Genomic DNA, 888,622 nt, shown 5'->3' with positions numbered 1-888,622 from the left:
CGAGCTACACGCCAGAGGCGTGGTGACCCGGCCAGCCCCCTCTACATACGACGTAAAGGTGGTGGCAATAGCTAGGCTGATACTGGGGGGCGCCCTCAAGGTGGGGGCCTACTGGCTCTCCGTCGGTAAGAAGCTAGCCTCGACGCTCCTCCTCGCCGGGGCGAACGACCTCGTAGGGACCATGTACAACGAAGCCGTCCTCACCTCAGCCGGTGCGAGGCACAGCGCCTCGGTGGAGGAGCTGGCCGCCATCGCCAGGGAGGCCGGGAAGAGGCCGGCGCTGAGAGACACCTTCCACAGAATACTGGCGCACCTCTAGACCGCCCTCCGAACCTCTCCGCAGAGCCTCGGCGGCGCCTCACCCCACCTTTATGTAGAACCCAGAAGTGTTGTAAAGCGGCGCGCCTACTTTTAGCTTAGCCATGTCGAAATTCGGCACCAGCAACCTATAAGCGCAGTTTCTCAACACCTGGCCCATAACCTCAGTCTTGACCCCCGTTTCGAGAGCCACGGATCTGTTAGACACGGGGAGTGTAAGCAAGGCCTTCACATAGACACCGTCGCTGGTGAAGAGGAAGTGGGTATGGTTAAACCACATATAGTTGTAGGCAAAGGTGAGGTAGCCCACGCCGTCCTCGGGGTATATCACATACACGGCGTCGTAGCCAACAAGCGCAAGCGGGAAGGCGTAGAACCCCCTCTTGTTGGCGCAAAGCTGTTTTAGGTGCAGGTCAAACGGCGCCTCGGGATCTGGATAGCCGGTGACTACTTTACCTACAAACACCACCGCCGTCTTATTGCCAACACGCCCAGCGGCTACGCACCTGAAATTCCGCGCCTCCACTGGGCGCGGGGCCTCAACCACACCGCCGTACTCACAAGGGCCATACACGACACCAGATATATTGCCCACAGATGTACAGGACACATCAAAATTCACAAAACACACATCTTTTTCATTAACAAATAAATTAATATATAAAATATGGAGAGTCATATACAGGTTATGAATATAACTATGGAAAAACCAAAACGGGTCATAGCCATAGATATAACTTATTAATAGAAAAATCAAAATTAGTGTAACAACAAAATATTTTTTACGCATATTTAACATACAGATGGTGCGCTATAAGTGAGCTAAAGAAGCACACATAACCATAGGCGCCTGACACAACGCCGTAAGCATAAATCTTAACACTATTGAATCCGATTGGCCACCCTCTTCTGTACACAGGCGAGCCGTTGTCACCATCTCGGCATCTCATATGGGCTTTTAATAAGCCCAAGACTTTAACATTACCGTAGCCAACACCTACGTAATGGCTCTCTAATCGCCCCTCTGTGATATCCGACGTGGCGCCAGCCTTAGCCACTGTCTCTGTCTTGGAGAGTAGACATGTGAAGTTGGCGGCGCCGTCTGAACACGTCAGCGGCTCAGTAGTCTTCAACACGTCGTAGTGGGAAAGAGCCGCGATCCTACCCCGAGGCGTCGTGCGGCCCCCAACGTAGTTAACAGCCTTCCCAGACACATCCACGCCGCTTAGAGGATCAGGCCCAGCCCCGGCGGCAACCGGCAACGCCACAGCGGCAAACACAGACACATAACGTTGCTGGGATCGGAATTCGCCTTGAGAGAATTGATGATAAGCCACTATCTGAGATTGAGGACTTTATGCGCAGAAAAACTCGCCGAAATCTTAAGATAGGCATGCCGGCCCCCGGAGTTAAATAAACTAAATGCTAGTCTACCAATAGCTCTACCACGTTGGCCACGTTTATAACATCTCCGGGCTTAATATCGACGCGTCCCACGCCTCTGATGTCTACCCCGTTTACAAAAGTCCCGTTGGTGCTCCCCAGATCCTCTATGAAGTATCCCCCGCCCTGGCGCCCCACGGCAAAGTGGCGGCGTGATATGTATATGCTGTGGGGATGCCACATGAAGTCACCCCTCCCAAACACTCTGTAGCCGTCTACTTTGTAGGTCGCCCTCCCGTCTCTCGTCTTCAGAAGGAGGTACTGGGGGTAGATCTCTACGGTGTAGATCTCCATGAAGGCGGCGGCGTGCGTATTTTTTGGCCATTACTTATTTTGCAACGTCCCTGATATATACGCCGCCGCGGCGTATACTTGGTGGACCTCGCCAAGCTTGTAGAGATACAGACAGCCTTTTCGAGGGAGAAGTTCCCCAGGTTTTGGGATGTTAAGGACGAGAGAGATCTGGCGCTGAGGCTTGAGTACTTGACGAATGCCCTCGCCGGCGAGGTGGGGGAGGCGGCTAACCTCGTGAAGAAGGTGGTGAGAAGCGCCGTGTATGGACACGGCGACGTGAAGCTAAGCGACGTGCGGGACGCCCTCGTCGAGGAGTTGACAGACGTGTTTATCTACACGCTCACCATAGCCGGGCTCCTGGGGGTAGATCTCGAGAAGGCCTATTTCGAAAAGCTTGAAAAGAATAGGAGGAGGTTTTAGCCGGAGCCCCTATCACCGGCGGCCCGGCGGGCCGTCTCCGGGGCCGATCCTGCCTCCTTGGAGTACGCCCAGGTTTATAAACCTTCGGCCTTAGCTATCTTCTCCTCGATGTGTAGCTCCTTGTCGAGCCGGCGGTCGATTTTGATCGTGATAGATATCCTCTGCACGCCCATGTCAGTCAGCGTCTTTTCAATATTCTCGAGGAGGTTTGCGAGTTGCTGGTAGCTGTCGAGCTCTATGTCGGTGAAGCCGGCCCCCGTCCTGTACCTAAATCCAGACGTCTTTATGACCTCGGTTACCCTCGCCACGTATTTAGACAGGCTCGGGGTGCCGGTGCCCAGGGGGACTACCGAGAGGCTTACAACCATCTTAGCCATGGCATTTCCTTAAACTCCTTTTTAAACACTAACAAGGGTGTACCTGTGAAGAGGATTTCCACGGGTGTGGAGGAGCTGGACAGAGCGCTGGAGGGGGGCATACCCCAGGGCTCCTGGGTGGTGGCCACGGGGGAGCCGGGGGTGGGCAAATCTATTCTATGCATCCACTTCGCATATGCGGGGCTGAGGGCCGGCGACCCCGTGGTCTACGTCACCACAGAGCAGGAGTTTAGAGACGTCATGGAGCAGGCCAAGCAGCTGGGCATGGACTTAGCCCAGTACGCCGCCTACAACATCGCGTGGAGGAAGGAGCCGGAGGAGCTACCCGAGATCGTGGTGATCGATATATTCGGACTTTTGAAGGTGGCTAGACAACTCACCGAGAGGGCCAGGGAGGAGAGCCCGGAGAAGGTTAGGCGCTACGCCGCCCTCTCCATCGACACCCTTATCGAGGCCATCAACGAGGCCTATAAGATACTAGCCGTGGCGGGGGAGAGGGGCACGCCGGAGCGGCACGTGAGGCTCGTCATCGACTCCATGTCGGCCTTCTGGGTGGATAAGCCCGTCATGGCTAGGAAGTACAGCTACCAGCTGAAGATAGCCACCCACCGAGACAACGTGACGGCGCTCCTCACCAGCCAGTACGCCCCGACCACGAGGCAGGCCTACGGCTTCGGCCTTGAACACATCGCCGACGGGGTGATACACATGTGGATGGACGAGGTGGAGACAGCCAAGGAGGTGCGGAGGTGGCTGATAATAAAGAAGATGAGAATGACCGCCCACGAAACCAAGGCCTTCAAAGTGAGGATAGAGTCCGGGAGGGGCCTAGTCCTTGAGAAAATCTCGTAAAAAGCGGCTCCGGCACCGGATCTGGAGAACTGAGGCGAGTTTGGAGGTCCTCAGGGCTTAAATGCCTTTCTCCACTTTTTTAACAGCTCCGCCGGGTCTGTGCCGGGGTCGCCTGTTTTTATGTAACGCCATAAGCGCGGCAATTCTGCGTCTCCCGAGGTGACGTCTTCAAGCGCCAGCGCCACGGCGGTCGGCACGTCTCTGCCGGAGCTGGCTATCGCCGGGAGGCTGAGGTTGAGTTCCCTCGCCGCTGTGAAGCACATCATCCGGTAGGGCCTGGGGCAGTGCCTCACGACTTCGTCGATTAGCTCCTCCACAGGCTTGACTCTGCGGATTACGGGCTTGTTTCTAAACACTAGACTAGCCCAGAGATACCTCAGCCTATACCACGCATCCACACCTATGTAGCTGGGTAGTTTTTTAAGCATGGAGTCGGAGAGGTGCGTACTCCCCGTCTATAACCTGAACTTTATATACTCCCTACCCCCCACGTTGGTGCCCTTCGCCACGCGGACTCTTAGTATGTTGGGCTCGGGGGTCTCCACCTCGCCGCCGAAGTGCCACTCCATCACCTCCACGCCCTGGGGAAACACCCACACAGCCTCGTAGTCGTAGTCAGCCACCTCCTCCTCGTAGTAGTTCTCGTAGAGGTTCTCGCCCTCCCTCAGCGGCGCCGGGAACGAGCCTAGGAAGGTGATGTATGGCCTAGTCGGCGCCCCCCTCAAGCCGATATACACGTCGTGGATTACGGGCCTCACCCTCTCCCCGTTGATTCGCACAATCTCCTCGTCCATAAACCTCTGCATATTCTCCCACACAGTAGAAATCTCTCTAGCTAAGGCGTCGCCCCCACGTCTAAGCAGGCTGTGGTAGTACTGCCCCCTATCCAAGTAGTCGAAGATAATCACCATGTTAACCACGCCGCGGCTCACGATGTAGAACCCCTGGGCGTATACCGGGGTTATGTCCTCACCCACGGCATATACATAAGGTGGTATTTAAACGGCTTGGCGCCTGGCGAGCCCCTCGACGCATTCCCTCTCCACCGGGCTCAGCTGGGAGGGGACTATGACGACTGCCGGCCCCTCGATGCCGCTGGTTGCCAAGTCGCCGAGGGTGGTGTACAGCGCCGAGCCTCCCCAGCCGAGGCGGTACACCACAACCACCGGCAGAGCGGGGGTGAAGACGCCGCGCCTCTCCCGCTCCTCTAGCTGCATCAACACCGCGGCGGCGTCTCTAGGCGGCATGAACGCGCCGTCTTCTCTGACGTCGAGTAGGAGGAGGGTGTGGAAGCCCCGCTTCAGGTTTTGCTCCACCAGCTCGTAGGGCCTTGTGGAGTAGACGCCGCCTCTTGGGTACGTCACGGTGGCCACACCCCCCATCTTGTATATCGACAGGCAGCTGACGGAGAAGGCGGCGCATATGATAGACACCCCGGGCACCACCTCCGCCCGGTAACCCCTTGACCTGGCGAGGGCCACCAAGGCGCTGTGCGCCGTGGCGAGGGCGGGGTCGCCGGCGGTGACCAGCACAGCCCGGCGGCCTTCTCTCAGGCACTCGAAAATTTTCCTACCAGACTCCTCCTCCAAGTCGCGGCGGGTGAGCCGCACAGGCTCAGACCTGGCCACCCTCCTCAGCCCCTCCACGTCGAGAGGACCGGTGTAGTCTTCGTAAAAGACGCAGTCGGCCTCCCGTATAATTCTAGCCGCTACCTCCGTAATGTAGCCGGGCCCCGGCCCGACCCCCACGAGGAAAAACACGGCGGGAGGTGGACACCTCTTAAAAACATGTTAAGCGGCTACCCGCCGCTATGTGGCGCAGATGCAGGGACGTATGTAACAGAGGCTTACCGTAGGCGTCTGCGCCCCGCCTTTCTTGTTGATATATTCATTAAGCTTATATTTGGGTTTTGAAAAGCTGTCGCGATGTACGCCGTTGCGAGGCTCTACGGCTATACCGAGGAGGTGGGGTTCAAGGCCTGGCTGGGGGTGGACCTCGCCAGGGCGCTGGGGGTGAGGGTGGGCGACGGCTTGCGGATTGAGAGCAAGGCCGGGGTCTCCTCGGCCCGGGTAGTGGAGGTGGTTGAGACGGTCAAGGCGGGGCTGTTGCTTACGGTGGACGTCTACATGGCGGTGAGCGGCTTCAGAACTGTGTTGATTAAGAGGCTGAGCAGGGTATACGAGGCGGGATCTGTGGCTATGGGGGTGGAGGCGGCCAGGGCGCTGGACGCCGACCAGCTAATGAAGCTCGTCAACCTCATGATTGTCTACAGGGTGCCGGTATTTACAAACTTCACAGGTTTTGTACAGGCGGAGGACGGGAGCTGGGTTAAGCTCCTGGTGAGGGAGATTTCGCCGAGGGAGCCCGCATACGTGTCGAAGGAGACGAAGATCTTTATTAGATGACTAGGGGGGGTGCTGGACTCTGCTGAAGTCGAACTTCAGGAGGAGGACGGGATCCGTCATCTTCCTCAACGCTGATATCCTCTCGAGGATTCTCGCGGCTAGCTTGCCGCTTTTATACATATCCACGGCCTTCTCGGCGCCGTACCTCTCCACAATGGCGTTTAGCTCGTCTCTAATTATGTAGTCGGCTATCTGCTCCACCCCGGCCACCTCCCCGTTCCTCACGAGGTTGGCGATGACGAACAGCCGCAGTTCGGTGAGGTTTATCTTCTTCAACGCGGTGTCGAGGTCGGCGCTCCACTTCACCGACTGGGTAGCCCTCTTAAACTCCTCCTCTGAGAAGACAAGCCTCACCCTCTGGTTCCACTTAAGCTTCCACAAGTTGAACCACTCCGCCGCGATTTCCCAAAGCCTCCCCCACATCCTCTCTACATACATACAGAGGCGCAAGCGCGCCTTCTGTTCCGAAAACCTCCCCCAGTTGTATATACCAGCCCTCGTGGCTAAATAGTGCATAAAGTCCCTAAATACAAATTCCCTCAGCGCCTCCAACTCCCCCCGGGGCACCTCCCCCAGCTGCTCCTTGACCAACTCGCTCAGCATGGAGTCTATCGCCGCCGCCGCCGCGTCGAAGTCGCAGTAGTAGTAACCCATGGCTATACACCAATTCCCTATTTAAAATCTACCTCTCCCACACGGCCAACGCCTCGCCCGCCACCCTCAGCGCCGCAACGTGGGCAGTTATGTATGTCAGTAATCTGCACATGCCGCCAGTCTGTAGCTATTATCAGCGGCAACGCCTCGGAGTATTTTCCGCCATTTCTTGGCCACGCCCACCGCCCGCAACACCTCTACTTGACCTGCGGCGCCGCCGACCGAGTGCGGTCGGGGTACATAACGATCACCCAGATCCTTGGCCCGTACCTATATTTTCAATTTTTAGTTACAATATATCTAGCATAAAAATGAAATAAGTAATACCATTCCGTAGTTAACACTATGGAATTGCTTAAAAGGGGGCCTTTAGATCTCTGTGTGCTACGTACCTACTTTGTAGGGCTGGTTTTGGCTCTGGCCGCGGCCTTAGCCTTCGTGACGGCGCCTAAGTTTTCGGCAATGCCTCCTCTGTCTTTACTTGGCGGCGAGGTGCTTAAGGAGCCTTGGGGCTACGTTAAGATCTCCTCGTCTGGAGATGAAGATGAGATAAGCATAACAGTATTTGAAAATGGGAGGCCCTCAAATAGGGACTACGCCTTTGCTGTGGTGGGCCCGGTTGGGGGGCCTAAATCCGGCGCCGCGGTGAGGGGGAGGGGGGGCGTTAAGCTAGGCCGCTACTACGCGGAGCTAGCCAATATTGCGGCTGAACACGGCTACAAGCCCAAAGACGTAGAGTTCGGCCTCATGATAGACTTGCTGAGAGAGACAGAGCACAACGAGACCCACGTCGCCGTCGAGAGAATGCTCATCTCAATCCCGCTGAGGCCAGAGAGGCCAAATAAGATAGAGGTATTCGTAGAATTCAAGCCCCAGATCGTCACATACCGCAAAAAAGACGGGAGCCAATCCACGTCGCAGACGCAGAAACAACAGCTACAGTCGACTCCGCCGCCTAAAATTCAGAACCCCAGCTGTCCACAATACCCACAACCCGGCTTTTCATATTTATGTATAGAGTGGGTGCTGGTGTCGAGCCAGGCTTTAACAAACCAGCTAATACCCACCCTAGTGGCATATCTCACAAACTACGACACGCTATATAGCGGTTACGTAGAAGTATATTCAATAATTATAGTTGATAAAAAAACTGGCCTTAAGATAACTCTGCCTCTGGGGGGAATTCCTCTTAGCAAAGGGAAGTACTACTTGTTTAAATACGGCTTCTCAGTAACGCTTAGCTCCTCCGTACCGTTAATGTCGCTAGGTTGCTCATTTACGCCAGATTCCTCGCCTATTTCTCCGAGTTGCTTTGACATTCTGCGCGGTAATCAGTTTGACACCCCGCCTAGGTATTCTAGGGGGTCCGTCGCCTCGCTGGGGGTGGGGGCCTCCGGCACGGTGTGGATAGTTACGTATGAAATTTGGTGGGTTGTGTATGAATGGAATGGTAGTGGCTGGACGAGGCAACCCCGGTACAAGGAAGATACCGTGTACGGCCTATGGGCCGTGCCGTATGCAGAATCCAAGGGTGATGGGATATACTGGTGGTATCCAAAAGCCGCGGTCAACACGCCAGACATCGAGTACATCTCAGCACTTTTCAACACCCAGGAATATCCCATATCAAGATTCACCATAGGTAGCGGATGCGGCGTGGGCATCGCCTACGAGAACTACGCAGTTGTACAGAGGGGTGGGTCCTTATCCCTTGCCCAGCCCTTCCTTTCACTACTAGGCGGAGCGGCTTGCGCCGCTGGCTACTGCTATTTATTACCGATAGCGACGTCGATTGACGTGAATTACAAGACTAGTGAGCATATTAATGGCTTTATAGCCATTAGCTATACACGTCCTGTATACTACGAGACAAGGGGTATGGGCATACTGACCTACCTGGAGTCTATAGGTGTCGAGGCCTATGTACCTGCCTTGTTTATAAGACCCGGAGCCTACGACAATTGTTAAAACCATTGTTTTAATTTTTTATTGTCTAGTGGTTGTCACGACGAGAGTTTTGGCTGGCGCTGTGGGTTGTCACAGCTACGAATCAACACGCGGTGGCGTGTGGGCTGATGTAGCCATAGCTGGAGAAGAGATTCCGCGGTTGCCGAGGCGGGTTGCGGCGGTTCCCGGCCTTGGGAGGGCTTTTACCGCCGCTCCTCCAGCGGATGAGTGAGGCCTTCTTGGCGCGTCTGGCGTCTGTATTTCTTGTATTCCCATCCTGCGTCCTCGGCTACGCCGCCTCCGCCTTGTCACATATATAAACGACGGCCTCAGCTACGCGGCCTCCGTCTGGCTTTCTCGCCGGGCTCCGCCTAATTCCTCTTTTAAGACCTACCTCTCCCACATGGCCAGTGCCTCGCCCGCGGCCTTCAGCGCCGCGGCGTGGGCTGTTGCGTATCTATACTTCTCTAGGAAGTATGTGTAGGCTTTTCTGAGGGCGGCTAGGTCGACTTGGAACTCCACGTCGTACTCAATGTCCAGCAACAAGAGCCCCTCCGCCGGGGCGCTGGGCACCGCGCCTGGCCTTGGCCTCTTCAGGAGGTCTTCTACATCCTCTAGCCTCAAGACGCCGCGGCCCGTGGCTAGAATTGCCCATGCCATCTTGCGGATCATCTTGTTTCTAAAGCCCCTCCCCGCGAAGTGTAGGTATATGAGGGGGCCCCTCAGCTCCACGTCTATACTCTCCACGGTGGTTATGGTTGGCGTGGTCTTGTCTCCGCGGCGCTGTATAAAAGAGCTGTAGTCGTGGGTGCCGGCGAGGAGCTTGGCGGCGTCCCGCATGACGTCGACGTCCTCGCCCCAGTGCGGGGCGACGTATAGATATCGCCTCCTCTTGGCCCGCCTGGGGTTGAAGCCCGGGGGCACCTCTGCCACGGCCCACGCCCAGACGCCTCTCGGAAGCTTCGAGTTGACGTAGCCGATGTGTAGCTTCTGGGGGGCCAGCACCGCGTTGGCTACTGCGGATACGCCGGGGTCTGTCCTGCTACCTTTGCCCAGTATCTCGCCGAAGGCCGCCTTCAGCCGGGGCTCCAGGGAGTTGGGGTGGCCCGTAAATCCATAAAAGAGTGTGCCGTCGTAGGCGATGCGGTATAGGTAAGGCATATATCTGCATAAATCCGGCTCTTAAATGCTCACTTTTAGGAAGGCGAGGGAGGAGGACGTCGCCGAGATCGTGGCCTTCACAATGGACACGTGGGAGTGGGGCGACTACATCCCGAGGGTAATTGGGCGGTGGGTGGCCGACGGCAACGCCTACGTGGCGCTTCTGGACGGCGGGATCGCCGCGGTTGCCTCTATGTTGCTAGTGGGGAAGTCGGCCTACCTCCGGGGCCTCAGGGTTAGGCCCGATCTGAGGGGCAGAGGCATTGGGGAGGCCATGACGAGGTTTCTGGTGGACGAGGCGAGGCGGGCCGGCGCGTCTATAGCCACCCTCCTAGTGGCGGAGTGGAACGGCCCAAGCCACAACTTGGTGAGGAAGGTGGGCTTCAAGGCCCGGCTGTATATCTACGGCGGGAGGCCGGCGGGGGGCCGGGGCGGCAGGTGTCTGGAGGGCGCCGAGGCCTACGAGGCGCTGGCCGAGGCCCTTGGGCGTAGCAGGGGCTACGCCTGCCTCCCCGACGAGCCTTGGGTCTGCACCGCCGTGACTCCGTGGGAGCTACTGGCGCGGGGCAGGCCGTGTCTCGGCGAGTCGCTGTATATAGGCAGGTTCTCCTTCGGCGCCGCCCAGGGCAACCCCGATCAAGACGTCACATCCCTAAGCCCGGAGGGATACAGAGAGCGCTACGCCGCCCACGTCCTGTACTCAATGGAGCTTTAACGTTATATACCCGGCTGTGTCGAGAGGCCGTGGAGCCGAGGTCCTTCTATGACATCACGGAGCCGGAGGACAGGCGGGAGCTTGCGCAGTTGGTGAAGGCGGGGGTGTTCAGCTACGCAGTCATGATACCGGAGGACCTGCCGAGGAGAGAGGTGGAGGATGTGTTTAGAGAAGCGGGATTCCTCCATGTGGAGATAGACGCGTCAGGGTGGCCGCGGCAGATAACTGTGAAGACTGAAAAGGGAGTATTTACGTTTAGAAAAGTAGAGGAGGGGGTTTATAAAATCAACAGGGCTGATTAGCTCTGCCCGGCGTCTCCGAGAGGACGTAGGGGGTGCCCGGCATTAATAACCGCTTGCCTCTGCAGTCAACCTGCATGATGGCGCGTCTCATGTGCCAGTGTTCCTGAGCCGCTACCTCCTCTAGGGTCTTAACCACGGCAATGGGGGGCCTTCCCTTCTCGCGGCTACGCCTAATCAACTCGTCAGATGGTATCTGCGCAACGATGTTAAAAACCTCTTTCTCAAGTCTGTGGAGCTCCTCTGGCCTCTCTTCCACCTTAGTCATTGCCTCTCTCCACTTCTCGGCGAGGTCAGGCCTGCCAATTATTTCGAAGAACGCCTCGATTTCTGGCCATATCACCGTGGCAATGGCCACGAAGCGATCTTTTGCCTTTGCAGTAGTGTAGGTGACGTGTAGATTAGCGTCGATGGTCGGCGATCTCCTCCTGCCCCTCCCAAGGATAAACCCAGCGCCGACTTGATATGGGTGGACTACGGACAACACGTCGTTTGTAGCTACGTCTACGAAACGTCCCTTTCCTGTCTTGAGCCTCTGCCAGTAAGCCGCCAGGGCCCCCAGCGCAACCGCGGCGCCTGTAAAAGCCCACGAAAGCCAGATTCCTGCTCTCAATGGGTAGGAGTAGGGCTCCGGAAGGCTTGGGTTTCCGAGCATGGCCATATAGCCGTTGTACGCCTGTCCCGTGAGATCTGAGTCAGGCATGTTTGCATACTCTCTTGATTTCTGCGTCGGGAAGTGGCCAAAGGGAGAAACCGCGACGTAGATTAGATACGGGTACTTTTCTGCGAGCTGGGGATAGCCCACCCCCCTCTCCGCCAGCTTGCCAGGCCCTAATCCGTCTATTAATATATCAACCGTCGGCAGTAAGGATGACACCTCCCCCCACGTCACCCTCCTCTTGCCGCGCCCCTCGACGAAATACGGGATGCCTACCCCCTCTATATATACGCCCTCTGCGGTGATCTTCGCCGCCTCCTCGTCGAAGAGCGTGTAGACCTCAGCGCCCAGCTCCTGGAGAAGCGAGCCCGCGATCATACAGCCGAAGTTCACACCACATATCTCCAGTACCTTGACCCCCTCAAGCGCTACGGGCTTGCCCTCCGGCCTAAACAACTCTTTCAAAGTGGCTTCTCTCTCCATCATACCTCGTCCCTCTCGCCGAGGTATACAGGGTCATCCTCGGCCCGCCAGCCGGGCGGCGGCGTATTGCCTATCTGGCCATCCCAATAGCCCAATACGCCTCTCTTCACTAGCTCGTCTACCTCCTCTGCGCCGTACCCAAGCCACTTCTTAAGCACCAGCTTGTTGTGGTACCCCACGGGCCTTGCTACCCACTTCACGTCTAAGTCAACGCCTGCCATCTTAACAACCGGCCCGGGCACCACGATCTCTCCATACAGCCTATCTACTATCTTGACCACCGAACCCCTTTCCCACCTCCATGGATCACTCACCACGTCAAAGTCGTTCATTACAGGTTGCGCAGGTACCCCCAGCTTTTTACATACGTCTAAGACATCCCCCAGCGTCATCTTCGCAACCCACTCGGCTAGGGCCTTGTAGCTCCTCCACTTATCTCCAACAGCCTCTGCAAGGCCGGGAACAACTTCTGCGAGTGCTTTTGCTTGGCGCTCGGTCATTGCCGCCACGGCGACGAACTTGCCGTCGGCAGTTTTAAATACGCCGGATACCACAGCAAAGGGGTCGAAAAAGCCGCTTCTCCCCATCCTCCTGCCCGTGGCCGACATATATACAAAGTGGTACATAAACCGCTGGAGGCTAGCCGCTTGGGAGAGATCTATGTATTGGCCTCTGCCGCTTTTTACTCGGTATATCAACGCGGCGATCACGGCGCTTACAGCCATGGTTGAGGGTAGCCAATCGCCAGGGTAGTCGGGCAGTCTGTACAGCTCATTCACCTCGCCCTCCTCCCACCCGGTTGTGTCCATAATACCCGACTCAGCCTGGCCAATTATGTCGTAACTTGGCAACTTGTGGAGAGGGCCAAACTGCCCGTAGCCGCTGGCGCTTACATATATGAGCCTGGGGTTTACCTCCCTCAGCTGTAGGTAGCCCAAGCCGTAGCGATCCAGCGTGCCGGGTTCCATATTCTCCACAAAGATATCTGCCCTCTTCACGAGCTCAAGCATCAACTCTCGGCCCTTCTCCGACCTAAAGTCAAGACCCAGGAAGTACTTGTTGGAGTTGAGGTAAAGGTAGTCAATTCTCATGCCTTTGAAAAACCCCCTACCGCCCCACATAGATGCGTATTTCCACCTGTCACCCCTAGGTGGGGGCTCTACCTTAACCACTTCTGCCCCCAATTGCGCAAGTAGGCGCGGGATGTTGGGCCCCAGTATGTAGTGGGCAAACTCTACAACTTTAACCCCCTCTAGTGGCTTGCTATCTATAGGATTTTTAAAAAATGTCACTATAACGTCAAAGTAATTCATAGGATACAAAATAAAATGATTTTTAAAGATTATTCTAGTAAACTTCGCCAAGAGCGTGAGTACCTAATTCACCTAGTCCCTTCTCCACCATCTTTTTATAGAGCTCGAGGGCCATGGCAGTGGCTGGGAGGTATAGGTTCGCTTTATTCGCCAACTCCATTACGTAGCCTAGGTCTTTCTTTAGGTGGACGGCTTTGAAACCCGGCGAGAGGTCGCCCCTCAGCAGTTTCGGGAGGTAGAGCTCTATGGAGCCGGACCTCGCCGCCCCGCCCGTCAAAACCTGCGCCACCTTCTCCATGTCTAGGCCTAGGGCCTTGGCCAGTCTGAGTCCCTCCACCATGGCCACGGTATTCAGCGCGACGACCACCTGGTTCACCAGCTTCATCGCCTGGCCGTACCCCACCGGGCCGACGTAGACGATGTTTCTGCCGAAGGCTTGGAAAACCGGGAGAAGCCTCTTAAACAACTCCTCCCTGCCCCCCACCATAATAGTCAAGGTGCCCTCAACAGCGCCCTTCTGGCCGCCGGTGACCGGGGCGTCAATAAACTCCACCCCGTGGCGGGCCAGCCTCTCGGCAAACCGCCGCGCCCACTCAGGCGAGTTCGTCGACATGTCCACGACAACCAAGCCGGGCCTGGCGCCCTCCACCACGCCGCCGGGGCCGAAGAGGACGTGCTCCACGTCCGGGGCGTCTGACACCATTACGATAACCACGTCGACCCTCCCCGCCAGGTCTGCCGGCGACTGGGCGACGTAGACGCCTAACTTCTCGAAGGGCTCCGCCTTCGACCTAGTCCTGTTGTAAACCGCGGCGAGGAGGCCCGCCTTGTGTAGATGCATAGCCATGGGCCCACCCATGAGTCCCAGCCCCACGACCCCTACTTTCATCAGGAGGGTGCGCAAATGTATATAAAATAGTTTTTCCTACCCCCTATGCTGTCGCCGGTAGTTTCCTACACCACTGTGAGGGAGGTGAAGGGCCCCCTTATAGTTATTGAGAAGACGAGGGGCGTGGCCTACGGGGAGGTGGGCGAGGTGGTTGGGCCAGACGGCGAGCCGAGGAGGGTTCAGGTAATCGAGGTGGGGACGGACTACGCAGTGGCCCAGGTGCTCGGCGGTACCCTGGGCCTCCCGGCGAAGGGCTCGACGGTGAGGTTCTACGGCAAGACGCTTAAGATGCCCGTGTCCGAGCAGTTGATTGGGAGGATTCTAGACGGCAAGGGCCAGCCGAGGGATCACATGCCTCTGCCGCCGCCCGAGGACTTCAGAGACGTAAACGGGGAGCCTCTCAACCCCTACTCCCGGGAGTACCCGGAGGAGCCTATCGAGACGGGCATCTCGGCGATAGACGGCCTCTACACACTGGTGAGGGGGCAGAAGTTGCCGATTTTCTCCGGCACCGGCCTCCCCCACAACCTAATGGCTGCGCAGGTGGTGAGGCAGTCCACGGTCAGGGGGAGTGAGGAGGGCTTCGCCGTCGTCTTTGTCGGCGTCGGCATCAAGACGGAGGAGGCCCTCTTCTTCATGGACGAGTTTAGGAAGACAGGCGCCCTCAGGAGGGCGGTGGCCGTCCTCAACCTGGCCTCGGACCCGGTGGCGGAGCGCATCCTCGCCCCGCGCGTGGGGCTCACCATCGCGGAGTACCTCGCGTGGCAACTGGGCTACCACGTCCTGGTCGTCATTACGGACATGACTAACTACTGCGAGGGGTTGAGGGAGCTTTCCTCGGGCCGCGGCGAGCTTCCCGGCAGGAGGGGCTACCCCGGCTATATGTATACAGACCTGGCGACGATATACGAGAGGGCTGGGAAGGCGCATGGGAGGAAGGGCTCGGTGACCCAGTTCCCCATCTTGACCATGCCCCACGACGACATTACCCACCCCATTCCAGACCTCACCGGCTACATAACCGAGGGCCAGCTGGTGCTCAGCCGCGCCATGTGGGGCAAGGGGATCTACCCGCCCTTCGACGTCATCATGTCGCTGAGCCGCCTCGCCAAAGACGCAATCGGCGAGGGGAAGACCAGGGAGGATCACAAAGACGTGGCCAACACCCTAATCGCAGCCTACTCCAAAGCCCTCGAGATTAGAAACCTCGCCACGTTGGTGGGCGAGAGGAACCTCGGCTGGAGGGAGCGCAGGTACCTCCGCTTCGCCGACGCCTTCGAGCAGAAGTTCATAAAACAGGGGTACTACGAGAGGCGTAGCTTCGAGGAGACGCTGGACATAGGCTGGGACGTCATGTCTATTCTGCCGGAGGACGAGCTGACCAACGCCAGGCCGCAGATAACCCAGAAGTTCTACCGCAGACACATCTTTGAGAGCGTACAGGTTTAGTGTACTGAGAGTACATCACGTTTTTAAGTAGGGGCTCCTCGACGCATGTGAGGGGTAGAACCCTATTCCTCATAATTATCGCGGCGTCGGCCGCGGTCACCCTCTTTGTTGGCTCCCACCTCCTCGCGACGTCTGCCGTACTAACGTCGGGCGCGCCGAGGGCTCTTGACTTGCGCGGCGCCCCGTCTGCAGACTTGTCGACGGCGACCGGCGCAACTCCTCAGACCTTGACTCCACCTGCGCCGTCTGAATTCAAGGATCGTCTAGAGGTCAGGGAGGGGTACATTAGGCTTATTGTCCAGGATTTGGAGGGGGCTGAGTCGGCTGTGAGGAGGGCCGCGGCGGCTGTGGGTGGATACGTAGCGGGGAGCGAGGGTGGGCTGGGCGAGGTTAGGCTCACGGTTAAGGTGCCTAGCGATAGGCTGGATCAGTTCCTCGCCATGGTTAGGGAGATAGGCCCCGTGGACCAGTTTTCAGTGAAGGCGGAGGAGGTGGGGGAGGTGTATATCGATCTGTGGGCCCGGCTGAACTCAACGAAGGCCACGGAGCGCCGGTTGCTTGAACTGTTGCAGAGGGCGCAGAGCGTAGACGAGATTTTGAAGGTGGAGCAGGAGTTGAAGAGAGTGAGGTCAGAGGTGGAGAGGCTCGAGGCTGAGCTCAGATCTCTTGCGGGGAGGATCGCCTACGCCACGGTGGTGGTGCATCTCGTGGGCGGGGGCGTGTCCTACCACGTGACGCTGACGGCGGAGGTGGAGGACGTCGAGGACGCCGTGAGGAAGTTTGTAGACGCCGTGGCCAAGGCTGGCAGGATCAGCTCTATGCAGTTCGCGGGCAGGGAGGGGCGTGTGGAGGCTGTGGTGGCCACCACGAAGCTCGCCCAGCTGGAGGCGCAGGTCCCCGGCGCCGTGGTGGAGAGGAAAGTCGCCTCCGCCCCCTCCGCGACCGGCACGTCCACCGTCGTCGTCAACTTTGTGCAGAAGAAGAGGGCCTACTCCATACACCTCGTTTTAGAAGTCGACAACGTGGAGGAGGCCATGAGGCGCATAGCCGGGATGGGGGTGGGCAGGGTGCTGTCCGCCTACGCCTCTCAGCAGAGCGGCGAGGTGCGGCTGTCTGTGCCTACAGAAGAGGTCGAGAGGCTGGAGAAGTCTCTGCCCGGCAGGCTGGTGGACAGGAGGGTGGAGCTCACATACGCCCCGGAGTCCCAGCTCATAATTTCGCTACGTAGACCCGCGAACCCCCTGGCAGACGCGCTGGGGGCCGGACTGTCGGCGATGACGACGGTGGCTGTGTGGCTACTGGCGGCGTTGCTGGCGCTGGCGCCAGTCGGGGCGCTGGCCTACGGGGCCTACTACGCCTATAACAAGCTGGCTAAGAGAGGCGCGAGGGGCCGCTAGGCGCCGCAGACCCTCTTGTAGAGCTCTGAGTCTCCCGCCAGCTTTGAGGCTAGGCGGCAGATGAGGAGGGCCGCTGACCTGTCGTCGGGGATATCTGAAAAGAAGCCCTCCGGATCTGGGCCGTTGTACTGGTAGCGGTAGAGGCTCGGGGCGAGTACAGTGAACTCCACCGAGTCGCCGCCTACGACTCCGGCGAGCTTTATCATATGGGTAGTGGGCACCAGAGCGATAACCACATCGACGTCCTCCACTTCGATCTCATCCTCCCCCACTCTGATCCTCCTCGAGCCGGGGTAGATCTTCTTTAAAGCCTCTCTCCTCTCGGCGAGTTGCGCGGCTAGGTAGGCCTTCCATGCCTGGAAGGCTTTACCCGCGGCGTTTCTAAGAAGCCCATCCTCTAGAAACTCAAGCGCTAGACTCATTTCTATCCGCGCCTCGCGCAACCTAGCGTCGCGGTACTTCTCTATGTCCCTCCACGGCTTAGTCAGCAGGGGGAACTCCATAAGTATTCTAAGGCCTAGCACCTATTAAATACTTAAGCGTAGGCTGTAATAAAGATGTTGATAGGCCGCGTCTCTCCTTAGATATGGGATCTCCTCCCTGCTTGCATGCATCCCTTGACTCCACTACTCTACAAGACGCTGTGGTTTTGAGTTAAAAAAAGCCCCCTCGTAGGAGAGTGATCACAAAGGAGGGCTTATTGTTAACGGATTAGTGGCCGAATAGGTTTTTTAGGTAGCTCTGCTCCCAGGAGTCTTTGCGCTCGGTGTATTCACGCTTCGGCTGCGGGTCTTTGGAGGGTTTGGGCGGCTGTGTGGTGAAGTCTAGGCCGAACATTACCGACAGCGTCTGCAACCTCCCCTCCGGGTTGCCCACGTAAGCCCAGCCGAGGAACGCGTACTGGACGCTGGCTCTGTGGGGGAGCCCCTCCATCTCTAGTATCTTGTTGGCGGCGAAGAGGGCGCTTTCGAAGGCAATCTCCTGGTTTTTGGGGAACTGCAGGCCTGCGGCGTCCCCCGCCGCAAGCACGTCGTCGAACTTGGGGTGCCGCAGGTCTTGGGGCGACCTGACCTCTACCCACTGCCCCCCGAGGCCGGCCTCCGCCACGAATTTGGGCGCCCTGTTGGGCTCGAGCATCGCCAAGATGTCGTATTGATACCTCTCCCCGCTTCTAGTAACCACGTAGTTCTCCCCAATCTCGGTAATCTCCTGGCCGGTCACCACCTCTATGCCCTGTTTTTTGTATATCTCTCCGACGACGTCTGCTATGACGGGGGGCTGGGTCTTGTCGTTGGCGTCGATGTGGATTATCTTGAACTTGTCCCTCACCCCCCTGTGCCTCAGCACGGCGTCTATCAGCAGGGCGGTTTCCGTAGGCGCCGGGGCGCATCTATACGGCACCTTAGGTGCGTACACTACCACGGTGCCCCTCTCGGCGCTCCACACCTTGTCCCTCAGAAGCCTCGCCCTCCCGGGGTCGTAGACGTTGAGCACATTGCCTCGGTACTTGTCGTAGCCAGTTATCTGGGAGCCGTCCAGCACCACGCCGGGGGCCACCACTAGGTAGTCGTACTGAAGCTCCATCACGCCGCCGTCGGACACGTAGCCCCCCACGAGCCTAACCCTCCTGTTGGCGGGGTCTACGGAGTACACCGTACCCACCACCACCTTCACGCCCCTGCGCGCCACCTCTTCGTAGCCCCTCACAATGCGGTCAAGCGACTGCTCTCCTGTGAGCAGAAGAGGTCTGCTGGGCCCGGCGAAGTAGTGAGGCGCGTTGTTTACCACCGTGATTTCGGCCTGCATCTTCCCCTCTAGAAGCGTCTTGGCGACAGTCAACCCCGCGATGCCCCCGCCGACTATTACCACCTTCTTCATGGAACCCGAATCCGAATGTAATTTTTAAGCATTGAGAAAAACCGATAAAAACCCGGAGCTCCCCCCGGGGACGTGATCTGCGCCGGCGACCTCTGCCTACGTTTGGAGCTCGTGGTATTCGAAAGGCCGCCGGAGGAGATAAAGATCGAGTCCCGCGGCGCCGTGTCTATCTGCGTCAAGCCCCAGGCCGTGGCCCACTGGCTGGAGCTGGCGCAGGCGCTGTACTACGCCTACCACTGGAAAGGCCCCGCCAAGAATCCAAACATATCCGCACTCGTCTTCCTCGCAAAGACGAGCCAGATTAGAGACGCACTCGCCTACTCAGCCGCAGGGGCCGCGGAGGCCATATGCGCCGCGCTGGGGCCCAGAGACGCCGTGGAGGCTGTGGAGATGCCCCGGGGCAGGCCCCACATGCCCACGGGGAGCTGGGACCCCTGGGCCATTACAAAATTCGCCCTGGATCTGGTAAAGTAAGGCTTATATACCAGGCCTCTGCATTAGCTATGGATTTTGAAACTGCTAAGATACTCCTCGGCGTTGGGCTTATTCTGCAGATCATAGGCTCCTTTACCTGGCTGGGAGATCTTGGGGCCGTCATGTTGGTCGGCGCAGTCCTGGCACTGGTCGGCGCCCACGGCCTCGCCGACTACTACAACCGCCGCGACATATTCAACAACCTCCTATACGCCTACATAACAGCCATCGTGGGAGTGGTAATAGCCGCGGTGGCGCTGGTGGGCTGGCTTATACACACCGCCATCTACGCGCCGTGGGCACTACCCAAAGATCTCTACGGAATCGTGTTTATCGCCGTAGGGATCTGGGTAATGGTGTGGCTCATAAAGGTGGCTGCCACCAACTTTGAGAGGAGGGCGTACAGAGCCCTCCACGAGGTAACCGGCTCCGACAATTTCCAAAAAGCGGCGACTTTTGTGTGGATAGGGGCCTTGACTTACGTGGTATTCGTCGGCATTTTGATATACATAATAGGGCTGATCTTCGCAATAATAGGCGCATTTGAGCTCAAGCCAAGGCAGGCGGAGGGCTCTGCAAAACCTCCCTATACTTAGCCCAAAACTCCCCAATCCTCTCCAAGTGGTCCCTGGGGAGAGGCTTGCCGTCAGACGCCGAGGCGTACTCCTCCAGCTCCTCCAGAGATGTGGCGGTGACAACCACGCTGGTGACGGGGAAGGAGAGGACAAACTTAACCGCGTACTGCCCCAGGGAGAGGCCCAGCTCCCTGGCGAGGGGGGCAATCTCCGCCTCCACAAGCCGCCTTGCCTTCACTAGCCACTCTCTCGGCCTCAGCGACCTGTGGTCCTCCGGCGGGAACTCCGGCTTGAAGCTGTCTGTCAAGACGTCGCTGGCGTGGGGCACCCTAGCCAGGAGAATCCTCCCGGCCCCCCGCCTAATGAGCTCAAGCCCCGGCTCCTGCTCCAAGATATTAAATACAAACATCAACGCGTCGAGCCCGGCCTCCAGCGCCGCGATGCCCTCCTCCAACACATCCACCTCAGGCCCCAGCGCGGCCCCTACGTAATCCGCCCACACCCCGCGCCTAGACAGAACATAGCCAGCCACCTCCCGAACAGCCCCGGCCGGGGGGTTGTGGAGCATTAGTATATTCGGCCTCCTCCCAAGCCTCTCCGCCGACCGCGACACGGCCATCTCGAGGTACCGGGGGTCAAACCTCCTCGCCGGCCTCCCCCCGCCGTAGAAGTCGTACCCAACCTTCGTGGAGATGACCACGTCGTGCCCTCTCAGCCACTCCCCCAGCAGAGCCTCGCTCCTCCCCCTCCCATACACGTCGGCCGTGTCGAAAAAATTTATACCAAGATCAAGCGCCCTCTTCACAAGGGCCCTCGCCACGTCGTCGTCAACTCTGTACAAGTCGCTCCCAACAACCCACCCGCCAAAACCAATTTCAGAAAGCCTAAGCCCCATCGACTCCCTATAACGCATAGCAAGACCCCGACTGATAAATTTAAACACACTCAACGGGAGTTGCTTGACCCCCCAGGTGCTTACCCGCTCAGCGCTTAACGGGCTTGTAGATCACAACGGCGCAGAGCTAATAACAGCGTGTCTAAACGGCCCCGTGGAGTGGATCAGTTTGCTGAAATACTTCAACTCTCGAAATTTAGAAAGTCCCTGCGGTGAATCAACGCTTAATGGGAGAGTTTCCGCAACGGCCCCCCGTTATTCAAAGATGGACATGTAGAGAAAGCGGGTTAAGAAACGGAGCGCCGAAGGGCCATCAGACGCGTCCCGTCTGCACACGCTACGGATCCACATACTACAAGCTTCAGAGACGCTTGAGAGTGAAAAGGAGGTGGGAAGCGGGTAGTCACAAGATCTCCCAATCCACTTGTTTCTCCAGCGCACGGACAAGTAGAAGCAACGAGGCGGCTATTATCGCAACAGAGACCGCTACTCCGGCGTTTGAAGCAGGGCCGTGAGCCACTAAAACATGGTGACCAGACTTCAACACAGTTAGGGGTTGCGGCGAGCCTGGCCTCGCCTCTTCCCCGGCGAACCCCCATGGCTCTAATTTCACTGTGTATACCACCCACATATGGCTTTTAATTCCAATCACCGCTGTTATTAACACCGCCGCCGCTACAGCCCCGACTACCCACTTCACAACGCCGTCCCAACCCCTCTCAGCCAGCTCATGCTCTCTAGGCGGGGGGCCCCGGTACATACCATTCTTAATCTCCTCCCTCAACCTCTCCACCTTTTCCCTCTTGGCAAAAATGGGGGCCATGGCGATGCCGGCGACGAAGCCCCCCATGTGGGCAAAAACGGCGACAGAGGGCTCTATCAGGGGCAGTAGAAACTGGAACCCAGCCCATATGGCTATGTCGTAGCGGGCCGACATCTTCATACAGTAGCACGAAAAGCGGATACAAAAACAGCGGTATGTGGTTGACCCGGGCCAGAGATATATGTATGCGCCCAAAACGCCACTAATAGCTCCGGAGGCTCCCATCATGGGAGCCAGCATGTACCTCGGCGTACCCACAGCAGAGGCAAACAGCACCTGAGCCGCCACCGCAACGTAGCCACAAGCCATATAAAAGACGAGGTATCTCAGCCTCCCCATCGCCGCCTCGACGTTATCGCCATATTTATATAGAAAAAGCATATTTCCCAAAATATGCAACACGCCGGCATGGGCAAACATAGAAAGAATAACCTTAGGGTTAAGCGGGTTCTCCACAAACTCAGAAGCAGTTACTCCCACAGCCCACGGATTCTCAAACATCATACCCAAAGTCACGAGAAAAACAATGACGTTAACAATAATCAAGCCGTAAGTAACATCCGGCGAATGCCTAGGAGAGGTGTCTTGCAACTCCCGCCACGCAGCATCAAAGCCATGAGTCCACTTCCCATCCTCCTCCTCGTCCTCCCACCTAGGCACTAAAACAGATCATATACGTAAAATTTAAGGACAACGCCACTAGTTATTTCTAACAGCGCAATTTGTTTACTAGAGGGGGTTTGTGCTGAGCGCGATTTCTACCGCATCCTCGGGGTCTTTGGCTTCCACCGCCCCTCTGTCTACAAAGTACTTAAATGCACGCCACACGTCTTCTGCGTCTGTGCTGGGCTTCATTACTATTACGACTCTGCCGGCTTTAATGCCGTACTTCACCTGGTACTTGGTGCCCCAGCCCCTTTCTCTGTACCTAGACTCCGGGATGATTACAGCTCTCGACATACCCGAAATTATCCTATTTCTCGCGGCCAGCATCTGGTCGAAGCCTCGCCTAGCGTCGTCACCAAAGGCGTACTCAGCCACCACAGTTGAGTTGCCTCTTTTGAGAAAATACGAAATCTCGCGGTACAGCACTATATGCGTTCGGCGCGGCTCGGTGGACTCCAGCACTCTTCTCCACAGCGCTGGCCACACGCCTATGACCCAGCCGCCGGCTGAGCGCGCGCCCTTTACCGCCGCCGTGTCGACGCCCCTGGCTAAACCCGTCACCACCGGCACGCCCCTCTTAGCTAGGAGGCGGCCCACCTCCGCCGCCGCCTTGAGCCCGCTTTCAGTGGGATCTCTGGTCCCCACCACAGCCACAGGCCACTCGACGAAGTTGAGAGGCCTCCCCATACGAAAAATTAACAATGGTGGGTCCACCACGCCGCGGCCGTATTCCATGAGGAGCTTTGGGTACTCGCCCCACCCCATGGGAAGCGGCACAGCCCCCAGCTTAATGGCTAACTCCAGCGAGCCCCTCAGCTCCGCGGCCTTTTGCTGAGCAAGGCTAAATGAAGGAAGCTGTCTAAGTAAGCCTATAAGCTCAGCTCCGTCCTTCAGTTTAGCGGCTAGACTCCTTATGGGACCCCACTCCCTCCGCCAGTGTATGGCCGCGCTGTATATCTCAGCCAGCTCGTCCAGAGTATAAGGATAATTGTCGTCATAATAATCATGAACCTCATATATCTCTTTCACGATACACCTACCTACGTCCTTTATTACAGCATCGCGTGAGATGACTGCAGCGTATACCCTCCTGGCCCCCGCCTCTCTCAGCTTTTTAGCCAACGCCGCCACAGAGGCGCCCGTAGTCCTAACGTCGTCGATAATAACCGCCACAGGCCTATCCAGCTGTTTAAGCACCACCAAGTTCTCTTCGTGGCGCCTCACAGCACAATCAAAATCTTTTCTACAGGAACTTCTAATTTCAGTAGACGATATCGGCAATTTCTTCCCCACAACGTCATCTTCGAGTACTATGCGATATCCTTGTTGAGTTAAGCTATCTACGACAACTCTGGCGAGCTCAAGCGCCTGGTTGTATCCCTTCTTCTCCTCTGGGTGCTTGGGCATTGGAACAACAACCGCTCTGTTTAAGTCGCTCGACCACCTATCCTCTATTACAAACGCCATAGCTATTCCCAGCCATTTAGCAACTTCTGCAGATTTCTTAAGTCTCAGAGTCTCAAGAGACGCTTGGTTCCCAAAACCAGCCTCCTTGGAGTAGTAAAAGCAGAGAGCAACAAAATCGTCAACATTGGGAAGCCCAGCAGACGACACCTCACACGGCAGATAACGCGCCCCCCTTATCCAATCAATAGAACGACACAAGATCTGATCCCCCAAGTGGAGAAAACCCCAGAAACACCTAGCTACAGCTGGCATACACCCACTCCAGCAATCTAAAGCAGATTAAAAGACTCACCACGCCGCTCCACCTGGCGACCAGCCAAACCACAGACAGCAGTAGTAGGGACATTCATATCTTCTCCACGTATAAAAACTCTAGGAGAGAGAAAACTGAAAATAAGATATACTCGACTTATAAAGGGCCAGGTCGCCAACTGAGACCGGGGAGGGATTGATGGAGACGCCGGATTTCGAGCCCAAGTTTACTCCCCATGGCAAAAGCCCTACAAACTGAGGATTATACCAACACCACGATATTTCTACCCCTACATCACGGCACATAGCCAAAGAGACGAGACGTTGAAATACATCCCAGCGGAATGCCTAAAGAGCATAGGCAAGCCACAACAAAAATGCCACCCCTAATCATTTGAGAGCATCCACAACCAGCAAAATCCAAGAAAAACTACGCAAAATACACCCAGAGGCAAGGTGGTGGGCCCGCCGGGATTTGAACCTTATCCCAAGCCCCCACGCGGGGGCTTGACGGGACCGCCCGGTTATGAGCCATACGCGGGGCGCCGCCCCAGGGCGCTCCACCTGGCTGAGCTACGGGCCCCCTCGCTTCTATAACTGTGCTTGTTTTTTAAGTTTTTCTCTGGGGGTATGCCCAGGTCGGCGCATGTGGGCTCTAGGCGGATCGACGCCTCAGGTGCGCCTCTGGCGAGGCGCATCCGCCTTTCTTCTCTGCTCCATCTCTTCATTCCCAAGTCCTTCAACGCGGCAACTGTCTTTTGGTAATCCGCCTGGCGCTACCCTTTCTTCTCTTGGGAGGTGCCAGAAGCCGCATATAGTCTTCGCCGTAGTTCCTCCGCATACTGCTCCTCAGGTGGGGGGCCCGGTGGATCTCTTCCCGTAGCTGGCCAGCAGTGCGGCCGCGGCGGCGAGTCTGGCCGCCGCCACTAGGAGTATAGCCGGCGTGGGGCCTAGCGCGGCCCATAACGCGGCAACCAGGGGGGTAGCGACGCCGGGGAGGTTGGCTGTGAGTACCGCGTTGAGGGCCACCAGCAGGCCTCTGTGGGTTTTAAAGACCTCTGAGACGTATATGTTTAACGCCGCTCTGTATATCGAGGCCAGAGAGACGCTTCCCAGCATGGCGTAGGCGAAGATGGGCGCCGCCGGGCTGAGCAACGCGAATAAGGCGGTGAAGGGGAAGTCTGCGAGTAGCAGAGCCGCCATGAGCCGGGGGATCGACTCTCTGTACTTATCCACGAGGTGGCCCAGCGCCAGCGAGATGGGTATGGGCACGAGGTTGTAGAGGGTAAAGAACATGGCGATCTCGCGCTCCGACATGCCCACCACCTCTTTTAGGAAGGGTGCTATGAAGGTCGAGATTGCGAAGGAGATGCCGAGAAGCGTCATCACGGCGAGCACTCTGCCGTAGATGCGCGAGGTGAATACAGTTTTCAACTCCCTGAGGTAGCTGAGGGAGGTGGAGGTCGAGGTCCTCCTCGCGGTCTCTATGAGGAGGAATCTGGCGGCGAGGCCCGCGGCTGATATCGCCAATATGACGTAGACAGCCCACGTATGTCCGTGGGAGGCGGCGACTAGCCCCAGGGCAAAGGAGCCGGCGGCGTACGAGGCGTATGAGAGGGCGGGGCCTATTGAGATGATCTTCCCCCTCCAGTTCTCGGGGACGGACTCTATACGCATGACGAAGGAGGCCGACGTGGGGAGGCCGTCTGCGATGTGGAACAGCAACACCGCCAGCGGGAGGAGCTCCGGCTTCAAGAGGCATAGGATTGAGGAGATGTACACCACGTCTGTAATTATCAACGTGGGCTTCCGCCCAATTCTATCGGCTAGGTAGCCCCCCGCCAGGTTGGCGGCGGAGTCTAGCACCTGCGCCGCGAGCCTCACCACGGCGAAGACGGCGAGGCCCCAGTCGTACAGCTTGAGGGATAGGTACCACGTCAGAAACCCGTTTATAAACCCCTTACTGTAGCCAACTCCGTAGAGTATAGCTACGTTCCGCTTAATCCACGCCATGAGGGGCCAGCGACGCCACTTTGATCCAGCGGCGCGTCTCTGCCCACGTCCCCACACGCGCCTACCGACGGTTCTGCCTCGGACCTTTCATATATCTCTCCTTCTACTTCGTTGACCATAATAGAAGTGGGAGGCAACTTTAAAAACTTTCCTTTTTTTACATTTATCAACTCAATGGTTATGTCTGGCTCTTTTTATCGGCTTCGACGAGGCCTATGTACTCCACCACAGCCTCAGCTACATACGTCACAGCTATCTCCGAGGCCTTCTCGTAGAGAGGCATCTGCCGCCTGCATAAGAGGAGATTGTGGAGGGCGCGTTCGGCCCTTAGGTAACCTCCTCTCCTTGCAGACGAATACCGGCGTGTAGGGCGCGACCGGAGGCTCAGCCGCCGCGGCCTTCTCGCCGCCGCTTGGCGTGGCCTGGGGGCCTCTGCTTGGGGGGGCGCCGTGGGTCTTGTCGTGGGTTGTGGTGGAAACATATATTTACGTGTCTGGGGGTTTTGTGCTTGAGTTTTCGAAGCCTTGGAGGGATCCTGCTGGCTACAAGAGGGGGAGGCTTCTGGAGGCGCGGTACGAGGCTGAGCTTGCTTTGAGGTTTCTGGAGGAGGGTCTCTACCGGAATGCGGCTGGCAAGGCTTTTGGAGCTTGGAGAGCGTTGCTGGCGGCGTTGGCTGTTGACTACGTTGAGGTGTTGGCGGAGCGCTTCCGTGGGGTTAGGGGTACTAGGGAGGGTAGGAGGGTTAGGCTTGCCGACTTCATTGCGGCGTTTATGCCTACGGGCTACATGCTGGCGGTGGCTAGTGTGCTTGAGAAGGCGGCTGGGGTCGGCCTCGTGGGTTTGACGAACGTGGCTTTGAATCTGCACGAGCTTCAATACAACGGGCTGGATAGGGCGGGGGTCTTCGGCAGATATCCCTCTCTTGAGTTTGTGGAGGAGGACGTGAAGAGGCTCGCCGCCGCCGTTTTGGAGCTGGCGGCGAGGCTGGGGGCGGGTTAGAAGATTTTGATCTTGAAGATTTTTATCTTGCATATCTCCGTCTTTTGTGTTTATTGATAGGGAGGGGGAGCTGGGGTTTTTGGAGGAGCTGTATAGAGGGGGCAGGCCGCAGCTTGTGGTGGTCTATGGCAGGCGTAGGGTTGGGAAGACTTGGCTGGTTAAGAAGTTTCTGGAGGGGAAGCGGGGCGTGTATATACACGCGCTCCGCCAGCCGATGGGGGTGGAGCTGGAGAGGCTTGCCGAGGCCCTCTCCAGGGCATTGGGGACGTACGTGAGGGCTGACTGGGGGTCTGTGGCGGAGGCGCTGGCGGGGGCTGGGAGGTTTGTGCTGGCTGTTGACGAGTTTACCTACTGGGTGGAGGAGGACCCCGGGGTGCTGTCTAAGCTCCAGCAGCTGTGGGACGAGGTGTCTTCTAGAGCTCCCCTGTTTCTAATCCTCCTGTCGTCGACCGTGTCGCTTGTGGAGAAGTCTCTGTCCTACGGCGGGGGGCTCTTCGGGAGGCGGACCGCCCAGCTGAGGCTGGGCCCGTTCGCCCCGCATGTGGCTCGTCTAATGTTGCCTTTCTGCGCCGAGGAGCTGGCTGTGGCCTACGCGGTGACCAACGGCGTGCCGTACTACATATCGCTTTTTGAGGCGGGGCGGGGGCTCTGGGGTAATTTGGAGCGGCTCTTCTCCAAGTGGGGGCCTCTGTACGAGGAGGCGGAGAACCTGCTCCGCTTCGAGGTGAGGGAGCCCCACGTCTATCTAAACATCGTGAGGGCCATCGAGGAGGGGGCGACTACGTACTCCGAGATCGCGGACAGGTCCCGAATCCCCTCCCAGACCCTCGCCAAGTACCTAGCCGTGCTTGAGAGGTTGGAGGTCGTTAGGCGGGAGGTTCCTGTGTTGGGAAAAGCCAGGCCTATCTACGTCGTGTCGGATCTCTACGTCAAGTTCTGGATCCGCGCCGTCTATAGACACAGGGAGCTTGTAGAGCTGGGAGGCGCCGCACCTGCGGATGTGGATAGGTACATGCAGTCGGCTTACGAGGAGGTGGTGCGGAGGGCCCTCCCCCGTCTGCGGGAGAGGGGACTCGCGGCGGCTGGGGGCAGATGCGGGAGGTACTGGAGCGGAGACGTGGAGATCGACCTGGTCTGCGTGGGGGAGGGGGGCTACGCGGCGTTTGAAGTCAAGTGGGCCGACTTAACCCGGGACGAGGCGGAGGAGGTGCTGAGGGAGCTCAAGGCTAAGAGCGGCGGCAGAGAGGGCCGCTACTACGTCGTGGCAAGGAGGGCCCTGGGGGAGAAGCCCCCCTGGCTCCTAGACGCCGGCGACATATTCGAAGCCGCTCCATGCAACACCTCACGGTAGGCGCCCCGCAAGCAACCACCTCTCGAGGCCCCTGGCGCCCCTCGCCGCCCTCTCAGCCGCAGACCTCAGCCTAGCCGCCACCTCTCTGGGATCCCCGCCGCAGGCCTCTGCCAGCTTATACGCAAGCGAGAGGAGGTGGCCCGGGTCGGGCTCCGCCTCGTACGCCCCCAGCGGGGTCACTAGCCTGAGCCTGCCCCTGTACACATACGCCTCCACCGGGCAGGGGTCGGCCAGCATGTCCAGCAGAGCAGCCCCGCGCCTCCCCAACACATACACCACCCTGGTCCTCCCGCCCCTCTCCGCCCTAGCCCACCTCAGCACCCCCAGCAACTGTGCCGCCTCGATCACGGCGAAGGCGTAGTCGCCCCACCGCCTGTAGAGGTGCCAGAAGGTCACCTCCCCACCCAGCCCCCTGGCCATCTCAGCCGCCTTCAGCAAGTCGCCCGCCTTGACGAAGCCGTGTGTAGTCATGAGGCCAGCGCAAGGGCGTGGAGCTTCCACAGCCTCTCCACGTACTCAACGGCGGCTCTCCTCACCTCTTCAAGAGCCGCCGGCCTGGGCTCCCCGCCCAGCGCCAGCCAGGGGACGTAGACGGCGCCGCAGCCCGGCAGGTAGAACACGTCCACCGGGTCGCATGTGCACCTCTCGGCGAAGTACCGCGCCGCGACGTGGAGGGGAGTCGCCTTCTTCACCTCGGCGAGCCTCCGCCTCCACACAGCCTTGTAGATAAACAACTGCTCGGGCGGGGCCTCCAGCAGAGCCCCGACGGCAACGCCCAGCGGGTCGCCGCCCTCCACCGCGGCCCGCACAACGTCGCGGTACCTAAGCCTCACCGCCAGGGGGAGGTCGTGCGGCCTCAGAAGCCCCCCCTTCACCTCCCAGACCCCGGCCCCCATCTTGACGTAGTTCTTCTCAGCGGCGCCGCCTCCCCTCGCCGGCGCCAGGAGGAGGACGTCCCACACCCCCTTCAGCTCGAGCCTCAGCCCGCCGAGGGACTCGGCCCAGCGGAGCACGTCACCTGCGCGCTTCTCCTCGACGTAGATGGAGTCCGTGTCGCCGTAGATAGGCGAGAAGAGGCGCCAGGCCTCGTCGAAGAGGCGGGCGGCTTCGGCCCGAACCGCGAGGAGACACGGCTCACATATCATCCCCCACCCCGCCTTGCCCCACGCCCCTATGCCGGCGTTCATAAGCCACTTAAGCGCCTCGGACTCCCACCTATCCGCCGCGCCCAGCCTCCTCCTCAGCCACCTGCCGACGACGTCGGCCACGGGGCCCCCGTCGAAGCAGTATCTACCCAGCACCCCGGCTTCCAGCCCGGAGGCGCAGGGCCTCGCCGTGGTTGGATCCACGCCGTACTTCACCACCAGCGATGGGAAGAGGGATTTGAAGTCGAGCTCAGCCACGCGTCTGTAGATCCCCGGCGACCTGGCCCTGGCCATGTCGAAATACGGCATGTCGAAACTCCGCCGCGAGTCCTCCACCACGTAGCCCCTCCTCTCAGCCTCGAAGTGGAAAACCGCCTCGGCCAGCGCCGCGGCTGAGTTGGTCTCCAAGACATCCAAGACGGCGTCCACCCCGACCCCAGTAACCGAGGAAAAGGCCTCCAGCAGACGCACAGCCTCGGCCGCGAGGAGGTAGAGGGCGTCCAGCACGTCGCCGGGGTCCCCCCTCCACGCCTTGAGAAGCCACACGTCGCCGAACCTCTCCGCGGCCTCTATCCAGAACCCCCTCCTGTAGATCAGGCGGAGATCCACCAAGACGCCGCCGCAACGCGGCCGCCGCCCCCAGTACGCCACGTACCGCGCAGGGGGGCAACCGACCCCCCGCTCCTCCCCCATCCGCCACCTCCAGACGCCGCCCGCCAGGTGCACCGCGGCGACGCCGCCGCCGGGCTCCGGCCTCCTGGCCCCCTCGAGGTAGGCGCGGACGGAGGGGGGTATGTAGGACTGCGCCACTCTGTAGCCCCTGGCGACCAGCTTCGCCCTGAGGGGCCCCCAGCGCCTCGCCGGCTCGGCGACCCGCCACACGGCGTCGCTAGACTCTGTGTATACAAACCCGCGCCTCACCAGAGGCACCAAGTCGACTCTCTCGGCCTTTACAGACGGTCTGGGGCCAATTACATACACAAAACAAGTATTTTCAATGATGTATATCAGCACAGCTAACAATAAGTACAGAAGAGAGAGTACATCGAAAGTAAACAACGCGGCGGACCTCTTAATCTACAGACTTCGAAGCGCCTAATCAAGTATTGAAGTGGTAAAGTTGAGAGGGTTGCTAGACGGCGGCGGGAGCGGCGGCGCGACGCGTTTTTATACTAGGCGTCGTGTGTGCCGGTGATGAGCTAGCTCCAGCGCGAGTATGAGCGGATCGATTTGCGCTGATAAAAGTTTTTTAAGGAGGTGGCCGCTTCTCTCTATGGAGTTTAGGGTCGGGGCCGTGTCGGTGGTGGTGGCCAAGGGCGACATAACGGAGGTGGAGGCCGACGCCATTGTCAACGCGGCCAACTCCTATCTCGAGCACGGCGGGGGCGTGGCGGGGGCCATAGTGAGGAAGGGGGGCCAGGTAATTCAGGAGGAGAGCCGGGAGTGGGTCAGGAGGCACGGCCCCGTGCCTGTGGGCGGCGTCGCCGTGACCTCCGCGGGGAGGCTCAAGGCGAGGTACGTGATCCACGCAGTTGGGCCTCGGTGCGGCGCCGAGCCTATCGAGAAGCTGGGAGACGCCGTCAGAAACGCCCTTGCCAAGGCTGAGGAGCTGGGCCTCTCTTCTATAGCCTTTCCGGCGATCAGCACGGGGGTCTTCGGATGCCCCTACGAGGCGGCGGCTGAGCAGATGGCGAGGGCGATAAAGGAGGCGGCCCCCGGCCTAAGGACTGTGCGGCGGGTACTTGTGGTGCTCTACGGCGATGAGGCGTATCAAAAATTCCTAGAGGTTTTCAAAAAGATCTTCTAGGGCTTTGCGGCTGCCTGGAGCACCGCCTCCAGTAGGGCAACCAGATCGCCCTCGTTTTTTATAGATTTTACAAAGCCCAGCACCTCCGGGTCGTCTCCCAGCTCTATCTTCTGCTGGGTTGTGTGGGTGTACTCCGCCGTGTAGCCCGTCTGGGTTGGGCATTTCCTGTAGCTCCCTGACGTCATTTCTAGATACGCCTTGCCGCCTCTCATAGTCACAGACGCGGCGGCGTAGGCGCCTCCTCTGCACTCCTCGACGTGGCTCACCTCTTCAAGAGTGAGGGAGGCGTCGACGAAGTCCTCCCCCTTCTCGATGTAGAAGCTGTGGTAGTTGCTCTCGTTTTTCGCAATTTGGTTAAAGACCTCTATCCACTGGATTATCTTTTCCATTTGCCCTCCACGGGCCTACTATTTAAATATTAGCTATCCGCGCCGGGCCGGCCCCCTCGCCTCTGTGTCCCCATTTTGTCTAAAGGTTTTTAATACCCACATCTCAGCGTGACGTGGATATCCCGCTGGTGGTGTATCTTCATTCGTGTCCCAACTGCGGGGGGCCCATTACTTCCGACAGGCTCGCCCTGGGGTTGCCCTGCCGGGAGTGCCTCCCAGAGGGCTCCAAGGCCGCGTCGATTCGCGAGGTGGTCGCGGCTCTGCGGAGGCGGCGGGCGCTTAGGGGCCTGGCGTGGGTAGACGCCTACCTCCGTAGCTACGAGGAGTTCTCAGCCTTTTTCAAAGAGGTCGTGGGGTTCGAGATGTGGGGGGCGCAGAGGCTGTGGGCCCGGCGCCTTGTGCGGGGCAAGAGCTTCGCCATAATGGCGCCGACGGGCTCCGGCAAGACTACGTTTATACTTGTGGCCACTCTATACCTGGCGGGGGGCGGGAGGAGGGCCCTGTTGATATTCCCCACCTCGGCCCTCGCCCACCAGGCACATAAAAAGCTGACGGCCTTCGCCGAGAGGGCGGGGCGCAGGGTCAAGGCGCTTGCCTACCACTCCCTCCTCACCGAGCAGGAGAGGAGGGAGGTGCTGGAGGCTTTGGAGAGGGGGGATTTCGACGTGCTGGTCACCACCTCGGCCTTCCTCCCCAGGCGCTTCGACTTGTTGAGCCGGTACAAGTTCGACTTCGTCGCCGCGGACGACGTCGACAGCATACTGCGGGCCACCAGCAAAAACATTGACCGCATCCTAAGGTTGCTGGGGGTCTCCGACTCGGTGCTGAACGCCGCGCTGGAGGTTATCAACCTGGCGAAGCAGATGCGGAAGGCTGAGGTGGCCGGCGATCTAAAGGAGGTGGAGAGGCTGGATCAGCAGATCGCCTCGCTGAGGGCTAGGCTTAGGGAGGAGGTGGGGAAGCTTAAGCTCGGCGTCTTCGTCGCGTCGGGCGCCCTGGCGAAGGCGAGGAGGACCGTGAGGCTGTTGCTCTTCCGGGAGATCCTCGGCTTCGACGTCGGCGGCAGGGCGGAGGGCCTCAGGAACGTCGTCGACCTCTACGCGGAGGCCGGCGGCGACTTGGCGGGGCAGGTGGTGGAGCTCTTAAAGAGGCTGGGCCCCGGCGGCATTGTCTACGTCCAGGACAGGGAGCTGGGGGAGACCATCGCCGAGCGGGCTAGGGAGGCGGGGATCGCCGTGGAGACCTTCTTCCGCCCGCGCCGCGGCGTCTTGGAGCGCTTCGAGAGGGGGGAGTTGGCGGCGCTGGTGGGCCTCGCCTCTTCCAGATCTGCGCTTGTCAGGGGGATCGACCTGCCCCACGTCATCCGCTACGTGGTCTTTGCCGGGGTGCCGAAGTTTAAGTTTAGAGTTAGGCTGGAGGAGTTCTCCATACCCGCCTACCTAACCTTTCTCTATAACGTGAGGTCTGTCCTATCCGGCGACTTGAGGTACAGGGCTGACAGGCTCATAGGCCAGCTGAAGAGGCTGGCGCCCTACACGCTGAGCGTGCAGGAGGCGTTGAGGAAAGCCGCCGAGGGCGGCGAGCTCTCCAGCTTCGACAGACACTCCGTGGAGGTGGTGAAGTCCGCGGTGGAGTTCGTCGGCGACTTGCTGAGAAGAGAGGAGATCCGCAGAACTGTTGAGACCTCTACCGAGGTGAAGCTGGCGTATATAAACGGGGAGATGTACGTCTTGGTGCCCGACGTCACAACCTACATACAGGGTAGCGGCCGGACGTCGCGTCTATACGCCGGGGGGCTCTCAAAGGGGCTTAGCGTTGTGTTGGTGGACGACGCCAAGGTCTTCCACGCGCTGAGGCGGGAGCTGAAGCTCAGATTCGACGAGGCGGAGTTCAGGAGGCTGGACGAGGTGGATCTCGGCAAAGTTCTAGAAGAGGTGGACCGGGATAGGAGGGCTATTAGGGATATCATAGAGGGGAGGGCGGCCCCCGCGGCGACCGGCGTCGAGCTTATGAAGACCATCCTCATGATTGTCGAGTCCCCCACCAAGGCCAGGACAATTGCCAACTTCTTCGGGAGGCCCAGCCTGATAATCGCCGACGGGGTTCCCATCTACGAGGTCTCCACGGGGGACGCCGTCTTGATGGTCACCGCCTCTCTCGGACACATCTACGAGCTCCCCACCTCCCTAGCTAGGATTGAGCAGAGGCAGAGAGAGGTCCTAGCTAAGTGGTTCGGCGACTTTAAACACGACGGCTACAACGGGGAGGACTACGCCGTGATTGTCACAAAGAGCGGCTTCGTCCCGGTTTACAACAAGATCTGGAGGTGCCGGGGCGGCGTCTACGTAGACGACGTGGATATTCCACAAAACTGCAAGCCGCTGGACGTGCTGGAGTCTATTAGAAACATCGCCGTGGAGGTAGACACAGTCCTAATAGGCACAGATCCTGACTCCGAGGGCGAGAAGATAGCCTTCGACCTCTACATGGGCCTCCGGCCTTACGTCTCTGACATAAGGCGCATTGAGTTTCACGAAGTCACTAGGAGGGCTATTCTCAACGCCCTGGCGAGCCCCCGGGGGGTGAGCTTCCCCTTGGTGAAGGGGCAGATTGTGAGGAGGGTGGAGGACCGCTGGATAGGCTTCGGCTTGAGCAAGGTGCTTCAGGAGAGGTTCGGCAACCCCAATCTCTCGGCCGGCAGAGTCCAGACGCCGGTGCTGGGCTGGGTGGTGAAGACCTACGAGGAGTCGCTGAGGAACCGCATGTACAACGTAGATCTCCAGCTAGACGACGTCGACCTCAGGCTACAGATACCCAGAGACGTGCTGGACGTTCTGCGCAAGAAGAAGCGGTTGGCGGTTAAGCTTCTGGGGAGGGAGAGCCGCGTGGTCAACCCACCGCCGCCCTACACCACAGACGAGTTGCTTAGAGACGCCGTGAACAAACTGGGCCTCTCAGCCGACTACGCCATGAGGCTAGCCCAGGACCTCTTTGAAAGCGGCCTCATAACATACCACCGAACCGACAGCACAAGGGTGTCCACTGCGGGAGTCGCCATAGCAAGGGAGTACATCGTCAAGAAATTCGGCGAGGGGGCCTTCAAGCCGAGGACGTGGGGCGAGGAGGGGGAGGGGGCGCACGAGGCCATTAGGCCCACGAGGCCGATAGACGTCGAGGAGCTCCGCGGCCTTGTAAACGCCGGCGTCATCCAGCTCGCCATCCAGCCAACCCGGAGCCACTACCAGCTCTACGACTTGGTCTTCCGGCGCTTCGTGGCGAGTCAGATGGAGCCGAGCGTGGCGCGCGTCGCCAAGTACGAGCTGGAGGTAGACGGCCACGTCTTAACCCTCGAGCGGGTTGTCGACATCGAGAGGCAGGGCTTCCAGGTGGTGTACCAGGTGACGCCAGTGGAGCCGGAGCTCCCCACGGGCACCATAGACGTCGTGGTTAAGCGGTACCGCGTCATCCGGAGGGTGCTGTCGCAAGCCGACGTGCTGGCGTTGATGAGGCAGAGGGGCATCGGGAGGCCCAGCACCTACGCCCGCATACTGCAGGTGCTGGCCAAGAGGTACTACGTCTACGTGACGGGCCGTAGTAAGATCATGGTGCCCACTAAACGCGGTATTGAGGTATACCACTACCTAGAGAATACATTTAGTAAACTTGTCGACGAGGAGCGGACAAGGCTGATAGAACAGCTTATGGACGCGATCGAAGCCGGCAAGGCTGTATACGAAGAAGTGCTACAGGAGCTGTACAACGAGTTTAAGATAAACGTACTGCCCAGCCTATCCAAGACGTAAATCTCCAGTGCACTTCGGCGTGTATACAACAACACATTTATAGAGAGGCTCTCAATTTACGTGTTGAAAACCTTCTACCGCGTGGGGTGTGATAGATGTGGCGTGGTTTTTGAAGTAGAAGAGGGAGAACTCGCAGGAGACGCCGTGAGATGTCCCCACTGCGGGGCTCTTTCCACTCCTAAAAACGCGGCTCCTGTGGAGTACGTCGTGTTGCAGGACTGCGAGATCCGGGACTGGGAGAGAATAGGCATGCTTAGCAACGCGGTTCAAGACCTGCTTCTAAAGGCTTTGGAGTCCGGGAGGGCCCCTAGGGAGCTCCTCCCCATAATCGCCAAGCTGAGAGACGTGGGGGCGTTGATATGCCTCTGACAGACTACCCCTCGGTCTTAAGACACTTCAAGGACTACATAAGGGCATCTGGGGGCTTATTTGAGCTGAAAAAGGCGCTTGACTGGAGTGTGTGGTACGCGTATAAGTGGTGGAGAGAGGTTAAGGAGGCCGGGGCGGCCGATTTACGCAACTCCTTTGTAAAGGCGTTGTACACGTCGCTACTGGCGAGAGGTGTTATACACGAGGACGGGCGGCTGGGGAAGGAATTGGAGAAGCCGGAGATGCCCAAGGGGCTCTACGCCCGGGAGTGGGTAGAGATGCACCAGAGATTTGACGAGCTGGGCGCGGTGAAGATAGCCACGAACCAAGTGGATAGGAACGCCCTCGAGCTTTTCCACAGCGACATACACCTACAGGGGTGGCACAAGATCATGATTGGGGCTTTTTTAAAAGCTACGGGGTTCTCCGGTGGCCTCTCAGTGCTGGAGCCTCTGAGCGGCGAGGGCTACCTGGCTACTTTGGTATATAGCGAATATACGCCGTCTCTCTACCTCGGCTTCCACCCCAACCCCTCCCTAGTCGAACTCTCGAGGAAAATGGTTAAAAACGCGCAGTTCGTCGTCGCTAATAGTAGCTGTGAAGTTAAGGGCTCTTACGACGTGGTGCTTCTACTGGAGAAGCTCCACCTATTTACAGACCCCGCCACCGAGTTGAAATGTATAAGAGAGATCTTGAAGCCGGGCGGCAAGCTGTACATAGCACAGCCAGTGGTAGAGTCTATGCCGGGGTACTTGGCGATTCACGCCGCCGCGGCCGTGTCGCACATCAATGTATTCACCTGGAAGGAGGTTGAGCAACTACTAGAGATGGCGTTTGTACTCCACCGCCGTCTTATAAAAGCCATGCCCTTCTACGGCGCCGTGTGGAAGCGCGGATAGGCCCCGTGCGCTACTTCTCTATGTATATACCTGGCTTGAGGGGCAGAGCCGCCCTCTTCTTCCCGCCCAGGTCGGGGGCCTCCGGGTCGTCGGCTAGGTACACCTCCACTGGGGCGCCTAGCGCCTTTTCGACGTAACCCCTGTACGACGACAGGGCCTCCACCTCGTTAAACCCCTCCGCCGACGCAACCAGCGACCGCACCTCGTCCCCCAGCGTCTTCACCAAATCCACGACGCGTTTAGCCGCCTGCGGCGGGGCCCCCGCGTTTATGACAGCCTTAACGTCGCCGCCGAGCGCCGCCTTGACCCAGGAGAAGTTGGAATTGACGTACACCACGACCCTCTTGACCCCCGGCCCGTACGCCGGTATCTTCTTCACGTCCTCGACCAGCATATCCACGTACCTCTTCGCCAGGAGGGCGGCGGGCTCCGCCTTCAGCCGCGGCCAGGGCGCCTTCGCCGCAAACCCCTCGCCGCCCAGCACCGACCACACCTCCTCGGCTAGGTGCGGGACGATCGGCTCCATGGCCACCGCCCACGCCCTCGCCGCCTCCACCGCCAGCTTGGAGGGCTTCTCCACGGCGGCTAGGTACTGGTCGAAGACGGCCTTGGCGTTGTAGAGAACCTCAACCGCCGCCTGCCTCACCCTGACCTTTTCATACGCCTCCCTCGCCCTCTCCAGCAACAGCGCCACCTCCGACACAAGCCACATGTCTAGCCAATTCGGCCTCCGGTCCTCAGCCCCCTGGGCCAGCCTCTGCGCCAAGTTGTAGATCGACATCAGCTGTTGCGCGTTTCTACGAGCCTCGGCGTCTCTGAAGTCGAGGTCCTGCTCCACCTCAGCCGATATCGCCAGCGTCGCCCTCAGCGGGTCGGGGCCGTACATCTCAACCGCCCTGTCTAAAGGCAGGACGTTGCGCTTAGACTTAGACATCTTCTCGCCCTCCCTCAACACCCAGCCGTTGGCCACGATCTGCCTCGGCCACTTCTCCCTGGGGAATATGGCCACGTGGTTGAAGATGAAGAACGTCAAGTGGTTGGGTATCAAGTCTTTGCCGGAGTTCCTCGAGTCCAGGGGGTACCAGTACTCAAACTCCTCTCTAATAGCCTTGAGAGCCTCTGGAGAGGCCCCGATCCTCCTGGCCACCTCCTCAGCGGTGCCCACGCCTAGGAAGACGTAGTCCCAGAACTCCTCGGTGAGCTGCTCCGGCTTTAGGCCGAAGTGCCTTATCTTCTTGATCACGGTGTAGTACGCCATGTATATCGTCGAGTCGCTGAGGCTCTCTATAACCCAGCCGCCGCTCCACGGCAGAGGCGTCCCGAGGCCCCTCGTCCTCGCACACGCCCTCTTGTCCAGCCAGTCGATAGTGGCGTAGAAATGCGGCTTCGCCTCCGGCGGGATTATAGACATGGCGCCGACCAGCTCCCTAGCCAGCTCCTTCCACCTAGACTCGCCGTAGTTTATAAACCACTGATCCTCCAACACCTTCACCACAATCTCAGTGCCGCAACGGCAGTACACAGGCTTATTCATAATGTCGTACATCACCCCGCCCAGGCCGGACTCTACAAGCCACTTCGAGATAAACTCCCGGGCCTCCCTCACCGGCCTCCCCGCGAAGTACATCTTGAAGACAGCCCTCACCATGGACCGGGCAGGCTCGGGGAGGTGCCCCCCCACCAGCTCCGCCACGTCCTCCCGCATGTAGCCCCTGGCGTACTCAGCGGAGTAGACCTCCTTAGTAGCCTCCTCCAGAGCTGGGTCTGTCTGGCTCTTTATACCCATGCGCTCCACCACCTCCTTCGCGGGGTAGTCCCCGTAGCCCTCAACCCTGATCAGAGGGATGAGCCTCACCGCGCCCATGTCGCGGAGAGCGGCGTAGTCGTAGGGGGCGTGCGCCGGCACAGACATAACCACCCCGGTGCCCACCCCGGGATCTACAAACCTCGCCTCGTACACAGGCACCCACTCCCCAGTTACCGGGTTCTGCACCGCCCTCCCCACGAACTCCCTCCCCTTGGCCTCCCTCAGCACCTTGACGCCGCCTTGGAAGGAGAGGCGGCGGGCCGCGTCTCTGCTGAGCACCATTCTGCGGCCGTCGTACTCAGCCACGACGTATTCAGCCTCAGGATTAATCCACATGTTAGTCACGCCGGGCACAGTCTCCGGCCTCAGGGTGGCCGCCGGGAACACAAGTCCCTCGCCGTCTGCGAAGTATATCAGCGTCCACTGGCCGATGTCCGGCTCCTTGTCGTCCTTGGTGTCGTGGGCCCCCACGGGCATGGAGTGCCTCGGGCACCAGCCCACGGGGTGCCTCCCCCGGACGATGAGCCCCTTCTTCCTCAGCTTCTCAAACTGCCACTGGATAAAACGCTGGTACTCCGGATCGATGGTGGTGAACTCCCTACTCCAGTCTATGCCAAGGCCGAACCTCTGCATCGCCCTCTTAGACTGCTCGTGGAAGTACCGAGCCAGGTACAGCGGGTTCCCCATCTTCTTAATCTCGGACTCCGGCACCCCGTATATGGTCATGTACTCCTCCGCCACCGCCGCGTCGCCTGAGGCTATGGCCTCGGCGATGGTCAAAATCGGCGTGCCGGTGTAGTGGAAACCCATGGGGAAGAGGGAGATCCGGCCCATGTGTCTATAGAAACGGGCCAGCACGTCGGCTATTAGGTACGTCCGCCCGTGGCCGATATGTATGGCGCCGTTGGGATAGGGATACGCCGCCGTGATGAAGTACTTCGGCCTCCCCACCTCCGGCTCCGGCTCGAAAACCCTGGCCTCGGCCCACCTCCTCTGCCACCTCTCCCCCAGCTCAAGGAAGAACCTAGCCAACTCGCTCATAGCCTCTAAATGCCCCGTGTATTTAAACCTGGTATACATACACCCTAAGAGCCGGGTTGTAAGCCACCAGCCTCAGCCCAGGGACCTCCCACATGTAGGAGACCACGTAGGCCCCCGACCTCAGCTCCCTCCTAAACTTCTCGGCAAGCCTGGCGTTTACAGAAGGCCACTGGAAGATATAGACAACATCGGCGTCTCTAAGCGGCGTCTTGAACATGTCGCCAAGCACCACCCTGCACCCGCAACGGAGCGCGCAGACCAGCCACCTAACGGGGTCTATCTCCACGCCCACGGGAACGGCGCCCATCGCCTTCGCCAGGGCCAGCACCCCGCCGTATCCACACCCCAGATCGTACACCTTCTTGCCCGCCACGCCGATCCTCCTAAAGGCCCACTCCGCCGCCCTTCTACTCGACGTACTGTAAGCCCCACCCCTACCCACGAGGTAGGGCCACAGGAAGTGGAGAACGGCGACGATGGCGGCGACGGCGACTGCGGCTACGTAGATCATTCCACCCTCCTCGCGACAACCCCCACGTCGCCGATTTCCACAACCTCCACCACGTCCCCAGGCGCGCAGGAGCCGCAGTACACCCTCCAGTAGGCCCCCTCCAGCTTCACCAAAGCCCAGCCGCCCTCCACCTCCACCACCACCCCCCTCCTCCCCACCACAGAGGCAGAGGGAGGCGGTCTCCTCTTGAACTCCCGGCTAGACTTGAGACCCACCACCACGATCAGCACGTAGATCGAGAGGAGCGCGCCGCCGAGGGGGTACCCCAGCCACGGCGGTATCCGCCCGAGAAAGGTGAAGAAGAGGACGAGTCCACCGACGAGGCCCAGAGCCGACGCAGAGATAACCACATCCACATGACCCACTCCACACGGGTTTAAATGTCCGCCCCTTGGAGGGGGCGTTTTCACAGCCGCCGAGACGGCGCCTCGACACCCCACGCCAGGGGCGCGTATAGACACGCCACCACCTTATAAACTAACCTCCGCAAATTATTAAAACCACTAAGAATTAGATGCAGTGCTGGACAACGTCAAGGTTCAGATCTTGAGAAAAATCGCGACCCAGGGCTACACCACGGTAACCGATGTAGTTAAAGACCTAGGCATAACGTGGGGCGCCGCCCAGTGGCACCTCTTCTGGCTTGAAAACAACGGCTATGTAAAATCCGTCAAGATAAACAACACAACTATATATATTATAAACTGTCCAAACCTCATTAGGAAGCTAGACGCAGTAGAGAAAGCACTAGCCAAGACTGAAACAAAGGGCACAAGACACACGGCGTAGTCATTGCCAAATAAGCTTATCCATAGACCCAACGCAACACTCTAGACCACTTACACAGCGTGTGGGGTGCCGTTATTCGATCTGTTAGCTGTTTCAATTAAACTACTGCAAAGCCTAGAAAATTGTAACGTTGTAGGCAAGCCGCTCACAGACTAGTAAGTCCAGTACCAGTGGTATGTAGCTCTCCTCTTTTTGTATACCAGCGCTGTTAGGGCGCCTGCGATGAAGCCGCCTATGTGGGCGAAATAGGCGACGCCGCTCTGCGACAAGGTTATGAACTCCAGGGCGCCGTAGAAGAGCTGGTAGAGGAACCAGAACCCGATGTAGGCCCACGCCGGCACCTCGACCATCGTTATGACGAAGAATAGTATGAGCGTCAAGATGCGGGCTCTTGGGTATAGCACCATGTAGGCGCCGAGCACGCCGCTTATGGCCCCGGAGGCCCCGAGCGCCGGCATGTACACTGGGCTTGGGCCGGGGTAGCCCGTAGCCGCCATTAACGAGGCTTGGGTCTCCACCGCCATGTAGTGTGTGAACGCCGCGGCGAGGCCCCAGAAGAGGTAGAGGAGGAGGAAGGTGCCGTGGCCGTAGTAATCCTCCACGTTGTCGCCGAACACCCAGAGGTAGAGCATGTTCCCCACTATGTGGAGCACGCCCCCGTGGAGAAACATGTGGGTGACCCACCGGTAGGGCTCCTCCCACGCCAGCGCCGGGACGAAGGCGTACTGCTGAACAAACCGGGGGTTGAGGAGCTCGTATATAAACACGGCGATGTTTATAAAGACAAGGGCCTTGGTGACGTAGGGAAAGGTCCTCGTGGGGTTGATGTCGCGCAGAGGGATAGCCACACCAAGAACAGCCTCTATAATTTAAAACTGTTGCAGACCCCACTGCCGGGGCGTTATTTATACAGGAAGTATCTCCAGCTCTTGGGGAGCCCCCGGTACATGTTGTGTATCCTTTCCCAGATGTAGTAGCCGAGGAAATACCACGGCCAGTCCACCGGGGTGGGGATTGCCTGTCCAAAATCCACAAACTGGAAGGGATGCGGCACCGCCGACCTCCAGTAGGGGGAAGCCAGGGCGAGGGGTACGTGTGATAAGAAGAGGCCTAGTAGGAAAAAGAAGAGCGACTTTACCCTATTCCAAGCCCCCCTCGCCAGCAGAATTGGCACAGCCAGCTGGAGGACTAGGTATAGCAAAATAGAGACAACCGCCGCGAGGCGACCATGAAGAAACACCCCAGCTCCCAGCGTTGCGATCCACGGGATAACCCACCTCCAGCTGTAGGCAGAGCCGTACGCAGAGAAGTACGACACAACTGCCGCAGGCAGTATACCCTCTCTCAAAAAACCAAAGAGAAAGAGGTGGAAAAAAGACATAACCCCCAAGACGAGGCCCATTAGGAAAAAGGGGTATTTCAAAAACCTAGCCATATGACGTAGAGTCACAATGGGCTGTGTACACAGCGTTTGTAAATATTTCCTGTTTCCCACAAGTAAATGTCCTAAAGAGGTGGATATTAGACTGGCTGATTAATCTGACAGTTGGATCTAAATACGCCGAGTAGCCGCCGTACACGACGCCGCACATTTTTACCTGCTTAATTATAAATGTCACAGACGCATTATGTTCAATAGCCGGAGCTAGCGTTGCGCCGTCTATCGCAATCTTATCCGGCGCCAACGAGCCCAGCGACACGGTGTATTTCAAATCACCACCAATTTTATCTACCCTCACGCCGACGAAAGACGCCGCCCGGACTACATCAACGGCAAAGGCAACCCAGCTTATATAGCCCAATGCCTTAGAAGCCCACTTTATTGATCCATCAACCATGTTGCTGATAAAACCAACAAGCAAATCCACTATACTGTTACCGCCTTCGGTGTACGTCCCCATCGAGACCATAAGCTGTAAAGCCACAGGTGCGCCTTTGCTACTCGCCTCAACGGTAATCTCCACTGTCGGACAGTGGAATTGCATCCGCTCGTACTTGCTTATGGAAATTGCAAATTGAGGTTGATAGTATGAATCGCCAATAGCATATAGCTTGAGATCTACCTTATCTCCGTAATAGTAAGTAGTTCCGGAGTAGTGGTCTATTATAGACATGAAACCCGACAGTGTATAGGTACCCCAGTTCATGTTATACTGCAGAAAAGCCAATGACGACCTAGCGTTCATCTCCGGCCTATATAGACCTTCTATTCTCATCTGCTGTATTGTAACTCCACTGCTGTACACGTCCCAGGTAAAGGGCCCGACGGCTATGCTGTGGATTAAGCCACCTATATAAAGACTAGCCGCAACCGCCGTGTCGAAAGCGCCGGTGAACATGGCTGGGGTTACTACATAGTACCAGCAACCGTCTATGCCTTGCGTTCTAGTTACCGCGCCTATGTAGAAAGGCCCCCAGTAGATGTTTACACTAGAGGGGGCGTCGGGGGCGCATGTCTTCAAAACCACGTTCGCCCTTGCGCTACCCCAGACATAGCCAGGAGGAGGCGTAAAGCCGGGCACGGCGATGTACGTGCCGTTGTATAGCTGTGAAGCACCCGGAGGGGGTCTTACAACAGTGCCTCGGCCCGGCGACTCCATGGCGAAGGGCTCTGCATAGGACTTAGCCGGAACGACGGCGTATATAAATGCGTCTATGTAGTAACGGCCGTAGCCGCCCACGCCGGCGGGTACACATATCTCCAAGTCCACCCTCTTATTCCAATCTCTCCACTTGCCTAGATCCGCGTAGGCGAGGTACCAAGGCCTCGGCGGGTTTGGGACGCAGTGTATACCTGGGGCAACCATACTACTCCCGTTTAGAATGAGGTTAGACGCGAGGAGCCTGCCCTTGTCTGCGTCTGTGATATTAGCCTTTATGGAGAGGAGGAGGCAACCGGCGTCTCCGTAGACCTCGGCCCGCGTGGCCTGTGTGAAGCTAAGTATAAAGCTAGACGTGCCGTTGGGTAGTATAAAGCGGCCTCTGGCGCAGACCTCCCCGGTTCCGCGCTGAGTCAGATCTAAGACGTAGTGGTCGGTCTGTGCTAGTTTAAAAGACGCCGCGATGTTGCCGGAGAACCCCTCGAAGAGATCTGGCCCAGGCGTAATTAGGGACAGCGGCTCTATCTGAGGCGTGATTAGGGGCTGTATCTGCGCCGAGTCTCTGGTAGCTACCTCTCTTATGGCTCTCCTCGCCGCTACTCTGCCCTTCACTATCTTGAACTTGTTGGCTGTGTACTCAAGCGGGAGCGCCGGGGGCGCGGCTGGCTCTTCTGTGGCGTTTATGATGGTGACGCCGTGTCTCCTACCCCGGGCCTCTACCTCTATGTAGAGCCCCCTCCCCGCCGGCGCCGGGTCGCCGGGCGGGAAGCACACCAACCCTTTTATAACAGGCGGGAGTACCGTCAAGTTCTGCACCTGGGGCTTCGTGGAGTTGGCCTCCCAGATGCCCACTGTCTTAATCACAGTGCCGTTGATATATAGCTGGGCTGGTTGCCTAGCCCCCCGGGAGGTGACGAAGCCGGCGATCAGCGGCGGCTTCCCCGCCAAGCCAGCCTCCCCAGCGTCTACACATATCAGAACCGGCCTCCCCGCGGATGCCTCCTGTTGTTGCGCAGAAGCCGTTGCTGTCGCCACTAAAAGCAACACCAGTGGTAGAAGCCACCGCACCACGTCAAAAAGTCACTGCTCTAAAAATTTGCCACTGTGCAACGCCGGGTGCTCACCAGCTCTTGGCTACACGACGCGGCTGTTAGGCGCTGTTGAGGAGGTGGCTACCGTCGCAGTGGGCCCCGGGGGTGTTGAGCTCGAGGAACTCCTCGCGGCATATGGAGAACTGGAGGCCGTGTCTCCGGGCGGCCTCAGCGGCTAGTTCCAGCACCTTCCTCCGGTAGTTCTTTGGGGCGTACCACTGGCCGTGGAAGTACTGCCCCTCTTCGAAGTACATCCTCCGCCAGGTGGGCGCCTTGTCTGGGAAGGCCTTGGCGAGGCGGGCGAAGTTGTCTCTCTTGGCTTTGTAGGTGCTGGCCACGAGGTGCGCCGCACCGGCCGCCGCGGCTCGGGACGCCACCTCCTCTATGTTGCCGGCGTCGTCGTTGAGGAGTGGGATGAGGGGGTCTAGCCTCACGGAGACTGGTATGCCCGCCGCCGATAGGCGCCTCACGGCCTCCAGCCTGCCGGCTGGGCGGGGGGCCCTGGGCTCCAGAGCCGCGGCCAGGTCCTCCCTCAGCGTGGTGATGGTGATCTGCACGGCGACCCTCCCCCGGTGCCTCTGGAGTATGTCTAAGTCGCGGAGGACTAGGGGCGACTTCGTGACGATCAACACCCTGTACCCCCTCTCGAGGAGGGCCTCTAGGACTCTCCTCGTGAGGCCGAGCCGCGCCTCAGGCGGCGTGTAGGGGTCGGAGGAGTTGGATAGCGCCACCACGGCCCCCCGGGGGATCTTCTCCAAATCCCGCCTGACCTTTTCCAGCAACCCCTCCTTAGGCCTGGGGCTGAAGGCGTCTGGGATGTACGACGTTATGTAGCAGTAGAGGCAACCGTGGCCGCATCCGGTGTATGGATTCAGCCCGTACTTGAAGGGGCACGGACAGAGGGGGTTCCTCCACGGGTCGAAGGGCCTCACGACGCTAAGCGACACCAGCACGGCGTGGCTCATACAGCTCCTGCGGGGGCGGCTACTTGCGTCCTGTCTGCCTTATCTCAATCCCCATTTCCCTCAGCTGTCTGCTCAGCATCTTGAGCATTGTCTTGACGTCTATCTCCGCCACGCGTCCGTCCATCACCTCGAAGTGCACCCAGTCGTGGGAGACCCTGAGCCTCTTGGCCCTGGCGATTCTCATACGCCTCACGTAGAGCCCCATCTCCTCTAAGTTGGGGTCCACCTCCAGTTGCACTATCACGTCGGCGAGGTGCAGGGCGGCTGTGAGGACTCCGTACACCTCCTCCACGTCTGTATGCGCCGTGGCCACCACGAGCGACTCTGTGTACTTGGCGAAGATCTTGAAGGCGCGGAAGACGTCCAGAGCCGAGCCGGGGCTTCTGAGCAACACCTCGTTCAGCGAGTCCACCACCACAACCCCCGACCTGAACTCCGGGGCGAACTCCGTCAGCTTGTTAATCAGGGCGTAGGCGTCCGGCGCCTCCAGCCTGTGCCTCGCCGCCGGCTTCAGCTTAGCCAGCCGCTCGTTGGGAGGGACAAAGCCGTCCACAACCACCACCCGATCCACCGGCGCCCCCCGGCTTCTCAAATCCTCCAAAACCTCGTCCCCCAGGGCGTCGATTGCGAAGAAGAGCACTGGGGCCCCAGACCTCGCCGCCGTGGCCGCTATCGCCGAGGCGAAGAAAGTCTTGCCGACGCCGAGGAACCCCTCTATAAGAACGACGTACCCCGGGGGGAGGCCGTCGGGAATCTGCTCATCAATTGGATCTATACCCGTCTTAAAACCCATAAAGCCACGTGCACACAGCTATAAAACAGTAACACCCAGCACCCCCTCTGCCCCCCGCCGACTCGGCAACGGCGAGGTGCAAACCCAGCGCCGCGTGGGCGTAGGCGGCTGTGGAAGTCGGCGTCTATACCGTCAGCCTCCTCAGCCTCACCACGGCCTTGGCCCCGTCTAGCTCGGCCTCTGCGTAGTAGCCGTCTTTCAGAGGGCCGGGGTTTACCAAGACCGTGTCGCCTATTATGTCGATTCCCCTATCCTCGTGTATGTGGCCGTGGACCGAGAGAATCGGCTGCTTCTCCTCTATGTACCTCTTCACTGAGAGGCTCCCCACGGGCCTCACGCCGCCCACCTTGTCCAGGTGGCCCCTGGGGGGGTTGTGTACCACCAAGATGTGGGGCGACGGAGAGAGGGAGTAGAGAAGAACCCCCAGATCCTCCTCAGAGACTCTAAACAAGTCGTCGAAGGGGGTGGGCAGGCTACCGCCGGCGCCCCCCACCGTATACGGCCCCAGAGGCAGGGCCCTCCCGTGTACAGACCGGACGGCGCCCTTCTCAAACCCGGCGAGCTCTGGAGGGTCCGTGTTGCCCGGGACGAAGTACACCGGCGCGATCTCCGCCAAGGCCTCCAGCACCTCCACGGCGGCCTCCACCCTCCGCCGGTAGGTAAAGTCGCCAGCCGCGATAACGGCGTCGTAGCTTCCCCTTATCGACCTAGCCTGCCTAACGCCGTCGTGTACATCTGCGACAAGAAGCAGACGCATAGAGGGGGAAATTCACTAGATATAAAGTATGAGACACGTCTATGCGAGCCCAAGCCAGCCGACACCGCCTCCGTACGGGCGCCAGGTACCCCCATTAGCTATAGCCTACATAGATGATGTAGTCATCTTCGTAGTACCTTAGTCCAGACGATCTATCCCTCCTCTCGTCCCGGCCGGATGGGGGTAAGGCCCGCTCCCTAATGTTTATAAAGTCTCGATCCGTCGTGAATATCTTCACACCCCTAGCCACCGACTGGGCGAGGAGTAGCAAGTCAAACGACTTTCTTCTCAACACGCTCTCTTCCCACTTAAGTCGTTGTAAGAACCCTCCTACTATGTCAAGAACCTGCTTATCTACAGCTACTACCTCAATTGACAAACCAGCCTCATGTAAAAATCTGATAAGTTTATTCAATATTTCTTTAGGAGCCTCTAATATGTTACCATAGTTTTTTAGTACGCTATGGTATTCTATATGTACTAATGACTTAGAAAGAAATACTTTGGCGAATTCAAGTAGAGATAGTTCAGAAACATAACACGGCTGTTCTTTACACCTTGACACGACAACTACTCTAGTTACTTCACATATATTAGATACAGAAGTACCTAGAATACGTTGTAATCCTCTACCAACCTTGACCTGAGGATGTAGAACCCTTAATATTTCACATTCTACCAACAGTACTAATATACTAGTATCTAGAAGCACTATTCCCTCCTCACATCTTCTAGAGCGTCTGAAAGCCCTCCGAGCACGTCGAGTTTGTACTCCTCGACGAGCTTCGCTAAGCCGCAAATCAGCTTTACCTCCGTCTCTAGATCTGTCTGGAGACAGCGCCTCCCGATCTCCGCCACATACCTCCACCTGCCGCGCTCCGCCGCGGCTGAGGCAAGCAGTGCGCAGAAAGACTCGCGAATTGCCCCGCCGTAGGCGTGTCCCAGGGCGATTCCCAGCATCACAACGTCGGGTCTACCAAGTCTGCACCCTATTCTCTTGAGGAGAGTTGGTAAATTTAGAAAAAGGGAGGCGGCGCTGTCGTCCCAGTTGACGTTTATCTTCTCCGCAATTGTGACCAGCTCCCTATTCTTCTCTTTTAGAATCTCCTCTAATAGCCCTATATCTATCTGGATGTCCTTTTCTAGTTCGTAAATATCTTTAATATATGCATCAATGTCTAATACATCTCTTTCTAAATCCATTATAAAATCTTCATATATATTTGTTAGTTGATTAACATAGTGTTTTGACATGTTAAGTATTAGGTTGAGGATCTCTTTAGCGGTTGCTATAATCCTATTAGACTCATTAGTAGCTCTGTCTAGAATCTCGTCGGTGTTAACCACACCCATCTAGATAACTCTAGCTTCGTACTTTAAAGTATATCCCTTAATACACGCCGCGGCGGCGCTGTATGCGTATGGCTACGCACCGCCGGCGGGTCTTTCAACAGCCGCTAGACGTTTGGGTAGTAGAGGCGGAAGATTTCCCGGAGCTCTGCCAGCTGTTGTTCTCTGCCTAGCCTCCTGACGATGTTGCGCGCCAGGGCCCACACCGCGTTGACGTCTCTACTCAGCTGGATTTTGCAACTGGGGCACCTCACCAGCCTCCCCCTCTTCTCCATCTTCCCCCCGCATACGGGGCAGACATCTGAGATCATGGTGGTGTGTAGCTCGACGTAGTGCTCCCGCGCCAGGTCAAACACCTCCTGGAGGAGGTGCTGGAACTTGGGGGCGATGGGCAAGTCGACTATGAGTAGGTTGACCCCCTTCTTGGGGTGGAAAGCCTCTTTTATCCCCCCGGCGACGCCCTTGGCCACGAGCTCCACGTAGCCCCCGATTCTAAATACGCGGAACATCACGCCGCCCTCGTTCACATCCATTGCGTGGATTACGAAAGGCGTCCCCTCCACCAGCTCCGGCAAGCCAAGCCTCTCGTCTCCCCGCACCAGCCTGAGCACAACGCCGTCTTTCCTAACCAGGGCCTCGGCTCTAGAGAGCCCGAACTGGGCCGCGTCTGTATACGTCATTCTCCAGCTTTTGTAGACGCAGAGAGGCATGTCGCCGGAGTAAAGCGCCACGAAGCTCTCCACCAGCCTCACCACGCCTCCCAAGTCGACGACTCTGTAGTCGCCCCCAAGCGCCTCCCTCGCCTTCTCAACATCACATTTTAGGTGATAGGTAAACACGACAAGGCAGGCATTAATATTTTAAATACTCTACGCCGCCACGAAGCGCCGCGCTCCACAAACCATATTCTTACAAAAAACACTATCTTAAAGAGAGATCTCGATATATTTATCTATTTTCACATATGTTATTTTATTAATTAAATAATTGATATATATATAAATTGCTGAAAATAAGTTACTATGAGTAAGTCAAGTTTTTATTAACATCGGCACTAAGCATTCATGACGCGGCGCATAGCTTTACGCTGGCTGGCCGCCGCCGTGATAGCTATAGGCGTAGTGATGGCGGCGGTGGCGATGGCCGTTAAGGAAAATCCGGCGAAGATCGCCGAGGAGTACTACGAAAAAAGCGTTTTCATCAACGGGAGCTCCGGGCCGCGTCTGGTGGCCGTCATCGCAGATAACGGCACTGTGATTTACGCCTCGGCGCCTCCGGATAACAACGGGCCTTGGGATTTGAGGAGGGGAGGAGAAAGGCCGGCTCAGAAAGTGGAGGTGCCTGATGAAGCCGTGAAGAAGGCGCTAGAGAAGGCTGGAGTCGCGGGCGAGCTTCTGGGCACCTACCGCTTTAACCGCACCCACCTAGTCACCTTGGTTGAGGAAGCCCCCCTGAGGATATACGCAGTTATCTGGAACAACGACACTGCGGCTAAGGCACAGCTGAAATTTGAAAAGTATTTCGAAAATGAGGGAGCCAGCTCTCCACAGCCAGTGGATCGCAGAAGCAATACAACATTTGTCAAGGGGTGGCGGACTGTCGGCTATGTAGATGTAAGCGTGGTGCTTCCCTTCAGCGTCTACAGCTTTGAGGACGAGAGCTGGGGCCAGTTTAACACACCAGGCGGCTACTTTAAAGTCGCCGCAAAGGGGTGGTTTACAATAATATACGGCGCGGCGGTGTATGTCGAAGATCTCTCTTACTCCGAATCGACAGATCCAATGCTCAGTCAGTGCTTCTTCAATTCTAGAACCTCTGGTAGTGGTACTCCTGCGGCGTATATAAGGGCAAACGGCAGAGCTATTACTGTGACTTGCGGCGTCTTGGGCGTTGTATATGACATAATAGCTACGGTGGGCTACGGCGCGTGGCTTTACCGCTCTGCAGACGCCAGGGGGAATAAGTGGTTTACCACCGGTTGCCTTTGCTAAATGTTAGTAAACTCCAAGGTTTTTTAAAACCTCCTCCAATTTTTCCAAAGTTTCGTACCCCTTTCTCGTTAAGACTACATCCTTCTCTATTTCCACTAGACCAGCATCGCCTAGATGTTTCAGATACGCCACGGCCCTCTGGTAGTTGAGCTTGGCGTGGAGGGCGAGGGAGGTCTTAGACATGGGGCCGTGCTCTTTTAAAATCTTCAAGAGGCGGTACACGATGTAGAGGTCGGGTTTAGAGCTTGACCTCTTCATACGCCTTTCTCATCTTCTCCACAAGCTCCAGCTCTTCCCTCAGCCTCTTGAGCTCCCGCCCCGCGGCGCGTGAGTAGAGGAGCGCAAATAACGTAAGCGAGAGGACTATGCCGAACATCTCGTTTCTAAACCAGAGACCCGCCGCGACAGCCGCAGAGAGCGAGGCCCCGAAAAGCGCAATGGCTTTAACTGTGAGCTCGGCGGCGGTGCAGAAGTATGGGTTCCTAGACACCAGCTCCATAAGCGCCAGAGCCGCCTCCTCCTCGCCCACTATCTTGAGCAACTTCCTCCGGGCTATGGCCGCCGCTACCAACGCGGGGAGAAACCACATGCCGAGGACTTTGTCGGCAACTCCTTTTAAAACGCCGGCGGCCTCAGCCACATAGAGAGCGTAAAGCACAACGGCGTACGCCCCGTAGAGGCGCCTAGCCCACTGCAACTCGACACAACTGAGGAGCCGCTTCCTAAACCGCATATTGTAGCGACCCAGTCTTTAGTAAAAAGGTTGACTTACCCACAGTAACTATCGCCGCGCCACGCCTTGGCTTATTCTAGGCGGCCTAGTGATCTCTCAAACTTTTAAGGACGTCATGCTGATTGGGTGCTTTAGGTTTATCCCTGGTGAAACTTCGTGGTTAGCTAGACGTAGTCCTCACGAAGCCGTAGTCGGCCAGGTTCATAGTCTTGAGGGCGTTTACCACACAGTCGCCGCGTTCTGTGTATGAGGCTACGAAGGCCTCGAAGCGGCCCACCTTGAGCGTTTTCGCAGGCCTGCCCGAGGGGTCTAGGAGCACAAGCACCACGGAGATCGGCGGGTCGTTTAGGAAGTCGTACGGCGGCTTGAACACGTAGACGTTGTAGGAGGCGCCGCCCTTCCTCCCTTCATACAGCTCCCAGTACTCCGTCGACTTTCCCAGCGGCTTGAGCTCCACGTACTTATTTATGAAGAAAGGCACGTAAGCGTAGACGCAGTCCACGGCCCCGGTTTCCAGCCTCGACCACGTGGCGTCGAGATTCGGCGCCACGTCCGTTAGGTCTGTGTTGGGGAGGGAGCTGGGGACGTATATGTACAGCGTGCCGTTGTAGACGTACCGCACCCCCAGCGCCGCGTATCTGCCGGTTAGGTCGACGCCGTACTTCTGTTGCAACATCCAGCTCGCCGCCAGCTCTCTGTAGCCAATCGGTGCCTTGTTCGGATCGGCCAGCGACAGCTTTACCCTCGGGATGTCGCCGAGCTCCACAGCCCTTCTGCAGACCAGAGCCAGCTTGAAGCGGCCTAGTGAAAATACCTCCCTCGCCCCCGTCCTCTCGGCGTCTGGCCTCAACTCGATGTCGACGGAGGCGTACACGTCGGGCTTGGCGCCTCCCTGTATCCTCCTGATGCCCTCAACGGAGCCCACCGACTGGATGCCGTCGACCCCAAGGCCCGCCTTCGTAGCCGCGTCTTTCACCACTCTAATCAAGGCAGGGGCCACAAAACCAACCACTCCGCCGGAGCAAGCCGAGGTTTGCGCCGCCGTCTGGGCTTGGGTAGACGTAACAGTGGACGTGGCCGACGTCTGGGTCGAGGGGGGCGGCTGCTGCGCTGTTGCCGGCGGGGGCTGGGGCTTTGACGAAGTAAATACAACAGCCAGCACCGCCACGAGTATCACGGCCCCTATAGCTATGTATATCCATTTCTGGGGCATAATGAGGGAGAACGGGGAGTTTTTTAACAATTTTTTCTAAATAAAACCATACAATAATTTCATAATTTACATGAAAAACTTTTATTTACACATACAGTAACCTCTTGATAAAATTCTACATATACAGAAAAATTCGCAATCACATATAAAACATATACAGCTACTTATAATTTAATTTTTTGTAGTTTTATTTATTTGATACAAGTAAGTCTTTTATGGGGGGTCCATGGTCTCTACATGCTGGCGTTGCTTGTCATCCTCTTTATGCTCCTCTTGTTAGTAGTCCTGCCTCTTATCCACGCGGGGGAGCTGGCGCCGGGGCTGGGGGAGAGCCTTATTCTCACGGCTCTTTTCAGCGCAACAGCCTCGGCGCTGGCATTGTTGCCGGGCCTCGCGGTGGCTATGTGGGGGAGGGCCCCCGGGAGGGGGCTGGCGGCTCAGATTCTCTACGTCCCGGCGGTGGTGCCCCCCACGGCCGTCGGGGTGCTTCTCCTGGGCTCAGTGACCGCCCCTGGGAAGATCTGCGGCTGGCTGGGGGTGGACTGTAGATACGTGTCGGAGGCGCTGTACGGGCTGTTTGTCAACAAGCCGGCTGGCATAGTACTGGCTATGTTTGTAATGGCTCTTCCTGTTGTCTATGCTGTCTTCGATGGGGCTTTGAGGGAGGTGAGGGCGGAGGCGTACTTCAGGTCGCTGGGCTTCGGCGGGTTGAGGCTTCTGTGGCTTGTCCTCCTCTCCCTGAGGAGAGCCGCCGCCTCCGCCTTTATCTTCTCCTTCCTCAGGGGGTTCGGCGAGCTGGGCGTCCTCCTGATATTCGCCGCCTACCCCCCGACCCTGCCCATCTACATATACAACTCCTGGCTCATCTACGGCGTCGGCCCGGCGGTGACCGCCTCTCTGCTGACCATGGCCATCGGCGTAGTGTCCGCGTACGTGATTAGGCTATGGCTCTCTCGGTGAGGGGGCTGAGGGCCAGGAGGGGGCGCTTCGAGCTGTTCGTCGAGTCCCTCGCCGTAAATTCAGTGGTGGTTCTGCTTGGGAGGAATGGGAGCGGCAAGACCACTCTGCTCGACGCGATCGCCGGCGTGATCCCCGCGGAGGGGGTGGTGGAGGCGTGCGGCCGCGACGTCTCGGCGCTACCGCCCGAGGAGAGGCGGCTGGTGTACATCCAGGCGACGCCGGTGGATCCCCCGGCTAAGGCGGGGAAGTTCCTCAGAGCCGTGGCGGCGCGGTGGGGGAGGGACAGACGCGCCGTGTTGGAGGTGGCGGAGAGGCTTGGGATTAGGCATCTGCTGGAGGCCTCCAGCATGTCTACTGGGCAGAAGCAGCTGGTCAACATCGCGGCGGGGCTTCTGGCGGATCCATGCGCCTTTTTGATGGACGAGCCGGCGTCCCACCTAGACTGGTTTAACAAGAGGCTTGTGAACAACGTCGTGAGGAAGCTGGACAAGCCTGTGCTGTACGTCACCCACGACCCGATAGAGGCGGCGTATGTGGGAGACCGCATCTGCGTAGTGGAGCAGGGCAGGTTGACGAAGTGTGTAGACAACCCCGGCGTGAAGACAGACGACGTGGACCGCTTCGTGGAGGCACTGTTTTCATAAGGGCATTTGGCTACGCGAGTCTACATTAGAGTAGACTTGTGAGTGTGGTTATCTCGGTGAGGATCCCCAGGGAGTTGAGAGATAAGCTGAGAGAGCTGGGTATAGACTACTACCGCGAAATTGTGGAGTTTCTCAAGAGGAGGGTCCAGGAGGAGTACTACGGACAGATGAGCGAGAGGTATAAGAGGCTCTTGGAGAGGGGGCCGCGCCTAGGTGGGGACTTCGCCACGGAGTTTATACGTGAAGACCGTGAGGCTGGGTAGGGTGATCATCGACGCCAGCGTCTGCGTGAAGTGGGTAGTAAATCCCCCCTTCTGTTCTCCGGGCGTCCCCGGGGGGCCTGGGGATTCCGGGTTGCTACCTGGACGGGGACGCCCGGAGGGTTGACGCCGCCCCTTCGGCATGTGCGTATTTAGACACAACGACGCCTCCCGGAGCCCTCGCGGGAGGCGGGACAGCTTACTACAGACCCATGGGTGTAGAAACATAATACCTGATTCAGGTAGTGCGTACGGTTGCGAGTTAAGAATTATTTAGGGGATAGGGAAGGGGGTTTACGGTATCATTAACAGTATTAGATCGCCTTGATCGTTGTCTTTCGCCAGCTCGTATGCTCCGTATAGGTCTCTCTCTTTTAGGTGGCGCCAGCCCTCCTCCGGGAGGCGTTCTGCCGGTCTCCAGAGGCGTGGCCCCGCGGCGTCCACCGCCAGGTAGAGATAGGCGTACCACGGCTTGTCTGTCCTAAGGGTGTCGACGACTCGCCAGAGGTCCTCTTCGCCTCTGTCGAAGTGGTCTATAGAGGCGCCTATCTTCACAAGCCTGGGCCTGCCCATAACAAAAAGCTCGTACAAATCCGCCTCCTCGATGTAGGGGTAGAAGTCGGCGGCGCCGATCCTCTTCTCAGCTTCTGCAAGCCACTGCTCGGCCGCGGCGATGTACTTCTCGGCGAGGGCCTTCACGTAGCCAGCCGCCGCACTCATCTCAGTCTCCACCCGCCTCAGAGCCGCGCAAAGCTGGGGATCCGCCGCCCCTCCTCTTACCCCTCCTCTCCCCACACCGCGCCCCCCGCAATACACTGCACCGCCCATACCGCCCCCCCCCCCTACCTCCAAAAGCCCAGCCACAAGCCACACACACCCAGACAGTAAATAAACATCACCCTAACAACAAGCCTAGCCAACGCCCCAAAAGCGGCGCATCACCTAATTCAAACCGACTCGCAACAAACCATGTTCATATCCGTAAAGCTTAAAAAGACGCTTTTTTTGAGTCGTGTTGAGGTTCCTTCCGTTAATCGTGTTGGCGATGCTTGTGGCGGCCCAGGGGCCCCCTAGAGAGCTGTTCTGCGTAGCCGCTGGCGAGATCGGCCTCGCCGGGGAGAGCCCCAACATAATGTTCACAGTGTTCGAGAGGGGCTCTTGGAGACCCGCCGAGGCTTACATAGAGCCGGAAAACGTGACCTTCGTACTAGTCCCGGCGGTGGCTAGAAGCAACACAGACCCCGCCGCGGCTGTAACGCGCGGCGCCCTACCGCCGCCCGTGTTGAGAAACGACACGGTGGTGTGTTTCGAGGCGGCCCCGGGGAGGCCGGCCGCGGAGCCCCCAGCCCCCGGCCTGCTTATCGCAGTCGAGAGGAGAGGCGCCGTGTACCACGTCTACGTGTCTAGAGCCGGGGACGTGGACAACCCCGCCAACTACACACTGGCGCAGCCCGGCAAGCCGGAGGGCAAGAGGCCGGACGGGGTAGAGCTCGTTGACCGGCGGCCAGCGGCGGGCGGCCGCGGGAAGACCCAGCCAGAGGCCGGTATCCAGTATGTGTCGACGCTCAGCTACTGGGCCGCCTTCAAGCTGTACAGACTGACAGCCCAGTCGCTTCAGCCCGGGGCCTGCGTCTCCACGGTGTTTGACGTGCCTGACGGCACAAGCCAAGCCGCAGTGGTGCTGACAGGTGGGACAACCCCCGGCACCTACAGCTACCTAATACTCAACAGCTGGAATCCCTCACAGCGCTGGAGCGGCACAGTCTCTGTACTCCCCGGCCGGCCCCAGACCGCCGTGGCGTGGCTACCGGCGGGGAGGGCTCAGTACACAGTACAGATATGCAACCAAAACAGCCAGCCAGCCGCGATCTACGCATCAGCTCTGGTAAGCGCCACCAACAGCCAGTACCTCAGAAACGACGTAATCCGCACCCCAAGTCTCGGAATTTACTTTACAGACATGTACTACTGCCAGACGTTTAGGATATGTCCGGTTACACACGTAGTTGACCCCGCGAGGGGTTACTTCGTCGTACCAGGCTTCTACATAGACGCAGCCTCCGACATCTACATACAGGTATATGTGAAAGTACCTAAGATGTCGGCAATCTATAGCCAGGCTTACATCTACATGGGGGGCGTCTACATTGGCTCGGTACCTGGATACGATTCCGGCAATTTTAGAATCTACAGCGGCGTCGTCACGGTGCCAAGCTCTCTACTCATGTATCTACTGCCCACCTATGGCTCTGGAGGAGCTCTGTCTATAGGGCCCTTCACCTTCTACCTAAACACTCCATACGACCTCGAGGTAAAGATGGGCGTGAGGAGGCCGCAGGAATTGGCACCAGCAGGCGACAGCAAGATTTACACCACCGTTGTTCGGAGATTCAGAGAATCATTTCTCTTCCTAGACAAAAGATCATTTATAGTAGATCTTGACTACATGCAGTCCGGCACTGTCCCCGGCTATTTTGTCATAAGCACTAAGCCAATTACGGAAATTGGGACGTCACCGTGGGCTAAAGGTGCATATGTGAGCTTCTATGTAAGATTCTTTGACAGCTACATGAACCCCATAGAGGTAAACGGCGGGGCAGCAACTTCGGTAAACACGACTTCGTGGTGGGGTTCCGTGCTGTCTAACATACCTTTTGTTTCTGTTGTTTTACAGATATATGACTTAGTTAAGAGCACTATTGACGCGTTGAAAAAAACTGGCGCCAGCTTTCCAATAATTGGATACGTGACCTTCGCCATGGACGCCTTAGTTAACGCAGCACAAGCGAGAATTGACGTGGTGAAGGTTGACGACAAGACTCTAAAAATTACGCTTTACACAGGTAGCTATGATAGAGACCCGCTTGAGGCGAGGATCTACTTTTCCCTACGCAATGCACCTGCCTACGTGGCAGTTACTAGGATAGACTATTTGCCAATTGAGCCGTATGCGTCTTGGATTACTGTGTTTAGTGTTGATTACCCTGTGCTTCCGTATACGTCCGTGGGCGCCACGGGTGGTGGTGGCGGGGCCGTGTATTTCCCCTACAGGACTTTGACCTGTGGCGTTCAGGAGTCTGGCAACTATCCGTGGGATAGGTGCGATCGTGCGTATTATAGGTAGGTTTGGGCTAAAGGCTTCTTTTTTTCTTTACCTTCTCTCCTACTTCGTGCTGGCCGGGGCTTTTCTAGGCTTTTTTGAATACCCCCACTTTATCCTGTTGGCGGCGCTGGCGTATCTCGCGGCTTACCACCTTGCCTGCGGCAGGATACTGCTACCCCTTTTGACGTACGCCGTGGGGCTCGCTCTCCTGTGGCTAAACCGCGTTGCGCCACCGAGCAGAGTCCTAGGTCCGCTACCCATAGACATAAGCTGGGTCATGCTGTACTTCCCGTTTGCCGCCGGCGCGTTGATCATATACTCTGTTGCCTACGCCACCGGCGTTGCGAAGAAGATCCTCTCAGTAATCCTACTAGTTGCGGCAGTCATAGCGGGGCACTTCTACATGGTCTACGCCGGCGTGTTGTGGAGGGCTCTTGTGCCGGCGATAGGCTTGGCTCCCGTATTCCCAGAGCCCCAAGACTTCCCACTCTACATACTCCTATACGAGCTCTGGAGAATAATCCACCAAAAACCACTAAAACTAAACTGCCAAAAACAAACAACATGAAAAGCGGCCCGGGCGCGGCAGGGGACCGTGGAGCGACGCGCCTCAGATGGACCTGGCCTTGTAGCTGTACACCCCGGCTACACAGAGCGCCCAGGCCATATACATAAAGGGGCATAGATACCTCGGGAGCCTCAGCGCCGCCGCTGGCGGCGAGGCGTTGGCGAAGAGCCGGAGGCGACGTTCTTCACGAAGCACAAAAGTAGATGGCCAGCGGGATAAGACCCACCGTAAACGCAGCTGGCGTACACATGCACCTAGAGCCTGCACGAGCGGCGTTGGGCGTATGAAATTAAAGAGGGTGTGTAGTTTTTGCCCGGGGTGAAGAGCGATGTCTGCGCCCACTTTCTGGAAGACTTCGGCGGTTGTTACCCGCCGTGTGTGTAAGCCGTGTTGCTACGTCAGCTGAAATGTGTACGACGGATGATCAGGTGAAATGTAGAGGGGGTGGTTAACGAGGAGTATAGAGAATACGCACGGAGGACTTAGAGATGACCACCTCCGAGGCGTTGTGCGGGCGGCGATGCCGTCTAAGGAGTTGTGGAGGTGGTAAACGCGTTGCGTAAATATGTGGCCAGGGGGCTTCTGGAGGCGGGCTACGTGGCGGAGGCGGTGGAGCTACTGTCGGGCTCCGGTATCGAGCTTCATCACGTCGACTGGGGGCTGGCGGGCGAGGCGCTGAGGCTCGCCTTGGAGAGGGGGGTCTCGGTATACGACGGGGGGTACGTGGCGCTGGCGAGGAGGCTGGGCGCCGAGCTCTACACTGCGGATCAAGAGGTGGTGAAGAGGGCCGGTTTGGATTTTGTGAAGCACGTGAAGGAGTACGGCACGTAAATCCGCGGAATTTTTTTAAATGCGGGCTCAGTAGAGCTCTATGTCTGAATTCCGCGTACCTGGAGAGGGGGAGGTCTTGGGCAAGGTGATCGAGATGCTGGGCGACGGGAGGTTTAAAGTTATCTGCGCCGACGGCCAGATCCGTGTGGCGAGGCTCCCCGGGAGGCTTAGGCGTAAGCTGTGGCTTAAAGCCGGCGACTACGTCGTTGTCGCCTTGTGGGATTTCGACAAGGAGAAGGGGGATATTGTGCATAAGTACGAGAAGAGGGACGTAGAGGAGCTGAGGAGGAGGGGGTTCGCAGATGCTATTGAGAGTCTCGACAGCTACGCGTGACGAGGAGCTCGGAGTGCCGAGCTGTGACGAGCAGCGGCGTGCTGAAAGTTTAAAAAACTCCAACGAGGCAAATGTCGTGAAGTTCCCCCCGGTGGGGGTCGACCAGGTCCTAGGCCTCCTCAAGGTGGTTCACAACCTCGGCGGGAGGGCAGACGCCATGTATATCAACGACGCGGTAGATGCCGACATGGGCGAGCTGTCCCACGTCATAGATGCCGCAGAGATGCTGGGCCTCTTGAAAGCCCACGGGGGAGATCTAGAGCTCACGCCGGAGGGGCGCCTAGCCGTGGAGAAGCCAGTGAGGGAGTTCCAGAAACACCTCAAGAAAAAGCTGGCGCACCTCGAGCCATTTGCAAGCCTCCTGGACATGGTTAAGAAAGGTGGAAGGGCGGAGGTGGAGGAGGTTATAAACTTCATCAAGGGACAAGGCTACGACGATGTGGGAGCCAGGAGGATAATAAACTGGGGTGTCTTCGCCCAGCTCATAGAGATAGACGACGGCGAGTGGGTAATCCCGGCGTAGCGTCGCCAGATCCTAACCTCCACCTCGGACACTCAACAGATCCACCCCACCTCTTTGCAACACAGTGAATATGCCAGAGGATGAGGTAACCAAGTAGATATATCGGGATGTCAAACGGCGACGGCAACGCCGTGGGAAGAGTATCATAGGCATAAGGAACCACGAGGCGATATATCCGCCCCACGGCGTTTATTACAACACCGCCTGCGAAAGCGCCAGCCCAGAAAAACACTTGAGAAGCCAGTCTTCCGAGGCCCTTGCCGTAGAGAAGCGGGCCAAGTAACATAATGACCATCACGACGTAGACAGTTGACTTTGCAAATCCGTAGAAAACGCCTAGATGCGCCACTAAATACATCACGAAGTACAGAACCATCCAGAGGGGCCTCCCCACCAATGAGTCAAAATAAGTCGCGTAGAACGAGAAAAACCCCACAGAGTACAAGGCAAGTCGCCACGACCCACCGACAAAGTGGTAGACGAGATAATTAAATAAAGAATAAATCAGAGAATAAATAGCAAAATTTCTTAACTTATCTATAATTATTAACATTACACTGTAAACTGGCAGGTACATTACTCAAATCTTCTTGTTTGCCACAGGTAAATGTTCTATAGACATCTACATACTGGGTGGCGTACATGTTTATGAAGCTAACCGGCTTATAGTACTGAGCAACTGGTATAGATGAGGAATAGCTGTATATTAGCCTACCACACATATAGACCTCCTTAGTGCTAATGGAGTAGTCTCCCCCACTACCCGGGAATGACAATTCAAAGGGCATGGTTAACACTATGGGTTTCCCCGTGTCGTACACATTTACATAAACTGAAACAACGAGATAATTATAGTCATTACTGACCTGGGCATATGTGTTTCCAGTTATAGCGTTCACAGTCGGATCAGCCAGTAGTAACCAGCTGAGATAGTTACCAATCTTTTCCAAAATCTTCCCCATCGTAGCGAAAAGCTGAGTCACCCAGCCTAGGATTTGCGAAGCAATATCATATGTACTACCGCCTTGTACGTATAGCGATGGGTTGCCACCTCGTAGTTGAGTCCCGCCGCCGTTTAAAGCCAGCTTTATCTTAAAAGCCTCTCCGGGACATAGAGCGCCATTTTGATATGGCGATAGATACGCCGCAAGCCTCATACTGTCGGTGTTTGGGTTTTGACCTCTGTCATAGATTTTGATCTCGACTCTTTGGGCGTAAAAGGGTGTTGTGTACACCGCGTATAGCCATGGCAACACGCCGTCTCTCCATAGATACGAAGTGTATCTATTAGGCTCTGGCCTGTAGAGTCCGTATATCGCTAGCTTTGCGTTGGATACCGTGGCAGTATAACCGTCGATAGGTCCTACCAATATCGGGTCGGTGGATCCGCCCGTCTTGGCGTTTTCATATGGAGGTATCCACGTGTTTATTGTATATCTCCAACAGCCGCTTGAGACCGACTGCCCATATACCCTCGTCGCATAGGTAGTACCCCAGTATATATCTATATAGTTTTTACTAGTACCACATAGTGTTAATGAGCCTATTAGATATGTGGTTGAATACGCCACGCCAGGTGGAACCGTATAGCCTGGAAACACCAAGTAATACCCATCACTCTGGACCCTCGGCGGCACGTTTAAAGCGCCAGTCGCTATGTCAGATGAAACTACGTGAAACCTCTGCCAGTAGCCTGATGCGCTCCCGTAGATTACCACAAAGGCGTCGAAAGTACACTCATAGTTTGGTGGTGTGCCGGCGATTACTAAGCTAATCTCTACCGTCTTGGCACCTCCTCTTTTAAAAACATGGTAAATTGTGGCATACGGCGCCGATGGGGAGAGGTATACAGAGTAGCCCGTCGTGTAGGAAGACCCGTCTTGATATGTTTCTCTTATCCACACGTTATGCGTAGCTCCAAACAAAGTTGTAGATGGAATAGTGGAGGCCGCCGTTATCACCACCTCAGCCGCGTAGGTATTTGGAGGAAGCTGAATCGTCCCTCCGACAGACGATGACGCAAAGCACGGATATTTGTAGTACTTGTCGGTTTGTTTTAGTTTGAAAGCGCCTATATAATCGTAGGTTGCCGTAGTCGCGTAGTAGCTATTGTATAGAGGCTCTATCTCTCCGACTGTCGGCGACTGCGGCTGATTGGTTATCCGCCTGACTGCAGGTTTATGTACTTGTCTTTGTAATACCTTAGCATTTAGCCTAGCGCTAGTTAAGTTATCGGGCGAAGCCGCCGGAATTGTCGTTGCTAGTAAGATGTGGTAGGTGGTGCGGTCATCGCTTTGCACCAAGGCGTATATCCCCTCCAAATCTGGCATTATTCCTGGCGGTCGTGTGGCGTTTCTATGGGGTAGGTACATGCACAGCTTGGTGCCCGGCTCAAGAGCTGGTGGGAGCACCACAGCGCGGCCAACTGAGGGATTTGTCTTATTCAGCTCGTTTATGTATATAATGGTGATTGCCTTTGCCTCCACGTATAGAGGCGTTGACAGCCATTCTGTGCCGTTCCACCACATGGCACCTAACATGTGCGAGGGGTGCCCAGCGAGCCCAAGCGCCGCTACTGGAAGACACACTTCAGATAACTGCTGGGCTTGAAGTAACGTAGCCAACAGTAGCGCCACAACTGGAATGAGTCTTTTCAGCATAAGTGAATGAATGAGATATTTTTAAATTTCCTATATGATACAGCCCATTTCCTATTCTTGGTACCGTATTACAAATTTATATATATGAGTAGACTTGGTCTAGGTATTTCTGGAATTCATGGCTCTTCCTGTTGCGGGAGTATGGGAGGTCGATGCGCAGGTCGGCAACCACCTTGGCGGGTCTGGCGCTCAGCACAACGATTCTATTAGCCATGTAAACAGCCTCGTCCACCGCGTGGGTCACCATCACCACTGTGTGGACCGTGGAGAGGTTCTCGTGCCAGATCTTTACCAGCTCAGACCTGAGGCTCTCCGCCGTCAGCGGGTCCAGGGCGGAGAAGGGCTCGTCCAGCAGGAGGACCTCGGGCTCCACCGCCAAGGCCCTCGCCAAGGCAACTCTCTGCTGCATCCCGCCGGATAGTTGCTTCGGATACGCCTCCTCGAAGCCGGACAGCCCCACGAAGGAGAGAAACCGCGCCGCGGCCTCCCTAGCCTCTCTCCACCCCATCCCCCTCGCCACCAGGGGAAGAGCCACGTTGTCAAGCGCAGACTTCCACGGAAGTAGAGTGGGAGATTGAAACATAAGCGCTATCTCTCTCCTCGGCCCCCTAACGGGCTCCCCCCTGAACCTAATCTCCCCGGCGTCTGGCCGCTCTAAGCCGGCGATCATCCTCAAGAGGGTAGATTTACCACAGCCAGAGGGCCCCAGCAACGCCACGAATTCGCCCGTCTCGACGTTTAGACTTATTCCGTTGAATACCTCAACCCTCCCGTAGAACTTCTTCACCCTGTCCACCTCTATCAGCGCCATCTTGCCGCCTCCTCGTAGAGCCTTTTCCACAGGTACTTATTCACAGCCACCACGACGCCGGTCATAACGGCGACGGAGGCTAGGAGGAGCGGCATGTCGCCTCGATCCGCCGCCTTAGCCATGAGGCTTCCCAAGCCGTGCACGCCCGCCAACGGCTCGGCTACGATGGAGGCGTTCCACGCCCCTCCCCAGGTCGTCAAGAGCCCGGTGATTAGGTACGGCAACGACGCCGGTATGAGGATGTGTAGCAGGTAGGCACGGCCCCCTATTCCGTAGGCCCTCGCAAGATCCTGCGGCACGTCTCGCCACGCCGCCACGGTGTTGAGCACAGCGTACACCACAGCCCCCGGCAGGAGTAGCAGAACGGCGAGGGCCTCACCCCTCACTAAGGCGCCTAGGAGGGGGTATAAAAACACAGCCGGTATGGAGGAGAGCAGGGAAACGGCCAGCAGGACCGCGGTCTCCCAGCTCGGGTTCCTCACCACGATGTAAAGCGCCGCGAGCCCCACCGCCCCGCTGAGGGCCATCACCGCGAGGACTCTCAACAGAGTGAGAGGCACCTCAGCCGCCGACACGGCGACGCCGCGTAGAAACTCGGCGAGGTGAGGGAGCGAGGGCGACGCGCCCACCCCGTAGTACACGGCGGCGAAGAGTAGCGCCGCGGCGAGCGCCGCCACCACGTGCCAGCCGTATTTGAGCCAGGCGCCCAGCGCCTCGGCGACGGCGCCCGGGGGCTGAGGCACCTCCCTGGTGAGCCTCCGCCAGAGGGTTAGGTACAGCGCCACGTTGCCCAGCACCCCCAGGGCTATGCCTACATACGCCGTCTGGTAGTCCCCCCTGTCGAAAGACTCAACCACGAGGCTACCAATGCCAAACAGCTTAACCTCGGTGCCCAGGGTGATGACCTCGGAGGCCGTTATGAAGAAGAAGGCGTTTGCCCACGAGATAGGTATGTTGTAGTAAATCCCCCTCAGAGCCGCCGGCACCAAGACGTGGCCCAGCTCAAGCCTCTCGTTCAAGTAGAGGCGGGCCATCTCCAGATACTCCCTGGGAAGCGTCTTAAAAGACTGGTACACGCTGAAAATTATATTCCAAGCCATGGACGTGAAGATCAGAAAGACAGCCGCCACCTCAGCCCCCGCCAGCGGGAAGACGTAGACAAAGACGTAGAGAGCCACCGGGAAGAAGCCAAGAATCGGCACCGACTGCAAAACGTCGAGCACAGGAAGCATAAGCGACTCCACGCGCCTAGACCTATACATGGCGTAGGCGATGGCGTAAGCTAAAGCCACAGTCACCAACAGCGCCGCCGCCATCCTGCCAAAAGTCGCCAAAAGAGCTAGAGACGCCAGAGCCACCGACCACGCCACCCCATGGACGCACCGGCAGAACAAGTATAAAAGCAGTACAGACGTCAGCACTCGGCAAAGTCCTCACAACTCAGGCGAGGTCTCCACATATGTAGTCAGTCTCGCGGCCGACCTCGGCGTCTCTAGGCCTTCTCAATAGCCTTGAACAGAAGAATAAGCTGGCCACGTGAGCTTATAGGCACGAAAACTGCGCCAGCCCCCCGGCGTCAAGCCGATCCAGCACAGGTGGAGCTCTGCTTTCCATATACAGCTCTTTTACAAATATACGTATTCGGTTGAACGCCCCCATGGCGCCCGCAACGGCCTCTTAGGCGTCAAGACAAAGCGTGAAAGGCCCGGCGAGTTCTCCCAGTTGAGATAAATCAACAGCTATCTTAACCACTTCCCCTCTTTCGTTTCGATTGCATGCTTAAACAGATCGGGAGGCGCTCAGGCGGCTTCTGCACACAGCGACAGTGGACTCCAGCGGAAGGCCCAGCGAAGCTGTTGCGCACTAATTCCGCCACGCTCCGAGCAATAATGTTTATAAAACCTTCTTTTTTTAAAATATGTTGCGGGGCTTGTTTTGGGGGTTCTGGTTGTGGCGTTTACGTTGGCTGGATATGTAGATGTCTATGTTGACGGCGGACCGGACGTCGAGGGTTTTAACTTGTACGTGTGGAACGGCTCAGACTGGGCGCCGGTGTACGTCATATATCAGCCTCAGTTTATCGACACTTATCTCGTCGCCACTGGCCAGTGGGTGTCGATGCCATATTATAACATGTCAAGATACATATTTCGCATTCCCAGAGAAGTGCGCGGACCCCCCCAGATTCCCCATGGCTTTGAGAAATGGGTCTTAGAAGTGGATAACGGAACCAAAAAAGTAGCTATTACACTAGCCGTGGGCAGAGATCACTTGAGGCGGGGGAACATCACGCTAGTCACTTGGAAGGCGCTGGGAAGGGAGGAAATAAAGACGCCTAGCAAAGGCCGGATAAGCCGGCCAATGCCGCCGAGGAAATGGCCAGAGAACAGCGCAACCAATGGCGATGCGGGTACAGCCAGCTACGCTGTGTCCACCTATACGACCATATACCCCATTGGAAGCCTTTATTTCAAGCCAGTGGCCGTCGCCGGTGCCTTCAGCGTATACCTGCCAGTGGACTCGCCAACTAATGAAGTCGTGAGGTGTGGGTTAAATAATATGCACTGGGTTGGGTTTGAGGTGCAGGACTTCACTGTTGGGGTTAAGGTAGAGGGCTATGTAACTGGGGGATATGTGACATTGGAGTTTTACAACTTGGACACATGTGCCCTGATTAGTTCGGTGTCACTCGCTCTGCCCAATTATGGGAGTTACTGGACGAATATACAGACCAATCTTCCTCAAGACAATAAAATCGGCTTAAGGATAAAAGTAAGCGGTAGAGCAGAGCTGGCGTCAATCTCAGTATATACAGCTACGAGGTACAAAAAGACTGTCAACAGCCTTGCCCAGATAGCCATATCAAAGGCGATTTCTGCCCCAACGCCAAGTATAACCGCTTCTGGGAGGTATAAGGTGGGAGTTCTCTATGGACCCTACGTAGCCTACGATGGGTTGGCGACGACCCCCACAGGGTCCAGTTATAGTAGCATATACGTCCCCCCGTCCACAGTTAGTTTAACATGGCATTGGCAGTACTGCCCGATGCTACTAGTTGAATATTATATAAACGGCGTATATTACGAGTCAACTCTTATAAGCCCAGTTTCTGGAATTAACACAGATTATCAATGTAGATACAATGTGCCTTCGAAAACTCTCCAAATAAAGCCGAGAGACTTTGCCATGTCGAAAGCTACTTCTCAAGGTGGTGGAATTTCTGTTTCAGTAGTCTACATGGCGTTTGGAAGTAGTGTCACTATTAGCTTTTCTAACAGACTCCAGATACTATATGACAGGTGGTTAGAGCCATTTCACTCGCGCTACATAGATTACGGAACCGGATTACCCTACTTAGAGTGGGGAGCTCTACTTCTCTACAATACCTTGCAAATACTAGGCCCAATTAATAACACGTCTGTGAATATTCTAACAGAAATAAGAGCTAGAACCGGTGAACTTGTGATATCCCTCGCTCACAACCAGATGGATCCCAGTTTTCATATCTGTGGCGCCGAGTGGGTGATAACAGCGCCAGTAGATAGCCAAGCGGCCTACATTTATTACGACGGTTCTTCTGTACAAGAGCCTTGGTGGTCCTCCATGGGGCGGAGGGTTTTAGATGCAGTAGACTGGCTATTGACCTTTGCACAGGGCGATAGAGCGACTATGGCATCAATTGGAGTTAAGGTAGTGTATGATGTAATCAGCGCTGCCACCCCCCAAGTATCCATAACTAGCAGTAATGGAGTATATACAATAAGATGGATAAGAGGATGGGCTGATCCCATTCCGTCAACTGTCGTGCTGAGGCTAATGCGTGCATCAGTCCCAGCGACTAGTCCTGCGTATGCCGAATGGAGGTATTTTAGAGAAGGTAGGCCAAGTGTACTGGGTTGCATTCTCTCCCCATTTTATTATGTCGTAAACACAAATATGTACCTGCCACCAAGATCGCTAAGTAGCAACAGTCTGGGTTCACAATTAGTATGGAGTTGGCGCGGCCAGACTAATTTGATATCAGAGGTGATAATTAGCTAATTGTGACTATCCCCCGCACTGTATTGGCCAAAATACTTTTTCTTGCCTCTTTCACCTGGACCCTACTCTTAGCCTATTTAGCCAGCGACGGCAGTTTCTACCCACTCGGCGCTGGGGTGTTCCTAGCTGGTTTGTACCTTATGCTCGTGGGATTAATCTTTTTCTTCCGCGGCATACCGCAACTACGTAGGCGGCTTTTAGAGGCGGCAATTGTTGTCCTTCTCTTCGTCTCTTTCTACCTCTTTCCACCTCTTTCCCTGGCGGCTATCCCCACGCTGTTTTTCATTTTACTAATGCCCCTATACCTAGGCCTTAGACACGGAGTATTTTTTGACACATTACACGTGGCCTTGTGGCTGGTGTTATCCGCGGGGCTGGGGGCTGTCCTCTATTGGCCAATGCCAAAGGTCTTCTGGGCCCAAGTCTTAAGCGCCGGCGTCTCCTCTCTCACAGCTCACTACATACTCCTCAAGATCTACCCCCGCCTCAGGAAGAGGCAAAACTTATAAGATTGTAGATATACCGAACATCGTATTCCCGTTGCTGGTAGTATTGGGAATGCAAGCCGTTGCCTAAAGCCCACCTAGGGAGTTGTTTTGCATAAGCGGGAAAGCTCCGCCTCGCGAGAATTCCAACGTAGTACGTGGCGCTCAGCGCCTTTATTTTCTACGGCGATTAAAAGGCTAGAGACGTGCAACGGGAGGATCGACTTGTCAAAGGCTTTCAAACATTGAGAACATTTATCGCAGGAGGCTGGGGACGCGGCGAGGTAGCTCGTTTCACTATCCTTCTCCCAAAGAGACGAGAGGAGAAGAGACCAGACTGAGTAGGTCTGGTGGACAGCGGCCCCCGTGGCGGGGGTATAAGAAACCTCAGCTCGAGGCCGGAACTCAATAAGTCTCGACTCTTTAGCTACCGGCCCGCCTTCTAGCTGTACAAACTCACCACAAACCTCAAGCACCTTACACCTGCTTCTCGACGATTTTCGACATCCCAGAAGACACACAGCAAGCGGCCGTTGTGCCGATTGGAGCCAACTACCGGCACTTATCAATACACTGTGGTACATAACCGGAAAACTTTACAGAGGCGTAGCGACCGTCAGCACTCGGCAAACTCCTCACAACTCAGGCGAGGTCTCCCACACATCACAGGTGAGAATCGGAGGGGTATAAAAAATACTACACATCCACACCCTTCAGCCGATGTTATTAACAAGAGTTCGTCAAACGGCGTTCGGGCGGGCCGCGGCTGTCAGCGCGGCTTTGTATCTCTTATCTTCTCCACGTCGTCTGTGGCGACTCCGTCTATCCCTCTCCGCCAGAGCTCCGCCGCGGTTGTGGGGTCGTTGACAGTCCAAGCAACGACGTATAGACCCAGCTTGTGGGCGAGGGCTATGGCCCTCTCTGTGGCGAGGGGGTAGCGGGGAAGGGCTATTTGGCACCCCAGCTTCTTCGCCTCTACCACGAGGCCCGGCGGCTTGGCGTATACCAGCCCCTTGTAGCCCTCCACGGCTTTTAGAGCGTCGTCGTGGAAGCTGATGACGGCTGCCCACCTCCCGGCGCCGGCCTCCCTAATTACTCTCTGCACGGCGGCGGCGTCTTCGGGGTGCTTCACCTCGACGAAGAGCCCGGCGCGCTCCGCCACGGCCTCAAGGGCCTCTCTCAGCGTGGGCACCCGGTAGCGGCCCTTCTCCACCCTCCTCACCTCATCCCACGTGGATGTCCTCACGTTGAGGGGCACGCCGAAGGTGCGCTCCAGCGTGTCGTCGTGGCTGAGCACCACCACGCCGTCCGCCGTGGTCTGGACGTCCACCTCCACCACATCGGCGCCGTGTCTAACCGCCGCCTCTATCGAGGGGATTGTGTTCTCCAACTCCCTCGCGGGGAACCCCCTGTGGCCAACCACCACCCGCCCCCTCAACAGCTCCAGGATATCCATAATACCCCCTCCCAAACCACAAATTATATATCTTTATGATGTCTCAATACCTATGGGCTTCTTCTCTGCCCTCAGGCTAGCCCTCCTGGGGTTGCTGGTGGTGGCGGTGCTGTCCCCCGCGGCCGGCGCCTCCTTCTTCAAAAAAGCGGTAATGGCGCTGATCGGCCTCTGGCTATTGGCAACCGCCTATTTTAAGGGGGATGAAGCTTCTTGACAGGTACAGCAGACAGATTCCGGTAATAGGCGAAGAGGGGCAGAGGAGGCTTAGAAACACCTCCGTGGCGGTGTTCGGCGTGGGGGGCCTGGGCACTTTGGTTGCCCGCTACGTGGCCGGCGGGGGCTTCAAGAAGCTGGTCCTCGTGGATTTCGACACGGTGGCGCTTTCGGATATACACCGGCAGATTCTCTACACCACCGACGACGTGGGGAGGCCCAAGGCTGAGGTGGCGGCGAGGGTCCTCTCGGCGGTGAATCCCGAGGTCGAGGTGGTGCCTATTGCAGAGGCCATATCTCCAGACCTCGCGGATCGGGTCGTGGGGGAGGTCGACGTCGTGGTAGACGCCTTGGATAACTGGGCGTCGAGGCATTTGGTGAACGCCGCCGCCGTGAGGCGCAGAAGGCCTTTGATACACGGGGCGGTTCAGGAGTGGTACGGCCACGTTACCACGGTAATTCCAGGAGAGACGCCCTGCCTCGAGGATTTGTTTGGACGGTTCAAAGCACTCCCGGCGTGCGCCGCGGGGTTCTGCCCCGTCCTGGGGCCGGCCGTCGGCGTAGTTTCTTCAATAATGGCGCTGGAGGTTTTCAGAACGGCGCTGGGGTCCCCCGCGCTGGCTGGGAAGCTACTGGTGATAGACCTCAGACACATGGCCTTCGACACGATAGAGCTCCAGCGCAACCCCAGTTGCCCCGTCTGCGGTGCGGCGGCCGATAAGTAGCAGAGCCTGGGGGTAGGGCAACGGGGGAATGGAATTTGCCCCCTTTGGGCGGCGGAGGCCGCGGCTTCTGTGTAAAAGAGATTAAAGTTATAAATCGGATGCGTGGTGGAGTCTATGAGGCTTACGCCGGCGCAGAGGCTTGTGCTTTACTACATGGCTTTTGAAATGGTGTACCACGGCAAGAGCTGGTTTACTTTTGAGGACTTGGCTAGAGGCACGGGGCTGGCTACGAGAACTCTGAGGGCGGCTCTGGTGGCGCTTAGGAGGCGCGGCTTCATTGAAAGCTACATGGTACCTGGCAGGGGGAGACGCCTCCTCCACAGATTAAGATTCGACAAGCTCGTCCCCGAGCCAGATCTCCAGGGGGTGTACCTAATAGATGCCGCAGGCGACGTGCTAACTCCAGACGCCTTGGCTATTTTAAGCAGAGCAGATGTTGTTCTATACACAGATAACGTTAATTTGAAAAAGTTGGAAAGCGTTGCTAAAAGACTTGAGCCCTTTAGGGGCGAGGTGCCGCAGGAGGGGGCGGTGGCCGTTGTGTTTAACTCGCTACTCGACTGGGACAAGGTTGCCCACTTGGCGCCAAACGCGAGGTATATCTGCGCCTCCAATGCGCTAGATAAGGCTATTGGGATCTGCCTCACGTGCGGCGACGTGGATATAGACCTACGCACGATACGGATCAAGTCCCCGGGCCCCGACATGGACAAACTGTTGCTAAACTACGAAGTAGCGGGGACCATCACCGTGGAGGGGTGCGGCGGCAGGAAGGCGGAGCTGATAGTACTGAAGCTCAGGGATCCTAAACGCTGAGCTGCTCCAGTAGAGGCGTGTATTTGAATAAGCTGTCGGGAAACACCAACACTGTGACCCCCCTGTAGGAGTTTTTTAGATAAGCGCTGTAGACGGCCCCCGCGCTTGGCCCAATTAAGAGGCCGTGTCTCTTGGCGAACTCCCTAACCCCCCTAAGGGCCTCCTCTAGAGAGATATCCACAATCTCGGCCTCGACTAATTTAATCCACTTCATGCCTGTCTCCACCCTCCTAATCCCCGGAATCCAGTCCCTCGGCTGCACGGCCACCAGCTTGGTGCCGTACCTCACGCCGAAGTAGAACCCGAGGGCCGAGGCGTGGCCCGAGGTGCCGATCCCCGCAATTATGTAGTCGGGCTTCTTCCCCAGCGCGGCGAGTTGCCAGTCTATCTCAGCCGCCGTCTTGAGGTGGGCCACGAAGTTGAGGTCGTTGCCGAACTGGTTTGGGTGCACCGCCCCCTCCCTAATGTCCTTCTCAAGGTGCTCCAGAGCCTCCACCGTCATCGAGACGTCGAGTATCTGCCACTCGGCGCCTAGGTAGTTGAGGAGGGGGACGACGTACCTCCCCGCCGTAGGGATGTATATCTTCACCCTCTTCCCCAGCACGTTGCCAAGCGCCGCGAGGGCGACGGCGACGTTTCCGCTGGAGACCTCCACAATTCTGTCACCCTCCACAGACTTCAGGAGGTAATACACAGTCCTGTCCTTGACACTGGCGCTGAAGGGGTTGAACCACTCCAGCTTCGCATACGCCTCGCCGGGGCCCTCCGAGATTTTGAGAAGAGGCGTGGGCCAGCCCCCCCTCAGCAACTCAAGCGAGTTGTTAAACACGCGGTGCGGGCTGGGCCTTGGGTAGAGCTCTGCGAGAGACACCTCCTCCCCCACGGCGACACTCCTCTCGAAAAGCGGAGACAGACAACGCGCCGCCTCTCCATCGCCCACCCTCAGCTGGCCCTCCCTAATCAGCTCTCTGTAGTATTCGAGACACACCCCAGCATTGTGGAGGAGATTCCCCAACTATATAAATCTAAGCGGCGGACCTCTCAGCCAGCCCTAATGGCGGCGGTCTCCCTAATTGCCAGATTATACGTCCGACTCAGCGCTATGTGGACCGCAGTCATCGAGGCGTAGACAGCCAAGGCCGCGGCGGCGATGCCGTTTATCTCCGAGGAGTGAAACACGGTGGCCACCATGCCGCTGAGCAGACTACCGACGCCGATCCCTAGGCCGAGCACCACGCTGTATATACCCATCACGGTGCCTCTGTACCTAATGTCGGCTTCGTCTCCTATCAGCGCAAGTATGCTGGGCCCAATCGCCGACGTTAGGAATAAGAGAGGCGCCGTGACGGCTATGGCCTCAACTGGGCCGAGGCCCGTGTGGAGAGCCGCATTGAGAACAGCCAGCGCGGCGAGGCCCCCCACCAGGCCCAGCCTAAACGTCTTTACCCGGCCCCACCTGTCCGCCAGCCTGCCGAAGATAATTGCGCCTGCCCCGAGGAGCGCCAAGGCGCCTATGAAGAGCAGGCCAACCACCAGATTCTCCCCAAGCCTCCCCACTATGTGTTGCACGGCGCCGTGGCTGGCGTCGCCCACGCGCAGGATGCGGGGCGCGTACATCGCCATGCCGATTATCGACGTTAAGGCAAACCACACGGGGAGGAGAGCCAGGGCGGATGGCGGTAGCACGGAGAAAAGAAGCCTCCCCTCCTCCGGCGCCGCCGGCCTAGTCTCCGACAGAAACTTGGCGAAGAGAGGCGTCGCCGCGGCTGTGAAGAGGGCAACGACGAGATACGCCGAGGGGCCGTGGAGGGCGGAGTAGAGGGCGGAGCCCAGCAAGTAGCCAACGCCGTAGCTCGCCAGATTGATAAACTCGAAACCGCCCATCCCAAGCCCCCTATTCCTCACCTCGGTGAGGTCGGTGGCCATGGCCAGGGAGGAGGTGAGTATAAAAGCCGTGGTCAAGCCAATCACGCCGTTCAGCAACGCCTCCAGCCACGGAGTCCCGCGGGTGTAGAAAGCCCAGGCCAGGAGCAACATCGCAACAGACCTAACCACGTAGCCAATTACCAGAGTCTTCTTCCGGCCGAGGGTATCCGACCACCTCCCCGCGATCAAAGCCCCAATCGCCTCTAGGAAGGGATACGACGCGAGCACCACGCCGGCCTCCAGATTCCCGCCGCTGGCCAGCTTCACCACCAGAAAGGCGCTGGCCCCGGAGCCTATACGCGCCACAAATATCGGAATGTAAGACGCGGCAATCCTCATACCGCCAGCCGGGCTTCCTATTTATATAGTTTCCTCATATGCAACCGCCACGAGATAATCTAAGTCAACCGCTGTTCCCCCAAACGCGACACCCCATGCGGCGAGCATCTAGGCTCTACACATCGGCAACAACCTCATCAGCACCTTCGGTGGGCGCGTTGATGGTGAGCTCCAGCCCCGCCGAGGGCGGCGCTGAGTTCTACCGCCTCTTGAGACGTGGGTATATCTTTAAGAGGATGTAGTGGGCGGCTAGCGTGGAGGAGATCGCGGCGAGGACTTGTCCCCAGAGCGTCTTGGGCAGTGGCGTGTATAATGCGGCCGAGAGCGCTGTGGAGATGGCTAGCCAGAGCACTACGTGGATAAAGTCCATGAAGATGCGGTGTTTCCACCCGAGATATACGGGGTACAGCAACACAAAAAACAAAGCCGGTATGGCAGAAAGCGAGAGAGGCGGAAAGACGTGGAAAGAGGCGAACAGCGCCACCAAGACAGCCGCCTCAACCACCCTCCTCACCGGCTCTGGCACAGTATGAAAGAAAAACACAACCCCGATCAACACAAGATACATAAGAGAGAGGAAGACGCCAGCCCCCAGAGGATACAACACGCCGTCCCCCACCCAGTATGAAAAAACTAGAATTAGTGAAAAAGAGAAAAAGAACAGCAACTTAGACGACATTAGCGCGCGCCGATGGTCAACGCATCCGTTGATAGTTGAGTTTGGCCGCGCCACGTCCAGATCTTTACCAATCCCCCCTGGCTTACTCCACCGGGAGGTAGGTACATTTTGGTATTGACATTACGATATACAGTAAAGCTACAAGCCAGATGTGAGGTGGGATATGCTTCTCTGAAGTATCTCCACTCTGCATAATAAGGCGACCGCAAGGCATCGGGGTCTAATAATATGACTACAGTTGGCGGCGGAGACTCGGCCCAGCCCTTGATCCAAGTGACTGTGGTAACACCGTTTGAGTATACGGCCCTTACAGAACCGCTGGCCGAGTTGAAGACGTCCCGCACTATCTTCACCGCAATGGATGCCGCTGTGGCTTTATCGCCCTGCGTAAACGTTAGAATCCAGTCTATGGCATCTGTCACTCTCTTGCCCAGCGCCGCCCACCACGGCTCTTTCGGTCGCTCAATACCGTAACCGTAGAAGAGTCTGGCACTTCTTACATGCACTCGTACCGTAATCACCCACTCAGCGCCGCATATGTGACTTAAACTATCCAACCGGTTGTGAGCAAGTGAGAGCGCCAACTGAGAGGGCGAACTCCTCACCTCTGTAATCATGTTTAGATTAGTGGCTTTTATAGAGCCAAGAATTTGATATGTGTTAAGAAGTAGCATGACGCCCCAATTTAGATAAGGCTCACCAGTCTTATTATCTATGTAATTGGAGTGGAAGGGCTCTATCCAGCGGCTGTACGCTATTTCCAAGTTTCCACTGTAGTCTATTGTCGCGTCGGGAGAATTCCATACTTGGTAAACCACCGACACCGTTATCCCGCCGCCGCTTGACAGTGCTTTTGAGATTGCGTAGTCTCTTGCCCTAAGTTGGAGCACTGTAGACGGGACCTCGTAGATACAGTAGTAGCCACCGGCTGGCGAAGAGGTGGTTGGCCCCACAAATCTCTGTAGGTAGAGGACTCCATTAACATAATACTCAACGAAAATTGGCGAGCAATATTGCCCGGTCCAGTATAGCCTCACTGTCGAGGGCGGTAAGTAGATGTAGCTAAACGTGGTGCCCGAGGTGGTGGCGGCCAAGCCGTCGTACGCCACGTATGGGCCGAATAATACAGCTACCTTGTAGCGGTAGCTAGATCTAACTGTGGGAGTTAAGTAAGTCGTTGCTTTTGTCGTGGCTATCTGCGCCAAATCGTTAACCGTCTTCCTATATCTCGCCGCTATGTATACGTTAATGGTGGTGGAGTACGGCGCGTAGCCGCTTGCCCGTATTCTGACGCCTATTTGAGAGTCTTGTGGTAGCGTCACGTATAGGTTTGTCCAGTAGACACCAGAGCTGGGTGGTGTTAGGTACATCGTAGTTATGTAGGTACACGTGTCTAGGTTGTAAAACTCGAGCGCCACAGAGCCGTAGTAGAGTGCACCAGACACCTTAACGCCTACTGTGAGGTTTTGAACTTCGAAACCTACCCAGTGCATTTGAGATAATCCACACAGAGTGTTGATACCAGTTGGTGTATCAACTGGTAAATACGTAGCGAAAGAGCCACTTACAGTAATTTGTTTGAAGTATAAGCTACCTATTGGGTATATAGTCGTGCCTTTAGCCACTGCGTAGCTGGTTATGCCCACCTCTCCAGTAGCTTTGTCGCGCTTTGGCTGGCCTCTTGGCGTTGTGAATTTGCCGCGGTAGGAGGTTCTAGGGGGTTCTGTGCCTAGGGTGCTCCAAGTTGCAAGCGTGGCGTTTCCCTTTGTTATGGGTTTTCTACCCACTGCCAGCTCTACCACCGCCTTCTTAGTCCCATTCTGCACCTCTAGCATCCACCGCTCTAGGCCTGGTGGCGTACTGGGCGGGCCGCGTCTAAAGGCCTCTCTGGGGATGTGCAGTACGTATCTCGACATGTTGTAGTAAGGCATCGAAATCCACTGCCCGGTGGAGGCTATGTAGGTGTCTATGTACTCCGGGACGTAGGTGACGTAGACAGGCGCCCAGCCCTCCCCATCCCACGCGTATATATGTAAACCTTCAACCTCCGGCCCCTCCTCTACATACACCTCCACATACCCAGCCAGCGCCGCAACAGACAGCGCCACCACAAGCACCAGAACTCTAGCCGACAACATGCCTCAAAAAAAGGGCTTTATAAACATTTCTGGACACTGTACACCGTTGCCGAAGGCGGAGTGCGTTGGGAGAATAGCCGTTACAGAATTAGGAAGAGAAGAGTGTACAAGGGCACGCGGCGGATGGGTGCCAAGGACCCCATGACGGGGACTGCGTTGTGAATAAGCCACGCAGATGGGGCACCTCGCTATACACTTTTCACGACCCCCCACAGAAGGTCGTGGCGGAACCTGAATGCTTCGCGCGTCCTCGTGTCGAAGACTTCAAACTCGTCGTTCAACGGCTTAATTAGGTACGGCCCCACCCGCTCTGGGGAGTGGCCCGAGGTGGACAGCGCGAGGTACATGGCGGCCGCCATAGCGGGGCCCCTGAGTCTGGGGCAGAAAAACGCCGCGGTCTTGCCGTTCGCAACAAGCTCCTCCAGCCTCTTGTAAAACTCCTCCATTGCCCTGTCGTCCCCTACAAGCTCCACGGCCCTGAGGGCCCACTTAACCGCGATGCCGAATTCAATCCCGACGCGGGCGAAGAACCACGCGTCGCTTGTGTTAGCCGCCAGCTTAGCCCGCTGCGCCTCTAGGAGCCGCAGCTGCTCCGTGGTATAGCCGGAGTTGTCGCCCCCCAGCAACACGTTGATGTACTCCCTGAGGAGGCCCCAGCCGCCCGGTCCCATCCTCTCCTCAAAAGCCCTGTCCACCACCTCCCCCACCCAGTCCACCAGCCTCCGGAGGCCCTCCCTCCACGGCGCCGGGCCGTCGCACCCGCAGTCCCGGCTCCACCTGCCCAGCCCGTGGGGGCAGCTCCAAGACGTCCTCTCGACGATCTCCACCTCCCCCCTGTACCCCCTCTCGTAGAGGGCGCCGAGGTTGCCCAGCTCGCCCCGCCTCGCCTCTATGAAGTGGGCCAGCATCTTGTCGCCTCCCTTTATGTGGTGGCCGAAGGTCTCGCCGTCGAGCGCAACTACGACGTCGCCAGAGGTGCCTTTCAGCAACTCCCCAAACTTCTCAAATCCGGAGAAGGCCAGGGCGTTGGAAAGCTCCTCGTCCCTCACGAATACGGCGATGCTCCTACCACTCGGCAGGACGACTTTATACGGCCCGCCAGCGCGGCGCCCCTTCACCTGGCTCTGGGTGAGCACCGTGTAGTAGATGCCGCTGTCCACCAGCGCCTCCAGAGTCTCCAGATCCACCGCCATCTCCGGCAGCCACATCCCCTCGGGGCTCCTCTTGAAAACCCTCTTGAAGTACTCCACCCCCCAGTAGATCAAGACGTCCCTATCCCTCCTGGGGACTAGGGGCAGAATTACGTGGTAGTAGGGATGCGCCAGGGCGTTGCCGTGCCCCCACCTCTCCAGCCCCGCCTTATCCGCCTCCAGCAACGCCTTGTAGACAAGGGGCCTGTGCGCCCTGAGCCAGTTCATCAGAGGGGGGCCCACGTCGAAGCTAACCCAGCCGTAGTTCCCCAGCTCGGCGTTGGGCTCGTAGCACTCCCTCGAAACCCTCTCGTTCCAGTGCCTGTAGGGCGAGGCGGAGGGCTCCGGCAGTATGAGCTCAAGCCACGGATCCGCCCTCTCCGGCTGGTAGAGATGGAGATGAAAAACAATCACGTGTAGAAGCCGCTGTGGATATATAAACTAACAGCCAAATAGATGCAATATTTAAACACCAGCACTAAACACGTCGTGGATCGCCTAGCCGCGGTCGCGCTAGCCACCTCGGTGTTCGCCTTAATGCTAATGGCGACATACTACATAATGGTGGTCAGGTCACCCACGGAGTTTAGGAATATCACTAAAAAAGAGCTGTTAGTAATCGCCGCCATTTTACTTCTCTTCTTTACCGCGACCTGCCTCCTCGTCCACTGCCTTAAGTAAAGCCGGTATAACCATCTCAACATCGTCGGGCCCCACGTACTTGACGTTAATCAACTGGACGCCACCCCGGAACTGGAAGTATACAAATTCGCAGAAGCCGCCGAGAAGGGGGCGCCTCCTGGCCAGCACTCTGTAGCGCTCGGTGATCTCCACGGCCTCGGCCCCCTCGGGGACCTGCGCCACTTCTCTAAACACGTCCATAGAAATGACGCGTATTCCGTCTTCCTCAACGATCCGCGCCACGGGCTCCCCCCTCTCGTCGACGTAGGTCTTAACAATAGGCACGGGGGTGGGAGAAAAACCAGTTTAAAAAAGAGAGTTGTAAAAAGCTTAGATTTGTTCTACCTCGGCGACTGGCTCCTTCCTCCTCGACAGGGCGAAGTACAGCCCGGCGGCGGAGAGTCCGCCGACGGTGGCCACGGCGTCTAGCGTGGTGATGGGCACCCCACCCACAACGGCCACGATGGGTGTCTTCACCACCTTCTCCACGTCGCCGTTTACCTCTATGTCCTGGCTCACCTTGACCCTACCGCCGACGTCCACGTTCACCTTATAGGTGCCTGCCAGCACGTCTTTGAACACTATGGCGCCGGCGCCGTCTGTCTTGCCCGACGCCGGGAAGCCCTCAAGCGAGACCGAGGCCTCGCTGATTGGCTGGTTCAACGCGCCGACCACCACCACCTTCACGTTGTATATGCCGAGGGTCACCGGCTGGGGCTTGGCCACCAGCGAGTTGACCACCACCTGCGCCGCCTTTACGCCCTTGTAGCTGATGTCCATTGTGAAGGGCTCGGGCTTGTAGATCTTAACCTCTACGTAGCCAGCTGAGGCCGAGGCCTCGAATTTGTCTGCTGTGGCTGATAGGTAGGACACCGATCTGCCCTTGGTGTCCACCACGGGTATCCTCATGGGGGACCAGTTAATCATGAAGGTGTAGACGCCTGGCTCCTTGGTGTCGCCTATCTGCACCACGAGGTAGGCCTGCCTCCCGTCTGGCGAGATGGAGGCCGCCCTCAGCCCGCTACCCCACACGAGCTTGACGTCGGTGGCGTTGCTAATCATGGCGTTGCCGGGCGTCCTCACGGCCACTATCCTCGCCAGCTCGGGTAGCTGCATCACGATGGCTGTCCACTGGCCGTCGGCCAGCTCTGCCTCGGTGACGTTGACGAGGGCGCGGTCGGGCAACCACTTCACCTGGGCCTCCTTGTAGACGATGGGTATGTAGATCACGTTGACAGCGCTGGGTAGGTTTGTCGACACCTTGAACTGCTCGCCGTACACCAGTGCTATCTTGTACCTAATGTTGAAGTTCCACACCGGGGGCACCAGGTAGGAGACGCTTCTCACTATGATGTTCTGGTTCACGTCGGTTATTGTGTCCACTAAGCCGCCCTCAATAGATATATCGCCGGCGGCCTCCTTGCCTATTATGTTGGCGTCAGCTGTGTATGCAAACACGGCGTAGCCGAGCAACCTCCATCCCTGGGGCACCCCCACCTCGGCTCCGGTCACCGCCAGCTGGCCGCTGGCTTGGACAGTCGCCGTCTGTTTAGAGAGGGACTTCACAAGTATTGCGGCTGGCATGGGGGCGCCCTGGGCGATGGATATCTTGTACTTGCCCGGGGTGTTTATCTCGACGACCTTGGGCTCGACGCGGTATACGGTGGCTGGGGTGCCGTCGGGCTTCTCCACCGCCTTCACCACGTAGGGGGCGTAGGGCTCAATGGTGAGCCTGGCCATAGCGTTGAAGCCCTGGGCCAGCTTGCCGTCTGGCACGTTGACCTCAATAACCGAGTCGCCGCTCAGCGGTATGTAAGAGGCCTTTACATAGGTGTATGTCACCCTCACCTTGACCTCCACCTGGTCCTTCGCGGTGTTGACGAGCGTCACCTTGGAGGCGTCGGGGCCTACGTACACCGCCGAGACGAAGCCGTTTTGGTCAAAGGTTTTCGACAGCTGGCCGTCCGCGCCTATCTGAATTGAGGGGTAGGCGCCGAGGAACTCGATCTTCATGCCGGCGTAGACGTACCCCTCGCCGGGGGTTACATACGGCTTGGCCAGGGTGGCGAATCCGGCGCCCTGTATTTTTATAGTGGTCTCCTCGACCTTATATGCGATTTGTTCTAGTTTTGCCGTAGGGGGTATGACCACGGTAGTGGCCGCTAAGATCAACGCCGCTAATCCCAGCGTGATTAGGAATGTTTTGGTCATGTAGGGTAGACGCACCCCCTTTTTAATGCCAGTACGCAGAAACAGACTCAAATTAGTGAGATATGACGGTAATATACAACAGATTTATAACCCCCCAACCCCCGCCGGGCTTATTACCGTTATAAACAACTACTTAGGCACACCCGTGGCTGAGCGGTGGTTTAGGCGGGGTGAGAGGTATAAAGCCCTTGCGTATGAGTTCTACCAGCGGGGGCTTTACCCAGAGGCGTGTTTCTTCGCTCAGCAAGCCGCCGAATTTCTCCTAAATGGGAGGCTTATAGAAGCCACCGGATCGAGGCCGTATACGCATTCCATCTACCACCTCGTTAAAATGCTGTTTGAGGCCCTGGGGGCGGAGCTTGAGGAGGGGGTTGCGAGGTGCGCCAAGTATCTCACGGAGCAGTACATCGGTAGCCGCTACCCAGACGCGAGAATGCTTGACTACGACAGGTGGGATGCTGAGCAATGTATAAAATGTCTTGAAGAGGTTTGGAGAAGTGTTGAGAAAACTCTTTCTTAAGTCGCATGCCGAGGTAGAGGAGTGGATTAAGTCGCTGTGCGCAGGGGGGTACACCGTGGTGCTCTTCGGATCCAGGGCGAGGGGAGAGGCGAGGATTGACAGCGACTGGGATCTCGTAGTGATTGGCAGATCCCCGCCTGGGGAGCCTCCTAACGACTTGGCGCAGGTTCACTTCGCCACGCCGGAGGACGCGGCCGCCGAGGTGGAGAGATTCAACACAGTGTTTGTAGACGCCTTCTACGAGGGGCGTCTCCTATGTGGAGACTCCGAGCTGTTTCAAAAACTTAGAGAACTTGTTCTGAAGAAGACCCAGGGGCTAGTCAAGACCCGCGACGGCTGGGTGCCCGCGCAACTCCGCCGCTAAGCCCCGAACTAGATTCCACATCTTCAGCTTGGCCGTATAGGCGCCTGCTTAGTACCTATACACAAGCACCCCCTTTCCCTTTGCGTATTTCTCCACGTCGTCTCCTATCCTTACGCCGGCGAGTATGGCTACTGCCGGCTTGCCGTAGGCGCCTCGGGCAGCCTCGGCCTTTCTAACCACGGCGTCGACGTCTCTCCTCCTCGCCCTAGTCTTCACCTCCACCACGTAGACAGATCTATCCGTCTCCACGAGGAGGTCGACGTCGAGGCCGTCCACACGGGCGTTGCGGCGTCTGGCGAGCACCCTCTCCCCACGCCCCTCCACCTCAAGCCTTAAATCCTCCCAGACGTAGCGGGAGAGGGTGGCCTCGGTTAGAGAGCCGAGGCCGTCCTCGACGTTAGAAACCCTCTTCTCAAGATTTTCAACTCTCGCTTTTAGTTCTTTGATTTCTGTAGTGACTTGTGTAAACCCGGCTTTGGTGTAGTCTGCCAGCGCCTTCAAAGCCTCGGCCACTGCCTTCATCTCCTCGCTACGGGCCTCCTCCAGCGCCCTCTTTACAGCCCTCTCCACAACCTCCTCGAGTATCTTGAGGTCGATGGACATGTGTGGATTGTGGCGTCTGTTTATAAACCTGTGGCTGTGGGTTTAGAGTGTTTGTAGTTTGGCTAGGTACTGCCAGTAGGCGTCTAGTTCTTTTTCGAGCTCGGCGATTTCCTCTTCTGTGAGGTGGGCGAATCTGCCTTGTAGTTTGAGGAACTCTTTGAGCGGCTTTCTCTTTGTCTTGTCTATGTGGCTGTTGCTTGGGGGGTTTAGCCTCAGCTTGCCGTGGTCCCACTCGTAGAGGGGGAAGTAGCCCGTCTCTACGGCCAGTCTCGCCACCTCCACTGTCTTGTTTTCGGGGTACCTCCAGCCGGGGACGCAGGGGGCGAAGATGTGGAGGAATGTGGGGCCCTCCGTCGTGTACTCCAGCGCGGTCTTGATCTTGTTTGTCATGTCTAAGATGTGGGATATGCTGGCGGTGGCGGCGTATGGGACTCTGTGGGCCATTACGATGCCCATGATGTCTTTTTTCCACTGGATTTTGCCTCTCACGGCGGCGCCTACGGGGGTGGTGGTGGTCCAGGCGTATTTGGGCGTGGAGCCGCTGCGCTGTATGCCCGTGTTCATATAGGCCTCGTTGTCGTAGAGTATGTAGAGGACGCCGTGTCTCCTCTCCAGCATCCCGCTGAGGGACTGGAGCCCGATGTCGTAGGTGCCGCCGTCCCCCGCGATGACCACCACCTTAGTGTCTCCGGCGTCCCACAGCCCCTTCCTCCTCAGCGTCTTTATTGCGGCCTCCACGCCCGACGCCACGGCGGCGGAGTTTTCAAACGCCACGTGGATGTAGGGGTGCATCCACGCCGTCTCGGGATACGGCGTAGTGGTCACCTCCACACACCCAGTCGCGTTTGCAATCACCGCGTTGGGTCCGACGACCTTGGTTATCCACCTCATGGCGATGGCGGCGCCGCACCCGGCGCACATCCTGTGGCCAGGCGCGAAGAGCTCCTCCCGCGGCAGATCTCTCAGAGTCTTGTAGTACACCTTCATATCCTCACACCCATGAAGACCACCTCCTTCCTAGGCCCCTCTCTCAGCATTGTATATATCTTGTACAGATCCTCTACGTACATTGTGCGTTGCCCGATGCCGTGGATTACATTCACCGCTGGCTTATCCAGCCCGCTCATATACATGGCTGTTGCCACGTCTCTGTAGAGGGGGCCCTCGGCGGGGCCTCCGAACATTATCGCCCTGTCTAGAACGGCCAGGGCCTTCACGCCGCTTATCGCCTTCAAGACGTCTGCCGTGGGGAACGGGCGGTACAGCCTAATTCTCACCACGCCCGCGGCTATTCCCCTCTCCCTGGCCAAGTCGGCGGCCGCCTTGGCGTTTCCGTAGGCCGCGCCGCCGTAGGTCACTATTGCGTAGTCGGCGTCTTCCATTCTGTAGGCCTCTACGACGCCGTAGCCTCTGCCGAAGGCGCGGCTGTACTCCGCGTCTACATCCTTGGCGATTTTGTACGCCTCCTGGAGGGCGAGTACCTGCTGGTACTTAAATTCGTAGTACCAGTCGGGTGACGCCAGTGGCCCCATGGTCACCGGACGCCTGGGGTTTAGCGTGTAGGGCCTGGGGGTGCGTGGGAGGAATTTCCTCACCTCTTCCTCGTCGTTTAGCTCCACGGGCTCCACTGTGTGGGACATGAGGAAGCCGTCGTAGGCCACAATGACTGGGAGCAGGGCCCTCTCGGCGAGGCGGTATGCTTGTATCACCGTGTCGTACACCTCCTGGGCGGATGCGGCTATGTAAATCACCCAGCCGACGTCGCGGGCGTTCATCACGTCGCCGTAGTCGTTGTGTATGCTAATCGGCGCGGAGACCGCTCTCGTGGGGACGGCCATGACGATGGGTAGCCTCATGCCGCTGGCTATGTGCAACACCTCGTGGGCCAGCTCCAGCCCCTGGCTGGAGGTGGCGGTGAAGACCCTGGCCCCGGCGGCGGAGGCGCCCACAACGGCTGATAGGGCGGAGTGCTCCGACTCCACGTGTATAAGCTCGGCGTTTAGCTCGCCGTTGGCGACGAATTCAGAGAGCTTCTCCACAATCGTGGTCTGGGGGGTTATGGGGTAGACCGCTATTACGTCCACGTCGGCGGCCTTCACGGCGTAGGCCACGGCGTAGTTGCTTGTCAGCGCCTCGATTTTTCTAGTCTTCTGTATCTGCATCATGGCGCTTCGGGGACCATTTCAATCGCCTTGGTGGGGCACTCGTTTGCACATATGCCACAGCCCTTGCAGTGGTCGTATATTATTTCGTACTTCACGTCGTATGTCTTGCCCCCCACTTTGAAGACGCCTCTGACCTCGGCGATGGTGCCCTCCGGGCAGTAGAGCCAGCATAGCTGACACCTGACGCATCTGTCGTCGTGTATCACCGGCTTCAAAGTCCTCCAGCCCGCGGTTGAGTAGCGCCTTGTTGAGCCGGGCTCCGTCACTACGGCGCCTATGGGAAGCTCGGTGGCTTTCGGCAGGCTCATAGCCCCACAGTTTCTTGGTAGGCCATTTCTACAAGTTTTACATTGAGGTCGTACAGCCTCCCGGTGAAGTACTTCTTCAAAGCCTCGGCTACAGTTCCTAGCGACACGACTCCCGTGGCCTTCACCACAGCCCCGATTAGGGCGGTGTTTACTATGGGTCTGCCCAAAACCTTGATGGCTAGGGTAGTCGCGTCTACGTAGTAGGTCTTTATTGGAGCTTTGTAGACGCCGTTTACCACAAGTATGGAGGTGTCCTTGGCGCCTTCTAGGGGGTTCTCTGCGCCGAATAGCGACTGGTCGGCCACCACTATTACGTCTGGGTGGAGCACCGGCTCTCTGATGTATATAGGCCTGTCCGAGATCCGTAGGTAGGACTTGACGGGGGCGCCTCTGCGCTCGGGGCCGAACTCCGGGAAGGCTTGTGCATATTTGCCTTCTAGAATCGCCGCGGTGGCGAGGACCTGCGCCGCAGTGACCATCCCCCTGGCCGCCCCGCCCATGAAACCTAACTTCCACCATCCCCATAGTCATATTTTATTCTCCATTATTTAACCTTATCTTTTTCGGCTTGTGCAGAAATACTAAATTTTTAATAGCAGACAGAGCCGCCGGCATGAGGTGCATCTTCGTATCGCGGGAGGGGTTCCCCGAGTCTATGTATAAAAAGCTTGAAGAGGTTGGGCGCGTCGAGGTGTATCGCCACGGCGGCTCCCCCTGGTCCACAAGGGGGGTGCCCAAGTCGGTGTTGATAGAGGCGGCGAGGAGGTGCGAGGCCTTGGTTATATTCATCGGTGATGTGGTGGATAGGGAGGTTTTGGACGCGGGGGCCGCCCTCAAGATCGTCTCCACGGCGTCGGTGGGCGTAGACCACATAGACGTGGAGTACGCCAGGAAGAGGGGTGTCGTGGTGGCATACACGCCTTACGTCTTGGTGGACGCCGTCGCCGACTTAGCCGTCGGCCTTCTGCTGGCTGTTGCGAGGAGGATAGTGCTGGGCGACCGCCTCATTAGGAGCGGCTCCGCGGAGGCCGTCTGGGGTAGCCTCATGGGAGTCGACCTCCGGGGGAAGCGCGCCGGCATCGTGGGCCTCGGGAGTATTGGCTCTGCCATTGCCCGGAGGCTGGCGGCGTTTGGCGTGGAGGTGGTGTACTGGAGTAGGAGGAGGAAGCCGGAGGCCGAGTTCGCCCTCGGCATCTCATATGTAGAGCTAGACGAGCTCCTGGCCACCAGCGACTTCGTCATTGTGACAATGGCGCTGACTCCGGAGACCAGGGAATTTTTCAACCGGGAGATGTTTCAAAGGATGAAGAGGGGGGCGTATTTCGTCAACGTGGCGCGGGGTGGCCTTGTTGATACAGAGGCCTTGGTAGAGGCCCTCGAGACGGGGGTTCTCGCCGGGGCTGCTCTTGACGTATTTGACGTGGAGCCTCTGCCTGCTGGGCACAGATTGGCGTCTATGGATAACGTGGTGTTGACTCCTCACATCGGCTCGGCTACTGTGGAGACTCGGCGGAGGATGGCGGAGCTGGCGGCTGAGAACGTGGTGGCGTTTTTCAAAACCGGCAGGGCCATATACTCGGTGTAGTTTTTAAAAAGGAGAGACGGCTTGTGGACATGCGTATACTGGTGCCGGTTGAGGAAAACAGGGGCTGGGACTCCCCAGTCTCCGACGAGTTTGGACATGCGCCTTACTTCGCGGTTGTTGAGGGGGGACAGGTGAGGATTTTCAGCAACGGGGAGGTTATAAGAGGGAGGGGACACAGGTGGGAGGAGATACTCAGCCTGGGCCCCGACGTCGTCATTACTAGAGAGATTGGGAGACCGGCATACCACGTCTTTAGAAACAGAGGCGTACGCATATACCTAGCTGAGGGGGCCACTCTGCGTGAGGTTCTTGAAAAATTCCAGAGAGGATTGCTGAAGGAGTTTCCAGCCGAGCTGGCACACGAGCCGAGGCATCACTAGGCGTACGGAGTACGTTGACGTGAGATCTCTCCTCTTCTGGTTGTGAACGGCGACGCTTCTAGCTGAATATCAGTTTGTCTAGGGCTTCTTTGTACCTAACCCACCACTCGTAGTAGTCGTCGTAGTCTTCGAATTTCCACTCTTTTGCGCCGAGTTCGCGGGCGAGGGTGGAGACTAGGTCTCTGGCTCTTTTGCTCTCCCAAGGCATCGGCTCCGCGCCGGCTAGCTTGGCGTAGTAGGCTATGTCGCGGTAGAGCTGGGGGGTGGGGGGTTTTAAGCCGGCTAGGGAGTAGAGCTCCTTGAGCACCGGGTCTCTGGCTCTTTTGCTCTCCCAAGGCATCGGCTCCGCGCCGGCTAGCTTGGCGTAGTAGGCTATGTCGCGGTAGAGCTGGGGGGTGGGGGGTTTTAAGCCGGCTAGGGAGTAGAGCTCCTTGAGCACCGGCTCGGCCCAGCCTCTGTGGAACCTGCAGATACCTGCGTTGTCTATGTAGGCCTCTGCGACGGCGCGTTCGTAGGATGACTTGGCGAAGTCTTCAGGCGGCATGAAGGTGGGGTTGTAGTTTGTCCAGTAACGCCCCTGTATGTACATGGGTCCTATCAAGCCGGGGGCCCAGTAGAAGTTCGGCGTCATGTACCCCTCTGTGCCGTACGCGGCGTATACGGCGAGGTCTCTAAATCTATGACCGGCGGCCCTCACTCTGTCGGGGTAGCGCCTCTCCAGCTCCCGCGCGGCTTTTCTAATGCCGTATCTAGCCACGAGGGTGAGGACCTCGGTTGAGTTGTTCACAAAGCCCTCTATCAGCTCGCCTGCAAGCCTTGCGTTTTTTCTAGAGTCCTCCACAGGCTTGAAGGCGGCGGGGTCGAAGGCCGGCACGTCGCTCAGCCCCACCTCCTCCGGCTTCAGCAGGCCGGCGTGCACAGCGTCGAAGAGCCACGCCACTAGGTGGCCTGTCTCTATGGCGTCTAGGCCTAGGCGGTCGATTTTGTCCACCAGCGGCACCGCCTCCTGGAATATGTAGTTGCCTATGAAAGGCCCCACGGCGTGGAAGGACTCGTAGTCCACCTTCTTGCCCCGCCACACTTTTTTACAAACCACGGGGCAGGGCTCTCCGCAATTGTACCAGCTCCTCGCCTTTTCAAACACCTCAACCTGGAAGGGCTTCCAGAAGAGCTCCAGCACCAGATCTGCGTGCTTTACCCTCTCCTCCTTGGTCATGTAGATGGATTTGTAGCCGAAGAGGGGTAGCAGGTCGCGGTAGTGCGGGTAGTTTACCCCGAAGGTGCCCCCCGTCCCCATCTTGGGGTCGTACCTGTACTTCACAGTCTTTTCGTTGAGCACCTCTAGGTAGGGCTTGCCCATTTTCGTCTTGAATATCTGGTTTATTGCTTCGACGTCTGCGACCTTTTGGTAGAGAGGCTTTTTCAAGCCCCCCACGGCGACAGCAACGACGTTGTGCCCCTGGGCCAGGGCGGTGCCCGGGCCTCCTCTAGCGGCGAAGTCCTCGGCGCCTAGCCTAAACTCTCCCCTTTTCGCGTCTATATCTATGGAGACCACGGCGCCGTTGTACGTGGTGAAAGCCGCGGGGCCCACCGCCAGTACCCTCGCGTCGTTTTCTACGAAAAATTCTCTGTGGGCGGCGTAGAGCTTTTTGGCCACTTCATATGCATCCCCCGGCTCCGCCTCGGCGAACTTCACCTCGCCGCCTGCGATCAGGAGGGCTGTGGGCCTCGGGGCCCTCCCCACTATGGCAACCGCGTGGGCCCCCATTCCCATGGCTTTGTAAGCCGCCCCTCCGAGGGCGGATACGTGTAGCGTCTTGGTCTGGGGGCTTTTGAAGACAAATATCAATCTGTGCACTCCGTGTAGCCTCCCGCCGACGAAGGGCCCCATGCCGAAGACCACCGGAGCCTCCGGCGCCAGGGGATCTAGGCGCCACGTCTCGCGTTCTCTGTGTATGGCGAGCGCCAGGTCCAGCGGGCCTGTGGACTCCAACTCCCGCCTCCTCACCTCACCGCTTTCTACGTTTATCTCAAGTACAATCACGAAGAAAGGTGGGTGTTACCTAATAATTTTTTGTTATTGCTGAGTGTACTCATTTCACTAGATAATACTTATATATCCGGCGAAGAGGCTGTTGTTGTGAAAGTCCGCGACTTGGTCCACGACAAGGTTGTCTATTGCTTCGGTGACGAGCCTATTGAATGCGCCGTTGCTAAGATGTACGCCGCCAATGTGGGTAGCGTAGTTGTTTTAGACAGGTCGGGGCACCCCCTCGGCATCGTCACAGAACGCGACGTTGTGAGGTTCCTAGCTCAGGAGGTGGATCTAAAGACTCCGCTGGAGAACGTGGCGCGTAAGAACCTAATCACGGCGTCGCCGGAGGACTCCGTGGTGTCCGCCGCGGTGAAGATGATTGAAAACAACATTCGGCATATGCCCGTGGTGGAGGGCGGGCGGATCATCGGCGTAATTAGTATAAAAGACGTGCTCAGGGCATTTCTAGCCGCCGAGGCGTTTCCCTAAAAACCTATTTTTTACCAGGTATTTCCCCCAGCCATGTTGAAGACCCTGCTGGCGAGAGAGGCTGTAAGGTATGTAAAGAGCGGCATGGTGGTGGGGTTGGGCTCCGGCACCACAGCGCGTGAATTCATCAAAGCGCTGGCCGAGGCTGAGGTGGACGGCGTGTTGCTAGTCCCCACCTCAGCAGACAGTGAGGTGGTTGCCTACGAGGTGGGCCTGGGCGATAGGTTGCGTCCCATGTGGGCGGTTGATAGGATCGATTTGGCGGTGGACGGGGCGGACGAGGTGGCTAGAGACAAGACGTTGCTCAAGGGGAGGGGTGGCGCTTTGCTGAGGGAGAAGATTGTAGACTACGCGGCGGAGAGGTTCGTGGTGCTTGTGGATGAGCATAAGCTGGTCGAGAGGATACCGGCTAGGAATCCAGTGCCGGTGGAGGTCCTGCCGTGGGCGTGGAGATTCGTGGCTAGGCAGATTGAAAAGAAATACGGCGGCGCCGCGAGGCTTAGAACCGACGGGGGCAAGCTGGGGCCTGTGGTTACAGACAACGGGAACTATATAGTGGACTGGGTACCCCCCGGCCCCGTGAATCCCTCAATAGAGGAGGAGTTGAAGGAAATACCTGGGGTTCTGGAGAGCGGCGTGTTCGCTAAGAGACGCGACGCTGTTGTGCTCGTGGCTAGGCACGACGGATCGGTAACCCAGCTCTAATTTTCGATATTCACCTCGTGGTATATGTAGACCGAGGGCGCGGTGCCGTTCGCCGTTAAAGTGGCGTAGTGCGTCGCGGTGAAGGACACCGATATAGAACCTTCGAGACAGCGCAGAGGGGTCTTGTCGGTGAGGGTGTACTCCCCCGTCAGATAGCCGCTGTACGTCCCGTTGCCGTATAGGTAACCGTACACGACTCCCCTCAGGGCGGCGTTTTTCGGCAGGTACTGCCTCAATGTGTCTTCCACCGTTGACTGCGTGAGGTCGAAGCTAGCTGATTTTATCTTCTCCACGCTGTCTATTAGAAGAGTGGGCCTCAGCCAGTCGACAGCCCCCCTGGCTCTGTGTCTGAGAAAGGTGACGTTCCACTGAAATACGTCGCCGCTGAACCCCCAGCTGTAGTTCAGCCTCTTTAAGAGCGACTTGTTTTTAACCTGCTCCATGGCTCTGCTGAACATGGGCCCTAGGCTTCTGTAAACCTCTGCGTCCAGCTCAGCCACCGCCTTTTTCGCGAGAGTCTCCGCCGCTAGGCATATTGTGGAGTTGAGCTGAGAGGTCAGGGAGGTCCACTGATCCAGGGCGAATTTCGCTAGGCGGTACGCCTCAAGCGCCTCTCTATATGCGCCGCCGAGGACGGCGAAGATGCCGACTACCACCAGTAAAAGTACTGAGGCTATTGTGAAGAAGATTGACCACCACACACATCTTGAGGGTTTATGTGCTTCTGAAGTAGCTCCAGCCCCGCCACCTCAGCAACTCTCCTCTCCACCAGACGCGGCCGCTCCCCTCAGTCACGTAGGCAAATGCCACATATGGCGGCTCTACGCGGCACTGGGGCTCCACGGCGAAGACGGGGAGGAACTCCTCGCCGCCGTTGAATACGAGCTCCTCTATTGAGAGGTCGTGGGCCGCGGCGAATTCCCTAACCTCCTCTGTAGTTGGCAACTCCTTTATCACTATGTCGACGTCCTGCGCCATTGTCCACAGCACGTCGGCGAGCCCGTCGGAGGAGTCCATGCTGGCTGTGACGCAGTCCGCGGGGGGGAGCGGCCAGTCGGGGGCTGGCCTCCTAAGGATCTCCACTCCTTTCCTCGCCGCCGGGTGGTCCGAGTGCCAGAACCTGTAGGCAATGGCGGTGTAGCCAAATTCGGGTATTGTAATTAGCAGATTACCTGGCTGGGGGACCCTCCCCAGCCTGCGGCGGGGGATGCCCACTACGGCTACGTCTACAACCACGTCACCCCCCTGGTTTAAGTCCCCGCCTACGTAAGCCACTGAGAAGCGGCGAGACGCCTCTCTCACGCCTTCAATTACTTGAGACGCAATATCGAGGCTGGGGGCCGTGACGGAGGCAACGAGGTGGCGAGGTTCGGCGTACTTCACCCGGAGGTCGCTTAAAGCGGCCGCCACGTTGCGCCAGCCGAAGTCGCTCCACGTCTGGAAGGGGAGTTTTGAGGTGGAGGCCGCGGAGCCGTCTATCTTAAGCACCACCCCGTTTAGGTACACAACGTCGTTGTCCTCTACCCCCAGCTCCTGCAGAAGGCGCTTGAGAAAGCTCTTCTCGTCCACTCGCTACTCGCCAGCCGCCGCCTCTATGAGGGCAAGGGCCTCCGCGTCGCCGCCCCTCAGCCTCTGCCACAGAGGCGAGTTTTTACACAAAACATACCTAATCCTAGCCCTAGAGTCGTCTCTCTGCATGTAGCCTGCCTCCACCAGCTTTTCAAGTATGTGCTTCACCAAGGTGAGGGCCACCGGCGCCGTTGTGTCCACGCCGCCGAATTCTAAAACTTTCCGCGGGGTAAACGACACGCAGGACCCCCTTGCCTCTCCTACGATTTTCCTCATGCCCATATACACCGTCTTCAACACAGTTTTGAAGTCTGAGAGATTAAAACGATGATTCATGAAGCTACTCCCCGGGAGAAATTTAACTTCACTAAACAACTCCACCTCTATGTGATATCCCTTTACCTGCAATATGCCTGTATTCACCCCCAGGCTTTTATTCCCCCATAACCACCACAACTACATCACGCCTACTCCTAGGCCCGTCCATCTCAATTAACATGAGGTCCTGCCACGTGCCTCTCCTCAGCCTGCCGTTTACCACGGGCATGACGACGTGGAATCCCAGAAAAACGTTGGCGAGATGCGCGTTGGCGTTGTCGTCTATCTCGTCATGCCGATACCCCGCCCCCCGGGGGAAAAGCGCCCTGACCTTGTTCAATATATCCTCTTTGAGACGCGGCTCGTTTTCGTTTGCGGTCACCACGGCGGTGGCGTGCGGCACGTATATCAAAGCCAGGCCGTTTTTCACGCCGCTCCTCTCCACAATCCGCTCAACCTGCGCCGTAATTACTACCACCTCCTCACGCGACTTGGTAGACACATGAAACTCCTCTACGTACACCTTCACGTATCCTCTACTCCGCCGAGTATTTAAACGATTAGTAGATATAGGAAGCCGGCCATGAGGCCGCTCACCAAGTTCACAGCCTCGTTAGATAAAAACCCCCTCTTCCTACACCCCGGCGCCGGCAACTCGGCGATTTTCCCGCCGCATAGATACTTCGCCTGGAGGGTGGCGCCGATAATGCTGTCTAAAAACTCGCCGAGGTACCCCAGGAGGGCTACCATCAAGAGGGGGCCGCCCACGCCGAGTAGCTGAGACAACACCGCCACCGCCGAGGCCCCGGCGGCGGAGGCGGCGATCCCAACTGCGGTGACGCCCCCAGAGACGCCGGGGTCAACCCGCCTCCACGGGGCGAGGACGTAGCGAGGCACCCCGCCGTACGCAACGCCTAACTCGCTAGCCCACGTATCGGCAGTCGCCACCGCCACGGCCACGGCAGACGCCCCTAAAAACCGCGCGTCGCCGGACAAAACATAGAGTACTGCAAACAACGCAATAGGTGTCCCCACGCCCGCCACCTGCCTCAGCGACCTCCCCGACACATCTTTAAGACCCATCTCTCTTTTCCACTCAGCCCTCAGCTTGGTGAAGACTGAAGACGTCAAGAAGAAGAAGGTCAGGAGGAGGAATAAGCCGAGGTGCGCCACCGCCACGGCCGACCCCACAACCACCGCCGAGATGGCCCCCCTAAGCGTCAAGTAGCCCTTCCTCAGCGCTAGAAAGGCGAGCGCGGTGATGGACGGCACGGCGAAGAGATATATATCCATCGGCGGTGTTACAGTATATATATTTATTAGTTTCCCATAGCGCATGGACATAGTCTCGGCGCTACATGCAAAATACGGAGAGGCCGTCGAGAGGGCCTTGGAGCGCTACCTCGCCATAGACCTCTCGCCAGATTTCCGCGAAGAGGTGCTGTACCAAGTCAAGACCGGGGGGAAGAGGCTTAGGCCTCTTTTGACCCTAGCCGCCGCCGAGGCTGTTTCGGGAGACTGGAGGCCGGCTCTCCCCGCCGCCGCAATTGTAGAGCTGATTCACAACTACTCCCTTATATACGACGACATAATTGACCGCGGCGACGTCCGGAGGGGGCTACCTACGGTTAGGAAGGCCTACGGCGACAACGCCGCCATTTTGATAGGGATATGGTACCGCGAGGCGATTGAAGAGGCGGTTCTAGACACGCCCAAGCCCCACCTGTTCGCGAGGGAAGTCGCCAAGGTCATAAAGGCTATAGACGAGGGGGAGAGGCTGGACATTTTGTTTGAATACGCCGGGAGGGAAGACCCCTACTTCGTCAAGGCAAGGAGGAGGGAGGTGTCTGTGGAGGACTACGTAAAGATGGTATCGCTGAAGACCGGGGTTTTGATCGCCGCCGCGGCGAAGTGGGGCGTGATGTCCGTAAGCGACGATCCGGCCCTGGCCGACGCCGCCTGGGGCTTCGGCATCAACGCCGGGATAGCCTTCCAGATAATCGACGACGTGCTGGACATATACGGCGACCCGAAGAAATTCGGCAAAGAGATAGGCAAAGACATTAAGGAGCACAAGAGGGGCAACGCGCCGGTGGTCATCGCTCTGTCGAAGCTCACGCCCGAGGGGAGGGAGAAGCTACTCTCAATCTTGGCAAAACACAACGTCGGCGAGGCAGATGTGAGGGAGGCGGTTGCCCTCCTAGACTCGGTGGGCGCCAGAGAGGAGGCACTGGAGATGGCCCGGCGCTATAGAGGCGAGGCTGAGAGACACCTAGCTAAACTCCCCAACAACGCCGTCCTCAAGGAGCTCCTCGACTTCATACTTGAGAGGCAATACTAATGTTCATCGTAAAATTCGGCGGCTCCGCCATTACAGACAAGACGAGGCCATACACATACATCAGAGGCAGAGTCGCCTCCGTGGCCGCAGAGTTAAGAGGCTCCCCGGCCGTGCTGATACACGGCGCCGGGTCCTTCGCCCATCCCCACGTCAAAGCATTCGGCCTCACCCCCCTGGGCATTGCCTATACAAAAGCGGCGCTTAGGAGACTCACCGCCTACATCGTGGAGGAGCTGGCACAAGCTGGCGTCGCCGCACTGCCCGTCGAGCCCAGCGACGTCTTCTGGGGGAAGACGCTGGCGAGGCCGGAGGTCGTGACCCACGCCGTTAGACACGGCATGTACCCCCTCCTCCACGGCGACATTGTGCCGTCCGACGACGGGTACGTCGTCATCAGCGGCGACGACATCGCGGTGGAGCTTGCAAAATTGCTGAAGCCCAGGGCCGTGTTATTCCTCATGAACGTAGACGGAATATACACGGCGCCTCCCAACACCCCCGGCGCGAGGAAAATTGAAGTAATCAGAGGAGACGTCGAGGTGGAGGGCACCGCAGGTATAGACGTCACAGGCGGCGTGAGGAAAAAAATAGAGGCAGGACTCGCAATAGCCAGGCAAGGCGCCCCGGTCTACTACTGCTCAATAACAGACCGGGCGTCGCTCAGAGAGATACTAAACGGCGGCGAACCCAGGAACTGCACAATAATCAAGCCACATTAGAAAAACCTAATGCTTTTTGGCTGTCCTGCGCTTAGTTCTATTCTGATGTAGTTGCTTTGTAGCTGGCCGAATTTGCTCTGTATCTGCTGGAGCCATGAGTTCACTACAGTTCTTTTGTCAAGCGGGTATGTGAGTAGTATCACTGGGTTTTTGGCGTTGGTAGGGAGTGTGTCTACGTAGTCTTCTGGGTTTATGGGTGCGTTGTAGATGGGGATGGGTAGTATGTACACTGGCTTCTCCCCGGCGTCTAGTGCTATCTGCCTAGCCACGGCGTCTGGAAGCGCCACCCCGGGCTGGTAAGCCACGACGTAGACATAGGCGTCGCCATACAGCTGAGACACCCCCCGCGAAACAGACCCGTTAAAGAAGACATAGGCAGTAGACACCCCAACAACATCACTAAAACCCACAGAAGCACCACGGACACCCGGAAGGAGAATGGGCAACAGGCCAGTTGTCCCAAGTATGTAGCCTGTTTCGGCGAAGATAAGTGCCAGCAGGGCTATTATGAAGATCTTTCCCCGCTTCTTTCTCTTCTCTGTTGCTCGTGGCATAACGTCGTCGGCTTTATCCGAATTTAAATACTTGATGTACTAGCAGTACTGCAGAGTTCCGGGGTTTAGAAATGTTATCCACATGACGAGTAGGTACAGCAGGGCTAGGCCCGCGCCGATTGTCTCCAGTTGTCTGTACCATCTGCTCAGCAGAAGGGACGCCCCCGCCAGTGCGCCGAGGAGCACGTATCCGGTCAGCACCCCGCAGTACGCAGTCTGGGCGTTGACTATGCTCCAGAGCCCGTTCAGCACGAGTGCTATGAACACCACGGCGACGAGGCCCACCGCCACGTCGAATTTATCCATGGGGGGCTGGGTGTGACACGTTTTTAAATTATTGCCCACCTCGGCGCATGTCTGTGGTATTCAGCACAGAGGCGGCGTGCCCCGTCTGTGGAGCTAAGACGTTTAGGTATATTGAAATGCTCTACGACACGCCCTTCTTCGGCAACGTGCTTATACAAAGCGGGTACTGCCAGACCTGCGGCTACAGATTCTTTGACATCGACTACGCAGAAGTCGGCCGCCCGACACGCGTCATATTCACGGCCCGAGACGGCGTAGACGTCGCCAAGTCCTTCCTCATCCGTAGCAAGACCGGCACGATCTACTCCCCCGACCTCGGGTTTACCCTAGAGCCGGGGAGCCACGGAGAGCCCATGATCACAACAGTGGAGGGCTTTCTCTACAAGGTGATCGACTACGCCGAGAGGTTAAAGGTACTTGAGCCAGAGGGCAGGGAGAGGGTAGACCAATTTATACAGAGAGTTTATAGAAAAATCGAGGAGGGGGGCTTCACCCTCGTGGTGGAGGACCCCCTGGGGAAGTCCCTAGTAATCCCGTATAGGGAGGGCACGGCGAGGGTCGAGTATCTAGACGCTATAGGCCAGCCCCAGGGCAGTACCTAGCTACATATAGATCAAGGATGTGAGCTAAATCGTCGTATTTGGATAATTTCCCATACAGATTCTTTATAAGGTCGTCTGTGTCGAAGCCGAGCTTCTTGTAGCGGCAGGCCCTTATAAGAGTGGCCAACTTATCCGCGAAGGCCACTACACGGCCTACGAAGTTTGTCTCGTAGCGGTACCACCGGAATAGCTCAGCAAAGTGGGGGAACTCCCTTTTTATAACCTCCTCCTCCAGCTCCTCCCACCTCACTCTGTCTCTCACCTCGCGGCCAGGGTGTCCCAGTATGGACTCGGCCAAGTCGTGCACAGCCGCCACCGCCAACACCTTTGTCAAATCCACCTCAACCCCCTCTGCGTTTAGTTGCGCCGCGATTTCCCCGGCGAGCAGGGTCACCAGCATGACGTGCTCGCACACGCTTTCGGCGTTTGAGACGCCCCTCTGCAACCACCCGACGCGCGGCGTCTTGCATAAAGTATCAACTACGGATAGGACATCGCTCATAAAGCCCCGAACACAGTGGGATCAGATCTGGGACTTATCTCGTATGCTACGGGCGTCGCCAGTATCCGCGCCACTTCTTCCCTCTTGAAGTTGGCCAAGGCCCACGACATCTTGGCATAGGCCGCCTCTGGCAACATATCCTCTAGAGGCACGACACCCATGGAGAGCAACTCCCTTCCCCTCCTATACACATAGAGGTTCACCCTGCCGAATAGAGTCTGGCTCGTCATCGCCACCACGACGCCTGCGTCTATTAGTTTCTTGACAGCTGGCAGTAGGTACTCGCCGACGTGGCCGAAGCCCGTCCCCTCGATCACCACGCCCCTCACCCCGATTTCAAGCAACACCTCTAGGAGGCGCGGGTGCATCCCGGGGTAGAACTTAACTAGAGCAACCGCCTCGTCGAATTTCGTCGTGTACTCCAGCCCGCCCCGCTCCTTGTAGTCGGTCGTGTTTATCTGCAACACGTCCTTATCCGGGTAGTACTCCGCAATGGGGGCGGCGTTTATCGACTGAAACGCGTCCCTGCGCGAGGTGTGCATCTTCCTCACCCTCGTCCCCCTGTGGATGGCCACCGCCGAGTCGCTACTTGACTTGTGCATCGCCACGACAGACTCGGCAAACGGCGCCCTGGCCGCTACTGCTATCGCCGCCTTGAGGTTCAGCACGGCGTCTGTAGAGGGCCTATCGCTCGACCTCTGCGCCCCCACAAACACCACAGGGCCGGGAGCCCTCCTGAATGCGAAGGCCATGGCCGCCGCGGTGTAATGCATTGTGTCGGTACCGTGCATAACCACGACTCCCCGGGCCCCTCTCTGGAAAGCCTCCCCTATCCTTGCGGCGACGAGAGACCAGAGCCCCGGCGTCATGTCCTCGCTGAACTTCGCCGTCACCTCCTCCACCTCAATCGGAACCTCCAAGCCGCCGAGGATCTCTATGAGGTAGTCCACGCTGAGAGTTGGGTAGACCCCTCCCGTGACGTAGTCAACCCTAGAGAGAATCGTGCCGCCCGTCGCGAGTAGCCAGATCTCCCCTCCGCCGCCCCTCGGCGCCGGCTGCGCTGTGGGAGGCGGCGCCACTTCGCCCAGCTCGACCAGCTCCTTGATTCTCCCCTTCTTGAAGCCGACGTTGTAGCCGTTCCTCAGCTTCAATACGACGATGTCTGGGTCGCTGAACTGCGTCGGAGGAATCAAAACGCCTTCAAAGACGTCGCCGTTGTCCAGAGTAACTCTAACCCGCTTATACATATCTATCCAGCCAGTTTAGAATCTCCTTAAAGTTTTCCACACGGTGCCTAGGCTTGCCCTTCCGGGTCAACTCGTGGCTCTCCTCGGGGAAGAGGACCAGCCTCGCATCCACTCCGTGTAGCTTAAGCGCCGTGAAGAAGAGAATCCCCTGGTCAAGCCACGTTCTGTAGTCCTCTATGGAGTGGATAATCAAAGTCGGCGTCTTGACCCTATCCGCTAGATACAGCGGGCTCTTCTTTATACAGAGCTCGCGGCTTCTCCACGGGGTACAGCACAACTGATCCTCCACGAAGTACCACCCGATGTCGGTGGTGCCGTACATAGACACCCAGTCGCAGATAGAGCGCTGGGTCACCGCGGCTCTGAACTTATCCACGTGGGTAATTATCCAGTTGGTCATAAAGCCGCCGTAAGACCCGCCAGCCACCGCCGACCTATTTGGATCAAGAGGGTAGTTCCTAACCACGTGCTCCACCACCTCCATCAAGTCCTGGAAATCTCTCTCGCCGTATCTACACCTAATGTCTGCAAACTCTTCGCTGTAGCCGTCACTCCCCCTGGGGTTTGAAAAGACCACGGCGTACCCCCGCGAGGCCAGTAGGTGAAACTCGAACATAAAACCCTCCCCGTATGCCGTCTTGGGCCCTCCATGTATGTACAACACCCACTTATGCGGGCCGGGGCCATCCGGCAACAGCACCCACCCCTCCACCTCCTCCCCATCGCTCGCCTTGACCACAAACCTACTGGGCTTTCTGAGGCGCCACCTCTCCAAAACGAAATCGTTAAAGCGGGTTAACCTACGGGCCTCGGATCCGTCCCAGTAGTACAGCTCCTTAGGCCTGTCCGCTTCCATGTAGGTGTATACAACGCTGCCTCCCAGCGGCGCGAACTCGTCCACAACCCCCCTAGGCGTGAGGACCGGGGACACCTCGCCGCTGAGCTCTGCGCGGAAAACCCCAACTGTCCCCCCGACAGTGGCCTGGAACAGCACGGAGTCCCCAGCCCAGTAGAGAGACCTCGCGTAGCTAGGCCCCCTCGCGTCGCTGTTAACCCCGTTGCCAACCCCATACCTAAAGCCGCAGGTGACGCACACCGGCTCCCCACCCTCCTCCACTACCCACACCCTGGAGTGGGATGACAGCCCCCTAGGCCTCAGATGTCCTGTGAATGCTATTCGCCTCCCGTCGGGGCCCCACGCAACTTCAGACACAGAGGAGAACCCCGAAGCCGCCACCGCCTGCTCCCCTGTCTTCAAGTCGAGGACAACCACGTCTTGTATATGAGGCCTCCTCCAGTCACGGGCCACCACGTACGCTATCCTCCTTCCGTCGGGGCTCCACCCAGCCCTCAACACCCTCACGTCCCCCTCAGTCAGCCTCTCCACGGCGCCGCTGAAGGCATCCACGATGTAGAGATGGCTGGCGACGTTGTATGCGAAGCCAAAGTCATTTATCCACACAGGCAACCTCTCCACATGCTTAACGTCGCTTTCAAGAGCGCCCTCATACGCCACCACGGCCAAGGCGCCGCCGTCGGGCCCCCACGCGAAGTCTAGAACCCCCAGAAACTTCGCCAACTGCCTAGGCTCCCCACCCCACTCCGAGACCCACAGCGCGACGCCCCTCTCCTTTTCCCCAAACCCCCTCCGGGAGAGGAAGGCGACACGCACCCCGTCTGGAGATGCCTTAGCCGCCAAGTCGAACGGCCCCGGCAAGACAGACCTGCAGAAGCCCCCCTCGCAGACCCAGATAGAAGACTCGTACCTATCCAGCTCTAGACTTACCCTCGTCACCGTGAAGAGAACCCGGCCGCCGCCGACGTCTGGACTAGAGACGAGGACAAGCTTAGCCAAGTCCTCTGGGGAAAGAGACATAGGGTGGAAAAAGGGGCTTGTATTAAAACTACTCCCCGGGGCAACGGCCCTCCGACTGCGAGACTGCGGGTGTGAAAAAGAAGCTGAACCCCTGTCTCGTCACGACGCGTCCCGTGGGCATCCAGCCGGGCGCCACCGTGACGCCGGGGAACTCGGCCTTTATATACCCCACGTCACCCGCCTTTACCACGTCCCTCTCCACACCTCTCACGTAGACTCTCACGCTGGGCGATAGCCTGCCGTCTAGCTCAACCCCCGAGATGGAGAGGCCGCCGGCGCCCCCGACCATGAAGCATATCTTCACCTCAGCCCCCGCGGAGGTCGGGTAGATGTAGGCCTGGGTCAGCGCTATGTAGGTATACTGCAGAGAAGAGTAAAACGTGGTGTAGAGATACCCCGCGAGGGCTATGGCAATAGCCATAATAAACATAAGAAGAATAGCCACTTGAATACTAACAACAGCACCTATCATACGAAAATCTCTACATACTAAGATATAAACTATACGTCGGGTAGCCGTTGCATGTAAGAAGTGCATGCCACGCAGCGTGAGTGACCGCGTTAACAAATGATGGTTTTAGAAAAGATAAAGAGATGTTACTTGGTTCTAAGCTCGGGATGTTCTTGGCGAAAATTGGGGTTTCAACGCCGGGTTCAGGTATAGGCGAAATATTCAAATTTCAGCGTTCATATGTCTCTTGCCGGGACTACGCCGGACGAGGGCGGCGGACGCCGCGCTGTGAATCCGGCGGGGCACCGCCCCGTCCTATTTGTCGCGTTTTACGTTGTATCTACACCGCCATGTGCGGATCAGGAGAACGCAAAGCCTATATACCCCCGGCACAGCGACGCGTCATGAAGGTTCCGAGACCCGGGCTTGAGGCGGCTGTGTTGGTGGCTGTGGGGCTGGTTGTGCTGGTGGTTGCGTTAACTCAAAGCGATTTATCTAAATATCAAGATCCGCTGTTTCCGGGGGTGAAGATGGCGAAGCCAGCCACATGCCGGTGATTTTCCAGGCTCCGTGTGATAAGGTGTTTACGCTGGGCTACGCTACGTGGCTGGGGTCCCGGGCGGCGTACGTCACTGTTTCCCACGGCTTAAATAACGGCGACGGCGTATACCAGCCGTGCTACTACGACTGCGGCGGAGAGCCCACTGGCTATGTCGAAGAGATGGACAAAGAGCTGTATGTAGACGCCGCTGTGTTGAAAATTGAGCAACGGGGAACTCAAGCCTCACCGCACGTAGAAATATGCGGATTCAACCCAGCCCCACCTCTGTCGAATGGCTACTTCACAGACGCAGAATTAAAGTCGTATGTAGGAGGTTCTATATACTCGATGTACCGAATAGGATTTGTAACAGGTTGTAGAGGCGGTATAGCACAAGTATATGCATATGAACCCTATACATATGATGGACAGCCTTACTGCCTATTAGTGCTACAATCCACTGATCGATGGCAACCGACCGAGCAAGGCGATAGCGGATCTCCACTTTTCCAGATAAAATCAGTCTATACACTTGGAAATATGTGGTCGATAAAAATGGCGGGTATTCTCACTAAAGTGAGATATGTGGATAATCAGCCTGCGTATATAGAATTCCGCTCTGTGGATTGCGTTAATAGGTTCTATGGCGTTGCGTTTAGGTATGGTAGTTAGGTTTCTGCTTCTTTTACTAATTTCCGTCACATCGGCGGCCATATTTACATATCATAGTGAAGTTCATAGATTTGGCAATTTGTCCGTTGTATATTCGCTGAATGGAATACCTGCAACTGAGGTGAGGGTAGACGGCTGTATATACTACGTCGTGAGGAGCTACGATCCCGAGGTATCTAGGGCGTTTAAAGAGGCTGTGAAGAAGGTAGGAGAGACAAATGATGTGCTTGAAAAATGGCGCATTAGATTCGGATTGGATGTATGGCCTGTTATAGATATGGAACTGAGGGCGGCAAACTACAGCGGCCCCTTGGACTTCGTTTATTGTTGTGATACGGGAGCTGAAAAGATAACGGCTGTGAGATTATCAAAGGCCAGTAGGTGGGTAAACAAAACACTGTCTTTAGTAGAAAAAGTAGAGGGCGCTCTTAAAGAGGCAGGCGCTGAAGTGAGGAGCATATACGTAAGCGTGAGTCAGGGCTTTGCGGGGGTGGATGTGTTTGTGCGCCCCGGCAAAGGGGCTGGCCTTCTGGCTAAGGTTAAGAATAAGCTTGACAACGTGTTTAGAAGCTATGGAAATACGCCGTTTTTACTTTTGATAAATATATATGAGGCACCGCCGCCTTCGCCCTATATCAAAGGCGTTGATGAAGAGGAATTAAAAGAGAGATATGTTAAGTTATATAAAATTATTTTACAGATATATGAGGATATTGGCATGTCCGTTAAGCCGCATGACGATGTTTTAATAGGTATAAGACCTAACAAGGGTATTGTAATGTTGTTGAAAGCGCCTCCAAATGAAGATAACTTCCTCAAGACTTTAACAGAGAGAACCGTGAAGGAGTTCGGTACATGTCCCAACGGCACGATTATTGAGCTGGCGAGAGATATAAGGGTTGAGGAACCTATCGGCGTGGAGATTCCGTGGGGACTGGTGATTACAGAGACGACAGCCTTGGCGGTGGGAGCCACGGCGCTTATCTACTTAACAAGACGAATATTAAGGGGTAAGTAGCTCCCCTTCCCCATTCCAGGGTTACCTGCGTTTTTTCCGCATGTACTACATAGGGACTGGCGCCGCCGGTTTTAACTAGCTGAGGCGCGCTTGGTGCGTCCAGGTGTTGAAACTCCGAGGGGTTGTTGATGGGCGCATAAAAGTTTATAACTACACAGAGGGTGTCGCCTTATGAGGAACATCCCTATTAACAAGGTTAGTGACTATGTGTGGGAGATTCCGCCTGGGGTGAAGCCTTGCCAGAAGGTGCCTGTGCGGATTTATGCAGATAGTGTGTTGCTGGAGAAGATGAAGAGCGACATGACGCTTGAGCAGGGTATTAACGTCGGTTGCCTCCCGGGGATCTATAGGTGGTCTATTGTCCTGCCGGACGCCCATCAGGGCTACGGCTTCCCCATCGGCGGCGTGGCTGCGATAGACGCCGAGGAGGGGGTCATCTCGCCCGGCGGCATTGGGTACGATATTAACTGCGGCGTGAGGGTGCTGAGGACAAACCTCACGGAGGAGGAGGTTAGGCCGAAGCTGAAGGAGCTTGTCGACACGATATTTAGACTGGTGCCTCCAGGCGTCGGCGGCACGGGCCACCTTAGGCTCTCCCCGACGGAGTTTGAGAGAGTCCTCGCCGAGGGCGTTGAGTGGGCTGTGCAGAAGGGCTACGGCTGGGCTGAGGATATGGATTTCATAGAGGAGAGGGGTTCGTGGAAGCTCGCCGACCCCTCCAAGGTCAGCGAGAAGGCCAAGGCGAGGGGTAGAGACCAGCTGGGGACGCTGGGCTCCGGCAACCACTTCCTGGAGATACAGGTGGTGGACAAGATATACGACGAGAAGGTGGCTAAGGTATTCGGCATTGAGAGGGAGGGCCAGGTGGTGGTTATGATACACACGGGTAGCCGCGGCTTCGGGCACCAGGTAGCTACCGACTACCTGCTCATAATGGAGAGGAAGATGAGGCAGTGGGGTCTGAATCTCCCGGACAGGGAGCTAGCGGCGGCTCCTCTGAAGGACAAGGTGGCGGAGGACTACATCAAGGCCATGGCCTCCGCCGCCAACTTCGCCTGGACCAACCGCCACATCATAATGCACTGGGTTAGGGAGGCGTTTAAGAAGGTGTTCGGCTCTATTGAGAAGGTAGGCCTCGAGCTGGTTTACGACGTGGCTCACAACATCGCCAAGCTAGAGGACCACGTTATAGACGAGAGAGGCACCGTGAGGAGGGTGTGGGTCCACCGCAAAGGCGCCACCCGCGCCTTCCCGCCGGGGAGGTCCGAGATCCCGGCCAGGTACAGAGACGTAGGCCAGCCGGTGCTGATACCCGGCTCTATGGGGACCGCCTCGTGGATACTCGTGGGCACCCACGACTCTATGAAGTTCACCTTCGGCACGGCCCCGCACGGCGCGGGGAGGGTGTTGAGCCGCGAGGCGGCCATCAGGATGTACCCGCCGCACAAGGTGCAAGAGGAGATGTCTAAGAGAGGTATTATCGTACGGAGCGCCGAGACGGAGGTGATAAGCGAAGAGGCTCCCTGGGCTTACAAAGACGTAGACCGCGTCGTCGAGGCCGCGCACCAAGTAGGCTTCGCAAAGAAGGTGGTGAGACAGAGACCTATAGGCGTCGTCAAAGGCTAACTTTACTTGTCGGCGGGGGCTACACCTATTTTCTGAACAATCTCGAAAACTAGCCGTCTAACTCTATGAAGAGCCAGCTCCACTGAGGTCCCCGTAGCCCATCCCTCGTAGAAGTTTATATGCATTGGCGTTTGCCTGTGCCCAGGCGTTGTGTACCCAGTCGCCTAGCTCAGCGGCGATTTTATCCTTATAGCGCCACAGCTCTCCGTGGGACGCCAGTCTAACGCCGTCGCGCCAGTAGGCGTAGGCCTTCACAGCCAGCGCCGCCGCCCCCCAAATCTTCTCACTAGCCTGCCTCAAATCACCAGCCCTCAACTCCTCCTCGGCGGCTCTCAGCAGATCTAAGGCGACTTCAGCGTATGCCTCGGCTCTGCTTGGGGGATCCACATCTGCCAGCAGTCTTTCCAATACGTAGTCTTCAAGGGTGATGCCCTCTTTCTCAACTCTTTTGCGCAACTCCCTCACGACGCTTGCCGGAAGACGTATAGTCTCCACGTCATTCCTCAAATTCCAGTTTATATTGGTGTCGGCACCTTTCTTTTGGGATCTCGGCTTGAACAGGCGCCGTTTCTAGCGCTGGATCCATTCGACGCACTCTTTTAAATCACCTGCGTAGAGGGCGTAGCCCACTATCACCCCGTCGAATCCAAGGCGGCGGGCTGTCTCGGCGTCTCTGCAGTTTTTAACTCCACCTGCGTAGTATATCCTCTCTGCGACTCTCCTCAGCCTGCCCACGTGTATGTCTGCCTTGACGCCGCCTCCCGTGCCCTCCACCTCCACCGCCGTCACCACGACTGCGGCGTAGGGGCCGGCCTCTGCCAGCAGACGCACAGCCTCTTCAAGAGGTAGGGCTCTCTCCAGCCAGCCGCTTGTCAAGACGTGCCCCCCGCCGTAGTCTATCGAAACTACTAGCCTCTGTCTGTAAAGCCCGGCTATCTCTGTGAACAGGTCCCAGTTTTTAAATGGCAACGAGCCGACGACTGCGTATTTACAGAGGGCAAGCGCCTCCTCCACAGCCTCCCTACTCCTCAGCCCGCCCCCCAACTGGCACCTACCCCCGAGGATCTCCGCGACCCGCTTGATAACTGCCGTGTTGACTGGCCTGCCGGCCTCAGCGCCGTCTAGATCCACCACGTGGACAAGAGGGGCTGGTCTGAATTTGTAGGCCAGCTCCACGGGATCGCCCTGGAAGATGTACCGCCCTCTCTCCCCCTTCACGCGCTTTACAGCCCTGCCTCCCTCTATGTCGATTGAGGGGATAATCACGCCCCCGCCTCGAAGTACTATTTAATGTTTAACGAGAGGCGGCTCTACCGCCTCATTTCAGCGTTCCCTTTGTAGAGGTGCCCTGGCCGGGCGAGAGGGCGTGTCTCAACGCGAGGCCGAGGGCCTTGTGTGCGGCCTCTATCTTGTGGTGGGGGTCTAAGCCTCTGGCGTATATGTGGATGGTGGCCCTCGCCTCTGTTGCCAAGCTCCTCACGAAGTGGGGGAACATGGAGAGGGGGTAGCCCCCGATGGCTGTGTCCGGCAACCTCGTCTTCACCACCCAGTACACCCTCCCTCCGAGATCTACTGCGGCCAGCGCGATGCTGTCGTCCATTGGCACCACCGAGTGGCCAAACCTGGCGATCCCCTTCCTATCGCCCATGAGGGCGTCCAGCGCCCTGCCGAGCGCGATGGCGACGTCCTCTATTACGTGGTGGCCGTCGTCCAGCCTCCTCAGCTCCCTCGCGACGACTCTCCCCCCCAGCCCTGCGTATAGTAGCAGTGTTTCCACCATGTGTGTGAGGAAGGGTATCGGCGTATCTACAGACGCCTCGCCGCCTCGGCTCAGCTCCACGACGACCTCAGTCTCCAAGGTCTTCCGGGTGTAGGCGGCCATGTCTCCCCTCCCGTTTCTATTTATATAGACTATGCATTAAGCTCCGTGGCCGTGGTGAGGGTCATCCCGTGTCTCGACATGGACGGCAAGGCGGGGGTCGTGGTTAAGGGGGTGAATTTCCAGGGTATTAGAGAGGTCGGCGACCCCGTGGAGATGGCTGTGAGGTACGAGGAGGAGGGTGCCGACGAAATCGCTGTACTGGACATCACAGCCACGCCGGAGGGGAGGGCCACCTTTATCGAATCGGTTAGGAGGGTGGCCGAGGCTGTGTCTATACCTGTCTTGGTTGGGGGCGGGGTGCGGAGCCTGCGGGATGCAGAGGCTCTGTTTAAAGCAGGTGCCGACAAGGTCTCTGTAAATACAGCCGCGGTGAAGAGCCCGGAGCTTGTGGAGGAGATGGCTAGAGAGTTTGGTAGCCAATCCACCGTGGTGGCCATAGACGCGAAGCTGGCTGGGGGCCGCTACGAGGTTTACATAGGCGGGGGCCGCGTGGCGACGGGGCTAGACGCGGTGCAGTGGGCGAGGAGAGTGGAGGAACTGGGTGCCGGGGAGATACTGCTGACGTCGATTGACCGCGACGGGACTAGGGAAGGCTACGATGTTGAGTTGATTAAAAGGGTGGCCTCCGCCGTCAACATCCCCGTCATAGCCTCCGGGGGAGCCGGCGCGCTTGAGCACTTCTACGAGGCAGTCGCGGCGGGCGCCGACGCGGTGCTGGCCGCCTCTCTTTTTCACTTCAAAGTCGTCACCATAGGACAGGTAAAGAGTTTTCTAAAACAGAGGGGGGTGGCGGTTAGGCTTTAAAAGGCCTGGCGCGGGGTCGCCCACAGTTGAGAGATCTGCCAGTTCTGAAAATTACCCAACACGCCGGAGGCGCTACCGTGATGCGATTTTTCACTTATTGGTTATATCAATCGCCGCATCTACTATGACATGCATGTTTTGACTCCGCGTTTCAATATCTTGCCCATGGGGAAAAAGTGCGTTAAGCTTGTGGGTGAGGTGCCTGTGTTGCTCAACGAGCCGTGCCAGGGCCGGTATTTGGTATTGAAGAGGGGGGAGGGCGTATATCCCGGATCTGCTTCTGTTGAGGAGTCTGTGTTCTACGTTGCCGCCGGGTTCCCGAAGAGGGTTGAGTTGAGCAACGGAACCCTCACCACTTCTGACGGGCTGAGCCTATTCCGGGGGTTTGTAAAGAGGGGGCTTTGGTGGGAGTTGGCCAGGGCATTCAACGCGGCGCTGGCTATATACGCGAGTAGGTGTATTTACTGTACGGCGTATATAGAGGCCGTATTTAAAAGCCGCCCACGTCTACAGTTAGGCAACGGCGTAGTAGCCAGCTTGGAAAAAACGCAGAGAGGGTATAGGGCAGTGGTGATTTCCGGGCCTGGGCGTTCAGATGTATTCAAGTGGGCTGTAGAAACCCTCTTCCGCATCTCAACCCATATACATGAAGTGACGTTGGGGGCAACAGTAGACGCGCCTCTCAGCCTCTACCTACCGCCGGCGCGCCCGGCGCCGGCTGGGGAACGGACAGGCGCTGGGAAGCGGCAACTAATCGCCGCGCCTCTGCGCACGCTTTCGGCCCCTAAGATATCAGCCGTTTAAAAACCCTCGATATTAAGAGCGTATAAGGACTCATCTTGAAGCCTGCCGCTGGGCGTGTAGTTAGCAATGCTAATAAATAGGGGGGTGGGGAGAGGCATGAAGAGAGGCTTTCCGCGGGATGTCTTGGATTCTGTTGGTAAGATTATTGACGAAGTGGCGGGAGGGGGGCTGAGCGCGGCCTTGGAGTACTCCAAGCGGCTTGACGGCATTGCTCCAGAGAATTACTTAATCACGCCGAGACCGGGGGGAGATGTAGAGGTGGTGTCTGCTGCCCTAACCGCTGCGGAATCGCTCAGGAGGTTCTACGAGAAGATGACGCCTCCATCAGCAACAGACTACTACGGAGGTGTGTTGAGAACGGCACTGTGGAAACCTGTCAGAAGCGTGGGGCTGTACGTGCCCGCGCGTTATATATCTACTCTCGTCATGCTGGCGATCCCCGCGAAAATCGCCGGGGTCGACGAGATATACGTCGTGACGCCGCCCCGCGGCGTTACAGACGAATTGCTTGCCGTGGCGAGGGAGCTCGGAGTCAAGGCGGTGCTCGCCATTGGAGGACCCCACGGCCTCGCCTACGCGGTGCATCACATGGGGGTTGACATGCTGGCGGGCCCCGGCGGCTTATACGTCCAAGCGGCTAAGTACCTGCTGTCTCAACACGTCGGGATAGACGGCATAGAGGGCCCCACCGAGCTTGTGGTGTACGCAGAGTCCGTAGCGCCCGACACGGCGGCCAGGGGGGCGCTGGCTCAGCTGGAGCACGGCCCCACCTCATTTGCATACGTCCTCTCGCCTGATCCCCAACTGCTGAGAGGCGTAGAGGAGATATACAGGAGGGAGAGGACCTCTTCAATGGGGTCGCTGGAGACGAGAACGGTCTCCGGCGTGGAGGAGGCCGTGGATCTCATCGAGAGAATTGCCCCCGAGCACCTGGAGGTGTGGGGGAGGAGGGAGGTGGCCTACAGAGTCAAGAATGTGGGCGCCGTGTCTGTCAACATGCCGAGCCCCTATCTCGACTACGTGGCGGGGATTAGCCACGTCTTGCCCACAGGCGGCTCGGCGAGGTGGCGGGGCATCGTGACGCCGCTTATCTTTATGAAGGCCGTCGGCATAGCCGAGGCTGTGGGCGAGCTGGCCCTGCTAGAGGCCGCCAGGAAGCTGGCGGAGTACGAAGGCTTCCCGCTCCACCGCAGGGCGTTGCTATGACGTGCCAGGTGCTGGAGAAGCTTGAGGGGGTCATCCGCCGGAGAATTGCCGAGGGCAACCCCCAGAGCTACACATACCGCCTATACTCCTCGGGCATTCCCGCGGTAGCCCGGAAGGTCGGTGAGGAGGCGGTGGAGGTGGCCGTGGCGGCCTTGTCAGAGGGGAGGGAGAGGGTGGTGGCCGAGGCGGCTGACCTCCTCTACCACCTCTTGGTGTTGCTGAACTCACTCGGCCTTTCTCTCGCGGATGTCTGCGGCGAGTTGGAGAGGCGGATGAAGTAGCGGGGCGACGGCTCAGCAACTCTTTAGCTGTAGGAGGAATATTGGCAGATCTTTCTTGGCGACTATCTGCACCTCCCTGGGGTAGCTCTTCCGGGCTTTGGACGTCTTTATCTCCAGCCTGTAGCTCCCCGCGACTATGTCTATCTCAGTCCTATTTCTGTAGTAGTAGACAGAGCCGCATGTCCTGTAGAGGTGTTCCTGAGCCACGTGTTCAAGTAGCGTAGATTCGTCAACTGCCTTCCCGGTCCACCAGGCTAGAGCTCTATATATCAGTGGGTCTCTAAAGAAGATTTTTTTCTCTCGTCGGAGGTTTGGCTTGTCTCCCTCTAGTAGATACGCCACCCCCAGCAGATAGAGATCTTTGAGAAATTCCACATAGTCGCGGACTGTGTTGTGAGATATCCCAACCTCCTGAGCCACGGCGTGGTACGACAGAGGACTGGGAACCTTCTCCATGATGGCGCCTATTATTTCTTTTAATAGCTGGGGGCTCCTTCCGTGTCTATACGTCTCAGAGACCACGGCGTCGATAAGCGAGGCGACGGCGTCTGGGTGCTCATTTATAGACTTGGGAAACCCACCTCTCTTTAAGTACTCCTCAAACAAGGCCTCAACCACGGCGGGATCTCTCGCCTCTCCGTAGAGCACAGCTACGAACTGGGGGAAGCCCAGCGGCAGGACAACCACATCTCTTCCGCTCCCCCTCCGACCTGGAAATTTTTCTGGAGTTTTCAACAGCTCAACAGCCGAAGATCCAGTCGCTGTGACCACCGACCTCTCCAAAGCCCCGGAGTCTATGTAAAACTTGACCACCCTCCACCATCCCCTGAGAGAGGTCACTTCGTCGAGGAATATATATAGCCGCTTGACGCCTCTCGCCTCAGCCCTAGCCAGCACCCAATGCATCACCTCTCTAAACTCCCTCAGTGAGACCACGGAGTCCAGGTCGACATAAACCACAGACTCCGGTGGGACGCTCTCGAGCAGGTGCTTAATGAGAAACTTCACGCCGGTGGTTTTCCCAGTCTGCCGCGGTCCGTAGACAAAATTAAGAGCAGGTGGGGAGAGGGATAAGTGCTCTATCCATTGTGGAATCCACCTAACTCTCTCCGACGCCCAGCGCCTAAGGTGTATATCCCTCTCGGACCAGTCTGGGTCGAACCACCACGGGTTGCTCCGCTCCAACGTCTCCATACCAGCAACCGGTGCCTTAAGTATAAATCTTTGATACCAAACTGACAACTACACGCAGTTTACTTGTCAGTATTCTATCAATGTTGCGCGAGGTATTTCAGAATTCCCCTCGCCGCTAGAACCCCGGTGGCCGCGGCGACATTTATGCCGCGGGAGAGGCCGGCGCCGTCGCCCGCAACGAATAAGCCGGGAACTGTCGTCATCAGGTTTGCGTCTACCGCAGGCCTCGCTGAGTAGTACTTAATCTCAGGGGCGTAGATAAGCGTCTGGGGGCTCGCCACGCCGGGGGCCAGCTCGTCGAGCTTCTTCAACCCCTCTATAATGTCCTCAACAATGCGGTGGGGTAGCGCGAGGGATATGTCGCCAGGTGTGACGTCTTTAAGCGTGGGGGATATACTCGACCTCCTAATACGGTCCCAGGTGGATCTCTGCCCCCTCTCCAGGTCGTAAAGCCTCTGGATGAGCGGCTTGCCGCCCCCCAGCTTGGTGGCCAGCCTGGCGATTGACTTGCCGAACTCAAGCGTGTCCTCCATGGGGTCTGTAAGCCTGAGCGTCACTAGAAACGCGAAGTTTGTGTTGTCGCTCTTTTTCTCTAGGTACGTCTCGCCGTTGACGCCGATCGTGCCGTCCGAATACACCTCCTTAACCACGAAGCCGCGGGGGTTCGTACAGAAAGTCCTCACCTTGTCGTCGTATTTAGAGGTGTAGAGAACCACCTTGGGGTCGTGCACCGCGTCTGTAAGCGGCTTCATGACGTGGTACGGCACCTCCACCCGCACCCCAATATCCACAGGGCCGAAGTCAATAGAGGCGCCCAGGCGCTTTAGCTGTGAGACAAGCCACTCGGCGCCGCCCCTCCCCGGCGCCAGAAGAACAGCCCTCGCGTTCAGCACGCCGCGGGTAGTCTTGACAGTGAAGAGTCCATTCGACCCACGCTCCACCTCCACAGCCCACGTGGCGTACATCACGGCGACGCCGGCCCCCTCGAGGTGTCGAGTCATAGCCTCCACAACCATCCTACTCCCATCGGTGCCCATGTGGCGCTGGCGTATTGGGATAATCCTCGCGTTGACCCTCGCAGCCAGCGCCGAGAGCTTCGCGAGGTACTCCATATTAGGCTCGTAGACGCGGCCCGGCGCCCCGAACTTGACAAATATCGAATCCACGTAGTTGATAAGCTCCATCGCCCTGTCCCAGTCCCCCACCAGCTCGTGGAGGTCGCCCCCCACGTCCGGCCTGAGGTTGATGAGGCCGGAGCTCAACGTGCCAGCCCCCCCAATGCCGTACATGATGTGGCAGGGGACGCAGTAGGTGCACTTCTCCAGAGGAGTCTGCAGAGGGCAGTGCCTCTGCGAGGCCTTGTACCCACCGTCGATGAGAGCTACCTTAACCCCCCCGGCCTCGGCCAGCTCAAGAGCAGCGAAGAGGCCCGCCGGCCCCGCCCCCACTATCACCACGTCGTAATCCCCCACGTACCGATCCAGCGTCCTGAGGCGGGATAGGTACTGCGTAACCACTTAACGACATGCACAACTGGATATTTATAATATCACTAGTACAAATTACCAAGCCGCCCAGCGATAGACGGTGCAGATAGGCAGTATTACTTAAAACCACTGCCGCAGACAAGAAACATGCTATACGTCGTCGTCGACGGCTTCTTCGGCGACACGGGAAAGGGCAAAGTCGTGGCGTATCTAGCCGCCGTCGACAAGCCGGCGCTGTGCGTGAGGACCGGCGCCCCCAACGCGGGGCATACAGTGGCTTGGAGAGGGGAGGCCGTGGTCCTACGCACGCTCCCCACGTGCTTCGTCAACCCCGGCTCCAAGCTGGCCGTGGCACCCGGCGCGTTGATCAAGATAGACGTATTCCTCTCTGAGGTGGAGAAGTTCGGCAGAGGCCGTAGCTACGTCGACTTCAACACAGGCGTCATAGAAGAGGCGCACGTGGAGCGGGAGAGGGCAGACGAATTTCTCATGAAAACAGTCGGCTCCACGGGGCAGGGCGTCGGGGCCGCGATGGTCGACCGCGTCCTCCGGAGGCTTAGGCTGGCCAAGGAGTTCGAGGCGCTTAAGCCCTACCTCGCCGACGTCCCGGCGATGATACACCAAGAGCGGAGCCGGGGCGTGGTTATAGAAGGCACCCAGGGGACCTTCCTATCCCTCTACCACGGCACCTACCCCTACGTCACAAGTAGAGACGTCACGGCAAGCGGCGTGTTGAGCGAGGCGGGGGTGGGTCCCAGGGCCGTGGACCACGTCGTGCTTGTATTCAAGGCCTACGTTACGAGGGTGGGCAACGGCCCCCTACCCGGCGAGCTACCGCCAGAAGAGGCCGAGAGGAGGGGATGGGCCGAGCGGGGAGCCGTCACCGGCAGGCCGAGGAGGGCGGCGCCATTCAACATGGAGCTCGCCAAGCGCGCAGTTCTCCTCAACACCCCCACCCAAATAGCCATAACAAAGATAGACATCCTCTTCAGAGACGCCTCAGGCAAAACCAGGTGGACAGATCTACCGCCAGAAGCCAGGAAGTGGATTGAAGAAGTGGAAGACGCGCTGAAGGTACCCATCACGTTGATAGGAACCGGCCCAGAGCCGCAACACATGGTAGACTTGAGAAAGGAGAAAGGAGAAGTGTAATAAAGACAGGTGTGGAGGTTTTGCCAGAGCCTTGGTTCGACCTAATGCGGTATAGAGCGGTGCGGCTAAGGGAGGCTCTTTACGAGGCTGAGCTGGCGGAGAAGTTCCTTGAGGAGGGCCTTGTGCGAAATGCCGCGGGTAAGGCCTTCCAGAGCTGGAAGGCTATTGTCGCCGCGTATTCAGTGGACAAAATCGAGGAGCTAGGGAGGGCTTTCCCCGGCCGTAAAAAGCTGAGGGGCGCCAGACGCGTCGTCGATAAGGCGGTGTGGATAGTGGCAATAATGCCAACCACAGCCCTCAAGAAAGTGGCGCAGATAGTTGGAGGAGACGTAGATCTCTATACAAACATAGCGCTACTGCTCTGCGAGTATCAGTACAACGGCCCCGATCCCGAGGGTATACTCAGCGTGTATCCAGACGACGACGCCGCGGTAAAGGACGTGAAGAGGCTAGTCGAAAAGGCTAAGGAGCTAGCGAGACAACTCCATTTATAAAAACTCGGAAACAACGTGGCGATGTACGTATCCCCATTTGACTGGCGCTACGGCACCGAGGAGATGCGCCGCCTCTTCAGCCAGGAGGCAGTCATCAACGCCTATCTAGAGGTGGAGAGGGCGCTTGTATGTGCGCTGGAGGAGCTGGGCGTGGCTGAGAAGGGCTGTTGCGAAAAAGTAAAAAACGCAGAGGTAGGCGCCGACGAGGTCTACCGGCTTGAGAAGGAGACGGGGCACGACGTGCTGAGCCTAGTGCTTCTGCTGGAACAGAAAAGCGGGTGCAGGTACGTGCACTACGGGGCCACCTCCAACGACATAATAGACACGGCGTGGGCTCTGCTCATTAGACGCGCCCTCTCCATAATAAAGCAGAGGGCGCGGGCCGTGGGCGAGGAGCTAGCGCGCCTCGCGGAGAGGTACAAAACCCTAGAGATGGTAGGCAGGACACACGGACAGTGGGCCGAGCCCATCACGCTGGGCTTCAAATTCGCAAACTACTACTACGAGCTCCACATCGCATGCAGACAGCTGGCCCTCGCCGAGGATTTTATAAGAGCCAAGATAGGGGGCGCCGTCGGCACCATGGCCGCGTGGGGGGAACTAGGCCCCGAGGTCAGGAGGAGGGTCGCCGAGATGTTGGGCCTCCCCCACCACGTAATTACGACCCAGGTGGCGCCCAGGGAGGCGTTCGCCGTGCTGGCCGCCTCTCTGGCGCTGACGGCGGCCGTCGCCGAGCGCCTCGCGGTGGAGATAAGAGAGCTCTCCCGCCCCGAGATCGGCGAGGTGGTGGAGAGGGGAGGCGGCTCCTCCGCCATGCCTCACAAGGCCAACCCCACGACCTCCGAGCGCATCGTCAGCCTGGCGAGGTACGTGAGGGCTTTGACACACGTGGCGTTTGAAAACGTGGCCCTGTGGCACGAGAGGGATCTCACAAACTCCGCCAACGAGCGCATATGGATACCCGAGGCCCTCCTCGCCCTGGACGAAATCCTCAACAGCACCCTTAGAGTCTTGAAGACCGTGTACATAGACGAGGCGAGAATAGAGGAGAACCTGCAGAAGGCGCTACCCCACATCCTCACAGAATTCCACATGAACAAGTTAATAAGAGAGGGGTACAGCAGAGCCGAGGCGTACAAAAAAGCCCGGGAAATACGCGCATTGACGTACGAATACCATAAGTGGCCCGTGGAGAAATTAATAGAAGAAACACTAAACCTGAGACTATGTGATTAACATATCAGCAGTGAGCACAATAAGTCACTGCAGTAGTGCAAAAGAAAAGATAGACAGCGCCCATACAAAATATATGGCATATCAAGGAAAATATTATAATACCCAGTAATATATGGGTAGATGCATGTGGATAATATGAAGGGGAGGCGCCACACGGGAGGTGTGGTCGTTGCGGCTGTCGTGGTTATTTTGTTAGTGGCACTTGCCATATGGCTCAGCGCCGCTTACGCAAGACCTGGCAAGCCTCTGGTGCCCTTAACCCAAGGCACATTTACGGCGCAGTACACGGCTGAGGTTATGTGCGCCGGGGGGAACAAATTCGAGGCAAACCTCACTCTAGTCTATAAGAACGGTAAGTTGGCCAGGGCCGTGCTAGGCGGCTACGAGTTGCCGCTGGCTGTGTTTAGCTACCCGCATCAGTTCGCCTATATTGGAGAGCTACTGCTTGACCTAGGTAGGGTTAGGAGTGTTAACAACGAAACTGTGAAGGGCCTCGGCGGCGTTGTCTATAAGCGTAGCCTCAACCCCGTGCCCTTTGACAAGTCGCCTCTCGCCCCCCGTAGCCAGCTGTTAGTCGAAACCAGTTTTAACTACTCTAGACTGGTGATCGAGGGGCACGGCGAGTTGATAAACGCAACGACCCACGGACTGTTGATATTTGACGACAAGGCAGAGGTGCCCTACTTCTTCATAATTGACATAATTCACAGCGCCATGAGGAGAGTCTGTAGAAGCTCCTACGCCAATATAGTTGCATACATCCGGGAGGTGAGGTAACCCCAGTTTTTAAAACCCCCTTTTCCCTCCTCCCGTGTTTGTTGGTGTTGTGGACTACACAGTGGGCAACGTCGGTAGCGTACTTACGGCGTTAAGAAGGGCGGGGGCAGAGCCTGTAGTTGTGAAAAGCTTAAGGGAGGCGGCGAGGGTCGACGCTCTGGTGTTGCCCGGCGTCGGCACCTACGAGGCGGCCTACGCGCTGGCCCACGAATTTAGAAATGCGATTTTGGAAAAGCCAACGCTGGCCATATGCCTCGGCATGCAGTTGCTATTCGAGGCGAGCGAAGAGGGCGGGGGGCAGGGGCTCGCAGTCTTCAGAGGGCGGGTGGAGAGGGTAAGGGCTCGGAAGGTGCCGCACATCGGCTGGGCGTATACGCATGTGGCGAGGCCCGACGGCGTGGTGGAGGAGGGGTACTACTACTACCTACACAGCTACGGCGTGCGCTGGGACGGGGAGGACCCCTCGCACATCGCCTACGTGGAGCTGGGGGATAGATACGCCGCGGCGGTTAGGAGGGGACACATACTTGGCGTGCAGTTCCACCCGGAGAGAAGCGGCAAGGCCGGCCTCGCGCTGATTAGGAGATTCCTAGCCGAGGCGCGTAGGTAGCTACAGCAAGCCGCGCCGCTCCTCCCCGCTCTTCAAGACGTGCGATGCCGAGGACTCGAAACACGACCTGGAACCCGTGTGGCACGCCGCGCCTATCTGGAAGACCTTGAGCACGACGGCGTCGCCGTCGCAGTCCGTCCTAAACTCCTTTACTATCTGGTAGTGGCCGCTGGTCTCCCCCTTCAGCCAGACCCTCTTGCGCGTGGTGGAGAAGTAATGCGCGAGGCCCGTGGTGAGCGTCAGCACCACGGCGATCGGGTCCATATACGCCACCATCAAAACGTCTTTAGTAACCACGTCTTGCGCAACCGCCACCACAGTGCCATCTATGTGGCGGTAGCGTAAAGACGACGCAATTTTCCAAGCCTCCTCAGCAGATGCCAAAGGCCTAGGCTCCATGAGAATTTGTCTGGTTTTTAGATTTGTCGTGTTCGAGAATTCGCTTGGCGATCCTATCGACGAAGTTTTTTACCTCCTCGTAGGCTTTCCTCACGTCGGATTCGGTGGCCCACCCCTCGTAGAAGTTTATATGCATGGCGTTTGCGGCGTTCCAGGCGTCGCGTATCCAGTCGCCTAGCTCGGCGGCGATTTTATCCTTATAGCGCCACAGCTCTCCGTGTGACGCCAGTCTAACGCCGTCGCGCCAGTAGGCGTAGGCCTTCACAGCCAGCGCCGCCGCCCCCCAAATCTTCTCACTAGCCTGACGGAAGTCGCCGGTTCCAAGCTCCTCCCCCGCCGCCCTCAGCAGATCTAAGGCAGCCTCGGCGTATGCTTTAGCTTTGCCGGGTGGATCTACGTCGGCTAGTAGCCGCTCTAATAGATAATCCTCTATAGACACGCCGGCCTCCTCCGCTCTTGCCTTAAGCTCCCTCACGATTTTAGACGGCAACACTAACGTCTCCACACATCTGCGATAGTAGAAATTTATATAGGTTACCGAGCTCGACGAAGTTCGGCTCCTTCGCGGTTCTGCCAAAAGCTCGGCGTAGGGCACGCGTGTATACACATCAACGAAACGGCGATATACGCTACGTATTCGCCCGCCGTGCTACATAGATAAGGTTTTATAACTATAGTTTGCTTGGCCCGTGTTGGTGCCTGAAATAGACTTCGCCTACGATGAGCCTGACGTGGGCTATCAGAGGATAAGGCTTCACTTTAATGAAAACCTCTTCCTCCCTGAGGATTACTACAGAGCCGTCACGGCGCTCCCCGAGCCGTGGGAGATACGCTACTACACAGATCCTAATAATAGGAAGCTAGCAGTGGCTATAGAGAGGCATCTAGGCCTCCCACAAGGCTCCGTCGTTATAACTGCTGGGGCTGACGAGGGGCTGAGGCTCGCCATGCAACTAGCCGCGCATATGGGGCGCGGCTTGGCTATTGTGGAGCCCACCTACGGCATGGCGCGTGTGGTGGCTAGGCAGGTGGGGCTGAGGCCCGTAGTTGCCACCTACGGCGGGGACTTGTCTCTAGACGTCGAGGCGGTGGCGAGGCTTGGCGTCGGCGCTGTGTACGTCTGCTCGCCTAACAACCCCACCGCCCACGTGGTGAAGGAGGTGGAGGAGCTCGCGGCGAGGTTCAGCGGCCTTGTGGTGCTAGACGCCGCATACGCCGAGTTCGCCGGGTACTGGACGCCGAAGCTGTACGAATATGGAAACGTCGCTGAGGTGAGGACTTTTTCAAAGGCGTGGGGGCTTGCGGGGCTGAGGGTGGGCTACGTCGTAGCCCAGAGGCGGCTGGCAGAGGCTCTGAGGGCGCTGTCACCGCCGCACCCCATCTCCTCCTTCTCGGCCAAGGTGGTGGAAAAGGCGCTGGAGGTCGGCAGACCGTACGTGGAGCGCTCCGTGGAGGAGTTGAGTGAAGTACGCCAGTGGGCCGCGGCGCAGATAAGAGGCGACAAGTACCACGGCCCCACAAACTTCATCACAGTCAAGGTTGGCGACGCAGAGGCCGCGGCCTCCAAGCTAGAGGAGGCCGGCTTCGTGGTGAGGGTACTCGGCGGAAAGCCGCTCTGCCCCTCATGCATACGCTTCACCCTAGCCCCCCGCCCCATCATGGACAAGTTCCTCCAACAGTTAGAAAAAGTCCTGCAAGAAACCTCTGGAGGTAGGAGCCAGGCTCCTTAGGCCCAAGCGGCGCCGCGCCTCCCGGCGCCTTGTGTGGATTGCGAAGCGGCGGCTCGCCGCGGGGTTATGGTTTTTAAAAGAGGGGAGTTGTGAATATGTGGAGCTCAGCCGGAGGGGGGTCCAGATATTGAGGATACCGCTGGAGGACGTGGCGAAGGCAAGGCTTATGGAGAGCAGAGCTGAGGTAGAGCTGGCTAGGAAATTCCTCCACGCAGGTCTCCTAAGGAACGCCGCCGGCAAGGCTTTCCAAGCGTGGAAGGCATATCTCTCCTACCTAGCAATTAAGCACCAAGATCTGTTCCAGCTAGAGGGTGTTAAAATCTTGAGGAGGGGCATCGGCGTCTTGCGTAAGGAGCTGGTGCTTGCCCTGGCGCCCACCACCATGATGACGCAACTGGCTGAGAAGCTAGGCGCGAGGGAGCCGGAGGTCGTGGAGCTCACCGCCTTGGCTTTGCTAATACATGAATACCAGCACAACGGCCCGGATCCCTCCGGTGTTCTGAGCAAAATACCCAGCGATGACGCGGCCAGGGGCCTTATAGAGAGGCTAGTTGCGCAACTAGAGAGGAGGCTGGCGGGCGAGGCCGGCAGAGAGCCGCCGCGGCTCTCGGGTTAATGTTTATAAATCGACGGGTTGTGGCCCCTATGGATAGCTCTCCCCATGCTTCTGGCGGTTCCTAGCAAGGGCAGGCTTCAGGAGCCTACGCTGAAGCTTCTCGAGGCCGTCGGCATCAGGCCGCTGGCTTCGGACGAGAGGGCGCTGGTGGTGCCCACCTCGTGGAGCGTGGTAAATCTCATACGGGCTAGGCCCGAGGACATACCGCACATAGTCGAGAGCGGGAGGGTTTGGGCTGGCGTGACGGGACACGACTACGTGGTGGAGTCCGGCTCAAACGTCGCCGAGGTGCTCGACCTAGAGTTCGGGAGGGGGAAGCTGGTGGTTGCAGTTCTGAAATCCAGCGGCGTCTCTACCGTCGAGGAGCTCCCTCCCGGGGCTCGGGTTGCCACTAAGTTCGTCAACATCGCTTACAACTACTTCGCAGAGCTGGGGAAGAGAGTCCGCATTATTAGAGTGACGGGATCGGTTGAGGTGTTGCCGCAACTCGGCATCGCGGACGCCATACTGGACGTGATGGCGACTGGCACCACTCTGGAGGTGCACGGGCTGAGGCCGATAGCCACCGTGCTCGAGACCTCGGCGAGGCTCGTAGTAAACCCCCGCTACGTGGAGCACGAATTAACCAAGAAGCTCGTCACATTCATAAGGGGGTACTACGCGGCGCAGGGTAGGAAGATGGTGTTTCTAAACGTCCCCGCAGACAAGCTAGAGGCTGTGCTGACGGTGCTCCCGGCGATGGAGGCCCCCAGCGTGACGAGACTAGCAAAAGGCGACGTCTACGAAGTCTTTTCTGTAGTCCCCGAAGACGTACTCCCAGACCTCGTGATGCGGCTTAAAGAGGCGGGGGCAAGAGACATAGTAATAACCCCGATTGAGAAGTTGATAACATAGGAGGCGGCGCCGATCAGCCCAGCGACTGTCTCCCGCGCGGTTCGATTACCGACCTGTGTATTATCTCCGCCACGTCTGCGGCCACCTCTTCCGGACTCCGGGAGGCATCTACCACGGGGTGCCCCTCTTCGGCCGCTCTGGTTAGGTATATCTCCCTAACCCTCCTCAGGAATTGGACGTATTCGTACTTCTCCACGTGCCCCCTCCTCCTAATACGGGCCTCGGCGACTTCTGGATCGACGTCGAGGATTACAGTAAGATCGGGCCTCGGCACCAGCTTGTTGATGTATTTTATGAAGTCTATCGGCACCCCCGCCGCGCCTTGGTACGCTATTGAGGACTCCACGTAGCGTTCGCTGATGACCAGGTACCCCTCCCTTATCTTCGGCTCCACCTCTCTCTTGTAGTGCTCTATACGGTCGGCTGCAAACAGCAACGCATCGACGTGGGGGTCAACAGACCCCCCCTTCAGGGCCCACTCCTTTATTAACCTACCCACGGGGCCGTCGCTGGGCTCCTTCGTGACGTACACCTTCGGCAGTAGCTTGGCGAGGAGCTGTATCACGGTGCTCTTGCCCGATCCGTCAATTCCCTCCACTGCTACAAACGCCATAACCCCCGGCGGGTGTCTGTTATTAAAGACCCCATGTAGAGGGGGCGCGGCTTCACAACACCGAAAGCATGAACTGTGTGATGGCGTTGTACATCGACATTAAGAGGGCCTTCTCCTCAGGCGTGAGCCGATCCATGAAGGACTGGTCGTTAACAATGTCGGGCCGTGTGGCTACGAGCAACGCCATTTTCTTTACTCTCTCTATTAGGAGCTCCCTGACGTCTTGGAGGATGGTCTTGACGGTCTTCGCGTCGCCTCTCTTGCTGAGGAGGTATATGGTGAGCCTCAGCCGCGGGTAGAAGCCCTCCGGCAACTTCGCGGGATAGGTCTCCCTCTGCTCTACATATTTTAAAGAAGCCACGTCCCTCGGGGGGAGGGCATACGCCTCGTCTATCTCCACGGCCCCCATCTCGTCCAGCTTCAAGGCGAGGTACAGCGGCACCTCCGCCACCGTGTTGGCTTGGTAGGAGACGCCGAGCAGGGGTAGAGACACGTCCCGCCTAAACGTGACCCTCACTGGGTAGTAGTTAGCCACGCTGTTGAACGCCACACATCTACACATATACCAGTTAAAAAGACGCGTTTCCAGCACTGTGTGGTAATACGGCTCCTAGTCACAGCGGCGTTTATCGCCGGCATCGCCGCCTTGGCGATAATAAAGCCGCCGGTGTGCGCCGCGCTGTACGGCGGGACTCTCTACTACGCGGCGTTTCTACCCGCGGGCTACCTGGCGAGGTGGCGGCTGGGGAGGGGCTTCCCTCTTGCATACGGCGTGTACTTCCTATCTCTAATGGCGGCGGGTCTGTTGATACTAGCCTCGCCGCAGATACTGCAGAGCTACAACGAGGTGAGGGAGGCCCAGGCCCGCTACTTCTCCGCCGCCTCTCAATGCCCCCTGGGGAGGCCCCTGCTCGTGATACAAGCCATCTTCCTCGCGCCGCTCGTCGAGGAGGTGGTCTTCCGGGGACTCCTCTTTGAGGAGGTGAGGAGGAGGTGGGGCACGGCGTCTGCATACCTAATCTCCTCGCTGGGATTCGCCCTACTCCACAACCCCGGACTCGGGGCGGTTCCCATATTTATCGTCGCCCTATCCCTGGCATTCGCGTACCACAGATACGGCCTGCCCGCCAGCATCATGCTCCACGCCACGCAGAACACCCTCGCCATGCTCATACACTAGCCGAAGCTCGCCGCGGCGCCTCCCTCAGCCGCGCAGACAAGCTCCGCCAGCCTCTCGGGGTCGTCTACATAAACCACCTTCACCACCCTCCTCTCGTCGAAGTACTCGGGATACGCCTCCCGGAGGCGGTCTGTGGAGGCCCCCGCCCCCGCCAGCACAAACAGCGGCTTGCCCATGGCATACGCCATAAAGGCCTCTATGGCTGTCCCCACGCCGCCGCCCAACACCGCCACGGCGTCGGCAGAGCGCACCATAATCACAGAGCGGCACCGGTACTCGCAACCGCTACGTATCACCACGGCGCCGGGAGGGAGCTCCACCCCTTCCCTCTCGATAGGCAACACCGCCACCACCCTCAGCCCCCTCCTCAAGGCGGCATCAACCACCTCCTTCATATGCCCCCAGTAGCCGCCTACTAGCAAAACGGCATCTGGACATCTTCTGGCCAAGGCCTCTACAAACCTCTCCACCTTCTCAGCTAGCCCCGGGACGTTGTTGCTGTGGACGGCCACTGCTATCTGCCTCATTGCCGAATGAGGTAAAGCACGTGGGGGACCTCGGCGAGGATTATCCGCATGCCAGTCCTCACAGAGTTGGGAGATCCCGGCAGTAGAAACACGGCCTTGCCGCTTATAACACCGGCGGTGGACCTCGTTAAAAACGCCGCGGTTCCCACCTCCTGAATACTGTAGTATCTAAACACGTCGCCGAACCCCTCAATCTCCTTCTCAAACAGCGGTCTCACCGCCTCAATAGTGACGTCAGTCTTCGTAAGCCCGGTCCCCCCGGTGAATATAATCACGTCGACGTCGTCCCTCTGGACAAGCTCAAACACCTTCCGCCTAATGGCGTGCAGGTCGTCGGGGAGCAAGTCGCGCCCCACCACGACATGCCCAGCCTCCCTAGCCATGGCCTCCGCCAAGTCGCCAGACTCATCCCCCGGAGACCCCCCTGCGGACCTCTCCCTAAACCTAGACGTGCTAACAGTCACGATGTAGAACCTAGCCACACGAGGCCCCTGCGATCTGTGGTGCTCGTGAGCCATGTAGAAACATACACACTATTTAAAACCAGCCACCCACCCCACACCCCCCGCGCATCTCCGTGGACGCCTTCGCACACCCATAACACTTTATAAACTACGCCAAGCTTATGCTGTGCTAATTGCGTTGGATCTAGACGGCACGGCGTGGGATCATCTAGACATCTCCTCGCTCTACCCCCCATTTAGACGGGTCTCCCCGCTGAAGATACAAGACAGCAGAGGGGTGGAGGTGGCTCTGAGGCCGCACCTCCCCGACTTCTTAAAGTGGGCTGTGGAGGACGGTCACATCCTCACCACCTTGTCATGGAACGACTTCGACGTGGCGTACCAAGCGCTGAGGGCCTTCGAAATAGACAAGTACTTCCACTACCTAGCAATAGAGCCGCACCCCCGTAAAGACAAGATGCTCTACAAACTACTAAGGCAGATCAAGGCAGAGAGGGGACTCGACATAGACCCTCGGGACGTCGTCTATATAGACGACAGAGATATACACATCCAAGAAATCTGGGAAAACATCGGCCCAGTGCGCTTCATCCACTTCGGCAGAGACGTTAAATGCTTCCTGGAGATAATCCAGTTGCTCAACCCTTCACCGCGTAGCTGATCTTCTCCACCGCCTTAATCATCTCCTCGGTGTAGTTCAAATGTATTAACTGCGCGGACTCCGGCGGAAACACAGTCGGGTCGTTGAGAATGTCTGGATCCAGGTACTTCGCCAGCAACTGCCTCTTTAAGGCGGTGGGGTAGTTAGACGCCTTCACGATGCGGGCGGAGTTCTCCGGCCGGAGCAGGAAGTCTATGAAGAGGTACGCGGCTTCGACATTCTTGGCGTCGCGCGGGATCACCATGAAGTCGACCCATCTGTGGGTCTTCGGCTTGGGGAGGACGTATTCAAACTTGTCGGCGTTTGCCTGGCCGGCGGTTTTGGTAAACTCGTCTCTCGCGGTGGCGGCGTCGCCGGACCAGATCTGGGATACCCAGAGCTCTCCTGCGGCCAGCGCTGGCACGATCTGGCTGATGCCCAGGTACCCCCTTATGTAGGGCTTCTGCTTCTTTAACAAGTCAATTACCTTGTTCACGGCGCCCTCGCTCCAGTCGTCTGGATCTATGCCCAGGGCGTATTTGGCGGCCATTACAGGCTCGATAAACTCCTCCAGCATGGCTACCCTATTCCCAATTTTTTCCAGGATCGCCGCGTCGAACAAGTCCCCCCACTTCTCTAACCTACCGACGTCGGCCTTCATCGCGTAGTAGTTCACGGCGAAGCCCGTCGTGCCGAAGGCGTAGGGAACCGAGTACTGCAGACCGGGGTCGTTCGGATTTTCAAAAAATGCAGGATCTACGTTGCCTAGGTTAGTCAGCTTGTTGTGATCTATCTTCCTTACGTACCCCCCCTTTATCATCTCCTTGAGATAGGTGTCTGGGAGGACCACCAGGTCGTAACCCCCGCCTCCCCTCAGCAGGGCGGCGTAGGCCTCCTCGCCGCTTTCAAACTCCTGGTACACCACCTTTATGCCGTACTCCTTTTCAAACTCGGGGAGCAGATCCTTGTCGATATAGTACGAGTAGTTGTAGACGGCGAGTTCCCCGCCGCGCTTGGGGGTGGGGGTGGTTGCCGTCGTGGTGGTGGTTGAGGTGGGCGTGGCTGAGGTGGTGGTTGCCGTCCCCTGCGCCTCTGCTGGCTTTCTCGTAAGTAGGAGCCCGCCCCCCACGGCGGCTAGGACTGCGGCGGCGCCGGCGGCTATGAGGAGCTGCCTCCTGGTGACCATTGATACCCCGCGGCGCGGAGGGTTTTTAAAAATTGCCTAGCCCCGCTGGCGATTATCTTAGCTATGCGCAGAGGCTCCGGCATCTTGCCGAATTTCATACAGGCCTCCGCCGCCTTGCCCGCGTCTATGGGGTCGATGCCCCAGGATCTTACGTAAATCTTGAAACCGTCTCTAGTGTAGTAGAGCGTGGGTGGGCCCAGCCTCCTTATGGCTTCTAGCCTTTCCTCCCAGTCTGGGAAGAGCTTCTTGACTGCCTCCTCGACGTGGCCCCCGGGCTCTTCGAAGACGTAGCACGCCACGGGCTTTTGAAAACTGGTGTACAGCGCCTCCCCGTCTATCCAGTTGTAGAAGGACACTATGCACCCGTCGAGCATTACGAGGCTGACGTCTCTTCTAAGGACGGCGCCGAGTATCCTGGCGGCGGCTTCTGTGCCGTCTCTACCCCCAAGCTTGGCCTTTGCGAACGCCACGTCCTCCACCACGCCGTCGCGCCGGGCCCTTACGCCGACGTACACCGACTCGCCGTCTTCAAGTCTGAAGCTCTCGGCTATGGCCACCACCTTGAAGTTTTTAGAGAGGTATCTTGGATAGGAAGTCGGCGAGCTCCTCCTCGGTCGCACTAGTGAGGCCCAGCCTGACGTATTCCCCGAAGCGGCCTCTCCAGGAGAAGGCACTGCCGTCTAGGGCGCCGTGTTTTAAAAAAATTGTCTTATCCCTAGGCCTCAGCCACGCGAAATACGGCGTGGCCTCCACGCCTAGGTATTGCCTCACCAGATCGCGGCGCCTCGCCAGGGAGTTAAACACGGCGTAGACAGCGCCGGACTTCACTGCGGCGTAAAACAGGTACTGCATATACGTCGGCGGGTGTAGATACGACGCCTCCAAGACGTTTAGGTAGTAGTCGGAGAGGCTTGGCGGGACCGCGACGTACGCCAGGTGGAGGCCGGGGAAGAGCACGTCGAGCGAGCCGACGACGACGACGTTCTCCGGTATGTACGGCACCTCGCCGGCGAGTAGGCCGTAGGTCAGGTCGTAAATGGTTAGAGGCGCCGAGCGAGACGCCGCCTCCAGCTCGCCGGCGCTGTATATATACCCGTCGGGGTTCCTCCAGTGGGGCTGTATATACACGGCCTTAGGCCTTCCGCACCTGGCATAGCTTATTACCTCCCTCTGGGTGGGGTCCTCCGGCTGTATGCACTCCCCTCGGTCTAGGTGGATTTCTGCGACTATCCTGATGCTGTCGGCTATGCTTGTGGTGAAGTATACCTCATGTTTCGTAAAGCCCTTCACGGCTAGGATTCTCCTCAGCTCCTCCCTGGGCTCGGGCGCCCCCGCGGTGTCTGTATACTGCAGAGCCCTCTTGCCGAATTCCCTCACCACGGTTTCGTGTACCAGCCTCACCACATCCACGTCGCTGTTTTTTATCCAGGTGCCGCTTAGGTCAACCATTTAACATAGGGAAATTTGACGTTTATGAAGATTGGGAAGCTACCGCCCGACCTGCTCCAGCGTCTTGTGATCGCCAGGAGGGGGGTGGCTAGGCGCGAGGTGCTTGTGGGACCCGCGGTGGGGGAAGACGCGGCGGTTATAGACGTAGGCGGGAGGTACCTGGCAGTCCACACAGACCCCATATCGGGCTCGGTGAAGCTACTGGGCTACCTCGCGGTGTACATCCCCACAAACGACATAGCGGTGAGGGGGGTGGAGCCGATGTGGCTCTCCACGGCGCTGTTTCTGCCGCCGGGCGCGGACGATTCTGTCCTCGACATGATTACTAGGCAGATAGACGAGGCGGCGGGGAGGCTGGGGGTTATGGTGGTGGGCGGCCACACGGAGGTGACTACGGCTGTCACCAGGCCGATGGCGGTGGCCACGGCGATGGGCGTCGGCGATAGGTATGTATCCACGGGGGGCGCCCGACCTGGCGACGTAGTCATTATGACAAAATCCGCGGGGCAGGAGGCCGCCTCTATCCTCGCGACGGACTTCAGAGAGGAGGCTCTCAGGAGGGGGGTGAAGCCGGAGGCGGTGGCGAGGGCAGAGAGGCTGGCTTTGGAGGTGTCTGTGGCGAGGGAGGCCCTTGCCTTGGCCGACCTGGCCACATCTATGCACGACCCCACGGAGGGGGGTCTGGCCAACGGGCTGGCGGAAATCGCCTACGCGTCGGGAGTGTCAATAGACGTGGATAGGGGAAAGGTCGTCGTCTACAGGGAGGTGGAGGCGCTGTGCGGAGCCTTCGGCATAGATCCCCTCGAGACTCTGAGCTCGGGTGTACTCCTTGCCACGGTGCCCCGCGGGAGGCTGGACGAGGCTGTGGAGAGGCTGGAGGCGCTGGGCGTGCCGCACGCCGTGATCGGCGAGGTGAAGCCGCCGAGCGGCTACCTGGTCAGAATCGGCGGGAAGATCTACACAAGGCCCTACGTCGAGGATAAGTTGTTCACGTTTTTCTAAGCTCTACTAGGGCCTCTATGAGGTGCTTGGCCACGTCTACTCCTGTGGTTTTCATGAGTGCCTTGAACTCCGGTATTCCGTTGACCTCGTTGACGTACAGCCTGTCTCCTATGAGTATGTCCACGCCGGCGTAGAAAGCCCCCACAGATCTCGCCGCCTTCACAGCGAGGTCTTCCAACTCGCCGTCTATCTGCTGGGGCTCTGTCCGGCCGCCCCGTGCGGCGTTGCTTCTCCAGTCGCCTCTGGGGGGTATCCTCCTCATGGCCGCGACTGCCCTTTCCCCGATTACGAAGACTCTTATGTCCTCCCCAGTGCCTATCATCTCCTGTAGTAGAAACACCTCGTTCTCCGCGGATCTCATCAAGAGCCTCACCTCCTCGGGCGCGGTGACCAGCGCCACCTTGCGCCCCCAGCTGCCGCTGGCGGTCTTCACAATAGCTCTTTCTCCCACCTCCACCTCGGCTTCGCCGAAGAGCACCTTGGTCCTGGGCACCGGGAGCCCGCAGGCCCTTAGCCTCGCCAGGGTAACTGCCTTGTTCCAGCTCACGGCTATGGCGCTGGAGGAGTTGACGGCTAGCCCCCCGTTGCCCTCGACCACCGCGGCCGCCACGATGCCCTTGTTGTGGCTCAGGGTCCTTATTAGGTAGACGTCGGGCTCCCACCCCTCCACGTCCAGCACCTCCCCTATCTTCACCGTTTTTAAAACTACGCCGAGCCTCTCCGCGGTTTTTATCAAAGCCTTCTCCTCTTCCCTGACCACGTCGTATACCAGCGTCACCACGGCGACACCTCAAGCCTCCCGTTTTTGTAATACCACCCAAAGGCCTTGGCAAGCTCCACGGCCAGCGTCGAGTCGAGGACCAGCGGCGTGTTGGTGTCGGCGGCGGTCCTCCTGATGTGGAAGTCTCTCTGCGGGGTGTCCCCCGCGGTCATTACGATGTCCACCTCGCGCCACTTCAACATATCGAGGAGCTTGTCGCCCAGCTGCTCGGGCGTATACACCTCAAGCCGCCCGGAGAGGAGCTCCGCGGCTTGTTTGATGAGCTCGCCGTGCCGCGGGTCGTAGGTGTACACCAAAGCTCTCCTGGCCGGCACCTTGTTGGGGGTGGCGGAGAGCCAGCTTTTCAGCAGAGCCTCCTCGTACACAGCCCCGTTCGACGCCACCTCCCCCGTGCTGTACATGACGGGCCCCAGCCTGGGGTACGCGCTCCTGAGCCTAGCCCAGGAAAACTGGGGAGACTTGACCCACCACTTCGACGGCTTGAGCACCACCCTCTCCTCGTCAACCGCCAGCGCGCCCCGGGTCAAGACGTCGGCGACCAGCGACATGTAGTTAACCCCGGTTGCCTTGCTCACAAACGGCATGGAGCGGCTCACCCGGAGATTCGCCTCGATGACGTATACGTCGTCTTGGACGAGGAACTGTACGTTGAGCGGCCCCTTGACCTCCAGCTCCCTCGCCAACGTGTGGACCACGTCCACCATCTTCCTCACGGCGGCGTCGCCCAGCCTCCTCGGCGGCAGGACCATCGTCGAGTCGCCGGAGTGCACCCCGGGGGGCTCTATGTGTTCAATCGGCGTCGCCACGAGCCGCACCCCGTCGGAGACGGCGTCCACCTCGGCCTCCACCCCCCTGGGCATGAACTTGGAGATAACCACTGGGTACTCCCCGCTTACTCTCGCCGCCTTTTCGAGAAAGCCGCGTAGCTCCTCCCCGCTGTGCGCAACCGCCATGTAGGTCCCCCCGAGGACGTAGCTAGGCCTCACCAACACGGGGTAGCCCAGGTCTTCAGCTAGCTTAAGCGCCTCGTCGATGCTTGAGGCGTGTACCCACGGCGGCTGTCTTATGCCGAGCCTATCCAACAGCTTAGAGAACTTACTCCTATCCTCAGCGATGTCGATAGACCTGGAGCGCGTTCCCCCAATCCTCACCCCAGCCCGCTCCAGCGGGACGTACAGCCTCTGCCCTATTTGGCCGCCTGCGTACAGCACCACCGTCACCCCCCCGCCTTCCTTCTCTACTATGTCGAGTATGCGCTCGGCGGAAATCTCGTCGAAGTAGAGCTTATCTACAATATCCCAGTCGGTGGACACGGTCTCGGGGTTGTAGTTCAGAATGGCCACCCGGTACCCCCTATTCCTAAGCTCGGTAGCCAGCATGACGGTGGACCAGTCGAACTCTACACTTACGCCTATTCTAAACACGCCGGCACCAACTACCAAATAATCCACCGGCGGCGTCTTGTCGTCGTACTGGCCGCCGTATGTGAGATATAGGTAGTTGGTATCGGCTGGCCACTCCCCGGCCAGCGTGTCGATTTTCTTAACCACAGGCCTCCTCCTAGCCCTCCTCACCTCCTCCACAGACTTCCCCAAAGCCCCGGCGATCTGCTCATCCGAGAAGCCGAGCACCTTGGCCTCCTCCAAGTCGAGCGCCCCGGCCTCCAGCTTCTTGTAGACGTCTACAATCCGCCAAATAGCCCTTAAGAAAAATCTGTCTACCTTGTTTATCTTGTAGATCTCGTCGACTGAGGCGCCGAGGTACAGCGCCTTGGCGGCGCAGATGGGCCAGTACGGCCTGTACTCCTCTAAACACTTCAGCGACTCCCCCAGCGTAAGGTTGCGGAACATCCTCCCGCCCACCAGCCCGGGCTCCCCGATGTCTATCATCCTCACGGCCTTCTGCCACGCCTCCTCCAGCGTCCTACCCACCCCCATCGCCTCGCCTATGGACATCATCTCTGGGCCGAGCCCCTCTGTGATGCCGAACCGCTCGGCCTCCCACCTGGGGTGCTTCACTACGATGTAGTCAAGGGACGGCTCGAAGGACGCGACGGTGCGCCTCGTCACCTGGTTCAACACCTCGTCCAGGCGGTAGCCCAGGGCCAGCTTCGCCGCTATGTAGGCCAGGGGGTATCCAGAGGCCTTGGAGGCGAGGGCGCTCGAGCGCGACATACGTGGATTTGTCTCTATGGCGTACTGCTCAGGCCCCGCGTAGTTCACAGCCACCTGGACATTCCCCTCCCCCACCAGCTCAATAGCCCTGGCAACCCCTATGGAGATGTTGCGCGCCGTTTGGTACTCCTCGTCCGTGAGGGTTAGACACGGCGCGATCACAATGGAGTCTCCTGTGTGGATCCCCATGGGGTCGACGTTTTCCATACACACAACCGCCGCCACGTTGTTGTAGGAGTCCCTAACCACCTCGAACTCCACCTCCTTCCAGCCCTCGAGGTACTTCTCCACAAGGACCTCCCCAATCGCCGACTGCGCAAACGCCTTGTAGATCCTGGCCTTCAGCACCTCCTCGCTACGGGCCACGAAGGCCCCGGCGCCGCCCAGGTTGAAGCTGACCCTAACAACCACGGGGTACCCAAGTCCCCTGGCGATTTCAAGCGCCTCCTCCGGCGACTTGGCTGGGCTACTTGGAGGCACGGGTATCCCCGCCTCCTTCATGGCCTTCTGAAATAGATCTCTCGACAGGGCTCTCTTTATGCCGCGCACCGGCGTCCCCACCACCCTAACCCCGTACTTATCCAGCACCCCGGCCTCCTCCAGCTCGACGCATGCAGACAGCGCAGTCTGGCCCCCGAAGCCGCAGGCGATGGCGTCCGGCCTCTCCCTTTCTATAACCTCAGTTAGAAGCTGCCTCTGTATGGGGATGAAGTACACCTTGTCGGCGAGGAGTTTAGACGTCTGAATCGTGGCTATGTTGGGGTTCACCAGCACGGTCTCTATGCCCTCCTCCCTGAACGCCTTCAGCGCCTGTGAGCCGGAGTAGTCAAACTCCGCCGCCTCGGCGACTTTTATAGCCCCGGACCCTATTATTAGGATTTTCCTAACGTCCGGCATGGCGGTGCGCCAGCTTTAGGAACTTGTCGAAGACCCACCTCGTGTCGTGAGGCCCCGGCGAGGCCTCGGGGTGCCACTGGGTGGTTAACACCGGGAGACGCTCGTGGTAGAGGCCCTCCACGGTGCCGTCGTCTGGCTGTACAGCCCACACCTTCAGCTCGGTGCCGCTTGGATCGACGGCGTAGCCGTGGTTGTGGGTGGTTATGTAGGTCCCGCCGGTGAATAACAAGTCGCGTACAGGCTTGTTGCTGGCTCTGTGGCCGAATTTCAGCTTGTGTATCCTGGCGCCTAGGGCCATGGCAATCACCTGGTGGCCGAGGCATATGCCCATCAGGGGCTTTCTATACTCTACATACTCCGCAATCTTTGTAGATAGGAAGTCCAGTAGCTTGGGGTTGCCGGGGCCGTTGCTGACAAACAACGCGTCGCAGTCGAAAGCCGCCTCGGGCCGGCGGCACGGCACAAGCCTCACCTTTACACCCCTCTTCAAAAACTCTCTCACTATCGACTTCTTCACGCCGCAGTCTACAATACCCACGCAGAGCTTCCCGTCCCCCAGCTCCACAGGCTCTTTGACAGATACCTGGTCGACGTAGACCACCTCGTCGTAGCGGGGCGATCTGCGCAACTTCTCCAGCAACACCCCAGGCTCCTCGGGCCCCACCGCCCCCATCATCACACCATGCTCTCTAAGAATCTGCACCAGCGCCCTCGTGTCGACCCGAGCCACGCCGGGCACGCCGGAGGCGGCTAGCCACTCGTCAAGCGACATCACGGATTTGTAGTGGCTCGGCGACGTCGCCTCGAACAGCACAACACCCTCCACCTTCACCCCGTCGGACTCCATCTGGTCCTCCGAGACGCCGTAGTTACCTATCAAGGGCATCGTGAATGTAAGTATCTGCCCCCTGTAGCTCGGATCGGTCAACACCTGCGGATAGCCCACAACGGCGGTGGTGAAGACAACCTCCCCCACCGCTACCCTCTCCGCCCCAATTGGCCTCCCTACGAAAGTAGTGCCGTCTTCAAGGACGAGGTAAGCCCTCCCATTCGCCCCTTTGACATCAATAGCCTGAACCGTCCACTATATAAACTTTATGCTTATCTACACACATCTCTATCTTCCACAAGCCTGTAGATCACGATGCATATGTCTCTACATCTAACCTCAGCCCCCATCCTCCTAGCTATAGACAGCGCCTTGTAGTTCTCGGGGGAGACGTACGCCACGGCGTATTTAAACCCCATTTCCCTAAGCCTCGGCGCGAAGTCCACAGCCACGGCCCTCCCCAGGCCCTTGCCTTGGTGCGCATCTGCTATCACTATCGCGACCTCAGCCCCTTCGCCACATGGAGTTATGTCTATCACCCCCACAGCCTTGTTTCTATAGTAGATGAGAAAGGTCTTACAGCCCCGGCTCCACAAATACCTGTATATATATACAGGATCTGAAATTGGGTGTAAAAATCTATATATTACGCTGTCTAGCGAAACCGCGCGGTAAAACTCTTGAATTTTTGAGTGTACCCCAGTTATCTCGACGTAGTCAATGTCCACGGAGTTTAAGGAAAACCTTTTAATATTCGACTCAAGCCTGTTGTTATGAAGGTAACGGTTTCCATAATTAAAGCCGACGTAGGCGGCTTCCCAGGTCACGCCCATGTCCACCCAAAAATGCTTGAGTACGCCGCGGCGAAATTGAAAGAGGCCCAGAAGAGGGGTCTCATAATCGACTACTTCGTCTACAACGTGGGAGACGACATATCTCTACTAATGACTCACACAAAAGGCGAAGACAACCCCGAGATCCACGGCCTTGCATGGGAGACCTTCAAGGAGGTCACCGAGCAGATAGCCAAGAGGTACAAGCTGTACGGCGCGGGCCAGGACCTTTTGAAAGACGCCTTCTCCGGCAACGTCAGGGGCATGGGCCCCCAGGTTGCGGAGATGGAGTTCGAGGAGAGGCCCAGCGAGCCATTGATCGTATTCGCCGCCGACAAGACCGAGCCAGGCGCCTTCAACCTCCCCCTCTACAAAATGTTCGCAGACCCCTTCAACACAGCCGGCCTCGTCATAGACCCCTCGATGCACGAAGGCTTCATATTCGAGGTGCTAGACGTAGTTGAGCACAAGGTATATCTGCTCAAGACGCCGGAGGAGGCCTACTCCCTCCTCGGCCTTATAGGAACCACCGGGAGGTATATAATTAGGAAAGTCTTTAGAAAAGCCGACGGCGCCCCCGCCGCCGCCAACAGCGTCGAGAGGCTCTCCCTCATAGCTGGCCGCTACGTCGGCAAAGACGACCCGGTGATGGTGGTCAGGGCGCAGTCGGGCCTGCCCGCTGTGGGGGAGGTGCTCGAGGCGTTCGCCCACCCACACCTCGTGCACGGCTGGATGCGCGGTAGCCACGCCGGGCCGTTGATGCCGGCGCGCTTCATCTCAGTCGATCCCGAGCGGAGGATCGCCATCGGGGCCAAGATGACGCGGTTCGACGGGCCGCCGAAGGTAGGCGCCCTCGGGTTCCAGCTCCACGAGGGGTATCTGGAGGGGGGTGTGGACCTCTTTGACGACCCAGCCTTCGACTACGTGAGGCAAGTCGCGGCGCAGGTGGCCGACTACATCAGGAGGATGGGGCCGTTCCAGCCCCACAGACTGCCGCCGGAGGAGATGGAGTACACCGCGCTACCGAAGATATTATCCAAGATTAAGGCGTACCCCGCCGATCAGTATGAGAAGAATAGGAGGAGGTACGTGGAGGCTGTCGTAAAGGGGGTGAAGGTTGAGGAGTCGCAACACGACTAGGTTACAACTATCGACTTAACTTTTAGCTAGGACCTGCCGGGCGGCTACGCCCCGATCTGTGCCACGGCTCCTTTTAAATTCCCCTACACGGCGCACCTATAGATCTCAAGGCGCTTGAGGAGGCAACTGATGGTGTTGACTTGCTCGGGGAGTACGTGTGTCCGCAGGTGGTGTGGCAGGCTCGCAGTGGCTACGCTGGCTGGTGTGAGAATAGGAGGCGACGTGGGGAAATACGCAGAGGGTGGGGGAGTGTTGGTGTTTAGGTTTTGCTGGGGGTTGGGTGAATTGTTTTTATGTGGGGCTGTGGCTGTATTTTGGTGACGAGGCGCGTGAGGTCGGATTGGTGAAGAGTATTGTTGGCTGAGTGGGTAAAGTCTTTAAATCCTCTGTGTGGGTGTGTCGTGACCCCCGTGGAGTTCTTGGGTTTGGTAGGTCAGCTTTACGCTATTATGAATCCCATAGGGAAGCTTGCCATTGTAGGCCCTCTCGCTGTTGAAAAGCCTGAGTACGTCCGGAAGATAACCATAGTCGTAGTTGTCACGGTGTACATCCTATCGTCCATCTTCGCCTTAAGCGGAGGGGTCATCCTGGCCGTGTTTGGCGTCAGCATCGACAGCTTTAGAATTGCCGGCGGCATTGTGTTGATGGCTATTTCCATAATGACTTTGGTATCTGGCTCCTACGTGGGCCGTCTGGAGATTACTGAGGAGCAGGCGGTTGTCCCGCTGGCGACGCCTCTAATAGTGGGCCCGGGCACTATCACTGCTCTAATCATAATGTCGTCTATATACGGCCCGGCAACTGCGCTGGCGGTTTCTGTGACCGCGTCCACGGCAGTTGCGGCGACGTTGCTACTAGGCATCAGAGTTGTTAGGTACGTGGGGGCCACGCCCATGAGGCTCCTCGGCAGATTTATGTCTCTTATCATAGCCTCGGTGGCAACGGAAATGATTCTAACAGGTGTTAAAAACCACGTAGCGAGATGGATGTCGTAGATGTAGATAGGGCACGTGGAGTCCTACCCCGGCTCAGCGGGGCGGTGCTCTACATCTACGGGCCGTGTGCACTATACAGACTCCTAAACACATATTTCGTAGCAGTGAAGCGGCTGTCCTCCGACTTATCTGATTTGGTGGAGGCGGTTAAATACGGCCTCTCACACGCCCCGGAGCTCCTTGGCTTTAGCTACACGGTGGTTGAGGGAGATTCGGACGACGAGGTGGAGTTCTTGAGAGGGTTAGAGATGAGCCAATTAGGAAAGATTATTTACGTTAAATGTTGGAAAACATATATATAAATACAGTTTCTGTATTACTTAGGCTGTTTGGAGCAAGTTAAAAAACTTTGAATATAAATAATACAAAAAATATAAATATACATAACATTTTTAGAATTAATGAAAATTAGTTTCTTAATAGGAGGCCCCCAGGGTAGAGGTGTTGAGACTGCGTCTTTCATGTTTATATACGGCGTCGGCTCCGCGGGGTATTATGTATACTCCAGGAGGGAGTTCTGGAGTAACATAGCAGGTGGGCGCCATAGCTATGTAGTTGGGACAATATCAGAGAAGTGGCCCGCCCCGGCGCCGGGAAACTCTGTAGAGCTGGCGCTGACTTTCGACGGCCACGCGGTGCTGGAGCACGTCTTTCACTTAAAGAAGGGGAGCTACTTAGTGTACAACACTGAGGAGGACTCCAAAACTCCTGATAACTACGCGATGATGTCTAAGGCGCTGGCAGACAGATTGAAAAAATTCGCAAAGGAGAACGGCTTCGAGCCCACGGTGAAGGGCTACGTAGATTACCTAAGGCGAGGCGGCGTCGAGGTCATCGGGTTGCCCTATAATAAACACATCACCGAAATTGGGAGGAAGATTGGGGTTACGTCGCCGGTTATGTTGGCCAGATTTGTAAACACCTTCGTAGTGGCATTAGGCGCGGCGTTGCTGGGTCTCAGCGATGAGTACGTGGCTAGGGGCGTCGGCTTTGCTCTTGGGAAAAAGGCAGATGTGATTGAGCAAAACAAGAAGGTAGCGGCAGAGGCCATGAAGCTGGTGGATAGGAGAATTGCCGTACTAGAGCCGAGGGAGCCAGGCGTCAAACGCGTGTTCTGGAATGGAAACGAGGCCTCTGGATATGGCAAAGTAGTGGGGGGGATTAGATTTATCGCCTATTACCCCATAACCCCCGCCACTGACGACGCCATGACTTTTGAAAGGCTGATACCATTCCCAGTGGCGAGAGATGCCGGGGAGTTCTCTAAATATGAGCGAGTTGGCGCCGTGGCCTTCCAAGCTGAAGACGAGCTTGCGGCTGTGGCTATCGCGACTGGTGGTGCTATCGCCGGCGCTAGGTCGGCCACCGCCACCTCTGGCCCGGGCTTTAGCCTAATGGCTGAGGCGCTCTCCATGGCGGGCATGATGGAGATTGGGTTGGTAGTTACGTTATGGATGAGAGCTGGGCCAAGCACTGGGCAGGCGACGAGGCAGGGTCAGCAAGATCTATTATTTTCGCTATACATAGGCCACGGCGAGTATCCCAAAATAGTCTACGCCAGCGGCGACCTGGAGGAGGTTTTCCTAGACAGCATCCGCGTGGCTAACTGGGCCGAGAGATATAGAGTGCCGGTAATTCACCTCCTCGACAAAAACCTGTCTAATACATTCGCCGTGATGCCGCTACCAGATCCATCCAAGGTCAAGATAGCCACGGTGAAGCCGGTGGTGTATCCACAAACTAAGGAGGTGGAGGCCTATCCCCTAGATGAGGAGATACCGCCTAAGTTGCTACCCGGCGTGTCAAACGCAATATTCCACCTAAACAGCCTGGAGCACGACCCCGAGGGCGACCCTGAGGAAGACCCGGTGGTGGTGGCGAGGATGTTCGAGAGGAGGATGGCGAAGCTGAGGTTGATTGAGCAGGAGATACCGCCTGAGGAGAAGCTAGTCTACTACGGCCCCGAGAACGCCAGACGTGTAATGGTGGGGTGGGGCTCCACGAAACCCGCCATACTGACGACACTTGAGGAGCTACGCGATGTGGGGTTCCTGTACATAAAGCTACTGTACCCATACCCCGCCGAGCTGGTGCGGAGGTATCTCCAGGGCAGAGAGGCACTCTTCATCGAAAATAACTACTATGGCCAACTTGCGCTGACAACCCGCATGTACGCTGGAATAGAGCCGAAGGCCGTCGCCGTTAAGTTCAACGGGAGGCCCATAACCAGCGATGATGTTTTATACGCCTTTAAAAAATTCGAGGAGGGCCAAAACATTATTAAAATAGAGACGGATTTGTGACTATGCAACAGGTTGTTAAGAGGACGGCCGCCGATTATAGGTGGCTACGCGCGCCTGAGTGGTGCCCCGGGTGTGGACATTTCGGCGTCTTGCAAGCCATCTACAACGCCTTTGCGGAGCTTAACCTCGACCCCGCTAACGTGGTGCTTGTCTCCGGCATCGGCTGCTCCTCACGTCTTCCCCACTACGTCCGCACCACTAGCGTACATGCAATACACGGGAGGGCTATTCCCTATGCCCTGGGGATAAAGCTGGCAAATCCCTCCCTCGAGGTGGTGGTGGTGGGCGGAGACGGAGACTTGATGGCTATAGGCGGCAACCACCTACTCCACATGGGGAGGAGAAACGTCGACATGACTGTTATCCTAATGGACAACTCGGTATATGGACTTACGAGGGGGCAGGCAGGCCCCACCCTACCAGCTGGGATTAAGGTAAAGGCTGTGCCCAAGGCAAACCCCCAGAGCGAGATTAACCCACTCCTCATGGCGCTCACGGCGGGGTTCACCTTCATCGCGAGGGGCTACTCGTACGACATAAAATACACCACGCGGCTGATCGTAGAGGCGATTAGACACAGGGGTAGCGCCTTTGTGCAGATATACAGCCCCTGCGTAACTTACAACAACATAATGACGAGGGAGTGGTACGAGAAGAGGATATACAAACTAGAAGAGGCTGATCCGAGCTGGGACCCCGTCGTCCACGACGAGAAGGAGCTGGACACCAAGATACGCAAGGCGCTTGATAAGATAGTGGAGCGCGAAAGGCTCCCACTTGGCATATTCTACAAGAACGAGCTTATCCCAACCTTCGAGGAGCGGTATGAAAGCCTATACGACCCCAACTACAGGGTCCTCCCGCCTGCACTACAGCCAGTAGAGGTGGATGGCAAATCTATCATAGACTTCGAAAAGCTCATCGCAGACAGATTGCTATAGAAACTTTTCAATAGTCAGCTCGGGGTAGAATCGGCGGATATAGGTGAACCCGTTTATGATGGGGAAGAACGGGTATTTCCCCTCCTCGTCTAGCTCCGCCTCCCCCCTCTTCCACAGCTCTGACAGAATCTTGGCGTATAGATACCGCTTCTCCAGCGTCTTGACGGCTACGCCGACTTCTCTCGGCGCGTATTTCACAGCCACCTTTACGTTAGCCATATGCGCCACGTCAGCCGCCGTTAAGTCGCGGCGCACCACTGGGCATAGAGTGGACATCACAAACTTGACATCCATCCTAACCTCGCGCGCCGCCGGGTCCAGCTCGTAGCGGATAATCTTCGGCAGGTAGGGAAACGACCTGCACGTCAGAGGTTTGTAGAGGCCATGCAACATACACCTCGTCCCGTCGAGAAAGGGACAGGCGCCACCCTCGTCGAGGTGCATTAAGTACGACAGAGCCACCCTGAGACTAGACTTTAAATCGGCAACCTTGTAGGCAGGTGTAAACACCACCTCTACGCCCAGATCCCTGGCGTATTTCTGCAGGATGTACACTTCGTGTGGCAACACGGTCACCGGACTGGCTCTGCAACACAAGGCGCAACCCGGCTCGCATCTAAACGTCACAGTGATGAACTCACGCTATGACTTTATATACTCTCGCGCCGCGTATCTACCAGCCGGCGCTACATATCTCTAGGGTGAGTTTTTCGAAATTCGGCGTGGTGTATAAAACCACAGTAGAACAATTACGTATAATTCGGCGCGTGGGTTCTATTTGTCTGACTTTTTCCTACATGTTTTCTTCTGTCTTAAAGGGCGCGCCGGCGTCTACTATGCAGAGGGCTGTTGGCCTAGTGGAGGGGGCGCGGTTTGGGGAGTTGTGTGGCTACCTCGGCGGCCTCCGCCCGCCGCCTTCCCCCACTATGGAGACTTCTGGCTAGTTGTGGAGTGCCGAGCGGGGTCTGTAGACTCCTCGACCTCTCAGCCGGGGCGGCGGCTAACCCCCCTCTCCCTTCTCCTCTTGACTCCCAGCTTCCCCTCTCCCTCCACCACGGCTTTGTACATTGAGACGACGGCTTTCAGAGCCGGCTGGTTGGCTAACCGCGGCGATGAGAGGGCTCAGCGGCTGAAGGAAGCCGAGTCTAAGGGAGAGGAGGTGCGCGACCGCCTAAAGCGGTACTTCCGCGAAGGCGAGCAGTGGGGCTCTGTGAAGCCGCCCATTTAAAAAGGGAGTCAAGGTGGAGGGCAAGAGGGTGAAGGTGGAAGAGGTGGAGGCGTGGAGAGAGCAAAGCGAGACAAGGGAGCACCTAGTCGTAAGAGTGAAGGCAAAGGTGTTCGACGGGAACAGCGAAGCGGCAGTGGAGAAAGATGCAAAGTTCTACAAAGCCAGTCGCAACATGATTAAGGGCTACGTCAACATACACGCCGGCGCCGAGGGAGGCCGCAAGGCGGACTACGCGAGGACTGCGGCTGTGCTGAAGGCCCTCGGCGTCGACAAGTGGAGCAGAAAAGGAAAGACAGATACAACTCACCGGAGGCGCCCTAGATGCGCTGATGAGGCTGAAGCCCGTGTGCAGAGCGTTGGGAGTGTGCTTCTAAACAACATACCCGCGCCATTAAACTTTTAAATTACCACCGGCAAGAGTGGTCGTGCTTGACAATGTATTGGCACTACTGGGGCCCCTCGTAATCGGGTTCCTAGTAGGGGTACTGGCCAAGAGGGTACTGTCGCTGGCCGCCGTCTTAATAGCCCTCTTCATCGCCTTGGCCGCCCTGGGCTACCTATCCCCGGATCAAGTCACGGCCTTTCTAAAACAACTTGGGTACGCTACCAACGAGGCGCTGGCCTACGCCACGAGAATAAAAAACGCGATACCCTACTCCTCGATCACATTCCTCATTGGACTGGCGCTGGGCTTGTGGAAGGGCTAGTACTAGACACAATGCGCCGCTGACAGCTACACCGCCTTTGTTAAATATGCCACTCATTAACCACTACACCTATGAGGGCGGACGCCCCACTTATGAAGCTACTGTGTAACAGTGGTCTTCGGATGCTTAGCGGCGTATCGCGCCTACGTATCGATTCGCGGCTGGGGGAGGCGAAGTACGTAGAAAGCCTCTACGCAACAAGCCTGCTGACGCAGTTTGGGCGTGGGGGGCCATGACCCTCCCGCCGCCCGCCGGCATTCTTAAGCTTGACCAGAACGAGGTGCCCATACCGCCTCCGGAGCATGTTGTCGCGGCCGCGGCCCAGGCGCTGTCTGTGAGTAACTGGTATCAGCCCGCGGCTCTGTACGACGAGGTTAGGCAGCTCTACGCAGAGTATTCGGGGGTAGACCCGAGCCGCGTCTGGCTGTTCCCGGGGGCAGACGACTTTTTCGACATATTGCTACACAGGGTAAAGACGTTGGCGGCCCCCCGCCCCACGTACTTCCTCCTAGAGGACCAGTCTGCGTTTCACAGAGTGGCCCTTGTGCAGAGCCCGCTTACGGGCGAGGAGTTCCGCCTAGACTTCTCGGATTTTCTAGACAAGGCCAAGAGGGCGGACGCCGTGTATGTAGACAACCCCAACAACCCCACTGGCCAGCTCCTACTGGACCAGAGAGAGGTGGAGGAGCTACTGGCGCTGGGCAAGCCCACTGTCATCGACGAGGCGTATTTCGAGTTTTCCGGCGTGACTGTGGCCGGACTGGTGGATTCCTGGCCCAACCTCGCCGTGGTTAGGACAATGTCAAAGGCGTTTCTAATGGCCGGGTTCAGAGTTACGCCGGTGCTCGCCGGGAGGGGCTGGGAGATACACTACAACACGGTGAGGTTTAGAGTGTCTCTTGCTTCTCTCGCCGCGGCCAGGGCCGCCCTGTACAAAAGGGATTACGTCAACGACGTGGTGAGGCAGATAAGGGAGGGCGCCGAGCTTCTGAGGCAGGGCCTCGCCAAGGCGGGGGTCAAGACGTGGCCTACGTGGGCCAACTTCCTCCTAGCCAGAGGCCCGCCTGGCTTCGCCCAGTTGCTCAGAAAACACGGAGTATGGGTCAGAGACGAGGAGCAGAGGCTCGGCCCGGGCTACGTCCGCATTACCGTGGGGACAAGGGAGATGAACCTCCAGCTACTGAGGACCGTGGCTGCCGTGCTCAGCCCCGCCTCTGCGCCGACTTAGCCATCTCCACGGCGTATGACCGGACGGACTCCGCCGCCTTTAGAAGAGCTTCTATATCTCCCCTCTCGAGGTGTCCCTCGTAGAAGTTTATATGCAACTGCTCAACGGCGGCGAACATGGTGATTAGCTCCGGCCTATCTCTAGCCAGCCGCCTCACCACAGCCCAGATTAGTCTGTGAGAGTCGTGCGGAAGCCCCGTGACCTCTGCGTAGGCCTTCACGGCTTGCACAACTGCGTTCCATATCTTCTCAGATGCCTGTCTCAAGTCTCCTAGCGATAGCAACCTCAGCCCCTCCCTCCAGAACCACTCAGAGGCGGCTAGATACGCCTCAACCCTCTCCGGGGGGTCCGCCTCCCGGGCTAGGAGCTCTAGGAGGTATGCATCTGCATCCTTCCCGAGCTGTTCAACCCGCCTTTTTAGCAACGCCAAGGGCTCCACGTATATAATCCGCGGTATTAAAAATTAATTAATGTCCATGCCGTTAAGATAATAAACTCTAAACGACGTGGAGGCCATGGATGTTAAGTCAGCCAGGTCGCTTGGGGCGGAGCTGGTGGGTAAGCTTCCTTGGCAGGAGATCGCTGACTCACCAACCATTAGGTACTACACCGACTGGTCTAGGTTTGAGGGGTTTAAGCGCTTGGAGGCCGCGCCGAGGGTTGAGTTGCCTGTCTCCGGCTGTGAGGTTGTTGTCTACAACGGCGTGTTGCTGGGGGCTGGGAGGTGCGGGAGGGTGGAGGTGGGGGTCGCCGACGACGTGTTTAAAGAGATACAGATAAACAGCAAGATATTGGCCCTGCACGCCGCGGCGCTGAGGGAGCCCGTGTCTGTGAGGGTGAGGGGCTCGGTAGGCCCCCTGGTGGTTAAGTTGCTGGCCTCTGAGAGGGGGGCCCACGTGGCTAGCCACGTCGTGTTGGATATCGACAGCGCCGCCTCGGGCTCTGTAGTTATCTACGTCGAGGCGGGGGAGGGGGTGATGCACACCGCCGTGGTGGAGGGGGTGGCCGGCGGCGGTGTGGAGTACGTGCTTGTGTCTAGGGGCGGGGGGCCTCAGTATGTCCACTCAGCGCTTTCCGTGAGGAGCGCCCTCTACGCGAGGCCCTTGGTGATGGGGGGCGTGATGAACTCGGTGAGGGAGGAATATGTGACGGGGGAGGGGGCCTCTGTTGAGGTGGTGGGTCTTGAGCTGGGCACCGGCGCCTCTAGGCTTGACCACGTGGTTTCTGTTATAAACGACGCGCCTAGGGGTAGGGGTCGCGCCCGGCTCTACGCAGTGGCGGCGGACAAGTCGTTTGTTACGCAGAGGGCCGTGGGCCGCATCACGAAGCGGGGGGTTGGTAGCGACAGCGCGGTGGAGGGCGTGGTGTACATAGCGGGGGAGGGGGCCGTCGCCAACACCCAGCCCATCATCCTGGTGGAGACTGGCGAGGTGGAGGGGGCTAGGCACTCGGCCGCCGACGCCGCGCTGGACGAGGAGAGGGAGTACTACCTCAGAGCCAGGGGGGTGAGGAGGGAGGATCTGCCTAAGTTGCTCATTGCGAGCTTGATAGATCAGTACCTCTCGTCGCTGTCGGCGCAAGCCCGGGGTTTTGTAGAAGAGGTTGTCAAAGCCCCGGGCGTGCTCTAGACAATCCACCTGACGGCGCTGGGGGAGAAGAAGCTTGCGATCTCCGGCTCAACCCCGGGCGGCCTAAGGAGGTGGCGCCACTCGCCGGGCCTGGGCAGAATCAGAGCCCTGGGGGCGTGGTCGTATATCCACCTGGTGGCGGCCCGGCGGAACAGCGTGCCGCAGACGCGGCATCTCCAGCCCTTCCCAGCCCCGGCGCTTTCCAGCGAGCCTCCGCAGTAGGGACACCTCTCTCTAGCCCTCCGGTAGCGCCCGAGGATGTACGCCCTCTCTACGTATAGGTAGAGCCGCCCCCCGCGGGGCTTCAGCCCCCCGTAGAGCTCCACGTCGCACCCAACGCACCTCTCCAGCTCAGCCGCCATTCTCCCCAGATGTCTATAGACCACGAACGGAAGGCCGCTGTCCAGCCACCCCACAAGATGCCTCCCCCCCACCCTCTTTACGCCTTGTATTACCCCCCTGGCTCTGTAGAAAGAGTAGGGATAGGGCTCTTCGAAGTAGATCCCCAGCTCGATGTGGGCGTCCACGGCTTGGTTAGTCCTGTAGATAACCCAGCCCGACGGCTTGAAGCCCCAGCTTTCTAAAAGAGACTCTGCGTATACGAGGTGCTGGGGGGTTAGCCCCCTCACGCCGAAGTACACGGGGTCGGGCCCCCTGGGCTCGATCAACACCCTGTTCCTATCGACGTTGTGAAAGGTGAATGGATAGGTGAGGGCCTCCATGGTCCTCGCCAGCTGGGGGGGTATCGGTAGCCTCTCCCCCTCGCGGTAGGCGATGAGCTCGAAGGTGGAGAGGGGGAGCTCCGCCCCCACGGCGGCGGCGGCGCCTATCCTACCCCTGCCGCCCCACGTCTTAAGCCCTGCGCGCTCAGCCGCGCTTATGCTAACCACCTGCGTCAGCGCCATTCTGTATAGGACCCGCGCGCGCTCCGGCACGGCGCCGACGGCCATGGCGACGCCTGGGTCTGTCTTGCCCTCCCGCCTGGCGAGGGTTTGGACCACCTCCACGGCGAGTCTCCAGAGCTCATCTACGTCGCCGGGCGGCACATCTAGGGCTAGGGACACGGCGGCGTTGCCCCTAGTCTTAAACGGCACGTTGGGGTTCAGCCTAATGAGCCGGGGGAAGTCTTGGAAGGCCCCGGGGCCCCACCTCTTCAACACCTCCTTCGCAAATACGTAGCCTACATACGTTGTGCAACCCCCCCTGTGGCTGTCTGTGTCGTCGATCCCTATGTAAACCCTCATCTATAGGGGCCGTACCAGGCGTCCCGCAGGGAGGGCCTCGAGACGCTGGAGGCGCCCCCCGCCCACCTCTCCCCCCTGGCGACGGCGGCGGTGAGGAGCCCGAGATCTAGGGGCAGAGAGGGGCCGTAGTGCGCCAGGGTGTCGTTTGGAGTCACCACGTACTCCCTCCCCCTCAGGAACTCCACCTCACGCTCGCTGTAGCTCCTCCCCCTGGCTTCGTAAATCACAAAGCTAGCCCTTTCCAGCAACCCCAGCGGGGGCTCTTCGTAGTGTATAAAGACGCATGGGAGCCCCCCCAGATATCTCAGACCCGCCTTCGTAAGCGCGTCCGCCACGTAGGAGTTGCTGCAAGCCACGTCGTACACGCCGAGGTTTATAATCGCAAGAACGCCGTCGTACAGCGGCGCCCCCCTCAACAAATCTCGGTACACCCCGGCTAGTCTGTCCCCCTCCTCGTCGCGATCGAAAAGCCTTGCGAAGAACCTAAATACGGCAACCACCGCGTCGATATTCACAGGTGTCGGCACAGCCACAACAGCCCTGGACACCTCCGCCGCCTTTTCTAACAAATGTCTCTGCACCGGGTAGTAGAGGATAAACAAGTCGGGGGCCAGCGCCCGCGCCCGTTCCACATCGAAATCTGTAAACGTACCCACGATAGGCACCTTCATCAGCTCCCTCGGCCTGTACGAAAAGGCATCGCGCCCGACGACCTCAACGCCGAGCAACGCCAAAAACTCGTTAACAGACGGGTTAAGACTCACAACTCTCCTAGGCACCCCATCAACACGGCCCATCAGCAACACCATTAACTCACAAAAACCCGATATAAAAACAAGCACAGATATACTACAGGGGCAACCGTGTAAAGCTTATATCCCAGCACTGCTAGAAAATAGGGGCGCCGAGGGGACGGGGCTGGCTCGGAGACGGCCAGCCTCTGGAACCTCCCGCACCGCCGCGGGGAGCCTCCAGCGGGCCGCCGAAAGGCGGGGGTAAAAACCAGCTGGAGGCGCGGCCCCCAAGCAGGGCCTGTGAGGCCCGCGCGAGGCCCGGGTAGGGGGATAGACACATACCCCAACAGAAGCGGGGGTACCCGGCGCCCCCCCCCCTCCCCACTGCGTCAAGCAGACAGCCGGCTCCATTGGGTATTTATAACAGATGCATTTTGATATATGTGGGGCGTGTAAGGCGTTTCCCCAAGGAGGCGGCTGAGGAGAGGCTAGAGAAGATTATCATAATGTCTGCGAGGCTGGGGCGAAATGTGATTTGGCCTTCAGACGATGTATTTACGCTTAGAGGCCTCGAGCCGCATAAGAGGTACAGAGTTAGGTTGATGGATGGTGTATACGTCGTGGATGAGCTCCTGTAGCCCCGCGCTTGGGTTTTTGGCTGAGCTGAATGAAGAGGTTTGGCGGCGTGGCCTAGGGAGGGTAGTTGTTGTGGGCGGCTTCGCGGTGGAGCTGTACAGCGGGGTGGCCTACAGAAGAGGAGATATAGATTTTGTCATAGATACCCCGAGGGTGAGGGAGGCCCGGCACGTCTTTGAAGAGCTTGTTGCAAAACGTGGGTGGAGAAAGGTGTCGCGGGTGTACGAGGGGCCCGGCGCCCTCTACCTAGACCTCGTCGGATATACCTACACAGGCCGCGTAAAGGGGTTACGTACATGTGGAGGTAGCGTATACGTCCAGTCGCCGGAAGACGCCATTGTGTCCAGCCCCAACTCGTGCGTCTACGGGGAGCCCCCAGCCGACTGCGAACGCGCCGCCGCGGTGCTGAGCGCACAGAGAGAGCACCTCAACCGGGACTACCCCCTTGAATTCGCAAGGGGCAACGGCGTTGATAAAAAGCTGGAGGAAATGAGGCGCGTCGTCGAGAAGACCTTCTCAGCTCTACAAGATGTGGTGGGCGAAAGAGGCTAGAGAGGCGTACATCTCAATCGGTGAGGAGTACGAGGCGACGAGGAGGAGGCCTCTGCCCGTCGCGGACTTCGCCTCGTTCGGCCGCAGGGCGCTTGACGTCGGGTGCGGCAGGGGGGCCCAGCCGAGGTATCTGGAACATGAACACGGCTTTGTTGTCCACTGCGACCTCGACCGGAGGATGACGCCCGGCGGGGATTCTGTGGAGTGCGAAGCGACGATGATGCCCTTTAGAGACGGTGCCTTCGACGTGGTGTACCTTGTGGCGGTTATCCACCACATGCCCCGCGACGCGGCGGCGCTTGCTTTAAGAGAGGCTAGGCGGGTGGGGCGGGTGGCCGTGGCTACTGTCTGGGCGCCCGACGTTTGGAGGGGGCGCGAAATCGCGCCGGGCGTCTGGGAGGTGCCGTGGGGAGGCAAAGCCAGGAGGATCTACTTCCAGTACCAGCTGGAGGACCTGCTGGCCGTGGCCCCCACCCCCGTCCTCTCGGCCGGGGTAATGCGGAGGGGGAGGCACTACAATTTCTACATAGTATTTTGATATTTAAAAACGCAGGCTTGGCAACCTGTGGTATTTATCGGCAGAGAGGCTGAGCTGAGCTGGCTTCGGGAATATGCGGGGGCGGACAGATCTACGCCGTATGTAATCTACGGCCCCGAGGGGTGCGGCAAAACGGCGCTGGCCCTGGAGGCGGTGAGGCGTTTTTCACGCTGGTATCCACGCGGGGTGGCCTTATATCTAGACGGCAAAGCGAGGAGGGGGGGAGGACGTCTTCAAGAGCAATATACAGCTGGGGGATATCCTAGCAGATGTGGCAGCCGAGCTCCTAGGCCGGATAGGCGGGGCGGCGGCGCGGGCGGCAGTGTGGCTACTAGGGCGGGTCGTTGAGCGCCTCGTGGAGAGGATGTCGCCGTCGAATATCCTCGTGATAGTGGACGAGCTCTTCTCAGCCGTCGGCGTCAGAGAAGGGGCGGTGGTGGTGAAGCACGCCCAGGAGCTGGGCGATAGGCATCTGAGGTCTCTAAAAGCCGAGGCGGGCCTCATACCCAGGCCGCTGGCGGGCGTCCGTATCGCATACCTAGTATTTACATCTGAGGGCGCGTCCAGGCGGGAGCTTTCTAGACACAGCTGGGCCCACACGGCGCTGATGTGGAATATGGACAAAGACGACTTTAAACGCCTCAACGAGGCCGTGGGCGGGCCTGACTTCGCCACGGCGTGGAGGCTCTGCGGAGGAAACCCCCGTTGCCTCTTCCAGCTGGCAGAGGCTGGGTGGGACGCGGAGAGGTATCTGGCGTCGATATCCTCGTCGAGGGGGGTGAGGTGGGTGGTGGCCAAAGCCGCCGAGCTGGGCCTCACCGATGCGTTAAAAGAGGCCGTGGAGGACCCGGACATTTTGGCGGAGCCCAGCGGCTTGAGGCTCGCCAGGTTGCTTGAGAGCCGCAACTTCGTCGTCGAGCTCTCGCCGGCGGCTATAGGCGGCGTCCCGAGCCGCGATCCTGAGCTGGGGGTGGGGAGGCTGTACGCCTGGCAGACCCCCGCGCTTAGAGACGCCGTGGCGAGGGCTCTACGAGGCTGAGAGCTCTTTACACATATATGGACCGCACCTCTCGTACCCCAGCTTGCGGAAGTAGGGCCTCGCGCCGACGCCGCTGATCACAGCCACCCTCTTCGCGAACTCCGCGGCGATCTCCTCCGCCCTCTCCATCAAAGACCTGCCTATACCTCTGTGCTGCCACCAGCCCCCCTCCGCGCCGACGGGCACCTCGGGGCCGTAGACGTGGAGCTCTCTAACCAAGGCCGCCCCCCGGAGCTCGGGCCTGTGGGGGCCGTGGGGGATCCTCAGCCGCAGAATCCCGTAGAGAGTGTCGTCGGGCCCCACCGCCTCTAGAAAAACCTCCACGCCCCCCGACGCCACGTACTCGACGCGCCTAACCTCCACCGGGCCGGGCTGAATCGGCAGGCCGTTGGCCAGCTTCACGCCGGCCTCCCTACAGCGGATCTCCACACACCTCAGCCCAAGCCTCTCCATATGCCGGAGCACCACCTGCCTCATGTTCCCCCACCTGGGGCCGTCCACAACGTGGTGCAGAGGGATGTCGCGGCCGAGGCGCATGACCCTGGCCCATCTGGGCACCGCCGCGTATATCCTCGCCAGGAGGTCAAGCCAAGTCTCCTCGTCGTAGCTTCGGTACGCCCCGCGGCGCCACTCCTCGTACAACGCAGTCCCCGGCACCACGTACGTGGGGTATATCTTGACGCAGTCCGGCATGAAGTCCGGGTTTGAAAACACCTCCCTCACCATCTCCAAGTCGCGGTCTGGATCGCTCCCCGGCAGGCCCGGCATCAGGTGGTAGCAGACCTTGTAAGCCGAATCCTTCAAAAGAGCCGTCGCCCTAACCACCTCGGCGGCGCCGTGGCCCCTCCCAACCCTCGCAAGTACGTCGTCGTATATAGACTGGACGCCCAGCTCAACCCTAGTCACTCCCAGCCTCAGTAGGAAGTCCACCTCTCCCGCGTCCACGAAGTCGGGCCGCGTCTCCACCGTGATCGCGACGAGGCGCATAGCCGCCGACTCGTTCCTAAGCTGCTCGGCCTCCAAATCCGGCGCCGGATCCGCCGAGCCCGCCCAGTTGGGGTAGTCGTTCAGCGCCTTGAAGACGTTAGCCACAAACCACTCCCGGTACCACCGCGGCAAGGCGCCGAAGGTGCCCCCCATCACCACAGCCTCGATCTTCGACGGGAGGTGGCCGTTCATAAGATACACTTTGATACGGCCAGCGGTCTGCAGATAGGGATCGTATCGGCTCCTCTTGGCACGGAGAACCACCGGGCTGTCGGGCATGTAGGACTTGGGAACCCCCTCCGCCGACGGGCAGAAGGTACACCGGCCCGGACACGGAAACGGCTCTGTCATCAGAGCCACTACATGCACGCCGCTCGCCATCCTAATAAAGCGCAGAGGCCTCTCCAGCTCCTCCACAACCACAACACAACAAAACACTTTATAAATAGGAACACCCGCCCCGGAATTCGCGCGACATCCAATATATGTCCGGTGTCTGTAATGTAGCTCGTCACTAGATTTATAAACTGATGGAAGGAAGATACTATGTCGGGCGAGCTCGGCGCCTTTGTCTACGATGCGCTTAAGACCGCAGTAGAGCACGTCGTTGGTAAGCTTAAGGAGGGCAAAAAGCTCACCACAGAGGACATCTTCCTCCTCTACCTAGGATCCATATTGAGAGAAATGGGCGAATTGCGGACCGAAATAGCCAGACTAGAGCAGAGACTCGACGAAACAAATAGAAGAATAGACGAGACAAATAGGAGAATCGACGAAATGAACAAAAGGATAGATGCCGTCGCAGACTTGCTAAGTAAGAGAATAGACTCTCTACAAACTATTCTTCTTGACATACAGAAGCTCCTTATAGAACTAGTAAAGACAAAATAGCCCAGTACGTAAGTATTAGCAGAAAATAAAACTTCCAAGACTACAGAAACCCTGCAATGGCAGCACCATCTGAAAAAGGGACGCCGTGGCTACATACATAGCCCCACTTAGCTGAAGCTATTTTGTAAAAACTAGATACTTCACGTAAGTGGGAGCCGGCATCTGCCACATGACGTAACAACCCCGCTGAGATAGATCTACCAAATCGCCTTGACTACATGTGGCCAACGGCGTAGTGCCCTGGGCATAGATCTTGATGTTTGTAATGTTATAAACCGCCTTATATACAGATGTACTAGACATTCCAGAGCCTCTATACGCGGTCATATTTACGTATACAACGAGGATGTCATTTTCATTCACCAACTTTATTGAGTAGAAGAAGGAGTCGAAAGGAGGCGAGAAGCTAGGCAACGCTATAGACATGTTAAAACGATAAACATTTGGCAAAGTGATAGAGGAGATGCCAGCCCTTATCTGGTTAGCCACGGAATCAGCCAAGGCCTGAGCCATAGACGCGGTCTCTTGATCAAACGCCATCTGCGCCTGCACGTTTACGATATAGGCAATCAGTACTGAGAGCAAGCCGGCGAAGGCCATAGAGACCGCCGTCTGTAAAGCATTCATCGCAACTCCAGCCTAACCGGAACTACCAACACCTTCGACACGCCACTTAGATCTACACCGTCAAGGGCGCAGTCACCAGCGTTGTAAGCCACCGGAGCCGTGATGTTGTAATATAAGGCGACGCCTGAAGCCCTCTGAGCCGCTGTGTACGTAATATTTAGCACCACCGCGATGTCGCCATATTTAACAACCCGGGGCGCCATAGACAAAGAGGTCCCCCAACCCCGCACTGCAATAGGAGTGTCAGGCGCGTATACCACCTTGCCCCAGTTCACACCCCGCAACATACCAGCCACAGACAAGTACTGCGACTCGTATACAAACGTAGTGTTGAAAACCGCCGCGCCGCCGCACATGCCCATCTGCGCCACGCTGTACTTCAACGAGCCAAAGCGCAGACTAGGCAGATTAATAACCCTCTGCGCGAACGCGGCCCCCATGTCGCTCTCCAGAGAGTCTGCCACCAAGTTAAAAAACGCAGAGGCACTACGCATCTCCACAAGAGCTTGGTAGTAGTATATCTGCTGAAGTATAACCGGCACAACGGCAAATATAGCAACCAGCGCAAACGAGGTAATTATAAGCAACTCTAAGGACTGCATGGCCACAGCGACTTAAGATTCTGCAAATTCCCACTACCTATCGACAAGACGCCGCCCTGGTGAACAACCCAGTAAGTAACTCTGTAGTCCCTAAAGGAGAAGTCAATCCTAGTTACATTCTTGCCGATACCCGGCGCTATAGGCGCCGCGGTGATGTTGAAGTAGACAAGGGGATAACTGTATCTATTCTTCAAATCCTGGTTCTGAGACAACTGGGGACAGGTAATAGTTACGAAAGGCAACAAATAGAGCTGCACATCGCCAACAGTCACCCTGAGAAGCGGCTCTACATACATGCCCGAAAGATCTACCCAATACACAGCGGAATAAGTGGTGTAGTTGTACAAACCGTACGACGCCGCCACCTGCTTGTAATAAATCGAGTAGGAGTCGCCCTGAAGAATCGTTCTATTGAGCACGGTTATGTAGGCCGTCCAGCCATATGGGGCGGTGGTCGTGATGTTTATACATATATAATCACCGCAGACGCTCCCAGACTGCTCCTGCGGCAAGACGCGTATAGATACCCCAAACTGCGCAGTGACGTTTAGCCCAGCCAGAGCCAGGAGAGAGACATTCATCACCACAGAGCTCCTATACAAAGCAGACGCCAAATTACTAGCCAACACAATAGTGAAGTTATTCACGCTACGCATAATGCCGCCGCTGTCGTAAAACGACAGCGAAACCCACGAGGGGAGGGGTTGCGTCAGATGCGTGCCGTTTGGGACAGGTTGCAACATAACAGTGAGGTTGAAGTAGCCCGGGGTATACAGCTTAATTGACCTCCCCCCTCTATACACCATCGTCGGTTGTTTCACGGAGAGGCCCAGGACCCCCCTATTCAGCTCAAAAAACACCACCGTGCTGTTCATCATAGCCAAAGTCCTATTCATGTGGAGCCAGTACAGATACGCGTTGGCGCCGCCGGTGTACGGAAGCGCCGAGGTCAGGAAGGCATAGCGGGCGCTGGAGGCGCTGAAGTTAACAAGAGACGCCAGCCCCATGTAATCCACATAGGAAGACAAAACACCAACAGCCTTCGACACATCTCTGGAGAAAACGCCGTAAGCCGCCCTCACCCCGCCGTAGCCAGGGGAAGACGACGCGATAGACTGCAGAACCAGCACCGCAACTACAGCCACAGCCACTAACACAGCAGTTAGGAGTATAATCTGGCCCCTCATGCGTACACCGCGATACATACAGCCGTGCCGTTGGGCATAACAGAAGCCACAGAAATAGAGAACCTAGGCGACGGCACAACTGGACACACGCCGCCCACAGGCCTCACCACGCTTACACGCGCAAGCGGGTCAATCAACCCAGCCTCCGCATTCGCAGTCAGCAGAGCCGAGCCCCAGTCGGTCTGAAGCCTAAAAAGGAAGTCTGGGCTAGAGGCGAGCCTCATGGCGAACAGAGCCAGCTCAGAGAACCTACCCCTCTCCCCCACCTGCACAGACATAGAGAGGGGAGATGTGTAGTTAAACAACGCAAACACTAGCCCAAGCAACGCCGAGGCAAACACAAGCTCAACAACCCACCTCATCTGTACCTAAACACCCACAGCTCAACCTTGTACGTAATCTCGCCAGAGTCCGCCAAAGCCTCGGCGTACGAAGTAACCAGCGCCTCAGGCCTCTGCCCAACCCACCTCCACCAAGTAGCAAAACGCACCTCATACAGCGGCGGTAGGCCCCCGGTGAGGGGCATCACAATGACATCCCTCTGCGGAATCTCACCGCACTTGGGAGGATCACCGTTAGAGTTACGCTCCACAAGCACAACCAAGAACTTAGCCCTCCCTATCCTACCCCAGGGAATGAGACAGCCGGCCTTATCCATTACGCCATTGCCACACACAGTGCCCAGATCAAGATTGACAGATGGGTTTATCGTCACATCTTGCAACAAGTTAGACGTCTGTCCGCCGAGAAAGCCGTAGACGGCGCGGAGGCCGAGAGCCGAGACTCCGGGGTCGTCGCAACCGCAGAGCGAGGTGCTACCAATGTTTTGTATAAGTTTCGAGTGTATGATGTATACCCCGGCGTCTTGCTTAGCAACAAGCCCTACCAGCGAGACCTGGCCAGAGCCTGGGTACGTGTAGTTAACGCCCCTCACCGCGGCCCCCCTCGCCCTCACAAAGGTAAACACGGTATTTCCAGGTACTGAAAGAACCGCCCTCCCATCGGCATCAGTGCCGCCAGAGAAACACTGTTGCTGAGGCACGATAGATGGCGTGTTCTTGTTAGGCGGCGCGCAACCGCCAACAGGCTTCACCCCCTGGGCCTGGGCAGTCACATATACATTAGGACCGCTTACGGCTACGGTAGTATCCGCCGGCTTCCCAGAGAGTTGATATGTGTTGCACCATACGTCGCCTGGATTTATCGTAACTGGGGAGGTAAGTAACTCCTGTCCACCCAGCTTAATGCTGTTTATCTGGACGCTCTGGGTGCCCGAGTTGTACAGCCTTATATTGAAGTACCACTTGGCATTCTCACCGCCACCCTGTGAGTAGTAGTAGGCCCCTATAATCTCCACATTATACGCCGCTGAGGATGACGAGGCCCAGAATATGGCACAAGCATCCAGCGCGTAGACGCCTGGAGGCGTTATAGAGATAAACGTCTGGCCCCCTTGAATGTCGAGATTTATCTTAAGAGCAGGCCTAATTACTAACTCAATGTCGTACTTATCCCAGTCACTACCAAATAGACTCTTCAAAACCCTCTGATACACCGAGGGATCCAGTTGCGTACTGGAGGGAGTGCCCCACAGATATATGCCGTAGCCAACCTTAGTGACTGGGTAGTCTTGGCTGGATGTTCTGATGCGGCAGACGGCCTCCGCGCCACCTGAGAGAGACGCCAGAGCCAGCAACTTCTTGGGATCTAGCTGGCCGGGTATTCCGCTGTCGGCCAGCCCCAGGTCCTGCACCTGGTTTATGTCCGTCCAGTCGGCGGGGGAGCCCGGTTGCTGTATAATTTTCTTTAACACCTCCTGCGCGTCGAGTCCCACCGACGCCTTAACCTCAGCGGCGCCGGTGGCAAAGGGGAAGTACCCCATCATGAAGTAGATACCGACCACAAAAAGGGCCACTATAGTAAAGGCGATAAGCATGTCGAAAGACTCTAAACCACGCATACAACTAGCAACGGACTTTTGAATTTATATTTTATGGTGTAACCCCTTTTCTACACTTCAAAAACATGCGCCATAAGGCTCAGGGACAGCGCCCAGCGTAGGTAGACACCACAAAGCCACCCGCAGTGTAGATCCTCACGTAAAGCGGCGTGGTAGAGGCCTCAATCCCAGACACAACAATCTCGTCTACACCCGAGACCTCCTTCCCCACTGGATATTTCATGCCGTATACCTCTACGGAATCCACATACACAGGCTGACCCGCCACAGCCTCCACCCTCAACAGCAACCGCCCACCGCCGACGCATGCCTGTAAGATCTTTAGACCCCTCTGTCCCGCCGCGACGGAGGAAGAGGCTGAGAAAGTTGTATACAGGTACCACGCAACCGCCAGCACGATAACGAGAACAAACCCGAGCAACACAGCATGGCCGAGCGAGAGCATTACTCCTGCACCTCGGCCATGAGCCTAGCCAGCCTCCTACGCCTCCTGAACCAGACCAGAAACACAGCGCCGGCCGCCGCACCGGCGATCGCTAGGATAGGCACTAGGTCAAGCGTCCAGACCGCCTCGTAGGTAACAGGCCCGTACGCAACCGGCATCTGAGGATAGCTGTACACCACCCCGGTGGCCGTGTCTCTCCACCCAGCGAATACCCAACGCAACGGAGGCGGGGCCCACACATCCATAGGCGTTGGAACCACCGCGGCTGTGCCGCCCTCGTCGACCCACATAGCTGGCGTCACAGAACCGTACCTAGTGGTAAACGTCAAGAGGTACTGGCGCTTCACCGTATACGTCACGTTAAGCGGTTTGGTCACTCTCAGCGTGATAACATTCCCCTTAAGCGTCGCGTTGGGGACGCCGTTAATCACCCACTGACCCACCACGGTCCTCGTATTGCCCTGCTGGCTCAAGACGTCGGGAACCGCTATCTTCACTGCAGAGCCCCTAGCCACCCAGGTAGCGTTCACAGGTTCCACAACGGTGGCAGGCAGCTTCGCCCAAACCCTGTACTGCACCTCGTACTGAGGCGTCAGCCTTACAGCCCTGTCGGCAACCAGCTGTACAGTCCTTTCAGAGCTGTCCAGCTCCACCCACTTTACAAAAGCAAGCCGCGTCCCGTTTCTAAACTCAACGTCCCTCCCCTGGAAAACAACAACGCTACCCAGATCAGCCCATAGAGACGTCGAGCCGTTAACCACGGCGGGGAAGACCGTGGAGACGAGCACCTGAGGCGTGTAGACCCCCCTCACAATAACCGGGTATACGGAAACCACCGGCGCGGGGCCAGAGGCGATGGGAGTCCCGAACCTGTCGAAGACAAACACAGACTCAAGCCTAAGCCTGTACGTGGCGTTAACCTGCACATAGCCCGGCAACTCCACCCTATACAGAGCCTTAACCTCAGTCGGCCTCGACACATCTACCGAAACCGAGGGAGCAGACAGATTGAGCCTCTTGCCATCCACCTCCCACCCCACCAGCACGAGCCTGCCCTGCTGCACCGGGGAGTCCACCACAGGTATCTGCACAACCCTCTCCGCAAAGAAAGAGGCGGGGCCAGAAGCCCAGCCGGGCCCCCTAGTGATGTTGGGGGGCATGAGGCTCACCCGGTACTCAAGCACGTAGCCCAGCTCCACCGGCGCCTCCACGTCCCCCCTCACGTCAAGCGTGACGTTGCCCAAAGGCCTACACCTCACGTCGCCCATGTACTTATACCTAGGCGCCAGAGACACCCGCCCCACCGGTATGAAGACAGTCCCCGAACCGGCGAGCCTGTAGAGATATGTAGAGTCCCCCACTCTCACATCCACGTCGGCCGGGAGGCACTGCCCCGGCACCTTAAGTGCGATGTTGACAAAGGCCAGCCGCGTCGCCGAGGCCTGCGTCCACCTCTCCACCACGAGGGCCCTCCCATCCACCGAAAGCCCCAGAGAAGTCACCGGCGAGGACCCCCCAAGCCTCGCCACCTCCCTCCCCCTCCAAAACACCAAAACGTCGCCCCCGAGAGTCCCCACAGCCACCACAGAGCCGTTGCCCGAAACCGCCACCGCGAGGGGCAGAGACGGCACCTTCGCCCTCCACGACTCCCTACCCCCCTCGAAAACTACGACGTAGTCCTGCACCCCCACGGCGAAGACCCTGCCGTCCTGGCTAAGCGCCGCGGGGACCCTAGGCGAGTCTATCCCATACTCCGCCAGCACCGAGGGCGCGAGCCTCAGCCCGTAGGGGTACAGCTCCACCTCAGGCCTCTCGCCCTTCTTGAAACAAGCCGCCACCGCCGAGCCGTCCGGCGTAGCCGCCAGAGAGTAGACCTGGCCACTGCAGGTGCCGACCTGCGCCAGCGAGCCCTGCGAGTAGCGGAAGATCCTGCCCCCAGCCGTGCCGATGTAGAAGACGCCCGGGGCCCTCCCCCACGCCGCAGAGGTCACCGGCTCCCCCAGAGACTTGACATCCACCACGCGGCCGTTGGCAAGCACATACACCTCACCGCCGATGGTGCCCACCACCACGTACTGACAGTCGGTGGCCGCCGCCGTGGCGTTGGCCCTGGGCCCCAGCGTCACCGCCCACAGCGGGTAGCCATACGGAGCATGCAGAGAGGCCACAGCCGTCTTATACGTAGCCGCGATGATGACAGGCGGCAGAGGGATCGTGATGTTTAAAACAATGGGCACCCGCGGCGGAAGCGATATGCCGTACTGCCTAAACGTCGCAAGAAGATCCTCAGAAAGCTCCACAGTGGTAGGCACGCTGATCCTTAGATTAAGCCCCTCCCCTCCTATGTCATATACATAAGGCCTGTTTACCACCGCGAAGCACCTACCAGCCGAGTCGCTCGCCACCAGGGGAAACACCGCATTAGCGCTCCAAAGCGTCGCGCCGTCAAGCCCCACCACATACACCCCATCTGGCTTAGCCCAGTAATACACGTCAAGAGACTCCGTCGGAACTACATAAGCAAAAGCCAGCACAACCAGGAGAGACACCAGCAATACATATCTCATGACCCCCCAAAGAAGCCAGGATATATGTATTACGGTGATGTTGCCTATCCACACTCTAAGAAACGCCGGCGGCCAGCCCGCAGAGCTCGACATCCTCCAGCTCCGCCACAGCCAGCTACCACACCCCGGCCGCGGCATACGGCACAACCTTAGGCACCACCCACCCTCCCAGCCCCTTAAGCCTAAGCCGCGGCGGCAACTCGCCAAGAGCCACAACATCAACAGATTGCCGAGCAGAAGCTCCACGCCCAGCCCCAGAAGGCGGCGCAGATACCTCTTCCCCACTTCCATGTCGCTGGCGTACCTCAGCCTAAGCACCGAGCCAGACGGAAAAGCCAGCGAGACGTCCCCACCCCGCGAAGTAGCCCCCTCGCAACCCCTCCACGACGGCCCCCGCGTCTACCCTAAACTACATAACAGCCAAGCGTCTACACACCACGCTAAGAAGCTCCTCAACACAGATAAAGTCCTTCCTCACGCCTTTGTGAACCCGCTCGTCGTCAATCGCCCAGCACCTATCCACCAGCAGATTTCTCAACCTGATAGTGACAACAAGCCGCCTAACACACGCCGGCGCCACACCAAGCCTATCGCCCAGCTACACCACAGCCTCCACGTAGCACTCCGACATGGAGTCGCACTCCTCTGCTAGGATGTGGAAAGCCAGCTCCGCCACCGCCTCAGCCGGGACAGCCGCGTTGTACCGCATCGAGAAGAGCTCTAGAAAGGCTCTCAAAAGGCCGAGACACAGGTCTAGACAGCACGCGGACGACGCCACGCGCATCGTACACCCTCCTCCCAATTAGGCATACATCAACAGCCACGTCTTCAAAAGCTCTGCAGATATTATATAACAACACATACCGTTCTTACTCGGGATTTAATCTAGCCTATCCCGTCTTAAAGGGTCCCAGCGGCCAAGTCAAGATGGGGGGCATGCCTAGGTACAGCAAGGCGATGAATATCAACTGTATAGCTACATAGATGCGGCGGGTGTAGAGGTGGAAGAAGGGCGCCACCGCGGCGAAGTACCAGTAGAACCAGCCCGACTGCGATATTAACACAGACGACGCAACCAACAGAGCATCCAGCCCCAGGGATGGTTTCCTAATTAATTCAACTGGAACTGCGCGCCAAGCTACGTGGCCAAGCCACGGCGCAATCGACACTTGGATCTCGTACTCCAATACTTTATACACTCCAGGATTCGACAGCGCCGTTACAGTGTCTGTGCCGTTGTATAGAAACTTCGTGTAGTAGACATACCACGGCGCCCCCATAAGGAAGGTAAGCCAGCCAGTAAGAGGATTCTTATGGCTATGGAAAGACACAAGCCACCAATAGAACTGGAGGTGGTATAGAAACAAGCCATGGGCCAAGTCAACAGCATGGGCGGCCAGAAAGGCCACCGCCGCGCCTATAGTAATCGGCGCCAGCGACTTCCTATCCCTCAGCAAAACGTAGAAAACAAACCCGGCTAGGGGAAAGGCCGCAGTAAATTTAGAGGCAAGCGCCGCCCCCCACAGCACCCCCGACAGCCACCTCCTCCCCAAGAGGTATGAAATAACGGCAGAAACCGAAAAAAGCGCCACGAAAACGTCAAGCATGGCGAAGCTGGAAGTCCTTGCAAATATTATGTCGGTAGCCAAGCTTAGAGAAACCAGCCAAAACGGCCTCCCCAACAAGCGCCCTAGCCAACCAGTCAAAAACACCGTTACGACACCAGCAATAAACGGCGCCCACCTAGGCGCCAAACCTATTAGATATTTTGCAAGAGGCGGATGCTCCGGATTCGAAGTAAGAGCCGGGGGCGTTCCACTCAGTTGTCCCAAGCCAGCTTTCATATACACCACCTCATCCGCAAAAGTGAAGCCAACAGACAATGACGTTATAACAAAAACAACCACCACCGCCAACGCCCTTACCCAATCAACCAAGACCTTCATATTTAACACGGCACCCCCTTAAGTAGTGATAAATAAATCTGATGGATAAGCCCATTTACAGTCTAAAAAAGCTAGTTATTATTTAGAAAAGTAATGAAAAAATCTTAACTTACGGTGCTCCTTCTCCACCTCCAGCTACAACTGACGCGCTGAATGGAGCAACTGCGCCGTTGCTCAACACTACTCTACCAGTGAGAACCTGCCCAACAGCAACGTTGATGTCATCCAATGTAACTATCACTGTAGTAGGCCCACTGATAAGAGTTGGGGTAATTTTACTGGTGTCGACTTGTGTTCCAGCTATCTCAACTGCTTTTATCTGTACAGACGCGCCACCTTGTGGCACAACTTCCAATGTAAGAGTAGCTCCATCTTCTGTTGTTGTGATTTTTGCCGACACTACTGTTAGCGATGCTTGTTGTCCAGCTGCGGCGAATGTGGTGTATAGGTACCAGCCGACTGCTATCGCAATTACCAGCACTATTGCTACTATTATCGCTATTTCTAGGGAGGTCATACCCTTTAGTTTTGTGGGCATAAGCGGATGGACGCCCCTCCTTATATATTTTGTGGTGTAGCCGCCGAACTGCAAAGTGGATATAGATGCCGTGTTAAGGGCGCCGTCCCAGTGGCTGATTGTTGCTCCAGGTTGTGTGGCGTGCCTAGCCTTTTGCTTTTTCTTTGTCTCTGCTGTGGATACCGTGTCTCGGCGTGTTTGTTGTTTATTACAAATCCTCGGCGTGAGGACCTCCGAATTTATATAAAATACAAATGTCTATAAGGATTGGAGTGCATCCCCAGCGCTTGTTTCGTTTTTACAACGGCTAATCGCTGGCTTGGCGATCTCCGCCTAGGGAGATTCTGGACATCCAACGTGCGGCTTGGCTAGTATTCCCTCCCCAGTATGAGGTGTATGCCTTCCTCCTCTGCCCTCTTTCTGAGGTACTGGGCGACGTCCCTCGGCGCGAATTCCACGGCTAGCACCGCTAGGTATGTTTTGGCTCCCCTGGACTTCTCGGCGGCTTCGGCTAGTTTCCGTAGCTGTGCGAGGGCTTCTTCTACCTCCTCTGCGTCTATTAGGGAGACTGTGACTTTGCCGACTACGAGGGGCTGGGGGCAGTAGAGGTCTATCTTCACGAGGCCGTCGGCCGGCAACCGTACGTCTAGCCATATGCCGCAGTGCACTCCCCGCTTTTCCAGAAGCTCTTCTACCTCCCTCGCGGCGCGGTACTTAAAGCCGCTGACCTCCTCTAGTATCTCGGTGAGGATTCTCCTTATCTCTCTGAATCTGTCGTCCATGCGGGAGATGTAGGAGTCCTTCACACTCTTGCATCGTCACGCCAATTTTAGCATTTCTCCGCCCCGCGTTGTCGCGGTGCGGCTCGGGGGTGAGGCGGTTGCGGGGCCGCGGGTGCTGGCCGAATATAAATCGCCTGTTTTCTTTCAGCTCCACCTCACCGATGTAGTATATACAGCCGCGGCCGAGTGATCCCAACTTGCTCCGTATGCGTGGCGCTCGGCCGGTTGTCTGGTGCCGATCGCGTATTAGTTGCAGAGGCGGCGGGCTAAATATGCTGATGCGACGCCTCCTTTCGACATATATGTTTGAGCACTGCGCCGTTGCGCGTTGACGGATCTGTTGCGTGTTTAGCATACCGTGCTTGCAGAGCTCCCGGCGCCGGTTATCCTGTGGAGGGCCGTTTCTGGGGGCTCTGCGCGTTTTCTATGTCTGCTGATGGGGATCTGATTGAGATGGCCGACGCAGATGTGTTTCAATTTTCCGCGGCCCGCCGGGCCGCGTGTTGACTACACCGCGAGGTACCCCGTCGCTGTGTTTGAAGGAGCCTCGGGGTAGATCCGCAGTAGTGGGTGAGCCGTCGTGTGATCAGCGCTGGGGCCTCTGCCTATCACCCGGTCTAGTGCAGGTCTCCGGCCGTGTATGTATATGTCTGTGGGTGCCTCTAGTATTCTCTTCCCAGTATGAGGTGTATGCCCTCCTCTTCTGCTTTTTTCCGTAGGTACTCCGCTACTTCTCTCGGCGCGGATCCCACGGCTAATATCTTGAGCTGTGTCGTGGCGCCGGTGAACCTCTCCGCGGCTTCTACCGAGCGCCTCAGTTGCTCCAGCGCGTCCTCCGCCTCCTTAATGTTTTTCACCGCTGTGGTGACTTCGCCGACGACGAGGGGGCTTGGGCAGAAGATGTCCACCTCCTTGTAGCCGGCTGTTGGCAGGGTCACGTTTACCCGTATGCGGCACTCCACCCCTCTCTCCCTCAGGAGGTCCTCGACAGCCCTCGCCACGAGGTGCTCGAGGCCTCTCCCTAGGGCCTCCCTGATGTCCATCAGAGCCGACTGCACCCACTTAAATCTCTGATCCTCTAACTTCTCGTGCTCAGCCCACCGCCTCTCGTTCTCCTCTAGGAATTTTCTCCAAGTCTCGTACCACTCCCTCCACTTCTTCTCGTTTTCTTGCCACCTCTTTTCGTTCTCTTCTTGGAACTTCCGCCACGTCTCAAACCACTCCCGCCACCGCCTCTCGTTCTCTAGCCACCTTTTCTCGTTTTCTTGCCACCGTTTTTCGTTTTCCTCTAGGAATTTTTTCCAGGTTTTGTACCAGCGCCTCCACCTCCTCTCGGAGTCTCTGCGGAGGTCTCTAAGCTCTCTCAACACCTCCCCAAGCCCGACGGCCCCAGCCACCGCCAGCCTAAACTCCTCATCCTCCTCAAGAGCCCTCAAAAACCTACGCTTCTCCTCGGGGGTGAGGCCCACATAATTAGTACCGCCTTTATAAATAGCTTTTACGCCGGTTTTACCTCAGGTTCTGACACTGCCGTGGCTTTGTGCGGCTCGTGAGCCGTGGCGGCTGGGGCGCGGCGAGAGATCTCTGGTGCTTACAGAGCCTCCGGGGACTGGAGTACACCCCGTCTTACGGTTTTTCGCGTCCTTCTGTGTGCCGCTGCAGTTTAACCGGACGTGCGGCGATCTCTCGACGTCGAGTCTCGTCGTGACGATGTGCCGATAATGCGGATATAGAGGGCACGAAGTGACGTTGTCCCTTTCCTCCCTGTATTGTCAACTACGACTGCAGGGGGCATTTCTTTGGTGTATTAATCGAAATTTTGAACTACCGACGCGCCGAGGGGGTTGAAAGAGGTATCGAGGCCGGTTTTAGATTTAGAAGTAGCAGAATGAGGTGGTGTAGATAAATTCCGCCGCAGTTAACGGTATGTTTTCTACATTCATGGGCTTGCGGTAGATGCCCCCGAGGGGGCAACGGAGGCGCGTCTGCGCCTAAGTTGCAGAGCAGAAATTGGGCGTAGCTAGGAGGCGTATCTTCTAATCTACCAGTTTTAGCGCCTCCTCCCGGTGTGCCTCGAAGATTTCCTTGTCCATGAAGTTGTGGCGAAGGTTCGCGTGGAGTCTCTCTGCCATGCCGAAGGCTGTTAGGAGCTCCTTGTCTCCGCTTTCTTTGTAGAGTCTGCCGACTACCGCGTTGTAGTCCTTGTGGCTGTAGTGCTCCCAGCCCCGCTTCTCTGCTATGGCGTTTAGCAACGCGGCGACGGCGCCCCAGTACTTCTCCCCGGCCTGCGCCAAGTCGCCCCTTGCGTACAGCTCCTCAGCCTCCCTGAGGTACTTCTCGCGTAGCGCCAGGTAGGCCTCTACGCGTTGTGGAGGGTCAAGCCTCTCTGCGCCAGCGGAATTACTCATGGACGCCTCTTTTGCTCTGTGCTAGGGTTTTCCACAACGTGTAGGGGTGCACGGCGCCACGTGTGTTGCGCCGGGTGGGTCTAGGTGACGCGTTTTATGTATCCGGGTCTGGGGGTGTAGGCCTCGCCGTTGCGGATTAGCAGGTCTACGATGCGCTGGACCTCGGCGGGGGGGATTCCCAGCTTCTCGGCCTCTGCCTTGAGCTTGTCGATTTTGACGGGGCCTTTCTCCGCCTCCTCCATCTTCTTTAGTAGCTCCACTACTTTTATGTAGGCTTCTCTGCGGGAGGCGGGGACGCCGGTTATTATTGCGTCGATGTCTATGGCGCCCGACTCTATGTCTATGCCTACTGATTTGAGGAAGGCGAGGTAGAGCCTTATTGCTCTCTCGGCGTCTTCTGCGGTGGCTATGGGCGACAGCCTCATCTTGGCCTCGGCGGTGGTGAGGCGTATGAGGGCTTCCAGCTGCCTGGCGGTTATGGCTATGGCTGTGCCGGGGCCTTGGTAGCGCCTCCTCATCTCTAGGTAGAAGGCTTTTATCCTCTCCTTTGCCTCTTCGCTGAGGAGCGGCCTCACGTACCGCCTGGCGTACATGATGTACTTCCTCAGGAAGTCCGGCCTCAGCACGTCGCGGAAGGCCTCGGGGGTTTTGCCTGAGTGCAGGTCTAGTATGTGGCCGGCGACGGCTGAGTCGAACTCCTCCCTGGGCTCGTCCCGTATTACGAAGATCAGGTCGAATCTGCTGAGGAGGGAGACGGGCAGGTCTAAGTTCTCCGCCACCGTGCGGTTGGGGAGGTACCTCCCGAAGGCTGGGTTGGCGGCGGCGAGGACGGCGGCTCTCGCGTTGAGAGTGGCCACTATGCCTGCCTTGCTTATGGATACGGTGTTCTGCTCCATCGCCTCGTGTAGGGCCACCCGGTCCTTGGCATCCATTTTATCTATCTCGTCTATGACGGCGACACCCTTGTCGGCCAGGACGAGGGCCCCCGCCTCTAGGTAGAACTCCCCCGTCAGCTTGTCCCTGACCACGGCGGCGGTGAGACCCGCCGCTGAGGAGCCCTTGCCCGTGGTGTAGACGGCGCGGGGGGCGATCTTAGCCACAAACTTCAACAGCTGGGACTTGGCGGTGCCCGGGTCGCCTATTAGGAGGATGTTTATGTCGCCCCTGACCCTGACGCCGTCTGGGTACACGATTTCGTTTCCGCCGAAGAGTAGGCACGCAACTGCCTCCTTCACTTCTTCGTAGCCGTATATGGAGGGGGCGATGGACCTGACTATCAGCTCCCTCACGTCGGGCCGCCTCGAGATTTCGAGGATTTTCTGCTCGTCCTCCTTGGTGATCTCCTCCACGAGCTCCTTGTTCATCGTCTCTACGTGGACCCCCTGGACGTAGGAGGTGACGATTGGGGGCCTGCCCTTCTTGAGCTCGCTGAGGGTGAGGTCGACGATTCCCGACAGCGCCACTATGTCGCCGGGCTTGACAGTGTCTACCAAGTCGTCTAGCAACACCGCCTCGATGCTACGGGGTAGCTGGCCGGGTGGGAGGTCCTCCGGCCTCTCTTGTATTATGACCTTCTGCCAGTCTATGTACTGGGAGAGCTCTGTGACTAGGGTGAAGCTCTTTGAGGCGCCGCATCTGGGGCACTTGGCGGGGGGCTCGACGTGGCGCTCCAGCTCCTGCATGAGCTCAATCTCGTAGCCGCACTGGGTGCACCGGTACAGCGCCTTGTATAGGAAGTGCTTCGGGGGGGTCTGCCTGGTGACTATACCCTCTATTTTTATGAGGCGGCCTATGTACTCCGACCTGAGCTTCCTCAGGGGGACCGCCAGCGGGGGGTTCCGCACTCTGAAGTAGAAGCGCTTAAGCTGCCTGGCGGTCTCGGGGTCCTTCTCCTCTACGATTTCCCGCACCACCTTGTCCGCCTCTGGCAGGACTTGCTTAGGCCTCTCGATTACTAGATCCGCCAGTGTCTTGTCAAACATTAAGATGTCGTGGAAATCCACCTCCAGAGACCTCTTCCGCTGGATAATCATGTTGATAAGCTCGTCGGAGATTTTCTCGTTACCCGTCACCAACTCTCTAAACTTGTCGCGCAAGATATCCAGCTCAACCTCAACAGTCACACATATACACGCCGATCTGCTTAAAAAAGTGAGGCTGTATTACCACAGGAGCCCACGGAAGCCCATCTAAAGCCCAGGCTGTTCGCCAACCCCTTAAGGGCGTTCTCCACAGCACTGAACGACTCATGCCAGCCAGGCGGTATGTGTGCCGGCTATACCCAGCGCGGAGTCTTGATCCGAGGCACCTTGGACGTGAATAAGTGCAGAACTCCAAGATAGATGCCGCTTCTCTTCAAGATTTGTCCGTGTTGCTCTATTACCGGATCTAGTTGACCGTCGAGACTTCTCACATCTCTATGATGTAGCTTCTAGATCTATTACGACGTCTGTCACCACTGCGACGTCTACCAGTATCGGGCCCCGTATGGAGGGAATGGATAACTCGGCTTCAGGTACAACATCGCGACATTCTCTGGCGGCGTAGCACGCCACGAGGGCGCTACCCAGAAGGCCGTAGTGACCGCGAGGGTTGCCGAACCGCCTCCTTAGCCACTCCACTCAGGCCGTGCTCCACCCGGCGCACGCCGCGTGTATTAACTCCTTGTACTCCTCCCACGTGAGGCTACTTCTTCTAGATCTAATGTGGAGATCTCCAAAATTTTAACTGATTCTTAATCGTCATGTGCCAAGTCTCGTGTTTCTATCCTGAACCCCTCCAGCTGGAGGTATTTGTCTACTGCATCCCATGTATTCCTCCTTTTTCTCCGGCTTGAGCCCCAGCAACTGATTTACCTTTTTCTCCAGCTCCCACGCCTTGTAGCTTCCGTACCTCTTCAACACGTCGTCGACTCTCTTCGCCACTGGCGGAGGCAGTTTCGGGGGTTCGCCTAGGTATTTCACGGTGTAGGCGGGGCCCTCCTCCGCGGGCTCTATACGGAACCGCGACTCGTCCTCCAGGGCGTCGTACACCTCGTTAGCCATGGGCCCGAAGCTCCATATGAAAAACTCGGCCCGCGTCACGGGCGCGCCGTGGTATAGGAACTTCACCGCCCTCGGCGTAAACAAGCGGCGGGTTTCGTACTGAATGAGGAAGAGGAGCTTCATTAACTTCTTTAAGCTACCTACATTCCCTAGCCTATATGTAACATACGCCACGACATCACCTACATCATATTTGCCTATTGTTTCCACATTATTAACAACTCCATTAAATAAAACTTAAGCCCGGTTGCGCCCAATCGCCCTCGCTACAGAAGAGGGGCGCTTACATATCTGAAACTTGTTAACGCCACGCTCTTGAGGTGCTTAATATCAGCTTAAATACACGTGGAGAGTTGTGGCTATGCAGATTGTCGAGACAGGGTGCGTAGATGTCGCGGCCGTGACTCTTAGAATTAAGACTTTTCTCCAGCAGATGGTTGGCTACCTGCCTCCTAACTTTCGGGTGATTAAGGCGGAGAGGGAGGGCGATGTGTGGGTGGTCGAGGTGTACTACGTCTACGTATCCGCAGTGCTGGGGGTGCCGCCGAGGGAGATCAAAGCGGTTTTAAAGGTGGATGAGAAATGCCGCATCCTCGACTACAGAGAGGAGCAGTAGTCGATACCGGGCTCCTCGCGGCGAGGATACTGCTTCAGATAGGCGCCCCGCAACTGGCGGCCCTTCTGGGGCGGGAGGCGGGGGTAGGCGAAGATGTCTGGAACTGCGCGCTTATGGCTTTATCAGGCGTGAGGATTTACACGACAGCCTTTGCGCTTGCTGAGGCCTTTGGGGGGATTATAGAGCGTAGGTGGCCCTACGCCGTTGCCCCGGCTCAAGTCGCCGTGGCGCAACTCAACGCCTCGGGAGATTTGGAAAAGGTTGCCGTGGACAAGGCGTCAATTCCCCCCGGCGGCGTGGGTCTTGTTGATGGATCGCTCATCGCGGCGGCGGTGGCTAGGGGCGTCCCGCTTGTGACTTACGACATGGAGCTTTGGCAGTTTGGGAGGGGGCTGGCCGACGTGTTGACTATCTACGAGCTGTGCGGGGGGTGATTGTTTTTATTTCTGTGGGGGGCGGGGGGTGTGGATGTCTCCGAGTTGTCTCTTGACGCGCGGCTTATCGCTGTGTTGAGGGAGAGGGGGGTTAGGGAGCTGTTTCCCCCGCAGGTCGAGGCGGTTAGGGCGGGGATATTCGACGGGGTGAATGTGTTGCTCTGCACAGCGACTGCGTCTGGCAAGTCGTTGCTTGCAGAGGTGGCGTCGGTTAAGGCGGCGCTTGAGGGGAGGATGGCGCTCTACGCCGTGCCTCTCAAGGCGCTGGCCCAGGAGAAGCTTGTCCACTTCTCCCACTACAGAGGGCTGGCGAAGATCGGCATATCCACCGGCGACTTTGAGTCAGACGACAAGAGGCTCTACGAATACGACGTCGTGGTTGTGACATACGAAAAGCTGGACAGCCTCCTCCGCCACAGGCCAAGCTGGCTGAGCTCAGTCGGCGTTGTCGTGGTGGACGAGATCCACTACCTGGGCGACCCCAAGAGGGGGCCAGTCCTCGAGTCGATAATAGCCGAGGTGAGGCACCTCGGCCTCAAGACGCAGTTTATCGGGCTCAGCGCCACGGTCGGCAACGCGGGTGACGTGGCTAGGTGGCTGGGGGCTAGGCTCGTGGCGTCTAGCTGGCGCCCCGTCCCGCTCCGGGAGGGGGTCTACCACGGGGGGAAGATCTACTTTCCCGACGGCGGCCAGAGGGCTGTAGGCGGGGCCGGCGGAGAAGCAGAGGTTGCCCTCGCGATAGACGCCGTGGCTAGCGGCGGGCAGGCCCTGATCTTTACAAGTAGCAGGTCGTCCACGGTGCGCATCGCGAAGGCCGTGGCGCGGGCCGTGGCGGCCCACCCGACTAAGCTTATCGACGTGGGGGAGGCGCAGGCGCTGGCGGGGGCCGTCCTCGGCGCCTCCACCAGCAAGATCATTGGGAGGGAACTCGCCGAGCTGGTGGCGAGGGGAGTGGCCTTCCACAACGCGGGGCTGGAGCTGGAGGTCAGGAGGCTGGTCGAGGAGGGGTTTAGGAGAGGCGTCATTAAGGTAATTGTCTCCACCACCACCCTAGCCGCCGGGGTGAACCTCCCGGCGAGGCGCGTCGTCGTGGCGGACTACGAGAGGTTTGACCCCGCGGTGGGGAGGGAGGAGATACCGGTGCTTGAGTACAGGCAGATGGCGGGCCGCGCCGGCAGGCCCGGCCTGGATCCGTACGGCGAGGCTGTTATTGTGGCTAGGAGCAGGGGCGAGGTGGATTACCTCATGGAGAGGTACGTGAGAGGGAGGGTGGAGGATGTCAAGTCTCACATACTCTCCGGGCCTAACTTGAGGGCCCACGCCCTGGGGGCCGTGGGCGGGGGCTACGCCAGAACTATCGACGATTTGGTGGATTTCTTTTCCAACACCCTGGGGTACCACCAGGTGAAGACTTCTCTAAAGTCGGCGCTTCTCAGATCTAAGGTGGCCGACGCCGTGGATGAGCTGGTGGAATGGGGCTTCTTGGAGCGAGACGGCGATTTGGTATACGCCACGGAGCTGGGGAGACAGGTGGCTAGGCTCTACCTCGACCCCGAGACCGCGGCGAGGTACATAAACCTGCTTAAGGCGGTGAGGCGGGGGGCGATCTCGGCATATCTGTATATAGTTCTGACGGCGCCAGACTTCCCCAGGGTGAGGCGGGGGAGAGTCAGCCGGGAGGTGGCTGAGGAGGTCCTCTCGGCGCTGGATGTTGAGGAGGACGAGGAGTTTGAAGACGTGGTGAGGACCGTCGCGATGCTGAAGGCGTGGATCGAGGAGGTTGACGAGGACGAGATCTACGAGAGATTCGAGGTGGCTCCGGGGGACCTCAGGGTGTATGTAGACCTCTTTGAGTGGCTTGGGGGCGCCGCGGCGAAGCTAGCCGGCGTGGTGGGGCTTGAGGAGCATAGACGCGGCCTTGAGAGAGTCACGGCGCGCGTCGTCTACGGCGTCAAGGAGGAGTTGCTTGAGCTAGTCACGGCGTTGAGGGGGGTCGGGAGAGTTAGGGCGAGGGTGCTCTACAACTTCGGCTACAAGACGCTTAGAGATGTGGCGAGGGCCTCCGTGAGGGAAATAGCGTCTCTACCTGGCTTCGGCGAGAAGCTCGCCCAGTCGGTCATAGAACAGGCGAGGCAGCTGGTGGAGTAGCTACGGCGCTATCTTCACCACGTTGTACCGCCCCGCTACCTTCAGCATGGTGGTGAAGCGGCGCATCTCCTCAACAGCCTCCCCCAGTCTCTCATCTGCCTCCAGCTCCACGACGAAGTAGTAGTCCCACGGCGATAGGCGGGTCGGCCGCGAGTATATGAGCGTCATGTTTATCCCCCTATTGGCAATGGGGGCGAGGGCCTTGTACAACGCGCCGGCGACGTTGGGCACGGCGAATATAAGCACCGCCCGCTCCCCCGCCGCTCCCCCCGCTCTAGACACCACGGCGAATCTCGTGTAGCTCTCCCCGTCCTCCACGCCGCAGATCTTTTCAAAACCCTCCAGCGCCTTAGGCGACGCCAAGACTGCGCAGTCCCCCATGCACTTCTCAAACTCCCTGACGGCCTCGGAGGTGGAGTTTGTATACACGACGTCGGCGCCCAGCAGAGAGGTGGCCTTCCTGGCCTGCGCCGCGGCGTGGGGGTGTGTGTAGACCACGCGGGGGTTCCCCTTCTTAGTGATGCACAATGTGATTCTCATCTCACCCATCGCCGCTATGCCCACCTCACGCGTGGCTAGGGAGTCTATAGTCTCGCCGACTGGCCCCTCAAGGCTGTTACTAAAGGGCACCACCCCGTAGTCAACAACGCCGCTTTCAACCCTCTCGAAGACCTCTGTAATGGATCTACAAGGCGTCAAGTCGCCGTGGGGGAATAGGTAGGAGGCGGCCTCCCAGGTGAAGGACTTCTCGGGGCCTAGGTAGGCCACGCCGGGTTTATGCATTCTGGATACCTCTGAGGCTATTACGGCGGCGAGGACCCCGTTTATAAGAGGAGGCGTGTTGTACTTAGCCCGCTCTCTCAACAATTCGTACAGCTTTTTCTCTATTTCATAAACCCCTGCATTGAGAAGTGAGAATAGGCGTGTATATATCTGTTTCCGGGGACCCACATGCGGGTCTTTCGTCACCCGTAGGCCCGGGTTCAACTCTGCACCAATAAGCAGATCTACTAAACCTACGTGTTTATATACTCTCTCAGCCTCTACAAGACACGTGCCTAAGCGGCTTCTGTTGACACACGCCAGCCTCGGAGGCTGGGTTCCCCAAAAGATGAGAGAGATGGGAGCGGAGGTAGTGGAGGGTTTAGGATCTTGGGACGCCGTGGGGGAAATCCACAGCGATGTGTTCCTCCGGGACGCCAGGCGGCGGGAGGCCGAGGTCTTGGCCGCCGCGGCGGTGGCCGAGGCCGCCCTCGGCCGGGATGGGGTAATCTTCTACGCTGGTGGGACCGCGGGGGCCGGGCTACACGCATCTAGAGGCGCGCCGTTTAACGCCTCCGTCTTCCTCGCCAAGCGGCTGGGCGCGGCCGTCGTAGCGGTGGACCGCCACTTCCCCTGGGGCACTTGGGAGCTTCACCTAGAACATAAATTCCCGCTGTACCTGGTATACGGAGGGGCCGAGGGGCCCTCTCGGAAGTACCTAGCTAAGAGGGGACACGACGTAGTCGCCTTCCCCCTCCCTCCCGGGGCTGGGGATAGGGGCTTCGGCAAGGTGCTGAGCTACGTACTGCGCGAGGTGGAGGGGCCTCTTGTGTTGCAACTGGGGTTTGACATCCATCGGAAAGACCCCACTGGGTACTTCTTCGCATCCGAGGCGTTTTTCTACAGACTTGGCGAGGAGCTGAGGGGCAGGGAGAGGTTTTATATCTCGATAGAGTGCCCCTCCACGCCTGCTGTCTTCACGGCATCGCTGTCAGCGCTTCTGAGCGGACTGGAGGGCGGCGGGCCCCCTCCGGTGGAGCGGTATGAAGAGAGCGGAGATGTCTTGAGAGAGGTGGATCTCCTACTGAGGCGGGCTAGGGGGAGATTATCTTGAAGCCGTTGTACTCGCCTCTATACCTCTCCTCCCTTATCTCAATCTCTCTTATCTTTATGGCGGGCGACGCCGCCGGCAGGAACTTCACCAGCCTGTCAACAGACTCGTCGGCGCCCTCCAACACTGCGTAGAGCGTATCTCCGACGAGGCGCGCCTCCCCCGTCACGTTGTTTCTCAAGGCCTCGCCTTTTAGTATTTTTAAAATTGGCACCCCGGGAAGGTCCAGCTCGCCTCTTGCAACCACCACAACCCTCTTCACGGCCAGCCTCCCGATGCGGCTTATAAGTATTTCCTCAGATCGTCTCTTCCATCGTCACGCCTCCAACCATCGATCCCCTCATCACTGGTCAACACTTTTTAACCTCTGTAATTAATCTTTTGTGAGTGAGGTTAATAAGAAAATAGAGTCGGCTGTGAGGAACCTCGCCGTTGAGGTAATAAACAAGTTTGAGAAGAAGAAGAGGATAGACAACATCCAGGAGCTCATAATACTGGCCACGTACCTCAACATGCAGAAGCTTGACGAGCTCAGAAACGACGTTGATGGCGTTATGAGGGCGTTTCAGCGGCTAGACGCACTTATAGACGTGGTTAGAGATTTAAAGAAGGCGGTGGAGAGCCTCCAGTCGGGGCAGACAGGCGAAGTCGCCAAGCTACTGGGCGAGGTAAACTCCAAACTCGACAAAATCCTGGAAAAGCTAGACGCATACACTGTGGAAAGCCTCTAGTCACTGATTTAAAAACCTGACCCCCTCCCATCCGTGGCCGAGGTGTATAGGAAATGCACATCTTATAGAGATCTTGTAGCCGGGGGGAGTGGCGAAAGGGAGTTTCTGCAGTGGCTCATCGCCTTCCTCGACACCCCCAGTGTCTGGTTCCACCTCTCGCCTGTCGAGGTGCTGGCATGGGAAGATGCGGGGACTAGGCTAGAGGTTGGCGACATGGCTCTGAGGGGGCTGGCGTTGCCCTACTCGGGACCCGCCTCGGTGGAGGGGAGGCTCGTCTCGCCGGACGGCGACGTGGAGGGGAATATAGTAGTGGCCGAGTTCCCTAGTGATGTAGACGACGCCAAATACATAGTAATCGAGGCGGCCAGACGCGGCGCCCAAGCGGTGGTGTTCTCTGGAAGGCCGCCGCGGCGCATTGTAGTTACCGGCGAGTACGGCTATAAGATAGACGCGGCGCCGGCTCCTATCCCCGCCGCCAGTTTTGAAGACGCCGCCAGCTATGTAGGAAAGCGGGCGCGGCTGGTTGTAGAGACGAAGACGCGGGTGACATACAGCTACAGCCTTGTGGCGTTTAATAGTTTTGAAAACACGCCGATGATCTCAGCCCACTGGGACCACTGGCTAGTCGGCGCCACCGACAACTGCGCAGGCGTAGAGGCGGCGGTGCTGGCGTTCAGTGAGTTGGTGGCCGACGACGTGCCGGTCGCCCTCGGCCTCTTCACCGCCGAGGAGGGGGTGGCCCCCCACGTGCCGTCTTTCTACTGGGCCTGGGGGTCGTATAACTACTTTAAGAAGTGGAGGCCGTCGTTACTTGTAAATATCGACGTGGTTGGGGTGGGCACCCCGAGGATGTACGCCGTGCCCTACCTCCATGAGTCGTTGAGGGGTCTGGGCCCCGTTGAGCGGCCTGAGGCCTACTTCGACAGTGTGCACTACGAGAGGTGGGGCCTCCCCTCGGTCACAATCTCGTCTCTCAGAGACACTTGGGCCCTCTACCACAGCCCACTAGACACAAACGCCGAGGTAGAAAACATCCTATACGTAGCCGACCTCGCAAAAAGACTCGTGAAGATCAAGCCTGCCCCGCCCGCCGTAAGACTGGAGGACTACGGTCTACCGCCGGCGGACAGCCCCCACGAGGCTTGGTCCCTGGTGTACAACTACGTAGTGGTTTTCCGCGACTACAGCCACTCAGACATTGTATACACAGACGTTTTCAAGTTCCTCAAAAAGGCGGCGGCGGAGTACCGACGCGTAGATCTACTCGCGGGGCCCACCCTCTGTGTAGGCAACTGCGAAAACGCGTTGGAGACGTACCGCGAGCTCGCCCTACTTAGACTCGCCTCTCAACCCCTCTAGCACCCTTCTAATGTATGTGGACGAGAGCGTATGTCCAAAGCCGTCCCGCACAGTGGAGATTACCACGACTTCCATAGGCCTGACCCCCCTCCTCGCCCTCTCGTCGTTTATCTGCAGGGCGCGGGGCGCCGTCTCTATACTGGCCACAATCGCCTCAAGCCTTGGGTCGGAGACTGCGGGGCCGTAGGGGTCGTGTATCTCCACGTACACAACCTCCCTCTCCGGCGCTATCAGCGACATGAGATTTCTCAAATTAGCCAGCCTGGTGGAGAACGGCCTCACCTTATACTGCTTATAGGTCGAGGCGAAGGAGTCGCTGGTGAGCCCAATCAAAATCCTCTCCCCGACCAGGGTGGCAGTGGCCAGCAACTTCACATGCCCGGAGTGCAGTGTGTCGAAGGTGCCGCCCAGAACTACGTTGCGAAACCTCAACTTCACGAAACGAAGCGATCCATATTTTAAAACAGTTAATAGTCGTGGACTCCCTCAAGAGGCTACTGGCGGAAAACCCACGCATCCTCGAGATGAGGTACAGAGAGAGGGAGGCCGTCTGCGAGCCCGCCTCAATACCATTCGCCGTTAGGCTAGACGGCGTAGGCTTCGGAAAGCGGCTGAGAGACTTCCCCCCTCCCCGGAGCCGCGCAGTGCACAACGCATTAGTCGAAGTAGCCAAGGCCCTGGCCTCGACGCACGGAGCGGACCACGCCCACGTCGTAAGCGACGAGATAAACCTCCTCTTCCTCAGACACACCCCCTACGGCGGCCGCACCTTTAAAATCATCAGCGTCCTAGCCGCGCAGGCCTCCGCCGAGCTGACCGTCAAGCTGGGGCGGCCCCTGTACTTCGACGGGAGGGTAGTCAAGCTACGCGATCACTGCGACGCGGCAACCTACCTCCTCTTCAGGGCGAGGGTGGGGCTAAACAACTACGTAATCCAGGAGGCTAGGCGCGCCGGCCTGGTAGATGAGCGCACGCCGCGTATAGAGGAGATGCTGAAAAAGGTAGAGGTTGCCGACTACGAGCTGGCCTGGGGTACGTTTCTAAATAAAGAGGCGAAGTACCGAGCCGAGTCCGACGTCTGCACCGCGCTGGCGCCTCTCTGCAAGGTGTGCTAACCCCTATACTTCTGCTCTAGGTAGCTGATCAGGTACTCGGCGTTGTAGGCCTCGCCGAAGCTCTTAACAAGGAGCTCCTTCGGCGGGTACACGCTCCCCCACCTGTGTATCCTTTCTCTGAGGTAGTCCTTAAGGGCGGCGAAGTTGCCCTCAGCGACGAGCTCCCTCACCCTCCCATGTTTGAAGTATATCATGGCGGCCACCACGTTGCCCAGGGTGTAGGTGGGGAAGTAGCCGATGGAGCCGTGGCTCCAATGCACATCTTGAAGAACGCCCTCCGCGTCGTTCCTCGGCCTCACCCCCAGCAGGCGGTCCATCTCCTCATTCCAAAGCTCAGGCAACTGCCGGACCTTAACCTCCCCCGTTATGAGGAGCCGCTCCAGCCTGTAGCGGAGCAGGATGTGGAGGTTGTAGGTAACCTCGTCCGCCTCCGTCCTTATTAAGCTGGGCCTCACCACGTTGAAGTAGTAGAAGAGATCGTCGTCTGAGTACTTCGAGAGGAAGTCAAGGTGCCTGCGTAGTATGGGCGCCGCCTTGCCCACGAACTCCCGGCTTCTGCCGACCACGTTTTCCATAAATCTCGACTGGCTCTCGTGGACGCCTAGAGACACGCCGGTGCCCACCGGCGTCATGGCAAGAGACTCGTCTATGTTTAGCTCGTAGAGGGCGTGGCCGTATTCGTGAAGCGCCGAGAAGAGAGGCTCTTTAAAATCCACCCCTCTGTACCTCACCGTAATCCTCACGTCGAAAGGTGTCGTAATGCCTATGGTAAATGGATGCGGCGACACATCCACTCTAAACCTCCCCTTGGGGTACCCCACCAGCTCGAGCACCTCCATTATAGCCGCCTCCACCCTAGACCTCTCGTAGGGCACCTCCTCAAGCGGGTGTCTTTTCGGCCAGCCGGCGGACTCCAGCCTCGCCAGTAGCCTCTTCACCCCGGGCTCAAGCACCGAGAACACGGCCTCCACGTCCCTCGACGTGAGGCCCTCCTCGTATAAATCCAGAAGCGCGTCGTAGGGATGCTCCTCGTAGCCCAGCTTATCCGCAATAACCCGCGACAGCTCCACAATCTTCTCTAGGTAGGGGGCGAAGAGCTCGAACTTCGCCTTCTCCTTCGCGCCCCTCCACGCCACGAAGGCCTCCGACGTGACCTTGGCAAACTCCTTCACAACCTCGGGAGGCACCCTCTGGTAGAACCTCAAGTCCCGTCTCAAAACCCTCACAACTCCCCTCTCCACCTCTGTGAGATCTCTCTCCTCCTCCGCCTTCTCCACCAACTTGACAAACTTCTCGTCAAGCATAAACCTCTGAATAAGCTGGGCAATCTCCGCCCTAGCCACAGCCCTCCCCTTAATCCCCTCCTCCGGCATGTAGGTCTCCGAGTCCCACCCCATGAGCCCCTGGGCGTGGCTCAGCGCCCAGACAACTCTGTAATGCTCCAAAATCTGCTTCACCGTCTCCGACCTAATCATACGTGTGGCATCGTATCTACATTTAACAGTTAACAACAAACTAACGACTCAACCCTCTGGCTAATCGCCCTCGGGGGCGGCGGCTGGCTTAAGCCTCGATGTAGGTGTGGAAAGGGGCTCCTCTAATCCGCCGGTACAAGCTCTACGTATCTCCTCGAGGGCATGTTGTTGAGCTCCAGCAACAACTCGCGCACAGTTATGTCGGGTCTTTCGGCGACGATTTTACGAGCCAGCTCTGCCTTCTCCGGGCAGTAGGCCGAGACGATGTCCTCAACCTCCTCCTCGGGGATTACGTCTGGCAACTGTACAGTGATGTGGATGAAGAAGTTGCCGAGCGGGGGTATGCGCTCCACAATCTTCTCATAAACCTCAGGCAACATGGTCACTAGAAACGAGGAGTTGGGCAGGTTCATGTTCCTTATCCTGTGCATTATGTAGGCCACCTCGAAGAATTTGGGGTCCTCCGCCGAGGGTAGGAGCTCGTCCAGCACCACCACCGTCCTCGTGCCGGCCAGCTCCAGCGCTGATCTCAGAGTCCACGCGGGGTCCCCCCTGGCGAGCGACGCAAGCCCCTCGTAGCCGAACTTCCTATAGACCTCCACTATTCTGTTCTTCGCGCCTCCCCTATCCCCGTATCTAGACAAAAGCCTCCACGCGACGATCGCCGCGATGTTGGCCATACTCCTCTCGCCCACCTCCGTCAAGTCGACGTATATACAGCTAGTCTTTTTACACACCTCGTAAGCCACCTGGGACTTCCCCATGCCGGCCCTTCCCAGGAGGACGGCCATGGGAAACGCCGACGTCAGCTTTACAAGCGACTCAACAGCCCTCTGCCAAGACCTGCCGCCCAGCCTATATGCCTCCCCCGCCACCGGCCACTTCGGGATAGAGCAACCGTTTAAACTCACGTCTTATTATAACTACCGTTAAATAAGATGGGGAGGTATCTTACTAATAGTACGTCACCTCGGCTACGGCTCTCTTCTCCACCCTTTTTATAAAGCCGTACTTCTTGGCGCCTATCTGCACCTTAAGATCGCCTCCCTCCAGCAACACGTAGGCCCCCCTCCTCACCTGAAGCAACTCGGAGAGCCACCTGGCGAAGTCCTCTTCCCTAATCGCCAGCTCCTGGGCCACCGCGTTCCTCACCTCCACAAGCTTGGCGTATCCACTGGCCCCCGCCAGCCTGTCCACAGCCTTATTGAGAGCTTCTTCAAACATCTCGAGCGTGACCTGGCGGGGAGGCTCCTCCCTCTTCTGCGCCGCCGTGACTATCCGCGACACGACAAAATAGAAGAAGTTCTCCATGTCGATGACATACCTAAAGCCAGGCCCCACCTTAACCACCTCGGCCTTCAGCGCAGACAGCAACTCCTCCGCGTTGACGCCCAGCCTCTCGGCAAATCTGTCGAAATCCGACTTGCGCAACGAAAACCTGACCTCGTCCACGTAGCCACGGCGTCAGAGTTATATAAGGCCTATGGACACAACACCATGTCCTCCGAGTTCATAAAGCTGGTAGACAAGGCCGTGGAGCTACGGCTGGAGGAGTTCGTCGCCCCCGTCGTCTGGAGAGAGGGGGGCAACCTCTTCGAGCTCCTAGTGGCCGTGGTGTTGAGCCAAAACACGTCGGATAAGAACGCCTTCCGCGCCTTTACAAATCTAAAGAAGAGGCTGGGGGGCGTGACGCCTGAGGCGTTGCTGGCGCTGTCCACGGAGGAGTTGGAGGAGTTAATTAGGCCCGCCGGCATGCACCGGCAGAGGGCGCGCAATCTGAAGGCGCTGGCTGACGCCTTCATAAAGCTCGGCATTACCCCCCAGAGGCTTGTCGAGATGGGGCCCGGGGAGGCTAGGAGACTCCTCCTAAGCCTGCCGGGTGTGGGGGAGAAGACGGCTGACGTGGTGTTGGTAAACCTAGGCCTGCCGGCTTTCCCCGTGGACACGCACATCACACGTATAGCAAAGCGCTGGGGGGTCGGCGACAGATATGGACAAATCAGCAGGTGGTTCATGGAGATGGTCCCCCCCGAGCGCTACCTAGAGATACACCTGAAGCTGATACAATTCGGCAGGTATGTATGCAAGGCGAGGGATCCCAGATGCGGCGTGTGTCCTATAGGAGAGAGGTGCCCCTCTTATAGATCAGCCGGCAGGTCATCGGCCACCTAATCGCCGCCTGCATTGGCACATCACCTATATATTCCAGAGGTGGGTGGTATTTATGCCTAAGGCTGTGATAATGCTGGCCGACAACGACATCGCCCGCGCCTACCACGCCCTGGTTATCGCCTTATCGGCCAGGGCGCTTGGGTATGAGGTCCACCTATTCGCCACGGGGCTCGGGGCGTTGATCTTCAGCAGACGGCCGAGGAGTAGGCTCATAGGCCTTCCCCTGCTCGCCTCTCTTTACATAAGGTGGAAAATGAGGAAGATCGGCGCTAAGAGGCTTGAGGAACTCGCCGCCGAGTGTCTGAGAAGCGGCGTCTATGTCTACGTGGACGAGCCGGTGACGAAAATGCTCGGCGTGACGCCCATGGACGGCGTCGCCGTGGCGGGATCTCTGACTTTCCTCGCCTTGGCTAGGGACGCCGACCTTGTCCTCGCCTTCTAACCAAAACTTCGACTAAGTCGCCGCGCTCCTCCACGGAGACTATCTCTATCCCCATGTCCCCCGCCACGCTCTTCAAGTCGCTTAATACGTAGCGCCACCTGCTTACAAGCTTGGCCTCCTCCCCCTCTCCCAGCTCTGCCACGAGTCTGGCCAGGGTCATGCCTAGTTCGGGACAGGGCCCCTTGATCTCGTAAATTTTCATTTGGCCAACTCCAGGGCGCGGTCGGCGTGTTCGTCCGCCGACTTGAGTCCCCTCAGCACGTGCACCACCTCTCCCCCGTTTAGTATGTAGGTGACGCGCTCCGCCGTCCCCGTTGGCCTCAAAATGCCGAGTTGAGAGGCGAGGCGGCCCCCCTTGTCGCTTAGTAGTTTAAACCTAACGCCGTATTTCTCGGCGAATTTTTTCAAAGTCTCGACGCTGTCGGTGGAGACGCCGAAGACCTCGTATCCCTTTTCGCGGAACTTGTCGTAGAGCTCGTTAAAGCGTATAGTCTCCCTGGTGCAACCTGTGGTAAACGCCTTGGGGAAGAAGTAGACCACGGCCTTGGGCGCCCTGGCCGGGGCGACGATCTCGCCGGTGTGCGCCGTGAGTTCCAACTCGGGAAACTTCATATCTGTCGACTTGATGTGTATAAATAAGGATTTAGGCATAGTAACGTGCTCTGGCTCCTGCCCGTCGGCATACTGGCCATCTCCAGCGCGGCGATTTTAATTAGGCTGACACCCGCCGACCCGGTGGCGATCACCTTCTGGCGGCTGGCCTTCGCCACAGCCATAGTGCTCATGCTCGGGTCGTGGAGGGGGCTGGGCTTGCCGAGGGGCCGCGCCCTCATGTACTCAGCCCTCTCCGGCGTGTTGCTGGCTGTGCACTTCCTCAGCTGGATCCCCTCCCTATTCCTAACCACAGTGGCGGCCAGCACCACCCTCGTCAACATCCACCCAGTCCTTATGCTGTTTCTATCGAGGCACATCGGGGAGAGAGTTGGCGGCGCAACCGCCGCCGGCGTTCTGCTGGCCGTGGTGGGTAGCATATTTATCACGTTCTCGCCAGGAGGCCTCTTGGGCAACGTCCTTGCCCTAATCGGCGCGGCCTCCTTCGCGGGCTACCTAGCGCTGGGGAGAGTCGTCAGGACGTCGGTGGGGACTTTGGGATACGCCGCCGTGGCCTACGGCGTCGCCGCGCTTATCTCCCTAGTAGTGGGCCTGTCTCTGGGGAGCAACATGGTTGCGTATAACGCCTATGTATTTGTAATGTTTCTCCTCATAGCGTCTATACCAATGATGCTGGGCCACACAGTCTTTAACTTTCTGCTCGGCAGATACAGAGCGGTGACGATAGCGGCGAGCACCCTGGGGGAGCCCGTGGGAGCCACGCTACTCGCTATACCGATCCTGGGCGAGGTGCCGAGGGGCGCCGTCCACGTCGCCGCCCCGCTTCTGGGGTCGCTGGAAATCCCCCTGCAAGCCCTCGGCGTCTTGATCACCCTGCTCGGGCTCGTGCTGGTTATTAGGGAAGAGCTTAAATCCACTACCTAACTAGCTGTGATGCATAAAGGCGTCGCCTGGATTCTGTCGATCGGAAATGAGTTGCTCATCGGGAGGGTGGTCAACACCAACGCGGCGTGGCTCGCAAGCAAGTTGACTTTTCTCGGCTACGCAGTGAGGCGGATACTCGTCGTGCCGGACGAGGAGGGCGACATAGTGGAGGCTTTTAGAGAGGCTGTGGATAGGGCGGATGTGGTCGTATCAACTGGGGGGCTGGGACCCACTCCTGACGACATTACAAACCTGGCCTTCTGCAAGGCGGTAGGCGCCGAGCCTGTGGTTAACGAGGAGGCGCTGAGGATGGTTAGGGAGAAGTACGAAGCCCGCGGCTACCCCCTCACACAGGAGAGGATCAAGATGGCGATGATGCCGCCCGGCGCCAAGCCGTTGCCCAACCCGGTGGGGACAGCCCCCGGCATCCTCTACGAGATTGGCGGTAAAGTTGTAGTCATCCTGCCGGGGGTCCCCAGGGAGATGGAGGCTATCTTCGAGAGCCACGTCGAGCCTCTGCTGAGGGAACGAGGGCCGCCTGTCTACTTCTCGGAGAGGGTGGTCGTGGTGAGGGGGGTGCCCGAGGCCGACGCGGCGCCTCTAATCAGGGAGGTTATGAGGATCGACCCTAGGGTATACGTCAAGTCGCACCCCAAGGGGTTTGAGGTGGATGCGCCGCTTCTACATATACACATCTATGCCAGCGCGGGGAGTAGAGAGGAGGCCGAGGCGCTTGTGGAGAGGGCGGCGGGGAGGCTCGTGGAGCTTATCAAATTGCGGCACGGCGAGCGGGCCGCCGTCTCTACAGGCTGAGCGCGCCGATCAGCCAGAGGTATGTGTGGCCGAGAGATGGAGCCCCGCCTACGTACACCGCGCCGTTTCTCACCTCCACGCCGGCCCTGCCGGTGTACACCTCGCCCCACGTGTCGAACCTCTTCCCAAGTACGTTCTCGACGTGAGTTTTGATCTCCCAGTAGGCCCTGGCCTCTCTCACCGCCGATGCGGCCGCCTCAACCCTAGTCGGCAGTACAAATCTCAGGAGCCAGAGCCTCCCAGCCGTCTTTATAAAATTCCTATTTGCTCTACCGACCGCGTCCACAGCCTCTCTATATATCTCGGCAACCTCCTCCATGTATGTCCGTAGATCTAACACGCCGGTAGCGAGGCCGCCGGGCCAGCCGGCGTTTACTAGAAAGGGTCTGTGGTACCTCTCGACCCTACCCCAGTTTGTAAGGTCGATGTAGAACTTCTTCTTCCCCACGGCAGACGCGGCGACTTGGATCTCCACAGCTTAAATAACCCACGGGTTGTTTATATATGTGCGCCTCGTTGCGCTGGCCTTGTCGATACCAGTGATGTTCATAGCCATGGGCGTGGCGGCGCTCTTGGCGCCTAACTGCGTCTCGGCGTCTCTGGCAGTGGCGTATCTAGTGCTTACGCCACTGATCTACTACGCAAGGCCCTTCGCATTTAGGCCCAAGTACTTCGCCATCTCTCTCTTGATATTCACAGGTCTGTGGGGGTTGGAGCTGATCCTGCAGCCGCTTCTCCGCCAATACGACTCGCTACTCCAGGTGTTTATACAGACACTCTCTACATGCCCCCAGTGGAGGCTCTACTTCTTCACCTCGGCGGTGGTTCTGGTTCCCCTGGTGGAGGAGACTATTTTCCGCGCCATGCTTTACACCGAGCTTGAGAAGAGAGCTGGCCAGCTTGTGGGATACATGGGCAACTCGCTTATCTTCGCCGCGGTTCACGGCGCAGCGGCGTTGCTACCTCTCTACTTCGCCTATGGGCTAGTTCTGACCTACGCCTTTAAAAAAGGGGGTATAACCGCTTCGATGACTCTACACGGCTTGAATAACCTAGTCGCACTCCTCCCAATTCTCCTCGGCGGTTAAATCACCACAATTTCGGAAGTTCTCCCAATAAAGCCGAGGCCAAGAGGAGCCTTGACCACAGGCCTCGCCGCTACCTGCCGCTGGAGGTAAATGGTAAACCCATCGCCGAAGAGTATGGTTAGCGTGTCCATATCTATTTCTCTAAAGGCGGCTACCACCTGTCTCTGTCTGACGTCTCTCACAAGGTTTCTATACGCCGAGCTGTAGCTCCACAGCAACTCGCCATCGTCTAGCAACACGACGTCGCCGCCGGCCTCCGCGCCTATGAGGCCTATATTCCTCGCGCCGTAGTGCTTCAAGTAGTCCCCAAGCCCCCAGCCGTACTTGGCCCACTCCAGCTTTACATAGGCGGCCCCCCTCCCCGATCTGGAGAGGTAGAGGCCCAGCTTACGCAACATGGCGGTTTTGCCGCTACCAGGCGGCCCCACTATGTACACATTCGCCCCGCTTAAGGCCCTGGAGAGAGCCAGCTTGAAGTCCTCGCCGAGATCCAGCTTCTCAATCTCGTGGATACTGAGCTCCTCACCGGCTTTCATGAAGAGGCGGGGCTGTGGTTAAAAAACGCCAATTCGTAAAGTAGGTGGCGTATACGCCTCTACAGCTCGTCGAGGTTTACTACCCTACCTGTTTTTACCGACAGCGCGGCGGCTTCACAAAACTTCATTGTGTATATGATATCGTCCCTGCTGACCACCTCACCCCCAGCGCCGGAGGCGGCTTTTATAAACTCCCTATCTTGTAGGAGAAGGGGCTCCGCCACTTCAAGCCTGGGGCGGTATACCCCCTCCTCGCCGTAGAAATAAGCCTCGTCTGAGGCGAAGTCCACGACGAATATACCCTGCTCCCCCGTCAGCTCAAGTTTTCTAAATCTATATGGCGTGAGCCAGTTGGCTTCGTAAATCGCCGACGCGCCGTCGTAGTGGGCAAATATCTGCACGTGATCCTCGTAACCCCCCCTCGTGGAGCCGCCGGAGGCGTAGACAGACACAGCCCTCCTCCCGGTTATATACGTTACGAGGTCGATGTCGTGAATCGCCAGGTCTTTAATAACCCCGACGTCGCCAGGCCGCAGAGGCCACCTAGAAGTCCTCTTGCCGTAGGCCGTAAGAAAACGCCCCAGTTTGCCGAGGTTGTTTTTGACATACCTCACGCCTTGGTGGAAGCGGAGGAGGTACCCAGTGCTCACCAGCGTCCTCCCGGCCAAATCCAACAACTGGTAGGCCTCTTGAAGGCTCGCGGCGAAGGGCTTCTCCACCAGGGTGGCCACACCCCTGGTGAGAAACGCCGCCGCGTGCGTTGCGTGGAGGGTGGTCGGCGTGGCTATAATCGCGGCGTCGACGTCTAAATTAGCCGCGGCGTCGACTCCCCTCACCGGCACTGCCCCGTACACCCTCTCAGCCCACTTGAGTCTAGACTCGTCGACGTCGACGGCATACACCACCTCCACAAGGCCCTCCCCCTTAAGTTGCGCCGCTACGCGGAGATGGTTCTTGCCCCAGCCTCCTATACCCACCACCGCGACTTTCATAGATACGCGACGTATCTCACAAAAGCTGGGTGGGGGGGCTTTCTATACACAACAACCTCTCTAAAGCCCTGCCTCGGCCTTACAAACACCCTGACGTACTCCTTCAGCGGTCCGACGTGTATCTTCAAAACCTTGGCGTCCTCGAACTCGTCCACCTCTCCGTCTACTGGGTTGCTTGCCAGGTCGGGCAACAGTACCTTCTTGTTTTCACGTATAATGTCGGCGTCCATTCTATAAGCCCAGAGCTTCTCCACGGCGACTCTGCCGTACTTCATGTCTGTTATTAAGTTCTCCATCTTGCGGAAATCCACGTCGAGGGCCGTGGCGAGGTAGGGAATCTCGTTGCGGGAGAAGTACTTATGCACCGGCACCTCGAAGGAGATTATCTCCACATCGCCGATCTTTTCTCTAAATAGGCGGGTGGTCCGTAAATACTCTACTGGTAGAGTAGCCACGTCCCCTCAAGAGATTAGTTATTTAAGTTATGAGGGGGAAGGCCAGGCCCACGGCCACGCCCACCGACACCGCCAAGGCTATCATCGTGGCGAGCTCCAGAAACTCCCTCCATGAGCTCCCCGCCAGCGCTAGGCTCGTCACCACAACCACAACCGCGACGGCCGCCACCGCCGCGTGCGGCGTGAAGTGGGCAGGTATCAAGACAGCCAAGGCGCCTACAAAAGACGACGCGAAGTTGAGAAGCGCAGATCTCGCCGTGGCGTAGAGGGCACGGGTATGTAGCAGAGTCCAGCCCCTCTGCTCCTCTCTAAGCATGAGCTTATAAGTAGTCTCCCTCACCTCACTCATCTGGTGGGAGTACTCGGCAACGAACACAGTCAAGGCACTTATCGTAGAAACCACAACGGCAATAGACAGCGCCAGGTCCAAGCCGATCTCGCCTCCCCTAATTAGCAACGAGGCGGACAGAGTTCCTGCCGTGATTAACCCGTCTATCACGCCGAGGAGTAGGTATCTCACGCCGTCGTCCCAGCCTCCGGGATGTACTCCCCCACCACCACCTCGTCCACAGAGTGCACCACTCCCCCCACCTTTTCCAAGACCTCCTCCAGCTCTCCGTAGTCGATGTCGACCCCCTCCACGACAATGGCTAGCCCCAAGACGTCTACATCCACGTCGTCTACCGTGACGCGGACAGCCTTGACGCCCTCCACTTTGTAAAGCTCCTTAGCCACGTCTACAATTGTAACCCCTTTTGTCGGTATTGCGGCGTCAATCACAATACGGCGAATTGGAGGACGTTGCCCCACGTACTACACTAATAACTCTACTTTTAAGTTTTTGCCCTCGTCCCTCTTTTCCACATCGCCGGGTAGGTACCACGCCTCATCACAACTCTATCCGTGCGCACGACGAGGCCTCTATCCATTTTTTTAACCTCTTCGGAGCTTACTAACGCTCTGCCGACTCCAATGAGCTCTCCCTTGAGCGTAAACATCGCCACGAGATCCCCCGCGGAGAAGGGAGTTTCGAACTTCGACACGCCGGGCGCGGCGAGGGGGGCGCCGTTGCACAACGCGTCGACAGCGCTGTCCCTTACCCATATCTTGGGGAGGTGCCTAGCCGCCTCCTCAATAGGCAACAAAACCCTCCTCAGGTATGTGTCGTCTCCATAGCGCCTCCATATATGGTACGCATCCGCCACGTCCTGCAGAGTCACCGCCTCGTCCTCGGAGTAGCACGAAACGGCGACGCGCCTCAGCTCCCTCATGTTGGCGCCCACCCCCAGAACCTCCCCTATGTCGTGGATAATCTTCCGCGCATATGTCCCAGCCTCGACGTGCATTTTAATAACGGCGTACCGGCCGTCCAGCTCTAAAAGCTCAAGCGAATACACGTGGCGAGTGCGCAACTGCCTCTTGACGGCGGACCGCAGAGGAGGCTTCTGGTAGATCACGCCCTGGAACTCCTGCAAAACCGCCCTAAGCCTCTCCGCGTCGACGCCCCCGTGGAACTTCGCCACGGCTACGTAAACCTTGTCCGACCGGGAAAGCGCCATCAAAACCTTCGTCCCCTCAGCCACCGCTATCGGCAAAACCCCCGAGACTTTCGGATCCAGCGTCCCCGCGTGGCCAGCCCTGTCCACGCCAAGAATCTTCTTAACCCAGGCGGCCACCTCGTGGCTACTCGGCCCCCTAGGCTTGTCCAGTACAACCATGGAGTATCTTATATGCTCCTCAGCAGATCTCTGAGACGGCGGCTTACCCCACTGAGGATTCGTAGACTCCTCAACTTTTACAAAAACCTCCCTAGTCCCGCACCTCACCTAACCTCCGCCTTGGTTATTCCAAGAACGCGGGGCTTCACCCTTTCACGCATATACTCAACAAGCCCGGCGGCCTCCAGCGCCTTCAAAACCTCCTCGTCGGAGGCCCCCCTCTTAATCTCAATCTTCTTGTCCGTGGGCTCTATGTGGTTTACGTTAACCCGCCTCCTCTTAACGCCGGTAAGAGACCTCGGCCCAGTGATAACTACATAGTTCGCGTCTACGATGTCGACAATGACAGCCTTTCTACCAGCCTCCCTCCCCAAAACCTTAACGACAATCCTACCAACATCCAAGACCTTAACCATGGGAGGGGAAAAGAAGAAGGTTTTAAAAATCTTAGCGCCTTAGCCTCTTACTTCTTTTTCTCCTCCTTCTTCCCCTCTTTCTTTTCCTTCTTCATGTGGGGAACGTCTTTAAAACATTTTTAAATTTATCTTTAAAATTTTTTAAATAGTACTTTAGTTGTTTCACCGGTGGCTCTGTGAATAATCACATATTTAAAGAAGGTTCTTTATACAATTAAATTTACAAACATCCAAGGCACACCTTTATAAATTTATATTTGCTAATTTCGAAAATATTATTTACACATATTAAAGCCACGAGGAGTTTAAAAAGGGATATGAGGAGGGGGCCGTGTTCAGCTGCCCCATCGGATGTCCCTCTGACTGTTGCAAATTTGAAACTATAGAAGAGGCTCCCGTGGTTCTAGAAGATGAAATCCCCATCCTCACTAAAGAGGCGGAGAAAATAGGCGTGAAGCTCACATTTAGAGAATACGGCTTCTACAACGGCGTGAAGCTGTACAAGTGGGTAATAGAGGGGTGGTGCCCCTTCTACAAGGGCAGGTGCACAATCCACGAAAAAAAGCCGCTAGCCTGCCGAATGTACCCCCTAGTGCTGAATCTAAAAACCGGCGAGATATACCTCTCAGACAAGTGCCTATGGGTCAAGATCAACGGCCCCAAGCCCCTCGACCACTTCCCCACAGAAAAAGAAGCCCTGAGGCGGCTGGTGGTCATGCTTAAAATCAAGTAGACAAATAGCCACGTGGTTGAATTCGTCATAGATGACGCGGCCTACACAGACGACGAGAGGCTGGCAGTAGCCGTCGGACTCTCGGCAACCTTTAGACAAGTCCTCGTGAAGGCCACTCCCAGCAGAGAGGCTCTGGAAGCCGCGAGAGGCGCGGCTTGGGGCGCCCTTCTGATAACGCCGTGTCCCCCCGGGCTGGAGTGCTTCAAAGACCTGGAGAAAGCCGTCGACCACTCGGAGATGTACTCCACACCAGTGGGCTACGAAGGCCCCGCCCCCGCCGCGGCGAAGAGGCGGGTCTCCACTTTTAACAAGCACTACATGAAGCCGTGGAGGTGGGCCAGCGGCGGCGAGAAGAACGGCGTGGGGCACGAACTGCTACCCCTAATGGCCTGCCTATACCGCCTCCTGAAGATGATAGACGCCGTGCCCATCGTAGTCTCCGACGTGAGGCTGACGCCGGCGGCTGGCGCGCAACCCGACTACATGGTCGTCCCAACGTGGCACGAGCCCGCCGAGGTCGCCGAGGTGGTGGACATACACCTCCCCCCGCTGAAGGCGTCTGCGATAGCCCTCGGAATACTTATCGGGGGGTACAACGCAGGTCCCGTCGTAGCAGTGGCCAAGAGAGAAGACCACCTCGTCGCCAGAGTAGCCGAGCTCGGCGGCTACGCAGTAGTCCTAGACCACCCCGGCGACGTTTGCGACTTATTTAAGAAACGTGTAGTTGGATACGCTGTTGAGAGGAGGCCATACCGGGTCGAGCCCGCCCTCTGCGACAGATGCGGCGACTGTCTAAAAACGGCGTGCCCCGCCATAGCCCCCTCCCGGGCCGGCACACCACAGATACTAGACACGTGCACTGGATGCGGGGCGTGCGCAATCCTATGCACAAGAGGCGCCATAAGATAACCGTCACGCCCACCTCGGTGAAGATAGATGACAAAGAGATACAAATCGGGGAGCTGAGGCCGGTGGATCTCCTACTCGCCGCCCTGGCCTACGGCATCGGGATACGGTATATAGACAAGACGGGACAGCCCTACGAAATGGAATGCGAAGTAGAGGGCTACGAAATAAGATGCGTAGCCCCATGCACCGGCGAAGAAGACAAGTGCCTAGTATACCAGACAACAACCAAGGGAAGGCTAAGGGTAATATGCAGAAACCACGACCACACCCTCACAGACCACAATAGACAGTAAAAGAAGGCGAGAGCCCAGACAGGCGGGCCCGGTGGGATTTGAACCCAGTAGCGTCCCCCAACCTTTCACGGCATAGACAACTCGGAGTTCTGGGCGCATCTAGCTGTAAACGACGCCAAAGTAGCTATCAAAGAGGTCGCCTCTTTGCTCTCCAGCAACCCACTGGGGGTTTACTGCAAAAATGGCAAGTAAAGCTTAGAAGGAGACTGCCACAGACTTTGCCACTATGAGCAGACTTATTAGAGTACTTTCCAAACCCTCTGTTAATAGGTGATACAGTATTAGTGTTATCAACAACAGAATGGAGACGTAAAAGAGAGTGAAAAGAAAAAGATGTGGGTTTTTACTACAGCCACACTCTACAGTCCATGGAGTGGCTATAAAAGTTTCTAATACCAAAAAGCGCCGCCGCATTACGCGATGCGCTCCGTTCACCGGCGTCTATGCTGCTGTACAGAGATAGCACATTTCGCCAGCCCACCCTCGGTTGCGGACCTGTCGATATAGTAGGCTACTGCGAGGACGGCGGCGGCCCACGCTGGGACTGCCCACATATCTCAGTTAAATAGGCGACTGAGCGGGTTTAATTCGGTTAGCTTTTTAAAGGCGGCATAAGGCTTAAATAAATAGTCATGTATCTGGGAAAGGGCCCGTAGCGCAGTCAGGACAGCGCGGCGGTGGATCCACCAGATCCGCCGACCCTGCGGAGCCGTAGGTCCCGTCAAGCCCCCGCGTGGGGGCTTGGGATAAGGTTCAAATCCCGGCGGGCCCGCCACGTAGGTTTAATTTTAAAAGAGGGGGGTTATCTGGGCTAGTAGCTTTTTTGCAATAGGCTTCCTCTCGGCTACTTTGCCTAGGTAATCCACTACCGCTCTCCCTAGCGCTGGGTCTTTTTGCATAAGTTCTTTCAGCCCGCTCCAGGGGATGTACACTACGTACCTGTTTCTGTCTTTGTAGATACTGGCGTGGGGCGCCAGTCGCTCCGCGGTGCGCCTAGCCTCCTCCTCGCTGGCGAGCCGCCTCTCTGCGTATAAAGTTCTCGCCGACAAGTGTAGGCGCATCTCCACGCCTCTTACCGTCACGTAAGTTGGGCTAAGAGGCGGCTTGTAACTTGCCAGTGTCTTTAGATATTCCCACTTGTGGCTACGCAACACCTCTAGCAACCGGCCGTAAATCCCAGCGTTTTCCAGCAATGCTTTTGCCACAGCGGTGGAAATCTCCCTAGTGGCGTAGCTACCTCTCTTTGCAACATCTCGTCTGAACCCACCTAAGATGGCGCCTGCTAAATAAAGGCGGAGATTCTCCCACCTAGCCACCCCGTCTCCCAAGAACCACGTCAATAACGGCCTGTAATCGCCCCGCTGTATAGCCTCTACGGCGAGCCTCTGCGCCTCCTCCTTAGACCACCTCTGCTCCCAATCCCGGGCAACGGCGTATGTCTCCAGAGATAGACCGCTAGCATTCACATGGACATAATGGAGATAAATCCGCACCACTCCGGATCTAACCGCAAGCCATGCTAATAGTTGCCACGGCTTTGTCGTGCCCATCTCAGGCCGCCTACCTTCAGTCGCCTCGTCGCTCGCCCTCCAGCCTAGTTGGAAGGCTTCTACTTCCTCTGGGCCTAGTCCAATACTGGGGAAGTACAGCTTGGCAGATATGTCGTGTAGAGGTAGTTTAAACACCGGGGCGCTGGTCGAATGTGCATGGATACATACGCCGCCGGCGCATATGTGGCTTACGGTTTTGCCACTCTTGATCTTGACGCGGCCCTCCTCCACGGCTTTGCATATCCCCGCCAGCTTTTCTCTTGCCTGTTTCTCAGCCTTATCCAACAGCTGGATAAGGCCGTCTACAAATTGTCTAAACTGCGTGGCTTTGTCGACTGGTAGCGACAGCGCCTCGGGCACCGCCTCGCCTACGTACCGCATGTACAGCCTCCACTTCTTGAACAAGGTAGCCGCGTTGCCATACAGCACTCCCCGCCTCGCAGACTCCTCCAACACCGCCTCTAACGTCGGCGGAGGCCCGCCGCGTAGCGCTATCCCGCACCTCTCCCTCAGCTTCGTCAGTACCTCATCAATATCCACAAACATGCCCATATCCTCACCTGGCTCACCTCTTTATATGGAATTAAGCCCCCTCTGCTACGCCGCAGGCTGTGGGAGGCGGCTTCTCAACATGTACCACAGCTACGCGTTTTTCTGCACAACCGTCAATAATCTCAGTTAGACGCGTAGAGGCGCCAACCGATGAGGGGCTGACCACCTCGGCGTGTCTCGCCATTGCCACTGGCTCCTCCACCGACGCATATCTCTCCGCGTAGAGGCCTCTCGGCATGGCCCGGGGCCCCCGCCTGGTGTACGGAGGTTTGAAAACCGTGTAGAACCACGCCTCCCATATCTCCGCCAGCAACTTATTGCGGGTGTAGGCCAGATAGACAAACGCATCTGCCCTCAAGCCGCGTCTGGCGACTGAGGAGTAGCCACTCATGTACATGTATATGTGGTCGTAGCGGCCGCCGCGCCTCCCCACCCCCACATACGCCACCCATCTCCCGGCCAGAGCCAGGTTGGCGGAGTGGACAACAGCCACATCAGTGAAGAGCTTTAAAGCCAGCTACGGCATTCAGCTCCCACCTCTACGCTCTTCACGACTCGAAGTCGGATATTCTTCTCGATTCAGGGAGATTGTACGGCGTCGACTCGGGAAAAACATATTACGGGAGGGTTGAAAGACGCCGATACCTGGCGGCGGTGTGTGTCCTCAAACCGACACGACGCATGCACGGGGCGCTCCTATACACGGCTTCCTCCTGGAGCAACTCACTTTATACCTACTAACTGACACACGGCATGGCGTGTAATTTAATGTCCGTGCATGGCGAACTGCCCTTTACAGATTTGTGTCTCTTTTCAAGATTTTATCTGAGTTTTTGAAGCGGTATGCCGGGCCTAGGGAGTTAGAGTTGGGGGGAGTGCCCCGGCCGGGATTTGAACCCGGGTCACGGGCTCGAAAGGCCCACATCCTTGACCGGGCTAGACTACCGGTTGGAGCGGCCGGCAAGCCGCGGCTCCCCGATTCTTCGCCGGGGCTGGGTATTTCTTCTCGCCGCGGTTTTTATACTTTTTGGCTGTGCAGAGGCTGGTTCTTTGCGTGGCCGCGGGGGCTGTGCTTCCCATTCCTTTTGCAAATTGGGCTCTTGATCGCCGCCTGTCTGCAGTTTTCTTAGAACGCATGTTAGAAGAATAGTGAGGGGCTACTCGTTTACAACGAGCCCAGCCGTGGCAATTTTCCCATTGTTGTCTGCCGCGCCCATCTTACGGCGGGGGTTGCAAGGCGGTAAAGAGAGCGGCGGCATTGGCTTCGCTGGCGCGATGGGCCTATGCGGCTCCGCGCCTGGCTTCGTGTATTCTGGCCGTGTCTGCCGGCGGCGCCTCTGCATCGGCGTTTATTATGTATAGATGAGTTGTGTTGATTTAGGCGCCTAGCGACTTGTAGAGGATGTAGATGCCTACTGATATTATCAGCGCGCTGTATATCTTCTTTAGAGTATCTCTCGGCGTCTTGACCGCCAGCGCCGCCCCGAGGTAGCCCCCGGCTACGCCTCCTATTAGGTATAGGGCGGCTATGGCGACTAGTGTTTTGCCGTATAGCGCGTAGATTAGGCCGGTGGCGAGGCCGAAGGTGCCTACGGAGATTAGGCTCGTGCCGACTGCCTTGGAAATTTCAAGCCCGGCCACGTACATCAGCGTGGGGACTATTAAGAAGCCTCCCCCTATCCCGAAATACCCACTTAGGAAGCCGACTAAAATACCGGCGGCCGCCATCTTCGGCTTGGAGCGCCTTGGGGTGTTTCGATGCGTTTTGGTGGGTAGCGCCATGGAGGCCCCCACGGCTATCATAAATACGGCGAATAGAGCCAGCAACCTCGTCCCGGGGGTGATGTGTCCCAGGTAGGCGCCGGCGGCGGAGTCGGCGAGGCTTGCGGCGGCGAAGACCGCGCCTGTTTTTAGATCTACGTTTTTCTTTTTGAGGTGTATGAGGGAGTTTATATAGGCGTTGAGGCCTACGGCTAGGGCTGTGGTGCCTACCGCAATGTGGGCGGCGTCGGGCGCTTTTTCCAGCCCTACCATGTAGAGGAGGAGGGGGACCGCCAGTATGCTACCCCCCCCCCCCGCCTACTAAGCCGAGGGAGAAGCCAACGACCAGCCCCGCGGCGGCTGAGAGGAGGTACTGGAGTGGGGTGAGCTCCATGGCGCGGATCTAGGGTAGTGGTTCTAGCTCCTGGAGGGTCTGGGGGTCTATTCTTATCTTTCCCATGTGCACCTCGTCGAATTCCGTGGTTGTGGCGTATAAAACGGGCCTGGGGTCGAGCCTCTCCACTACGCCGTAGCCCGCCAGGCGGCCGCCTCTGTAGAGGGCTACCAGCAGGTTTCTGAGGTAGTGCGGGGGGACTGTGTATTCCCTGCCCTTCTTCTGGGGCTCCGGCACGTCTCCCGGCGTGTACCTCCCCCACGGGCACTCCACTGCGTTGCCTACCCTACAGTTTGTAATTTTTTGGGGCTCGATCTGTAGCTTAGCCGCCAGCTTGATGTGGCGTCTATACGCGAGGTTTCTCAATTCTCTCCTCTCCTGAGGCCCCCTTGGCAGGAGGTGTCTCGGCTTCGTCACCACGCGCCCCGGCAGTATCTGCTCGCCGATGTTCACCACTGTGGGCTCCACAGCGTCGGCTAGGGCTTTCAGCATCTGGAGGCCGCGTCCCGTCGCCCAGCCGGGGGTGTTTACTATTATTAGATGTGGGTACTGGGCCGCGGCTTTTCTCAACAGCCTCACCACGCCGGCCACGAATAGGTCTTCCATTCCCTGTATGTTCGTGGCGCCGATGTAGTAAGCGTCGTGGGGCTCTAGCTCCGAGACGTGGGGCACGGGGGCGGAGGTGCAACTATACGCGACGAAGCCGGGCGGCCCTATGTCGGCCTGGCCGACGTCTGCGTCTACTACACATACCCTCCTGCCTCTCCTCACGTGGATATTGAGGAGGTATGTGGAGAGGCTACTTTTTCCAGAGTCTGTGGGGCCGAGCAGAGCCGCTGTGCCCTCCAGCTCCATGCGCCAGTCGGGAGGCACGGCGGCCCCCCGTACTAGGACGAGCTCGCCGCTTTCAATTCTCATTTTCGCGGGGCCCTCCACGGGGTACTGCTTGTGCGGGGGAACTGCGAAGCTTTGAAATGCCCCGCCGAAGACTTCGCACAGATCCTCGCACTGGACGTGGGCGGGGCCTCTGACGAGGGCTGTGTATCCCCCCGGCACCTCTACTTTAAACATATAATACTGGATGTATATGGGTTTTATGTCTCGCCTCTTGATCCTCGTCGCGGTGCTGGACGACGTGTTTTTATTTGTCCTGCCAGCCGTCGTAGCGCTGTTGCTACACCTCTCTGGGCTTATCCCTCTGTGGGCCGCCGTGGCTGTGTCGGCCCCCTTCGCGGCGCTTGCGGTTTATGTAGGCTTTAAGGTGTTTAGAGAGGCGCCTAGGGGCTATACTTACGTCGGCGGTAGAGGCGTCGCCGTCGAAGATCTGAAGCCAGTCGGCGTGGTGAAGATCGGGGGTGAGTACTGGAGGGCAGTGTGTGACGGGTGTCGGGCGGCGCGGGGAGATTGCGTAGAGTTGGTGGAGGTGAGGAACGGCGTGGCCTACGTCAAGACTTGTCGCTAGGCGACAAGAGGTTTAGCAACTCCCAGGTGTGTTTCATCACGTCGATCTCGTGTTTCATCTTGGCGTAGGTCTCCTCGTCTATCCTCCCCGCGGCTCTGGCGTCCTCGATTTTCTTTTCGAGCTCCACAAGGTCGAACTTCGCCAGGTAGTCTCTTGTGAGGGCCCTCGCCCAGAGGTAGAGCACCCTCATCTCAATCTCCGCCGTCTTCCGAGACAGCGCGTCGAGCTTCTCCTGGTATTCATATATCTTCTTCTGCAACTCTGCGGAGAGGCTCTCGTAGTCCTTGTCGGAGATTAGGCCAAGCTCCCGCTTGGCGAGGAGGACCTCCTGCTCCTTCTTCAAGCTCTCCACCACGTTTCTCAGCTGGTCAACTCTTATCTTGATCCGAGGGAGGTCGGCGTCCCAGCTCGACTTCGTCTTGGTGGCAGAGTCTGTGAAGGCCCTCCAGGTGTCTTCAATGCCCTTGAGCTTCTCGTCGTATTGAGACAGTATCTTCTCCAGCTCGCCCAGGGCTAGATACGCGACGTCGAGACTCATCTCAACAACTCCTCAAGCTCTTTCTTAAGTTTTTCGTAAGTTTCGCGAGATATCTTCCCCTCTTTTAACAACTCCTCAAGCTTCGACAGGGAGAGCTTCAGCGATATGACCTCGGCGCTTGTGGAGGTGGAGAGAACTCTCTTGAAGTGGGCGCCGAGGCCCTCCTCAAGCGCGGCGTACTTCGACTTCACCTCGTCTAGGAGGTTGCGCAGGGCCTCAAGCTTCGTCTCTATATCTCTCTTAGCGCTGTCGTAAGACTCCGGCGGCATGAAGTCTCTCTTTAGCTCTAGCTCCGCAAGCATCTTCTCGTAGTCGCCGATGGTCCTGCCCAGCAACTCCTGCGCCCTCAGTAGCGACATCTTCTCCACCTCCCACTGCCTCCTCACCTTCACCACGTCGCCCTCGTACTCTCTCCACATATTGTCGAGTTTCTTTACCAAGTCGTCGTATTTCAAAACCACGTTGTCTATCACGGGCTTGACGGCCTTCTCGAACTCGGCCTCGCCCTTCTCCGGCGTCAGGGGGAGCACCTCGGCCAGGGGCTTAGGCGCCTCCTCCGGCCTGGGGGGCGCCGCGGCTCTGGTCCTCTCCTCGCGGGTGTATCTTATGAATATGGGGCACTCGGTGTAGTTCCCTATACAGTACCAACTGAAGGGATCTATGGGTTTGTTGCTGTAGCCACATACAAACCCGCCTTCTCCGCGTCTCAAAGCAGGGCAGACGCTCATCGCCTTTATGTATTAGAAAATATATATCCGTTACGGCTTCAAATCTCCAACAACGACGTTGGCGACTGATTGCAAATCCTCCAGCGTCCCCACGTCGTAGAAATACGCCTCCTTCGCCGTGTAAACAGCGACTCTAGGCATCAGCGACGTCGCTAAGACGTTCATGTCGAGGTACTCCTCGCCTAATTTCTTCACGACGTCGGCAGAGATTATGTATATACCGGTGGACGTTATGTAGTCAATAGTAGGCTTCTCCCTCCACGCCCTCAGCGCCGGCCCCTCCGTATCCAAGACGCCGAAGCGGAGAGAGGCCCTGTACCTCTGACCGACGATAGTCAGCAGAGCACCCGACGATCTGTGCAACTCAAGCGGGTGTCTGAGATCTAGGTTTGTCAAAACGTCTGTATTAACCACCGCCATATCCCCGCTGGCCCATTCGCGGACGTAGTGAAGCTGGCCGGCCGTGCCCAGCAACCTCCTCGACTTGAAAAACGCCACGTCTGGGTGGCACTCAGAGAGGTAGCTCTCCAACACCTCCTGCATGTAGTACCCCACCACGGCGACCTCCCCCACGCCGTTCATCCTCAGCCACTCAATAATGTGCGCAATCAGAGGCCTATCCCCCACGGCGACTAGGGGCTTTGGCAGAAAGTACGTAAGAGGCCTCAGCCTAGTGCCCAGACCCGCCGCGAGGACAACAGCCTTCACAAATAGTCCCCAAGACCTTGCCTCTTTAAATGCGCCCTGATCTTCTCGACCTCCCTTTCCATTTTCTTTACCTCGGCCAATATATCTCTCTTAGCCTCCTCCTCGCCCCCGCCCGGCGCCTTGTAGGTGCAGTAGCCCTCTGGAGTCATCGCCCTGGCCTCGCAGTAGGCGTACTGGCACTTAGCCCCTATACACTCGTCGTTTAGCCACGTACACCAGAACACTATCTTGTTCCCCCTTATAGTAGGCTTGAGAGCCTTCTTTCCACATCTAAACAACGATGAGCCGTTGGGGCCGAAGGCGCACCGGGGGCCTAGGCACAGCATTTTCTGGGCCACTTACCAATATACAACTATCTATTTAAATCTTGTATCCAAAAGACTCCAGAAACGAAACCACCTCGTCGCGGCGGGGTGAGGACCTGGCGCCCGGCCGCGTCACTTTTATCGCGGCGGCGGCGTTGGCGAAGAGAAGCTTCTCGTATAAATCCCTCCCCTCTAGATACATGGCGATGTAGGCGGCCGCGAAGCTGTCCCCCGCGCCCGTCGTGTCGACGGCGTTTACCTTAAAGGCGTCTACTTGGAGGAGCTTCCCCTCTTTGAAAGCCACGGCCCCTATGGGGCCCAGGGTTATCACCAGCTCCCCAGCCCTCAGCTCCCTCGCCAGCCTCTCTATTGCGGATTTGTGGTCCCCGGTGTTCGCCAGGAGCTTGGCCTCTACGTGGTTCATGAAGACCACGTCGACTCCCTCCACCGCCGCCTTCACAATTTCAAGCCCCTTCCTGGCGAGGGCCGTGCCTCCGTCAACCGACACCGTGGCGCCTATCTCCCTGGCGATCTCCTTAGCTCTTAAAATCAGCTCGGTCCTCCCCGTGGCTAGGTGAATGTGCCGGACTCCGGAAAACTTGTCCACGGTTAAGTCCGCTGGGGTGAGGCCCAGGTTGGCCCCTCTGTGTGACAGCATTCTCTTCACCCCGTCTGGGTGCACCAGCACCACCACGACGCCCGACCTCATCCCCCTAACCCTCTTTACAAACGTAACATCGACCCCCTCAGACCTCAGCTCTCTCAGAGATATCTCGCCGAGGGGATCGTCGCCGACTGCGCCTATAAACCTCGCCCCCAGCCCCATCCTGGCGACCGCCACGGCGAAATTGGCGGCCGACCCCCCGCCCCCGGTGTACAGGTCAAGAGCCTCGACGTTTTCGTCGGGGCCCGGTAGCTCCGATATCCTGAGGTAGAGGTCGAAGTTCAGGTTTCCAATAGACGCAACTACCACGACATGTCAAAATTTTAAATATAAATACAGTGACGGGGGCGTGGAGGTTCAAAAGCTCCTGGAGTTGAGAAAACTACTAGAGGAGAGGATTGCGAAGCTCCAGCAGGAGCTATCCCTCTACACCTCGCTACTGGAGTTTCTAGATAAGGCAATTGGAGAGCGGTCTTTCTCAACCGCCGCCCAGCAGATGGCGGCGAGGCCCGAATCCGTCGAGGAGGTTAAGGGCAGGGGCGGAGAGGTCTACGCCAAGGCCGAGGTGTACCCAAACTATCTCTACATCAAGTTTAGAGAGCCTGTGAAGCTGGACAGCCTATTCAAGAGGTTTTTCCTCGACAAGTTCCTCCAGAAGTATAGAGAAGAGGACGCCCGTGAGGCTAGGCAGGGCTCGATAAGCCAGGACGAGGTGCTGAGGTACGAGCTTGAGGGCGGGGAGGGAGAGGCCGTTGCCCTCAAGATATTCAACTACCGCACAGAGGAGAGGAAGAGGGAAATCCTCCGGGTGCTCCGGTGGACTTTGGAAAAGGTCTACTCAGGCTGAGCCACCTTCTTCTGCCTCTTATATAGCTCAAGCATCTCCGCCACGGTGGTGGCCTGCTCTGGCGACTTGTCGCTTCTGTAGCGGCCGGTGAACCTCGGGAACCTCACCGCCAGCCCCACGCCGGGCCGCACCGCGCCGAGGCAGCAGGTGTGAAGCGGCGAGAGGGTTATTTCGGCGCCTATGACCTCTATCACCACCTGGGGGACGAACCAGACGTCGGCCTCCATCTTTGACACCACCCTGGGGTGTCTGTGGGGGAGCTTGAGGGGTTGCAACGTTTCGTACATCTTCTTGAGGTCGGCGTCGGTGAAGCCGCTCCCCACTTTACACACGGTGTAGAACATGTCCGTGGATGGGTCGTAGGCCGCCAGGAGAAAGGCGCCGTAGAGGCCCGCCCTCTTCCCGCGGCCGTGGAACGCGCCGACCACCACGAGGTCGACGGTGTCTATCATCTCGCTACGGTAGTCCCGCTTGTACTTAATCCAGTTCCACCCCCGGGCGCCCATTTCATACACAGAAGTCGGCGACTTGCAGATCAGCCCCTCCGTGCCCATGGAGACCGACTCGTGGAAGAAGACGTCCACCGAGTCTGGGTCGTCGAAAATCCTCCACTTAGCAATGGAGACCTTGTCGCTTTCCTTGACGATCTCGGAAAGCTTGACGCGGCGGTAGATGAGGGGCTCCTCGGTTAAGTCCTCACCGTCTACGTACAGCACGTCAAAGAGGTAGAGGACGGTGGGGTACATCTCCACAGCAGCCGCTACTTCGTGTTTCCTCTTCCTATGCATCAACTCCTGGAAGGGCAACATGTCGCCGGTGTCGGGGTCGACGGCCACTATCTCCCCCTCGAGGATCGCCTCCCCCGCCGACACCGCCTCCCTTACGGCCTTCACCACGTCTGGATAGGCGTGGGTTATGTCCTCAAGCCTCCTGCTGAAAATCTTCACCCCGGCCTTTGAGAGGTGGATCTGGGCCCTCTCCCCGTCGTACTTGTACTCACACACCGCCGACCCCCCGAGCTTGGCGAGGATCTCGGATGCCGATGACAGCCTCTGAGCCAGCATGGGCAACACGGGCACGCCAAGCGTAATCTTTATCTCCTCCAGCGGCCTCCCCTCGGCGACGTGCCTAGCGAGGCGGCCCAGGTCGGGATAGACGTGATAGGCCCTCTCCAGAGACTCCTTCTCCACGCCGAAGGCCTCGGAGAGCCCCTCTATAATCGTCATGTCGGCAACCCCCAGCCTCAGCCTCCCCACGACAAAGCGGGCGATGTACTTCCCCTCCTCCGGCGACGCCCGCGCGAAGAGAGAGGAGAGGAGGTTTATCTTCAAGTCCTGCGCCCCCTCCCCCGACGCTCTGGCCACCTTGAGCAACACGTCGTACACCTCGGAAACCTCAAGCGGCTTCTGGGAGCCGAAGGCGAGAAGCCCAGGCCGCTTAGAGGTAGAGAGGGCGCGCCTCGCCGCCTCCCCCACGTCGCCCGTCTTCTTGTACAGCGCCTCTAATTCAGAGGCCGGGACCCCGCTTGCCTTAGACAGGGCTCTGATACACAACTTCTCAGCGACGCCGAGCTCCACCCCCTCCCACGGCGGCCGCAAGTCCCCCAGGATGAAGTAGACAATCTTGTCGATCTCCTCGGGCCTCGCCTTTTTAAACAACGAGATGAGGAGCTTTACCATGGTCGTCCTCTGAGTCGTCGACTCTATAGCCGCTAGGGCCTTGACCAGGTCCCCAAACTGCACGTATATACTACCCCCTAGATTTAAAAGTGTTGAGAAACAGCTCAAGATAAGTTTCCTTGACCTCCTCCACTAGACCCAAGGCGCTGGCTAGCCTCTTGATCTCCTCCACGGCCGCCGCCACCTGCGACGCGTCCTCCACCACCTTCTCGATCTCCACAAACTCGCCCAGCCCCTCCACGGCGTCGAGCGATACCAAAAACCCGCCTCCCCGGTAGTACTCGCGCCTCTTCCTGATGGCGGCGACCCTCGCGAAGCCCAGCCTCTCCAAAATCTCGACAACGCCGCCAGACGCCTCTGCAGAAACCTCCACCCTGGTCTTAGCCCCCACGCCCATTCTAGGGCCTTTATAAGTCACCGCGACCCCGCCCTTGGAAATCCTCACCCGGAGGGCCTCGTCTGTGGACGAGAAATCTCTACACGGGTGCTGGAAGTATATATCCACCTCCTCCTCCAGAGAGAGAAGGGAAAAACCCAGGGAAGCCAGGCGGTGCCTAACGGCGGAGAGGTCGGCTCTGTACTTAACCTCCACCTCTAACATACTGCTTGCACGGCGGCGACGCGGGGTTGGCCACGGCGAAGCCAAACAAGAAGCATCGAGACGTCAGCTGGCCAAAATAGGCACACTCCCCACAGTTATCCGGCCTCCCCAGCACCAGCCTGACGACGGTGGTGATCTGCCTAGGCATACGTTGCGGCGGAGGGGGCAGAGCCGGCGCCGGGGCGGGTTGCAACTGCGGAGGTGGAGGCGGCGGGGGCGGCGGAGGAGGCGGAGGCAACTCTGGCGCAACTGGCTTGGGTTCCGCGAGGGGCTTAGGCTCGGGTGGGGGCAACTCCACCGGCTTTACCTCGGGCGTGTATGTAGGGAGGGGCGGTTGCTGTGGCGGGGGCGGCGGAGGGGGTGGGGGCGGGGCGACTTCTCTTACCAAGGGCTGGACGGGCGCCGGGGCGGGTTTCGGCGGGACAAGTTCGAAGGTGGCTAGTTCTGGGAACTCCGCGCGGGCTTTTTCCTGCACCGCGCGGAGGACGTCGTCTACGGCCACGTCGCCTTCCCCCACCTTGGCGCCGTCTACAACGACGGCGGGGAACCTCGTTATTCCATACTTCTTCAGCATGTTTACAAGTGATCGGTAGTGCGGCGGGACTTTATCGGGCGGCTCGTTAGCCAGCCTCAGCACCTGGTCGACGGCGTCTGGCCTAATCTTGACGGTGGCCAGCCTGATCTTGTCAGGCCTCTGCACGCGGCTCCTAAGATCCTCCACAGCCTTCTTAAGAGAGTTCTCCAGATCGGCGTTTTGCCCAGCCACGACGAACAACTCAATATACATTGCACCCTACAGCGGATGTGTATAAAAGCTTAACGTACAACTTCAGAAAATTGCCTAATAACACGGGACTTCCACAACTCCCTCTCAATCACCTCCCCCTCGGGCCTCAGCTCGTAGAAGATGCGCGTGTAGAACCGGTACAGCTCGGCGGGCGCCCCCACCATAGACTCCACATAGCGCAGGAGGGCCCCTCCAATCAGCCTCCTCTCAATCATCGTCTGCGGAAGCACAACCATCTTCTTGTCGCCGGCAACCGCGTAGACGCCCTCCCGCCCCCACTCAAAACCGGCCAAGCCCCCGTCCCAGGGCCTCAGCCCCTCTACAAGAGTCACCTCGACAACAGAACGCCGCAAGTCGAACTCGGTGAACCTCGGTATAGACATGGCGAGCTTAGCGGCAACCCTCGCCGAGTCATGAGCCAAGTCTCTAAAAGGCTCGACAACGCCGAGAGACCCCCTAACCTCCCGCCTCTCGTAGCCACCAGACCTCACAATAGACTCCACTGTGACAAACACACCGAGGCGGAGACGGGAAAGAGTCGGGTGGATCTCCGGCACAGGAAGGCCGCGGAGCTTGCTGACCATCGCGGCCCTCACGTGAGAGATCAGCTCAGAGCCAATAGACATGGAGAAAGAGGCGAGAGGGGTTAAAAAAGTAGAGGAGTAATATAGAAAAAAGAGGGTTTTTACTTCGGCGGGGCGAGAATCTGCATTAGGCGTCTCCTCCTCCAGTTGTTGTACTCAATTATCAATATCGCCAGTATCACAATCACCACTAGCAACAGAAGTGCGTAAAGCACAAGCGTGGGCAACGGTATCCTGGTATTAAAGATGTCTAGGCCAGCTGTGCCCGGCACAACCACTTGTATATTCTTCACATCGCCCGCATTCAGCGTCACCTGGGCCGTGGCGTCCTTACCCAGAGCCGACACCTTGACCTGGTAGCTACCAGCCAGCACCTCGACACTCTTCGGCGGGCTGGTAAACTCAAGGGCCAGCGGACCAGTAAGGCCGACATACGTCACATAGTTGTCAATCGGCTTCTTGTCGTCGTCAACAGCGGTGATACTCAGCTTAGCAGTCGGCACCTGTATAGTTGCGGTGGCGGTTTGCCCAACGCCAACATTCACAGCCTGTGTAAACTCTTTGTTAAACACCGAAGTCTTCACAGTGTACTGGCCAGCCAGCACCTCGACCGGCCCAACTGTGCCCTGACCGGTGGTGACGCCGACAACATTCACAGTCCAGTCACTCCTCACATTGCCAAAGCCGTCTACAACCTGCGCCACAAGCTTGCCAGTGGGTATCTTGACCCTAACCACCATCTGCGGACCCTTGGCGGTGAATGTCGTCGTGTTGGTGAAGCCGAGACCCGTTGCCCTAGCCACGTACCTCTCGCCGTCTACCAGCTCGGTGGTGATCTGGCCCATGCCAGTGGCGATGTTCTCCACAACCACCGGCCAGTCATTCCTCACGTTGCCAAAGCCGTCAACGACCTGCACAACAGCCTTCACAGTGGACACCGGTATCTGCAGTGCGTAGGCCTTCTGCATCAGTTCCAGTGTCTGAGTCTTTACCAGAGCCTTGCCGTCGGGGGTAATTGCGTTGGTGATTACCTTAATTGTGTACGGCTGGTCAAGGACGTCTGTCCTAGGCAACACTGCCTGTACCTGGCCGCCGCCCTGCGCCGCGGTGATGTTGCCGTATAGTATCTGCACAGTCCAGTCAGACCTCGGAGCGCCCGTGGCGTCGACAGCCTGTATAGTTACTATACCAGTGAGTCCCAGCTCGGCGAAATCCAATCCGGCAAGGAGGTCGGTAGTCTTGCCGCTGAACACTAAGAATTGACCACCCTTCACCGGCACCTCCTGGCCGCCCAGCGTGACGTGGGTGACGTATATGTCGACCGGGTACTCTACAGATACCGGCACCTTGCCCTGCAGAGTCATCACGCCGCCGCTCACGGTGAATGGAATCTTCACGTCGCTCTTCGTGCCGTTGAGGAACTCGACGCCCTTCACGAGGATGTAGCCCCTCGTGGCGCTGTTCTTCACAGGTATCTCAGTGGCGTACCTCACAGTAGCAACCACGTTCCAGCCAGTCGACGGCACCGAGGCACCCCTCTGTATCTCAAACCTACCAACAGCCACTAAGGCACCAGATGGGTCATAGACGTAGTAGTAGTAGCTGGTGCCGGGCACCTGCGACAGCACGCCGCTGGAGTACTTCGAAATCCTGAGGTCTACCACCTGGGCGCCGCCGTCGGCGCCGGTCTTGTTAGCCGCATTGACCAGCTGGCCAATTGTCGAGGTGTCTACAACCTTCACATACATGTTAGTCAGCGGCCTACCGGCGTCGTCCTTCACAGTCACAGTCAGCGGATAGACGTACGTCCTTATCTTGGAGTTCGTCGTCGCGTTGCCTAGCTCAGTGACGTCTCTCTGGATTAGCTGGTCGTAGATCCATATCGTGAACTCGGGCTTCCCTCTCAGCAACTCAACGATGTAGCCGTCGTACCACGACACCCTCACCACGTTAGTCAAGCCGATTGCAGATATGTCGGGCAGTGGATACACCAGCCTGCCGCTACTATCGCTGTACACCACGGCGTAGAGCCTGCCATTTCTGTCAAACAGCGCTATTGTCTGGTTGGCAAGCGGCCTGTCGTTCCAGTCGCGTATCTCAGCCAGTGGAAGCGTCGGGTAGCTGAAGACGTACTTATAGTCGGTGTCGCTGGACTGGACGGTCAAGTCGCCCCACTTGCCCTTTGTGACCTCGGTGATCTTACCGCCGAGTATATTGTAAGTCCAGTCTGACGTCTCGGCGTGGCTTGCGTAGAGCACATTCTGCACGTAGTACTTAGACTCCAGCGGCCGTAGATACTTCGTGACGTCAACCTCGCCTAGGCCGAAGTACTTAGCCGCGTCGTACAGACCCGCGTGGTAGACATTGAGGCCGTACTGGTAGTTCGGCTGCACCAAGTTGAAGTTCCACACGTCGGCCACGCTGAACATGTACGTCCTGCCGAAGCCGTAGCCGTTCAGCAGGGCCGTCGCCGTCTTGCCGGAGTCAACGCGCAGAGGCGACATAGGTATGGAGTACTTGTAGTCGCCGTACTTCACAGACAGCGAAGCAACCACAATCGGGAACTTCGCGTCGTTCTCCACAGTCAAGGCATCCAGCGCCACCGTGGGCAACTTAAACACGCCGCCCGCCAGCCACATGTCGGTGGAGTTCCACATATTCACCTTGGTGTAGTTGCTAAGCACCAATGTACTCGTACCAGACGTGCCGAAGCCCAGGCCGACTATGCTGCCAGAGCCGTCGAATTCGTCTAGGAATGTCTGGCTGGTCCAGCCAGCTGGGCAGACATTAGGCACGTAGTTGACCACCAGGTACTTCTCGAACTTGTACACGTTGATGCTCACCTTGTCGTCCTTCACAGTCCAGCTGTAGTACTTAGTGCCAAGCGCCGGTCCCTGCGACGGGTCGGAGCTCGCGGCGATTATCCAAATCCTCGCAATCCTAGACCCTGCGACGGAGGTCTTGTAGTACCAAGACGGCAACAGAGCAACCTCGCCAGACTTGACGACGTAGGTAATGGGCGTCCCGAATCCACCATATTTGTTAAAGGTGTCGCCGAAGCCGTTCATGGCGGAGAGATCTGGATCAATGTAGTACACCACGGTCTGCGGATCAATACGCTCAGGCACTCCGGGCGCAACTGGCATCTGGCACTCGTACATCGACACCGTCTTGTAATTAGCGGCAAGCGGTACTAGCTTCGACGCGCAGGCGCTAAACGGAGCGCTCCTCGGATCGTACATCTGGAATGTTATGACATACCGCACGGTCGCACCAGAGGTAGCAATGTCATAGGCCTTGGCGCCGACCTTGCCGAAGTTAAGCGACAACCTTACAAAAGTCATAGTACCATTGACGCCGCTCAGTATGTCGGTTAGGTTGTACACTACGGAGTCAATCTTGGTGTCGTTGTTGGCGAAGTAGGCCGTTATATTTACAAGCGCCTTTCCTCCACCAGAGGTCTTCCACGGCAGAACAACCTCAAGCGTACGGTAGTTAGGCACCTCCAAGCCGGAGAGCTGTAGCTCATATGTGTACTCGTCGTCCTCGCCTACAGCGGCCGCACCTGTCTGCGTGGCACAAATCTTTGTAGCGCCGGTGTAAGTCAGCACGCGCAATATGTCATTCCGCTCGACGACGTTAGTCGCGTGGTACAGCACGTTGTACTGTGCCAGGCTCCAGTCATAGGGCACCGAGAACCATCTGTCGAAGCTCACTGCATATTCTGCACCAGGTGAAGAGGTTGTCACAAGCACCATGGATGTGTAGGACCTATTCACAGCACTATATGTCACAGTAGCTGGGCATGATCCAGCGGTGATGGTTATATTCACCGTAATATCGTTCGATCCGGGTACAATCCTAATACTTCCACACTTGGCGCTGGCAACAACCTGAATTGTGTAGTTGGCGTTGATCGTATCGTTGTAGGGCTTATATAGTGTGCCGTTGATGGACACTAACTTACCTGTTATGTTCAGTTGTGGCTGTACTAAGTTGCCATTCTCAGTACCGTTGTACGCAGTAAGCATTATATAAGTTGAATTAGATGCCGGGTCCAGTACAATTTTTGCTCCTCTTAAAGTTATATTTACGGACTGGGACGCCGGGATTTGTATCGTGCCGCTACCGGCAGGAATGTCGTTGGCAACTCTATTCTGAATTGTCGTAGTTGTGTAGTTGTTTAGCGTGGTGAATTGATACTTGGCAACTGTGGCATTTCTAAGCAACGCTATGTTTGGCAGATATACAAAGTCACCACCGAACTGGGCAGGCGTGTAATTGCCGTACAGCCACGGTCCCTGTTTGTTACTGTCCACGAAGGCTGTGACGTTGTCATTAAACTGCTGACCAGCAGACTTCGCAAGCTCATTAGTTAGCAAGTACTGAAGACTGTATGTGCTGTAAGTGTCGTTGAACGGAGCGATTAGTTGCGGCACAATTGTCTTATTGGCGAACATGCCATCGGTCTTGTTCAGCGCCAGGCCGACGTAGACGTCGGTCAGTGTGAAGCCCACAAAAGTATCTACCGGTAGGCGCATACTCTTCGTGTATGTTGTCACGTTGATTGGGTACACATCCGCCTTTATGTCCACAAGCGGCCCGGTAATAGTCACGTAGTCGTCAAAGACCTTCTGGCCCATGTACCACACTACGAACCTCAGCCTCTGGCCCTTCATGAACAGCCTCGCTATCTCCGCCGCACCTGCCTGATACGGCTTCATCTGGCACACGTCAATTATGTCCTTGGGTTGCTGAGACGTGAGTAGATAAACCGCGGCGTATCTATCAGTTGAGGCGTTAGCCACGTAGCCGGCCATCGCCGCCAACGCATAAGCGTTGATGGCTGCGGAGTAATTGGCAACTGTATACCTAGGACAGCCCAAGGCTTTCTGTGCCTCGCTGAGGTACTTAGAGGCTAGGTTGAGGTATATGCTCCTCATACCGGTGATTCCAATAACGCGGAAGTCGGTCAAGATCTTGAAGTCGCCAATATTGAAGTCTCTCCATATAGAAGCATAGTGGTACGGGCTGTAGTCATCAGCCAGGAGCAACGTGACGTTGAGTAGTACAGGCCTCGTGGCCTGTGGATACGGCCCGAGGAAGACCGGCTGGCTCCTCAGTATATACTTACCTGTCTTGTCGAACACCCTCACTACTAAGTCGAAAACACCCACTGTTAGGTTAATTACTTTCCTTGTGTCTGTATAACTGGAAGGACATATAAACTTCGTGGCATTCTCTGATGTTAGTATCATAGTGTTGTTGAATACAAGTATTCCACTATCAATTACTCCCCTAGTGCCAAGTGTATAAACATCTACACTTGGGGAAAATCCTAATGCTCTGGCGTACGATGCATAATCGTTACCCGCTTGAACTTGAGCATATGTATATGGCCATCTTCTGTCATCCCTAGGAACTATCGTCCTAACAGTAACATTTATGTAAACACCTAATGGCACATTTGGCACATAGGCCATACCGTTTTTATTTGAAATACTACGCCCGATTTCAAATCTTTCAATCGACTTAGTCGCATTATTGTAAACACTCACAACGAAGCCCATCAATGGCTCCTTCACCGGATCATAATCAACAGATGCTACTTGACTCCAAACTCTGAACAAGAGCGGCGCTATAGGCAGGTACATCACCGGCTTCCTCACAACTCCGAACTTGACAGGTATGTTGAACCACACTGGCGAGGTAGCAGGCAACTTAGTGCGGTTGTCTACCGGGTACAGCGTGTAGCCGAAGTAGTTAAGCACGGCGTAGGCCTGTATGTAGCCACCTTTTAGATCAAGTTGCGGCTTGCCCCACTCGTCAATAGGCACAAAAATATCTACTGGCACCTCGCTACCCACTGGTAGCCTAGCAATAGTGACATTTTTGCCACCGGTATTCATGACCAGCGTCAAGCTCGCTCCAGCACGCCCAGCAGATATACCAGTGACTGGGTTTCCACAGGCATCTCTCATTAATATGTTCTGGAAAATTCTAATGATAGCTATGTGAATTACGTGCTCCCTGTCGTAGAACCTAGCCATTATCCCACGCGGATATAGAACTTGCACATCGTACATGTCCTTAGGTCTGTCGTCAGGCACGGCTTGCAGTGCGTCTGATGCATTAGCGTGGTAGAGTAATCCACTGCTGTTAATCACCGGGTAGTAAGCAACCACATTAGCGGTGCCCACAAGCACGTCGTCCTTGTATATCCTGAACTTGTACGCATAGCTACCAACCACCCCCATTGAGAATTTAGCAAAGAAGTCGCCATTTGCTAAGGCGTCGCTGTAGTTGAAGTACTTGATCACTAGTCTGCCGCCTATCTTTGTTAAGTTTGCAATTAATGTAGGCATGGGCAAGTAGCCGCTTGCGTTGAATAACACGGGTAGCGACAGCTTGGCGTTGCCCACAACGCCGGGGATGGGCTGATACGGCGGCAGGGTCCACACTATCTGCCCTAGCCACGGGTCGTACGACACGGCGCCGTCGTAAGCCATCCTGTCTATCTGCATCGTGTCTCCAGTCACGACAAATCTAAGGCCTGCCAAGTCTAGAGGATCTGTGTAGAAGTACTCTGCTGGGTTGGGGACCGCCGGCGGTAGGGAGTTGTTACTCCACCTCCACAGTCTAATCTGCACAGGTAGAATGGATACGTTCAACACACCGCTGTAGTCACCGGGCTCGGTCAGCGCTACTTCAAGAACTACGGCGTTGACCGTGTCTTGCTGGGAGGCGTAGTAGTACTCCACCACCAGCTTCGTAGTTAAGTCCGCCAGAGATATCTCCTTGTCAGTATTAGTCAGTGAAAGTAGCCCGCCTAGCCTTGTTACAGTAACTGGGTCGTAGAAGGCAAGTACGACATCTCTAAAGGTCTTGCCCTGGGCTCTCAACGAGTTGACGCAGTTCCTGATATAGGTGGTGATATCGTTAACAGTTATGGTACTGGGCAACGGGCCGCATAGCTCTGCTATTACATCAATCGCCCTGTTTATTCCTGCCTTCCACGTGGCTTGTGCCCTGTCAAATGTTACCCAGTCGTCGCCCAACTTCATCTGTATCTTGTAGCGGAAGTGCTCTGGGTTAAAGATTGGGTTACCCTTCAGGTCAAGCAACCCGTTTACAGTTACCTTGTAAAGCGTCATGTTCCATATAATTAGCCCACAAGACATCGGCGCCTCTACCAATGTCTTGTTCAGTGTCAGTGCCACATACCTCAGCGCTCCACTCGTCGTAAATAGGTCGTTTCTGCTCTTTATAACGACGCCTCTGCTCCCCTCGATGGTTATGTAGACGTAGTGATCATATTTCACCTTTGATGGATCTATGCTCACACTGTAGTCAGATGGGCTGGTGCCAGCCTTTCCTAGAGACGTCACGTAGGTGGCTAGGTAGGTGAAGGGACCGAACACCGCCGTCACCATTGGATCGTACTGCTTTACATAGTCTGTTGGGCCGCTCCTGGGACCTATATTGTCATCGAGTGTTATGGTGCTCCCCGCAATCGTGACCGTCCTGGTGAAAGTCAAGGCGAAGGGCTTGCCCAGCGTGTTTACACCAACGTAAAATGTGTGTATGACGCTAGAAGAGAGGTTACCGAATCTGCCGGCGCCGTTGGTTACCGTCAAGACGCCCCAGGGACCCGTGTATACCTCTGTGCCTGTGAGCTCTGGCCTGCCGCTGAGGTTGCCGATTACCTCTAGGAGGGCTGTGTCTGTGAAGGTCTGGTTGTATACTAGGAAGTAGGTGCCTGGTCTCGGCCACTCAACCACTATTGCGACGTACCAGCTTGTCTTCTTTGTGACGTCTACTCCGGCCGGCAGGTTTATGTTGAATCTGACGAAGCCTGTCTCGTTGCCGACGGCGGATACTCTAAAGTCTTGGAATACGGAGGGGTACTTGGGAGAGGAGGCGGTTTCTCTTATAATTAAGGTGAAGTTTTTGCCAGCGGCGAATTTGTATGGCGGGAAGTTGGCGAGGCCCTTGGGCCAGGGTGTGCAGAGGTCGTAGTCGGTGCCGTAGGCCCCCCTTGCGTCGTTTATCTGCAATATTACGTCGAAGACGGAGGGTAGCGCCTGTCCGGGGCCGTACTGGGCGTATGCCACTGTAGTTAGGACTGTTAGTAGTAGGACTGCCAGGATTGTCTTTGTTTGGTTATGCATAACACTCTGAATGTGGAGTCTTTAAAAAGTTTTCTCTACTATTAGGATATGACGAGACTCGCCGTGAGGGGGCCCTCTATCCTAACTTTCCCACTCTCGAAGTACACCTTCAGAGTGGTCCCGTCCCGCGTCTGCACCTCGACGTATTCCCCGTTCCATGTCGCCGACTGCGGCTTTTCGCTGTCTGTCCTGGCGAAAGCCGAAACTAGCCTCACGGCGTATTCGGTAGCAGACACTTCCGTAGCGGTGGGCTTCTCTGCGTAGAAGATAGAGGGGGCAAGCGAAGTAGGAACTTCACAGTTGCGTGGCTCTCCATTTATTAGTATCTTAGTGACTGCAAGGGGAGATGTTGTAAATTCTATATATATACTGTATCCAAATATGTTGGCCAAAAGCCACCCAGACTTGTCCTTTATCTCGCCTCTGTAGTCACCGCTGTATTCAGACCCCCAGTACGCCTTTAGGGTACCAGATATCTGGCGCCCCCCAGACGTATATGTGAGAGTGCCTGATACGCTTAAGATCTTGATGTTAGGTCCCCGAGGTCCCTCCTGAGTTTGACATGTTATTTTTACCTCTATCTGCCTGTTATCAGAGAATTCTATCTTTGACACATCGCTTATGGTTATTTTGAGTGGTGTTAGTTGCAGGGATGTCTTTAGCTTGTATAGTGTTGAGTTTATTTTTACCCATGCCTCGGCGCTTCCAGGGGCTTGTGACGTGGTGGTGAAGTTTTTAGACGCCGTCTCGCCCGGCGCGAGGCGGATTTTATCTACTCCGTCTGGGTGCTCCACTATCAACGTCACTATTCGTCTGGTGGCGTTTGTGGATATTATATATCCCCACTTCAGCGTGGCTGTCTTCTCCACAACGCTGAGAGTAGTCTCGTCGGTGGTGTTGGGGAGGGGCCAGCTTCTTTTGAGTTCGGGTGACCAGATTACTAGCTCTACCTTTGGAGCCACTATCTTGGCGACGAGGGTGTGCTTAACTGTGGCGTTAACAGCGCCCTTCAGCTGGAAGCCTACGTCGTAGACGCCGGCTCTGTCTACGGTGACGATCTTTGTTGTGTTTAGCCCCTTGCCGGGGGCTAGGCTGTAGTTTTTGCCGTCGATTGACAGCTCGGCTGTGGCGTTTCCTGTGTTTTTAACCCAGAGCCACACGGGGTACGTCTCCCCGGGCACGGCCTCCACCTCGGGGGGGCCGCCTATTCTCCACTCTAGCTTAGGGACGAGATAGTAGACGGAGAGGGGTATCTTGACGCCCTCTACCTCTACCATGGTGCTTCCAGCTACCTCTATGGCGACTGTAATGTTTACCGTCTTCTCCTCTCCTGGCCTTATCTCTACCCCGGCCACCCTCGCCGTGTAGTTGCCGACGTTTCTAATCCTTGCGCTGAGCGTAACGTTTGTGGGGAGCGACGTCACGTTTACCGCCAGGGGCTCCGCTACGAGCATGGGGGCGTAGTAGTACACAGCCACAACCCCTGTATATCTAGTGCCGTTGACGTCGACTTCTACCGTGTGGAGGCCCGCCCTGCGCGCCGTCATGTGTGCGTCGATTTTCGCCTCCTCGCCGGGCGCCAGCCTGCGGATGGAGCCGGCGACGTCCACCGAGCCCGTTCCGTTGCCGACGTTTCTAATAACTATGGTATAGTTTATCTGGAAGGGTAGCTTCGTGGTGTTCACCACTTTAGGCGCCACTATCTGCACCTCGATCTTCGGCAGGTAGATGGGGGCCCTAGCGGTTGTTGTATAGGTCTGCGTTGTGGTTGTCTGGGGGGTGTTTGTAGAGGTGGTGGCCGTTGCTGGGGTTGTCGAGGTTTGCGGGATCCTAGGCGGCGTGGTGGTGGGTGGTGGTTGCGTAGTTGTGGGCTGTGGGGAGGGGGGCTGGGTGGGCTGTAGGGCGAAGTATACGGCTATTAAGACGGCGGCTAGCGCCGCCATGGCCACAGCGGCTCTGTTCATGGCGCCTTTTCCGCGGGTTATATTTATATTTGGCGGCGGTAGCGGGTCCGTGCGTTTGTTTCTGCTTGTTCTCGCCGTTGCGGCGTCCGTGGCGGCGTCGACACACTTCGTCGTGACTCCCGACGACGCGGTCCTTGCCAACTACCTGGAGAAGGCCTACAGCTACTATACGGGGAAGGGCTTGGCCCCTCTCCCGCCTTGTAGTGGTGACAAGTACCTCGTCTACGTCAACGCCTCTGCCCAGTACCCCGGCGCCACGTACTTCGGCAACGGTTGTGTCTTAAAGCAGGAGTTTAGGCCTGGCTACACCGAGAGGCTTGCGTTCCACGAAGTGGCCCATATGTTTTTCGCCAGGTTCCACAACATTTTTGACTACTTCTGGATCGACGAGGCGACTCCGGAGGCAATGGCCTCCGTGGCCACCAAGGTTTACTACTTCCCCCCCATGTACTTCAGCGACGGGCTGTACGAGAAGAACCCCTTCAGCTTGGGGGAGGACAGGGTGTATGATTGGTATAAGTACAGCGCGCCTTTGGCGTGGTATCTAGAGCGCGCGCAACAGTGGGACGGCGTGTTGGCGGCCCTCTCCACGGGGCAGGGGGCGGCAAAGATGTACGTGGGGTTCCTCCTGGCGCTGGCGGGGGGAGTGGAGCTGGGGGGCGTTGTCTACAAGCCGAGGTACAGGCAGGTTGAGGTGGGGCCGGGGGCGGCGTATGACTACCCCGATGTCGAGGGGTACAGCGCCGTTTATTACAACATATCGGCGCCTCCCGGCGGCTTTCTGAGGATTGAGATCTCCGGCGGGGGGGCGGGGAGCGTCGTGTCTAACGTGGCGCTGGGCCGCGACGTATCTCTGGCGAACGGCACGCTTCTGGTGGCCCTTGTGAACAATTCCAGCAACACCGCCAGGCTGAGGGTGGCTTTTTACTACAGCGTCCTCAAGGCCAGGGCGGTGGACGGTGTCTACTACAGTGGCAACGTCACCGTGAGGATATATGCAGAATACGGCTTCCAGAGGGCGGTTGGGGCTGGGAGGATAAACGGCACAGTTGTCGACTTCAGAGAGGGGTTCGCTAGCTACACCTTCTCCGGCGGGTTGAGGCCATATGTCCTTAGGGTGGAGTACAACGGCTCGTGGGCCTATGTCTACCTAAACCTCACGGAGTTCGGCTTGGAGGTTTCCCCAAAGACGCTGTACCTTGGCAGAGGCGGCTACGGGGTGTTGAACGTAACCGTGGTTAACCCCAATCCGATAGACGTGCGTTGCGTCTTAAACGGCTCGGGCCACGGCGTGGAGATAAGACCTGTGGAGATCTACGTGCCGAGGAACACGTCCATCGTCGCTGGGGTGCCGTTTAGAGCCGTGGCGGATCCCGCGGGGTTCGTCGCGGTCCGTTGCGGGGAGGTGGTGGGCGCAGTACAGTTGTCTCAACCGGCTTACTCGCTGGATTACGACCTCGACAAGGGGAGGGGCGTCTTGCTTGTGAAATACGGATCTGAGGAGTCTCTATACGACGTGGCGGAGCTACCGGCGAATGTCAGCCTTAGCTACAGGGGCTATGTGGCGGCGGTGGTGAACGTGCCTAGGCCTGTTCTAGACGTCGCTTTCCTACCGCGGAGATTTGAAAATGAGTCGGTGGTGTACCAGGTCAATATCACTTTAAGCGGCGTCCCTCCATGGGCTAGGTTTAGGGGCACAGTTTCTATCACCGCAGACGGAAGAGAAAAAAGAGGGAACTACACGGGCGGGCCTTACGTAACGGAAATAACGCTTAGACCTGGAGCCAAGGCTACCGTGTCTGTCTCTGTTGGCATGTTGCGTAGAGAGTTTCCGATTGACGTGCCTATGGTTAACGCAACCTTGGAGCTTGTGAGGGTTGTGGTTAGGGGAGGCGTGGCGTCTATATGGGCTATGGTTAAGTTTGACATGGAGGTCAGAGATGATATACCAATTAAATTTCTTGACCCTAGGCCGTTGGGCGAGGCGCGTTTTGATGGCGGTTACATATTTCTGAACTACACCTACAGCGACGTCGTTGTTATTAGATATGCCGTGGCTGGTGAGGAGAAGTCGGCTTATGTTGAGTTGCCGAGGCCTAGACTTTCGGTTGAGCTTATTAACGGCGTGGTTACCCCAAGCGAGTTTAGAGGTCTTTTCAAGGTTGTCGTGGATGTGTGCAACCCCTCGGTTGATGCCCTCTACGTGGTTAGGGTGAACGGCACAGACGTAACGCTGAAAGTGGCGAAGGGTGGTTGCGCCTCTAATTCGACAGTTATCTCGGCTAGGGCGCGGTACAGCACCGACATTTCTTTCAGCTTTGTGACCTCGTTCGGCACCTTTGACAAGCATCTGCACGTCCCCCCGCCTGCGGTTAATGCAACATTACTACAGTGGCGTATATCCGGTAGCAGAGAGGCGGCGTCTGTCTTGCTTAGAGTCACTACGCAGAACTACACATACATCATCTTCAATAAAGAGGTGTCTGGTAGTGCAGAATTTATAGAGGAGGTTGAGGTTTCTAATGGAGTAGCTGTGATTAACTACGGCTTTGGCGTGGTTCAAATTAGGAGGCCTCAGCTGGGCATATTGGCCCGACCGGTCGCGGCGGAGGTCGGCACGCCCTTTGTTCTCAACGTTACTATTAGAGCCCCCGAGAATTTGTATATAGATGCCCCTCTCAACACATCGCTAAACGTGTCTAAGCTCGTCTCCGTGGGTCCCGGAACCCAGGAATTTTCTCTGGCGGTTCCCGGCGTTAGCTCACCTGGCTTCTACAACGTCTCTATATCCCTAGGCCCCTATGTGAATTACACTACCTTGCTGGTTTACCGAGTCAACGTCACCATCTCGGCGCCCTCTCTGGCGCCGGTTGGCGCGCCGGTAAACATCACTGTGATAGGCCATGTGTACCCCAGTATAGACACGTCTGTGCTTCTCAGTGTTTCCGGCTGCGGGGTGTACAAAGGGGTTGTGAGGCTTAACCAAACTATTCAGTACAGCTCCGCGAGGCCGTGCGCCGCCGTCTTCACAGCATACACAAATACAACTAAGGCGTCTGCGTCTGTGCGGTGGGCTTCGCTCACCGTGGGGGTTAACTACACTAGGCTGGGCACCATAAGGGGCCTACCCGTGTTTCCCCCGCGGGGCTTCTCTGCATACGCTCTGCTGGGCGGGGTGCAGGTACCTGCGCGCGTCGAGGTGATCGGCGACTTCGACAGGCTGGGCCGCGTTAGCTACAACATCACCGTTGAGTACATGGGCGTTGTGAACAGGTCCGTCTTCGTCGGCTACGCCGCGCCGCCGGGGAGCTACACCGCGGCGAATAAAACCCTCGGCCTTCTGCCGCCTGAGGCTCGGCCCTATTTCCAGTACCTAATGGAGAGGGCCGCCGCCACCGGCGACTGGGGCCTCGTCGATCAGATATCGAGGCTCTACACGGGCGCCCCGACGCCTATGGCTCTACTGGCTAGATACCTCGTGGAGAGAGACCTAGCCGCCGGGAGGGGTCCCAACGTCGCGGCGGCCGAGGCGCTGAGGCAGATAGAGCCCCTTGTACTAGGAATAGCGGGAGGCCTCTTCCTGGCCTTTGTCCGCAGGTTTGTCTAGAGGAGCAACAACTCGGCCTCTTTAAGAGTCCCCCTCACGGGGTCGACCTCTAGGCCGAAGATCTCAAGCGCCGTCATCCCGACGACGTCAGCCTCTCCGAATATCACGGGCACCCCCGCCTCTCGCCCATTAAGACGGGGCCGGCCTCTCCCACGTCCCTCTCCACGTAGCCGCCGAATGCCTTGAATCTACGCCTCCTCAATGGCTTTACGCCGAGCGACTCGAGCACGTCTCTCCTCACCACGGTGGCCTCGTCTAGCCTGCCTGCGAGGATTTTGAGTATCATGTCACCACCCTGAGGCTTCTGCTTCTGAAGGTGGGGCCTCCCATGGTGACTGGGATGCCCTGGGAGGGGTTGCCCTTGCCGCATGTCCCTACGAAGAGCTGGAAGTCTCTCCCCACGGCGTCTACGTTGCCCCAGAGCTCTGGGGTGTCCACCTCCACGAAGCCTTTTACTGGGTGTTTCACCTCGCCGTTTTCAATGAGATAGCCCTCGAGGATGCCGTACCTCCCCGAGTACCTCGTGTCGTTTATATTCCACTCGGTGTAGGAGACCATGTAGATGCCCCGCCTCGTGTCGCTGATGATTTCGCCGGGCTTCCAGTCCCCCGGCTCTAGGTAGGTGTTGGACATCCTGGGTATGGGCTCTCTGTCGAAGGCGGAGGCCCGGGCCCCGGCGTTGCTGTTGCCGCCGATGACCGCGGCGTACTGCCTATTGCTTATGAACTCCGCCGCCTCTCCCCTCCTCACCAACTGCTTAGGCCTCGCCACGACGCCCTCGTCGTCCACCAGATAGAAGCCGTAGGTGCCGGGGATGGCGGGGTAGTCCGTGATGTTGACAAGCTCGCTGCCGATCCTGACCTTGAGGTTGCCCGGCTTAATGTAGGATCTCTGCCACTCATCCGGGTTTAGGTTAATGGCGATCTTGCTTGCCGATGTTCACATACGCCACCCCTCGCCTGGCTATGGTGGGGTAGACGTAGTGGATTACGGTCATGTATAAATCAAAATTTAAGGTCAGCTATGACTTTCCACTGCCTTCTCTACATTTTTCCTGATTCGGTATCGTATGTATTTCCTGATTCAAGAAAAACATCTGACGTAAGGTCAGGTAAAATGTATATGGGGGAGTTGAAAGCTGTAGCTGGCTTTAAACCCTGGTGTATACGTGGGGGCTGTCTACTACGTCTACCTGGCCGTGGCCGGGGGGCGGGTGGCGTACGTAGGCGTCGGCAAGCGGGGCGGCTACTACGACCGCGTCTACATGCACCTCCGGGGGCACTCCTCTGCGGCAAGGAGGGGGCTTAGGGCCGACGTCTTCATCATCCTGGCCTACACGCGGAGGAGGCGGCTGGCGGAGATGTGGGAGGCGTGGCTCCACGCGGTCTTCGACCCGCCGTACGCCGAGAGGAAGCCGAGGAGGCCGCCCAGGAAGCCGCCCCTCCTCCCCAGAGCCAGACGCCGAGACAAGCCGGTGGAGGAGCCCATGGCGGCGGCGAGGTGTGCAAAGCTCATGGGCGCCCCGCTGGCCAACGCCTCTACGCCTCTGGCAGAGACTACCGGCGGCCGCTCGGAAAACTGCGCTGTTGTACATACGGACAGACCGCCGCCGGGCTGAGGCCACAGCAGTGGGACGTCAATTCCACGTGTGGAGGTGTGCGTAGCGGGACATGGGCTACCGGACGCTGGTGGTAAAGAGGAGGGTTGAGGAGATACCGCCGCATCAGCTGGCCAGATTTCTAGAGGTGCAGGAGAGGTTTAGACAATGGGCAACGGAGTGGTACAAGAGCGGATTCAAAACGCCGATGCCAGAGCAGAACCCGCTGAAGTACTTCGCCAAGGAGCTAAAGTATGCGATGAAACTAATTCCGGTTAACGGATTGAAAAACGGCATCTGGAAAGTGCCATTGCCCTTCGACGCAGAGATGAGGTTGGACAAAAACGCGGGTGACAATAGCCGCGGTGTCCTAGTGGATTTAGTCGAATCTAGAGATGGGAAACAGAAAGAGAAGGCGATCAAAATCAGAAAGTGGAGTGGCGAGCGCGGCAACACCATTGTGATTAGGCTGAGGAGAACAGAGATCAAATGGATTGAGGAGAGGCTAAGGGAAGGCGCCCAATTGAAGTTTGCCTTAGCGTGGATGGGCAAGCGGCGGAATAGCAACATCGCCACTTTCAACGTGGCGCTCATCTTTTACAGAGAGGTGACGCCATATCAGCCCAAGCGGCTTCTCGTAGTAGACGTCAACGCCCTCCACAACGGCATAGTGATAGCCACCATAGAGGAGGATAAGGTGTTGCAGAAGGGCATCTTGAGGCCTGATCTCGGCCGCATAGGCCGCTCGGAGAGGGAGATCGCCAGGCTGGACTCCCTCTGCTCCACAAAAGGCGGCGCCTACTGCAGAAAGGCCGTGGAGACGAAGAGCCGCCTCTGGCGGCTGTGGAGGCAGTGGAGTATTGAGGCTGTTAAGAAGATTGTAAAACTCGCAGTGCAGTACAGAGCCGCCGTCGTAGTGGACGAGCCCATGGACGAATCTATACGGGGGCTGAAGAAAGGCGATAGGGTAAAGTCAAACGTCAAGAAGTATCTCAATGTGGGGAGGCTTGTGAAGAGGCTGAGGGAGCTTGCCGAGTGGCACGGGGTGCCCTACGCAGAGCTGAGGCTGTACTCCACCATATGCCCCAGATGCGGAGCAAAGATGGAGGAGTTACCGAACAGAAGGATGAGGTGTCAGTGCGGCTTTGAGGCTCAGCGCGATGAAGTGCCTATACACTGGGCCCAGAAGAGGTTCCGTGAAATACTCCCCCCTTTTTTCCACCGTGACGCCTTACGTTCAACTCCCCTATCTACATTTTACCTGACTTAACATCGGACAATCTTCCTGATTCAGGAAAAACGTACGGCATCAAGTCAGGAAAAATGTAGAAGGGATGTTACACCGCCTCTGTGTAATTAAGAACTGTCCACATGCCGTTGTAACTGAGGGAGGGAGGCACCGAGGCCAGTTCCAAATCAAAAACTAGAATTGATGAAAGCGGAATCGGCGCGGCCGCATCTACGCCACACGTTAATTCATAAATAGGAGGTGTGTTTCTACGCACATGGGCAAGCTGGCGCCCGCCCCGCCTCCCGCGAGGGCACCGGGAGGCGAAGCCGTGCCCAATACGCTCTTGCAGAAGGGGCGGCGCCAACCCTCCGGGCGGCCCCGCCCTGGAAGTCCGCAAGGACGATCCGGGGCCCCGTGCCCCCCGGGACGCCCGGAGAGTGGAAGGGGGCATATATAGCCCCCGTGTCTACCACGCCCTCTACCTCAACGACCCGCTCTGGCGCGGCTGGGTTGAATACGCCGACCCTAATTTTGATGATCATATAGCCCAACTCCGCGTCAGGTTAAAAAGCTGTGGCTTGCGGACAAGCTTACGGCGGTGTGTTAAACGGCGATGCTGGGTGCGCGGCCGGGGTGTTTGAAGTTAATATAGCTGTTTGTGGGTGTATGTGTGGAGAGGGTTAGGCTGAGGTTTGCCAGGGGCGTCTATGTGGAGTTTGTGGATAGGGAGCTGGGGCTGAGGTGGGTGGAGGAGTGGGCGGAGCGCGGCACTAGGTTTGTGCAGCTGGTCTACGGGCCTGAGGGGTGCGGCAAATCTGCGTGGCTTATTCAAGCCGCCGAGTTGTTAAAGTGGTTTGGATTTGACGTAATTTACATAAATCCTGTGGAGCGTGTATTTCTCGCAGAGGTTGAGGTGCCTGATGTGAGGCGGAGGTTTCTAGAGCTTGTGCGGGAGGCGTCGGAGGGCGTCTGGAGCAGAGTTGCTTGGGCGGCTTTAGATCTGGCGAGGGATTTAATTAGAGGTGGCAGGAGACGCCTCGCCGTCTTAGCCGATGATGTTTTTCAAGCTATCGGCCTTGAGAAAGCCGCTGTTTATGTAAAGGGGATGTTGGGGCTTATAGAATACCCGCCCGGCGACTACGATGTTATTGTAGCGGTCGCCGCGACGAGCGAGGGCGTCTCTCTGCGAGAAATCGGTAGGCACAGATGGGCAGATTTGAGGGTCATGTGGAACATGTCGGCGGAAGGATTTAGGCAACTGTACGACCGCGTGCCGGGGGAGAAGCCCGCCTTTGGCAACGTGTGGAGGCTAACTGGCGGCAATCCCTCAGCTCTTGCGAAGCTCTGCGAGGCGGGGTGGGATCCATCGGATGTTGTAGAAGACGTCTCGGCCCGGGGGAGGGTCACTAGTAGCTTTGTAGAGAAGTGGCGTAGCTGGCTGGAGCGCGCGGTGGAGGATCCAGACGTCCTCTGGAGCGGCGACGCGCCTGAGGGGCTTATAGATGAACTCGTCGAGAGGAATCTTGTTATATTCCACCTGCCGAATAGAGACTCCCGGCTCTGGATAGACGCCCCTCCGCCTGCGCATGACCCGGAGATAGGCGTGGGGAGGCGGGTGGCGTGGCAGACACCACTGCACAGAGAGGCTGTTAAGAGGGCCTTGGAGGCGCAGGCAATATAAATCTGGCGGATGGCGGTGTCGTGGGCACGTTTACTGTAAGGGCTCGGGTGTGGAATATCCACAACCCTGCAAAAGCAGTGGAGGTTGACCTGTTAGTAGGCACAGGAGCGACCTATACGGTGATGCCAGCGGAGTTGCTGGAGAGTCTTGGGGTCTCTGCGGTGAGGGTGGCTAGGCTGAGGCTGGCGGACGGCAGAGTTGTGGAGAGGCGCGTGGGCGAGGTGGGGATAGATGTCGAGGGCTTCAGAGCCTCTGCAACTCCCGCGGTCTTCGGCGACCGTGATATATACCTACTGGGCTCCGTAACTATGGAACAGCTGGGCCTGGCGCCAGACCCCGCGGAGAAGAGGCTCAAACCGGTGGAGGCGTTACTAATGGGGATCTACAGAGGTTCGATACGTGTGGAGACAGTGAGGTAGGGCAACTTTGATACTTGACGATAGTGAGGACGTGGATAGCCTCACAGCGTTAGCCAGCCCCCAGCACGCGCCTAAACCGCCGCCATACAATGCCGTTCAGACCCGCAGAGCTGTATTACGGCGTATAGTCTAACAAATGGTTATAGGCAGGCCAGATCTCTCAAGTCTCGGATAAACGTCTACATGTGGGCGTGAGGGGGCATTAAGCTTATTAAAGCGCTTGGCAGACGTCCTCTGTGCAGATAGTTCATCCCTGGCGGGACTTGAGGCGCTATGTGGAGATTAGGCTCTTAGAGGCGCTGGCGGAGGCTGATTTGGCTCTGCGTTTTCTCGACGAGGGGTTGCATAGAAACGCGGCTGGGAAGGCCTTCCAGGCTTGGAAGGCCGCCCTCGCCGCGGCGGCCGCGCTGGCGAGAGATTTAATGACTGCGAAATACAGGGGGAGAGTAGCTACGCGCGAGGGCGCTGAGGTGGAGCTGGCAGATTGGGTAATAGCCCTGATGCCCACGGGGAGGATGTGGGAGGCGGCCCGTGTGTTGAGGAGGGCCTACGGCGACGAGGTGGTTCTGCTAACGGCCCTGGCGCTCAGCCTCCACGAGGTTCAGTACAACGGGCTGGATGAAAGCGGCGTTTTGAGCAAGTACTCCAGCCTCGAGCAGGTGGAGGAGGACGTGAGGGAGGTCGTCGAGCGGATTAGAAAATTCGTCGAGGAGTTGAGGAGGAGGCTATAGCCTTCTTCTGTAGGTGTAGTAAGTCCTCTGGCCGAAGTCGTGTAGCTCCACCCCGATCCCGGCAAGCCTCTCTCTCAAATAGTCCGCGAGCTGGTACTGCTTCTCTTGTCTCAGCCTTGTCCTCGCCTCCACCACCGCCTTCACCACCTCGTCCACCTCCTTAGGAACCTCCCTCCTCTCCAGCACGCCGAGCACGTCGGCCATTTTGACGTACTGCGTGAGGAGGTCAAGCGCCGTCTGGCGCGAAACCTTGTCCACCCTGTGCAGGACGGTGGAGATTATGTAACGGGCCAGCCCATATAGCTGTTGCACCGCCTGGGGGGTCGAGAAGTCGTCCTCCAGTGCGGCGTAGAACGCCTCCACGTACCTCCCGTAGTCCAGCTTCTCCCTGTCCTCCTCGCCTGCGTCTGCCACGGCTTGGCTCAGCTCGTCGTAGGCGGTGTAAAGGGTCTTCACCATGTCCTCCGCTTGATCTAAGAGCTCAAAGGAGAATTCCATTGGCTTGCGGTAGTGGCTCATGGCGTAGGCCAGCCTCAAGGCCTCGCCGCTGTATCTAGACAGCACCTCCTTCAGCGTAATTACGTTGCCCAGAGACTTCGACATCTTTTCCCCCCTGACGGTGAGGTACCCCACGTGGATCCAGTACCGGGCGAAGTTGTCAACGCCGAAGTAGGCCTTGGCTATTGCTATTTCGTTCTCATGGTGGGGGAATATGAGGTCGGCGCCTCCGCCGTGGAAGTCGAAGGGCACGCCGAGGTGCTTTGTGGACATCACGACGCACTCCAGATGCCAGCCAGGCCTGCCGGGGCACCACGGCGAATCCCACCAAGGCTCGCCGTGGCTCCAGCTTTTCCACAAGGCGAAGTCAAGGGGGTTTCTCTTGCCCGGCTCGGGCTCCACCCTGGCCCCTGCGATTAACTCCTCGATCTTCTGTCTGGAGAGGACGCCGTAGTTAGGCACTTTCCCCACCTCGAAATATACAGAGCCGTCGGGCGCCACGTATGCATAGCCCTTCTCCACGAGGGCGGAGATCCACGCCACCATATCCCCCACGTGTTCTGTGACTCTGGGGTAGGCAGACGCCGGCTTTATGTACAGCCTTTTTGACATTTCGAAAAACTCGGCTATGTACCTCTCCGGCACCTCTTTCCACCGCCGGTATGCCTCTTGTCCAAATTCTTCCCGTGCCCTGTTTATAATTTTGTCGTCCACGTCGGTGAAGTTTATCACGAGCCTCACTTCGTAGCCAAGATTTTCGAGATACCGCCTAAACATGTCAAAGAAGACGTATACCCGCCCATGCCCCACGTGGACGTGATCGTAGGGCGTAATTCCACAGACATAGCCGCGGACTAGGCGAGGGACATACGTCGTGAATTCCTCCACCTCCCTTGTCGCCGTGTTGTAGATCCGCACATCTTCTGGAATAATCTGTTAAATATCTATTCTGCCTAGCCCAGGGCCGCGTGTACTTCGGCGCCCGATCTGCGGCTCAGCTCTCTGGGTAATGTTTATATATGTGGTAGTGATGCCGCTTGTGTCTTTTTTGGAATTGGAAAACAAGGTAAAGGCTATTCTGTCGGGTGTTGATGTGGTTAGGGTAGCTTTTGAAGGACCTAACCTCTGTATATATGTCAAGAAGCCTGCTGAAAATGTGCTAGACATGATCGGCGAGGTGGCGAAGACGTTGAAGAAGCGCGTAGTTCTCAGAGCCGATGCGAGTAGCAGGATGTCTGAGAAAAGCGCGGCTAAGGTAATTAGAGAGATTCTCGAAGACGTTGAAGATGTGGTTTTTGAAAGTAACGGCGATGTCTATATTTACCTCGCGCGTCCTCTGCGTGAGAGGGATATCAAGGCCGCGGCGCGTGAGATTTTTCTGAGGACTGGCTGGAGGGCTGTGATTGAGAGCGGGGTGCCTAGGGACAGGGTGAAGTTGCCCACTCATGAAATCGTGGGTGTGAGGCAGATTTTTCACAAGGCGTATGCGCAGAGGGCAGAGCTCATGGACTACCTCGCCAGGTATATCCACCAGGAGCCTGTGGTGAAGGAGGGGCCCATAACAGTGACTTTTCTCGGCGCAGCGATGGAGGTGGGGAGGAGCGCCATTCTGGTGAGCACTACGGAGAGCAACGTCCTTCTCGACTGCGGCCTCAAGCCGGGGCAGTACGACGAGGACTTCCCGCTTCTCGACTTGGTGGATATCGACAAGCTCGACGCTGTTGTTCTCACCCACGCCCATATGGACCACGTGGGGTGCCTCCCGCTGTTGTTCAAATACGGCTACAGGGGGCCTGTCTACATGACCGACCCAACTAAGTACCAGGCCTTTATACTTCTCAGCGACTACGTGGAGCTCAAGGAGCGGGAGGGCCTCCAGCCCAGCTTCTCCATGGCAGACATAGAGGCTGTGATATACCACACCATTACGCTTGACTACGAAGAGGTGACTGACATAGCTCCCGACATTAAGCTGACTTTCTACGACGCTGGTCATGAAATAGGCTCGGCTATGGCCCACCTACACATAGGCAACGGCAGGTATAACATCCTCTACACGGGGGATTTCAAGTACGGGAAGACTAGGCTGTTGAACCGGGCGGTGAATAAGTTTAAGCGAGTGGAGATGCTCATAATGGAGTCTACCTACGGGGGGAAGGACGACGTGCAGCCCCCGCGGCTGGAGGCGGAAAATGCCTTAGCTAAACACGTCTCCGACACAGTCTCTAAGGGCGGCAAGGTGTTGATACCCGCCTTCAGCACCGGCAGGGGGCAGGAGATTCTATACATCCTGAACAAGATGATAGAGGGCGGGCTTGTGCCCCGCGTACCCATCTACGTAGACGGCATGATTGTGGAGACGCTGAACGCATACCTCATGTATCCGCACTACCTCAACCCCGAGGTTGCCGAGGAGATATACGGCGGCGTGAACCCCTTCACAACCTCGGGGAGTGTCGTCATCGTCGACCGCGCTAAGCGCGTCGAGGATAGGATAAACCAAGTGGCTAAGATCGCGCAGAGCGAGGAGCCTGCGGTTATAATAGCGCCGCACGGCATGTTAAACGGCGGGCCTGTGCTGGACTACTTCGCCCAGCTAGCCTACGACGAGAGGAATAAGCTGATCTTCGTCTCGTACCAAGCGGAGGGCACCCTGGGCCGGAGGATTCTAAACGGGGAGAGGGAGTTTGTTATTAGGAGCTTGGTGGGGGGCGAGTCTAAAATTGACATGAGGATGGAGGTGGCTTCTATACCTGGGTTCTCGGGGCACAGCGATAGGAGGGAGCTTATGAAATACGTCGAGCATATGGAGCCTAAGCCTAAGAAGATTGTGCTTATACATGGGGAGCCTTCTAAGATAATCAGCTTGGCCACATCTATAGAGTTGAAGTACAAAATCACCACTGTTATACCGAAGGTGGGGGAGAGGATCAGGGCGTTGTGACTCTTACCAAGAGAGTCGCCACGTTAGGCCCCTCCACCGACTCGCTACCGCCTGACGAGTTTGAGAAGCTCCTTGACTTAGTAGACGGCGTCAGGATTAACCTCGCCCACGCCACTCTCGACGAGGTTAAGACAAGGATAAACGCAGTGAGGACCTACGAGAGGAGCCGCAACCGACCGCTTGCTATCATTGTGGATCTCAAAGGCCCAAGCGTGAGGGTGGGAAACACAGAGCCTATTAACATAAAAGAGGGGGATAGGGTAGTTTTCAGACTTAGCTCAAAGTCGGACGGCTCCTACGTCCCCGTGGCGGTCAAGACATTTTTCCAGATAGTCGAGCCTGGCGACGCCATCTTGATGCTAGATGGCAAGCTAAGGCTTAGGGTTGTTGAGGCGGGTCAGGACGTTGTGATCTCTGTGGCGGAGTCAAGCGGGGTTGTGACTAGTGGGAAGGCCGTGGTGGTTGAGGGGAAGGATTACGACATACCCACCCCCGCGGAGGAGGATGTGGAGGTATTGAAGGGAATCTCCGTAGTTAGAGAGGAGATCGACTATGTCTCTGCTAGCCTTGTGAGGAGCTGTGGAGATGTGCAACGTCTAAAATCCCTCCTCAGGGAGCTTGAGTTCGACAGCCACTTGGTTGTGAAGATAGAGACTAGGGGGGCAGTTGAAAAGTTGGGGGAGCTCGCGGAGTGTAGCGATTACGTAGTGGTGGCTAGAGGGGATTTAGGTCTGCATTATGGACTCGACGCCTTACCCACAATACAGAGGAGGGTAGTACACACCTCGCTTAGACATGGCAAGCCGGTTGCCGTGGCTACCCAACTTCTAGACTCTGTGCAGTATTCACCGGTTCCCACGAGGGCTGAGGTTAACGACGTGTTCACCACGGCGTCTATGGGCGTAGATAGCCTCTGGCTTACCAACGAGACTGCAAGCGGCAGATACCCCCTGGCAGCCGCCGGCTGGCTCTCAAAAATACTATCGACAGTGGAGTACCAAATCACAGAGTTTGCCCAGCCACAGGACGCTAGGGATCGTTTCGCCAAGGGCCTTGTGGAGCTCGCCGGAGATCTTGGGGCCAATATACTTGTTTTCAGCAGGAGCGGCACATTGGCGAAGAGAATAGCGAAGTTTAGACCTCTCGGCACAGTCTACGTGGGGACGCCGAATGTTAGAGTTGCCCGCGCCCTCTCTATAGTATGGGCCTTGGAGCCGCTACACGTACCTGTCGAGAGTTATGAGGAGGGGCTTGAGAGACTTATCTCGCTGAGGGGCTCAGCTCCCTTCGTAGCCACTTATGGAATTAGAGGGGGGACTCATATGGTGAAGATAAGGCTCCCCTAGCGGTAGAATAGAATGCTGGCGTATCCAACAGTTTCCTCTCTATAGCCGCTGGTGTCTCCCGAAGTGGCGTGTTTCAGCAAAGTGGCGTTTAGATAGCCGAGCTCCTTGGCTACTACGATAAGGACGCCTATAGGCCCCAGGCCGCATATCGAGATGTCGAACTTAGACGCGACTTCGAATAGACTCGCCTCGTCGAGTTTCAAAATCTTGCTAATAGCCATCTCGTCTTTCCGCGTAGTCACGTCGTGGGGCTCGTAGTGGTTGAAATCGCTACTGGCGATTACATATACCCTTCTGCCGTACTCTCTCAACGCTCTGGCTATTGCAACCCCCAGCTCTCTTGATGTGGAAAGCGTCTGTCTCCAAATGGTGATCGGGACTATTTTAACGTCGCCGAAGTAGTACTGTATGAAGGGCATCTGCACCTCTAACGAGTGCTCCTTGGCAAAGGCATAGAAGTCGTCCTCCAGCTCTTTGTAATGCGAGGCGATAAGCCCGGCTAGCTCCTCGTCTATTTCAAGCCGCCCCAGGGGGGTCTCCCAGACACCTGACTTCATAATCGCCACGGGGGCGCCTATTCCGTAGTGATTGGGGCCCACAACGACGAAGGCGTCCGGCTTCCCGAAGCCGGCTAGGTAGGAATATAGCCAAGCGGCCACGGGCCCCGAGTACATATAGCCAGCGTGGGGGGCCACGCCCCCCAGGGCCTCGGCGCCGAGCTTAGGCATTTGGAGAGCCTTCGGCCCTAGTTCGTGCTTCACTGCCCAGTCTATTTGTTGCAACAACTCCTCGCGTTCCGACTCGTAGAAATAGCCGGCGACCGCCGGCTTTCTGACCCGCATTACGTCTGTACGAGCCGCGTCTCGAACTCCTCGGGCGGCACCGGGAGGTCTTGGTCGGGTTTCAACTCGCCCCTCTCCCTCAGCACCTGCCTAGCAAGTACCCAGAATATCAAGGCGAGGCTTTTCCTACCCTTGTTATTACACGGTATCATAAAGTCGATGTACTGGTGTGGGGTGTCGGTGTCTACGAGGGCAATCACCGGGATTCCCATCTTGGCGGCCTCGCTAACCGCCTGCGCGTCAAGCTTAGGATCAACCACGAAGAGTAGGTCAACTTCTTGGTAGTGAGGTAGGTTTGGGTTTGTCAATGTACCCGGTATGAATCTACCAGTAAGCGCTCTGCAACCAACAAATTTACAAAACATCTGCACCGGCTTAAAGCCGTAGGGCCTCGTGGTGTGGGCTAAGATTCTGTCTGGCAGATACCTGGCAATTAACTTGGCCGCTATTTTTAACCGCTCGTCTATTTTCTTAATGTCAAATATTCTCAACCCGTCGGGCCTCACCGCGAATATGAAGCCTCTATCTTCTAGGTACTTGTTAGACAGCCGCGTGCCCAGCCTCACGCCGGCGCTTAGATACTTCTCAAGCGGGACTAAATACTCATACTGCATTTCCTCCGACATACAAGAGCGCGCTAATTATGGGTTAATAAGCTTTTACCGTGAAAGAGAAACCTTGAGCTTTGTGTTCCCTATCCTAACCAGAGCCCCTCCGCCGACGTTCTCAACCTTAATCTGGCGCTCCTTTTCCCCCTCTATTAGGTACGTGCCGTTGCTACTACCCAGATCCTCTACAACTATCCCATTAGAAGTTACTATAAGCCTCAGATGCCTCCGCGACACCGCTGGGTCGGGCACCACGACGTTGTTCTCCACAGCCCTCCCCACAGTAACGACAGCACCTGGAGAACCAGCCTTAAACTCGAACCTCCTACCCACAAGCGTCTCGATGGGGCTCTCCAAGATCTCTACGGCAACCACAGCGGAGACCGCTTCTTTCACCACTTGACTTATTTTTCTAGTCGTTGCCTCGGGCTTATACGCGCCGCACACCCTACACATCAACTCGTCGTCTCGGTTCTCGGTGCCGCAGACGGGGCATCTCCACGTCATCGTCGACCCTCTAAAATGCCTGATATAAAATTAACTAACTCGGCGACGCTCGGCCTCTTCGACGGATCTATGCTCAGCATTCTCAGGATAAGATCGTCCATCCATGCAGGTACGTCAGCGGCATAAGTACTTGGGGGCGGTATCTGGTAGCCATTTTCAACAAACACGTTGGGGTTTATGCCAGTCAACGCCTCGTAGAGGACGCACCCCAGCGAGTATATATCAGAGGCGAACGACGCGGTGCCTTTCTTAACCTCAGGCGCTGCGTATGCAGGCGACATGAAGCTACTATGCACATAGCCGCCAGTTACTACCTTGGCTATTCCCATGTCGCCTATTTTCGCCGTCTTCCTGTCTCTTGTGAACATTATATTCTCAGGCTTTATGTCCAGGTGGACGATGTTGTGTTTGTGAATTTCGTACAGCCCCTGGGCCAGCTGTTTAAACAACTCCGCCACCTGGCCCGGCGGTAGCCTCTTCCGAGCCCTCAGCAGATCTCTCAACGTCCCCCCCTCCATATACTCTAGCAATATGTAGGGCGGGTTTTTCATATATTGGCGCATGTCGTTGTACCCCACCGCTGGTAGGTATACCTCAAAAGCCTTTACTACGTAATTCGACCTTATTTCGAGGTATCGGTTCATCTCCTGTCCAAAATGGCGTAAGATATTCTCGTCTCCAGCCAACGGCGCCCCGTAGTCGTCAAGATAACGTAGTATCTTCGCGGCGTAGACACTCCCCTTCTGCCTCACCATTAGTACATAGCTAAATCCGCCTATCCCTAGGAGGCGGACCACCTTATACCGCCCGCCTAGCCAAGAATATAGCCAGCCCAGAGGTGGCTGTGTGGAGAGGTAGAGAACCCTCTTATAAGTGAGTACATAAGATAGTAGAAGCATTAACGCAGGCAAAATGCTTAGGAATTCGCCTAGAGATGTGAGGTAGTAAACGTTGAAAGCCGCCAGAGCTATCACTAACATAGGCGACACGTCGGCTAAAGCCGCCGTGCTCCCAGCTAAGACCGAAAGCGGTAGCGTGGACGTAGAGACTAAGGCAGACGCCGGTAATAGCAACCATAGGGATTTGCCGAGCTGGCTTGGCTTGAAGTTGTATAGGTACATTAATGCAATTGAGTATCCTGTAAATACTTCATCAACTAAGTAATATATATAGATTAATATTTCATTCAAGTAGTATTCTATAAGAATTAGTATTTTTATAAAAGTAACTATTGTAAATAAAATCATTGTTGCAATTCTATATCTATCGTAGATAGCCCTAAAGATTACCAACGTTATCAATGTAGTATTTAGGAGTAAGACAGCGCCGTTACCTGAGAGGATTAGCAAAAGGGCTGACAGGATAATCCAAGCTAGCACAGCGTAGTGTCTGTATACAAACCAGCTGGCAAGTGAGGACACAACAGCCGGAGTTGCCGCTAGCCAGCTATCCACCACTGCTAGAAAGAAGAAGAGATATAAGTATACGTGTAGTAGACGTAAACTGCTTAATGTATTTAACCTACCAATCGTGTCTGGTCTGTGCTTTTTGATAGATATGGCAGACCTTTCCAGAAGCTTAGATACGTGGTTAATGACGAATGTAACTATAACTGTATCTTTTGCCACTTTGAGGGTCAGTTGAGGCGCCAAGGTAGAGGCTTAACGGCTGAGGACTATGGTTTTGTTACGTCGGTGTTTAAATCGCTGGGGGTCTCCGACTTCAAGATCACCGGCGGCGAGCCTCTTCTGAGAAGTGATATAGATCTAGTAATTTCAAATATTGCTAAGAGCGGCGCGGTGGTTACGTTGACTACAAATGGCTACTTGTTGAGAAGGTGGATTGATAAGTTACAGGCGGCGGGGCTGAGGAGAATCAATGTGTCGGTGCATGTCGCAGATCCTGAGAAATACTCAAAAATCGCCGGCGTGCCGCCCAGTGCTTTTCGCGAGGTTTTAAGAGGTCTTGTCGAGACTAGAAACAGGGGTATTTTGCTTAAGCTAAATGCAGTGGTGATGCGCGGAGTAAATACAGATAGAGAAAGCGTAAAGGGTCTAATTAGACTTGCCGCGTCGCTTGGGGCCTCTCTCCAATTTATTGAACTAATGCCAAACGGATCAGGTGTCAAGATCTTCGACAATTACTACGAGCCCGTAGAGACGGTGGTATCTATCATTAACGAGCTGGGAGGTAGGCCTGTTGGAATGAGGAGAGAACTCCATAATAGACCTCTATACGTCGTGGCCGGGGTGACCATAGAGTTAATTAAGAACTTCAATAACCCCACTTTCTGTAGCGGGTGCACTACTATGAGGTTGACAAGCGACGGCAAGTTAAAGACGTGTATATACGCTGAACCAGCCGTCGATCTGTTGCCATATATAAAGACGCGCGACGTCGAAGGCTTGGTTTACGCCGTACGCCAAGCGCTTGCAAAGAGAGAGCCCAAATTCAAGCTCTACTCCTCCTCGTAGTATGGGATCTCCTCCTCGTCTCTACTGGGCTTAGTAGCGTATTGCTCAAGATTAGACAATAGCTCCGAGAACCGCCTTTCCCAAGTCGCCACTACCTGCTCGGCCTCCTTGCTCATAGCTTCGTAGTAGCTCAGGAGTAGCTTGCCCACTTCTGTGAGCTCCGACACGCCCCTCTCTTTGCCCCCCCGCCTCGACTCCACAAGGGGGACGCCTAGGGCCTCCTCAAGCTTCTTGATGTAGGTCCAGATAAACTTGTAGGAGTAGCCGAGCCTCCTAGCGGCTGAGGCTATGGAGCCTGTCTCCTCCAGAGCTTTAAGAATGTTGTATATACCGGGCCCCATTATCTCCTGTCCGTCTTTGTCTATCCATATGCGCATCTTTATCTTAACAACCACAGAGCTCTGTTTAAGAGAGTTAAAATAGATTCATAAATGGAGTCGAGAGATCGCGCCCCACTTGCCTAGGTACTCGCCGATTCTGATCAACTCGTTCAACTTGGCGGTTCTCTCCCCTCCCATTATCCCCGTCTTGATGATCTCCGCGCCGAACCCAACGGCTATGTGTGAAAGAGTCCTGTACTCGGTGTCGCCCGACCTGTGCGACACGATAATGCGCATGCCGAAATGCCTGGCTGTCTGCACCGCTTGGTGCGCTCTGAGCAACGTGCCTATTTGATCCGGCTTTATAATCACGCCAGTGGCGGCCCTCGCCCTCCCGCCCTCTCTTATACGCTCGGGGTTTGTCACGAAGAGATCGTCCCCCACTATAAGGCGGTCTCTAAACTTCTCCGTCAACTCAGCGAAGGATTGGAAATCTTCCTCGTGGAAGGGGTCCTCCACATATATGAGATCGAACTCCTCAATTAGCCTAGACACAAATTGTAGTTGCTCATGTGGACTCCGCTCAACGCCCTCGTTTTTGTAGATGTATTTTTCGCCGCTCCACAGACTAGAGGCAGCCATGTCAACGCCGAGGCCGATTTCTACGCCCACCTCACTACCCACATCCCTCGCCACCTCTTTCAAAATTTTCAAGGCAGTTGTCGACGATATACGGGGTGTCCAAGCCCCCTCATCGTTTTTCCCACCGGTAAACGAGGTATCTACTTTGAGTATCTGCTTGAGGACGCGTTTATGTACCTCGGCGTTGGCGTACACCGCCGTGTATATATCAGGGGGGCTAAGCGGCACGACGAGGAACTCCTGTATATCGGGGCCCAGCCCCCTGCTGTGCTTGCCCCCGCCGATGACGTTGCCGAGAGGCAACGGGAGCCGCCTTGCGTAAGCTCCGCCTATAAAGGCAAATAGGGGGATGCCCAGCGAGGCGGCGCCCGCCTCTGCGGTTGCAAATGATGTGGCTATGGCCACGGCCCCCCCGATTTTCTCAAACCTGTATGTGTCGTCTATCTCCTCCAGCTTCCCGTCCACAGAGTATGGCTCCGTCACGTCCAGGCCGACGATTTCAGGCGCTACTAGCTTCTCGAAAGCGGCCAGAGCCGCGTCGATGCCCCCCTCGGGGAAATACGCAACCTCGTGGAGGCCTCTAGAGGCCCCCGCAGGCGCCGCGGCTCTGGTTGTCAACACCTCACCGGTAGCTGGATTCTCGACTGTCAGCTCGACTTCTACTGTGACGTCCCCTCTGCCGGTAAATACCTTCCGTATCCAGACGTCGCTAATCTGCATATGAGGCGTAAAGTATCTAGTTTATATCTCTGGTAGTACTATTTTTTGCTGTGTTGTAAACACCCTCCTGAAGCCCTCCTTCTTAGTTATTACAACTACATCAATCCCCTCCCCGGAGCCCGGGTCGTTTCTAATCGCCGCCTTGACAGATTTTATAGCGAGGTCGATGGCCTCTTCCAGCGACATATCTTCTCTATACCCCACCTCCAGGGCGCCTTTGGCGTACGGCGAGCCGCTACCGGTGGCTATGTACCTCTCCCTGGTGACGGTCCCCAGCCAGTCTATCATATAGAGAGCCGCTCCCCCCTCGTCGACACCGCCAATAATTGAATGTACGATGTAGACGTAGGGACGTGAATAGAATAGGATTAGCGACATGTAGTTCACCAAGGCGCTTATCGGGATAGGCTTTTTGTGCTCCATCCTGTACTCGCGGGCGCGTAGAGTAAGAAACGACAACACGGACTGCAGATCTGCAACGCCGCCGGACATCGTAGCCGCCACGTGGTCGTCTATTTTCCAGATTTTCTCCCCCCTCTTGTGGGCGATGTAGTATCCAGCAGTTACTCGTTTGTCTGTCGCCAGGATCACCCCATCTCTTACCACAATGCCGACGGTTGTCGTCATCGGAAGGGTGTTGGAAACTCCTTTTAAGTGTTCTGGCTAGGACTTAAGCTCCACCTCTTCTACAAATCTCACCTTTTTCACCTCCTGGAACTTGCTAGAAACCTCTGAGGTGTACTGCAACAGAATTCCGCCTATGCGCTCGTATAGCAGAACCTCGGCTGGGAGGATCACTGTCATGACGTCTCCATCTAGCGATACCTTGATCTTCTCCTCGGAGACCCTTGGCAGGTAGAGCCTCAGCAAAGCCACGGCCCGCTCCTCTACGGTGTTTAACTTCTTCACTACACGTCCCTTGACTATAAACGTCTTCCCGGCCAGGGGGTGGTTGAAATCTAGCACCACCCGCCCACCTGAGATAGACACCACCCTCGCTCGTTGCCCCTCGAAGTCCACGACGTCGCCCACGCTGGGAATCACGCCGTGGCGGTGAAATTCCCTAATAGAAACAACCTTGACCTTGTTAGGATCTCTTACGCCGTAGGCCTTCTCGGGGGGTACCTCCACCTCGAATTCTTGACCTTCGTCTAGGCTAAGCAGGGCGTTCTCCACGGGCTCCCACAGCGGCGTCTCGCCGAGAATAATAAGCCGCGGCCCGTATACCTCCTCAGGTCGGTATATACCAGCCTCCTTGGCTACCGCCTCCTGGCTAGTCTCCACCACCTTCCCGTCGTCTTTTGAAACAACTGCGTAGTCGAGGAGGATGTAGTCGCCCTTTGCCAGGGTCATATTTAAGCAGAGGATTCAGCCTTTTCCTGCGCTTTGCGTCTCTTGACAAGTCTAGTTATGTAACCAGCGACGCGGTTTCTCACCGTCTTACTTGGGATCTCGGCGAGCTCGGCTACCGCCTTTTTATTTTCATCAAATTTATCGGTAAATTTATCTGGGTACATTTCAAGGAGTTTTTCACCCAGCGATTTAATATATCGAGGTCTGACGCGACCCATGGCGCCTTCACGTGAGTTATATATTTAAATATTCAGTGCGCCGTGTAGCTCATCACGGATCAGGTGAGGCGCATTTCTTCACACTAAAGCCGTGTGGTTAATATTTATAAAGTGTCTAAACCACAAGGCGCGATGGGTAAGAGGATTTTAGTACAGAGGCGTGGAAGAGGAGGGTCTCAGTTCAGGTCGCCGAGCTGGAAGAGAGATGGCCCAGTGAGGTATCCGCCTCTGGAGGCCTTGTCCGGGAGGGGGTATGTAGTTGATATAGTGCACGAGCCGGGGCTCAACGCCCCCGTGGCGAGGATAGAAACTGAAAACGGCGTTGAGTTTCTAAACTACGCGGCGGAGGGACTCTACGTGGGGCAGGTAATTGAAATAGGCAGGGGGGCGCCTCCAAAAACCGGCAACATAATGATCCTTGGTGAAATTCCAGAGGGCACCATGATATTCAATGTTGAGAAGAGGGCGGGGGATGGGGGCAAGTTCGCGAGGTCGGGCGGCACCTACGCAGTGGTGGTGGGGCAGAAGCCGGAGGAGAATAAGACCATAATTCGGTTGCCCAGCGGGAGGACTGTGGAGGTGGACTCCAGAGGTAGGGCCACCGTGGGCATTGTGGCAGGTGGCGGCAGGATTGAGAGACCGTTTCTAAAAGCGGGGAAGAAGTACCACAGGGCTAGAGCGAAGGCGTGGAAGTACCCCACCGTCAGGGGCAAGGCGATGTCTCCATACGCGCACCCGCACGGCGGAGGTTCGCACCAGAAGGGCGGTACGCCTGTGCCGAGGACGGCGCCGCCGGGTCAGAAAGTCGGCTTTATTGGTTCGAAGTGCACCGGCCGCGGCTGTGTGAGAGCTAGGGCGCAGCAGAAACAGTAATGGGCATAGAGAAGAGAAAGGACGACCACATCTACATAGCCTCTTCGGAAATTTCACAAGTCGGCTCTGCGTGGTTTGAGGAGGTTGTTTTGATACATAACGCCCTTCCAGAGATGGACATCTCCGATGTGGAGCTGAGCACTCGTTTTCTAGGCGCTTCAGTAAAGGCTCCGTTTGGAATAGGGGCGATGACTGGGGGGACGGAGCTTGCGGGGAAGATAAACGCCGAGTTGGCGAAAGCCGCGGAGGAGTTCGGCATACCTATCTACGTGGGCTCCCAGAGGGTGGCGCTGGTGAAGAGGGAGGTTAGGTGGACGTTTGAAGTAGTTAAGCAAAACGCCCCGTCGGTGCCTAAGGTGGCAAATCTCGGCGCTCCACAACTGGCCGAGCTTTCAGAAAAAGAGCTTGAGGCGTGGGTTGTGGAGGCCGTGGATATGATAGATGCGTATGCAATTGCTGTGCATCTAAACGCGGCTCAAGAGGTGGTGCAACCAGAGGGTGAGCCGAATTTCAGGGGGGTGCTGGAGAAGTTGAAGATTGTCAAGAAAGCCGCAGGTAAGCCTCTTATCGTAAAGGAGACCGGCACCGGCATTTCGAAGGAGGTGGCGGCGCGGCTGTCGGGAATCGCAGATGCTATAGACATCGGGGGATTCGGCGGAACGTCTTTCGTTGCGATAGAGGGCGCCAGAGCTGGAGAATCGTCGTTGCAGAGGAGACTTGCAGAGACGTTTAGGCTCTGGGGGATACCCACGGCGGCTTCTATATGCGAAGTGAGGTCGGCATACGCAGGATACATAATTGCATCTGGCGGGATTAGAAGCGGCTTAGATGGCGCGAAGGCCTTAGCGATGGGCGCCCACTTCTTCACGATGTCCCAACCTCTATTAAAGGCGGCGCTTGAGGGTCGGTTGCGGGGCGAAATTGAGGCTGTAATCGCCGAGTTGAGAACCGCCATGTTTCTAACAGGCGCCCGCACCGTGCGGGATTTGTCGCTGGTGCCGCGTGTATATGGGCCAAGGCTTAGAAATTGGATTGAGCAGAGGCGCCTATCTTGTTAAGAATTTATAGCCCAAGGGTTTGTGTTCTCCGTGTCTTGTCCCAAATGCGGCTCTAAAGACGTGATGTTGCTCCCCACCAACGAATATGTGTGTAAGAAATGCGGCCATAGGTGGCCAATGCCGCAGGCAGATTATACGTGGATAGAGGTGGAGATAAAAAAGGCGAAGCTTTTCGAAAAGTATATCGATGCGCCTGTGGATAGCTGTGAGGAGTTGGTATCCCAGCTTCTAAAAGAGCTTGATGAGAAAAACGCTAGGTTGCTGGCCGCTAAAATCCTACTGCAGAGAGCCGAGAGGCGTAGGACGACGCCAGCAGAGTTGAAAAAACTGTATGACGATGCAGAAAGGTGTTTTCAATGATTGTTGACGTTTCTAAAAAACCAGACGTCTATAGATATGCAAGAGCTTCCGCAAGCGCCTCAGTGCAGATATGCAACACAGCCGCCGCGGTGAGAGCCGCCGTTGTGGCTAGTAGATACCTCCCGTTTTTACACCCCCTCCCCCTCACAGCGTCGGCGTGGTGTAGAGACGGTAGGCTATACGTAGAGGGGTTTACTGAGTGGCAGACAGGCGTCGAGATGGACGTCCTCTTTGGCGCCCTGGTAGGCTTAATCGGGTCGGGGGCTGTGAAGATAGAGGACTTGGCAGTAGAGATAAAGCTAAAAAACTTGGCGCAAGCGCTGAGCGAAGCGGCACTTACAGAGACGGCCCTTGTGAGAGAAGGGGGTTTAACGGCCTCTGCCTACGGGGTGATGAAAATGAAGAACTACAACGTGGTGAAGGGCCCCGTGGAGAAGGGCCACCCCATCTACGCCGCGCAGACTGCGGCGGCTCTCAACGCCAAAAGACTGTGCGAACTTATAGGAGGGCCCTGTCCCTCTATACAATATCTCAAGATAGATATAGACGTCAGAGAGAGCGTCGAAGTGAGCGTGTCTATAAAGGCGCGGGACTTCACGCCCGCGCCTGAGGCGTTGTTTGCAACCGGCGTGGCCCTCCTCACGATATGGGACATGGCGAAGAAGTATGAAAAAGACGACAGTGGTCAATATCCAAATACACACATCAAGTTGCTCCGTCTAGAGTAGGGCGCCGGGAAGTTATTAATACTCGGCCGTTGTCACCTCAATGCTCCCGCGAGATCTTGAAGAGGTGCTAAACATAACGTTGACGCACAACATGTGGAGGAGGAGGGAGACCATAAACTTAATAGCAAGCGAAAACGTAATGTCTCCCCTAGCTGAACTAGTCTATTTAAATGATCTAGCGGGGAGATACGCCGAGGGCACCGTAGGCAGCAGGTATTACCAAGGCACTAAATACGTCGACGCATTGGAAGACGCCCTCTCTAGACGTTTTGCAAACGTCTTGGGGGCTAAGTTCGTAGATGTGAGACCCGTCTCGGGCACTGTCGCAAATCTGGCCACTTACTATGCGCTAGTTCCCGAGAGCGGCACCGTCGCCTCGCTACCTGTTAAATACGGCGGACATATAAGCCACAACAACGTAGGGGGGCTTAAGGCATTGAGGATAAAGGCTGTCGAGTTGCCGTGGGATCTAGACAATTTTAACATAGACGTCGACGGCGCCCGCAAAGTTATTGAAGAGAAGAAGCCAAAACTCATAATCACAGGGGCGTCTCTATACCTCTTTCCACACCCCGTGAAAGAAATTGCAGAAATCGCAAAAACAGTCGGCGCCTATGTACTCCACGACTCGGCCCACGTCTTGGGTCTAATTATAGGCGGTGTCTTCCCAAATCCTCTAAGGGAGGGCGCCCACGTAATTACTTCGTCTACTCACAAGACGTTTCCAGGTCCCCAAGGCGGGCTTATCGCGACGGTTTCAGATGATGAGGTAAACAGCTCAATTCAAAGGGCGGTGTTCCCCGTCTTTACGTCTAATTACCACCTTCATCGCTACGCCGCGACTTACATAACTCTGGTGGAGATGGAGCTGTTCGGCGCGGAGTACGCGTATAGAATTAGAGAAAATGCCAGAGCCTTGGCGGAGGCCTTGGCTGAGGAAGGCATAACGCCTGTCGCCGAGCGCCAGGGCTTCACAAAGACGCATCAAGTCGCTGTCGATGTTTCTAAATATGGCGGAGGAGATAAAATCGCTCTAAGGCTTGAGGAGGCGAACATTATCGTTAATAAAAACGCGTTGCCGTGGGATAAAAGCGTGTTGAAACCCAGCGGCATTAGAATCGGGGTGCAGGAGATGACGCGCTTCGGCATGGGGCGTTCCGAGATGCGAGAAATAGCTAGATTCATCGCCAGGGTAATCAAAGGCGAGGATACTGAGGCGGTTAGGCGCGACGTTGTTGAGTTCAGGAAGATGTATTTAGAGATAAAATACGGCTTTAAGATTGATAAGGAGCTCGTAGATAAATTCCTTGGTTCACTTAATTTATATACATAGCGTCCTCCCACCGTCTATGAGAATAAGAGATCCCGTAATGTAATTAGCCTTTTCCGAGGCCAGAAAGGCGACCAGCTCCCCTATTTCCTCCGGCTTTCCTATCCGGCCAAGCGGGATCTCCTTCTCAAGCTCCCCCAGTATCTCCTCAACGCGCCGCCCCTCTCTCTGGGCCCTCGCCATAGCAACCTCCCTCACGCGCTCAGTATCGATATACCCCTGCATAATTCCATTAACTAAGATATTGTACCTCCCATATTGGTATGCCAGTGTCTTAATAAGGCCAGCCAGCGAAATTCTGATAACGTTAGATAGCGTAAGCGTGGGGATAGGTTGCTTAAGCGTAGAGGAGGTGATGTAGATAAGTCGCCCCCACCCCCTCTCTATCATATACGGCAGGACGTCTCTGGTTATCCAAACGGCGCTCATTAAAAGAAGCCTTACGCCGTAGTCCCAGTCCTCCTCAGTCAGCTCAAGAAAGGCGCCGGGCTTAGGCGGCCCAGTGTTGTAGACCAATATGTCTACCTTGCCAAAGTTTTGAATCGCGGTGTTTACAATCTTTTTGATATCCTCTCTAATTGTCAAGTCGGCTTGTACAGGTACTACAGAGACTCCATATTGATTCTCCAAATTTTTTGCCAACTCCTCTAGTCTGCCGATACTTCTCGCGGCGATTACTAAATTCGACCCCTCTCTCGCGAGAACGCTTGCGACGCCTGCCCCAATGCCTCTGCTGGCAGCTGTCACGATACTGACGCGGTTTTTAAGCAACATGAGCCTTCAAAGAGTGTTGTATATATCTATTTCAATCTTACAAAGGTGTAGCGTCTGCACACATCTTTAATAGGACAGATATCACACTTGAGATCTCTACAGTAGTTAATGCCAATGTCGTAAGCCCCGCGCTCATATAGGAGGGGATCCCCGCTTATCTTACCTACGTGTCTGACGAGCCCGCGTACGCTCTCTAGTCTAATTACCACTTCCCTACACCTCTGCCCCCCCTCTCTAGCCTCGCATAGGAGACGCCTCGCCACCCTCGCCTTCACTTTCTCGGCTGTGAGAGACGCAACGTCCTCGAAAGCCCCAGATCTCAACGTTACTAGGGCGGTATAGATATCGCCATGCAGTATATACTTCTTGTGTTCATGTGTATAGGCTATTTTTATCGCCAGGGGTATGTTAGAGTCGTGTATAAATAGGCGAAGGAAGAGCTTTACCCCTCTACCAACTCTGCTACCTCCCTCGTTGCGAAAAAGTAGTGCTCTAATACTATTCTCAAAATGAGATATCTTGCGTTGTCTAGCTACCCACAGGTAGGCTGACTTGTACTTGTTACCCGTTATATTAAGCGCTCTCACGACGTTGAAAATAGCGTCGTTTGCCACTTCCCTCTCCACTCCAGCCTCCTCAAGCGCCTTGCGGGCTCTTGAGGCTGAGAAGACGTCATATACATATCTCTCAAAGGCTTCGCCAAGTTTTCTTAACTCATCATCACCCAGGGCTTTGTGTTTATACAATACTGCAAGAAGCGCTAGATATATCACTAAAATGTCTAAACTCTTCACCGTGGATAGATTTGCTAAAAAAGTGTCTAAGTCGTTCTTGTAGGCACGTGAAATAGATCTGATCTGCTCCACCATTAAGCCGTATCTCGGCGGGAGAGCGGCGATTACCCTATCGTTTATCGACATGCCGTGTTCCACAATTCTCTTTCTAATATCATCGGCGGTGGGCACGCGCCCATTCCTTAAAATCCATATATAAAGCTATGCCATGGAGGAACTCATAGAGAAAGCTAAGGAGGTGATAGGTAATGCCTACGCTCCATATTCCAAGTTTAGAGTAGCCGCGGTGGTGAAGACCAGGAGTGGCAAGATTTATACGGGGGTAAACATAGAAAACGCATCTTACGGGCTGACCGTCTGCGCCGAGCGTGTTGCTGTATTTAAGGCGGTTTCCGAGGGGGATAGAGACATAGAGGTTGTCGTGGTGTATACAGACACGGAGGAGCCCACGCCCCCATGCGGAGCTTGTAGACAAGTAATTGCTGAGTTTAACCCAAATGCGTTGATAATAATGGCGAGCAAGAAGAAGGTGGTAGAGAGCAACCTCTCCCAGCTGTTGCCAAACGCGTTTACTGGAGAAAAACTACGCACTTAACTATCCTCCTCTTCCTCCTCGCCTGGTAGCTTTAATAAGGAGATTCTTTTCGGCTTCTCTTCCCTGGGGGCGATCTGCTGGCTCAGCTTCTCTTTATACATTTCTATCAGTTTATCAGAAATAGTTAATATAGCCTTTGCAGTTTCGTTATCTTGAGCTAGAAATTCATGTAGTCTCCCCGAGTCTAGGTACTGCGAAAACTCTGGATCTATTGGGATGCCCCCCAGGAAGGGCACGCCGGCGGCCTCGGCTATTCTCCGCCCGGCGTCTTTGCCAAAGATATAGTACACCTTTCCGTTATCTGGACATTTAAAGCAACACATATTCTCAACGACGCCAGCTACCCTAATATTGAGCTTTCTGGAGAAGTCGATTGACTTAAGTACAATTCTCCGGGATATTTCCGTAGGTATTGTTACAATAACGCTTCCGTCGAGTCCGCCTTGCAAGCTCTGGGCAATTGTCAACGGGGCGTCTCCAGTGCCAGGGGGGAGATCAACTACTAAAACGTCGAGAGGCCCCCACTCGACCTGTGCTATAAAGTCCCTCAACGTCTGGTTTACGAGGGGGGCTCTCCAAATCACCGCCGTGTCGTCGCTCGGCAAAGCGAATTCTATAGACACAACCTTTATCCCAAGGGGGCCAACTACTGGAATAATTTTATTAGTCTTCTGATCGACGTATAAAGTGCTGTCGGAGAGGCCTAACATTTTTGGAACCGTTGGCCCGTAGACGTCGCCGTCTAGGATACCTACCTTGTACCCCCTCATGGCGAACCCTACCGCAATTGACGTGGTCACAAGAGATTTCCCAACACCACCCTTACCGGAGATTGTGACTAGTTTTAGCTTAACATTTTTCAGCGCATCGGCGAGAGAGCCAGGCGCCGGGGCTTGGCCACGTATGTTAACCCTAACCGACATTGTTACTTTTAATGTTAGGAATATTTATACTGATACACGACGTTACGCAATCCACATCAATATGCCTCTACGCACAAGCGAGATGCCTATGGCGACGCTCAGGATTAACATAATTTTTTCAAGCACCCTAATTCCAAGAACTCCCAACAACCTTGTCAAGAGGCTAGAGGCCATTAGAGTAATTAACGTAAGAAAAGACGCCGCGGCCACCACCACAAGGGCAAGTAGGGGGCCTATATGGCTTGAAACTACCAAGACGTACGAAATTGAGGCAGGCCCGGCCAGGAATGGCACTGCCAGAGGCACCACGGCTATCTCCACGCCTTCAGAAACTGCGCCTTGTTCGTAAGGCCTCAGAAGGTAGTATAGTGAAAACGCGGTGAGAACAAGACCGCTCGCAACCATAAAGTCGCCAATACCAACCCCAAAGTAACTAAGAAAGCTAATGCCAAAAACAGCGAAGAGCGCAAGAATCGTAGTTGCAACGGCGACGGAGGTTATCAACACTTTTCGTCTGCGTGTTGCGTCTAGTTTAGAAGTGACGGCCATGAAGAGGGGGATATTGCCTATTGGGTCCACCACCACGTATAACACCACTATAGAAGCTAGGAGATCTGTTAACATGTCAGAACCCAGATTTCTCTATCACTTCTCAGCGATGACGGGCCCTCTCCACCCCCTCAGCAATACCACTTAATTTATATCTTTACTTCGCCCAGCTGTACTTCCTTAATCTTTTAGATCTGCCCCATCCACAGGAGGCGCAGTACCCCTTCGTGACGTTATATGAATGTCTGCCACAACGCGGACATCTAATATGGGTCTTTCCCTTGCTGTGCTTACCCATTGAGGGCGTGCCCTTCATGGCACCGGCGATATGAACAACACATTTTCTCCCCTTACAACCACAGTGCCGCGTTTGTAAACATTTCCGTCAATTATCTCCTCAGCGTCTTCAAGTAGCAGATTTACATGTTGGTCAAAGGAGCGGAGTATCCCCCTTATTTCGTGGCTGTCTCTTAGCTTTACCAACACCTGTTTTCCAATTGAGTCCTGTAGCGTGGCTCCCAGCGTGGCAAAGCACTTAGATATATCCGAAGCCATGGCCGTGAAGTGGGTGCGGTTTATAAAATTTATTGACGTGAGAGAGCTAAACTTAAAAAAAACGGCGTAGCAACCGCCGTGAGCGACGTGTTGCTGGAGCAGGTGTTTAGGGATCTTCAGTCAAGGGGGTTTAAGATAGTTGAGAAGCTCAGCGATAGTATGTTCGTGGCGGAGAAGAAGGACAGGTACCTCTTCTACGTAATGGTGGAGGGTGTAGAAATCACAATACAGGCTCTGTTAAGTGTTATAAATATGGGCGAGACCCTGTCCATGCCGACCGTGTTGGCGCTGGTGAGCAACGACGGCACAGCGACGTACTACTTCGTGAGGAAGATTAGGTTGCCTCGGAACGTCTATGCTGAAGCTATTTGAGCGGTTGGTAGAGGCTTCGAGGAGCCGCGGTGTGCGTTTTGTCCTGCACTTCGCCAAGTGTCGGGGGAAGGTCGGCATCGACAGAGAGGTGAAGGCCCTTGATGAAGAGGGCAGGCCGGCACCTTGGCCACGTATTTTCCCCGGGGTAACTCCTCAGAATATACTACAACAATGTGTCCTCAGGAAGGTGGAGGTGTACAGAGGCTCGGAGCTTCTAGGGGTATACAATTCTATTGAGGAGGCTCTGTCCGCTTTGCACTAGCGCCTTTTAGAGATTCCCTCACCTTGACGGCGTATCCCCTCCCTAGCGTGAGCTCTCTTCTACTGTATAGCAGTCTCCCAACGGCTATGACGGCGCCTGCTGGATCAGTGACGGCAACCTCGCCGTTGGGCCTTGCTTGACCTGATACGTCTCGTACATACTTAGCTGGGACGTTGCGGCCCTGTTTTATATATTCGGGAACCTCACCACTAATGGCGACCCCCCTGTCTAAAAACTGCGCGCCGTAGATCGTAGGCAACAAGTAGCCGTCGTTGTTTCTCAACACGAACGCCAGCTTGCCATCTACATAGACGTATCTAATGCGGCCGGCCTTATTGCGCTCGATCTTAACATCGCGGCCCCTGAGCCTCTCCGCCACCTCTCTACCATACAAATACGCGATTATCTGTAAGGCGTCGAGTGCCACGTGGCTAGGTAGCTAACCTTTTAAATAAAGTTGCCACTGTGGGTATGTGTATTGCGAAATCTGTGGAAGGCCTATAGAGGGCGAGCCTGTACCCGTAGAGGTGGACAAAGCCGTGTTGTACGTCTGTAGAAGTTGCGCAGCCCGCTACGGCAAAAAGGTGTTTTCTCAAGTTCCGCAACAGAGGAGGGCGCCTCCGCCGAGGCCTAGGCCTGCGCCGGCGCCGCGCCCTCCGCCGGTGGAGGTGGAGCTTGTTGAAAACTATGGCGAGGTGATTAGGAGGGCGAGGGAGAATCTCGGCCTCGCGAGAGAGACGTTAGCAGTCATGCTGGGGATCAAGGAGACAATATTGAGGAGGATAGAGGCGGGACAGCTACAGCCCGACATCTCGCTGGCCAAGAAGTTGGAGAAGACGCTCGGCGTTAAGCTACTAGTAGAAGCACAAGACGAGGGAGGCGTCAAGGGCGGGGGCGGGGTGGAGAGGGGTCTAACGCTGGGCGAGGTGGCGGAAATTAGAGAGGACGGTGAGGAGTAGAGCGCTTCTCGCCTATGTGGGTTCAAAGACGCCGAATCTAGGCTACAAGCTGGAGGAGTTTATATCGCTTGTAGAGGTGGCTGGGTTTGAGGTAGCTGAGCTAGTGACGCAGTTTGCAAAGACAGATACTCGGTTTTATCTCGGGGCCGGCAAGGCGAGAGAGATTGCCGAGAAGGACTTCGACGTGTTTATAGCATACCACGGCTTAACCCCTTTACAAATATTTAATTTAGAAAAACTTTTTAAACGGAGGGTTATTGATAGAATATATGTGATACTCTCAATATTTGAAAAGAGGGCGGGGAGTCTAGAGTCTAAGTTGCAGATAGAACTGGCGAGGCTGAGATATGAATTGCCAAAGGTTAAGGAATACCTAAGAAGGGCTAAGATGGGCGAGCAACTGGGCTTCATGGGCGCCGGCGAGTACGCAATCGACGCCTACTACCGCCACATTGTGAAACGTATTTCCACTATTAGGAAGAAGCTAGAAGACGCCAAGAGGGGAAGGGTAATGCACATCGCAAAGAGGAGAGAGGCCGGCATACCTGAGGTTGTGCTGACAGGTTACACAAGCGCAGGTAAGACCACCCTCTTCAATAGGCTGGTAAATGAGAATAAACTTGTCGATGGGAGACCCTTCGCCACGCTTGAGACATACAGCAGGGCGCTCGACCTATGGGGAAAGAAAATCGTGTTGACAGATACGATAGGTTTCATAGACGACCTACCGCCGTTGCTAATAGAGTCATTTCACTCTACTCTGCAAGAAATTATAGACGCCGACAGGATACTCCTGGTCATAGACGGATCTGAGCCGCCTGAGGAGATCGCTAGGAAACTCGAGACTTCTATAGAGACGCTGGGAGAGGTCGGGGTAGATCTCGAGAAAATAATTCCTGTGGTGAATAAAGTTGACAAAATTAGACTTGAGGATGTGAAGAAGTTGCGCGGGGTGTTGGGAAGGTATTTTAGCTGGTTCGTCCCAGTCTCTGCGTTGACAGGCTTCGGCATCGAGGCTCTTAAAGTAGTGTTGTTCTTCCAGGTGCCGGGGTATAGTATAGTTAGGACGAGTAGTGACGACGGCGCGAGGGGGCTTCGTGTTGGCGATGTTGTATTTGTACCGCTCCGCAGTAACGGGCCGACTCGCTAGGTGGGGGGCAATGCTTATATAGGCGTGCGGGGGGCTGGGGGATGAGAGATGTGTATATGTATATTGTTGAGAAGAGCGTAGCGTGGGAGTTCGACAGCCCTGAGTATGGGAGGCTTGCGCGGAAGGTTGTGGATATGCTCTACGAGAGGAAGGAGGATCTCTCAGATGACCGAATTGCAATCCTCCTTAACATATCTACTGCTGAGACAAGGAGGATTTTACAATATTTAATGCGGCTGGGTTTGGTTGGCGTGAGAAAGAAGACGACGGAGGATTACCGCATTGAGTATACCTGGTACGTTGATGACGAGATTATAAGACAAGCAATTAGTAGCAGGGCTAGGGTTGCCAGGGAGAAGATATCTATGTTGATAAGATCACTGACGGAGGGGGCATATTACATATGTCCAAACTGTTTTACTATGTATACGCTAGACGAGGCGGTTAATAGAGGTGGTTTATGCCCTATATGTGGAGCTCAGTTAGAATACGTAGAAAGTGTGGAGGGGATAAATAAACTGACTAAGGTATTTGAAAAACTTGAAAAATTATGAAAGTGGAGTTTAGAATTTTCAAGCCTGTCGAGAACCACGAAATTTTTATCACCGGCTTCGCTGGTATCGGCATTGTTGGCCACCTGGCGACTAAGTATATAGCGCGGAACTGCGACGTAGTGGGCGTCGTGAGGTACAGGGGGGAGCCGCCCATAGTGTCTGTGGAGGGGGACAGGCTGTTGTTGCAGAACGAGATTTTTTCATGCGGCCGGGTGGTGGGGGTCGTGAACAACTACGGAATACATGAGGCGGCGGTTTATGACTATACTAAAGCTCTCGCCACGTGGGTTGTTGCGAATGAGTTTAAGCTTGCTGTGCTTTTCGGCGGCTTAGACGGGAGGTTACAGAGAGGCGAGGATAAGTTGCGTATTGTCTACACATCGGCATACAAAAAGGCGGGGCTCCCCACAGGAGATGCGAAGATATTAGAGCCGGGTCTCCAGATAGTGGGGCCTTTAGCCTACCTGACCTCATTTTTAGAGGAGCTTGACTTCCCCACGCTGGTGATACTGCCGTACGCCGACGTGGCAAGGCCGGCGGATCCCTACGCCGCCAGCGTCGCCGTTGACTACTTTTCTAAATTGTTCGACTTCCCGGTGGACACCAGTGGGCTTAGGCAGATGGCAGAGGAGCTTGAGAGGGAGATTGAGGAGGTTCGGAGGCGGATGGAGGAGCAGAGCAAGCGCGAGGAGGCGTCTAGGCTATATATATAGAGACACCTCGTCAAGAGTCCTTAGCTTCACGACTCTTTTGCCAATAATAGGCAAATCGACGTTGTACGTCAAGACGACGTCGTATTGACTTAGCCACTCGTATGCATGGGCACGTGCCCCCTCGCCCTCGCCCTCGGCCTCGTTCTGGGAGAGGGGGTACACCTCGGCCACCTCCTCCGGCACAATGCCAAACACGGGGTCGTAGAAGAGGATGTGGGCCCTTCCCCCGGTTAACTTCTTGACGTAGCGGTATTCCCAAGTTCTGCTGTAGGGTTTTTCGTCTACCCTAATCACCACGGCGGTTCTAGAGGGCGTGTACAGATTCGCCATCCTAGTCCAGTGTCTAAGTGGCTCTGGCCGGGAGTCGGCGGTGTCTTGGTAGAAAAAGAGTCCGTGCGGCTTTGGGTGAGTCTCGGGGTCGTACTCCTCTATAAGCTTCCTAAACTTTGCAAGACCTCTTAGAAACCTGTACAGCGATGGGTGTGCCCTGGCTTTTATCTCGAGGTACTCCCACAGCGTCCCCTCGTGTATTCTCTGTTTTACCTCGAGGAGCTCCTCTCTCAGAACTGCTAGGTTGTGCTCGGCGATTAGTTGAGTGCGCTCTTCTCTGGTCATCTCCCGTATTTCTTTTACTGGCGTGTAGCACAGCTTCGTGCTACAGGGGAGGTAATCTGTCTTCACATCGTCAAGGCGGAGGGTTCTATCTCTAAGCATTATCCTGCCGTCTCTTGCGTATAACACGTAGGAAGCGCTGTCAAAGAGGTCGACACCTAGAGCAACCGCAAACGGGAGGATTAGTGGGTGACCAGCGCCAAAGAGGTGTAGAGGCGCCTCTCTCACGATATTTGCCTTGACGTGCAGTACGGCTTCAAGCAACAAGTCAAATTTATACTCCTCAAGCAACGTCGTGGGGCTACCAATAGCGAAGATGTGGAAGCCGAGCTTAGAGATCTCACGCGCGGATCTAGTCAGGAGATCTAGATGCAGACCGCCTTGTATAGGGCCCACAACCAACATATCTAGCCTCTCCAGCATAGCCGCGGCTCTTTTTGCTCTCCTGATAGTCTCCTCTACCTTTAGCAAGGCGCTTTCGTACGGCTCCTCGTAGTCAAAGGGTAGGTCTAGTATTACGCCGATATCGCTCCCGATGCTGGCCTGGTAAAGCAAAATCTCGTCGGGATCCACCTCGATACTCCCGTACCTCATTATTTGGTAGGCGCCCGAGTCGGTCATGACCACGTCATCCCAGCCCAAAACTCTCTTAACGTCTACCGCCCTGCCGCCTGCCAAGAACTTAGCTCTTTCGAGGATCTCGTCGTACCCCCCTACTTTCTGTAGCCAGTAGGATCTCCTTAGATCCACTTCCACGGTGTCTGTACGCTGGTCGTACCAACCCACGTTTATTAAGCCAAACTCCTCCTCTTTAATCTTTATCTTGCCTGGGGCGGCGTACGGATACGCCCTCAGCCACACCACCTCCGTCAGAGACGTGACCCTCCTACCGAATTCGAATCTTCTGATAGTGGCCAACACGTGGAAAGCGGAGAGGTGCTCCGCCGAGACGCCCATGGCCTCTCCAGTGAGACGCATGAAGACCTCCATGATGTCTTCCGCGTGGAACGTGGTGGCGCCTCCGTGGCCTGTCAACACGCCTTGTATCAGCTCGTGTATCTCGCGACCGCGGCTCTCGCCGATTATAATTATGTCGGGCCTGGCGCGTAGGAGGTACTTAACCAAGTCTATTAGATATATGGCGGACTCAGACCCAGGCAGGTGCTTCATGTAGTCGTACATGGGCGATGTGAAGAGCATTACCACGTTCTGGTAGCTCGGGGGGACTCTTATCTCCGGAGTCTCCTCGGCGATGGCGAGGCGTTTATGAGGCAGGAGGACAAGCAGTGCGTTTAGTAATGTAGTCTTGCCGGTGCCCGTGCCTCCGATAACCATAACAGATTTATGGTGTTCGAAGAGGTACCAGAGGTAGGCCATCGCAAGCGCGGAGATGGTACGCTTCTTAATGAGCTCAGTGGGGGATATTGGGAAGGGCGGCTGGATACGCACGGATACGTACGGCGGGTTCCTCGATACGCGTGTGGACATCGCAGTTGCGAAGCGCAGTAGTGCCCCGTTCCTCAGCCTGATATAAGTGTCTTGAATTGGGTACTGCTCGTTTAGTGGTCTTCCGGTCTCCGCGTAGACTCTCCCCACGATTTTTATTAATGACTCCCTATTAGTTGGTATAACATTTGTCTTTACGTTGTATCCATAATCGCGGTGATCTACAAAGATTGGGTTGTCAGTTCCATTTATGTTGACATTTTCAAGTCTGATGTCATATAGTATAGGCGTTAGGTAGGAGTAGTCCGCCGCCTCGAGCTGGACGTAGTACCTAACCGCGGCGCGCAGTTGCTTAGGTACCCCGATGTCCGTCATTGCCATCTCTATCAGTTTGCCAAGCTCCTCCCTTGAGATGTTGGGTCTAATTATCTGGTTGGCAGTTAGGTATTCCACTACCTTATACGCATATTCACCTACCCTCTCTGAGTAGGGGAATGCATAGGCCACGTTGTAGCAGTAGCCGTCTTCCGATTGGTAAATCTGAATCCTCGCTCCCTCGGACAGGTATTCCTCAACAATGGCGCCCTGGCAGGAGTCTAGCCGAAAGTCCAACATAGCCTATGCGTGTAGGAATAGTCCGACTGAGAATGAGGCCACGAAAATTGCTAGGAAGAGCATGGCGAGGTACAGCAAACCCCCCCTCGTGGAGAAGCTAATACGGGCGAAGAGGAAGTAGTAGCCCACAGCCATTATGCCCAGTGCCATGTACAACATGCTCATTCCAACACCGCCTAGCTGTGCCCCACCTGAGATTTTAGACATAGCCTCCGTCAGTTTTATCATAGAGGTGTTTACAAAAGCCACCATGGCGGCGCCGGCGAGGGCCAAGAAACGCGTTATGTTTAAAGTCTTCCCAATTTCTGTCCTGTATTCAAAGAGTTTCATAACAAAGTTCTGTAGTTGGTCAATCGTCGCGCGGGGCAGAGTACCCAAGCGGTAGATGTCGAACAACATTCTCAAGATCACAGACATAACTGGTTGCATGTCTTTTAAAACCACATCCTCTAGCCGGCTGTCGCCCACTTTCATAGTTTGTAATACCGCGGCGGCTTTGTTATTAAAGGGTCCGTAGTCTCCAAAGGTAATTGCGTTTTCAACGGCGCGGAAAACAGACGGCGCTCTTTTAAGCTCATCAAAAACCGTATATACAAAATCCATAAACCCCCTCTCGAAAGCCCTCGCATTTATCCTTTCTCTCGTGAGTATCCACCCAGCTAAAGCCACAGCAAAGGCCATTAGAGGCGCGTAGAAGGCGGCTGGCGTAAAACCTAATACTATCATGGCAATGGATGACGCAACTCCAAAGATTAAAGGGACTTTTCTAAACTCCATTTTCATAAGGGGCACGTTGATGAAGAGAGCCATCACGACGCCTAAAACAGCGGGGAGGAGCCCACCCATTATTACTAACATGGCGGGGTTGCCCCTTCCTATCACCACGGCGGTTACGGAAAGCATCGCCAGACCTACGACGAGGGATGAGATGAGCGAGGTCATTCTATCCATGCGTCTCTGCATTGCCGAGGAGAACTCCACGATGTCCATATCCATGTAGAGGGAGAGCTTCGCCACTATATCCTCTCCAATTCTGAGGGATGTGTACAGGGAGTTGAAGCGGTAAACCAGCTTCTGCGGGGCCAGCTTCTCCACGGCGCGCTTCATTGCGTCCAGCGGCTCAAGCCCCACCATCTTAGCGTTGTTCCAAGCGGCTATGGCGAGGGTCCTCACGCCTGGGAGCTCTCTGTAGCGCGTCATGCGCTCAATAAGCAGGTTAAGATGAGCCTTCGTCGCGAACGCCATTTGGACCAGCGCCGTAAAAAACACCATCTCCGTAGACAGCATCTCCCGTATAGAGCCGGCGCGTACGGACACCAAGAGCTTGGGGAGGAAAAACACCAAGCCTCCGACTCCCAGAAACACAGGACCGAGGGGAAAGAGACCCAGCGCTGAGAACGCCGCACCTGCCGCCAACACGCCAAGTCCCAGAATGCCGAATAGCCTCGCCGTGTTCCTAAACTTCAGAGGATCTATGTCCGTCTTCTCTATCCCCTTCAACTGCCACTTGGCTATAGCGCCAAACACAACACCCTACGTGATAGCGACTTAAATATTTTGCTTTGTGCCCCCTATAATGGACAAGCCATTAAAAAGGCATCCTCGCCATCGCTATAATACCGCGGTATCCTCCCCACTATTTTATAGCCGAGCTTTTCATACAGGGAGATGGCTGGTGTGTTGGACACACGCACCTCTAGGTAGACCTCAGACGCGCCGTAGTATATCTTCATAGCCTTCATGGCTCTCAACATCATTGCCGTGGCGATGCCAAGCCTCCTAGCCTCTGGCAACACGCCGACAGATACTATGTGGCCCCTCCTCACGGCCTTGCCCTTGTTCACGTTGCTCCACCCGTATTCTACACGCGACATGACGTACCCAACCACTCTTCCGCCAACCTCAGCCACTATAAACGCCTTGGGGAACTGCTCCAGGTGCTCTACGAAAAACCAGTTAGGGTAGTTTTCAGGCAGGACCTTACGATTAATAGCTATTACATCGTTGAGATCTCTATACGTGGCTTCGCGGATTACAAACTCGGTCTTCCCGTCCTTGCCCAGCATCCTCTGCGGCCCCTCAGTACTTACGTCTAGAGTCATGGCCCCATAAGGATTAGGTATATAAGAGCCATTCTCAGGGGCACGCCGAGCGCCGCCTGTTTGAAGTATTTGGCGTGGGGGGTCGAGTCTACCTTGTGGTCAATTTCGTCAACTCGTGGAAGTGGGTGTAGGATAGCCAAGTGCCTCTTGGCGTTTTTCAACATATCTAGGGAAATCCTGTAGCTACCCCTCACCCTCTCGTACTCTAGCGGGTCTAGAAACCTCTCCTTTTGTATCCTCACCACGTACAGCACGTCGAGTTCACGTAACACCTCTTCTAAACTGGTATGGAAGCTGTGTCTTAAACCTCTTGAGCGTATGTAGTCAACAGTCTCCGTCCTAGGGCGTAGATACTCCGGCGAAATTAGGAACACCTTTACATTAAAATTTGTAAGTGCCTCGAGGAGGCTGTTTACAGTCCTCGCGTGGCGCAGATCGCCTACGACGCCTATATTCAGCCCGTCTATGTAGCCGAATTCTCTCCAGATGGTGTAGAGATCTAGCATTGCCTGTGTGGGGTGGTTGGAGGCCCCGTCGCCGCCGTTGACGACGGGGTTTTCTGCAACCTCGGCTGCTAGCTTTGCCGCGCCCTCATACCTATGTCTAATAACTATGAGGTCGGAGTACGCATCCAGCATTCTGACGGTGTCTGCAAGAGTCTCTCCCTTCTCTACGCTTGTGCCCTCGGCGCCCCAGAAGCCCACCACCTCCCCGCCGAGCCTCTTCATGGCGGTTTCGAAACTAAGCCTAGTCCGCGTAGAGGGTTCGAAAAAGGCCACAGCCATTACTCTGCCCTTTAGGAACTCGACGCGGCTCTTTGCATACTTCTCCATGTACTTAGCAGTTTCAAACAGATCCTCGAGATCTCGCCTGTCAAAATCGCGGGCTGAAACGACGTCTCTCCTCCTCCACATATTGGGTCCATTACTTATATATCTTTATAAAAAATGAGCGCATGAATCCGCTAATCGTCGCCCTAGACGTTGACGTCCTCAGAGCGCTGGATCTGGTAAAGACGCTGAGGGATAAGGTAGCCGGATTCAAGATTGGGTGGGATCTAGTATTCGAGGGCGGCGTATCGATAATAGGCGAGATCTCACGGTATGGAAATGTCATTGTTGATTTGAAAATCGCCGATGTGCCCCACATAGCGGAGAAAGTGATAAACAAGGTAATTGAGCGCGGCGCGTGTTGCGTAATAGTACACGGCTTTCTACACCCATCTCTACCGAGAGGGGATAACATCTACGTGCTTGTTAAGATGACGGTTCCTACTCTGTACGACGAGATCTGGGAAAAACTAATCGAGAAGGTTAGCAACGTCAGAGGCTTCGTCCTGCCTGGAAATCAGCCTGAATTAGTAGCACGCGCGAGGAAGATGGTTGGGTGTAGCTATAGGATAATATCGCCAGGTATAGGGGCGCAAGGCGGCCGGCCTGGGGAGGCCCTCAGGGCGGGTGCCGACTTTGAGATAGTTGGGAGGTACGTCATAGAGGATCAGGAGAGGGTTAGGGAGTGGATCGGCTTCAAGCCTCGATGTTTCGAGACTCCTTAGGTGGGCCTCTTCTTATCCTTGGGATAGCTCCATGCCTCGGCCTTACGGGCTAGGTGCGAGAGGTATCTATAAAGGCCTGGATCGCCCCTCGCTTTGCTAACCACCGCGTCTAGCAACGCGATCAACTCGTCGTAGACTCTCCTGTTGACTGGATGCGGGGCGCCGTCTTTTCCGCCGACGGCGAAGGCGAATTTAAACGGGTCGACAGCTGGATCGCTCCAGTCGGCGGGCGCCTTAAATACGAGCTCTGCCACAAGCGACAAGGCGCGGAAGATCTTCGGGCCTACGCGGTGTCTTAAGATAAGTTCTTTAAAGTCGGCCACAGACTTAGGCGGCGGCAGATTCTTCACAACAGCATTGACATCAAAATCCACCTTGGCGTAGGGGTGGTAGCGCGGGACGTCGAACAAAGTCGCCTGTCCACGCAGGAGGTTTAGATACCTAGCCACCCTAGACGGCCCCTCGTTAACAAGTTCTAATATAACCTCCCTGTTCTCTCTGCTGTTTCTAGAAGCTAGGTTGAGGACGCCGTCGTGGCGGATCCCCACGACGCCAGCGTGAGGACTGTTGAAGAAGTCTACCGTCGCAATCCAGTGATATCGCCGGGCCATTCTCAACTCTTGGCTCAGCCCCTGCTGGACCACGCTCCACTTCCCCGTCTCGGAGACGAAGAAGGCGTGGTGGTATAGCTCGTATCCGTCCTGCACCAACGCGTTGTCTACCTTAGCCACCAGCCTTGACGCAGTTATTAAAACATCGGCGTCTAGGCCGAAGAGCCGCGATATTTCGCTGAGCTCGTTAGGCGTATTCAAAGCATGTCTCCCCTTGCCGCCAGCCACCCTGACGGGTATGTCTGAGCTCCTCAACGCCTCTTTAACCACGGCCGTCGTGACGGTGGTGCTACCCGAGCTGTCCCAGTCCATGCCTATTATGTTGCTGAAGGCTTGGAAAAAGACGGGGTGGGCGAACCTCTCTACGACGCCATCCGGCCCATATAAATCATTCATCACATGTAAAATAAGGAAGGAGAGCTTCCTCATACGGGCGAGTAGCCAATACGGCACGTGGCCTCCGTGAAGCGGGAGGTCAGCCACGCCCGAAAGCCTCACATCTAAACATGTAGGTTAGGTTATATACCTAATTGCTACGTGGCGATCGGAGGCCTTGAACCGCGACGTGGGTGCGGAGACGTAATGAAATATATATTCTACAGAAATTTGGCGAGTCATGAGTGTATTCAAGGCCTATGACATAAGGGGAGTGGTGGATAGCGAGTTGACGACTGAGCTTGTTGAGAAGATTGGCTACGCCATATCGAAGTTTTTCAATGGAGAGGACGTTGTGGTGGGGATGGACGTGCGGACGCATTCTTTTAGAATTGCAGAGGCTCTGTCAAGAGGCCTCCTGGCTGGCGGCAGTATTGTGTTTATCGGAACATCGACCACGCCGATAACCCACTTCGCATCTCACCTTCTCCAGAAGCCCGCCGTCATGATAACGGCCTCCCACAACCCGCCTGAGTACAACGGGTTTAAGATCATGAAGAGCGGGGGTCTAGATCTAGAAAGCCATGAAATTCAACAATTGGCAAATCTGCTAGAGGCTCCCCCCGCCGCTAGGCGTGGAGTAGTTTACACATACGACGCGTTGGCTAGGTACTCGGAATACATAGCTAGGAGATTTGGCAAGTTGAATCTCGCAGTGGGTTTCGACCCAGCTAACGCCGCTGGTGTTATACTGAAGCCGTTGCTCAGCCAAGTCTTCCACAGGCTCGTGGCGATAAACGACTTCCCCGATGGGCGCTTCCCGGCGCATCTCCCAGATCCGGAGAAGGCAGAGAACCTACAGCAGCTACGTAGCTTGGTGGTAAGTAATAAGCTGGATGTGGGCATCGCGCTTGATGGAGACTGCGACAGAGTGGGGATAGTCACAGGTAGGGGGGAGATTTTCAGACCCGAAAAGATGGTGTACGCCCTGTTGAACTACTACGCAAAGCCGGGGGATGTGGTTGTACTGGACGTCACGATGCCGCTCTACCTAGAGAAGGTGGCCGAGGAACGCGGGGTTAAAATAGTTAGACAGAGGGTGGGGCACAGCTTCCAGAAGCCGACCGCGGTGAGGCACAACGCGCTGTTCTGGGCCGAATACAGCGGCCACGTAGGCTTCAGAGACCACAACTACTTCGACGACGGGATCTACGCTGCATTAAAGCTTCTGTCGACCCTCGGCGAGGCTGGGGTATCTCTAGACAAGGTTCTTGACACAGCGCCAAAGATATACGAAGAGCGCCTTGATATAAAGGCGGCCGATCCAAGGAAAGTCGTTGGGGATGTTAAGCGGAGGGTGGCCAACATGGAGTATTACGAAATCGACGGGCTCGACATAAGAACCAAGGAGGGGAGACTACTCATAAGGCCCAGCAACACGGAGCCTGTAGTTAGAGTCAAGGTAGAGTCACAGACAAAGGAGGGGCTTGAAAAGCTCAAGTCGCTCCTCTCTCAGCTCACCTCGCCGTAGAGCATCTCCGGCTTTCCATAGAGGAAGTACGACGGCTTTTGGCTCAGCAAAGCCCCCAACATAATCGACGCATATGTCAGACACACACTCTCGGCGCAGACGCCCTCTCCAAAAGAAAGCCTCGGGAGCTTCATTTGACGCAACAAATCCGTCTCCTCGTGAGTAATCTTGACCTTCAACTCTCTCAGCTTGTTTAATTGCTTTATCTCTCTCAACACCCTCTCTATAGGAGTATTGTCGCATGGGCAAACGATCACCTCCCCGGCTTCTTCTATCTGGGGCCAGTAGGAGGCCCAGAACGGCACATCTATTACATTAGGCTCGACGTAACGCCCAGTCCCATCGGTGCCGCGCTCCAGCCTGTTGCTAAGGTTATAAAGCCAGTTTGCCTCCACTGTCAACATCACGAGAAACTTATCAAGCGCATCTTTAACATTGTCCAACGACTCCACCCCGTCCTTGGCGGCTATGTACTTGGCCAAAAGTTTTGCATGCTCTACGATGTGGCGCTCCCGAACAGCGCCGTAGAGGTGCCCCGTGGCGTACACATTGCTACCGCCCACCGCCTTACCTCTGTCATCCACTATTAACAACTCGCCGTAGTTACTACGCCTCGGCACGAGAGAGCTCAGCTCAAAGCTGTAGTAAACCTTGAACCCCAGCTTAACCGGGACATAGGGGTTCACCAACCTCACCGCGGAAATTATCAGGTCCGCATCTATACGCCTCACCTCGTTCTCCTTCTTCCCAGTCACCACCTCAAGCACCAAGGCGCCTTTCTGAAACTCCCTGACCCTCACAGCCGTTATTATTGGAAAATCTATCTTCCCCCTCACCTTCTCAAAATATTTCGTATCTCGCAACGTCGCCGAGTTGTCTAGCACCACTACATCGTTTCCACGGCTTCGCAGAGTCAAGGCCGTGCGTAGCCCCCACTCGGTGGTTCCCCACACAACTATTCTACGCCCAGTGGGAGGCTCTGCGAGGGCTTCCTCCGCAGTTTTTTGAGTAGCCTTATGGCCACCGGGAAAGGTGATGGGCACGTCTACGCCCCCGGTGGCTAGCACTAGATGCCTATACTGCACCCTGTACCTAACCCCCCCGCTGTATAGATACATCCCATCGAAAAACCCCTGGGATACGTCGAGACTGCCGGCTTTGTTTATGAAGGTCTCTACGTCTACGTCATCTGAGAAACGCGGGGCGTCGCCTAGGATGTGGTGGCCGCCGAGGCGCCCTACGTAGACTACCTTAGGCTCATACCCGTACTTTTTTAACTCGACGGCAACCGCCAAGCCGCCCAGGCCACCGCCCACCACTAAGATGTCTGTGCTTAACTCCTCCTCGCGCGTCGCCTCGGGTTCACAGTAGAGTACGGAGGAGCAACTCACGGCTACGCCACGAAGACACTATATAAATTATGGCGCCGAGATCAGCGCTTTGGACCTCTTTCATCCGGCGTCAATAGACGCTCCTCATCACTTTTTAACCAAGCGCATTGTCTTAATATATGTGTATACGCGAGATCGCCGTCAAGAGCTTTCTTGAAGGAGACAAGTCATCTGCAGAGTGCCTAACCGCGCTTGGCATCCTAGACAGAGGCGAGCCGCTTACCAGAAGCTATGTACTGTACAAGGCGTTGAAAATGGGAATCCCGGTGTCTAGCTACATCAAGAAGCTTAACTGGTACGAATTCGAGGAGTATATAAGGTACGTCTTCTCGGAATATGGCTTCAACACGTCTTCAAATGTGAGACTGGAGTGCGACGGCGGCGCGGAGTTTGACATTATTGCGTGGAGTAGGGAAGTGGCGTTTGTCATAGAGGCGAAAAAGTGGAAAGGCGGCGGCAGATGGGCCGAGGTGGCCCAGAGACACTTGAAAAAAGTTGCAAGATGCGTAGGCAAGCTACTTGCTTTTTCTCCATCTATCGTGCCTATTGTAGTTACCTCGACCGACGCCAGTCTTATTTCTAGCGGCGTGGCGGTTGTTCCCGCTTGGAAGATAGGGAGTTTTCTCGCCTCTTTTAACGACTTCAAGAATCAAGTCGCTGTATTTAGATAGGCACTCGTCACATGCGTAGACGTATAAATCCAGCGATAATTCACTTCTTATCTTAACTATGTTGTATACTTTCAGAGGCCTCCCACAGAAGAAGCAGTAAATCACGCCCCCCTCTCAGTCTTTTCTTCAGTTACCGAGAGGTCTGCAATTACTCTAGCCCTTTTTCTCGGAGTTGTCAAATTTTCCGTCGTAGCTATGAGCAAGGCCAGTCCATAAGTTGGAAGCGAGAGGGTCTTTGCGTAGTTACTCACCACGATTACCACATCTTTAAAGCCCACAAGGTATATATAGGGAATAGGAATAGCATACAGCAACGAGAGTACTGCTACTATTTTCGGCAACCTACCGATATGTATTTTTAGTAAAAGCTCAAGGTAAAAAGTTACCAATAATAAAACAAGCGAAATAATTATATATAATAATAAAGGCAGTTGAATAAATTTGTCAGGTATATTATTTACTATAATCGTATAGTCTTTCACATCTACTGGGGCTGTAGCGTAGATAGGAGTTGCCCCCGGTTCTAAAAACACGACCAGCGCGCTGAGGATAACGGCGACGAGCATCAATAACACATCCCTCCCCACCTCCCCCTATTTATACATTAGGAGGCGGATGTGAGTACCTCAGCTTCCCCGTAACCCAGTCCCTCAGCACTATACGAGCCGCCTCGTCTATATTCACCCTACCGCCTTTAAGCAACTTGCGTTTCGCCCTCCCAATCTCCTCGAGCGCGTTTTCTACGTCGCTGACAACGCCGTAGGTCTCCCTAAGAGCATTTGGGTTGTACGTCAATACCCGTTTAAGCAAGGCGTAGGCGTAGGGGACTGGGTCGTCCACTGTGCCCGGGTCAACAAGCCCCCTAATTACGTCCAGCGCCAAGTCGCCAGTTGACGGCGTCTTTACAATACCGGGCGTATCAAGCACAACCAGCCAACTCTTTGCCCTGACCAACTGCTCGCCTCTGGTCCACCCAGGCTTGGGGCTAGTGGGAGCTACGTAGCGCCCCTTTAGGTAGTTTATAATTGTGGATTTACCCACGTTGGGATAACCGACGACAACCACCGTGACAGGTATTCTAGGAGCCAGCTCCCTTATGGAGACCAACAGCCTTCGTGTGCCGCGCCTATATTTGGCACTGATGTAGACAACACGCATCCCCGCACTCTCAAAAAAAGCCTTCCACTTTTCCAAAAACTCCCTACTTACAAGATCTGCCTTGTTCAACACTACCAACAGCCTCTTGCCGAGCCTCTCCGCCAACGCCTCAGCCTCTTTGCTCCTAGTAGCCTCGGGATCTCTGGCATCTACAACTTCCAACACCACGTCCCCGTCCTCAATTACCCTCCTTACCAGCCGCCACGTCTCTTTCACACCTGGCGGCGCTACAATACTTAAAAAACATAATAGGCAACGTGACGTGTCGTTTAGGCCTCCCCCCTCAAGACTCGAGTTGATAAGGTTGAGGAGGCAACTCGCCCTATTTCAGCGCATGAAAAAGACGCTAGAGGACGCGAGGAATTCAACTGTCCAGAGAATTAGGGCACTTGTGCTTGACCTCGAGAGACTTAGGCGCGAGATAGCTGAGGCGTTTGTCGAGGTTGCGGATAATTTTAAAATCGCCGTGGCGAAGTCTGGGATTGACAGAATAGAGAGCATCGCTGAGTTAACTCCCAAGACCGTGAAGGTCGAGTTGGTGAACAGAGGCACGCACATAGGGCTACAAGTCAGCGGCTATGTAGCCTACCCAACGTACAGCATAGCAACAGAAGCCGCGGAGCTAGACGTTGCTTTAGTCAAGATGCGCGAACTTTTACAGAAATTAATAGAATTTGCAGAAAAAGAAACCCTCTTCTACACTCTTTTAAACAGGGTTAGAGAGTACCAGAGAATGATTAACGCTATTGACTACGTAGTAATTCCGCGGATTAAGGACAATATGCAGTACATACGGCTAGCCTTGGAAGAGGGGGAAAGAGAGGAGTTCATAAGGAGGAAGATAATTGTGGCATATACTTAAAAACCCGTTAGTTTAGAGCCGTCGTGTCCATGAAAGATCTCAATGTTACTATTAGAGAGCTTATAGATAAAGAAATAGAGATCGTCATTAGTAGGGTAAAGGAAGATACGAAAGATCTAATACTCGCCATTGATAAAAAGATAGAGGAGTTACGTCAATATTTAAAAACCTAAAAAGTTAACCGCCTATGAAACCCAAAGCGGCGATGGCGCTCATGCTAATAGTAGCGCTGGCATCTGCACAAGCTACAGGTGGTGAGAGGTACATAGGGGCTGGCCTTGCCGTTGGACTAGCGGGGCTTGGCGCTGGTATAGGAGTGGGCATCGCCGGCGCCGCCGCCATTTCTGCATTAATAGAAAAGCCACAGGAGAGAGTCTGGTATCTAATATTCGTGGCGCTGGCAGAGGCAATAGCGATCTACGGGCTACTAATCAGCCTACTACTAGTATAAGCTTATCTCGTTAACGGCTCAAAAATTTTTCGTCTTTTTTCTGCGGGCACCCCCTCAGCCAATAAAGACGCCGCTCTAATCAAAGTCATGACCTCTGCCCTCAGATATTCAATATGCGCCGCAAGGGCGCCTAGAGAAAACTCAGAGAACTTCGCAGTGTATATATTCGACAGTTGCTTGACATAAGCGGGGTATATATTATCCATTGCTATCACGATGTTCTCAAGTGTGGGCGCCTCGGCCACCATGTCGACTAGTATCTTCCCCCAGGGCGCCGTATTTGCAATATCTAGAAAACGTGTAGGTGGATCTCTTACAGCTGATTGAACTATGGGAGACGGCTTCCCTATCAGCAATTCGCCTAACTCCTCTGCCAGCCCCCACAGCCTGGCTCTCAATGCAATTAGTGTATTGATGTACTCTCTTAAATCCGTCGTAAATGCGTTCAACGTCTTGTCTTTCTCTGCTATGTGAGATGTTGAGAAATCCTCAACCCACTGCCTATCTAGGAAAATACTTAGCTTATCCTCACCGTATCTCGCCGCCAATTCAAAAGCTTTATAAGCCGGGTGTCTTATCTGCCTTAACCTCTCTCCAATTTCTTCTATGCCTCTGGCGCCTATGAGGCTGGCAACTACGTAACGTCTTCTAGTAAATTCCAGTGGTTCCCAGAGTATGAAGTCTTCCGGGTTTCTCCCAGCCTTTACGGCAATAGCAAGATTTCTAATGTTTTCGTACTCGAAAAACTTCAACGAGGAGAGAATGACAGACCTGGCGTCGCTTCCAGATCCTAAAAAGATCGACTTCACCTTCTCTAGGTATATCCTTACTAAGGCTCTCCGCAAATCAATTAAGTTATCACGACTAAGCTTATCTAGTGTTATATTATACGTAGTTGTTTTTAGTATATTTAGAAACTCATCCAATGTATTTGCATAAATCAATGAAATAAGTTTGTCTCTCGGAAGCTCTCTTGTACGCAACCCCCGTACCCTAGGCCCCAGGTAGGGCCTCCTAACGACGTTACTCATATATTGAGGATTTCGAAAGCCCGCCTAACTATAACCTCCTTCCTATCCCTATATCTAGACTCAACAATTCTAGCTTTCTCCTCAGCTTCGCGGTTTATTTTCTCAGCCTCCCTTTTCGCCTCTTCAAGTGCCCTCGCCCTGTACTCCGATACTGTACTTGCAACAATTCCCTCGATCTTTTTTGTTACTTCATCAGAATATTTTCTAGAGATTATATCTATACTTTGTAGTATCTCTTTTTTTATATTATCTATATCTTTTATAACCCTATCTACTTCCTCAAGCTTTTTTAAAATCTCGTCGAATTTTAACATAAAATCTCCTGTATAGGGTCTTATATAAAGTTGATGACTCCAGGACTGGCGGATTTAATGAAGAGACTTCTCGCGTCTGATCGGTAGCGCGGAATTGACATCATACTCAGCCCGTCCCCGTTAACACCTCATCAAACACTTAACGGGAGAGTGGTTTAAAAATTTTTTATTGATTAGACCTAAACTTTTATACTCGGTTCGTATACATGACCATGATACTTCAAGTTGTGGAGCAAGTTGCTTTTGCAATACTAGTCCTCTTTGCTATTATTGTTCTGGCCGCTATTCTCTCATCTGCTATTAGAATAATCCCGGAGTACCAAAGGGCGGTGAAGTTTAGACTTGGCCGCGTGGTGGGTGTGGTGGGTCCCGGTCTCGTCTTCATAATTCCCATAATTGAAAATATTATACGTTACGACTTGAGAATTGAGGTAGTTGATGTCCCCTCGCAGAAGGCCTTGACGAAAGACAACGTAGAGGTTACTATAGATGCCGCGATATACCTCAGGGTCATCGACGCGTTGAAAACAGCCCTAACAGTGCGGAATCACATACCTGCAGTGGCGATCTTCGCCGCGTCGACTCTACGCGACGTCGTGGGTATGGTGGATCTCGACACACTTCTCACGCATAGAGACGAGATCGCCAAGAGAATAGCGTCTATTGTAGATGAGCACGTAACTCCGTGGGGTATTAAAGTGACAGCTGTAGCCATTAAGGACATTAAGTTGCCCGAGGTGTTGCTCCGCGCAATGGCAAGCCAGGCGGAGGCGGAGAGGGTGAGGCGTGCGAAAATTACGCTCGCGTCTGCCGAGTACGAGGCGAGCAAGATATACCTAGAAGCCGCCGAGAGATACTCTCAAAACCCCACAGCCGTGCAGCTAAGGATGATAGATGCGCTCATCGAAATAGCACGGGAGCACAACCTGATAATTGTAACGCCGCCGACTATGGAGTACGTCGCCCTGCCGCTTGCGCTTGGTAAAAAAGAACAGAAATGAGGAAAATCGTCTTCTTCCTCCTCTTACTAGTTGTCTTCTCGCAGGCCTACGTGGCGTCGTCCGTATACGTAGTTGAGATTGACAACGTCATAGGGCCCTACACTCTTTCGCAGATGCAGAGGGCGATTTCCCTAGCGACGCAGCACAACGGGCTGGTGCTCCTCCTACTATCTACGCCGGGTGGCTTGGCGGATCCCACGCTCCAGATTATGAAGGAGATTGGGAACTCCCCTGTCCCCGTCGTTGGCTATGTATATCCAGATTACAGCTATGCCTGGTCTGCGGGGACCTACATCCTTATGTCGACGCATATAGCCGCCATGGCGCCCCACACCGTCATCGGGTCTTGTCAGCCTATAGCCGGCGGCACGCCTATTAACGAGTCGAAGACTCTCAACGCCTTGATAGGATATCTCGAGACTGTGTCTAAGTCATATGGCAGAAATGGGACTTTCGCCAGGTTGTGCATAACTCGGAACGTGAATCTAGGCGCTGAGGATGCTTTGAAATACAGGGTAATTGACGTAGTGGCGGTGGAGATAGGCGACCTGCTGAAGAAGATTAATGGAAGCGTCGTGCTTCTGCGGAATCAAAAAACCGAGCTTGTGATAGCCGGCGCCGAATTGAGGTATGTCAAGCCCACGCTTACGGAGTCCCTGCAGATGTGGATCAGCGACCCCGTTGTGTCCAGCGTCTTGTCTCTACTGGCGTTCCTGTTGTTACTAGCCGCCTTCTTGACAGGCCACCCAATAGCGGTGGCGGCTGCAATTATTCTACTTGTGATCTCTATGTTTTCCTTCCTCCCCACCGCCTGGCTGGGCCTAGCCTTGATTATCATGGGCGCGGTATTGATAATGGCGGAGGTGTTGATGGGTATGTCGGCACACGGGGCGGTGGCTGGGGTAGGCGCCGTGCTCCTAATAATTGGCTTTCTCTCGGCGTATCCAGCTAATTTATTCAGCGGCGAGTTAATCCATATTAGAGATTGGTGGCTTATCCAGATAGGCCTCTACATAAACATAGCAATACTTGTTGGATTTATAGTGTTTATAGTTTATAAGGTTGTAGCTGTGCATAGACAGAGACCTCCTTCCGAAATTTTAACTAGTCTTAAAGGAGTCGAGGGCGTCGCTATTGACGACTTGGGACCTGACAGCCCCGGGTTTGTGAAGGTTTTTGGCGAATATTGGAAGGCTGTCTCCGGCGTACCAGTGAGAAGAGGGTGCCGGATACGTGTTGTCGAGATTCTAGGAGATACTCTAAAGGTAGAGCCGGTTCAGTGCTAAAAAATCCTAGATGTGTACGTAAATGCGCAAGCCTATTTATAGGTTTTATATTGGTGTGTAAAGCGTAGGTTATGTTTATATGGATGCTGGCGATATATGGCGGTTTTGTCCTAGCGATGGGGGTCGTAGGCAACGAGCCTGAGCTAGTAGCTCTTGGACTAGTTATGATCTTCCTAGGTAACTTGCACAGACTTGGTAGGGCTATTATTAAGACAAAGAAACACTCTTTAGAGACGTAAAATAAATAAGGAGTTGTTTGAGTAGAGCCGGGTGAAGAGCTAAGGGTCTTCTGACGTGTGAAGAGATGCCCTTACGGATTGCGGCAAAAATAATTGTAACTATTATATATCTGCAGACACCAATGTGGTATGTACCTCCAGTTGGTAGAAGTTTCACTACTGGCCGTGGCGGTAGGTGTGCTTGCGTTTATTATATTCTTCCTGGCTAGAAGACAGCCCCCGCCCCTTCCAGAGGGGTTGAGGTACGAGGGTATGAGGTTCACTCCGGGCGAACAGGAGATAGTTAAGCAACTGGGGGAGTTGAAGGAGAGGCTGGATAAGGTGATACCTCCATATGGCAGAGTTGGATATATCCCGTCATCGCTTGAGGAGCTTAAGGACTTGTTGGGGTTTACCTATGTAAAGCTTGGTGAAAAAGAGCTGGGGGAGAGACCTGCGCTTGTCAACAGGTATGAGGATCTGGACGTGGAGCTTCTGCAGGCAAAACATGGCGATTTGTATATATATATAGTGAAGAGGGGCGGGAAAAAGCTAGTGGCGGCTGGGATCCAGCATCTGGACTATCTCACGTTACGTTTCCTGGGCGAGTTTCTTGACTACACCTAGCCGCCTCGGCCACTAAGTCACGTTCATAAACCTCTCCGCCGGGGGCTCTCTCGCGGAATATCTGTGCCTCGTATATGTAGAGTTTTGTCTTTCTGTCGAGCCAGCAGTCGCCGGAGAGCCAAGCCTTGATGCATGTGTGCATCAAAAACTCCTCCGGGCTCCAGCACTCCTCCACCGCCACTTGTGGGAGTAGGAGGCCTGAGTAGGGGCCTCTCTTCACTACTAGGCCGTGGCGCCCCACCTGCACCACTTCAGGTAGTTTCCGGGGATCCGCCTCGACGTACGTCAATGGGCTTAGAATACTAATCTCGAAAATTACAGAGCCAAGCTCTTCTCTCTTCATGGCTGGGAATCTAGGATCTTGGCAACAAGCTCCGATGGCGCTGTATATCGTGGCGTACAGCGTGTTTCTATACCCCTCTGGGTAGCCTATACAGCCCCGGAGTTCATATTTCTCGCCATGGGTAGTTTCTATTGTTGTGAATACTCCATAGTCGTCGCCGAGAAGTTTAGGCGGGGGATCGTCCGGTATTTCGACTCTACCAGTTGTGAGAAACGTGTCTACGGCCTTTCTGGCTAGTTTAACTAGGTATGTGCCTTCGTATATGGAGTAGGGACGGAACACTAATACACTAGATCATGCTTTTAAATGCTTGATTAGGTATCTCCATGCCGTTTTGTACTGTATGTGGGCGAGAAGTTAATTTTAAAAATATTGCGTACATATATGGAAATATATTTATATGCAAAGACTGCTTTCCTCAGTATTATGTAAAGAATTTATGTAAGGTTGTTGAGAAGAGATTGAGGGGGGAAAGCCCCTCTGCGTGTAACTTCTGCTCTTTTAAGAAGCAGTGCGATGTCTATGTGTCGAAGACGCTTAAGGCTCTCTCCTAGGGCTTTTCAGTAGCGCTATGAAGAACCCGGGCGTGTTGTGTATATGCGGTAGAAATCGACGGCAACTGGGGCAGCCCCACCCCGGGGCGCCTATATTAAGCTCAGCGTCTACAACTTCGCCGCCTGCCTTCATAACCACCTCCTCATTTTCTAGGTAGGTTAGTGTGCATGTTGAGTATATTACAAAGGGGGCGATTTTCAACGCTGTTTTCAGGAACTGTATCTGGTACCTAGCCAGGTTTTTCACAGCGCTGTAGGTAACTCTGTGGTATATTTTTGGGCGTACACCTAGGTCGCTACAAGGCGGATCTACCAACGCTATGCTTGTCTTAAGTCTTGGAAAGTCTCTATCTAGGTACCTACTATCGTGCATCACTACGTCGATAAAGAAATCTAGTTTCAATCTCGATATCTCGTTTTTTAACCTAGCTATCTTTGGTTGAGATCTATCTACAGCCACCACTCTGAGACCGCTCTGTGCTAGGTGTGTTGCTTTTCCGCCGGGAGCCGCGTTTAGATCAGCGGCGTCTAGGCGGGCAAATCTGCGCGCCACGTGGCCAACAGCTATGGCAGGCAGGCTCTGGCTGTAGAAAAGCCCGCCGTCGTATTCGGGGAGATTTCTAAGCTTCGGCGTGCGGTACAGCGATTTCTCCACCTTGATGTAGAGCCCCCTCCTCGTCCTCAGCGCCTCGTCGCTGTCAACTACTGCGGAGCCAAAGGCTACCACAACGCCGTTGTCAGAGACTATATTCACCTCGTCTCCTTTTAGTACGCGGTCTGTTTTTACTATGGCTGGTGCGTAGAGATCTGCGCCTAGCATAATGCTCTCCGCGGCTTTCTTGTCGACTACTACAATCTTCCTCGCTGGGGGGATCTTAAAGGGCCCCTCTACCGGGAGCCAGATTGCGTCGTGGAAGCGCTCGTCTCTATAGGCGACGAGCCCACGTGAGTTAAGTCTCTTTATCAGTTCTTGGGGAGTGGTTATATGCGTGTTTACACGTATATAGTAGCGTGGTGGTGGAGTTGTAATAGAGCGGAAGAGCGCATCTATTTCAGAGTCGCTGAGGAATTCTAGGAGGTGTTTATATAAAAGTTCGTCAATTTCAATTCCATAAAAATTCATCTATTTTGAAATAAGTTTTATTATTATCTCTTTTGCTCTTTCGGGATCTCTGCGCACTAGTTGCCACAGCTCGTCGTCTGTTTTAACTAAGTAGCGGTAGGTCTTGTTGCGCTTAGTTTCAGTAGCGACTCTGATGAATTGGTATTTTGAGAGTTTTTGTAGAAACCTCGCGGCTTTTAGTATAGCACTGTGGTCGTTTCCAAAACCAGCCATTTTTGCAAGCGATGTCGCCCTTATACTGACTACTTTTCCTTTTGCATTTATTAATAGTATAACTAAAGCTTCTACAAGTTTTCTTTCTATGATTTCTAATCGCATCCGAAGTCTTGAAATCACATGTTTTTTAAATTTTTCATCTTTGTCTAGAACACTTATGGGACGTTCTACTTATAAATATATTAGACGTATAGTTAAGTCTGCTGGCTATGTCTTATTTAGCAATTTGCGTAAGTTTATGGACAGTGGGTGCGTCGCTACGCCCCTCTCTGTGATTATTCCAGTTACGTATTTTGGGGGCGTGACGTCAAACACGGGGTTGTAGACTGCAACCTCTTTTAGAGTGACATATACACTGCCTTGAGCGGTCCTTACGGTGCGGACTTCGTCGGGGCTCCTCTCCTCTATCTTAACATCCTCTACTCTGCTCCGTGTATCTATCGTGCTGGTCGGCGCTAAGACGTAGAAGGGGATGCCGAATTCGTGAGCAAGGACAGCCTCGTTAAGTGTGCCTATTTTGTTAAACACATGGCCATCTAGTAGTATCCGATCTGCGCCCACCATTACTATGTCCACTAGTCGTCTATACATCACAAGCCCCACCGCTGTATCTGCAATTAAGGTGGTGCGTATCCCGTTCTGCATAAGCTCGTACACTGTCAGCCTCGCGCCTTGTTGCCACGGCCTTGTCTCGGGGGCGATGACAGATACCCTCTTCCCAAGCATCGACGCGATGTATATAGGCGCCGTCGCCGTGCCTAGGCCTGTGCCAGTCGCGAGGCCTCCGGCGTTACATATAGTCAAGACGGTGTCGCCATCTTCTAGGAGTTCGGCTCCGTACAACCCCATTTTTATCTCGGCATCGAGCTCTTCTTCAAATATCTTCAGAGCCTCTTTTTCTAGCCCGTCTCTGAGCTCCCTAACGGAGGATGCGGACGATGTGAGTTCCACGGCCTTGTTGTACATCCTGTCGAGTGCCCAGAAGAGGTTCACCGCGGTGGGCCTGGTTTTAGAGAGGATTTCCCTCGCCCTCGCCAAGGTCTTTAACGCCTCTTGCGTATTACTGGGTGTCTTCTCTACCAGGGCTAAGACCATGCCGAAGGCCGCTGTTATGCCAATGGCCGGCGCACCTCTAACAGCCATGTCGCGGATCGCGTGAGCCACATCCTCCACGGTCTTTGCCTCTATGTACCTAGTCTCGAAGGGTAGTATTCTCTGGTCTAGGAGCACCAGCCTATCCCCCCTCCATTCAATTGGCTTTAGCCTAGGCTGGAACTTTTGTTTAATTTCTGACACTAGCGGCTCCATGGACGTATGTCGCGTCTCCTAAATATCTATTCCTCTTTGTTTGGGTGCCGAGCATAGAATTGGTAGCCACCTACGAAGCTCAATAGCCAGCAAAATCACCTCGGCGTTTTTAGCCTCTCTGGGCAGTTTCTGAAATAGAGATTCGCAGTCTACTTTTTCGCATATACATTGTAGATCTCTACACTCTTTAATGGCTTCGATCTCCTTCTCCCCTAGGGTTATGTACACCGCCAGGATTGTCGCTATGAACCTAGCCAACGCGCTTGTGAGGGCTGTGTACAAGTCGTCAATTGATAAAAATATGTAGTCAGGCAGTAGGACTACCTCGACGCCGAGTTCTTTTGCTAACTGTCTAGCTCCGTCATCTGCGTAGCCCCTGGCTATCACCAAGGGCCTGGCGCCGAGTATTTTGGCGTTCACATACGCCTGTCTTATCCCGCTGATGTCTACCCTCCCGGCCTTTACCTCAATGGCGTAGGTGTTGCCCTTTTCGTCGACGGCGATTATGTCCACCTCGCCTACCTCCACCCCCTCTCGATACACCTTAAAACGCGTAGCTTTGGGAATCAGCCCAATCGCAGGTAGTAGATCTAACACGTAACGCTCGAAACGGGCCCCCACGCCGTGTTCTCTCCACAATACAAATATAACATTTTGTGCTTAGTCTGCTGCCTCCAAAGCCTACGCGGAGTAGCCTAAACATATACAAGCTTAACAGAGAAAAGGGAGGCTATGTAGGCGCCCTTGCCTCCCGCGGGGGCTCTGGGAGGAGTTGCTGTGCCTAATACGCATCTGCAGAAGGGGCGATGTCAAGTCACCTGGCGATCTGCCCTGTGGGATCGAAGGCGCCTCGGGCCCCGAGCCCCGGGGACGCTGGAGGGGGTATCATGTTTCACGATGTGTTCGCCAAACGAAATCGCTTGGCACATCCATCAATTTGGCGGCTTTTCTGAACTCTCTATGTTTGTCTTTTTTGTGAGTTCTTCGTCTGCTAATGCCAGGGCTTGGAGTAGAGAGTGGATGAGTTCTGCGTCTCGTAGCTTTACTAGTCTAGCGCGCCCGATGCGCTTCTCCTCAACTAATCCGTAGTCGACGAGGAGTTTCAAGTGGAGGGCTAGCTGGTTGTAGTTGGTGTTTAGAATGTGGGCGAGTTCGGTCATGTTTACCTCACCCCACTTCCAGAGCGCCAGGAGTATACGTATGCGTAGCGGCGCGCCTAGGACCTCCTCGATCATCTAAGCTCCTCTCTTATTAGTTTGGCGAGCACCGACTCAAGCGTATCAAGCGGCTCGGTTCCTATTGATATGAGCGTTGTGCGCCCCCGCACGCCCTCTCCCCTTTTATTTTGCCTAGTTTCAATTATACCTTTTTCTCTTAGATCATTGAGGTAGGTCCAAAGCTGGCTGTGTACTCTTGGCTTCTCTCCATATTCCTCGCAGGCTATTTTATAGGCCTCCTCTGCTTCGCCAAATGTTACATATGGCATATGAGAGATTTTTAGCGACCTAACTATGGCAAGTAGGAAAAGTTTTTCATGGAGAGGCAGACCGACGAGCACCTCTTCGGATATGCCAAAGAGCACCTCTTTCGACGATCTTCTGACGTCTTCAGGTGTTATTTGTCTCCTTCCGTTCTGTTGCGCGGCGTATGCGGCTCTGTAGAGGATGTCTATGGCAAGTCTGGCATCGCCTCTATTTGTATCAAGCGGACTCTGGGCGCCTGTGATGTCGGCTATCATCTGGAGGATGTCTTCGCTGTAGGAACCCTCTGCGAGACCCGCCCTGGCTCTGTCAAGTAATATGCTGAAGATTTGTTCCTTAGTGTATGGGGAGAAGCGTATTACGTACTTTCCCATTATTCCACGAGTCGATGGATCTAGGTTGTTGAGAACAGTGTCGTTGTGTCCCACGACGATGAGAGCTATTCTAAACGCGCCCAATTTATCAACCTCCTGTCCCAGCCTAATGAATGTGGATAATATGTCGGGGGCTAGGTTAAAGGCGTCGTCTAGGACTAGGAACATGTAGAGATCTCGTTCACGTAGATGTTCAATTAAGAGGGCTAGGAATTCGTCTCTACTTAAGCCACGGCGCGGAAACGGAATTTCCAGCGATCTCGCTATCTCGCCTACTATAGTAGTGAAGTTTCTGTAGATAAATCCATTTATGTAAACAAAACGTGCTTTAGATCTCTCTTTATATATCTCCCAGAGTTTACGTACTGTAACAGTTTTGCCAGTGCCTGGCCTGCCTAATAGAGTCGCCCTGGGGTAGTGATGCCCCGGCGCCTGTAGCCAGCTACTGAGCAACATATCAATGCTCTGGAGCTGTTGCTCTCTGTGCGGTAGCCTCTCCGGCACGTAGTTAGGTGAAAAAACAGATTCGTCAACTACAATAGCCATGGAGGTGAGGACAAGGCAGTTATAAATACTTTCAGATTACATAACTTGTAATAAATAGATGTATTCTAAAAGTATCAGCCAACTCTGCGCACGAAATACAGCCCGCCGACTGCAACGACTACACAACTACTACACTCCGGCCTCTCCCTAGATACATAATCATATATTTCTATATTTTTAATAATTTTTTAAAATAAAATAAATTTAGACATTCACCTAAGTAAGTAGTAAAAGTATTGACATAGACAAAACCAGGCTTTATTACCTCACATTTAACAGACTGGTCATAGTAATACAGGCAGTCGCATAAATCCCTGGCCACGACCTTGTCTTTCCGTGGAGCCGTCCTAATAAGTACGTGGCCCCTCTCCATCAGAGCAGGGTTCTAATATCTACAGCGCTGATGCCCAGAGATTTACTTAATTTCTCCACTACACTAGGGTTGGCTTTCGACAGCGCTGAAAGTACATACAATATCTCAGACCTGACAGCCGACTTGGAAACATGTAAGTTCTGTGCTAGGTATTCAACAAGCGCGTCCCGCCTCCTCCGCGCCTCTCTAGATCTAGCCAGTAGGAGAAGTCTCTGTGGGAATCCATATCTAATAAAGGGAGGGAGCCTTGGCTTGTCTTTTATTTGAGAAACCCCACCGAGGGCGAGCTCCATGGCATAAGGCAGAAGCTCCCATTCCTGCATCCTCTTTATTCTTCCAATAAACACGTCGGCTTTGCTAAGCCGGTCATACGCCGTCGACATCGCCTCAAGATCTTTGTACACAACTGGGATACTTTCAAGAGCCCATACGAAGTACTGCTCCCAGTCAAAAGACGGGTTGAAAGACACGGCACGGGCCTCGTCAAACCAACGCGCCTTGTAAACGCGATCCAAAATCTCGAACATAGAAAGCTGTGGATTTCTCTCCCCCGCCCTCTTTATATCATCTAACACCAACATCTTCCTCCCGCCTGTTAGGTACATCTGTAGATCATTAATAGCCGCACGTAGGTCGCCCATAGACGACTTTGCGATGCTTCTCAAAGCCTCATCTTCACATTTAGCCCCCTCGTTGACGCATATCCTTCTCAATACCTCAACCACCTCGTCTTCAGAAAGTCTCCTCAAGTTAACCACAAGCGAGAGATCTCTCAAAGGCCTGAACTTTGGATCGTAGGGGTTATTTGCGGTCATGACTATGGGAACCTTCGCCGTCTCCACTATGTCGATAATAGCCTCCAGCCCCCCCTTATCTTCTTTTACATGGAGGCCATCAACCTCGTCAAACAAGACTATCTTGCCCTCGTAGCCAAAGAGAGAAGACTCCCTCAACCCACTGCCCACTACCTGCCTCAGCCTCTCAGCAGTTCTCACATCACTTGCGTTAAGCTCAATAAGCTCATATCTAATTTCTCTCGCCAAGGCGTGGACTATTGTAGTCTTGCCAACCCCAGGAGGGCCTGCTAAAAGAACGGCCCTAGCCTCCGTAATCTCCCTGTCCTTTTTCTTAGCCCAGCGCGCACAGAACTCCTTAGGGGCCTTGAATTTGGCGCATATCCAAGACGCCAAGACGTACTTCGCCTCCTCCTGATTCACAATATCTGCAAAAGACTTGGGTCTGTACTTCTCCACCCAGGGGAGGGGCATTATCTCTTTTTCTGCTGGGCAGGGCTCGGCCTAATCCGCCTCCCCAAGGCACCTAACTTACTTAGTAGATAAGTCAACTGAATTTCTTCATCCGCTCCCTGTGTGAGTCTATAATCGATGTCTGCCAGCAACTCGGCGATCTCCGCCTTAACATCATCATCAAGCGCCATTCGTATAAGTTCTCTCTGGAAGGCTCTTATGAAGTCGACACCTGCAACGCCCTTGAGGTACATAAGTTCTCGGAGCTTCTCCCGGGCCTTTGACACGTCGCCGCCGATTGCAAGATTAAATAGCTCAATAATATCTGAGGGCTTTATAGTAGCCGCGGCGGCGGCTACGGCATTGGAGTCAACAACTTTATTCGTAGCCGCAACCACTTGTAGGAGGTTTATAGCCTTCCTCATATCTCCCTCCGACAGTTCATATATTATGTCAATGGCGTCGTCCCTAAGCTCAACACCCTCACTTTTTGCAATGAGCCTGAGTCTTTCTGCCATGAGATTCTTCGGCATGGGTGAAAACCTAAAGATGGCGCATCTAGAAATAATAGGATCGATTATACGTGATACATAGTTTGCTAGTAGTATGAATCTTGTGTTTTGTGCGTATATTTCCATTATTCTGCGTAGTGCTTGTTGTGCGTCTGAAGTCATGTTGTCTGCTTCGTCTAGTATGACTAGTTTAAAGGGTGCCTTGCCCACGGGCGCCGTCCGCGCGAATTCCTTTACTCTCTCCCGAATTACATTTATCCCTCTCTCGTCTGATGCGTTGAGCTCCAGCGTGTTCTCCCGCCAGTATTCACCGTAGAGTTCTCTAGCCAAGACAAGGGCCATGGTGGTCTTCCCAGTGCCGGGAGGGCCGTAGAAGAGGAGATGCGGCATGTCGCCGCTCTTCACAAAACCCCTAAGCCTAGCCTTAACCTCCTCCAAATCCACCACCTCATCAAAAGAACGAGGACGATACTTCTCAAACCAAAACAACTCAGCCATGTGGCAGAGATGTTGTCTGTTAAAAACAGTTAACGCGAGGCGGCGGCGATGCGTTCTAGCTCCTCACGCTTCCTCACGGCGTAGCTCTTGGGATCATTCGCCGCCGCCGCAACGAGCTCGTCGGCGAGACACTCCTCTATCGGCTTCGGGTTATTAAACGAACAAGTTCTTGCGCCCTCCGTAATCCAGCGGAGAGCGAGATCAAGACGCCTTTGTGGAGATACGTCTACAGAAACAGAATAAGCTATGCCGCCCATAATTATCCTCGTGACTTCCTCCCTCGGGGCCGTGTTGATTATTGCGTCGATGAAAACCTGTAGCGGATTTCTACCCGTCTTGTAGTACACCAGCTCAAAAGCCCTCTTGACTATGTTATACGCCTTGTGCTTCTTGCCGGCGTTTCTCCCCGGCCTCATCATGAGGTTTATAAGTCTCTCCACGATAGGGATCCGCGCCTTTCCAAACCGCACATTTTGAAACCTCCCCTCAGTATGTGGAAGCATCACAGGCTTTAGACAGATATACCTCCTCAGACCGGGATCTCTCACCACCACCTCTTCATAACTCCATTTACCAAACAGTAGAACCGGCTCGCCGCCGAGAGTCTTAACATCACGTGGACACTCCTCAATTATGGGCACATCGCCTACGTACTCCACTCGGCTACTCTTAGGAAGTTGCTCTCCGAAGATCGTAGACATACGCTAGGCTAGGTTTCAAGGACTTTAAAAACTTTTGAAAATCACTTCTCGGACAATATCGTAGACACTAAGCGCCTAATCCCCCTATACTCCCCCTCCACGCTGTTCAATATCTGTCGATAAATCTCCGGGTAAGGTACGCACTCAGCCTCCGCGATCTTACATGCAAGACTTAGCAAATAAGATGGGGTGCACTCTACGCGGTACTTCTCCCCACGCCACACGACAGTACAACCATCCCCCACGTCTACGCCTCCTCTGTATGTTAATATTGCTTCTCAAAATATTTTAGAGAGGTAAGAGTAGACTGAAACTAATTCATTTTCAGCTTCCACCTAGTGTTGCACCGATTTCCTCCAAAACAATATCCTAGATACTCCACGACCCCCTCTCTCCTGAGGCGGGCCAACACTGCAGCGACAGAGCGTCTATTAACCCCAAGCATTTTTGCAATATCTGCACTACTTAACTCTCCATACTCCCTCAAGAGGTTTATGATCTGCTCTGCCAACCTCTGGGTTGCAAAATCCCTCACGTATCTGTTAACACTACAGATATTTATACCTTATGTATGACAAGGCTAAAAATGTCTAGTGTGGATTAAACAAGCCGATGAGAGAGGTCAGAGGATCTGACAGGTGACGATCGGCTTTTTGACGAGGCTAATATCCTCAGAACAGCCCTAGCGGCAACGGAAAATTCGCCTAGCTCTCTGAATATAGAAGTCGCCCTTCTTATAAGCGTTTTGGGAACAGCCCTATCGGGCTCCCCATCAAACCAAACGTAGCACCTCCTCAACCAGCATATCTGTAGGTAATATAACACATCATCCTCTAAGTCAAACTCAGCCTCGGCTTCGAACAACCCACGTCTCACGTATATATATTCACCGGTGACCTCTTCCCCACGCTTAATAACCGTCTTCTTTATAACGAGCCCACCACGGCGCACCAGCACAGCTAACTCCTCCGACACGTATACGTAAACGATAAAAACTAAATCAACAACGCATACCCGTAGGAATTATGGTTATAATATGATGACGACGGGATATGGAGAAAGATGACGAAGAGAACCCAGCTGAGTCACGGGACACGGTATACGAACCCACGCCTAGAAGTTCGCCAATCCTCTGTGCTAAGTTACAGAGTTGGTAGATAGGTGACGGGTACGAGGGGCTCTTTAATCTGGCCCTTTACTACAATACCCATTTTTGGGACTATTTCTATCTCGTATATGCCTGGGTGGACGGGGCTCCACCTCATCTTTCTTACAAACATCACCCTCTTGAAGCTTCCATCTCTCGCCTTTGCAATTCCCATAATGAAAACGCCGGTTGCTAGAAACTCCTCGACGCCGTATCTACTAATAGCGCCGGAGCCAGACGGGATTTCCGTCGTGATTATGTTAGTGGTGCCTATCTCCCTCTCAATACTCATGACAAGAACCCTAATGTACTCCCTCAACACCTGGACATCCTTATCAAGCGAGACCAGCGGCGCAATTGGGTCAATAACCAGCCTCTGCGCGTTCAACGCCGCCACGTACTCCCGTATAGAAGCTACAAGAGATTTGGCGATGGCGGTGGGGTCCTTCTCCCTAATGCGCTCCACAATATCCATCTCAGGCACTAAAACCTCTATCAGCCCCCGGGCCCTCAGATCTTCAATATCCCAACCAAACCTCCTAGCCCCCTCCACAAACTGCTCATATGTCTCGTCCACGGATATGTATATTCCAGGCTCCCCATATTTAAGAGCCCCCTGTAGAAGAAACGTCAACGCAGTTAGCGTCTTGGCGGTGCCCGTCTCCCCAGAAATTAGATATGTCCTCCCCCTTATAAACCCCCCTCCAATTATGGCATCGAGACCATCAATCCCCGTCGGAATAGTCTCGTAGTAGAGGTGGTACTCCGACACAGACAGAAACTAAGTGCACTTATATATACTCTTCTATTTAAATCCCAGAAGCCTATTAATTGGTGGAGGCGAAGCTAAGAGAGAGCGTCAGGAACGTGAGCAAGCTACGCGTCTACGCGCTGGTCGAGTCCACTATTCCGGAGATGAGCAGAGAAATCGGCGAGTTCCTATCAGAGGCCATAGCCAAACCTATCGAGGTTAAGGCCGGTAGCATCAACGTGGCCATGACATTTCTATGGAGCCTAATAAACAGAGTCGCTAAGCACCTCGAAGAGGCGGGGGAACAGGTACTTGACGTAGAATTCACCAGGGGGAAGACTGTTATCATTACTAGAAGCGGATATGCCATAAACATAGTGGTTAGGATGCGGCACAACCAATACGTCTCTGAGATAGAGGGCGTCGTAGAGGTAGAGGAGTCTCCGTTTAAGATTGAGGACTTCTAGGCACGCGTCTGCCGTCGCCAAGCACCCAGTACTCCCCATCGCTTCTCTTTTCGAGTTTAAAAATCGGAACCTCGTGCTTTACCCTCTCCAACGCCTCTCTAGCTATTTTAAACGCGACGTCTCTACTAACCGCAGACACGAAGACGTACACCGTGTGGTCGCCCGGCCTCAACGAACCAGCTACATGGTAAATTCTAGCCTCGAGCACCCCCTCCTGACTCCTAGCCCACTCCTCAATCTCCCTTATTTTGTGACTAGCGTGGGGCTCATAGGCCTCGTACTCCAATATATTTACGGTGGCGTCGCCCACCCTCCCCTTGACATAACCCACGAAAATCACCACCCCCCCTCCGCCTCTCGGCGCAGTCTTTTCAATTATGTCAACAACCTCCCTGTTTAAATCTACAGGTTGGCTAACCACACCGCCGCCGCCACTCACAGGTGGCATCAACGCCACCTCGTCCCCCTCCCTCAATACGTAGAAGTTGTCGAGTGTCCGTCCGTTTACCAAGACCAGCAACTCCTCTTTGAAAACCTCAGCTTTTGGATACTTATTAAAAAACCAGTTGATTAACTGACCTAATGTGTAGCCAGGCGGAACGTCTAACTCTTCGGAAATTTTGCCAGTTACATCTCTTAGGGCTGAGAAGTACTTAAGACGAATTTTCACGGCATAGAAGGTGTTAGGCATTTTTAAAAATGCTAACACCAGATCTGGAGCGGCATTGCGTCGAGGTTGTTTTCCAGAATCTAACTCACATATATTGATAGAAATTCTAATTCGCCTCTTGACGAGATCCATATATATTTATCTAGACAAGCCCTGTTGCTATGAAGTTCGACGTGGCTATAGTAGGGGCTGGACCCGCGGGCCTCGCCGCCGCATACAGACTCGCCTCTTCTGGTTTCAAGGTAGTAGTCTTAGAAAGGGGGAGGGAGCCAGGGGCCAAGGAGCTCTACGGCGGCCGTATCTACGCGTACTGGCTTGACAAGTACCTGCCCGAATTCCGCAAAGACGCCCCCGTCGATAGGTGGGTTAGAAAGGAGAGAGTATCTTTCCTAACTGAAGACAAGGCTTTAACAGTGGAACTTGCAATAACTCAAAAGGAAAAGACCAGTTTCGTAGTGCCACTAGTCTCCTTTGTATCTTGGCTATCTAAATTGGTACAGGGCGCCGGCGCAAAAATCGTGACGGAGGTCACCGTAGACGCCTTGGTAAAAGACGAGAAGGGAAAAATTACTGGGGTACGGTCGGGGTCCGACGTCTTGCAGGCAGAGTATGTAATCGATGCGGAGGGGGTTAACCGTCTACTTCTAGAACGCGCTGGGATAGTGAAGAAGCTAGAGCCGGAGCTGGTTGCCGTCGGCGTAAAAGAGGTGTTGAAATTTGAAAACAAGAAGGTGCTTGAGGAGAGGCTGGGCCTCGACGAAGACGAAGGCCTTGCGTGGGCGTTAGCCGGCTATCCCACAGAGTATCTGCCCGGCGGCGGATTCATCTACACGTACAAAGACTCCCTAGCGCTCGGCGTCGTTGTGTATCTAAAGAACTGGGAAAAGCTGAAAACGCCGGTATACGACCTAATTGAGAAGTTTAGGCTACATCCCTACATTGCGCCTCTTGTAAAGGGGGCCACTCTACAGGAGTATGGGGGACACATGACGCCGGTGGCTGGGATTAATATGTCGCCTCCCCGTTACTACTACGACGGCTTGTTAATTGTAGGCGACGCCGCTGGGTTTCTACTGCACACAGGCGTGTTGATACGCGGAGTCGACTTCGCCATCGCCTCCGGCGTATTAGCCGCCGAGGCTATCAAAGAGGCGAGAAGCCCCTCAGCCGAGGATCTGGCAATTTACGAGAAAAAACTTAGAGAAAGCTTCGTCTTGCAACAACTTGAGAAATTCAGATCTGCGGATCGTCTGCTAGGCGACGAGTCTCTATTCAGAGATCTTACTCTTTTATCCACAGAGGCGGCGTACAGATACTTCAACATAGACCACAACCAGAGGACTATGTTTGAGGCTGTACGTGAGGCGTCGAAGAAGACACGTGTTAGTGTGTTAAAGACAATGATAAATATGATAAGGATGTTAAGAAGCCTATGAGCTTGAAGTATTTTACCATAGAGGAGCGGCTCAACGCCAACGCCTGGGATGTCGACATACACAGACCTCACATAAAGATAAAGGACCCCGATAAGTGTAGGACATGTGAAAAGAAGCCATGTACCTACATGTGCCCAGCGAAGTGCTACGTCCAGCAGGGCGACTACATAGTATTAAGCACAGAGGCGTGTGTCGAGTGCGGGACCTGCCGCGTGGTGTGTCCACACGGCGCAATTGAGTGGAACTATCCGCGATCCGGAATGGGGATTTGGTATAGGTTCACCTAGGATATGAAGATCGTTGTTTTCACAAAGGCAGCTGTGCCTCTCTCCTCGGCGATAAGAATCGATCCAAAGACCGGCACTCTGATAAGAGAAGGCGTGCCACTCACAGCAAACGTGTGGGATAGAGACGCCGTGGAGTTTGCCCTGAAACTTAGAGATCGATATGGGGGCGAGGTGATAGCCCTATCCATGGCGCCGCCAAGCGGGATCCCGGCCTTAGAAAGCTTGATAGGTATGGGCGTTGACCGGGCCATCCTCGCCTCGGATAGGGCATTCGCGGGTGCTGACACCTGGGCCACGGCGCACGTGCTCGCCAAGACAATCGAGAAGTTTATTCCAGACTACGATTTAATAGTTACTGGCGAGGAGACTATAGACAGCACCACGGCGCATATAGGCGCGCAGACGGCGAGCTGGCTGGGGGTGCCATACGTCTATTACGTATATGACGCGGAGATAAAGGGAAGGACAATTGTAGTTCGCCGCTTCTTAGAGGACGAAGGTGTTGATGAGGTTTATGAAGTGGAGATGCCTGCTGTGGTATCTGTGCTAAAGGGTTCACAAGTGCCGAGAGAGATTAGCCTAAGCCGTAAGCTCGCTGCCAGGGAACGTATCCAGACAATTAGTAATAAGGAACTAGGTCTAGATCCCGAGTGTGTTGGTCTACGAGGTAGCCCCACTGTGGTCGCCGGCATGGCGCCTGCTGTGTATCCGCCACGTAAGAAAATAGTGTTGCAAGGCGAGTCTGGCGAGGTCGCGAGAAAACTAGTCGAGGCGTTAAAACAGGAGGGTATATTGTAGCTATGACCTGCAAGCTTTGGCCTCCGGTAAACAAGGAGGAGTATAAAGGTGTGTGGGTCTACCTTGAACGGGATGGCGACAAGAGGCTGAAAGACGTGGGTTTGGAGTTGCTGGGCAAGGCCAGGGAGTTGGCTCAGAAACTCGGAAACTCCGAGGTTGGCGGCGTGATTGTAGCGGGTAGTGAAGAAATGGCCCGTGAAGCCATTTATCACGGCGCTGATAAAGTCGTAATAATCGACAACCCGGATCTAAAGACGTACACGCCTATGGAGTACGCCGAAGCCATCGCCCAAGTTGTGCAGAAGTACAAGCCAGAGATCTTCCTCATAGGAGCCACAAAGCGGGGTAGGGAGCTTGCGGCGTATATCGCAAACACTTTGACAACGGGAATAACAGCAGACTGCACCGCGCTGGAGGTAGATCCCAAGACCCGCGACTTGTTGCAAATACGCCCCACATTCGGCGGCACACAGCTAGCCACAATAAGAACGCCCCAGCGGCGCCCGCAAATGGCAAGCGTCAGACCCGGCGTGTTTCCAAAACCACAACGTGATACTAGCAGAACTGGAGAAATTATCGTAGAAAGAGTAGAGATACCCACCAGAAGGACACGTTTAGTATCTATCGAAAAGAGAATAGAGAGAGACATCGCAGATCTACCTCCTGTCGAATCCGCAGACGTTGTAGTGGCGGGAGGCAGAGGCCTGGGCTCCGCGGAGGGGTTTAAGCTACTAATAGACCTGGCCAAACTGCTCAACGGAACAGTAGGCGCGTCGCTTATGGCGGTGCGCGCCGGCTGGGCCCCCCACACTAGGCAGATAGGCCAGACAGGCAAGACAATACGCCCCAGGCTATACATAGCGGTTGGGATAAGCGGCGCCATACAGCATCTAATGGGCATCACAGAGGCCAAGACAATAGTCGCAATAAACCCAGACCCGCACGCGCCAATTATGGAAAACGCCGACTACGCCGTGGTAGGGGACTATAAGCAGATCTTACCAGCTCTAATTGAGGAATTAAGAAGGCTGAAAAATCAGCGTTAATACCACTCTTCACACATCAGCGATCGGGGTCCTCCTCACTATTACATCACAGCCAAACACAGTTATTTATTTCTGCAAGTTAGCAACTTCTATGAGTGCAAGAGCTTTATTCCCAAAGGGCAAGGAGCCCCGCTATGCCTTTGAGGTCCTTATCAAAATGTTGCCCGAAGCTGTGCTCAGCTTCTCTAGCGATGGCATAACCCTCAAGGCGCTTGACCCCACTAAGACCACGCTCTTCGACTTGAGATTCAACGCCACTGCTTTAGAAGACTACTTAGTCGAGGAGGAGACCAAGGTGGGGCTTATCTTTACCACAATCAAAGACGTAATCAAGCGTGTAGGCGCCACAGAAAAGCTGGAGCTCGAGGTTGACAGGGAGAGAAACCGGTTTTCGCTCTACATATACCCCAAAAGAGGTAAAGACGCCGGCCTAATAAGGCGCTTCTCCTTCCCCATAGTACAGGTTGTTGAAGAGGAGATACCTGAGCTGGCTGTGTCTTTCGACGCCTCTTTTGAGATAGACTCAGATGTACTAGACGACACCTTGTCCATGGTTGCTGGGGTGTCCGACTGGGTGCAGATAGCAGTGGCTCCAGAGAAGGTATCGTTGAGGGGTGTTGGGGAGGGCGGTAAGGCATCCGAGACAGAGTTGGGCTTTGACAGCGAATCGGTGTTCAATATATCTGCCGAGGAACCCGTGTCTGGGAAGTATACTGTAGAGATGCTTAGAGACATCAATAGCAAGATGAAGAGCATTTCAAAACGCGTAAGGGTAGAGCTCTCCTCAGGCAAGCCAATAAAGCTCACTTATGAATTCACAACAGGTACATTCGTGGTCATTGTAGCCCCAAGGGTGGATTGAAGATAAAAAGAAGAACCTATTCAACTTCTGTGATGTCAGCTGGTATTGCTGATCCGTGAAGAAAGACACCAGTTCTGATCCTCAAGTGACAAACACGAGCACATAGAACATAACCACGCCTGTCACTACCATTACGGCATTAGTAATAAAATCAAGTATCCTTCTCCCCTTCTCACTCTTCACAAGCTCGCCTAATATTCTCCTCATGCCGTGAGATCCATGTACTACCCAGTCAACGGCAACTATAGCCCACACTAAGCCCCATCCTATCTTGACAAAGGCATATGGTATTATGACCAGCGGATGCGTAGACAACGCCTTGCCTAGCGGTATGTAGCCCAGCGCCATCGCTGCGATGATCACCGCCGGCATTCCTATTATCATTATAAAGGCGCCGATAATTAAGACGAGGCGCTCAGTGCTCCCCCTCATGGCCACACCTCGGAACCATATAGTATTAAGTACAACCCCAGCGCGGTGCCTATGATTGTTCCCACTACTGTAAGCGCTACAAGCAGTAGATGTAACGTGGATGTTCTCAGCGCAGGCACCGGCCTTATGGGATCGCGCCGGGGCCACCCCTTTATGATCCCCAGCTCTATCAATATTATCCTGAGGCCATTTATGCCGTGGAAAAGTATCGAAAATACAAACAAAGTAGCCAGAAGCTTGCCTAGAGGAGTCATGTCCAGCTTCAGAGCCTCCTCCCACGATCCATGTATCAGCACGAGATAGGGTCTTGGGAATATGTAAAGCACCAGGTATATAGCTGTTAATCTATGTATCGCGAAGAACAGCCGCTCGTAATTGACACTTCTGAACCACTCCCCAATGCCTTTACCAGCCCTCATGGCCTCTTCTTCCTTAGTATTGCGGCTTTTAATAGCTGTATTGCATATCCCGGATCCACGCCGCGGGGACACACGGCGCTACATGTATACGCCAGGTGGCACGGCCACACACCGTCCTCTGTATCGATCAACTTCTTTCTCTCCTCCCACCCCCTGTCCCTACTGTCGGCGCTCCACCTATACGCCGCGTTCAGCGCCATAGGACCGAGGAACTTGTCGTTAGATCCCAGTATTGGACACGCAGCCATACACAACCCGCACTGGATGCAGTATGCAAAATTATAATACCTCTCGAGCTCCTCAGGCTTCTGGCCAAACTCCTTGTCACTCTCATATACCTCCTTTACATCTCGAATTATATACGGCTTCACAGCCCTCACCTTTTCGAAATCTGGCTCGAGATCAACTACGAGATCTTTAACAACATTATGGTTCCAAAGCGGCTCCACTACGATGTGGCTATCTCCCAGCTCTGAGAGTAGCGTCTGGCACGCTAGACGAGGCACGCCATTTATCACCATTCCGCAAGATCCGCAGATGGCCATGCGGCAACTATAACGAACCGCCAGTGTGGGGTCTTGTTCCTCTTTTATTTTAACCAGTATATCGAGTACTGAAATCTTTTCCGAGGGCACTTCGACTTTATACTCCTGCCACCAGGTTCTCGATCCGTCGAATTTCTTCACCTTGACGACTAGAGACTTCATGTTAATACCTCCTTTCCTCCGGTTGCCATTTAGTTATTGTAACTGGCGTATATAGTAACTTCAACTCGCCGCCGTACATATAGGCAACAGTGTGCCTAAGCCAGTTAACATCATCTCTCTTCGGGTAGTCTAGCCGGTAGTGGGCCCCCCTAGACTCCGACCTCGCATAGGCGCCAATGCCTACAACCATTGCCAAATCTAGCATGCCGTCTACCTCAAGCGCATCTTTCAAATTCTGGTTGTAAACACGGCTACTGTCAACAACTCTGAAGGAGGAGAACTCTCTGAGTTTTTTAAGTTTGGCGAGGCCCTCCGCCATGGAAGAGCCGTGTCTAAATGGCCCGAAGTGCTCCTCCATTATGTCGTTCAGCTGTTTCTTCACCTCGTAGGGAGAGGGGGCGTTCTGCTCTTTATGTAGAAGTCTATCGAATATGCGGCTTTCTTCGCCTTTCGCGACGTCAAGTAGCTTCCCGTCTGGGGCGGGGAGTCGCGAGGTCTCCAAGACATATTTAGCGGCTTGCTCTCCTGTAAGTCTGCCCCAGACGGAGCACTCGCTTAGCGAATTAGAGCCGAGTCTGTTAGCGCCGTGGATGCTGACAGCCGCCGCCTCGCCGGCCGCCCACAGGCCCCTAACCCATTTGCCGTCAGCCGTCAACACGCGCCCCCATGTATCTGTATGTATCCCCCCCATTGTGTAGTGGACAGCCGGCCTCACCGGGATGGGCTCCGATAGCACGTCGATACCGGCGTACTTATGAGCAAGCTCTCTGATAAACGGAATACGTCTGTTAATCTTCTCCTCACCTAGGTGCCTGAGATCCAGCCCGACGTAGCACATACCTGACTCGTGCTGGAACCCCCTCCCCTCCATACACTCCGTCAATATGGCCCTCGACACTATATCCCTGGGGGCGAGCTCCATCCTCTGGGGGGCGTATCTTTTCATAAAGCGCTCTCCCTCCTTGTTTATTAGATAACCCCCCTCGCCCCTGGCCGCCTCGCTTACAAGTATCCCGCTAGGGACCAGGGCTGTGGGGTGCCACTGGACAAACTCCATATCCTTTATGGCAAGCCCAGCCCTCAGTGCGTACCCTAAGGTCTCGCCAGTGGTGGAGTGCGCCGTGGTGGTGAAGCGGTAGAGCCTGCCGGCGCCCCCAGTCGCGATAATCCCAGCCTTTGCGTAGAAAAATTTGAACTCCCCCCTCTTTAAGTCGTACGCGGTGACGCCCCTAAATTCACCGTCTTCAATAATGAATTTGGTTACGAAGTGTTCGTGGTATACGTTGATGTTGTCGAATCTCCTGGTTTCTGAAAACAGCGTGGACATTATGAAAAACCCCGTCTTGTCGGCGGCGAAGGTGGTTCTGGGAATCGACATCCCTCCAAAAGGCCTCTGCGAAATCCGGCCATCTGGCTCCCTGCTCCAGGGCACGCCTATTCTCTCGAGATATCTCACCTCCTTAGGCGCGTACTCCACGAGAATCTGTACGGCGTCTTGATCTGCTAGGAAGTCGCTACCCTTAACGGTGTCGTAGGCATGTAGCTCTAGCGAGTCGCCGGTTTTATCGGGATAGAGAACCGCCGACATGCCGCCTTCTGCAGACAAGCTGTGGCTACGCATCGCTTGTATCTTCGACAAAATTGCTATTGATATCCTCCCGCCGCTGGCCCACGCCGCCGCGGTGGCGGCCCTTAAACCAGCAATTCCAGAGCCGACTATAATTAGGTCGTACTTCAAAACCTCCATAATAATTCAGTACGTTTGAGATAATTAATTATATTTCGACAGGAGCCCAAAGCTTATTCATCTACACGGCGGCAAGGTTTAAAACTACAGATCCAAAGGGGTTAGTGGCTTTATCTGTTGCGTGGATAAGACGTGAGGGTGTAGATCTCTGCGAGGGACAGGTGCTAGCTAGGTGTTGTATAGGAGAGATATGTGCAGATGTGCCGATAGGCGCCGACGTGGCGCCAGGCGTTTACCCGCTCGAAGAGGCGGCAAAGTCACCAAGCCTAAGGATATGTGTTGAGGTGCTAAATAGGCAAAAAGAAAAAGGACTGCGGAGAATAGAGGTGTGCAGACAAAGAGAGTCGGAGAAATGCGCCAAGAAACTCGCTGAGCAGATACTTCTGAAATACGGAGGACCAATCCTCTTGGTCGGGTTCAGCGACGGCGTTGCCAACACGTTGCTTTCTTTTACCAACGGCGCGGTCGCCGATGCCGAGGGCAGACTCCATCCCTACGAATTTGTAGATGTAACTAACCCGCACAATTGGGTTGAAAAGGCGCGCGTGGTAGTCATCGCGCCGGGGGCGTTGCAATATGTAGACATAGCTGAACTTGTAAAAAAAGCAAAAGAGCTAGGCAAGCCCGTGGTAATGTACGGAGCGCTGTCAGCCCTCTACAAAGACCTGGGTATAGAATATTTCTGTCCATACGGTTTAAAAGTATAGTAAAGCAAGACATATAAGCCAAACACAACACTACCTGTGTGAAATTTTACGAACGCTCAGCCGGCGCCGTAGTGTACGCCATAGACAGCCGCGGCGTACTCTACCTACTCCTCCACGGAAAATACGGCTGGGACTTCCCCCACGGCCTAGTCCACCTATACGAAACTGACGAAGCCGCCGCACTCAGAGAGATACTAGAGGAGACCGGGCTTAAGGTAGAGCTAATACCTGCTTTTAGAGAAGAAATCCGCTACAAGTACTCCAAGCGGGGCCGCACCATCTACCGAGAGGTAATATACTTCTTAGCCCGCGCCAGCGACAGAGACGTAACTCTCTCAAAAGAACACGACGCATACATCTGGGCTAACAAGGAAGAGGCGCTCAAACTTATTTCACGCGACGAGACAAGAGCCGTCTTGCTCAAGGCGTGGAGAAAAATCCTGGAAATAGAGAAGCTAATGGAAAAAATTAACTAATTACAGAGACACCCTCAACGGCGTACCACGGATACCTGTAGAACTTATCACCGCTGATCCTAGACCACACAGCGTTCTCCGGCGAATACAGCAGAGCCACGTAGTCCACGAACACTGGCAACCTGATGAAGTACATGCTGAACCGCAAGTCGCCGCCAACTGTGGCCATAGGCACAACCAACCCGCCGCCTAGCACCGAGGCAGACTTCAGAGCAAAGAGGTAGCTAATAGGCGGCCTGCTCAGCACTACCCTAACATATGGAGACGTAGTTATAGTAATCGGGCTGTCTCCAGTCTCTATAAACGGCCGCACTACGCCGCCTATCGCCTCAGAGGTGCCGCACCCGCCATAGAGCGAAGTTCTGGCGACAATGGCGAAGCTCCTAGCACCAGCCACTGGATACGAAGCAGACATAGTCTGGTACAGCAACCCCGGCGCCACTATAGGAACCGCGAAAGACGCGGCGGGCAACGCCAGTACCTTGGCCTGTCCACCGACGCCAGTCCAGTTAAACTTGCCAGAACCCAGATATCTGTGATACGTCACGCCTTGGTTCCAGAAGTAGCCAGCGAAGAAACCGCTGTCCGTAACTGTATATAGAATTAGTGACGTGTTGATGCATCTCCACCTGAAGTCCACATACAAGCCCCTTGCCAAAGTTGGGGTAGAGACATAATAGACTCTCCAGTCGCCGGACTCATACCTCCACGCCCAGTCGTTGCCTCCCCTCACCTCGCTGGCGCTGTACCAGCTGTCAGATCTCCCAGAGGTGAGCACGTACGCGGTATTCACAGGCACGACGGCCCGCACCACGTAGCTCAGCGGCACCACGTAAGAAGTGCCGTTGACATTAAGCACGATCAGCCTCTCATAAACCGTGGGAGCCGCATTGGAAGGCGGAGTAACCCTCACAACAAACGTATAGCGCTGACCTGGCGCAAGCGTATAGGCGCTGGGCGTTATGCTTGCATCTGGAGCCGGAACTCTCTTATACGCCACCACCTCAAGGGTGACTGGCACAGATGCTGGGTAGGGCGCCGTGACAGGTCTAATATCTATTCTCAAAACAAGCCTCTGGCCGGGTCCTAGCTTAGCCGAGAGTTTTGACACGGGCACCTCCACGGCGGTGCCGCGCTGGTAGCCGTAGTTTATCCACGTAAGCTCGTTGACAGCAATACGGCCGTCGCCGTTGAGATCCGTCCAGCCGAATACCCACAGCACAGGCCTCACGTTGTTGACGTAGTCAAACTCGGGATCAAAGGCTGAGAAGCTGTAGGCAATTCTAAACACCACGAGATCTGCCTGTCTCAGCACGTCCTCATCAGAGCCTAGTAGTTGCATCGTGAAGTACCCGCCAAGTGTCCCCACAGGTATGTTCAGCGTAGTGGTCTTCCTGTAGATTGGTGCAAGGGTCTGCACGGAGGCGGATACGGCGAGTCTAGAGCCTACTGCAGTTACTGTTAATGTGCCGACTGCTTGTCCGCCGGGATTTGCAGTGAGGTACATACTGGTCATGCCGAGGGACGGCTGGGGGACGCCCGTCTGCAGATATGCGGCCCACTGTGGGGTTAATACGTTATTCATTAAGTATCCAAAGTATAGAGGTATGTTGACTCTCCACTGGAAGCTCCAAGAATCGCCGAGATTAACGACAGAGTTAGTCTGGAAGAGGGCCACCGGCGACCTGGGCGCGGGGAGGCCATAGTAGGCGCGGGCGGCTATGACGGCCGCAGTTGCGTTTACAAAGCCGTGGCCAGCAGTAAACGGTGTGTAGCCAATATCAATTGCTGTGCTGGCTATGAACTGCCTCACGAGGAACGGATCGACAGCCGCTGGGTCAACCTTATCAGCCACCGCGCTCAGCACAAGCGCGACTACGCCGGCGGTTAGAGGCGTAGCTTGAGAAGTACCGCCGAATATGTCCCAGTCCTCTGGTATGCCGTAGTAGTACCTGCCCCACCCAACTGGATAAGCCGCGATTCCAAATGCGCCTATATTGACAACATCGGGCTTTACATAGCCCGCGACCGTTGGCCCCCTTAGGGACCAGCTTATTATGTCGCCCCATCTAAATCCGTAGAAGGGGGTGCCGAGGGCTAGCCAGAAGTGGCCGCTTGTCGCAGCGCCGACCGTAATGGCGCCCGCCGCCGCGCCGGGGCTTGTAATTGTGCCAAAGCCGTAGCCGCCGTTTCCACCTGCATGCACCACAACGATGCCTGGGTAGTTCCTGTCGAGGAACCCCCGCGCCGCCAGGGCGTTTATCACCGCGGACTCAAAATCGTAGCCGAACGCGGCGTAGTCGTAGATAAATTCAGAGATCCCCCAGCTGTTGCTAATGACGTGGGCCCTTTTTTGCCTAGTCCAGTACCACTGACCGTCTTGGTTGACGTCAAAGCCGGCGGCCCACATCATGCCAGCCTCAACCATGCCCCACCACAGACCCTTTACGCCGAGCACCTTGGCCCCAGGCGCGATGCCTCTAAGCCTCTGCTGGCCTAGGTAGCCGAGGTCGTACACAGCCCTCCCCCTCCCAGCGGCTACCGAGCTACAGGCGGTGCCGTGGCTATTGAAGTCGTAGAATATGCTTAGGTAGTTGCCCGAAAGGTCCCAGCCCGGGTAGAACTTGGCGTATACATCTAGCCACAGCCCCCAGTCGTAGAAGTAGCCCCCGGCGACGCCGAGGCTAATAGTCGGCGCCGTTGGGCTGTCTACTATGAGTCTATTCCCGAAGTACCTCAGCTCCGGGTCGTCTGAGAAGTTGCAGTTGCTGTTCAAGTCGACACGCGCCGCCGTGTAGACCCCGGGCTGGTCAGGGTCGTACATCACCACACCTACCTTTACGACGCCGCCGTACCACGGTATGTAGAGATAGGTCATGCCAAACTTGTAGACACCACTCTTACTTACCAAGCCGGTGACAGCGTAGTTACAAGCGGCGTTAACGATGTTTACCATCGGTCCGTCTATTACATAAAATGTTTGGCCGCTCGTCTGCAAATAGCCCCCAGAAGCTGTGAAGCTCTGCAGGAGGATCACCTGTGACTCGTCTGCGTCGAGGGCGAGGGGCTCGACGCTGGCTACCTGAACAAGTGGCAGTGTTGAAGTCTGCCCCCGTAACGTCTTGTACTGCAGTGATCCTCCAACTAGGGCGATCGCGGAGGCTATGATCTCTTTGCCGTCTGTAGTTTTAATGAGCCAGGCTAGGGCGTCTTGGAGGTCTGGGTGTCCGTAGTCCACACCTGTGTCCACGATGGCGATAACTACGCCGGTGCCGTTCACGCCGAAGAGTTGCTCAACTCTGCTGGCGCCGATGATCTCCCTCATTACGGGAAGAGTGGGCTGTGGGGTGCCCCCTCCCTTTTCTAATAGGCTAGCGACATCGGTGAAGAAATCTCTCGGGGGTATCTCCGGCATGACCTTTACGAAGATGGACTCGACGTGGGGTGACTCCACTATAGACTTTAAAGCGCTGGCCGGGCCTTTATAGTATAGCGTAGCGGAGGCGCCGTCTAGCCTACCCCGGAGCTCTAATCCGTTAATGGACACGGTCGCTACTTTCACCTCTTTTCCTAGTACTCTAGCTGTCTCTATCTTAGGTGTTGTCTTCCACTGCGAGGCAAATGTGTACACATCCGACACCTTGACTTTTGCGAGGATTGGCGTGTCTGTGTCAAGTATCGCCGGATTTGCTCCTGAGATTTTAACTGTCTGAGCAAACGCGAGAACTGTTGTGATTAGCAGAACTGTTAGTAGATATTTTCCGTTCATAATCAATGAAACTTAGACTATATTTAAGTATTACGACTATACCTCTCGTTTATATACTGGACCTATTTTTAGGTATATGTGAAGATGACAATTGTAATTAGGAAGGATTTGAAGATCTCTTGTGGTAAAGCCGCGGCTCAAGCAGGTCACGCGGCGGTTGAATGTGTCTTATTGGCCATGGAGGATGCGAGGTGGCGTAGGTGGCTCGACCAGTGGCTGGGGGAGGGCCAGAAGAAGGTGGTGCTGGCCGTGGATGATGTTGCCCACCTCTATCAGCTACATGAAAGAGCGAAGGGGCTTGGCCTCCCAACGGCTGTTGTCGTGGACGCAGGTCTCACGGAGGTGCCTCCCGGAACTCCAACGGCGATTTGCGTGGGGCCGGGGCCGGATGAGCTGGTGGATAAGGTCACAGGCTCGCTTAAGCTCTACAGGTAAAGTATATATTTGCCGTTGTGCGTCCGCCTATGCGCTTGGTTTATGCATATGCGGGCTTTTCGCTGGGGGTGGCGCTGTACTTCCTTGTGCTCACCGCGCTGGGCCTCCGGACGCCGGACATCTCCATCGGGGCGGCGCGGGTAAACCTCTTTGTAGTAGTCGCCGCGGCCTTTGTAATCTTTACGCTCTACGTGGTGTACCGCCTCACAGAGAGACGTAGTTAAGAAACTCCCCCTCCCCGACCCTTGCCTTGACCTCCTCCAGAGACTTGTAGGGCCTCCCCCCTATCAAGGCCTTGAGCTTTTTCCCAGTCATGCCGGGGAGGTGTCTCAAGACGCGCTTATCAGCCGTGTTTATGTTTACGGGGTAGGGCAGTGCCAGTACGCTCCTGGCCCCGTGGTCCACAACGACGACGTCTATATACCTCCCCAGCTCAATTCTCGTAGGTATGTACACGAGGAGGGGGTAAGAGCCCACCTGTCTCGCGTATGTGCCGCCGTGGTAGTGCACCTCGGCGTACGCCTCTCTTAGGACGGTGCCCCGCGGGACGATTCTCCTAAGCATCTCCCTGTCGAAAACCTCCCTCACCCACTTCTTGAACTGGCGGAATCGCATCTTGTGCTCTCTGAGTCTCGCGGTGAGCTTCCTCGCCTCGGGCCACAGGCGGGAGCTTGGGAAGATGAGTAGCTGTCTGATATTTACCCTCCTCACAAGTAGGTTTCTCTCCAGTATTTTACTGAGAAACTCAACGTTTAGACGGTAGGTTTCGCGGGTCTCCCCGGGTAGGCCTGCGACGAAGTTTACACCGGCGATTAGGTACGGCATGCCGTTGTGGCCTCTCACAGATCCGTACCTAGTGAAGATCTCGATGGCCTCTAGCGCCTCCTCCGGCCCTACTTTTAAGTTGTTGATCTTCACGACGCGGGGGTCTGCGGTTTCTACCCCCATGGCCGCGACGTTGCCCGGCGTGCCGTAGCTGACTAGGAGCTTGGTTATTTCAATGGACTCGATCTTCCACCTAGCCACAGTGCCCGGGTTGACGTTGTCTATGTGTAGCGTCTTCAGGCCGGGAGCGGCGTTCCTTATCCCAACTAGTAGCTTCTCAATCGCGGCGGGGTTGGGTCTTGGGAAGTCGTCGCGGCCTACGTCGTGGGCCATGTAGGTGTAGAAATCGGCTTGCCTCCCCAGCCTGAAGTGGACAACTCCCGCCTTGTAGAGCGCCTCTATCTCCCTCACCACGCCCTCTATGAGCCGAGTTACAACGGGGCCGTAGGCCACTGTGGTGCAGAAAGAACAGCCGCCGGAGACGTACCTAGGACATGAGCGGTATGTTTCTATCTCTACGATCAGGTTGCGGCCGTGGTTTGGGTGTTGCTGGGCGATTTTGGCCCCCCGCGTTGCGAATATATCCACGAGTTTGAAGTCCTCGTGTCTTTCAGATGGGTGCGCCTTCTCCACTCCGTCTTTTAAAATGCGGTAAACTACGAGATCCACGTCTCCGCTGACGACGTAGTCGTAGTATCTGCGGAATTTATAGGGGGGCACCGCCACGGAGCCGCCAGCGATGCCGTAGCCAAACTTGGCCACGGGTCCGCCCAGCACCTTCACAGGCCCCTCTACGCGACCTATGTCAAGTAGTTCGTCTAGAGCAATCGGCGTACCACCCAGATACTTCCCAGGGGTCGTCACGCCGGCTATTACCACTACTAGGTCGTATTTAGACAGAAGGCTCAAGTGAGCCGGCCAGTCGGCTCTGAGTTGATCTACCGTGAAGTAATGCACGGCGTCTACCCCCGCGAGGTCGGCGGCGCCGGCGACGTATCTCGCATACACGTCGAGGTAGGGCGGCACGCCGAGGCCAGCCGGCTCGTCTGTGTAGCCGTCTACTATGGCAATTCTCACGCCTTGTTTTCGAAGTGGGTTAATAGGTTTTTATACATCCTATTTATAGCTACCGATGGTCAAGATACCATTTTGCGAATTCTGTGTAAAGACGCGTGTGTTGTGCCAGAAGTGCCAGTCGCTTATAGACAGCGGGAGGTATCAGTGGCTTGATGTAGAGGTTTCAGACGCGTTGCTGAAGGTGAGCAAGAAAATAAATTTGGCTGATGTTGAATATGTAAAGTCTTACGAAGTGGACGACTTGGTTATTGTATTGATGAGAAACGTGAAAAGGATCCCGCGTGGAGCCTATGTGCAACTTGAGAAAGAGTTGTCGTCGCAACTTGGGAGAAGCGTCAAGATCGTGGAGCACGGCAACGTAAATGAGGTAATTGCCCAGCTAGTGTCGCCGGCGAGACTGCTGACGATTTCCACCTCTTGGTTGCCCGACGGCACTACGGAGACTGTCGTTAAGATCCCCTCGCGGGAGTTGAGGAGGTTGCCTATAAGACCTGAGAGGTTGCAGGCGATTATCGGCCAGATATCTGGGGCTAACGTAAAGGTTGAGCTGGTAAGGGAAAGGGAGTTAAGGGCATAATTTTTTACCTAAAGTCTTTCTCCACTTCGTGTATCCAAAAAAGACCCACTGGACAGTGGACGTCACACCTGCGCTCCACGGCTCCGAGGTTGTGGTTGCTGGATGGGTATGGGAGCTGAGGGATATTGGGAAGATTAAGTTTATCGTGTTGAGAGACCGGGAGGGGTTTATACAAATCACTCTCAAGGCAGGTAAAACACCTGAAAACCTGTTTAAGATCTTCGTGGAGCTTGGCAGGGAGGACGTCATCGTCGTTAAGGGGGTGGTGGAGGCTAGTAAAATTGCTAAACGCGGCGTGGAGATTTTCCCCAGCGAGATATGGGTCCTAAACAAGGCTAAGCCTCTTCCTATCGATGTTTGGTCTGAGACCCCGGATTTAGCCACTAGGTTGAGGTGGCGTTCTGTAGATTTAAAGAGGCCGCGTAACTTGGCCATCTTCTCTCTGGCTTCTGCTATGTTACGGACTATTAGGGATGTGCTGTATGGCGAGGGCTTTGTGGAGGTTTTTACGCCTAAGATCATAGTCACAAGTACCGAGGGCGGCGCTGAGCTGTTCCCCGTCTTGTACTTCGAGAGGGTGGCCTACCTATCCCAAAGCCCGCAACTCTACAAGGAGCAACTAACCGCCTCGCTTGAGAGGGTCTTTGAGATCGGCCCGGCGTACCGGGCAGAGAAGCACAACACGGATTACCACCTGAACGAGTTCATCTCGGTTGACGCGGAGGCCGCCTTTATGGACTACACAGACATTATGAATATACTGGAGAAGATGACTAAGAACCTGGCAAAAACCGTAGCGTCTTTCTCCACAAAGCTAAATGAAGTGGGGGTCAAGCCTGTTGTGACAGAGGTGCGAAATGTGCCGAGGGTAGACTACGACGAGGCGGTAGATTGGCTTAGACGGCTTGGGTTTGCGGTGAACTGGGGCGACGACCTCACGGTGGAGATGCAGATGGCTCTTATGAAGTTCTACGGCCCCGTGTATTTCCTTGTGAACTTCCCGGCGTCGCTCCGCCCGTTCTACACCAAGAGGAGAGATGGCGAGAAGAGCGAGTCGTACGACCTTATAATAAACGGGATAGAGGTGGCGTCGGGCGCCACTAGGATACACAGACGCGACGAGTTGGAGGAGGAGATGAGGAAAAGGGGCCTCGACCCGAGGCTCTTCGAAGCCCACCTCTCTGTGTTTGACTACGGAATGCCGCCGCACGCCGGCTTTGGCCTCGGCTTCAACCGTCTGGTGACGGCGATGCTTGGGCTAGACAACGTGAGACACGCCACTCTATACCCCCGCGACAGGTATAGAGTCGAGCCCTAGTCGCCGCCTTTAAGAGGGACAAACATTACATAAGTCACGGCCCGCCTCTCCACTCTATCTCCCCTTTTCACCACCTTATACAGCACCTGGCCCAGCCGCTCCTCCACGGGTATCACCAAAACACCGCCGTCTTTTAACTGCCTCACCAGCGCCGGGGGTATGGAGCTGGCGGCGGCCGTTACAATTATGGCGTCAAACGGGGAATGCTTCTCAAGACCTTTCGTCCCATCTCCGTGGTAAACTTCCACCACGCCCCAGTAGCCCAGCCTCTCGATGTTCTGCGCGGCGTATACTGCCAGCTCTTTCACAATCTCCACCGTGTAGACCCTTCCCCTCCTCTCAATAGCCTCGGCGCATACGGCGGCGTGGTACCCCGACCCGGTCCCCACCTCCAAGATCTTCATCCCGGGCCTAGGCTCCACCAGCTCGCACATCATGGCGACCATATGAGGCGCCGAGATAGTGGCGCCTGCGAACAGCGGCAGGGGTCTGTCCTCGTAGGCCATCATTCGGTACTCAGGCATGACGAACTCCTCCCGGGGCACCGCTACCAGCGCCTTCTTTACTCGCTCACTCCGTACAATACCGTCGCGCTCCAACTCCTCCACAAGTCTCTGGGCCATGCTAGAAAAACGAGTCGAGCGAAGAGGTTCTAAGCTTGCCGCGTGCCTTTCTTAACCTCTCTAAGGCTTTTTCAACCCTCTCCTCGCTGAAGTCGTGTTCTCGTACCAAGAAGTCTCTCAGCCTTTCCTCATCTGGGGTTTTTACCTCTGTGGTGTATTCGTCGGTAACTGGCGGCTGTAGAAAGAATCTTTTTATCTCCAGGGGATTTACGGGGAAGTGAACACCCTTCAACACCGTATCAAGCATTTTCTCAAGCGAACCAAATTCCCAAATGAGCTTCAAAGCCTTCTGCGGCCCCATGCCGGGCACGCCATCTGGGTTGTAGTCTGTGCCCAGTAGAATGGCCAAGTCTATGAGTTGCTCCCTGTTCTTGAGCCTCAGCGCCTTGAGCACCGCGTCTAGCTCAATTATCTCAGGCGCAAGCTCCACCACCTCCTCGCCGACCCTGCGTTTTGGAGACACGGCGAGGTTTCTCACCAACCTCGGCGAGCCGAAGAGCAGGGCGTCGTAGTCTTGACTGCCGACAGCCCAACAGTGGCCTTTCACGACCATGTAGGCGGCTTGTGCCTCTCCCTCACTAGGCGCTTGGACCCAAGGCACGCCCATGTACGACAGCAGTTTCCTAGACTCCTCTACCATCTCGCTTGTGATAAAAACAGCTCTCTTGGCGTATTTTATCACATCTTCTTTCCTTCCTTCTTTTAACGCCTTTACCACCTCCTCCATCGCCTTCTCACGTGTCTTCCTTCTCGACTCTATTTCGGCTAGCTTAAACTCTGGAGGCTTTCCATCAAAAACGTAGACCGGCTTTATGCCAGACTCGAGCAGGTTGATGGTGCGGTAGAAAAGGCCGGAGAGGTGGCTGGTGATCCTCCCCTCCCTATCCATTAACGGAGTGCCGTCGGGCTGTCTTATAGACGCCAAGAATTGATACAGAGCGTTGTACGCGTCGAGGGATACGCACCTCCCCGCCAAGTTCTCGAGCTTGACATCCCGGCGTATTTCCCTGCCTATGAGCTTGCCCAGCTCTACAACACCCACGTAACGACGGGGGTGGCTATTTATATTATCTACGCCGAGAAATCTGGTAGATATCCCTCCCCTCCCTCTTAACTCTTCTAACGTGGATCTTTTTGTAGATCTCCAGAGCCAGGAGGGCTTTCATAAGCTCCTCGTCGGAGATGTTAACATTAGCACGTTTTAGCAAAGTCTTTACGTCGTCGCTTGTGATCGTCTCCTGCCGCTTTAAAAGCATCTCTATTACGTTGCCGACGGTGGTTATTATCATAGGTATAGAGGCGGCGCCGCCTTGGCCTTGGTGGCCACGGTAAGTTGCCTGGCTTTCTCCAGCCATGACTCGTAGAACTTCAACATGTCCTGCGTCACAGAAGGTCTCACTTTTTTCAACGCCTCTTCGAAGTGTCTCATAGAGACCTCCTTTGCGTTGATGTCTTCTCTCAGGGCTAGGAACGTGGCTTCGCGGACCAGTAGCTCAAGATCGGCGCCGGAGTACCCCTCAGTCCTCCTAGCCAACTCCTCCAGATCGACGTCCTTAGCCAGCGGAGTGGCTCTTGTGTGTATAAGCAGTATCTCAAGCCTGGCTTTGAAGTCCGGCGGGGGCACATATATAATTCTGTCAAAACGCCCCGGCCTCAGCAGGGCTGGATCCACCAAATCCGGCCTATTAGTGGCGGCTATCACTACGACGTTTTCCAGAGCCTTTATTCCGTCCATCTCAGCCAGCAGTTGGGCTACAACGCGCTCGCTCACTAACGAATCGCCGCCTATGCCCCTCGCCGTGGCCAGGGCGTCAATTTCGTCAATAAACACTACGCAGGGCGCGGCCATGCGCGCCTTTCTAAATATCTCCCTAACCATTTTCTCAGACTCGCCAACCCACTTAGAAAAGATCTCAGGCCCCCTAACCGCTATGAAGTTAGCACCTGACTCAGTGGCCACCGCCTTTGCCAAAAGCGTCTTGCCTGTACCCGGCGGGCCGAAGAGCAACAAGCCCTTGGGAGGTCTAAGGCCGAATTTCTTAAACCTATCCGGGTACTTCAAAGGCCACTCTACAGCCTCTCTCAACTCCTGCTTCACATTTTCCAAGCCTCCGATATCCTCCCAACGGACGTGGGGAACCTCTATATGGATCTCTCTCAGCGCCGACGGGATAATCTCCTTCAAAGCAGCCGTGAAGTCCGCCATCGTCACTTTAATCTTCTCAAACACCTCAGGCGGCAACGACGGCTGGTTCAAGTCAATCAGCCCGCTCTGAATAGCCCGCCTCAACGCAGACATAGCCGCCTCCCTCGCAAGCGCCGCCAAGTCTGCCCCGGAGAATCCATGAGTAACCTCAGCCAACTTTCTCAAATCGACATCAGGTGCCAGCGGCATATTCCGGGTATGAATCTGTAAGATTTCGTACCTCCCCTTGAAATCAGGCGGATTAATCCAAATCTCTCTGTCGAATCTTCCTGGTCTTCTTAGGGCTGGGTCTACTGCGTCTGGTCTGTTGGTGGCGCCTATTACCACCACCTGTCCTCTCTCTTGTAGTCCGTCCATTAGTGTTAGGAGTTGGGCTACTACTCTCTTCTCCACCTCCCCCGTCACCTCCTCCCGCTTTGGGGCTATGGCGTCTATCTCGTCGATGAAGATAATCGCTGGGGCGTTTTTCTTAGCCTCTTCAAATATCTCCCTCAGCCTAGCCTCAGACTCGCCGTAGTATTTAGACATAATCTCCGGCCCGTTAATCGCCACGAAGTAGGCGTTGGCCTCGTTAGCCACAGCCTTAGCCAAGAGAGTCTTCCCAGTACCCGGAGGGCCGATCAGAAGGATGCCTTTAGGCGGCTCAATACCCAAATGTTTAAACAACTCGGGATGTCTAAGAGGAAGCTCCACAAGCTCACGAATCTTCTGCTTAGCATCCTCCAAATCGCCAATATCCTCCCAGGTAACATGCGGTATCTTGACGCCAGACACCGGCTTCTCAAAGATCTGGATCTGGGTGTCCTCCGTAATTATGAGGACCGTGTTAGACGGCTTTGTCTGAACCACCTGGAACGTAAGCGGCTGGCTCAAGACGTATATCTGCAACATATCCCCCTCCACCAGCACGTACTCCCTAAGCCTCTGCTTGATGTACTGCAAAAAGTTTGCGTCAACTGCTATGGTCATGGATACGGGCGCCAGCTTCACGAAGGCGGCAGGCTTGGGGTCGACTCTCCTCACTTTTACAGTCTCGTTTAGCGAAATATCGGCGTTTTTCCTCAAGATGCTGTTCATCCTAATGACACCCTTCCCCCTGTCCTCAGGCAAACCATTCCACACCTTGGCCGCCGTCCTCCTCCTCCCCACAATCTCCACCACATCGCCCACCACTATACCGGCCCTCTCCATAACCTCGGGGTCGATCCTAACCACGGGCCTGTTGGCGTCACGCGCCTTGCTTTCCTGCACTCTCAACTCAACCCACTCAGACACGGGTGATAAACCGATCTAGGTATAAAAACTTGCTATCAAAAACTCAGCCTCGAGAAGTACTCCAGCTCGTAGTTGCCGACGCCGTTGACCGACCGCAACAGCTCCTCCACCTCATCTGAGCTGTACTCGTCCGACTCCGGCATCCTTATGTAGAACCTAAGGGCCTTGATCCCAAAGCCGATCTCCTCCACCTCGACTCTATCCACCTTGTACTTCGGCGACAGCTTATTAATAACATCACTCTTCAACTTCTCCACATCCACCTCGACGCTGTCGGGCAGAACTCTGTAGACCAACGCAACCTCCGCCGACATGGCCTCAGCAACATATCGTGTATAAAAAGATTACCCCCAGATCAGGGACCTATAAAGCCGCACTCAGGACAGCGATACGTCACCCCAAGCTTCCTAGACCTGGCGCTTCTGATAACCGTCGTCTTGCCACAGTTAGGACAAGCAAAAACCACACCTCTCTCCAGCGGCGCCAAAACCCAGTTAGTAGTCGAGTCAGACGGCGGAGACGGCCCGTGGAACTTCGCCCCCCTAATAGACATAGACCCCGCAATGGGCCCACTATATAAAAATTTTCACCCCCACCCAGCCCCACCAGACAAAAGACAAACTTTATAAATTGAGGCATTGGTAGAGAAGGCCGGGGTGGCCGAGCGGCCCAAGGCGCGGGACTCGAGACGCGGCGTGAGAAATCCCGTCCCCGCACAGGGGGCGTGGGTTCAAATCCCACCCCCGGCGCCACTCCCCTACCCACAACTCCGGCACTATACTTTATTATGTTAATGACGTAATACTCTATATAGCTAATGTCGTATGCTTTGTAGATTAATATTTTTAAGACCAAAGTTGATATAACATTTATGAAGTTGACTCAAGTAGTTGCAATTATTCTCGCGCTGGTCGTTGTCGCCGCTGTTGCATATTTCCTGGGCACTATGTCTCAGCCACAACAGACGACAACTACGGCGCAACCCCCTACCTCCCCAACAATCTCCGCGCCTAAGAAAATTACGTTCTACACCTGGTGGGCTGGGCTTGAGCGTTTTGCTATTGACGCTGTGATTGGCAACTTCACTAAGAAAACTGGTATACAGGTTGAAAAGACGGCGGTGCCCGGGGGCGCCGGTGTAAATGCGAAGTTTGCAATTCTTGCATTAATGCAGGCGGGTAGCCCGCCGGCGGCGTTTCAGGTGCACTGCGGACCCGAGATGCTGAGCTATATATACGTCGCGCCGAAGGGCGAAGCTAGCTTCGTAGAGCTGAGCCAAGTAGCCAAGGAAATAGATATGACGACGCAAGCGTCGGATGTCCTCTCTGCGTGTTCGCTTAACGGGAAGGTATATGCCCTGCCAGTAAATATACACCGTGCTAATCTAATCTTTATAAATAAACAAGTCCTGGAGAAGCTGGGCGGCTCGGTACCCAAGACGCTTGAAGATTTGGTCGCGCTGTGCAGTAAGGCGTCTTCAGCGGGGGTTCCATGTATGCTCCAGGCTGGCGCCGATCAATTCACTATTCTACATCTATGGGAACAAGTGTTCCTAGCGGTGGCTGGCCCCCAGAAATTTATCATGTTCATGTACGGCACGCTTCCGCCTGACGATCCCTCGTTGCGGCAGGCCACAGAGACGTTCCTGTCGCTGGCCAAGACGTTCCCAGCGAACTGGCCAGCTCTTGACTGGACAGGTGCGGTAGCCGACCTTGTCGCTGGTAAGGGACTAGCCCACGTAGATGGCGACTGGGTAGTGGGTCTGATATACAACGTGTATCCACAGACAAAAATGTGTCCATATACGGCGGTGACGCCTGATTGTAACATCATAGTGGCACCATTCCCAGGCACGCAAGGCATCTACAACTTAGTTATCGACTCGGTGGCGGTGCCGGCGGGCGGTCCCACGACAGATCTAGGAATTCAGTTTGTGAAGTTCTTCGCAGGGCCAGAAGGCCAGTCGATATTCAACCCACTGAAGGGATCTATAGCGGTGTATAAGAACATAGATCCGTCGATCTACCCCACCTCTATACAGCGGTGGGAGGTTGAGGAGTATAGGGGGGCAAAGGCCTACGTCTTTAGTCTCACACACGGAGCTCTGTTTTCAGATGTGTGGCAGACACTTATGCAACAGTCAATAGTGCTCGTCCAGACCGGTAGATCAGATTTGTGGTACGACACACTGGCAAAAGCGCTGGGGACCGAGCGCTCTCTATGGAAAGACACCTGGTACATGGGCGCGCCGGGGAAGCCCTTCGGCGGCTACAACCCGCCCTGGGTTAAATGAGAATATCACTACTATTTTTTTCCATCCCCCTTTTCTTAACGACGGCGTTTCTCTACGTCTTTATAGCGTGGAATCTATACTACTCATTTACCAACTACTCAGTGCTAAGCCCCGACTACCAATTCGTGGGGCTGGCCACGTACTCACAACTATTTTCAGACCCGCTATTCCAGACTGCGCTGATCAAGACGCTTCTTTGGATCTCTGTATTAGTCGCTCTTGGCAATTTAGTGGGCCTCTTGACGGCGTCGCTGATCTACAACATAAATAATGCACGTGCTAGGAATATCCTCACGGCGTATTTCATATACCCCCTATCGATCTCACTCGTGGCGTCTGGTATAATATGGCGTTGGCTACTCGACGCAGATAGGGGAATCGGCTGGTTTTTGGGCAACCCACTCCAAGGCGAGAACGCGTTCTGGAGCATAGCACTAGTCTCCGTCTGGGTTTATTCCGGGCTCGCCACGTTGTTCTACCTTGCGATGTTTTATAACGTGGATAAGTCTCAATTAGAATCTGCGCAGATAGACGGAGCAGGGCGGCTTTACACAATGCTGAGGGTCGTTATACCCCAGTCAAAACAGAGCTTGATCATATCTACAATATTTTTTACTTTATTCTCTATACAGATGTTTGATCTACCATATTCAATACTATTTATAAATCCTAATATTATGACATTGGTTATGTACACCTTTATGAAATTCACTGCATTTTATTTAGCGGTGGCAAGCGCCGCCGCTGTAGTAATCCTAGCTCTGTCGGCCGTCATAGTAATTCCCTACTCCCTGTTCGGATTAAAGAAATGGATAAGATGAAATTTGCCATATATCTCGCCATATTGGCGCTGGGGGCTCTCTGGGCCCTCCCCCTGTATGTATTAGTAATCGGCGCATTAAAGCCTTTATCGGAAGTGTTGACAACGCCGGTCTTTATGCCATCTCTAAATGTGGATCTAGCCACTTTAAGCAAAGTGGCCGGGGAGCTGGCCCCAGTGTTGCTCAACACGACTATAGTAGTTATCCCTACGGCTTTAGGCGCCACCCTCATCGGCGCCTTGGGGGCGTACGCCCTTTGGAGAGCTACCACCAAGTTAAAAGACGTGTTGCTTATACTTGTGGCTGTGTCTACCTATCTACCATACCAATCGGCAGTGGTCCCACTCGCGCGCTTCATGACACAAATAGGTCTATTTGACACCCTATATGGCATAGCCCTAGGCCTACTCATCTTCTACATACCCTTTGCCACGTTGATGATGTTAATATTCATAACAGCCCTTCCACGGACGGTTGTAGAAGCCGCTGAGGTAGATGGCGCTGGCGAGTTCGCCATATTTACAAAAACGGTGTTGCCCCTCTTAGGTCCTGCATTCGCGTCGACGGCCACCTATTTGACGATCAACGGGTGGAATAACTTCTTCATACCGCTTGTGCTCTCTAGAACTTATAACAATCACATAACGCTTAAGGTCTTCAGCTACGTGGGGCAGTCTGGAAATCTCTATAACGAGATGTTCTCTGCGGCCCTCATAGCATCACTACCTCCGCTACTGCTCTTCATAGCGCTGGGGAGATACTTCATCCGGGGGTTGCTGGTTTTGGGATCGGGAGGAAAATAAATAAGTGGATACATTCTAATCTACATGTATAAGAAAATTCTAGTTGCTTACGACGGCTCAGACCACGCCAAGAAGGCGGTTGAACACGCCGTAGCTCTCGCAAAAGTCTTTGGGGCCTCTATACATATTATAACGGTTGCCACAGACCCCTCGCAGATCTCCCTAGAGAAGGCCGGGAGAATAGCGGGAGAGGCCGCAAAGGCCGTGCAGTCACAGGGGCTACAGGTGGGGGAGGTCGCTGTGAGGTCGGGGACGCCGGCGGACGAAATTCTTAACTACGCCGAGGAGAAGGAGGTTGATCTAATAGTGATGGGGTCACGCGGCCTCTCCGCACTGCAACGCCTAGTGCTGGGCTCGGTGTCGCAGGCGGTGGTCTCAAGGGCAAGAGTCCCCGTGCTCGTCGTGAGATAACGCCCCCCGGCGCCACGCCTTTTTCATAACCTGGGTAAGGTCATGGGCCGCTTTCAGCGGGTAGATATCTCCACCTCTGCAGAGATCCTCCACCAACCTCACGGCGTCGGAGAGAGTTGCGTGCGACCCCACCGAAACGTATCTCTTCCCTCCGCAGTTCACCACCTTAGCCAAGACCTCCCCCGTCTCCGGGTCTACCACCACGTCGCCCTTTTCTACTCCGTAGAGCCTTGACTTCGCGACGCCTATAGTAGGCTTCCCCAGGACAACCCCTAGGTGTGAGGCGATTCCGAACCTCCGCGGGTGGGCCACGCCGTGGCCATCCACGAGAATTACATCTGGCTTGGCCCTCAGCTTCATGTAGGCTCTGAGCATAGGGGTTAGCTCTCTAAAGGCGAGGAACGTGGGGACGTAGGGCACGACGCTTTTCGTAACAGAACACGCTCTATCCGCCAACGAGAGATCCGCCATCCTGACTGCTACGGCGGCGCCCAGCGCCGTGTCTCCTACATACGCCACGTCGAGACCCGCCACGATCTCCACAGGCGGGAGGGGTAGAAACACCACCCTGCCGGCGAGCCGCTCCTGGACACGCCGCGCGGCTTCTATGTTGAGGGGCATTAATGCGTAAATGTGGAAATAATCTTTTCAATTATCCGCGTGGTGCTACAGAGCTCGCACTGCCTGAGCTCGTCCACCCTCGCCACCTCCACCTCCACGCCCCGCCTCCTAGCCTCTTCCTTCACCACGTCCTCAGACACATGCTGGTTAGGCCCCAGGAGGACTACGTCGGGCTTAACCATGTGGAACACGTCGAAAATATCGCCGGGCCGCCCCAGCACCACCTCGTGGACATAGTAGAGGGAGGAGAGGATCTCGGCCCTCTGCCGCTGAGGCACCACAATCCTCCGCCTCTTTATTTTTTCAGCGTTTTCATCTGAAGACACAACTGCCACGACGTAGCCAAGCTCCCACGCCTTCTTTAAATACGACAAGTGGCCGGGGTGCAGGATCTCGAAGGTGCCTGCCACCATAACGGTTTTAGTATTCTTAATCTCGCTGGGCCTCTTCCAAACGAAGTCAGCCACCCCGATAAGTCTCAAGGCGTCGAGAAGACCCTCCGCGTACGAAACAGTGGCTAACGCCGTCTCCCTATCACCTCTGGAGTAGTAATACTTCGAATCCTTTAGATACGCCCGCGCCAGATCTACAAGATTTCTATAAGCCGGGTCTTTCAAAACGAGGCTCCCCAAGGCCTCCTCAAGGTTCTTAATATATACAGCTACTCTATCCACAGTGAGGCGAAATACGACACTTAAAACATTTAAAGAACGCGCATTTGACCCCCATATGGCTGATGAGACATACGCAGTCGCTGGCAGATTAGTAATGCGTCTAAGAGAGGCGGAGAAGCTCGCCGCGGAGGGGAGGGTCACCGAGGCGAGGAATGTTTTGAAAGACGTCGTGAAGGAGGCGCGCGAGAGGGGGCTGGAGAAGCCGCTGAGGCATTTGATACTAAGGGTGAAGGCTGAGATACGACGTAGAACTCGACAATAGCAAAATCCCTATTTCCACACCTCCTCCTCCCCATCACCTTGACTACCTTTATCTTCTCCCCCCTCTTCACGCCCTCCGAGGGACAGCCCTCGCATCCAGCGCACTCCTCCTCAAAAGTCACGACGACCCCCTCCAGGGCCTTGTTTATGGGGAGCAGGCCAACCAGAGGCGCCTCTTCCACCACCACGGGCACCATCTCGCCGCCAGTTATCTTACAACGCTGGCCCATCGAGGGCCTCAATTCCACTACTCTGTAGCTCCTGCCCGGCGTCAGCCTGCCCAGACACACGGGGAAGAGTCTACACTCCCTACACTCGTCTGGAATGCTGACTACGCGGAATCTGTGGCCCACCTCGGCTTGCTCATTTGCGACTAGGGTGACCACTCGCCTCATTGTCTTAAATATCCTAAGTCAATATTTAACTGTGATTAAAAGCGTCGTCGAGGCCTACCGTAGCCTTGAGAAACGTGACCTCCAGATATTGAGGATAATAGAAGCCGGGCACAGACGCCATGAGTTTGTCCCCGAGGAGCTTATAGCGAGGTGGGCCAGATACAGGAGAGAGGAGGTTTTGGACAGCATTAAGCGCCTACACTACCATGGTTTCCTTAGGAGGAACGTGGCGCCGTACAGAGGGTGGAAAATCACGGCGTTGGGCTACGACGTCCTTGCGCTACACACACTACGCATGCAGCGCAAGATACTGAGGCTCTCCCCCACTCCCATCGGCGTGGGCAAGGAGTCCGTGGTGTATGCAGGCGAAACCCCCTCAGGCTTTAAAATTGCGGTTAAATTCCACCGCGGGGGCGTCTCCGCCTTTAGATACGAGGAGTTGTTCAGGTCGAGGGTGGCTAAATTTAGCCACTTGGAGGATGTATTTAACACAAGGCTGTCGGCCGTCGCCGAGTTCTTCGCACTGTCAAAGATATTTGAGGGCGGCGGCCTCGTGCCCGAGCCCATAGCGCACAACAGACACGTAGTCGTGATGAGCTACATAGAGGGAGTCGAGCTATACAAACTTTCAGATGGAGATTTCAAAAAAATTGCAGACGACGTGCTCCACACAATCAAAGTAGCGTTGAGCCTTGGCATCATCCACGGCGATTTGTCGCCATACAACGTACTCGTTGGAAAAAGGAGCTTTGTCATTGACTGGCCTCAGTGGGTCCCCACAAGCCACCCAGAGGCCAGGCGCTACCTACAGCGCGATTTCGCGAACCTATCCGCATTTTTCAAGAAGTGCGGTGTGGAGATTCCGCTGGAGGAGGCGCTTGACATAAGATATATAGACAGCGCCAGGGAATTCTTTAAAGAAATAAATAAAATGTGGTTTCTATAGCACGTGGCGGTTTTAGGCGTCGACATTGCGCCGGGGGGCTTATTCGCATATGCAGTATTTGAGAACGAGGAGGTGGTGGAGAGGGGTGTTGGAGATGTCCACCGCCTCGCTCAGCTATTTAAAAAATACAAGATAGAAACACTTGCTGTCGACAACCTGGGCGAGTTGTTTCAATATGGAAAGCCGGTGGTGAGGTTGCTCGGTAAACTGCCGTATGTGGTTAACGTGGTGGAGGTGACGCGGGAGGCCGAGGGCTACGTAAAGATGGAGGAGTTGGTGGGTAGATACTTCGGAGTTGAGAAGGGGCATCTCGACCCGCTTGAGACAGCGGTGTATCTCGCGATGCTGGCCCGCCGCGGCGTCGGCGCGCCGGTTAAGCTTTTCGAGGAGGAGACTATTATACTAATTCACAGGAGGATCTCGACGACTCCTGGAGGCATGAGTAGAAACCGCTACATGCGAAACGTCACCCACAGAATAAAGGCCATCGCCTCAAAGATAGAGGCAAGGCTAAAAGAGGCGAGGCTCGACTACGATCTGTTTCTAAAAGAGGAGTCCGGCGAGGTTACTTCGGCGAAATTCGTCGTGTATGCAAACAGGGAGGTGGTGAGGAGGTATGTAAAGCCCATGCGGAGCATAGACATAGCCGTTGCTATATTCTCAGCCCCTGCCAGGGGCGGGAAGGCGCCGGCACGTGAGCGCTTTCTCATAGTGGGCGTTGACCCCGGCGTGGTGACTGGAATAGCCGTGATGACGCTAGACGGCGAGGTGTTGGATACAGTGGCCCGCCGCGGCTTCTCCCGCGGAGACGTTTTGAGATACGTCAGCCAGTGGGGGGTACCTGTGCTAGTGGCCACCGACGTCGCCGAGGCGCCCGACTTCGTGAGACGTCTTGCGACCATGTGCGGCGCGGCGGTCTACACGCCAGGCCGCGACTTAGCGTCTGAGGAGAAGGCCCAGATACTTGAGAAAATTAGGTGGAGGGCGGTGACTAGCCACGAGAGAGATGCGCTGGCCGCGGCTTACAGAGCCTACCAGGAGTATAGACCTAAATTCGAGAAGCTTGAGAAGGAGTTTGGTAGCATACTGAAGTTCGACCAGCTTGAATACGCCAAGGCGCTGGTGGTCCGCGGATACTCAATAGCTCAGGCTGTGTCTGAGGCTTTAAAGAGGCGTGGGGAGAGGGAGGTCCGGGTGGTGTACGTCACGGTGGAGAAGCCGTGCGCCGCGAGAGACGAGAGCCTAGCCACCCGGCTTAAGGCGCTTGAGTATGAGAATATGCAACTGCAGAAAGAGCTTGAGGAGTTGAGGAGAGAATACGCCCAGCTACGGCGCGCTTTTGACGACGCCAGGTGGCGCGATGCGAAGTACAGAGAGCTACAAAGCAGAATAGAGGCGCTGTCAGCCATGGTGGCAGAAAAGGAGAGGGAGGTCGAACTGCTTAAGAAAACCTTCGTGGAGGTTCTGGCCAGCTACGGCTCTAGGTATAGGCTTCTGCATGTGTCGGAGGTGGTGGACTGCAGAGGTGGCGAGGCGGTGGGCACCATCTGCAGAAACATAGACAGTGTGGATGACGCAGTGGCCAGAGGTACGATGGGTGTGCCATTGCGCCAAGTCGTTAAACTCCAACTAGGCGACTTCTACGTAGTGGATTTAGACATGGTGAGGCAACTGACGGAGCTGGTGAAGCAATGCCTAGAGAAGAGAGAAGTCGTCGATATCAGAAAGATAGTAGAGCAGTACCGCCGGGGGTTAGTATAGAGACACCTCGCCTCTGAGTATGCTGTCGGTAACCCGCGTGATTCCCCCAAGTTCCTCCCTAGCTATAGCCTCTATCTCGTTTCTCACCTCTCCAGTGAGCTCCCCATCTTTAATTACCTCTATGTTGAGGATCTTTGGCTCGTTGATAGGCTTCCCGATCTGAGACACGATTTCTACATATACCTCGACTACGTTCACCTCTTTGTATATCCTCTCCGCGATTTTCTGAGCCACCACGTTGTATATCTTGCCCACGTGGCTGACCGGGTTCTTACCCGCGGCGGCCTCTAGAGACATGGACCTCATCGGTGTGATTAACCCATTGGCCCTGTTGCCCCTGCCGGTCATGCCGTCGTCGCCGTGCTCCGCTGATGTTCCAGTCACCGTTAGGTAAAAGATGTCGTGCTCAGGCTTGTCTGCTGCGTTTATCGTAACATCCACCTTTAGATCCGGCGCCACCTTGGTAGAGAGATCCTCAACAGCTTTCTTCACTTCTTCTTTAACAGAGAGGTAGTGGCTCTTGTCCTTCACAAGCTTACTAATCATAGCCGCTGCGATTGTCAACTTCACCTCATTCCCCACCCTCACCCCCATTACCTTCACATCTTCGCCAACCTCGGGGTACTTGGACTTGAAATCTCTGGAGTTCAGCAACCGCTCTGTTTTGTACACCAACTCCTCCAGCGGGGTCAGGGGCGCGTAGCCCACGCCGACCGAGGTATCGTTGGCAAGCGGCACCCCCTTGACGCCTAGGTCGTAAATACCGACGAGGTCAGCTGAGCCCTGTCCAATTTTGTAGTCAATAATAACGTGGGAGTCTGGATCTAGGTACCTGAAGTGTTGCTTTATCCAATCCCTAGCCGCCTGCACCACCACGGGGCCCAGCGGGATTTTCACAACCCCATCCCTAGTCCTGACTTCGTAGGTGGCCCTCCCAGAGACTAAGATGTATATAGGCTGTAGAACCTCGCCGCCGCCGAAACGCGGCGCGGCCTGGCCGCCAACCACAAGCGTCTTGTCGACATTGTGGTGGAGAATTACGCCAAACCGCTCTAGATAGTACTTCGATAGGTATCTACTAACCCACTCCGATATGCCGTCGGCTATGTAGTCGGGGTGCCCCTGCCCCTTTCTCTCTACTATTTCCACAAGCCGCTTAGCTACAGGCGTCTTGTCTACTTTCCCCACTACTATCATGGCGCCACCTCGCCGGTAGATACGTATATCACCTGGGATCCTCTCACGACAATTCGCCCATACCGCGTCACCGGCTCTCCCGACTTATCCAACTCGGCGGCGTCATCCAGTACAAGATTCATACATCCATCGTACGCCGTTAGAACCCCCCTGACCGCCACGCCACCCTTAAGCCTGGCCACGATCTCCTTATTCAACATTTTGGTTAGTACCTTGACTGGAGAGGGTAGCTTCACTTGTTGGGGCGTTTTCGACATGGCTAAGGCCGTATTTAGCAATATATAAAATTTAGCCCTAGAAACGCGCCGCTCAGATACGCTTCTCGTATACAAGGAGATCTTCAATCCACTCCACATGTGCCATCAAAGTCCTCCTGCAGCAATACCTAGTCACGCCTAGGCTGTCGAACACCGCGCCTGGATGCTCCCCGGCGAGCACCCTCTTCTTGAAAACTGCGTATAAATGGCCCAGCGGTCTGCCACAGGTAAAGCAGCGGATTGGGATAATCATCTGTAGGCCTTCTGCCTCTTACTCCTCGCGTGCTTTATCCCGGGCTTCTTTGGCTCGGTACGTCTGGGGTCGCCTTTCAACATATATGAGTCATATTTTTCATACAGCTCCTTCAGCTCTTGGCTTTGGAAAAAGGCCACGAGTCCCCTTGCTATGGCTATCCTCACGGCCGTGGCTTGCCCCATGTAGCCGCCGCCGGAAACATTCACATCTATATCCACCTTCTTAGCTAGATCTCCCGCCAGCACCAAAGGCTCGCTCATTTTTACCCTCGCCATTTCTATCGGCCACAGCTCTAGAGGATAGCCGTTGATCCTAACCCGGCCAATGCCGGGTCTTAAAACGGCCCTAGCCACGGCAGTCTTCTTCTTACCGACAGAAATAACAACTCTAGGCGCCTCCTGTAGCACCTTGGCGCCGGACGTGCCCGCCGACATACCTACCCGCTAGGTGCCTGTTTTAATTTTTTACCCCAAATCTCTACGGCCTTTCTCCACTTTTCCCACGCGGCTGGGTCGATACCACGCCACACCTCCTCGAGAGTTACATACTTCAACAAGGGCCTTACCCTAAGCTTCGCCTTGGGAACCTCATATACCACTACCCTTTTTCTTTCAAACATCTCGATGGGGATGGACATGTACACCCTCAACCTCTTCAAAGCCAAGCGCCCAGTCTCCACGTCCTTAGGCAACATCCCCCGCACAACTCTCTTAAACACGCGGTCAGGTCTCCTCGGGATTTTAGGCCCCACCTTCTCGGGGTTGTAGTGAGTACGCCACTCCCCTATCCTCCTCTTAAACCACTCAACAACCATCTTCTCGTCGCCGGTCACCACAAGCTTCTCTGCATTTACCACGACAATCCGCAGACGCGGCTTCTCAAGTAATGTCTTGGCGATGTACGTGGCGAGCCTACCCATCACATGCCCCTCTGCGTCTATAACCATTTCGCCGTCCTCCGGGAGTTTAGATATATCTAGAGTCTTCTTAACAATATTCATACCACTATCCTCACCCCGCTCCCCTTTGGAAATCTCCTCACAAGCTCCGGAATAGTCAACACCTCCCCGCCCGCCTCCGCTACCTTCTGAGCCGCCTTAGGGGATACGCTGAGCGCCGCCACCACCACCCTCTTGTCAAGTAGCCCACCCCCAAGTAGCTTACCAGGTACCACCACCACCTCACCCTCGCCCACCACCCTGCTCAACTTCCCCACATTTACAACTATCCTCTGCCTCCTAGGTCTCTCGATAAACTCCGCCACGACCCTCCAAATATTTGCAGAATTAGCTCTCGCAGCCTTCCTTAGAAATCGGCTCAGCATCCTCAACTGCCTATTTGTCGGTCCTGTTGGATTAGGAGGCATACCGTCACCCCGAGTTAATCAGTATTTAAAGTTTCTCCAGGACAGATGCCTTGCGGGAAAGCTCCTCGGCAAAAAAGGCGAACTTCTTCTTTAAAATTCTAAATGCCTCCCTCAGTGCGGTCTCCACATCGTAATTACCATAAGACTCTATCCAGAAGACGTACTTATTCCTCTCCCACGTGACCTCCAGCCCGTCTTTACACAAATTTTTACACGTCCACGCCTTATTAAACGTGCACTCAATTGGATCCTCAAGCTTGGCGCAGATCTCTCTACACCTCTCTCTACACTCCTCATTTCTCACCTCTACACGGGGGTAGTAGTAATAGCTGGCCAATGCCGCTTGCCACTTGGCGTGATCCCTCGCGACACCCAGCTTTGCATATGCCTCCAATACTATGCTCTGCCCCTTGACTAGTTTTACTATCGGAATGTCTTTATACACGGGTGCGACGTCCGGCCTCTCAGAGACGAGATCTCCAGAATAGACGGTTAAGTCCCCGTCTGCCGTTACCTGCAAGGTCAGCCTGGCGCTGCACTCAGACGGATCGGCGAGGCCGGAGACGCAATCCTCTATCGGCGGAAGGGCGCTAAGCGGCGTCGTCAAGGGGATTAGACCGAGTCTGTGCGCCAACATCTCGTCGTACATGACAGAGGTGTTGTTTACCACAACGACGGAATCTATCGCCATGACGGGTAGCTCGGAGATAATTACCCTTCTAAGCGAGTTGATGAGAGTGGGGGGCACCCCCTCCACTACGGCCTTTAGGAAAAGTCCGGATTTCTCAACAACCCGCGCCTGGGGCATTACCTAGTCGGTTTCTGCTTCTTGCCGCGCCAGATAGCCCAGAGCGAGACGCCGTTGACCTTAATTACTTTAAACCTAACACCTGGTATGTCACCGAGCGACCTCCCCTCGGGGCCGCCGATGCGCTCAATTACCACCTCGTCGTGCTCGTTTATATAGTTTAGGCTACCGTCCAGCGGCACGAAGGCGGTCACAACCTTGCCGTTCTTCACCAGCTGGACTCTCACACATTTACGAACGGCGGCGTTGGGCTTCCTAGCCTCGACGCCCACCTTCTCAAGGACTATACCTCGCGCCATGGGGGCGCCCTCGAGAGGGTCGTACTTCTCAACAAGACCTAACATCTTACGCTTGTAAGTCACGTCGTTCCACTTAAATTTCTGCCTCTTTCTTTTCAACTTTCCACCTGCAAATAGCCCATACGGCGATTTTTTACCAGGCACGCACCTGTGGCAACAGTCGGTTAATAAATTTTACAACGCCTACGCCAGAATTATCTTCTCAATGTCGTAGTAACGCCTCGCCAGCAACTTAGCCCTTGCAATGTTACGGCCGTTTTTACCAATTGCCACGCCCTTGTCCTCTGGGGCGACGGTTGTAATAGCCACCTTCGCCCCAGAGGGGGCCTTTGTCACCTTTACCATAATTACCTTGGCGGGGTAGAGACTGTTTTTTATCAACTCTTCGGGCGAGTCGCCGCTCTCTACAATTTCCACATCTTTGCCCACAATCTGCCTCAGCATCTTGACGTTTGACCCACCCCTCCCCACGGCGATGGCCGCCTGGTTTTTCTGAACAACATAGATAATCCTCGAATACTCGGGGTCGATGACGACGTCGATAGGCGTAACCCCGGTAATGCTTTCAAAAAGAGTGGCGTACCTAATCTCCTCCTCTGTGAGCCTAATGTCAGGCATGTTCAGCTAATTTCAAAATCTCGCTCTGGCCGGGGTCTATAACGGCCAGGGCCATAATCTTGTGCGGCCTTTTAGCAACAGCGCCGAGCTCAATGCTGGATCCCGGAAAAACAAAAATCGGCACGCCGGCCAGCTTAGCGTAGTACTCTATATCCTCCTTCGCCCACTTAGGCGCGTTGGCCGCCAGTATAACCAGCCTGGGGGTGCCTGCCAGTATTGCCCTCTTAGTTTCCTCAAACCCCATAACTATCTTGCCGGTGTTAATCGCTACTTGGAGCTCTCTACCTATGTCAATCACGTTGCTCAGGTGAAAAAAAGCTTTAAAAAGATTTATGCACCTAGAACTGCATCAAGAGGCGGACAATGCCTGTGCCTATTGGGACGTATTTGCCAGCTATTATGCTCTCCACAACGCCTTTGAACTGCTCCTCCTCGCCCCTCACAGACGCCTCTATGAGAGTCTTCACCGTCACCTCAAAAGCAGCGCGGGCAAGCGGCGACTCCTTGGCGCCCACGACGCCGTGGCGCCCTATAGGCCTCAGCCTACCCGACCAAGTCATGGCGTCAGCCACCATGTACATATGTCTAATATCTACGTCCAGGCCCTGCTCCTCCAACACACGCTTAATCTCCTGCGCCACCAGGGCCCTCGTGGCCTCTATCCCCAATACCTCTTCAACCTCGTGGAGATCGTTGCTGTATGTCCTAGTCGGGTCGACCTCCTCCAGCTGAAGCACGGCCTCTAAATTCGTCCCCTCTGTGACTATATACCACTCGTCGTTTTTGGAGTCGTACTGCAACACCACCTTCCTCACTCCCTTGATGCCTGATATCTTCGTCTGAAGGACCTTGTCCCTAATCTTTCTCATCTTGAGGATGTCGGGCGTGGTGAGAGACACGGTGATTGTGTGCCCGCGCATGGATATAGAGACGTCCTTCCCCCTCGCCTTGGTTACGATCTTCTCCACGTCCTTCACGCTGAGCCCCCGGTACCTCAGCTGGTCCTGGTCCAGCACTATCGTTATGGCGCCGGCGACGTAATCCACGTCGACCTCTTTAGCCAGCATCTCAAGCGTCACCTGCTGGATCTTTTTCGCCACATCCTCGGCGGCCTCCCTACTCTTGTTATGCGGCGGCTTTAGGTAGATGTACATCAGCGGAGTGGAGGGGTTCCGCCTGGCGTCCACCACCTCTATAAGCCTCGGCAGACCCCTGGCCATGGAGAACTCCCTAAGCCCCGCGTAGTGGAAAGAGCGGAGGATCATCTGCGTGCCCGGCTCCCCTATGGACTGCGCCGTAACTATACCAATAGCCTCCCCTGGGTCCACTAGCGACGTGGCGTACAACTTCAAGACTCGGTATATTAGCCGCAGGGCTTTTTCATCATCTAGATCCTTCACTGCGTTCTCCACTTCTTTATACAGCGGCTGCGGCAAAACCAGCGAGATCCTGGCTAACAGTTCTTGTTTCGACATCATCTTATCGACATCTTAAGCGACTTTATATCGGTAACCCTGCCGTGGTCCGAGCGGCTAACATCCACGCCATCTTCGCCGTACAGCAGTTGGAGAAGCATGGCACCGCCGAATCTGACGGTGCCGTCGTAGGCTACATAGACGTCTTGAAGCGCGTTTATGAGGCGCCTCTGCATATAACCTGACTGCGCCGTACGCACAGCCGTATCTATCAACCCGTCTCTCCCAGCGGCGGCGTGGAAGAAGTACTCAACCGGCGTAAGGCCGCATCTAAAACAGCTCCTCACAAAGCCGCCGGAAAACGCACCTATGTCTCCTACGGGAAAGTGGGGTAGAGTCCTAGTCCTAAAGCCGCGCCTAATTCTCTCACCTCTTATCGTCTGCTGTCCCAATGTAGCCACCATCTGTACTATATTTACGATGCTCCCCCTCGCCCCCGTCTTCGCCATTAGGTAGCCCTCAGAGTTTTTATCAATATTCTTCTCAACCACAACAGCGGCGTCTTCGCGAACTCTTGACAGTATCTCAGTCACCTTGTTTTCAAATGTCTCCTCCACGGTGAACCCAGGCATCGCCTCCAGCCGCCCGCTTCTAAAATCACCGATAAGACTCTCGACCTTCTTTAAGCTCTCCTCCACTATCTTGTCAATCTCTTCATAAGCCTCAGGCGGTATATATATGGAATCCATGCCGAAGGTGAAGCCCCGCAGGTCTAGATACCTCAGGAAGAGCCGCAACGAGGAGTCTAGCCACCTCCTGGCCACCTCGGGCGGGTAGTCCCGGGCGATTCTATGCCAGAGCGAATCTACCTGCTCCGCGCCGATCGACTTCTTGTCAAGCACGCCCTTCACCATGTTGCCGTTGATAATTATAATCCACTCGTCAGTGGGGCAGGTATAGGCGTCTTGGCACCTGGACTTAAATGCCGTGGGTTGCACCCAGTTGAGATCCCTTGGAAGAAAGTGGGAAATTATCTGCTTCCCAGTCCACAGCTCCACCGGGTGTAGAATCGCGGGCTCCGGCGGGTCCTCACCCGATTTGCCGGCCCCCAGCAAGAAGGCGACCTCCTTCTTGGTTAAGAAGGTAGTTTTAAGCGACAGCAGGTAGGCCCCTATGATGTAGTCTTGTCTTGCGCCAATTATGGCGCCTCCGTAGCGTGGGGTGATAATATGTCTCTCTACCAACATCAACGTCCTAGCCTCAGCCCTAGCCTCCTCTGTCTGCGGCACGTGTAGATTCATCTCGTCTCCGTCGAAGTCGGCGTTATACGGCGGGCAGACAGCCAGGTGGAGCCTAAAAGTCCGGCCGGGCAACACCTTGACTAGGTGGCCCATTATTGAAACTCTGTGTAGACTCGGCTGACGGTTGAAAAGCACAATGTCGCCATCTATCAAGTGCCTCTCCACGATCCAGCCGGGGGATAGCCTCTCGGCGAGTGTCTTCTTGTCCTTGACGTAGCGCAAGTCGATCCTCCGGCCCTCTGGCGTAATGACATAGTTAGCACCTGGCCAAGTCTCAGGTCCTCTAATGACGTACTCTCTCAAGACGTCTACATTCCACGCAGTTACCCTCTCCGGCACGGTCAACACCTTAGCTATGTCATAGGGCACCCCTACCTCGTTTATGCCTATATGCGGATCTGGGCTTATCACGGTGCGTGCCGAGTAGTTCACACGCTTGCCGGAGAGCGAGCCTCTGAACCTCCCCTCCTTCCCCTTTAGCCTCTGTGCAATCCCCTTGAGGGGCCTCCCGCCTCTGTGCTTAGCCACGGGGATGCCCGGTAGCTCGTTGTCGAAATAAGTAGCTACGTGGTACTGCAACAAATCCCACAAGTTGTCAACTACGTTAGTAGGAGCGCCCGTCTCAATGGCAATCTTCAACTTCTCATTCATCCTAATGATATCAACGAGCTTGTGCGTCAAGTCGTCCTCAGACCTAATACCAGTCTCAAGCTGTATAGACGGTCTCACATGTGGAGGCGGGACGGGCAGAACTTTCAAAACTGCCCACTCCGGCCTCGCCACAGAGGAGTTTATGCCGAGGAGCTCCAAGTCCTCTCCGGGCACTTTGGCCAGCCTCTCCCTCAAAATCTCGGGGTCAAGCTTCACCAAGGCGCCGTCTTCAGTCTCCTCGTAGAAGTAATACGGCCGCTCGAACCTTATCTTGTTCTTCTTGTAGCCGCAGTGGGGGCACGTCACACGCTCGGCGGCCTTCTTCCTAATCTTCTCGTGTAGGTTTTGCGCAAGTAGCCTCCACCTCTTCTTAAGCTTAGTAAGCCTCTCTCTGTACCTCTCTATCTCCTCATCCTTAAGCATTATACGCCCGCAGTTGGGGCAGGTGGTTCGCAGAATGTCGTAGATAACGCGGGCGAACCCCACATGCACCACAGGCTTGACTAATTCAATATGGCCGAAATGCCCAGGACATACGTCGTGTGTTTGTCCACATGTCTCGCACCGCGCCCCCGGCTCAGCCACCCCAAGCCGCCTGTCGGCAATCCCCCCACGCACCGGCAGGCCACCCTCGTCATATACTTCAGAAGTCGTGACCTCCATCACTGAGTATTTCCTAATAATCTCCGGGCTGAGGACGCCGAACTTGATAGACTTAATTACCTTTCTAGGTATAGTATCAAACTCCTCTCTTAACGACACGGCGTCTAATATAGTTCAGTATAAAAAATTTAATCCAAGACTTCGGAAAGCTCAATTTTTGGATATATGCCAAGGGCTATCAACTCTTGTAGCAACAATTTAAATGCGTATGGCACCACCACCTTGGCGAACTGGCCGGCGTCGCCATGTATTGGACATCTAGGCTTGTTAGACTTGGCGTCTAGATACGCCGGGAGGCCGCAGAGTTCGCATACATACATTACGTACTTGTCGCTCGACTCGACGAGCCTCTCGTACAGAAGGGCAGAGGCGCCGTGTGCTATGAGGACGTCGCGCTCCATCTCGCCCAGCCTGAGGCCGCCCTCGCGGGCCCTCCCCTCGGTGGGTTGCCTCGTCAAGATCTGCACGGGGCCCCTCGCCCTTGCGTGTATCTTGTCGGCAACCATGTGGTGGAGCTTCTGGTAGTAAACAACTCCGATAAAGATGTCGGCCACCAGCCTCTCGCCAGTTATGCCGCTGTACATAACCTCCTTGCCATCCCACTTGTAGCCTAGCTTCAGCAACAACTTTCTCAGGTCCTCCTCCTTCACCCCCTCGAAGGGGGTGGCGTCTACGAGATGCCCCGTGGAGGCGCCTACCTTGCCAGCCATGCTCTCCAGTAGTTGCGCCACAGTCATGCGCGAAGGCAGAGCATGTGGGTTGACAATAATGTCGGGAACTATGCCGTCTTCTGTAAACGGCATGTCTTCATGTCTCAGCAACATTCCCAAGACGCCTTTCTGCCCGTGGCGGGAGGCAAATTTATCCCCAAGCTCGGGGATCCTTAACTCCCTCAGCCGCACCTTGACCAGCTTATTGCCCTCCGGAGACTCGGTGACAATCACCCTGTCCACAATGCCCCTCTCGCCGCGTCTAACTGCGACTGAGGCGTCTCTCCGCTCCTTGAGAATACGCTCGGCCTCCAGCGTCGTGTAAAACCTGGGTGGGGACGTCTTGCCGATGAGAACTTCGTTACTACTCACATACACCTCCGGCGGCGCGATGCCGTCCTCGTCTAGGTGGCTGTACGCCTCGGGTCCTCTATACCCCTTCACCGAGCTGTCCGGTATCTCAATTCTATCCTCCTCGCCCCCGGGGTACTTCTGCTCCTCTGTCTCGTAGGTCCTGTAAAACACCGAGCGGAACATGCCCCGCTCCACCGACGCCTTATTCAGTATGACGGCGTCCTCGATGTTGTAGCCTGTGTATGTGAGCAACGCCACAACGGCGTTCTGGCCAGCCGGTCTCTTGGAATAGCCGATGAGCTCCAAGCCGCGGGTCGTCACTATCGGCCTCTCTGGGTAGTACAACATGTGGCCACGGGAGTCTAGCTTGTAGAGCAGGTTGGACTGCGGCAGACCCAGCGACTGCTTCGCCATGGCGGCCTCGTACTGATTACGCGGAGATTGGTTATGCTCAAGGTAGGGTATTATGGAGGCAACTGCGCCGAGTATAGACGAGGGGATAATCTCAACATGCGTGTAGTTGGACAGATCCACGTGTGGATCCGTCGCGATGTGGGCATTCTCCTCCTCATCGGCATCTAGGTACTCCACGACGCCGGTCTTCACCAAGTCGTCCCAAGTCAAGTCACCCCTCTTGACTCTCTCAACCACCTCCTTGGTTAGCTTCAATTTGCCATCTTCAACCACGAGAAGAGGCCTCCTGATGCGGCCCCCGTCTGAGTTCACATACACAACTCCGTTCAACACGGCGATGTTGATTTCGTCGCTTATCTTGCCCTGCCTCCTAAGCCCCCTAACTGCGGCGGCCAGCTCATCTGGGTTGGGATGCACGCCGATGAGCCTCCCGTTTAGGTACACCTCGGCGCCGGCTACCCCCTCATCCCTTGCCTTTAAGATAGGGACGACGCCCATTCCGTACAGCATCTGCTCAACCTCCCCCTCATCTACGCCCGTGGTGATCTCTGCGAGGAGTGCCAAGTTCTTTACAAGGCCGACGTTTTGACCCTCCGGCGTCTCCACCGCGCAGAGCCTCCCCCACTGGGTTGGGTGCAAATCACGCGCCTCGAAGTGGGGCTGAGTCCTGGAGAGAGACGACACAACCCGCCTAAGATAACTCAGCGTCGATAGGTAGTTCGTGCGGTCTAGTATCTGCGACACGCCGGTCTTGCCGCCGACCCAGTTCCCAGTGGCGAGGGCCTGCCTAACACGCTCAGTAATTATGTCGGGCCTCACCACCGTCTGTATATGAGGTATCCTCCCCCTGGCGTAGTACTTCTCCAACTGGCTCTTCAGCTCCTGGAGAAACTGCTTAAACACGGTGCGGAATAGCTGAGTCATCAAATCCCCGACGAGACGCACCCTCTTGTTGGCCACGTGGTCCTTGTCGTCGGGCTTCCTCCTGCCCAGGTGTAGCTCCACCAGCCCCTTTACTATCTGCCCAAGCATCAACGCCTTCTTCAACCTAATCTCCTGTTGTCTCTTCTCGTCGGCCACCGTCGTGCCGAGGTGAGGCAGGAAGTACCTGTCTAGCAACTGCAGAGCACGCTCAACTCTCACAGGCCTGGGCTGCCCCACGGCCACCTTACCGCCGATGAAATCCAAGGCGTCTTCTCTAGTGATGGCTATCTGGTTAGCCGCTATCAGCGACGGGAGAAGCTCCTTCTGAATCTCAGGGTCGTCCGACACCGCCTTGACAACCTCCTCATCTGTCTCAAGGCCAAGGGCCTTCATGTATATGGGGAATGGTATCTTGACAGGCATCGCCGAGAGCGTGGCGTAGATCACCCCATCTCGGCTGAACTCCACAGTTAAGGTGCTCCTATACCCAATGCCGGTGGAGATGGTCTTGGCCAGATACCTAACCGAGGGCTTGTCACCCTTGTCGTAGATAGGCCTATCAGCGACGAGGTCCTCCTGCGATATTATCACCCTCTCGCTGCCATTTATTATGAAGTACCCCCCGAAGTCCTGCGGATCCTCGAATCTCTTCGCATATTCACCAGTCCTCAGCCTAGTTAAGTTACAGCGCTTAGACTTAACCATAATGGGAAGCTCTCCGATGTAAAAAGTCTCAGTGGCGTATGGCTCGTCGTCGACGTAGAGAGTCGCAGTTAGGTACAGAGGTGCTGAGTAGGTGGCGTTGCGGAGCCGCGCCTCCATAGGGTATATCAACGACTCGGAGCCGTCACTCTCCTTAATCCTAGGCCACCCTACCTCAATTCTCTCCAACACGAGTTTAAGTCCCTTAATCTCAGTTTCTACAACTTTGAAATCCTCAACAATTCGAGGCAACTTCTTATCAAGAAAATCGTTAAATGACTTTATTTGGTGGCTAGCCAGCCCCTTATCCTTAATAAACCTCTCCACCAAAACCCACCTATCATCCCTCGTGGGGAACCCCCCATCCGAGGGCGAGGTAACTACAGGCAACGGGAGGAGATCAACCATTGCCCCACCAGAGAGTGAAGTATAAAAAGTTTAATTACCCCGGCACCACCAGGCGATAAGCCACCGCCTCTCCAGCTGTCGGCGACTCCCTAACAATCTTAAGCACATCCCCCGGCTTAGCCCCAGCTAACTGAGCCAAGGGGTCGCTGGATCTAATCCACGGGAGCTGCCAAGGCCTCAGCCTCAGCCTCCTCAAGAGTTCCCTCGCCTCCTCTTTTGGAACCACAGCAACCTCCTTGACACCTAGAGTGACCCTGCCCACGCCGTCCTACGCCAAGAAGTATAAAAACATTTCAATGCGCCAACGACTTAATTAAGCCCTATACTCCCCTCACACTCAAAAAACATGAACAATGCGCCGATCATCTATAGAAGAAGTGCCCTATTAAGTGGGAAATGTCGCTACGACTATGCTTTTTTACCTGTGGCCTTCCTTATATCGGCAATAAGAGACTCTATGAACTTTGTCAATTCTTCTTTTGCAACATCGTTATTAATTTCCATTCTGAGCCTTGGTAGTCTCTTGACAGTTTCTAGTTCTCTCAATACCGAGGCTGGAACGCCGGCTTCAATGGCCTTAAGACCTTCCTCGTAGTAGGTGTAGATAGCTTTCATCAACAAGAACTGCTTGATCGGCGCCGAGGGCGTGTCCACTGGGTTGTAGGCGTCTTGCTTTAGGAAGCCCTCCCTCACCATAAACGCCACGTTTAAGATATGCTTCTCGTACTCGCTCAACGCCTCGGTTCCGAGAATCCTCACGATTTCTTGCAACTCGGCCTCCTTGACCAGAATAGACTGCAGTGTGTCCCTAATCCTTCTCCACTCCGGCGCCACGTTCTTAGACCACCATACCTCGACGGTGTCCACGTACCTAGAGAAGGCAACTAGCCAGTCAATAGCCGGGTAGTGGCGGCTGTAGGCCAGCCTAGGCGACAGCGGCCAGAAGGCCCCTATGAAGCGGAGGGTATTTGACGTAACCGGCTCGGTGAAGTCTCCGCCAGGCGGGCTGACTGAGGCGGCTATGGTGAGCGACCCCACCCGCTCCCTGTTGCCCAGCAGCACGACGCGCCCGGCCCTCTCGTAGAACTCCGCCAGCCTAGTCGGGAGGTAGGCCGGGTAGCCCTCCTCAGAAGGCATCTCGCCTATGCGGAGAGCCACCTCTCTCATCGCCTCGGCCCAGCGCGACGTGGAGTCGGCTAGCACCAACACGTCGTAGCCCTGGTCCCGGAAATACTCGCCGAGAGTCGTGCCCATATATACCGAGGCCTCCCTAGCCGCCACCGGCATGTTTGAAGTATTAACAATAATCGTCGTTCTCTCAAGCAGAGGCCTCCCGGTGGTGGGGTCCTTCAGCTTTAACAAACCCTGCAGGGCGTCTGCCGCCTCGTTGCCCCTCTCGCCGCACAGCACCGGGATTATGAATCTGCTCTGTGCAAACATAGATAAGGTTCTTATCATGACGGTCTTGCCAGAGCCGAAGGGGCCGGGCACGGCGGCGGTGCCGCCCTTGGCGATTGGGAACATCGTGTCTACTGTGCGGACGCCGGTTATTAGTGGCTCCACCGGCGGGAGCTTCTCCCTGAACGGCCTAGGTCTCCTCACAGGCCACTTATGCCACATCTTCACCTCGACAACTCCTCGCTTTGTCTTAACCCTGGCGATCACGTCGTCAACTTTATACTTCCCGTCAGCCACCCACTCCACCACGCCAGGGACGTGGTCAGGCAACGGCGGGTAGAGGATGTAATGCGTCATTAACTCAGTCTCCTTTACGAAGCCCAGCACATCTCCAGGTTGCACCTCCTCACCCGGCTTTACCGACGGCTTGAAGTCGAACTCGGCCCGCAGATCTAGGGGAGGCGCCTGGTCGTAACCAATACCCCTAGCTATGAACGGATTTTTGGAGATCTCCTCGATGTTTTTCAAAGGCCTCTGTACACCGTCGTAAATCTTGCCAATTATAGTTGGCCCGAGCCACGCGCTGAGCGGCTCGCCAGTCCTCTCCACAGGCTCCCCCGGCTTCAGCCCTGTTGTATCCTCATACACCTGTATAAACGCCTTATCGCCCTGGACTCTCACAACCTCGCCGAATAGCTTAATCTCGCCTACGAAGACAAGCTCGTAAAGCCTGGCGCCAGGTAAGTCGGCCTTCACAACGGGGCCTGAGATGTATTCAATTTTGCCACTCATCGTGTCTCGAGGTATAGGAGGTGTTTTAACTCTTCTAGTTTGTTACTAACTATAGACTCGATAGAGTAGTCAACCGCCACCCTGCCATCCCGCGACGTGACTATTACCCCGCCTCTTATGTCCCTCTCGCCTATTAAACCAGTGAGGCCTAGACTCCTCGCGATAACTTCAACAACCCCCCTATCCTTAGGCGAGGCATATATAACAACATCGCTAGACTGTATATATTTCACGGCGTCCTCCACGAGTCTGGTGAGAAATTTCACATATCTCTCCGAGCCCCTCATTCTATCCACCTCCTCGTAAAGCGCCTCAACCAAGTCTTTGAGAAGCCGTTCATAGGTTTCAGCCAACTTCTTTCTTGAACTTACCACGGCGTCGTACAGAATACGCTCACGTTCTAGAGCAACTTCGCTTTCTACATTAGTAATCTGTTCTGAAAATTTGTTAAGAGACGCGTTGGCATCCCTCCTAACCCTGGTCTCGATTTCTATAACTAGATTCTTCTTTAATTCTTCAAGCTCCGCGATTTTGGAACGTATCAAGTCCTCGAAAAGCGACATAAGGGCATCTTTTTAACAACTTTTAAATTATCCGCCCAAAACCTGCCTCACGATCTGTAGGTAATTCACCTCCCGCTCCATGCCCTCTTCTACGCTCGGCACCTCAACCACAAGCTTACGAGGATTTCTCATCCTTATCTCATCTAGCTCCTTCCTAATAACCCGCGCTATTTTAGAAGTTATGAAGATGGCGTCATACACATCGAGATTTTTCACTACGAAGTTAAGCGCCTCCGCCGGGTCCTCGACGGGCCTGCCCTCAAATCCCATTAGCTTAAATAAGGCCACTGTAGTTCTGTCGCCAATCACGATATGCATAGCTAGAGGTAGAAATAATTAGTTAATAAATCCTTGGACGTTCTTAGAGAGGCGATACGTGAACGTCTAGTCACCACGGTTCTCTCTTCAGCTTAAGGACATACGCGGCGTAGTTAGTGGCTCTGTGTATAAGGGGGGTGATTATCACAGCCGCCAGTATGTAGATAGGCGGGATCTCTGCGTATAGACTGTATATTAGGAAGGCTGTTAAGAGAAAGTCTAGCTGATCAAGTGGGAAGGCTGGGTATCCCCTCGGCATGCAGAGCCTCCGCTTTATGAACGCGCCTAGGAGGTCGCCGAGCACCGCCGTCGTCGACAGGACAAACGCGTCTAGGGGGGTTATGTGGGGGGAGAGCAAGTTGGGGAGGTAGCCTATGGTTGACCCCGCCGTGATGCCTATGGCGAGTCCTTCATAAGTTTTTCCGTCTCCAAAAATCCTCCTGCCGTCCCACAGCGTTTTCCCAAAGTCTAGGGGGTGGCGAGTCTTGAGTCGGGATGAGAAGACGGCGGAGCCGTTCGCCACGTATGGGGGCCAGATTAGGATGAAAAAAGCGACAAGATCCATTACTCGTGAGTTTTCAATAGGTGTACGAGCAACGACCGCAGAGTTACGAATCCCCTGCCGCAGATGCCGCACATATAGCCCGGCTCGCTTTTCGCCACGAAATGCATTCTAACATGCCGTCTATATTCCTGGCTCTTCACCTTATTGTTGCATATGGGGCAGACGACGTCGTTGCCGCTTTTCTTTCCATGCTCGGCGTAGTGGGAGACAACATGCCTCCAACTAACCTCTTTCTTACACACAGAGCACCTAACTCTGGTGGTCGGTTTTGCGTACCTCTGCTCAGTACATGCGAAACACAGCTGGTTTTCCATGGCCTTGGGGAAGAAACCCATTTATAAAGCTCAACTAAGGCGGAGGCATGCATAGAGGAGCCGCGCTGGTGGATTGGAGAAGGGGGGTCTTAGCTTACGTAGAGGCGGACGACTACGCTCTAGAGGAGTTTAAAAAAATTGTCGAGCTCTGCGGCGGTCTAGCCGAGCGGAGAAATCTGCCGTGCCTAACCTCGCTTACCTCTAGGTTGGGAATTAGGTCGGTGCTCTACATCACAGATATATACGGCATAGCGAACTCCGCCGCATTTGCAAAGAGGATTCCCCGGGCAACGCTCTTGAGAAAAGCGTGGGCGTATTTAAACGAGCTCCTCTGCACGTCGGGCGTTGTGGAGTGCGGCGACGAGGTGCAACTAAGCTGTTGCGGGGGGTGCGGCGTGGCGTGTCAATTGGCGATCGTGGCGGGGCTCGCCAAACTAGGCATAGAGGTAGACCTTAGAGAAAAGCTGAGGGAGGTCTTGCTAAGAGGCGAAAGTTAACACTTCTCTTCTAGAGCTCGCCCTCGCCATCCTAAGCTCCTCCTTATAGCGTTCAACATCTTCTTGAATCTTGTCAAGTTTCTTCTCGACGTAGTTAATAAAGTAATTAACTAAGAGACGCACCAGCGCATACTGCGGCCCCTTGAAGTAGAACTTGTTCACAATATCCTTTGCCCAGTATATAGAGTGCCTCGCCACCACCTTAAGCAAATCTATGTGTTCTGGATATAGGTTAACCTTGTCCAGCCATCCAGTCTTTTCGCTCTTCACGTGGCTCATAGGGACGTAGAACAACGGCACTATTAACGAGCGGTACGGCCTAAGCCGCTCCACGAGCTCAATGGTCTCAACCACGTCGTCTGGTTGCTCATCTGGGAGACCTACGATCAGGGTGATGGCGGGTATCAGCCTAACCTCGTGCATAACTGCGGCCGCCTCGACAACTATTTCATGCCACTGCTCAATCTTGTAGGGGGCGGCCTTCCCCGGCATTATTCTACGCGCCAGCCGTATAGATCCGGTCTCAAGCCCTATCTGCGCCCCCCACCACTCCTGATTGTCGTCAATTATAATCTCTGAGAGCTTAGTAAAGAGCTTCCCCATCTTCTTCTCGCCGTGGTACACCGCCACCAGCGTGGAGTGGCTCCACCCAACCTTCCGGTAGTATTTCTTAGCCAGTTTGTGTAAAGCTATCAGCTTCTCGGGATTGGGCTCCACACTAGTAGAGCCGTAGAGAGGCACCTCGTCTGAGTGGAGAATACCGTCGACAACCCCCGCATCTGCATTTACTTTCAGCTCCCTCTCAATCTTCTCAAGAGGATACCACCTCATCGCCCTAAGCGTCACTGAGCAGAAGGCGCATCCCCGGGGGCACCCCCTCCCAATCTCCACCAGACCGTTTATACTCGGGTACCTTATTGTGGATATCTCATCTACGTCGGGGGCCTCGCCCACCCCCACATATACATACCTCGGCAACGGCTTGCCCTCTAAAGCCCTCTTCACAAGGTCTACAACTAGCTTCTCCCCCTCGCCGTCGAAAATAGTGTCGACGCCCCACCTCTCAACAAGTTCTGGATAGTACAGCCACTGCCACGCCGCGGGCCCTCCCACGACCACCCTCAGCCCGTTGCTTGACTTCGCCTCCCATATACGCGGCGCCAGCCGCTCCATAAATCTCCTAAACAGCATGGCGTTCATAGGCTCCTTACCCACAATAACCCCCCAGGTGCTACTCGGAGGGTTGAGGCCGAAGTAGTCGTGGTGACTTAACATAAGCAACTTGGCGTCTTTGAGGTACTTGTGGACGTGGTCTGGGTCTATCACAGCGGCGTTTATGCCGGCGTCTAGAAGCTTAGCCTCAATTTTTCTCATCCCGTAGGGTGCCTCCAGGGGCCTCCCCCATTTATCTGTCTTAACTTTTGGAGCAAAGAGATAGGTGTGGAAGCGCTCAGAGAGGCCAAAGGGGAGCTCGACGAAAACAGGCCCCGTGGTCCCAAACCCTAGAAACTCCTTCCTATGGTAGTTCGACATCATTGATCTATCTGTGGTAATCACGACGTCAAATCTAGGTAAAGGCATACTATTATCTCGGCTATCCATTTATAAGCATTAACTGCCTCTACCCTTGTGGAGGTAATCACTTTGAGGGAGGTTAGCGGCGATGTGGTGACGCTGGTGAAGCAGTTGATAGAGCTGATCGGCCCGCCGCCTATCGACGTAGTGGTGATAGGGGCCGAGGAGACGAGGCTGGAGCCCGGCGAGATTCAAATCTTAAAAATCGCCCTCCCAGTAGACAGATATGCAGTCCTTAGGGAAGCGGCCTTTAGCCACGCCTTGACAGATCCCCAGCTCTTAGAGATATGGGCCGCCCCACCTGAGCTAGCCGCCGATCAGCTGGCCAACGAGTTATCCATCGCGCTTCTGAAGAGGCTATTGGACGCCATGGTCGCGAAGGTAGATGCCCAGCTAGTAATGGAAAGGGCAAGGCCGGAGGTTGTGGAGGGCGAAACCCTCGCCTATACACTAGTCCGCACGCTCGCCGTCGATGTATCAGCTAGCCTAGCCGTGGCTGGTCATATGTCGGAGGCGCTTCAGTTAGTTACAAAGCTGGCCAGCCACCCAATATATGAAAAGTACAGGAGCTTCTGGGACTTCGCAGTGGCAAACTTCAAACACCTGCCCATATACAACTGGCTTCTACTTATGTACGGCTAGTCCACAAGCCCCTCCTCCGTGATGCGGAACGAAACCTCCCCCTCCGGGTGGTAGGGACTGTCGAATATCTTCGCAATTCTAATGTTTTCCTTTGACTTCCTCAGCCAGAGGCGGTAGGTTGCGCCGTGCGCCAATATGTTGCCCCCAGCCGGCCTCAGCGGGTTGCCGAAGAAGACGTCTGGTTGCGCCATCACCTGGTTTGTGATTACCACCGCCACGTCGTAAGCGTCGGCGAGGCGCAGTAGGTCTGCGACGTGTTTATTCAGCTTCTGCTGGCGCTCAGCCAGGTTCTCCCTGCCGGGGAACTCGGAGCGGAAGTGGGCAATTACCGAATCTACTACAAGCAACGCCACGTTGTGTTGCTTTATGATTGACTTAGCCTGGTCCACAAGAATCATCTGGTGATCCGAGCTGTAGGCCCTGGCGTAGAAGATATTGTGCAACGCCTGGTCGGGGTCGAGCCCCCTGGCCTTGGCGATCTGCATAATGCGCTCGGGGCGGAAGGTGTTCTCAGTATCTATGTAAATGGCCTTGGCGCCCAGCCCGCCCCTGTCCTCGGGGAGCTGGACCATCACCGCTAGCTGGTGACACAGTTGCGTCTTGCCGGAGCCGAACTCGCCCACAACCTCAGTGACGGCCCTGGTCTCCACGCCGCCGCCGAGGAGCTCGTCAAGAGCCCTCACCCCCGTGGAGATCCGCCTAATCATCTTGCGCCTCTCGTAAACCTCAAGAGCGGAGATAAATGAGTGGAGCCCCAGCATCTTACGCGCCGCCTCTATAATCTGTTGCGCTCTCTCCTCGTTACCGATAATTTCGGCGAGCTCCTTGGCAGATGCGAAGGCTATGTCGCGCACCGTGTAGTACCCCCTCTCCTTTAGCTTAGCCCCCGTCACCCTCCCAATACCCTCCAGCTCTTCGACATCTAGATCGGCGCGTACCTCGACGGTGGCCTGCGCCTGGGCCGCCTCGGCGTCAGCCTTTTTCTTTTTAGAAGACACGGAGTAGCTCGCATGCTAGATATAAATAATTTTTGTCATAGACACGGCACACCAGCGCATCTGGGTCGCCAATAAAACAAATATAGTAGCCAGGGGAGAGGTGGTTGTGAGGATAACTAACCCGGCTGACTGTGTGAAGATGGGGTCAGGGACTGATTTTTAAACGCCGCCTTTCTGTGGGATGTGTCTCTTAGACGCCGCCTCAGCGGAGTGGTGCCCGGGGAGTTGCTTGAGAAGGTCCCATCCTCACTTGAAATTATTGGATCCAGGAGCGGCGCCGTCGCGATTATCGAGATACCGCCGGAGCTTGAGAACTATAAATTCGCCATAGCTAAGGCGGTGGCTGAGGCGAATAAACACGTACGCGCCGTGTTGCGCAGAGTAGGGGGCCGAGCCGGGGAGTACAGGCTCTACAACTACGAGGTGTTGCTGGAGGGCCCCACGGAGGTTATACACAAGGAACACGGCTACTACATAAAAGTCGACCCCACCAAAGTCTTCTTCTCTTCGAGGGACCAGACAGACAGGCTTGACGTGGCGAGTAGAGTCGGCGAGGGCGAGAGAGTTCTATACCTCTTCGCCGGCGTCGCGCCCTACGCGGTGGCCATAGCCAAGTTGGCAAAGCCGAGGCTGATAGTAGCCGTAGAGCTCAACCCATGGGGCTTTAAGTACATGGTCGACAACTTCCGGCTTAACAAGATTAAAAACGCCGTGGCGATACACGGCGACGTGGCTGTGGTTGCACCCCTACTGAGGCGGAAATTCGACAGAGTCCTCCTAACGCTACCTCTAGGCGCCTATAAGTACCTGCCAGCGGCTCTTGAGTGTCTAGAGAAGAGCGGGGTGATTCACTTCTACCACTTGGGCAAAGAAGAGGATCCATTTGGGGAGGCGGAGGGGATTGTCACGCAGATATGTCCCCACTGCCAAGTGGTAGGTCGGCGGGTAGTGAGGGACTACGCCCCCGGCGTATACAAGGTTAGGCTGGATATCTACAAGCCTTAGAAGAACCGCGGCGTACCCCCCTCCTCCCCCCCACGCCTACGCGGCGGCGCCTGCGGCCTCTGCTGTATATACAACGCGAGGACGCTCGGCACCTTTCCCTCTTTCGCGAATTTAGAAAGCAAGTCTCTATATTCGCTGGTGTGAGAAATATCGACTTGTATGAATTTAATAGCGACCTCCCTAAGCATCGCCTCGAGGCGCCTTAGCATTTCCTCAGGCATCACCGACGTCACCACTGGGTTGCTGAGCCAAGACTCGAAATCCTTCAGAACCTTGGCTATGTAGCCCAGCATCGCTTGCGCCGAGTAGAGCAGCTCAAGCCTGTCGGCCATCTTCATAGACTCTCCGTGGGCCTCCAGGTCCTTCACCTGCCTTTCCTGTTCCTTAACCCACTGATCCAGCCGCTCCATCATCGACTCCAGGTACTCCAGAACGGCCTCCGTAGTCGGAATTTCACGATTCATGTACCCTACTCCCATATCTGTATATAAACCTTATGCCAAAAGCGCAATTAAAAGAGAAGGTATGACAAAAACAGCAACAGCTATAACTAACCCAACTTTCTTATAGATCCTGACGGTGTCTTGAATTCTCCTGAAGCCCTCCTCGCCTAATACCTCCGCCACGACCTCCACCCTCTTGTAGGCAACCGGCATCGGCGCCAGCGACCTCTCCGCCTCAGACACCGCCTTGTCCACGAGCTCCACTATGCGGCTGTGTTCAATACGCTCCCCCACTATCCTGTACCCACGGCCCAGCCCAACGCCGGTGGCCCTATGGGTGTCCGTTGTCACCACCTCCACAACCTCGTATCCACGCGCCTCGTAGATCTTAATAAGCTGTTCATACAAGGCGCCGTCCAGGTTATTCCCATCAAAAACAATTAGCAACCCCCTAGCTCCGTCGCAGTCGTTCACAATAGCCGAGATCCCCGCAGGCCCAATTTCATAGCCCAGCGGATCGAGGTGTTGCGCATAGGTCTTCCCAATCCCGATTTTGAAAGAGCGGCATACATTAGCCTCGTGCAACGCCTTCAGACCTTTAGAGAGTGACACGACGTCCTCCTCCCCCCAATGCACGGCGCCGTCGAATTTATTCTGGGCGTCGACTAATACGTACTCCCCAGCGTCCACCCGCCTACCCACCCACGTGGGTATATCATCAGACGCCGACTCCACCCTACTCACTATCGCCAGGTGGGGCGGGGTGCCTATGCTGAAGCCTACCACCTTCACATCCCCGAACCTGTGCTTCACAGGGCGCACGCCCAAGGGTGGTGAGCCGTTGTGCATAGACGCGAGGGCGGATTTAACCGCGTCGACAATGCGCCTCACGGAGTCGCTGGTGATGGGGTCCCGCTCGTGGCTACCAACGCCGTGTAGGAAGGTGAAGCGGTACTCCATCTTCTCCACTTCGCTATTCAGGTAATCCACCAACATGCCTCCCCCTATGTGTCTAAAGGGGCCCGGGTGGAAGTCGGAAACCACCACCACGTGCCGCCCCCCTATGGTGTAGACATGGAGAGGCACAGCCTCCACCCTCCCCAGCTCCCTAAAGGCATCCTCCAAGACGTCGTCTTCTGCAAACACAGCGTATATGAAGCTGGAGAACATACACATGGCGTCAAGACCGCGGGCCATCTTGTTAATCACAAACCTCATTATCTGAAGGACGGCGATGTAGGAGAGAGACACCACGAAGAGGTAGTATTCCCCCATTAGGTAATACACCAGGGAAGACACCGCCAGCGGCAACACGTACGCCGGCGTCCTGCACTTAAGCGACTGTAGAACCGTGGCGCTTATAATCGCCCCAACTAGAGAGAAGGACAGCGCAGGCTTTTGAAAAACCAAGTCAAAAAACGCCACAAACGTCGTAGACACCACGGCGACGTAGTACGACCTCCTGGGGTTAATCAAGGCGCGGTCCACCAGCAGAAAGATCAGGATGAGCGCCCCCCCTAAGGCGATGTAGAGAAGGGGGGCTAGGGGTTGCTGAGCCCCCTTCAAGACGGCGAAGACAATAAACAACGAGGTGGCGTAGAGCGCGATTCTCTTCGGCGAGCGGCCGAATAGAATAGAATAGCTCTTCTCAAACGCCCTCATAACAGCTCTATGTAGCGCCTAATGGCACTTGAATACTTCTGAGCCGACAGGCTCATCTGGAGGTACCTATTCCGCCGGGGGAGTTTGTAGAAGTACAGCTCCTCCTCCATTGGGTTAATCACGGCGTAGCCCACCTCCGAAATATCCCACCTATTCTTAACTCTATTAGCCACATCTCTATGGAAGCCGGGGTCGACAAAGGGGTGGAGCACCACAACCTTGTCAAGGCCGTAGAGGAGAAAACTCTTAGCCATGGAGAATCCCAGGTGGTACGTCTTAGCCACGTCTACATAGCCGAAACCAGTCAAAGAGCCGTCTACACCCCGCAGTAATATATCTATTTTATCCGTATATTTGTTGGCTAGTTGCGGCATGTAGGGGACGCCCCTCACCACCTTAGCCACCCGCTTGCCAAGGAAGGCAGGCGCGGCTTCTAGAAACTTGGCAAAGGAGTCCAAGACATCCGCCTCCCCAGACATGCCCCTCATACTCACCACGTAGAACTTCTTCACCTCGTACTCCTCCTCAGACACCTCGGGAAGCGGCATGTTTTCCAACACCTCTTCTGAAAACAAGGTGTGGGGGAGGTAATACGCCGAGCCCGCCTTCTCGGCAGCGCCGGCCAGCCTCATGGCCTCCAAGCTTTTACAAATCGGCTCGTCCCACAGACACTCCACGACGAAGCTACCCGACAGAAACATATACACCGGGTTTTTCGTATTGATCCAGTTGAGGCTAATCTTCTGCAACAAGGCGATGTGATCCGCCGAGAACTCCACCAGCGCTCTCCTCATCTTCTCAACGCCGAAATTCGCCACGCAGTACTCAAACTCCCTTAGGTGATCCTCGGCGGTGCACCCACGGCGGTGGCAGGAAAAATCCACAAGTAAACCCCCCTATATAAATTAGAAATACCTCTCTAACCCCCCGCCGAAAAACACAGCCAAGTCGCTCTGAAACTCGCCCCTCAGCTTCGGGTTCCTCAGCACAGCGGCGGGGTGGTAAGTCACACAGACCTCCAGCTCAATTCCGGCGATCCGTCCCTTGAAACACCTCCCCCGCACGTCGCTAAGTCTCTCCACCCCCCTCCCCATGTGCCTCAGAAGCGCCACCGCGCTGACCAGGCCGAGCGCCACGACCCTCCTGGGCTTTAATATCTCTATCTGCTTGAGGAGGTACGGCATACACGCCTCAACCTCGTCCTCCCGGGGAGTTCGGTTCTCCGGAGGTCTGCACTTAACCACGTTAGTAATAAACACGTCTTCCCGATGTACGCCTAGTTGGCTAAGGGACTTTGTGAGGAGCTGACCCGCGGGGCCTACGAAGGGCCGGCCCTGCTCGTCCTCGACGGCGCCGGGCGCCTCGCCCACAAGCATGACGCCCAGCTTCATACCCCCCTCGCCGGGCACGGCGTTTTTCCTGTGTCTATGAAGCGGGCATTTTGTGCAGTTCCTAATTTGTTCATGAAGCTCTTGGAGATCCACGGCGTGTGTATACTCGCTATAAATTACCATTTCTTAACTCCTGGAGTTTTAATACCTCCCCAGTGGGTTACGTGATTTGGAAGCTTTTTCCGCCGCTGGGCAAACAGGAGAGAAAAGACGCGAAGCTACCTACGGTGAGGGGCAAGCCGGTTTACATCGGCGGGGTCCTCCTCATCGGCGTGGCGGAGAAGGGGGAGTTCGACGTCAAGCGGAGAAAACTCATCTCAATAGAGATAAAAGACGCAGGCGGACACAGCTACTACCTAGACACATCAACCACGCGGGTGAAGATCACGCGAGAATACGTCGACTTAGACGTGGCGGCCTTGCCGAAGTTCTTCGAGATTAAGGTCCGGGAGGTCAACGGGATGATCGAGGAGTTGAAGAAGTCCAGGAGCGAGCTGGATAAGTCCTACCACAAGCTGGAGGAGGCCCTCCTGAAGGGGGTAATAGGGATGGATGTGTACAACGAGCAGATTAAACGTCTCCAGGAGAGGGAGAAGAGGCTGAGAAACGCCTGTATAGACATGGAGAAGAGCGTGGCGTCGGTGGGCCAGTCCCTCAGCCAGCTAAAGATGGAGCTAGAGAAGAAGAGAGAGCGGCTAGAGGCCAAACGCCTCCTGGACAAGCTTGACGAATCCGAAGCGGAGGAGCTAGGCAAAATCCTCAACACACTGGGTAGCATAAACGCTCTGAGCCACCTAATAACCTCTTCTATCATCCAGTTGAGGCTTATCTGCTAACGGCGCTACGGAGCATTTTTTAAAGTGGATGTACGCCATGTACATGGCGACTCTACAAACCATGCTAGGGCCCCATGCCTACATCTTCCAGAGATACGGAATCCCGCCCCACCTAGACGTACGAGAGGCGGCGGAGAGGCTTAGCAACACTGCGCCGCACCTGGCGAGGCTACTGAGAGACATTGCGTATAGAAACGAGGTTTTTTAATCAATAACGTCGACGCCCGCCACGGGGCAGCCCTCAGTCTCGTCAGCGCAGCCCAGTATCAAGTGTTCTCTATTTGCTTTGCACTTCCTACAGTATAGATAGAGCTTCCCCCCAAATAGCGACAGGTTGAAACCCGCCTCAAAAATTCTCTCCTCTCCACAGACTGTGCATTTCAAGACCCATTTAGTCACGTCGTTGTAAACCGCCGTGTAGAAATATTTTACTTCTTCACCACGCGTTGGATGTAGTCTGCTATATGTACTGCTGGGTTTATTCCGGTGGCTTGTTTAAAACCACGCCAGTCGGGGCTGGCGTTGACCTCAAAAACGACGTAGCCCTCACGCCCCTCGCCGATATCGACGCCGGAGTATACGAGGCCCATGGTGTTCGTGGCCTTGACCGCCACCTCCTCCAACTCCGGCGTGAGTCTACACGGCACGCCCTGGGCGCCCTGGGCAATGTTAGTCTTCCACGAAGTTGAAATTCTGTACATGCAACCGATGGCCCTCCCGTCAACCACAATAATCCGTATATCCCTATTAGGCTTTTCTACGTATTTCTGTATGTAAAGGGGGTTCCTAGCGATGAGCAGAGTTCTCATTACCTGAAAGGCCTGTTCCGGGTCTTCAAACATCATGGCGCCGAAGCCTCTGCTCCCCTGGATAGGCTTCAGCACCACCCTGCCCATGTCCCTCGTTGCCACGTAACCGTAGTACAGATCCTCGGTTACTACGGTGGGGGGCACCGGCACGCCGGCCCTGCTGAGGAGGTACACAGTCTCCAGCTTATTTCTACAGTTCAGCAAGGCGTCTACGGGGTTAATCGCCGCCGCGCCCTTCCTCTCAAGTATTCTCAAAACAGCTACCCTTCTCATCAACGTGTTGGTGTCTATCACGTACCCAAGCCCCCTAATAACCACCACAGAGGCGTCTACGGGGCCTCTGCGCGTCTCCACAACCGCGTCGCCGTTTACTATCTTAACCGAGAGCCGCTGTAGGGGGATGTAGCGCACGGATAGACCCCTCTTCTTCACCTCGAAGTAGATATCTCTAGTTGGTTCGTCTGGCGTCTGGGACTCCGCCACGACAGCCACGTCCATGGTAAGTAAATATATGGCAATATTTATATGGTGGGCAACCTCTACACCGCGAGGGGAGTCGGCATGTGTAGAAACTGTGGATTTACAGCCCCTGCTCTAGACATGTGTAGACTCACTGAGACATGCGTCGTGTGTGCAAGAGAAGCCCTAGGCGACAAATGCGCCGCCTGCCCCGACAGGCAACAATGCGACGTGGCGGTGGAGGGCTTGAAATTCCTCAAGACGCTGGAGCCCAAGTTGGACATGTACATAGATCTGGGGAAGCACGTCACGAGACTGCTGGAGCCATACGACAGAGTTGAGATTGGAGTAGCCTTCTTGAAGAACTTAATGGGTCTTGTGAAGCTACTTCAGAGGGAGAGGAAGGAGAGGGCCTTCCCTCTATGGGTGGCTTCCATATTTAGAGGAGAGGTGGTTTCCAGGCTGGCGAAGGTGCCGTACGTGGTGAAGATAGACGTCTACCGGCCCCTAAAAGATTTCTGCGCTGTGTTTAACTGCTCAGGTTTGGAGGTGCCGCTGAACAACCTGCTCAACGCCGTAGTAAGCCTATCGCTAATTGAAAAGACTGGGGATCCAAGTCGTTACTTCCGCCTGGGGGCGTAGTACGCAGTGACGGATCTCAGTAGCTGGAAGGCGAAGGCCACGAGGGCTATACACACGGCTACCATGGCGACGTAGGCGTAGTACACAGGACTCACCACCTGAGCCGCCGGGGGGGCCAGCGCCGTGAGGGCAAAGAGGAAGGCTAGGCCTGTCGTGGCCGCCGCCGAGTAGAGCAACTTCGTTGTAGAGGTGAACTCGCCCCTCGCCGTGGTGGCCCGGGAGAGGAACATGAGAATTGTCGACGCTACTAGAGCCACGAAGGAGAGGAGCACTAATAAGCTCTGGGCGAAGACGGTGACCCCGTGGCCGCTGGCGTAGGCGGCGTTGAGACTGAGGTAGATTGGGAGGTTGCTGGATGCGTACGCCACGCCGCCCACCAACATGGTCGCCAGGTGGAGAATTGAAGTGAGGAGTCCATAGAAGGAGAAGCGTTGTTTAGACTCCTCAGACCTTTTGTACAGCGTTGCCCTACTCATGTGAGCTGGACGTACTGCCTAATTTTAATGTTACACTGTCTACAGTAGAGCAACCTATCCAGAGTCCTCCTGCTGTTCAGCTGGTCAATTCTAAGATACTGGTTTGCCACCTCCATTTTTCTGCCGCATGAGGGGCATCTAGCTAGGTAGTCTAGGTAGTCGCTGTCCATAGCTCCGCTAATGTATTTATTTAAGAATTATCACCAACGCGTGGACAGAGTCCCACTTAGCGAAGTGGTGGCTAGAGTGGGCAGAGGCGAGAATTTGGAGGTGGTCGGCTACGAGGGCGACGCCGCTGTGGTGGACAAGGTCAAGGGCGTCGTCAAGGGCGACTTCTCCAGCGAGGATCTTGGCGAGTTGAAAAAGAGGAAGCCCAGGGGGAAGCCCACAAAGCAACAGCTAGAGCTGGCGACTGTGGTGGCCCAGCGCCTCGTCGAGGCTAGGAGGCCGTTTAAAGTAATATTTGGACCTAAGGAGGTCACCATTAGGTCTGGGGGCGGCTTCATCCGCGTGTCTGAAGACAGCGTGAAGCTAGCTGGCTACAAGAGCCTCGACGACGACCCGATCCCCCTGGTGCTCGACGTGTTGAAGAAATACGGCGAGGTTAAGTTGCTGAAGCCTCTGAAGTAGGTTTCTTCAGTATCACCACGTTGAACCTGCCCCGCTTTTGAATCTCCACGTAGCCCCCCTCGCTCAGCCTCCGCAGTGCTTTATGTAACGTGCTCTTCGGGAGGCCGAGTTCTTTCATAATCTCGCTCTGGTACATAACCCCCTGCCTCTCGGCGAGTAGTCTCAAGATTGATCTATCTAGCTCGGGCAGGTCGTCTCTAAGCTCGTCCACCTGGATCGCGGCGTTGCCGTTCTGCGCCTCGTTTAGCAACTTCTTCAGCCTCGCCCTCCCGGCGTACGTGGCCACCGCCAGCGCCGAAATTTGAACAACTAGAAGCACAAGCTCTAGCATGCAGCTTGCGACAGCCGTTCCTCTATCTCCACAGCTTCTGCCAGTGTCGAGACGTGCCGACGCCCCTCGACAAGATACTTGCTCTCCACCACCTCAAAGCCTATTTGTTTTAGGAAGTCTGCGAGACATTTCTGAGTCGTCACGACGGTCATTTTTCTAGTGCTCTTCTCGTACTCAATTGTTGTGAAGCCCGACACGCCCGCCCGGCGGCTTTTCCTAATCCTTACAACGTCTCTAGATCCCTCCACGAGCCACCCGAGGTGTAACAGCGACTCTTTAACATCTAGCAGTAGGCTGGAGACGTCTGACCTGCACAGGGCCTGCAACGCGTTTACAACTTCCGGCGGGGCAGGCGACGCGCGGAGCGTCTCCGTGCCTATCTCCACCCTCTCCGCAAGAGGCTTAACTGTAAGATACGCCATGGTCAGCTCAAGCTCCGGCCCGGTGAAGAGGACCGAGTCGTCGCTGGTGGATACCTCGCACACCTCCTCTCCGTAAGGTAAAAATTTTAAAGGTTTACCCACTACGTGCGTAGAGACGTGGAGCTGGGGCCATACCTGAGGTTTAAGAAGAAGTACCTAGAGGGCGTCCTCTCTGGGAAAAAGCACGTCACTGTGAGATACGGCGTGGTGCGCCCCCGCTTCAGCTTCATCTTCATAGTCTGTTGCGGCGAGATATATGGAGAGGCGGTAATAACACGTGTGTACTACACAAAGCTGGGGAGACTGGGGGAGGACGTGGTGGCGGCCGAGGGGCTCCACTCCAGAGACGACTTGGTGAACGAGCTGAGGGAGATATACGGCGAGGTGCGCGAAGACGACGCCGTCTCGGTGATTTTCTTCACCCTTGTGAGGCGTTACGAAAAGCCGGTGCCGCTAAGCCATCTGCGTGGGGGGAGGGCTTAAAACTCCCCTATATCCCACACATATGAAAAACCTGGAGAAGCTGGTGAAGGCGTTTAGTGAAAAATACGACTACCTGGTGCTGACCAGAGGGCCCAACCTGGCGTACGCCGTGGGCATGCCGGACGCCGTCGGCCTCGTGGTGGAGCTGGGCACTGGGCACTCCACTCTCTACGTCTCTAGGCTAGACTACACGCGGGCTAGAAACACGGCGCGCGTGGATAAAGTCGTCGCGATAGCCTCGGCGGAGGTGCCTCCAAGGAGGCCTGGGGAGGAGCTCGTGGTCGCGCCGGGCTTTGCAGATGTTGTGAAGAAGCTAGGCGGGAGGGTCGCCTCGGACAGTAAAGAATTGGGTGTAGACGTCTCGGGGGAAATCGCCGAGCTGAGGGCGGTGAAAGACGAGTGGGAGCTGGGCGTTATGAAAGAGGCCTTGGCGATAACGGAAAGTGTGTATATGAAGCTGAGCCAGAGCAGACTGGTTGGTCTTAGGGAGAGGGACGTGGTAGCGCTTGTATACAAGTGGTTTCTAGAGGAGGGGGCGGACGGCGTAGCCTTCGAGCCGATAGTGGCCTCCGGGCCCAACGGGGCGTATCCCCACTACAGATTCGGCGAGAGGAAGATATCACACGGCGACTACGTTGTGGTGGATATAGGCGCCAAGAAAGGCGTCTACTGCTCCGACATGACGAGGACCTTTACGCTGGGCGGAGGCCCCGTGTTGAGAGACGCAATGTACGCCGTCTACGAGGCCGTCAAGGCTGCGGAGAAGGTAGCGAGAGAGGGGGCGCCGGCGGCCGAGGTGGACAAGGCGGCGAGGGGGGTTATCGAGGAGTACGGATTCGCGCCTTACTTTATCCACTCCACGGGCCACGGCGTCGGCGTCGAGGTCCACGAGCCGCCTAGGCTATACCTCACGTCGAGAGACATCTTGAAGAAGGGCTATGTAGTTACGATAGAGCCCGGGGTCTACATAGAGGGGGTTGGGGGCGTGCGTATTGAGGACATGGTTTACATAGACGGCGGCACCGTGGTTTTGAACAAACTGCCGCATATTTTCTAACGCCTCCTTCCATATATCCCGTAGCCCACCTTCACCTTCTCTACTACAAAACCCACTCTCCTAAGCCTCTCAGCTACGCCTCTGTACGGGTTTAAGCCTCTGTACTTGGCGCCGCTCTGGCTTACGTAGTGAAAAACCCCGCCTCCCCTCTTGAGTATTCTGTAGAACTCTCTGTAAAGCGCCTCGGAGTACAGCCTCTGAGTCGCGTGGCTGAGCCTGGGCGGGTCGTGGATTATGTAGTCAAATGAGGAGTCTCTCAGCGAATTTATGAAGGAGTAGCAGTCGCCGACGACGATATCCACGGCGGGCGTCCACAGCCCTCTGCTGTAGGGGTTAAACGAGGCGAGAAGAAGCACGTGCGGATCCACCTCCACGGTCACCACCTGCCTAGCCCCCCTCCTCAACGCCTCTATGGCCGTGTAGCCAAGGCCAGTACAACACTCAAAAACCCTCCCCCAGACCCGCTCTATCTTTCTAGCCGTGACGACTAGGGGGTTTTCCAACACGCTGTGCATAGTGACGCCGTCTATCATCAACGTAGGCGCCCACCCCCTCTTAAACACACACAACTTGTAGAAACGCTCCGCGGCTATAGACAGCTCACGCCACTGGCCGCCAATCAACGCATACACCTCGCAACTCTCCTCGTCGACGCCAGGTAGCTCTTCGAGATCAAACTTGTACTCTACGCCGTTGTAGACAAACCTGGCAACGCCCCCCGAATACACAACACGAGTCTTGGTAATCTCCAGGTCAAACGACACCTCCTCACTTCTATTTCTCAGCTCCTCTATCTGCCACCTAGAAACCACAGGAACGGCGAAGTGCGCCACGGCTACATGTTGCCATAATATTTTTCAGCTTACTCCCCCTCCCCCCGGGGGTTTCTAAGTCATGGGAATAAATTAGGATACGAATCTAAACTACATGTACGCCCAGTACGCAGTGTACAGCCCCGTGGGGGAGTATCTGAGGCTCGTCATTTTGCAGAGGCTGGCGAGGGGGCCGGCCAGCGTCGAGGAGATAAACGACGTGGCAAGGAAGGCCGTCGAGAAGACGGGGTTTAGATACGACTGGCGGATCTGGCCTGAGCTGTTGAAGCGGGAAGTCGCCGTGAGGGACGGCGTCGCGGAGCTGACCCCCCTCGGAAGGTGGATATACGAACAGACCAAGGAGGAGGTGGCGGAGTACGTAAAGAAGACGCTGGGGCCCCTGCTAGTTTGATATTCTTCGAACTGCGAGGTCCATCAAGGGCTCCAGGACAAATTCCAAGCTCTTCACCGCCTTTTCTCCGCATTTCTCAAGCGCCCCCTTTCTAATGTATAGAAAGAAGTGGGGCGCCCCTTTCCACGCCTCGTCAACAGCTTTTACAAGCGGCGAGATGTCAGAAATGGATAGAGGGCCCATGGCGGTGGTTATGAAGAGATCCTCTGCATACGGATCGAAGCTGACGTAGGAAAGTATGACGTCGTCTGGGCTAAGTCTGCAGTTGACCACCTCGCTGAGCTCGATGTTAAGCCTTTCCACGAACTTCTTCTTAAGCCTATTCAGCAAGGCCCAGTGTATGGGGCCTATTTTATCAACCAGATCGTTTATCCTCACTGGGTCTTTAAACACCTCTAGAAAATCCTTCTCCCTCTTCCACAGGGTGACGTAATCCGGGGGCTTTCTAGAGAGAAGATCTCTAAACTTGGCGTCGCGGATAAACACAGAGACGAAATAGTCGTCGGTGGCTTTCCAGATGTTTACCTCATCCACGTTCCCCGTGGCGAACCGCGCCAGGTCGCATAGATACTGGCATATCTGGGGGTCGCCGGAGCCCTCTCCGCATTTTTCTATATCCTCCGCCAGTATGTTCCTGGCCACCTCTGTGAAGAGCACAGTCTTGTGGTGGAGGTACACGTGGCGGTAGAGGTTGTACCTAGTTATGAGGTAGCCCTCCAGATTGACGCGCGCCTTCTCGTTAAACTGGAAATTTTCTCCAACTACCTCCAAATTCTCCACAATCCTTTCGAGATCTATATGGGTAAAGCTGGTGCCCACGGCGGCGCCTGTGAAGTACATGTCGCGCATTATGTAATCAAGCCTATCCGCGTCGAACACCCCGGTTAAGATGTTGCTAAAAAGTCTGTATCTGCCATCCCGGCCGAATAGCAACTCAGCCACGAGGCTGGGGTCGTACCCCAGCTCCGACAGCCTTGGCCCCAGCTTATTCACCAGGAGTTGCGTAGTGACTTCATGCGGCTTACGCGCCGCGTCGAACTGAGCCATGTCCACCTCGACGCATCCCCTCGCGACGGCCATGTGAAGTAGGTGTTTTGTCAATATTTCAAAAGAGTGGGAAAATGGGAGGTGGCCGATGTCGTGGAGGAGGGCCGCCACCCGTATGTGCCTCAGCAAATCCTCGTCTACGTTGCCGAGTTGTTGCATAATCCGTGTGCCCAGCAGAGTGGCGACGTGTAGAACACCCAAGCTGTGGTCAAATCTGGTATGCGTCGCCGTGGGGTATACCAGGTAGACAAACCCCAGTTGCTTTACGTACCTCAACCTCTGTATCAACGGCTCCCCATCTATTAGCCTAACCTCCTCCTCCGTCAGTTTAATAAAGCCGTGGATAGGGTCTCTAACGGCTTTTTTAAACTTCATACCTCAAATAAGCCATATACTAAGGGTTTTAAATTCAAATAGAGGTGCGGAGGTGCGAGTCGCCGTCATCGGCGCGGGGCCCGCCGGGCTCGCCTTCGCCAGCCGGTATAGAGATGCGGAGGTATTTGAAGAACACACAGAGGTGGGGTTGCCCCGTCACTGTACAAGCTTGGTGAGCGCCTCGTCGGCGGATCGGGTGGGCGTCCCCAGGTCGTTAGTCGTTGCGAAATACAACGAGTTGACTGTCACAGATCTAGGCGGCCGCCTCATACGCTTTAGAATTAAAGGCGGCGTGTACCTGATAGACAGGCCGGGGCTTGAGCAGAGCCTCGCCAGCTATGTGCCTAGGCTTAACCTCGGCAGGAAGGTAGTGGCCTTGGGCAGAGGCTACATATACACCGCCGATGGCGGGAGGCACGGGCCGTACGACTACGTTATACTAGCAGAGGGCTCCGTCAGGAGGTTTTCTAGCAGACTTGGCCACGTAGTTAGGTTGCCCGGCCTACAGGTAGACGTAAAGAGCGAGGTGGACCTACCTGGCATAACCGTTGTCTACAACCAGAAGCTGTCGAAAACCTATTTCTCGTGGATTGTCGAAATAGATAGAGGTGTGTACAGAGTAGGCCTCGCAGACACCTGCTGTGTTGTGGAGAAGTTAAGGAAGCTGGTAAGGTTGATGCGGGGCAGTCCTGTAGGGAAGCCGTTCGGCGGGGGGGTGCTGGCGGGGCCTCCACTGCGTAGAGTGGCGCACGGCCGGTATATTGCTGTTGGCGACGCCGCGGGCTTGGTGAAGCCCCTCAGCGGCGGCGGGATACTGCTGGCTCTCAAAAGCGGCGGCCTGGCGGCGAGGGCAGTTGAGGAGGGCAACCCCCAGCTCTACGAGGCCGCCACCCTCTCCACTAGGCTTAGGCTGAGGGCGGCCTTCGCGGCGTTTAGACTACTATACGGCATGAGGCTGGTGGACCGCGCCCTGGCAACCCTCGACGGGGGGGACTACGTGGCTGTGGACTACGACGACCACGTCATGACGTTGGCAACCGCCGCCTTGACTGATGCGAGATCTCTCCTTGTGCTGAGAGAAGCTCTGAGGTTTTTAGCGGGTAATCGTGATGTTCTTCATCTCCTCTAGCAACTTCGCCCCCGGGCCCTGGAAGTATCTGCGGACCGGCTCCAGGAGGGTGATTAAAGCCTCGGCTGTGGCGTTTTTCAAGTCGGCGGGGTGTATCTTGCCCTCCCTATACATCGCCTCCACCTCTTCATAACTCCAAGCCTCTATGTCGCCGCCGTACTGCTGAGGCCGCCTCAAGACAAAGGGCTCCTTCCTCTCCTCCCTAAACACAGATATGCGTAGCAACTCGAGCACCGGGTTATACTCAACCTCCCTAGGGGGGCAGTAGGCCCGGGCCACCTTCTGCCTAATATCCTCGGGGGTGTCGTGTACAAAAATGGCGCTCTGGGGTATGCTCTTCGACATCTTCATCTCGCTGAGCTCCTCCTTGCTACTGGGCTTGGTGGATATGTTAAGCGCTGGGAGGAGCCTGTGGTGCAGAGCAACGGGCTTGATGCGCCTCCCGTTTACCTCCATTGGGTAGAATCTGATTTTGTCAGCCACCTGCCTGGCGAGGATGTGGGCCCTTCTCTGGTCGATGCCGCCGTGGGGTATGTGGGCCGACAAGGCGAAGACGTCCGCCACCTGGAGTGGTGGGTACACCAGGTAGGCGAGTGGGATAGATTCGCCCATCTTCCTGCCCAGTATCGTGAGGCTGTGTCTCACCTGCGAAAGCGTTAGGTTTCTGGTAATGTCCATCAGTAGTAGCCAGTACTCATCGTTGTGGTGGTACAAGTCGGAGCCTAGGACGAACCTCGTCGCGTCGGGATCGCCCCCCAGGGCCTCGATAATCTTCTTAAAAGTCTCCACATAGTACGTCACGGCCACCCTCCTAATCGTCTCCAGGTCGCCGCCGAGCTTGTTATTCAGCCAGGAATGTATATCCGCCAGGAGCACCTGCGTCCTAACTCCAGCCTTCTGCAAATCCACCACTTTAGACATGCTGACGATGCCGGTCCCTATGTGGATGAAGCCGCTAATTTCAAAACCGATGTAGTGGTTCAGCCTATACCCGACCTGGAGGAGCTCTCTAAGCTCCTCGACCGTCAAGATCTCCTCAGTGGGGTATCTCAAAATCAGCGCCAATTTACTTTCAACATCCATGGCGGGTTAAAAACAGTGTTTTTAAAAGCCTCCATAATATACAGCCGCCTAAGGTATGCCTGTGGAGGAATGTGTCGAGAGGGTGGCGCGCGGCGAGGCGCCGCGTGACGTCTTCACGGCCAGGGGGCACCCCAATGTAACTGCCAGAAACCAGAAGTCGCTAGAAATAACAAAAGACCCGTATCTAACTAAGAGGGGCAACTGCATAGTAGCTTGTTGCTCAGAAAAGGCGGCTGGCGAACTAGCGGGGGATGTGCTGGGCGCCTTGGCGCGGGGCGGCGTGGTCGTGTTAATACTAGACACCGGCAACCGCTGGGATTACGTAATCGGCGAGACGCCTATAGCAACGCCTACATCAAAATGGCGGATAGTTGTGAGGAAAAGCGGATACGTAGACGACTCGACGGTGGCAATCCACGCCAATAAGGCGGCCTCGGATCTAGATAGGGAACTCGTGGCCGAGTTGAAACGTGGAGTGCCGCTGAGGATTATCGTCGGCGTCTGCTCCACGATCTAGCCGCAACTTCACTATCCAAAGCGCCGGGGGTAGGATGGCGTCCAGCCCTCACCACAGTTTATAAACCGAGATGTGAAGTGGTCCGTGAGTCGCCTAGAGGATTTACGTAACCTAGTCGCGAGGAAGATATTCCACATAGGCTTCGTGGGGTTGATGGCTGTGCCGTTTATAACCGATATACCGCCAGAACTCTACATAGCTGCGTTGACATTCGTCGGGAGCCTGCTCTACTCTATACAGGTGAGACAGCCAATTGTGTGGGAGGAGTGGAGACAGAGCTTCTTCAAGGCTCTCGAAGACGCCTTTGGAAGACTTGAACAGCTCCTGCCTCTAGACAAGCCGAAGCTAAGAGATCAGTACCTAAAGGCGGTGAGGCAGTTTGAGGAGCTGGTGCTTTTGGCTGAGAGGGACTACGAGAAGCGGCATGGATACCTAGGCATATTAATGGGCGCCGTGGGCTTCCTCACGGCGCTGGTCCTATTTGGAAAACAGCACCTGCTCGCCGCTCTCATAAGCATGGCGGTGTACGACGCCGCGAGCGCCGTGGCGGGCTCAGCTCTCGGAGGCAAGAAATTTCTAGGCAAACTCACCGCTTGGGGCACGGCTGTAGGGGCGTTGCTCAACACCGCCGTGCTCATGTCGCTGGGCTACTCCCCGCCAGCCTCCGCCGTTATTACAGCACTAGTTATAGCCGCAGACGCCGCGAGCCCAGAGGACAACCTGACAATCCCCCTAGCGGCGGCGGCGGGCTCCTACATATTGCACTATCTGTAGAAAACACCCTGAACTCTCACTCCCAGCCTCCTGGCAACCGCCGCCAGTCTCCCGTCGTCTGTCACCAAGACACACCCCCTCTCCAAGGCGAGAAGTAAAACCGAGGCATCTGCAAGTGATAGCTCCCTAAACCTGCGGAGAAGTTCCCTCAATTTCCCCTCGTCGATCTCCACCACCTCAACCCTCATAACTTCTAGCGCGGCCTGGGCCCTGGGGTCTTTCAACTCCTCGGCGACCTCTCTCGTGGTGTAGAGCACCCCGGCGAACAGCCTGGCGTCTCTGCCGTGTATAAATGCTGACGCGTCCAACACGTAGCAGTTCATAAACTCCTCAGCCGCTCCGCCACTCTGTTGAGAAACTGGAAGTCGCCGAAAACCGCGAGCCTAAGCCTCCTCCGACCCCTCGCCACCTCGAAAACCCGCCCAACACGAGCCTCCCTCCCGTCGCAAACCAGCACGCTTTCCTCAGCGGTCTCCACCACGATCCTGTCAGTAGCCAAGACCATCGGCCTCAGATACAGCGTGTAGGGGGCCACAAACGACACGACGATGACGTCAGCGCGGTAGTCCACCACAGGGCCGAAGGTAGACACTACGTAGCCAGAGGTCCCATGAGGCGTAGATACAATAACCCCGTCAGCCCTACCCACCACCTCCCCCTCGTCGCTCCTCACCCTAAAACTCAGAAGCCGACCTGGCTCCCCTCTATAAATAGCCACTTCATTAAGGGCAACACAGCCCCCCACCTCAAGAGTAGCCAGCTCCAAAACCCTATATTCACCCCTCGAAATTCTCTCCACAGCGTCGTCGGGGGGCAGTGTTATCTCGGCACTTCTGTAAAAATTCACCTTGCCCAACCCCAGATGCACCACAACCAAGTCAAGTGCACAGGGATATTTCCTAATAGCCTCAAGCAGAGTCCCATCTCCGCCGAATATAAACAAATGCGTAAACCTAGATCCACACCCCAAATCAGCCGCGCCGTACCTCTGCTTAAAATCCTCCGCAAGACTCCTCAAATCAGGTCTGTAATATACGGCAAACACACCCCGAGCACACCTACAATTAAAAAAGATATGGGAAGAGAAAAAACTGTTACAACAGGTACTGGAACTCCTCTAGGCCAAGCCTCTTCAAAGTCTCGTAAGTTGGCTTCCCGTCGACCCACCCCCTGAGCTTGTAGAACTCCTTAATCCCCTCGTCAAACATCTTAGACGCCGTGTGGCCCTGGGCGGGGCCGGTCTTTATAGGCTCTCTCATCTTGGGAGGCAACTCGTCCTTCACCCACTTGCCCTCCTTCACGTGGAACAGCCTCTCGACGTTGAAAATGCGCTCGCCTATTGTCAACATTTCCTGCGGCGTCGTGTCCCAGCCAAAAGCCGCGTTGAATAAGTCAGATATGTGAGTCTCGAAGATGCCGTCCTTGTCCAGCGTGTCGAACTTGCAATAGGTCACCGAGTCGGCGAGAGCCATCAAGTGTTGTGCGTATATAACGAGCCTAACCTGCTTCGATATGCACTCCGGCGTCTCGCACAGCGGATCTATCTTCTCGGGCACCCCCAGCACCTCCCACGTCGGGCTGTAGGCCTCTAGGTGGTCCCCGCCGCGGTTAGCCGTCACGTAGGAAATAGCGAACCCCTTCAGCGCCCTGGGGTCATACGCAGGGAAGCCCTGCCCCCTCGACCCAACGAAGGCGTCTGGTGCGCCGTATTTATTAGCCAGCCTCCAGTCGCCCTCGGCCAAGTCGTCACCTATATCTATCCTATACGCCATTTTATATACCAAGTCGATGAGGGAAGCGGCGTCGCCCCAACTTATATCATACTGTATCTTACCCCTCTTCACAAGCTCTAGGAACGTGCCCAAGGTGTTCCCCAGAGATATGGAGTCCATTCCAAGTTCGTTAGCTAGCTTCTCTAGTTTCAGCACGGCGTCGGTCTGAGAGAGCCCGAGGTTGGCTCCGAGAGCCCAGGTAGATTCGTACTCGTACTTAATCTTCTCCCCAGCCACCTTGTAAGGACCTGAGGCTACCACAGTTATCTGAGTGCACTGTATTGGACACAGCATACAGCCGTGAACCTCCTTGACGTAGTTCTGCTTGATATACTCGCCGCTTATCTTCTCCGCCTCCTCGAAGTACCCCGTCTCGAAATTCCTAGTGGGGTACCCCCCAATGGAGTTGATTATGTTGGTAAGCAGATTAGTTCCGTACTGATGCAACGCCTTGGACGTGGCGGCATTCATCAACTTTACAGAGTACTCAGTGGCCACCTTTAGAAACCTCTGCCTATCCACAAACTCCTTCATCGGGTCGTGAGTCCCCCATACCACTATGCCCTTCAACTTTTTCGCACCAGCCACGGCGCCCAGCCCGCCGCGGCCGGCGAACCTCTCGTAGTCGCTGAACCTCAAACCGGCGATCCTCACAAGGTCCTCGCCAGCTGGTCCAATAGTCATTACGCCTGCCTTCTTCTCATCAGGCTCAAACCCAGCGTCGGTTAACAACGCCTTTGTGGCGGCTCCGGTCCACTTCCCCCAGATATGCTTTGCAGGCCTTATTGTGACTTCGCCATCTTTCACTAATATGTAGACAGGCTCGTCGGCCTTACCCTCCACAATTATGCCATCATACCCGCTCCTCCTCAGCCAGTAGGCGAAGTTCCCGCCGGCGTTGGAATGCGTATATGAACCCGTCAGCGGGCTCTTTCCGACGACGTTGATTCTACTAGTGGCTAAGTTCGCGGTGCCTGACAGCGGACCCGCGAATATGTACAGCTTATTTGAGGGGGAGAATGGGTCAATGCCCCTTGGTAACTCCTTCAATGCGAGATATGCCCCCAGGCCCCTACCCCCCAGAAACTTTCTAATAATATCCTCCTTGTATACCTCTTCGCTAATTTTCTCCGTGGATAGATCTACTCGCAGAACTTTAAACACCGCCATATATTAGTTCGTGTATTGAATTTTAAAGTATTACGGCTCTTTACAAATTTAATTGTAAAAATAGTGAGATTTAAAATGTATCAATTATGGCGAATCAAAGAGATCGCATGTTCCCAAATTATATTTAATTCAAGATTTCTCAGAGCTCACATCTAAATTTTATTAGAGAAGATATGGAGAAATTTAAAAGAGGCTAAAGACATAGCCACATGGAGTATCTGTTGTCACTACTCTTTCCTTTCCTCATTGGACTAATCCTATTCACAAGAGATAATATATACGCCTCGCTCCTTCTATCCGCACTGGGCGTCGCCGTGGCCTTTGGCGCATATATACACCTTGGAGAACTTGCATTCATACTAACAGCGTTGGTTTATATAGTAGCCGCGCTTACACTAGTCGTCGTGGCCGCCTCCACGCTGGAGGAGTCAGCTACAACTATGCGGTGGAGGTGGGCCGCGGCAGGAGGTCTCCTCATCCTCGCCGCCTCGGCTTTAACTTTCCAAACAGTTGCAGAGCCGCCGCTGAGGCAGACGGTGGATTTCGCCTTGATACCACTGGTATCGGCTCTACTTATCTTTGCCCTAAAAATGGCTTTTGAGATAACGCTATGACGGCGGTGTATTTCGTGTTGATAATAATGGCCGGTGGCCTGGCCGTGATTGCTACCGCAAGGTCTCTGGTGAGGGCAATCATCGGAGCTGAGGTGATGACCCTGGGCGCCATATACGCCACGGCAGTGGCCCGTGACATCAACATGCTTGCCGTAGCCGCCTCCGCCGGCGTGTTTGAGACCGTGCTCCTCGTCGCTACATTATTCAAAATGGCTAGAAGAGGCTATGTCTGACCTATTCCTACTAACCACCACACTGACCGCCGCCTTGTCAATAGTAGCTTTAAAAGCCGGCAGGCCGGCGGCCGTCGCCGCGCAGCTGGCCATGTTCCTCTACTTGGCTCAGCAAGGCCGCCAGCACCTCGTCTCCATGCCTTACATAGGCGACGTAGCTGTCTCGCTGGATTTCTACAAGATGCCTTTCGTGGCCACCTCCATAGCCCTGGGCCTCATCGTGACTCTATACGCCCCCAGATATCTGGAACACATACAGGCGGCTAGGTGGTACTACGGCGTCCACGCGCTCTACGTGCTCTCCTTCGTGTGGATAATATTATTCGAAAACCTAGTCTTCGTGTTTCTAGCCCTGGAGCTGAGCATAATCACCAGCTTCCTCCTCATATGGTACTTCGGCTACGGCGACAGGAAGAGGGTGGGCCTCCTCTACTTCATCTGGGCGCAAGTCGGATCTATCTTATTCCTCGTCGGCGTCGCCCTCTCCGGCCACTTTGTGGCTGAGGGATTCAAGGCGTTTGGCCTCGCCTCGCTCCTCGTGCTCGTCGGACTGCTGGTGAAGATGGGAACCGCAGGTGCGCACTTCTGGCTTCCCTACGCCCACGCCGAGGCACCGACGCCGCTGTCCGCCTTACTCAGCCCTGTGCACGTCGGGCTTATGGCTTATTGGATCTGGCGGCTGAGAGAGGGGGCTGGGTGGCCGCTTGAGGCTCTGTACGCCTACGGCCTAGCGACGGCCGTCTACGGCTCTTTCCTCGTCTTTAGAGAGGTGGATATCAAACGCGCCCTAGCCGACTCCACCATAGCCAACATGGGCCTGCTGGTGGCGGCGGCCGCTGTGAAACACCCACTCGGCTACTTCGCGCTCGCCCTGTTATTCGTCGGCCACGCATTTGCCAAAGCCGCTGGCTTTATGCTAAGCGGAATCTACATAGTTGGGCTACATACAAGGAGATTTGACGAGCTGAGGTGGGACCTCAAGATATTCGCCATAGCCGTGATGACCTTCGTAGCTCTTTCAGGAGTGTTTGGGATTAATCTCCTTGGCAAAATCGGCGTGGCGCTGGGGGCTCCTCACAGCCTGTCGGTGGTGGTGTTGCTAATCGCCGCCTTGTTCACAACGGCGCTGTACAGCTTTTATATACTGAATAGGATATACAGAGGTGGCGCCGGTGAGGTGTCTGTAGACGGAGAGATGTATATATCGACGTTGGCATCTGCGGTGTTGCCCTACATATTGATGCCGGTGGTGTTGCTATGGTTCCTCTAGAGCTGTTGCTACTGCTAATAGCCATTGCCGCCGTTGCGGATTTATTCACCAGAAGGGGGATAGGCGCCGCTCTCTCCGGAGGCTTCACGACGTACCTAGCCTTCAGAGGGGAGCTCCACCCAGCTACACAGTTGCTACGCGTGGGGGAGCAAACAGCGCAGTTGATATTCTTCATCTCCGGGGTCTATACGTCTATTGTCCTCTACTCCACGTGGTATGTCAGAGACGTGGAGAGGAGGGGCTGGTTCTGGCTGTGGATGGGGGTTTTCTACGCCTCGATGCTAACCTTCGTCGCCGCAGATCACTGGGCTGTGCTGATGCTGGGCTGGGGCGGCCTCGACTTGGCAAGCTGGGCCCTAATCCTCACCTACAGAGATGAGGAGGAGGCGGGCTGGGTGGGGGGCGGGGATGTGGCCGGCGGGCTGAGGTGGCTGTGGACTCCCTCGGCCTCCGCCATGAGGGCTATCTTGACGGTTGAGGTGGGCACTGCCTCTCTGGTAGCCGGGCTCGGCTTGGCCGCGGCTCAGTCGCCCTACATAAGCCATTGGCACGCCCTCCCCGACGTGGTGGCCGCCCTCGTGCTGGTTGCCGCGTTTGCCAAGGCGGCTCAGCTACCCTTTACCGACTGGCTTATGACGGCTATGTCGGCGCCCACCCCGGTCAGCGCGTTGTTACACAGCTCCACCATGGTCAAGGCCGGCCCCATCCTACTGCTGAAGCTAGGCGCGTTAATGCCCCAGTGGGCTGGCCACGTGGCCTTTGCTGTGGGGATCGCCACGGCCCTCTACGGCGGGCTCGTGGCGCTGGGACAGAGAGAGCCCAAGGTTTTGCTAGCCGCCTCGACGGCGTCGTACTTGGGCCTCATCACGGCCTTCGCCTTGACGAAGCCGGAGGAGGCCGTGGCCCTCATATATGCCCACGGCGTGGCCAAGGCGACTCTGTTCATGGCCGTTGGACACGGCATTCACATATCCCACAGCAGGACGCCAGCGGCCTACCCCCTTCCGGCTAAGGTGGCCATGGCCCTTTCTCTACTGACGTTGCTCGGCTTGACGCCGCTGGGCGCCGAGGCGAAGGCGCACGCCGATCCGTGGCTGTTGATCTTCTCGGCCCTCACCGCCGGCTACGTGGGGAAGTTGCTGGCTAAGAGCGGCACCGCCGCGGGGGGCTGGGGCGCCGCGCTACCGTATCTGGCACTCAGCCTCGCCGCCTTCGCTGTGGCTAAGATGCCGAACTTCTTCTGGGCGCTGGCCCTGGCGGGCCTCCTCCTTGCGAAGACCTCTGAGTACACGCCGCTGTATAGAAGGTTTTGGCTACCCCTCGCCTACGATCTGTTTGCTCCTAGGCTACTAACAGCGTTGACAAGAGTTGCCGCTAAGTTCGACGGCTACATAGATAGAAGGTTGATGAGCCTCCCAAGCGTGTGGGGAAGCCTCGCCTCTACCGTCGCCACGCTTGACAAATCTATCGACTTGGCGTTGCACGGACTTCTCCCAACGGCTGTCAAAACGGCGTCGCTCCAGATCGCAAGGCGGAATTTTGAGTTTTATCTATACGTCACCGGGGTCGGCGTGGGGGCCCTAATAGTCGTATTGACGTGGCTATGGACCCGCTGATTTATATACTGCCCGCGTACATCATCGCCAGGCTGTATATACCAAGAGCCTCTCTGCTAGACGCGGCGTACATAGCCGCGCTGGCTATTTGGACTGCGAAAACCAACATACTTCTCACGCTTTTAGCCATTCCATATATCCTCGCGGTTTTCGTCCTAGACAGGGGGAAGCTGGCGCCTTACGCCGGCTTCGCCTCCGCTGTTTCCTACACCGGCATCTACCTCATCGCCGCGGGGCAGGAGGCGCCTCACATTGCGGCGCTGGGCTTTGTCATGGCCGCCGCGGCCCCCGCCACGCTGTTGCCGGTGCTCGACGACGAGGGGTCCCTCGGCGGCTTGTTTAGGTATCTGCTAATCTCCGCCATCTCCACGTCGATGCTTATATCAGGCCTCGCCCTCCGCGGGACGTGGGGAGACGTCGGAAATATGTTGCTGTTTCTGGCGATAGCCACGGAGCTGGGGGCGGTGCCTATGTACATGTGGGTCGTCGACGTCTACGGCCGTTCGTCGCCCGCGGGGCTGGCTCTGCTGGCGAGTCTGCCCAAGATAGCGGCGGCGGCCGCCCTGGTGTATCTAAAGCCCGCCGTGCCGCAGGCAGTGTCTCTCGCCGTGGGGGCCCTCTCCATGCTCATCGGCAACCTCGGCGCCTTGACCAGCCACGACCTTAGAAGAGTCTTGGCGTACTCCACCGTGGCCCACAGCGGCTTCGCCCTGTTTGCATATGTCCTCTCCCCGGGCCTGGCTCTTGCGCTGGTGTTCGCAGACGCCGTGGGGAAGATGGCGCTATTCCGCCAGCTAGACGGCGGGGGCTCCAGGTGGGAAGCCCTCCTCCTAGTCATGAACCAGATAGGGATTCCGCCGGTGCTGGGCTTCTGGCCTAAGCTCTACCTTCTCCTAGCGGCTACCCACGTCCTGGGGACGGCCGCGGGTCTCTTCGTCTTGGCGAATATCGTCATGTCTGTACCCTACTACATAAGAGTCTTCCACACACTCCCCGGGGGAGTCCTCGGCTTTCTACACGCCGCCGTGGTGATCCTGGCGCTGGGCCTCGTGCCCTTCGCGTGGATTTCTTGGATTTTATCATTATAAAAAATTTGAGTTTCATAAAAAGTATCTTTTCCCATGATTGAAAGCCACGTAGTTAAATTTTTAAGTCATCTTCGAATATAGCTATATGCGAGTAGAAACCGTCTGGCTGGGGCGGGGAGGCCAGGGCATCGTCACGGCAACATACATAGTGGCTAACGCCTCTATTATCGACGGGTTTCACGCAATAGCCAACCCCGAATTCGGGGCCGAGCGGAGGGGGGCGCCCGTGAAAGCCTTTCTAACAATTAGCAAAGAACCTATCGAGGACCAGGAGCCGGTGAAAACCCCCGACGTGGTGGTGGTTTTCGACGACAAGCTAATCGACAGCATGAGATTTGCCATCGACGCAGTCAAGCCAGGTGGGTACGTAATAATTAATACTGGTAAAAGCCCGGAGGAGGCTAAGAAGCTTGTGGGGAGGGATGACGTGTATCTAGTCGTGTTAGACGCAATAGACATAGCTAGGCGCCACGTGAAGCTCGATGTTCCAAACGGACCTCTTGCAGGAGCCTTTTCAAAAGTCATGGGATTCCCCACGCTGGAGTCCATAAAACAAGCCTTCGAGACGCAACTGGGCAAGGCGGTGGAGCAGAACTTCGCCGCCACCAAGGAGGCTTATGAAAAAGCCGTGGTTATCCCGCCGGCTAGAGTAGACGCCTCGGCTAAGCCCAAGGGGATAATCTCAACCACCTCGGCGTTCCTTACAGGACCGTACGAGATAGTGGGGTGGAGGGAGGTGAATAAGGCGGGTGCCGTCTTCCCAGGTACAAGCCTGTTCTACACCACAGGAGGGTGGCGTATCGATAAGCCGGTGATCGACCACTCGAAGTGTATAATGTGCAGGAAGTGCTGGCTCTACTGCCCAGACGACGCCATAATAGAGGCGTGGAGAGAGGCGGAGGGGCCCCGTGGGAGGAAGTTCAGAATGAAGGCAATCGATTTCGACTACCAGTACTGTAAGGGTTGCGGCGTCTGCGCCGAGGTGTGTCCGACAGGAGCAATCCAGATGGTGAGGGAGTTATGACGGCGCAGATTGTAGCTCCAAAAGAGCGGAAAGTTGCGCAGAAGCGCATCGCCCTTACGGGCAACCACGCCGTGGCGCTGGCGGTCAAGATGGCCCGGGCCGAGGTGATAGCTGCCTATCCCATCACGCCGCAGACCCCTGTGGTGGAGAAGCTCGCTGAGTATGTAAACAACGGCGAGCTAGACGCCGAGTTTATACCTGTGGAGAGCGAACACTCTGCCATGTCGGCGGTGATCGGAGCCTCAGCCATGGGAGCAAGGACCTTTACGGAGACTTCCTCCCAAGGCCTGGGCCATATGTACGAAAACTTGCCAATAGCAGTGGGCATGAGGCTACCCATAGTAATGGGCATGGCGGTGAGGACGTACTCAGCCCCAATAAACGTGTGGGGAGACTACAGCGACGTAATGTCGATGAGAGAGCTGGGATGGATAATATACATCGCACAGAACGCCCAGGAGGCCTTCGACACCGTGATACAAGCGTACCGCGTCGCCGAGGACTCCAGAGTCCACCTCCCAGCCGTCGTGGCCTACGACGGCTTCTGGACAAGCCACGTGCTACAACCACTAGACGTACCTGAGGACGAGGAGGAGGTGATGCGCTACGCCCCCATTACGAGGAGCTGGGTGAAGCTGGACGTCGACAACCCGGCTCAGCTCGGCGCGGTGGGCACGCCGGAGTGGTACTGGGAGATTAGGTGGCAGGCGGTTGAGGCTCTCCGCGCCTCGCTGAAGGTTATTCAAGAGGCGGATGAGGAGTACGGAAAGGTGTTCGGGCGTAGCTACGGCCTCCTCACGCCGTACAGGCTGGAGGACGCGGAGCTGGCAATCGTAGCCTACGGCTCAATCTTCGGCCTGGTGAAGAAGGTTGTGGATAGGCTGAGGCGCGAGGGCGTCAGGGCGGGGGCTTTGAGGCTTAGGGTGATACGTCCGTGGCCCGGTGACATGTTTAAGAAGTTGCTGGAGCACGTGGACAAGGTCGCCGTGATTGACCGAGCGATTAACCACGGCGGGCCGCTGTACGGGCCCATGGCCGTGGAGATAGCGGCGACGATACAGAAGCCGGTGTACAACGTGTTAGCCACCATCGGCATGAGGGCAATAGACTCCGACATGATATACGACGCCGTTGTTAAAATCCACAGAGGGCTGTGGGTGCCCAACACGCCGTACACGGTGGGCTTGAGGGGGTATGAGTGAGAAAGGCCGCTTCAAGGAGATAAAGGAGAAGATATACATCAGACGGCCGCAGTTGTTGCTCCCGGGGATGAAGGTGGCTGAGGAGTACCCGGGGCTGTACGAATACGCAAACTTCGAACTCCCACAGGAGGAGCTGTTCCTCCCAGGCCACGGCCTGTGCGCCAGCTGTACAATAGGCGTCATAGCTAGACACATGCTCAAGGTCCTCGGCCCCGACACGGTCGTCGTGAACCCGACTGGTTGCGCCGAGGTCTCCACCGTGGTTTATCCGAGGACAAACTGGGCTGTGCCGTGGATACATGTGGCGTTTGGAAACGGCGGGTCGGTGGCCTCCGGCATAGAGGCGGCCATCAAGGTGTTAAAGAGACGCGGCGTAATAGACCCAAACCGGAAGATTAACGTAGTGGTTTTCGCTGGAGACGGCGGCACGGCTGACATCGGCTTCCAGGCTTTGAGCGGGCTGCTTGAGCGGGGCCACAAAGTGATCTACGTCATGTACGACAACGAGGGGTATATGAACACTGGGATTCAGCGTAGCGGCACCACGCCGCTTGGCGCCTCCACAACCACGGCGCCAGCGGGGAGGAAGGTGCCGGGTAACGTGACTCACAAGAAGCCGATGGCCGCCATAGCCGCGGCCCACGGCATTCCATACGTCGCGACAGCAAACCCCGCGTACGTCCACGACATGGTTTACAAATTTAAGAAGGCGGCCGAGGCCGAGGGCCCGGCCTTCCTCCACATACTGCAGTCCTGCACGCCGGGGTGGCGCTTCGAGCCTAAGTACGCCATCCGTGTATTAGAGCTGGCCACGGAGACCGGCTACTGGGTCAACTACGAAATCGACCACGGAGAGTTCAGAGTGACGTTGCCAGTGCCCAGGAGGAAGCCGGTTAAGTGCTTCCTGGAGCTACAAGGCCGCTTCAAGCATCTAAAGCCTGAGGAGGTGGAGGCAATACAGGCGGTGATAGATAGAGACGTCGAGGAGATAAACAGGATAATGGGCAAAGAGGTAATTGGACCCGTCGATCCGAGCCTGCCCTGTATAACGCCCCGCGGCGCGAGATGAGCATACACCTAAAGCTCTTCGCAGTTGCTGTAAAAAACCTCTTTGAGAAGCGGTGGACCGTCAGATGGCCGGAGGAGAGGCGGGACTACGGGGAGAGGGTAAGGGGGTTTATAGTAAACGACAAGTCTAAATGTATCTCGTGCCAGCTCTGCGAGGCTGTCTGCCCAGCAAAGGCGATTAAATTCCACCTAGAGGAAGACGGGAAGCGCTACCCGGGCATTGACTGGGGTAGGTGCATCCTCTGCGGCTACTGCGTAGACGCCTGCCCCACAGGCTCTCTGCAACACACCGCCCACGTCGAGATTACCTGGAGAAGTCTTGATACCTACAGAAGGCCCAGGGAGATGACGCCGGAGGCCGTCAAGGCCGAGAGGGGGACCGCGGCGCTGGTGTAGCCATGGCGTTTCCGATACCCCTCACCCCCGACTTAATAGCCGCCTTGGTGTTTCCCGGAATACTGGCGCTTTTCGGGTTTTTAGTAGTGGCTATATGGGGGGAGAGGAAGCTTGTGGCCAAGGTGCAGTGGAGATACGGCCCTCTGTACGTCTCCAAGCAGATCGGCGGCTTCCTCCAGCCAATAGCGGATTTGGTGAAGCTGTTGTTCTCAGAGCTCGTAATCCCCAGGCATACCAACCGGTTTCTATTCGCGGCTACGCCGGTGCTTCTATTCGCCGCGGAGGCGCTCCCCGTGGTCTTCATCGCGGCGGCGCCCGGGCTGGTGATTCTATACAGCCAATACGGCGTTGTGCTGGCCGTCGTCGTGTGGCTACTGGTGGCTGTGTTTCTGGTGGCCATGGCGTGGACGGAGGCGGATAAGTGGACATACATCGGGGCTGTGAGAGAGATTTTGCTAACCGCGGCGTACGAGGTGCCGCTACTCCTCTCGGTGCTGGCAATGGTGATCCTGTACAACACCGCAGATCCCTTCGGAGTTGTCGAGGCGCAGAGCTGGCTGTGGGGCATCATCCTCAACCCGCTGGCCTTCATAGCGTTCTACATATCGCTCATGATGTCCACCACCAGGTTCCCATTTGAGATACCGGAGGCCGAGCCGGAGGTGGTGCTGGGGCCCTACACAGAGTACGGCTCGACGCTGTTCATCCTCTCGTTCGGCGGCACATATGTAAAGATGTACGCAACTTCACTACTCGGCGTCGCCCTCTTCCTAGGCGGCTGGCTACCCGCCGCCGACACTATCACAGGTGCTACCGTTACGGCTCTGAAACTTGCAATCTTCGTACTGCCTCTGATATTGGTCAGAGCTATATACCCAAGGTACAGGATTGACCAAGCGCTGAGAATTGGGTGGACCAAGCTGTTAGCCATTTCCCTAGGCGCCGTAGCTCTGTCGGCTCTGCTGAGGGCGGTATGGCCTTCCTAATATTTCTACTAGCCCTGCTGGGGGCCTTAGTGCTACTAGTGGCGATTGGCTACGTACTCGCGCCGAAGAAGCCGTCTGACGTCAAGTATAGACGCTTTGAGGCAGGTGGGCCGCCGTTCGGCGAGGCGAAGAGGCGCCTGCTGATGCAGTACATCGGGTACATATACCTCGTGACGGCGGTGGAGGCACTCGTGGGCCTCATGATCGTCGCCTATCTATCTAAACCCGCCGCGCTGGAGTTCGCGGTGTACCTCGCAGTGGCGCTTGTATTAGTGGCTGCGTTCGTTGCTAGTCACATAAAGACGCTGGCAGATGTGAGGAGATGGAGTTAGCTAAATGCAATATCCATATTTACTCATGGTCAAATTTACAATGATAAAAAGTGATAAAAAGACTTATATGGGAAGAATAAATTTATACTTATGAAGCCGTTGTCAAAAATCATAGACAGGGTTGGGAAATGGGGCGTGAAGTGGTCGCTGTGGCCGCCTCACCTCGTCACTGCGTGTTGCGGCGTGGAGTTCGGCCACGCCTTTGGCTCTGCCTACGACGCGGAGCGCTTCGGAATGTTGCCGATGGGTAGCCTCAGGCAGAGCAACATAATCGTGATCGAGGGCACCATAACCATGAAAATGGCGAAGTTTCTGAAGTACGTCTGGGATCAGATGCCAGAGCCTAAGTACGTCATCGCGATGGGGGCCTGCGCGATTAAAGGCGGCGTCTTCTACGGGAGCTACCATATGGTCCCCGCCTCCAAGGTCGTCCCCGTCCACGGCTATGTGTCTGGCTGTCCCCCAACCCCGGAGGCCCTCTTGAAGGTGGTGAAGGAGCTCCAGGAGGAGATTGGCCATGCTAGATGAGTGGCCGTTCAACCTGAACTTCGGCACCACCTACTACTTGGAGAAGGAGGAGGCTCTAGTGAACGGGCGCCGCGGCCTCACCCTCGTGGTGGGGCCTCAGCACCCGGGCTCCGGCCACATGAGGCTGTTCGTCGTGGTGGACGGAGACGTCATCGTGGACGTGGTGCCGGATCCCGGCTTTGTGCACAGGGGTATAGAGAAGCTGGGGGAGAACAGGCCGTACTGGATGCTGGTTCCGCTGGTGGAGAAGGCGTCGATTATGGACAGCGCGAATATTATATACCCCACTGTGCTGGCGCTGGAGAAGGGCCTCGCCCTCGAGCCGCCTCCCAGGGCCCAGTACCTCAGGCTGATAATGGCCGAGCTGACCAGGATCAGGACCCACCTCTACGATCTCTCGCTCTTGGGCATTTTCCTCGGCCACTCCACGGCGTTTATGTGGGGTTTCGCTCTGCAAGACCTCTTCGCCGAGGTGTTCGCCAAGATAACGGGGGCTAGGACTACTACGGCGTATCTAGTGCCGGGGGGTGTCAGGAGGGACTTCAAGCCGGAGCATGTGGAGGCGGTGGAGAGGCTGTTGCGGAAGGTCGAGGAGAAGCTTAAAGACTTTAAAACGCTGTTTCTAGACAACCCCGTGACCAGGGCTAGGCTCGAGAATGTGGGTGTGCTGGACGCCAAGAGGGTGACTGAGCTCGGCGTGGTGGGGCCCTTCGCCCGCGCCTCGGGGGTGGACTTCGACGTGAGGAAGGCATATCCCTACGACGCCTATAGAGAGTTCGGCGTCGAGCCGGTGGTTGAGAAGGGGGGCGACGCGTGGGCTAGGACTGTGGTGAGGTGGGGGGAGATACAGGTCTCGATTGCGCTGGTGAGGAAGGCGCTGAGGGAGCTACCCGGCGGCGACGTGATAGACAACGCCCTCCTGTTTAAAAACCCCGAGTACAGGAGGGAGGGGATATCCGGGGTTTTAGGCGTCTACACCTACCTCTACCCGGAGCCGGGGGAGTGGATGGGCATGGCCGAGGCCACCAGGGGCCTATCCATGACCCACCTGTGGACCACGGGCCTACAGAGGGTGTACAGGATGAGGGTTGTCACGCCCAGCTGGCGCAACCTCCTGGGGGATGGTGGAGGCTATGAAGGGCCAGCGGCTTGCGGATATGCCGGCGGTCTACATGTCGTTTGGATACTTCCCGCCCGAAGCGGACCGATGACGAGGGTGAGGTTGCTAGATCTAGACCGCGGCGGCGTTGTCGAGCTTGAGGTGGACGGCGGCGCGCATCCCAACGCCATAATTGAAAAGCTGAGGGAGATGGGGCTGGTGTCTAGCCGCGAGACGGTTATATACGGAGTGAGCCAAGACGGGCGGCGCATCTGGTACGTGCCAGCAGCCACCGTGGATCAGCTAGTGGCCTACTCCAACCAGACAAAACAGCCGCTTTCCTTCAGGAGATTCCCAATCCACGGCCTCGGCGAGGCGCCTAGGTGAGAGACAGGCCTGTTTACGTAATCGGGGCCGGGACCCCCCTGGTGGGTACTCTGGCTTTCGGCATAGTGGATAGGGGGACCAACGTCGTCGAGGTGAGGCCTACGAGCCTCTGCTCCTTGAACTGCGTGTTTTGCTCAGTGAACGCGGGGCCTCTGTCTAGGGCTAGGTGGGCTGAGTACGTTGTGGAGCCCGAGGCTCTGCTGGCGGCGCTGGAGGAGGTGGTTAGGTTCAAGAACACCGGCGATTTGGAGGTCCACATCGACGGTATGGGGGATCCTGGTCTCTTCAAGGATCTCGCCGAGCTGGTAAGAGGGGCGAAGGCTATACCCGGCGTCGCCGTGGTTTCCATGCAGACCCGCCTATATATGCTGGACGTGGAGAGGATTAGGGAACTCGCGGCGGCCGGCCTCGACAGATTTAACGTAAGTATCGACGCCATGGATCCACAACTGGCGAAAAAGCTGGCCGGCGCCGACTGGTACGACGTGGAGCTTGTGTTCAGCCGCGTAAAGACGGCGCTGGAGGCTGGGATAAACGTGGTGATAAGCCCCGTCTGGGTGCCGGGTCTGAACGACGCGGAGATGCCCAGAATCGTGAAGTGGGCGGTGGAGCACGGCGTGGGGAGGGGAGGCACCCCCGTCTTGATACAGAAGTACATTCCCCACAAAAGGGGGAGGCGTGTAAAGACGAGGCCCATGTCCTGGGGGGAGTTCTGGAAGAGGCTGAGGGAGATGGAGCGGGAGCTGGGCGTCGCCCTGATACCGAAGCCGGGGGAGTACAGAATACACAAGGCGCCGGAGTTGCCAAAGCCCTACAGGGTGGGGGATTACGTAACTGTGGAAGTGGTGGGTAGGGGGATTTTCAAAGGCGAATTGCTGGCAGTGCCGACGTCTAGGCGGGGCACGGCGATTTGGGATAGAGTGATGACGCTGGTGTTAGGAAGCGGGGCGTCTGAGGATATGGTGGGGCGGCGGATGCGTGTAAAAGTTATTGAGGATAGCCACAACATCTACATAGCCCGCCCGGCGGGGAGATAAAGATATATATCAGCCCTATAGTCAATATATGGTCAAGGTGAAGATACGTAGCCCTCAGTGGTACGACGGCGTGGACAACGCCCCCCACCGCCCCTACCTTCGGGCCATAGGGCTAACAGACGAGGATATTGCGAGGCCTCTGGTTGGGGTGCTGGCGTCTTGGTCTGAGCTGGGGCCCTGCAACTACCACACTCTTGACTTGGTGAGGTATGTAAAGGAGGGGGTCAAGGAGGCGGGGGGCGTGGGCCTCGCCGCGCCTACCATAGTGGTCAACGACGGCATAAACATGGGGACGCCTGGGATGAGGTACTCGCTGATAAGTAGAGATCTCATTGCTGATACAATAGAGGCGCAGTTCAACGCTCACGGAGTAGACGCCTGGGTGGGGATAGGGGGGTGCGACAAGACGCAGCCAGGCATCATGATGGCCATGGCCCGCCTCGACCTCCCCGCCGTCTATCTATACGGCGGGTCCGCGGAGGCTGGGTTCATGGGCGAGAGAGAGCTCACAATAGAAGACGTCTTCGAGGCCGTCGGCGCCTTTGTAGCTGGCAAAATCACCATGGAGGAGCTTAAGCGGGTTGAGGAGCTGTCCTTCCCCACATACGGCACGTGCCAAGGCATGTTCACAGCCAACACCATGGCCATGCTGGGGGAGGCCCTCGGCCTCTCCCTCCTAGGCTCAGCCTCGCCGCCAGCCACCTCCGCCAGGCGGAGGGCATACGCAGTGGCGTCCGGCAGGGCGGTTCTCAAAGCCGCGGAGCTGGGCATAACCCCCCGCAAGGTGCTGACCTACGACGCCTTCCACAACGCCGCAGTGGCTCTGTTCGCCACCGCCGGCTCCACCAACGCCATACTCCACCTAATCGCCATCGCACACGAGGCGGGGGTGAAATTCACCCTCGACGACTTCGACGCGATTAGTAGAAAAGTCCCCGTGATAGCCGCCTTGAGGCCGGCCGGCCCATACGCAATGCAGGATCTGGACAGGGTGGGCGGGGTCCCCAGGATATTGAAAAAGCTTTATAAAGCCGGCCTTCTGAGGCCGGAGGCCCTCACGGTGGAGGGAGAGCCCATCGGCAAGTTGCTGGAGAGGTGGCAACCACCTGCGGTGCCGGAGGCCGGAGTGCTGTACGACGTGGAGAGGCCCTACAAGCCCTACGCCGGTATTAGAATTCTCCGGGGCAACCTCGCCCCAGACGGCGCTGTGATGAAGGTGGGGGCGGCGGAGAGGTTGAGATTCGAGGGGAGGGCCAGGGTTTTCGACGGAGAGGCAGAGGCCTTCAAGGCGGTGGCCGCCGGGGAGATAAAGCCGGGGGACGTCGTGGTGATACGCTACGAGGGGCCGAAGGGGGCGCCCGGCATGCCGGAGATGCTGAAGGTAACCGCCGCCATCGTCGGCGCGGGGCTAGGGGAGCACGTGGCTATGATAACAGACGGGCGGTTCTCCGGAGCCACAAGGGGGATAATGGTCGGCCACGTGGCGCCGGAAGCCGCCGTGGGGGGCCCAATAGCTCTCGTCCAAGACGGCGACAGGATTGTAATAGACGGCGAGGGGGGACGCCTCACGCTAGACGTAGGCGAGGAGGAGCTGAAGAGGAGGCGCGCCAACTGGACACCACCCCCGCCCAAGTACAGGGGAGGCCTCCTGGCTAAATACGCCGCCTTGGTTCAACAAGCCGACAAAGGCGCCGTTACCTCCCCCGCGGTTCACTAGCCCGAAAACCTCTCAGCACCTCCGCAATTTTTTCTACGAAGGATCTGTGTAGCTTCAAAACTTCGGGGGGTGGAGGCGTCAGGCAGTTTTTAAATGCCTGGGGGAGCTCCAGCCCGTGCCCCTCTAGACACTGCTTTACCCTCCTCCACGTGCTTGTCCTCGGGCCGCACAGCACAGCCGCAACGGCGAAGGCTAGTTGTTTAGCGGCTTTGCAAACCAAAACGGGGTCGCCCGAGTGTAGAAAAGCCCTCACCCTCTCCTCGGTTTCGCCCAGCTCGTTGGCGAGACTCCTCTCGAAGGATATTTTGATGGGCTTTCCACATATCAAGACCCCGTTGTACGTGACGTGGAAGTGGAAGAGGTCCTCCCTAGGCGCCGGGATGAACTGGGCGTCGTAGCCCCTCGGCAATCCCTCCCCCAGGCCGTACACCACCACGTCTACATCTGCGGCGGAGCCCTCCAGCGCCCCGCCGAAGAGGTAGACGGGGCCGGCGGAGCACAGGTGTCTAAAATCCTCGTACACCCTCCTCACGACGTCGACGGGAGGCGGGTCGAAAACCTCCGCGCATTTGGTCTTTACGTGCCCCTCCGTCCCCCTCCTCCTTATGTGGAGAACCGGGAAGCCCCTCCTCGCCAGGTAGTCGGCGATGAACTGCCTATGGCAACTGCGCCAGTCCTCCTCTCTACACACCAGCGCCACTACGCGCCTCTCGGATAGCCTAGCCAGCTCGTCCAGCTGTAGGATCGCCGGGGCGTAGTGGTACAGCCTCCACACGTACATGTCGAAGGTAGCCGAGTCGACGCAACCCGCGCGGGGCCCCCTCACGCCGAGGGCCCCCAGCTCCCCAAACCAGAGATACTCAACGCCGACCCTCCCCAGCTCCTCCCTCAGCACACTGGCCGTGTAGAACGCGGTTTTAGAACGGGGATAGCGCCTAACATCCACCACAGCCTCCACGCCAAATTTAGCAAGGGTGTGTAGAAACTCCTCCGGGGAGAAGCCAGAGTAGCCTATTGTGTAGACCGCCATGTACTGCCAGTACATCTCTCTTATAAACCCCCACCACGGTAGGTAAGTGGCTCGCCCAAGAATTTTAGGCGGCGCGAGGCTATTCTACTTGTTCATCCTGGCGACTGCCGGCGTCGTGGCGGTGGCTCTACACACAGCCACATCGGCATACGCCCTGTTAGCCACCCCCACGGCCCAGCACTACACCGCGGCGATCCAAGCGACAGCTAACAGGTCCGAGGTGTATCACGGCTCTACTATAGCCAAAAGACCCGCCGCGGAAAATAGGGAGGGGAACTGGACAGAGGCGGCCAGCCGCACCGCCACGGTTGATATATGCAGTGGTGGAGCCGCTCCCTGGCCGTTTTACAACGACACCGCAAAGAAGGCGCTGTGCAGAGCTAATGTGACAGTTGTGCTGGTGAACGTCAACTACGACGTAAAGTATGTAAATTACAGCAATACGACCTCGAAGCCCGCCGAGGGTGGTGGGTACGTCCCGCTTGGCAACTACGTGCCGGGGTTGTGGTGGGTACTGGCGCTGTGGAGCGCCGTCTCAGGCATGGCTGGGGTAGCTTTGTACATCTACGCGGTGTACCTCTCACTGGCTTGCGAAGGCGCCTTGTGTAAATGGAGGCGCTTCAAGGCAATTCTGCCCTTCTCGGCGGCTACGGTAGCCGCGTCCGCCTCCCTCGCCCCGCTAAGCCCCCTATATGCGGCTCTGGCCGTGCCGGGGGTGTGGGGCGTTTGGCACTACTACCGGGCGAGGAGGAGGCTCGCCGTATGGCTAAGTACGATCTTGACGTGATTGCCCGCATACTCCTAGCCCTCCTCCAAGGCCCCATGGGGAGGACGCAGCTATACATGAGGACCCGGCTCAACTACCCCCGCTTCCTCGAGTATCTAGAGTTCCTGAAGCAGAGGGAGCTGGTGGTGGAGAGGGACGGCTCGGTGAGGCTGACGGAGAGGGGTCACGAAGTTGCAAAAGCCCTGGAGAGGGCCCTGGACGAACTTCTATAGATGTACTGGCGGTACGTTAGGTATTAAAGCAGGTGTCCACGCGTCTCCATGAAGATCGCGGTGCTGACGGCGATAGCGACGGCGGCGGTCATCGCAGTGGCGCTCTACCTGGTTTACCTCGCCGCACAGGGCGGCTCCGAGGCCCCGCCCGCGGAGCCCCCGACGGGGAGCCCCCCGCTCAACCTAACGGAGAGGGGCGGCGTTGTGAACTACAGCTCCTACGGCCGCTTCGCCGTTGAGCTGTACAGGAGGATTGCACTGCAGGAGATGGACAGGAATCTCGTCATCTCGCCGTACACAGTCTACAAGGCTTTTGCCATGGCGTACGCCGGGGCCTCCGGCGCCACGAGGGAGGAGATCAAGAGGGTGATGGGATTCGGCGAAGATTCCTGTGTGTTGCCGAGGGCGGGACGGGGTGTGGAGGAGGGCGTGGCCGCTTGGCTCCAGGCGGATATGCCGGTTACGGATAGCTACTTGTCGAGGCTGAGGTGCATCGGCGCCGAGGTGAGGAGGGTGGATTTCAAAAGAGATGTCAAGGGGGCTCTGAGGCATATCAACAAGTGGATTGAGGAGAGGACCAGGGGCCTAGTCAAGGGCTTAATCCCAGAGGACTACCCAGTCGGTTGGGTGCCGCACGCAGTGCTGGTGTCTACGCTGTTTTTCAACGGGAGCTGGTGGCCCGAGAGTTTTGTGAGAGTGGGCAAGGCCGAGTTTGGAGGGGTCGGCCCCGTGGAGTACATGTCTCTGAGTCTGGGGAGCTGTAGTGACCCCTCTCTTAGGGGGAGGGCCTCCGAAGACGTTGTTGTCGTCGAGTTGCTCTTCAGAGATACAGACGTCGCCATGTACATAGTCATGCCTGTGGATTTCCGTAGATATGTGGAGACGCTGACTTTCGAGAAGCTACTAGAAGCCGTCTCCACGCTACCAGACGAGGTGGTGAGTGTGAAGATGCCCCTCTTCAAGGCCGAGTTTAAGCAGTCAATCAAGCCCCTCCTCATGGACATGGGCGTCACGGACGCCTTCAGCCCCGGCAAGGCGGACTTCTCACATATGGTGGACGTGAAGAAATACGGGGGGCTCTACATCGACGACGTTTTCCACGGCGCGTTCATAAAGGCTGACGAAAACGGCGTCGTGGCGGGCGCGGCCACGGGGGTAGTTATGAAGCCTATCTGCGCCAAGACGGGAGGCCGCCACGTCGTTATAGATAAGCCGTTTATATTCGTGCTGGCCGACAGGTCCACGAAGACTATATACTTCATAGGCCACGTGGTCGACCCTAGATGATTCCGTGGATGTACCACTGGAAGAGGACTATGTTTTTCTCCACGGTCTCTGGATACGTGTCGAATTCATACGCCGCCTTCACCACGTCGTATTTAAAGCGGTGTTTCTTAGCGGCGTAGTACAGGAGGGCGGCCACGACGCCGCCAGGCTTCAGGCCCTGGACGGCGCCCTTAGACTTTAGAAATTCGTACAGCCTCCTCACCTCCTCGGCTACCGCCTCCCCGTAGATCTTCCTCACCGTCTCTAGGTGGTGTTCAAATTCGTCTCTGGGGTATCTGTACCCCATCTGGAAAAGCTTGCTGTACCACCTATAGACGCAGAGTAGCTGAACTCCGTGTCTAGCCGCTATCTTGTCCAGCGACGCCGCCTCGCCAAGCCTCTTCCGGCACAGATACTCGGCGGCGGCCCTGAGGCACCTGTCGTCGCTACCTCCCCCCGAGCCCGCCACCACCTCCTCAATACAGCGGATAAGCCGTAGCTCCTCCTCGCTGTACTGTCTGCCAAAAAACATGGATGTTAAATGTCAGGTATTAAAATCTCAACGCGGCCTCTATATTCATTGGAGGTAAATCGTCTGGATGGATCTTAATTTCAAGAACTCTGGGTCCTTCGCTTTTTTCCGTGATATATTTCACGGCTTTGGGTATCTCTTCGTCTGAGTTTATCGACATGGCCTCTACACCAAATGCATCTGTTAGTTTTACAAAATCTGGATTTGTGTGGAGCGTGCCGAAGACTCTGCCCATTTTCTGCGCCTTTTGCCTAGCGTAAAGGACCCTGTAAGAATTATCGTTTACGATTATAACCTTTACCGGAATCTTCTCCCTAACCGCCGTCTCTAGATCTTGCACAGTCATCATAAACTCGCCGTCGCCCACCACGGCATATACATCGCGCTCTGGCATCGCCAGTTTAGCCCCCAGCGCCGCCGGGAAGGCGAAGCCCATAGCCCCTAGGTTAAAGGCTGCAAGGTATCCCCGCACCGCTCTTATCCTCACGAAGCTGAAGGTGTAGACTATGTGCAATCCTTGCCCGCCAATCATTACAATTTCCCTGGGAAGCGCCTTGTCAAGTTTGTGGAAGAACTTCGAGGGATTTACAAAACCTTGGTACTTTCTTGAAAGCGCCTCTTCCAGCAACGTGTTCCAATTCGCCCTCACCCCCTCTAATTCTCTGTACCAATCTTCATCAAGTTTTATATTTAGATCAGTAGCTAGGAGCTTCCTCAAGAAATCGACCGCGTCGCCGTAGAAATATATGGTGTAGGGAATAGGCTTCTTTTCAGCCAGCGGGTCGAGGTTAACCACGACGATGTCCCCCCTAGGGACGTAGTTGTAGCCGTAGGTAGTCGTGTCGGAGAGCCCCGCCCCCACAGCCAATACTAAATCAGCCCTAGCCAATGCGTGATCCGCAACTATGTTACCCCCACCAAACCCAGCCCGCCCCAGGAAAAGTGGGTGATCCTCGGGGAAGGCACCGCGTCCATTTCCAGTCACAGCCACCGGTATTCGCCACCTCTCCGCTAGCTGTAGCAAAAGCCTTGACCCCTCCTCGCTATTCACACCACCACCAGCAAGAATAACCACTCTCCTAGCCCTCGACAGCAATTCCGCCACCTTCTTAACTCCATCCACCGGAACTGGTGGAGGGGGGCGCACCTCTGCCCGGCACGGCATGTATTCAGACGACATACTCCATACATCTTCTGGAACTTCGATAAAGACCGGCCCCTGTGGTGGTGAGGCGGCGATAGAATAGGCCTCTGCCACTATCTTGGCGGCGTCTAGCGGCTTGTCGATTCTATAGGCGGCCTTGACGATAGGCTTGATAATCTCCCTCTGCGGCACCTCTAGCCACGAATCCAGCCCGCCGAGCCTTCTTTTAACTGCGCCAGATATTAACAATAGAGGCGACACGTCTTTGTATGCGTTTGCCACCGAGATTAGAGAATTTAAAAAGCCAGGGCCTGCATGCACGGCGGCCACGCCTGGCTTGCCTGTTACCCTCCCTTCGGCATCTGCCATCGACACGGCGACCTGCTCATGGCGCGTTGAGATGTACCTTAAACCGCTGTCTCTAACTGCGTCTATGAAGTCTAAAATTGATGTACCTATCAATCCGTAAATTCTCTTTACGCCTAGCTGTTCCAAACACTTAACAACAACCTGCGCTACATTCATGGTATATTTACGACGTTATCCGGTTTCAGACCCGCGAGTACCTTAAACACATTTTCAAGAGTGACGTTTATAATCCTCAACCTAGCCTCATTAGTAGCGCCGGCTATGTGAGGTGTCACAATAACGTTAAACCCCTCCCTGGCGGCTTGCAGAAGCGGGTGGTCATGCGGCGGCGGCTCTGTAGAAAATACATCAACCCCGACCCCCGCGATCCAGCCTTCTCTAACCGCCTTTGCAAGCGCCGCCTCGTCTGTAATCTCTCCACGTGATACGTTGATAAGCACCGCGCTGGGCTTCATCATCCTAAGCTCGCGCTCGCCTATCATCCCCTTGGTCTGCGGGGTAAGCGGTACATGTATACTGAGAATGTCGCTCTCTGTCAGAAGTCTGTTAAATGGCCTGTACTCAACGCCTAGCTTCTCCACATCCTCCTTACGAACCACATCGTAGTATACCACCTTGGCGCCGAAGCTCATAGCCCTAACGGCTACCTCTCTACCTATCCTACCCATGCCCAAGACGCCCCATGTCTTGCCATATATCTCTCCAATTGTGTTCATAAGTTCGCCTTGAGTCCACTGGCCGCCAACAAGCCTCTCATGGGCATATACAGCCCTCTTCAACAACATAAGTGCAAGCATTATGGTGTGCTCAGCGACTGAAATGGCGTTAGCCCCTCCGATGTTGGCCACGGGTATCCCCCTCTTTGCACAAGACTCTACATCTATATGGTCGTAGCCAGTACTTGGTTGCTGTATTAATTTTACCTTCGCCATTTTTCCACAGAGAGACGCATCGATTTTAAACCGGAAAGTGTAATCCCCAACAACAACGTCAGCATTGGCAACCTCTCGGCTAATCTCATCATAATTGGGTTCAAAGAATGTGACTACCTCAACATCTTCAAGAGATATGCCGTATTTCTGCGCAATGGGCGCGGCCCACATCCTTAACAATGCCTCTGGAACAGGCGACAAGACGACAATCTTATACTTCCCCATATGTGAGTCATAACAACTCTATTTAAATATTAAAAATAAAGAACGTATAATAAATAATTTATGAAATTTTAAAAATTCTGAAAAAGAAATGAGAAACTATGAAATAAATTAAAGAGTAAGGTTTAATACCAGCTATGGGACTCCAAATAAATCTATAAAACTAGGACAGCAACTCGCCACATGTCGCAAATACTAAAAAAATACGACCTCGACCACCTCGCCATAGCTACTGTGGCTTCCCACACAGCTCTCCAGATATTAAGAGGAGCTAAGAAGTACGGCTTCCGGACTATTGCGGTGGCCAGGGGGGAGGAGACGGCGCGTTTCTACCGCCAGTTTAGTTTTATCGACGAGGTGTGGACCGCGGATTTTTCTAACTTTAGAAAGGCGGCTGAGAAGCTGGCTTCCAGCAACGCGGTGTTGATCCCCCACGGATCCTATGTAGAGTACGTGGGGTGGAGGCAGGCGCTGGAGGCCCCGGTGCCCACGCTTGGGTGTAGAGAGCTGTTGAGGTGGGAGGCTGATCAGTTTAAGAAGATGTCTCTTCTGGAGAAGGCCGGGATTCCCATTCCGAAGGTCTACCGCTCGGCTGAGGAGGCCGAGGGGCCTGTCATCGTCAAGCTCTTCGGAGCCAAGGGGGGTAGGGGGTACTTCGTGGCGCGGAACAGAGAGGAGCTCGCCCGCAAGCTCGCGTCTGTGTCCGAGCCGTATATAGTACAGGAGTATCTCTTCGGCGTACCTGCGTATTACCACTACTTCGCTTCCCCCGTCTATTCTAGAGTGGAGATATTTGGCGCAGATATTAGGTACGAGAGCAACGTGGATGGGAGGACCTTCGGCTGGGCAGAGCCGACGTTTGTAGTGGTGGGCAACCTCCCCCTGGTGCTCAGGGAGTCCCTCCTGCCGAGAATACAGGACTACGGCGAGAGGTTCGCAAAGGCCGTGGAGGAGATGGTCGGCTGTAGGATGGCCGGGCCCTACTGCCTTGAATCGATAATAAAAGACGACATGTCCATAGTGGTTTTCGAATTCTCGGGGAGGATCGTGGCTGGTACCAATATCTACATGGGCTACGGCTCGCCCTACTCAGTGCTTTACTTCGACAGGCCAATGGACATGGGGGAGAGGATAGCCCACGAAATTAGGGAGGCGGCTAAAAGCGGCAAATTAGAACATCTTTTTACATAATGATGGAAAAGTTTAAAAAAGTGATAACATGTGTTAAAATGTGAAGTGTGTAAAATCAGTGTGGTGTGTCCCCGAGATTGGGCTCGGCACATTTGGCATTGGGGGTGATTTCTGGAGGCGTGACGATTCCAACGACTTTGAGTGGGTCAGGGCGCTGAGGCGGGGCTTTGAGCTGGGCCTCCGCCTCGTCGACACCTCTGAGCTGTACGGCGACGGACACGCCGAGGAGTTGATAAAAATCGCCGCCTCGGGCGTCGAGGAGGTGTTAGTCGTGTCGAAGATACACCCAACTACGTTAGAGCCTGAGGAGGTGTTCAAGAGGCTGTCCCGCTCGGCCGAGCGGCTGGGGAGGAGGCCTTGGATCGCCATGTTGCACTGGGTGCCCGCCGGCTACACGATATGCGACGTCGTCAAGGTTCTCGAGGCCGCCGTGGCTAGGGGGCTGGCCGACCACTACGGCTTGAGCAACGTTACCCACAGCCAGCTGGCGTCGGCGCTTACCTGCGCGAAGAAGCTACAGCCAGCCGCCGTGGAGAATAGGTACAGCCTGCGCTATAGAAGAGACGAGCTCGACGTCCTGCCCCTCGCCCAGAGGGAGGGGCTCCTCTACCTGGGATACAGCGCTCTTGAGCGGGGGGCCCTGGCCCTCGACCCCCTCCTCGGGAGTATTGGGAGGAGGTACGAGAAAAGCGCCGTGCAGATCGCGCTTAACTGGTACACCAAGATACCCAACGTGGTGCCCGTGGTCAAGGCCTCGAACGCGAGGCACGTTGAAGAGATTGCCCAGTCCATCGGCTGGGAGATAAAAGAAGAGGACTGGAAACTCATAGATAAGCAGTTCTACATATATAGACTCCAGTATTAACCGGTTGGTAGAAACAAAATTATTTATTCCGGGGGTGTACACCTCTGTGATTTACGTAAAGGTTGATAGGTGGCTGTGTACTGGTTGCGGCTTGTGTCAAGGTGCCGTTTTTGAAATGGTTGAGGGCCTGTCGGCCGTGAGGAGGGAGTATAGGTTAGACGGGCGTATAGACGAGGGCGTCGTGGGGGAGGAGCTGTTGCCCAACGTCATGAGAGCCGCCAGGGCCTGCCCCAACGGTGGGATTACCTGGAGGAGGCTAGGTGGTGACTTCGGATAAAAAGCCCCTCTCCGCCGCCTCGCGGATTTCAATAGCTATACGGCGGCCGATAGATATGGGCCTCCCCCAGTACAGCTTTGAGTACTGCCCGCCCACCCCTATGTACACATTTGTGCCGCCCCCGATTCTCGGGGCCACGTCGTAAACGACGAGGTCTAGCTGAGGGGTGACGATAAACTGTAGCGTAAATGGGCCGATTACGCCGGGGGGCACCAGCCTCCTAGCCGCCTCGACGAATCTATACCCAATGTCGAAGACCTTCTCAAGGAGAGACTCGCGTATAGTCGCCGGCTCGTGGCCCACCTCCACGTAGCGCACCTCCGGGTCGAGCTCCAGCTGGTCCCGGGCGGGGAGGCGGTAGATCCCGTCGAGGTCGCTCTGTATCCGCCTGTCGAAGCTGTGGAGCTCCAGCCTCCTCCTCACCACGGAGTAGAAGTAGTTGGCGTTGAAGTGGGCCCCCAGCACAAGCTCCTCAATAGAGGCGCTCTGGAGGTCCTCAAGCTTTATGACGCCGGCGTCGGCCAGCCTCCTCGCCTTTTTCAACAAGTCGTCTCTATCCCGGGCGATGAAAAAACCCCTCTCCACCCGCCTCTCCGCCTCCGGCATCTTCACAATGACTGGGCGGTCAACCTCGTCGACGCGGAATGTGCGCGGCCTCCTAATACCCCCCTCGTCGAGGAGGCGGTAGTAGTTCTGAGGCCCTACTCTCTCCTCCCACCTAAGTAGGTAGCGGTTCCCAAATATAGGCACTGCGAACTCCCTCTCTATGGCGTCGTAGCCCACGTAGACGGCGAACGAGCGGTTAGGCACAAAGACGGCCTCCTCCCTCCTGAGCTCGTCGACGATCTTCAAGATATCTCTATAGTCGTCTAGGACAATGAGCTTATCAACCACCGGGAACTCTCTGTAAGCCCTGTCCCGCCCCCTCTTCGCCACTGCAATTGTCTTAAGACCCTCGTCCCTGGCGCCGTCCAGCACGTCCAAGGCGCTGTGGGAGGCCAGCACCGCCACAGACACCACGCAGATGCGCACGCCCGGGTTTAAACATGTTATGTGTATAGAATTCGTGTAATATCGCTTAAATAGTGGACAAATATGGAGAGACGTGGACCTCCTATCCCCCCTCTCGGCGGTGATTTTAACATACAAAGACGCCGACGCCGACAGGCTGGGCAAAGTCGGCGAGGAGATGAGGGGTTGCATCGAAGTCCTGGGCCCCCGGAGGCCCATGTTCGTCCTCCACACATGCAACAGAGTGGAGGCTTATCTATACGGCGCCTCGGAGGAGGAAGTTAACTCAGTCGCCACACGGTACAGACGCTATGTTGATTCGGTAAAGGTGCTGAAAGGCCTCGACGCGGCGAGGCACCTCTTCAGAGTGGCAGCGGGGCTTGAGTCCATGCTCGTGGGAGAGACAGACATACTAGGCCAGGTGGAGGAGGCGTTTGCCAGACAGGTACGGGCAGGCTACACCAAGGGCCTCCTCAAAACAATCGTGGAAAAGGCGATACATGTTGGGAAGCGGGTGAGGACAGAGACGGGCATCTCCAGAGGCCCCGCGGGGCTCGGCGCCCTTTCCATAATCTACGCCTCTCAACTCGTCGACCTGGGCAGGGCGAAGGTGGCGGTGCTGGGGGCGGGGGCCGTGGGCGCAGGGCTCGCCAGAGAGCTGGCGGAGAGGGGCGTGGCGAAGCTCTACATCCTAAACAGGACTTTCGAAAAGGCGGCTGAGCTGGCGGCTGAAATCGGTGCCGAGGCGAGGCCCCTAACCAGGGAGGAGGTGGAGCGGTGTCTCAGGGAGTGCGACGTGGTGTTTTCCTCAATCCACACCTTGGACTACGTCATAGACGCTGTGCCCCAGGATGCGTCGGTCAAGCTAATTATAGACCTGGGCGTTCCCTACTCAGTAGCCCCCGGCCTCCCCGTGAAGATCGTGAGGATAGGCGACTTGGCAGAGCTGGCCGAGAAATACAACGTCCTGAGGATGCAGGAGGCTGTAAAGGCGGAGGCAATTGTAGAGGAGGAGCTCGCAAAACTGCCACAACACCTCGCCAGGAGGCACATCGAAGAGGCGATATCCAGCCTAATGGCCCACGCCATGGCGGTAGCCGAGGAGGAGGGGCAGAGGGCAGGTTGCCAAACCGCGGCCCTCGCCGCGAAAACCACGGTAAAGAGAACCCTACTACCCCTCGTAGAGACGCTTAAGAAAATGGCACAAGACGGCCAGCTAGAAGAGGCAGTGAAAATAGCCCACATAATAACCAACGCCGCAACTAGAAGAGAACAATAAAAGCGGTCCACCTCCTGCGCCGGCGGGTGTGACGCCCTAGCTACTGGACAACCTCCCCCGGCTCAACTCTCTCTAGATCTGTCTTGTCAAAATCCTTGTCAAAACTCACCAGCCTTAACCCAAGCCTCTTGGCGTAGAAGTAGTGCAGACCATCGTCGAAATCAAGCCCGACGCCTTCAGCAACCTCGGCGGCCCTAACCTCGTCAGCGAGGTCGCTCCTAACGACCTCTAGACCGCGCCACGTAGAGACCTCCCCCAGGAAGATCTTTACGAGTTCCGGCTTCTCCAGAATTGCAGAGATGCCGTGGAGATCAAACTGGAGTACGTAAGCCCCAACCTCACCTCTCTTCACCCTTTCGAGAAATCGGAGAGAGTCCGCCCATCTCTGTCTCTTGAAGAGAACCTCCAGAAAGACGTTCGCATCAATTAGATACATACCGCCTCCTCAACGCCTCCCCCAAGTCCTCCCCCCTCCACTCCGTAGCAGAAGCCAAGCCAAGTCCAACGAGCCGCTCCAGCCCACCCCCCGCAGGCGGGCCGCCGAGCTCCCTCTCTAAAATCTCGGCGACGGCACGCGAAAGCGCCCCCCTCCTTAAGCCGTACCTCTCCGCGGCGTAGCGCCTAAGCCTCTCCGCAAGCCACCTCGGAATCTCAACCTTAATAACCTCCTTCTCACCCACATCCAAAAGTACTAAAGTACTTAAAAATTCAATGTCACACAAAACCCACCAAGCTCCACGCCCACCGCACTAGGCAACACAGCGAGACGCAGACCATGCGAAAATAGCTACACACCGTCCGGTAATACAATTACGACAAGAGATTTGGTGGGGCCGCCGGGATTTGTAGGCGGGTCGCCCCTGAACCCGGGGTCACGCGGACCCGAACCGCGCATCCTACCAGGCTAGACTACGGCCCTTTACAAATTTTGTGTGTGTTTTTAAGTTTTTCCTCGGTATCAAGGCGTGTGAGGGTGTCTAGGGTGCCGCTGGCGAGTTTTATCTGCTTAGGTTTCTCTGTTTTTGTTCGCCGTCTGCCTCTCTATGCCTTGCCCTAATCACCTACGTAAGACACGTGGACAGGCTTGTATTCACGGCCGTCGTAATATGCGAGAGGCGGTATCTCAAAATCCCCCTCTACCAGCACCACAACATCTCCCCCAATAGCTAACACAAGGGCTGTAACTAACAACACTAGTGGTATTGTCTTTGTCAACAGAAATTACTCAAAAAGATAGCTTTTTAAGTACCACGCTGGACATCAAGTGTAATAGAATGTAGTTTTTGTCGTGGATTATCAAAACTCTGATTTATTGTGTTAAATGTTATAGATTTGAAACTACTTGTTTTATTGCTGTCTTTAGGTATTGGAGGAATGCCTCTTGCTCTCCGAGGGGTGGCAGGAGTTTTGCGTTGCATCTGGCGTATTTCTGGGCCATTTTCTTGTATATGTATCCCCGGGTGAGGACGACGGGGGCGGCGGTCTCTACGCACGGCGCCTCGTCTAGGCTGGGCTCGCCTTCTAGAAATGCCACTGGTAGCCCCAGGTCTGACTCTCCTCTGTCTGGTCCGTGGAATATGTACAGCCCCGCCCCCAGCGACTTGAGGTAGTCGACAAAGCCTGGCCACTTTATCAGAGGCGGCGTTTTTATCGAGGAGAGCTCCAGGGCCTTTCTGTAGTCGTCGCCGTCCGAGATAAACATGGGTATGCCCGGCCCGCCTGTGAAGCGGGGCTCGACGTATAGAAACGCGTATTGCAAGCCGATGGCCCGCGCTATCTCTGCCGCATGTTCATTGTGGTCAGCGTCGCGGGACCCGTGGAAGATGAGTATCACGGAGAGGAGTCGTGTGGAATTTTTAATATATAGCGGCGCGGGTCTGGGTTGCCGGTTTGTATATACAGGCGGGGTCCTCTGCGAGGGGGTCTTTGTAGTAGGCGTAGGCCCTGGCTCTGGAGCCGCCGCATATGTCTCTGTATTCGCAGACGCCGCACCGCCCTCCGAATTCCCCCCTCCGCATCTTTAGGAGGAGGGGGTGCTCTCTGTAGATCTTGGCGAGGCTCTGCCTCCTCACGTTGCCCAGGGGGTACGGCAGGAAGCCGCTTGGGTGCACGGTGCCGTCGTGGGCGACGAATATTATGCCGAAGCCGTCGCGGGTTGGCACCACGGTGGGGTCCACGCCGCGGGTCGGGGGCCCCAGGAGGCTCCTCAGCCTCTCCACCAGCTTCTGGTAGAGGGGGTCCTCGTACCTCGCCCCCTTGAGCCTCTGCATCTTCGCCCGGCGGTAGAAGGGGGCCTCGACGGTCCTCACCTGGAATCCGTACGTCGACACGTCTACGAGGAACTGCACCGCGGCTTCGTACTGCTCGGGAGTGATGTCCAGCTCCTCCCTGGCGCGCCCCGTCACAATTAGGAAGAAGACCTCCCAGACCCTAACCCCCAGTTGCTTAAGGAGGTGGGCCACGTCTGGTAGCTCATGGAGGGACTTCCTCCACACCACGGTGTTCACCTGGACAGGGAGGCCTATCTCCACGGCGGTCTTGATGGCGTTTATAGTCTCTCTGTAGCTCCCAGGTACGCCTCTGAGCTCGTCGTGTGTCTCCGGCGCGGCGCCGTCGAGGCTGATGGATATGGACTTGACGCCGCTGTTTTTCATTTCCTTCATAACCTCGGCGTTTAGGTTGGGGGACACGGCCGGGGCCAGCGAGACGGGGACGGCGAGTGAGTTGGCGTAGTCCACCAGCTCGAAGAGGTCGGCCCTCATCAGGGGGTCCCCCCCGGTTATTATCAAGAGCGGCTTGGGGTCTCCGAACTCCGCCACCTGCTCAATCAGCCGCTTCCCCTCCTGCGTCGTCAACTCGCCCGGGAGGGGTTTTAAAATGGCGTCTGCCCTGCAGTGTTTACAAGCGAGGGGACACGCCTTCGTCGACTCCCAGAAAACTAGGAGGGGGGCCTGGTGGAAGCGTTTTATGAGCTCCTCTACAGACCGCACGTCTACTACCCGATTTGGCTTTTTAATTCTGTAAAGGCCCTCTCGAGGGCGGCTATGGTCTCCTCCACCACGTCCCCGGTGTGGGCCGCCGAGGTGAAATTCACCTCATACTGAGAGGGGGTTAGGTAGACGCCGTGTTTAATAGCTAGTTCGTGGAGCTTGAGGTAGAGCCTCTCGTTGCTTTCTCTCACGTCTTGTGGCGTTTTCACGTGTCCTTTTTTGAAATAGAGCTGGAACATGGAGGCTATCTGCTTCACCACGACGTCGAACCCGGCGCGTCCAGCTACGTCCTCCACGGCCTTGGCTATCTTCTCCGCCGCCTCGTTCGCAGTCTTGTAGGGCTGGCCGGTCTCAAGCTCCCTCAGCGTCGCCAGGCCCGCGGCGACCGAGACTGGGTGGGCGTTGAAGGTCCCGGCGTTGTACACCGGGCCGCTGGGGGCCACCAGATCCATCACGTCCCCCCTCCCGCCGAAGACGCCGATGGGGAAGCCCCCGCCTATCACCTTCCCCAGGGTGGTCAGATCAGGCCTGACGCCGAAGTGCTCCTGGGCGCCGCCGAGCCCCACTCTGAAGCCTGTGATTATCTCGTCAAATATCAAGAGGGCCCCCACGCGCTCCGTCTCCTCCCTCAGCGCTTTTATGAAGTCGCGGTCGGGTATGATTAAGCCGTAGTTGCCTGCTATGGGCTCCACGATTACAGCCGCGAGCCTCTCCCCCACCTCCCTCACCGCTTTATAGAAGGCCTCTACGTCGTTGTAGGGGACAACCACCGTGAGCTTCACCACGTCCTGCGGTATGCCGGCGCTTGTGGGCACCCCCCAGGTGGCGGCTCCCGACCCGGCCTTGACCAAGACGTAGTCGTGGGAGCCGTGGAAGTTCCCGTCGAACTTTATGATGACGTCTCTCTTGGTGTAGCCCCTGGCCAGCCTCACGGCGTTCATAGTGGCCTCGGTGCCGGTGTTTACAATACGCATCTTCTCCACAGAGGGGACGTGCCGCCGGATCCTCTCGGCGAACTCCACCTCCTGCTCCGTGAGGAGTGCGTATATCCAGCCCCGCCTCAGCTGGGCCTCGACGGCCTCCCTCACTCTCGGGTGGCCGTGGCCGAGGATCACCGCGCCGAACGCCAGGCAGTAGTCCACGAGCCTCCCCCTGTCTGTGTAGAGGTAGGGCCCCTCGGCGCCTTGGGCCACCAGAGGCGCGGGCAGGTGCTTCAGAGCCCGCGCCGGGGAGTTGACGCCGCCTGGAAAGATTTTCTTGGCTCTTTCGAAGAGCATAGTAGATTAGGGACTGTATAAAAAAGTACGTCTTATGGAATGGGTCTAACGTACGGCTCCTCGCCGGTGTATTTCTTGAGAATTTCGATGACGTTGGGGAGGCTACCTTTTCCCACTATTGCTATTACACCCCGCTTCTCTACCCTGGGCAACGCACATGCGTCCACTACGTACTTCCCGTACCACCTCTCTCCGAGCCTTGTCACGTTGGTGACGACTACCGCCTTGGGTAGCTGTATTGGCGTTATAGTTCTGTTCTTAACTGAGTATTCGACACGCACAGCGCCATCTATTACAATTTTAAGCGCATCCACCCCAGGGCCGTAGTATGTGCCGTTGCAGAAGGGTATGGCGTAGGCGCTGTATAACAACGGCGGGTTAAGTTTGTAATCGATTAAACTCGAAATAATTTCTGGCGGAATTCCGCCGAGCTCCTCCCCCTTCTCCGCCGCAGCCCACAGCGCATCCTCTAAGTCGTCTGTCGTATAGGTAAAGTTTAGCCTATCGTTGTGATATACCTCAACCCTGTACTTCCCAGCCTTCTTGTGTATCCGATATCTAACTTTATTCTTAGTTTCGACGTCAATGCCGTGGTTCTCTATAAGCTTCTCTCGCACCTCTCTCATTTGTCCAAGGGGTATGTCTACGTCGCCATACCAACTAGCCCACTTAGCCTCTCTCCTCACCTCCTCAAGCGCCTTATCTATTTTATCCAGTGCATGCGGCGGGAAGCGCGCAATTACTAAGTAGTCCCCGCCCTTTGCCTGACCGAGGGAGTAGCTGTACGCCGTGATGAATAGAGCCACAAAAGCTACGGCTACAAGTAGGGCAATGGCCCTCATGACTTAATCATAATATGATGTGTATTTAACCGTGACATAGTATGACTTAACAGATGTGCACCCATGTACAACACTAGTGCCATGTTCTGATGCGCGTGACGCGTCCACATTTAAGCCGACGCTTTCGCCTAACTCTACACATCGTCCATAGCGTTCAAAGTAGGAGGCGCCAGAGGCGAAGACTTCAAGATATACCCGATCATACGAAAAGGCATACGTAGGATTTCTGCAATAATAGTCATCGTATCTTATTAAATCAGTTAATGTAGCAATTATATAAAACGGAGCCCCAGACGTGGAGTACCTGATGTAAGCACCAGGCATGTAAAGACAGCCTTCAATATACACTGTATTTGATATAAGGGCATATACAACCGCGGCGACTAGTAGCGTAGCCATCAAATATACCATCATTTTGTACATGACAAATAGACGTAACTTAACTTAAATTTTTAAACTTCGTCTTTTGGCTAACTACATCTCGTCTTGTGTCGATTAAAAATGCTTTATAAGATCTCTGTCCTTTTGTGGGTCGGATCTTTATAGTAGGCGCCAGGCCTGGGGGATCCCGAGCTTCTGGCCTCCTCCCCGCCCCTCGGCTGGGGCAACTCATGGACGCCCACTGCCCCTTCGGCTACTAGGGGAGATGGGAGGTGCTTAAGGGCGCGGGCCGGCGAGTTAACGCCGCCTGGGAACACCTTCCTGGCCCGCTCGTAGAGCATAGAAAAAACTGGGCGGTTTAAAATTAAGAGATTGGCCTTACGTGGGGCTCCTCCCCTATGTATTTCTCTAGAATTTCAATAACTTTTGTCAATCTACCTCCGTCCACTATTGCTACGATCCCCTGTTTTTCGACTTTAGGCAACAAGCACGCGTCAATGACGTAATGGCCGTACCACTCCCCGCCCATTCTTGTGTAGTTACGTACAGAGACAGCGCTGGGGAGTGATATGGGGATTACCGTCCGGTTTTCGGGAAATATGTGGAGCTTAACCGCGCCGTTTAGCACGACTCTAAGTGGCCTCATATCCGGCCCGTAGTAGGTGCCGTTGCAAAACGGTATGGCAAATGCGCCGTACATAAGAGGCACGTCGTATTTGTAGCTATAGAGTAATTCCACGAGGAATGGGTCGGGGAAGCCGTAGATTTTCTTTGTCTCGTTTAGGGCAACCCACAACACGTCTTCTAAATCTCTGCTGGAGTACGTTAAGATGGGGTTTGTGTCGTTAACAAAAGTAGGTATGCCGTTTTTATTCACCACCCTCGCAGGCTTGCTACTGTTGTATACCTCTAGTACGTATAAGTCCCCTCTGCTCGTTATCCGGGCTATTACACTCTCTTCATCTTCGGTAGTGGCGATCTGCCTCATTTTGGGGATTAGAACGCCTCCAAGCGGAGATCTAAACATCTCTTCTACGACTTGTCTGCCGGGTTTTAGCGGGAGACCCACATCGCCGTACCAGCTGGTCCAAATAACATACGGCTTAATCTCATCAAGCGTCTTCTCTAACTCTGCCTGTTTAAACGGCGGAAAGTGGGCAATCACTAAATATCTGCCATCAGCTTTTTTGAACACAGGTGAGCCGGGAGCAAAGGCAAGAGTCGATATGGCTACTTTCACCGCAATAGCCACTATGAGAGTTAGCCAACGCATAGTCCTAGCTATAATATGCTTTATATTCAACGACATCATACGAAGGTGCGATTACACATAAATTTCCAACTCTGACGCCGTGGATTTCTGCCAGCGTCTCGTCTACTGAAAGCCCCACGCCCTCGCCTACGGATCTACAGAGTCCATATACTTGGTAGTAGCCGTTTGCGCCTGAGGCGAATACGGCGAGCCAGACTCGGTCGCCAGAAAATACGTACACGGGGTTCTGGCAATAGTAGGCGCTGTATCGCGTCAGAGAGTTTAGTGTCGCCGTTATATAGAACGGAGCGCCGGTGGTGGACCATTCATCGAGGTCGTTGGGGGTGTCGAGACAAGTTTTGATGTAATAGGTCGACATCATGAGGCTGTATGCCACCATCGCTATAATACCTAACCCTAGCAGTAATGAGTATCTCATGAAGTAGCTTGTTTTTTAACTACAATTATTTTTACGCAATTGTCGAATAATATTACGTTTTTTGGCTTATGTATGCGGTTAAATAAGTGAGGGGTGCGTGTCGTGGGCCGTGTGTATATCGTCGGCGCGGGGCCGGGGGATCCCGAGCTTATTACTGTTAGGGGACTCCGCCTGATCGAAGCCGCCGATGTCGTTCTTCACGACAGGCTTGTCCCTAGGGAGTTGCTCGCCAGAGTTAAGCCCGGGGCGCTGGTGGTGGACGTGGGGAAGAGCCCCGGAGGCGTGGGCCCCTCGCAGGAGGAGATAAACGAGCTGTTGTATAAATATGCGCAGCTGTACGACGTGGTGGTGAGGCTCCACGGCGGGGATCCGCTGGTATTCGGGAGGGGGTTTGAGGAGTGTGAATACCTGGTGGCTAGGGGGGTGCGGTGCGAGTTCGTGCCGGGGGTGACCAGCGGGCTGGCGGCGCCGGCCAAGTACTACATACCCCCCGTGGTCAGGGGGACCGCCAGCTCGGTGGCGCTGGTCACTGGGAGGGAGGAACCCTCAAAGGGTAGGCGCCAGGTGGATTTCAGAAAACTGGCGGGGGCAGTGGACACGATTATTATCTACATGGGCGCCTCCGCCGCCGGGGAGATCGCAGGAGAGTTGCTCGCTGGTGGTCTGCCGCCGGATACGCCGGTGGCTGTTATAAAATCGGCGTACCGCCCCGACGAGGGGTTTCTAGAAACTACACTCGGCTCCCTAGGCCCGGTGCCCAGCCCGAGCATAATTGTAATTGGCAGGGTGGTGGAGAGGGGGCTTGCGCTATGGAGCCGCAGGTGGTGGTGATAAGGCTCAAGGAGGGGCCCTGCCCCGAGGGGGCCCTCTGCATCGCGGTGGGGGGCGTGGAGCCCCAGAGGGGTGTGGAAATCCCAGATGGGGACTATCTGGTCGTCATGAGCCCCGTGGTGGCTGACGCTGTGGATATCGCCGAGGTGAGGCGGAAGTTTAGGTGCGTCATCTGTGTGGGGCCCTCGACTGCCGAGAGGGTGGGGGACTGCGTGGTTCCCCGGGAGTATACGAGCTACGGCGTCGCTCGCCTGCTGAAGGAACTGGCGCCGGGGAGGGTAGTGGTGCTGAGGTCAAGCCGGGGGAACGAAGTTCTGAAGAAACTGATTCCCAACGTAGTGGAGGTGCCGGTTTACGACGTCAAGGTGGACACGGCGCGGTTGAGGGAGGCGGCTGCCCTCATCTCGAGGGCGAAGGCCGTGGTGCTCACCAGCTCCACGGTGGCTGAGCTGGTCGCCGGCGTTGCGGATCTGAGGGGTAGGGTGGTGGTGGCTATTGGGAGGGTGACGGCGGAGAGGCTTGCCGAGCTCGGCATTCCGCATATCACGGCTGACGAGGCCACTATTGAGAGCGCGGTGAGGACGGCCCTAAAGGCGCTGGGGGGTGGGTCAGTTGTTTAAAAAGGGGGGATATATACGTGAAGAAGAGGGGCGCGATTCTGGTGGAGGAGGTGCTCCTGTTGCTGGTGGCGATTGCGCTCATCAGCGCGTTTGCGCTCACCGTTACGGGGGTTGTGAAAGGCGCCGTAAACGAGATACTGGGGTTCCGCAACGCCACGAACAACTTCCTCAACGGCCTGCTCGACGCTGTTAAGCAACTGGTGGGGCTCTCCAAGTAGGCTTTAAAACAAACCCCTTTTTTCCTATAGTGAAAATTCCACTCTGGATTGAGGCGTCTAGGCTAAGGGTGTTGGTATTCGGCGGCGGCTCTGTGGGGACGCGTAGGGCCAAGTTCTTCGCCTCCGCCGGCGCGTCGGTGAGGGTGTTGACTAGAGAAGCCACGCCGGAGCTGAGGGAGGCCGGCGTCGAGATTAAGCTGGTGGATCTCTACCATTACGATCCTGCGGAGGACGTGGAGTGGGCCGACGTTGTCGTAATCGCGGTGAACGACCCCGCGCTGGCTGAGAGGCTCTTTAAGATTGCGGAGGCCGCCGGGAAGCTCGTGAATGACGCCACAGACGCCTCGAGGACCCACGTCGTGGTGCCGTATGAAAGAGCCGTGAGCGGGCTTAGGGTGGCTGTGACAAGCGAGGGCGCCGCCGGGGCGCCGGCGCGGCTATCCCTAGACATAATTGAGAACTGTCTGAAAAAAAGCTGGATACCGGCGTTTTACGAGGTATACAGAGAGCTGAAAAAAGAGGCGAAGGAGGCCATAGGCGACGTAAAGACGCGGCTTAAATTCTACCAGACGCTTAGCGAAGACGCCGAGTTCCTCGACTATGTTAAAAACGGGCGGATACAAGAGGCGCTTGCCAGAGGGAGGCGGATCATGGGGGATCTGCTCTCGGCAGGTAGACAGCCCAGCCCGTAGGTCTGGGGCGTGTTGAAAACTTAATTATCCACAGTCTTGTCGTCTTATGAAGTTTCCGCTGGCTAGGCCCAGGAGGCTTAGGGCGAGCAAGATTATACGCGACGCAATCGCCGAGACTTGGCTCGATCCCGGAGACTTTATCTACCCCATATTTGTAAAGCCGGCGGGGGGGAGGGAGCCGATACCCTCGATGCCGGGTCAGTACCGCTGGCCTGTGGGGGAGGAGCTGGTTAGACACGTAGAGGAGTCTCTCTCCCTGGGGGTCAACAAGGTTATCCTCTTCGGCGTGGTGCCAGACGAGGTGAAGGACGCGGTGGGCTCGCCGGGGTACGACCCACACGGCGTCGTGTCGAGGGCCATACGCCTCCTCAAAGAGACCTTCGGGGATAGGCTTCTGGTGTTTGCCGACGTGTGCCTCTGCGAATACACGGACCACGGCCACTGCGGCGTGGTTAGGCAGAAGGGGGGGAGGTGGTATGTGGACAACGACGAGACGGTGAAGCTCTACGCCAGGGAGGCCGTTGTGTACGCAGACGCAGGCGCGGACTTCGTGGCGCCCAGCGGCATGATGGACGGCCAGGTGGCGGAGATTAGAAAGGCGCTGGACGCCCACGGCTTCCACGAAGTAGGGATCATGGCCTACAGCGCGAAGTACGCCTCGGCCTTCTACGGGCCGTTTAGAGTCGCCGCGGCCTCGGCGCCGAAATTCGGCGACAGGAGGACATACCAGATGGACCCGCGAAACGCCTACGAAGCGCTGAAAGAGGTGTCTATGGACCTCGAAGAGGGGGCCGACATAGTGATGGTGAAGCCGGCCCTCGCCTACCTCGACGTCATTAGGCTGGTAAAGACGCACTACCCCTGGGCCCCACTCGCCGCGTACAACGTATCCGGGGAGTACTCAATGGTGAAGGCCGCCGCCTCCCAAGGCTACATTGACGAGAGGATCGTCACCCTTGAGATCCTCACCGCAATCAAGAGGGCAGGCGCCGACGTGATACTGACGTACCACGCCCTCGACGCGGCGAGGTGGCTCAGAGAAGGAACACCATTTTAATGTAGAGAACGGAGATAGCCCATGGATTCGAGAGTGGTCGACCTCCTCATGGAGGTGCAATACAATTTTCCACTTGTGGAGAGGCCATACGCCGAGGTGGGGCGGAGACTCGGCGCCGAGGAGGAGTGGGTAATAGCAAGGCTAAGGGAGGCGGTTCTAGAAGGGGTTTTGAAGAGGATCGGCGCCATACTGAACTACAGGTCGAGAGGTCTAACGGCGGCGCTGGTAGGCATGGCCGTGCCCGACGGCTTGATAGAAGAGGTAGCCGCCGAGGTGAACAGAGACCCCTACGTAAGCCACAACTTCCAGAGAGACTACAAGCCATACAACCTATGGTTCGTGACAAAGGCCGGGAGCGCCAACGAGCTGGAGGCCAAGGTGGCCGGCATCGCCAAGAGGTACGGCGTGGACTACATAGTGCTTTACTCGCTGAGGAGCTACAAGGTAGATGTCCGTTTCGACTTGAGGAGGGGCATCTCCTGGACCAGGGGCTACGTAATGCCGGAAAACCCGCCATCTATAAGCGAGTTAGGGATACCCCACGCCTTTTTCAGCAAGATTAAGTCCCTGCCCCTCACCCCCGAGCCTTTTAGAGAAGCCGCCGCGGTGGTGGGGAGAAGCGTGCCGGAAACCCTCGCCCTAATCAGAGAGCTGATTGGGAGGGGCGTCTTGAGGGATATGCACGGTACGCTGGACGGGGAGAGGGTCGGCTTTAGGGAAAACGCCATGGTTGTCCTCAGAAGGGGCGACGTCTGCGAGGCTGTGGCTAACCTGCCCATCTCCACACACGTGGTGCTCCGCAACACCGTGCCCGGCAGGTGGGAGTACCCCTGCTACTTCATGGTGCACGGCGTGTCTCGGGACGTCATTGAGAGCTATGTAAAAGACGCCATGAAGAGGCTCGGCGTGGAGGACTACAGACTGCTGTACAGCGTCAGAGACTTCCTCGGCGGCCGCGAAATGGCGAGGAGGGTGGAGAAAGTCGCTGAGGAGGGCTAGCGCCTAAAGGCGTTTACAAGCGCCGCCGCCCTCCTCCCCACCTCCACAGGGTCGTCCCCATAGATCTTCACCACACGCGCCCTCCCCCCATCTGCGTACCCCGCGGTGAACTCAATAGAGCCGGCTGGGAGAAGCCGCGCCAAGCCACCCACCGCCGTGTGGCAACCGGCGCCCACGGCCCGGAGGAACTCCCTCTCGGCAAGAGCCTCCGCCTTGGCAACTGGGTCGCTTGCCTTGTCGAGGAGGTCCACCAGCCACCCCTCGTCTTCCCTCGCGACGGCTACTACGATGCCCTGGCCGGGCGGGGGCGGCATAACCTCGGGGCGCAGTGGATATATCTTTACAGGGGGCGAGTCGCCGTAGAGCCTCACTATGCCGGCCGCGGCCATGACGGCGGCGTCGTAGCGCCCCTCCAGGATCTTCTTTACGCGGGTATCTACGTTGCCTCTAAGAGGCACCACCTCGACGTCTGGCCTAGCCGCCTTTAGAAACTCCGCACGCCGCACGCTCGACGTCCCCACCACCGCCCCCCTAGGCAGACTCTCCAAGTCGTAGCCCGTGGCGCTCACCAGCGCGTCGTAGGGAGGGGCCCTCTTGGAGAAGCCCGCCAAGACGAGACCGGGGGCCAGCTCAGACGGGAGATCTTTAAGGCTGTGGACGGCGAAGTGTGCCTCACCCCTCAGCACCGCCATATTCACCTCTTTTTCAAAAATCCCCTTGACCCCAATTTTGTAGAGAGGCTTGTCCTGCACCAAGTCCCCCGTCGTCTTTACAATCTTGATGTCGAACTGTACGTCGGGCTCCACCGCCTTTATCCTTGAGAGGAGCTCCTCTGTCTGTAGCAGGCTGAGCCTCGACCCTCTAGTTGCGACCACCAGCCTCATTGCCGAACAACGCCGGGATGGGGCAGAGGGGGTCGTCGCCGAACATGTCGCCGGACATGTAGTAGGCCCTAGCCCTGTCCCCGCCTTTGCAGAACTTCTTATACGGACAGGCGGAGCACCTAGGCCCCCTCAGGTATTTATCAGTCTCGACGAAGAGGGCCAGCCTCTCCGGGGTCAGTATCTCCCTCAGCCTCTTCTCCCGCACGTTGCCCAGCTTGTAGAAGTCTATAAACTGGCACGGGTAGACGTCGCCGTTTGGATATATAGATATGATCTTGCGGCCGCACCCACCGGTGGACTCCACAAACTCTAGGTATTTCGCGTCGCCCCCACCCACGGTGAGCGCTATGTAGATCCCGTCGTAAGGCGCGAGGGTCGTCTCGATTTCAAGCCTCCCGGCGTACTGCCTAGCCTTGGCGATGAGAGTCTCTATAAACTCCTGGTACTGCCGGGGGGTGTACCACCAGTCCTCTGCCAGCTTCTGCGCCCGGCCCGCCGCAGATAGGTGGTAGAAGGTGACGCGCCTCACCCCCAGAGAGGCGGCAAAATCCACGTAGCTACCCACCTCGTGAATGTTCTTCGCTGTGACGACGAAGCGGAGCCCCACGTCGAGTCCCGCCGCGATTGCGTTTTTAATGCCCGCCAGAGCCGCGGCGAAGCTACCCCCTACCCCCCGAAACTTGTCGTGGAAGTCAGCAGACGCAGAGTCGAGGCTCACCCCCACGTAGACCACCCCAACCTCCCTAAGCCTCTTCGCGACCTCTGGAGTTATCAGTGTACCGTTTGTAGACAGCACCAGCCTAATCCCCCTCTCCCTCGCGTACCCAGCAATCTCGAAAAAGTCCGGCCTCGTCAAGGGCTCACCCCCCGTGAAGAGGATCAGGGGGACCCCCACCTCGGCCATTTGGTCGACCACGTCGAGGGCCTCCCTCGTGCTTAGCTCCCCCGCCTCAGCTGGGCCAGCGTCGATGTAGCAGTGTATGCACTTGAGGTTGCACCGCCTAGTTATGTTCCAGCTCACGATAGGCCTAAACGGGGCTGAGAAATCGCTCGGCCTATCCACTCCAAACCTCCCCTTAACTCTAAAAGAAGTAGTGCCCACCCCCGTTACCATGACGCTGATTGGAATCACTTTAGTTAAGCAAAGACATAGATATAAATCTGTATCTCGAGGTGACTCGGTGACGAGATAAATGGGGCTGAGGATGAGGACGGCATCCTGCGCCGACGTTCAAAGCTAAGCACGGCACTCGCCACGGACACGCCGAGCGGCCCTAGGCGCCCCGCCGCGTCTGCACTATGCCGCGGCCTACTCTCTATCTCCAGAACCTCTGCGCCGTCGCCGGGTGCCCTCTGGGGAGGCCGACGACCAGAGCGACTTCAGCAACTTTCTCAACGCTATGTGTCTGTCGAAGTTGCCCGTCTTTATCCACCTCCCGCATGCCCTAAAAGGCGCTAGGACGTACACATCGTATTGACACGCCACGTCTTCCACCGCGATGTAGTACGCCTTGGTGACCACCAGAATCACCTTGTTTGCCTCCGCCAGCCTCCGAAACGCCGTGTGCAACCCCACGGCGCGGGCCCACCTCTTAATCTCCTCGTGGCTCTTCCCGCTGAGAGTCTCGTCGTAGGGCTCAAGCACGTCGTGCTCCCCAACCAGCCCGTAGCGTGCGGATATTATGTAGAGAGAGACGGGCATCCCCTGTGACCTGGCCTCGTCGACAACCTTCACCACTCTCTGCACCGACGGCCCTCTGTAGAGATCCCTAGCCGGACTTGCGAAATCGAGCTTCTCTCTAGTACAGTTAGTAACAACCGCATACACGCCTCACCACTTTTAAATGTATATAACATGTACACCCTTCAATGAACCTAGGCGACGCCCTTCTCCTCGGCGTGGTTCAAGGCGTTTCCGAGTGGCTCCCCATAAGTAGCAAGACGCAGATCATGCTGATCTCCACGGCTCTGTTCAAATCGCCGCCTCAATACGCCTACTCCCTAGGCCTCTTTCTAGAAGCCGCCTCAGTTATCGCCGCCCTCATATACTTCAGAGGGCTGTACCTAAAGGCGCTGAGGGGGCTCCTCGGCGATCGCGAGGGGAGGAGGTGGCTCACATACATGGTAGTCACCACAATAGTCACCGGCGCCGTCGGCGTGCCTCTATATTACTTAGCCAGGAAGTCGCTACTGGCGGGCCAGAGCGCCGGGTGGCTAATGATAGCCCTCGGCGCCGCAGTGATGCTAAACGCCGTCATCCTCCAACGGGCAAAGTCGGCCGCCGGGCTCAAGAGCTTCGGCCAGATGTCTCTACGCGAGATGGCTCTGGTAGGCCTCGCCCAGGCCCTCTCGGTGCTCCCCGGCGTCAGCAGGTCGGGGGCCACCACCACGACGCTACTCCTCCTCGGATACAAGCCAGAGGAGGCCTTCAAAGCCTCCTTCGTCTTGGTACCCATAGCCGGGCTGGGCGCTACAGTCCTATCCTACATCGCCGAGGGAGACGGGGTGGCCACCGCAGAGGCCTTGGCGGCGATGGCCTTCGGCGTGGTGGTGAGCATAGCCACAATAAAGGCCTTGCTTGAATTCGCCAAGAGCAAACACGTGGTGCTTGTAAACGCCGTCGTCGGCCTCCTGGCCATCGCCGGAGGCATCCTAAGAATTACCCTCGGCTCTTAATAGAGGCCACGTATCTCCTCGCCCCGTAGATAAGTATCGCCTCCAGCGGCACCTGAAGCCACTTAACGACGATTTGCCCCGCTATTATCTCTAAATGAGGCCCAAAGGCGAGGGTTATAAACACCGCGCTATCCACAACCTGCGCCGCGAGGGAGGAGGAGTACACCCTAGCCAGCAGGTGTAGCCTAGGCCATCTGGTGACGATATACACATCTATGGTGGAGGATATTAGATACGCTGTGAGGGAGGCTATTGCGATTTGGGCGGAGGGGGCTATTACCGAGTCCACCACCGCCGCCCTTTCTTGAAACCACGACGGGGCGGGTAGCGTCGTCGCGGCCCACGCGGCGAACGCCACTGCGGCTTGGAAGAAGAAGCCCATCCTAACAGCCCTAAGCGCGAAGGCGCGGCCGTAGAACACCGCCAATGCGTCCAGCAGAGCGACGTTTGTCATGAATATAACGGTGCCCGCCGGCGCCGTGCCCACCCCGTAGTCCACGAGGCGGTTGGCGATGAACTGAGCCGCGGTCAGCGTCCCGAAGAAAAGCCCCACCAAAACCGAGTCCACTCTCTCCCTCCACAGCCAAATGAGGAGGAGGTAAAAAAGGTAGAGAACGGCGCCGTAGAGCCAAGCCAAGACTAACGGGTGCGCAGAAAGCCACGCCAAAACCGCGTCTACCACCTCCCTCCAAGGGCGGGTTATGAGGAGGTATGCCGTATAGCCCTCGCCGTCAAGCCAGACTAACATCAACGGGTGCATAGCCCAGCGGATCAGGGCGGTATAAAAGGATAGGCGCCGCTAGCGCCACGGGAGTTGCAGTGCATTTTTTAAAAGCTTCAACACAGCATATGCTATGAAGTAGTGCCCCTCTGTGGGATAGAACTAAAGCCGCGTATTGTGTACGACATCGAAATAGATGCGTGTCCTAAATGCGGCGGTGTGTGGCTAGACGGAGGTGAGCTACAGAAGCTCATGGCCCGCGTCAAGGAGTACCGCGACGAGTACTACAGCCACGACGTGTACAAGAGATGGGAAGAGGAGTACAAGTACCACAAAAAGAGGAAAAGCGTGTTTGAATTCTTCGAGGACTTATTTGACTAGATTGGATAGGATTTAAAAGTTGGAAAATTTGGCGCCAACGTGGACTTCCTCGCCGAGGTGCGGAAGACGGTGGAAATTCGGCTGGCCACCGAGCCTTTACCCCCGGCGAGGTCGGCGCCGCTTGTTGATTTCAGAAAGGCCCTCGGAGAGTTTGGCATAATAGCTGAGTATAAACGGGCCTCGCCCCGGGGCGTCATCCGCCTAGATACGCCCCCTTGGAGCTACTTCGCCCAGCTCCACCACCACGCCTCCGCCTTCTCTGTCCTAACAGAGCCCTTCTGGTTCCTCGGCGACTACCGCTTCATCCCCATAGCCAAGATCTTCAAGCCGGTCCTCATGAAGGACTTTGTAATAGACAAGAGGCAGGTGGACGCGGCCTACGGATACGGGGCAGACGCCGTGTTGGTCATATACCGCCTTGTGGGGCGCGAGAGCGCCATGGAGCTCGCGGAGTACGCGGAGAGGCTGGGCCTCACCCCAGTCGTCGAGGTGGACAACGTCCAGGACGCCAAGGAGGTCGCCACCTGGGGCGGCAGGGTGATCATCGGCATAAACTCCCGCGACTTGAAGACACTGGAGGTGAGCGTCCAGAGAGCCCTCGAAATCGCGAAGGCGCTGAGGGGCGACGTGGAGTTTATAATAGAAAGCGGCATATCCCGGCCGGAGGAGGTGGAGAAGGCCTGTCTACTCTACGCCAAGGGGGTCCTCATCGGGACGGCACTTATGAAAAACCCCGCCGCAATACAAGAGCTCAGACACGCGGCGGAGAGGTGCCTAGCCCGGAGGTGATATGGACAAGCTAAAGGCCGCCCTCACCTCCCTCCTCGCCGGCGTTGCAGTTACGATGATGAAGATCGCGGCTTGGGCCCAGAGCTTCTCGGTTGCGGTCCTCGCAGACGCGGTCCACTCCGCAGTCGACCTACTGGCAGTCACCGTCACGTATCTAGCCGTGAGGGCCAGCCTCAAGCCGCCAGATCTGGAGCACCCCTACGGCCACCACAAGGCCGAGACACTCGGAGGCATCGGCGGATCCCTCGCCGTGATGGCCTCAGCCGCCTTCATCGCATACGAGGCCGTAAACAAGATAGTACACTGGGAGCCCTACACCCCCACGGCGCTGAGCATAGCAATAGTCGCAACTGCGATGTTCGTCGACTTCAACAGAGTAATGGTGTTGAGGAGGTTCCAAGGAGTCTCCAGAGCCCTCGAGGCAGACGCCCTCCACTTCGCCACAGACCTAGCCTCCTCGGCGGCGATAATGGCGCTCCTCATATTCGGCGCCGTTGCCTCGGCCCACGCCCCGCACATCATGGCGCAGTGGGGCCCGCCGCTAGACGTGCTAACCGCAATATTCATAACAATTTACTTCGTAAAGCTCAGCTGGACGCTTCTACGGACTTCGGTGATAGAACTCCTAGACTACGCCCCGCCAGAGGTGGTGATGAGGACCAGGTCCGTGGCTGGCGGCGTCGCCGGCGTGCGATCCGTTAAGTCTCTCAAAGTGAGGAAGTCTGGAAGCATCTACCACGCAGACATCACCATAACAGTTGACGAAAACCTAACCGTCAGGGAGGCCCATGAAATAGCCGACCAGGTGGAGAAGACGCTGAGAAAAGAGCTAGGCGGAGAGGTCACCGTACACGTAGAGCCGGAGCCCCGCCGACCTACTGAGAAGTCTGCTGAGACTCCTCCTTCATCTGCCTCTCGATCTCCTCAAGAGCCTTCTGAACCTCTCTCTCAATCTCCTCAATAGGCTTCGGAGGCGGAGTAGTGGCTAGGGCATAGCCCACCCAGGCAAGGATGCCCAAAACAGTTGCCACAGCCACAAACGCAGTTAGTTGCAGGATAAACGTCTGCCATGGCGAGAAAAATACGAGCCATCCATACAGGAGGATGCCCACAACCCCCACAGCCATCAGCCCGACGCCGATAGCCTTATCTCTATGCATGCCCCGGACAACAGCCTCATTTATAAATATTATATGATGTCCAATGTGAAGAACTAAGTTGCCGCGACGCAAGGCGTTGTCTGCACAACATCTGAATTCATCCGAAGACACACTGCCGCCTGCCTCTATAGATTTACAGCACCGCAACGGCTTGCACCACCGCCTGGGGATATCTCTAAATCTCGCTCACCGCGTCCTCTCAGTAGGTGGTGACAAAAATACCGTGTCCCCCTGACGTGATCTGAATTCTTTCGCCTCCTCGACAACTGGCCGGATCTTATTAAATGGGACAGGCTCCGTGTAGCGTATAGCATCAGACGTAGTAGAGATAGCCCGCCAGGCCGATAGGCGCCGTCAAGCCGAAGTAGCCGAACCATATGGCCACCACCTCGAAGATGGAAACTATAATCGCCAGCTCAAGAGCCGCCGCGGCGGCCGCCTCAAGTGTATAGACGCCGAGGGCCATGGCTAGGCCGGGGTAGAAGGTGCTGTAAAGCGCCTTCTCCCCAACAATGACACTTACCCCCTCGTCGTCTCTCCCCTTGGCGATAAATATCAAGCCGACAGTGGACTCAGGTATGACGGTGGCTATGGGCACAAGCACCACGGAGAGGGCCAGCTTGTCCAGCCCCACCGCCTCCCCGAGCTCTTTTATACCAGAGACCATCCACTCGGCGCCGAAAAACATCGCCGCGAGAGCGGCGGCGGTCTGGAGAACGGGGTTTCTAAGCCACAGAGCCGCCGGGCCTTTCTCTACCTTTTCCTCCCTCAGCATAAACTTGGCGTAGAGGAAGTACACCGCGAGGAGCAACACTCCGTAGAGCTGTCCGTAGAGGCCGTATTCTCCGGGTGGAGAAAGAGGATGGGCGGGAGGGGGATGGTGAACACGAGAAGAGGCACCGCGACGATGCGGTGGACGTGCGGTAGCCTATAACGCCGCCTCCCCAGCATCCATGAGAAAAGCGCCGTCAGAACCACTGCGGGGTAAATCACCGTAGAGGCCATGAAGGGTTGCGCCACGATAGACCCCCAGGCGATTTCAAACTGCCCCCCAGCAAAGCCAAGATGAACACAGCAAGCTCTGGGCTGGAGGTAATTATAGGCGCGAAAATAGCCGCAACGCCGGACGCGGCCCGCTGATATCGCCATGAGATGAAGTGGACAAGTTGCTCAATTAACAACCCGGAGAGAAGTGTCAGCACCACGCCGGCCGCCACGCCCAGAGGCCCAATAGATGGAATCAACGACGCCTCAGCTATGCGTACAGTCGAAAAAACCTCTTTAAAAATAAGACCCAGGCCAATGTCTACCTCCTTCTCTTGAGAACAATAGCGGCGGTAGACAGCACAACCACTGCTATGACCAGCGCAAAAAGCCATTCGTCTGCCTGCCCCGTCGCGTTGCTGAACGGCGCCGTGGCTGTGGATGTGCTCTGTCTAGATATCTCCGCGGCGACGTTTTCAAGCACCTTGACATACCCCTTGGAGAAGTCTGCCACGACGACGTGAGGCTGTAAACCAGCCTCCCTAGCCTTCTGGACAAACTGATCCACTATGCGCCGCGCCTCGCCTTCAACAACGACAGCCAGCACAGGCGCGCCCTGGCCAGCGTATTGAAGCGCCCTCTGCAAATCCCCGGGCGTGGGAGGCACCTCCGGCTCTTTTATAAACACGGCGATGTCCCTATACCCAAGCCAATAGAGCACGTACTCGGCGGCGGGCGTCAATGCAATGGCCCTCCCAGAAAACCTACAACAATATGTGGCATTCAGCATACTCAAGCGGCTCATGAAGTCCTCATTAGGTCTGAGACCCGTTGCCCTCGACACGGCGTCAACCAGCCTAAAAACATTTGGCGGAAACAACCCGTGGTCGTGTGAGTTGACCCCAGGGCCGTACGTGGTGAGCCTCCCGTCGTAGGTCAGATAAAGCTGGATTTTGGTAAGGTCGATTACGTTGGCCTTAATCTCGCCGTTTTTAGCCATTTCGGCGATCCTCAGCTCAAAAGGCGCATGCATAGACAACACCACTACATCACTTCTGTTTAAGCTACGGAGAAACTCCACGTCACCCGCCGTCAGCTGATACTCATGGGGGTCAGACACTCCCTTAGTAAGCAGAACCACATGAGCCTGTGGAAAAGCCTCCTCAAGCACTATGTTATACGCCGGAAAAGAAACGACGATAGTCACCGCGCTGGTGAAAGCAGACAGCACCAAGGCGATAAGCGTCACAGAAGCGGCGGCCGCCCGGAGCGCGGATACGGAACCCGAGGACATGACACAAACAATGATTTGAGTTTTTAAATGTTGTGCACGGCATCGATTAAGACAGTGTGGGAATATAGACGCTCCGTGCACGGCTTAGTTAATAACGCAGAAAAGGCAAGCCCCTCTTGACGTCGGTGAGCCCGTTGCCCACAACGGCGAGATGTTCTACACTGAAAGTACAGAAGTCGAGCCGCCTAAGCCTGCCCGCCGGCGGCCAGTCTGCGGGGCAACGAAGACAAGAGGCCCAGCAGGCCCACGGCGAGGAGCGCCCCGCCCACCAGAATCCACAGAGTAGCCACGCCGGCGGCCGTTGCGTACAGCCACAGCCGCGGAGCCCCGACCCTCCGCAACGCCGGCCACGTCAAGGCGAAGCCGGCCACAAGCGGCACGTACCACGACGCCACGTAAAACTCGTCAGACACAAACGAAGTGATAAACACCTCAAAATCGCCGAAAACCAGCCGCCTCACTAGGAGAAGCAGAGAAGCCGAGAGGAGGGTAGCCGCCGCGGCGAGGAAGACCCCGCGCCCCGCCGCCCCCCAGAGGGCAGAATAGAACAGGAAGACCCCCACGAGCGCCCCCAGGAGCAGGACGCTCTGCCCCACGGCTGTGGCAAAGACAGAGGCGAAGAAAGAGGCCATTAGCGCCAAACCCGCCGCCGCCCTCCCCGACCCGCCACCTCCATACGAGAAGTAGAGATAAGCGGCGTAGGCGAAGAACCCAGAGGCAAGCACAAGGTCGTACACCCAAGCCACCCCGAGCCAGCTATCCAAGGGATCCACCGAGGCCAATAGCAACGGGTTGCCCTCAAGAGGGTAAAAGGGCTTCATCTCCGGGTACAGCGGCATGTCCATAAAGACGTGTAGAGCCCACCCAGCGGCGCCACCCAGGGCGTACGCCCCCAGAGACTCCGCCCCCTCGAGCAGAAAGGCGTTGGACAAAGGCCGCAGAAAGCCTCTCGCCGCGTACAGCGCCAGCCCAGTCGCCGGCCCGAGCACAGCCGCCGCGGCAAACGTATGCGCCAGCCCGTGGAGAGGACCCGGCAAATCCAGAACCATCTTAGCCAAAGGCTCCACATCCACAAGAAAGGTCGACACGATGAGGAACGACAGCCAATTCACACGCCCCCTAAGCAATACGCCCACCAACAGAGAAGAAGCCAGATGATAAGTGGTAAACGGCATAAACAACACCACACCCATATATAAAAACACACCCCGAAGTCAAGGCGGCCGCCACGCCCGCCTAACGCCGCAAGCCACACAGCCAGCCCCCACACGCCATGAAGAGCTTTCACATTACTACTATCCGCCAGAATCCAGTACATCATGTAGCGGCCGTGCCGACAAACGACGTAGGAGAACGGGAAAAGCCCCCGCGGAACATGAACTAGCCTGGCCGCAGAATAAGTTGCCAGGAGAGAAAAGCTTAAAAACGTGTACTATATATGTAAAGGGCCGGTAGTCTAGCGGAAGGATGCCCGCCTCGCGCGGTGTTCCCCCGGGCACGCGGGAGATCCCGGGTTCGAATCCCGGCCGGTCCACCACTCTCCTATTCAGTTTCGAGTTGTACGCCTTATGCAGAGGCGTAGTGGTGTATATGCTGGGGCTTTGTGTACGTGCGCACCACCCGTTGCTAGACTTTCCGCGTCTGGCTTCCTGGGGAAATGTAGGCGCTGTATAATTGACTGGGGCGCCGGGGGTCCTCAGCGCGGTGTGTTAGGAAGCCTCCTCGCGGAGTTCTGCGTCGCCGTGTCTGCTCATAGTTTTTTGCCACTTAAGGGGTCTGCGGGAGGCGCCCGCTCCTGGGGTTGTTGCCCCCCGAAGGCGCCCCCGGCGGTTTCGGGGTTTGTTCTGGCTGGGTAAGTCTATATATCTGGTGTGTCGGGAGGTGTGTGAGTTACGAAGCTTGGGTGAGGAGGGCGTTGAGGTTTAGGGAGTATGCTGGGGAGGATTTGAGGAGTGGGAGGTACGACTCGGCGGCTTTTTTCGCCCAGCAGGCGGCTGAGTTTTTGCTTAAGGCCGTGTTGATCAGGGCCACCGGCTCCAGGCCCCTGTCTCACTCCATCTCCGAGCTTCTTAGCTACGTGGCTAAGGTCTTCGGGAGGTCCCTTCCTGAGGATGTTGTGAGGTGTGCGGAGAGTCTGGAGTCTCACTACGTGCAGGCTAGGTATCCGGACGCGCGGCTGAATGACTACAGGAGGTGGGAGGCGGAGGAGGCTGTTAAGTGTATGGAGGTGGTGTGGGGCTATGTTCGAGAGGTGGCTGGAGGCTTTGCGTGAGGTTTCGCGGGCTAGGGAGGAGGAGGCCCGCAGGCTTGTGGAGGAGCTCTGCAGGAGGGCGCTGGTGGTTGCGCTTTTCGGCTCCAGAGCCAGGGGTGACTACACGCCTCTCAGCGACTGGGATCTGCTGGCGATAGTGGAGCGAGGCGACTACCGGGTGGAGCACAGGGGGGTCGGACAGGTGGTGTGGCTCCCCCTCAACAAGCTGGATGAGGTGCTCGGGTGGTCGATGGTTGTCCTAGACGCGGTGGCTGATGGGAAGCCGCTGTGCGGCGACTCGTCCATCTTTGAGGAGGTGAAGAGGAGGGTTTCTAGATATGTGGAGGAGAGGGGGCTCACAAGGACGAGGAGCGGCTGGCTTCCCAGAGGGGTATGACGCGGAGAGCGGCGTGAGCGCGGAGGCCGCGTAGACGCCGTGATCACTCGGCAAACCCCGCCGTCTCCGCAACTCGGCGTTTTATTTGAGGAAAGGTTTAAACTTCGTGTGTTGCGTGGCTGTGGGTGACGATACCCAGGGCGCCGACGGATGGGGACGGTTTCTGGTCGCTGATTTCTAGGTAGGTTGGGGACATCCGGCTACGAGCCTTGGTTGGCGGCTGGGTGGCGCCGTATTGAAGGGTTAGTCGGCAGATTACGAGGGACGGCGCCGGGGGGCCGGTGCATTGGAACTGTCGCATGGCTGAGCGCCCTAGGGATAACGGAAAAAGGGGGGGGGGGATGTTGATAAAAAGGGGGCTGAGGGAGGAACGCCTTGGCTGTCTTTGCCCGTTTAGAGCCCGTCTGGGGGATGCTTGGCTTGTTTTGCGCCTAGCAGAGCTTATAAACGGGGTTTGTGGTTGCGGCGTGGATGAGGTGATCTACAGGGCGAGGAAGTTTACGCTGGTGAAGAGGGCGAGGGAGGTGGGAGGCCGCGTGGTGTGGGGGGAGTACCTGGTCCACCCAGGTGCGGTGGGGGTCCTTGCGGTGGTAGATGGGAAGGCGGTGTTGGTGAGGCAGTTTAGGCCGGCGCTTAGGAGCTGGACCTTGGAGATACCCGCCGGCACGCTTGACGGTGGGGAGAGCCCCGAGGAGGCGGCGGTTAGGGAGATGGTTGAGGAGACTGGCTACCGGCCGGTGAGGCTTGTCCCCCTGCTGGAGTTCTACCCGAGCCCGGGCCTCAGCGACGAGCTAATTAGGCTCTACTTCACCGACGCCTTGGAGTACGTGGGGGTGGGGGAGAGGGACCCCGGAGAGGTGGATATGGAGGTTGTCTTCAAGACGCCGGGGGAGGTGCTCCGCATGATTGAGAGCGGCGAGGTGAGGGACAGCAAGACGATAATAGCGTTTCTCGCGGCGCGGGCCAGGGGCCTCCTGTAGCCATGGAGGCGCTGTTGAGGGAGGCTAAGGCGAGGGGGATAGATGTGGAGTATGTTATCACTAGGGACGCTGGCTACACTTCTGAGTCTTGACCCTTCGGAAGAGGGGAGGATCCATTTAGAGATGACCTTTAAGTATTTATGAAGAGGGCAAGGCGCAGAGCGATCCGGTGCAGGCCTCTGAGAAGCTGTACAAGGCTGTGGAGGAGGCTGTGAAGGCGGCGGCTGTCGTTTTAGGGTTGCCAGAGGCCGGGGAGGCGGCGAGGGCGGGGAGGTGGGAGGCGAGGATCTTTTTCTCAGCTGTGAGAAAGCTGGCTGGGGCACTGGGGGAGGAGTTTAGGCTGGCTTTTGCAGAGGGCTGGTTTCTGCACGTGAAGGGGTTCCACGAGGCGCGGCTTACGCTGGAGGACGTGGCCGACCGCGTGCCTTACATCGAGCGGGGTTTGAGGAAAGTGTCGGAGCTTGTGGCTAGGGGCGGCTCCTAGCGGCTGTCTTTCTGTAGTAGTACAGCACGGCGCCTGCGGCTATCCAGAGGCCCCACGCCCATAGGTAGGGGTACTTCTCTATCAGGGTCAGGGCGATGCCGATGGGTATCAGCGCTATGGCCATCCACACGGAGAGGGGGACTCCGGCGATGAGGGGTGTGCTGAAGGCGCCGTGTAGCGTCCCGCTTCTCGAGGCCTTGGCCAGGGCGAGGGCTACTAGTAGGTAGTTAATGAGGGAACCCAAGGCGTATATTGCGAGTATAATCTTTATCTCCCCTACGTATATTAGTAGGAGGGAGGCGGTAAATGCAACTGTAAGGGATATGTGGGGGGTTCTAAACCTTTTGTGAAGTCTCCAGAAGTGTGGGGGCAGGTGGCCCTCGTCTGCTAAAATGTAGGTCAGCCGGGAGAAGGCGATGTAGCCTGTAAGAGCCGCTGTGAGCATGACGGCGATGATATTAGCCGCGACGAGGTAGTACAAAACTGGGTGCATCTTTTCTGCGAGCAGAACCGGCGCTATGGCGGGGTCCGTCAAGTCATGAGGCGTCAGCGCCGACATGATAGAGGCCATGAGGCCTAGGGCGCCCAGCGCGCCGATGGTTATCAAAAGCACAGTAGCCTTGGGCACTTGTACAAGCGGCTCCCGAGCCTCTCCTGCCAGTTGCCCGAGGGCGTCTAGTCCGGTAAAGCCTCTGGAGAGGAGGGAAAAGGCCAAGAAGAGGTTTGCGGCCTCCACGCCCCCCCAGTTGAAAAAGGGGGGCGCCGAGGGCCTCGTGGCGAGGGCTGTTACTATGAGAGAAAACATGAGGGTGAGATCCATAACAGCGACCGCCTTACCCCACGAGGCTGATTCCCTAATCCCCAGGAGAGCTAAGAGGAAGAGCACGCCAGAGAAGACGAGGGCTAATAAGACTTCAAACGCCCCGGTGGCGCCGTGGAGAAGCTTCAGCACCGCCTTAGCCGCGTCTATCGTTCCGTAGGCGATCATCACCACTTGATCAAAGGCGAGCAACCATGTTGAGAGGTAGGCAACGGCGGCGCCGAAGGAGTACTTGACGTATAAATAGGACCCGCCAGTCTCAGGAAAGCGGGAGCCCATCTCTCCGTAAGTGAGCGCTATGGCCGCCATAAGCACAACGCCATACACAGTCCCTACAAATCCCCAAAGCCCGGCCGCCAGCGCCACGTATCCAGCGAGGAAGTAGAAGGTGCTCTGCACGTCAGCATGCACCAAGGCGTATATGTCAAAGACGCCGAGCCTCCTCCTCAGCCACTGACGCGACAGCTCCCCCACGGCGTGCCACTTTTAAATATTTTTAATTTTATGCTGGCTGTGGCGATTACCTCTTCTAGACACTGTTAAGATGGGCTAAATAAAGCCAAGCTCCGGCAACCCCATGTAAAGCCGCCAGCCGCTCCTCCTAATTCAGAAAGAACCAGAGATTAGGTAGGGAGAAGCGCCTGATGTGATCTGCGGCTAAAATCCCGCCTCAGCTAATTTATAAGCAGTACGTTTATATGGGTCTGTAGAGGCCCCCGCATCCTCCGGAGCGCTCGGAGGGCAGGCCGGGGCGCGCCAGCCGCATCTCATTATATACGTAAAGCCACGAGCAACGTGGCTGAAGAGACAAAGCTTATAAGGCGGCGCGCCTTTCAATACGTGGAGATTGAGGAGATCCTCGCCCGCGAGGCGGAGGCCCGGGAGATGAGGAGGAGGGAGGCTAATTGGGACTTTATAAACAGCTTGCCTCCCCGGCTTAGGGCGGCGCTGGTATACTACATCGAGACCGGGGATTTATACGTGGCGTCGAGAATAGCTGGGATGAAGATGGAGGAGTTTAACGAGCTGAGGATTAGGGCAAACATCCCCCATGTCAACTAACGCCATCGCCGATGCCTCCTTCCTCATCGATTGGGCAAGATTTGGAAAGAGAGATTTATTATTTGACGTGTTTGAGGTTGTTTGGGTGCCGGAGCCTGTGCTCGCCGAGTTGCACTCAGAGGGGACGGTGATGTGGGTGTCTGAAAACATGGCGCGGGGGAGAATTGCGCTGTTTCCGGAGTTGCCGAATTACAGAGAGGAGGCGCTTCGTCTAATGGAGCTGAGCGGCCGGTACCCAGTGAGGCGGCTCGACTACCCAGAGGCTTACTGCATCGCCGTGGCCAGCGACAGAGGCTATGTTGTGCTGTCGGAGAACGGCGCCGCCTACGCGTCGCAACACCTCTACGCGAGGGCTAGGGTTTGGAGGGCGCTTGAGGTTTTGGGAGAGCTGGCGAGGCGGGGCCTCGTGGGTAGGGACGACTTCCTCCTTTACGAACTGGAGACAAGACATAAATTTCCGCGAAGAGATCTAGAGAGGATATGGCGCTACCTGCCTGGTACGTAGAGCGTGAGGAGGAGGCCCGGGAGATGAGGAGGAGAGAGGCCAATTGGAACTTTATAAACGGCCTGCCGCCGAGGGTCAGAGCGGCCGTCGTTCTCTTCATTGAGACAGGCGATCTGCGGCTTTCGCAGAGGCTCTCGGGGCTGGGGCTGGAGGAGTTTATAGAGGTGTTGAGAGAGGCCGGGGTGTGGATTCCGTGAGCTACCTCACCACCACGGTCCCTTCGAGGTGTAGCGGCCAGCTGATCTCTATCGCATATATCCCGGGCTCAACCGCGCTGGCGTTGCAGAGAAATCTGGCGTATCTAAACCCGCCGTAGATAGAGTGGCGGGTGCACTCCACTGTATACACCAAGCTCCCGTTTTTTAGATTTCGGAGGGTCGCGCTGACCCTGTCTGCGAAAAGGACGTTGCTGGCGCTCACCTCCAGCACCAGGATTTTGTCGTAGCTGTCGGCATATTTAATGGCGGAGGGAGCCGCCCAATTGATTAGATAAACCAAGCCGGCGAGGGCAACCGCGGCTACAATGGCGATTGCAACCGCACGCCACATGTTAGTCAATCAACAGTCGAGGATTTAAAGCTGTGGCGTGGGTGTGCTGAGCGGCGCTGTCAGGACAGGATCTTCAGCACCTTTTCAACCACCTCCGCCGGCGTCTTCCCCACGACGGTGATCTGCGGCTCCTTGCCCCAGTCACCCAAGTCGACAATCAAGTCGGGGGCTACCCCTCCTGTCTGCCTCAGCGCCTCTTCCACAACCCACTGCATGGTGCCTCCCTCCCTCTTCTTCACCTCCTCCGGCTCCCGCCTTCTGTCCACCACCGCTATCTTGAAGCCAAGGGCCTTGGCCCTCTCCACAAGCTCCGGATCGTAGCGGATGTTCATCGCCGACCTGGCGCGGGGGTCGCGCGACGCGAGGGCCAGGATTTTTCTGGCTACGTGGCTACTGGCTCCGAATGTGGGCGGCCCGGAGGGCCTCGCCTCGCCCATGTAATTCACAATGCGTCCAGGCACCGCCGCCACGTCCCCCGTGTCCCGGGCGTAGCGCGGGTCGATTACGTAGCCGAGGTTGCTCTGCACCTCGGGGATGGCCTTGGCCAGCCTCTCCGCGTTGCGCCTCACCAGCTTAAGCGCGGCCTCCAGCTCCTCCACAGCTCTCCACCTCTCCGCGGGTATCTCCACCCAGGCGGTGGGGTTGACCGCCCAGTGGCCCTTGCCCCTGGCCACTCCGTATTTAATAGCGGTGTAGATAAACTGCTTCGCCGTCTTGACAGCCTCCAGGGGGTCAAGCCCCTTCGCCAGCCCCGCCGCGATGGCCGCGGAGTAGGCGCAGCCGGTGCCGTGGGTCGCCCTGGAGTCCAGCCTGGGGGTGGAGAACTTGTGCACTGCGCCTCTGTAGTACACCACGTCCACCGCCTCCCCGCCAGGGAGGTGGCCGCCCTTCACAATAACCACCTCAGTCCCGTACTCCCTATGGATGTACTCCGCCGCCCTCTCGGCGTCCCTCTCCGAGGCTATGGACATGCCGGTGAGCCTCTCCGCCTCGGGCCTGTTGGGAGTCGCCACCTTAGCCACCGGCAACAGCCTTTTCTTCAACACGTCGACCGCGTCGTCTGATATCAGCGGCGCGCCGGACTTGGCCACCATCACCGGGTCCACCACCAGGGGGAAGCCCAGCTTCTCCACGGTGGCCGCCACCTCCTCAATTATCTCCCCCGTCCCCAGCATACCGGTTTTGCCGGCGTCTATCCCCATGTCGTCCCACACGGCGAGTATCTGGGCCCTAACCATAGCCGGGCTGAGGCACTGCACCTCCCTAACCTCGTAGGTGTTCTGCGCCGTTACGCACGTCAGCGCCGTCGCGCCGTGGACGCCCATCGCGGCGAAGGTCTTGACATCGGCGTGGATCCCCGCCCCCCCGCCGGAGTCAAGCCCGGCAATTGTTATAGCAACCCTCCACATAAAAACTCAATTACATACCAATTAATAACTTTTGCCCAACCCGGCTGGGAAGCACAATTTTTAAAAATAGCAAACCCGCCGTTTTAATGGTTAAAATAGCCGTTGTGGTGCTGTCAGACGATGAGAAGTTTGACATAGCTCTTATGTTTACCTACCGCTCCTATCTAAACAAGAGATTCGACGACATAAAGATGCTCTTCTTCGGGCCCAGCCAGAGGAGGCTAGCTAAGCTCGATGGGGAGAACGCCAAGATTTTAAGCGAACTGTTAGCCACGGGCGTCGTGGACTCTGCATGTGTCAGATATGCAGAGAGCTGGGGCCTCGCCGACGAGCTCACAAAGAGGGGCATAAGACTAGCCTCTTTTGGAGAAAGGCTCAGCAGACTGCTCGGCGAGGGGTACACACCCCTCACATTTTAACAGCTTCGGCCAACGCGAAGGCCCACCTCCCCGAAACCCAGTGTATAACAATGGCGACGGCTGTCGCCAACGCGATTAAAACGTCTAGCTTTGTAAACAGCGGCGGCTTTTCAGAGAGGCATCTAAAATTGCGTTGCCCCAGTTGAACGGCTAGGTACTCGGCGTACTCCATGGAGTAGATAACCAGCGGGAGTCCGCTTTTCAGAATAGCCACGACGCCGCCAATGCCCTTTGCCCTCTGCGCCGCCGTGAAGGCCCTAACCTCTCTCGACAGGACGTCCGCCGCCCTGAGCGAAATTACGAGTATGTAGGCGGAGGCCCCCCTCGCGCCGAGCTTCTCCAAAAACCACGCCACCTCCCCAGGCTCCAGCAGGCGGAAGAAAAGCCCCAGCGCCAGGAGGTTTTTAAAAAGGACGAGGGAGGCCGCCGCCGCGTCGCTGGCGGGGGCCGACAATAGAGAAAAGAGGAAAAACATGGCGGCGAACACACCCACCGTCTTCAAAACCTCCCGCCTCAGAAGAGACAGGGGTACAAGCACCGCTAGGGAGGAGACGTCTAGCAACGGGTACATCAGCAGGAGGAGCTTACCCAAGCCTGATCTTGTACTCCCCATACCTCTCCGCAAATACGGGGTCGTGTGTGGCGAACACCACGGTGCCTCCGTAGGCGGAGATGAGCTCTCCAACAGCCTCGGCGTAGCGCCTGTCCACCCCCGCCGTGGGCTCGTCTAGTAGCAACAGGCGGGGCCTCCTCCACAGCTCCCACAGCACAGCCAGAAGCCGGGCCTCGCCGTAGGATAGGCGCAGGGGGCTGTCCCCCGGGCCGAGCCCCAGCCACTCCAGAACCTCCCTAGGCGCCTTTGATAGATCCACCTCGCCGAAGTAGAGGTAGGGGTTCTGCGGCACGAAGCCCGCCGGCCTGCACCCCCGGACGCCTGCCTTCTTCACCACCCCCGCCAGGGCGTAGAGGGTGTGGGTCTTGCCGGACCCCACGGGGCCCGTCAACGCGATTTTTGACCCAGGGGGGTAGGGCCTCCCCCCGAGCTCCACCCCGCAACCCTCCCCCCTAGGCGCCGCCGGGAGCTTGAAGCTACGGCGAGTGAAGTAGGGCCCGTAGCCCCGCCTCGACGCCTCTATAAGCAGATCCTCGAGCCCCAGCTCCTCCACCCCCCCGTCCACCAGGTAGAAGCGGTCTGCGTCTAGGAAAAACTCCAGTCTGTGCTCCGCTACGAGCACGCCGAGGCCCCTGTCCCTCAGCCTTTTGATTGCCTCGGCCACCTCCAGCGCAGAGGCCGGGTCGAGGAATGCGAGAGGCTCGTCCAGCACCACAGCCGACGCGCCGGACTCCAGAGCGAGCCTGACGGCAAACAGCTGTCGCTGCCCCGGCGACATCTTGGCTATCTCCCGCCTCTCCGCCGGCCGACACGCCACGGACCTCGCCTCCTCGTCTGTGTAGGCAAATAGGAGGTTGAAATCCACGTCTTGGAATATGAAGTAGGGCCTCTTGAGGCGGACCTCCCCGCTGTACCTATAGATGCCGGCCAAGGCCTTCACGATACTAGACTTCCCCCCTCCAGTCGGACCGTAGAGAACAGCCAGCTCCCCAGGCCCCACACTAAAACTTGCGCATTTAACCACCAGCTCCCCTCCGGCGTACACCGTGAGGCAGCGGGCCTCTATCACAGCCGGAACACGTCGCACATCTTCATCAACTCTTCAACAGCGCGGCGCTCGCGCTCAGAGATGCCAGACCCCTTGTCCCTCAGCGCGGAGCCGTAGTACGCAGTGGCGATAAACACGTCCGCCGAGTCAATCGCCTCCTCCACCAGCGCCGGGTCGCCGGCGTGGAGGTATATGGTCAGGTCGTTGACGGCCAGCACCGGCGTGGGGCTCGCCAAGAACTGCCTAATGAGCGCCGCCGCCCTCTCCGCGTTTTCCCTCGCCAGGGCCAGCTCCTCCCCCTCGTCCCTCCCCTCCAGACGCGGAGCTCGGAAGACGTCCGTCAAGTACCTAACCCCCGCCACGTCCATGTACCTAGTAAGCTTCGCCCCCACCCCCATCTTCTCAGGCGCGAAGTCCAGGATAGTGACAGAGATGCCGAGGGCCGCCAGCGCCTTCAACATCTTGGCCAGCAACAGAGTCTTCCCCCTCCCAACGTCCCCCACGATTAACAGCCTATAGACGGCCAAGCCTCCTCAACGCAGAGGCGACTGCGAAGGCCGCCACGCTGCCGGAGAAGGTAGACGCCGCCCACCCAGCCAGCAGAGGTATAAAGCCCGCGGCGAACCTCTCGCCGACGCCCAGAAGCGGCGCCACGACATACGCCGCCATGGGGAACCCCAGCCCGAGGGTGCCAAGGGGCTCGAAAAGCGGTGCGTAGTGCGCCTTCCCAAAGCGCCTAAGGACGGCCCCCGCTAGCCATACAACAAAAGCCCCCGGAAGACTGCCGGGGAAGGCAAACAACGTCCCCAAGCCAAGCATATTCCTCAGCGCTGAGATTAGAAAGGCGACCACCAGCGCCCAGGGGCCTACAAGCACCCCAGCCAGCCCGTTTACAAAGTGCTGGCCTGGAAAAGCCCTTGTGGGACCCACGGGGAAGCTAAGCGGGGCCAGCGCCAGCCCCAGCCCGGTGAAAACAGCCACATAAGCAAGTTTTCTAATACGCATAAATAAATGGTTGACTACACCTAATAAACTTTCCCGAAGGACGACAAGTTTTCTTCATAAAATCCTTTAAAATAAACAACGGTTTTTTAAAAGGATACGCGCCGGAAGGCATGTCGAAACAAAAACTAAAATTCTACGACATAAAAGCAAAAAAGGCGTTCGAAACAGACAAGTACGAGGTTATTGAGAAGAATACAGCCCGCGGCCCAATGATGTTCGCAGTGGCCACGTCCCCCTACACCAACATAAAAGTCTACAGACTCCTAGGAAAGAAGAAATAAAAAACACCCCCCTTTTCCCACTGTGATTGACCGGGTTTTGGGATCCCCCACCAAGATCAAGATTATACTCACCCTTCTGCAACACGGCGAGATGAACCTAACTGAGCTGGTGAAGAGGGTGGGGACAACCCAACGCACCACCATAGAGCAACTAAATCAGCTAATCCGTTACGGAGTGGTGGAGGTGAGACAAATAGGACGCATGAAGCTGTACAGACTAGCCAAAAACGAGGCGGTGATCAAGACAGCCGAGGCCCTGGCAAAACTCGACAAGTGGCTAGCCCAGATATCACCTCACACAGCCCTTAGCAGTGAGTAGGGAATCAACTCCATAGTGGTTGAGCCACGTCAAAAGCATGATTGAAACTCGGCGCGGCCCTGGCACACCGATCACAGCCAGCTCAGCCAACGCGACTGCGTCCACGTCGGCGGCGTCCATACCTAGCGCCCGGATCGTGGATAGTCGTCGCGCTGATTCCACCCCCAGCCCCCAGCTGTCACCAGCGGCTGGGGCTGGCGGGGCGGGTCACAGCGAGACGCGCCGCCCTCTCATCTGAGGTCGCCCGAAGTCAAACCTCTCCTCCCGCCACGGGTCGCCGTTGACGGAGTAGCCCACTGCCTCCCAGTACCCCGGCACCGCCTCCTCAAGCACCTCTAAGGTGCCGAAGTACTTCACGCTTTTCCACGCGTAGCGCGTCGGCACCACCAGCCGCGCCGGCGCCCCGTGCTTCCTCGGCAGGGGCTCCCCGTTCATCGCCCAGGCGATGACCGACCCCTCCTCCATCAAAGCCTCCAGCGGGAGAGTAGCGCTGTAGCCGTCCACCCCCCAGGCGAGGGCGAACCGGCCGAAGGGGCGCGCCTCCTCCAGCAAGACTTTGGTCTGCACCCCCCTCCAGACAACTCTCTCCACAGACCAGCCTGTGACGCAGTGGAAAGGCGCCACGACGTCCACACAGGGATACTTAGCCGCCAGCTCCCTCAATGGAATCTCCAGAGGCCTCTCCACTAACCCCACCACCCTGATTACGTGCTGGTCAAAAGAAACCTCCGGCGGGTCAAACACGTCGTACACCACAAAGCGGTGCGCCCTCACCTGGTTAGGCGGCCACGGCAAATCCAGCCTCACCTCCCTACACTCCACAACACAAAGCCGAATCACCCATAAAAACATCACCACAACGGGGGCGCCGCGGCGCAGACTAATTGGCCGGACTCGCCGCCAGCCGCGGGGCGGCGGGTCAAAAGATGTCCAGCTTAAGCCCCAAGACTCGGTGCTGGCTAGAGACATGGCTGTTATCAGACGCCCTTCCAGCAACGCGGCGGCTGGTCACCTCGAAAAGTTTATATATTACGTATATACGTATGTACGTGAAGAAGTTAACTTTGTCTATACGGGAGGATTTAGCCGAGAGAGCCAAGGCTAGATCGCGGAGGCTGGGATCTCTGAGCAGGGTCGTCGAGGATTTCTTGGAGTCTATAGACGGCGAGGGGCTGGCGGACGCCCTGTGCAGAGAGCTGGGGCTTGACTGCGCCGAGCCCCTAACCACCCCGGGAGAAATCGCGGCGCGGAGGCCCAGAGCCCTCGGGCCCCCAGTTGCCACCCTCGTCGCTGAGATGCGGAGGGAGCGCGCCGGGCGTCTGTGATATACCTAGACACAAGCGCGTTAGTGAAGCGCTACGTCGAGGAGCCGGGGAGCGCCGAGGTAGATAAGCTCTTCGAATCGGCGTACAGAGGCTCAGCCGTCATGTCCACATCTATCTACAACATAGGCGAGGCGGCTTCGGCGATAGATAAAAAGGCGAGACGCGGCGAGCTGACGCGCGGCGCCGAGGCGGCGGTGTCGTTGATGCTTAGGGAGCTCAAGACGCTCACGCGGCTGGGCAACTTCGCGCTTGTCCCTCTCGGCGGCGCGGTGATGCGCAGATCCATAACGCTGGCGTTGAGGCATCACCTCTATTTCGCCGACGCCCTCCAGATAGCCAGTTGCCTATATGTCAAATGCGGCGCCTTCTACACAGCCGACGCAGAGCTGGCCAGAGCCGCCGAGAGGGAAGGGCTGAAAACAGTAGAAGTATAACAATACAAACAACGATACAAGAGGCGCCTCACGCGTCCACACAGAAGATTTTAAACCTGCCGCATGTACGTGGATGTGGAGGTTCTTGAAAGGCCTCTCCCTAAGCCCTCCGCTGAGGACTACGTCTCGGCGCGTCTTCTAGAGGCTTTGGTGGAGGCTGGGCTGGCTCTTGAGTACCTAAAGCGGGGCCTTGTGAGAAACGCCGCCGGCAAAGCCTTCCAGGCATGGAAAGCGCTGATGGCGGCACTCCTCAGGCTCGAGCTGGACAGGCTTAAGGAAGTCGCCAAAAGTGACGAGGAGAGGCGCTGGCTGGAGACAACCGCCGTGCCTAGAGTGCCGACGAACCGTATGAAGGCGCTGTCTCATCTACTTGTTGGGGTTGGGTATAAGGATTTTTCTGCGTGGACTTCTGTAGCGCTGAGCCTCCACGAGTACCAGTATCACGGTCCTGATCCCGACATGGCGTGGTCGAAATACCGCACGAGAGATGAGGCGGCGAGGGACGTGGTCTTACTATTGAGAGAGCTTGGGGAGAGGGTCGAGGCGATAAAGGACAGAGTGAGGTGGAGCCCAGAACTTGAAAAAACGCTCCAGACGCTAAGAAGGAGGTAGCCTAAAGTCGTGAAGGCGTTAACCAACAGACCACGCACCGTGCTGAGGTACGGCTGAGGTAGTTACGCGGCGCACGCCGCCGAGCAGAGGCGCCTTGCGTCTCGCCTACCTCCGGCGTGCGGCTAGGCGCCGCGAGCTAGGTCTTTGCTTCTAAATATTTCCGTTTCTAGCTGACTCAGCGGTAACTCCACGGGTCGTGGCAATGGGGGAATTAACCACATGCGCGCGGCTTTTGGTACATCTTATCAATCTCCAAGAGGATGCGACATCGCCGCTGAATACGCCTGACATGATTTCGACGAAAGTGCTGAACGCGGTCTTTACAACTTATTGATAGATGCAACGTGGCGCATACTTTCAACGTGGAAATTCTCTCAACTCAGCAGTAAATACGTGGAAGACAACGACACATGTGTCGCTAGTGGAGTAGCCATGCGCCTCGCCTCAAGGCCGCACAGGCGCCCAATCCCACCGCTATCAGCCTGGCGAGCCTTGTTGATTAGGAGCCACCTGCTCCGGGGTTGTTAGACGGTTGCGGGCCGGCGGATGGGCGACGTACCGCTTCACGGATCTCAGAATTCTAATCTCCATCCTCTTTAGGTAAAGGGCGAGGACGGCCATCGTAGCAGAGGCGATCCCGCCCGCAGTCATGGCCACGGCTATGATACCCCAGACGTAGTGCTTCACGCCTAGAAAAATCCACTTGTAAGCCACCCAGCTTGCGATGAGGATACCGGGAATAGTCAACAAAGCCGCTACGGCAAAAATATAGAATGTGGGGTTGTAGCGGAGAGCCAGGCGAAGCATATCGACAGCTATCAACAGCCCGTGTCTCACCTTCAGCTTCTTCTTCCCAACCCGCCTCCTGTACTCAATAGGCACCTCACAAATCTCCCCGCCCGTCGACGCCACATGCGCCGCTATCTCCGACTCTATGCCGAACCCCCTCGAGGCTCTCTCCAGCCCCTCGAGGGCCTCTCTCCTCACCGCATACATGCCGCTCAGCACATCGGTGAGCCTCGTGCCAAAGGTGAGGTTAAAGAGAGAGGTGAGCAACCGGTTGCCCAGGCGGTATACCGCCCTCTGGGCCCCTCTCTCAGTGCGGGCCCTGGCGCCTATAACCTCGTCACAACGCCCCAGCAACTGAAGCAACTGGGGGACGTACCTGGCCGGGTAGGTATAGTCTGCATCCATAATCACCAGGTGAGGGACCTCCGTGACTTTTATCGCAGTTCTCACCGCATCGGCCTTGCCCCTCCCCTCCTGCAGAATACACCTCACGCCGCGTTTCACAGCCTCCTCACATGTCCCATCCTTAGAGCCGCCGTCTATCACAATAATCTTCTCAGGGGGCACCCCCACTGAAAACAACTCATCCAGCGTCTTAGCCAGCCCCTCCCTCTCGTCCAGAGTCGGGAGGACAACAACGTAGTCAAGCCCCCACTCCGCCTCAGAAGCCCCCATACCCTACCCCATGGGCTCATTATATATCCATTACCACTATAACGTTGTTCCCTTAAAGTGACAGCGTCCCACACTCTCCACCTCTCACTACAATCAGATCCCAGCGCCCCTACGCTCCCTAGCCTTCGCCAGTCACCCCCTTGCATAGGTTTGTGCGGAGATTAGCTATTGGCTTGAGTTGTCGTAAGTGAAGGGCAACCACAAGAGTTTATAACTGGTCTCTTTCCCCAGCTGGTGGATTTGCTGGAGGCGTATAGAGCTATTGTAGACGCCGCAAGGGCTGGGGCCGACGTTAGACCCCTAGCCGAGATGTTCAACAAGGCGCTGGCCGGCGGATCCCTAGAGCCTGGGTTCGGCGAGCTGGCGGCTAGGCTGGCGGCTGAGGCCCGGTGGGAGTCTCTCGTGTCGACGGCTCTCGCGCTCGCGGCGCTGGCCGCGGCCGCGGCTGGGCTCCTCCTCCTATACCGCCGGAGGAGGGAGGTCATCGGATTCCTCTGGCTGTTGGTATGGAGGCGGGGCCTCCTCAAGCATGGCGGGGGGAGGCCGCGTACCCTCCTATTCGACGAGGAGGTTTCGGCCGTGGCGGCGGCGGTGGTCGTAGTCGGGGTGGCCCTCGCCGTTGCTCTACTGCTGAGGCCGGCTGTGGCGGAGCCTTTCTCCGCCCTAGGCTTGCTGGGGCCAGAGGGGAGGATCGGGGGGTACCCCACCAACATCTCGGCGGGGGTGCCCGTAAGGCTGTTTATCTATGTACACAACCACGAGGGGGAGCCCAGGTGGTACGTGGTTTATATAAAGATCGCGGGGGCCGGCGGCGAGCCTCCTCTGCCGTCGCCCCCCGTGTTGAGGATAGAGAGGCTTCTTCTCCACAACGAGTCGTGGGTGCAGCCGTTTTCTGTCTCATTCAACTCAACAGGGAGGCAGAGGCTTGTGGCGGAGCTCTGGGCTGTGTATCCCAACGGGACGCTGGCCTACACCGGCAGGTTCGTCCAGCTGTGGGTAAATGTCAAATAGCGAGGCAGACCGCCCCCCTCCTGCAGAGGGGTTTTACAAAAGCCGCCTCGCCTATCACCATGTCTGCCGGCGGTAGTTCAGCCTTTGGCAGGGCATTTGCGTAGTCCAGCGCCGCCGCGGCTTCGACGTGGAGAACTTCGGCGAGCGACACAAGCCTCTCCACAGCTTCTCTATACGTCCTCCGCTCAGCCACGATTCTTTCGCCGCCTCGTCGGGTTACTGCATATATCTCAACGTGATCTGACCGGGCCAGGGCTGTTGCCACGGCGGAGGCCGCCGCCTCCAGCACTCTGTCAAGAGCCTTGGGGGACGTGGCGTATAGCAGTACAGCAATTTTCAAGCCGCCCGCGGCGCGCCCCTCCAAAAGCTTAACAACAGGCTTCTGTATCTTCGCCATCTTCTTCCAGTGCAGACGCCTAAGGGGATCCCCCGGCACGTATTCCCTAGCCCCCGCCACCTCCTCTACAGCCCCGGCGATTATCTTCTCGCCTAGCTCCACCGCGCGTCGGTACCTAGGCGCCACGTATATCGGGGGGTGCCTCACCGCTTTCCTAAACCGGACGGTCCGCGTGGGGTTTGCATACACCACCTGAACCTCCGGCGTGTAGAGCCCCGCGGCGTCGAACCTCGTCTTAACCTCCACCTCGACCTCGCCATCCAGCGCCTCCACCTCCCTCCCGTCGGGGAGGCGGACAACCGCAGGCGCGCCGGTGGCAATCTTCAGCCTATATGAAAGAGGAGCCCCGGCCACCGCCTCGATTTTGGGGGGCCCCTCCACCCTCGGCTGCGTCTTGGCGTATTTAGCAAAGTACCACGCCGCCTCGGCGAGGGTGTAGACAAGGGCTGGGAGGAGTTGCGGCTTGAGTAAGGCGGCGGCCGTGAAAATAACGGCGTGGCCCCTCCAGCTCATATAGTTATCCGCAACCTTAGCCCAGTGGAGCAGTGGTATCAGAGCAACCGCCAGGGCAAGCGCCTTAGGGGGAGGCAATAGGGATGCCACTGCGTAGTGAAGCAACACAGCCGGGGTGTGGAATCTCCGCAACAAGGTGTTTTCCAAAGCCAGCAACAAAACCGCGGCCGCGGCGGCTGGGAACTCTGGCCAGGCGATGGCTAGATAGGCGAGGGGGGCCGCCCGCCTAGCCGCCTCATATACGGGTTGGAGGCTCCACCTCCCGGAGGGCATCCTCCACAATCCTTACCGGCTCGACGTCGGAGTACTCGGGCTTTGTAATAATTCTGTGGGCCAGCGCGGGGACCGCGGCTTTCTTCACGTCGTCTGGTATTACGTAGTTTCTGCCGTCCAGCACCGCGATAGCTCTGGCGAGGCGGTACAGGGCAATGGGAGCCCTGGTGGAAAGGGGCACCGCCACCCGCTCGTCCCTCCTCACCGCATCCACTAGTTTAATTATGTAGTCAACTACGTCGTCGGCTACGTATACCTTCCCCATGTCGAATGTCAGGGGGGTTGTCGCCTGGGGCTTCCCGTCTAGCTGGTCTAAGTAGTCGGCCATTTTTACAACCTCCTTCTCCCTAGCAGGGTCGACGTAATCTACGTGTAGAGACGCGGTGAATCTATCTAGCAACGCCAGGGGTAGGGGGGCGGTGGCGCCGGTGGCTATCTCCGTCACGTTCATGGTGGCAACCACCATGTGGGGGGTGGGGAGCCTCAGCGTCGCCCCCTCGATAGTGACGGTCCGTTCCTGCATCGGCTCTATGAGGGCTGAGAGCGTCCTAGGGGGTCCCCTATTTATCTCGTCTATTAGCACCACGTTGTTGAAAATAGGCCCCTTGACAATTCTTATCTCGCCTTGGACGTAGACCCCGTATCCAAGGATGTCCGAGGGCAACGTCTCGTTAGTCATCTGCACCCGTGCAAAGGAGCCCCCAACCGCCCTCGCCAGGGCCTTGGCGAGAGTTGTCTTGCCGCCCCCAACGGGGCCGAGGAGGAGTAGATGGCCTCCGGCGATTAGAGTAGCCACAGCGATCTCGATTGTAGATATGTTGCCGAAGAAGTATTTACTTACCGTCTTTACTAGCTCTCGCGGCGACGAGGCCACGTCCGCCACGTTTTTAACAAATATAAACTTATTGCTGTAATAAGCATGGGCGCCAGCCATTTCCCGATTGCCCGCGCGGCTTCGTGGAATGTATGGGATAGGTCGCCGCCAGCCACCACTACCTTCACGGGTCTGCGGCACACCTCCTGTATAAATTTGAGATTGCGGTCAACCGCTCTGTTTGTGAAGAGACTGGCGTGGTAAATGTAGATAGTTCTGTTGCCCACAGCCACGGCGAGGCCAAGCGCGTATGGTCCTCTAGACGTGTCGGCAAAACTCGTGGGGCTTGTGGAGACAACCACCAGCCCAGGGCCCCTCAGGGGAGTGGCGTTTGGCGCGATTACAGCATACTGCCCCACACTCGCCAGAGGGATGTAGGGATCGCCGGCGTTGGTCAGCGGATCCACTATTTTAGAGGTGCTGGCGGTCACGTTGAGCCCAGGCACCGAGGCTCCCGGCGCAATTATAAAAACATCGGCGTCTTCCTCCACGCGGCACATCTCTACGGCTTTAGACAGTCCGTCTGGCCCTGTGTTGTAGGGGCTAAACGGCGTCGTAGAGGGGGTTAGGTATAGCAGTAGCAGTACGAGGGCGGCCGTAGCTATAGCCGCTCTGTACATACCCACGCTTCCCTAATCTCAACCGCGCTGGGGGAGTAGGGCGAATATGCCGCCTTCTCCGCTATATACACGACGCGCCAGAGGCAGGTAGGATCTTTGGCATACGGCTCCACACTACTGGCGTATTCCCTATAGGTCATTTTTCTACTGTACCAAAGCCCCGACCTCTCGCCGAGTTTGTAAAAAGCCCGGGCTAAGACGGCCAGCGCCTCCTCCTCCACCACGTTGCGAGGGCTCCTCGGTGCCGCCTCCACCACCTCTCTAACCAGGTTAGTGGCCCTCTGCAACCGGCCTTGGACAAACTTCATCGCCAGCAACACGGCGGCGATCACTGCGGATATCTGCAACGGGTTAACCACAAACACATAGGCGGAGGCTGTGGCGGAGGCGTACGGCGGCGACGGCATTGACACGGCCCTTATGACAGCCCACCCCGTTGGTGTGTCTAGAGGTATAGCGCCTTTTAGCGGCTTGTCGCCGAGATACACCGAGATATTCACCGCAGGCACCACCTTAACAGCAAACTGCGGGGGAAATCCAGCCACCTCCACCCCAGCCGCCGATAGAGAAATGACTGGACTTTCGGCAATTATGTCCACAGTCCGTCTAGCTGTCGCCGGCCCCAGCCTCCCCTTACCCGGTACATATACGGTTAGGTTGTAGGTCCCCGGCGTGAGGTTGCCGGTTGGGATTATCACAGAGGCAGATCCCTGTGCCTTGAGGCTTAATAGAATACTTGTAGTGGCGTTGCCCAGGACTATGTTTATCCTCCTTTCAGCTGGCGGGTCAAGTGTGATGTTCAGAGCCAGCGGCGCTCCCCAGAGCACCTGACTCGGCGCCGAGATAGCGATGGTTGTGGCGTGGTACAATACAGAGAGGTGCGCCGACGCCATGGACGGCATGTAGGGAGATCCGGGGAGTGGGAGGTACACCGCCGTGACGTTCACACGAGGCCTATATACGGAGATCGCCACAGTTGCGTTGTAGCGGCCTCTGCTGTCCGTTACCGTCACAGCCGCGGGGACGCCGTCTACCAACACGGCGACGGTCTGCCCAGCCAGCGGCTTCCCACGTGACGTGAGCACGCCCGTAACCAATACGCGGTCGCCAGCCCAGATAGATGAGGCGTTTATCGATATCGTTATCGCGGTGGGCTGAGGCTTCGGAGGAGCCCTCAGCGTGAGATTTACGCCGAGTTCAGACATGTAGCGCACAGCCTCTTCCAAAAGAGCTGGGTCTGACTTCACAAGCTCCGCCAGCTTCTCTATGTCTACGGGTGCAACTAATTTAGGCGGCGATGGCTTGTAGATTGACAAGGCTGTGAGCAGAACCGCCACTGCGGCCGCCGCGGCCAGCCTCCACCTCATAGCTTCAGAATAGAGAGAATCCTCAACGCGGCGAAGTAGGCAAAGGCGGCCAACAAGACGGCGCCGATAACTGTATACAACAGCCCCAGCGGCCTTGGGAGCGGTCTGAGGAAGGGCGCCACCGCCCAGTATATGAGGGCGTATATAGACACCACCACGTCCACCGTCGATACGCCGAGGTGTATGAAGAAGGCGGAGGCCAACCCGGCGAGCGTCGCCATTGCGATATAGGGAAGCCTCATCTCAACACAACCACAAGCCTCCTCCCCACCCGCCTCTCCTCCACAACCTCCAAGGGGCGGCCGAGCACCTCGGCGGCGACGGCGGCGGTCACCGACGCCACCACCCCCCCAAGCGCGCTTCTCACCACAAGCCTCTCGTAGAGCTCCGGCGCAGAAACGCCGGAGTACTCCACCACATACTCCCCGCCGCGCTCCGCCACCGACACGGAGCGGGCGAGGCCGAGGGCGTTCACTACGCACGTCCTCAACGCCTCGCCCAGATCCCCCGGGAGTTCTCCGCACAGCTCAAGCGCCTTGCCGCCGGGCGTCGCCAGCACAAGCGCGGGGCCGCCTGGGGTCTTGAAGGTCAAGGCGCCTCTAGGCACCTCTAGAGGCGGTCCCTGGGCCACCACCGCAACCGGCCTGCCCGCAACGGCGGACGGTACGTAGTACGCCTTCGGGGGGAGGCCCATGGCTTGTATAAGAGCGGCTGTGTTCTCCCACCCAGCCTCCGCCAGCTTCGCCACCACCCTCTCCCTAGCCGCGGGCTCCCAAGACGCCAAGACGCCGACTGTCAACGCGGCGAGGCCCAGAGCCACCAGCGGCGTGAGGTTGGGCTGGAGTAGGCCGAGGAGCGTGGCGGCGGCTCCTATCAAGGCGAGGGAGGGCCCTACCTCGTCCCGCATACAGCCCCCAAAGCCTCAAACCTGTAGCGCCTATACGTGGCGTAGATGGCGAGCGCCAGAGTCAAGACTGCGAGGCTGGCCGTCACCGGCGCCAGCCGGATGCCGAAGGGGGTGTAGTTGAGTAGAAGCCCCACCAGCGGGACAACTGCAAGGCTTAAGCCAATGGAGAGGGCCAGGCGCTCAAGCGGAGACAGCTCGTCCCCCCGGGGGTACAGAGCCTCCACCAGCACGTACCCCGGCAGAAACAGCACGAAGAAGGCGCCTAAGACGTACCGCAGGTAGACCAGCGGCGGGCTCTGAGCTAGAAACACCAGCGCCACCACGGCGGCTGTGATCGCCGTTATTAGCCAAAGCCACGCCCCCCCGGGCCCAAGGATGTATGCAAGGAAGTTGTCGGCCCCCGACTCTACAGCCAGCCTCCCGGCCTTCACCTGCAACATGAGTTCATACGCCGCCTCGTATTTAGACTTGCCAGTCCTCTTGGCCACCTCCTCCACAGCCTCCTCCACAGTGGAGCATTGCTTAACCAGCTGTAAAACGTCCACAACGGCGCAAGACATATTAAATATAAAACTTGCCTCTCCGTGGCTGTATATAGAGCGGGGATGTGGCTATACGCCTCTAACCTCGTCGCGCAACTTGGGGGCTACCTCTTCTGGTTCGCCGCCGCCGCCACAGTCAAGGCGGACGTCTTGGGGGAGGTGGCGTACTTAGTGGCCTCCGCCTCTATACTAGCCTTCGCACTCGAGCTGGGCGTGCCCACGGCGCTCACCAGGCTGTACCCAGCCACCCGCGACTCTGCATACGTATCAGGTGCACTTGCGTTGTCCTTATTCGGCGCCGCCGTAGCGGCGTCAACGGCCTTGTGGAGGCCCTCACTAGCGCTTCTGACCATAGTAGGGATGTTATCCACCTACTACGGAGCCTACTTCCAGGCGAGGCTGGACACTTTCCCCATATTCATCGCCGCGCTGACGGGACAGACGGCGAGGGTAGCCCTCGCCCCACTCCTCGCCCACTACGGCCCAGACGTCCTTGCGGCCACCTACGCCATACCCGGCGCCATACTGACGGCACTGGGCATAGCGGCCAGCCGGGCCACACCCTCGCTAACCAAGATGAGGGAGCTCGTCAAGGCCGGCGCCGCCGCCTGGCTCCCCGGCGTCGTGGCTACACTAGGCACAAATTTCGGCGTCGTGGCCGCCTACAATCTCGCCAACCCCGCCACGGCCGGGTATGTATACATCGCCCAGGTACTGGCAAACGCGGCCGTGGGGCCAGCCACAATAATCACAGGGGTGTTGCTACCCTACCTCTCCTCGACAGATAGGAAAGAGGCAGGAGCCGAGAAGGCGGCGAGGCTCTCTCTAGTCATCTCCCTTCCGCTAGCTGCCGTTTTGATATTCGGCGGGCGCCACTTCCTAGAGCTCCTAGGCGCACACTACGCCCAGGCCTACCCCGCCCTCGTCATCTACACAGTTGCAAACATCCTATCACTCCCCGCAAGCGTTTTGAGTAGCTTAACCTACGCCCAAGGGGCCTACGGGACGTTTCTAGCGGGTGGGCTCGCATCCAACGCCGCCAGGATAATCCTGTACCTGCTATACGGCGCATCAGCCGAAGGCGTGGCGGCCTCCTTCCTCGCCGGCGCCGCCGTGGCTCTTGTTTACTACGCCGCGGTGCAGAGAAGAGTCGCCGCGTTCATATCACACATCTCTCCAAAAATTGCCGTAACAGCGGTGCCAGCCGCCATGGCGGCGCTGGGCATAGCCCCCGCAGCCGCCGGAGCCGCCCTGGGCTACGCCGCGGCGCTTAAGCTACGCATCGTCAACCGGGCCGAGGTGGCGGAAGTGGCTAGACAAGTACTGCCAGACCCCATCTACGCGAAGGCAGCCCCCCTAGCCTCTAAACTACTAAATATACTAGATTAAAACCCAGATATTTACAACCATGGTGAGAGTGGCGGTGACAGGAGGCGCCGGCTTCATCGGTAGCCACGTGGCTATCCATCTAGCGAGGCTTGGCTACAGAGTGGTGGCTGTGGATAGCTTGGAGAGAGCCACCGGCCTCGAGAGGCTGGAGGAGGCAGGGGTGCCGCTGGTTAGGGCAGATCTCAGACACGAGGACCTCCCAGACGCCGACGTGGTTGTACACGCCGCCGCGTACATAGACGTCGCGGAAAGCTGGGAGAAGCCGTATGAATATATGTGGAACAACGCCGCCGTCACCGCCAAGGTAGCCAAACGGGCCGCGGAGAGAGGCGCCCACCTAATCTACATCTCGTCAGCCGCGGTCTACGGCGAGCCCGAGTACCTCCCCATCGACGAGAGACACCCAACAAGGCCCAAGTCGCCATACGGCCTCTCTAAGCTGGCGGGAGAGCATATAGCAGAGATGTTAACTAAAAGGCTCACGGTAGCTAGGCTTTTCAACGTATACGGCCCCGGCCAGACAGGCCCCTACGCCGGGGTAATTACGAAGTTTATACAAAGGGTAAAGGAGGGCAAGCCCCCCGTCATATTCGGCGATGGGGAGCAGACAAGAGACTTCATATACGTGGAGGACGTAGCCCGCTTCGTAGCAACGGCGGTGGAGAAAGGCGCAACCGGCGTATACAACGTAGGCACGGGAAAGGCGGTTTCAATAAGGGAGCTCGCCCGCATAGTCATGCGACTCGCCAGCGTCAAGGGCCAGCCAGAGCACGCCCCGCCGAGGCCCGGCGACATAAGGCACAGCGTCGCCGACATAACCCACGCCAAAACCACAGGCTGGACACCCCAAATCACACTAGAAGAAGGAATTAAAAAAACCCTAGCCACCTGGAGCCCCAAGTAGCTAACCACTCCCCGCCTTCAGCCCCACCCCTGGGCCCCACCCACACTACAAATTTCGTTCAACCACATCCAGACACCGCGCCAAACTCAGCCACCACAGCTATGGATTTCCCCCAGCTATAGCCACAGATACCGAAACCTATGGTAAACAACTAGCCACAAAAACGCGCCATAAACCACTCAGCCTCCAACACCCTTCACCTAAGCCAATTATTTAAAGATACAAGCAATATACTCACATGGCGCTAGACTGGGGTAGGCTTGAGGAGGTTGTGGAGAGGGCTGTTAGGAGGGCTAGGTCTGATGAGCTGAGGGAAATGGCCGACGCCGTGAAGGCCCTAGCCGAGTATATGAAAACGGGGTTTCAAGAGACAAACAAGAGAATAGAAGAGCTAGCCAAGAGAGTAGAGGAGTTGAGTAAAACAGTCGCTGAGCTTAAGGTTGCCATGGGCTCTCTCGGCCGTAGATGGGGCCGCGACTTGGAGCGCACAGTTCTCGAAATTTACAGAGACGCTCTTGAGAAGAGGGGGATAGAGCCCGGGAGGGTGGAGAAGTTTGTATACACGGATGTAGACGGCCGTTATCTGAAGCCGGGGGCGAGGATCGAGGTTGACGTCTACATACACGACGGGGGGATATATTTGCTGGAGGTGAAGTCCCACGCCGAGCTCGAGGACGTGGAGTGGTTTGCCCAAAAGGCGGAGGCGGTGGAGAAGATACTCGGCCGGAAGGCACACCGCCTCATAATCGTGGCAGTGAACATAGACAAGGAGGCGCTGGAGAGAGCTACACAGCTGGGGATAGACGCGGTGTACGGCGCCGTCATTGAGTAGGCCATGGGTCCCACCGCCGCCTCGTAGATCTACCCCCAGCCCCCTCGCCGCTGTAGCCGTAACCCTTGCAGAAGATTTTAAACTTGCCGCATGTACGTGGATGTGGAGGTTCTTGAAAGGCCTCTCCCCAAGCCCTCCGCCGAGGACTACGTCTCTGCCCGCCTTCTGGAGGCCTTGGTGGAGGGCTGGCTTGCTGTTAGGTTTCTAAAGGTGGGCCTTGTGAGGAACGCCGCGGGGAAGGCCTTCCAGGCGTGGAGGGCGTTGCTGGCCGCACTCCTCAAGCTTGAACTTGACAAATTGAAATCCCTCGCCAAGAGTGAGGAGGAGAGGCGGTGGCTGGAGACAACCGCCGCGCCTAGGGTGCCCACCAGCAGAATGACCGCGCTGTCACAGATGCTTGAGGAGGTTGGTTTTGCTGGGTTCTCCTTTGGGACAGATAAGGCCCTCAACCTCCACGACTACCAGCACCACGGCCCAGACCCCGACATGGCCCTCTCAAAATACCGGACAAGAGAAGAAGCCGCAAAAGACATCCTCCTGCTCCTCAAAGAGCTTATCCAGAGAGTAGAAGATCTAAGAGAAAGGATTAGGTGGACTCCAGAGCTGGAAAACGCCCTAAAAGACCTGGAGAGACAGCTATACGCCTAGCCGCAAGTCCCAGACGGCTCTGGCCACGTCAGCGCCGCGTTGCAGGCGGCGCGTCCAAACTCCAAACCACACGTGACAGCGAACCAGCCGCAGAGATCCGCCGCCAGCGCCGCAGACGGAGGCGGCACCGGAACCCTCAGAAACCGCGGCAAGTCCCCGCCGCAGGACGTCCAGGTCAGGTTGGCCGTCTAACAAGCCGAAAACCCCCACGGGGGGGCTTACAACGCGCGTAAGATACTTAAAACACCTCCACCCCTCTAGACGTGGAGCACCCCTACCCCACCCCCAGAAAGGCGCTGGAGGTAGCAACCGGCGCCGGAGCCCTGCAACTAAGCCCACGAGATCTTCCAGAGACATGAAAAAAATCAAACTCGGCTTCGCCAACCTTGAAGTCGAGTTTGTAGATAGAGAGAAGGCACTCCGGAAGGTAGAGGAGTGGGCAGAGAGAGGTACCGCCCTCCCCCACGTGGTCTACGGCCCTGAGGGTTGCGGCAAGACTGCTTGGCTGAGGCAGTCGGCTCAGTTGCTGAGAGAGCTGGGCTTCGATGTTGTGTACATAAACCCGGTGGAGCAGGAGGTGTCTGCCGAGGTGGGGGTTGGGGAGTTGAGAAAGAGGCTTCTGGAAATCCTCCGGGAGTCTTCAAGCGAGGCGTGGGCCAGGGCGGCGTGGGTGGCGGTAGACGTGGCCAAGGAGTTGATTAGGAGGAGAAGGGGGAGACTCGCATTAATAATCGACGACGCCTTCCAAGCCATCGGCTTAGACAAGGCGGCGCTCTACGTAAAAGGCCTCCTCGGCATATTAGAGCACCCACCCGCCAGCTACGACAAGATAATAGCCGTAGTAGCAACAAGCGAGGGGGTAAGCCTCCGCGAGATAGGGAGACATCTATGGTCCACCACTGACCCCATGTGGAACATGCCGAGAGACGGGTTTGAAGAGCTGTACAGCCGGTTGCCCGGCGAGAAGCCCAGCCCCGAAGAGGCGTGGCGGCTGACAGGCGGAAACCCCAGAGCCCTGGCAAAACTCTACGAGGCGCGCTGGGACCACAGCCGGGTCATAAACAGCATAATCAGAGAAAAGGGGCTCACACACCACTTCCTCAAGAGGTGGGAAAACCACCTTAGAGAAGCCGTCGAGGATCCCGACCACCTCTGGCACAGCGCGTCCAGGGAGTTAGTTGACGAACTAGTCGAGAAAAACCTCATCATATACCACCTCCCAGAGAGAAGCCCCGAGAGCTGGATAGATCAGCCGCCGCCCGAGAGAGATCCAGAGCTCGGCATCGGGAGATACGTGGCGTGGCAGACACCCCTCCACAGAGAAGCCGTCAAGCGGGCGTTAAAGACATATAGCTAACTGCGTGGTTGTTGGCGTGGGGACAGTCGCCGTCGAGATCCCGAGGTCCCTATACGAGGAGGCCGCTAGGAGGGGCCTCGACGTAGGCGAGCTGGTGGTGGCGGCGTTGGCAAAAGCCCTCAACCTAGACCCCCAAGCCTGCGCAAAAGCTAGGCTTGAGCTAGCTGTGAAGTACCTAGAGGAGGGCAGAGAGCTGGCACACAGAGATCCAGCTCAAGCCAGCGAGAAGCTCTACAAAGCCGCCGAGGAGGCTGTCAAGGCCTTAACGCAACACTACAACCTAAAAGACGTACTGTCTAGGGTTGAGGAGAGGGGGAGGTGGACAGTCACGGACCTAGAAAAGGCCGTCGCCGAGATATCGAAAAAAGTGGGCGGGTGGTTTAGGCAGTCCTGGGACGCGGCGTGGGTACTCCACGTGTGGGGCTTCCACGAGGCCAAGCTAGACGCCGAGGGCGTAGGTGAAAGACTACCAGATGTGGAGAAAATAGTCCAGGAAGCCCTAAAAATAGTCGGCGGCCACTAGACATATGCCGACCCCTAGATTGCTATAAAAAGGATAAGGGCGGCGGAGTTCACAGTCGCCAGAAGGCGAAATCGAGCTGAGGAGAGTCAACGTAGTCGTGGGGTGCAACGGCGCCTACAAGACCTTGATACTAGAGGCAGTCGCGGCCTCGCTCCTACTCCTCGCAAACCCCGAAGAAGGGCCGTCTCTCTCCACCATCGCCTCAAGCCTCAGAATGGACGACCTATGGCTCTACAAGCTGTTAAACGACGGCTTTGAAATATCAATAGACGGCGTAGACTTCAAAGGCGGGCTGACCCCCGAAGAGCTGGCCCAAATCGCACAACAGCTACCCATCCTAGCCCCCCGTAGCCCATACACAAGAGGACTACAAGCCCAAAACGGCCGTGAGACGGCGTATCTAAAAGTTGAATACTTCCCAGGACAGCCCCGGCTTGACGTCACCAAGGCGGGTAAAATCAGCATCCCCAGCTACAACTTCGTCGTGCTGTCTACGCCGAACCCCCTAGCCCAGCCCTTCACAACTTCGCTGACAAAATTAATAAACTACTACAGAGCCGCTGATCTGTTCGACAAGTTTTTAAAAGAGCTAGAGATAAAATTCGTAGGCCTCAAAACTGACGAATTTGACAGACAAAACATAGTCATAGTCAAAAACAGAGACATACCAATCCACTACCTAGGCAGTGGATACGCCGCCTTGGTGCTAATGGTGCTAGCCGCCACCAGAGACATAGTCATCTACGACAACGTCGAGCTCCACCTCCACCCCTGGCTCATGGAAAAAGCGGCTGAGCTCATAGCCAACACACAAGACGTCCAGTGGATCATATCGTAGAGAAATGCTACAAGCCCTCCTCGAAAAGGCGGACCTCAGCCAAATCCTCCTAATAGAGACAGGCGCCAGGGGCACCCTACGCCTCCACGACGGAGAAACCGCCTACAAAGCCCTTACAAAACTAGACGAAGACCTAAGAGGCAACTGTCCATAACGACCATTATCTTCGTCGAGGGGAAAAGCGACTTGATGTTCCTACCCGGCGTATTAGGCATACGCTCCACAAGAAGCCACAGAGATAGGAGGTATACGAGTGCTACTGCATACAAGAGGCGGTCTGCATATGCGAGGGCGGCGGCAAAGATCAGATATGCAACAGAGCAGTGGCGATGTTGCAGGACTACGGCGCCGGGCTCGAAATACACGCCCCCTCGACGGCGACGCGAGAGACGTCGACTGCGGCGGCGCCGTCCACATGCACTACCTAAACCACAGAAGCCTCAACCACCTAATATTCAAAGCGGCGCCGCCACTCCTCAAAAACATCACCGCGCTGGGGCATGAGAGGAGCAACCAAGACGGCAAAAAGAAGGCATACCTCGCCATGTACCTCACCTGGAAACACCGCCACTCCGCATCCAACACACCCGTCGGCGACTACTGGACCACGATCCACGGCTTCCACCACGTAGCAGGCCTGGAGCTGGGCAACAAAGCAAGGCAACTCGACCCAACCCCCGCCCAACTCATCGAGTTAATAGCCAGCCATATGAAACCCACACAACGTAGCCAGCAACCGCCACCACCCCCAGCTACGAGTCCGCGGCAGACGGTCGTTTAATGAGTTAAGCTGGTTTTGACTCGGCCGAGTCTTTTCACAACTCTACGTCGACGGATCCACCGCACCTGCCAGAGCCGTGGCCCTACGGACAGCCAGCGGTTTTGCGCCGTCTGGCAGGCGTCGGCTTCATACCGCTATTAGGCCTATTTTCTTAAGGGTGCCCGCGGCTAGATCCACCACGAACCCCAGGGCTTCGAGGGCCCTCACCCCGATGAAGACATCTACCGGCGAGTAGTCTATCACCTCAAATGACATAGCCCCCTCGCCGTAGAGCCCGAGCTTTGCATAGGAGACGTCCAGCTCGACGACTCTTTTGTCCACAGTCCTCCTCTTTGTCTCCCAATTATGCGTAGCCCAAGCCTCTGGGCAACTCCACGCCCCACCAACACACCGCCATTGAAGCCGGCGTCAACAAAGGCCCTGAACCTCACGCCGTTTATCACAGCCTCCACAAATGCAATCCCCATATCTGCCCATAACGAATATATACCGTACGCCCCCTGGCGTTGCCGCGTCCGCGGCTCAGCGGCTGGCTAGCCTCGTCTTTATCTCGCTGACGTCGCTTCTCAGCTGGACGATTTCTCTATACATCTCGGCCATGAGCTTCTGCATGTCTAGCATAGTCTTCTGCATCTCTGCAACCGTCCTCTGAGTCTCGGCGATAGTCCTCTGCATATCGGCAATAGTTTTTTGAAGCTCACCAATCTGCTGGTAAACCCCATCAATCCTCCTACCGAGAGAATCAGCCACAGCGTCTATTCTTTTATTCGTCTCGTCTATTCTCCTACCTAGATATTCCGCAACAGCATCAATCCTCCTGTTAGTCTCGTCAATCCTCTTGCCGAGGGCTTCGGCTACGGCGTCTATTCTCTTGTTTGTTTCGTCTATGCGTTTGTTTAGTGAATCGGCGAGGTTGTCTATCCTTTTGTTTAGGTCTCTCACCACTGCGATGGTTAAGACGGCGAGATCCTCAGACTTGAGTTTTTCGCCTTTTTCCAGCTTCTTCACCACCACCTCAAGAGCCTTGTCAAGAGCGAGCGAAAGATACTCCACGTAAAGAAATATTTGAGCATTTAAATAACTGACGCACCCCGGCGGCGCGCCGGCGCCCACTCCCCGCTCCCCCACACAGACAACACCCCCAGACGAGCCCACCCCCACAAACCTGTGCGCCGGATCGCTCCCCGAGACTTAAGTTGCTCAAAGACCCGCCAGCGGCGGCGCGCCCCAGCAACCATCTGCACGGAGCCGGCGCAACACGCCGACGACCCGCCTACGGAGGCAGCGACGGCGGGCCCTAGCCGCCCCCGCCCGCGGCCCCCGCCTCCTCCGGCTTCACAATCCTTATCCCCATCCTCCCAGCCGCGGCCTCCACCAGCGCCGGGTTCTTGTCGTGGATAAACGCCGTGATTATGAGAACCCTGTCCACCTTTCTGCCGGACGCGCGCTCGTACAGATCGGCCTTCCTCCTCACCACCACCAGGTCCCCCCTCTTAACCGCCGCCGTGATCTCCACAGCGAACACCAAGCCGTCCCTCACCACCACGTCCAGCTCCACCTCCGCCGGGTGGCCGTAGACGTAGCCCTCGGAGTCGAAGTAGACCCACCTCTCCACCGAGAAGCCCGCCTCTCTAAGAAGCTCCCTAACCCCTGCCCTAAACGCCTCCTCACTCCACACACCCCACCGCGCCCCCAGCGCCTCAATCCTAAGACCAAGCCTGCGCTCCACCTCCCCAATACTCTTCTCCAGCTTCGCAACGTCGCTCTTCAACACAGCGACGTCGCTCTTCAGCGTGGCGACGTCACCTTTAAGAACCTCCACGTCACTTTTCACAGCCGTCACCTCGTCCTTCAACACAGCGACATCGCTCTCCAGCCTCGCCACGTCGCTCTTCAGTGTAGCAACATCGCCCTTAAGAGTTGCTACGTCGCTCTTCAGAACAGCCACGTCGTTTTTAAGAGCGGCCACGTCGCCCCTCAGCGCCGCTATCTCCCCCTCCAGCCTCGCCACGTCCTCCTTGGTGGCCAGCTTCTCCCACGGCGCAATCTTCGCCAGCGCCTCGTAGAGGATCTGCGGCCTAGCCGTCAACACCTCCACCAGAATCTCCGGATGCTCCAGCAAAACACGCCTCAACTCCTCCACAAGAGACACAAAAAACCCCACACACCACTATAAAAACATAACCACCCCACAAGACGACCCCCCACCCACGGCAACACACCGCCAAACCACCACACCCAACAAGCAACGGCAGACAGGGGCGCCGGAGGAACGGACAACCCCCCAAGCCAGAGCAACCGTGCGTAAGGTACTTAAATACCACCACAACTCCATACGTGGAGTACCTCTCTCTTGCTCTTGACAAGGCTCTTGAAGTTGTTATGAAGAAGCTGGAAAAAGGCGAAAAACTCAAGCCGGAAGACCTCGCCGTTTTGACAATCGCCGTGGTGAGAGATCTGAATAAGAGAATAGACGAGACCAACAGAAGAATAGATAACCTCGCCGATTCACTAAACAAACGCATAGACGAAACAAATAAGAGAATAGACGGGGTTTATCAGCAAATTGGCGAGGTGCAGAAGACGATCGGAGAGGTTCAGCGCACCATCGCAGACATGCAGAGGACGATAGCCGATATGCAGAGGACCATCGCCGAGACTCAGAGGACAGTCGCCGAGATGCAGAAAACCATGCTCGACGTGCATAAGCTAATTGCGGACATGTACAGAGAGGTCACATTGCTAAGAAGCGACGTGGCCGAGATAAAGACGAGGCTAGCCAGCCGCTAGCCCCCGCCGGGAGGCATCTGCCGGACGTGGACAGTAGCCCCGGGCCCTACGGGGGATAGGCGCCGGGGACCTCAGCCCAGAAGGGGACTCCAGACGGCGAGGGTCGGGGGGTTCGCGGACACGACGGACAGCTCGTAGACAGGAGGCCGCCCTCAGAGGCGTGGAGGAGCAACAGAGGAAAGCACGCACCCGTAGACGCGGTATACAGAGCTGAGAGTTGCGGAAAGGCGGCTCGGCTCAGGAAGCCGGCGGAGCTCCCAAGGGCCAGGCTTCGATGCCACCTACGCGAACACGCCCGAGGGGGGAGGGGTAATCGCCGAGTTCAAAACCGCCGATCCGAAGAGCTTCTCCCTCAGCCGCCGAGGCGACCAGCCAACAAACCCCCGCCAGATCCGCCGGCCTGTCCTCGACGCCGCCAAGGAGGCGATCCGGAGCCGCCAGAGGAAAAGCCGCCGCGGCCGTCGACGAATCGAGGCCAGAGAGCCGGCGGTGTGCACAGAGGCGTCGCCAATCCACCAGAGCGCCCCCAGCCAAGTACGAAAAAATCGCGGCGGCCGCCAGCGGGGTCCGTCGAGAAGAGACATCGGCCAACACAGATGAGCCAACACAACGCCTACGTCGAGAGGCGTGTTCGAGGAGCTCTACAGGCGGAAACCTGGCGACGGGCCCCCTTCGGGGAGATCCGGAGACAGACAGATAGAGATCCGGATGTGCTCGCGGATCTGTACAAGGCGGGTCGGGACGCCGACCGCGTAAAGGATAGCCTATCGAGATCCAAGAGGTTGAGGAGGTTTGTAGAGGGGCTTGCCGACGCCGAGAGGAGCTGGCTAAGAGAAGCCGTCGACGCTCCGGACTACCTGTTCGCTAGGGACAGACTGCCCCCCGACAAGCTCGTCAAGCTGAACCCGGCGGTCGACGACACGCCAGCTCCGCAAACCGGGATATACACGCCGCTCGAGAGGGATCCCGAGCTGGAGATAGGGATGCACGTTGCGCGGCAGACGCCCCTCCACAGGTAGGCCGCCAGGCGAGCGCTCGGCGCCACGTGACGCCGTACGGGATTTCTCCATTGCGATGAGCGGACAGACGCGTGAAAACTTCGGGTCTGCGATTAGGACAGCCGGCAGGCGTAAGGGAGAAGTGGAGCAATAGCTGTATATATTAGAGGATTTAGTGAAAGATATGCAGACAAACAGGTCCTTCCTCAAGAGGGTATGGGACGAGGTGTTGGCCAAAATTGATGTAGAGATAGGACGCGAGGGCTCGCAGAAGCTGAGGCGGCTGCTGGACCTGCCCCACACCATATTTAGGGAGACATGGGGCAGTGCTAAGGCCGTGGTGATCGGGTTCGAGGATTCGGATTATTGGGAGGATATGGGCGACATAATAGTGAAGGTGTATGAAGACGGCGGAAAGCTCAGAGTAGAGGTAGCTTGTACAGGCGACTACCCGAAGACCACATATTACTGCGGAAACAAAGTATTGGAATATGAAGGCTATACCAAGGACGACGTTGAGAAGAGGGCGAAGAAGGTAGGCGTCGTGATCTTTTACGCCGGAGGCTGTCAGTAGTCGTCGACAAGATCACGGCGGATGGGATCCGCGGCGTGACTCCGCCGACTCCCTGAGTGGAACGGCTATGGGATCTGGCAGGCGTGCCGGCCCTTGCGCCGGAAGGTGCACGGCCGGGAGCGCGCGGGCCTGCGGCGGGCATGGACTGCTGTGCACGACGCAGGACGAGGGTTGCCGTTGTCGGGTTGGCAATCGCTAGGTCGCTGTTCATATACGTGACTTGGCAAGGCCCCCTACACAGAGAGGCGGTTAAGAGGGAGCTTAAATCAGCAAGACGGTAAAGAAGAGGCCGAGGCTCGCCCACCTAGAGGTCGACAAGCGCCGATCGTGGCGATCCGTAGAGCCCATGTAGACAAGGCTTAAAACATCGTTTGGGGGCGGGCTCCGCCGGAGATCTCAACGCGGCGCCGCCACCTCTTTCTTCTCCTATACCAGCTGTCTGTCCCACATGCTTCTGATCACCGCGCCGGTGAATCTGCATGGCCGTCCAAGTCCTGTAGGGGGTGCGGGCAGTAGGGCCAGCCCCAACGCCGCCAGCGCCCAGCCCGGAGGCCCGGCCGCGACCGCCGCCGCGAAGGCCGCCGGCACCAGCCAGGGGTTGACCAAGTGGAGGTAGGCCTCGGCGTAGAGCACCGGCTTGAAATACGCCATCGTTTTAGCCTCGGCGAGGCGGCGAAACTCTGTACGAGGTGCTGGGCCCCCCACCCTCCACCTCCAGTACCGCCGGGGGACATATTCATAGACCTCCACGTCGTCGAAAACCACCGCCCTCTACTCCAAAGTAGCGATTTTAAGCCGCGGCGCGGCTACCGTCGGCCATCACCACGTCGCCGTCCGCGTGCCTCAACCCCTCGCCCAAGGCGCAAGACTCGCCCCGCCACTCGGGCACCCACAACACCTTGACGCGTAGCCTTCCGGCTCACCGCTCGGCCCCCTCGGCAGTGCAGTCAGAGGAGGCGGAGTCGGCCACTATCACTTCCACCTCGCCTGGGTAGACCTGCTCGGCTATGTTGGCGAGCATCAAGTCTGTGGGCACAGCCCCGTCGCAAATCGGGACGATCACGGCGATGCGGGGGCGCACGCGGGCCCCTCTTGAAGTCCCAAGGCGCAGAGGCCCACCCCTTGGCCACGGCTTAGTAGGCCAGAGGGACGCCGAAGTGCGCGGCGGCTACCTCCAACACGGCCAGCCCCGGCCCACGTCTTTAATACTCTTCCACCTCGCCGCGCGAGCCTGTATCGTCGGCAGGAAGCCGCCTACGATCTGCCGTAGCTATGCACACACCGCGATCCCGCCAGATAGGCGAAATAGATATAAACAGATTCGCCGTGCAGTACGTGGAGCATGCCAAAGCATTAGAGGCCCCATTGCCGAAACCCACCAGCGAAGGCTATGTAACAGCCCGCCTCCTAGAGGCTTTAGTGGAGGCCCGGCTGGCGTTGAGATACCTTAAGGAGGGCCTCGTGAGGAACGCCGCCGGCAAGGCCTTCCAGGCGTGGAGGGCGCTGATGGCCGCCCTATTAAGACTTGAGCTTGAGGAGCTGAAGGTTGCGGCCAGGTCGGAGGACGAGAGGAAGTGGCTTGAAACTGTGGCAGTCCCCCGCGTCCCCACCGGCAGAATGACCGCGCTATCCCAGATGCTGGAGCAGATAGGCTATACAGACATCTCTCTGTGGACTTCTCTAGCGTTGAGCCTCCATGACTACAAGCACCACGGCCCAGATCCCGACACGGCCCTGTCGAAATACAGAAGTAGCGAGGAGGCGGCTTACGACGTGGTTAAGCTCGTCCAAGGAGTGATTAGATACGCCGAGGCCCTCAAACCCCGCGTCAAGTGGAGCCAAGAACTGGAAAAGGCGCTGGAAGAGCTCAAGACAAGCCTCCGCTAGCCGCCGCGAGACGCTCGACACCGGGAGATCCAAACTCGGCGCGACACACGCGCCCCAAACGGCCCCAAAAGCCGCCCCCCAGGAGCCGCCGCGAGGCCCGGCACACCCCACAGACGGGAGCCGGCGCGGGAAAAAACGCAACGCCGCCAGCGACACGCCACACCCCCCACCAGCCCCCCACCCACGCCAACACGGCCCCCCCCCCCCCGACGAAGCACACCACGGCTCACACCCATTCACCGCACACCTCCACAGCCGAGGCACTCACCTCAGTAAACCCTCCAGACACACCCACCCCATGAGGACCGCGCCCTCAACACCGCGGGGACTTCCACGGACACCCACTACGCGCCACTACAAAGAAAGGCTGGGAAACGGCGCGCCCACACCCGCGGGACACGGCGGCGGACATCTACGAAACCAATAAATACCCCCATCCACTGCACGATATGCTCTTGGCGGCGGGGTTCACACCGACGTTGCTGTCGCTCACAGCACTCAAAAGCCGCGCACTGCGCAGAGGCGTCTGGACAAGGGTGAGCCCCGCCGCCAGGGCGCTGATAGACGCCGCCATCCTCTACCTAAGAAGAGGGGGCAGGGTCAAATCCCCCACCCTCGTAGAGGCCCTAAGAAGAGCCGCCGAGGAGGTCCTGAGGCTCACCACCCCCCTCCGGCTGTTGGCCAAGGCCGTGGGGCTCGCCATAGCCCGCGCCAGAGGCATCGAGGCAGACGAGGAGAAGGCAGTAGCCCTCGGAATACAGTGGCTGAACACCCCCAAGAGGTGGAAAACAGCACTAAACTAACCCCGGAGTAGCACTCCAGACACAAGAAATGAGCGAAATAGAGACAGCTGTAGACTGTCTAAAACGACACGATCCCCACCACCGGGAATATTATGACAGAAATAGAGAAAACATCATCCAAAAAATTCAGAGACTGGGAGACGTTACAAGAATAGAATGCCCAGAAAACGACACCACCCACAGAGGCAGAAAGGCCGATCTATTCATAGCCACATCCACACGCAGATACATAATAGAAGTAAAACTATGCCTATCCACAAGCGCATCGCTTGGACGCCACATATTGAGAAAAGCCAAAGACACCCTCAGCCTATTCAACGAACAAGACGCGGCACTACTCGTCGCAGTAGATAGTTCAAAAGTGGACGACGCATGCGAAAAACTAATGACACGCCTCAGAAGAATGTTCACAAAAGGGTTTGGAGTAGATGTGGGAGACGTCACGTGCACACCGAGCACCTTGGTAGAGGGAATGCCCTACATCTCTATAAGGTTTAAAAGAGCTTCCGAGGCGTTGAGAGTATTAAAACAGTTCGGAGTGACAGAAATCGGAATACTCCCGCTATGATAGGCATAAAGCTCTGGAGATCCCGCGCAGGCCTCCTACCCACAAGCGCCAGAAGGGCGGCCACGGCGGTAGCCCTAGCCTTCGCCTCCGCTTGCGGCCCCCGCCAAGCCGTTGTATACACATGGCGCGGGACACCCGACGTTGTGCTCGACCAGCGAATCAGAGAAATAAAACGGAGAACGGCAGAAGAAGAAATCGCAGAACTCGCAGAGCCGTTTAAACACGGCGCCGAGGGGGTAGTCCTCCAAATAGACAACTGCCCACCCGGCGTATCCCTAGAAATTGAGATATACGCAGACCCCAGAATACCCAAAGCAGCCGCAATCACAGACGACGAGCTCGACGTCATAATCGAGCCGAGCGGATACGTCAAAGACACACACATAAAAGACTTCTACACACTAATAGCCGCCGACCCAGACACGGTAAGGAGCTGGATAGAAGACGCCCTCAGAGAGATATATATCAAAAACATCACAGTGGCGACATACAGAGGGCCCAGAACCCACCCACTCCGCCGCCTCATCGCCTGGATAAAAGCAACCAAAAACTGGAGCCTCCACCCAAGAAACGCAATACCCCTCTGGTACCGGCCGTGGCCGTACCAGCTGGCCCGCGACCTCTACCAACTCTCGCCGCCAGACTACAGACGGCTAGCCGGGCCGACAGGCATAAAGCGGGCAGTACGGAAAACAGGCGACCTACTCCTAAAAACCCTCCAAAAATACTACCACCTAGAACGCGAAGAAAAAATACTACGCCTCTACCCCAAAGCCGCGTCGCCGCCCACAAAAAGCCACGAAGCCGCCGTAAAACACCTCGAAAAAATCCTACAAGAAGTATACAAAGAAGCCGCCGAAAAAGTCATCCAAACACGCGACCTGAGGTGGCCCACCTACGTAGACGCCGTCACACAAGCCCTCGAAAACAAACTAAAACAGAGCTGAGATGCCAAGCCTACAGAGGGATGCGCCCAGGCACCGCCGGAGTCCACCCGCCGTCGCTCTCAAGCAAGCCCACCCCCACGCCGGCCAGAGGCCACAGCCAAGACCACGCCACAGCCGCCCTCCTACACCCCATGCCAGCCACCGCCGCGACCAGGCAACCCAGCGACGCGGAGAGGCGACGCCACCCCAGAGACACACCCAGGCGGCCATGCAGAGAGGCACCGTTGCAACCACGCCCGACGTGCAGAAGCTCACGGCCGCTCTACAGAAGCCGTGATAGAAGCCGCCGCGGCCCTCGCCGCCGCCCACTTCGCCGCCCCCCTCGCCTACTACCTATACGCCAGGAGGTGGCTCAGAAGGCCCTGGGGCGTCGAGCCGCGCGAGGGCCACACCCCCACCATCACCATCATAATCCCCACATACAACGAGGCCCCCCTCATAGAAGCCAAGCTCGACGACATCGCCAGGCAGGACTACCCCCCAGACAAGCTCCAGATAATCGTCGTCGACTCCGCCTCCACCGACGGCACCCCCGAAAAAGCAGAGCGCTGGGCCAGGCAGAGGCAAGCCCCCCTGGAGGTGCTGAGAGAGCCCCAGAGAAACGGAAAAGCACACGCCCTCAACCTAGCCCTAAAACACGCCAGGGGAGACATCGTCGTGATAACCGACGCAGACTCACACTGGCCCGACCCCCAAACCCTGAGAAAGGCGGCGAGGTGGCTCGCAGATCCCAGCGTCGGCGCCGTCACCTGCCTCAAGAGACCGGCCGGCGGCGGGGGAGTGGAGGCCGCCTACCGCGACTACTACAACGTACTGCGGCTTGCCGAAAGCAAGAAGTGGGCAACCCCCATATTCCACGGAGAGCTAGCCGCCTTCAGGAAAGAGCTCTTGGAGAAGATAGGCGGCTTCCCCACCCACCTCGGCGCAGACGACAGCCACACAGCCGTCCTCATCGCCGCCTTCGGCTACAGGGCCATAGCCCCGGAGGATCTTCACTGCGTCGAGCTAGTCCCCCGCCAATACTGGAGGTGGAGGATAAGAAGGGCACAACACCTCATACAAAACTTCGCCGCATCGCTGAGGCTAAAAACCCCGTCCCGGTTCAGGCCCGTGCTCTACGCCGAGGCCTACCTCCACCTCGTCAACCCCTGGCTACTCCCAGCCGCCCTAGCCACAGCCCTAGCCGCCGGGCCCCCAGGCTGGGCGCTGGCGGCCCTCGGGCTAGCCCTACTAGCCCACAAGCCCTACCGCACGTGGATCGCCATGCAGATGTACTTGATGATAGCCGCTCTTAGAAACCTCTGGACAAAAGAAATAATGTGGAAGAAAGAAGATAAGATAATACTAAGATCTAAACAAAGACATAATTTCCTTTTATCATTTACATTAACCCAAAAGAATTCAGTGCATGTTAACCCAGTTTGATCTCTTAAGGAGAGGATTTATCCGTTTACTGAATATTCTTCATCCCTTCACTACGTTGAAAATCGGACCTCTATCTCTTCACGTATTCACAGACGGCTTCGGCTCCATAGAGGAAAATATTTTCGACAATGTATACTTCACAAGTACCGAGATTAAAGAGGCTAATACAATAATTGATCTTGGAGCTCACCACTGCTCGTTTACGATATACTCTATTATAAAATCTTCTCCAGGCTCTACAATAATTGCTGTAGAACCTAATCCATTAGCCATAAAGCTCTGCATAGATAACATTAAAGCACTAAGTTGGTTAATTAGTAAAAAAGAGCTCAGCGTTAAAATATTGAATAGAGCAGTATGGGATTCGGAGGAAACCATAAACCTAAAACTTTCCTGGTGGAGTGAAGGAAGCCACGTAAGTTCCGGGCTTCACGGCAACGGAATAAAGGTTAAAGCAATAACACTTGATAACATAATTAAACTTGCCAGAGGTAAAACAATCATTAAAATGGATATTGAAGGAGCCGAATACCGCGTATTAAAAAATTCCAATATTAAAGATGTACATAAGATAGCTGTTGAAGTACATGGAGATCTCAATACTATAATAGAGATCTTAAGAAACCAGGGATTTAAGACTTACATTCAACATCATAAAATAGGAAAGGAATTGTCAGCAACATGGCTAAGGATAAAACCAAGGAGTTACGGCTCTCTAATTGCCACCTATAGATTCGTCGTATCACAAATAGCTAAACCAACTGTAACAATAGTCAAGGGCATGCGAGCATGAGGATAATTCACGTAGCGCCTTTCTACCACCCCGTTATTGGCGGCGTCGAGGACGTGGTTAAGCACATAGCCGAACACATGGCTACCAGGAGCCATGAGGTTTACGTGGTGACCTACAATAGGCTTAGGACAAGCGGCATCGGCTCACTGCCTAGGGAGGAGGTGATTAATGGCGTCAAGGTCATTAGGCTTAAGCCGACCGTAACTTGGAGCCACGGCTCATACAGCCCAGAACTACCCCAGGTCATAAAGGCACTGAAGCCCGACATAGTCCACGTACACGCCTGGAGACACCCACATGTACTCCAAGTAGCCAAGCTAAGGAGAGGCATGGGATTCAAAGCCTTACTACACGGCCACGCACCATTCCACAAACTCAACCAACTAGGCATGATCACCTGGACATACCACAGGCTGGCGGACATATTCGGCAGAAATTACCTGAAGACCTACGACAAATACATAGCACTGACAAGGCACGAAGCAAACATCGCCAAGAGACTAGGCCTTGATGAAGGCAAGATAGAGGTCGTACCAAACGGCGTCGAGGAGGACAGATGCAACGTTAACAGCGACGCTAAAGCCGAGAACCAAGTCCTCTACCTAGGCAGGATAAGCAAATCAAAGAACATAACCCTACTCCTCAAGGCGATGAAACACGTAGCCAAGGAAGTGAGAGACGCCAAGCTAATCCTCGCAGGGCCGGACGAAGGCTTAATCCACTACGTGCTAAACTACGCAGAGAGACACGGCATAAGCGCGCAGTATCTGGGCGAGGTAAGCGAGGAACTGAAGCACAGGCTATATCTCGAAAGCACGGTCTACGCACTGCCATCACTATATGAACCGTTCGGAATAACGCTACTTGAGGCCGGGATCCACGGGACACCATCAATAATAACGGGAAATGGAGGGCAGGCAGATGCCGCACCACCAAATCTGGCGAGCCTATGGGCGGAGCCCAAGCCAGAGAAATACGGAGAAGCCATAACCACATTACTAACCGACAAGGAACTAAGGAAGAAGCTCGGCGTTCAAGCCAGGGAATGGGCGCAAAAACACGTATGGAACAAAATACTGCCCAAATACGAGAAACTCTACAGCGAACTATCACCATGAAGATAATCCACGTACATCACCACTATTGGCCCGTGGTTGGCGGTATTGAGAATGTTGTTAAGGCGCTGGCTGAGGGCATGGCTAGGCTTGGCCACGAGGTCCACGTAGTGACAAGCACCTATGGCGCCGGTGATAGGCCTAGGGAGGAGGTTATAAACGGCGTCCACATCCATAGGGTTAAGTCAATCAGGCTAGGCTACCCAGACTTAACCTACCCGCTGGAGGCGCCTAGGGGCGTTTTGAAGAATGCAGATGTTGTCCATGGACATAGCCAAAACAGCCTATTTACAGTCAAGATGGTTGAGGAGGCTAGGAAAGTTGGCGCCAGGACCGTGGTACATTTCATGGCTGTCGACGCGTTCAACGACCACCCAAGCAGGTTAATTAGGCTACTGGCACCACGCTACGGCAGGTGGAGCGTCAAGAAGGCAATTGAGATCAGCGACGTTAGGCTCGTTAAAAGCTTCAGAGACATGGAAATATTAAGAAATAGATACGGCATAGAGGCAGAGTACGTCCCTGACGGCATTGATGAGGAGCCCCTCAGGAAGCCGAACATGGCCGAGGAGTTTAGGCGTAAATACGGCGTACGGGATCCGTTCATAGTCTACGTGGGGAGGCTCCATAGACTGAAAGGCATTGATGTGCTCATAAGAGCCTTGGCAATAGCCGCCAAGGAGGAGCCCAGTCTGAAAGCCGTTATAGTAGGGCCAGGAGACCAAAGGCCATATAGGGAACTAGCCAGCAAGCTCGGCATCAGCGATAAAGTCTTATTCACGGGCTTCGTCGATGAAGACACTAAGATTGGGGCCATTGACGCATCCGTTGCCCTAACCCTACCCAGCGTAAGTAACTATGTTGAGGTTTTCTCATTAGCCATAACAGAGGCATGGGCAAGGGAAAAACCAGTAATAGCATCAGCGGTAGGCGAAATACCATACAGGGTTAAACACATGGTCAACGGACTGCTGGTACAGCCTAGGAACCCTAAAGCCCTAGCAGAAGCAATAACAATACTGATTCAAGATAGGGGGTTAGGAGAGAAACTTGGTGAGGCTGGAAAGAGCAGTGTGGTTACATGGAGTAAAGTGGTGGATATGTTATTGAAAATATATAGCAAAGCATCTAGTCCATTCAATGGTTAAAGTCACTGCGGATCTGTTAAACACATATGGAGAGAGGACAGATAACATCATTAAACTTGATACTTGTGATGGATCAATTTTATCTTACTTCACGTTAATTGACGAAGTAGCATCAACCGTATCCCCAGATCTAGCCGAGATACTAGCTGTTGTAGCTAAGCCTACAAAGTGGCTGGTATGAAAATTGCATTAATACGCCGCGAATACATAACGCACATCGACGGTGTCAACAGGTTTATAGCCTGGCTTGGGGAGGCGTTCAAGAAGCTTGGCCATGACGTTGTGGTGATTAGCTGGGGCTTCTATGGCGTTAATAGGAGTGAGTTAATAGGTGGTTTAAGAACATGCATTCATTAGATGAAGAGCTGGAGGTATTGACATTAATGGATAAGCCAACACATGGGGATCCTTGGAGTAAAATAGCATTTGACTGGTTAACTAAAGGAGCTAAGCTTTTCAAGAAAGAGGGGATAGACGTCGCTATAGTTAATGGGGTTATTCCATTAAGCTTTAGACCAAAGATTGCGGTTGCTCATGGGCCTATCTCTATTTCAAAAATTCAACGCTTGATAATCAAGGCACTCTATGCAACCTACGACATGGTAATCTGCGTTTCTAACAAAAGTAGACAAGAGTATGCTGGTATAGTTAACTGTGAAACCATAATACCATTACCAATGAAGCTAAGCCTCTATAATCCGTTAGGATACCGGCAACGGAGCAATACCATAGTACACATAGGCACCAGACCCGTGAAGAAACCAGAAATTAGCATAGAAACTATCAATTTACTTAAAAGGAAGGGGTATGACGTTAACTTAGCCATAATAGGACCGTATTCAAAGCAAGTAGAAGAACTAGCTAAGGGTAACAACTTCACTCAATTGTACTTTAATGCTGAAGAGGGGGAAAAGGTAAGGATTTTATGTGGCGCTAAGGCATTAATATTACCATCAAGTAATGAGGTATTTCCATTCACGGCCATGGAAGCCATGGCTTGTGGTATGCCTGTAGTGGCTTCACATGCGGTACCTGAGGAGGTCATTGTAGATGGATACAATGGAGTGAGGGTAAGGAGTCTAAACCCTCAGGACTACGCCGCGGCACTTGAAAAATTGCTGGTCGACGAAGAGCTATGGATCAAATTATCAACAAATGGCATTGAATTCATTAAGCAGTTTGACTACATTAACCATAGCAAAGAGATATATTGAAATCATTGGAAAACTAATTAAGGAAGGCTAAGTATTCTCCTTCGTAGTCTCTCTTATCAGTGATACACGGAGTTGTGTTCACATGATGCGTCGAGGAGGAAGCCAAGATCGGCACAATCGATGCGTCAATAGGCCTTACTCTCCCCAGCATCAGCGACTACGCTGAGGTCTTCTCCCTCTACATGACTGAGGCTTAGGCTAGGGGAAAGCCGGTCACAACCTCGGCAATCGGCAAGATGCCGTAGAGGGTTAAACAGATGGTCAATGGACTCCTGGTACCATCCAGGTATCCGGCGGCACTTGCGGAGACAATAGCAACACTGGCACAGGATAAGGAATTGGGCAGGAGATTGGGGGCTGAGGGTAGGAAGTCTGTGCTTCCTGGGACGAGATAGTGAATAAACTATTAAGCATCTACTCAGGTGGGTAATAGTTTGGGCGAGGCAGTCTTAGTTACTGGTGGGGCTAGGTGTATTAGTAGTCATGTGGTGGTAGGTTGGTTAATGAGGATCTCTAGGTTAGGGTGATCGACAACCTAAGTAGCGGCAGGCTGGAGAACCTAAGGCACCTCGGCGATTCGGTAGAGGTTATCATTGGGGACTTAAAGAGGCCGGAGGATGCGCTCAGGGCCGTGGATGGGGTGGACTCTGTCTTTCACTTCGCAGTGAACCCGGAGGTTAGGGTAAGCACCACAAACCCGGAGACTCACTTCAACGAGAATGTGGTAGCCATATTCAACCTACTTGAGGCAATGAGGAGGAGAGGTGTTAAGGAGTTGGTCTTCGCGTCCTCAAGCTCGGTCTATGGTGAGCCAGTTGAAATACCAGTTAGTGAAGGTGCACTGATTAGGCCCGTCTCCGTGTATGGGGCTAGTAAGGCGGCTTGCGAAAACCTAATACACGCCTACACGAGACTCTACGGGATCAAGGCTGTGGCGCTTAGGTACGCCAATGTTGTTAGGCCGAGGCTTAGGCACGGCGTTGTTTGGGACTTCATGAACAAACTCAGGGCTAACCCAAGGGAGCTTGAGGTGCTTGGCGATGGTACCCAGGTTAGGAGCTACATATACATCGACGATGCGGTGGAGGCCACAATACTAGCTTGGAAGAAGACCGATGACGCATTCAGTATCTTCAACGTCGCGTCTGAGGATTGGATAACTGTAGACGAAGTAGCCAAAATAGTCATCGAAATCATGGGGCTCAAGGACGTAAAAATAATCCATAAACCAGTCGCACATGGGGTAGGCTGGCTGGGCGACGTGAAGAAAATAGCCCTCAAGATAGATCAGTTAAAAGCCCTAGGCTTCAAACCAAAACTAAATAGCGCACAAGCTATTGAGAAAACTGTCAATAGCATGATGGGTGATTTCGTGAAATGATCGTAAGCGCCGCAGCGCTTAAAAGATTACTAAGTGATGAAGTCATGAAGTTTAGTAAGTTAATGCATAAGGCTATTGATAATGGATATTGATAAAATTATTCTTATGATATTTATAAACATATTGGCATTAGGTTTACTTTACAAATTTAAAGATCGTGAATTAGACTCAACTTTAGAGTTTCATTTATCCTATTACCAGAGATATATTAATATGCTAGCCATTTTAATAGCAAGTTTAATGTTATTCTTTAGGTTAATCAATACTAGTGCGCTAGGTATTATGTTGATCTCATTCATAGCAATGATCCTTGCTATAATGTCTGAAGATAAGTTCTTCTTAACAGCTATGCTCATTATCTTGTTATCATCCCCACTAGGGATTTTAAGTAAGTATGGCTTTAGTATAATTGGATATGATGAGGGAAGGTTTTGGGGTTTTGCTTCGCTCATCGGGCAAACTGGTCACTATAGTATATCATTCTCTATTTATGAGAGTGAATATTATCGAACTTTTGGAGTTATTGCGTTTTTAAATTATTTACTTAAAGAAATAGCAAATTTACCTATGAATAGAGTAGATAACTATTATATTATTTTACTTAATTTACTTATATTTCTCTTCACTTATATCATTTTACGGCATATGAAAATCGACAAATTAACTATGGGCATTGTGTTAAGCTCTTTATTTTATCAGCAAACTGCCTTACCTGTAATAAATTTCATTCCACAGACACTTTCGTATGCTTTTCTCTTAGAGATTTTGCTTATCTTATATCTAGGATTATCTAAGTACAGGCTAGAAACTTCAGCTATTATATTGATAGTATCAATAACATCTGCAGTCACGCATCCTACAGTGCCTCTAGTATTTATATTTGTATTGACATATTCAACTATAATCTCACTGATATTCTACAAGATTAGAAAAGGAATTAAGATGAATGAATTTATTGTACAAAATATGGTAATAATTATCTTAACTGCCCTTATATATTGGATATATTCAGTAGCCTTATATGCTATGTATGGAGGAGGTATATTTACAGTATCTGATTTTCTAAGCTCCCTTATAAAGATCCTGTTTCAAGGAAAGAACATCGTAGAAACTTTTAAATCTAGTACTGTATGGCTTGGTGAGGAACCATCTTTTGCATTTTATACTGAGACTTTACTTATTGCATCCGTTATTTTCTCGCTATTCCAATGTATAATAGACTTATCATATAATAGATATAATTACTATAGAAATAGCTATGATTACATTATGGATGGTATTATTTTAACTATTCTAACGTATTATTCATTAGTTTTCCTTTCACCTATGATGAGACGGTATTTTTATACAGCATTTTTGTTGTCACCCATTATTTTAGGTTATGTATTTAATCAAAATAGAAAGGGGCCAAAAATTAGTAAGAGAAATGTCTTAAATTTAAATAACAAGAAGAAAATGTTAATAGTTAGCTTATTAAGTGTAGGAATTATTGCTGGAATTACTTTTCTCACTGGAACATTTCTTGCTAGCGAGTATATACCTTTTCCTAGCAGTACAGATTGGCTAATAGCTGAGAATATCTTTTATCTATTAAGTAATAAAACTGCATTTTATATTAAATATACTGACCCTAGGCTAGCTGTACCATTATCTTATTACCAATTATCGTATTTACTTAAAACACCTAATAGATTATCGATGCTAATTGGTATTAAATTTGATAGGTTAGGTCAGCGTTTTATTGATTTGTATCTTCTAGATAACTATAAAATAATACTTATGAACAAAACGTATGATTTAATTGGTATGTGGGGTAGTTACTATATTATCTTAATTCGTTAAAAATGAAAAGTCACCTGACCCATAACCTTTAAGGTGAAGTTCGATAAAGGTGCATACGTCTAGACCACTGATAACTATAATAATGGTTACATAGAAAATAAAACAAATAATTGGTGAAGTATTAGCCAGCTTGTTTAAAATAGAATATAGATCTATAGAAATAGTGATAGTTGATAATGGTTCTTCAGACGATACGTTTGAATATTTGCACAAAACCGCTAATGATAAAGCCCCAGGAAATATTCAAATAAAGTTTATTAACTTATTTGATTTCGATAGTGGTGTTGCCCGTGGCGGTATTGGGGTTTATGAGGATAGCAAGTTTCGCTTCATCTTCCTAAAGCCGCGCATTGGCGGTTTTGCTCAGTTTACTGATTTGAGGAGGGTTGGCGATACGTACGTGGGCGTCCTGGGCAAGCCGTTTTTGGTGCCGTACATGGCGTTGTGGGATATGGCTAGGGGCTTCGGCTACGTATTAAGGAGACTTCCATGGCTTTTAAGGTCATGAAGCCGAGGCTTCTCGTCTTGACCAAGCTCTTTTGGCCCGAGGGTAGTGGCGCCGAGTTGGCTACATACATATTCCTGAAGCGTTACTTGGCTGGGGTTTTTGACGTAATCGTTGTTTCCAGCACGCCCAAGCCTACTACTGACGTGCTCAAGTGCTGTAGGTATGTGACGTGGAGTGCCCTTAGGAGTGGGGTTAAACCGGTTGAGTGGGCCTTAACTACACTTGGAATCGATTATATTAGGGGTTTAATTAAGTGGGCCGACGTGGTCTACATACCATCGCATACCTTACTTCCCCTCGCCTTAATTATTAAGCGTGTGAATCCCAGGGCTAGGGTTGTTTTTCACATACACAATCACCAACTCCTAACCTACACATCCGTGGTGCTGAGTAATTTAGGTCCGGGCCTACGTTCTGACATACTTGTGGAGCTTCTTGAGAACAGGAGCCTAGCCAGGGCATTGTTTACGGGCATACTGCACGGTACTAAGTACCTGTACTGGCTCGCTCTCCTTCGCACAGATTTGGTGATTTTCGTAACGAGGAAGCAACTGGACCTTGCCCTTAGTTACGGCTTGCCCGTTGGGAGGTCCGCCGTTGTTTACAATCCACCACCCGAGGTGAGTTTTACGGGTAAGGAATTAACGAAGGATCCACTACTTATATATGTTGGGGGTGATAGCTTCATAAAGGGTTTCCACATACTGCTTAGAGCACTGCCCAGGTTAATTAGGTCCGGTGTTAGGCTTAGGTTGTTCGGTAACTATAGGAGGGTCATTAAGCTTCCTAATGTTGAGTTTGTGGGTAGAGTTTCTCATGATTACTTAATGCGGGTGCATAGGTATGCCTGGGGCTTGTTGTTTCCGTCGATAAATGAGGAGCCGTTGCCGTACGCCGTGGTTGAGTCTGCTGTGTCTGGCACGGTGCCGTTGGTGTCCAATGCAGGCGGCGCCGTTGAAGTACTTAGGGGAACCCCGGCAGAGAAGTTCGTGTTTAAAGTTGGTGATGCGGATGATATGGCCGACAAGGTATTAAGCCTAGTTGCTGAGGACACTAAAAAAGTCTTCGAAATAGGGCTTAAAACCAGTGGTGTCGTGCTTAAACGCCTTGAGGAGTCGTCAAGACAACTACCCAGATACATATTAAGTATCCTCGATTAATATGGAAACGCCGAGGATTCTAGTCACGGGTTGAGCTGGCTTCATCGGCTCTCACCTGGCTAGGGCTTTGGTCATAGCTGGGCACAGCGTTGGGGTCCTTGATAACTTATCCACAAGCGCGCTAACCTCAGGCACGTTATTGGTACTATTAAATTTGTTAGGGGTGATGTTATGAATTACGAAACTGTTGAGGGTGCGATTAGAGGTGTTTATGCCGCGTCTCACCTGGTAGCCCTAAACAATTTGTAGGTCTAGATCACCACCAGCTAAGCCTCCTTCAGCTTGTGGTGCGAGTTATTAGCGTGATGCCGTATGTCTCCGGCATGGGTGCTTTGTAATAGAGAAAGTGCTACGTAGCACATTTTCTCTTAAGCTTATTATAATATCACTTATTTTTACGGGATTTATAATTAACATATACCTATATATTAGGTCATATTTATCTCAATCTGTATTTATTTTAGCTAATATAACAGGAGTGCTGGCCTTAGCCACGATATACCTAACGGACAAACCGGCGAATATCAAGCTGGAGAGATATAAGTTGCCTGTTTCGCCGTGGGTTCTTCCTCTGGCTGTTTTCGCAACAGCGCAAACAGAGGTTGTAGTGTTTGGTCACACCGGGTTGCCATCTCTGGTAGCGACGGGGGTAGCCTTGGGAGCTGTGCTCCTACTAGACGACCGAGTCTTTAAGAAGGTGGCCATTACAGCAAGTATCGTAGGCGTGTTAGTGGCTGTGATGTACTCGCAATATACCCCAGCTTCGGTAACGACACTTGGCGCGACGCTACACAAGCTGCTCAACTTATGGAAACTGGAAATCTAGAGGACGTCACTATGAGACACCTAGCCTATCCCTTTCCGCTTGTCTCGCTTCTCTACGCCGAGCTCTCTTTTGTAGCCAGTTTCAACGCGGTGTGGAGTAGTGTAGCAATTGGGCTCCTTTACCTTTTTGCCCTTCCGCTTGGCGTGTATCTGGCAACGCGTAAAATGGCCGGCACAAATTCTCCATATGGCGCCGTTGTAATCCTGCTAATTCCATTGGCAGTTGTATGGTCTGTATGGTTCATACCGCAAGCCTACAGCGCTGTCTTGTCTCTCCTGTACCTAACGCTAGCCACAACACCGCTTCTGGCGCTACTTTTGTCTACAGCGGTAATTATAGGACACGGGGGTGTTGCAACTTGGTTACTTATAATATTACTAATACATTATATTAATAATAGGTATAAGAGTGATTTTTTAAAGATTTCTCTTATAATATATATATAATTATCTTTTCAATATATGCTACATATACTACCTTGATATCTGTACTAGGGTCGTCATATACATCAGTAGTAAATGCCCTTATTGCCTTCTTGAGGGGAGAGAAAATCTTAATCGCATCCTCCCCCGTCAAGCCGCCTCCAGTGACGGTATTGTCATGGCTAGGCGTAGCGGTAGTTGTGTCATTAACTCTTGCCGTTTTTGTGTATGAATGGAGACTAAGGACATTGGCGTTTGTTCTCATGGTCTTTATTGCATTAGCTACAGTGGGCGTAACTTCATTCCCGGCCCTTGTTCTTGACAGATATTTGGGCTTTCCCTCGATCTGCCTCGCCGCCGCGCTTGCTCCAATAGCCTTGCATAGGCTGAGGCGGCGCTTCTTTAGTTGCTTTCTCCTGCTACTTGTGGTATTTGCCTTTCTGTACTCTGCTGTATTTATGCCGGGCAACAGATATACTGTATATCCTTACACCTATACCACTGGACTTATTGTATATCAGGAGAAGCAAGCGCTGGATTTAATTGCGCCGCTATTAAGGGCTCCACTCGTACTAGTTGATTGGCGCGCGGGTTCCTATATGAGGTGGAAGTATCTATGGGTTCAAAGCATATATCGGGGGTTCTCAACTAGTGACGGAGTTTTCTTATGGGCCGGTGGCTATGGCCTATATGTTACGCCAGACTTTTTGCTGAGTAGTAAATCCACCTTCCTAGTATTGAGAGATCGTGCGGTGGATATGGTGGATTCGATATCTCTGAGTGTGTGGCCCTGGGTAATGAACAAGACGTGTATCTTCAGCGGACCTGTGAGGATATTTGTAGTGCCATGACTATGGATCTTGTAGATACACTCCGACGATGAAAATCGGCAACTTGTGGTTATTGGGACACGTCCTGAGATCATCAAGGCTATGCCTGTTATTCGAGAGCTCGAGAGGTGGGGGAACTATACTCTGGTGTGGAGTGGGCAACATTTCAGCTACGAGATGAGCCGGGTTTTCTTTTAGGAACTTAAATTACCTGAGCCTCATGTATATCTTGATATCCCAGCAGAAGGGGATCTGTTAGAGAGGATGCTATCGTTGCGGTATATGCGTTGGGAGATACCGCGACTACTCTTGCGGCTGGTATCGCCTCTGTTTATGAGGGAGTGCCTTTTATTCACGACGAGGCTGGCATGCGAAGTTATGACCTATATATGCCTGAGGAGGTGTATCGCAGAGTTGCCGACGCAATTGCCTTTATGCATTTTGCCCCGACAAAGCTCGCTTACTACAACTTACTCATGGAGGGTACTGACAAGACACATCTATACCTCGTTGGCTCTATTGTTGTTGATGCATGATTAAGAGAGAATATACTATCATATTTATTTCAAATATTGAAGCTTATATTGTAAATCAAAGTGAAAAGCTATAAAATTAATTCAAAAACATCGAGAAAAAAACTTCTTGTCGTTTATTCAACATATTTGGGTAACACGGGTGATGCGGTTAATGAGCGACAGTTAATAAATCACTTATGTAAACAATTTATATCTAAGTTCAATGGTAAATGTTACGTTTTTTATAATTTATCGTTAAAAATGCTTTTTAAGTATAATAAATTCAGAGCACAATTACAAGTTTTGGAAGGTGTTACATATATACCTATACTTCTAACTGGTATAGTATCTACATATTATATTTTTTCATCATTCTTTAGTTTAGTCATTGCGTTGGCTGTTTATTTATATAGTTTTTTCACTAAACATGAAGTGTGTATCTACGTAAGGAATTCGTGGAATGCTCTGGGTTTTCTTCTCATGCCTATGCTTAGGAATAGGACGCTTGTAAAACTCGTGTCCTTAGGAGAGGAAGAGGTGACAGTAATTAATTTTGTAAAACGATTCATCATTAGTGCTGATCGACATGCCCTCGCTCGTGCACGTATAGTTGGCCTCGTTTCGCCGCTATTATTAAAATATTTAGTATTTAGAAGAGGGGTTATTCCTTCCGGATCGGTTGTGGCAATAACTCCAGGTATAGATTTGCAAAAGGTGAGTAAAATTATGACCAAGGGAAGTAATGGAGTTTTTTCAAATGAATTTGTTGTAGCTTTTGTAGGTTCTTTAGTCTGGTGGCAGGGTATAGATGTGGTTGTAAAAGCGGTGTCTTTATTGAGACGGTTAGATGTCGGTAAACGTATTAAGTTAGTAATAGTGGGTGACGGTCCTGATAGGAGGAAGATCGAAATATTGTGTAACAAGTTGGGTGTTAATTGTGAAATGGTGGGTTCGTTGCCGCATTTTGAAGCATTAAAAGTGCTTGCGCGGTCTCATGTATTGGTTTTGCCACGACCTAAGACTCTAGTAACAGAAAGCGTACTGCCTATAAAGATTATAGAAGCATGGGCTTTAGGCGTACCTGTAATTGCAACAGATCATGAAATTTTTAAATTCTATGGCATTAGGGATAGAGAACATATATTGTTTTGTAAACCTGAACCATCAGATGTTGCTAAAAAGATTATTGAACTATTATATGACAAATCGCTTTATTTTAGATTATCGACAAACTCGCGGAAAATTGCAGAGAAATTTGATTATCAAAAAATTGCTAATATTTTACTAGAAAGATTACTTAATGTATGTACAAATAAAACTATTTGAATTTCTATAAATAAATACTAAGTTAGTCTTTTAGATTTTATTAAAGCAAAGCTCAAAGTTGTATCTACTTAGTTGGACATTCTATGATGATTTAACTTAATAATTGTCTTTTGAGAAAATCATCTAGACTACTACACCGTGGCGTGGAGGTGCATGTGGTGAGATCTAGGCGGGATGGATTTATATATTTTTATGTTCTTTATTACAATTATTATTACTAATATTACTAATTAGGGGCACAGAGTGTCATTCGTCGTTACGCTTCACGGCTAATGATTTTCTTAATGAACCTTCTGTGAGGCATGGTACCAGGTTGAGTAATGTCACGGTATGTTGGTGAGAAGAGTTTTCGATGCCTTGATTGTGGCTAGCAAAGCTGTATTTGAAGAGGCATCAAAATTGTATTCGCTGGAGAAGATTTACTAGTCCCTTATAGGGTTGATGTAAAGCTTTTTAATTAATTAGATAGAGAGAAGTCACGGAAGGGGTTAGGAATAGGGATTGCTATTTTTACTGTTCGCTACCCGAAATGTGGAGTGGAGTATTCAATAAGGGCTATAGTAATTGTGTTGAGTGGGCATTAAGATGTTGTATTTGTGATAGGTAGAGGGGAGATCTCGATATTCTTTAGGCGTTTAGTGGGGGCTTAGTGTTGAAAGCAACGTTATTTTTATTGTTTTACGCAATCTAAGTTGTCGTGGCTAGTGACGTGGTTGTGGTACCTTCTCTTCAGGTGGCGTGGAGGTTTGTGGTGATTGAAGCGCGGTTGCGGGGTAAAACTGTGATGGGTACAAGAGTAGGTGGTATTGCGGATCGGATAGTAGATGGTTACGGTGGCTTTTTGGCGCCGCCTAGAGATCCCCAGGATATCACCGAGAAAATTTTGTATTTTTGTAGAGAATCCGACGAGGCGACACAGAGGGTTCTGAGTATTAGGGTTTACAAGGTTTGGAAGTGGTGATAGACAGTATTAGGTGTATCGTTTTAGGGCTGTAACTTATGCCGAAAGAGGTTACTGAATATCTCTACGCAGAAGTATTTAATATAGTGAGGTTGAGATTTACGACAGATATTCTCATGGTTAATTGTTTTGCACCAAGCAAATGGATGCGTCAGCTGGTGCTTACCCATCTTAACTAACTAAATATATATGTAGGCTATAACTATGACCATATACGTAATATTTTAAAATACCAGAATTTTGGACAGTTATGGGTTCTACAAATAGGATTGGGTTGCTGGCTGTAATAGTGTTAGCGTTGGTTGGTGCTGTGGCGTTAGCCCAAATTGGTGATGTTCAAAGGTATCAGATCGGGGATCCCGCCCGTCCAGAGGTTAATGTATTTGTGGGCAACATTACTGCTGGTGGTGAGAGATATATAGTCTCCACTGTGATATTTAAGAAGGGGGTTCCCGACTCTGTGGTAAATAAAGTACATGAAATGTTTACGCAACTATATACACATAGTAAAAGGGTAAGCATAAATGGAAGAGAAGTAAGTATTACCGAGGTCAGGGTGTCGAAAGTTGTGAAGGATAGGGAGGGTCGCTACATGTTTAGGGTTGCTGAGAGGCCTGAGGTGGTTAATCGTTTGCTTGCTGGCTACAGGGAGCATGTTGAGGCTGTTTTGTCTAAGCCGGTTCCCTCCACGATGCCGCGTCTGCCAGATGGGGTTAGTGAGAGGGGGATTGGTACGCTGAACGCCGTTGTTCGAGATTTGATAGGCGCGTCTCTGGCGCAGAGGGTTTACGGGGTGGATGGAAGTGGGGTGAATATTGCAATTGTGGATACTGGTGTGGATTATGGTCACCCGGATCTCACCACTGCTTTAAGATACTGGTCGGGTCTGTACAAGGGTGTCAATATCAGAGAGCCTCTAGTATTTGACGCCGATGAGTCACAAGTATTATTGCTGGAGCCTGTAACTCGTGTTAATTCAACTCATCTATACGTAGGGGGGAGACTATATACAACTCTGACTCCGTGGCCTGTATATATTTCTCCGCCGTGTGATTACTATAGAGTTAGTCCTTCGTGGGTTGGTGAGTTTAGATTTGGCGTAACATATATGTTTGTGCCTGGGTATGGGCTGGTGGTTGCTGGTGTTTTGGCGTGGAGGCCGCAGGGCTGGGACTATTATGGTTATGTGTTTGTAGATGTTAATCGTAACTGTAGATTTGACGATGAGAAAGTTCCTCCTATAGATCCTTATGCGAGGGGTTCTGTGCTGAGGTATTGGAGCAATAGGGTGATAGCGCCGGATTATGACGGGAATGGCTTTCCTGATATTTCCCTTGGTGTTGCTGGTGGGTTCTTCTACGACTTGTGGTGGTGGTTTAGTTATCCTGCTGAGATTCACCCTGGCTGGGATAGGGACGGGAGGTGGCTGAGTATTTTCTATGACTTTGACGGGCATGGCACAGCCGCGGCGTCTGCTGCCGCTGGCAGGGGGGTGGTGGTCTATAATATCCCTGGGTTGGGCACGGTGAGGCTAACCGGCATAGCGCCTGGGGCTGGGATCATTGGCGTCAAGGCGCTGTGGGCGGGTAATGTGGAGGGCGGCATGTTGTGGGCCGCTGGCTTTGACGTTGATCCGTATACTGGGCAGTTCTACTTCACGGGGTCTAGGAGGGCTGATGTTATTAGCAATAGCTGGGGGATTTCTTATTTTGCCTATGACGTTGGGGCGTTCGGATATGATTTCGAGTCTGTGTTTGTTGCTGGGCTGGCGCTTCCGGGTTACTTAGACCCGCGCTACCCCGGTGTGTTAATTGTGCAGGCTGGGGGAAATGGCGGACCTGGCTACGGCACTATCACGAGCCCAGGGGCCTCGCCTGGTGTCTTGACTACGGGTGCCTCTACTTCGACTCATTTTGCGTATGTCTATACGAAGATGAACAACACGGTATATGCCTCGGGGGCTGGCTGGAGTAGTGACGAGGTGATTAGCTGGTCGCTGAGGGGTCCTACGGTGGTGGGCTTTATTAAGCCTGATGTTGTTAATGTTGGGGCGTTTGGCTTCACCGCGGCGCCTGTGGGCGTGAACTACACTTTGTTCGGGGGTACTAGCTACGCGACTCCGCTCACGGCTGGTGTGGCGGCGCTGGTTTACCAAGTGTTGGGGAGGTCTGCCGACCCCGCGCTTGTAAAGGCCGTGATTCAATCTTCGGCGAAGTACTTGGGATATGACACTGCTACAGAGGGCTTTGGCCGTGTTGATGCCTATAGGGCCGTCTCGCTTGCCCGGTTGCTGGCTGGCAGAACTGCGGCTACGTACGAGGCGCTAGTGTTTAGTAATTCTCTATGGTCCCAGTACGCGTCTAAGGCTGGGAGTATTTGGCGTTGGCAGTGGTGTGACAACATCAGGGCGTATATGTTGTGGTGGCTTGGCACGGACCTTGCGCCTTCCAGGTGCGCCATGCCTCCAGCGGCCTCTTCGAGATTTGACGGCGTTGTGTTCTTTGGCGACGTCGCCCGCGGTGGGTCGAAGTCCGTTACGCTGACGGTTAGGAACCCGACAAACAAGACTATGGCTGTAAGCCTGTCTCCCCGCCAGTTTGTGGTGATTAGAACTCAGACGTTGAGCGCCTCGCTGTCTCTGGCGTCGGGTGCGCCTTATAACAGGACCTATTGGGTGTTTACCTCTTCCAATCTCACTATGACTTATCGCTTTATGGAGGTGGTGGCTACGATTCCGTTTAGTGCATTTGATAGTGATGGTGACTACAGAATGGATGTCAGGGTGAGGGTGTGGATCCACATTTGGAGGAGTGATACAAATGGTAACGGCATGCCTGACCCTGATGAAATGATATTGGTAAATTACGGCTATAATTGGGCTAACTGGAACCTCGCCACGATATCTCTGCCGACGTTTAAGCTCGGCTCTTATAGGGGTATAGTGGTTACCGTTGACTTGGTTCGGGGACCCGGCGCGCCTAGCTATGTCCCGCCTGTGCCTATCCGCGTAAATATTACATATGTGGAAGGCCTATCTAGAGATCCGTGGGTTTCTGTATCTCCTTCGTCGGCAACTATACCGCCTGGCGGCTCCTACACCTTTACGCTCACTGTGAGTGTTCCTTCAAACGCCGTCCCCACTACCTATATTGGCCAGCTTATATTGACCAACAACGTGACTGGGAAGGTGATGTCTGTTCCGTATTCGTTTAATGTGTATACCGATGTGAGTGGTGGGTGGTTGGTTTTGACTAGTGGATCTAACGGGAGGTGGCCTGATGCGAGGTCTATCAGGGGTGCCACTGACTGGGCTTGGAGGTTTGAGTCTGGTGACTGGCGTGTTTACTTCGTGAGGCCAGCTGGGGGTAGCGCTCTGGCGCTGGAGGCCGAGGCTTCGTGGAGCCAGCCCGACACCTCGCTTATTGGCTTCGCCGTTGGTCCAGACGGTCAGTTTGCTGGTGCTTACCTTGGCCAGGGTGCTTCCTACTTTGACTATTTAGGATCGGGCGTGTTCCAGTGGGTTAACACAGGCGCTGGTTCCATTGACGTGGCTAAGAGGGTTGTGTGGTTCCCCGGTGTTAACTACAGGAACTGGCTGTATCCGCACAGCAAGCCTGAGGGTGGGGTGTTTGCTATAGTGGTGAGGTCTGTGTTGTACGACGGGAGGAGTGGCGCTTCTGAACCTATTACTGTGAGGGTGAGGGCTCTGCCAGCTATGTCGCTTCTGCCTGCTCAGGTGGTTGGTAGTGGGACGTATTATGTGAGGTTCTCCCTGCCGTATATAGTTAGGGATATGTATGCGTTTATTTCAAGGCCGTATACGCCGTGGCTGGACTTTGATCAGCGCTACACGCCTGGCTACTACAGCGTGAGTCCTGGGTATGTCTCTGGTCCGTTTCCTGCTGGCACGCAGTTTACGTTTTCTGTGACTGTGGCTAACTACGGGGCTCCTGGGCAGAAGTTTGACGTGTCGACGATGTACTGGGCCCAGTTGCCCTCTCTGCCAGTGGTGTGGAGGTGGGGTAGCACCTATACGAAGTATTACGTGTATTATCCGTTTGAGGACTGGACTACGGTGGTAAGGTAAGCTTTTTTAAAAATATTTTTTCCTCTATCTATGTCTGTTTTGATTGTTGTTGGTACTAGACCTGAGATCATTAAGATGGCGCCTGTTGTGAAGAGGCTTGAGGGGGCTGGTATAGATTTTGTGTTTGTACATACTGGTCAGCATTTTGATTTTGAAATGAGTAGGGTTTTTATCGAAGAGTTGGGTCTTCCGGAGCCTCATGTGGGTTTTTCTCTTGAGAATAGTAGTCCTGCGGCTCAGATTGGGGAGATGATGATTAAGCTGGAGCGTGCTGTGGCGAATTTGGGTCGTCGTCTTAGTATTATGTTGGTGCAGGGCGATACTAATAGTATGTTAGCGGCTGGTTTAACTGCCGTTAAGCTGGGTATAAAGCTAGGTCATGTGGAGGCTGGGTTGCGTAGTTTTGATTGGCGTATGCCTGAGGAGCATAATAGGCGTATGATTGACCATGTGTCGGATATGCTTTTTGCGCCGACTGAGTTGGCTAGGAGGAATCTCTTGGAGGAGGGGGTTTGGGGTGAGGTTTTTGTGACGGGCAACACCGTTATTGATGCTATAACTATGTATCTGGATAAAGTGAAGGAGGTAGAGGCCAAAGTTTTGGAGGGTGTTAGGTTTGGTGAGTTTGGTGTGGTGACGTTTCACAGGGCTGAGAATGTGGATCGGTTGGAGACGTTGAGGGATTTTGTTAGGGTGCTTCAGAGAAGTCCTATTCCTTTGGTTTTTCCTGTACATCCGAGGACTAAGAGGAGGCTTTCTGAGTTTGGGCTTTGGGATGTGGTGGGTTCCATCCCCCATGTGCAACTTCTGCCTCCTTTGGGGTATTTTGAGTTTTTGGCTTTGATGAGGAATTGTAGGGTTGTGTTGACTGATTCTGGGGGGCTTCAGGAGGAGGCTACACATCCGGCTATCCGTAAGCCTGTGCTTGTGTTGAGGATGTCTACTGAGAGGCCTGAGGCTGTGTCTGCTGGGTTTGCGCGGGTTGTGGGAACTAACCCTGTGGTTGTGTTGGCGGAGTTGGAGAGGGTGTTGTCGGGGGGTGTAGAGCTTCCTGACGCGTCTCCTTTTGGGGATGGGAGGGCGGCTGAGAGGATTGTGTCTATTGTGAAGTCGAAGTTGTAGCTTCTCTTCTCAGCTCAAAGACTACTGTTCCGCCGCATGTGTAAGGGAGGCCTGGGTCTGGGCACTGGACGTATCCGATGTGGTCTTGTGTTCCTATGCCTAGAGCGGTTGCGGGGATTCCCTTCATGAAGGGGGTTAGTAGCGTCAGCATGGCCGCTAGGGCGTGGAGGCATATCGGTAGCTGGGTGGGTTTTATGTAGAATTTTTCGGCTTGTATCTCATCGCCTGGTTTGTAGCCTGCGGCGCAGTGTCCGCGGACTTCTTTTACTGTAATTTTGACGGGACTAAAATAGTGGCGTGAAGCCATAGTTGCACAAAGTTTCGTTCCAGCAGTCTAGTTTTATAGCTTTGTAACCTATAGAGGTTAAATATTTATATAAATGCGATTTATCGGTAGTTTCCACGATTAATACTGGTTTGTGTTCAAGAGTTTTTTTCATGCCGTGGAATGCCCTGTCTTCATGGCCTTCGATATCTATTTTTATTATATCGGGTTTACTGTTGAAATGTATTAATATCTGGTCTAGTGTTGTTTTTATTATAGTAATTTTTTTATGGCAATTATGTTCTTTATTTAGTGTATGATGACCCGAAGAGGTATCTGATATGCATAATTCATCTATGCCGTACGTATCTGAAATTGCTAGCGGCAGCGGTACGACTTTATTGTGTGCATTATTTGTTATGATGTTTTTGTAGAGGAGGAAGAAATTTGTGGGTTCTGGTTCAAATGCTATTACGTTTGTATAGTGTGAGGCGGGTATTGCATAGATCCCTATGTGTGCGCCTATGTCTATAAAGAGCGATGCGCCTCTTATGTGTTCTTCTAGGAATTTTCGTGTCTTCGGCTCAAAAGGTTGTATAAATCTCCACCAGTCTCTTGCCTCTGCGTAAAAGATATATTTTTCTGCTTTGAACTTCATAATTTTTTGTGGTGAAATTTTAGATATTAATATATAATAATATCTTGAAATATAAATTTTCACGGCTTTTATATCTTGAATGCCTTGCCGTATCCTATTGCGTAGTATGTGTATCCGGCTTCAATGGCCGTGTGGGGTTCTACGACTCTGCGTCCGTCGACTATAATCTTGTGGCGCATTAGGGGGGCTAGTTTTTTCCAGTCTAGTTGTCTATACTGTGGGTGGTCTGTTACTATGGCGGCGGCGTCTGCGTTTTCTAGGGCTTCTTCCACTGTTGTGGTGGGGGTGGCGCCGAAGGTTTCTTGCGTGTAGGGGTCGTGGGCTCTGACTTCTGCTACGTGTTGTTTTAGTAGGTGGATAATTGGTTGGGCTGGGGTTTCTCTTGTGTCGTCTATTCCGCCTTTGTACGCCACGCCGAGTATGGCCACTGTTGCTTCTCGGGGGTTTATCGAGTGTCTTTTGAGTGCTGTGAGTACTAGGTGGGTGAAGTGTGTGGGCATTTGTCTATTTATTTCTCTGGCGAGCTGTATTAACTTGGCGTGTTCGACAGATGCGGCGGTTATTAGTATGTAGGGGTCTTTTGTAAGGCAGGGTCCTCCTACGCCGGGCCCTGGGAGGTGTATGTGGACTCTTGGGTGTGTGTTGGCGAGGCGTATTGCTTCCCAGACGTCTATGCCGAGTTTTTCGGCCATTAATGCGAAGATGTTTGCTAGGGCTATGTTTACGTCGCGGTATGTGTTTTCTATTAGTTTGGTGAATTCGGCTGTGGTGGCGTCTGTTGGGTACAGGTTTTTGTTTATTGTTGTGTAGAGCTCTATAGCTCTTTGAGTGGAGGGTGGGTCTACGCCGCCGACTAGTCTAGGCGCTGTGGTTAGCTCTTCTATGGCTCGGCCGGGGGCTATGCGTTCTGGGACGTGGGCTAGGTAGTAGTCTCGGCCTGTTTTTAAACCGCTTTTCTCTAGAATTGGTTTTGCTATTTTTTCCGTGGTACCTGGTGGCACTGTGGATTCTATTGAGACTAGAGTGTCTTTGTTTAGGTTCTTGGCGGCTGTTTCAAGTGCGTTTTTTAGCTGGGTTAGGTTTACCACGCCGTCTTCTACTGGCGTGTTAACTGCAATGATTATAGCCTGGCATTCCCGTAGGGCGTCGTGCGTGGTGGTGGCGGTGAGCTTGCCATCAGCTACGGCTTGTCTCAATAGCGTGTCGACACCTGGCTCTTTTATTGGGGTTTGCCCTCTGTTTATTGCCTCTACTTTTCTGTGGTCGATGTCTATGCCTATTACGGGGATTCCTCTGCTTGCGAATACCACGGCGGCTGGAAGGCCTACATAGCCGAGTCCTACTACGCAGAGTTTCATGTGACGTTTAGTTTAACAACTTTTAAATGTTGACAGGTTGCGTTGACTGTCGTATGCATTAGTCTAGTGGTTGTTTAATTTGGTGCGACGGACTTGTGGAATCATATATCGCAGTTTGCGATGTAGTGAGTTTGTTCTTGAGGAATGCGCCGAGAGAGTACGGAGTGTGGATTTCTGACTTCTTGACGCCTCGGGGGCGGCCGTGGGCCTACCCGCCGGGGGTTATGGAGATGTTTCCGGGGTACGTCTTCGACGTGGAGTACCGCACGGATCGGAAGGAGGAGGCTTTCAAGGCGCTGGTGGAGATGGTGGAGAGGCGGTTTGCCGTGGCTGAGCGGCTTATGGAGGCCGTCCAGTGGGATGTCTTTGTCCTGCACGAGATTGGGACTGACCGTGTTCACCACCTTTTTCAGAAGTTTTGGGATCCGGAGCACCCGCTATACGCGCCGGGGAACCCCCACGAGGACAAGGTCCCGCGTCTCTACAGGCTGGTTGACGAGCTTTTTGGGCGGCTGAGGAGGCGTCTGCCGCGTGACGTGGAGATCCTCGTCGTGTCGGATCACGGGAACCAGGCGCAGCGGGGGGTGCTTGCGCTTAACGAGCTTCTGGCGGAGTGGGGGCTCCTCTCCTTCAAGTCGGAGCCTTCTGGGGGGGTGGATGTGGAGTCTGTGGTGGACTGGGGGCGGACGAAGGTGGTGGCGTGGGGTGGGTACTACGCCCGGCTGTTTGTAAACACGGTGGATAGGCCGCGTGGAGTGGTGTCTAGGGAGGAGGCTGAGGATCTGAAGAGGGAGCTGAGGAGGAGGCTCCGCGTGCTCAAGGCGCCGTGGGGCTATATCCACAACGCTGTCTACGAGCCGGGGGAGCTCTACCGGTCGGTGAGGGGGGACTTCCCCGACCTCATGGCCTACTTCGACTCTCTGCGGGTTAGGCCGGTGCAGACCGTCGGCTACGGGTCGCCTTGGCTTGAGGGGAACGACAGGGGCCCCGACGACTCTCTGCACAGCTTCAACGGTTTCTACGCCGCCACCTGGGGGGACGCGAGGAAGCGGGATATGCACGCGCTTGACGTGGCGCGGTTTCTCGAGTCTGTCCTATGAGGTGTCTGGAGAGGGGTTTCGTGGTTTGGCTGACTGGCCTGCCGGCGTCTGGCAAGTCGACGATTGCCCAGCTGGCGGCGGCGCGGGTGAGGGAGGTGGGGGTGAGGGCGGAGGTGCTGGATGGGGACTGGGCGCGCTCAACGATAAGCACCGACGTGGGCTTCTCTCGGGATGACCGGCGCCGCCATCTTCTGCGGGTGGCGTGGGTGACGCGCCTCTTGGCGAGGAACGGCGTGGCGGTCTTCGCCGCATTTGTCTCTCCCTACAGGGACGTGAGGGCTGAGGTGAGGAGGATAGTGGAGGAGGAGGTGCCTTTCTTCGAGGTCTACGTCAAGGTCTCCCTCGGGGAGGCCGTCAGGCGCGACCCGAAGGGCCTCTACAGAAGGGCGCTGGCGGGGGAGGTCAAGAACTTCACTGGGGTGGACGATCCATACGAGGAGCCGGAGAGCCCCGACCTTGTCCTCGTCAACGAGGGGGTCCCCGTCGAGGTGAGTGTGGGGAGGCTGTTGGGGTTTTTGGCGGATTTGGGGGTTCTCCCGAAATTTTAAGAGCAACTTAAGGCCGCGGGTCGGCGTTGCCTGGGTGCTGGCGCCGTCTTGTTGGGATCGCGGTTTTGGGTATCAGCGGGGCGGCTCGGCCCAGTTTTCCGGCTTGATGCGGGGGCTGTGGCGGGGTGGTGGCGGCGATCGCATATACACCGCGAGCCCCTAGCTGACGCCCGCCTTCGGCTTCTCAGTACACGACGGCCGCAACCTCATCTGGAGGGACGACTCCGCCACCGACTCCTGCCGCGCCCTAGGACGGGGGGCACCCCCTTCAAAGCCGCGGTGCACTTAGCCAGGTGGCTGAGGCTAGCCGCGCCGGCCGCCGCGAAATACACAGCGGTCTAAATCTTCAAGCTGGCCGAGTATTCCGTTGCGCGGTCTCGTGGCGGCGCGGGGGCCTCTTGGCGTCTTCTGTGGGGGGTGCCGTTTCGTGGCTGGGTGTTGCGGGGGGCCTCGCCTATTTTAGCATCGGGGGGTTATGAGGAGGCCGAATGTGAGGGAGGCGGTTCTTCGTTTGCCTCAGAGGCGGGCACTGCGGCTTGCGGGTGGAGGTCGAGGGGACCTCCGCCGCATCACATGGCGGCTTCAAGAACTCACCGTTGCCAGCCTTGCAGTCAAGATTCGTGGCGGCATGTTGGAGATAACCGCCGTGGCGTAGCTCAACGCGGCTGGGGCAAACAACATGGGGGGGATAAACATGTCGGCACCCGGCGGCCTCAAGGCGACGGATCCGCGGGCCCGCAGACACGATCTCCAGAACGGGGAGCTACCCCTACTCGCCTAGATCTCTGCCGCGGCTACACCCCAGATCAACCTCGACGCGCCTCGGCCGGGGGGAGGGACGGCGAGTTCTCCATGCGGCACTGGCCGCCAGCTGGCCACGTTGCGGCCCCGTCTTATATTCGGCGCAGGCCTGTTTGAGCTACGCCTTGGCTGGCACCGCCGCACGGCTCCACCTGGCGGAGAAGGAATGGAGGAGGCACATGGTGCTCGGCGCGGTCTGGGATCTGCCGTCTCCCCTACTCCCCCGCCCGGAGGCTGTACGAGATGTCCCCGGGCCGCTAATTAGGGGGCGCTAAACTGTGGAGCTTCACACGTAAATACAGGACGTCGAGGCTACGCGGGACCTAGGGCCTTCTTCGCGGGTGGCGGAGGCCTCCTCGCCGTTTGGCTGGACGCCGGACCGAGATCTGAAATAGTCTACGTAAAAGCTGATTGCAGAGGTCGCGAGGCCTGTCGAGGCGGCCGCATCTGGGAGATGCACCCGCCTGGCCTAAACAGCATGCGAGCCGCCGGAGGCATCCAAGGCCTCTTCAAGACGGCTGAATGCGCCGGGGGGGCCCTCGTGGTGACCGGGGTGGCCGGGCCCTCGGCATGTCTCGACAGGGGATCCGGAGCTTCGAGAGCTACATGTCGCGGTGATACACGCCGCGAGGGACCCCGCGTGTGCCTCGCCCCGCGGGAGGCGCCTCGCCGAGAGGGTCGCCGGGACGCCCCAGGCGGCGGGTCTAACTGCACAAACGCGCCTAGCCGCCCTAAGGTTTAAGCACGGGGACCCCAAAGGCACCGGCCCTCCTCGCCATCTTCTTGTCGAAAGTGACCAAGGGGAGGCCCAGCCTCCTCGCCGTCAGGATAACCACTAGGTCGTTGTAGTAGGCGAGCCCCGCGCTGGCTGCCTTCCTCAAAGACGCCAAGTCCTCGCACTCCACGACGACCTTCTCGTATCCCAGGAGGGCCCTCAAGACCTCGATCCCCCTATCCGGCGCCGCTTTCTTGAAAAACCACACTAATTCATGGACGACGACGGTGGGGAGATGCCAGACGTCTAGAGAGTCGAGGAGCGCCTCGGCCTCCTTATGAAACGGCGAATCCTCGACCACGTAGTATATCACCGCGTTCGTGTCGACTACAGCCTCACCCATCGACTGCGCCTTGTTCTACAAACCTGTCTATGTCCTCCGGCGTCAGCCTCATCCCTAGCCTAATCCTCGGCAACGCCCCCGCAACCTTCCTAATCACTATCCTATCCCCCTCGACCTCCACCAACAGTCGATCCCCCTCGCGGATTCCCAACGCCCTCCTGACATCTGCCGGGATCGTTATCTGGAAGTTACGCGTCACCTTGACCACCGCCATAAAGTATATTTTTCCAATAGCTTAAAAACCTAACTAACAACTAGGCAACCCCTCCGCAAGCAGATTACGCCGCCTGCCTCCCTAAACTCCGCTCTGTCCACGTACTCCAGTTGGGCTAAGTGGGGTGGGATCTGGCCCATCGCGAGGAACTTGCCGCAGTTGAGAGATGCGCCGAGTGGCTGGCGGAAAAGGTTTATATTTACGGAGTAGTGCAACACTAACGGGGGCGGGCTCCCCCCGAGCTCCCTATCTTATGCAACCCCGACCCCCTTCGAGGAGGCGCCCTGTCGCGGGGCGGCCTCTGCGCTTCCTCGCCCGAGGGCCAGTGCAACGACCGCCGCCAGCTCGTTTTCATGTAGAGGAATCCGCCGAAGAGGAGATTCCTCAGCTGAGGTCATCTGATCCACAGCCACGATCGCCCGCCGCGCTTAGAAATGAAGTAGCGTAGTGTGGATAAATCTTCGACTCCTAGACTTGTTAGCTATATGTTTAAATATGGGGCTTCTTCTATGTACGTGTCTGGGGATTTGGGGGTTTTGGCGCAGGAGGCGCTTAGGGTGGCTGTGGAGTCTGTGCTCGGCAAGTTGAGGGAGGGCAAGAAGCTGTCCACTGAAGACATCTTCCTCCTCTACTTGGCGACGATAGGGAAGGAGCTTGACGAGATTAGGAGGGAGATTGCCGAGGTAAACCAGAGGATAGACCAGACCAACAGACGGATTGACGAGATAAGCAAGAAGATAGACGAGACAAATATGCGAATCGACGAGACGAATAAGAGAATAGACGCGATAGCCCAGGAGCTGGGTAGGCGTATTGACGAGACGAATAAGAGGATTGATGGGGTGTACGCGTTGCTTCTTGACATGCAGAAGTTGTTGGTGGAGATTGCCAGGAAGAGCTGAGGATCGGCGGGGCGGGGGTTGAGGCGTCGGCCTTCTCCGCGGGGGTGGCGCGCCGGCTGTTGAGGCTCGCTGTTCGCCGGCTGTTCTCGTCCTCTGTGGGGTGGGGTGGGGGGGATCCAGCTATAGGTGGGGTGGGTGGTTACGCCCTCCCCTGTGTTGATTGTGTGTTGCCGCCCTTGGGGGTTTTGGGGGTGAAGGGATTTGTTGGGGGGCGGGCTTAGTGGGTGGTGGCGGGGCGTCATCTGTTAACTGTAACACGCCGGTAGCCACACGGCGGGCGGTGGCGAAGGCTTGATTTGATGTTTTGTGGGTTGTCTCGTCTGCTTGTTGTCTGGTTTGGGCTGGTGGTGGCTGAATGCATTTTCCGGCTGGAGGCGCCGGCGGGGGGTGGGCTGGGGGTGGGCTATCTCTTGGGGGTTTGCGTCTTGCCTAGGGCCGACTCTAGCATGCGTTTTGCTGTGTGGTAGCGGCGGCAGTGGGGACACATGTAGAGCCACTCGGGGTCGCCTTTTATGCCCATTCTCCGCTTGACTGTCTCTATGTGTTTCGACGTGTCGAAGGGTCTTTCGCATGACTTGCACTTGACGACGTGGTCCTCTGCCTTTTCTTCTACTTCTGGCGGTAGGGTGTCGTGGCTTCCCACAGCTATTGCCTTCTCGGGGCAGATCTACTCGCAGTAGCCGTAGCCGACGCACTTCAAGGGGTTTAGGGTCAGCTTTATTGACTCTCCTGATCTGGAGACGTCGAAGGCCCTCTGGGGGCATTTGGCGAAGCAGACGCCGCAGAGCGAGCACCTGCTTGGGTCTATGTCGACTCTGCACATCTTGACCGCCTGGATCTTCTTGCCGGTGTAGGCGTCTCTGAACTTCGAGAGGACCTCTATGTAGTCCCTGCGCCGCATGCCCGAGTAGGAGACTGCCTTGGGGCGTCCTCACGACGGCCCGGTCCTCCCCCGTCTCGACCTTTTCGAAGCCGAATGCCTCGGCTACCTCCTCCACGACCTTCAGCCCCGCCTTGGCCCGGCGGCTGGGCATTTGAGGTCGGGGCAGTACGCCTCCACCTCCCCCGCCGCGGCCGCCGCCTCTAGGACCCACTCGGGGCCGAGGGCTCCTATGCACGGCAGTCTGTAGACGTATCTGCCCTCGGCGCCGGGCTTTGCCGACTTGTAGCAGGTGAAGGCGACGCGGGATGTGCCGTGGAGCCTCGCCTTGGCCAGCGCCACCGCGATCTCGACGTCGTCGGCGCCGGCGGCCGAGAGGGCGTCTGTGGATCACGCGGATATGCAGAGGCCGCACTCGGCGCATTTCGAAGGGTGTACCGAGACCGATCTGTCGGCGGGCTTGAGGGCTGCCGCCCAGTATGTAGGAGCCTCCCGATGCAACGTTGGTGGCGCAGAACCCTCCGTGGCCGGCTTGGTTGGGGGATCCGAACATGGCGGCGAACCAGGTGTGCTCGGCCTGGTTGTACTGGTCTCTGCCGGTGTAGTAGACGAACTTCTCGGGGTAGCACTGGTTTATCTTCTTCATGCCGGGGAAGCCGTACTTCCAGCCCCTCTCCTTTTGGAACGCCGCGTCGTTGCCGTTGACCAATATGTCAAGCATGTCGTCGTACGTGATCTCTGTGAAGTTGCCTTCGCACCTCTCGCTGTTGGGCACCCTCAACAGCGGCGATCTCAAGCGGGCGGGGCTGGGGTAGTGGAGCATGGTGTACGCGCCTATGGCGCAGGTGCCGCCTTCGTTTCTGGTGTAGATGGAGCCCGCTATGTACCTCGGCAACTTGTTGGGGCTTATGGTCACCTGGACGTTGCACCTGCCTAGGTAGCCTTAGCAGGTGGTGAAGGCCACAACGTCGCCTGTTGTTGCCTCAAGCTGTGCCCCCTCTTTGAAGATCTTGCCAAATATGAACTGCTCCTTGGTGACCGTCGCGGTTACGGCTACTGCCGCGCTTATCTACGCCTTACAGCGTGTTTACCACAATGCTTATATCTTCGCCAGCATTTTCAAGAAAGTTTATGAGGTCTCTATCCATGGTCAGGAAGAGGAGGTGGTTTCTTGCGGCGGTTGCGTAGAGAAGCAGATCTACCACATCCCGATGGCCCCTCCCCCTGAGCTCCAGAGCCTTTAGAAAGACGCGGCGGTCTGCGTAGGCCTTCCGGAGGCCCAGTTCAATACTTCTAAGTCCCATCTCCACTCTCTTAATATCGAAATTGGTTTTTGCAATTTTCCACAAAGCCTCTAGTATGGAGAAATCCGAGTAGTAAAGCCCCACCTCACCTCTCCTCGACAGCACATCGAGCCTCTTCAGCACCGGCGCCGCCCCCTCCACCTCGACCCCCAGTATGGGCGGGATAAACGAGGTGTCGAGAAGTACCCTCTTCACGGTTGCACCTCCTCGCTCTCCCTCTCAAACTCCTCCACGGTGGTCTTGGCGAACTTCGGCCCCTCGAGGGCTAGCTTAAGTGGGCTGGGGATCGGCACGGCCACCAGTGTGCCTCCCTCTACCCGGAGCTCCAGCAGTGTCCCCTCTCCAATGCCCAGCGCGTCGGCGATCTCCTTAGGTATATACACCGTGTTTTTCTTAGACACCCTAACAACTCTCATACACAACTGAATAACCTAAATTTAATAAAAATTCCCAGACGTCAGAGCTAAGGCGTCTTATTCTGCAGATATCCGCAAATCTCCACAGCCTCAGTAAGGCACAGCGGCGCAGATCCAACAGAAAACTCCAGGCCGCCGTACAGCACATAAGGCAGTTATCCACACACCACCACGGCTACCCAACTGCCAGGCAACAAACCCCCCACCTACACGCGGCAAATCCCCCTATCCCGCCACTCTCCAATACCTCAAGGCTCCACGACTGTGGAGAAGCGCAAAACCCAGAAACATATGTAGCTACGTCGCCAGCTCCCGCATCAGCTCCCCCAGCGCCTTCTCCAGCTCTCCGCCCCACTTGACCCTACCCCTCAGCGCCTCTACCCTCTCGGCGAGCTCCCTCAATAACAATAGGATGTCACCAGCCGCCTCCTCCCTACTACGGTACTTCGACAGGGCCATGTCCGGATCCGGCCCGTGGTACTGGTAGTCGTGGAGATTAAGAGCCAGAGCAGTTCCTAGGGCAATCTTAGCGTGCCCAACCTCCTCAAGCAACTGGGACAGAGCCTTCATACGGCTGGTCGGGACCCGGGGCACCGCGGTGGACTCTAGCCACCTCTTCTCCTCGTCGCTTCTGGCTAGAGTCTTCAGCTTATCTAACTCAAGTCTGAGGAGGGCCGCCATCAACGCTCTCCAAGCTTGAAAAGCCTTCCCCGTTGCGTTTCTAACGAGGCCGCGGCGGAGGTACTCAAGAGCCAGCCCAGCCTCCACAAGCGCCTCAAGAAGGCGGGCATTGACGTAGTCCTCCGCAGAGGGCTTTGGGAGAGGCCTCTCCAAAACCTCCACATCCACGTACATGCGGCAGGTTTAAAAGCTTATTATGAGATAAAATCCGCCTAGACAGTTTTTGAAAGTCCTACTATTTCGTGGATAGTCACGTATGTACGCCGTATTGGGATAAATAAGTAACGTGGGGCGTTCTGTAGCTCCCGATAGGGGAGGTGTTAGAAGAGGCTGTAGGCGTGGTCCATTGGCATAGCCGTAGTCGGCGCGATGTGTTAGCTAACGCCGTTTTTAAGGAATACCCATACCGCGGGGGCTAGACAGCTAATCGATAGGCTTGAGGCGTTGTGCGTAGACATAGTTGTGTAGAGCTGGCGCGGCTCTTTAAGAACTGTAGTTGAAGGGGGATTGGGGTCCCGGGAGGCCGCTAAAGATAACGGCCAGAGGAGGGGTCGATAAACAGATCTGCGTCGGAGACATGCGGGATTCGCATGCCCCTCGCCGTCTCCAGCTTTGTCCCCGCCGTAATGGGGGTCGGGAATGCCGCCGGGAGGTCCGGTATGTCCGCGAATTAACGGCGGAGAGGCCCAACATCTGAGGAAGTGGCAGAGAATGGGCTAGGCGGCGGATTGATAGAGGTATGAAGGATCGCCGGGGGCTAAATCTCTCTACGCGCGGCCTCGCCGCCTCGCGAGCCTCTGCTGTGCGGCGTGCCAAGCCTCGCCCACATCTAGGAGCTCTATGTACCTCCGCGCCAAGTCCTCCCTCGCCCTCTCCTCGTTGTACACAGGTACTCCCTCGAGGATAGATAGGAGGACGCCGGGGGGCGCCGTGTCTATGTCCACCACGTCTACTTGTCCGTAGTCGAGGCCCAGGGCCTCCGCCACGTCGGCCGCGAAGCCCGCGAGATCCCACAGACCTACCGGCCTCGTGAACTTGACGGCTAGGTCAAGATCGCGGCCGCACCCCTTCTTGGCCACGGAGCCGAAGACGACGGCGTAAACCACGCCGTGCCTCTCGAAAACCTCCCTCAGCCTCCCCACGTCGTCTATGCAAGGATCGCCGGGCAACTTCGCCTCCAGGGCCTCGACGATCTGCGGCATAGTGGAGGCGATCTCGCGGAAGGCCTCCAGCTCCCTCGCCTCGTCCAGCTGGTAATATCTACGCACAATTATATTCCTAAAAGAGGCGAGGCGCCTCAGGAACCCCCCTTAGCCTATCTTCCGCGCCAAGAATGCCGCCAGATCCCTATAGGTGGCCGGCTTCTCGCCCCCCCTCAGCCGCCGCCCACATAGCCGCCAGGTCGAGAACAGACTGGGCCACGAGCTCCGCGAGGCGCTCAAGGGCAAACAAGTCCCCGCCCCCCTCCAGCCTCTCCCTCAGCAAGGCCAGATACCTCTTCACCCTATCAAGCTGTTCCAAAAGCCGCATATGGAAGCTACTCCCCCGGTTTAAATAGAAGCCTAGTCGAGAGGACGTCGTGCCCCCGGCTTGCGGAACGCACTGCTCAACCACCAAGCGATCGGGCGCGGGCCGCAAGATAGTCCTTAGAGAACACACGGCGGGAATCGCGCGTGGAAGGCCGCCGTTCCTACCCGCAAGGCTAGGAGGTGGCTCTAAGCTAAACGCAGGTATAGGCTGTGTCCATCGTGGTGGCGTAGAGGGCGTTATGCCGTCTCTAACCCGAGCGTCGAAGCGGTGTTCGCCGATGGGGGGCAGGCCCTTAGAATTGAAAGACCGCCTCCACCCGACGCACGACAGCCGCCCTGACCGCGCGTCCCGCGTCGGGTAAACGCCTCAAAGACGCGGCGGCCGCCGCGGAACCTGCATTGTCTATAAAACTCCCGGGTGACGGCTCTGCCCTAGGCCTAGGTTTTTAAGTCTGGGGGGTCCCCAAAAATCTACCCACATGCCGCCTCTTCAGCGCGCCCAGGACGCGCATCTGCACTTCCGCGTGGCGGTGTGCCCAGTTGCCCGGCACTGGGGAGAGATTTAAAAGATAAAGTTCCCAACCACACTGTGGAGGAGCTGATTAAAAAGCTGGAGATGAGAGGAATTAACGTAGAGGAACTCCTACTTGACGCCCTAAGCGCCGGGGATCCCGAGGAGAGCTCCAGGGAGAGGCTCAAACTCGCCGAGAGGTACATGGAGGAGTGCCAGGAGTACGTAAACAAAGGCGACGCCGTCCAGGCCAGCGAAAAGGCCTACAAAGCCGCCGAAGAGGTGGTAAAGGCCCTGGCGGAGAAATACAGAACCCCCGAATACGGCAGGTTCCTCAGAGAGGGCAGGTGGTACACCTACTTGCTCAGCATGGCGAGCAAAACCCTCGCCAAAATCCTAGGCGACTGGGTCCAAGACGGCTGGAACGCCGCATACGACCTACACGTCTGGGGATTCCACGAAGGCAAGCTAACAATAGAATACGTAAAAACAGGCGTAGACAAAGTCAAGAAAATGCTAGACGAGGCAAGGAAAATACTCCAGAACCACGCATAAAGACGCTAGACACCGGTAAAGACGGAGGCGTCGAGGTAGGTGCCTACAGCCACCACCCCAGTCCACACGCCTGCCCACTACAGAGCGGCGGCCACCAAAAGCCACATTAATTAAATATAAACTGGCTAGTGTGGACGTGGCTCTGGCAAAGACTTTGGATAAGCCCCTACCTAAACCCACCAGCGAAGGCTATGTAACAGCCCGCCTCCTAGAGGCCTTCGTCGAGGCCCGGCTGGCGTTGAGATACCTCGAAGAGGGCCTCGTTAGAAACGCCGCCGGCAAGGCCTCTCAGGCGTGGAAAGCCCTAATGGCCGCCTTATTGAGGCTAGAGCTAGACAAGCTGAAATCCCTCGCCAGGACAGAGGAGGAGAGGAGGTGGCTGGAGACAACGGCGGTGCCCCGACTGCCCACTGGGAGGATGAAAACCCTCTCCCAGATGCTGGAGCAGATAGGCCACCCCGACATCTCTCTGTGGACTGACAAGGCCCTTAACCTCCACGACTACCAGTACCACGGGCCGGATCCCGACATGGCCCTTTCTAAGTATAGGAGTAGCGAGGAGGCGGCTTACGACGTGGTTAAGCTCGTCCAAGGAGTGATTAGATACGCCGAGTCCCTCAAACCCCGAGTCAAGTGGAGCCAAGAACTGGAAAAGGCGCTGGAAGAGCTCAAGACAGCCCTCCGCTAGCCGCCGCACCTAGGCGATCCTCACATCCGCCACCCACAAACTCAGCCAAAAACCCAGACAACACAAAAAACCACAAAACCCTCCCCACATCCGATTCTTAAACCCTCGGCATAATTACATTCGCCGGGCGGGCGATGACCAGATCCACGCGGACAGACCTCTGAAGATAGGGAACTGAGGGGAGCCCGCCCGGCGCCTCTCTTCTACACACGAAGTTATAAACTTTTCCGCCACACACAGCGCCGCCACGGCGGTATCCAGAAAAGGTGAAGGGCGCCCCTAATCTAGCCGCATAGCCTCCAGCACAGCCAAGGACCTAGCGCAGACGCGCTACGGCGCCCCCTCGCTCTACACAAATACTCCAGCAACCCCAAACGGCCCAGATCCAGAAACTAGCCAGACCCCAGACGCTCCTATCCAACTAGGCTACCCATTTGTGAGATCGCAGATCGATGTCAAGCCGCGGTGCGGTGCGCAAAATCTCCACATACGGCGCGGCGGTTGCGACACACCGGCCTATGACCAGATGGCCCAACACTACGGCGGCGGCCCTTACTGACCTGTGCCATCCCACGGTGGTTACCGTGCAATGGCGGAGTCGCTACAAGACAATTGGAATATTTGCCCTTCTCAGCAACTCTCTGAAGTCCTCATGGCCTCCTCCCCGCCCCTCTGAGGGGCGGCTCATAGGCGCCCTCGGTCCCCATCGGGGTCACCGTCTCCTCGCCCGGCGGGGGTCATGGGGCTGGCCCGGGCCAGCACGGCGGGCCTTGGGGTTCGGATAGACCCCTCTGCTTCCAGCACCTGCCTGGACCACTCCTCTAACATCTTCTCGTCCACGGCGGATAGAGCTCTCTTAACGGCTTCTGCGTACTTCCCCTCCAGTTTCTCTGTTGCCTTCTTCAACATATTCAGCACAGAGGCTACGTCTCTGTGCACCCAGTGGCCCCTCGGGCAGAGGCCGAGCTTTGGGCCGAGGGGGAAGGACATCTCAACGCCGTGTATTGGACAGGTCTTAGAGTTTCTGTAGGCCGACACCAGCAGAACCTTTAGTCCCCTCTCCTCCGCCTTATCCCTAACCTTCTCTACCACGGCCTTAATGGGCGTCTGCTTTATCCGGTGTCTGAGCCGTGGGCTCTTTTTGTCCTCTACCATTCTCCTCCTGCGGCTTTTTACCGACGTTCTCCGTCACGAGGACTGCTGGCTCCCTAGTGAGCTCGTGGGCGACCTTGTTTACCTTATCCCGCTTCCTGTCCCGCTCCCTCAACCTCTTAACCCTCTTCCTGTAGTCCCTCGTGTGGGCGCCAGAAAGCCTCTTTCCGTCTATCTCTACGGTGAACTCCTCCGCCCACCTGCGCCTAACCGCGTCGTATCTCTTCGCCAGACGGCCGGAGTCGGTTCTAAAGACGCGGATAGATATAGAGGGCTGAATCCACTGCTGATTCCACTGCGACACTCTGTCGACTGTGGCCTTCAGGTCCACCCGAGCCGCAACTACCGTATTTTCGTTCACGTCGAAGGCCATGATCGCTACGGGCTCCTTTCCCGCCTCGGGTTCCACCTCGTACGTAAACACGGCGTATACCCTGTTCTTCACCCGCCTCAGCCGTATCGTAGACGATCTCTTGGCTCTGCCTATTCTGACCAGCCACTCGAAGAGCCAGAAGCGCTTGTGGGGCCAGAGCTCCGCGGCGTACCTCTCAGACATTAGGCGTACTGACAGCGATGTAAGCGCATTGGGGCGCCATGAGGTCTCGGCGACGTAGGGCGCTACGCGCCTAACCGCGGGAGGCCTCCTGCCAGCCTCAGTCCAGGCGTTGTACGTCTCCATGGCGTCTTTCACCGCCTGCTGGGCGTATGCAGACGGCAGGCCGAGCCGCCTCACCGCGTCTTTCACCTCGTGCCACACCTTGAAGTAACTAGCGCTCCTAACCTTGTAATTCTGCACTAAGTACTCTACAACAAGTCGCTTAGCTTTCTTATACCCCCTCTCCAGCTCTAGAAAGTCCAGAAACTGGTTGCCATCCAGCAAAAGCGGCACTGCGACCGAGCGCCTCACCACCATGTCTAAATAAACGCCGGCTAAAAACCTTACCCAGCCCTAAAGGGGTAGATTTGCCGCCACTCTATAAATGCAACGCCTCTCTCTCATACCTCCTCAACTCCCCGACGACATCCTCAACGTAGCCGGCGCGCCACGCCTCAACAATGACCTCAAACGCCCGCCACACCTCTACCCCTAGGCCTAGCACCCTCGGGGCAAAATACGCGCCGCCGTTTTCAGTCAAGACGACGTACCCAAACCTCACCCCAGCGGCGAGGCACACAGCCTCGGGGAAGTCCACCCTCTTCAGCGGCTTATCACAGCCAGCCGCCATAATTCTACGCGCCTCCTCCTCCACGTCGGGGGTCTCCGTGAAAAGCGCCATGTTACCAGCGGCGAGGCTCTCCGCAACCCAATCTACAGCCGGCGGTAGCTTAATTTCCCTCAAAACAGACTCGGGGACGTGCACCACGTCAAAAAGCTTAAACAGGAGATTCCGATTGGAATACCTAGCCCAGTCCACTAGAAAAGAGGTATCCGCAAGAGCCTCACGTGACGCTGGGGACACGCGCCCTAATCCTCAGCTCGTTAAACTCATCGACAGAGAGGCCGGCGATGCGCGACGCCACGTAGATATCACCCGTCTCCACGTAGTACTTCAAAGCCGCCCTCAGCTTAGGAGGCAACGAGTTTATGAACTCCCAATCAGCCCACTCCCTCCTAACCCTCCTACCCTCTTCAAAAGCCTCAACAACCTCCTCCACATCTAATACAACACACAGTGTTAAAAGGTTATCGCAACCACAGCCACACAGCCGCCATCAGCCAAGACACAATAAACCGCATGCCATCTCCGTCGCATCCGCCAGAGACGCCGCAACGAGCCACACGCTTTATTTAGGGGTACAGATCCCCGCATGTGGCCTCCGCGGTAGCGCCCGAGGAACGAGCTAGACCCCACCAGCGCACCTCCCTAAATAGACACTCCACATCCCTCTCAGAGCCCAGCCTTACCCCTTCGACACCTCACCACCGCGGTGGTAAAAGATACATGACTTCATAAACTGCCCCATGGGGAGCCGCAAACCGCCGAAGCAAAGCATCCACAACACCGCACACAACAACGCATCCGTAGCCGGATTGCCAGCAACAAAAGGCACGACTCCTCCGGTGTGCCACGCCCCCTCAATATATCACAAGACAAAACACCGGATTACAGGGGAGCGCCCGCTCATAACCCCGCAACAGCGGCAAGGACGGTTAGCCCTCAGATCTACACCCAGCGGCCGAGAAGCTGGAACCACGCCTCTCGACTTGACTCATAGGCGAACCCAGCCAGCAACATGTTTACAGTCGCCAGGTTGATATCATGCGTCTCGTCTTCGACATGTCTATTTGCTTCGCCTCTAATTCCGCGGCGGGATCTCTCGCGGTGGAGAGAATTCCGGCGTGGCTTGCAAGCGCTGTATACCACCCCTTAGCCGTCGCTAGGTCTGCCTTGTTGGCTTTTTGGAGGTGCTGTGGTTAGACTAGCGCTTTGAATCCGGCGCCCAACGCCGATCTCCACACAACCCCGCAAAGAGAGCCAGCCTCTAGGGGAGCCTGGCTATGCGGCTTTGAAAACCCTCGCCGCGTCCTCTCTTACGCGAGAGACACCACTCTGTAGATACAGCTAAACGACCCACCGACTAAAATCACGCCAGACAAACCCTCCCTCTCCACCCGCGAACAAACCACATCAGACAGCACCTGGGGCCCGAAGGCTAAACCCTCAAAAACGATAGCAAGACTAAATCCGCCGAGCTGGCGGTGACCAGAACCACGCCTGCAGATCTTTAGAAATAGGGTGTTAGGCTGAGCCCGTCTGTCCCTATTATTAAGCTTTATCTGCTAATCTCACACGACTCCGATCTAAAACCAGGCTTACAAAAAAGCCGCACGAGCCCCAAGCCACCGCGGCGGCAACCACCCACCGCGCTAAATACCAACGCCTTAAGTTGCTCTTAAAACCCGGGGATCTGAGCACATCCACCAGAGATCCAACAGCCCCCCGACGCACACCTCCACCAGCCCCAAAACGCGGACGGAGTAAAAATTCCGCGCGTGAGACGAGATCTGCGTTCTGTCCCTCGGCGCATCCGGGGGCATTTTTAAATTCCGGCATGTGGAGCGTCGTGTGAATAGAATTAGGCTGAAGCTGGCGAGGGGGGTAGACGTCGAGTTCGTCGATAGAGAGCTCGGGCTGAAGAGAATTGAGGAGTGGGCCACCCGGGGGACGAGGTTTGTAAAACTGGTCTTCGGACCGGAGGGTTGCGGCAAAACCGCCTGGCTGAAGCAGTCGGCCGAGTTGCTGAGGGAGCTCGGCTTCGACGTAATCTACGTCAACCCCCTTCAGAGAGAGTACATCGCATATGTAGATCTAAAAGAGGTAGCGAAGAAGCTGGCGGAGGCCGCCGCCGAGAGGAGCGGCGTCGCCGAGGTGAAGCTGGCAGACCTCGCCATACATCTCGCCACATACATCATACGCAAGAAGAGGAAGAGGAAGGTGGCGGTGCTGGCAGACGACGTTTTTCAAGCAATTGGCCTGGACAAGGCGGCTAGCTACGTCAAGTGGATGCTCGGCCTCATCGAATACCCACCAGGCGAGTACGAAAACATAATCGCCGTAGCCGCCACAAGTGAAGGCGCGACGAGGAGAGAAATCGGGAGGCACAGATGGGCCGACCTATACCTCATGTGGAATATGCCGGAGGAGGGCTTCCGGCAACTCTACAATCAGCTCCCCGGCGAGAAGCCCCCCTTCGAGGAGGTGTGGAGGTGGACAGGCGGAAACCCCTCGGCGCTGGCCACCCTACTCGAACACAGCTGGGACGTAGAGAGGTTAGTGGAGCGGCTCGCCAAGGAGAAAGACGTCACCCCCCAGCTGGCGAGCCGCTGGCGCAACTGGCTTGAAAAAGCCGTAGACGACCCCGACGTCTTGTGGAGCCCCGACGCGCCCGAAGAACTTATCGACATGTTAAACAAGAGAAATCTCATAGTCTACAATCTACACAGAAGAGACACCTGGTTCTGGATAGACACCCCACCACCCGAGAGGGATCCCGAGCTGGGAATAGGAAGACACGTCGCGTGGCAGACACCCCTCCACAGAGAAGCCGTGAAGAAAGCCCTCGAGACATAAACACGGCACTCCCCCCCAGGCCCGTCACCATGCGGCGCGGGCGGGCGACAGATGTTCCCACCCCCCGTAGACGCCCACCAGCGACACACACAGCGCCAGGTAGACGGATAGGCACAACCCGCAGAACAGGCCCACACCGCGACGCCAGCCCCGCCACTTGACCAGAGAGTAGCCCCGTTAGACAGAGGCATTCTCCCACATAGCCGGGCCACCTTCGTGTAGACAATCCCCTCTTTATTCGGCCCCCCGCAAGAAGACACCGCTACGGTGGCATACAGAAAAGGTGAAGGGGCCCCTAATCTAGCCGCATAGCCTCCAGCATAGCCACGGACCTAGCACACACGCGCCGGGGATCCAATAGGCGATGCATCTATTACGAGGCATAACCAGCCACAGCTTGCCTCCGAAACGCCGACGCCCATAGTCGGGGCATTCGCCTATTCTATGCAAAAGATCGCAGGCGCAAACACGAGGCCTTAAGTTGCTATTAAAGAACGCCACAACGAGCACGCCCTCGTCAAGAGGAAGCCACGAACCAGCCGCCCACCGTAGCTTTGCCACGCTTGCGAATTTTGAACGTGTCATGGCGATGTCCATGGCGCTACCAAGGTATGCCAACTCCGGCTTAGCTTAATTTTCCTTTCTAGTAGCTGGTTAAGATTCGAAATAGCCCATAGGCCGCCTCTAAATTAGTCCTCTCCTGTAGGCCTCTCGTATCCTATTTGCCACCTTTTCCACCACCAATCTACCAGATAGAGCGTATTATGTGGCTTGTTTTTTCAGCCTCTTTAGGATAAGGGCTGCGAGGTCTGAGACTCCAGAGGCTATCACTAAACTTTCTGACCGATGTCTGGGGCGAATCCCGCTGGGACCTCTGCATCGATGTCCTCTTTGAGTGCTGATATGTTCTCCTCGGCCTCCAGCTCTCTAATCCACTCCTCTACAAAGCTTCTTAACTCCTCGGCCCAGTTCCCCCCGTCCTTACCCCCTTAATCTTCCCCCTTGCTATAAATTACAACAAGCCACAGCTGTGGTCTAAGGCGTACGTAGGCATAAAACCGGCGATTAGCTGGTCACAAAAGTTTCTGGGGCCCAAATCTCTCCCGAGGCTACGTCGCGGCATTGTCATATATGACGCGGTGTACATAGTCCTCGCCTTAAGAAGGGATACACATCTCCTCACACTAGACATGACACAGGCAAATATTTTGTTAGAAGTTGTGTGAGAGTTGCCATTTTTATGGGGGACTGATAAAGCCGTGAAGCATTCTGCCTGAAGTAGTCCAGTAAGGGGAGTAGCTCTGCATGGTGGAGTTATTGATAGTTGAAATTATGTTTGGTAATAATCTATATTTGTTTAATTCTATTTTTGTTTTTAATGAGTGGTGTCTCGTTGAGGAATTATTTTGTTGATGAGAATTTTTGTTATTGTTCTAGTGGGTGGCGATAGTGCGTAGAGGTACAGGTATGACGTGGCTCCTATTAACAGGGCGTTGGGCAAGTATGTCGTTATTGTGGTAATGATATTCTCGGTTTTGTATGGTATTGTGGGGAGGGGGGTTAGGTAGATGGCTAGAAATGCGACTAGCGTGGGAAGATAGAGTTGAGTTGCTAAGGGGCGGTATTGCGACCCTAATAGTTTAAGTCTGTAAACAGTTGATAGGGCGCTCCACAGGGCGAAGGTAAGGACCATGCCTTTTGCTGAAAGTGAGGCCGATGTGTAGTACATTAGTGTGATGATGAGGGGGGAAGTGGCGAGGTCGTATATTAGTGCTTTAGCTGGCTTGTCTTTTAGTGTAATTACTATGTTTTTCTCCACGCCTAGTATTACGGTGTTTATGTGGAGCGAGTGGCTACCTAATATGAGGGCTAGGCTGTTGTACGCCACGGCCTCTATTAGGGGCTGGTTGTTTATCTCGGCGGGTCTGAGTAGGGCTATAAACCACTGTGGTGTTTTTAGCATGATGGCGGCGGCGAGTAGATGTATGCTAATTATTACCGCGCCGTCAAGTAGGGACCTCCTGACTTTGTCTTCCTCCTTTAAGAGTGAGCCATACATGAGGGATGTGAGTATCCAGCTTGGATATACCGACTTTGTTATTTGGAACAAGATGTAGTAGTATGCCAGTAGGGGGCCGCCTCCGGCGAGCTGTATTGCGTAGATGACTAGCGCATTCACTAGGCTATTCAGGAGGATTAGGGTTTGGAAGGGGGCACCTCTCAGCGCGGTTTTGAGGAAGTGTATAACTCCGCCGAAGTTGGGCTTAGCTACTTTGGAAAGAAAGGTGGGGACCGACATGAGGGTGTTGACTAGTAGGACTAGGTATAAGGTAGGGTTGCTTCTTATCATGTAGGCGCCTGCTAACTTCAAGGTCTGAGAGACGTAGGTAAGCGTTGCGCTGAGGCGTTGGCTATATATGGAGAGGTAGGCGCCCGCCGGCCAACCATTGAGGAGTATGATGAAGTATCCTAGTAGGTACAGCGCGGGATCTTGCACGCCGGTGGTTGCTAGGTAGGCGGCGTATATGCCCCACGCAACTGTCGAAGTGAGCAACTCGGTAGCTACCAGCTCGTTGTAGCGGTGCGGCTCTTGAGCTAGTACTCTGGGGTACCAAGTGGTGACGTAGCCCATGAAGGCGATGGCAACGCTGAGGCCCGCGTTAATCACAGTCACCAAGGCGAGGTCTTGAGTAGAGAGACGGCGTGTGACTGTTAGAGCATAGATAAGCGAAACGAGTAGGGTGAAGACGCCGCTTCCCACGGCCAGCAGTCTGGCACCTGGCACGGCGGGTTAGATGTAGCTGTTTAAAAACCAGATGTATAATCCCTATGTGGCCGGTGGCCTTTTCTGTGTAGTTGCCCACCACTTCTGGGACATGCCCGGTGGGGGGGGGGGGAGTTAGTGATGGCAAGCCTTGCAGTCGCCGCAGAGAGACTCGGTTACACACCTGTGCTTACCTCGCTTACGAAGTTCAGGGTGGAGAAATATATGGATAGGTTTGGGATCGATCTGGGGAGGTATCCTGTGGTGGCCGGCGGGATTACCCTCAAGTCCTTTGGGCTGCATCAAAGGCTATTTGTGTGGAGGCCCGTTAAGAAGGCGCTGGAGCTGTACAGCCCAAGGCTAGTGGTTATAGATATGCCCACCTACAAACCCATCGTAGGGAAGGTGCCTATTGTGGAATATATCCACTTCCCCTTGGAAGCCACATTCAACAGGAGGTATCGCCACTTGGGTTTTACTATAGAGATGACCCCTACACGTCGGAGAGATACGGCAAATTTCCATTGAATATATACGTAGCGGTATACGCAAGGCTGTACCCAATCTACGCCCGTGGCAACCCCTTCGAGGTAGCGGAACTTGTCTTGACAAATTCCCGGTGGACAGGCGAGGTGGTAAAGGCTTTGTATGGAGAGGAGCCGCTTGTGCTAAACCCGCCCCTGCCCCCTAATCTGGGGGGACCCCGGCCAGAGAGCTAGTTTCGAGGAGCAGGAGCCGTGTGTGGTTATGCTTGGGCGCTATTCCCATGAGAAGCGCTATCACTGGGTCTTGGAGAGAGTAGCGCCGTTAATAGTGAAAGAAGTGCCGGAGGTGCGCCTAGTGATTATGGGGGACGCCTCTACGCCAACAAGCGCCAGCTACTACCAGAGCTTGGCTAGCTTTGTGGAATTCCGAGGCCTTAAGAACAACGTGACGCTACTAAAAAATTTAAGTAGGGGGGAGATAAATCGAGTCCTCTCCAGTTGCCGGGTTTTTCTCCACGCCACAATAAACGAGCACTGGGGCATCGCAGTGGCCGAGGCAATGTGGCACGGCGTTCCCGTAGTGGTGCATAAAAGCGGCGGGGCTTGGACAGATCTCGCCCAGCTGGGCGAAGCAGGGATCGGCTATAAAGACGAAGGCGAGGCCGTGGAGGCGCTGGCCAGGTTATTAAGCGACGGTAAGATGTGGAGGCACTACTCCAACAAGTCGCTGGAGAAGGCACGGGATTTGATTTTTGAAAAATTTGTAGATAGGGCCACAAAGCTGTTATCAGATTTATGAAGTGGATATACTTCACAATCTTTGATCCCAGGTTTTATCCACGGCCCATATTCTTCAAGAGATGTTGCGGGATGCTTGTCTACTACCTAAGGACCTTTCCAGGTTATGTACGCAGTCCGGGGAAGGTTCCCAACGCACCGGCGAGAGGAACAGGTAGATCGGCGCGGAAAAGCACCTCTAGAGATCCGTTGGGCGTGTTTTATAAATGTCCCCGCCAAGATCGGAGCCGGTTGCTCGACTCAGTGTTTTACGAAGCCTTGTATGTCCCATGTCTAAAAAAGGTGGGGGGTGAGGGAATAGTGGTGATGAACGCTTATGGAGTCCACGCGGCGAAGCTTCTAGGGAAGAAGGTGGTTGTGGATTTGATGGATTTGTGGAGTTGTGAAGACAGCGCACTGCACTTAAACGCCGTGGATTTCAAATCGCTGAAGAAGGCGGACCTCGTCTTGGCGTGGTCACGCGCTATCCATAGCCTTCTTAGGCGCATGGGGATCAGCTCTGTCTATCTACCCTTCGGGGTTGACCTAAAAACCTTTGACCCCATGTCTGTGCCTCCCTCTCTGTTTCTTAATAGATACCCAGATGTCGGCGGGACTGTCAGGTTAGTCTACAGCGGGGGGCTCTGGTATGTGGGAGGTAAGGAGGTACTAGGCGTGGGGAAGCTGTTAAAAGCTTTTAAAAAAGTGGAAGAAAAGAGACGAGACGTGGCTCTGCTGATACAAGCACCGCGGGAGGTTATGGAGATGGCTAGAGAGATGGGGTTGAGGAATGTGGTTCATGTAGAGAGGACTCCCCTGTCCAACGATCCGTTGCGCCTCTCGTTCCTCCGATCAGCCGACATTTTGGTGCTTACTGGCTCCAGGTACTCAGCGGTTTACCTAGCAGAGAGGACCACGATGTATCAATATATGGCCACCGGCAATGCAATACTTGCCGAGGCCACGTTAGGGGTGAGGGGAGTCTTAACTCACGGGGAGACTGGATACCTAGTAGAGCTTGACAACCCAGGGAAGATGGCGGAAGCAATCCTCGTGCTCGCCGCAGACGAGGGGCTAAGGAGGTATATTGGGCGGAACGCCAGATCTCTACTGGAGAGGCACTACACGTGGGAAAAACTAATTGAAAAGGCGAGGTCAATATTGGCATGATCTGCATATTTTCCCCCGCCGGGTCACTTACAGGTGGTACCTACAGATCACTGAAGTCAATACTGGGGTTCCCAAGCGGCGAGTATCGTCTATACATGCCAGGCGATGTGAAGAAATCCCTCATGGACGACATCAGGCGACTTGTGGGGGACTCCGCCATGTACGGACTAGTTTCAAATGCAGTTGAGACAGAGCCCTTGGGGGTGTGTAGAGGAAAGTGGCGTTGCTATGTGAAATACGGAGAGAAGCTAGCCACCAGGCTTGTAGGCGAGGGCTGTGGCTTTGTATACATACCGCATGAACATCCGTACATCCCGCTGGGGATAGGCGAACACCTACCGTGGGCTGTGTTGTTGCAGACAACGCCTGTTGTTGGCTCTCTGGCGATCGAAGACGGCTCGGGCTTTACGCCGCGGCGATGCGGCACTAGCACACGGCGGCTCGCGATCTCGGACAGATGTTGGAGGAGGGTCGGCGCGCGTTAGAGGTTGTGGAGCAATGCGCTGAGGGTATCGCCGCGTCTCCTGTCGAGCCGCACGCAACCGGCTATCCCGATCTTTCTGCAAACCTCCACGTTGTCGTATCTGTCGTCGACGAAGATTATCTTATCGGCGCCGTACTTCTCGGCGAAGTGCCTCAGCTCGGCCTCCTTGGAGCAGAAGCGGGGCCTGGCCGCTATTTCGGAGAAGGCCTCGTCTAGGCCGGATAGGGACAGCGCCAGACGTATCGCGCGCTCCGACTGCATGCTGGCTATCGCCGCAACTCCGCTCCACTTCTCCAGGAAATGCGCCACGTCGGGGAACACGCCTGCCCTAGCCGCCGACTCGACCTCATAAGCCTCCACGAACTCGTGTAGGGCGAAGAAGAACGGGGTGCCGCAGAGCTCTCTAAACGCCTCGTTTATGCTACGCACGTCAAGGCCGAGCCTGTCCCTGACGGCGCGCCTCAGAGACGCCCAGTCTACGTCCAGCCTCGCTATCACTCCGTCGAAGTCGAGGACGACCACCCTATCTGATCCTCCAGACGCGGCCATCGCTCTCCCTATAGAGGAGGACCCCCATGTCCATCTGCCTAATGAGGTAGTGACCCTCGGGGAAGGCGTCGACGCGCCCCTCCCCGCACCTCGCCGGCCTCCCGAGGCCGAGCTCGAGGTAGACAAAGGCGAGGTTCATGCACTGGTCCCCATACGCTCTGGCGAAGGCCTCCCCCCACAACGGCGCCGTGGTGTGCCACTTGCCGTCCACCTCAGTCACGTAGAACCTCCCATCAGCCCCCTGCTTCAGATCAACCGAGTAGAAGCCGTGAGGCCTCGGGTCCAGGGCTAGGACGGCGCGCCTCCCCACGTCGTCCACCTCAGGCTCGCGGATAGACCTGGCCACCGACGGGGTGCCGGTGATCCCGGAAAGCGATATATGGCGGAGCGGGTACTCCAGGCGCTCCCTCGCGTAGGCCATGACGAGCCTCCCCTCGTACCAGAGGGAGTCGTATGCCACGTCCCTCCCCGGCAGATACCGCTGGAGCAAGAAATCGCCCGGCTTGGCCCTCCCCTGCACGGCGTTGAGCCTTATCCAGTACAAAGCCTCCTCGGGGCTGTTGACCTTCAGGCTCAGCCTGCCCCCGGCGCCCTCCTTAGCCCTTATCCAGAGAGGGCCCCCCAAGGCGTCGAAGGCCCTATACACGTCCTCCTCGTCGCGGACCACCACCGTCTCGGGCACCGGCACGTCCGCCGCGCGCAACCGCTCGGCTATCAAGTCCTTAGAGGGATATATGGCCCGGATATCGGGCAGATATACCTTCACCCCCATCTTGAGGAAGACATCCCTATTCTCGGAGACCACCTTGGCCTCCACGCTCGGGTGCGGGTGGAGGAACTCTATCGAGTACCTCCTCGCCAGCTCCACGAGGAGCTTGAGGAACTCGGGATCGTCGTGCCTCGGCGACCTCACCCTCACGTCCACGTCGGCGAACATTATGTGGTAGGGGCTGTGGTCGGTCCCTACGATATAGAGGCCGCCGAGCTCCCTCTCTGCATACCTCAAGGCCGAGACGAAGTTGAAGCCGCCCATCCCGCCGATGCCCGTCACCAAAATCCTAGTAGGCATAGGCGCACTGCCTGTACTTGATTAAATATATATCCCACGGCCCCCCGGCCTCTCTGTCGACGACGCTGAGGTAGAGGTAGGCGCCGCCCCCATCCATCAATAGGGATGGCGTGTCGGCGCCCAGGACGGCGCGCCTCCCGACGAACCTATGGGACTCCGCCGAGGCGTCGAGCAGCACGAACTTCCCGGCGCCCTCGACGTCGTAGAGCCTATCCATCACGAAGCCGACGATGTACCCCCTATGGGGCTTCTCCGAGTAGTCGTTCGAGGCCGAAAGCAGGAGGTAGTAGTCGCCGACCCTATACGCAGACGCGTTATGCAAGCTGTGCCAAGGCCCCGGCGTACCTGCGCCCGCCACCAGCCTCCAAGCGCCTATAAAGCCTCCGCCGGGCGTGAAGCGGAGGACCCAGAGGCCGCGCGGGTAGGGCAGTATATTGCTCACCAAGACGTCTACGGCGTTGCCGCGCACGTAGACGTTGCAACCGAGGTCGACCTCGGCGGCGTTGAATGACGACGGGGTCGCCAGGATCGCCAAGTCGGAAAAGCCGGAATCGGGCTCCCTAGACGACGCAAGCCTGACCCTATTCCCTCTCTTCCTGTCAACGTAGACGAGATAGTATCTGTCCCCCCAGAAGAACGGCGCCGCAGTCAAGCCGTCCTCCAACACCACGCCGACCTCGGAAAAGCTTGCGTAGTCCCTTGACCTGTACGCGACGACGGAACACGACCGAGAGCCCTCGCACCGCGAGACGTACATATATATCCAGTCCCCGTACTTGACCGCAGATCCCCACGCGGCGTAGGGAGCAATGCCCCTAAGAACCGGCGTGATCTCGACCGCCTCACATAGGGGAAACACGGAAGCAGATAGATGCCATTATTTAAGTCCTATGCCTAGCAGGTTGGTAGAAAGCGCGGCGAGATGCCGCGCCCGCGTGATAAGAACCGACAATTATTAAAAAACCCGGCTGACTAAGGCTGTGGATCCTCCCGACGCCGCCTATTTGACCCCCTTCGACGTAAAAATATTCGCGCGGCCTATATTCTTCGCCAGGGCTCTGGGTATTCCGGTGTACCTCATAAGAACTGTGTTCGGGCATTTACTGAATCCAAACAAGTACAGAACCAGCGGCTTAGCAACCCGAGACGCAACAGTTCTCGACGAGGCGACTAGGACTAGGATACGCGATATAGGCCTTAAGGCGATACGCCTAGATCCCTCGAGATTCATAAGTAGCTGTTATAGACAAGACAAGACCTATAATCTTTCGGCTATCGCTAAGGAATTATCGATTCTGCCCTATATAGACAAAATACCATATTCAACAATTATAATAAAGAACCTAGTAGGCGTTCTTGCCGCTCGTTGGGCTGGCCGTCGTGTTGTGGTTGATTTGATGGATTTGTGGCACTGCGATAGGGAGGACGTGGCGTTTAACGCTGTGGATTTCGCCGCGTTCCGCCGCGCCGACTGCGTGATAGCGTGGTCTAGGGCAATACAGACTCTGCTTAAGAGCTACGGCCTTAAATGCGTCGAGTACCTCCCATTCGGGATAGACCTAGAGGTGTTCGACCCACTCAAGGCACCCAAAAACCTCATCTACGAAAAATACCCACAACTAGAAGGAAAAACAATAATTGGATACAGCGGCGGCGGGCACTGGTACCACGGGACCTACAAGCTGATAACCGCGTTCAAACTGATTGAGAAGAGACACAGAGATGTCGTACTGGCAATACAGACCTGGGGACAGAATAAGCTTATCAAGTCCTTGATAGAGAAAGTAGGCGTAAGGAACTACGTGCTTGTCCAACCGACGTCTTTCAACGATCCCTTAAGGCTCTCGATGTTGAGAGCCAGCGATGTCCTGGTTCTCACGGCGAGTAGGTATCCCACCGTCTATCTGTCGGAGAGGTCCACTTTGTTCAACTACATGGCGGCTGGAAACGCGATAGTTGCCGAGGCGACGCCCGGCTCGTTAGGCGTGTTGAGGTATGGCGAAAATGCCCTACTTTCTAAGTTTAATGACGTGGTGAACTTAGCAACTCAAATAGAGAGACTTATCAAGGACGAGTCGCTCAGATATGAGTTGGGTGCTAATGTTAGGAAAGATCTAGAGACCAAATATAGTTGGGATGTTTTGAAAATTAAAATAAGAATTATATTTGAAAAATTAAATAGATATACTTAAAGCTCAGTATTACTAATATTACTAAATAAATATATAAATTAAATTGCAAATAATGTGAATTAATACTTAGATCTATATACAAGATTTCTAAACAACTGCAAGGTATCATTACTACTTCGCTAAATGGATAGCGACGGGTCAGATAGATCTCAAGGTACCCAAATTCTGGAGAAACTATGACTTGCGTAACCCTAGACGCTGATGAAATATGAAGCCCCCACGGTCTTAGCAGAAACATAATGGAGTACATCACGATCTTATAATTCTGGGAGAATGGGAGCGTTATGGAGATGGGAATGTGTTTTAATAAAGTATAATATGTTGCGGTATTATGTCTCGCGTAGCTGTTCTTGGATGCGGCTGGGCTGGAGTTCTGGCATCATTGAGGACAAAAGGTCTACACCCCGCGGCAGATGTGGTATGTATAGACGTAGAGCCCGGAGGTCTCTTGAGGAGCATCTCTATTAAGGGCTATCTCTTCGACATAGGCGGCTCGCACGTCGTCTTTAGCAAAGATCCCGCCGTCCTCAACGGCATACTTTCATTGGTCGGCGAGCGGACTCGGAAGGCTGGGAAGGCATACATCTCGCTAAACGGCTACCTGCTGCCGTATCCCTTCGAAAACGGGATATATGTCCTGCCCCCCGAACAGAGAGCCCGCTACGGCCACTCCATAATATTAGCATTACTTGAAAACGCAAGACATGGCGAGAGGAAGCCGGCAAGCCTAAGGGATTGGATAGTAAATACCTTCGGGAGGGAAGTAGCCGAGGACTACCTAATCCCCTACAACGAGAAGATCTGGAAAAGACCTGTAGACCAGATATCCGCAGACTGGGTGTACACTCCCGGCAGACTTCCTCTGCCAGGCGTGGTTCAATACCGCTTTATGTCTACAACGTACTGAGCGGTTTGGCGTCCTCCCTTTACCATGGCCTTAAGCTGGCGAGGCTGTTGGTGTGGGTTAGGCCTTACCTTGTGCTTACCTACTACCCATCGCTTTTACCGCTACTCTCGCTCCTCGGTAGGCTCCTTCGATTTCGTGTCGTTGTTAAGATGGATTGGGATGTCGTCTTTCGGTGCGGAGTTAAGGCTAGGCTCAACCCATCGGCATATTCATGGCTCGTTTATGCTTATCGCATTGGTTTGATAACGCGCGTTGATTGTGTAGGTGGTGGGGTCGTGGCTTATCTTTATGGTGTTGTTAGGGTTTTTATTGATGGTGATGGCGACATCCTATTCATAATGCCTGACGGTGTTAAGCTAAAGTACATTGACCAATTCACCATTGCCGAGACTTGGCTCTACGATATCCACTTCCTGGGCTTCGATCTAAGCGGGTGGCTTGTCTTCGACATCGGCGCCTATGTTGGCGATATGGCTTTGTATTATGCTAAGAGGGGAGCGGCTGTCGTGGCTGTGGAGCCTGTCCCGGCGAATTTCGAAGCTATGCTTAAAAATATCGAGTTAAACGCAGAAAAAGGGCATAAGGTACTTCCCGTAAATGCCGCTGTTGCAGACGCCGACGGCTTCGTTGAGATTTACTACAGCGGGCCTTTGACGAATCATCTTCGATCTCTGAAAAGGGGATACCTGGCTAAGATGCGCTCTATATTAAAGAATATTATAGAGAATTAAATTAAATCATAATCTATTATTAATAATTTTAATATTTTATTGGGGAACTATCATATTTTCAGTAATTGGATTAGAATTGAATCAGAAAAGCTTATAAAGAATTTATTATGGAAATAAAATGTGCATCTACATATACGCGCCGGCGAATGTGTACACCGGAGGTCCAACGGCGCTTTTTGATCTATGTCGTGTACTTAATGAATATTATCATGTAGATGCATGGATCGCTTTTTATGGCATTACGGATGGTGATCCGGTTCATCCAAATTATAAAAGATACAAATGTAAGTGGACTTTGCACAATAATGTAAATGATGATAAAACTAATATTATTGTAGTCCCGGAGTCTGTGCCATCTATCTTGAATCAATTTAATAATGCGAGAAAGGTTGTTTATTTTTTATCAGTTGATCACTACGTTCTAGCCGGCTCTTATCTTAAGAACTGGAAAGGGCGACTGCAGTTGTACAGCCGTAAGGCGCGACTACTGTGGCGGGATATGCTTGAATTACTGAAAGATCGATCAATTTTACGTTATCATTATCCTGAAATAGTTTCATCAATAGTTAAAAATTTAGTAGAGAATAGATTAGTCAAATTGCCTGGTGATGTTGATCTTTATTTGGCTCAGTCAAGATATGTTGTAGAGTTTCTAAGAAGATACGGAGTTCCCTGGGAGAATATTATATTATTACATGAGCCTTTGGAAGAAGAATTCATTAAATCTGCGTTGGATGCTAATTTGCCAGCTAAGAAGGAAAATGCGGTGGCATGGAATAGGCGGAAGTCAAACACCGTAGGATATAAGTTGGCTAAGCTACTGAGAGACAGATTCAAGGTGTATGAGCTGTTTAACGTAGGTAAGGAAAAGATGGTGGATATATTGTCGAGGACTAAGGTATTCATTGATATAGGTTGGCATCCGGGCAGAGATAGACCGCCCCGCGAGGCTGTTGCCATGTGGAATGTGCCTCTAGTGAATAACCACGGGGGGCTGTATTATTATGAGGACTATCCGGTTCCGCACAAGTATAAGATAGATTGTTATGATATCTGCAATAAAGTTAGCTACAAGGAGCTAGTCGACAGAGTAATTGACTTCGTTGAGAATTATGATGCCCATATAAAGGTGTTCGAGGACTTCCGTCGCTATATTGTTGAGGAGCCGGAACTATTCATAAAGGACGTGGGTATGCTGGTAAAAAGATTGGGGGTATGACGCGAATCGCTATACTAGGTTGTGGGTGGTCGGGTCTTGTTTCTTCTATTCGTCTGAGATCTCTCTACCCTGCCGCCGATGTTATCTGCGTTGACAGGGCTTTCGACGGCGGCCTTCTTACATCGGCTAGGCTAGGTCCCTATCTTTTCGATGCGGGTGGTAGCCATGTGGTTTTTAGCACGAGGCGTGAGGTTGTTGAGACTATTATCTCCATGGGGGGTGAATGGGTTTTCCGCAGTAGGTCTGCCTACGTCCTCCTGGACGGCTTCTTTGTGCCTTATCCCTTTGAGAACGGGATGTACGTACTGCCGCCTGAGAGTAGGGCGAGGTACGGCATCTCCCTCATAAGGGCCTTCATGAACAACAGGGGCGAGAGGCCGGCGAATTTCCTCCAGTGGATCCTCGGCACGTTCGGGGAAGAGGTTGCTAGGGATTACCTGATTCCCTACAATGAGAAGATATGGAAGAGGCCTCTCGACGAGATGTCGGCCGATTGGGTCTACATACCTGGCCGCCTCCCACTGCCTTCGCTTGAGGACATCGTTAAGGCCGTGGCGGGGCTCCCCACTGTGGGTTACGCCGAGCAGTCTACTTTCTACTACCCGAAGAGGGGCGGGATATACAGCCAGTGGCGTGCCACGTACGAGAAGGCGGCTTCTCTGGGCGTGAGGTTCGTGAAGGAGGAGGTTAGGGAGGTGAGGAGGGCTGGGTCTGAGTTTGTCGTGAACGGGTGGCTTAGGGCGGATAGGATCGTCAATACGCTCCCTCTGAGGGACTTTGTCCACATGCTTGTGCCGGAGCCTCCCTCTGAGGTGTTGGAGGCTGCGTCTAGGCTGGACTACAACTCGGTCGTCGTGGTGGGGATCGGGCTTAGGCAGGCGGCTCCTCCCCACCACTGGGTGTATGTGCCGGATAGGCGCCACGTCTTCCACCGCTATGCCTGGATCTCGAACTACGGGGAGGATGTCCCGCCTGGCCGTTCGGCTCTGATAGCAGAGGTTACTGTGCCTCCCAACACATCGGTGGATCTGGAGGGGGTTAAGGCAGACGTCTTAAGGGGCCTTTCCGATCTCGGCGTAGTTGAGGAGGGAGCAGTGGAGGTTGTAGAGGCTTGGTTCCATAGGTACGGCTACCCCATCTACACCCTCTCTCACGGCAGGGATGTCGCGACGATTGAACAATACCTAGCGAATATAGGGATAGCTACGTTCGGCCGCTGGGGCAATTGGCAGTACTGGAATACGGATAAGATATACGAGAAAGCAAAGGCGTTAAAGTGAAAACATGCCGAAACGCCATTATCAGGTGTACGCAATAGTCCTAGCAGGTGGCTACGCCACTCGCCTTAGGCCGACGTCGCTTTCTTTTACCAAGCACCTCGTGCCTCTTGCGAATAGGCCGGTGCTTGGTTGGGTTCTTTCGCAAATCGCCGAGGTCGGCGTTAGGGAGGTCTTCATCGTGGTGGGTTCCCACAACCGGGAGCAGATTGTGGAGTATGTGGGGGATGGCTCCCGCTTCGGCGTGTCGGTGGAGTATCTAGTGCAGGAGAGGCCTCTCGGCCTTGCCCACGCCGTGTCGCTGGCTGAAGGCTTTGTAGACGGCCCATTCCTTGTATATTTGGGCGACAACCTCCTCCAAGGCGGGGTAGCGCAGTACGCCAAGCGCTTCCTCGACGCTAAGGCAGACGCGATGGTTTTGCTTAAGGAGGTGGAGGATCCGACGCGCTTCGGCGTGGCGGTGTTCGACGGGGGGAGGCTGTCGGGCTTTGTTGAGAAGCCCAGGCAGCCGCCGTCTAGATACGCCCTCGTCGGCGTATATTTCTTTACGCCGGCGATCTTCGACTACATCAAGCGGCTCAAGCCGTCTTGGCGCGGCGAGTACGAGATCACAGACGTCCTGGACCTGATGCTTAAGGACGGCCGTCGGGTGGAGTACGCAGTGCACGACGGCTGGTGGCTTGACGTGGGTAAGAAAGACGACGTCCTCGCCGCAAACGCCCTCCTACTGGACGAGTACGCCAGGAGGGAGGTCAGGGGCCGGGTCGAGGACAGTAAAATCGAGGGGCGGGTCGTCGTTGAGGAGGGGGCCGTCGTTAGGAACAGCGTGGTCCGGGGCCCCGCCGTCGTCGGGAGGGGCGCCGTTATCGAGGGCTCCTTCATCGGGCCGTACACAAGCGTGGGGGACGGCGCCGTGGTTAGGAACAGCGCTGTGGAGTACAGCGTCTTGATGGAGGGCGCCGTGGTGGAGGGGGTTGAGCGGCTGGAGGAGTCGCTGGTGGGGCGCTACGCCCGGGTGGCCTCAAACGCGAGACGCTACGTGAGGCTCCACATCTCGGACTACTCGGTGGTAGAGCTTTAAAAGAGGGCTGTCGCCTGCGTTATGCGGGTGTTGGTGACTGGTTGCGGGGGCTACATCGGCACCACACTGACGCCGCTACTACTATCTAGGGGGTATAAAGTGCGTTGCGTAGATTGGCTGATCTTCGGCGAAGACGTAATCAGCCATCTCGCGGGGCACCCCGGCTTCGAGCTTGTGAAGAAGGACGTAAGGGAGGTGGACGGCTCCGTCTTCCAGGGGGTGGACGCCGTCGTGGATCTAGCCGCCATATCTAACGACCCGGCGGGGGAGCTCGACCCCGAGCTGACCCTCTCCATAAACTACAAGGCGCGGGCTAGAGACGCGGCACTTGCCAAGAAACACGGCGTCTCTCGCTTCGTCTTAGCCTCCAGCTGTAGCGTCTACGGGAGGCAGGCCGGCGTGGCCGACGAAAACACCGAGCCGAACCCCCTCACCACATACGCCAAGGCAAATCTACTGGCCGAGAGAGAGGTGCTCCCCCTGGCCTCTAGAGAGTTCGCCCCTGTGGCTCTGCGCTTCGCCACTGTCTACGGCCCCTCTAGGCGCATGCGCTTCGACCTTGTGGTCAACGCCATGACGCTGACCGCCTACACAGAGGGCAAGATCTACGTGGAGGGAGACGGCATGCAGATGAGGCCTCTCGTCCACGTGGTAGACGTGGCGAGGTCCGTGGCCTTCGTGCTGGAGCAGCCTCCCGACGCGGTTTCGGGGCAGGTATTCAACGTCGGCTCTGACGACCAGAACTTCCGCATAGTCGACATAGCCAAGGCTGTTCGGGAGGTGGCTGGGGGCGAGGTGGTCTTCAGAGGTGAGGTGGATAGGAGGAGCTACGCCGTGTCCTTCGCCAAGATCAAGTCGCTTGGCTGGGAGCCGCTCTACAGAGTGCCGGAGGGGGTTAGGCAGGTCTACCACGAGCTCCTCCTAGGCCACCTAAAGCCGGAGGAGCGCTGGTGGACTGTTAAGTGGTACAAGAAGGTCTTGGGGAGATGATCCTGGTTACCGGCGCCAGCTCCTCGCCGGGCTTTAAAATACTGGAGAGGCTCAGGCGGGAGGGGTGGGAGGTCCTCGGGATCTACAACCAGCACCCGGTGGAGGGGGCTGTGCAGTGGGATCTTGCAAAAGACCCCGTGGGGGTTTTGGAGCGCTTCTCGCCGGACGCCGTTGTCCACGCGGCGGCGCTGGGCGACGTGGATAGGTGCGAGGTGGAGCCGGCCCTCTGCTATAGGGTAAACGCAGTTACGACTAGGGAGATCGCCAGGTGGTGCTCGAAGAGAGGCGCGGCGCTTGTCTACCTCTCGACAGACTACGTCTTTCCCGGCGACCGCGGGTCGTATAGAGAGGAGGATCCGCCGCGGCCAGTGAACTACTACGGCCTCACCAAGCTCCTCGGGGAGGAGGCGGCGCTGGCGGCTGGAGGCGCCGTGGTGAGGGTGGCTTGGATATACGGCTTTGGCCCCGGCAGGCAGAACTTCGGCAGGACGGTGGTGGAGAAGCTGTCCCGGGGCGAAGAGGTGAGGGCTGTGGTCGACCAGTGGGGCTCTCCGACTCTAAATACCCTAATTGCCGAGGTTGTTGCGAAGGTGCTGGAAAAGAGCATATCGGGAATCCTCCACGCGGCCGGCCCTAGGCTTAGCCGGTACGAGTTCGCCTTGGCAATTGCCGAGGCCTTCGGCTTCTCCAAGGAGCTTGTCAAGCCGATTAAGGCGGCCGATCTCTCCTTCAAGGCGCCTCGGCCGAGAGACTCCAGCCTAGACAGCTCCCTAGCCGTTTCTACACTCGGCGTGCCTGTAAACGATATTAGGTACGCCCTCTCAATATTTAAAAAGGAGTGGGAGGAGGGGCGGCATGCCGATGGCCGGGGCTAGGAGGCTGGAGATACCGGACTTGATCCTCTTCGAGTACAAGATTTTCGAGGACGAGCGGGGGTTCTTCGCGGAGCTGTGGAAGCGCGGCGAATATCTCGCGGCGGGCCTCCCCTACGACTTTGTCCAAGTGAATCTATCATATTCAAGGCCCTACGTGGTTAGGGGTCTCCACTACCAGCTTAAGCCTTCTGAGCAGGGTAAGCTGGTCACCGTGGTGAGGGGCCGCGTCTACGACGTGGCTGTGGACATCCGGAGGGGCTCTCCCTGGTTTGGGAAGCACGTCGCTGTGGAGCTGGCGCCGGGCAGAGCGCTTTGGATCCCGCCCGGCTTTGCCCACGGGTTCCAAGCCCTCGAGGAGACTCTCTTCCTCTACCTAGTGACTAAGGAGTTCGACCCCCAGCGGGATAGGTGCGCCAAGTGGGACGACCCGGCGCTGGGGATAAGGTGGCCCGCCCCCGAAAAGGCAATACTAAGCCAGAAAGACCGCTCCTGCCCACCCCTAGCTGAGGCGGAAAACAACTTCGAATACCCGATTTAAGATATAAAATACTTAAAGTGAGGTATTATGAACCTTAGTAATTATTTCATTTGCATATCTTTATAATATTCTCCAACTATATTTATTCTCGATATCATTTCTTGCATTCTTGCCGATGTTTTCTCTGATGTTATCTTTTTTATCAAAATTTTTAATTTATTTGACATATCTTCAATATCATTTAATCTCACTATATATGCATTATACTCATGTTTTAGTACAGCTCTAACGCCAGGTGTGTCCTCAGCTAAAATAGCGCCGCCGTTAGCCATAAACTGAAACATGGAGCTTCGTTCGGCCAAATATACTGGTAAAAATTTCGTTGATGTAATAATTTTAATATCTATATTTCTCAATAATGATAACCGATATATATCATTGAATTTTGTCATTGGAATATATATGAAGTTTTTGATATTAAGCTCCTTTGCTATTCTTTGAATAGATGGGTGTGTCTGCATCACGAGGACTATATCCTTTTCGTCCTTCTCTATAGCTTTAAAAGCCTTTAGTATCTTTTCCACACCTATTCGCTCTATACCTCCGACGTACCACATCCCGCCGCTGTATCCAATTATTGTTTTTCCTTCTAGTTGTGGGTATTTTTCGTAGATGAGGTTTTTGGGTGCCTTGAGTGGGTCGAACACCTCTAGGTCTATCCCGAATGGGAGGTACTCGACGCATTTAAGGCCGTAGCTCTTAAGCAGAGTCTGTATTGCCCTAGACCACGCTATCACGCAGTCGGCGCGGCGGAACGCGGCGAAATCCACAGCGTTAAACGCCACGTCCTCCCTATCGCAGTGCCACAAATCCATCAAATCAACCACAACACGACGGCCAGCCCAACGAGCGGCAAGAACGCCGCTTGTGTTTAGAGTGATGACCACGTCGTTGGCCAGCTCTTTCACGTATGGGTAGTATAGGTATTCGTAGGCGAGGGCGTCGAGGAGCGTCGTCCCGTCTATCCTTTGACATGGATATACCCTTTTTAAGGGATCGCCTCTATATCTTCTGCCGGTCTTGCTGGCGGTGGGCGTGGCCGGAGGCTGGAACTGCCTCTGGGGGTTTCTGTAGTGTCCTAGGAACGTCCTTAGTCGGTATATCTTCGCGCCGCAACAGCGTTTGAAGAGGAATGGCCTGGGGTATATGTATGGGTTGAAGCCTGTGAGGTAGGTCACCATATCTCCTGCACCCTCTTGACGAAGTTTTGGAAGGTCAAGTCTCTGGCTCTTTCTAGGGCTTTCTGCGAATAGTATGTCCACTTCTTGCGATTGCTCAGCAACTCCGCTATCTCGTCGACTGCTTCATCCTCGCCGACGTAGCCTAGACCCGATTTGCCTTCTTGCGCGAGATCTGTCCAGGCCCCGCCTGACCTATGGACTATCGGGGGGGTTCCGTAGGCCATCGCCTCGGCCACCGCTATGCCCCAGTGCTCGTTTATCGTTGCGTGCAGGAAGGCCACGGATCTCGCGAGGGTCTGTTCTATCGTCCGCCTGGATGGGCTTCTCAGCAACACGACGTTATTCAAGTCCATTTTTCTTATCAGTGAGAGGAGCTGCTCGTAGTACCGTCTGCTGGTGGGCGTCGAGGCGTCGCCCATTATTACTACCTTGGCGTCCGGCGCCTCCCTTGCCAGCCTCGGCGCTATCTTCTCTACCACCCAGTGGTACCTCTTCTCTTGAGAGTAGCGGCCCAACATAGCTACTGCACGTTCTCTTTCCTCATAACCTGGAGGGTTCTCTTCTAACTTAATAGTAGGTGAGAGAGGCGGGTTTAATACCGTCGGCTCTTCGCCGAAGGCTCTCCTCACCAAGTCGGCCGTCCATCGCGAGTTGGTTAACACCTTCTGCGCTGAGCGGAAGGGATTTTCCCTGGCATATATTCTATATAGTTTCTCGAATACCTTTGCATATATACTCATTGGAAACCTGCCGTATCTCTCCGCCGTATAGGGATCTTGCGTATAGTAGAAGCCTAGATCCCGATACCTCGGGTTAAAGGTTAGATCTAGAGGGAAGTGTATATATTCAAATATGGCAATTTTTCTCTCTATTGGTTTATAGGTCGGCATATCTATTACGGCGAACGCCGGTCGGTACTTCTCTATGGCTTTCTTTATGGGTATCCACACCAAGAGCCGCATGTATAGGCCCAGCGCCTTCATCTTGAGGTTAAGAGAGACGTCGGGATACCTCCTCAGATCTATGCCGAACCACTCGACGTACTTCCCCTTGTCGAATTTAGTCAACGAGGTGAGTATGGGCGTGTACCCGTCGCCCTCTAGCCCCGCCGCGATCGACGCCATTACCAGCTCCCCTCCGCCGGGTCTGTCCCAGAAGTGGTGGCCTACCACCGCGTACATGGGGCCTTGGGAGGCTTGAGCCATCTGCATATGTCGGCCAGCCTGAGCGGGTATACTGCCGCCATGCTGGTGTATAGGGCTAGCGCCTTCACGTACATCTCCAACCCCTTACTTGCTCCGTACTTCCTGACTTGGAAGAGCAACGGCGCCAACTCGGCTAGGGCGGCGAAGGGGGTGGCGATCGAGCCCAACACGGCGGCTAGGTGGACCGCCGCGAACAGCACTGTGTTGATCTTCTGGCGTGGCGTCGCAGTGTAGGCATACACCAGTGCTTTCTTGTGTATCCCCCTTAAATACTGTCTTAGGGGGGTGCCTACGGGCACCTCGCTCAGCCTAGGCCTGTTGATGTCGTAGGCAGGCGTCGGGATTATCAAGGTCCTGTACCCTCTGCAGGTTGCTCTGAGGCCGAACTCTCTGTCTTCCGCCTGCGTCATCCTCTCGTCAAAGGGGCCCACCTCGCGAAATACGTCTCTGCGGAATAGGTTAACGCTGAAGACCGCGAAGTCGGCGAGGTTCGCAGGCTCTGTTCTGCAGTCTGGAAGGGCCGCTATCGCTTTCTCTATATCGGCCTCGCTGGACACCGTCACGTCGCGCCTTGCGAGAGCCGCTATGGGCGCCTTCAGGCTCAGCAACGCCCTTAACGCGCAGGGAGGGGCGATGACGTCGCTGTCCCAAAAGATGACATAATCGCCAGCGGCCTCTCTCACAGCAATGTTCCTCGCCTCGGGTATGTTGGTATCTGCGGCATCTATTACCCGAGCTTCGGGCATCAACTCCCTCACCAACTGCGGCGATCCGTCGGTAGATCCGCCGTCGATGTATAATATCTCTACTTTCTCGCCATCTACCTGCTCGACCGCCCGCCTTATAGACTTGAGGCTGTATCTAAGGATCCATCTGCTGTTCTTGCCTAATACAGCTATCGAAGCGATCATCTAGATCCTTACCGACAGACCGTATACAGTCGCTAAGATACGCGGCAGGTTCCTCCTCCTTAAGGCTACTAATAAGGCTATTAGATATGCGACGTAAGAGACCCGCGCGCCGAGGCGTTTAAGCCGCCAGAAGTTAGCCACTCTATCGTAGTGTAGCCAAAACTCATGCCAGAAACCTCTGCCTCTCGTCAACGAATTCTCGTGGACGATATGCCACGCGACAGGCGCGGTCGATACCTCAGAGACTATGTACGTGTCGTAGCCCCTCTTCTTTGCACAATATGCCAGTATTTTCTCGTTCCATATGCCTTTCTTGCTCCTTCTATATAGTTGGGATAGAGGACAGCCCCTAACGGCATCGATCCTCAAGCCCATGTTGACGCCGTCCAGCGACGTAGATTTCACCACTACTCCGGTACATCTCTTCAACCCCATAAACCCAGATATCGAGATCCATCCACAATAATCTATATATTCTTCTAGAGGTTTTCTGTAGAAAATTTCAGCTGTTGGCTCATTTTGATAAAAGGGTTCAGACGTCTTCACAAGCTCCGCGCCACAAAGATATGCGCGATACGTTAGACCAGAGATCCCGCCGGCATTTTTCAGATCTCGAAAAAGATGTTCATACTTTTCTACCCATCTCTCCTCCGCTACCGCGTCGTCGTCCAAAAACAAAATCACGTCACTCCTAGAATTCCTTATAGCCATGTCAACAGCATCTACGAAGCCGCCACTCTCTTGCACGATAAGATTGATCGGCAACTTACCGCGAAATTCGTTCACCACCTCCTCGCTACCATCTCCACTTGGCTTCAATATGATGATAACTTCGTCGGGTTGTCTTGTTTGGATAGAGAGCGAATTTAGGGAATATTTGAGCGCCCAGCTACGTCTGTACGTCACAATCGCCGTAGATATTATCATCAAAGATGCGCTCATAAGCTAACTTTTTAAGTACTGTTGGATTGGGAGGCAACTCAGTATGTAGGCGATTATGTGAGGGCCCTTGACATCGAATAGCTCGCCGTGTTTGTATCATTGAAGCTACCGCGGCTTCTCTTACTAGCGGTGTCGGTGTGTAGACTGCGGCAGTGAGCGTCAGTGCGGCGAGGTTTGACATAATGCGGCCGTTGCCTTGTGGTGGAGCAACGCGTCAGGGGGATGGGCATTATGGCGGGTAGCGCGGCGGCTAGCGAGATGTACGGCAGCCATTCCAGGGGGCCAAACGCCCTGTCTAGTGTGGGTTAGCAATTGTGAGGGGGCTGGCGATGTGTCGAGTAGAAGGGCTGGAGGTCTGTCTCTGGATCAACATCTCTTCCTCCTCGGCGCCTCTGAGCGCGGCGTCGATGTATAGGTAATCCCGGGGCGAGCGACGCGCGGCGAGCCTCCTGGCGGCTGTAAGTGCGCAGACGGGGAGGCGGCGGCCGCCGCTGACCGCGGCTGGAGTCCTCGCGCAGGCCGCAGAGGCGGGCGGCCTCTAAATCGCCCGGGTTAAGCCGGCGTTATCTCCGCGATTGCCCTCACGGGGGCTCCGCTTCCCTGCGCCAGCTTGAGGGGTAGGCCGTAGAAGCGGCCTCTCTTGCCGACGACGGCGGCGAGGTTTGTGAGGTTTTCGTATATCAAAACCTCCCTCGCGAGGAGTATTTTGTGTATTTCGAAGGGGGCGTGGTCGGGGGAGGGGGCGTCGGTGCCCACGGCGTTTATGCCCAGCTTGGCTAGGTGCTCAGCCAGCTCTGGCGAGATGTCGGGGTGCTCCAGCCAGCGGTCTGTCCCGGCGTAGGCGTCGTATCCCGTCCGGAGGAGGACCACGGCGCCGGGGCCGAGGTCGGCGCCCCGGGGGAGCCTGGCCTCGAATGCCCTCAGCGTTATCTGGCCTCTGGGGGGCAGGTCGGAGAAGTCGAGTGCGACGAAGGTGCCGATGAACTTCTCGGGGGGTATCTGGTCCACAGTCCTCGCCCCCGGCACGAAGTGGGCGGGGGAGTCGACGTGTGTGGCTGAGTGCTCTGGCGTGTACATCACGCGGGAGTAGTAGCCGTGGAGGTCTATCTTGGACCACTGGATGAAAGCAGGCTTGGGGTAGCCGGGGAAGACAGGCGTGTCGGGGCCCAGCTCCATCGTCAAGTCTATATACATGTGGTATCTCTTGTATCCATATTTAAAATTAACCGCGCCGTCGATCTCGGCGGCGTTTTATAAGAATTTCTTCAGCTTCTCCACAAGCCTCAACACGGCTTCTCTGTGTAGCTCAAATTCTTCTTTTTGCATGAAGTTGTGGTAGTAGTTTGCGTGGAGCCTCTCCGCCAGGCTGAAGCCCACTACCAACTCCCTATTCCTTGTCTCTCTGTATAGCCGGTTTATGGCGACTGCGTAGTCCCGGTGGCTGTAGTGTTCCCAGCCCCGCTTCTCCGCTATTGCGTTTAGGAGGGCGGCGACGGCTCCCCAGTACTTCTCCCCAGCATGAAGCAAGTCGCCCTTTTGATACAGCTCCTCAGCCTCCCTCAAAAACTTCTCATGAAGCTTGAGGTAAGCCTCGATGCGCTCAGGTGGGTCGAGCCGCTCTGCCACTAGTGTGAGTAGAAACTCCTCCAGGTCTTTGTCTCCTGCCGCTTTTTTCAGCACCTCGGCCACGGGGGGAGATATGGTGACGGCCACGTCTCTGTCTGAGTTGCTAAATATATTTTTGTGTGGCTCTGCGGGCGCGGCGTGATGTCTGGCGCTGTGGCGTGCGTAGAGGCGGCCTCAGGATGTGCGGCTTGTTGCGAGTTTTTCTTTTAGCTCGGCGAGCAGTGGGATTTCTGTGAGCATCTTGTCTGTGACGTACTGCCAGAGGATTCCGTGGGGCTTCTTGTCTACTCTCTTGGTGTGTATAACGCGGGTTGGGGTAGCCACGACGTCTACCGGAAGGTCGAAGGACTCGTGGGGGATTTCGTCGTCAACGAGTTGCACGTCGTGTACCGTGGTGGCCACCGGCGTGTCCTCGCCTACCTTCCCCAGGACTGAGAGGATGCCCCACTCGAGCTCGGCGTAGCCGTGTTCATGTGTGGAAAAAAGGGGTGTTTATGTACCACTTATACATTGTGTCGAAGAGTTGTTTGTATTCAAGTAGCCTCCGGAAATCACCGCCGCTTAGCTTAAAGGAATGTTGCTTAATTGGTACGTCTCTACCTAGTAGCTTTTCTAAGATGTGTTTCCTCTCTTCCACTGCCTTTCTGGCTGGCGCCTCTCCAACGATAGTGTTTTTTCTCTCTATTCTGAACGTGATGGTGAGGTTATGAGGCTTTATATTGATGCGCAACTTATTCCCATCTATCAGCGCTTCGGCTGTAATGTCCTCGGGTAGGTCTCTTGATGAATACCGCTGTCCCTCTTCAATTATTTTGTTTATGGCGTGGTAAGCAGAAGTTTTATGTGCTTGTTCTTTTAAATATATTAATAAGTTCTGTGCTTTTTTGTTATTTTTTCGGTATGCTAGATATGCTAGGTATCTTAATCCTTCGTGTTTTATAGTAACACGTCCGCTCTTGTGGGGGGATGGCACTGCAAATGTAAAGTGTATTTTTTCTGTTAGGCCTATTTCTTTTAGCTTTTCAATAGTTAGATAAGTTTGGAATTGGTTTTTAGGCGATGTAATCACGTTTATTGAAGTGCTGGTTTTTCTCACAGAGAAGCTCCATTTAAAGCTTCCGATTTTTACTAATTTTTCAGCTTTAGGTGAATCTGTAAGCAATTCTGGGGGTATGATTGTCACGAGTTTGCGAAGTTGTCGTTTATAGATATTAAGCAAGTAGTATCTTCTACGTCTATATATTCTTGGGGTGAACCCGAATTTCCACATAAGCGCTACTAGTATTATTGCTAATTTTTCATCGCCAATGGTAATAGAGACGTAACTGTATTTTTCATTTACGTGGCCGTCGCCTTCTATTAATCCCAACATGAAGGCGCCGAAATCTCTTTCGCTTTTGTTAAGTAGTGAGGCTGAAACATATCTTCTAGCTCTTCTATTCCAATCAGAGAGAAAGTTGTTCACATCTATCCTGCTGTTTATAGCACTAATAGCCCTTTGTATTAGTGGATTTGAATTTAGAGCTGATACCGCTTCCCGTACTGTGGCACTCCACCAGCTTGTGTCAAGGCGCCAGTATATCTCTACAATTGGTTTCAGTCCCTTTTTAGTGAGGCTAAAGCCTTTTATTCTAATATTTACTAGATTGAATAATTTAGTTAATTTTGATAATTGCCAAGATTGCGTAGTGCCGACTTTGACATAAATATCCTCAATATAGGCATCTGAAGCAAGCCATCCAAGCAGGTATGAATATTTGAAATCCGAGGAGATATTTGCAGTACCTTTTAATTTCTTAAGCTTTGTTGCTAACTCATTCTGACCTTTTACTTTTAGTATAGTGACCTTTCCATCTGTAGATATCTTTACATCGCCATAATCAAACAAGATTCTTTTTCCCCGGCTGATAACTCTAGGAACCTGCATTAGGGCTTGCCTTAGCTTTGTAATGAGATCATCGCAGGATTCACTAAGGTAGCTTCTCCACTCTTCAGCACAATTGATCGCGCCCTTATGCCATAGGCCATCTATACCTAAATTGCCCATATACAATGTAATATTTTTAAATTTATGAATAGTCGTTTTAGAAGACGGAAATCTTTCCATCGGCGATTATTACCTACTTAGATCTTTAGGCGAAGAAATACAAACCAAAATCCTTACTAACAGAGCGCTTTGTCAGAGTCATGTAATTGGGAACCTGTACGCTTGGAGTAAAGTGGAGGCCTTAGGCTATTGGTCCACTTCTGGGTCCGGCGAGATTATATGCAAAGGTTCCGAGCCTCCTCCCGTCTCTGGGGTTTACGGCTACTGAGCCTATCACCACGAGGTCCACCGGTGGGAGGTCCCAGGGCTTGACGGGCCTGCCCCATTTAAAGGCGCCGGCGATGGTGGATGCCTCTCTGTACGCGGCTTTGGGGATCTGGGCTGGGTCTAGGAGGAGGAGGCCCTCGCGGATGCGGGGTGTGGGCATCACCACCTTCTTGCCGGCGTGCATCGCCGCCTCGCGGCAGGGCCTCTGGGGGGCGTCGGGGTTTATCTTAACCACGGCGGCCTTGGCGAATATGTCTAGGTGGGCTAGGTTCTGGCAGGCCCTTTCCGCGCCTTTGAAGTTGGGGATTCTGCCGTAGACGGGGCGGGGGAAGGCGGCGACGCCTCTCTCCTCCATTAGCCTCCATATCCTCTCCCTGATGGCCTGCTTCGCCTCCTTGGCCACGGGGTGCTGGGCGCCTCAATTTTTAAAACTGTTTGTTGATGGGGGCGTGGGCAGGTGGCTGGGGTTGCTTCTCCTCCTCGCGGCGCACGCGGCGGCCGGGGGGGCGGCGGTGGCCCTCTACCTCGACGGGACTGTGGACGGCACGGCGGCGTCGCTGGCTAGGTCTGCGCTGGCTGAGGCGGAGAGGCTGGGGGTGCCTCTCGTGGTGGTGCTGGACACCTACGGGGGGTTCCTCGGCCCCATGGACCAGATCGTGGAGATGTTTCTAAACGCCGGGGTGCCGGTGTACGCCTACGTGCCGGAGGGGGCCAAGGCGGTGTCGGCGGGCGCCTTCATAGCCATGGCGGCGAGGCGCATCTACATGGCGCCGACGGCCGAGATAGGCGCGGCGGAGCCCAGGCCCCCGGACCCAAAGGTGGTGAACTACGCCGCGGCTAGGATGAGGTCCCTGGCCTCCGCCAAGTGGAACGACTCCCGCGTCGACGTCGCCGAGTCTTTTGTTAGGCAGAACAGGGTGCTCACCGGCGCGGAGGCCGTGAAGCTCGGCATCGCCGAGCCTCCGCCTCCAGAGGGCTGGAGCTTCGCGGCTGTGTACAGGCGGGACCCGCTGGCGAGGTTGCTCAACGCCCTGTCGGACCCGGCCCTCATCTCGCTTATGATCCTGCTGGGTGTCGTGCTCATCGGCTACGAGCTGGTGGCCGCGGGGTTCCAGGGGGTGGGCGTCGTGGGCGGCGTTCTTCTCGCCCTTGCCCTCTACCTCGTGGGCCAGCTGGGGGCCGACCTCCTCTCCCTTCTCCTCGCCATGGCCGGCGCGGCGCTTATCGTGGGGGAGATGGTGGCCGGCCACGGGGCCCTGGCCGCCTCGGGCCTGGCCCTCTTTGCCCTTTCGCTGTACTTCGCGGGGAGCGGCCAGCCCTACTACCAGTCCCAGGGGGCTTCATACGCCTCGGCGGGCCTAGCGGCGGTTGGGGCTGTGGCTGTGGCGTACGTGGGGTACAAGGTGAGGCAGGCTTTGAAGAGGCGGCCTCTGGACTACCGTAGCCAGCTGATGGGGGCGAGGGGGGTGGCCAAGACGGAGATAGGGCCGGGGCAGCCGGGGGTTGTGTACGTGGCCGGGGAGGAGTGGACGGCGGTGTCTGACGAGGCCGTGGAGAGGGGGGCGGAGGTGGTTGTGGTGGAGGTGGAGGGCCTCACCCTCAAAGTTAAAAAAGTGGTGAAATAGCTCAATATGCTACTGCAGGCGGAGATTGTCTGGGGCATCGCGGCTCTGTTGATTGCCGTCGTCGTGATCGCCGTCGTCGCCACCTCCATACGCGTGGTGCCGGAGTTTATGAGGCTGGTGGTCTTCCGCCTCGGGCGCCTCGTCGGGCTGAGGGGGCCCGGGCTGGTGTTCCTCATCCCCGTCGTCGACCAGGCCTACCCCGTGGACCTCAGGGAGCAGGTCATCGACGTGACGAAGCAGACGTGCATCACTAAGGACAACGCGCCGGTGGACATCGACCTCCTCATATACCTAAAGGTGGTGGACCCGGAGAAGGTTATCACACAGGTGCAGAATTTTAAGCAGGCGGCCGTGGGGATAGCCACGACGACGCTTAGAGCCGTGGTGGGCGACATAGAGCTGGACGAGGTCCTCGCCAAGAGGGAGTACATCAACTCCGTGCTCAGGGCGAAGCTGGACGAGGTCACGGCGAGGTGGGGGGTGAAGGTGACTGCGGTGGAGATTAGGGAGATCATCCCGCCGTCGACGGTGCAGTCGGCGATGGTGAAGCAGATAGCCGCGGAGAGGGAGAGGAGGGCTATGATCGCCCAGGCAGACGGCGAGAAGCAGGCGGCTATTCTAAGGGCGGAGGGTCAGAAGCAGTCCGCCATCCTCCAGGCGGAGGGGGAGCGCCAGGCGGCTATCCTCAGAGCAGAGGGCCAGGCGAAGGCGCTTGAGCTACTTAACGAAGCCGCCTCTAAGCTGGGGCCGAACGCCCTGTTGCTCCAGTACCTAGAGGCGCTTAAGAACATGGCCTCCTCCCCGTCGACGAAGATCGTGGTGCCCATGGAGTTGCTTAGCCACCTCCAGCACATCTTAAAGGGGGAGCGCTAGCAACGCAGGTCCCCCAGGGCCAGCCTGAGGGCGGGGTCCGCCACTATGTATAAATCGCCTCTTTTCTCCAAGAAGCCGTAGTTCACCAGGTTGGTGAGCAACTTGGTTACCTCGGGGTCTGAGACCTCCCGGCCCTCCGCGGCGGTGAGGTAGCGCTTCACGTCGGACCACCTGGCGCCTTGTCTGCAGATCTTAGCCACGTGGATGTACCTCCGCGATCCTGTGTACTGGACGAAGTGGCAGAACTCCGATGCCGCCAGCCTCTTGGCGTACTCCACAGTCTCGTCAAGCGCCGTCCCGGGGCTTTTCAAGGCCCTTAGGCCGAAGTACGCCAGCCAGCCCACCACCCCGTCGAGGAGCTCCACTGCCCTCTCGACGAGGTCCCTCCCGATCTCCGCCCCCGCCTGTCTAAACCCCTCTTCTAGAAACCTCGCCGAGAGCTCCGGCGGAAAGGGGCCGATGTCAATCCTCTCGGCGTACCTCCCGAAGAGGGGGCTGTGGGGGTCCTCCAGCCTGAGAAACCTCAGCAACAGCCCGGCTTTGGAGCCTGTGAACACCATCGCAACGTTGCGGAGGTGGTCGTAGGCGTAGCCAAGCGCCGGGAGCAGGTTCCTGCCCCTGAGCTTAACCAGCTCCTGCGCCTCGTCGATTATGAAGATCAGCCTCTCCCCCCTCTCCCCAGCCCACTGGTCAAAAGCCTCCAGCAACTCGGCGAGCCGCGGCGCGTTCCGCCCCACTTCAAACCTGACGTCGACGCCAGCCACGGACACGCCCCTGACCCTCGCCACGAGCTCAGCGAGTCTCTTGTGTAGAGGCAGGAGCCGCCTAAGCTCGTCCCTCAGCGCGTTTAGAAAGTCGTCGTAGGATATGTAGGGCCTCTCCTCGAACACCCTCGCGTCTATGTACACCCGCAGGCGGCCGTAAGTCGCCGCCTTAACCACCGAAGTCTTCCCCACCCGCCTCATCCCCAACACCAGGGTAAGAGCCCTGCCGCCCACCGCCTCCACCAGCCGCCTCACCTCCCACTCTCTGTCGAAAAGCTCCTCCAGCCGCTCCGCAGGCCTGTCTCTAAACAACATAGGTATGTAGTAACTACATACCTATAAAGTTTAGAGAAAAAAACTACCCACCTACCCGTAGCGCCAAAACGCCGGCGGGGTTCTTCACCCTCACGGCGAATGTCTCGCGTAGTAGAAAGCCGTGTCCCCCCTCCTCCGGGCCTAGGTATATGACCTCGGCGTCAACGCCCACGGCTATGTCGGCCACGGAGGGGTGGATAGAAATGAGCAGAGCATCGTTGTCGCCGAGCTGTGGCAACGCCACCACGTCCCTCACCAAGGTCTTTACCCGTGTGAGCTCCATAACCCCCGTCTTCTCCTCTACAGCTACCAGCTTTGCGAACCTCCCAGGGCTTACGAACAGGACATAGGGCTCGGGGACGTATCTCCTGTACAACTCAGCCACGGCCTTAGCCACCTCCTGCACAGCAGACCCCGGCCTGTCCCAGCTGGAAATCTCTACAACATCTCCGCTTTTAAGAAGATCGCCGAGCACCGCGGCGTCTTCTTCATACGCCAGCTTGACGGCGGCCTTATCAGCCTCGACAGATTCCACAGGTGCCCCCCTGGACAGCGCGAGGTCGACTTGTTGTTGCGACACGGTGAACCTAATTTTCAGCTCCCTCAATGGCGTGATCCTCCTCTCGGCTTTGCCCTCCCTCGTCAGCACTTCAAAGGCCACAGCATCGGCGCCGCGTCCCACCTTGTAGGTAGCGACCACTTTCCTAAACCGCCTCGCCGCGGCGGCGGCGTCGGCCACCTGTTTAGCCAGCTGGCTGATCCATCCGCCGTTGCTAGGCGGATCTCTACCCTCGCCAGCCCCCACGCCAGCCAGCTCCCGCACCTCCTTCGCCCCCGCCTCCAGCTCCCCGGCTAGCTGGGGGTCATACTCCTTGAGGAGGGCGAGGAATTCGCCGAAGTGCGTCCTCTCCTCGTTTGCCACGTCTTGAAAAACTCTGCGCACCCTCTCGTCTTCTGCATATCTAGCGAGCTGTAGATACAGGCTGATGGCGTCAAGCTCAGCTATAATAGCAAGACGCAGGGCATCCCCCACGTCGCCGACATCAAAACCGCGTTCACGGAGGCGATCTATCGGGTTTTTTGCAAACACCATATGAAACACAACAAACAACTTTTTAAATATGCTACATAAATATTCATAAACTCTATTGTAGACAAAATAAGAGAATATATTATCCTCAGAGAGGTCAGCACTATAGCTGGGTAAAAGACTTCACTATGTTTTCCAAGCTTTGTGCAAATTGTTTAACGCCCAGCCGCTCGGGATGTACTCCCAGTACATTAGGGATATAAGCTGAGAGGGGTGTATTTCCGTGCTTCGCCAGCTTGCGGCCCTGGCGCTGACTATACTGGCGCTGGCACTCCTTCTCGCGGTTAAGATGCATGTCGAGGGGGGTGCGGCGGAGACAACTGCCTCGCCGAGGCTACCAGTTGTTAAACTCGCCGCTCTGGAGCTGTTGCAACAAGGCGACTTTATAATGGCTGATCTACGCGCAGCTTATCTAACAACCGCCGCGCCTGCGGCGGCTGGCGTGTTCAAATCGGCGTCGGCGGCCAACGTCCAGGTGTGGGGTGTCGACGAGGAGGACTATGTGAAGTTCGACGGGGAGTATCTATACGTGGCGGCGGGGTGGAGGCTCTACGTGGTGGACAAGACGCCCCGTGTGGTGAAGACTCTGGAGTGCCCCGGCCTCGGGTGCCACGTATTTGTCTGGGGCGGGAGGGCGCTGGTGTATGGAGAGACGAGGGGCTACACAGCCCTCTACGTGTACGATCTTGGGAGCGGCTCCCGCCTCGCTGTGTACAACCTGTCGGGCTGGCCGGTGGCCGCGAGGATGAGCGACGGCGCGGTGTACATAGTCGCCCAGTCCCCCGCCAGGGTGGAGATCAACGGCCGCGTTGTCGAGGAGGCCCCCGTGCTAGCCCTCGGGGCTCCGCCCGCGGTGCTGATAGTCGCCGGGGTGGATTTGAGAAGTCTCCAATTCAACGCTTCCGTCTACGTCGCCGGCTCCACGCCCAGGGTCTACATGAGAGACAACCGCCTATACGTAATCACCCCCCTCGCCCTGCCGGACTACCTGGCCAAGGTGGTCAACGCCACGTGGAGCCTCCTGCCAGACGACGTCAAGAAGAGGCTCGACAGAACGAACCCACTCGTCCTATACCTCTCTGTACTAGACTTGCTGAAGAACAGCACAGACGTCGTCCACATCTTGAATAGGGCGAATATCACCACGGCCACTAGGATCTACGTATTTGAGGGCGAGGGGCCGTACTTGAGGCTCAAGGCGGTGGCCGAGGCGCCTGGGAAGGTGCTGGACCAGTTTGCAGTAGAGGAGGTCGACGGCGGCTTCGTCGTGGCCACCACGGCGTCTCCCATCCGCTTCCACGTGGGGTATGTGTGGCGGGCGGCGGGGTGCCCTATCATAGACATTACCCAGACGCCGGCGAGGGTGATCGTCAGATGTCCCCCCGAGCTCCGCCTCTACATCACGGAGGGCGAGCCGGTGAACGCCGTCTATGTCTTCGACAGTGGGGGGAGGCTTGTGGGCTCTGTGGAGGGCCTGGCGCCGGGGGAGAGGATATACGCGGCGAGGCTGGTGGGGAACGTGATGTACCTAGTAACCTTTAGACAGGTGGACCCCCTCTACGCCGTCGACTTGGCCGACCCGGCGAGGCCGAGGGTGCTCGGCTACCTCAAGACCCCGGGCTTCTCGGAATACCTCCACCCAGTGGGGGAGGGGCTGTTGCTAGGGGTGGGCCTCCACGAGCGCGGCGTCAAAATCGCCCAATTCGACGTGTCCAACCCGGCGGCGCCCCGCGAGACGTCAAACCTCACAATAGCCAATGCGTACACGCCCGTTTTCCAAGACCACCACGCCTTTGCCTACGACCCCTCCACGAGGCTAGCCTTCATACCATACGTCGGCCATCACGGGAGGCTTAGAACCCTCTTCATCGAGGTGGGAAGGGGGCTCGCAGTTAAGGCAGATCTGGACCTCCCAGCAGAAAGAGCCTTCTTCACCGAGGACGGCGTGTACCTCGTAGGCTGGAGAATGGTGTGGAGGCTCAACTACCGCTTCGAAAAGATAGGAGAGGCGGTCCTAGGCTAGTGCGCCGCGCGCCCCGAGCCTGCTCGGCGCCGCCGCGTTGCGCCTTTCTCACCTCGCCGAGCGCCGCCGAGGTCCACTCTGTGGCCTCCGGCGCGGCGTTTTTAGCTATACTACACGCCTCCAGTAACGCGAGGCGTCTCTTAAGACGGCGGATTTGGCTTTTTCCAACTCCTCCGGCGTGTAGGGTAACACGTCTAGGCTCAACGGAAGGTCGAGCCGCGCCTCTATCCTAGCCAGCATCTCCAGCCTCTTGAGCCAGGGCACGCCTCTGAAGTGGGGTGACACAATTACCAAATCCACGTCGCTGTCGACAAGCCAGTCCCCCCGCGCCCAGGAGCCGAAGAGGTAGACTGCCTCAACCTCGATGCCCTCCCTCCTCAGCTCCTCAACAAACCTCTGGACCGCGTCAACAACCCTCTTCTCCATAAGTCAGAGACGCCAGCTTTATCAACTCTCTCGCAACCTCAAGGGCGTATTCAGCCTCTCTCTTCGTGAAGAGCTCAGAGGGAGGACCGCCTGCGGCGTCTGGGTAGCGGGAGGTGGCGTAGTACTTAGTCACCACGGCGAGGCCCTCCACTAGCTGGGGGGAGAGCTCCACTCCGTACCGCCAAAGCTCTCTGTACAGCTCTAGGAGGTTGTGCCGCTTAGGCGGCTCTTTCCTAGCCAGCACGAAGAAAAGAGACTTCAAAGCCTTTCCCGCCGCCTGGTGGGAGAAAAAGGCGCTTGAGTGGAAAACACCAGCCTCAAGCAACATCTTCGCCGTTAGGCAGTCCCTAACGGCCTCTCTAAACCAGACAAGAGCCTCCTCCCTCATAACCCCACCGCGTCACCAATATACCTACGGCGAGATTAGACATGACACACATCTGAGAGATGCTTAAAAACATCACCCCCTGTGTGAAGCTACGGCTAAGAGGCCTTACCTTCGGCGGATGGCGGTGAACTGCCGGGCAGGTCCGAGGCGCCGCATCTAAAAGAGGCTGGGGCCTAGGTGTTAAGATTTTATACCTGAAGTGGGGGGTGTGGCGTGCAGTTCGGAGTTGCGGATCGGGTCAGGGAGTTTATTGAAGACGCCGAGGCCTTCGCGCGGGCCGCGGAGGGGGAGTTCGGCGAGGCTGTGGCTAAGGGGGTTAGAATCTTGATGAGAGACGCCGCCGAGAAGGCGTGGAACGCGGTTGTGCAGGCTACAAACGCGTTGATTCTGGCGCTGGCGGGGAAGGAGTCGATGAGCCGCTGCGAGAGGAGGGCGATGTTGAGAGAGCTGTAGAAGGGGCACCGGTGGTTAGAGATCTGGGTTTGAGAGATAGATACATGGCTAGATACAAGATCCTGCATGGAGAGGCTTTTTACGAAGGCGTAGTGGACATCGAGGAGCTCAAGGTAGAGCTGGAAAAAGTCCGCCAATATGTAGAAGATGTGAAAAAGGTGGTAGGCGCATACACAGCCGGCAACTAGCCAACATCGGCGCAGTTAAACACGCCGTAGGAACTGGTGCGAGATTGCCCGGCAACTCTGATGCAGTAGCGCCAGTAGCTGGAGGAGCTGTGGGAGGACTCGCCCGTTGACGCTGTCCTATTCCGTATAGAGTCGGAGGCCCTCCTCTTCGTCTACGGCGCTGGCTCACACGGCGGCCCAGAGAAGCTCGTCTTTTACAAACAGCTCCAGCCCCTTCAGCGCCCTCCTCCTCAGCCAGCTGGGGGCGAAGTTTAGTACAACGACGTCGACGGGCAGGGCGACGGCCTTGGAGAGCCTCGCTGAGAGCTCCTCCGCGTATGCATAAGCCTCAAGCACGTCGAGAGATTTCCTCAAGTAGATGCCGACGTCCACATCTCTAAAAGGCCCTCCCTCGACAAAGCTACCAAAGACAAAGGCGAATGCAATACAGGCATCGCCCTCCAGCTCTCTTCACAAAATTTCAACCACGTGCCGCCTCTCCTCGCCCTCCAGCTCTAACCACCTAAACATACCCATCGACAGCCTCGATAAATTTTTCAAAGCCGCCACGCCCCCCTCCCTAAGCTCTATAAACATCCGCCTAATATCTACCCCCCGGTACCAGTGGACGGGTAGGTTCCGGAGAGAGACGACCCTCTTTATGGCCACGTCCTGGCCTTCGTTATTGTTTCCGTGCCTCGGCTTTTTTGAGGAGTGACTTGGCGAGTAGGTACTCTGCGTGGCTCCACGCAAGGGGCTGGACGGACACCGGGCTACCGTCGAAGGGGTTTAGTTGTTCTGGCAGTAGGTAGTTGGGCGGCGATACGGCCTCCACCCACTTGACTAACGAGGTGGCCTTCGCTATGTTTCCAAGCATTGCGTAGTACTCAGCTAGCCACAGCGTTGTTATTATCCAGGGGTTTCCCGGAATTTGGCTGTAGTCCCCCGGCACTCTCTGGTAGATGTCGCCCTCGTACCTCGCCAGGCCTCCTACCTTCGGCACCCAGAGCCTCTCCTCAATTGTCTTTACTGTATTCACCACGCGGGGGTCGCTGGGCTCGAACATCTCGAAGAGAGCCACGCCTATCATACTGGCGTCCACTACCCTGTCCACCTCCACCACCTTGCCATCCTCAATTTTGATGCTTCTGACAAACCTCCCCAGCTTCTCGTCGAACATGTACCTAGAGACGGCTTCTTTTACTGTGTGCGCCGCGGCTAGCCAGGTGGAGGCGTCCTCCTCCTCGCCGAGCATCATAGCCAGCTTACCGGCGGCCTTCAGCGCGGCGTATACCGCGGCCGTGGTGTAGAGGTGGACCCCAAGTCTCTCCTCCCAGAGGTCAAAACTCTGGAGAGGTAGCCCCAGCTCTCTGTCTCGGAAATTAGCCATGAAGTCGGCGGCGGCTTTGATAGCTGGGTACGCCTTTTTCAAGAGGTCGAAGTCTTTTACCTTCTCGATATGTCTCCACAGGGCGTAAATAAATATAGCTGTCTCGTCCTCCTGTATATTTAGAGAGTTTTTACCCGCCGCCGTCCACGGGTGCCAAGTGGAGCCCCACGTCCCGTCTACGTTGTACTTCTGGAAGAGGTAGCCCTCGGGCCCCACATGCCTGAGCATAAATTCAAAACTTCTCCTCGTCACGGCGTGGAAGCCGTATTCGTCAAGAGCCATGGCTACTATAGACGCGTCGCGGGGCCACACGTAGGCGTAGGTATCTAGGTTAAATTTCAAGATGTCGGAGTCGAGGGAGGCGACGACGCCCCCGTTTTCGCTGATGTGTCCCAGCAACACTGCTATAGACTGGGCCTCCAGCCTATCGTCATACGGCGTCGTCACCGCTTTCCAATACCCAACGCTTCTCTTCTCGTAGTAGGTTGGGTTGGCCTTGACTGCTTTGTGTATTTTCAAGACGTCGCTTAGGCTCTGGCCGGCGGCTATCCAGTAGTAGAAGTTGGGGTAGGCTATGGAAATTGCCGAGTCCACCGAGCCCTGTGCTATGGGCGTCTTTTCCAGAGTCCCGTCTTCGCAGTCTCTCAGCACGGTGCCGAAGTCCCTCCTTCCCACGTTGTACTCGTATATGGGGTGGCTGGCCCCCGCTAGGAACCAGAACCGGTCTTTGTAGTGCACCACGGCGTCTGCCTCGGGGTGGTAGAAGGCGGTGTTCGCCTGGGGGGCCTCCATTATTCTAAAATCGTGGTAGAAGATAACCCTCACGTAGCCCTCGCCCTTGATGCTTACCCTCCTTATGTACACATCGAGATTAAAGTCGACGAAGTCGAAAAACTCCACCTCTAGCCCGTCCCACCACAGCCTCATCCTCGCGGTGAGGCCCTCCATCTCTATCCTCTTGGGAATTGACTCCAGCCAGGTGAACTTGCCGTTGTGCCAAAGCCCAGTTTTGAAACGCCCGCCGAAGCTGTGGTTGTACCTGCCGACGTGTGGGTAGTAGAGATCGGCAATGTAGAAACTGCCGTCAAGCAACACAGCCAGCCTGCCGTTGCTCAGCAACGCGCTCCTCATAGCGCCCTGAGCAGAGCCTCCGCGTCCTTCACGTCTGGAACGGCCTCGTTGTCCCCCCTCACAGTAACCACAAGGGCGGAGGAGGCCACTGCGTACGCCAGCGCCTTCTCCAGCTCAGCTCCAGAGAGATACATCGCGGTGAACACACCGGCCATGGCGTCGCCCGCGCCCGTAGGATCCTCCACGGGTACGGAATACGCCGGTTTGAAGTACTTCTCATCTCCGCGGAAGACGTACGCCCCCCTGGCGCCCATCTTGTATAGAAGAACCTCAACCCCCAACTCTCTGTACCTCCTGTAGGCCTCCTCCGGCTCCCTAACGCCCAGCACCACCTCCGTGTCGTCTGGGTCGGTAATCAAAACCTCTACTCCACGCCTCAGCACGTCAAGCACAGCGACTCTTGCCTCTTCTAAATTCCGCCACAGCGCCGGCCTTATATTTGTGTCGAACGTAGTCCTCTTGGCTATTTCGAAGGCTTTGTGGACAGCCTCCCGCGCCGAATCGCTAATGGCTAGAGTAATCCCCGTGGAGTGCACCGCGTCCACCGCCTTGATAAGAGCCTCGTCTACATCCACAGGCGAGAGTCTACTGCCGGCGCTACCCCTTCTGTAGTAAAACATGACAGACCTACCCGGCACGGGGTAGTGCCTCTGGACGAAAAACACGCCGGTAGGGGCATTATCGAACTTGATGTGTGAAACGTCGACGCCTCGGCCTCTCAAGTACTCAACTACGTTGCGCCCAAACTCGTCGTCGCCGACGCGGGCCACTAGGCTACACCTGGCGCCGAACATCACTGCGGCTATGCAGAAATTGGCCTCAGACCCCGCCACGTGCTTCTCAAAAAACTGCACATATCGAAGAGGCCCCCTAGTCAACGCGTTTAGCTCTATAAGAGGCTCCCCCAGCGCAGCTATCCAGGTCACAGCTTCAGCCGCTCCCGGAGAGCCCTGAGCCTCTGGATAAGCGCCGCCCTCTCCTCCTCATCTAGGGGGTAAATCGGCGGCTTAGGACCCCCCAGGTCGAAGCCCTGGAATTCGCGGATGAATTCGTAAATAGCCGGCAAGCCGCCGAAGTCCCTAGCCAACATCTGCAACTCGTCTAAAGCCCACTGGAGCCTAGCCGCCTTTTCCAACTCCCCAGCCTTCACAGCCTCTCTTATAGAGGCCACTACCTCCGGAAGGTAGTTACCCGCCGACACCACCACGCCGTCTAGGCCGTAGACAAACGAGGCGAGTATTAGAGAATTTGAGCCGTTGTAAACCCTGGCGTTTGGCAACGCCTTTTTGTACCTCACGGTGTGGGCAATCTCCTCCACGGAGTCTTTCACCCCGGCGATGCACCCAACCTCGCCCGCGGTCTTCACATCTACGTCTCTGCCCACGGCGGAGGGGATGTTGTAGAGGTAAAGTGGGTGCGACGACTTTTGGCAAATATCTCTGAAGTATTTCACAACCTGCCTCGGCGTGACGCTGGGGAAGTAGAAGGGGGCCGTGGAGGCCACGGCGATTATGTCGAGCCTATTCGCCTCCCGAACGGCGCCTACTACATCCTCATACTGGAGAGAGGAGACGTTGAAAATCACGTTCTTCGTCGTAGAGGCGGCGGCCTCCAGCAACGCCACCCTCTCCTCGTGCCTCAAGGCCGGCCCCAGACCCGTTGTCCCCGCGACGTAGACAGCAGTGACGCCTCTACCCAGGAGGTGTTTAATAAACTGGGAGTAGGCGTCTACGTCCACCCGCCCGCCTCTATAAGGGGTGACCACCGGAACGACGATCTCCATAGGACTACTTGATCTTATTAAATATTTAAACTGTTAAACTGCATATTATCTATGGGGGAGATTTCTGAAATCGAGCCGGTTGTCCTCTACGAACAAGATATAGACGCCAGGTGGGCCTCCTTCTCAATCCTAGTAAGAGTTGTGACGAAAAACGGGGCCGTGGCGTACGGAGAGGCGGTTCCCACGCTTAGAGTGCTCCCAGTCTACTCCGCTGTTAAACAAGTCGCCAGATTATTCGTAGGGAGGGACTACCACGACGTACTCCCGGCGCATAGGGAGTGGTATAGGCAGGATTTCTTCGCCTCTAGGTCGTTTGAGAGCGCCACGGCGCTGAGCGCAATTGACATGGCTCTATGGGATTTGAAGGCAAGGGAGTTCGGAGCCCCCCTACACGACCTGCTCGGCGGCGCCTTGAGGAGGCGGGTGAGGGTGTACGCCAACGGCTGGTACGGCGGATGCAGAGACCCGGAGTGCTTCGCCGAGAAGGCCCGGAGGGTAGTCGCCATGGGATACGACGCTCTGAAATTCGACCCCTTTACAGACAGCTTCATCTCTATAACTCCGCAGGCTTTGAAGAAGGCAGAGGCCATAGTGGCCGCCGTGAGGGATGCCGTGGGGGACGAGGTAGATATCTTAATTGAGCACCACGGCCGATTTGACGCCAACGCCGCGGTGGACATCGCCAAGAGGTTGGAGAAATACTCGCCGTATTTCATGGAGGAGCCTGTGCACCACGAAGATATCGAGGGCTATAGGAAGTACAGGAGCCTCACCAGGTTGAGAGTGGCCATGGGGGAGCGGCTCATCGGGGTGAAGGAGGCGTTGCAGTACCTCAGAGAGGGGCTTGTAGACGTAATTCAGCCAGATGCCTGCAACATCGGCGGAGTCACCGGGAGCCTCAAGGTGTCTACCCTGGCGGAGGCCTTCAGCGTGGAGGTGTCTTACCACAACGCCTACGGCCCCGTGCAGTTCGCAGTTGAGGTGCAGCTCTCCGCCGTGACGCCTACTCTCTACAGACTGGAGTCTTTCTACGACTTCTGGCCCCAGTGGAAGAGGGACTTGATCGGAGATCCCTTCCACGTGAGTGAGGGGGCGGTGGAGGTGCCGAGAGGCCCCGGCATCGGGGTGACGGTCAACGAGAAGGTGCTGGAGCGGTACAAGGCGGAGCCGAGGGAGGTGGAGCCGACCGAGGAGCCTGTGTGGGTTGTGAGGGGGACTTGGTGATATGAAGGCGGTCACGGCGGTGCCCGGGGTGCCGGAGTCGCTGAGGCTGAGGGAGGTGCCGAAGCCGGTGCCAAAGGCCGGGGAGGCCCTCCTGCGCCCGCTTGCAGTGGGGGTGTGCGGGACCGATAAGGAGATTATCGAGGGGAGGTACGGCAAGGCGCCGGAGGGTAGCGACTTCTTAATTCTCGGCCACGAGGCGCTGGCGGAGGTAGCCGACGTGGGGGCCGGGGTGGACAACGTCTCGCCTGGCGACGTCGTGGTGCCGACGGTGAGGCGCCCCCTAAACTGCGACTTGCCGGTGGACTACTGCCCCTTTGGAAAATACCTAGAGCACGGCATATGGGGCCTCCACGGCCACGCCGCGGAGTACTCCATCTCAGATGCAAGGTATCTAGTGAAAGTCCCGCCTGAGGTGGTTGACGTGGCTGTGCTCACGGAGCCGCTGTCGGTGGTGGAGAAGGGGGTGGAGCTGGGGCTGAACCTCTACCAGGCGAGGCTTAGCCGACTGCCTCAGAGGGCTTTGGTGCTCGGCGCGGGGCCCATCGGACTTTTGGCGGCGATGTTGCTAAGGCTCCGCGGCCTAGCGGTGACCGTAACCGCGACGCGCCCGCCTGATAGCTTGAAGGCGAAGCTGGCTCAGCAGATTGGGGCTGTGTACGTCGATGCGGCTCACGACGAGATCTCCGGCAAGTTCGACCTAGTGATTGAGGCCACTGGCTCGCCGCAGGTGGCGCTGGAGGGCTTGGAGAGGCTTGAGTCAGGCGGCGTCGAGGTGTTGCTGGGGGTATACCCAAGAGGCGGCACTTTAAACGACGTCGGTGCCCTCCTCACAGACGCTGTGCTTAACAACAAGCTGGTAGTCGGCTCCGTAAACGCGGGGATACGCCACTTCCAAATGGCCCTCCAGCATCTAAAAGAGGCCAAGGAGAGGTACGGCGACTGGCCGAGGAGGCTGATCACCAAGGAGGCCACCCTCGAGAACTACGCAGAGGCTTACCACTGGACGCACGACGACATAAAAACAGTCTTGGTAATGACGCCGAAGTAATGCTGGAGTGGCTACCCCTTAGCCTGCCAAGAGGGAGGCTAGCCGAGAGCCCGCTGTGGGATCACAGAACCCACACCCTCTACTGGGTAGACATATTAGGCGGGGCCCTCCACCTCTTCTCCTTCGAGACGGGGCAGTTAAAGACGTACCGCCTAGACGACTACGTAAGTTGCGTAGCCCTAACCCAAGATGTAGACACCGTAATAGTCACCTTGAAGAACCAAATCGCGGAGCTAAATACGCGCAGCGGCGCGCACCGCGTAGTTGCGCGGGTGGAGGAGCCGGGGCGTAATAGGCTAAACGACTGTAAGTGTAGCCCGGCGGGGGAACTGTGGTTCGGTAGCATGGACATGTACGAGAGGGAGCCCACCGGCTCCCTCTATGTATACACCGGCTCAACATTGAGGAGGGTGATGAGCGGGGTGACTATTTCAAACGGCATTGACTGGTCCCCCGACGGATCCCTCATGTACTACGTGGACAGCCCCACGAGGAAAGTGGGAATATACAAGTGGGAAGGTGGGCGCCTCGAGCCGTCGGGCTACATAGACCTGAGCCGCATGCCCGGCGTCCCCGACGGACTGACGGTGGACGCAGAGGGCTCTCTGTGGGTAGCCATGTACGGAGGCTCCTCCGTCGTCAAAATCACCGGCGCCGATATACAGAGACTGCCGTTGCCCTACCCCTACGTGACCTCATGCGCCTTCGGCGGGCCGAGATTGGACACCCTATTCATAACCACGGGGAGCGGCGACGGGGGCGCGGGGGCTGACGGCGGCTTGTTAGCAGTAAAAACCGGCGCACGCGGCCAAGCCGCTAATATCTGCAATTTTTAACACCTATACCGAAGCCCTAAAAGGCGCACACACGCGCGTTAAATAAGCGATAGCCACTTGGCTATGAGGCGAGGGGAGGAGGGAGCCGTATCCGCATCCGCCCGGGCGGAGGAGTAAACCCGCTTGAACCTCCGCCTCAGCAAACTCCACCGCTGTGCACCTAAGCGCGTAGAGAGCCTCGTCGTCATTAATAAATACGTCGACTGATCTAATATACACTCCAAAAACCTCAAACTCCGCCTCAAATCCCAGAGAATCCCCCCGCCCTTTCTCTATCAGCTGACGGACATGACTGCTGGGTTCAAAAATGGATGGGGAGCTTGGGCGGAAGGGGCGAGCGCCACAGCAAGCCGCTCAGCACGAGGAGCAGGACTGTGGCCAGAAGGAGGGCGATGAAGGCCCTTGCCACGTCTACGCCGGCCAGGGCTGACACTACGAAAAGCGCCGTTAGAAACCCGGCGAGCAACGCCAGGAGGGGGGCGAGTAAGAGCAGAGGCACGATAAAAACGCCGAGAGCGAGCGCCAAGAAGCCGACAACGGAGGCGGCGACTAGAAAGGCAACTGGGGCCAGGACGACGCCTAGGAAAACCCCCAGGGGGTTGACCGCCCTCCCAGCCAGCAGACTCAGCAACACCCAGAGCACCGCCGTAAAGATCACCCACCACACCAACACCTCAACCACGCGGAGTTTACGCCCCAGCTATAAATACTCCTCTCGCGGTAGGTTTTTAAATAACTACATCTTTGGTAGACGTGGGCTGGGTTACCGTGTCTACAAAAGTGAGGCGCGACGTCGTAGAGAAGGCGAGGAAATACGGCATAAACATATCCCAAGTCCTCAGAAAGGCGCTGGAAGAGGAGGTTGAAAAAAGAGAGCTTAAGGAGCTGTCGGAGCTCGCCGTAAGGGTGGCCGAGGGCCTTAGAAAAGCCAGCGTGGAGCTTGGAGAGGACTACGCGGCGCGGAGCGTAAGGGAGGATCGTGAAGGGAGGTAGCTACGTATTTGACGCCTCGGCAATAATCAAGATTGTGGAAATCGCGCCTAGAATAGCCCCCGCGGTTTTGAAGAAACAGCACACGGCGGACCTCGCCTACTACGAAATAGGCAACTACATATGGAAGCTTAAGAAAAGAGAGGTGATAGACGACGTAGCTCCCTATGCGGAGTTCTTCACGAAACTCCTCGCCCACATTGCGGTGCACAGCGTGGGGCTTAGAGACGAGGTGCTGGATATAGCAACTAGAAGGGGGCTTACCTACTACGACGCTGTGTACCTCTGGCTCGCCGAGTCCCTCGACGCCCCCCTCGTCACGGAGGACGGCAAGCTCTGCCAAGCCGCCGCGCGCTGTCTAACCGCGGCCCAGGTCCTGGCACGCCGCTGAGAGACTCCGCGCCGCCGGGCCGCGGTCTAGCGGTCGTGTTCAAATAGGGGGTGGCAGTCAACCTCGCCTCTCCTCAGCCCCGCGACGAACCCTTTATACCTCTCATAACGTTTAAACAGCCAGGTGTTGACGCCGTTTATAGGCACGGGCTCCGTCTCGAGCACCTCCTCAAGCTCCCGCGGCGACAGCTTCTTGAGGTAGAAGCAGGGATCCTTCAGCACGAGGACCCTCCTGTACTCCACCTCGTGGACGTGGGTGACAGGCGTGCCGCCGGTCCCCCTCACCTTTTCGAGATACGGCGCGAGGTCGCCGAGGCCGAGGGAGTTCCGTCGGCCCCTGGCAACCCACTCCCCCACCACGGCGTCGAAGTACTTCACCAAATCCTCGATGTACGGCTCACCGCCGTTGAAATACATCAAGACGATAGGGTGGTTCCACCACCCCCTCCTCCCGTCGTTGATAAGCCCAAGCCTACGCAGAATCACCTTAATCACCTGCTTAGCCTCGACCCTCTGCTTACCAAGCCTCAAGTCGTCTAGAAACGCGGCCGACCTCCGGTGGTCCACATACGGGCGGAATATCTGCACAGATCCACACCGGAGGTGTAATAAAAAACTCAGTCACATAAGACAAGACGAGATTCGACAAGCCGCGCCGCCCGGGTACACTTATTAAGAGAAAACGCCATCGAGACGTGTTTGCCGAGGCGCTTCTGGCCCTCCACATCACCGGCGTAGTTGGGTGGGGAGGCTTGACCATGGGGGGCTACTACGTGTTGAAGAGCTGCGGGGGTGGTTGCTACGGGAGGTACAGGAGGCTTGTCTATCTACAGTTCGCCTCTGCGCTGGCTGTGTTCGCCACCGGGCTCACCCTCGCCGTGGTTAGATACGGCTTCCCCAAGTCGCCGCTGTGGATACACGCGGCGCTGGGGATAGCCATGATAATCGGCGTAGTGGAGCTAATCCACCTCTGGGCGGCCGGGAGGGGCCTTGACCGCTACGAGAAGTACGTCCGGGTGTTCATACCGCTGTGGTCCGCCGGGTATCTAGCCATGATCTACCTAATGGTATTCAAGCCCTTTTAATGCCTGAGGAGGACAGCGGCTAGGAGCGCCGCGAGATACAGCAACTCCGCCGCCTCGAAAACCGCGTAGGCCTTCCCATATCTAGAGTAGCGGGAGAGGTACCCCCCAAAGTAGAGAGGGACGCCGACGAAGTGGATAACTGCAAACAAGGCCGTGACGGGGACGAGGAGGCCCAGGGTGAGCGCCCATATGTAGAAAAGGGCCTCGTAAACGGCGGCCGCCTTAGCCGCCAGGCCGCCTGGGTACCTCCCCCTGGGCGAGTTGAGAGCTGTCCACCCGTGTTTAACATACATGGGGATAAACAACAAGACCTGTAGCAAATCCACAGACGGAGGTGGTTTGCGCTATATATGTGTGACGTCTCTATACTCGCCAAAAATCTGCCTCAACTCCTGGGAGAGGCGTCTGCACGAGGGACATCTCGCCTCGCCGTTCTTCTCGGGGAACAAAGCCCCGCATTCCACACACCTCTTCAATCTAAACGAGGCCAAGACGTGCACCTTGCCTTCCAGCACGTCGGCCATGTCCACCTCGGCGTTCTCCACCGCGCCGAGGAGACACGACACGAGGCAGTTTTTACACCTCACACAGATGTCTGTGCGGAAGTAGATAGTCCCCTTACCGTCGCTCTGCAGAGCCCCAGTTGGGCACAGAGCCGCACACGTCTCGTGGTACTCGCACAAGTCGGTCCTAATCCTCTTCCCAACGTAGTGGCCGCGGGCAACCTCGCCGTCTCTGAGCTCCCTAAGCGCCCAGAGGAGCAACTCGCGCTTCTCGGGCACGCCCCTCACCAGCCACACCCCCTCCCTCTTAACAACTCTAGGCCCCGCCACGTACCCACCCACTAGCTCAAGTCGCTTCATCAGCCTCTGCGGCAAACAGCGCCAGCGCCGCAGCCGCCATGCCTCTAAAATTGCGCATCGACGCCGCGGTCCCGATACCCGTGGCGAGTAGCATCAAGACAAAGCCTCCCCAGAAGGATCCTGGGAGCACGTCGTATTTAACCGGTAGCAGCCACGCGGCGCCGGTGGTCATTAGAGACCAGGCAAGCGCGGCGTCTGTTCTATACAGCCCCATGGAGTAGGCGATGAGCCCCGCCACGAGCACCGCGACGGTAAGCGCCATGCCGTAGACGCCGAATTTGGCAAGTTGCCTATCTCCGCCGAAGACGTAGAGGCCCACAAGCCCCAGCGAGGCCATGTAGAGGAAGTACAGCACCACCAGGGCCGGGTCTTGAAACGCCCCCCTAGCTGTTGACTCCAGGAAGAGGAAGGCGGTGTAGAGAGCCGCCACTAGGGAGATCGGCGGGCCCGCTATTTTCAACAGCCAGCTGTTTAAAGGCTCAAGCCGTCGGCCCGCTGGCAGAAGCGCCTCGGCGCCGAAGATCAGCGCCAGTAGCGTAAAGACGGCGCTTACCCACGCCCCCACAGCTATGAAAGAAGTGAAGTGGGGCGTGAAGAACACCTGCGAGGCTCTTGTCAACATGGCGAAGTCGCCGTGTTCAAGACCGTACTCAGCCGTGGCTAGGTCTAGATACGCAAGCGCGAAGTACACAAGGACGAGCGGCAGCACCGCCGTAAACACCCTCCGCCTCAAGGAGGCGCCGAGGGCCCCGCCCCAGGCGAGGTAAGACGCGGCGAACACCAGCCCAGCCGCCAGGGCCTTAATCGGCACGTAGATCGCAATAAGGCTCCCCCAGAAGGGGTACTGGAAGAATACGTCCCAGGATACCTGCTCCATACTACCACCTCCCGCTCTGGGGCTTCTCCCCTGGCGCGGGCATCTCGTTCCACTGGCCCATGGGCGGCCTCGCCACCACCAGCGGATTGACAGCCGACATGTCTGGAGCTAGGTAGAACTGCATGGGCCTAGCCCCGGTCTCCGGCTTCCTCACAAACCAAGGCTTGGAGTTTAGAATCTCCTGGATCTTTGGGTCAGATATGTCTCCGAAAATTATGGCGTTGGTAGGGCAGACCTGGACGCAGGCCGGCTGGAACCCGGCGTCCACCAGGTGGGCGCAGGCGTTGCACTTCTCCGCCACGCCCTTCATGGGGTTGATGTATATCGCGTCGTAGGGACACGCCGCTATGCATGCCTTACAGCCGATGCACCTCGTCTGGTCCAGGTCGACAATCCCGTCGGGCCGTTTAAACAAGGCCTCAACTGGGCAGGCCCTTACGCAGGGCGCCGCCTCGCAGTGGTTGCACCGTAGCTGGACGAAGTACTTCTTCGTGTTGGGCCACAGCCCCTTCTCCACGTACTTCACCCTAAGCCTCCACACCCCCAGAGGAACAGAGTTCTCGGCCTTGCAGGCCACCGTACACGCCTCACAGCCGATACACCGCCCCGTGTCGTTAATAAAGACGTAATGACCCATGAAAACCGTCAACTATCTATAAAAATCTGTTATTCCACCTATAAGACTGGAATAGTCTATAAATAGACACAAGCCGCGGAGACGGCGCGCTACGTAGCGACGCGGCGGTAGATAACGATACGTGCCCTCCCCGACGCGTCCTCCCTAGCCACTTCGTAAGCCGCCCCCCTGGCCACGGTCTCGATGGTAAGAGCCCAGTCAAAATCGTCAGTAACCACCTCCACGCCCTCACCCGGGCCCAGCTGTCTAAGCTTCTCCAACACAGCGTAGACGGGGTGCCTAAGCCCCAGCTTGTGACACGAGTCATCCCTCGAGAACTCAAATCTTGTAACAATCACATAGGTTTGGTATTTTCACCAAAAAAATCTTACGCCGACTAATCCCCGCGGGTAGCTAGCCGCTGGAGGAGCTATCCCGGGGACGGGTGCTATGTAAAAATTATAAAGTATAAATTTTTATGTATATAATGCAGAAGTTGTCCTCGTCTGTTAAGCTGGTCCTCATGTATATGACGTGGCGCCACCTGGTGGACGGTAGCGACTTCGTCACGCTAAAGGACATGGTGGAGGACTTGGGTATGTCTGAGAGCAGACTCCGCGTTATTATAAGCAGGTTAAAAGACATGGGGTTGCTCGAGATACGCCCGGCCCCCGGCGCCAGGACGGTGAGGTACCGCCTAATGCTAGAGAACCTAGATATAGGCCTTGGGAGGGTGCCCCCCGGTCTGTACTTCATCGACCTCCCTATAGACGCGGCTGTGCCGGGGGATCTATCCCTCAAAGCCCTGTCGGTCTTGAGGTCGGCCCGCCTCCTGCTCTACACCCAGAGCCACGCCGGCAGAAAGCCGCTGTTCAGAATTGTGCGATGCACCTGTGACGTGAGGCCCTACACCCCGGCGGCTCTCGAAGAGGCTAGGCGCCTAGCCGCGGATGGGCACGTGGCGGCGGTGGTATACAGCTCAGACAGAGACCCCGTTGAGACACATGGAGCCCGACCCGTCTCCGAATCACGTGTAAAGGTATACGTATATACATAGAAATCGAAATAAATAACGTGGAAATTGAACTCCTCCTAAAAGGGGTTTGGACTAGGGACGGCGCCGGCGTAAAGCTCTATCGGGTCTTCGGCGATCCTGTCCTCGCCGAGATCACAGACCCCTTCCTTCTGCTTGACCACTTCGGCTCCCGGTACCCCCATGAATACCTGGCGGGGTTCCCATGGCACCCCCACCGGGGTATCCAGACCATAACCTACCTCCTCAAGGGCGAGGTCCACCATGAGGACTCCGAGGGGAACAGAGGCGTGCTGGGCCCGGGGGATCTCCAGTGGATGAACGCCGGCTCTGGGATATTCCACTCCGAGATGCCCCGGCCCTATAGACAAGATCCCGAGGTCTCCGGCTTTCAGCTCTGGGTCAACCTGCCGAGGAGGCTCAAGATGTCTGACCCCTTCTACAAAAACCTCAAAAACAGCTCAGTGCCCAAAGTCCGAACCGACGAGGGAGCTGTCGTGAGGCTGATATCGGGGAGGGTTAGGGAGCCAGGCACTGGCGTCGTGGAGGGCCCCGTGTCGGGCCTCCCCATCCCCGTGGTCTACATGGACGTTGAGATCCCCGAGGGGGTCGAATTCCTCTACGAGGTGGAGGAGGGCTGGAGGACTCTCGTATACAACTTCGGAGGCCCTGCGAGGATACAGGAGAGGGCCGTGGAGGACATGTCACTCCTCGTGTTGTCCAGAGACGGCGGCGTGCTGAGGGCCAGAGGCCCCGCCCGCTTCTTGTTGCTATCCGGCGTCCCCATCGGCGAGCCCGTCGCGTGGCGGGGGCCTATTGTGATGAATACCTGGGAGGAGATTAGAGAGGCCTTCCTGGAGCTGGAGAGGGGGACCTTCATAAAGAGGAGGGCCTACGTCGAGGATATATGATCGTAGAGGCTACGGAAGACGGCGTGTACCGCGACGGGAAGCCCTTCTGTTGCCGCGGCAGAGACGTAAACGACTTGTTCGAGGACTACGTCTGCGCGTGGGAGGGGGTCTACAGACTGCCCACCGAGGAGAAGGTGGATAGGCGGTCCTGCTGGCGGCTGATCCAGCTGGAGGGCCGGCTCTACGCCTCGCTGGAGGGGCCCGTGTTGCGGGACCTCGCCGCCGACAAGGAGGTTGACCTCCGCGGGCTGGCGGAGGAGCTGGGCTGGTATTTCCCCCACGGCCCGCCGCACGTGACCGACGTGGCGAGTTTCGGGGACGCCCTAGTCGCGGCTGTCGAGGTCGGGCATATGCTGGCGGGGCCCAGCCTAGAGGAACTCAAGCCGCTGAGGTTTAAACACGACCAGCACAACCTGCTCCCGGCCGGCGGCCTCTTGCTGATTGCCACAGCCGGGGGGATTTACTACACCCGCGATCTGGCTCACTTCCGCCTAGCCGAGGGGAGCGAGGGCTACGCACACGCCTTGGTCTCATGCGGAGGGAGGCTGTACAGCCACGTGATGGAGGACAGGCCGGTGATGGAGAGCGAGGACGGGGTCAGGTGGAGGAATATAGGCGTCGAGCTTCCGAGGCCCACCTTCGGCACCACCGGCTTGGGTTGCGCCGGGGAGGGCGTCGTCTACTCCACAACCTCGACCTACTTGATAAGGGGGAGCCGCGCGGAGAGGCTGTGGGGCCCTCACCCAATGACGAAAAGGGTGATAAGCCTTTAGCGCAGAGGCGCTAAAGCGTACGCGGAGGTCTCCACTGGCATTTATACTGGGAGAGGTCAACTCCCTCGACCTCCTCCAAGACGTCGAACGGGTTCTTCACCTCTCTCATAGGCTTCCCGCACCCCCCTCTGTAGTACATCACCACCTCCGCGACGATGCTCACCGCTATCTCCCCGGCGGTTTTCGCCCCGATGTCGAGGCCAGCCGGCGACCTCAGCCTCTCCGCTATAGCCTCCCGCGGGATGCCCCTCTTGAGAAGCTCCTTGACGACGAGCGCCGCCCTCCGCTGGCTGGCCAGCAGCGCCACGTAGCCGGCCCCCCTCCTAAGCGCCGCCTCCACCGCATCTACATCGCTGGGGTGGCCACCTTCGTTAGCCACCACTACGGCCGACCCCTCCGATACCAGCTTCTCAAGATCTGCCAGCTCTCCCCTGTATACAGCGCCGTGTGCCGAGTGGCCGATTGCCGCCACGTTGAAGCCAGCGGCGACAGCCACCTCAGAGACGCGGCGCGCCACCTCGCCAAAACCCACCACCACGAGTGAGGGCTTGAGGAGTACCCCCTCCGCCTCCACCCAGAGACGGCCTACCCGCACCTCCGCCCTCTCCCCGGGTTTCAGGCCCCCCACTGCCTCAACAACCTCAGCTGGGGCTAGGCCGAGGAGCGCCCCGCCGCCCACCACGGCGTCGACAAACGCGTTTGAGCCGTCGTAAACCCTCACGATGACGGCAGTATCACCCCGCCTCGCCGCCAAATCCAAAACTCTAAAAACATCACAAATAGACACATAAAAACCTACGTCCATATAAAAAACTATTGCCCAGGGACGTTTGCTACACCTCGCCGGGCGCCAGGGGCCTCAGCCCGAACAGCCTGGCGTGGGTCTCCATCATACACATGTCTTCAAACAAGGCGATGCCCTCGGCCTCGAGCGCCTCCCGGACGCCGGGGGGAGCCCTGATCCCCAGCTGTAGCCACACCACCTTGACGTCCCCCCTCTCCCTCCGGCGCCTAATAACGTCCTGCGCAATCCTGGGCACCTCCTCAGATGGCCTAAATACCTGAACCACATCAACCTCGTCAGGAACCTCGTGGAGGGTGGGATACGCCTTTTCCCCAAGTATCTCTCCGGCGGATGGGTTAATCGGGATTATTCTATAGCCAGCCCTCTTCAGGTAGAGAGGCACCACGTGGGCCCACTTAGAGGGATCCCTCGACGCCCCCACCACAGCTATAGTCCTCAGTTTAAACACCTCTAACAAATCCATATATCTACCGATTAACCCATATAAATCTCCACAGCTTCACAACTCTTCTGCGCTGGGGGATATAAAACGTCGCCGCGGTGCCGTTTAAATCTGTGGAAAAAATTTATATTGGCTTGGCTTTGATTTTATGGAGTTTCGAGAAGCAAATAAACGGCTGTACAAAGGATATCTATATTCATTAATTCTGGTAATTGTCGCCATACCCGTCGTTATTTTCACCGCCGTCGTCGCCATATTACCGTCGATGCAGTCCCCTCACGCCTTGGCATCCGTCGTGGTGTTGCTCGCGGGGGAGGTGGTTGTTTTCATAATAGCCTGGGTACTCATATTCTTTCTCTACCTCTTCAGAGGATACCTGGCGCTACACAGGATAGGCATAGGCTGGGCGTGGTGGATGGCCTGGGGGCCCATAATAGAGTTCCTCCTCGGAATTGCCACCCTAGTCATATTGGCGCTGGCCGTACTGGCAAACATACAGTCAATTAGCCGGGGGCCCGTCGCCGGGGAGTGGATATGGCCTGTCGTAGCCCCCGCACTCGTCATGGGAATTATCCTCGCCGCCTTCGGGATATTCCTAACCATAGCACACATACTCTTCCTCAACAACATGCATAGATACACAGCGATAAATAAATTCCACACGGCATACATACTCCTCATAATTGGAATAGTGCTGAGTTTTATACCCTACCTCGGCATATTGGGGACTATAGTCCTCATTGCGCAGTACGTAATAGAGATGCTGGCATACAAAGAAGCGTCCGAGTGGACACCCCCAGCTCCACAAACCCCACAGCCGCAGCCAAGCACCTCCGCCTAGACATCTTCAAATTAGGAAACCGCCCGGGCCCCTCTATTTTGCCCACGCCGTGTGGGCTGTGTAGATCTCGCCGCTGGATTCGCCTCAGGCGAGCCTCCGGCCGCCGTCTGCCGGGATCACCGCCCCATTTACCCAGTAAGACTCGTCGGCGAGCAACCATATGACTACCCGGGCCACCTCTTCTGGCGGCGCCTGGGGGGCGCCGAGGGGAGGCCGCCTCGCCGCTCCGCCGGGCGTAAAGTCTTTGCTCATCCCGCCGGGCGCCACGCCGTTTACCCTAATCCCCTTGTCAATCAGCTCCGCGGCGAGGGACTCCACAGCTCTAGCCAACGCCGCCTTAGAGGCGACATACGCCACATTCCTCCTAAGCCAGGCGGGGTATGCCCCGCCCACCGCCGTGACTAGGACTATGGAGGATCCCGGCTTCAGATGCTTGGTAGCCGCCTTGACCACGTAGAGATGGGCCTTCAAGTTGCGGGAGAGGAGGTCCTCCAGCGCGGAGGGGTCCAGCTCCTCTATCGGCGTCTCGGCGTAGCCCCCGGCCGTCACCACCACGCCGTCCAGGCCCCCGAGCTTGGTTGCCGCGTCTGCCACGGCGGCTTCGGCGCCCTCGGGCCTCGACAAGTCGTAGGCGCCTATGTGGAGCTCGCCGAATCTAGAAAACTCGCGTCTAAGCCGCTCTAGAAAGTCTCTACTCCGCGCCGCGGCGTACACCCCGGCACCCTCCGACAGAGCTAGGTATACAACAGCCGAGCCCAGCCCAGGCCCCACGCCCCCCACGAAGACCCTCCTACCCCTCAGCCTGTCCATGACGTTATTGAATTGTAGATAAAAATGTACTGACCCCAGCGACGCGGAACCTGTGCCCAGCTTATCTAGGGCTTTACGTAGAGGTAGCCCGCTGACTGGAGCTCTAGTATTTTTACTATGCCGGCGGGTACAACCTCGGCGAAGGGTAGTAACTCCCCGTGGTCGATTCCGTGCGCTCTGAGGGAGTTGTTGCATATATAGAACTTCACGCCTCTCGCCGCCAGCGCGGTGAGCCTCTCCTTGACGTGGCTAGGCGCGTGTTGTGTGAAGAATATCACGGCGTTGCCGTTCGCCACCACCGCAACCTCCGCCCCCGTCGCCGCCTCCAGCAGATTCTCGATATTAGAAAGAGCGATATTCATGGCGGTCAAATCCTCCCTATCCACATGCACCAGCGCCTTCACAAAAACACCGCCCTCCACGGGTTATAAGTCTTCCGCACGGCGTCCCCCTCCCCACCGCGCCGGTTTTACACTTTAAAATCCATGTCCATCAGCCGGCATGGAGACGCGCTTTCTGCTACTGGGCGCAGTTGCTCTGCAGATGGTGGGCTTCGGCATAATACTACCCGCGATGCCCTTCCTCCTAAGAGAGCTGGGGGGCGACGCGGCGGCCCAGGGTCTGCTGGTGTCCCTATTCTCCCTAATGCAGTTCGTTACGGCGCCTCTATGGGGCTACGTCTCCGACAAGATAGGCAGGGCCCCCGTGGTGGCGGCTGGCCTAGCCCTCGGAGCCGCAGGCCAAGCTGTCGCCTACGCCGCCCAAAGCCTCGCCCAGCTGGCCCTCGGCAGGGCGCTGGCCGGAGTGGGGGGCGGCACCCTGGCGGCGCTCCAAGCTTGGATAGCGGACCTTACGCCGAGTGACCGCAGGGCCTCCGCCATGGCTCTCTTCGGCATAGCCTTCGGCGTCGGCTTCGTCGCGGGGCCCGCCATCGGGGGGGCGTTAGGCACGTTGCACCCCCGGCTACCGTTCCTCGCCTCGGCGGTGCTTTACGCCCTAGCAGGCACCGCGGTGGCTAGGTTGCCCAACACCAGGCCAACCCGGCGCCAGGGTTTTGAAATTGTGGTGGGCCTCCTGGCGGTTCCGGTGCTTATGCTGAACCTGGGCATGTCTATGTTCGAGGCTCTCCTCTCCTACTTCTCAGCCTTCGCCCGGGGGCTAACTCCCTTTCAGATAGGCCTTCTGTTCTTCGTCTCCGGCGTAGCCGCCGGGGCGGCCCAGCCAGTGGTTAGACGCCTCGAGAGGTCCTCCAGCCCGGGTAGAAACGCGCCGCTGGGCATGGCCACCATGGCGGTGGGCCTGCTTCTGCTGAGCTTCGCCTCGAGCTCGCTGGCGGTTCTCTACATAGGCGCCGCGTTGGTGTCGCTGGGCGGCGTGGTTGCGTCTTCTTTCATATTCGCCGCCGCGTCGAGGAGAGGGGCTGGCGTGGAGCTCGGCGCATTGCAGTCGGCGGGGACCCTCGGCAGGATAGCCGGCCCGACGATCGGCGGCTACCTCTACACTACAATCTCGGCCACCGCCCCCTTCATAGCCTCGGCCGCGGTGGTGGCCGCCACGGCCGCGCTGACCTCCCTACTACTCTCTAGAGTGGGGCTTCGTTAGATATTTAACTATAAGTCGACATTTTTGTATGATAGGCCTTCTACTGGCGATGGGAGGCTACTACCTCGCCGCCTTGGCTGTATACGCAGTTGTGAAGCCGCCCGCGGACAACCCGTGGTACGCTTTGATATACACCGCCGTGCAGCTGGCCTCTTTCATGGCGCTTCTCTACATAGTTGTGAAGAGAGAGGGCTACGGCACGTGGAGAGGCGCCTTCAGCAGTATATACAGCGGCAGGCTTGGCCCAAGAGAGGCCGCGCTCGCCATCGCGCTCTGGGTACTCGTCTTTACGCTGTGGTGGCCCGTCAACTTGCTTTACTCGGCGCTGGGCCTGCAGTGGGGCAGGTGGGGCTACAGCACAGCGGGCATCAACGCGGTGCCCGTGGCGATTTGGGCCCTTGGGGCGGCTTTCTTCGAGGAGGCTTTTTTCAGAGGCTACTCAATCTCTAGGCTGGCGCCTGCGGTGGGGAATAGGTGGGCCGCCTTGCTCACCTCGGCGGCGTTCTCAGCCGTGCATCTACGATTCGGCGCGGCGCTGGCGGGCTACATGTTTCTATGGGGTCTCGTAGCCGCGGCGCTGTACATAGTTACAAAATCGACATGGGCCTGCCTTCTGTACCACATGGTCAACAATGTGGTTGTCGACTTTTTCATCTACGGGAGGTAGGCGGGGGGTGGGGTGTGTGGGGACCGTTAGAACTCCTCTTCTTCCCGGCTTGCAGGTGTGCAGACTGTCCTCTGCGCGGCGGCGGCCACCGTCATGAGCTCCGATATTCTTACTAGGTTGAAGACGATGCGTCTCATGGCGAAGGCCATGTGGGCCTCGTAGGCGTTTAGTTTTGGAAGCGACGCCTCCTCCAGCGTGTTTATCCTCTCCCGGATCTCCACCAGCCTCTTCAGGTCGGAGGTGTTGAGCGCCTCTTTGCAGAGTCTGCACATGGCGTCTAGCTCCTCCCTTTGCCTAACTCCGGCGAGGAAGTCCACCATTCTGTAGATGTAGTACCCCACCTCCCTCAGCCTAATTGTGGTTTCGAAAAAGGCGGCGAAGGTGGGGTATGGTATCTTGTTGCGCTCGGGCTCCTTGAGCGCTATTGACAGTAGCCTCTGGAGGTGCCTCACAAGTCTCTTAGACTCCACAATCTTGTCTCTAAGCTCCTCGTCGTTTCTGTAGCTACATATGCCGTCTAGTATGTCTCCAAGGAGCTTTAGATACTTCTCCCAAACCCTCTTCAAGTGCCTCTCCTCGAGGGCGTGTATGTCGTCCTTGATAGAGATCACGACGCGGCCGTTGGTGAAGTCGTCAATTTCATACCCAATCAAGTCTTTTCTGAGCTCTCTAAGCCGCTTCAGCACGCCCTGGTTGTGGCCTGTGACGGTTATCTGATCGACTCCGAAGATGTATAGATACTTGACAACCTCCTCCAGCAACTCTGGGTCTTCGTAGATCCCGGCGTCGAGAGTGAGGTTGCATCTAGACATGGGGATCTTAACAACAATGTTGTTATTGGGATCCTCGAAGACTAGCAACGGGTCTTTGGGCTTGAGCCTATTTTTTAGAACCCAGTCCATGGGTAGGGATATGATGTAGCTACCTGTCTTAATCTTCTGCACGCGTCGGAGATAACGGGAAGTCGCCATTACTAATAGGTCGGTAACATCTATTAAAATATTTCCATCATTATATATAACGTAACATTATTCCGTGGCAACTCGCCGTGGCGTTTAATAACTATGTTGTTTCTAATTTGAGAATTTATAAATTCACTGATAGAAATATATTCCCGAAAAATTTTTAGCTTACGACTCGATCCGCCGCTCATGAAGTTGTTGACGTTTAGAAAAGGGGACACAAGAAAGGTGGGTCTTTTCCTAAACGGCGAAATTATTGACCTGCCAATGGCCTACGTGGCTGTGTACGACGCCTACGAGGCGCCGGAGTTTCTATACGACATGAGGAAGCTCATAGCCGTGGGGAAGCCCGCCCTAGACGTCGTGGACTACCTAGCCCGCAGAGCGCCTCCCGAGGCCAAGCTCAACGCGAAGGAAATAACATGGGAGCCCCCCGTGCCGAACCCAGAGAAGATATTCGCGGTTGCTGTGAACTACAAAGCCCACGGCCAGGAAGCCGGGGTAAAGCCGCCGGAGAGGCCCTACTTCTTCCCCAAATTCCCTAACGCCCTGGTGGGCCACGAGCAGCCGATCGTTAAGCACAGGGTGGTGCAGAAGATGGACTGGGAGGTGGAGCTGGTGGTGGTGATGGGCAGGGCTGGGAAGTACATACCTCCAGAAAAGGCGCTGGACTACGTCTTCGGCTACGCCGTGGGTAACGACATCTCGCTCAGAGACTGGCAGTTCCCGCCGGGCTGGCCGCAGCAGCTTAACCCCTACGGCCAGAACTGGATATGGGGCAAGTCCATGGACACGGCGGCGCCCGTCGGGCCGTACATAGTTACAAGGGACGAGGTGCCGGATCCCAACAAGCTGGGGCTGAGGCTGAGGGTGAACGGCGGTTTGGAGCAGGAGGGCAACACCTCAGAGCTGATCTTCAACGTGCAGCAGCTCATACACTGGGCTTCCCAAGGCATAACGCTGAAGCCCGGCGATTTAATATTTACAGGCACGCCGCCCGGCGTCGGATTCCCCAAGGGCAAATTCCTAAAGGGAGGCGACGTGGTTGAGGCCGAGGTCGAGAAGATCGGCGTACTTCGGAACTACGTGGTGGAGGAGCAGTAGATGAAGGCGGCTGTCTTTTCCACGCCAGGCCTGGAGAACCTGTCTATACAAGACGTGGAGGCCCCCCGGCCGGGGCCCGGCGAGGTTTTGATAAAGGTGAGGCACGCGGGGGCCAACCCGCTGGACTACAACGTGGTGACGGGCGCCGTCAAGGCTACGCCGATGCCCCACATACCCGGTAGCGAATTCGCCGGGGTTGTGGAGGAGGTGGGGCCCGGGGTTGAGGGGCTACAGCGGGGGGACGCGGTGGTTGTGTACAACAGGCTGTACTGCGGGCACTGCCGCCACTGCCTAGCTGGCTGGACGCAGATGTGCGAGTCGACTGGCGGCGCGTTGATCGGAGTCGCCACCCAGGGCGGCTACGCCGAGTACGCGGTGGTACCTGCGCGCAACGTCGAGAAGACCAGGGCCGAGTTGAGGGAGGCGGCGACCCTGCCCATCGGGGGCCTCACAGCGTGGAACATGGCGTATAGAGCCGGCATATCCCCCGGCGAGCGGGTGGCCGTGGTTGGGGCCACCGGCAACGTAGGGGTTTACGCAGTCCAGTTCGCCAAGTTGCTCGGCGGCGAGGTGTACGCGGTGACTAGGCGCAAGGACATGTCGGCCCCAGTGCTGAAGTCGATAGGTGCAGATTACGTAGTGACGCCGGATGAGGCGAGGGAAGCGGCTCCTTTCGATGTGGTACTGGACCCAACGGGAGCCGGCAACTGGGAGCTGAGCTACTCCCTACTTGGGAGGATGGGGCGCTACGTCACGGCTGGGGCTTTAACAGGCGCCGAGGTGAAGCTGGATCTGAGGAGGCTCTACGGGATGCAGATCTCTGTGATAGGCTCCACCGGCGGGAGGCGCGGCGACTTTAAGCTGGTGGTGAGGCTTCTAGAGAGCGGAAGGATAAAGGCGGTTATATACAAGACGTACGGCTTGGCGGAGGCGAGGCGCGCCTTGGAGGAGTTGCGGTCCGGCGACAGAGTCGGCAAGGTACTGGTGGCGATATGAAGGTTTTCGACGCCGTGGCCAGGGGCGTCTCCAAGGCCGAGCAGATGGGGATAAAGGTGTCCATCGCGGTTGTGGATGAAAACGGCGAGGTGGTCGCCATCTACAAGATGCCAGGGGCATACGTATTCTCTCCGTGGGTAGCGTACCTCAAAGCCCGGACAGCCGCCGTGTTTAGGCGGTCAACTGCAGAGCTCGCAGAGAGGGCGGCCCAGAACCTGCCCTTCTACATAGGTCTCACGATCCACGCCGGCTTAATCTTCGGCAAAGGAGGCCTGCCGGTCTCCTCCAATAGCTTCAGAGGCGCGGTGGGGGTAAGCGGAGGCACAGGAGATCAGGACGAAGAGGTGGCTAAGGCAGTCGCCGAGGCCCTACACTCCTGATTTATTAATCGACTTGAGAGCTTCCTCCAGCGGCACCCCCCTCTCCAATAACTCGGCTAAGCGCGCCGCCTTGTCGTAGCCCAGCACAGTAGCGAACGCGGTGACGCTGGCTTGGGAGGCTTGGGCATATGCCCGCATTCTCTCAACGTTGGGCATAATATCGGCCACCACGACCTCAGCCGCCTTCCTCAAGGCCTCGGACAAAAGCTTGATCTGTGTAATGATATTGTAGCCCATCAGCGGGATACCCATGGACAGCTCAAACTCGCCCAGCAACGCCGCTATCTGGTTGGCGTGGTCGAGGCCCATCACCTGAGCCGCGGCTAACATGGCGGCCTCGGCGGTGACGGGGTTGTGCTTACCCGGCATCATTGAGCTACCGGGGAGCTCCCGCTGGCTCGGCAGATCTATCTCCGCCAGGCCCGTGTTGGGCCCGGAGAACATGAGCCTCACGTCCTGCATGAGCCTGTAAAGGTCGACCGAGAGGGCGCGTAGCGCCGAGGATATAAGCAACAAGTCGGTGAGGAGCCTCATCTGAGTGAACGGGTTGCCTCTCTTTAGGGGAAGACCCGACTCCTTGGCCGCCAGCGCCACGGCTAACTCGGCAAAGCCCTCCGGCGCGCCTTGCCCGGTGCCGACCGCCGTCCCTCCCAGAGGGACCTCTGCCACCCTAGCCAGTGCCAGCTCCACGAACTCCTTTTCGCGTCTAAGGGCCGCGGCGTATGCCCCCAGCTCCTGCCCCAGCGTCACCGGGAGCGCGTCCCGCAGATGGGTACGGCCAGCCTTGACGATGCTGGCAAACTCCGCCGCCTTCAGCCCCAGCGTAGATATTGCGGCGTCCAGGGCCGGCAACAACAGCTCCCTGGCCGCCCGCAACGCCGCGAGCCTAATCGCGGTCGGCACCACGTCGTTGGAGGACTGGCTCTTGTTGACGTGGTCGTTTGGGTGCACAGGCATGCCTAGGATCTCCGAGGCCCTCCTGGCCACCACCTCGTTTATGTTCATGTTAAACCCCGTGCCTGAGCCTGTCTGGAATACATCAACCGTAACCTCGCCGTCCATCTTCCCATCGGCCAGCTCGCGCGCGGCAGCCGCGATGGCCCTCGCGATCTCCCCGTCTAGAGCGCCGAGCTGGGCGTTGGCCATTGCGCACGCCGCCTTCACGACACCCATGGCCCATATAATCTCGCGGGGAAATCTAAAACCCGTCTCTAGGTACAGCCGCTTAGCCCTATCAACATACATGGTGATTCCGCGAGAGGAATTGAAAAATGTGTCTGTTGTTGTTAAACACATCACAGATTGGAGCCAGCTAAAGTTATAAGAGGAAGCCGCAACGGCACTGTGGAGTTCCCAGTTTTGGCTAAGCCTTGGAGAGACCCTGGGCGGTATAGGAGGCGCGTATGAGGGAGGCGGAAATAGAGTGTAGACTAGCGCTGGCGTTTCTCTCCGTGGGCTTGGTGAGAGACGCCGCTGGCAAGGCTTTTCAGTGCTGGAAGGCCTACCTGGCGGCTCTGGCGGTGGAGGGGAGGGATATACTGAAGGCTAGGTTCCCCGGCGTCGCGAGGTTGCGTAGGGGGGAGGAGGCGGAGGAGATCGAGGACGTCGATGTGGTAATCGCCGTGATGCCTACTACGAGGATGGCCGAGATCGCGGCGTTGCTGTCGCGGAGGTTCGGCGAGGAGGTGTTGAAAAACACATTTCTAGCGTTGGAGCTACATAGGTATCAATACAACGGCCCCGATCCCGAGGCCGTGGTTTCCAACGTGCCGGACGACTCGACGGCGGCTAGGCTCATCTGCGTCTTGACGAGAGATCTGGCGGCGCGTTCAGAAGATCTCAAAAAGATACACGCCGGCGTCTGTAAATAGGCTTGTGAAATTGGAGGGCTACAGCTCTTGTATTAGTTTAGCGGCTTCCTTTAGGTTGTTGGCTATGTATGGGGTTTTGAAGTTGTGGTTCTGCCGCCCGTTTGTCACGGCGATGAAGCGCACCCCCGCGGCATCGGCCGCCTTTTCGTCCCACTCGCTGTCTCCAACCATCACCGCGCCGTCGGGCTCGGCGCCTAGTAGCTTCAGCGCGTGTATCACCGGGTCGGGGTGGGGCTTCGGCCTTATGCCGGGTACCCTCGCCACCACCGCCTGCGTCTTGATGGCGAATCTCTGGAGGACGAGGCTGGTGGCCTCGGCGTCGAGAAGCGTCACGATTGCCTTTGGGAGGCGCTCCGTCGCGGCTAGAAACAGGTCTAGGTAGGGCATGGCCACGGCCCGCTCCGCGCCGATCAGCTCGTATCTGCGCACTATCTCGTTTGCCCTTGCCCACTCCGCGCCGCCGAGGGAGATTAGAACATCCATGACGGTCTTGGTGCACCTGCCCCAGTACGTCTCGGGGCCTCTCACGCGTGGGGCGTATCCAGCCGCGTCCAGCTCCGCCAGCGCAGAGCAGTAGTCGGTGAAGTCCTCGACGTTTACAAGCGTCTTGTCTAGGTCGAGGAGGAGGGCCTCTACCACCATCTCTGCATAATTACCTTGCGGTCGGTGAAGAAGTCCACTGCGTCTACCTGTGCGTGCAACACGCCGAAGAAAGACTGCTTCCTGCCGCCGAAGGGGAAGTGAGGCGTGGGTTGGGCGATTGACATGTTGATGCCTACATTCCCCGCGTTGACCCTCCGCGCGAACTCCCGGGCGTACCTCCCGCTTGATGTGAAGATAGAGGCGGCGTTGCCGTAGCGGGTTTTGTTTGCGATCTCCACAGCCTCTTCAAAACTCTCAGCTCTAATTATAGGCAACACCGGGCCGAACACCTCCTCCTGGGCGATTTCCATGTCGATGGCCACCTTGTCCAGCACCGTGGGCCCCAGGTAGAAGCCCTCTGCGTACTCCCTCGGCGGGCTGTAAGACCTACCGTCTACCAGAACCTCGGCGCCAGCCTCGGCGGCTCTTGTAATCATGTCAGAAATCCTCTTCTTAGAGGCGGCCGATATGACAGGCCCCATGTCTGTGGTGTCTAGAAGCTGGTACCCAACCCTAATCTTCTTCACCCTCTCCACAATCGCGTTTTTAAACTTGTCATAAGCCTCGCCCACGAGGATTAGGTTACCCGGCGCGAGGCAGCGCTGGCCAGCCATCACGAAGAAGCCCGTGGCTATGTTCTCAACGGCGTTTTTCATATCGGCGTCAGGCATAACCACAACTGGGTTCTTAGCCCCGGCGCCCACCAGCGCCCTCTTGCCGTGGGCCGCGGCGAGGGCGTACACCTGCGAGCCAACCCTGGTGGACCCCACGAAGGCCACCCCCACGACGTCTCTATGCTTTATCAAGGTCTCAGCCGTGGACCCGTCGCCGAGCACCACGTTGAGCACCCCCGGCGGGTAGCCCGCCTCTACAAACAGCGAAGCCATGTACAGCGCCGGCACCGGGTCCTGCTCGCTGGGCTTCAGGACCACAGTGTCGCCCAGCGTCACAGCCAGCGGTATGAACCACATGGGAATCATCACAGGGAAGTTGAATGGCGTGATGACGGCGAAGACGCCCAGCGGCTCCTTCACAGTCTCCATGTCGATCTCCGGCTCCGCCTGGGCGATGTTCATAACCTTCCTCACCTCGGCCATTAGATGCGGCGCGGCGAGGGCCATGTCGATAGACTCCACAGCCCTCCGCAACTCTCCCATAGCCTCCTGCTTAGTCTTACCCACGTTCTGTGCAATGAGGTGGGCCATCTCCTCAAGCCTTTGCTCGAAGACAATCTTTAACTTCACCAAGTATTGAAGTCTTTCGTAAACCGGGAGCCTAGACCACTTCTCAAAAGCCCTAGCCGCTGACTGCACCGCCTCGTCCACGTTTTTCATGACAGGCACCTCCCCAATCTGCCTCCCCAAGCCGGGGTCGTACGTGGGCAAAACCCGGTCGTGGTCCACGTCTACAAACTTGCCCTCGACGAGGGGCTTCAGCAACCCGTAGCTACTTGAAATCTTTATCATAAGAACTGCCAATGGGAGAATTTAAAAATTAACATGTTATATATTTGAGAAGGCTTACAATTTAAATGAAAGTAGATTATACGCAATGTCTTTCAACAAGTCGCCCGTGCTGTGCCACTCGCCGCTTGTCTTCCTCCTGCTCCACACAGTCTCGGGGCGGCTCTGGAGAATATAGACATCCCTCTCAATAGCCCACTCCACATCCACCGGGTGTCCAAAGTACTTCTCAAGCATAACCGCCTGCCTAGCCACCTCCACAACCTCCCCATCCTCAAGCGAGGAGGCCGCCGCCAGCTCAGGCGGGACCTCTTTATGAACCACCTTCCCCCCCTCCAAGACGTACATGGTGTTTTTCCCGTTGGAGATCTCCCTCTTCAAAACCTCCTCCGTTATCTTACTCACCACGTACCTATCTGGATTCACCTCCCCAGCCACCACAGACTCCCCCAGGCCCCAGCTGGACTCCACAACCACCACCGACCTGTCGCCATTTCTGGGGTCGAGGGTGAAGGCGACCCCCGCCGCCTTGGGGTTCACGAGCCTCTGCACCACCACAGCCATAAGCACCTTAGAGGGCGGGATTTTGTTGTCAAGCTTATACGCCACGGCCCTATCCTCGAAGTTGCTAGCCCAAACCCTCCTCACGTAGCTCTCCACGTCGGCCCCCCTCACGCCGAGATACGTCTCGTGAATTCCTGCGAAGCTGAACTCAGGCGAGTCTTCGTAGGTGGCGCTTGACCTAACGGCTAGGAAGTCTCTCATAAATTCATTGCTGACTTTATCAAGCTCGCGGGACAAGTCGCCCGGCATCTCGCCCTCCAAAATCGCAGACCTGATCCTAGCGGCGAGGGCGTAGGGGTCGCCGTCTCGCCTCTCCAGCCTCGCCACGAGCTTGTCAATTCCGTTGTACTCTAGGAAGTTCTTGTAGGCTATGCTGGTGACTACGTAGCCAGGCGGCACCCTGGCGCCGGCCTGGACAAGCTCACCTAGAGAAGCGCCCTTCCCCCCGGCGAGTAAAATGTCGGATTTCTTCAGCGAGGAGATGGGTACAATAATCATTCCAGTATCTCCACCACGCCTTTGAAGCCGTCTACCCTAATCTTCTGCCCGTCTTTAATTATCCGCGACGCGTTGCCGGTCCCCACCACGGCGGGCACGCCGTACTCCCTCGCGACAATCGCGGCGTGCGCCATCAACCCGCCTATGTCAGACACCACGGCCTTCACCTTTGCGAAAACCGGCCCCCACGCAGGCGACGTGTTGGGACACACCAATATGTCCCCCTCCTTCACCTTGCCCAGCTCCTCCACAGACTTAACAACCACGGCCCTCCCCTCCACGACGCCGGGAGAGGCGGGGAAGCCCTTTATCACCTTGCCAGCCGCCGCGGTGCCCAGCCAGTCCTCGATCCTCTCCCTAGTCACACCCCACAGCATCACCGTGAAGGGCTCTGTCACAACCTCCGGAGGCCTCCCAAGGGCAGGAGGCGGCTTGTACTCCTTCAGCTTAGCCAGTATTTCCTTTCTCCTAGCTATCTCCTTTGGCCAGTAGTACTTACCCACTGGAGGCATCACCACTGCCCAGCTCGCCACGAGGTCTAGAAGAGCCAGGTAGATCTCCCACCAGTTCATGTAGAAGATATCCTCCGCCTTTTCGATGAAGCCGTGTTTAGCCAGTATTCTGCCCACCTCCTTGATCTTGTTGTAAAACACCGTGTGGCCCCAGTGCTCCACGTAGAAGTTGTGCTCCTCTACGTAGGGAAACACCGTTTTGGCAATCTGTAGATACTGGTCGAAGACCTTCCTATCCTCCTCGCTCAGCAACTCTCTGTACCTAGCGGCGATTTCGTCCCTCTGCTTTCTCAAACGCTCGGTAGCTGTTTCAAGAGACTCTCCCCTCTTGACCTTACTAATGTAGTCTTTTAAGAAGTTGAAGGGTATGTTGAGGTCGTCGATCCACCTAGGCTCGTGGTGGTAGAAGCCTATGCCGGTGGTGTAGTAGAACCATGGGTACTTCACAGAGTTCCACTCATTAAACCACTTCTGCTCGTTGGGGTTTTTACTTCTGGATAACTCGGCCTCCATCTGCTCCGCCGTGGCGAAGGACAGAATTCTATCAGCCACGCCCAGCTCCACCGCTAGCTTAGCCAGGCGCCTAAGCTCCATATCTGGCTTAAACAAGATAACGTCGATGCCCGCCACCATCAACGCGATGTGCTGGTCGGGGATGTCTGGGAACTTCTGCTTCATGAATTGGTAGAAGAGCAGGTAGGCGGCGTAGCCGAGGTTCAGCATCTCGAAGTGTTTCCACCACAGCCTTTGGTGAAGCATCACCAGCCTCAGCCAGTTGTCAACGAGGTGGTAGGCGGAGGGCGAGTACCCCTTTCTCCCAAACACCACCGACTCGTCCTCAAACTCTGGGAGATCTCTAAACTCCAGCGACTCCATCTCCTTGACTATCTTCTCGGCCTCCGGCTTCCAGTTCTTCTCGTAAATGTCGTTCCAGTTCTGGTAGTAGTAGCCCGCCCTCTTCTGGAAGTGCTCGAGACGCTTCTGTATCTCCTTTTCGTCGAGCACCGGCACGAAGGATATGAAGAGGTAGCCGTTGACCAGCCTGTGAGGTATGCCGTTGGCGGGCGGCACGACGAAAATCCTGGAGTTATAGGTGGAGAGCGCTATCTCCCACGTCGCGGGGTGTATGTCGTCTAGTGGGTACATCACGTCGTAGTGGTGAAGCGAATCCTGGTACCAAAACATCTTCCTCTCCCACTCGACTAGCTCCTTGGGCGCGTCTTTTCCAAACAGAACAGTAGCCGGCAGCCGGTAGTAGGCATACATACGCTTGTATGTCTCTATGTCAATACCTTCGGGGAGTTTTACTTCATCGGGATAGGGAAATCTCTTCTCGCTCATGGCAACTTCTATATTAAAATCATTTTTAAGCGTTTATTAACTAGAATTATCAAAGGTATGTAATTATATCATATCTGATTTAAATAATTTTTGAATGTTCAATATAGTTTGGAGATTACAAAAATATTTTGGGAGTCAGCGGATATATATTTTAGAAATTTATGTATAGCTGACTAGTTTACCAGCCTCATGAAGCCAAGCGTATATTTTATAGATGTCCAAGGTACTTTACTAAAGAGAAACCCGCAGACCTTGAAGAGCCAGCTAATAGGCGGCGTAAAGGCTATGGAGGCGATGAGGCAGAGGGGGGCGCGCTACTTCATCCTGTCCAACGCGCCTAGGTTAACCGAAGAGGTGTATAAGGACCTCGCGGCTGTCGGCCTGCCTGTGGGTATGGAGCAGGTGATAACGTCGGCGCAGGTGACAGGGGAGTACATAGCGAAGAGGTTTGGGCCTTCGAAACTCTACGTAATTGGGTCTGACAGCTTTAAGCAGGAGCTGGCTAAGTACGGCCACCAGGTGGTGGAGGACGGCGCTGATATAGTGGTGGTGGGGATTGACAGACAGCTGACTTTCGAGAAGCTTAACAAGGCGATGCAGTTGATCATGTCGGGGGCCAAGCTGGTGGCGGCTGGCATGTCTAGGTTTATACCAGAGGAGAAGCCGACGATCTCCATAGGCCCCATCGCCATGGCTCTTTCCTACGCCACTGGTGTAAAGCCGATAAACACTGGGAAGCCCTCTCGCATAATGTACACCTATGCCTTGATACGCGCCAGGGCCTACCCCGAGGAGAGCGCCATAATTAGCGATGACCTGGAGGACCTGGTGCTGGCCCAGAAGATGGGCTTCCACACAATTCTCGTCCTCACGGGCACCACGACCCCCGAAAGGCTGAGGGAGTCCGGCTTCCAGCCAGACCAGGTCTTGTCTAACATAGACGAGCTGGAGCCGTGATAGACGCCTCTCTCTTCGCCTTCGACGTACACGGGGTTTTTATAACGAGAATCCTCGACGATCCTGAGGTGCTGGGAGGCCACGCCGTATTGGAGGCGCTGAAAAGAATGGGGAGGAAAATCGCCCTCATAGCCAGCGGCTCTAACTGGAGCACCAAGGAGTATATGGAGCGGATGAGGGCTCTGGGGTACCTCGTGGACTACGACGAGGTGTGGCCCGCGGCGCGGGTCGCCGCCATCCACCTGAGGCGCATCTTCGGCAAGGCACATGTGCTGGTGCTGGGGGAGCGGGGCCTGGCTGAGGAGATAGAGGCCCACGGCCACGTGGTGGTGGAGGACTGGCGTGACGCCGAGGCGGTGGCGGTCGGGCACGACAGAGGCATAACCTTCGACAAGGTGACGAAGGCCGTTAGGGCAGTGCACGCGGGAGCGTACTTCCTTGCGGTGAATAAGGTGAGGTGGTACTACATGCCCGGGGAGGGGCCCATTATGTCTCCCGGCGCCATCGTGGCGGCTATTGAATACCAGACGAGGAGAGAGGCGGTGGTAGTGGGCAAGCCCAGCCCAATACACTTCATCGAGGTGCTGAGCCACTTCGGAGTCATGCCGCAGGACGCCGTCATGGTGGGCGACGACGTGGAGGCAGACATGATGCCCGCGCGGTCCCTCGGCATGAAGACTGTGCTTATAAACTTCGAGAAGAGAGGGGATAAACAGAGCTGGCCGAGGGGGCTTGTGGATCTAGTGCTAAACCACGTCGACGAGTTGGCCAAATTTATAAAGGGATAAGCTGTCTCACCCTCTCCACAAAGCCGTCTAGCCCCGCGATTATCTTAACCCTCCCCCGCTCCCCCAGAGCCCCGCCGGCCAGCCAGTAGGAGAAGCTGGGGTTAGACCTGCCGAATACCAACGGCGCCGCCACGTCCCACGGACCCAGCCGCCCCCTCACATCTATAAAGCCCACCGCCCTCCCCAGCGCCACGGCTAGTATGGAACACCCAGCGCAACCGGAGCTCCTCACCTTGTAGCCAAGCCTCCGTGGCGCGTCCACGGCCTCGAGGGTGAATGATCTCCCCAGCTCCACGAAGACCACATCCTCCCGCCCCACGCGGCGCCACCTAGATCCATTTACCTCAACCCCACGCGCGGGGTCCGCGGCGAAGAGAAGATCTAGCATGGGTAGATAAACCGCGGCGTGGGTCATATCCCCCACCTCCACAGAGCCGGGGCCCCCCGCGGCGGCCATGACGGCGAAGTGGGGAATCCCCAGGACGTAGTTGCCGGAGCCGTCCAGGGGGTCTACCACCACCACGGGGCCCCCAGAGCCCCACCTAACCCACCCGCTCTCCTCAGTCAACACAGAGGCGGAGGGTAGCTCGGACCTCAGCACCTCCAGAACCGCCTCCTGCACCGCCAAGTCGGCGCGCCTCGTCACGTCGACTCCCCTGTCTAATATCGCCTCAAGCCCCTCGTTGCGTAGAAACATCTCTCTCGCAACTCTGCCGCCCTCCCTCACTGCGCGGGCAAGGACGTCTATCATAGCCTAACCACCCCCTCGTATTCGTCCACCTCCACCTCAACCCCGTCTCTCAAAACCTCGGTGGCGCCGCGGATCCCCACCACCGCCGGCTTCCCGGCCTCTCTTGCCAATATAGCCGCGTGGGAGAGGGAGCCGCCGCTTTCGGTGACAATAGCCGCGGACCGCCTCAGCGCCGGGAGCCACGTGGGGGATAACGTCGAGGCCAACCAAGACGGCGCCGTCCCTAACCTTTTCAAGATCGGCGGGCGACCTCACCACGACCACCGGTCCCCTGGCCCGTCCGGGGGATGCGGGCACCCCCCTCAAAACGCCGTCGCTCCGCCGCGCCACCCCGTGGAGCATCGCCAGGTTGGGGTCGGACACCTTTTCTGGTGCCTCGCCTATGTAGTCCGGCGGCCTTGTCCGCCGCATATCCTCCATGAGCCGCCTCCTCTCCGCCACCCTCTGCCTAAATCTGCCGCTTGCCGCGGGGCCCTGGAGGTTGCACCAGCCTGTTAAGCCGTCTAGAAGAGCCTCGAAGACCTCCCCCCACGTCAGTAGCCAAATGTCGTCGCCGCTGTCCAGCACGCCGAGTCTTGCCAGGAGGCTTCCGAACTCCCTAATCTTCATGTAGCCGACGGTGAAGCCCAGGTGCTCCACGTAGAAGCTGTGCTCCTCAATAAACCTATACGCCCTCCTAGCCGCCTCTAGATACATGCGGAACGCTCCCCTCAGCTCCTCAGGAAGATACTGGCTGTACCCCTCAGCCAGCTTCAACCCATCTACGCGCCGCGGCGCGCCTCCAGACTCCTTCAACAGGCTTTTGAGGTAGCTAAACGGTATGTCGAGGTCGTCTACCCAACGCCTCTCCCAGTGCAGAAAGCCCGTCCCCGTGGATACGTAGAACCACGGATACTTCACGGCGTTCCACCTCTCCAGCCAGAGACGCTCCCTCGGATCGCCGGACTTGGAAAAGGCCTCCTCCATCTCCCCGGCGGTGGCGAAGGAGGCGATCCTGTCCGCGATCCCCAGCTCCCTGGCCAGCTTAGCCAGGTCCTCCAGCTCCCTCTCAGGCCTTAAGGTGTCCAGCTCCTCTGCGGCCAGCATGGCCGCTATGTGGTGGTCTGGGGCATCGGGGAAGAAAGTCTTTACAAATTTATAAAACAGCTGATACACCATGTAGCCAAGCATTAGAAGCTCGTAGTGTCTAAACCAGAGCCTCAGCCACAGGAGGTACAGCCTAAACCACCCCTCCACCACTCTGAAAGGCGCGGGCGGCCGCCCCCCGCCGTCGACACCCTCCGGCAGAGAGAGGTCAAGCGACCGCATCTCCTCCACAACCGCCAGCACGTCCCTCTTCCACTCCTCATATATCTCGTCCCAGTGTTCTAGGTAGCGCCTAGCCCTCCTCTCAAACTCGGATATGTCGAGAGGGCGCGGGGGGTAGGAGGTTCTAAACGGCCTCCCCTCCACCAGCGCAGTGTCCCTTCCAGACGACGTCGGCATGGAGAAGAAGCGGCCGTAATAGTAGGACTGGGCCAGGTCCATCATAGAAACCGTGAAGTAGGCGTCTAGCGGGTAGAGAGGCTCCTCGCCGAAGTGAACCACGTCGCGGTACCAAAAACCTCCGCCGGGGATCCGGGACTGCCTCTCGGGATACATCACAGACGTAGATAAACCCTGCCCTCCCTAACCTCTGCCTCGTAGATCTTTAGACGAGGCGCCTCCTTCGAGGCGAACCTTCCCCTCCCGGTATCCAGCTCCCACACCCCCCAGTGCATCCTGCATACAACCTTTGCGCCTCCCCTATCTGTAAAGGTGCCGAAGACGTCGAGCGGCCACCTGGCGTGGGGACACAGCGGCTCGGCGGCGTACACCCGCCCCCCGAGCTTCACAAGCATGATAGACACCAGCCTGCCGCCTACAGATACGTGCCTAACCACAGGCCTCCCCTCCACAAGCTCCTCAACACGCGCGGCCTCAACCAGCGGCACGGGCCTTCTCCGCCGCCTCTATGCGGGCTATCTTCGCCACTGTGGAAAGCTCAAGAGCGGGCACCGCGCATTTAAGAGCTTCAGACATCAGCTCAGGCGTCGAGAGGAACCGCGCCCAGATCCTCTCTGCAATTGACCAGTGAAAAGACTCGTCGTCTTCAATCTCCCGGGAGAACCTCACCAGCGCCTCGGCGACCCTCCTGGCGGGGCCCTCCCACAGCGCCTTGTTGAGATGCGCGTTCTCCACAACCCCCCTGTGCTGAACCGTGGCGGTCAGCTCCACTGTCTGGAAAGCCCCCGAGAACTTAACCTGGAAGTACGGCCTCTCCAGCCTCTCGGCGGCGCACTTCAGCGGGAACTCGAATAGCTGCATCCACTGGGGGAGGGGCTGGAAGCCGGCCAGCGACTCCCCAGCCAGCTCCAGAATTTTAACTCTTATGTAGAAATGCCGCGCCTCGTCAGCCACCTGGTGGGCCAAGACGTCTATAAACTCGGGCTCGATGTAGTCTCGGTAGTCCGTCAAGGCCCTCGACAGCACTGAGTTAGCGGCCCACTCGTTCCAAGCCCCCTGCCTAGTCCACAACACTACGCCCCTCAAGTCGGTAGTCCTTATCCAATACGCCCCCGTGTTGTAGTTAACCTGAAGAATGGGAGATATAAACGACTTAAACCACTCCACAAACTCCAGCCCCGTCCTAAACCTAGAGAGGAAAGAGAAGTCATCTGCGGCTCTCCTCAACTCATCCAGAACCCACCTAACATTTTCAAACTCCTCCCACAACTTCTTCGAAATCACGGACCCCACCCGCGGAGGAGATTTATCTATTTACAAAAATTATTTTAAGAGAGGTAGCATATATTTTTACAACATTTAAAAACGTCCCCGCCCCACGCCACGTGGATGCACGCGTCGCGTACTCCGGCCGGCGCATAGTAGTGGAGACCTACACAGCGAAGCTCCCCAACGGGAGGGACATGGCTGTGGAGAGGGTGGTGTTCCCCAACGTCGTCTCCGTCCTCCCGGTGGCGGGTAGTTACGTCTACTTCATAAGGCAGTACAGACCCGCCCTCGGCATCTACACCCTGGAGATACCCTCCGGCGTGGTGGACAAAGGCGAGGAGCCGGAGGAAGCGGCGAGGCGTGAGCTACTAGAGGAGGCCGGCCTGGAGGCCCGGGCTCTGGAGAAGCTCTTTGAGGGCTACGTCAGCCCCGGCTACAGCACGGAGTACGCCTACATATACCTAGCCAGAGACCCCAGGCCCTCAACTCAGAGGCCTGAGGAGTACGAGGTTATTGAGGTGGTGAAGATGAGGCTGGAGGAGGCGCGGGAGGCGCTACTTGGGGGGAAAATTGGGGATATGAGGGCGGCCCTGGCCCTCTCCCTCTACCTCCTCTCTAGATAGCCTTCTTCTCCGCCAGTTCCACTCTCCTCACCCTGGCCTCTGTGGAGACGCGGAGGGCCTCCGCGGCGCAGTCCAGTATATTCCTCATAGCCTCGGGGTCTTTGGCGTATTTCATCCACACCCTCTCCGCTATGGACCAGTGGAACAGCTCGTCGTCCTCAATCTCGCGGAAGCTCTCCTGGAGCATAACAGCGGCGCTTCTGTAAGGCCCCTCCATCAACGTCCTGTTCTTAGGCAGGGCGTCGTGGACTCCTCTGTGGTGGTAGACGCTAGTCAGCTCCACCACCTGGAGAGTAGAGGTGGCCCTCACTTGGAAGAACTTCATGTTCTTAGGCGCGCAGACAAAGGGAAGCTCAAAGAGCTCCACCCACTCCTTTATCGGCTGGAACCCCTCCATAGACCCCCCGAACGCTCTGAGGATGCGTGACCTGAGGTACAGGTGCCGCCCCTCGTCAGATATCTGCTGAGCCAGCATAGTCATGAACTCCGTATCTATGAGGTCGCGGTACTCAGTCACCATCTTAGCCACGTCGGCCGCGGCGGCCCACTCATTCCACACCCCCTGCCTAAGCCAAGACCTCACGCCATCCACGTCTGTGGTGGCGCCCCACTCGTGCCCAATTACGTAGTGGAACTGCAGTACCGGGTCGGCGTAGGCCTTGAACCAGTCAATAAACTCCTGGGGGGTTGAGAACTGCCTCAACACGTCGTCTCCCACGTTTTTCAAATCTTCCCATATCTTCCTCAACCTGGGGACCTCGGCCCACAATTTTTCACCAACCGACATAAGGCAACCCCCGTGTTACACAAAAAAATCTTTGTAAAATTTAATTTCAGTACTCGGGAGAGTTTATACGCCTCACATACTCATCACGCTTAATCCCAAGGACATGCGCCAGGTGGTACAGCAGAAGCTGGTGGATACCCATCTGGTAGAGAGTCCGCAACCTACCCTCCTTGAGAAGAGGCCAGTAGTTGGGATCAATGCCGTACTCCTGCATAACTCTATCGGGCTCCTTCTTAAACCTCTCCCTAACCTCCGGCTTTAGGTGAAAATCCCGTAGAAGCGACTCTATTTTAAACTTGTCGTTCCTACTTATCATGGCCTCCAGATAGCCCACGCCGAGCCTATGTTGTACCCAGGCACGTAGTCCACCACCTCGGCGGGCTTCCCCTTCATTACGCCCCACGCAACCACCCAGTTTAATATCTCGTAGGAGCCCCCGCCAGTGGCGAAGACTTGCTCCGGCGTGAGCCTGAGCACAGACTCCACGTCGCCCGAGCCCAGCGCGGCTAGGAACTTCTTGTCAAACTCCTCGTCTACGTACCCCCACCGCGGCCCCCCTGGGTCGTGGGAAAGCCCACCCGTCGCCAGCACCGCCACCCTCAGATCGCCGGGGTATGCCTCCACGAGTTCTCTAACGGCGAGGCCGAGCTGGAATCCCCTCCTCAGCGGCGGCACAGGCTTAACAAAGGCGTTGGTGAGTATCGACACCACTGGATACTTCACAACACCCCCTTCCCTATCCCCCGCGAGGAAGTGTAGCGGGTTCATCGTGGCGTGGTCCAGCAGAGGCTTTTCTGAAAAAGCCACATCGAAACCCCTCTCCACGAGGTTGGCTAGTAGATACTCGGCGAGATCCCTCCTAAACTTCACCTTGTACTTAGGTATCCTCAGCCACTCGTAGTCAGGCGGCCCCTCGTACTCGTCGGCGACTACAATTAAAAACTGCGGAATTATTTCAAACATGTAGGTCACGTGGTCGTTGGCGACAGTCATCAACACATCGGGCCTTGCCTCCTCCAAAACACCTCTTAAAACCTCGTAGTTCCTATACACCCTCTGCCTAACCTCCGGAGGCTCCTCCTCGGCCCTCGCCGTGATACCCGGGGCGTGCGTGGCGGCGAGCCCCAACACCACCCTCGCCATAGGTAGCAACCGATGAGATGTTAAAAATCTATATGAAAATTAAATCACGGCGGAGAAAATAAATCAATTAAATTAGACACGGATTTATATTTAGAAAAAGACGGAGGGGCGGTGATGCGGATCTGCAGAGTGGACGAGCTACCCCACGGAAAGCCTGTTATTAAACTGGCGGGGCTGAGACCCATAGCCTTGTTAAAGCTAGACGACAGAGTCTACGCCTTCGAAGCCTTTTGTCCGCACAGCAAGTGGAACCTAGGCGCCTCGGGGAAGGTAATTACCAACAATGGACACGTCTACCTCTTCTGCATGGGACACGCAGGTATGTGGTCTCTAGAGACGGGGGAGGGCAAAGTCCAAGGCAGAGAGGCGCCAAAACTAAAAAGATACGCGGTAAGTGTGGTAAACGGATATGTCTACGTGGACTTATCCAAAACAGAGGAGCGCCACCAAGGAGCGCCTATTAAATCCGCAACCATGGGATAGGTGGAAACAAGGCAACGCAATCCCCTTGCCTACCCCAATTGCCACTCCGTTACGTTTGCGGGATTCAGACCTCCTCACCGCCCCCCGGCCTTCCCCATGGGGCGGCTTATGGGCGCCATCTTCCTAGGCCAGATTCGCCGCCTCCCCTCCCGGCTGGGTCGTGGGGCCCATCTAGATCACCACGGGGGCCCGGAGTCTGGATAGATGCACTCCTAAACAACTATTAGGAGCTTACCCCAGGGGAGCTTTCCGCCGCATTAATCAATAATGAGATACACTTACTCAGCTGATTCACAGCCGCAGATGGTAGCACGTAGCGTGGCTGAAACATTTAAAAAACAGGTGCCGGGTGGAGTGGGGCACCTCCGGGTAGCACCGAGCCTTAGGTAGAGATGTGCATTGCCACGTCGGTCGTAGCCACACGACCGAGGTATGTGACTAAGTATGTAAAAGTATATAGCTATGTAAAAATGGCAGGAAGTATATACCACTATAATCGACCTACTATTTTCACCCCCAGCGGGTCCACGGCGCAGATTTCCATCCCCAGGTGTATCTCTAGCAACCCCCTGCCTCTCCGCGGTTGCGGCAGAGGCCATGAGTTAAATGCCAGGTGGTGGTGGTAGTCTCCACAGGCCATAAACACGGCGCCCCGCCACCTATACGTCGTCTTGAAGCCAATGGCGCCATAAAACTTCTCAGCCTTCTCGACGTCGATCGTCCTCATGTGGATGTGGCCGAGCTCCACCTCGCCGGGGGCACCCCCTGCCTCGCGCAGTAGGCTCTTAACATCGAGGGGGAGGGTGTCCATAGCCACTCCGCCGTCTGGCATCCTCGGCCACGCCTCCTTCGGCTTGTCGACGTAGAGCTCAACGCCTATCCCGTCGAAATCCCTCACGTATATAGACTCGGAGACTAGGTGGTCGGCGAATCCATCCACTACTTCTTCAAACTCAAGAACCCTCTTCAACACGGCGCCGAGAGCGCGCCTATCCCTCAGCCTCAGGGCCACGTGGTATACGTAGCTCCCCTCCGGGTGGCGGGCCTCCCCCTCGACTAGCCTAAGCACACAGTCGCCGACACACAATACATCACCCACCATCTTAGTCTCCAGCCCCAGAATCCTTCCGTAGAACTCCGCGGCGTCTCTTATACTCGACACAGCCAAAACCGCGCTCCTCAACACATAGAAATTCGGAAGTGGAGTAATAAATTTAAAGGAGGAGCACGGCCAGCAAGCCGCCGCGGGCTTCAGGGCCCGGCCGACCCCATTCAAGCTCAGGAATTACCAGTCCAAAACGTGTTTGTGATTTCAAGCCGCTTTGTGGTCTTCTAGTAGACGGCTAGGTCCTATCAGCGACCTAGCACAAAGGCCCGCGGCCGCGCTGGCCTACAGCGGGTTAAATTTATATAGGAGTCCTATATTTCATCTATGCGGGAAATCCCGGGCTACGAATTTGGGAAAGTCCCCGACGCTCCTATCAGCGACGAGGAATTTGAGCTGTTGAAGAAGTCGGTTATGTGGACTGAGGAGGATGAGAAGTACCGCAAATTGGCGTGCGAAGTCTTAAAGGGGCAGGTGGAGCAAATCCTCGACCTTTGGTACGGCTGGGTTGGCTCAAACCCGCATCTGGTCTACTACTTCGGTGACAGATCGGGGAGGCCTATCCCCCAGTATCTGGAGGCGGTCAGAAAGCGCTTTGGCCAGTGGATTCTAGACACAGTATGCAGATCCTACGATAGGCAGTGGCTGAACTACGTGTATGAGATAGGGCTCCGCCACCACAGGACTAAGAAAGGCAAGACCGACGGAGTTGAGACTGTGGAACACATACCGCTGAGATACATGGTGGCCTTCATAGCGCCGATCGGGTTGACAATCAAGCCGTTTCTAGAGAAGGGCGGCCACCCGCCCGACGTGGTGGAGAAGATGTGGGCGGCTTGGATCAAGTCGGTGGTGTTGCAGGTGGCCATATGGTCCCACCCCTACGCTAAGCCTGGAGAATGGTAGCTGGTTTGTAATCAGGACAGTCAACTCTATACTCAGTTATTTCCAGCTTTTTCTCCAAAAGCATGCAGTAGCCCTCTTTGAAAAATCTACAGGTTAAGCACAGCCTAGCCTCAATTAAGCCCCTTTTCTGCATTTCGGCAATTAGCCTTAGAAGCGCCAGCCGTAGCCCGGGGCCGCCAGCCGCCACACCAGCCTCATCAATTTCCGCTAGCAGCCGTCTAACTTCCCCCACGGCCTTTAAGCCGTCAGGCGTGAGTTCAATTAAGGTAAGTCTGCCCGATTTAATCCTCCTCACAAGACCCTTCCGCTCCAAGGCCAAAACGGCGTCTGACACCGTCGGTTGAGACACCGCCACCCGCTCCGCAAGCCTCCCCACTGTGTTAAAACCCTCGGCGACGTGGAGAAGGATGGAGAGCTGTAGCTCAGTGAGGCCCATAGACGTGGCCTTCTTAAGGAGTAGATACCTATATACACGCGCCAACCTATCCAACGCATCGGATATCACCGTACTGAAACGATATGCAATAAAAAATTACACATACGCCTCTCTGCCAGAATCTAGCAAAACGCGGCTAATAATACAGAGTCTCGAGAACAAGTCCCCGGTGGTTTTAGTTCATTCATTCTATTAAGGCGGCGAAATCTCGTAGGTAGCGTGCTTTATAACAACGCACTGCCTACCCGGAGACGCGAGTCCAAGCGGTAGTTCATAATTTAATTTAACTGGTAAATCATATAATTTAATTTTCCCGAAATTATATAAGGTAGGAAAAAGCCATACACCATGTATAGGGTAGAGGTGCTTTGGCACCGGTGCAGGGGGTGTCCTCACTGTGAGGAGGCGACCCCCCTCTTTAAGGTGGTTGAGACAAGCCAAGGTCCCAAGGCAGTGGTTAGGGGGGCGAAGGCCGCGGTGGTGGGCTCCGAAGAGCTCTACGAAGTTTTAAAGGCGCAGAATAGATGCCCCAGTGGGGGTATAGTCATAAAGCCGCTGAGACCCTGGATTATAGAACCTTAAAAAGCTTTTATTTTTTATATCTCTACGTAGACTTCTTCGCCGACTACTTCGGATTTGTAAACCTTTATCTGCAGTGGATATCCGTTGAGAAAGCCCTGACCCGTGGCCAGGTCGTAGACGGCGCCGTGTCCTTTGCATCTAAGCTTTCCGTTTTCGTAGGTGCCTAGGGACAGTAGCCACCTGCCGTGTGGGCACACGCCGTCGCATACGTAGACAGTCTTCCCGTCTCTAACCACCACCAGCGCCTTGGTGCCGACGGTCTTCGGCACCGGCGTCTTGTCCGGTAGCTCCCCCAACCCGGCTATTCTCTGCCTCACCATGGCACCCTCACGTAGATCACATTCCCCTCGATCTTCACGGGGTACCTCGGCAACACCCTGGCCTCTCCGTGGTTGGGATGTAGGATAACTCTGCCGTTTTTGATGTCGAAGGTGGCGTGGTGGGCTAGGCATATGAGCTGTCTGCCTTGTATGTAGCCGTAGTGGAGCGGATCCCTCTCGTGGGTGCACCAGTTTTCATACGCCACGATGTCGCCGTCCACAGCGGCGACCAGCACCTCCCTCCAGAGGCCGACGATCGCCATCTTCTTGCCTAGTTGCCTTACTTCGTCGACTGTGCCCACTCTCTCCCACTCGGGCGCCTCCAGCTTGGGGCCTCCGTCGTCGGCGGCTTCGGGGGGCTGGAAGAAGTCGAAGAATATTGGCATGAGGGAGTTGAAGTCCAGCATGTCCATGCCCGCTCTGTCCGGCCTCGATATGCCGACGAACTGAAGGGCGTCGTCCACCACCTTTATCTCGTCCTCCTCCCTCATGTAGGCCATGTAGGCTAGGTTGGCGACGTGTCTATTATTAGCCCAGTAGGCGGCGGCTCTGTAGCCTGTGTGTACGTACTTGAGGGCTGTGCGGAGCAACATGAGGCCTCTCTTAATGTCGGCCTTGGCTGTCCCCACCACGGCGTCTAGGAGCTCCGCCGTCTTCTTGTTTATCTTGTAGCCGTTTAGGCCCAGGGCCCTAGACGCCACGAACCACCTACGGTAGAGGGAGCTCTCGTGCCAGTCCACTATCCACCCCATCTTGTGGTATATGTCCGGGTCGCCCATCAGCTCCGGCCTCCCAATAGCCGCCCTTACCAGCTGGATAACCGCCATCTCTTCCAGAAGCTTCTGGTTGATAAATCGCCGGTATCCATTCAGCCCCGGATCTCTCTGAAACCAGTTTACCCAGCTCTCGTACAGTGTAAATTCGAATTCGTCAATCTTCTCTCTTGTTACCTGGGACATACGCCCCGCACAAGCGGGCTTTTTTAAAAATAGGCCAAATATAATTAAACTATTTAAAATATAATTTGTCAAAGTTTTAAAAAGCGGGGGTAAAGGGAGGCATGTCGGTGGCTGAAAAATTAAGAAATAAGTATGTAGAGCTAAAGAAAATTCTAGAAGACTTGGAGAGGCTGAAAAACGACTGGCAGTTCCTAGCCCAGTTCAAGTCGCCTGTGGAGTTCGTAGACTGGTTCAAGGCCTACGTTGACCCCCTCCTGTCGCTACAGTACGAAATTGGGGCCTACTGGATACAGAACGCAGATGTGAAAAACGTCATTGCGTGGCTTAGGCAGGGGATGTGGAACGAGTGGGCCGCCAACACAGTTATTACCCGGTCCGTCACCGAGTACCGCGACTTGATAGACACGGAGTTTATGAACGTCCTCGCGCAGCAGATTTCCGACGAGTGCCGCCACTACTACATCCGCTCCAAGGTGTTGAAGATGTACGGAGGCTCTATGGAGGGGTTCCAGCCCATAAAGGAGTGGGTGGATCTCTTCGACTTCCCGTTGCAGTGCGCCGCCCGGAGGAGGGAGTGGCCCTACTTCCAGGTGAAGCTCACCTCCACGCTTCAGGTGGTGGAGCTGACCAGCGTCTACCACCACAGAGGAGTCCACGACTACTTCCCCAAGAACCCCAGGCTCTGGGAGCCGCCGTATAGAGAGGCCTCCCAGCTCTTCATGGAGACGTTCCGCGAGATTGAAGACGACGAGCTGTTCCACTGGTCCATAGCGGAGAGGGTGTGGATGAAATACGCCAAAGACCCCGAGACAAGGGCGGAGATTCTCGACTGCGCCTCCGGCGCGTTGAGGGCCTCAATGGAGGCGAGGATTAAGAGGGTGGAGCTCGCCGAGAGGCACGCAATCTAGCACAGCTTTTTTACTTTTTCACGGTGTTTTTAACTTTTTTAAGGGTTAATGTAATGATAGTAGGCCCAGTGCCGCCAGTATGTTGATAACTAGGACTGCCAGGGCTAGGATTTTGATTAGCTTGTTGAGTTTTTCCCTAATGAGCGCGGCTGTTAAAGCCGCTGGGATCGCCAGCATGAATACTACCAGGCCGATGTCGCCCATGCCGCGGGCGCCGTTGTTTAAATCGCCGGAGAGTACGCGGTGGTAGACGTCTGCGAGTTTTTGAGGGCCGTTGGCAACGGCCAGCGCGACTACTGTTGCGGTAGTCAGTAGTATTCCCAAGATCGCAGTTATATAGAGGGTATTTACGTAGCTTAGTCTCCTCATATTAACGAGCTTATGCCTCTTATTATCAGCTGAATTCCCGAGACTAGCATCACTCCCATAACTGCGTACTTCACGATTGATGCCTTAACTCTCAGCGCCACCTTGGCCCCCAGCGTTGCCCCCACCACCACCCCTGGGACAACCGCTATAAACATCTCTGGGAGTAGATAGGCGTGGTGGTAGTAAACCCAGAGGCCAGCCGCGTCGCCCACGGCAATTGAAGCAACAGAGGTCGCCACGGCGACTTTAAGCGGGAGGCCCGAGACCAAGTTTAGAACCGGCACGAGAGCCCACCCACCCCCCAGGCCGAAGGTGCCGCTTATGACACCGACGAGAAAGAGGAACACCGCCGCAATGTGGGCGTTCCTCGCCGCGTACCGCACCTCTCTCTTTAGCGACTGTTCGAAATATACGCCGCGCAGATCGAATAGTTTCGTAAATCTATCTTCCCTAGCCTCGGGCCACTCCACCCTCCTCAAACTCATGACGACGATAATCACAATCAGCAAAACCCCAAGGGCGAGCCTAGTCACGGCGGCGCCTACTTGGCCATATTGATGCACCAGGTAGATGCCCATAGTCGCTCCGAAAACAGCTCCTATAGTTAGAAAAAATGAGGAGAAGAGGATGATGTTGAGGTTGGTAATTCCAGCTCTTATGTACCTGACGCTAGAGAAGATTGACGTGGTCATCGCCAGCGCGAGCCCCGTCGCTCTGACGATATTTATATCGGCGGCTGTAAATGCCAGGAATAGTGGGGTAAACAAAACCCCACCCCCAACCCCAGCCAAGGCGCCGATAAACCCAATAAATACACTAACAACCCCCAGGATAAGAGGTACGTACAACCCCTCCACCGCCATACCACCACGTATCAGAAACATTTATATAGGATATTCGCAGATTTCCAGTAATCACAGCAAAAGGAGTCTCCAGACAAAAACGCTAATAAACCCATTAAAAAGCTAAAGCGCTTAATCCACTAGGAGGTAGATACCAATCGCCGCGGAGGAGCCCCAGCGCGCCGCCAGCCTAATTTGCAGTTCCAGAGTGAGGGTAAGAGGCCCCCACGGTACGCGAAGAAGCGCAGATGGGTACACGGCAGGAGGTGTGGTTGATTCAGTCAGCCGAAATAGTGGAAGTGGTGTTATTTCTAAGCCTGCGCTTGGTGGAGAAGGTGTAGGCAAGTTTTTTAAAAAGTGGTTGGTAAATTACGTGATTGACATTAGCTACATTGTTAACTCCATGGTGGCCCAGGCCCCCCTCGTAGCAGTTGCAGTTCTAGTGCTTTACTACAAAATTGTGGAGGTGAGGCGTGATTTAGCAACCTTGGAAAAAAGGGTAGAGAGAATAGAAGAAGAGGTGGGAAGAAACAGGATAGAGCTAGCTGAGGTGAAGAGTAGCGTAGCCCACTTAAGCACTAGGCTGGCCGCTCTTGAGAGTAGAGTGGCGAGTGTAGAAAGCGGGCTTGCCGATGTGAAAAACGCCCTGGAGGGGGTCCGGGGCGAGCTGTTCCGCGTGAGGGGTGAGCTGGGGGAGTTGAAAGAGAGGGTGAGAGTCATGGGCGAGGCTGTCTACAACTTCCACGACGCCTTCATAAACTTCCCATCCGGCAAAAGCCTTGTATCGAACTCCGAGGCTGTCCTCCTTAGGGGGTTGCTTAAACAGCTGTCGCCGGAGGCCAGGTCTAGATACTACACGCCGGAGGTCAGAAAGAGGCTGCTAGAGCTTCTAGACAAGGACATAGAGGCCTATACCTGGGAAGACGTCAACGAGCTTAGGAAAATCGCCGAGGCCATTCTAAACGAGTACTTTGAGACCAAGAGAGAAGACCTCCTGAGGTACTACCCCAAGCTCAGAACCTACATCGCAATCATCGAAGGCATCCTCATGAGAAAACAACTAGAGAAGCTACAGGAAAAGAAACCAACGCCAGAAGGCTAGCCGACGGGGTCGATACACAACAGTTAAAAAGGCTACCTCTCTAGAACCTGCGTCGCCGCCCGGATAGGTCAGCGAGCTACCCGTTGTAGACGTCCCCACACAACCGCCGACCCCAGAGGATGGAAAAAACTCGACGATTTAGAGATACATCACGACGCCGCCGTATACCTCCTCTAGGAAGTACTCGGCGCCGCGCACGTCGTCGACTACGTCGACTAGCTGGTCCTTGGATATGCCGTAGAGTTGCGACGCCAGTGGACATGCATATATCTTAAGCCTGTCGCCGTACTGACTCTTTAGATCCTTGAGGAAGTCGTACCAAGTCTTCAGAGCACCCTTAGCCACCGCGTCCTTAAGGTTCTTGATGTAGGTCTCTACATAAGGGGTGTACATCGGAGGGTGAATCGCGGTCTCCAAGTCGCCGGTGTTGAGCTTTGGAAGCACGTCTTTCTTAAACGCAACCAAGCCCTCGTTTACTAGGTGGACTGTGACTCTGTAGCCAGAGGCTAAGGCCGCCGCGCTGTACACAACGAGGCAACAAATCCTATTCACGGCGCCCGAGGCGAACACAATCCCTAACTTCCGCTCCATTCGAATTTATGGAAAGCTAATTTTAAAATATAGTCATCTACTGTATAAATATCACTACTCGAAAAATATAAAAGATTAGACCAGCGAGGAAGATTTGAGACACAGGTGGCGTTGGGAGACGTTAGACGCGGAAGACGCAACATAACATATAGCTCCTCTACTGAGTAATACGCCCAGCTTTCAGAGCTGATAGGGTTTCTACTAAGCCAAGTTTCTAATCTAGACAGGGCTTGCCGCGCAGATCTAGACCACCTCCCACAGCCCCCTATACAGCGCGCACGGCGCGGGCAGAGGACGTCGGCGCCGTTGTGGGGGTTAGAGAGATCCGGTTCCCGCAACGTGGAGGCTTCTTAGAAAATTGAGATAGTTTAAAATTACGGCATTTTAAGGGAGTGATGCAGAAAAGGGGGACGGTTTATGGCTGATCGCCTTTCTTAACGGGGGCCCCGACTAGGTTGCCCCCCTCTGCCCAGGAGCCGTCGTAGACTCTGACGGCGGGGTATTTCAGTAGGTGTTTCAAGACGAACCATGTGTGGGCTGCTCTCTCGCCGATTCTGCAGTAGGTGATTATCTCCTTGTCTGGCGTCACGCCGGCGCCTTCGTATAGCCTCTTCAGCTCGTCGATTGGCTTAAACTTACCTGTCTGTGGGTCGACGGCCTGCCCCCAGGGGATGTTCACCGCGCCGGGGATGTGGCCGCCGACCTGGGTCTGCTCGTTGGCGTACTCCGGCGGTGCCGTGATCTCGCCCTTGTACTCGGCTGGGCTCCTCACGTCGATCAGCAGGACGTTTCGCCCAACCTCGCCGTGGACAACTTTGTTGAACACCTCCCAGAGGTAGGCCCTCCTGGAGCCCCAGTCCACCCTCTTTACCCTGTACTGGGTCTTGGGGAAGGCGGGCTTCTCCCTTGTCGTGGGCCTCCCCTCCTTCGCCCAGGCGGTCCTCCCGCCGTCCATAATCTTGACGTCTTCGTGGCCGTAGGCCTGGAACAGCCAGAAGGCGTAGCGAACCAGTTGTTGAAGTCGCCGTAGAGCACCACGGTGTGGTCGTTAGATATGCCCCTCTCAGACAGAAGCCTCTCGAAGTCGCCCGGCTCTATGAAGTCCCGCCTCACTGGGTGCCGGAGCTCTCTCCACGCTATCAACACCGCGTTGGGCACGTGCCACACCTCATAGGCAGAGGCTGGGTCGTAGTCAACCTCCACGATCCTCACCTTTGGGTTGTTTAGATTCTGCTGAACCCACTCGGTTGATACAACTACTTCGCTCATAGAAGTAGTTCCGACTTGGAGTTAAAAACAAATTCAAGTATGCAAAAACTTCATCTGGTAGAGATAACAGAATATCGAGAATCTCTATGAGATAAGACTTAGAAATTTAGCAAATCTAAATTTATTTTTATTAATTTAGATAGGGGTATAAAGTTGGTTTGATATTTAGAATGTTATATATCATAGTAGAATTCACTATATAAATTTGCACCGGCACACAAATGGCCAATATTAATACTTAAATGTGGAAAGTGAGTTGGAGACATGCCGCTAAAAGTAGGTGAAAAAGCCCCAGACTTCGAACTACTAAACGAGGACCTCAAGCCGGTGAGGCTATCTGAGGTGTTGAAAAAGGGGAGGCCGGTGGTGCTACTATTCTTCCCAGGCGCGTTCACCTCTGTATGCACCAAGGAGCTCTGCACCTTCCGCGACAAGATGGCACTTCTAAACAAGGCCAACGCCGAGGTCCTGGCGATATCTGTAGACAGCCCCTTCGCCCTCAAGGCGTTTAAAGACGCCAACAAGCTGAACTTCCCACTGCTCTCCGACTACAACCGCATTGTCATCGGCATGTACGACGTGGTGCAGGCCAATCTGCTGGGCCTCCCACTGTTCCACCTCGCCAAGAGAGCCGTCTACATAATCGACCCAAGCGGAACGATTAGGTACGTCTGGTACAGCGACGACCCGAGAAACGAGCCCCCATACGACGAGGTGATAAAAGAGGCAGAAAAAGTGGCTGGCCACGCCTAAAAACCCCCCCTTTTCAACCCTCCAGGGGCTTCGCCTCTATTATCCACCCCCTTTCCACTACTCTCACCCTCCCGCCCTCGCTCACCAACACCCTATCCCTCGCCACGTGTGTAAGAACCCCCTCCACAACCTCCAAATCCCGCTCCGACACCTGGTCGCACCTGGCTAGCACCAGCCTAACCCGCCGCCCCACGAGCCCCTCCAACATGGCATAAAAATAGTTGGAAAAAATAATGTTTATTAACTTAGTTGTGTAAATATAGAGAAGGTTTTGTCGACGAACCTAAACGCCTCAGCCAAGCCTCCAGTTCCCGAAGCTTGGCGGGGTCTTGTAGCCTGTACCACGGCACAAGCGGCCTCTTAGAGGCTTGGGAGGTCTTCTGCACGGCGGCCACCGGGCATACATATACACAGGCGAAGTCGTCTTTACACAAATCCCAGAGGAGGATTGGCTTGCCGTCTTCGTCGGGGATGAGGGCGCCGTGGGGGCAGTAGACAATACACGCCCCACATGCTATACAGCTATCCCTATATATCACCACTTTTTCCATTGTTTTTACTATTTTGCCTAAATTTATCTTTTATTAACAATATAAATGTTAATAATATCACAGCATTAAAACAGACCCCTAACCAAAGTCTAGCAGAGATAATATTTATAGAAAATTCATTAAATAAAAATTTTAATTCAAAATCTTTTAATATTAATTTCGAAATTTAATACATGGAGATAGACCATGTAGGGCTGAAGCACTTCGGCCTAGACGGCGAGCCGCTGATGCCCGGTAGAGTCGGCGAATTTCTAAAAATACCCGGCGTAGTGGTCGACGAGCTGGCGCCGGGGCAACACATAGACTTCGTCACCTTGAGGGTGAGAAACGAGGGGAGGGGAATCATCTCCTTTGCAAAGACTCAACACGTCTTTCTGGAGCTACTCAAGCTCGAGCCGGGGGAGGCCTTCCTCCTATACTGTACATGTCCCATGGTGGATAAATTCCTCGTAGTGACTAGAGATGGGGATGTGGTAAAGCTAATCTACAAAAGACTATAACTTTTTCCACCTCCTCTGGCCCTCTTCTATAATCTCCTTCATTGCCCTCATCCACTGATACTTGGCCTCGGCCTCCGCCTCGGAGGGGCCGTAGACGCCGCGCCACAGCACCCCTCCGTATATAGGCCACCAGGCCTTGGCGCCCCTTATAGCCTCTCTGGGGGAGAGCCTTATGGCGTCCTCGCTGTAGAGAAACCTCGGCCCCTCAGCCGGCAGTCCCAAATCTCTCTTTATGGAGGCCGCCGCCACCTGCGCCTGGTAGAAGGCGGCCCAGCCTGTCTTCACCACGTGCCACACCACGTCGCCGACGGCGTACACGTCGTCCCAGCCCAGCGCCCTCATCTCGTCGTCTACTCGCACAAAGCTGTACTCCCCCTCCCGGGCCAGCCCCGCCTCCACCAGCAAACCCCAGCCTCTGTGCGGAGGCGTCCAGATCAAGGCGTCATATTTAAACACCTCTCCGCCGTCCGTCACCACTCTATCTCTCCATATCTCCACCACCTCCAGGCCCCCCACGAAGTCTATACCCCTCTCCTCCATAAGCTCGGCAACCCTCCCGCCCAAGGTCGAGACCTGGTCCACAAATTCCCGGGGTATTTCCTTAACTCCGGAAATCACGGTAACGTCAGCCTCTGGGTTTAGCCACTTTAACAAAAAAGCGGTTTCGTACGGGGCCGAGGTGCATCTATAGGGCAGGCCTGGATGCGCCACCACCACGCGGCCGCGCGCCCTTTTGAGCACCCCGGCGCTGGCCAGCACGTTATCATCGTCGTAAATATTGACGTACCTCGCCCCCCTGTCAACAGCCACGGCTTCGTACGCCAGCCTCACGCCGGGGGCTAGGACGAGGTACTTGTACTGAAATACGCCGGCGGTGGTGTACACCAGCCTATTTCCAGGATCCACCGCCAAGACCTCGCCTCTGACGTAGTTCGCAAACCCAACGGCGTACTCCACGGGGGAGGCCAGCCCCAGCGCCACGTCCTCCTTCGCAGGCCCGACCAGGTAGCTACTCCTCTTCTCTACCACCACCACGTCTAGATCTCTAGGCAGTAGCCGGGCTACTGTGGAGCCGGCTACGCCCCCTCCCACAATCACAACGTCGACTTTTTTAGACCTGTTTCTAGTCAGTAGGTACCCCCCAGCCGCCGCGACAGCCGCGGCCGCGGCCGCCTTTAGGAAGTCGCGCCGCCTCACAGATGGAGATATGTGTGCATTTCTGGGTGGTACATGTGGATTAAGACCTCAGGCACTGCGTATATCATAACGCCGCCGAAGAGAGCCGCCCAGAATTTATAGGAGCCCAAGCCCCCCATTAGGCTAGCCGCCACGACGTTATTTCTAAACATGGCGTAGACAATGAGGGCGGCTGCCCCCGCGTAGAAAGTCGCCGCCACGACGCGTGGAAATATATCAATGGCCAGCGGCGGCATGGCGAAGTACGAGAAGTAGCCCGCCGGCAGGGCGGCCACCGGCAGAGGCCACAGCCTGGTAGAAGACCGGGTGGAAGAAGCCACCGCCTTGAGGATAAATACCTCCACCACGGCGAGGCTGGACACCCCCGCCGCAAGTAGACTCGGGGCCAGATCTGCGTACCTCGGCAGGGAATACACCGCGGAGGCCACGGCGAGTCCGAAGGGGTAGTTGTACAGCCCCAGGCCTAGGGCGAGGGCGCCGCCCGGCGTAATAGAGGTGCCCACCTTTAGAAAGGCTAAATACGCCGCGGAGGTCACCGCCACGGCGTAGATAAAAAGCGGCATGAGGTCGACAGGCCACGCCACCGCCAAGGCCTTTGGCAGAGAGGAGGCGTTGCCGCCCGCCATCATCGCCATGTGTGCGGCGGCCCCCCCGGCGAGGGCATATACATAAGGCCTAGTCCTAATTTTAAAAAGGTAGAAAGACAGGAGATAGGAAAGTAGGAAAAAGAGGGGTATTGTGCTCACCTCCCCCTTAGCCTAAGCCATTCGCCGCTGGGCACCGCCATGACCCACACGGCGGCGTCTGCCTTGTAGTGCTTAACTACGCTCCATGTAGACGTGTCCAGGACCACCAAGCCGCCTGTACCTGCTAGGTAGTAGTACCGACCGTCTTGGCTATATACCCCCTGTACAGCTGTTTTTAAATAATCCGGTACTACTTTCACCTCCTTAACGACGCTGTATGCAGGCGGCAGAGATCTAATATATAGACCCACACCTGACACAACAATGGCGACCTCCTCCCTAGCCGGATTCTCGATGGCCATGTACGCAATTGACGGGTAGCTAACCTCCTTTATAAGACGTATAGTTCCCGTCTTGACGTCTATTTCCAGCACCGCCTCGTATGGTCTGGCCTCGCCTTGGAGAATTCCGTACTGAGGCTTGTAGAAGCTCCAGTAAGTCATGGAGGGCTCGGTGTACGTCTCCTCGCCCGGCTTCTTAAAGTAATACCTAGCCACCTCCCTCCACGTGGGCACCTCAAGCACCAGGGCATACTCCGGCTTCTTGGGGTCTTTATCTGCTCTCACCGGGATAAGCACATACTTCCCGTCGGGAGACGGCGCGACGTCGCACGGGTTGGCGTCTAAATCAACCGACCCGACGACCTCGAACTTCTGTAGATCAATTATCAAGACTCTTTGAGCCTGCCGCTGGCTGATGATTAGGTATCTGCCATCAGGCGTCACTCCGCCGTACTGCCTAGTAAATTTATCATATGTTTTTAGTAATTTTACGTCTTTAAATGTGACGCTGTCGATGAAGGCGACAAATGAGCCGTTTGGGTTTTCAAATAGCAGAATGAAGTACGGGAGATCTCCTAGGAAGTATCTAGGCGTCCATGTTTCTAATACGCTGGGCTTGGCGAGTCCCTTTAAGGTGGCGTACAGCGTCTCATAAACAGGCGCGCTGAGGGTATACCTCAAGTCTATCTTAGTAACTAAATTATTGGTTGCTGGATCGATGACGTAGGCGTATAACACATCGCCTTCTCTAACGGCCGCGTAGATATATCCAGCTACGGCTGGCCTCTGTTGAAGAGCTTTTATCTGCTCCTCCTTCTGCGCCAGTGCTTTATTTAACTCGGCTATCTGGCTCTGCATCTGGGTTATTTGGCCTTGTAGCTGGCCTACTTGAGATCTCAGCTTGTCCGCCTCCTCCTTGGCCTTAGCAAGTTCCTGTGAAAGTTGAGCAACCTGGGCGTTAGCCTGTGCGTAGAGCGCCGCCAAGGCTACAACAACGATAACAAGCACCGCCGAGATGATGTAGACAGCCTTCATACTACCCACCGCAAGCCAGTGCTATCTGTCTTTTGCCGCCCACTTGAGCCGCCACCGCGCCGGCACCCGTTCTTATAGCTAAGTCGTCAAATGCTGTGTTTGTCTTCACATTATGTATAGAGAGGGACGGGAGCAGGACGACGCTGATGGAATTGTCGCCGAGGATATACACTAGGCTACATGTAGAGTCAGCTCTCAACCTGATTCCGCCTACGTCAAGCACCTTTATAAGACTGAGATCAGGCACCCTTAGTGCATATGTCTTGGCGGCGGTAACTACGAGGAGTATGCCTCTGCAGGCGCGGAGATCCACAACCTCACCCACTACCGAGTAGCTAGCCAACTGCCTACCCGTAGTCCTTTCGTATGAAGATACGACACCTCCCCTGGTTATAAAGAAGTAGTAAGCTCCTACAAACAGCTTATCTCCGCCAAACGGAAACTCTTTAATTATTTCAAGATTCTGATCTAATATATATAACTTATCCTTTGTAAGTACATATATCTCCTTTTCATCTGGCATCGCAATTAAATCATTTACATTATCCATTTTTAACCTGCCCTTCTCGTCGAGGTCGGGCAACGCCAGCTTTACAACGCCGTCACCAGCCCCGACGTAGAGATTCCCGTCCATTAGCGAAGCCGCCTTGATCCCCTCGACAAGTAGTTTAGTGTAGACGTCACTCCCCTTGACTACATATACATAATTCGGGGAGTAGAAGATAGAAAATTCTCCAGAATCTCCTACGTAGGCAAGCGGTTGATCGACGCCAAATGGCTGTTCGTACAGAGGAGTGCCCATGGCCGTCATCAACGCCGTTCTGCCGGGCTTATACGCCACTAAATAGACGTCAGGCGGCGGTGACTGCGCCTCTGAAAGTAGCTTATAGGCATATTGGAGCGTGGCTGTGTTGACATAGTAGCCCACGGCTACCCCCACCGCCAGTCCTATGGTCACCCCGAGTAGTATGTAGCCGAGGCCTCCCCCCTCCTTTTTAGCAGGCTCCTCCAGGGGGATTTCCACAGACATGGAATGATGGAGTACACACTTTTTAAAAACTATGTTAACATGTTAACAGTTCACATGTTAATAACACTTTTAAAAACAAAAGTCGGCAAAGCCATGCCAAGTATTAAAAAGGTGGGGGACAACCTCTACGAGCTGGACTTGAAGGGCTACGTCTGCCCCTACCCCCAGATGTACACATCCCAAGCATTGACTAAGCTCCCCCGGGGCAGCGTATTGAAGGTAATTATAGACAACCCGCCGTCTATTGAAAATATTAAATCCGTCGCCCAGAAAGCCGGCGCCAAGTCTGTATCCGTCGAGGCCAAGGGAGGGACCTGGGAAATCTCTATTGCTCTATGAAGGTGGGGGTTATACTCACCTCCGACGACGTGGTTAAGCTCTACGAGGCGGGGACCTACATCGCTACGGAGCTGGCGAGGGGAAACGAAGTGGTTGTATTCGTCACGGGGAGGGCGACGCTGGCCTTCGCCGGGAGGTCCGCCCCGCCCGACACGGCTGAGGTGAAGAGAATGAAGGAGCTCCACGTCATGTGGGACGAGCTGTTCTCCGCCGCCAAGCCCATGGGGGTGAAGATAATCGCCTGCGAAACCGCCAGCAAGATATTCGCCGTCGCCGAGGAGGAGTACAGAAAGCTCGGCCTAGTCGACGTCGTGTCGTCTATGTACACCTTTCTCGAGGAGGTCGGAGAGGGGAGGGTGGTGACGTTTTAATATGCCGCTCCCCAAGTTTTTAAAAGAGCCTTGGCGGCCCGAGGTGGCGGGGGCTTTGATAGGCCTAACCGCCGTGTTGCAGATAATTATTGTGAAGAGCCCGTGGTACATCACGGGGCCGGAGAACCAGTTCGGGGGTTGGCTGTTCTACGTCCTTACCGGCGGCCTCCTTAACACAAAGGCCTGGGACTACTTCAACCCGAGCTCCCCCATGTTCGTAGCCCCGGCGGCGGCACCGTGGGAGCCGGAAAATAAGGAGTTTATGATAGTCCTCGGCTTTATGCTGGGGGCTATGATCGCTAAGGCCCTCGAGGGGAACTGGCGCCTCCGGTGGCCGGCCAACAGGATGGTGGTTCTGCTCTCCATCGTCGGCGGCCTCATGCTGGGCTTCGGCGCGAGGCTGGCTCTTGGGTGCAACGTGGGTAACTTCGTCGCGACGATACAGTCGCTGGTGTTCTCAGGCTTCGTCTTCTTCCTGGGGATGGCCGTGGGCACCTTCATCTCGACGCGCCTCATCGAGGACTTCCTAATGGAGAAGATGCATAGATCCAAGCCCATAAGGATTGAGCTGGGCTCCAGCGTAGACAACCGCAAGGTGCTGGCGGTGGCCCTCGCCGCGGCGGCCTTGACCACTCTCTACTGGCTGGGGCTGGGTATCTGGGCCGCGATCGCCTTTCTCTACCTAGGCATCGCCTACGGATTCTTCGGCTCCAAGGGCAATATATGCTTTACCTCGATGCTGAGGGACGGCTTCTGGTCAAGGCTGGCCCCCTACGGTGGCAACGCGAGGGCCATAGCCATCGCCCTCGCCATTATGATCACCGGCAACCTGGTGCTTAAATACGGCTTTGGCTGGCAGTACAAGGAGTTCCTATTCCCAGTCGGCGTCCACACCTTCCTCGGCGGGGTGCTCTTCGGAGTGGGGATGGTCCTCGTGGCGGGCTGTAGCTTCAGTAGCGCCTACAGAAGCGGGGAGGGTAGCATACCGCATCTAATTGCCTGGTTCGGCATGGTGGCCGGCATGACGATACTGTCGTACGTATGGCCCTTCTTCTTCACCACCTCCATCTACCTATCCCCGGTGCTTCACTTCTACGACTTCTTCGGCGGAAACGTCGCCGCCGGCGCCGCCGCCGCTTACGCCGTGGCTCTATTCATAGCGCTGGTGGGTAGCTGGAGAGACGGGACACTCCAGCGTCTGCTACACGTCCCTCAGATAAAAATCTTGGCTCCCAGGCTCCGTGTATAAAAAAATCTTTTTTCCCCTCTTTCTCCTACTCCCCCTCCTCCTGTTGCTCCAGCCCGGGCCGCAGTCTTCAGCTGAGGATACTTTTATCGTTGTGGGCGGGGGGCCGCCCTCCATCGCCCTATATATTGACGGAGTGTACGTGGGGGGCGCGGCGCTGAACGACGTCTGGCCAAACTACACGATGTACGACGCCTTTCTGTGGAGAGACAAGCTTGTGGTGACAATTGCGGAGGTTAGCAAGTGGATTTATATATTCCACCTCCCCGACTTCTCCAGGCCGGCGGTGGTTCTTAGGGCCCCTGGCAACGTCAGCCACTTCCTCTACTACAAGCCCGAGGTGGCGCCGCTCGAGGGATCGACGCTGTGGCTTGCGGTTTTCAACACCACAGAAAAGAGGGGGTACATATGCGCGCTGGATCTATCCACAGAGGTTATCCAGAGCTGCGTTCCCGTCGGCGTCTACCCCCACGCGCCGGTGAAGCTGGGCACCGCCCTCGTGACGCCGCTCATTAGAGAGCCGTACGTCGTGTACAAGACAGACGGGGGCCTGAAGAGGAGGCTTGTCACAGTCAGCTGGCCGCCCTACGTAAACGCCCACGACAAGCTGAGGTATTCATACTTCTCTTTCCACATGGTGACCACAGACGGGCGGTATATATACGGCGAGGGGCACACGCTGGAGCCGGGCTACCTCCTCTCTCCAATCTCCATCCATTCCCATACCTACCTAGTCACCCTGTCTCCCACCGGCGAGGTGATCAGCTACTACCCCACCTCAGCCCTGCCCCCCGGCCTCCCAGGCCTCGCGGTCTGCCGCGGCAAGCTCTTCGCCACGTCTCCGTTGGAGGGCGCCGTCTATGTCATGGCCACCCCCCACCTGAAGCCGCTTTCGGTTATCAAGCTGGGCAAGGCGCCGTGGGGAGTCTTCGCAAACCGCGACTGCTCTAGGGTATATGTGACCGATATAATCGGCGGCGAGGTGTACGTAATAGACGTCGACACCCTCAGCGTCGTGAAGAGGTTCACCACCCCCATGGCCTGGCCCCACACGGTCATATTCATAGACGGCGCCGAGGCCGACATGCTGAAGCCGGCCGTCTCCCGCGTCTTCTCCTACAACTTCACCTACTTCCCGCCGCTACTCGCATGCGGCGACCTGCCCCCAAGTTGAGACTTCAAACCATAGCCTTAGTGGTTATTAATCGCCTCTTCTTAACCTGTGATGAAGATGTCTATTTGTCAAGAAGCTCCAATTAAACCACGGAGCTTTTTGTTGTGGATTAAGGCTCATTTAACAACACTCTTCACCTCATATTTGGCAAAAATATAGCCGCATTGTGGACATTTCTTTATCACGAAGGAACCCTCCTTCGCAACATCTTCGTCAACGGTTTTTCTGCAAGTCGGGCAGTATCTCCTAGCCATGTGCAATTAAGACCTCTGATTTAATAACGGCGATTATAATACCTACGTATAAGGAAGATTGTAGTTGTGGGGGATGGGGGACAAACACCTCCATCGCGCGTGGCTTTGGAGAGACTGCGTAGTATTAAAGTATGCACAGTTATTAAAAAGTAGAAGCTGGGTTTAGGTTTGTCTTGCTATGTCATGAAGTACATGCTGTCTAGATAGACAACGGCGGCGAAACCTGGCACCAGCATCGCGAGTACCACCGCGGTGTAGAGTGGCGGCCACCTCACGCCGCGTTTCATAAACGCCATGCCGAAGGCGTTCGCTATGTGGAGGATGAAGAAGAAGGCTAGGGGGTCTATCAGCAGTAGGTGGAGCTGTAGGGCGGTGCCCCTAGTCAGCAGGCCGCCGGTTGCCGCGCTGAAGAGGTTGGAGGTAACGGGGCCTCCGGCGAAGCCGGTTAGGGCCTCGGCGACCGCCAGCGCCAGCAAGGCCCTGGCAGTCTGCCTCTGGAGTTGCGGCGAGTACATGCTTCAGCTTATCTCTGGCACCGCCAGGATCGCCCCACAGCCGCCAGCAGGTACGGCGACAGCGCAGGCCGCAGAGACGCCGCTATCGACACCAGCGCCGCCTCTATCTGCAGAGCCGCCGGCACCAACCAGGCGGCGTCCATCGCCTATCCGCCTTCTATCTTCGCCACGTCGGGATAGCCCAGCGACTCCCAGTAGCCTAGGTAGTTCTTGTCGGTGACGGTAAGCCTTACCAACCACTTCACGCTCTTGTAGCCCCACCACCTGGGCACCAGTAGCCTAACTGGGTAGCCGTGGGCGGCGTGCGGCTTGTAGTATGCCATGTAGGCCACCAGGGTGTCGGGGTTCCATGGCCTTCGAGAGGGGCAGGTCGCTGGTGTACCCGTCTACCCCGTAGGCGATCACCTTGACCGCGTCTTTGGAGACGCCGGCCATGTTGAGTATGTCGGCGAGCCTGACGCCGCGCCACTTCACCGTCGCCCTAAGGAAGTAGGGATCGGAGACGCATTGGAGCGTCGCCACTAGCTCTACAGACGGCAGGGAGGCTAGCTCGTCGTAGGTAAGTCTGAGCGGCTTCTCGACTAGCCCGTCCACCTCCAGGGCGTAGTTGTCCACTTTGACCGTGGGCGTCGGCCCTATCTGGACGACATACCAGAGGAACTCCGGCGTCAGCGGAGGCGCGCTGGCGGCCGCCGTCCCGGTGTAGTTCTGTATAGCAGATATGTGGGAGTTGGGCGGGGGCTCCGGCCGGCCGCTCCACTGGGGGAGACGATACGTCGCGTAGCTACCGAGCGCGGCGGCGCCGCTGTAGCCGTTTACGAAGTGGGCGAAGGCGAGGACCGGCGTCGAGTTGTCCGGCGGCTTGACGGGTGGCGGCGGCTAGAGGACCACCGTGAAGTTGTAGACTGACAGCGTCTTGTCGCCAATCTTTACATAGGTTCCGGGGGTATCACGACGAGTAGAGGCGGTGCCTCCACGGCTCCGCCCGAGGTGCCGTTTATCACTGTCGTGTATGAGACATATGCGGGTTCTAGCCTCGTCTGTTGCCCGCTCGGTGGGGTTGCCGTCACTGTCTGGGTCACGGTTTGTGTGGCGGTTTGTGTGAGAGTCTGTGTCTGGGTGGCTGTCACCGTCTGGGTGGTTTGTTGAGTAACTGTGGTCGGGATCGTGGTGGTTATTATGTTGGTTTTTTGGTGGGGCGATTAGGTACCCCAGGTCGGCCCCCACGATTAGTGCCGCCACCAGGCCCGCTATGAGTTGTCCGGTTTTCATGACACGTCTCTATCGGCTGGCGTGTATTAATTTTTCCCAAAAATTTGGGTAAAGACTTATAAATTGGCTTTTCGACATGATCTGTGGCTAGACGACCGCGCGGCTAGGAAGTTGTTTCAGTTTCTCTTTTACGCGACGAGGGGTGGCCCTACGAGGCTTGAGATTGTGAAGATCTTAATGAAGAAGCCTATGAATGCTAACGAGATTGCCAAGTCGCTGGGTCTCGACTACAAGACGGTGAGGCACCACCTAGAGGTGCTTACTAGGCATGGGGTTTTGGAGAGGCTGGGGGAGGGCTACGGTAGTGTGTACGTCCCGTCGCAGTTAATTAAAAAATAATACTGGGGTTTATTGAAGCCATGATGATGTGGGCGCTAACCGCGGTGGCTGGACTCGCCGTGCTCTTCGCCCTGGTGATGGCGCTGTATATGATTAAGTAGCTTAGGCGAACCGCGGTGGGGCGCATTTTGTTTATGGCGATAGTTTCCTTGCCATCTCCGCCATTATCCAAGCGGCGGTTGCGGTGTATCTAGCCCTTAGGGGCTACGGCCAGGGGTGGCCCTCCCCATGCTCGCCGCCTCCGTCTTCCTAGCCCTCTCAGCGGTGGGTATATACAAATTTACCCCTCTGTGTGAGAAAGCCGGCGGCCTTGTCAGTTAGGGGCGTGCGGTGATCTGCCGAGGTGGCTCCGCAGGCTTTAGCTCTTCTGCAACCGGCGGCGCTTCCGGCGGCCTTGGGGCGATCTCGGTGTGTAGTCCAAGGATCTCGGCGAGGTTCACCGCCGTCTCGACGCCGACCTCTCTGACGTCTGCGTGTATCCCCAGGTCCTTCATGGAGATCATGGCGGATGGGGGCAGGCCGCAGGGGTTTATCCTGGCGAATTCTCCCACGTCTAGAGAAACGTTGACGGCAACGCCGTGGTACGCGACGTTGTTCTCCACGGCTATCCCCACGCTGGCTATCTTCCTCCCGCCTAACCAGACCCCCCTGTGGCTTGGATTTTTCCCAGCCTCTACGCCGTATTTTCTCAACGTCTCTATAACCGCGTCTTCTAGGGCGTCGATGTAGCGCCTCAGAGGCCACCTCAGGCGTATTATGGGGTAGATCACGGCCTGGCCCGGCCCGTGGTAGGTGGCGTCGCCGCCCCTCTCCACCACGTACACGGGCACGTCCCAGCGCAGTACGTTGTTAAGCCTGCCGTGCTTCCCAACGGTCACCACAGGCTCGTGCTCTGTGACTAGGGCCACCTCCTCCGCCTGGCCAGCCGAGACTGCCCTATGTAGCGACTTCATCAGCCGCCATGCCTCGTGATACGCGGTCCTCCCAAGCCACACCACCTTCATAACCTCGCCACGTGTGTGGGCCTCCCGAGGGCGGCCTCCGCCAGCTCGACGAAGAGCTCAGAGAGAGTTGGGTGTGGGTGCACCACCAGCGCCAAGTCGTCGACTGTGGCGTAGAACTCGACTAGGGCGGCGGCTTCGCCGGCCAGTTCAGAGACGCCGCGCCCCACCATGTGGACGCCCAGCACGACGCGGCTCTCCCCGTCGTACACAAGCTTGGCGAATCCCTCAGACGAGTCGGTGGCCACCGCGCGCCCAAGCGCCGAAAGGGGCACCCTCGCCGCCTTGGGTCTGTAACCCCTCTTGGCGGCCTCCTCCTCGGTGAGGCCCACAGACACCACCTCGGGGTCGCTGAAGATCACCGCCGGCACGGCACGGGGCTCGTAGGCCGACTTGAGGCCCGCCATGTTCTCCACCGCGGCCTTAGCCTGGGCGTAGGCCTTGTGGGCGTAGTACGGCGGCCCAGTCACGTCCCCCGCGGCGTATACCCACGGGATGCTCGTCCTCATCGAGCTGTCTGTCTTCACGGCGCCGCGGCTGTCCAGCTCCAGCCCCAGCGCGGCGAAGGGCCCGAGCCTCGGGCGCCTCCCCACCGCCACGACGGCTATCTCCACCTCCACCCTCTTCTCCCCGCCGGGCGTGGAGAGGCGTAGCTCCAACGCGCCGTCTGCGCCGCCGGCGCCCACAACCCTTGAGGAGGTGTACACCTTAACGCCTCTTCCAGCGAGCGCCCTCTCAACCTGCCTAGACACATCTGCGTCGAGCCCCGGCAGTAGCCGATCCATCACCTCGACTAGGTGGACCTCAGAGCCTAACATTGAAAAGAGAGACGCCGCCTCCACGCCGGCGGCGCCCCCGCCGATAATCGCCACAGACGCCGGTGCGTTTTCTAGACCGAAGACCTCCCTAGTCCCAAGGACCCTCCCCCCGCGGGGTAGCTCCTTCAGATCTACGGGCTCGCTACCAGTGGCTAGAAGCAGGTAGTCGTACTCAAACCTCCGGCCGTTCACTTCAACCGACTTCCCCGGCCCCGGCTTGGCGACGCCGTGTACAACCTCAACCCCGGCCGACTTCAAGAGGAACTCTATGCCGCGCCTAAGCCTCTCCACCACCCCGTCCTTCCAGCGAACGGCTTCCCCCCACCTAAACGACAGAGAGCCGGCCAGCCACGGGGCTGAAGCCGCCTTTCTGTAAACCTCCGCGGCGTGTAGCAACGCCTTGGAGGGGATGCATGCGTAGTTTGTACACTCCCCGCCTAGGTGCTCCGCCTCTATCAACGTGACCTTGATGCCCAGCTGGCTCGCCCTAATGGCCGCGACGTAGCCGGCGGGCCCGCCGCCGACCACCACAAGCCTCATAGCAGTAGAGCCTCCGGCCTCTCGAGGAGCTCCTTCACTCTGCTGGTGAACCTAGCCACGTAGGCCCCGTCCACCACTCTGTGGTCGAAGCTGACAGCCACCAGGGCAATGTCTCTTATCTCTATCCTATCCCCCACGACCCACGGCTTCTTCCTGGCCTGGCCGACTGCCATGATGGCGGCCTCGGGGTAGTTCAGTATGGAGAGGCCGCCCAGCCCCCCGACGGCGCCGATGTTGCTGATGGTGAAGGTAGAGCCCCTCACGTCTTGTATATCCAGCTTGCCGGCCCTCGCCTTGTCCGCCAGAGCCCCTATCTCCCTAGCCAGCTCCAAGACGCTCTTCTTATCGGCATCTCTCACGACGACCACCACAAGGCCGTGCTCCGTGTCCACACCAACGCCGATATTCACCTCCTTCTTAACCACAATCACATTCTTCTCCTCGTCGTACTCTGAGTTCAGCATTGGGAACTCCCTAAGCGCCTGCGCCACCGCCTTGACTATGAAAGGCAGTACTGTTAGCCGCACGCCCCTCCTCTCCGCCTCGGCCTTCAGCCTCTCGCGCAGTCTCAGCAACTCTGTAAAGTCCACCTCCTCGAGGTGGTATGCGTGGGGGATCAGCCTCTTGGCCTTCGTCATCTTCTCGGCGACGGCCCTCCTCACCCCTCTAACCGGTATAACCTCCGCCTCGGCCGCCCTCGGGGCCTCCGGGGGCTTGGAGACCTCCACAGCCTTCGGAGCCTCTGCGGGTTTAGGCGTCTCCGCCTCCCTGCCCTTTAGCTCCTCGGCGTATCTCCTCACGTCCTCCACGGTGATCACGCCGCCTGGCCCGGTGCCTCTCACCTTTGTGAGGTCGATGCCCAGCTCCCTAGCCAGCCTGCGGGCGGCCGGCATCGCCGCCACCTCGCGGGGGGCCGGCTGGGCCGCCTGGGGCTTCTCGGGAGGCGCCGCCTCCGCCGCCGGCTCGATTATGCAGAGGGTTTGGCCAACCTTAACCACTTGTCCCTCCCTCGCCAGTATCTTTACGACCTTGCCGCTGGTGGGCGCCGGGAGGGTCACCGTCGCCTTCTCAGTCATGACGTCGACTAGGGGGTCGCCCTCCTTGACGTAGTCCCCCTCCTTGACGTGCCACTTAACCACCTCGCCTTCTACAAGGCCTTCGCCCAGGTCTGGGAATTTGAACTCCATCAGTACGCCAATACCCTGTCTATTGCCTTGAGTATCCTCTCCACAGTTGGGGCGTATACCGCGTCGTGGGCCACGGGGCTCTGGGGCAGATCGGGGCCGGCTACCCTCGCCACGGGGGCTACCAGCTTATCTATCGCCTTTTCTGCCACCACGGCGGCCACTTCGGCTCCGAGGCCCCCGGTCTTAGGCGAGTCGTGGACTACCACTAGCCGGCCGGTCTTGGAGACGCTTTTCAGCACCGTGTCGAGATCCATGGGGTTCAGAGTCTGGAGGTCCACCACCTCCACAGAGGCCTTTGCCCTCTCGGCGGCCTCCAGCGCTCTGTGGACCATGGCGCCGTACGTCACGATAGTCACGTCGTCCCCCTCCCTAGCCACACGTGCCTTCCCAATCTCCACCACGTAGTCATCCTCGGGAACCTCCTCCCGCGGGGCTCTGTACAGGATCTTGGGTTCTAGAAACACCACGGGGTCTTCGCCTCTTATAGCCGCCTTCAGCAGACCCTTGGCGTTGTATGGCGTCGAAGGCATGACCACCACGAGGCCGGGGGTGTGGACGAAGATGGCCTCGGGGCTCTGGCTGTGGTAGAGGCCTGACTTGACGCCGGAGCCAACGGGGGTCCTCACCACAACCGGCGCCTTGTACTCCCCGCCCGACCTGTACCTCACCTTAGATATGTGGTTTAGAAGCTCGTCGGCGCCCATCCATATGAAGTCCACGAACTGTATCTCCGCCACCGGCTTGAGCCCCGCCATGGCCATCCCCAGCGCGAAGCCGAGGATGCCCCCCTCGTTGAGGGGCGTGTCTATAACCCTCTCGGGGCCGAACCTCTCGTACAGCCCCTCTGTGACGAGAAACACCCCGCCCCTCCTCCCCACGTCTTCGCCCAGGACCACCACCCGCTCGTCTCTCGCCATCTCCTCGTGAAGCGCCATGTTTATAGCCCTAGCCATGTTGGCCATCATAGCTCCTCCAGCCACTCCCGGAGAGATCTAGGCACGAAGCTGTAGACGTCTTTCACAGCCTCCTCAAGAGGCACGTCTGGCTGGGCCTCGGCGGCCTTGGCGGCCTCTTTCACAGCCCGCTCCGCCTCCTCCCACACGGCTTTGACCTCCCCCTCTTTGTATATGCCAGACCAGAGGAGGAATTTCTCCAGCAGGCTGACCGGGTCGCGGCGGCGCCACTCCTCGGCCTCCTTTGGGTCTCTATACCGCGTGAGGGGGTCGTCGGCTGTTGTGTGGGGCCCGAAGCGGTACGTCAAATACTCCACCAGAACCGGCTCCCCCCGCCTCGCCTTCTCCACAGCCCACTTTGCTGTTTTCACCACCGCCAATAGATCCATGCCGTCCGCCGAGACGCCCTCAAGACCGTACGCCACCGCCTTAACCGCCAGCCTCCGCACAGCGGTCTGCCTGGCGGCTGGGGTGGATATGGCGTATTGGTTATTGTATATGAAAAACGCCACGGGGGTCTTGTACACCCCGGCGAAGTTAAGTCCGGCGTGGAAGCCGTTCGTCGAAGTGCCCCCGTCGCCGATGTACGCCGCCACCACCTCCTCCCTCCTCATGTACTTAAGGGCGTAGGCAAAACCCACGGCATAAATGTACTGATGGCCTATGGGGGCACCTATCGATAAGAAACGCCACTTCTTGAAGCCTCCCCACTCAACTGTTAGGTTCCTCCCCTTGTCCGAATCTCCCGCCTTAGCGAAGAACTTAGCCCAGATGGTCTCGAGAGGCACGCCCCTGGCGATTAGGAGGGTGAGGTTTCTGTAGTAAGGCGCGACCCAGTCCTCCGGCCTCAGCGCCAGCGCCGTCCCGGCGTCAGCCGCCTCGTGGCCCTCGTGGGGTCCGTATGTAGACTTGACCTTCCCCATCCTGTGGTAGAGCAAGGCCTGTCTGTCGAGGACTCTCCCCAGCACCATCCACCTATGGGCGTTGACGAGCTCCGACTCGGTGGGTCTGTAACCCACGTCGTAGGCCTCGTCTGGGGCCCCGTCGTCATTTAGAACTCTAAAGACCTGGGGCTCCCTCGCCTCAGCTGTATATTGTCTAGGAATTTCTAAACTTATTTCTAACATGGTGAAAAATCCGAACTTAGTATATAAACCTTAACTTATGTACACTATATTTTTCAAAGCCTCTTTATATAGCCCGTAGGCCTTGTAGGAGCTCCTCACGAGGGGGCCAGACGCCACGGCCTTGAAGCCCATCACCCGCGCCACCTCCGCCAGCCTCTCGAACTCCTCCGGCGCCGCGTACCGCGCCGGCTTTAAATGCCTAGGCGAGCCGCTGGGCCTTAGGTACTGCCCAATAGTGACAATATCCACGTCGGCCCTCCTCAAATCGTCCAGAGCCTCCACAACCTCCTCAAAGCCCTCCCCCAGGCCCAGCATAATGCCGGACTTAGTCAATGGAGCCCCCAGATCCTTAGCCATTTTCAAAACCGCCAGAGACCTCTCGTAGCTAGCCCGGGAATCCCTCACATGGGGCGTAAGCCTCCTCACAGTCTCCACATTGTGGGCGAAGACGTCGGGAGCCGACTCCACCACCTCCGCCACTGCCGCCTCGTCGCCGCGGAAGTCGGGGACAAGCACCTCAACCAGGGCGCCGGTTTTCCTCAGCCTCCTCACCGCCGCGGCGAAGACCGAGGCGCCGCCGTCCGGCAGGTCGTCCCGCGCCACAGATGTCACCACGACATAGCGGAGACCCAGCTCCTCCACCGCTCTAGCCAGCCGCTCAACCTCCCCCCAGTCGACCAAGCCGCGGGGGTTGCCCGTCCTCACAGAGCAGAAACGGCAAGCCCTGGTGCAGACCTCCCCCAGAATCATAAACGTGGCGGTGCCCTCCCCCCAGCAGCTAAATATGTTGGGGCACCGCGCACCCTCGCAGACTGTGTAGACGCCGTGGCGGCTCAGCACATACCTCACTTTCGCAATACTGCCATAATCGCCGGCCACCGTGCCTATCCACCTAGGCAACACTTGTAAAACACGAAATGCATAATTTAAATTAGGCAGGGCCGAAGTTGGCTTACAGCATGTCAACACTTCGCCGCAACTTAGACCCCCACGGGGCCTTGATGAACCGGTCAGCGCGCTGTGAAAAACCTTTTTCACTACGGTGCACGCCGGCTATATATGGGTGGAGTTTCCTAAGCTGGTACCTCCCCGACCCTCCGCCGGAGCCCCCAAAGCCCACATGGACCAAGAGGCTCACTATCGCTTGCGGTCATGCAGTGGGGCATAGGCGGCATTATATATAAATATTCTTTATCTAAATATGGATGATGAGCTACGTGGGAATTGTGGCAAGTTTTGTGGGAGCGTGGATTGAGTCCTCGATTGCTGTGTGTGTTGCGCTTAAGTTTATTGCCGGGAGGCAGAGTAATGAGAGCTTCGCCGGAGTCGCCGCAACAGCGCTTATGGGGGCCCCAGTCTACTGGTTTTTCAATGCAGTATTTAGATTACCATTCATAAGTGGGATACCTGCCATCATTGTGTGGATGTATGCCCTGAGAAAAATCCAAAATCTTAGCTGGCGTACAGCTTTGTTGCTGGCTGTAGTGATGTGGCTGATAAGCGGCGTATTTGGTCTAGCATTCATCCCGGCCCGCGGTCCTTTGAACTAGAAGATTGAGCCGTTGTGTTGCGGAAAATTGCGACATGCGGCTTCCCGATCTCCAGGTGTGAATGTACTGAACCTCATACAATTATGCTTGTTTCACTGAGCTCACAGACATCAGAGGATCAGGCACGGCATATACATTGGGGAAGGACGTATCTGCTGGAGGTGCTGAACTCGGCGGTGCGCTGTCTTAGCTAGGTATTTGAAATCGCGGACGGGTGGAGCTGTGAAGAATAAAGGCAAATACGTAGCTAGGGCATTGGTGAGTTTACTTTTAAACCCGTTAAGTAGTACGTGGGTCATATCTGGGTTGAGGTTATTACTGGAAATTTGGAAGGTACGGCGCGTAGATCTGTAAAGGCGCTGGTGGATACCGGGGCTACTTTGACCGAGCCGCTGAAGGAACACGTCAAGGTGGAGGCTGGATCCGTGGAGCTTTGGGAGATTGTTAACGACGCCGCCTCTATGCCGCACCCCATGCACCTCCACGGATTCCCCATGTGGGTAGTGGAGAGGCGCAACAGCCCCAGACAAGTGGCGGAGCTAGCCGTCGACTACAGGGGCAGATTGCCCACTGATCTGGGACTTAAAGACACAGTGTTGATCTGGCCAGGTGAAACAGTGAAAGCCGTCGTCAAGTTCGACGTAGCAGAAAGAGGTCAGCTATTCCCCTTCCACTGCCACAATCTAGAACACGAAGACGGGGGGTTGATGATTAACATATCAATATTGTAACGGGCGAAGGATATCTCCCCTTTTTACTCTAGATGTTCCTGGTGCGGGGCCCAGAGGCGCCTAATGGCCCTTCGGGGGCAACCGCAAGCCCATGTGTGTAGAAACATACCCCCGTTTATGAATTAGCGACTGCTCTGGTCTTGGTCTCGCCGTGGTAGTTCTTATCTCTATCTAGAAGCGGCCTCGGCATCCCCTCTAATGTATAACCCTACATTATGCGACTCATATCTGGAGATGCCTCACAACTTTCGCCTACATTTACTGAATTAAGAAGAATCTCCGTTGTTAAGCCAGGAAGAATGTAGAGGTAGTAGCAAGGGAGGTCGGAGCTATGGGGAGAGGAGGAAGCTTCTCCCGGCGCCCCCTCTGTGTGTGCAGTATCGGCACGTCGCCGCGGTGGGAATCGAATCCTCACGCTTTGTTAATCTATTCGGCATCTTCACAATCTTGGACAAGAAGTGGCTAAGACTACGCGCACAAATCCATAGGTTGTGATATCGATACGGAACATTTACTGCCAAGAATTAAAAAGTATTGAGTTTTTGTTTTATATAGAAGTAATAATTAATTATTTCCTTCATAAATCTCTATATTAAAATTATTTATGTCTATCTTCAATAGTAAATATATTTATATATATAGAGAATTTAGAGAATAATTTTTAACGAAAGTATATAAATCCGTATTTTTGTATGGTCATGTCTGAGGAAAAGGAAAGGGGTGAAAAAAAGGCTAGACCTGACTCAACAAGGCGTGCTGTTGTGGCTGCCGCTGGGGCTCTTGTCGTTGGCGGTGTCGTGGGCTACCTGCTGGCGCCGCGGGAAAGGGTAGTGACCGAGACGTTGACTCAAACAGTTACGCAGACTGTTACCCAGCCTCCTCAGACAGTGACTGTTACCCAGCCGCAACCGGCACCCGTAGCTAAAAGGTATGAACGGGTTAAGCTTGCGAATATAAGGGATTTAGTAGATAAGAGGCCTGTCTTCAAGCAGTATATGGGGTATAATGTACTTTTGGTCAAGTTGGGCGAGCCGGCGGTGGGAGGTGTTGGGCCGCGGGGTGATGTCGTGGCTTTTGTAAACCAGTGCACCCACATGGGTGGGCCTTTGGTGTATCTTCCGGACGTCAACTGCGCCGTATGTCAGATCCACTTCACGCAGTTTGACTTGGCAAGAGGCGGCAAGCAGGTCACTGGCCACGCCACGGAGTTCTTGCCGCAGGTTGAGCTTGAGTACGACGCGGCTACTGGCGATATTTACGCCGTAGGTATAAACCAGCTGGTGTATGGAAAATACGACAACTTGGCGTAGATATGTCGTTTAGATACACCGGCAGAGTCCCGCTACCGCCTCCTAACGCCGAGCGGTATACAACAACGTGTCAGTTCTGTAACGTCGGCTGTGGCTATGACGTATATGTATGGCCGGCTGGGGTAAGCGGCGGGCCTAAGCCGGGTGAGCACGGAATTGTGTATAAGGTGGTAGACGAGGTCTACGGCAGAACCCTCACGCCGGAAATGACAGATTTCTCACCGCCGCTACCTGCACTATCTGCAAAGCAAGGGAGGCCGTGGATATCAGAGGCTATGGTGGTTAGGACAATTAGAAGAGATTGGTCCAAGGGACGCGGCACGGGGGAGTTCAGGGAGGTGTACGTGGCCCAGATCCCCAGCCCCGAGTGTCCTATCAACATGGGTGACCACAGCATAAGAGGGGGGACAAATGGAGAGAGAAACTGGAGCCCGTGGAACGTGGCTGGCCTCCGCAGGCTGAAGTTCCCCATGGTGAGATTCGGCGGGAGGCTGGAGGTGGTGACTTGGGACTACGCCATAGATCTGGTTGCCCGTGTGGTGAAGGGAGTTATAGACAGATGGGGAATTGAAAGGCCGGGTTGGGGTAAGGAGGGACACGCTGTGTTTGCCCACAGGATGGATCACGGTGGCGGCGGCGGAGGCGCTATGATTGAGAACACGGCGGCGGGGCTCTTCTTCTTCTACGGCGTCCGCACCGCCTTTGCCAGAATTCACAACAGGCCTTTCTTCGGTCCTGAAAACCCGGCCATAGGCGACGCGGGTCCCGGCGCTATGAACAACTCGCTACACGACTTGAGACTTGCCGATGTAATTATCTTCTGGGGTGCCAACCCCTATACCACGGGCACGGTGATGTTTATTGAACACGCTCTTGACAACTTGAGGGGGGCCACAGCGGGGGAGAAGCAGAAGTGGTTCTCCCAAGGGGAGCCCGCCGGGCCGGCGTATATGATCATCGTCGATCCCAGAGATACAGAGACGGCCAGGGCGGCTAAGGTAGCTGGGGGTGACAGGGTGCTGGTGCTGAGGCCCGAGCCCGGGACCGACATTGTGTTGGCAAACGCCATCGCGAGGGTGATATACGAAAAGTACAGGGACGTGGTTGAGAATTATGTCAAGCACTACAGAGACGCCGCCCAGAAGTACGGCTTTAAGTGGGATGAAAACGCCTGGAGGCTGTATCTAGAAAAGGCGCTGGAGATAAACAAGCCTCTGGATGCCTATCTGGCGGATGCCGAGAAAATCACCGGAGTGAGCAGGGGGGATATAGAGGCGGCGGCGCGCATTATCGCAGAGCCTAAGCAAGGCGGCTATTTGAAGAGGGTGTGGCTCATGTACGAAAAGGGCATTATTTGGAATCAGAACTACCGCTCTATATATGCATTGGTGGACTTATGCATCGCCGTCGGCGCCTTCAGAGGCGTGGCCGGAACCGGTTGCCAGAGGCAGGGCGGCCATCAGGAGGGCTACGCCGGGCCCGAGCCGCCTCCTCCGCCTTGGGAGAAGGAGCGCCACCACGTAAGTCCCTGGAACTTTGCCAAGGAGAAGGGAATAGCCCTCAACACATATGACGACTATGTGAAGCTGTTTGAGGCGTGGTACGACGAGGTTTATAGAAACGGCTACTACAAGACTAAGTGGCCCATTGGCGACAAGTACATGCCCACGACGGACTTCAGACTCACCGCCGGGGAGGGGAAGGTGCTGTGGGTACACGACATGGATAACTACAAGCTGGCGCCTCAAGCCCAGAGGCTGAAGGCGGCGGTCAGCGAAAGAGCGTGGCGGGTGACTAGATATGTGTTTGCTGAGGACTTTGCTAAAATCGGCGGCGCGGAGTCGAGGGAGCAGTATGACGTGAAGGTGCTGGACGTCCCCGTCACCACGAGGCCTACTTCTAAAGAATATGCGGAGAGGGTGCTGGAGGCCTTGGAGAAGACAGGCGGCTTATTTATAATTGTGCAAGACATATACCCCACATTTATGATGGAGGACGCACACATGGTTCTCCCCGCCGCGTTTAACAACGGCGAGGTTCCCGACGTCAGGATGTCTGTTCATGAAAGAAGGTTTAGAATTGCCGATGCGTGGCTGGACCCCCCGGGAGAGGCGAAGCCTGACTGGTGGATATACGCCATGGTGGCTAAGAGAATAGTGGAGCTGTACGAAGAAGAGGGCCGTGGGAACGACCCCGTGGCGCAGAGGTTTAGGAGGGCCTTCCAGCCCATCTGGGACGCCATGGAGAAAAACGCAAGGGACCCCACCGTTGAGGTGGAGAACGAGATATTCAAGACGTACATAGCTAACGCAGACGAGACATACGGCAAGCTGGGGGTTGGCTGGGAGGTGCAGTACTGGACGCCTGCATTTAAGAAGCTTGACTTGAACATATTGAGGAAGTTCAGAACCGTCGGCGTTGTGCTCCCCCTGACGGAGCTGAAGATTGGCGCAGACGGCACAGTCGAGGCCAGGGGGGTGGTAAACCTCATGGAGCCCGCCCTAAACGATAAGTACAGAGAGGAGGTTGTCATAGTGAATCCAGACGGCACCATAATCCGGAGGATTGAGTACCAGCCTTCTGAAAAGGCTAGGGACTACGTGGTTAAGCACCTCCGCGCGTGGCCAGCGTTGTGGCTGGGATACCCGCCCTACGTGGCTGAGCAGAGGAGTAAGTACAAATACTGGGTCGTCAATGGGCGTTATAATGAAATCTGGCAGACAGGCTACGCGGATCCCAACAGCGAGGTGTTAATTAGACGGTGGCCGTACGCCTTTGTCCAAATTAATTCAAACGACGCGAGGCGGGAGGGGGTGCAGAGTGGGGATGTGGTGGTGGTTTACAGCGACAACGGCTCTGTCCCGGCGATAGTCTGGGTCACCGACATGGTGAAGGAGGGTCACATCTTCCTAATCATGGCCCACCCCTACAGCGTGGGGGCTAACGCCGTGACTACGCCGAGCGTAGAGCCCGTGGCCCAGAACCCCGACTACAAACTCACAGCGGCGAATATACAGAAAATAGGCGCACTAAGCGAGGAGGTTAAGAACTTGCTCACATTCAGAGACGTAAAGCTCAGCTAACCTTTTCCCTACACGCCCACTTGCATCTTTTTCACGGGGTCCAGGGGCCTAATATGTTCTTATCAATGTTTTAGCAACGCTTTTATATTCATGTAGTGGGGGCCGTGTGGATCGCGGCGCGTTTTACCTCCTGGTTTTTCTCGTACTAAGAGGGGAGGTGCCCCCAGGAGAGCTTGGGCTTGAGAAATTGGGGTGTGACGTTTCTAAAATTTTGGCTTCTGAGGTGAGGCGGGATTTAGATCCGGTTACCAGGTCGCTGTTGCCGAAGGCAATTGCCCAGTTTTACGAGAACTACGGCTACGAGGCGGCTGAGGCGCCGGACAGCTTGGTAACTATGGTGGCTTTTATGGCGCAGCTGGCCCGCAACCCCGCTCCTGAGTCTCTGAAGGCTCAGCTGAGGTTTCTCAACACCCACCTCCTGCCGACACTTAAATACGCCGCCGAATTATGCCCAGCGCTACAACACCTATATGAATTATTACTAGAAGATGCAAAAATGATCAAATCAATATTAATACATGTCGGCAGATAAAACTACTATTAGTGTTAATCGTGATGTTGCTTTGAGATTTGCAAAACTTGCCAGGGAGCTCGGTATATCGATACAGAAAGCGGCCACCGAGGCTTTAACAGCGGCGGAGGAGATATTAAAAGACGGTGAGAACCCCACCCACCTACTGTACCTCTACCGGGTTTTTAAGGCGAAGTCCTCCACTGACTCCCTTTCGTTGCCCCTCCACCTATTGGCGAAGATATTTGAAGAGCTGGAGACTGGGCGGTACACAACTCTATTCTACGAGGCTGGTAGAGAGCTGGGCTCCGTCTTGGCGCAGTGGCTGAGCTTCCAGGATTTGGTAAAGACGCCGCAGATCTTGAAGCTGTTGCTCCCCGTCAGAACTGCGCAGTGCAGAGTAGAGGAGAACAACGCCAGATTTACGCTGATATTTCCCCCAAATATTAAGAGGCTCATACCGTTGATTGTAGCATATCTCCGCGGGATTTTTGACGCATATGGCTACACACAACATAAGGCAGAGCAGAGGGAACACGTCCTCGATATAGTAGTCTACAACTGTATACAATAATCTAGAGAGTTACATATATGTCAATGAAAGACAACAAAACTGTAACCTATTCTACTCTATTATTAATTTTTCTAGTTTTTACTCTATCTATCGACTATTTACTATTATAATGGATTATTATTTTTTATATTGATGAATAGTTAATTTTTTATCATGGTAAAAGTGTAAGACACATGTCTATCTCTACTACGAGGAGAGAGGCTGTTAAGGCTGTGGCTGTTATTGCGCTCAGCCTCGCGGTGCCAGTGTCGGCGCAGGCAGAGAGAAAACACCGCTGGGCGATGTACATAGACGTTTCTAAGTGCTACGGTTGCTACGCATGTGTGGCCGCATGTGCCGCTGAGAACAACGTCCCCATCGGGGTATTTAGGACTTGGATAGAGAGACACGTCACTAAGGGCGGCACTGTTATTTTCGTGCCTAAGCAGTGTAACCATTGTGAAAACGCGCCGTGCGTCAAGGCATGTCCAACCGGCGCCACATACAAGCGGACGGAGGACGGCCTTGTGCTGGTAAATGACGACCTATGTATTGGATGCGGCGCGTGTATCCAAGCGTGTCCGTACGGGGCTAGGTTTTTCAACCCGGTTAAGGGCGTCGTTGACAAGTGCACCTTCTGTGAACACAGGATTTACCAAGGCAAACTACCTGCATGTGTAGAGACTTGCCCTACCGGCGCCAGGGTTTTCGGCGACTTGAACGACCCCGAGTCGCCCGTCTCGCAATTAGTTAAGAAAATGCCCACTAGCAGACTTAAGGAGTGGACCGGCGCAGAGCCGATGATCTTCTACAGAGATCTCCCGTCAGAGGCGGACCTATGACGTACCCCCTGGGCTACCTATACCCCAACGAGTTCGCCCAGCCGCTTCAGTGGCTACCTGTGCTGTTCTCCTACTCGCTACTAATCTCGGGGGCTGATCTTTTGTTGGTTGCGTTGATTGCCTACTTGTTTAATAAGCTTAAGAGGACTGTACCTGTGCTTCTCATAGTGGGTCTGGCGTTCTACACCGTGGTTCTGCTCGGCCCGCTTGCCGATTTGAGAAATCCAGACCGCGCCGTGTTGCTCTTCTCTCACCCCCACCTATTCCCCACTGCGGAGAACCCCGGCCTCGCCTTGATTACGCTTCAAGGCGCCGTGTTGTGGCCTCTGGGGTTTGTATTGGCGGCTCTCTTTACTTTGCTGTACTTCGCGCCGGCTAACTACAAGAGGTACCTATCGACGAGGAATCCCTTCTACAAGCTATTGTCCCTGGGCGTGAAGAGCCGCACTCCGTTTCTAAACGCTGTCTTGAAAATACTAGCTGTGGTGGCGCTTATACCTCTTGCCTTCTGGGCTGTGTACCCAGCTACACTATTTACTATGCAGACGGCGCTGTGGATTTGGAGGAATTGGCAGACTCTCCTCCCCATGTATTTCGCAGATACCTTTGTGGTCGCAACTGCCGCCGCAATACTAGCCATGTGGATTTATGGAATTAAGAAAGTGGGTGATGACATCAACGGAATATTGCTTATACACGGCGCCGCCTCTATATCAGTAGTGGCGTTGTTACTTGCGCAGGTAGCAATTTGGAACGCTCAATACGGCGGATCCCCCTACATTCAGGTTATAGACCAGGTGGCTAGCTGGATTACTCCAGTAGTTATGTTGTACCTCGTAACTTTTATACTGTCTCTTATAGCTGTTAGGTGGAGGGCTGTGTCGCTGGTTGTGCCGTTTACCGGCGTAGCCGCGGCTCTCTTAAACAAGTGGAATATAATTGTTAGGGCGCAGTACGCCCAGAGGAGCGGCCTTACTTTTATAGGCCCCGCCGAAGACGTAATTGCCCACGAATTGCCCGTCATGATCGGCATCGTGGCGTTTGGGATATTCCTGTCAATAGTCCTATCAATACTATTCCCGGCGGAGGGCCATGACTAGCAGAAGAACTTACCTTAAGGCCCTGGCCGCCGCGGCGACGCTGGGAGTTGCCCTCTGGGGCTACTGGCCAGTAGTTGAGAAAATAATGAAGCCTAAGAGGACGCCCTACGGCCCCGATCCACAAGCTGGTGCCAACGTGAGGTATGTGAAAAGCGTGTGTCTCGGTTGCAACGTACGCTGCGGCATAAAGGCCAGGGTCGTTAAGTACGGCGGTGTGGAGGTGATAGAGCGCATCGAAGGCAACCCCTACCACGTTTACAACAGAGCTGTGTCCTTTGGGAAGCAGGTAAAGAGGTATTCGCCTCTGCCCTACAATACGCCGGTAAAAGAAGCCGACGCTTCTTGGTCGGGCACTCTATGCCCGAGGGGTGCCGACGGGATACACTACGTGTACGACCCCTATAGAGTCTTGAAGCCTTTGAAGCGGGCTGGGCCGAGGGGTAGCGGGAAGTGGAAAGTAATAACCTGGGAGCAGCTGATCGACGAAATTGTCAACGGCGGGGTGATTGAGGAGACTGGCGAGAGGTTGCCCGGCCTAAAAGAGTTTTTCGTATACGGAAAGCTGAAGGAGGCGGGTTTCGAGGATCCAAACGCCGTCTTGGCCGAGATGAAAAAAGATGTAGATAACATAATGAACATCGCAAAGGATCTAAACAAGACTTACGACGACTTAATCAAGGCTATAGAAGAATTTAAGGCTAAGTGGAGCAAAATGCTGGGGGAGAAAGGCCTCAGGCTGGAAGATGTGCTCATAGATCCGGACCGCCCCGATCTGGGCACCAGAGCGAATATGGTGATGTATCTAAGAGGCCGCGGCCAGTCGCACACTGATGAGTTTTCTCTAAGGTGGATAAATGCCTTTGGTAGCGTTAACTGGGCTAGGCACACCTCTGCATGTCAGCTGGGGTACTACACCGCCAATGTCATCTGGGCTGGCTATGCAGATCTGCAGGGGGATGTCGCCGGGGCGAAGGTCATAATTGGCGCCGGCTGGTCCATGGGTAGAGTTCACCCAGGCGCCACAGGCCAGGGCTTGATGATTGAAAGGGCTTGCGAGGGGGAGCTGAAGCTGTACTACGTCAACCCGGCCGCGCCGAGGACTTCTTGCAGAGGGAACATTGTCTGGGTGCCGGTGAAGCCCGGCGAAGACGGGGCGCTTGCCTTTGCCATGATTAGGTGGCTGATAGAGAACAAGAAGTATAGCGAGGAGTTCCTCTCCATCCCGAATAGAGATTCTGCGAAGAAGCTTGGCTACCCCGTGAATACCAACGCCACGTGGCTGGTGATAATGGAGGGGAGCCGCCTCGGCGAGTTCTTAAAAGCCAGGGACGTGGGTGTTGAGGAGTCGGACAAGCCGGTGGTGTGGACTGGGGAGAAATTCGCCACATATGACTCGGTGGATAGGGCTGTGCTGGACTACGAGACCAAGGTGGCTCTGAAGACGGGCGAGGTGGTTACGGTGAAGACAGCGTTTAGAGTTTTAAAGGAGGAGGCCTTTAGCAAATCCTTCGAGGAGTGGCTCGCCGTTGCGAGCCCCTACGCCAGAGGCACTGCGGAGTTTGCAGATTATGTGAGACTCGTTGAGCAGATGATTAGAGACTTCGCCGAGGCGGCCCCCAAGGCCTCTACCGTAGTGCACCGCGGCGCCGGGATGCACCCCAACGGCGAATACATCGTGTGGGCCTACAGAATGCTGGACACATTAGTGGGTAATTTCCACAGAGCCGGGGGGATACTCGGCCGCCCAGCCACCACTAATTACAACAGCTATGTCTACAATGTAGGGCCTTCTGGCTTCGGCGAGCCTGTGAGGTGGGGCCCGCCTATCTACAGGAAGTACAAGTATGAAGACACGTTGGAGTACTGGCTAAGGGTAAAGAAAGCTCTGAAGGAGGGCAAGAGCCTCGAAGAAGCTGTTAAAGCCGCGTTCCCAACTAAGAGGCCTTGGTACCCGCTTACACCTGAGGAGAGCTATACAGAGATTTTCGCGGGCATTGCCGGGGGGTATCCCTACAAGATGGGCGCCCTTATACTCTTCTATGCAAACCCCGTGTTGTCCGCCAACTATGGCACTAAGTTTATAGAGGTTTTGAAAGACACCTCTAAGCTCCCGCTCTTTATAGCCATAACTACCTCAATTAACGAGACGATGATGTACGCCGACTACATAGTGCCAGACACGACTTATTTAGAGACGGGCACTATGGGAGTTCAGTATCTTTACGCCACTGGGGGTAGCGTCGCGCTTGCTGAGGGCTGGCGCTCGCCAGTTATCATGCCGCTTACGCAGAGGATAGGCGACTGCCCCAACGGCCACCCGAGGTATGCAAGCTTCTGGGAGTTCTTCATCGACACGGCGAAGAAGCTCGGCATGCCAGGGTACGGCGATAAGGGAATACCTGGGACTAAGGGCAAGAAGTATGAAGGGAAGTGGTTCCCGTTGCACTGCGAGTGGGAATACATAATGCGTGTGTTTGCAAACGCGGCGCTTCACGCCAAGGATTTGAAGCTTATCCCAGAGGACGTCCCCGAGGAGGAGGTAAGATATGTCGAGGAGAACTACCCCATTGCTCAGTATAGGGATATCCTTCCGCCTGAGGAGTGGCGTTACGTTGCGTACGGCTTGGCACGGGGCGGCGTGTTTACCAGATACGAAGAGTCTTTTGACGAGCGCGGCGTTTCAAAGAGGAGCGTCCCCGGAAGGGGTACGCTGTACCTCTGGAGCGAGGATGTGGCTAAGACGCGGAACAGCGCCACTGGGGAGAAATTCTGGGGCGGCCCGAAGTACTTCCCCATTGCCACCTACGCGCCTGTAGCTCCCGCTTTGCAGAAGACTGATAAGTGGCTCCACGGCACCCCGCTGAGGCAATTGTATCCGGAGAAGGACTGGCCATTTATAGTAGTGTTCTACACAGGTCCCCTCTTTACAAAACACAGGAGTCAGTTCTACTACTGGCTAAAGCAGGTGGTACCGGAGAATTTCGTAGTGATGAATCCGGACGACGCGGCGAAAATCGGCGTTGAGACCGGCGACGTTGTGAGGGTGGAGACCCCGGCAGGCGCCTTTGAAGCCCCCGTGGTGGTGGAGCCAGCTGTGCAACCCGGCGTTTTAATGGTGCCCTACGGAATGGGCAGGTGGGCCGACACCGTGGTAGTGAAGCCAAGGTACTTCTACGCAAACGACGGCGGTCTGAAGGCCGTGCTAGACGCGCTACCCGATAAAGTTGAGATTCCTGAAGACGCCGTGAATCCTGTCAAGAACCTCCCAGAGGTGGTTAAAAAGGTCCTGTTCACCAAGAGCCCCGCTGAGTACTACGAGAAGGGTCTTGTGCCTGATAAGTGGAGGTTCAGCGGCGTGACGCCAAACGTCGTTCAAATGTTCGACCCGTCGCTGGGCGGCTGGTCGCTTCTGAGCTGGCTAGGCGCCTCCCAGGCGTTTTACGACACCCCGGCGAGGGTCGTAAAAACCGGGAAGAAGCACACCTTTGAGGTGCCTTATATAGTCTGGTAAAACCTACCTTTTTCCCTTCCTCTTTTCCCAAGCTGGCTTTCACTCAACCCCTTTGTGCTGGACAAAACTCCAAATTCTAGCTGAGACAGCGCACTGCCAAGTTAACCGCCGTCAACAGATCCACGTCCCCCCCTCGATGTATATTTGTTCTATACAGATCTTCTGAGGTATGCTAGTCGGCGCGTCGTAAGAGGAGAGGCGCCGAAAGGGCGTTTCGTGGCCTCTCATGTTAGTCACAACATCCTTGCCGCGAGGAAGTCGATGAGGGTGTTTTGGTAGCTGTAGAAAGCCTCTCTAAACTCCGGAAGGCCCCTAGCCAGCTCCCCCCTCACGGAGTCAATTTCCTTACTGAGTTTGTTTTTTACCTCTTCTATCTTTCTGTCGAGTGAGTAGTACAGCACAATAACTGCGGCGGCGACAAGCGGCGCCTGGGCTATAAGCGAGCTGATTACAACATCGACGTTGACAATGTTATTACCCCAAATCCCATATAAATTTGATGGGCCAAAAGAAAACCCAAGACGGTGGCACTAACTGCTTTCAAAAACCATGTGCTCAGAAAATCTCAAGTAAAGATTGGCAAGCTGGCGAAGAACTACGGTAAGTATGCGGCTGGGACATGGGGGAGAATTTACTTTTAAACCCGTTAAGTGGTACGTGGGTCATGTCTGGGTTGAGGTTATTGTCGGAAATTTAGAAGGTACGGCGCGTAGATCTGTGAAGGCGCTGGTGGATACCGGGGCTACTTTGACTGTGTTGCCGAGGTGGCTGGCGGAGGAGCTGGGGATAAAGCCCCACGCCGTGTCGAGAGTGGAGACAGGGGCCGGAGTGATTACAATGGAGCGGGGGAGGGCCTACGTGGAGATCGCCGGCCGCGGCGAGGTGGTCCCCGTCTTGATATCAGACGTTATTGATAAGGTCCTCGTCGGGATGACGACTCTAGAGGTGCTGGAGCTGGAGGTCGACCCAATCACCGGCCAGTTGAAAGAAAGGGCGTTGATGCTGTACACCGCTGGGGTTCGGTAAGTACGCATGTGGGTGTTGCTTTTGGCTTCGCTGACGGAAGCGGCTAGTTGAGAGGGGCGAAATCTGGCTAAGCACCTGCTCCTCGTCAAGAGGCCCGGCGGGGGTATGCGGGCCGGGTTGGAGCTCTGTACGAGCTTATAAAAACTAGAATATTCTGTGGATGTGGAGACGATCTACCTACCCTCCGCGTTAGCTAGGCGGCTGAGGGCGTTGGCCGAGTCTGAGGCTGTTTCGCTTGAGGATTATCTGCTGGAAATAGCCCTCTCAAACACAGACCCCCCGGGGAGGGCTAGGGCGTACGCTGAAGTCGCCTTAGATCTGCTGAGGGCCGCCGAGGAGGAGTTGAGGGCTGGTGATTTGAGGCAGGCTAGTGAGAAGATTTGGGGGGCGGCGGCTCTGGCGGTGAAGGCCTACGCCTACTGGCGCGACGGCGTTAGACTGGCGTCCCACGGAGAGCTGTGGCGCTACGCCAAGAAGATCGCCGACGAGCTGGGCAACTGGGTACACGACGCCTGGAACGCCGCAAACGCCATGCATATAAACTTCTACGAGGGGTGGGCAACCGCGGAGCAGGTGGCCGAGGCCCTAAAGCGGGTGGAGAAACTAGTAAAAGAAATAGTCGAGAGAGTACAAACAAGATAAGGTCTGCGTAACAAATAACTACAACAACACGAAGGCGTATACTCAGAGCGGCGTGCCCCGTTAGTACGAAAGGCGCCACTTCAGCTTAAACAATTGCTATACGCAAATAGCGACCGCGTAGCGGCTTGGCCAAACCGCCTTAGGTGCGATATGAATTCTTGAAAAATGACTATTACAGGTATAGTGCAGAGCCACGCCTTCAAGAATACCGCCGCCTAGGCGTGGTTTTTCACCACTATTGCCCAGGGCTTTGGGGGCTACTTCCTCCACCGCTCCCTTACAGCAGTTAACAGGGTAACAGCCTCTGACAACTCGCCAAATGAGGTGGAAAAAGTCATAATCTGATTAGCTGTAGTGCGCCTATTTGAGTCGCTGATAGTTATAATACAGCTATCCACACAGCGGTGGCTAACATGACTATTGCAGTCACGTACTCCGCCATCTTAGAACGGCCGCATTGGATTAGCCTCTGACCTGTGAAGATCCCCACACCTGCTAAGACACCGCCTATTACTATTTTCTGTTTTATTGCAACCACCTCCGTGGCTTGTACCGCACGTAGAAGAGGGGCCAAGATCTCCGCCTCGCCTATAAAGATCCTTACTAATGCAAATGTCACAGTAGTTCCGAGTATTGTGTCGGCGAGGCCGACAATAAAACTTAAAACGGGCTCCCACCGCTTGTATTGCGTCACTCTTAATCTGCGCGGGAGCAGGATATTTACCCCGGTAAGTGACATAGCCAGCGCAACTAAAATCTTTAACAAATTCCAGTCAAGTATTGAATAGAGCGCGATGCCAAGGACAATGCCTAGAAACGCCGGGGCGCTTTTTAGAAATTCAAAATGTATAATGGAGCCTCCATAGGCGAATTTTTGATACACCAGGTTCAGCAAATTAGCTACTCCGCCCGCTATCGTAAGGCTAAATAACGCCACGGCCGGCGGCTCGCCGATGGCTAGCAATAGAGGGAGCACAAACAACGCGGCGTATGCAGGCTCTTCAATTGCGGTAGAAACCACGCCAGCGAGAAAACCCGCATAGAGCCATGCCAACTCACCTGCATTCATACGCTACTCCGATCAGGTCCTGTATGATTCTGACACTTTTTTCCATAGGTCCAATGCATAGCCGGTGGTTAAATGGCCTTTAATAAGTTTAAATGATCTTTTTCCATTAGGGAGAAGTTATGGTGTTAATAACACGGAATGTTCACTATATCTATCTAGGAACTTTCTGGTAAAATCATATAGAAACGTTACGTACCACACAAAGATGCCGCTATCTACTAGAGCTGAGACGACGTCGTAGGCGACCAGAGATGCCTCTACGTGGTTTGTCGACGAGAAGCTCTCGTCCATTAATACGTAGTCGCCTTTTCGGATATTTGTACCAGTTGAGGCCAACTCGATTATCCTATCCAACTCAAGATCTTTCCACAAGTCCTCCACATTGGGTACAGTGGCTGGGTCTTCTATCAGGAGAAGATCGATGTCTCTCATCTCACCACGCCGATGATTTTGTTATATTCAAGGCTATGTTTCTTCGCGATTCTAACCGCCATGTACTCAGAAGGCGGAGATCCCGGCACTATCTTATAGGACGGCTTTTCGGGATCTCCAGGATCGGGAGCGGTCACTAAGCTTACTACGTAGCCTAGTTTAGCCACCTCGGAGAAGAAAGTCACATATAGGCAGTAGGCGCCTCTTTTCGCAACTTCATCGAGAAATAGCCTAGAGAGCTTAGTCCCCTCCTCCGAGGTCGTGTTTATAAAGAGCTCGTTGGCTATTACCAAGGTGTTTTCGTCAGCCACCCGCAATATCTCCCAGGCGCGTATTACATCGCGCTCAAGTTTGCTGACTTGTTCACCTTCCTCCACCGGATACGCAGTTAATATCTTGTTAAAAAACGGTAGCCTTGCCTCCGACGCAGACACCGGGAGCCCTAGCCGCGCCAAATAAGCCACAACGCCAAGCGAGGTCGCGAAAATGGTCTTACAGTCCAAAAGGCCTTCCCTCGGCTAAATCAATCACCTCGTCCACGATAAGTACAACAAGCGCAAATACCTCTCACCTCTAGATTTTCTCAACGCTTCTCAGCGCTATCCACCCGGGGTTAGCCTCACCTGAGCCTTGGCTTATGCGGATCCCCGTGTCGCGTGCCTACGCCTTCCTATATATGCTAATGCGTGCGGTATATATCAGGCTTTGGGCGTCCAGATCCACCTCATCTACCTCTGAGCTGAATACGACGGTGGCTACTCCGCCCGTATTCGCCAGCGCCTTGGCCTCCTCCAAGGTCTGAGGTCCGTAGGGCTTTATAGAACATGTACATTTAGTCAGCCTAAACAAGACTTTTCTCCGGGCGAAGGTAGGCTGTAGAGCAGTAGCTGGGAGGCCCTTATGATGGAGTAGGCCCTAAAGGTGAGGTCGTTTGGTATCTTGGCGCCCCGCGGCAGATCTATGTAGTACAGCCCCGGCTCCACCCTCGGGGCGTCGAAGTCGAAGTTGCTAAACGCAAGTCTATACAGGAGGGACCTGCCCCTCGAGGGGTCCATGTAGGCCTCTACGAGACCTACTTGGCGTAGCTCCTGCATAACTGACCTAAGCCTCCTCTCGGACACCCCCAGCCTCTGGACTAGCTCTTTGAAAGTGACGTATGGGACGCCGTCGACGAGGTGCCTAAGCGCCATGTAGTGAATAACTAGCTTAGCCGTGGCCGTAAGCCTAAGCATACAAATATAGTAATATGACTATAAATAAGTTAAAAGTGCAAAAAATACATGGGTGGCGAAAAACCGGCGCTATTTCTGACAGCTTCCGAGTTTCTTCAACACAGCTATGAGGAAGCCCAGGCCCTTCTGCACCTCTGGATCTCTCAAGGCGTTGAGGAGGCCGAATAGACCAACGGGCTTCGCGTCCTCTGCCGTGGCAAGGGCGTAGGTGAGGCAGTCGATCTTGGAGCTGTCCATGGCGAGGTTGCTCCCCGCTATCAACGCCACCTCCTGTAGCTTCGCTACCCTCTCAATGAACTCCCTCGTGAGGAGGCCCTCGGTGAAGAACCTAAGCGACGCCGCGGCGTTGAGCAGGTCGTCAAGCACGCCGCTTCTCTTGAAGTCGTACAACGTATTCACAAGCTCCTTAACTACGTCAATGTTCTGCACAATGGAGATCAAGGCGTCCTGGACCTTGTCCTGCTGGAGTAGCTCTATGAGTTTTTCCACCTTTTCCTCGCTCATAGCCCACAGCGCAGGACCGACCAGATGGAGTAGTTAGTCATGTCCTTGAGTCTAGTGAAGAATCTGCTGGGCGGCGGCGGGTATTTAGCGGGGTTTTCGTAATTCCAAGACACCACGGTGGCCTCCTCGAATCCGGTAAGGATAAAGCAGATTACACGTCCGTCGTACCTAGTGTCGGAGTAGCCCAGCTGGATCTCCTCGGCGATTCTCGACGAAACCACCTCGCTCTGGAAATGCGCCACGGAGCCAGCCTTGGGCACGGGCAGGTTCGTGGCGTCGCCAATTGCGTACTCCGCTCCAGTGGCGCCCTGAGCCTGTATCTGCAGTGTGTATCTATCCACCGGAATCCACCCGGCCTGGTCCCCGATGCCGGACTTAATCACCACCTCCTCCCCGCCGTGCGGCGGCACAGCTATTATAAGATCTGCCTTCAGCTCCTCAGACCCCGAAATCTTGCCCGGCTCAATGGCGTTTACCTGGAACTTAGTCTTGTAGTCAAAGCCCCACATTTTCAACGTCTCTTCAAGGAATTTGTTTATCTGGGGCTGGGCGTGGAGGTGCGGCGCCACTGTGGTGAAGATGACTTTCGTCTTGGCCCTAAGACCCGTTGCCATCAGATAGTCGTTGAGCAGGCCTAGAAACTCGTAGGGCGCCACGGGGCATTTATAAGGCGTCGAAGTTACTGAGAATACTATCGTCCCCCCGTTAAACCTCCTAAGCGCCTCTCTCAGCCGCTTGGCGCCCTCCAGCACCCAAAACGTGTGCCAAGCCTCGCCGAAGCCCGGGAACGCCTGCGTCTTCACGACAGAGCCGGTGGCCACTACTAGGTAGTCGTACTTCACCTCCTTTCCGCTTTGAAGCACCACTTTTTTAGCAGACATGTCTATCTTAGCTGCCGGCTCTCTCTCCACCTTTGCAAGCGGGGAGAGGAGCTTTGAGACGGGCTTAAACATGACGTCGGGCGTAAGTTCTTTAAACGGCACGTACAGAAAGCCAGGCTGGTACACCTGCCTGTCCTGCGGCTCTACAACTGTAATGGACACCTCCTCCCTTCTAATTTCAGAGGCCAGTTTAGACGCCAGCTTGTTGGCTGTGAATATCCCGCCTACTCCGCCGCCAACTATCACAATGGACTTCATAGAAGTACGCATATGTTAATTTTTTAAATAATATTAACAGTTGCATTGGGAATAATTTATGAATTGATTTTTAAAAAGAAAGGAATTTGATAAGAATGATGGTTTATGAAATTTCATGAATTTTCTTCAGTGATGTAGAAGCTTTATATTTTGGCAATATGTGGCAAGGGGTGGAGGCCGTGGAGTTGGAATACCGCTCCGTGCTCGCCACGCTCTACTGGAAAATACTCAGCGATCTCGACGACGTGGCGGTGGTTTACGAAGTCTCGCCGAGTTGCACGGCGCTGGCCTCGTCGCTACTTACACTGCTGATAGACAAGGGGGCGAAGGCGCGCGCCGTTAGACGATCGGATTTAAACCACCCCCTCGACCACGTCTTCGTAGCTATGGGGCCGTATAGAGAGGGGCTTGGGGAGGAGGTGCTCGAAGTGCTACGCCTAGTGAGGCGGGTGGCAGTGGTCCACACCCCAGCCTACTACGCGGCTGAGGAAATGGCGGGCTTCCCCGAGGCCATTAGGAGGGTAGAGGTGAGGTACGCCGCAAGAGAGCTACCCGACGTCGTGACCTACTACAGAGTAGTGGCTAGAAACGGGGCGTTGGAAAAAGCTGTAATAGGGGAGGAGAGGATTACGGGTGTAAAAATGGAGGTCATCCGGAGGTACGAGGCGGAAAAAATGGCCCTCAGCTACTAGACCACGATCGCCCTGTACACTAGGTCCATCAACCCGCTGTATGTTATCTCCTTCTTGTACTCTTTGTTGAGGTGCGGAATGGTGTGGCTTAGCTGTGCCTTGCATATGGCGCATGCCCTGACGACGTGGTTGGCGCCGGCCTTCAGCGCGTCTTCGTACCAATTCTTGGCGTACTGGATCCTCAGCGGGAGGAGTTCGTCTGTGAGGAGGCCCCCGCCCCCGCCGCAGCACCAGGTCTTCTCCCGGTTGTTAGGCGACTCCACGTACTTCTTAACTACGTGTCTAATAATGAAGCGGGGCTCCTCTGTGAGGTCGCCGCCCCTGGCGTAGTTGCATGAGTCTTGGAAGGTGTAGACGACGTCGCCGTTGGCGTCGGGGTTGAGCTTCAGCCTGCCGTTCTTTATGGCGTCTATCACGAGGTGGAATATGTGCATAGTTTTGATGCCGTGCTTCTCCAGCTCCGGCCCCGTGTAGTTCTTAAACGCCCTCCAGCCGTGGCCGCACTCCCCAGCTATGACGTACTTAACGCCTAGCCTCAGAGCGGCGTTCACTGCCTTCTGTCCAATAAACTTCATATGCCTCTCGCTGGCGAATAGGCCGAAGTTGGCCAGCTCGGCCATCTCAGTGGAGAAGGCGAACTTCACACCCATGAGGTGGAGGAACAGCATGTAGCCCTTCAGCGTCTCTATGTTTGTAAAGAAGTCGGCCGAGGGGGGTATTAACAACGCCTCGGGCCAGTCGCCAGATTCCTTCGTCACCTCGCCTACCAGCTGGTCCCCCCTGTACTTAAGCATCTTGCCCTGGTCGTCTCTGTATATGTAGTACTCCACCTCCACCTTCTTCTCATCCTTAATTTCCCCCCCGGCGAAGGTGATTGACTTTATGACGGCCAGGGGCTTCATTCCGAGGTTAGTCCCCGTCCTCTCCACCGCGTCTATCACAGTGGCGATGTACTTCGAAACTACGCCGGCCTCGTACATAACGTCTCTAACAAGCCTGGTGATGTCCGCCTGGTCTATGCCGAAGGGACAGGCGTAGGCGCACTTCCTACACTCGAGGCACTGGTAGTAGTAGGTGTAGATCTTCTCCAGGTGCTCCTCGGTGAGCTTCTCGGCGCCCACCAGCCTGCCGAAGATCTTCCCGCTGGGCGAATCCGCCTTTAGCACCGCCCTAAGCAGCTCAGCCCTCCCCACGGGAGAGTTGAAAATGTCCCTCGTCCTCACGTAGGTGGGGCAGTTGTCGAGGCAAACCCCGCAGTGGACGCACACCTCCACCGCCATCTTAACATTGCGGTTTTGCTTTACCGCCTCCCTAACCCTCTTGTGGATGTGCTCGAGCGGGTTGTCTGGAAGCGTAAGCCCCACCCTCTCGTGCAGTACCTTTACCTGCTCCGGCTTCGCTTTAAAAGGCTTGATGTTTGAGGTATCCCCCAGTTTAAAAACGGGAGCCTCGTGGCCGTGCTGCGCCTCAGCAACCGTCATGTCTTAAATACCGTTGGTTTTCTATAAAGCTTATTACAAAAAAGTTGGAAATTACCCTCTTATCTTTGCCAGTATGTACCCGTAGAGCGTAGTGGGGCTCTTCCAGAGAGTGGGCATTGCGAGGAAGGAGAAGGGGTGTATCAGCTTGCCCAGCGGCACGTAGCCAATGAACACCAGCGCCAGAAAGACGTGTAGCTTCGTCACCGGGTCCCACTGTGCCACGTACTCCAGCCTGGGGCTCCCCGCGAGGACCGACTGCACCCACGGCGCCACGGTCTCCATGTAGTGGGGGTGGAGCACCAGCGTCTGGTAGTTGCCGACGGCGACCAGGGCCAGTAGCAGAACGAGGGCAAACCAGTCGTCGAGGAAGCTGAGCCTCCTCACGTCGCTCCTCGCAACACGCCTAATCAAAAGGAGGACGAGCCCAATGAGCGACACGACGCCGGCGGCGCCTCCTACGTATGTAGCTATTGCCTTGTGCACCTCCTTAGACATGCCGAATTGCTCCGGGGGAATTATCATCGAGGCGTGTCCCAAGAGCGCGATCCAGATACCCCAGTGAAATAGAAAAGACCCGACGAGGAGTAGCCTGTCGGACATGGTGAGTGTGTACAGCAGGAAAATCCTCTTCAACACCTCGCCGAACCTAGACCCGAAGCCCCAGGTGTAGCCCTTCACAGCTACTGAGTACAGCCCGGTGAGGCCTCCCGCCGAGAGCCACCCGGCGAAGCGGTAGATCACGCCCCCTACTAAAAGCAGTAGGGAGATGTAGGGCAACGCCCCGTATATAAACACAGTCAATGGGTCCATATTTGTAAACAACTGCTGATTTTAATAAGATTGTTCCCACCGCGGTGAAAATAACCTCTGCCCAGAAATAAAGTATATTAGGTAGAATCACAAACCCACTAATGGTAACCTACGACGAGGTGGTGGAGAAGTTCTGCCTCTGCGACGTGGTAGCCTACATAAAGGCTAGAGACGGCGTTGTGGAGTACCCACCGCAGCTGGCCGGCACGCCGCTGGACGAAGCTATCAAAAAATTCAAGGGCGTCCCCATAAAAACCGAGAAGGACGGAAAAATCCACGTATTCGTCGTGAGGCACTCGGCGTATCTAAAAAAGATGTTGCTACCGGCCCAGGGGCTCAAGGTGGAGGTACGTACTCCTTCTCTTTCCGCGCCGCTTCCTTAATAGAGTCTATTTTTTCAAATACTTTTTCAAACGCCGTCTTGTCAGCCCTCTTAGTCTGGGCAATGGCGTCAAACAGCGCCTTTTTAAACGCCACTGGGAGGTCCTCTAGGAAGCCTCTGGCGTCTACCCTGGCCGAGGGGAACTCGGCAAGTATTCTCTTCGCGGTCTCCTCGTCGACGTCTACCTCCAGCATCTTTATCTCCCCGCCGAACATGGACTTGAGGTTCTGGGCCAGCGGCGTGTCTTTAATAGCCTCGTAGCGCTTCTCGTCTATCAGCAACCCGATTTTGTACGTCATAGCTCCACCTCCAGCTCCTGTTCTTTAATTTTTAGGTATCTATCTGTGACGTAGGGGTAGCCGTACACCCTCCACCACTTTACAATTACGTCGTACACCTCCGGCCTCATGACCACCTTCGGCGGCTTGAGGCCCTCTATGATGACGCCGCGGAGGAAGGAGCCGGATATCCTCTCCGGGGTGTGGCCGCAGAGGGCGACCTCCTTGTAGTCGCCGTAGGACATGCCTAGGTATGTATACTCGCCGCACTTGGGGCAGTAGGCGAACTCGCCCAGGTTCACTGGGCGTATCTTCAGCCCCTTGTCCGTCACGTGAGGCGGCTCGTTGATGCCGTAGCTGGGGAGGCCCCGCGTCCAGAGGTACTGCGTGGCGTAGGGGTCGTAGTAGTCGCCCGTGGCGGCGTGATCCCTGCCGAACATGTGGTGCGTCGCGCCGAGGTTCTGTCTAATGACCCCGTGCAGTAGCGACTCCAGCGGGTTTCCGTAGCGCATATCCCACAGAGTCATGGTAACCACGTGGCGGTCTGGGTGGAAGTAGCCGAATTTGTTAAGGGCCTCGTGGCCCTCCAGAATGGCCTCGTCTACGTAGTCCCCCGGCCTCTTGGCCCCTATAATTGCGTTTACGAGCACCGCGTCCCCCGGCCTGTCGCCGCCGGCGACGAACATGGCCCTTTTCATAAGCATTTCGTGGCCTATGTGCGGCACGTTCCTCGTCTGGTGGGCAACCACAATCTTCCACCCCTTCTTAGCCACGTACTCCCGCGAGACGTGCGGCGGCATCCAGAACCTGCCGTAGGGGTCTTTAAACCTCGGCGAGTTCACCACTGTTATCTTCCCCGCCAGGGCGATGGGCTTCATGGACCGGTATATCAGCCAGCCGGGGTGCTTCTCGTCGAACCTCTTCTTCACCACCTCCCTGTTGCGGTCGGGGGTTCCGAAGACGGCGTCGGCGAACTCCTTGCGGTCCGGGAGCTTCCACACCTCCTCGATTTTCAACGTGGCAAGCGGCTTGCCCTTGAGGGTGAGCAACACGGTGTCGCCCTCCTTCACCCCCAGCGACTTGAACCTCTCCTCATCCACGTCGAACACCAGTGGGAATGGGAAGAGCCAGCCGCTCAGTAGGCGCCTCTCTTTTAAAATACTCTCCACCTCGTTCCTCGTCATAAAGCCCTCCACAGGGCTGAAGAAGCCGTAGGCTATTGACATGATTTCGCGGTATGGGTTGCGGATCGGCGCACCGTCCGGGCCGAGTGTCGGCTCTATCTCCACCTTGGTAAGGCCCCTCACGGCGCTCTCCGCCTTGTCTCTATCTTCTATTACGTTGTATACCAGCCGCCCTCCGTGTGGTTCAAGTGGCGCAGGCATGGCGTCTCTATGCAAAAAAATCTAAAACATTATTAGCAGTTGTTAGAAAATAACCTACCTACGCATAAAGACGACCTCGGAGTCGTCCACGGGAACCTCCACGAGCCTCAGCTTGGTGTCGGGCGCCAGCACTGAGAACTGGGCAGGCTCCACGTGCACCACTTCGCCGAACTCTATATGCTCCAGATATTCAAGCGCCACCGACCCCTCGTACACGGGGAAGCCCTCCAGCTGTCTCCGCACAACGATCTCCCCTATGCCGAAGGGCACCCGCATCACAACTCTAGTAGCCTTCACAGGCTCCACAGCCTCCACGGCGAACTCCGCCTCCACGGGCACCCTGCCCCAGCCGTAGTTGGGGTATAGGAGGTAGGCCACCTCCCTAGAAACCCCCGAACAAGGCCCCTTCACCACCTTCGCCACAAGCGACTTGCCGTTTGCGGCGGTGACCCTGACGTAGCCCTCCCCCTCTAGAAACACCACAGCCCGGTAGTCGAGAATCGAAGAGGTTCTGCACATGCCGAGCCTCATGGAGAAAATCAAAAATAGCTATATAGACTTTCCCCCCGTGATTCACCCCAAGTGGATAGAGCGCCACTATAGACACATGACAGAAGCCATTAGAGGCCTCGAGCGGGGCGACGACTCATGGGCTTGCTACAACGCCTACGTCGCGGTGAGAGCCCTGCTCATGGGGGTTCTGGGTAGCCACCCATATGCCCCCACGCCGGCTGTCCACGCCCTCCCCGCGCTCTTGGCGAAGGCCGTGGGCAACCCCTCTGCCGAAGCTGTCAAATGTGCTTACTGTTTAGAAAGGCGTTTGACAGATCCCAAGGGGGATCTATGTGTAAAATGTGCAGATATAATAAGTGAATGTCTATCAAAGCTAGGACCCAGCCGCGTCCATAGCCAATAGGATCAATATTAATGTTAGAAAGATTTATATTGCAGAACTTTGTGGCCATCTATGTGCGCGCCACCGAAAAAGGCCGAGGAGAAGAAGAAAGAAGCTGAAAAGAAGCAGTAAACTATACGCCTAACTAAACAACCTTTTTTCTCACCCCTTTCACCTGCTACGGGATGTAGAAGTCGTCGTATCCCCCGGCGGGTTCTTGGTATGACGTGGTGACTCTACACTTCTCAAACCCCCTGCAGAGCTCCTCTACGAATTTGCGGACCCGCTCCTCGTCGCCCTCGGCCACGACCTCTACCCTGCCGTCAGGAAGGTTTTTGGCATAGCCCACTAGCCCAAGCGCTTTGGCCCTTGCCCTCGTGATGGGCCTGAAGCCCACCCCCTGGACCTCGCCTTCGACGTACGCCACCGCCCGTACACGCCTCCCGACGACCCTTGCGAGGCCGCCCAGCACGGCCGCGGCGCCTAGCTTCTCCCTGAGCTTCCTGCTGGATATGTACTGAAGCGCCCTGTCGGGGACTATCAGCTTCCCCTCTCCCTTGCCCTCCACGTAGCCGATGACAGTGGGCCTGGCGTGGGGGGCCTTGGCCAGCTTGTCTAGAAGCTGGTCCGCGATTTTCCTGTGGGCGAATATCGCCACGGCGCCGTTGGTCCCGGCGGTGGCGTCGGGCATTATGTAGTTATCCGCGGCGAATTTAGAAACCTTAGGCGACATCAAGGGCACGTCTAGCAACCTCACGTCCACCCCGGCCCTCTCCGCCACCTCCTTGAAGACGAAGATGCCCGGCCCCGAGACGTCAATGGTGGCGGCTACGTGCGCCTCCGGGTCGAAACGCTCGCCGAGGTCGGGGAGGAATTCGTAAATCACCCTCGCCACCTCTAGGTTAGGCGTCGCCATGACCTCCAGCACCCTCCGCTTCTCCTCCTCGAACTGGTCCAGCGGCATCACCTCTTCCTCAAAGCGCTTCATCAACGCCTCGTCTGTGTGGACGGCGACGTACGTGGTGAAGTAGGCCAGCTCCCCGAAGGGCCTAGTGACGAGCACCACGAACCCCTCCCCCAGCTTGTCGTAGTAAAGCGGAGGCTCTCTGTCCAGCGAGGCGTAGGCCGTGGCGCCGAGGAGCAGATACCCCATGTCGGGTTGCGGCGCCTCGACAAGCTTCCCCAGCGAGGATGCGTAGCTGGTCACCCTGGCCTCTAGCGACTTGCGGTAGGGCGACGGCGCGTCGTAGACGGGGGCTATGTGCAGATCTCTCCACGCCCCCTTGGCAAACAAGTCGTTTAGGGCGTTGTTGACGGCTACGGCGACTTGTAGCGGGGAGTCGAAATCCTCCGACGGGTCGATAACCTGTATAGTGTCGTTGTTAGCCAGCACGTAGCCTCGGCTCCCCTCGGCCTTGAGGAAGTCCACCATGAAGAACTCCGCCCCCTTCTTCGTGCTGATGATGCTGTGCCCCTTCCCAAACCACACCCTGTGTCTGCTCGACCCGAGGGCTTTGTAGAGCCTAGCGGCGTACTTCGCGAAGGTCTCCGGAGAGGCCGCCTTCCCCATGTACAGCTGCGCCAGGACGATGGCCACGGTGGGAGCCAGCTTCTCCACCTCAGCCGGGTCCAGCCGGGGCTCCTCCACGTCGAGGAAGTAGCGCCTCAGCTCGGCGGCCTCCCCCGGCATAACCGCGGCGTCCTCCCGGGGCGCGATGACGAGGTTCAGCTTATACATGTCCTCCTTTAGGAGCTGGAGCGCGGGGTACAGCACGTTGTATAGATCCACCTTAACCGAGCAGCCAAGCGACAGCGACTCCAAGGCAATACCCGCCTCGCGGTACAGCCTAACCCGCTCCCTAAACCTCTCCAGCCTGTTCATAACTTGATAACTATCTTCCAGACCCCGGGCTCCACCTCGTATACCCCCTCCACCACGCCGCCCTCCCGCCGCGCAACCGCCGGCACGTTTTCACAACTCGGCGGGTTGTCGGTAATAACCTCCAAGACGCTACCCCTGGGCAGGCTCTTTATAGCCCTCACCGTCGCCAGCTGGGGGTAGGGACACACGTAGCCTCTTAGATCCAGGATGTGTACCTTCCTCGACTCGTCGTACACCGCCTGCGCCATGAGTAACCCCTCCTCATTGCTATATATCTGTTTTTAAAAAGTGTTATTTTTGCACCAATATATGCCAGAGGGCTATTTTTAGGAATGCTGGAAACAACATTTATTAACGGGGGGTCTAACGGCCCTATGCCAATGACTCTGGATGTCAGAGGGAAGTTCTGCCCCATACCGGTTATGGAGACGGCCAAGGCCATTGCCCAGGTAAACGTGGGAGACACTATCGAGGTGCTCGCCACAGACCCCGCCGCGGACCCCGACATAAAGGCTTGGGCAAAGAGAATGGGCCACGAGGTGGTGTCCAGCGAGAAGCTTCCCGACGGCACACTCAGAATAGTGGTGAAGAGGCTTAAGTAGGTGTCCGTATACATACCGCATTTCTTCACGAAGCTAAAGGCCTATGTGTCTAAATTCGGCACAAGGTGCACGAAGCCCGAGGGCGGAATTGTACTAGACAGGGGGCTCATATTGGCGAGAGACTCTATATACTTCGAGGGCAGGTGTATACAAGACGGCGAGCTGGCGTGGGCGTTGAAAACCACGGGGTTCCCCGACTGCACAGAGAAGAAAAACGCCGAGAGGATAGGCCCGCCGTACCTCGAGTACTACGCAGACTCAGATTACGCCCTTGCCCTGGTAAACGGCGGGGACGGCGTCTATCTGCTGGAAAATGTAGAAGGCGCCGTGTCGTGCGTCTGCAAAACAAACATAGATCTGGAGGACTACCTAAAAAGCCACTCTATTTTGGAGAGGTGGCTTAGAAAGTTAATGTGATCTTCCCCACGTTTCTAAGCCTCGTCTCAATGACGCGTTGAAGCGAGGGGCATGGATCTAGACTACAGTACTTCTCGCGGCCGCAGAGACGGCACTGCACAGCCATAAGCGAGCCGTTCCTTAGGTTAACCAGGGCGAAGTAGCCCTCGTCAGCTATTACAACCGCGTCGCCGAAGAAGCGGTGTATCATGCTAATGATGCCGTAGGCCACCACACGGCTGGCGAGCACCCTATCCCTGTGGTCGAGGACAGACATGCACCCCACGTACTCGGAGCCGCACTTATCCAGTATGTAGCTAACCATTGTAGCTATACTCGTCACAGGCGCGTCTCTGTCTGCCAGCGAAAGGAAAAACTTGATAAAGGCGTTGACCTCCTCCAGAGAAAACATCCTCAGCCCCAGAGCCTCTCTAAGCTTGGAGAGGGTTATGTCGAGGCTGGCCATCTTAGTCGAGTAGGTGTACAGTAGGCCCTTGATAGAGGCGTCGTAGAGACTAGCCCTGGGCCCCCCGGTAGAGGTCAGAAACCCCATCTGCTCCAGCTTCCTCGCCTTTCTGTATGCGTGGGAAAAATGGATATTGAGGTCCCGAGCAACCCGGTACATAGTCACGGGGCCGTTAGAAACTACATAAGCCACGATGTTCTTAGCAGAATCATCTAGCTTTGGCCAATACAACATTACTACTTATGAATATCATGTTATTTAAATCTTACACTTTTTTACACTTGTCTAGTACTATTTACAAATAAATAAAGAATTCAACACAACATTCTACTTTCAATAAGTAAAAAACCTATTACTTACTACCACTATTAATAGACAGTTTATCTAATATAGACATAAAGTATTTATCGCTATCCCATTCAAATTCCTCAAGCAACGCTTCCAAAAACCCACCGGTTAAGACGTCGGCCTCGACCACGGTCTTGAAGCCCAGCACGGCGTACACAACATCTCCATCTCTCTTAAGCGGCATAAGGAACGGAGCCACGTTCCCCACAATCACCGTCGACGCCTCCTCCAGCTCGGCGGCGTCCACCGCCGCCTTTATCTGCCTAACGTCGTCCAGGTCGGCGAACGCCAAAGCAACATAGCCACCGGACACCGTAGCTGAGACGAGGTAGGGGCGGGGCCTCCCCGGCGGCGAGTAGATATACGTCCTTTCCTCATCGTCCGGTTGCGACCTGATCATGGCGACGAGCCCCACGCTGTCCTCCACCTCCTCAACCCCGTATTGAAAACGGAGTTTTAAAAGAAGGTCTCCAATTACGTCGTAGATACTCATTAAATGGGGCCGAACTGCCTAATCCCAAACTCACCTGATATGGCCACAGGCTTGTTCCACTTAGTCACTGGGATCTCCAGAAGTTTGTAGAACTGCTCCATGCCGACCCTGGCTATCCAGTCGCCGATGCGCTCCCCCTCCCTCGCGTTGGCCCTCCAGACGTCGATTATCTTCTTCACCACAGCCACTATCTCCCTGTACTCAGGCGGGATGGCCGGCACCCACGGGATGACTTGGATAGACGGCATAGAGCCGCGGCCGGTGTTGCTGGCCTTGCCCCCCACAAGGATGGCCACGCCGATCTTAGACTCGTCGAAGTCCATCCAGTCACATACGTCGCGGCAACGGCCGCAAGCTATACACTTGCTCCTAATAACGTCTAGGCCAACCGTGCCGTCCGGCTTGCCGTACACCTTTATGGCGCCCGTTGGGCAGACCTCGGCCACCTCAGGCACGTGGCCAGCCTCCAGCGCCTTGGCGGAGCGGGGGAGGCAGAGTTTTACACGCTCCGGGTCGTAGGTCGGGGCGTCGCCGTAGTGCCCCACGATGTTTATGTCGGAGGTGAAGCCGCCGCAGGAGCTGGGGCACCCAGAAACGTTAATCCTCAGCTTAGCCGGGAGCTTCACCTCACCAGTGAAGTACGGCTTCAGGTGGTCGTATAGCACCTTTGTTATACTCGGGGCGTCAACCACCGCGGTGGTACAGGTTAGGAACGCGGTGCAGGAGTTGATGGACCAGAGGGTGGGGCCCCAGCCGCCTACTGGGAAGCCCATCTTCTCCACCTCTTCCTTAATCTTCACCGCCTTGTCTAGGGAGTCTGTGAGTATCTCAAGATTTCCGTTTCTCGTAATCTTTATCCCGCCGATGCCCAGCTTGTCCGCAATGTCTATGAACTTTCTCATGGTCTCAGTGCTCATTCTAAAGTTCGGCGGGGTGCCCACCTTTACTGTAAATACGCGGTCTCCTGTAGAGGATATGTGCTCTATGATGCCGTATCCGTGGAACCTTCTGTCTACCCACTTCCCTACGTTGCGGCGAACTAGCTCAGGTAGCCACTCGGTGTAGGGCACCGGGAGCCGCTTCTGCAGCCTCTGGGCAACGGGGTCCGCCGTCATGGCCTCCTGCCGAAGTACTCCTCCACCAGCTTAGAGGCCCAGTTTGCCCACATAGTCCTCTCCTCGTCGTCTAGCACGGCGCCGGCCCTCAGCGAGGGGTGAAGCGTCGGCTTCTTCTCCTCCTTAAGGCCGAGGATCTCCGTGACGTACTTCTTAAAGCCCACCTTCATAATGAAGTCCCCTATCCTGTCCTTGTGCTTCACCACACCCTTCTCCATATACTCCGTCCAGCTCTCCACAGTCTTCACCACCCAGTCCATGGCCTCCTCCACCGAGTTAACCACCGCAAGCGGCTTACCCATCTTGCCGCCGAACCTACCCTTCACGTGGCCGCCCACAACCACGGCGATCTTCCTCTCTTTTCCCGGCTTTATCGCCGGGTACGCCGCTCTTATGCAGTGCATTGATTTTTTGCAGCGGGTGCCGTCTATCTTCAGCTCTTTTTTCTCTGGGTCCCAGGTAATGGCGCCGCTTGGACAGTTAGCCGCAAGCCTAGCCGGATCCACCTCACCAGCCTCAATCTTCTTCCTCAAAAGCTCCTGATCCACCTCGGGAGCGCCGACCCAAACGCCGATGAAGCCGAAGTCGGCGCGGTGCACGGCGCGTGTGCAGTCGAAGGGGCATCCGGAGAACTTTGCCTTGAATTTGAACGGGAAGAGCTGGTTAGACATCCACTCGTAGATCTTGGGGTGGGTCATGAACCTGTCTCTGGCCTCTAGGGTGTCGTACAGGGCGAACTCGCACAGAGCCGGCCCGACGCAGGCCGCCAGCTCTCTAATAGTGTCGCCGGTGGCCCCTATATCCGTCCCCACGACGTTTCTCAAGTAGTCCACGGCTTCGTCGGCCACCTCCGGCCTAATGGAGATTATCATCAGCCCCTGCTGGCCGGCGATTTCAAGCAAGCCGAGGCCGTACTTATCGGCGAAGTCCATCAGCTTCCTCAGCTTCTCGGTGCTGTATAGGTAGCCGGAGGGTTGCCACACGCGGAAGTGTAGCTCCGAGATCTTGCCGTCGCGGGTCCTCCTGGCGATGAAGCCGGTGTATACATAGCGTATCTTGGCCGAGCCGGCGGCCCACATAGTCTTCCCAGCGGCGAGCCCCGCGGCGTAGGCCTCAATTGGATACTTGGTTTTTTTAAGCTCGGTGACGTGGCTCGGCCAGGGACCAGATTCGTAGTACTTCAACATCTCCATACCTTGTTTTGCATATTCATCAACAGTTAACGGCTTTTTTACACGTACCTGCATAGAGGTGCACCGATCTATTTTAAAATCTCTTATTTCTCCCAAAAGTGAAATAAAAACTTAAGTAATACATATAGGCGGGACAGTGGCCGGGTGGACGGTTATCATCACCTCAGGTAGGCCTTCCAAGGCGGAGCTTCTGGCTAGGTTGATTGTCAAGGCTGGGGGCGAGGTGGTTTACCTGCCCACAGTCATGGTTGAGGAGTCGGGCGTGGATTTGGATGCGGTGGTTGGCCACCTCTCCTGGTCGGACACGGTGCTCTTCATGACGGGGCAGTCGGCGTGGGGCCTCGCAGAGCTGGCAAAGCGCGCCGGGAGGCTGGACTACCTGCGGAGCATCCTAGCGGAGAGGTTGCTCCTATGTAGGGGCGCCAAGGCCTCCGGCAACATAAAGACGTACTTCAAGCTTGACTGTCCCAACTACGGCGAGACGTCCGACGAGCTCCTGGCAAGGGCCTCGGGTCTGCTACGGGGTCGGCGGTTGCTGGTTTCTTTCTACGGCGCGGTGGACACTGAGCTAATTGAGCGGCTGAAGGGCTTGGCCTCGGAGGTGAGGTACGTCCAGGTCTACCAGACGGAGGAGGCGCCAGAGGCCAACGCCTTGGAGGCGGCGAGGAGGTTTTTGGAGGGCCGCCACGTCTTGGTCTTCACAAGCGGCGTCGGGGCGGAGGCTTTCTTCAAGGCGGTGGAGAAGGCCGGCCTGCTTCGGGATGTGGTGGAGGTGGCTAACTCCGGCAGATCTGTCATCGCCGTTGTTGGGCCTGTGACCGAGGAGGCGGTGAGGCGCTACGGAGTTGCGCGGGTGCTGGCGCCCGAGAAGCCCTTCCTCGCCTATCTAGCGGAGGCCGTGGCTAAGTTCCTCAAGGAGGCTCCTGACGTATAGAGCCACCTCGGCAATTCTGCCTCCAGGTGGGCTGAGTGGCTTAACCCCGTATCTCTCCAACGTAGCCGCCACGGCGGGGCCCGCGGCGACTGCTACGGCGTCTTTTAGGACGTCTGGCCGCCTGGAGGCCACCAGCTCCGCGGCTGTGGCGCTGAAGAATACGTACACGTCGCCGCGTGTTAGGCTCCGAAGCACCTCCTCATCCGGCTCGGATCTGTAGGTGTAGAACTCGTGCACCCGCGCGCAGGTGGAGTGGAGGCGCCTCGCCAGCGCCTCAGCCCTCTCGCCGTGGTGGAAGAGGGTTGCCACGCCGCATCGCACCACGAGGTCGGCGAGCTCCTCGGAGGTGTTGGCCACGAGCTGGGGCTCCACGCCAAAGGCGTTTCTAATCATGACGGCGCCCTTCCTCCCCTCGGCCGTGCCCACGGCCTTCCCCGCCAGGTTTAGAACCACGCCGAGCTCCCTGAGCCTATACGCCGACCTCCCGGAGACGAAGATGACAACGTCGCTCTCAGCCACGGCGATCCTCACGGCGTCTGCATCCACATCCACGGGCTCGAGCCTAAGCACGGGGGCGGGGACGACCTCTACATCTCTTAGAATTTTGGCAAAGGCCTCCGCCGCGAAGGGGCTGGTCACCACAACCCGCATAAGCCGTCGGTGTTTTGGACATATAAACTAGAGGTTTGTGTCTATGTGTGGATATTGAGCTGAGGGGGGAGCTGGAGCGGCCCGTGGCAGATGTCGACCTAGATAAGTTGATGCGTTGTCTAGGGTGGAGAAACGGGGGGCGTAGCGGGGAGTACATGGTTTACGAGCCGCGGGTGGAGGGGTGGCTCATCCCCGGCGTTAGGATATATGTAAAATCCAGGCGGGTAGAGGGGGGGTTGTGGATTTACGAGGGGTTCGGCACTGGGCTGGGGAGCAGGTTGGAATTCGTTCTGTATGTAAGGGAGAGGGAGTGGCGGTTCTGTGGGAGGCAGAGCGGGTTGGTGAACCTCCTGGGTAAGGGCTATGTAGAGGAGATGGCGAAGGTGCTTACAAGAAGAATTTTAGACTGTCTCAGACAATTATACACAAGTCGCGAATAAACTTTTTAAGCAAGACCAAAGGTGTACAGCACCTCTAGTTGTTTCCTGTCTTTTAAACATAAATATCTGTAATTTATGAGAATCTATGAGTGTGAGAAAAGACAGGATAAACATCGCCGTGGCCAGGGACGTGGCTGAGGACTTGGCGAAAACCGCGGAGTCCATGGGCTACACCCAGTTCGCCCTGGCTAACCAGATACTGGGCGTCGGCCTCGCGCTGATCAAAGAGGGCTTCTCAGTGCAGCAGATCAGGGACATAGCCACCTTCTACAAGGTTATGACTGAGCTTGAGACTGTCCCCCTCCCCGGCCGCCTCCTGGACAAGATGGTTGTGGAGATGTTCAAGATGAATAAAGAGACGGCATTGGCGGTTTGGTGCGAAGCTGGGAAGATGATAGCGGGGTATATAAAGGCTGTGTTCGGCACGCTGGAGAACGCGGCGTATTTCGCCAGGTACCTCGCCAACGTCGTGCCGGCCAGGAGGTTCGAGATAAAGGCCGAGGGCGGGGAGTTCACAATAGACACCATAGGCGTAGGCTACAGCATAGAGAGCGTGGAGGTGACGGCATCGGCGGTTAGATGCATGCTGGAGGACCTGGGCTACGAAATAGTGGACATAGTGACGGCCCCCGGAATTCTGAGGGTAAAGGCTAGGAGGAGGTAGTAGCCTACCATTAGTAATAAAGATTTTTTAAGAAAACGCCCAGTGGCTCGTGACTCCGAGAATTGTCATATCGGCGCCCCGGGGGATGTCAGGCAAGACCATTGTAACCCTCGGCATTTTGTACGGCCTCGCCCGCAGAGGGCTGAGGGTGGCGCCCTTCAAGGTGGGGCCCGACTACATAGACCCCTCCTACCACAGCATAGCCGCCGGGGCGGCGAGTAGAAATCTCGACGTGGTGTTGATGGGCGAGGATGGGGTGAGGAGGAGGTTTGTGAAATACGCCGCGGGCGCCGACTTGGCTGTGGTAGAGGGGGTGCTCGGCCTCTACGACTCGATAGACGGCGTCTCCGAGTTTGGCTCAACGGCGCAGGTGGCGAAGTTGCTCAAGGCCCCGGTGGTGGTGGTGCTAAACGGCGAGAGGGTAAACAGAACGCTCCGCGCAGTCGTAAGGGGCCTCAAGGCTTTTGACCCCGGCGTGGACGTGGCTGGGGTAATTTTGACAAACGTCACCCCTAGACAGGCGGAGAAGCTGGTCAAGGCCCTCCCCGAGGAGGGCGTGGAGATCGTAGGCGTTGTGCCGAAGTCGAAGAGGGTGGCCGAGGCCTTCGCCTACCGGCACCTAGGCCTGGTCCCCACTGGCGAGAGAGCCGACGCCGGCGGCGTCTTGGACGTGTTGGAGAGCTACGTGGTGCCGCATCTTGATCTCGACGGGATTTTGTCCATCGCCAAGAGGGCCGGCGAGCTTGACGTAGACCCCGAGGCTGACCCCCCCGCTGGCGGCAACTGTAGGGTGGGTGTTATAATGGACCGCGCCTTCACCTTCTACTACCCAGAGCTACTCGAGGCCGCGGCGTCGGTGGGGGAGCCTGTCTTCATAAACTCGCTGAGGGACCAGGCGTTGCCGCCGGTGGATCTCGTCGTGGTTGGGGGCGGCTTCCCGGAGGTGCTGGCTGAGGAGCTGGAGCGGAATAGGCCGTTTAGAAAAGCCCTTCTGAGCTATGTGGAGTCGGGGGGGAGGCTTTACGCCGAGTGCGGAGGCCTTATGTACATGACCTCCTCTATAATTATCGACCGTAGCGAGTACGAGATGGTTGGCGCCATCGACGCAGTCACGGCGATGCTGGACAGGCCGGTGGGCAAGGGATACGCCTGGGGGCATGTGGTGGGGAATACCCCAGTGGCGCCCCGGGGGACGAGGCTGGTGGGCCACGAGTTCCACTACTCTAAGATTATCTTTAGGGAGAAGCCAAATCTCGTCATTAGGCTGGAGAGGGGTGTGGGGGTGGGAGGGGGGTGGGACGGCGTTGTGAAGTACAACATGCACGCCCAGTATCTACACATCCACCCCTACACATACAACGTCTTGGCGGCGCTATGCCGATCTACGTAGTGGGGGCCGGCCCCGGCGACCCGAGCCTGCTGACGGTAAAGGCTGTGGAGCTGTTGCGCAGAGCTGACGTAGTGGCATACGGCGACTTGGTGCCGGAGGGGATCGTCGAAGGCTACGCCCCCCAGGCGAGGCGGGTGAAGATTGGCCACAGGAGGGAGGACCACGACAAGACGGTGGACCGCCTCATCGAAGAGGCGGCCCGGGGTCTCAACGTCGTTGTGCTTAAAAACGGCGACCCCACGGTCTTCGGCCGCGGCGTCCAGATATGTAAAAAAGCCGAAGCCCGGGGGGTGCCGTGTAGCGTGGTGCCGGGGGTAAGCGCCTTCACCGCCGCGGCGGCTCTCCACGGAATTGAGCTGACAGACGGCGTATCGCTAAGACATATAGCTCTCTTTTCCTTCCCCTACTTCGACGCCGAAACCCTAGCCAAGGTCGCCGCCGACACCGTGGTGGTGCACATGATGGGTGACAAGCTGGAGGCTGTGAGGGATGCTGTGGAGAAGGTCTGCGGGGCTGGGGTGAGGATATACGTCTGCCAAGCGGTGTCGCTGGGGGGCAATTGTGTAAAAACCACGGCGGGCGAGCTCCCCTCTTTCAAAGGGAGAAGGCCACTACTCATTATTATACAGAACTGCACACGAAATTAAGCGAATATAAATGGATTATGCCATTTCTATATATTATTAAAAAACAAATATTTTGCCACATATACATTAGTTAATCTGCTCTTTTTCACATATTTATTGTTTTCAAACATTGGTTAATAAGTAATATATGTTTGCATCAATTTTTTCTACATGTCGGCTCCACCGGGCCTACCACCTAAAGAGGAGCTTCTCTCAAAAGCCGAGGAGGTGCTTAAAGAGCTGGAAAAGGGGCCGTGGCCGAGCCACGTCACTGAGCTGAGGAAGACCCGCTATCCTCTTCACGTATACGGCGTGGGGCTTGTGGCTAGGAAGAGCCCATGGGGGCCGGCGGCGGTTAAGGTTGAGTACGTCAACACCGGGGTGCTGTCGAGGTGGGCCAGGGACTGGGTGCCCGGCGGGGGGAGCGAGGTGCACTTCAGAGTATTCCACACCCCGGGCAAGTTCCTCAGGTCCGACTTCGTTAGGAAGATTACCAAGATATCAAGGGAGCTCGGCGTTGGCTTGATAGAGCTCGTTGGACAGACTGGCGCCCTTGTGCTAAACCTCACGCCTGAGACCGCGGAGACGATGGTAGACGCCCTTAGAGAGATAGGGACGGACGTCGGCGGTAGCGGAGACGCCATAAGGGCACTCAACGCATGCGTCGGGCCGGCTCTGTGCGAGTTCGCCCTATACGACACGTTGAAGTGGTACGCCGAGTTCCACAAAGACAAGCGGGTAAACGACAACATCGTGACCCCCAACTACCCCTACAAATTCAAGATAAAGTTCTCCGGCTGCCCGATGGACTGCGCCCGCGCCGCGAGGGGCGACATTGGGTTTATTGGTGTTTGGGTTGGTGCTCCTGAGGTGGATCAGGAGCTTTTGAGGAAGAAGGTAGAGGCTGGTGAGGTGGATCCGGCTAGGCTTGCGGCTAACTGTCCAAGCGGCGCCATCACCTGGGATCCAGAGAAAAAGGAGCTGAAGATAGACGGCACCCGCTGCAAAAAATCAATGCACTGCATAAGAACAGCATACCCAGCAATAAAACCAGGTAAGAACCGGAAAGTTGCGGTGGTGATTGGGGGTGGCTCTAAGGGGCGCTTCGGGCCTAAGCTGGGGTGGTTTATTGGCTACTTGAACCCCGACCAGGCGAGGGACGCGGTTGACCTCACGTTTAAGGTGATTGGGCCTTGGGAGAGCGAGGCGCAGCCTAAGTACAGGCTTGGGGACTACGTCATGCACGTGGGGCTGGACAAGTTCATAGAGAAGGCCGGGATCAAGCTTGAGGGGATGCCTGTCTCCACCGCCAAGAACCCTGACGAGGTGCCGTACGCCGTGTTGCCTAAGGAGGTTAGGGAGAAGTTTCTACAATTCGCAGAGCAGTTGAAGGGGAGGGTATGAGCTCGCCTAAGGCCGCCAGGCTCCAGAAGGTATTCCCCGTCGACTTGGAGAAGTTCCTGCCGGAGAAGGTTTTGAAGAACTACGGCAGGTGGGTGGACAGAAAGTTCCACGGCAACGGCATAATTGAGCACATCTCCGAGACGGGCGACCGGGTCTTTACTGTAAAGGTGGCAATGCCGCCCAACGCCAGAATCAGCGCCGACACGTTAGACAAGCTGGCTGACATTGCCGACAGCCTGGGCATCGGGGCGATGAGAGTTACGATGGCGGGCAATCTTGAGATACTCACAGACTCGCTAGACAAGGCGGTGAAGATCAAGGAGGAGGTGGAGAAGATGGGCTTCCCAGTAGGCGGCTGGGGGAGGTCGATGTGGGGCATAAACTCCTGCACGGCCTACCTCACCTGCACCACCGCGGTGGTCGACTCGCCGAGTATTACAAAGGCGCTGGGCGACGCCCTTGCTCCCTACTTCAAGGAGCAGAGCCTCCCCGCCAAGTTGCGTATATTCGTCTCCGGTTGCCCCTCGATGTGCGCCGGCGGCACCGCCATAGACATAGCCATAGTGGGGCAGTGGGGCGCCCCGCCTAAGATTAGAGAGGACGTCATAGGGATGTGCCTCCCGCCGCCGAGGGCCCTGGCGAAGGTGCAGGAGAGCCAGATATTCCTAGTCCAGGTGTGCCCCACCGGCGCGCTGACTCTGAGGAGGGAGGGCGACAAGGTGAAGCTAGTGTTGCTGGGGGAGAAGTGTATAAACTGCGCGAGGTGCAAGGAGAACTGCGACGCCTTTGACTACGACCCCGAGAACGTGGGGGTGGCGATACTGGTCGGCGGCAAGCTGTCGAACACCGGCGGCGGCGCTAGACTTGCGAGGGTGCTGATCCCCTGGTTGCCGGCGATTCCGCCGCGGTACGAGGAGATCGTCGCGGTGGTTAAACACGTCATAGAGGTGTGGCGCCAGCACGCCAACCCCGGCGAGAGGCTCGCAGACTTCATAGACAGGGTGGGCTGGACCAAGTTCCTGGAGCTGGTGGGGCTGAAGGAGGTGCACGACTACTACCAGAAGGTGCCTGAGTTCGCCAGGACGTTCCTCACATTCCGAGGAAGGGGCGACGTCTACAAGAGGCTGAGAGACGCCTTGTAATGGAGGAATTTGTCAAGAGGGCCAGGTCCCAACCCCCCGTTTTTCTCAACCAGATACCTTACCTCCTCGCCGCGGGCGAGGAGGGGGTCTACTACGTCACTCTCCACGACATGCTCTTCGCCTTTAAGCTAGATGGGGAGTACTACCACCTAGGTTTTCTCGACTTGAAGAAGAGGGTCCTAATAGAGGTTGACCGGTGCGAGGGCGTGGAGGAGGCCACTACGCTGGTAGACGTGGCGGAGGACGTCCCCTGGAGTGGCCAGTCAACTAAGTACGCCTTTTCGGTGTACCCCGCCGAGTGCGGCGGCGGCAGGGCGTTTGGCTTCATCGCGCTGAAGATAAACGTCGAGCTGGACAAAGCCTACCACAACTGGGGGGCCGTGGCGCTGTACCTCCTCCGGGACAGGACAGAGCAGTATCTCCAAGTCTTGAATAAAAAATACAAGGTTTTAGACGCTGTGGAGATAGAGTAGCTACCAGGTTAGCGTTATCTTCGCCTCGCTGGCGTATTCGTAGAAGCTTGCTATGCCCATAATCTTCACCCCCTCCACCACCTCATCCTCCTTAATGTTAAAGGTGGCAGCCGCCGAGGAGCAGAGCCACATCTTACAACCCATGTCGAGGCACTGCTTAAACCTCTCCTGGATCTGCTTGTCAAGCTTCTCAAACACCTTCTTCTTCACGACGTGGGCCCCGTCCAGCGTCCAGAATATCAACACCTCGAACCCCATGGAGGCGGCGGCGAGGGCGTATCCAAGCATTGTAGATATCCTCGGGCTGTCTGCCGGCGGCATAGTTGCCAGAAACGCCACCTTGTCCGCCATGAGGCTCAGAGTTCCATACATAATTAAAAATTATTACCAACCCGCGCGAAACTCCCCGCCCTCAGCCATATATCTAGGAAAGTGGGAATAAAGAAAATAAATTAATACAGTGCATGCCACCATGCCGGTTAAGTGCCCGGGTGAGTACCAGGTGGATGGCAAGAAGGTGATACTAGACGAGGACTGCTTTATGCAGAATCCAGAGGAGTGGGATGAAAAGGTGGCTGAGTGGATGGCTAGAGAGCTGGAGGGCGTCCAGCAAATGACAGAGGAGCACTGGAAACTCGTAAAATACCTTAGAGAATACTGGGAAACCTACGGCTCCTGCCCACCAATTAAGATGGTGACAAAGGAGACCGGCTTCTCTCTCGAGAAGATATACCAGCTCTTCCCCTCAGGCCCAGCCCACGGCGCCTGTAAAGTAGCAGGCGCGCCCAAGCCCACGGGCTGCGTCTAAATCCGCTTTTTCCTTTTTACAAATCGATTAGGTCGATTTTTAGCCCGTCGGTGTCCAGCACGGCGGCTGTGGGTCTCTCCGAGGCGCATCCACAAGCCTCGCCGGGGTTGAGGACGAGGGCGCCGTTTACCCGCCTGATGTCGACCCGGTGGGTGTGGCCGTAGATTACCACGTCGAAAAGCCCAGATCTAGCCATGGCCTCTACCAGAAGCTCAGAGGTGCCGTGGTACACCCCGATCCTCACCCCGCCGAGGTTAACCACGCCGGCCTCCCCCAGCACCTCTATCTGCGCCTCCGCCGCCCTCTTGGCGAAGTTAAACCGGTCGCCGTCGTTGTTGCCGAAGACTGTGTAGACGGGCACGCCCGGCCCAAGGGCCCTCCTCAGCTTAAGCATGGAGAAGGGGGACGTCCAGTCGCCGGCGTGTATCACCGCTGACGCGCCCATCCTCTTCGCCACCTCGCCGAATTTATAAATGGCCTTGTAGTCGTCGTGTGTATCAGCTATAACACCGATGAGCATACGTAGATAAATCTACACTTTTAAAAAATTACCTATGAAATTAATGTTCATAAAGAATTGGAAAAAGACGGGGGGCCGATTTCTAAACCTCAGGGCGGTATTATGTGTATTACTGGAGACGTTCTGAAGCTCCACTGGCCGGTCTTGGGGTCTCTCCTTACGTGTGTAAAGACGTGCCAGTTCTCCTCGTCAATGTAGGGGTAGTCCGCGTTGAGGTAGTAGCCCCTGCTCTCCTTCCTATTCATCATTGAGAACACCACAGCCTGCCCCACTAGGAGGCGGTGGTACACCTCCCAGACCCTCAACAGCTCGTGGAGGCTCGCCGCGGCTGCGAAGCGGAAGTCCTCCTCGAGCATCTTCAACAGCTCCCAGCCTCTGTTGAGGAGGTACATGTTGGTGGTGTAGAACATGCCCCAACCCGCGGCGTATTCATCCATAGTCTTCTGCAGCCTCACGAGGAGCTGGTACCAGTTGAGGTAGTTGGGGTGGATCTCGAACCAGTTGGTGTACTGCGGAGGCATCTCCGGCGTCGTCGTCAGAGGCTTGTTCTTGTGGTACCACTCAAGCGGTCTGTAGACAATTTCCTTGTACCGCTCAATGGTGTCGTTGCTAATCGTGGGCTTGTAGTCCTTGGCCTGGGTCAACACGTACCTCGCCGCGGACTTGCCGGCTATCCTCCCCTCTGTGAAAGACCCGCTACTGAATTTGTGGCCGCTTGCGCCCACCACATCCCCCGCGCCAAATAGGCCCTCCACCGTGAGCATCCTGTTGGGGCCCCATATGTACTCCTTCGGCGCGATGTCGGAAGGCCCGGAGGCCCACATGCCGCCGGGCGACGCGTGGCTGGCTTGAACGTAGGGCTCGGTGGGCATGAGCTCCGATGGGGTCTTCTGCGGGTGGATATTCTGCGAAGCCCAGTAGAACGCCTGTGTGGGGGTCATGTCGAGGTAGTCCTCGAAGAGCACCTTCAGAGACTCCTCGTCGGGAAGTCTCTCCTGGGTCTGCATCAAGTCGGGCCCCCTCCCCTCCTTGAGGTTCTGAATGGTGACCCAGGTCCTTATGGGGGTGGGCGTTGGCTTGGCCCAGGCGAAGTCGTAGAATATCTTGGAGAGCTCGGCCTTCGCCTCGTCTGGCAGAGGCTCCCACTGCTTCCCCTTGACATCTGTCGACCTCATCTTGAGGAGGAGGTAGGGGAAGCCCACCGGTCCGTAGGCGTCTTTAAAGCGCACAACCACCAGCCTAAACTCCATGGTCACCGTCTCAGCCCCGGCGAGTAGAGGTATGGCGTAGGCGCTCCCAGACGCCCATGTGGGGTACCAAGCCCTGCCCAGCCCCTCGCCGACGCTCCTCGGCCTGTACAGCAGAGAGGTGCCGCCGGCGGCTACGATAACCGCCTTGGCCCTAAAGACGTAGAAAGTGCCATCCCTCACATTGAAGCCCACCACTCCGGCAATCCTGTTAGGCCTCGACTCATCTAGAAGTGGATGTGTTACATACACCCTCTCGTACACCTCGTCAGCCGACTTACGGCACGGCTCCGCTATTATCGCCTTGTAAGACTCGCCGTGTATTGGGTGCTGCCACCTGCCGGTTCTGAGGTACTTCCCAGTCTTGGGGTCGCGCCAGATAGGCAGGCCCCACTCGTCGAAGAGCTTTATAGTCGAAGTCATGTGGCGGGCGATGTCGTACACCAAGTCCTCCCTGACCATGCCCAGCAGATCGTTTCTCACGTACTGGACGAAGTCCTCGGGCTTGGGGTCGTCCGGGTCTGTGGTGAAGACGCCGAGGTTGCAGGCGGATAGGCCCATGCCCACGGCGCCGGACTTCTCGGTGTTTGCCTTCTCTACGAGAGTAACCTTGCATTTGCTACGGCACCAGTACTTCGCCTCAAACACGGCGCCGCATCCAGCCATTCCGCCTCCAACCACCAAAATGTCGGTGTCGACGATCTTGGTGGGGAAGTGGAGCGACATAGCCTACCCGCCGCCGGTCTTTTGCTTGGCCTTTAGTATACTGCCCACAATCCGCACCGTTTGCTTGGGACGCGGTAGTTCGGGGAAGCCGAGGTACTCAGGCTTGTCCTCGAGGGCAAGGAGCTCAGAGTCTAGGTCAGATCTCTCGGGTATGTCTAGCGCTCCCTTAGCCGACCCCCACGGCGTCGTCCTAATGGGGGAGGCGAAGTCGTAGACAGTGCCGTCTCTAAACACAATCCTCCAGTAGATGATGTTTTTCTTTGTGTCCCTAATGACGCCGACCCTGGCGCCCAGGGGGGCGAAGTCGGAGTACGGCCTCACGTCGACGGCGTGTTCTGGGCAGTACTTGACGCAGTTCATACACTCAGCGCAGCTGATGGGATCGGCGTTGTAGCCTTTTCTGTTCTTGGGGTTGTACTGCATATTGTCGGCGGGGCATATGTCTACACACTTGCCACAGCCCTTGCATAGAGATGCATATACAAATGTAGGCATGGAGTCTCCGGCTGGCTCTATAAAAATGGATTATTACCAACGGGTGGGAAATAATAGTTTTTTCTACACCGACGGAAGGATCCATGCATAAGCCTGAGATTATCCAACAGGGCGGGTACACATACGTGGAGAGCCCAGTCGACTGGTTTGCCATAGATGTCCTCGCCGTGATTACTGTTATCTGGATAATCGCCACTCTGTGGTATAAGGGCGTTAGGCAGTTCAACTTGATGAGGTACCCGCAGATGCAGATGATGATACCCTACGCCAAGTGGGAGACTGGCCTGCTGTCAAATAAGCCGCCGATGGGAGCCGGCAGGGTCATCTCGGCGTTTTTCAAGACGATCTTCGTCGACGTCCTCGCCATGAATATACTCAAGTGTGAATACGGCCGATCCGAGAAGGAAGTGGTTAGGACTAGGGGCGCCAAGAGAGCCGCCAAGTTGCTCATGGTGTGGGGCTTTGTATTCGCCGCCATATCCACCACGCTGGCTTACTTAACGTTTCCACACAACTACATCGTACTAGACTTCACACACCCGGCGAGGGCGATTGGCATGTTGGGAGGGGTGTTTATGGTGGTTGGGGCGCTTATATGGCTGTCGGTGAGGTACAAAGAGGCGAATTACAGAGGCATCTGGGACCTCATAGGCGCCGACTACCTCCCGCTTATGGTGCTGTTGCTCGGCCTCAGCGGGTTTGTGCTACAGGCGGCGATACTTGCCTGGGCCATCGCCGGAGACGCGGCCTATCCCTTCCTCGTATTTGCCACACACTTCCACGCCATACCTGTGGCGCTGTTCTTCTGGGCCTTTTTCTGGACAAAGGCGGACCACATAATCTATCGCATCTTCTGGCGCATCTACGAATACGCAGATAAAGACCTCGCCGGGGCCAACACACGCCTACCGCCCACCACGCTGAAGCCTCTAAACAAAACCGGCAAGGAGATACAGCCCGGGTACTAGCAAGGGGTTGGAGACCGCGGATTCTCCAAACCCCCTTTTTTTCACCCCCCGCAACAGCTCAGCTTTGTCGGGTCTGTGTAGAAGGCCAGGGCGGCTAGCCGCGCGGCTTCGCCGTACGAGGGGAAGCTTGGCAACCACTCCACCAGGTCGTCTACGGTTAGCCCCATCTGTACCGCCAGCGCAAATACATTAATCAGCTCCTCGGCCTCGGGGGCCACCACGAGGGCGCCTGCGATCCTTCCCCGCTTCGCCGTGATTTTCCACGTCTCGGGATATGTGTTTATCTTTATGAAGCCCCTTGTCTTGCCCCGGGTCCACCCAGCCGCCACGGCGTCTATAGGCGCCGCTCTGCACCTACAGCCGACGCCGCTCTTCAACATGTCCTCCTCTCTCAGCCCCACGCTGGCCACCGCCGGGTCTGTAAACACCACCCTCGGCACCGCCGCCGGGTTAAACACGGCCCTGCCGCCCAATGCGTTGACCGCCGCTACCACCCCCTGCCGCGCCGCGGCGTTCTCCAGGAAGCGCACACCGCCTAGGCCCCCCGTGACGTCCCCCGCGGCGTACACCCCGGGGAGGGAGGTCTCCATCCTCTCGTTTACCTCAACCCCGCCGTGGGGGGCGAGTTTAAGCAAGCCTCCCAGCGGCTCCACGTTGGGGACTCTGCCGGTTGCAACGAAAACAGCCTCTGCCTTCACCTCGCCGCCGCTGTGCCTCACCACCACCTCGCCGCCTCTGACCTCCACGGCGGAGGCCTCGCCTCTTATCAGCTTTACCCCGTCATCCCTCAAGACCTCTTCAAGATACTCGGAAGCAACTTCCTCTTCGTACTTCAGCAGGCGGCCGCGGTGGATAACGGAGACGTCTACCCCCAGCCTCGCCAAGGCCTGCGACAGCTCGGCCGCTATGGCCCCACCCCCGATGAAAACCACAGACGATGGGATATTGTCGAGCTTGAAAAACTCCTCGTTGGTGTAGGCGAGTCCCCTCTCCAGAGCCTCTTTAAGCCCCGGAATGTCTGGGAGGCGGGGCCTGGCGCCTGTCGCCACGATTATCTTATCGCCCTCCACGACCCCCTCCCCCACCTTCACCACGTGGGGGCCGGCCAATACCCCCCGGCCCTCGATTAGCTCCACGTCGTAGTAGCGCAGAACCTCGTCGTACTTCTCCCTCCGGAGATTGCCGACGACATCCTTCATGTGGCTCAGCAACGCCTTGATGTCGACCTTCACCACAGCCTCGAAGCCCTTGTAGAAGGGGTTCTCCGCCTCTTTCTTCAGCTGGGCGGCTCTGATGAGGAATTTGCTGGGGACGCACCCCACGTTTACACAGGTGCCCCCGAGTGGCCCCTGGTTGACCACGGCGACGCTGGCCCCGAGCTGGGCCGCCTTCACCGCCGCCGCAACCCCGGCGCTACCGCCGCCGAGGACCACCACGTCGTATCTAGACATGTGGTTGTGTGTGAAGCGGTTTATAAATTATCATTTATTTGGGCAATTCGGGCAGTACATGGAGGAGGCTAGGATTAGGTGCCTCACCGAGTCCAAGTCGCCCTTTGTGCTGGAGGGTTTGAGGAGTAGGGTTAGGTGGTGGGGCTGGTGTAGGGAGGCGTTTGAGGCGGCGCGGAGGGAGGGGAAGCCGGTGCTGGTGGACGTTGGTGCTGTGTGGTGCCACTGGTGCCACGTGATGGACGAGAAGACGTACAACGACGAGGAGGTGGCCGCATATATCAACCAGCATTTCGTCCCCATCAAGGTGGACCGGGATGAGAGGCCTGACGTGGATAGGCGACTGCAGGAGGCGGCGCAACTAATCTCGGGCCAGGCGGGGTGGCCGCTGACTGTGTTCATGACCCCGGAGGGGGAGGTGATATGGGCCGCCACTTACCTCCCCCCGCGTAGAGAGACGGGGCTACCCGGCATGGTGGAGGTGCTGGAGGCGGTGTTGAAGGCCTACAGGGAGAAGAGGGGAGACATCTCGCAGTTCCACAGAGACTTGACGCGGGAACTCGCCAGGTGGCACGCCCCCGCTCCAGGCGAGCCGAGGCCTGAGGCTCAGCTAGATGTGCTGGCGGCGCTGGCGTCGTCCTTCGACGAGGAGTTCGGCGGCTTCGGCGGGGCGCCTAAGTTCCCACCTATCACCCAGCTGGAGCTACTACTGTTTAGGCATTTCTACGACGAGGTGGGGGTCTACCGAAAGATGGCGGAGGCCACGCTGACGGCCATGGCCCGCGGCGGCATATACGACCACCTCCTAGGGGGCTTCTTTAGATACTCCACGGATAGGTACTGGCTGATTCCGCACTACGAGAAGCTCCTGATCGACAACGCGGAGCTCCTGGCGCTCTACGCCAAGGCTTACAGACAGTTTGGAAACCCGCTGTATAGAAAGACGGCGGCTGGCATAGTGAAGTGGCTGGACGTCTTCATGAGGGCCTCGGGCGGTGGGTACTACGCCAGCCAAGACGCAGATGTGGAAGGCGAGGAGGGCGGCTACTACCGCTGGGGCCTCAACGAGGTGAAGGAGGTCTTGGGCGAGCTGTACCCAGTGGCGGCTCGGCACTTCGGCTTCGAGACGCGGCCGTGGCCTGAGGGCAAGGCGACGCTGTACGTGGCTGAGCCCATGGAGGGCCCCGAGGTGGAGGAGGTGTACCGCCGCCTAGCCGAGGCGAGGGGCCGCAGGAAGCCGCCCTACACAGACACCACCGTGTACGTGGGGTGGAGCTGCGCCGCGGCCTACGCGGAACTCCTCTCGGCCAGGCTCGCCTCGGTCGGCGACGTGGGGCATGCCGTTAAGACGCTTGAGCTATTCGCCGGGCATCTGGCGCGCGTCGGCGGGTTTCCCCACGGCTTTAGAGAGGGCAGGCCGGTGGGGAGGCCCACCGTCGAGGACTACGCATACTGCGTCTTGGCGTGGGTAGAGGGCTTCTCCCACACCGCCAGGCTGGAGTTTATCGAGGCGGCGCGGGCCGCGGGGGAGATCCTCGCCGCGAGGTACCTAGACGCCGGCGGCTTTAGGGACGTGGAGGAGGTTGACCCGGTTGTGGCCACGCCGCACTACCCTGTGCTGGATACGCCGAACTTCTCGGGGAACGCCCTGGCGTCGATTGCGCTGGCGGCGCTGTCAGAGGTGGTGGGGAGGCGGGACTTCGCAGAGGCGGCTTACAAGGCGGTGTCTGCGGTGTACGGCAAGATGGAGAGGGTGGGGCCCTCGGCCGCGGGGCTGTGGCTGGCGCTCGGTCTCCTCAGCTGGGGGGTGCCCCGCGTCGTGGTGGTGGGGGAGTCGGAGGAGATGTGGAAGGCGGCGCTGTCGATCTACAGGCCCTGGATGGTTGTCGTGCCAGTACAGGGGGACTGGCCCTATAAGGATCCGGCGGTTAGGTCTATGCTCAGCGGCCCGAAGCCGGCGGCGTATATATGCGCCGGTAATGCCTGTAGCCTGCCGATAAAAACAGCGGCAGAGCTAGAGAAGGCGGTGGCAGAATTTATGAAAAACACCTACAAGCTAGCGTAGGAGCATCTACGTACATAGAACTGAATTATGACGTGGCCGATCCCCAGGTTGTTGCTTACCCCCCTTTCTAGTTAGGTCGCTGTGTTGGCATCCGGCAAAGAGACGTGGAGAGCGGCGGGGGATTCACCAAATGTGCAACGGTCGTTGCTAGGATACGCCGAGCGGGTCGGCGGAGGCGTGGATGGGTTAGCCCGGCCCCACTACGCGGTCGGGTGGTGAATGGCCCAATGCGGTCAGAGACTTGTCTAGCCGTAGCCGCGGCGGCTGGCCGCCTCGACGTCTCGCTACTCGGCGCTGGAAATAGCGTCTCTGTGTGCCTCGATTAGTCTATCTATTTCCTTGGCTAGCGCGAGGTCTCTGTCGGTTATTTTGTTGCCGGCGTCGTGGGTGGTGAGCCTGAGGACTAGGTTTGTATATTTCAGCTCCACGTCTGGGTGGTGCCCATGCCTCTCCGCGATCTCAGCTAGATGTGTCAGGAACCTCACCGCGTCTATATACGTCTTGAATCTCAACTTGTACACGATGCACTCCTCTCTCTTCATGTACTTGATGCGACTTCTCCATATATTGTTTTCGAGAATTTAGATAAGCCAGCCACTTGTTAATAATATTTAAAATCGAGAAACGGACGGGGGGTTATGGCTGAGAAAATCGAGAAAAAGAACAAGCTGGCTATAATTGCATGGTCTGGCACCGCCGATAAGCTTTATCCGGTTGCCATATTGTCAAGCGCGGCGGCGGCGGGGGGCTGGGAGGTGGAGGTGTTCTTCACCTTCTGGGGCCTCAACGCCATTAGGAAGGAGCTCCTCAACGCTCCGCCTAAGATCTCGGCCGACTTCTCGGAATACGCCCCGGCGGTTGCGCAGGCAATAATGCAGATGAACTTCCCACCGTGGCACGAGCTGATGAGGCAGGCAAAGGCTATGGGGAATGTGAAGGTGTATGCATGCTCCACCACAATGGAGATGTTTGGCATAAAGGACAAGTCCGCACTCGCCGACTTTGTCGACGACGTAGTCGGCGCAGCTACCTTCCTAGAGAGGGCGAAGGACGCCGCTGTGACGCTGTTCATCTAACCCCCCTTTTTCTTGTATTCCAAGCCCCCTAGTTAATAACTCTTATTTAGAACAATCTGCAGAGCCTCCGTGGAGGTTGTAAAGAAGAGCATAAAAATAAGCGGCTCCCACTGCCTGGGACCTGTAGAGTTGAGGAAGGCTATCGCGGACGTGCCGGTAGGGGGCTACCTTGAGGTTATTACAAACGACCCTTGTGCGAAGGAGGACATACCGGTGTGGTGTAAATTCACAAAGAACGAGCTGGTTGAATACACGGAGCTGGAGGGGGGATGGATGAGGTTTCTAATAAAGAGGACGAGGTAATCTGCGCCTTGGTAATCACCCCGGACGAGGCGGCGCTTAAACTACTGGAAATATTTAAGCCGAGATATATATTTCTAGCTATGGGTGGTCGAAAACTCGCCGAAAAAGCCGCCTCGCTCGGCGAGGTGAGGATATGTACCTACACTCCGTGGGAGGTTCCTCCAGATTTTAAAACCGCGGGGCCACTTAGCTTTATAGAGGCGTGCCGTGGGAGGCCGGTTCTGGTGATATAATGCTTGAGGTGTTTACCAGAGACGCCAAAAGGTGTGTAGAGGATGTGGTGTTTGAAATTGTCTGCACCTGCAACCTGAAGACGCTGATATACGCCGAGGGCGGCGTGATCAAGCTACCGCCAGCCCACGGCGGCTGCAGGATCGAAGACGTGGTGGAGAGGTACTGCGGCGGCTTGTGCCTCTCGGTGAGGGACAGCCACAGAGTCTACGTGCTGGTGTTCTACACCCTCAAGCTGGGGCTTGAAAACCTCGCCAAGTTGATAAAGGACCGTTGCGCCTCGCTTACCTAAACCTCCTAGTTGTGAGGGGGGTGTCCCCCCTCCTGCCCAGCGCCAGCTCGGCGGCGAGCTTCCCCATTGCGGGGCCGTAGGTCCAGCCAAGTCTGCAGGTCCCGGTGGCGATGACCGCGTCGCCCCGCCTCTCTAGGATCGGCAACCCGTCTGGGGTGCAGGGCCTGTAGCCCACCGCCGTGTCGAACACCTCGAAGCTTGGGACCCAGCGCCGCGCCGCCTCCAGCACCTTGTCTAGGTACTTCAGGTCTGGATATGGATCCACGTCAAACCTCCCCGTGATTTTCACCCACCTGGAGAAAGGCACTACGAATACCCCGCCCACGAAGTCGGCTATGGTCTTGCCTGGCTTCTGGGCCGCGGCGGCTCTGACGCCGTATCCCTTCAGCGGCGCCACCGGGACGCCCATCCTGCGGCACCACCACCCGCTGGCAAACACGACGCCGTCCACGGCCAGCCTCTCGCCGTCTTCCAGAACCAAATGTTTGTCCTCCAGCTCGGCGGCACGTTTCTTAATTATCTTAACCCCGCTCAGCTCCCTGACCAGTCTATCCGCGAGCAGGTCCGTTGACACCACCACGGCGTCTAGATACACAATTACCCGCCTCCCGTCCAGCTCCCCCACCTCAAACCTCGGCCTAAGCGGATCCCGCCTCAGCGAGTCGACCTCCTTCTCCACTTCGTCAACCACCTCGTAGACGGGCTCCTCCCTCAGCTCGAAGTCGTTTGACTCCTCGGCGAGTCTGAAATACTCCCTCTTGGAGAACTGGGCCATCTCGCTCATAAATGCCCACACGTCGGCGCCGGGATCCCTGCCGTACATCTTTAAATAAGTCAAGAGCCAGAGAGGGTCTATGCGGCGTAGCGCCGCCTTGCCGCTCCTAATCATCTTCAAGTAGCGGCTCGCGTACCCCCCCACATTTATCCTATTGAGTTCAAACTTGGTAAATTCCAGCACACCCGCGGCCGCCCGCGAGGAGTGGGCGATGTCGCGGGCCTCGACGAGGGCTACGTCCACGCCCTCGCGTTTTAGATAGTAGGCGGCGAAAAGCCCCACCACGCCTCCCCCAACCACCACAATCATGCATAAACACAAGCCGGTAGATTTAAAATTATAGACAGACAAAAGAAAAATAGAAATATACAAGTAGAAACAAGCCTCAATCTATAAAAATAAAAGACTGTCATATAATCTACAAATGATATTTGATTATTAAAGCACTAGTAAATATAATGTTTGTAAAAACTCAATTTCCATAAGTTCAGCCCTACTTAGCTACTTCTATAATAGCCTCTGGCGCTTTGAAGCCCACAGCCTTGTGCGCACCTGAGCAAAACGGCTTCTTCTCTGAGTGCCCGCAACGGCAGAGGGCGTACTGTACCTGGCCGTCTACCTCCACTAGAAGAGGGCCGTTTTCTCTTGCGATTATCCTAATCATGTCACGCCTGGCTTAGAGCCTCCTCGAAGGAGCCGGGGTCGCTGGCTATGTACTCCTCGAGTGTGGACACCTCTACCGGGTCTGTAAACAGCATCTTCACGCCGGAGCTAGTGAAGAATCTGTAGCTGGTCTGGCAGGCGCCGGCGGCTATCACCACGTCCACATCCGGCAACACCTTGTCTCTAAGCCACTGATACTTGGGGAGGCCGTGGGCCGGAGGCGCCTCCTCGCCTTGGAAATCTGTATTCATGACGCCGATTTCGTGGTGGTGATGGTGGTGGTGCTCGTCGTAGTCCGGCACGGAGCCTAGGGGGTTTGTCCTCTCCTCAAGAAGTTTTAGTTGGCCGCCCTCGTACATGTATATACGGAATTTGGGGGCGTGGGCGAAGTGCCCCGGGAACACGACGTTTTCCTGGTTGCATGCAACTGCCACTTTCATTATACAACTGTCGACTCGTATATATAAATTAAATCTAGATACACACCGCCGCATCACGGCCGCCGATAGAAGCCCTAGACGTAGCACCCTACCGATAGCCAGCCCTTGGACACGCCGCGGGGGGACTCTCCCTTCACTTCTCCAGAATTCACGGGAGGCGGGCCGCGGATGCTTGCACCGGCAAGTCCCCGGGGAGAGATCAACCTGGGGGTTTCCTACTAAAGAATATAATGAATACTCGATGTAGGCTACGATAAGTATCCCCCAGGTGCTTTTTAAATAGCTGAAAAAGATGGCCGAGGAGAGGGGTAGTAGCGTAGAGGAGTTGGTGATCGATGCGTTGACGCGACAGCTTGATCCTGACGTTAGGGTTAAGATCTACTTGGAGTTACATGAGAAGTACCTAAAGGAGGCCGAGGAGCTTTATGCAAAGGGCGACTTGGCCCAGAGTGGGGAGAAGTATTGGGGGGCCGTCGCGGCGTTGCTCAACGCAGTTGCAGAAAAGAGAGGTTGGAGACACTACAGCCACCGGGACTACGCCGAAATTATAGAGAGACTTTCTGAAGAGTTGAGGGAGCCTCTGGGCAGACTCTTTGCATGCTGTGAGAGACTTCATTCAAATCACAGCTTTCTGACTAGAGTTAATTTCGACGCCCATAGAGAGGACGCGCTTAGGCTTATGGAGATGCTCAGGAGGTTAGTTGCGTAGAGAGTTTAGGTGGTGTCGGCCTGGTGCTGTTTGTCGCTTGGTGTCCATGTCGCCTAATGTCCCGTGTTTGGTGTGTATCGAAGTTTCGACGCCCCGGGGAGCGCCGGATGAGAGGCGGATTTAGTGGTGTGGCATTCCCTGGGGGCCGTGTTTTAGGTAGTATTCTGGATTTTTTTCAAACGCCTCTTTACAGGCAGGTGAGCAGAAGTAGTAGGCTTTCCCCTTGTAGAGGGTCTTGTACTTGGCGGTGGAGGAGTTTACCTCCATCCCGCAGACTGGGTCAATTTCTTTGTGCATAGGTGTGAAAAAATATGCATTATAAAGGTTTAGTGTCCCACTTCGCCTAGGTATTTGCCATGCCAGCTGTGGAACCAAACGGCGCCGCTGTAGGCGTTGACGCTTAGCATCTGCATGTCGTCTCCAATCTTAAAGTGGTATGTGTAGTAACCTGGGAATGTGTACACTTCTTCAATCTCGGCGCCTGGGAAGTATCGGCTCAGCCAGCTCTGCGCAATTGACCTGGCCTGCTCCTCGCTTATCCTTACCGGCGCCCCCCGCCACATCACTGACTGGGGTTCTGGGTGAACCACGCTGTTGGGGAATACCAACAGCTCGTATTGGGGAGAGCCGCCGAGACCCACCACTACGTAGTACCCATTGCTGTATTTCTCAACAGAGAGGACCTCATAGCCAGTCCTCTCCTCCACGTATCTCGCGACGTTTGTATCGTTAACCACGCCGCCGGCAACCCCCCACCACCCCATCATGGGGCACCCGCCTCCCCACGAGCCTATGCCCGGCCCACGCCACACACCCCACTGACCCATCATACCTCCCATCATACCGCCTGGGTGCCCCATGGCGCTACTTGTATAAGGAGTATTGCCGAAGACGCCACCCCACGGCTGGCTCATCCACATGGCTTGTATGAATATAGACACTGCAACCGCCGTAATTACTAATAATATTATTACTCCTATCTTGGTGTTTGAGTTTTTGTTTTCCATGACCTCATAGAAATTTAGAATTGTATATACCTGCCGTGAAACAAACAGGCGGAACTGTTACGCGCGGAGTGAAATGTCTTAATATATTCCGGATGTTTACCTTTATGAAAGCGGTTTATCTATTCGCCATCGCGGTGGCTCTAGCTTTTCTACTTGACTATGTACATGTCCATCTCATGTGTCCACACTGCCCATTTCCATCCCCCATGTTGCCGATATTCGCCCTACTTGTAGTCGTCACGGTTGCGACTCTCTATTTTTATATACATGGCTTCAAGCCCGTGGAGACGCGGCCGGCGGGGTACTATCTAGTTGTTGCAAATCTACTTCGGGAACCGGAGAGGTCAATTTACATAAAGATATATGAAAAGGGGGGTGAGGCAGTGCTTGCGGAGGTGGCTCGAGAGCTGGGTCTTAGAAAACTTAGGGCTTGGAGAGCCGCCCAGAGGCTTGCCGAAAAAAACCTAGTGGTTTTAGAAAAGCAGGCAGGTAGGCTAGTAGTGAGGCTGAGGCCCCTTGAAGAGCTGTCTATAGAGCCAGAACACGGCAAGAATTATAAACGCTATAAACAGGACAAACAGCACAAAGCCGAGAAGCATCCATAAGAAGCCCCACCAACCAACGCCCGGCCCCCACCAGCCGCCGCACATGGGGCACTGCGCCTGTAAAAACCCCGTCAGTATCAGGCCTATACCTATTTTCCTCATGGGCCACCACTGGGTGGGTCCTTTTATTGATTTGCTGAATTGCCTCGCGGGAGGCGGTTTCACATAGCTGAAACTTGTTGAAAATGGAGGTTTCACACTTTCCATATATGTGTGTATTTCAATTACCTCATGGCTAGAGAGAAGAGGCAGAAATCTGTTGTAAAGAGTCTATTCGTGCTGGTGGTGGTTGCCGTAGCTTCGCTTACGTTGGGGGTTGTTTTAAAGCAGTTCTACTTCAACGGTGCGGTGTCTAGAGAAACAGGTTCTGTGAAGGCGGTGTTTTACTATTCTCCGCCGTGCGGCTGTTGCGGTACATATCTGCCTAAATTGAGATCTATCCTAGCTGTGGAGGTAAGGGTGGTATCTCCAGAGGAGCTTATAGGAATTAAGAAGAGTCTAGGGATACCTGTGGATTTGCAGTCGTGTCACACAGTTGTTATAAACGGCAGATATGTAGAGGGCCATGTCCCGGTCTCGGCGGTGGCTGAATTAGCACAAGACGGCTTCGTCGGAGTAAAAGGCTTGGCTTTACCACATAGAGAGACGGACTCCAAAACGTAGGAGGGGCCGGGGTATTACGTAGTGTACGAAAACGGCAACGTACGGCGCGTAGATTCGTAGACCTGCCTCTGGAGGGGTGTCAAGACACCGGCGGCTCTGCCGGGGAGCGTGGTTAAGCCCCCGGGCGTTTTTAGAGAGAGGGGTGGGTTGATTGTCCCACCTCTTGTCGGTGGGGTGAGGCCGGGAGGTTGTGTGGTTTCGCATCAGGTATATATCTGCGGGTCGGTTTAGATGGATATGGAGTTTTCGAGAGGGCTTTCTGTGGGGCTTAGGGTGGAGGGCCGTGAGACTGTGTTGAAGATTTTGGGGATGCACTGCGCCACGTGTTCGCTGACAGTGCAGAAGGCGCTTTTGTCTGTCCGTGGGGTTAAGTGGGCAGAGGCGTCTCTCGCCAGTAACGAGGCGAGGCTGGTGGTGGATCCAGAGGTTCTGGACTACGGCGAGCTTCTCAGGGCGGTGAGGAGGGCTGGGTACGACGTGTATAGGGAGTCGGCTTACTTCGTGGTGGATTTCCGGCCGGAGGAGGCGGAGTCGGTGGAGAGGCGGGCGGGGGGCTGGGGAGTGTTCTACGCCAGGGCGAATCCGGCGACTGGCGTACTCTATGTTGAGTACAACCCGCTGGAGGTGGGCGCCGACGTTGTTGTGAAGCGTCTTGAGGAGGCTGGGTACAGGGTGAGGGAGGTTAGGAGGGGCGGGGTTGAGGTAGACGTGGATAGGCGGGTGGCTGAGCTGGAGGCGGCGGATTTGAGGCGTAGGCTCTTGCCCGCGGCGGCGGCGTCTGCGTTACTGGTGCCCATGATGGTGGGGGTTGAGCTGGTCCCGCCGCTGGTGCAGATGGCTCTGGCGGCTCTGGTGCAGTTCTACTCAGGATGGAGGTTTATCTCGGGGGCCGCCAGGGCTTTTAGAAACGGGACGGCGAATATGGACACCCTTGTCACGTTGGGCACCCTCAGCGCCTTTCTCTACAGCGTGTATGCCGTCTTTGCCGGTGGGCCGACTTTTTTCGAAGCCTCGGCGCTTGTGATTACGTTCGTCCTCGCTGGTAGGTACTTGGAGAGTTTGATGAAGTTGAGGAGTGGAGACGCGGTTAGGCGGCTGGCCGGCCTCCAGCCGCCGAGGGCCAGGGTGAGGCGGGGGGGAGGCTGGGTGGAGGTGGACGCCGCGGAGGTGAGGCCGGGGGAGGTGGTGGAGGTGAGAGAGGGGGAGAGGCTCCCCGTGGATGGCTACGTGGACGAGGGCGTGGGGGCGGTGGACGAGTCTGCCTTCACCGGGGAGCCTCTGCCGGTGGAGAAGGGGCCGGGCGACTTGGTTCTGGCGGGGACGACGCTGGTCAGAGGCCGGCTTCTGGTGAGGGCTACGCGTAGTGGCGAGGCCACCTACCTGGCGGAGGTGGTTAAGCTGGTGAGGCAGGCGCAGAACGCGAGGTTGCCTATCCAGAACTTTGTGGACAGAGTCTCCGGGGTCTTTACCTGGGTCGTGATGGCTGTGGCGTCTGCTACTTTCGTGGGGTGGCTCCTCGCGGGGGCCCCCGTGTGGCGTGCCTTGCTGTTCGCGGTGGCTGTGCTGGTGGTTGCCTGCCCCTGCGCCTTGGGCTTGGCGACTCCTCTGGCGGTGGTGGTGGGGATCGGCAGGGCGGCGGAGAGGGGTCTCTTGGTAAAGAACGTCGAGGCTGTGGAGCGGGCTCTGGGGGCTAGATACGTGGCTTTTGACAAGACCGGCACCTTGACGGTGGGGGCGCCCCGGGTTGTGAAGTATGTAGGCGACGAGTGGGCGCTGTCGCTGGCGGCGTCAGCCGAGGCTAAGTCGGCGCATCCAATAGCGGCCGCCGTGGTTAAATTCGCCGCGGAGAGGGGGGTTGCTGTGGCTGAGCCTGATATGTTCGACACATTCCCCGGCCAGGGGGTGTACGCCCGGGTGAACGGCGCGGTGGTTGGTGTGGGTAATGAGAAGCTGGTGGAGGGGCTCGGGGCTGAGTTGCCACTGGAGATCCGCCGGGAAGCGGAGGCGTACAGAGCCGAGGGCTACACCGTGGCTTACGTCGTGGTGGACGGCGTGGTGAGAGGCTACTTAGTCGTGGGGGACGAGGTGAGGCCTGAGGCGGGGAGGATCTTGCAGAGGCTGAGGGAGATGGGGCTGGAGCCCGTTATTGTCTCGGGGGACCACGTGGCGGCTGTGGCCAAGGTGGCGGAGAGGCTGGGCGTCAAGAGGTACTTCGGCGGCAAGACCCCGGAGGAGAAGGCCGAGGTGGTGAAGGAGCTTAAGAAGGAGGGCGGGGTTATCTTCATAGGGGATGGTGTTAACGACGCGCCGGCTCTAGCCACGGCTGATGTGGGTATCGCGGTGGCGACCGGCACAGAGGTGGCGAAGGAGGCTGGCGACGTGGTGGTGAGGAAGGGGGACTTGGCCAAGGTGGTGGAGTTTCTAGAGCTGTCCCGCAAGATTGTGAGGAACGCCCGGTTTAACCTCTTCTGGGCTTTTGTATACAACGCCGCGCTTATACCAGTGGCGGCGGGCCTCTTCTACCCCGCCCTCTACCTCCGCCCCGAGCTGGCGGGGCTGGCCATGGCGCTCAGCAGCATATCCGTCACGCTAAACGCCCTGCGGCTTAGGAGGGCGTGAAAATAGAAGATCCCGGAGACGCTAGGATTGGGAGGACGTAGCCGCCTTATCATAATGTTGGGTCAGCTGTGGCGTAGTGTCCCCGCTTTTTAGAGTTCCCATCTAACGGAAAGGTGGACAAGGACCGTGGAGTTTTTATCGTAAAACTCGGCTCCTACCTTGGCCTCTACTGCCCTCTTAATTTCTACTCGCCTCGTCAGCTTTAGAGACACGGCCCTTAGGATCTCTTGTCCTGGTAAGTTTTAAATCTTGGCCACGGCTCTTCTGTGAGCGATGAGTCGGATCCCCGAGATTGACGTGGACTAGGCTAATCTGCGAAGCGGCGTGTCTCGTACACCTGTCTCGAATTCCCCAGTTCCCTCCTCGAAATTGTGAAGTTCGTCAAGCGGCATCTTTGGCTCTAGCTTGAAGAGAGCTGGTAAAACCACCAGCTACTGGTGGTACTACCAGTGAAGAACGGTGGATGCTCGCCTATCCCCTTTTCTCAATAGGTAGCCTGCCTCTCTTCAAGTCGTTAATTAACATGGCCAGCTCCTCCACGGCCTCCCTCAGTATGGCCTCCCCCTTTGCCCGCGAGGCTTTTGAGGGGTAGCCCTGCACCGCCTTTGTATATACCACGCGGCTCACCTCTTTTCCGTATACAGCGTATCGCATCTCCACCCACTCGTCAGCGTCTCTGGGAACCTCCTTTACTAGGTGTGGGTAGGCCGCCAAAACTTCGCTAGTCTCGTCCTCAGCCGCGTGGCCTTCCGGCGTCTCTAAAACCCTCCTTCTCGCCTCCTTTGCTAGATCAATCCACCAATTCACCACGACAATTGTTAAGTCAGAGGCCTTGGCCGCATCGCGGGCGGCGGCTCTCAACGCGTCTACATTGCCGCCGTGGCCGTTTACAACAACGAGGTACCTCACCCCATTCCTCGCCACCTCCGTAAATATTTCTCGAAACAGCCGGTAGAGAGTCTCCTGGGATATTGATATGGTCCCTGGAAATTTGTCTAATACGTAGGTATAGCCGTACCAAAGCGGCGGCATTAGGAGCGCCCCCGTCTGCTCAGTTGCCTTTTCTGCTATGTAGATTGCCATTAGGGTGTCGGTGCCCAGGGGGAGGTGCGGGCCGTGGGCCTCAACGACGCCCACCGGCAACACAGCCACCGTCTTGTCCACTCTCTCAAATTCGGGCCAGGTGAGTTCGTGCCACTTCATGATGTGCGCGGTGTATGTGTTATTATAGGTATCGCCCTACAGGTGGATAACCATGTTATCCTCGGCAACTAAAACGTGGCGGTTTAGCTTTTTCACGTCTTGATACACCGTGGGATTGAACTTTTCATCGATGTGGCTCAGCACCACCTCGCGTACCTTCATGGCTTCGGCCTCCCTCACAGCATCAAAGGTGGTCATGTGAGCGTACCTCCTGCAGATTTCTCCATACTCCTCGTTGCATGTGGCCTCTAGCACCGCCAGCTCAACCCCCTGGCCCAGCCTCTCAACGGGTTCGCAACCAGGCCCCGTGTCTCCAGAGAATAGTATGTCCAGGCCGCGGGCAGATATCTTAAACGCATACGCCTCCTCCGCGGTGTGGTGACATGCCTCACCGGCCTCAACCACCAGCGTATTTTGCTTCACAACGGTGCCCGGGGCCAATCTGTGGAAATGGATCTGGTAGCTGGGCGCCTTGAATAGATTTACAGCGACGAGCCTAGCCGCCTCTTCTACAACCCTAGGGGCGAATATGTGGATGGGCTTCCTCCGCCCCTCGATGTGGGCTTGGAAAAGCGTCTCTGGCAGGCCTAAGTAGTGGTCCATGTGGCTGTGCGTCACTAGTACGTAGTCCACCTCGGCTAGGAGCCCCCTGTCTGACAGCCGGTAGTGGCACCCAACCCCGCAGTCGATCACCACCAAGCCCTCGCCTGTGTCTAGCAGATTGGCCGACCTCCAGCGCCTGGAGCCGGGGCTACCGCCCGCGCCCGATCCCAATATGTGTAGGTACATAGCTAGGCAAATTTCACCACCTTATCTTTCTTAACGTCGAACCTCACCACCTGGCCCTCGGCTATGTTGAAATCAGGAGGGGCCCTTGCCTTGATAAATTGGCCTTCGTATTCAACCTCCACTATTTTATAGGCGCCGAGATATTCAACCCTAGCCACCCTACCCACGTATGGCCCGTTGCCGAGCGCCACGTCCTCTGGCCTAAAGCCGACGCGCTCCTCGCCGCCTAGCCCCAGTAGCTTGGCTGGAACCACGTTGCTCAGCCCAAGGAAGTTGAAGACAAAGAGACTACGGGGGCTTGTGTAGAGCTGTGACGGGGGGCCGACCTCCTCCACCCTCCCGTTGTTTATAACCACCAGCAGGTCGCCAATCGCCATTGCCTCCTCCTGATCGTGTGTGACGTGTATCACAGTTGTGCCGAGCCTCCTCTGGAGATCTTTCAAAAACCCCCTCACCTCGAGCCTCAGCCTCGCGTCGATGTTGCTAAGCGGCTCGTCAAGGAGTAGGACTTTGGGCTCTTTCACCAAGGCCCTGGCGAGGGCCACCCTTTGTTGCTGTCCTCCGGAGAGCTGGTGGGGGTATTTCTCCAGCTGATCGGCGATGCCCAGAATCTCGGCCATCTTCACCACGCGCCTCTTAACCTCTGCCATAGGCATCTTTTTATTTTTCAGCGGCATCGCTATGTTGTCGAAAACAGTTAGGTGTGGGTAGAGGGCGTAGTTTTGAAACACAATGCCGATATCTCTCTTCCACACCGGGAGCCTCGTCACGTCTCTCCCATCTATGTATATAGAGCCGGCGTCAGGCTTCTCAAGCCCCGCTATAAGCCTCAGCAAGGTGGTTTTACCCGAACCCGACGGGCCTAGCAACACCACGTAGGTGTTGTCTGGAATAGTCAGCTCGTCGATGCTGAGGGTAAAAGTCTTGAAGCTCTTTCTAAGGCCCTTTATCAAGAGCATGGCCTACCTGGCGCCCCACACCTTTTCAAGATTTTTCCTAACTGCAATGAGATACATCAGCGGTGGGAGGATGCTCACAATACCCGCGGCTGCCACCTCTCCGTAGCTCATAGTTACCGGGCTCATCAACATGGCGATGTAGATGGAAAAGGTCTGGGCGCCGGAGAAGGACAGCGGGTTGGAGAGGTTGTACGGCGTCGAGGTGAAGGCGAGGGGGAACACCAAAGCGCCCCACGAGAATAGAAAAGCGTAGAGCCCCGCCACGCTCATGCCGCCTCTGCTCAGGGGCAGGACCGCCTTGGCGAAAGCCTTCACCCGGCTCAGGCCGTCGGCCAGCGCCGCCTCCTCCACCTGCCTATTGAAGTTGGCGTAGAAGTTGTACAGTATCCATATGGAGTAGGGCAACGTCATTATCGGATAAGTTAAGACCAACGCAAATAAAGTGTCATAGACGTGTAGCTCCCTAACCACTAGGTAGAGGGGGACGATGTATAGAAGCGTGGGGGTCGTCATGAGGTAGAGGATATACGCCACCAGGTAGCCCCCACCCACCCCGTGGAGGCGCATGGGGTAGGCGGCTAATGTAGCCAAGAAAATTGTCAACGTCGTGTTTATAGCCGCTATGTAGATACTCACTAAGAAGAAGGGAAGGCCGTGGGTGAATACCTGGATAAAGTTGTCGAAGGCTAGTCTGGAGGGGAGGATGGCGGGCGGCACGTTTATGATCTCGCTGGGAGGCTTCACCGCCACTAGAAATAGCCATATCAGCGGCGTGAAGACAAAGAAGAGCGCCGAGGCGAGGACTGCGGCGTGGAGCACGGGCGGCGCCTCGCGGTTGGGTAGCCGGTATACGCCCGGCATCTTTAGGAAAGTCCTCGCCGTGAGGGCCTTCATGTAAGTCAGCGATAGGGCTGTCCCCACCGCGGTCATCAAGACGATTAGCATCGCTGCGTATCCAAACTCCCCAGAGGCAAACTTCTCAAAGCTGTAGTACGCCAAGTTGTCCAGTAGCCTCGGCCCCACCTGCGCCGTGCCGATGTATATGGGGTCGAAGGTGAAGAACCCCGTCAAGGCAGTGAGGACGAAGGCTGTGAGTATGTGGGGGGTGATCAGGGGGAGGTCAACGGCGAAGAATTTCCTAATTCCCACCACTCCGTCGGCCATGGCGGCCTCGTCTACAGTCTGCGGCACTGACCTCAGCCCGGAGTAAATTACCAACACCGCCGTGGGGAAAGCGCGCCAGACGTCGATCAGAACCACAGTCCACACAGTGGAGAGGGGGTTCATCTTGATTAAGCCGCTCTGCATTAAGTAGTAGCCAAGGCCGTAAAGGGGGTTTAGCATTAGGTACCACGCCATGGCGGCGGTCACAGGCGGGATGAAGGCGGGGAGCATAACCAGGATTAGCCACCTACCGCCTAGACGCTTTATGGCGAGCGCCACGGGCGTGGCTATTAGGACGGCTATAACAGGCGTCGCCACTGTGTAGAATACCGTGTTCCAAAGAATCAGAGGTCCATAGGGATCTTTTTCAACAAACCAGAGATAGTTGCCCAGACCAACCCACCTCAGCGACCCCTCGTATGTCCTCTCAAAAAAACTGAGGAAAATGTTGCTTAGGATTGGATAGAGGGTGAGGGAAAAGAGATAGAGAAGTGGGGGCAGGGCTAGAAAAAAGAGTTGTTTATCCCTCATGAAATTTTCATAATGCTGAGCCAGGTCTTGTAGATATTCATCTGCGTGGTTGCGGCGTCTTGCTCCCCCCTTAGATACTTAGCCACCTCGTTGATGAAGTACGGCCTGAGATCTGTGAAGAAGTTGGTGACTCTGTTGACCAGCGTGAGTCTCGGTAGCTCAGACTGCGGAATCTTGCCCTGGAGCAACGGCACGAAGGGCTTCACCCAGCTCATGGAGGGCACCTCAGCCGCGGCTTGCAGTCCCGTTACGGTAGAGGGAACAAAGCCCACCTTCTCCGCGCCGAGTTTATACATCTCGGGAGACATTAAAAACGATATGAATTTCGCCGCCAGGTCGGGGTCTTTAGCATATGGGTTAATCCCTATGAAAGTGGGGGCTAGGCCGGTGGCGTATGGGAATTTGCCGCCGGGGAGCGGCGCAATCGCGATGTCACCAGCCACCTTTGAAAGGGTGGCGTTGTTGTATATAGGTATGAAGCTGGTCCAGGCGGCGACCATAGCGTAGTCGCCTGTGAGGAAGAGGTCTCTCAACTGGTCGTACTCCATAGCCTGCACTGTAATCGGAGGCTGGAACTGCACCAGCTTCTTGTATGTCTCAAGTGCCTGTAGGAAGGAGGGGCACCCCACGGTTATGTTTACGCCCTGCGGGGTTGATCTGAAGTAGGCCCAGTAGCCCTGGGTAGGCGCCGCACCCTCTAGCTGGGGGATGCCGACGCACGGATCGCTGAGGGCGTATGTGTAGAAGATACCGATAAATCCATTGAAGATAGACTGCTGTAGCCCGTCGGGGAACAGAAGGGCATATTTAGCCACCTTCTTTTCCTGTAGGAATTCGGCGGCTTTTATTAGCTGATCCCACGAAGACCATGTAAGCGGGTCCAGGTCAAATCCATATCTCTGCTTAAACTCCTGCCTTAGATTTGGATTTTCGAAAATCGACTTCCGGTAGACGAGGACGTAGCCGAAAACCATTTGAAACGGCACGCCGAAGATCTTCGTAATTTTTCCATCGCCTGACAGCACGATTACAGCAGTCATTGCGCCGATTGGGAGCTCAGACATGGTGAACAGCCCCTTGTCGAAATACGGCTTGAGATCCATTAAGTAGGGCCCGAGGGTCGAGGCCTGCGACGGATAGAATATGATGACCGCCGGGTCGGGATTCTTGTTCTGCAACGCCGTGAGCGCGGTTTGGACCATCTGGCCAAACGGCACCGGCTGAATAGTTATCGTCACGCCCGGGTACCTCTTCATGAACTCACTTGCCACAAGCTTTACGTAGGGCATCAGCGTGGGATCCCCCGTGGGCACCAGCACGGTGAGAGATCCGGTTATCTGAGGCGATGTTGTGGCGGACGTAGGCGAAGTGGGGGAGGCAGTGGGGCTCTGGGTGGCCGTGGGCCTCTGTTGCGGGGTCTGTGTAAGCGTCAACAAAGCCAATGCGATTATTAACAAGGCAACAACCCCCACTATAATTGCAGTTGTTCGAGACATGCCCCAAAATAAAGATATCTATATATCAGTTGTCCATAGCAACGGCTGGGGATTCGCTAGGCGAGCTGGCGCTGGGCGGTTTCAGGTAGCCACTTAAGCGCCACTACCAACGCCACCGCCACTACGGCGTAGGTGTACAGCAGGACCCCGGCCAGCGGGTTGTTAAACACGACGCCGAGGGTCTGGACGATTGAGGGGGTGAAGCCGCCGAATAGGCCAATACCTATGTTAAACGCCAGCGACATGCCGGTGTAGCGCACCCTCGTCGGGAAGAGCTCAGCCAGGGTTGTCCCCAAGACGCTGAAGGTGAATGCGGTGGTGAGGATAAGGACAAATATCAAGAGGGAGGCCAGCGCCACGCTTCTTATGCCCGCCAGGGCGTAGTAGATTGGGTAGAACACGGCGAGCCCCATGACGAGCCCCGCCATGTATATCCGCCTCCTCCCCACCCTATCCGCCATGTAGGCGTTTAGTATGTAGAAAGGCAGATGGGCAATAGAGGCGGCGCCCACTGCCATATTTGCATCCACAGGGCTCCACTTAAGGGCGTTGGTTAAGTAGGGGAATATGTAGCCGGTGGCTGTGTAGGCGATAACCGCGTGGCCAGCCGCCACGGCTATACCCACAAGCATGTAGAGAGGGTACTTGGCAAACGCCTCCACGATGGGTATCCTGGAGATATTGCCCTCTGCCTTGATCTTCTAGAATAGGGGGGTCTCGGCGAGCCTCAACCTAAGCCAGAGACCGAAGAGGGTAAGCACTATGGAGACTAGGAACGGCACCCTCCAGCCCCACGCCTCGAAGTCGGCCTTGGGCAGAGTAAAGGCTGTGGCCACGAGGGTGAGGGAGGAGAGGCCGAGGCCGAGCGGCGGCGTCGCCGCGAGGAAGCCGGCGTAGAAAGCCCGCCTGCCCTGCGGCGCGTGTTCCAGCACGTAGGTCACGGCGCCTCCGAACTCGCCCCCAAGCGCAACGCCCTGCAACATACGTAGAGCCGCCAGGAGGATCGGGGCCATTATCCCCACCTGGTCGTAGGTCGGGAGGAGGCCTATGAGGAATGTGGAGGTGCCCATGAGTAGGAGGGTGGCGAGAAACGTGGTTTTCCTCCCCACGCGGTCGCCGAGGTGTCCAAAAACAGCGGCGCCGAGAGGCCTCACGACGAACCCAGTTGCGAACACCAGCCAAGTGAGGATAACGGCGGCGGCTGGGTCCCCCTTCGGGAAAAACTTAGCCGCGATGAAGGGGGAAATCGAGGCGTAGGCAAAAAAATCATACCATTCAATCAACGTGCCGATTGTAGAGGCTGTGACTACAAATCTTAGAGACATAGGAACCAGATGTATACAAAATTAAAGTATTGCCATATATAGAAGTAAGTAACATATTGTTAAGTTCAGCTTAAGAGAGGCGTATAGGAGGCCTCACCTCAGCGGCAAGAAGAGGCCTCCATATAAAACCTGAGGCTCTACTTCTTCACCTGCTTAGCTAGATTAACAAGTTTCTCTATGTATGGCAGATCGCGGCTAACCTGCTGGCTACTAAGCCTCGCCTCGTGGAACCCCTCTACGTGGAGAACCCAAGCCACCCGCCACCACAGCCTCACCTCTTCGCCCACCACCCTAGACGCCGAGTCGACTGCTTGGAAAAGCAACTGGGCGGTCCAGCGGCCGTACTCACCCGCTCTCTCGGCCTCCCCGAGCCCCAGCGCAGTAGCCAGCGCCTTTACAGCCTCCACAGCCGCCTTGTACAGCTTTTCGCTTGCCTGCACAGGATCTTTTTCAACAAGCTCTCTCCCCTCGTTAAGGAACCTCTCTGCTAGCTCTAGATGTGCCGCCGTGCGGCTATTTGGGTCAAGAGACAGCGCTTTTGAGATAAGGTCTACTAAATCAAGGCCTTGTCTCCTCGCTTTTTCCAGAAGAAAAAGCGGAATCTCCACAACTTGACATATCTCACTATTTTAATAACTTAAGAGGGCTGTTGCGGCTGTTGTATAAATGGTGGGTGCGGCGCGAGAAACAAGACGTAGATGCCGACGGCGGTGAAGACGGCGAGGCCTATTGGGAGGGCCAGCTTTATCCACTCCTTGAAGCCTATCTTCAACACGCTTGCCAGTACGATGTTGGGCACGTTTCCCGGCACAGTGAAGCCCCCCGCCAACACGAGCGAAATCAGGAAGCTGCGGAGCGTCTCCACAGCCATGTCGGGGCTGACCAGCGCGGCCACCAGTGTGGCGTTGTCCGCCACGGCGGACAGAGTGCCGAATACGTACAGCACCTCTCTGCCGAGCCCCGCCACGGCCTCGGCCATGGGCTTAAAGAACTCCCCCAGTAGGGTGAGGGCGAATATGAAGATGAAAACCCTCGCGGCTCTGAGGAGCACCTCTCTCAGCTCAGGCTCGTAGGGCTCAATCTCGATCCCGCCCGCCCCCACCCTCTTGAGGGTTAGATATGCGTACAGCGCGAAAAACGCCACCACCACAGCCACTACGTCTAGGAGGACCTCCACTAGGTAGAAGAAGCCCTGCTTCAGCTTAGCCACGGCGATGGTGGACAGCGGCTCGCCAAGCGGTAGCAACGCGGCCCCCGCGCCAATTGCAAAGGCACCGTAGACGGCCGCCCTGGCCTTGTATATATGCGGCGCGTTGGCGAAGCCCAGCAACTCGGCCAACACCGCCGACGCCACGATGGCAGAGATGACGCTACTAGACATCCCGAGGAGCAGTATGAGTAGCGCGATAACCGCCGGCTTAGCTAAGGCCTCTGCCCAGGCGGCGAGCTTGTTGCGGAAGGCGTAGAAGACAAGCCCCGCGGCGAGGACGACTTGAGTAATGCCAATTGGCAGATACCCCAAGCCCGGCTGGTAGACGGCTACTGGGTGGAGAAGCGCCTCTTTCAAAAGCTCCCAGCTCCACAAACCCGCCAGAGACACGCCGGCGGCACCCACGGCAAGAAAAAACAGCTCAATGTTATGCTCCACCTTCTTCGAAACAAGAGGCGGCACCACAAGCACGATGAGGAACACTATCTGGAGGATGAGCTGTTCCAACGCCATAGAGGGGCTGACGCGCCCCTTTTTTAAAAATTCACTCCAAATGCGCCTACTAGTTTAACGGCTTGTCAAACAAGACACACACATTAAGTAGCCACACTAGCTAAACGGGAAATGTAAACCCTTAGTATACGGAGTCGCATAATGCAGAGGGATCGCCTGCCCACGTCGTCATCGTGGACGCGATCCCATGATTGCCAACTAAAGAACCCTCGCGGCAGATAGTGTCTTTAACACGCGGTGGAGAGGCTAGAACCGAGGCCGCGAACGCCGTGGACGAGAAGACCCTAGGGGAGTGTCCAGATCCGAGCTGGACGCTGAACGGGCCGGCCCATGCACCAAAGCCCGCCTTGCTTGCCCGGGCCAGCCCCACAGCCCCACCCAGACGGGCGGGGGATGAGGGCGTCCGTGAGCCGCCCCGCCGAGGGACGGGGAGGTGTCAGACGCCTTGCGTTAATCTATAACCTATACAGAACGTCCTTGTCCTGGTAGACACAAGCCCTCCTCCACGTACCTCGGTAGCAACTTTAGATACTTCGAGCCGGGGCCGTGCGCGGCGATGTGCCTAACTGCCTCGTCGCACGGCTGTACATACAACCCACAGCGGAATCGCTCGCCCGTGACGAATCCTCCAAGTACCTCCGCCTCCTTGCCCAGCCTGGTGCCGAGGGAGACGTGGCCCCGCCCTCTCCAGACACGTAGCGAGGTTTTTACAGCCCTCTCAACAACAGTGTCGAGCGACGGGCATACGAACTGGAGATACGGGGGGTGAAATGGAAGGAGAAGCGCCGTGCCTAAATAGGCGGCGAGGGCGGACCAGCCAGCCAGGGCACAGCCCTCCAAGACATATACTGCCTCAGCCGACAGCCTCACAGCTCCGAAGAGCAGACACCCCCCTTCTCTAAAGGCGAGTACCATGCACCCTCCGCCAAATCTTCCACAGCTCCCTATCCAGACCTGCCTGGAGAGCCCTCTTTTTGAGGTAAGTCAAGTCGAGGGGTAACCTGAGGAGTTTCTTCAAGTCTTCTACGTCTTTACGCTCGCCGCTTGCAAGCTTCAGGATAACTAGATCCTCCGGAGATGGGATAAAGACGCCTTCTGCCTCTCTACACCTAGATATAAACTCGCTGTCTAGGATAAGGGGCGCGTAGTTTATGTCTACGTGGACGCCCGCCGCGTCGACATATAATCCCCACTTCCTCCACTGCACAGCGAAGCCAGCCCCCCTCAACGCTTCAGTGAGCCTATCCCTCACCTCCACAGTAAACGGCTGGTCCACAGCCAAGTACCAGTCGGCCGTGTGCCGCACCACGCCGTAGAACTCCAGAGCCCGGGCCCCAATTAGAAATACCTTAAACCCCAAAGAGCGGCATATCTCCACAACCCTCCTGACGCTGGGCGGCAGCTTCAGCTCAGTCATCTAGGCTGGAACTTCGCCACGAGCAACCCCGCGCCCACTAGCAGATAAGCCACGAAGACCAGGATGAGCCCCACGGCGATCACGGCGAGAAAGGAGCCCCACCAGTACAGGGTATTGGCCACTGAGAACAGCCTCTCGCCGGTTGAGCCCTCAAGCGCCTTGAGCACCGGGCGGAGGCGGTAGGCCGAAGCCACTTGCAGAACCCACCCGGCTACCCACGCCGCAACGCCAACCGCCAGAGCGAAGCCAGCTACGGGGAGAGACCAAAGGCGGTAGAAGCGCTCAAGCGAGAAGCCCAGCGCCATGTGGGCGATCCCAAATGCGACGGCGGCTAAGATCGCATATACAAGCCACTTGGATAGATCCGCCCCGCCCGCCCGTAGCTCGGATAGCCCGATGTATAACAGCACCGTGCCTACGATCACCGCGGGCCACCCGGCGAAGAACCCCGCCGCCGCGACGAATGCCCCAAGCCCCCCTAACACCTTAGCGAGATCGGGATCCATAGCAAAGCACGTCTACGAAGTTTAAAAATATGCGCCGTGGAAAGCCGGCGTCACCACTGGGCTCTACCCAACAGCGTTAGAGATGAGCCGCGATCAACTATATATTAACCCGGCCTCTGCAGTTTGTGGATGCCAGGGAGTTTACCAGATGGATAGCCATGGCGGAGAGGACCTTGTCCTCTGCCGTGGGCGACGCCGAGCGGGGCGACTTCAACTGGGCTTGCTTCAAGGCGCACCAAGCCGCCGAGTTCGCACTCAAGGCCCTGCTGTACGGCGTAGGGATGCCCGCCAGGGGGCATTCCCTCACCCACCTAATCGCCGGGGTCAGCCGGCTGGTGCCGGTGGGTGAGGACATGGTGGAGCTGTGCAGACTCCTTGACAAGTTCTACATACCAACGAGGTACGTGGATGCCTGGAGCGAGGGGTCGCCATTTGAGTACTCTCCCGCAGAGACGCGTTGGGCAACCATCAAAGCCGCCGAGGAGGTCATCAAATTCGTGAAGGAAGTATGGAGATCTTTAAGTGGAGAGAGGAGTTGAGGAGGCGGGCATGGGAGGCGGCTGAGCGGGTTGCCGCGTCGGTTGAGGGCACAGTACTCCTCGTGGGCTCGTACGCCAGAGGAGACTACAGAGAGGACAGCGACATAGATGTCCTAGTAGTTGGACGCTTCTCCGAGCCTCCCCACCGGAGGCTAGCCGGGCTAAAGACGCCGCCCGGTGTAGAGGTAATAGCGCTAAACCTAAAGGAGGCGCGTAAAGTCGTCGAGAAGTGCTACCCCCTAGCCCTCGATATTGCGCTGGGAATAGTTATTAAAGACGACCTCGGGGTAGCCCAGCAACTCATATCCACAGCAAAACACTGCGCCGTCCAAAAGCGCCTCTAGATGCTGAACGGAGCAAATTTCAACCTCTACACGATCGGTATGTTCAAACCACAGCGGATCTCCTCTTTACTGCGGCGCGCCGTCTTGCGCTGAGTGTATCACCCGCGGCATACGCCATATGACACAGTGACCGTGTCGCCAAAAATCTGTATGAATGGCAAACGCTTTCCTAAAGCGTGGCCTAAGCGTAATCAGTCAAGGTAGCTCGCGGCGTAGTCTAGATACTCTAGATACGACTCGATCTCCCACCGCCTCCGGAGAGCTTCGTCTGCCGAGTAGATAACCACGCCGTCTCTAAGCACTGTGTAGATCAAGTCCAGCCCCGCCGCGTCCAGCGCAACTACGTCAACCTCAACCCCCAGAACCCTCGACAGCTCCGCCGCGAGCTCCGCCTCGTCGACGACGGTGATCTCTCTGCCGAAGTAGACGGCGACGTCCCAGTCGCTGTCCTCCAGCCCCAGCCCCCTTGCCCGGGAGCCGAAGAGGTAGGCGAACTTAACCCCAAACCTCCTAAACACCTCGGCTGCGGATCCCCACTCCACCACGGGATCGATCCCCCGATCCTTTATAAACGACGTGAGGGCGGTGAGGAATCGCGGGAGCTCCTCCAGCGCCCTCCTCCTCATTTCCCACAGCTCACGGGCCTCTACCTCCATATAGGCATTGGGCCAATGTGTTACGCATCTTCACAAGGGGGGCGAAGCCGGCGGCAACACGCCCCCCTCCTCAGCCTCTAAGACAAGGCGGGTGTACGACGGCGGCTTCCTCCAGCCCAGCTCAGAGAAGAGAACCGCCAGCGCGTCAAGCACGTCCTGAACAGCGACGTAGAGATTCCACCGCAACACATCCACGTCGTCGGCAGACTCAACACGCCTTATCCTCAACTCGGCGTCCTCCAAAATCCTCAAAATCTTCACACCCCAAAACCCCGCCAAGTTTTAAAAATCGACCTCTAGGCGCCCGGCGGCTCCCTCCTAGGCCTGCGGCGCCTCATCTCCAGTATCTGAAGATACGTCTCGCGGAAGAGGGGATCCTCAAGCCTCCTCCAGACATATCTATAGAAGCTGTTTATGAAGTCTATATAGGAGCGCCAGTAATCCGGGTCGTTTCTCGCGGCGAGCTCGGCGAAGTACGCCACGATCTTCAGATTGTGCTGTAGGTTCCGCCTCCGCTCTCTCTCAAGCTCCTCAGCAACACCCCCATACGCCTCTCCCACGCCTCAAGCGACTCCTCACTTAATAAACCCTTCGCCTTCCCAAATCTGTAGATATAAACCGCGTCCTCGATATCTCTGTTAGACCCCAGCCAGAGGGTTGAAGTCATTATGAAAAACATCCACAGAATTCACGCCGCGGGAACTCCAGAGGAGGTGCCCGCCAAGTGGCGCGCCGCTGAGATAGAAAGAAGAAAGACAGTTGTAAAATACCGCTGTAGAACACTACGCGTAGTTACAGCCAAGACGCCGAGGCCTCCTAATGATAACAATACACCACTACCCCGGAGAGGTGCTGGACATTCAGCTGGACTGAAAAGCCGGCGGGCTACTTACCGACACTCCCGCGACCTCGCGTAGCCAGCCACGACGTCAGCCAGCTGGAGCCCCGGCACCCGCCTAGAATCCCTCTCGATAACCCGGGCCCCGATCCTCGGCCTCCGGGGCAGAAGCTGGTTGTCGAGCACCACCAGCACGGCGCCCCTCGACAGCTCTGCCACAGCCTCCTCGACGTCGCCATGCGACGTGAAGTGCACCACCCTAAACCTCACCTCGGCCACCTCGGAGATAAGCCTCACAACAGCCTCCACGTCGGCCCTACGCCGGACGTCGCTGTACTTAACCTCGCCCCCCACCCTCGCCATCCGGCGGATACGCTCAAGGACGTGCCTCCCCAGCTCCATATACGGCACCCCGTACCTCGCCTCGAAAGCCACAGCCCCAACCGCCACGCAGTTACAGAAAGACTTCACCCCACTCTCGTCGACAAATACAATCACAAAGAATATATACACCCAACTTAAAACTAAGTGGTGGGGGGGCGGACATGTCCCCCCAGGCAGGGGAGGGAATCCGCCCCCGAGGCCTCACGCACCCACCCTCACCAACAGAGTAGACACGTAGACGAGGACAAGTAGGAGGAAGCCAAAAACCGACAAGCCGTATATCAGATAGCCTACGAAAGACCCCCAATCAGCCCCCTCATACACCAGCTTCTCCACAAGCCACTCCCCCAGCCGCGAAGACAACCTTGACAAGAAGCGCCTCATTAGATACGACGCACCAGCGAGGGAGGCCCCAATCACCCCCACGCCTCTAGTGTGTATAGTTTTATCGCCTCTCCGGCTCCTGTCTTTACGCCTATGTATGTGGGTGTTGTGGTGTAGCTACAGCCGTATCTCGCCAGTATGTTGCCGTTGGCGTCTCTTATCACGACGTCGCCGAGGCCGCCCAGCGGCCTCAGCTCCACGTATCTGGCGGCTGGAAAAGCGCCAAGTGCGTACAGCGCAGAGCCGCACACCGCGCTGAAGCCAGAGGCCCCCCTATACACGCCGAAGACCACGTTTAGAGCCGAGTCAAACACGGCGTATGTACCAACGCCAGTGAAGTTAGCCACGTAGGTAAGGGCGTTTGGGACAAGCGCCGCGTAGCCCACGCCCCCCGCCGTCGCCAGCAGGTAGCCGTACGACTGCCAGACGTACCCCCTTGAATACCAGCCGGACGGCGGAGGACACGCGCTGTAAGCCACAGTCAAGTCGTCCCAAAACACCCAGAAGTCGTCTACGGTGCCGTCTTGGTAGCCGCTGGCGTCTACCGCGGCTAGGGCTATTTTCACTAATGCTCCTGGCCCGTCTAGGGTGATTGTGGTGGTGTTGAAGTTGTACACTCTATACGCGGCGAAGAGAGTAGAGTTGGTCACGGCGCAGTTGCCAGCTGTGTCTACGGTGCAGACAATAAGCGGGTTGCCCACCGCGTCTCTAAAATACATAGAGACCACGACGCCGGCGCCCCCGGACGTATCTGGCGTGTAGTATACAACTTCTCTATCAACAACCCCATCACCGTTTAAATCAATACCTAGAGAGATGTAGTACACGTTATTCCTAACATCTTGAACATCTCTTTGATACAAGACCTTAACTGAAATAGAGGTGCCCGCAACTGGCAAGACGCTTCCAACCCAGCCAGCCACGTCGTAGATAAGCGCCGCCACGCCGTAGTCATCCACGGGACTTCCTGTGGAGTTTGAGGCATCAACCTCAAGCTGAAGAGATGGGGGAGAAGTAGGTGAATACTGTGTACTAATTGAGACTCCGGTGGAGCTCCAGCCATCGGCTATGACCGAGACATACGGGGCATTTGTAAAGTAGCTACTCTTGCATATAGTCATCTCGTCCCACCACACATCGGCTTCTGCCTTGCCGAAGGAAACCAAGGCAACTCCCACAATCCTACCGGTTGAGTAAATCGTGCCAAGCGAGAACTGCCTCCACTTATCGGCCTTGACGGTGAACCTACCGCCTATCAGAGTCTTGGTGTTGTATCCCAGGTATGTGGATACAGCCATGTAGCTACCCCCTCTGGCGTAGTAGATCAGCTCTATGTCTGGGACGCCGTCGTTATTTACATCGATAAAAAAGCTGACCTGGTAGCTGTGGGTGTTATCAGGTTTTTTGTCGGGGTTTACATATATCGAGAAGGAGCTGGTGGACGGCACGTAGCCAAGCCACCTAGCCACGTCTATGTAAAACACCGCGTAGCCACCATCATTAGTAATATCTAGCTTTAGAGAGTAAGATCCGTCGTAGTTCCTTTTAGTATCTAGATATACAGAGGCTTGGCTTACCACCGTCCGGTTGTATGGCAAGCTCTTCTCAAAACCCCACGTCGTGCAACCGCTCACCGAGCCGTAACTAGAGTAGTCGTCGACTATCTGAGAGACGCCGCAGGTAAATGACCAGCCGAGGAGCTTGGCCATTGGCAGGGCTGTGAAGTTCAGCAGGGGGTACGTGCACTTTGCCGCGCCGAAAACCGTGGCGTTGGCAGTCGCCGACCACGTGGAGGAGGTCTTCATGTACCAAGCCAGCGCCGCGGGGAGAGGCGCCGGGGAGCCGCTTTCCCGGCTAGGAGACAGCTGGAGGCGGCCGCCGAGGTAGATCCCGTAATCGCCTTGACCAGCTTCCCCAGTCTTGTTGAGAGAGGCCGACCAGCCGCCGGAGGGCGTAGACAACACAGCCACGTCGTAAAGCTCTGGCCAGCCCGGCATCACCTTCATAAAGAGCGTGGTGACGTTGAACCGAGAGACCGCGCTCAGAGCCCATACAAGCGGCGACAGACTCTTATTGAGATAGACGTAGACTGGGGGACAGACAGGCGGCGGAGGCGCCGCGGGGCGCCACCTCACTGTGAATAGGCTCTTTCTGTACTGGAGCTGGACGGCGCCGTACCCCGCGACGCTGTACGAGGTGCCATTGCCCCAGACGATGGTAAAGACGACCCAGTTGGGGGCGGCGAATGTGGTGGCCGTGCCCACCACGCCGCTGTACAACACCACGGTCTGCCCGCCGCCGGTGTATGCGGCGGTGATGGACACGGCGATGTTAGTCTCGTTGAACTCGCCATTCACGGTGCAAGTATAGGTCCCGGCGTACAGAGCCCTTGTCTCGCCCGGGAGCAACACCAGCGAGCGGGGGTCCCCGTCCGGCGTACCGACTTGCGTACAGCTGAGAAGCGCTGTGTTGTAGACGAGGGAGAAGCTGTAGTTCACCGGGACGTAGCCGGGGTTTGGATTAGAGAAGCGGAGATAGAGGTCGAAGGCCACCGTCTGCCCCGTGGCGTTGACGTAGGCCACTGTTCTATTCGACTCCGCCCACGCCCTGATGGAGTTCGCCTTAACAACCACAGGCACGCTGTATATAACTCCGTCGCCCCCCAGCGCCCTATATTCGTAGATCCCCTCGCCGGCGGGGCATGGCACCGATCTGTCGTATTTCCCGCCGCTCCAAACCGCGCCGTTTTTAAAAACTGCGTAGAACAGGGGAGCCGAGGGAGCGGCTATGTTGCAGACGCCGCCGCTGTATGTAAACGACGCCTGTCCCCACCTATCTGCCACGGAGCCGACCACCAGCCTCGTAGTCGACAGCGTGGCGCCGCCGTAGGAAAGCGTCACCGTGGCGTTGACAAGCCTCGCGGAGGTGGCGAGGTAGGTGTAGTCGGTCACATTACAGTTGGCCGCGCCTAGGTTAACCTCAAGCACCCCGCTGGGCGGCACGGTGAGGTATGACTGGCCAGGCGGGGGGGTACAAGACACGCCGGGGGGCGCGGAGAGGGAAACCGACAGGTTTGAGATGGGGATGTAGGCAGACCGGTTGCTAGCCAGCCTAATGACTATAGGTATTGTGAAGGTGCCCCCCGGCCCCAAGTACGCCGCGGTAGAGATTCCGGCGACCAGCGGCGGGCCGATGTACACCCTAGCCGTCCCCACGGCGCCGTCGCTTCTAACCACCCGGTAGGTGTAGATCCCAGAGACGGCCGGCGGGCACCTCGGCGAGGTGCCGTTCCCCAGCACGTGGCCCGTGGCGTTTTGAACCACGTAGTAAATCCAGCCGCCCCCCACGCCGCACCCACCCGGCCCGTAGGTGAAGGACGCCTCGAAGTCTCTCACGGCGCTGTTCTGCACCCGCTCAACCCCCTTCTGCGCCGCCGTCTGCAACATGTTGTAGAAGAAGAACACCGAGGCGAACAGTATTATCAAGGCTAGGACGAAGACGACAAACCCCGCCACGGTGGAGAGGCCCCTCATGGCCCAGGCCACGACACCTCGGCCACCTCGCCCCGCGGCCCCGTCAGGCGGTATACAACGCCGACGCGGTAAGGAGCAGAGCTGTCGCAGAGAGACACCGACTGAGGCGCAACCCGGCAACTCGACACAGACCACGGCCCCGCCACGGCGCTCCCAGAGTATATGTACGCTTTGTCAAATATACAGGCCACGTTGCCCCTGTTGTATATGTAAAATCTAGCGACGCCGCTCACATTCCCCACGTCAAAAACCCGGGCAACACACACGTCGCCAGCCCCCTCAACAACCAAGCGGCTCTGTTGCTGGGTATACACATTAAAAAATATCGAAAAGAGTAGAGTCGACGCCGCCACGGTGATCGCGAGAAGGAGGACATTCACCACGACTTCCGAAACCCCACGCATGTAGACAAGTGGACATCTGTAGAAATTTTTTATGGTGTACCCCGCAGAACGCAAGGTTTTTGTCTAATGCATATATAACCAGTATACAACGGAAGGCGCACCACAGAATATTTTAAACTGGAGGTACAGGGCTCACATGAAAACCAAAACCAAAGGTCTCGAACCAATAGTCGCCGCGGTGTTGCTAATAGTGGTGGCGGTAATAGGAGCGGTGCTGGTATACCTCTGGTTCGCCGGATACGTCACAAAAGCCACATCCCAAGCAGAGCAGATGGCCGCCGCCGAGAAACTTAAGATAGAGGCAACAAGTCTAAAAGCGACGAATGCGGAGGTTACACTATATATAAGGAATCTAACAAATTTACCTGTAAAATGGTCAACTTTATATATATTACAAGCAGGAACAAATACAATAATATGCGGACCTAAAGATCTCTCGACAGCGAATAATTACAATAAAACTGGTGATATATTGATGGTTAAGGCTATATTGGGTTGCTCACTTAATGCGGGCTATGATTACACTGTGAAGCTAGTAACAGCACGGGGTACAGAAATAGCAACGACAGTTACAGCTTCATAAGATATCTTTTTTATTATCTGTTTTACCTTGAGTTTATTCATGATTTTCATAGTCGCTACACATCCTCAGGAGGGGCTCCAACATGCCTATATTAGTACCATTATGTATATTATTCTGAGAGGATTAGTGCCAGCTACTTGGAAAACTACATATACTGCCGCGAGGTCGCGACGTCTGATGTTTTTACATAGTTATGCTAATCACTGCCAGAGGGCTATATTCTCGGCGGTATTTTCAGCACAGTAATTTATTAATGAATGATCGCTTTAGTTTCCGTGCTGGAGTTTCTCTATGTGCGGGCTTTTTGGCTAGGTGTGGGGCTGGGGGCTGTGCTGATCGCGGTGGGCTACGGGGCGTGGAGGCGGTCTGTGTTTGTGTATAGGCTGGAAGGGCAGATTCCCCAGGTTTTGAGAGTTTTTTCAGACGCGGCGGCGGCGGGGCTGGACATGAGAAGCGCCTTGGAGGTGGCGGCGCAGCTGGGGGTTAGGCCCATGGCCGATGTCTTGAGGAGGGTGCTGTCGCTGGCGGAGGTTGGGGGGCTGACAGTGGAGGAGGCCCTCTGGAGGATGGCGGGGGAGCTCCCCTCGGCTAACTTCCGCCGGTTTGCGCTTATCATCACGGAGGGGGTGAGGTCGGGGGCTAGGCTCCCGGAGGTGCTGGATGTGGCGGCGCGGAGCTTCGCCACGGTGGTGGAGTTCCGCTCCTCTCTTCTCTCCCAGCTGAGGCCCTACGTGGCGCTGTTCTACGCGGTGTTGCTGGTGTTCGCCGCGCTGGCCGACGTCCTTGTATACTTCCTCCTGCCCGAGCTGGCGAAGTTCTCCGCCGCCTCGGCGGGCCCGATACAGGGCATACAGCCGGCTGTGGTTAGCCGAGATTTGGCTATCCGCGTGCTTTATATATCTGGCATTGCCAACAGCGTCGTGGGTGGGGCTGTGGTGGGCAGGTTGGTCAGCGGGAGCGCTAGGGCGGGGATGGTCCACGGGGGGGCTGGGGTGATTATGGTAGGGGTGGGGCTATGGGCGCCGATGTGGCTGGGGTTCTAAACATCTTGGATCAGTACGAGGTGTCGGAGTATGTACAGGCAGTGGTTTACGTAGATGGGGAGGGGTTTAGGAGGTACCGCCCGGTGGAGCCGCCTCTGAGCGAGGAGGAGGCCCGCCAGCTGGCGGCGTTGAAGCGGGCTGTGCAGAACGTGGGCGAGGTGAGGGACGGCGTGTTGAAGCTTGCGCGGGAGAGGAGGGCCGAGTATCTGGAGGAGCTGGCGAGGCGGGCGGCGTCGGAGTTTAAGATAAGGATAGACGAGAGGAGGTGGGGGAAGCTGATGTACTTCCTGCGCCGGGATCTGCTCGGCTACGGGAGGCTTGACCCCCTGGTTAGGGATCCCTTTATCGAGGATATACACGTCGACGGCCCGGGGCACGTCTACATCTGGCACAGCCGCTGGGAGTCGCTGAAGACGGACATAGTCCTCACGGCGGAGGAGCTGGACGGCTACGTACAAAGGTTCTCCGCCTTGGTGGGGAGGCCTGTGTCCTACGCCGACCCCGTGCTTGAGGGCATGTTGCCGGAGGGGTTCCGCGTGGAACTGGCAATTCCGCCAGTTTCGCCTAGGGGGCCGAGCTTCGTGGTGAGGAAGTACTTCGTGGTGCCCATCACCCTGGTGGATATGGTGAAGATGGGCACCATCTCCAGCGACGCCGTGGCCTACCTCTGGCTTATGCTTGACTACGGGAGGAATATCGTCATCGTTGGGCCCACGGGGGCGGGGAAGACCACCCTCCTCAACGCCCTGCTGTACCTGGTGAGGCCGGACGCCAAGATCTTAACCATAGAGGACACCAGGGAGATCAACATAATTCACGACCACTGGCAGGCCCTCTTGACTAGGCCGGGGAGGCACGAGGGGGTGAGGGACGTCTCCGCGTTTGACCTCCTGGCCATAGCCATGAGGTCCCGACCCGACTACGTGGTGGTTGGCGAGGTGAGGGGGGAGGAGGCCTACGTACTGTTCCAGGCCTTCGGCTCGGGCCACTCCGGCGCCACGACTATACACGCAGAGACTATAGAAGACGCGGTGAGGAGGCTCCTCACCAGGCCTATGCACGTACCCCCCATGTTGGTGGGCCTCGCACACGTCTTCGTGAGGATTTTGAGGGTGAAGGTGGGGGGCCAGATCACCAGGCGGGTGGTGGAGATCGCGGAGAACATGGGTGTGACGCGCGGAGGGCGCCCCAGGCTACACTACGTATACAGGTGGAACCCCGAGGCCGACAGGCTGGAACAGGTGGAGGAGAGCCGCCACCTCGAGACTATTTCAAGAACTAGGTTTGTCTCTCTGGATTATTTGAAAAGAGAGTTGGAGAGGAGGAAGGCGTTGATAGCCGAAATGGTGAAACACGGCTTCTCCACGCCGTACGTCGTCGCCAAAATATTCACAAAATACCACATAGACCCCGACCGCACGCTTGAGGAGGTTAGGCGGGGCGCCGTATGATCTACGAGCTGTACCGCCAAAGCGGCTTGGCCTTCTCCTACCGCCGCTACCTCTTTGTACTAGTGGTGGCGCCGATCGCCGCGGGAGCCGCGGCGGGGATCGTGGCGCTGTTTCTGTTCGGCCCCGTCGCCGCCGTGGCCATCGGCGCAGTGGCGGCTTTGCTGACGTTTGCCGGGGTTTTGCTCTACCCCGTGTACTTAATCACGGCGAGGCGTAGCCATTTTGAAAACAATTTTGTCTATACGCTGGGCGTGATGCTCCCCCTCCTCGCGGCTGGCCTGCCGCTTGGGCGCGTGGTGACGAGGCTGGCCGAGGTGGAGGAGGACCGGTTCATCGCAAGGGAGCTGGCGCTGGCGGCTAGGGAGATGGTGGTGATGGGCTCCAGCCCCGAGGAGGCTCTGGCCCACAGCGCGGAGAGGGTGCCGAGCCCCTCGTACAGGGAGACAGTGGAGCTGATTACTAAGTCGTCCCGGATTACGCAACGCGTGGATCTTGTGCTGATGGCTAGGCTCGACTGGATGCTTAGGGCTAAGCAGGTGAAGGCGCAGTCGCTGGTGAGGTCCCTCTCCCTCATGTTTGAAATCTTTGTGGTTGTGGTCATGTTGCTCCCCCTCCTTGTCTATATAGTGGCGCTTGCCTTCAGCCCCCTGGGCGCCCTGCAGGCCGGCCCAATGAACGTTGACCCCCTGACGTTGATGTTGTTCATGGCGCTTATCTACATCCCCATAGTCGGCTTTATTTTCTACGTTATTTTTGACTCAATGGCAAATATTTAAAAATAGGTTTTGAATCTTTTTCCGTTACTACACAGTAAAACATATATCAAGGTCCTTTTTTGTAGTTTGTGTCTCAAATAGGGGAAAGCATCAAGAAAGAGGCGCGATCTGAGCGCTTTGAGCATCCTAAATGTGAAGATGTTGAACTTCTCCGTGGTTTTGTAAAATTCTACACCTCCCTCAACTCCTCGCTTAGGACTTTTATCCACTACCGTGTGTTGTCTAGATTTGGCAAGTCATTTGAGCAGATAATTCTGGAGAATCCGTCGTCGGTGTACCAAGTGCTGAGCGGAGCCCTGGGTCAACACAACGCCGAGCTTTTTCTCTACATGTTCAAGACATGGCTCGAGAGGCAGGGCTGTGTAAAGTCTATAGAGGAAATAGGGAAGATTTTGGGGAGGCTATGAAGTTGCGCGGCGTTACCCTGGTTTACGGGCCGCCTGGATCAGGGAAGACGACGCTAACCGCTTGGTATGTCCATGGGAATTACGACAAGGTGTTTTGGGTCTCTGCGTTTGAGGATGAAGTAGCTTTTAGGAAAAACATGGCGGCGCTTGGCTACGACTTTGGCGATAGGCTGGTGTTTTGGGAGGCTCCTCTAGCAGAGGCAGGGGCCTTCTTTAACACGTTGGTGGACTCGGTGATCCGGGAGAGGCCCGGGGCTTTGGTTATCGACTCTATTACAGAATTTCTGAGTCTTGGGGGTGGGGTTGATGTTATCCACAACGTGGTGTATAGAGTCATTAAGCAGGCGGGTATAGACGTGTTTTTAACCGCAGAGAGAGAGGTGGCGGAGAAGGTGGCGTACATAGCCGACAACGTCATTGAGTTGGTATATGACCTAAAGCCCTACGGCGCTATTAGAGAGATATTAGTGAAGAAGGTTAGGGGTGGGAAGGCGGGTTATTCGGTGCCGTTCGTAATCGCCGAGGGCTCTGGAGTAATATTATTTGAGGAGAGTACTGCTCCAACTTCGGCGGTGGAGGTGGTGGAGACTGGGTGGTGTCTAGATGCCGCCGCTGGGGGGCTCTACAAGGGTTTGCTTCACAGCGTGGTGGGGCCTATGGGGGCGGGGAAGAACTGGTTCATGATCAATACAGCAAGGGCTTTAATGGAGAGGGGAAGAAAGGTTAGGTACATAGACATGGCTACCGGTGGGTTAATATACGCCGAGACTAGGGGAGTACCTGCCTTGAAGATGGAGATGAACTTTGAAGAGCTTCTAGTTACGCTATATAAATTGGCGAGGGAGGGGTACGACGCCGTGTTTATCCGAGGGCTTGACTTGGTGAGAGCCATGTATGGCGACGAGAGCCTATACAAGGTGTTGAAGGTGTTGCGGAAAATTGCACAAATGGGACCTGCCATAGTGGTGTCTCTACGCGACCTTGAGAAATTCGACATGTTCTTCGACGTCGTGATTAGAGTAGATAAAGGCGTAGTACAAGCAGTTCGGGCGCCGGGCGGCAAGGTGGGGGTGGATATACCCTGCTAACTCCCTCTTTTTCATCTCTGTATAAATCTGTCTAGCTCCTCCAGTGTTACGTAGCATTTCTGCTTGGCTAATTGTTGCTGGAATATTCGGAGTAGTAGCTGGTAGTTGTGGGGCCCCGCGAATTGGAGAAATGCCTTGAGCGCTTCGCGGGGCGTTGTTTCGAGCAACTGCTCAAGGGGTCTGCCCACTATTCTCAACGTCGCTATGTTTATCAGCGCCTTGAGAGGTGGGCTGAGGTTCTCAACCGCGGCTACTAATTTCTCTTTGTCGAGGCACACAGCCTCTGAATGGACCCACTATATATACCTATATACCGTGTATATGCCGGTTTCATAGCCGCATGCCGGCGGGGGTGGGTCTAACCCGGCGTGGAGGTGGTGCCTAGAGGCTTGGTCGCTTAGCCGGTTTCCACGATCTTGCCGTCTCGCATCTTGGCGTAGCGGTCGCAGTAGGTTAGTAGCTCTAGGTTGTGGGTCACCATGACGATGGTGACGCCCAGCTCCTTTTTGAGGTTGAGGAAGGTCTCCATAACTACCTTAGCCGTGGCGCTGTCTAGGTTGCCCGTCGGCTCGTCTGCGAGGAGGATTCTGGGCCTTGTCACAATGGCGCGTGCAATAGCCACCCTCTGCTGCTCGCCGCCGGAGAGTTGTGTAGGCTTCTTGCGGGGGTCGACGTGGCCGAGGCCTGCGAGTTTCAGCGCCTCCAGCGCCGCCTCTCTCCTCTTCTCCCTGGGGACTCCCCTGAGTATGAGGGGGAGCTCCACGTTTTCTAGTATAGACATCCTGGGGATTAGGTAGAAGAGCTGGAAGACGAAGCCGATGTTTCTGTTTCTAAACTCCGCCAGCTGGTCGTCGCCGAGGTCGTTCAGCCTCGTGCCGGCCACCCACACCTCGCCCTGGGTCGGCTTGTCCACGCCGCCTATTATGTGGAGGAGGGTGGACTTGCCCGAGCCGGAGGGCCCGATGAGGCACTGGAAGACCCCCCTGGGGACTTCGAGGCTTACCCCCCTGAGGGCTGGGTAGTCGCCGTAGAGCTTCACCACGTCCCTCACAACAATCTCCATGCGGGTAGGGGGGTGCCTCTCTTAAATACATTGCTTACATGAGGTGAGGGGCGTTAAAAGCAGAGGGGGAGTTGTTGTACAAGGGGGACCGACTGCGGCGCTCACCGGGCCCCTCCGGGGCTCTCAGCCGCCGTGTACTGTCTAGCGCTTATTTAAATTTTTTCTTGGGTGCTGGATGAGTAGCTTGGCGTGGCGTAGCGGCACGGCTATGCCCTCGGTTGCCGGAGGCATGCCGAGCGCCTTGCTTAGTAGCTCTCCCAGCCACTGGTTTTCCCAACATGTCAAGACGTAGCTCTTCAAGGGAGCCCGGGGCGCGGTGATGCAACTCACCGCGGCTTGGACTCCGTATTTTTCAGCCAGCTCCGCGGGTTCGCCCTCGTCAATTGCCACGAAGTGGTGGCTGGGGGCTTGTAGATATTCGGCTAGCCTCTCTATGATGGGTCTGGGTCCTGTGATTACGGCGTTTTTCCTCATCCTCGTGCCGAAAACGCACGGCCCGGTGTACACCATGACTGGGTCCTCTGGCACGTAGGCGGAGAGCTCCCCCTCTAGCGCCTGCAACGGCGCGGAGATCGCCTCCAGCGCCGACACTGCCGCCGGGGTGAGGGCCACCTCCCTCCCCTCGTAGAATGGAATCAGCAGGTGGTCCACAAGGTAGGCGGCCGCCTCCTCCACCTCTGTGCACCTCGGCGCGGGCCCCGGCGGGGGGAGGCCTAATCTCTTGAAAAACTCCGGCCTGCTCCACCTCCTGTAGGCCTGGGAGCACACGGCGCCTCTTGCGAGGTATTCGCAGATCATGGCAACAGCTCCAGTAGTTTGTCAAATGGGTCGTGTATTGCTGATATTTTAACATATCTCTGGGCACCCAGCGTAGATAAATCCGGCGTGTGCTCCACCCCCAAGCTCACGGCGAGGTCCCTCTTGTTCCCCACCACCCACAGCTCCTTGGCTGATATGCATTTGTGGAAGCGGCAGAGCCTGTCGGCGATTTCGTATAGGGCCTGGAGGGTGTCGCGTCTAGTGAGGTCGTAGACGAGTAGGGCGCGGTCGAAATACATGAAAACCATTTTGGAAATAGTCTCCACCACCTCGTCCACGTACTGCCCCGGCACGTCTAGGATGTAGTAGGAGCCGCCTTTTAGATAGGCGTGGTAGAAGCCGGGGCGCTTAGTCGGCGGGGGCGCCTGCCTCACGCTGACTAGTCTATAGACTAGGGTGGTCTTCCCCACGCCGCCCACGCCGACGAATATTACGTATTTACGCATCTCCGCCGGCTAGACGGGCGCCTCAATCACCTCGTCCGCCTCCGTGTCCTCCGGCCTATATAGTGTATTTATCAGCTCGCCCATTGGGCCGCCGACTTTTATAACTATCATCTTATGTACGTACCTCCTGGCTCCGCTGACTGGGGATCCCTCGCATGCGATTCCTACGTCGAAGGGGCCAAATTTCTTGAACACCTCCTCAAGAGTCCACCCGCCTTCTAGAATGGTGAAGGCCACTCGGTCAGGCAGTGTCAAGACCATGTCTATGAAGGCATCTCTCTCAAAGGGCCCTACGGCCACAATGTAGGGGGCTATGAATAAGACGTCGCCGTGCCAGCCGCATGGGTAGGTGAATACCAGGGCCCGGTTCGGCGCCTTAGCTACTATTTTCTCAAGGGCGTAGGCCCTCTGCCTCTGGAGGAGGACAGTAAAGGCCTTGTAGAGGCGCTGGATGTTTTCATCGCGCCATTCCTTGGAGTACAGGAGGAGAGTCCGCACATCTATCTATATAACGGAGTTAATTAATACAACACGTGGGGCGTGTTCTCACAATTATGGCACACGGTGACGCAGACGGCGTGTGCTCCGCGGCGCTTGTGAAGGCGGCCCTTGCCGGCGATTACGACGAGGTGCGGATCTACTTCACACACCCGGTGGATCTCGTAAAGGACTTCCGCGAGGCGGCGGCTGGCGACGTCTACATCGTCGACGTAGCCATAGACGAGAAAATCGCGGGCGAGGCGCGGGAAGTTTTTTCTAGATACACGGGACGCGTTGTCTACATCGACCACCATCCCCTCTCCGCGGATCTGCCGGGGGTGGAGGTGGTGCACGAGGAGGGGCCGTCGGCGTCTGAGCTTGTCTACCGGCGGCTGGCCGGCAGACTCCCCCGCGCCTACACCCGCGTGGCTCTGTACGGCGCCATAAGCGACTACATGGACTACACCGAGTGGGTAAGGTCGGCGCTGGAGCGTTGGGACAAGAGAATTGTATACTACGAGGCCGGCGTCTTAATGCAGGGGCTGGAGCGGGCGCGGAAAGATCATGAATTCAAGCGGGAAGTCGTCAACCACCTTGCTGGGAACGGGGCCCCCTCAGCCATGGCGAAGTTGCTCAAGCTGGCGGAGGAGCAGGCGCGGGTAAACGAGGCCCTCGTGGGGTGGGTGGAGAAAAACGCGTTGGTGGAGGGCAAGGTGGCCTATGTCATAAACCCGCCTGGCCCCCTGGGCCTCGCCGCTAATTTAGCCAGAGGCCTCAAAGATGCCTTGGTGGGCCTCGCCGCCGAGGAGAGGGGGGAGATCTACGTCATGAGCCTCCGCTCCTCTGCAGGAGTGGATCTCAACGCATTCTTGAGGGAATTCGCCAGGAGGCAGTCCGCCTCTGGCGGGGGCCACAAAAACGCGGCTGGCGCCAGGATACCCAGGGCCCTGCTGGGGGATTTGCTGAGGGAGCTCAACCTGTATATATCACGGCAGACACGGGGCCGAGCTTCTTCGCAATAGGTCTCTTCTCTACGAGCCAGTCCACCACGTTTTTGAAAAATCTCCAGTTGTCTCCCTGGGTTATGAAGTACGGCGTGAAGGACCTCACGGTGCCTATGAAAGTGAAGTTGCCCACCTGGGCCGCCACTGTGTAGTTGCCCCAGCCGTAGCCGAATACGTAGCCCCAGGCCTCTAGCCTAAGCGGCGTGCTGGCCGCCACGGCCGAGGGGCTGAAGAGGAGGAGCCTCTCCACCCCCCTCAGCAGTGTCCAGTTGCCCCGGGGCCTCACTGCGACGAACTGCCAGTTCTCTGTGTAGTTCGCCCCGCCGGCGGTGAAGTTGTAAACCGCCCTCAGTCCCGACATGTTGAAGTATGTCAGCAACGGGTCGAACACCGCGAATAGGGAGTAGGGCGCCACGTAGGCCGCGCCGGAGCTCACCACCACCGCGCTGGCCCTCATGTCGTAGAAGTAGGCCACCCTCACCCCCCTCGCCGTGGCGTTCAGCACAGCCCTAACGCCGTCTCTGCTGAAGGGAGCCGTGGGGTTAACCACAACGAGCCCCGTGGCGTTGGCGAGAAGCGTCGACAGCTGGTACTCGCTGGCGGCGGAAACCAGGGCGTATCCCCTCGTGGCTAGCTCGGCGCGCAGAACCTCTATAAAGCTACGGGGGACCATGTTGTCGTGGGCCATGTCCAGCACGACGTAGGGCTTCTCCGGCGGGGCGGCGGGCGGAGGCGTCTTGTTCCCCCCGCCGTCCGCCGGGAGCATCCACTGGACGGCCGTCGGCAGAATGTAGAAGATAGGCACAGGCGTGGAGTTGAGTAGCGTGGAGAGCTCTACCTTGTACTGGGCCCCCGCCGGGGCCGTCGAGACGTTGGCCACCTGGCTGAGGTACTTCACCTCGTACTGGGTTAGGCCCAGCCTCTGCGCCATGTCTCTCACAGCGTCGAAGATGCCGCCTATCTCGTCGACTAGGCCGAGGCTCTTCGCCTGGTCGGCTGTGAAGATAGTCGCGGTTTCGAAAACCTGGGGGTCGGCCTTGATCTTGCCCGCCCGCCCCTTCAAGACGGCGTTGACGAAGTTGAGCCTCACCCTCTCGATGTCGTTGTAGTAGTCCACCAGCTCCCTGCCGTAGTACTTGAGAGGCCCCGTCGTGTACACGTAGTCGGGTATGTCGTAGAAATACTCCTCGGGCCACAGCACGGCTATCACCCCAACGCTGCCCACCCAGCTGGAGGGCGTTGCGTATATCTTGTCAGCCGCCACCGCCACGTAGTAGGCGCCGGAGGCGGCGAGGCCGTTCACCACGGCGTATTTCGTCTTGTTTATCCCCCGAAGCGCTGTGTACAGCGCCTCTGTAGCCGACACCGTGCCGCCCGGCGAGTCGATAACGAGGACTATGCCAGCCACGTCGTCTCTCTGCGCTATCGAGGTGAGGGCGGACACCGTCTTGTCCACTTGGGGGCTGTCGATGACGTAGTTGACGGGCACCAGCACGATCTTCGGCTTAGCTGGCTGTGGAGGCTGGGGCGGGGCTCTGCAGGCTGTGAAGGCTAGGAAAAGCGCGGCGACGCTGACCGCGAGGGCTAGGGAAACCCCTAGGACAACCCACCTCTCTGCCATGCTATAGGGATAGCCCACCTATATATTTTTAAGTCCTCAAAGAGGGGGTGTGGTGGACCTCAGCAACTTGGTGGAGAAGGCCGCTAGGTCTGTGGTGGCCGTCGTCACGCGGCAGGTGGACGTCTTCACGGGCGACGTGGGGTTCGGCACGGCCTTCGCCGTGGGGAGGGGCTTCTTCGCCACTGCCTTCCACGTCGTGGCCTCGGCGGATGAGGTTGTGCTGGTGACGCCCGAGGGCGACAAGGCGCCGGGGAGGGTGGCGGCTGGGGACCCTGACTACGACATGGCGTTGATATACGCCGAGTTGCAGACACCCCCGCTCCCCATGGGGAGCGCCTTGAGGCTTAGGGTGGGCCAGGGCGTGGTGGCCATCGGATTCCCCCTAGCCCTCCTCGACAAGCCGACGGCGACCTTTGGGATAGTCAGCGCCGTCGGCAGAACTCTAAGAGCCGGCGAGAGGGTATTCGAGTTTTTGATACAGACAGACGCCGCTATCAACCCTGGCAACTCCGGGGGGCCGCTGATCAACATGTCGGGGGAGGCGGTGGGCATAAACTCGGCCATTATTGCGGGGGCGCAGGGCCTCGGCTTCGCAGTCCCTATAGACTTCACACGCGTCATGCTGGAGATGGTGCAGAAATACGGCCGCTACACCCGCCCCGCCCTTGGCATATACGTCACGGCGCTGAACAAAGCCCTGGCCTCTCTATACGGCTTCCCCATAGATAGAGGCCTCCTCGTGGCGGAGGTGCTACCCGGCTCAGCCGCAGACGAGATAGGCATCCAGCGGGGCGACGTGATAACGAAAGTAGACGGCAAGACTGTGACCAACGTTTTCGAGCTGAGGCTCTACGTGGCCGAGGCGGTGGTCAACAGAAGGAGGCCCAGGTTCCAGGTCTGGAGGACGGGGAGGATCCTCGAGCTCTAGCCTACCTCCTCAGGTAGGCGTCTCCCCCGCCGGCCCAGTCTCCGCGGGGCGGGGCGAAGGTGTCTATCACCACGGCGTCTGTTACGGCCCTTACTTCGTGCTCCACGCCGGGGGGAATCACGACGACGTCTCCCGCCGAGGCGGTGAAGCGCCTCCTCCCGACGTCGAACTCCAAGACGCCTTGCAGAACGACGGTGATCTGCTCGTTGGGGTGGCTGTGCCTCTGCACCACACAGCCCTCCCTAATTCTGAACTGCGCCACCGTCATCCTCTCCCCGCTTATATACCTCCTCTCCACGCAGTCGCTCAGCCTCTCCCACCTCCAGCTCATAGATTGGCCAGCCTCCGCCTCTCCTCGCGGGGGAGGGCCGCTATGTCTACCGAGCTGAGGATAACCTCCGCCGCCTCCACGGGATCTCTGTAGTAAAACCTCACCCCCGCAACGTCGACCGCCTTCAGCAAGCCGTTGTAGACAAACCGCTCCAGCCTCTCCCTCACTTCGGCGACGGGCCTGCCTAAGACGTAAGCCGCCTGTGCCGCGGTGAAGGCGCCGAACTCCCTCGCAAGCCTCAACGCCTCGCGTATGTGCATGTACAAGAATCCCCCGCGTTATATATATTTTGTGGTTTTTATATACCTCACAAAACAGCTCCATGGACGTCACCCAGTTGCTGGTGGATGTGTTGAAGATATACAGCCCGCCCCACGGCGAGGCGGAGCTCGCCAGGTATCTACACTCCTATCTAAAGAGGCACGTGACAGACGTCTGGATAGACGAGGCGGGCAACGTATTGGCTGTCAAAGGCGGGGGGTCCCCCGTGGTGTGGCTACACGCCCACATGGACACGGTGCCCGGCCCCCTGCCGGTGAGAGTTGAAAACGGCGTCGTCTGGGGCCGCGGCGCCGTAGACGACAAAGGCCCCCTCGTCGCCTACCTCAAGGCCTTTCTAGAAGCCGAGCCGCGGGGGACGCTGGTCCTTGCGCTGGTCACCGCCGAGGAGGACGACAGCGCCGGGACAGAGGCCCTAATGAGGGGAGGCCCCCCGAGGCCAACCCACATATATGTGGGGGAGCCCACGAATCTCCACATCGCCTACGCCTACAGAGGCGGCGCGAAGGTGTACATAGAGCTACAGTCCAGGGGGGGCCACGCAAGCTCGCCAATCTACGGCAACGTCGTGGAGGAGCTATACGCCGTCTACCAGGAGGTGAAGAGGGCCCTCGGCCACGCGGAGAGGTACGACGCCTTCACCGTCACCCCCACAGTGGTGCAGTGCGGAGAGGCCCCCAATAAGTTGCCGACCCGTTGCGTCATGGTGCTGGACGTCAGAATACCGCCGGGCAGGACCTGCCGCGACCTGCTGCAGTCGCTACCACCCGGCGCCAGGGCGGCGTCTTGCACAGACCCCGTGGAGGTGTCCCCCACGAACCCGGCGGCCCGCGCCTTAACCAGAGCGTTGATAAAACTCGGCGTAGAGCCGAAGCTCAGCAGGAAGTGGGGCACCGCCGACTTCAACATACTGGCCGCGCTTACCAAGAACATCGTCGCCTTCGGCCCCGGCGACCCGGTCTACGCACACACTGAAGACGAGCGTATAGAAGTGGCGCAGGTGGAGACGGCGGCGGCGGCTTTGAAGCTGGCAGTGGGAGAAATTAAGTAGCAGTGCATTACGACGTATACACCAGAAAATATATAAAATAGTTTGTTATACTTCTACGTGTCGGCAGGGTGTAACCTCGAAGAGCTGTTTAGTGAAGGTGTAATAGTGGTGAAGGGTCTGCCGGGGGCTGGGAAGACTTTACTAGTGGCTAAGGCAGTGTCTCGCTTTAGGAAGGCTACGTGGTTCACTTTCTACGAGACAGAGGAGAGATTGAGGAGGTATCTGGCCTCCGTGGGGACTACGCCGCCGGCCTACATCTTCGACATGGTGACAACGGGGGAGAAGGCGGTGGTGGAGTACATAGTTGAGAAAGTTGCCCAGTTGAGACCTGACGTCGTTGTGGTCGACGGCGTGAACGCCATAGCTGGAGAAGGGGAGAGGGAGCTTGTCCACGCAGTGTTTTACCACGGCATCTCCCGGGAGTCGCCTGTGATCTTTATAAAAGAGGGTGTGGAGGTGACTCCAGCAGATTACATTGCGGATGTTATTATAGAGGTGGAGCACCAAGTATATGAATCGGGCGCCTCCATACGATATGTCAAGCTACTGAAGACCAGAGGCAAGCCTCTCAAATACGCCAAGCTACCCTTCGTAATTACGGAGTCCGGCCCGTTTGTGATTACGCCTATTGAAAAGTCGAAGGAATTGCCCAGCGACAGGTTGACAACTGGTGCGCCGGAGATCGACGAGGCAATAGGCGGAGGCGTGTGGAGGGGGACCTTGGTGGCCGTGGTGGGCCCACCCGACGGGCTGGCCAGCAAGCTGATGGTGCTCACGGCGGCTGAGCTGGCCAGGCGGGGGTCGAGGGTGCTCTACCACCACCACAAGGTGGCTCCCACTTTTACCAAGTTCGCCGAGAGCCTGGGCGTGAGGTGGCAGGTTCCTAATATCGAGTGGTTCTACCACCCCGTTGTGGAGCACAAGAGTTTGACGTGGTGGTTCAAGAGCGCCGAGATGGTTAACCGCGGCAGATTCGACGTGCACTTCGCCGATCAGTACGAGCAAGTGGTTTCCTCCACCGGACCCGAGTTGCTGGTTGAGGCGGCGAGGCTGTACCAATCCCTAGTTAACTACCCCACCACCACGGTCCTTGTGTTCAACTCTTACGACGCCTGGGACTCCGCGAGCCTGTACCTGGGCTCGCTGGTAGATTACGTATTTAAGTTCAGACACGGGGAGCTGGAGGCGCACACGCCGGAGAGCCCGGTGCCTATTAGATTCCAGTTCAAAATTGACGAGCAGAGGAGGAGGGTGGTATACACAAGGATGTGATGTGTGTCACTAAGGAGCTACTGCTGAGGTTCTACGCGGAGGTGAACTTCTCATGGAGAGTCATGGCGCACTACCGAATCTTGGCGACCTACGGCAAGCCGCTGGACTACTACATAACTGAGGAGCCCTGGCGTCTGTATGAAGTCTTGGAGAAGGCCATGGGGCGCCACAACGCAGAGCTGATGCTACGCATACTAAGCGACTGGCTAAGCAAAAACGGTTGCGCAACCACCCCAGAGGAGTTGAAGAAGATACTCAGCAACAAGAACTACTGGAAATAGATAAATACCCACGCCGGGGAGACTCAGTGGATATTGCCGCACTGATCCAGCTAATCGCCGACCTCCTCCCATTCCTACACTGGCCAAAGGCCGCCGCGATATACGCATATAGAGAGGGCGGGGACATCGTCGTCTGTATAGACGGCGCCCCCCGGGAGCTGAATCTCATGTACATCGACGTGGGGGGATACCACCTACCCCCCAGCGCTGTCGCGGGCCACGGCGAAGTGAAGCACACCGAGAATGAGGTCGTGATTCCGAAGAGATCCCACGGCGCCTTGGTAATTAGGGAGGCGCCGCCCGCCGAGAGAGTCGCCTTGGTGACTCAACACGGCGTGTACGAGCTCAAGGTGGCGGAGGAGGGGTACTGTCCATATGTGGAGGAGCGCCGAGGTGTTTAGGCAGAGGGCCGACGACTACGACAAGTGGTACGAGAGGCACAGAGCCATATACGCCTCTGAACTAGCCGCCGTCGAGAGGCTGGGCTGTGTCGGCGGGGTGGAGATCGGCGTCGGCACGGGGAGATTCGCGGCGCCGCTCGGCCTCAGAGCCGGCGTTGACCCGGCGCGGGAGATGCTGAGGCTAGCCCCCAGAGACCTAGACCTGGTGGAGGGAGTCGGCGAAAGCCTGCCCCTCAGGGACGGGGCCTACCCATGCGCCCTCCTCGTCGTCACGCTTTGCTTCGTCGACGACCCGGCGGCGGTGCTGAGAGAGGCCGCCCGCGTCGCCCAGAGGATCGTGGCCTGCGTAGTCCCGGGAAAATCGCCATGGGGGAGGCTCTACGCCGAGCTGGGCGCCCGGGGCCACCCCTTCTACTCCAAAGCCAAGTTCTACACACTGGCTGAGGTAGCCGCCATGGCCCCCGGCCTCGCCCCCGCCAGGGTGGTCGCCACCCTATTCACCCCGCCCCCCGGCCCCGACGCCCCCGAGGACCCCGTCGACACGGGCATAGACGAGGCCGAGCGGGCAGGCTTCGCCTGTCTAGAATTTAAACGGGGGAAAACTCCCCACCCGTGATAGTGGCTGTGGGGACTAAAAACCCAAACAAGATAAGAGCAGTGGAGGAGGCCTACAAGATGTTCGGCATACCGGCGGTGGTGGTGCCAGCCCCGGCGCGGCCCCCAGTCCCCCCACAGCCCATAGGCCTCGAAACCGTGGTAAAGGGAGCCGTGGAGAGGGCAAAAGCCGCGCTGAGCCAGATACCCAAGGCAGAACACGGCGTCGGGATAGAGGCGGGCGCGGTGCAGGCCGCCGACACCCACCTCGACATAACCATAGCCGCCGTCGCAGATAGAGAAGGCGTTGTGACCATAGGCTTCGGCCCCGCCTTCCAGATACCACCCCCCTTCCTCCCCCACCTCCTAAACGGCGTGGAGCTCGGCGCCCTAGCCGAGAGGCACTACCAAAGACCCTCCATAGGCTACCGCGAAGGCATCATAGGCGCCCTCACCAAGAGGCGCATAACCAGAAAAGACCTAAACCTAGCCGCCGTCGCCATGGCCCTAGTCCCAAGACTCCCCTATAACACCCCTCTATACAAAACCTAGAAAAACATATAAACCCACACAAAAACAGAGACGAGCGGGGTAGGCCAGCCTGGTAGGCCGCGGGGCTCATAACGGAGATCCGTGGAGCCCCGAGGTCCCCGGTTCAAATCCGGGCCCCGCTACTATTGACATTCTTTGAATAAATTTTTGATATTTTCATAGACTAGTCCAAGAAAGCTGTAAAGCATTTAGATGGGGGTTATTCTAAGCCAAGTCTTTTGACTAACTTCAAAATAATTGCCTTTTGTTGCTCTGTTGCAATTTCTAGTCTTCTATGAATGTATTCTTTTACAAACATATATAGATTTTTATCATTTTTTACTAATTTTATAAATTCTTGTGTTGGTATGTAAACGGCGTAGCTTGTCTTGCCTTTCGTAATCCTTGGCTCTGTGGAGAGTCGGCGCAACGCCTCAGCCACTTTATGAGCCTCCTCTTGTGAGCTACAGTATTTTACGGCGTATAGCGCACCGCCTTCATTAAACACCAGTTGTAATCTAAGTCCTATAGTGCCGCTTGGAGTCTCCACATAGATAACATTGGGTACATTCGAAGGGGGGCTTCTCTTATATTTCCTCCTAGGTGTGTATATGGATTTAAGATACTGCCACTTGTGGGGGCTTAATATATCCAGCAATTTGCCATAATCACCAGCCGACTCTATCAGGTCTTTGAATAGCCTCTTCCCGCCTGCCAGATAGAAGTATTTTTCTCTCCTTTCGTAAAATCCGCCAACTAACTGCGTCAATTGTTGCTTGATATTGTCCCCTGCGCTGATTCTCAATTTATAGTGCCTTTTTTCCACAAAGGACCACTTGACGGAGCCGTCGCCTAGCCACCAAGTTAACAACGGCCTGTAGTCCCCCCTCTTTATGTATTCAATAGCTAGTTTCTGTGCTTCGTCTTTAGACCACGCCTGGATGTGGCATTCAGCCACGGCTACAAACATCGGAGATGCTCCATGTCTGGTGAGGTTGAGACGGGGGACGTAGATCTTAACGCGACCTGGCCTCACGGCTAGCCAGGCGTACAACTGCCAGAGTTGTGTTGTGTACAACGCCGCGTATTTCCCAACCCTGCTCTCGTCAGACGCTCTCCAACCTAATTGAAACGGCTCCAGTTCCATTCCGCTGAGTAGGTTTGGAAAATTCTTCTCTCCTTTTACTCCGCCTATTTTCACATAATAGCTCTTGTGGCCTCCCGCTTCGTAAACCCCGACTCCGTTAATTTTCGTAATTCCACTATCAATATGCTCTCTTACCATTTTCAGTACGCCTTCCGCCACCTTCCCTAACCTATCAAGTAATTGCTTCATTATCACCGCTCCTTTTTCTATATCTTCGTGTTGCGGCGCCATTTGTGCTATTTTCTCCGCGACATATGAAACGTATATCTTATACCCTTGGAGGACTCTGTTCAGCCCTCCTGTCACCACGCCCCTCCTTCCTATCTCAGCCAAGACCTCTTCCAGCGTGGGCGGCGGTTGCGGGCTGAGTGCGGTCTCTATGCGGCTTAGCAACTCGCCAGTCTCCACGACTGCACATCTACACGCCGTTATATCCGCAATAGTGATGGGAGCACCGAGGGTGTCTTTTGAAACTTTTGGTGATATGTCAAGACTTATATATGGGTGGCGCGGTTGGGTTGTGGATGTGGTTTACTACGTGGTTGGGTTTTCCTTGACTATAATTGGGTTGCTGGGCGGGGCATTGTACTGGCTTGGCGCCAAGTTTAAGGAAATTGAAAACAGGTTTAGAGATGTAGACAGCAGATTTGAGAGGCTAGAGCGGGAGATGCGGCTTGGTTTTGAAGATGTTAGTAAAAGAGATGCGGATCTAAAGGGATATATCGACCGGCGGCTTGACCGTCTTCTCCACGGCTTTGCCGGCTATCGAGAGTTTTTTGTGGAGTTCCTAGCCGCGGAGGGTGTGATTGATAAGAGGAGTGCAGACTTGGCGAGGGGGGAGCTTTGGCGGGTTGTGAAGCTGGTGGGGGCCAACCCGCTTACGAGGGAGGAAGTGGAGAGGCTGAAGGCCCTTATCGAGAAGGAGGAGCTTACATACGACGAGGCTGTGTGGCTTAGGGATGTGGCTAGGCGGCTGATTCTGGAGTACGGGACCCCGGAGACGTGGAAACTCCACATCTACGCCTCTATATGGGTGGCCCTCGCCAGGAGAAAGGAGGAGGAAAAGGGGCATCGGGATAGCAGTTAGAGCCTGGACGGAGATTAGGCGTCGTCCCTTTTGCTTATCCGTTCCGCGTTGTAGAGATGAGTCGGCCGTTGATTAGTTAGTATGTGAGGGTTAGCAACTCGCCGTTTTTTAGAGTTTTCCACTCCGCGCCTCCGCCTAGTGGCTCTGAGGCGATTAGAAACACGTCGCCGAGCTCGGCGTAGACGGGGACGTAGTGCGGGTGTTCGCTTTCCCTGTACGTGTAGAAGTAGGCCTTCCCGCCGCCGTCTATAAAGGCGAAGTTTAGGAGGGGCTCCTCGGGGTCTATGAACTGCCTCGCCGCCTCTGCGATCTCCTTCACCGCGTCTTCGTCCGCGCCCATTTTAACAATGGCTTTGAGTAAAACTTCGGAGTCTGTCTCCCCCGCCACGTCGCCGACCTCCACTCCGCGCCTCTCCAGCTCAGCTAGAAATCTCTCCTTGTCCAGAGTGCCGTTGTGGGCAATTGCGTAGCGGCCGTAGACAATTGGGTGGGTGTTCTCGAAGGCTACCCTCCCAACGGAGGCCAGCCTGCTGTGTAGTAGGTAAAGCGAGTAGCCGACCGGCGGCTCCACGAAGCTTTCCCATATCGGCCTCAGAGACTTGTACACCCCAAACCCCTCTCTAGAGGCCCAGAGCGCCCCCCAGCCACTGCCGTGGCTCCAGCCCATTGTCCTATCTCGCTTGGAGATTTCAATAAACGACTTGAAAAAGCTAGAGGGGCGGCCCCCCACCGACAGCAATATCCTACACATTACGGCGTCGGCGCTATTCCTGCTAGTTTTGGGTATGGCCGGGCTTCCCATACTGCTCTCAGGCCGCATAGGTATCTTGTCAGTCTCTCTACGCCTATGCCGAAGCCCGCCGTCTGCAGAGGGTAGAGCTCTCTCAACATCTCTAGATACCACTGATACCTCGCCGGGTCCTCCCCGCCTTCTCTAATCCTCGCCGCCACTCTCTCCGGCTCGAATTCCCGCTCAGCCCCGCTAACAGCCTCCCCAAAGCCCTCTGGGTAGAGCATATCGAAATCTCTCAACACCCCCGGCCTCGCCGGATCCTCCCGGTCGTAGAAGCCGCGTGAACCCTTGGGGTAGTCGTATATAAACACAGGCTGGCTGTGTAATGCAGAAAAAAGCCTCTCACACCCCCACTCAAGCTCCGCATCGGGCGGATTCCGGCAACCCAAGGAGTTTACAATCTTCACCACCTCCCCATGGCTGTACCTCCTAAACGGCGGCTTAAACGACGGCAGAGATCTGCCGAACACCTCCTCCAGCTTCTTTCCGTACTCCTCCCCCACGGCCTTAACTACGTAGGCCACGAGGCCCTCCGCCACCTCCATTGCCCTGTGGTAGTCTGCGCCCAGCATCTCCACATCCACCTGCACAAACTCCACGAGGTGTCTCCCGGTGTATATGGAGTCGGGGGGCTCAAGCCTGACGTTGGGGCTTATGAAGTATATCTTGCCGAGGGAGGCGGCCATGTACTGCTTGTAGAGGATGGCGGAGGACATCACCTTATACTCACGGCCGTAGAAGTCAATGGAGGCCTGCCTGGCCCCCCTAATGCCGGGGTCCGTCACGGGGCCGATTATCGGCGGGAGGACTTCTGTAAAGCCCTGGCGGTCTAGAAACTCCCGGATAGCCCTTAGGGCAGCCGCCTGTATCTTGAAGACTAGCCGGTATCTGTCGACGCGGGCCCACCTCCACGAGTACCTAAGCCACTCCTCCAACACCCTACGGTAGCCCTCCCTATCCGCCACAAGCTTCTCAAACTCAACCACAGCAGGGTGAAACCTAGGCTCCAGATAATCCATAAATGAGGGGGGATGAACAGAGGGATAAATATTGCGTGATTAATGTACTAAAACTCCCTAAAGGATTATAGCCTTGTGAAACGTCTAATACGGGCATGTATGGATAATTTACATTGTATACAGAATTTCGGTAGGAAAAGGACTGCATATTTGTTGTAGAGCTTGGCAAAGAGCCGCCCGATTATGTATCGCTTTCTGGCTATGCGCTTTAGTGGATTTATGCAGTTTATCGTCGCGCGTGAGGTGTATGTAAGATTAGCCGTAGAGATACGGTACTCCCAGCATAGATGCCACCCTCTATCTAGAGCCGCCGCGTCTTCGACGCCTGGCTCCGATGCGCCGTATTTTTCAGTGGCTGATGTTAACATCTGCAGTCCATCTTTCAGAGGCCGAATGTAATTCTCTACACCTTTCCCCCGCGCGTTTACGCCGCCGTAAAAAACGGGCGCGTCTTATATACATCTGAGATCTCTAGCACGTGGCTGATTGAGGAGGCGGATAACGGCCCTCTCGCTAAAGCTTCACCTTGGTGAAAAGGAAGGCTGAGAATAGAAAATGTGGACTACGCTGTTAGTAGGTACTGCTGGTACTCCCAATCCGTAATTGTGTTCCAGGTCTTTTCCCATGGATGTTTCTCGACGTAGCTCTGCCACTCCGCCTCCTTAAGCCGTACATAGGCCTTCACAACCTCGGAGGGTAGTTCACTAGCTATTTTACTTTCGGCGAAGTACTTAACGGCCTCTCCCAAGTGGCGCGGCGTCTCCTTCACCCCTTCAAGTTCGTACGCCACCTCGGACACGGGGGGCGGCGGCTCGATCCTCTCCTCCAAGCCTCTCAATATTGCCAGCATAATTGCCGCGAAGCCTAGATAGGGGTTCATGGAGGGGTCTGGGTGTCTGTACTCGATCCTGTTTATCTTTCCGGCGTAGTAGGGGATCCTCACCATCGCCGAGCGGTTGCCGAGGCCCCACACGACGCGGGTGGGAGCCTCGTGGTGGGGGACGAGGCGCTTGTATGAGTTCACGGTGGGCGCCACCAACGCGGATATCGAAATGGCGTTTTCTAATAAGCCGCCTACTGCGTATCTCAGCTCCGGCGTTGGCTCCTTGACGGAGGCCATCAAGTTGCGGCCGTCTCTCCACACGGATACATGGGTGTGCGCCCCGCTGCCGTTCATCCCCCAGAAGGGCTTCGGCATGAATGTAACAGTGTATCCATGTTTAGCCGCCACAGAGCGGGCCATTATCTTGTATATCAACACCGAATCTGCCACCTTAACCGGGTTGCCGTAGGGGATGTTAACCTCGAACTGGGATGGGGCTACCTCGTGGTGTGTCTTGGTGTCGCCGAGGCCGGCGGCGGCGAAGGAGTCCATAATTTCTTCAACTACCTTCCTCGTCTGCGGAGGCGGTACGTCGAAGTAGCCAGCCTGGTCTACGAGTTTAGGCGGGTTTCCACTTACAATGAAGTATTCAAGCTCTATGCCGATCTTGAATTGGTACCCGCGGCGGTTGGCAATGTCTAGAGTTTTCTGGAGTATATTCCTTGGATCCAGGTGCGACGGCTTGTCGCCTTCTAGAGTATTGGTAAAGACGTAGGCGGTCTTGCCGCCGTTCCAAGCCTCTATGTACACGGCTGAGGGGTCGGGCATCGCCACGAAGTCGCTTTTATTCACCGTGCTGTAGACTGGTATAGATGACGCGTCGTAAGGTACTCCGTCTATAAACGCGTCTTTAGCCATGTCTATTGACATCACGTCAACTCTGGGCCTTCCGTAGATGTCTGCTATTATAAAATTCACGTATTTTATCCCAGCGCCTTTTAACACCCTCCACATGTCTAGACCCTCGACCGGCATAGCCTCAATACTTACCACCTTTATTAATTTTAGTTCCAAACATATTTAGCGGAGGGGAAATATATATAGAAAGCTATGTTAGTACCTCCACAGCGTTGCTTGGAAGAAATACAGTGAGTCCATTGTATGTGATAGAAATTGTTCCCACATCTGCTGAGCCAGCAGCCTCTGATGTGCGTGTTGCACCGTTTCTTGTGTCTAGGTGTTGGATAAGTTGCTGGGCAAAATCTATTATACAATTGTTATAATAATAAGCATCATATTCAGATTAATGCTTCCTATTATAATTACGTAATTTCAAACTTACTATTTTATGGATTTTCATAATGGAAGTTTTGATGGCTTTACTTATTTAAAATTCTGGTCCTACTATAAAAATTTGAATGTGATATTATCAAATATCAAGTCTGAAAATTTTAAAAGGTCCTCAATCTATTGAGGTCCATGTGCGGTATATTTGGCGTATATAGTATTGAAGGCGGAGATATATTTTCTGGCACCGTAATTGAGGGGCTTCTCTCAATGAGGGAGAGAGGGACCCAGCACGGCGCAGGTATTGCATTATTTAGAGACTGGGGGAGAGAGGTTGTTAAGTTCTTCGCCCCGTCGCCAAGCTCACCTGCTTCTGTCAAGCTACCCGGCGGGATTTATGACAACGTGGCCACCTCCGGAGATAGCCTCCCCGAGGGGGCTTTTGTATATATGAGGAGTAGGTGGCTTGACGTGTATAAAATAGTGGGGTGGCCGGAGGACATCGCCAAGTTGTATGATATTAAAAGTTTGAAGAGTAGCGTGTGGATAGGCCACACTAGGTACCCCACCAACAGCCCCGGTTGGTATCCCTACCAGTCACATCCATTTTCTGTAGGCGACGTTGCGGTTGTCCACAACGGCGACCTCAGCTCATACGGCTCTAATGTAAACCTACTGAGGTTTGTCTACGGCTATGGGAAATTCAGCGGCACTGACAGCGAAGTTATAGCTCACCTCTTGTGGGAGCTGTACAGGGAGTACGGTGTAGAGGACGCCGTGCTGGAGTTGATGTATGGCAGAAGGGTTAGGTGGGCGAGGCTGGACGGCCCCTACGCCGTGGCTTTTATAATTGGCAAGTCTAAGCCGATATTTGGGGCGTTTGTGGATCTACAGCACTTCCGCCCCCTCTACGTGGGGTTCGACGGCGAGGTTCTCTACGTGGCGAGCGAGGCTATGGCTATTAAGAGGGTGGCTAAAGACGCGGAGGTCTGGGCTATGAGAAGTGGGGAGTACATAATTGCGGAGGGGGGCGAGGTGTGGGGCAACTTTAGAAAGCGGGTTGTTAAGTATCTGGCTTATCCACAGCCCCCCGACGCTATAGACGCCTCTAGGTATGAGGTTACTAAATTGGCCGAGGTTGTGAGAGAGGAGTTGGAGAGACGCGGGGTGGTGAACGTGGTGAACGTAGCCGGCCACCGCTATGTTGGCAACGGCATGTATAGGGGGGTGATCAACGTGTGGGGTGTTGTGGGTAACGCCTCTGCAAATGTGATGAGCGGGGGCGTGTTTAACATATACGGCGACGCGCAGGACGACCTAGGCGACGCGATGAACGACGGCGTCCTCGCCGTGTTTGGCAACGTCGGCGACGCTGTGGGGCAGGCAAAGAGAGGGGGGGAGATTTATGTATATGGCAACGCGGGTACCCGCGCCGCTATTCAGCACAGAGGCGGCGTGATGATAATCGGGGGCTCAGCCGGCGACTACCTGGGGGAGTACATGGGCGGGGGGGTTGTGGTGGTTTTGAGAAAGACTTGGGATGAGGAGGTGGGGTGGAGGATTGGCAGCGGCATGGTTGGGGGGACTATATTCATAAGGGGGGAGGTGCCGAGGGAGAGGATAGGCTATGGATTTGATCCGAAGAGGTTGAGGAGGTACCTAGAGGTGATGCGCAGAGAGAGGGAGTTGAGTTGGGAGCAGTATGAGGAAATACTGAGAAGCCCCGAGCTGATAGCGAAGCTGGATGGGAGGGCTGAGCTGTTTTCTGTCACGCACAGGGTGGAGGTGAGGGAGCTTTCCGAAGAGGAGCTGAGGCTTTTAGAGCCGTATATCAATAGGTTTAATTCTATATTTAACACAGATATAGACATCAGGAGGGAGGTGTTTACAATCATAAAGCCGCTTGGCGGCAGGGCTCTATGAGCGGCCTAAGGCCTTTGGTGGTTAAGAGCTATATAGAGGTGGCGCGCCATATTGTGCCAGAGTTTTGGGAGCCTAGTAGAGTTCTGGCAATTAGAAAGATGGCGCAGACCGCGGAGCCTGTGCTTGACAGGTTTGAGCCTGAGAAATTCGGCCGCCTGCTTGATAGGATGGTTTTTAGAGATTTGAGGAGGAGTAGCCTAGAGGAGGCGTTTAGGATAGCTGATAAAATCGACGTGGACGTCGGGGTGAACATCGGCGCCGCGAGGCTTGAAATGCCTATATACGTCGGCGACATGTCCTTCGGCGCGTTGAGCGGAAATCCCAATATTGCAATTGCAAAGGCCGTCACGGAGGTGGGGGCTGTGGCGGGCGTCGGGGAGGGCGGGTTGCACCCGGAGGTGGCGAAGTATAGAAATATCGTGGTTCAGTGGGCCTCTGCGCGCTTCGGGATGGACATGAATCTGCTTAGGGCTGGCATTGCGGTGAATATTAAGATTGGGCAGGGGGCTAAGCCCGGCATCGGGGGGCACCTCCCGGGGAGAAAGGTTGTTGATATAATAGCGCAGTTGAGAAAAATACCTGTTGGTAGCGAGGCTATCTCCCCGGCGCCTCACCACGACATATATTCAATTGAGGACTTGGCGCAGAGGGTAAAGGCGTTGCGGGACTTGACTAAAAAGCCGGTGCTGGTGAAGGTCGCCGCCGTTAATAAGATACACTACGTGTCTGTCGGCGTGGCGAGGTCGACGGCCGAGGGCATCATTATCGACGGCGCCGGGGCCGGCACGGGCGCCACGCCTATAGTGGCTAGGGACCATCTGGGGATACCCATAGACATCGCGGTGCCGGTGGTGGATCAGTGGCTTAGGAAAGACGGGACTAGGAGCGGCTTTCTGGTGGTGGCGGGCGGCATGCTGTACTCCCCGCTGGACGTGGCTAAAATAGCGGCGTTAGGCGCCGACATGGCGAATCTAGGCACAGCATCTCTCTTGGCGATGGGTTGCATCATGTGCCACGCGTGCCACACCGGCGGTTGCCCCACGGCGCTGACGAACATGATAGGCTCGGGGAAGGAGCTTGACATCGAATGGGGGTCCTCGGTGCTCCGCAACTATCTCCTAGCCGTGGCCCGGGGGCTGAAGGCTGTGCTCTACTCCTTGGGCATGTCAAGTATAAAAGAGCTGGTGGGGCGGCGCGACTTGTTGCAGATACACCACGTAGACGAGGACTTAGCCGACGCCATCGGCGTGGAGCTGGGGCAACCGGGCGACGCGGCGTGGTTTGACAAAACGCGGCGGGTAGTCGTCCCGAGGGAGTACTACGAGTCTGTCCATATACCGATCACCGGAATGGGCGGTGTAGTCCCCGGCTACACAACCCCCGCCAGGAGGTTGCTCGACGTGTTGAGAATAGAGGCTGCGCAGGTCACAAGACCCTCCGTCGACCCGTATAGAGAGGACGTAGACGTGTCTGTGAGGTTCGGCGACGTCACCTTCGACACGCCTATCGCCGCGCCGGCGGTGGACGAAGCTGTGGAGGACGCGGCGTATGTAATGGGCGCCCCCATACTGGCAGACCGCTGTAGATACGGGGAGTACTGCATAGGCGCTTTAAACCCCGCGGTTATCCCGCCGAGCGACGCCGACGTCGGACCGGGCGTTGTGGTTATAGACGAGAGACTGGGCGGAGATCTCCCGCTGGAAGCCGCCGTGGCGAGGCTCCACAGGAGGCTTATGGAGAGCGGCCGGAGAAACAAAACGCTTATCGTCGCCGTGGGAGATCTCTACAACGGCGCTGATGTGTATAAGACGGCGGCGCTGGGCGCCGACATTGTGGCGCCGCTGTCCGCTTTTCAATATGTAAGCCAGAGGGTAAAGGACATGCCCAAGGGGGAGAGGCGGTGTAGATACGAAAACCTGATAGCAAACCTCACAGCTGAGTTAAAAGTCTTGATGGGGGCCGGCGGCGTCACCAGCTACATGCACACCTTGGTAGGAAACCTAGACCTGTTGAGATCTCTAGACGGCCGCGTCGGCAGGTTGCTGGGCGTAGAGGTCGCCGGGAGGTAGCGCTCTCAGCCGCCTTTTTCGACAAGGCGGTTGGTGAACTCGCCGACTCCTCTTAACAGCCTCTTGATGTCCTCGGCGGCGGCCTCGTCGCTGGGGTATCTACTGAAAATGCCCTCTCGATCGGGGCCGTTGTATTGATACTCGTGGAGGTTAAGGGCTATGTCTGTGTACATAAGAACCTCGTCGCCGTGCCTCCGCGCCAAAAGTTGCGCCACAAGCCTCACGCGGGTAGAGAGCATGAAGGCAATTACCCAGTCGCCCTCGTTTATAGCCTTTCCGCCGCGCATCTTCTTTACCCCCCTAAAAGCCTCCCTCACCGCGTCCCTTTCCTTCAGCGCTAGGGCCGCCAGGACCGCCTTCCAAGCCTGCCAAGCCTTCCCCGCGGCGTTCCGTATAAGCCCCTCTGAGAGAAATCTCTCGGCAAGTTCCCTCTCATACGCCGCCTCCATAAGCCTCGCCTCTAGATAGCCTCTCTCGTCCCTCCACGGCTTCGCTAGCTCCCTAAGCACAGCTCTATATACGTGCGCTGATAAAAATTTTACAGCTGTTGGAGGATGGCGTAGATCGCCTCGCGGTCTCCGCTCCACAGCGGAGAGTCTCTCCTAACGGTGCATCTCAGCCGCCTCTCCCCCACACGGCTACACGTCATATAGCCACGCTCGGCCAGGGCTCTGAATATCTGCCCCACCACTATCGGGGATACGCGGGCCTCCCTAGCCACCTGCCCCGGGCGCAACGTCACTGTGACTCCCTGGGCTGTGGAGAAGATCTCGGCTAGTACATGGGCGATCCGGCACGTCACGCCGCACTGCGGGGGGAACTTCCTATGCACTTTACAGTATCGTGGGCAGGAATAGGCTGAATATGCCGTTTATTACCCATATAAGAAGGGCTAGGGCCGCGGCGCCGAGCCACCCAACGCCCTGGAGCTTTCTCAAGGCGTAGAGCCACACCACCAAGGCGAGTATGCCGCTTACGAAGGGTATTCTAAACACCGAGTGGAAAAACCAGTAGATTAGGGCCCCCACCAGCGCGGTCACGGCAGCCCCAGTTAAGCTCTCGTTCTTCTGCCTCCCGGGGAAAATCTTAAGTGCAATCCAGACGGCAATTGTGGAAACAATCCACCCCACAACCAGCCCCGTGAGGCTCCCCACGGGACTCATGTGGCTCGATAACAACGCCTCTTATATACTTTACTTATTAACAAACTTTTCTCAGCTCGACAGCGTCCATGTCGTAGTAGTAGCCCTCGACCCTAGCCCCGATGTCTCTAAGCCTCTCGCAGGATAACTTTACGTTCTCCACCTCCACGGCCTCCGGCTCGCGGCGGCCCGCCCGCTTGACTGCTTCGTCTATTTGTTTCTGTATGGGGGGCGGGGCGGCTCCCTCCATGCCGAGGGCCACGGCGCCGCATCTCCTGTGCCCGATCACATAGATGGTGTCGACGCCCAGCTTCTCCACTGCAAATTTAAGAGAGTGGTAAACCAGCTCGTCCACCACGTTGCCAGCCACCCGCACGACGAACATCTCCCCAATCCCCGAGAGGGTGAGGAGCTCAGGCGAGAGGCGGGAGTCGCTACAGGTAAGCACCGCGCATCTAGGCCTCTGCGCCTTGGCGGTCTCTTTAATCTGCCTCAAAATCTCCGCGGCGAATAGACCCCCCACCCCAGCCCGCACCTTGGCAAATCCCTCGAGACACACATAAATTAGACAGGCATGAGTTTTAATATTGACGGTTCTGCACTCAGCGAGGCCGAACACAGCAATTCCCATGAGCTACGGCCTCGCCCCCTTCGTAAAAGCTTGGCGTTAAATAAGACGTCTAGCTCGCTTTTCCTCTCACCTCATATCTACTTCCAGGAGATAAGCATTTAGTTCTCAATAATATCCTTAGCAAGTCGTCAAAGTTTTGAAACTAAAAAGTTATATATGGCTGTATGATAGGTAGGTTATGTCGGTGGCGGGGGGCTTCTCGACGCTGGACCGGTTGCGTGACTTCTTCTACGGGTTGCTCGAAGTGAGGGATAGGCTTAGGGAGGGGGGTGTGAAGTGGCCGAGGCCTCTGGAGGGGGTCCAAACCGGCACAGTGAGGGTTAAGGTGGGGTTCCCCGCGATGTTGAAGAGGGGTGTTATTATGGACGTGACGAATGTGGAGCAGGCGGAGGTGGCGGAGGACGCGGGGGCCGTAGGCGTGATGGTTCTCGACAAGCTTCCCTACGACGTGAGGAAGGCGGGGGGCGTGGCGAGGATGGCCGACTTGAAGTTGATTGAAGAGGTGATGGCGCACATTACAATTCCGGTGTCAGCTAAGGTTAGGATTGGCCACTACTACGAGGCTGTGCTTTTGGAGGCTATCGGCGTAGATTTGATAGACGAGTCGGAGGTCCTCACGCCGGTGGACGAGCAACACCACATCAATAAGTGGCTCTTCACGGTGCCTTTTGTAAACGGGTGTAGAGAGCTGTGCGAGGCGTTGAGGAGGATTTCGGAGGGGGCCTCCATGATTAGGTCTAAGGGCGAGGCGGGCACCGGCAACGTGGCGGAGGCGGTGAAGCACTTCAAAGCCCTTTACAGCGCCGTGGAGGAGCTCACGGCGGCTTATAGATCTGGCGACGAGGAGAAGCTTAGAGACTACGCGAGGAGGTGCCAAGTGCCTATTGAGCTTGTCGCCCTCACGGCGAGGATGGGGCGCCTTCCCGTGGTAACCTTCGCCGCTGGGGGCATAGCCACGCCTGCGGACGCCGCCTTGATGATGTGGCTGGGGGCGGACGGCGTCTTCGTCGGTAGCGGTATTTTCAAGTCCCAGGACCCGAGGCAGAGGGCGGAGGCCATTGTTTTGGCCACTGCGCACTGGGACGATCCCGAGACTGTGGTGGAGGCGCAGAAGATGGTTAGTGAGAAATCCGCAATGCTGGGTATTGATATCAGAACTCTAAGGCCTGAGGAGCTCCTGCAGACAAGGGGGGTATGAAGGTGGGGGTTGTGGCGTTGCAAGGCGACGTGGAGGAGCACGCCGAGGCTTTTAGAAAAGCCGCCGCGGAGCTGGGAATTGCGGTGGAGGTTCTCGAGGTGAAGAAGCCGCGGCAACTAGAGGACGTCAAGGCCCTGGCGCTCACGGGCGGCGAATCCACCACCATTGGGATTCTGGCGAAGAGGGCCGGTTTAATAGAGCCGCTTAGGAAGGCGGCGGAGGGGGGCCTGCCGACGCTTGGGACATGCGCCGGCGCCGTCTTGCTGGCTAAGGAGGTGAGAGACGCCGTGGTGGGCGAGACGGGGCAGCCGACCATCGGCGTGATGGACATCGCCGTTGTTAGAAATGCGTTTGGCAGACAGAGGGAGTCCTTCGAGGCGGAGCTCGAGGTGGAGGGTTTTGGGAAAATCCGCGCCGTGTTTATAAGGGCGCCCGCTGTGGTGAAGGCGTGGGGCTCGGCGAAGCCTCTCGCACCTGTGAGGCACGCAAGCCTCGGCCTTATCTACACGGCGGCGGTGGAGGGCAATATATTGGCCACGGCGTTCCACCCCGAGCTCACCACCACCGCCTTCCACAGGAGGGTGCTGGAGATGGCCCTGGGAAAGGCCTAGCGGGTTTTTCCAGAGGCCAGCCTGTCCTTGGCGAGCAACCCCGCCATAACTGCGAGCAGACCGGCTCCAATAACCAGCTCGTAGGTGGCGTGGTACGCGGCGAGGTTTACAACGCGCATCGCCGCCGTCCCTATTAAAAAGCCCAGCGTCGTAGATGCGTAGAAGCCCACGACGCCGCTGATGACCAGCAGGGTGGAGTAGGACCAGAAGGCTAGCTCTGGGGTTACGTGGCCGGTGAGATACGCCAGTAGGCAACCCGAGGCGCTACCGAGCATAGCCGAGATTACTGTTATCCTGGCTACGACGCCCTCGGGCGCCACGCCCATGGAGGGGAGGCGTTGCTCATTCTCCCTTATCCCCACGGCGCTTCAGTACAGAGCCGTCTCGACGTAGAAATATCTAAGGGCCGCCGCGGCGGCCGCGGCGGCGAGCGACAAGGCGAAGAGCCCGTCTAGGCCGAGCCTCGCACCCAGAATGGTGTAGATCGGGACTGAGACGCCGTCTGAGCCCCCGGTTAAGTTGTAGAACTTAACCAACGCCCCGTACAGGACCATGGCGAGGGATAGGTTGAGCAGGGCGTAGAAAATCCCCCTAACTCCACCGGTGAGGGACCCCACGCCAAGCTCCACGGCGGCTCCCAAGGCGATGGAGAGGGGGAGGGCAACCGCCAGCTCCTTAACCCCGGCGTATTTATAGAGGAGCGCCGCCGTATAGGCGCCCACGGCTACGTACATCCCGTAGCTGAAGTTCACAAGCCCGGCGTTTAGCAACGTCACCACCCCCAGCACGGCGAGGCTGGCCGCGGCGATGTAGGCCACCTCATATCTGACGTAGTAGTTGGGGGAGAGGAGGTACGCCAGCGCCGCGGCTACTGCCAGGGCTCTATACCCGCCTTTCATGTCTAGTAAAGAGCCCCGACGGCTTTAAGAGGAGGACTGCTATCACCGCGATGTATATCACCAAGAGCTCGAGCTCTGGGAAGTAGAACACCGCCAGCGTCCTCAACGTGCTTACTAACAACGCCGCCACCACCACCCCCGTCACGTTCCCCAGGCCCGCCACGGTCACCACCGCGAAGGCGTATACGAGGAGCACCCTGGCGAGGCCGATGGTGAAGTTCTGCCAGAGGGACGAAACCGCTCCCTCCAGAAGCGCCGTCAAGATCCCCCCAGGGTCACTGCAACAGTGTAGACCAGCCTGGTGTTTACCCCCAGAACCGCGGCCATCTTCAGGCGATCCATAGCCGAGAGGTGTCTACATATCTGTATACATAAAGTATTTATTTGCGTACACGGTCTGTAGACGTGCAGGTTGTGTTGAGTATACGAATTCCCAAGGAGTTGAAGGAGAGGATGGAGAGGTATAAAATTGACTGGAAGAGAGTCATTACAGAGGCCATCGAGGAGAAGCTTAGACAGCTTGAGGCGGAGGAGGCCCTTAGAGAGCTGGACAAGCTGAACGAGGGCATCCCGCCGGCGCCGGCGCCCAGCTGGAGGCTGATTAGGGAGGATCGTGATAGTAATTGACTCCAGCGTTTTCGCCAGCGTCGTGGTAAAAGACGAGTTTTACGATCGTTGCAGATCCTACGTGGCTCGGGGCGACAAGGCCACGGTGGATATCGCATATGCCGAGGTGGCTAATGTTGTGTGGAAACACGTGAAGATGGGGCGCATACCGGCCAGCGAGGCGGCTTACCGGGTCCGCCTCGCCAACAAGATCATATCATCTGCCAATGTCTACAGAAGCATAGATCTCTTGGAGGAGGCTGTCGAGACAGCGGTTACACACGGCGTGGCTGTCTACGACGCCCTGTATCTGACACTTGCCGTGAAGCTAGGCGCCAAGCTCGCCACTACTGACAGATCGCTGGCGGAAAGACTCGGCGGGCAAGCCATTAGCTTATTGAACTGTAGTTTAAAAACCGGTGGTTTACAGAGTTTGCAAAGAGGTGAGGCGGCGTCTGCTACGCCATAGCCTTTGCTTGTTGCATTGCCCACATCATTGGGCAGTAGCCGCCGCACATGGTGCAGGCATTTGTCTTGGGGGTGCCGTACTGTGTGTATACCCGCCACGCCGCCTCTGGATCTATCAACCGCGATATCATTTCCCGCCACTGGAGCTTCCCCCGGTAGGTGCTGACCTCCCGGTCCCACCTGGAGGCCCTCTTCCCGAGCTTGACGATGTCCCCTATGTGGGCCGCCACTCTGTAGGCCTTTACCCCCTCCTCCACCTGCTCGACGGTGGGAAGGGCGAGGTGCTCCGCCGGCGTGATGTAGCACAGCAGATCCGCGCCCGCGGCCGCCGCCAGCGCCGCCCCCACGGCGGAGGCTATGTGGTCGTAGGGAGCCGCCACGTCCGTGGGGAGCGGGCCAAGCACGTAGTAGGGCACGCCCCCCGTCAGCCTCTTCTCCAGCTTTATACTCCAGATAATGTCGTTCAGCGGCACGTGGCCGGGGCCCTCTATCATCACCTGGACGCCTTTCTTAACTGCCCTCTTAGCCAGCCGCGCCGCCTCCACCAGCTCCGCCACGTGAAACTCGTCGTGGGCATCAGCTATGGCGCCGGGCCTCAGGGCGTCGCCGATGGAAATCACGGCGTCGTACTGGGCGAAGAGCTCCAGGAGGTAGTCCCAGTTCTTGAGGTAGGGGTTCTCCGACTTGTTGTGGAGCACCCAGCCGATAACCATGTCGCCTCCTCTCGACACCACAGGGATAACCCTCTCGCTCCGCAGAACCTTCAACGCCAAGTCCCTCGTCACCGCGGCGTGTATAGTCATAAACGCCACGCCGTCTTTTAAATGCTTCTCCACAGTCTTCAACAAATCCTCTTCGGTAAAGTAGGCGCCGCCCCTCTTCTTCGTGAAAGACTCTATAAACACTTGGTAGATCGGCACGGTGCCCACCGACAGTTTAGACGCCCTTAGAACCTCCCTCCTAATGTAGTCCAGGTCGCCCCCCACGCTCAGATCCATGAGGGTGTCCCCCCAGCGGTTAGCCACCTCCACCTTCTTCAACTCTGCGTCGAAGATCCACCACCTCGCTAGAAGTCCCCAGATTCACATTAACCTTGGTGGCTAGCCCGGCCCCAATCGCCACGAGTTTCTCAGAGGGGTGAGACACGTTCCTAATTAAAACCGCCCTCCCCTCCGCTATCCTCCTTCTTAACTTCTCCGGCGCAACCCCCTCCACCTTTGCATACGCCTTAATTTCGTCGGTGACCCGGCCCTGGCGGGCCTCCTCCATCACTGTCCTTGCCATAAATTACTGATTAATTCCAAATTAAAGTATTATTGCAGACGCCACGTGCGGCGTCGCTGGCCGTGGCTCTCTATGACAGGTTAGCGGCGGCTGGGGAGGAAGAGGTCGCCCAGTGATCTGCGGATGTGGCGACGGCCGGGGGTCTGAATGGGCGCCAATCGCCATAGGTGCTTGTCCTAAGAGGGGCTGTGCTACTTTGCTCTAGGGGGAATTCTATGCACGCCTGCATTGTCGAAGTCGCCGTCGTTGGATAGTATGGTGTCTATGCCGTAGATCTGCATGGTGGCGAGGTGGATCCTGTCTTCAAAATCTCTTGGCTTAGCCAGACTCCTGGCTCTGTTTAAAACCTCTGCGTCAAGCGGTAGCAACGTTGTTAAATCTCTTACCGCCTCTACCACCTCTTCGTTTCGCGTTAATACGTAGAGTAGCCAGGCGGTAAGAGCCGAGGTGGCAAGCCTCCCCGCGTAGTTTTTAATCAGCTCACGAGAGCCCTCTCCGTATTTTGGATGAGCTGTAAAAAAATAATAAAGAACATTTACATCAATGTAAATCCATTTGCGAGACATCTTTCAAAGCCTCCTCTATCTCCTCCAGAGTTTGATACCTAGGCGGGCCAAACTTCCCGTAGTACTTATCCACGTCGTCTAGAGGTTCTAGCAAAATACCCTGTTCTACAATCTTCACTCTAAAACGCCTAACTCCAAACCGCCTTCTAATTTTGGCGGGCAGATAAATTCTCCCAGAACCGTCAACTTCCACAATTTCCATAAGTTCATCATATTTGCCAATTTATATATTTTTTGGAAAAGAATTGATGTGACCAAAACGTCTCTGCCACACGCCCCCTTCTACTCTCTAGGCGCCCGGGTGCACATGGCCCGCGCGCGCTCGGCTAGGGTCAGAGATCTCTTCGATAAATTAGAGACATCTCTAGGCAACAGGGCAAAGCTACCGAGTCTCCTTCGAGATATCCATCAGCCTTTTTAACGCTATGAGGATCACAGCTCCTTATAGGCAATGAGGGTGTGCAACGTCTCTATAATACGATATAACGAGTTGGAGGGAGGGGAGATTGTACGGCGTCTAGGATGAGGGTAGGGTTGGGATTTTTGTGTTGTGTGACTGCCCAGTATCTGTAGATCAAGCTTAGAGCATCCCACCGGCTTCAAGCCGTGATGTATCTGCCGCCGCTCCGCATAGGGCCGTGTGGAGACACCTAAGTGCAAGCCTAAGGCGGGGGGAGCGACTCTGGGAGAAACAGAATCCGCTGAAGGGAAACGCCAGCCCTCCAGACGTGGTTTGCCCGCGCGCCGCCGTGCACGCACGGGCCCCGCACCCTCGGGATGCTTGAGAGCAGAAAGGGGCATTACTTATGTCGGACTCCTGCAATTGTCAGAGATTCGACCTTGTGAGATGCGTAAAGTAGGCCTTTACGGGGGCAGGGGGCGTGGGCCGCTGCTAGACGTAAAGCATGTAGTACTCGGTTTTCTCCAGCCTGCCGGTGGTGGGATCTACACGCAGTCCCAGGGTCTCCAGCGTGTCCACCCCTACTACGGGCACCGCGCCTTGAAACGCCAAGACTCTGACCGGGCCGCGCCCCCCCCCCCCGATCTCCACCTCCGCTATGTAGACCCTCGCCGCCACCCTACGGCCGTCTCCCAGCTTAAGCTCCACTGTGAAGGGAGTCTCTATAAGTTTCTCAGCCACCTCTAGCGGAAGCACGGTGAAGGTGGCGCCCGTGTCAACTAGAATTTTGTCAAAAACCACCTCACCCCTCCCCCTAAACACAGCCTTGGCAAATACATGGACCATGGATAGTGCTGGGGGTCGAAATAAAAGCTAGACGCCTCAACGTCAGCTACGCCCCGCGCCGCTTTCCTGGCTCTCCTTGCCGTATAGCTTGTATGCCCTCAGCATCCAGGTGTAGAGAAACAGCTTGTAGGCCACCTCGGAGCCGTCCTCGTACCACCAGCGCTTGGCAATCTCGGCGACTCTCTCCAGCTCCTCGACGCTGATCTTATCTACGTCGCCCTTGGCGAAGACCTGCCGGATGTACTCGACCTCCTCCTTCGAGATGGGGTTGGCCTTTATGGCCAGCGAGAGTCTAGAAATCTCGCTGACTAGAAATGAGGCCTCCCGCGGGCTGATCAAGCCCTTGACGCCGAGGAACTCCACAACGGCGGAGTTCATAGCCACCACCGCCGATCTAATGGAGTCGGCAAACGCAACAAATTTCTTATCCATCTCGGCAAATCTAGCATCCACGGCTTCAAACCTCTTCTCTATACCCTCAAACCTCCTCTCAATGCTTTCAAACCGCTTGTTAATTTCCTCAAACCTCCTATCTATTTCTTTGAACCTCATCTCAATCTCTCTAAATCTCATTTCTATCTCCTGGAATTTTTTCCCCAGCCAGTAGAGAGCGCCGCCTAGCATGCCTACGACCGTCACAGCAAGTCCTATGATGGACAACACCACATCACTTACCACAAATCAATACCGATCTCCTATTTAAAGCTTTTAAAAACTTCAGAGGCGCAATGAGGCAATTCGGCGGTGTAGTGAATTAGAAATTTAGAGCGGCTACTGCTAGAGGCTCGGTTAAGCGCCTATCTAAGGCAGTTACCTGAGCATTGACTTCTGTATCTTATTAGCCAATGTCGACGGCAGTAATACCCCCTTGGAGCGTCGTGAGTAGAACAAGCGGTTGCTAGTCCGCATTTTGATCTTCTCCTTGTACAACACCTTAACAATTTGTCAAGTGTGAATGTCTATAGAAAAGTTTTTATTTATCTATCATTATTGTTAAATATGAAATGTGGAGAAATTGCCTCCCGCCCGCCTATAGTCATAACGCCAGACGAGACTCTAGACAAGGCTGTGGAGCTGTTGGCAACACACGACGTGGGGATTCTAGTAGTCGTGGATAGAAATAATCCAAACAAGCCCGTGGGGGTGCTGTCTGAACGGGACGTGGTGAGGGCACTCGCCTGGAGAGCCCCGTTGACAGTCACCGTGAGAGAAGTAGCCACCACCACGGGGCTGATCTATGTTTACACAGACGACCCGGTGGAGCTCGCCGCGGGGAAAATGGTAAAACACGGCATAAGACACGTCCTAGTCCTAAATAAAAGCGGCGATTTATACGGCGTTATTTCTCAACGCGACATAGTGGCGCTGTACGCCACCCACAAAACCCCCACCCCCGCACACCCAAGCCTCTAAAACAAACTTTTTACCCCCCAATCCTGACTCCACTAACATCAACGGCCACTGCCCAAAAGATGTGGATAAAGACGCTCCACATATTGAATTATGTTTAAAAGCGGTGGGGCATACCCGTGGTTACAATCTGGGTGGAGGTATTGAAGAAGATCTACCCCGCCTTGGCTAGGCACTACAACGCAGTGGTTAGAGGTTCTCAAGTTTTCTACATAACTCTCGGCTTGGCGCTCCCCTCGAAAGACATCGACATATTCATAAGAAGAATTTAATCCAATGTTCCTATCCCGCATAATTGCAGAGGCGCTTGGCATCGGCGAGGAGAGGTATGAAGTCTTTAGAAGAGGCGATAATGTAATTTTCCATTTCTTCGCCCCGGTAGAGGCGGGCGTCGTCTCTATAGAGGTTATGTCGAGAACCCACCTCGGCAGGATATCAGAAACACCTCTCTTTAACGAGGTGGTGTTAGTGAAGCGCGACTGCGTCGACTACTGGACGCTTAGCCTAGAGGCCTACGCGGTACTCCAAGCCACCAGGCCAGACGGCCCCAGGGCCGTAGACGTGGCTAGATTTAGGTTGCTAAAAGACAGAGTCGACTGGGAAAGGGCCAGGGGAATCGCTTCGGGGCTGGGGATTAGAGATAAATTTGAAGCCTTTTACAGACATGTATATGTATGACTTAATTGTAAAATACGTCGAAACGGGGGACCCTGCATTTCTTGAAAAGGCCGCGGGAGAGGCTCTGCGGAGCGGCGCCTTTCTAGAACACGAACTTGACCTAATCCTCATAACGCCTGTTGAAAAGCTTCCGCCCACAGCCCGGAGGCTGGCGGCTGGCGTTAAACACCTCGTGTCGACCGCCAACTGCAACGCCCTACCCCAGCGGCTGGCGGTGCCTTGCGAAATCGCCAAGTGAAGGCTAGACTTTATAAAAGTGGAGAGAGAAAAGGTGCCGGAGGTCGAGGCGCTGGGGGCGGTTGCCGAGGTTGTGAAAATTCTCCGGGTGTTTAACCCCATGGAGATGGTTAACTGCGCCGATGTTTACATCGGCCTCCTGGAGGCTAAGATGCGCGGCTTTTCTAGAGTCTGTACGGGGGACGGCGGGGATGACCTCTGCATCGGCTACGACTTTATGTTGAGAAAGGGAGTTGACGAGCTGGCGAGCTATCTACGCCAAATGCGGGGCCGGTGGTATTTCTGTAGTTTTGACATCGGGAAGGCCCTGGGCGTCTCTGTAAAAGCCCCGTTTCTCGAGATAGAGGAGTTCCTCATGTCAATCCCTCTTGAGGAGAAGATAAGGTGTGGAGTTGGGAAGTGCCTACTGCGCCTTGAGCTTGAGAAGGCGCTCGGCGGGCTGGGGCGCAGGAGGAAAGACCCTATTGAGGTGGGTAGCGGCTTTCGAAAGCTCTACGACGTACTAGCTGCGCTGGGCAGAGATGTCGATGTAGATATCCCGGTAAAAGGCGCCGCGAGGTATCTCTACCACCTGTTCCGCAACATGGGCTTGTCCTATGCGCGCGGAGGTGCAAGGCCGTGTCCTGTATGCGGCGCAGAAACCGATGGGAGGTACTGCAGGATGTGTGGCTGGTATATCAGCAACACGGGGTAGAATAGTTGCGCCGGTTTAGCCACTATTTTTAAACTTCGTAGAGTTTTTCTCCGTATGGATGTCCTAGAGGTTGCGGGCTGTCCCCAGGGCTCTCTCCAGACAGTTGAGTACATAAAGGAGAGGGGACCCGAGGAATTGGTTGTCAAGACAAGCGACGAGGACTGTGTAAAGGTCCTTAGACTCGTCCTCCCCCTCTTCCAGTACGTAGTTGTGGACGTCTGGCGGGAGGGGGACAAACACGCTGTCAGGGCTAGGCGGGCGAGGTCTTGAAGCGGCATTCTTCACAGAGGTACACGTGGCCGTGGGGCAACCCCCTAGACTTGAGACGCTCCGCCAGCCTCCTCGCCATGGTCTCCGTGTAGGGGAGGGCTCTGCCGCACGAGGCGCACCTAGCCGGGGCGTCGCGGTACAGCGTCTGCGTCTCGTACGGCTTCTCCACGGCCCCTCTAAACACCTTGATGACCCTCTCCGGGCACTTGTCGGCGCATACGCCGCATGCTATACACAAAGCCGGCACCAGCCTCAGCTCGCCGCCTTTCAGAGCCAGGGCGTTTGTTGGACAGACGTTGACACATGCTCCGCATAAGGTGCAACCGCTCGCCACCTCTAGCTGGCCTACGGGCATTCCCAGGGCCGCGGCCAGCATCCTCGTCTGCCACCTATCCCCCGGCTCCAGTGGGGCCCTAGCCGTCTTCACCACGAAATCTCTCCCCTCCCTATCCAGGCCTTCTGCCCACCTCGCCGCCGCCGGCCACAGGGGACAGCTCTCGCCTCTTGAGCAGTAGGCCCGGGCCTCGCCGTGCCTCGCCGCGGCGAGGTAGAGATACTGCTTTGGAATTGCGGCGACGCATTTGACTCGCACCCCCTCCTCGTCGCCGTCTTGGAAGGCGTAGTCGCAGATAAACCTAAGCGGCGCAGGGGCGGTCTTTACCAAGTCCGCGAGGTAGGCGTCGGGGAGGGAGGGCATCTGCACGGCATCGACGGGGCACACGGCGTTGCAGAGGCCGCAGTCGATACAAGACTCGTACCTCACCCTCACGACGCGCCTCTCCGCGTACTCAAAGGCAGAGGCTGGGCAGAGCGAGGCGCAGAGGCCGCACCATATACACCTGTCCTGCCTCACCGCCACCGTGTCCCTCAGCCTCAGGAAGCCGCCCGTCAGCAGATCTCTGCGAGTAGCCGCCTTCGCCTCCGCCGGCGGGAGGAGTTGCCACTCCGCGGAGTCCACATGCCTCTCGGCCACCGACTTGAACCAGTCGCCGTGGGGGCCGCGGTATGCGAAGTAGAGGGGAGTCTGCGAGAGGTACTTCGTCAAGTCGGATCTTCCGCTGACAACGAGGACTGAGGGCTTGTCTCTTCTTATCACCTCCTTCTCTACACAGCGCCTTTTAAACTTACCTTTTTACAATTTCGAGAGCAACCTCCCTCAGCCCTAGCCTTTCTTCACAGAAAAGTCTCCTGTCCATCTCCTCAACGCGCCTCACCGCTGGCTTGAACTCCATCTTAGCCAAGACGTCTCTCTCAAAGTCGACTCCCGGGGCAACCTCCACAAGCTCCAAGCCGCCTGGCGTCAGTCTAAACACCGCGCGCTCTGTGATGTACAGCACCTCCTTCCCCTCGTCCACCGCATATCTCCCGCTGAAGACGATCTTGTAGACACGCTCCACGAACTTGACAATGGGGCCGTCCTCAGCGACTACCAGCCTGCAGTCTTTCACCGCTATGTCCCTCCGGCCAGCGGTGAACCCCCCGGCGAAGTACACCCTTGGGGAGCCTATCGCGATGACGGGGAACCCCCCGGGCCCGGGAAGCCTCCCGGGCAGAAACGCCGGGTTGACGTTGCCCTCCTTGTCAATTTGTAGAAACCCCAGCGAGGTGGCGTCTATCGCGCCGCCTTCGTACAAGACAAATTGGTCGGGCATTGGGATCACGGCGTAGTGCCCCATGGCGGCTCCGAAGTCGGCGTCCATGAGGGCGATTCCTCCCCAAACCCCCGACTCAACCGTGAGGTGGATGAAGTCGTCTAGCCTCTCCTCTCTAATGACGTCTGCGGCCACAGCGGGTATGCCGATGCCGAGGTTAACAGTTACTGGGCGCCCCAGCTTCCCCACCAAGTTCACCAGCTCGAGGACAACCCTCCGAGCCACCACCTTCTCGGCAGTTAGCTTCACCGGCTCGTACGCCACTCTGTAGGGCGCGTCGCCGCTTATGACCGGGTTGAGGTCGAAGGAGGCGGTCTGCCAGTGGTACTTCTCCACCTCCGTGCCCCGCCTAGTCACGACGATGTAGTCCACCAAGGGCCCAGGCACCACCACGTGCTTGGGGTGGATCTCCCCCAGCGTCACCGTCCTCAGCACCTGTGCGATCACGACGCCGCCGGGGTGGGCCTTGACGGCCTCCACAATAGAGAGGACGGAGCCGTATATCGCCTCCTGCTCCATACTCAGGTTACCAATCTCGTCGGCCGTCGTAGCCCTTACCAGAGCCACGTTCGGCTTGGGGCCTCTATACAGCAGGTACTCCCTTCCATGCACCTCGTAGAGCTCAACCGTGGCGGTCCTCCTCTCCCTAGCCAGCCCGTTTAGAAAGCCGCCGTCCTGCCGCGGGTCTATAAATGTGCCTAGGCCCACCCGGCTGAAGATGCCCGGCGCCCCAACGGCAACGGCGCGGAGCCACCTGGTGACTATGCCGATGGGCCAGGTGTAGGCCTCCACTAAGTTCTTCATGACGGCCTTCTGCAACTCCGGCGCCCAGCCGTAGAACGGGAGTAGAAAACCTTTCACAAAGTCCTGGTCCGGGTCTTCCAGGATCAGCTTCCCGATCTTGTCGAGGCCAAAGCCGGGTATTGAGGGGATGGCGTCTGAAATTATGAAAAGCCTCCTTGGGTGCCCCGTCTTCCTATACCTCTCTATCAATTCGTCAATTAGGTAGAAAGGCGCCGTCGCCGCGTTGAAGCCTGAAATAGCCACCACGGCCCCATCTGGAATTTTAGAAACAGCCTCAGCCCCCGAAACAAACTTCCGTATCACGTCTAGACACATGTAATAATTTTAATACTAAATGTCGACTGGTTATAGGGCAGAATTCATTTTCGTCGAAACCTTCATCCTCTATGGTTTTCGATTCGGTAAATTACAATAGATTTAAAATCTATTTCTGCTTTATCTTTGCGATCTAAGTGCATCTTCTCTATTAACATATTAAAATACAGCCTTGAGGTATACCATGTTTCAAAAACTTTGGCTCACCACCGGCAAGAACTACTACAGCCATGACAAGCCTCTGCAATACTTTCTAAGCCACCTCAATTTTAAGCCCGATGCAGACCTGGACGCCCTGGGTCACTACGTCTCTACGAAAATGATAGAAGAGGCGTACTACGTGGACCACTACGCGAAACCGATTCTAAAGATGTGGAGCGTCCGCGGCGAGGAGATAAACTACGTAGAGGTATCGCCCAGCCATCTCCAGACTCTATACGACTTATTGAGACACGGCGTCGTTTCGAAGACGATCACAGGTGAAAGAGATCTGCTATACCACTTCATTTCTGGCTACGTCATATCCGACGCGGGCTTCTTCTGCACAATAACACTCACCGAGCAGACGGCATACGGCCTCGCCAAATACGGAAGCGACGAGGTCAAAGCCACGTATCTCCCCAACTTCTTGAAAAGAGAGAAGCCTTGGATGGGCGCCACCTTCTACACAGAAGTACAAGCCGGTAGCGACCTAGGCGGATTGGAGACGGTTGCTCAACAGAGCGGAGACGGAAAGTGGAGACTAAGAGGAATTAAGTACTTCACCTCCAACGTCGGGCTGGCAGACGCCGCCATAATAACCGCCAAGCCAACGCCGCCCAGGCCCGGCGCGAAGGGAGTCGCCACCTTCTTCGCCCCAGCCTACCTACCAAACGGCAGACCCAACTGGAAAATACTCAGGCTAAAAGACAAACTGGGCACGGTCACCGTCCCAACTGGAGAAGTAGAGCTTAGAGATACCGATGCCCACCTACTGGGGACCCTCGACATAGGCATCTACATCGCGTTGGAAATTTTGACAATAGCCAGGATTGACAACTCCACAGCCGGCCTCGGCCTGGCAAGGAAGGCTCTGTGGGAGGCGTATCTCTACGGAAACGAGAGAAGAGCCTTTGGAAAAAGACTGGTGGAGCACCCGCTTTACCTCCGCGACTTGGTGGAGATGGAGGCCAAGCTACAGGCAACGCTTCTGTACACGCTCACCGCCGCGAAAACCTTCAGCGACGTGGCGTATGCAGAGAGGCCCCCCTACAGCCCCGCCTACTACTACGCAAGGCTCCATACACACATAGTGAAAAACCTCGCCGCCTGGACCTCAATAGAAATAACTAGGTATTCCATGGAGCTTATGGGCGGGATAGGCTTCTTGGAGGAGTTCCCCATGGCGAAGATCCACAGAGACGCGCTGGTCACGGCGATTTGGGAAGGCACAAGCAACATCCAGTCTCTCGACATGGCTGAGGCCTTCTACCGCAAAGACGCTGGAAAAGCCCTACTTGAGGACCTAGCAACTAGGATAAACAAGCTACGCGACGAAGAGGCGAGGCACAAACTCACAGCCGCCTTGCAAAATATCAAAGACTTTGCGACAGAGGCGTTGAAAGACGGCGTAGAGCTACACTCGAAAAAACTACTAGCCATGCTGGGGAAAGCAACGGCCGCTACCTACTACCAGGAGTGGGCAGAAGACTCAGGAGAGCAGTGGGCAACCGCCCTAAGCAAGATTTACCTCTATACAGAAGTCATAGACAAGGAGATCGACTCAAACCTAGTGAGAAAGGGAGGCGAGGGATTACAGTGGATGCTATAAACGAGGTTATTCAGCCTCGGCAAAAATGCAAAAAACACAAGTAGGTTCTATTATACTAAACAACGGTAGTAGCCACTACACATTGATGCCGGCATCCCGTCGACAGCCGGGTTGCCGCTTCCATGTAGTAGGTATCTCGTTTCTGACGGGGTCTATTAACGTGGCAACTATGCCGGTGGATTAAGGAGGCCCCGCTTTTAGCAAGCCGCCGGAATCTACAACAACCACCTGTCCGGTAATTGTCGGTATTTTAACCAGCATCCACACTACCTCAGCCACGTCCTCCGGGGCGACCAGCCTCCCCAGCAACGTATACCGCTTGGCAAATTCCTCCTCAGACATCCCCAGCAGTTGGAGGAGGCTGTCGCCCATCCTAGTCTTTACGACGCCCGGCGCCACGGCGTTCACTCTTATGCGCGGCGCCAGCTCCACTGCCAGCGCCTTGGTGAGGTTCATAACCGCGGCCTTCGCCGCGCTGTAGATAGAGAGGCCTATAAAGGGCCGTATGCCGGCGATAGACGCTATGTTTATGATGACACCCTCCCTCATCGCCCTAGCCGCCTCCTGTGAGCAGTAGATCACCGATCTTAGGGTAACCTCTAGCTGTTTATCGATTAGCTTGTCATCGGCGTCTAGAAATGGGGAGTAGAGCCCCAGCCCCGCGTTGTTAACCAAAACGTCTACGCCGCCGAATTTATCCACTGCCAACTGGACCACGGACTTGCAACCTTCCCTTGTGGCCACGTCCGCCATGACCAACACGCCGACGCCACCAGCCTCTTTTACTAATCTCAAAGTCTCCTCAGCCTCCTCCCTCCCCCTCTTAGCGTTTACCACCACATTCCACCCCTCCCTCGCGAACCTCACAGCAACAGCCCTACCTATCCCCCTACCGGAGCCGGTCACAATCGCGGTGGGCATGTATAAACAACCACTATATAATATACATCTGCCGGCCACGCGCCAGATATTACTAGCCGTGCCAAGGCGGCAGGGCGCACGTCATAGTAGTAAGCCTTTTAATCTACTATGTACCTTTTACTATGGCCACCGTCAAGGTGACACGTAACTATCAAATTACCATACCTGCAGAGTATAGGAAAAAGCTAGGTATTAAGATTGGCGACGTGGTTATGATATACATGGAGGGGGACAGGCTAGTGCTAGTCCCAGCGAGGAGGCGCAGAATTACCTTCAAGATCGGCCGTACTGTCAACGTCAAGGAGTTGGAAAGAGGTGTGGAGAAGGCGCTAGATGAAGCTGTTAGTTGACACAGAGGCATTGGTATTAGAGTCTTTTGACGGCTCAGAAAGACATGCAAGAAACCAGGTTTGGGGGGTTAGGTCGGCTTGGTGCTAGGTTAGGCTTTTTCGCTGACTTGTTTTAGGTTCTCCTCCATGCAGCTACCCATTGCCTTTAGTATTGTCAGCATTATGCCCATTGCCTTCTGCACCTCTGGATCGCGCATGGCGTTGAGGAGGCCCATGAGGCCCACCTTGGGGGCGCCGTTTTCGGCTATTTGTCTCAGCGCCTTGCTTGTACACGTCACGCCGCCCTGCATCGCGGCGCCCATGGCGTTTACGTCGGCGGCGTCCATGATGGACAGCATGGAGATCAGCGGGGCCGCCACTTTGAAGACCTGTATGTCGGCCATTAAGTGCGGTAGCTTCTCCAGCACGATCTTCACCGGTAGCAACAGGGAGCTGAGCTCCTCCACCTCTTTCCTCAGCGCCTCAACCTCGGCGAGCAGGCGCTGGTAGTCGGCCTTGGGTATTGTAACAACCTCGCTCATGGCACCACCCCCAGAAGCCAGTTGAAGTAGACCTTTTCAAACATCTCTTTGAAGATTCTGGTGACGGGCGACGGCGGGAGGAACATGCAGTCTGGGTAGGGCTTCTGCTTCTTGACAAACTGCGTGAAGTCGCAGGCGGCGGCCATGCCGTATGCCCCCACGTCGAGCGCGCAGGTCCCCACGATCCTAAACGGTGGCTTACCGATGGAAACGCCGGCGAGGTCGGCCGCGATGTTGCTCACAACCCACGGCGCGTAGCTGTGTAGAATTGTCCCTGCCATCCCCACGGGGACGTTCGGCGCCGCGACGTCGCCGACGACGTACACGTCGTCGTACTTCTCGCTTCTAAAATCGCCGTTTGGCGGACTCCTCGGCGCGGCCCAGCCGTTCTTGACCAGATCGCTCCCCAGCACGGGGTCGGGCGCCTTGTGCGGCGGCACAATAAACGCCGCGTCGAACTTCACCCTCTCGCCAGTTGTGGTCTCCAGCTCGTTCTTCCCAAGACTCTTAATTGCCTGCCCCTGTCCCACCCCAATGTACTCAATGCCCAGCTGCTGTAGGAAGCCAGACATCCACTTAGCCGCCATGGGGCCGAAGTTCTCGAAGGGCCGCTTCAGGGGGTGCACCACCGTGATCTTCACCTTGTCCCTCAGCCCCCTGGTGAGGTAGTAGAAGTGTGTCAACATCGCCAGCTCAATCGGCGCCGGTGGGCATCTATAAGGCAGTGAGTAGACTCCGATGACAACGTGGCCCTGTTTTACGTTGCTCAGCGCCTCGGCCACCTTAAGCGAGGGCTCCAGCTCCCATGTATGGGGGAAGCCCGTGTCCACAGTCTCCGCCCCAAGCGCAACGACGAGGATGTCATAGGTGAAGTCACCCGCGGTTGTCGACACCTTTCTATTCGCGGCGTCTATCTTAGTAACCCTCGCCTTTACGAAGTTTATACCACGGCGCTTTAGGTACTCCAGCGGCACGCTTATCTGCTCCGGCTTTCTGTAGCCAAACGCCACGTATAGATACGAGGGGCGGAACTCGGTCCTGTCCTTCATATCAACCACCGTGATCTCCACCTCCTCCGGCTTAAACAACTCCCTAACCTCTTTAGAAATCACCAAGCCGCCGGTGCCGCCGCCCAGAACCAGCAGTTTTTTGGGCATAAAGCGCGTTTTATTGGTATATTTAAGTATTGGTAAAATCCCGTACATAGTTGTATACAGAAAAAAGAACAGAGTTCGGAAAAACAACCTCTTCTACACTTCTTGTGAGATATGAAGACTTTCCTTAAAGGCTTTTAATAAGTCATACTACTAATAAAATTTAAAATACTGTTCTATATATACAAAAATATAATTTTTATTTAGTTTTGGAGGTAGTTTACTTAAAAATATATAAAGTTTTAGGTTTCTCGCCTGGCTTTAGAGGTAAAAGCAATACGCCGAGTATTAGCAATGCTATGTACACCAACACCGCTCCGGTAGAAATCATAATTTCAAACTCAGCAGGTGCGTAGTGGACATGGCCAACCTTTCCAAGATAGCTATGGATGAAGGCTATCTGTGGGTGAATTATCAAGTCGTATTTATCCACAAACCCCGCCACCACGAGCGACAACGCGGCTAGGATGAGCAGGGCAGTATTCTTTCTGTAGTAGGCCACCGTAGCCGCTATAAACGGCAAGACTAGTAGCAGAATTACTTCAAATACATAGAAGTTAGGCGTGGATACTACTTCTCTGTACGCTTCCCAAGAGGCTGGGCTGTAATACGAGTTAATCACCATCCACCCCTTTATAAATGCTAAAATTGGTAGAGAGATCATTAATATCCTAGAATAGTACCACGTGGTAAACTCCCGTACACCTAAGCTCTGTGTAAATGGCAATAGGAATAAAGCTTGGCCAGCGGCTCCTATTATTATGGCGCTGATAATGAAGTAAACAGCCATGTGCGGCCCGTACCACGCAGGTATAGCCATGACGTTCCCAAACACCTGGCCTAGGTTGCTGTGGACTAGTACTGTGGCGGTTAATACAGCTAGGGCAATGGCGAGCTCAAGGGATTTCACTTTTCTTAATTTTTCACTTACCTCGCTACGTATGAAATATATCAACTCAATTAGTAGGGTGAGTGCAAATATCATGTATAGTAAGGCCATCCATGCAATTGCTGAACGAGGCTGGAAGAAGAGCGAGAAGCCCTCCTTGGTATGGATAAACATATTCATCGCGGCAAGCGGTCCTTTTGACAAGTCCATTAATATCATTATCCACGCCGGGATGATTGTAACCAGTGAGAAGAACACGCCCAACTTAATGATTTTCTCATACTCTCCGTTAGGTCCCTTATACCCAAATACTGTGTAAATCGAATTTACAATACTCGAACCTGTGGCCATTAAAGCGAAGAAGACATATCCAGGCACCAGTAGGCCCCAGGGGATGACCTCGGCATGTCTATGTTCACTACCCTGCCAGATCAGCACAGCTCCCGCCGCGATTAAAACCACCGCGAGGCCCGCCAGACCCCACCTCATATCCCTGCTCATAGCCCCACGTAGTATACCAACCCTCCCCATTTATTAGCCGGCTTAGCTACGCCCCTACGCACCAAGTCAGCCACCTCGTCGCTGGGGTCGTCTAAATCGCCTACCATCCGAGACTTTGTAGGACATACCTCTACACATGCAGGCGTCCATATCTTGCCATCTCCCTTATATCTGTGGTAACAGAAGGTACACTTATCAACGGCGTCCGCTCTAAAGGCCCATTTATTAGGTACAGGCGGTTTGAATATCACCCCGCCGTATTTAGCCCCCTCGGCCGCCTCCCTCACTAGCGGCTCCTCCATAGCTTTTTCAGCGGTTTTAACCAGCGGCCCGTATCTCATGCCGTATGGACAAGCCACGACGCAGTAGCGGCAACCGATACACAGATCTTTGTCTATCAACACAATTCCCTCCTTGGTCTTGTAAGAGGCGCCGGTTGGACACGCCGTGACACAGGGCGAGTTCTCACAGTGGTAACATAGATATGGTATAAACTTCCTAGACGGCGTGGGATCCTCCCTCTCCCTCCACTCCACCCACGTCCTCAGCCAAACAGTCTGAGGCCTGCCGATGTCTGCAGTCCGTGCGGCGGTGAACACCTGGCCGTGCTCCTGCACACAAGCGGCTACGCACGCGCGGCAACCGACGCACTTATTGAGATCAATGACAAATACCGGCCTCATAGCCTCTCCACCTTACTCACTTCTACTACTGTATTGCCCATGGCCCCCGGCGTGCCGAGCTTCCCCGCCAGCATGGGTCCTAGGTAGTTGTCGTCGCTGTAGCCAGACCTCAACCCCGCCAGCTTCGCCGCCTTCACCCTCAGCCTGCCCCGGGGCACCAGCCAGTAGTGGTAGATGGCTATCACATCCGGCCTCACCATCTTCGTTACCCTCACCCTGAACCTAGCCGTCGGCACCTCGGCGGCGCCCACGGCCTTCAACTGCTCCAACACCTTGGGGGCCGCGGGCTTGAGCTCAACCACGTCGCCGTCCTTAACCCCCAGCTTCGCCGCGGTGTCCGGGTGAATCCACGCAGTCAACAACTCGTCCGGCGTCAGCGTGTTGAGGAGTAGGTTGTTCTGCGTGGCGCTGTGGGTGTGGGTGTAGGGGCCGTGGCGGTATACGAGCAGAAGCCTCCTCGGCGGGTCGGGAGACGCGAGGCCGTTGATCTCCACGTCCGGCGTCGGCGGGCCGGCGGCCCACATGTAGTCCGGCCTAGCCATCCCGGCGTACAGCGGCACAGGAGAGAAGAGGGGATCCACGCCGCTCCTGGCGCCCTCCAGGTCAGAGGGGTCAATTGAAGTTGCTGGTTTTCCGAATACCCTCTTCACGTCGTAGGCCAGATTTATGCTGTAGATCTCCACCTTGCCGCTCGGCGTGGGAAGCGGCGCGAGGCCCTGCGTCAAGGGAGAGTTGTAGTGTATCTGCCTCCAGAGCAACTGTTCCTTATCTACGCTGTACTGCACCGGCCTGAACACGTGGACCTTCACCTTCACCTCCTTGCCGAGGGCTTGGCTCCACCGCTCGTCTACCACAGTCTCGACGCGGCCGGTGGGGACCAGCACCATGTAGCCCCCCATCTTGTACAAGTCGTCCACCGTGGGAGCCCTCACCTGGCCGTTTTCGTCCACAATCCTAATACGTCTAAAAGTGGCGTTGATAAACATCTTTAGGTTGGGTATCGGGAAGATGCCGTCCTCCGTAATCATGCCCACGGGCATGTTCTGAGACCAGTCGGTGCCGTCTCTAGCCTTGACCCCCATCTGCTGAAGCCTCCGAGCCACCATCAGCAGGACCTCAAATATCGTGCGGCCGTCCCTCGACCTAAACAGCTTGTCCAGCTCCCCCGGCTTCCCGCCCAGCTCAAGCCTCTTCATATACTCCTCGTAGTACCACGGGAACCTCACCGATATTGCTGGGAACGGGGAGAAGGGCCCGGGCAGGGCCAGGTCCATGCGCTCTGGGTATGGAAGATCGGGGAGTATCATATCGGCGAACGCGGTTGTGTCGTTAAACTGTATGTCGTGCACAATTACTAAATCCAGCTCTCTGAATATCGCTTCGACGAGTCTGCTGTTGCCGATCTGCGGAATAGGGTTAGAGCCGATGATAAACACAACCTTTGTCTTAAACGGCTTCCCGTGGACAACGCTCTCGTACAGCGCCTGCACCGTGTCGTAGGGGTAGAGGTAGCCCCTCTTCTCCGCCTCCACCGCCCACTCCTCCACCAGCGCAGGCACCGGCGGGGCGCCTCTGTCAGAGGGACCGGGCAGAGGCGGGGCGATTGGAATCACGTAGATAGCGGGGAGGTAGGCAGGTACGTACTCGCCGAAGGTGAGGCCTCGGATTGTCTTGTAGGGGAGGTCCTTCTTGGTGTACTTCAGCACCTTGGTGTAGATATCCGCATACGGCATGACTAGGTGCGTCAAGAGGAAGACGCCCCCCGGTTGCTGGATGCGGCCCAGAAGGGCCATTAAGATGCCGACGGCGCGCCACGTCTGCGGCGAGTTGCTGTAGCGGGGGTCGTGCCACCCGATGGGGACGACGGCTCTGTACCTCGCCACGATCTCCGCCGCCCTTCTGAGGTCGTCGACGTTTACATCAGCCTCCCTCGCCGCGGCCTCCATGTAGTCGCCGACCCCGTGCTTCTTGGCGAGGGCTGAGAGGTTGGCGTCTACCCACTCCTTTAGTATTGTCAACGCAGTCCTCGCCTTCGCAACGCCGCCGTCCTTCAGCTGAACCTCGTACTGCCCAAAGAGGGCAGGCCTCTTGGCCGCGTTGTCGGGGGCGGGGGCGCCGGCGGCTGTGTCCCACACGACGTAGGCAAACTCCTTGGGCTCAGGCAGGCCGTACCTATCCCATGCCACCTCCGAGGCTAGGAGGGGCAACCCGTCTTCCTTTATGAGAAACGGCGCGTTGGTAAACCTGGCCAGATACTGCTCGACGTAGTAGCCGTTGTCGAGGACGTATTTAATGAAGGCCAGCAACACCGCCAGGTCTGTCCCGGGCTTGACAGGTAGCCACACCGTGGCGTAGCTGGCCGTCTCGTCGAAGACGGGGCTGAGTACCACCAGCTTCGCCCCCCTCCTCACCGCCTCCATGAAGCGCCACGTCTCAGTCACCACCCCCGCCCCGATCACGTTTCTCCTAACTACGAGGACAGCCTCCGCCTCGGAGTAGTCGACGCAGACGGTGTGGGCTTGGTGGCCGTGGCCCCATGTCAGCCAGTGGCCCAGGTAGCGGGGGTAGGTGCAGTAGGGGTTGTCGAAGGTTATCATGCCGCCTCCGTAGGCGTCGGCGAAGCGTGAGACGGGCACACCGGCTCTCATAGATGCCGTGGGGCCCCACGCGCCGAAGAGGAAGGTGAAGGCGCGACGCTCGCCGCCGTCTGCCAGCTCCTTTAGCTTCCTGGCGATTATCTCAATTGCGGTGTTCCAGTCCACCTCAACCATGTCGTCGTACCTCCCCCTCGACTGAGACAGCTGCCTCTTTGCCTCCTCCCAGCTGATCCTGCCCTGTACCCAATCCACAAGCGCCCTCCTCGCCATGGGCTTCTTCACCGCGTCTGGGTTAAGCCAGGCGTTGAAGGTGCCGGAGACGCCCCGGGGACATATCCCCAAGGCGCTGGTTGGGGCGTTGGTATTGGGCCTTATCCTCACCGGCTTGCCGTCCACTACGTCGATGTAGATTGCGCATTGCGCCATACACATACCACAGATAGAGGGGATAGACGTCGTGGAGACGCCGGCCTTAGGCACCTCGCTAATAGTAGCCTTAAGCAAAAGGCCAGAGGCGCCTGCAACAATACCTATTGTGACCCCGGCCTTAATTGCATCTCTTCTAGAGATAGACATGTGTCTACACGACTTTTTATGCATTTAACTCTTGTTATAAAACTTGATCAAGCTGTGTACAAGATTTATAACCTGTGTACCTTCAGTCGCAGACAACCTTGAGGATTTCTTGACTCTCTTCGCATCTACACCCCATGCCGGTCAGCAACCCCCGCACAGTCTCCCGGAGCTGGGGATCGTTAATCCTAAAAACTCCGGGGGCAATTCTGTAGACGCCCATCGCCTGGGGCCCCACCCTCGTTAAGACTTCTAGAAACTCCTGCGGGGTGTAGTACGCCTTGAGCAGAGCGCCGGCGTTCAGCCCAACCTCGTAGCCCCCCTTCCCTATTCCCACCGATCTTGCTATTCGACATATGTGAATCATATCTATGGGGTCGACGCCGTGGTCAACGGCGTCTATGACGGCTTTCAAAACTGCGGATATTACGTCAGATGGCTTGCGTCCCATTTTCCGTACCTTTTGTGAAAAAGTATCAGCTAGAGACCTATCTACTGCAAGTCTTGCATATTTGTTAACCATGTACAGAACTGTACAGCAGATATAAAAGTTGTCAACACGTAACCTCTGCGGTGATCGTAGAGTCACCGTAGGAAATCTTCACCACACACCCAAACTGCTTTACAGCCTCCTCGGCGAAGTAGCCCAGGCACTTCACAGAAAAGGACCCCGCCGAGGTGAAGACAATACGCCACGTGTTGCCGCCCCGGCTGAGGGAGAGCCTAGCCACCGGCAACATTGAGAGAAACTGGGTAGCCACAGACATAAACTCGCCGAAGCTCCTGAACTCCCCCGCAACGGTTTTGCCAAACTTAGCTCCTATCTCCCTAAGGAAGGCCTCTACCTCAGGATCTTCGCAAACCCCCCACTTCTTAGCTACCAGCTCTAGGTAGGAGAGGGGGACGGGCACCGCGTCGAACGCCGCGATTTTCTCAGTCAGCTTCCACATCTCTATAGCTCTGGTTGGGGTGATTCCGCGTTTCAAAAGCTCGAGGGCCAGCCTAAGGGAATCCGAGGCCAGCCTCAACACGGAAAAACCCTGAGACTTGGCCACCGTTGACAGCTCCTTAGCTACGTCTCCCTCCACAGGCACTGTAGATCTAGACATAGGCCTTATACGCCTCCTCATCTATTTAATTTTATACGCCTTTTCAAGAATTGAAATAAGTCTGTCAGCCTCTTCAGGTTTTTCAAGCGCCATGTACTTCGTGTAGTTGATAAGTGGGAGAATGCTCTTCTTGACTGCGCTTAGGGCGGCGGTCTTCGCAAGCCCCCCGCCGGCCCTCTCGCCCTCATCCTCGGCGATCTTAACCCAGTAGGACAGTAGCCCAGCCCACCTCTCCTCGACCCAACGCCTCCTTAGAAACAGCTCAAGCGACTGCACCTCCTCTTCCACAATCCTCTCCGCCTTCTCCACCTCTGCAACGCGGCTCTTGTTGTACTCCTCGGCGAGAGATCTCAAATCTTCTAAAGTCACCACGTTGGGGACCCCCGGCGCGGTGTTTCGAGGCATCCCTAAATCAACTATCAAACTTACCCTGGCCCCCTGCGGCAACTGCTTAATCACCGGCTCAAAAGCAGAAACGGCGGTGAAGACCACGTCAAACTCCTTGAGACATCTCTCCACAGACTCCTCAGTCAACGCCCACACCACCACGCCCAGATCCGCTCCTTTATCCACAGTACGGTTTACCGCCACCACATCCCCCGCCCCCATTTCTCTCAAGCTCCTGACTAATCCACGGCCAACCGCGCCTAGACCAATGACGCATATCTTCGCAGTGGAGAGGTCAAGCTTCTTCTGTACATACATAATCGCCAGAGTTCCAAGACTACGTGGCCCTCTGGATATGCCGGTCTCAGTTCTGACGCGCTTCCCCACTCTTATAGCTCTCTCCACCACTGTCTTAAGAAGGCCGCGGGTGTAGCCAGCCTTTACCTGTCTATCAAACGCCTCCTCAACCTGGCCTAGAACATCCGTCTCGCCGATTAGCATAGACTCCAGTCCGGCGGCTACGCGAAAGAGGTGTCTAGCGGCGTCCAGCCCCCTGTATTCAACTAGTCTGCCTATGTACGGCGCGTAGCCCTCTTTTATGAAGCTTATAAACTCCCTTGGCACGTCATATAGATACGCCTCTACTCTGTTACAGGTGTGGAGGACAAAAATTGGATAGGGAGCCTCCACGCACCTCTTGTGAACTCCCCGCGCCACCTCCGACAAGGTATTTACATCTACCTCTTTATGCGTAAGTGAAAGCGCGACAAGGCGGTCTACAAAATTCATATCAACACAGCCGCCAGCATATAAACGCCGAGCAACATCGCGGCGATCCCCACCGCCCTCTCCAGCCTCCTCCCCCCGGCCACGCGTCTGAAGAGACCCTTAATTACCATGTAGCTGGCGGCGGCGAGGCCCACGCCGTAGAGCAGAAGCGATAGAAACAACAACGCGAAGTTGCCGGCGAGTGATGATAGGGCCAGCACAGTGGCGAAGCTTGTATACGGCAGGATACACGGCATCCAGACGCCGCCGAGAGATAAGCCGAGGAGGAAATCCCCCGCGCCGCCGAGTTTTTTAAACGCCGATGTCTGAAGCCGGGACATAGCCACGGCGTATTTAATATTCAACCTATCTACAAGCAACACCAGCCCCATCCCCAGGAGTACCACCCCTCCTATAGCTGTAACCAGAAACTTCGCAGATGACGCCACCTCGCCCAGGGCGGCCACCAAGACGCCGAAAACGGCGTAGGCAACAACTAAACCAGAGAGCACCTTACCTACACTGCGCCGGGCGAAGTGGGAAACCGCCGCGACGCCTAAGACAGGCAGGACACATGGAGAGAATACGCTGGCCACGCCCATCAAAAAAGTAAAGACTAGAGGCCAGATATAGAAATCAGATCCACCTCGGGCCTCTGCGCCTCTCTCTGCCGAGGCCTCTTTTAAAAACTGTATAAAGGCGTCTTTAAGCTTCACTCCGGGAGGCATGTCTGCGCCGGTCCAGAAGCCCAGCATCTTAATCACGTCCCCCTCCCTTACGCCGATCACCACGGTGGGCGTGCCGGGGATTAGAAACCTCCTCTCACCCCTCGTTACGAAGTACTTCACCACGCCGTGGTCGACGTACACAACCTGCCCATCTATATAGACGTCTATGTAATCCACCCGAGACCTAGAGATATCTATAGCGTACAGCTGATATCCCGAAAGCGCGGCGGCCACAGCTCTGTCGGAAAACACCTCTGCCTCAAGCACCCTACACTCCTCACACAGCGGCTGGTAGAAATACAACAAAAACCTACCCTCCACCGCCTTGGGGGAGTCTATCACTTGGAACACTAAAGCGCCCTTCTCCACATAGCTGGCAGAAACAACAGCTACGACAAGCAAGAATATGAAGAGGAGTCTCATACCTTGTCAAGCAACGCCGAAACTATCACACCCATACCCACAACCACTGCGACCATTGCGAGAGAAACCACAAACCCACCCTCTACAACTCTAACAACCAGCGGAAGCGCCAGCACAAGCGACATGGCAGTCGCCGCAGGAGGCGGGAGGCCGCCATATACGGCAAACAACGCGGCCAGCGAGCTGGTGGCAGATAGCAACAACGCCCCCACCGCGGCGGATGGGAGATAGGAGATGTTGATAAATAGACAGGCGAGAGCTGTCGATGCAAGAGCCACCGTCGAGGTGACCACGAGCTTAGAGACGTAGACGCCGACGTGGCCTATGTAGTAGATGAGGCCCTCCAACACTCCTCGGTCCCAATCCCTAATGACGTAGAGATACGCAGCGATTTGAGACATTAAAAGCGCGACGAGGTAAACAGAGGCACCGCCTGCGAAGGACCCCAGCACCCCGGCCGCCACTCCGGCAACTGCAATAAAGACAAGCTCCTCCAGCCTACGGGACGCCGCCTTGAAATCTGCCTTAACTACCTCCCACATACTGAACCTCCTCGATGCCCACCTGCACGCCTACGCCCAGTGGGAATGGAGATGTGAGCAACGCCGCGCTTCTCTGCCTCAGGATGTCAAGAAGCTCCCCCCTCGCCTCCTCGTCTAGGCCTGTGGTGGGCTCGTCGATTACTAAATTAGGCGGATCCGGCAGGAGAGCCCTCACGATGTCCACACGCCTCCTCCAGCCAAATGACAGCGCCTTCACAGGTTTGTTAAGCACTTTACAAACTCCCAGGGGGCACCCCTCCAGTCTCCCACCAGCCATCTTTCCAAACAGCTTTAAATTCTCCCTCACTGTGAGCTCTGGATACAGCATCGGGTTGTGGAAAACCACGCCCAGCAAACTAGCCGGCACCTTAGGCCTCCTCCCGTCTACATAAACCTCCCCCCTGGTGGGCTCCAAAACGCCGGCGATTATCCTGACTAGAGTCGTCTTGCCAGAGCCATTAGGCCCGACAAGCGTCACAACGCTGTTAACTCTAAGAGTCAGCCCCCTCAACACCCAGCCCCCGCCTAGGCGCTTCCACACGTCAACAGCCTCAATCACATCCCCCCACTCGGATATATACTTATAAGTATACACATTTTCAAATACCAATCTCGATAAAAAGATTTCTATAAAACATGTACATAAAATCTAATGTTTAACAACTCAGCTCTTAACCGGCGCATAGTAGGCAGAGTGGCAACCCTTTAGAATGGTGGTTATGTTCAACACCCTTGTACTGGGGTTGTAGAAGCCCTCAACCACAACCTCGTCGCTGAACTGGAAGGAGGGGCCAGCCACCTTCAACACCTCTACATACGGCACAACCGCCGTGATTCTAAAGCCGTCCCTCCCCTCGAGGATTAGGTAGAGGTAGTCCCCAGACTTGCCATACGTCACAAGTTTACCAGAAACCCGCACTTTTCCACCCGAGAAGCGTTCGAGATCAGACACGTCCCTCGGCGTGCCTATATAAAGCGAGGCTATGCCGGCCGCCAGAAACACGGCAATTAAGACCCCGGCCAACACCCACCTCTTCATAGCCTCTCCCTCAGCTTGAGGAGTAAAGCCATGAAAATGAAGTAAAGCGCAGAATTTACAAACGCACTAAAATGCCTCACCAGCTCAACCCTCCCCCCGATCACAGCAACGTAGTTCTTAGGCAACGTGGGGACTCCGCCCACCTCCACGGGGCTGAGAACCTCGCCAGGCGGCACCGGCACAGACCTGCCATTTTCCAAGATAATGGAGGTGGCCGTAACATTCACAACTCTGACAGGGCTGTAAAAAAGCCAGGGGTAGAGCAGCGCCAGCGAAATCAAGACGCCCACTACGTAGATCCATGCGACGTGGCGGGCAGAGCCTAGAAACATTACTGAGAAGAAAAGAGCTATGAGGAGGAGGATGCGTAAGCCCATGTACATCCCCATGGATCCGGCGAGCGTCGTCCCAGGCTTGGGGTGGTAGGCCTGCGCGAGGACGGGCGCTAGGAGAGACACCACAGCTAGGACAAACCCCGCCGCGATAAACGCCTGGCCCAGCTTGACGCTTCTGTCGGGATCCTCGACACCCCTCCTAATCGCCGGGTATATAGAGAATACCAGTGCTAGGACAAGTATAGACATCTGCCTAGGGTCGAGGGCGAGGGGGGAGCCCCAGCTTTCGGCGGCCCATATCGTGCCGCTTATAAATGCGTACCAGCCCAGCAACGCCACTGTATACGCCGAGAAGTCCATCCACTTTACAATCCTCTCGGAGGGCCTCTTCACGGCGCCCCACACTGCGAAGGCGAGGGCTACGACAGCAACTATGTACAGCAGAATAGCCGCAGGCACGTGGACATACACGTTTAAATACGCCGTGGGTGCGCCCAGTTCTGAAATAATCAGCGGAAAAGGCCCCCACCCCACGAGGTAGATCGCAGACAGGACATCCGCCGCGATGAGAATATACAACAGGAATCTCCACCCAGTCACGCAACTACTTCTGAAATCAAGATATAAAACTTATTATACGAAATGTACATTGCTACTACACCCTACGCCTAAGGTAAAACAACCCACCGACCAGCAACGCCAACGCCGCCAAAACCCCAGCCGGGGGCATTACAACCTCCGAGGTCTTCCTAGGCTCAGCACCAGGCTCAATAGAACCTGTGTCTTTATTCAAATCCCAGGGACTGACGCCAAAGCTCCAGCCAATTCTATGAGGATCAGATACCTTGCTGGGGTCTATATTCACAAAGTGGCAGTTGAAACACGCGGCCCAGACCCTCTGAGGCCCCACGCCTACCGGGAGAGTCGATATGTAGTCTTTTAAGTAGGCGTCCCAGAGGCCCACCTCCACGTCCCGGCCAGGGCCAGCCGCCCTCCAGACGTTTGACAGCAGAGCGTATAAGGCGGAGGTTGCCGAAATGTTTAACTGCGTATATACCCGTACAGTCCTCGCAATAGACGGCACGGTCTCCCACCCAGTTCCAGTGCCGACGTAGGTATACACGCCGGCAAGCCACGTCCCGCTGTAGTTGTAGCCGATGTGGACAACGGCGTGGCATTTGCAACCCACCCCGCTGTGGACAGACTGAGCCACTACATTTGAAATCGCCGAGTGGCAGACGCCGCAGTTACTCCACACCGCGTCTGCTCCGTTGACTCTATACCCCAAAATGTTATGCGCCCAAATAGTCCTAGACACAGCTCCCCCACTTGGGGTGGTTATTGTAGTAGTTTGGTTTGTGGGGACGCCGTGGCAAGGCTGGCATGTGTCGGGGTGTTGCACGAAAAGTGTCCGCGGCCCGCCAACAGTTACGCCTTGAGGCGCCGTGTAGACGAAGTGGCAGTTAAAACACACAACCCAGCTACTATTAGCAACAGAGCCGTACCGCCCCACAAAAGAGGGATCAATCCCGGGCACATTCCTGGCTATAGAATCCCCGGGAAGCGGCTTTATTATATCTCTTACATACCAATCCCAGAGCCCTACTACGAGGATACGTGAGGCGGGGGCGTTTTGTATCCAGCCGCTACTATTTAAAGCATACCAAAGTTGCCGTAGATTAGGGGGACAATCCCGAGGACAGTTAGCATAGTCGATCTCCGTATCTCTAAAGTTTGGCGACGGCGTCACGTAAGGAGGTGATGTTGTTGGGTAAAACACTTTGATAAAAAGACTCACATCACCCTGCTTAAAGTGTATTACGGCATGGCATGCACAAAATTTCGCAACACTGGGAAATGATTGATGAACTGTCCCGCTTAAAGTTGGGGCTGAGTGACACGCCGTACACCCCTTGCCATGGCATGTATTACACACACCTTTATCGGAAGTGGGGTTGGGAACTGCAAAGGCCAAGGCGACGAGCAACACAAGTATGGTTACCCACTTCACCTCCTCACAAAGGCCAGTATTATGAGCAAAGCCGCCGCGGCTATGGAGGACGCCCACAGGAGGTTTACGGCGGGCACCTCCTTAACAGTGATATGTAGACCCTCGGTGTATATAGGCGACTGCCTGGGGTCGTATTTATAGGCCAGTGTGAGCACTTCAAGGTAGGCGTTTGTGTAGAGGGTGGGGAAGGTCTCTGGCGAAGCTCTGCCCAGCTGGTCTAGGAAGAATCCGGTGATCAACACCGCGGCGACACGTAGGGCGTCTACAGGCGGCATAGACCTTAGGATGTTGTGTATGTAGTAAATCATAGGCTCTGGGTAGTAGGAAAGCGAGCCCTTAACATAAGGCGTAAATACGACGATGTACACATCTCCCAGGCCTCTGGGAATGGTCACAACCGTCGAGACGAGTCCGTGTACTCCGCTCACCTCTCCGCTGACTTCGTACCTCACAACGGCGTCTACACGCCTCCCGTCTATAGACAGAGTTGCTTTGGAATATGCGCCCGAGGACACGGCCTTGGGGAAGTCTTGGGAAAATACGCGCCCAAACCTCGCGTCGCTTAGCAAGTTGTAGAACGGTAGGTACAGCAGGCCGTATATCGGCGTCCCCGGCCTAAACGCCATGTAGTACAGAGTCAGATTCATGTCTAGCAACATCGGCAACTTCGCCGCGGCGCCCGGCGCGGATATCTGCGCAGACATCGGTATTAAAACAACATATCCACCGCCGCCTTGAGCCACCACGACGCCGGAGATGTTGATCTCGACATTTTCAACTCTAAGTAATGTCGGCTCTACCTCCAGCACAGTCTGGTTTACAATAGAGATGTTGGACTCGCCGTGTATGGAGAGCATCAAGGCGAAGCCGCCCCCCGTATGCGCCACGTACGGGGCAAGCGATGCGTTTCTCAACACAACCTTGGTGGAGTTAACCAGCGTTATCACGACGTCGCCGATGGACAGCGGCGTCTCCACCCCTCTGAATAAGAAGCCCAGCACGGGGCTCCTCTCCACGCGCCTAGCCGCCTCGTCGATCATCGGCTTTATCTGAGACAGAAGGCCCGTGACGGACGCCAGGCCAGCCTGGGCGTAGCTGTAAACAGCGTTGCCGCGGTAAACCGTGTATATATCAAGGCGCTCCTCCATTAAGCCAAGGCTGTAGTTAACCACACTAACCTCGAAGCCCGCCACCTTGGCGGTGGCCTCGGGCGTGATATAGACATCTAGAAAATAGGCCCTATTGTAGGCGAAAGGCAAGCTGTACACCACAGCCACGAAGAAGATCAAAAGGGCTAGGTGCAGTACTCTCGTGAGAGCGGCTGATCTGCCCCCCGCCTTGAATGCTGAGTATGCTATGACTACACCCGCCGGGACTGACCACGCCAACGCCGCGGCGACGGCGACGTTTGTAAGTACATGAGACTTTAGGGAGATTACTAAGACGCCGGCGAGTACTAAGGCGACGGCGAGGCCGCTGGCGGCTAGGCCTGCGGCGAGGTATATTACAAGAAGGCGGCCGCCCCGCTCCAGGTAGATCAGAGGAGCCAGGACAAGTGTTGTGAATACCAAGACGTAGAGCGCCGGGTTGTAGAACCACATTCCGTCGTCCATCTGCGGAGGCGATGTGTTTACGCCAGCCGCCACGCCTATCGCTGGCACCAGCAAAGAGCCGTAGAGAAGGAGGCCAGCGGCGAATATCACAAGAAACGTGACGGTCCTACCCCAGCTGGCCCAGTGTGTAAACTTGGCGGTCAAAACATCGCGGATAAAAGCGAAGAGGAAGAGAAGTGCGGCGGCCAGCAAGAGGTAGCCGCCGGCGCCCGGCGAGGCGAAGCCGTGTAGAGGGCTCATGCCAGTCCTAGTCACGAAGAGGGCTAGGAAGACGCCGCTCGCTGCTAAGAGGTAGGAGGCGCGCCTCAATTGGCCCAGCGACGAAGGCACGTGGAGCGATGCGGTGGCCGCTACAAATACCATCAGCTGGGCCGTCTCCACCGGATCCCAGGCCCAGTACCCGCCCCATCCAAAAGTTACGTAGCTCCAGTAGCCCCCAACTACAAGCCCTGCAAAGAGAGAGGCCAGCGCCACATACATTAACCTTTTTAACTTCTGCGACTCAGCCGCCGCCAGCGACAGCGATGTAACCAAGACGCCGGCGTATCCCAAAAAGACAAGAGGCGGGTGGACCGCCACCCAGAAGCTTTTCAACAAGGGGTTCAGCCCCCCGCCTATAGTAGCTTCGCTCAAGGTGTCAAAGGTGCCGTAGAGAAAGACGCTGGCGCCCACGACTAGGAGCACCGCGGTGGCCGCCGAAAGCCCAACCCGGGGAGCCGAGGCAAGGTGGGCGGCCAAGATGTACAGCCCTATGAAAAATGTGAACAGCAGGAGGCTCGATCCCGTGCTGGCCCAAGACGCCGCGAGCCTCAGCCACCAAGGCATCCCGAGATTTGTATTCCTCGCCACCTCCGCCAGTGAGAAATCTTGGGCGAGGAATGAGTAAGTGTACAAAGCCCAAGATGCCGTAAGCGCCGCAGTTGCGGCTATTAACAACCACCGGGACCAACGCGGCGCCTTGATAAGCGATGTTAAATAGGCTAGATACATAAGGAGAGATGTTATAAACACGGCACCTGTGAAATGCATGTATTGTAGATACATCTCTCTATTTATGTCTATGTATAACTAGTGTACAGTTGTTTTAAACCGCTCCACAAAAGTTATCAACCACTGCGAGAGACGCCACGCAACCCACGGAGACAGCAACACACAGAACCACAGCAACCCGTAGAGCAAGACACCGCGAGCCACAGTCACCACCAGCTCAAGAGATAGCCGCAACCCGCCGCACCCAACGCCTAGCTCGGAGCCCAGCGTACACATGAGATAAGACCTGTAGACGTCGTCAAGTACGTAAATCCTGATGATGTATATATCGGGAAATATGTAGAAGACGCCTTGGTAGACAGAGCCCTCCATATCTACAAAATCCACCTCTATAGGCGCCTTGAAGCCCGTGCGAAAAACTTCAACATATACATACCCCCTACCGACGCCGTCGACTACGCCGAAGGCACCACCAGAGAGCTTGGCGAAGCCCCCTTTGTAAGAGGCCAGGGTTCCGTCGGGGGCCACCACGACGGGCCCAAGCTTGAGGCTGGCTGTTGCCGCCGGCGTATATATCAACGGCGAGATGTAGATCAAGACAAGCCCGGTGACCACGGCCGCCGTCGCGTAGACCAACGCCCTGGATCTCCCCAAGGAAAACGCCAAGACAACGTACAGAGGAATAACCGATGTAAAGAGCCATGAAAGGAGAGGAGGTACAAAGTATAGACCAAGGAGGTATATCCCCAAGGCGACTAAGACACCCCCCACGAACCCCCTGGGGGATCTTATCAGAGACACCAACAGCGCCGACATCGCGAGGAATGGCAACGTGTATAGATTTGTATAGAAGGAGTCGGGCGATTTCGTAAACAGTACAAACAGCCCCCAAGCCAGGCCCCCGGCGGCGGAGATAATCAACGCCGCTACATCTCTACATGGTGTAAAACCTCCCCCGTCTTGGAAGACCAGGGGGATTAGGGAGAAAACTAGCAAAGGGGCGAAGTGCCAGCTCCCCACTAGCGGCACCTCGCCAAAAAGCAGAACTACTGTCTGTAGAACTAGCGAGGAGGTTCCTATTAAATAGGCCGGCCTCCCCCCGCCAAGCCTCCAAGCCACCCACGCCACCATAGCTAAATAGGCGAAGTAGGGAGCAAAGACCTTTAGAGGATCTCCAGCCGCCACGTAGCCGATAGAGCTTACGGCGACGCCCCCCGCGATCGGCACGTAGGCGTGTTGCCAAATGGCAATCGCTGTGACGTAGAGCGCAACCGCAAGCAACGCTAAGTGTTGCAAAGGCCCCGGCACCCCTCCCATCTCCCAGACAGCGGCTAACAAGACGCCGTACGTCACCAGGAACCACCAATGACGCCGGGCAATAAAGACGAGGCCCACGGCATATATCGCAACGGCTAATAGAGGAAAAGAGGGAAATACGACGCTGGCAACTAGGAGAAATAATAGAAATACTAAATTCAACATGAAAGGAAAAAATATGTTTTATTATTATAACCTCCTCCTAATAGCTACGAAAGCTCCCCCTAGCAACGTGGCTGTGGCTAGCAGAGCCACCAGGGCTAGGTTGGGCGCCGCGCCTCCGGACGCCGCCACAGTTGGCATCGAAATCTCGTGCGGATTGGTTAGGGAGTTGAGAACGTCGGAGGGTATTCCTATCTTCCACACGCCGCCGATGTTCATAACCTTAGCGGTGCCCGTCTGGCCCTCGTACACGAAGTGGCAGTTGAAACACGCCGCGACGGCTACGTTACTCGCCACAGGTAAGTAGTAGGGAGCCCGGCTGTATGGAGCATAGGGCACCACTAGGATGAAGGAACCCTCATGTATGTCGAACGCGCCCATGATTATCGTCTCTCCGTTAGGCGCCTCCTCAGTCAATGGGTGAGTTCTCACGGTGGAGTTCCTTAACACCCCGCCGTAGGCAGTGCCGTATTCATAGCGGAATATCGGTGTAGTTGTTAACAGGGAGAAGAAGTCCACGTAGCCGAAGGAGGCCCTCATCCTCTGGGCAATCACAGTACCATTGGGGTACTCGACATAGCTCACATTAAGCCACTTGACATAGACGTAGCCACTCGAATTTAGGACGTCCTGTAACGATGTCGGTACGTAGGTGTCGTATTTGAATTGATAAGTGCCGCCGGGCGTCCCCTTGAAGCATATGTAGGTGTTATTGAATTTGACAGCAGGCGGCTTTGCGCCGAAGTAGCCGGGGTTACTAGATAGGACCGGTACATAGAAGTATATACATGCAGTGTAGCCGTCAACCGAGTCGCCGTAGCCCACGTGAGCAACTGCGTGACAGGCACAGCCATATGCGTTATACAAGTTAGAATGTACGTTGTTTTGAAGGAGGGAATTGTGAATAGCTACGTGGCAGTTTACACACTTCTTCCATACAACTTGCCCCGTCAGGACCTGGTGGCTCCAGACACATTCCTGTTGTGATGGATCGCACTGGCCTGCGGGCGGCGACGACGTGAGGCCGCTCAACGCGGGGCTATTCGCTGTAGAGGTGGAATCGGAGTGGCACTGGATACAGTTGGTTGGGTGGTTGAAGCCGTATGGCGGGCCGTACAGAGTCTGCGCGTAGGCGACTGCTACAAGTAGTAGCGCCGCAGTAATTATCGCTAATTTGGTATTAGGCATGTGTGAGAGTTTTTGGGTATCTTTTAAGTTTTTCTATAACTAATTTGCTTTTTATATTATTTGTTTCCTTAAGTTATATTTAGTGTACATCTAGTATTAACGCCGCCTGCTGAGGTGATGCAGTACTTTGACTATAAACACCAGGAGGAGTAGCCCCAGCGCGGTGATTTCTACTGGCATCTCCCCGGGTGGCTGTGGAGGGGGGGCCGGCGCTTGGTAGTTAACGTATCTCAGCATTCGGTGTGGGGCGCCGTCGCCGGCTACGGCTAGCTTCTCAGCTATGATACATGCGTGAATTTTTGCCATGTACAAGATCTTTGTGTCGTTAAGGCCGGCGGCTTCTGCAAGGGCGGCGGCCTCGGCGGCATATATAGATTTAACCGGCGCCGCTACGTGGGCGACGGCGTCTAGATAGTGCATATACTTCACCCCGGTGGTGTTGGGGAACCCGGGGTGTATGGCGAAGTAGGCGAGGAGGGAGGCGAGGGCCTCGATGTAGTAGCCCAGCGCGGCCTCGCCGCGGCCCTCTTGTTGCGCCGCGAGTGCCCTCAGGAGGTTGAGTTTCGCGCCGCCTTCTAGGAGCTGGGGCGAGGTTACGCCGGTGGCTCTGCTGTATACATCGCCGTACTCAACCGCTGTCTGTACGTAGCGGCCTATTTTCGCCAGCGTCTTGTTGAGATCCAGCCCGGTGGTTGGCTCTCTGGATAGCAGAATTGCCTTCCATAGGTAGTAGGCGGCTTGGCTGTACCAGTAAGAAGCCTCGGCGGCGTATGTGACGTCTCCTGTCAGCATATACGACGTCAGTGACCTCTCCGCCGTTGATTTAGCCATCTCTGCCGTGTGGATGTAGGCGTGGGCCACGGCGGCGTCGCATATGTTATCGGCTCCTACAGCCGGCCTCAAAGCCTCTGTTATGTTTCGCAACGTGGCGAGGTATATCTCAGCCACGGCACGTCCCCTCTCAAAATCTGTGACGAATAGCACATAAAAGTAGGGTGTCAAGACCTCAGCCAACGCCCTGGGGAGCGCCTCGGTAGATGCCGCAGTTATGTTTCTAGAGATTTCTACATATGCAAGCGCCTTGCCTATGCCCGCGGCGAGGGCGTCGTGGTACCTGGGTTGCTGCGCCGCTAGTCTCTTGGCTTTCTTCACTGCCCTATTTACCTCGTTTATCAACGCGTCGATTTTGTACTGGGGGGCGGTTGCGTTGGTTCTCGTAAGTACCTCTCTTAGCCTCTCGATATTGGCAGTGGCGTTGTAACGCCCAGTTGTAGCCGCGGCGGCTTGGTATACGTTGCCCACCTCAATGGCAGTTATGTTCCTGATCTGTATGGGAGTGATCTCCAACACGGGCACTAAGGAGCCGTACACCCCTATCAGCCTCGGCTTCTCCACCATTTTAAATTCTAGGTGTTGCAACGCCGGGTAGACGAAGAGTTTAAAGCCGTATCTCGCGGCGCCTTCGGCCTTCTGCTCAACTCCGCCTACGAAGTCTACGACGCCGCCTGGCGCCACGGTTCCCGTATACACAACGCTGGAGTTTACTGGTGACCCGGTGATGGTGCTGTAGGTTGCTATGTATACCGCTAGGGATAGGCTCGGCCCCGCCAGCGATCTTGAAGCGTTTATCGGAGCTATGTAGACTGTGTAGTTATAAGAGAAGGGATCGGCGCCGGCCGAAATTGCGGCCTCCCAGCAGGCAAATACCGTGGAGTACCAGAGGGAGTCGTCGTAGTAGTAGAGGCCTTCAATATTTACGTAGCCCGAACCCCTCGACACATTGACAGATACCTCGACGGGGATCCCGCGGTCTTGGTACAGCGCTATGCCAAAGGCGGCGGCTAGGACATGTGGCGCGGCGAGTAGCAACAACGCGTGTATCACCTGGCGTGGCATCTCCCGCAGTCTAGGAACTGGATGGGCTGGAAGGGCTCGGCGCGTGGGCCGTGGCAACCTATGCAGGTGACCCCCCTGCCGATGCCTAGCTGGCAGTCCGGGCCTATAGGGACGTACCACTTGCCCCAGGGGCTGTGGCACTCGAGGCAGACGTCGTAGCGGCCCGTGTCTACCTGGGCCCAGGCGTAGGCGTGGAACTCCATGTGACTAGCTAATATCTTGTTTATATCGTGGCAGATCTGGCAGTTGGCGCTTAGGGCTTGTGGGTTGTGTGGGTTGTGGCAGATTGTGCAGTCGGCGAGTTTCTGTACCAGGGCGGTGTGCGTCTTGTGGATATTTGGCGGGTTTAACTGTTGCGAGTGGCAACTTACGCATTGGCTCAGCATCGTGGCGCTGTATCTTTGGGCTATCTGCTGGGGGGTGGGGTTCTCAACCACTTGTACATAAAGCCACCGGGGGAAGTCGATACTGTGGCACCACGCGCAGGCCACGGCTCCGTGTGGGGTTTTAGATATGTCGGCGACGAAGGGGGCCATGTTATGGCAGGTGGCGCATATGCTTGAACTACCTGGGTCGTATCTTACATATAGCCACATCCCTACGCCGGCGGCAAGGGCCACCGCCAGTAGCAACACAGCCAGTGTCTTGGGGGTGAAGAACTTCTTAAAGGACAGGAGGGAGAGCCTCATACTTACCTGCGGCGCTTGAAGACAAGCAAGGCGGCTGCCGCGGCTGTGGCAAGCGCCGCGGCTACTACGCGATCCCAGTCAGCTGGTGGCGATAGCGTTCTCTGGCTCCAACGGGGCGTTAGGAGGTAAGCCCTGCCTGAGAGCAACTGGAAGGTGGCTATGTTGTCGCCGTAGATATAAACGGTAAGCGAGCCGCCGCTTGGGGCTGGGATTAGCCACCTCAACCTAACTGTACCGTTGAGATAGGCGCTGTAAATCCCGGGGTTTGTGGAGTTTAGTAAAACACCTCGGGGCATTGGCAACAACACTCCCGATTTATTGACATACGCGGCGATGTAGAGCATGGAGGGGTACAGCGGATCTCTCGGCCTCACCGTGGCGTTTACCTCAACATAGGCGGCGACGGCGCCTCCCTCCAGCGGTATGTCGACGCTGATCAGCGGTTGCGGTTGCTTAATTCCTATTTGGTAAAATTTGGCCCTGGGCTCCGGCCACGACTTGACAACCTCCCCGGCGCCTAGCTGAATAGGCGGGACGGGTATCGACCCTGTCTTAACTACGCCGGGGCCGGAGTAGGTTATTGTGAAGTTGCCGCTTAGGTACCCCTCTCTTTCTGGAATAACGTAGATATGGAGCAGGTTTGGCTTTTTGACCACAGCATAGGCGTATAGAAGCCTCGGGGTGACGTTGCCCTGGTATATATAAAGCCCTTCGGGGGCTACTGTGTCGTTGAGGAGGATCTCCATGAAGTAGAAGGGAGGTATGTAAGTGGCGTTAATCACGATGCCAGTTATCTGCCTCTGCGACGTTGTGGGTTGAGTTATGTTGACGGGTCCTATGGTGTCAAGCGGCTTTAAGAAATAGCGGTTCTGGGGACCATAGATCTCTATTGTCATGTTTTTAACAACTCCGTAGAGGCCCTCGCGGCCCGGTAGAATAAATTCGCCTCCTGTACTTAAATCCCTAGCCAGAGTCCTGTTGTCGATGGTTATGTATAGGTTTACTTTTATATATTTAGAGAGGTAGAAGTACGTAGGTTGGTATGAAATACGCAGTGCTCTAGAGGAGTTGAAGCAGTCCCATGAAATTATTTTCAAGACTCCCACGTCGCCGCCGTATTTGCCCCTTATATCGTACTCTAACCAATTACAGCGGTCTACCAACCTGGTGTCGATGGTGAACACAACGGCTCTCCACTCTGGCGTGAATTCAAGCTTTATTCCAGCCTCTGCGGCGAGCTTGGCGACGTCTATGTGAAATGATGCTACGTATCTGCCGTCCCGTGTTAAAACTACTAGGTAGATGTACAGCTTCGCTATTTTTGTGACTTCTCCTTGGCAGATATCCATCGAGATCTGAGAAAAGGAAAGGGTTACCGCATCTATCGGCTTCTGTAGTAAATAGACCACGCTTTTATTCATCTTAGCTGAGCACCACAGCTCGTAATTAACGACGGCGGTGGTGAAGACGTCTCCTCCGTAGAGCTGGGAAAGTTTTGTATTATTCACCTCCACCGTCAGTATTAAGTCTGTGGTTACGGTCAAGGTAGTCCTGTTCTCGATCTTAACTACTGCTCCAGGTGCCGCCGCTATGCTGAGGGCGTAGCCTAACGCCGCCAATAGGTACACGATGTATACGACCCTTGTCATAAAGGCTCAGGTATTCCTACGTACACTACCATGGTTCTTAGCGCCAAAGCGCCGAACAGGCCGGCTACGCAACCGGCGTATATGAGTACGGGGCTGTGGTAAAATCTCGATACAGCGGCTAGGGCTAGCGGCGTCAGAATCCCCAGGCCGATCACTACTCCCCAGAAGACCGGCGCCACTTCGCCCCACATCACTGCGTAGGCGCTCTCCCTCGCTGCTATAGACGGGGAGTTCAGCGCTGTGTAGAGATAGAGAAAGATGAAGAGAATTTCGCCTAGCTCAGCCACCACGCCGTATTTCTCAGTTGTGTGGACTATGTGCTCGTGATCTAGGTGGTACATTCTTATGAACGCCAGGGCGCCCGCGGTGGCGGAGAAAATCCATATTACTGGGATCGCCGGGATTCCCCACAGCGTGATGTTCCAAAAGGGCACTGCCTTTGCCTCTGAAATTAAGAAGCCGCTGTACAGCGTCACCACCACCCCCACCACCATACATAGGTAGTAAAACCACTTCTGGGCGAGGAAGAAACCAGCCAACTTGTCCAATATAGTAAGGATTGGGCTAAGAGGCTTGGTGATGCGCTGTGGGAGAATTACCCTGATCCTTTCGAGTAGGTGGGGCACCGCCCATATAGCTACTAGAAGGAGCGCCACTATTAACATAACTATGCCAAGGGCCATCCATGAGAATCTTAGGGTTATCTCCCCCCTCAGAACCGGCAGTAGGAAGTTATACCTCAGAGTGATGAAGGAGTTGAGCATTGAGAACATCATAACTGTCGGAGGCCTTGTGAGGTCGGCCATCACTAGTAACAACGCCAATATGATGAACCCAAGGAAAAGATAGCTCAATACCTCGTACCTCAACTCGTACCTTTTCAGCCTCAGAAACGACGTGGTGGCCATGCCTATGCCTACCAGACCTGCGAAGAAGAGGAAGGGGCCGATGAGGAACGCGTCCCAGTACTCCTGGAACATTACTCCTCCACTATATAGAACCTTGGCTTTGTATTTTTCTCTGGCAAGAGGACGTACACCGCCTTGGCGCTGGCTAGGCGGCGTGATATTGACGAGTTGGGGTCGTTTAAGTCGCCGAAATCCCGCGCCCCCACTGGACAGAAGGCTACGCATGCCGGGGGCTTCCCCTCCATTACCCTTTGAAAACACCAGTGGCATTTTGAAGGTAGCCCATCTCCATTTATCCACCTGGCGTCGTAGGGACACGAGGCTAGGCAGTATTTACACCCGACGCACAGGTTGTAGTCTATTATGACAACGCCGCCGTGTTTTTTATCTATGTAAGACGCCCCCGTGGGGCAGTTGTAGACACAGGGCGGGTCTTCACAGTGCTGGCACTGCGTAAAGACGAATTTGGGAGCCCTGCCGTGACTTACCTCTACAATTCTTGTATTTGCTTGCGGCCACCCCCATGTTGTGTTTGGAGTTTTGTCACGTCCATAATTCACGGCGTTGCACGCGGCGACACACGCCCCACAAAAGATACACTTAGTCGCGCTCCACAAAAGGGCGTATTTCTTCGCGCCGCCAGTCCCCCCCGGCTTCTCCACTGGCTGTAACTTTATAGACTTTGCCTTAGCAGTAGGCAGAGTGGCGAGGAGGGCCAGCGCAGGCGTCTTAAGAAAAGTCCGCCTATTCATGACCCCCCTCCTTCTTCTCCCTTATCCTGTTTTGACGCCAGGCCACAAGGGCTGCGATGGAGAGAGCTATGACAGCCCCCTCTATTCCTAGGTAGCTCACCGGCGGGGGCGCGCCGCGCTTCGTGGGGAATGAGAGTATATTTTTAATTTTCTCGGCATCTTTCCTCCTCGCAACGTCGCCTAGAAATGCCTCAAAAGCCTCTTGGTCACTATATACGTATACCCAATGTGTGAGCTCTATGCCGTATGTACACCGCCCCTTTGCCTCCTCTTCCCTAGCCGCTTTGTAGATGTCTTCTATCTTGCCGAATTTAAGCGCGCCGACGGGGCAGGCCTCCACGCACGCCGGCGGCTTTCCTTGCGCTATCCTATCTAGGCAGAGGTCGCATTTCTTGTACCTCCTGTCTAGGCCTTGTCTCGGTACGCCGTAGCAACACACCTCGGCGCATCTCCCACAGCCAATGCACCTATCTTGTTGTATAACCACGGCGCCATAGTCAGTGACTATGTGGGCATCTACGGGACACACCAATGCGCATACCGCTGAATAGCAGTGAAAACAGCGGTGGAGGAAGGGGACGCCTCTGTACTCCCTTAGGGAGAGCCATGTAGTCGCCGTGAGGGACGACGGCTGGAAGCTTTTAGACTTGGCTTCGTAGACTGTTCCGTTCCTCTCTTTACATGCCAATACGCACCTTCCACATTTTGTACATTTATCTACATCATAAAGTACACCGAAGTCTCGCGACGGCCATTTGACAGGTTTTAAGGTAGACACGATTAGAGTATCCGTGTAACTTATTTAAAGATGTTTATACATCTTGTTCACGATAGATGTCTACTGTACATTACTTATAATGACACTTGATGCAGGGCTTGTCTGATATATCCGGCGGCCTGAGCTGGGCGTGGCAACTCATACAACTCCTCCCCTCGATAGTGGCCTCTAGGCAAATATTCGCAGGCAGTACAGGTGCATCTGCCAGAGGCGAGTGGCACCTTGCGCAGTCGTCGGCGGCCAGCCGCGCAACTACGCCGCCGTGCATCTGCATGTGTTTATCCACCGTGTCGAGATAGGGGTGGCACTTGACACACGACTGGTCTAGGAAGTTCTGGATATGTACTGCGTGGCAGACGCTACAAGTCCCTAAGGTTTTTACAACTTGGTCATGAACCTTATGTATTGCCAATCTGCTAGAATCTGCATGACATTTTTTACAGTTCTCTAGCAGATCTCTGTGTGGGTAGTACTTTTCAAAAACTGTCCGCGGCGCTGGAGACTGCGTGACATACGTCCACATTATGTTGAGAATCTTCGCCATATCAAGGTTGTGGCACACCAAACAGCTGTAGGTGGCGTGTGGCTTACTTATATTAGCCACGTAGAACTTCATTGTGTGGCAGATGCTACACTGCACATTTAACGTGGGGGTATACGTAAAGTATGCATAAAAAACTGGTAAAGCCAGGAGAATAGCCAATAGAGCCAATACGACGATTCGCAGAATAAAAACTCTGCTTAGACTCCTCTTCACAAATATACACGTTTAACACAATTTAAATTAATTACTATTAACTGTGTACACAAGTTATAAATCGCTCACAACCTCTAAACGGTTAGACTCGATATGTAGATCAACACCATTTCCCTCTCTAGGTTTAACACCCCCCCCCCACAGCACACACCAGAACTGGCTACTTTTATATCCGGAGCAATCCAGTGGGGCCTAGTGATACAAATCTATCTCTTATAACTCGCCTAAGGCCACGGTAGTCTAACTTGAGTCAGCCAGCCACGTGCTAGCTCTGCTTTGTCACCTCTCTGCGCTCCATCTCTCTCCTTGTCAGAAGGCCTTGGATTATCGCGATGTACATCCTTAGCTTGGGGTAGTAGTCGAGGAGGTCTTCCCTTCCCGTGGCTTCGTACTCCTTATATATGGCCTCCGCTATTTTCTCTAGCTCAGCTACGTCGTCCCAGGTATAGTCTTTTATCTCTTTTCTCAACAGTTTTAACAGCTTTTCTCTGATCTCCTCTGTGTAGTACTTAGACCTGGCGACGGGGATTAAAGCATCCAGCGCGCCGCGTAGAAGCACCGCCTCTGGCTCGGCCACCAGCCCCTTGGCGCTTAGGAAGCGGATGAGCATGTCGCTGTAGCTGTAAAAGGCCCTGGCCAGCGACTTGATCTGGCCACTAAGCACTCCCCCAATGGCCTCGATCTTCTTGTCAAGTCTCATAACCTCGTTTTCTAATCTCACAACCTCATTTTCTAACCTTTCAATTCTTCTTTCTAGTTTTCCAATTTTTTTGTCAAGAGTATAATACAGCGTTATTATGACAACCGCCACCAGCGGTGCCTGGGCTATGAGCGAGCTTAGCACAACGCCTATATCAATCACGTGTAGGTCAGACAGCTATACTTATATACGTTTTTACCACCTCGTAGAGCGCAATAACACAGCCCAGTTGTCAGTAATGATGTCTCAACGTGTCTGAACCCCAGCTATGATGTATAGAGTGCATCCTGCTACATTTTTAAACTTGTGAGTTGTTTTTTATGTGGGCCTCGTCTATGTGGATTTAGTAGTTAAGCATGGGGGGCGCGGTAGATGGGTTAGGGCCCTTGTCGACTCCGGGGCGACCTACACAGTCCTCAGGAGAGACGTTTGGGAGGAGCTGGGCCTCAGGCCGATGGGCGAAATGGAGTTTGTCTTAGCGGACGGCACCGTGGTGAAGAGGGCGGTGTCTGAGGCCTTGATCGAGCTTCCGGGCTACGGCGAGAGGCGCTCCCCCGTCGTGCTGGGGGAGAGCGGGGACGAGAGTATCCTCGGCGTCGTGACGCTGGAGATCTTCGGCCTCGTGCTTGACCCCTTTGAAAGAAAGCTGAGGCCGATGAGAGCACCGATGAAACATCTTTTATTTAAGAGGGCGGGCGCCGGCAGGCTGTTGTTTTTAAACTAGGTTGAGACATATGGCGGCTTTACCGCCCTACATCGTAAAGTTGCTGGAGGAGAGGGGCGTGGATCCGGTTGCCTACGTCACCGAGCTGGTTCTCAGAGAGGTGGACCCCTCTGATAGAGAGAGGCTTTATGAAGAGTCCTCGGAGTATTTCTGGACTGAGGGGCTGTCCCTAGTGGAGAGGGGGGAGCTCAGGCAGGGCGGGGAGAAGATTTGGAACTCCGTGGTTCAGCTCGTCAAGGCGATCGCGGAGAGCCGGGGCTGGAGGCACGACTCCCATAGACTTGTATGGGTTGCCTTGAGGAAAATCGCCGAGGAGTCTGGGGACAGGGAGGTTATAGCCCTCTTCGCCCAGGTGGAGCAGCTCCACGTAAACTTCTACGAGGGCCACCTCAGCCGTGTAGAGGTGGATGTATTTATAGACGCCGCTAGAAAACTTAGAGAAAAGCTGAAAGCGCTGAGAGTAGGACACGCCAGTGGTACAAAGCCAAGCTGAGTGAGGGCTTGGCAAGGCCTAGGCCTCTAACAACGCCGACATACGCGGTCCTACATATAAGAGTTATGAGGTGTAGGACTTGGTAGATGCTGGAGGGTTAGACCACAGATGGCATTTTAGTGGTTTGAACACTAACTTGACAAGACTCAAGCATCGCCGGCGCCGCCAGAGGGTTTGAGTTACAGACTTTGCTGGGCCTCTCTGCTACTTGGGCTGGGACTGTCCATGGCTCTCGGTCTTGCTCTGTACCTGGCCCTTCTCCATCTCTCTCCTCCGTATAAGCCCCCTAATTATTGCGACGTAGAGCATAAGTTTGGGGTAGTACTCCAGTAGATCTTCCCTACCCGTGGCTATGTACTCTTGGTAGATGGCTTTGGCGATCCTCTCTAGCTCAGCCACCTCGTCTCAGGTGTAGGACTCCACGTCTTTGTCTAACAGCTCTAAAAGCCGCCTCCTCACCTCTTCGGTGTAGTACCTAGATCTGGCCACGGGGGTTAGGATCCTCAACGCGCCGCGGAGGAGCACAGCCTCAAACGCCGAGACGACCCCCTTCGTAGCTAGGAAGTCGATTAGGGTATTTTGATAGTTGTAAAACGCAACGCCAAGAGACTTAACGTCGTGTCTCAACTCCTCCACCATGCCCTTCAGCCCCGAGATGCGTCCCCCCAGCTCTGCCTTAACGCCCTCAACTCTCCCATTCAGCTCCTCTCTAACGCCTTTAATTTTTCTATCCACGCCCTCAATCCTCCTCTCAAGCTCATATTTAACGCCATCAATTCTCTTTTCCAATGTGTAGTAGAGCACCACTACCGCCAGCGCTACGAGCGGGGCTTGGGCTATGAGAGAGCTAATATTACGATATCTGCATCAACCACATAAACCACTATCTGCAAATATAAAGGTCTTGAGAGGGGAGATTGAATTATTTCAATCCGCGCCTTTCTACTCTTGCGGAGGTTAGCGCCCCTATCGGAGGGCGCACATAGGCGGGGCCTGGCTTAATCCGCATAAACTTCAGGCCTTGGGGGCATGCTCTTCACAAGGGCGTGGTAGTAGCCAACGGCAGGTCCGCGTCCGGAGGACTGGCGGTCTCCTGGGCAGATTCTGCCCCCGATAGGATCCGCCGCCTTAGGCCCATTTTAAAGAGCCGCCCCGCACAACACGACGCGGGGGACAACTGATGGGCGTAGAGGTACACTCCCTATGAACGGAGGTGTAAATTACCAATTCAATTCCGCCTCGTTAATTCTAGTGACTGGATTAAGTGCGGTCTTTCAACAACTTGGGCACGGCGGCGGTTCTAAATTACACAGAGAGGGCGTAGCACTGTACGCCATCTACAGAATGGCGGAGGGCGAGGGGGCGGTAAGTTGCTTAAATAGTGGCTGGGTTATAGATGTGGGTATTACATTTACAGAGGTGGAGATAGGTGGCAGAAGGTACAGAGCGTTGGTGGACACTGGGTTTAATGGAGAGGTGGCGGTGAGCCGCCGAGTTGCAGAGGAGGCGGGCCTCGCCCCGTTTAGGACGAAGGAGAGGGTGCTGGCAGATGGGAGGATAGTAAAGATGGGTGTCGCGGTTGGTGTGGTAAAAATCGGCGGAGAGGAAACCGAGGCCTTTGTGGAGATTATCGACGAGTTGCCTCTAGATGTGCTTGTGGGCGTGCAGGCGCTTGAAAGGCTGGGATACGTGGTAGACCCAAAGACGGGGAGGATAGAAAAAATTGGACTAATCCTCGTCTGACAAGCCCTAAACCCTCAACAAGCCCTTAGGAGAGGTAAATCGCCGCGTCTTGCAGTGCATATAAGGGGAGTATTTCCAGAGTATCCGCCCTGTTGGAGGGTATAGGAAAAAATAAACCTTTACTCTTCTATTTTCAGAACTTTTAGCCTCGACACAGCCTCTCTCACCTCGTCTACAGACGCCTCGTCTTCTATTGTAGACAAGTCGCCGAGCGGCTCCCCGGTCCAGAGCCGCTTCATAACTCTACGCATGATTTTTCCAGACCGAGTTCTGGGAAGCATATTGACGAACTCCATGCCGGCGAACACCGCGATGGGGCCGAAGGTCTTCCTCACATGTTCTATCAACTCCCTTCTCAAAGCCTCGCTGGGGCTCCAGCCTGGGCGGAGCACGACGAAGGCGGCGATCGCCTCTCCCCTTATTGGGTCGGGCACGCCGACCACAGCCGCCTCGGCCACGGCGGGGTGCGTGAGGAGGGCGGATTCCACCTCTATTGTTCCTATGCGGTGCCCGGCGATTTTTATCACCTCGTCTGCCCTCCCGCCGAACCACACGTAGCCGTCCTCGTCTACATACGCGGCGTCGCCGGTGTAGTAAACCGTCTTCCCCTCAAAGCGCTCCCAGTAGTCGGCCATATACCTCCTGTGATCTTTCCACAGAGTGGGGGTCATTCCGGGGAACGGCTTCTTTATTACCAAGGTGCCTTTCTGCCCGGGCGGTAGTGGGTTGCCCTTCTCGTCCACCACCTCCACCTCCACGCCGGGGATCGGCACGCCGGCGGAGCCCGGCTTGATTTGCATAAACTCCAGGCCTTGGGGCATGTCTTTCACAAGGGCGTGGTAGTAGCCGATGGCGGGGCCGCTGAGCTCGGTCTGCCACCAGTGGTCAATTACTGGGACCCGCTTCTGGAAGGCCTCCTCATACAGCCACCTCCACACCTCTGGGTTAAGCACCTCGCCGGCGGTCACAACCCGCTTGACGCTGGAGAGGTCGTGCCTCCTGGCGTGGTGGGCCCCCAGCCTCATCAACATCCTGGCGGCCGTGGGCGAGGTCCATATCAAGGTGGGGCGGTACTTCTCAACCACCTCCCAAAACACGTCTGGCCTGGGGTGGTCTATGACGCCGTCGAATAAGACTGAGGTCGCGCCCAATATGGTAGGGGCGAAGACTATGTAGCTCTGCCCCACCACCCAGCCTATGTCGCTTGTGTTGAATATCACGTCGTCGCTGGACAGGCCGTATACGAGCAAGGCGCCGTGGATAATCCACACCTGGTAGCCGCCGTGGACGTGGACAACCGGCTTTGGTTTGGCGGTGGTGCCCGACGTCGGCAGGACGAATAGAGGCTCGTTAGACTCTACAAACAGAGGCGAGCAGTCGCCGGCCTTCCCCATTTCGAGAAACTCCTCCAGCCACATGTCGCGGCCCCTATCCATGGGCGGCTCCTTCTCCTCCATTAGGCTCCTCCTCACCACCACCATACGGGGCCTCCACGGCGATATCTTCAGCGCCTCGTCTATATTCTCCTTCAGCGGAACCCTCCGCCCCCTCCTCACAGAGTAGTCTTGTGTAAAGATAATCTTGGGCTCCACAAGCTCGACCCTGTCCGCCACGGCCTTAGGCGAGAAGCCGGCGAACACCGTGCTGGACACCGCCCCTATCCTAGCCGCCGCCAGAATAGCCGCCACCGCCTCCACGGTGTTTGGCATGTAGATAAGGACGGAGTCCCCCCTCCCCACCCCCGCCGCCCTCATGGCCGCGCTGAATCTACACACTAGGTTGTACAGCTCGCCGTAGGTTACCCTCCTCTCTAGACCAAGCTCGGGGTTTACGTAGATATATGCAGTCTTGTCGCCGAATCTACCCACTTTGTAATCCACGGCGCTGTAGCCGGCATTGGTGTAGCCTCCAGTGAACCATCTAAACGGCTGGGGCGGATTCCACTCAAATATCTGATCTGGCTTCTTTGCCCAGTATATCAAGTTAGAGGTCTTCTCTAGAAACTCTCTCCAGTATCCCTCTTGATCTTCTAACCATCTTTTATATACACTGTATTTACTATATACATGTTCCATAATAAAATTATGAATTATAATTTAAAAATTTTCTGTCTGTTTAACCAATAACTTTGACTATGTCTTTTACTGAAAGTACAGCAACGACTCTACCGTCTTCTACCACTGGGAGGTGTCTAATGTTGTACTTAACCATTAGCTCAGCCGCGTCTCTCAGCGTTGCCTGTTTATTTATGGTTATAGGTTTCTCATTCATATAGGCGGAAACTGGCGCGTTGAAGTCGGCTCCCTTTCCTACTAGCTTCATTATGTCGGATTCAGAAATTACGCCTAACAGCTTCCCACCCTCTACGACGGGTAGGAACCCTATGTCGTACTTAACCATCGTGTCCACCGCCTCCTTTAAAGTTGTCTCGGGTCCTACGGATATTAACTCCCTCGGAGCGGCGTCCGCCGCAGTGAAGCGCAGAGCCACCTTCTTCCTAAGAGCGCTCCTTAAAGCCAAAGCCTCGTTAATTAGATCACGGGCCTCAACTATGCCCACCACCTCGTTTCCTCTGCATATTGGCACAGCCCTCACGTTGTACTGCTCCAACGCCACAAATACCTCAGTCACCGGGTGGTCGGCCTGGATGCATGGAACCTTTGTAGCATATTTCTCAGCTGGCTCATCTAAACTAGCGCCAGAGCTCAGAGCCCTTAATAAGCTCCTGGTTCCAAACACACCAACAACGCTTCCAGTCAACACAGCGTACTTAGACCCGGCTTGGAGTAGTCTTGAAACAACTTCTCTTATAGGCGTCGTTGCGGGTAGGGTAACCGTCTTTTTAGCAAACTTCTCTGCTGAGAACTCGGCCCAAATTCTAACGCCGAGGGTCTCAGGCCCCTTTAGCAAATACCACAACGCCATCACCATAGGCACGGCGGTTGACCAGATAAGCGTAGATAAGTATATGTTGTGATTCATTGAGTAGAGCCAAGTAATTACAAAAGGCGTCAATCCGCCGGTGACTCCGTAACCCAAGTTGTAGGCCAGCGACACCGCTGAGAGTCTAATCCTAGCGGGGAATAACTCTAACAAGAAAGCAGACATCGCGCCGCTGTATCCAATGCCGTTGAAAAGCGTCATAGACCAAAACAGTAGCCACAGTGCTGTGAGATTTTTCTGCGGACCAAACTGATCTATTAGCCAGAAGGCTATGGGGAACCACAAGGCGTTGCCATAAATCCCTAGTAGAAGTACAGGCTTCCTGCCGATTTTATCAGATATATATCCAAACAGGGGGTACATCCACAGAGCGGCGTAAGTTGCAGTGGACAAGAGGGCGCTTGCCGTTGCGGCATCTACATATTTCTGAAAGTTAGGGCCAATGTAGTAAGTGTTGAAGAGCTGGTTTGTGTACCAAATCGGTCCGTGGGCCCCCACAACGCCGATCCACGCAAGCAAGACCAGGGGTAGGTAGCGCCGCGAGAATACTTCCCTAATAGGGGCGGAGGTGACCCGCCTCACAGCCTTCAACATGGAAAACACTGGAGTCTCCTTGTAGAATAGGTGCATTACTAACACAATTAGGAAGACAATTACGCCGGCGACTATGAAGTTGAGACGCCAACCCCATGCGTTGTAGGCTTGGCTCCCTAAGTAAGTTGAGAACAGCCAAATCAAAGCGCCAACTGTGGCCATGCCTGCGGCAGGTGTTGTGAAGAGGAAACCAGTGAATAAGCCTCTGCGGTGCTCCGGCACGAACTCCCCAAGATATGTAATAGCGGCGCCGTACCCGCCGCCAAGTGCAAGACCCTGAATTATTCTGAGTAGAAACACCCCTACAGATGCCAATATTCCAATCTCAGCGTAGCCGGGTAGAAGTCCTATACCGAGAGTACCCGCAAGCATTAGAGTCATAGCTGTAATAAACGCCACTTTTCTCCCAAACTGGTCACCTATTTTTCCAAAAATTATGGCGCCTAGTGGCCTAAACAAGAACCCGATAGCGAGAGCTGCAAATGATGCCAACAGCGATGCAATGGGATCAGTCGATGGGAAAAAGACCTTAGCCACGATGCCCGCTAAAAGGGCGTAGGTGTAGAAATCAAGCCACTCCAGAAAAGCGCCTGACCACGCAACCGCGGCAACGCCAGCTACTTGTCTAAAACTGACTTGTACACTCATGCCCTCCCAACCTCTGCCTTCAGCTCCTCGTACGCCTTTTTAGCCTCTTCCACTGACGTCTCATCCTCCAGCGTGGTTACGTCGCCGAGGGGCGCCCCTGTGGCCACCGCCTTCAATAGGCGGCGCATGATCTTGCCGGAGCGGGTCTTGGGCAACTTGGTGACGAAGAATATCTGGGCCGGCTCGGCGATTGGGCCGATGGTCTTGCGGACGTGCTCCCTCAGCTCCTTCCTCAACTCGTCGTTAGGCAACACCCCCTGCTTCAACACCACGTAGGCGATGGGCACCTCACCCTTGATGGCGTCGGGTATACCCACCACCGCCGCCTCCGCCACTGTGGGGTGCGATATGAGCGCCGACTCCAGCTCGTAGGTGCCCAGCCTGTGGCCGGCGACTTTAATCACCTCGTCGGCCCTCCCCAACACCCATATGTAGCCGTCTTGATCCTTTATGGCGTAGTCGCCGGCGTAGAACACGCCGGGGAAGCGGCTCCAGTACGTCTTCACATAGCGCTCCGGGTCGCCCCAGATGCCGTGGAGCATCCCCGGCCAGGGCTTCTTAATCACGAGGTAGCCCTTGACGCCGGGCGGAGCCGGCTTGCCCTCGTCGTCGTATACATCGGCTACGATGCCGGGGAGGGGCGGCCCGTTGGTGCCGGGCTTCATGGGCACTAGGTAGAGGCCCGGGGCGTGGCTGATCATAATAGCCCCCGTCTCTGTCATCCACCAGGTGGAGCCAAAGGCAACCTTCTCATTGCCGAGAACTCTGTAGGCCCACCTCCACGCCTCTGGGTTAATGGGCTCACCCACGGAGTGGATTATGCGCAACGTAGACAAGTCGTGTTTCCTCGGCCACGCCTCTCCATACCTCATAAACATCCTAATGGCGGTGGGGGAGGTGTACAGTATTGTCACCCCATAGCGCTCAATTATCGCCCACCACCTATCCGGCTGCGGGTAGTCTGGCGCTCCCTCATAAATGATTTCAGTTGCCCCCATAATTAACGGGCCAAGCACTATGTAGGTGTGGCCGGTGACCCAGCCTATATCTGCCGTGCACCAGTAAATATCGTCGTCTCTTATGTCGAAGACCCACTTCATCGTTGCGTATGTGTGTACAGCCCAGCCGCCCGTGTCGTGGACAATGCCCTTGGGCTTGCCGGTGGTGCCAGATGTGTAAAGGATAAAGGACGGGTGCTCGCTTTCCACAGGCTCCGGCTCTATGTATGTGTTCGGTGCGATGCCCTGCATCAAGCGGTTCCACCAGTAGTCCCTCCCCTCTGTCATCGGCACGTCCTTGAGGCCGAGGCGCGGGAGCACAATTACGTTCTCCACCCCCGTCGCCTTCTCCAAAGCCGTGTCGACCACCTCCTTCAGCCTCACCACCTTGCCCCTCCTCCAGAAGCCGTCTGCGGTTATGACTATGCGGGACTGTGAGTCGTTGATGCGTTCAGCCAGCGCCTCCGCCGAGAAGCCGGAGAACACGACGCTTGTAATCGCGCCGATTCTCCACGCCGCCAGCATCGTTATGGGGAGCTCCGGAACCATCGGCATGTAGAGAGTAATCCTGTCCCCCTTCTTGACCCCGAAGTTGCACTTCAACATACATGCGACGCGGTTCACCTCCCTGAAGAGGTCGTAGTACGTTAGCTTCCTCCTGTCTGTGGGGTAGCCGTTCTCGTCCACCGGCTCCCCCTCCCACTCAATAGCTAGCTTATTCTTCCTCCAAGTCTTGACGTGCCGATCCACGGCAAGGTAAGAGAGGTTCAGCTTACCGCCAACGAACCACCTGTAGAAAGGCGGATTTGAGGCATCAAGCACCTTATCCCACGGCTTGAACCACTCTAGCTCCTTAGCAACTCCCTCCCAGAAAGTCTCTAAATTCTCTATTGTGTGGGCGTGAAACTTATAGTAAGCATCAACGGGGGTGAGTCTGCTTCTCCATTTTTCATTTATTATATTTTCTCCAAAGGGCAACTCGCCTTCTTTTTCTAAAATCTTTGTCTCCATGAAGTTCTGGTTAGTCAATCTATAAAAGTATTTCTATAATTATTTATTTACTTTATTGGCTAAACAATAAATGCTTTTATAAATCTCTAATGAATATGTTAAAAATGTCTAGTTTTAATTTACAACTTTCCTGAATAGTAGTTATAACCAATGTACACAATTCCTACATAATGCACAGTCGAACTAACCAGGGCACTGAGTTTCGACACATAACGCAAATTTTAATTTTGTAGAGATTCCAGTGCTTTTAACGTATCGTTGAGGAGCGCGTAGGACGTCTCTATCCTCCCGGCACCTTTCCCCTTTAGAATTATCGTATTTACATCAGTGGCGATTTCTACAGAATTCATAGTATAGTCCACATGCAATGGGTCTTCAGGAGGCAACCTCACCGGCTCAACTACCGCCCTTTTCTCAACAACTTCGAGACTAGCCACGTATCTAGTTACAGGGCCGAGCGGAGTCACCGGCCTTCTCACCACATCTGTAATCCTCAAGCCGACTCCAAGCGTGTTAGCCACAATAGTCAACTTAGCAGCTGGATCGATCCCCTCAAGATCAAGCCTAGCGTCCGGCTCCAGTATACCTAGCTCTCGCGCTTCCCTCACAGCCTCTTCGTAAGAGACGCCGTCTTTGTAGACTCTTGTAAGGACGTAGTTAGTGCTACCGTTAAGTATTCCCCTTACCCGCGTAACCCTCTGCGGCGGGAGGCCCTTGAGGAGATCTATCAATGGAGTCCCCGCCATGACGGTGGCTTTGTAGAACAGCCTCCTGTGGGCCACCTCTCTAAAAGCCAGGGCCAGGGGGGCTTTGTTCGCGGTGACCACCGCCAGCCCTCTAGACAACGCCTTTTTGTACAGGGAGAGGGAGGGCTCCCCGGTGTCGTAGTTAGGCGCTGAGACGTCCACCACCACCTGGCAGACGTCCAGCGCCTCGTCCAGCGACGCCGGCCTGCCGACGCCGCTTCTAGACACGCCCCCCCTAGGCGCCGATAGGAGGGCCTTCACCTCCTCCCACGTGAAGCCCTCCCTCTTCACCACCCCACCCCCGCTGTCAAACACGCCGCAGAGCTTCAGGCTGGTTCGCTGGTAGAGGAGCTCTGCATATGTCCTCCCCACGCCCCCAAAGCCGAACAGCAGGATCATACAATAACAGCTTCTAAGGATTTATGAGTATTTGGGCCGTGGATCCTCCTAGGCGGCTTACTTGATGAAGCTTGGCAGTACTACGATGGCTACGGTGAGGTTAGTTAGGATCACTAAGGTGATGGCTATGTATAGGTAGTTGCGCTGGTGTATGAAGTAGAGTAGGTTTGTGAATACCATGGCCACGGGGGTTGCTATTAGGACTACCAGGCCGAGGAGTATGATGTCAAGGCCGTTGAGCTCCTCGGCGCCTTTAATCAGCTGTGGGGCGCCTACCACGGAGGTGTTGAGGGGCGACCTAAGCGTGGAGAGCTTGTCGAGTATGTGGGGGGCTGGGGGCTTCACCACTAGAAAGATCAGCCCGGCGATTATCAGGGCGACGCTGGTCAAGACGCCGATTTTTAGTATGTAGCTGGTGGTCTCCTCCGGCGTCATGTCGCCCCTGGGTAGAGGCCGAGGCCTTTTAGAAGCATCTGCACGCCCAGCACCGCGAGGACTGCGATGAAGATGTAGCGGATCGTTGCGCTTCTTAGCTTCATCAGCGCCTTAGTGCCTATGTAGGACCCAGCGAGGACCCCCACGGCGGTGAGGCCTGCGAAGTAGGGCTGGATGTAGCCGAGGTGCCAGTAGATGGCGCTTCCGGTGGCGGCTGTCACCCCGATCATGAAGTTGCTGGTTGTGGTGGATACCTTTATCGGCAGGTTCATAGCCCAGTCCATGGCCAGCACCTTGAGGGCCCCGCTACCGATGCCCAGCAGGCCCGATATGACGCCGGCGGCGAACATAATCAACGCGCCTAGCCACCACCTCACCCCGTGATACTGCACCTCCCTGCCCAGCACAGGGTCGTAGTAGCTACCGCTCAGCCGTAGCCACGTGGTCCACCTGTCGGGCGGCTTGGGATCGGGGAGCTCGTACCTTGCCCTCGCCACCTGGGTGTAGATAGAGCCTAGGAGCACCACCCCGAACACTATGTATATGACGTGTTCGAGGCCGTGGCTGTAGACCCACGAGGCGAGGAGTGCGCCGACTATGGAGCCGCTTGTCGTGGCGGTGAGTAGCGACATCCCAATCCTCACGTTAGACACGCGGTCTCTTATATACGCCGAGGCGGAGCCGCTGGAGGTGGCCACCGTGGAGATGAGGCTCACCCCCGCCGCGTATTGAATAGGCATGCCGACGAAGAGCACGTAGATAGGGATTAGGAAGGTGGCGCCGCCGAGCCCCGTCAGGGCGCCCATGAAGCCCGCGGCCAGTCCCGACATCACCAACACCAGAGACAGGGTCAGTACGCCCAGCACATCCACCTCTAGAGAAGACTTAAAAAATTTAGAGGGCGTTAGACGCCGTACTTCTTCTTCAGCTCCTCCAGCACGGCGATCCACTTGTCGTGCTCATTCTCCCTCTCGATCTCCTCTACAGATTTAGAAGCGGGCACCTCGGCGGCTGTGGACTCCAGCATGGGGAAGAGGACGTTGTTCTCCTTGTCGATGTGCTGCGCGATGTGCTCGATGTAGAGCTTGGCGTAGTCCACCAGCTCCGCCAGTGCGTTGCGGTCCCCCTCCCTCCACGCCCGGTGGAGCTCTTCCATCATCCTCGCCAGGTACCGCCCCACGCCGTGTTCCGACACCATGACGTAGATGGGGCCGCCTGTGAAGGGGAAGCCGGAGCGGTTCGCCCCCTGGAAGAGGATGTACTCCTCCACCCCGTGATGGCACGCGTCTACAAACCTCTGCGCGAACTGGACGAGCTTTAAAACGTCGTCTGGGTCGGGGCTGGGGCTAGATAACACCTTCTCCAGAAGCTGGAGAGCCTCTAGAATCTTGTCGTGGTGTTCTCTCAACACGCCGGTGACGTACTTAACCCTTACCTTAACCATGGAGAAAGATGCGTATTCTACAATTCAATATTGAAGCTAACCTGATTAACCAGTACACATATATACAACACGCAACACCCCCGAGACGCAGGCCTAGACGTGGCTGTTCTGCAGACCCCTCAGGTCATGTCGCAAATATCTCACAGACGTGGCTAAGGATCTGCGGCGCCCCTCTCCCTCAGCTTGGTATGGAGTGTTGTGAGGATTCTCAGCACATCTCGGTAGCCGCGTGAAGCCAGGATCTTCTCAACCTTCTCCACGTCTATGGCTCCGTACTGATGCACTACTATGTTTCTAAACCTAATCATCTTTTTCAATAGACGGGCGTCTTGCTCCCCCAGGAGGCCCTCTCTGTGGAGCACGTCGACACACCGCAGAGGCGTCTCTGCAGACCTCCCCAAAATAGAGAAGGTGTAGGAGGTAGTCTATGGCGGCTTGTGCGTGTACCTGCAGGGCGTGGAGGACACCGTACAGCTCAAAGACGTCGTCTAGGGCCACTCCTCTATCCACCGCCTCGTCTAGTAGCTTGACGTGGGCCGCCACAACCTCGATGAGTCTATCGTGGAGCATTGCCCAGAACCCTGCCCAGCAACGTCTCTGTGTAGCCGAGCTTCTCCCGGGGTAGGAAGAAGTCGTAGCAAATCCCCACGGCCCTCACCAACATCTCCCGCCCCACTTCGTCTTGGTACAGCAAAACCCCAGTCCTCAAGGCCTCGTGTAGCAGGAAGCAGTTCACGTCGCCCGGATCGTCGACGACGTAGACGTCCGTCTCGGCGCCCGCCGCCTCCTCCACCGCCTGCATAACCCTCAAGGCGATCTCCTCGCCGTCGGAGCCGGGGTCGGCGAAGACCACCAAATCCACGTCCCGCGGGTTCTCCCTCCTCAGCGCCGAGCCGAACAGCAGAACTAGCCGAGCCCCCAGCTCCCCCCACCTCACCCCCTCTAGACGACGCACCACATAGAGACACAACACAGGAGATATATGTGTTGAGGACGATTAAGCCGGTAGAGATTTGAGCCTCGTCTCACCGGAAGTTGCGGCGATTTTTCGTGAACTTAAGGCGTTAAAAATGCGGAGAGGGGAGATTTGGAGTTTCTTTTTGAGCTTGTCGCGGAGTGGCTGGATCACCGGCCCCGGTCGACAACGTCTAGCGCCATAAGTGTGTGGAGAGAGTCTAGGTGATCATACGGCTCTGGCGGCGCGGTAACTCCCCAGATCCACAAGGTGTCCACTTCACCAGACTAAAGAAGCGGCAAGTGTCGGGAGATAGAGATGGGTCTCTAGCGCAAGGAGCGCATCGCGCACCTATAGTCGGCAAGCCCTCTAAACGGCGGAGCCTTCACGGAACAGCGGCGCCCATGTTTAGCCTTTTAAACTAAGGTTTATGTCTATATGTAGAGCTGTCGAAGCCGTGGCTTGATTTAGAGGGATATAAAAAGACGAGGATCCTGGAGGCTGAATACGAGGCTGAGCTAGCGGAGAGGTTTCTCCGACAGGGCCTTGTTAGAAACGCCGCCGGCAAGGCGTTCCAGGCTTGGAAGGCCTTGCTGGGCGCCATGCTTGCCGACAAGGTGGCGGAGCTGGAGCGGCTCTACCCAGGTTCCGTAGGGATTAGAGAGGGGAGGAGGGTTAAAAAGGCCTATTGGATACTCGCCTTAGTCCCCACCACTTTGATGAAGGAGCTCTCGCAGTTGTTAGGCCGCGAGGCTACTCTCGCCACATCTCTAGCCCTCCAAATACACCAGTACAACGGGCCGGATAGAGAGGGAGTTTTAAGCCCCTACCGCAACGAGGAGTCGGCTAAAAGAGACGTCCAGATATTAATCGACATTGTAAAGGAGTTTTTAAGCCGGTATAAATAGGCGTTAAAGGCCTGCAACGCCCCCCCCCCGGATGCCTCTACAGCCTTCCCCGCGCCAGATGGAGAGGTAGAAAGGCGATGAGCGCTCCAGTGTTTGTCAGGAGTAAAGATTTAAGCCGGTTTCCGATGGCGTATGCAGAGATTTCTCGCGAGGTGGCGGAGATTGTGAAAAAGTCGGCGGGAGATCGCGACGTGGAGGAGTTTCTCGTTGAGCTGGTGGCGGCTAGGCTGGATCCGCCTCAGCGCGTCGAGGCTTACCTGAAGCTCCACGAGAAGTACCTGAGGGAGGCTGAGGAGCTGTATCAGAGGGGCGACTTGCTTCAGGCTGGGGAGAAGTACTGGGGCGCCGTAGCCGCCCTCCTAAACGCAATAGCGGATAAGAGGGGCTGGGAGCACTACAGCCACCGGGACTACGCCGTCGCCATAGATCGGCTCTACACAGAGACGAGGGACAGGGAGTTGGTGGTGGGGTTTAGAATGGCCGAGGGCCTCCACGCAAACTACTACCACAACTTCATGAGAAGAGAGGGGTTTGAACTACACAGAGAAGCCGTGTTGAGGCTGGTGGAGAAGCTGAGGGGTTTACTGGGGCTGTGAGCAATTGAGGTAGTTCACGGCGGCGTTGATTAAGTCGTTTATTCTATAGACGTGGGGTATAGTGAACTGCCACCTGCCGTGTATGGCTATGTAGCCTATGTAGCGGGATCCGTCTATTGGGGTGAGGGCGATCTGTATTCCCTCCCCCTCCTGGGGCTCGCCGTGTATGAGCACAAATCCGCTTTTGACGAACTCCACGTCTGCGAGCTTCACCTTCTCGGATCTGCAGTCCCTCCCCATGTGGCCGAAGGCCACCGCGAACTCCGTCCTCGCCGGCTCGGGGAGCTGGGCCTCGTTTAAAGCCCGCGTCAGCTCCGCCAGCCCCCTTGTGAAGACGGGGTATATGTCGGCGTAAACGCCCACGGCGCCTCTCTGCAGATCCGCCAAGACGTACACCGTCCCGTCTTCGTACACCCGCCTCGCCGCGTAGCCGCCGGGGAGTGGCTCCAGGTGGATAAAGCCCTCCCTAAAAGTGGCGCGGCCCACCTCGTAGCCAAGCCCCACTAGCCTCGCCAGCACCGCTGGCAGGTCAACGGAGGCGCCTTATATAGCCCAGAAGAGGTACAACACTCCATAATATCAAGTCGAGCTACCTCCTCACCCTCTCGGCTGGCTCCTTCACACTGGCGGGGGCCAGCTACCTGGCGCTACCCAACTCGGTTAACCACTTGTAGAGGACGTGTTGAACAGTCTTTGAGGCTCCTCCTCAACTGGCTTGGCTACGCCCTCTTTTATAACTCCTCCAGGTCTCATAATTTTCTCTACACTCGTTACATGACTTTACCAGCCAGACTTGGCCCCATAGGCTGAGTGGGATAGACGCCACTGGGAGGCTTACAGTAATTGCCAAGGCTGTACATGCCATAGACCTCTGCGGCGGCTCAGAAGTATATGGTCAACACATGTTTTTATATTCCCGTATCGTACGTGTCTGTGTCTGTTGCTGAGGAGGTGAGGCGTGTCTTGCTGGAGCATCCGGAGATTTTAGTGGAGGTACTGACCGCTAGGCCTCACATCGTGTATGAGGCCCTCGCCAAGCTACTACCCTGGGAGAAGTTGATGAAGGAGATTGAGGAGATCAAAAACACCATGGCCACGAAAAAAGAACTAGAAGAAGTTAAAAATATCATGGCCAAAAGGGAGGAGTTAGAAAAGATAGGAAAGAGGCTAGAGGAGATAGAAAGCAGAATAGCTACAAAAGAGGATTTAAAGACGCTGGCCACCAAGGAGGAGCTAGAAGACATAAAGAACAGGATGGCGACGAAGGAGGATCTCAAAGCCTTCGCCACGAAAGAGGATCTAAGAGCTTTTGCCACTAAGGAGGATCTAAAAGCCTTCGCAACCAAGGAAGATTTGAAGATATTCGCCACCAAGGAGGAGTTGCGAGCTGAGATTAGGAAGTTGTCTATACAGATTACGGCCCTGGGGGCTAGGTGGGGTGTGTGGAGTGAGGAGGCCTTCAGGGAGGGGGTTAGGGAGTTGCTAAGAGAGGCCGGCTACGTGGTGGAGCGGTGGACCTACTTTGACGACAAAGGCCAGATCTACGGCTACCCAAGCGAGGTAGAGCTAGACGTGGTGGTTAAGAACGGTGTGACCATCCTTGTGGAGATCACCTCCGCGGTTAGGCGCGGCGATTTGCCATATGTAAAGAGGAAGGTGGAGCTGTATGAAAAGGTGTCTGGGAGGAGGGTTGAGAGAGTGCTTCTAGTGTCGCCGTTTATACATGACAAAAACCCGGACTTTGTGCGCGCCTTGGCCAGGTCTTTGGGTATAGACATCGTGAGTCCGGCAGAGCATATAGAGCCGGGAGCCTCCGGCTAGAGATAGGCGGCGTAGTAGACCTGGCCGAGGGCTATCCCCCCGTCGCCAGGCGGGGCTCTCCTGTGCTGGACAAGGCGCTACCCACAGCGGGGAACCTCCTCCGCTATGCCTCTTAAAATGATGTCGTTTACAGCGGCTCCCCCGGAGACAGACACCACGCCGACGCCCCTCTTTGCCGCGGCGTCGCAGGCCCAGGCCCCAAGTATCTGGCCAAGCCTCAGCTTCTCGCCGTGTGCCACATCTCTCACCGAGGCGCCGTCTCTCGCAACCTCTCAAGTTATTCACGAAGTACCCCCACGCCTAGGCTGTAGGCGAGCATCTTCATGTACGATCTAAAGCCAATGGCTATATCTTAAACGTGTCCACAGACCCCTCCGACATAGTTATTGAGTAGCTACCCCCGCATTCGCTGTTTAAGGCCATTTATTGTGAAGCAATGAATCCCGCTTTACAACGCCGAAAAATCAGCTAACTGGCGCAAGAGCCTCAGTGGTGTATATCTCGAGACTACTGCCAATGGAGTTGAGACATTAGAACAGTATTGCTTTATGTTTCTATTAGTTGTACTAAGGTAGAGTCTTGCCCCCACCTATTTTCGTGAAAATCATTAACAACTTAAGATGAAGCGTCTGTAGATATTCCTCACGTACATCTTCCACCTCGCCAAAAACGTGGCCGCATCTCCTGCACCTCAGCACCTTAGCCTCGTCTAGGATATAGACCTCGAAGTGTTCGCGCCCCTCCACGCCGCATTTTGGGCATTTCCATGGCGCGTAGCTCCACGTCGAGCCGCATATACACCTAGCCTCTGCCTTATATCCCTCGTAGATGCCGAAGTCAGATCTTCGGAGCACCACCAAAGTGGCTGGCTCGCCGCACACAGCACAGCGCCCCGTCCACTCCCCTCCGCCGTATCTAAAGTAGAGAGCCCTCCTGATTAGGTAATCTACAAATTCGCCGGAGACCTGCCTACCAGCCGCGGCTCTCGCCGCCTCGACGTCAACCCCCCTAATCAGCGGCTTCACTCCTGGTGACGCCTGTATTTGAAACCTCCTCGCCGCCTCGTCCAACTCTTTTAAAAAAGAGGGGAGCTCCGCCAGCTCCTCTAGACACTTCTTGTCTTCCCCACAGATAGCCTTATCCAACTCCACGCCTAGCCAAGTACCTCGGCATGTGTCTCCGCAACCACCCCAGATCGGCCTTGCCGTCGCCGAACATGGCGTTAAGAAGAGGCTTGTTGCTGGGGTGCGTCACAGCGAAGAGGTGCATAGCCACGAATAGAAGACCCATGGCGAAGCCGACGTCGTGTAGCAACAAGAGCCAAGACGCCGTAGTGGGCGTGATGCCCAGGGCGTCTCTATACACGAGCAAGACGCCGCTCACGCTGAGAAACAGCACCGACACCACTAGGACCAGGGCCATGTATGAAACTAAGATGTTGTGCCTATCCAACTCCCTCTCCACATCTGGAGGCAAGGGCCTTCCCAACATATAATGACTAACAATAGCCTTAGCCTCCGCAATCTGCCTACCGAGAGGTTTGGCGAGAGGTCTGAAGACCTCCACCCTCCTAAATATAAGAAGATAAAGCGCGTAAACTGTGAGCAAGGCCCCCCAGACGAATCCGATGAAACGGTGGCTGGTTCTAAGCAACTGCACCCCCGTAGTCACGGGATCTGTACCCGAAACCGTGGACAAGGGAGACCCCACCACGTAGGCAAACCAACTGGTTACCTCTATGCTGAACAAGACGCCACCTGTGATGGCTAGTATGGTGAACAATATCAAGTTCCAATGGTGAGCAATTTTATAACCTATACTTACAACTTCAACTCTATCCATAGATAATAATTGTGAACAAGTTTAAAAACTTTACTCCCCTAATCCGTCGAGGAGCCTTCCCTTGCCCTCTTCTCCCTAGCCCTTGCCTGGCGCCAAGCGGCTAAGCCGGCGGCGGCCAGCGCCGCGGCTAACACGGCACCGCCGTATAGAGTCACTGGCTTAATCAACTCCCTCAGCTGCTGTGCTGTACGCGGCGCCACCTTGGAGAAGTGCTCCTTTACGGCGAACGCCCTTCTATTAGACGTGACGTATATCCAACGGACTTGGCCGCCGACGTAGCTATCCACGTCTAGTCCGTAGACGTAGCGGCCCCGCTTCTGCTCCTCCCTCGCCTTCGCCACCACCTCACTGGCGGGGCCAAATGTGAAGACGTTGGTGGGACAAACCTCGACGCATGCTGGTGCCCTCCCGTTCTCTATCCTATCTACGCAGAAGGTGCACTTGTAATACCTGCCGTCGGCGCCCTTCTTCGGCACGTCGTAAGGACAGGTCGCCTCGCAGTAGCCACAGCCAATACACTCGTCCCTATTTATCACCACGGCGCCGTCACTTGTGACTTTTATGGCGCCTACGGGGCAGGCCCTGGCGCACGGCGCCTCGACGCAGTGCATACAGTTGTACGGCAGGGCCGCCAAGTCGAACTGGCTGAAGGTCACCTCGCCAGCCGGTGTGAGCAACTTCTTCTCGGCCTTCCCCTCGTAGTAGAACACGACCTTCCAGTCCTCGGCGGTGAGCCAGCTTGGAGATGCCAGCGTCCCCGTGAACTTCGCCTTCTCAGCCGGCCTCCCGTTCCAGTCCTTACACGCAACTTGACACGCCCTGCAGCCGATGCACTTGTCTAGATCTACCAGCACCGCGACGCCCTCGTCGGGCCTGGGGAACTTCACCGACACCATAGTCACACAGCCGACGCTTTCCTAATCTTGCCCATCCACGCCTTGGACTCCTGTATTGTGGTAACCACGTCGCCCACGTCAGGGTTTAGGAAGTTGCCCTGCGGCCCCGTCACGTATCCCTCGAAGCTGAAGGCCCAAATCACGTTTATCACCGGTAGCTCCTTACCGTTTACCTTGAGGTAGGCCTCGCCGTCTGTGACGTACGCCTTCATCCTCAAGCCGCCTCTCAGCGTCACGACGTCGACGTAGTCGCCCGACTTCACCCCCAGCTTCTCCGCGAGGCTCCTCGGCACGTAGACAAAGGGCTCCGGCACCAGCTCCGCGAGGTACGGCACGTTTCTAGTCATGGCGCCGCTGTGGAAGTGCTCCGTAAGTCTGTTGCTGGTAATCACAACCAGCTCCCCCGGCACGTCCTTGAGATCGTCAGGCGTCAGAGCCACGCCGACGTTTTTGCCCTTGGTAATATCGGGCTGGTCTTGCAACACCATGAGGTTGTAGGGGTTTAGCCAAGCCAGCGTCGGGTACTTAATGGCCAGCTCGGGCAACGGCGACTCCACCGGCTCTGTGTGTATCGGCCACTGGAAGCTGTATCCCTTGTACCACCCACCCATCTCAGAAATCACCTTAAGGGTTGCATCCTTCAAACTACCCAGCTGCTGGTAGTACTGCGCAAGTAAGTCCCTCATCTTCTGGTAATTCGGCTTGAAAGACCTCCAGTCCCCGCCGGTGAAGAAGGGCCTCTTCAAAGCCGCCTTAAGCGAAGTTGTGTCTTGATCCCAGTACAAAGTGTCGTTGGCCCATAGATACTTCATCCCGGTCCTAGCCACAAACTCGTCGTACGACACCGCCTTCACCTCGCCACCCTCCTCCACAACGAACTTCCCCAGTATCCTCACCTCCCCGGTCTTCACAAAGTGCATAATATCCAGCCCGCCGAAGACGTCGGCAATGCCAGATAACCTCCTCTTGAAGCTCCTCGGCACCCAGAAGTTGTGGCCGGGCACAAACGCCGGGCGGTACTCACCCGTGAACTCGTCAATCCACTCACCTGCCTCGCCAGACAGCTCCCAATCCTTACCCGCCGCCTTTACCTTGTCCGTGACCCCCAGCACGGCCTTCAGAGAATCGTAGTTGTAGAGGAAACGGACATTCATAGGCCAAGCCCACCCCCAGTCCTTGTAGACCTTGAACTCGGAGCTGAACACCCCGTCTATCTGCCCAAGCTTGCGGAACTGCGCAACCCTCCTCATTGAGGTAAACTCGTCGCGTATGGGGTCATACATCCCCTGGTAAATCAACATAGTGAAGTTAATCTCTTTATTTATCAACCTGGGGTTGGCCTCAGCCTCTATGGGAGAAATCGGGGCGCTCTTCCCCAAACCACCTGAGTAGTCCCAACTGGCGTCGGGCTTCAGCTGCCTCTCGTATACAAACACCAGCTTCCCGCCTTTTCTAAACTTAACCTGCTCCTTACCGACGCCCGCCGCCTCGCTCGGCAAAACCAAGGCCCCGGCCCGGCGCAGGTACTGGTACAGCTTTGTGAGTATCCAATACTCCGGCTTGGCGTCGCCCTTGGGCGGAAGCGCGCGGTAGGTCCACTGCAGGACCCTGTTCCCGTTGGTCCTCGTGCCCTCCTTCTCGGCGAAAGACGCCGCTGGCAACAGCACGTCGGCAAACCACGCAGTCTCCGTCTCGAAGAGGTCATAGACAACCAGCAGATCAAGCGCGGCGAGGCCGGCCATCACTATCTTGGCGTTGGGGTTTGTGACGGCTGGGTTTTCGCCGAATATGAGAGCCGCCTTGATCTCCCCGGCGAGTGCCCTCCTTGGCAACATCACCTCAGTGGTGCCGGTGCCCACTGGGAAGTCGCATACAACCGTGCCGTTCTGCGGATCGTCCTCGGGCACCGTTCCGCAGAACACGCCCCACGCCAGCTCCATCCTCCTCCACCCGTAGTACTTAAACACTTGGAGCACCTTGCCGATATCTGCCTTACCCGCCTCCGGGGCTGTTGTGGCGAAGGCAGACCTACCCCAGTCCGGCACCGACCAGCTCCACGCATCCGGCATTCCTTGGAGCTTCCAGTCTTGGTACAGCCTCACCTCAAGCGGGGACAGCGGGAACCCGTGGTACCCCGGAAGTCCGTCAACGCCGCCGCCCTGCACGTCGGTGGCGCCTTGGACGTTGCTGTGGCCGCGGAACGGGTGGGCCCCCCCTCCGGGGTACCCCACGTTTCCAAGAAGCAACTGGACAATTGTAGCTGCTCTGATTATGTTGATAGTGGCGTTGGTGTGTTGCGTGAAGCCCATGGCCCACTGGATAATGCCGTGCTTCTTGTGTCCAGTCACCACACCGCTGTTCTCCACGTATATAGACGCCACAGTCCTCAAAAGATCCTTAGGCACGCCGCTTATGTTTGAAACCGTGTCTGCGTCATACTCCTTCAACAGCTCCTTCAAGTCGGCCAAGTCGTCGTCGGTAATATTCCACCTAGCCCTAAGCCTCTTAAACTCCTCCAGCTGGTCTATGGGCGGGTTGCGCTCGAAAAACGCGTGGTGCAGTATGTACAGCAGAATAGCGGTGTCTGTGCCCGACCTAAACGGCACCCATATGTCAGATGCCGCAGCCGTTCTGGAGTACCTGGGATCAAAAGTGATGAAGATAGTCCCTCTCTCCCTCTTAGCCTTGGAGAAGTAGGCGAAGGACAGCGGGTGAGCCTCGGCGGGGCTGGACCAGAACAACACCACGTCCGCCAGCGCCACGTCTTCAATAGACGCCGTCTCTGCCCCCCAGCCGTAGGTCACAGCTAGGGAGCTGACAGTCGAGGAGTGGCACTTGCGGTACTGTGAATCCATATTAGAAGTCCCCAAAAACGTTGCGATTTTCTTTGTCAAGTAAGCCTCCTCATTAGTCAATACCGACGAGCCAATTACCTGTATAGGCACGTTCCTACCCACGTAGTAGAAGCCGTCTTTCTGCCTAGGCGAACCTGTGGAGGCTCTCCAGTCGTTTAAAATCTTCGCCAGCCTAGAGGCGATGAGCTGGAAAGCCTCGTCCCACGTAGCCTCCCTCCACCTCGGCGGGTACTTCCTAACCACAGCCAGAAGCTCGTCCCACGTCTTAGCTGCAAGAATCTCCTCGGGGGGAGGCTTCGGCCCCGTCCTAATCAGGGGCTTGGTCACCCTAAGCTCGTTCTCCACCAGCTGAAAAGCCGCCTTGCCCTTGGGGCACAGAGCCCCGAAGTTAATAGGCGAATCCGCCGACCCCCTGCTCCACACAACCTTGCCCCCCGACACGTACATGTCTATTGAACACCCAACAGAGCAGTATGGACAGATGACGGGGACAACCGAGGCCCGCGGCAGATCCACCTTCCCCCCTATCTCGCCGAGCTCCCACGTCGTCTTGGTAGCCTTAAACGGGACCTGCGCCTCAGCCCCAATGCCGAGGGCGGCCGTGGCCAGCGCCGCTATTTTGATAAAACCCCTCCTAGTTACCGCCGTCATAGGAACACGTTGCGCTGAGCCCCCTTATCCCTCCTACCCATGATTTTACGCGCCGTGAAACACGTGTAGTCCTCCTCACCATTGTAGAGACTCATCAAGCCGTCAACCCCCTCTGGAACCTCGACGTACAGCCTCTCGAGATCCCTCTTAACCGCTTCATAGTGTTTCAAAAGAACTTCGAACGACACGTACCAATCAAACCCTTCTTATTAATCTCTTATTCGAGAGAATTTCGAAAAATCAGCAAAGCCTCGTGAAGCCTGTATTCCGCACGTTGGACACAAGCGGTATCCCCAGCCTACACGCCGCCTCAAGCCCGCTGTACAGCGGCCCCCTGAGGGAGACAATGCCGTCGACGCCTATAGTGGCGAGGCGGTAAACCATGTCGGAAGACACCCTGCCCGTGGTGAAGGCTATCCTCACCCCGGCGCCGCCCCTCCTCAGGTACTTACCAATAAGCTTAATCACGCCGCTGTGCCTACTCGTGTCGTGAACCACCAGCCACTCCCCATCCAGGTAAAGAGCTGAGGTGTGCATAGCCAGGTGGGGATCCACGTGCCAGATAGTAAGCTTCGTAAAATCCCCCGCCAGACGCTTCATGTACTCCACATCCACAGCCCCGCCGCCCCCCACAGCCTTTAAAAGATGCCCCACGCCGCAGTCCTCCAGACGCCTCGCCGGCCCATCCACGGGCCTCTTAATCCACAGCCTCACCTCGTCCCCCGCCACCCTCACCTCGGCCACGTCGCCAAGATCTGAGATAAACCCCTCGCTGTAGGCGTAGCCAATCCCCAAGTCCTCCAAGTCCTCGGGATTCGCCACAACCTCAGCCGCCAACCTGTCATTAATTACTATCTTAACCAACGCGTCAACCGCTATTTTTACCCCACCTACAGCTTTATATACCGGCATGGCTTGACACTCAACCCACACTGCGAACAATGCCCAATAAACAGCCTCCCCAGTAAAACACCACTGTGTATCTCGTCAATAGGCCCCCCGACGCTTGCCGCAACAGCGGCGAGAAGCCGCCTCACAGACCCAGGCAACTCCGCGAGCTTCCCACCACCCCAGACAATCTCGAACAACGCCGGCGCCAAATCCCGGGAGTAAGGTCTAAATTTTGACAAAAATTCAAGAGCTTCACACACCTCCTCACCCAACGCCTTTCCCCATCCCCCGCCCACCATCCCCCTAACCACATTCACCACATGTAAGTCGCAACCCCAAACCTCAACATAGCGGAGAACCCCCCTAAAAGTAGGTCTATACAACCCACCGAAATTTTCCACAAAACCCTCCGCACCCAACCTAGAAAGCAGGTAATACACAGTAGACACGCTGTAGGGCATAGACTTTGCTACGTCATAAGCCTTCGCAACACCACGCCTAACCACCTCACCAAGAACCAAATCCCGAGACTCCACTAAACTTTCTTACAATATCCATTTTTATCATTAATTACAATGCCACTAAACTCCGTTCCGCACCCCAGAGGTACCGCATCCCGAGCCTCAGCTAGACGCAGACTTCGAAAAGCTCTGGAGAGCTACGGGGGCAACACAAGGGCCGTGGAGGTGCTAGACGAGGAGGGGCGGCAAGTTGACGAGCTCGTCGAGAAGATATATAGGTCCAGGAGGCTCGACACCGCCATCTTAGCTAGACACAGAACCGCACTGGAAGAGGCGCTGGAAAACCTCGACGCACTACTAAACGCACCCCGCGAACTAGTAGACTACTTGATCCATAAAAATCCCGTGACGAGGCTAGTGGACCCCATCGCCCCGCTCCCCCCAAACAAGAAATAGGCGTAGGTAGGGACTACGCCTGGCAGACCCCCCTACACCGAGAGGCTGTGAAGCTCGCCCTCGAAAGCGGCAGGTCACCTCAGCAACTGTAGCCAAGGCCGACATAGAGGGCCGCTTGAGAAGAAGGGGGGAGCCCCGCCTTAGGTCGGGGGGGGGTGCCGGGCTTCTAGCGGCTCTGTGCCGCCATTAGTTCTGCGGTGAGGATTGAATTGCCGGCGGCGCCTCGAATGGTGTTGTGGCCGAGGACGATAAAGGAGAGCTTCCGGGAGGCGAGCCGCCTAATTCTCCCCACTACTACCGCCATGCCTCTCCCTGCCATCCTGTCCAGCCTCGGCTGGGGCCTGTCCGCCTGGCGCCTAACCTCGATGGGCCTCTCCGGCGCCGTGGGGAGCTTAAGCTCCTGCGGCGGGCCTCTGAACCTCTCCAGCACCTCGGCCACCGCCGTAACGTCGAAGTCCCGCCTCGTGTCTACGTACACAACCTCCGTGTGTCCGTCGACGACGTTAACCCTCGTCGTCGTGACGTAGATCTCAAAGTCGGCCTTCAAGATCTTCCGCGTCTCCCCCACCACCTTCTCCTCCTCGCCCCTTATGAAGGGTATGAGGTTGTCGGCGATGGCCACAGAGGGGACGCCGGAGTACCCCGCGCCGGATAGGGCCTGCATGGTGACGACGTGCACCCTCTCTATCCCCCACTCGTCCAGCACAGGCTTCAGAGGCAGGTTGAGAATAGTGGTGGTGCAGTTGGGTTTCTTCACCACAGCCCCCCTCCACCCACGCCCCTCCCTCTGCCTCTCGACGAGGGAGAGGTCGTCTGGGTTCACCTCGGGGATTATGAGCGGAACGTCGGGGTCCATCCTCATGTTGCTAGAGTTGGATAGTATCACGTAACCCCGCGCCGCCAGCTCCGGCTCCACCCTCGCCGCCACCTCGCTGGGAAGGGCCGAGAATACGAAGTCGACCCTCGGCACCTTGTCCACGTCCAGCTTCTCGATACGCATCTCCGCCACCTCCGGCGGAGGCGGCTCGTCGAGAACCCACCCCACCTCCCCCAGCCTCCTCCCGGCGCTCCTCTCCGACGCGGCGAGGCCCACCACCTCGAACCAGGGGTGCCTCGCCAGGAGCTGGACGTACCTCTGCCCCACCAGCCCAGTGGCCCCCAGGATGTAGACCTTCAGACGATCCATATCCAGCCAGCTTTACCCTCTTATATATTTGACGTAAGGTAGGATTAGGTGTTCGTGAGCCTGCCGCGGCGGGATCCCCAGCCTCACCGAGTAGCGCCCCACCGCCACGCCTCCCAGCTTTGTCAGCTCCTGCGCCCCCAGCCCCACCACGCAACTGCCCTGGCCGCACCTTACCGCGATTTTGAAGGGGGGCGGCGCGTAGACGTTTGCGATGAGGGTGCCCCGGCTCTCGTAGCTCCTCACCTCCACAGCCATCCCCCCGGCCTCCAGCACGGGTATGAAGGTGCGGGGGTGGAAGTTCTTCGCCCCCACCTTAGCCGCCTCCACCGCCTCCTCAAGGGAGAGGAGCGGCAGGACGAAGGCCTCCTCCACCTCCCGCGGATCCGCCGTCATGACCCCCGGCGAGTCGGTCACCAAAGTCACCTTCCTCGCCCCGATCTCCTTACCCACGTAGGTGGCCGTGTAGTCGCTACCCCCGCGCCCCACCGTCGTGAAGCGGCCCTCCCTGTCCCTGCCGATGAAGCCCGTCACCACCGCCACCACCCCCGGCTCCGCGATCTCATCCCTATGCTCAAGCCGGAGGGGGTCCGCGTTGCCGAAGTTGCTGTCTGTCACCACCGGCGCCTCGAAGAGCCTCGCCTCCATTCCCATGGCCGTCAAAACCCCGTGGAGGATCCTCGCCGACAGCCTCTCGCCGAAGGAGGCGAAGTAGTCTGCGGACCACGGGCCACGCGGCGCCTTCAGAGCCGCCTCAAGCTCCCTTAAGAGGGGCGCAATAGCCTCCTCCACCCCCAATGCCCTGGCCACCGATAGGTGTCTGTGGAGAATCTCCTCGTAGAGGAGGTAGCTCCTAGTCCGCTCAAGCTCCAGCAACATGTCCGTCACCCCCTTGATAGCCGAGACGACGACGACAGGCGGCTCCCGGTACGACGCGACGAAGCTGGCCGCCCTCTTGAAATCAGAAGCGGAGCGGAGGAGCGACCCCCCTATCTTAACTACGGGCTTCATCGCTCTAAAAGCTCCGCGAGCTCGTCGGCGTTCCTAACCTCCCTAGCCGATACCTCCACCGCGTCGGGATCCTTCAACGCGTGTCCGGTGACGACGGCGACCACAGTCCCTCTGAGGCCTAGCTTAAGAGCGGCGGCTACCGAGGCCGCCCCGGCGGGCTCCGCCCCGAGGCCGTCCTTAGTCGCCAGGAGCCTCTGCGCCTTGATAATCTCCCCATCAGACACCTTTACGAAAAAGCCGCCGGACTCCCTCACCGCCCTCAAAGCCTTAGGCCAGTTGATAGGCCGCCCGATCTTGATAGCCGACGCCACGGTCCTCGGCTCGTCGACAAATAGAGGCTCCTCCAGCCCCCTCTCCCACGCATCTGCCAGCGGCGCCGCCCCCTCCGCCTGCACCCCGATCATCTTTGGAAGCTTGTTACACAGCCCCAGGGAGGCCAGCTCCTTAAACCCCTTCCAGATTGCAGATATGTTGCCGGCGTTGCCCACCGGCACCACCACGTAGTCCGGACACCCCAGCTCCTCGTATACCTCAAAAGCGAGGGTCTTCTGCCCCTCCAGCCTCCACGGGTTGAAGCTGTTGAGGGGGTAGGCGTATCTAGTGCCGTAGTTAACCACGTACTCCAGCGCCTTGTCAAAATAGCCATTAACCATCACCAGCTCCGCACCGTGAAGCGCCGCCTGCACCAGCTTACCCCTCGCCACGTTCCCCCTCGGCAGAACCACGTAGCACCTAAGCCCAGCCCTAGCCGCGTAAGCCGCCGCAGACGCCGCAGTGTTGCCAGTGGAGGCAACCACCACCTTATTCGCTCCGCTCTCCCTCGCCACGGTCACCCCCAGCGCCATCCCCCTATCCTTAAAGCTACCCGTCGGGTTAGCCCCGTCGAACTTCACATAGAGACCCTCCCCCAGGACAGACTTCACAAGAGGGGTCTGGCCCTCCCCCAGCGACACGCCGCTCTTAAGCGGGAGCATAGAGGCGTAGCGCCACACCCCCCTCCCCTTGGGGGTCCAGTGTAGGTTAGACACCTCCACTTCGAGAAGGCCGCCGCACTTGGGACACCTATATAGCCTATAGTTGGGGGCAAACACAGAGCCGCAGGCTATACAGCGGAGGCGTACGCCGTCCCCGAAATCCCCTCCATGACCCGCAAAATACCACCTATATATAACCTTTTCGCAGACAAAAAACTTATATAGTGGCCACATGAGGCACGTATGGACCAGGGGCCAGAGGGGAAAGTGGGGCGATATACATACTCACAGACAGCCCCACCCTACAAGACAAGATACTAGCAGACGCGCTGGCCGCAGGGGGCCACAAGCCCGTCGTGGTAAACATCTCCGAAACCCCAATCCACGCCCTACACGGAACAGCCATCCTAAGGATGGGCAACCCCTACACCGCCGCCGTGTACGGCCAGGTGGCGAAGAGGAGCATAAACCCGCCCCCCGCCATATACGCCGCCCTCAACCGCCTCAACTGGATACCCAAATACGGACCCCCCTACGCCCTCGTATCCACAGACCACACCGTAGAGAAGGTAGAGCTGGAGAGGCCCTGGCTACTCCTCACAGCCTGGCGCCTAGACCTCGACGGCCCCGTGACCAGCGTCGAGGGTGCCAAAAGCGTGATAGAACACAGGATGTACATGCGCAACCCCCTCTCCAAGGTAACCATCGTCATACCGAAGCCCCACTCCACAGTCAAGATATTCGCCACGGCGAAGACAGCCACCGGCCTAGTGGCAGACGTCCTTAAGGAGCTCGGGCTATTGTACGCCCGCGTCACCCTCGGAAGCTACGGCTCCGCCCACTACGTCGTCGACGTCGACCCCGTACCCGCCATAGAAAACAGAGAGGAGGCGCAGGCCTTGGCAGAGCTCGTATGAAAGTCTGCATAGTAGGCGCCTCGGGATTCGTCGGAGGGGAACTCCTGAGGCTACTCCTACAGCACAGCGGAGTCGAGGTGGTCTGCGCCACCTCCCGCAAGTTCAAGGGGGAGTACGTCTACAGGGTCCACCCCAACCTCCGCGGCGTAACCCAGCTTAAGTTCGTCGAGCCGTCGATAGACGCCGCCCTCAAGGCCGACGTAGTGTTCCTAGCCCTGCCACACGGCGAATCCATCAAGTGGGTGCCCAAGCTATACGAATCCGGCGTCGCCGTCTTTGACCTCAGCGCCGACTTCCGCCTCAAGGACCCCAACGCCTACGTCGAGTGGTACAAGTGGCCCCAGCCCCACCCATATCCCGACCTCCTCCAGAAGGCCGTATACGGACAGCCCGAGCTCCACAGACACGAGCTACCCGGCGCAAAGCTCGTCGCGGTGCCGGGCTGCATGGCCACCGCCTCCATACTCATGCTAGCCCCCCTAGCCAAATACGGCGTCATAGGCAACACCCCACCCGTGGTAGACGCCAAGATTGGCTCCAGCGGCGCCGGCGCCGAGGGCTCCATAGTAGATCTACACAGCTTCCGCACCTACGTAGTGAGGCCCTACGAGCCGGTCCACCACCGCCACATCGCCGAAATTGAGCAGGAGCTAAGCCTACTCGCCGGCAGGCCCGTAAAGGTGGCCTTCACCCCACACGCAGTAGACATCGTGAGGGGCATATTCACCACAGGCCACGTATACACCGACAAAACGCTCACAGAAGCCGACATGTGGAAATACTACAGGTCAATGTACAGCGACTCCAGGTTCATAAGGCTGGTAAAAGACCGCCTCGGCGTGTCCCGGTACCCCAACGTCAAGTACATCCTCGGCTCCAACTACGTCGACATTGGGTTTGAGATCGACCCCCGCCTCGGCCGGGTAGTCACCTTCGCCGCCATAGACAACCTGGTCAGAGGCGCCGCTGGCCAGGCGGTGCAGGCCTTCAACATCGCCATGGGCTTCCCCGAAGACGAAGGCCTCAGGACAATCCCCATCGCCCCCATATGATAGTCGTAAAAATAGGCGGGTCAGTAGTCTGCAAAGACCCCACCAAGACAATACAAAACCTCCCCAAATACGCAGACCGAGCCGTCGTGGTACACGGAGGCGGTTGCATGGTAAACGATCTCATGAGGCGACTAGGCCTAGAGCCCAAGTACCTAACCCACCCAGGAGGCCTCGTAAGCAGATACACCGACTGGGAAACCCTAAAAACCTTCGTCATGGCCATGAACTGGATAAACAAACAGATAGTCGCCTCCCTCCACGCCCTCGGCGTACCGGCCCTCGGCCTAACCGGCGCAGACCTCGGCGTCGTCAAGGCGAAACGCAAAGAAAAAGTCCTGATAGTAGACGAGAGGGGGCGGCAGAGGGTGGTGGACGGAGGCTACGTCGGCCGCATCACCCAGATAGATGCAGACAAGCTACTCCCCCCACCCCTCAAACTGCTGGCACCCATCGCCGTGTCTGAGAAGGGCGAGCTTCTAAACGTCGACGGAGACCAGCTAGCCTTCGACGTAGCCAAGGCCGTGAAGGCCCAGAAGCTCCTGCTCCTCAGCGACGTGGAGGGCCTCTACATAGGCGGGAAGGTGGTGCCCCACCTCACCGCCCCAGAGGCGGAGAAGCTAGTCCAAAGCGAAGAGGTGAGGGGAGGCATGAAGAGAAAACTACTCATGGCCGCCGAGGCCGCCAAAACCGGCATAGAGGTAATAATCGCAAGCGGACTCTCCGACAGCCCCATAGACACAGCCCTAAACGGAGCCGGCACACACATCACGCCATAAGACAAATAACGACGCCTCCAAGCTAGTTTTAGACTTCCTCCCAAATTTGGCAGATATTTTCGCTACGTAATTGCCCAACCGTGTAATATGCTGAATTTACTTCACCATCTCATAGGTCGATGTGTTGGATTTTGAGCACACGTCTTAGTCTTTCACGTGCCAACCTGTCCGACTCGTATGGATCCTCCGTCTCTGCGGGGTCTATTCTTATGAGGTGTAGATTTCTGCCGTCACGTAGATGTAGCATTGCAATGCCTTCCTTCTCCATGTATTTATAGAGCTCGGCAATGCTTCTTTCCTCCTCGTCTGTTGGCACCCCCTCAATCGCAGGAAAGATCAAAATACCGGCGTCGGCCGAGTACTCGTACATATAGGCCATTGTCTTAAATCTGCCCAAGGCGATGTAGGAAGGTGATGTGGAGAATTTTGCCTCCACCACAATCCTTACATCGCCGTCTTCTACAAGGACGTCAGGCCTCCCCCGGTGCAAGCTGGCGTCATAACCGTTGTACCTCTCCACTAGGGAATAGTTCAGCGGTTTGTTGAAGTAAATTATGATACATTTGCCACCCTTCTTGAGGGTGAGATCCGGCTCGCCGCCTCCGGCGGCGTCGCGACACGCCGCCTCCTCAAATCCCGCACTTTTGAATACATCGTAGATGAGGAAGTATGTGTAGATCTCGTAAAGCCTCCAGTCGCGGAATACCACCTCTTCACCTATCCCCGCTACACGTCCGACTTTTACAGATTTTTCCAACGCCTTTACAAATCTATTGATTAAACATGCTCTGCGTAACCACTGTACATATTCAACATCTCCACACTCTAAACTAGTTGTCCCTGCTGGCAAGTGGCGTAGGAGCTTAGCTATTCCCTCCAAGAGCCTCGCCGCCTCTTCGTCGCCGGCGGCCATGCGCCTCGCGGCGTTGAGCGCCTCTCTCGCTACACGCCGCATTAGCAGATACTCAGGCGCTTGTCTAGACGGGAGGTACGTGAGCGATGCGACTAGACACCCCGGCTTCACCGCAATACTCCTAGCGACGTCTATAGCCCCCTCTATATCCGCGCCGTAAACCACGCCAAATTCGCGGTAGACAAGCCTATCTCTCAGCGCCCTCTCCACCTCAATCTTCAGAAGGCCCAATGCATATTTTAAAGCCTCTAGGGCCAGATCCCTAAAAGACGCGGCGACAGCCTCCTCGCCAGCTCTACGCATTAGGCTTTCTATTATCTTGATACTGGGTTGGCGATAGTAACGGAAGTATCTACCTCCTACCAACAGACCAAGGTTGCGCCTCCTTATCTCCGTCTTGTTCACACCCTAGCGGCGTCTTCTTCCTAGGAGGTACTCCCTACTTCCCAACACCGCGTTTAAAACAGTCTTCGCATCAGCCCTCCCTCTGTCGAGATTTTTCAAGAGCTTTGCCGCGGCGATCACAGCCGCAGGCGGCACGCAACCGCCTAGCTCCCCCGCCGCCTTCCTAATCTCCTGTTTTACCTCCTCAGATCCATCGACTCTGTCAATATAGGAGTCTACTTCTGGACACTCTGTCTTTACTATTACAAATCGCCGGAGGAAAGCCTCGCCAGTAAGGAAGAGGTTTCTCCAATCTTTTATGTTCATAGTGGCCACAACCCTAATAAGTCTCAATGGTGAATCCTTATATTTTCTATAGTATTTGACAAACTTTTTTGCATCATCGTCTACTTTATCGCCGTAGGCCTCGATTTCCTCTACTAGGCTTACTGGGATGCTCCAGTCGTCGCAGAACTGAGTGCGAAATATTGCGAAAAGATCGGCAAATGCCTTGTCAATGTCGGCTCTATTTACCTCGTCGAGTATAAGAAACACAGGTCCAGACAGGCCCCTCTCCAGCCTCTCAGCCGCCATGTTATAAGCCTTTATGAAAAGCCCAGATCTCCAGAACACGCCGTCTGGCCCAAGAGACTCCCCGCCTATCACGTCCCTGCGGAACCAGAGGGAATGCGCCACGGCGATGATATGGTTGTGACTGCCCGGCGCCGCGGCTAACTCAGCAATTCTCTTGGCGAGAGCCGTTTTGCCAGTGCCGGGCGGCCCGGCGAGAAGGACATTACCCGCCTCCAACGCCTCAAGGAGCAGGTCTAAATCGACTGTCTTAACGAAAAACTCTTCGCGTAGCTTCTCTCCTAACTTCCTAATACCGCTGAGAGGGCACTCCACAGTTCTTGTAGGACCGGGTACGTAACCGATGTATTGGGCAAGTTCCGCTATTTTTTCCACCAGTCTGCAGTCTAACACTTCGAGAGATCCCTGGAAGGTGGGGAATTCGATTCCCTTGCCGTATTCAGCCTCAGGTAGCCACAGCCTCACCTTAATGAAAAACTTGTAATCCCAGCCGGTGCCCTTAGGCCAATAGTCGCATTTACACTCTCCGATGAGATCCTCTTCGCTTAGCTCCCCCACGAGCACAACCCTCCTGCCCAGCTCGCTTCTCCTACGATCATCTGGCTTCTGTGATACCCCAATTACACCTACGCTACGTGCCTTCACCCTTCTCTCTAGCTCTTCGTAAAGTTCTCTCCTCCCAAACCCCCACAGAATCACTCCCCCTTTCTTCTTCTCGATTTTTTGCCTGCAGTTTTCTGGACAACCTAGATTCAAACTGTTTTTATTAATGTCGTTTAACGAGTGGTACCAGTTCTCATATGCGCCTTGGATCACAAAACACATAATTTGATTAAATACGGAACGTTATATATGTGAGGCCAGAGGCGTGGCTAGCTAGAGAGGTTGCGCCTGGAGTTACCTTGAGAGATCTCGCCTGGGCGCTTTACAGAACAGGGGCATACCGACCGCCGACAACGGAGATAGAAGTGACAGCTCTGCGTAAGATTCAGATAAGGACTGCCGAGAGCCTAGGCAAGGGCCTTTCCAGAATAGTCCCCAGGATGCCCTACTCGCACGGGAATAGAAAGATAGGTGATATCTGGAGTTTTGATCTCCCGCCAGTATTGACGTGTCCCTACGCTACTTTTTGCGGCAGGTCTGGACCTCAAGGTCTTTACAAAGGTAAAGGTTACGTGTGTTATGATTTAAACACTGTGCGTTATAGCAGGCAACACCTCTTACGTGAATATCTAAACTACATCCACATAGTTAAGGAAGGCTATGAGTGGCTGAGTGGCTGGACCAAGTTCGTGGTACACAACCGCGGCACGCGGATCATACGACTGCACGTGGGTGGTGATATCTTTTCGGCGTGGTACTGGGATTTTATAAAAAGACTGGCGGGGGAGTTCCCCACCACAACTTTTTACCTTTATACACGATCCTTCCCAATAATAGCGGCATCTCCAGAGAGGCCTAAAAACCTCGTTATCCTCATGTCACTTGACGCGGCAAACTTCAGCTATCTGTACAAATATGGCGAGTATTTTGACAACATAACCTATCTCCTGGCTGGGGAGGAGGCAGAGGCTCAGATTCCGCTGATCAGAAAAGCCGCCGAGTGGGCGGAGAAGAGGGGGAAAAGGCTGGTGGTCTTCTTAGAGCACAGCAGGCGAAAAAACCTCATAAACAAGATAGGGACTTTGAAAAAGTATATATGTCCCAACGAGGTGGGCATGGAGCTGACGTGTGAAAAGTGTAGAATATGCTTTACAAAAAGCTCTAACCCTCCGTGAAGTTGTACAACACTGCATTGGACATTACCGTCGCCACCGCCTATTCATCTCAGTACAATAAGTCTGCGCTGTGTGCCTCTGTTAGGAGTGGCCAAGGCGTTAGAGCGATAAGTAATTGCCGGGCTCTATATCCGCTCCAGACCTAGTCTCCCAAGGCTAGAAAAACGCGCCAACGCGTTGGGAAAGCAACGGCATGTAGAGAGTCGAGGCTTTGCTCTCATTTTAACAATACCGCGCACAACCACGAGATGTAGATGTGGCGACGCTCAAAATAACGGTTTGATAGAACATAGACTCCAGAGGCTGAGTACATCTGCAACAGTTCAGCGCTACATTATCAAAAATTTGAAGGGAAGCCTCTCTCGGCGGTTGGGTTGTGCTATGGGGAGAAAAGGTTTTATAGTGGGTTGATTTGGGGGGTATGGCCTCGCAGAAGCTGGTGGTTCAGTGCAAGGTGTGCGGGACTGAGTTCGACCTTCCGGAGGATGTTATGGATGGGGAGATTGCGAGTTGTCCCACGTGTGGGGCTAGGTACATCGTGAGGCTTAAGGGTGGATCGGTCTCGCTGGAGGAGTTTAAGGGTGATGTGGAGGACTATGGGGAGTAAGTCGGGGCGAGTAAGGTAGTTCTGGCCTACTCCGGCGGGCTGGACACCACGGTTGCCGTCAAGTGGCTTTCGGAGAGGCTGGGGGCGGAGGTCTACACCGTAACTGTCGACGTTGGGCAGGAGGACGACTTCTCCGCCATCGAGGAGAGGGCCTACAAGGCGGGGGCTGTGCAACACTTTTATATAGATGCCCGGAGGGAGTTTGCCGAGGAGTATATAGCTAGGGCGGTTCTTATGAATGGCATGTATGAGGGGCTGTACCCCCTGGGGACGGCGCTGGCTAGGCCTCTCATCGCGGCGAAGGTGGTGGAGGTGGCGCGGCGGGTTGGGGCCGACGCCGTGGCTCACGGCTCTACTAGCAAGGGTAATGACCAAGTGAGGTTTGACGTGACTGTGAAGGCTCTGGCGCCGGATCTTAAGATCATCGCGCCGGCGAGGGTTTGGGGTATGACAAGAGCTGAGGAGGTGGAGTACGCGAGGAGGCACGGCCTGCCGGTGGGGGAGGAGCACAAGAAGTTCAGCATAGACGACAACCTCTGGTCGAGGTCTATCGAGGGGGATCCCCTGGACGACCCGATGGTGGAGCCGCCTGAGGAGGCGTTTAGGTGGACGGTGTCTCCGGAGAAGGCGCCGGCGGAGCCCGCGTATGTGGCTATAGAGTTCGAAGGGGGCATCCCCGTGGCGCTCAACGGAGAGCGGATGGACTTGGCCTCTCTCGTCTCTGCGCTTAACCACCTCGGGGGGGCCCACGGGGTTGGGAGGATTGACCACGTGGAGAATAGGCTGGTGGGGTTTAAGAGTAGGGAGGTGTACGAGGCGCCGGCCGCCGTCATTCTCTTCCACGCACACCGCGACTTGGAGAAGCTGGTGCTGACGCCGAGGGAGCTGAGGTTTAAGCACAACGTCCTCGACCCGCAGTGGGCGGATTTGGTGTACCAGGGGCTGTGGGTGGAGCCGCTGAGGGGGGCTCTGGAGGCGGCGGCGCGGGAGATGGAGCGGTGGGTGTCGGGGGTGGTTAGGGTGAAGCTGTACAAGGGGGCTCTGTGGGTGGTGGGGAGGGAGTCCCCCTACGGGGGGTACAGCAAGGAGCTCGCTGACTACAGCGCGGGGTGGTACCCCAGCGACGAGGAGGCGCGGGGCTTCATCGAGATGTGGTCTCTGCACTCCCTCACAGCTCTGCGGCGTAGGAAATAGTCTATATAAATGGAAAAGGTTTTATATTGAATCTTTTTCTAGGGGGCTGATGGGGCAACGCTCCGTGGTTTGTCCAAACTGCAAACGTCCTGTGAAGCCGGTGGAGTGTAGCAGGAGGAACCAGACTAAGAGGTACGTGGTTGTGACCTACTGCTGCCCTAGGTGCGGGGCTGAGCTTATAACTGAGAGGGTTGAGGTTTCTGGATGAGTTTCTACCGGAGGTGGATTGGGGGGAGCGGGGATTTGGTTAGGCGCTACACCTCTAGCATCAGGGACGACGCCGCCATTGCGGAGGAGGTGGTGCGGGTGATGAAGGCACACGTGGCGCACCTCGTGGAGATTGGCGCAGTGCCTAGGGAGGCGGGGGAGGCTATCCTCAAGGCGCTGGGGGAGGTGGACCCCTCTGAGCTCCTACGGGGGGACTTCGAGGACGTCCACGAGGCTTTGGAGAAGTGGCTTGTGGATAGGCTAGGCCCGGAGGTGGGGGGGTGGGTGGGGCTGGGGCGGTCGCGCAACGACCACGTGGCGGCGGCTATCCGCCTGGCGGCTCTGCGGAGGGTCGGCGCGCTTAGGGAGGGGGTGAGGAGGCTCCGCTGCGTCCTCGCGGAGAGGGCTTTCCAGTACGCGGACTGCGCCATGCCTAGCTTCACCCACTTCCAGCCGGCGCAGGTGGTCACCTTCGGCCACTACCTCCTGGCGGTGGATGAGCTTCTGGCCGAGTTCCTCCACGCCCTCTCGGGGGTTGAGAGGCTCCTCTTGCGTTCCCCCTTGGGGGCGGGGCCTGCGGGCGGCGTGCAGACCCCCGTCGACAGGAGGAGGCTGGGGGAGCTGGCTGGGTTTGTGGAGGTGGTGGAGAACACGCTCTACGCCTCGGGAGGGCGGTTCTTCGCCCTGGCCCTGGCGGGGGTGGTGGCCTCCTTCTTGGCGGAGCTGTCACGCGTGGTGGACGACTTCATCCGGTGGAACAGCCCGGAGTTTGGCTACGTAGAGGCGCCGGGGGAGCACATCTCCACTAGCAGCATCATGCCCCACAAGCGTAACTTGGTGACTCTCGAGGTGCTGAGGGCGAGGGCCGGCGAGGCTCTTGGGCACTACACTGCGCTGGGGGCCGTGGTTATGAAGGTGGGCCTCGGCTACAGCCTGGACCTCCAGGAGGCGACCCGCCACCTCTGGGCTGTGCTGGACATCGCCGTGGAGGGCGTGGAGGTGCTCCGGGACTTTGTGGAGAAGATGGAGTTTAACTGCGGGAGGGCCAGGGCCGAAGCCGAGAGGTTCTTCACGACGTCGGCTGACACCGCGGAGAGGGCCTCCCTCGCGGGCAAGCCGTTTAGGACCGCCTACTTCGAGCTGGCCGAGGCCATTAAGAGGGGGGAGGCGGGGCTCCTACCTGTGGAGGAGGCGCTTAGGAGGCCGGCTCTGGGCTCTGCCAACCCGGAGGAGGTGAGGAGAGCCGCGTCAAGGAGGCTGGCTTTTTGCAGACCCGGGGCTTTGTAGGGCGGCGTCCACCTCGGCGACGGCTTCCTCCTCGCCGCCGCACTCCACCAGCTGAGTCTTGGCGTACCCCGGCTTGCCCTCTACCTCCTTGACGCAGAGCACCACGCCCCGCCTGGTGGGGTGGGCCACCACGTCGATGTAGGCCCTGGCGATGCCGGCGGCGAGGGCCTCGGTTAGGAGGATCTGGGTGCCGTCGTCGAAAAAGAGGATTATTCTCAGGTGGCGGTGCCCGGTGGGGATGGCGGCTACTACCTTAACTAGTCTTGGGGGCACCTAAGCCGTATGCTACGAAGTATATAAGTACTGGGTAGGCGATTAGCCTCTCCACCCCGCCGACGCCTAGGGGGGTCTGGACGCGGGGGATGAACAGGGCCAGAGCCGCCAGGGAGAGGGCGCCCAGGGCCACGCCGAGCGGCTTGAGGAGGCCTCGGGTTTTTAGGGCCATGGAGATTACGGCGAGGGCTCCGAATAGGAAGGCCACCAGGGCGGAGACGCCGTGGGGGGTTCCGTAGTCTTCTGGGAATATGCCTACGCCCATGGCGCCGATGGAGGCCAGGGCTAGGAGGGCCGCGGCGGCTCTGCCGATTTCCCGCCTGAGCAGCGCCGCGGCGGCGAGGCCGAGGAGGCCTAGTAGGAAGACGCTTGTGTTGAAGAGAGGCGCCGTGGGGGCCTTAAGGGCGCCTAGATCGCTTATGTAGTTATGGAGTGGGGAGTAGCCCGAGTATATCTGCTCCGCGGCGAGCATAGATATTATAAATTGTAGTGAACCTATTACTAATAGTAGTCTTCCCCAATTCATTAATTTTTCTAGTTGTGGCCCTTTTATAACATTATCTATCTCGTGTTTTCGGGTATGTGTGTCGTTGTTTGTAATATGGGGTCAGTTTTATAAACTGTGTTTTTGACCCGTGTCGTGGGGCTCTCGGTGGAGCTCAAGGGGGTCTCTGTGCACTACGGTAGCTTCCAGGCTTTGAGGGGGGTTGATCTATACGTGGAGGGGGGCGAGGGGCTTGTGCTCCTGGGGCCGTCGGGGTCGGGGAAGTCTACCCTGCTCCGGGTGGTGGCTGGGCTTATCAAGCCGTCTAGGGGGAGGGTGTTGATTGGAGGGCGGGACGTGACCGGCCTCCCCCCGGACAAGAGGGGTGTTTCTATGCTTTTTCAAGACCTTGCGCTTTTTCCGCATCTCAACGTGTTTGAGAACGTGGCTTTCGGCCTGAGGCTGAGGAAGTTGCCGGAGGAGGAGGTGAGGCGGCGGGTGGAGTGGGCGCTGGAGTTGATTAGGCTTGACCCCGCCACCTTTATGTATCGGAGGGTACACGAGCTCTCCGGCGGCCAGCAACAGAGGGTGGCGCTGGCGAGGGCCCTCGTGGTGGAGCCGGAGGTCCTCCTTCTGGACGAGCCGTTTAGCCACGTGGATCTCGACATTAAGAACCAGTTGCTCGAGGAGCTGAAGATGCTTCACAACAAACTTGGCTTCACACTTATCTACGTGACGCATGACAGGTTTGAAGCTGTGGAGATTGGGGATAGGATTGCCTTGATGCGGGAGGGGGAGATTGTGCAGGTGGGCAGGCCTCTGGAGCTGTACCGGCGGCCGAGGAACCGCTTCGTGGCTGTGTTCTTCGGCGAGGCTAACGTGGTGCCTGCCCGGGAGCTGGGGCTGGGGGAGGGGGGCTACGCGGTTGTTAGGCCGGAGGACGTGGTGCTGGGGGGCGGGCAGACCTACAGCTACAAGGGCCAGGTGGTGGACGTGACCTTCCTCTGGCACTATCTAAAGGTGGAGATCCAGAGCAATGGGCATATCTTCAAGGCTTTTGTAGATCTGGACACCCCCGTCTCCGTGGGGGACGTGGTGGAGTTTGGGTGGGACGCCAGGGATGTCTACGTGGTTGAGGAATGATTAGGGAGGTGGCGCTGGCGGCCTTCGCCTCGGTTCTGCTTCTCTTCTACGTGCCGTTTCTGGCTCTGGGGTACTACATAGCCGGCGGGGGCGAGCTGAGGCTTCCCTCGCCGTCCCTCGTGTTGACGACGTTCGGCCTCGCGGCTCTGACGGCGGCTGTGTCCATCGCCGTGGCGTACCCCGCGGCGTACTACCTAGCGAAGCGGGGATCCGAGCTGGAGTTCGCCCTGCTCATCGCGCCTCTGTGGGTGGGGACTCTCCTCAAGGCCTACTCCCTCCTAGTCCTCTTCGCCATTGTGGAGAGGTTTACGGGGGTTGCCCTGTGGGGGTCGGCCCTCGGGGTTTTGGTGGGGATGGTGTACGAGTACCTCCCCTACGCCCTCCTGACGCTGTACGCCGCGGTGGAGAAGGTGAGCGAGACGCCTGTAAACGCGGCGAGGGTTCTGGGGGCCGGCAGGCTACAGGCCTTTCTCAGAGTGGAGCTTCCGCTCACCATGCCGGGGATCGTGGCGGCGTTTATCCTAATCTTCCTATTCGCCATGGGGGAGGTGATTATGCCGGCGGTGCTGGGGGCTTGGAAGGTCTACACCTTCGGTAGCTACGTGTGGGATCTCTACTTCAAGGCGAGGGATATATTCAGCGGGAGTGTTGTGTCTATCCTCCTCACTGGGCTGTCCCTCCTGGCGACCTACGTGGTGGTTAGGACAATCCGCTCCTTCTCGATATGAAGGCGCTTAGGATCTACACGTGGGCTCTCATAGTCGCCCTCTACGTGCCTATCGGGGTGATGACCCTCCTCTCCTTCAACAACAGCAAGCTACCCTACGTCTGGGGTGGCTTTACGCTGAGGTGGTACGAGGCTTTGTTTAGGTGGGAGCAGGCCTGGGGCGCGGTTGTCAACAGCGCGGCGGTCGCCCTCGCCGTGGCGTTTGCGGCGACTGTGCTTGGGGTCTTCATGGCATACGCCCTCCGGAGCGATAGGTATCTAGCGGTTTCCCAGGCGGCGATGGTGATGCCCGAGGTTTCTGAGTCTCTGTCCTTCGCCGCGGCCCTCTGGCTTTTGAAGTCCCACGGGGGCGTGGATCTCTTCGGCCCTGTGGGGGTCTTCCTCGCCCACTTAGCCTACACCCTCCCCATGGCCCACGTCCTCCTCTCGCCGTACGTGGCCTACGTGAGCCGTAGCGCGGTAGAGGCGGCGCGGATACTAGGCGCCTCGGAAGCGCGGACAATGATATCTGTGGTTATGCCTCTGCTGGCCCCCGCCTTCGTCGCCACGTTCCTAATAGTATTCGCCAACTCTTTCGACACCTACGTCAAGACGGCCTTCACCACCAGCCCCGGATTCGTCACGGCGCCCATCCTCCTCTGGAGCTACGCCGCGAGGGGCAGGGGAGACCCCACCATATACGCCCTGGCCACTCTGATGCTGATCCCGTCTCTGGCGGCCGCGGCGATTTACTTCAGAGCTGTAAAGCGCTACGGCTAGGAGGGCCCGGGCGGCCCTCCTCGGGGTGTCGACGACGAGGAGCCTCTGCCTCAGGTGCTCCTCTAGGGCCTTCGTCTGGGGGGACCGGCCGAAGCTAACCACGACAACCGGCTTCTTCAGCTTTTCATAGGCCTCGACAATCTCTTGGGCCGCCTTCTCGCTGTAGCCCGGGGGGTGTATCAACGCGGCGATCACAGCGGCGTCTGTATACCTAAGGCCGATCTCCAGCGCCTTGCCGAAGTGCCGGTCGTTGCCCCCGCCGGTGAGGTCTACGGGGTTTGCCACGGGGGCTATGGGGAGGAGGTGCCTCCTCAGCTCCTGCTGGGCCTCGGGCGGTAGCTCCGGGACCGACAGCCCCGCGGCGTTTAGTGCGTCGACTATCTGAACCCCCATGCCTCCGGAGGAGGTAACCACGAGGACCCTCTCAACCTTAGCCGGTCCGTATATGGCGAGCGCCTTTGACATGTCGAAGAGCTCTACGAGATCCTCGGCCTCCACCGCCCCGGCCTGTCTAAAAAGTGCCTTGTACATCTCGTAGTTCCCCGCCATGGCGGCTGTGTGGGACGCCGCGGCGCGACCCGCGTCCGCCCCCCTGCCGGCTTTGTACACCACCACGGGCTTCCCCGACCGCCTAACGGCTTGTAAAAACCGCGCCGCGTCCCCCCTCCAGCGGAAGCCCTCTAGGTAGACCGCCACCACCTTTATCTCCTCCACCCCGGCCAGATACTCGATGAAATCCGCCTCGGTGACGTCCACCCTGTTACCGAAGTTCACCGCAATCCCCACGCCGATCCCCTCCCCCGCGGCCCAGTCCAAGGCGGCGGTCATCACCGCGCCGCTCTGGCTGAGGAAAGCCACAGGCCCCGGAGGCGGCCTCCCCGCCTTTTCCCGTGGGAGGAACATGGTGTCTAGGCCGTTGAAGGCGTTGTAGACGCCGACGCAGTTTGGGCCCAGCAACCTCACGCCGTGTCTCCTCGCGGCCCTCACCAGCTCCTCCTCCAGATCCCGCCTCCCCACCTCGGAGAAGCCGCCTGACACAACCACGGCGGCTCTTGCGCCGGCGCGCCCAGCCTCCTCTACGACACCAGGCGCCGCCTGGGCCGGCGTCGCCACCACCACGAGCTCGGGGGGCTCTGGTAGCTGGGCGACGGAGCTGAAGAACTTCACCTCTACGCCCCCCACCTCCGCGCTTTGATACTTCGGGTTTACGAGGTAGACCCTCCCCCCGTAGCCTCTTAGGAGCTGTATAGTTATCTGGCCGCCGATGGAGTCGGCCCGGGGGGAGGCCCCGACGACGGCAACCGACCGGGGGCTTAGGAACTCCCTCACCCCTTGAGGGCCTTAGCTATCGCCGCGGGATCGTAGCCGTTGATGACAGTGTAGGTACCGTTGGGGTAGACGACTACCGTCATGGGGGTGCCCACGTTCTGCCCGGCCAGTAGGGTGGCCAGTTGCATGCCGGCTTCTGCGTCGATGTTGCACTGCTTCTGTGGGAGTATGTTGGTGTAGTTTGCGTCGCCTGCTAGGAACCTGTCGTACAGCAGGCGGAGGGTGGGTATTACCTCGCCAGGCGTCTCGTTGTACAGACACCTAAGCCTCTGGTGGGCTGTCAGTATGTCGGGATGTACTATGAGGTCTACCAAGACGAGTTTGTGGCCTTGGAAGAGTGTGTAGTTGTATTTAAAGAGCTGGGCGCAGTAGGGGCAAGCGAGGTCGAAGAAGACCACAGCCGCTGGCCAGCCGCCGTCGAAGGTCATTCCTATCTTCTGGGCTACTCTCAGAATGTCCAGCCCGCCAGTTGAGGCGCCGGCCACGTTTCTAGACAGCTCGTTAATCACGGTCCTGAACTCGCCGGGGAGGGCCGTGACGTTCTTCAACGTGTAGGTGAGGGTCGCCGCGACGTTCCCCCCATACGACAGCTTGATCTTCAACTGGTAGACCGTGCCGTCGTTGAGCACCTGCTTTTCGTAATCAAGAGTCGCCGTGAGTCCACTCATAATGGGGATCTCCGTGGTGTTAGTGTATATGGTGGCCTGGCCGAGGGGTGTCTGGGCTACGCCCGACTGCTTCCACTGGCTAGGGGATGTGGGGCCGGGCAGGCCTTGTATCAGGAAGACCAGCTCGTCGAAGGTCTTGGCCGTGGGCAACGGGCTGGTGCTAGGCGTGCACTGGGTGTTGGCTAGGGTGAGGGTCTCCCCCGCCACTATGGCTGTAGTTGTGGAGTTTACGCATATCTCCATGAGGCGGCTGTAGTAGGTGAGTTTCTGCCGGGCGCCGTCTGTGGATTGGGCGAGTACGTTGATGACGCCGTCGTTTTTCAACATGAAGTAGGTAGAGGACTGGTTGCTTCTCTGGGCATATACCAACCCGTCTTTTAGGGGTATGTAGTAGGTAAGCATGTTCAAGGTCTGGGCGCCGGACAGTGTGGCTTGGTATATGTAGAGTTTGTCGCCGGTGGGCGCGGCGGTGGCGGTTGACGTGTTTTGTGGCGGTTTGTAGAGGAGGAGGGCCGCCGCGGCGACGGCGACGGCCACGGCGGCGAGGATGATTCCTATTATGATGTTTTTGTTCATGGGGGGCTGGGGGTTGGTGTATAAAAAGTTATTCTTTTGTTGGGGTCCAGTCTCTCGCAAGTATGTCTAGGATTTGTTTTTCGCCTATTAAGTCGCGTATTGATATTACGCCGTGTAGCTCGCCGTTTCTGTCCAGCACCACTATATGTCTGACGTTGTACTGCTTCATTTTCCTCGCGGCTGCTGTCACGGGCTCGTCGGCGTATACGTAAATGAAGTTGTGCATGGTGCCTGCCTTGTCTACGGTGACTGTGAGGGGGGCCTTGCCAGCTATTGTTCTAATTATGTCGCGTTCGGAGATCACGCCTATGGGTTTTTTCGGGTTGTTTCTGTCTACGATGACTAGGAGGCCGACGTGGTTGTCTGCCATTAAAACAGCGGCTTCCTCCACTGTCTTGTCCGGCGTGATGGTGATTGGTGGTTTTTTCGCTATGTCTCCGCAGTTCATAGTCATTATTTTCTTAGTGTTTAAATGTTTTTTAGTGCTGTTTTTAATGATTCTGGATTGGCCGTATTTATCTTTATTGTGTTTAAATGGGTCTCTATAGTTTCGTTGTAGCCACCTATGAGGACGGCCTTGACGTCTCTAAACGTTGCTTTTGCGGTTTTCAGCACCTCTGGATGCACCATGTCGTCCTCCCCATCTGTTATTATGACTAGTTTGTAGTTGTGGAGGCCTTGTTGTTTTGCGTCTCTCACTGCGGTGTGGACCGCGGCTGTTATGTCGGTGCCGCCCAGGGGGAGGACGCGGAGGAGAGATTTGATAATGTCTTTGATATTTGTTATGGGTGGGTACACCATCTGGTCGAAGAACCTCAGCACCACCTTCTTGCTGCGCTTCATCAGAGCTATGGCGAGGGCTGTGGCCCAGGTGATTTTCTGCGTCATGTCCATGGCGACGCCGTCGTACAGCGTATAGAACATGGAGCCGGACTTGTCCACAAGTAGGTACACCTTTTCCCGGGTGTCGAGCGTCACGTCGTATATCGACAGGGATTTCGTGGCTAGTTTGTAGCCGAATAGCTCGCGGGATTGTATGTAGATGGCTTTGCTTAGGTTTGTGGCTTTTTGCAGGTCGGTGTACGCCCTTAACCTGGTTACTCCCGATATGACGCCGCGCCTCTCGGCGACGACACCTTGCTCCACCTCTGGCTGGACTGCGGCTATCATCTCGACGAGGGACTCCAGTATCTTGGCTAGCCTCGCTCTGTAGGGGTCGATGTCGATGTCGAACAGGAGCTCGGCCGCCTCTTTACCCACCTCGTTGCCCAGGGCCTTGGTTATGGATTTTCTAAGCTTCTCGATGTTTTTAATGTTGCCCATGTAGAAGCGGAGCAGGCTGTTGATCTCCTGGCGTAGTTGCTGGTTTTCGCTGAGTTCTCTCATGTCTTGTTTCTTGTCGTCTACGCCCTCGACGGCGCCTCTCTCTATGCGGGAGAGGAGGCTGTTGTAGGCTCTTAGGAGCTTCACCGAGGCGGATTTGGAGACCTGGTAGTTGTACCTACTTATTTTCGATATCTCCTGGTATACCTCTGTGGATAGGTAAGACCTGATGAATAGGTGCCACAGCGCCTCCTCGTCGCCAGGGTTCTCTCTTAGTATGGGGGTTCTGTAGTGTATGTAGAAGGAGTCGGCAATGATCTCGTTGGAAATCTTGGCCAGCTTCAGGGGGATGCCAAGGCGCTGGAAGTACTTTACAATTTCGTGTACCCGGAGGCGGGTGAGCTCGTCTTTATAGTCTACGTTGAGGAGGACTCCCATTAGACCTGGCTCTTCAGCATCTCGAGGGTGGATTTAATCTCCTCTATCTCCACCTGGAAGAAGCGGTAGGTCACCGGGTCCGCCACCGACTTCTCGAAGAGTTCATAGGCTTCTTTGAGCTTCTCCTTAGCTATGGACAGGGCGTTGTTGGATATTAGGGCCTTTATTTCGTTGACCATGTCGTAAAGCACCGAGAGGTTGCCCGGCATGTGGGTGGCTAGGAAGGACTCGTACTCGGAGAGGTCTTCCCGGTCTTTTACCAGGTACTTCAACACCTTTAGCGTGCCCGCCCTCACCACTGCGGCGTCTATGTCTGGGGGCCTTAGCCCCAGCACGGTGAGGTAGGAGACGACGTATAGGGGCACCTTGACGCGGGTGCGGTTTGATATGACGACGTGATCTAGGTAGGAGGCGACTATGGGGGATATGTGCTTCACAATGGTGTTCATGTTTTCGTAGACGTAGCTCTGGATGTATTCGTTTAGCTTCTTGACCTCGTCCATGGACATGATGGGGGCTAGGTTTTCGTACTCCCTCCTCAGCCTAAGCCCGGCTTTGATTAGGTCCTCGGTCTCCTCCGGGTTGGCGTATTTAGTGAAGACGCGGAGGGGAAATCTGTCGTAGAGGGCTTGTAGCTCCTCTTCGTCTGGTATCCTGTTGGTGGCGCCGAAGACCGTCCAGGTCTTGACTGGTATTATACTCCCGCCGTCGTATATCACTCTTTCGTTTAGTATTGTGAGCATGGTGTTGAGTATGGCGCTGGAGGCGTTGAATATTTCGTCGAGTAAGGCGAAGTCGGCCTCGACGATGGAATTGGTGTATATCCTCTTGACGTTGCCCTTTAGGAGCTCGACGACGTCTATGGGGCCGATAACCTCCTCAATCTCCGTGAATTTGGTGAGCAACCTGTAGAACCACCTGGCTTTGAGCAACTTCGATGTGGAGGCGACGAGCATCGTCTTGGCGGTGCCGGGGGGACCTATGAGGATGAAGTTCTCCCTGGTGAGGACGGCGGTGAGGCTGGCGGTAACCTCATCGCTGAATTTAAAGAAGAGGCCGTCTAAGACTTTCCGGACTTGTACAATTCTCTGTAGCAAATCCTCCACATGTTTCACTGGAGTTTGCTTAAAATATTTTGCCTCTCTGGGGGCCAGCGCGGCGTGGGCCCGGCGTTTTGGACGTTGGTTTTTGAAAGTTTTGGCCTACTCTCCTGAGGTATGCTTATGTTCCAGCTATATAAGTACTGTAGATAGAATAGCTGTGGATCAGTTTTTCGACATGTTTATAGCGTCGGCTAGGGGGAGGCTACGCGAGTATTTGCTAAAACGCTCTAGTGAGGAGTACCCCATCGACGCGTTGGCCGATAAGATCTTGTACAGAGCGGTTGGCGGGGAGGCCTCGGAGGCGCGCACCGCCGGGGTGGACGGGGGGATAGGAGTGGTGAGGCTCGCCAACGGACATCAGGTAATCCTCGCCAGAGCCGCCGCTGTTGGGCCGGATTTCATCGAGAGGGAGTTCGTGGCCGACGTGGCCTCTGTGGACTCCAGCTCCCTGCCCTGGGCCTATCTGGTAATCGCCGAGTCGCTGGCTGGGGTACGGGCTTTGGAGAGGCACGGCGTCGACGTCCTGCTTATGGACGGCTCGCTTTACGCCAAAGTGGTGAGGCTTGTACACAACCTAATCCTGGCCAGGGAGTTCCAGAACTTGTACTACGTGCCGGAGCTGGCCACGGCGCTGTACACCCTGGCGCGTCTTTTGAGGACGGCGCGGGAGAGGGGGGCGAGGCTTGTGTTCGTGTCTAAGGACCACAGCTACAAGCTTCTGAAGGAACACGTCATTTTTGAAAAGCTGAGCGAGCGGTGGAGCGACTACGTGTTTCAGAGGGGTCTTCAGTGGTATTCCGTCCTCTGGATCCGGCGGTTTAGGAAAGAGCTTCTCGACAAGTACAAGATGGCGAGGTCCTACGACTACGAAGGCGCCAGGTTGCTGGCCCTCTTAATCACGCCCTCTGTCACAGATTCGGAGCTACTCGCCCGGGTGTTGCCAGAGGGGCACTACACAGTCCCCATGCTGGTGGGGGGTTGCGACGCGTATATGAACTACAAGGGGCTCTCCACAGTGGAGAAGTTGGTGAAGGCGGCTGAGGATAGGCTTGAGGATTCCCTCATCTTCCGGCTGAAGGATCAGTTTAGCCAAAACGTGGTGGAGTACGTAAGGGAGGCCCTCGAGGAGGTGCCCAAGATCTACTTCTTCTACGTGAGGCTGGGGAGGGACGACGCCCCCCTCTTGGTGGAGGTGCCGGCGGATGGAACTAAGATGTTCGACGGGGCCTCTGTAAAGGCCTTCTACCCACCTGCGAGGGTGGAGTACGTGGTTGGCCTCTTGGCGAGGCAATACAGAGACCCGCTTCACTACAACACGTGGCTGTGGTATGCCCACTCCGTGGCGTCTTTCAAGGGGAGCCAGCTGTCCGAGTACGCGGTGTACATCAAGAACATGGCTGAGGAGCTGGGGATGGCTAGGAGGGTTAAGATGGCCTGGGGGTTATGAGAATCGGCTACGTGGTGGCGACGGCGACGCCCTTCGAGTTCGTGGCGACGCTTGACCCCGAGAAGCCCATCAGCCTGTACGACTACGTAGTGGTTGACCACGTGGAGTACGATCCGGGGAGGGGGGAGCACGTCTCGGCGCGGCTTCTGGGGCAGATAGTCAAGCTGTACCGGGACCCCTACTCAGCCAAGAGGGACCTCCCCCTGTACAGCGTGATTAGAGACGTGTCTGAGAATATCCTGGAGGTGCAGATAGCCGTGGTGAAGGTGCTGGGCTACGCAGAGGGGGGCGAGCTGAGGCAGCCGAAGCAACCCCCCAGGATAGGCGCCTCCGTCTACCTCGCCGAGGACGCCGACGTGGAGGAGTTGTTCAGAGTCGAGAACGGCCTCTGCGTGGGCAGGCTCGCCAGCCGGGACGTGGAGATCTGTCTAGACCTCAACGGAGTTAAGAGACACATAGCGGTCATAGCGGCGACTGGTAGCGGGAAGACTTGGTTCTCCGTGGTCCTCATAGAGGAGTTGTTGAAGAAAGGCGCCAAGATCGTGGTTATCGACCCCCACGGCGAGTACGTCCCAATTAGAGACAGCATCCACCGCCTCGGCCCCTACACGGCGAGGGTGGTGAAGGTGGCGGAGCACCACGTAGGGGACTTGATGTACAAAATCGGCGTCCTAGACAGCGATCCAGAGGCTTTGGCAAACGCCGCGGGGGTGCCCCCCGGCGCTAAGAAGATTAGATACGCCATATACCTCGCCTGGTCCTACGCCAAGAAGGTCAAGAAGGCCGTCGGCAGGCCCGTGGGCCTCGCCTTCCTTAGGCGGGTCCTATACACGGCGATGAGGGGGGAGGGCGCGCTTAACAAACTGTTCCAGCAGTACAGGTTGGAGGGGGACTTCCCCATGTCCGACCTCAAGCAGTTAGCCTCTAAAGACCGCCACGCGGTGTTCAGCGCGTTGACTTATTTAAAGAGGCTCCAGAGGCTGGGGGTCTTCGCCCCCCGCTCCACTCCCCTCGCCAAGATGCTGGGGGACATCACCATCGTCAACCTGGCGGGGGTCAACGAGGAGGTGCAGGACTACGTCGTGGCGCATCTCGTCAACAGGCTGTTCCAGGCGAGGGTGAGGCACGTGAGGGGGCTGAGGGGGGTGAAGTTGCCGTGGCCCGTGGTGCTCTTCGTAGAGGAGGCTCACCGCTTCGCCCCGCCTAAGTCTCTGCGGAAGACTAGGTCTTACGAGGCCCTGTCCCGGGTGGCGTCTGAAGGCCGGAAGTTCGGGGCCTACCTAGTCGCCATCACCCAGAGGCCGAGCAAGGTGGACCCCGACATAATTAGCCAGTGCCAGAGCCAGGTGATTATGCGCATCGTCAACCCAAGAGACCAGGAGGCCGTTAGGGAGAGCAGCGAGTTGCTCGCCCAGGAGTTTCTGGAGAACCTCCCGGGGCTCGACGTGGGGGAGGCTGTAGTGCTGGGGCCCCTGGTGAGGCTCCCCGTTGTGCTGAAGGTGAGAGACAGAGTGCTGGAGTACGGCGGTGGGGACATAGACCTGGCGGAGGCGTGGCGGGTGGATAAAACCGCCGACGTGGCGCAGCTCTGGCGGAGGCTGTACAACTCGGCGCCGGGCCCCGGCGTAATGCTCTCCGCGGCGAGGCTCAAGGTGGTGCAGAAGCTGAGGGAGGGAGGCCGCATAAAGGTGAAGCTACTGGAGGGGGATAGGGAGGTGGAGGTGGTGGTGGAGGACGGGAGGCCCACGTGTAGCGTCTGCGGCGCGGGGAGGCCCTGCCACCACGTCTACAAGGCGCTGGAGGAGGTGGTGGAGGTTTTATGAAGATTCTACACATCTCCGACGCCCACCTTGGGAGGGCGCAGTACGGCCTCCCGGAGCGGGAGGAGGATTACTACAACGCCTTCCGTGAGGCCTTGGCGAGGGGGAGGTCGGCAGACGCCGTGTTGGTGACGGGGGATCTTTTCGACACGAGGAGGCCCCCGACGAGGGCGGTGCTCCGCTTCGTGGAGGCGGTGGAGGGCGTCGGGGTGCCCATATACCTCATCGGGGGGAACCACGACTTCAGCTACGTGCGGTATAGGGCTGAGGCGGAGGGGTGCGCCGGGGGGCACTGCCACGTGGATACCGTGTTGAAGTTGCTCGACAGGCTGAGGCTGGGGAGGCTGTTGTGCTGGGACTCAGCAGATCTAGGCGGCGTGTGGATATTCGGCGCCTGCGCCACTCCCCGGGAGTACGCCAGCGAGTACAGGAGGCTGTTGCAGAAGGCCCCGCCCGGCGCCGTCTTAGCCATCCACCAAGCCATCGAGGGGGTAAGGGCGAGGTACCCAGCCGAGGAGGACGACTTCACAATGCCCCAGTCGGTTTTCCAGGGGCTCTCCCACCTCCACATCGCCGCCGGACACATCCACGACCACTTCGCTAGGCACTCCCTGGGCGCCGTCTGGGCGGGGTCGCTGGAGATGTGGGACGTGGGGGAGTTCGAGACGTGGGACTACGCCGGCGGGTTTGAGAAGAGCCAGGAGAGAGCGCCCAAGGGCGCGGTTCTGATTGACGTGTCGGGGAGGGCGGTGTCGCTAAGGGCAGTACCGCTACCGGGGAGCAGGCCGCTTTACCGGGTGAGGCTCCACGTAAGGGACGCCGGCGAGTTGCAGAGGGCTGTGGAGGAGGCGGCCCGGCTTTTCGACAAGCCAGGTGCAGTGGTTAGGGTGGAGGTGTGGGGCACCTTGGAGGAAGGCGTGAAGACTAGGCAACTGGCGGCTTACTTCACCAAGGCGTTGCATGTAGACGTGGCGGACCGCACCTCCGCGCCGCAGAGGGCGGTGGCTCTCCGGGGCTCGGCCATGGAGGAGTTGTGGCGGTTGTTGCGGGAGAGGCTGGGGGAGGGCGCCGAGGTGGTGGTTAAGGCTATGGAGTATCTGAGGGAGGGGGAGCGGGAGGCGGCCTATAGACTCGTCCTCAAGGCGCTGTATGATTAGGCGGGTTGAGCTACTCAACTTCAAGGCGCATGGAAAGGCGTCTGTGCGCTTCGGCGAGGGGGTGAACTTCATATACGGCCCAAACGGCTCGGGCAAGACGTCGATAATGGAGGCAGTCTCCGTCGCCCTCTTCGGCTCCCAGTGGGTTAAGAGAGCGGGTGGGAGGTGGTCTGACTACCTCCGGAGGGGGGCCTCGTCGGGGGAGGTGAGGCTACACCTCGTCCACGCCGGGGCCGAGCTTCTCGTAGTAAGGCGATTTGGCGAAGGGGGCAGCGTGCCCTCCGGCACGTACCTCGCGGTGAACGGCGCCGTGGTGGCGAGGGGTGACAGCGACGTAACCGCCGCGCTCGCCGCTAGGCTGGGGCTGGGGGTCGAGGAGTATAGACAGCTACTCTACATCCGCCAGGGGGAGCTCCGGCGGATTCTACAAGAGGCCGAGTACCTAGACCGGGTGCTGAGGCTAGACGAATTCGACAAACTGGACGAGGTGCTGAGGGAGGTGTTAAACGAGCTCAGGGCCAGGAGGGAGAGGGTGGGCGGCAGAGCCGAGGAGCTTGAGAAGAGGGCCCAGTTCCTCAAGACCCGCGTAGACGCCCTTAGGCGGGAGCTCGCCGAGCTGGAGGTGAGGCTGAGGGGGCTTGAGTCTGTCAAAAACCAGTACGCCGAGGTGAAGGAGAGGTACGCCAAGCTGAGGGAGCGCCACGCCGCCCTGGCGAAGGAGAGGGAGACGCTCGAGAAGAAGCTGGAGGAGCTGGCCCAGACCTCCCTCGACGCTGAGAGGGAGATCGAGCGTCTAGAGGCGGAGCTAGGGGAGATAAGGAGGGCGAAGGAGGAGTTGAGAAGCCTCCCACAAATCGGCGACGTGGAGAAGGAGTATTTCGAACTCCGGCAGTTGGTGGCGGCCGCGGAGAGGGTGCCCCAGGAGGTGAGGAGCTACGACCCGGCGAAGCTGGAGGAGGCGAGGAGGAGGGCGGAGGACGCCACTAGGCGTCTGGCCGAGGTGAGATCTAGACTTGAACTGCTTAGAGACGTGGTGAGGCTGGCGGGCCGCGCCGAGGGCGGCGTGTGCCCGGTGTGCGGCTCCCCCCTCCGCCCAGAGGCTGTTAAGAGGCACGAGCTGGAGGTGGCCGGGCTGGAGAGGGAGGAGAGGAGGCTGGAGGAGCTGGTGGAGGAGCTGAGGGGGGAGGTCAAGAGGCTTGAGGCGCTTGACAAGCTCTACCACGCAAACAAGGACTACGTCAAGGTGGATCTCGCAGCCGCGAGGAGGAGGCTGGCGGAGCTGGAGAAGGCCTACAACGAGAAGAGAGAGGTGGAGAAGAGGCGCGCTTACCTAACCGCGCTGGCGGAGAGGGAGGGCGACGTGGAGAAGAGGCTGGCGGAGGCTAGGAGGAGGCTGGCGGAGGCCGAGGCCAAGGTTGGGGAAGTCGGCGAGAGGCTCAGGGAGGTGGAGAAGGAGGCAGAGGAGGTGGAGAGAAAGCTGAGAGAAGTCGAGGCTACGTACAGCCAGCTGGAGGAGAAATTCAAGGAGTACAACATATTATCCGGCCGGGTGGATACGCTACGGCGCCAGCTTGAGGAGGCCGAGCGCGAGCTGGGATCTATAGCCGGGGAGCTGGAGAAGGCCAAGACGGAGCTCGCGAAGCTAGACGGCGCGCTGGGCAAGGCCAAGAACATGCGGGCGGCGCTGGGCGAGGTTAAGCCCATGGCCAGGCAGATACTCCTCCGAGCCATAAACGAGGAGCTCAACCACGTATTCCTAAAACTGAGACACAAAGAATCCTTCAAGTCGGCGCATTTAGCCGACTCCAACGGCCGCTACGTGGTGAGGGTAGCCACACCCACCGGCTACATAGAGCACGGCCTGCTGTCGCTGGGAGAGCAGAACCTCCTCGCCCTCTCGCTGAGAGTCGCCCTGGCGAGAGCCCTCCTCGGCGGGGCCCCCTTTATGATGTTCGACGAGCCAACCGAACACCTCGACGAGCACCACCGCAGAAAAATCGTAGAGCTAATCCGGGAACTCACCTCCATAGTACCCACGGTCATCGTAACGTCGCACCTAGGCGAATTCGAAGAAGTAGCCGACCAAGTCATCCAGCTCTAGGGTTTTCACTCCAAACGCCGATAGGAGAGGTCGAGGTCTCTACAAAGCGGCGAGCCGGCGGCCACGCGACGTCCCCCCCCCCCCCGGTAACTGCCGCGTGCCGGCTCTACTGCGCCGCCTCTGCCGCCTGGGCCATCTGTTGCTCGAAGACCCAGATCGGCGTAGATAAGATAGCGACGTAGCCGCCGAAGGCCTGTATCAGGGTTTTGGACTCCTCGACGCCGCGGGGCACCACCTCCACCTTTACTCCCTTCTCCTCTGCCTTCATCACGACCTCCAGCACTGCGTCTTCGCCCAGCTCCTCCGCCACCACCACCACCTCGGCCATGCCGGTTTCCAAAGCCTTGAGGGCCCTCTCCCTGCCGTATACGAGGTAGTCGCTTTTCTTCACCGCGTAGTACATAACCCTGTCCATAACCTCCTTAGCCTTGACATATTCGCTCTCCTTAAGCGCCTCCTGGGCGTTTCTGATGGCCTCGGTGACGCCGTACTCATTGGCGCAACAAGCCGGCACGACCGCTAGGACCTTGTCCTTTAGGCGGTAGTCGAGGCCCCCCTCCTCTAAGAAGTCCTCCTTGGTGGGGCCGGGGCCGCCCACGATTATCCCCTTCAGCGTGGGTATCTGGAGAAATATCTTATTCACCTCCTCGGCCACAAGTTTATAGAAGGCCTCAGCTAGGTGCTCCGTCTGCCTCTTGTAGCGGTTCGCCGACTGGCCGCCGGCGCTGTGCTTACCCGGGACGAAGAACTCCACTGTCTTAACCACCTCCCACTGGCCCCCCTTGAGGAGGGCGATCACGGCCTCCCCCCTCTCCACAACCACTATGCCGTAGACGACGCCGGCGTGTAGCTGATCCTCCAAAATCTCGGTGTGGAAGGCGGTGTCGCATATGTATTTAAAGGTGTTTATCGGCTGAGGAGGCACCACGACGTAGTAAACCCACTCGTAGTTCCCCTGGTTAATCATGTGGAAGCCTGCGAAAACCGCCATGCCGTTCTCCGGCGCCTTGGCCTCCCCCTTCAAGTTGTTTATTATCCGCTCCAGAGTGTCCTGGACGTGTGTCCTCGTAGTCTTGTCCTTTATGTTAGAGGCTGTCGACCACTCAGACCTGAGTAGGTTGAGTACGTCGGGCATGGGCCTCTCTGCGTTTATGTACAGTGTGATTAGGGTAGTGGCGTAGCCCCTAAACTTTTTAAGCAGGTTGATAAATGCCCTGAGCTCCACCGGCGTCTTGATGTAGTAAACGCCGTTAGGCGGCCTGTTCATGCCCAGAAACCGCGGATGGGCTATATAAAATTGTTGGTGTGTGAAAATGTTTATAAACCTCGGAATTACAGCACGGCCATGTCTCTAGCCGCGAGGAGGAAGGTGAGGATTAGGCTCTACGGCACGAATCCCGCCGATGTGGAGCAGGTGGCCCGCGAGATCGTCGACTTGGCTAAGAAGATGGGGGTGCAGGTGAGGGGGCCTATTCCACTGCCCACGAGGCGCCTCGTGGTGACTGTTAGAAGGGCGCCGTCTGGCCAGGGCTACCACACCTACGACCACTGGGAGATGCGCATATCTAAACGCCTCATAGACATCGAAGCTTCCGAGAGGGTTCTCAGAAGGCTCATGACAATTAGGGTGCCCGACACCGTCAAGATAGAGCTTCAGCTCGTCTAAACCAATAAATACCTCTGATCCTCTTCCTACGTGAGGATACTTGTCACCAACGACGACGGTATCCACAGCCCGGGTCTGCGGCTTCTCTACCAATTCGCCGCGGCTCTGGGGGAGGTGGACGTGGTGGCGCCCGAGTCGCCGAAGTCTGCGACGGGGCTCGGCATCACCCTCCACAAACCCCTGCGGATGTACGAGGCTGATCTCTGCGGATTCAAGGCGCTGGCCACCTCCGGCACGCCTTCAGACACCGTCTACCTAGCCACCCTGGGCCTCGGCAGGAGGTACGACTTGGTGCTGTCCGGCGTAAATCTAGGCGACAACACCTCCCTACAGGTTATACTCTCCTCCGGCACGCTGGGAGCGGCGTTTCAAGCCGCGCTTCTCGGCATACCGGCGCTGGCCTACTCGGCATATGTCGAAAGCTGGGGGGAGGTGCTGAACGACAAGGAGGCCCTGGAGATAATGGAGTCTGTGGTGATCTCCTCAGCCAGCTTCGTACTGAAGCGGGGGATGCCGCGGGGCGTCGACGTAATTAGCATAAACTTCCCCCGAAGAGTTAAGAGGGGGGTGAGGGCCCGGCTTGTAAAAGCGGCAAAGTTGAGATACGCGCAGTTGCTGGAGGAGCGGACGGACCCCAGGGGGGTTAAGTACTACTGGCTATACGGCAGGGACCTAGCCCCCGAGCCCGACACAGATGTCTATGTAGTTCTGAAGGAGGGCAACATAGCCGTCACGCCCCTCACACTTAACCTAAACGCCGTAGATTCAGAAGCCAAGGCCGACATAGACGCCGTCATTGACTTTGTGGAGTACGTAAACGCCTCGCTATGACGTCTATAATAAACTACGCAGTTGCTATAGCGCTGGCGTTGGTTATAGCCGCCGGCGCCTCTCTAATCTATGTGTTGTACGTACACACGACGACACCTCCAACGACGCCGAGTGCTCCAGCCCCGACGCCTACGACCCCGACACAGCCAACGCCGAGCAACACATCTACACACACGCCGAGGACCACAACGACGACGGTTGGGACGCAGTCGCGCGTCCTGAACGTCGTCTTATACGTCTCTCCACCTAATGTAACTAAATGCGCGGAGATTGGAAGCGACTATGTGTACTACTTTAACATTACTGTTGAAAGAACCCGACCCGAAGACCCGGTCACAGTCTACAACTTTAAGGCTGTGACTCAAAACGCCACACTTGACCTACAGACAGCCTCGGTGCTCGCCCTGGAGAGGGAGTACTTCAAGCCGTATCTAATAAACGAGACCCAGAGGCTGGGTGTGCTAAACATATACCTAGAGCTCAGGTCTAGCAAGCCACTAGACATAAGAGAAGTTAGCTACCTCGGCGTCAACTACACAATTAACAGGTACGTATATGTGACGTGTATAAAGAATGTGAAGCTGAGCGGCGCCTATAACCAAACCCTCCCCGGCCCCGGCGTACTTGGCCTAGTCCCCACGGACCGCACCTTCACAGTGGAGGTGAGGGGCCTCCCCCGGGGCAGTTACAGAATAGCGGCCCCACCCGACGTCGTGGCGCCGAGAGAGGTGACAGCCACTGGCAACAAGACGGATATAACACTCGGCTTGTTGAACAAGCCCCTGGTCTTCAACCCACTTCCTCTAAATCTAACAAAGGTGGGGTGAGACGCGCCGAGACGTAGTACACCACGCCGTTTTTAGAAACTCTCCTCACCTTGCCGTCTCTCTCAAGGACGTAGAGGTGCCACTGTAGCTTGCCCCAGCTGAAGCCAGTTAGTCTGGCTAGCTGTCCCTGGGTCACGGCGCCGTGCTCCTCTATTATTTTTAGGAGCTGTACCCTCCTGGGGTCTGTGTCTGCTCTTGCTGTTTTTGCCCTCGCCATGTGTGCGCCGTGTATCCAATTTAAAAAATCTTGCGTAGCGCCGTTGTTCAAAGGCATTGGAGAAACCTCCTAATGACGGCTCTTATCTCCTCGCTGGTGGGGGCCTCTACGCCGAAGAGGGCCGACTCGATCCTGGCGGCCAGCCAGTAGAGCCTCAGCTTCGCCAGCGCCAGCGTCTTGTTAGCCATATCCACAGCCGCCTCTAGATCTGCCATGAGGCGCCCCCCGGCTTTTAGAGGGATGTCCAGCCGCTCCTCGCCGAGGATCTCCACGAATATACCCCCGCGGTTTATGGCAATAATACCGCTGTGTTTATGCCCGGTCTCCCGCCCCAGCTCCACCAGCCTATACGCCGTCTTCGCGTCGGCGGCGGCTAGGTGAAGAATAGCCCCCCTCACCATTAGCCAGGCGTTGTCCAGCCCCGCGGCCACCTCCCCCACCAAGTCCACGTCCACAGGGTGGTGCCACTTCGCCACAGGCCTGAAGCCGCGCCCCTTGCTATAGCTAGGCCTCACGGCCTCGGCCACCATAATCCTGCCGCTACAGCTTGAGGTGGTGTATATGTCGGGGTGTGTGTTGAGGAGGCGGAGGAGGGGCAGAATGTCGCCGTCCACCCTGTCTTGGAGAGCCTCCCTCTCCAGCCTCTCCACAAACGCCTTTTTACGAGCCTCGAAAACCCTCCTGTCTACAACCCCCACGCCCTATATAAGCCCCAGCTCCTTCAAGAGCCTGTGGAGCTCCTTCACGTCTTTGTCGTCCACAGGCGGGAGGGGCTCCCTCGGCGGACCCATGTCCACGCCGTGGACCAGCTGAGCCGCGAGCTTGTATAGGGTGGGCCACTTGCCACCCAGCTTCCCCACCAAGCCGCAGCCGCCCATAAACCTCCACAGCGGCATCAGCCTGTTGTGTAGCTCCACGGCCTCCGCCACCTTCCCCTCTCTCACCAGCTGGTACTCCTTGAGGGTCAGAGCGCCTAGGAAGTTGGGACCCGCCAAGACGCCGCCGTGGGCCCCCATCAACAGCGACGGCACGAACAACATGTCCAGACCCTGCAGGACTGAGAGCCTCCTCCCCAGTAGGTGGATTAGGTCGAGGTGGTAGCGGAAGTCGCCAGAGCTGTCCTTAACCCCCACCACCTGGCTGTATTCGTTGGCAACAAGCTCAAAGACCTCCACGGGGATGTTGTACCCCGTGGCCAGGGGGATGGTGTAGAGAATGACCGGCATGTCCACCTTGTCGAGCACCTTTTTGTAGAAGGCGTATATGGCGGCCCAGTCGTACTGGATGTAGTAAGGCGGCGTGATCAAGAGGAGATCCACCCCCACGTCTCTATACCTCCTAGCCACCTCGATCGTCGAGACGTGGTCACCCGTCCCCGTGCCCCCGACGACTAGGGCCCTCCCCCCCGCCACCTCCTTAGCCAACTGCATAACCCTCACCCTCTCCTCAACAGTCAACTTAGTGACCTCCCCCGTTGACGACGTGGGAAAGATGCCGTGGTACCCAGCCTCCACAATTTTTGAAAGGAGGAGCCTGAGCCCCTCGTAGTTAACCCCGTCTTTTGTAAAGGGCGTCACCGTGGCCACGATAACCCCCTCCAACTTCATGGTGGATACACTAGGCGCTGTTTAAAAATAATGTGGTCACGGCGGCGTTGGGGGGTAGTACTTTTCTCTTATCGATCTGATTACGGCGTAGCCTATTGTAGCAAGCACGAACAACGCCGATGGGGCCAAGATCCCTAGATTTCTCAAAATATAAGACAGCAACGCCGTCAAAACAAGCTCCGGTCCGTAGCTTGGCACTTGTCTAAAGAGAATAGCGCCGATGAAGTAGGGGACGCATAACGCCGGCATAATGACGGCGAAGGCCATGTAGACGAGATGCGTGTCAAAAGGCCCCAGGGCAACTAGCCACCTAAAGAGGAGGGCGGCGACTCCATATTTATCGCCTATCCGTGGAGGCGCCGCGATGGTTAAGGCTATGGACGGCGCCACAACAGCCCAGAGATAGCCAGCCTTAACAGCCGCAAAGGCGGCTACGTACGTCGCCGCTATGGACAACGCGCCTAGGGCCGTAAGCCTCCTCCTCGCTCTGGAGGCGTCTATATACATGAGGGAATACACCGAGGCGAGTGGAAAAGTCAAAACAGCCTCCAGGTGGCTGTTCGCGAAGGGCAACAGTAGAAGCCCCGCCGCCGTGATTATATTCGGGTAATAGGTGGGCTTCCCCCAGACACCCCTTAGGTACAGGATGAGGTGCAGTACGGCGTATGGCGCATACGCCGCATATCCGTAGCAGGAAGAGGCGGCCATAGCCACTATAAAGAGGGCGGGGAGTGCCAACGTCGCTTAGATGTGGGGCGTCGTGTTTATGAAGCCGGGTAGCTGGACTTACATCACCGCGTGGTAAAAGGCCAGCAACCCTGCTACCATGAGAAATTCGTGGAGGTGCCTGTTGACCGCGGCCGCGGCGACGCCGGAGGCGAGCAACGCTACGGAGAGGTAGAGCGCTATCTGGGTGGACTTCACCAAGACAACCGTCGACTTGTAGAAGGCGTGCGGCTCGGAGGCGCCTATTACATACCAGAGCCTCATACCAGCTCCGGAGTTATGTACCACGCCAGCGCCCACCTCGCGCCCTCCCTCTCGAGCCGTGCCACACCTGAGTATCTAAACTTAATTATCTCGACGTCTGGGTTGCCGACGAGGAGGAGGGAGCTTAGCCTCGACAGGTGCGGCAGGTGGCCCACCAGCATTATGCCGTGGCTGACCCCGGCCAGCCTCCCAGCCCAGATCGAGGGATCGTCGTTGGGGCCGAGGCCGTCTCCCTCCCTCACAGGAGCTTTGAGATGCTTGGCGAATATCTCAGCCGTCTGCCTGGCCCTGGCGCGGCCGCTGTGGATAATCTCCCCAACCTCCACGCCCCTCTCTGCGAGGTATCTCGCCACCCTCTCGGTCTCCTCGACGCCTCTCGGGGTAAGCCTCCTCTCGGGATCCTCAGATTCTTTAAATGCCAAGCCGTGTTGCACAAGGTAGACAGACACGTCTCAACAAAGCCACAGCTTTAAACATTAATGCTGATAAAGCCCACTCAACACTCCCCCATGGATGAGCTACTCTACAAGGCTCTGGAGTACGGCCTATCTCTGGGGGCCTCCTACGTGGAGGTGAGGTGGCAGAGAGACAGCGGCTCGGTGGCCGGCTTTAGAAATGGGCAGTTTGAGTTCTCCACTACCTACCACAGCGAGGGGGTGGCCGTGAGGGCCGTGGCGGGGGGCGGGCTCGGCTTCGCCGCGTCGCCCCGCCTAGAGCTGGAGGGGGTGCTGGAGGCGGTGGAGCGCGCGGTCAAGCTGGCCAAGGCCGCCGGGAGGATGAGGAAGACCCCGGTGGCCCTCAGCGAGGAGGCGCTGGCCAGATTCAGCTACAGCCTCCCGCCCATTGAGGTAGACCCCGTAGATCTGCTGAAGTCTCTAGACGAATACGTGGACAAGAGCCTCTCAGCGAGGAGGCTGGTGGCGCACGTCTGGACGACGGAGAAGCGAGTGGTGACGAGCGACGGAGCGGATGTGTACAGCAAGGTGCCGAGGGTGTATCTATTCGCCATGTTGATAAAACACGAGCCCTCCCTCGGCAGTTTGCAGAGAGACGTCTTCCTCGGCGGCACCGCCCAAGACTCCATAGCCGGGGCGGAGAAGGTGCTCGAGGAGGAGTCCAAGAAGCTGGGCCAGCTACTGGAGAGGGCGAGGTCTGTCGCGCCGGGGAGGTACGACGTCGTGTTCTCCCCCGAGATGGCGGGGATACTGGTCCACGAGTCCGTGGGCCACCCCTTCGAGCTCGATAGAATATACGGCAGGGAGGGCGCGGAGGCGGGGGAGTCCTACATAAAGCCCGGCAACCTCAGGGTCAAGATCGGTAGCGAGCTTGTCAACATCACGGACTACCCCGCCATCCCCGGCACCTACGGCTTCTACCTGGTGGACGACGAGGGCGTCGTGGCGAGGCCTAAGCAGTTGGTAAGGAGGGGGGAGGCCACGGAGTTCATAACCAATAGGCAGTACGCCGCGGTCATCGGCGGCAACAGCAACGCCGGGGCCCGGGCCTCCGCCTTCGACAGAGAGCCCATACCCAGGATGTCCAACACCTACCTAGAGCCGGGGGACTGGAAGCCCGGCGAAATCATCAGCGACACGAGGCGGGGCATCTACATGGTCTCCTACACCGAGTGGAATATAAACGACACGAGGTACTCAGGTCGATATGGCATCCTCGAGGGCTATCTCATTGAAAACGGCGAGGTGAAACACCCAGTAAAAGGCTTCGTGGAGGTGGACACCCCAGAGCTCTGGGGCAACGTAGACGCCGTGGGGAGAGACTTCCAGCTCTTCGTAGGGACATGCGGCAAGGGCAACCCCTCCCAGGGCATCCCAGTCACCATGGGAGGCCCCACCTTCAGAAGCAGAAGCCTCAGGGTGGTGACATGATACTCAAAATCCTCGCAGGCAGGGTGGACGAGGCCGCCGTGGTGAAGACGAGGCTTCTCCACTACATGGTCAGATTCGCCAACGACGAGGTAACAGCCTTCAAACACTGGGCCGCGGAGAGCACCTTCATCTACGTGGCCAAGTCTAGAAAGACGGCGGCGGTGGCGGTTACCGGCCCTCCCAGCCTTGAGAAGGTCGAGGAGGCCGTCAAGAGGCTAGCAACGGCGCCCGAGGACCCCCTCTACGTCCCCATAGGCGGCCCCAGCCCCGCCACCCGGCACGAGAGCCCGGAGGACTTTGAAAAACTCCCAGACCTGGTGAAAACCGCGGTAGACGCCGCCTCCGGAGTGGAGAGAAGCGCTGGCGTGGTCCACCTCACCCACGCCGCCGTCTCCTACGAAGACACTGCGGGCCGCTCCGGGGCCTACTCGGTAAACCGGGTATACATGGCGATGAGGTCGTTCCTAGGCGACCTCTCCGCCACAAGCGCCGTTGCCGGGAGGAGGATAGGCGACATCGACGTAGCGAGGCTGGGCAGAGAAAACGCCAAGCTCCTCGACGTGGCCAAGGGCCTCCCCCACGTCAGAGTCGAGCAGGTCAGGGCAGACCTGCTCCTCTCCCCCCTCGTCTTCGCCCACCTAATAGGCGAGGCGGCGGGCAACTGGGCAAGCGGCTCCGAGGTCCTGGCAGGCACATCCCGCTACACAAAGGAAGACATAGGCAGAGAGGTGGCCTCCCGGCTCTTAACCGTGGCCGACGCCGCCTACGACCCCGCCGCCTACGGCCACACCCCCTTCGACCTCGAGGGCGTCCCCCCGCGCCCGGTGGAGATATACAGAGGCGGCCAGCTGGCGGGCCTCCTCCACACCCGCAGGACGGCCCACGCCCTGGGCATGGAGCCCACGGGCCACGCCATGCACCACTACGCCAGGCCTTGGCCGGGCCACATACGCATAGCCCCCGGGGACGGCCCCGCCGATCTAGAGGAGCTCCTCCGCGACCTGCGGCGGGGATACTACATACACAACAACTGGTACACCCGCTTCCAAAACGTAAAGACGGGGCAGTTCTCCACTGTGGGCCGAGACGTGGCGCTGGAGGTTAGAGACGGGAAGCCGGCGGCCGTGGTGAAGTACATCAGAATCGCGGACACCCTGGAAAACCTCGTCAATAACGTCGCCCAGCTCTCTAGAGAGGCCAGGCAGATCTACTGGTGGGACATGCCAGCCCCCGCCCACTCCCCATACGCCATAGTGAAAAACATAGGCATAACCACATAAAACAAGATCTAGAAAACCCAAAATATCCACCACCTTATGTTAGCAGAGACACGATCAAAGTAGCTAAAGCCACGGCTGACCTCCCAACTGCCCCTCGGTGTTCCCCTCGGAGCGGATCAGTTCTGTTGTTTTTATTGGCCTATCTCTTATACGGCTAGGGGATAGTTTTACAAGGCGTTAGGGCTTTGGCGCTTGCGCTATCTATTATCCTCATGGGACTCTCCGCAGTTCCGCCTAGGTGGAGGGGCAAGGGGGCGGCCGGCGCCGTGGGGCTGTTTTTGTCAATACCGGCGACGGCCTCCGTAGAGCAGCCACAGCTCGCCGTGTATGTGGGCCTCGCCCTCTCGCCCCTCGCACTACATGCGCTCTTAAAAGGCGACGGCACAAGCCGCTTTTTAGCCTACACGGGGCTGGCTCTGTACCTAACCTATTTTATACCTCCGTGGGCAGTCCCGGCGTGGGCCGTCGCCGTACTCGCAGTAGCCCACTATATCGACAAGTCCGCAACCAAGCCGAGCCAGTCTTAGCCACGGATTATCTCCAGCCGAACTTTCTCCACGTTTAGGAAAAAGCTACGACATCGACCGGAGGCGCCTCGGCAACACAAAGAACCTGGCGTAGAAAGCGGCACATATCCACGTTGCAGAGACCTAAAGGTAACAATACAGATGACGCCATGCTGACTCTAATTCGCCTAGAACTATACTAAACCTCGTCGCAATACCACTAAGCCAGCTGAACGCCAGAAAACTAGAACTGGTGCGGCCGCCGGGATTTGAACCCGGGACCGCCCGGTCTTCAGCCGGGCGCTCTCCCGCTGAGCTACGGCCGCCAGTGCTAAGGTTCTCCCGTCTTTAAAAGTTTTAGTGCCATGTGGAGTAGACCCAATCTGGGGACGTCAGGGGGGTGGAAAAACGGGGGTCTTAATTGAGTCCTATCTCTGCCTTTAGCTCCTGTAGTGTTTTCCTCGTTCCGTCTTGCCCCTCTCTATACCAATTTACATATCTGATCACGTTGGATTCCCTATACCAGCGGGCAAGCCACTTCGGGGTGTCTGAGCGCTTTTTCATATCTGTATTCCCAGTTTTTGTAATGGATGTATCTAGCCGCCCTCTCTGGGATCTCTACGATTGTATATCCCCGATTTCTCTTGGCGACCTGGACGTGGCTTTGCCTATTTTGGTGGCGATGAATATGGGTGCCGTATTCCGAGGCTACTACTCTTATCATCGTGTGGACTTTGGCCGCCGCGGCTTTTGTAATGCCATTTGGCCGCCTTGCTGAGGTCTTGGGGTATGCGGAGAGTTTAAAACGGGGTTAGGCGTCGCCGGGGCTGGGTTTATGGCGGCGGGTTCGCCTCGGCTTAGCTGTGCATGGTTAAGAAAGCGTGTCTAAATCTGGCGAGGTATTAGGAGACTCTATGAGTTGCCTAGCTGGAGGAGTATACTCCACAATGCCGCTTCTGGCGGCTGTGGCTAGTGCGGTTGCTGTGAAGCGGATGTCTTATTCAGAGCCATCTAACGGAGAGGATTGCCCTTTCGGCGTTTGCATGGACGGCGGCTATCTCTATGTTGTTGGTTACGACCAGTCGCCGGGTGGTCGGCAGTGGCGTATTTCTGCGTTGGCTTGCGTAACCTCCGTTCGGTCTAGGGGGTATTGGTAAACTCCCGTAATTGATATAAGCCGCGTTTCTGCCTTGGTCATGAGGTGGGGGGTTTACGTAGTGGTGGCTGTGATCGCCGTGGTGGCAGTCCTTGCGCTGGTTTTCTTACGTGGGTCTGCGCCCGCTCCTTCTTCGACGGCTACGGCGTTGACGGCGCCAGGCGGCGCCACCGGCGGAGTGGCTGTGAGCACCTCGTGGCCGGTTGACGTGTCTGAGTACGAGGTGAACTACACCTTTGCTATCCGTGTGGAGGTGCAGGGCGTTGAGGCGCGTATCGAGGGGTGGTTGCTGGTTGGCGAGGGGGCTGTGGGGAACTACACCTACGGGAGGCTGAGGTTGCCCTTGTCGATGGGGTGGGTGGAGATCTACAGCGCCTATTTCAACGGGTCTGTTGTGACGAGGATTTGCGTGGGTGGGGTGTGCCACTACAGTGAGGAGGGGGCGGAGCTCTTCACGCTGGGCGCCGCGTCTAGAAACGTCACCAAGTTGGAGAGGGGGGCGTGCCGGTGGCGAAACTACACGGGGGTGTTGACTAAGGCCTACGGCACTATTAAGCTCGGCGGCTTTACGGCGCCGTTTAGTGGACGGGGCAACTTCACCGAGGTCTCCTGCGCGGCTGGGCGCCTCGTCTTGACGAGTAGATTGGAGGTAAACGCCACTGCAGAGAGCGGGATGTCGGCGAGGGTTGTTTACGAGGCCGAGGCATCGCGGGTGGGGCCGTTCAACAAGTCGCTGTATAGATTAATCGTGGAGGAGCTGAGGAGGGGCGCGAGAAAGCCCACCTTCGCCGACTTATTAAAGAGGTGCTACGGCGTCTACGCGGCGGTGAACGGCTCGTACAGACGGGTCGAGCGGTACCCCGCGACGGCGGATGTGGTGTACGTAATCTACATGGGGGTGCGGGGGGATGTTATGGAGAAGATCGCAGAGGACGCTAGACGGGGCACTGTGTACGTCATAATCCCCCAGGAGATAGAGCCTCAACTGCCCGCGGTCCCCGAGGGGCTACACGTGGCGAGTTGCCCGAAGGGCGAGGTGCTTAGCTGGCTCACTTCACTACCCGGCGAGCAGGTCGGGCTCGGCCAGGACTACATAAGGGTTGCTTTGAAATAACCCCCGCGGTGGCTTATTAGCCGCTGACTGCCGTACGGCGCGCTTGGGGCACGGCCTCTGTTGTCGCGCCTCCTCTTGAAGAACTGTATACGTAAAAGCGGGAGCAGTCATGTGAGTTAGAGACGGAGCCTTAGTAAAAATGTTCAGGTAGATAATCTGGCGACTAGATCTCAGGTGGTGCCCACGGCGTGAGGCGGGATCTCTCAGCCGCGGCGCGGTTTGTGTAATATGCTATTAACAGCACTGCTGATCCAAGTAGTATCTACCCACAGCGAGCCGAATGACGTCGTGTAGCTATGGCAATTCTGTAGAGGTTAATCCCCCCCCACATTGCAAGTGTGTCTCTCGTCTTTACGGCCTTTTTAAGCGAGTGGCCTAGCCGTGGCGAAGTACGGCGCCACGGCCACCAACGCGGTTGCCATGTCGCCGAGTTTCAGCCACATGGCGACGCCGCTGGCGATTAGCGAGGTTATCGGCGCGGCGTACAGCCGGGACGTGTGGCTGGGAGCGCTGACGTAAAGCGCCCCCAGGTACGCCGCGGCCATGTTTAACCCGGCGATTAGATGTATTGAGAACCCCGCTAACAAGATCTGCACAACCGCGCCAGCGGCCACCACGGCAACATAGGCGGCTAGGAGGCGGGGGCCTAACCCCACAGCCCCCTCACCACCCACAGAGTTTGGTACGCCGACATAAACCCCGTAAGGAACAACATAGGAGTTGACATAAGGAGGAACTCCAACTCGCTGGGAGGGTGCACCCAGCTTCCGTGTTCAAGAAAGTATTCAAAACTAGACTTATAAAGGGCGGGAGATGTGATAACCGCGTGCAGAGGCGGGGTGGCTGGGAGTCTTAGGGCTACGGCCGCAACATTGTACACCCCAGCCGTGGCAAAGAGGTAGAAAACCAATAGGGGAAGGTACGGCTTGTCATGTAGAAATATGCCGAATGTAGAAAGCAAGGCGTAGGAAATAGCCAGGCCTACCCAATCCTTCATCACGCTGAGATGCAGAGAGTTGCTATAAGTTTTTCTGCTAGTTCTCTACACCTCCTAAGTCGGCAATCCCTCTTCTCATTCCGCCTCTGATAAGGCCTTTCGAACGCAAGTGGACTCGCCGAGTAGGCAACTACCCATGCCGAAAAGGCACGGCACTCATACGGAGGGCATAGAACAACCTGCTGGAGCACTTTCGACAGAGAAACCCTCTATATAGCCATGCCGAGGTCTGTCCATTCGGCGGCATAACCGTAAAGGTTGGCCGCCTACCGCCGGCACCATACACAGCGCCTCCCTTCCACGCAACGGTAAGGGGGGCATCGGCGATCCCTCGGTTTTACTTTGCGGATTTCATCGCCTCTGCGGTGCCACTGCGACACCAGAGGCGGCGTATGGGGTTACGGGGGCTCGTTTATAATCACCTAAATGTTTTCGCATATGGATAGGGCATTGGCCTCTATTCTAGCCAGTTCTTTTGTGACTCCGTTTATCGCCAGCGCGCTGGGGGTGGCCCTGCCGGCGCTGGCCTCGAGTTTCGGGGTGCCTTCTACGGCGACTGTTTCTCTCCTCGTCGCGCTGACCTTGGCCGTCGCGGTGTTTGTACTGCCTTTTGGGCGCCTGGCGGACGTGGCTGGCTACGGCAGGATGTTTAGAGCCGGGCTCGCCGTGGCTGGGGCGGGGCTGGCGTCGGCGGCCCTCTCGCCGAGTCTTGAGGCGCTGTACGGATCTCTCCTCGTGGCGGGGGTGGGCCTCGCCGCGGTCTTCGGTAGCAACAACGCCCTCCTGTTCCACATAGTGCCGCCCGAGAGGAGGGCGACGGCGGTGGGCCTTAACTCGGCTTCTGTATACCTAGGCCTGCTGGCGGGGCCCGCGGTGGGGGGCCTCCTGGCGCAGTTCAGCTGGAGGCTTATCTTCGCCCCAGCGGCGGCCCTGATCTTGCTGTCCTACGCGCTTGTGGGCCGTGTGGCGGCGGCTGGCCGCGCCGCTGGGGGCTTCGACGTGGCTGGCTCCGTCGTGCTGGGGGGCTCCATAGCGCTTGTAGTGCTAGGCGTCGACGCTGGTCTGTGGACTGCGGCGGCCCTGGGCGCGGCGGGGCTGGCGGCGGCCTTTCTGCTGGAGTCGCGCCGAGAGGCCCCGGTTTTGGAGGTGGGGCTGTTCCGGAGTGTGGTATTCTCGGCGTCTGTGGCGGCGGCTTTTCTCAACTACCTCTCCACCGCGGCGCTGTCGCCGTCCCTAAGCCTCCTCTTCCAGGAGGTGTACAAAATGGCGCCTAGAGACGCCGGATTTATGCTGTCGCTACAGGCACTGGCCATGGCCCTCCTCGCCCCGGTGGCCGGCAGAGTCAGCGACCGCGTGTCGCCGAGCGCAGTGGCGGCCCTGGGGGCCGGTGTTCTGGCCGCGGCTCTCTACCTCCTCTCCGCCGAGCCCTCGCCCGCAACGGCGCCGTGGCTGTTGCTGGCTCTGGGGGCCGGCTTCGCCTTCTTCATAGTGCCCAACACCACGATCATCCTCTCCTCCGTGCCTCCCTCGAGGCGCGGCATGGCCTCGGCGCTGGTCGCCGAGGCGAGGGTGCTGGGCCAGTCTCTCAGCAACGCGGTGGCCAGCTACGTGTTGAGAAGCGCGCCGGGCGTCGCGGCGGGGGTCTCCGCCCTCACCGCCCTCCTGGCCTATATCTCGGTGGCTACGGTGTTTCTATCGCTTGTCCGGCACCTATCCCATTAAGCCCCAGTCGGGCACTTTGAAGTCTTTGCGCAACGGGTAGAGGGGCTTGCCCGTCTTCTCGTCTATACAGCAGTCGGGGTCTAGGAGGAAGCGCTTGCCCATGTGTGGGTTGCCTTCGAACCATATGCCGAACATCTCGTGGCACTCCCTCTCCTCGTAGTCCGCGGAGGGGTAGATGTCGGCTATGGAGGCGATCCTCGGGCTGTCGCGTGGGATCTCCGCCCTCACGTGTAGAAGCTGGTTCTTCAACTCGGGCGATAGGTAGGAGGCGAATACATAAACCAGCAGGAACTTCTTCTCCGCTATGTAGTCCACCGCGCTCAGCGAGAGGACGTGGTCAAACCCCATGTTCTTCACCGCCTGGGCCACCTCCCTAATCTTGTCCGGCGGCACCACTACGCAGAGGTGCCCCTCCGGCGTCACACCGCGAGACAGCAGGCTGGGCCCCAGCGCCTCCTTTACCCTTGGGAGCAACGCGTGGTCGCCCGGGGGCGGACACTTAGGCGGCGCCCGCGCCGACATACTACGCCGCGGCCTGGGCTTGCTGTTGTTGCTGTTGCTGCGGCTGGGGGGCCGGCTTGGCTGGGGGCTTCGGCGGCGGCGGGAGATAGGGCGCCAGATCCACCTTGACGGGCTCGACGTAGGGGCCGGGCTTCCCCTTGATCTTGTTGTGGAGCATTATGAAGGCCCTGATGACGGCCTCCGGCGTCGGGGGACAGCCAGAGATGTAGACATCTACGGGCACGACGGTGTCCACCTGCACGACGTGGTAGGAGTTCCAGAAGAGGCCGCCGCGCACGGCGCAGGCGCCCATGGCCAGCACGTACTTAGGCTCGGGCATCTGCTCATACACCTGCCTCAGCACCCTTGCCATCTTCCTGGTTATTGTCCCCTCTACGATAATTACGTTGGACTGGCGCATTGTGTGGAAGGGCAGAACCCCCCACCTCTCTGCGTCGAAGCCGGGGGCCGAGGTGTGCGCCACCTCCACGCCGCAGCAGGAGGTGACCAGGTGCACCGGCCAGAGGCTCCACCTCACCCCCCACTTAAACACCTTCTCCAGCCTAGCCTTCTTCATTAGAAACTCCCTCAAGGCCTGTGACATATATACGGGATAGTTATGCCTTTAAATACGTTGTCTTGTCTACACGGTGACTGGAAGGTTCGGCGCGGATCTGTGACGAATAGCCCTACACGAGGACTACCAGGTGACGTACACTATCTTCTGCGACGCCTCCCACCCCAGCCTGTCCAGGGCCCTCCAGTCGTCGTCCGACAGCGACCAGCCCACGGCGCCGGCGTTTTCCACAACCTGCTCCGGAGTCTTGGCGCCGGGGATCGGGTACACCCAGGGGTCCCTAATCAGCCAGTTCAGCGCCACCTGGGCCGGGCTCTTCCCATACGCCTTCGCCACGCGTCTGACCTCCTCCACCACAGGCCAGACGACGCGGAGGTTCTGCGGCGTGAAGAGCGGGTCGTTGCGCCTCACGTCCTCAAACGCGGGGACGCTGTCCGGCGTGTACTTCCCAGTGAGCACCCCCTTGGCCAGGGGGCTCCAGGCTATCAACACGATGCCCTCCCTCCTGAGGTAGGGAAGGAGCTCCTTGTCGGCCTCGCGCTCCACTAGGTTGTACCGGTTCTGAGAAGTCACCACGTCGGTGCGGGAGAGGCAGGTCCTGGCGTACTCCAGAAGTGGCAGGGGGAAGTTGCTGACTCCTATGTAGCGGACGAGGCCCCTGTCCACCAGCTCCTCCAGAGTCTTCATAGTTTCACAAATCGGCGTGTTGTGCCAACACGCCGGCCAGTGTATCTGGTAGAGATCTATGGCATCCACCCCCAGCCGCCTCCTCTGGTTCTCCACCGCCGTCAGTATATCGACACGCCTCAGCCAGTCGCCGTGTATCTTCGTAGCTATGTACACCTCCCCCCGCGCCCCCAGCTCCCTCAAGGCCCTGCCCAGAAACTCCTCACTACGCCCCCTGCCGTAAACCGCGGCCGTGTCGAAGAAGTTAACCCCCACCTCAAGCGCCTTAGCCACCACCGCCTTCGCCTGTTCGTAGGAAAAGGCCCCCCAGGCGTCGCCAGAGAACTGCCAAGCCCCTAGACCAATCCTGGAAACCCTCATATCCGTCCTCCCAAGCCTTACCCTATCCATAGCAAGCCGTCAGATACCCATTTTTAAAATTAATAACCCCCGACGGCCACACGGCCGCCACATAGTCGAGAAACGTTAACAGAGTGGCTGGGGAATATAGCAAAATGTATAAAAATAGTGACTTCTAGGGGGGTGGCGGCGGTAGTCTAGCCTGGTTTAGGATGGCGGCCTTCCACGCCTGTGCGAGGAAAGCCGTTGATCCCGGGTTCGAATCCCGGCCGCCGCATGGTCATGGTGTTGTGTTCCAGATAACCAACGCCCTGGTGTGCCTCCCTTGGCGGAGGCCTTCGTAGGCTGTGTTTATCTCTTCTGGTTTGTATATGTGTGAGATTAATCGTTGTGGGTTTATTTTCCCGGCGGCGGCTAGGGAGAGGAGTTCTGGTATGTCTACCCTCGGTCTGTAGCCTAGGCTCCCCACTATCTTTATGCCGTTCATTACTAGGTGGCTGGCTGGTATTTCAACTGTGGATGTGCCTAGGCCTGTTACGATAATTGTCCCTCCTCTCCTTACAGACTCTAGAGCTATTTTGAGGTCTGGGTTGGGTTTAGTTTCGTAAACCACGTCGGCTCCTTGGGGCAACGCGTCTCTTATCGCACTTATGGGGTCGCCGTCTGTCGTATCTATTACATGCGTGGCTCCAAATTCCTTGGCTTTTTCAAGAGCTGTTTTTCTCATGTCGACTGCCACTATTGGACGGGCGCCTAGGGCGTTGGCGAGTTCTACAGCGGCGAGTCCCACCCCGCCGACTCCAACTATTACCAGACCCGTGCCGGGGCCTACGCCGGCCTCTTTTAAAGCCCTATACGCTGTGCCGTAGGCGCATGATATCACAGCCGCCGAGTGAATATCCAAGCCCTTGGGGATTGGATATACCGCCGTCTCGGGCACTGCCATGTACTCGGCGTGTCCCCCGTTTAGCCCCACCAGCCCGGGCATCCTCGCCGCGGCGTATGGGCAGTAATTCTCCTGTCCCCGTACGCACCAGTAGCACTTGCCGCATGGAATTATCCACGACACCACGACGGGATCGCCGGGCGAGAGGCCGTGTGGGTTTTCACACCTCGGGCCAAATTCGACTAGCCAGCCGGAGATTTCGTGGCCGAGTATAAACCCCTCGGGCGGTGGAATTATTTCCCCGTCTAGTATGTGGAGATCTGAGTGGCAGATTCCCGTGGCCGCGACTTTTACCAAGACCTCCCCCTCCCCCGGCGTGGGGCTTGATATTTCTGAAATTTCCAGTGGGTGCCCCGGCCCCTTGTAGAGCGCCGCTCTTATCTTAAGTGGTATCTTCATTGGACGCCTACTTTCTGCGCGGCTTTGATCATTGCCAGAGATGCCGTGACGTACTGGGCCAGGACGGAGAAGCTACCTTTCTTCACCTTAATTTTGCCTAACACCATGGCTGGTATGGGCTGGAGCCTCCCAGCTATTACGTCAAGCCACGTCTTGTAATCCGCCTCAAGTATGTACGGGGCGTCTGCCCGCGACATTGCGTCGCCTTGGTAGAACTCGGACCCGTGGCACTGTCCGTGTTTTAGTAGAAATTTCATCGCAACTCTATCCCCCACGCCTAGTTCATGTGGGAGGTTTGACGCGAGAAACATTATGTCACCTTCCCACCTCGCCGCGGCGCTCTTATACTCTGCGGATTCATTTAGAGCTTTACAGAAAGCCTCTGCCCATTCCCTGCTCGGGAATTTTGGCATGTATTTTAGTGGGGGTCTAGTATTTTAAGTCACCGCCTAGAAGGGTTCTATTTCACGTCTAATTTTGCTACTTGTTATACCGCCTTTTTTACTACGTGGCAATAAGAGGGTGTTTTGGTCGTTGTGGTGGTTTATGTATTTCTCCTCTCTAGGAGCATGTCTAGCGACTTTTTTTCTAGGGCGCCGAGGGCCTCGTTTAAGGCGCGGCAACCCGCAGCGTCGCTGTTTTTACATTTCTCGTACTTCGCCAGGGCTTTCTGGGCTAGTTGCTCGTTTATTCCTTCTTTCCTCCTGGCCAGGGCTTTGAGGACTGCGAGTGTCTGGGCTACGCACTCGGTGTCTGGCCCCTGGCTCCTCTCCACAGTGCCGTCTCTTTTGTATGTGACTAGGTGGACGGTGCACGTCTCGTTGTCGTAGGACATCTCCATCCTCTCCGCCGCCGAGCCGAGCCCCGGCTTGGAGCCGCCTGCTAGGGCCTCCTCGACTCTTGTGACGAATCTCAGTATCTTCAGCCCCAGCCTTAGGGACTTCTTGTCTAGCCTCGCCAGTAGCTTGTATGCGATTTTCTTTAGGTCGATAATTTCCTCAAAGCTTAGCTGTGTGGGATCTTTATCTAGTATCTCGTCTATCCTGTCTAGATCCTCGATGGTTAGCGGGCCTGTGGAGGCTATGTTTTTCAAAGCGGCGGCCTCTGCGGGGGTCACCAGGCCCTTTGAGGCGAGTAGGGAGGTTAGGAAATCGACGAGTACGTAGTCTCTCTCCCTCTTTCTAATAACCTCGGCGTATAGGGGGATGAGGTAGAGCTCCAGGGATTTGATGAGTCTATAGGTGATGAGGCCCAGGGCTACGACGGAGGCCGATAGGATGGCGATCATTACGGTGGTTAAATCCACGGAGGGTTAGTACGCGGTATATAAAAACTTTATTAAAGAGGGGTATACGCCCCTTCGTGAGTTGGAACTTGGTTGTGGCGACTGGGTGGAGGCTTGAGAGGCTTTGTATGGAGGAGCTTTATAGAATTGGGGACGTGGTGGGGAGGAGGGTCGAGGAGGTCTGGTTCACGGGCTTCGACGGGTTGCTGACGGCGAGGGTGGAGGGGGACCCGCTGGAGTTTGTAAAGTTGCTGAACGATATGGTTAACAGCAACTACTACATCCCGAGGTACGTCTTGAGGGCGACGCCGATTATGGTGGTGGTGAAGACTGACCTGAACGAGGTGCAGAGGGCGGCGGGGGAGCTGGCGGAGCGCTACATAGCGCCCCAGGAGAGTTTTAAAATTGAGCTGAAGAAGAGAGGCGTTAAGTTCGACAGGATGGCGGTTATTGAATACGTGGCTAAGGCGGTGAACAGGCGGGTGGACTTGACGCGGCCGGATAAGATACTCTGGATCGAGATGTTTCCCAGCAGGACGGGCCTCTCGGTAATTAGAGAGGAGGAGAACTTCTCGCTCATGAGGGCTAGGGCTCATGAGTGAAAAGTACGTCGCGGTGGAGGGTAGGCGGGTCCGCTACCTGGTGGGCGGCTCGGGGAGGCCGGTGGTCCTCCTCCACGGCTGGTCTTTCAACGCAGACACCTGGGTGGAGAGCGGCGTGTTTAACTCGCTGGCGGGCCACTTCGCCGTGTACGCCATCGACATGCCGTACGGGATTAGGACGAAGAGCGAGAGGTTCCAGGCGCCGCGTCGTGAATACGCCGTTTTTCTCCGAAGGGTGCTAGACGCCTTGGATCTGGCAGATCCTCCTCTGGTGGGGCCTAGCGCCTCTGGCGAGGTGGTGCTGTGGTACGTGGCGAAGAGGTTGCCCACCAGGGCGGCTGTGGTGGTGGGGCCCGTGGGGCTGGCGGGGGAGTTGCTTGAGGAGCTTAGGGGCGCCGGCGTGCCCATCCTCGCCGTCTGGGGGGAGGGGGATGAGGTGTCTCCACCGTCTAGAGCCTCTCTGCTGAGGGACGTGGCTAAGGTTGTGATTTTGAGAGACGCGGGGCACGCCGCCTATCTAGACAAGCCGGGGGAGTTCGTAGAGGTTGTCTTAGACTTCCTTAGGGGGGTTTATTGACCTGAGCGCCTCGGCCACCTTCACGGCTTGTCTAGTCTCCAGCGGGTTGTGGGTCCTGATTACATGCGCGCCGTTGAGCGCGGCCACCGTCTCGGCGGCGAGGGATGCTGGGAGCACCTCTTCAGCCCTCTCGACGCCGGCTATCTTCCTTAGGAAGGATTTCCTGGAGACGCCCACCAGTATGGGTCTGCCCAGCTCCCTAAGCGCGGAGAGGTTGGCGATGAGGTGAAGATCCCACTTCCACCACGGCCACTGGGGATCGCCGTGTCTGTACTCGCCCCTCACCACATAGGGCTCGTCTCTGGGGGGCAACAGGGGGAAGCCAATCCCGGGGTCTACCACTATCTTCTCCCTTTCCACGCCGCATTTTTCAAAACGCTCCACAGACTCCCTCAGGGCTTCTACCACCCTCTTGACTGGTTCAAGTCCGGCCCGTGGGTGTGTCTCCCTGGCAACGAGGACGACGGATGCGCCGTAGCCCGCCACGACTCTGCACATCTCGGGGTAGAGCTTGCCTCCCGTCACGTCGTTGACGGCGGCGGCCCCGGTCTTGAGGGCGTACTCGGCCACCTTGGGGCGGTATGTGTCTATGCTGATTGGTATCTTGACGGCGGCGACGAGGTCGGGCAACACAGATCTGAGCCGCTCCAGCTCCTTCTCTGGGGGTATCCACGTCTCTAGGTAGGGGGCGGTGGACATGGCTCCCACGTCTAGGATGTCGGAGTGTTTCTCCAGCTCGGCGGCCCTCGACACCGGATCCGCGTGGGCTACGGAGCCTTTGTAGAAGGACTCGGGTGAGAGGTTGAGCACGGCCATTATGCGGAGGGGCTCGCCGTCGCCGACAGTCAGCCCTCCCAGCACCGCCTTGACTCTACCCATGTCTTTGAGATGTGCGCTGGTTATAAGGGTGTTGTGTCTATGTGGACGTTAATTTTTAATTTTTTGTGTATGTATAATTTATGCAAAGAGTTATACGCGGCCGGAGTTATGTGTTCGAGGGCGAATTGGCTGGGGACGTTGTCACACTATTGGAGAAGTGGGGTACTGTAAAGAGGAGCGGCGAGGTTGTCATCTTTTCGATTGACAGCGGCGAGATTAAGATTAGAAAGGTGTCTGAGAGCCCTAGTACTGTGGTTAGGCGTATATATGTAAGCCCCTCATGTGGCTGTCTTCTAGAGCTGGACGAGACGCGTAACTTCGAGGAGGGGAGAGTCTCCTATTCTCTTTATAAGCTGAGGCTTTGTCAGGAGCACCAGGCTTAAATTCTGGACTCGGCACCATTCCCGTGACCAGGGCTTATGTAGAGACGTATGGATGCTGGCTGGCTAAGGCAGATGCGGAGATTATTAGACAGCGCCTCGGCTTGACGCCGGTGGACAGCCTACGGGAGGCCGATGTTGTGCTTATCTACACCTGCGCGGTCAGGGAGGACGGCGAGGTGAGGCAACTTGCGAGGATAAGGGAGCTGGCGGCGTCTGGGGGGAGGCTGATTGTCGCTGGGTGTTTGGCTAGGCTGAGGCCGTATACGATAAAGTCCGCGGCGCCGCACGCCGAGTTGATCTACCCCGGGGAGGTGGAGGGGGGCAGGGGCCGCGAGATGAAGATTCTGCCGAGGTACAGCGGGGGGGTGATATACACAGTGCCGCTTCAGGTGGGTTGTCTGGGCAACTGCGCCTTCTGCGCCACGAAGTTCACTAGGGGCGGCGCCGGCTACGTCAAGAGCGCCGATCCCGACGACGTGGTGAGGCACGTGAAGGAGGCGGTGGGGCGGGGGGCTAGGGAGATCTTCCTCACGGGGCAGGACGTCATTACCTACGGCTTTGACATGAGGTGGAAGCCGGGCTGGACCCTCCCGGACATCCTAGAGCGTATTCTAAAGGAGGTGGAGGGGGAGTACCGGATCCGCATTGGGATGTCGGAGCCGTGGGTATTTGAAAAATTTGCCGACCGCCTCCTAGATGTTGTGAAGAGCGACGGGAGGGTTTACCGCTATTTCCACCTACCTGTCCAGTCGGGTAGCGACCGGGTTCTCAAGGCAATGGGCCGGAGGTACACCGCGGATGAATACCGAGAGCTTGTGAGGAAGATAAGGCGTGTCCTCGGGGAGACTACGTTCATAGCAACGGACATTATCGTGGGGTTCCCCGGGGAGGGGGAGGAGGATTTCTGGGCTACTGTGAAGCTGGTGGAGGAGCTCCAGTTTGACAAGGTGCACGTGGCGAGGTTCAGCCCCAGGCCCTTCACGGAGGCGGCTGTGATACCTAGACAGGTGCCGGATGCCGACAAGAAGAGGCGTAGCAAGATACTGTCGGAGCTGTCGCTGAGGGTGGCACATCTCAGAAACGGCTTGAGGGTGGGGAGCGGCGACGTGGTCCTTATTGACGAGGTTGATCACGGCCTCGTGGTGGGGAGGGCCGGCGACTACAGGCAGGTGGTGGTTAAGAGGGGCAACTCCGCCGACGGCCTCATGGGCCGGTTTGTAAAGGTGCGTATTGCCGGCGCGGGTCCTATATATTTGTACGGCGAGGTTATAGAATAACCTGCTCCCAGGGGTACCTCCTGGAGTACTTCTGGTTCCTCAACTCCTCTAGCTTGGCGAGCAGTGCCTTCACATCGCCTTCCGTGATTTTTCTGAACAGCGGCTTTACGTCGCCTAGCGGAGTCCCCGGCGTGGGGGGTCTGTAGGCCTCATCCCACGTCATGGGGGTGGCTAAGCCCATCATTTTCCACATCTGCTCCGCGCTGTCCGGTATAACCGGGGCGAGGCCTAGGGCTAGGTACTTCAGCGACCAGTAGGCCCGGTGCATCACTGCGTTTGCCGCCTCTGGGTCCCTCTTGACGAGATCCCACGGCGCTCGGGAGTTTAGGTATTTGTTGCCCTCTCTGGCTATCTCCACCACTGTGTGGAGGGCGTTTTTGAGCTCAATGGCGTCGTAGTGGGCCTCCGCCTGTCTAAAGAGGCGGGTGGCCTTGTCGATGAACTCCTCGTCTTCATGCGCCGGCTTGCCGGGGGGCGGCACGGCGCCGCCCATCCTGCTTTTTATGAAGCTAAGCACCCTGTTTACGTAGTTCCCCACGTCGTCGTTGAGGACTTTGTTGATCACCTCTAGGGCGGTGGACCAGGAGTAGTTGGTATCTCTATTCTCCGGCCTTATGTAGACCAGCACGAAGCGCCAGTAATCCACTGGGAGTAGCTGGAGGGCTTCGTCTATCCATATACCCCACCTCCTACTCTTGGAGAACTTATCTCCCTCGTAGAGGAGGTACTCGGTGGATGCGGTGGTGGTGGGCATGACGTAGCTCTCCCCGCTAGCCATCAGGAGGGCGGGGAGTATAATTACGTGGAAGGGGACGTTGTCCTTCCCCACGAAGAAAACCACCTTGGTCTCTGGATCCAGCCAGAACTTTTTCCACCCCTCCTCACTCCCCGCGTTTTTGAAGTGCTCAATCACCGCAGATATATAGCCCAGCACAGCCTCGAACCAGACGTATATCGTCTTGCCCTCGGCGTCGGGGAAGGGGGCGGGTATGCCCCACTTGTTGTCTCTGGTAACTGCCCTCGGCCTTAGGCCCTCCTTCAACATGGCTAGGGACATCTCCTTGGCGTTGGGCGACAGGTGGGGGTTCTCCTCGACGTATTTCCTCACTCTGTCCTCCAGCTTCCGGAGGTCGAGGTACCAGTGTTTCGTGACTCTCCACTCCGGCTTCGACCCGCATATGGCGCACCTCGGCTCTACCAACTGCTTGGGGTCTAGCAGGCGGCCGCAGTTTTCGCACTGGTCGCCCCTCGCCCTCTCGTAGCCGCAGTATGGACACCTCCCAATTATAAACCTGTCGGGGAGGTATATCTTGTCCCGGGGGCAGTAAGGCACCTCGTCTTCCCTGGTGAAGATGTAGCCGTTTTGGTACACCTTCATGTAGAACTCCTGGACGTATTTGATGTGGTTTTCTGAGTGGGTGTGGGTGTAGAGGTCGAAGGATATGTTCCACCTCTTGAAGAGCTCCGCCACTATGGCGTGCATCTTCATGGCGTATTCCTGGGGATCCACCCCCAGCTGTATTGCCTCCACCTCCACGGGGGTGCCGTGGACGTCGCTCCCCGAGACGAACACCACCTCGTGTCCTCTGAGCCTTAGATATCTAGCGTAGACGTCGGCCGACAGCACGGAGCCTATCATGTTGCCTAGGTGGGGCACTGTCTGGACGTAGGGCCACGCCGACCCGATCACGTATCTAGCCACGTTGTGTAAAACGGCGGTGTTTTTAAGCTCTCCCAACCACGGATCTCAGAGCTGCCTTGACGGCGGACCAGACGCCGCCTTTTTCATACGCCTCTAACACAGCTGACCATTTAATTCTCAACACCAAGACCGTAAGCGCCGCCGTCAGCGCCACCAGGGCCAGAGTCGCCAGTATGCCGTTTCCGAACAACCCCTCAAGCATCCCAGTTAACAAGTTGGCCCAGAATACTAGCAACGTTGCGAGTACCATCTTGCCTGCAAACAGTGCCGTGAAGAAACGGCCCACGTGGTACCCCGCAGCGCCTAGCGGTATGTACAACACGTCGTCCGCCAGAGGCGACATGGCAAAGATAAAGACAGCCACGTCTATCCCCAGCTTCGAAATCTTCTCAAAAAGCCTCTTGGCGTATAAAAGCTCGTCCCGGGCCACCAGCTTCCCAATGCCGTAGCCGTATAGGAACACCACCAGCTTCCCCAGCGACGCGCCTAGCGCAGTCGCCACGGCCGCCAATACCTGGCTGGCGGAGTCGTTATGTCTTGAGACATAGTATATGGTGGCGGCGTAGCCCGGCAAAGGGGCGAAGGGAATTACGTGGGATATAAAGACTGCTAGAAATACACCCAGCGGACCTAGGGCGTCCACGCCCCGCGTTGCTCACCTCCCAAATCTCCTCTGTCTGCGGGAGTACTCCTCCACCACGTATGCCAGATCCTCCCTCTCCACCTCAGGCCAGAGTTTGTCGAGGAAGATGAGCTCTGAGTAGGCTGCTTGGTAGAGGAGGAAGTTGCTCAGCCTCTTCTCGCCGCCTGTCCTCAACACGACGTCGGGCTCAGGGTTCGGCAACTCCCTAGTGTCGAGGCAGTGGAAGAGCGCGTCTTCCGTTATCTCCGCCAGCTTCACCTCGCCGGTGAGTATCCTCTTGACGCAACGGACAATCTCGGCGCGTCCGCCGTAGCCCAGGGCGAAGGTGACGTGGTAGTTGGAGTAGTTCTTTGTGGCTGACTCCAGCTCCTCCATAAACTTCACCACCCTCCCCGGGAGGAGGGACTGGTCGCCTATGAAGCGGATTCTCACTCTGTTTTCATGGATTAGGGGGTCCTCCAACGTTTTTCTCAGCTCCTCTTCGAAGATGCGGAATAGCACCTCCAGCTCCAGCCTGCTTCTCTGCAGATTTTCTGTGGAGAGGGCGTAGAAGGTCACGCTCTTGATTTCTTTAAATTCCAGCGCCCATGTTAGGAAGCTCCTCACCTTCTCAACCCCCCGCTTATATGCGTGGTAGAAATCGAGGCCGACTTTCCTGGCGTATCGCCTATTGCCGTCTGGTATGACGGCTATGTGCGTCGGTATCTTAACAGACGCGCTCCCCAACATGTTCGTCACCTCCCTTCTCGATGGTGAGGAGGACGGGCTTGTCGCATGTGGCTAGCAACATGCCTTGGCTCTCCAGCCCCATCAACTTCTTAGGCTGGAGGTTAGCCACCACCACGACGTACCTCCCCACGAGCTCCTCGGGCTTGTAGTACTCAGCTAACCCGGCTACTATCTGCCTCTTCTCGGCGCCGAGGTCAACCACAAGCCTTATGAGCTTCTTCGACCCCTCGACCCTCGCGGCCTCAACTACTTTGCCTATACGTAGATCAATCCGCTTAAAGTCCTCTATGGAAACTAACGACATCTGCCCCCCCTCTCCACACATATTTAAAGGTTTAACTTAAACTCCTTGTAGAGAGCGCCTACCGTATATACCACAACCTCCTCTAGCCTCGGCTCCCCGGCCACTCTATATCTAAAGACAACGGCCACTCCCTGAATCAAGTGGACGTAGCCCACCCTTTCTATAAACCCCTCTCTTATCTCCTCCCTTACCGGCAACATGTTGGCGAAGTCTCCGCTGGAGGATGCCACATAGACGTCGACGCGCTCCATCAAGCCGTCTCTCGTGCTTCGGGACTCTATATATACGGGCCCCTCGGCGTGGATGTGGCGCACCTTTGCTATCTGCTTAACTCTTGACAAGACGTAGTTCACCGTCTGCTGTATCTGCTCTTTAGATGCCAGCGGTACTAGTATAATGGCTGGCGGCGCCGCGATCACGTAGCTCACAACCCCCTCTTAAATATTTTTTTCGTTGCTACAGCGACGCCCAGCCCCACCCCCATGGAGATGAGGTACGCAGAGAGTAGAAATAGGGGAATTCCGAAAACGCTACTCTCCACCGTGACCGTGACGACGTTGGATCTGTTGGGCATTAGGTAGCTGTTGCCTAGAAATTCGGCATATATCTGATAGACGCCTGTTTTTTGAAACCTTAGCGGTATCGTGGCGTTACCGTTTATGTTTACCTCCTCAACCTCAGTGGTGTTATACGTCTTGTTTATCTTGTATATCCTAACAAGCCCCTCGCCGGCGCCTACCGGGCTTGCGATAGCTATAGCTATGGGGTACCCCACGTCGATTAGCGCCGTCTTCCTGGGGCTCCTTAAAGTCACCTCCGAGGGGTTTCTAACCACTGTGTAGAGCCGAGACTCGCCGCACGGGTAGTAGCTGGCGTCGCCTGGGAAATACGCAGTTACGTTGTACAAGCCGGTGGTGTTGAAGACCAGCCACCTCCCGGCGCCGCTCCCGTTTACGTACACATTCACCGGGAGAGCCGTGTCGACTCTCACCTGGTATCTTCTGAGGACGTAGAGAGAGCTGTTGCCCGCGGCGTCGCCTACAATGTCGAAATGTACGGCGCACCTCGCCCTGTCTATGTATATGTAGGTGGAGCTCTCCGCATCTGAGTAATTGGGGTCGTAGCTGACGAACCTGGCCACCACCTGGAAAACCCCCCCTCGGGGCGGCGACCACAGACCTCTATACGATGACGCGTTTCCTGAGAAGAGCGTCGTCGTGTTTATTGACACAGTCAGCCTCCCCGGCACTTGCGGCTGTATAGATACCTCTATGGGTACAAACTCGCCGTATACACCCCTCTTCGTGGCGTTGAGCCTAATTTCGACGTAGGCGCTACCGACAAATATGTTAAATGTGTTGCTTACGCTTATTAGACCAGGTGCCTCTTTCAGCGTGGCTGTGGCTAGGTATGTTCCAGCTGGCAGGTTTTTGATAGATAGGACTCCGTAGCCGCTCACCACCGGGACAACGTAGCTGTATGTGTGTTGCCTACTTGCAAGCTCTACAGTAAGCGTCGCGTTGATTGGGCGGCCGAATAGCGTGACTTGAAATGGGATAGACAGCCCTTGCCCGTATGTTATTGAAAACGTCTTATTGACCTTAACCTCGGGTCTCGCTGGGATTATGTATATAGCGGTGGAGGCCGCGGCTTGTCTAAAGTTTCTATTAGCTGGTAAGAAGATTACAGTGAGGTTGTGAGTCCCCGGGGTTAGACTCAGCGTGTCGATTACTGCACCCTTTCTGGCGCCGTCAAGCAACACAACTAATTCGCCAGCCGGCTGTATAGTCGACTTGACATTTGCCGAGAGTATGAGCACCTTCCCATACTCCACTATGAGGGGGTTGCCGAAGGTCCCGTTTATTGAGACGTCGAGGTTCACCGGCGCGGGTACTATGCGGAAAGTAGACGACTCAGAGGCAGATGTGATATTCCTATCGCCAATGGCCTCTACATAGACTTGGTAGGTGCCCGCGTCGAGTAGGGGCAGTCTCAACGCCAGGGGGGACTGCGCCGTGGTCATCGAGCCATTTACAGCAATTCTGAGTTTTGACTTGTATTCTCTCTGGCCGACGTAGGTTCTAGCAGTGATGTCTATGGGCTCTCCGTAGGTGTAGACGGGTTGGTGTAAAAGGAGTACCCGGGGCGTGGCTCTGTAGATCGTGATGTTGTACCTAGCTACGCCGCCGCTGTACGCCAGCGCCATGGTGTAGTTGCCCCCGCCCAGGCTCCACGTGTCTATCTCCACGACGTTGCGCGCCGCTACGGAGAGGGGGCCGATGTTGAGCACGCCGTATCTGGGCGGCGGCGTGAAGACTATCCTCATAACCTCGCCGAAGGTATTTCCTGTAACCGTGACATTCGGAACGACAACGATATGCGCCTTTTGGTAGAAAACCCCGTTGCTCGCCAATACTTGATAGACACCTGAGTAGTTCGGCGTGTAGACTACGCTCAAGCTAGGTAACCTACTCCCGTTTATATACAGCGAGAGCGCGCTACAGCTACCCGTCAAGTCTTGGCTTACCTCTACGCCTACCGATATGCGGGACGTCTTGTTCGCCGCGTTTATGCTAAAGCGGCACATATCTACGATTGGGAGCTGATATGTTCTGTCATCAATGCGTAGGGTCACTGTGCCGTTCGTCTTAGTGGGCCTTAGGCCGACGGCGACTCCGTTTTTTATGGGCTTTATGTAGTCCACGTAGGCGCCCTCTACCGAAGTCACGTTGGAGGCGCCGCTTATCGTGATGTTTGTGTAGGTATACGCGTTTACGTAATTTGGTTCTATAGAGACGCCGTGTATGTTTTTAAAGGCGAGGAGTAATAACGCCGTGAGTAAGATGATTACTTTCGACGTCTGGGGCACGCTTCTACCTATTGAGCCGGCTATAAAAACTGTTGTAGAGGTCCTCCACAAGAGCCTCGGCGGGAGGGTGCCCTTCCAGACCGTCCACGCGCTTGTTAGCGAGGAGAGGAGAAAGATGAAGCTCGCGAGGAGGGAGAAGCACGAGGTTGTGCCGCCCATCTCCGTCATGCTCAACATCCAGAAGCAACTGCGTAGCAGGGGGATAAACGCCTCTTTTGACGTCTACCAGGTGCAGGACGCCGTGGATGAGGCCATCTCGCGCCTCGAGGTGACGCCTTATGAAGACGCCGTCGAGGCGATAAAGGTGGCCAGGGGGGAGGGCTACCGCGTCGGAGTTATCTCCAACGTCTTGATGTGGCGTTCGAGGGCCACTAGGAAGTTGTTAGAGGGGCTGGGCATCTCCAACCTGCTGGATCTGCAGATATACGCCGACGACATTGGCTACGTCAAGCCTGCAGTTCAGATATTTGAAGCCGCCAAGACGTTGCTCCTAGGCGACGTGGTGCCAGACGTCTACCTACACGTAGGCGACGACTTCTACGAGGACTTCCTCGGCGCGTTAACCGCCAGCTACGGAGCCGTCTTGGTGGATAGGAGGGGTGAGTACGCGAAAAAAGAGGTTATCGAATCCGTGCCGTGCCGCGCCTACATAGTGAGGAGCTTGAAGACTCTGCCCCTAGTCCTCCACGAGGTAGAGGCCTGCGCCTCTACCCCACCCTAGTGGAGAGGTACCTCGCGTACTCTACTATCGCCTTGACGGCGGGGGACTCCGCAGGCTTGAGCTTCAGCACCTCTACCTCAAGCGCTTGCCGCACCGCCTGCACCAGCTTGTCGTAGGGAACTACGTGTGGCGGCTCGCCGAAGGCGTTCTCCACCACCTTCTCCCAAGGCGCTGAGTGGAGGACGCTTATGGGGTAGCTGGGTATGTACATGTTTAAGACTGGCTTCAGCCTGGCGCCCCCCACCGCGTCTTGGTAGCGCCTAGTGGCCTCTATGGCTGTGACGTCCGGCGTGACGACAGGCACCACGTAATCCACCAATCCCGCCACTGGGCTGTCGGAGGCGAGGGGGGGCGTGTCTACTACAAGTAGCCTAGGCCTCAGTCTGTTCTCCACCACGCTAAACACGTATTCCAGCTGCCTTCTAGACAGCGGCGCATCCTGCGTCATGAATGTGAAGACTATCTGAAAAGCGCCTTTTTCAGTATTCCAGCGCCTAATGTAGAAAGCTCTAAGCGGCTCAGCCAGTCTCCCAGCTACGTAGTCAGAGAGAGACGGCCTCCCCCAAGAGGCGAGGACGTCGCCTAGGAGGATCAGGGCGGCCGTGCCAACGTTGGGCGTTAGGTCAACGTAGACCACGGGGTAGTGAGTGGCCTCTCTCCAGAGGTAGGAGAGCAGAACCGATGCGTTGAGGGCGAGTGTAGTCTTGCCGGTGCCCCCCTTGGTGCCGGAGAGGAAAATTATTTTTTTCATATCTCCGGGGCCGTCACGGGGCGTTTCTTAATCTCGTCTGGCGTAGGCTCTTTTGCCTCTACCCGCGTCTCGACTTTCTTCTCTTCTCTACGCCACACGAGAAGGACGACGCTCACGGCGTACAGCGCCGCGGCTATCCACGTGACCCCCAGTAGAGCTAGTATAAACGCCGCCAGGTTCACCAGCACTCCCACGATAAGCCTCACGAGGCGGTGTTGATAACGCTCTTAAATTTGTAACGTGGATTATCTAACCACCCTGCTGTAGCTTAACAACGCACTTTCGATAATATCGCACAAGCCCTCCACGTCACCAGCCTTCGCCCTCGCCCACAGAGGGGTGTCTCTCTTCAAGATATACTTCTTGCCAATCTTCTCTAGGTGGCCCGACGCCAGCAGAGCCTCGGCCATGCTGGACACCTTAAACACCACCGACCTGTTCGGCCTCATCTTCGCCTCAGCCCACCTAGCCACGTCGCCCACTACGAAGCTGACTACGTTGCCCCGGGCCCCCGCCACCACCTCCACAAGATACCTGGCCAAGATTTCACACATCTTCATTGATAGAAACCCGCGTATCGTATATATATACCTTTACCGGCACGGCCGTGCGCGTGTTGGCCATCGGCACCACCGGCGTCAACATGAAGCCCCTCTCGGCACAGCTGGAGAGGTGCCATAGGGAGATGGGGAGGGGGAGGCTGGGGTTGTATTTCGTGGAGGAGGAGCTGAAAAAGGAGGTGGACTGGGTTATCTTCCTCGACAGCGACGACTACTACTGGCAGGAAAGGGCGTGGAGAGAGGCCGCGACGAGGGCCATAGCGAAGGTGGAAGAGGACGGGGCCGAACACGCCGTCCTTTTCATGAATCTGCCCTACTTCCGGAAGAGCCGGTTTTTCCCAGCGGTGGACATCTCTGTTTTGAGAGCCTACAGGCCGGATGTGGTGGTTACGCTGATAGAGGAGGCGCACGTCATCTGGCGGAGGATACAGATACGGGAAGAGCGGGAGAAGACCGGCGCCTTCTTGAGGCTTAAGGACGTATTTGCGTGGCGCACGGCTTCTATACTGCTGGGGGACACCATAGCTAAGGCCCTCGGCGTCTCCAACATAGTAGTGGCGGTGAAACACCCCGCCCACGTTATATACAGAATCGCATTAGAGGGCGCGAGGCCGAGGTTTTACCTCTCTTTCCCCATCACATACGTGAGGGGCGATCCAGAGGCGAGGAGGGAGATCGATAGGTACCGATCGCTGATGCTTAGTAAATTCGTGGCCTTTGACCCGCTTACCATGGACGAGCGGGTTCTTAGACTGGCTAAGAAGAGGGGCCACGTGGCTGTGGTGGAGGCGGAGGAGCGTTGGCTTCTGCCTCCCGGCGTCAAGCCGGCGGTGGAGGACGAGCCTGAGCTCTACCCAATGGAGATACCGGTAGACCAAGTGGAGGAGGTTTTGCTAGACATCGACAACTTGATTAGGTTCAAGGACTTCCGCTACATTCTCCAGTCGGACGCGGTGGCGGTGTATAGGCCATTTATGAAGCAGATGTTTCACAGAGGCGTCTTCAGCGAAATTATGTACGCCACCAACACTGCCCACAAGAGGCTGTTCATATATATGCCCCCCGAGGATAGGCTGGCTGGCGTGGACTCCCCCTTCGGCGCAGGGGTCGGCGCGGTGGAGGAGGATTTTGAGAAGTTCCTCGCCGCTATTGAGAAGTTTGCTTCTCGTTTCTCAGCCGGTTGATAAATTCCTGGATCTTCTCGCGCCCTCTTATCTCAAGGTAGCCCACCCTCTCGTCAAATACATAGAGGGTGTCCTCGTCTGCGAAGGGAATGTGTATTACCTTGACCTCGGGGGTCTGGAGAGTTACGGAGTCCCGCGTTACTAAATACGCCTTCACGCAGATTTTTACTCTACATATCTATATTTGCTATGCGTAAAATTGGTGCCTATTACTGGGGTGGAAGTTTCAGTGTCGTCTAGCTTCTTCATCTCTCAAGCCGACCGAGCTTCAACATTTAAGTACCCTAGCCACTACCTTCATGGATTATAAAGTTGTCGGTGGAGTAGTGCTGGGGGTTATCATAGGCATCCTATTGGCAATGTCTATCCTTTCGAGCCAGCCCGCGGCGCAGAAGCCGCAGTGTCCAACTTCGGTAGATGTCATTAAGCAGAGGGGGAAGCTTGTCATGGGGACTTCCGCCGACTGGCCTCCATATGAGTATGTAGAGGGGAGCGCCGTAGTTGGAATAGATGTGGACATCGCGAGGCGCATCGCGCAGAGCCTTGGCGTGGGGCTTGAGGTGAGGGATATGAAGTTCTCCGCCTTGATCGAGGCCGTGAAGAGGGGGGATGTGGACGTTGTGCTCGCCGACATGGCCATAACGCCCGACCGCGAGAGGCAGGTGCTCTTCTCTATACCGTATCAGGTGGACACCTCGGTGGTCATAGCGAGGCGGGGCGCGCCGATACGCTCCGTCGAGGACTTGAGGGGCAAGGCGGTGGGGGTCCAGGTGGGCACTGTGCAGGAGGATTGGGCTGTCAAGACGCTTGGCAACTTCTCCAAAATTGTGAGGTACGACAAGGTGTATCCCTACATGGTGGAGGCCCTGCGGAAAGGTGACCTAGACGCAATAGTGGTAGGCGGCGTGGTGGGTAGGGCTGTTGTGAAGAGGTATCCCGAGTTTGAGATTGTTATGTCCACCGGCGTTAGGTACAGCGCGGTGGCGATGCCCCTCTGCGCACAAGACCTAAAGCTGGAGGTCGACAAGGTGATCTACGACATGTTGCAGTCCGGCGAAATGGAGCGTTTGATATCTAGCTGGGTCGAGAAATGGCTCTACTCATAACGTTGTATACCTTGCTGAGCTTCATCTCGCCTTTCGCCTCCTACACCTCGGTGACGATAGACGGGAGGCCCGCAGTCGTGTATGTAGCCGACAATGTGGTGAAGTGGAGTATCGGCTACATGAACGTATCGACATACGACCCCAGAGGGGTGGGGGCAGTGGGCATGGTCTTCCTCTTTCCTACCAACTCGACGTATTGCTTCTGGATGAAGAACACCAAAATCCCTCTAAAAATCGTGTGGGTGAGGGGCACCTCCCCCACCACGTGGTCATACGGGAGGCCGCTGGACGCCACCCCCGTCTGCGGATTTGGCGACAAGGTCCTGGAGCTCAGGCCGGACTTCCCCACGCCTATGCGGGTGGAGATCGGCGAGCAACGACGTCTTCACTAATCAGTGGGGTTCATCTTCGTCACACTTTAAAAATAGCCCCTTTTTAAAAACGTGTGGTACATAACTGCGGCGCTTGTGCTCTACGCGGCTTCCATAGCCGCGGGCATCGCAGGTCAGGCGCTCCTCTCAGCGGTTTTTGGCATAGGTTCCACCGTGGCGGTGGCCACGTATTTAACCAAGGCCCACTCTCTGTTGGTTAATCTGAGAGAAAAGCTGTGGGATAGGCTCGCCGCTGTGTGGCTTGGTGGTGAGTACGCCGCCGCTATTTGGCTCTACGTGCTGTCGGGAGTAGGGGCTCAAATACTCTCTGTACTGCTGGCGGGCCAGTTGGAATCTCTGGCGTCTATTCTCCCAAAAGGCCCCGTGCCCAACGCCGCAGTTGATCAAGAGACTTTTGGCAGACTGCTGGGCGTGGCGGCGCTCGGCCTCGGTTTACTTGGGCTAGCCCTTGTCTGGCTCGCCTCGTGGGCGTACCTAATCGAGCTATTTACCAGAGATCTCTACCTAATTAGAGCGGTGGCCGGCGTCGGCACTTTCAGACCATATAGCGCAACTTTTTACATAATTCTAAGCATCGTCACCCTAGGATTTTTATACTTCTACTGGCTATACTCGGTATGGAGGTGGATTTCACAACTGACGAACTTGACGAAGTCGCCTCCGCCATCGCAAGGTCTAGTTGCAACGTAGCGCTTACAGGCGCTGGGGTTTCCACGGCCAGCGGAATACCCGACTTCAGAGGCCCACAAGGCATATGGCGGGTGGTTGACCCAGAGAAGTTCGATATTGATTACTTCTACAAAAACCCTGACGAGGTGTGGAATTTGTTTGTAAATCTCTTCCTCCCCGCCTTCAACGTGAAGCCGAACCCGGCGCACTACGCCCTTGCCGAGCTTGAAAAAATGGGGAAGCTGTGCGCGGTGATTACGCAGAACGTAGACATGCTTCACCAAGCCGCCGGTAGTAGAAACGTGGTGGAGCTACACGGGGCTTTGAGAGAAGCGGTGTGCACCCAGTGCAGGGCGAGGTACCCCCTCTCCGAGGCCGTAAAACGCCGCGTCTCGGGGGCGCCCAGATGCCCGAAATGCGGCGGAGTTTTGAAGCCCGATGTTGTTTTCTTTGGAGAGCCCCTACCCCGGGACGCTGTTAGGGAGGCCTTTATGCTGGCGGAGATGGCGGATGTCTTCATGGCTGTGGGGACGTCCCTCGCTGTTTACCCGGCCAATCAGTTGCCAGTGGTGGCTAAGAAGCGGGGCGCCAAACTCGTAATTATCAACGCAGATGAGACCTTTTACGATTTCTACGCCGACTACATAGTGAGGGGCCGCGTCGAGGAGGTATTACCAAGACTAGTGGACAGGCTCAAGAGCATGTTATTTTAAACAGGCTCCTATTTAACAAAGCCGCCTCTGCCTTTCTCTTCACTTCCTGCGCTTTTATACACTCAACATCCTCTTGTATTAGGCCTAGGGCCTCTTGTAGAAGTTTTTCAAATTTGTCTAGAGAACCCTCCTGTAGCTTTACATACGCCGCTGCAAGCATGATTAAGCCTTGGAGAGTGGGGTTTCTAGTCTCCCTCCAGATGTCCTCCAGCGCATTGTGCGCCTCCCAAAACCTCTCGGCGTTGAATAACTCAACAAACCGCCTCACGCCGCCCTCGACTCTCTCGAAAGTGATGTCTACGACGTCCAGCAACCTGCCGCCAAGTATTTTCTCCACCTTGTTTATTACAGCATCTACGTCCTCCTCGGTCTTCACATCTACCTCTAAATGTCTCGTGGCGATCCGCACCGTGATTACCGGAGCGACGGCCCTCACTTTTTTGATTAGTTCCTCTCTATGCGCAGGTGTGTATCCCGGGTTTTCAACTATGAGTAGCTTCCTCATTTAAGAATCGACAGCAACGTAGCTGTGAAATCCACAATATCTCTAAATGAAACCATCCCCACCAGCTTACCTGAGTGGTCAACCACTGGGAGGTGTCTGATGTTTAGCTCTCTCATTTTTTCCATGGCCTCTACTACCAGGGCGTCTTCTTTTATCACTATTGGGTTCTCCGTCATTATCATCCACGCCGGCGTGTCGGGGGACAGCGCCCTGGCCAGGACGTATACTATGTCTCTCTCGGTGACTATTCCAATGGGTTTACCCTCGTCGTCGACAATGACGACGCTACCGATCTTGTTTTCGTACATCTTAATTGCTATGTCTCTAACCTTGTCATTTTCCTTGGCGGTAACCACATTTTTTACCATTATATCAGAGACTCGTAGAGGCAACTCCCTCCTTTTTATCAGTGGCATATATTTGCTATTGTGCAGATATTTATATTTTGATTACAGTTTTCTTAATGGTGAGGTCTAAGTCGACTATTACTTTGACATCTCCATAGATTTCTTTGAGTTTCCTCACAGTGGCCAGCATCCTGTCGATTTTCCTCAGGAAGTCTAGGTTGTCTTGAAGGGGGCCACCTGCGTAGAACTCCACGCCCTCGGCAGGCTTGAGATCTATGCCGAAGGCGAAGGCCAGTTCCTGGAATTTAAGCCACCTCTCCTCCACGGCCTCCAGCGCCGGGCGGTTGACTCTGTACTTCTCGGCGTACTCTCTAAGGGCCGATAGGATGTTCTCCAGCTCGGAGAGCGATAGGTAGATCATCGTGCCAGGTAGTAGGCGATTTCCACGTTATCTACGCAGAACCTCACCATACCCGGCGCGAGATCGCGGCAGTTGAAGGAGTTGAGCCTGACCTCCTCCCTCGGCAGGGGCGTTATTGGTTTTGGCGGCGGCAGAGGCGGCATCACCTCGGGCAACTGGGCGGTGGTGATATAGCTCTCGGAGGGGCCTATGACAAGGGAATACTCCTTTAGCCCCAGATCGCCGGCCATCTTGCCCGCCTCCACTAGCACCTCCAAGACGGAGGACAAGGCCTCGTATAAATACCCCAGCGTTCCCAACCCAATTACGTAGTTACCCACCTCTCTACTAGCCAGCAGAATCGGCGTGGCCTCGATTTGAGGGAGAAGGTTTCTGACATGCCAAATTACCTTGTCTAGGTTTTTAGAGTTGACTACAATCATAACGTTATCCTAATTCTATCGCCTAGCTTTTCTAGATACACAACGTCGTCTGGCCCAAGAACTTTTAGAAGGACCTCTTTAATGGCAGGTGGTACTTGCAGTTCGGCTACTCTCACCTTGTAGAGCCTTCTCTCGCTCATGGCACCACTATCAAATTCCTCCCCTTGAAAACCACATACATGTCAGGTGGGAAGTTTTTCAGTAGGTTTATGGGCACACCTGTTGGGCGTGGGGGCCAGTAGAAGTTCACCTTTGTGCCTTTTATAGCCACGGGCTTTGCTTTGTATCTCTGTAGAAGGGACTCGACGTCTTCGATTATTTGTAGTTGCGAGGTGTACAAAATCATTGCCACTACACCACGTCTCTTTTATATATTTTCCTTTGGGGGGTAAACTATATATACGCTTGCATCAGGATAGGCGATGCAAGGCATTATCCTAGCCGGGGGCTTTGGGAAGAGGCTGGCGCCTCTGACCTCGGAGGTGCCTAAGCCGCTGTTGCCGGTGGGCGGCAAGCCTATCTTGGTGAGGCAGATCGAGTGGCTTAGGGGATACGGCGTAACTGACATAATTCTTGCAGTTGGCTACTTGAGGCAGAAGGTATTTGAGGCGTTGGGCGACGGGAGAAAATTCAGCGTGAGGATATTCTACAGCGTAGAGGAGGAGCCCCTCGGGACGGGGGGTGCCGTGAAAAACGCCTTGCCATTCATCACAGAGGACCCGATAGTTGTGGTGAATGGCGATGTGCTGACTAACATCCCAGTGGATAAGATGGTGGAGGCGCTAGGCGACGCCGACGGGGCCATAGCACTCGTCCCGTTGAGGAGCCCCTATGGCATTGTGGAGTTCGACAGCGGTGGCTTTATCACTAGGTTCCGGGAGAAGCCGCTTCTAGATGGCTTCTTTATAAACGCCGGGGTTTACGTACTTAGGCGGAGGGTGTTGCAGGAGTTGCCCGACCGGGGGAATATTGAGGAGACTCTCTTCCCGAGGCTCGCCCAGCAGAGGCGGCTGAGGGCGATGGTGTTTAGAGATGTGTTTTGGCGCTCGGTAGACAGCCTAAAGGATCTAGAGGAGGTAGATAGGTTCTTTGCTGGTAATAATGGAAATTGAAGAGGTAGTTCTAAAACACGCGCTTGCTAACGCCGTTAGGTACGGGGGGAAGGCGGACGTCAAGGCTGTGATGGCGAAGATAATGGCGGAGATTCCTGAGCTGAGGGCTAGGGCTCGGGAGGTTAGGCAGGTGGTGGACCAGGTGGTGGCGCGGGTTAACTCTATGCCTCTCGAGGAGCAGTTGAAGATTTTGAGGGAGAGGTGGCCCGAGGTGCTTGAGGAGAGGAGGCCGGAGCAGAGGCGGGCCGGCTTGGAGGGGCTACCCGAGTTGCCGAAGGTGAGGGGTGGGGTGGTTGTGCGCTTTGCGCCGAATCCCGACTTCGTGCTACATCTGGGGAGCGCCCGCCCCGCCGTCCTCAACTACGCCTACAGGCTTAAGTACGGCGGCCGGTTTATACTCAGGTTTGAAGACACAGACCCAAGGACTAAGAAACCCCTCGTGACCGAGGAGGTGGACGCGTACCAAGCCATTAGGGAGGATTTGAAGTGGCTTGGGGTTAAGTGGGATGAGGAGTACATCCAGTCCCGCCGGATGGAGATCTACTACGAACACGCGAGGAAGTTGCTAGAGATCGGGGGGGCCTATGTGGATTTGTGCAAGCCGGAGGAGTGGAGGAGGCTTAGAAACGCGGGGAGGGCGTGCCCCCACCGGGAGCAACCGCCGGAGGTCAACCTGGAGCTTTGGGATAAGATGCTTGGGGGGAGTTTCGGGGAGGGGGAGGCTGTGGTCAGAATCAAGACAGATCTGGCTCATCCCGATCCCAGCGTGAGAGACTGGGTTGCTTTTAGAATTATAGATACCTCCAAGACGCCGCACCCCCTAGTTGGGGATAGATACGTGGTGTGGCCTACGTATAACTTCGCCGTGTCTGTAGACGACCATCTAATGGGCGTGACCCACGTGCTTAGGGCTCAGGAACACAGCGTAAATACGGTTAAGCAGTCTTACGTGTTTAAGCACCTCGGCTGGGAGCAGCCGGTAACCATCCACTTCGGCAGGCTTAGGATAGAGGGGGCTACCCTCAGCAAGTCGAAGCTCAAGGCGCTTAAGATTAGGTACGACGACTTGACCCTCCCCACCCTCGCGGGGCTGAGGAACAGGGGGATACTGCCGGAGGCTATCTGGGATTTGATACTCTCCGTGGGGATAAAGCCTTCCGACTCCACAGTGGCTCTCGCCAATCTCTACGCCTACAATAGGAAATACGTGGAGCCCATTGCCGATAGGTACATGTACGTGGCGGATCCCGTCAAGCTCGTTTTTGAGGTGGACCGGGAGCTGGCGGCGCGCGTGCCGTTTCACCCCAGCTATAGGGAGAGGGGGGAGAGGGTGTATAGGCTGGGCCCGGGGCGTGTGGAGGTGTATGTCCAGCGGCGCGACGTCGAGGCTGGGAAGGTCGTGAGGCTTATGGAGCTGGCCAACGTAGAGGTCGAGAGGGTGGAGGGAGACGTGGCGTATGGCCGTCTCCACAGCCTCGGGTTGGAGGAGGCGAGGCGCGTCGGCGCGCCGATAGTTCAGTGGGTTTCTCAGCCCATCGAGGTGAGGGTGGTGAGGCCGGCGGCGGTGGGTAAAAAGGAGGTGGAGATGGGCCTCGGCGAGAGCTATCTCGACGCCGTGGAGGTGGGCCGCTATGTCCAGTTCATGCGCTACGGCTACTTGAAGAAGGTGGGGGGTAGGGAATTTGTCTACGTACATGACTAGGGTCCTCTTCGACGCATTGACGCCTAAGCAGGCGAGAATAGCCGCAGTTCTCCATATAGAGGGCGCCCAGCGGGGGGTCGAGGTGGTGGTTACATGTAGAGACTATATGCACGTGGCCGATATGCTTGAGCTATACGGCGTGCCCCACCGTTGTGTCGGTAGGTACGGCGTGTCGCTTTACGAGAAGCTCGTATACGGTCTGGAGCGGCAGAGAGCTTTGGCAGACGTGGCGGTGGAGGTTGACGCCATGGTGGGCTTCCCGTCGCCCGACGCCGCCCGTGTGGTGTTTGGGCTAGGCAAGCCGCTAGTGGTCCTTAACGATACCCCCCACGCGCATCACGTCAATAGGCTTGTTATCCCCCTCTCCGATGTGCTGGTGGCGCCAGCCGCGACGCCGGAGGAGGCTTGGAGGAATTACTGCCCCCGTAGGGTGGTGACGTTCGACGGAGTGTTTGAATATATGTGGACTTCTAGGTTTGCCCCAAACCCCGACGTGGTGAAGAGCCTGGGGCTTAGCCCCGGGGGCTACGTGGTTTTTAGACCTGAGGAGGCGCACGCGGCTTACTACCGCTGGGACTACGCAGAACTACGCAGGAGGCTTGTGGAGGAGGCGAGGCGTCTCGGCTACGTAGTGGTGAACATCCCCCGGTACCCCGACCAGATAATGGATGGCGTGGTTAATCTCACAAAGGCCGTGGACCATCTTCAGCTTGCCTACTTCTCCGCAGGTGTTGTGACAGGCGGGGCCTCTATGGCCACCGAGGCGGCGTTGCTGGGGGTGCCCGCCCTCTCCTACTTCCCGGAGGGCTACTACCTAGATGACTACCTGGCGAAGAGGGGGGCCCCCTTGTATAGGTGTAGAGACTTGGAAACTTGTCGAGGGGCGCTGCGTGAGATGTTGAGAGTGGGTAGGGCGGGTCCGCTTAAGCTGGAGGATCCCTCAAGGGTAATTTTCGAAGTGGTGTCCGGCGTTGTTTCAAGATAACTTTTTTAATCACTGCTTTAGTAGTGGACATGGGCATCAGGTCTGTGGCCCTGTTTAAAGTGGGCCGTGACTACGGCGTGACTTTTCTAGACTTGAAGCTCGCCGGGTTGAAAGAAGCCGGCGAGAAGGCGGGGAGGCTAAGTGGCGAGTTGGAGTCTATCGAGCGCGAGCTCGTGGGCGTCGTGCCTAGGCTGGAGGAGATGTATGCTCTTGACGTGGCTATGGAGGACGCCGCAGGTAGGAGATACGCGGCGAGGCTCTACGCCCACGGCGGCGTGATTCACTACGTGGTGCTGATTTCGCCTAAGAACACGGTGAGAAGCTTGGCCAAGAGGCTCTCGGCACAGGGCTGGAAGATGCTCGTTTTGATAGAGAAAAAGGGCGTCAAGAGGAGCGCCCCCAGCGAGACAGACGTTCAATAAATTCCAGAAACCCGCTCCTCTCGGCGTAGCTCAGCCAGTCCACGGCCTCGTCTAGACAGCCGCCCCCCACCACACACCGCCTTATCGCTTCAAAAGTCTCGTCTCGGCTCCGCTTGGTGACGTCTATCTGCACGGCCCAGGGCCACCTCTCCCTAGCCTTGACGTAGACAACGTCCAGCATCTCTGCCCAGACGTTGTCAAGCACCTTCTTCAGAGGCCACCCCCTATCCACCAGCTCTCTAAACAAGACGTCTGGCGCCTTTCTCAACACCACGACGGCCTCCGGATCGGGAGACAGCTCCACCACGTGCGTGTCCACCACATCGCCGGGGGCGACGGCTCTACACACAACCTCGGCGGCGCGTGCCAAGTCGCTAATTTCGTAAGTCGCGAGCTCAGGTATGTACACAACGTAGGGGGTGTTGGCCAGTACCTCGCCAACTGTGACGCACCTTGTGCTGAGAACCTCGGCGAGTTTTCTGCAGTGGGTTGTCTTGCCTACGCCCGGCGTGCCTGTTATGAGGGCCTTAGGGCGTGGTGCGGCGCACGTCACGTGGAAACGGCACAACGTCTCTGATGTGGTCGGCGCCGGTTATCCACATCGTGAGTCTATCCACCCCCAGCCCGAAGCCAGAATGCGGCACCGAGCCGTACCTCCTAAGATCTATATACCACCAATAGTCCCTCGGGTCTAGTCCAAACCTCTTTATCTTGTCCACGAGCTCCCTTTCGTCATATATCCTCTCGCCGCCCCCGATCACCTCGCCGTAGCCCTCCGGCAGGAGGACGTCGAAGCTCAGCGTCACCTCCGGCCTCCTGGGGTCATTCCTGTGGTAAAACGCCTTCAGCTTCTCGGGGAAGCCGTAGAGCACCAGAGGCTTGTCGAACTCCAGCGTCAAGGCCCTCTCCTCATCGGCGCCGATGTCGTCACCCCAGTTGATAGAAACGCCCCTCCTTCTCAGAATCTCCACGGCCTCGTCGTAGCTCACCCGGTAAAACGGCGGCTTCGCCCTCTCTAGGTATTCAGTCTTCCTCCCCAGTAATTTCAACTCGTCCTGCCTCTCCTCAAGCACCTTCTCAACTACGTGGCTGATCACCTCCTCGCCGACGCGCGCCGCGTCCTCCATGCCGGCCCACGCCATCTCCATCTCGGCGTGCCAGAACTCGGTGAGGTGACGCCTCGTTCTAGAGGGCTCCGCCCTGAAGCTGGGCGCGACTACGTACACCTTCTCGAGGCTGTAGATCAACACCTCGAGGTAGAACTGCGAGCTCTGGGTTAGGTAAACCGGCTGGCCGAAGTAGTCCACTTTGAATAGGGTGGCGCCGCCCTCCACAGCCGCCGTTATGAACATTGGCGTGTGCACCTCGTAGAAGCCGCTCCTCCTAAAGTATTCATGTATCGCGCCGAACACCGTGTGTCTAATCTTCAACACAGCCTGCATTTTCCTACTCCTCACCCAGAGGTGCCTCACGTCTAGGAGGTATTCGCTGTCGGCGGCGACGGCGTCTTCATTTATGGGATATGGCTCGCCACTGTAGGCCCAGTCTATACTCTCGACGTGAAGCTCCACGCCGCCGGGCGCCCTGGGCTCCCTCACCAACGACCCGGTGACAACTAGCGAAGATTCTAGATTCAGGTCCTCGGCCTCTCTAAACCTGTCCCTGGGAAGCACTAATTGAACTACGCCGGTGGAGTCGCGAAGCAAGATGAATATCTTCTCCTTCAATACCCTCTTACGGTGCACCCAGCCCCGTACCGTGGCCCTACCCTCGCCTCTCTTCAAAACCTCGGCTATAGGCTCCGCCTTTTTATAAGGCTCCATCGCTAATCCTGCCGAACCTCTTTATATATACCCACCACCAAGCCGCCGGCGCACTCGCCGGCTTGCTTACCCACGTAGTCACCCTCTTGGTATTTCCTCCGGCGCTCAGTCCCATCGCCGCAACGGATAACTGTGTAGATCTCCGCGGGTTTTTCCCTGCCTCTTACCGCCGTCTCTCTCCAAAACATATACGTAAAGAAGGCCAGCATTATTAACGCAATGCCGGTTAGAATAACTACGTCCCAGCTAGTCATGTCGTGACTCTAAGACGCCGGCCTTGGCGTAGTCCTCCTCCCCCCGGCCCATAGCGGTGAGTATCTCATACAGCGCCTTAACCCCGCTTATGGCCACGTTGCCCATCTCGGCCTCGCCGGCGGCTAGCGAGGCGTAACGCATATCCTTTGCGGCGTTTTTCACAGTAAAGGTGGGCGGCGCGTGGCCCAGCATCCTGTCGATGTAGCGCGCCGCCACGTCTTTAAACACAGTGAGGGAGAGCAACTCCTTAAATACGTCTGGGTTTATGCCGTATTTGCCCACGAGGGCTAAGGACTCCCCCAGCACCGCCACCGTGGAGATTAGGAAGGCGTTGTACGCCAGCTTCAGCACAACGGCGTTGATGTCATTACCAACGTGTAGAATGGTGCCGAACTTCTCTAGGACTGGTCTGACCTTTACGTATACGTCGTCTGGGGCCCCTACTATATATATGGCGTCGCCGTTTTCTACGTTACGGGGGCTCCCCACCACGGGCATTGCAAAGGCTTTCTTCCCCCGGGCTTTTAGAAGCTCCAGCGCCCTCCTGGCTCCGTCGACTGAGTAGGTGCCGGCCAGCGCTATGTAGTCGCCGCCTAGGTGCGGCACCACGCTGTGAAGAGCTTGGTCGTCGGCGACGAACACCACGGCGAGGCCCTTGGCTTCCTCCAGCTTGGCGATGGGGCGCCCCGGCGCCTCCTTGACCTTTTCCCTGGTGCGGTTCCACCACAACACCTCAAATCCTTGCGCCGCGGCCCGCTTTGCGAAGGCCTGCCCCATGTTGCCCATGCCGACTACGGTGATCTCCATGGCTCTTCAACACGTAGGTGTTTATATCTCTGTGCTCAATCTGTTGCGTGAGGCTGTTGCGGACAGATCCCACGAGGCCGGATCCCCACGTCATCAAGTCCGCGGCCGAGGTGTTGGACAGAGGCGGCATAGTGGCGGCCCCCACGGAGACGGTATATGGCCTATTCGCACACGCCTATAGAGAAGACGGCTGTATAAAGGTGTTTAAAGCAAAGGGCCGCCCCATGGACAACCCCTTGATAGTCCACGTCGACTCTCTCGAAATGGCTGAGGAGGTGGCAGAGATACCGAGAGACATCGCCGAGGTGCTAAGGCGGGTATGGCCAGGCCCCATCACGGTGGTGGCTAAGTCGCGTGGAGTTGTTTCTAGATGCGTGACCGCGGGGCTGGACACTATAGCCGTGAGGGCGCCGGCTCACCCAGTGGCTCTTGCCATAATTAGAGAGCTGGGGGCCCCTATTGCGGGGCCCAGCGCCAACAAGGCAGGTAGGCCGAGCCCCACCACTGCTTTACACGTAGTTGAGGATCTAGACGGCGAGGTGGATCTCATAATAGACGGGGGGCCTACCTTCTTCGGCGTGGAGTCCACCATTATAAACGTCACGAGGAGGCCACCTGCGTTGCTCCGGCCCGGTCCCTTTACTGTGGAGGAGTTGGAGAGGTTTTTCGGCGCTGTGGAAATTCCGCCGGTGGCGCGGGGGGTGGCGGAGGCTGAGGTGGCTCTTGCGCCGGGTATGAAGTACCGCCACTACGCCCCGGAGACGGCGCTTGTAGTGGTGCATTTCGATCTAGGCGACGCCGTCAGGGCTTTGAAGTCTAAGGGGCTTAAGGTGGCCGTGCTGTGTGCAGTTGGTAAATGCGCAGAGGCCGACTACGTGATTGATATGGGTTCTGATTTATACGAGGTGGCGAGAAATTTATACAAGTCGCTGAGAGACCTCGACAGGCTTGGAGTAGACGTGGGTTTGGCGCCGGCCTTGGAGGAGCGGGGCATAGGTCTGGCTATTATGAACAGGTTGCGTAAGGCTGCGGGGCATAGGGAGGTTTTTAATACTGGACAGCTACTGTCGGTGGTATGAGCTGGGTTGAGGAGTTCTTTGACGATGTATATCTCGATTTTATGCAGTACTACCGGAACGAGGAGGTTTCTAAAGTAGAGGCCGCCTTTGTACAACGGAGTCTGGGCGTGAGGGCGGGGGCGCGGTTTCTGGACGTAGCTTGCGGCCATGGGAGACATATGGCGCATATGCCCCGGGACTCGGTGGTGGGCATTGATATAAAGCTTGAGTATCTGAGACATGCCAAGAGGTTTGGGGATGTGGTGCAGGCCGACGTTAGGCTGATGCCTTTTCGAAAAGGGGCCTTCCACGGGGCCTACATCATGCACTCTACCTTCGGCATGTTTGGGGACGAGATAGACATGGAGATGTTGACGTGGCTTTCCGGCGTTGTTAAGATGGGCGGGCGCCTCTTGATAGACGTAGCGAATAAAGATAAGGTGGAGGGCATATACGCCTCTCTGGGCGAGATGTGGAATTTCTGGCTGACGGCGGGGCCCTACAGAGTACTCAGCACGGCGTACTACAACCCCATCACGTCTAAAATCAGGGAGACGAGGCTTATTTACAAAAACGGGAAGTACATTGGCGAGAAAACTCTAGAGCTTAGGCTGTACAGTCTTGGCGAGTTGCGCCTGCTTTTAACAAACGTGGGCTTCGTCGTGGAGAGTCTCTACGGGGACTTCAACGGCGAGGCTTATTCAAAAAATTCCGACCGGCTGATAGTGGTCGCCGTCAAGGCGGGGGGCGTGTCCAGAGGCTTGAGACAGGCGGTGGAGTGGGTTGAGTAAGCCTCCGCATAGGGGGGTAAAAGATAAATCCACTCCCCGTCGCTGGGTATATGCGCGTCTTGTCTTTTCCCAACGCTCTCGACATCGCGTATGAGCTTGGGGGGCTTGGCCCCGTTTCTCAGGTGGAGGAGAGGGTTTTCCCAGATGGGGAGGTGCTCGTCCGGGTACCTGAGGCAGATGAGGGGGTTGTGTTGGTGGCTAGGCTCTATCCAAGTGTTAACGATAACCTGATTAAGCTACTCATCACGCTAGATGCGTTAAACGACATGGGGGTGCGGAGGATAGTCCTCGCCATCCCCTATATGCCGTACGCGAGGCAAGATAGGCGTTTTAGGCCTGGCGAGCCTATTAGCTCGAAGACTGTGTTTAAGTTGCTTAGCCAGCTCGGCGTTTCTGCCATCGTCACGGTGGATCTGCATAAGGAATACGTGGCGGAGTACGCGCCGAGGGTTTTGGTGAGAAACGTCTACCCAGCGGAGGAGTTCGCCAAGGCCCTTCCCAACGTCGACGTGGTTATAAGCCCAGACTTCGGCTCCGTCCGCAGAGCGGAGTCTCTGGCAAAGGCCCTGCGGGTTCCCTATACCTATTTCGAGAAGTATCGGGATAGGAATACGGGAGCTATAACTCTCATTCCCAGACAGGAGCTGGATTTGAGAAACAAGAGCGTGGTCCTTGTTGACGACATCCTCTCCACTGGGGGGACGCTTGTTGAGGCCTGCAGGTCTGCGAGGACTTTGGGCGCCTCTGCAGTTTACGCAGCGGTGACTCACTGCCAGCTTCTAAAAGACGCCAGGGAGAGAGTGAGGAGCTGTGTAGATAGGCTTGTCTGCACAGATTCTATTCTTAACGAGTTTGCCGAGGTAAAAATCGGGCCGGTTCTAAGAGGGGAACTGGAGGTAGTCCTATAGCCGCCAGTACCGCCCAGTGTAGCGCCTCACCTCTACAGCCAGTTCCTCAAACCGCTTGTAGACGCCGGGCGCGCTCTCCGTCTGGGCCTCGCCGGGGGCGAACTCCCCCGCTGTGGCGAGGCGTATTAGGGCCTTAGTGCCTCTCTTAATAACAGAACGGTTGTAGCCCCCCTCTAGTAGAAACACAGTGGGCTTCTGCAACTTCAATATGGCGTCTATGGCGTAGAGGTAGCCCTTGAGGGAGAGGTTGAGATCTCCAAGGGGGTCATCTCTATGCGCATCCCACCCCAGCGACACTATCACCAGCTTGGGGTTGTACTGCCTCAAAATGGGGATTATGAATTCGTCCACCACCTTGACGTAGATGTCGTCTCCAGCCTCTGGGGGCAGTGGGATGTTTATGTTGAAGCCCTCGCCTCTGCCCTCGCCCACCTCCTCTGGATACCCGGTTCCGGGGTACAGGGTGGCTGGGTGTTGATGTGTTGATATGTAGAGGAGGTCTTTTGCGTAGAGTATCTCCTGGGTGCCGTTTCCGTGGTGGACGTCTATATCCACCACAGCCACGCCTTCCCCGAGGTATAGGGCGCCGATCGCCGCCGTGTTGAATATACAGAACCCCTGGGTGGGCGCTGTTAGAGCCCTCCCCACAAACCCGGCGTGGTGGCCCGGAGGCCTCGAAGCCACCAAAGCCACCTCTCTCTTATCGATGGCGTTGGCCACCGCCGAGACTGAGAGAGCCGCCGCGTCGCAAGTGCCAGGCGAGATATACGTGTCGCCGTCTATCTCAGCGCCACCTCTTTCACATATCCTTTTCACATAATCTACATAGCTCTTGTCGTGAACTGCGTATATCAAGTCCCAGGCGTCGGCCCGCATCTCGGGCTCTTTTACAACGGCGCCCGCCTCCAAGACACCCTCCACTAAATAATCCAGTCTGTCAGGGGCCTCGGGGTGTCTAAAGGGCGGGACGTGTTTCTTAAACACGTCGGAGTAGTATACAAGCATGTGGTTTTCGACAAGCCGCTAGTTAAATCTTTCAGTTGCTTAAAGCTATCTAGATATAACGTGTCGATACTTAAGAAGAGACAGGAGAAGAAAGACGAAGACGAGCTGGAGAAATTACTGTCAGAACTTAAGAAGGATGAAGAGGCTGAGGCGAGGGACGCCGCGGTAGTCTCTATACAAATAGCCGGGTTGAGAGAACTGGTCAGGGCTATTGAGAAGCTGACTGAAGCGGTTAAGAAATGTAACGAAGAGACGTAAATTGCCTAAATCTCTCAACTATTTTTTCTACTACTAATTCGAGCATTGTCCTCCCCCTCTCTGCAGATACCTCACCTGGCTTTAAACAGCCCACTACCCCCGTCTTGGAGAACTCACCCACCCGTTTTTTTCCAAAGAGGGAAATATCGCCTTCGCAAATCTCCACGAGCTCCCCGACTAGCGATCCGCCGATCGCCAAGTATATACTCGTCTCGTCGCTTCCCGCGTGGTCTCTGGGGGATGCAATAGCCCATATGTTTACAGGCAGTACCCGCGGCCCCAGTTCATAATTTAACTGCTCCGAGATTAGCTTCACAGCGTCCCACACACCGCCATGACCCACAACCACAACCACAACTCCACACTTCTCCACGGCCGACCTCAGCACATCTTCAAGATATGGCAAGAAACTGCGGCACTTTACCGAAATTGTCTGGGGGAAGTCTCTGTGCTCTTCGCTACAGCTGTAGTAAATAGGTGGGAGAGATCTGGCGCCTATCCTCTCGGCTACTTTATCAGCCACGTATCTCGCCACATCGGCATCTACCGTTGGCGGCAGATGAGGGCCGTGCTGTTCGTAGGAACCAACTGGCAGTAAACAGACCACGGAGCCCCCCACATCCCAAGAATTTTATCTAATTGGCAACTCTAGTTTACACACGCCAAGTTTATATACACACTTTAGTTGACTGCCATGTGCATAAGGTGGCGCTAATGGCGTTAAAAGGCTACCGAGAGTGGACAGAATCCCTCGGCCCCAGGCGTGAACACATTATACAGAAAACACAGGCGCGCCTACACGAGACGCTGTGGAGAAGCTTCACCTCGATAGGCGCGCTCCCCCACCACTTTAGATACGACTACCTCATAGCGCTGACTAACAACATCAACGCTGAGTTTATCCGCAAGGCAGTCGACAAGATTAGACGTGTATCGCCTGTGGAGATCGAGTTCTGCGAGGGCACCGGCGAGACGCCTATGGAGGCGTATAAAAACTGCGGACGTGCAAGCGGCCTAGGCGGTGAAGTAGCCGTGGTGGGACACATGGATGTGGTAAACAGCACCGACACGACTAAGGTCAACGGGCCGCTATACGTATACCGCCAGGTACAAGACCTCCTCAACAAAGCTACAGACTTCTGTAAAGACGTGGGCTGTATGGTGTTCTACCTCGGCGGAGATAACATTATGTTATTCCTCCCCACCCCCAAAGCCGCCTACGAACTGTACGGCTACCTAAATGCCGATTTACGGATTGGCCTAGGTATAGCGAAGAGGCCCTACAACGCCTTCGTTAAGGCCACCCGGGGGCTCGACGCCTTGAGGCACAGAGGCGCGACAGGCGTCAAGTTAGTGAAATGAGGCCCTACGTATATCTAATGGCCGCCGTTACGGTGGATGGGAGAATAGCCAGCAGAACTGGGTACTCACGGCTGTCGTGTCCCCACGACTTAAAGAGACTACACGCCATGAGGGCAAATGTAGACGCAGTAATTATAGGCGCCAACACGGCAATTGTAGACAACCCCAGACTCACCGTGCGGTATGTAGAGGGGAGGAACCCCGTGCGCGTATTGATAGACGGGGCGCTCCGCGTCCCTACGACGCTTAGAATTTTTGACAACTCGGCGCCAACTATTATTTACACCTCTAGACGCGCCCCCCTTGAAAAAATAGAAGAGCTGAGGGGGAGGGGCGTTGAAGTCGTCATCATAGGCGAGGAGAAGATAGACCCGGGAGACGTGCTAAGAGACTTGTACAGGCGAAATATGAAAAAGGTGCTTCTGGAAGGCGGCGGCAGGACTAACTGGGAGTTTCTCAACAGATGCCTAGTAGATGAGTTGATAGTCACCATAACCCCCTATGTATTTGGCAACGGCGTCTCGCTAATAGAGGGGGAGGGCTACCCAAACACCGAGGAAACGCCCTTCGTTCTCGAGCTTGTTAGCGTGAAGCTGTGTGAATGCGGAAGAGAGATTGTGCTCACCTACCGACTGAGATGTAAAAATAAGTTTACACAAAATATATGATTCGGAAAAATGAGTTTACTATGCAAAATATTGAAAGGGCGATCAGTGCCCTAAAGGCCGGGAAGCCTGTCATGATATACGACGGTGATGACAGAGAGGCGGAAGTTGACTTTGTTATACGTGCCGATGTGGTTAACCCAGCCACTGTGCGGTGGCTAAGAGAAAACGCAGGGGGTTTGCTGTGCTTCGCCACGACACGGGAGATTGGAAAAATCCTCGGGCTGGAATTTTTAAGCGAGTACTACAAAAGAAGAGGCTTCCACTCCACAGCCCCATACGGCGACGAGCCTGCCTTCATGGGGTATGTCAACCACATAAAAACTAAGACGGGCATAAGGGACTCAGATAAGGCCCTCACCATTAGGGAACTTGCAAAGGTTGTGGAACTGGCCCTTAAAGATCCAGAGGAGGCGAGGGAGGCCTTCCGGAGGCAATTTTACCTCCCAGGCCACGTGCCTGTGTTGGGAGGGCGTATAGGAGAGAGGTGGGGCCATACAGAGCTCTCTTTAATACTCGCAAAAGCCGCCGGCCTGCCGCCGGCAGTGGTCATCATAGAGATCTTGGGACGCCACACCGAGGCGATGCCTGTTGACGAGGCAAGAGAACTAGCTAAGTCACTGGACATCCCGTTGATAACGACTGAAGACATCAAAGCCTTAATTTAATCTTAATCTTGGCGATCTTTGCATCGTTGAGAAACTTCACTACGTAAGGCGCCAGGCGCTCCACCTCCCTCCTCGGCACCGTATGCCATGTAGGACATGTTCGATCCACATCCACCTTTTCGCCGTCGAAAATAAGCGGGTAGATGCGGCAACCAATCGGCCTAATGTCGTAAATTTTACAACTTCTCGATGCCGGGTCGTAGAAATAACAATGGCCATCTACATTTCTCAAGCGGTATACTCCGTCTTTCTCCACGGCGAAGTCCTCCAGCCTATACCCAGCCGATGTTATACGCTCAATATCCTCCGCCAACAGCTCCATTTCCGTGCCTACACAGCAGATGCCACACTTTATACATCTAAAACTCACCTCAAACCACTTGAGATCCCGCCACACATAGGCGGCAGGGACATGAAATAAAATATTTTTATTGAGCAGACGCATCTGCTAAGGTGTACGACGTCGTGATTGTGGGCGCCGGCCCCGCCGGCTCGGCCGCTGCCATCATGGCAAGGAGGCTGGGGCTCAAGGCAGTTGTCATCGACAGGAGAGAGCCGCCACGGGAAAAGCCCTGCGGCGGCGGCCTCACCCCCCGTAGCTGGAAGCTTCTAAACGCGCTGGGCGTGGAGTACCCCATCTACGGCGCCTGTAGGGAGATTGAAACCCGCGCCGCGGGCTACAGCTACGTGTTGAGAAAAGAGCCCATTCTCGTGACGAGGAGGCCCCAGTTCGACCACGCCCTGCTAAAGCAAAGCGGAGTCGACTTCATAAGAGACGAGGTAATTAATGTGAAAAACAACACTGTGGTTGGAAGAGGCGGGGAGTACCAGGCGAGGGTTGTGATAGGAGCCGACGGCGCCACGAGCGCTGTGGCGAGGTCCATCGGGGCGGGGAACTACCAAGGCCACAAAACCCACGCCATTGCCTACATGACTATAGCAAGGGGGCCCGCCAGCGAGCGGTGCGTAGTTGACTTCGACGCGGTTATAGACGCCACAGGCCAGCTAGGCTACAGCTGGATATTTCCCGTGGACGAGGGGGCGAATATAGGCGCCGGCGTGGGCTGGGGGAGGTGGATAGACCTAAGAAGGCTCGTGGTGGAGTACGCAGAGAAAGCCGGCTACAAACCCGGGCCAGTGCTGGGGCACCCACTCTCCCTAGGCTACGTCAAGAGTCTCGGCACGAGAAATGTGATGCTCGCCGGCGAAGCCGCGGGGCTTGTCGACGCCACCACGGGGGAGGGGATTTACTACGCAGTAGCCAGCGGAGCCGCCGCAACCCTCGCGGCTTACACAGCGTTGAAGATCTGGGGAAGCGAAAAACACGCCGCTGAGATCTACCAAAGGCTTGTAGAGCCCTATGTGGAGGAGGTGAGGAAGACCAGAGCTCTTTCACGCATCGCTAGGATCATCGGCAAGAGGAAAACCGTAATTAAACTCCTCGGCAGGAGGCTTCTCAATCTCTACACCAGAGTCTACACCGGAGAGGCCACCTACAGCCTCATGCTAAAGCCCATCGATAAGTCATAGCTCGACTTCAGAAAGCTGCTCTAGTACGTACTTCCTAATCTCCGCCTCCCCCGGAATCTCTCTAACGACCCTGCCGTCCTCAATCCACTTGACCAAGAGGGGCTCTCCACACGGCGGAGGGCTACCCCAGGGGACGGCAACGTGCCTAATGCCGCACCTATACAGTTGCTTAAACCCCGGCAACTTCCCCCTCTTAGTGATGGGAATCCACCTACCCCCCACCTCCACCTCCACGATATCCATAGACACATCTACGGAGGGCGGGAAGGCGATGGAGGTCCCCACGCCAAAGCCGTCAACCACGTCTCTTAGAGCCTCCACCTGCGGCTCGTCCAGCCCCCCGCTGACGAAAATCTTCACGTTTCTATAGCCGTTGAGGTCAAGAGCCCACCTCACCTCCTCGACGATTCTCCTAATATTCCCCCGCCTGCTACCCGGCGTGTCCAGCCTCACTCCGTGTAGCCTCTCCCCCAGCAACTTAGCCGCCAGAAGGGCCTCCTCCCTCTCGTCGAGGAACGTGTCGGCGAGCACTATGCGGGGTACCTCCGAGGGGACGGTCTTGTCGAACCAGACCCACGCCAAGGTGTGGTCGCCCGCCACGGCCCTGAATATTATCATCAAGGCATGCGGCATGGTGCCCGACGGCTTTATACCGAGCAACTCTGCCCCCATGACGGTGGCCACGCCGTCGCAACCTCCGATATACGCCGCGCGGTCCGCCATAGGCTGAATAGCGGGGTGAAGCGCCCGCGCTCCGAAAAAGAGACAAGTCTTTTCACCTGCTATCTTCTTCACGCGGGCCGCCTTGGTGGAAATGCTGGAATAGTGTCTAACCACGCCCAGAATCGCTGTCTCCAACACAGCAAATTCCAGATAGGGACCCTCGATAACCATAATGGGGTCGTTTTCGTAAAACAGAGTGCCCTCGGGCAGGGCGTACAGCGTTATCCTCCTACCCCGTAGAATTTCAACCACTTCCTTAAGCCCCGTGAACACCGCCCACTTAAAGCCCCTGGGAAGAGAGGCCACGTGGAACTCGGCCCTCACCCTCACATCAGCAAACCCCGCGTTTTTCAAAACCTCCACCGTCCTGGCGAAATATATGTCAGTGGTTCTCCCTGACAAAATATCTGAGGGAGACGCTGTATGTAGCATTGGGGAAAGGGAATTTATAGGGATTTAAATAAAATCGTGGATTTCTTCCCCTACGCAGAGGCCCGGCAGTTTCAACGCGAGATTTATGAAAAGGTATACGACGCGCTTCGCCGCGGCGCGGCGGCGCTGATCAACGCGCCGACGGGCCTCGGCAAGACTTCGGCGGTGCTCGCCGCCGCCGTGAAGTACATGCTGGAGACGGGAGTCCGCGTGCACTACGCCGTGCGGACGCGGGCTGAGCTAGAGCCGCCGGTGAGGGAGCTGGCCAAGATACGTCAACTGGGGGCCGACTTTAACTACATCGTCATCAAGAGCAAGCAAGACATGTGCTGCTACCCACAGATCCGAAAACTCAGCTACTTGGAGTTTCTCGCCGAGTGTAGCCTTCTTAAGAGCCTCGGGAGGTGCGCCTATTATCCACCGGGGGATGTGGACGTGCCTTTGAAAAACGTCGCTACATATGTAAAACTCCTCTGCGCCTCGAAGACATGTCCCTATGAATACGCCAAGAGGAAGCTCGACGAGGCAGAGGTCGTGATTTCTACATACTACTACATCTTCGGTAGAGAGGAAGCCCAGACGAAGGGCAAGGTGGTTATCATAGACGAGGCACACGCCTTATTTGACGCCGTTGTCCACCTCCACAGCATAAAGATTAGCGAAGGCGAGCTGAGGCAGGCGTACAGAGAGGCGCGTAAATACGGCTACGTGGAAGAGGCCGCGAAGATATACGCCATATATACCTACGTAAAAAAGGCTGAGGGCAACGTCGACCTCGGCGATCTTGCGGGTCTGGTGGCCGATTTACAACTTGACGATGCTATTAGAGAAATTACGAAAAGGAAAACGGAGAGTTTGCTTAACCCCTACACTCCGCTCCTCCTCGTGAAGGAGCTTAGAGACGCCATCAAGAACAGGCGGCGCCACCACGCCCAGGTGGAGTATGTAGAGGGCTTGAGGACACTCGCCCTCTACCCGCTCGATCCAACCTCGATTGTGAGAGAGAAGCTACGCGGCGCGCACAGCGTCGTTTATATAAGCGGCACGTTGCCAATAGGGCTCTTCGCCGAGGCGCTCGCCCTATCTAATTACGAGGAGCTAGACGTCCCCTTCAATAAGTACATCCCCAGAGAGAACTACCTCTCAATAGTAGATGTGGGAGTCACTACGAAATACGCCGAAAGAGGCGAGGAGATGTACCTAAAAATAGCCAAGAGGCTGGCCGCCTGTATAAACGCGTCTCCCCGCGGCGTTCTGGCGGTATTCCCCTCATACGAAGTAATGAAGGGAGTGAAGAAGTATCTCAAAATCTCGATACCCCACTGGTACGAAGACGGCGGAGAGGTCTCCTTGGCGGACATCCCAGAGAAGTTCTTCATAGGTGCCGTGGCCAGGGGAAGGTACACAGAGGGGGTCGAGTACACCAGAGACGGAGCCAATCTACTCTCCACAGTGGTAATAGTGGGCGTCCCATATCCCGAGCCCAGCCCCTACCTAGAGAGGAGAGTGGAGCTCCTCAAGCCTAGACTTGGAGCCAGGGCGTGGGACGCTGTCTACATGTACCAGGCGATGGTTAGCATAAGACAGGCGGTGGGTAGGCTCTTCAGAAAGCCGGAGGACAGGGGGGTGCTTGTCTTCCTCGACAGACGCTACGCCGAGCCCGAGCTCTGGACGAACCTAGCCGACCTGCTCACGGGTTCTCTGGTTGTTCAAGACGTGGAGGAGGCCATGGGGGCTGTGGAGAAGTTCAACGCCTCGACAGCAACCGCCAGATAGCAACCGCAACCACAATCAAAGCCGCGTTAGTCCCCGCTATAGCCACCGCCAGGAGCGGTATGCTCAACGCCTCGTTAAAAACAGAAATCACAGAGGTGATTATGCCCATCAACGCCGCGATCAACGCAACCACAACACCAGCCAGAGGGAGGGGCTGGGTCTTCTCCATCCCCATACCCTTCGCGGGCCTCTTTACAGCTTGTCCCTCCTGCTGAGGCTGCGGCTGCGGTGCGGGCTGTGGCAAGGGCGGGGGAGGGGGCAAAGTCCTCTGCGTCCTAACCGTCGGCGGGGGGATCGGGTAGGGCCCGGGCGGCGGAGGCGGAGGAGGCGCCGGTTGCTGGTACTGCACGGGCGGGGGCGGGAGAGGCGGCTGTGTAGGTAGAGGTTGCGGAGGAGGTTGCCGCGGCGGAGGCCTTCTCAAAGGCTTCTCCTGATCCTTATCGTCGATAGCCATAGGCACCCCCACGCCCCGTTATATAAAGGTTTCCCACAAGATCTTATATAGCCCGGTCCTGTACATAATGTGATTTTGATAGTGGCTGAGAAGCGCTCGGTGGCTCAAGCCATTGCGAAGTACCTAGGCAGAAGCTACAGAGTCCAGAGGATACACGGCGTACCAGTCTACAGCTTTAGCTACGGAGGGAGGGAGGCCGCGGCGCTTGGCCTCAGCGGACACATAATGGACTTCGACTTCGCCGCGAGGCAAAACGTATGGACGTGGCTACCCCCCGAGGAGCTCTTCAACGCCACCCCGCTCCTCGTCGTGAGGAGGGAGGCTCTTGACTACGTAAAGGCGCTTAGGGCGCTGGCGGCCAAGGCCGACGAGGTCTACCTAGCTCTCGACGCCGACGTGGAGGGGGAGGCCATAGCATACGAGGCGGCTCTTGTGGTGAGGTCGGTGAATAAACGCGCGCCGATACGCCGAGTCCTCTTCAACGCCGTAACGCCGCGGGAGATAACGGCGGCCTTCCAGAGGCCCACGAAGCTAGACCTCAAGAAGGTGGAGAAGGTATTCACAAGGATGCAGATAGACCTAACCCTCGGCGCTGCCTTCACCAGGTTCCTAACCCTCGCCGTGAGGGAACACCTCGAGAGAGGCCGATTCCTCAGCTACGGCCCCTGCCAGACGCCGGTCTTGGGAATGGTGGTGACTAGGGAGCTACAGAGGAGGAACTTCAAGCCCGAGAAGTACTACATATTGAAGGCCCTAGTGGAGGTGGAGGGCCACAGGATAGAGATGTCTTCAGACGTTCGCTACAAGAGTAGAGAGGAGGGGGAGAGGGCCGCCGCCTCGGTGAAACACGGCGTTGTGAAAACCGCCCTCTACAAACCCCACGAGGTGGAGCCCCCGGAGCCTCTAGAAACCGTCGAGCTCGAGAGGAGGGCTAGCCGGTGGCTTGGGATAAACGCCAAGAAGACGCTGGACATCGCCGAGGAGCTTTATAGAGCGGGCTACATCTCCTACCCCAGGACCGAGACCACCATATACCCACAAACACTCGACCTCCGTGAAATCCTCCGCGACCTGGCGGAGACGGAGCACGGCCCCTACGCCGAGGAGCTTTTGAGACGAAGCTTCAAGCCGACACGTGGAGACTCCGACGACGGCGCCCACCCACCCATTTATCCCACCAAAGGCGCCACAAAGGCGGAGATCATGAAGATCTTCGGCAAGGCGGGGGCCCAGGCCTGGGCCATCTACGACTTCGTCGTGAGGCATTTCCTCGCCACGCTGAGCCCTCCAGCTCTGGTGGAGAAGCAGAAAATAGCCGCGGCCTTCGGCGGAGTCGAGATGTACGCAGAGGGCCAGAGGGTAATAAGCGAGGGCTACTGGAGGATATACCCATGGGAGAGGCAACGCGACAAGCCTCTGCCCCGCGTCTCCCCCGGCGCCCCCGCCCGCGCCATCAAAGTTGAGGTAGTGGAGAGGGAGACGGAGCCTCCGCCACAGATGACCGAGTCCGAGCTACTGGCTCTAATGAAGAAGTACGGCATAGGTACGGACGCCACGATGCAAGACCACATACACACCAACGTCAAGAGGGGCTACATGAAGCTGGCCAAGGGCAGGTGCGTGCCGACAGACCTCGGCATAGCCCTAGCCACCGCTCTGTTCCAACACGCCCCGGAGCTCATAGAGCCCACAGTCAGGGCGAAGATAGAGGCGGCTCTAAACTCAATAGTTAGAAACAGCACGCCGCCCCCTAAACTCATCGCAGAAGTGAAGGCAGAGTTTAGAACCTATTATGAAAACCTAAAGGCAAGGCGGGAGGAGATAAAAAAGGCGCTACTAAACGCTTTAAACACACATCGCCAGTAAAACGTGGACGTGGAGATACACCCAATAGCCTGGACCGCCGACAGAGATACGCTGATAGAGGCGCCCCCCGGCTTCAAGTGGCTCGCCGCCGAGATAGCCGCCAGGACCGGCGCCGCCGTCTCTGGGAGGCCTGTCTGGGGTAGCTGCGACGTGAGGATAGACTCCCGCTACAGGAGGATATTCCACCTAGGACACGGCGTCCCCCCCAACATAGCCCACCTACTCCAGAAAAACCTAGGAGCACGTGTGGAAAAGCTGGGAGAAGATCTATACCGCCTCGAGGCCGGGGGCTCCGAGGTGTACTTCATACCCGTCTACTACCTCCCACCCCCCGTTCTGCCCAAGCCCAACTCACTCGGCAAGCTCTACTACCCAGTTCCCTACCGGAGGATTGCAGAGGCCATTCACAGAGAGACGGGGCTACCCACGGCCCGCGACCCCATCACAGGTTGCTGGGTGGGGGAGCCCCCCGGCGAAGTGGCGTACGTAGTGGCCACAGGCCTCTTCTACCCCCTCACACTAAAGCTATTCTACCCAGAGGCCCGCGTCTACCAGATAGACCCCTTTAGAGGCGAGGTGAGGGACGTGGAGCCCGACTTCGCGAGAGTTATGAAGCTCAAGGCCAGGGCCCACCTCGCAGAGCCCCGCAGAGCCGCCGTATTGGTATCGACTAAACCCGGCCAGAGGCAAGACGACAAGGCCCGGGAGCTCGCCGCCAGGGGGCTAACTGTGGTAGTTCTAGACGAGGCCGCGCCTGAGTACATAGACGACTTACAGTTCGACCTCGTTGTAAACACCGCCTGTCCACGCATAGGCATAGACGACCTCGACAGAATCAGAACCCCAATTCTAAACTACTACGAGTATATACACGGAAAGCTGGACCCAAGGCTCGCGGCGAGACTACTTTAAAACAAACCTCTACCCAAAACCGTGCCTAGGTTTAAATGCCCGGTCTGCCACCGAGAGATAGAAATCAACATAGACACCAGTAAAAAACCCGCCGGGGGGCTGTACGAGGTATTTATACAACATATGGATCACTTCATCAAGGCGTATGTAGACCTTGAGGGATTCGTAAGAAGGGCCTTCCCAGTGGAGCACTTCTACGTGGCTGAGCCGCCTCTCTACACCTTAAGAATATACGAAGACAGGGCCGAGATTGTTGATAGTAAAGGCCATATATACATCACAGACCCCGCCTCCTTGCTGGAGGCGATAAAAAAAGTCGCCGAGTACTAGGGTAATGTGACCAGGGCTATATAAACCCACGCCTTGTACACACAGTGGATAAAATAGGCGTAGTTATAAAATCCACATCTATATACCACTACATATTTAAGCCGTTTAGAGGGGTGGATCTAGACGTCGGTAGCTTCGTCGCGACGGAGATAGACGGGATACGCGTAGTATCCCGCGTCACCGCCATTAGACATAGAAACGCCACGGCAGACCCACGCCTCATAGCCCAACTCGACGAAGAGGCAACAGTCCGAGAGGTAAAAGAAACTCTGGGCATAGAGGAGGCCCTCTTCTATACAGAAGCCAAGGCCGCCATCCTCGGCGCGAGGCTGGGCGGCAGAATATACCGGCCACAAAAGCCCGTCAAGCCCTTCACCTATGTATACAAGACAACCACCGAGGAGCTGAAACAGTTCTTCGCCCCACCCCAAGAGGGGACCTACATCACCGTAGGCCACATAAAGGGCACAGACATACCCGCCTACATAAACGCCGAGAGGCTGGTTACTCACCACTGCGCGATCCTGGCCAGTACGGGCGCCGGCAAGAGCTGGCTGGCAGGCGTCATAATCGAGCGCCTCGCCCTCCTCGACGTGCCCATAATTGTGGTGGATCCACACGGCGAATACTCCGCCATGTCGGTGCCTGCCACAGAGGAAGGGAGGGCGGTCGCCGAGAGAGTCAGAATATACGTCGCCGGGAAGGTGGACGTATCCCCCCAAGACGAGGCCTTCGCCAGGCGGTACGGCAGACAGAGAACCTACACGCGAGTCGGCGTAAACCCGCGGAGCATACCCCTGCGCACCCTCGAGAAGTTGCTAGACATGCTCTACACGCTGACAGACGCCCAGAAGAGGATACTGGAGGAGGGCTGGCAAGCCGCCACAAGCTACGGAGAGAAACAGCCGCTCACCACCGTAGAGGAGCTGATTCGTGAAATTCTGGATGGGGGGAGGCACGCGGCGCCGCCCGGATACGCCGGCGAAATGGCCATGCGAGGCCTCGAAGGCAGGCTCAGATCTCTCTTCTACAGTAGCCCAATATTCCTCACAAAATACGGAGACACCTACCAGGGAGAGCCCATAAAGCTCGTAGACCCAGCCGCCTACCTAACCACCCCGGCGGTGCACATCTTCGACATATCCGGCCTAGAGGGCTTGGACCAGCAAATCTTTCTCACAGTCCTCCTCGACCAGCTCTACAGGACGGCCACCAAGAGGCGCAACCTGGCCACCCTAATAGTCATAGAAGAGGCGCATAACTACGCCCCAGCCGCCTCCACAGCCCTCGCCAAGACCCACATCGCCAAGATAGCTAGGGAGGGTAGAAAATTCGGCCTAGGCCTCTGCCTAATCACACAAAGACCTGCGAGACTAGACCAAGACGTCGCCTCCCAAGCAATGACGCAGATCTTTAAACGCATGATAAACCCACACGATCTCAAATACGTAGCCACAGTCGCAGAGCACCTCGACGACCCAAGGCCGCTACGCACACTAGACGAAACAGAGGCGGTAGTAACCGGACTCTCGGTACCAGCACCCCTACTAATCACAGTAGACAAGAGGTGGACAAACCACGGAGGGACAACCCCAACCCTAAAAAGGTGACAAAAGAAATTACTTAATCTGTACCTGCGCCGGCTTGACCTCGATTATCTGCCCAGCGGCAATGGTCCTACCCATGTCGCGGAGGGCGAAGCGGCCCAGCGGCGGGAAGTCGCCAAACTTCTCCGCCACCACAGGCTTCAGAGGCTTAATCTTCACAATAGCCACGTCGCCCTGCTTAATAAACTGCGGCTTCTGCTCCACAGCCTGTCCCGTACGCGGGTCGAGCTTAGACACCAGCTCGGTGATCTGCACAGGCACAGTCGCCGTGTGGATGTGCATAACCGGCGCGTAGCCCGGCCCGATGGCCGTGGGGTGCCACAGAATAACAACACGGGCAATAATCTCCTCAGCGACCGTCGGGATGTTGTCAGGCTTACCCAACACATCTCCGCGCTTCACATCTTCCTTCGCAATACCCCTCACGTTGACACCAACGTTGTCACCAGGCTGAGCCTGCTCCAGCTTCATGTGGTGAGTCTCGATAGAGCGCACATCGCCAACCTTGGCAGGCGGAACCACGACAATCCTGTCACCCACTTTCAACACCCCAGTCTCAACCCTACCCACCACCACGGTACCTGCGCCGGTTATGGAGAAGACGTCTTGCACCGGCATCCTAAGCGGCTTGTCCGTCGGCCTCGGAGGCGGCTGGAACGTGTCGAGAACCTCGAGAAGAGCGGGGCCGTTGTACCAAGGCGTGTTAGGCGACTTAGACTTGACGTTGTCCCCCTTAGCGGCGCTCACCGGAACGAAGTTAATCTTACTGGGGTCGTACCCGAGAAGCTTTAGCAATTTGCTCACCTCGCCCTTGACTTGCTCATACCTCTTCTGGTCGTAATTCACCACGTCCATCTTATTCACAGCCACCACAATCTGCTGGATACCCAACGTCCTGATGAGGAACAGATGCTCCCTACCCTGGCCCTGGGGGCCGATGGCCGCCTCGAACTCGCCAGGCCTCGCCGATATTACGAAGAGCGCGGCGTCCGCCTGGCTGGCGCCTACAATCATATTTTTAACAAAGTCTCGGTGCCCCGGCAGGTCTATAATCGTAATAAATAGTTTGTTTGTCTCGAAGCCGACGTGCGTCGCCTCGATAGTCACGCCGCGCTCGCGCTCCTCCTTAAATCTGTCAAGTATCCAGGCGAAGGCGAAGTCCTCCTTACCCATCTTCTTAGCCATCTCTTCAATCTCCTTAAACGCCTTTTCATCTACATAGCCAGTCTCGTAAAGCAGGCGCCCTACGAGCGTCGACTTTCCATTATCTACGTGCCCTACCACCGCCAGGTTTAGGTGCGGCTTCTGTAGAGCTGTTGGTTTAGGTGGCAGTACTATAGCCGGCATAAGCCGTGGTTATCCACACTCTTATAAACTTTTCGAAACCAAACCCCGCCGCACGTTGCCCACCCAGCCTCACCCCGCAAAGCCACTGTTTTTTAAAGCCGATCAGGATCGCCCCAGGCGCCGCGTTTACACCCCGCCCAGCAGAGCCGCCATTCGCCGAATCGCCTTAGGTGCGGCTGTAGAGTTGCCGTATCTGCTGAATTGATGGCCCCAGTGGGGAAATTTTTTAAAGTATGTAGTTCGTGGGGGTTATGCCGAGGCCGGCTCACCGCTCTCGAAGCGTTAGGCGAATAAAGAGGAAGACGCCCGGCGGCCGCACAGCTGTACGCTACGAGAAAAAAGCCAAGGGCGTGCCTAGGTGCCCCGTCACTGGCCTGGCCATCGGCGGGATGGACAAAAAGATCTACCGATTTGGCGTAAGGGTGAGGGCGCCCAGTAGGCCATACGGTGGTGTTTTTTCACATAAGGTCTTGGCGAGGGGGCTGAGGCTGGCGGCGAGGGGGCTGTAGTAATGGTTGTAGTTGCAGTTTCTGGACAACCTGGTAGCGGAAAGACCACCATAGCGAGGGAAATAGCGAGGATCCTGGGCGTCCCCCTCGTATCGTCAGGTACCCTCTTCAGAGAGATGGCTACAAAGATGGGGATGGACCTAATAGAGTTTCATAAATATGCAGAGGCGAACCCCGAAATCGATAAGAAAGTCGACTCCCTAGCGGTGGAGAGGGCCAAGGCGGGGGACGTGGTGCTGGAGGGGCACCTCACGGCGTGGGTCGTGAGGCCTTACGCCGACGTGTGTATATATCTAAAAGCTTCGCTAGAGACGCGGGCCCGGCGCGTCTCTCTTAGAGACAAGAAGAGTTTCGAAGAGGCGCTGAGAGAGGTGACTGAGAGGGAAGAGCTGAATAGAAAGAGGTACCTCTCCATCTATGGCATAGATATAAGAGACCTCTCAATTTTCGACTTGGTGCTGGACACCTCCCACCTCTCTATAAACGACGCGGTGAGGATTAGCCTAGATTTTACCTGCACCTCTCTCAATATAAAATACTCCCGGAGAATTTGTTGATATAGGCTAGAGTTGTAAACTTCTATTAATACCCGAGATTTTACACAGAGACATGCGGTTTCTACTGAGGTGCAGGCCAAACACCAAGAAGCCGCCCACCGGCAAGAAGGTGGCTATAATAGGCGCGGGGCCTGCGGGACTCGGAGCCGCCGGGGTGTTGCTGTGCAACGGCCACGAAGTCCATATATACGACGCCCTGCCGGAGCCCGGGGGCCTCCTCATATTCGGCATACCGCCTTTCAGAGTCCCGCGGGAGGGCGTCAGGGAGGGGGTAAAGGAGCTGGTAGACGCAGGTGCCAAGTTCTACACCTCCACCTTTGTCTACTGCGGAGAGAAGCCGCGGGAACACGAGGCCCTACTCCTAGTAAAAGAATTCGTAAATCTAGAAGAGTTGGTCAATAGATACGACGCTGTGGTGTTAACCACAGGCACTTGGAAAAGCAGGTCACTAGGCGTGCCCGGCGAGGGGCTCCCCGGCGTATACAAGGCACTAGACTACTTGTTTAGGATATATTCCAGCCAGCTTGGATACCTGCCGAGAGAAAAAGTGTACCCAACGGGGAGGAAGGTTTTGGTGGTAGGCGCCGGGCTCACAGCCGTAGACGCGGCTCTCGAGGCTAAGCTCCAGGGCGCCGAGAAGGTCGTCGTGGCCTACCGGCGCACTATAAACGAGGCGCCCGCGGGGAGGAAGACCATCGAGACAGAGCTGACAGCCAAGGGCATTGAGTTTAGGGAGCTAGTCAACCCCGTGGCTTTCCTAGGCGCCGGGAGGCTTGAAAAGGTGAGGTTTATACGGATGCGGCTTGGGCCGCCTGACAAGTCGGGGAGGCCCAGGCCGGAGCCCGTGCCCGGTAGCGAGTTTGAGGAAGAATTCGACACGGCGCTGATCGCCGCCGGCGAGGAGCCCACCCCGCCTGGGAACTGCCTAGGGATTGAGTTCAACCCAGACGGCACTATAAAGGTGGACGAGAAAATGATGACGACGCGGCACGGGGTTTTCGCAGCTGGAGACGTGGTTACGGGGCCCTCCCTCATCGGTAAGGCGCTTGGCTCAGGGATGAGGGCGGCGCAGTACGTAGACGAGTTTTTGAAGTCTTAAGACTTCTTTTTCGCGATAACCATCGCGTGGGCCGTGTCGTATGGCTCTAGGTGGACTGTCTCAAGTATGTCAAACCCCCTCTCCTTTAGTGTGTTTATCTCCTGCTTAAAGGTCTCAGTGGCAGGCGCCGTGACGTCGATACTCATGGCCTTGATCACCAGCATGACGTGGCCGCCCGGCTTTAGGAAGTAGTCGGCGTTGTCCGCCAATATCTTAGCCTGAGCCGGCTGGGCCACGTCTATATACACCACGTCCACCCCCTTGACGTAGTGGGCGTACTGGTAGGGGAATCTGGCATCGCCAAGTATGGGAATTACGTTTCTCCTCCCCTGATCCACAAGCTTCTCCATGAACTCCCTAAAGACGCGGGGGGAGAACTCCACCGAGTATATCAAGCCCCTCTCCCCCACAATGTCGCTCATGTGGCTGGGGGTGGTGCCCGAGGCCGCGCCTAGGTAGAGGATCTGGGTGCCCTCGGCGATGGGGACGAACTTCAGACCGTTTAGAATAGCCGCGGCCAGCTTTGAGCGGTAGGGGTTCCACTCCCTGTACTCCAAGCCACCCCACTTAATAAGCCTCTCCCCGTAGACCCTCTTCCCCGGAGTTAGGTTCACAGTGGCGATCCTCTCCGTGCCGTCTTCAAACTTGACGATATACACGCCGTAATGACGCTCGTGAGGTCTCACGTCTACCACTTCAATAGACATAGGAGCTGGGCAACCCCGTTGTTTATATACTTAACGCGGGCTAGCGCCTCCCCCTCTCCCTTCTTGGAGGAGGCCTCTTCTCGCCGCCTTTCTTAGGCGGTGGAGGTGGGGGCGGCGTCTTGGCGGCTGGTTGCGTGGGGGCCTTGGGGGGCGGCTTGGCGTATAGAGTCTTGACCTCCTGTATCCTCTTTAACAACTCCTCCTTGAGCCGCGGCGCTATGAAGTTGCCGGTGAAGGCGTCGGCCTTAGCTGCTATGGCCAGCTTAGCCGCCAGGGCCCTGGCTATCTTCCCCCTCTGCCAACGCGGGGAGCGGAAAATCTCCGGGTACTGGAAGATGACGCCGTGTTTCGGCGGCTTGCCCCCGGTCCTCAACGCCCTGAACAGCGCCTTCTCGGCGCCCAGCACCTGGATCGTCGAGGCGGGTAGAAACGCCATTCTTGTGAGGCCGCCGGCCAGTTTTATCAACCTAGCCCCGAGGAGCGGGCCAACCAGCTCTCTTACGTTGGGAGCCACCTCCTTCATCGCCTCGTCGATGTAAGTGGCTAGCTTCTCCCTATACGCGTCTAGGTTTAGATATATGTCGGCGTATATCTTCAACTGCTCTAAATCCCAGTCAGACATCTCGGCTCCGATGCTCTTCTTGGCCGACTCCACAATTCTCTTTGCCCTTTCTTCAGGCATCTCCGGGAGAATCTTCTTCAAGGCGTCCTCCGCTATCCTAGATCTGTGTCCTATGTGGTACACAATTGTGACGTACTCCTTATTGTCTCTAATTAACTCCTCAAGCTCTGGAAAATGCAACCCATACCACTCCCTAATCCTCGACGCTATTAAGTTTAGTATTTTATCCACGTCGTCCAGCGTGCTGATCGCCTGGGCAATAAAGAGATCGCGCCTCTCCACCGCCTGCCTCAGCTTCAGCCTGGTTACCAAGTCGCTGACCTCGAAAAGGAACTTCTGGTATTCATCCCACGTGAGCCCCAGAGCGCCTAGATACTTCGGGAAGTTCCGCCTAAATTCGACGAGTATGTGCGAGGGGCTCTCGCCGACTATCTCAACGCCTTTCACCGCCGCCACCAGCTTGCGGGCCAGCTCGGGGTCCTCCAACACCACCTTCTCCGCCCTCGGCTTTATTCTCTCAATGAGTTTGACAATTTCCGGCACGTAGTTTGACTTCTCCAGCTCCATAAGCCGGGCCGCCACCATGTCGGGTTTCTTCTCGTAGAGCTCTTTGTCCACGACGTTGCCGGCTTCGTCAAGGGCGAAGAAGCCCAGCACGTCCGTTGCTACGTAGATTTTCGCCATCGACGCCTTTAAAAGAGATACTTAAAAATGTAACTCAGAAAGGGCGCGCTTCACGTCCTCCACATCCACCCTCCCTCTGTACCTCCGCATAACCTCCCCCACCACCTTCTCTCTGCTTACCTGACGCGCCACCTCCTCCACAATTTTCTTAACCTCGTCGTAGGGCAGACGTACCAGGCCTAGCCTCTTCGCCGCCTCCTCGGCTGACTCCCCAGGCCTCATCCCCCGGAGAACCTCCTCCACAGCCTCCTTCGTTATGACTCTCCTATCCAGGGCCTCCAGCACGGACTCGATCTTGGCCTCCGTAACCTCCACCCCCTCCCTCGCCAGGGCCCTGGAGGTGTTTACAAGCATGTTGGCTATCTGTTGCGGCGGCACCTGCTTGTACCTCCCGACGTACTCGTCAAACTTCTCCAACTGAGGCGACTTTATCAGCTGGAGGGCGAGATCTCTGCTGAGCCCCATAGACGTAAGCTCCCCAAGCTTGGCGTCTAGAGTCGTCCTGGCGATTTCCTCAGCCTTTTTCAAAATCTCGAAAGTGATCTTAACGGGGGGCAGATCCGTCTCCGGGTACATCCTAGCCGCGCCGGGCCTCGGCCTGAGAAACCTCGTAGTGCCGTCGGGATTCGCCGCCCTGGTCTCCTCCGGAACCCCCCTCGGCGCCGCGTTGAGCCTCTCCACGACGACTCTAGCCGCCTCCATCAGCTCCGCCTCTTCCACCCCCATCAGCAGTACGAAGCTCTCCACGCCGGCCCTCGCCGAGACTTCCCTCACCTCCTCTGCAGATATGCCGTAGCCCGGGAGCTCGTCGCTGTGCAGAAGGCCGCCGAGCTCAGTCCACGCCCTCACGTAGTCCGCGAGCTCCGTACCGAAGCGCCGGCCCGGCTGGACCTCGAAGCCCAGCAACTTCTGGAACCCAGGCGCCTTCACAGCCACAACTCTCCCGCCGGCGTCCAGCACCCTCTTCACCAGCTTAGACTTCGTACCGGCAAACGCCTCAGTCACGTCGGCAACCGAGAGCTCCACCTTATCCACTCCCCTTCTCCTCAGCTCCTCGGCGATTTTCAAAAGATTTAGCTGCCGCTGGGCCTCGTAGTCGATAACCTTGGGGATAAGGGCCAGATCCGGCACCCCCTTGATCTCCGTCTTGGCGCCGCCGGCGATAGACACGTTCACGTCCTGCCTCACCGTGCCCACCCCCCTCCTCGCCCTCCCCGTGATCTTGACGCTGTAGCCAATTATCCACGCCACCTCCTCCACCTGCTGCGGCGTGTAGGCCATAGGCTCCGTCGCGATTTCAATAAGCGGGATCCCGAGCCTATCCAGCCTGTAAACGACGGTCTTCCCTTCCTCAGACATCTTCCTAGCCGCGTCCTCCTCCAGCGCAATCGTCTCAACACCAATGTCGTAGCCCAGGATCTTGGCCCTCCCCCCATAGGCCACCAACATGGTCCGCTGGAACCCCGAGACGTTGGAGCCGTCAACTACGGTTTTACGCATGACGTGGATCTCGTCGGACAGTTTGGCGTTGAAAATCTTCGCCACGGCCACCGCCGTCGCCAGGGCCTCCTCATCTGGGAGGTGAGGCGGCTCCTCGTCCAGCTCCACCAGACAGGTGGTGTCCCTGTACCCCTCGTAGATGTACCTCCTCCTCTTGCGCACCTCCCAAAGCACAGCCGGGTCCACCGCCCCCAGCTCGCTCACAGATATGTGAAGCCTCCTCTCCAGCCTAAAATGAGGCTCGTCATCCCTCAGCACCGGAGCACAGTGGCAGAAGAGCTTGCGCTTTGTCTGTAGCTGGATATGGATTTCGAGACCCGTCTTGAGGCCGATAGCTCTGTAATCCACGTGCTGTGTAGATTGACGAGCTTTTTTATGCTTATTGGTGTGGCGGCCAGCTCTCCGCGGGAGGCGGCAAGGGATGCGGGGTGTGTGGCTATATATAGGTGGGTTATAGAGGGCGTGGGGAGGAGGCGCCTCTCGCAACACTTTCTCGTGGACCCCTCGGCGGCTGAGTACATCGTCTCTCTGGTGCCCCCGGGGCTGGACGTCATTGAGGTGGGGCCGGGCAGGGGGGCCCTGACCTTCCCCCTCGCCGCAAAGTCGAGGAGGGTGTACGCCATTGAGCTCGACCGGGAGCTGGCTGAGTGGCTGAGGCAGATGGCCCCCCCAAACGTGGTGGTGATCCAGGGCGACGCGCTTGAGGTGGAGTGGCCGCATGCGGATTTCTTCGTCTCAAACATCCCCTACGCGGTGACCTCGCCGCTTCTGCTGAGGCTGGCGAGCCGCAGGTTGCCGGCCGTCGTGACGGTGCAGAGGGAGGTGGCCCACCGGCTGGCGGCGGCGCCGGGGAGCGGGGACTACGGGAGGCTGACCATAGCCGTACGTTGCCACTACGACGTCGAGGTTCTGCGGGTGTTGCCTCCCCAGGTCTTCGCCCCGCCTCCGAAGGTGTACTCAGCCGTGGTTAGGCTCACGCCGAGGGCGCCGTGTGTAGAGGATTTCGAGGGCTTCCAGCGCTTCACCGCGTGGCTCTTCTCGGCTAGGAGGAAGACCCTGCGGAGGCTTGGGCTGTCTCCCTCCACTAAGCGGGTGTACCAGCTGTCTCTCGAGGAGATTGTGGAGCTGTTCAGAACGTCGGCGGGACATTAAGGATTTTACCCCCCTCGCCCCCTCCCCCGTGCCTCTGCTTAAACTAGTGTTTCTGGGGACCGGCGGCGCCGTCCCCAAGGCCGATCGTATGCTCCCCGCCATATACATGGAGGACTGGCTGGGCCACAGAGTGCTACTGGATGCGGGGGAGGGTGCCCAGTACCGCCTGTTGCAGATCGGCGTGTCTCCCCCCTCCCTCACCATGGTCGCCGTCACCCACATGCACGAGGACCACACGCTGGGCCTCCCGGGGCTGATCATAACCAGCAGATTTCTCGGGGGGAGGCTCAAGGTGCTGGCGCCGAGGACGGCGCACGGGGTGTTGGAGAGGCTGGGGGTGGAGGTCGGCGACAGCCACGTGGAGGAGCGCTTCAAGGCGACGTGCGTCAAGGTGTGCCACACCGTCGACGCCTGCGGGTGGCTCTTCGAGTGGGATGTGGGGTACAAGCTGGACCTATCCAAAGTGGAGGGCTTGCCCAAACGGGCCTTGACGGAGTTGATAAGGGGGAGGCCTGTTGAGGTGGGGGGGAGGGTGGTGACGCCCGAGGAGGTGGCCGACCCGGCCCACAAAAGGTTTAGGCGCCTCCTCTACACAGGCGACACTGCGCCGTGTCCCAAGATGTGGGAGGCTGTTGGCAACGTAGACGTATTGATCCACGAGGCCACGTTTGCAGACGACGTGGACCCGGCCAAGGCCCACGACGAGGGCCACTCCACTGTGGACGACGCTGTGGAGGCGGCGAGGGCGCTGGGGGCCTCGGTGCTGGTCCTAACCCACATCAGCGCGAGGTATCCCGACAAGAGGCGGCACAGGGAGCTGGCCTCCCGGGTGGTCCCCCCGCCCCACATATATGTGCCGGAGGACTTCGAAACCCTGCTTGTCAAGCTTTAACAGCTATGTATACCACAGTGGTGGAGAGGGGGGCTAGGGGCTTTAGGAGATCTAGCTTTTCGAAAAAGCCTAGCCGGAACTTCCTCTGGAGGAGCCGCGTGGGTAGGGGCGGCGCGAGGTATATAGGCCTCGCCTCGACCAGCCTAAGCCCGGCCCTAGCCAAGGCGGATTTAACATAGAAATATGAGTAGTAGGTGAGGGGGATTTCGCCGTCGGCGGACTCCCAGACCCCCCTCACAACGCCGTCTCTAGCCGCCGCAATGAGCTTCCAGGGGTTTTGGAAAAGGAGGTATTCGTACAGCATATCTACACAGACGGCGTTGTCTATGTCGGCTATGAAAAGGCCGCCTCTCCTCAGCGCCCAAGCCGCGGAGCGGAAGGCGTCCCCCACGTCGCTTAGGTGGTTGTACACGCTCCCGAGGGCGGTCACGGCGTCGTAGACCCCCCTCCTCACGGGGAGGCGCGCGGCGTCTCCGGCGACTTTCTCGACGCACCGGCACTGCTTGAGAGAAATCTGAGAGATGTCCAGCGAGGTTACGCGGGCCCCTAGCCGCGTCATGTAGAGGCTCCAGAAGCCTGTGCCGGAGCCCACGTCGAGTACCGACATGCCCGGCTTGATGTATCTATCCAGCACCTCGCCGATGCGCCGGTAGAGGCGTCTGTAGTACTCCATCTTGAGATAGACGTCGCTGTAGATGTGAGCTATGGAGTCGTAGTACTTGGCTACCGCCCTGCTCACCTAGCCTCTATCCTGAAGTCTACCGACAGCTTCCTTCTGAGTTTCTCCAACTTCGACACGCCGCGGGAGAGCACCACCCCGAGGTACTCCTCCGGGACTTTTATCAAGATTAGGCCGTCCCGCTCCTCCAGCCTAATCTCGCTGGGAGGCACGTAGCGCTTCAGCGCCGACACCACCATGGAGTAAATCTTGCGGCTCGGCGCCCTCCCCTCCTCAGCCCTCTTAACCGGGACTACGAAGGTCTCCTCGCCAAATACATATATCTCGTACTCCACCTCGTCGGTGAGGAAGTCCTTAACGAGGATCACGGGCCTAGCCAGGTCCTCCTCCCTCATGCCGGCGGGCACCTTCACCACCATAGACAAGGCGTATATCTTCCGCACCTCGCCGTCCCTCATGAAAATCACCGTGTCTATAATCGAGGGGATCATCCCCAGCTCCACCCTCCTAATGAAGCGCTGGATGGCATCTATAGGCGACGTGGCGTGGACAACCCCCACCATCCCCACGCCGGCGAGCCTCAAATCCACATAGAGCTGGAAGTCCGCCGTGTCCCTCATCTCGTCAAATATGGTGTAGTCGGGCCTCGAGAGGAGGAGCAGGTCGTGTATCTCCTCCGAAGTGGCGAGGTTCTTGGAGAGCTGGGTTATAGCTGGGCTGAGCACCATATCCCTAGGCGACTCCACAGTCTTCACCACCTTCCCCTTGCTTAGGTAAAACTCGGCAAGTGCCTGGGCAAAGGTTGTCTTGCCAGCGCCGGGGGCCCCGGCGATGAGGATGCCCTCCGCGCTTTTCTCAAGCCTCTCCAAAACCCTCGGGTCAAGCCCGTAGTCCTCAATCCTCTTCCTCACCACGGGCCTCGTGGCTGTGATCTCAAGCCTCTCGGAGACCGGCGGGAAGACTATGACAATTCTATACTCTTTATGCTGTATTATCAAGGAGTGGGGCCTCCTAATCTCTATCTTCGTGCGGGGCCCCAGACGCGACGCCTCCGATATGAGCTCCCTCACCACAGCCTCCAGTTGCTTCCGCGTAAGCGGCTCATTGGAGAGTTGCACAATACGCCAGTTGCCCGGCCTCCCCACCTTGCCAAACGGCGGAAGGCCCTCCTTCAAATGCACCGACATTACGTCGGGGCCGAAGAACTTCTCAATAGTCAGCACGTCGCGCGTCCTACCCAGATACAGCACCTCCACCCCCTCCACCACCGCGGTGTCCCTCGCCAGCTCGTCGCTAGTGACGTAGACGTAGCCATTCTCCTTAGCTAGGCGCCTGGCGTAGGCGTCGAGCTCCCCCGGCTCCAGCCGCCTGCCCGCGGGAACCACCTCGATTTTCACAAAGTCGCCCAGGCCCAGCTTATCCACCACGTCGTAGAGATCCCTCAGCTCCTCCATACCCACCACGCCGACGCCGTCACCTGACCTGGCCAGCTGGGAGAAGTACTCCACCAGCTCCGAGAGGATGAAGACGGTGCCTCTCACCTTGCCGGCCACCACGGCCTCCTTCAGCGTCCCGTCAAGCACCACCGAGCTGTCAGCCACGTACTTATCCACCGTCCGGACCTTTCAATGTGTATAAATTTTTTAGCAAAGCACAACCTATAAACAAGTGGGCGGAGGCGCCACGTGGATTACCTACTCACCACGGTGCCCGGGCTGGAGGACTTCGTCATTGAGGAGCTCGCAGAGAGGTTCGGCGCGCAGAGGGCGAGGGGCCTCTACATGACGGGGAGGGTGGTGGCCCAGGTGGAGGCGGCCCCCCCGGAGCTGTTCCGTCTGAGGACTGTGGAGCGCTTCGGCGTCTTCCTGGGGGACGGCCGTGCCGACACTTTGGGGGAGGTGGTGGAGCTCGCCGTCGGTCAGCTCCACAAGGCGCTTAGATACCTAACGGCGAACACCACGGCGGGGGTGAGGTGCGAGCGGGTGGGGGAGCACGGCTTCACCTCGCGGGACGTGGAGCGGGAGGTCGGCAGGTGGCTCAAGGACAGAGGCTTCACCATAAGCCTGGTGGACCCCGACGTCGAGATAAACGTCGACGTGGTGGAGCACTACGTCTCCGTCTGGGTGACGGTGGCCAAGAGGAGTCTAAAGGACAGGCCCTGGCGCGTGTATCAGCACTACGCGAGCCTAAACCCCATAATTGCAAACGCCATGGCGAGGCTAGCCAAGCCGCAACCCGGCGAGACCATCTGCGACTTGACCTGCGGAGGCGGGACTGTGGTGGCAGAGGCCGCTGAGCTCTACCCACACGCACGCTACCTATGTATAGACATCTCCCTTAGACATGTCAAAGGAGCCCTGGTCAACACAGCCCACCTCCCCCAGGTGGACCACATCTGGTTCGACTCCACCAAGGTATATAGAGCCGCGAGGCCCATCTGCGACAAATACATATTCAACCCCCCGTACGGCTTCAGAATACCTGGAAGAATCGGCAGGCTCTACCGCCTACTGGGGAAGGCCATGAGGAGGCTCGCCAGGGGGTGCGCCACCTACGTCGTCATCACCCCGAGGTACAGAACCTTCCTCAGCCAGGTGGGTGGAGAGCTCCTCCTCAAGAGAGTTATCTACCAGGGGGGCCTCTACAGCCACATCATAATGGGTAGAATATGCCGGTAACGGCGAGGAATAGGAAGGAGGAGAGGGGGACCAGCACGTTGTCGTCAACCGGCGGAAACTCGAACCTCTCCACGGCGCTGGCCAGAAGGCCTGCCAAGGCGCCGGGGAGCCCTAGGTAGTACCAGCCAATCGGCACAGAGACCGCGGCCATCGCCACGTTCCCCACCCAGTGCTTAGTCCGCCTCTTGAACAAGAGGTTCCTTACTATGCCGGTGGCCGAGTCGCCCACAGCCATGAAAAGAGCCGGCACCACGCCGAGCCTCCAGTCGCCCAACACACCCCAGCTCAGAGCCACCACGAGGCCCCACATAACGGCGAAAGACACCTCGTACATGTTGCCGGGGTCCTGAAACCACCAGAAAAGCCTCCCCGCCCTGTGGGGGACGTAGAGAAAGACGGCGATTGCAAGCGCCGACAGCGTGGGCACCACCCAGCTGGAGAACGCCGGCACTAAAACAGCCACAACCCCGCCGGCCAGCATGTGTATAATCTTCCTGTTGAAATACACAGCCCGCATATGCCCCAGCCTCGACAGCGGCTTGTATGTAAGCCTAGTCAACACCAGCGTGACAAACATAACCCACGCCCCCAGCGCCGCGGCTAGCTCTAAATCTGACACGGCGGAAAAAACGCTATATGAATTCCACCCCCTCCGTCTTCGTCAGCGTCACCCGGTAGAGGAAGTCCATCTGCCTCAGAGCCGCGGCGTAGTCAAACTCGTTGAGGGCCGCGATTGCGTCTATGGGCACAACCACATCGTAAAGCCTAAGCCTCGCGCTGGCCACCGTGTGAAGCACGCAGATGTTAGCCACGGTGCCGGTCACCACGAGGTGCTGCACGCCGTACATGCGGAGCACGTGGTCAAGCGGCGTGCCGAAAAAGGCGTCGTACCTCATCTTCTCAACCACGACATCTCCCTCCCCCGGCTTGAGCTCATCCACAATCTGCCACCCCCAGCTCCCCTTAACCACATGCTCACCCCAGATGGGGAACTCCACTGGGTCGTCTCTGTAGTGCGTATCCTGCGTATACACCACCCTCACCCCGCTCCGCCTAGCCCGCTCCAGAAGCGCCGCGATGCGCGGAATTATGTCCCGAGCCGCAGGCGCAAACAGCCTCCCATTGGGGTGGGCAAAGTCGTTCTGCATATCCACCACAACAACCGCAGTCCTCCTCGCCGGAAGAGACACCTTATCCACCAGAGCGATCTTCGGCACCTTTACACTCTCCGGCAACATAAAGAACTGTTAACTTCCAAATATTAGCTTTATGCCTCGGGAAGTCGGCGGCGGATTCCCTCCCCATTCCGGGGGGACATATCCGCCGGCTTCACGGAAAGTCAGCGGGGGATTCCCTCCCCATTCCGGGGGGACATGTCCCCCGGCCTCACTAGTTAAAAAGCAAGTTCTTGTATAAAAGCTTTGTGATTGTTTTCATTGACGAGAGCGGCTTGAAGGACGTCTGCAACTGTGTTGCCCTCGGCGCCGTGGCATTTGCATCAAGCAGAGGCGCCACGTATCTAGAGCTGGGTAGACACCTAGTCGACAATATCAAAAGGATGTTGAGAATCGGCGGCGAGTTGAAGTGGCGCGCCGTAAAGAGGAGGGGGAATCCAGAGGCCGTAATAGCACTGATAGAGAAAGCAGCCGAGTTGCGGTACACCGCGTTTCACTACAAAACCCCCGAGGGATTTCTACGGGAGCTGGAGGAGCTGGCCAGAGACGCCGCGCTGGCTGTGTTGGACAACCAATTGCTCCACGGCGACTTGAGGCCGGGGTTTAGGTACGTCGAGAGAGACTCGAGACGCACCCCCGGCATACAGCTCGCCGACGTGGTGGCCGGCTACTACAGAGAGAGGCTGTGTGGGGGTAGGCGGGTGATGTTATAAACACCTACGTACCGTCTCCACATGAAGGAGGTTGTCTACACAGAGGCGGCGCCCAAGCCCATCGGCCCCTACTCCCAGGCGGTTAAGGTGGGGAAGATGCTTTTCGTCGCGGGGCAGATCCCCGTCGACCCGAAAACCGGCGAGGTGGTCAAGGGCGGCATAAAGGAGCAGACGAGGCAGGTGCTGGAGAATATAAAGGCCGTGCTGGAGGCCGCGGGCTACACCCTCGGCGACGTGGCCATGGCCTTAGTGTTCCTCTCAGACCTAAACAACTTCACCGCCTTCAACGAAGTCTACGCCCAGTACTTCCCCGAGAAGCCCCCCGCCCGCGTCACCGTGCAGGCCGCGAGGCTCCCCAGAGACGTTTTAATAGAGATAGCCGTAATAGCCGCGAGGGAGTGAGGAGGACTCGCAGCGCCGACCCGTGACGACGAACCGGGTGCCGACCCTCTTCATCCTCGGGGGCGGCCCCCAAGCGTTGAGACGCGCGAAGGAGTGCGGCGCGGTCCACATAGACCGCTACGCCGAGGTCAAGCCCGAGGAGGTAGACGGCGGAGTCCAGGCACACGTCGAGGACCCCGGCCTCGCCCTCATCCTGCTAGACGCCGCCGAGAAGATATACATCTACCCAGAATTCGCCCAGCTACTCCCCAGCCTCCCCCGGGACAAGGTGGTCGTAGTGGCGCCGGAGGGCCACCCCCTCTGCGCCGAGTATAGATGCGGAGAGCCCTGTTCATAGCCACCACCTCCCTCACGAGGTCAGGAGTCGAGGCTTGCGTAGACTTCCTAGAGGCAACCGCGCCGAGGCTCGGCGAGTTCTGGCTACCACTCCCCAGGGAACTATGCGCTGGCCGATCAGTAGACCTGGGCCCCCTCGAGAAGTACCTAGAGCCCCTCCTCGCCCTCTACTACGAGGTAAAGGCACACTGGCGTTGCTACGGCTCAGCCGAAGACCTCCGGCTGAGGGAGCTGGCCACGGCCAAGCTAGCCGCCCTCGTCATAAAGGCCAGGGTATACGGAAAAGTCGACCTAAGGGAGTGGGACGCCTACTTCAGCCACCCGCCAAGCCCCCCGCCCACCCCCTCCCTAGCCCTCGGCGCAGTGAGAGGAGAGGAGCTGGTGGTGTGCGGAGCCCACCCACCCAACCCAATAGAAGCCGCACACGAGCTGTGGCACACCATCACCCCACAGAAGAAAACCGAACTAGCCCTCTGGATCACCAAATTCATAGCGCATATAGTAGACAGCATAAACCTCGACGAGGCATACCACAAAATCACAAGAGAAGGCTGGAAAAACGCATACAGCGCAATACTAGGCAACGTGCAACCAAAATCAAGGTGGTGAGAAAAACAACGGTGAAGTCCCCACTACGTGGCGCGACACAACGATCACCAAGTCAATACGCTGGCGAGTACCGAGGGCCCGTGTGACAACCGCTACCCGCCGCGGATCCCCGGCTCAACCCCCGCCGGGGTCAAATCCTCACATATAGCTTGATCCATATGCGCTGGCTAAACACCAATATAGTCACTAGAAATCTACATGGAGCCCCGGCCGGGATTCGAACCCGGGACCTCCTCAGTCGGTAGCCCGGAGGCCTTTACCAGTGAGGCGCTCCACCAGGCTGAGCTACCGGGGCCTCCCCCGGAAATCTCCCACGACTTTTTAAGCTTTTTGGCATATGCCCAACGCTCTGCACACTGCAGTGTCGACAAGGCCCTCCGCGTGGTGTCTAGCCAGCTGTGACGCCACCCCCCAATCTCTTCCCCAAGCCTCTTAACCCGCTGTGAGGCTCACCTAGCCACGTTTGTAGCTACTGCGTCTTCGAGTCTTGACGGCTGGTGTCATCGACGCCGTCCTGGGCCGCTCTATAGACGGCATGTTGATACTGGCCGAATCTAAGCTCCTCACGGCGGTCTAGAGGCTTGTGGAGAGCGACAAGATAGGCAACAATAGAGACCCTCGTACTCAAAGACCTTGTGGGCAGAGTAGGCCCCGACGTGGCGGCGGCCCCCAAGTTCATAGACGTGGTGAGCAAGATAGCCGGTGTGCAGATAGACACCTCCAAGCTACAGGCACACGCCTAGAAATACAAGTTTCTCGTGGAGAAGAACGTAGAGGCCTTGATGCAACCGGCCCAGCAGAAGCGGGAGATACCCCTAAATGATATAATCCCAAGGGCTTCCGACTTCTTCTCGGCGTCACTGGTCGACGGATTTTTTATAATAGTCGAAGGTCAGCTCCTCGTACCATTTCGGAACCTTGGGCTCATAAAGCGAGAACTTAGCTAAGGGATACAGGTGTATTTTCTTCACGGCCTCTATGCCAGGAATTATTAGGTGTAGGTATTTAGCCGGGATCACGATACTCATCTCGTGGCTCTCCGTCCTCCCCAGTATCAATTCGCCGGTGCCCGGTATGTTTATTTGGACCTTGCCGTACTTGTGCGAATAAGGTATCAACGTACATGAGGCCATCCCTATATACGTAATTTCACCCGGCACGACGCCGTTCCATATCAAGGCCTTCGCCACCGTCGCTATTTGCGCAGGTAGGCCGTAGATGACCACGACGTGAGGCTCGAAGTCTATCCTATCCAGCGGCGATATCAACACGAGCTCCGTCGAGCCGGGTTCCAGAAATCTCGCGTGTATCACGGAGACTATTCTCTCCATAGCACCCTTGTCGGACGTGTGCCACTTCGGTATATCCCTGTCGATGTAGTCTAGATAGGTCTTGGTCAAGCCTAAAGCCTCGGCGCCTATCATGCAGTACGAGTCCTCTAGGCCTATCGCCAGCTTCCAGCCGTACGTCCTCGCGATGTTTATGGCTTGGCAAAACGCAACTCTGATGCCGAGATCTCTATACGGCCTCTTAAAGCCGGAGCCCCCGCACTGCTCGCCTCTACTACAGAATCTGATCCCTATAGGCCACGTAGCCAAGCCCAAGACCCCCCTCAACGTGCTACCCTGCTGTCTGATCTCGTCGAGAGATGCCATAACGTTCTAATTAAATAAAATTTAAATAGTATGCCCGCGCTGGCCCTCAAAAGCCTAGATCGGCCTCTTCAGCTAGTGCCTCCACAGACGCCCACCGCTGGGCCGTACTTGACGCCCGGAGGCACTATGCATTCCTCAATGCCGAGGCACGCGTTGCCTCTGTCGTCGAAGCTTTATTAAATCGGCGCTGGCGGCCTGCCCGCGGTAGACCTGCACCGCCGTTGTGGGTAGACCAATAGGTTTATATTTAACGTAGACTTATACGGCTGTGGCTGTCGTGAGCTTTAAGGTGCGGCGCGAGGTTAAGGAGAAGATGGCTAAGTATAGGGACAGAGTGAACTGGGCCGAGGAGTTGAGGAGGTTCGTCGAGGAGCGGATCAGGCAGTTGGAGGCGGAGGAGAACATGGAGCGAGTGATGAGGGAGCTTGAGGCGATCCCTGTCGAGGCGCCTCGGGGCTTCTCTGCCGACTCTGTGAGGGGGGATCGTGATAGTCGTTGGCGCGTCGGCCCTATCCGCCTTCCGCTTGAAGGAGCCGGGTTGGAGAATAATTTCCACAACATATGAGGTACGTGGCAGTCGGCGATTCGGAGGGGGAGGGGCCGTCGCGTAACTCGCCGCGGCCGGCAAGCCGTCGCTCTGCGTGAGGACCGGCGTCACGAACGCCTGGTGCACCGCAGTCTGGGGGGGGGGATCCGCCGTGTTGCGGAGCCTGTTTGCCTGTTTCCTCAACCACCTAAATTGATTGCGTCTCTATGTAGCTTCTCTAATCCGCGGCGTCATCTCTGCTGTGCAGATTTCGCCTTCTGCAACGCCTCGTGGTGGCGGGTTGCGTTGTAGGGGCCCAGCCTCGTGGCGTTCACCACGATCTCAATCCTCACGTCCCGCCCTCCTACCTGGAAGGTGTACCCGGCCCTCAGCCAGAGGACCACCCCCCTGCTTTCACACACCTCCGCATCCGCCGTCGCGTTTAGAGAGACGCCGTGCGCCTTAGCCACCTCGGCTAGGAGGCCCAGCTCGGGCACCCCGCTGGCCCTCACCAGAGCCCCCTCGCGGCCGAGGTGTCTGCAGACGCCCGCAGTTGACATATGTACAGATTTAAAGTCGACCGGTAGCTCGACGCTCCGACTGGGGTTCGCTATGCATCTGCCCATGGCGCATATAGCCTCGTAGCTTTTGCCGCCCTCCGAGGCTTCGTATAGCTGTATCTCGACGCCGCCGAACCTCAGCACAGCCACGCTGTAGTTCTGCGGACCCACCCCCACCACCATCCAGCCGAGATCCAGCGCTTGCCTCCCGCTAGGCGTCGTGAAGATGTAGGAAATGCTGTAGTTCACCTCATAGGGCTGAGGCGACATGGACTGTTGCAACACCACCAGCAACGCTAGGACAAGCGCCACGGCGGCCGCGCCTAGGATGGGGAGCTTCGACGCCACGCATCAAGTTCTATGAGACTATATAAGAGTTGCCAAAGCAAGGTGGAGGGCCAAGCCGGATTGGAACCTGGGACAGCCGCCAGCTCTACACACCTGTGCACTGGTTTAATACTCATCATACCTTCTATACGCGTCTCCCGGAGCCGTACCTATACAGGCCGGCGGAGGCGCGGGGTCGCGACCTCTCTACGCCTTGTGGGGTGTGTCGGGGGCCCCGCGCTACCTCCTCTTGAGGCTTCTCGGCTCCTCTCCTGTCAGCTCCTTGATGAGTTCGGCGAGCCTCGCCGCCGCCTCTACGCCCCTGGGCGTCAGCCTCAGCTCCTCGTCGCCCGTTACGAACCCCCTCTCTTTTAGATACTCCACGTATTGCTGAAAGCGGCTGTAGCTCACTCCGGACAGCAACGCCGCTTCTCTCCTGCTGTGTCCATCGGCGAGTAGGAGCAGGATTTTCGTCACGACGTAGAGGTCAGGATAGAATCTCCCTCGCCTTTTCATAAAACACCTCGGCCCTCCTCGCCAACTCGGCGGAGCGCGCCACCAGCCTCCACGCCAAGACCAACGCCGCCGCCAAGGCGCTGTAGAAGGAAGCGGCCCACAGGGCCGTGTACAAAACCCAGCCTGCCGACCCCCCTAAGACGTCCCCCTTCACAACTACTATAAACTTCCCTCCCGAGGCGACGCCCCCCACGCCCCTTACGTGGAACACCACCTCGGTTACGTTGCCGACGGGAGCCGCGGTGTGGTTGCCAAGTCCCCCTACGCCGGCCGCGGCGGACGCCGGAGCCACCTCAACCACCACGAGGGGGGTTGTGTAGAGATACAGCGAGGTGGTTGCGACAAATGCAAGCGCCGCGTAGGACGCGACGTATAAAACAGGAGCCGCGGCGCAGACGCCCCCGCGTCTGTGGAACAGCTCCAGCAGATCCAGCCCCCCGGCCCCCCTCCCCCCAGGGAGAAGGCCGACAACCGCGGCGGCCACCGCCGAGGCCGCCGTGGCTAGAAAGACAAAGCCCCCCACGGCGCCTCCAACATAGAGGAGGAACAGGACCGGCAACAGCCACACGTGAACCAGGGTTAGGTAGAGGAGGGGAGGAGCCCACCTGCACAGACGGAAAAGCAGAGACATGGAGCGGAGAGAGGCTCTGCTTAATATCATTTTAAGCAGAAAAACAAATCGAGATGCAACTGAGAGAGTGGGTTTTGGAGGGGCATTATTGGTAGTATAGCGTCAGCGTGCCCGAATAAGTTATTGAATAGGAGTTGGGGTTGTACACAACGGCTATGATGTTTTGAGACGGATCTAGAGAGAAGGAGGCGGAGGCTCTCTGGCCGTAGCTACATATGCCGGGTCCGCTTCCCGTTTTCAAATCTACATACCCGAGGCAGAGATAGCCCGTGGGGCTCCACGAGACGCTGAACTCCATGTTGATAAGCCCGGTGTAAGGCCCGTAGCTATCTCCAGTGCCGGGAGGTAGCGAGCCGGAGATAGGCTGTGGCGATTTTATTATGTCTGGGCTCGGCTTCTCACCGGCCTGGCTGGCGCCTTCTCCCCCGCCTCTCCTCTCGATTCTACCCTTAGACCAGACCTTGCCGCCGTCTATAACCAGAAGTGTGCCGTTGGGCAACAACTTGAACTCGACGCGCCTGGCCTCGCCCCCTCTCATGACTGTTTCCTTAATTATAGCAATGGGCCTCCCACCCTCTAGCACCACGGCGGAGCCGTTTGGCAACAGCCTTATCTCAACCTTCTTAACCCCCTCCTTCAGGTTCAGCGCCACTGTGTGCACACCGCCCTGGGGATCTACCATCTTCACAACCCCGTTATCATATGTGAACGTCACTTTAAACGCGCCGGCGCTCAGAGCCGCGGCCACCGCCGCGGCCGCCAATGCGGCGAGCGCCGCCAGCTTAACCATTTGGAGTTTCTGAGCCGTGCCCGCCGCTGCGCCGGGATTTATAGGCTTTGCATACTCCAAGTCCGCACACAGCGGCGGAGATACAACGCAAAAACTGCGGGGGAAACTAGGCTAGAGATGAGGTGAGACTCAGCCGCGGCGTTGTAACAAGCTGGCGGTAAACTACGTGTAGAGCTGGTGACGAACCGCTATAAAACACCTAATTTAAAGATCGCGACGAGGATCCCTCCTCCTAGTTAAAAATGCCGCAAGGGCCGCTCCAGCGGCGGCCGCAACACCGAGCGGTGGAAGAACATTCTGCGCCTCCCCGCCGTAGCGGCAACCCGCGCTACAGTAGTGACGCCACTCGCGACACGCGCCCGCACAGACGCCAGGGGCGGCAAGAAGTTGCCTTAAGCCCAGCGGCACGATGACAGATCTGTTCTCCGCTACGCCGACAGTGTATAGATCTTCTCCGTCTACAGCAGTCCGGCGTGTTGAGGGCGGACGGCGCCGTGCTATATGCAAATTCAAGACTCTTCCACCACGAGCAGATCCCCGGCCCACCTCGCGTAGCCGCCGGCGTAGGCCGTAGCCGTGGGTTCAGATCCTCCAGATTGAAGAGCTGTGAGAAGACCCTAGACGGCTCTCACGCCGGCTAAAAATAGTAAAACAAAATATAGAAATAAGAAATCTATCTAGTTATGACTTCCTCTAGTTGTTTTGTTGCGTTTTGTATTGCTTGCATTAACAGTCCTATTGCTCTGCCGCGTATAGTAATGGCACCGCCTTTATCGCTAGTCTCTAAGCTATTCTCGATATTTGTCAATTTAACACTTACGTCTAATACTACTAGCTTTGATTTGTTTACAAGAATTAATGCTGTAAACCAACATGCGTCATATTTATTTATCACGCCGCCGCCAGGGCCTGACGTGAAGCCTCTACTACACATCGGCTGAAGTGTCGTAAAGACATAGCCCACAACCTTTTGGTTAGCCATCGGGTCCCAGACTAAGCCGCGGAAAATCTCTCCATTTACCAAGTAGCTCTCGGCCAGCCATGGGTGTTTCTCGACTAGTCTAGCCAAAGCGGCGCGGAAGGGCGGCGGTATTAAATTTTCAGGCGACGTTCTATACGTCTCATTCCCCACTCTGAAGATCTTCGTCTTGGTGCCAACCACATCGCCGACGGTGGTCATGCCTCTCCACAGATCTTCAGCGTAGGTCTCCAGCTTCAGTCGGTTATCTACTTCATATTTAAGATAAGTCGAATTTATGACAAAGGTAGAAACCTGGACATACCTACCACTACACGCCCCGTCTAGCACCAGTGTACCAGACATGTTGACCAAGTTGCAGGTAAATACGTCTACCGTTGTGGCTACGCCCGGCGGCTCTTTTAGGAAGACGTAGATGGCGGCGGGGATGCCCGCCACCACGGCAACCGCGACGGCGGCTAAGAGATAGAACTTCCACAACTTCACGGCCCCACGAAGAAAGCCACCAGTTGCTGATCGTACTCCACCCAAAGGCATGCAAATCCGCATCTCCAGAAGCTGGCCAGCCCCACCACGCCGAGGCAGAACCGCGCATTCGGCCTAGCTAACACGGCTAGGCCACACGTCCAGTCCCAGCTTATAGAACCCCACGTAGCCCCCGGCGAAGCATCGCCCCAGTCATAAATATGTGGACACACCAACGGCTTCACGACCTAGCGCTTTTCGATCCCTTTCGTATTTTCTCTATAACCAACGTGTTTATGTATATCAAGTAGTGGAAGGCTATGTCGATGAGTATTAATGATAGTACGGCTATGGGTATCAAGAGTGACATTTTAACGGCTTCAAAATACAGCAGAGCGAAGTAGATAACTGCGTATTTATGACCATAGACAAGAACCTCTTTAAAACCCCCAACGCTACCCAGCGCAAGAGCTAGAACTGTAGCCATTAGGAGAAACATGGCGACGTCGTATATCCAAGCTCCACTATAGCTGTAGAGCGGGTGGGCCACGCCAAAGACAGAAGCCAATAAATACGCCATAATGTGAGTGACCCTCACTACCGGGTAGAAACCCAAATGTATGAAATGGAAAAAGAGATACTTAGTTATTTCACTTCGTGTAGTCAATCGCGTTGTATAGTTTGATGTCCACTTGGAAATGTTATTCTCTGGCCGTGGTCTTAGAGCCACGTCCACTGTCGTGCCGGACTATATATAGTTTGCATACTCCTAATCCGCACATAGCGGCGAAGATACAACGTAAATCACAGCGGAGGAAAATGCGCGCCGGCGTAGCAACCGACAGGTAGAGCGAGTTTTACGTGATTACAGAGTCGTGGCGGACGTCCCCCCAAGCAAGCGTATTATAAAGCGGGCCTCCCCCGGCCGTTATTTCATAAGTCTTCCGCCGCCTACCGTCAGCGTCGCTTCGCAAGTTATGACAGTCTTATCACCTGGCGCCTTTCGGGGATTATCCCCCGTTGCATGTCTCCTGATATCCTCTAAGCCTAGGGCCGACGTCCTCACCGCCTTGGCGGACGTAGGGGGCTCGCGATGTTAATAAGACTCTCGGAGATATCAGACTTGGTCCACGTACCTCCCCCGACAGGGCTTTACTCCTCTCTAAGCCGCCTGGGCGTCCAGCCGCCTACTGCGGTATTATCGTCCAGACCTCCCTCGACGGCAGTGTCGTGTTGCATACCGTGTCTGCCGCCTACCTACCTGGCGTGCTGTATAGACCTCGCCTATCTACTGAAGCCGTCTAAAGGGGGCGCTGGTTGGGAGACGCAAGAAACTGTGGAAAAATGCCGTTGAATTTATCGCCTTCTTCTCCTCAGCTTTAACACCGCCGAGGCGACCGCCGCGGCGCCTATTGCGGTGGCGGCTGTGGCGGTGGCTACGGCTGTGTAGTTGTGCCCGCCGATGAGGAGGCCCATCCCGGTTTTTGGCCAAAATTCTGCGATTAGCGGTTGCGGGCAGAAGCCGGTTAGCTCCACGTACCTCCTCAGAAGCATCTTGGCCGTCTTCTCGTCTGGCGGGGTGCGGTTGACATATGGGAACACGAGGTACACGGGGCCTAGGGGGCGGGATAGCTCGAAGATGTGAACTAGCCCCTCAACCCCTCTTTCAACCCTCCTGCGGGTGCCCATCTCATCCTCCCAGCGCATCGCGGCGTTGCGGAAAACCTCTCTAAACTCGTCGCTTAGCCAGTAGGAGCCTACCGTTATGTATGCGGGTATCCCTTTCCCAACCTCCCCTTCCATCTGCCGCAGTGCCTTAAGCGCCTCGGTTAAATTCGTCGTCCAGACCCCCACGGAGGGCCTATCTCTATACACCGCGACCAGCACATCCCCCGTCTTCCTCATCGCCGAGGTTATAAAAGCCGCCTTTGCGCTCTCTCCGCGCCCAGCCGCCTCCTTCAGCGTCTCCTTCGCCTCCTCTACCCTCTCGTACACAGCCACTCCCAGCCTCTCGCCGACTTTCCTAACCAGCTCCGTGCGGTTAGACGCGCTTACGGCCACACGCAGGCGATCCGAGACGACGATGTCCTAAATCACCACCTCTATTTCCAAGTCGCCACCTGGCAACTTAAGGAGGGCGTCGAGGAGCTTGTTGAAGTCGACATCCGCGGCCGGCTTCGGGGGCGGAACCTGGAGCCTACCGTAGGCAAGCATCGGAGTGGAGTCGTTAAAAGACCTAGCAACGTAGACGTAGGCGTCGCAGTTGCCCAGCTTGAAGACGTAGGTAGGCTTGAAGTTGTCTATCAACCCGGTCAAGTTGAACACGGTGTAGTTGTCCACCTGATACCACACGGAACCCAGCGCAACCGCGGAAAGCACAACGGCGGCTAAAGCCGTCATTTTCAAGACTTCATGGATCTTCATGAAACGCCGCTGTGCCGGGACATATATCCCTTATGTACTCATAGTCTGCGGATAGCGGCGGAGGTACAACGTAAAAAACGGAGTGTGCGGTGTGTATCTCGAACGCCGGGTGCGCCGTCTGCAGAAACTCGCCGGCGGCGCCCGAGGGCTTAAGGACATGGTTTCAGATATTTGAAAATGGCGGGGCCGCCGTTAAGCGCCTCCGCGATTCTCGCCGAACCCTCTTAAATTTCGTAAACTGCGGCTGTCGGTAGAATTGAAAAAAGATATGCTTAGTTATATGACGTAGTGGGGGTGCGCGTCAAGCGGCGGCGCTGTGCGGCTCTCCAACCGAGCCAGGTGTTGCCCTCTTTATTATCATCAAGATTACAGCGGCGGCTACAGTTATGGCTATGGGAAGCCATGTGGTGTTTATGTTGTTAGCCGGCACGGCGTCCTGCTCCCCCCGCCTATCTGGCAGGTCGGCGTTCATCAACACATTGTCGGCGTACATCAGCACATCGTAGGTAAAGAGGGGGAGGTCCATCTCGCCGACGTATATCACAGAGGGCGTGCAGTTGAGTATCTTAACTGCGTTTAGCAACGCCTCCCGCACGCCGTCTATAGACATATTCGAGCCTTTAATAGCGGCGAAGCGGACGGCGGAAATTCCGAAGTACGCATCTCTAGCCGCGGCCGACTCAGGCATTAACACCGGCGCCCATACAAAATACGGAAGCACATCAGCCAGCTCTTTGTCAGAAGCCTTTTCTAGAGGCTTCCCCAACCTAGCCTCCACCAGCCTCCTCACGGCTAGGCGCAACGTCTCGTTGTCGAGATCCCCCACGGGGCTCTTCACGGCGTCACGCATCTTTTTAAGATCCATAGCGCCTAGGGCCGAGTCATTGCCCATAAACCAGCTCCTAAAAGCCCTGGCCTTCTCCAGCTTCGCTTTTCGCATAAATACCCCGACCTTTCTACACTCTGGGTATTTTTTAAGTTCTTGCAGAAGTCTAGCCTCAACCTTTGCGTCGTCTATCTCTGGGGTGTGTAATGTGCTGGTGCTTTACGCCCCTGCAGGCAGTCTGTCCGGTAATTGAGGTGCGAGGCGCATTCAGAAACGGACAAAATGTTGACAAACCTCATCGGCATTACGCCGAAGTTAACAAATCCCAAAGCCTCGCTCTATATTGCGTCTACTCTAAGAACCGTGGCTGAGGTGGCTGGGGGCAGGGTGTACATGGTTGGCGTATTAAGCCACTCGCCCCCCGCCGGCTTTGCCGTCACATCGCTACTTAATATATCTGAATTCGCCCGCCAGGTGGGAGGCGTAAAGGCGGTGGTAATAGTACTGCCTTGGAACATTACAGCTTGGCTGAAGTCCTCTGGAAACTTAACCACAGTACCGGCTAGAGTAAGCGCGACAAACAGCATGAACAAAGTCAGCGACCTCGTCGTAGGTGGTCGGAAATTCTGATCTCTATTTGAATTCGGTAAACACCGTTTTCACCGCCGCTGGTCTGGGTTTTAGGTTTTGGAGCCACGCCCGCAGTTGTGCCAAGCCATTTAATCCCCACGTACTCAAAGTCAATACGTAACGACGGAGATATAACGTAAAACATGGCGCAGTGGATACGGCAATAGATATGGCGGAGTTTTGCTTACGCAACTCTTCAGAGTAGATTACATCTCCCCCGGCTATGTCTGATATCTCCTAACCAGCCACACGTCTGTATGTCATTCACAGTCATTTTCTCATGATTAGGCGTCTCTAGCGCCGAATTTAGACATGTAGCCACGTTGCGTATAGATTCACTTCACAACAGACCTCCACGATCCACAGAGCTCCGTAGCGAGAGGTCTCTGCGAACGTTCGGCGCAATGCATGCCATCGGCGCATTCATAAGCTAATTCTGCCACGGTAGCTTAATCAGTTTTATTGCTTGTTAGGGAACTTCGGCTATGCATTAAAGTGTCTGAAGTACACTCCAAGAGCTGTTTTTTCATACTCACCATTCTCCACTTCCAAAAACACTCGGCGGCACTGTCTACTTGTTTATTCCGTCTCACCTCCGCCCTCTGCACTGGCGTATTGACCCTCCACCCCCCTTTTATAAAGCTCCGCCTCCCCCTTGACCGAAACCTGCGCATCTCTACCCACCGCCGGCGCCGCCCCTTCCTCCTTCTCAGTAGAGAATAGGTAGTAAGGAGAAAAGTAGGGGTTTATCTAGCCTCTATGTATATGACGGGTGGCACTTGATAGCGGCAGGTGTTGCCCCACAGGTCCGTCGCGGTGTATTGATACTTGCTCACAGCGGCGTATATGTACTCAGGGGCGTTGTAGTCGGTTGGGACGCCGGGGTAGTCGCCGTAGTTGGTTATCGAGCCTGCGACTTCTATCATGGCGCCTTGTATAGACAGCGATATGTCTATGCCGGGGAATACGCCTTTAGGCAGTGTTATGGGAATCGGCGTTCTGGTCAACACCGCCAGCACCACGGCGCCCACTGGGATATCCACTTCAAAACCAGTCCCACAGGTGAATATCTCGTGGAACCACATAGTCTCGCCGGGCTGAAGAGCCCCGTCTGAAAGCGCAGTGTTGGAAATGGAGAGTCGTTGCTTATCTACCCCACCGTAGAAGAAGTCAATAATTTCCTGGGGCAGGCCAAAATCTTTTCCACTTACAATTGTGCTACCGCTGATGTAGATATCGGCTATGTAGAAGTAGTCCTCCTCTCGTATATATTCTCTGCCTATGGGCCCCTCATAGTAGACGTCGTACGAGACGAAGACGGGCCTCCCCAATATCCAAATCCAGCCAGAGCTGGTAGGACCTAGGAACAGCCCGTCTGCTAAATAGTACTGCTTACCTCCCCAGCTCCAGCTAGCTAAGCTAATTGAGGATCTGCTGTTGCCCGGAACCGATAAAGAGACGCCGACGGCTAATTGCGAAGTAGTCAATATACCGCCTATTATGCTCAGCCCCACCGATCCGCTGTATGTAAAGTTGTTTACCGCAATGACAACAGGCACTTTCATATACAGCCTGCCGTTGTAGTCTGCGAAGTACGTAGAGGGAAACACGGCGGTTAAGTTGCCAACTCCCACCCAAGCCTTTCTATACCAGCAGATAAACGCCGGGGGTTCTGGATTTACTACTTCACACCACGTGTCTTTCGGCGGCTCGACAGACGGCGGCTTCATCGAGGGGGGCGCAGAGCCGTAGCTTGCAAACAGCCCTCGCTTCTCTTCTCTATCCACCTTAGCCACATGCGCCCTCCACTCCCCCCTGCCCTTTGCCACATGTAGCGTGTATATCAGCTCTCTGTCTCCTCTCGCCACCTTGGCTGGGGGGTAGTCTAGGAAGTAGGTGGTGTAGAACAGAGGCTTTCCGCTGGTTTTGTTTACAACCGCCAGGCTGACTATAAGCGCGGTGAAGAAGTCCTCGGGGTCGTGCCCCCTAGCCCTCAGTAATTCAGTCCAGTTCTTAGCCACGTCGGCGAGGGCGCCGGCTGGTATGTGTACAGAGCCCCTGGTGGGCCCTGAGAAAACTATAGCCTCCCCATCTGGCGTGACGGCTCTTACGAAGACCGCGGCGGCTACGTCAGGCCTTGTAAAGAGGTCGCTCTTCTTTACGCCGGCCTCGTAGAGCTCAAACCTCAGCGTGACCCCCGGGCTAGGCGTCTGAGAGCCCAGCACCACAAAGGCAACAGCCGCCAAAGCCGCCAACACCACAAGCCTCATTACCCAGACCTTCGAAGCCACGCCCGCCGCTGTGCCGGGCTTTATGTGCTTTGCGTACTCATAGTCCACACATAGCGGTATAGATACAACGTAAACTCAGACATCAGGACGATGTGGTAGACGCGGTGATATTTAACACGCAACATTCTATGTCACAAATTTGCTGAGATTTGGGCAAGCGTAAGCCTAGCGTTTCTAAAATAAGTGTCAAATCGGCGCCTAGGTGGCCGTCGGCCTTAGTGGATCGACTTTCCTCGTCTATCGCCAGAGCTTTAATAATTTTTTCAATACCTCAGCCGCTATGTACAACGCCGACGTGTCTGCCACTGCAATAACCGGAACATTCCACCTCTGAAATGGGTGGAGGCCGACACTGTAGGCCTTTGTTAAAACTCCCCCTGTTGTTACATCTATGGCGATGAGTAGAAGTCCGTGTAGCCATATCACGCCAAGTATGAAGAAAATTCCCTTAAGCCAACTGCCGTAGATCCCCCTTGCGAGATATATAAACCAGATGAGAGCCGCCAGGGGACCCAGCCCGTACCATATCAAGGCCTCGGTTGACAGCGCCGCAAAGGCGAAGGGTGTCGAAAGAGCTACTGCGGCAACTATCTCTCTACGCTTAATGTTTACAACCAGCGACGAGAAGAAGAGGATCCAGAGGAACGCAGCACCTGCAATAAACAACGCCACAGCCCTAGACCAAGGTAAAATGAGCCATAATAAAGAATAAAAAACTAGGGCAGAGAAGAGAACTAATTTAGGAGTCATTTAAGTACGTATTTCATACCGGCGCTTGTTAATCCTCTAAACATCCACGTTTTCACCTCGGCGTGTCTTAAGGCAGAATAGATGAATGGATTTGTCGGCTGGATGTACCCTTTGAGTCCCTGATCTGGGCTGATGCAGTACTGCTCTAAGCAGGCTTTGGTGATTTTCACCTCTATGGACATGTTCGCATAAGGATCTGCCGCCGCCGTGGGGAGACTTATAGCAAATAATAGCGAATCCGACTCCGATCCGGCCCAAGGCGCAATCCACCAAACTCTCACGTTATTGCTATCAAGTACGTCCACGTTATAGCTACCTGACGCGGTCTGCAGTGCCTGGCCTGCTAGGAAGGCGAGTAGAGACGCCAGTTTGCTTGGCACGAAGATTAAGATGAAGTTTATAGCATCGAGAACTCTCTGAGCGACGTCTATAAGCCAAGGCTTTGTGACATCGGCAATAGATGTCCCTTTTATGTAGTTGGCCTTGTACAGAGAGGCCGAACCTGAGCTAGTCTTCGTTGGAATTGACAGCCTCATGTACACTTCAAACCCCTTTATATAATCCACATAACTACTAGACACAGAGCGTCCTGCGACTTGGAGCATTATTCGCTGGTACGTGTCGTATATGTCATTAACTCTGAGGAGTACGAGCCCGTGGTATACATATGGGCCGGCTTGGGGGTCGGAAGGGGCGCCGTATATTTCGAGGACGGAGGCCGCGTAGGGGTTCCTCCATATCTTATCCATGGCGTCTGGGAAATCCTTCCACTGCTCTACCCAGCGCCACGCTCTGAAAACCTCGGCGGTTCTGACGAAAATAGACCTCACGTATGGAGTAGCGCCGTTGTCGAACTTTATTTTGACAAGCCAGGAGAGCGCCCCGCCGAAGGATTTGGCAAAGCTGTAGGGATAGGCGCCGAGGCTGTAGGTCCCCGTGTTTATTTCGTAGACACATCCGTTAGTCCCACTGTTATAACTGCCGTATGCCGTTGACCCCGCCACATACCACATGCCGTTGAGCCACAGCTCCCACATAAGTCCCGGACATGTACCGCCCACGGCGTCTGTGGTCAACTGCAGGTCTACGCCCCCAGTGAAGGTCCCCTCGACTAGGCCGTCGAAGGCTGCGTAGGGCCCTATTAGAATCCTGTCGATATAGCTACCCACCGAGTATCCGCTCGGCCGTCCATAGTAGTCTGTGGCCGTGGCGTATAACATCTCAGCCAGTGTGTAGTTACGGTAGTAGTATCGGAGGTACTGCACAGTGCCGTTTATGCCAACGGCCGGCGCGCCGGAGTACGTGTTTATATAAACTCTGAGTCTAACCGCCAGCTCGCTACCCCGGCTACTGTCTAGGTTAACACCAGAAATCCACATCCTGGCTCTGTTGGCCAAGGTGTAGGAGCTGGATTTGAGAAGCGTGCATGTGCCGTCGGCGTTTATGCGGTAGACATCAGCTGTCAACACGCCGTCTGCAGAGCCGCCTTTAATTAACACGCCTAGTGATAGCGAGGCGGCGTCGTAGCCGATATACGCCGCGTCGGGCACGTTTCTACAAGCGCTGGCGCCGGATTCCCCATGTACTGGCACTACGTATTCCGTATAGCTACTGCTCACTCTCACCGGTCTGAAGTACACCCCGCCGTAGACGTATAGCGAGGCGCCAGTGCTGGGGGCGGGGTGGCCGCCGCGGCTGGTATGTCACCTGGCCTAGATCCGCCGCCTCTTTCAAGTCTCGCCCGTCCGCGGAACTCCGGCTGAAAGCCCAACTCCCTCAATATTTTGAAGGCCTCGTCTACGCTCCCCGCCACAATCTCTATTAACCCCCCATCTGGCTTTCTAAACACCACGGGGAATTCCCCGTCTGGTGTCTTCAACGTGGCGTTGCCCCTGGCCCCCGCCGGCTTGGCCCCCGCGGGGAGTGCTAGCAAGAAGTATTTCCTGTCGTATGCCGGTATGTCCACAGTCTCGTTTGTAAATAGTACAAAGCCCCGCCCTACGTCCCTAGGCACGAACACCACCAGCGCCTGCTCGCCAAGAGCCCACTTGGCGCCGGGTATATGGGGGACCTCATCTCCAAGCGGTATATCTGACTCAACTAGGTACACGAACAGCTTTTGTCCTTTCTGTCCCGGAATTTCTAAAACTTGAGATAATGCCAACATCGGCAACAACACCATCACTACCACGACTATAATCGCCGCAGACCTGGGCTCTGGAGCCACGCCGGTTAAAGAACCTAGGCGCTTTGGATACGCCCCGCCCACTATCGCTCGGGGCTTCGGAACCTTCATGACGCGCCGCTGTGCCGGGCCTTATATGCTTTGCATACTCATAGTCCACACATAGCGGTGTAGATACAACGTAAAACAAAGCGGCTTGACGGGCCGGCAGACGCCTAGACGCCTCACACAGCTACCGCGGCGACAGCACGAGAGACCATATTCGTCAAAAACGTCACGGCCGCCGAAATCCTGCACCCAGGTATAAAACAGCAACCACAAGACTTGAGACGCCAACTCTTAACCATCGCCAACGCCAGAGAACCGCCACGTCTCCTCACGCTAGAGGAAGCTATCTATTCAAGAAGCGGCGTGCTGGTGGACTTAGTGCCCCGCGCTTCAAGATGAATCCCATGGGGTTTGGAGCGTCTTGATAGACGCACGAAGCATGTATCAAAGCACCTCCGGGAGATTAACGCCCCCGCGAAAACGTGGGCGGGGAAAACCTCTTATTTCGGTTTGGTTAACTTTTTCTTAACGACGTAGACGGTGGCGGAGGTGGCCGCCGCTATCGTTGCGACCTCCAGCGCCGCTAGGTGCCACGGGATGCTGACGCCGACGAGCTCGCGGGCGCCGGTCTTGAAGAAGATTACTACGGAGCCGTTGGGGCACGCCCCCAGCCCCTTGGCGCTTTTCTCTGTCAGCGCTTTTAGAAAATCTGTTTCATTAGGCGGCGCTATTAGTACTAAGTAGAGCCCCTCTCTGGCGCCTATGCCAGTAACGACGTCAATGGGATTCACATCTACTCCTCTTTCTCTATACGCTTGGAATATAGCCTCTTTAAGCCCGGCTAGCTTCTCCTTGACAGACTCAAGGTCGAGCCCGACTACGTAGGGCGACGAGGCCGGGGCCTCTTTTATGTTTATAATCGCTAGCAGTTTAAGGTCTTTATACGCTTTAAATACACTGTCAAGATCGCCTTTCACCTTGGCATATTGGCTGAGGCCTCTGCGGGGGTCTGTGAAGGCCTCCACGCTTATGAAGCCCTGCCACACGTTAATATAGACGCCCCTAACATCTAGACCTGCGGCTCTAAGCGTCTTATTCACGGCGTCGGCGAGCGAAACCGTCCTATTTACCCACCTGCTTGATTTTGAGAGTCTCTCTGCGATAGACTTGTTTACAAGAGGGCCGCAACAGTAGTAGAAATCTAGGTATCCGCTGTAGTTGGCAGATCTAAGCTCGTCAGCTATAAGAGGCCACGTCTTGAATTCAAACTCCCTCTGCCACCTCTCTGTGAAGTTGTGAAACTCGGCGAGATCTTTCTGCGTACGGCTCCACATGTCTACAATCTTCGGGTCGTGGCCACGTACTACGTAGTAGACACATCCGTTTAGCTCAACTCTCACCGCCGGGATTTCGTAAACTGAGTACACCACCGTGAGGTTGCCAAACTTTACAACTTGGCCGTGATACACCTCTACGGCCATTAAAGCCGCGGCTGCCAGCAGTAAGAGAACTAGCAACCTAGTTGCCATACCTAAACCCCAAGCCGTAGAATCTATTCACACACTCGACCCCCATGAACTCCATAAACTGCGGATTGTCAGCAGGTCGCAACCTAACGAAAATACCAGCAACTTTAACGTGCCAACTTCTGTCAATTGCGTCTGATCTCAGCTGAAAGAGGGGAGAGCCGCTGTCTCCCTCTTGAGCAGGTTGCCACTGGGGGTCGTAGTACACAGACAGTAGACAGTACTGGGGATCGTAGAAATAGATCCTAGCTTGGCCTCCCTTGCAACCTGTCACGTGCCCTATCCTGTGCATAGACCACACCGTCTGTCCCTGCAAGTTCTGCAACTCTGCGTCTGTGAAGTAGCCATTCGACAGAGGTGGGGCTGGGTTGAATCCGCATATTTCTACGTGCGGTGAGGCTTGAGTTCCCCGTTGCTCAATTTTCAACACAGCGGCGTCTGCATACAGCTCTTTGTCCATCTCTTCGACATAGCCAGTGGGCTCTCCGCCGCAGTCGTAGTAGCACGGCTGGTATACGCCGTCGCCGTTATTTAAGCCGTGGGAAACAGTGACGTACGCCGCCCGGGACCCCAGCCACGTAGCGTAGCCCAGCGTAAACACCTTATCACACGGAGCCTGGAAAATCACCGGCATGTGGCTGGCTTCGCCATCTTCACCCCCGGAAACAGCGGATCTTGATATTTAGATAAATCGCTTTGTGTTAACGCAACCACCAGCACAATGGCCACCAACACAGCCGCCTCAAGCCTGGGCCTGGGAGCCTTCATGACGCGTCGCTGTGCCGGGGTATATAGGCTTTGTATACTCCAAATCCGCACACAGCGGCGGAGATACAACGTAAAACGCGACAAATAGGACGGGGCGGGAGGTGCTACCCCGTCTAGATCCGCGGCGCGGTGCTCTCTTACATAATTTCATCTAGCGGCGTCGGCACCCCAGCCGCAACCTCGACTAAGATCGACGTGATCGATTCACGACGCCGATACTAGCATAGGTGCGTAGCTCTAGAAGACGTCGGACTCCCCAACATCGCAGGTGGGCGCATGAAGTCCTGTTGTTTTAAAAGACGGGTGAGCTCCGGGGGTGAATGCGGCGTGGGTGTGCGGTGGGTGCGCGGTTGCCCCTAGCGGCTTGGGCCTAGCCAGCGGGGGAGGCCGCCGCGTGTCTCTTTGAAAAACTCCTCGAACCAGTCGGGGGTTCTGAACTCGTTGACGACGTCGAGGTGGTCGTAGGGCTTGATGTCCAGCACGGGGCTCCCGCTCCACGCGTCGAGGCCTAGGACTCTGAGCCTCGGCGGGTCCACCTCCACGATCTTGACTATGGAGAGGGCGATGGGGTTGGGCCTCTGGGTAAAGCGCGTGGCGAATATGCCCACCTCTGGGAAGTCTTCCCGGCCCCAGGGCCTCAGCTTCAGCTTGACGCCCCGTGTCTCGTGGAAGAGCCATATTATGAATGCGTGGCTGTACTCCTCCAGCCCCCCAAGCCCCTCTACATATTCGTCGAAAATCCGAATCACAGACACGAAGTCGTACTTATCCACCCGCCCCAGCCGCGGGAGGCCCACCTCCACGACCCCCACAGGCTTTAGGCAGATTGGGCACGACACGTCGCCTATAGGCCGTGGGTATTTAAGTCAACCTCCGGCGCCCCCCTAGCCACGTCCTCAAGGTAGCGCCGCCTTGACCTGGCGTAGTCAAGCTCCGAGCGGCTGATCCGCGCCGTGTAGACCCCCGCCTCCTCGCCGAAGTCCACCAACCCGCCGTTGGGAGAAGCCACGTAGGACCCCCCAGCCGCCGGCCGCCCATCCGCGTAGCGGTAGCCAGTCCCAAGCGCCGCCGCGACGTACACCGAGTTTTCAAACGCCCGCACCAAGCCCACAGCCCTCCACAGCCCCCGGCGATCTGCGGAAATGCTGGCGGGGTTAACCAGCACCTCAGCCCCGGCGGAGGCCAGCCTCCGCACGAGCTCCGGATAAAGCAGATCTACACACACCAGACAGCCAACTACAAACCCCCCAGCCCTAAACAGCGCCAGCCGCCTCCCCGGCGAAACCCAGCCCCTCTCCCCCGTAGCCGCCGAGGGGAAGATCTTCTCCCCCCACGTCAACAAGCCGTCCCTCCCCACCACGGGGCAGACGTTCACCACGGCGCCGCCCCGCCTCACCGCGAGGCCGCCTCCCACCACCACACCCCCGACCACCCCCGCCACCTCCACCAGCCCCGACACCACCCGCCCAAATTCCCCCTCCTCCAGAGCCCTAGCCCCAAGCCAGTACTCCGGAAGCACCAGCAGATCCACCCGCGGAACCCGCCCCAGCAACCACGCCACCCCCTCCTCCACCCGCGAAAACCTAGGCATCTGCGCCACAGCCACCTCCACAGCCCCAGATAAAAACCGCTATAAAAACCAGAGCCCCACATCCGCGCAACCGTCGGCATAGGCCAGCCCCCCACACCCGTGGAGGCAACGGAGGCGATACCGCCCTAAACCGCTCTGCCGAAGAGGCGGCGTTGGTAATCCACGCGGCCCCCTCCGCGGAAAGCCCCCCGACGCCGGGCGCGGTCTGATGATGCGCCGGTGCGGCGCTACCGCGCCGGTGCAACAGCTACCTGGCCGACGGGCCTTCGAGTAGATACGCGAGGGGGAGCGCCGGCACGATCCTCACCCCAAGTACGTACCCCACCAAGGAGAGGGTAGTCGAGACGAAGCTGGCGAGGAGCAGAATACTTAGAGACTTGGCCAACGCCCCCCTCCTCTTGGCCACCTCAACCCACAGTAGTAACAGCCCCGCGGGCGCCAGCACCGTGTAGAAAGAAGCCGGCGACATAAATATAAACACAGTAAACCGCGTGTAGATGCTTAATACACTCGACATCAGTACAAACGCCGCGCCAAGCCTCCCATATCCCGAAAGCCCCACAAAAAGCATGCCCATCCCAAATAGCATAAGCAGATGGGAAACGACGAGTAGATAGACGCCCTGTTGCGCCCACCCCACAACCGCCAGCACAAAGCCAAAGATGTGAACCACATACGCCAAGACAGCCAACAGAGAGCCAGGAACCGCCAGCTCCACAGAGACAACAGAGCCGCAATATATAAGCTGTTAAGCGCGGGCCACGTCCCGTAAATATGTGTAGAACAGCGCCATGCCAGCTACGCGTCACTATGCTAGTGCAGTAATAAGGAAGAGCTTTAGATGTGGGGCGCCGTATAGCGCCTTTGAGGCATTTCCACACAGATAGAAACAGTAAGTGGTAGCCCGGCCGGGATTCGAACCCTAGCCCGAGCCCCATAAGGGGCTCGACGGGCCACGGGGTCCAGAGCCCCGCATCCCAAGCCGGGTTGTCCTTTGGCCGCTAGACGACCGGGCTCTGTACGGGGAATAGCATCTAGTTTTTAAATTTTTTGAGCACGCAGAGATCCGGCACAACGGCGAAAGACTTATAAACATGGGGCATATACACAGGCGCTGGGGGGCCGTAGTCTAGCCTGGCTAGGATGCCGGCCTGGGGCCGAGCCCCGCTCGCCAGTGCGCCGGTGATCCCGTCAAGCCCCCGCGTGGGGGCTTGGGATAAGGTTCAAATCCCGGCGGCCCCACCATTTAGTTACTTTCATTGAGGTGGAGATCTAGTTGTTTACAAGTTTCTGTTTTGTGGCTTCGCCGTGTGGTTGCTGTGGTGTTCTTGACGCTGTTTGCTGTGGGGGGGGGATCCGCCTAGCCGTGGGGCGCCGCCGAGGGGTTCTGTTCACTTACCCTCTTGGATTTTATGACGGTATAAAGTTGAGGGGGGCTTGCATCGGCGGTAGGTGGCTCGGTCGATTTCCTCCATCGATGGGGGGTTTGGGGGTCGATTTGCGTGGGTTCTTGGAGTTTGGTGCTGGTGGTGGCTTGGCCTCCGTGGGGGGCTGAGCGGTAAGACTTATAAATAGATGTGTATAGTGTGAATGGCCGGGCGGGCTCAGTTCAACACCCTATCTTCAGAGGTCAGAGGCCGAGCCAGTCATCACCGCCCGGCTGTTTTCTGTATCCTGTGGAAGGTGGAGTCTGAGTTGCGTGTCTTTTTGAATAGGTGTGAGGGGCTTGTCGTGGTCGGCGGTGGAGTGCCGCCGTGGGTGGGGGCTGTTGGGTTTAGTGCCAGCCTGTGCCTGGCTGGAGGACTGTGCCTGACTGGACGCGGCTTGCTTTTGGTATGAGGGCGCCGAGTTTGTAGTAGGTTCTGCCTCTTACCTCTATTGGCTCTAGCCTCTCCCGTCCTTCTCTCAGGACTGACATGGTGACTACGTTTGGCTCGACGACTGCGTCGGGGCCCACCACGCTGTAGGATATGAAGGAGGCCCTTCCTACGGTGGCCTTTTCGCATATTAGGCTGTGGCTTACCTCTGAGCTACTGCCCACCACGGCGCCCTCCTCCACGTCGGCGTGGTTGCGGACTAGGGCGTGGGCTCCTATGAAGGCTCCTCTGCCTATGTAGGCGGGGCCTTTCACCACGGCGAAGTGGTCTATCTCGGCCCCCTCCTCTATGACGACGGGGCCCTCCACGACGGCTGTGGGGCTCACCTTGGCGCCTCTCGCTATGTAGGTGTGTCTGGGGGCTGTGTATTCGAGCAACTGTACGAGATCTTCTGGGTAGTTTACGTCCTGCCAGACGCCGCTCCAGGGCACCACGGCGATTTTCATGGAGCCGGCGGCTTCGTTCACTGCTTCGTAGAGGCCGCGTTGCGCCGCCGCTTTTGCCAAGGCGCGGGGGAGGAGGGCGGCGCCGCCGAATATCCACTGGCCCTCGCCGCCTATCCTTGCCAGGAGCCCGCCGGGCCTCGTCTCGAGGACACCGTATCCCCTGGTCGCCCTCCTCGGAACCGCCAGCACTGCGCCGTCTGCCCCCGCCGAGGCTGCGCCCTCCACCAGGGCTCTGTACGCCGCGGGGTCGACGTAGACGTCGCCGTAGGCGAGGAGTATGTGGCTCTCGGCGCCTATGTAGGACTCCGCGGCGGCGATTGCCTGCTCGATGCCTTGGCCCCTCTCCTCGATGTATGTATAGGGGAGCTTCTCGGGGTGCGGGGCGACGACGTACACCTTGCCGAAGATAGAGGCCAGGGCCTCGGCGGCGTAGTGGTAGAGCCTTCTCCCGCCTATCTTTACGTAGGTCTTGGGGAGGGGCCCCGTGAGTTTTTCAAAGACGCCTGGCTTCCCCCCCGCGAGGACCACTGGGGCGATTTTCATGTCACTCCACTGTTACTGTCTTGGCGAGGTTTCTCGGCTTGTCTGGGTCGTAGCCCCTCTCCACGGCGGCGAAGTAGGCGAGCATCTGTAGGGGGATTACGTGGGCTATTGGGGCTGTGAGCTCGCCGGCATCGGGCACCTCTATGGCTACGTCCAGCTTCTTTGCGTAGTCGCTCCGTGCGGGGACTGTGCCTATGGCGAAGGCGCCCCTCGCCTTCATCTCCGCGACGTTGCTCAGTGTCTTCTCCCGGGTGGCTGGGTCTGAGAAGACGAACACCACGGGGAAGTCCTCCTCCACTAGGGCGATTGGGCCGTGCTTGGACTCGCCCGCGGGGTAGGCCTCGGCGTGTATATAGGCCACCTCCTTGAGCTTGAGGGCGCCCTCCATGGCCACCGGCAGGGCGGCCCCCCGGCCTAGGTAGTAGGCACTGGGCTTCTGCCTCAGCCTCCTGGCTAGATCCTTGGCGGTGCCCGCGGTCTTCTCCACGACCCGCCTGGCGAGATCGGGGGCGGCTTTCAGCTCCCTCTCGCGTTCTGCCACGTCGTAGCCCAGCAACCTCAGGGCGGATACGTACAGGGCGGAGAGGGTCAGCACCTGCGTGGTGAAGGTCTTGGTGGCCGCTACACCTATCTCAGGCCCCGCCCTCGTGTATATCACCAAGTCGCTTTCCCTAGAGAGGGTACTCCCAACCACGTTGGTAACCGCCGCCACCCTCACCCCCCTCTCCCTCATAGCCCTCACCGCCTTTATGGTGTCTATCGTCTCCCCCGACTGGGACACGGCGATGGCGAAGTCGTCTTTGTCGAAAAGCGGCTCGTACGCGGCGTATTCAGACGCCACGATGGGCACAGGCGTCAGCTTCAGGCGGGGGAGGAGGTGGGCCAGGATGAGCCCGGCGTGGTAGGAGGTGCCGGCCCCCACTATGTAGACGTTCCTAGCCGCCAGGAGGGCGTTGGCCGCCGCCTCCAGCCGCGCCGGCTCTAGACCGGCGGCGGTCGAGGCGAGGGACTCCGGCTGCTCGTATATCTCCTTGAACATGAAGTGGGGGTAGCCGCCCTTCGTGGCCATCTCGGCGCTCCACGGGATCTCCTCCACCCGCGACGCGGCGTCCTGCGGCACCCCGTCGGCCTCTATATACACCTCGGTGGGGGTTATGTAGCCGTACTCCCCGTCGCGGACGGCTATTATCCTCTTGGTGTGGTCGAGGACCGTGGGGATGTCGCTGGCCACGATGTTGAAGCCGTCCCCCACACCGATGATAAGAGGCGAGAGGTGCCTGGCGAAGTATATCACCTGGGGGTTCTCCGCGTCTATCAGCGCAATGGCGTAGGCCCCCCTTATCCTAGATACCGCCTTCCTAAACGCTGAGAAGGTGTCGAGGCCCTGTCTCTTGTACTCCTCCACTAGGTGGGCGACGACCTCCGTATCCGTCTCCGAGCGGAAGACGTGGCCCCTCTTAGCCAGCTCCTCCTTCAGCTCCGCATAGTTTTCAATAATGCCGTTGTGCACGACTGCTATCACCCCGCCGCAGTCTACGTGGGGGTGGGCGTTTACCTGGTCGGGCCTGCCGTGAGTCGCCCACCTGGTGTGGGCCAGCCCCGCCACGCCTTGCAACGCGTCGAAGCCGTAGCGCCGCGCCACCTCTGCCACCTTCCCCGCGTCTTTCCTCACGACAAGCCCCCTGTCCACCACCGCGACGCCAGCCGAGTCGTACCCCCTGTACTCAAGCCTCTCGAGACCCCTCCTCAGAATCTCGCCGAGGGGGCGCCCCGGCCTCTCTGCAAATACTACGCCAAATATGCCACACACGTCCCACACTTAGGGCTGTAATATATGGATTTCTCTTTCAGAGCCGCTGAAGGCCGCTCACCCCTCACGTGAACCTCTGCTCATCATCGTCACCTCTTTACAAGGCAGTTTTAAACCTTCACATCTCCCGAGGACGTAGACCACCTCCGGCTTCACCAACTCGGCTAGTGTGTATATGGGCCTTGCCGGGTCGTAGATGGAGGCCTTTATCACGGCCCCGGCGGCGTATTTATGCCCGCCGCCTCCCAGCTTCGCGGCGAGCTCGGCGCAGTTGTATCCGCTGTCTCTATGGGCGCCGCAGTACAGGCGGTAGGTCCTCCACCCCCTCCTCACCAGTATGTTGACGAACCTTGCCCCCTTCTTCTCCAGCTCTATTGTCAAGGCGCGGTAGGAGATGCCGAGCCTCCTGGGCGAGTATATGAAGAGCTTCTCCTCCCCGGGGAGCGCCTCCGCCAGTCTGCGCATCAAGTCGTCCTTCTCGAGGCCTCTCTCCGCCAGGCTCTTCAAGGGCTCCTCCTCAACAGCCGCGAGGCCCTTCTTGGCGAGTATGTCGACTACGGCGTGTTTCTCCGCCTCGCTCGCGTACCTCACGGCGAGATCCAGCAACCTCACCCGCCTGTCTGTGACGTTGGCGGTGTCTGTCTGCACGGCGGCCTCGACCAGCTCCCGGGCTACCGCGTCTCCGTCGAGCCCGAGGGCCCTGGCGGCGAGGAGGGCCGCGGCGGGGGCGCCGGGGTCGTAGTGCTCCACCTCGGCGCACGGCTTGTTGGTGAGGTGGTGGTCGGCCCTCACCCTGGCCCTGCCGGGGCACGGCAGGTCTGCGACGAAGTCCCACGTCAGGGCCTTGACCCACCACTTCTTCACTTCGCTTGGGGCCATCAGCACCACTACGCCTTCTGGATACCTCCTCTTGAACAACGCCGCCGACGCCAGCCCGTCGACGTCGCCTACGTCGCACAGCGCCAGGGGGCGCCGCGCGGCCTTCGCCAGCAGAGCTCTCAGCATCTTCACGTGGCGTCTTCAACTATTTATTTATAGACTTTACCACACACGTTGAGGCTGGGCTACATCGGGCGGAGGGGGATCTACGACGTGGTTAGGAGAATTGCATTTGAAGTAGGCTTGTTTGAGAGGGGGGACGTCACTGTGGTGGACGCGGGGTTCAGGGAGAGGGGGGAGGTGGTTCTGCACTGCGGAGACTACCGGTGTGTCGCCACTGAGCTCTTCACCTCCATACCCCGGGTGCTGGGCGGGGGGAAGCTGGGAGTCGACCTAGGCGCCTCTAAAAACGGGCTGGCCTACGTGTGGAGGGGGACACCCCTGTTGCACGCAGTGCTGGACTGGGGCGCCGTGGAGAAGATCTTGAAGGGGATAGACGGCGTCGAGGTCCACATCGGCTCGTCGCCGTATGTAGACGTGAAGAAGGCAACTTCCCTCCTGGGTTGCGGCGAGGTGAGGCTCGTCGACGAGCTCTCGGCGAGCTGGTCCAGGCGTTGGCTAAGGGACAAATACCCAGAGCTGGAGGAAGACGAGATAGACGCCCTGTCCTTCACCTACCACGACGGGGTAAGGGCGTCCCTATGCGGCAACAAACACCCCTGACTCTCCTTGTGGAACGCCGTCCTCCTTAGGCGTCTGTCCCCATTGACATCTGACGTCTGCATGGTTTAGGCGCTCCCCCGATTTGAAGACAGCAACCTCGCGCGGGGGACTGGGCGGCGGAGGCGCCTCCGGGCGGCTATCTGGGCGCGCCTCGGCTTCGGCCTGGGCTCCGTGGGGCGCCTTGAGACAGTGGCGCGGGGGCATCTATATGCTGGTAATATACACAAACTTTTAATAACCGGGGCCGGGGTATGGGTTGGTGTACGTTGTGAAGTGCGACTCTTGCGGCTTTGTCCTCTACAGGGGCGAGGAGCCGAAGACTGTGGAGGCTGTGTTGAAGATGTGGGGAGGCATATGCCCCAAGTGCATGTCTCCTCTTGAGAGGAGACCTATAAAAATTGCCGTGGGGCTTCTGCGGGCTAGGAGGAGGGCGTAGGGCCGCCTGTGTAAGTGAGTTAAAGATATATAGAGCCCCCCTCTGCCGCTTCATGGATCGAAGAGAGAAGATACTGCTGGTCATACCGGCTCTGCTTGCGACATTCGCAATGGCTCTCTACGTGAGGATGTACAGGGTGTACCTCTGGGGGTGGTGGCTGGACGAGTTTGACCCGTATATACGCTACTACCTAGCCAGATACACTCTTGAACACGGAGTGGGGTGGTGGTGGTCCGGGGCCCACTTCACCCAGTTCTGGTACCCCTACGGCATCGACTGGGGGAAGGTCCTCCTCCCCGGCACCTCCTTCTACGGCCTCTTCGTCTACTCAATCCTGAGGCCCTTCGGCGTCGATCTGTGGCACGCGGTTATCGCCGCCCCCGCCATCATGAACGCGCTGGCTGTCTTCTCCGCCTTCTACCTCGGGTACAGAGTGGGGAGCGAGCTGGGCGTCCCCAACGGCGGCGTCAGAGTGGGGCTAGTGACGGCCCTCCTAGTGGCCTTCATGCCGGCCTACATCGAGAGGGGGGTCGCCGCGTGGTTCGACGACGAGCCCATAAGCCTCTTCCTCATACCCCTAGGCCTCGCCTTCCTAATCGATGGCTTGAAAAGGCCGTGGATGGGCGCCCTAGCCGGAGTTGCGCTGGGGTACATCGCGTGGACCTGGGGAGCCCACTTCTACATCTGGAACCTGGCGGGCCTTTACGCCCTGGTTCTGCCGACATACTACTTCCTTAAACTAGCCTTCACTAGGAGAGAGGAGGCACCCAGGGGGCGAAAGAGGCAGCAACCACAGCCCCAGGCGCCGGCTCTACCCTTCAGCACGAGAAACCTCTTCTTGTCCTACCTACTGTTCTACGTCGTCTACGCATTTCTCGTGGCGACGATCCCACGCTACGGCGTAGCTAGCCTCACCGGCGCCTTCAACATACTACCCACGTTCGGCCTGCTCGCCGCGGCGGCTGTCTGGGCCCTAGATACGCGGCTCGGCGTGTCCCGCGCCACGGAGCTCCTTAGGAGGTACATCTGGCTGATACTCGCAGTCACCCTCGCGGGCATAGGCGTCTTCGTGGGGGCAATAGCCGCGGGGCTGATCGGCGGCAAGTTCCTAGCCACACTCCTGCCCTTCGGCAGATCGGCAATTGTGGCCAGCGTCGCGGAGCACAGCACAACCCAGTTCTACCAAATACTTATTAGATACGGCCCAATACTGCCCTTCATAATTGTGTCCGTCCCCTACCTCTTCACCCCCGGCGGCCTGCTGGCCTTAACTTACCTAGCCACGGCAGGATACGCCGCTGCTACGATGGTCCGTCTTCTAGTCCTGCTGGCGCCGGTGGCAACGGTCTCCGCGGCGCTTGGCGTTGTGAAGCTGCTAGATAGCAGGAGGCTGGGGCCGCTGATGCTCCTCGCCGCCGTCGTGTCTATGGTGATGGTGTTGGTGTCGGGCGCCAGCGTGGCGACGCAACCCACCCAGATCGTGATGTCCGCAGTGGCGTCCCCCTACCCCAGCGACGACTTTCTCGACGCGTTGATGTGGCTAAAGACGAGGTTGCCGCCTTACGAGCCGGTGGCCTCGTGGTGGGACTACGGCTACTGGATATCTGTAGTGGGGAACAAGACTAGCCTCGCGGACAACTCCACTATAAACGCCACGCAGATTGGGAAGATCGGCCTCGGGATGATGGCGCCTCCGCAGATAGGCGCCAATATATTCAGCAGGGAATTCGGCACCAAGTACATCCTCGCAATTATGCCATTTGCCATCTACCCAATAAATCTGCAGATAGGCCAAGCGCCCGTGTTGATCCACGAGAACCCCGCCGGTGGGGACTTTCTGAAGTCGTACTGGATGACGCGCATCGCGCTTGAAAATGTTAAGAAAGAGGCGGAGGCGGTTCTCGGCGTCCCCGCGGGCGTGAGCGCCGAGGACTTCATATATACTAGAGTTATGTCGTACCCAGGGCCGCCCCCTGGCTCATACGCCTACTTCACAATTGGGGGCTACTACTTCCCCGTGCCTCTAAATCTAAACCGGACGCTCTACGCAATGCTCTTCTCGAAGGAGAGGCTGTTCCCCATCTACGGCAACGCCAGCCAGTACCTGCCTTGGGTTTTTGAGGGCGTGGAGCGCGGCGACACCTTCACCTCTTTCAGAGCTTTGAAAGTAACCGGCGGGAATGTGTATCTGCCAGTGGACGTCCCGCAGAAGCTCCAGGGCGTGGCTACCTACGTCATACAAGGCTGGACTCAGAAAGGTGTGGAGGTCGTGGTGGATCCACTCACCGGGAGGACCGAAGACATCCCCTTCGTGACGGCGCACACGGCGCCGCTGAGGCTTGTGTACGTATCTAAGCCCTACGGCTGGGTTGTCGTGTATCAAGTCACGTCGTGAGGTCTTTCAAAATCTTTTCCCTGGTGTCCTCCCTCACTGGGAGCTGCCCCGTCGCCAGCTTCTGGAGTATTCTATACTTCTGATACTTGTCCTCTGGCGAGTATTTAGGGGGGTGGGGGACCCTCACGGGCCCTCCGCACCGGGGGCACCTCTCCTTGGAGAGGGTGTAGGCGCCGCAGTTGGCGCAGCGCCTCAGCAACGACCTCATTGCTCGATGCGCTGTACGGTGGTTATCACCTTGTACTTCTTTTGAAGTGTCTGTAGGAGATTTGTGATTTCTGTAAACGCCGCCTCCACCTGTTTTGGTTGCTGTCCTACGATGTCGATTCTGTAGCGGGGCGGCCCCACCACGTATATCTTCGCCGAGATTTGCGGGTACTTCTCCTGTATGGCCTTGGCTAGCTCGGCGAGTGCGGCTTTTATCCTCTCGGCGCCGTCTCCCTCGACGCTCACCGCCTTTATTATTCCAGAAATCTTCGTGGGGGGTATCTCTATCTGCTGCCTCGCCAGCTCGACAATGGCCTCCTTAAGCTTGGGGTCGAGCTCCAAGTCGTCCAGCACCTGGGGCCCCGTCTTGACGACTTCCTCAAACACCTTGAAGGGGTCGCCGAACTGCTCCTCGAGGTACCACATCGTCTTAAGGGCCTCCTCCTGGGTCTTGCCCAGCTTCTTCATGGCAATCTCCAAGAGCTTCAGCGTCCTGACCCGGTGGCGGTATAGGAGGAGCTTCTTCTCCTTCTCGTCGACGCGGACGCGCTTCAGCGACACCTCGACAACCCTCATCTTGGGGTTGACGCTGATCACCTTAAACACAGTCTTGTTGCCCTCCTTGACATAGTCCCTAATAGAGTGGAACCAGGACTGGATAATCTCCTGGGTAGGGGCGAAGGCTTCTAGCTCGTACTCGTCGAGGTATACATAGGCGCCGTGTTCTGCAATTTTCTTCACCGTGCCTATCACCACCTCGCCTACGTCTGGAAACTCCTTCTTGACGAGGCGCATAATAGGGGAGTTGGGGTGGTTATAAATCCCTTTACTACTCTAGAATCTTGACTATGTGGCCGGCGAATCTCGCCTTACCGCCCGTGGGCTGCGCGAGCACCCTTCCGCAGACTAGGCAACGCACCACCATGGCGGCGTGGCTGTAGGTAATCTGCTCGTTGCCGCAGTCGGGACACCTAATCTTAATAAATTTGGACTTGGGTTGCGGTATTAGGACTCTGCTGAATCTGACGGGCATACTACACCAGCTCCACCTTCTTCATCCTGCCCAGGGTCTTGACCAGCTTGTAGCCGCATTTGCTACATGTAAAGACCAGCGTCACCTTCTTATTTATCTTGGCGAAGCGCTTCTGCTTCGGCTTCGGCGTCGAGCCGTAGCCCTTAAGCTTCCTCTCGTACCTCCTCTGGCCCTCAGCCGAACTGCGCCTCTGGCCGGCGTGGTAGTTGGAAACACTGTGCTTAGTGTAGGCGTTGCAACGGGGGCAGTACACATTGACGCTCTTGGGAAACTTCATGGCCCTGGGCAACTGGTGGTGATTTAAATTTTACGCGCCTAGAAAACGCCTAGCCACCCCACGCTCTTCGAGGTCCTTGGCGTCTCTAAGAGGCAACTTGGCCAGATCCCCCCGCGTAAACGGCCCCACCTGGACGAAGTCCTCCGTCACTATGGTGGGGTGATCCACTAGAAACTGCACCACCACGTACTCCTGCGCCCTCTTCCTCTGGGGGCCGGCTTGTCTAATTTTCACAAGCGGCCTGATGAGCCTGTCCTCCTCTGCCGTGACTCTGCTCGGCACCCTCGCCTGCCCCAGCTCCCAGACGATCTTCCTCAACCTCAGCTCCATAATTGTGAGCAAGGCGGCCGACACCTGCTCCTTTACCTGATCCAGCACGCCCTGGGGGAGGGGGGCGTTCTGCAACTCTCTTAGAAACTGCTCGGCGGCCTCTGCATATGAGCTGAACGGCGGGTCGGAAAGTATACGCGAGTTAAGCTCCGCAGAGAGCCACAGCCTGATCTTCTCAATCATGTATCTTTCCAAATCCCTGGAGTTCTAAATATATCGCCACGTAGGCCGGCAACACCTTGAAATCCCCAGCCCCCGCCTCCACCTTTTCAAACAACACAGCGCCGCGGAAGTCCTTCTCAAACCTAAACCTCAGGTGGCCCTTGCGAAAAGCCACGGCCCTCTCGACGATGTCCTCCGCCCCCCTCTCCAAGTCTCTCAACGCGAGGGGGATGGCGGCGAGGCCCGTCTTCCCGTTGATAGACCCCGGCGCCCTGATGAGGCGGTGGACGTCTTGCGTCACCACCTCGTCTATCTCAACCCTAAGCGCCCTGGGGTCCTCAACCCCCTGCCGGATCCTTAAGAGGCTCCCCACGGGCACCTCCTCGTAGAGAACAATCCTCCTCCTGCCGAGCCTAGCCTCAAACCTCGACGGGTCGAACCCCCCAGCCTTTAGGAAGTTCACCAACTCCCTCCTCTCCCTAGCCCCAAGCCCAAGCACCTCCTCGCCCGAGACGTGGATGTGGAAGCCCCTGTTCCCCGAAAACACTATCCTAGCGGGCTTTAGGTCCAGCTCCTCCCTCAGTACGTCCACCAGCTTATTCGCCTCCTCCCTGGCGTCCTCTAGGCACTGGAGAGTCACCAGGGTGGCTCCTCTGCACGCCTCTGTGTCTAGGTGGTCCCCATCTATGTCGAAGACAAGGTCCGCCCCCAGCCAGCCCTTCCCCTCCATATCCTCCTCGCCCGGCCTCTCGTAATACGCCACGGAGTGGTATATATGCCTCGGAGTCTTCTCCACCACGAACCTCCTCAAGTCCTCCAGCGACTTGAAGGACTTGTGCCTCACCATGCCCCCGCCGAACGGCTGAAAGGCGAATTCCCTCCTCTCCACCGCGTCGATTTCAAACCTGGCGTAGTTTCGGTAGAAGTTGCGGAAAAATACCTCGATAATCACTCCACCCTCGGCGCGACGAAGTAGGCTATCCTCCCCCCAGCCGGTATGTCGAAGGTGAGGTGCACCGGCTTGGCGGTGGCGAGCTCCACGGTGACTATGTCGCTGATTTTCGAAGACCTGCTCACAATGTCCACTAGGTACTCCAGGGAGAACCTGGCGGATGCCGGCTCCTTCACGTCGAATTCGTACACCAACTCGCTGTTCTTCTCCAGCCTCACCTCCACCTCCCCCTTGTCGCTGGTTGCGCTTATCACAAACGCCTCCTCAGTGGCGTCGAACTTAACCTCGTCCGCCACGGCGTCGGCGTCTTTAATAGCCGAAGCCAAGATGTCGCTGGCGGTCTTAACCATGGCGGTGTACACCACCTTAGGCGTGGGCAACTCCTCCCCCACCACCTCGATAGAGGGCAAGGTGATGGAGCGCACCGACTTGCCGACCAGCTTAATCCTCAGCCTCCCCTCCTCAAACTCCATAGATATCTTATCTCCCTTCTTCACCCTCCTAAGCAACTTCTTGAGATCCTTTAAATTGAGGCCGAACCTAAGCTCATCCACCTCTGGAAACTCTTCGAAAGCCTCCTTCGGCATGATTAAATCCACCATGGCGGTCCTCGAGGCGTCGAGAGCTCTGAGATAGAGGCCGTCCCCCCTAACCACGAAGCTGGCCTCCTCCACCAACACAGCTATAGAGTCAACTATGTACGCGAACTCCTTGGCGTCCATATAAGTCAGGACGGGCTTAGACATGTCCATATCTACCGCCCAGTTTTTAAAAACTTAGCGAGACGCCCGATATTACTCGTACTCACGCCAGGTGTGGCCGCATTTAGTACACTTATAGAAGCGGGTAGGCGGCTCGTCAGCCGCCCTCGTCTGCTGAACCCAGAAATACGCCTCGTCGTGGCCGCACTTGGGACACCCCCTAGTCTTAACCCTAGGCAGGTTGGTCGCATTATCCGCCAAGACGATGACGGTGTTCCTATTCTCCACAACTGTCTTGCTCTGGTAGCGCCCCTGGGCGTTAGACGCGTCCTCCTCGTAGCCGCACTTAGGACACCTCAGCACAGTCCTGTCCCCCTTCCTCACGGGGATTAGCAGACTCCTGTCGTTGGGGCAAAACCTCATGACGACTCCCACCGTCGTTGGGTATATAAAATTATTCCCCCGCCAACGCGCCGGGCGGGGGGGCGTAAAGGTTTTATATTGAGGTGTGTAGGGCGCCTATGCCCTCCGTTAAGGACGTGCCAGCGGATCAGTTGATAAGCGAATTAGCCAGGTACATAAAGGAAAACGTGCCGCAGGTGAAGCCGCCAGTGTGGGCGCCTTTCGTCAAGACCGGCGCCAACAAGGAGAGGCCTCCCATGTCCGCCGACTGGTGGTACGTAAGAGCCGCCTCCCTCATGAGGAAGCTATACATACACGGGCCCGTTGGGGTGGGCAGTTTGAGGACTGCGTATGGATACAGGGCGAAAATCGGCGACAAGACCAGGCCGGAGAGGACCAGAAAGGCAGGCGGCGCAGTAATTAGAAAGATACTACAGCAACTAGAGCAGGCAGGCCTCGTGGCGAGGACTAAGAAGGGGAGGGTCTTGACGCCGGAGGGCCGCTCTCTAGTGGACAGGCTAGTCACAAAGATAGCTAAGGACTTGGTGAAGGCTAGGCCGGAGCTCGCCAAGTACGTAGCGCCGCCCAAGGAGTAATGGACGGAGAGGGTTTCGAAGACAGGGAGATTGAGGAGATCCGCAGGAGGAAACTGGAGGAGCTCCAGAAAAAGGCCGAGCTGGAGCGGCAGGCCCAGATAGCGGCTGCGCAGAGGCGGGCCGCGTTGAAGCAGATCTTGACACCGGAGGCCTTGGCGAGGCTTGACAACATCAAGGTGGTGAGGCCAGAGCTGGCGGAGGCCCTAGAGCAACAGCTCATAAGCCTAGCCGCATCGGGTAGGGTGAAGGTGCCCATAGACGACGCCACTTTGAAAAAAATCTTGGAGAGCGTATACAGCCAAACCCGGAGGGAGTACCGCTTCAAGCTTTAGGCCACAAGATTTATAAGCAGTATTTTAAGCCGGTGGCATGGCCAGGAACAAGCCCCTCGGCAAGAAGCTGAGGCTCGCCGCCGCGTTGAACTCCAACCGAAACCCGCCAGTGTGGGTCGTGGCGAAGACCAAGAGGAGAGTGACAAGATCCCCCGCCAGGAGGCACTGGAGGAGGACGAAGCTGAAGGCCTAGGGCCTCTTAACCGCTTTCACTATATCGCCCAGCTTTTCGGGAGCCTCCTCCGCCAGAGTCCCCGTGACCACCACGTTGGGCCTCTCCCTGGCGATGGCCCTCGCCGCCTCGCCGCTCCTAATCCCCCCGCCCACGATTAAAACCCGCGGGAAGGCCCTCCTGGCGGCGCGCACCATCTCGGGGGGCACCGGCTGAGGCGCCCCGCTACCGGCCTCGAGGTACACAGCCTTGAAGCCAATGTAATTCGCGGCTAGGGCGTACGCCGCGGCGATGTCAGGCCTCGTGTAGGGAATCGGCTTGCTCATAGAGACGAAGCCAGCCGCGCCGCCGTCCCCCACAATTACATACGCCGTGGAGATGACCTCAAGCCCGGGGTAGTGCTTGGCTATCAACACCGCCGCCTGCACCTGGGCCCCCACGATGAAGTAGGGGTCGAGGGAGTTCAATACGCTTAGGAACAGCACCCCGTCGGCCGCGTCGGTGAGCTGCGTCAAAGAGCCTGGAAAAAGCACAACGGGCACGTTCGCAACAGTCTTGATGTCCCTAACCACCCGGGACATCTGCTCCTCCTTAATCCCCAGCGAGCCGCCAACAAGTATCCCGTCGGTCCCCGCCTCCAGGGCGTGCCTCGCGATTTTTAGATAGTCGACGGACTTGTCGGGGTCAATCAACGTAAAATGCTTAACCCCCTCTAGTAAGTACTCATAGAGATTCATCGCCCTCCTCCGCCTCCTCCACGGCCGCCTCCCCCGCGGGGCCCGCCTGTTGTTGCGGCGGGGCTATCCTCCCCTCTAGGTAGAGGTCAACAAAGGCGTTGTAGTAATCCACCGGCATCCACCCAGCCCTCTCCTCAAACTCGTGCCTCAGCCCACAGTTGCCGCAGATCACCAGATACCCCTTCTCCGTCTTCTTGACAGAGACTAGCTGCGCCCCGCAGTGGGGACAGGTAAAGATCTTCGGGAGGGTCTTCTTCGGCCTAAGTAAAACTTTCCTCTTTCTCCTACGCCTACCCATGACACCCACCCCTACCCCCCTTATATAAAAATATCAGCCGTAGCGCCTCCGGTCACCACTCGCCGTAACCCTGACAGCATCACCCACACACCCCCACAAGCCGTTTTAAAAATCTTCCCCCAGCCGGCGGCCCCGGCCTCGCCAAAAAGATCGCGCAGGAGCCCCTGCTAATATTTATTAGCCGGTCACAGACCACTCTACATGAGGTACTTATCTGGGCTCAACCCTGTGGCGAGGGTGGCGGAAATCCTCCCACAAATCAAGAGAGTTACAGATGTTGAGAAAGTCGCCGCCTGGGACGCGGCGGGGAGAGTGGCCGCGAGGGATGTCGTAGCCCCCCACGACTACCCCCCAAAGCCCCGGGCCGCCTACGACGGCTATGCCGTGAACTCGGAGGCCACCCCCGGCAGATTTAGAGTGATCGGCACCGTGCTGGTGGGCCAGTACAGAGGAGATCTGGCCGTTGGAAGCGGGGAGGCTGTCTACGTTACCGTGGGGGCCTTTCTTCCAGACGGCGCAGACGCCGTGGTGCCGGAGGAGGCGGTGGAGCGAGATGGCGAGTACGTGGTGGTCAAGGCGAGGTATGAAAAATACGCAAATGCAGACCCTCCGGGATCGTACGTCCGCAGAGGGACCGTCATGCTCAGCCAAGGCACGGTGGTGACGCCCTTCGACGTCGTCGGTCTGCTCGACGTCGGGATCACTACGATATACGCCTACAGAAAGGTGCGGGTGGGCATAGTGGCGACGGGGGATGAGCTCATCGTCCCGCCCATCGACCCAGACACCGCCGCGGAGCTGGTGATGAAGGGGAAAGTCATTGAGTCCACGGCCTCCCTAGTCGCCTGGTACATCCAGACGTACATGCCGTATGTAGAGGTGAGGGAGAAGGTGGTGGCCAGCGACAGACACGAAGAGGTGAGGGCCGTCGTTGACAAGTTCCTAGCCGAGTACGACGCGGTGATAATAACGGGGGGCGCCGGCCCCAGCGAGATAGACCACTTCTACAAGCTGGGCTTCGGCGGGCTGAGGGGCTTCCGGATGAAGCCCGGCAGGCCCACAAGCGTGGCTGTTGTCGGCGGCAAGCCCGTCTTCGGCCTCTCCGGCTACCCAATCAGCGCCCTCCACGGCGTGATTAGAATAGTGGAGCCAGTCCTCCGCCACATGGCCAACGTAACGAGGCCCCCGGGGCTGGGCTGGGTATACGCCACCGTCACCCAAGACGTCCATGGGGAGATGGCCCAGGTGGTGAGGGTAAAGATAGAGCCGGGCGAGGGGGAGCTCTACGCCAAGCCGATAAAGGTTAAGCACCACTCCTTCACCGAGCCGGAGGCCGGGGGTCTTGCACTCATCCCACCGGGCGGGGTGAAGAAGGGCGACGTGGTGCCGGTCCTCCTCTACCGCGACGTCAGGCGGAGCGGCACCGGCCCACCTTGACCAGGCCCCTCCTGCTCAACATATCCAGGGCGTACAGTATATAGCCAAACCTCTTCTCTACATACTCCCAACCGTACCACTCCATATGCGCCTGTATCAACTCGTCGAGGCACCACTCAGCCCTCCCAGTCTCCTTCACAATCTTCATAATGAAGCCGGCGGCGTCCTCCACCGCGTTCCACTGATAGGCGAACCACACCCACTCCCTGACCTCGACGGCGTAGTAGTCGGGGATTATCTTGGCTACGCTTGTAATAACCTGCAGAGCCGCTGTCCTCACCTCGGCAGGGTTACAACACTCCTCTACGCTCCTCTTCGCGAGCTCTACGCTGTCCCCCGTGTCAACTATGTCGTCTACTATAAGCACTCTCTTCCCCCGCAGATCCACCGAGACCGGGTACTTCACATACGCCTTCTCCGCCACCTGCGCCGCGGAGGGCCAGTGCACCACCTGGATGCTCACCAAGTCGCTAACCCCCAGCCAGTCGCAGAGAAGCCTCGCCGGGACGAAGCCCCCCCTGGCGATGGCCACAATTACGTCGGGTTGCCACCCGCTCTCCCTTATCTTAGCCGCCAGCTGCCTGCTCCACTCTACAATCTCGTCGAAGGTCACCACCTTCACAGGTATCTTAGGCACGTTGATGGATGAAACCACCGCGTTTATATACATTAACTTAAACTATTTACAAGGCTCCACCGCCACGTAGGGGAGGGCGAGGTCGCGGCATTTAACCGGCCCCTTAAACTCAAAATCCCAAGTCCTAAACACCCCGCACTCCAGCTCCACACATATGTTGAAGTGGAGGTCCCCCACGACGCACCTATCCCCGTCACACGACGCGTACCGCGCCCTCTTCCGCCCGCCGTCCACCATCATGTTGATATTCCCCGCCGCCATGCGGAGACCCGCCACGTTGAAGGCAACCACCCACCTCCCCAAGACCCGCGCCACTATGTAGGGAAGCGCCCTCAGCAGACCCAGATCCAGAGCCACGCCGCCGGGCACCACGACGGGGTCAAGAGCCGCGTATATCCCAAAGAGAAGCAACCACATGTCGGGGGACCGCGGTAGGTCCCAGCGCAGGGCGCCGTAGATCCCGTACCTCAGAGCCACCGCCAGCCCCAGCCACGACCTCTCCACAAGCCCCAACGCCTCCGAGAAACGAAGCAGACCCAGGAGAGCACCCGCGGCCCGCCCCAGCGCGGGGGGCTCGTACGCCACCCGCTCCCTAAGCCCCCGCGACACCAGCACCCCCAGCACCTCGCCACACCTCCGCGGCCTCTCCACAGGCCCCCTCCTGTAGATAGACCAGAGGAACGGCGCCCCCCTCGCCAAGGCGTAGAGATACTCAGCGAGGCAGTCACCCCCGTTTAGCCTGTCGGTGGCGAAGAGCTCAGCCAGCCGCAACCTCTCCCCAAGCCCCTCTGTAAACACCTCCCTGTAGAAGAAGCGGGGCACCTCCGCCGGCTCCCCGCAGAGATACGCACCGCCGATTTTCACGGGACACTTCAAAGCCCGCCTAAAGACAAGAAGCCTACCCCCGACGTATACCCCGTCCCACCTCACCTCAACCTCACCAGGCACAAAGCTAGACCCCAGCCTAACGCCGCCCCCGCGGAGCTCCAAGGCCCTCCCCCGAGAAATTCTAACAACGAGATCCACGTAGAAATAGACAACATATATCAGCGTTCAAATCCCCGATCACCAATCTCCCACCGCCTCTCGTCACCCGTCATATACAACACGGAGACATTTAAAACTTCACCCCCGGAAAAACACGCGCTACAACCCGCCGAACCTGCTCACCTCTCTCAAGAAGTGGGCTATGTGAGGCGCCGCGGCCGCCAGCTTCGAAACAGCGGCCTCAACATCCTCCTCCGGAGACACGCCGTACCTCCTCAACACGTTGGCGTGAACCCCCAGCACCGCCAACACAGACGCCATGTACACGCCGTACATCCAGTTTAAAAAATCCTCCGTAGCGCCGAAGAGACAGACAACCCACCACATAGGGAAAAACTTAAAAATAGTGGAGTAAGGGGGAACGGGCCCGTAGTCTAGCGGTAGGATGCCCAGGGGCGGAGCCCCGCATTTGCCTGACGCGCGGGTGATCCCGGGTTCAAATCCCGGCGGGCCCACCTATTTTTACCCCCAAGCCGCCTCTGTTATGGATCTGGCGTCTGCCTGCCGGCTCATGTACAGGGGGTATCTATACAGCTTGGTGCTCCTCGCCGCCTCTATTGTATTGCTTGTGTTTGCAGTGTTTGTAGAGTTTAGCAACCCGGCGTCTCCCTACCTGGGCGTCCTCGCCCTCGCGGCGTTGCCCCTTGGGGCGGCGGGGTTCGCCGTCGTCTTGCTAATCCATAGGGGCTTCATGGCGCTCAGCCGGCTGGGGGTTAGGTGGGCGGGTGTCCAGGCCCGGCTCCTCACAGCTCTGTTTGTGGTGGAGCTGTCGCTTCTGGCGCTGGGGCTTCTGAGAAGGGAGAGGCCGCTACTGCAGGACCTCCCTCAGGATGCGGCTCTGGCTATTGTGCTGGCCGTATTGGGGCTTGTCTGGGGCCTGGCGCTGGCGTATCTAGCCACGCATGTGCTGTACCTCAAGCACATGTATAGACATACCGGGGTTTTGAGGTTCCACACGGCTTATGTGGTCACGCTGGTGGGCGTCGCCTTCCTCGTCCCGGTGGTCACGGCGCCTCTGGGCTTGCTTATTCTCTTCGCCGCGCATGTTGTAGAGATGCTTGCGTATAGAGAGGCCTCGCGGGGCTGGTCGTCGTGAGGCTCTTCGCCGGGAGGGTGCGCGGCAAGTTTTAAAACTCGTTGTTAGTATGTGGCGTGTCTGATCTTTTGCCAGCGTCTAGGGGCTTTACCGTGGTCTACGGGCCGCCGGGCAGCGGCAAGACAAGCGTCGCGGCGAAGCTGGCCGACAAGGTCGCCAACAGAGTTCTGTGGATCAGCACCAACGAGCCGCCGGGCGTGTTGAAGGAGGTCTTTATGAGGGTGGGGGCGAGGGCAGATAAGTTCTACGTGTTCGACTTCCCCCGCGCCTTTAGAGGCAACATAGCCAAGTTCGTGGCCGACCACATACACGAATACGAGGCGCTGGTGGTGGACTCAGTAAACGGAATAGCGCCGCGGGGGGAGAAGCTCGAAGAGCTCGTCCACGGCTTCCTCTACCAGCTAGCCAAGGACATGCCCATTATAGCCGTGGTGGAGGGGGTCCACCGGCAGGTGTTCTACATTGCCGACAATCTGGTGAGGGTTGGGTACAAGGAAAACGCCGTTGGCCACACGGTGCGGTATATAAAGCTGGTGAAGTCCCGCTTCGCCCCGCCCAGCGAGCGCCTCCTCTTCGACTTCGTAGAGGGGGTGGGCCTCGTCTACGTCTACACGCCCAGGAGGCCCCAGGTGGCGAAGATACCCCTGCAGGAGGACGCCTCTCTCCTCGGCTTGGGGGAGCTCTACAAGTCGCAGATCGTGGGGGTGTACGGCAGGGACAAGAAGGCCCTCGCCAAGAAGCTGGAGGAGATCGCCGCCGCGCGCGACGTGTTTTACCTCTCCCTCTTCCCCGCCACCACCCTCCCCGCCGAGCTAGACGAGGACAAGATGAGGATCGCCACCACCTTCAAGGATATTGTGGAGGTGCTGTACAACATATACACGGGCCGCCTCAAGCCCTGGGTCTTCGCCGTGTCCGGCCTCCGCGACTTGGAGAGGGTGCTGGGCAACGACGTCGTTGACTACATAACGGCCGTGGCGAGCGCCGCCAAGTACGTGGACTACGTCCTAGACCTGGAGCTGGAGACGGAGGGGGCTAGGCTTTCTGAGAACTTCCTCGACGTGAAGATAAGAGTTTAAAAAACGCCCACCGCCGCGATTACAAACCTCTTCTTCACCTTGTCCATGTAGCCCGGGGAGCCGGGGCTTAAATCGCCAGCGGTTCTGTAGGTAGATTATTTAAATAATAGTGATTGTTGGGCTGTGCTCGGCGTCTTGGAGGCCGTGGCGGTCCGCGCCTCGCATTTTTTAATGGAGTACTTCAGAGCCGGCAGAGGCGTAGACGTCGTGTCGCGTAAAGAGGACGACGTCACCAGGGAGGTGGACATCGCCGCGGAGACGCTCATATACAAAATGCTCAGAGAGGCCTTTAAAGAAGGCGGCGTCCTATACGCAGAGGAAGGCGGCATCTACAGGTGGGGAGACGAGCGCTACATCTTCGTCCTAGACCCACTCGACGGGTCGCTGAACTACGCCGTGGGCGTGCCCTTCTTCGCCGTATCTATCGCGGCAGGGAAACATAGAGAGGGCACCCTGGCCGATTTAGAATACGCCGTCGTGGCGATACCCCCCACGGGAGACGTCTACACGGCGGCCCCCGGCGTCGGCGCCCGCAAAAACGGAAAGCCGTTGAGGAGGACCCCGAGGAGCAATATAGTATTCGTAGCGGTGAGCAACAGCTTCCCCCCAAAGACCTGCGAAGTCGTGAGGCGGCTGGGGCTCAGGGGGAGGAGCCTCGGCAGCTCCGCCGCCGAGCTGGCGTACACGGTGGAAGGCATAGCCCGCGGCTTCCTAGACCTCCGGGGCAAGCTCAGACTGCTCGACGTGGCGGGGGCATTGACGATAGGCAAATACGTAGACGGCTTCCGGTACGTGGTGATGGGCGACACCAAGCCGCACTCCAAGGTGTCTCTAGTGGCGGGCGACGTAGATTTCGTAAATGCCGCAACCACAGATTGAGGAGAAGGTCAGGTCCTTCCTCCTAACCCTCTCGAGGACACTGGGCGTGAGGATTGAGAGAGTGCTCGACCTCTACCTCTACGCCACCCCCGACAAGGTCCGCATCGTGGAGCTAGTCGAGCGCGGCGGGGAGATCGCGGGGATAAGACTCGCCGTGCGCTCCGAGAAGAAGCCAGACGTGTGGTACTACACCGCCGTGGGGTACTACGGCGCGAAGTGCACCTGCGAAGGCAACACAATAGGAGGCAAGATATGCAAACACATAATCATAGGCGTCATAACCTGGAACATGACGTCCCTCCTAAAACAAGGCAAGGAAATCGACCTCACCAAGCTAACCTGGCTACACACCGGCGAGAAAGAGATATAGCACCCACGCCGCCCGCGGGGCGGACCCCTTCCAATACCCCACTCCTTCACCCTGGCGCGAAGAGATTTAAGCCCCTCCCCCACTTAGATACGGTGATTGGGGCCGGCAATGCTGAGATGTGAAGAATGCCGTGGCCGGGGATGAACAACTGCAGACGCCCAGCGGTTTCGAGGCTCTAGAAGCCAGAAACGCCGCGGCCTCTGGTTTTGAAAAACCAGAGACGGCGAGTGTGGACATACGCCCACGCCAGGTTGGGAGCCAGTCAGATTCCATGAGGACGGCCAACCCGCTAAAGATCTTGAGAATGGAGAAATGGAAGGGGCGGAGGGGGGTCATGAGCAGATGCTACTCGCCAGCGGCGACTTGGACTCCGGCGATGCTGGGACTTGCGTACGCCGACCTGGGCCAAAGCCAAAAAACTTAAAAATACGCACAATATTAGTAAAGGGCCCGTAGCTCTTAACTGTAGGTTTTTTGATGCGCATCACAGATTCGATACGTTGTTCCCGATCTATGTCGAGATATTTAGTTTCTCGGCGCATGCGGCGCTACATATTTATGCACTGGGGGTTTAACTCTCCTTTCCCTTCTCTTCTTGACCCCCAGCTTCCCCTCTCCCTCCACCACGGCTTTGTACATCAAGACGGCGGCTTTTAGAGCTGGCTTGTTGGCACCAGCCAGCCGCTGGCCAGCTCCGCCGCGTCCTCCGCAAAGCCCCTATCGACGGCCCACTCCGCCGCGCTGTGTATCGCCTCAAAACACGAGGCGGCGCCTCCGCAGATCATACACTCTAGACGCAGACCCCCTAGGCGCAATAAAGGAGAGCCGTTCCAGAAACGCCTCTAGAGGCTGTGGCGCCGAGGTCTTGAGTAGATCCCCGGAGGGTGGCTGAGGAGGTGGTGCAAGAACTGAGGAGAGTTTACGAGAAGGCTGTGAAAGAAGTCGGCGGGACACTCGACCGCTACACACAGCCGGGGGAGCACTGGGCCGGGGTGGCGCGGGAGATGGCTTTTGAAAACGCTTCTCTGACGCGGTTCTTCCTCTCGTGGCTGTCGGCGTATCTATGGGCGGCGGAGGGCGACAAGAGGGCCGTGGCCGACTTCCTCACCGCCGCGGTGATGGGAGACGGGAGTATACAGACGGCTGTTAGGAGGGAGGAAAGCGGCGTGGAGCTGGCTGGCGATGTGCGGCTGACGGTGGGCAGATTCTCGGCAAAGAAGAAGAAAAAGAGGGGGGAAGTTGAGAAAGTAACCCACATACACAAGGCGGCGCTGGCCCTCGGCGTCTTGAAGGCGGCCGGCCACGCGCCGGAGAGGGTCTACGCCAAGGTCGGGGGCGAAAGGGTATGGTTCGAGCTGGCGTGGGGCGTGGATAAGGCTAGGGAGTTTCTGTCCAGCGCCTCTCTCTGGCTGTACGCCGTGGAGCTAGCCGGCGGCGCAGACGAGATAAGGATTAAGTACTTGAGGGCCCTGGAGGTCGTGGGTGTGGAGGCCCGCCTAGAGGGCTTCACCGCAGAGGGCAAGAGGCCGAGGGCCAGGCTTGTGGTGAGGCTCGGCGGAGATACAGCTGAGTACTCAATACGCCTGCGTGAAGGCAACGCTGTAGTGCTTGAATTCAACACAACTCGCCGTGAGGAGGCCGAGCGGAGGGCCGCCTTGCTAAGGGCAGTAGGCGTGAAGGCAGAGGTGGATAAATACTACGACAAGTCCCGCGGCCGCGACGTGTGGCATATAGACGTCTCGACAAACGCCCTCGCCGCCGAGTCGGTACACGAGGCGGTTAGAAAAGCCGTGGCGGAGTTCCTCAAAAAGTGCAGAGAGGCTGGCGTCCTCGGAGAGGAGGCGTACAGACGCCTAGCCGCGAAGTTCGAAAGGGGCATGCCGGAGTGGGGCGAGGTTAGGTTCTCCGTAAGGCTGACAGGTAGCGGCGCTGTGGAAGTGGTGTATCGACCCCAAAGCCCCCAGTCCTTCAGCAAGGCTGTGGAGCTTCTGCGGGGGCTTGGCATGAGGGACAGCTGTGAAGGAGTGTGGTGTGTAGTACACTTCACCGCCAGAGAGCCGAGGGAGGGCGAGGAGGGCTTCGTCCGCATAACAGCACACGGCCTTAGGTATATCGGCTGGCTCGCCCTACACGGTGAGGGAGGGGCGAGGGAGAAGGCCCAGCGGCTGAAAGAAATGCTCCTAAAAGAGGCAGAGAGGAGGGGAGAGGAGGTGCGCCGGCGGCTGGAGGAGTACTTCAGAGAGGGGGAGCAGTGGGGCACAGTGAAGCCGCCCATTGAGAAAGAGGTAGAGGTGGAGGGCAGGAGGGTGAGAGTAAGGGTCGAGGAGGTGGAAGCCGGCGTAAAGCAAGGCAAGACGAGGGAACACCTAGTCGTCAAGATAAGGGCAAAGGTATTTGAGGGAGACAGCGAAGTAACATTGGAGAAGGAGGCGAGGTTCTACAAAAAGAGCGGCGGCGAGATAATGGGCTACGTAGTTATACACGCCAGCGCAGAAGGAGGACGCGAAGCCGACTACGCGAGGACGACGGCTGTGCTCAAGACCCTCGGCGTGGACAAGTGGATCAGAGAAAAAGGACGGATACAACTCACCAGCGGCGCGGTAGACGCCCTCATGCGCCTAGAGCCAGTGTGCGCCGCCCTAGGCCAATGCAGAAAAACTTAAAAACACACAAAAAATTGTAAAGGGGGCCCGTAGCTCAGCCTGGTAGAGCGGCGGTGGGCCGGCGGGGCCCGCCGAGGCTCTTAACGGGCTTGGCCCGAGCAACCCGTAGGTCGTGGGTTCGAATCCCACCGGGCCCGCCAGTTTTCTAGCCGATGTTTGCGACTAGCTTTGATTGCATCTTCTCGCCGACGCCAGGATTTCTTCTGCGTGTAATCTTAGGGCTGGCGGGGCGTCTCGGTAGTATACGCCTGTCTCTATGTTGCGTAGCATGCTTGTGTATACTAAATTGGCGCTTGTAACTACTGCGGATATCCCCACTACGAGTTTTGTGTGTAGGTGTCTGTAGCAGTGGGCCTCGCCGTGTTTTGACAGTATCTCCAGCCCGCGTCTGTGAGGCTCGTCGTGCGGCTCTCTGCTAATCACGACCGCCTTTCTCCCGTGGAGCAAGGGGTCTAGGGCCCGCGCCACCTTGTCGTCGACCCAGGGCGATATTATGTGCACCTTATTCGCAGACGCTACTGCGGCGGCCACGGCGGCCAGCACTATGGGGCTTCCTGGGGCCGTTCTCACGACCTCCGTGTCTTGTTGCTCCATGTGCTCCTCCGCTAGCTCTGTCAAGCTTGCCGTCTTGTGTGCCCGGTCGTAGGTGAGGAGGCCTACCTCTGCCCCTAGCTTGAAGAGCACAGCCTCAACGACGTGTGGGTTGAAGGGCTTGGATACTGGGGCTTTGAGCCTGGGGTTGACTAGCTTCAAGACGGGGAGGTATTTCCCGGTCACGCCTCTCATTTCGGCTCCGAGCTCCTCCGCAACGTCGTCTAGCCCCGCGGCGCCTCCCTTGGCGGCTAGGTATCTCAGCAGTATCCTCATGGGAGTCCACCTAGCCAGCCTCCTGGCTATTAGGCTGTAGCTATCAAGGCTTCCCCGGGCCACCGTTCTTAGCTGGGCCGTGGGCCTCAGCGCGCCCCCCGGCGTCTTTAACACTAGTCCGAGGTGCCACAGCAAGTCCGCGGTTCTCTTCTCACTCTCGGAGAGCTCCCCGCCGCTGATTATCTTCTGGGCGGTCTCCACGACGTCGCGTATGCTGGAGACCGCGGTGTTTCTGGCTTCGAGGTACGCCCTCAGCGCCTCGAAGTCAGTAAGCACGTTTCAAGGCCTTCAGCTGTTTTTATTTGTGACCGGCCGCCCTCCGCCACGTTTCTGTTTATGCAAAGGTTTATATACCCATATTCATTGGTGCAGATGGAACGAGGAACTAGAAGGGGTCCGCCCCGTGGGCGGCGTGGCCCGTCGGGGCCTAAACCGGTTAAGGAGGGTGATGTTGTTGAGGTTGAGATTGTGGAGAGGTCTAGGAGGGGCGACGGCGTGGCTAGGGTTGAGGGGTTTGTGGTGTTTGTGCCCGGCGCGGAACCTGGTCAGAGGGTGAAGATCCAGATTGAGAAGGTTGGGGGGTCCTACGCTGTGGGGAAGATTGTTAGTTAGGCGCTGTTTTTTGCCGCGGCTGTCGCCGCGTT

General features: G+C 56.5%; 1040 protein-coding genes, 14 tRNA genes and 9 pseudogenes (1 of these 1063 cut by a window edge). 458 read left to right on the top strand and 605 right to left on the bottom strand.

Going from position 1 to position 888,622, the window contains the following annotated elements:
- Window positions 1–319: the end of a CofH family radical SAM protein gene (locus P186_RS11910; protein ID WP_148683236.1), read on the top strand. Its footprint begins 734 nt before the window's first position; the window shows 319 of its 1,053 coding nt (coding positions 735–1,053); its start codon lies off the left edge, out of view; it ends in the stop codon at window positions 317–319.
- A gap of 39 nt (window positions 320–358) precedes the next feature.
- On the opposite strand, the gene P186_RS11905 is transcribed toward P186_RS11910, so the two are convergent.
- From P186_RS11905 to P186_RS11895, 3 genes are all read right to left on the bottom strand, one after another.
- Complete coding sequence (locus P186_RS11905; RefSeq protein WP_148683048.1) at window positions 359–865, bottom strand: hypothetical protein; 507 nt, start codon at window positions 863–865, stop codon at window positions 359–361.
- A 235-nt stretch (window positions 866–1,100) separates the two neighbouring features.
- Window positions 1,101–1,604 (bottom strand): hypothetical protein, encoded by a 504-nt coding sequence (locus tag P186_RS11900; protein WP_014289755.1) that lies wholly within the window; start codon window positions 1,602–1,604, stop codon window positions 1,101–1,103.
- Window positions 1,605–1,743: 139 nt separating this feature from the next.
- The gene (locus P186_RS11895; RefSeq protein WP_014289754.1) at window positions 1,744–2,055 is read right to left on the bottom strand and encodes an FHA domain-containing protein; all 312 of its coding nucleotides are present in this window, start codon (window positions 2,053–2,055) and stop codon (window positions 1,744–1,746) included.
- Between the two features lie 81 nt (window positions 2,056–2,136).
- Here P186_RS11895 and P186_RS11890 point away from each other — a divergent pair, with 81 nt between their 5' ends.
- Entirely contained in the window at window positions 2,137–2,475 is a 339-nt protein-coding gene (locus tag P186_RS11890; RefSeq protein WP_014289753.1) for a MazG nucleotide pyrophosphohydrolase domain-containing protein, read from the top strand.
- Between the two features lie 74 nt (window positions 2,476–2,549).
- Here P186_RS11890 and P186_RS11885 read toward each other — a convergent pair whose 3' ends face one another.
- Window positions 2,550–2,852 (bottom strand): MTH1187 family thiamine-binding protein, encoded by a 303-nt coding sequence (locus P186_RS11885; protein WP_014289752.1) that lies wholly within the window; start codon window positions 2,850–2,852, stop codon window positions 2,550–2,552.
- Between the two features lie 45 nt (window positions 2,853–2,897).
- Here P186_RS11885 and P186_RS11880 point away from each other — a divergent pair, with 45 nt between their 5' ends.
- On the top strand, window positions 2,898–3,704 hold the full coding sequence (locus tag P186_RS11880) for a KaiC domain-containing protein (protein ID WP_014289751.1): 807 nt from the start codon (window positions 2,898–2,900) through the stop codon (window positions 3,702–3,704).
- Between the two features lie 50 nt (window positions 3,705–3,754).
- Here the strand turns inward: P186_RS11880 and P186_RS11875 are convergent, their stop codons facing one another.
- The 3 genes from P186_RS11875 to P186_RS11865 are packed head-to-tail and all read right to left on the bottom strand — an operon-like array spanning window position 3,755 to window position 5,464.
- Window positions 3,755–4,102, bottom strand: coding sequence for a hypothetical protein (locus P186_RS11875; protein ID WP_193383984.1), 348 nt, complete (start codon window positions 4,100–4,102; stop codon window positions 3,755–3,757).
- A 57-nt stretch (window positions 4,103–4,159) separates the two neighbouring features.
- On the bottom strand, window positions 4,160–4,681 hold the full coding sequence (locus P186_RS11870) for a hypothetical protein (RefSeq protein ID WP_014289749.1): 522 nt from the start codon (window positions 4,679–4,681) through the stop codon (window positions 4,160–4,162).
- A gap of 21 nt (window positions 4,682–4,702) precedes the next feature.
- A complete protein-coding gene (locus P186_RS11865; protein ID WP_014289748.1) occupies window positions 4,703–5,464 on the bottom strand; it encodes an SAM-dependent methyltransferase in 762 nt (253 codons plus the stop codon).
- Window positions 5,465–5,629: 165 nt separating this feature from the next.
- Here P186_RS11865 and P186_RS11860 point away from each other — a divergent pair, with 165 nt between their 5' ends.
- Window positions 5,630–6,109 (top strand): hypothetical protein, encoded by a 480-nt coding sequence (locus tag P186_RS11860; RefSeq protein ID WP_014289747.1) that lies wholly within the window; start codon window positions 5,630–5,632, stop codon window positions 6,107–6,109.
- On the opposite strand, the gene P186_RS11855 is transcribed toward P186_RS11860, so the two are convergent.
- Window positions 6,110–6,763 carry a hypothetical protein gene (locus tag P186_RS11855; RefSeq protein ID WP_014289746.1) on the bottom strand — a complete coding sequence of 218 codons (654 nt, stop codon included), beginning with the start codon at window positions 6,761–6,763 and terminating at the stop codon, window positions 6,110–6,112. It lies immediately after the preceding gene.
- A gap of 381 nt (window positions 6,764–7,144) precedes the next feature.
- Here P186_RS11855 and P186_RS11850 point away from each other — a divergent pair, with 381 nt between their 5' ends.
- Window positions 7,145–8,731 carry a hypothetical protein gene (locus tag P186_RS11850; protein ID WP_148683047.1) on the top strand — a complete coding sequence of 529 codons (1,587 nt, stop codon included), beginning with the start codon at window positions 7,145–7,147 and terminating at the stop codon, window positions 8,729–8,731.
- Between the two features lie 369 nt (window positions 8,732–9,100).
- Here P186_RS11850 and P186_RS11845 read toward each other — a convergent pair whose 3' ends face one another.
- Window positions 9,101–9,871 carry a tRNA pseudouridine synthase A gene (locus P186_RS11845; RefSeq protein ID WP_014289742.1) on the bottom strand — a complete coding sequence of 257 codons (771 nt, stop codon included), beginning with the start codon at window positions 9,869–9,871 and terminating at the stop codon, window positions 9,101–9,103.
- A gap of 25 nt (window positions 9,872–9,896) precedes the next feature.
- On the opposite strand from P186_RS11845, the gene P186_RS11840 reads away from it, so the two are divergent.
- Both P186_RS11840 and P186_RS11835 read left to right on the top strand, forming a co-directional pair.
- Window positions 9,897–10,586 (top strand): GNAT family N-acetyltransferase, encoded by a 690-nt coding sequence (locus tag P186_RS11840; RefSeq protein ID WP_014289741.1) that lies wholly within the window; start codon window positions 9,897–9,899, stop codon window positions 10,584–10,586.
- A 29-nt stretch (window positions 10,587–10,615) separates the two neighbouring features.
- Window positions 10,616–10,888: a hypothetical protein gene (locus P186_RS11835; protein ID WP_014289740.1), complete on the top strand. Its 273-nt coding sequence runs from the start codon at window positions 10,616–10,618 to the stop codon at window positions 10,886–10,888.
- On the opposite strand, the gene P186_RS11830 is transcribed toward P186_RS11835, so the two are convergent.
- The 3 genes from P186_RS11830 to P186_RS11820 are packed head-to-tail and all read right to left on the bottom strand — an operon-like array spanning window position 10,872 to window position 14,228.
- A complete protein-coding gene (locus P186_RS11830) occupies window positions 10,872–12,029 on the bottom strand; it encodes a CoA transferase (RefSeq protein ID WP_014289739.1) in 1,158 nt (385 codons plus the stop codon). The two genes, P186_RS11835 and P186_RS11830, sit on opposite strands and share 17 nt — an antisense overlap.
- Entirely contained in the window at window positions 12,026–13,339 is a 1,314-nt protein-coding gene (locus P186_RS11825) for a CaiB/BaiF CoA transferase family protein (RefSeq protein WP_148683046.1), read from the bottom strand. Before P186_RS11825 ends, P186_RS11830 begins: the two co-directional genes overlap by 4 nt.
- Window positions 13,340–13,373: 34 nt before the next feature.
- A complete protein-coding gene (locus P186_RS11820) occupies window positions 13,374–14,228 on the bottom strand; it encodes an NAD(P)-dependent oxidoreductase (protein WP_014289737.1) in 855 nt (284 codons plus the stop codon).
- A 45-nt stretch (window positions 14,229–14,273) separates the two neighbouring features.
- Here P186_RS11820 and P186_RS11815 point away from each other — a divergent pair, with 45 nt between their 5' ends.
- Together P186_RS11815 and P186_RS11810 are read left to right on the top strand one after the other, a co-directional pair.
- Entirely contained in the window at window positions 14,274–15,677 is a 1,404-nt protein-coding gene (locus P186_RS11815; protein WP_014289736.1) for a V-type ATP synthase subunit B, read from the top strand.
- A 47-nt stretch (window positions 15,678–15,724) separates the two neighbouring features.
- The gene (locus P186_RS11810; RefSeq protein WP_014289735.1) at window positions 15,725–17,074 is read left to right on the top strand and encodes a DUF4349 domain-containing protein; all 1,350 of its coding nucleotides are present in this window, start codon (window positions 15,725–15,727) and stop codon (window positions 17,072–17,074) included.
- On the opposite strand, the gene P186_RS11805 is transcribed toward P186_RS11810, so the two are convergent.
- A complete protein-coding gene (locus P186_RS11805) occupies window positions 17,071–17,577 on the bottom strand; it encodes a PaREP1 family protein (protein ID WP_148683044.1) in 507 nt (168 codons plus the stop codon). The genes P186_RS11810 and P186_RS11805 overlap by 4 nt on opposite strands.
- Before the next feature lie 208 nt (window positions 17,578–17,785).
- Window positions 17,786–18,952 (bottom strand): NAD(P)/FAD-dependent oxidoreductase, encoded by a 1,167-nt coding sequence (locus P186_RS11800; RefSeq protein ID WP_014289733.1) that lies wholly within the window; start codon window positions 18,950–18,952, stop codon window positions 17,786–17,788.
- A 72-nt stretch (window positions 18,953–19,024) separates the two neighbouring features.
- Here P186_RS11800 and P186_RS11795 point away from each other — a divergent pair, with 72 nt between their 5' ends.
- Complete coding sequence (locus P186_RS11795) at window positions 19,025–19,426, top strand: hypothetical protein (protein ID WP_148683043.1); 402 nt, start codon at window positions 19,025–19,027, stop codon at window positions 19,424–19,426.
- Window positions 19,427–19,455: 29 nt separating this feature from the next.
- Window positions 19,456–20,022, top strand: a complete 567-nt coding sequence (locus P186_RS11790; RefSeq protein WP_014289731.1) for a DUF996 domain-containing protein — start codon at window positions 19,456–19,458, stop codon at window positions 20,020–20,022.
- Here P186_RS11790 and P186_RS11785 read toward each other — a convergent pair.
- The 4 genes from P186_RS11785 to P186_RS11770 all read right to left on the bottom strand — a co-directional run bounded on the left by P186_RS11785 (window position 19,976) and on the right by P186_RS11770 (window position 24,687).
- Window positions 19,976–20,914 (bottom strand): aldo/keto reductase, encoded by a 939-nt coding sequence (locus P186_RS11785; protein WP_148683042.1) that lies wholly within the window; start codon window positions 20,912–20,914, stop codon window positions 19,976–19,978. The two genes, P186_RS11790 and P186_RS11785, sit on opposite strands and share 47 nt — an antisense overlap.
- 385 nt (window positions 20,915–21,299) lie before the next feature.
- Window positions 21,300–22,379 (bottom strand): rhomboid family intramembrane serine protease, encoded by a 1,080-nt coding sequence (locus tag P186_RS11780; protein ID WP_014289729.1) that lies wholly within the window; start codon window positions 22,377–22,379, stop codon window positions 21,300–21,302.
- A 69-nt stretch (window positions 22,380–22,448) separates the two neighbouring features.
- Window positions 22,449–23,999 carry a DNA-processing protein DprA gene (locus tag P186_RS11775; RefSeq protein WP_158307150.1) on the bottom strand — a complete coding sequence of 517 codons (1,551 nt, stop codon included), beginning with the start codon at window positions 23,997–23,999 and terminating at the stop codon, window positions 22,449–22,451.
- Window positions 24,000–24,561: 562 nt separating this feature from the next.
- Window positions 24,562–24,687 (bottom strand) — tRNA-Ile (locus P186_RS11770).
- A 47-nt stretch (window positions 24,688–24,734) separates the two neighbouring features.
- On the opposite strand from P186_RS11770, the gene P186_RS14595 reads away from it, so the two are divergent.
- Window positions 24,735–24,869 carry a hypothetical protein gene (locus P186_RS14595; protein WP_257719872.1) on the top strand — a complete coding sequence of 45 codons (135 nt, stop codon included), beginning with the start codon at window positions 24,735–24,737 and terminating at the stop codon, window positions 24,867–24,869.
- A gap of 84 nt (window positions 24,870–24,953) precedes the next feature.
- Here the strand turns inward: P186_RS14595 and P186_RS11765 are convergent, their stop codons facing one another.
- Together P186_RS11765 and P186_RS13920 are read right to left on the bottom strand one after the other, a co-directional pair.
- Window positions 24,954–26,117 (bottom strand): MFS transporter, encoded by a 1,164-nt coding sequence (locus tag P186_RS11765; protein WP_014289725.1) that lies wholly within the window; start codon window positions 26,115–26,117, stop codon window positions 24,954–24,956.
- Window positions 26,093–26,236, bottom strand: coding sequence for a hypothetical protein (locus P186_RS13920; protein ID WP_158307149.1), 144 nt, complete (start codon window positions 26,234–26,236; stop codon window positions 26,093–26,095). Before P186_RS13920 ends, P186_RS11765 begins: the two co-directional genes overlap by 25 nt.
- 370 nt (window positions 26,237–26,606) lie before the next feature.
- On the opposite strand from P186_RS13920, the gene P186_RS11760 reads away from it, so the two are divergent.
- The gene (locus P186_RS11760) at window positions 26,607–27,116 is read left to right on the top strand and encodes a PaREP1 family protein (protein WP_237179414.1); all 510 of its coding nucleotides are present in this window, start codon (window positions 26,607–26,609) and stop codon (window positions 27,114–27,116) included.
- Window positions 27,117–27,162: 46 nt separating this feature from the next.
- On the top strand, window positions 27,163–28,467 hold the full coding sequence (locus P186_RS11755; RefSeq protein ID WP_014289722.1) for an ATP-binding protein: 1,305 nt from the start codon (window positions 27,163–27,165) through the stop codon (window positions 28,465–28,467).
- Here the strand turns inward: P186_RS11755 and P186_RS11750 are convergent.
- Together P186_RS11750 and P186_RS11745 are read right to left on the bottom strand one after the other, a co-directional pair.
- Window positions 28,459–28,968 carry a hypothetical protein gene (locus tag P186_RS11750; RefSeq protein WP_237179413.1) on the bottom strand — a complete coding sequence of 170 codons (510 nt, stop codon included), beginning with the start codon at window positions 28,966–28,968 and terminating at the stop codon, window positions 28,459–28,461. The genes P186_RS11755 and P186_RS11750 overlap by 9 nt on opposite strands.
- Window positions 28,935–30,626 (bottom strand): DNA-directed DNA polymerase, encoded by a 1,692-nt coding sequence (locus P186_RS11745; protein ID WP_014289720.1) that lies wholly within the window; start codon window positions 30,624–30,626, stop codon window positions 28,935–28,937. Before P186_RS11745 ends, P186_RS11750 begins: the two co-directional genes overlap by 34 nt.
- Before the next feature lie 259 nt (window positions 30,627–30,885).
- On the opposite strand from P186_RS11745, the gene P186_RS11740 reads away from it, so the two are divergent.
- The gene (locus P186_RS11740) at window positions 30,886–31,419 is read left to right on the top strand and encodes an ADP-ribose-binding protein (RefSeq protein ID WP_148683041.1); all 534 of its coding nucleotides are present in this window, start codon (window positions 30,886–30,888) and stop codon (window positions 31,417–31,419) included.
- Here the strand turns inward: P186_RS11740 and P186_RS11735 are convergent.
- Window positions 31,416–31,808 (bottom strand): hypothetical protein, encoded by a 393-nt coding sequence (locus tag P186_RS11735; RefSeq protein WP_014289718.1) that lies wholly within the window; start codon window positions 31,806–31,808, stop codon window positions 31,416–31,418. The genes P186_RS11740 and P186_RS11735 overlap by 4 nt on opposite strands.
- A gap of 113 nt (window positions 31,809–31,921) precedes the next feature.
- Here P186_RS11735 and rgy point away from each other — a divergent pair, with 113 nt between their 5' ends.
- From rgy to P186_RS11720, 3 genes are read left to right on the top strand one after another with little or no spacing between them, the layout of a single operon-like run.
- On the top strand, window positions 31,922–35,611 hold the full coding sequence (gene rgy / locus P186_RS11730; RefSeq protein ID WP_014289717.1) for a reverse gyrase: 3,690 nt from the start codon (window positions 31,922–31,924) through the stop codon (window positions 35,609–35,611).
- Window positions 35,612–35,671: 60 nt separating this feature from the next.
- Window positions 35,672–35,980 carry a zinc ribbon domain-containing protein gene (locus tag P186_RS11725; protein ID WP_014289716.1) on the top strand — a complete coding sequence of 103 codons (309 nt, stop codon included), beginning with the start codon at window positions 35,672–35,674 and terminating at the stop codon, window positions 35,978–35,980.
- A complete protein-coding gene (locus tag P186_RS11720; protein WP_014289715.1) occupies window positions 35,971–36,879 on the top strand; it encodes a class I SAM-dependent methyltransferase in 909 nt (302 codons plus the stop codon). Before P186_RS11725 ends, P186_RS11720 begins: the two co-directional genes overlap by 10 nt.
- 10 nt (window positions 36,880–36,889) lie before the next feature.
- Here P186_RS11720 and leuS read toward each other — a convergent pair whose 3' ends face one another.
- From leuS to P186_RS11705, 3 genes are read right to left on the bottom strand one after another with little or no spacing between them, the layout of a single operon-like run.
- Window positions 36,890–39,727 (bottom strand): leucine--tRNA ligase, encoded by a 2,838-nt coding sequence (leuS, locus tag P186_RS11715; protein ID WP_148683040.1) that lies wholly within the window; start codon window positions 39,725–39,727, stop codon window positions 36,890–36,892.
- Between the two features lie 22 nt (window positions 39,728–39,749).
- A complete protein-coding gene (locus P186_RS11710; RefSeq protein ID WP_014289713.1) occupies window positions 39,750–40,238 on the bottom strand; it encodes a methyltransferase domain-containing protein in 489 nt (162 codons plus the stop codon).
- Entirely contained in the window at window positions 40,235–40,594 is a 360-nt protein-coding gene (locus P186_RS11705; protein ID WP_148683039.1) for an NfeD family protein, read from the bottom strand. Before P186_RS11705 ends, P186_RS11710 begins: the two co-directional genes overlap by 4 nt.
- A gap of 163 nt (window positions 40,595–40,757) precedes the next feature.
- Between P186_RS11705 and P186_RS11700 the strand changes: the two genes are divergently transcribed.
- The gene (locus P186_RS11700) at window positions 40,758–41,027 is read left to right on the top strand and encodes a helix-turn-helix domain-containing protein (RefSeq protein WP_014289711.1); all 270 of its coding nucleotides are present in this window, start codon (window positions 40,758–40,760) and stop codon (window positions 41,025–41,027) included.
- 152 nt (window positions 41,028–41,179) lie between these two features.
- Here P186_RS11700 and P186_RS11695 read toward each other — a convergent pair whose 3' ends face one another.
- The 9 genes from P186_RS11695 to P186_RS11655 form a co-directional block, all read right to left on the bottom strand.
- Window positions 41,180–41,875: a rhomboid family intramembrane serine protease gene (locus P186_RS11695; RefSeq protein WP_014289710.1), complete on the bottom strand. Its 696-nt coding sequence runs from the start codon at window positions 41,873–41,875 to the stop codon at window positions 41,180–41,182.
- 53 nt (window positions 41,876–41,928) lie between these two features.
- Window positions 41,929–42,477 (bottom strand): hypothetical protein, encoded by a 549-nt coding sequence (locus P186_RS11690; protein ID WP_237179412.1) that lies wholly within the window; start codon window positions 42,475–42,477, stop codon window positions 41,929–41,931.
- Window positions 42,455–44,695 (bottom strand): hypothetical protein, encoded by a 2,241-nt coding sequence (locus tag P186_RS11685; protein ID WP_237179411.1) that lies wholly within the window; start codon window positions 44,693–44,695, stop codon window positions 42,455–42,457. Before P186_RS11685 ends, P186_RS11690 begins: the two co-directional genes overlap by 23 nt.
- An 82-nt stretch (window positions 44,696–44,777) precedes the next feature.
- On the bottom strand, window positions 44,778–45,683 hold the full coding sequence (locus P186_RS11680; protein WP_014289707.1) for an SPL family radical SAM protein: 906 nt from the start codon (window positions 45,681–45,683) through the stop codon (window positions 44,778–44,780).
- A 19-nt stretch (window positions 45,684–45,702) separates the two neighbouring features.
- Entirely contained in the window at window positions 45,703–46,476 is a 774-nt protein-coding gene (locus tag P186_RS11675; protein WP_014289706.1) for an RAD55 family ATPase, read from the bottom strand.
- 124 nt (window positions 46,477–46,600) lie between these two features.
- The gene (locus P186_RS11670; RefSeq protein WP_014289705.1) at window positions 46,601–47,233 is read right to left on the bottom strand and encodes a metallophosphoesterase family protein; all 633 of its coding nucleotides are present in this window, start codon (window positions 47,231–47,233) and stop codon (window positions 46,601–46,603) included.
- A 94-nt stretch (window positions 47,234–47,327) separates the two neighbouring features.
- Window positions 47,328–47,798 (bottom strand): PIN domain-containing protein, encoded by a 471-nt coding sequence (locus tag P186_RS14640; protein WP_338050673.1) that lies wholly within the window; start codon window positions 47,796–47,798, stop codon window positions 47,328–47,330.
- Window positions 47,799–47,944: 146 nt separating this feature from the next.
- Window positions 47,945–48,586, bottom strand: a complete 642-nt coding sequence (locus P186_RS11660) for a hypothetical protein (protein WP_014289703.1) — start codon at window positions 48,584–48,586, stop codon at window positions 47,945–47,947.
- A gap of 104 nt (window positions 48,587–48,690) precedes the next feature.
- Window positions 48,691–49,422 (bottom strand): zinc ribbon domain-containing protein, encoded by a 732-nt coding sequence (locus P186_RS11655; protein WP_014289702.1) that lies wholly within the window; start codon window positions 49,420–49,422, stop codon window positions 48,691–48,693.
- Between the two features lie 225 nt (window positions 49,423–49,647).
- Between P186_RS11655 and P186_RS11650 the strand changes: the two genes are divergently transcribed.
- On the top strand, window positions 49,648–50,574 hold the full coding sequence (locus P186_RS11650; protein WP_014289700.1) for a hypothetical protein: 927 nt from the start codon (window positions 49,648–49,650) through the stop codon (window positions 50,572–50,574).
- A gap of 3 nt (window positions 50,575–50,577) precedes the next feature.
- Here the strand turns inward: P186_RS11650 and P186_RS11645 are convergent, their stop codons facing one another.
- The 3 genes from P186_RS11645 to P186_RS11635 form a co-directional block, all read right to left on the bottom strand.
- Window positions 50,578–50,832 carry a winged helix-turn-helix domain-containing protein gene (locus P186_RS11645; protein ID WP_148683036.1) on the bottom strand — a complete coding sequence of 85 codons (255 nt, stop codon included), beginning with the start codon at window positions 50,830–50,832 and terminating at the stop codon, window positions 50,578–50,580.
- On the bottom strand, window positions 50,813–51,307 hold the full coding sequence (locus tag P186_RS11640; RefSeq protein ID WP_014289698.1) for a hypothetical protein: 495 nt from the start codon (window positions 51,305–51,307) through the stop codon (window positions 50,813–50,815). The genes P186_RS11645 and P186_RS11640 overlap by 20 nt, the downstream gene beginning before the upstream one ends.
- Window positions 51,308–51,467: 160 nt before the next feature.
- Window positions 51,468–52,520, bottom strand: coding sequence for an ABC transporter substrate-binding protein (locus P186_RS11635; protein ID WP_148683035.1), 1,053 nt, complete (start codon window positions 52,518–52,520; stop codon window positions 51,468–51,470).
- 237 nt (window positions 52,521–52,757) lie between these two features.
- On the opposite strand from P186_RS11635, the gene P186_RS11630 reads away from it, so the two are divergent.
- From P186_RS11630 to vapB (P186_RS11620), 3 genes are read left to right on the top strand one after another with little or no spacing between them, the layout of a single operon-like run.
- Window positions 52,758–53,480 (top strand): sulfate ABC transporter permease, encoded by a 723-nt coding sequence (locus tag P186_RS11630; protein WP_014289696.1) that lies wholly within the window; start codon window positions 52,758–52,760, stop codon window positions 53,478–53,480.
- Complete coding sequence (locus P186_RS11625; RefSeq protein WP_014289695.1) at window positions 53,465–54,124, top strand: ATP-binding cassette domain-containing protein; 660 nt, start codon at window positions 53,465–53,467, stop codon at window positions 54,122–54,124. Before P186_RS11630 ends, P186_RS11625 begins: the two co-directional genes overlap by 16 nt.
- A 38-nt stretch (window positions 54,125–54,162) precedes the next feature.
- Entirely contained in the window at window positions 54,163–54,387 is a 225-nt protein-coding gene (gene vapB / locus P186_RS11620; protein ID WP_014289694.1) for a type II toxin-antitoxin system VapB family antitoxin, read from the top strand.
- 291 nt (window positions 54,388–54,678) lie between these two features.
- On the opposite strand, the gene P186_RS11615 is transcribed toward vapB (P186_RS11620), so the two are convergent.
- Window positions 54,679–55,179 (bottom strand): hypothetical protein, encoded by a 501-nt coding sequence (locus P186_RS11615; protein ID WP_014289693.1) that lies wholly within the window; start codon window positions 55,177–55,179, stop codon window positions 54,679–54,681.
- Between the two features lie 217 nt (window positions 55,180–55,396).
- On the opposite strand from P186_RS11615, the gene P186_RS11610 reads away from it, so the two are divergent.
- Both P186_RS11610 and P186_RS11605 read left to right on the top strand, forming a co-directional pair.
- Window positions 55,397–57,508, top strand: a complete 2,112-nt coding sequence (locus P186_RS11610; protein WP_237179410.1) for a hypothetical protein — start codon at window positions 55,397–55,399, stop codon at window positions 57,506–57,508.
- On the top strand, window positions 57,492–58,055 hold the full coding sequence (locus tag P186_RS11605) for a hypothetical protein (protein ID WP_014289691.1): 564 nt from the start codon (window positions 57,492–57,494) through the stop codon (window positions 58,053–58,055). Before P186_RS11610 ends, P186_RS11605 begins: the two co-directional genes overlap by 17 nt.
- A gap of 42 nt (window positions 58,056–58,097) precedes the next feature.
- Here P186_RS11605 and P186_RS13915 read toward each other — a convergent pair whose 3' ends face one another.
- On the bottom strand, window positions 58,098–58,250 hold the full coding sequence (locus P186_RS13915; protein WP_014289690.1) for a hypothetical protein: 153 nt from the start codon (window positions 58,248–58,250) through the stop codon (window positions 58,098–58,100).
- 342 nt (window positions 58,251–58,592) lie between these two features.
- On the opposite strand from P186_RS13915, the gene P186_RS11600 reads away from it, so the two are divergent.
- From P186_RS11600 to P186_RS11590, 3 genes are all read left to right on the top strand, one after another.
- A complete protein-coding gene (locus P186_RS11600; protein ID WP_014289689.1) occupies window positions 58,593–58,886 on the top strand; it encodes a type II toxin-antitoxin system VapC family toxin in 294 nt (97 codons plus the stop codon).
- Between the two features lie 40 nt (window positions 58,887–58,926).
- Complete coding sequence (locus P186_RS11595; protein WP_014289688.1) at window positions 58,927–59,220, top strand: translation initiation factor aIF-1A; 294 nt, start codon at window positions 58,927–58,929, stop codon at window positions 59,218–59,220.
- 76 nt (window positions 59,221–59,296) lie between these two features.
- Window positions 59,297–59,743 carry an AAA-associated domain-containing protein gene (locus P186_RS11590; protein ID WP_014289687.1) on the top strand — a complete coding sequence of 149 codons (447 nt, stop codon included), beginning with the start codon at window positions 59,297–59,299 and terminating at the stop codon, window positions 59,741–59,743.
- On the opposite strand, the gene P186_RS11585 is transcribed toward P186_RS11590, so the two are convergent.
- The 4 genes from P186_RS11585 to P186_RS11570 all read right to left on the bottom strand — a co-directional run bounded on the left by P186_RS11585 (window position 59,703) and on the right by P186_RS11570 (window position 64,530).
- Complete coding sequence (locus tag P186_RS11585; RefSeq protein ID WP_148683034.1) at window positions 59,703–60,179, bottom strand: hypothetical protein; 477 nt, start codon at window positions 60,177–60,179, stop codon at window positions 59,703–59,705. The genes P186_RS11590 and P186_RS11585 overlap by 41 nt on opposite strands.
- A gap of 97 nt (window positions 60,180–60,276) precedes the next feature.
- Complete coding sequence (locus tag P186_RS11580) at window positions 60,277–62,403, bottom strand: hypothetical protein (RefSeq protein ID WP_014289685.1); 2,127 nt, start codon at window positions 62,401–62,403, stop codon at window positions 60,277–60,279.
- Between the two features lie 76 nt (window positions 62,404–62,479).
- Entirely contained in the window at window positions 62,480–63,214 is a 735-nt protein-coding gene (locus P186_RS11575; protein ID WP_014289684.1) for an ABC transporter ATP-binding protein, read from the bottom strand.
- Window positions 63,205–64,530 carry an ABC transporter permease subunit gene (locus P186_RS11570; protein ID WP_148683228.1) on the bottom strand — a complete coding sequence of 442 codons (1,326 nt, stop codon included), beginning with the start codon at window positions 64,528–64,530 and terminating at the stop codon, window positions 63,205–63,207. Before P186_RS11570 ends, P186_RS11575 begins: the two co-directional genes overlap by 10 nt.
- Window positions 64,531–65,149: 619 nt before the next feature.
- On the opposite strand from P186_RS11570, the gene P186_RS11565 reads away from it, so the two are divergent.
- Both P186_RS11565 and P186_RS11560 read left to right on the top strand, forming a co-directional pair.
- Entirely contained in the window at window positions 65,150–67,255 is a 2,106-nt protein-coding gene (locus P186_RS11565) for a hypothetical protein (RefSeq protein WP_148683033.1), read from the top strand.
- 2 nt (window positions 67,256–67,257) lie between these two features.
- Window positions 67,258–67,764 (top strand): hypothetical protein, encoded by a 507-nt coding sequence (locus tag P186_RS11560; protein WP_237179408.1) that lies wholly within the window; start codon window positions 67,258–67,260, stop codon window positions 67,762–67,764.
- A gap of 745 nt (window positions 67,765–68,509) precedes the next feature.
- On the opposite strand, the gene P186_RS11555 is transcribed toward P186_RS11560, so the two are convergent.
- The gene (locus P186_RS11555) at window positions 68,510–69,196 is read right to left on the bottom strand and encodes a glycerophosphodiester phosphodiesterase (RefSeq protein WP_014289678.1); all 687 of its coding nucleotides are present in this window, start codon (window positions 69,194–69,196) and stop codon (window positions 68,510–68,512) included.
- 52 nt (window positions 69,197–69,248) lie between these two features.
- Between P186_RS11555 and P186_RS14110 the strand changes: the two genes are divergently transcribed.
- The 3 genes from P186_RS14110 (at window position 69,249) to P186_RS11545 (ending at window position 70,950) form a co-directional block, all read left to right on the top strand.
- Window positions 69,249–69,410, top strand: a complete 162-nt coding sequence (locus P186_RS14110; RefSeq protein ID WP_014289677.1) for a hypothetical protein — start codon at window positions 69,249–69,251, stop codon at window positions 69,408–69,410.
- Entirely contained in the window at window positions 69,397–70,134 is a 738-nt protein-coding gene (locus P186_RS11550) for a HesA/MoeB/ThiF family protein (protein ID WP_014289676.1), read from the top strand. Before P186_RS14110 ends, P186_RS11550 begins: the two co-directional genes overlap by 14 nt.
- Before the next feature lie 114 nt (window positions 70,135–70,248).
- The gene (locus P186_RS11545; RefSeq protein ID WP_148683032.1) at window positions 70,249–70,950 is read left to right on the top strand and encodes a helix-turn-helix domain-containing protein; all 702 of its coding nucleotides are present in this window, start codon (window positions 70,249–70,251) and stop codon (window positions 70,948–70,950) included.
- On the opposite strand, the gene P186_RS11540 is transcribed toward P186_RS11545, so the two are convergent.
- From P186_RS11540 to P186_RS11520, 5 genes are all read right to left on the bottom strand, one after another.
- Entirely contained in the window at window positions 70,940–71,938 is a 999-nt protein-coding gene (locus tag P186_RS11540) for a pyridoxal-phosphate dependent enzyme (protein WP_148683031.1), read from the bottom strand. The genes P186_RS11545 and P186_RS11540 overlap by 11 nt on opposite strands.
- Before the next feature lie 53 nt (window positions 71,939–71,991).
- Window positions 71,992–73,215: an MFS transporter gene (locus tag P186_RS11535; RefSeq protein ID WP_014289673.1), complete on the bottom strand. Its 1,224-nt coding sequence runs from the start codon at window positions 73,213–73,215 to the stop codon at window positions 71,992–71,994.
- A gap of 199 nt (window positions 73,216–73,414) precedes the next feature.
- Window positions 73,415–73,822, bottom strand: a complete 408-nt coding sequence (locus P186_RS11530) for a hypothetical protein (protein ID WP_237179407.1) — start codon at window positions 73,820–73,822, stop codon at window positions 73,415–73,417.
- Between the two features lie 71 nt (window positions 73,823–73,893).
- Window positions 73,894–76,032: a hypothetical protein gene (locus P186_RS11525; RefSeq protein WP_014289671.1), complete on the bottom strand. Its 2,139-nt coding sequence runs from the start codon at window positions 76,030–76,032 to the stop codon at window positions 73,894–73,896.
- 188 nt (window positions 76,033–76,220) lie between these two features.
- Window positions 76,221–77,636, bottom strand: a complete 1,416-nt coding sequence (locus P186_RS11520) for a DUF3536 domain-containing protein (protein ID WP_014289670.1) — start codon at window positions 77,634–77,636, stop codon at window positions 76,221–76,223.
- Window positions 77,637–77,711: 75 nt separating this feature from the next.
- Between P186_RS11520 and P186_RS11515 the strand changes: the two genes are divergently transcribed.
- Window positions 77,712–77,903, top strand: a complete 192-nt coding sequence (locus P186_RS11515) for a hypothetical protein (RefSeq protein WP_148683030.1) — start codon at window positions 77,712–77,714, stop codon at window positions 77,901–77,903.
- On the opposite strand, the gene P186_RS11510 is transcribed toward P186_RS11515, so the two are convergent.
- Both P186_RS11510 and P186_RS11505 read right to left on the bottom strand, forming a co-directional pair.
- Window positions 77,853–78,188: a hypothetical protein gene (locus tag P186_RS11510; protein WP_014289669.1), complete on the bottom strand. Its 336-nt coding sequence runs from the start codon at window positions 78,186–78,188 to the stop codon at window positions 77,853–77,855. The genes P186_RS11515 and P186_RS11510 overlap by 51 nt on opposite strands.
- Window positions 78,189–78,233: 45 nt before the next feature.
- Window positions 78,234–80,114 carry a hypothetical protein gene (locus tag P186_RS11505; protein ID WP_014289668.1) on the bottom strand — a complete coding sequence of 627 codons (1,881 nt, stop codon included), beginning with the start codon at window positions 80,112–80,114 and terminating at the stop codon, window positions 78,234–78,236.
- Between the two features lie 145 nt (window positions 80,115–80,259).
- On the opposite strand from P186_RS11505, the gene P186_RS11500 reads away from it, so the two are divergent.
- Both P186_RS11500 and P186_RS11495 read left to right on the top strand, forming a co-directional pair.
- The gene (locus P186_RS11500) at window positions 80,260–80,634 is read left to right on the top strand and encodes a HEPN domain-containing protein (RefSeq protein ID WP_148683029.1); all 375 of its coding nucleotides are present in this window, start codon (window positions 80,260–80,262) and stop codon (window positions 80,632–80,634) included.
- Entirely contained in the window at window positions 80,615–80,998 is a 384-nt protein-coding gene (locus P186_RS11495; RefSeq protein ID WP_014289666.1) for a nucleotidyltransferase domain-containing protein, read from the top strand. Before P186_RS11500 ends, P186_RS11495 begins: the two co-directional genes overlap by 20 nt.
- Before the next feature lie 48 nt (window positions 80,999–81,046).
- Here P186_RS11495 and P186_RS11490 read toward each other — a convergent pair whose 3' ends face one another.
- The 5 genes and pseudogenes from P186_RS11490 to P186_RS11470 all read right to left on the bottom strand — a co-directional run bounded on the left by P186_RS11490 (window position 81,047) and on the right by P186_RS11470 (window position 84,599).
- On the bottom strand, window positions 81,047–81,601 hold the full coding sequence (locus P186_RS11490) for a PDDEXK family nuclease (protein WP_014289665.1): 555 nt from the start codon (window positions 81,599–81,601) through the stop codon (window positions 81,047–81,049).
- 42 nt (window positions 81,602–81,643) lie between these two features.
- Complete coding sequence (gene porB / locus P186_RS11485; RefSeq protein ID WP_014289664.1) at window positions 81,644–82,588, bottom strand: pyruvate synthase subunit PorB; 945 nt, start codon at window positions 82,586–82,588, stop codon at window positions 81,644–81,646.
- Complete coding sequence (locus P186_RS11480) at window positions 82,585–83,763, bottom strand: transketolase C-terminal domain-containing protein (RefSeq protein ID WP_148683226.1); 1,179 nt, start codon at window positions 83,761–83,763, stop codon at window positions 82,585–82,587. Before P186_RS11480 ends, porB begins: the two co-directional genes overlap by 4 nt.
- Window positions 83,763–84,074: a 4Fe-4S binding protein gene (locus tag P186_RS11475; RefSeq protein ID WP_014289662.1), complete on the bottom strand. Its 312-nt coding sequence runs from the start codon at window positions 84,072–84,074 to the stop codon at window positions 83,763–83,765. Before P186_RS11475 ends, P186_RS11480 begins: the two co-directional genes overlap by 1 nt.
- A pseudogene (locus P186_RS11470) lies at window positions 84,071–84,599 on the bottom strand (2-oxoacid:acceptor oxidoreductase family protein). Before P186_RS11470 ends, P186_RS11475 begins: the two are co-directional and overlap by 4 nt.
- An 88-nt stretch (window positions 84,600–84,687) precedes the next feature.
- Here P186_RS11470 and P186_RS11465 point away from each other — a divergent pair.
- Both P186_RS11465 and P186_RS11460 read left to right on the top strand, forming a co-directional pair.
- A complete protein-coding gene (locus P186_RS11465; protein WP_148683027.1) occupies window positions 84,688–85,659 on the top strand; it encodes a 2-hydroxyacid dehydrogenase in 972 nt (323 codons plus the stop codon).
- Between the two features lie 29 nt (window positions 85,660–85,688).
- Window positions 85,689–86,039: a NifB/NifX family molybdenum-iron cluster-binding protein gene (locus P186_RS11460; protein WP_148683026.1), complete on the top strand. Its 351-nt coding sequence runs from the start codon at window positions 85,689–85,691 to the stop codon at window positions 86,037–86,039.
- 58 nt (window positions 86,040–86,097) lie between these two features.
- On the opposite strand, the gene P186_RS11455 is transcribed toward P186_RS11460, so the two are convergent.
- Window positions 86,098–88,083, bottom strand: coding sequence for an aldehyde ferredoxin oxidoreductase N-terminal domain-containing protein (locus tag P186_RS11455; protein ID WP_014289658.1), 1,986 nt, complete (start codon window positions 88,081–88,083; stop codon window positions 86,098–86,100).
- Between the two features lie 96 nt (window positions 88,084–88,179).
- Between P186_RS11455 and P186_RS11450 the strand changes: the two genes are divergently transcribed.
- A complete protein-coding gene (locus tag P186_RS11450; protein ID WP_148683025.1) occupies window positions 88,180–88,563 on the top strand; it encodes a CBS domain-containing protein in 384 nt (127 codons plus the stop codon).
- Between the two features lie 33 nt (window positions 88,564–88,596).
- Window positions 88,597–89,268 carry a ribose 5-phosphate isomerase A gene (gene rpiA / locus P186_RS11445; protein ID WP_014289656.1) on the top strand — a complete coding sequence of 224 codons (672 nt, stop codon included), beginning with the start codon at window positions 88,597–88,599 and terminating at the stop codon, window positions 89,266–89,268.
- Here the strand turns inward: rpiA and P186_RS11440 are convergent.
- From P186_RS11440 to P186_RS11420, 5 genes are all read right to left on the bottom strand, one after another.
- Window positions 89,265–89,969, bottom strand: a complete 705-nt coding sequence (locus P186_RS11440) for a hypothetical protein (protein ID WP_014289655.1) — start codon at window positions 89,967–89,969, stop codon at window positions 89,265–89,267. The two genes, rpiA and P186_RS11440, sit on opposite strands and share 4 nt — an antisense overlap.
- Window positions 89,970–89,982: 13 nt before the next feature.
- On the bottom strand, window positions 89,983–90,837 hold the full coding sequence (locus P186_RS11435) for an AIR synthase related protein (protein WP_014289654.1): 855 nt from the start codon (window positions 90,835–90,837) through the stop codon (window positions 89,983–89,985).
- A gap of 3 nt (window positions 90,838–90,840) precedes the next feature.
- On the bottom strand, window positions 90,841–91,173 hold the full coding sequence (locus tag P186_RS11430) for a hypothetical protein (protein WP_148683024.1): 333 nt from the start codon (window positions 91,171–91,173) through the stop codon (window positions 90,841–90,843).
- A gap of 97 nt (window positions 91,174–91,270) precedes the next feature.
- The gene (locus P186_RS11425) at window positions 91,271–91,684 is read right to left on the bottom strand and encodes a secondary thiamine-phosphate synthase enzyme YjbQ (protein WP_014289652.1); all 414 of its coding nucleotides are present in this window, start codon (window positions 91,682–91,684) and stop codon (window positions 91,271–91,273) included.
- 23 nt (window positions 91,685–91,707) lie between these two features.
- Window positions 91,708–92,448, bottom strand: a complete 741-nt coding sequence (locus P186_RS11420) for a DUF92 domain-containing protein (protein WP_148683023.1) — start codon at window positions 92,446–92,448, stop codon at window positions 91,708–91,710.
- Window positions 92,449–92,491: 43 nt separating this feature from the next.
- On the opposite strand from P186_RS11420, the gene P186_RS11415 reads away from it, so the two are divergent.
- Window positions 92,492–93,496: a polyprenyl synthetase family protein gene (locus P186_RS11415; protein WP_014289650.1), complete on the top strand. Its 1,005-nt coding sequence runs from the start codon at window positions 92,492–92,494 to the stop codon at window positions 93,494–93,496.
- Window positions 93,496–94,215: an isopentenyl phosphate kinase gene (locus P186_RS11410; RefSeq protein WP_014289649.1), complete on the top strand. Its 720-nt coding sequence runs from the start codon at window positions 93,496–93,498 to the stop codon at window positions 94,213–94,215. Before P186_RS11415 ends, P186_RS11410 begins: the two co-directional genes overlap by 1 nt.
- Here P186_RS11410 and P186_RS11405 read toward each other — a convergent pair.
- Both P186_RS11405 and P186_RS11400 read right to left on the bottom strand, forming a co-directional pair.
- Window positions 94,212–94,769 carry a hypothetical protein gene (locus P186_RS11405; protein ID WP_014289648.1) on the bottom strand — a complete coding sequence of 186 codons (558 nt, stop codon included), beginning with the start codon at window positions 94,767–94,769 and terminating at the stop codon, window positions 94,212–94,214. The two genes, P186_RS11410 and P186_RS11405, sit on opposite strands and share 4 nt — an antisense overlap.
- 39 nt (window positions 94,770–94,808) lie before the next feature.
- The gene (locus P186_RS11400; protein WP_014289647.1) at window positions 94,809–95,075 is read right to left on the bottom strand and encodes a hypothetical protein; all 267 of its coding nucleotides are present in this window, start codon (window positions 95,073–95,075) and stop codon (window positions 94,809–94,811) included.
- A 47-nt stretch (window positions 95,076–95,122) separates the two neighbouring features.
- Between P186_RS11400 and P186_RS11395 the strand changes: the two genes are divergently transcribed.
- A complete protein-coding gene (locus P186_RS11395; RefSeq protein WP_014289646.1) occupies window positions 95,123–95,677 on the top strand; it encodes a ZPR1 zinc finger domain-containing protein in 555 nt (184 codons plus the stop codon).
- Here the strand turns inward: P186_RS11395 and P186_RS11390 are convergent.
- Genes P186_RS11390 through P186_RS11375 form a run of 4 tightly spaced genes read right to left on the bottom strand, consistent with a single transcriptional unit; the run spans window position 95,649 to window position 99,774 of the window.
- Window positions 95,649–96,179, bottom strand: coding sequence for an HD domain-containing protein (locus P186_RS11390; RefSeq protein WP_014289645.1), 531 nt, complete (start codon window positions 96,177–96,179; stop codon window positions 95,649–95,651). The two genes, P186_RS11395 and P186_RS11390, sit on opposite strands and share 29 nt — an antisense overlap.
- Window positions 96,176–97,426: a Glu-tRNA(Gln) amidotransferase subunit GatD gene (gene gatD / locus P186_RS11385; RefSeq protein ID WP_014289644.1), complete on the bottom strand. Its 1,251-nt coding sequence runs from the start codon at window positions 97,424–97,426 to the stop codon at window positions 96,176–96,178. The genes P186_RS11390 and gatD overlap by 4 nt, the downstream gene beginning before the upstream one ends.
- Entirely contained in the window at window positions 97,419–99,302 is a 1,884-nt protein-coding gene (locus P186_RS11380) for a S9 family peptidase (protein WP_014289643.1), read from the bottom strand. The genes gatD and P186_RS11380 overlap by 8 nt, the downstream gene beginning before the upstream one ends.
- A 28-nt stretch (window positions 99,303–99,330) precedes the next feature.
- Entirely contained in the window at window positions 99,331–99,774 is a 444-nt protein-coding gene (locus P186_RS11375) for a hypothetical protein (protein ID WP_014289642.1), read from the bottom strand.
- A 383-nt stretch (window positions 99,775–100,157) separates the two neighbouring features.
- Between P186_RS11375 and P186_RS14105 the strand changes: the two genes are divergently transcribed.
- The 4 genes from P186_RS14105 (at window position 100,158) to P186_RS11360 (ending at window position 103,610) form a co-directional block, all read left to right on the top strand.
- Window positions 100,158–100,310, top strand: coding sequence for a hypothetical protein (locus tag P186_RS14105; protein WP_014289641.1), 153 nt, complete (start codon window positions 100,158–100,160; stop codon window positions 100,308–100,310).
- Window positions 100,301–100,966 carry a hypothetical protein gene (locus P186_RS11370; RefSeq protein ID WP_014289640.1) on the top strand — a complete coding sequence of 222 codons (666 nt, stop codon included), beginning with the start codon at window positions 100,301–100,303 and terminating at the stop codon, window positions 100,964–100,966. The genes P186_RS14105 and P186_RS11370 overlap by 10 nt, the downstream gene beginning before the upstream one ends.
- The gene (locus P186_RS11365; RefSeq protein WP_014289639.1) at window positions 100,956–101,984 is read left to right on the top strand and encodes a hypothetical protein; all 1,029 of its coding nucleotides are present in this window, start codon (window positions 100,956–100,958) and stop codon (window positions 101,982–101,984) included. Before P186_RS11370 ends, P186_RS11365 begins: the two co-directional genes overlap by 11 nt.
- 171 nt (window positions 101,985–102,155) lie before the next feature.
- Window positions 102,156–103,610 (top strand): RtcB family protein, encoded by a 1,455-nt coding sequence (locus P186_RS11360; RefSeq protein ID WP_014289638.1) that lies wholly within the window; start codon window positions 102,156–102,158, stop codon window positions 103,608–103,610.
- Between the two features lie 2 nt (window positions 103,611–103,612).
- Here the strand turns inward: P186_RS11360 and P186_RS11355 are convergent.
- From P186_RS11355 to P186_RS11345, 3 genes and pseudogenes are all read right to left on the bottom strand, one after another.
- Window positions 103,613–104,105, bottom strand: a pseudogene (locus tag P186_RS11355) (PaREP1 family protein).
- A 75-nt stretch (window positions 104,106–104,180) separates the two neighbouring features.
- A complete protein-coding gene (locus tag P186_RS11350) occupies window positions 104,181–104,876 on the bottom strand; it encodes a HisA/HisF-related TIM barrel protein (protein WP_014289636.1) in 696 nt (231 codons plus the stop codon).
- Between the two features lie 52 nt (window positions 104,877–104,928).
- Window positions 104,929–105,492, bottom strand: coding sequence for an imidazoleglycerol-phosphate dehydratase (locus tag P186_RS11345; protein WP_014289635.1), 564 nt, complete (start codon window positions 105,490–105,492; stop codon window positions 104,929–104,931).
- Between the two features lie 45 nt (window positions 105,493–105,537).
- Here P186_RS11345 and hisF point away from each other — a divergent pair, with 45 nt between their 5' ends.
- The 4 genes from hisF (at window position 105,538) to hisE (ending at window position 108,587) form a co-directional block, all read left to right on the top strand.
- On the top strand, window positions 105,538–106,296 hold the full coding sequence (hisF, locus tag P186_RS11340) for an imidazole glycerol phosphate synthase subunit HisF (RefSeq protein ID WP_014289634.1): 759 nt from the start codon (window positions 105,538–105,540) through the stop codon (window positions 106,294–106,296).
- Window positions 106,297–106,425: 129 nt separating this feature from the next.
- Window positions 106,426–107,100 carry a hypothetical protein gene (locus tag P186_RS11335; protein WP_014289633.1) on the top strand — a complete coding sequence of 225 codons (675 nt, stop codon included), beginning with the start codon at window positions 106,426–106,428 and terminating at the stop codon, window positions 107,098–107,100.
- Between the two features lie 96 nt (window positions 107,101–107,196).
- Window positions 107,197–108,306, top strand: a complete 1,110-nt coding sequence (gene hisD, locus P186_RS11330; protein ID WP_148683022.1) for a histidinol dehydrogenase — start codon at window positions 107,197–107,199, stop codon at window positions 108,304–108,306.
- On the top strand, window positions 108,303–108,587 hold the full coding sequence (hisE, locus tag P186_RS11325) for a phosphoribosyl-ATP diphosphatase (protein WP_014289631.1): 285 nt from the start codon (window positions 108,303–108,305) through the stop codon (window positions 108,585–108,587). Before hisD ends, hisE begins: the two co-directional genes overlap by 4 nt.
- Window positions 108,588–108,599: 12 nt before the next feature.
- Here the strand turns inward: hisE and P186_RS11320 are convergent, their stop codons facing one another.
- Window positions 108,600–109,781, bottom strand: coding sequence for an ATP-binding protein (locus P186_RS11320; RefSeq protein ID WP_014289630.1), 1,182 nt, complete (start codon window positions 109,779–109,781; stop codon window positions 108,600–108,602).
- Window positions 109,782–109,858: 77 nt separating this feature from the next.
- Window positions 109,859–111,298, bottom strand: a complete 1,440-nt coding sequence (locus tag P186_RS11315; RefSeq protein WP_014289629.1) for an NAD(P)/FAD-dependent oxidoreductase — start codon at window positions 111,296–111,298, stop codon at window positions 109,859–109,861.
- Between the two features lie 117 nt (window positions 111,299–111,415).
- Here P186_RS11315 and P186_RS11310 point away from each other — a divergent pair, with 117 nt between their 5' ends.
- The 5 genes from P186_RS11310 (at window position 111,416) to hisH (ending at window position 115,537) form a co-directional block, all read left to right on the top strand.
- Window positions 111,416–112,420 carry an adenylosuccinate synthetase gene (locus P186_RS11310; protein WP_014289628.1) on the top strand — a complete coding sequence of 335 codons (1,005 nt, stop codon included), beginning with the start codon at window positions 111,416–111,418 and terminating at the stop codon, window positions 112,418–112,420.
- An 11-nt stretch (window positions 112,421–112,431) separates the two neighbouring features.
- On the top strand, window positions 112,432–112,914 hold the full coding sequence (locus tag P186_RS11305) for a PaREP1 family protein (protein WP_014289627.1): 483 nt from the start codon (window positions 112,432–112,434) through the stop codon (window positions 112,912–112,914).
- A 21-nt stretch (window positions 112,915–112,935) separates the two neighbouring features.
- On the top strand, window positions 112,936–114,150 hold the full coding sequence (gene purB, locus P186_RS11300) for an adenylosuccinate lyase (RefSeq protein WP_014289626.1): 1,215 nt from the start codon (window positions 112,936–112,938) through the stop codon (window positions 114,148–114,150).
- A 120-nt stretch (window positions 114,151–114,270) separates the two neighbouring features.
- A complete protein-coding gene (locus P186_RS11295; protein WP_014289625.1) occupies window positions 114,271–114,927 on the top strand; it encodes a hypothetical protein in 657 nt (218 codons plus the stop codon).
- A 34-nt stretch (window positions 114,928–114,961) separates the two neighbouring features.
- Window positions 114,962–115,537, top strand: a complete 576-nt coding sequence (gene hisH, locus P186_RS11290; RefSeq protein WP_014289624.1) for an imidazole glycerol phosphate synthase subunit HisH — start codon at window positions 114,962–114,964, stop codon at window positions 115,535–115,537.
- On the opposite strand, the gene hisI is transcribed toward hisH, so the two are convergent.
- Together hisI and P186_RS11280 are read right to left on the bottom strand one after the other, a co-directional pair.
- On the bottom strand, window positions 115,538–115,936 hold the full coding sequence (gene hisI / locus P186_RS11285; RefSeq protein ID WP_014289623.1) for a phosphoribosyl-AMP cyclohydrolase: 399 nt from the start codon (window positions 115,934–115,936) through the stop codon (window positions 115,538–115,540).
- Window positions 115,926–116,441, bottom strand: coding sequence for a PaREP1 family protein (locus tag P186_RS11280; RefSeq protein ID WP_014289622.1), 516 nt, complete (start codon window positions 116,439–116,441; stop codon window positions 115,926–115,928). The genes hisI and P186_RS11280 overlap by 11 nt, the downstream gene beginning before the upstream one ends.
- Window positions 116,442–116,625: 184 nt before the next feature.
- On the opposite strand from P186_RS11280, the gene P186_RS11275 reads away from it, so the two are divergent.
- The 3 genes from P186_RS11275 to hisG all read left to right on the top strand — a co-directional run bounded on the left by P186_RS11275 (window position 116,626) and on the right by hisG (window position 119,176).
- The gene (locus P186_RS11275; RefSeq protein ID WP_014289621.1) at window positions 116,626–117,666 is read left to right on the top strand and encodes a pyridoxal phosphate-dependent aminotransferase; all 1,041 of its coding nucleotides are present in this window, start codon (window positions 116,626–116,628) and stop codon (window positions 117,664–117,666) included.
- A gap of 97 nt (window positions 117,667–117,763) precedes the next feature.
- Window positions 117,764–118,282 (top strand): PaREP1 family protein, encoded by a 519-nt coding sequence (locus P186_RS11270; RefSeq protein ID WP_237179406.1) that lies wholly within the window; start codon window positions 117,764–117,766, stop codon window positions 118,280–118,282.
- A gap of 45 nt (window positions 118,283–118,327) precedes the next feature.
- Window positions 118,328–119,176 carry an ATP phosphoribosyltransferase gene (hisG, locus tag P186_RS11265; protein ID WP_014289619.1) on the top strand — a complete coding sequence of 283 codons (849 nt, stop codon included), beginning with the start codon at window positions 118,328–118,330 and terminating at the stop codon, window positions 119,174–119,176.
- A gap of 13 nt (window positions 119,177–119,189) precedes the next feature.
- Here the strand turns inward: hisG and tmk are convergent, their stop codons facing one another.
- Window positions 119,190–119,789 (bottom strand): dTMP kinase, encoded by a 600-nt coding sequence (gene tmk / locus P186_RS11260; protein ID WP_014289618.1) that lies wholly within the window; start codon window positions 119,787–119,789, stop codon window positions 119,190–119,192.
- Window positions 119,790–119,841: 52 nt separating this feature from the next.
- Window positions 119,842–120,339, bottom strand: coding sequence for a DNA replication complex GINS family protein (locus P186_RS11255; RefSeq protein WP_237179405.1), 498 nt, complete (start codon window positions 120,337–120,339; stop codon window positions 119,842–119,844).
- Window positions 120,340–120,384: 45 nt separating this feature from the next.
- Here P186_RS11255 and P186_RS11250 point away from each other — a divergent pair, with 45 nt between their 5' ends.
- Entirely contained in the window at window positions 120,385–120,969 is a 585-nt protein-coding gene (locus tag P186_RS11250) for a CPBP family intramembrane glutamic endopeptidase (protein WP_014289616.1), read from the top strand.
- Here the strand turns inward: P186_RS11250 and P186_RS11245 are convergent.
- Together P186_RS11245 and P186_RS11240 are read right to left on the bottom strand one after the other, a co-directional pair.
- Window positions 120,966–121,496 (bottom strand): LOG family protein, encoded by a 531-nt coding sequence (locus tag P186_RS11245; RefSeq protein WP_014289615.1) that lies wholly within the window; start codon window positions 121,494–121,496, stop codon window positions 120,966–120,968. The genes P186_RS11250 and P186_RS11245 overlap by 4 nt on opposite strands.
- On the bottom strand, window positions 121,493–122,014 hold the full coding sequence (locus tag P186_RS11240) for a MogA/MoaB family molybdenum cofactor biosynthesis protein (protein WP_148683020.1): 522 nt from the start codon (window positions 122,012–122,014) through the stop codon (window positions 121,493–121,495). Before P186_RS11240 ends, P186_RS11245 begins: the two co-directional genes overlap by 4 nt.
- Before the next feature lie 112 nt (window positions 122,015–122,126).
- On the opposite strand from P186_RS11240, the gene P186_RS11235 reads away from it, so the two are divergent.
- The gene (locus P186_RS11235; RefSeq protein ID WP_014289613.1) at window positions 122,127–122,621 is read left to right on the top strand and encodes a magnesium-dependent phosphatase-1; all 495 of its coding nucleotides are present in this window, start codon (window positions 122,127–122,129) and stop codon (window positions 122,619–122,621) included.
- Here the strand turns inward: P186_RS11235 and P186_RS11230 are convergent.
- From P186_RS11230 to P186_RS11220, 3 genes are read right to left on the bottom strand one after another with little or no spacing between them, the layout of a single operon-like run.
- On the bottom strand, window positions 122,599–123,786 hold the full coding sequence (locus tag P186_RS11230; protein WP_014289612.1) for a polyamine ABC transporter substrate-binding protein: 1,188 nt from the start codon (window positions 123,784–123,786) through the stop codon (window positions 122,599–122,601). The two genes, P186_RS11235 and P186_RS11230, sit on opposite strands and share 23 nt — an antisense overlap.
- Window positions 123,759–124,343, bottom strand: coding sequence for an endonuclease dU (locus P186_RS11225; protein ID WP_148683019.1), 585 nt, complete (start codon window positions 124,341–124,343; stop codon window positions 123,759–123,761). Before P186_RS11225 ends, P186_RS11230 begins: the two co-directional genes overlap by 28 nt.
- Window positions 124,344–124,356: 13 nt before the next feature.
- Entirely contained in the window at window positions 124,357–125,235 is an 879-nt protein-coding gene (locus P186_RS11220) for an aminotransferase-like domain-containing protein (RefSeq protein WP_014289610.1), read from the bottom strand.
- A 24-nt stretch (window positions 125,236–125,259) separates the two neighbouring features.
- Between P186_RS11220 and P186_RS11215 the strand changes: the two genes are divergently transcribed.
- Window positions 125,260–126,237 (top strand): AIR synthase family protein, encoded by a 978-nt coding sequence (locus P186_RS11215; protein ID WP_014289609.1) that lies wholly within the window; start codon window positions 125,260–125,262, stop codon window positions 126,235–126,237.
- Here the strand turns inward: P186_RS11215 and P186_RS11210 are convergent.
- Genes P186_RS11210 through P186_RS11195 form a run of 4 tightly spaced genes read right to left on the bottom strand, consistent with a single transcriptional unit; the run spans window position 126,224 to window position 131,646 of the window.
- Complete coding sequence (locus P186_RS11210) at window positions 126,224–127,018, bottom strand: ATP-grasp domain-containing protein (protein ID WP_148683018.1); 795 nt, start codon at window positions 127,016–127,018, stop codon at window positions 126,224–126,226. The two genes, P186_RS11215 and P186_RS11210, sit on opposite strands and share 14 nt — an antisense overlap.
- Window positions 127,012–130,089: a carbamoyl-phosphate synthase (glutamine-hydrolyzing) large subunit gene (gene carB, locus P186_RS11205; protein ID WP_014289607.1), complete on the bottom strand. Its 3,078-nt coding sequence runs from the start codon at window positions 130,087–130,089 to the stop codon at window positions 127,012–127,014. The genes P186_RS11210 and carB overlap by 7 nt, the downstream gene beginning before the upstream one ends.
- The gene (carA, locus tag P186_RS11200) at window positions 130,076–131,158 is read right to left on the bottom strand and encodes a glutamine-hydrolyzing carbamoyl-phosphate synthase small subunit (RefSeq protein ID WP_148683017.1); all 1,083 of its coding nucleotides are present in this window, start codon (window positions 131,156–131,158) and stop codon (window positions 130,076–130,078) included. The genes carB and carA overlap by 14 nt, the downstream gene beginning before the upstream one ends.
- 32 nt (window positions 131,159–131,190) lie before the next feature.
- Window positions 131,191–131,646, bottom strand: coding sequence for a GNAT family N-acetyltransferase (locus P186_RS11195; RefSeq protein ID WP_014289605.1), 456 nt, complete (start codon window positions 131,644–131,646; stop codon window positions 131,191–131,193).
- Between the two features lie 45 nt (window positions 131,647–131,691).
- Between P186_RS11195 and fbp the strand changes: the two genes are divergently transcribed.
- From fbp to P186_RS11165, 5 genes are all read left to right on the top strand, one after another.
- Window positions 131,692–132,891, top strand: a complete 1,200-nt coding sequence (fbp, locus tag P186_RS11190; RefSeq protein WP_014289604.1) for a fructose-1,6-bisphosphate aldolase/phosphatase — start codon at window positions 131,692–131,694, stop codon at window positions 132,889–132,891.
- Window positions 132,892–133,292: 401 nt separating this feature from the next.
- Window positions 133,293–133,886 carry a MarC family protein gene (locus tag P186_RS11180; protein ID WP_148683015.1) on the top strand — a complete coding sequence of 198 codons (594 nt, stop codon included), beginning with the start codon at window positions 133,293–133,295 and terminating at the stop codon, window positions 133,884–133,886.
- Window positions 133,874–134,188 (top strand): ribonuclease H family protein, encoded by a 315-nt coding sequence (locus tag P186_RS11175; protein WP_014289601.1) that lies wholly within the window; start codon window positions 133,874–133,876, stop codon window positions 134,186–134,188. The genes P186_RS11180 and P186_RS11175 overlap by 13 nt, the downstream gene beginning before the upstream one ends.
- A gap of 99 nt (window positions 134,189–134,287) precedes the next feature.
- Complete coding sequence (locus P186_RS11170) at window positions 134,288–136,189, top strand: 2-oxoacid:acceptor oxidoreductase family protein (RefSeq protein ID WP_014289600.1); 1,902 nt, start codon at window positions 134,288–134,290, stop codon at window positions 136,187–136,189.
- A gap of 2 nt (window positions 136,190–136,191) precedes the next feature.
- Entirely contained in the window at window positions 136,192–137,130 is a 939-nt protein-coding gene (locus P186_RS11165; protein WP_148683014.1) for a 2-oxoacid:ferredoxin oxidoreductase subunit beta, read from the top strand.
- Here the strand turns inward: P186_RS11165 and P186_RS11160 are convergent.
- Window positions 137,125–137,757, bottom strand: coding sequence for a YkgJ family cysteine cluster protein (locus P186_RS11160; protein ID WP_014289598.1), 633 nt, complete (start codon window positions 137,755–137,757; stop codon window positions 137,125–137,127). The genes P186_RS11165 and P186_RS11160 overlap by 6 nt on opposite strands.
- A 256-nt stretch (window positions 137,758–138,013) precedes the next feature.
- On the opposite strand from P186_RS11160, the gene P186_RS14405 reads away from it, so the two are divergent.
- The 5 genes from P186_RS14405 (at window position 138,014) to P186_RS11145 (ending at window position 140,293) form a co-directional block, all read left to right on the top strand.
- A complete protein-coding gene (locus tag P186_RS14405; protein WP_237179404.1) occupies window positions 138,014–138,358 on the top strand; it encodes a hypothetical protein in 345 nt (114 codons plus the stop codon).
- Between the two features lie 13 nt (window positions 138,359–138,371).
- Complete coding sequence (locus P186_RS11155) at window positions 138,372–138,761, top strand: hypothetical protein (RefSeq protein ID WP_014289595.1); 390 nt, start codon at window positions 138,372–138,374, stop codon at window positions 138,759–138,761.
- 22 nt (window positions 138,762–138,783) lie between these two features.
- On the top strand, window positions 138,784–139,065 hold the full coding sequence (locus P186_RS11150) for a hypothetical protein (protein ID WP_148683013.1): 282 nt from the start codon (window positions 138,784–138,786) through the stop codon (window positions 139,063–139,065).
- Window positions 139,066–139,136: 71 nt separating this feature from the next.
- Window positions 139,137–139,301, top strand: a complete 165-nt coding sequence (locus tag P186_RS13910; protein WP_158307148.1) for a hypothetical protein — start codon at window positions 139,137–139,139, stop codon at window positions 139,299–139,301.
- Window positions 139,298–140,293, top strand: coding sequence for a pyridoxal phosphate-dependent aminotransferase (locus P186_RS11145; protein WP_014289592.1), 996 nt, complete (start codon window positions 139,298–139,300; stop codon window positions 140,291–140,293). Before P186_RS13910 ends, P186_RS11145 begins: the two co-directional genes overlap by 4 nt.
- On the opposite strand, the gene P186_RS11140 is transcribed toward P186_RS11145, so the two are convergent.
- Window positions 140,268–140,732 (bottom strand): PaREP1 family protein, encoded by a 465-nt coding sequence (locus tag P186_RS11140; protein WP_014289591.1) that lies wholly within the window; start codon window positions 140,730–140,732, stop codon window positions 140,268–140,270. The genes P186_RS11145 and P186_RS11140 overlap by 26 nt on opposite strands.
- A 76-nt stretch (window positions 140,733–140,808) precedes the next feature.
- Between P186_RS11140 and P186_RS11135 the strand changes: the two genes are divergently transcribed.
- Window positions 140,809–141,921, top strand: coding sequence for a SufD family Fe-S cluster assembly protein (locus tag P186_RS11135; protein ID WP_148683012.1), 1,113 nt, complete (start codon window positions 140,809–140,811; stop codon window positions 141,919–141,921).
- Here P186_RS11135 and P186_RS11130 read toward each other — a convergent pair.
- Window positions 141,918–143,165, bottom strand: coding sequence for a tRNA(Ile)(2)-agmatinylcytidine synthase (locus P186_RS11130; RefSeq protein ID WP_014289589.1), 1,248 nt, complete (start codon window positions 143,163–143,165; stop codon window positions 141,918–141,920). The two genes, P186_RS11135 and P186_RS11130, sit on opposite strands and share 4 nt — an antisense overlap.
- Entirely contained in the window at window positions 143,162–143,974 is an 813-nt protein-coding gene (locus tag P186_RS11125; protein ID WP_014289588.1) for an ABC transporter substrate-binding protein, read from the bottom strand. Before P186_RS11125 ends, P186_RS11130 begins: the two co-directional genes overlap by 4 nt.
- Before the next feature lie 368 nt (window positions 143,975–144,342).
- Here P186_RS11125 and P186_RS11120 point away from each other — a divergent pair, with 368 nt between their 5' ends.
- Genes P186_RS11120 through P186_RS11100 form a run of 5 tightly spaced genes read left to right on the top strand, consistent with a single transcriptional unit; the run spans window position 144,343 to window position 146,664 of the window.
- Entirely contained in the window at window positions 144,343–144,537 is a 195-nt protein-coding gene (locus P186_RS11120; protein ID WP_148683011.1) for a hypothetical protein, read from the top strand.
- Window positions 144,524–145,087: a nucleotidyltransferase gene (locus P186_RS11115; RefSeq protein WP_014289586.1), complete on the top strand. Its 564-nt coding sequence runs from the start codon at window positions 144,524–144,526 to the stop codon at window positions 145,085–145,087. Before P186_RS11120 ends, P186_RS11115 begins: the two co-directional genes overlap by 14 nt.
- Entirely contained in the window at window positions 145,065–145,625 is a 561-nt protein-coding gene (locus P186_RS11110; protein ID WP_014289585.1) for a class I SAM-dependent methyltransferase, read from the top strand. The genes P186_RS11115 and P186_RS11110 overlap by 23 nt, the downstream gene beginning before the upstream one ends.
- Window positions 145,626–145,652: 27 nt before the next feature.
- A complete protein-coding gene (locus P186_RS11105; RefSeq protein WP_148683010.1) occupies window positions 145,653–145,973 on the top strand; it encodes an ATP-binding protein in 321 nt (106 codons plus the stop codon).
- Window positions 145,897–146,664, top strand: coding sequence for an ATP-binding protein (locus P186_RS11100; protein ID WP_158307147.1), 768 nt, complete (start codon window positions 145,897–145,899; stop codon window positions 146,662–146,664). The genes P186_RS11105 and P186_RS11100 overlap by 77 nt, the downstream gene beginning before the upstream one ends.
- On the opposite strand, the gene P186_RS11095 is transcribed toward P186_RS11100, so the two are convergent.
- Complete coding sequence (locus tag P186_RS11095) at window positions 146,653–148,032, bottom strand: elongator complex protein 3 (protein ID WP_148683222.1); 1,380 nt, start codon at window positions 148,030–148,032, stop codon at window positions 146,653–146,655. The two genes, P186_RS11100 and P186_RS11095, sit on opposite strands and share 12 nt — an antisense overlap.
- Window positions 148,033–148,197: 165 nt before the next feature.
- Here P186_RS11095 and P186_RS11090 point away from each other — a divergent pair, with 165 nt between their 5' ends.
- Window positions 148,198–148,542, top strand: coding sequence for a coiled-coil domain-containing protein (locus P186_RS11090; protein ID WP_014289583.1), 345 nt, complete (start codon window positions 148,198–148,200; stop codon window positions 148,540–148,542).
- Between the two features lie 117 nt (window positions 148,543–148,659).
- Here the strand turns inward: P186_RS11090 and P186_RS11085 are convergent, their stop codons facing one another.
- From P186_RS11085 to P186_RS11015, 16 genes are all read right to left on the bottom strand, one after another.
- Entirely contained in the window at window positions 148,660–149,169 is a 510-nt protein-coding gene (locus tag P186_RS11085) for a hypothetical protein (protein ID WP_148683008.1), read from the bottom strand.
- Window positions 149,166–149,771, bottom strand: a complete 606-nt coding sequence (locus P186_RS11080; protein WP_014289581.1) for a hypothetical protein — start codon at window positions 149,769–149,771, stop codon at window positions 149,166–149,168. Before P186_RS11080 ends, P186_RS11085 begins: the two co-directional genes overlap by 4 nt.
- Window positions 149,759–150,958 (bottom strand): hypothetical protein, encoded by a 1,200-nt coding sequence (locus tag P186_RS11075; protein WP_014289580.1) that lies wholly within the window; start codon window positions 150,956–150,958, stop codon window positions 149,759–149,761. The genes P186_RS11080 and P186_RS11075 overlap by 13 nt, the downstream gene beginning before the upstream one ends.
- Complete coding sequence (locus P186_RS11070) at window positions 150,955–151,320, bottom strand: hypothetical protein (protein ID WP_014289579.1); 366 nt, start codon at window positions 151,318–151,320, stop codon at window positions 150,955–150,957. Before P186_RS11070 ends, P186_RS11075 begins: the two co-directional genes overlap by 4 nt.
- Entirely contained in the window at window positions 151,317–152,918 is a 1,602-nt protein-coding gene (locus P186_RS11065; RefSeq protein WP_014289578.1) for a hypothetical protein, read from the bottom strand. The genes P186_RS11070 and P186_RS11065 overlap by 4 nt, the downstream gene beginning before the upstream one ends.
- 79 nt (window positions 152,919–152,997) lie before the next feature.
- Entirely contained in the window at window positions 152,998–153,363 is a 366-nt protein-coding gene (locus P186_RS11060; protein WP_014289577.1) for a hypothetical protein, read from the bottom strand.
- A complete protein-coding gene (locus P186_RS11055; protein ID WP_014289576.1) occupies window positions 153,363–156,248 on the bottom strand; it encodes a WD40 repeat domain-containing protein in 2,886 nt (961 codons plus the stop codon). The genes P186_RS11060 and P186_RS11055 overlap by 1 nt, the downstream gene beginning before the upstream one ends.
- A 91-nt stretch (window positions 156,249–156,339) precedes the next feature.
- Entirely contained in the window at window positions 156,340–156,510 is a 171-nt protein-coding gene (locus tag P186_RS13905; RefSeq protein WP_014289575.1) for a hypothetical protein, read from the bottom strand.
- 18 nt (window positions 156,511–156,528) lie between these two features.
- Window positions 156,529–156,708 carry a hypothetical protein gene (locus P186_RS11050; protein WP_148683007.1) on the bottom strand — a complete coding sequence of 60 codons (180 nt, stop codon included), beginning with the start codon at window positions 156,706–156,708 and terminating at the stop codon, window positions 156,529–156,531.
- A gap of 112 nt (window positions 156,709–156,820) precedes the next feature.
- Entirely contained in the window at window positions 156,821–157,876 is a 1,056-nt protein-coding gene (locus P186_RS14400; protein ID WP_237179403.1) for a hypothetical protein, read from the bottom strand.
- A 109-nt stretch (window positions 157,877–157,985) separates the two neighbouring features.
- Window positions 157,986–158,414: a hypothetical protein gene (locus P186_RS11040; protein ID WP_193383982.1), complete on the bottom strand. Its 429-nt coding sequence runs from the start codon at window positions 158,412–158,414 to the stop codon at window positions 157,986–157,988.
- Between the two features lie 347 nt (window positions 158,415–158,761).
- Window positions 158,762–159,199 carry a hypothetical protein gene (locus P186_RS11035; protein ID WP_014289571.1) on the bottom strand — a complete coding sequence of 146 codons (438 nt, stop codon included), beginning with the start codon at window positions 159,197–159,199 and terminating at the stop codon, window positions 158,762–158,764.
- A gap of 638 nt (window positions 159,200–159,837) precedes the next feature.
- Window positions 159,838–160,644, bottom strand: a complete 807-nt coding sequence (locus tag P186_RS11030) for a hypothetical protein (protein WP_014289569.1) — start codon at window positions 160,642–160,644, stop codon at window positions 159,838–159,840.
- A gap of 567 nt (window positions 160,645–161,211) precedes the next feature.
- Complete coding sequence (locus tag P186_RS11025; RefSeq protein WP_014289568.1) at window positions 161,212–161,583, bottom strand: PaREP1 family protein; 372 nt, start codon at window positions 161,581–161,583, stop codon at window positions 161,212–161,214.
- 80 nt (window positions 161,584–161,663) lie between these two features.
- Window positions 161,664–163,706, bottom strand: a complete 2,043-nt coding sequence (gene mcm, locus P186_RS11020; RefSeq protein WP_014289567.1) for a minichromosome maintenance protein MCM — start codon at window positions 163,704–163,706, stop codon at window positions 161,664–161,666.
- Between the two features lie 618 nt (window positions 163,707–164,324).
- Window positions 164,325–164,837 carry a type II toxin-antitoxin system antitoxin SocA domain-containing protein gene (locus P186_RS11015; RefSeq protein WP_014289565.1) on the bottom strand — a complete coding sequence of 171 codons (513 nt, stop codon included), beginning with the start codon at window positions 164,835–164,837 and terminating at the stop codon, window positions 164,325–164,327.
- 151 nt (window positions 164,838–164,988) lie between these two features.
- Here P186_RS11015 and P186_RS11010 point away from each other — a divergent pair, with 151 nt between their 5' ends.
- The 3 genes from P186_RS11010 to P186_RS11000 are packed head-to-tail and all read left to right on the top strand — an operon-like array spanning window position 164,989 to window position 167,825.
- Window positions 164,989–165,243, top strand: a complete 255-nt coding sequence (locus P186_RS11010; protein ID WP_148683006.1) for a hypothetical protein — start codon at window positions 164,989–164,991, stop codon at window positions 165,241–165,243.
- Window positions 165,210–165,677 carry a hypothetical protein gene (locus tag P186_RS11005; RefSeq protein WP_148683005.1) on the top strand — a complete coding sequence of 156 codons (468 nt, stop codon included), beginning with the start codon at window positions 165,210–165,212 and terminating at the stop codon, window positions 165,675–165,677. The genes P186_RS11010 and P186_RS11005 overlap by 34 nt, the downstream gene beginning before the upstream one ends.
- 30 nt (window positions 165,678–165,707) lie before the next feature.
- Complete coding sequence (locus P186_RS11000; RefSeq protein WP_148683004.1) at window positions 165,708–167,825, top strand: DEAD/DEAH box helicase; 2,118 nt, start codon at window positions 165,708–165,710, stop codon at window positions 167,823–167,825.
- On the opposite strand, the gene P186_RS10995 is transcribed toward P186_RS11000, so the two are convergent.
- Complete coding sequence (locus P186_RS10995; RefSeq protein ID WP_148683217.1) at window positions 167,826–168,608, bottom strand: prephenate dehydratase; 783 nt, start codon at window positions 168,606–168,608, stop codon at window positions 167,826–167,828.
- Between the two features lie 271 nt (window positions 168,609–168,879).
- On the opposite strand from P186_RS10995, the gene P186_RS10990 reads away from it, so the two are divergent.
- Window positions 168,880–169,701, top strand: a complete 822-nt coding sequence (locus P186_RS10990) for an arginase family protein (RefSeq protein ID WP_237179402.1) — start codon at window positions 168,880–168,882, stop codon at window positions 169,699–169,701.
- Here the strand turns inward: P186_RS10990 and P186_RS10985 are convergent.
- Window positions 169,682–169,960, bottom strand: a complete 279-nt coding sequence (locus P186_RS10985) for an acylphosphatase (protein WP_014289560.1) — start codon at window positions 169,958–169,960, stop codon at window positions 169,682–169,684. The genes P186_RS10990 and P186_RS10985 overlap by 20 nt on opposite strands.
- A 121-nt stretch (window positions 169,961–170,081) precedes the next feature.
- Between P186_RS10985 and P186_RS10980 the strand changes: the two genes are divergently transcribed.
- Window positions 170,082–170,429 (top strand): hypothetical protein, encoded by a 348-nt coding sequence (locus P186_RS10980; RefSeq protein ID WP_014289559.1) that lies wholly within the window; start codon window positions 170,082–170,084, stop codon window positions 170,427–170,429.
- Between the two features lie 33 nt (window positions 170,430–170,462).
- Window positions 170,463–171,788: a M28 family peptidase gene (locus P186_RS10975; RefSeq protein ID WP_014289558.1), complete on the top strand. Its 1,326-nt coding sequence runs from the start codon at window positions 170,463–170,465 to the stop codon at window positions 171,786–171,788.
- Here P186_RS10975 and P186_RS10970 read toward each other — a convergent pair.
- On the bottom strand, window positions 171,759–172,226 hold the full coding sequence (locus P186_RS10970; RefSeq protein ID WP_014289557.1) for a phosphopantetheine adenylyltransferase: 468 nt from the start codon (window positions 172,224–172,226) through the stop codon (window positions 171,759–171,761). The two genes, P186_RS10975 and P186_RS10970, sit on opposite strands and share 30 nt — an antisense overlap.
- Before the next feature lie 38 nt (window positions 172,227–172,264).
- On the opposite strand from P186_RS10970, the gene P186_RS10965 reads away from it, so the two are divergent.
- Window positions 172,265–172,903, top strand: coding sequence for a tRNA(His) guanylyltransferase Thg1 family protein (locus tag P186_RS10965; protein WP_014289556.1), 639 nt, complete (start codon window positions 172,265–172,267; stop codon window positions 172,901–172,903).
- On the opposite strand, the gene P186_RS10960 is transcribed toward P186_RS10965, so the two are convergent.
- The 3 genes from P186_RS10960 to P186_RS10950 all read right to left on the bottom strand — a co-directional run bounded on the left by P186_RS10960 (window position 172,900) and on the right by P186_RS10950 (window position 175,830).
- The gene (locus P186_RS10960; RefSeq protein WP_148683003.1) at window positions 172,900–174,378 is read right to left on the bottom strand and encodes a carboxypeptidase M32; all 1,479 of its coding nucleotides are present in this window, start codon (window positions 174,376–174,378) and stop codon (window positions 172,900–172,902) included. The genes P186_RS10965 and P186_RS10960 overlap by 4 nt on opposite strands.
- A 122-nt stretch (window positions 174,379–174,500) precedes the next feature.
- Complete coding sequence (locus tag P186_RS10955; protein ID WP_148683002.1) at window positions 174,501–175,289, bottom strand: ATP-binding protein; 789 nt, start codon at window positions 175,287–175,289, stop codon at window positions 174,501–174,503.
- Between the two features lie 43 nt (window positions 175,290–175,332).
- Window positions 175,333–175,830 (bottom strand): hypothetical protein, encoded by a 498-nt coding sequence (locus P186_RS10950; protein WP_014289553.1) that lies wholly within the window; start codon window positions 175,828–175,830, stop codon window positions 175,333–175,335.
- 45 nt (window positions 175,831–175,875) lie between these two features.
- On the opposite strand from P186_RS10950, the gene P186_RS10945 reads away from it, so the two are divergent.
- Together P186_RS10945 and P186_RS10940 are read left to right on the top strand one after the other, a co-directional pair.
- Entirely contained in the window at window positions 175,876–176,550 is a 675-nt protein-coding gene (locus P186_RS10945; RefSeq protein ID WP_014289552.1) for an endonuclease III domain-containing protein, read from the top strand.
- Window positions 176,551–176,602: 52 nt separating this feature from the next.
- Window positions 176,603–176,992: a DsrE/DsrF/DrsH-like family protein gene (locus tag P186_RS10940; protein WP_148683001.1), complete on the top strand. Its 390-nt coding sequence runs from the start codon at window positions 176,603–176,605 to the stop codon at window positions 176,990–176,992.
- Here the strand turns inward: P186_RS10940 and P186_RS10935 are convergent.
- Both P186_RS10935 and P186_RS10930 read right to left on the bottom strand, forming a co-directional pair.
- Window positions 176,961–177,194 (bottom strand): sulfurtransferase TusA family protein, encoded by a 234-nt coding sequence (locus P186_RS10935; protein ID WP_148683000.1) that lies wholly within the window; start codon window positions 177,192–177,194, stop codon window positions 176,961–176,963. The two genes, P186_RS10940 and P186_RS10935, sit on opposite strands and share 32 nt — an antisense overlap.
- Window positions 177,191–177,604 carry a peroxiredoxin gene (locus P186_RS10930; RefSeq protein WP_148682999.1) on the bottom strand — a complete coding sequence of 138 codons (414 nt, stop codon included), beginning with the start codon at window positions 177,602–177,604 and terminating at the stop codon, window positions 177,191–177,193. Before P186_RS10930 ends, P186_RS10935 begins: the two co-directional genes overlap by 4 nt.
- A gap of 45 nt (window positions 177,605–177,649) precedes the next feature.
- On the opposite strand from P186_RS10930, the gene P186_RS10925 reads away from it, so the two are divergent.
- Entirely contained in the window at window positions 177,650–178,528 is an 879-nt protein-coding gene (locus tag P186_RS10925) for a DMT family transporter (protein WP_014289549.1), read from the top strand.
- A 9-nt stretch (window positions 178,529–178,537) separates the two neighbouring features.
- The gene (locus P186_RS10920) at window positions 178,538–179,341 is read left to right on the top strand and encodes a nicotinamide mononucleotide deamidase-related protein (RefSeq protein WP_148682998.1); all 804 of its coding nucleotides are present in this window, start codon (window positions 178,538–178,540) and stop codon (window positions 179,339–179,341) included.
- Here P186_RS10920 and P186_RS10915 read toward each other — a convergent pair.
- Complete coding sequence (locus P186_RS10915) at window positions 179,331–179,816, bottom strand: hypothetical protein (protein ID WP_014289547.1); 486 nt, start codon at window positions 179,814–179,816, stop codon at window positions 179,331–179,333. The two genes, P186_RS10920 and P186_RS10915, sit on opposite strands and share 11 nt — an antisense overlap.
- A gap of 31 nt (window positions 179,817–179,847) precedes the next feature.
- Here P186_RS10915 and P186_RS10910 point away from each other — a divergent pair, with 31 nt between their 5' ends.
- Complete coding sequence (locus P186_RS10910; protein WP_148682997.1) at window positions 179,848–180,429, top strand: CPBP family intramembrane glutamic endopeptidase; 582 nt, start codon at window positions 179,848–179,850, stop codon at window positions 180,427–180,429.
- On the opposite strand, the gene P186_RS10905 is transcribed toward P186_RS10910, so the two are convergent.
- From P186_RS10905 to P186_RS10875, 7 genes are read right to left on the bottom strand one after another with little or no spacing between them, the layout of a single operon-like run.
- Complete coding sequence (locus P186_RS10905; RefSeq protein ID WP_014289545.1) at window positions 180,426–180,965, bottom strand: ATP-binding protein; 540 nt, start codon at window positions 180,963–180,965, stop codon at window positions 180,426–180,428. The two genes, P186_RS10910 and P186_RS10905, sit on opposite strands and share 4 nt — an antisense overlap.
- Window positions 180,966–181,024: 59 nt before the next feature.
- The gene (locus tag P186_RS10900) at window positions 181,025–181,957 is read right to left on the bottom strand and encodes a Gfo/Idh/MocA family protein (protein ID WP_014289544.1); all 933 of its coding nucleotides are present in this window, start codon (window positions 181,955–181,957) and stop codon (window positions 181,025–181,027) included.
- Window positions 181,954–182,412, bottom strand: coding sequence for a hypothetical protein (locus tag P186_RS10895; RefSeq protein ID WP_014289543.1), 459 nt, complete (start codon window positions 182,410–182,412; stop codon window positions 181,954–181,956). Before P186_RS10895 ends, P186_RS10900 begins: the two co-directional genes overlap by 4 nt.
- A gap of 22 nt (window positions 182,413–182,434) precedes the next feature.
- Complete coding sequence (locus P186_RS10890; protein WP_014289542.1) at window positions 182,435–182,932, bottom strand: hypothetical protein; 498 nt, start codon at window positions 182,930–182,932, stop codon at window positions 182,435–182,437.
- A complete protein-coding gene (locus tag P186_RS10885; RefSeq protein WP_148682996.1) occupies window positions 182,929–183,222 on the bottom strand; it encodes a DUF211 domain-containing protein in 294 nt (97 codons plus the stop codon). Before P186_RS10885 ends, P186_RS10890 begins: the two co-directional genes overlap by 4 nt.
- Window positions 183,223–183,245: 23 nt before the next feature.
- A complete protein-coding gene (locus tag P186_RS10880; RefSeq protein ID WP_014289540.1) occupies window positions 183,246–184,238 on the bottom strand; it encodes an RNA-guided pseudouridylation complex pseudouridine synthase subunit Cbf5 in 993 nt (330 codons plus the stop codon).
- Complete coding sequence (locus P186_RS10875) at window positions 184,235–184,546, bottom strand: 50S ribosomal protein L14e (RefSeq protein WP_014289539.1); 312 nt, start codon at window positions 184,544–184,546, stop codon at window positions 184,235–184,237. Before P186_RS10875 ends, P186_RS10880 begins: the two co-directional genes overlap by 4 nt.
- Before the next feature lie 331 nt (window positions 184,547–184,877).
- Here P186_RS10875 and P186_RS10870 point away from each other — a divergent pair, with 331 nt between their 5' ends.
- From P186_RS10870 to P186_RS10855, 4 genes are all read left to right on the top strand, one after another.
- Window positions 184,878–185,279, top strand: coding sequence for a YkgJ family cysteine cluster protein (locus P186_RS10870; protein ID WP_014289538.1), 402 nt, complete (start codon window positions 184,878–184,880; stop codon window positions 185,277–185,279).
- Window positions 185,280–185,291: 12 nt separating this feature from the next.
- Window positions 185,292–186,188: a 4Fe-4S ferredoxin gene (locus P186_RS10865; protein WP_014289537.1), complete on the top strand. Its 897-nt coding sequence runs from the start codon at window positions 185,292–185,294 to the stop codon at window positions 186,186–186,188.
- Window positions 186,164–186,481, top strand: a complete 318-nt coding sequence (locus P186_RS10860; protein ID WP_014289536.1) for a hypothetical protein — start codon at window positions 186,164–186,166, stop codon at window positions 186,479–186,481. Before P186_RS10865 ends, P186_RS10860 begins: the two co-directional genes overlap by 25 nt.
- 646 nt (window positions 186,482–187,127) lie before the next feature.
- Window positions 187,128–187,256, top strand: a tRNA-Arg gene (locus P186_RS10855).
- 13 nt (window positions 187,257–187,269) lie between these two features.
- Here P186_RS10855 and P186_RS10850 read toward each other — a convergent pair.
- The 5 genes from P186_RS10850 to P186_RS10830 all read right to left on the bottom strand — a co-directional run bounded on the left by P186_RS10850 (window position 187,270) and on the right by P186_RS10830 (window position 191,809).
- Window positions 187,270–188,583 carry a hypothetical protein gene (locus P186_RS10850; protein ID WP_014289535.1) on the bottom strand — a complete coding sequence of 438 codons (1,314 nt, stop codon included), beginning with the start codon at window positions 188,581–188,583 and terminating at the stop codon, window positions 187,270–187,272.
- Between the two features lie 31 nt (window positions 188,584–188,614).
- Entirely contained in the window at window positions 188,615–189,076 is a 462-nt protein-coding gene (locus tag P186_RS10845) for a hypothetical protein (RefSeq protein WP_014289534.1), read from the bottom strand.
- 383 nt (window positions 189,077–189,459) lie between these two features.
- Window positions 189,460–189,555: transfer RNA gene (locus P186_RS10840), tRNA-Glu, on the bottom strand.
- Window positions 189,556–189,960: 405 nt separating this feature from the next.
- The gene (locus P186_RS10835; protein ID WP_014289533.1) at window positions 189,961–190,617 is read right to left on the bottom strand and encodes a sulfite exporter TauE/SafE family protein; all 657 of its coding nucleotides are present in this window, start codon (window positions 190,615–190,617) and stop codon (window positions 189,961–189,963) included.
- Between the two features lie 130 nt (window positions 190,618–190,747).
- Complete coding sequence (locus P186_RS10830) at window positions 190,748–191,809, bottom strand: Clp1/GlmU family protein (protein ID WP_014289532.1); 1,062 nt, start codon at window positions 191,807–191,809, stop codon at window positions 190,748–190,750.
- Window positions 191,810–191,834: 25 nt separating this feature from the next.
- Between P186_RS10830 and P186_RS10825 the strand changes: the two genes are divergently transcribed.
- On the top strand, window positions 191,835–192,200 hold the full coding sequence (locus P186_RS10825) for an NfeD family protein (RefSeq protein WP_148682995.1): 366 nt from the start codon (window positions 191,835–191,837) through the stop codon (window positions 192,198–192,200).
- Here P186_RS10825 and P186_RS10820 read toward each other — a convergent pair.
- From P186_RS10820 to P186_RS10800, 5 genes are read right to left on the bottom strand one after another with little or no spacing between them, the layout of a single operon-like run.
- On the bottom strand, window positions 192,184–192,738 hold the full coding sequence (locus P186_RS10820; protein WP_014289530.1) for a hypothetical protein: 555 nt from the start codon (window positions 192,736–192,738) through the stop codon (window positions 192,184–192,186). The genes P186_RS10825 and P186_RS10820 overlap by 17 nt on opposite strands.
- A complete protein-coding gene (locus tag P186_RS10815; RefSeq protein WP_014289529.1) occupies window positions 192,735–193,466 on the bottom strand; it encodes a hypothetical protein in 732 nt (243 codons plus the stop codon). The genes P186_RS10820 and P186_RS10815 overlap by 4 nt, the downstream gene beginning before the upstream one ends.
- Before the next feature lie 30 nt (window positions 193,467–193,496).
- Entirely contained in the window at window positions 193,497–194,174 is a 678-nt protein-coding gene (locus P186_RS10810; protein WP_014289528.1) for a nucleotidyltransferase family protein, read from the bottom strand.
- Window positions 194,171–194,512, bottom strand: coding sequence for a hypothetical protein (locus P186_RS10805; protein WP_014289527.1), 342 nt, complete (start codon window positions 194,510–194,512; stop codon window positions 194,171–194,173). The genes P186_RS10810 and P186_RS10805 overlap by 4 nt, the downstream gene beginning before the upstream one ends.
- A 22-nt stretch (window positions 194,513–194,534) precedes the next feature.
- On the bottom strand, window positions 194,535–195,452 hold the full coding sequence (locus tag P186_RS10800; protein WP_014289526.1) for a carbohydrate kinase family protein: 918 nt from the start codon (window positions 195,450–195,452) through the stop codon (window positions 194,535–194,537).
- A 40-nt stretch (window positions 195,453–195,492) separates the two neighbouring features.
- Between P186_RS10800 and P186_RS10795 the strand changes: the two genes are divergently transcribed.
- Window positions 195,493–195,990: a hypothetical protein gene (locus P186_RS10795; protein ID WP_014289525.1), complete on the top strand. Its 498-nt coding sequence runs from the start codon at window positions 195,493–195,495 to the stop codon at window positions 195,988–195,990.
- Here the strand turns inward: P186_RS10795 and P186_RS10790 are convergent.
- The 6 genes from P186_RS10790 to P186_RS10765 are packed head-to-tail and all read right to left on the bottom strand — an operon-like array spanning window position 195,978 to window position 209,776.
- The gene (locus P186_RS10790) at window positions 195,978–197,732 is read right to left on the bottom strand and encodes an ATP-dependent DNA ligase (RefSeq protein ID WP_148682994.1); all 1,755 of its coding nucleotides are present in this window, start codon (window positions 197,730–197,732) and stop codon (window positions 195,978–195,980) included. The genes P186_RS10795 and P186_RS10790 overlap by 13 nt on opposite strands.
- Before the next feature lie 7 nt (window positions 197,733–197,739).
- The gene (gene cyaB / locus P186_RS10785) at window positions 197,740–198,270 is read right to left on the bottom strand and encodes a class IV adenylate cyclase (RefSeq protein ID WP_014289523.1); all 531 of its coding nucleotides are present in this window, start codon (window positions 198,268–198,270) and stop codon (window positions 197,740–197,742) included.
- Window positions 198,251–199,057 (bottom strand): hypothetical protein, encoded by an 807-nt coding sequence (locus P186_RS10780; protein ID WP_014289522.1) that lies wholly within the window; start codon window positions 199,055–199,057, stop codon window positions 198,251–198,253. Before P186_RS10780 ends, cyaB begins: the two co-directional genes overlap by 20 nt.
- A gap of 29 nt (window positions 199,058–199,086) precedes the next feature.
- Window positions 199,087–199,683 (bottom strand): AMMECR1 domain-containing protein, encoded by a 597-nt coding sequence (locus P186_RS10775; RefSeq protein WP_148682993.1) that lies wholly within the window; start codon window positions 199,681–199,683, stop codon window positions 199,087–199,089.
- Between the two features lie 59 nt (window positions 199,684–199,742).
- Window positions 199,743–207,812, bottom strand: a complete 8,070-nt coding sequence (locus P186_RS10770) for a hypothetical protein (protein ID WP_014289520.1) — start codon at window positions 207,810–207,812, stop codon at window positions 199,743–199,745.
- Between the two features lie 41 nt (window positions 207,813–207,853).
- Window positions 207,854–209,776: a hypothetical protein gene (locus P186_RS10765; RefSeq protein WP_148682992.1), complete on the bottom strand. Its 1,923-nt coding sequence runs from the start codon at window positions 209,774–209,776 to the stop codon at window positions 207,854–207,856.
- 49 nt (window positions 209,777–209,825) lie between these two features.
- Between P186_RS10765 and P186_RS10760 the strand changes: the two genes are divergently transcribed.
- On the top strand, window positions 209,826–213,383 hold the full coding sequence (locus P186_RS10760) for a hypothetical protein (RefSeq protein ID WP_148682991.1): 3,558 nt from the start codon (window positions 209,826–209,828) through the stop codon (window positions 213,381–213,383).
- A gap of 103 nt (window positions 213,384–213,486) precedes the next feature.
- On the opposite strand, the gene P186_RS14395 is transcribed toward P186_RS10760, so the two are convergent.
- Both P186_RS14395 and P186_RS10750 read right to left on the bottom strand, forming a co-directional pair.
- Window positions 213,487–213,669: a hypothetical protein gene (locus tag P186_RS14395; protein WP_237179401.1), complete on the bottom strand. Its 183-nt coding sequence runs from the start codon at window positions 213,667–213,669 to the stop codon at window positions 213,487–213,489.
- A pseudogene (locus P186_RS10750) lies at window positions 213,666–214,271 on the bottom strand (TldD/PmbA family protein); the annotation flags it as partial. The gene P186_RS14395 and the pseudogene P186_RS10750, both read right to left, overlap by 4 nt.
- A 280-nt stretch (window positions 214,272–214,551) precedes the next feature.
- On the opposite strand from P186_RS10750, the gene P186_RS10745 reads away from it, so the two are divergent.
- The gene (locus P186_RS10745) at window positions 214,552–215,001 is read left to right on the top strand and encodes a hypothetical protein (RefSeq protein WP_014289516.1); all 450 of its coding nucleotides are present in this window, start codon (window positions 214,552–214,554) and stop codon (window positions 214,999–215,001) included.
- Between the two features lie 52 nt (window positions 215,002–215,053).
- Window positions 215,054–216,250: a zinc ribbon domain-containing protein gene (locus P186_RS10740; protein ID WP_014289515.1), complete on the top strand. Its 1,197-nt coding sequence runs from the start codon at window positions 215,054–215,056 to the stop codon at window positions 216,248–216,250.
- A gap of 227 nt (window positions 216,251–216,477) precedes the next feature.
- Here P186_RS10740 and P186_RS14100 read toward each other — a convergent pair whose 3' ends face one another.
- Window positions 216,478–216,753, bottom strand: a complete 276-nt coding sequence (locus P186_RS14100; RefSeq protein WP_014289513.1) for a hypothetical protein — start codon at window positions 216,751–216,753, stop codon at window positions 216,478–216,480.
- 128 nt (window positions 216,754–216,881) lie between these two features.
- Between P186_RS14100 and P186_RS10730 the strand changes: the two genes are divergently transcribed.
- From P186_RS10730 to P186_RS10720, 3 genes are all read left to right on the top strand, one after another.
- Entirely contained in the window at window positions 216,882–217,892 is a 1,011-nt protein-coding gene (locus P186_RS10730) for an ATP-binding protein (protein ID WP_148682990.1), read from the top strand.
- A gap of 20 nt (window positions 217,893–217,912) precedes the next feature.
- Complete coding sequence (locus P186_RS10725) at window positions 217,913–218,311, top strand: aspartyl protease family protein (protein WP_014289511.1); 399 nt, start codon at window positions 217,913–217,915, stop codon at window positions 218,309–218,311.
- 236 nt (window positions 218,312–218,547) lie between these two features.
- Window positions 218,548–219,042, top strand: a complete 495-nt coding sequence (locus P186_RS10720) for a PaREP1 family protein (RefSeq protein ID WP_014289510.1) — start codon at window positions 218,548–218,550, stop codon at window positions 219,040–219,042.
- On the opposite strand, the gene cysS is transcribed toward P186_RS10720, so the two are convergent.
- Window positions 219,037–220,458: a cysteine--tRNA ligase gene (gene cysS / locus P186_RS10715; RefSeq protein WP_014289509.1), complete on the bottom strand. Its 1,422-nt coding sequence runs from the start codon at window positions 220,456–220,458 to the stop codon at window positions 219,037–219,039. The genes P186_RS10720 and cysS overlap by 6 nt on opposite strands.
- A 121-nt stretch (window positions 220,459–220,579) precedes the next feature.
- Here cysS and P186_RS10710 point away from each other — a divergent pair, with 121 nt between their 5' ends.
- On the top strand, window positions 220,580–222,484 hold the full coding sequence (locus P186_RS10710; protein ID WP_148682989.1) for a beta-CASP ribonuclease aCPSF1: 1,905 nt from the start codon (window positions 220,580–220,582) through the stop codon (window positions 222,482–222,484).
- On the top strand, window positions 222,481–223,830 hold the full coding sequence (gene pyk / locus P186_RS10705; RefSeq protein WP_014289507.1) for a pyruvate kinase: 1,350 nt from the start codon (window positions 222,481–222,483) through the stop codon (window positions 223,828–223,830). Before P186_RS10710 ends, pyk begins: the two co-directional genes overlap by 4 nt.
- Here the strand turns inward: pyk and amrB are convergent.
- The 4 genes from amrB to P186_RS10685 are packed head-to-tail and all read right to left on the bottom strand — an operon-like array spanning window position 223,827 to window position 227,241.
- A complete protein-coding gene (gene amrB / locus P186_RS10700; protein ID WP_014289506.1) occupies window positions 223,827–224,672 on the bottom strand; it encodes an AmmeMemoRadiSam system protein B in 846 nt (281 codons plus the stop codon). The two genes, pyk and amrB, sit on opposite strands and share 4 nt — an antisense overlap.
- The gene (gene rpsB, locus P186_RS10695; protein WP_014289505.1) at window positions 224,672–225,298 is read right to left on the bottom strand and encodes a 30S ribosomal protein S2; all 627 of its coding nucleotides are present in this window, start codon (window positions 225,296–225,298) and stop codon (window positions 224,672–224,674) included. Before rpsB ends, amrB begins: the two co-directional genes overlap by 1 nt.
- A gap of 33 nt (window positions 225,299–225,331) precedes the next feature.
- Window positions 225,332–225,787, bottom strand: a complete 456-nt coding sequence (locus P186_RS10690; RefSeq protein WP_014289504.1) for an FHA domain-containing protein — start codon at window positions 225,785–225,787, stop codon at window positions 225,332–225,334.
- Window positions 225,784–227,241, bottom strand: a complete 1,458-nt coding sequence (locus tag P186_RS10685; protein WP_237179400.1) for a serine/threonine-protein kinase — start codon at window positions 227,239–227,241, stop codon at window positions 225,784–225,786. Before P186_RS10685 ends, P186_RS10690 begins: the two co-directional genes overlap by 4 nt.
- A gap of 87 nt (window positions 227,242–227,328) precedes the next feature.
- Between P186_RS10685 and moaA the strand changes: the two genes are divergently transcribed.
- Window positions 227,329–228,261 carry a GTP 3',8-cyclase MoaA gene (moaA, locus tag P186_RS10680; RefSeq protein ID WP_148682988.1) on the top strand — a complete coding sequence of 311 codons (933 nt, stop codon included), beginning with the start codon at window positions 227,329–227,331 and terminating at the stop codon, window positions 228,259–228,261.
- Here moaA and P186_RS10675 read toward each other — a convergent pair.
- Genes P186_RS10675 through P186_RS10655 form a run of 5 tightly spaced genes read right to left on the bottom strand, consistent with a single transcriptional unit; the run spans window position 228,246 to window position 231,514 of the window.
- Window positions 228,246–228,656, bottom strand: coding sequence for a winged helix-turn-helix domain-containing protein (locus P186_RS10675; protein ID WP_014289501.1), 411 nt, complete (start codon window positions 228,654–228,656; stop codon window positions 228,246–228,248). The genes moaA and P186_RS10675 overlap by 16 nt on opposite strands.
- 30 nt (window positions 228,657–228,686) lie before the next feature.
- Window positions 228,687–229,943, bottom strand: coding sequence for a phosphopyruvate hydratase (gene eno / locus P186_RS10670; protein ID WP_014289500.1), 1,257 nt, complete (start codon window positions 229,941–229,943; stop codon window positions 228,687–228,689).
- A 21-nt stretch (window positions 229,944–229,964) separates the two neighbouring features.
- Window positions 229,965–230,570: an Ntn hydrolase family protein gene (locus tag P186_RS10665; protein ID WP_014289499.1), complete on the bottom strand. Its 606-nt coding sequence runs from the start codon at window positions 230,568–230,570 to the stop codon at window positions 229,965–229,967.
- A 36-nt stretch (window positions 230,571–230,606) separates the two neighbouring features.
- The gene (locus tag P186_RS10660) at window positions 230,607–231,296 is read right to left on the bottom strand and encodes a peptidylprolyl isomerase (RefSeq protein ID WP_014289498.1); all 690 of its coding nucleotides are present in this window, start codon (window positions 231,294–231,296) and stop codon (window positions 230,607–230,609) included.
- Between the two features lie 2 nt (window positions 231,297–231,298).
- Window positions 231,299–231,514 (bottom strand): 30S ribosomal protein S17e, encoded by a 216-nt coding sequence (locus P186_RS10655; protein ID WP_148682987.1) that lies wholly within the window; start codon window positions 231,512–231,514, stop codon window positions 231,299–231,301.
- 132 nt (window positions 231,515–231,646) lie between these two features.
- On the opposite strand from P186_RS10655, the gene P186_RS10650 reads away from it, so the two are divergent.
- Genes P186_RS10650 through glyA form a run of 5 tightly spaced genes read left to right on the top strand, consistent with a single transcriptional unit; the run spans window position 231,647 to window position 235,866 of the window.
- Window positions 231,647–232,387, top strand: coding sequence for a 50S ribosomal protein L2 (locus P186_RS10650; RefSeq protein ID WP_148682986.1), 741 nt, complete (start codon window positions 231,647–231,649; stop codon window positions 232,385–232,387).
- The gene (fni, locus tag P186_RS10645) at window positions 232,387–233,445 is read left to right on the top strand and encodes a type 2 isopentenyl-diphosphate Delta-isomerase (protein ID WP_014289495.1); all 1,059 of its coding nucleotides are present in this window, start codon (window positions 232,387–232,389) and stop codon (window positions 233,443–233,445) included. The genes P186_RS10650 and fni overlap by 1 nt, the downstream gene beginning before the upstream one ends.
- Window positions 233,446–233,475: 30 nt before the next feature.
- On the top strand, window positions 233,476–233,805 hold the full coding sequence (locus P186_RS10640) for a TFIIB-type zinc ribbon-containing protein (protein ID WP_148682985.1): 330 nt from the start codon (window positions 233,476–233,478) through the stop codon (window positions 233,803–233,805).
- Window positions 233,802–234,533 (top strand): cyclic pyranopterin monophosphate synthase MoaC, encoded by a 732-nt coding sequence (locus P186_RS10635; protein ID WP_014289493.1) that lies wholly within the window; start codon window positions 233,802–233,804, stop codon window positions 234,531–234,533. Before P186_RS10640 ends, P186_RS10635 begins: the two co-directional genes overlap by 4 nt.
- A 40-nt stretch (window positions 234,534–234,573) precedes the next feature.
- The gene (gene glyA, locus P186_RS10630; protein ID WP_014289492.1) at window positions 234,574–235,866 is read left to right on the top strand and encodes a serine hydroxymethyltransferase; all 1,293 of its coding nucleotides are present in this window, start codon (window positions 234,574–234,576) and stop codon (window positions 235,864–235,866) included.
- Here glyA and P186_RS10625 read toward each other — a convergent pair.
- Together P186_RS10625 and P186_RS10620 are read right to left on the bottom strand one after the other, a co-directional pair.
- Window positions 235,855–236,637: an SDR family oxidoreductase gene (locus P186_RS10625; protein WP_014289491.1), complete on the bottom strand. Its 783-nt coding sequence runs from the start codon at window positions 236,635–236,637 to the stop codon at window positions 235,855–235,857. The genes glyA and P186_RS10625 overlap by 12 nt on opposite strands.
- Window positions 236,638–236,663: 26 nt before the next feature.
- Window positions 236,664–237,602: a hypothetical protein gene (locus tag P186_RS10620; protein ID WP_014289490.1), complete on the bottom strand. Its 939-nt coding sequence runs from the start codon at window positions 237,600–237,602 to the stop codon at window positions 236,664–236,666.
- 37 nt (window positions 237,603–237,639) lie between these two features.
- On the opposite strand from P186_RS10620, the gene P186_RS10615 reads away from it, so the two are divergent.
- Complete coding sequence (locus tag P186_RS10615; protein WP_014289489.1) at window positions 237,640–238,026, top strand: cytidine deaminase; 387 nt, start codon at window positions 237,640–237,642, stop codon at window positions 238,024–238,026.
- On the opposite strand, the gene P186_RS10610 is transcribed toward P186_RS10615, so the two are convergent.
- From P186_RS10610 to P186_RS10595, 4 genes are all read right to left on the bottom strand, one after another.
- Window positions 238,023–238,949 carry an Mrp/NBP35 family ATP-binding protein gene (locus tag P186_RS10610; protein ID WP_014289488.1) on the bottom strand — a complete coding sequence of 309 codons (927 nt, stop codon included), beginning with the start codon at window positions 238,947–238,949 and terminating at the stop codon, window positions 238,023–238,025. The genes P186_RS10615 and P186_RS10610 overlap by 4 nt on opposite strands.
- A gap of 42 nt (window positions 238,950–238,991) precedes the next feature.
- On the bottom strand, window positions 238,992–239,573 hold the full coding sequence (locus tag P186_RS10605; protein ID WP_014289487.1) for a MarC family protein: 582 nt from the start codon (window positions 239,571–239,573) through the stop codon (window positions 238,992–238,994).
- 82 nt (window positions 239,574–239,655) lie between these two features.
- Window positions 239,656–239,814: a 50S ribosomal protein L37e gene (locus tag P186_RS10600; RefSeq protein ID WP_148682984.1), complete on the bottom strand. Its 159-nt coding sequence runs from the start codon at window positions 239,812–239,814 to the stop codon at window positions 239,656–239,658.
- Window positions 239,811–240,053, bottom strand: coding sequence for an LSm family protein (locus P186_RS10595; RefSeq protein WP_148682983.1), 243 nt, complete (start codon window positions 240,051–240,053; stop codon window positions 239,811–239,813). Before P186_RS10595 ends, P186_RS10600 begins: the two co-directional genes overlap by 4 nt.
- 78 nt (window positions 240,054–240,131) lie before the next feature.
- Here P186_RS10595 and P186_RS10590 point away from each other — a divergent pair, with 78 nt between their 5' ends.
- Entirely contained in the window at window positions 240,132–240,425 is a 294-nt protein-coding gene (locus P186_RS10590; protein WP_014289484.1) for a PDDEXK family nuclease, read from the top strand.
- Window positions 240,409–240,687: a hypothetical protein gene (locus P186_RS10585; protein WP_014289483.1), complete on the top strand. Its 279-nt coding sequence runs from the start codon at window positions 240,409–240,411 to the stop codon at window positions 240,685–240,687. Before P186_RS10590 ends, P186_RS10585 begins: the two co-directional genes overlap by 17 nt.
- Here P186_RS10585 and P186_RS10580 read toward each other — a convergent pair.
- Window positions 240,656–241,114 carry a PUA domain-containing protein gene (locus P186_RS10580; protein ID WP_014289482.1) on the bottom strand — a complete coding sequence of 153 codons (459 nt, stop codon included), beginning with the start codon at window positions 241,112–241,114 and terminating at the stop codon, window positions 240,656–240,658. The genes P186_RS10585 and P186_RS10580 overlap by 32 nt on opposite strands.
- A 46-nt stretch (window positions 241,115–241,160) precedes the next feature.
- Here P186_RS10580 and P186_RS10575 point away from each other — a divergent pair, with 46 nt between their 5' ends.
- The 4 genes from P186_RS10575 to P186_RS10560 are packed head-to-tail and all read left to right on the top strand — an operon-like array spanning window position 241,161 to window position 244,063.
- A complete protein-coding gene (locus P186_RS10575) occupies window positions 241,161–241,646 on the top strand; it encodes a multiprotein bridging factor aMBF1 (protein ID WP_014289481.1) in 486 nt (161 codons plus the stop codon).
- On the top strand, window positions 241,636–242,796 hold the full coding sequence (hflX, locus tag P186_RS10570) for a GTPase HflX (protein WP_148682982.1): 1,161 nt from the start codon (window positions 241,636–241,638) through the stop codon (window positions 242,794–242,796). The genes P186_RS10575 and hflX overlap by 11 nt, the downstream gene beginning before the upstream one ends.
- Window positions 242,797–242,837: 41 nt before the next feature.
- Window positions 242,838–243,350: a transcription factor gene (locus P186_RS10565; RefSeq protein ID WP_014289479.1), complete on the top strand. Its 513-nt coding sequence runs from the start codon at window positions 242,838–242,840 to the stop codon at window positions 243,348–243,350.
- The gene (locus P186_RS10560) at window positions 243,347–244,063 is read left to right on the top strand and encodes a proteasome assembly chaperone family protein (RefSeq protein WP_014289478.1); all 717 of its coding nucleotides are present in this window, start codon (window positions 243,347–243,349) and stop codon (window positions 244,061–244,063) included. The genes P186_RS10565 and P186_RS10560 overlap by 4 nt, the downstream gene beginning before the upstream one ends.
- Here P186_RS10560 and tgtA read toward each other — a convergent pair.
- From tgtA to pyrB, 4 genes are read right to left on the bottom strand one after another with little or no spacing between them, the layout of a single operon-like run.
- Window positions 244,052–246,736, bottom strand: a complete 2,685-nt coding sequence (gene tgtA / locus P186_RS14680; RefSeq protein ID WP_014289477.1) for a tRNA guanosine(15) transglycosylase TgtA — start codon at window positions 246,734–246,736, stop codon at window positions 244,052–244,054. The genes P186_RS10560 and tgtA overlap by 12 nt on opposite strands.
- Window positions 246,737–246,739: 3 nt before the next feature.
- Entirely contained in the window at window positions 246,740–248,263 is a 1,524-nt protein-coding gene (locus tag P186_RS10550; protein WP_014289476.1) for a hypothetical protein, read from the bottom strand.
- Window positions 248,264–248,307: 44 nt separating this feature from the next.
- The gene (gene rimI, locus P186_RS10545; protein WP_014289475.1) at window positions 248,308–248,838 is read right to left on the bottom strand and encodes a ribosomal protein S18-alanine N-acetyltransferase; all 531 of its coding nucleotides are present in this window, start codon (window positions 248,836–248,838) and stop codon (window positions 248,308–248,310) included.
- On the bottom strand, window positions 248,835–249,752 hold the full coding sequence (pyrB, locus tag P186_RS10540; protein WP_014289474.1) for an aspartate carbamoyltransferase: 918 nt from the start codon (window positions 249,750–249,752) through the stop codon (window positions 248,835–248,837). Before pyrB ends, rimI begins: the two co-directional genes overlap by 4 nt.
- A gap of 41 nt (window positions 249,753–249,793) precedes the next feature.
- Here pyrB and P186_RS10535 point away from each other — a divergent pair, with 41 nt between their 5' ends.
- Window positions 249,794–250,393: an orotidine 5'-phosphate decarboxylase / HUMPS family protein gene (locus P186_RS10535; protein WP_014289473.1), complete on the top strand. Its 600-nt coding sequence runs from the start codon at window positions 249,794–249,796 to the stop codon at window positions 250,391–250,393.
- Here the strand turns inward: P186_RS10535 and P186_RS10530 are convergent.
- Window positions 250,390–251,502 (bottom strand): DUF763 domain-containing protein, encoded by a 1,113-nt coding sequence (locus tag P186_RS10530; protein WP_014289472.1) that lies wholly within the window; start codon window positions 251,500–251,502, stop codon window positions 250,390–250,392. The genes P186_RS10535 and P186_RS10530 overlap by 4 nt on opposite strands.
- A 118-nt stretch (window positions 251,503–251,620) precedes the next feature.
- On the opposite strand from P186_RS10530, the gene P186_RS10525 reads away from it, so the two are divergent.
- On the top strand, window positions 251,621–252,910 hold the full coding sequence (locus P186_RS10525) for a phosphomannomutase/phosphoglucomutase (protein ID WP_014289471.1): 1,290 nt from the start codon (window positions 251,621–251,623) through the stop codon (window positions 252,908–252,910).
- Here the strand turns inward: P186_RS10525 and P186_RS10520 are convergent.
- Window positions 252,892–254,301: an FAD-dependent oxidoreductase gene (locus tag P186_RS10520; RefSeq protein ID WP_014289470.1), complete on the bottom strand. Its 1,410-nt coding sequence runs from the start codon at window positions 254,299–254,301 to the stop codon at window positions 252,892–252,894. The genes P186_RS10525 and P186_RS10520 overlap by 19 nt on opposite strands.
- 119 nt (window positions 254,302–254,420) lie before the next feature.
- On the opposite strand from P186_RS10520, the gene P186_RS10515 reads away from it, so the two are divergent.
- The gene (locus P186_RS10515) at window positions 254,421–254,972 is read left to right on the top strand and encodes a restriction endonuclease (RefSeq protein WP_014289469.1); all 552 of its coding nucleotides are present in this window, start codon (window positions 254,421–254,423) and stop codon (window positions 254,970–254,972) included.
- A 101-nt stretch (window positions 254,973–255,073) separates the two neighbouring features.
- Here P186_RS10515 and P186_RS10510 read toward each other — a convergent pair whose 3' ends face one another.
- Window positions 255,074–255,559, bottom strand: coding sequence for a hypothetical protein (locus tag P186_RS10510; protein ID WP_014289468.1), 486 nt, complete (start codon window positions 255,557–255,559; stop codon window positions 255,074–255,076).
- A 10-nt stretch (window positions 255,560–255,569) separates the two neighbouring features.
- On the bottom strand, window positions 255,570–256,346 hold the full coding sequence (locus P186_RS10505; protein WP_014289467.1) for a GTPase: 777 nt from the start codon (window positions 256,344–256,346) through the stop codon (window positions 255,570–255,572).
- Between the two features lie 46 nt (window positions 256,347–256,392).
- Between P186_RS10505 and P186_RS10500 the strand changes: the two genes are divergently transcribed.
- The 3 genes from P186_RS10500 to P186_RS10495 are packed head-to-tail and all read left to right on the top strand — an operon-like array spanning window position 256,393 to window position 257,443.
- Window positions 256,393–256,992 carry a V-type ATP synthase subunit D gene (locus P186_RS10500; protein ID WP_014289466.1) on the top strand — a complete coding sequence of 200 codons (600 nt, stop codon included), beginning with the start codon at window positions 256,393–256,395 and terminating at the stop codon, window positions 256,990–256,992.
- Between the two features lie 23 nt (window positions 256,993–257,015).
- Window positions 257,016–257,165 (top strand): hypothetical protein, encoded by a 150-nt coding sequence (locus P186_RS14095; RefSeq protein WP_193383981.1) that lies wholly within the window; start codon window positions 257,016–257,018, stop codon window positions 257,163–257,165.
- Window positions 257,166–257,179: 14 nt separating this feature from the next.
- Window positions 257,180–257,443, top strand: coding sequence for an ATP synthase subunit C (locus P186_RS10495; protein WP_148682981.1), 264 nt, complete (start codon window positions 257,180–257,182; stop codon window positions 257,441–257,443).
- 2 nt (window positions 257,444–257,445) lie between these two features.
- Here the strand turns inward: P186_RS10495 and P186_RS10490 are convergent, their stop codons facing one another.
- Together P186_RS10490 and P186_RS10485 are read right to left on the bottom strand one after the other, a co-directional pair.
- The gene (locus P186_RS10490) at window positions 257,446–258,474 is read right to left on the bottom strand and encodes a V-type ATPase subunit (RefSeq protein ID WP_014289463.1); all 1,029 of its coding nucleotides are present in this window, start codon (window positions 258,472–258,474) and stop codon (window positions 257,446–257,448) included.
- Window positions 258,471–258,788 (bottom strand): hypothetical protein, encoded by a 318-nt coding sequence (locus tag P186_RS10485; RefSeq protein WP_014289462.1) that lies wholly within the window; start codon window positions 258,786–258,788, stop codon window positions 258,471–258,473. Before P186_RS10485 ends, P186_RS10490 begins: the two co-directional genes overlap by 4 nt.
- A gap of 212 nt (window positions 258,789–259,000) precedes the next feature.
- Here P186_RS10485 and P186_RS10480 point away from each other — a divergent pair, with 212 nt between their 5' ends.
- The 3 genes from P186_RS10480 to P186_RS10470 all read left to right on the top strand — a co-directional run bounded on the left by P186_RS10480 (window position 259,001) and on the right by P186_RS10470 (window position 261,920).
- Window positions 259,001–259,789: a slipin family protein gene (locus tag P186_RS10480; protein ID WP_014289461.1), complete on the top strand. Its 789-nt coding sequence runs from the start codon at window positions 259,001–259,003 to the stop codon at window positions 259,787–259,789.
- Window positions 259,786–261,075, top strand: coding sequence for an NfeD family protein (locus P186_RS10475; RefSeq protein ID WP_014289460.1), 1,290 nt, complete (start codon window positions 259,786–259,788; stop codon window positions 261,073–261,075). The genes P186_RS10480 and P186_RS10475 overlap by 4 nt, the downstream gene beginning before the upstream one ends.
- Window positions 261,076–261,443: 368 nt before the next feature.
- Window positions 261,444–261,920 (top strand): hypothetical protein, encoded by a 477-nt coding sequence (locus P186_RS10470; protein ID WP_014289458.1) that lies wholly within the window; start codon window positions 261,444–261,446, stop codon window positions 261,918–261,920.
- Here the strand turns inward: P186_RS10470 and P186_RS10465 are convergent.
- Window positions 261,880–262,545, bottom strand: coding sequence for a TIGR00296 family protein (locus tag P186_RS10465; RefSeq protein ID WP_014289457.1), 666 nt, complete (start codon window positions 262,543–262,545; stop codon window positions 261,880–261,882). The two genes, P186_RS10470 and P186_RS10465, sit on opposite strands and share 41 nt — an antisense overlap.
- 44 nt (window positions 262,546–262,589) lie before the next feature.
- Here P186_RS10465 and P186_RS14675 point away from each other — a divergent pair, with 44 nt between their 5' ends.
- Entirely contained in the window at window positions 262,590–262,817 is a 228-nt protein-coding gene (locus P186_RS14675) for a hypothetical protein (RefSeq protein ID WP_014289456.1), read from the top strand.
- Here the strand turns inward: P186_RS14675 and P186_RS10455 are convergent.
- The 14 genes from P186_RS10455 to P186_RS10390 form a co-directional block, all read right to left on the bottom strand.
- Window positions 262,801–263,940, bottom strand: coding sequence for an RsmB/NOP family class I SAM-dependent RNA methyltransferase (locus P186_RS10455; RefSeq protein ID WP_014289455.1), 1,140 nt, complete (start codon window positions 263,938–263,940; stop codon window positions 262,801–262,803). The two genes, P186_RS14675 and P186_RS10455, sit on opposite strands and share 17 nt — an antisense overlap.
- Window positions 263,941–264,258 (bottom strand): hypothetical protein, encoded by a 318-nt coding sequence (locus P186_RS10450; protein ID WP_014289454.1) that lies wholly within the window; start codon window positions 264,256–264,258, stop codon window positions 263,941–263,943.
- Between the two features lie 105 nt (window positions 264,259–264,363).
- The gene (locus P186_RS10445) at window positions 264,364–265,464 is read right to left on the bottom strand and encodes an S-methyl-5-thioribose-1-phosphate isomerase (protein WP_014289453.1); all 1,101 of its coding nucleotides are present in this window, start codon (window positions 265,462–265,464) and stop codon (window positions 264,364–264,366) included.
- Window positions 265,465–265,482: 18 nt separating this feature from the next.
- On the bottom strand, window positions 265,483–266,085 hold the full coding sequence (locus P186_RS10440; RefSeq protein ID WP_148682980.1) for an endonuclease: 603 nt from the start codon (window positions 266,083–266,085) through the stop codon (window positions 265,483–265,485).
- Window positions 266,086–266,396: 311 nt separating this feature from the next.
- Window positions 266,397–266,699 (bottom strand): ArsR/SmtB family transcription factor, encoded by a 303-nt coding sequence (locus P186_RS10435; protein WP_014289451.1) that lies wholly within the window; start codon window positions 266,697–266,699, stop codon window positions 266,397–266,399.
- Complete coding sequence (locus P186_RS10430; RefSeq protein WP_014289450.1) at window positions 266,696–267,865, bottom strand: ORC1-type DNA replication protein; 1,170 nt, start codon at window positions 267,863–267,865, stop codon at window positions 266,696–266,698. The genes P186_RS10435 and P186_RS10430 overlap by 4 nt, the downstream gene beginning before the upstream one ends.
- A gap of 74 nt (window positions 267,866–267,939) precedes the next feature.
- A complete protein-coding gene (locus P186_RS14635; RefSeq protein WP_338050690.1) occupies window positions 267,940–268,032 on the bottom strand; it encodes a DUF3195 domain-containing protein in 93 nt (30 codons plus the stop codon).
- Window positions 268,033–268,034: 2 nt separating this feature from the next.
- Complete coding sequence (locus tag P186_RS14670; protein ID WP_014289449.1) at window positions 268,035–268,238, bottom strand: DUF3195 domain-containing protein; 204 nt, start codon at window positions 268,236–268,238, stop codon at window positions 268,035–268,037.
- A complete protein-coding gene (locus P186_RS10420) occupies window positions 268,238–269,506 on the bottom strand; it encodes a replication factor C large subunit (RefSeq protein WP_014289448.1) in 1,269 nt (422 codons plus the stop codon). The genes P186_RS14670 and P186_RS10420 overlap by 1 nt, the downstream gene beginning before the upstream one ends.
- Window positions 269,506–270,495 (bottom strand): replication factor C small subunit, encoded by a 990-nt coding sequence (locus P186_RS10415; protein WP_014289447.1) that lies wholly within the window; start codon window positions 270,493–270,495, stop codon window positions 269,506–269,508. The genes P186_RS10420 and P186_RS10415 overlap by 1 nt, the downstream gene beginning before the upstream one ends.
- Before the next feature lie 29 nt (window positions 270,496–270,524).
- On the bottom strand, window positions 270,525–271,196 hold the full coding sequence (locus tag P186_RS10410) for a 30S ribosomal protein S7 (RefSeq protein ID WP_148682979.1): 672 nt from the start codon (window positions 271,194–271,196) through the stop codon (window positions 270,525–270,527).
- 313 nt (window positions 271,197–271,509) lie between these two features.
- Window positions 271,510–271,731 (bottom strand): helix-turn-helix domain-containing protein, encoded by a 222-nt coding sequence (locus tag P186_RS10400; protein WP_014289444.1) that lies wholly within the window; start codon window positions 271,729–271,731, stop codon window positions 271,510–271,512.
- A 65-nt stretch (window positions 271,732–271,796) separates the two neighbouring features.
- Window positions 271,797–272,171: a hypothetical protein gene (locus P186_RS10395; protein ID WP_014289443.1), complete on the bottom strand. Its 375-nt coding sequence runs from the start codon at window positions 272,169–272,171 to the stop codon at window positions 271,797–271,799.
- Window positions 272,172–272,338: 167 nt separating this feature from the next.
- Window positions 272,339–273,115, bottom strand: a complete 777-nt coding sequence (locus tag P186_RS10390) for an ATPase domain-containing protein (RefSeq protein WP_014289442.1) — start codon at window positions 273,113–273,115, stop codon at window positions 272,339–272,341.
- Window positions 273,116–273,177: 62 nt separating this feature from the next.
- Between P186_RS10390 and P186_RS10385 the strand changes: the two genes are divergently transcribed.
- Window positions 273,178–273,561, top strand: a complete 384-nt coding sequence (locus tag P186_RS10385; protein WP_014289441.1) for a hypothetical protein — start codon at window positions 273,178–273,180, stop codon at window positions 273,559–273,561.
- On the opposite strand, the gene P186_RS10380 is transcribed toward P186_RS10385, so the two are convergent.
- Window positions 273,542–274,231: a molybdenum cofactor biosynthesis protein gene (locus P186_RS10380; RefSeq protein WP_148682977.1), complete on the bottom strand. Its 690-nt coding sequence runs from the start codon at window positions 274,229–274,231 to the stop codon at window positions 273,542–273,544. The two genes, P186_RS10385 and P186_RS10380, sit on opposite strands and share 20 nt — an antisense overlap.
- A 161-nt stretch (window positions 274,232–274,392) precedes the next feature.
- Here P186_RS10380 and P186_RS10375 point away from each other — a divergent pair, with 161 nt between their 5' ends.
- From P186_RS10375 to P186_RS10355, 5 genes are all read left to right on the top strand, one after another.
- On the top strand, window positions 274,393–275,667 hold the full coding sequence (locus tag P186_RS10375) for an FAD-dependent oxidoreductase (RefSeq protein WP_014289439.1): 1,275 nt from the start codon (window positions 274,393–274,395) through the stop codon (window positions 275,665–275,667).
- Window positions 275,664–275,954, top strand: a complete 291-nt coding sequence (locus tag P186_RS10370; RefSeq protein WP_014289438.1) for a ferredoxin family protein — start codon at window positions 275,664–275,666, stop codon at window positions 275,952–275,954. Before P186_RS10375 ends, P186_RS10370 begins: the two co-directional genes overlap by 4 nt.
- A 3-nt stretch (window positions 275,955–275,957) precedes the next feature.
- Complete coding sequence (locus P186_RS10365) at window positions 275,958–276,752, top strand: electron transfer flavoprotein subunit beta/FixA family protein (RefSeq protein ID WP_014289437.1); 795 nt, start codon at window positions 275,958–275,960, stop codon at window positions 276,750–276,752.
- A gap of 2 nt (window positions 276,753–276,754) precedes the next feature.
- On the top strand, window positions 276,755–277,798 hold the full coding sequence (locus P186_RS10360) for an electron transfer flavoprotein subunit alpha/FixB family protein (protein ID WP_148682976.1): 1,044 nt from the start codon (window positions 276,755–276,757) through the stop codon (window positions 277,796–277,798).
- A gap of 91 nt (window positions 277,799–277,889) precedes the next feature.
- Window positions 277,890–278,660 (top strand): DNA polymerase sliding clamp, encoded by a 771-nt coding sequence (locus P186_RS10355; RefSeq protein WP_014289435.1) that lies wholly within the window; start codon window positions 277,890–277,892, stop codon window positions 278,658–278,660.
- Between the two features lie 81 nt (window positions 278,661–278,741).
- On the opposite strand, the gene P186_RS10350 is transcribed toward P186_RS10355, so the two are convergent.
- The 4 genes from P186_RS10350 to P186_RS10335 are packed head-to-tail and all read right to left on the bottom strand — an operon-like array spanning window position 278,742 to window position 281,965.
- Complete coding sequence (locus P186_RS10350) at window positions 278,742–279,092, bottom strand: hypothetical protein (protein ID WP_014289434.1); 351 nt, start codon at window positions 279,090–279,092, stop codon at window positions 278,742–278,744.
- Window positions 279,089–279,511: a succinate dehydrogenase/fumarate reductase transmembrane subunit gene (locus P186_RS10345; RefSeq protein ID WP_014289433.1), complete on the bottom strand. Its 423-nt coding sequence runs from the start codon at window positions 279,509–279,511 to the stop codon at window positions 279,089–279,091. The genes P186_RS10350 and P186_RS10345 overlap by 4 nt, the downstream gene beginning before the upstream one ends.
- Window positions 279,508–280,218 (bottom strand): succinate dehydrogenase iron-sulfur subunit, encoded by a 711-nt coding sequence (locus P186_RS10340; RefSeq protein WP_014289432.1) that lies wholly within the window; start codon window positions 280,216–280,218, stop codon window positions 279,508–279,510. Before P186_RS10340 ends, P186_RS10345 begins: the two co-directional genes overlap by 4 nt.
- A 1-nt stretch (window position 280,219) precedes the next feature.
- The gene (locus tag P186_RS10335; protein WP_014289431.1) at window positions 280,220–281,965 is read right to left on the bottom strand and encodes a succinate dehydrogenase/fumarate reductase flavoprotein subunit; all 1,746 of its coding nucleotides are present in this window, start codon (window positions 281,963–281,965) and stop codon (window positions 280,220–280,222) included.
- A gap of 104 nt (window positions 281,966–282,069) precedes the next feature.
- Between P186_RS10335 and P186_RS10330 the strand changes: the two genes are divergently transcribed.
- Together P186_RS10330 and P186_RS10325 are read left to right on the top strand one after the other, a co-directional pair.
- Window positions 282,070–282,672, top strand: coding sequence for a hypothetical protein (locus tag P186_RS10330; protein ID WP_014289430.1), 603 nt, complete (start codon window positions 282,070–282,072; stop codon window positions 282,670–282,672).
- A gap of 38 nt (window positions 282,673–282,710) precedes the next feature.
- Window positions 282,711–283,148, top strand: a complete 438-nt coding sequence (locus P186_RS10325) for a bis(5'-nucleosyl)-tetraphosphatase (RefSeq protein ID WP_148682975.1) — start codon at window positions 282,711–282,713, stop codon at window positions 283,146–283,148.
- Here the strand turns inward: P186_RS10325 and P186_RS10320 are convergent.
- The gene (locus P186_RS10320) at window positions 283,141–286,917 is read right to left on the bottom strand and encodes a S8 family serine peptidase (RefSeq protein ID WP_014289428.1); all 3,777 of its coding nucleotides are present in this window, start codon (window positions 286,915–286,917) and stop codon (window positions 283,141–283,143) included. The two genes, P186_RS10325 and P186_RS10320, sit on opposite strands and share 8 nt — an antisense overlap.
- A 78-nt stretch (window positions 286,918–286,995) precedes the next feature.
- Between P186_RS10320 and pth2 the strand changes: the two genes are divergently transcribed.
- Together pth2 and P186_RS10310 are read left to right on the top strand one after the other, a co-directional pair.
- On the top strand, window positions 286,996–287,352 hold the full coding sequence (pth2, locus tag P186_RS10315; protein WP_014289427.1) for a peptidyl-tRNA hydrolase Pth2: 357 nt from the start codon (window positions 286,996–286,998) through the stop codon (window positions 287,350–287,352).
- A 29-nt stretch (window positions 287,353–287,381) separates the two neighbouring features.
- On the top strand, window positions 287,382–287,576 hold the full coding sequence (locus P186_RS10310; protein ID WP_014289426.1) for a hypothetical protein: 195 nt from the start codon (window positions 287,382–287,384) through the stop codon (window positions 287,574–287,576).
- Here the strand turns inward: P186_RS10310 and P186_RS10305 are convergent.
- Window positions 287,557–289,254: a radical SAM protein gene (locus tag P186_RS10305; protein ID WP_014289425.1), complete on the bottom strand. Its 1,698-nt coding sequence runs from the start codon at window positions 289,252–289,254 to the stop codon at window positions 287,557–287,559. The two genes, P186_RS10310 and P186_RS10305, sit on opposite strands and share 20 nt — an antisense overlap.
- Window positions 289,255–289,309: 55 nt before the next feature.
- Between P186_RS10305 and P186_RS10300 the strand changes: the two genes are divergently transcribed.
- Both P186_RS10300 and aspS read left to right on the top strand, forming a co-directional pair.
- The gene (locus P186_RS10300) at window positions 289,310–289,831 is read left to right on the top strand and encodes a transcription elongation factor NusA (protein WP_014289424.1); all 522 of its coding nucleotides are present in this window, start codon (window positions 289,310–289,312) and stop codon (window positions 289,829–289,831) included.
- Window positions 289,832–289,859: 28 nt separating this feature from the next.
- Entirely contained in the window at window positions 289,860–291,149 is a 1,290-nt protein-coding gene (aspS, locus tag P186_RS10295; protein WP_148682974.1) for an aspartate--tRNA(Asn) ligase, read from the top strand.
- Here aspS and P186_RS10290 read toward each other — a convergent pair.
- Genes P186_RS10290 through P186_RS10265 form a run of 6 tightly spaced genes read right to left on the bottom strand, consistent with a single transcriptional unit; the run spans window position 291,146 to window position 295,806 of the window.
- Entirely contained in the window at window positions 291,146–291,772 is a 627-nt protein-coding gene (locus P186_RS10290; protein WP_014289422.1) for a protein-L-isoaspartate(D-aspartate) O-methyltransferase, read from the bottom strand. The two genes, aspS and P186_RS10290, sit on opposite strands and share 4 nt — an antisense overlap.
- A gap of 1 nt (window position 291,773) precedes the next feature.
- Entirely contained in the window at window positions 291,774–292,814 is a 1,041-nt protein-coding gene (gene fen / locus P186_RS10285) for a flap endonuclease-1 (RefSeq protein WP_014289421.1), read from the bottom strand.
- A 25-nt stretch (window positions 292,815–292,839) separates the two neighbouring features.
- Window positions 292,840–293,061 carry a hypothetical protein gene (locus tag P186_RS10280; protein ID WP_014289420.1) on the bottom strand — a complete coding sequence of 74 codons (222 nt, stop codon included), beginning with the start codon at window positions 293,059–293,061 and terminating at the stop codon, window positions 292,840–292,842.
- Entirely contained in the window at window positions 293,058–295,253 is a 2,196-nt protein-coding gene (locus P186_RS10275; RefSeq protein WP_014289419.1) for a CDC48 family AAA ATPase, read from the bottom strand. The genes P186_RS10280 and P186_RS10275 overlap by 4 nt, the downstream gene beginning before the upstream one ends.
- Before the next feature lie 35 nt (window positions 295,254–295,288).
- Window positions 295,289–295,567, bottom strand: coding sequence for an elongation factor 1-beta (locus tag P186_RS10270; RefSeq protein ID WP_014289418.1), 279 nt, complete (start codon window positions 295,565–295,567; stop codon window positions 295,289–295,291).
- Between the two features lie 41 nt (window positions 295,568–295,608).
- Window positions 295,609–295,806: a zinc finger domain-containing protein gene (locus P186_RS10265; protein ID WP_014289417.1), complete on the bottom strand. Its 198-nt coding sequence runs from the start codon at window positions 295,804–295,806 to the stop codon at window positions 295,609–295,611.
- Between the two features lie 97 nt (window positions 295,807–295,903).
- Here P186_RS10265 and P186_RS10260 point away from each other — a divergent pair.
- The 5 genes from P186_RS10260 (at window position 295,904) to P186_RS10240 (ending at window position 299,581) form a co-directional block, all read left to right on the top strand.
- A tRNA-Ser gene (locus P186_RS10260) sits at window positions 295,904–296,005 on the top strand.
- Between the two features lie 119 nt (window positions 296,006–296,124).
- Entirely contained in the window at window positions 296,125–297,546 is a 1,422-nt protein-coding gene (locus P186_RS10255; RefSeq protein WP_014289416.1) for an ABC transporter substrate-binding protein, read from the top strand.
- On the top strand, window positions 297,543–298,367 hold the full coding sequence (locus tag P186_RS10250) for a carbohydrate ABC transporter permease (RefSeq protein WP_014289415.1): 825 nt from the start codon (window positions 297,543–297,545) through the stop codon (window positions 298,365–298,367). Before P186_RS10255 ends, P186_RS10250 begins: the two co-directional genes overlap by 4 nt.
- The gene (gene glcU / locus P186_RS10245) at window positions 298,364–299,170 is read left to right on the top strand and encodes a glucose ABC transporter permease GlcU (RefSeq protein WP_014289414.1); all 807 of its coding nucleotides are present in this window, start codon (window positions 298,364–298,366) and stop codon (window positions 299,168–299,170) included. Before P186_RS10250 ends, glcU begins: the two co-directional genes overlap by 4 nt.
- Before the next feature lie 24 nt (window positions 299,171–299,194).
- Window positions 299,195–299,581, top strand: coding sequence for a universal stress protein (locus P186_RS10240; protein WP_014289413.1), 387 nt, complete (start codon window positions 299,195–299,197; stop codon window positions 299,579–299,581).
- On the opposite strand, the gene P186_RS10235 is transcribed toward P186_RS10240, so the two are convergent.
- From P186_RS10235 to P186_RS10225, 3 genes are all read right to left on the bottom strand, one after another.
- A complete protein-coding gene (locus tag P186_RS10235) occupies window positions 299,546–300,202 on the bottom strand; it encodes an endonuclease V (RefSeq protein ID WP_014289412.1) in 657 nt (218 codons plus the stop codon). The two genes, P186_RS10240 and P186_RS10235, sit on opposite strands and share 36 nt — an antisense overlap.
- Window positions 300,202–300,876, bottom strand: a complete 675-nt coding sequence (locus P186_RS10230; protein WP_148682972.1) for a DUF357 domain-containing protein — start codon at window positions 300,874–300,876, stop codon at window positions 300,202–300,204. Before P186_RS10230 ends, P186_RS10235 begins: the two co-directional genes overlap by 1 nt.
- A gap of 137 nt (window positions 300,877–301,013) precedes the next feature.
- Entirely contained in the window at window positions 301,014–301,532 is a 519-nt protein-coding gene (locus P186_RS10225; protein WP_148682971.1) for a UPF0179 family protein, read from the bottom strand.
- Window positions 301,533–301,563: 31 nt separating this feature from the next.
- Here P186_RS10225 and P186_RS10220 point away from each other — a divergent pair, with 31 nt between their 5' ends.
- Window positions 301,564–302,478: a serine/threonine-protein kinase RIO2 gene (locus P186_RS10220; protein ID WP_014289409.1), complete on the top strand. Its 915-nt coding sequence runs from the start codon at window positions 301,564–301,566 to the stop codon at window positions 302,476–302,478.
- A gap of 3 nt (window positions 302,479–302,481) precedes the next feature.
- Complete coding sequence (locus P186_RS10215) at window positions 302,482–304,239, top strand: DUF460 domain-containing protein (RefSeq protein WP_014289408.1); 1,758 nt, start codon at window positions 302,482–302,484, stop codon at window positions 304,237–304,239.
- Here P186_RS10215 and P186_RS10210 read toward each other — a convergent pair.
- The 19 genes from P186_RS10210 to P186_RS10120 form a co-directional block, all read right to left on the bottom strand.
- On the bottom strand, window positions 304,231–305,436 hold the full coding sequence (locus tag P186_RS10210; protein ID WP_014289407.1) for a methionine adenosyltransferase: 1,206 nt from the start codon (window positions 305,434–305,436) through the stop codon (window positions 304,231–304,233). The genes P186_RS10215 and P186_RS10210 overlap by 9 nt on opposite strands.
- Window positions 305,433–305,693, bottom strand: coding sequence for a U6 snRNA-associated Sm-like protein LSm6 (locus tag P186_RS10205; protein WP_148682970.1), 261 nt, complete (start codon window positions 305,691–305,693; stop codon window positions 305,433–305,435). Before P186_RS10205 ends, P186_RS10210 begins: the two co-directional genes overlap by 4 nt.
- A 52-nt stretch (window positions 305,694–305,745) precedes the next feature.
- Window positions 305,746–305,946, bottom strand: coding sequence for a DNA-directed RNA polymerase subunit N (locus tag P186_RS10200; protein ID WP_014289405.1), 201 nt, complete (start codon window positions 305,944–305,946; stop codon window positions 305,746–305,748).
- The gene (locus P186_RS10195) at window positions 305,943–306,383 is read right to left on the bottom strand and encodes a 30S ribosomal protein S9 (RefSeq protein WP_014289404.1); all 441 of its coding nucleotides are present in this window, start codon (window positions 306,381–306,383) and stop codon (window positions 305,943–305,945) included. The genes P186_RS10200 and P186_RS10195 overlap by 4 nt, the downstream gene beginning before the upstream one ends.
- A gap of 2 nt (window positions 306,384–306,385) precedes the next feature.
- Window positions 306,386–306,949: a 50S ribosomal protein L13 gene (locus tag P186_RS10190; protein ID WP_014289403.1), complete on the bottom strand. Its 564-nt coding sequence runs from the start codon at window positions 306,947–306,949 to the stop codon at window positions 306,386–306,388.
- A complete protein-coding gene (locus P186_RS10185; RefSeq protein WP_148682969.1) occupies window positions 306,946–307,314 on the bottom strand; it encodes a 50S ribosomal protein L18e in 369 nt (122 codons plus the stop codon). The genes P186_RS10190 and P186_RS10185 overlap by 4 nt, the downstream gene beginning before the upstream one ends.
- Window positions 307,315–307,339: 25 nt before the next feature.
- Window positions 307,340–308,122: a DNA-directed RNA polymerase subunit D gene (locus tag P186_RS10180; protein ID WP_014289401.1), complete on the bottom strand. Its 783-nt coding sequence runs from the start codon at window positions 308,120–308,122 to the stop codon at window positions 307,340–307,342.
- Window positions 308,122–308,565 (bottom strand): 30S ribosomal protein S12, encoded by a 444-nt coding sequence (locus tag P186_RS10175; protein WP_014289400.1) that lies wholly within the window; start codon window positions 308,563–308,565, stop codon window positions 308,122–308,124. The genes P186_RS10180 and P186_RS10175 overlap by 1 nt, the downstream gene beginning before the upstream one ends.
- 39 nt (window positions 308,566–308,604) lie before the next feature.
- A complete protein-coding gene (locus P186_RS10170; RefSeq protein WP_014289399.1) occupies window positions 308,605–309,039 on the bottom strand; it encodes a NusA-like transcription termination signal-binding factor in 435 nt (144 codons plus the stop codon).
- Window positions 309,032–309,337 (bottom strand): 50S ribosomal protein L30e, encoded by a 306-nt coding sequence (locus P186_RS10165; protein ID WP_014289398.1) that lies wholly within the window; start codon window positions 309,335–309,337, stop codon window positions 309,032–309,034. The genes P186_RS10170 and P186_RS10165 overlap by 8 nt, the downstream gene beginning before the upstream one ends.
- A gap of 40 nt (window positions 309,338–309,377) precedes the next feature.
- Window positions 309,378–310,517 carry a DNA-directed RNA polymerase subunit A'' gene (gene rpoA2, locus P186_RS10160; protein WP_014289397.1) on the bottom strand — a complete coding sequence of 380 codons (1,140 nt, stop codon included), beginning with the start codon at window positions 310,515–310,517 and terminating at the stop codon, window positions 309,378–309,380.
- Window positions 310,514–313,168 carry a DNA-directed RNA polymerase subunit A' gene (rpoA1, locus tag P186_RS10155; RefSeq protein WP_014289396.1) on the bottom strand — a complete coding sequence of 885 codons (2,655 nt, stop codon included), beginning with the start codon at window positions 313,166–313,168 and terminating at the stop codon, window positions 310,514–310,516. The genes rpoA2 and rpoA1 overlap by 4 nt, the downstream gene beginning before the upstream one ends.
- A 29-nt stretch (window positions 313,169–313,197) precedes the next feature.
- Window positions 313,198–316,581, bottom strand: a complete 3,384-nt coding sequence (locus tag P186_RS10150; RefSeq protein WP_014289395.1) for a DNA-directed RNA polymerase subunit B — start codon at window positions 316,579–316,581, stop codon at window positions 313,198–313,200.
- 34 nt (window positions 316,582–316,615) lie between these two features.
- The gene (locus P186_RS10145; protein WP_014289394.1) at window positions 316,616–316,843 is read right to left on the bottom strand and encodes a DNA-directed RNA polymerase subunit H; all 228 of its coding nucleotides are present in this window, start codon (window positions 316,841–316,843) and stop codon (window positions 316,616–316,618) included.
- A 146-nt stretch (window positions 316,844–316,989) separates the two neighbouring features.
- Window positions 316,990–318,771: a V-type ATP synthase subunit A gene (locus P186_RS10140; RefSeq protein WP_014289393.1), complete on the bottom strand. Its 1,782-nt coding sequence runs from the start codon at window positions 318,769–318,771 to the stop codon at window positions 316,990–316,992.
- Complete coding sequence (locus P186_RS10135) at window positions 318,768–319,334, bottom strand: V-type ATP synthase subunit E (RefSeq protein WP_014289392.1); 567 nt, start codon at window positions 319,332–319,334, stop codon at window positions 318,768–318,770. The genes P186_RS10140 and P186_RS10135 overlap by 4 nt, the downstream gene beginning before the upstream one ends.
- A 27-nt stretch (window positions 319,335–319,361) precedes the next feature.
- Window positions 319,362–319,652 carry a V-type ATP synthase subunit F gene (locus tag P186_RS10130; RefSeq protein WP_148682967.1) on the bottom strand — a complete coding sequence of 97 codons (291 nt, stop codon included), beginning with the start codon at window positions 319,650–319,652 and terminating at the stop codon, window positions 319,362–319,364.
- A 70-nt stretch (window positions 319,653–319,722) separates the two neighbouring features.
- Complete coding sequence (locus P186_RS10125; RefSeq protein ID WP_014289390.1) at window positions 319,723–320,217, bottom strand: CDP-2,3-bis-(O-geranylgeranyl)-sn-glycerol synthase; 495 nt, start codon at window positions 320,215–320,217, stop codon at window positions 319,723–319,725.
- Window positions 320,217–320,531 carry a C2H2-type zinc finger protein gene (locus P186_RS10120; protein ID WP_148682966.1) on the bottom strand — a complete coding sequence of 105 codons (315 nt, stop codon included), beginning with the start codon at window positions 320,529–320,531 and terminating at the stop codon, window positions 320,217–320,219. Before P186_RS10120 ends, P186_RS10125 begins: the two co-directional genes overlap by 1 nt.
- Before the next feature lie 47 nt (window positions 320,532–320,578).
- Here P186_RS10120 and P186_RS10115 point away from each other — a divergent pair, with 47 nt between their 5' ends.
- Window positions 320,579–321,028 (top strand): hypothetical protein, encoded by a 450-nt coding sequence (locus P186_RS10115; protein ID WP_014289388.1) that lies wholly within the window; start codon window positions 320,579–320,581, stop codon window positions 321,026–321,028.
- Here P186_RS10115 and P186_RS10110 read toward each other — a convergent pair.
- Window positions 321,011–322,609: a B12-binding domain-containing radical SAM protein gene (locus P186_RS10110; protein WP_014289387.1), complete on the bottom strand. Its 1,599-nt coding sequence runs from the start codon at window positions 322,607–322,609 to the stop codon at window positions 321,011–321,013. The two genes, P186_RS10115 and P186_RS10110, sit on opposite strands and share 18 nt — an antisense overlap.
- 48 nt (window positions 322,610–322,657) lie before the next feature.
- Here P186_RS10110 and P186_RS10105 point away from each other — a divergent pair, with 48 nt between their 5' ends.
- Window positions 322,658–323,245: a hypothetical protein gene (locus tag P186_RS10105; RefSeq protein WP_014289386.1), complete on the top strand. Its 588-nt coding sequence runs from the start codon at window positions 322,658–322,660 to the stop codon at window positions 323,243–323,245.
- On the opposite strand, the gene radA is transcribed toward P186_RS10105, so the two are convergent.
- A complete protein-coding gene (gene radA, locus P186_RS10100) occupies window positions 323,242–324,243 on the bottom strand; it encodes a DNA repair and recombination protein RadA (RefSeq protein WP_014289385.1) in 1,002 nt (333 codons plus the stop codon). The genes P186_RS10105 and radA overlap by 4 nt on opposite strands.
- 183 nt (window positions 324,244–324,426) lie before the next feature.
- Here radA and P186_RS10095 point away from each other — a divergent pair, with 183 nt between their 5' ends.
- Window positions 324,427–325,248 (top strand): class I SAM-dependent methyltransferase, encoded by an 822-nt coding sequence (locus P186_RS10095; protein ID WP_014289384.1) that lies wholly within the window; start codon window positions 324,427–324,429, stop codon window positions 325,246–325,248.
- Here P186_RS10095 and P186_RS10090 read toward each other — a convergent pair.
- From P186_RS10090 to udg, 4 genes are read right to left on the bottom strand one after another with little or no spacing between them, the layout of a single operon-like run.
- Window positions 325,245–325,712 carry a DUF2153 family protein gene (locus tag P186_RS10090; protein ID WP_148682965.1) on the bottom strand — a complete coding sequence of 156 codons (468 nt, stop codon included), beginning with the start codon at window positions 325,710–325,712 and terminating at the stop codon, window positions 325,245–325,247. The two genes, P186_RS10095 and P186_RS10090, sit on opposite strands and share 4 nt — an antisense overlap.
- A gap of 30 nt (window positions 325,713–325,742) precedes the next feature.
- Window positions 325,743–327,353 (bottom strand): DUF2070 family protein, encoded by a 1,611-nt coding sequence (locus tag P186_RS10085; RefSeq protein WP_014289382.1) that lies wholly within the window; start codon window positions 327,351–327,353, stop codon window positions 325,743–325,745.
- Window positions 327,350–328,237: a hypothetical protein gene (locus tag P186_RS10080; RefSeq protein ID WP_014289381.1), complete on the bottom strand. Its 888-nt coding sequence runs from the start codon at window positions 328,235–328,237 to the stop codon at window positions 327,350–327,352. Before P186_RS10080 ends, P186_RS10085 begins: the two co-directional genes overlap by 4 nt.
- Window positions 328,238–328,258: 21 nt before the next feature.
- Window positions 328,259–328,837: a type-4 uracil-DNA glycosylase gene (udg, locus tag P186_RS10075; protein WP_148682964.1), complete on the bottom strand. Its 579-nt coding sequence runs from the start codon at window positions 328,835–328,837 to the stop codon at window positions 328,259–328,261.
- A 71-nt stretch (window positions 328,838–328,908) separates the two neighbouring features.
- Between udg and P186_RS10070 the strand changes: the two genes are divergently transcribed.
- On the top strand, window positions 328,909–329,580 hold the full coding sequence (locus tag P186_RS10070) for an Atg14 domain-containing protein (protein ID WP_148682963.1): 672 nt from the start codon (window positions 328,909–328,911) through the stop codon (window positions 329,578–329,580).
- 43 nt (window positions 329,581–329,623) lie between these two features.
- Window positions 329,624–329,788, top strand: coding sequence for a hypothetical protein (locus P186_RS13970; protein ID WP_162470310.1), 165 nt, complete (start codon window positions 329,624–329,626; stop codon window positions 329,786–329,788).
- Here the strand turns inward: P186_RS13970 and P186_RS10065 are convergent.
- Together P186_RS10065 and P186_RS10060 are read right to left on the bottom strand one after the other, a co-directional pair.
- Window positions 329,785–329,979: a hypothetical protein gene (locus tag P186_RS10065; protein ID WP_014289377.1), complete on the bottom strand. Its 195-nt coding sequence runs from the start codon at window positions 329,977–329,979 to the stop codon at window positions 329,785–329,787. The genes P186_RS13970 and P186_RS10065 overlap by 4 nt on opposite strands.
- Window positions 329,980–330,008: 29 nt before the next feature.
- Window positions 330,009–330,887: an ATP-grasp domain-containing protein gene (locus P186_RS10060; RefSeq protein ID WP_014289376.1), complete on the bottom strand. Its 879-nt coding sequence runs from the start codon at window positions 330,885–330,887 to the stop codon at window positions 330,009–330,011.
- Between the two features lie 27 nt (window positions 330,888–330,914).
- Here P186_RS10060 and P186_RS10055 point away from each other — a divergent pair, with 27 nt between their 5' ends.
- Window positions 330,915–331,490, top strand: coding sequence for a hypothetical protein (locus tag P186_RS10055; protein WP_014289375.1), 576 nt, complete (start codon window positions 330,915–330,917; stop codon window positions 331,488–331,490).
- Here P186_RS10055 and P186_RS10050 read toward each other — a convergent pair.
- Together P186_RS10050 and P186_RS14090 are read right to left on the bottom strand one after the other, a co-directional pair.
- Window positions 331,469–331,966 carry a hypothetical protein gene (locus P186_RS10050; RefSeq protein WP_014289374.1) on the bottom strand — a complete coding sequence of 166 codons (498 nt, stop codon included), beginning with the start codon at window positions 331,964–331,966 and terminating at the stop codon, window positions 331,469–331,471. The genes P186_RS10055 and P186_RS10050 overlap by 22 nt on opposite strands.
- Window positions 331,963–332,136, bottom strand: a complete 174-nt coding sequence (locus P186_RS14090) for a hypothetical protein (protein WP_014289373.1) — start codon at window positions 332,134–332,136, stop codon at window positions 331,963–331,965. The genes P186_RS10050 and P186_RS14090 overlap by 4 nt, the downstream gene beginning before the upstream one ends.
- A 10-nt stretch (window positions 332,137–332,146) precedes the next feature.
- Here P186_RS14090 and P186_RS10045 point away from each other — a divergent pair, with 10 nt between their 5' ends.
- A complete protein-coding gene (locus P186_RS10045) occupies window positions 332,147–332,596 on the top strand; it encodes a hypothetical protein (RefSeq protein WP_014289372.1) in 450 nt (149 codons plus the stop codon).
- Here P186_RS10045 and P186_RS10040 read toward each other — a convergent pair.
- Window positions 332,571–332,927, bottom strand: coding sequence for a helix-turn-helix transcriptional regulator (locus tag P186_RS10040; protein ID WP_014289371.1), 357 nt, complete (start codon window positions 332,925–332,927; stop codon window positions 332,571–332,573). The two genes, P186_RS10045 and P186_RS10040, sit on opposite strands and share 26 nt — an antisense overlap.
- A complete protein-coding gene (locus P186_RS10035; RefSeq protein ID WP_148682961.1) occupies window positions 332,921–333,412 on the bottom strand; it encodes a hypothetical protein in 492 nt (163 codons plus the stop codon). The genes P186_RS10040 and P186_RS10035 overlap by 7 nt, the downstream gene beginning before the upstream one ends.
- 42 nt (window positions 333,413–333,454) lie before the next feature.
- Here P186_RS10035 and P186_RS10030 point away from each other — a divergent pair, with 42 nt between their 5' ends.
- Together P186_RS10030 and P186_RS10025 are read left to right on the top strand one after the other, a co-directional pair.
- Window positions 333,455–333,832, top strand: a complete 378-nt coding sequence (locus P186_RS10030; RefSeq protein ID WP_014289369.1) for an ASCH domain-containing protein — start codon at window positions 333,455–333,457, stop codon at window positions 333,830–333,832.
- Between the two features lie 22 nt (window positions 333,833–333,854).
- A complete protein-coding gene (locus P186_RS10025) occupies window positions 333,855–334,889 on the top strand; it encodes a M24 family metallopeptidase (protein WP_014289368.1) in 1,035 nt (344 codons plus the stop codon).
- Here P186_RS10025 and P186_RS10020 read toward each other — a convergent pair.
- On the bottom strand, window positions 334,886–335,722 hold the full coding sequence (locus P186_RS10020; RefSeq protein WP_014289367.1) for a methyltransferase domain-containing protein: 837 nt from the start codon (window positions 335,720–335,722) through the stop codon (window positions 334,886–334,888). The genes P186_RS10025 and P186_RS10020 overlap by 4 nt on opposite strands.
- A 94-nt stretch (window positions 335,723–335,816) precedes the next feature.
- Between P186_RS10020 and P186_RS10015 the strand changes: the two genes are divergently transcribed.
- The gene (locus P186_RS10015) at window positions 335,817–336,113 is read left to right on the top strand and encodes a hypothetical protein (RefSeq protein ID WP_014289366.1); all 297 of its coding nucleotides are present in this window, start codon (window positions 335,817–335,819) and stop codon (window positions 336,111–336,113) included.
- On the opposite strand, the gene P186_RS10010 is transcribed toward P186_RS10015, so the two are convergent.
- Complete coding sequence (locus P186_RS10010) at window positions 336,105–337,535, bottom strand: HD domain-containing protein (RefSeq protein ID WP_014289365.1); 1,431 nt, start codon at window positions 337,533–337,535, stop codon at window positions 336,105–336,107. The genes P186_RS10015 and P186_RS10010 overlap by 9 nt on opposite strands.
- Window positions 337,536–337,587: 52 nt before the next feature.
- Here P186_RS10010 and P186_RS10005 point away from each other — a divergent pair, with 52 nt between their 5' ends.
- Complete coding sequence (locus P186_RS10005; protein WP_014289364.1) at window positions 337,588–338,664, top strand: geranylgeranyl reductase family protein; 1,077 nt, start codon at window positions 337,588–337,590, stop codon at window positions 338,662–338,664.
- Here P186_RS10005 and P186_RS10000 read toward each other — a convergent pair.
- Entirely contained in the window at window positions 338,629–339,747 is a 1,119-nt protein-coding gene (locus P186_RS10000; protein ID WP_014289363.1) for a tyrosine--tRNA ligase, read from the bottom strand. The two genes, P186_RS10005 and P186_RS10000, sit on opposite strands and share 36 nt — an antisense overlap.
- Window positions 339,748–339,802: 55 nt before the next feature.
- Between P186_RS10000 and P186_RS09995 the strand changes: the two genes are divergently transcribed.
- Both P186_RS09995 and P186_RS09990 read left to right on the top strand, forming a co-directional pair.
- On the top strand, window positions 339,803–340,264 hold the full coding sequence (locus P186_RS09995; protein WP_014289362.1) for a DUF371 domain-containing protein: 462 nt from the start codon (window positions 339,803–339,805) through the stop codon (window positions 340,262–340,264).
- An 84-nt stretch (window positions 340,265–340,348) separates the two neighbouring features.
- Window positions 340,349–341,038, top strand: coding sequence for a diacylglycerol/polyprenol kinase family protein (locus P186_RS09990; RefSeq protein WP_148682960.1), 690 nt, complete (start codon window positions 340,349–340,351; stop codon window positions 341,036–341,038).
- Here the strand turns inward: P186_RS09990 and P186_RS09985 are convergent.
- Genes P186_RS09985 through P186_RS09975 form a run of 3 tightly spaced genes read right to left on the bottom strand, consistent with a single transcriptional unit; the run spans window position 341,029 to window position 343,980 of the window.
- On the bottom strand, window positions 341,029–341,361 hold the full coding sequence (locus P186_RS09985; protein WP_014289360.1) for a PIN domain-containing protein: 333 nt from the start codon (window positions 341,359–341,361) through the stop codon (window positions 341,029–341,031). The two genes, P186_RS09990 and P186_RS09985, sit on opposite strands and share 10 nt — an antisense overlap.
- Entirely contained in the window at window positions 341,358–342,083 is a 726-nt protein-coding gene (locus P186_RS09980; protein WP_014289359.1) for an NAD(+)/NADH kinase, read from the bottom strand. Before P186_RS09980 ends, P186_RS09985 begins: the two co-directional genes overlap by 4 nt.
- Before the next feature lie 49 nt (window positions 342,084–342,132).
- The gene (locus P186_RS09975) at window positions 342,133–343,980 is read right to left on the bottom strand and encodes an aldehyde ferredoxin oxidoreductase family protein (RefSeq protein ID WP_014289358.1); all 1,848 of its coding nucleotides are present in this window, start codon (window positions 343,978–343,980) and stop codon (window positions 342,133–342,135) included.
- Between the two features lie 209 nt (window positions 343,981–344,189).
- On the opposite strand from P186_RS09975, the gene P186_RS09970 reads away from it, so the two are divergent.
- The 15 genes from P186_RS09970 to ilvD all read left to right on the top strand — a co-directional run bounded on the left by P186_RS09970 (window position 344,190) and on the right by ilvD (window position 358,577).
- Window positions 344,190–344,594, top strand: coding sequence for a hypothetical protein (locus P186_RS09970; protein WP_014289356.1), 405 nt, complete (start codon window positions 344,190–344,192; stop codon window positions 344,592–344,594).
- Window positions 344,591–344,827: a hypothetical protein gene (locus tag P186_RS09965; protein WP_014289355.1), complete on the top strand. Its 237-nt coding sequence runs from the start codon at window positions 344,591–344,593 to the stop codon at window positions 344,825–344,827. Before P186_RS09970 ends, P186_RS09965 begins: the two co-directional genes overlap by 4 nt.
- Window positions 344,820–346,097, top strand: coding sequence for a complex I subunit 5 family protein (locus P186_RS09960; protein WP_014289354.1), 1,278 nt, complete (start codon window positions 344,820–344,822; stop codon window positions 346,095–346,097). The genes P186_RS09965 and P186_RS09960 overlap by 8 nt, the downstream gene beginning before the upstream one ends.
- Window positions 346,085–347,713, top strand: a complete 1,629-nt coding sequence (locus P186_RS09955) for a proton-conducting transporter transmembrane domain-containing protein (protein ID WP_014289353.1) — start codon at window positions 346,085–346,087, stop codon at window positions 347,711–347,713. Before P186_RS09960 ends, P186_RS09955 begins: the two co-directional genes overlap by 13 nt.
- Window positions 347,701–348,801 carry a proton-conducting transporter transmembrane domain-containing protein gene (locus tag P186_RS09950; protein WP_014289352.1) on the top strand — a complete coding sequence of 367 codons (1,101 nt, stop codon included), beginning with the start codon at window positions 347,701–347,703 and terminating at the stop codon, window positions 348,799–348,801. Before P186_RS09955 ends, P186_RS09950 begins: the two co-directional genes overlap by 13 nt.
- Window positions 348,802–348,886: 85 nt before the next feature.
- Window positions 348,887–349,825, top strand: coding sequence for a 2-oxoacid:acceptor oxidoreductase family protein (locus P186_RS09945; RefSeq protein WP_014289351.1), 939 nt, complete (start codon window positions 348,887–348,889; stop codon window positions 349,823–349,825).
- Window positions 349,822–351,027: a transketolase C-terminal domain-containing protein gene (locus tag P186_RS09940; protein ID WP_014289350.1), complete on the top strand. Its 1,206-nt coding sequence runs from the start codon at window positions 349,822–349,824 to the stop codon at window positions 351,025–351,027. The genes P186_RS09945 and P186_RS09940 overlap by 4 nt, the downstream gene beginning before the upstream one ends.
- Window positions 351,028–351,094: 67 nt before the next feature.
- A complete protein-coding gene (locus tag P186_RS09935) occupies window positions 351,095–352,096 on the top strand; it encodes a thiamine pyrophosphate-dependent enzyme (protein WP_193384005.1) in 1,002 nt (333 codons plus the stop codon).
- Complete coding sequence (locus tag P186_RS09930) at window positions 352,093–352,491, top strand: NADH-quinone oxidoreductase subunit I (protein ID WP_014289348.1); 399 nt, start codon at window positions 352,093–352,095, stop codon at window positions 352,489–352,491. The genes P186_RS09935 and P186_RS09930 overlap by 4 nt, the downstream gene beginning before the upstream one ends.
- A gap of 2 nt (window positions 352,492–352,493) precedes the next feature.
- Window positions 352,494–353,477, top strand: coding sequence for an NADH-quinone oxidoreductase subunit NuoH (gene nuoH / locus P186_RS09925; RefSeq protein WP_014289347.1), 984 nt, complete (start codon window positions 352,494–352,496; stop codon window positions 353,475–353,477).
- Window positions 353,465–353,809 (top strand): NADH-quinone oxidoreductase subunit A, encoded by a 345-nt coding sequence (gene ndhC / locus P186_RS09920; protein WP_014289346.1) that lies wholly within the window; start codon window positions 353,465–353,467, stop codon window positions 353,807–353,809. The genes nuoH and ndhC overlap by 13 nt, the downstream gene beginning before the upstream one ends.
- A gap of 90 nt (window positions 353,810–353,899) precedes the next feature.
- Window positions 353,900–354,337, top strand: coding sequence for an NADH-quinone oxidoreductase subunit B (locus P186_RS09915; RefSeq protein WP_014289345.1), 438 nt, complete (start codon window positions 353,900–353,902; stop codon window positions 354,335–354,337).
- The gene (locus P186_RS09910; protein WP_014289344.1) at window positions 354,327–355,823 is read left to right on the top strand and encodes an NADH-quinone oxidoreductase subunit D-related protein; all 1,497 of its coding nucleotides are present in this window, start codon (window positions 354,327–354,329) and stop codon (window positions 355,821–355,823) included. The genes P186_RS09915 and P186_RS09910 overlap by 11 nt, the downstream gene beginning before the upstream one ends.
- Complete coding sequence (locus P186_RS09900) at window positions 355,820–356,860, top strand: radical SAM protein (RefSeq protein WP_014289343.1); 1,041 nt, start codon at window positions 355,820–355,822, stop codon at window positions 356,858–356,860. The genes P186_RS09910 and P186_RS09900 overlap by 4 nt, the downstream gene beginning before the upstream one ends.
- Window positions 356,861–356,888: 28 nt before the next feature.
- The gene (ilvD, locus tag P186_RS09895; protein ID WP_014289342.1) at window positions 356,889–358,577 is read left to right on the top strand and encodes a dihydroxy-acid dehydratase; all 1,689 of its coding nucleotides are present in this window, start codon (window positions 356,889–356,891) and stop codon (window positions 358,575–358,577) included.
- On the opposite strand, the gene P186_RS09890 is transcribed toward ilvD, so the two are convergent.
- Entirely contained in the window at window positions 358,555–359,607 is a 1,053-nt protein-coding gene (locus P186_RS09890) for a DUF488 domain-containing protein (RefSeq protein ID WP_148682958.1), read from the bottom strand. The two genes, ilvD and P186_RS09890, sit on opposite strands and share 23 nt — an antisense overlap.
- Before the next feature lie 46 nt (window positions 359,608–359,653).
- On the opposite strand from P186_RS09890, the gene P186_RS09885 reads away from it, so the two are divergent.
- Genes P186_RS09885 through P186_RS09875 form a run of 3 tightly spaced genes read left to right on the top strand, consistent with a single transcriptional unit; the run spans window position 359,654 to window position 361,893 of the window.
- A complete protein-coding gene (locus P186_RS09885) occupies window positions 359,654–360,394 on the top strand; it encodes a hypothetical protein (protein WP_014289340.1) in 741 nt (246 codons plus the stop codon).
- Entirely contained in the window at window positions 360,370–360,606 is a 237-nt protein-coding gene (locus tag P186_RS09880) for a winged helix-turn-helix domain-containing protein (RefSeq protein WP_148682957.1), read from the top strand. Before P186_RS09885 ends, P186_RS09880 begins: the two co-directional genes overlap by 25 nt.
- 48 nt (window positions 360,607–360,654) lie before the next feature.
- Window positions 360,655–361,893 (top strand): serpin family protein, encoded by a 1,239-nt coding sequence (locus P186_RS09875; protein ID WP_014289338.1) that lies wholly within the window; start codon window positions 360,655–360,657, stop codon window positions 361,891–361,893.
- On the opposite strand, the gene P186_RS09870 is transcribed toward P186_RS09875, so the two are convergent.
- The 3 genes from P186_RS09870 to P186_RS09860 are packed head-to-tail and all read right to left on the bottom strand — an operon-like array spanning window position 361,886 to window position 365,074.
- Window positions 361,886–362,404 carry a hypothetical protein gene (locus P186_RS09870; RefSeq protein WP_014289337.1) on the bottom strand — a complete coding sequence of 173 codons (519 nt, stop codon included), beginning with the start codon at window positions 362,402–362,404 and terminating at the stop codon, window positions 361,886–361,888. The two genes, P186_RS09875 and P186_RS09870, sit on opposite strands and share 8 nt — an antisense overlap.
- Window positions 362,405–362,423: 19 nt before the next feature.
- A complete protein-coding gene (locus tag P186_RS09865) occupies window positions 362,424–364,073 on the bottom strand; it encodes a thiamine pyrophosphate-binding protein (RefSeq protein ID WP_014289336.1) in 1,650 nt (549 codons plus the stop codon).
- Window positions 364,070–365,074, bottom strand: a complete 1,005-nt coding sequence (locus P186_RS09860) for a 2-hydroxyacid dehydrogenase (protein ID WP_014289335.1) — start codon at window positions 365,072–365,074, stop codon at window positions 364,070–364,072. Before P186_RS09860 ends, P186_RS09865 begins: the two co-directional genes overlap by 4 nt.
- Window positions 365,075–365,254: 180 nt before the next feature.
- Between P186_RS09860 and P186_RS09855 the strand changes: the two genes are divergently transcribed.
- The 3 genes from P186_RS09855 to P186_RS09845 are packed head-to-tail and all read left to right on the top strand — an operon-like array spanning window position 365,255 to window position 367,404.
- A complete protein-coding gene (locus P186_RS09855; protein ID WP_014289334.1) occupies window positions 365,255–366,262 on the top strand; it encodes a formate--phosphoribosylaminoimidazolecarboxamide ligase in 1,008 nt (335 codons plus the stop codon).
- Window positions 366,263–366,302: 40 nt separating this feature from the next.
- Window positions 366,303–367,127 carry an aldo/keto reductase gene (locus tag P186_RS09850; protein WP_148682956.1) on the top strand — a complete coding sequence of 275 codons (825 nt, stop codon included), beginning with the start codon at window positions 366,303–366,305 and terminating at the stop codon, window positions 367,125–367,127.
- Between the two features lie 46 nt (window positions 367,128–367,173).
- Window positions 367,174–367,404 carry a ferredoxin gene (locus P186_RS09845; protein WP_148682955.1) on the top strand — a complete coding sequence of 77 codons (231 nt, stop codon included), beginning with the start codon at window positions 367,174–367,176 and terminating at the stop codon, window positions 367,402–367,404.
- On the opposite strand, the gene P186_RS09840 is transcribed toward P186_RS09845, so the two are convergent.
- Window positions 367,384–368,424, bottom strand: a complete 1,041-nt coding sequence (locus tag P186_RS09840; protein WP_014289331.1) for a formate--phosphoribosylaminoimidazolecarboxamide ligase family protein — start codon at window positions 368,422–368,424, stop codon at window positions 367,384–367,386. The two genes, P186_RS09845 and P186_RS09840, sit on opposite strands and share 21 nt — an antisense overlap.
- Before the next feature lie 85 nt (window positions 368,425–368,509).
- On the opposite strand from P186_RS09840, the gene hemA reads away from it, so the two are divergent.
- Window positions 368,510–369,694, top strand: coding sequence for a glutamyl-tRNA reductase (hemA, locus tag P186_RS09835; RefSeq protein ID WP_014289330.1), 1,185 nt, complete (start codon window positions 368,510–368,512; stop codon window positions 369,692–369,694).
- A 40-nt stretch (window positions 369,695–369,734) separates the two neighbouring features.
- Here hemA and P186_RS09830 read toward each other — a convergent pair whose 3' ends face one another.
- From P186_RS09830 to P186_RS09785, 11 genes are all read right to left on the bottom strand, one after another.
- Window positions 369,735–370,130, bottom strand: coding sequence for a type II toxin-antitoxin system VapC family toxin (locus P186_RS09830; protein ID WP_014289329.1), 396 nt, complete (start codon window positions 370,128–370,130; stop codon window positions 369,735–369,737).
- Window positions 370,117–370,374 (bottom strand): hypothetical protein, encoded by a 258-nt coding sequence (locus P186_RS09825; RefSeq protein WP_148682954.1) that lies wholly within the window; start codon window positions 370,372–370,374, stop codon window positions 370,117–370,119. The genes P186_RS09830 and P186_RS09825 overlap by 14 nt, the downstream gene beginning before the upstream one ends.
- 145 nt (window positions 370,375–370,519) lie before the next feature.
- Window positions 370,520–370,613 (bottom strand) — tRNA-Pro (locus tag P186_RS09820).
- A gap of 134 nt (window positions 370,614–370,747) precedes the next feature.
- Complete coding sequence (locus P186_RS13900) at window positions 370,748–370,909, bottom strand: hypothetical protein (RefSeq protein ID WP_014289327.1); 162 nt, start codon at window positions 370,907–370,909, stop codon at window positions 370,748–370,750.
- A 109-nt stretch (window positions 370,910–371,018) separates the two neighbouring features.
- Window positions 371,019–371,528 (bottom strand): hypothetical protein, encoded by a 510-nt coding sequence (locus P186_RS09815; RefSeq protein ID WP_148682953.1) that lies wholly within the window; start codon window positions 371,526–371,528, stop codon window positions 371,019–371,021.
- 22 nt (window positions 371,529–371,550) lie between these two features.
- On the bottom strand, window positions 371,551–372,684 hold the full coding sequence (locus P186_RS09810; protein ID WP_014289325.1) for a TIGR04053 family radical SAM/SPASM domain-containing protein: 1,134 nt from the start codon (window positions 372,682–372,684) through the stop codon (window positions 371,551–371,553).
- Window positions 372,685–372,689: 5 nt separating this feature from the next.
- Window positions 372,690–373,961, bottom strand: a complete 1,272-nt coding sequence (gene hemL / locus P186_RS09805; protein ID WP_014289324.1) for a glutamate-1-semialdehyde 2,1-aminomutase — start codon at window positions 373,959–373,961, stop codon at window positions 372,690–372,692.
- Window positions 373,962–373,993: 32 nt separating this feature from the next.
- Window positions 373,994–374,803 carry a hypothetical protein gene (locus P186_RS09800; protein ID WP_014289323.1) on the bottom strand — a complete coding sequence of 270 codons (810 nt, stop codon included), beginning with the start codon at window positions 374,801–374,803 and terminating at the stop codon, window positions 373,994–373,996.
- A 506-nt stretch (window positions 374,804–375,309) separates the two neighbouring features.
- Complete coding sequence (locus tag P186_RS09795) at window positions 375,310–375,525, bottom strand: glutamate-1-semialdehyde aminotransferase (RefSeq protein WP_014289322.1); 216 nt, start codon at window positions 375,523–375,525, stop codon at window positions 375,310–375,312.
- 23 nt (window positions 375,526–375,548) lie between these two features.
- Complete coding sequence (locus P186_RS09790; RefSeq protein ID WP_014289321.1) at window positions 375,549–376,457, bottom strand: hypothetical protein; 909 nt, start codon at window positions 376,455–376,457, stop codon at window positions 375,549–375,551.
- 4 nt (window positions 376,458–376,461) lie between these two features.
- Complete coding sequence (locus P186_RS09785) at window positions 376,462–376,818, bottom strand: hypothetical protein (protein ID WP_148682952.1); 357 nt, start codon at window positions 376,816–376,818, stop codon at window positions 376,462–376,464.
- A gap of 159 nt (window positions 376,819–376,977) precedes the next feature.
- Here P186_RS09785 and cobA point away from each other — a divergent pair, with 159 nt between their 5' ends.
- Genes cobA through P186_RS09755 form a run of 6 tightly spaced genes read left to right on the top strand, consistent with a single transcriptional unit; the run spans window position 376,978 to window position 381,292 of the window.
- Window positions 376,978–377,706 carry a uroporphyrinogen-III C-methyltransferase gene (cobA, locus tag P186_RS09780; RefSeq protein WP_014289319.1) on the top strand — a complete coding sequence of 243 codons (729 nt, stop codon included), beginning with the start codon at window positions 376,978–376,980 and terminating at the stop codon, window positions 377,704–377,706.
- Window positions 377,685–378,326, top strand: coding sequence for a uroporphyrinogen-III synthase (locus tag P186_RS09775; RefSeq protein WP_014289318.1), 642 nt, complete (start codon window positions 377,685–377,687; stop codon window positions 378,324–378,326). Before cobA ends, P186_RS09775 begins: the two co-directional genes overlap by 22 nt.
- A 17-nt stretch (window positions 378,327–378,343) precedes the next feature.
- Window positions 378,344–378,544 (top strand): hypothetical protein, encoded by a 201-nt coding sequence (locus tag P186_RS09770; protein WP_014289317.1) that lies wholly within the window; start codon window positions 378,344–378,346, stop codon window positions 378,542–378,544.
- Window positions 378,545–378,573: 29 nt separating this feature from the next.
- Window positions 378,574–379,236, top strand: coding sequence for a precorrin-2 dehydrogenase/sirohydrochlorin ferrochelatase family protein (locus P186_RS09765; protein WP_014289316.1), 663 nt, complete (start codon window positions 378,574–378,576; stop codon window positions 379,234–379,236).
- A gap of 46 nt (window positions 379,237–379,282) precedes the next feature.
- Window positions 379,283–380,293, top strand: a complete 1,011-nt coding sequence (gene hemB / locus P186_RS09760) for a porphobilinogen synthase (protein ID WP_014289315.1) — start codon at window positions 379,283–379,285, stop codon at window positions 380,291–380,293.
- A 21-nt stretch (window positions 380,294–380,314) separates the two neighbouring features.
- The gene (locus tag P186_RS09755) at window positions 380,315–381,292 is read left to right on the top strand and encodes an Lrp/AsnC family transcriptional regulator (RefSeq protein ID WP_148682951.1); all 978 of its coding nucleotides are present in this window, start codon (window positions 380,315–380,317) and stop codon (window positions 381,290–381,292) included.
- On the opposite strand, the gene hemC is transcribed toward P186_RS09755, so the two are convergent.
- The 3 genes from hemC to P186_RS09740 form a co-directional block, all read right to left on the bottom strand.
- The gene (hemC, locus tag P186_RS09750; RefSeq protein ID WP_014289313.1) at window positions 381,289–382,176 is read right to left on the bottom strand and encodes a hydroxymethylbilane synthase; all 888 of its coding nucleotides are present in this window, start codon (window positions 382,174–382,176) and stop codon (window positions 381,289–381,291) included. The genes P186_RS09755 and hemC overlap by 4 nt on opposite strands.
- Window positions 382,154–383,308: a radical SAM/SPASM domain-containing protein gene (locus P186_RS09745; protein ID WP_148682950.1), complete on the bottom strand. Its 1,155-nt coding sequence runs from the start codon at window positions 383,306–383,308 to the stop codon at window positions 382,154–382,156. The genes hemC and P186_RS09745 overlap by 23 nt, the downstream gene beginning before the upstream one ends.
- A gap of 177 nt (window positions 383,309–383,485) precedes the next feature.
- Window positions 383,486–384,004, bottom strand: a complete 519-nt coding sequence (locus P186_RS09740) for a DUF6884 domain-containing protein (RefSeq protein WP_014289311.1) — start codon at window positions 384,002–384,004, stop codon at window positions 383,486–383,488.
- Window positions 384,005–384,045: 41 nt separating this feature from the next.
- On the opposite strand from P186_RS09740, the gene P186_RS09735 reads away from it, so the two are divergent.
- The gene (locus tag P186_RS09735) at window positions 384,046–384,852 is read left to right on the top strand and encodes an undecaprenyl-diphosphate phosphatase (RefSeq protein ID WP_014289310.1); all 807 of its coding nucleotides are present in this window, start codon (window positions 384,046–384,048) and stop codon (window positions 384,850–384,852) included.
- On the opposite strand, the gene P186_RS09730 is transcribed toward P186_RS09735, so the two are convergent.
- The gene (locus tag P186_RS09730) at window positions 384,836–385,612 is read right to left on the bottom strand and encodes a VUT family protein (RefSeq protein ID WP_014289309.1); all 777 of its coding nucleotides are present in this window, start codon (window positions 385,610–385,612) and stop codon (window positions 384,836–384,838) included. The two genes, P186_RS09735 and P186_RS09730, sit on opposite strands and share 17 nt — an antisense overlap.
- A 102-nt stretch (window positions 385,613–385,714) precedes the next feature.
- On the opposite strand from P186_RS09730, the gene P186_RS09725 reads away from it, so the two are divergent.
- Genes P186_RS09725 through P186_RS09715 form a run of 3 tightly spaced genes read left to right on the top strand, consistent with a single transcriptional unit; the run spans window position 385,715 to window position 387,707 of the window.
- Window positions 385,715–385,954 (top strand): TFIIB-type zinc ribbon-containing protein, encoded by a 240-nt coding sequence (locus P186_RS09725; RefSeq protein ID WP_014289308.1) that lies wholly within the window; start codon window positions 385,715–385,717, stop codon window positions 385,952–385,954.
- A gap of 39 nt (window positions 385,955–385,993) precedes the next feature.
- Window positions 385,994–386,743 (top strand): indole-3-glycerol-phosphate synthase, encoded by a 750-nt coding sequence (locus tag P186_RS09720; protein WP_014289307.1) that lies wholly within the window; start codon window positions 385,994–385,996, stop codon window positions 386,741–386,743.
- 1 nt (window position 386,744) lies between these two features.
- Window positions 386,745–387,707 carry a cation diffusion facilitator family transporter gene (locus P186_RS09715; protein ID WP_014289306.1) on the top strand — a complete coding sequence of 321 codons (963 nt, stop codon included), beginning with the start codon at window positions 386,745–386,747 and terminating at the stop codon, window positions 387,705–387,707.
- On the opposite strand, the gene P186_RS09710 is transcribed toward P186_RS09715, so the two are convergent.
- The 4 genes and pseudogenes from P186_RS09710 to P186_RS09695 form a co-directional block, all read right to left on the bottom strand.
- Window positions 387,619–387,903, bottom strand: coding sequence for a transcriptional regulator (locus P186_RS09710; protein ID WP_148682948.1), 285 nt, complete (start codon window positions 387,901–387,903; stop codon window positions 387,619–387,621). The genes P186_RS09715 and P186_RS09710 overlap by 89 nt on opposite strands.
- Before the next feature lie 313 nt (window positions 387,904–388,216).
- Window positions 388,217–389,162: pseudogene (locus P186_RS09705) on the bottom strand (sodium:calcium antiporter).
- Between the two features lie 47 nt (window positions 389,163–389,209).
- Complete coding sequence (locus P186_RS09700; protein ID WP_148682947.1) at window positions 389,210–390,181, bottom strand: TroA family protein; 972 nt, start codon at window positions 390,179–390,181, stop codon at window positions 389,210–389,212.
- 185 nt (window positions 390,182–390,366) lie between these two features.
- Window positions 390,367–391,356, bottom strand: coding sequence for a hypothetical protein (locus P186_RS09695; protein WP_148682946.1), 990 nt, complete (start codon window positions 391,354–391,356; stop codon window positions 390,367–390,369).
- 270 nt (window positions 391,357–391,626) lie between these two features.
- Between P186_RS09695 and P186_RS09690 the strand changes: the two genes are divergently transcribed.
- The 5 genes from P186_RS09690 (at window position 391,627) to P186_RS09670 (ending at window position 394,293) form a co-directional block, all read left to right on the top strand.
- A tRNA-Ala gene (locus tag P186_RS09690) sits at window positions 391,627–391,718 on the top strand.
- 348 nt (window positions 391,719–392,066) lie between these two features.
- Window positions 392,067–392,453, top strand: coding sequence for a HEPN domain-containing protein (locus P186_RS09685; protein ID WP_148682945.1), 387 nt, complete (start codon window positions 392,067–392,069; stop codon window positions 392,451–392,453).
- A complete protein-coding gene (locus tag P186_RS09680; RefSeq protein WP_014289302.1) occupies window positions 392,422–392,829 on the top strand; it encodes a nucleotidyltransferase domain-containing protein in 408 nt (135 codons plus the stop codon). The genes P186_RS09685 and P186_RS09680 overlap by 32 nt, the downstream gene beginning before the upstream one ends.
- A 467-nt stretch (window positions 392,830–393,296) precedes the next feature.
- Window positions 393,297–393,809 carry an NUDIX hydrolase gene (locus tag P186_RS09675; protein WP_148682944.1) on the top strand — a complete coding sequence of 171 codons (513 nt, stop codon included), beginning with the start codon at window positions 393,297–393,299 and terminating at the stop codon, window positions 393,807–393,809.
- 169 nt (window positions 393,810–393,978) lie between these two features.
- A complete protein-coding gene (locus P186_RS09670; protein WP_014289300.1) occupies window positions 393,979–394,293 on the top strand; it encodes a PaREP1 family protein in 315 nt (104 codons plus the stop codon).
- On the opposite strand, the gene P186_RS09665 is transcribed toward P186_RS09670, so the two are convergent.
- A complete protein-coding gene (locus P186_RS09665; RefSeq protein ID WP_014289299.1) occupies window positions 394,277–395,587 on the bottom strand; it encodes an APC family permease in 1,311 nt (436 codons plus the stop codon). The two genes, P186_RS09670 and P186_RS09665, sit on opposite strands and share 17 nt — an antisense overlap.
- Before the next feature lie 372 nt (window positions 395,588–395,959).
- Here P186_RS09665 and P186_RS09660 point away from each other — a divergent pair, with 372 nt between their 5' ends.
- The 3 genes from P186_RS09660 to P186_RS09650 are packed head-to-tail and all read left to right on the top strand — an operon-like array spanning window position 395,960 to window position 396,877.
- Window positions 395,960–396,175: a hypothetical protein gene (locus P186_RS09660; RefSeq protein WP_148683211.1), complete on the top strand. Its 216-nt coding sequence runs from the start codon at window positions 395,960–395,962 to the stop codon at window positions 396,173–396,175.
- A complete protein-coding gene (locus P186_RS09655) occupies window positions 396,165–396,680 on the top strand; it encodes a PIN domain-containing protein (RefSeq protein ID WP_014289296.1) in 516 nt (171 codons plus the stop codon). The genes P186_RS09660 and P186_RS09655 overlap by 11 nt, the downstream gene beginning before the upstream one ends.
- Window positions 396,656–396,877, top strand: a complete 222-nt coding sequence (locus P186_RS09650; protein WP_014289295.1) for a hypothetical protein — start codon at window positions 396,656–396,658, stop codon at window positions 396,875–396,877. Before P186_RS09655 ends, P186_RS09650 begins: the two co-directional genes overlap by 25 nt.
- A gap of 1 nt (window position 396,878) precedes the next feature.
- On the opposite strand, the gene P186_RS09645 is transcribed toward P186_RS09650, so the two are convergent.
- Window positions 396,879–397,229 (bottom strand): hypothetical protein, encoded by a 351-nt coding sequence (locus P186_RS09645; protein ID WP_014289294.1) that lies wholly within the window; start codon window positions 397,227–397,229, stop codon window positions 396,879–396,881.
- A 59-nt stretch (window positions 397,230–397,288) separates the two neighbouring features.
- Complete coding sequence (locus tag P186_RS09640; RefSeq protein ID WP_014289293.1) at window positions 397,289–398,638, bottom strand: bifunctional hydroxymethylpyrimidine kinase/phosphomethylpyrimidine kinase; 1,350 nt, start codon at window positions 398,636–398,638, stop codon at window positions 397,289–397,291.
- An 86-nt stretch (window positions 398,639–398,724) separates the two neighbouring features.
- Between P186_RS09640 and P186_RS09635 the strand changes: the two genes are divergently transcribed.
- Window positions 398,725–399,057, top strand: coding sequence for a hypothetical protein (locus P186_RS09635; protein ID WP_014289292.1), 333 nt, complete (start codon window positions 398,725–398,727; stop codon window positions 399,055–399,057).
- On the opposite strand, the gene P186_RS09630 is transcribed toward P186_RS09635, so the two are convergent.
- Genes P186_RS09630 through thiW form a run of 4 tightly spaced genes read right to left on the bottom strand, consistent with a single transcriptional unit; the run spans window position 399,047 to window position 401,723 of the window.
- Complete coding sequence (locus tag P186_RS09630; RefSeq protein WP_148682943.1) at window positions 399,047–399,670, bottom strand: hypothetical protein; 624 nt, start codon at window positions 399,668–399,670, stop codon at window positions 399,047–399,049. The genes P186_RS09635 and P186_RS09630 overlap by 11 nt on opposite strands.
- Complete coding sequence (locus P186_RS09625) at window positions 399,642–400,757, bottom strand: AAA family ATPase (RefSeq protein WP_237179396.1); 1,116 nt, start codon at window positions 400,755–400,757, stop codon at window positions 399,642–399,644. Before P186_RS09625 ends, P186_RS09630 begins: the two co-directional genes overlap by 29 nt.
- A complete protein-coding gene (locus tag P186_RS09620) occupies window positions 400,736–401,245 on the bottom strand; it encodes a hypothetical protein (protein ID WP_014289289.1) in 510 nt (169 codons plus the stop codon). The genes P186_RS09625 and P186_RS09620 overlap by 22 nt, the downstream gene beginning before the upstream one ends.
- Window positions 401,232–401,723, bottom strand: a complete 492-nt coding sequence (thiW, locus tag P186_RS09615) for an energy coupling factor transporter S component ThiW (protein WP_014289288.1) — start codon at window positions 401,721–401,723, stop codon at window positions 401,232–401,234. Before thiW ends, P186_RS09620 begins: the two co-directional genes overlap by 14 nt.
- Window positions 401,724–401,833: 110 nt before the next feature.
- Here thiW and cc1 point away from each other — a divergent pair, with 110 nt between their 5' ends.
- Window positions 401,834–402,004, top strand: a complete 171-nt coding sequence (cc1, locus tag P186_RS14085) for a DNA-binding protein CC1 (RefSeq protein WP_014289287.1) — start codon at window positions 401,834–401,836, stop codon at window positions 402,002–402,004.
- A 22-nt stretch (window positions 402,005–402,026) separates the two neighbouring features.
- A complete protein-coding gene (locus P186_RS09610) occupies window positions 402,027–402,323 on the top strand; it encodes a winged helix-turn-helix domain-containing protein (RefSeq protein ID WP_014289286.1) in 297 nt (98 codons plus the stop codon).
- A gap of 207 nt (window positions 402,324–402,530) precedes the next feature.
- On the opposite strand, the gene P186_RS09605 is transcribed toward P186_RS09610, so the two are convergent.
- Window positions 402,531–403,145, bottom strand: a complete 615-nt coding sequence (locus tag P186_RS09605; protein ID WP_148682942.1) for a molybdopterin-dependent oxidoreductase — start codon at window positions 403,143–403,145, stop codon at window positions 402,531–402,533.
- A gap of 221 nt (window positions 403,146–403,366) precedes the next feature.
- On the opposite strand from P186_RS09605, the gene P186_RS09600 reads away from it, so the two are divergent.
- The 3 genes from P186_RS09600 (at window position 403,367) to P186_RS09590 (ending at window position 404,694) form a co-directional block, all read left to right on the top strand.
- A complete protein-coding gene (locus P186_RS09600; protein ID WP_014289284.1) occupies window positions 403,367–403,648 on the top strand; it encodes a DUF6364 family protein in 282 nt (93 codons plus the stop codon).
- Window positions 403,645–404,082: a type II toxin-antitoxin system VapC family toxin gene (locus tag P186_RS09595; RefSeq protein WP_014289283.1), complete on the top strand. Its 438-nt coding sequence runs from the start codon at window positions 403,645–403,647 to the stop codon at window positions 404,080–404,082. The genes P186_RS09600 and P186_RS09595 overlap by 4 nt, the downstream gene beginning before the upstream one ends.
- A gap of 63 nt (window positions 404,083–404,145) precedes the next feature.
- Window positions 404,146–404,694 carry a PaREP1 family protein gene (locus tag P186_RS09590; protein ID WP_014289282.1) on the top strand — a complete coding sequence of 183 codons (549 nt, stop codon included), beginning with the start codon at window positions 404,146–404,148 and terminating at the stop codon, window positions 404,692–404,694.
- A 477-nt stretch (window positions 404,695–405,171) separates the two neighbouring features.
- Here P186_RS09590 and P186_RS09585 read toward each other — a convergent pair whose 3' ends face one another.
- Window positions 405,172–406,158 carry a glycosyltransferase family 2 protein gene (locus P186_RS09585; protein WP_014289281.1) on the bottom strand — a complete coding sequence of 329 codons (987 nt, stop codon included), beginning with the start codon at window positions 406,156–406,158 and terminating at the stop codon, window positions 405,172–405,174.
- A 234-nt stretch (window positions 406,159–406,392) separates the two neighbouring features.
- Between P186_RS09585 and P186_RS09580 the strand changes: the two genes are divergently transcribed.
- Window positions 406,393–407,169: a DUF1616 domain-containing protein gene (locus tag P186_RS09580; RefSeq protein ID WP_014289280.1), complete on the top strand. Its 777-nt coding sequence runs from the start codon at window positions 406,393–406,395 to the stop codon at window positions 407,167–407,169.
- On the opposite strand, the gene P186_RS09575 is transcribed toward P186_RS09580, so the two are convergent.
- Genes P186_RS09575 through P186_RS09545 form a run of 7 tightly spaced genes read right to left on the bottom strand, consistent with a single transcriptional unit; the run spans window position 407,162 to window position 412,680 of the window.
- A complete protein-coding gene (locus tag P186_RS09575) occupies window positions 407,162–408,352 on the bottom strand; it encodes a DUF58 domain-containing protein (protein ID WP_148682940.1) in 1,191 nt (396 codons plus the stop codon). The genes P186_RS09580 and P186_RS09575 overlap by 8 nt on opposite strands.
- A complete protein-coding gene (locus P186_RS09570) occupies window positions 408,315–409,226 on the bottom strand; it encodes an AAA family ATPase (RefSeq protein ID WP_014289278.1) in 912 nt (303 codons plus the stop codon). The genes P186_RS09575 and P186_RS09570 overlap by 38 nt, the downstream gene beginning before the upstream one ends.
- Entirely contained in the window at window positions 409,202–409,846 is a 645-nt protein-coding gene (locus P186_RS09565; RefSeq protein ID WP_014289277.1) for a hypothetical protein, read from the bottom strand. The genes P186_RS09570 and P186_RS09565 overlap by 25 nt, the downstream gene beginning before the upstream one ends.
- A complete protein-coding gene (locus tag P186_RS09560) occupies window positions 409,828–411,213 on the bottom strand; it encodes a hypothetical protein (RefSeq protein ID WP_014289276.1) in 1,386 nt (461 codons plus the stop codon). The genes P186_RS09565 and P186_RS09560 overlap by 19 nt, the downstream gene beginning before the upstream one ends.
- Complete coding sequence (locus P186_RS09555; RefSeq protein WP_014289275.1) at window positions 411,210–411,455, bottom strand: hypothetical protein; 246 nt, start codon at window positions 411,453–411,455, stop codon at window positions 411,210–411,212. The genes P186_RS09560 and P186_RS09555 overlap by 4 nt, the downstream gene beginning before the upstream one ends.
- Window positions 411,452–412,120, bottom strand: coding sequence for a hypothetical protein (locus P186_RS09550; protein WP_014289274.1), 669 nt, complete (start codon window positions 412,118–412,120; stop codon window positions 411,452–411,454). The genes P186_RS09555 and P186_RS09550 overlap by 4 nt, the downstream gene beginning before the upstream one ends.
- On the bottom strand, window positions 412,105–412,680 hold the full coding sequence (locus tag P186_RS09545; protein ID WP_014289273.1) for a DUF1616 domain-containing protein: 576 nt from the start codon (window positions 412,678–412,680) through the stop codon (window positions 412,105–412,107). Before P186_RS09545 ends, P186_RS09550 begins: the two co-directional genes overlap by 16 nt.
- A gap of 24 nt (window positions 412,681–412,704) precedes the next feature.
- Between P186_RS09545 and P186_RS09540 the strand changes: the two genes are divergently transcribed.
- The 4 genes from P186_RS09540 (at window position 412,705) to P186_RS09525 (ending at window position 416,435) form a co-directional block, all read left to right on the top strand.
- Entirely contained in the window at window positions 412,705–414,051 is a 1,347-nt protein-coding gene (locus tag P186_RS09540; protein WP_014289272.1) for a lipopolysaccharide biosynthesis protein, read from the top strand.
- A 19-nt stretch (window positions 414,052–414,070) separates the two neighbouring features.
- Window positions 414,071–414,955 carry an NAD-dependent epimerase/dehydratase family protein gene (locus P186_RS09535; protein ID WP_014289271.1) on the top strand — a complete coding sequence of 295 codons (885 nt, stop codon included), beginning with the start codon at window positions 414,071–414,073 and terminating at the stop codon, window positions 414,953–414,955.
- A gap of 238 nt (window positions 414,956–415,193) precedes the next feature.
- Complete coding sequence (locus P186_RS09530) at window positions 415,194–415,787, top strand: PD-(D/E)XK nuclease family protein (RefSeq protein WP_014289270.1); 594 nt, start codon at window positions 415,194–415,196, stop codon at window positions 415,785–415,787.
- Between the two features lie 90 nt (window positions 415,788–415,877).
- Window positions 415,878–416,435 (top strand): PaREP1 family protein, encoded by a 558-nt coding sequence (locus tag P186_RS09525; RefSeq protein WP_014289269.1) that lies wholly within the window; start codon window positions 415,878–415,880, stop codon window positions 416,433–416,435.
- Here P186_RS09525 and P186_RS13895 read toward each other — a convergent pair.
- The gene (locus tag P186_RS13895; RefSeq protein ID WP_158307146.1) at window positions 416,432–416,587 is read right to left on the bottom strand and encodes a hypothetical protein; all 156 of its coding nucleotides are present in this window, start codon (window positions 416,585–416,587) and stop codon (window positions 416,432–416,434) included. The two genes, P186_RS09525 and P186_RS13895, sit on opposite strands and share 4 nt — an antisense overlap.
- A gap of 203 nt (window positions 416,588–416,790) precedes the next feature.
- On the opposite strand from P186_RS13895, the gene P186_RS09520 reads away from it, so the two are divergent.
- The 5 genes from P186_RS09520 (at window position 416,791) to P186_RS09505 (ending at window position 419,934) form a co-directional block, all read left to right on the top strand.
- Window positions 416,791–417,792 (top strand): ATP-binding protein, encoded by a 1,002-nt coding sequence (locus P186_RS09520; protein WP_014289267.1) that lies wholly within the window; start codon window positions 416,791–416,793, stop codon window positions 417,790–417,792.
- 4 nt (window positions 417,793–417,796) lie between these two features.
- A complete protein-coding gene (locus tag P186_RS09515; RefSeq protein WP_014289266.1) occupies window positions 417,797–418,315 on the top strand; it encodes a PaREP1 family protein in 519 nt (172 codons plus the stop codon).
- Between the two features lie 97 nt (window positions 418,316–418,412).
- Window positions 418,413–419,153 carry an OLD family protein gene (locus P186_RS09510; RefSeq protein WP_014289265.1) on the top strand — a complete coding sequence of 247 codons (741 nt, stop codon included), beginning with the start codon at window positions 418,413–418,415 and terminating at the stop codon, window positions 419,151–419,153.
- Window positions 419,154–419,157: 4 nt separating this feature from the next.
- Window positions 419,158–419,307: a hypothetical protein gene (locus tag P186_RS13890; RefSeq protein WP_014289264.1), complete on the top strand. Its 150-nt coding sequence runs from the start codon at window positions 419,158–419,160 to the stop codon at window positions 419,305–419,307.
- A gap of 156 nt (window positions 419,308–419,463) precedes the next feature.
- Window positions 419,464–419,934: a hypothetical protein gene (locus P186_RS09505; protein ID WP_014289263.1), complete on the top strand. Its 471-nt coding sequence runs from the start codon at window positions 419,464–419,466 to the stop codon at window positions 419,932–419,934.
- Window positions 419,935–420,060: 126 nt separating this feature from the next.
- On the opposite strand, the gene P186_RS09500 is transcribed toward P186_RS09505, so the two are convergent.
- The 3 genes from P186_RS09500 to P186_RS09490 all read right to left on the bottom strand — a co-directional run bounded on the left by P186_RS09500 (window position 420,061) and on the right by P186_RS09490 (window position 422,086).
- Window positions 420,061–420,255 carry a hypothetical protein gene (locus P186_RS09500; protein WP_014289262.1) on the bottom strand — a complete coding sequence of 65 codons (195 nt, stop codon included), beginning with the start codon at window positions 420,253–420,255 and terminating at the stop codon, window positions 420,061–420,063.
- 201 nt (window positions 420,256–420,456) lie between these two features.
- Window positions 420,457–420,987 (bottom strand): magnesium transporter CorA family protein, encoded by a 531-nt coding sequence (locus tag P186_RS09495; RefSeq protein ID WP_148682938.1) that lies wholly within the window; start codon window positions 420,985–420,987, stop codon window positions 420,457–420,459.
- Window positions 420,988–421,231: 244 nt separating this feature from the next.
- Complete coding sequence (locus P186_RS09490) at window positions 421,232–422,086, bottom strand: PD-(D/E)XK nuclease family protein (protein WP_148682937.1); 855 nt, start codon at window positions 422,084–422,086, stop codon at window positions 421,232–421,234.
- A gap of 185 nt (window positions 422,087–422,271) precedes the next feature.
- On the opposite strand from P186_RS09490, the gene P186_RS09485 reads away from it, so the two are divergent.
- Window positions 422,272–422,724 carry a CorA family divalent cation transporter gene (locus tag P186_RS09485; protein WP_014289258.1) on the top strand — a complete coding sequence of 151 codons (453 nt, stop codon included), beginning with the start codon at window positions 422,272–422,274 and terminating at the stop codon, window positions 422,722–422,724.
- A gap of 281 nt (window positions 422,725–423,005) precedes the next feature.
- On the opposite strand, the gene P186_RS09480 is transcribed toward P186_RS09485, so the two are convergent.
- Complete coding sequence (locus P186_RS09480; RefSeq protein WP_148682936.1) at window positions 423,006–423,332, bottom strand: hypothetical protein; 327 nt, start codon at window positions 423,330–423,332, stop codon at window positions 423,006–423,008.
- A 174-nt stretch (window positions 423,333–423,506) separates the two neighbouring features.
- On the opposite strand from P186_RS09480, the gene P186_RS09475 reads away from it, so the two are divergent.
- The 3 genes from P186_RS09475 to P186_RS13885 all read left to right on the top strand — a co-directional run bounded on the left by P186_RS09475 (window position 423,507) and on the right by P186_RS13885 (window position 424,577).
- Window positions 423,507–423,743, top strand: coding sequence for a hypothetical protein (locus P186_RS09475; protein ID WP_148682935.1), 237 nt, complete (start codon window positions 423,507–423,509; stop codon window positions 423,741–423,743).
- Window positions 423,744–423,906: 163 nt separating this feature from the next.
- On the top strand, window positions 423,907–424,296 hold the full coding sequence (locus tag P186_RS09470; RefSeq protein WP_148682934.1) for a hypothetical protein: 390 nt from the start codon (window positions 423,907–423,909) through the stop codon (window positions 424,294–424,296).
- Between the two features lie 140 nt (window positions 424,297–424,436).
- Window positions 424,437–424,577: a hypothetical protein gene (locus P186_RS13885; RefSeq protein WP_014289254.1), complete on the top strand. Its 141-nt coding sequence runs from the start codon at window positions 424,437–424,439 to the stop codon at window positions 424,575–424,577.
- A 145-nt stretch (window positions 424,578–424,722) separates the two neighbouring features.
- On the opposite strand, the gene P186_RS13880 is transcribed toward P186_RS13885, so the two are convergent.
- Window positions 424,723–425,061, bottom strand: coding sequence for a hypothetical protein (locus P186_RS13880; RefSeq protein WP_014289253.1), 339 nt, complete (start codon window positions 425,059–425,061; stop codon window positions 424,723–424,725).
- A gap of 154 nt (window positions 425,062–425,215) precedes the next feature.
- Window positions 425,216–425,377, bottom strand: coding sequence for a glycosyltransferase family 2 protein (locus tag P186_RS13875; protein ID WP_014289252.1), 162 nt, complete (start codon window positions 425,375–425,377; stop codon window positions 425,216–425,218).
- A gap of 254 nt (window positions 425,378–425,631) precedes the next feature.
- Between P186_RS13875 and P186_RS09465 the strand changes: the two genes are divergently transcribed.
- The 4 genes from P186_RS09465 (at window position 425,632) to P186_RS09450 (ending at window position 428,501) form a co-directional block, all read left to right on the top strand.
- Window positions 425,632–426,183 (top strand): PaREP1 family protein, encoded by a 552-nt coding sequence (locus P186_RS09465; RefSeq protein ID WP_237179394.1) that lies wholly within the window; start codon window positions 425,632–425,634, stop codon window positions 426,181–426,183.
- A 449-nt stretch (window positions 426,184–426,632) separates the two neighbouring features.
- Window positions 426,633–426,986: a hypothetical protein gene (locus P186_RS09460; protein ID WP_014289250.1), complete on the top strand. Its 354-nt coding sequence runs from the start codon at window positions 426,633–426,635 to the stop codon at window positions 426,984–426,986.
- A 28-nt stretch (window positions 426,987–427,014) separates the two neighbouring features.
- Complete coding sequence (locus P186_RS09455; RefSeq protein ID WP_014289249.1) at window positions 427,015–427,554, top strand: hypothetical protein; 540 nt, start codon at window positions 427,015–427,017, stop codon at window positions 427,552–427,554.
- On the top strand, window positions 427,551–428,501 hold the full coding sequence (locus tag P186_RS09450) for a hypothetical protein (protein WP_014289248.1): 951 nt from the start codon (window positions 427,551–427,553) through the stop codon (window positions 428,499–428,501). The genes P186_RS09455 and P186_RS09450 overlap by 4 nt, the downstream gene beginning before the upstream one ends.
- 10 nt (window positions 428,502–428,511) lie before the next feature.
- On the opposite strand, the gene P186_RS09445 is transcribed toward P186_RS09450, so the two are convergent.
- On the bottom strand, window positions 428,512–428,697 hold the full coding sequence (locus P186_RS09445) for a hypothetical protein (protein WP_014289247.1): 186 nt from the start codon (window positions 428,695–428,697) through the stop codon (window positions 428,512–428,514).
- A gap of 77 nt (window positions 428,698–428,774) precedes the next feature.
- On the opposite strand from P186_RS09445, the gene P186_RS09440 reads away from it, so the two are divergent.
- The 13 genes from P186_RS09440 to P186_RS09375 all read left to right on the top strand — a co-directional run bounded on the left by P186_RS09440 (window position 428,775) and on the right by P186_RS09375 (window position 440,359).
- Window positions 428,775–429,926, top strand: a complete 1,152-nt coding sequence (locus tag P186_RS09440) for a glycosyltransferase (RefSeq protein WP_014289246.1) — start codon at window positions 428,775–428,777, stop codon at window positions 429,924–429,926.
- Window positions 429,910–430,719 (top strand): FkbM family methyltransferase, encoded by an 810-nt coding sequence (locus P186_RS09435; RefSeq protein ID WP_202944974.1) that lies wholly within the window; start codon window positions 429,910–429,912, stop codon window positions 430,717–430,719. Before P186_RS09440 ends, P186_RS09435 begins: the two co-directional genes overlap by 17 nt.
- On the top strand, window positions 430,716–431,837 hold the full coding sequence (locus tag P186_RS09430) for a glycosyltransferase family 4 protein (RefSeq protein WP_014289244.1): 1,122 nt from the start codon (window positions 430,716–430,718) through the stop codon (window positions 431,835–431,837). Before P186_RS09435 ends, P186_RS09430 begins: the two co-directional genes overlap by 4 nt.
- On the top strand, window positions 431,834–432,982 hold the full coding sequence (locus P186_RS09425; RefSeq protein ID WP_014289243.1) for a glycosyltransferase family 4 protein: 1,149 nt from the start codon (window positions 431,834–431,836) through the stop codon (window positions 432,980–432,982). The genes P186_RS09430 and P186_RS09425 overlap by 4 nt, the downstream gene beginning before the upstream one ends.
- Window positions 432,975–433,163, top strand: a complete 189-nt coding sequence (locus P186_RS09420) for a hypothetical protein (RefSeq protein WP_014289242.1) — start codon at window positions 432,975–432,977, stop codon at window positions 433,161–433,163. Before P186_RS09425 ends, P186_RS09420 begins: the two co-directional genes overlap by 8 nt.
- A complete protein-coding gene (locus tag P186_RS09415; RefSeq protein WP_014289241.1) occupies window positions 433,160–433,339 on the top strand; it encodes a hypothetical protein in 180 nt (59 codons plus the stop codon). Before P186_RS09420 ends, P186_RS09415 begins: the two co-directional genes overlap by 4 nt.
- Entirely contained in the window at window positions 433,327–434,196 is an 870-nt protein-coding gene (locus tag P186_RS09410) for a glycosyltransferase family 4 protein (protein WP_014289240.1), read from the top strand. The genes P186_RS09415 and P186_RS09410 overlap by 13 nt, the downstream gene beginning before the upstream one ends.
- A 523-nt stretch (window positions 434,197–434,719) precedes the next feature.
- A complete protein-coding gene (locus P186_RS09405) occupies window positions 434,720–435,577 on the top strand; it encodes an NAD-dependent epimerase/dehydratase family protein (protein WP_014289239.1) in 858 nt (285 codons plus the stop codon).
- Window positions 435,578–435,658: 81 nt separating this feature from the next.
- Window positions 435,659–437,419 carry a hypothetical protein gene (locus P186_RS09400; RefSeq protein ID WP_014289238.1) on the top strand — a complete coding sequence of 587 codons (1,761 nt, stop codon included), beginning with the start codon at window positions 435,659–435,661 and terminating at the stop codon, window positions 437,417–437,419.
- 97 nt (window positions 437,420–437,516) lie between these two features.
- Window positions 437,517–437,927, top strand: coding sequence for a glycosyltransferase (locus P186_RS09395; RefSeq protein WP_148682933.1), 411 nt, complete (start codon window positions 437,517–437,519; stop codon window positions 437,925–437,927).
- On the top strand, window positions 437,909–439,087 hold the full coding sequence (locus P186_RS09390; RefSeq protein WP_148682932.1) for a glycosyltransferase family 4 protein: 1,179 nt from the start codon (window positions 437,909–437,911) through the stop codon (window positions 439,085–439,087). Before P186_RS09395 ends, P186_RS09390 begins: the two co-directional genes overlap by 19 nt.
- A 478-nt stretch (window positions 439,088–439,565) precedes the next feature.
- The gene (locus P186_RS09380) at window positions 439,566–439,913 is read left to right on the top strand and encodes a hypothetical protein (protein WP_148682931.1); all 348 of its coding nucleotides are present in this window, start codon (window positions 439,566–439,568) and stop codon (window positions 439,911–439,913) included.
- 11 nt (window positions 439,914–439,924) lie between these two features.
- Window positions 439,925–440,359, top strand: coding sequence for a hypothetical protein (locus P186_RS09375; protein ID WP_148682930.1), 435 nt, complete (start codon window positions 439,925–439,927; stop codon window positions 440,357–440,359).
- Here the strand turns inward: P186_RS09375 and P186_RS09370 are convergent.
- The gene (locus tag P186_RS09370) at window positions 440,343–440,804 is read right to left on the bottom strand and encodes a hypothetical protein (RefSeq protein WP_148682929.1); all 462 of its coding nucleotides are present in this window, start codon (window positions 440,802–440,804) and stop codon (window positions 440,343–440,345) included. The genes P186_RS09375 and P186_RS09370 overlap by 17 nt on opposite strands.
- Before the next feature lie 648 nt (window positions 440,805–441,452).
- Here P186_RS09370 and P186_RS09365 point away from each other — a divergent pair.
- From P186_RS09365 to wecB, 5 genes are all read left to right on the top strand, one after another.
- Window positions 441,453–441,701: a UDP-N-acetylglucosamine 2-epimerase gene (locus tag P186_RS09365; RefSeq protein WP_158307145.1), complete on the top strand. Its 249-nt coding sequence runs from the start codon at window positions 441,453–441,455 to the stop codon at window positions 441,699–441,701.
- Window positions 441,702–442,112: 411 nt separating this feature from the next.
- Window positions 442,113–443,006 (top strand): glycosyltransferase family 4 protein, encoded by an 894-nt coding sequence (locus tag P186_RS09360; RefSeq protein WP_158307144.1) that lies wholly within the window; start codon window positions 442,113–442,115, stop codon window positions 443,004–443,006.
- A 697-nt stretch (window positions 443,007–443,703) separates the two neighbouring features.
- The gene (locus P186_RS09355) at window positions 443,704–443,967 is read left to right on the top strand and encodes a glycosyltransferase (RefSeq protein ID WP_014289228.1); all 264 of its coding nucleotides are present in this window, start codon (window positions 443,704–443,706) and stop codon (window positions 443,965–443,967) included.
- A gap of 250 nt (window positions 443,968–444,217) precedes the next feature.
- Complete coding sequence (locus P186_RS09350; RefSeq protein WP_014289226.1) at window positions 444,218–448,054, top strand: S8 family serine peptidase; 3,837 nt, start codon at window positions 444,218–444,220, stop codon at window positions 448,052–448,054.
- Between the two features lie 30 nt (window positions 448,055–448,084).
- The gene (gene wecB / locus P186_RS09345) at window positions 448,085–449,176 is read left to right on the top strand and encodes a non-hydrolyzing UDP-N-acetylglucosamine 2-epimerase (protein WP_014289225.1); all 1,092 of its coding nucleotides are present in this window, start codon (window positions 448,085–448,087) and stop codon (window positions 449,174–449,176) included.
- On the opposite strand, the gene P186_RS14665 is transcribed toward wecB, so the two are convergent.
- The 3 genes from P186_RS14665 to P186_RS09330 all read right to left on the bottom strand — a co-directional run bounded on the left by P186_RS14665 (window position 449,154) and on the right by P186_RS09330 (window position 451,457).
- Window positions 449,154–449,483 (bottom strand): TIGR04076 family protein, encoded by a 330-nt coding sequence (locus P186_RS14665; protein WP_014289224.1) that lies wholly within the window; start codon window positions 449,481–449,483, stop codon window positions 449,154–449,156. The genes wecB and P186_RS14665 overlap by 23 nt on opposite strands.
- The gene (locus tag P186_RS09335; protein WP_148682927.1) at window positions 449,461–450,099 is read right to left on the bottom strand and encodes an FkbM family methyltransferase; all 639 of its coding nucleotides are present in this window, start codon (window positions 450,097–450,099) and stop codon (window positions 449,461–449,463) included. The genes P186_RS14665 and P186_RS09335 overlap by 23 nt, the downstream gene beginning before the upstream one ends.
- Window positions 450,100–450,167: 68 nt before the next feature.
- Window positions 450,168–451,457 carry a nucleotide sugar dehydrogenase gene (locus P186_RS09330; RefSeq protein WP_014289222.1) on the bottom strand — a complete coding sequence of 430 codons (1,290 nt, stop codon included), beginning with the start codon at window positions 451,455–451,457 and terminating at the stop codon, window positions 450,168–450,170.
- Window positions 451,458–451,582: 125 nt separating this feature from the next.
- Between P186_RS09330 and P186_RS09325 the strand changes: the two genes are divergently transcribed.
- From P186_RS09325 to P186_RS13870, 4 genes are all read left to right on the top strand, one after another.
- Complete coding sequence (locus tag P186_RS09325; RefSeq protein ID WP_237179393.1) at window positions 451,583–452,557, top strand: alkaline phosphatase family protein; 975 nt, start codon at window positions 451,583–451,585, stop codon at window positions 452,555–452,557.
- Window positions 452,554–453,105, top strand: a complete 552-nt coding sequence (gene cysC / locus P186_RS09320; protein ID WP_014289220.1) for an adenylyl-sulfate kinase — start codon at window positions 452,554–452,556, stop codon at window positions 453,103–453,105. The genes P186_RS09325 and cysC overlap by 4 nt, the downstream gene beginning before the upstream one ends.
- A 475-nt stretch (window positions 453,106–453,580) precedes the next feature.
- A complete protein-coding gene (locus P186_RS09315; RefSeq protein WP_148682926.1) occupies window positions 453,581–453,760 on the top strand; it encodes a hypothetical protein in 180 nt (59 codons plus the stop codon).
- Window positions 453,761–454,019: 259 nt separating this feature from the next.
- On the top strand, window positions 454,020–454,181 hold the full coding sequence (locus tag P186_RS13870; RefSeq protein ID WP_014289217.1) for a hypothetical protein: 162 nt from the start codon (window positions 454,020–454,022) through the stop codon (window positions 454,179–454,181).
- A 456-nt stretch (window positions 454,182–454,637) separates the two neighbouring features.
- Here P186_RS13870 and P186_RS09310 read toward each other — a convergent pair whose 3' ends face one another.
- Genes P186_RS09310 through P186_RS09300 form a run of 3 tightly spaced genes read right to left on the bottom strand, consistent with a single transcriptional unit; the run spans window position 454,638 to window position 455,456 of the window.
- The gene (locus P186_RS09310; RefSeq protein WP_014289216.1) at window positions 454,638–455,024 is read right to left on the bottom strand and encodes a PIN domain-containing protein; all 387 of its coding nucleotides are present in this window, start codon (window positions 455,022–455,024) and stop codon (window positions 454,638–454,640) included.
- Entirely contained in the window at window positions 455,017–455,238 is a 222-nt protein-coding gene (locus P186_RS09305) for an AbrB/MazE/SpoVT family DNA-binding domain-containing protein (RefSeq protein ID WP_014289215.1), read from the bottom strand. The genes P186_RS09310 and P186_RS09305 overlap by 8 nt, the downstream gene beginning before the upstream one ends.
- A gap of 29 nt (window positions 455,239–455,267) precedes the next feature.
- The gene (locus tag P186_RS09300) at window positions 455,268–455,456 is read right to left on the bottom strand and encodes a hypothetical protein (protein WP_014289214.1); all 189 of its coding nucleotides are present in this window, start codon (window positions 455,454–455,456) and stop codon (window positions 455,268–455,270) included.
- A 297-nt stretch (window positions 455,457–455,753) separates the two neighbouring features.
- Between P186_RS09300 and P186_RS09295 the strand changes: the two genes are divergently transcribed.
- Window positions 455,754–456,140: a coiled-coil domain-containing protein gene (locus tag P186_RS09295; protein WP_148682925.1), complete on the top strand. Its 387-nt coding sequence runs from the start codon at window positions 455,754–455,756 to the stop codon at window positions 456,138–456,140.
- A gap of 403 nt (window positions 456,141–456,543) precedes the next feature.
- Here P186_RS09295 and P186_RS14375 read toward each other — a convergent pair whose 3' ends face one another.
- The 3 genes from P186_RS14375 to P186_RS14365 form a co-directional block, all read right to left on the bottom strand.
- On the bottom strand, window positions 456,544–456,783 hold the full coding sequence (locus P186_RS14375) for a hypothetical protein (protein ID WP_237179392.1): 240 nt from the start codon (window positions 456,781–456,783) through the stop codon (window positions 456,544–456,546).
- Between the two features lie 24 nt (window positions 456,784–456,807).
- Window positions 456,808–457,041 carry a 4Fe-4S dicluster domain-containing protein gene (locus P186_RS14370; protein ID WP_237179391.1) on the bottom strand — a complete coding sequence of 78 codons (234 nt, stop codon included), beginning with the start codon at window positions 457,039–457,041 and terminating at the stop codon, window positions 456,808–456,810.
- A 102-nt stretch (window positions 457,042–457,143) separates the two neighbouring features.
- Complete coding sequence (locus P186_RS14365; protein WP_237179390.1) at window positions 457,144–457,362, bottom strand: hydrogenase iron-sulfur subunit; 219 nt, start codon at window positions 457,360–457,362, stop codon at window positions 457,144–457,146.
- 302 nt (window positions 457,363–457,664) lie between these two features.
- Here P186_RS14365 and P186_RS13865 point away from each other — a divergent pair, with 302 nt between their 5' ends.
- Window positions 457,665–457,835: a hypothetical protein gene (locus P186_RS13865; RefSeq protein ID WP_158307143.1), complete on the top strand. Its 171-nt coding sequence runs from the start codon at window positions 457,665–457,667 to the stop codon at window positions 457,833–457,835.
- Between the two features lie 261 nt (window positions 457,836–458,096).
- Here the strand turns inward: P186_RS13865 and P186_RS09280 are convergent, their stop codons facing one another.
- From P186_RS09280 to P186_RS14360, 5 genes are all read right to left on the bottom strand, one after another.
- Window positions 458,097–458,519 carry a PIN domain-containing protein gene (locus P186_RS09280; RefSeq protein WP_014289211.1) on the bottom strand — a complete coding sequence of 141 codons (423 nt, stop codon included), beginning with the start codon at window positions 458,517–458,519 and terminating at the stop codon, window positions 458,097–458,099.
- Window positions 458,516–458,740 (bottom strand): AbrB/MazE/SpoVT family DNA-binding domain-containing protein, encoded by a 225-nt coding sequence (locus P186_RS09275; RefSeq protein WP_014289210.1) that lies wholly within the window; start codon window positions 458,738–458,740, stop codon window positions 458,516–458,518. Before P186_RS09275 ends, P186_RS09280 begins: the two co-directional genes overlap by 4 nt.
- A 297-nt stretch (window positions 458,741–459,037) precedes the next feature.
- On the bottom strand, window positions 459,038–459,595 hold the full coding sequence (locus tag P186_RS09270; protein WP_014289209.1) for a PaREP1 family protein: 558 nt from the start codon (window positions 459,593–459,595) through the stop codon (window positions 459,038–459,040).
- 593 nt (window positions 459,596–460,188) lie between these two features.
- Window positions 460,189–460,689, bottom strand: coding sequence for a nucleotidyltransferase family protein (locus P186_RS09265; RefSeq protein WP_237179389.1), 501 nt, complete (start codon window positions 460,687–460,689; stop codon window positions 460,189–460,191).
- A gap of 79 nt (window positions 460,690–460,768) precedes the next feature.
- Entirely contained in the window at window positions 460,769–460,951 is a 183-nt protein-coding gene (locus P186_RS14360; RefSeq protein ID WP_237179388.1) for a ribonuclease HepT family protein, read from the bottom strand.
- A 588-nt stretch (window positions 460,952–461,539) separates the two neighbouring features.
- Here P186_RS14360 and P186_RS09260 point away from each other — a divergent pair.
- Both P186_RS09260 and P186_RS09255 read left to right on the top strand, forming a co-directional pair.
- A complete protein-coding gene (locus P186_RS09260; RefSeq protein WP_148682924.1) occupies window positions 461,540–462,016 on the top strand; it encodes a PaREP1 family protein in 477 nt (158 codons plus the stop codon).
- A 130-nt stretch (window positions 462,017–462,146) separates the two neighbouring features.
- The gene (locus P186_RS09255) at window positions 462,147–462,704 is read left to right on the top strand and encodes a PaREP1 family protein (RefSeq protein WP_014289207.1); all 558 of its coding nucleotides are present in this window, start codon (window positions 462,147–462,149) and stop codon (window positions 462,702–462,704) included.
- A 684-nt stretch (window positions 462,705–463,388) separates the two neighbouring features.
- Here P186_RS09255 and P186_RS09250 read toward each other — a convergent pair.
- The 4 genes from P186_RS09250 to P186_RS09235 form a co-directional block, all read right to left on the bottom strand.
- Window positions 463,389–463,796 (bottom strand): zinc ribbon domain-containing protein, encoded by a 408-nt coding sequence (locus P186_RS09250; protein ID WP_014289205.1) that lies wholly within the window; start codon window positions 463,794–463,796, stop codon window positions 463,389–463,391.
- Window positions 463,797–463,800: 4 nt separating this feature from the next.
- Window positions 463,801–464,763, bottom strand: coding sequence for a hypothetical protein (locus P186_RS09245; RefSeq protein WP_162470309.1), 963 nt, complete (start codon window positions 464,761–464,763; stop codon window positions 463,801–463,803).
- 67 nt (window positions 464,764–464,830) lie between these two features.
- Window positions 464,831–465,316 (bottom strand): DNA-binding protein, encoded by a 486-nt coding sequence (locus tag P186_RS09240; RefSeq protein ID WP_148682921.1) that lies wholly within the window; start codon window positions 465,314–465,316, stop codon window positions 464,831–464,833.
- Window positions 465,297–465,512: a hypothetical protein gene (locus P186_RS09235; RefSeq protein ID WP_014289202.1), complete on the bottom strand. Its 216-nt coding sequence runs from the start codon at window positions 465,510–465,512 to the stop codon at window positions 465,297–465,299. Before P186_RS09235 ends, P186_RS09240 begins: the two co-directional genes overlap by 20 nt.
- Before the next feature lie 605 nt (window positions 465,513–466,117).
- On the opposite strand from P186_RS09235, the gene P186_RS13860 reads away from it, so the two are divergent.
- On the top strand, window positions 466,118–466,276 hold the full coding sequence (locus P186_RS13860; RefSeq protein ID WP_158307142.1) for a hypothetical protein: 159 nt from the start codon (window positions 466,118–466,120) through the stop codon (window positions 466,274–466,276).
- 648 nt (window positions 466,277–466,924) lie between these two features.
- Window positions 466,925–467,929 carry an ATP-binding protein gene (locus tag P186_RS09230; RefSeq protein WP_014289201.1) on the top strand — a complete coding sequence of 335 codons (1,005 nt, stop codon included), beginning with the start codon at window positions 466,925–466,927 and terminating at the stop codon, window positions 467,927–467,929.
- A gap of 1,375 nt (window positions 467,930–469,304) precedes the next feature.
- On the opposite strand, the gene P186_RS09225 is transcribed toward P186_RS09230, so the two are convergent.
- On the bottom strand, window positions 469,305–470,714 hold the full coding sequence (locus P186_RS09225; RefSeq protein ID WP_014289200.1) for a hypothetical protein: 1,410 nt from the start codon (window positions 470,712–470,714) through the stop codon (window positions 469,305–469,307).
- Between the two features lie 120 nt (window positions 470,715–470,834).
- On the opposite strand from P186_RS09225, the gene P186_RS14355 reads away from it, so the two are divergent.
- From P186_RS14355 to P186_RS09210, 5 genes are read left to right on the top strand one after another with little or no spacing between them, the layout of a single operon-like run.
- On the top strand, window positions 470,835–471,221 hold the full coding sequence (locus P186_RS14355; protein WP_014289199.1) for a hypothetical protein: 387 nt from the start codon (window positions 470,835–470,837) through the stop codon (window positions 471,219–471,221).
- Window positions 471,218–471,412, top strand: coding sequence for a hypothetical protein (locus P186_RS14350; RefSeq protein WP_014289198.1), 195 nt, complete (start codon window positions 471,218–471,220; stop codon window positions 471,410–471,412). The genes P186_RS14355 and P186_RS14350 overlap by 4 nt, the downstream gene beginning before the upstream one ends.
- A gap of 28 nt (window positions 471,413–471,440) precedes the next feature.
- Window positions 471,441–471,977: a glycosyltransferase gene (locus P186_RS14345; RefSeq protein ID WP_014289197.1), complete on the top strand. Its 537-nt coding sequence runs from the start codon at window positions 471,441–471,443 to the stop codon at window positions 471,975–471,977.
- Complete coding sequence (locus P186_RS09215) at window positions 471,974–473,125, top strand: glycosyltransferase (protein WP_014289196.1); 1,152 nt, start codon at window positions 471,974–471,976, stop codon at window positions 473,123–473,125. Before P186_RS14345 ends, P186_RS09215 begins: the two co-directional genes overlap by 4 nt.
- On the top strand, window positions 473,122–473,610 hold the full coding sequence (locus P186_RS09210; RefSeq protein ID WP_014289195.1) for a hypothetical protein: 489 nt from the start codon (window positions 473,122–473,124) through the stop codon (window positions 473,608–473,610). Before P186_RS09215 ends, P186_RS09210 begins: the two co-directional genes overlap by 4 nt.
- On the opposite strand, the gene P186_RS09205 is transcribed toward P186_RS09210, so the two are convergent.
- The 3 genes from P186_RS09205 to P186_RS09195 are packed head-to-tail and all read right to left on the bottom strand — an operon-like array spanning window position 473,607 to window position 476,086.
- Window positions 473,607–474,131: an HAD family hydrolase gene (locus P186_RS09205; RefSeq protein WP_237179387.1), complete on the bottom strand. Its 525-nt coding sequence runs from the start codon at window positions 474,129–474,131 to the stop codon at window positions 473,607–473,609. The genes P186_RS09210 and P186_RS09205 overlap by 4 nt on opposite strands.
- A 1-nt stretch (window position 474,132) precedes the next feature.
- Window positions 474,133–475,227: an ATP-grasp domain-containing protein gene (locus P186_RS09200; protein WP_014289193.1), complete on the bottom strand. Its 1,095-nt coding sequence runs from the start codon at window positions 475,225–475,227 to the stop codon at window positions 474,133–474,135.
- Window positions 475,217–476,086: a glycoside hydrolase family protein gene (locus P186_RS09195; RefSeq protein WP_014289192.1), complete on the bottom strand. Its 870-nt coding sequence runs from the start codon at window positions 476,084–476,086 to the stop codon at window positions 475,217–475,219. Before P186_RS09195 ends, P186_RS09200 begins: the two co-directional genes overlap by 11 nt.
- Before the next feature lie 121 nt (window positions 476,087–476,207).
- Here P186_RS09195 and P186_RS09190 point away from each other — a divergent pair, with 121 nt between their 5' ends.
- From P186_RS09190 to rfbC, 9 genes are all read left to right on the top strand, one after another.
- A complete protein-coding gene (locus P186_RS09190) occupies window positions 476,208–477,419 on the top strand; it encodes a glycosyltransferase (protein ID WP_014289191.1) in 1,212 nt (403 codons plus the stop codon).
- A 331-nt stretch (window positions 477,420–477,750) separates the two neighbouring features.
- Entirely contained in the window at window positions 477,751–478,326 is a 576-nt protein-coding gene (locus P186_RS14075; RefSeq protein WP_193383980.1) for a hypothetical protein, read from the top strand.
- A 50-nt stretch (window positions 478,327–478,376) separates the two neighbouring features.
- Complete coding sequence (locus P186_RS09185; RefSeq protein ID WP_193383979.1) at window positions 478,377–479,057, top strand: FkbM family methyltransferase; 681 nt, start codon at window positions 478,377–478,379, stop codon at window positions 479,055–479,057.
- A 118-nt stretch (window positions 479,058–479,175) separates the two neighbouring features.
- Window positions 479,176–480,276, top strand: coding sequence for a hypothetical protein (locus P186_RS09180; protein WP_148682919.1), 1,101 nt, complete (start codon window positions 479,176–479,178; stop codon window positions 480,274–480,276).
- Window positions 480,273–481,556: a protoporphyrinogen/coproporphyrinogen oxidase gene (locus tag P186_RS09175; protein ID WP_148682918.1), complete on the top strand. Its 1,284-nt coding sequence runs from the start codon at window positions 480,273–480,275 to the stop codon at window positions 481,554–481,556. The genes P186_RS09180 and P186_RS09175 overlap by 4 nt, the downstream gene beginning before the upstream one ends.
- Window positions 481,557–481,581: 25 nt before the next feature.
- Window positions 481,582–482,634: a glucose-1-phosphate thymidylyltransferase gene (locus tag P186_RS09170; RefSeq protein WP_014289186.1), complete on the top strand. Its 1,053-nt coding sequence runs from the start codon at window positions 481,582–481,584 to the stop codon at window positions 482,632–482,634.
- 21 nt (window positions 482,635–482,655) lie between these two features.
- Window positions 482,656–483,624, top strand: coding sequence for an NAD-dependent epimerase/dehydratase family protein (locus P186_RS09165; protein WP_014289185.1), 969 nt, complete (start codon window positions 482,656–482,658; stop codon window positions 483,622–483,624).
- Window positions 483,621–484,499: a dTDP-4-dehydrorhamnose reductase gene (gene rfbD, locus P186_RS09160; RefSeq protein WP_014289184.1), complete on the top strand. Its 879-nt coding sequence runs from the start codon at window positions 483,621–483,623 to the stop codon at window positions 484,497–484,499. Before P186_RS09165 ends, rfbD begins: the two co-directional genes overlap by 4 nt.
- Window positions 484,486–485,037, top strand: a complete 552-nt coding sequence (gene rfbC, locus P186_RS09155) for a dTDP-4-dehydrorhamnose 3,5-epimerase (RefSeq protein WP_014289183.1) — start codon at window positions 484,486–484,488, stop codon at window positions 485,035–485,037. Before rfbD ends, rfbC begins: the two co-directional genes overlap by 14 nt.
- Before the next feature lie 41 nt (window positions 485,038–485,078).
- On the opposite strand, the gene P186_RS09150 is transcribed toward rfbC, so the two are convergent.
- The 9 genes and pseudogenes from P186_RS09150 to P186_RS09110 all read right to left on the bottom strand — a co-directional run.
- On the bottom strand, window positions 485,079–486,218 hold the full coding sequence (locus P186_RS09150) for a glycosyltransferase (protein WP_014289182.1): 1,140 nt from the start codon (window positions 486,216–486,218) through the stop codon (window positions 485,079–485,081).
- Window positions 486,212–487,399: a glycosyltransferase family 4 protein gene (locus P186_RS09145; protein ID WP_014289181.1), complete on the bottom strand. Its 1,188-nt coding sequence runs from the start codon at window positions 487,397–487,399 to the stop codon at window positions 486,212–486,214. Before P186_RS09145 ends, P186_RS09150 begins: the two co-directional genes overlap by 7 nt.
- The gene (locus tag P186_RS09140) at window positions 487,384–488,334 is read right to left on the bottom strand and encodes a glycosyltransferase family 2 protein (RefSeq protein ID WP_014289180.1); all 951 of its coding nucleotides are present in this window, start codon (window positions 488,332–488,334) and stop codon (window positions 487,384–487,386) included. The genes P186_RS09145 and P186_RS09140 overlap by 16 nt, the downstream gene beginning before the upstream one ends.
- Window positions 488,335–489,261: a glycosyltransferase family A protein gene (locus P186_RS09135; RefSeq protein WP_014289179.1), complete on the bottom strand. Its 927-nt coding sequence runs from the start codon at window positions 489,259–489,261 to the stop codon at window positions 488,335–488,337.
- 567 nt (window positions 489,262–489,828) lie between these two features.
- Window positions 489,829–490,470 (bottom strand): cyclase family protein, encoded by a 642-nt coding sequence (locus P186_RS09130; RefSeq protein WP_014289178.1) that lies wholly within the window; start codon window positions 490,468–490,470, stop codon window positions 489,829–489,831.
- Window positions 490,471–490,527: 57 nt separating this feature from the next.
- Complete coding sequence (locus P186_RS09125; RefSeq protein WP_014289177.1) at window positions 490,528–490,989, bottom strand: PaREP1 family protein; 462 nt, start codon at window positions 490,987–490,989, stop codon at window positions 490,528–490,530.
- Window positions 490,990–491,076: 87 nt separating this feature from the next.
- Window positions 491,077–491,370: pseudogene (locus P186_RS09120) on the bottom strand (5-formyltetrahydrofolate cyclo-ligase); the annotation flags it as partial.
- Window position 491,371: 1 nt separating this feature from the next.
- Complete coding sequence (locus tag P186_RS09115) at window positions 491,372–492,949, bottom strand: LAGLIDADG family homing endonuclease (protein WP_158307140.1); 1,578 nt, start codon at window positions 492,947–492,949, stop codon at window positions 491,372–491,374.
- Window positions 492,950–493,178: 229 nt separating this feature from the next.
- Window positions 493,179–493,619, bottom strand: a pseudogene (locus P186_RS09110) (5-formyltetrahydrofolate cyclo-ligase); the annotation flags it as partial.
- A 46-nt stretch (window positions 493,620–493,665) separates the two neighbouring features.
- Here P186_RS09110 and P186_RS09105 point away from each other — a divergent pair.
- Window positions 493,666–494,841, top strand: coding sequence for an NfeD family protein (locus P186_RS09105; protein ID WP_237179386.1), 1,176 nt, complete (start codon window positions 493,666–493,668; stop codon window positions 494,839–494,841).
- A 6-nt stretch (window positions 494,842–494,847) separates the two neighbouring features.
- Complete coding sequence (locus tag P186_RS09100; RefSeq protein WP_014289172.1) at window positions 494,848–495,714, top strand: SPFH domain-containing protein; 867 nt, start codon at window positions 494,848–494,850, stop codon at window positions 495,712–495,714.
- On the opposite strand, the gene P186_RS09095 is transcribed toward P186_RS09100, so the two are convergent.
- The gene (locus tag P186_RS09095; RefSeq protein WP_014289171.1) at window positions 495,711–496,793 is read right to left on the bottom strand and encodes an AAA family ATPase; all 1,083 of its coding nucleotides are present in this window, start codon (window positions 496,791–496,793) and stop codon (window positions 495,711–495,713) included. The two genes, P186_RS09100 and P186_RS09095, sit on opposite strands and share 4 nt — an antisense overlap.
- A 43-nt stretch (window positions 496,794–496,836) precedes the next feature.
- The gene (locus tag P186_RS09090) at window positions 496,837–497,886 is read right to left on the bottom strand and encodes an encapsulin (RefSeq protein WP_014289170.1); all 1,050 of its coding nucleotides are present in this window, start codon (window positions 497,884–497,886) and stop codon (window positions 496,837–496,839) included.
- Window positions 497,887–498,106: 220 nt separating this feature from the next.
- Here P186_RS09090 and P186_RS09085 point away from each other — a divergent pair, with 220 nt between their 5' ends.
- Window positions 498,107–499,906 (top strand): beta-propeller domain-containing protein, encoded by a 1,800-nt coding sequence (locus P186_RS09085; RefSeq protein WP_014289169.1) that lies wholly within the window; start codon window positions 498,107–498,109, stop codon window positions 499,904–499,906.
- A 105-nt stretch (window positions 499,907–500,011) separates the two neighbouring features.
- Here the strand turns inward: P186_RS09085 and P186_RS09080 are convergent, their stop codons facing one another.
- Both P186_RS09080 and P186_RS09075 read right to left on the bottom strand, forming a co-directional pair.
- On the bottom strand, window positions 500,012–500,332 hold the full coding sequence (locus tag P186_RS09080; RefSeq protein ID WP_014289168.1) for a nucleotidyltransferase domain-containing protein: 321 nt from the start codon (window positions 500,330–500,332) through the stop codon (window positions 500,012–500,014).
- The gene (locus P186_RS09075) at window positions 500,313–500,720 is read right to left on the bottom strand and encodes a HEPN domain-containing protein (protein ID WP_014289167.1); all 408 of its coding nucleotides are present in this window, start codon (window positions 500,718–500,720) and stop codon (window positions 500,313–500,315) included. The genes P186_RS09080 and P186_RS09075 overlap by 20 nt, the downstream gene beginning before the upstream one ends.
- 213 nt (window positions 500,721–500,933) lie before the next feature.
- On the opposite strand from P186_RS09075, the gene P186_RS09070 reads away from it, so the two are divergent.
- Window positions 500,934–501,173 (top strand): hypothetical protein, encoded by a 240-nt coding sequence (locus tag P186_RS09070; protein WP_014289166.1) that lies wholly within the window; start codon window positions 500,934–500,936, stop codon window positions 501,171–501,173.
- Window positions 501,174–501,184: 11 nt separating this feature from the next.
- Window positions 501,185–501,361, top strand: coding sequence for a hypothetical protein (locus P186_RS13855; RefSeq protein ID WP_014289165.1), 177 nt, complete (start codon window positions 501,185–501,187; stop codon window positions 501,359–501,361).
- 165 nt (window positions 501,362–501,526) lie between these two features.
- Here P186_RS13855 and P186_RS09065 read toward each other — a convergent pair whose 3' ends face one another.
- The 5 genes from P186_RS09065 to P186_RS09045 are packed head-to-tail and all read right to left on the bottom strand — an operon-like array spanning window position 501,527 to window position 505,644.
- Window positions 501,527–501,787: a nucleotidyltransferase domain-containing protein gene (locus P186_RS09065; protein ID WP_257719883.1), complete on the bottom strand. Its 261-nt coding sequence runs from the start codon at window positions 501,785–501,787 to the stop codon at window positions 501,527–501,529.
- Between the two features lie 24 nt (window positions 501,788–501,811).
- Window positions 501,812–502,009, bottom strand: a complete 198-nt coding sequence (locus P186_RS09060) for a hypothetical protein (protein WP_148682911.1) — start codon at window positions 502,007–502,009, stop codon at window positions 501,812–501,814.
- Window positions 502,010–502,022: 13 nt separating this feature from the next.
- Window positions 502,023–503,861, bottom strand: a complete 1,839-nt coding sequence (locus P186_RS09055) for a glycoside hydrolase family 15 protein (RefSeq protein ID WP_014289162.1) — start codon at window positions 503,859–503,861, stop codon at window positions 502,023–502,025.
- The gene (gene kdgK, locus P186_RS09050; RefSeq protein ID WP_014289161.1) at window positions 503,858–504,787 is read right to left on the bottom strand and encodes a bifunctional 2-dehydro-3-deoxygluconokinase/2-dehydro-3-deoxygalactonokinase; all 930 of its coding nucleotides are present in this window, start codon (window positions 504,785–504,787) and stop codon (window positions 503,858–503,860) included. The genes P186_RS09055 and kdgK overlap by 4 nt, the downstream gene beginning before the upstream one ends.
- Complete coding sequence (locus P186_RS09045) at window positions 504,784–505,644, bottom strand: bifunctional 2-dehydro-3-deoxy-phosphogluconate/2-dehydro-3-deoxy-6-phosphogalactonate aldolase (protein ID WP_014289160.1); 861 nt, start codon at window positions 505,642–505,644, stop codon at window positions 504,784–504,786. The genes kdgK and P186_RS09045 overlap by 4 nt, the downstream gene beginning before the upstream one ends.
- A 51-nt stretch (window positions 505,645–505,695) precedes the next feature.
- On the opposite strand from P186_RS09045, the gene P186_RS09040 reads away from it, so the two are divergent.
- From P186_RS09040 to P186_RS09030, 3 genes are read left to right on the top strand one after another with little or no spacing between them, the layout of a single operon-like run.
- Window positions 505,696–506,868: an enolase C-terminal domain-like protein gene (locus tag P186_RS09040; RefSeq protein ID WP_014289159.1), complete on the top strand. Its 1,173-nt coding sequence runs from the start codon at window positions 505,696–505,698 to the stop codon at window positions 506,866–506,868.
- Between the two features lies 1 nt (window position 506,869).
- Complete coding sequence (locus tag P186_RS09035; RefSeq protein ID WP_014289158.1) at window positions 506,870–507,916, top strand: glucose 1-dehydrogenase; 1,047 nt, start codon at window positions 506,870–506,872, stop codon at window positions 507,914–507,916.
- Window positions 507,916–508,752, top strand: a complete 837-nt coding sequence (locus tag P186_RS09030) for an SMP-30/gluconolactonase/LRE family protein (RefSeq protein WP_014289157.1) — start codon at window positions 507,916–507,918, stop codon at window positions 508,750–508,752. Before P186_RS09035 ends, P186_RS09030 begins: the two co-directional genes overlap by 1 nt.
- Before the next feature lie 3 nt (window positions 508,753–508,755).
- Here the strand turns inward: P186_RS09030 and P186_RS09025 are convergent, their stop codons facing one another.
- The gene (locus P186_RS09025) at window positions 508,756–508,971 is read right to left on the bottom strand and encodes a hypothetical protein (RefSeq protein ID WP_148682910.1); all 216 of its coding nucleotides are present in this window, start codon (window positions 508,969–508,971) and stop codon (window positions 508,756–508,758) included.
- 82 nt (window positions 508,972–509,053) lie between these two features.
- Complete coding sequence (locus P186_RS09020; RefSeq protein ID WP_014289156.1) at window positions 509,054–509,434, bottom strand: hypothetical protein; 381 nt, start codon at window positions 509,432–509,434, stop codon at window positions 509,054–509,056.
- 62 nt (window positions 509,435–509,496) lie between these two features.
- On the opposite strand from P186_RS09020, the gene P186_RS09015 reads away from it, so the two are divergent.
- Both P186_RS09015 and P186_RS09010 read left to right on the top strand, forming a co-directional pair.
- The gene (locus P186_RS09015; RefSeq protein ID WP_014289155.1) at window positions 509,497–509,745 is read left to right on the top strand and encodes a type II toxin-antitoxin system CcdA family antitoxin; all 249 of its coding nucleotides are present in this window, start codon (window positions 509,497–509,499) and stop codon (window positions 509,743–509,745) included.
- A complete protein-coding gene (locus P186_RS09010) occupies window positions 509,732–510,133 on the top strand; it encodes a type II toxin-antitoxin system VapC family toxin (protein ID WP_014289154.1) in 402 nt (133 codons plus the stop codon). Before P186_RS09015 ends, P186_RS09010 begins: the two co-directional genes overlap by 14 nt.
- 26 nt (window positions 510,134–510,159) lie before the next feature.
- On the opposite strand, the gene P186_RS09005 is transcribed toward P186_RS09010, so the two are convergent.
- Window positions 510,160–510,720 carry a pyrimidine dimer DNA glycosylase/endonuclease V gene (locus P186_RS09005; RefSeq protein ID WP_014289153.1) on the bottom strand — a complete coding sequence of 187 codons (561 nt, stop codon included), beginning with the start codon at window positions 510,718–510,720 and terminating at the stop codon, window positions 510,160–510,162.
- A 107-nt stretch (window positions 510,721–510,827) separates the two neighbouring features.
- On the opposite strand from P186_RS09005, the gene P186_RS09000 reads away from it, so the two are divergent.
- Entirely contained in the window at window positions 510,828–511,217 is a 390-nt protein-coding gene (locus tag P186_RS09000) for a hypothetical protein (protein ID WP_014289152.1), read from the top strand.
- Here P186_RS09000 and P186_RS08995 read toward each other — a convergent pair.
- The 5 genes from P186_RS08995 to P186_RS08975 form a co-directional block, all read right to left on the bottom strand.
- The gene (locus tag P186_RS08995) at window positions 511,214–511,543 is read right to left on the bottom strand and encodes a hypothetical protein (RefSeq protein ID WP_014289151.1); all 330 of its coding nucleotides are present in this window, start codon (window positions 511,541–511,543) and stop codon (window positions 511,214–511,216) included. The genes P186_RS09000 and P186_RS08995 overlap by 4 nt on opposite strands.
- Before the next feature lie 18 nt (window positions 511,544–511,561).
- A complete protein-coding gene (locus P186_RS08990; protein ID WP_014289150.1) occupies window positions 511,562–512,080 on the bottom strand; it encodes a 4Fe-4S dicluster domain-containing protein in 519 nt (172 codons plus the stop codon).
- On the bottom strand, window positions 512,067–512,957 hold the full coding sequence (locus P186_RS08985; protein ID WP_014289149.1) for a hypothetical protein: 891 nt from the start codon (window positions 512,955–512,957) through the stop codon (window positions 512,067–512,069). Before P186_RS08985 ends, P186_RS08990 begins: the two co-directional genes overlap by 14 nt.
- A gap of 1 nt (window position 512,958) precedes the next feature.
- The gene (locus P186_RS08980; RefSeq protein ID WP_148682907.1) at window positions 512,959–513,594 is read right to left on the bottom strand and encodes a 4Fe-4S dicluster domain-containing protein; all 636 of its coding nucleotides are present in this window, start codon (window positions 513,592–513,594) and stop codon (window positions 512,959–512,961) included.
- Window positions 513,595–513,683: 89 nt separating this feature from the next.
- Window positions 513,684–513,932, bottom strand: a complete 249-nt coding sequence (locus P186_RS08975) for a sulfurtransferase TusA family protein (RefSeq protein WP_014289147.1) — start codon at window positions 513,930–513,932, stop codon at window positions 513,684–513,686.
- A gap of 128 nt (window positions 513,933–514,060) precedes the next feature.
- Here P186_RS08975 and P186_RS08970 point away from each other — a divergent pair, with 128 nt between their 5' ends.
- The 3 genes from P186_RS08970 to P186_RS08960 are packed head-to-tail and all read left to right on the top strand — an operon-like array spanning window position 514,061 to window position 516,290.
- Window positions 514,061–514,630 carry a helix-turn-helix domain-containing protein gene (locus tag P186_RS08970; protein ID WP_148682906.1) on the top strand — a complete coding sequence of 190 codons (570 nt, stop codon included), beginning with the start codon at window positions 514,061–514,063 and terminating at the stop codon, window positions 514,628–514,630.
- Window positions 514,631–514,647: 17 nt separating this feature from the next.
- Complete coding sequence (locus tag P186_RS08965) at window positions 514,648–515,517, top strand: pirin family protein (protein ID WP_014289145.1); 870 nt, start codon at window positions 514,648–514,650, stop codon at window positions 515,515–515,517.
- Window positions 515,514–516,290, top strand: a complete 777-nt coding sequence (locus P186_RS08960; protein ID WP_014289144.1) for a hypothetical protein — start codon at window positions 515,514–515,516, stop codon at window positions 516,288–516,290. Before P186_RS08965 ends, P186_RS08960 begins: the two co-directional genes overlap by 4 nt.
- 10 nt (window positions 516,291–516,300) lie before the next feature.
- Here P186_RS08960 and P186_RS08955 read toward each other — a convergent pair whose 3' ends face one another.
- Both P186_RS08955 and P186_RS08950 read right to left on the bottom strand, forming a co-directional pair.
- A complete protein-coding gene (locus P186_RS08955; RefSeq protein ID WP_014289143.1) occupies window positions 516,301–517,095 on the bottom strand; it encodes an XdhC family protein in 795 nt (264 codons plus the stop codon).
- A 28-nt stretch (window positions 517,096–517,123) separates the two neighbouring features.
- The gene (locus tag P186_RS08950) at window positions 517,124–517,558 is read right to left on the bottom strand and encodes a CoA-binding protein (protein ID WP_014289142.1); all 435 of its coding nucleotides are present in this window, start codon (window positions 517,556–517,558) and stop codon (window positions 517,124–517,126) included.
- Between the two features lie 127 nt (window positions 517,559–517,685).
- On the opposite strand from P186_RS08950, the gene P186_RS08945 reads away from it, so the two are divergent.
- Window positions 517,686–518,378 (top strand): hypothetical protein, encoded by a 693-nt coding sequence (locus tag P186_RS08945; RefSeq protein ID WP_014289141.1) that lies wholly within the window; start codon window positions 517,686–517,688, stop codon window positions 518,376–518,378.
- An 84-nt stretch (window positions 518,379–518,462) separates the two neighbouring features.
- Here the strand turns inward: P186_RS08945 and P186_RS08940 are convergent, their stop codons facing one another.
- A complete protein-coding gene (locus P186_RS08940) occupies window positions 518,463–519,188 on the bottom strand; it encodes an SDR family NAD(P)-dependent oxidoreductase (protein WP_014289140.1) in 726 nt (241 codons plus the stop codon).
- Between the two features lie 65 nt (window positions 519,189–519,253).
- Complete coding sequence (locus P186_RS08935) at window positions 519,254–519,592, bottom strand: DsrE family protein (RefSeq protein ID WP_237179384.1); 339 nt, start codon at window positions 519,590–519,592, stop codon at window positions 519,254–519,256.
- 97 nt (window positions 519,593–519,689) lie between these two features.
- Between P186_RS08935 and P186_RS08930 the strand changes: the two genes are divergently transcribed.
- A complete protein-coding gene (locus tag P186_RS08930; protein ID WP_014289138.1) occupies window positions 519,690–520,790 on the top strand; it encodes an MFS transporter in 1,101 nt (366 codons plus the stop codon).
- 28 nt (window positions 520,791–520,818) lie between these two features.
- Window positions 520,819–521,457 (top strand): CPBP family intramembrane glutamic endopeptidase, encoded by a 639-nt coding sequence (locus P186_RS08925; RefSeq protein WP_014289137.1) that lies wholly within the window; start codon window positions 520,819–520,821, stop codon window positions 521,455–521,457.
- Window positions 521,458–521,483: 26 nt separating this feature from the next.
- Here the strand turns inward: P186_RS08925 and P186_RS08920 are convergent, their stop codons facing one another.
- Window positions 521,484–522,428, bottom strand: a complete 945-nt coding sequence (locus P186_RS08920; protein ID WP_237179383.1) for an AbrB/MazE/SpoVT family DNA-binding domain-containing protein — start codon at window positions 522,426–522,428, stop codon at window positions 521,484–521,486.
- A 180-nt stretch (window positions 522,429–522,608) separates the two neighbouring features.
- Between P186_RS08920 and P186_RS08915 the strand changes: the two genes are divergently transcribed.
- The 3 genes from P186_RS08915 to P186_RS08905 are packed head-to-tail and all read left to right on the top strand — an operon-like array spanning window position 522,609 to window position 524,899.
- Entirely contained in the window at window positions 522,609–523,523 is a 915-nt protein-coding gene (locus P186_RS08915; RefSeq protein WP_014289134.1) for a fumarylacetoacetate hydrolase family protein, read from the top strand.
- Window positions 523,524–524,519: an alcohol dehydrogenase catalytic domain-containing protein gene (locus P186_RS08910; protein WP_014289133.1), complete on the top strand. Its 996-nt coding sequence runs from the start codon at window positions 523,524–523,526 to the stop codon at window positions 524,517–524,519.
- Window positions 524,516–524,899, top strand: a complete 384-nt coding sequence (locus tag P186_RS08905) for a GlcG/HbpS family heme-binding protein (protein WP_014289132.1) — start codon at window positions 524,516–524,518, stop codon at window positions 524,897–524,899. The genes P186_RS08910 and P186_RS08905 overlap by 4 nt, the downstream gene beginning before the upstream one ends.
- Here the strand turns inward: P186_RS08905 and P186_RS08900 are convergent.
- Complete coding sequence (locus P186_RS08900; RefSeq protein WP_014289131.1) at window positions 524,888–526,144, bottom strand: lyase family protein; 1,257 nt, start codon at window positions 526,142–526,144, stop codon at window positions 524,888–524,890. The two genes, P186_RS08905 and P186_RS08900, sit on opposite strands and share 12 nt — an antisense overlap.
- A gap of 158 nt (window positions 526,145–526,302) precedes the next feature.
- Between P186_RS08900 and P186_RS08895 the strand changes: the two genes are divergently transcribed.
- Complete coding sequence (locus tag P186_RS08895) at window positions 526,303–526,770, top strand: PaREP1 family protein (RefSeq protein ID WP_014289130.1); 468 nt, start codon at window positions 526,303–526,305, stop codon at window positions 526,768–526,770.
- An 18-nt stretch (window positions 526,771–526,788) separates the two neighbouring features.
- On the opposite strand, the gene P186_RS08890 is transcribed toward P186_RS08895, so the two are convergent.
- From P186_RS08890 to P186_RS08875, 4 genes are read right to left on the bottom strand one after another with little or no spacing between them, the layout of a single operon-like run.
- On the bottom strand, window positions 526,789–527,412 hold the full coding sequence (locus tag P186_RS08890) for an HAD family hydrolase (RefSeq protein WP_014289129.1): 624 nt from the start codon (window positions 527,410–527,412) through the stop codon (window positions 526,789–526,791).
- A complete protein-coding gene (locus tag P186_RS08885; RefSeq protein WP_014289128.1) occupies window positions 527,403–528,878 on the bottom strand; it encodes a CoA-acylating methylmalonate-semialdehyde dehydrogenase in 1,476 nt (491 codons plus the stop codon). The genes P186_RS08890 and P186_RS08885 overlap by 10 nt, the downstream gene beginning before the upstream one ends.
- Before the next feature lie 54 nt (window positions 528,879–528,932).
- The gene (locus P186_RS08880; protein WP_014289127.1) at window positions 528,933–529,937 is read right to left on the bottom strand and encodes a PEP/pyruvate-binding domain-containing protein; all 1,005 of its coding nucleotides are present in this window, start codon (window positions 529,935–529,937) and stop codon (window positions 528,933–528,935) included.
- Window positions 529,934–531,790 carry a PEP-utilizing enzyme gene (locus P186_RS08875; RefSeq protein ID WP_014289126.1) on the bottom strand — a complete coding sequence of 619 codons (1,857 nt, stop codon included), beginning with the start codon at window positions 531,788–531,790 and terminating at the stop codon, window positions 529,934–529,936. The genes P186_RS08880 and P186_RS08875 overlap by 4 nt, the downstream gene beginning before the upstream one ends.
- A 189-nt stretch (window positions 531,791–531,979) precedes the next feature.
- On the opposite strand from P186_RS08875, the gene P186_RS08870 reads away from it, so the two are divergent.
- Together P186_RS08870 and P186_RS08865 are read left to right on the top strand one after the other, a co-directional pair.
- Window positions 531,980–532,747 (top strand): HAD-IIA family hydrolase, encoded by a 768-nt coding sequence (locus tag P186_RS08870; protein WP_014289125.1) that lies wholly within the window; start codon window positions 531,980–531,982, stop codon window positions 532,745–532,747.
- Entirely contained in the window at window positions 532,744–533,535 is a 792-nt protein-coding gene (locus tag P186_RS08865; protein ID WP_014289124.1) for an HAD-IIA family hydrolase, read from the top strand. The genes P186_RS08870 and P186_RS08865 overlap by 4 nt, the downstream gene beginning before the upstream one ends.
- Here the strand turns inward: P186_RS08865 and P186_RS08860 are convergent.
- The 4 genes from P186_RS08860 to P186_RS08845 all read right to left on the bottom strand — a co-directional run bounded on the left by P186_RS08860 (window position 533,522) and on the right by P186_RS08845 (window position 537,055).
- On the bottom strand, window positions 533,522–534,286 hold the full coding sequence (locus P186_RS08860) for an inositol monophosphatase family protein (RefSeq protein ID WP_014289123.1): 765 nt from the start codon (window positions 534,284–534,286) through the stop codon (window positions 533,522–533,524). The genes P186_RS08865 and P186_RS08860 overlap by 14 nt on opposite strands.
- A complete protein-coding gene (locus tag P186_RS08855; RefSeq protein WP_158307139.1) occupies window positions 534,283–534,492 on the bottom strand; it encodes a PEP-utilizing enzyme in 210 nt (69 codons plus the stop codon). The genes P186_RS08860 and P186_RS08855 overlap by 4 nt, the downstream gene beginning before the upstream one ends.
- A 1,434-nt stretch (window positions 534,493–535,926) precedes the next feature.
- On the bottom strand, window positions 535,927–536,259 hold the full coding sequence (locus tag P186_RS08850; protein WP_014289121.1) for a Rieske (2Fe-2S) protein: 333 nt from the start codon (window positions 536,257–536,259) through the stop codon (window positions 535,927–535,929).
- Complete coding sequence (locus P186_RS08845) at window positions 536,246–537,055, bottom strand: hypothetical protein (RefSeq protein ID WP_014289120.1); 810 nt, start codon at window positions 537,053–537,055, stop codon at window positions 536,246–536,248. The genes P186_RS08850 and P186_RS08845 overlap by 14 nt, the downstream gene beginning before the upstream one ends.
- Before the next feature lie 101 nt (window positions 537,056–537,156).
- On the opposite strand from P186_RS08845, the gene P186_RS08840 reads away from it, so the two are divergent.
- Window positions 537,157–537,663 carry an NUDIX hydrolase gene (locus P186_RS08840; RefSeq protein ID WP_014289119.1) on the top strand — a complete coding sequence of 169 codons (507 nt, stop codon included), beginning with the start codon at window positions 537,157–537,159 and terminating at the stop codon, window positions 537,661–537,663.
- Here P186_RS08840 and P186_RS08835 read toward each other — a convergent pair.
- From P186_RS08835 to P186_RS08825, 3 genes are read right to left on the bottom strand one after another with little or no spacing between them, the layout of a single operon-like run.
- Window positions 537,656–538,450: a hypothetical protein gene (locus P186_RS08835; protein WP_014289118.1), complete on the bottom strand. Its 795-nt coding sequence runs from the start codon at window positions 538,448–538,450 to the stop codon at window positions 537,656–537,658. The genes P186_RS08840 and P186_RS08835 overlap by 8 nt on opposite strands.
- Window positions 538,451–538,496: 46 nt before the next feature.
- Window positions 538,497–538,766, bottom strand: coding sequence for a hypothetical protein (locus P186_RS08830; protein ID WP_014289117.1), 270 nt, complete (start codon window positions 538,764–538,766; stop codon window positions 538,497–538,499).
- Window positions 538,763–539,593 carry a DODA-type extradiol aromatic ring-opening family dioxygenase gene (locus P186_RS08825; RefSeq protein WP_014289116.1) on the bottom strand — a complete coding sequence of 277 codons (831 nt, stop codon included), beginning with the start codon at window positions 539,591–539,593 and terminating at the stop codon, window positions 538,763–538,765. The genes P186_RS08830 and P186_RS08825 overlap by 4 nt, the downstream gene beginning before the upstream one ends.
- 114 nt (window positions 539,594–539,707) lie before the next feature.
- On the opposite strand from P186_RS08825, the gene P186_RS08820 reads away from it, so the two are divergent.
- Window positions 539,708–540,076: a Rieske (2Fe-2S) protein gene (locus P186_RS08820; protein WP_237179382.1), complete on the top strand. Its 369-nt coding sequence runs from the start codon at window positions 539,708–539,710 to the stop codon at window positions 540,074–540,076.
- A gap of 490 nt (window positions 540,077–540,566) precedes the next feature.
- On the opposite strand, the gene P186_RS08815 is transcribed toward P186_RS08820, so the two are convergent.
- Window positions 540,567–541,262, bottom strand: coding sequence for a VOC family protein (locus tag P186_RS08815; protein ID WP_148682903.1), 696 nt, complete (start codon window positions 541,260–541,262; stop codon window positions 540,567–540,569).
- 246 nt (window positions 541,263–541,508) lie between these two features.
- Here P186_RS08815 and P186_RS08810 point away from each other — a divergent pair, with 246 nt between their 5' ends.
- Window positions 541,509–542,087: a protoglobin domain-containing protein gene (locus P186_RS08810; RefSeq protein WP_014289113.1), complete on the top strand. Its 579-nt coding sequence runs from the start codon at window positions 541,509–541,511 to the stop codon at window positions 542,085–542,087.
- Here the strand turns inward: P186_RS08810 and P186_RS08805 are convergent.
- The gene (locus tag P186_RS08805) at window positions 542,068–542,592 is read right to left on the bottom strand and encodes a MarR family winged helix-turn-helix transcriptional regulator (protein WP_014289112.1); all 525 of its coding nucleotides are present in this window, start codon (window positions 542,590–542,592) and stop codon (window positions 542,068–542,070) included. The two genes, P186_RS08810 and P186_RS08805, sit on opposite strands and share 20 nt — an antisense overlap.
- A 279-nt stretch (window positions 542,593–542,871) precedes the next feature.
- Between P186_RS08805 and P186_RS08800 the strand changes: the two genes are divergently transcribed.
- Entirely contained in the window at window positions 542,872–543,105 is a 234-nt protein-coding gene (locus tag P186_RS08800) for an iron-sulfur protein (protein WP_014289111.1), read from the top strand.
- 14 nt (window positions 543,106–543,119) lie between these two features.
- Here P186_RS08800 and P186_RS08795 read toward each other — a convergent pair whose 3' ends face one another.
- Complete coding sequence (locus P186_RS08795; RefSeq protein WP_014289110.1) at window positions 543,120–543,425, bottom strand: Rieske (2Fe-2S) protein; 306 nt, start codon at window positions 543,423–543,425, stop codon at window positions 543,120–543,122.
- Window positions 543,419–544,384, bottom strand: coding sequence for a Rieske (2Fe-2S) protein (locus tag P186_RS08790; RefSeq protein WP_148682902.1), 966 nt, complete (start codon window positions 544,382–544,384; stop codon window positions 543,419–543,421). Before P186_RS08790 ends, P186_RS08795 begins: the two co-directional genes overlap by 7 nt.
- A gap of 101 nt (window positions 544,385–544,485) precedes the next feature.
- Between P186_RS08790 and P186_RS08785 the strand changes: the two genes are divergently transcribed.
- Window positions 544,486–545,292 carry a hypothetical protein gene (locus tag P186_RS08785; protein ID WP_014289108.1) on the top strand — a complete coding sequence of 269 codons (807 nt, stop codon included), beginning with the start codon at window positions 544,486–544,488 and terminating at the stop codon, window positions 545,290–545,292.
- Window positions 545,293–545,337: 45 nt separating this feature from the next.
- Here the strand turns inward: P186_RS08785 and P186_RS08780 are convergent, their stop codons facing one another.
- Both P186_RS08780 and P186_RS08775 read right to left on the bottom strand, forming a co-directional pair.
- Entirely contained in the window at window positions 545,338–545,661 is a 324-nt protein-coding gene (locus P186_RS08780) for a hypothetical protein (RefSeq protein WP_014289107.1), read from the bottom strand.
- Window positions 545,658–546,524, bottom strand: a complete 867-nt coding sequence (locus P186_RS08775) for a sulfite exporter TauE/SafE family protein (protein WP_014289106.1) — start codon at window positions 546,522–546,524, stop codon at window positions 545,658–545,660. The genes P186_RS08780 and P186_RS08775 overlap by 4 nt, the downstream gene beginning before the upstream one ends.
- 352 nt (window positions 546,525–546,876) lie before the next feature.
- Between P186_RS08775 and P186_RS08770 the strand changes: the two genes are divergently transcribed.
- Entirely contained in the window at window positions 546,877–547,605 is a 729-nt protein-coding gene (locus tag P186_RS08770; protein WP_148682900.1) for a hypothetical protein, read from the top strand.
- A 138-nt stretch (window positions 547,606–547,743) separates the two neighbouring features.
- Here the strand turns inward: P186_RS08770 and P186_RS08765 are convergent, their stop codons facing one another.
- Together P186_RS08765 and P186_RS08760 are read right to left on the bottom strand one after the other, a co-directional pair.
- Window positions 547,744–548,196: a DsrE/DsrF/DrsH-like family protein gene (locus tag P186_RS08765; protein WP_148682899.1), complete on the bottom strand. Its 453-nt coding sequence runs from the start codon at window positions 548,194–548,196 to the stop codon at window positions 547,744–547,746.
- A gap of 415 nt (window positions 548,197–548,611) precedes the next feature.
- Window positions 548,612–549,465, bottom strand: a pseudogene (locus P186_RS08760) (sulfurtransferase).
- A 264-nt stretch (window positions 549,466–549,729) separates the two neighbouring features.
- Here P186_RS08760 and P186_RS08755 point away from each other — a divergent pair.
- On the top strand, window positions 549,730–550,218 hold the full coding sequence (locus P186_RS08755) for a peroxiredoxin (protein WP_014289101.1): 489 nt from the start codon (window positions 549,730–549,732) through the stop codon (window positions 550,216–550,218).
- A 13-nt stretch (window positions 550,219–550,231) separates the two neighbouring features.
- Here the strand turns inward: P186_RS08755 and P186_RS08750 are convergent, their stop codons facing one another.
- Both P186_RS08750 and P186_RS08745 read right to left on the bottom strand, forming a co-directional pair.
- Complete coding sequence (locus P186_RS08750) at window positions 550,232–550,426, bottom strand: hypothetical protein (protein ID WP_014289100.1); 195 nt, start codon at window positions 550,424–550,426, stop codon at window positions 550,232–550,234.
- Between the two features lie 37 nt (window positions 550,427–550,463).
- Entirely contained in the window at window positions 550,464–550,769 is a 306-nt protein-coding gene (locus tag P186_RS08745; RefSeq protein ID WP_014289099.1) for a 4Fe-4S binding protein, read from the bottom strand.
- 173 nt (window positions 550,770–550,942) lie between these two features.
- Here P186_RS08745 and P186_RS08740 point away from each other — a divergent pair, with 173 nt between their 5' ends.
- Window positions 550,943–551,269 (top strand): hypothetical protein, encoded by a 327-nt coding sequence (locus P186_RS08740; protein ID WP_014289098.1) that lies wholly within the window; start codon window positions 550,943–550,945, stop codon window positions 551,267–551,269.
- Here P186_RS08740 and P186_RS08735 read toward each other — a convergent pair.
- Genes P186_RS08735 through P186_RS08720 form a run of 4 tightly spaced genes read right to left on the bottom strand, consistent with a single transcriptional unit; the run spans window position 551,264 to window position 555,558 of the window.
- Window positions 551,264–552,466 (bottom strand): FAD-dependent oxidoreductase, encoded by a 1,203-nt coding sequence (locus tag P186_RS08735; protein ID WP_014289097.1) that lies wholly within the window; start codon window positions 552,464–552,466, stop codon window positions 551,264–551,266. The two genes, P186_RS08740 and P186_RS08735, sit on opposite strands and share 6 nt — an antisense overlap.
- Window positions 552,463–553,212 carry a hypothetical protein gene (locus P186_RS08730; protein ID WP_014289096.1) on the bottom strand — a complete coding sequence of 250 codons (750 nt, stop codon included), beginning with the start codon at window positions 553,210–553,212 and terminating at the stop codon, window positions 552,463–552,465. Before P186_RS08730 ends, P186_RS08735 begins: the two co-directional genes overlap by 4 nt.
- Window positions 553,209–554,528: a hypothetical protein gene (locus tag P186_RS08725; RefSeq protein WP_014289095.1), complete on the bottom strand. Its 1,320-nt coding sequence runs from the start codon at window positions 554,526–554,528 to the stop codon at window positions 553,209–553,211. Before P186_RS08725 ends, P186_RS08730 begins: the two co-directional genes overlap by 4 nt.
- Before the next feature lies 1 nt (window position 554,529).
- Window positions 554,530–555,558 carry a hypothetical protein gene (locus P186_RS08720; RefSeq protein WP_014289094.1) on the bottom strand — a complete coding sequence of 343 codons (1,029 nt, stop codon included), beginning with the start codon at window positions 555,556–555,558 and terminating at the stop codon, window positions 554,530–554,532.
- Between the two features lie 93 nt (window positions 555,559–555,651).
- Between P186_RS08720 and P186_RS08715 the strand changes: the two genes are divergently transcribed.
- From P186_RS08715 to P186_RS08700, 4 genes are read left to right on the top strand one after another with little or no spacing between them, the layout of a single operon-like run.
- Entirely contained in the window at window positions 555,652–555,897 is a 246-nt protein-coding gene (locus tag P186_RS08715) for a sulfurtransferase TusA family protein (protein ID WP_148682898.1), read from the top strand.
- Entirely contained in the window at window positions 555,894–556,268 is a 375-nt protein-coding gene (locus P186_RS08710) for a DsrE family protein (RefSeq protein WP_014289092.1), read from the top strand. The genes P186_RS08715 and P186_RS08710 overlap by 4 nt, the downstream gene beginning before the upstream one ends.
- A 1-nt stretch (window position 556,269) precedes the next feature.
- Entirely contained in the window at window positions 556,270–557,517 is a 1,248-nt protein-coding gene (locus tag P186_RS08705; protein ID WP_014289091.1) for a YeeE/YedE thiosulfate transporter family protein, read from the top strand.
- A complete protein-coding gene (locus P186_RS08700) occupies window positions 557,510–558,688 on the top strand; it encodes a YncE family protein (RefSeq protein WP_014289090.1) in 1,179 nt (392 codons plus the stop codon). The genes P186_RS08705 and P186_RS08700 overlap by 8 nt, the downstream gene beginning before the upstream one ends.
- 116 nt (window positions 558,689–558,804) lie before the next feature.
- Here the strand turns inward: P186_RS08700 and P186_RS14070 are convergent, their stop codons facing one another.
- The 6 genes from P186_RS14070 to P186_RS08685 form a co-directional block, all read right to left on the bottom strand.
- Window positions 558,805–558,942, bottom strand: a complete 138-nt coding sequence (locus P186_RS14070) for a hypothetical protein (RefSeq protein WP_014289089.1) — start codon at window positions 558,940–558,942, stop codon at window positions 558,805–558,807.
- A gap of 176 nt (window positions 558,943–559,118) precedes the next feature.
- Window positions 559,119–559,457: a hypothetical protein gene (locus P186_RS08695; protein WP_014289088.1), complete on the bottom strand. Its 339-nt coding sequence runs from the start codon at window positions 559,455–559,457 to the stop codon at window positions 559,119–559,121.
- Between the two features lie 8 nt (window positions 559,458–559,465).
- The gene (locus tag P186_RS14590) at window positions 559,466–559,600 is read right to left on the bottom strand and encodes a hypothetical protein (RefSeq protein WP_014289087.1); all 135 of its coding nucleotides are present in this window, start codon (window positions 559,598–559,600) and stop codon (window positions 559,466–559,468) included.
- 3 nt (window positions 559,601–559,603) lie between these two features.
- Window positions 559,604–559,780 carry a molybdopterin-dependent oxidoreductase gene (locus tag P186_RS14475; protein ID WP_250634611.1) on the bottom strand — a complete coding sequence of 59 codons (177 nt, stop codon included), beginning with the start codon at window positions 559,778–559,780 and terminating at the stop codon, window positions 559,604–559,606.
- Window positions 559,737–560,072 (bottom strand): molybdopterin-dependent oxidoreductase, encoded by a 336-nt coding sequence (locus P186_RS14470; RefSeq protein ID WP_250634610.1) that lies wholly within the window; start codon window positions 560,070–560,072, stop codon window positions 559,737–559,739. The genes P186_RS14475 and P186_RS14470 overlap by 44 nt, the downstream gene beginning before the upstream one ends.
- A 264-nt stretch (window positions 560,073–560,336) precedes the next feature.
- Window positions 560,337–560,729: a hypothetical protein gene (locus P186_RS08685; protein WP_148682897.1), complete on the bottom strand. Its 393-nt coding sequence runs from the start codon at window positions 560,727–560,729 to the stop codon at window positions 560,337–560,339.
- Between the two features lie 63 nt (window positions 560,730–560,792).
- Between P186_RS08685 and P186_RS08680 the strand changes: the two genes are divergently transcribed.
- Window positions 560,793–561,068, top strand: a complete 276-nt coding sequence (locus P186_RS08680) for a winged helix-turn-helix domain-containing protein (protein ID WP_014289086.1) — start codon at window positions 560,793–560,795, stop codon at window positions 561,066–561,068.
- A gap of 317 nt (window positions 561,069–561,385) precedes the next feature.
- Here P186_RS08680 and lipB read toward each other — a convergent pair whose 3' ends face one another.
- From lipB to lipA, 6 genes are read right to left on the bottom strand one after another with little or no spacing between them, the layout of a single operon-like run.
- On the bottom strand, window positions 561,386–562,072 hold the full coding sequence (lipB, locus tag P186_RS08675; protein WP_014289084.1) for a lipoyl(octanoyl) transferase LipB: 687 nt from the start codon (window positions 562,070–562,072) through the stop codon (window positions 561,386–561,388).
- Window positions 562,069–563,427, bottom strand: a complete 1,359-nt coding sequence (gene lpdA, locus P186_RS08670) for a dihydrolipoyl dehydrogenase (RefSeq protein ID WP_014289083.1) — start codon at window positions 563,425–563,427, stop codon at window positions 562,069–562,071. The genes lipB and lpdA overlap by 4 nt, the downstream gene beginning before the upstream one ends.
- Window positions 563,424–564,614 (bottom strand): dihydrolipoamide acetyltransferase family protein, encoded by a 1,191-nt coding sequence (locus tag P186_RS08665; protein WP_014289082.1) that lies wholly within the window; start codon window positions 564,612–564,614, stop codon window positions 563,424–563,426. Before P186_RS08665 ends, lpdA begins: the two co-directional genes overlap by 4 nt.
- Window positions 564,614–565,579: an alpha-ketoacid dehydrogenase subunit beta gene (locus P186_RS08660; RefSeq protein ID WP_014289081.1), complete on the bottom strand. Its 966-nt coding sequence runs from the start codon at window positions 565,577–565,579 to the stop codon at window positions 564,614–564,616. Before P186_RS08660 ends, P186_RS08665 begins: the two co-directional genes overlap by 1 nt.
- A complete protein-coding gene (locus tag P186_RS08655; protein ID WP_014289080.1) occupies window positions 565,576–566,694 on the bottom strand; it encodes a thiamine pyrophosphate-dependent enzyme in 1,119 nt (372 codons plus the stop codon). Before P186_RS08655 ends, P186_RS08660 begins: the two co-directional genes overlap by 4 nt.
- Before the next feature lie 30 nt (window positions 566,695–566,724).
- Complete coding sequence (lipA, locus tag P186_RS08650; protein WP_014289079.1) at window positions 566,725–567,597, bottom strand: lipoyl synthase; 873 nt, start codon at window positions 567,595–567,597, stop codon at window positions 566,725–566,727.
- Between the two features lie 302 nt (window positions 567,598–567,899).
- Between lipA and P186_RS08645 the strand changes: the two genes are divergently transcribed.
- The 9 genes from P186_RS08645 (at window position 567,900) to P186_RS08605 (ending at window position 579,885) form a co-directional block, all read left to right on the top strand.
- Window positions 567,900–568,244: a hypothetical protein gene (locus P186_RS08645; RefSeq protein ID WP_338050670.1), complete on the top strand. Its 345-nt coding sequence runs from the start codon at window positions 567,900–567,902 to the stop codon at window positions 568,242–568,244.
- A gap of 290 nt (window positions 568,245–568,534) precedes the next feature.
- Window positions 568,535–568,975 (top strand): multicopper oxidase domain-containing protein, encoded by a 441-nt coding sequence (locus P186_RS08640; protein WP_014289077.1) that lies wholly within the window; start codon window positions 568,535–568,537, stop codon window positions 568,973–568,975.
- 698 nt (window positions 568,976–569,673) lie between these two features.
- Window positions 569,674–570,285 carry an arsenate reductase (azurin) small subunit gene (locus P186_RS08635; protein ID WP_148682894.1) on the top strand — a complete coding sequence of 204 codons (612 nt, stop codon included), beginning with the start codon at window positions 569,674–569,676 and terminating at the stop codon, window positions 570,283–570,285.
- Window positions 570,286–570,287: 2 nt separating this feature from the next.
- Window positions 570,288–573,368, top strand: a complete 3,081-nt coding sequence (locus P186_RS08630) for a molybdopterin dinucleotide binding domain-containing protein (RefSeq protein WP_014289074.1) — start codon at window positions 570,288–570,290, stop codon at window positions 573,366–573,368.
- 106 nt (window positions 573,369–573,474) lie between these two features.
- Window positions 573,475–573,900, top strand: a complete 426-nt coding sequence (locus P186_RS08625) for a molecular chaperone TorD family protein (RefSeq protein ID WP_014289073.1) — start codon at window positions 573,475–573,477, stop codon at window positions 573,898–573,900.
- Window positions 573,887–574,453 (top strand): hypothetical protein, encoded by a 567-nt coding sequence (locus P186_RS08620; RefSeq protein ID WP_014289072.1) that lies wholly within the window; start codon window positions 573,887–573,889, stop codon window positions 574,451–574,453. The genes P186_RS08625 and P186_RS08620 overlap by 14 nt, the downstream gene beginning before the upstream one ends.
- A 173-nt stretch (window positions 574,454–574,626) precedes the next feature.
- Window positions 574,627–575,274, top strand: a complete 648-nt coding sequence (locus P186_RS08615; protein WP_014289071.1) for a 4Fe-4S dicluster domain-containing protein — start codon at window positions 574,627–574,629, stop codon at window positions 575,272–575,274.
- Window positions 575,271–576,374: a hypothetical protein gene (locus tag P186_RS08610; RefSeq protein WP_014289070.1), complete on the top strand. Its 1,104-nt coding sequence runs from the start codon at window positions 575,271–575,273 to the stop codon at window positions 576,372–576,374. Before P186_RS08615 ends, P186_RS08610 begins: the two co-directional genes overlap by 4 nt.
- Window positions 576,367–579,885 (top strand): molybdopterin dinucleotide binding domain-containing protein, encoded by a 3,519-nt coding sequence (locus P186_RS08605; protein WP_014289069.1) that lies wholly within the window; start codon window positions 576,367–576,369, stop codon window positions 579,883–579,885. Before P186_RS08610 ends, P186_RS08605 begins: the two co-directional genes overlap by 8 nt.
- Window positions 579,886–580,118: 233 nt before the next feature.
- On the opposite strand, the gene P186_RS08600 is transcribed toward P186_RS08605, so the two are convergent.
- Window positions 580,119–580,286, bottom strand: coding sequence for a hypothetical protein (locus tag P186_RS08600; protein WP_014289068.1), 168 nt, complete (start codon window positions 580,284–580,286; stop codon window positions 580,119–580,121).
- A gap of 256 nt (window positions 580,287–580,542) precedes the next feature.
- On the opposite strand from P186_RS08600, the gene P186_RS08595 reads away from it, so the two are divergent.
- A complete protein-coding gene (locus P186_RS08595; protein ID WP_237179381.1) occupies window positions 580,543–580,911 on the top strand; it encodes an aspartyl protease family protein in 369 nt (122 codons plus the stop codon).
- Window positions 580,912–581,067: 156 nt separating this feature from the next.
- Window positions 581,068–581,553 (top strand): PaREP1 family protein, encoded by a 486-nt coding sequence (locus P186_RS08590; protein WP_014289066.1) that lies wholly within the window; start codon window positions 581,068–581,070, stop codon window positions 581,551–581,553.
- A gap of 379 nt (window positions 581,554–581,932) precedes the next feature.
- Here P186_RS08590 and P186_RS08585 read toward each other — a convergent pair whose 3' ends face one another.
- The 7 genes from P186_RS08585 to P186_RS08560 form a co-directional block, all read right to left on the bottom strand.
- Complete coding sequence (locus P186_RS08585) at window positions 581,933–582,622, bottom strand: hypothetical protein (protein ID WP_014289065.1); 690 nt, start codon at window positions 582,620–582,622, stop codon at window positions 581,933–581,935.
- A 117-nt stretch (window positions 582,623–582,739) separates the two neighbouring features.
- Window positions 582,740–583,054, bottom strand: a complete 315-nt coding sequence (locus P186_RS08580) for a P-loop NTPase family protein (RefSeq protein ID WP_014289064.1) — start codon at window positions 583,052–583,054, stop codon at window positions 582,740–582,742.
- Window positions 583,051–583,557 carry a MutS-related protein gene (locus P186_RS08575; protein ID WP_148682892.1) on the bottom strand — a complete coding sequence of 169 codons (507 nt, stop codon included), beginning with the start codon at window positions 583,555–583,557 and terminating at the stop codon, window positions 583,051–583,053. The genes P186_RS08580 and P186_RS08575 overlap by 4 nt, the downstream gene beginning before the upstream one ends.
- 157 nt (window positions 583,558–583,714) lie before the next feature.
- Window positions 583,715–583,849 (bottom strand): hypothetical protein, encoded by a 135-nt coding sequence (locus P186_RS14585; protein WP_257719871.1) that lies wholly within the window; start codon window positions 583,847–583,849, stop codon window positions 583,715–583,717.
- Between the two features lie 41 nt (window positions 583,850–583,890).
- Window positions 583,891–584,286 carry a helix-turn-helix domain-containing protein gene (locus P186_RS08570; RefSeq protein ID WP_237179380.1) on the bottom strand — a complete coding sequence of 132 codons (396 nt, stop codon included), beginning with the start codon at window positions 584,284–584,286 and terminating at the stop codon, window positions 583,891–583,893.
- A gap of 69 nt (window positions 584,287–584,355) precedes the next feature.
- Entirely contained in the window at window positions 584,356–584,790 is a 435-nt protein-coding gene (locus P186_RS08565) for a helical membrane plugin domain-containing protein (protein WP_014289062.1), read from the bottom strand.
- Window positions 584,787–585,929 carry an NAD(P)/FAD-dependent oxidoreductase gene (locus P186_RS08560; RefSeq protein ID WP_014289061.1) on the bottom strand — a complete coding sequence of 381 codons (1,143 nt, stop codon included), beginning with the start codon at window positions 585,927–585,929 and terminating at the stop codon, window positions 584,787–584,789. Before P186_RS08560 ends, P186_RS08565 begins: the two co-directional genes overlap by 4 nt.
- Before the next feature lie 170 nt (window positions 585,930–586,099).
- On the opposite strand from P186_RS08560, the gene P186_RS08555 reads away from it, so the two are divergent.
- The gene (locus P186_RS08555) at window positions 586,100–586,621 is read left to right on the top strand and encodes an Ada family protein (protein ID WP_158307137.1); all 522 of its coding nucleotides are present in this window, start codon (window positions 586,100–586,102) and stop codon (window positions 586,619–586,621) included.
- Here the strand turns inward: P186_RS08555 and P186_RS08550 are convergent.
- Together P186_RS08550 and P186_RS08545 are read right to left on the bottom strand one after the other, a co-directional pair.
- A complete protein-coding gene (locus P186_RS08550; RefSeq protein ID WP_014289059.1) occupies window positions 586,618–588,102 on the bottom strand; it encodes a (Fe-S)-binding protein in 1,485 nt (494 codons plus the stop codon). The genes P186_RS08555 and P186_RS08550 overlap by 4 nt on opposite strands.
- A gap of 51 nt (window positions 588,103–588,153) precedes the next feature.
- Window positions 588,154–588,912 carry a respiratory nitrate reductase subunit gamma gene (locus P186_RS08545; RefSeq protein WP_014289058.1) on the bottom strand — a complete coding sequence of 253 codons (759 nt, stop codon included), beginning with the start codon at window positions 588,910–588,912 and terminating at the stop codon, window positions 588,154–588,156.
- Between the two features lie 101 nt (window positions 588,913–589,013).
- On the opposite strand from P186_RS08545, the gene P186_RS08540 reads away from it, so the two are divergent.
- Window positions 589,014–589,295 carry a hypothetical protein gene (locus P186_RS08540; protein ID WP_014289057.1) on the top strand — a complete coding sequence of 94 codons (282 nt, stop codon included), beginning with the start codon at window positions 589,014–589,016 and terminating at the stop codon, window positions 589,293–589,295.
- Here P186_RS08540 and P186_RS08535 read toward each other — a convergent pair.
- From P186_RS08535 to P186_RS08525, 3 genes are read right to left on the bottom strand one after another with little or no spacing between them, the layout of a single operon-like run.
- Window positions 589,249–589,593: a DUF6955 family protein gene (locus P186_RS08535; protein WP_014289056.1), complete on the bottom strand. Its 345-nt coding sequence runs from the start codon at window positions 589,591–589,593 to the stop codon at window positions 589,249–589,251. The genes P186_RS08540 and P186_RS08535 overlap by 47 nt on opposite strands.
- A complete protein-coding gene (gene sat, locus P186_RS08530) occupies window positions 589,590–590,957 on the bottom strand; it encodes a sulfate adenylyltransferase (protein WP_148682891.1) in 1,368 nt (455 codons plus the stop codon). The genes P186_RS08535 and sat overlap by 4 nt, the downstream gene beginning before the upstream one ends.
- A gap of 54 nt (window positions 590,958–591,011) precedes the next feature.
- Window positions 591,012–591,488, bottom strand: a complete 477-nt coding sequence (locus P186_RS08525; protein WP_014289054.1) for a hypothetical protein — start codon at window positions 591,486–591,488, stop codon at window positions 591,012–591,014.
- Window positions 591,489–591,525: 37 nt separating this feature from the next.
- Here P186_RS08525 and P186_RS08520 point away from each other — a divergent pair, with 37 nt between their 5' ends.
- Entirely contained in the window at window positions 591,526–591,873 is a 348-nt protein-coding gene (locus P186_RS08520) for a HEPN domain-containing protein (RefSeq protein ID WP_237179379.1), read from the top strand.
- 157 nt (window positions 591,874–592,030) lie between these two features.
- On the opposite strand, the gene P186_RS08515 is transcribed toward P186_RS08520, so the two are convergent.
- Together P186_RS08515 and P186_RS08510 are read right to left on the bottom strand one after the other, a co-directional pair.
- On the bottom strand, window positions 592,031–593,734 hold the full coding sequence (locus tag P186_RS08515) for a SelD-related putative sulfur metabolism protein (RefSeq protein ID WP_014289052.1): 1,704 nt from the start codon (window positions 593,732–593,734) through the stop codon (window positions 592,031–592,033).
- Window positions 593,731–593,982 carry a sulfurtransferase TusA family protein gene (locus P186_RS08510; protein WP_014289051.1) on the bottom strand — a complete coding sequence of 84 codons (252 nt, stop codon included), beginning with the start codon at window positions 593,980–593,982 and terminating at the stop codon, window positions 593,731–593,733. The genes P186_RS08515 and P186_RS08510 overlap by 4 nt, the downstream gene beginning before the upstream one ends.
- Window positions 593,983–594,108: 126 nt before the next feature.
- Between P186_RS08510 and P186_RS08505 the strand changes: the two genes are divergently transcribed.
- Together P186_RS08505 and P186_RS08500 are read left to right on the top strand one after the other, a co-directional pair.
- Window positions 594,109–594,336 (top strand): sulfurtransferase TusA family protein, encoded by a 228-nt coding sequence (locus P186_RS08505; RefSeq protein ID WP_148682890.1) that lies wholly within the window; start codon window positions 594,109–594,111, stop codon window positions 594,334–594,336.
- The gene (locus tag P186_RS08500; RefSeq protein ID WP_014289049.1) at window positions 594,337–594,753 is read left to right on the top strand and encodes a hypothetical protein; all 417 of its coding nucleotides are present in this window, start codon (window positions 594,337–594,339) and stop codon (window positions 594,751–594,753) included.
- Here P186_RS08500 and P186_RS08495 read toward each other — a convergent pair.
- The 4 genes from P186_RS08495 to P186_RS08480 form a co-directional block, all read right to left on the bottom strand.
- Window positions 594,737–595,432: a hypothetical protein gene (locus P186_RS08495; protein WP_014289048.1), complete on the bottom strand. Its 696-nt coding sequence runs from the start codon at window positions 595,430–595,432 to the stop codon at window positions 594,737–594,739. The genes P186_RS08500 and P186_RS08495 overlap by 17 nt on opposite strands.
- Before the next feature lie 118 nt (window positions 595,433–595,550).
- Complete coding sequence (locus tag P186_RS08490; protein ID WP_014289047.1) at window positions 595,551–596,039, bottom strand: hypothetical protein; 489 nt, start codon at window positions 596,037–596,039, stop codon at window positions 595,551–595,553.
- Window positions 596,039–597,154, bottom strand: coding sequence for a dissimilatory-type sulfite reductase subunit beta (gene dsrB, locus P186_RS08485; protein WP_014289046.1), 1,116 nt, complete (start codon window positions 597,152–597,154; stop codon window positions 596,039–596,041). The genes P186_RS08490 and dsrB (P186_RS08485) overlap by 1 nt, the downstream gene beginning before the upstream one ends.
- Window positions 597,151–598,401, bottom strand: a complete 1,251-nt coding sequence (locus tag P186_RS08480; protein ID WP_148682889.1) for a sulfite reductase, dissimilatory-type subunit alpha — start codon at window positions 598,399–598,401, stop codon at window positions 597,151–597,153. The genes dsrB (P186_RS08485) and P186_RS08480 overlap by 4 nt, the downstream gene beginning before the upstream one ends.
- A gap of 82 nt (window positions 598,402–598,483) precedes the next feature.
- On the opposite strand from P186_RS08480, the gene P186_RS08475 reads away from it, so the two are divergent.
- Window positions 598,484–599,281 carry a uroporphyrinogen-III synthase gene (locus P186_RS08475; RefSeq protein WP_014289044.1) on the top strand — a complete coding sequence of 266 codons (798 nt, stop codon included), beginning with the start codon at window positions 598,484–598,486 and terminating at the stop codon, window positions 599,279–599,281.
- Here P186_RS08475 and P186_RS08470 read toward each other — a convergent pair.
- Window positions 599,234–599,932, bottom strand: a complete 699-nt coding sequence (locus tag P186_RS08470) for a uroporphyrinogen-III synthase (protein ID WP_014289043.1) — start codon at window positions 599,930–599,932, stop codon at window positions 599,234–599,236. The two genes, P186_RS08475 and P186_RS08470, sit on opposite strands and share 48 nt — an antisense overlap.
- Window positions 599,933–599,979: 47 nt before the next feature.
- Here P186_RS08470 and P186_RS08465 point away from each other — a divergent pair, with 47 nt between their 5' ends.
- The 7 genes from P186_RS08465 (at window position 599,980) to P186_RS08435 (ending at window position 606,071) form a co-directional block, all read left to right on the top strand.
- Window positions 599,980–600,372: a hypothetical protein gene (locus tag P186_RS08465; RefSeq protein WP_014289042.1), complete on the top strand. Its 393-nt coding sequence runs from the start codon at window positions 599,980–599,982 to the stop codon at window positions 600,370–600,372.
- A gap of 85 nt (window positions 600,373–600,457) precedes the next feature.
- Window positions 600,458–601,036 (top strand): hypothetical protein, encoded by a 579-nt coding sequence (locus P186_RS08460; protein ID WP_014289041.1) that lies wholly within the window; start codon window positions 600,458–600,460, stop codon window positions 601,034–601,036.
- Between the two features lie 49 nt (window positions 601,037–601,085).
- Window positions 601,086–602,426 carry a cobyrinic acid a,c-diamide synthase CobB gene (locus tag P186_RS08455; RefSeq protein ID WP_014289040.1) on the top strand — a complete coding sequence of 447 codons (1,341 nt, stop codon included), beginning with the start codon at window positions 601,086–601,088 and terminating at the stop codon, window positions 602,424–602,426.
- On the top strand, window positions 602,411–603,073 hold the full coding sequence (locus tag P186_RS08450) for an SAM-dependent methyltransferase (protein ID WP_014289039.1): 663 nt from the start codon (window positions 602,411–602,413) through the stop codon (window positions 603,071–603,073). The genes P186_RS08455 and P186_RS08450 overlap by 16 nt, the downstream gene beginning before the upstream one ends.
- A 150-nt stretch (window positions 603,074–603,223) precedes the next feature.
- Window positions 603,224–604,456, top strand: coding sequence for a dissimilatory-type sulfite reductase subunit alpha (gene dsrA, locus P186_RS08445; protein WP_014289038.1), 1,233 nt, complete (start codon window positions 603,224–603,226; stop codon window positions 604,454–604,456).
- The gene (dsrB, locus tag P186_RS08440; protein WP_014289037.1) at window positions 604,453–605,598 is read left to right on the top strand and encodes a dissimilatory-type sulfite reductase subunit beta; all 1,146 of its coding nucleotides are present in this window, start codon (window positions 604,453–604,455) and stop codon (window positions 605,596–605,598) included. Before dsrA ends, dsrB (P186_RS08440) begins: the two co-directional genes overlap by 4 nt.
- Complete coding sequence (locus tag P186_RS08435) at window positions 605,598–606,071, top strand: hypothetical protein (RefSeq protein WP_014289036.1); 474 nt, start codon at window positions 605,598–605,600, stop codon at window positions 606,069–606,071. The genes dsrB (P186_RS08440) and P186_RS08435 overlap by 1 nt, the downstream gene beginning before the upstream one ends.
- Here P186_RS08435 and P186_RS08430 read toward each other — a convergent pair whose 3' ends face one another.
- Window positions 606,072–606,422 (bottom strand): DsrE family protein, encoded by a 351-nt coding sequence (locus P186_RS08430; RefSeq protein ID WP_148682887.1) that lies wholly within the window; start codon window positions 606,420–606,422, stop codon window positions 606,072–606,074. It lies immediately after the preceding gene.
- A 121-nt stretch (window positions 606,423–606,543) separates the two neighbouring features.
- On the opposite strand from P186_RS08430, the gene P186_RS08425 reads away from it, so the two are divergent.
- Window positions 606,544–606,879, top strand: coding sequence for a TusE/DsrC/DsvC family sulfur relay protein (locus tag P186_RS08425; RefSeq protein WP_014289034.1), 336 nt, complete (start codon window positions 606,544–606,546; stop codon window positions 606,877–606,879).
- Between the two features lie 16 nt (window positions 606,880–606,895).
- On the opposite strand, the gene P186_RS08420 is transcribed toward P186_RS08425, so the two are convergent.
- From P186_RS08420 to aprB, 3 genes are all read right to left on the bottom strand, one after another.
- Window positions 606,896–607,399: a metallophosphoesterase gene (locus P186_RS08420; RefSeq protein WP_014289033.1), complete on the bottom strand. Its 504-nt coding sequence runs from the start codon at window positions 607,397–607,399 to the stop codon at window positions 606,896–606,898.
- Between the two features lie 89 nt (window positions 607,400–607,488).
- Window positions 607,489–609,372: an adenylyl-sulfate reductase subunit alpha gene (gene aprA / locus P186_RS08415; RefSeq protein WP_014289032.1), complete on the bottom strand. Its 1,884-nt coding sequence runs from the start codon at window positions 609,370–609,372 to the stop codon at window positions 607,489–607,491.
- 3 nt (window positions 609,373–609,375) lie between these two features.
- Window positions 609,376–609,867: an adenylyl-sulfate reductase subunit beta gene (gene aprB, locus P186_RS08410; RefSeq protein WP_014289031.1), complete on the bottom strand. Its 492-nt coding sequence runs from the start codon at window positions 609,865–609,867 to the stop codon at window positions 609,376–609,378.
- Window positions 609,868–609,950: 83 nt separating this feature from the next.
- Here aprB and P186_RS08405 point away from each other — a divergent pair, with 83 nt between their 5' ends.
- Window positions 609,951–610,835, top strand: a complete 885-nt coding sequence (locus P186_RS08405; RefSeq protein WP_014289030.1) for a hypothetical protein — start codon at window positions 609,951–609,953, stop codon at window positions 610,833–610,835.
- 41 nt (window positions 610,836–610,876) lie between these two features.
- Here the strand turns inward: P186_RS08405 and merA are convergent, their stop codons facing one another.
- Complete coding sequence (merA, locus tag P186_RS08400) at window positions 610,877–612,286, bottom strand: mercury(II) reductase (protein WP_014289029.1); 1,410 nt, start codon at window positions 612,284–612,286, stop codon at window positions 610,877–610,879.
- Window positions 612,287–612,344: 58 nt separating this feature from the next.
- On the opposite strand from merA, the gene P186_RS08395 reads away from it, so the two are divergent.
- Window positions 612,345–614,348, top strand: coding sequence for a thioredoxin domain-containing protein (locus P186_RS08395; RefSeq protein ID WP_148682886.1), 2,004 nt, complete (start codon window positions 612,345–612,347; stop codon window positions 614,346–614,348).
- 284 nt (window positions 614,349–614,632) lie between these two features.
- Here P186_RS08395 and P186_RS08390 read toward each other — a convergent pair whose 3' ends face one another.
- Window positions 614,633–614,899 (bottom strand): 4a-hydroxytetrahydrobiopterin dehydratase, encoded by a 267-nt coding sequence (locus tag P186_RS08390; RefSeq protein WP_257719882.1) that lies wholly within the window; start codon window positions 614,897–614,899, stop codon window positions 614,633–614,635.
- A gap of 87 nt (window positions 614,900–614,986) precedes the next feature.
- Between P186_RS08390 and P186_RS08385 the strand changes: the two genes are divergently transcribed.
- The 4 genes from P186_RS08385 (at window position 614,987) to P186_RS08370 (ending at window position 616,250) form a co-directional block, all read left to right on the top strand.
- Complete coding sequence (locus tag P186_RS08385; protein ID WP_014289026.1) at window positions 614,987–615,424, top strand: DsrE/DsrF/DrsH-like family protein; 438 nt, start codon at window positions 614,987–614,989, stop codon at window positions 615,422–615,424.
- Window positions 615,425–615,493: 69 nt separating this feature from the next.
- Window positions 615,494–615,727 carry a sulfurtransferase TusA family protein gene (locus P186_RS08380; protein ID WP_014289025.1) on the top strand — a complete coding sequence of 78 codons (234 nt, stop codon included), beginning with the start codon at window positions 615,494–615,496 and terminating at the stop codon, window positions 615,725–615,727.
- Entirely contained in the window at window positions 615,694–615,960 is a 267-nt protein-coding gene (locus P186_RS08375) for a hypothetical protein (RefSeq protein WP_014289024.1), read from the top strand. Before P186_RS08380 ends, P186_RS08375 begins: the two co-directional genes overlap by 34 nt.
- Window positions 615,930–616,250 carry a hypothetical protein gene (locus P186_RS08370; RefSeq protein ID WP_237179378.1) on the top strand — a complete coding sequence of 107 codons (321 nt, stop codon included), beginning with the start codon at window positions 615,930–615,932 and terminating at the stop codon, window positions 616,248–616,250. The genes P186_RS08375 and P186_RS08370 overlap by 31 nt, the downstream gene beginning before the upstream one ends.
- Here the strand turns inward: P186_RS08370 and dpdh are convergent.
- The 3 genes from dpdh to P186_RS08355 all read right to left on the bottom strand — a co-directional run bounded on the left by dpdh (window position 616,243) and on the right by P186_RS08355 (window position 618,128).
- The gene (gene dpdh, locus P186_RS08365; RefSeq protein WP_014289022.1) at window positions 616,243–617,334 is read right to left on the bottom strand and encodes a D-proline dehydrogenase; all 1,092 of its coding nucleotides are present in this window, start codon (window positions 617,332–617,334) and stop codon (window positions 616,243–616,245) included. The two genes, P186_RS08370 and dpdh, sit on opposite strands and share 8 nt — an antisense overlap.
- A 184-nt stretch (window positions 617,335–617,518) precedes the next feature.
- The gene (locus tag P186_RS08360) at window positions 617,519–617,689 is read right to left on the bottom strand and encodes a CDGSH iron-sulfur domain-containing protein (protein WP_014289021.1); all 171 of its coding nucleotides are present in this window, start codon (window positions 617,687–617,689) and stop codon (window positions 617,519–617,521) included.
- Between the two features lies 1 nt (window position 617,690).
- Window positions 617,691–618,128: a NifB/NifX family molybdenum-iron cluster-binding protein gene (locus P186_RS08355; protein ID WP_148682885.1), complete on the bottom strand. Its 438-nt coding sequence runs from the start codon at window positions 618,126–618,128 to the stop codon at window positions 617,691–617,693.
- Between the two features lie 292 nt (window positions 618,129–618,420).
- Here P186_RS08355 and P186_RS08350 point away from each other — a divergent pair, with 292 nt between their 5' ends.
- Window positions 618,421–618,837, top strand: a complete 417-nt coding sequence (locus P186_RS08350) for a PaREP1 family protein (RefSeq protein ID WP_014289019.1) — start codon at window positions 618,421–618,423, stop codon at window positions 618,835–618,837.
- 120 nt (window positions 618,838–618,957) lie between these two features.
- Here P186_RS08350 and P186_RS08345 read toward each other — a convergent pair whose 3' ends face one another.
- On the bottom strand, window positions 618,958–619,134 hold the full coding sequence (locus P186_RS08345) for a YHS domain-containing protein (protein WP_014289018.1): 177 nt from the start codon (window positions 619,132–619,134) through the stop codon (window positions 618,958–618,960).
- Between the two features lie 29 nt (window positions 619,135–619,163).
- Window positions 619,164–619,844, bottom strand: a complete 681-nt coding sequence (locus P186_RS08340; protein WP_014289017.1) for a PepSY domain-containing protein — start codon at window positions 619,842–619,844, stop codon at window positions 619,164–619,166.
- 104 nt (window positions 619,845–619,948) lie between these two features.
- Here P186_RS08340 and P186_RS08335 point away from each other — a divergent pair, with 104 nt between their 5' ends.
- The 3 genes from P186_RS08335 (at window position 619,949) to P186_RS08325 (ending at window position 623,731) form a co-directional block, all read left to right on the top strand.
- A complete protein-coding gene (locus tag P186_RS08335) occupies window positions 619,949–620,449 on the top strand; it encodes a helix-turn-helix transcriptional regulator (RefSeq protein WP_148682884.1) in 501 nt (166 codons plus the stop codon).
- Window positions 620,450–620,680: 231 nt separating this feature from the next.
- Window positions 620,681–621,112, top strand: coding sequence for a DUF411 domain-containing protein (locus P186_RS08330; RefSeq protein ID WP_148682883.1), 432 nt, complete (start codon window positions 620,681–620,683; stop codon window positions 621,110–621,112).
- 231 nt (window positions 621,113–621,343) lie between these two features.
- Complete coding sequence (locus P186_RS08325; protein WP_014289013.1) at window positions 621,344–623,731, top strand: heavy metal translocating P-type ATPase; 2,388 nt, start codon at window positions 621,344–621,346, stop codon at window positions 623,729–623,731.
- Window positions 623,732–624,202: 471 nt separating this feature from the next.
- Here the strand turns inward: P186_RS08325 and P186_RS08320 are convergent, their stop codons facing one another.
- The 12 genes from P186_RS08320 to P186_RS08270 form a co-directional block, all read right to left on the bottom strand.
- Window positions 624,203–624,934: a creatininase family protein gene (locus P186_RS08320; RefSeq protein ID WP_014289011.1), complete on the bottom strand. Its 732-nt coding sequence runs from the start codon at window positions 624,932–624,934 to the stop codon at window positions 624,203–624,205.
- Between the two features lie 36 nt (window positions 624,935–624,970).
- Window positions 624,971–625,723 carry an MBL fold metallo-hydrolase gene (locus tag P186_RS08315; RefSeq protein WP_014289010.1) on the bottom strand — a complete coding sequence of 251 codons (753 nt, stop codon included), beginning with the start codon at window positions 625,721–625,723 and terminating at the stop codon, window positions 624,971–624,973.
- A gap of 2 nt (window positions 625,724–625,725) precedes the next feature.
- Window positions 625,726–626,682, bottom strand: coding sequence for an ABC transporter ATP-binding protein (locus P186_RS08310; RefSeq protein WP_014289009.1), 957 nt, complete (start codon window positions 626,680–626,682; stop codon window positions 625,726–625,728).
- A gap of 3 nt (window positions 626,683–626,685) precedes the next feature.
- Window positions 626,686–628,377: an ABC transporter permease gene (locus P186_RS08305; RefSeq protein WP_014289008.1), complete on the bottom strand. Its 1,692-nt coding sequence runs from the start codon at window positions 628,375–628,377 to the stop codon at window positions 626,686–626,688.
- On the bottom strand, window positions 628,374–629,873 hold the full coding sequence (locus P186_RS08300) for an ABC transporter substrate-binding protein (RefSeq protein ID WP_148682881.1): 1,500 nt from the start codon (window positions 629,871–629,873) through the stop codon (window positions 628,374–628,376). Before P186_RS08300 ends, P186_RS08305 begins: the two co-directional genes overlap by 4 nt.
- Window positions 629,874–629,929: 56 nt before the next feature.
- Window positions 629,930–630,535 carry an MFS transporter gene (locus P186_RS14630; protein ID WP_338050669.1) on the bottom strand — a complete coding sequence of 202 codons (606 nt, stop codon included), beginning with the start codon at window positions 630,533–630,535 and terminating at the stop codon, window positions 629,930–629,932.
- A 39-nt stretch (window positions 630,536–630,574) separates the two neighbouring features.
- On the bottom strand, window positions 630,575–631,198 hold the full coding sequence (locus P186_RS14625) for an MFS transporter (protein WP_338050668.1): 624 nt from the start codon (window positions 631,196–631,198) through the stop codon (window positions 630,575–630,577).
- 137 nt (window positions 631,199–631,335) lie between these two features.
- A complete protein-coding gene (locus P186_RS08290; protein WP_014289006.1) occupies window positions 631,336–631,806 on the bottom strand; it encodes a PaREP1 family protein in 471 nt (156 codons plus the stop codon).
- Between the two features lie 29 nt (window positions 631,807–631,835).
- Window positions 631,836–632,921, bottom strand: coding sequence for a DUF1646 family protein (locus P186_RS08285; RefSeq protein ID WP_014289005.1), 1,086 nt, complete (start codon window positions 632,919–632,921; stop codon window positions 631,836–631,838).
- Between the two features lie 462 nt (window positions 632,922–633,383).
- A complete protein-coding gene (locus P186_RS08280) occupies window positions 633,384–633,836 on the bottom strand; it encodes a hypothetical protein (protein WP_014289004.1) in 453 nt (150 codons plus the stop codon).
- The gene (locus tag P186_RS08275) at window positions 633,820–634,338 is read right to left on the bottom strand and encodes a DUF6036 family nucleotidyltransferase (protein WP_014289003.1); all 519 of its coding nucleotides are present in this window, start codon (window positions 634,336–634,338) and stop codon (window positions 633,820–633,822) included. Before P186_RS08275 ends, P186_RS08280 begins: the two co-directional genes overlap by 17 nt.
- Entirely contained in the window at window positions 634,335–634,844 is a 510-nt protein-coding gene (locus tag P186_RS08270) for a DUF996 domain-containing protein (protein ID WP_014289002.1), read from the bottom strand. Before P186_RS08270 ends, P186_RS08275 begins: the two co-directional genes overlap by 4 nt.
- Window positions 634,845–634,969: 125 nt before the next feature.
- Here P186_RS08270 and P186_RS08265 point away from each other — a divergent pair, with 125 nt between their 5' ends.
- Together P186_RS08265 and P186_RS08260 are read left to right on the top strand one after the other, a co-directional pair.
- Window positions 634,970–635,383, top strand: a complete 414-nt coding sequence (locus P186_RS08265; protein ID WP_014289001.1) for a HEPN domain-containing protein — start codon at window positions 634,970–634,972, stop codon at window positions 635,381–635,383.
- Entirely contained in the window at window positions 635,353–635,727 is a 375-nt protein-coding gene (locus P186_RS08260; protein WP_014289000.1) for a nucleotidyltransferase domain-containing protein, read from the top strand. The genes P186_RS08265 and P186_RS08260 overlap by 31 nt, the downstream gene beginning before the upstream one ends.
- Before the next feature lie 191 nt (window positions 635,728–635,918).
- Here the strand turns inward: P186_RS08260 and mntA are convergent, their stop codons facing one another.
- From mntA to P186_RS08220, 8 genes are all read right to left on the bottom strand, one after another.
- Window positions 635,919–636,383, bottom strand: coding sequence for a type VII toxin-antitoxin system MntA family adenylyltransferase antitoxin (mntA, locus tag P186_RS14340; protein WP_014288999.1), 465 nt, complete (start codon window positions 636,381–636,383; stop codon window positions 635,919–635,921).
- Between the two features lie 30 nt (window positions 636,384–636,413).
- Window positions 636,414–636,644 (bottom strand): hypothetical protein, encoded by a 231-nt coding sequence (locus P186_RS14335; protein WP_237179377.1) that lies wholly within the window; start codon window positions 636,642–636,644, stop codon window positions 636,414–636,416.
- Window positions 636,645–636,679: 35 nt separating this feature from the next.
- On the bottom strand, window positions 636,680–636,943 hold the full coding sequence (locus P186_RS08250; RefSeq protein WP_148682880.1) for a hypothetical protein: 264 nt from the start codon (window positions 636,941–636,943) through the stop codon (window positions 636,680–636,682).
- Window positions 636,871–637,050 carry a hypothetical protein gene (locus P186_RS08245; protein WP_014288996.1) on the bottom strand — a complete coding sequence of 60 codons (180 nt, stop codon included), beginning with the start codon at window positions 637,048–637,050 and terminating at the stop codon, window positions 636,871–636,873. The genes P186_RS08250 and P186_RS08245 overlap by 73 nt, the downstream gene beginning before the upstream one ends.
- A 222-nt stretch (window positions 637,051–637,272) precedes the next feature.
- Complete coding sequence (locus tag P186_RS08235) at window positions 637,273–637,719, bottom strand: DUF3800 domain-containing protein (RefSeq protein WP_148682879.1); 447 nt, start codon at window positions 637,717–637,719, stop codon at window positions 637,273–637,275.
- Between the two features lie 87 nt (window positions 637,720–637,806).
- Entirely contained in the window at window positions 637,807–638,025 is a 219-nt protein-coding gene (locus tag P186_RS08230) for a hypothetical protein (RefSeq protein WP_148682878.1), read from the bottom strand.
- On the bottom strand, window positions 638,022–641,534 hold the full coding sequence (locus tag P186_RS08225; protein ID WP_148682877.1) for a hypothetical protein: 3,513 nt from the start codon (window positions 641,532–641,534) through the stop codon (window positions 638,022–638,024). Before P186_RS08225 ends, P186_RS08230 begins: the two co-directional genes overlap by 4 nt.
- Window positions 641,519–641,926, bottom strand: coding sequence for an archaellin/type IV pilin N-terminal domain-containing protein (locus P186_RS08220; protein ID WP_148682876.1), 408 nt, complete (start codon window positions 641,924–641,926; stop codon window positions 641,519–641,521). Before P186_RS08220 ends, P186_RS08225 begins: the two co-directional genes overlap by 16 nt.
- Window positions 641,927–642,062: 136 nt before the next feature.
- On the opposite strand from P186_RS08220, the gene P186_RS08215 reads away from it, so the two are divergent.
- The 6 genes from P186_RS08215 to P186_RS08190 all read left to right on the top strand — a co-directional run bounded on the left by P186_RS08215 (window position 642,063) and on the right by P186_RS08190 (window position 647,274).
- On the top strand, window positions 642,063–642,509 hold the full coding sequence (locus P186_RS08215; protein WP_014288990.1) for an archaellin/type IV pilin N-terminal domain-containing protein: 447 nt from the start codon (window positions 642,063–642,065) through the stop codon (window positions 642,507–642,509).
- Window positions 642,510–642,784: 275 nt separating this feature from the next.
- Window positions 642,785–643,552 (top strand): type II secretion system F family protein, encoded by a 768-nt coding sequence (locus P186_RS08210; RefSeq protein ID WP_237179376.1) that lies wholly within the window; start codon window positions 642,785–642,787, stop codon window positions 643,550–643,552.
- Window positions 643,525–645,003, top strand: a complete 1,479-nt coding sequence (locus P186_RS08205) for a type II/IV secretion system ATPase subunit (protein WP_014288988.1) — start codon at window positions 643,525–643,527, stop codon at window positions 645,001–645,003. Before P186_RS08210 ends, P186_RS08205 begins: the two co-directional genes overlap by 28 nt.
- Window positions 645,000–645,779: a type II secretion system F family protein gene (locus P186_RS08200; RefSeq protein ID WP_014288987.1), complete on the top strand. Its 780-nt coding sequence runs from the start codon at window positions 645,000–645,002 to the stop codon at window positions 645,777–645,779. Before P186_RS08205 ends, P186_RS08200 begins: the two co-directional genes overlap by 4 nt.
- A gap of 68 nt (window positions 645,780–645,847) precedes the next feature.
- The gene (locus P186_RS08195; RefSeq protein WP_014288986.1) at window positions 645,848–646,186 is read left to right on the top strand and encodes a hypothetical protein; all 339 of its coding nucleotides are present in this window, start codon (window positions 645,848–645,850) and stop codon (window positions 646,184–646,186) included.
- A complete protein-coding gene (locus tag P186_RS08190; protein ID WP_014288985.1) occupies window positions 646,183–647,274 on the top strand; it encodes an RAD55 family ATPase in 1,092 nt (363 codons plus the stop codon). The genes P186_RS08195 and P186_RS08190 overlap by 4 nt, the downstream gene beginning before the upstream one ends.
- 11 nt (window positions 647,275–647,285) lie before the next feature.
- On the opposite strand, the gene P186_RS08185 is transcribed toward P186_RS08190, so the two are convergent.
- From P186_RS08185 to P186_RS08165, 5 genes are all read right to left on the bottom strand, one after another.
- Window positions 647,286–647,552: a hypothetical protein gene (locus tag P186_RS08185; protein WP_014288984.1), complete on the bottom strand. Its 267-nt coding sequence runs from the start codon at window positions 647,550–647,552 to the stop codon at window positions 647,286–647,288.
- 119 nt (window positions 647,553–647,671) lie between these two features.
- Window positions 647,672–648,337 (bottom strand): ABC transporter ATP-binding protein, encoded by a 666-nt coding sequence (locus tag P186_RS08180; protein WP_014288983.1) that lies wholly within the window; start codon window positions 648,335–648,337, stop codon window positions 647,672–647,674.
- Window positions 648,338–648,478: 141 nt separating this feature from the next.
- Entirely contained in the window at window positions 648,479–649,135 is a 657-nt protein-coding gene (locus P186_RS08175; RefSeq protein WP_014288982.1) for a hypothetical protein, read from the bottom strand.
- Window positions 649,132–649,602: a Rab family GTPase gene (locus tag P186_RS08170; protein WP_014288981.1), complete on the bottom strand. Its 471-nt coding sequence runs from the start codon at window positions 649,600–649,602 to the stop codon at window positions 649,132–649,134. The genes P186_RS08175 and P186_RS08170 overlap by 4 nt, the downstream gene beginning before the upstream one ends.
- Window positions 649,603–649,611: 9 nt before the next feature.
- Window positions 649,612–650,100: a hypothetical protein gene (locus P186_RS08165; RefSeq protein ID WP_014288980.1), complete on the bottom strand. Its 489-nt coding sequence runs from the start codon at window positions 650,098–650,100 to the stop codon at window positions 649,612–649,614.
- A 35-nt stretch (window positions 650,101–650,135) separates the two neighbouring features.
- Here P186_RS08165 and P186_RS08160 point away from each other — a divergent pair, with 35 nt between their 5' ends.
- The gene (locus tag P186_RS08160; RefSeq protein WP_148682875.1) at window positions 650,136–651,104 is read left to right on the top strand and encodes a DHHA1 domain-containing protein; all 969 of its coding nucleotides are present in this window, start codon (window positions 650,136–650,138) and stop codon (window positions 651,102–651,104) included.
- On the opposite strand, the gene P186_RS08155 is transcribed toward P186_RS08160, so the two are convergent.
- Window positions 651,055–652,707: a S49 family peptidase gene (locus P186_RS08155; protein WP_014288978.1), complete on the bottom strand. Its 1,653-nt coding sequence runs from the start codon at window positions 652,705–652,707 to the stop codon at window positions 651,055–651,057. The genes P186_RS08160 and P186_RS08155 overlap by 50 nt on opposite strands.
- 52 nt (window positions 652,708–652,759) lie before the next feature.
- Between P186_RS08155 and P186_RS08150 the strand changes: the two genes are divergently transcribed.
- Complete coding sequence (locus tag P186_RS08150) at window positions 652,760–653,635, top strand: S1C family serine protease (RefSeq protein ID WP_148682874.1); 876 nt, start codon at window positions 652,760–652,762, stop codon at window positions 653,633–653,635.
- 1 nt (window position 653,636) lies between these two features.
- Here the strand turns inward: P186_RS08150 and P186_RS08145 are convergent, their stop codons facing one another.
- Window positions 653,637–653,966 (bottom strand): cupin domain-containing protein, encoded by a 330-nt coding sequence (locus tag P186_RS08145; RefSeq protein WP_014288976.1) that lies wholly within the window; start codon window positions 653,964–653,966, stop codon window positions 653,637–653,639.
- Entirely contained in the window at window positions 653,963–654,226 is a 264-nt protein-coding gene (locus P186_RS08140) for a hypothetical protein (protein WP_014288975.1), read from the bottom strand. Before P186_RS08140 ends, P186_RS08145 begins: the two co-directional genes overlap by 4 nt.
- A 62-nt stretch (window positions 654,227–654,288) precedes the next feature.
- Here P186_RS08140 and P186_RS08135 point away from each other — a divergent pair, with 62 nt between their 5' ends.
- The 7 genes from P186_RS08135 to P186_RS08105 all read left to right on the top strand — a co-directional run bounded on the left by P186_RS08135 (window position 654,289) and on the right by P186_RS08105 (window position 658,518).
- On the top strand, window positions 654,289–655,296 hold the full coding sequence (locus tag P186_RS08135) for a M20/M25/M40 family metallo-hydrolase (protein WP_014288974.1): 1,008 nt from the start codon (window positions 654,289–654,291) through the stop codon (window positions 655,294–655,296).
- A 57-nt stretch (window positions 655,297–655,353) separates the two neighbouring features.
- The gene (locus tag P186_RS08130) at window positions 655,354–656,568 is read left to right on the top strand and encodes a recombinase RecA (RefSeq protein WP_148682873.1); all 1,215 of its coding nucleotides are present in this window, start codon (window positions 655,354–655,356) and stop codon (window positions 656,566–656,568) included.
- Window positions 656,568–656,849 carry a hypothetical protein gene (locus tag P186_RS08125; protein ID WP_014288972.1) on the top strand — a complete coding sequence of 94 codons (282 nt, stop codon included), beginning with the start codon at window positions 656,568–656,570 and terminating at the stop codon, window positions 656,847–656,849. Before P186_RS08130 ends, P186_RS08125 begins: the two co-directional genes overlap by 1 nt.
- Window positions 656,850–656,875: 26 nt before the next feature.
- Window positions 656,876–657,250 carry a hypothetical protein gene (locus P186_RS08120; RefSeq protein WP_014288971.1) on the top strand — a complete coding sequence of 125 codons (375 nt, stop codon included), beginning with the start codon at window positions 656,876–656,878 and terminating at the stop codon, window positions 657,248–657,250.
- Window positions 657,225–657,866, top strand: coding sequence for a class I SAM-dependent methyltransferase (locus P186_RS08115; protein ID WP_014288970.1), 642 nt, complete (start codon window positions 657,225–657,227; stop codon window positions 657,864–657,866). Before P186_RS08120 ends, P186_RS08115 begins: the two co-directional genes overlap by 26 nt.
- Complete coding sequence (locus tag P186_RS08110; RefSeq protein WP_014288969.1) at window positions 657,863–658,396, top strand: inosine/xanthosine triphosphatase; 534 nt, start codon at window positions 657,863–657,865, stop codon at window positions 658,394–658,396. Before P186_RS08115 ends, P186_RS08110 begins: the two co-directional genes overlap by 4 nt.
- Before the next feature lie 33 nt (window positions 658,397–658,429).
- Window positions 658,430–658,518 (top strand) — tRNA-Met (locus tag P186_RS08105).
- Window positions 658,519–658,595: 77 nt separating this feature from the next.
- Here the strand turns inward: P186_RS08105 and P186_RS08100 are convergent.
- A complete protein-coding gene (locus P186_RS08100; RefSeq protein ID WP_014288968.1) occupies window positions 658,596–659,930 on the bottom strand; it encodes a hypothetical protein in 1,335 nt (444 codons plus the stop codon).
- A gap of 112 nt (window positions 659,931–660,042) precedes the next feature.
- On the opposite strand from P186_RS08100, the gene P186_RS08095 reads away from it, so the two are divergent.
- Window positions 660,043–660,609 carry a hypothetical protein gene (locus tag P186_RS08095; RefSeq protein ID WP_148682871.1) on the top strand — a complete coding sequence of 189 codons (567 nt, stop codon included), beginning with the start codon at window positions 660,043–660,045 and terminating at the stop codon, window positions 660,607–660,609.
- Window positions 660,610–660,685: 76 nt separating this feature from the next.
- On the opposite strand, the gene P186_RS08090 is transcribed toward P186_RS08095, so the two are convergent.
- The 3 genes from P186_RS08090 to P186_RS08080 form a co-directional block, all read right to left on the bottom strand.
- On the bottom strand, window positions 660,686–661,360 hold the full coding sequence (locus P186_RS08090) for a class II glutamine amidotransferase (RefSeq protein ID WP_014288966.1): 675 nt from the start codon (window positions 661,358–661,360) through the stop codon (window positions 660,686–660,688).
- A complete protein-coding gene (locus tag P186_RS08085; RefSeq protein WP_014287985.1) occupies window positions 661,360–662,421 on the bottom strand; it encodes an asparagine synthetase A in 1,062 nt (353 codons plus the stop codon). Before P186_RS08085 ends, P186_RS08090 begins: the two co-directional genes overlap by 1 nt.
- A gap of 562 nt (window positions 662,422–662,983) precedes the next feature.
- The gene (locus P186_RS08080) at window positions 662,984–664,279 is read right to left on the bottom strand and encodes a glutamine synthetase family protein (RefSeq protein ID WP_148682870.1); all 1,296 of its coding nucleotides are present in this window, start codon (window positions 664,277–664,279) and stop codon (window positions 662,984–662,986) included.
- Between the two features lie 444 nt (window positions 664,280–664,723).
- On the opposite strand from P186_RS08080, the gene P186_RS08075 reads away from it, so the two are divergent.
- Window positions 664,724–666,454 (top strand): GltB/FmdC/FwdC-like GXGXG domain-containing protein, encoded by a 1,731-nt coding sequence (locus P186_RS08075; RefSeq protein WP_014288962.1) that lies wholly within the window; start codon window positions 664,724–664,726, stop codon window positions 666,452–666,454.
- Window positions 666,451–668,523 (top strand): glutamate synthase-related protein, encoded by a 2,073-nt coding sequence (locus P186_RS08070; protein ID WP_014288961.1) that lies wholly within the window; start codon window positions 666,451–666,453, stop codon window positions 668,521–668,523. The genes P186_RS08075 and P186_RS08070 overlap by 4 nt, the downstream gene beginning before the upstream one ends.
- A gap of 5 nt (window positions 668,524–668,528) precedes the next feature.
- Here P186_RS08070 and P186_RS08065 read toward each other — a convergent pair whose 3' ends face one another.
- From P186_RS08065 to P186_RS08050, 4 genes are all read right to left on the bottom strand, one after another.
- Window positions 668,529–668,972 (bottom strand): PaREP1 family protein, encoded by a 444-nt coding sequence (locus P186_RS08065; RefSeq protein WP_148683196.1) that lies wholly within the window; start codon window positions 668,970–668,972, stop codon window positions 668,529–668,531.
- 89 nt (window positions 668,973–669,061) lie between these two features.
- Window positions 669,062–669,355 (bottom strand): hypothetical protein, encoded by a 294-nt coding sequence (locus P186_RS08060; protein ID WP_014288959.1) that lies wholly within the window; start codon window positions 669,353–669,355, stop codon window positions 669,062–669,064.
- A 1-nt stretch (window position 669,356) separates the two neighbouring features.
- Window positions 669,357–669,686 (bottom strand): hypothetical protein, encoded by a 330-nt coding sequence (locus tag P186_RS08055; protein WP_148682869.1) that lies wholly within the window; start codon window positions 669,684–669,686, stop codon window positions 669,357–669,359.
- 37 nt (window positions 669,687–669,723) lie between these two features.
- Complete coding sequence (locus P186_RS08050) at window positions 669,724–670,296, bottom strand: carbonic anhydrase (protein WP_014288957.1); 573 nt, start codon at window positions 670,294–670,296, stop codon at window positions 669,724–669,726.
- A 178-nt stretch (window positions 670,297–670,474) separates the two neighbouring features.
- Between P186_RS08050 and pdxS the strand changes: the two genes are divergently transcribed.
- Both pdxS and pdxT read left to right on the top strand, forming a co-directional pair.
- On the top strand, window positions 670,475–671,494 hold the full coding sequence (pdxS, locus tag P186_RS08045) for a pyridoxal 5'-phosphate synthase lyase subunit PdxS (protein WP_014288956.1): 1,020 nt from the start codon (window positions 670,475–670,477) through the stop codon (window positions 671,492–671,494).
- Window positions 671,491–672,105 (top strand): pyridoxal 5'-phosphate synthase glutaminase subunit PdxT, encoded by a 615-nt coding sequence (pdxT, locus tag P186_RS08040; RefSeq protein WP_014288955.1) that lies wholly within the window; start codon window positions 671,491–671,493, stop codon window positions 672,103–672,105. Before pdxS ends, pdxT begins: the two co-directional genes overlap by 4 nt.
- Here pdxT and P186_RS08035 read toward each other — a convergent pair.
- Genes P186_RS08035 through P186_RS08025 form a run of 3 tightly spaced genes read right to left on the bottom strand, consistent with a single transcriptional unit; the run spans window position 672,102 to window position 673,266 of the window.
- Window positions 672,102–672,467: an ABC transporter permease gene (locus tag P186_RS08035; RefSeq protein WP_148682868.1), complete on the bottom strand. Its 366-nt coding sequence runs from the start codon at window positions 672,465–672,467 to the stop codon at window positions 672,102–672,104. The genes pdxT and P186_RS08035 overlap by 4 nt on opposite strands.
- 6 nt (window positions 672,468–672,473) lie before the next feature.
- Window positions 672,474–673,004, bottom strand: coding sequence for an ABC transporter permease (locus P186_RS08030; RefSeq protein ID WP_148682867.1), 531 nt, complete (start codon window positions 673,002–673,004; stop codon window positions 672,474–672,476).
- Window positions 672,988–673,266 carry an ABC transporter permease gene (locus P186_RS08025; protein WP_014288954.1) on the bottom strand — a complete coding sequence of 93 codons (279 nt, stop codon included), beginning with the start codon at window positions 673,264–673,266 and terminating at the stop codon, window positions 672,988–672,990. The genes P186_RS08030 and P186_RS08025 overlap by 17 nt, the downstream gene beginning before the upstream one ends.
- A gap of 143 nt (window positions 673,267–673,409) precedes the next feature.
- Between P186_RS08025 and vapB (P186_RS08020) the strand changes: the two genes are divergently transcribed.
- Together vapB (P186_RS08020) and P186_RS08015 are read left to right on the top strand one after the other, a co-directional pair.
- Window positions 673,410–673,631, top strand: coding sequence for a type II toxin-antitoxin system VapB family antitoxin (gene vapB / locus P186_RS08020; protein ID WP_014288953.1), 222 nt, complete (start codon window positions 673,410–673,412; stop codon window positions 673,629–673,631).
- Entirely contained in the window at window positions 673,618–674,079 is a 462-nt protein-coding gene (locus P186_RS08015; protein WP_014288952.1) for a type II toxin-antitoxin system VapC family toxin, read from the top strand. The genes vapB (P186_RS08020) and P186_RS08015 overlap by 14 nt, the downstream gene beginning before the upstream one ends.
- On the opposite strand, the pseudogene thiC reads toward P186_RS08015, so the two are convergent.
- The 5 genes and pseudogenes from thiC to P186_RS14330 form a co-directional block, all read right to left on the bottom strand.
- Window positions 674,069–675,362, bottom strand: a pseudogene (gene thiC, locus P186_RS08010) (phosphomethylpyrimidine synthase ThiC). The gene P186_RS08015 and the pseudogene thiC overlap by 11 nt on opposite strands.
- Before the next feature lie 191 nt (window positions 675,363–675,553).
- Complete coding sequence (locus P186_RS08005) at window positions 675,554–675,928, bottom strand: type II toxin-antitoxin system VapC family toxin (protein WP_014288951.1); 375 nt, start codon at window positions 675,926–675,928, stop codon at window positions 675,554–675,556.
- The gene (locus P186_RS08000; protein WP_014288950.1) at window positions 675,903–676,130 is read right to left on the bottom strand and encodes a hypothetical protein; all 228 of its coding nucleotides are present in this window, start codon (window positions 676,128–676,130) and stop codon (window positions 675,903–675,905) included. The genes P186_RS08005 and P186_RS08000 overlap by 26 nt, the downstream gene beginning before the upstream one ends.
- A gap of 690 nt (window positions 676,131–676,820) precedes the next feature.
- Window positions 676,821–677,174: an aspartyl protease family protein gene (locus P186_RS07995; RefSeq protein WP_014288949.1), complete on the bottom strand. Its 354-nt coding sequence runs from the start codon at window positions 677,172–677,174 to the stop codon at window positions 676,821–676,823.
- 42 nt (window positions 677,175–677,216) lie between these two features.
- Window positions 677,217–677,852, bottom strand: a complete 636-nt coding sequence (locus P186_RS14330) for a hypothetical protein (protein ID WP_237179375.1) — start codon at window positions 677,850–677,852, stop codon at window positions 677,217–677,219.
- Window positions 677,853–678,173: 321 nt separating this feature from the next.
- On the opposite strand from P186_RS14330, the gene P186_RS07985 reads away from it, so the two are divergent.
- The 6 genes from P186_RS07985 (at window position 678,174) to P186_RS07965 (ending at window position 680,463) form a co-directional block, all read left to right on the top strand.
- Window positions 678,174–678,587 carry a CBS domain-containing protein gene (locus P186_RS07985; RefSeq protein ID WP_148682865.1) on the top strand — a complete coding sequence of 138 codons (414 nt, stop codon included), beginning with the start codon at window positions 678,174–678,176 and terminating at the stop codon, window positions 678,585–678,587.
- A 116-nt stretch (window positions 678,588–678,703) separates the two neighbouring features.
- Window positions 678,704–678,856, top strand: coding sequence for a hypothetical protein (locus P186_RS13850; RefSeq protein ID WP_158307136.1), 153 nt, complete (start codon window positions 678,704–678,706; stop codon window positions 678,854–678,856).
- A gap of 4 nt (window positions 678,857–678,860) precedes the next feature.
- Window positions 678,861–679,262, top strand: a complete 402-nt coding sequence (locus tag P186_RS07980) for a hypothetical protein (protein ID WP_014288945.1) — start codon at window positions 678,861–678,863, stop codon at window positions 679,260–679,262.
- Window positions 679,255–679,500 carry a hypothetical protein gene (locus tag P186_RS07975; RefSeq protein ID WP_014288944.1) on the top strand — a complete coding sequence of 82 codons (246 nt, stop codon included), beginning with the start codon at window positions 679,255–679,257 and terminating at the stop codon, window positions 679,498–679,500. Before P186_RS07980 ends, P186_RS07975 begins: the two co-directional genes overlap by 8 nt.
- A gap of 18 nt (window positions 679,501–679,518) precedes the next feature.
- Entirely contained in the window at window positions 679,519–680,193 is a 675-nt protein-coding gene (locus P186_RS07970) for an asparagine synthase C-terminal domain-containing protein (RefSeq protein ID WP_014288943.1), read from the top strand.
- Window positions 680,194–680,247: 54 nt separating this feature from the next.
- Complete coding sequence (locus tag P186_RS07965; protein ID WP_014288942.1) at window positions 680,248–680,463, top strand: hypothetical protein; 216 nt, start codon at window positions 680,248–680,250, stop codon at window positions 680,461–680,463.
- On the opposite strand, the gene P186_RS07960 is transcribed toward P186_RS07965, so the two are convergent.
- Together P186_RS07960 and P186_RS07955 are read right to left on the bottom strand one after the other, a co-directional pair.
- Window positions 680,444–681,559 carry a 4Fe-4S binding protein gene (locus P186_RS07960; RefSeq protein ID WP_014288941.1) on the bottom strand — a complete coding sequence of 372 codons (1,116 nt, stop codon included), beginning with the start codon at window positions 681,557–681,559 and terminating at the stop codon, window positions 680,444–680,446. The genes P186_RS07965 and P186_RS07960 overlap by 20 nt on opposite strands.
- Window positions 681,560–681,587: 28 nt before the next feature.
- On the bottom strand, window positions 681,588–683,222 hold the full coding sequence (locus P186_RS07955) for an acyl CoA:acetate/3-ketoacid CoA transferase (protein ID WP_148682864.1): 1,635 nt from the start codon (window positions 683,220–683,222) through the stop codon (window positions 681,588–681,590).
- A gap of 196 nt (window positions 683,223–683,418) precedes the next feature.
- Between P186_RS07955 and P186_RS07950 the strand changes: the two genes are divergently transcribed.
- On the top strand, window positions 683,419–685,044 hold the full coding sequence (locus P186_RS07950) for an acyl-CoA dehydrogenase family protein (RefSeq protein ID WP_014288939.1): 1,626 nt from the start codon (window positions 683,419–683,421) through the stop codon (window positions 685,042–685,044).
- Between the two features lie 180 nt (window positions 685,045–685,224).
- Here the strand turns inward: P186_RS07950 and P186_RS07945 are convergent, their stop codons facing one another.
- Entirely contained in the window at window positions 685,225–685,965 is a 741-nt protein-coding gene (locus tag P186_RS07945) for an SDR family oxidoreductase (protein ID WP_148682863.1), read from the bottom strand.
- 122 nt (window positions 685,966–686,087) lie between these two features.
- Here P186_RS07945 and P186_RS07940 point away from each other — a divergent pair, with 122 nt between their 5' ends.
- A complete protein-coding gene (locus P186_RS07940; protein ID WP_014288937.1) occupies window positions 686,088–686,315 on the top strand; it encodes an AbrB/MazE/SpoVT family DNA-binding domain-containing protein in 228 nt (75 codons plus the stop codon).
- An 89-nt stretch (window positions 686,316–686,404) separates the two neighbouring features.
- Here P186_RS07940 and P186_RS07935 read toward each other — a convergent pair whose 3' ends face one another.
- From P186_RS07935 to P186_RS07815, 25 genes are all read right to left on the bottom strand, one after another.
- A complete protein-coding gene (locus P186_RS07935) occupies window positions 686,405–686,836 on the bottom strand; it encodes a helical membrane plugin domain-containing protein (RefSeq protein WP_014288936.1) in 432 nt (143 codons plus the stop codon).
- Window positions 686,833–687,993, bottom strand: coding sequence for an NAD(P)/FAD-dependent oxidoreductase (locus P186_RS07930; protein ID WP_148682862.1), 1,161 nt, complete (start codon window positions 687,991–687,993; stop codon window positions 686,833–686,835). Before P186_RS07930 ends, P186_RS07935 begins: the two co-directional genes overlap by 4 nt.
- A 217-nt stretch (window positions 687,994–688,210) precedes the next feature.
- A complete protein-coding gene (nrfD, locus tag P186_RS07925) occupies window positions 688,211–689,380 on the bottom strand; it encodes an NrfD/PsrC family molybdoenzyme membrane anchor subunit (protein WP_237179374.1) in 1,170 nt (389 codons plus the stop codon).
- Window positions 689,377–690,063, bottom strand: a complete 687-nt coding sequence (locus P186_RS07920; protein WP_148682861.1) for a 4Fe-4S dicluster domain-containing protein — start codon at window positions 690,061–690,063, stop codon at window positions 689,377–689,379. Before P186_RS07920 ends, nrfD (P186_RS07925) begins: the two co-directional genes overlap by 4 nt.
- Window positions 690,060–693,236 carry a molybdopterin-containing oxidoreductase family protein gene (locus tag P186_RS07915; RefSeq protein WP_148682860.1) on the bottom strand — a complete coding sequence of 1,059 codons (3,177 nt, stop codon included), beginning with the start codon at window positions 693,234–693,236 and terminating at the stop codon, window positions 690,060–690,062. Before P186_RS07915 ends, P186_RS07920 begins: the two co-directional genes overlap by 4 nt.
- 82 nt (window positions 693,237–693,318) lie before the next feature.
- Window positions 693,319–693,756 carry a hypothetical protein gene (locus tag P186_RS07910; protein WP_014288931.1) on the bottom strand — a complete coding sequence of 146 codons (438 nt, stop codon included), beginning with the start codon at window positions 693,754–693,756 and terminating at the stop codon, window positions 693,319–693,321.
- A gap of 31 nt (window positions 693,757–693,787) precedes the next feature.
- Complete coding sequence (locus tag P186_RS07905; RefSeq protein WP_014288930.1) at window positions 693,788–694,363, bottom strand: hypothetical protein; 576 nt, start codon at window positions 694,361–694,363, stop codon at window positions 693,788–693,790.
- Entirely contained in the window at window positions 694,364–695,518 is a 1,155-nt protein-coding gene (locus P186_RS07900) for a glutamyl-tRNA reductase (protein WP_014288929.1), read from the bottom strand. It lies immediately after the preceding gene.
- Window positions 695,515–696,648, bottom strand: coding sequence for a cytochrome c biogenesis protein CcdA (locus P186_RS07895; protein ID WP_014288928.1), 1,134 nt, complete (start codon window positions 696,646–696,648; stop codon window positions 695,515–695,517). Before P186_RS07895 ends, P186_RS07900 begins: the two co-directional genes overlap by 4 nt.
- Window positions 696,645–697,190, bottom strand: a complete 546-nt coding sequence (locus P186_RS07890; RefSeq protein WP_014288927.1) for a hypothetical protein — start codon at window positions 697,188–697,190, stop codon at window positions 696,645–696,647. Before P186_RS07890 ends, P186_RS07895 begins: the two co-directional genes overlap by 4 nt.
- Window positions 697,174–697,785, bottom strand: a complete 612-nt coding sequence (locus tag P186_RS07885; protein ID WP_237179373.1) for an ATP-binding cassette domain-containing protein — start codon at window positions 697,783–697,785, stop codon at window positions 697,174–697,176. Before P186_RS07885 ends, P186_RS07890 begins: the two co-directional genes overlap by 17 nt.
- A 69-nt stretch (window positions 697,786–697,854) precedes the next feature.
- Window positions 697,855–698,229 carry a hypothetical protein gene (locus P186_RS07880; protein WP_014288925.1) on the bottom strand — a complete coding sequence of 125 codons (375 nt, stop codon included), beginning with the start codon at window positions 698,227–698,229 and terminating at the stop codon, window positions 697,855–697,857.
- Window positions 698,226–699,164, bottom strand: a complete 939-nt coding sequence (gene ccsA / locus P186_RS07875; protein ID WP_014288924.1) for a cytochrome c biogenesis protein CcsA — start codon at window positions 699,162–699,164, stop codon at window positions 698,226–698,228. Before ccsA (P186_RS07875) ends, P186_RS07880 begins: the two co-directional genes overlap by 4 nt.
- Before the next feature lie 55 nt (window positions 699,165–699,219).
- On the bottom strand, window positions 699,220–699,882 hold the full coding sequence (locus P186_RS07870; RefSeq protein WP_148682859.1) for a hypothetical protein: 663 nt from the start codon (window positions 699,880–699,882) through the stop codon (window positions 699,220–699,222).
- 689 nt (window positions 699,883–700,571) lie between these two features.
- On the bottom strand, window positions 700,572–703,217 hold the full coding sequence (ccsA, locus tag P186_RS07865; protein WP_148682858.1) for a cytochrome c biogenesis protein CcsA: 2,646 nt from the start codon (window positions 703,215–703,217) through the stop codon (window positions 700,572–700,574).
- A gap of 39 nt (window positions 703,218–703,256) precedes the next feature.
- Complete coding sequence (locus P186_RS07860) at window positions 703,257–704,660, bottom strand: hypothetical protein (RefSeq protein ID WP_014288921.1); 1,404 nt, start codon at window positions 704,658–704,660, stop codon at window positions 703,257–703,259.
- A 24-nt stretch (window positions 704,661–704,684) separates the two neighbouring features.
- A complete protein-coding gene (locus tag P186_RS07855) occupies window positions 704,685–705,845 on the bottom strand; it encodes a hypothetical protein (RefSeq protein WP_148682857.1) in 1,161 nt (386 codons plus the stop codon).
- A 96-nt stretch (window positions 705,846–705,941) separates the two neighbouring features.
- Window positions 705,942–707,741, bottom strand: a complete 1,800-nt coding sequence (locus P186_RS07850) for a S16 family serine protease (protein WP_148682856.1) — start codon at window positions 707,739–707,741, stop codon at window positions 705,942–705,944.
- Window positions 707,726–708,430, bottom strand: a complete 705-nt coding sequence (locus P186_RS07845; RefSeq protein ID WP_014288916.1) for a hypothetical protein — start codon at window positions 708,428–708,430, stop codon at window positions 707,726–707,728. The genes P186_RS07850 and P186_RS07845 overlap by 16 nt, the downstream gene beginning before the upstream one ends.
- Window positions 708,431–708,432: 2 nt before the next feature.
- A complete protein-coding gene (locus P186_RS07840) occupies window positions 708,433–710,079 on the bottom strand; it encodes a hypothetical protein (RefSeq protein ID WP_014288915.1) in 1,647 nt (548 codons plus the stop codon).
- The gene (gene nrfD / locus P186_RS07835; protein WP_014288914.1) at window positions 710,076–711,059 is read right to left on the bottom strand and encodes an NrfD/PsrC family molybdoenzyme membrane anchor subunit; all 984 of its coding nucleotides are present in this window, start codon (window positions 711,057–711,059) and stop codon (window positions 710,076–710,078) included. The genes P186_RS07840 and nrfD (P186_RS07835) overlap by 4 nt, the downstream gene beginning before the upstream one ends.
- The gene (locus tag P186_RS07830; RefSeq protein ID WP_014288913.1) at window positions 711,059–711,739 is read right to left on the bottom strand and encodes a 4Fe-4S dicluster domain-containing protein; all 681 of its coding nucleotides are present in this window, start codon (window positions 711,737–711,739) and stop codon (window positions 711,059–711,061) included. The genes nrfD (P186_RS07835) and P186_RS07830 overlap by 1 nt, the downstream gene beginning before the upstream one ends.
- Window positions 711,732–712,517, bottom strand: coding sequence for a 4Fe-4S dicluster domain-containing protein (locus tag P186_RS07825; protein ID WP_148682855.1), 786 nt, complete (start codon window positions 712,515–712,517; stop codon window positions 711,732–711,734). The genes P186_RS07830 and P186_RS07825 overlap by 8 nt, the downstream gene beginning before the upstream one ends.
- Window positions 712,518–712,587: 70 nt before the next feature.
- Window positions 712,588–713,274: a cytochrome c3 family protein gene (locus tag P186_RS07820; RefSeq protein WP_014288911.1), complete on the bottom strand. Its 687-nt coding sequence runs from the start codon at window positions 713,272–713,274 to the stop codon at window positions 712,588–712,590.
- A 265-nt stretch (window positions 713,275–713,539) separates the two neighbouring features.
- Window positions 713,540–714,136, bottom strand: a complete 597-nt coding sequence (locus P186_RS07815; RefSeq protein ID WP_014288910.1) for a hypothetical protein — start codon at window positions 714,134–714,136, stop codon at window positions 713,540–713,542.
- A 160-nt stretch (window positions 714,137–714,296) separates the two neighbouring features.
- Between P186_RS07815 and P186_RS07810 the strand changes: the two genes are divergently transcribed.
- Together P186_RS07810 and P186_RS07805 are read left to right on the top strand one after the other, a co-directional pair.
- Window positions 714,297–714,698 (top strand): aspartyl protease family protein, encoded by a 402-nt coding sequence (locus P186_RS07810; protein ID WP_014288909.1) that lies wholly within the window; start codon window positions 714,297–714,299, stop codon window positions 714,696–714,698.
- A gap of 10 nt (window positions 714,699–714,708) precedes the next feature.
- Window positions 714,709–715,191 carry a PaREP1 family protein gene (locus P186_RS07805; RefSeq protein WP_014288908.1) on the top strand — a complete coding sequence of 161 codons (483 nt, stop codon included), beginning with the start codon at window positions 714,709–714,711 and terminating at the stop codon, window positions 715,189–715,191.
- A 204-nt stretch (window positions 715,192–715,395) separates the two neighbouring features.
- Here the strand turns inward: P186_RS07805 and P186_RS14325 are convergent, their stop codons facing one another.
- Entirely contained in the window at window positions 715,396–715,590 is a 195-nt protein-coding gene (locus P186_RS14325) for a hypothetical protein (protein WP_237179372.1), read from the bottom strand.
- 6 nt (window positions 715,591–715,596) lie between these two features.
- Window positions 715,597–715,998 carry a hypothetical protein gene (locus tag P186_RS14320; protein WP_237179371.1) on the bottom strand — a complete coding sequence of 134 codons (402 nt, stop codon included), beginning with the start codon at window positions 715,996–715,998 and terminating at the stop codon, window positions 715,597–715,599.
- A 396-nt stretch (window positions 715,999–716,394) separates the two neighbouring features.
- On the opposite strand from P186_RS14320, the gene P186_RS14315 reads away from it, so the two are divergent.
- A complete protein-coding gene (locus P186_RS14315; protein WP_014288907.1) occupies window positions 716,395–716,934 on the top strand; it encodes a clan AA aspartic protease in 540 nt (179 codons plus the stop codon).
- 119 nt (window positions 716,935–717,053) lie between these two features.
- Here the strand turns inward: P186_RS14315 and P186_RS07790 are convergent, their stop codons facing one another.
- The 10 genes from P186_RS07790 to P186_RS07750 form a co-directional block, all read right to left on the bottom strand.
- The gene (locus P186_RS07790; RefSeq protein ID WP_014288906.1) at window positions 717,054–719,009 is read right to left on the bottom strand and encodes an acetate--CoA ligase; all 1,956 of its coding nucleotides are present in this window, start codon (window positions 719,007–719,009) and stop codon (window positions 717,054–717,056) included.
- A gap of 40 nt (window positions 719,010–719,049) precedes the next feature.
- On the bottom strand, window positions 719,050–721,119 hold the full coding sequence (locus P186_RS07785; protein ID WP_014288905.1) for an MFS transporter: 2,070 nt from the start codon (window positions 721,117–721,119) through the stop codon (window positions 719,050–719,052).
- The gene (acs, locus tag P186_RS07780) at window positions 721,116–723,128 is read right to left on the bottom strand and encodes an acetate--CoA ligase (RefSeq protein ID WP_014288904.1); all 2,013 of its coding nucleotides are present in this window, start codon (window positions 723,126–723,128) and stop codon (window positions 721,116–721,118) included. The genes P186_RS07785 and acs overlap by 4 nt, the downstream gene beginning before the upstream one ends.
- A gap of 221 nt (window positions 723,129–723,349) precedes the next feature.
- Window positions 723,350–724,273, bottom strand: a complete 924-nt coding sequence (locus P186_RS07775) for a homoserine dehydrogenase (RefSeq protein WP_014288903.1) — start codon at window positions 724,271–724,273, stop codon at window positions 723,350–723,352.
- Window positions 724,274–724,330: 57 nt separating this feature from the next.
- The gene (locus P186_RS07770; RefSeq protein WP_014288902.1) at window positions 724,331–724,708 is read right to left on the bottom strand and encodes a DUF1634 domain-containing protein; all 378 of its coding nucleotides are present in this window, start codon (window positions 724,706–724,708) and stop codon (window positions 724,331–724,333) included.
- Window positions 724,705–725,574: a sulfite exporter TauE/SafE family protein gene (locus tag P186_RS07765; protein ID WP_237179370.1), complete on the bottom strand. Its 870-nt coding sequence runs from the start codon at window positions 725,572–725,574 to the stop codon at window positions 724,705–724,707. The genes P186_RS07770 and P186_RS07765 overlap by 4 nt, the downstream gene beginning before the upstream one ends.
- 38 nt (window positions 725,575–725,612) lie before the next feature.
- Window positions 725,613–726,152, bottom strand: a complete 540-nt coding sequence (locus P186_RS07760; RefSeq protein ID WP_014288900.1) for a hemerythrin domain-containing protein — start codon at window positions 726,150–726,152, stop codon at window positions 725,613–725,615.
- A 152-nt stretch (window positions 726,153–726,304) separates the two neighbouring features.
- Window positions 726,305–726,514 carry a HepT-like ribonuclease domain-containing protein gene (locus P186_RS14310; RefSeq protein WP_237179369.1) on the bottom strand — a complete coding sequence of 70 codons (210 nt, stop codon included), beginning with the start codon at window positions 726,512–726,514 and terminating at the stop codon, window positions 726,305–726,307.
- A complete protein-coding gene (locus P186_RS14305; protein WP_014288898.1) occupies window positions 726,453–726,722 on the bottom strand; it encodes a hypothetical protein in 270 nt (89 codons plus the stop codon). Before P186_RS14305 ends, P186_RS14310 begins: the two co-directional genes overlap by 62 nt.
- Window positions 726,709–727,110: a hypothetical protein gene (locus tag P186_RS07750; RefSeq protein WP_237179368.1), complete on the bottom strand. Its 402-nt coding sequence runs from the start codon at window positions 727,108–727,110 to the stop codon at window positions 726,709–726,711. Before P186_RS07750 ends, P186_RS14305 begins: the two co-directional genes overlap by 14 nt.
- Before the next feature lie 443 nt (window positions 727,111–727,553).
- On the opposite strand from P186_RS07750, the gene P186_RS07745 reads away from it, so the two are divergent.
- Window positions 727,554–728,015, top strand: a complete 462-nt coding sequence (locus tag P186_RS07745; RefSeq protein ID WP_148682854.1) for a PaREP1 family protein — start codon at window positions 727,554–727,556, stop codon at window positions 728,013–728,015.
- Between the two features lie 125 nt (window positions 728,016–728,140).
- Window positions 728,141–728,611 carry a PaREP1 family protein gene (locus P186_RS07740; RefSeq protein ID WP_014288895.1) on the top strand — a complete coding sequence of 157 codons (471 nt, stop codon included), beginning with the start codon at window positions 728,141–728,143 and terminating at the stop codon, window positions 728,609–728,611.
- Here P186_RS07740 and P186_RS07735 read toward each other — a convergent pair.
- Window positions 728,597–729,130, bottom strand: a complete 534-nt coding sequence (locus P186_RS07735; protein WP_014288894.1) for a hypothetical protein — start codon at window positions 729,128–729,130, stop codon at window positions 728,597–728,599. The genes P186_RS07740 and P186_RS07735 overlap by 15 nt on opposite strands.
- A gap of 414 nt (window positions 729,131–729,544) precedes the next feature.
- On the opposite strand from P186_RS07735, the gene P186_RS07730 reads away from it, so the two are divergent.
- Window positions 729,545–730,432 (top strand): PD-(D/E)XK nuclease family protein, encoded by an 888-nt coding sequence (locus P186_RS07730; RefSeq protein ID WP_148682853.1) that lies wholly within the window; start codon window positions 729,545–729,547, stop codon window positions 730,430–730,432.
- A gap of 77 nt (window positions 730,433–730,509) precedes the next feature.
- On the opposite strand, the gene P186_RS13845 is transcribed toward P186_RS07730, so the two are convergent.
- From P186_RS13845 to P186_RS07695, 8 genes are all read right to left on the bottom strand, one after another.
- Complete coding sequence (locus P186_RS13845; RefSeq protein ID WP_014288891.1) at window positions 730,510–730,680, bottom strand: hypothetical protein; 171 nt, start codon at window positions 730,678–730,680, stop codon at window positions 730,510–730,512.
- Window positions 730,681–730,998: 318 nt separating this feature from the next.
- On the bottom strand, window positions 730,999–731,583 hold the full coding sequence (locus P186_RS07725) for a formate dehydrogenase (RefSeq protein ID WP_014288890.1): 585 nt from the start codon (window positions 731,581–731,583) through the stop codon (window positions 730,999–731,001).
- The gene (locus tag P186_RS07720) at window positions 731,570–732,274 is read right to left on the bottom strand and encodes a cytochrome b/b6 domain-containing protein (protein ID WP_014288889.1); all 705 of its coding nucleotides are present in this window, start codon (window positions 732,272–732,274) and stop codon (window positions 731,570–731,572) included. Before P186_RS07720 ends, P186_RS07725 begins: the two co-directional genes overlap by 14 nt.
- Before the next feature lie 38 nt (window positions 732,275–732,312).
- Window positions 732,313–733,170 (bottom strand): 4Fe-4S dicluster domain-containing protein, encoded by an 858-nt coding sequence (locus P186_RS07715; RefSeq protein WP_014288888.1) that lies wholly within the window; start codon window positions 733,168–733,170, stop codon window positions 732,313–732,315.
- A 2-nt stretch (window positions 733,171–733,172) separates the two neighbouring features.
- Window positions 733,173–736,676, bottom strand: a complete 3,504-nt coding sequence (locus P186_RS07710) for a molybdopterin-dependent oxidoreductase (protein ID WP_014288887.1) — start codon at window positions 736,674–736,676, stop codon at window positions 733,173–733,175.
- Window positions 736,673–736,864 carry a hypothetical protein gene (locus P186_RS07705; protein ID WP_014288886.1) on the bottom strand — a complete coding sequence of 64 codons (192 nt, stop codon included), beginning with the start codon at window positions 736,862–736,864 and terminating at the stop codon, window positions 736,673–736,675. Before P186_RS07705 ends, P186_RS07710 begins: the two co-directional genes overlap by 4 nt.
- A gap of 52 nt (window positions 736,865–736,916) precedes the next feature.
- On the bottom strand, window positions 736,917–737,588 hold the full coding sequence (locus P186_RS07700) for a sulfurtransferase FdhD (protein ID WP_014288885.1): 672 nt from the start codon (window positions 737,586–737,588) through the stop codon (window positions 736,917–736,919).
- Window positions 737,567–738,103 carry a hypothetical protein gene (locus P186_RS07695; protein WP_014288884.1) on the bottom strand — a complete coding sequence of 179 codons (537 nt, stop codon included), beginning with the start codon at window positions 738,101–738,103 and terminating at the stop codon, window positions 737,567–737,569. The genes P186_RS07700 and P186_RS07695 overlap by 22 nt, the downstream gene beginning before the upstream one ends.
- 144 nt (window positions 738,104–738,247) lie before the next feature.
- On the opposite strand from P186_RS07695, the gene P186_RS07690 reads away from it, so the two are divergent.
- Window positions 738,248–738,484: a hypothetical protein gene (locus P186_RS07690; RefSeq protein WP_014288883.1), complete on the top strand. Its 237-nt coding sequence runs from the start codon at window positions 738,248–738,250 to the stop codon at window positions 738,482–738,484.
- Window positions 738,485–738,650: 166 nt separating this feature from the next.
- On the opposite strand, the gene asd is transcribed toward P186_RS07690, so the two are convergent.
- From asd to thrC, 3 genes are read right to left on the bottom strand one after another with little or no spacing between them, the layout of a single operon-like run.
- Complete coding sequence (gene asd, locus P186_RS07685; protein ID WP_014288882.1) at window positions 738,651–739,670, bottom strand: aspartate-semialdehyde dehydrogenase; 1,020 nt, start codon at window positions 739,668–739,670, stop codon at window positions 738,651–738,653.
- 12 nt (window positions 739,671–739,682) lie between these two features.
- The gene (locus P186_RS07680) at window positions 739,683–740,678 is read right to left on the bottom strand and encodes an amino acid kinase family protein (RefSeq protein WP_014288881.1); all 996 of its coding nucleotides are present in this window, start codon (window positions 740,676–740,678) and stop codon (window positions 739,683–739,685) included.
- Window positions 740,675–741,769: a threonine synthase gene (thrC, locus tag P186_RS07675; protein ID WP_014288880.1), complete on the bottom strand. Its 1,095-nt coding sequence runs from the start codon at window positions 741,767–741,769 to the stop codon at window positions 740,675–740,677. Before thrC ends, P186_RS07680 begins: the two co-directional genes overlap by 4 nt.
- 239 nt (window positions 741,770–742,008) lie before the next feature.
- Between thrC and P186_RS07670 the strand changes: the two genes are divergently transcribed.
- Genes P186_RS07670 through P186_RS07660 form a run of 3 tightly spaced genes read left to right on the top strand, consistent with a single transcriptional unit; the run spans window position 742,009 to window position 744,397 of the window.
- The gene (locus tag P186_RS07670) at window positions 742,009–742,569 is read left to right on the top strand and encodes a hypothetical protein (RefSeq protein ID WP_014288879.1); all 561 of its coding nucleotides are present in this window, start codon (window positions 742,009–742,011) and stop codon (window positions 742,567–742,569) included.
- Window positions 742,566–743,621, top strand: coding sequence for an N-acetyl-gamma-glutamyl-phosphate reductase (argC, locus tag P186_RS07665; protein ID WP_014288878.1), 1,056 nt, complete (start codon window positions 742,566–742,568; stop codon window positions 743,619–743,621). Before P186_RS07670 ends, argC begins: the two co-directional genes overlap by 4 nt.
- Window positions 743,618–744,397, top strand: coding sequence for a [LysW]-aminoadipate/[LysW]-glutamate kinase (locus P186_RS07660; RefSeq protein WP_014288877.1), 780 nt, complete (start codon window positions 743,618–743,620; stop codon window positions 744,395–744,397). Before argC ends, P186_RS07660 begins: the two co-directional genes overlap by 4 nt.
- Before the next feature lie 109 nt (window positions 744,398–744,506).
- Here P186_RS07660 and P186_RS07655 read toward each other — a convergent pair whose 3' ends face one another.
- Together P186_RS07655 and P186_RS07650 are read right to left on the bottom strand one after the other, a co-directional pair.
- Window positions 744,507–745,613 carry a hypothetical protein gene (locus P186_RS07655; RefSeq protein ID WP_148682851.1) on the bottom strand — a complete coding sequence of 369 codons (1,107 nt, stop codon included), beginning with the start codon at window positions 745,611–745,613 and terminating at the stop codon, window positions 744,507–744,509.
- 105 nt (window positions 745,614–745,718) lie between these two features.
- The gene (locus tag P186_RS07650) at window positions 745,719–747,110 is read right to left on the bottom strand and encodes an AAA family ATPase (protein ID WP_148682850.1); all 1,392 of its coding nucleotides are present in this window, start codon (window positions 747,108–747,110) and stop codon (window positions 745,719–745,721) included.
- A gap of 77 nt (window positions 747,111–747,187) precedes the next feature.
- On the opposite strand from P186_RS07650, the gene P186_RS07645 reads away from it, so the two are divergent.
- The 5 genes from P186_RS07645 to P186_RS07630 all read left to right on the top strand — a co-directional run bounded on the left by P186_RS07645 (window position 747,188) and on the right by P186_RS07630 (window position 751,358).
- On the top strand, window positions 747,188–748,063 hold the full coding sequence (locus tag P186_RS07645; protein ID WP_237179367.1) for a GP88 family protein: 876 nt from the start codon (window positions 747,188–747,190) through the stop codon (window positions 748,061–748,063).
- A 421-nt stretch (window positions 748,064–748,484) separates the two neighbouring features.
- On the top strand, window positions 748,485–748,670 hold the full coding sequence (locus P186_RS07640; protein ID WP_014288873.1) for an alpha-aminoadipate/glutamate carrier protein LysW: 186 nt from the start codon (window positions 748,485–748,487) through the stop codon (window positions 748,668–748,670).
- A gap of 21 nt (window positions 748,671–748,691) precedes the next feature.
- Window positions 748,692–749,864, top strand: coding sequence for an argininosuccinate synthase (locus tag P186_RS07635; protein WP_148682849.1), 1,173 nt, complete (start codon window positions 748,692–748,694; stop codon window positions 749,862–749,864).
- A 49-nt stretch (window positions 749,865–749,913) separates the two neighbouring features.
- Window positions 749,914–750,072, top strand: a complete 159-nt coding sequence (locus P186_RS14065; RefSeq protein WP_193383977.1) for a hypothetical protein — start codon at window positions 749,914–749,916, stop codon at window positions 750,070–750,072.
- Entirely contained in the window at window positions 750,069–751,358 is a 1,290-nt protein-coding gene (locus P186_RS07630; RefSeq protein WP_014288870.1) for an argininosuccinate lyase, read from the top strand. The genes P186_RS14065 and P186_RS07630 overlap by 4 nt, the downstream gene beginning before the upstream one ends.
- On the opposite strand, the gene P186_RS07625 is transcribed toward P186_RS07630, so the two are convergent.
- Both P186_RS07625 and P186_RS07620 read right to left on the bottom strand, forming a co-directional pair.
- A complete protein-coding gene (locus P186_RS07625) occupies window positions 751,320–751,631 on the bottom strand; it encodes a hypothetical protein (RefSeq protein WP_014288869.1) in 312 nt (103 codons plus the stop codon). The two genes, P186_RS07630 and P186_RS07625, sit on opposite strands and share 39 nt — an antisense overlap.
- On the bottom strand, window positions 751,612–752,157 hold the full coding sequence (locus P186_RS07620) for a DUF998 domain-containing protein (protein WP_014288868.1): 546 nt from the start codon (window positions 752,155–752,157) through the stop codon (window positions 751,612–751,614). The genes P186_RS07625 and P186_RS07620 overlap by 20 nt, the downstream gene beginning before the upstream one ends.
- A gap of 114 nt (window positions 752,158–752,271) precedes the next feature.
- Here P186_RS07620 and P186_RS07615 point away from each other — a divergent pair, with 114 nt between their 5' ends.
- Genes P186_RS07615 through P186_RS14300 form a run of 3 tightly spaced genes read left to right on the top strand, consistent with a single transcriptional unit; the run spans window position 752,272 to window position 754,744 of the window.
- Window positions 752,272–753,258, top strand: coding sequence for an ABC transporter ATP-binding protein (locus P186_RS07615; protein ID WP_014288867.1), 987 nt, complete (start codon window positions 752,272–752,274; stop codon window positions 753,256–753,258).
- Window positions 753,255–753,986, top strand: coding sequence for an ABC transporter permease (locus P186_RS07610; protein ID WP_014288866.1), 732 nt, complete (start codon window positions 753,255–753,257; stop codon window positions 753,984–753,986). The genes P186_RS07615 and P186_RS07610 overlap by 4 nt, the downstream gene beginning before the upstream one ends.
- The gene (locus P186_RS14300; protein ID WP_237179366.1) at window positions 753,983–754,744 is read left to right on the top strand and encodes an ABC transporter permease; all 762 of its coding nucleotides are present in this window, start codon (window positions 753,983–753,985) and stop codon (window positions 754,742–754,744) included. The genes P186_RS07610 and P186_RS14300 overlap by 4 nt, the downstream gene beginning before the upstream one ends.
- Before the next feature lie 81 nt (window positions 754,745–754,825).
- Here P186_RS14300 and P186_RS07605 read toward each other — a convergent pair.
- From P186_RS07605 to P186_RS07585, 5 genes and pseudogenes are all read right to left on the bottom strand, one after another.
- Window positions 754,826–756,073 (bottom strand): annotated as a pseudogene (locus tag P186_RS07605) (CoA-binding protein); the annotation flags it as partial.
- Window positions 756,070–757,317, bottom strand: a complete 1,248-nt coding sequence (locus P186_RS07600) for a DsbA family protein (protein ID WP_014288864.1) — start codon at window positions 757,315–757,317, stop codon at window positions 756,070–756,072. The gene P186_RS07600 and the pseudogene P186_RS07605, both read right to left, overlap by 4 nt.
- Window positions 757,318–757,345: 28 nt before the next feature.
- Entirely contained in the window at window positions 757,346–757,765 is a 420-nt protein-coding gene (locus P186_RS07595) for a CBS domain-containing protein (RefSeq protein WP_148682848.1), read from the bottom strand.
- 20 nt (window positions 757,766–757,785) lie between these two features.
- Window positions 757,786–759,078 (bottom strand): vWA domain-containing protein, encoded by a 1,293-nt coding sequence (locus P186_RS07590; RefSeq protein WP_014288862.1) that lies wholly within the window; start codon window positions 759,076–759,078, stop codon window positions 757,786–757,788.
- A complete protein-coding gene (locus tag P186_RS07585) occupies window positions 759,078–760,184 on the bottom strand; it encodes an AAA family ATPase (RefSeq protein ID WP_148682847.1) in 1,107 nt (368 codons plus the stop codon). The genes P186_RS07590 and P186_RS07585 overlap by 1 nt, the downstream gene beginning before the upstream one ends.
- Before the next feature lie 172 nt (window positions 760,185–760,356).
- On the opposite strand from P186_RS07585, the gene P186_RS07580 reads away from it, so the two are divergent.
- The 4 genes from P186_RS07580 to P186_RS07565 are packed head-to-tail and all read left to right on the top strand — an operon-like array spanning window position 760,357 to window position 766,706.
- Window positions 760,357–761,628 (top strand): DNA double-strand break repair nuclease NurA, encoded by a 1,272-nt coding sequence (locus P186_RS07580; RefSeq protein WP_148683186.1) that lies wholly within the window; start codon window positions 760,357–760,359, stop codon window positions 761,626–761,628.
- A complete protein-coding gene (locus P186_RS07575; RefSeq protein ID WP_014288859.1) occupies window positions 761,625–763,451 on the top strand; it encodes a helicase HerA domain-containing protein in 1,827 nt (608 codons plus the stop codon). The genes P186_RS07580 and P186_RS07575 overlap by 4 nt, the downstream gene beginning before the upstream one ends.
- Complete coding sequence (locus tag P186_RS07570; protein ID WP_014288858.1) at window positions 763,448–764,605, top strand: DNA repair exonuclease; 1,158 nt, start codon at window positions 763,448–763,450, stop codon at window positions 764,603–764,605. The genes P186_RS07575 and P186_RS07570 overlap by 4 nt, the downstream gene beginning before the upstream one ends.
- Window positions 764,598–766,706: an AAA family ATPase gene (locus P186_RS07565; RefSeq protein WP_014288857.1), complete on the top strand. Its 2,109-nt coding sequence runs from the start codon at window positions 764,598–764,600 to the stop codon at window positions 766,704–766,706. The genes P186_RS07570 and P186_RS07565 overlap by 8 nt, the downstream gene beginning before the upstream one ends.
- A gap of 106 nt (window positions 766,707–766,812) precedes the next feature.
- On the opposite strand, the gene prf1 is transcribed toward P186_RS07565, so the two are convergent.
- Window positions 766,813–767,979, bottom strand: a complete 1,167-nt coding sequence (gene prf1, locus P186_RS07560; protein ID WP_148682846.1) for a peptide chain release factor aRF-1 — start codon at window positions 767,977–767,979, stop codon at window positions 766,813–766,815.
- 72 nt (window positions 767,980–768,051) lie between these two features.
- Between prf1 and rpsJ the strand changes: the two genes are divergently transcribed.
- Genes rpsJ through P186_RS07545 form a run of 3 tightly spaced genes read left to right on the top strand, consistent with a single transcriptional unit; the run spans window position 768,052 to window position 770,030 of the window.
- On the top strand, window positions 768,052–768,372 hold the full coding sequence (gene rpsJ, locus P186_RS07555; RefSeq protein WP_148682845.1) for a 30S ribosomal protein S10: 321 nt from the start codon (window positions 768,052–768,054) through the stop codon (window positions 768,370–768,372).
- A gap of 30 nt (window positions 768,373–768,402) precedes the next feature.
- Complete coding sequence (gene surE / locus P186_RS07550) at window positions 768,403–769,203, top strand: 5'/3'-nucleotidase SurE (RefSeq protein WP_014288854.1); 801 nt, start codon at window positions 768,403–768,405, stop codon at window positions 769,201–769,203.
- Window positions 769,200–770,030, top strand: a complete 831-nt coding sequence (locus tag P186_RS07545; protein ID WP_014288853.1) for a hypothetical protein — start codon at window positions 769,200–769,202, stop codon at window positions 770,028–770,030. The genes surE and P186_RS07545 overlap by 4 nt, the downstream gene beginning before the upstream one ends.
- Here the strand turns inward: P186_RS07545 and P186_RS07540 are convergent.
- The 6 genes from P186_RS07540 to sixA all read right to left on the bottom strand — a co-directional run bounded on the left by P186_RS07540 (window position 769,993) and on the right by sixA (window position 773,293).
- Complete coding sequence (locus P186_RS07540; RefSeq protein WP_193383976.1) at window positions 769,993–770,247, bottom strand: ArsR/SmtB family transcription factor; 255 nt, start codon at window positions 770,245–770,247, stop codon at window positions 769,993–769,995. The two genes, P186_RS07545 and P186_RS07540, sit on opposite strands and share 38 nt — an antisense overlap.
- Before the next feature lie 47 nt (window positions 770,248–770,294).
- Window positions 770,295–770,945, bottom strand: a complete 651-nt coding sequence (locus tag P186_RS07535) for a tRNA(Phe) 7-((3-amino-3-carboxypropyl)-4-demethylwyosine(37)-N(4))-methyltransferase (protein ID WP_014288851.1) — start codon at window positions 770,943–770,945, stop codon at window positions 770,295–770,297.
- Between the two features lie 3 nt (window positions 770,946–770,948).
- Entirely contained in the window at window positions 770,949–771,854 is a 906-nt protein-coding gene (locus P186_RS07530; protein WP_014288850.1) for a dihydrodipicolinate synthase family protein, read from the bottom strand.
- Between the two features lie 36 nt (window positions 771,855–771,890).
- Window positions 771,891–772,562, bottom strand: coding sequence for a hypothetical protein (locus P186_RS07525; protein ID WP_237179365.1), 672 nt, complete (start codon window positions 772,560–772,562; stop codon window positions 771,891–771,893).
- Between the two features lie 78 nt (window positions 772,563–772,640).
- Entirely contained in the window at window positions 772,641–772,844 is a 204-nt protein-coding gene (locus P186_RS14295) for a hypothetical protein (protein WP_237179364.1), read from the bottom strand.
- Window positions 772,841–773,293 carry a phosphohistidine phosphatase SixA gene (gene sixA, locus P186_RS07520; protein ID WP_014288849.1) on the bottom strand — a complete coding sequence of 151 codons (453 nt, stop codon included), beginning with the start codon at window positions 773,291–773,293 and terminating at the stop codon, window positions 772,841–772,843. Before sixA ends, P186_RS14295 begins: the two co-directional genes overlap by 4 nt.
- A 60-nt stretch (window positions 773,294–773,353) precedes the next feature.
- Here sixA and P186_RS07515 point away from each other — a divergent pair, with 60 nt between their 5' ends.
- The 3 genes from P186_RS07515 (at window position 773,354) to P186_RS07505 (ending at window position 776,537) form a co-directional block, all read left to right on the top strand.
- Window positions 773,354–774,730, top strand: a complete 1,377-nt coding sequence (locus tag P186_RS07515) for a TldD/PmbA family protein (protein WP_148682844.1) — start codon at window positions 773,354–773,356, stop codon at window positions 774,728–774,730.
- On the top strand, window positions 774,727–776,010 hold the full coding sequence (locus tag P186_RS07510) for a TldD/PmbA family protein (RefSeq protein WP_014288847.1): 1,284 nt from the start codon (window positions 774,727–774,729) through the stop codon (window positions 776,008–776,010). The genes P186_RS07515 and P186_RS07510 overlap by 4 nt, the downstream gene beginning before the upstream one ends.
- A 185-nt stretch (window positions 776,011–776,195) precedes the next feature.
- A complete protein-coding gene (locus tag P186_RS07505) occupies window positions 776,196–776,537 on the top strand; it encodes a hypothetical protein (protein ID WP_014288846.1) in 342 nt (113 codons plus the stop codon).
- A 230-nt stretch (window positions 776,538–776,767) separates the two neighbouring features.
- Here P186_RS07505 and P186_RS07500 read toward each other — a convergent pair.
- Window positions 776,768–776,842, bottom strand: a tRNA-Phe gene (locus P186_RS07500).
- A gap of 870 nt (window positions 776,843–777,712) precedes the next feature.
- Between P186_RS07500 and P186_RS07495 the strand changes: the two genes are divergently transcribed.
- A complete protein-coding gene (locus tag P186_RS07495) occupies window positions 777,713–778,786 on the top strand; it encodes a hypothetical protein (protein ID WP_014288843.1) in 1,074 nt (357 codons plus the stop codon).
- 362 nt (window positions 778,787–779,148) lie between these two features.
- Here P186_RS07495 and P186_RS07490 read toward each other — a convergent pair whose 3' ends face one another.
- Together P186_RS07490 and P186_RS07485 are read right to left on the bottom strand one after the other, a co-directional pair.
- Window positions 779,149–779,442, bottom strand: coding sequence for a hypothetical protein (locus tag P186_RS07490; protein ID WP_014288842.1), 294 nt, complete (start codon window positions 779,440–779,442; stop codon window positions 779,149–779,151).
- Window positions 779,433–779,783 carry a hypothetical protein gene (locus P186_RS07485; protein ID WP_148682843.1) on the bottom strand — a complete coding sequence of 117 codons (351 nt, stop codon included), beginning with the start codon at window positions 779,781–779,783 and terminating at the stop codon, window positions 779,433–779,435. The genes P186_RS07490 and P186_RS07485 overlap by 10 nt, the downstream gene beginning before the upstream one ends.
- Before the next feature lie 438 nt (window positions 779,784–780,221).
- Between P186_RS07485 and P186_RS07480 the strand changes: the two genes are divergently transcribed.
- A complete protein-coding gene (locus tag P186_RS07480; RefSeq protein ID WP_014288840.1) occupies window positions 780,222–781,505 on the top strand; it encodes an MFS transporter in 1,284 nt (427 codons plus the stop codon).
- On the opposite strand, the gene P186_RS07475 is transcribed toward P186_RS07480, so the two are convergent.
- The 3 genes from P186_RS07475 to P186_RS07465 form a co-directional block, all read right to left on the bottom strand.
- A complete protein-coding gene (locus tag P186_RS07475; protein WP_014288839.1) occupies window positions 781,494–782,027 on the bottom strand; it encodes an NADH-quinone oxidoreductase subunit C in 534 nt (177 codons plus the stop codon). The genes P186_RS07480 and P186_RS07475 overlap by 12 nt on opposite strands.
- 1 nt (window position 782,028) lies before the next feature.
- Window positions 782,029–782,610, bottom strand: a complete 582-nt coding sequence (locus P186_RS07470; protein ID WP_014288838.1) for an NADH-quinone oxidoreductase subunit B — start codon at window positions 782,608–782,610, stop codon at window positions 782,029–782,031.
- 96 nt (window positions 782,611–782,706) lie between these two features.
- Window positions 782,707–783,660 carry an aldo/keto reductase gene (locus P186_RS07465; RefSeq protein ID WP_014288837.1) on the bottom strand — a complete coding sequence of 318 codons (954 nt, stop codon included), beginning with the start codon at window positions 783,658–783,660 and terminating at the stop codon, window positions 782,707–782,709.
- Window positions 783,661–783,795: 135 nt separating this feature from the next.
- Here P186_RS07465 and P186_RS07460 point away from each other — a divergent pair.
- Window positions 783,796–783,886 (top strand) — tRNA-Gly (locus P186_RS07460).
- A 3-nt stretch (window positions 783,887–783,889) separates the two neighbouring features.
- On the opposite strand, the gene P186_RS07455 is transcribed toward P186_RS07460, so the two are convergent.
- The 3 genes from P186_RS07455 to P186_RS07445 form a co-directional block, all read right to left on the bottom strand.
- Window positions 783,890–784,954, bottom strand: coding sequence for an alcohol dehydrogenase catalytic domain-containing protein (locus tag P186_RS07455; RefSeq protein ID WP_014288836.1), 1,065 nt, complete (start codon window positions 784,952–784,954; stop codon window positions 783,890–783,892).
- Complete coding sequence (locus P186_RS07450) at window positions 784,951–785,367, bottom strand: SCP2 sterol-binding domain-containing protein (RefSeq protein ID WP_014288835.1); 417 nt, start codon at window positions 785,365–785,367, stop codon at window positions 784,951–784,953. Before P186_RS07450 ends, P186_RS07455 begins: the two co-directional genes overlap by 4 nt.
- Window positions 785,368–785,498: 131 nt before the next feature.
- The gene (locus P186_RS07445) at window positions 785,499–786,260 is read right to left on the bottom strand and encodes a hypothetical protein (protein WP_014288834.1); all 762 of its coding nucleotides are present in this window, start codon (window positions 786,258–786,260) and stop codon (window positions 785,499–785,501) included.
- A 56-nt stretch (window positions 786,261–786,316) separates the two neighbouring features.
- Here P186_RS07445 and P186_RS07440 point away from each other — a divergent pair, with 56 nt between their 5' ends.
- Both P186_RS07440 and P186_RS07435 read left to right on the top strand, forming a co-directional pair.
- Window positions 786,317–786,841 carry a THUMP domain-containing protein gene (locus P186_RS07440; RefSeq protein ID WP_014288833.1) on the top strand — a complete coding sequence of 175 codons (525 nt, stop codon included), beginning with the start codon at window positions 786,317–786,319 and terminating at the stop codon, window positions 786,839–786,841.
- Complete coding sequence (locus tag P186_RS07435; RefSeq protein WP_014288832.1) at window positions 786,834–787,418, top strand: alpha/beta fold hydrolase; 585 nt, start codon at window positions 786,834–786,836, stop codon at window positions 787,416–787,418. The genes P186_RS07440 and P186_RS07435 overlap by 8 nt, the downstream gene beginning before the upstream one ends.
- Here P186_RS07435 and P186_RS07430 read toward each other — a convergent pair.
- Complete coding sequence (locus P186_RS07430) at window positions 787,392–788,297, bottom strand: dihydropteroate synthase (RefSeq protein WP_014288831.1); 906 nt, start codon at window positions 788,295–788,297, stop codon at window positions 787,392–787,394. The genes P186_RS07435 and P186_RS07430 overlap by 27 nt on opposite strands.
- Before the next feature lie 80 nt (window positions 788,298–788,377).
- On the opposite strand from P186_RS07430, the gene P186_RS07425 reads away from it, so the two are divergent.
- Both P186_RS07425 and P186_RS07420 read left to right on the top strand, forming a co-directional pair.
- Window positions 788,378–788,680: a hypothetical protein gene (locus tag P186_RS07425; protein ID WP_148682842.1), complete on the top strand. Its 303-nt coding sequence runs from the start codon at window positions 788,378–788,380 to the stop codon at window positions 788,678–788,680.
- A 23-nt stretch (window positions 788,681–788,703) separates the two neighbouring features.
- Window positions 788,704–789,957 (top strand): MiaB/RimO family radical SAM methylthiotransferase, encoded by a 1,254-nt coding sequence (locus P186_RS07420; RefSeq protein WP_014288829.1) that lies wholly within the window; start codon window positions 788,704–788,706, stop codon window positions 789,955–789,957.
- Here P186_RS07420 and metG (P186_RS07415) read toward each other — a convergent pair.
- The 6 genes from metG (P186_RS07415) to P186_RS07390 are packed head-to-tail and all read right to left on the bottom strand — an operon-like array spanning window position 789,947 to window position 796,204.
- A complete protein-coding gene (gene metG, locus P186_RS07415; protein WP_148682841.1) occupies window positions 789,947–791,659 on the bottom strand; it encodes a methionine--tRNA ligase in 1,713 nt (570 codons plus the stop codon). The genes P186_RS07420 and metG (P186_RS07415) overlap by 11 nt on opposite strands.
- Window positions 791,660–791,681: 22 nt before the next feature.
- Complete coding sequence (locus P186_RS07410) at window positions 791,682–792,302, bottom strand: VTT domain-containing protein (protein WP_014288827.1); 621 nt, start codon at window positions 792,300–792,302, stop codon at window positions 791,682–791,684.
- 12 nt (window positions 792,303–792,314) lie between these two features.
- Complete coding sequence (uppS, locus tag P186_RS07405) at window positions 792,315–793,031, bottom strand: polyprenyl diphosphate synthase (RefSeq protein ID WP_014288826.1); 717 nt, start codon at window positions 793,029–793,031, stop codon at window positions 792,315–792,317.
- Window positions 793,009–793,335, bottom strand: coding sequence for a methionine--tRNA ligase subunit beta (gene metG, locus P186_RS07400; RefSeq protein WP_148682840.1), 327 nt, complete (start codon window positions 793,333–793,335; stop codon window positions 793,009–793,011). The genes uppS and metG (P186_RS07400) overlap by 23 nt, the downstream gene beginning before the upstream one ends.
- 23 nt (window positions 793,336–793,358) lie before the next feature.
- Window positions 793,359–793,754 (bottom strand): hypothetical protein, encoded by a 396-nt coding sequence (locus P186_RS07395; protein ID WP_148683183.1) that lies wholly within the window; start codon window positions 793,752–793,754, stop codon window positions 793,359–793,361.
- A gap of 5 nt (window positions 793,755–793,759) precedes the next feature.
- Complete coding sequence (locus P186_RS07390) at window positions 793,760–796,204, bottom strand: hypothetical protein (protein ID WP_014288823.1); 2,445 nt, start codon at window positions 796,202–796,204, stop codon at window positions 793,760–793,762.
- Between P186_RS07390 and P186_RS07385 the strand changes: the two genes are divergently transcribed.
- Window positions 796,179–796,925 (top strand): HAD family hydrolase, encoded by a 747-nt coding sequence (locus P186_RS07385; protein ID WP_014288822.1) that lies wholly within the window; start codon window positions 796,179–796,181, stop codon window positions 796,923–796,925. The genes P186_RS07390 and P186_RS07385 overlap by 26 nt on opposite strands.
- Here the strand turns inward: P186_RS07385 and P186_RS07380 are convergent.
- From P186_RS07380 to P186_RS07370, 3 genes are read right to left on the bottom strand one after another with little or no spacing between them, the layout of a single operon-like run.
- Window positions 796,912–797,676 carry a cobyric acid synthase CobQ gene (locus P186_RS07380; protein ID WP_014288821.1) on the bottom strand — a complete coding sequence of 255 codons (765 nt, stop codon included), beginning with the start codon at window positions 797,674–797,676 and terminating at the stop codon, window positions 796,912–796,914. The two genes, P186_RS07385 and P186_RS07380, sit on opposite strands and share 14 nt — an antisense overlap.
- On the bottom strand, window positions 797,673–797,882 hold the full coding sequence (locus tag P186_RS07375; RefSeq protein WP_014288820.1) for a hypothetical protein: 210 nt from the start codon (window positions 797,880–797,882) through the stop codon (window positions 797,673–797,675). The genes P186_RS07380 and P186_RS07375 overlap by 4 nt, the downstream gene beginning before the upstream one ends.
- 39 nt (window positions 797,883–797,921) lie before the next feature.
- The gene (locus P186_RS07370; protein WP_014288819.1) at window positions 797,922–798,236 is read right to left on the bottom strand and encodes a hypothetical protein; all 315 of its coding nucleotides are present in this window, start codon (window positions 798,234–798,236) and stop codon (window positions 797,922–797,924) included.
- Between the two features lie 47 nt (window positions 798,237–798,283).
- Here P186_RS07370 and P186_RS07365 point away from each other — a divergent pair, with 47 nt between their 5' ends.
- A complete protein-coding gene (locus tag P186_RS07365) occupies window positions 798,284–799,420 on the top strand; it encodes a hypothetical protein (protein WP_148682838.1) in 1,137 nt (378 codons plus the stop codon).
- On the opposite strand, the gene P186_RS07360 is transcribed toward P186_RS07365, so the two are convergent.
- Window positions 799,383–799,577 carry a hypothetical protein gene (locus P186_RS07360; protein WP_148682837.1) on the bottom strand — a complete coding sequence of 65 codons (195 nt, stop codon included), beginning with the start codon at window positions 799,575–799,577 and terminating at the stop codon, window positions 799,383–799,385. The genes P186_RS07365 and P186_RS07360 overlap by 38 nt on opposite strands.
- A gap of 142 nt (window positions 799,578–799,719) precedes the next feature.
- Between P186_RS07360 and P186_RS07355 the strand changes: the two genes are divergently transcribed.
- The 4 genes from P186_RS07355 to cobB are packed head-to-tail and all read left to right on the top strand — an operon-like array spanning window position 799,720 to window position 802,300.
- Window positions 799,720–800,526: an ABC transporter substrate-binding protein gene (locus P186_RS07355; protein ID WP_014288817.1), complete on the top strand. Its 807-nt coding sequence runs from the start codon at window positions 799,720–799,722 to the stop codon at window positions 800,524–800,526.
- Complete coding sequence (locus P186_RS07350) at window positions 800,511–800,918, top strand: DUF192 domain-containing protein (protein WP_014288816.1); 408 nt, start codon at window positions 800,511–800,513, stop codon at window positions 800,916–800,918. The genes P186_RS07355 and P186_RS07350 overlap by 16 nt, the downstream gene beginning before the upstream one ends.
- Window positions 800,919–800,969: 51 nt before the next feature.
- Window positions 800,970–801,608 carry a hypothetical protein gene (locus P186_RS07345; protein WP_014288815.1) on the top strand — a complete coding sequence of 213 codons (639 nt, stop codon included), beginning with the start codon at window positions 800,970–800,972 and terminating at the stop codon, window positions 801,606–801,608.
- Window positions 801,536–802,300, top strand: a complete 765-nt coding sequence (gene cobB, locus P186_RS07340) for an NAD-dependent protein deacetylase (RefSeq protein WP_148682836.1) — start codon at window positions 801,536–801,538, stop codon at window positions 802,298–802,300. Before P186_RS07345 ends, cobB begins: the two co-directional genes overlap by 73 nt.
- Here cobB and P186_RS07335 read toward each other — a convergent pair.
- Genes P186_RS07335 through P186_RS07315 form a run of 6 tightly spaced genes read right to left on the bottom strand, consistent with a single transcriptional unit; the run spans window position 802,281 to window position 804,341 of the window.
- Complete coding sequence (locus P186_RS07335) at window positions 802,281–802,805, bottom strand: DUF309 domain-containing protein (protein ID WP_014288813.1); 525 nt, start codon at window positions 802,803–802,805, stop codon at window positions 802,281–802,283. The two genes, cobB and P186_RS07335, sit on opposite strands and share 20 nt — an antisense overlap.
- On the bottom strand, window positions 802,802–803,221 hold the full coding sequence (locus P186_RS07330) for a CBS domain-containing protein (RefSeq protein WP_148682835.1): 420 nt from the start codon (window positions 803,219–803,221) through the stop codon (window positions 802,802–802,804). Before P186_RS07330 ends, P186_RS07335 begins: the two co-directional genes overlap by 4 nt.
- A 22-nt stretch (window positions 803,222–803,243) precedes the next feature.
- Window positions 803,244–803,573 (bottom strand): hypothetical protein, encoded by a 330-nt coding sequence (locus P186_RS07325; protein ID WP_014288811.1) that lies wholly within the window; start codon window positions 803,571–803,573, stop codon window positions 803,244–803,246.
- Complete coding sequence (locus P186_RS07320) at window positions 803,570–803,995, bottom strand: hypothetical protein (protein WP_014288810.1); 426 nt, start codon at window positions 803,993–803,995, stop codon at window positions 803,570–803,572. Before P186_RS07320 ends, P186_RS07325 begins: the two co-directional genes overlap by 4 nt.
- Window positions 803,992–804,135, bottom strand: coding sequence for a hypothetical protein (locus P186_RS14060; protein WP_014288809.1), 144 nt, complete (start codon window positions 804,133–804,135; stop codon window positions 803,992–803,994). Before P186_RS14060 ends, P186_RS07320 begins: the two co-directional genes overlap by 4 nt.
- A complete protein-coding gene (locus tag P186_RS07315; protein ID WP_014288808.1) occupies window positions 804,132–804,341 on the bottom strand; it encodes a hypothetical protein in 210 nt (69 codons plus the stop codon). The genes P186_RS14060 and P186_RS07315 overlap by 4 nt, the downstream gene beginning before the upstream one ends.
- Before the next feature lie 76 nt (window positions 804,342–804,417).
- On the opposite strand from P186_RS07315, the gene P186_RS07310 reads away from it, so the two are divergent.
- Genes P186_RS07310 through P186_RS07295 form a run of 4 tightly spaced genes read left to right on the top strand, consistent with a single transcriptional unit; the run spans window position 804,418 to window position 808,216 of the window.
- Window positions 804,418–805,107, top strand: coding sequence for a nucleotidyltransferase family protein (locus tag P186_RS07310; RefSeq protein ID WP_014288807.1), 690 nt, complete (start codon window positions 804,418–804,420; stop codon window positions 805,105–805,107).
- Window positions 805,097–806,809: a glutamate--tRNA ligase gene (locus P186_RS07305; RefSeq protein WP_014288806.1), complete on the top strand. Its 1,713-nt coding sequence runs from the start codon at window positions 805,097–805,099 to the stop codon at window positions 806,807–806,809. The genes P186_RS07310 and P186_RS07305 overlap by 11 nt, the downstream gene beginning before the upstream one ends.
- Window positions 806,802–807,794, top strand: a complete 993-nt coding sequence (locus P186_RS07300) for a DUF354 domain-containing protein (RefSeq protein WP_014288805.1) — start codon at window positions 806,802–806,804, stop codon at window positions 807,792–807,794. Before P186_RS07305 ends, P186_RS07300 begins: the two co-directional genes overlap by 8 nt.
- Before the next feature lie 29 nt (window positions 807,795–807,823).
- A complete protein-coding gene (locus P186_RS07295) occupies window positions 807,824–808,216 on the top strand; it encodes a hypothetical protein (RefSeq protein ID WP_148682834.1) in 393 nt (130 codons plus the stop codon).
- On the opposite strand, the gene P186_RS07290 is transcribed toward P186_RS07295, so the two are convergent.
- The 4 genes from P186_RS07290 to P186_RS07275 are packed head-to-tail and all read right to left on the bottom strand — an operon-like array spanning window position 808,179 to window position 811,101.
- Window positions 808,179–808,769 (bottom strand): adenylate kinase family protein, encoded by a 591-nt coding sequence (locus P186_RS07290; protein WP_014288803.1) that lies wholly within the window; start codon window positions 808,767–808,769, stop codon window positions 808,179–808,181. The two genes, P186_RS07295 and P186_RS07290, sit on opposite strands and share 38 nt — an antisense overlap.
- Window positions 808,744–810,039, bottom strand: coding sequence for an asparagine--tRNA ligase (asnS, locus tag P186_RS07285; RefSeq protein WP_014288802.1), 1,296 nt, complete (start codon window positions 810,037–810,039; stop codon window positions 808,744–808,746). The genes P186_RS07290 and asnS overlap by 26 nt, the downstream gene beginning before the upstream one ends.
- A gap of 2 nt (window positions 810,040–810,041) precedes the next feature.
- Window positions 810,042–810,293 (bottom strand): hypothetical protein, encoded by a 252-nt coding sequence (locus tag P186_RS07280; protein ID WP_014288801.1) that lies wholly within the window; start codon window positions 810,291–810,293, stop codon window positions 810,042–810,044.
- Window positions 810,286–811,101, bottom strand: coding sequence for an NAD(P)-dependent oxidoreductase (locus P186_RS07275; RefSeq protein ID WP_014288800.1), 816 nt, complete (start codon window positions 811,099–811,101; stop codon window positions 810,286–810,288). The genes P186_RS07280 and P186_RS07275 overlap by 8 nt, the downstream gene beginning before the upstream one ends.
- A 47-nt stretch (window positions 811,102–811,148) precedes the next feature.
- On the opposite strand from P186_RS07275, the gene P186_RS07270 reads away from it, so the two are divergent.
- The 3 genes from P186_RS07270 to P186_RS07260 are packed head-to-tail and all read left to right on the top strand — an operon-like array spanning window position 811,149 to window position 813,858.
- Window positions 811,149–812,180: an L-threonylcarbamoyladenylate synthase gene (locus P186_RS07270; protein WP_014288799.1), complete on the top strand. Its 1,032-nt coding sequence runs from the start codon at window positions 811,149–811,151 to the stop codon at window positions 812,178–812,180.
- Window positions 812,177–812,950: a class I SAM-dependent methyltransferase gene (locus P186_RS07265; protein WP_014288798.1), complete on the top strand. Its 774-nt coding sequence runs from the start codon at window positions 812,177–812,179 to the stop codon at window positions 812,948–812,950. Before P186_RS07270 ends, P186_RS07265 begins: the two co-directional genes overlap by 4 nt.
- 50 nt (window positions 812,951–813,000) lie before the next feature.
- On the top strand, window positions 813,001–813,858 hold the full coding sequence (locus P186_RS07260) for a ribose-phosphate diphosphokinase (protein WP_014288797.1): 858 nt from the start codon (window positions 813,001–813,003) through the stop codon (window positions 813,856–813,858).
- On the opposite strand, the gene P186_RS07255 is transcribed toward P186_RS07260, so the two are convergent.
- Window positions 813,853–814,863 (bottom strand): histone deacetylase family protein, encoded by a 1,011-nt coding sequence (locus P186_RS07255; RefSeq protein WP_014288796.1) that lies wholly within the window; start codon window positions 814,861–814,863, stop codon window positions 813,853–813,855. The genes P186_RS07260 and P186_RS07255 overlap by 6 nt on opposite strands.
- 60 nt (window positions 814,864–814,923) lie before the next feature.
- On the opposite strand from P186_RS07255, the gene P186_RS07250 reads away from it, so the two are divergent.
- A complete protein-coding gene (locus P186_RS07250; protein WP_148682833.1) occupies window positions 814,924–815,121 on the top strand; it encodes a hypothetical protein in 198 nt (65 codons plus the stop codon).
- Here the strand turns inward: P186_RS07250 and P186_RS07245 are convergent.
- On the bottom strand, window positions 815,096–815,728 hold the full coding sequence (locus P186_RS07245) for a creatininase family protein (RefSeq protein ID WP_148682832.1): 633 nt from the start codon (window positions 815,726–815,728) through the stop codon (window positions 815,096–815,098). The genes P186_RS07250 and P186_RS07245 overlap by 26 nt on opposite strands.
- An 89-nt stretch (window positions 815,729–815,817) precedes the next feature.
- On the opposite strand from P186_RS07245, the gene P186_RS07240 reads away from it, so the two are divergent.
- From P186_RS07240 to P186_RS07230, 3 genes are read left to right on the top strand one after another with little or no spacing between them, the layout of a single operon-like run.
- Window positions 815,818–816,483 (top strand): GTP cyclohydrolase IIa, encoded by a 666-nt coding sequence (locus tag P186_RS07240; RefSeq protein ID WP_014288793.1) that lies wholly within the window; start codon window positions 815,818–815,820, stop codon window positions 816,481–816,483.
- A complete protein-coding gene (locus P186_RS07235) occupies window positions 816,480–817,151 on the top strand; it encodes a 2,5-diamino-6-(ribosylamino)-4(3H)-pyrimidinone 5'-phosphate reductase (protein WP_014288792.1) in 672 nt (223 codons plus the stop codon). The genes P186_RS07240 and P186_RS07235 overlap by 4 nt, the downstream gene beginning before the upstream one ends.
- A 20-nt stretch (window positions 817,152–817,171) precedes the next feature.
- On the top strand, window positions 817,172–817,816 hold the full coding sequence (locus P186_RS07230) for a 3,4-dihydroxy-2-butanone-4-phosphate synthase (protein ID WP_014288791.1): 645 nt from the start codon (window positions 817,172–817,174) through the stop codon (window positions 817,814–817,816).
- Here P186_RS07230 and P186_RS07225 read toward each other — a convergent pair.
- Window positions 817,800–818,261 (bottom strand): YkgJ family cysteine cluster protein, encoded by a 462-nt coding sequence (locus P186_RS07225; RefSeq protein WP_014288790.1) that lies wholly within the window; start codon window positions 818,259–818,261, stop codon window positions 817,800–817,802. The two genes, P186_RS07230 and P186_RS07225, sit on opposite strands and share 17 nt — an antisense overlap.
- A gap of 8 nt (window positions 818,262–818,269) precedes the next feature.
- Between P186_RS07225 and P186_RS07220 the strand changes: the two genes are divergently transcribed.
- The gene (locus tag P186_RS07220) at window positions 818,270–819,346 is read left to right on the top strand and encodes an NAD(P)/FAD-dependent oxidoreductase (RefSeq protein ID WP_014288789.1); all 1,077 of its coding nucleotides are present in this window, start codon (window positions 818,270–818,272) and stop codon (window positions 819,344–819,346) included.
- On the opposite strand, the gene P186_RS07215 is transcribed toward P186_RS07220, so the two are convergent.
- Window positions 819,341–820,501, bottom strand: coding sequence for a nicotinate phosphoribosyltransferase (locus tag P186_RS07215; RefSeq protein WP_014288788.1), 1,161 nt, complete (start codon window positions 820,499–820,501; stop codon window positions 819,341–819,343). The two genes, P186_RS07220 and P186_RS07215, sit on opposite strands and share 6 nt — an antisense overlap.
- Before the next feature lie 36 nt (window positions 820,502–820,537).
- Here P186_RS07215 and P186_RS07210 point away from each other — a divergent pair, with 36 nt between their 5' ends.
- Window positions 820,538–822,277 carry an ATP-dependent DNA helicase gene (locus P186_RS07210; RefSeq protein ID WP_014288787.1) on the top strand — a complete coding sequence of 580 codons (1,740 nt, stop codon included), beginning with the start codon at window positions 820,538–820,540 and terminating at the stop codon, window positions 822,275–822,277.
- On the opposite strand, the gene P186_RS07205 is transcribed toward P186_RS07210, so the two are convergent.
- Complete coding sequence (locus tag P186_RS07205; RefSeq protein WP_148682830.1) at window positions 822,249–822,731, bottom strand: hypothetical protein; 483 nt, start codon at window positions 822,729–822,731, stop codon at window positions 822,249–822,251. The genes P186_RS07210 and P186_RS07205 overlap by 29 nt on opposite strands.
- A gap of 69 nt (window positions 822,732–822,800) precedes the next feature.
- Between P186_RS07205 and P186_RS07200 the strand changes: the two genes are divergently transcribed.
- The 4 genes from P186_RS07200 to P186_RS07185 are packed head-to-tail and all read left to right on the top strand — an operon-like array spanning window position 822,801 to window position 827,449.
- A complete protein-coding gene (locus P186_RS07200) occupies window positions 822,801–824,597 on the top strand; it encodes a DNA topoisomerase (protein WP_014288785.1) in 1,797 nt (598 codons plus the stop codon).
- A 3-nt stretch (window positions 824,598–824,600) separates the two neighbouring features.
- Window positions 824,601–825,509, top strand: a complete 909-nt coding sequence (locus tag P186_RS07195; protein ID WP_014288784.1) for a diphthamide synthesis protein — start codon at window positions 824,601–824,603, stop codon at window positions 825,507–825,509.
- 21 nt (window positions 825,510–825,530) lie between these two features.
- A complete protein-coding gene (locus tag P186_RS07190) occupies window positions 825,531–825,839 on the top strand; it encodes a hypothetical protein (RefSeq protein ID WP_014288783.1) in 309 nt (102 codons plus the stop codon).
- Between the two features lie 44 nt (window positions 825,840–825,883).
- Complete coding sequence (locus tag P186_RS07185) at window positions 825,884–827,449, top strand: helicase HerA domain-containing protein (RefSeq protein ID WP_014288782.1); 1,566 nt, start codon at window positions 825,884–825,886, stop codon at window positions 827,447–827,449.
- 9 nt (window positions 827,450–827,458) lie between these two features.
- Here the strand turns inward: P186_RS07185 and tuf are convergent, their stop codons facing one another.
- Window positions 827,459–828,793, bottom strand: coding sequence for a translation elongation factor EF-1 subunit alpha (gene tuf / locus P186_RS07180; RefSeq protein WP_014288781.1), 1,335 nt, complete (start codon window positions 828,791–828,793; stop codon window positions 827,459–827,461).
- Between the two features lie 251 nt (window positions 828,794–829,044).
- Here tuf and P186_RS07175 point away from each other — a divergent pair, with 251 nt between their 5' ends.
- From P186_RS07175 to P186_RS07165, 3 genes are read left to right on the top strand one after another with little or no spacing between them, the layout of a single operon-like run.
- Window positions 829,045–829,302, top strand: coding sequence for a 50S ribosomal protein L34e (locus P186_RS07175; protein WP_148682829.1), 258 nt, complete (start codon window positions 829,045–829,047; stop codon window positions 829,300–829,302).
- A gap of 2 nt (window positions 829,303–829,304) precedes the next feature.
- Window positions 829,305–829,859 carry a (d)CMP kinase gene (cmk, locus tag P186_RS07170; RefSeq protein ID WP_014288779.1) on the top strand — a complete coding sequence of 185 codons (555 nt, stop codon included), beginning with the start codon at window positions 829,305–829,307 and terminating at the stop codon, window positions 829,857–829,859.
- Between the two features lie 52 nt (window positions 829,860–829,911).
- Complete coding sequence (locus P186_RS07165; RefSeq protein ID WP_014288778.1) at window positions 829,912–830,958, top strand: FAD-dependent oxidoreductase; 1,047 nt, start codon at window positions 829,912–829,914, stop codon at window positions 830,956–830,958.
- Here P186_RS07165 and P186_RS07160 read toward each other — a convergent pair.
- The 3 genes from P186_RS07160 to gatE are packed head-to-tail and all read right to left on the bottom strand — an operon-like array spanning window position 830,955 to window position 834,819.
- Window positions 830,955–831,665 carry a fibrillarin-like rRNA/tRNA 2'-O-methyltransferase gene (locus tag P186_RS07160; RefSeq protein ID WP_014288777.1) on the bottom strand — a complete coding sequence of 237 codons (711 nt, stop codon included), beginning with the start codon at window positions 831,663–831,665 and terminating at the stop codon, window positions 830,955–830,957. The two genes, P186_RS07165 and P186_RS07160, sit on opposite strands and share 4 nt — an antisense overlap.
- Window positions 831,666–831,705: 40 nt before the next feature.
- The gene (locus tag P186_RS07155; RefSeq protein ID WP_014288776.1) at window positions 831,706–832,971 is read right to left on the bottom strand and encodes a nop family pre-rRNA processing protein; all 1,266 of its coding nucleotides are present in this window, start codon (window positions 832,969–832,971) and stop codon (window positions 831,706–831,708) included.
- A gap of 21 nt (window positions 832,972–832,992) precedes the next feature.
- Window positions 832,993–834,819: a Glu-tRNA(Gln) amidotransferase subunit GatE gene (gene gatE / locus P186_RS07150; protein ID WP_014288775.1), complete on the bottom strand. Its 1,827-nt coding sequence runs from the start codon at window positions 834,817–834,819 to the stop codon at window positions 832,993–832,995.
- Between the two features lie 27 nt (window positions 834,820–834,846).
- Between gatE and rsmA the strand changes: the two genes are divergently transcribed.
- Both rsmA and P186_RS07140 read left to right on the top strand, forming a co-directional pair.
- Window positions 834,847–835,623 carry a 16S rRNA (adenine(1518)-N(6)/adenine(1519)-N(6))-dimethyltransferase RsmA gene (gene rsmA / locus P186_RS07145; protein ID WP_420835141.1) on the top strand — a complete coding sequence of 259 codons (777 nt, stop codon included), beginning with the start codon at window positions 834,847–834,849 and terminating at the stop codon, window positions 835,621–835,623.
- Between the two features lie 28 nt (window positions 835,624–835,651).
- The gene (locus P186_RS07140) at window positions 835,652–836,515 is read left to right on the top strand and encodes an MBL fold metallo-hydrolase (RefSeq protein ID WP_014288773.1); all 864 of its coding nucleotides are present in this window, start codon (window positions 835,652–835,654) and stop codon (window positions 836,513–836,515) included.
- On the opposite strand, the gene P186_RS07135 is transcribed toward P186_RS07140, so the two are convergent.
- Together P186_RS07135 and P186_RS07130 are read right to left on the bottom strand one after the other, a co-directional pair.
- Window positions 836,505–837,254 (bottom strand): class I SAM-dependent methyltransferase, encoded by a 750-nt coding sequence (locus P186_RS07135; RefSeq protein ID WP_014288772.1) that lies wholly within the window; start codon window positions 837,252–837,254, stop codon window positions 836,505–836,507. The two genes, P186_RS07140 and P186_RS07135, sit on opposite strands and share 11 nt — an antisense overlap.
- Complete coding sequence (locus P186_RS07130) at window positions 837,251–838,807, bottom strand: PINc/VapC family ATPase (RefSeq protein WP_014288771.1); 1,557 nt, start codon at window positions 838,805–838,807, stop codon at window positions 837,251–837,253. The genes P186_RS07135 and P186_RS07130 overlap by 4 nt, the downstream gene beginning before the upstream one ends.
- Before the next feature lie 72 nt (window positions 838,808–838,879).
- Here P186_RS07130 and P186_RS07125 point away from each other — a divergent pair, with 72 nt between their 5' ends.
- On the top strand, window positions 838,880–839,872 hold the full coding sequence (locus tag P186_RS07125; protein ID WP_014288770.1) for a methyltransferase: 993 nt from the start codon (window positions 838,880–838,882) through the stop codon (window positions 839,870–839,872).
- Here the strand turns inward: P186_RS07125 and P186_RS07120 are convergent.
- The gene (locus P186_RS07120) at window positions 839,847–840,491 is read right to left on the bottom strand and encodes a diacylglycerol/polyprenol kinase family protein (RefSeq protein WP_014288769.1); all 645 of its coding nucleotides are present in this window, start codon (window positions 840,489–840,491) and stop codon (window positions 839,847–839,849) included. The two genes, P186_RS07125 and P186_RS07120, sit on opposite strands and share 26 nt — an antisense overlap.
- A gap of 13 nt (window positions 840,492–840,504) precedes the next feature.
- On the bottom strand, window positions 840,505–841,110 hold the full coding sequence (locus tag P186_RS07115) for a cysteine hydrolase family protein (RefSeq protein ID WP_014288768.1): 606 nt from the start codon (window positions 841,108–841,110) through the stop codon (window positions 840,505–840,507).
- 185 nt (window positions 841,111–841,295) lie between these two features.
- Between P186_RS07115 and P186_RS07110 the strand changes: the two genes are divergently transcribed.
- Genes P186_RS07110 through P186_RS07095 form a run of 4 tightly spaced genes read left to right on the top strand, consistent with a single transcriptional unit; the run spans window position 841,296 to window position 843,107 of the window.
- Window positions 841,296–841,760, top strand: coding sequence for a DUF3800 domain-containing protein (locus tag P186_RS07110; RefSeq protein ID WP_148682828.1), 465 nt, complete (start codon window positions 841,296–841,298; stop codon window positions 841,758–841,760).
- A 21-nt stretch (window positions 841,761–841,781) separates the two neighbouring features.
- Window positions 841,782–842,162 carry a RidA family protein gene (locus P186_RS07105; RefSeq protein WP_014288766.1) on the top strand — a complete coding sequence of 127 codons (381 nt, stop codon included), beginning with the start codon at window positions 841,782–841,784 and terminating at the stop codon, window positions 842,160–842,162.
- A gap of 22 nt (window positions 842,163–842,184) precedes the next feature.
- Window positions 842,185–842,499 carry a hypothetical protein gene (locus P186_RS07100; protein ID WP_148682827.1) on the top strand — a complete coding sequence of 105 codons (315 nt, stop codon included), beginning with the start codon at window positions 842,185–842,187 and terminating at the stop codon, window positions 842,497–842,499.
- Window positions 842,478–843,107, top strand: a complete 630-nt coding sequence (locus P186_RS07095; RefSeq protein WP_014288764.1) for a hypothetical protein — start codon at window positions 842,478–842,480, stop codon at window positions 843,105–843,107. The genes P186_RS07100 and P186_RS07095 overlap by 22 nt, the downstream gene beginning before the upstream one ends.
- A gap of 199 nt (window positions 843,108–843,306) precedes the next feature.
- Here P186_RS07095 and P186_RS07090 read toward each other — a convergent pair.
- A tRNA-Thr gene (locus P186_RS07090) sits at window positions 843,307–843,402 on the bottom strand.
- Between the two features lie 562 nt (window positions 843,403–843,964).
- Complete coding sequence (locus P186_RS07080; protein WP_014288762.1) at window positions 843,965–844,762, bottom strand: DUF169 domain-containing protein; 798 nt, start codon at window positions 844,760–844,762, stop codon at window positions 843,965–843,967.
- 30 nt (window positions 844,763–844,792) lie between these two features.
- On the opposite strand from P186_RS07080, the gene P186_RS14660 reads away from it, so the two are divergent.
- The gene (locus P186_RS14660) at window positions 844,793–844,942 is read left to right on the top strand and encodes a hypothetical protein (RefSeq protein ID WP_014288761.1); all 150 of its coding nucleotides are present in this window, start codon (window positions 844,793–844,795) and stop codon (window positions 844,940–844,942) included.
- 88 nt (window positions 844,943–845,030) lie between these two features.
- The gene (vapB, locus tag P186_RS14285; protein ID WP_014288760.1) at window positions 845,031–845,327 is read left to right on the top strand and encodes a type II toxin-antitoxin system VapB family antitoxin; all 297 of its coding nucleotides are present in this window, start codon (window positions 845,031–845,033) and stop codon (window positions 845,325–845,327) included.
- Window positions 845,328–845,539: 212 nt separating this feature from the next.
- Here vapB (P186_RS14285) and P186_RS07060 read toward each other — a convergent pair whose 3' ends face one another.
- The 4 genes from P186_RS07060 to P186_RS07045 form a co-directional block, all read right to left on the bottom strand.
- Complete coding sequence (locus tag P186_RS07060) at window positions 845,540–846,196, bottom strand: hypothetical protein (protein ID WP_014288759.1); 657 nt, start codon at window positions 846,194–846,196, stop codon at window positions 845,540–845,542.
- A gap of 219 nt (window positions 846,197–846,415) precedes the next feature.
- Window positions 846,416–846,691 (bottom strand): helix-turn-helix domain-containing protein, encoded by a 276-nt coding sequence (locus P186_RS07055; protein ID WP_148682826.1) that lies wholly within the window; start codon window positions 846,689–846,691, stop codon window positions 846,416–846,418.
- Window positions 846,663–847,322 (bottom strand): hypothetical protein, encoded by a 660-nt coding sequence (locus P186_RS14610; protein WP_261339200.1) that lies wholly within the window; start codon window positions 847,320–847,322, stop codon window positions 846,663–846,665. Before P186_RS14610 ends, P186_RS07055 begins: the two co-directional genes overlap by 29 nt.
- A gap of 85 nt (window positions 847,323–847,407) precedes the next feature.
- Window positions 847,408–848,172, bottom strand: coding sequence for a hypothetical protein (locus P186_RS07045; RefSeq protein WP_237179363.1), 765 nt, complete (start codon window positions 848,170–848,172; stop codon window positions 847,408–847,410).
- Window positions 848,173–848,585: 413 nt separating this feature from the next.
- Between P186_RS07045 and P186_RS13840 the strand changes: the two genes are divergently transcribed.
- Window positions 848,586–848,753: a hypothetical protein gene (locus P186_RS13840; RefSeq protein ID WP_014288755.1), complete on the top strand. Its 168-nt coding sequence runs from the start codon at window positions 848,586–848,588 to the stop codon at window positions 848,751–848,753.
- Window positions 848,754–848,785: 32 nt separating this feature from the next.
- Here the strand turns inward: P186_RS13840 and P186_RS07040 are convergent, their stop codons facing one another.
- The 6 genes from P186_RS07040 to P186_RS07015 all read right to left on the bottom strand — a co-directional run bounded on the left by P186_RS07040 (window position 848,786) and on the right by P186_RS07015 (window position 852,920).
- Window positions 848,786–849,577 (bottom strand): hypothetical protein, encoded by a 792-nt coding sequence (locus tag P186_RS07040; RefSeq protein ID WP_014288754.1) that lies wholly within the window; start codon window positions 849,575–849,577, stop codon window positions 848,786–848,788.
- Window positions 849,574–849,801: a hypothetical protein gene (locus P186_RS07035; RefSeq protein ID WP_014288753.1), complete on the bottom strand. Its 228-nt coding sequence runs from the start codon at window positions 849,799–849,801 to the stop codon at window positions 849,574–849,576. Before P186_RS07035 ends, P186_RS07040 begins: the two co-directional genes overlap by 4 nt.
- Window positions 849,798–850,136 (bottom strand): hypothetical protein, encoded by a 339-nt coding sequence (locus tag P186_RS07030; protein ID WP_014288752.1) that lies wholly within the window; start codon window positions 850,134–850,136, stop codon window positions 849,798–849,800. Before P186_RS07030 ends, P186_RS07035 begins: the two co-directional genes overlap by 4 nt.
- 776 nt (window positions 850,137–850,912) lie before the next feature.
- Window positions 850,913–851,617, bottom strand: coding sequence for a hypothetical protein (locus tag P186_RS07025; RefSeq protein ID WP_148682825.1), 705 nt, complete (start codon window positions 851,615–851,617; stop codon window positions 850,913–850,915).
- 27 nt (window positions 851,618–851,644) lie between these two features.
- Window positions 851,645–851,980 (bottom strand): hypothetical protein, encoded by a 336-nt coding sequence (locus P186_RS07020; protein WP_148682824.1) that lies wholly within the window; start codon window positions 851,978–851,980, stop codon window positions 851,645–851,647.
- Window positions 851,981–852,281: 301 nt separating this feature from the next.
- Window positions 852,282–852,920: a hypothetical protein gene (locus tag P186_RS07015; protein ID WP_014288750.1), complete on the bottom strand. Its 639-nt coding sequence runs from the start codon at window positions 852,918–852,920 to the stop codon at window positions 852,282–852,284.
- A 168-nt stretch (window positions 852,921–853,088) separates the two neighbouring features.
- On the opposite strand from P186_RS07015, the gene P186_RS07010 reads away from it, so the two are divergent.
- Entirely contained in the window at window positions 853,089–853,436 is a 348-nt protein-coding gene (locus tag P186_RS07010) for a hypothetical protein (protein ID WP_148682823.1), read from the top strand.
- A gap of 746 nt (window positions 853,437–854,182) precedes the next feature.
- Here P186_RS07010 and P186_RS07005 read toward each other — a convergent pair.
- The 11 genes from P186_RS07005 to P186_RS06965 form a co-directional block, all read right to left on the bottom strand.
- Complete coding sequence (locus P186_RS07005) at window positions 854,183–855,727, bottom strand: hypothetical protein (RefSeq protein WP_237179362.1); 1,545 nt, start codon at window positions 855,725–855,727, stop codon at window positions 854,183–854,185.
- 237 nt (window positions 855,728–855,964) lie between these two features.
- Window positions 855,965–856,399, bottom strand: a complete 435-nt coding sequence (locus P186_RS07000) for a hypothetical protein (protein ID WP_237179361.1) — start codon at window positions 856,397–856,399, stop codon at window positions 855,965–855,967.
- Between the two features lie 74 nt (window positions 856,400–856,473).
- Window positions 856,474–858,117, bottom strand: a complete 1,644-nt coding sequence (locus P186_RS06995) for a hypothetical protein (protein WP_237179360.1) — start codon at window positions 858,115–858,117, stop codon at window positions 856,474–856,476.
- Window positions 858,099–858,773: a hypothetical protein gene (locus tag P186_RS14275; RefSeq protein ID WP_237179359.1), complete on the bottom strand. Its 675-nt coding sequence runs from the start codon at window positions 858,771–858,773 to the stop codon at window positions 858,099–858,101. Before P186_RS14275 ends, P186_RS06995 begins: the two co-directional genes overlap by 19 nt.
- A 437-nt stretch (window positions 858,774–859,210) precedes the next feature.
- Window positions 859,211–860,239 (bottom strand): hypothetical protein, encoded by a 1,029-nt coding sequence (locus tag P186_RS06990; RefSeq protein ID WP_014288746.1) that lies wholly within the window; start codon window positions 860,237–860,239, stop codon window positions 859,211–859,213.
- A complete protein-coding gene (locus P186_RS06985; protein ID WP_014288745.1) occupies window positions 860,229–860,870 on the bottom strand; it encodes a hypothetical protein in 642 nt (213 codons plus the stop codon). Before P186_RS06985 ends, P186_RS06990 begins: the two co-directional genes overlap by 11 nt.
- Window positions 860,861–861,004 (bottom strand): hypothetical protein, encoded by a 144-nt coding sequence (locus P186_RS14050; protein ID WP_014288744.1) that lies wholly within the window; start codon window positions 861,002–861,004, stop codon window positions 860,861–860,863. The genes P186_RS06985 and P186_RS14050 overlap by 10 nt, the downstream gene beginning before the upstream one ends.
- Before the next feature lie 356 nt (window positions 861,005–861,360).
- Window positions 861,361–861,843, bottom strand: coding sequence for a tRNA (N6-threonylcarbamoyladenosine(37)-N6)-methyltransferase TrmO (tsaA, locus tag P186_RS06980; protein ID WP_014288743.1), 483 nt, complete (start codon window positions 861,841–861,843; stop codon window positions 861,361–861,363).
- A 5-nt stretch (window positions 861,844–861,848) separates the two neighbouring features.
- The gene (locus P186_RS06975; RefSeq protein ID WP_014288742.1) at window positions 861,849–862,616 is read right to left on the bottom strand and encodes a carbon-nitrogen hydrolase family protein; all 768 of its coding nucleotides are present in this window, start codon (window positions 862,614–862,616) and stop codon (window positions 861,849–861,851) included.
- Between the two features lie 226 nt (window positions 862,617–862,842).
- Window positions 862,843–863,313: a hypothetical protein gene (locus tag P186_RS06970; RefSeq protein WP_014288741.1), complete on the bottom strand. Its 471-nt coding sequence runs from the start codon at window positions 863,311–863,313 to the stop codon at window positions 862,843–862,845.
- Window positions 863,314–863,492: 179 nt separating this feature from the next.
- Window positions 863,493–863,611, bottom strand: a tRNA-Gln gene (locus tag P186_RS06965).
- Between the two features lie 102 nt (window positions 863,612–863,713).
- Here P186_RS06965 and P186_RS06960 point away from each other — a divergent pair.
- Window positions 863,714–863,840, top strand: a tRNA-Pro gene (locus P186_RS06960).
- Between the two features lie 529 nt (window positions 863,841–864,369).
- Here P186_RS06960 and P186_RS06955 read toward each other — a convergent pair.
- From P186_RS06955 to P186_RS06945, 3 genes are read right to left on the bottom strand one after another with little or no spacing between them, the layout of a single operon-like run.
- A complete protein-coding gene (locus tag P186_RS06955) occupies window positions 864,370–865,461 on the bottom strand; it encodes a nucleotidyltransferase family protein (protein ID WP_014288740.1) in 1,092 nt (363 codons plus the stop codon).
- Window position 865,462: 1 nt separating this feature from the next.
- Window positions 865,463–867,271, bottom strand: coding sequence for a glutamine--fructose-6-phosphate transaminase (isomerizing) (gene glmS, locus P186_RS06950; RefSeq protein WP_148682822.1), 1,809 nt, complete (start codon window positions 867,269–867,271; stop codon window positions 865,463–865,465).
- A gap of 57 nt (window positions 867,272–867,328) precedes the next feature.
- Complete coding sequence (locus tag P186_RS06945) at window positions 867,329–868,282, bottom strand: DHH family phosphoesterase (protein WP_014288738.1); 954 nt, start codon at window positions 868,280–868,282, stop codon at window positions 867,329–867,331.
- Between the two features lie 42 nt (window positions 868,283–868,324).
- Between P186_RS06945 and P186_RS06940 the strand changes: the two genes are divergently transcribed.
- The 3 genes from P186_RS06940 (at window position 868,325) to P186_RS06935 (ending at window position 871,704) form a co-directional block, all read left to right on the top strand.
- A complete protein-coding gene (locus P186_RS06940) occupies window positions 868,325–868,873 on the top strand; it encodes a hypothetical protein (protein ID WP_014288737.1) in 549 nt (182 codons plus the stop codon).
- Between the two features lie 259 nt (window positions 868,874–869,132).
- Window positions 869,133–869,309 carry a hypothetical protein gene (locus P186_RS14045; protein WP_014288736.1) on the top strand — a complete coding sequence of 59 codons (177 nt, stop codon included), beginning with the start codon at window positions 869,133–869,135 and terminating at the stop codon, window positions 869,307–869,309.
- A gap of 52 nt (window positions 869,310–869,361) precedes the next feature.
- A complete protein-coding gene (locus P186_RS06935) occupies window positions 869,362–871,704 on the top strand; it encodes an STT3 domain-containing protein (protein ID WP_014288735.1) in 2,343 nt (780 codons plus the stop codon).
- On the opposite strand, the gene P186_RS06930 is transcribed toward P186_RS06935, so the two are convergent.
- Genes P186_RS06930 through P186_RS06895 form a run of 8 tightly spaced genes read right to left on the bottom strand, consistent with a single transcriptional unit; the run spans window position 871,694 to window position 875,789 of the window.
- Complete coding sequence (locus P186_RS06930; protein WP_014288734.1) at window positions 871,694–871,912, bottom strand: RNA-protein complex protein Nop10; 219 nt, start codon at window positions 871,910–871,912, stop codon at window positions 871,694–871,696. The genes P186_RS06935 and P186_RS06930 overlap by 11 nt on opposite strands.
- The gene (locus P186_RS06925; RefSeq protein WP_014288733.1) at window positions 871,909–872,706 is read right to left on the bottom strand and encodes a translation initiation factor IF-2 subunit alpha; all 798 of its coding nucleotides are present in this window, start codon (window positions 872,704–872,706) and stop codon (window positions 871,909–871,911) included. Before P186_RS06925 ends, P186_RS06930 begins: the two co-directional genes overlap by 4 nt.
- Window positions 872,707–872,740: 34 nt before the next feature.
- Window positions 872,741–872,944, bottom strand: a complete 204-nt coding sequence (locus tag P186_RS06920; protein ID WP_014288732.1) for a 30S ribosomal protein S27e — start codon at window positions 872,942–872,944, stop codon at window positions 872,741–872,743.
- Window position 872,945: 1 nt separating this feature from the next.
- Window positions 872,946–873,221, bottom strand: a complete 276-nt coding sequence (locus tag P186_RS06915; protein WP_014288731.1) for a 50S ribosomal protein L44e — start codon at window positions 873,219–873,221, stop codon at window positions 872,946–872,948.
- Between the two features lie 30 nt (window positions 873,222–873,251).
- Window positions 873,252–873,734: a DNA replication complex subunit Gins51 gene (locus tag P186_RS06910; protein WP_014288730.1), complete on the bottom strand. Its 483-nt coding sequence runs from the start codon at window positions 873,732–873,734 to the stop codon at window positions 873,252–873,254.
- Window positions 873,727–874,665 (bottom strand): DNA primase catalytic subunit PriS, encoded by a 939-nt coding sequence (priS, locus tag P186_RS06905; protein WP_014288729.1) that lies wholly within the window; start codon window positions 874,663–874,665, stop codon window positions 873,727–873,729. The genes P186_RS06910 and priS overlap by 8 nt, the downstream gene beginning before the upstream one ends.
- Complete coding sequence (gene pcn / locus P186_RS06900) at window positions 874,662–875,411, bottom strand: proliferating cell nuclear antigen (pcna) (protein ID WP_148682821.1); 750 nt, start codon at window positions 875,409–875,411, stop codon at window positions 874,662–874,664. The genes priS and pcn overlap by 4 nt, the downstream gene beginning before the upstream one ends.
- A gap of 48 nt (window positions 875,412–875,459) precedes the next feature.
- Window positions 875,460–875,789: a transcription factor S gene (locus P186_RS06895; RefSeq protein ID WP_014288727.1), complete on the bottom strand. Its 330-nt coding sequence runs from the start codon at window positions 875,787–875,789 to the stop codon at window positions 875,460–875,462.
- Window positions 875,790–875,887: 98 nt separating this feature from the next.
- Between P186_RS06895 and P186_RS06890 the strand changes: the two genes are divergently transcribed.
- From P186_RS06890 to P186_RS06880, 3 genes are read left to right on the top strand one after another with little or no spacing between them, the layout of a single operon-like run.
- A complete protein-coding gene (locus P186_RS06890) occupies window positions 875,888–876,364 on the top strand; it encodes a 30S ribosomal protein S19e (protein ID WP_014288726.1) in 477 nt (158 codons plus the stop codon).
- Complete coding sequence (locus P186_RS06885; protein ID WP_014288725.1) at window positions 876,364–876,696, top strand: DNA-binding protein; 333 nt, start codon at window positions 876,364–876,366, stop codon at window positions 876,694–876,696. The genes P186_RS06890 and P186_RS06885 overlap by 1 nt, the downstream gene beginning before the upstream one ends.
- Before the next feature lie 37 nt (window positions 876,697–876,733).
- Window positions 876,734–876,889, top strand: coding sequence for a 50S ribosomal protein L39e (locus tag P186_RS06880; protein WP_014288724.1), 156 nt, complete (start codon window positions 876,734–876,736; stop codon window positions 876,887–876,889).
- On the opposite strand, the gene P186_RS06875 is transcribed toward P186_RS06880, so the two are convergent.
- Both P186_RS06875 and P186_RS06870 read right to left on the bottom strand, forming a co-directional pair.
- Entirely contained in the window at window positions 876,886–877,605 is a 720-nt protein-coding gene (locus P186_RS06875; RefSeq protein ID WP_014288723.1) for a phosphoglycerol geranylgeranyltransferase, read from the bottom strand. The two genes, P186_RS06880 and P186_RS06875, sit on opposite strands and share 4 nt — an antisense overlap.
- The gene (locus P186_RS06870; RefSeq protein WP_014288722.1) at window positions 877,592–877,903 is read right to left on the bottom strand and encodes a hypothetical protein; all 312 of its coding nucleotides are present in this window, start codon (window positions 877,901–877,903) and stop codon (window positions 877,592–877,594) included. The genes P186_RS06875 and P186_RS06870 overlap by 14 nt, the downstream gene beginning before the upstream one ends.
- Window positions 877,904–878,104: 201 nt before the next feature.
- Between P186_RS06870 and P186_RS06865 the strand changes: the two genes are divergently transcribed.
- Window positions 878,105–879,340, top strand: coding sequence for a molybdopterin molybdotransferase MoeA (locus tag P186_RS06865; RefSeq protein ID WP_014288721.1), 1,236 nt, complete (start codon window positions 878,105–878,107; stop codon window positions 879,338–879,340).
- On the opposite strand, the gene P186_RS06860 is transcribed toward P186_RS06865, so the two are convergent.
- From P186_RS06860 to P186_RS06850, 3 genes are all read right to left on the bottom strand, one after another.
- Complete coding sequence (locus tag P186_RS06860) at window positions 879,312–879,977, bottom strand: phosphoribosyltransferase (RefSeq protein WP_148682820.1); 666 nt, start codon at window positions 879,975–879,977, stop codon at window positions 879,312–879,314. The genes P186_RS06865 and P186_RS06860 overlap by 29 nt on opposite strands.
- A gap of 42 nt (window positions 879,978–880,019) precedes the next feature.
- Complete coding sequence (locus tag P186_RS06855) at window positions 880,020–881,003, bottom strand: hypothetical protein (protein WP_014288719.1); 984 nt, start codon at window positions 881,001–881,003, stop codon at window positions 880,020–880,022.
- A 120-nt stretch (window positions 881,004–881,123) separates the two neighbouring features.
- Window positions 881,124–881,351, bottom strand: a complete 228-nt coding sequence (locus P186_RS06850; protein WP_014288718.1) for a hypothetical protein — start codon at window positions 881,349–881,351, stop codon at window positions 881,124–881,126.
- 36 nt (window positions 881,352–881,387) lie between these two features.
- Here P186_RS06850 and P186_RS06845 point away from each other — a divergent pair.
- The 6 genes from P186_RS06845 (at window position 881,388) to P186_RS06820 (ending at window position 884,872) form a co-directional block, all read left to right on the top strand.
- A tRNA-Val gene (locus P186_RS06845) sits at window positions 881,388–881,479 on the top strand.
- A gap of 29 nt (window positions 881,480–881,508) precedes the next feature.
- Window positions 881,509–882,120, top strand: a complete 612-nt coding sequence (locus tag P186_RS06840; protein WP_148682819.1) for a hypothetical protein — start codon at window positions 881,509–881,511, stop codon at window positions 882,118–882,120.
- Window positions 882,121–882,176: 56 nt separating this feature from the next.
- Window positions 882,177–883,199 carry an RAD55 family ATPase gene (locus P186_RS06835; protein WP_237179358.1) on the top strand — a complete coding sequence of 341 codons (1,023 nt, stop codon included), beginning with the start codon at window positions 882,177–882,179 and terminating at the stop codon, window positions 883,197–883,199.
- Between the two features lie 123 nt (window positions 883,200–883,322).
- Window positions 883,323–884,078, top strand: coding sequence for an inositol monophosphatase family protein (locus P186_RS06830; protein WP_014288715.1), 756 nt, complete (start codon window positions 883,323–883,325; stop codon window positions 884,076–884,078).
- The gene (locus P186_RS06825) at window positions 884,059–884,448 is read left to right on the top strand and encodes an SWIM zinc finger family protein (protein WP_014288714.1); all 390 of its coding nucleotides are present in this window, start codon (window positions 884,059–884,061) and stop codon (window positions 884,446–884,448) included. The genes P186_RS06830 and P186_RS06825 overlap by 20 nt, the downstream gene beginning before the upstream one ends.
- Window positions 884,449–884,566: 118 nt before the next feature.
- Window positions 884,567–884,872, top strand: coding sequence for a hypothetical protein (locus P186_RS06820; protein WP_014288713.1), 306 nt, complete (start codon window positions 884,567–884,569; stop codon window positions 884,870–884,872).
- Window positions 884,873–885,101: 229 nt separating this feature from the next.
- On the opposite strand, the gene P186_RS14580 is transcribed toward P186_RS06820, so the two are convergent.
- Window positions 885,102–885,233, bottom strand: a complete 132-nt coding sequence (locus P186_RS14580) for a hypothetical protein (protein ID WP_014288711.1) — start codon at window positions 885,231–885,233, stop codon at window positions 885,102–885,104.
- Window positions 885,234–885,332: 99 nt separating this feature from the next.
- Here P186_RS14580 and P186_RS06810 point away from each other — a divergent pair, with 99 nt between their 5' ends.
- Window positions 885,333–887,111, top strand: a complete 1,779-nt coding sequence (locus P186_RS06810) for a PaRep2b protein (protein ID WP_014288710.1) — start codon at window positions 885,333–885,335, stop codon at window positions 887,109–887,111.
- A 23-nt stretch (window positions 887,112–887,134) separates the two neighbouring features.
- Window positions 887,135–887,251 (top strand) — tRNA-Lys (locus P186_RS06805).
- A 22-nt stretch (window positions 887,252–887,273) separates the two neighbouring features.
- Here P186_RS06805 and P186_RS06800 read toward each other — a convergent pair.
- Entirely contained in the window at window positions 887,274–888,254 is a 981-nt protein-coding gene (locus P186_RS06800; RefSeq protein ID WP_014288709.1) for a phospholipase D-like domain-containing protein, read from the bottom strand.
- Between the two features lie 96 nt (window positions 888,255–888,350).
- Here P186_RS06800 and P186_RS06795 point away from each other — a divergent pair, with 96 nt between their 5' ends.
- Complete coding sequence (locus tag P186_RS06795; protein WP_148682817.1) at window positions 888,351–888,590, top strand: TRAM domain-containing protein; 240 nt, start codon at window positions 888,351–888,353, stop codon at window positions 888,588–888,590.
- The last annotated feature ends 32 nt before the right edge of the window (window positions 888,591–888,622 follow it).

Origin of the sequence: Pyrobaculum ferrireducens, assembly GCF_000234805.1 — an archaeon.
Lineage (GTDB): Archaea > Thermoproteota > Thermoprotei > Thermoproteales > Thermoproteaceae > Pyrobaculum > Pyrobaculum ferrireducens.
This window is presented reverse-complemented; position numbering and strand designations above follow the sequence as displayed.

Bases quoted from the DNA above. Each gene is read 5' to 3' on its own strand.
- P186_RS11895 (WP_014289754.1), bottom strand. From the start codon at position 2,055: ATGGAGATCTACACCGTAGAGATCTACCCCCAGTACCTCCTTCTGAAG.
- P186_RS11885 (WP_014289752.1), bottom strand. From the start codon at position 2,852: ATGGCTAAGATGGTTGTAAGCCTCTCGGTAGTCCCCCTGGGCACCGGC.
- P186_RS11860 (WP_014289747.1), top strand. From the start codon at position 5,630: ATGTACGCCGTTGCGAGGCTCTACGGCTATACCGAGGAGGTGGGGTTC.
- P186_RS11855 (WP_014289746.1), bottom strand. From the start codon at position 6,763: ATGGGTTACTACTACTGCGACTTCGACGCGGCGGCGGCGGCGATAGAC.
- P186_RS11845 (WP_014289742.1), bottom strand. From the start codon at position 9,871: ATGCCTTACCTATACCGCATCGCCTACGACGGCACACTCTTTTATGGA.
- P186_RS11840 (WP_014289741.1), top strand. From the start codon at position 9,897: ATGCTCACTTTTAGGAAGGCGAGGGAGGAGGACGTCGCCGAGATCGTG.
- P186_RS11830 (WP_014289739.1), bottom strand. From the start codon at position 12,029: ATGATGGAGAGAGAAGCCACTTTGAAAGAGTTGTTTAGGCCGGAGGGC.
- P186_RS11825 (WP_148683046.1), bottom strand. From the start codon at position 13,339: ATGAATTACTTTGACGTTATAGTGACATTTTTTAAAAATCCTATAGAT.
- P186_RS11820 (WP_014289737.1), bottom strand. From the start codon at position 14,228: ATGAAAGTAGGGGTCGTGGGGCTGGGACTCATGGGTGGGCCCATGGCT.
- P186_RS11815 (WP_014289736.1), top strand. From the start codon at position 14,274: ATGCTGTCGCCGGTAGTTTCCTACACCACTGTGAGGGAGGTGAAGGGC.
- P186_RS11805 (WP_148683044.1), bottom strand. From the start codon at position 17,577: ATGGAGTTCCCCCTGCTGACTAAGCCGTGGAGGGACATAGAGAAGTAC.
- P186_RS11800 (WP_014289733.1), bottom strand. From the start codon at position 18,952: ATGAAGAAGGTGGTAATAGTCGGCGGGGGCATCGCGGGGTTGACTGTC.
- P186_RS11790 (WP_014289731.1), top strand. From the start codon at position 19,456: ATGGATTTTGAAACTGCTAAGATACTCCTCGGCGTTGGGCTTATTCTG.
- P186_RS11785 (WP_148683042.1), bottom strand. From the start codon at position 20,914: ATGCGTTATAGGGAGTCGATGGGGCTTAGGCTTTCTGAAATTGGTTTT.
- P186_RS14595 (WP_257719872.1), top strand. From the start codon at position 24,735: ATGCCCAGGTCGGCGCATGTGGGCTCTAGGCGGATCGACGCCTCAGGT.
- P186_RS11765 (WP_014289725.1), bottom strand. From the start codon at position 26,117: ATGGCGTGGATTAAGCGGAACGTAGCTATACTCTACGGAGTTGGCTAC.
- P186_RS13920 (WP_158307149.1), bottom strand. From the start codon at position 26,236: ATGGTCAACGAAGTAGAAGGAGAGATATATGAAAGGTCCGAGGCAGAA.
- P186_RS11740 (WP_148683041.1), top strand. From the start codon at position 30,886: ATGGAGTTTAGGGTCGGGGCCGTGTCGGTGGTGGTGGCCAAGGGCGAC.
- P186_RS11735 (WP_014289718.1), bottom strand. From the start codon at position 31,808: ATGGAAAAGATAATCCAGTGGATAGAGGTCTTTAACCAAATTGCGAAA.
- P186_RS11720 (WP_014289715.1), top strand. From the start codon at position 35,971: ATGCCTCTGACAGACTACCCCTCGGTCTTAAGACACTTCAAGGACTAC.
- leuS (WP_148683040.1), bottom strand. From the start codon at position 39,727: ATGAGCGAGTTGGCTAGGTTCTTCCTTGAGCTGGGGGAGAGGTGGCAG.
- P186_RS11710 (WP_014289713.1), bottom strand. From the start codon at position 40,238: ATGATCTACGTAGCCGCAGTCGCCGTCGCCGCCATCGTCGCCGTTCTC.
- P186_RS11680 (WP_014289707.1), bottom strand. From the start codon at position 45,683: ATGAGCCACGCCGTGCTGGTGTCGCTTAGCGTCGTGAGGCCCTTCGAC.
- P186_RS11675 (WP_014289706.1), bottom strand. From the start codon at position 46,476: ATGGGTTTTAAGACGGGTATAGATCCAATTGATGAGCAGATTCCCGAC.
- P186_RS11670 (WP_014289705.1), bottom strand. From the start codon at position 47,233: ATGCGTCTGCTTCTTGTCGCAGATGTACACGACGGCGTTAGGCAGGCT.
- P186_RS11660 (WP_014289703.1), bottom strand. From the start codon at position 48,586: ATGGGTGTGGTTAACACCGACGAGATTCTAGACAGAGCTACTAATGAG.
- P186_RS11650 (WP_014289700.1), top strand. From the start codon at position 49,648: ATGACGCGGCGCATAGCTTTACGCTGGCTGGCCGCCGCCGTGATAGCT.
- P186_RS11645 (WP_148683036.1), bottom strand. From the start codon at position 50,832: ATGAAGAGGTCAAGCTCTAAACCCGACCTCTACATCGTGTACCGCCTC.
- P186_RS11640 (WP_014289698.1), bottom strand. From the start codon at position 51,307: ATGCGGTTTAGGAAGCGGCTCCTCAGTTGTGTCGAGTTGCAGTGGGCT.
- P186_RS11635 (WP_148683035.1), bottom strand. From the start codon at position 52,520: ATGCCCCAGAAATGGATATACATAGCTATAGGGGCCGTGATACTCGTG.
- P186_RS11630 (WP_014289696.1), top strand. From the start codon at position 52,758: ATGCTGGCGTTGCTTGTCATCCTCTTTATGCTCCTCTTGTTAGTAGTC.
- P186_RS11625 (WP_014289695.1), top strand. From the start codon at position 53,465: ATGGCTCTCTCGGTGAGGGGGCTGAGGGCCAGGAGGGGGCGCTTCGAG.
- P186_RS11595 (WP_014289688.1), top strand. From the start codon at position 58,927: ATGTCTGAATTCCGCGTACCTGGAGAGGGGGAGGTCTTGGGCAAGGTG.
- P186_RS11580 (WP_014289685.1), bottom strand. From the start codon at position 62,403: ATGCTGAAAAGACTCATTCCAGTTGTGGCGCTACTGTTGGCTACGTTA.
- P186_RS11575 (WP_014289684.1), bottom strand. From the start codon at position 63,214: ATGGCGCTGATAGAGGTGGACAGGGTGAAGAAGTTCTACGGGAGGGTT.
- P186_RS11570 (WP_148683228.1), bottom strand. From the start codon at position 64,530: ATGGCGGCGGCGCTGTTGGTGACTGTGGCTTTAGCTTACGCCATCGCC.
- P186_RS11555 (WP_014289678.1), bottom strand. From the start codon at position 69,196: ATGGATATCCTGGAGCTGTTGAGGGGGCGGGTGGTGGTTGGCCACAGG.
- P186_RS14110 (WP_014289677.1), top strand. From the start codon at position 69,249: ATGGGCTTCTTCTCTGCCCTCAGGCTAGCCCTCCTGGGGTTGCTGGTG.
- P186_RS11550 (WP_014289676.1), top strand. From the start codon at position 69,397: ATGAAGCTTCTTGACAGGTACAGCAGACAGATTCCGGTAATAGGCGAA.
- P186_RS11545 (WP_148683032.1), top strand. From the start codon at position 70,249: ATGAGGCTTACGCCGGCGCAGAGGCTTGTGCTTTACTACATGGCTTTT.
- P186_RS11535 (WP_014289673.1), bottom strand. From the start codon at position 73,215: ATGAGGATTGCCGCGTCTTACATTCCGATATTTGTGGCGCGTATAGGC.
- P186_RS11525 (WP_014289671.1), bottom strand. From the start codon at position 76,032: ATGTTGTCGGCTAGAGTTCTGGTGCTTGTGGTGGCGCTGTCTGTTGCG.
- P186_RS11505 (WP_014289668.1), bottom strand. From the start codon at position 80,114: ATGACCAAAACATTCCTAATCACGCTGGGATTAGCGGCGTTGATCTTA.
- P186_RS11490 (WP_014289665.1), bottom strand. From the start codon at position 81,601: ATGTCCATCGACCTCAAGATACTCGAGGAGGTTGTGGAGAGGGCTGTA.
- porB (WP_014289664.1), bottom strand. From the start codon at position 82,588: ATGAAGGTGTACTACAAGACTCTGAGAGATCTGCCGCGGGAGGAGCTC.
- P186_RS11480 (WP_148683226.1), bottom strand. From the start codon at position 83,763: ATGCAGATACAGAAGACTAGAAAAATCGAGGCGCTGACAAGCAACTAC.
- P186_RS11475 (WP_014289662.1), bottom strand. From the start codon at position 84,074: ATGAGCCTGCCGAAAGCCACCGAGCTTCCCATAGGCGCCGTAGTGACG.
- P186_RS11465 (WP_148683027.1), top strand. From the start codon at position 84,688: ATGAGGTGCATCTTCGTATCGCGGGAGGGGTTCCCCGAGTCTATGTAT.
- P186_RS11460 (WP_148683026.1), top strand. From the start codon at position 85,689: ATGCGTATACTGGTGCCGGTTGAGGAAAACAGGGGCTGGGACTCCCCA.
- rpiA (WP_014289656.1), top strand. From the start codon at position 88,597: ATGTTGAAGACCCTGCTGGCGAGAGAGGCTGTAAGGTATGTAAAGAGC.
- P186_RS11430 (WP_148683024.1), bottom strand. From the start codon at position 91,173: ATGAATCATCGTTTTAATCTCTCAGACTTCAAAACTGTGTTGAAGACG.
- P186_RS11420 (WP_148683023.1), bottom strand. From the start codon at position 92,448: ATGGATATATATCTCTTCGCCGTGCCGTCCATCACCGCGCTCGCCTTT.
- P186_RS11415 (WP_014289650.1), top strand. From the start codon at position 92,492: ATGGACATAGTCTCGGCGCTACATGCAAAATACGGAGAGGCCGTCGAG.
- P186_RS11410 (WP_014289649.1), top strand. From the start codon at position 93,496: ATGTTCATCGTAAAATTCGGCGGCTCCGCCATTACAGACAAGACGAGG.
- P186_RS11405 (WP_014289648.1), bottom strand. From the start codon at position 94,769: ATGCCACGAGCAACAGAGAAGAGAAAGAAGCGGGGAAAGATCTTCATA.
- P186_RS11400 (WP_014289647.1), bottom strand. From the start codon at position 95,075: ATGGATAAATTCGACGTGGCGGTGGGCCTCGTCGCCGTGGTGTTCATA.
- P186_RS11395 (WP_014289646.1), top strand. From the start codon at position 95,123: ATGTCTGTGGTATTCAGCACAGAGGCGGCGTGCCCCGTCTGTGGAGCT.
- P186_RS11390 (WP_014289645.1), bottom strand. From the start codon at position 96,179: ATGAGCGATGTCCTATCCGTAGTTGATACTTTATGCAAGACGCCGCGC.
- gatD (WP_014289644.1), bottom strand. From the start codon at position 97,426: ATGTATAAGCGGGTTAGAGTTACTCTGGACAACGGCGACGTCTTTGAA.
- P186_RS11380 (WP_014289643.1), bottom strand. From the start codon at position 99,302: ATGTCTCTTTCCCCAGAGGACTTGGCTAAGCTTGTCCTCGTCTCTAGT.
- P186_RS11375 (WP_014289642.1), bottom strand. From the start codon at position 99,774: ATGATAGGTGCTGTTGTTAGTATTCAAGTGGCTATTCTTCTTATGTTT.
- P186_RS14105 (WP_014289641.1), top strand. From the start codon at position 100,158: ATGAAGGTTCCGAGACCCGGGCTTGAGGCGGCTGTGTTGGTGGCTGTG.
- P186_RS11370 (WP_014289640.1), top strand. From the start codon at position 100,301: ATGCCGGTGATTTTCCAGGCTCCGTGTGATAAGGTGTTTACGCTGGGC.
- P186_RS11365 (WP_014289639.1), top strand. From the start codon at position 100,956: ATGGTAGTTAGGTTTCTGCTTCTTTTACTAATTTCCGTCACATCGGCG.
- P186_RS11360 (WP_014289638.1), top strand. From the start codon at position 102,156: ATGAGGAACATCCCTATTAACAAGGTTAGTGACTATGTGTGGGAGATT.
- P186_RS11345 (WP_014289635.1), bottom strand. From the start codon at position 105,492: ATGGCCGCCTACACCCGGAAGACCTTGGAGACTGAGGTCGTCGTGGAG.
- P186_RS11335 (WP_014289633.1), top strand. From the start codon at position 106,426: ATGCATGTTTTGACTCCGCGTTTCAATATCTTGCCCATGGGGAAAAAG.
- hisD (WP_148683022.1), top strand. From the start codon at position 107,197: ATGAAGAGAGGCTTTCCGCGGGATGTCTTGGATTCTGTTGGTAAGATT.
- hisE (WP_014289631.1), top strand. From the start codon at position 108,303: ATGACGTGCCAGGTGCTGGAGAAGCTTGAGGGGGTCATCCGCCGGAGA.
- P186_RS11320 (WP_014289630.1), bottom strand. From the start codon at position 109,781: ATGGAGACGTTGGAGCGGAGCAACCCGTGGTGGTTCGACCCAGACTGG.
- P186_RS11310 (WP_014289628.1), top strand. From the start codon at position 111,416: ATGCTATACGTCGTCGTCGACGGCTTCTTCGGCGACACGGGAAAGGGC.
- purB (WP_014289626.1), top strand. From the start codon at position 112,936: ATGTACGTATCCCCATTTGACTGGCGCTACGGCACCGAGGAGATGCGC.
- P186_RS11295 (WP_014289625.1), top strand. From the start codon at position 114,271: ATGCATGTGGATAATATGAAGGGGAGGCGCCACACGGGAGGTGTGGTC.
- hisI (WP_014289623.1), bottom strand. From the start codon at position 115,936: ATGGAGCCTAGGCCTTTGGCATCTGCTGAGGAGGCTTGGAAAATTGCG.
- hisG (WP_014289619.1), top strand. From the start codon at position 118,328: ATGCTTCTGGCGGTTCCTAGCAAGGGCAGGCTTCAGGAGCCTACGCTG.
- tmk (WP_014289618.1), bottom strand. From the start codon at position 119,789: ATGGCGTTTGTAGCAGTGGAGGGAATTGACGGATCGGGCAAGAGCACC.
- P186_RS11245 (WP_014289615.1), bottom strand. From the start codon at position 121,496: ATGAGGCAGATAGCAGTGGCCGTCCACAGCAACAACGTCCCGGGGCTA.
- P186_RS11240 (WP_148683020.1), bottom strand. From the start codon at position 122,014: ATGGCTCACGAGCACCACAGATCGCAGGGGCCTCGTGTGGCTAGGTTC.
- P186_RS11230 (WP_014289612.1), bottom strand. From the start codon at position 123,786: ATGGTCACCAGGAGGCAGCTCCTCATAGCCGCCGGCGCCGCCGCAGTC.
- P186_RS11220 (WP_014289610.1), bottom strand. From the start codon at position 125,235: ATGGTTGACCTAAGCGGCACCTGGATAAAAAACAGCGACGTGGATGTG.
- P186_RS11215 (WP_014289609.1), top strand. From the start codon at position 125,260: ATGAAGATTGGGAAGCTACCGCCCGACCTGCTCCAGCGTCTTGTGATC.
- carB (WP_014289607.1), bottom strand. From the start codon at position 130,089: ATGCCGGACGTTAGGAAAATCCTAATAATAGGGTCCGGGGCTATAAAA.
- fbp (WP_014289604.1), top strand. From the start codon at position 131,692: ATGAAGGTAACGGTTTCCATAATTAAAGCCGACGTAGGCGGCTTCCCA.
- P186_RS11175 (WP_014289601.1), top strand. From the start codon at position 133,874: ATGGATGTCGTAGATGTAGATAGGGCACGTGGAGTCCTACCCCGGCTC.
- P186_RS11170 (WP_014289600.1), top strand. From the start codon at position 134,288: ATGAAAATTAGTTTCTTAATAGGAGGCCCCCAGGGTAGAGGTGTTGAG.
- P186_RS11165 (WP_148683014.1), top strand. From the start codon at position 136,192: ATGCAACAGGTTGTTAAGAGGACGGCCGCCGATTATAGGTGGCTACGC.
- P186_RS13910 (WP_158307148.1), top strand. From the start codon at position 139,137: ATGAGGGCGGACGCCCCACTTATGAAGCTACTGTGTAACAGTGGTCTT.
- P186_RS11145 (WP_014289592.1), top strand. From the start codon at position 139,298: ATGACCCTCCCGCCGCCCGCCGGCATTCTTAAGCTTGACCAGAACGAG.
- P186_RS11135 (WP_148683012.1), top strand. From the start codon at position 140,809: ATGGATGTTAAGTCAGCCAGGTCGCTTGGGGCGGAGCTGGTGGGTAAG.
- P186_RS11130 (WP_014289589.1), bottom strand. From the start codon at position 143,165: ATGAGGGTTTACATAGGGATCGACGACACAGACAGCCACAGGGGGGGT.
- P186_RS11125 (WP_014289588.1), bottom strand. From the start codon at position 143,974: ATGGTGTTGCTGATGGGCCGTGTTGATGGGGTGCCTAGGAGAGTTGTG.
- P186_RS11115 (WP_014289586.1), top strand. From the start codon at position 144,524: ATGAGCTCCTGTAGCCCCGCGCTTGGGTTTTTGGCTGAGCTGAATGAA.
- P186_RS11110 (WP_014289585.1), top strand. From the start codon at position 145,065: ATGTGGTGGGCGAAAGAGGCTAGAGAGGCGTACATCTCAATCGGTGAG.
- P186_RS11095 (WP_148683222.1), bottom strand. From the start codon at position 148,032: ATGGCGAGCGGCGTGCATGTAGTGGCTCTGATGACAGAGCCGTTTCCG.
- P186_RS11090 (WP_014289583.1), top strand. From the start codon at position 148,198: ATGTCGGGCGAGCTCGGCGCCTTTGTCTACGATGCGCTTAAGACCGCA.
- P186_RS11085 (WP_148683008.1), bottom strand. From the start codon at position 149,169: ATGAATGCTTTACAGACGGCGGTCTCTATGGCCTTCGCCGGCTTGCTC.
- P186_RS11080 (WP_014289581.1), bottom strand. From the start codon at position 149,771: ATGCAGTCCTTAGAGTTGCTTATAATTACCTCGTTTGCGCTGGTTGCT.
- P186_RS11075 (WP_014289580.1), bottom strand. From the start codon at position 150,958: ATGAGGGGCCAGATTATACTCCTAACTGCTGTGTTAGTGGCTGTGGCT.
- P186_RS11070 (WP_014289579.1), bottom strand. From the start codon at position 151,320: ATGAGGTGGGTTGTTGAGCTTGTGTTTGCCTCGGCGTTGCTTGGGCTA.
- P186_RS11065 (WP_014289578.1), bottom strand. From the start codon at position 152,918: ATGCGTGGTTTAGAGTCTTTCGACATGCTTATCGCCTTTACTATAGTG.
- P186_RS11060 (WP_014289577.1), bottom strand. From the start codon at position 153,363: ATGCTCTCGCTCGGCCATGCTGTGTTGCTCGGGTTTGTTCTCGTTATC.
- P186_RS14400 (WP_237179403.1), bottom strand. From the start codon at position 157,876: ATGAAGGTCTTGGTTGATTGGGTAAGGGCGTTGGCGGTGGTGGTTGTT.
- P186_RS11040 (WP_193383982.1), bottom strand. From the start codon at position 158,414: ATGCCCACAAAACTAAAGGGTATGACCTCCCTAGAAATAGCGATAATA.
- P186_RS11025 (WP_014289568.1), bottom strand. From the start codon at position 161,583: ATGAGTAATTCCGCTGGCGCAGAGAGGCTTGACCCTCCACAACGCGTA.
- P186_RS11010 (WP_148683006.1), top strand. From the start codon at position 164,989: ATGCAGATTGTCGAGACAGGGTGCGTAGATGTCGCGGCCGTGACTCTT.
- P186_RS11005 (WP_148683005.1), top strand. From the start codon at position 165,210: ATGCCGCATCCTCGACTACAGAGAGGAGCAGTAGTCGATACCGGGCTC.
- P186_RS10995 (WP_148683217.1), bottom strand. From the start codon at position 168,608: ATGCATAAACCCGGCGTGGCCTACCTAGGCCCCGAGAAGTCCTTCACC.
- P186_RS10960 (WP_148683003.1), bottom strand. From the start codon at position 174,378: ATGATTAGGTCGGAGACGGTGAAGCAGATTTTGGAGCATTACAGAGTT.
- P186_RS10945 (WP_014289552.1), top strand. From the start codon at position 175,876: ATGTCCTCCGAGTTCATAAAGCTGGTAGACAAGGCCGTGGAGCTACGG.
- P186_RS10940 (WP_148683001.1), top strand. From the start codon at position 176,603: ATGCCTAAGGCTGTGATAATGCTGGCCGACAACGACATCGCCCGCGCC.
- P186_RS10935 (WP_148683000.1), bottom strand. From the start codon at position 177,194: ATGAAAATTTACGAGATCAAGGGGCCCTGTCCCGAACTAGGCATGACC.
- P186_RS10930 (WP_148682999.1), bottom strand. From the start codon at position 177,604: ATGAAGTTTCCCGAGTTGGAACTCACGGCGCACACCGGCGAGATCGTC.
- P186_RS10920 (WP_148682998.1), top strand. From the start codon at position 178,538: ATGCATAAAGGCGTCGCCTGGATTCTGTCGATCGGAAATGAGTTGCTC.
- P186_RS10905 (WP_014289545.1), bottom strand. From the start codon at position 180,965: ATGAAAGCCGGTGAGGAGCTCAGTATCCACGAGATTGAGAAGCTGGAT.
- P186_RS10900 (WP_014289544.1), bottom strand. From the start codon at position 181,957: ATGAAAGTCGCGGTGGTGGGTATAGGAGGCTGGGGCAAGAACCATCTC.
- P186_RS10875 (WP_014289539.1), bottom strand. From the start codon at position 184,546: ATGGTTAAGGTCTTGGATGTTGGTAGGATTGTCGTTAAGGTTTTGGGG.
- P186_RS10860 (WP_014289536.1), top strand. From the start codon at position 186,164: ATGCACAAGAGGCGCCATAAGATAACCGTCACGCCCACCTCGGTGAAG.
- P186_RS10850 (WP_014289535.1), bottom strand. From the start codon at position 188,583: ATGGGCATGTTTGTGGATATTGATGAGGTACTGACGAAGCTGAGGGAG.
- P186_RS10835 (WP_014289533.1), bottom strand. From the start codon at position 190,617: ATGGTAGGGCTGGAAAAAGCGCCCGACGCCGCCCACATTGCGGTAGGC.
- P186_RS10830 (WP_014289532.1), bottom strand. From the start codon at position 191,809: ATGTTTAAAGTAGAGGTGCCGGGGGGATACACAGCCCTCGTCAGAGGC.
- P186_RS10825 (WP_148682995.1), top strand. From the start codon at position 191,835: ATGTCTCGCCTCTTGATCCTCGTCGCGGTGCTGGACGACGTGTTTTTA.
- P186_RS10820 (WP_014289530.1), bottom strand. From the start codon at position 192,738: ATGAGTCTCGACGTCGCGTATCTAGCCCTGGGCGAGCTGGAGAAGATA.
- P186_RS10815 (WP_014289529.1), bottom strand. From the start codon at position 193,466: ATGAGCGTCTGCCCTGCTTTGAGACGCGGAGAAGGCGGGTTTGTATGT.
- cyaB (WP_014289523.1), bottom strand. From the start codon at position 198,270: ATGTTAGAGGTGGAGGTTAAGTACAGAGCCGACCTCTCCGCCGTTAGG.
- P186_RS10780 (WP_014289522.1), bottom strand. From the start codon at position 199,057: ATGTATATTGAGTTGTTCGTCGTGGCTGGGCAAAACGCCGATCTGGAG.
- P186_RS10775 (WP_148682993.1), bottom strand. From the start codon at position 199,683: ATGTCTATTGGCTCTGAGCTGATCTCTCACGTGAGGGCCGCGATGGTC.
- P186_RS10770 (WP_014289520.1), bottom strand. From the start codon at position 207,812: ATGCATAACCAAACAAAGACAATCCTGGCAGTCCTACTACTAACAGTC.
- P186_RS10765 (WP_148682992.1), bottom strand. From the start codon at position 209,776: ATGAACAGAGCCGCTGTGGCCATGGCGGCGCTAGCCGCCGTCTTAATA.
- P186_RS14395 (WP_237179401.1), bottom strand. From the start codon at position 213,669: ATGATACTCAAAATCCTCGCAGGCAGGCTAGACGAGGCCACCGTGGTG.
- P186_RS10740 (WP_014289515.1), top strand. From the start codon at position 215,054: ATGGGCTACCGGACGCTGGTGGTAAAGAGGAGGGTTGAGGAGATACCG.
- P186_RS14100 (WP_014289513.1), bottom strand. From the start codon at position 216,753: ATGATCATCAAAATTAGGGTCGGCGTATTCAACCCAGCCGCGCCAGAG.
- amrB (WP_014289506.1), bottom strand. From the start codon at position 224,672: ATGCGGGTCAGAAAGCCGGCGGTCGCCGGCTATTTCTACGAGTCGGAA.
- rpsB (WP_014289505.1), bottom strand. From the start codon at position 225,298: ATGTCGGAGGAAATGCAGTATGAGTATTTAGTCCCGCTTGAGAAGTAT.
- P186_RS10690 (WP_014289504.1), bottom strand. From the start codon at position 225,787: ATGACGTGGAGATGCCCCGTCTGCGGCACCGAGAACCGAGACGACGAG.
- eno (WP_014289500.1), bottom strand. From the start codon at position 229,943: ATGCAGATTAGCGACGTCTGGATACGGAAGGTATTTACCGGCAGAGGG.
- P186_RS10665 (WP_014289499.1), bottom strand. From the start codon at position 230,570: ATGACGACAACCGTCGGCATTGTGGTAAGAGATGGGGTGATCCTGGCG.
- P186_RS10660 (WP_014289498.1), bottom strand. From the start codon at position 231,296: ATGACCCTGGCAAAGGGCGACTACATCCTCCTCGACTACGCAGTTGTT.
- P186_RS10655 (WP_148682987.1), bottom strand. From the start codon at position 231,514: ATGGGTCGCGTCAGACCTCGATATATTAAATCGCTGGGTGAAAAACTC.
- P186_RS10650 (WP_148682986.1), top strand. From the start codon at position 231,647: ATGGGTAAGAGGATTTTAGTACAGAGGCGTGGAAGAGGAGGGTCTCAG.
- fni (WP_014289495.1), top strand. From the start codon at position 232,387: ATGGGCATAGAGAAGAGAAAGGACGACCACATCTACATAGCCTCTTCG.
- P186_RS10635 (WP_014289493.1), top strand. From the start codon at position 233,802: ATGATTGTTGACGTTTCTAAAAAACCAGACGTCTATAGATATGCAAGA.
- glyA (WP_014289492.1), top strand. From the start codon at position 234,574: ATGCTCCCGCGAGATCTTGAAGAGGTGCTAAACATAACGTTGACGCAC.
- P186_RS10625 (WP_014289491.1), bottom strand. From the start codon at position 236,637: ATGTTGCTTAAAAACCGCGTCAGTATCGTGACAGCTGCCAGCAGAGGC.
- P186_RS10615 (WP_014289489.1), top strand. From the start codon at position 237,640: ATGGAGGAACTCATAGAGAAAGCTAAGGAGGTGATAGGTAATGCCTAC.
- P186_RS10610 (WP_014289488.1), bottom strand. From the start codon at position 238,949: ATGTCGGTTAGGGTTAACATACGTGGCCAAGCCCCGGCGCCTGGCTCT.
- P186_RS10605 (WP_014289487.1), bottom strand. From the start codon at position 239,573: ATGTTAACAGATCTCCTAGCTTCTATAGTGGTGTTATACGTGGTGGTG.
- P186_RS10600 (WP_148682984.1), bottom strand. From the start codon at position 239,814: ATGAAGGGCACGCCCTCAATGGGTAAGCACAGCAAGGGAAAGACCCAT.
- P186_RS10595 (WP_148682983.1), bottom strand. From the start codon at position 240,053: ATGGCTTCGGATATATCTAAGTGCTTTGCCACGCTGGGAGCCACGCTA.
- P186_RS10585 (WP_014289483.1), top strand. From the start codon at position 240,409: ATGCTGAAGCTATTTGAGCGGTTGGTAGAGGCTTCGAGGAGCCGCGGT.
- P186_RS10565 (WP_014289479.1), top strand. From the start codon at position 242,838: ATGAGAGATGTGTATATGTATATTGTTGAGAAGAGCGTAGCGTGGGAG.
- P186_RS10560 (WP_014289478.1), top strand. From the start codon at position 243,347: ATGAAAGTGGAGTTTAGAATTTTCAAGCCTGTCGAGAACCACGAAATT.
- tgtA (WP_014289477.1), bottom strand. From the start codon at position 246,736: ATGTTGGACTTTCGGCTAGACTCCTGCCAGGGCGCCATTGTTGAGGAA.
- rimI (WP_014289475.1), bottom strand. From the start codon at position 248,838: ATGACTCTAGACGTAAGTACTGAGGGGCCGCAGAGGATGCTGGGCAAG.
- pyrB (WP_014289474.1), bottom strand. From the start codon at position 249,752: ATGTGGAGGAGGAGAGACGTCGTTTCAGCCCGCGATTTTGACAGGCGA.
- P186_RS10535 (WP_014289473.1), top strand. From the start codon at position 249,794: ATGAATCCGCTAATCGTCGCCCTAGACGTTGACGTCCTCAGAGCGCTG.
- P186_RS10525 (WP_014289471.1), top strand. From the start codon at position 251,621: ATGAGTGTATTCAAGGCCTATGACATAAGGGGAGTGGTGGATAGCGAG.
- P186_RS10515 (WP_014289469.1), top strand. From the start codon at position 254,421: ATGTGTATACGCGAGATCGCCGTCAAGAGCTTTCTTGAAGGAGACAAG.
- P186_RS10495 (WP_148682981.1), top strand. From the start codon at position 257,180: ATGAAACCCAAAGCGGCGATGGCGCTCATGCTAATAGTAGCGCTGGCA.
- P186_RS10490 (WP_014289463.1), bottom strand. From the start codon at position 258,474: ATGAGTAACGTCGTTAGGAGGCCCTACCTGGGGCCTAGGGTACGGGGG.
- P186_RS10485 (WP_014289462.1), bottom strand. From the start codon at position 258,788: ATGTTAAAATTCGACGAGATTTTAAAAAAGCTTGAGGAAGTAGATAGG.
- P186_RS10480 (WP_014289461.1), top strand. From the start codon at position 259,001: ATGATACTTCAAGTTGTGGAGCAAGTTGCTTTTGCAATACTAGTCCTC.
- P186_RS10475 (WP_014289460.1), top strand. From the start codon at position 259,786: ATGAGGAAAATCGTCTTCTTCCTCCTCTTACTAGTTGTCTTCTCGCAG.
- P186_RS10470 (WP_014289458.1), top strand. From the start codon at position 261,444: ATGTACCTCCAGTTGGTAGAAGTTTCACTACTGGCCGTGGCGGTAGGT.
- P186_RS14675 (WP_014289456.1), top strand. From the start codon at position 262,590: ATGCCGTTTTGTACTGTATGTGGGCGAGAAGTTAATTTTAAAAATATT.
- P186_RS10455 (WP_014289455.1), bottom strand. From the start codon at position 263,940: ATGAATTTTTATGGAATTGAAATTGACGAACTTTTATATAAACACCTC.
- P186_RS10450 (WP_014289454.1), bottom strand. From the start codon at position 264,258: ATGCGATTAGAAATCATAGAAAGAAAACTTGTAGAAGCTTTAGTTATA.
- P186_RS10445 (WP_014289453.1), bottom strand. From the start codon at position 265,464: ATGGAGCCGCTAGTGTCAGAAATTAAACAAAAGTTCCAGCCTAGGCTA.
- P186_RS10435 (WP_014289451.1), bottom strand. From the start codon at position 266,699: ATGATCGAGGAGGTCCTAGGCGCGCCGCTACGCATACGTATACTCCTG.
- P186_RS10430 (WP_014289450.1), bottom strand. From the start codon at position 267,865: ATGGCTATTGTAGTTGACGAATCTGTTTTTTCACCTAACTACGTGCCG.
- P186_RS14670 (WP_014289449.1), bottom strand. From the start codon at position 268,238: ATGGAGAGGGGCCACGTACTTATTAGGACGGCTCCACGGAAAGACAAG.
- P186_RS10420 (WP_014289448.1), bottom strand. From the start codon at position 269,506: ATGCCCCTCCCCTGGGTGGAGAAGTACAGACCCAAGTCTTTTGCAGAT.
- P186_RS10415 (WP_014289447.1), bottom strand. From the start codon at position 270,495: ATGGCTGAGTTGTTTTGGTTTGAGAAGTATCGTCCTCGTTCTTTTGAT.
- P186_RS10410 (WP_148682979.1), bottom strand. From the start codon at position 271,196: ATGTCTACGATCTTCGGAGAGCAACTTCCTAAGAGTAGCCGAGTGGAG.
- P186_RS10375 (WP_014289439.1), top strand. From the start codon at position 274,393: ATGAAGTTCGACGTGGCTATAGTAGGGGCTGGACCCGCGGGCCTCGCC.
- P186_RS10370 (WP_014289438.1), top strand. From the start codon at position 275,664: ATGAGCTTGAAGTATTTTACCATAGAGGAGCGGCTCAACGCCAACGCC.
- P186_RS10365 (WP_014289437.1), top strand. From the start codon at position 275,958: ATGAAGATCGTTGTTTTCACAAAGGCAGCTGTGCCTCTCTCCTCGGCG.
- P186_RS10360 (WP_148682976.1), top strand. From the start codon at position 276,755: ATGACCTGCAAGCTTTGGCCTCCGGTAAACAAGGAGGAGTATAAAGGT.
- P186_RS10355 (WP_014289435.1), top strand. From the start codon at position 277,890: ATGAGTGCAAGAGCTTTATTCCCAAAGGGCAAGGAGCCCCGCTATGCC.
- P186_RS10350 (WP_014289434.1), bottom strand. From the start codon at position 279,092: ATGAGGGGGAGCACTGAGCGCCTCGTCTTAATTATCGGCGCCTTTATA.
- P186_RS10345 (WP_014289433.1), bottom strand. From the start codon at position 279,511: ATGAGGGCTGGTAAAGGCATTGGGGAGTGGTTCAGAAGTGTCAATTAC.
- P186_RS10340 (WP_014289432.1), bottom strand. From the start codon at position 280,218: ATGAAGTCTCTAGTCGTCAAGGTGAAGAAATTCGACGGATCGAGAACC.
- P186_RS10335 (WP_014289431.1), bottom strand. From the start codon at position 281,965: ATGGAGGTTTTGAAGTACGACCTAATTATAGTCGGCTCTGGAATTGCT.
- P186_RS10320 (WP_014289428.1), bottom strand. From the start codon at position 286,917: ATGAACGGAAAATATCTACTAACAGTTCTGCTAATCACAACAGTTCTC.
- P186_RS10310 (WP_014289426.1), top strand. From the start codon at position 287,382: ATGCGCTTGGTTTATGCATATGCGGGCTTTTCGCTGGGGGTGGCGCTG.
- P186_RS10300 (WP_014289424.1), top strand. From the start codon at position 289,310: ATGGTCAAGATACCATTTTGCGAATTCTGTGTAAAGACGCGTGTGTTG.
- P186_RS10290 (WP_014289422.1), bottom strand. From the start codon at position 291,772: ATGGCCCAGAGACTTGTGGAGGAGTTGGAGCGCGACGGTATTGTACGG.
- P186_RS10280 (WP_014289420.1), bottom strand. From the start codon at position 293,061: ATGATAATAACCACCGTCGGCAACGTAATAGAGATGCTTTTAAAGCGG.
- P186_RS10270 (WP_014289418.1), bottom strand. From the start codon at position 295,567: ATGTCGGCGGAGGTTGCGTTGGTCTACAGAGTTCTGCCCGACAGCGTC.
- P186_RS10265 (WP_014289417.1), bottom strand. From the start codon at position 295,806: ATGTCTATTAGGGGGGCGAAGTTCCACGGGCCGTCTCCGCCGTCTGAC.
- P186_RS10255 (WP_014289416.1), top strand. From the start codon at position 296,125: ATGAAGTTGACTCAAGTAGTTGCAATTATTCTCGCGCTGGTCGTTGTC.
- P186_RS10250 (WP_014289415.1), top strand. From the start codon at position 297,543: ATGAGAATATCACTACTATTTTTTTCCATCCCCCTTTTCTTAACGACG.
- glcU (WP_014289414.1), top strand. From the start codon at position 298,364: ATGAAATTTGCCATATATCTCGCCATATTGGCGCTGGGGGCTCTCTGG.
- P186_RS10240 (WP_014289413.1), top strand. From the start codon at position 299,195: ATGTATAAGAAAATTCTAGTTGCTTACGACGGCTCAGACCACGCCAAG.
- P186_RS10235 (WP_014289412.1), bottom strand. From the start codon at position 300,202: ATGCCCCTCAACATAGAAGCCGCGCGGCGTGTCCAGGAGCGGCTCGCC.
- P186_RS10225 (WP_148682971.1), bottom strand. From the start codon at position 301,532: ATGAGGCGAGTGGTCACCCTAGTCGCAAATGAGCAAGCCGAGGTGGGC.
- P186_RS10210 (WP_014289407.1), bottom strand. From the start codon at position 305,436: ATGATAGTAGTGGGGAAAGTAGACAAGACGCCTGTAGCTAAGCGGCTT.
- P186_RS10205 (WP_148682970.1), bottom strand. From the start codon at position 305,693: ATGTCGAAAACGCCCCAACAAGTGAAGCTACCCTCTCCAGTCAAGGTA.
- P186_RS10200 (WP_014289405.1), bottom strand. From the start codon at position 305,946: ATGATTATCCCAATCCGCTGCTTTACCTGTGGCAGACCGCTGGGCCAT.
- P186_RS10195 (WP_014289404.1), bottom strand. From the start codon at position 306,383: ATGTCGGCGGGCACGTCCGGCGCCAAGGTGCTACAGGAGGCGCCTAGA.
- P186_RS10190 (WP_014289403.1), bottom strand. From the start codon at position 306,949: ATGAATATTGTTAAGAAGACTCTAGATATATCTAAACTCCCGGAGGAC.
- P186_RS10185 (WP_148682969.1), bottom strand. From the start codon at position 307,314: ATGCCTCCTAATCCAACAGGACCGACAAATAGGCAGTTGAGGATGCTG.
- P186_RS10180 (WP_014289401.1), bottom strand. From the start codon at position 308,122: ATGCCCCAGGCGCGGGTTGTTGAGAAATCCGGACTTTTCCTAAAGGCC.
- P186_RS10170 (WP_014289399.1), bottom strand. From the start codon at position 309,039: ATGCCTGACATTAGGCTCACAGAGGAGGAGATTAGGTACGCCACTCTT.
- rpoA2 (WP_014289397.1), bottom strand. From the start codon at position 310,517: ATGATGTCGAAACAAGAACTGTTAGCCAGGATCTCGCTGGTTTTGCCG.
- P186_RS10150 (WP_014289395.1), bottom strand. From the start codon at position 316,581: ATGGTTGATCTCCTCCCGTTGCCTGTAGTTACCTCGCCCTCGGATGGG.
- P186_RS10140 (WP_014289393.1), bottom strand. From the start codon at position 318,771: ATGAGTGGCAAAATTGAATACATCTCAGGCCCCGTTGTGAAGGCCGAC.
- P186_RS10135 (WP_014289392.1), bottom strand. From the start codon at position 319,334: ATGTCGCTTTTCGAGGACTTGATACGTTCCAAAATCGCGGAGCTTGAA.
- P186_RS10130 (WP_148682967.1), bottom strand. From the start codon at position 319,652: ATGCATATCGTGATTGGCGACAGAACTACAGTGGCCTTATTTAAGCTA.
- P186_RS10125 (WP_014289390.1), bottom strand. From the start codon at position 320,217: ATGGATCTTGTCGCTTTTTTCATCCTAATCTGGCCCCCATACGTGGCG.
- P186_RS10120 (WP_148682966.1), bottom strand. From the start codon at position 320,531: ATGGAAAACCAGCTGTGTTTCGCATGTACTGAGCAGAGGTACGCAAAA.
- P186_RS10115 (WP_014289388.1), top strand. From the start codon at position 320,579: ATGCATAGAGGAGCCGCGCTGGTGGATTGGAGAAGGGGGGTCTTAGCT.
- P186_RS10110 (WP_014289387.1), bottom strand. From the start codon at position 322,609: ATGCCTTTACCTAGATTTGACGTCGTGATTACCACAGATAGATCAATG.
- P186_RS10090 (WP_148682965.1), bottom strand. From the start codon at position 325,712: ATGAATCGTGAAATTCCGACTACGGAGGCCGTTCTGGAGTACCTGGAG.
- P186_RS10085 (WP_014289382.1), bottom strand. From the start codon at position 327,353: ATGAGGGCGTTTGAGAAGAGCTATTCTATTCTATTCGGCCGCTCGCCG.
- P186_RS13970 (WP_162470310.1), top strand. From the start codon at position 329,624: ATGGCGACTCTACAAACCATGCTAGGGCCCCATGCCTACATCTTCCAG.
- P186_RS10060 (WP_014289376.1), bottom strand. From the start codon at position 330,887: ATGGACGTGGCTGTCGTGGCGGAGTCCCAGACGCCAGACGAACCAACT.
- P186_RS10055 (WP_014289375.1), top strand. From the start codon at position 330,915: ATGGTGGGCAACCTCTACACCGCGAGGGGAGTCGGCATGTGTAGAAAC.
- P186_RS10050 (WP_014289374.1), bottom strand. From the start codon at position 331,966: ATGAGTAGGGCAACGCTGTACAAAAGGTCTGAGGAGTCTAAACAACGC.
- P186_RS14090 (WP_014289373.1), bottom strand. From the start codon at position 332,136: ATGGACAGCGACTACCTAGACTACCTAGCTAGATGCCCCTCATGCGGC.
- P186_RS10045 (WP_014289372.1), top strand. From the start codon at position 332,147: ATGTATTTATTTAAGAATTATCACCAACGCGTGGACAGAGTCCCACTT.
- P186_RS10040 (WP_014289371.1), bottom strand. From the start codon at position 332,927: ATGCTAGAGCTTGTGCTTCTAGTTGTTCAAATTTCGGCGCTGGCGGTG.
- P186_RS10025 (WP_014289368.1), top strand. From the start codon at position 333,855: ATGAAAAACCTGGAGAAGCTGGTGAAGGCGTTTAGTGAAAAATACGAC.
- P186_RS10015 (WP_014289366.1), top strand. From the start codon at position 335,817: ATGTACGCCCAGTACGCAGTGTACAGCCCCGTGGGGGAGTATCTGAGG.
- P186_RS10010 (WP_014289365.1), bottom strand. From the start codon at position 337,535: ATGAAGTTTAAAAAAGCCGTTAGAGACCCTATCCACGGCTTTATTAAA.
- P186_RS10000 (WP_014289363.1), bottom strand. From the start codon at position 339,747: ATGGATGTTGAAAGTAAATTGGCGCTGATTTTGAGATACCCCACTGAG.
- P186_RS09995 (WP_014289362.1), top strand. From the start codon at position 339,803: ATGCCTGTGGAGGAATGTGTCGAGAGGGTGGCGCGCGGCGAGGCGCCG.
- P186_RS09985 (WP_014289360.1), bottom strand. From the start codon at position 341,361: ATGAACTGCTACGTGTTGGACGCGTCAGCATTTATACACGGCAGAGAC.
- P186_RS09975 (WP_014289358.1), bottom strand. From the start codon at position 343,980: ATGGCGGTGTTTAAAGTTCTGCGAGTAGATCTATCCACGGAGAAAATT.
- P186_RS09970 (WP_014289356.1), top strand. From the start codon at position 344,190: ATGGAGTATCTGTTGTCACTACTCTTTCCTTTCCTCATTGGACTAATC.
- P186_RS09965 (WP_014289355.1), top strand. From the start codon at position 344,591: ATGACGGCGGTGTATTTCGTGTTGATAATAATGGCCGGTGGCCTGGCC.
- P186_RS09960 (WP_014289354.1), top strand. From the start codon at position 344,820: ATGTCTGACCTATTCCTACTAACCACCACACTGACCGCCGCCTTGTCA.
- P186_RS09955 (WP_014289353.1), top strand. From the start codon at position 346,085: ATGGTTCCTCTAGAGCTGTTGCTACTGCTAATAGCCATTGCCGCCGTT.
- P186_RS09950 (WP_014289352.1), top strand. From the start codon at position 347,701: ATGGACCCGCTGATTTATATACTGCCCGCGTACATCATCGCCAGGCTG.
- P186_RS09945 (WP_014289351.1), top strand. From the start codon at position 348,887: ATGCGAGTAGAAACCGTCTGGCTGGGGCGGGGAGGCCAGGGCATCGTC.
- P186_RS09940 (WP_014289350.1), top strand. From the start codon at position 349,822: ATGACGGCGCAGATTGTAGCTCCAAAAGAGCGGAAAGTTGCGCAGAAG.
- P186_RS09935 (WP_193384005.1), top strand. From the start codon at position 351,095: ATGAAGGTGGCTGAGGAGTACCCGGGGCTGTACGAATACGCAAACTTC.
- P186_RS09930 (WP_014289348.1), top strand. From the start codon at position 352,093: ATGAGCATACACCTAAAGCTCTTCGCAGTTGCTGTAAAAAACCTCTTT.
- nuoH (WP_014289347.1), top strand. From the start codon at position 352,494: ATGGCGTTTCCGATACCCCTCACCCCCGACTTAATAGCCGCCTTGGTG.
- ndhC (WP_014289346.1), top strand. From the start codon at position 353,465: ATGGCCTTCCTAATATTTCTACTAGCCCTGCTGGGGGCCTTAGTGCTA.
- P186_RS09915 (WP_014289345.1), top strand. From the start codon at position 353,900: ATGAAGCCGTTGTCAAAAATCATAGACAGGGTTGGGAAATGGGGCGTG.
- P186_RS09910 (WP_014289344.1), top strand. From the start codon at position 354,327: ATGCTAGATGAGTGGCCGTTCAACCTGAACTTCGGCACCACCTACTAC.
- ilvD (WP_014289342.1), top strand. From the start codon at position 356,889: ATGGTCAAGGTGAAGATACGTAGCCCTCAGTGGTACGACGGCGTGGAC.
- P186_RS09890 (WP_148682958.1), bottom strand. From the start codon at position 359,607: ATGGCGGTCTACACAATAGGCTACTCTGGCTTCTCCCCGGAGGAGTTT.
- P186_RS09880 (WP_148682957.1), top strand. From the start codon at position 360,370: ATGGCTAAGTACGATCTTGACGTGATTGCCCGCATACTCCTAGCCCTC.
- P186_RS09875 (WP_014289338.1), top strand. From the start codon at position 360,655: ATGAAGATCGCGGTGCTGACGGCGATAGCGACGGCGGCGGTCATCGCA.
- P186_RS09870 (WP_014289337.1), bottom strand. From the start codon at position 362,404: ATGTTTTTTGGCAGACAGTACAGCGAGGAGGAGCTACGGCTTATCCGC.
- P186_RS09865 (WP_014289336.1), bottom strand. From the start codon at position 364,073: ATGAATGTAGCGCAGGTTGTTGTTAAGTGTTTGGAACAGCTAGGCGTA.
- P186_RS09860 (WP_014289335.1), bottom strand. From the start codon at position 365,074: ATGGGGAAGTATAAGATTGTCGTCTTGTCGCCTGTTCCAGAGGCATTG.
- P186_RS09855 (WP_014289334.1), top strand. From the start codon at position 365,255: ATGTCGCAAATACTAAAAAAATACGACCTCGACCACCTCGCCATAGCT.
- P186_RS09830 (WP_014289329.1), bottom strand. From the start codon at position 370,130: ATGTATCTAATTGATGCGAACGTCTTTCTGGAGGTTCTCTTCAAGAGA.
- hemL (WP_014289324.1), bottom strand. From the start codon at position 373,961: ATGCTCTTCGAAAGAGCCAAGAAAATCTTTCCAGGCGGCGTCAACTCC.
- P186_RS09800 (WP_014289323.1), bottom strand. From the start codon at position 374,803: ATGAGGGCCATTGCCCTACTTGTAGCCGTAGCTTTTGTGGCTCTATTC.
- P186_RS09795 (WP_014289322.1), bottom strand. From the start codon at position 375,525: ATGCTCTACGAGCGGGCCAGGAAGGTGTTCCCAGGCGGCGTTAACTCG.
- P186_RS09790 (WP_014289321.1), bottom strand. From the start codon at position 376,457: ATGCGTTGGCTAACTCTCATAGTGGCTATTGCGGTGAAAGTAGCCATA.
- P186_RS09785 (WP_148682952.1), bottom strand. From the start codon at position 376,818: ATGATGTCGACCTATTACATCAAAACTTGTCTCGACACCCCCAACGAC.
- P186_RS09775 (WP_014289318.1), top strand. From the start codon at position 377,685: ATGGAGCCGCAGGTGGTGGTGATAAGGCTCAAGGAGGGGCCCTGCCCC.
- hemB (WP_014289315.1), top strand. From the start codon at position 379,283: ATGAAGTTTCCGCTGGCTAGGCCCAGGAGGCTTAGGGCGAGCAAGATT.
- P186_RS09755 (WP_148682951.1), top strand. From the start codon at position 380,315: ATGGATTCGAGAGTGGTCGACCTCCTCATGGAGGTGCAATACAATTTT.
- hemC (WP_014289313.1), bottom strand. From the start codon at position 382,176: ATGAGGCTGGTGGTCGCAACTAGAGGGTCGAGGCTCAGCCTGCTACAG.
- P186_RS09735 (WP_014289310.1), top strand. From the start codon at position 384,046: ATGAACCTAGGCGACGCCCTTCTCCTCGGCGTGGTTCAAGGCGTTTCC.
- P186_RS09730 (WP_014289309.1), bottom strand. From the start codon at position 385,612: ATGCACCCGTTGATGTTAGTCTGGCTTGACGGCGAGGGCTATACGGCA.
- P186_RS09715 (WP_014289306.1), top strand. From the start codon at position 386,745: ATGGACAAGCTAAAGGCCGCCCTCACCTCCCTCCTCGCCGGCGTTGCA.
- P186_RS09710 (WP_148682948.1), bottom strand. From the start codon at position 387,903: ATGCATAGAGATAAGGCTATCGGCGTCGGGCTGATGGCTGTGGGGGTT.
- P186_RS09700 (WP_148682947.1), bottom strand. From the start codon at position 390,181: ATGTCCTCGGGTTCCGTATCCGCGCTCCGGGCGGCCGCCGCTTCTGTG.
- P186_RS09695 (WP_148682946.1), bottom strand. From the start codon at position 391,356: ATGCCGTTTACCACTTATCATCTGGCTTCTTCTCTGTTGGTGGGCGTA.
- P186_RS09680 (WP_014289302.1), top strand. From the start codon at position 392,422: ATGTTCGAGAGGTGGCTGGAGGCTTTGCGTGAGGTTTCGCGGGCTAGG.
- P186_RS09655 (WP_014289296.1), top strand. From the start codon at position 396,165: ATGTCAACTAACGCCATCGCCGATGCCTCCTTCCTCATCGATTGGGCA.
- P186_RS09650 (WP_014289295.1), top strand. From the start codon at position 396,656: ATGGCGCTACCTGCCTGGTACGTAGAGCGTGAGGAGGAGGCCCGGGAG.
- P186_RS09645 (WP_014289294.1), bottom strand. From the start codon at position 397,229: ATGTGGCGTGCGGTTGCAATCGCCATTGTAGCCGCGGTTGCCCTCGCC.
- P186_RS09640 (WP_014289293.1), bottom strand. From the start codon at position 398,638: ATGTGGAGGGTTGCTATAACAATTGCCGGGCTTGACTCCGGCGGGGGG.
- P186_RS09635 (WP_014289292.1), top strand. From the start codon at position 398,725: ATGGTTAAAATAGCCGTTGTGGTGCTGTCAGACGATGAGAAGTTTGAC.
- P186_RS09630 (WP_148682943.1), bottom strand. From the start codon at position 399,670: ATGGGGAGTACAAGATCAGGCTTGGGTAAGCTCCTCCTGCTGATGTAC.
- thiW (WP_014289288.1), bottom strand. From the start codon at position 401,723: ATGCGTATTAGAAAACTTGCTTATGTGGCTGTTTTCACCGGGCTGGGG.
- cc1 (WP_014289287.1), top strand. From the start codon at position 401,834: ATGTCGAAACAAAAACTAAAATTCTACGACATAAAAGCAAAAAAGGCG.
- P186_RS09600 (WP_014289284.1), top strand. From the start codon at position 403,367: ATGTACGTGAAGAAGTTAACTTTGTCTATACGGGAGGATTTAGCCGAG.
- P186_RS09590 (WP_014289282.1), top strand. From the start codon at position 404,146: ATGTACGTGGATGTGGAGGTTCTTGAAAGGCCTCTCCCTAAGCCCTCC.
- P186_RS09585 (WP_014289281.1), bottom strand. From the start codon at position 406,158: ATGGGGGCTTCTGAGGCGGAGTGGGGGCTTGACTACGTTGTTGTCCTC.
- P186_RS09575 (WP_148682940.1), bottom strand. From the start codon at position 408,352: ATGCCCTCCGGGAGGTGGAGCCTCCAACCCGTATATGAGGCGGCTAGG.
- P186_RS09565 (WP_014289277.1), bottom strand. From the start codon at position 409,846: ATGTACAGAGCGGCTATAGCTACGGCCGCCCTCGTACTGCTACTGCTA.
- P186_RS09560 (WP_014289276.1), bottom strand. From the start codon at position 411,213: ATGAGGTGGAGGCTGGCCGCGGCGGCCGCAGTGGCGGTTCTGCTCACA.
- P186_RS09555 (WP_014289275.1), bottom strand. From the start codon at position 411,455: ATGAGGCTTCCCTATATCGCAATGGCGACGCTCGCCGGGTTGGCCTCC.
- P186_RS09550 (WP_014289274.1), bottom strand. From the start codon at position 412,120: ATGCGGGACGAGGTAGGGCCCTCCCTCGCCTTGATAGGAGCCGCCGCC.
- P186_RS09545 (WP_014289273.1), bottom strand. From the start codon at position 412,680: ATGTCTTGCGCCGTTGTGGACGTTTTACAGCTGGTTAAGCAATGCTCC.
- P186_RS09535 (WP_014289271.1), top strand. From the start codon at position 414,071: ATGGTGAGAGTGGCGGTGACAGGAGGCGCCGGCTTCATCGGTAGCCAC.
- P186_RS09530 (WP_014289270.1), top strand. From the start codon at position 415,194: ATGGCGCTAGACTGGGGTAGGCTTGAGGAGGTTGTGGAGAGGGCTGTT.
- P186_RS09525 (WP_014289269.1), top strand. From the start codon at position 415,878: ATGTACGTGGATGTGGAGGTTCTTGAAAGGCCTCTCCCCAAGCCCTCC.
- P186_RS09520 (WP_014289267.1), top strand. From the start codon at position 416,791: ATGAAAAAAATCAAACTCGGCTTCGCCAACCTTGAAGTCGAGTTTGTA.
- P186_RS13890 (WP_014289264.1), top strand. From the start codon at position 419,158: ATGCTACAAGCCCTCCTCGAAAAGGCGGACCTCAGCCAAATCCTCCTA.
- P186_RS09505 (WP_014289263.1), top strand. From the start codon at position 419,464: ATGCAACAGAGCAGTGGCGATGTTGCAGGACTACGGCGCCGGGCTCGA.
- P186_RS09470 (WP_148682934.1), top strand. From the start codon at position 423,907: ATGCAGACAAACAGGTCCTTCCTCAAGAGGGTATGGGACGAGGTGTTG.
- P186_RS13885 (WP_014289254.1), top strand. From the start codon at position 424,437: ATGGACTGCTGTGCACGACGCAGGACGAGGGTTGCCGTTGTCGGGTTG.
- P186_RS09460 (WP_014289250.1), top strand. From the start codon at position 426,633: ATGCTCTTGGCGGCGGGGTTCACACCGACGTTGCTGTCGCTCACAGCA.
- P186_RS09455 (WP_014289249.1), top strand. From the start codon at position 427,015: ATGAGCGAAATAGAGACAGCTGTAGACTGTCTAAAACGACACGATCCC.
- P186_RS09450 (WP_014289248.1), top strand. From the start codon at position 427,551: ATGATAGGCATAAAGCTCTGGAGATCCCGCGCAGGCCTCCTACCCACA.
- P186_RS09435 (WP_202944974.1), top strand. From the start codon at position 429,910: ATGTTAACCCAGTTTGATCTCTTAAGGAGAGGATTTATCCGTTTACTG.
- P186_RS09430 (WP_014289244.1), top strand. From the start codon at position 430,716: ATGAGGATAATTCACGTAGCGCCTTTCTACCACCCCGTTATTGGCGGC.
- P186_RS09425 (WP_014289243.1), top strand. From the start codon at position 431,834: ATGAAGATAATCCACGTACATCACCACTATTGGCCCGTGGTTGGCGGT.
- P186_RS09420 (WP_014289242.1), top strand. From the start codon at position 432,975: ATGGTTAAAGTCACTGCGGATCTGTTAAACACATATGGAGAGAGGACA.
- P186_RS09415 (WP_014289241.1), top strand. From the start codon at position 433,160: ATGAAAATTGCATTAATACGCCGCGAATACATAACGCACATCGACGGT.
- P186_RS09410 (WP_014289240.1), top strand. From the start codon at position 433,327: ATGCATTCATTAGATGAAGAGCTGGAGGTATTGACATTAATGGATAAG.
- P186_RS09400 (WP_014289238.1), top strand. From the start codon at position 435,659: ATGGATATTGATAAAATTATTCTTATGATATTTATAAACATATTGGCA.
- P186_RS09390 (WP_148682932.1), top strand. From the start codon at position 437,909: ATGGCTTTTAAGGTCATGAAGCCGAGGCTTCTCGTCTTGACCAAGCTC.
- P186_RS09375 (WP_148682930.1), top strand. From the start codon at position 439,925: ATGAGACACCTAGCCTATCCCTTTCCGCTTGTCTCGCTTCTCTACGCC.
- P186_RS09350 (WP_014289226.1), top strand. From the start codon at position 444,218: ATGGGTTCTACAAATAGGATTGGGTTGCTGGCTGTAATAGTGTTAGCG.
- wecB (WP_014289225.1), top strand. From the start codon at position 448,085: ATGTCTGTTTTGATTGTTGTTGGTACTAGACCTGAGATCATTAAGATG.
- P186_RS14665 (WP_014289224.1), bottom strand. From the start codon at position 449,483: ATGGCTTCACGCCACTATTTTAGTCCCGTCAAAATTACAGTAAAAGAA.
- P186_RS09335 (WP_148682927.1), bottom strand. From the start codon at position 450,099: ATGAAGTTCAAAGCAGAAAAATATATCTTTTACGCAGAGGCAAGAGAC.
- P186_RS09330 (WP_014289222.1), bottom strand. From the start codon at position 451,457: ATGAAACTCTGCGTAGTAGGACTCGGCTATGTAGGCCTTCCAGCCGCC.
- cysC (WP_014289220.1), top strand. From the start codon at position 452,554: ATGAGGTGTCTGGAGAGGGGTTTCGTGGTTTGGCTGACTGGCCTGCCG.
- P186_RS09315 (WP_148682926.1), top strand. From the start codon at position 453,581: ATGAGGAGGCCGAATGTGAGGGAGGCGGTTCTTCGTTTGCCTCAGAGG.
- P186_RS09310 (WP_014289216.1), bottom strand. From the start codon at position 455,024: ATGGGTGAGGCTGTAGTCGACACGAACGCGGTGATATACTACGTGGTC.
- P186_RS09305 (WP_014289215.1), bottom strand. From the start codon at position 455,238: ATGGCGGTGGTCAAGGTGACGCGTAACTTCCAGATAACGATCCCGGCA.
- P186_RS14370 (WP_237179391.1), bottom strand. From the start codon at position 457,041: ATGCGGCGCAGGGACTACATAGAGGTCCTCTCGAAGTTCAGAGACGCC.
- P186_RS13865 (WP_158307143.1), top strand. From the start codon at position 457,665: ATGCCGGGGAAGCCGTACTTCCAGCCCCTCTCCTTTTGGAACGCCGCG.
- P186_RS09275 (WP_014289210.1), bottom strand. From the start codon at position 458,740: ATGAGAGTTGTTAGGGTGTCTAAGAAAAACACGGTGTATATACCTAAG.
- P186_RS09270 (WP_014289209.1), bottom strand. From the start codon at position 459,595: ATGTACGTGGATGTGGAGGTTTTGGAGAGGCCTCTCCCAAAGCCCTCT.
- P186_RS14360 (WP_237179388.1), bottom strand. From the start codon at position 460,951: ATGCGGCTTTTGGAACAGCTTGATAGGGTGAAGAGGTATCTGGCCTTG.
- P186_RS13860 (WP_158307142.1), top strand. From the start codon at position 466,118: ATGCGTCTCGTCTTCGACATGTCTATTTGCTTCGCCTCTAATTCCGCG.
- P186_RS14355 (WP_014289199.1), top strand. From the start codon at position 470,835: ATGGCAAGCCTTGCAGTCGCCGCAGAGAGACTCGGTTACACACCTGTG.
- P186_RS14345 (WP_014289197.1), top strand. From the start codon at position 471,441: ATGCTTGGGCGCTATTCCCATGAGAAGCGCTATCACTGGGTCTTGGAG.
- P186_RS09215 (WP_014289196.1), top strand. From the start codon at position 471,974: ATGAAGTGGATATACTTCACAATCTTTGATCCCAGGTTTTATCCACGG.
- P186_RS09210 (WP_014289195.1), top strand. From the start codon at position 473,122: ATGATCTGCATATTTTCCCCCGCCGGGTCACTTACAGGTGGTACCTAC.
- P186_RS09200 (WP_014289193.1), bottom strand. From the start codon at position 475,227: ATGCCTACTAGGATTTTGGTGACGGGCATCGGCGGGATGGGCGGCTTC.
- P186_RS14075 (WP_193383980.1), top strand. From the start codon at position 477,751: ATGTCTCGCGTAGCTGTTCTTGGATGCGGCTGGGCTGGAGTTCTGGCA.
- P186_RS09180 (WP_148682919.1), top strand. From the start codon at position 479,176: ATGTGCATCTACATATACGCGCCGGCGAATGTGTACACCGGAGGTCCA.
- P186_RS09175 (WP_148682918.1), top strand. From the start codon at position 480,273: ATGACGCGAATCGCTATACTAGGTTGTGGGTGGTCGGGTCTTGTTTCT.
- P186_RS09165 (WP_014289185.1), top strand. From the start codon at position 482,656: ATGCGGGTGTTGGTGACTGGTTGCGGGGGCTACATCGGCACCACACTG.
- rfbD (WP_014289184.1), top strand. From the start codon at position 483,621: ATGATCCTGGTTACCGGCGCCAGCTCCTCGCCGGGCTTTAAAATACTG.
- rfbC (WP_014289183.1), top strand. From the start codon at position 484,486: ATGGCCGGGGCTAGGAGGCTGGAGATACCGGACTTGATCCTCTTCGAG.
- P186_RS09150 (WP_014289182.1), bottom strand. From the start codon at position 486,218: ATGGTGACCTACCTCACAGGCTTCAACCCATACATATACCCCAGGCCA.
- P186_RS09145 (WP_014289181.1), bottom strand. From the start codon at position 487,399: ATGTACGCGGTGGTAGGCCACCACTTCTGGGACAGACCCGGCGGAGGG.
- P186_RS09140 (WP_014289180.1), bottom strand. From the start codon at position 488,334: ATGATCGCTTCGATAGCTGTATTAGGCAAGAACAGCAGATGGATCCTT.
- P186_RS09135 (WP_014289179.1), bottom strand. From the start codon at position 489,261: ATGATAATATCTACGGCGATTGTGACGTACAGACGTAGCTGGGCGCTC.
- P186_RS09130 (WP_014289178.1), bottom strand. From the start codon at position 490,470: ATGTATATAGACTTGACGATGGAGCTGGGCCCCGACACGCCTGTCTTC.
- P186_RS09115 (WP_158307140.1), bottom strand. From the start codon at position 492,949: ATGGGCAATTTAGGTATAGATGGCCTATGGCATAAGGGCGCGATCAAT.
- P186_RS09100 (WP_014289172.1), top strand. From the start codon at position 494,848: ATGCTACTGCAGGCGGAGATTGTCTGGGGCATCGCGGCTCTGTTGATT.
- P186_RS09095 (WP_014289171.1), bottom strand. From the start codon at position 496,793: ATGTTGTTTAGAGACAGGCCTGCGGAGCGGCTGGAGGAGCTTTTCGAC.
- P186_RS09090 (WP_014289170.1), bottom strand. From the start codon at position 497,886: ATGGTGTTTGCAAAAAACCCGATAGATCGCCTCCGTGAACGCGGTTTT.
- P186_RS09080 (WP_014289168.1), bottom strand. From the start codon at position 500,332: ATGGAGAAGAGGGTTGTTGACGCGGTCCAGAGGTTTGTTGAGGAGCTG.
- P186_RS09075 (WP_014289167.1), bottom strand. From the start codon at position 500,720: ATGAGGGAGGAGGCTCTTGTCTGGTTTAGAGAGGCCGTTAGGGACTGC.
- P186_RS09055 (WP_014289162.1), bottom strand. From the start codon at position 503,861: ATGAGGAGCGCGTTGCTGAGCAACGGCAGGCTGGCTGTGTTGCTTGAC.
- P186_RS09045 (WP_014289160.1), bottom strand. From the start codon at position 505,644: ATGGAGATCGTCGTTCCGGTGGTCACCCCTTATAGAGGCGGGCGGGTG.
- P186_RS09040 (WP_014289159.1), top strand. From the start codon at position 505,696: ATGGGGGAGATTTCTGAAATCGAGCCGGTTGTCCTCTACGAACAAGAT.
- P186_RS09035 (WP_014289158.1), top strand. From the start codon at position 506,870: ATGAAGGCGGTCACGGCGGTGCCCGGGGTGCCGGAGTCGCTGAGGCTG.
- P186_RS09030 (WP_014289157.1), top strand. From the start codon at position 507,916: ATGCTGGAGTGGCTACCCCTTAGCCTGCCAAGAGGGAGGCTAGCCGAG.
- P186_RS08990 (WP_014289150.1), bottom strand. From the start codon at position 512,080: ATGAAGCGACTTGAGCTAGTGGGTGGGTACGTGGCGGGGCCTAGAGTT.
- P186_RS08985 (WP_014289149.1), bottom strand. From the start codon at position 512,957: ATGGAGCAGGTATCCTGGGACGTATTCTTCCAGTACCCCTTCTGGGGG.
- P186_RS08980 (WP_148682907.1), bottom strand. From the start codon at position 513,594: ATGGGTCATTACGTCTTTATTAACGACACGGGGCGGTGTATCGGCTGT.
- P186_RS08970 (WP_148682906.1), top strand. From the start codon at position 514,061: ATGCAGAAGTTGTCCTCGTCTGTTAAGCTGGTCCTCATGTATATGACG.
- P186_RS08960 (WP_014289144.1), top strand. From the start codon at position 515,514: ATGATCGTAGAGGCTACGGAAGACGGCGTGTACCGCGACGGGAAGCCC.
- P186_RS08955 (WP_014289143.1), bottom strand. From the start codon at position 517,095: ATGGACGTAGGTTTTTATGTGTCTATTTGTGATGTTTTTAGAGTTTTG.
- P186_RS08950 (WP_014289142.1), bottom strand. From the start codon at position 517,558: ATGGATTTGTTAGAGGTGTTTAAACTGAGGACTATAGCTGTGGTGGGG.
- P186_RS08945 (WP_014289141.1), top strand. From the start codon at position 517,686: ATGGAGTTTCGAGAAGCAAATAAACGGCTGTACAAAGGATATCTATAT.
- P186_RS08940 (WP_014289140.1), bottom strand. From the start codon at position 519,188: ATGGACAGGCTGAGGGGTAGGAGGGTCTTCGTGGGGGGCGTGGGGCCT.
- P186_RS08930 (WP_014289138.1), top strand. From the start codon at position 519,690: ATGGAGACGCGCTTTCTGCTACTGGGCGCAGTTGCTCTGCAGATGGTG.
- P186_RS08925 (WP_014289137.1), top strand. From the start codon at position 520,819: ATGATAGGCCTTCTACTGGCGATGGGAGGCTACTACCTCGCCGCCTTG.
- P186_RS08920 (WP_237179383.1), bottom strand. From the start codon at position 522,428: ATGGCGACTTCCCGTTATCTCCGACGCGTGCAGAAGATTAAGACAGGT.
- P186_RS08915 (WP_014289134.1), top strand. From the start codon at position 522,609: ATGAAGTTGTTGACGTTTAGAAAAGGGGACACAAGAAAGGTGGGTCTT.
- P186_RS08910 (WP_014289133.1), top strand. From the start codon at position 523,524: ATGAAGGCGGCTGTCTTTTCCACGCCAGGCCTGGAGAACCTGTCTATA.
- P186_RS08905 (WP_014289132.1), top strand. From the start codon at position 524,516: ATGAAGGTTTTCGACGCCGTGGCCAGGGGCGTCTCCAAGGCCGAGCAG.
- P186_RS08900 (WP_014289131.1), bottom strand. From the start codon at position 526,144: ATGTATGTTGATAGGGCTAAGCGGCTGTACCTAGAGACGGGTTTTAGA.
- P186_RS08895 (WP_014289130.1), top strand. From the start codon at position 526,303: ATGAGGGAGGCGGAAATAGAGTGTAGACTAGCGCTGGCGTTTCTCTCC.
- P186_RS08890 (WP_014289129.1), bottom strand. From the start codon at position 527,412: ATGGTGGTAGAGGCCCTCCTCCTCGACCTAGACAAGACGCTTGTAAAC.
- P186_RS08885 (WP_014289128.1), bottom strand. From the start codon at position 528,878: ATGATAAAGATTTCAAGTAGCTACGGGTTGCTGAAGCCCCTCGTCGAG.
- P186_RS08880 (WP_014289127.1), bottom strand. From the start codon at position 529,937: ATGATTATTGTACCCATCTCCTCGCTGAAGAAATCCGACATTTTACTC.
- P186_RS08875 (WP_014289126.1), bottom strand. From the start codon at position 531,790: ATGAGCGAGAAGAGATTTCCCTATCCCGATGAAGTAAAACTCCCCGAA.
- P186_RS08870 (WP_014289125.1), top strand. From the start codon at position 531,980: ATGAAGCCAAGCGTATATTTTATAGATGTCCAAGGTACTTTACTAAAG.
- P186_RS08860 (WP_014289123.1), bottom strand. From the start codon at position 534,286: ATGATAGACGTCCTTGCCCGCGCAGTGAGGGAGGGCGGCAGAGTTGCG.
- P186_RS08835 (WP_014289118.1), bottom strand. From the start codon at position 538,450: ATGTCGGTTGGTGAAAAATTGTGGGCCGAGGTCCCCAGGTTGAGGAAG.
- P186_RS08830 (WP_014289117.1), bottom strand. From the start codon at position 538,766: ATGATAAGTAGGAACGACAAGTTTAAAATAGAGTCGCTTCTACGGGAT.
- P186_RS08825 (WP_014289116.1), bottom strand. From the start codon at position 539,593: ATGGCGAGGGTGGTGTTGGGGCTCGCCGCCACGCACGCCCCGGGTATC.
- P186_RS08820 (WP_237179382.1), top strand. From the start codon at position 539,708: ATGCGGATCTGCAGAGTGGACGAGCTACCCCACGGAAAGCCTGTTATT.
- P186_RS08810 (WP_014289113.1), top strand. From the start codon at position 541,509: ATGCGGGAAATCCCGGGCTACGAATTTGGGAAAGTCCCCGACGCTCCT.
- P186_RS08800 (WP_014289111.1), top strand. From the start codon at position 542,872: ATGTATAGGGTAGAGGTGCTTTGGCACCGGTGCAGGGGGTGTCCTCAC.
- P186_RS08795 (WP_014289110.1), bottom strand. From the start codon at position 543,425: ATGGTGAGGCAGAGAATAGCCGGGTTGGGGGAGCTACCGGACAAGACG.
- P186_RS08790 (WP_148682902.1), bottom strand. From the start codon at position 544,384: ATGTCCCAGGTAACAAGAGAGAAGATTGACGAATTCGAATTTACACTG.
- P186_RS08785 (WP_014289108.1), top strand. From the start codon at position 544,486: ATGTCGGTGGCTGAAAAATTAAGAAATAAGTATGTAGAGCTAAAGAAA.
- P186_RS08780 (WP_014289107.1), bottom strand. From the start codon at position 545,661: ATGAGGAGACTAAGCTACGTAAATACCCTCTATATAACTGCGATCTTG.
- P186_RS08775 (WP_014289106.1), bottom strand. From the start codon at position 546,524: ATGGCGGTGGAGGGGTTGTACGTACCTCTTATCCTGGGGGTTGTTAGT.
- P186_RS08765 (WP_148682899.1), bottom strand. From the start codon at position 548,196: ATGGAGCGGAAGTTAGGGATTGTGTTCGCCTCGGGCGCCGTGAATAGG.
- P186_RS08755 (WP_014289101.1), top strand. From the start codon at position 549,730: ATGCCGCTAAAAGTAGGTGAAAAAGCCCCAGACTTCGAACTACTAAAC.
- P186_RS08750 (WP_014289100.1), bottom strand. From the start codon at position 550,426: ATGTTGGAGGGGCTCGTGGGGCGGCGGGTTAGGCTGGTGCTAGCCAGG.
- P186_RS08745 (WP_014289099.1), bottom strand. From the start codon at position 550,769: ATGGAAAAAGTGGTGATATATAGGGATAGCTGTATAGCATGTGGGGCG.
- P186_RS08740 (WP_014289098.1), top strand. From the start codon at position 550,943: ATGGAGATAGACCATGTAGGGCTGAAGCACTTCGGCCTAGACGGCGAG.
- P186_RS08725 (WP_014289095.1), bottom strand. From the start codon at position 554,528: ATGAAGGCTGTCTACATCATCTCGGCGGTGCTTGTTATCGTTGTTGTA.
- P186_RS08720 (WP_014289094.1), bottom strand. From the start codon at position 555,558: ATGTCTGTGGAAATCCCCCTGGAGGAGCCTGCTAAAAAGGAGGGGGGA.
- P186_RS08715 (WP_148682898.1), top strand. From the start codon at position 555,652: ATGCCAAGTATTAAAAAGGTGGGGGACAACCTCTACGAGCTGGACTTG.
- P186_RS08710 (WP_014289092.1), top strand. From the start codon at position 555,894: ATGAAGGTGGGGGTTATACTCACCTCCGACGACGTGGTTAAGCTCTAC.
- P186_RS08705 (WP_014289091.1), top strand. From the start codon at position 556,270: ATGCCGCTCCCCAAGTTTTTAAAAGAGCCTTGGCGGCCCGAGGTGGCG.
- P186_RS14070 (WP_014289089.1), bottom strand. From the start codon at position 558,942: ATGGCTAGGAGATACTGCCCGACTTGCAGAAAAACCGTTGACGAAGAT.
- P186_RS08695 (WP_014289088.1), bottom strand. From the start codon at position 559,457: ATGTACTCGCCGCAACTCCAGAGGCAGACTGCCAGGGCCTTGCTGGCG.
- P186_RS14590 (WP_014289087.1), bottom strand. From the start codon at position 559,600: ATGGACGCCGCCTGGTTGGTGCCGGCGGCTCTGCAGATAGAGGCGGCG.
- P186_RS14475 (WP_250634611.1), bottom strand. From the start codon at position 559,780: ATGGCATACTACAAGCCGCACGCCGCCCACGGCTACCCAGTTAGGCTA.
- P186_RS08685 (WP_148682897.1), bottom strand. From the start codon at position 560,729: ATGAAAACCGGACAACTCATAGCGGGCCTGGTGGCGGCACTAATCGTG.
- lipB (WP_014289084.1), bottom strand. From the start codon at position 562,072: ATGAAGGTGGTGTGGCTTGGGAGGACCGCGTATCACGAGGCATGGCGG.
- lpdA (WP_014289083.1), bottom strand. From the start codon at position 563,427: ATGAGGCTTGTGGTGGTCGGCGGCGGGCCCGCCGGCTACGTCGCGGCC.
- P186_RS08665 (WP_014289082.1), bottom strand. From the start codon at position 564,614: ATGGAGTTCAAATTCCCAGACCTGGGCGAAGGCCTTGTAGAAGGCGAG.
- P186_RS08660 (WP_014289081.1), bottom strand. From the start codon at position 565,579: ATGATGGCCAACATGGCTAGGGCTATAAACATGGCGCTTCACGAGGAG.
- P186_RS08655 (WP_014289080.1), bottom strand. From the start codon at position 566,694: ATGTTAGAAATAAGTTTAGAAATTCCTAGACAATATACAGCTGAGGCG.
- P186_RS08645 (WP_338050670.1), top strand. From the start codon at position 567,900: ATGATGAGCTACGTGGGAATTGTGGCAAGTTTTGTGGGAGCGTGGATT.
- P186_RS08635 (WP_148682894.1), top strand. From the start codon at position 569,674: ATGTCTGAGGAAAAGGAAAGGGGTGAAAAAAAGGCTAGACCTGACTCA.
- P186_RS08630 (WP_014289074.1), top strand. From the start codon at position 570,288: ATGTCGTTTAGATACACCGGCAGAGTCCCGCTACCGCCTCCTAACGCC.
- P186_RS08620 (WP_014289072.1), top strand. From the start codon at position 573,887: ATGTCGGCAGATAAAACTACTATTAGTGTTAATCGTGATGTTGCTTTG.
- P186_RS08615 (WP_014289071.1), top strand. From the start codon at position 574,627: ATGTCTATCTCTACTACGAGGAGAGAGGCTGTTAAGGCTGTGGCTGTT.
- P186_RS08610 (WP_014289070.1), top strand. From the start codon at position 575,271: ATGACGTACCCCCTGGGCTACCTATACCCCAACGAGTTCGCCCAGCCG.
- P186_RS08605 (WP_014289069.1), top strand. From the start codon at position 576,367: ATGACTAGCAGAAGAACTTACCTTAAGGCCCTGGCCGCCGCGGCGACG.
- P186_RS08585 (WP_014289065.1), bottom strand. From the start codon at position 582,622: ATGAATGCAGGTGAGTTGGCATGGCTCTATGCGGGTTTTCTCGCTGGC.
- P186_RS08580 (WP_014289064.1), bottom strand. From the start codon at position 583,054: ATGAGAGACATCGATCTTCTCCTGATAGAAGACCCAGCCACTGTACCC.
- P186_RS08570 (WP_237179380.1), bottom strand. From the start codon at position 584,286: ATGCTTAGGCTTACGGCCACGGCTAAGCTAGTTATTCACTACATGGCG.
- P186_RS08565 (WP_014289062.1), bottom strand. From the start codon at position 584,790: ATGAGCGAGGAAAAGGTGGAAAAACTCATAGAGCTACTCCAGCAGGAC.
- P186_RS08560 (WP_014289061.1), bottom strand. From the start codon at position 585,929: ATGAAGTCCATTGTGATAGTTGGCGGCGGAGTAGGCGGGATATTCACA.
- P186_RS08550 (WP_014289059.1), bottom strand. From the start codon at position 588,102: ATGACGGTTGCTGAGGCGCAGCACGGCCACGAGGCTCCCGTTTTTAAA.
- P186_RS08545 (WP_014289058.1), bottom strand. From the start codon at position 588,912: ATGGACCCATTGACTGTGTTTATATACGGGGCGTTGCCCTACATCTCC.
- P186_RS08540 (WP_014289057.1), top strand. From the start codon at position 589,014: ATGGTAACCTACGACGAGGTGGTGGAGAAGTTCTGCCTCTGCGACGTG.
- P186_RS08535 (WP_014289056.1), bottom strand. From the start codon at position 589,593: ATGACGTACAAAATCGGGTTGCTGATAGACGAGAAGCGCTACGAGGCT.
- sat (WP_148682891.1), bottom strand. From the start codon at position 590,957: ATGCCTGCGCCACTTGAACCACACGGAGGGCGGCTGGTATACAACGTA.
- P186_RS08525 (WP_014289054.1), bottom strand. From the start codon at position 591,488: ATGAGGCTCGGCATGTGCAGAACCTCTTCGATTCTCGACTACCGGGCT.
- P186_RS08515 (WP_014289052.1), bottom strand. From the start codon at position 593,734: ATGAACAGGCTGGAGAGGTTTAGGGAGCGGGTTAGGCTGTACCGCGAG.
- P186_RS08510 (WP_014289051.1), bottom strand. From the start codon at position 593,982: ATGGCGCAGGCGGTGTACGACGAGTCGAGGAAGGTACACATCCTGGAT.
- P186_RS08505 (WP_148682890.1), top strand. From the start codon at position 594,109: ATGCCAATGACTCTGGATGTCAGAGGGAAGTTCTGCCCCATACCGGTT.
- P186_RS08495 (WP_014289048.1), bottom strand. From the start codon at position 595,432: ATGTTGTATTGGCCAAAGCTAGATGATTCTGCTAAGAACATCGTGGCT.
- P186_RS08490 (WP_014289047.1), bottom strand. From the start codon at position 596,039: ATGAGTATCTACGACGTAATTGGAGACCTTCTTTTAAAACTCCGTTTT.
- dsrB (WP_014289046.1), bottom strand. From the start codon at position 597,154: ATGACGGCGGACCCCGTTGCCCAGAGGCTGCAGAAGCGGCTCCCGGTG.
- P186_RS08480 (WP_148682889.1), bottom strand. From the start codon at position 598,401: ATGCAGGTACGTGTAAAAAAGCCGTTAACTGTTGATGAATATGCAAAA.
- P186_RS08470 (WP_014289043.1), bottom strand. From the start codon at position 599,932: ATGCGGGTTGTGGTGACCAGCCCCTTCGCGGCGGAGGCCTTTGCCAAA.
- P186_RS08460 (WP_014289041.1), top strand. From the start codon at position 600,458: ATGAGTGTGAGAAAAGACAGGATAAACATCGCCGTGGCCAGGGACGTG.
- P186_RS08450 (WP_014289039.1), top strand. From the start codon at position 602,411: ATGCCGATCTACGTAGTGGGGGCCGGCCCCGGCGACCCGAGCCTGCTG.
- dsrA (WP_014289038.1), top strand. From the start codon at position 603,224: ATGTCGGCTCCACCGGGCCTACCACCTAAAGAGGAGCTTCTCTCAAAA.
- dsrB (WP_014289037.1), top strand. From the start codon at position 604,453: ATGAGCTCGCCTAAGGCCGCCAGGCTCCAGAAGGTATTCCCCGTCGAC.
- P186_RS08435 (WP_014289036.1), top strand. From the start codon at position 605,598: ATGGAGGAATTTGTCAAGAGGGCCAGGTCCCAACCCCCCGTTTTTCTC.
- P186_RS08430 (WP_148682887.1), bottom strand. From the start codon at position 606,422: ATGGCGGACAAGGTGGCGTTTCTGGCAACTATGCCGCCGGCAGACAGC.
- P186_RS08425 (WP_014289034.1), top strand. From the start codon at position 606,544: ATGCCGGTTAAGTGCCCGGGTGAGTACCAGGTGGATGGCAAGAAGGTG.
- P186_RS08420 (WP_014289033.1), bottom strand. From the start codon at position 607,399: ATGCTCATCGGTGTTATAGCTGATACACACGACGACTACAAGGCCATT.
- aprA (WP_014289032.1), bottom strand. From the start codon at position 609,372: ATGTCGCTCCACTTCCCCACCAAGATCGTCGACACCGACATTTTGGTG.
- aprB (WP_014289031.1), bottom strand. From the start codon at position 609,867: ATGCCTACATTTGTATATGCATCTCTATGCAAGGGCTGTGGCAAGTGT.
- P186_RS08405 (WP_014289030.1), top strand. From the start codon at position 609,951: ATGCATAAGCCTGAGATTATCCAACAGGGCGGGTACACATACGTGGAG.
- merA (WP_014289029.1), bottom strand. From the start codon at position 612,286: ATGTCTAGATACGACGTGGTGGTCCTCGGCGGCGGTAGCGCCGGGGTT.
- P186_RS08395 (WP_148682886.1), top strand. From the start codon at position 612,345: ATGGAGGAGGCTAGGATTAGGTGCCTCACCGAGTCCAAGTCGCCCTTT.
- P186_RS08385 (WP_014289026.1), top strand. From the start codon at position 614,987: ATGGCTGAGAAAATCGAGAAAAAGAACAAGCTGGCTATAATTGCATGG.
- P186_RS08375 (WP_014289024.1), top strand. From the start codon at position 615,694: ATGGATGAGGTTTCTAATAAAGAGGACGAGGTAATCTGCGCCTTGGTA.
- dpdh (WP_014289022.1), bottom strand. From the start codon at position 617,334: ATGATTGTGGTGGTTGGGGGAGGCGTGGTGGGGCTTTTCGCCGCCTAC.
- P186_RS08360 (WP_014289021.1), bottom strand. From the start codon at position 617,689: ATGATTAGGATAATCGCAAGAGAAAACGGCCCTCTTCTAGTGGAGGTA.
- P186_RS08355 (WP_148682885.1), bottom strand. From the start codon at position 618,128: ATGAAAGTGGCAGTTGCATGCAACCAGGAAAACGTCGTGTTCCCGGGG.
- P186_RS08350 (WP_014289019.1), top strand. From the start codon at position 618,421: ATGGCCGAGGAGAGGGGTAGTAGCGTAGAGGAGTTGGTGATCGATGCG.
- P186_RS08345 (WP_014289018.1), bottom strand. From the start codon at position 619,134: ATGCACAAAGAAATTGACCCAGTCTGCGGGATGGAGGTAAACTCCTCC.
- P186_RS08340 (WP_014289017.1), bottom strand. From the start codon at position 619,844: ATGGAAAACAAAAACTCAAACACCAAGATAGGAGTAATAATATTATTA.
- P186_RS08335 (WP_148682884.1), top strand. From the start codon at position 619,949: ATGAAAGCGGTTTATCTATTCGCCATCGCGGTGGCTCTAGCTTTTCTA.
- P186_RS08330 (WP_148682883.1), top strand. From the start codon at position 620,681: ATGGCTAGAGAGAAGAGGCAGAAATCTGTTGTAAAGAGTCTATTCGTG.
- P186_RS08325 (WP_014289013.1), top strand. From the start codon at position 621,344: ATGGATATGGAGTTTTCGAGAGGGCTTTCTGTGGGGCTTAGGGTGGAG.
- P186_RS08320 (WP_014289011.1), bottom strand. From the start codon at position 624,934: ATGAAGTGGCACGAACTCACCTGGCCCGAATTTGAGAGAGTGGACAAG.
- P186_RS08315 (WP_014289010.1), bottom strand. From the start codon at position 625,723: ATGTACCTACACATATTGGGATCGGGCGCGGGCGGTAGCCCCGGCTCC.
- P186_RS08310 (WP_014289009.1), bottom strand. From the start codon at position 626,682: ATGCTCTTGATAAAGGGCCTTAGAAAGAGCTTCAAGACTTTTACCCTC.
- P186_RS08305 (WP_014289008.1), bottom strand. From the start codon at position 628,377: ATGAGGGATAAACAACTCTTTTTTCTAGCCCTGCCCCCACTTCTCTAT.
- P186_RS08300 (WP_148682881.1), bottom strand. From the start codon at position 629,873: ATGTCTCGAACAACTGCAATTATAGTGGGGGTTGTTGCCTTGTTAATA.
- P186_RS14625 (WP_338050668.1), bottom strand. From the start codon at position 631,198: ATGTCTCTAAGATTTGTAGTCACAGCCTCTACAATCGGCACGTTGATT.
- P186_RS08285 (WP_014289005.1), bottom strand. From the start codon at position 632,921: ATGGCGTTGGAACAGCTCATCCTCCAGATAGTGTTCCTCATCGTGCTT.
- P186_RS08280 (WP_014289004.1), bottom strand. From the start codon at position 633,836: ATGGTACTCGCCTTTAGAGAAGGGGGGTGTCTGCTCTTCGGAGCTGTG.
- P186_RS08275 (WP_014289003.1), bottom strand. From the start codon at position 634,338: ATGACTGAGCTGAAGCTGCCGCCCAGCGTCAGGAGGGTTGTGGAGATA.
- P186_RS08270 (WP_014289002.1), bottom strand. From the start codon at position 634,844: ATGGATCCCGATCTCGCTAAGGTGTTAGGGGGGCTTGGGGCATTCGTC.
- P186_RS08260 (WP_014289000.1), top strand. From the start codon at position 635,353: ATGGAGATCTTTAAGTGGAGAGAGGAGTTGAGGAGGCGGGCATGGGAG.
- mntA (WP_014288999.1), bottom strand. From the start codon at position 636,383: ATGGAGGTAGAGGCCCGTGAGCTGTGGGAAATGAGGAGGAGGGCGCTG.
- P186_RS08245 (WP_014288996.1), bottom strand. From the start codon at position 637,050: ATGACTTCAACCCTCTGGCTGGGGTCTAACAGAGATATCGAGGACGCG.
- P186_RS08220 (WP_148682876.1), bottom strand. From the start codon at position 641,926: ATGCGTGGGGTTTCGGAAGTCGTGGTGAATGTCCTCCTTCTCGCGATC.
- P186_RS08215 (WP_014288990.1), top strand. From the start codon at position 642,063: ATGAAAACCAAAACCAAAGGTCTCGAACCAATAGTCGCCGCGGTGTTG.
- P186_RS08205 (WP_014288988.1), top strand. From the start codon at position 643,525: ATGGGCGCCGATGTGGCTGGGGTTCTAAACATCTTGGATCAGTACGAG.
- P186_RS08200 (WP_014288987.1), top strand. From the start codon at position 645,000: ATGATCTACGAGCTGTACCGCCAAAGCGGCTTGGCCTTCTCCTACCGC.
- P186_RS08190 (WP_014288985.1), top strand. From the start codon at position 646,183: ATGAAGTTGCGCGGCGTTACCCTGGTTTACGGGCCGCCTGGATCAGGG.
- P186_RS08180 (WP_014288983.1), bottom strand. From the start codon at position 648,337: ATGGAGATTGTTGTGAGGGACGTGGTGAAGCTCTACGGCGACTACCCA.
- P186_RS08175 (WP_014288982.1), bottom strand. From the start codon at position 649,135: ATGATCTGCGAATACCTCGCAAGAGGCGCCGTGTGCTCCCAGGCCTAC.
- P186_RS08170 (WP_014288981.1), bottom strand. From the start codon at position 649,602: ATGCGTAAATACGTAATATTCGTCGGCGTGGGCGGCGTGGGGAAGACC.
- P186_RS08155 (WP_014288978.1), bottom strand. From the start codon at position 652,707: ATGGCAGAGAGGTGGGTTGTCCTAGGGGTTTCCCTAGCCCTCGCGGTC.
- P186_RS08145 (WP_014288976.1), bottom strand. From the start codon at position 653,966: ATGAGCTGGAGGTGGGAGAGGCTGAGCGACTGCGTGGAGAGGAGGTAT.
- P186_RS08140 (WP_014288975.1), bottom strand. From the start codon at position 654,226: ATGCACATACGCGAGGCGTTGAGGCTTGCGAGGGAGTTCGGCGCCTTC.
- P186_RS08135 (WP_014288974.1), top strand. From the start codon at position 654,289: ATGGACGTCACCCAGTTGCTGGTGGATGTGTTGAAGATATACAGCCCG.
- P186_RS08125 (WP_014288972.1), top strand. From the start codon at position 656,568: ATGTGTGTCACTAAGGAGCTACTGCTGAGGTTCTACGCGGAGGTGAAC.
- P186_RS08115 (WP_014288970.1), top strand. From the start codon at position 657,225: ATGTGGAGGAGCGCCGAGGTGTTTAGGCAGAGGGCCGACGACTACGAC.
- P186_RS08090 (WP_014288966.1), bottom strand. From the start codon at position 661,360: ATGTGTAGGATATTGCTGTCGGTGGGGGGCCGCCCCTCTAGCTTTTTC.
- P186_RS08085 (WP_014287985.1), bottom strand. From the start codon at position 662,421: ATGGATTATCTGGAGCCTAGGTTTCACCCTGCTGTGGTTGAGTTTGAG.
- P186_RS08080 (WP_148682870.1), bottom strand. From the start codon at position 664,279: ATGCCGGTCGAGGGTCTAGACATGTGGAGGGTGTTAAAAGGCGCTGGG.
- P186_RS08075 (WP_014288962.1), top strand. From the start codon at position 664,724: ATGTGCGGTATATTTGGCGTATATAGTATTGAAGGCGGAGATATATTT.
- P186_RS08070 (WP_014288961.1), top strand. From the start codon at position 666,451: ATGAGCGGCCTAAGGCCTTTGGTGGTTAAGAGCTATATAGAGGTGGCG.
- P186_RS08065 (WP_148683196.1), bottom strand. From the start codon at position 668,972: ATGGAGGCGGCGTATGAGAGGGAACTTGCCGAGAGATTTCTCTCAGAG.
- P186_RS08055 (WP_148682869.1), bottom strand. From the start codon at position 669,686: ATGAGTCCCGTGGGGAGCCTCACGGGGCTGGTTGTGGGGTGGATTGTT.
- P186_RS08050 (WP_014288957.1), bottom strand. From the start codon at position 670,296: ATGGGAATTGCTGTGTTCGGCCTCGCTGAGTGCAGAACCGTCAATATT.
- pdxS (WP_014288956.1), top strand. From the start codon at position 670,475: ATGTCGGTGGCGGGGGGCTTCTCGACGCTGGACCGGTTGCGTGACTTC.
- pdxT (WP_014288955.1), top strand. From the start codon at position 671,491: ATGAAGGTGGGGGTTGTGGCGTTGCAAGGCGACGTGGAGGAGCACGCC.
- P186_RS08030 (WP_148682867.1), bottom strand. From the start codon at position 673,004: ATGAAAGGCGGGTATAGAGCCCTGGCAGTAGCCGCGGCGCTGGCGTAC.
- P186_RS08005 (WP_014288951.1), bottom strand. From the start codon at position 675,928: ATGTCTCGCAAATGGATTTACATTGATGTAAATGTTCTTTATTATTTT.
- P186_RS08000 (WP_014288950.1), bottom strand. From the start codon at position 676,130: ATGGAAATTGTGGAAGTTGACGGTTCTGGGAGAATTTATCTGCCCGCC.
- P186_RS07995 (WP_014288949.1), bottom strand. From the start codon at position 677,174: ATGGTCCATGTATTTGCCAAGGCTGTGTTTAGGGGGAGGGGTGAGGTG.
- P186_RS07985 (WP_148682865.1), top strand. From the start codon at position 678,174: ATGAAATGTGGAGAAATTGCCTCCCGCCCGCCTATAGTCATAACGCCA.
- P186_RS07980 (WP_014288945.1), top strand. From the start codon at position 678,861: ATGTTCCTATCCCGCATAATTGCAGAGGCGCTTGGCATCGGCGAGGAG.
- P186_RS07975 (WP_014288944.1), top strand. From the start codon at position 679,255: ATGTATGACTTAATTGTAAAATACGTCGAAACGGGGGACCCTGCATTT.
- P186_RS07965 (WP_014288942.1), top strand. From the start codon at position 680,248: ATGGATGTCCTAGAGGTTGCGGGCTGTCCCCAGGGCTCTCTCCAGACA.
- P186_RS07950 (WP_014288939.1), top strand. From the start codon at position 683,419: ATGTTTCAAAAACTTTGGCTCACCACCGGCAAGAACTACTACAGCCAT.
- P186_RS07945 (WP_148682863.1), bottom strand. From the start codon at position 685,965: ATGCCCACCGCGATTGTGACCGGCTCCGGTAGGGGGATAGGTAGGGCT.
- P186_RS07940 (WP_014288937.1), top strand. From the start codon at position 686,088: ATGGCCACCGTCAAGGTGACACGTAACTATCAAATTACCATACCTGCA.
- P186_RS07935 (WP_014288936.1), bottom strand. From the start codon at position 686,836: ATGAGCGAGGTTGTTACAATACCCAAGGCCGACTACCAGCGCCTGCTC.
- P186_RS07930 (WP_148682862.1), bottom strand. From the start codon at position 687,993: ATGCCCAAAAAACTGCTGGTTCTGGGCGGCGGCACCGGCGGCTTGGTG.
- nrfD (WP_237179374.1), bottom strand. From the start codon at position 689,380: ATGAGCAGGGATATGAGGTGGGGTCTGGCGGGCCTCGCGGTGGTTTTA.
- P186_RS07920 (WP_148682861.1), bottom strand. From the start codon at position 690,063: ATGAGGCCGGTATTTGTCATTGATCTCAATAAGTGCGTCGGTTGCCGC.
- P186_RS07915 (WP_148682860.1), bottom strand. From the start codon at position 693,236: ATGTCTATCTCTAGAAGAGATGCAATTAAGGCCGGGGTCACAATAGGT.
- P186_RS07910 (WP_014288931.1), bottom strand. From the start codon at position 693,756: ATGGTTAACAAATATGCAAGACTTGCAGTAGATAGGTCTCTAGCTGAT.
- P186_RS07905 (WP_014288930.1), bottom strand. From the start codon at position 694,363: ATGAGGAGGCGTATAAGGCCTATGTCTAGATCTACAGTGCCTGTGGAG.
- P186_RS07900 (WP_014288929.1), bottom strand. From the start codon at position 695,518: ATGAATTTTGTAGACCGCCTTGTCGCGCTTTCACTTACGCATAAAGAG.
- P186_RS07895 (WP_014288928.1), bottom strand. From the start codon at position 696,648: ATGAGACTCCTCTTCATATTCTTGCTTGTCGTAGCTGTTGTTTCTGCC.
- P186_RS07890 (WP_014288927.1), bottom strand. From the start codon at position 697,190: ATGTGGGAGGTAGTTAAGGCAGATTTCAAGGCGGCGTCCCGTAGGCTG.
- P186_RS07880 (WP_014288925.1), bottom strand. From the start codon at position 698,229: ATGAAGAGGTGGGTGTTGGCCGGGGTCTTAATTGCCGTGTTTCTGGCG.
- ccsA (WP_148682858.1), bottom strand. From the start codon at position 703,217: ATGCATTTCACAGGTGCCGTGTTTATAACATCTCTCCTTATGTATCTA.
- P186_RS07860 (WP_014288921.1), bottom strand. From the start codon at position 704,660: ATGTTGAATTTAGTATTTCTATTATTTCTCCTAGTTGCCAGCGTCGTA.
- P186_RS07855 (WP_148682857.1), bottom strand. From the start codon at position 705,845: ATGCCTAATACCAAATTAGCGATAATTACTGCGGCGCTACTACTTGTA.
- P186_RS07850 (WP_148682856.1), bottom strand. From the start codon at position 707,741: ATGCCACGCCAGGTGATACACGCGTTGTTGCTACTCGCCGCGCCACAT.
- P186_RS07845 (WP_014288916.1), bottom strand. From the start codon at position 708,430: ATGAGGCTCTCCCTCCTGTCCTTTAAGAAGTTCTTCACCCCCAAGACA.
- P186_RS07840 (WP_014288915.1), bottom strand. From the start codon at position 710,079: ATGACAAGGGTCGTATACATCGTGTACCTATTGGCGGCGTTAGGCTAC.
- nrfD (WP_014288914.1), bottom strand. From the start codon at position 711,059: ATGTTCCAGGAGTACTGGGACGCGTTCCTCATCGGCCCCTTCCTCTTC.
- P186_RS07830 (WP_014288913.1), bottom strand. From the start codon at position 711,739: ATGAATAGGCGGACTTTTCTTAAGACGCCTGCGCTGGCCCTCCTCGCC.
- P186_RS07805 (WP_014288908.1), top strand. From the start codon at position 714,709: ATGGCGGCTTTACCGCCCTACATCGTAAAGTTGCTGGAGGAGAGGGGC.
- P186_RS14315 (WP_014288907.1), top strand. From the start codon at position 716,395: ATGAACGGAGGTGTAAATTACCAATTCAATTCCGCCTCGTTAATTCTA.
- P186_RS07790 (WP_014288906.1), bottom strand. From the start codon at position 719,009: ATGGAACATGTATATAGTAAATACAGTGTATATAAAAGATGGTTAGAA.
- P186_RS07785 (WP_014288905.1), bottom strand. From the start codon at position 721,119: ATGAGTGTACAAGTCAGTTTTAGACAAGTAGCTGGCGTTGCCGCGGTT.
- acs (WP_014288904.1), bottom strand. From the start codon at position 723,128: ATGGAGACAAAGATTTTAGAAAAAGAAGGCGAGTTGCCCTTTGGAGAA.
- P186_RS07775 (WP_014288903.1), bottom strand. From the start codon at position 724,273: ATGATCCTGCTGTTCGGCTTTGGGGGCGTGGGGAGGACATATGCAGAG.
- P186_RS07770 (WP_014288902.1), bottom strand. From the start codon at position 724,708: ATGACGCCGGAGGAGACCACCAGCTACATACTAAAAATCGGCGTCTTG.
- P186_RS07760 (WP_014288900.1), bottom strand. From the start codon at position 726,152: ATGGTTAAGGTAAGGGTTAAGTACGTCACCGGCGTGTTGAGAGAACAC.
- P186_RS14305 (WP_014288898.1), bottom strand. From the start codon at position 726,722: ATGCTCCACGATAGACTCATCGAGGTTGTGGCGGCCCACGTCAAGCTA.
- P186_RS07740 (WP_014288895.1), top strand. From the start codon at position 728,141: ATGGCGTATGCAGAGATTTCTCGCGAGGTGGCGGAGATTGTGAAAAAG.
- P186_RS07720 (WP_014288889.1), bottom strand. From the start codon at position 732,274: ATGGATAGAGTTGAAGTTGTAAGTATAGGTTATAAAATTGCTCACCAT.
- P186_RS07715 (WP_014288888.1), bottom strand. From the start codon at position 733,170: ATGGTGTCGGTGAAGTTCCCCAGGCCCGACGAGGGCGTCGCGGTGCTG.
- P186_RS07710 (WP_014288887.1), bottom strand. From the start codon at position 736,676: ATGACGGCGGTAACTAGGAGGGGTTTTATCAAAATAGCGGCGCTGGCC.
- P186_RS07700 (WP_014288885.1), bottom strand. From the start codon at position 737,588: ATGCCGGTATATAAAGCTGTAGGTGGGGTAAAAATAGCGGTTGACGCG.
- asd (WP_014288882.1), bottom strand. From the start codon at position 739,670: ATGGATCGTCTGAAGGTCTACATCCTGGGGGCCACTGGGCTGGTGGGG.
- P186_RS07680 (WP_014288881.1), bottom strand. From the start codon at position 740,678: ATGAAGCCCGTAGTTAAGATAGGGGGGTCGCTCCTCCGCTCCGCTTCT.
- argC (WP_014288878.1), top strand. From the start codon at position 742,566: ATGAAAGTCTGCATAGTAGGCGCCTCGGGATTCGTCGGAGGGGAACTC.
- P186_RS07660 (WP_014288877.1), top strand. From the start codon at position 743,618: ATGATAGTCGTAAAAATAGGCGGGTCAGTAGTCTGCAAAGACCCCACC.
- P186_RS07655 (WP_148682851.1), bottom strand. From the start codon at position 745,613: ATGCGTAGAGCTGGCGAGGAGGCTGTCGCCGCGTCTTTTAGGGATCTG.
- P186_RS07650 (WP_148682850.1), bottom strand. From the start codon at position 747,110: ATGTGTTTTGTGATCCAAGGCGCATATGAGAACTGGTACCACTCGTTA.
- P186_RS07640 (WP_014288873.1), top strand. From the start codon at position 748,485: ATGGCCTCGCAGAAGCTGGTGGTTCAGTGCAAGGTGTGCGGGACTGAG.
- P186_RS14065 (WP_193383977.1), top strand. From the start codon at position 749,914: ATGGGGCAACGCTCCGTGGTTTGTCCAAACTGCAAACGTCCTGTGAAG.
- P186_RS07630 (WP_014288870.1), top strand. From the start codon at position 750,069: ATGAGTTTCTACCGGAGGTGGATTGGGGGGAGCGGGGATTTGGTTAGG.
- P186_RS07620 (WP_014288868.1), bottom strand. From the start codon at position 752,157: ATGAATTGGGGAAGACTACTATTAGTAATAGGTTCACTACAATTTATA.
- P186_RS07610 (WP_014288866.1), top strand. From the start codon at position 753,255: ATGATTAGGGAGGTGGCGCTGGCGGCCTTCGCCTCGGTTCTGCTTCTC.
- P186_RS14300 (WP_237179366.1), top strand. From the start codon at position 753,983: ATGAAGGCGCTTAGGATCTACACGTGGGCTCTCATAGTCGCCCTCTAC.
- P186_RS07600 (WP_014288864.1), bottom strand. From the start codon at position 757,317: ATGAACAAAAACATCATAATAGGAATCATCCTCGCCGCCGTGGCCGTC.
- P186_RS07595 (WP_148682848.1), bottom strand. From the start codon at position 757,765: ATGAACTGCGGAGACATAGCGAAAAAACCACCAATCACCATCACGCCG.
- P186_RS07590 (WP_014288862.1), bottom strand. From the start codon at position 759,078: ATGGGAGTCCTCCTCAACGTAGACTATAAAGACGAGCTCACCCGCCTC.
- P186_RS07580 (WP_148683186.1), top strand. From the start codon at position 760,357: ATGTTTATAGCGTCGGCTAGGGGGAGGCTACGCGAGTATTTGCTAAAA.
- P186_RS07575 (WP_014288859.1), top strand. From the start codon at position 761,625: ATGAGAATCGGCTACGTGGTGGCGACGGCGACGCCCTTCGAGTTCGTG.
- P186_RS07570 (WP_014288858.1), top strand. From the start codon at position 763,448: ATGAAGATTCTACACATCTCCGACGCCCACCTTGGGAGGGCGCAGTAC.
- P186_RS07565 (WP_014288857.1), top strand. From the start codon at position 764,598: ATGATTAGGCGGGTTGAGCTACTCAACTTCAAGGCGCATGGAAAGGCG.
- rpsJ (WP_148682845.1), top strand. From the start codon at position 768,052: ATGTCTCTAGCCGCGAGGAGGAAGGTGAGGATTAGGCTCTACGGCACG.
- P186_RS07545 (WP_014288853.1), top strand. From the start codon at position 769,200: ATGACGTCTATAATAAACTACGCAGTTGCTATAGCGCTGGCGTTGGTT.
- P186_RS07540 (WP_193383976.1), bottom strand. From the start codon at position 770,247: ATGGCGAGGGCAAAAACAGCAAGAGCAGACACAGACCCCAGGAGGGTA.
- P186_RS07530 (WP_014288850.1), bottom strand. From the start codon at position 771,854: ATGAAGTTGGAGGGGGTTATCGTGGCCACGGTGACGCCCTTTACAAAA.
- P186_RS07525 (WP_237179365.1), bottom strand. From the start codon at position 772,562: ATGGCCGCCTCTTCCTGCTACGGATATGCGGCGTATGCGCCATACGCC.
- P186_RS14295 (WP_237179364.1), bottom strand. From the start codon at position 772,844: ATGAGGCTCTGGTATGTAATAGGCGCCTCCGAGCCGCACGCCTTCTAC.
- P186_RS07515 (WP_148682844.1), top strand. From the start codon at position 773,354: ATGGATGAGCTACTCTACAAGGCTCTGGAGTACGGCCTATCTCTGGGG.
- P186_RS07510 (WP_014288847.1), top strand. From the start codon at position 774,727: ATGATACTCAAAATCCTCGCAGGCAGGGTGGACGAGGCCGCCGTGGTG.
- P186_RS07495 (WP_014288843.1), top strand. From the start codon at position 777,713: ATGAGGTGGGGGGTTTACGTAGTGGTGGCTGTGATCGCCGTGGTGGCA.
- P186_RS07485 (WP_148682843.1), bottom strand. From the start codon at position 779,783: ATGAAGGATTGGGTAGGCCTGGCTATTTCCTACGCCTTGCTTTCTACA.
- P186_RS07480 (WP_014288840.1), top strand. From the start codon at position 780,222: ATGGATAGGGCATTGGCCTCTATTCTAGCCAGTTCTTTTGTGACTCCG.
- P186_RS07475 (WP_014288839.1), bottom strand. From the start codon at position 782,027: ATGTCGGCGCGGGCGCCGCCTAAGTGTCCGCCCCCGGGCGACCACGCG.
- P186_RS07470 (WP_014288838.1), bottom strand. From the start codon at position 782,610: ATGTCACAGGCCTTGAGGGAGTTTCTAATGAAGAAGGCTAGGCTGGAG.
- P186_RS07465 (WP_014288837.1), bottom strand. From the start codon at position 783,660: ATGGATAGGGTAAGGCTTGGGAGGACGGATATGAGGGTTTCCAGGATT.
- P186_RS07455 (WP_014288836.1), bottom strand. From the start codon at position 784,954: ATGAAGATACCACTTAAGATAAGAGCGGCGCTCTACAAGGGGCCGGGG.
- P186_RS07450 (WP_014288835.1), bottom strand. From the start codon at position 785,367: ATGCCAAAATTCCCGAGCAGGGAATGGGCAGAGGCTTTCTGTAAAGCT.
- P186_RS07435 (WP_014288832.1), top strand. From the start codon at position 786,834: ATGAGTGAAAAGTACGTCGCGGTGGAGGGTAGGCGGGTCCGCTACCTG.
- P186_RS07430 (WP_014288831.1), bottom strand. From the start codon at position 788,297: ATGGGTAGAGTCAAGGCGGTGCTGGGAGGGCTGACTGTCGGCGACGGC.
- P186_RS07425 (WP_148682842.1), top strand. From the start codon at position 788,378: ATGCAAAGAGTTATACGCGGCCGGAGTTATGTGTTCGAGGGCGAATTG.
- uppS (WP_014288826.1), bottom strand. From the start codon at position 793,031: ATGTTGGGGAGCGCGTCTGTTAAGATACCGACGCACATAGCCGTCATA.
- metG (WP_148682840.1), bottom strand. From the start codon at position 793,335: ATGTCGTTAGTTTCCATAGAGGACTTTAAGCGGATTGATCTACGTATA.
- P186_RS07385 (WP_014288822.1), top strand. From the start codon at position 796,179: ATGATTACTTTCGACGTCTGGGGCACGCTTCTACCTATTGAGCCGGCT.
- P186_RS07380 (WP_014288821.1), bottom strand. From the start codon at position 797,676: ATGAAAAAAATAATTTTCCTCTCCGGCACCAAGGGGGGCACCGGCAAG.
- P186_RS07370 (WP_014288819.1), bottom strand. From the start codon at position 798,236: ATGAAGATGTGTGAAATCTTGGCCAGGTATCTTGTGGAGGTGGTGGCG.
- P186_RS07355 (WP_014288817.1), top strand. From the start codon at position 799,720: ATGGATTATAAAGTTGTCGGTGGAGTAGTGCTGGGGGTTATCATAGGC.
- P186_RS07350 (WP_014288816.1), top strand. From the start codon at position 800,511: ATGGCTCTACTCATAACGTTGTATACCTTGCTGAGCTTCATCTCGCCT.
- cobB (WP_148682836.1), top strand. From the start codon at position 801,536: ATGGAGGTGGATTTCACAACTGACGAACTTGACGAAGTCGCCTCCGCC.
- P186_RS07335 (WP_014288813.1), bottom strand. From the start codon at position 802,805: ATGAGGAAGCTACTCATAGTTGAAAACCCGGGATACACACCTGCGCAT.
- P186_RS07330 (WP_148682835.1), bottom strand. From the start codon at position 803,221: ATGCCACTGATAAAAAGGAGGGAGTTGCCTCTACGAGTCTCTGATATA.
- P186_RS07325 (WP_014288811.1), bottom strand. From the start codon at position 803,573: ATGATCTACCTATCGCTCTCCGAGCTGGAGAACATCCTATCGGCCCTT.
- P186_RS07320 (WP_014288810.1), bottom strand. From the start codon at position 803,995: ATGATTGTAGTCAACTCTAAAAACCTAGACAAGGTAATTTGGCATGTC.
- P186_RS14060 (WP_014288809.1), bottom strand. From the start codon at position 804,135: ATGAGCGAGAGAAGGCTCTACAAGGTGAGAGTAGCCGAACTGCAAGTA.
- P186_RS07315 (WP_014288808.1), bottom strand. From the start codon at position 804,341: ATGATTTTGTACACCTCGCAACTACAAATAATCGAAGACGTCGAGTCC.
- P186_RS07310 (WP_014288807.1), top strand. From the start codon at position 804,418: ATGCAAGGCATTATCCTAGCCGGGGGCTTTGGGAAGAGGCTGGCGCCT.
- P186_RS07305 (WP_014288806.1), top strand. From the start codon at position 805,097: ATGGAAATTGAAGAGGTAGTTCTAAAACACGCGCTTGCTAACGCCGTT.
- P186_RS07300 (WP_014288805.1), top strand. From the start codon at position 806,802: ATGACTAGGGTCCTCTTCGACGCATTGACGCCTAAGCAGGCGAGAATA.
- P186_RS07295 (WP_148682834.1), top strand. From the start codon at position 807,824: ATGGGCATCAGGTCTGTGGCCCTGTTTAAAGTGGGCCGTGACTACGGC.
- asnS (WP_014288802.1), bottom strand. From the start codon at position 810,039: ATGGAGCCTTATAAAAAGGCGGAGCCTATAGCCGAGGTTTTGAAGAGA.
- P186_RS07280 (WP_014288801.1), bottom strand. From the start codon at position 810,293: ATGACTAGCTGGGACGTAGTTATTCTAACCGGCATTGCGTTAATAATG.
- P186_RS07275 (WP_014288800.1), bottom strand. From the start codon at position 811,101: ATGGAGATCACCGTAGTCGGCATGGGCAACATGGGGCAGGCCTTCGCA.
- P186_RS07265 (WP_014288798.1), top strand. From the start codon at position 812,177: ATGAGCTGGGTTGAGGAGTTCTTTGACGATGTATATCTCGATTTTATG.
- P186_RS07260 (WP_014288797.1), top strand. From the start codon at position 813,001: ATGCGCGTCTTGTCTTTTCCCAACGCTCTCGACATCGCGTATGAGCTT.
- P186_RS07255 (WP_014288796.1), bottom strand. From the start codon at position 814,863: ATGCTTGTATACTACTCCGACGTGTTTAAGAAACACGTCCCGCCCTTT.
- P186_RS07235 (WP_014288792.1), top strand. From the start codon at position 816,480: ATGAGGCCCTACGTATATCTAATGGCCGCCGTTACGGTGGATGGGAGA.
- P186_RS07230 (WP_014288791.1), top strand. From the start codon at position 817,172: ATGCAAAATATTGAAAGGGCGATCAGTGCCCTAAAGGCCGGGAAGCCT.
- P186_RS07225 (WP_014288790.1), bottom strand. From the start codon at position 818,261: ATGCGTCTGCTCAATAAAAATATTTTATTTCATGTCCCTGCCGCCTAT.
- P186_RS07215 (WP_014288788.1), bottom strand. From the start codon at position 820,501: ATGCTACATACAGCGTCTCCCTCAGATATTTTGTCAGGGAGAACCACT.
- P186_RS07205 (WP_148682830.1), bottom strand. From the start codon at position 822,731: ATGGCTATCGACGATAAGGATCAGGAGAAGCCTTTGAGAAGGCCTCCG.
- tuf (WP_014288781.1), bottom strand. From the start codon at position 828,793: ATGCCGGCTATAGTACTGCCACCTAAACCAACAGCTCTACAGAAGCCG.
- P186_RS07175 (WP_148682829.1), top strand. From the start codon at position 829,045: ATGCCGAGGCCGGCTCACCGCTCTCGAAGCGTTAGGCGAATAAAGAGG.
- cmk (WP_014288779.1), top strand. From the start codon at position 829,305: ATGGTTGTAGTTGCAGTTTCTGGACAACCTGGTAGCGGAAAGACCACC.
- P186_RS07165 (WP_014288778.1), top strand. From the start codon at position 829,912: ATGCGGTTTCTACTGAGGTGCAGGCCAAACACCAAGAAGCCGCCCACC.
- P186_RS07160 (WP_014288777.1), bottom strand. From the start codon at position 831,665: ATGTCTATTGAAGTGGTAGACGTGAGACCTCACGAGCGTCATTACGGC.
- P186_RS07155 (WP_014288776.1), bottom strand. From the start codon at position 832,971: ATGGCGAAAATCTACGTAGCAACGGACGTGCTGGGCTTCTTCGCCCTT.
- rsmA (WP_420835141.1), top strand. From the start codon at position 834,847: ATGCTTATTGGTGTGGCGGCCAGCTCTCCGCGGGAGGCGGCAAGGGAT.
- P186_RS07115 (WP_014288768.1), bottom strand. From the start codon at position 841,110: ATGTTGCCGGAGAGTGTAAAGGTGCCGAAGATCGCTCTGGTGGATAAG.
- P186_RS07105 (WP_014288766.1), top strand. From the start codon at position 841,782: ATGAAGGAGGTTGTCTACACAGAGGCGGCGCCCAAGCCCATCGGCCCC.
- P186_RS07095 (WP_014288764.1), top strand. From the start codon at position 842,478: ATGCGGAGAGCCCTGTTCATAGCCACCACCTCCCTCACGAGGTCAGGA.
- P186_RS07080 (WP_014288762.1), bottom strand. From the start codon at position 844,762: ATGGCATCTCTCGACGAGATCAGACAGCAGGGTAGCACGTTGAGGGGG.
- P186_RS14660 (WP_014288761.1), top strand. From the start codon at position 844,793: ATGCCCGCGCTGGCCCTCAAAAGCCTAGATCGGCCTCTTCAGCTAGTG.
- P186_RS07055 (WP_148682826.1), bottom strand. From the start codon at position 846,691: ATGAAAAGGCGAGGGAGATTCTATCCTGACCTCTACGTCGTGACGAAA.
- P186_RS14610 (WP_261339200.1), bottom strand. From the start codon at position 847,322: ATGTCTCTGCTTTTCCGTCTGTGCAGGTGGGCTCCTCCCCTCCTCTAC.
- P186_RS07030 (WP_014288752.1), bottom strand. From the start codon at position 850,136: ATGGCGTATTTATTGGCTTCTGTCTTTGGCGTGGCCCACCCGCTCTAC.
- P186_RS07020 (WP_148682824.1), bottom strand. From the start codon at position 851,980: ATGAAGATCCATGAAGTCTTGAAAATGACGGCTTTAGCCGCCGTTGTG.
- P186_RS07015 (WP_014288750.1), bottom strand. From the start codon at position 852,920: ATGCGAAAAGCGAAGCTGGAGAAGGCCAGGGCTTTTAGGAGCTGGTTT.
- P186_RS07010 (WP_148682823.1), top strand. From the start codon at position 853,089: ATGTTGACAAACCTCATCGGCATTACGCCGAAGTTAACAAATCCCAAA.
- P186_RS14275 (WP_237179359.1), bottom strand. From the start codon at position 858,773: ATGAAGGTTCCGAAGCCCCGAGCGATAGTGGGCGGGGCGTATCCAAAG.
- P186_RS06990 (WP_014288746.1), bottom strand. From the start codon at position 860,239: ATGGCAACTAGGTTGCTAGTTCTCTTACTGCTGGCAGCCGCGGCTTTA.
- P186_RS06985 (WP_014288745.1), bottom strand. From the start codon at position 860,870: ATGCCGGTGATTTTCCAGGCTCCGTGTGATAAGGTGTTTACGCTGGGC.
- P186_RS14050 (WP_014288744.1), bottom strand. From the start codon at position 861,004: ATGAAGGCTCCCAGGCCCAGGCTTGAGGCGGCTGTGTTGGTGGCCATT.
- P186_RS06955 (WP_014288740.1), bottom strand. From the start codon at position 865,461: ATGAAAATCGCCCCAGTGGTCCTCGCGGGGGGGAAGCCAGGCGTCTTT.
- P186_RS06935 (WP_014288735.1), top strand. From the start codon at position 869,362: ATGGATCGAAGAGAGAAGATACTGCTGGTCATACCGGCTCTGCTTGCG.
- P186_RS06930 (WP_014288734.1), bottom strand. From the start codon at position 871,912: ATGAGGTCGTTGCTGAGGCGCTGCGCCAACTGCGGCGCCTACACCCTC.
- P186_RS06925 (WP_014288733.1), bottom strand. From the start codon at position 872,706: ATGCGCCTCGTCAAGAAGGAGTTTCCAGACGTAGGCGAGGTGGTGATA.
- P186_RS06920 (WP_014288732.1), bottom strand. From the start codon at position 872,944: ATGCCCGTCAGATTCAGCAGAGTCCTAATACCGCAACCCAAGTCCAAA.
- P186_RS06915 (WP_014288731.1), bottom strand. From the start codon at position 873,221: ATGAAGTTTCCCAAGAGCGTCAATGTGTACTGCCCCCGTTGCAACGCC.
- P186_RS06910 (WP_014288730.1), bottom strand. From the start codon at position 873,734: ATGATTGAGAAGATCAGGCTGTGGCTCTCTGCGGAGCTTAACTCGCGT.
- pcn (WP_148682821.1), bottom strand. From the start codon at position 875,411: ATGTCTAAGCCCGTCCTGACTTATATGGACGCCAAGGAGTTCGCGTAC.
- P186_RS06895 (WP_014288727.1), bottom strand. From the start codon at position 875,789: ATGAGGTTTTGCCCCAACGACAGGAGTCTGCTAATCCCCGTGAGGAAG.
- P186_RS06890 (WP_014288726.1), top strand. From the start codon at position 875,888: ATGCCCTCCGTTAAGGACGTGCCAGCGGATCAGTTGATAAGCGAATTA.
- P186_RS06885 (WP_014288725.1), top strand. From the start codon at position 876,364: ATGGACGGAGAGGGTTTCGAAGACAGGGAGATTGAGGAGATCCGCAGG.
- P186_RS06880 (WP_014288724.1), top strand. From the start codon at position 876,734: ATGGCCAGGAACAAGCCCCTCGGCAAGAAGCTGAGGCTCGCCGCCGCG.
- P186_RS06875 (WP_014288723.1), bottom strand. From the start codon at position 877,605: ATGAATCTCTATGAGTACTTACTAGAGGGGGTTAAGCATTTTACGTTG.
- P186_RS06870 (WP_014288722.1), bottom strand. From the start codon at position 877,903: ATGGGTAGGCGTAGGAGAAAGAGGAAAGTTTTACTTAGGCCGAAGAAG.
- P186_RS06865 (WP_014288721.1), top strand. From the start codon at position 878,105: ATGAGGTACTTATCTGGGCTCAACCCTGTGGCGAGGGTGGCGGAAATC.
- P186_RS06850 (WP_014288718.1), bottom strand. From the start codon at position 881,351: ATGTGGTGGGTTGTCTGTCTCTTCGGCGCTACGGAGGATTTTTTAAAC.
- P186_RS06840 (WP_148682819.1), top strand. From the start codon at position 881,509: ATGGATCTGGCGTCTGCCTGCCGGCTCATGTACAGGGGGTATCTATAC.
- P186_RS06825 (WP_014288714.1), top strand. From the start codon at position 884,059: ATGCCGCAACCACAGATTGAGGAGAAGGTCAGGTCCTTCCTCCTAACC.
- P186_RS14580 (WP_014288711.1), bottom strand. From the start codon at position 885,233: ATGATCTGCGGAGGCGCCGCCTCGTGTTTTGAGGCGATACACAGCGCG.
- P186_RS06795 (WP_148682817.1), top strand. From the start codon at position 888,351: ATGGAACGAGGAACTAGAAGGGGTCCGCCCCGTGGGCGGCGTGGCCCG.